General features: G+C 66.2%; 606 protein-coding genes, 2 tRNA genes, 1 other RNA gene, 7 pseudogenes, 1 CRISPR repeat array and 4 riboswitches (2 of these 621 cut by a window edge). Of the genes and pseudogenes, 328 read left to right on the top strand and 288 right to left on the bottom strand.

The genetic code is table 11. The features are described from left to right. Positions 1–19, bottom strand: partial view of an AraC family transcriptional regulator gene (locus tag ACZ5TO_RS15080; RefSeq protein ID WP_464798686.1) — the 5' portion only. Its footprint begins 881 nt before the window's first position; the window shows 19 of its 900 coding nt (coding positions 1–19); the start codon lies at positions 17–19; the stop codon falls past the left edge of the window. Between the two features lie 185 nt (positions 20–204). Here ACZ5TO_RS15080 and melA (ACZ5TO_RS15075) point away from each other — a divergent pair, with 185 nt between their 5' ends. The 6 genes from melA (ACZ5TO_RS15075) (at position 205) to melA (ACZ5TO_RS15050) (ending at position 9,160) form a co-directional block, all read left to right on the top strand. Beyond that, positions 205–1,677: an alpha-galactosidase gene (melA, locus tag ACZ5TO_RS15075; protein WP_464798685.1), complete on the top strand. Its 1,473-nt coding sequence runs from the start codon at positions 205–207 to the stop codon at positions 1,675–1,677. Between the two features lie 76 nt (positions 1,678–1,753). Further along, a complete protein-coding gene (locus tag ACZ5TO_RS15070; protein ID WP_464798684.1) occupies positions 1,754–3,835 on the top strand; it encodes an ABC transporter substrate-binding protein in 2,082 nt (693 codons plus the stop codon). Between the two features lie 109 nt (positions 3,836–3,944). Continuing rightward, positions 3,945–4,961, top strand: a complete 1,017-nt coding sequence (locus ACZ5TO_RS15065) for an ABC transporter permease (RefSeq protein ID WP_464798683.1) — start codon at positions 3,945–3,947, stop codon at positions 4,959–4,961. Further along, complete coding sequence (locus ACZ5TO_RS15060) at positions 4,958–6,085, top strand: ABC transporter permease (RefSeq protein WP_464798682.1); 1,128 nt, start codon at positions 4,958–4,960, stop codon at positions 6,083–6,085. Before ACZ5TO_RS15065 ends, ACZ5TO_RS15060 begins: the two co-directional genes overlap by 4 nt. An 11-nt stretch (positions 6,086–6,096) precedes the next feature. Further along, a complete protein-coding gene (locus tag ACZ5TO_RS15055; RefSeq protein ID WP_464798681.1) occupies positions 6,097–7,767 on the top strand; it encodes an ABC transporter ATP-binding protein in 1,671 nt (556 codons plus the stop codon). 22 nt (positions 7,768–7,789) lie between these two features. Then, on the top strand, positions 7,790–9,160 hold the full coding sequence (gene melA, locus ACZ5TO_RS15050; RefSeq protein WP_464798680.1) for an alpha-galactosidase: 1,371 nt from the start codon (positions 7,790–7,792) through the stop codon (positions 9,158–9,160). A 58-nt stretch (positions 9,161–9,218) separates the two neighbouring features. Here melA (ACZ5TO_RS15050) and ACZ5TO_RS15045 read toward each other — a convergent pair whose 3' ends face one another. Then, positions 9,219–10,340, bottom strand: coding sequence for a sensor histidine kinase (locus ACZ5TO_RS15045; protein ID WP_464798679.1), 1,122 nt, complete (start codon positions 10,338–10,340; stop codon positions 9,219–9,221). 213 nt (positions 10,341–10,553) lie between these two features. Here ACZ5TO_RS15045 and ACZ5TO_RS15040 point away from each other — a divergent pair, with 213 nt between their 5' ends. Continuing rightward, positions 10,554–10,931 (top strand): response regulator, encoded by a 378-nt coding sequence (locus ACZ5TO_RS15040; protein ID WP_464798678.1) that lies wholly within the window; start codon positions 10,554–10,556, stop codon positions 10,929–10,931. A 40-nt stretch (positions 10,932–10,971) separates the two neighbouring features. Here the strand turns inward: ACZ5TO_RS15040 and ACZ5TO_RS15035 are convergent, their stop codons facing one another. Beyond that, the gene (locus ACZ5TO_RS15035; RefSeq protein ID WP_464798677.1) at positions 10,972–12,954 is read right to left on the bottom strand and encodes a methyl-accepting chemotaxis protein; all 1,983 of its coding nucleotides are present in this window, start codon (positions 12,952–12,954) and stop codon (positions 10,972–10,974) included. 73 nt (positions 12,955–13,027) lie between these two features. Then, positions 13,028–14,452 carry a cytochrome c biogenesis protein DipZ gene (locus tag ACZ5TO_RS15030; RefSeq protein ID WP_464798676.1) on the bottom strand — a complete coding sequence of 475 codons (1,425 nt, stop codon included), beginning with the start codon at positions 14,450–14,452 and terminating at the stop codon, positions 13,028–13,030. A gap of 388 nt (positions 14,453–14,840) precedes the next feature. On the opposite strand from ACZ5TO_RS15030, the gene ACZ5TO_RS15025 reads away from it, so the two are divergent. The 3 genes from ACZ5TO_RS15025 (at position 14,841) to ACZ5TO_RS15015 (ending at position 17,458) form a co-directional block, all read left to right on the top strand. Further along, positions 14,841–15,578, top strand: coding sequence for a response regulator (locus ACZ5TO_RS15025; protein ID WP_464798675.1), 738 nt, complete (start codon positions 14,841–14,843; stop codon positions 15,576–15,578). Continuing rightward, the gene (locus ACZ5TO_RS15020; RefSeq protein WP_464798674.1) at positions 15,575–16,873 is read left to right on the top strand and encodes a sensor histidine kinase; all 1,299 of its coding nucleotides are present in this window, start codon (positions 15,575–15,577) and stop codon (positions 16,871–16,873) included. The genes ACZ5TO_RS15025 and ACZ5TO_RS15020 overlap by 4 nt, the downstream gene beginning before the upstream one ends. 168 nt (positions 16,874–17,041) lie before the next feature. Continuing rightward, complete coding sequence (locus ACZ5TO_RS15015; RefSeq protein ID WP_184146840.1) at positions 17,042–17,458, top strand: organic hydroperoxide resistance protein; 417 nt, start codon at positions 17,042–17,044, stop codon at positions 17,456–17,458. Between the two features lie 120 nt (positions 17,459–17,578). On the opposite strand, the gene ACZ5TO_RS15010 is transcribed toward ACZ5TO_RS15015, so the two are convergent. The 4 genes and pseudogenes from ACZ5TO_RS15010 to ACZ5TO_RS14995 form a co-directional block, all read right to left on the bottom strand. Continuing rightward, positions 17,579–18,088, bottom strand: a complete 510-nt coding sequence (locus ACZ5TO_RS15010) for a hypothetical protein (protein WP_464798673.1) — start codon at positions 18,086–18,088, stop codon at positions 17,579–17,581. 186 nt (positions 18,089–18,274) lie between these two features. Beyond that, complete coding sequence (gene katE / locus ACZ5TO_RS15005) at positions 18,275–20,392, bottom strand: catalase (protein ID WP_464798672.1); 2,118 nt, start codon at positions 20,390–20,392, stop codon at positions 18,275–18,277. A 105-nt stretch (positions 20,393–20,497) separates the two neighbouring features. After that, on the bottom strand, positions 20,498–20,863 hold the full coding sequence (locus ACZ5TO_RS15000) for an EF-hand domain-containing protein (RefSeq protein WP_464798671.1): 366 nt from the start codon (positions 20,861–20,863) through the stop codon (positions 20,498–20,500). 23 nt (positions 20,864–20,886) lie between these two features. Further along, a pseudogene (locus ACZ5TO_RS14995) lies at positions 20,887–21,090 on the bottom strand (alpha/beta hydrolase); the annotation flags it as partial. A gap of 326 nt (positions 21,091–21,416) precedes the next feature. Between ACZ5TO_RS14995 and ACZ5TO_RS14990 the strand changes: the two are divergent. Both ACZ5TO_RS14990 and ACZ5TO_RS14985 read left to right on the top strand, forming a co-directional pair. Then, entirely contained in the window at positions 21,417–22,607 is a 1,191-nt protein-coding gene (locus ACZ5TO_RS14990) for a hypothetical protein (protein WP_464798670.1), read from the top strand. Positions 22,608–22,630: 23 nt separating this feature from the next. Beyond that, entirely contained in the window at positions 22,631–22,840 is a 210-nt protein-coding gene (locus tag ACZ5TO_RS14985; protein ID WP_184146848.1) for a hypothetical protein, read from the top strand. Positions 22,841–23,218: 378 nt separating this feature from the next. Here the strand turns inward: ACZ5TO_RS14985 and ACZ5TO_RS14980 are convergent. After that, positions 23,219–23,347: pseudogene (locus ACZ5TO_RS14980) on the bottom strand (DinB/UmuC family translesion DNA polymerase); the annotation flags it as partial. A 324-nt stretch (positions 23,348–23,671) separates the two neighbouring features. Here ACZ5TO_RS14980 and kdpF point away from each other — a divergent pair. The 6 genes from kdpF to ACZ5TO_RS14950 all read left to right on the top strand — a co-directional run bounded on the left by kdpF (position 23,672) and on the right by ACZ5TO_RS14950 (position 31,668). After that, complete coding sequence (gene kdpF / locus ACZ5TO_RS14975; protein WP_464798669.1) at positions 23,672–23,761, top strand: K(+)-transporting ATPase subunit F; 90 nt, start codon at positions 23,672–23,674, stop codon at positions 23,759–23,761. Positions 23,762–23,804: 43 nt separating this feature from the next. Beyond that, positions 23,805–25,508 carry a potassium-transporting ATPase subunit KdpA gene (gene kdpA / locus ACZ5TO_RS14970; RefSeq protein WP_464798668.1) on the top strand — a complete coding sequence of 568 codons (1,704 nt, stop codon included), beginning with the start codon at positions 23,805–23,807 and terminating at the stop codon, positions 25,506–25,508. Between the two features lie 80 nt (positions 25,509–25,588). Continuing rightward, positions 25,589–27,637: a potassium-transporting ATPase subunit KdpB gene (gene kdpB, locus ACZ5TO_RS14965; protein WP_464798667.1), complete on the top strand. Its 2,049-nt coding sequence runs from the start codon at positions 25,589–25,591 to the stop codon at positions 27,635–27,637. A gap of 10 nt (positions 27,638–27,647) precedes the next feature. After that, positions 27,648–28,214, top strand: coding sequence for a potassium-transporting ATPase subunit KdpC (gene kdpC, locus ACZ5TO_RS14960; RefSeq protein WP_464798666.1), 567 nt, complete (start codon positions 27,648–27,650; stop codon positions 28,212–28,214). A 59-nt stretch (positions 28,215–28,273) separates the two neighbouring features. Then, positions 28,274–30,979 carry a DUF4118 domain-containing protein gene (locus ACZ5TO_RS14955; RefSeq protein WP_464798665.1) on the top strand — a complete coding sequence of 902 codons (2,706 nt, stop codon included), beginning with the start codon at positions 28,274–28,276 and terminating at the stop codon, positions 30,977–30,979. Next, positions 30,976–31,668, top strand: coding sequence for a response regulator transcription factor (locus ACZ5TO_RS14950; RefSeq protein WP_464798664.1), 693 nt, complete (start codon positions 30,976–30,978; stop codon positions 31,666–31,668). Before ACZ5TO_RS14955 ends, ACZ5TO_RS14950 begins: the two co-directional genes overlap by 4 nt. A gap of 97 nt (positions 31,669–31,765) precedes the next feature. Here ACZ5TO_RS14950 and ACZ5TO_RS14945 read toward each other — a convergent pair whose 3' ends face one another. Beyond that, on the bottom strand, positions 31,766–32,239 hold the full coding sequence (locus ACZ5TO_RS14945) for an anthrone oxygenase family protein (protein WP_464798663.1): 474 nt from the start codon (positions 32,237–32,239) through the stop codon (positions 31,766–31,768). A 198-nt stretch (positions 32,240–32,437) separates the two neighbouring features. Here ACZ5TO_RS14945 and ACZ5TO_RS14940 point away from each other — a divergent pair, with 198 nt between their 5' ends. Next, positions 32,438–33,079 carry a TetR/AcrR family transcriptional regulator gene (locus ACZ5TO_RS14940; protein WP_464798662.1) on the top strand — a complete coding sequence of 214 codons (642 nt, stop codon included), beginning with the start codon at positions 32,438–32,440 and terminating at the stop codon, positions 33,077–33,079. A gap of 119 nt (positions 33,080–33,198) precedes the next feature. Beyond that, positions 33,199–33,441 (top strand): annotated as a pseudogene (locus tag ACZ5TO_RS14935) (ABC transporter permease subunit); the annotation flags it as partial. Between the two features lie 25 nt (positions 33,442–33,466). Here ACZ5TO_RS14935 and nanR read toward each other — a convergent pair. Next, positions 33,467–34,189 (bottom strand): transcriptional regulator NanR, encoded by a 723-nt coding sequence (gene nanR, locus ACZ5TO_RS14930; RefSeq protein WP_464798661.1) that lies wholly within the window; start codon positions 34,187–34,189, stop codon positions 33,467–33,469. A gap of 560 nt (positions 34,190–34,749) precedes the next feature. On the opposite strand from nanR, the gene ACZ5TO_RS14925 reads away from it, so the two are divergent. Beyond that, complete coding sequence (locus ACZ5TO_RS14925) at positions 34,750–35,493, top strand: SDR family oxidoreductase (protein WP_464798660.1); 744 nt, start codon at positions 34,750–34,752, stop codon at positions 35,491–35,493. A gap of 123 nt (positions 35,494–35,616) precedes the next feature. Beyond that, positions 35,617–36,450, top strand: a complete 834-nt coding sequence (locus tag ACZ5TO_RS14920; RefSeq protein ID WP_464798659.1) for a 2-keto-4-pentenoate hydratase — start codon at positions 35,617–35,619, stop codon at positions 36,448–36,450. A gap of 158 nt (positions 36,451–36,608) precedes the next feature. On the opposite strand, the gene ACZ5TO_RS14915 is transcribed toward ACZ5TO_RS14920, so the two are convergent. Genes ACZ5TO_RS14915 through ACZ5TO_RS14900 form a run of 4 tightly spaced genes read right to left on the bottom strand, consistent with a single transcriptional unit; the run spans position 36,609 to position 40,269 of the window. Further along, positions 36,609–37,481, bottom strand: a complete 873-nt coding sequence (locus tag ACZ5TO_RS14915) for an SMP-30/gluconolactonase/LRE family protein (protein WP_464798658.1) — start codon at positions 37,479–37,481, stop codon at positions 36,609–36,611. A 9-nt stretch (positions 37,482–37,490) separates the two neighbouring features. Beyond that, positions 37,491–38,765, bottom strand: coding sequence for a TRAP transporter large permease (locus ACZ5TO_RS14910; RefSeq protein ID WP_464798657.1), 1,275 nt, complete (start codon positions 38,763–38,765; stop codon positions 37,491–37,493). 2 nt (positions 38,766–38,767) lie between these two features. Beyond that, positions 38,768–39,274 carry a TRAP transporter small permease gene (locus ACZ5TO_RS14905; protein ID WP_464798656.1) on the bottom strand — a complete coding sequence of 169 codons (507 nt, stop codon included), beginning with the start codon at positions 39,272–39,274 and terminating at the stop codon, positions 38,768–38,770. A gap of 2 nt (positions 39,275–39,276) precedes the next feature. Continuing rightward, positions 39,277–40,269: a TRAP transporter substrate-binding protein gene (locus ACZ5TO_RS14900; RefSeq protein ID WP_464798655.1), complete on the bottom strand. Its 993-nt coding sequence runs from the start codon at positions 40,267–40,269 to the stop codon at positions 39,277–39,279. Positions 40,270–40,493: 224 nt separating this feature from the next. On the opposite strand from ACZ5TO_RS14900, the gene ACZ5TO_RS14895 reads away from it, so the two are divergent. After that, a complete protein-coding gene (locus tag ACZ5TO_RS14895; protein ID WP_464798654.1) occupies positions 40,494–41,543 on the top strand; it encodes an Ldh family oxidoreductase in 1,050 nt (349 codons plus the stop codon). Positions 41,544–41,742: 199 nt separating this feature from the next. Here the strand turns inward: ACZ5TO_RS14895 and ACZ5TO_RS14890 are convergent, their stop codons facing one another. From ACZ5TO_RS14890 to ACZ5TO_RS14870, 5 genes are all read right to left on the bottom strand, one after another. Further along, positions 41,743–42,693 (bottom strand): FAD:protein FMN transferase, encoded by a 951-nt coding sequence (locus ACZ5TO_RS14890; protein WP_464798653.1) that lies wholly within the window; start codon positions 42,691–42,693, stop codon positions 41,743–41,745. Next, entirely contained in the window at positions 42,674–44,881 is a 2,208-nt protein-coding gene (locus tag ACZ5TO_RS14885; protein ID WP_464798652.1) for a PepSY domain-containing protein, read from the bottom strand. Before ACZ5TO_RS14885 ends, ACZ5TO_RS14890 begins: the two co-directional genes overlap by 20 nt. A 12-nt stretch (positions 44,882–44,893) precedes the next feature. Continuing rightward, complete coding sequence (locus ACZ5TO_RS14880; RefSeq protein WP_464798651.1) at positions 44,894–45,364, bottom strand: DUF2271 domain-containing protein; 471 nt, start codon at positions 45,362–45,364, stop codon at positions 44,894–44,896. 250 nt (positions 45,365–45,614) lie between these two features. After that, entirely contained in the window at positions 45,615–46,130 is a 516-nt protein-coding gene (locus ACZ5TO_RS14875; protein ID WP_464798650.1) for a cytochrome b, read from the bottom strand. 45 nt (positions 46,131–46,175) lie between these two features. After that, complete coding sequence (locus tag ACZ5TO_RS14870) at positions 46,176–46,577, bottom strand: PepSY domain-containing protein (protein WP_464798649.1); 402 nt, start codon at positions 46,575–46,577, stop codon at positions 46,176–46,178. A 139-nt stretch (positions 46,578–46,716) separates the two neighbouring features. Here ACZ5TO_RS14870 and ACZ5TO_RS14865 point away from each other — a divergent pair, with 139 nt between their 5' ends. Continuing rightward, positions 46,717–47,379 (top strand): response regulator transcription factor, encoded by a 663-nt coding sequence (locus ACZ5TO_RS14865; protein ID WP_464798648.1) that lies wholly within the window; start codon positions 46,717–46,719, stop codon positions 47,377–47,379. Continuing rightward, positions 47,376–48,713 carry a sensor histidine kinase gene (locus ACZ5TO_RS14860; protein WP_464798647.1) on the top strand — a complete coding sequence of 446 codons (1,338 nt, stop codon included), beginning with the start codon at positions 47,376–47,378 and terminating at the stop codon, positions 48,711–48,713. The genes ACZ5TO_RS14865 and ACZ5TO_RS14860 overlap by 4 nt, the downstream gene beginning before the upstream one ends. Before the next feature lie 65 nt (positions 48,714–48,778). On the opposite strand, the gene ACZ5TO_RS14855 is transcribed toward ACZ5TO_RS14860, so the two are convergent. Continuing rightward, entirely contained in the window at positions 48,779–49,801 is a 1,023-nt protein-coding gene (locus ACZ5TO_RS14855) for a LacI family DNA-binding transcriptional regulator (RefSeq protein ID WP_464798646.1), read from the bottom strand. Between the two features lie 269 nt (positions 49,802–50,070). On the opposite strand from ACZ5TO_RS14855, the gene ACZ5TO_RS14850 reads away from it, so the two are divergent. From ACZ5TO_RS14850 to ACZ5TO_RS14820, 7 genes are all read left to right on the top strand, one after another. Then, entirely contained in the window at positions 50,071–51,405 is a 1,335-nt protein-coding gene (locus tag ACZ5TO_RS14850) for an ABC transporter substrate-binding protein (RefSeq protein ID WP_464798645.1), read from the top strand. Between the two features lie 102 nt (positions 51,406–51,507). Further along, positions 51,508–52,455, top strand: a complete 948-nt coding sequence (locus tag ACZ5TO_RS14845; RefSeq protein ID WP_464798644.1) for a carbohydrate ABC transporter permease — start codon at positions 51,508–51,510, stop codon at positions 52,453–52,455. Next, a complete protein-coding gene (locus ACZ5TO_RS14840) occupies positions 52,452–53,393 on the top strand; it encodes a carbohydrate ABC transporter permease (protein ID WP_464798643.1) in 942 nt (313 codons plus the stop codon). The genes ACZ5TO_RS14845 and ACZ5TO_RS14840 overlap by 4 nt, the downstream gene beginning before the upstream one ends. Beyond that, on the top strand, positions 53,390–53,578 hold the full coding sequence (locus ACZ5TO_RS14835; RefSeq protein WP_464798642.1) for a hypothetical protein: 189 nt from the start codon (positions 53,390–53,392) through the stop codon (positions 53,576–53,578). The genes ACZ5TO_RS14840 and ACZ5TO_RS14835 overlap by 4 nt, the downstream gene beginning before the upstream one ends. 4 nt (positions 53,579–53,582) lie before the next feature. Then, a complete protein-coding gene (locus ACZ5TO_RS14830) occupies positions 53,583–54,680 on the top strand; it encodes an ABC transporter ATP-binding protein (protein WP_464798641.1) in 1,098 nt (365 codons plus the stop codon). Continuing rightward, entirely contained in the window at positions 54,673–55,668 is a 996-nt protein-coding gene (locus ACZ5TO_RS14825; RefSeq protein ID WP_464798640.1) for an ABC transporter ATP-binding protein, read from the top strand. The genes ACZ5TO_RS14830 and ACZ5TO_RS14825 overlap by 8 nt, the downstream gene beginning before the upstream one ends. 14 nt (positions 55,669–55,682) lie before the next feature. Continuing rightward, the gene (locus ACZ5TO_RS14820; protein WP_464798639.1) at positions 55,683–57,302 is read left to right on the top strand and encodes a dihydroxyacetone kinase subunit DhaK; all 1,620 of its coding nucleotides are present in this window, start codon (positions 55,683–55,685) and stop codon (positions 57,300–57,302) included. 67 nt (positions 57,303–57,369) lie between these two features. Here the strand turns inward: ACZ5TO_RS14820 and ACZ5TO_RS14815 are convergent, their stop codons facing one another. From ACZ5TO_RS14815 to ACZ5TO_RS14805, 3 genes are all read right to left on the bottom strand, one after another. Continuing rightward, complete coding sequence (locus ACZ5TO_RS14815; RefSeq protein WP_464800438.1) at positions 57,370–57,546, bottom strand: hypothetical protein; 177 nt, start codon at positions 57,544–57,546, stop codon at positions 57,370–57,372. A 108-nt stretch (positions 57,547–57,654) separates the two neighbouring features. Further along, complete coding sequence (locus ACZ5TO_RS14810) at positions 57,655–57,960, bottom strand: protamine-2 (modular protein) (RefSeq protein ID WP_464798638.1); 306 nt, start codon at positions 57,958–57,960, stop codon at positions 57,655–57,657. Positions 57,961–58,088: 128 nt separating this feature from the next. Next, positions 58,089–58,238, bottom strand: coding sequence for a hypothetical protein (locus ACZ5TO_RS14805; RefSeq protein WP_464800437.1), 150 nt, complete (start codon positions 58,236–58,238; stop codon positions 58,089–58,091). 324 nt (positions 58,239–58,562) lie between these two features. Continuing rightward, positions 58,563–58,793, top strand: a riboswitch (cobalamin riboswitch). A 180-nt stretch (positions 58,794–58,973) separates the two neighbouring features. On the opposite strand from ACZ5TO_RS14805, the gene ACZ5TO_RS14800 reads away from it, so the two are divergent. The 6 genes from ACZ5TO_RS14800 to ACZ5TO_RS14775 are packed head-to-tail and all read left to right on the top strand — an operon-like array spanning position 58,974 to position 63,079. Next, positions 58,974–60,005, top strand: coding sequence for an ABC transporter substrate-binding protein (locus ACZ5TO_RS14800; protein WP_464798637.1), 1,032 nt, complete (start codon positions 58,974–58,976; stop codon positions 60,003–60,005). After that, a complete protein-coding gene (locus ACZ5TO_RS14795; RefSeq protein ID WP_464798636.1) occupies positions 60,002–61,000 on the top strand; it encodes a FecCD family ABC transporter permease in 999 nt (332 codons plus the stop codon). Before ACZ5TO_RS14800 ends, ACZ5TO_RS14795 begins: the two co-directional genes overlap by 4 nt. Beyond that, positions 60,997–61,818 carry an ABC transporter ATP-binding protein gene (locus ACZ5TO_RS14790; RefSeq protein ID WP_464798635.1) on the top strand — a complete coding sequence of 274 codons (822 nt, stop codon included), beginning with the start codon at positions 60,997–60,999 and terminating at the stop codon, positions 61,816–61,818. Before ACZ5TO_RS14795 ends, ACZ5TO_RS14790 begins: the two co-directional genes overlap by 4 nt. 4 nt (positions 61,819–61,822) lie before the next feature. Further along, the gene (locus ACZ5TO_RS14785) at positions 61,823–62,653 is read left to right on the top strand and encodes a class I SAM-dependent methyltransferase (protein WP_464800400.1); all 831 of its coding nucleotides are present in this window, start codon (positions 61,823–61,825) and stop codon (positions 62,651–62,653) included. Then, positions 62,650–62,850, top strand: a complete 201-nt coding sequence (locus ACZ5TO_RS14780) for a hypothetical protein (protein WP_464798634.1) — start codon at positions 62,650–62,652, stop codon at positions 62,848–62,850. Before ACZ5TO_RS14785 ends, ACZ5TO_RS14780 begins: the two co-directional genes overlap by 4 nt. Continuing rightward, positions 62,804–63,079: an ABC transporter substrate-binding protein gene (locus ACZ5TO_RS14775; protein ID WP_464798633.1), complete on the top strand. Its 276-nt coding sequence runs from the start codon at positions 62,804–62,806 to the stop codon at positions 63,077–63,079. Before ACZ5TO_RS14780 ends, ACZ5TO_RS14775 begins: the two co-directional genes overlap by 47 nt. Before the next feature lie 162 nt (positions 63,080–63,241). Here the strand turns inward: ACZ5TO_RS14775 and ACZ5TO_RS14770 are convergent, their stop codons facing one another. Then, positions 63,242–64,156, bottom strand: a complete 915-nt coding sequence (locus ACZ5TO_RS14770; protein ID WP_464798632.1) for a response regulator — start codon at positions 64,154–64,156, stop codon at positions 63,242–63,244. Next, entirely contained in the window at positions 64,149–67,523 is a 3,375-nt protein-coding gene (locus ACZ5TO_RS14765; protein WP_464798631.1) for a hybrid sensor histidine kinase/response regulator, read from the bottom strand. The genes ACZ5TO_RS14770 and ACZ5TO_RS14765 overlap by 8 nt, the downstream gene beginning before the upstream one ends. Positions 67,524–67,728: 205 nt before the next feature. Between ACZ5TO_RS14765 and urtA the strand changes: the two genes are divergently transcribed. The 5 genes from urtA to urtE all read left to right on the top strand — a co-directional run bounded on the left by urtA (position 67,729) and on the right by urtE (position 73,371). Continuing rightward, positions 67,729–69,021 carry an urea ABC transporter substrate-binding protein gene (gene urtA, locus ACZ5TO_RS14760; RefSeq protein ID WP_464798630.1) on the top strand — a complete coding sequence of 431 codons (1,293 nt, stop codon included), beginning with the start codon at positions 67,729–67,731 and terminating at the stop codon, positions 69,019–69,021. A gap of 106 nt (positions 69,022–69,127) precedes the next feature. After that, the gene (gene urtB, locus ACZ5TO_RS14755) at positions 69,128–70,744 is read left to right on the top strand and encodes an urea ABC transporter permease subunit UrtB (RefSeq protein WP_464800399.1); all 1,617 of its coding nucleotides are present in this window, start codon (positions 69,128–69,130) and stop codon (positions 70,742–70,744) included. Further along, on the top strand, positions 70,741–71,901 hold the full coding sequence (gene urtC, locus ACZ5TO_RS14750) for an urea ABC transporter permease subunit UrtC (RefSeq protein ID WP_464798629.1): 1,161 nt from the start codon (positions 70,741–70,743) through the stop codon (positions 71,899–71,901). The genes urtB and urtC overlap by 4 nt, the downstream gene beginning before the upstream one ends. A gap of 5 nt (positions 71,902–71,906) precedes the next feature. Further along, a complete protein-coding gene (gene urtD / locus ACZ5TO_RS14745) occupies positions 71,907–72,671 on the top strand; it encodes an urea ABC transporter ATP-binding protein UrtD (RefSeq protein WP_464798628.1) in 765 nt (254 codons plus the stop codon). A 4-nt stretch (positions 72,672–72,675) separates the two neighbouring features. Continuing rightward, positions 72,676–73,371, top strand: a complete 696-nt coding sequence (urtE, locus tag ACZ5TO_RS14740) for an urea ABC transporter ATP-binding subunit UrtE (RefSeq protein ID WP_464798627.1) — start codon at positions 72,676–72,678, stop codon at positions 73,369–73,371. Between the two features lie 72 nt (positions 73,372–73,443). Here urtE and ACZ5TO_RS14735 read toward each other — a convergent pair whose 3' ends face one another. Next, positions 73,444–74,310: a LysR family transcriptional regulator gene (locus ACZ5TO_RS14735; RefSeq protein WP_464798626.1), complete on the bottom strand. Its 867-nt coding sequence runs from the start codon at positions 74,308–74,310 to the stop codon at positions 73,444–73,446. 102 nt (positions 74,311–74,412) lie between these two features. Here ACZ5TO_RS14735 and ACZ5TO_RS14730 point away from each other — a divergent pair, with 102 nt between their 5' ends. The 7 genes from ACZ5TO_RS14730 (at position 74,413) to ACZ5TO_RS14700 (ending at position 80,645) form a co-directional block, all read left to right on the top strand. Further along, entirely contained in the window at positions 74,413–75,333 is a 921-nt protein-coding gene (locus ACZ5TO_RS14730) for a DMT family transporter (RefSeq protein WP_464798625.1), read from the top strand. 262 nt (positions 75,334–75,595) lie between these two features. After that, positions 75,596–75,913, top strand: coding sequence for a PepSY domain-containing protein (locus ACZ5TO_RS14725; protein WP_184144316.1), 318 nt, complete (start codon positions 75,596–75,598; stop codon positions 75,911–75,913). 19 nt (positions 75,914–75,932) lie between these two features. After that, the gene (locus ACZ5TO_RS14720; RefSeq protein ID WP_464798624.1) at positions 75,933–76,526 is read left to right on the top strand and encodes a general stress protein; all 594 of its coding nucleotides are present in this window, start codon (positions 75,933–75,935) and stop codon (positions 76,524–76,526) included. 692 nt (positions 76,527–77,218) lie between these two features. Continuing rightward, the gene (locus tag ACZ5TO_RS14715; protein ID WP_464800398.1) at positions 77,219–78,745 is read left to right on the top strand and encodes a nucleobase:cation symporter-2 family protein; all 1,527 of its coding nucleotides are present in this window, start codon (positions 77,219–77,221) and stop codon (positions 78,743–78,745) included. 81 nt (positions 78,746–78,826) lie between these two features. After that, positions 78,827–79,429, top strand: a complete 603-nt coding sequence (locus ACZ5TO_RS14710) for a nucleoside deaminase (protein WP_464798623.1) — start codon at positions 78,827–78,829, stop codon at positions 79,427–79,429. 196 nt (positions 79,430–79,625) lie between these two features. Continuing rightward, positions 79,626–80,183, top strand: a complete 558-nt coding sequence (locus ACZ5TO_RS14705) for a DJ-1/PfpI family protein (RefSeq protein ID WP_464798622.1) — start codon at positions 79,626–79,628, stop codon at positions 80,181–80,183. A gap of 99 nt (positions 80,184–80,282) precedes the next feature. Then, a complete protein-coding gene (locus ACZ5TO_RS14700; protein WP_464798621.1) occupies positions 80,283–80,645 on the top strand; it encodes a ribbon-helix-helix domain-containing protein in 363 nt (120 codons plus the stop codon). 64 nt (positions 80,646–80,709) lie between these two features. Here ACZ5TO_RS14700 and ACZ5TO_RS14695 read toward each other — a convergent pair whose 3' ends face one another. Beyond that, a complete protein-coding gene (locus ACZ5TO_RS14695) occupies positions 80,710–81,603 on the bottom strand; it encodes a LysR family transcriptional regulator (RefSeq protein ID WP_464798620.1) in 894 nt (297 codons plus the stop codon). 165 nt (positions 81,604–81,768) lie between these two features. Between ACZ5TO_RS14695 and ACZ5TO_RS14690 the strand changes: the two genes are divergently transcribed. The 6 genes from ACZ5TO_RS14690 (at position 81,769) to ACZ5TO_RS14665 (ending at position 87,838) form a co-directional block, all read left to right on the top strand. Next, the gene (locus ACZ5TO_RS14690) at positions 81,769–82,761 is read left to right on the top strand and encodes a hydroxyacid dehydrogenase (protein WP_464798619.1); all 993 of its coding nucleotides are present in this window, start codon (positions 81,769–81,771) and stop codon (positions 82,759–82,761) included. A 31-nt stretch (positions 82,762–82,792) separates the two neighbouring features. Beyond that, positions 82,793–83,476, top strand: a complete 684-nt coding sequence (locus tag ACZ5TO_RS14685; protein ID WP_184146858.1) for an RraA family protein — start codon at positions 82,793–82,795, stop codon at positions 83,474–83,476. Between the two features lie 153 nt (positions 83,477–83,629). Continuing rightward, on the top strand, positions 83,630–84,586 hold the full coding sequence (locus ACZ5TO_RS14680; protein ID WP_184146860.1) for a tripartite tricarboxylate transporter substrate binding protein: 957 nt from the start codon (positions 83,630–83,632) through the stop codon (positions 84,584–84,586). Next, positions 84,586–85,050, top strand: a complete 465-nt coding sequence (locus tag ACZ5TO_RS14675) for a tripartite tricarboxylate transporter TctB family protein (RefSeq protein WP_184146862.1) — start codon at positions 84,586–84,588, stop codon at positions 85,048–85,050. The genes ACZ5TO_RS14680 and ACZ5TO_RS14675 overlap by 1 nt, the downstream gene beginning before the upstream one ends. Before the next feature lie 10 nt (positions 85,051–85,060). Then, positions 85,061–86,569 (top strand): tripartite tricarboxylate transporter permease, encoded by a 1,509-nt coding sequence (locus ACZ5TO_RS14670; protein WP_184146864.1) that lies wholly within the window; start codon positions 85,061–85,063, stop codon positions 86,567–86,569. 99 nt (positions 86,570–86,668) lie between these two features. Beyond that, positions 86,669–87,838, top strand: a complete 1,170-nt coding sequence (locus tag ACZ5TO_RS14665; protein WP_464798618.1) for an alpha-hydroxy acid oxidase — start codon at positions 86,669–86,671, stop codon at positions 87,836–87,838. Positions 87,839–87,890: 52 nt separating this feature from the next. Here ACZ5TO_RS14665 and ACZ5TO_RS14660 read toward each other — a convergent pair whose 3' ends face one another. After that, entirely contained in the window at positions 87,891–88,790 is a 900-nt protein-coding gene (locus tag ACZ5TO_RS14660; protein WP_184146868.1) for a LysR family transcriptional regulator, read from the bottom strand. 103 nt (positions 88,791–88,893) lie between these two features. Here ACZ5TO_RS14660 and ACZ5TO_RS14655 point away from each other — a divergent pair, with 103 nt between their 5' ends. The 7 genes from ACZ5TO_RS14655 to ACZ5TO_RS14625 all read left to right on the top strand — a co-directional run bounded on the left by ACZ5TO_RS14655 (position 88,894) and on the right by ACZ5TO_RS14625 (position 93,836). Further along, on the top strand, positions 88,894–89,526 hold the full coding sequence (locus ACZ5TO_RS14655; RefSeq protein ID WP_184146870.1) for an HD domain-containing protein: 633 nt from the start codon (positions 88,894–88,896) through the stop codon (positions 89,524–89,526). A gap of 39 nt (positions 89,527–89,565) precedes the next feature. Then, positions 89,566–90,252, top strand: a complete 687-nt coding sequence (locus ACZ5TO_RS14650) for an amino acid ABC transporter permease (protein ID WP_464798617.1) — start codon at positions 89,566–89,568, stop codon at positions 90,250–90,252. 1 nt (position 90,253) lies between these two features. Then, positions 90,254–90,910, top strand: coding sequence for an amino acid ABC transporter permease (locus ACZ5TO_RS14645; protein WP_464798616.1), 657 nt, complete (start codon positions 90,254–90,256; stop codon positions 90,908–90,910). A gap of 66 nt (positions 90,911–90,976) precedes the next feature. Further along, entirely contained in the window at positions 90,977–91,768 is a 792-nt protein-coding gene (locus tag ACZ5TO_RS14640) for a transporter substrate-binding domain-containing protein (protein ID WP_184146876.1), read from the top strand. 62 nt (positions 91,769–91,830) lie between these two features. Next, a complete protein-coding gene (locus ACZ5TO_RS14635; RefSeq protein WP_464798615.1) occupies positions 91,831–92,562 on the top strand; it encodes an amino acid ABC transporter ATP-binding protein in 732 nt (243 codons plus the stop codon). 57 nt (positions 92,563–92,619) lie between these two features. Next, positions 92,620–93,507, top strand: coding sequence for an NAD(P)-dependent oxidoreductase (locus tag ACZ5TO_RS14630; protein ID WP_464798614.1), 888 nt, complete (start codon positions 92,620–92,622; stop codon positions 93,505–93,507). Next, complete coding sequence (locus tag ACZ5TO_RS14625) at positions 93,504–93,836, top strand: hypothetical protein (RefSeq protein ID WP_464798613.1); 333 nt, start codon at positions 93,504–93,506, stop codon at positions 93,834–93,836. Before ACZ5TO_RS14630 ends, ACZ5TO_RS14625 begins: the two co-directional genes overlap by 4 nt. A gap of 60 nt (positions 93,837–93,896) precedes the next feature. Here the strand turns inward: ACZ5TO_RS14625 and ACZ5TO_RS14620 are convergent, their stop codons facing one another. From ACZ5TO_RS14620 to ACZ5TO_RS14595, 6 genes are read right to left on the bottom strand one after another with little or no spacing between them, the layout of a single operon-like run. Then, the gene (locus ACZ5TO_RS14620) at positions 93,897–95,153 is read right to left on the bottom strand and encodes an NAD(P)/FAD-dependent oxidoreductase (RefSeq protein WP_464798612.1); all 1,257 of its coding nucleotides are present in this window, start codon (positions 95,151–95,153) and stop codon (positions 93,897–93,899) included. Between the two features lie 18 nt (positions 95,154–95,171). Next, positions 95,172–95,966, bottom strand: coding sequence for an amino acid ABC transporter ATP-binding protein (locus ACZ5TO_RS14615; RefSeq protein ID WP_464798611.1), 795 nt, complete (start codon positions 95,964–95,966; stop codon positions 95,172–95,174). Further along, positions 95,963–96,619, bottom strand: a complete 657-nt coding sequence (locus ACZ5TO_RS14610) for an amino acid ABC transporter permease (protein WP_184145361.1) — start codon at positions 96,617–96,619, stop codon at positions 95,963–95,965. The genes ACZ5TO_RS14615 and ACZ5TO_RS14610 overlap by 4 nt, the downstream gene beginning before the upstream one ends. Beyond that, positions 96,619–97,332 carry an aspartate/glutamate racemase family protein gene (locus ACZ5TO_RS14605; RefSeq protein ID WP_464798610.1) on the bottom strand — a complete coding sequence of 238 codons (714 nt, stop codon included), beginning with the start codon at positions 97,330–97,332 and terminating at the stop codon, positions 96,619–96,621. Before ACZ5TO_RS14605 ends, ACZ5TO_RS14610 begins: the two co-directional genes overlap by 1 nt. 12 nt (positions 97,333–97,344) lie before the next feature. Beyond that, positions 97,345–98,178: a transporter substrate-binding domain-containing protein gene (locus tag ACZ5TO_RS14600; RefSeq protein WP_464798609.1), complete on the bottom strand. Its 834-nt coding sequence runs from the start codon at positions 98,176–98,178 to the stop codon at positions 97,345–97,347. Between the two features lie 29 nt (positions 98,179–98,207). Further along, positions 98,208–98,672, bottom strand: coding sequence for an Lrp/AsnC family transcriptional regulator (locus ACZ5TO_RS14595; RefSeq protein WP_184145358.1), 465 nt, complete (start codon positions 98,670–98,672; stop codon positions 98,208–98,210). A 109-nt stretch (positions 98,673–98,781) separates the two neighbouring features. On the opposite strand from ACZ5TO_RS14595, the gene ACZ5TO_RS14590 reads away from it, so the two are divergent. Beyond that, complete coding sequence (locus tag ACZ5TO_RS14590) at positions 98,782–99,711, top strand: LysR substrate-binding domain-containing protein (protein WP_464798608.1); 930 nt, start codon at positions 98,782–98,784, stop codon at positions 99,709–99,711. Here ACZ5TO_RS14590 and ACZ5TO_RS14585 read toward each other — a convergent pair. Further along, complete coding sequence (locus tag ACZ5TO_RS14585; RefSeq protein ID WP_464798607.1) at positions 99,702–101,453, bottom strand: thiamine pyrophosphate-binding protein; 1,752 nt, start codon at positions 101,451–101,453, stop codon at positions 99,702–99,704. The genes ACZ5TO_RS14590 and ACZ5TO_RS14585 overlap by 10 nt on opposite strands. 239 nt (positions 101,454–101,692) lie before the next feature. On the opposite strand from ACZ5TO_RS14585, the gene ACZ5TO_RS14580 reads away from it, so the two are divergent. Together ACZ5TO_RS14580 and ACZ5TO_RS14575 are read left to right on the top strand one after the other, a co-directional pair. Beyond that, entirely contained in the window at positions 101,693–102,100 is a 408-nt protein-coding gene (locus tag ACZ5TO_RS14580) for a hypothetical protein (RefSeq protein WP_464798606.1), read from the top strand. Between the two features lie 152 nt (positions 102,101–102,252). Continuing rightward, a complete protein-coding gene (locus ACZ5TO_RS14575) occupies positions 102,253–102,852 on the top strand; it encodes a Maf family protein (protein ID WP_464798605.1) in 600 nt (199 codons plus the stop codon). 48 nt (positions 102,853–102,900) lie between these two features. Here the strand turns inward: ACZ5TO_RS14575 and ACZ5TO_RS14570 are convergent, their stop codons facing one another. From ACZ5TO_RS14570 to ACZ5TO_RS14560, 3 genes are all read right to left on the bottom strand, one after another. Then, positions 102,901–103,344, bottom strand: a complete 444-nt coding sequence (locus ACZ5TO_RS14570) for a hypothetical protein (protein ID WP_464798604.1) — start codon at positions 103,342–103,344, stop codon at positions 102,901–102,903. 256 nt (positions 103,345–103,600) lie between these two features. Then, positions 103,601–103,771, bottom strand: a complete 171-nt coding sequence (locus ACZ5TO_RS14565) for a hypothetical protein (RefSeq protein ID WP_184145352.1) — start codon at positions 103,769–103,771, stop codon at positions 103,601–103,603. 209 nt (positions 103,772–103,980) lie between these two features. Continuing rightward, the gene (locus tag ACZ5TO_RS14560) at positions 103,981–104,523 is read right to left on the bottom strand and encodes a mechanosensitive ion channel family protein (protein ID WP_464798603.1); all 543 of its coding nucleotides are present in this window, start codon (positions 104,521–104,523) and stop codon (positions 103,981–103,983) included. A 304-nt stretch (positions 104,524–104,827) separates the two neighbouring features. On the opposite strand from ACZ5TO_RS14560, the gene ACZ5TO_RS14555 reads away from it, so the two are divergent. Continuing rightward, on the top strand, positions 104,828–105,223 hold the full coding sequence (locus tag ACZ5TO_RS14555) for a pyrimidine dimer DNA glycosylase/endonuclease V (RefSeq protein ID WP_464798602.1): 396 nt from the start codon (positions 104,828–104,830) through the stop codon (positions 105,221–105,223). 16 nt (positions 105,224–105,239) lie between these two features. Here the strand turns inward: ACZ5TO_RS14555 and ACZ5TO_RS14550 are convergent, their stop codons facing one another. Then, positions 105,240–106,415, bottom strand: coding sequence for an MFS transporter (locus ACZ5TO_RS14550; protein WP_464798601.1), 1,176 nt, complete (start codon positions 106,413–106,415; stop codon positions 105,240–105,242). Between the two features lie 96 nt (positions 106,416–106,511). Here ACZ5TO_RS14550 and ACZ5TO_RS14545 point away from each other — a divergent pair, with 96 nt between their 5' ends. After that, complete coding sequence (locus ACZ5TO_RS14545) at positions 106,512–106,838, top strand: ArsR/SmtB family transcription factor (protein WP_464798600.1); 327 nt, start codon at positions 106,512–106,514, stop codon at positions 106,836–106,838. Positions 106,839–106,846: 8 nt separating this feature from the next. On the opposite strand, the gene betI is transcribed toward ACZ5TO_RS14545, so the two are convergent. Continuing rightward, positions 106,847–107,443, bottom strand: a complete 597-nt coding sequence (betI, locus tag ACZ5TO_RS14540; protein WP_184145347.1) for a choline-binding transcriptional repressor BetI — start codon at positions 107,441–107,443, stop codon at positions 106,847–106,849. 113 nt (positions 107,444–107,556) lie between these two features. On the opposite strand from betI, the gene choX reads away from it, so the two are divergent. From choX to ACZ5TO_RS14500, 8 genes are all read left to right on the top strand, one after another. Next, positions 107,557–108,486, top strand: a complete 930-nt coding sequence (gene choX / locus ACZ5TO_RS14535) for a choline ABC transporter substrate-binding protein (protein WP_464798599.1) — start codon at positions 107,557–107,559, stop codon at positions 108,484–108,486. Further along, positions 108,483–109,307 carry an alpha/beta fold hydrolase gene (locus tag ACZ5TO_RS14530; RefSeq protein WP_464798598.1) on the top strand — a complete coding sequence of 275 codons (825 nt, stop codon included), beginning with the start codon at positions 108,483–108,485 and terminating at the stop codon, positions 109,305–109,307. The genes choX and ACZ5TO_RS14530 overlap by 4 nt, the downstream gene beginning before the upstream one ends. Positions 109,308–109,383: 76 nt before the next feature. Beyond that, positions 109,384–109,986, top strand: coding sequence for an ANTAR domain-containing response regulator (locus ACZ5TO_RS14525; protein WP_184145344.1), 603 nt, complete (start codon positions 109,384–109,386; stop codon positions 109,984–109,986). Then, entirely contained in the window at positions 109,983–111,209 is a 1,227-nt protein-coding gene (locus ACZ5TO_RS14520; RefSeq protein WP_464798597.1) for a CmpA/NrtA family ABC transporter substrate-binding protein, read from the top strand. The genes ACZ5TO_RS14525 and ACZ5TO_RS14520 overlap by 4 nt, the downstream gene beginning before the upstream one ends. Positions 111,210–111,485: 276 nt before the next feature. After that, positions 111,486–112,712 (top strand): MFS transporter, encoded by a 1,227-nt coding sequence (locus tag ACZ5TO_RS14515; protein ID WP_464798596.1) that lies wholly within the window; start codon positions 111,486–111,488, stop codon positions 112,710–112,712. Between the two features lie 15 nt (positions 112,713–112,727). Further along, complete coding sequence (gene nirB / locus ACZ5TO_RS14510; RefSeq protein ID WP_464798595.1) at positions 112,728–115,178, top strand: nitrite reductase large subunit NirB; 2,451 nt, start codon at positions 112,728–112,730, stop codon at positions 115,176–115,178. A 4-nt stretch (positions 115,179–115,182) separates the two neighbouring features. Next, entirely contained in the window at positions 115,183–115,518 is a 336-nt protein-coding gene (gene nirD / locus ACZ5TO_RS14505) for a nitrite reductase small subunit NirD (RefSeq protein WP_184145340.1), read from the top strand. Between the two features lie 215 nt (positions 115,519–115,733). Next, on the top strand, positions 115,734–118,391 hold the full coding sequence (locus ACZ5TO_RS14500) for a nitrate reductase (protein WP_464798594.1): 2,658 nt from the start codon (positions 115,734–115,736) through the stop codon (positions 118,389–118,391). A gap of 45 nt (positions 118,392–118,436) precedes the next feature. On the opposite strand, the gene ACZ5TO_RS14495 is transcribed toward ACZ5TO_RS14500, so the two are convergent. Continuing rightward, on the bottom strand, positions 118,437–118,670 hold the full coding sequence (locus ACZ5TO_RS14495) for a hypothetical protein (protein ID WP_184145338.1): 234 nt from the start codon (positions 118,668–118,670) through the stop codon (positions 118,437–118,439). A 166-nt stretch (positions 118,671–118,836) separates the two neighbouring features. Between ACZ5TO_RS14495 and ACZ5TO_RS14490 the strand changes: the two genes are divergently transcribed. After that, positions 118,837–119,154: a hypothetical protein gene (locus ACZ5TO_RS14490; RefSeq protein ID WP_464798593.1), complete on the top strand. Its 318-nt coding sequence runs from the start codon at positions 118,837–118,839 to the stop codon at positions 119,152–119,154. 28 nt (positions 119,155–119,182) lie between these two features. Here the strand turns inward: ACZ5TO_RS14490 and ACZ5TO_RS14485 are convergent, their stop codons facing one another. The 10 genes from ACZ5TO_RS14485 to ACZ5TO_RS14440 all read right to left on the bottom strand — a co-directional run bounded on the left by ACZ5TO_RS14485 (position 119,183) and on the right by ACZ5TO_RS14440 (position 129,598). Beyond that, positions 119,183–119,473 carry a hypothetical protein gene (locus ACZ5TO_RS14485; RefSeq protein ID WP_464798592.1) on the bottom strand — a complete coding sequence of 97 codons (291 nt, stop codon included), beginning with the start codon at positions 119,471–119,473 and terminating at the stop codon, positions 119,183–119,185. 240 nt (positions 119,474–119,713) lie between these two features. Beyond that, the gene (locus ACZ5TO_RS14480; protein ID WP_464798591.1) at positions 119,714–119,965 is read right to left on the bottom strand and encodes a hypothetical protein; all 252 of its coding nucleotides are present in this window, start codon (positions 119,963–119,965) and stop codon (positions 119,714–119,716) included. A 76-nt stretch (positions 119,966–120,041) separates the two neighbouring features. Further along, positions 120,042–121,439, bottom strand: a complete 1,398-nt coding sequence (zwf, locus tag ACZ5TO_RS14475; protein WP_464798590.1) for a glucose-6-phosphate dehydrogenase — start codon at positions 121,437–121,439, stop codon at positions 120,042–120,044. Between the two features lie 14 nt (positions 121,440–121,453). Beyond that, positions 121,454–122,458 (bottom strand): phosphogluconate dehydrogenase (NAD(+)-dependent, decarboxylating), encoded by a 1,005-nt coding sequence (gnd, locus tag ACZ5TO_RS14470; protein WP_184145333.1) that lies wholly within the window; start codon positions 122,456–122,458, stop codon positions 121,454–121,456. Positions 122,459–122,609: 151 nt separating this feature from the next. Continuing rightward, positions 122,610–124,310: a dihydroxyacetone kinase family protein gene (locus tag ACZ5TO_RS14465; RefSeq protein ID WP_464798589.1), complete on the bottom strand. Its 1,701-nt coding sequence runs from the start codon at positions 124,308–124,310 to the stop codon at positions 122,610–122,612. 32 nt (positions 124,311–124,342) lie between these two features. After that, entirely contained in the window at positions 124,343–125,281 is a 939-nt protein-coding gene (locus ACZ5TO_RS14460) for a sugar phosphate isomerase/epimerase family protein (RefSeq protein WP_464798588.1), read from the bottom strand. A gap of 36 nt (positions 125,282–125,317) precedes the next feature. Then, positions 125,318–126,856: a tripartite tricarboxylate transporter permease gene (locus ACZ5TO_RS14455; protein WP_464798587.1), complete on the bottom strand. Its 1,539-nt coding sequence runs from the start codon at positions 126,854–126,856 to the stop codon at positions 125,318–125,320. A gap of 31 nt (positions 126,857–126,887) precedes the next feature. Beyond that, a complete protein-coding gene (locus ACZ5TO_RS14450) occupies positions 126,888–127,388 on the bottom strand; it encodes a tripartite tricarboxylate transporter TctB family protein (RefSeq protein WP_464798586.1) in 501 nt (166 codons plus the stop codon). Between the two features lie 113 nt (positions 127,389–127,501). Further along, the gene (locus ACZ5TO_RS14445; protein ID WP_184145328.1) at positions 127,502–128,494 is read right to left on the bottom strand and encodes a tripartite tricarboxylate transporter substrate binding protein; all 993 of its coding nucleotides are present in this window, start codon (positions 128,492–128,494) and stop codon (positions 127,502–127,504) included. A 69-nt stretch (positions 128,495–128,563) separates the two neighbouring features. Then, positions 128,564–129,598, bottom strand: coding sequence for a 4-hydroxythreonine-4-phosphate dehydrogenase PdxA (locus ACZ5TO_RS14440; RefSeq protein WP_184145327.1), 1,035 nt, complete (start codon positions 129,596–129,598; stop codon positions 128,564–128,566). A gap of 183 nt (positions 129,599–129,781) precedes the next feature. Between ACZ5TO_RS14440 and ACZ5TO_RS14435 the strand changes: the two genes are divergently transcribed. The 4 genes from ACZ5TO_RS14435 (at position 129,782) to ACZ5TO_RS14420 (ending at position 132,609) form a co-directional block, all read left to right on the top strand. Beyond that, on the top strand, positions 129,782–130,468 hold the full coding sequence (locus tag ACZ5TO_RS14435; protein WP_464798585.1) for a GntR family transcriptional regulator: 687 nt from the start codon (positions 129,782–129,784) through the stop codon (positions 130,466–130,468). A 125-nt stretch (positions 130,469–130,593) separates the two neighbouring features. Next, positions 130,594–130,821, top strand: a complete 228-nt coding sequence (locus ACZ5TO_RS14430; RefSeq protein ID WP_464798584.1) for a tautomerase family protein — start codon at positions 130,594–130,596, stop codon at positions 130,819–130,821. A 233-nt stretch (positions 130,822–131,054) separates the two neighbouring features. After that, entirely contained in the window at positions 131,055–132,158 is a 1,104-nt protein-coding gene (locus ACZ5TO_RS14425; RefSeq protein WP_464798583.1) for a branched-chain amino acid aminotransferase, read from the top strand. 130 nt (positions 132,159–132,288) lie between these two features. Further along, the gene (locus ACZ5TO_RS14420; RefSeq protein WP_464798582.1) at positions 132,289–132,609 is read left to right on the top strand and encodes a hypothetical protein; all 321 of its coding nucleotides are present in this window, start codon (positions 132,289–132,291) and stop codon (positions 132,607–132,609) included. Here the strand turns inward: ACZ5TO_RS14420 and ACZ5TO_RS14415 are convergent. After that, positions 132,600–133,262, bottom strand: a complete 663-nt coding sequence (locus ACZ5TO_RS14415; protein ID WP_184145323.1) for a TetR/AcrR family transcriptional regulator — start codon at positions 133,260–133,262, stop codon at positions 132,600–132,602. The genes ACZ5TO_RS14420 and ACZ5TO_RS14415 overlap by 10 nt on opposite strands. Positions 133,263–133,413: 151 nt before the next feature. Here ACZ5TO_RS14415 and ACZ5TO_RS14410 point away from each other — a divergent pair, with 151 nt between their 5' ends. After that, positions 133,414–134,580 (top strand): efflux RND transporter periplasmic adaptor subunit, encoded by a 1,167-nt coding sequence (locus tag ACZ5TO_RS14410; RefSeq protein ID WP_464798581.1) that lies wholly within the window; start codon positions 133,414–133,416, stop codon positions 134,578–134,580. 23 nt (positions 134,581–134,603) lie between these two features. Continuing rightward, positions 134,604–137,717: an efflux RND transporter permease subunit gene (locus ACZ5TO_RS14405; RefSeq protein WP_464800397.1), complete on the top strand. Its 3,114-nt coding sequence runs from the start codon at positions 134,604–134,606 to the stop codon at positions 137,715–137,717. On the opposite strand, the gene ACZ5TO_RS14400 is transcribed toward ACZ5TO_RS14405, so the two are convergent. Further along, positions 137,676–139,190, bottom strand: coding sequence for a UbiD family decarboxylase (locus ACZ5TO_RS14400; RefSeq protein WP_464798580.1), 1,515 nt, complete (start codon positions 139,188–139,190; stop codon positions 137,676–137,678). The genes ACZ5TO_RS14405 and ACZ5TO_RS14400 overlap by 42 nt on opposite strands. A gap of 108 nt (positions 139,191–139,298) precedes the next feature. Here ACZ5TO_RS14400 and ubiT point away from each other — a divergent pair, with 108 nt between their 5' ends. From ubiT to ubiV, 3 genes are read left to right on the top strand one after another with little or no spacing between them, the layout of a single operon-like run. Beyond that, on the top strand, positions 139,299–139,805 hold the full coding sequence (ubiT, locus tag ACZ5TO_RS14395) for a ubiquinone anaerobic biosynthesis accessory factor UbiT (protein ID WP_464798579.1): 507 nt from the start codon (positions 139,299–139,301) through the stop codon (positions 139,803–139,805). Further along, positions 139,796–140,773, top strand: a complete 978-nt coding sequence (gene ubiU, locus ACZ5TO_RS14390; protein WP_464798578.1) for a ubiquinone anaerobic biosynthesis protein UbiU — start codon at positions 139,796–139,798, stop codon at positions 140,771–140,773. The genes ubiT and ubiU overlap by 10 nt, the downstream gene beginning before the upstream one ends. An 8-nt stretch (positions 140,774–140,781) precedes the next feature. Continuing rightward, complete coding sequence (gene ubiV, locus ACZ5TO_RS14385; protein ID WP_464798577.1) at positions 140,782–141,717, top strand: ubiquinone anaerobic biosynthesis protein UbiV; 936 nt, start codon at positions 140,782–140,784, stop codon at positions 141,715–141,717. A gap of 9 nt (positions 141,718–141,726) precedes the next feature. On the opposite strand, the gene ACZ5TO_RS14380 is transcribed toward ubiV, so the two are convergent. Then, positions 141,727–142,188: a hemerythrin domain-containing protein gene (locus tag ACZ5TO_RS14380; RefSeq protein WP_464798576.1), complete on the bottom strand. Its 462-nt coding sequence runs from the start codon at positions 142,186–142,188 to the stop codon at positions 141,727–141,729. A gap of 9 nt (positions 142,189–142,197) precedes the next feature. After that, entirely contained in the window at positions 142,198–142,353 is a 156-nt protein-coding gene (locus tag ACZ5TO_RS14375) for a hypothetical protein (RefSeq protein ID WP_184145316.1), read from the bottom strand. A 101-nt stretch (positions 142,354–142,454) separates the two neighbouring features. On the opposite strand from ACZ5TO_RS14375, the gene ACZ5TO_RS14370 reads away from it, so the two are divergent. The 6 genes from ACZ5TO_RS14370 (at position 142,455) to ACZ5TO_RS14345 (ending at position 148,045) form a co-directional block, all read left to right on the top strand. Beyond that, on the top strand, positions 142,455–143,009 hold the full coding sequence (locus tag ACZ5TO_RS14370; RefSeq protein WP_464798575.1) for a cytochrome c oxidase subunit 3: 555 nt from the start codon (positions 142,455–142,457) through the stop codon (positions 143,007–143,009). A gap of 7 nt (positions 143,010–143,016) precedes the next feature. Next, positions 143,017–143,292 carry a cytochrome C oxidase subunit IV family protein gene (locus ACZ5TO_RS14365; protein ID WP_184145314.1) on the top strand — a complete coding sequence of 92 codons (276 nt, stop codon included), beginning with the start codon at positions 143,017–143,019 and terminating at the stop codon, positions 143,290–143,292. A gap of 155 nt (positions 143,293–143,447) precedes the next feature. Further along, positions 143,448–143,900 carry a c-type cytochrome gene (locus ACZ5TO_RS14360; protein WP_184145313.1) on the top strand — a complete coding sequence of 151 codons (453 nt, stop codon included), beginning with the start codon at positions 143,448–143,450 and terminating at the stop codon, positions 143,898–143,900. 24 nt (positions 143,901–143,924) lie between these two features. After that, on the top strand, positions 143,925–145,271 hold the full coding sequence (locus ACZ5TO_RS14355; protein WP_464798574.1) for a cbb3-type cytochrome c oxidase subunit I: 1,347 nt from the start codon (positions 143,925–143,927) through the stop codon (positions 145,269–145,271). 63 nt (positions 145,272–145,334) lie between these two features. Next, positions 145,335–146,138, top strand: a complete 804-nt coding sequence (locus ACZ5TO_RS14350) for an AAA family ATPase (protein ID WP_464798573.1) — start codon at positions 145,335–145,337, stop codon at positions 146,136–146,138. Positions 146,139–146,146: 8 nt separating this feature from the next. Further along, on the top strand, positions 146,147–148,045 hold the full coding sequence (locus ACZ5TO_RS14345) for a nitric oxide reductase activation protein NorD (protein ID WP_464798572.1): 1,899 nt from the start codon (positions 146,147–146,149) through the stop codon (positions 148,043–148,045). A gap of 58 nt (positions 148,046–148,103) precedes the next feature. Here ACZ5TO_RS14345 and hemN read toward each other — a convergent pair whose 3' ends face one another. After that, complete coding sequence (gene hemN / locus ACZ5TO_RS14340; protein ID WP_464798571.1) at positions 148,104–149,456, bottom strand: oxygen-independent coproporphyrinogen III oxidase; 1,353 nt, start codon at positions 149,454–149,456, stop codon at positions 148,104–148,106. Positions 149,457–149,681: 225 nt separating this feature from the next. Here hemN and ACZ5TO_RS14335 point away from each other — a divergent pair, with 225 nt between their 5' ends. From ACZ5TO_RS14335 to ACZ5TO_RS14320, 4 genes are all read left to right on the top strand, one after another. After that, positions 149,682–149,960 (top strand): DUF2249 domain-containing protein, encoded by a 279-nt coding sequence (locus tag ACZ5TO_RS14335; RefSeq protein ID WP_184145308.1) that lies wholly within the window; start codon positions 149,682–149,684, stop codon positions 149,958–149,960. A gap of 87 nt (positions 149,961–150,047) precedes the next feature. Then, a complete protein-coding gene (locus ACZ5TO_RS14330) occupies positions 150,048–151,400 on the top strand; it encodes a hypothetical protein (protein WP_464798570.1) in 1,353 nt (450 codons plus the stop codon). A gap of 2 nt (positions 151,401–151,402) precedes the next feature. After that, the gene (locus ACZ5TO_RS14325) at positions 151,403–151,936 is read left to right on the top strand and encodes a DUF2249 domain-containing protein (protein ID WP_380780060.1); all 534 of its coding nucleotides are present in this window, start codon (positions 151,403–151,405) and stop codon (positions 151,934–151,936) included. A gap of 4 nt (positions 151,937–151,940) precedes the next feature. Beyond that, positions 151,941–152,237, top strand: a complete 297-nt coding sequence (locus tag ACZ5TO_RS14320) for a metal-sulfur cluster assembly factor (protein ID WP_184145305.1) — start codon at positions 151,941–151,943, stop codon at positions 152,235–152,237. A 59-nt stretch (positions 152,238–152,296) separates the two neighbouring features. On the opposite strand, the gene ACZ5TO_RS14315 is transcribed toward ACZ5TO_RS14320, so the two are convergent. Continuing rightward, on the bottom strand, positions 152,297–152,446 hold the full coding sequence (locus tag ACZ5TO_RS14315) for a hypothetical protein (RefSeq protein ID WP_184145304.1): 150 nt from the start codon (positions 152,444–152,446) through the stop codon (positions 152,297–152,299). A gap of 184 nt (positions 152,447–152,630) precedes the next feature. On the opposite strand from ACZ5TO_RS14315, the gene mog reads away from it, so the two are divergent. The 4 genes from mog to ACZ5TO_RS14295 all read left to right on the top strand — a co-directional run bounded on the left by mog (position 152,631) and on the right by ACZ5TO_RS14295 (position 157,025). Next, positions 152,631–153,158, top strand: a complete 528-nt coding sequence (gene mog, locus ACZ5TO_RS14310; RefSeq protein ID WP_464798569.1) for a molybdopterin adenylyltransferase — start codon at positions 152,631–152,633, stop codon at positions 153,156–153,158. After that, the gene (locus ACZ5TO_RS14305) at positions 153,158–154,264 is read left to right on the top strand and encodes an NnrS family protein (protein WP_464798568.1); all 1,107 of its coding nucleotides are present in this window, start codon (positions 153,158–153,160) and stop codon (positions 154,262–154,264) included. The genes mog and ACZ5TO_RS14305 overlap by 1 nt, the downstream gene beginning before the upstream one ends. Before the next feature lie 92 nt (positions 154,265–154,356). Continuing rightward, the gene (uxuA, locus tag ACZ5TO_RS14300) at positions 154,357–155,577 is read left to right on the top strand and encodes a mannonate dehydratase (RefSeq protein WP_464798567.1); all 1,221 of its coding nucleotides are present in this window, start codon (positions 154,357–154,359) and stop codon (positions 155,575–155,577) included. Continuing rightward, on the top strand, positions 155,574–157,025 hold the full coding sequence (locus tag ACZ5TO_RS14295; protein ID WP_464798566.1) for a mannitol dehydrogenase family protein: 1,452 nt from the start codon (positions 155,574–155,576) through the stop codon (positions 157,023–157,025). The genes uxuA and ACZ5TO_RS14295 overlap by 4 nt, the downstream gene beginning before the upstream one ends. Positions 157,026–157,037: 12 nt before the next feature. Here ACZ5TO_RS14295 and ACZ5TO_RS14290 read toward each other — a convergent pair whose 3' ends face one another. Next, entirely contained in the window at positions 157,038–157,724 is a 687-nt protein-coding gene (locus tag ACZ5TO_RS14290; RefSeq protein WP_464798565.1) for a GntR family transcriptional regulator, read from the bottom strand. A gap of 322 nt (positions 157,725–158,046) precedes the next feature. Beyond that, positions 158,047–159,261, bottom strand: coding sequence for an NnrS family protein (locus ACZ5TO_RS14285; protein ID WP_464798564.1), 1,215 nt, complete (start codon positions 159,259–159,261; stop codon positions 158,047–158,049). A 211-nt stretch (positions 159,262–159,472) separates the two neighbouring features. Here ACZ5TO_RS14285 and nirK point away from each other — a divergent pair, with 211 nt between their 5' ends. From nirK to ACZ5TO_RS14270, 3 genes are all read left to right on the top strand, one after another. Continuing rightward, complete coding sequence (nirK, locus tag ACZ5TO_RS14280; protein ID WP_184145297.1) at positions 159,473–160,615, top strand: copper-containing nitrite reductase; 1,143 nt, start codon at positions 159,473–159,475, stop codon at positions 160,613–160,615. Positions 160,616–160,735: 120 nt separating this feature from the next. After that, positions 160,736–161,650 carry an SUMF1/EgtB/PvdO family nonheme iron enzyme gene (locus ACZ5TO_RS14275; protein WP_464798563.1) on the top strand — a complete coding sequence of 305 codons (915 nt, stop codon included), beginning with the start codon at positions 160,736–160,738 and terminating at the stop codon, positions 161,648–161,650. Positions 161,651–161,713: 63 nt separating this feature from the next. Further along, a complete protein-coding gene (locus tag ACZ5TO_RS14270) occupies positions 161,714–162,409 on the top strand; it encodes a cyclic nucleotide-binding domain-containing protein (RefSeq protein WP_184145295.1) in 696 nt (231 codons plus the stop codon). Between the two features lie 9 nt (positions 162,410–162,418). Here the strand turns inward: ACZ5TO_RS14270 and ACZ5TO_RS14265 are convergent, their stop codons facing one another. Continuing rightward, a complete protein-coding gene (locus ACZ5TO_RS14265; protein ID WP_464798562.1) occupies positions 162,419–163,624 on the bottom strand; it encodes an ROK family transcriptional regulator in 1,206 nt (401 codons plus the stop codon). Positions 163,625–163,787: 163 nt separating this feature from the next. Between ACZ5TO_RS14265 and ACZ5TO_RS14260 the strand changes: the two genes are divergently transcribed. The 5 genes from ACZ5TO_RS14260 to ACZ5TO_RS14240 all read left to right on the top strand — a co-directional run bounded on the left by ACZ5TO_RS14260 (position 163,788) and on the right by ACZ5TO_RS14240 (position 168,813). Next, positions 163,788–165,026 (top strand): extracellular solute-binding protein, encoded by a 1,239-nt coding sequence (locus ACZ5TO_RS14260; protein WP_464798561.1) that lies wholly within the window; start codon positions 163,788–163,790, stop codon positions 165,024–165,026. Positions 165,027–165,095: 69 nt separating this feature from the next. After that, on the top strand, positions 165,096–165,980 hold the full coding sequence (locus tag ACZ5TO_RS14255; RefSeq protein WP_464798560.1) for a carbohydrate ABC transporter permease: 885 nt from the start codon (positions 165,096–165,098) through the stop codon (positions 165,978–165,980). After that, positions 165,980–166,825 (top strand): carbohydrate ABC transporter permease, encoded by an 846-nt coding sequence (locus tag ACZ5TO_RS14250; RefSeq protein WP_464798559.1) that lies wholly within the window; start codon positions 165,980–165,982, stop codon positions 166,823–166,825. The genes ACZ5TO_RS14255 and ACZ5TO_RS14250 overlap by 1 nt, the downstream gene beginning before the upstream one ends. 3 nt (positions 166,826–166,828) lie before the next feature. After that, positions 166,829–167,752, top strand: coding sequence for a PfkB family carbohydrate kinase (locus ACZ5TO_RS14245; RefSeq protein ID WP_464798558.1), 924 nt, complete (start codon positions 166,829–166,831; stop codon positions 167,750–167,752). Next, complete coding sequence (locus ACZ5TO_RS14240) at positions 167,749–168,813, top strand: ABC transporter ATP-binding protein (RefSeq protein ID WP_464798557.1); 1,065 nt, start codon at positions 167,749–167,751, stop codon at positions 168,811–168,813. The genes ACZ5TO_RS14245 and ACZ5TO_RS14240 overlap by 4 nt, the downstream gene beginning before the upstream one ends. Positions 168,814–168,819: 6 nt before the next feature. Here ACZ5TO_RS14240 and scpA read toward each other — a convergent pair whose 3' ends face one another. The 4 genes from scpA to ACZ5TO_RS14220 form a co-directional block, all read right to left on the bottom strand. After that, positions 168,820–170,946 carry a methylmalonyl-CoA mutase gene (gene scpA, locus ACZ5TO_RS14235; protein ID WP_464798556.1) on the bottom strand — a complete coding sequence of 709 codons (2,127 nt, stop codon included), beginning with the start codon at positions 170,944–170,946 and terminating at the stop codon, positions 168,820–168,822. Positions 170,947–171,086: 140 nt separating this feature from the next. Then, positions 171,087–171,416 (bottom strand): cupredoxin domain-containing protein, encoded by a 330-nt coding sequence (locus ACZ5TO_RS14230; RefSeq protein ID WP_464798555.1) that lies wholly within the window; start codon positions 171,414–171,416, stop codon positions 171,087–171,089. Beyond that, entirely contained in the window at positions 171,413–171,934 is a 522-nt protein-coding gene (locus ACZ5TO_RS14225) for a DUF4142 domain-containing protein (RefSeq protein WP_464798554.1), read from the bottom strand. Before ACZ5TO_RS14225 ends, ACZ5TO_RS14230 begins: the two co-directional genes overlap by 4 nt. An 83-nt stretch (positions 171,935–172,017) precedes the next feature. Beyond that, positions 172,018–172,707, bottom strand: a complete 690-nt coding sequence (locus ACZ5TO_RS14220; RefSeq protein WP_464798553.1) for an RNA polymerase sigma factor — start codon at positions 172,705–172,707, stop codon at positions 172,018–172,020. A gap of 293 nt (positions 172,708–173,000) precedes the next feature. Here ACZ5TO_RS14220 and ACZ5TO_RS14215 point away from each other — a divergent pair, with 293 nt between their 5' ends. Then, a complete protein-coding gene (locus ACZ5TO_RS14215; protein WP_184145284.1) occupies positions 173,001–173,465 on the top strand; it encodes an RrF2 family transcriptional regulator in 465 nt (154 codons plus the stop codon). 6 nt (positions 173,466–173,471) lie between these two features. Here the strand turns inward: ACZ5TO_RS14215 and ACZ5TO_RS14210 are convergent, their stop codons facing one another. Next, positions 173,472–174,548 carry an acyl-CoA dehydrogenase family protein gene (locus tag ACZ5TO_RS14210; protein ID WP_464798552.1) on the bottom strand — a complete coding sequence of 359 codons (1,077 nt, stop codon included), beginning with the start codon at positions 174,546–174,548 and terminating at the stop codon, positions 173,472–173,474. 265 nt (positions 174,549–174,813) lie between these two features. Between ACZ5TO_RS14210 and ACZ5TO_RS14205 the strand changes: the two genes are divergently transcribed. Next, positions 174,814–176,127 (top strand): FAD/NAD(P)-binding protein, encoded by a 1,314-nt coding sequence (locus tag ACZ5TO_RS14205; RefSeq protein WP_464798551.1) that lies wholly within the window; start codon positions 174,814–174,816, stop codon positions 176,125–176,127. Positions 176,128–176,130: 3 nt separating this feature from the next. Here the strand turns inward: ACZ5TO_RS14205 and ACZ5TO_RS14200 are convergent, their stop codons facing one another. After that, positions 176,131–177,150, bottom strand: coding sequence for a LacI family DNA-binding transcriptional regulator (locus ACZ5TO_RS14200; protein WP_464798550.1), 1,020 nt, complete (start codon positions 177,148–177,150; stop codon positions 176,131–176,133). Between the two features lie 272 nt (positions 177,151–177,422). On the opposite strand from ACZ5TO_RS14200, the gene ACZ5TO_RS14195 reads away from it, so the two are divergent. The 5 genes from ACZ5TO_RS14195 to ACZ5TO_RS14175 all read left to right on the top strand — a co-directional run bounded on the left by ACZ5TO_RS14195 (position 177,423) and on the right by ACZ5TO_RS14175 (position 183,045). Further along, positions 177,423–178,469, top strand: coding sequence for an ABC transporter substrate-binding protein (locus ACZ5TO_RS14195; protein ID WP_464798549.1), 1,047 nt, complete (start codon positions 177,423–177,425; stop codon positions 178,467–178,469). 69 nt (positions 178,470–178,538) lie between these two features. After that, a complete protein-coding gene (locus tag ACZ5TO_RS14190; RefSeq protein ID WP_464798548.1) occupies positions 178,539–179,360 on the top strand; it encodes an ATP-binding cassette domain-containing protein in 822 nt (273 codons plus the stop codon). Next, positions 179,357–180,601, top strand: a complete 1,245-nt coding sequence (locus ACZ5TO_RS14185) for a sugar ABC transporter permease (RefSeq protein WP_184145278.1) — start codon at positions 179,357–179,359, stop codon at positions 180,599–180,601. The genes ACZ5TO_RS14190 and ACZ5TO_RS14185 overlap by 4 nt, the downstream gene beginning before the upstream one ends. 23 nt (positions 180,602–180,624) lie before the next feature. Beyond that, entirely contained in the window at positions 180,625–181,353 is a 729-nt protein-coding gene (locus tag ACZ5TO_RS14180) for an SDR family oxidoreductase (protein WP_464798547.1), read from the top strand. A 60-nt stretch (positions 181,354–181,413) separates the two neighbouring features. Next, positions 181,414–183,045, top strand: coding sequence for an FGGY-family carbohydrate kinase (locus ACZ5TO_RS14175; protein WP_464798546.1), 1,632 nt, complete (start codon positions 181,414–181,416; stop codon positions 183,043–183,045). On the opposite strand, the gene treY is transcribed toward ACZ5TO_RS14175, so the two are convergent. The 3 genes from treY to treZ form a co-directional block, all read right to left on the bottom strand. Next, entirely contained in the window at positions 183,042–185,657 is a 2,616-nt protein-coding gene (gene treY, locus ACZ5TO_RS14170) for a malto-oligosyltrehalose synthase (protein ID WP_464798545.1), read from the bottom strand. The genes ACZ5TO_RS14175 and treY overlap by 4 nt on opposite strands. Positions 185,658–185,726: 69 nt before the next feature. Beyond that, the gene (locus ACZ5TO_RS14165; RefSeq protein ID WP_184145274.1) at positions 185,727–186,098 is read right to left on the bottom strand and encodes a CBS domain-containing protein; all 372 of its coding nucleotides are present in this window, start codon (positions 186,096–186,098) and stop codon (positions 185,727–185,729) included. 27 nt (positions 186,099–186,125) lie between these two features. Continuing rightward, positions 186,126–187,919 (bottom strand): malto-oligosyltrehalose trehalohydrolase, encoded by a 1,794-nt coding sequence (treZ, locus tag ACZ5TO_RS14160; RefSeq protein ID WP_464798544.1) that lies wholly within the window; start codon positions 187,917–187,919, stop codon positions 186,126–186,128. A gap of 145 nt (positions 187,920–188,064) precedes the next feature. On the opposite strand from treZ, the gene glgX (ACZ5TO_RS14155) reads away from it, so the two are divergent. After that, positions 188,065–190,146, top strand: coding sequence for a glycogen debranching protein GlgX (gene glgX, locus ACZ5TO_RS14155; protein ID WP_464798543.1), 2,082 nt, complete (start codon positions 188,065–188,067; stop codon positions 190,144–190,146). An 11-nt stretch (positions 190,147–190,157) separates the two neighbouring features. Next, positions 190,158–191,200, top strand: a pseudogene (locus ACZ5TO_RS14150) (DNA topoisomerase IB). A gap of 3 nt (positions 191,201–191,203) precedes the next feature. On the opposite strand, the gene ACZ5TO_RS14145 reads toward ACZ5TO_RS14150, so the two are convergent. From ACZ5TO_RS14145 to ACZ5TO_RS14130, 4 genes are all read right to left on the bottom strand, one after another. Next, the gene (locus tag ACZ5TO_RS14145; protein ID WP_464798542.1) at positions 191,204–191,467 is read right to left on the bottom strand and encodes a DUF2934 domain-containing protein; all 264 of its coding nucleotides are present in this window, start codon (positions 191,465–191,467) and stop codon (positions 191,204–191,206) included. A 68-nt stretch (positions 191,468–191,535) separates the two neighbouring features. Continuing rightward, positions 191,536–191,799, bottom strand: coding sequence for a DUF982 domain-containing protein (locus ACZ5TO_RS14140; RefSeq protein WP_184145269.1), 264 nt, complete (start codon positions 191,797–191,799; stop codon positions 191,536–191,538). Then, entirely contained in the window at positions 191,796–192,188 is a 393-nt protein-coding gene (locus ACZ5TO_RS14135; protein ID WP_464798541.1) for a CBS domain-containing protein, read from the bottom strand. Before ACZ5TO_RS14135 ends, ACZ5TO_RS14140 begins: the two co-directional genes overlap by 4 nt. 13 nt (positions 192,189–192,201) lie before the next feature. Then, the gene (locus ACZ5TO_RS14130; RefSeq protein WP_184145267.1) at positions 192,202–192,411 is read right to left on the bottom strand and encodes a hypothetical protein; all 210 of its coding nucleotides are present in this window, start codon (positions 192,409–192,411) and stop codon (positions 192,202–192,204) included. A 151-nt stretch (positions 192,412–192,562) separates the two neighbouring features. Between ACZ5TO_RS14130 and ACZ5TO_RS14125 the strand changes: the two genes are divergently transcribed. After that, a complete protein-coding gene (locus tag ACZ5TO_RS14125) occupies positions 192,563–193,345 on the top strand; it encodes an SDR family oxidoreductase (RefSeq protein ID WP_464798540.1) in 783 nt (260 codons plus the stop codon). Between the two features lie 68 nt (positions 193,346–193,413). After that, positions 193,414–194,925 carry a malonate--CoA ligase gene (locus ACZ5TO_RS14120; protein WP_464798539.1) on the top strand — a complete coding sequence of 504 codons (1,512 nt, stop codon included), beginning with the start codon at positions 193,414–193,416 and terminating at the stop codon, positions 194,923–194,925. Here the strand turns inward: ACZ5TO_RS14120 and ACZ5TO_RS14115 are convergent. Next, a complete protein-coding gene (locus ACZ5TO_RS14115; RefSeq protein WP_464798538.1) occupies positions 194,913–195,770 on the bottom strand; it encodes a LysR family transcriptional regulator in 858 nt (285 codons plus the stop codon). The genes ACZ5TO_RS14120 and ACZ5TO_RS14115 overlap by 13 nt on opposite strands. Before the next feature lie 128 nt (positions 195,771–195,898). Here ACZ5TO_RS14115 and ACZ5TO_RS14110 point away from each other — a divergent pair, with 128 nt between their 5' ends. Beyond that, a complete protein-coding gene (locus ACZ5TO_RS14110; protein WP_464798537.1) occupies positions 195,899–197,086 on the top strand; it encodes a cyanate transporter in 1,188 nt (395 codons plus the stop codon). 65 nt (positions 197,087–197,151) lie between these two features. Here ACZ5TO_RS14110 and ACZ5TO_RS14105 read toward each other — a convergent pair whose 3' ends face one another. From ACZ5TO_RS14105 to ACZ5TO_RS14090, 4 genes are all read right to left on the bottom strand, one after another. Next, positions 197,152–197,988 carry a bifunctional allantoicase/(S)-ureidoglycine aminohydrolase gene (locus ACZ5TO_RS14105; RefSeq protein ID WP_464798536.1) on the bottom strand — a complete coding sequence of 279 codons (837 nt, stop codon included), beginning with the start codon at positions 197,986–197,988 and terminating at the stop codon, positions 197,152–197,154. A 72-nt stretch (positions 197,989–198,060) separates the two neighbouring features. Continuing rightward, on the bottom strand, positions 198,061–198,651 hold the full coding sequence (locus ACZ5TO_RS14100) for an ankyrin repeat domain-containing protein (RefSeq protein WP_464798535.1): 591 nt from the start codon (positions 198,649–198,651) through the stop codon (positions 198,061–198,063). 243 nt (positions 198,652–198,894) lie between these two features. Then, a complete protein-coding gene (locus ACZ5TO_RS14095; RefSeq protein ID WP_184145261.1) occupies positions 198,895–199,338 on the bottom strand; it encodes a pseudoazurin in 444 nt (147 codons plus the stop codon). A gap of 130 nt (positions 199,339–199,468) precedes the next feature. Then, positions 199,469–200,176, bottom strand: coding sequence for a fumarylacetoacetate hydrolase family protein (locus ACZ5TO_RS14090; RefSeq protein WP_464798534.1), 708 nt, complete (start codon positions 200,174–200,176; stop codon positions 199,469–199,471). Positions 200,177–200,304: 128 nt separating this feature from the next. Between ACZ5TO_RS14090 and hpaR the strand changes: the two genes are divergently transcribed. After that, positions 200,305–200,808 (top strand): homoprotocatechuate degradation operon regulator HpaR, encoded by a 504-nt coding sequence (gene hpaR / locus ACZ5TO_RS14085; RefSeq protein ID WP_184145259.1) that lies wholly within the window; start codon positions 200,305–200,307, stop codon positions 200,806–200,808. A 1-nt stretch (position 200,809) separates the two neighbouring features. Here hpaR and hpaI read toward each other — a convergent pair whose 3' ends face one another. The 9 genes from hpaI to ACZ5TO_RS14040 form a co-directional block, all read right to left on the bottom strand. Then, positions 200,810–201,616: a 4-hydroxy-2-oxoheptanedioate aldolase gene (hpaI, locus tag ACZ5TO_RS14080; protein ID WP_464798533.1), complete on the bottom strand. Its 807-nt coding sequence runs from the start codon at positions 201,614–201,616 to the stop codon at positions 200,810–200,812. Positions 201,617–201,624: 8 nt separating this feature from the next. Then, positions 201,625–202,428 carry a 2-oxo-hept-4-ene-1,7-dioate hydratase gene (gene hpaH / locus ACZ5TO_RS14075; RefSeq protein WP_464798532.1) on the bottom strand — a complete coding sequence of 268 codons (804 nt, stop codon included), beginning with the start codon at positions 202,426–202,428 and terminating at the stop codon, positions 201,625–201,627. Continuing rightward, a complete protein-coding gene (locus ACZ5TO_RS14070) occupies positions 202,425–203,306 on the bottom strand; it encodes a fumarylacetoacetate hydrolase family protein (RefSeq protein WP_464798531.1) in 882 nt (293 codons plus the stop codon). Before ACZ5TO_RS14070 ends, hpaH begins: the two co-directional genes overlap by 4 nt. A 10-nt stretch (positions 203,307–203,316) precedes the next feature. Next, positions 203,317–204,723 carry a pyridoxal phosphate-dependent decarboxylase family protein gene (locus ACZ5TO_RS14065; RefSeq protein ID WP_464798530.1) on the bottom strand — a complete coding sequence of 469 codons (1,407 nt, stop codon included), beginning with the start codon at positions 204,721–204,723 and terminating at the stop codon, positions 203,317–203,319. Positions 204,724–204,784: 61 nt separating this feature from the next. Then, complete coding sequence (hpaD, locus tag ACZ5TO_RS14060; RefSeq protein WP_464798529.1) at positions 204,785–205,765, bottom strand: 3,4-dihydroxyphenylacetate 2,3-dioxygenase; 981 nt, start codon at positions 205,763–205,765, stop codon at positions 204,785–204,787. 89 nt (positions 205,766–205,854) lie between these two features. Then, positions 205,855–207,372 carry a 5-carboxymethyl-2-hydroxymuconate semialdehyde dehydrogenase gene (gene hpaE, locus ACZ5TO_RS14055; protein ID WP_464798528.1) on the bottom strand — a complete coding sequence of 506 codons (1,518 nt, stop codon included), beginning with the start codon at positions 207,370–207,372 and terminating at the stop codon, positions 205,855–205,857. A 9-nt stretch (positions 207,373–207,381) separates the two neighbouring features. Further along, positions 207,382–207,768 (bottom strand): 5-carboxymethyl-2-hydroxymuconate isomerase, encoded by a 387-nt coding sequence (locus ACZ5TO_RS14050; RefSeq protein WP_464798527.1) that lies wholly within the window; start codon positions 207,766–207,768, stop codon positions 207,382–207,384. Between the two features lie 78 nt (positions 207,769–207,846). After that, entirely contained in the window at positions 207,847–208,359 is a 513-nt protein-coding gene (locus ACZ5TO_RS14045; protein WP_184145251.1) for a flavin reductase, read from the bottom strand. Between the two features lie 10 nt (positions 208,360–208,369). Beyond that, positions 208,370–209,929, bottom strand: a complete 1,560-nt coding sequence (locus ACZ5TO_RS14040; protein ID WP_464798526.1) for a 4-hydroxyphenylacetate 3-hydroxylase N-terminal domain-containing protein — start codon at positions 209,927–209,929, stop codon at positions 208,370–208,372. A 93-nt stretch (positions 209,930–210,022) separates the two neighbouring features. On the opposite strand from ACZ5TO_RS14040, the gene ACZ5TO_RS14035 reads away from it, so the two are divergent. Continuing rightward, positions 210,023–210,904: a helix-turn-helix domain-containing protein gene (locus ACZ5TO_RS14035; protein ID WP_464798525.1), complete on the top strand. Its 882-nt coding sequence runs from the start codon at positions 210,023–210,025 to the stop codon at positions 210,902–210,904. Here ACZ5TO_RS14035 and ACZ5TO_RS14030 read toward each other — a convergent pair whose 3' ends face one another. Continuing rightward, positions 210,905–211,189, bottom strand: a complete 285-nt coding sequence (locus ACZ5TO_RS14030) for a DUF2218 domain-containing protein (protein ID WP_464798524.1) — start codon at positions 211,187–211,189, stop codon at positions 210,905–210,907. Next, a complete protein-coding gene (locus ACZ5TO_RS14025; protein ID WP_464798523.1) occupies positions 211,189–211,737 on the bottom strand; it encodes a PadR family transcriptional regulator in 549 nt (182 codons plus the stop codon). The genes ACZ5TO_RS14030 and ACZ5TO_RS14025 overlap by 1 nt, the downstream gene beginning before the upstream one ends. A 129-nt stretch (positions 211,738–211,866) precedes the next feature. On the opposite strand from ACZ5TO_RS14025, the gene tsaA reads away from it, so the two are divergent. Beyond that, the gene (gene tsaA, locus ACZ5TO_RS14020; RefSeq protein WP_464798522.1) at positions 211,867–212,361 is read left to right on the top strand and encodes a tRNA (N6-threonylcarbamoyladenosine(37)-N6)-methyltransferase TrmO; all 495 of its coding nucleotides are present in this window, start codon (positions 211,867–211,869) and stop codon (positions 212,359–212,361) included. 7 nt (positions 212,362–212,368) lie between these two features. On the opposite strand, the gene ACZ5TO_RS14015 is transcribed toward tsaA, so the two are convergent. Then, positions 212,369–213,646, bottom strand: a complete 1,278-nt coding sequence (locus ACZ5TO_RS14015) for an L-fuconate dehydratase (protein WP_464798521.1) — start codon at positions 213,644–213,646, stop codon at positions 212,369–212,371. A 155-nt stretch (positions 213,647–213,801) separates the two neighbouring features. On the opposite strand from ACZ5TO_RS14015, the gene ACZ5TO_RS14010 reads away from it, so the two are divergent. Both ACZ5TO_RS14010 and ACZ5TO_RS14005 read left to right on the top strand, forming a co-directional pair. Beyond that, on the top strand, positions 213,802–214,593 hold the full coding sequence (locus tag ACZ5TO_RS14010) for an IclR family transcriptional regulator (protein WP_464798520.1): 792 nt from the start codon (positions 213,802–213,804) through the stop codon (positions 214,591–214,593). Between the two features lie 59 nt (positions 214,594–214,652). Next, the gene (locus ACZ5TO_RS14005) at positions 214,653–215,486 is read left to right on the top strand and encodes an amidohydrolase family protein (protein WP_464798519.1); all 834 of its coding nucleotides are present in this window, start codon (positions 214,653–214,655) and stop codon (positions 215,484–215,486) included. Here the strand turns inward: ACZ5TO_RS14005 and ACZ5TO_RS14000 are convergent, their stop codons facing one another. The 17 genes from ACZ5TO_RS14000 to ACZ5TO_RS13920 form a co-directional block, all read right to left on the bottom strand. Continuing rightward, a complete protein-coding gene (locus ACZ5TO_RS14000; RefSeq protein ID WP_464798518.1) occupies positions 215,487–216,092 on the bottom strand; it encodes a thiamine phosphate synthase in 606 nt (201 codons plus the stop codon). Continuing rightward, positions 216,089–216,862, bottom strand: coding sequence for a thiazole synthase (locus ACZ5TO_RS13995; RefSeq protein WP_464798517.1), 774 nt, complete (start codon positions 216,860–216,862; stop codon positions 216,089–216,091). Before ACZ5TO_RS13995 ends, ACZ5TO_RS14000 begins: the two co-directional genes overlap by 4 nt. 1 nt (position 216,863) lies before the next feature. Further along, complete coding sequence (gene thiS / locus ACZ5TO_RS13990) at positions 216,864–217,061, bottom strand: sulfur carrier protein ThiS (protein WP_464798516.1); 198 nt, start codon at positions 217,059–217,061, stop codon at positions 216,864–216,866. Then, positions 217,058–218,032 carry a glycine oxidase ThiO gene (thiO, locus tag ACZ5TO_RS13985; RefSeq protein WP_464798515.1) on the bottom strand — a complete coding sequence of 325 codons (975 nt, stop codon included), beginning with the start codon at positions 218,030–218,032 and terminating at the stop codon, positions 217,058–217,060. Before thiO ends, thiS begins: the two co-directional genes overlap by 4 nt. A gap of 2 nt (positions 218,033–218,034) precedes the next feature. Next, the gene (gene thiC, locus ACZ5TO_RS13980; RefSeq protein WP_464798514.1) at positions 218,035–219,846 is read right to left on the bottom strand and encodes a phosphomethylpyrimidine synthase ThiC; all 1,812 of its coding nucleotides are present in this window, start codon (positions 219,844–219,846) and stop codon (positions 218,035–218,037) included. Positions 219,847–219,937: 91 nt separating this feature from the next. Then, positions 219,938–220,054, bottom strand: a riboswitch (TPP riboswitch). A 313-nt stretch (positions 220,055–220,367) separates the two neighbouring features. Next, positions 220,368–221,084, bottom strand: a complete 717-nt coding sequence (locus ACZ5TO_RS13975) for a Bax inhibitor-1/YccA family protein (protein WP_464798513.1) — start codon at positions 221,082–221,084, stop codon at positions 220,368–220,370. Between the two features lie 24 nt (positions 221,085–221,108). Continuing rightward, positions 221,109–221,882 carry an anti-sigma factor family protein gene (locus ACZ5TO_RS13970; RefSeq protein WP_464798512.1) on the bottom strand — a complete coding sequence of 258 codons (774 nt, stop codon included), beginning with the start codon at positions 221,880–221,882 and terminating at the stop codon, positions 221,109–221,111. Next, positions 221,869–222,414 (bottom strand): sigma-70 family RNA polymerase sigma factor, encoded by a 546-nt coding sequence (locus ACZ5TO_RS13965; protein ID WP_464798511.1) that lies wholly within the window; start codon positions 222,412–222,414, stop codon positions 221,869–221,871. The genes ACZ5TO_RS13970 and ACZ5TO_RS13965 overlap by 14 nt, the downstream gene beginning before the upstream one ends. Before the next feature lie 131 nt (positions 222,415–222,545). After that, positions 222,546–222,770: a hypothetical protein gene (locus tag ACZ5TO_RS13960; protein WP_184145984.1), complete on the bottom strand. Its 225-nt coding sequence runs from the start codon at positions 222,768–222,770 to the stop codon at positions 222,546–222,548. 118 nt (positions 222,771–222,888) lie between these two features. After that, on the bottom strand, positions 222,889–223,602 hold the full coding sequence (locus ACZ5TO_RS13955; protein WP_464798510.1) for a TfuA-like protein: 714 nt from the start codon (positions 223,600–223,602) through the stop codon (positions 222,889–222,891). Beyond that, a complete protein-coding gene (locus ACZ5TO_RS13950; RefSeq protein ID WP_464798509.1) occupies positions 223,599–224,807 on the bottom strand; it encodes a YcaO-like family protein in 1,209 nt (402 codons plus the stop codon). The genes ACZ5TO_RS13955 and ACZ5TO_RS13950 overlap by 4 nt, the downstream gene beginning before the upstream one ends. After that, on the bottom strand, positions 224,804–225,043 hold the full coding sequence (locus tag ACZ5TO_RS13945; RefSeq protein WP_184145990.1) for a hypothetical protein: 240 nt from the start codon (positions 225,041–225,043) through the stop codon (positions 224,804–224,806). Before ACZ5TO_RS13945 ends, ACZ5TO_RS13950 begins: the two co-directional genes overlap by 4 nt. 21 nt (positions 225,044–225,064) lie before the next feature. Next, entirely contained in the window at positions 225,065–226,864 is a 1,800-nt protein-coding gene (locus ACZ5TO_RS13940) for a hypothetical protein (RefSeq protein ID WP_464798508.1), read from the bottom strand. A 6-nt stretch (positions 226,865–226,870) separates the two neighbouring features. Next, a complete protein-coding gene (locus ACZ5TO_RS13935) occupies positions 226,871–227,311 on the bottom strand; it encodes a helix-turn-helix domain-containing protein (protein ID WP_464798507.1) in 441 nt (146 codons plus the stop codon). Between the two features lie 127 nt (positions 227,312–227,438). Further along, positions 227,439–228,200: an amino acid ABC transporter ATP-binding protein gene (locus ACZ5TO_RS13930; protein ID WP_464798506.1), complete on the bottom strand. Its 762-nt coding sequence runs from the start codon at positions 228,198–228,200 to the stop codon at positions 227,439–227,441. Further along, a complete protein-coding gene (locus ACZ5TO_RS13925; protein ID WP_464798505.1) occupies positions 228,197–228,877 on the bottom strand; it encodes an amino acid ABC transporter permease in 681 nt (226 codons plus the stop codon). Before ACZ5TO_RS13925 ends, ACZ5TO_RS13930 begins: the two co-directional genes overlap by 4 nt. 106 nt (positions 228,878–228,983) lie before the next feature. Beyond that, positions 228,984–229,757 (bottom strand): amino acid ABC transporter substrate-binding protein, encoded by a 774-nt coding sequence (locus ACZ5TO_RS13920; protein WP_464798504.1) that lies wholly within the window; start codon positions 229,755–229,757, stop codon positions 228,984–228,986. Positions 229,758–230,023: 266 nt separating this feature from the next. On the opposite strand from ACZ5TO_RS13920, the gene ACZ5TO_RS13915 reads away from it, so the two are divergent. From ACZ5TO_RS13915 to ACZ5TO_RS13895, 5 genes are read left to right on the top strand one after another with little or no spacing between them, the layout of a single operon-like run. Then, positions 230,024–231,619 carry a peptide ABC transporter substrate-binding protein gene (locus ACZ5TO_RS13915; protein ID WP_464798503.1) on the top strand — a complete coding sequence of 532 codons (1,596 nt, stop codon included), beginning with the start codon at positions 230,024–230,026 and terminating at the stop codon, positions 231,617–231,619. 57 nt (positions 231,620–231,676) lie between these two features. Next, entirely contained in the window at positions 231,677–232,600 is a 924-nt protein-coding gene (gene oppB, locus ACZ5TO_RS13910; protein ID WP_464798502.1) for an oligopeptide ABC transporter permease OppB, read from the top strand. After that, a complete protein-coding gene (locus tag ACZ5TO_RS13905) occupies positions 232,593–233,723 on the top strand; it encodes an ABC transporter permease (RefSeq protein ID WP_464798501.1) in 1,131 nt (376 codons plus the stop codon). The genes oppB and ACZ5TO_RS13905 overlap by 8 nt, the downstream gene beginning before the upstream one ends. A 1-nt stretch (position 233,724) precedes the next feature. Further along, positions 233,725–235,341, top strand: coding sequence for an ABC transporter ATP-binding protein (locus tag ACZ5TO_RS13900; protein ID WP_464798500.1), 1,617 nt, complete (start codon positions 233,725–233,727; stop codon positions 235,339–235,341). 15 nt (positions 235,342–235,356) lie between these two features. Continuing rightward, complete coding sequence (locus tag ACZ5TO_RS13895) at positions 235,357–236,496, top strand: gluconeogenesis factor YvcK family protein (RefSeq protein WP_464798499.1); 1,140 nt, start codon at positions 235,357–235,359, stop codon at positions 236,494–236,496. Here the strand turns inward: ACZ5TO_RS13895 and ACZ5TO_RS13890 are convergent. Continuing rightward, positions 236,474–239,128 carry a bifunctional diguanylate cyclase/phosphodiesterase gene (locus tag ACZ5TO_RS13890; protein ID WP_464798498.1) on the bottom strand — a complete coding sequence of 885 codons (2,655 nt, stop codon included), beginning with the start codon at positions 239,126–239,128 and terminating at the stop codon, positions 236,474–236,476. The genes ACZ5TO_RS13895 and ACZ5TO_RS13890 overlap by 23 nt on opposite strands. A 250-nt stretch (positions 239,129–239,378) precedes the next feature. Between ACZ5TO_RS13890 and osmF the strand changes: the two genes are divergently transcribed. From osmF to ACZ5TO_RS13870, 4 genes are read left to right on the top strand one after another with little or no spacing between them, the layout of a single operon-like run. Next, positions 239,379–240,290 (top strand): glycine betaine ABC transporter substrate-binding protein OsmF, encoded by a 912-nt coding sequence (gene osmF / locus ACZ5TO_RS13885; RefSeq protein WP_464798497.1) that lies wholly within the window; start codon positions 239,379–239,381, stop codon positions 240,288–240,290. A gap of 52 nt (positions 240,291–240,342) precedes the next feature. Continuing rightward, entirely contained in the window at positions 240,343–241,503 is a 1,161-nt protein-coding gene (locus ACZ5TO_RS13880) for an ABC transporter permease (RefSeq protein ID WP_464798496.1), read from the top strand. Continuing rightward, positions 241,500–242,438, top strand: a complete 939-nt coding sequence (locus ACZ5TO_RS13875) for an ABC transporter ATP-binding protein (RefSeq protein ID WP_464798495.1) — start codon at positions 241,500–241,502, stop codon at positions 242,436–242,438. The genes ACZ5TO_RS13880 and ACZ5TO_RS13875 overlap by 4 nt, the downstream gene beginning before the upstream one ends. After that, the gene (locus ACZ5TO_RS13870; protein ID WP_464798494.1) at positions 242,435–243,178 is read left to right on the top strand and encodes an ABC transporter permease; all 744 of its coding nucleotides are present in this window, start codon (positions 242,435–242,437) and stop codon (positions 243,176–243,178) included. The genes ACZ5TO_RS13875 and ACZ5TO_RS13870 overlap by 4 nt, the downstream gene beginning before the upstream one ends. Here ACZ5TO_RS13870 and ACZ5TO_RS13865 read toward each other — a convergent pair. From ACZ5TO_RS13865 to ACZ5TO_RS13835, 7 genes are all read right to left on the bottom strand, one after another. Then, a complete protein-coding gene (locus ACZ5TO_RS13865; RefSeq protein ID WP_464798493.1) occupies positions 243,175–243,492 on the bottom strand; it encodes a Dabb family protein in 318 nt (105 codons plus the stop codon). The two genes, ACZ5TO_RS13870 and ACZ5TO_RS13865, sit on opposite strands and share 4 nt — an antisense overlap. 8 nt (positions 243,493–243,500) lie before the next feature. Further along, the gene (locus ACZ5TO_RS13860; RefSeq protein WP_464798492.1) at positions 243,501–245,156 is read right to left on the bottom strand and encodes a GMC family oxidoreductase; all 1,656 of its coding nucleotides are present in this window, start codon (positions 245,154–245,156) and stop codon (positions 243,501–243,503) included. Between the two features lie 160 nt (positions 245,157–245,316). After that, positions 245,317–246,093 carry a 3-ketoacyl-ACP reductase gene (locus ACZ5TO_RS13855; protein ID WP_464798491.1) on the bottom strand — a complete coding sequence of 259 codons (777 nt, stop codon included), beginning with the start codon at positions 246,091–246,093 and terminating at the stop codon, positions 245,317–245,319. A gap of 7 nt (positions 246,094–246,100) precedes the next feature. Then, positions 246,101–247,216 (bottom strand): ABC transporter ATP-binding protein, encoded by a 1,116-nt coding sequence (locus tag ACZ5TO_RS13850; RefSeq protein WP_464798490.1) that lies wholly within the window; start codon positions 247,214–247,216, stop codon positions 246,101–246,103. 4 nt (positions 247,217–247,220) lie between these two features. After that, a complete protein-coding gene (locus ACZ5TO_RS13845) occupies positions 247,221–248,102 on the bottom strand; it encodes a carbohydrate ABC transporter permease (protein ID WP_464798489.1) in 882 nt (293 codons plus the stop codon). Continuing rightward, a complete protein-coding gene (locus tag ACZ5TO_RS13840; RefSeq protein WP_184146041.1) occupies positions 248,099–248,980 on the bottom strand; it encodes a carbohydrate ABC transporter permease in 882 nt (293 codons plus the stop codon). Before ACZ5TO_RS13840 ends, ACZ5TO_RS13845 begins: the two co-directional genes overlap by 4 nt. Before the next feature lie 166 nt (positions 248,981–249,146). Continuing rightward, on the bottom strand, positions 249,147–250,358 hold the full coding sequence (locus ACZ5TO_RS13835) for an ABC transporter substrate-binding protein (RefSeq protein ID WP_464800396.1): 1,212 nt from the start codon (positions 250,356–250,358) through the stop codon (positions 249,147–249,149). Positions 250,359–250,732: 374 nt separating this feature from the next. Between ACZ5TO_RS13835 and ACZ5TO_RS13830 the strand changes: the two genes are divergently transcribed. Next, positions 250,733–251,782: a LacI family transcriptional regulator gene (locus ACZ5TO_RS13830; protein ID WP_464798488.1), complete on the top strand. Its 1,050-nt coding sequence runs from the start codon at positions 250,733–250,735 to the stop codon at positions 251,780–251,782. Positions 251,783–252,000: 218 nt separating this feature from the next. Here ACZ5TO_RS13830 and ACZ5TO_RS13825 read toward each other — a convergent pair whose 3' ends face one another. Genes ACZ5TO_RS13825 through ACZ5TO_RS13805 form a run of 5 tightly spaced genes read right to left on the bottom strand, consistent with a single transcriptional unit; the run spans position 252,001 to position 257,917 of the window. Further along, positions 252,001–253,500 carry an aldehyde dehydrogenase family protein gene (locus ACZ5TO_RS13825; RefSeq protein ID WP_464798487.1) on the bottom strand — a complete coding sequence of 500 codons (1,500 nt, stop codon included), beginning with the start codon at positions 253,498–253,500 and terminating at the stop codon, positions 252,001–252,003. Continuing rightward, on the bottom strand, positions 253,500–254,276 hold the full coding sequence (locus ACZ5TO_RS13820) for an enoyl-CoA hydratase/isomerase family protein (protein WP_464798486.1): 777 nt from the start codon (positions 254,274–254,276) through the stop codon (positions 253,500–253,502). The genes ACZ5TO_RS13825 and ACZ5TO_RS13820 overlap by 1 nt, the downstream gene beginning before the upstream one ends. Continuing rightward, on the bottom strand, positions 254,269–255,861 hold the full coding sequence (locus ACZ5TO_RS13815) for an acyl CoA:acetate/3-ketoacid CoA transferase (protein ID WP_464798485.1): 1,593 nt from the start codon (positions 255,859–255,861) through the stop codon (positions 254,269–254,271). The genes ACZ5TO_RS13820 and ACZ5TO_RS13815 overlap by 8 nt, the downstream gene beginning before the upstream one ends. A gap of 17 nt (positions 255,862–255,878) precedes the next feature. Beyond that, entirely contained in the window at positions 255,879–256,880 is a 1,002-nt protein-coding gene (locus tag ACZ5TO_RS13810; RefSeq protein ID WP_464798484.1) for a Gfo/Idh/MocA family protein, read from the bottom strand. Further along, positions 256,877–257,917 carry a LacI family DNA-binding transcriptional regulator gene (locus ACZ5TO_RS13805; RefSeq protein WP_464798483.1) on the bottom strand — a complete coding sequence of 347 codons (1,041 nt, stop codon included), beginning with the start codon at positions 257,915–257,917 and terminating at the stop codon, positions 256,877–256,879. The genes ACZ5TO_RS13810 and ACZ5TO_RS13805 overlap by 4 nt, the downstream gene beginning before the upstream one ends. A 380-nt stretch (positions 257,918–258,297) precedes the next feature. On the opposite strand from ACZ5TO_RS13805, the gene ACZ5TO_RS13800 reads away from it, so the two are divergent. Both ACZ5TO_RS13800 and ung read left to right on the top strand, forming a co-directional pair. Beyond that, the gene (locus ACZ5TO_RS13800; RefSeq protein ID WP_464798482.1) at positions 258,298–259,470 is read left to right on the top strand and encodes a dihydrodipicolinate synthase family protein; all 1,173 of its coding nucleotides are present in this window, start codon (positions 258,298–258,300) and stop codon (positions 259,468–259,470) included. A 78-nt stretch (positions 259,471–259,548) separates the two neighbouring features. Next, entirely contained in the window at positions 259,549–260,244 is a 696-nt protein-coding gene (gene ung, locus ACZ5TO_RS13795; protein ID WP_464798481.1) for a uracil-DNA glycosylase, read from the top strand. Positions 260,245–260,384: 140 nt separating this feature from the next. On the opposite strand, the gene ACZ5TO_RS13790 is transcribed toward ung, so the two are convergent. The 6 genes from ACZ5TO_RS13790 to ACZ5TO_RS13765 all read right to left on the bottom strand — a co-directional run bounded on the left by ACZ5TO_RS13790 (position 260,385) and on the right by ACZ5TO_RS13765 (position 266,177). Then, entirely contained in the window at positions 260,385–261,335 is a 951-nt protein-coding gene (locus ACZ5TO_RS13790; protein WP_464798480.1) for a nucleoside hydrolase, read from the bottom strand. 31 nt (positions 261,336–261,366) lie between these two features. Next, a complete protein-coding gene (locus ACZ5TO_RS13785; RefSeq protein ID WP_464798479.1) occupies positions 261,367–262,602 on the bottom strand; it encodes an NAD(P)/FAD-dependent oxidoreductase in 1,236 nt (411 codons plus the stop codon). A 107-nt stretch (positions 262,603–262,709) separates the two neighbouring features. Further along, entirely contained in the window at positions 262,710–263,552 is an 843-nt protein-coding gene (locus ACZ5TO_RS13780; protein WP_464798478.1) for a metal ABC transporter permease, read from the bottom strand. Continuing rightward, positions 263,549–264,421 carry a metal ABC transporter permease gene (locus tag ACZ5TO_RS13775; RefSeq protein ID WP_464798477.1) on the bottom strand — a complete coding sequence of 291 codons (873 nt, stop codon included), beginning with the start codon at positions 264,419–264,421 and terminating at the stop codon, positions 263,549–263,551. Before ACZ5TO_RS13775 ends, ACZ5TO_RS13780 begins: the two co-directional genes overlap by 4 nt. After that, positions 264,418–265,287, bottom strand: a complete 870-nt coding sequence (locus tag ACZ5TO_RS13770) for a manganese/iron ABC transporter ATP-binding protein (protein WP_464798476.1) — start codon at positions 265,285–265,287, stop codon at positions 264,418–264,420. The genes ACZ5TO_RS13775 and ACZ5TO_RS13770 overlap by 4 nt, the downstream gene beginning before the upstream one ends. Then, positions 265,284–266,177: a metal ABC transporter substrate-binding protein gene (locus tag ACZ5TO_RS13765; protein ID WP_464798475.1), complete on the bottom strand. Its 894-nt coding sequence runs from the start codon at positions 266,175–266,177 to the stop codon at positions 265,284–265,286. Before ACZ5TO_RS13765 ends, ACZ5TO_RS13770 begins: the two co-directional genes overlap by 4 nt. A 208-nt stretch (positions 266,178–266,385) precedes the next feature. On the opposite strand from ACZ5TO_RS13765, the gene ACZ5TO_RS13760 reads away from it, so the two are divergent. From ACZ5TO_RS13760 to ACZ5TO_RS13750, 3 genes are all read left to right on the top strand, one after another. After that, positions 266,386–267,057, top strand: coding sequence for a hypothetical protein (locus tag ACZ5TO_RS13760; RefSeq protein ID WP_464798474.1), 672 nt, complete (start codon positions 266,386–266,388; stop codon positions 267,055–267,057). Positions 267,058–267,195: 138 nt separating this feature from the next. Further along, positions 267,196–269,310 (top strand): glycine--tRNA ligase subunit beta, encoded by a 2,115-nt coding sequence (glyS, locus tag ACZ5TO_RS13755; RefSeq protein WP_464798473.1) that lies wholly within the window; start codon positions 267,196–267,198, stop codon positions 269,308–269,310. A 13-nt stretch (positions 269,311–269,323) separates the two neighbouring features. Beyond that, entirely contained in the window at positions 269,324–269,821 is a 498-nt protein-coding gene (locus ACZ5TO_RS13750; protein WP_464798472.1) for a 2-thiouracil desulfurase family protein, read from the top strand. 102 nt (positions 269,822–269,923) lie between these two features. Here ACZ5TO_RS13750 and ACZ5TO_RS13745 read toward each other — a convergent pair whose 3' ends face one another. Both ACZ5TO_RS13745 and purD read right to left on the bottom strand, forming a co-directional pair. Then, complete coding sequence (locus tag ACZ5TO_RS13745) at positions 269,924–270,367, bottom strand: plant virulence effector HPE1-like domain-containing protein (RefSeq protein ID WP_464798471.1); 444 nt, start codon at positions 270,365–270,367, stop codon at positions 269,924–269,926. A gap of 104 nt (positions 270,368–270,471) precedes the next feature. Next, complete coding sequence (gene purD, locus ACZ5TO_RS13740; RefSeq protein ID WP_464798470.1) at positions 270,472–271,743, bottom strand: phosphoribosylamine--glycine ligase; 1,272 nt, start codon at positions 271,741–271,743, stop codon at positions 270,472–270,474. Positions 271,744–272,137: 394 nt separating this feature from the next. Here purD and ACZ5TO_RS13735 point away from each other — a divergent pair, with 394 nt between their 5' ends. The 3 genes from ACZ5TO_RS13735 to lysS all read left to right on the top strand — a co-directional run bounded on the left by ACZ5TO_RS13735 (position 272,138) and on the right by lysS (position 277,006). Then, a complete protein-coding gene (locus ACZ5TO_RS13735) occupies positions 272,138–273,910 on the top strand; it encodes an SLC13 family permease (RefSeq protein WP_464798469.1) in 1,773 nt (590 codons plus the stop codon). Between the two features lie 120 nt (positions 273,911–274,030). After that, positions 274,031–275,500, top strand: coding sequence for a glutamate--tRNA ligase (gene gltX, locus ACZ5TO_RS13730; protein WP_464798468.1), 1,470 nt, complete (start codon positions 274,031–274,033; stop codon positions 275,498–275,500). Between the two features lie 12 nt (positions 275,501–275,512). Beyond that, a complete protein-coding gene (lysS, locus tag ACZ5TO_RS13725; protein WP_464798467.1) occupies positions 275,513–277,006 on the top strand; it encodes a lysine--tRNA ligase in 1,494 nt (497 codons plus the stop codon). A 308-nt stretch (positions 277,007–277,314) separates the two neighbouring features. Here the strand turns inward: lysS and ACZ5TO_RS13720 are convergent, their stop codons facing one another. Further along, positions 277,315–278,418: an FAD-binding oxidoreductase gene (locus ACZ5TO_RS13720; protein WP_464798466.1), complete on the bottom strand. Its 1,104-nt coding sequence runs from the start codon at positions 278,416–278,418 to the stop codon at positions 277,315–277,317. A 1-nt stretch (position 278,419) separates the two neighbouring features. After that, on the bottom strand, positions 278,420–279,661 hold the full coding sequence (locus ACZ5TO_RS13715; protein ID WP_464798465.1) for an aromatic ring-hydroxylating oxygenase subunit alpha: 1,242 nt from the start codon (positions 279,659–279,661) through the stop codon (positions 278,420–278,422). A gap of 104 nt (positions 279,662–279,765) precedes the next feature. Then, positions 279,766–279,964: riboswitch (cobalamin riboswitch) on the bottom strand. A gap of 295 nt (positions 279,965–280,259) precedes the next feature. Between ACZ5TO_RS13715 and ACZ5TO_RS13710 the strand changes: the two genes are divergently transcribed. Continuing rightward, positions 280,260–280,865, top strand: a complete 606-nt coding sequence (locus ACZ5TO_RS13710; RefSeq protein ID WP_184146107.1) for a DUF6656 family protein — start codon at positions 280,260–280,262, stop codon at positions 280,863–280,865. Here the strand turns inward: ACZ5TO_RS13710 and ACZ5TO_RS13705 are convergent, their stop codons facing one another. Further along, positions 280,866–281,927: a diguanylate cyclase domain-containing protein gene (locus ACZ5TO_RS13705; protein WP_184146120.1), complete on the bottom strand. Its 1,062-nt coding sequence runs from the start codon at positions 281,925–281,927 to the stop codon at positions 280,866–280,868. A gap of 152 nt (positions 281,928–282,079) precedes the next feature. Between ACZ5TO_RS13705 and ACZ5TO_RS13700 the strand changes: the two genes are divergently transcribed. Both ACZ5TO_RS13700 and ACZ5TO_RS13695 read left to right on the top strand, forming a co-directional pair. Then, positions 282,080–283,054: an L-threonylcarbamoyladenylate synthase gene (locus tag ACZ5TO_RS13700; protein WP_464798464.1), complete on the top strand. Its 975-nt coding sequence runs from the start codon at positions 282,080–282,082 to the stop codon at positions 283,052–283,054. A gap of 11 nt (positions 283,055–283,065) precedes the next feature. Then, complete coding sequence (locus ACZ5TO_RS13695; RefSeq protein WP_464798463.1) at positions 283,066–284,496, top strand: FAD-binding oxidoreductase; 1,431 nt, start codon at positions 283,066–283,068, stop codon at positions 284,494–284,496. 9 nt (positions 284,497–284,505) lie between these two features. On the opposite strand, the gene ACZ5TO_RS13690 is transcribed toward ACZ5TO_RS13695, so the two are convergent. After that, positions 284,506–286,833 (bottom strand): DUF1217 domain-containing protein, encoded by a 2,328-nt coding sequence (locus tag ACZ5TO_RS13690; protein ID WP_464798462.1) that lies wholly within the window; start codon positions 286,831–286,833, stop codon positions 284,506–284,508. A 271-nt stretch (positions 286,834–287,104) separates the two neighbouring features. Here ACZ5TO_RS13690 and ACZ5TO_RS13685 point away from each other — a divergent pair, with 271 nt between their 5' ends. Then, positions 287,105–287,668 carry a DUF6101 family protein gene (locus ACZ5TO_RS13685; RefSeq protein ID WP_184146131.1) on the top strand — a complete coding sequence of 188 codons (564 nt, stop codon included), beginning with the start codon at positions 287,105–287,107 and terminating at the stop codon, positions 287,666–287,668. 65 nt (positions 287,669–287,733) lie between these two features. Here ACZ5TO_RS13685 and ubiA read toward each other — a convergent pair whose 3' ends face one another. The 4 genes from ubiA to ACZ5TO_RS13665 all read right to left on the bottom strand — a co-directional run bounded on the left by ubiA (position 287,734) and on the right by ACZ5TO_RS13665 (position 291,252). Then, complete coding sequence (gene ubiA, locus ACZ5TO_RS13680) at positions 287,734–288,687, bottom strand: 4-hydroxybenzoate octaprenyltransferase (protein WP_464798461.1); 954 nt, start codon at positions 288,685–288,687, stop codon at positions 287,734–287,736. A gap of 57 nt (positions 288,688–288,744) precedes the next feature. Continuing rightward, on the bottom strand, positions 288,745–289,524 hold the full coding sequence (locus ACZ5TO_RS13675) for a MipA/OmpV family protein (protein ID WP_464800395.1): 780 nt from the start codon (positions 289,522–289,524) through the stop codon (positions 288,745–288,747). 164 nt (positions 289,525–289,688) lie between these two features. Next, positions 289,689–290,441, bottom strand: coding sequence for a TerC family protein (locus tag ACZ5TO_RS13670; RefSeq protein WP_464798460.1), 753 nt, complete (start codon positions 290,439–290,441; stop codon positions 289,689–289,691). A 94-nt stretch (positions 290,442–290,535) separates the two neighbouring features. Further along, the gene (locus ACZ5TO_RS13665; RefSeq protein ID WP_464798459.1) at positions 290,536–291,252 is read right to left on the bottom strand and encodes a TetR/AcrR family transcriptional regulator; all 717 of its coding nucleotides are present in this window, start codon (positions 291,250–291,252) and stop codon (positions 290,536–290,538) included. 121 nt (positions 291,253–291,373) lie between these two features. Here ACZ5TO_RS13665 and ACZ5TO_RS13660 point away from each other — a divergent pair, with 121 nt between their 5' ends. The 6 genes from ACZ5TO_RS13660 (at position 291,374) to xylA (ending at position 299,386) form a co-directional block, all read left to right on the top strand. Further along, the gene (locus ACZ5TO_RS13660; protein ID WP_464798458.1) at positions 291,374–292,561 is read left to right on the top strand and encodes an HlyD family secretion protein; all 1,188 of its coding nucleotides are present in this window, start codon (positions 291,374–291,376) and stop codon (positions 292,559–292,561) included. 77 nt (positions 292,562–292,638) lie between these two features. After that, complete coding sequence (locus ACZ5TO_RS13655) at positions 292,639–294,234, top strand: DHA2 family efflux MFS transporter permease subunit (RefSeq protein ID WP_184146148.1); 1,596 nt, start codon at positions 292,639–292,641, stop codon at positions 294,232–294,234. An 84-nt stretch (positions 294,235–294,318) separates the two neighbouring features. Then, positions 294,319–295,434, top strand: coding sequence for a metallophosphoesterase (locus ACZ5TO_RS13650; RefSeq protein WP_464798457.1), 1,116 nt, complete (start codon positions 294,319–294,321; stop codon positions 295,432–295,434). 84 nt (positions 295,435–295,518) lie between these two features. After that, the gene (locus ACZ5TO_RS13645) at positions 295,519–296,583 is read left to right on the top strand and encodes a LacI family DNA-binding transcriptional regulator (RefSeq protein ID WP_464798456.1); all 1,065 of its coding nucleotides are present in this window, start codon (positions 295,519–295,521) and stop codon (positions 296,581–296,583) included. A gap of 10 nt (positions 296,584–296,593) precedes the next feature. Continuing rightward, positions 296,594–298,048 carry a xylulokinase gene (gene xylB / locus ACZ5TO_RS13640; RefSeq protein WP_464798455.1) on the top strand — a complete coding sequence of 485 codons (1,455 nt, stop codon included), beginning with the start codon at positions 296,594–296,596 and terminating at the stop codon, positions 298,046–298,048. 27 nt (positions 298,049–298,075) lie between these two features. After that, positions 298,076–299,386, top strand: coding sequence for a xylose isomerase (gene xylA, locus ACZ5TO_RS13635; protein WP_464798454.1), 1,311 nt, complete (start codon positions 298,076–298,078; stop codon positions 299,384–299,386). 435 nt (positions 299,387–299,821) lie between these two features. Here the strand turns inward: xylA and ACZ5TO_RS13630 are convergent, their stop codons facing one another. After that, positions 299,822–300,853: a LacI family DNA-binding transcriptional regulator gene (locus tag ACZ5TO_RS13630; protein WP_184143869.1), complete on the bottom strand. Its 1,032-nt coding sequence runs from the start codon at positions 300,851–300,853 to the stop codon at positions 299,822–299,824. A 220-nt stretch (positions 300,854–301,073) separates the two neighbouring features. On the opposite strand from ACZ5TO_RS13630, the gene ACZ5TO_RS13625 reads away from it, so the two are divergent. From ACZ5TO_RS13625 to ACZ5TO_RS13600, 6 genes are all read left to right on the top strand, one after another. Then, the gene (locus tag ACZ5TO_RS13625; RefSeq protein ID WP_464798453.1) at positions 301,074–302,597 is read left to right on the top strand and encodes a sugar ABC transporter ATP-binding protein; all 1,524 of its coding nucleotides are present in this window, start codon (positions 301,074–301,076) and stop codon (positions 302,595–302,597) included. Between the two features lie 46 nt (positions 302,598–302,643). After that, positions 302,644–303,648 (top strand): ABC transporter permease, encoded by a 1,005-nt coding sequence (locus tag ACZ5TO_RS13620; protein ID WP_464798452.1) that lies wholly within the window; start codon positions 302,644–302,646, stop codon positions 303,646–303,648. A 56-nt stretch (positions 303,649–303,704) separates the two neighbouring features. Then, positions 303,705–304,655 (top strand): substrate-binding domain-containing protein, encoded by a 951-nt coding sequence (locus ACZ5TO_RS13615; RefSeq protein ID WP_184143875.1) that lies wholly within the window; start codon positions 303,705–303,707, stop codon positions 304,653–304,655. A 381-nt stretch (positions 304,656–305,036) separates the two neighbouring features. Beyond that, positions 305,037–306,089, top strand: a complete 1,053-nt coding sequence (locus tag ACZ5TO_RS13610; protein ID WP_464798451.1) for a sugar phosphate isomerase/epimerase family protein — start codon at positions 305,037–305,039, stop codon at positions 306,087–306,089. Positions 306,090–306,224: 135 nt separating this feature from the next. Continuing rightward, a complete protein-coding gene (locus ACZ5TO_RS13605; protein ID WP_184143878.1) occupies positions 306,225–307,409 on the top strand; it encodes a Gfo/Idh/MocA family protein in 1,185 nt (394 codons plus the stop codon). Positions 307,410–307,821: 412 nt separating this feature from the next. After that, positions 307,822–309,195 (top strand): GH1 family beta-glucosidase, encoded by a 1,374-nt coding sequence (locus ACZ5TO_RS13600; protein ID WP_464798450.1) that lies wholly within the window; start codon positions 307,822–307,824, stop codon positions 309,193–309,195. Between the two features lie 153 nt (positions 309,196–309,348). On the opposite strand, the gene trhO is transcribed toward ACZ5TO_RS13600, so the two are convergent. Both trhO and ACZ5TO_RS13590 read right to left on the bottom strand, forming a co-directional pair. After that, positions 309,349–310,287 carry an oxygen-dependent tRNA uridine(34) hydroxylase TrhO gene (trhO, locus tag ACZ5TO_RS13595; protein WP_464798449.1) on the bottom strand — a complete coding sequence of 313 codons (939 nt, stop codon included), beginning with the start codon at positions 310,285–310,287 and terminating at the stop codon, positions 309,349–309,351. A 54-nt stretch (positions 310,288–310,341) separates the two neighbouring features. Then, a complete protein-coding gene (locus ACZ5TO_RS13590) occupies positions 310,342–310,827 on the bottom strand; it encodes a CYTH domain-containing protein (protein ID WP_184143884.1) in 486 nt (161 codons plus the stop codon). A gap of 152 nt (positions 310,828–310,979) precedes the next feature. Here ACZ5TO_RS13590 and ACZ5TO_RS13585 point away from each other — a divergent pair, with 152 nt between their 5' ends. The 4 genes from ACZ5TO_RS13585 (at position 310,980) to ACZ5TO_RS13570 (ending at position 313,409) form a co-directional block, all read left to right on the top strand. Then, positions 310,980–311,618, top strand: a complete 639-nt coding sequence (locus ACZ5TO_RS13585; protein WP_184143886.1) for a 2-dehydro-3-deoxy-phosphogluconate aldolase — start codon at positions 310,980–310,982, stop codon at positions 311,616–311,618. Between the two features lie 126 nt (positions 311,619–311,744). Beyond that, positions 311,745–312,437, top strand: coding sequence for a tellurite resistance TerB family protein (locus tag ACZ5TO_RS13580; protein ID WP_464798448.1), 693 nt, complete (start codon positions 311,745–311,747; stop codon positions 312,435–312,437). Between the two features lie 70 nt (positions 312,438–312,507). Continuing rightward, positions 312,508–313,200: a GNAT family N-acetyltransferase gene (locus tag ACZ5TO_RS13575; protein ID WP_464798447.1), complete on the top strand. Its 693-nt coding sequence runs from the start codon at positions 312,508–312,510 to the stop codon at positions 313,198–313,200. Then, entirely contained in the window at positions 313,197–313,409 is a 213-nt protein-coding gene (locus tag ACZ5TO_RS13570) for a hypothetical protein (protein ID WP_464798446.1), read from the top strand. Before ACZ5TO_RS13575 ends, ACZ5TO_RS13570 begins: the two co-directional genes overlap by 4 nt. Here ACZ5TO_RS13570 and ACZ5TO_RS13565 read toward each other — a convergent pair. From ACZ5TO_RS13565 to ACZ5TO_RS13555, 3 genes are all read right to left on the bottom strand, one after another. Then, on the bottom strand, positions 313,406–314,404 hold the full coding sequence (locus ACZ5TO_RS13565; RefSeq protein ID WP_464798445.1) for a nickel/cobalt transporter: 999 nt from the start codon (positions 314,402–314,404) through the stop codon (positions 313,406–313,408). The genes ACZ5TO_RS13570 and ACZ5TO_RS13565 overlap by 4 nt on opposite strands. 170 nt (positions 314,405–314,574) lie before the next feature. Continuing rightward, positions 314,575–315,216 carry a DUF1007 family protein gene (locus ACZ5TO_RS13560; protein WP_464798444.1) on the bottom strand — a complete coding sequence of 214 codons (642 nt, stop codon included), beginning with the start codon at positions 315,214–315,216 and terminating at the stop codon, positions 314,575–314,577. Positions 315,217–315,300: 84 nt separating this feature from the next. Continuing rightward, entirely contained in the window at positions 315,301–316,206 is a 906-nt protein-coding gene (locus ACZ5TO_RS13555) for a LysR family transcriptional regulator (RefSeq protein ID WP_464798443.1), read from the bottom strand. A 583-nt stretch (positions 316,207–316,789) separates the two neighbouring features. Here ACZ5TO_RS13555 and odc2 point away from each other — a divergent pair. The 3 genes from odc2 (at position 316,790) to ACZ5TO_RS13540 (ending at position 319,234) form a co-directional block, all read left to right on the top strand. After that, positions 316,790–317,923, top strand: coding sequence for an ornithine/lysine decarboxylase (gene odc2 / locus ACZ5TO_RS13550; RefSeq protein ID WP_184143899.1), 1,134 nt, complete (start codon positions 316,790–316,792; stop codon positions 317,921–317,923). A 93-nt stretch (positions 317,924–318,016) separates the two neighbouring features. Then, positions 318,017–318,604 carry a GNAT family N-acetyltransferase gene (locus tag ACZ5TO_RS13545; protein ID WP_464798442.1) on the top strand — a complete coding sequence of 196 codons (588 nt, stop codon included), beginning with the start codon at positions 318,017–318,019 and terminating at the stop codon, positions 318,602–318,604. Between the two features lie 183 nt (positions 318,605–318,787). Next, positions 318,788–319,234, top strand: coding sequence for a glyoxalase superfamily protein (locus ACZ5TO_RS13540; protein WP_464800394.1), 447 nt, complete (start codon positions 318,788–318,790; stop codon positions 319,232–319,234). Positions 319,235–319,237: 3 nt separating this feature from the next. Here ACZ5TO_RS13540 and ACZ5TO_RS13535 read toward each other — a convergent pair whose 3' ends face one another. Next, the gene (locus ACZ5TO_RS13535; protein ID WP_464798441.1) at positions 319,238–320,341 is read right to left on the bottom strand and encodes a hypothetical protein; all 1,104 of its coding nucleotides are present in this window, start codon (positions 320,339–320,341) and stop codon (positions 319,238–319,240) included. Positions 320,342–320,650: 309 nt separating this feature from the next. Here ACZ5TO_RS13535 and ACZ5TO_RS13530 point away from each other — a divergent pair, with 309 nt between their 5' ends. Further along, positions 320,651–320,962, top strand: a complete 312-nt coding sequence (locus tag ACZ5TO_RS13530; RefSeq protein ID WP_464798440.1) for a hypothetical protein — start codon at positions 320,651–320,653, stop codon at positions 320,960–320,962. Positions 320,963–321,038: 76 nt separating this feature from the next. Here ACZ5TO_RS13530 and ACZ5TO_RS13525 read toward each other — a convergent pair whose 3' ends face one another. Together ACZ5TO_RS13525 and ACZ5TO_RS13520 are read right to left on the bottom strand one after the other, a co-directional pair. After that, positions 321,039–322,028 (bottom strand): WD40 repeat domain-containing protein, encoded by a 990-nt coding sequence (locus ACZ5TO_RS13525; RefSeq protein WP_464798439.1) that lies wholly within the window; start codon positions 322,026–322,028, stop codon positions 321,039–321,041. Positions 322,029–322,065: 37 nt separating this feature from the next. Next, positions 322,066–322,332, bottom strand: coding sequence for a CobW C-terminal domain-containing protein (locus ACZ5TO_RS13520; protein WP_464800393.1), 267 nt, complete (start codon positions 322,330–322,332; stop codon positions 322,066–322,068). A gap of 253 nt (positions 322,333–322,585) precedes the next feature. Between ACZ5TO_RS13520 and ACZ5TO_RS13515 the strand changes: the two are divergent. Next, positions 322,586–322,678 (top strand): annotated as a pseudogene (locus ACZ5TO_RS13515) (hypothetical protein); the annotation flags it as partial. Here ACZ5TO_RS13515 and ACZ5TO_RS13510 read toward each other — a convergent pair. Both ACZ5TO_RS13510 and ACZ5TO_RS13505 read right to left on the bottom strand, forming a co-directional pair. Further along, positions 322,666–323,166: pseudogene (locus tag ACZ5TO_RS13510) on the bottom strand (CobW family GTP-binding protein); the annotation flags it as partial. The pseudogenes ACZ5TO_RS13515 and ACZ5TO_RS13510 sit on opposite strands and share 13 nt — an antisense overlap. An 85-nt stretch (positions 323,167–323,251) precedes the next feature. Next, positions 323,252–324,043: a creatininase family protein gene (locus ACZ5TO_RS13505; protein ID WP_464798438.1), complete on the bottom strand. Its 792-nt coding sequence runs from the start codon at positions 324,041–324,043 to the stop codon at positions 323,252–323,254. Between the two features lie 95 nt (positions 324,044–324,138). Here ACZ5TO_RS13505 and ACZ5TO_RS13500 point away from each other — a divergent pair, with 95 nt between their 5' ends. From ACZ5TO_RS13500 to ACZ5TO_RS13485, 4 genes are all read left to right on the top strand, one after another. Then, entirely contained in the window at positions 324,139–324,666 is a 528-nt protein-coding gene (locus ACZ5TO_RS13500; RefSeq protein WP_184143913.1) for a MarR family winged helix-turn-helix transcriptional regulator, read from the top strand. 49 nt (positions 324,667–324,715) lie between these two features. Continuing rightward, a complete protein-coding gene (locus ACZ5TO_RS13495) occupies positions 324,716–325,744 on the top strand; it encodes a substrate-binding domain-containing protein (protein WP_184143916.1) in 1,029 nt (342 codons plus the stop codon). Positions 325,745–325,770: 26 nt separating this feature from the next. Beyond that, the gene (locus ACZ5TO_RS13490; protein ID WP_464798437.1) at positions 325,771–326,739 is read left to right on the top strand and encodes a 2-hydroxyacid dehydrogenase; all 969 of its coding nucleotides are present in this window, start codon (positions 325,771–325,773) and stop codon (positions 326,737–326,739) included. Between the two features lie 82 nt (positions 326,740–326,821). Further along, complete coding sequence (locus tag ACZ5TO_RS13485) at positions 326,822–327,229, top strand: hypothetical protein (protein ID WP_464798436.1); 408 nt, start codon at positions 326,822–326,824, stop codon at positions 327,227–327,229. Positions 327,230–327,233: 4 nt separating this feature from the next. On the opposite strand, the gene ACZ5TO_RS13480 is transcribed toward ACZ5TO_RS13485, so the two are convergent. After that, positions 327,234–328,013, bottom strand: a complete 780-nt coding sequence (locus ACZ5TO_RS13480) for a gamma-glutamyl-gamma-aminobutyrate hydrolase family protein (protein ID WP_184143922.1) — start codon at positions 328,011–328,013, stop codon at positions 327,234–327,236. A gap of 417 nt (positions 328,014–328,430) precedes the next feature. Between ACZ5TO_RS13480 and ACZ5TO_RS13475 the strand changes: the two genes are divergently transcribed. The 6 genes from ACZ5TO_RS13475 (at position 328,431) to ACZ5TO_RS13450 (ending at position 335,231) form a co-directional block, all read left to right on the top strand. Next, positions 328,431–330,743 carry a putative bifunctional diguanylate cyclase/phosphodiesterase gene (locus ACZ5TO_RS13475; protein WP_464798435.1) on the top strand — a complete coding sequence of 771 codons (2,313 nt, stop codon included), beginning with the start codon at positions 328,431–328,433 and terminating at the stop codon, positions 330,741–330,743. A 176-nt stretch (positions 330,744–330,919) separates the two neighbouring features. After that, positions 330,920–331,696, top strand: a complete 777-nt coding sequence (locus ACZ5TO_RS13470) for an N-acyl amino acid synthase FeeM domain-containing protein (protein WP_464798434.1) — start codon at positions 330,920–330,922, stop codon at positions 331,694–331,696. A gap of 250 nt (positions 331,697–331,946) precedes the next feature. Then, positions 331,947–332,171: an aa3-type cytochrome c oxidase subunit IV gene (locus ACZ5TO_RS13465; protein WP_184143928.1), complete on the top strand. Its 225-nt coding sequence runs from the start codon at positions 331,947–331,949 to the stop codon at positions 332,169–332,171. A gap of 84 nt (positions 332,172–332,255) precedes the next feature. Next, complete coding sequence (locus ACZ5TO_RS13460) at positions 332,256–333,413, top strand: Re/Si-specific NAD(P)(+) transhydrogenase subunit alpha (RefSeq protein ID WP_464798433.1); 1,158 nt, start codon at positions 332,256–332,258, stop codon at positions 333,411–333,413. Beyond that, positions 333,413–333,823: an NAD(P) transhydrogenase subunit alpha part 2 gene (locus ACZ5TO_RS13455; protein ID WP_184143932.1), complete on the top strand. Its 411-nt coding sequence runs from the start codon at positions 333,413–333,415 to the stop codon at positions 333,821–333,823. The genes ACZ5TO_RS13460 and ACZ5TO_RS13455 overlap by 1 nt, the downstream gene beginning before the upstream one ends. A gap of 10 nt (positions 333,824–333,833) precedes the next feature. Next, positions 333,834–335,231 carry an NAD(P)(+) transhydrogenase (Re/Si-specific) subunit beta gene (locus ACZ5TO_RS13450; protein ID WP_464798432.1) on the top strand — a complete coding sequence of 466 codons (1,398 nt, stop codon included), beginning with the start codon at positions 333,834–333,836 and terminating at the stop codon, positions 335,229–335,231. An 84-nt stretch (positions 335,232–335,315) separates the two neighbouring features. On the opposite strand, the gene ACZ5TO_RS13445 is transcribed toward ACZ5TO_RS13450, so the two are convergent. Together ACZ5TO_RS13445 and rpsU (ACZ5TO_RS13440) are read right to left on the bottom strand one after the other, a co-directional pair. Beyond that, a complete protein-coding gene (locus ACZ5TO_RS13445) occupies positions 335,316–336,209 on the bottom strand; it encodes a tetratricopeptide repeat protein (protein ID WP_464798431.1) in 894 nt (297 codons plus the stop codon). 222 nt (positions 336,210–336,431) lie between these two features. After that, positions 336,432–336,659, bottom strand: a complete 228-nt coding sequence (gene rpsU / locus ACZ5TO_RS13440; protein ID WP_119256642.1) for a 30S ribosomal protein S21 — start codon at positions 336,657–336,659, stop codon at positions 336,432–336,434. Positions 336,660–336,990: 331 nt separating this feature from the next. Here rpsU (ACZ5TO_RS13440) and ACZ5TO_RS13435 point away from each other — a divergent pair, with 331 nt between their 5' ends. The 4 genes from ACZ5TO_RS13435 (at position 336,991) to ACZ5TO_RS13420 (ending at position 342,181) form a co-directional block, all read left to right on the top strand. Next, a complete protein-coding gene (locus ACZ5TO_RS13435; RefSeq protein ID WP_464798430.1) occupies positions 336,991–338,244 on the top strand; it encodes a sarcosine oxidase subunit beta family protein in 1,254 nt (417 codons plus the stop codon). Positions 338,245–338,305: 61 nt separating this feature from the next. Then, positions 338,306–338,650 (top strand): sarcosine oxidase subunit delta, encoded by a 345-nt coding sequence (locus ACZ5TO_RS13430; RefSeq protein ID WP_464798429.1) that lies wholly within the window; start codon positions 338,306–338,308, stop codon positions 338,648–338,650. Next, positions 338,647–341,640, top strand: coding sequence for a sarcosine oxidase subunit alpha (locus tag ACZ5TO_RS13425; RefSeq protein WP_464798428.1), 2,994 nt, complete (start codon positions 338,647–338,649; stop codon positions 341,638–341,640). Before ACZ5TO_RS13430 ends, ACZ5TO_RS13425 begins: the two co-directional genes overlap by 4 nt. Next, positions 341,633–342,181 carry a sarcosine oxidase subunit gamma gene (locus ACZ5TO_RS13420; protein WP_464798427.1) on the top strand — a complete coding sequence of 183 codons (549 nt, stop codon included), beginning with the start codon at positions 341,633–341,635 and terminating at the stop codon, positions 342,179–342,181. Before ACZ5TO_RS13425 ends, ACZ5TO_RS13420 begins: the two co-directional genes overlap by 8 nt. Before the next feature lie 166 nt (positions 342,182–342,347). On the opposite strand, the gene ACZ5TO_RS13415 is transcribed toward ACZ5TO_RS13420, so the two are convergent. The 14 genes from ACZ5TO_RS13415 to ilvD all read right to left on the bottom strand — a co-directional run bounded on the left by ACZ5TO_RS13415 (position 342,348) and on the right by ilvD (position 365,929). After that, positions 342,348–342,836, bottom strand: coding sequence for a MaoC family dehydratase (locus ACZ5TO_RS13415; RefSeq protein ID WP_184143946.1), 489 nt, complete (start codon positions 342,834–342,836; stop codon positions 342,348–342,350). Positions 342,837–342,898: 62 nt separating this feature from the next. Then, positions 342,899–344,872 (bottom strand): glycogen debranching protein GlgX, encoded by a 1,974-nt coding sequence (gene glgX / locus ACZ5TO_RS13410; RefSeq protein ID WP_464798426.1) that lies wholly within the window; start codon positions 344,870–344,872, stop codon positions 342,899–342,901. Positions 344,873–344,874: 2 nt separating this feature from the next. Then, positions 344,875–346,506 carry an alpha-D-glucose phosphate-specific phosphoglucomutase gene (locus ACZ5TO_RS13405; RefSeq protein WP_464798425.1) on the bottom strand — a complete coding sequence of 544 codons (1,632 nt, stop codon included), beginning with the start codon at positions 346,504–346,506 and terminating at the stop codon, positions 344,875–344,877. Positions 346,507–346,510: 4 nt separating this feature from the next. Continuing rightward, the gene (gene glgA / locus ACZ5TO_RS13400) at positions 346,511–347,950 is read right to left on the bottom strand and encodes a glycogen synthase GlgA (protein WP_464798424.1); all 1,440 of its coding nucleotides are present in this window, start codon (positions 347,948–347,950) and stop codon (positions 346,511–346,513) included. A 7-nt stretch (positions 347,951–347,957) separates the two neighbouring features. Beyond that, positions 347,958–349,220, bottom strand: coding sequence for a glucose-1-phosphate adenylyltransferase (gene glgC / locus ACZ5TO_RS13395; RefSeq protein WP_184143955.1), 1,263 nt, complete (start codon positions 349,218–349,220; stop codon positions 347,958–347,960). A gap of 70 nt (positions 349,221–349,290) precedes the next feature. Continuing rightward, the gene (gene glgB / locus ACZ5TO_RS13390; RefSeq protein ID WP_464798423.1) at positions 349,291–351,504 is read right to left on the bottom strand and encodes a 1,4-alpha-glucan branching protein GlgB; all 2,214 of its coding nucleotides are present in this window, start codon (positions 351,502–351,504) and stop codon (positions 349,291–349,293) included. Next, positions 351,504–353,963 (bottom strand): glycogen/starch/alpha-glucan phosphorylase, encoded by a 2,460-nt coding sequence (locus tag ACZ5TO_RS13385; RefSeq protein WP_343059475.1) that lies wholly within the window; start codon positions 353,961–353,963, stop codon positions 351,504–351,506. The genes glgB and ACZ5TO_RS13385 overlap by 1 nt, the downstream gene beginning before the upstream one ends. A 193-nt stretch (positions 353,964–354,156) precedes the next feature. Beyond that, positions 354,157–355,311, bottom strand: a complete 1,155-nt coding sequence (locus tag ACZ5TO_RS13380) for a vWA domain-containing protein (RefSeq protein ID WP_464798422.1) — start codon at positions 355,309–355,311, stop codon at positions 354,157–354,159. Positions 355,312–355,524: 213 nt separating this feature from the next. Then, positions 355,525–356,409: a transglutaminase family protein gene (locus ACZ5TO_RS13375; protein ID WP_464798421.1), complete on the bottom strand. Its 885-nt coding sequence runs from the start codon at positions 356,407–356,409 to the stop codon at positions 355,525–355,527. Positions 356,410–356,428: 19 nt separating this feature from the next. After that, a complete protein-coding gene (locus ACZ5TO_RS13370) occupies positions 356,429–358,837 on the bottom strand; it encodes a circularly permuted type 2 ATP-grasp protein (RefSeq protein WP_464798420.1) in 2,409 nt (802 codons plus the stop codon). Positions 358,838–358,855: 18 nt separating this feature from the next. Then, positions 358,856–362,176 carry a transglutaminase family protein gene (locus tag ACZ5TO_RS13365; protein ID WP_464798419.1) on the bottom strand — a complete coding sequence of 1,107 codons (3,321 nt, stop codon included), beginning with the start codon at positions 362,174–362,176 and terminating at the stop codon, positions 358,856–358,858. Positions 362,177–362,266: 90 nt separating this feature from the next. Beyond that, the gene (locus ACZ5TO_RS13360; protein ID WP_464798418.1) at positions 362,267–363,043 is read right to left on the bottom strand and encodes a VOC family protein; all 777 of its coding nucleotides are present in this window, start codon (positions 363,041–363,043) and stop codon (positions 362,267–362,269) included. Between the two features lie 29 nt (positions 363,044–363,072). Beyond that, positions 363,073–363,807, bottom strand: coding sequence for a DUF899 domain-containing protein (locus ACZ5TO_RS13355; protein ID WP_464798417.1), 735 nt, complete (start codon positions 363,805–363,807; stop codon positions 363,073–363,075). A 286-nt stretch (positions 363,808–364,093) separates the two neighbouring features. Next, positions 364,094–365,929: a dihydroxy-acid dehydratase gene (ilvD, locus tag ACZ5TO_RS13350; protein ID WP_184143968.1), complete on the bottom strand. Its 1,836-nt coding sequence runs from the start codon at positions 365,927–365,929 to the stop codon at positions 364,094–364,096. 203 nt (positions 365,930–366,132) lie between these two features. Here ilvD and ACZ5TO_RS13345 point away from each other — a divergent pair, with 203 nt between their 5' ends. The 5 genes from ACZ5TO_RS13345 (at position 366,133) to ACZ5TO_RS13325 (ending at position 369,836) form a co-directional block, all read left to right on the top strand. Continuing rightward, positions 366,133–367,155, top strand: a complete 1,023-nt coding sequence (locus ACZ5TO_RS13345) for a GntR family transcriptional regulator (protein WP_464798416.1) — start codon at positions 366,133–366,135, stop codon at positions 367,153–367,155. 10 nt (positions 367,156–367,165) lie between these two features. Beyond that, on the top strand, positions 367,166–367,519 hold the full coding sequence (locus ACZ5TO_RS13340) for a VOC family protein (protein WP_464798415.1): 354 nt from the start codon (positions 367,166–367,168) through the stop codon (positions 367,517–367,519). Between the two features lie 130 nt (positions 367,520–367,649). Next, complete coding sequence (locus ACZ5TO_RS13335) at positions 367,650–368,390, top strand: FadR/GntR family transcriptional regulator (RefSeq protein WP_464798414.1); 741 nt, start codon at positions 367,650–367,652, stop codon at positions 368,388–368,390. A gap of 55 nt (positions 368,391–368,445) precedes the next feature. Further along, positions 368,446–369,594, top strand: a complete 1,149-nt coding sequence (gene dgoD / locus ACZ5TO_RS13330; RefSeq protein ID WP_464798413.1) for a galactonate dehydratase — start codon at positions 368,446–368,448, stop codon at positions 369,592–369,594. Between the two features lie 104 nt (positions 369,595–369,698). Beyond that, positions 369,699–369,836 carry a hypothetical protein gene (locus ACZ5TO_RS13325; RefSeq protein ID WP_184143978.1) on the top strand — a complete coding sequence of 46 codons (138 nt, stop codon included), beginning with the start codon at positions 369,699–369,701 and terminating at the stop codon, positions 369,834–369,836. Between the two features lie 74 nt (positions 369,837–369,910). On the opposite strand, the gene ACZ5TO_RS13320 is transcribed toward ACZ5TO_RS13325, so the two are convergent. The 3 genes from ACZ5TO_RS13320 to cpdR1 all read right to left on the bottom strand — a co-directional run bounded on the left by ACZ5TO_RS13320 (position 369,911) and on the right by cpdR1 (position 372,308). After that, complete coding sequence (locus ACZ5TO_RS13320; protein WP_184143980.1) at positions 369,911–371,395, bottom strand: nucleobase:cation symporter-2 family protein; 1,485 nt, start codon at positions 371,393–371,395, stop codon at positions 369,911–369,913. Positions 371,396–371,775: 380 nt separating this feature from the next. After that, positions 371,776–371,850, bottom strand: a tRNA-Val gene (locus ACZ5TO_RS13315). A gap of 95 nt (positions 371,851–371,945) precedes the next feature. Continuing rightward, the gene (gene cpdR1 / locus ACZ5TO_RS13310; protein ID WP_023512679.1) at positions 371,946–372,308 is read right to left on the bottom strand and encodes a response regulator CpdR1; all 363 of its coding nucleotides are present in this window, start codon (positions 372,306–372,308) and stop codon (positions 371,946–371,948) included. Positions 372,309–372,498: 190 nt separating this feature from the next. On the opposite strand from cpdR1, the gene ACZ5TO_RS13305 reads away from it, so the two are divergent. Next, positions 372,499–373,383: an N-formylglutamate amidohydrolase gene (locus tag ACZ5TO_RS13305; RefSeq protein ID WP_184143983.1), complete on the top strand. Its 885-nt coding sequence runs from the start codon at positions 372,499–372,501 to the stop codon at positions 373,381–373,383. Between the two features lie 243 nt (positions 373,384–373,626). Further along, the gene (gene hisN, locus ACZ5TO_RS13300) at positions 373,627–374,400 is read left to right on the top strand and encodes a histidinol-phosphatase (protein WP_184143985.1); all 774 of its coding nucleotides are present in this window, start codon (positions 373,627–373,629) and stop codon (positions 374,398–374,400) included. Between the two features lie 14 nt (positions 374,401–374,414). On the opposite strand, the gene ACZ5TO_RS13295 is transcribed toward hisN, so the two are convergent. Next, a complete protein-coding gene (locus ACZ5TO_RS13295; protein ID WP_464798412.1) occupies positions 374,415–375,377 on the bottom strand; it encodes an alpha/beta fold hydrolase in 963 nt (320 codons plus the stop codon). Positions 375,378–375,804: 427 nt separating this feature from the next. Between ACZ5TO_RS13295 and ACZ5TO_RS13290 the strand changes: the two genes are divergently transcribed. Beyond that, positions 375,805–376,266: an Hsp20 family protein gene (locus tag ACZ5TO_RS13290; protein ID WP_184143989.1), complete on the top strand. Its 462-nt coding sequence runs from the start codon at positions 375,805–375,807 to the stop codon at positions 376,264–376,266. A 98-nt stretch (positions 376,267–376,364) separates the two neighbouring features. Here ACZ5TO_RS13290 and ACZ5TO_RS13285 read toward each other — a convergent pair whose 3' ends face one another. Then, on the bottom strand, positions 376,365–377,411 hold the full coding sequence (locus ACZ5TO_RS13285; protein WP_464798411.1) for a threonine aldolase family protein: 1,047 nt from the start codon (positions 377,409–377,411) through the stop codon (positions 376,365–376,367). Positions 377,412–377,900: 489 nt separating this feature from the next. Between ACZ5TO_RS13285 and gltB the strand changes: the two genes are divergently transcribed. Both gltB and ACZ5TO_RS13275 read left to right on the top strand, forming a co-directional pair. Beyond that, positions 377,901–382,622: a glutamate synthase large subunit gene (gene gltB / locus ACZ5TO_RS13280; RefSeq protein ID WP_464800392.1), complete on the top strand. Its 4,722-nt coding sequence runs from the start codon at positions 377,901–377,903 to the stop codon at positions 382,620–382,622. 193 nt (positions 382,623–382,815) lie between these two features. Continuing rightward, positions 382,816–384,273, top strand: a complete 1,458-nt coding sequence (locus ACZ5TO_RS13275) for a glutamate synthase subunit beta (RefSeq protein WP_464798410.1) — start codon at positions 382,816–382,818, stop codon at positions 384,271–384,273. Between the two features lie 180 nt (positions 384,274–384,453). Here ACZ5TO_RS13275 and ACZ5TO_RS13270 read toward each other — a convergent pair whose 3' ends face one another. Next, positions 384,454–385,590, bottom strand: a complete 1,137-nt coding sequence (locus ACZ5TO_RS13270) for an SGNH/GDSL hydrolase family protein (protein WP_464798409.1) — start codon at positions 385,588–385,590, stop codon at positions 384,454–384,456. A 135-nt stretch (positions 385,591–385,725) separates the two neighbouring features. Beyond that, on the bottom strand, positions 385,726–386,946 hold the full coding sequence (locus ACZ5TO_RS13265; protein WP_184143997.1) for a lytic murein transglycosylase: 1,221 nt from the start codon (positions 386,944–386,946) through the stop codon (positions 385,726–385,728). A 197-nt stretch (positions 386,947–387,143) separates the two neighbouring features. Between ACZ5TO_RS13265 and galU the strand changes: the two genes are divergently transcribed. Further along, positions 387,144–388,031, top strand: coding sequence for a UTP--glucose-1-phosphate uridylyltransferase GalU (galU, locus tag ACZ5TO_RS13260; RefSeq protein ID WP_464798408.1), 888 nt, complete (start codon positions 387,144–387,146; stop codon positions 388,029–388,031). A 3-nt stretch (positions 388,032–388,034) separates the two neighbouring features. Here galU and ACZ5TO_RS13255 read toward each other — a convergent pair whose 3' ends face one another. Continuing rightward, entirely contained in the window at positions 388,035–389,558 is a 1,524-nt protein-coding gene (locus ACZ5TO_RS13255; protein WP_464798407.1) for an outer membrane beta-barrel protein, read from the bottom strand. Positions 389,559–389,681: 123 nt separating this feature from the next. Between ACZ5TO_RS13255 and ACZ5TO_RS13250 the strand changes: the two genes are divergently transcribed. Beyond that, the gene (locus ACZ5TO_RS13250) at positions 389,682–390,677 is read left to right on the top strand and encodes a KpsF/GutQ family sugar-phosphate isomerase (RefSeq protein WP_184144003.1); all 996 of its coding nucleotides are present in this window, start codon (positions 389,682–389,684) and stop codon (positions 390,675–390,677) included. Between the two features lie 4 nt (positions 390,678–390,681). Here the strand turns inward: ACZ5TO_RS13250 and ACZ5TO_RS13245 are convergent, their stop codons facing one another. The 10 genes from ACZ5TO_RS13245 to ACZ5TO_RS13200 form a co-directional block, all read right to left on the bottom strand. Then, a complete protein-coding gene (locus tag ACZ5TO_RS13245; protein ID WP_464798406.1) occupies positions 390,682–391,140 on the bottom strand; it encodes an NfeD family protein in 459 nt (152 codons plus the stop codon). After that, entirely contained in the window at positions 391,137–392,150 is a 1,014-nt protein-coding gene (locus tag ACZ5TO_RS13240) for an SPFH domain-containing protein (protein ID WP_464800391.1), read from the bottom strand. The genes ACZ5TO_RS13245 and ACZ5TO_RS13240 overlap by 4 nt, the downstream gene beginning before the upstream one ends. 104 nt (positions 392,151–392,254) lie before the next feature. After that, positions 392,255–393,286, bottom strand: coding sequence for a ferrochelatase (gene hemH / locus ACZ5TO_RS13235; RefSeq protein WP_464798405.1), 1,032 nt, complete (start codon positions 393,284–393,286; stop codon positions 392,255–392,257). 138 nt (positions 393,287–393,424) lie between these two features. Further along, the gene (locus tag ACZ5TO_RS13230) at positions 393,425–395,353 is read right to left on the bottom strand and encodes a 5'-nucleotidase C-terminal domain-containing protein (RefSeq protein ID WP_464798404.1); all 1,929 of its coding nucleotides are present in this window, start codon (positions 395,351–395,353) and stop codon (positions 393,425–393,427) included. 148 nt (positions 395,354–395,501) lie between these two features. After that, complete coding sequence (omp10, locus tag ACZ5TO_RS13225) at positions 395,502–395,873, bottom strand: outer membrane lipoprotein Omp10 (RefSeq protein WP_184144011.1); 372 nt, start codon at positions 395,871–395,873, stop codon at positions 395,502–395,504. A gap of 162 nt (positions 395,874–396,035) precedes the next feature. Then, positions 396,036–397,487 (bottom strand): homospermidine synthase, encoded by a 1,452-nt coding sequence (locus tag ACZ5TO_RS13220; protein WP_184144013.1) that lies wholly within the window; start codon positions 397,485–397,487, stop codon positions 396,036–396,038. 140 nt (positions 397,488–397,627) lie between these two features. Then, positions 397,628–398,401, bottom strand: a complete 774-nt coding sequence (locus tag ACZ5TO_RS13215; RefSeq protein WP_464798403.1) for an aminotransferase class IV family protein — start codon at positions 398,399–398,401, stop codon at positions 397,628–397,630. After that, on the bottom strand, positions 398,386–399,537 hold the full coding sequence (locus ACZ5TO_RS13210) for an aminodeoxychorismate synthase component I (RefSeq protein ID WP_464798402.1): 1,152 nt from the start codon (positions 399,535–399,537) through the stop codon (positions 398,386–398,388). Before ACZ5TO_RS13210 ends, ACZ5TO_RS13215 begins: the two co-directional genes overlap by 16 nt. A gap of 33 nt (positions 399,538–399,570) precedes the next feature. Further along, positions 399,571–400,908 (bottom strand): hypothetical protein, encoded by a 1,338-nt coding sequence (locus ACZ5TO_RS13205; protein ID WP_464798401.1) that lies wholly within the window; start codon positions 400,906–400,908, stop codon positions 399,571–399,573. Positions 400,909–400,951: 43 nt separating this feature from the next. Beyond that, entirely contained in the window at positions 400,952–401,452 is a 501-nt protein-coding gene (locus ACZ5TO_RS13200) for a glycine-rich domain-containing protein (protein WP_464798400.1), read from the bottom strand. 191 nt (positions 401,453–401,643) lie between these two features. Here ACZ5TO_RS13200 and ACZ5TO_RS13195 point away from each other — a divergent pair, with 191 nt between their 5' ends. Beyond that, entirely contained in the window at positions 401,644–403,176 is a 1,533-nt protein-coding gene (locus ACZ5TO_RS13195; RefSeq protein ID WP_184144019.1) for a sigma 54-interacting transcriptional regulator, read from the top strand. A 175-nt stretch (positions 403,177–403,351) separates the two neighbouring features. Then, positions 403,352–405,130, top strand: a complete 1,779-nt coding sequence (locus tag ACZ5TO_RS13190; RefSeq protein WP_464798399.1) for a peptidoglycan L,D-endopeptidase MepK — start codon at positions 403,352–403,354, stop codon at positions 405,128–405,130. 209 nt (positions 405,131–405,339) lie between these two features. Here the strand turns inward: ACZ5TO_RS13190 and ACZ5TO_RS13185 are convergent, their stop codons facing one another. The 3 genes from ACZ5TO_RS13185 to ACZ5TO_RS13175 all read right to left on the bottom strand — a co-directional run bounded on the left by ACZ5TO_RS13185 (position 405,340) and on the right by ACZ5TO_RS13175 (position 406,828). Then, positions 405,340–405,606, bottom strand: a complete 267-nt coding sequence (locus ACZ5TO_RS13185) for a DUF2312 domain-containing protein (protein ID WP_160785259.1) — start codon at positions 405,604–405,606, stop codon at positions 405,340–405,342. A 117-nt stretch (positions 405,607–405,723) separates the two neighbouring features. After that, positions 405,724–406,029, bottom strand: a complete 306-nt coding sequence (locus ACZ5TO_RS13180; protein ID WP_464798398.1) for a DUF1244 domain-containing protein — start codon at positions 406,027–406,029, stop codon at positions 405,724–405,726. A 10-nt stretch (positions 406,030–406,039) separates the two neighbouring features. Continuing rightward, complete coding sequence (locus tag ACZ5TO_RS13175) at positions 406,040–406,828, bottom strand: N-formylglutamate amidohydrolase (protein WP_464798397.1); 789 nt, start codon at positions 406,826–406,828, stop codon at positions 406,040–406,042. A gap of 196 nt (positions 406,829–407,024) precedes the next feature. On the opposite strand from ACZ5TO_RS13175, the gene ACZ5TO_RS13170 reads away from it, so the two are divergent. Further along, entirely contained in the window at positions 407,025–407,501 is a 477-nt protein-coding gene (locus ACZ5TO_RS13170) for a DUF1036 domain-containing protein (RefSeq protein ID WP_343059476.1), read from the top strand. Further along, a complete protein-coding gene (gene pyk, locus ACZ5TO_RS13165) occupies positions 407,501–408,940 on the top strand; it encodes a pyruvate kinase (RefSeq protein ID WP_184144025.1) in 1,440 nt (479 codons plus the stop codon). The genes ACZ5TO_RS13170 and pyk overlap by 1 nt, the downstream gene beginning before the upstream one ends. Before the next feature lie 259 nt (positions 408,941–409,199). Here the strand turns inward: pyk and ACZ5TO_RS13160 are convergent, their stop codons facing one another. From ACZ5TO_RS13160 to ACZ5TO_RS13140, 5 genes are all read right to left on the bottom strand, one after another. Beyond that, positions 409,200–409,805, bottom strand: a complete 606-nt coding sequence (locus ACZ5TO_RS13160; RefSeq protein ID WP_464798396.1) for a hypothetical protein — start codon at positions 409,803–409,805, stop codon at positions 409,200–409,202. An 83-nt stretch (positions 409,806–409,888) separates the two neighbouring features. Next, positions 409,889–410,014, bottom strand: coding sequence for a type B 50S ribosomal protein L36 (gene ykgO / locus ACZ5TO_RS13155; RefSeq protein WP_119256688.1), 126 nt, complete (start codon positions 410,012–410,014; stop codon positions 409,889–409,891). Between the two features lie 159 nt (positions 410,015–410,173). Then, positions 410,174–411,232, bottom strand: coding sequence for a 5-(carboxyamino)imidazole ribonucleotide synthase (locus tag ACZ5TO_RS13150; RefSeq protein WP_464798395.1), 1,059 nt, complete (start codon positions 411,230–411,232; stop codon positions 410,174–410,176). Then, positions 411,229–411,696, bottom strand: coding sequence for a 5-(carboxyamino)imidazole ribonucleotide mutase (purE, locus tag ACZ5TO_RS13145; RefSeq protein ID WP_184144268.1), 468 nt, complete (start codon positions 411,694–411,696; stop codon positions 411,229–411,231). Before purE ends, ACZ5TO_RS13150 begins: the two co-directional genes overlap by 4 nt. 51 nt (positions 411,697–411,747) lie before the next feature. Then, entirely contained in the window at positions 411,748–411,951 is a 204-nt protein-coding gene (locus ACZ5TO_RS13140; RefSeq protein ID WP_184144031.1) for a YdcH family protein, read from the bottom strand. 218 nt (positions 411,952–412,169) lie between these two features. Between ACZ5TO_RS13140 and ACZ5TO_RS13135 the strand changes: the two genes are divergently transcribed. Then, a complete protein-coding gene (locus ACZ5TO_RS13135) occupies positions 412,170–412,343 on the top strand; it encodes a YdcH family protein (RefSeq protein ID WP_184144032.1) in 174 nt (57 codons plus the stop codon). A 190-nt stretch (positions 412,344–412,533) separates the two neighbouring features. On the opposite strand, the gene ACZ5TO_RS13130 is transcribed toward ACZ5TO_RS13135, so the two are convergent. Next, positions 412,534–412,794 carry an ArsR/SmtB family transcription factor gene (locus ACZ5TO_RS13130; RefSeq protein WP_184144034.1) on the bottom strand — a complete coding sequence of 87 codons (261 nt, stop codon included), beginning with the start codon at positions 412,792–412,794 and terminating at the stop codon, positions 412,534–412,536. A gap of 62 nt (positions 412,795–412,856) precedes the next feature. Continuing rightward, positions 412,857–413,627, bottom strand: coding sequence for a sulfite exporter TauE/SafE family protein (locus ACZ5TO_RS13125; protein WP_464798394.1), 771 nt, complete (start codon positions 413,625–413,627; stop codon positions 412,857–412,859). A gap of 94 nt (positions 413,628–413,721) precedes the next feature. Between ACZ5TO_RS13125 and ACZ5TO_RS13120 the strand changes: the two genes are divergently transcribed. Together ACZ5TO_RS13120 and ACZ5TO_RS13115 are read left to right on the top strand one after the other, a co-directional pair. Next, positions 413,722–414,375: a thiamine phosphate synthase gene (locus ACZ5TO_RS13120; RefSeq protein ID WP_184144038.1), complete on the top strand. Its 654-nt coding sequence runs from the start codon at positions 413,722–413,724 to the stop codon at positions 414,373–414,375. A gap of 9 nt (positions 414,376–414,384) precedes the next feature. After that, a complete protein-coding gene (locus tag ACZ5TO_RS13115; protein ID WP_464798393.1) occupies positions 414,385–415,506 on the top strand; it encodes a tetratricopeptide repeat protein in 1,122 nt (373 codons plus the stop codon). A gap of 207 nt (positions 415,507–415,713) precedes the next feature. Here the strand turns inward: ACZ5TO_RS13115 and ssrS are convergent. From ssrS to ACZ5TO_RS13100, 3 genes are all read right to left on the bottom strand, one after another. Next, positions 415,714–415,872: non-coding RNA, 6S RNA (gene ssrS / locus ACZ5TO_RS13110), on the bottom strand. Positions 415,873–415,984: 112 nt separating this feature from the next. Then, on the bottom strand, positions 415,985–416,356 hold the full coding sequence (locus ACZ5TO_RS13105) for a cell division protein ZapA (RefSeq protein WP_464798392.1): 372 nt from the start codon (positions 416,354–416,356) through the stop codon (positions 415,985–415,987). A 32-nt stretch (positions 416,357–416,388) separates the two neighbouring features. Continuing rightward, entirely contained in the window at positions 416,389–416,661 is a 273-nt protein-coding gene (locus ACZ5TO_RS13100; RefSeq protein WP_184144044.1) for a DUF4164 domain-containing protein, read from the bottom strand. A 328-nt stretch (positions 416,662–416,989) separates the two neighbouring features. Between ACZ5TO_RS13100 and tkt the strand changes: the two genes are divergently transcribed. The 3 genes from tkt to ACZ5TO_RS13085 all read left to right on the top strand — a co-directional run bounded on the left by tkt (position 416,990) and on the right by ACZ5TO_RS13085 (position 421,316). After that, positions 416,990–418,972, top strand: a complete 1,983-nt coding sequence (gene tkt / locus ACZ5TO_RS13095) for a transketolase (protein ID WP_184144046.1) — start codon at positions 416,990–416,992, stop codon at positions 418,970–418,972. Between the two features lie 66 nt (positions 418,973–419,038). After that, a complete protein-coding gene (gene gap / locus ACZ5TO_RS13090) occupies positions 419,039–420,040 on the top strand; it encodes a type I glyceraldehyde-3-phosphate dehydrogenase (RefSeq protein WP_184144048.1) in 1,002 nt (333 codons plus the stop codon). 76 nt (positions 420,041–420,116) lie between these two features. Beyond that, a complete protein-coding gene (locus tag ACZ5TO_RS13085; protein ID WP_464798391.1) occupies positions 420,117–421,316 on the top strand; it encodes a phosphoglycerate kinase in 1,200 nt (399 codons plus the stop codon). Positions 421,317–421,676: 360 nt separating this feature from the next. Here ACZ5TO_RS13085 and ACZ5TO_RS13080 read toward each other — a convergent pair whose 3' ends face one another. Continuing rightward, positions 421,677–421,832, bottom strand: coding sequence for a hypothetical protein (locus tag ACZ5TO_RS13080; protein ID WP_464798390.1), 156 nt, complete (start codon positions 421,830–421,832; stop codon positions 421,677–421,679). Between the two features lie 141 nt (positions 421,833–421,973). Between ACZ5TO_RS13080 and ACZ5TO_RS13075 the strand changes: the two genes are divergently transcribed. The 3 genes from ACZ5TO_RS13075 (at position 421,974) to rcdA (ending at position 424,313) form a co-directional block, all read left to right on the top strand. After that, complete coding sequence (locus tag ACZ5TO_RS13075; protein WP_184144052.1) at positions 421,974–423,245, top strand: MFS transporter; 1,272 nt, start codon at positions 421,974–421,976, stop codon at positions 423,243–423,245. Continuing rightward, a complete protein-coding gene (locus ACZ5TO_RS13070; RefSeq protein WP_464798389.1) occupies positions 423,242–423,430 on the top strand; it encodes a DUF1192 domain-containing protein in 189 nt (62 codons plus the stop codon). The genes ACZ5TO_RS13075 and ACZ5TO_RS13070 overlap by 4 nt, the downstream gene beginning before the upstream one ends. 364 nt (positions 423,431–423,794) lie before the next feature. Then, a complete protein-coding gene (rcdA, locus tag ACZ5TO_RS13065) occupies positions 423,795–424,313 on the top strand; it encodes a protease adaptor protein RcdA (protein ID WP_184144054.1) in 519 nt (172 codons plus the stop codon). Between the two features lie 189 nt (positions 424,314–424,502). On the opposite strand, the gene ACZ5TO_RS13060 is transcribed toward rcdA, so the two are convergent. Beyond that, positions 424,503–424,895, bottom strand: a complete 393-nt coding sequence (locus tag ACZ5TO_RS13060; protein ID WP_464798388.1) for a DoxX family protein — start codon at positions 424,893–424,895, stop codon at positions 424,503–424,505. Positions 424,896–425,173: 278 nt separating this feature from the next. Continuing rightward, positions 425,174–425,395, bottom strand: a complete 222-nt coding sequence (rpmE, locus tag ACZ5TO_RS13055; protein WP_023516320.1) for a 50S ribosomal protein L31 — start codon at positions 425,393–425,395, stop codon at positions 425,174–425,176. A gap of 190 nt (positions 425,396–425,585) precedes the next feature. Here rpmE and ACZ5TO_RS13050 point away from each other — a divergent pair, with 190 nt between their 5' ends. After that, positions 425,586–427,409 carry an ABC transporter transmembrane domain-containing protein gene (locus tag ACZ5TO_RS13050; RefSeq protein ID WP_464798387.1) on the top strand — a complete coding sequence of 608 codons (1,824 nt, stop codon included), beginning with the start codon at positions 425,586–425,588 and terminating at the stop codon, positions 427,407–427,409. 104 nt (positions 427,410–427,513) lie between these two features. On the opposite strand, the gene ACZ5TO_RS13045 is transcribed toward ACZ5TO_RS13050, so the two are convergent. The 4 genes from ACZ5TO_RS13045 to tal form a co-directional block, all read right to left on the bottom strand. Then, positions 427,514–428,545 carry a peptidoglycan -binding protein gene (locus ACZ5TO_RS13045; protein WP_184144270.1) on the bottom strand — a complete coding sequence of 344 codons (1,032 nt, stop codon included), beginning with the start codon at positions 428,543–428,545 and terminating at the stop codon, positions 427,514–427,516. Between the two features lie 2 nt (positions 428,546–428,547). Continuing rightward, complete coding sequence (locus tag ACZ5TO_RS13040; RefSeq protein ID WP_464798386.1) at positions 428,548–429,606, bottom strand: flagellar motor protein MotA; 1,059 nt, start codon at positions 429,604–429,606, stop codon at positions 428,548–428,550. A 110-nt stretch (positions 429,607–429,716) separates the two neighbouring features. Then, positions 429,717–430,517: an inositol monophosphatase family protein gene (locus tag ACZ5TO_RS13035; protein WP_464798385.1), complete on the bottom strand. Its 801-nt coding sequence runs from the start codon at positions 430,515–430,517 to the stop codon at positions 429,717–429,719. Positions 430,518–430,767: 250 nt separating this feature from the next. Beyond that, the gene (gene tal / locus ACZ5TO_RS13030; RefSeq protein WP_184144064.1) at positions 430,768–431,730 is read right to left on the bottom strand and encodes a transaldolase; all 963 of its coding nucleotides are present in this window, start codon (positions 431,728–431,730) and stop codon (positions 430,768–430,770) included. 283 nt (positions 431,731–432,013) lie between these two features. On the opposite strand from tal, the gene ACZ5TO_RS13025 reads away from it, so the two are divergent. Further along, complete coding sequence (locus ACZ5TO_RS13025) at positions 432,014–433,000, top strand: sugar-binding transcriptional regulator (RefSeq protein ID WP_464798384.1); 987 nt, start codon at positions 432,014–432,016, stop codon at positions 432,998–433,000. 3 nt (positions 433,001–433,003) lie between these two features. Here ACZ5TO_RS13025 and ACZ5TO_RS13020 read toward each other — a convergent pair whose 3' ends face one another. Next, entirely contained in the window at positions 433,004–433,225 is a 222-nt protein-coding gene (locus tag ACZ5TO_RS13020; RefSeq protein ID WP_464798383.1) for a helix-turn-helix domain-containing protein, read from the bottom strand. A 245-nt stretch (positions 433,226–433,470) separates the two neighbouring features. Between ACZ5TO_RS13020 and ACZ5TO_RS13015 the strand changes: the two genes are divergently transcribed. Beyond that, positions 433,471–433,995, top strand: a complete 525-nt coding sequence (locus tag ACZ5TO_RS13015; protein WP_210308740.1) for a 5-formyltetrahydrofolate cyclo-ligase — start codon at positions 433,471–433,473, stop codon at positions 433,993–433,995. Positions 433,996–434,004: 9 nt separating this feature from the next. Then, complete coding sequence (locus tag ACZ5TO_RS13010) at positions 434,005–434,829, top strand: TIGR00282 family metallophosphoesterase (protein WP_184144072.1); 825 nt, start codon at positions 434,005–434,007, stop codon at positions 434,827–434,829. 9 nt (positions 434,830–434,838) lie between these two features. On the opposite strand, the gene ACZ5TO_RS13005 is transcribed toward ACZ5TO_RS13010, so the two are convergent. Beyond that, positions 434,839–435,372, bottom strand: a complete 534-nt coding sequence (locus ACZ5TO_RS13005; RefSeq protein WP_464798382.1) for a pyridoxamine 5'-phosphate oxidase family protein — start codon at positions 435,370–435,372, stop codon at positions 434,839–434,841. Between the two features lie 132 nt (positions 435,373–435,504). Here ACZ5TO_RS13005 and ACZ5TO_RS13000 point away from each other — a divergent pair, with 132 nt between their 5' ends. Continuing rightward, on the top strand, positions 435,505–435,996 hold the full coding sequence (locus tag ACZ5TO_RS13000; RefSeq protein WP_464798381.1) for a hypothetical protein: 492 nt from the start codon (positions 435,505–435,507) through the stop codon (positions 435,994–435,996). 165 nt (positions 435,997–436,161) lie between these two features. Beyond that, complete coding sequence (locus tag ACZ5TO_RS12995; RefSeq protein WP_184144078.1) at positions 436,162–436,908, top strand: YebC/PmpR family DNA-binding transcriptional regulator; 747 nt, start codon at positions 436,162–436,164, stop codon at positions 436,906–436,908. A 156-nt stretch (positions 436,909–437,064) separates the two neighbouring features. Here the strand turns inward: ACZ5TO_RS12995 and ACZ5TO_RS12990 are convergent, their stop codons facing one another. Next, positions 437,065–438,066, bottom strand: a complete 1,002-nt coding sequence (locus ACZ5TO_RS12990) for an LLM class flavin-dependent oxidoreductase (protein ID WP_464798380.1) — start codon at positions 438,064–438,066, stop codon at positions 437,065–437,067. A 159-nt stretch (positions 438,067–438,225) separates the two neighbouring features. Here ACZ5TO_RS12990 and ruvC point away from each other — a divergent pair, with 159 nt between their 5' ends. The 19 genes from ruvC to serA all read left to right on the top strand — a co-directional run bounded on the left by ruvC (position 438,226) and on the right by serA (position 458,002). Continuing rightward, positions 438,226–438,738 carry a crossover junction endodeoxyribonuclease RuvC gene (gene ruvC, locus ACZ5TO_RS12985; protein ID WP_184144082.1) on the top strand — a complete coding sequence of 171 codons (513 nt, stop codon included), beginning with the start codon at positions 438,226–438,228 and terminating at the stop codon, positions 438,736–438,738. 55 nt (positions 438,739–438,793) lie between these two features. Beyond that, positions 438,794–439,054, top strand: coding sequence for an AbrB/MazE/SpoVT family DNA-binding domain-containing protein (locus ACZ5TO_RS12980; RefSeq protein ID WP_464798379.1), 261 nt, complete (start codon positions 438,794–438,796; stop codon positions 439,052–439,054). Beyond that, positions 439,035–439,451: a type II toxin-antitoxin system VapC family toxin gene (locus ACZ5TO_RS12975; protein ID WP_464798378.1), complete on the top strand. Its 417-nt coding sequence runs from the start codon at positions 439,035–439,037 to the stop codon at positions 439,449–439,451. Before ACZ5TO_RS12980 ends, ACZ5TO_RS12975 begins: the two co-directional genes overlap by 20 nt. Positions 439,452–439,462: 11 nt before the next feature. Next, positions 439,463–440,080 carry a Holliday junction branch migration protein RuvA gene (gene ruvA, locus ACZ5TO_RS12970; protein ID WP_464798377.1) on the top strand — a complete coding sequence of 206 codons (618 nt, stop codon included), beginning with the start codon at positions 439,463–439,465 and terminating at the stop codon, positions 440,078–440,080. Between the two features lie 40 nt (positions 440,081–440,120). Further along, positions 440,121–441,161: a Holliday junction branch migration DNA helicase RuvB gene (gene ruvB / locus ACZ5TO_RS12965; RefSeq protein ID WP_184144090.1), complete on the top strand. Its 1,041-nt coding sequence runs from the start codon at positions 440,121–440,123 to the stop codon at positions 441,159–441,161. Between the two features lie 4 nt (positions 441,162–441,165). Next, positions 441,166–441,648, top strand: a complete 483-nt coding sequence (gene ybgC, locus ACZ5TO_RS12960; RefSeq protein WP_464798376.1) for a tol-pal system-associated acyl-CoA thioesterase — start codon at positions 441,166–441,168, stop codon at positions 441,646–441,648. A 306-nt stretch (positions 441,649–441,954) separates the two neighbouring features. Further along, positions 441,955–442,671, top strand: coding sequence for a protein TolQ (tolQ, locus tag ACZ5TO_RS12955; protein WP_184144094.1), 717 nt, complete (start codon positions 441,955–441,957; stop codon positions 442,669–442,671). A 79-nt stretch (positions 442,672–442,750) separates the two neighbouring features. After that, positions 442,751–443,203 (top strand): protein TolR, encoded by a 453-nt coding sequence (tolR, locus tag ACZ5TO_RS12950; protein ID WP_184144096.1) that lies wholly within the window; start codon positions 442,751–442,753, stop codon positions 443,201–443,203. A 9-nt stretch (positions 443,204–443,212) separates the two neighbouring features. Then, on the top strand, positions 443,213–444,325 hold the full coding sequence (locus ACZ5TO_RS12945; protein ID WP_464798375.1) for a hypothetical protein: 1,113 nt from the start codon (positions 443,213–443,215) through the stop codon (positions 444,323–444,325). Positions 444,326–444,346: 21 nt separating this feature from the next. Continuing rightward, positions 444,347–445,651, top strand: a complete 1,305-nt coding sequence (tolB, locus tag ACZ5TO_RS12940) for a Tol-Pal system beta propeller repeat protein TolB (RefSeq protein WP_184144100.1) — start codon at positions 444,347–444,349, stop codon at positions 445,649–445,651. Positions 445,652–445,891: 240 nt separating this feature from the next. Beyond that, a complete protein-coding gene (pal, locus tag ACZ5TO_RS12935) occupies positions 445,892–446,428 on the top strand; it encodes a peptidoglycan-associated lipoprotein Pal (protein ID WP_464798374.1) in 537 nt (178 codons plus the stop codon). Between the two features lie 153 nt (positions 446,429–446,581). Next, entirely contained in the window at positions 446,582–447,580 is a 999-nt protein-coding gene (ybgF, locus tag ACZ5TO_RS12930; RefSeq protein WP_464798373.1) for a tol-pal system protein YbgF, read from the top strand. A 13-nt stretch (positions 447,581–447,593) separates the two neighbouring features. After that, positions 447,594–448,865: a tRNA lysidine(34) synthetase TilS gene (tilS, locus tag ACZ5TO_RS12925; protein ID WP_464798372.1), complete on the top strand. Its 1,272-nt coding sequence runs from the start codon at positions 447,594–447,596 to the stop codon at positions 448,863–448,865. Positions 448,866–449,065: 200 nt separating this feature from the next. Then, positions 449,066–450,988, top strand: a complete 1,923-nt coding sequence (ftsH, locus tag ACZ5TO_RS12920) for an ATP-dependent zinc metalloprotease FtsH (protein ID WP_184144108.1) — start codon at positions 449,066–449,068, stop codon at positions 450,986–450,988. Between the two features lie 673 nt (positions 450,989–451,661). Continuing rightward, on the top strand, positions 451,662–453,014 hold the full coding sequence (glmM, locus tag ACZ5TO_RS12915; protein ID WP_184144110.1) for a phosphoglucosamine mutase: 1,353 nt from the start codon (positions 451,662–451,664) through the stop codon (positions 453,012–453,014). 239 nt (positions 453,015–453,253) lie between these two features. Further along, entirely contained in the window at positions 453,254–454,099 is an 846-nt protein-coding gene (locus ACZ5TO_RS12910) for an outer membrane protein (protein ID WP_464798371.1), read from the top strand. A 181-nt stretch (positions 454,100–454,280) separates the two neighbouring features. Then, a complete protein-coding gene (locus tag ACZ5TO_RS12905; protein ID WP_464798370.1) occupies positions 454,281–455,009 on the top strand; it encodes an outer membrane protein in 729 nt (242 codons plus the stop codon). A 139-nt stretch (positions 455,010–455,148) separates the two neighbouring features. Further along, positions 455,149–456,330 (top strand): phosphoserine transaminase, encoded by a 1,182-nt coding sequence (locus tag ACZ5TO_RS12900; RefSeq protein WP_464798369.1) that lies wholly within the window; start codon positions 455,149–455,151, stop codon positions 456,328–456,330. A 76-nt stretch (positions 456,331–456,406) separates the two neighbouring features. After that, positions 456,407–458,002 (top strand): phosphoglycerate dehydrogenase, encoded by a 1,596-nt coding sequence (gene serA / locus ACZ5TO_RS12895; protein ID WP_464798368.1) that lies wholly within the window; start codon positions 456,407–456,409, stop codon positions 458,000–458,002. 63 nt (positions 458,003–458,065) lie between these two features. On the opposite strand, the gene ACZ5TO_RS12890 is transcribed toward serA, so the two are convergent. Beyond that, a complete protein-coding gene (locus ACZ5TO_RS12890) occupies positions 458,066–458,953 on the bottom strand; it encodes a DMT family transporter (protein ID WP_184144118.1) in 888 nt (295 codons plus the stop codon). A 221-nt stretch (positions 458,954–459,174) separates the two neighbouring features. Here ACZ5TO_RS12890 and ACZ5TO_RS12885 point away from each other — a divergent pair, with 221 nt between their 5' ends. Further along, positions 459,175–460,479, top strand: a complete 1,305-nt coding sequence (locus ACZ5TO_RS12885) for an adenylosuccinate synthase (protein ID WP_184144120.1) — start codon at positions 459,175–459,177, stop codon at positions 460,477–460,479. A gap of 69 nt (positions 460,480–460,548) precedes the next feature. After that, positions 460,549–462,678 (top strand): hypothetical protein, encoded by a 2,130-nt coding sequence (locus ACZ5TO_RS12880; protein WP_464798367.1) that lies wholly within the window; start codon positions 460,549–460,551, stop codon positions 462,676–462,678. Positions 462,679–462,756: 78 nt separating this feature from the next. On the opposite strand, the gene rpoH is transcribed toward ACZ5TO_RS12880, so the two are convergent. Both rpoH and ACZ5TO_RS12870 read right to left on the bottom strand, forming a co-directional pair. After that, on the bottom strand, positions 462,757–463,662 hold the full coding sequence (gene rpoH, locus ACZ5TO_RS12875; protein ID WP_184144124.1) for an RNA polymerase sigma factor RpoH: 906 nt from the start codon (positions 463,660–463,662) through the stop codon (positions 462,757–462,759). 235 nt (positions 463,663–463,897) lie between these two features. Continuing rightward, positions 463,898–464,941, bottom strand: a complete 1,044-nt coding sequence (locus ACZ5TO_RS12870) for an RluA family pseudouridine synthase (protein ID WP_464798366.1) — start codon at positions 464,939–464,941, stop codon at positions 463,898–463,900. A gap of 34 nt (positions 464,942–464,975) precedes the next feature. Between ACZ5TO_RS12870 and ACZ5TO_RS12865 the strand changes: the two genes are divergently transcribed. Together ACZ5TO_RS12865 and ACZ5TO_RS12860 are read left to right on the top strand one after the other, a co-directional pair. Continuing rightward, positions 464,976–465,365: a hypothetical protein gene (locus ACZ5TO_RS12865; protein WP_184144128.1), complete on the top strand. Its 390-nt coding sequence runs from the start codon at positions 464,976–464,978 to the stop codon at positions 465,363–465,365. Positions 465,366–465,370: 5 nt separating this feature from the next. Then, a complete protein-coding gene (locus tag ACZ5TO_RS12860) occupies positions 465,371–466,201 on the top strand; it encodes a TrmH family RNA methyltransferase (protein ID WP_464798365.1) in 831 nt (276 codons plus the stop codon). On the opposite strand, the gene ACZ5TO_RS12855 is transcribed toward ACZ5TO_RS12860, so the two are convergent. Together ACZ5TO_RS12855 and ACZ5TO_RS12850 are read right to left on the bottom strand one after the other, a co-directional pair. Further along, positions 466,198–467,343 (bottom strand): hypothetical protein, encoded by a 1,146-nt coding sequence (locus ACZ5TO_RS12855; protein ID WP_464798364.1) that lies wholly within the window; start codon positions 467,341–467,343, stop codon positions 466,198–466,200. The genes ACZ5TO_RS12860 and ACZ5TO_RS12855 overlap by 4 nt on opposite strands. A 147-nt stretch (positions 467,344–467,490) precedes the next feature. After that, positions 467,491–468,072, bottom strand: a complete 582-nt coding sequence (locus tag ACZ5TO_RS12850) for a DUF1134 domain-containing protein (protein WP_184144134.1) — start codon at positions 468,070–468,072, stop codon at positions 467,491–467,493. Positions 468,073–468,290: 218 nt separating this feature from the next. On the opposite strand from ACZ5TO_RS12850, the gene chpT reads away from it, so the two are divergent. Together chpT and ACZ5TO_RS12840 are read left to right on the top strand one after the other, a co-directional pair. Next, on the top strand, positions 468,291–468,944 hold the full coding sequence (chpT, locus tag ACZ5TO_RS12845) for a histidine phosphotransferase ChpT (RefSeq protein WP_464798363.1): 654 nt from the start codon (positions 468,291–468,293) through the stop codon (positions 468,942–468,944). Between the two features lie 116 nt (positions 468,945–469,060). Next, on the top strand, positions 469,061–469,423 hold the full coding sequence (locus ACZ5TO_RS12840; RefSeq protein WP_184144138.1) for a response regulator: 363 nt from the start codon (positions 469,061–469,063) through the stop codon (positions 469,421–469,423). A 237-nt stretch (positions 469,424–469,660) separates the two neighbouring features. Here ACZ5TO_RS12840 and ctrA read toward each other — a convergent pair whose 3' ends face one another. Then, positions 469,661–470,362, bottom strand: coding sequence for a response regulator transcription factor CtrA (ctrA, locus tag ACZ5TO_RS12835; protein ID WP_184144140.1), 702 nt, complete (start codon positions 470,360–470,362; stop codon positions 469,661–469,663). Positions 470,363–470,843: 481 nt separating this feature from the next. On the opposite strand from ctrA, the gene ACZ5TO_RS12830 reads away from it, so the two are divergent. Continuing rightward, entirely contained in the window at positions 470,844–471,194 is a 351-nt protein-coding gene (locus ACZ5TO_RS12830) for a flagellar export protein FliJ (RefSeq protein ID WP_184144142.1), read from the top strand. Positions 471,195–471,272: 78 nt separating this feature from the next. Here the strand turns inward: ACZ5TO_RS12830 and ACZ5TO_RS12825 are convergent, their stop codons facing one another. Together ACZ5TO_RS12825 and sciP are read right to left on the bottom strand one after the other, a co-directional pair. Continuing rightward, on the bottom strand, positions 471,273–471,554 hold the full coding sequence (locus ACZ5TO_RS12825) for a GNAT family N-acetyltransferase (RefSeq protein WP_464798362.1): 282 nt from the start codon (positions 471,552–471,554) through the stop codon (positions 471,273–471,275). Between the two features lie 162 nt (positions 471,555–471,716). Further along, positions 471,717–471,992 carry a CtrA inhibitor SciP gene (gene sciP, locus ACZ5TO_RS12820; RefSeq protein ID WP_023515011.1) on the bottom strand — a complete coding sequence of 92 codons (276 nt, stop codon included), beginning with the start codon at positions 471,990–471,992 and terminating at the stop codon, positions 471,717–471,719. A gap of 524 nt (positions 471,993–472,516) precedes the next feature. Here sciP and ACZ5TO_RS12815 point away from each other — a divergent pair. The 3 genes from ACZ5TO_RS12815 to ACZ5TO_RS12805 all read left to right on the top strand — a co-directional run bounded on the left by ACZ5TO_RS12815 (position 472,517) and on the right by ACZ5TO_RS12805 (position 474,856). Then, the gene (locus ACZ5TO_RS12815) at positions 472,517–473,266 is read left to right on the top strand and encodes a helix-turn-helix transcriptional regulator (protein WP_464798361.1); all 750 of its coding nucleotides are present in this window, start codon (positions 472,517–472,519) and stop codon (positions 473,264–473,266) included. A 181-nt stretch (positions 473,267–473,447) separates the two neighbouring features. Then, entirely contained in the window at positions 473,448–474,644 is a 1,197-nt protein-coding gene (gene mnmA / locus ACZ5TO_RS12810) for a tRNA 2-thiouridine(34) synthase MnmA (protein WP_464798360.1), read from the top strand. Between the two features lie 135 nt (positions 474,645–474,779). Continuing rightward, positions 474,780–474,856, top strand: a tRNA-Met gene (locus ACZ5TO_RS12805). Between the two features lie 98 nt (positions 474,857–474,954). Here ACZ5TO_RS12805 and ACZ5TO_RS12800 read toward each other — a convergent pair. After that, the gene (locus ACZ5TO_RS12800) at positions 474,955–475,230 is read right to left on the bottom strand and encodes a hypothetical protein (protein ID WP_464798359.1); all 276 of its coding nucleotides are present in this window, start codon (positions 475,228–475,230) and stop codon (positions 474,955–474,957) included. Between the two features lie 310 nt (positions 475,231–475,540). Between ACZ5TO_RS12800 and ACZ5TO_RS12795 the strand changes: the two genes are divergently transcribed. The 9 genes from ACZ5TO_RS12795 to cas2 all read left to right on the top strand — a co-directional run bounded on the left by ACZ5TO_RS12795 (position 475,541) and on the right by cas2 (position 485,537). Next, on the top strand, positions 475,541–475,774 hold the full coding sequence (locus ACZ5TO_RS12795) for a hypothetical protein (RefSeq protein ID WP_464798358.1): 234 nt from the start codon (positions 475,541–475,543) through the stop codon (positions 475,772–475,774). Positions 475,775–476,623: 849 nt separating this feature from the next. After that, positions 476,624–477,367, top strand: coding sequence for an AraC family transcriptional regulator (locus tag ACZ5TO_RS12790; RefSeq protein WP_464798357.1), 744 nt, complete (start codon positions 476,624–476,626; stop codon positions 477,365–477,367). 260 nt (positions 477,368–477,627) lie between these two features. Continuing rightward, positions 477,628–479,868 (top strand): CRISPR-associated helicase Cas3', encoded by a 2,241-nt coding sequence (gene cas3 / locus ACZ5TO_RS12785; RefSeq protein ID WP_464798356.1) that lies wholly within the window; start codon positions 477,628–477,630, stop codon positions 479,866–479,868. A 290-nt stretch (positions 479,869–480,158) separates the two neighbouring features. Next, positions 480,159–480,827 carry a type I-C CRISPR-associated protein Cas5c gene (cas5c, locus tag ACZ5TO_RS12780; protein WP_464798355.1) on the top strand — a complete coding sequence of 223 codons (669 nt, stop codon included), beginning with the start codon at positions 480,159–480,161 and terminating at the stop codon, positions 480,825–480,827. Further along, entirely contained in the window at positions 480,824–482,584 is a 1,761-nt protein-coding gene (gene cas8c / locus ACZ5TO_RS12775) for a type I-C CRISPR-associated protein Cas8c/Csd1 (protein ID WP_464800390.1), read from the top strand. Before cas5c ends, cas8c begins: the two co-directional genes overlap by 4 nt. Then, on the top strand, positions 482,581–483,531 hold the full coding sequence (cas7c, locus tag ACZ5TO_RS12770) for a type I-C CRISPR-associated protein Cas7/Csd2 (protein WP_464798354.1): 951 nt from the start codon (positions 482,581–482,583) through the stop codon (positions 483,529–483,531). Before cas8c ends, cas7c begins: the two co-directional genes overlap by 4 nt. A 3-nt stretch (positions 483,532–483,534) precedes the next feature. Further along, complete coding sequence (cas4, locus tag ACZ5TO_RS12765) at positions 483,535–484,206, top strand: CRISPR-associated protein Cas4 (protein WP_464798353.1); 672 nt, start codon at positions 483,535–483,537, stop codon at positions 484,204–484,206. Then, on the top strand, positions 484,203–485,237 hold the full coding sequence (gene cas1c / locus ACZ5TO_RS12760; protein ID WP_464798352.1) for a type I-C CRISPR-associated endonuclease Cas1c: 1,035 nt from the start codon (positions 484,203–484,205) through the stop codon (positions 485,235–485,237). Before cas4 ends, cas1c begins: the two co-directional genes overlap by 4 nt. 9 nt (positions 485,238–485,246) lie before the next feature. Then, positions 485,247–485,537 (top strand): CRISPR-associated endonuclease Cas2, encoded by a 291-nt coding sequence (gene cas2 / locus ACZ5TO_RS12755; RefSeq protein ID WP_464798351.1) that lies wholly within the window; start codon positions 485,247–485,249, stop codon positions 485,535–485,537. Positions 485,538–485,753: 216 nt separating this feature from the next. Further along, a CRISPR array of direct repeats spans positions 485,754–487,783; the repeat unit is 32 nt; unit sequence GTCGCCTCCCTCGCGGAGGCGTGGATCGAAAC. Between the two features lie 203 nt (positions 487,784–487,986). On the opposite strand, the pseudogene ACZ5TO_RS12750 reads toward cas2, so the two are convergent. Next, a pseudogene (locus ACZ5TO_RS12750) lies at positions 487,987–488,202 on the bottom strand (hypothetical protein); the annotation flags it as partial. Then, on the bottom strand, positions 488,199–488,549 hold the full coding sequence (locus tag ACZ5TO_RS12745) for an IS1 family transposase (RefSeq protein WP_184140593.1): 351 nt from the start codon (positions 488,547–488,549) through the stop codon (positions 488,199–488,201). The gene ACZ5TO_RS12745 and the pseudogene ACZ5TO_RS12750, both read right to left, overlap by 4 nt. Positions 488,550–488,869: 320 nt before the next feature. Between ACZ5TO_RS12745 and ctaD the strand changes: the two genes are divergently transcribed. The 5 genes from ctaD (at position 488,870) to ACZ5TO_RS12720 (ending at position 495,508) form a co-directional block, all read left to right on the top strand. Further along, a complete protein-coding gene (ctaD, locus tag ACZ5TO_RS12740; protein ID WP_464798350.1) occupies positions 488,870–490,465 on the top strand; it encodes a cytochrome c oxidase subunit I in 1,596 nt (531 codons plus the stop codon). A gap of 100 nt (positions 490,466–490,565) precedes the next feature. Beyond that, positions 490,566–490,772: riboswitch (cobalamin riboswitch) on the top strand. A gap of 167 nt (positions 490,773–490,939) precedes the next feature. Further along, on the top strand, positions 490,940–492,856 hold the full coding sequence (locus ACZ5TO_RS12735) for a TonB-dependent receptor plug domain-containing protein (RefSeq protein ID WP_464798349.1): 1,917 nt from the start codon (positions 490,940–490,942) through the stop codon (positions 492,854–492,856). Positions 492,857–492,885: 29 nt separating this feature from the next. Then, complete coding sequence (locus ACZ5TO_RS12730; RefSeq protein ID WP_464798348.1) at positions 492,886–493,728, top strand: ABC transporter substrate-binding protein; 843 nt, start codon at positions 492,886–492,888, stop codon at positions 493,726–493,728. Continuing rightward, positions 493,725–494,726 carry a FecCD family ABC transporter permease gene (locus tag ACZ5TO_RS12725; RefSeq protein WP_464798347.1) on the top strand — a complete coding sequence of 334 codons (1,002 nt, stop codon included), beginning with the start codon at positions 493,725–493,727 and terminating at the stop codon, positions 494,724–494,726. The genes ACZ5TO_RS12730 and ACZ5TO_RS12725 overlap by 4 nt, the downstream gene beginning before the upstream one ends. Beyond that, the gene (locus tag ACZ5TO_RS12720) at positions 494,723–495,508 is read left to right on the top strand and encodes an ABC transporter ATP-binding protein (protein WP_464798346.1); all 786 of its coding nucleotides are present in this window, start codon (positions 494,723–494,725) and stop codon (positions 495,506–495,508) included. Before ACZ5TO_RS12725 ends, ACZ5TO_RS12720 begins: the two co-directional genes overlap by 4 nt. Positions 495,509–495,555: 47 nt before the next feature. Here ACZ5TO_RS12720 and derI read toward each other — a convergent pair whose 3' ends face one another. From derI to ACZ5TO_RS12685, 7 genes are all read right to left on the bottom strand, one after another. Next, entirely contained in the window at positions 495,556–496,014 is a 459-nt protein-coding gene (gene derI / locus ACZ5TO_RS12715) for a D-erythrulose-4-phosphate isomerase (protein WP_464798345.1), read from the bottom strand. Positions 496,015–496,027: 13 nt separating this feature from the next. Then, positions 496,028–496,798 (bottom strand): triose-phosphate isomerase, encoded by a 771-nt coding sequence (locus tag ACZ5TO_RS12710; protein ID WP_464798344.1) that lies wholly within the window; start codon positions 496,796–496,798, stop codon positions 496,028–496,030. After that, positions 496,795–497,568, bottom strand: coding sequence for a DeoR/GlpR family DNA-binding transcription regulator (locus ACZ5TO_RS12705; RefSeq protein ID WP_464798343.1), 774 nt, complete (start codon positions 497,566–497,568; stop codon positions 496,795–496,797). The genes ACZ5TO_RS12710 and ACZ5TO_RS12705 overlap by 4 nt, the downstream gene beginning before the upstream one ends. Before the next feature lie 79 nt (positions 497,569–497,647). Further along, on the bottom strand, positions 497,648–498,592 hold the full coding sequence (locus tag ACZ5TO_RS12700) for a sugar-binding transcriptional regulator (RefSeq protein WP_184144165.1): 945 nt from the start codon (positions 498,590–498,592) through the stop codon (positions 497,648–497,650). A 60-nt stretch (positions 498,593–498,652) separates the two neighbouring features. Beyond that, a complete protein-coding gene (locus ACZ5TO_RS12695; protein ID WP_464798342.1) occupies positions 498,653–499,588 on the bottom strand; it encodes a sugar phosphate isomerase/epimerase family protein in 936 nt (311 codons plus the stop codon). Between the two features lie 8 nt (positions 499,589–499,596). Next, positions 499,597–501,108, bottom strand: coding sequence for a glycerol-3-phosphate dehydrogenase (locus ACZ5TO_RS12690; protein WP_464798341.1), 1,512 nt, complete (start codon positions 501,106–501,108; stop codon positions 499,597–499,599). 49 nt (positions 501,109–501,157) lie between these two features. Further along, positions 501,158–502,696, bottom strand: a complete 1,539-nt coding sequence (locus ACZ5TO_RS12685) for an FGGY family carbohydrate kinase (RefSeq protein ID WP_464800389.1) — start codon at positions 502,694–502,696, stop codon at positions 501,158–501,160. A gap of 774 nt (positions 502,697–503,470) precedes the next feature. Between ACZ5TO_RS12685 and ACZ5TO_RS12680 the strand changes: the two genes are divergently transcribed. From ACZ5TO_RS12680 to apnL, 15 genes are all read left to right on the top strand, one after another. Further along, positions 503,471–504,124, top strand: a complete 654-nt coding sequence (locus tag ACZ5TO_RS12680; protein ID WP_184144171.1) for a DUF2291 family protein — start codon at positions 503,471–503,473, stop codon at positions 504,122–504,124. After that, positions 504,121–505,662, top strand: coding sequence for a sugar ABC transporter ATP-binding protein (locus tag ACZ5TO_RS12675; protein ID WP_464798340.1), 1,542 nt, complete (start codon positions 504,121–504,123; stop codon positions 505,660–505,662). The genes ACZ5TO_RS12680 and ACZ5TO_RS12675 overlap by 4 nt, the downstream gene beginning before the upstream one ends. A 12-nt stretch (positions 505,663–505,674) precedes the next feature. Next, positions 505,675–506,715: an ABC transporter permease gene (locus ACZ5TO_RS12670; protein ID WP_184144175.1), complete on the top strand. Its 1,041-nt coding sequence runs from the start codon at positions 505,675–505,677 to the stop codon at positions 506,713–506,715. A 117-nt stretch (positions 506,716–506,832) separates the two neighbouring features. Beyond that, complete coding sequence (locus ACZ5TO_RS12665; protein WP_184144177.1) at positions 506,833–507,780, top strand: D-ribose ABC transporter substrate-binding protein; 948 nt, start codon at positions 506,833–506,835, stop codon at positions 507,778–507,780. 207 nt (positions 507,781–507,987) lie between these two features. After that, positions 507,988–508,740 (top strand): DeoR/GlpR family DNA-binding transcription regulator, encoded by a 753-nt coding sequence (locus tag ACZ5TO_RS12660; RefSeq protein ID WP_380779097.1) that lies wholly within the window; start codon positions 507,988–507,990, stop codon positions 508,738–508,740. A 70-nt stretch (positions 508,741–508,810) separates the two neighbouring features. Continuing rightward, positions 508,811–510,328: an FGGY-family carbohydrate kinase gene (locus ACZ5TO_RS12655; protein WP_464798339.1), complete on the top strand. Its 1,518-nt coding sequence runs from the start codon at positions 508,811–508,813 to the stop codon at positions 510,326–510,328. Between the two features lie 17 nt (positions 510,329–510,345). Further along, entirely contained in the window at positions 510,346–512,019 is a 1,674-nt protein-coding gene (locus tag ACZ5TO_RS12650; RefSeq protein WP_464798338.1) for a glycerol-3-phosphate dehydrogenase/oxidase, read from the top strand. 69 nt (positions 512,020–512,088) lie between these two features. Beyond that, positions 512,089–513,789, top strand: a complete 1,701-nt coding sequence (locus ACZ5TO_RS12645) for a dihydroxyacetone kinase family protein (protein WP_464798337.1) — start codon at positions 512,089–512,091, stop codon at positions 513,787–513,789. A 210-nt stretch (positions 513,790–513,999) separates the two neighbouring features. After that, entirely contained in the window at positions 514,000–514,827 is an 828-nt protein-coding gene (locus tag ACZ5TO_RS12640) for a phosphogluconate dehydrogenase C-terminal domain-containing protein (protein ID WP_464798336.1), read from the top strand. A gap of 94 nt (positions 514,828–514,921) precedes the next feature. After that, positions 514,922–515,863 carry a substrate-binding domain-containing protein gene (locus ACZ5TO_RS12635; protein WP_464798335.1) on the top strand — a complete coding sequence of 314 codons (942 nt, stop codon included), beginning with the start codon at positions 514,922–514,924 and terminating at the stop codon, positions 515,861–515,863. Between the two features lie 67 nt (positions 515,864–515,930). Next, positions 515,931–516,566, top strand: a complete 636-nt coding sequence (locus ACZ5TO_RS12630) for a DUF2291 family protein (RefSeq protein WP_464798334.1) — start codon at positions 515,931–515,933, stop codon at positions 516,564–516,566. Position 516,567: 1 nt separating this feature from the next. Next, entirely contained in the window at positions 516,568–518,112 is a 1,545-nt protein-coding gene (locus tag ACZ5TO_RS12625) for a sugar ABC transporter ATP-binding protein (protein ID WP_464798333.1), read from the top strand. Beyond that, positions 518,112–519,176 carry an ABC transporter permease gene (locus ACZ5TO_RS12620; protein ID WP_184144281.1) on the top strand — a complete coding sequence of 355 codons (1,065 nt, stop codon included), beginning with the start codon at positions 518,112–518,114 and terminating at the stop codon, positions 519,174–519,176. The genes ACZ5TO_RS12625 and ACZ5TO_RS12620 overlap by 1 nt, the downstream gene beginning before the upstream one ends. A 1-nt stretch (position 519,177) precedes the next feature. Next, entirely contained in the window at positions 519,178–520,212 is a 1,035-nt protein-coding gene (locus tag ACZ5TO_RS12615) for a Gfo/Idh/MocA family protein (RefSeq protein ID WP_464798332.1), read from the top strand. Then, on the top strand, positions 520,209–522,026 hold the full coding sequence (gene apnL / locus ACZ5TO_RS12610; protein ID WP_464798331.1) for a D-apionate lactonase: 1,818 nt from the start codon (positions 520,209–520,211) through the stop codon (positions 522,024–522,026). Before ACZ5TO_RS12615 ends, apnL begins: the two co-directional genes overlap by 4 nt. 3 nt (positions 522,027–522,029) lie before the next feature. Here the strand turns inward: apnL and ACZ5TO_RS12605 are convergent, their stop codons facing one another. After that, positions 522,030–522,746 (bottom strand): transcriptional regulator NanR, encoded by a 717-nt coding sequence (locus ACZ5TO_RS12605; protein ID WP_464798330.1) that lies wholly within the window; start codon positions 522,744–522,746, stop codon positions 522,030–522,032. Positions 522,747–522,896: 150 nt separating this feature from the next. On the opposite strand from ACZ5TO_RS12605, the gene oiaX reads away from it, so the two are divergent. The 3 genes from oiaX (at position 522,897) to ACZ5TO_RS12590 (ending at position 527,080) form a co-directional block, all read left to right on the top strand. Beyond that, complete coding sequence (gene oiaX / locus ACZ5TO_RS12600; RefSeq protein ID WP_464798329.1) at positions 522,897–524,153, top strand: 3-oxo-isoapionate-4-phosphate decarboxylase OiaX; 1,257 nt, start codon at positions 522,897–522,899, stop codon at positions 524,151–524,153. 3 nt (positions 524,154–524,156) lie between these two features. Further along, complete coding sequence (locus ACZ5TO_RS12595; protein WP_464798328.1) at positions 524,157–525,458, top strand: four-carbon acid sugar kinase family protein; 1,302 nt, start codon at positions 524,157–524,159, stop codon at positions 525,456–525,458. Positions 525,459–525,553: 95 nt separating this feature from the next. Continuing rightward, on the top strand, positions 525,554–527,080 hold the full coding sequence (locus ACZ5TO_RS12590) for a phospholipase D-like domain-containing protein (RefSeq protein ID WP_464798327.1): 1,527 nt from the start codon (positions 525,554–525,556) through the stop codon (positions 527,078–527,080). Here ACZ5TO_RS12590 and ACZ5TO_RS12585 read toward each other — a convergent pair. After that, entirely contained in the window at positions 526,978–527,910 is a 933-nt protein-coding gene (locus ACZ5TO_RS12585) for a putative bifunctional lysylphosphatidylglycerol flippase/synthetase (protein ID WP_464798326.1), read from the bottom strand. The two genes, ACZ5TO_RS12590 and ACZ5TO_RS12585, sit on opposite strands and share 103 nt — an antisense overlap. Before the next feature lie 81 nt (positions 527,911–527,991). Between ACZ5TO_RS12585 and ACZ5TO_RS12580 the strand changes: the two genes are divergently transcribed. Then, the gene (locus ACZ5TO_RS12580; RefSeq protein ID WP_464798325.1) at positions 527,992–528,717 is read left to right on the top strand and encodes an endonuclease/exonuclease/phosphatase family protein; all 726 of its coding nucleotides are present in this window, start codon (positions 527,992–527,994) and stop codon (positions 528,715–528,717) included. 10 nt (positions 528,718–528,727) lie between these two features. On the opposite strand, the gene ACZ5TO_RS12575 is transcribed toward ACZ5TO_RS12580, so the two are convergent. From ACZ5TO_RS12575 to ACZ5TO_RS12555, 5 genes are all read right to left on the bottom strand, one after another. Then, entirely contained in the window at positions 528,728–528,919 is a 192-nt protein-coding gene (locus ACZ5TO_RS12575) for a hypothetical protein (protein ID WP_184144283.1), read from the bottom strand. Between the two features lie 69 nt (positions 528,920–528,988). Beyond that, the gene (locus tag ACZ5TO_RS12570; RefSeq protein ID WP_464798324.1) at positions 528,989–530,107 is read right to left on the bottom strand and encodes an ABC transporter permease; all 1,119 of its coding nucleotides are present in this window, start codon (positions 530,105–530,107) and stop codon (positions 528,989–528,991) included. Next, positions 530,107–531,258 (bottom strand): ABC transporter permease, encoded by a 1,152-nt coding sequence (locus ACZ5TO_RS12565; protein WP_464798323.1) that lies wholly within the window; start codon positions 531,256–531,258, stop codon positions 530,107–530,109. The genes ACZ5TO_RS12570 and ACZ5TO_RS12565 overlap by 1 nt, the downstream gene beginning before the upstream one ends. Next, positions 531,255–533,015 (bottom strand): ATP-binding cassette domain-containing protein, encoded by a 1,761-nt coding sequence (locus tag ACZ5TO_RS12560; protein WP_464798322.1) that lies wholly within the window; start codon positions 533,013–533,015, stop codon positions 531,255–531,257. The genes ACZ5TO_RS12565 and ACZ5TO_RS12560 overlap by 4 nt, the downstream gene beginning before the upstream one ends. Before the next feature lie 6 nt (positions 533,016–533,021). Continuing rightward, positions 533,022–534,032, bottom strand: a complete 1,011-nt coding sequence (locus ACZ5TO_RS12555; RefSeq protein ID WP_464798321.1) for an HlyD family secretion protein — start codon at positions 534,030–534,032, stop codon at positions 533,022–533,024. A 111-nt stretch (positions 534,033–534,143) separates the two neighbouring features. On the opposite strand from ACZ5TO_RS12555, the gene ACZ5TO_RS12550 reads away from it, so the two are divergent. After that, positions 534,144–534,821, top strand: coding sequence for a TetR/AcrR family transcriptional regulator (locus ACZ5TO_RS12550; protein ID WP_184144216.1), 678 nt, complete (start codon positions 534,144–534,146; stop codon positions 534,819–534,821). Between the two features lie 90 nt (positions 534,822–534,911). Here the strand turns inward: ACZ5TO_RS12550 and ACZ5TO_RS12545 are convergent, their stop codons facing one another. The 14 genes from ACZ5TO_RS12545 to ACZ5TO_RS12480 all read right to left on the bottom strand — a co-directional run bounded on the left by ACZ5TO_RS12545 (position 534,912) and on the right by ACZ5TO_RS12480 (position 547,356). After that, positions 534,912–535,115: a hypothetical protein gene (locus ACZ5TO_RS12545; RefSeq protein WP_184144218.1), complete on the bottom strand. Its 204-nt coding sequence runs from the start codon at positions 535,113–535,115 to the stop codon at positions 534,912–534,914. A 33-nt stretch (positions 535,116–535,148) separates the two neighbouring features. Next, complete coding sequence (rpsU, locus tag ACZ5TO_RS12540; RefSeq protein WP_184144220.1) at positions 535,149–535,394, bottom strand: 30S ribosomal protein S21; 246 nt, start codon at positions 535,392–535,394, stop codon at positions 535,149–535,151. A 39-nt stretch (positions 535,395–535,433) separates the two neighbouring features. Beyond that, on the bottom strand, positions 535,434–535,721 hold the full coding sequence (locus tag ACZ5TO_RS12535; protein ID WP_464798320.1) for a cold-shock protein: 288 nt from the start codon (positions 535,719–535,721) through the stop codon (positions 535,434–535,436). Positions 535,722–535,840: 119 nt separating this feature from the next. After that, complete coding sequence (locus ACZ5TO_RS12530; RefSeq protein ID WP_184144224.1) at positions 535,841–536,050, bottom strand: cold-shock protein; 210 nt, start codon at positions 536,048–536,050, stop codon at positions 535,841–535,843. Between the two features lie 234 nt (positions 536,051–536,284). Beyond that, entirely contained in the window at positions 536,285–537,436 is a 1,152-nt protein-coding gene (locus tag ACZ5TO_RS12525) for an ABC transporter substrate-binding protein (RefSeq protein WP_464798319.1), read from the bottom strand. Then, a complete protein-coding gene (gene fhuF, locus ACZ5TO_RS12520) occupies positions 537,433–538,095 on the bottom strand; it encodes a siderophore-iron reductase FhuF (protein ID WP_464800388.1) in 663 nt (220 codons plus the stop codon). Before fhuF ends, ACZ5TO_RS12525 begins: the two co-directional genes overlap by 4 nt. Before the next feature lie 100 nt (positions 538,096–538,195). After that, positions 538,196–540,367 carry a TonB-dependent siderophore receptor gene (locus ACZ5TO_RS12515; protein ID WP_464798318.1) on the bottom strand — a complete coding sequence of 724 codons (2,172 nt, stop codon included), beginning with the start codon at positions 540,365–540,367 and terminating at the stop codon, positions 538,196–538,198. 232 nt (positions 540,368–540,599) lie between these two features. Continuing rightward, complete coding sequence (locus ACZ5TO_RS12510) at positions 540,600–542,126, bottom strand: UxaA family hydrolase (RefSeq protein ID WP_464798317.1); 1,527 nt, start codon at positions 542,124–542,126, stop codon at positions 540,600–540,602. A 4-nt stretch (positions 542,127–542,130) separates the two neighbouring features. Continuing rightward, on the bottom strand, positions 542,131–543,141 hold the full coding sequence (locus ACZ5TO_RS12505) for a zinc-binding alcohol dehydrogenase family protein (RefSeq protein WP_184144229.1): 1,011 nt from the start codon (positions 543,139–543,141) through the stop codon (positions 542,131–542,133). Positions 543,142–543,360: 219 nt separating this feature from the next. Further along, positions 543,361–544,152 (bottom strand): transporter substrate-binding domain-containing protein, encoded by a 792-nt coding sequence (locus ACZ5TO_RS12500; RefSeq protein WP_184144231.1) that lies wholly within the window; start codon positions 544,150–544,152, stop codon positions 543,361–543,363. A gap of 31 nt (positions 544,153–544,183) precedes the next feature. Beyond that, positions 544,184–544,912, bottom strand: a complete 729-nt coding sequence (locus tag ACZ5TO_RS12495) for an amino acid ABC transporter ATP-binding protein (protein ID WP_464798316.1) — start codon at positions 544,910–544,912, stop codon at positions 544,184–544,186. Beyond that, entirely contained in the window at positions 544,896–545,546 is a 651-nt protein-coding gene (locus ACZ5TO_RS12490; protein WP_464798315.1) for an amino acid ABC transporter permease, read from the bottom strand. Before ACZ5TO_RS12490 ends, ACZ5TO_RS12495 begins: the two co-directional genes overlap by 17 nt. A gap of 14 nt (positions 545,547–545,560) precedes the next feature. Then, positions 545,561–546,244, bottom strand: a complete 684-nt coding sequence (locus ACZ5TO_RS12485; RefSeq protein WP_184144237.1) for an amino acid ABC transporter permease — start codon at positions 546,242–546,244, stop codon at positions 545,561–545,563. Further along, entirely contained in the window at positions 546,241–547,356 is a 1,116-nt protein-coding gene (locus tag ACZ5TO_RS12480) for a mannitol dehydrogenase family protein (protein ID WP_464798314.1), read from the bottom strand. The genes ACZ5TO_RS12485 and ACZ5TO_RS12480 overlap by 4 nt, the downstream gene beginning before the upstream one ends. A gap of 194 nt (positions 547,357–547,550) precedes the next feature. Here ACZ5TO_RS12480 and ACZ5TO_RS12475 point away from each other — a divergent pair, with 194 nt between their 5' ends. Then, positions 547,551–548,447 (top strand): FCD domain-containing protein, encoded by an 897-nt coding sequence (locus tag ACZ5TO_RS12475; RefSeq protein WP_464798313.1) that lies wholly within the window; start codon positions 547,551–547,553, stop codon positions 548,445–548,447. A gap of 57 nt (positions 548,448–548,504) precedes the next feature. Here the strand turns inward: ACZ5TO_RS12475 and ACZ5TO_RS12470 are convergent, their stop codons facing one another. The 3 genes from ACZ5TO_RS12470 to ACZ5TO_RS12460 form a co-directional block, all read right to left on the bottom strand. Then, a complete protein-coding gene (locus tag ACZ5TO_RS12470) occupies positions 548,505–549,506 on the bottom strand; it encodes an ABC transporter substrate-binding protein (RefSeq protein ID WP_184144243.1) in 1,002 nt (333 codons plus the stop codon). A gap of 67 nt (positions 549,507–549,573) precedes the next feature. Continuing rightward, a complete protein-coding gene (locus tag ACZ5TO_RS12465) occupies positions 549,574–550,401 on the bottom strand; it encodes a pyrroline-5-carboxylate reductase family protein (RefSeq protein ID WP_464798312.1) in 828 nt (275 codons plus the stop codon). Then, a complete protein-coding gene (locus ACZ5TO_RS12460) occupies positions 550,382–551,011 on the bottom strand; it encodes a TetR/AcrR family transcriptional regulator (RefSeq protein WP_464798311.1) in 630 nt (209 codons plus the stop codon). The genes ACZ5TO_RS12465 and ACZ5TO_RS12460 overlap by 20 nt, the downstream gene beginning before the upstream one ends. A 148-nt stretch (positions 551,012–551,159) precedes the next feature. Here ACZ5TO_RS12460 and ACZ5TO_RS12455 point away from each other — a divergent pair, with 148 nt between their 5' ends. Further along, positions 551,160–553,196, top strand: a complete 2,037-nt coding sequence (locus ACZ5TO_RS12455) for an oxidoreductase (protein ID WP_464798310.1) — start codon at positions 551,160–551,162, stop codon at positions 553,194–553,196. 1 nt (position 553,197) lies between these two features. Further along, a complete protein-coding gene (locus ACZ5TO_RS12450) occupies positions 553,198–553,794 on the top strand; it encodes a dimethylsulfonioproprionate lyase family protein (protein WP_464798309.1) in 597 nt (198 codons plus the stop codon). Between the two features lie 6 nt (positions 553,795–553,800). Here ACZ5TO_RS12450 and ACZ5TO_RS12445 read toward each other — a convergent pair whose 3' ends face one another. The 6 genes from ACZ5TO_RS12445 to ACZ5TO_RS12420 are packed head-to-tail and all read right to left on the bottom strand — an operon-like array spanning position 553,801 to position 558,276. Further along, positions 553,801–554,133 (bottom strand): hypothetical protein, encoded by a 333-nt coding sequence (locus tag ACZ5TO_RS12445; RefSeq protein WP_464798308.1) that lies wholly within the window; start codon positions 554,131–554,133, stop codon positions 553,801–553,803. Next, positions 554,130–555,017 carry an NAD(P)-dependent oxidoreductase gene (locus ACZ5TO_RS12440; RefSeq protein WP_464798307.1) on the bottom strand — a complete coding sequence of 296 codons (888 nt, stop codon included), beginning with the start codon at positions 555,015–555,017 and terminating at the stop codon, positions 554,130–554,132. The genes ACZ5TO_RS12445 and ACZ5TO_RS12440 overlap by 4 nt, the downstream gene beginning before the upstream one ends. Then, positions 555,014–555,496, bottom strand: coding sequence for a gluconokinase (locus tag ACZ5TO_RS12435; RefSeq protein ID WP_464798306.1), 483 nt, complete (start codon positions 555,494–555,496; stop codon positions 555,014–555,016). Before ACZ5TO_RS12435 ends, ACZ5TO_RS12440 begins: the two co-directional genes overlap by 4 nt. A gap of 22 nt (positions 555,497–555,518) precedes the next feature. Further along, the gene (locus ACZ5TO_RS12430) at positions 555,519–556,274 is read right to left on the bottom strand and encodes an SDR family oxidoreductase (RefSeq protein WP_464798305.1); all 756 of its coding nucleotides are present in this window, start codon (positions 556,272–556,274) and stop codon (positions 555,519–555,521) included. Between the two features lie 12 nt (positions 556,275–556,286). Continuing rightward, the gene (locus ACZ5TO_RS12425) at positions 556,287–557,318 is read right to left on the bottom strand and encodes an L-idonate 5-dehydrogenase (protein ID WP_464798304.1); all 1,032 of its coding nucleotides are present in this window, start codon (positions 557,316–557,318) and stop codon (positions 556,287–556,289) included. Positions 557,319–557,328: 10 nt separating this feature from the next. Beyond that, entirely contained in the window at positions 557,329–558,276 is a 948-nt protein-coding gene (locus tag ACZ5TO_RS12420) for a 2-hydroxyacid dehydrogenase (protein WP_464798303.1), read from the bottom strand. 165 nt (positions 558,277–558,441) lie between these two features. On the opposite strand from ACZ5TO_RS12420, the gene ACZ5TO_RS12415 reads away from it, so the two are divergent. From ACZ5TO_RS12415 to ACZ5TO_RS12390, 6 genes are all read left to right on the top strand, one after another. Beyond that, positions 558,442–559,938, top strand: a complete 1,497-nt coding sequence (locus ACZ5TO_RS12415) for a sugar ABC transporter ATP-binding protein (protein WP_464798302.1) — start codon at positions 558,442–558,444, stop codon at positions 559,936–559,938. 16 nt (positions 559,939–559,954) lie between these two features. Further along, positions 559,955–561,010 carry an ABC transporter permease gene (locus ACZ5TO_RS12410; protein ID WP_184147042.1) on the top strand — a complete coding sequence of 352 codons (1,056 nt, stop codon included), beginning with the start codon at positions 559,955–559,957 and terminating at the stop codon, positions 561,008–561,010. A 37-nt stretch (positions 561,011–561,047) separates the two neighbouring features. Further along, the gene (locus tag ACZ5TO_RS12405; protein WP_184147043.1) at positions 561,048–562,148 is read left to right on the top strand and encodes a substrate-binding domain-containing protein; all 1,101 of its coding nucleotides are present in this window, start codon (positions 561,048–561,050) and stop codon (positions 562,146–562,148) included. An 89-nt stretch (positions 562,149–562,237) separates the two neighbouring features. Then, complete coding sequence (locus ACZ5TO_RS12400) at positions 562,238–563,149, top strand: SMP-30/gluconolactonase/LRE family protein (protein ID WP_464798301.1); 912 nt, start codon at positions 562,238–562,240, stop codon at positions 563,147–563,149. Beyond that, positions 563,149–563,580, top strand: a complete 432-nt coding sequence (locus ACZ5TO_RS12395; protein ID WP_464798300.1) for a GlcG/HbpS family heme-binding protein — start codon at positions 563,149–563,151, stop codon at positions 563,578–563,580. The genes ACZ5TO_RS12400 and ACZ5TO_RS12395 overlap by 1 nt, the downstream gene beginning before the upstream one ends. Further along, on the top strand, positions 563,577–564,587 hold the full coding sequence (locus ACZ5TO_RS12390) for a LacI family DNA-binding transcriptional regulator (RefSeq protein ID WP_184147049.1): 1,011 nt from the start codon (positions 563,577–563,579) through the stop codon (positions 564,585–564,587). Before ACZ5TO_RS12395 ends, ACZ5TO_RS12390 begins: the two co-directional genes overlap by 4 nt. Positions 564,588–564,596: 9 nt before the next feature. Here the strand turns inward: ACZ5TO_RS12390 and ACZ5TO_RS12385 are convergent, their stop codons facing one another. The 8 genes from ACZ5TO_RS12385 to alr all read right to left on the bottom strand — a co-directional run bounded on the left by ACZ5TO_RS12385 (position 564,597) and on the right by alr (position 574,809). Beyond that, positions 564,597–565,685 carry an ABC transporter ATP-binding protein gene (locus tag ACZ5TO_RS12385; protein ID WP_464798299.1) on the bottom strand — a complete coding sequence of 363 codons (1,089 nt, stop codon included), beginning with the start codon at positions 565,683–565,685 and terminating at the stop codon, positions 564,597–564,599. A 9-nt stretch (positions 565,686–565,694) separates the two neighbouring features. Next, entirely contained in the window at positions 565,695–567,941 is a 2,247-nt protein-coding gene (locus ACZ5TO_RS12380; protein WP_464798298.1) for a glycoside hydrolase family 2 protein, read from the bottom strand. A gap of 10 nt (positions 567,942–567,951) precedes the next feature. Then, positions 567,952–568,767: a carbohydrate ABC transporter permease gene (locus ACZ5TO_RS12375; RefSeq protein ID WP_464798297.1), complete on the bottom strand. Its 816-nt coding sequence runs from the start codon at positions 568,765–568,767 to the stop codon at positions 567,952–567,954. Continuing rightward, positions 568,764–569,660: a carbohydrate ABC transporter permease gene (locus ACZ5TO_RS12370; protein ID WP_464798296.1), complete on the bottom strand. Its 897-nt coding sequence runs from the start codon at positions 569,658–569,660 to the stop codon at positions 568,764–568,766. Before ACZ5TO_RS12370 ends, ACZ5TO_RS12375 begins: the two co-directional genes overlap by 4 nt. Positions 569,661–569,758: 98 nt before the next feature. Continuing rightward, a complete protein-coding gene (locus tag ACZ5TO_RS12365; RefSeq protein ID WP_464798295.1) occupies positions 569,759–571,027 on the bottom strand; it encodes an ABC transporter substrate-binding protein in 1,269 nt (422 codons plus the stop codon). Positions 571,028–571,160: 133 nt separating this feature from the next. Beyond that, positions 571,161–572,207 carry a LacI family DNA-binding transcriptional regulator gene (locus ACZ5TO_RS12360; protein ID WP_464798294.1) on the bottom strand — a complete coding sequence of 349 codons (1,047 nt, stop codon included), beginning with the start codon at positions 572,205–572,207 and terminating at the stop codon, positions 571,161–571,163. 191 nt (positions 572,208–572,398) lie between these two features. Further along, a complete protein-coding gene (locus tag ACZ5TO_RS12355) occupies positions 572,399–573,649 on the bottom strand; it encodes a D-amino acid dehydrogenase (RefSeq protein ID WP_464798293.1) in 1,251 nt (416 codons plus the stop codon). Between the two features lie 26 nt (positions 573,650–573,675). Further along, a complete protein-coding gene (alr, locus tag ACZ5TO_RS12350; protein WP_464798292.1) occupies positions 573,676–574,809 on the bottom strand; it encodes an alanine racemase in 1,134 nt (377 codons plus the stop codon). 123 nt (positions 574,810–574,932) lie between these two features. Here alr and ACZ5TO_RS12345 point away from each other — a divergent pair, with 123 nt between their 5' ends. The 3 genes from ACZ5TO_RS12345 (at position 574,933) to ACZ5TO_RS12335 (ending at position 576,387) form a co-directional block, all read left to right on the top strand. After that, on the top strand, positions 574,933–575,403 hold the full coding sequence (locus tag ACZ5TO_RS12345; RefSeq protein WP_184147067.1) for an Lrp/AsnC family transcriptional regulator: 471 nt from the start codon (positions 574,933–574,935) through the stop codon (positions 575,401–575,403). 85 nt (positions 575,404–575,488) lie between these two features. Next, entirely contained in the window at positions 575,489–576,118 is a 630-nt protein-coding gene (locus ACZ5TO_RS12340) for a thermonuclease family protein (protein WP_464798291.1), read from the top strand. Positions 576,119–576,225: 107 nt separating this feature from the next. Then, positions 576,226–576,387 (top strand): hypothetical protein, encoded by a 162-nt coding sequence (locus tag ACZ5TO_RS12335; RefSeq protein ID WP_184147071.1) that lies wholly within the window; start codon positions 576,226–576,228, stop codon positions 576,385–576,387. A gap of 55 nt (positions 576,388–576,442) precedes the next feature. Here ACZ5TO_RS12335 and ACZ5TO_RS12330 read toward each other — a convergent pair whose 3' ends face one another. Next, positions 576,443–577,282, bottom strand: coding sequence for a fumarylacetoacetate hydrolase family protein (locus tag ACZ5TO_RS12330; RefSeq protein WP_464798290.1), 840 nt, complete (start codon positions 577,280–577,282; stop codon positions 576,443–576,445). A 118-nt stretch (positions 577,283–577,400) separates the two neighbouring features. On the opposite strand from ACZ5TO_RS12330, the gene ACZ5TO_RS12325 reads away from it, so the two are divergent. Beyond that, positions 577,401–578,075, top strand: coding sequence for a GntR family transcriptional regulator (locus ACZ5TO_RS12325; RefSeq protein WP_464798289.1), 675 nt, complete (start codon positions 577,401–577,403; stop codon positions 578,073–578,075). 54 nt (positions 578,076–578,129) lie between these two features. Here the strand turns inward: ACZ5TO_RS12325 and ACZ5TO_RS12320 are convergent, their stop codons facing one another. Continuing rightward, entirely contained in the window at positions 578,130–579,551 is a 1,422-nt protein-coding gene (locus ACZ5TO_RS12320) for an efflux transporter outer membrane subunit (RefSeq protein WP_464798288.1), read from the bottom strand. A 664-nt stretch (positions 579,552–580,215) separates the two neighbouring features. On the opposite strand from ACZ5TO_RS12320, the gene ACZ5TO_RS12315 reads away from it, so the two are divergent. Next, positions 580,216–580,434 (top strand): hypothetical protein, encoded by a 219-nt coding sequence (locus ACZ5TO_RS12315; protein WP_464798287.1) that lies wholly within the window; start codon positions 580,216–580,218, stop codon positions 580,432–580,434. A 152-nt stretch (positions 580,435–580,586) separates the two neighbouring features. Beyond that, on the top strand, positions 580,587–582,146 hold the full coding sequence (locus ACZ5TO_RS12310; protein WP_464798286.1) for a VOC family protein: 1,560 nt from the start codon (positions 580,587–580,589) through the stop codon (positions 582,144–582,146). A gap of 219 nt (positions 582,147–582,365) precedes the next feature. Here ACZ5TO_RS12310 and ACZ5TO_RS12305 read toward each other — a convergent pair whose 3' ends face one another. After that, positions 582,366–582,923: an NADPH-dependent FMN reductase gene (locus ACZ5TO_RS12305; RefSeq protein WP_464798285.1), complete on the bottom strand. Its 558-nt coding sequence runs from the start codon at positions 582,921–582,923 to the stop codon at positions 582,366–582,368. A gap of 67 nt (positions 582,924–582,990) precedes the next feature. Continuing rightward, the gene (locus ACZ5TO_RS12300; protein WP_464798284.1) at positions 582,991–583,944 is read right to left on the bottom strand and encodes a ring-cleaving dioxygenase; all 954 of its coding nucleotides are present in this window, start codon (positions 583,942–583,944) and stop codon (positions 582,991–582,993) included. Positions 583,945–584,287: 343 nt separating this feature from the next. Here ACZ5TO_RS12300 and ACZ5TO_RS12295 point away from each other — a divergent pair, with 343 nt between their 5' ends. The 4 genes from ACZ5TO_RS12295 to ACZ5TO_RS12280 all read left to right on the top strand — a co-directional run bounded on the left by ACZ5TO_RS12295 (position 584,288) and on the right by ACZ5TO_RS12280 (position 592,302). Further along, positions 584,288–586,603 (top strand): methyl-accepting chemotaxis protein, encoded by a 2,316-nt coding sequence (locus tag ACZ5TO_RS12295; protein ID WP_464798283.1) that lies wholly within the window; start codon positions 584,288–584,290, stop codon positions 586,601–586,603. Positions 586,604–587,072: 469 nt separating this feature from the next. Beyond that, the gene (locus ACZ5TO_RS12290; RefSeq protein ID WP_464798282.1) at positions 587,073–588,143 is read left to right on the top strand and encodes an efflux RND transporter periplasmic adaptor subunit; all 1,071 of its coding nucleotides are present in this window, start codon (positions 587,073–587,075) and stop codon (positions 588,141–588,143) included. Further along, the gene (locus ACZ5TO_RS12285; protein ID WP_464798281.1) at positions 588,140–589,216 is read left to right on the top strand and encodes an efflux RND transporter periplasmic adaptor subunit; all 1,077 of its coding nucleotides are present in this window, start codon (positions 588,140–588,142) and stop codon (positions 589,214–589,216) included. The genes ACZ5TO_RS12290 and ACZ5TO_RS12285 overlap by 4 nt, the downstream gene beginning before the upstream one ends. Continuing rightward, complete coding sequence (locus tag ACZ5TO_RS12280) at positions 589,213–592,302, top strand: efflux RND transporter permease subunit (protein ID WP_464798280.1); 3,090 nt, start codon at positions 589,213–589,215, stop codon at positions 592,300–592,302. Before ACZ5TO_RS12285 ends, ACZ5TO_RS12280 begins: the two co-directional genes overlap by 4 nt. A gap of 221 nt (positions 592,303–592,523) precedes the next feature. Here ACZ5TO_RS12280 and cysQ read toward each other — a convergent pair whose 3' ends face one another. Then, the gene (gene cysQ, locus ACZ5TO_RS12275; protein ID WP_464800387.1) at positions 592,524–593,321 is read right to left on the bottom strand and encodes a 3'(2'),5'-bisphosphate nucleotidase CysQ; all 798 of its coding nucleotides are present in this window, start codon (positions 593,319–593,321) and stop codon (positions 592,524–592,526) included. A gap of 173 nt (positions 593,322–593,494) precedes the next feature. On the opposite strand from cysQ, the gene ACZ5TO_RS12270 reads away from it, so the two are divergent. The 15 genes from ACZ5TO_RS12270 (at position 593,495) to ACZ5TO_RS12200 (ending at position 609,450) form a co-directional block, all read left to right on the top strand. Further along, complete coding sequence (locus ACZ5TO_RS12270) at positions 593,495–594,745, top strand: sarcosine oxidase subunit beta family protein (RefSeq protein WP_464798279.1); 1,251 nt, start codon at positions 593,495–593,497, stop codon at positions 594,743–594,745. Positions 594,746–594,752: 7 nt separating this feature from the next. Next, positions 594,753–595,028: a sarcosine oxidase subunit delta gene (locus ACZ5TO_RS12265; RefSeq protein WP_464798278.1), complete on the top strand. Its 276-nt coding sequence runs from the start codon at positions 594,753–594,755 to the stop codon at positions 595,026–595,028. Next, entirely contained in the window at positions 595,025–597,979 is a 2,955-nt protein-coding gene (locus tag ACZ5TO_RS12260) for a sarcosine oxidase subunit alpha family protein (protein WP_464798277.1), read from the top strand. The genes ACZ5TO_RS12265 and ACZ5TO_RS12260 overlap by 4 nt, the downstream gene beginning before the upstream one ends. A gap of 10 nt (positions 597,980–597,989) precedes the next feature. After that, the gene (locus ACZ5TO_RS12255; protein WP_464798276.1) at positions 597,990–598,544 is read left to right on the top strand and encodes a sarcosine oxidase subunit gamma; all 555 of its coding nucleotides are present in this window, start codon (positions 597,990–597,992) and stop codon (positions 598,542–598,544) included. Positions 598,545–598,666: 122 nt separating this feature from the next. Beyond that, entirely contained in the window at positions 598,667–601,093 is a 2,427-nt protein-coding gene (locus ACZ5TO_RS12250; RefSeq protein WP_464798275.1) for a GcvT family protein, read from the top strand. A gap of 285 nt (positions 601,094–601,378) precedes the next feature. Further along, positions 601,379–602,281, top strand: coding sequence for a branched-chain amino acid ABC transporter permease (locus ACZ5TO_RS12245; RefSeq protein ID WP_184143832.1), 903 nt, complete (start codon positions 601,379–601,381; stop codon positions 602,279–602,281). 3 nt (positions 602,282–602,284) lie between these two features. Further along, complete coding sequence (livM, locus tag ACZ5TO_RS12240) at positions 602,285–603,676, top strand: high-affinity branched-chain amino acid ABC transporter permease LivM (RefSeq protein WP_184143829.1); 1,392 nt, start codon at positions 602,285–602,287, stop codon at positions 603,674–603,676. Beyond that, complete coding sequence (locus tag ACZ5TO_RS12235) at positions 603,676–604,560, top strand: ABC transporter ATP-binding protein (protein ID WP_464798274.1); 885 nt, start codon at positions 603,676–603,678, stop codon at positions 604,558–604,560. Before livM ends, ACZ5TO_RS12235 begins: the two co-directional genes overlap by 1 nt. Beyond that, positions 604,560–605,285 carry an ABC transporter ATP-binding protein gene (locus ACZ5TO_RS12230; protein ID WP_184143825.1) on the top strand — a complete coding sequence of 242 codons (726 nt, stop codon included), beginning with the start codon at positions 604,560–604,562 and terminating at the stop codon, positions 605,283–605,285. The genes ACZ5TO_RS12235 and ACZ5TO_RS12230 overlap by 1 nt, the downstream gene beginning before the upstream one ends. A gap of 23 nt (positions 605,286–605,308) precedes the next feature. Further along, positions 605,309–605,653 carry a DUF6867 family protein gene (locus ACZ5TO_RS12225; RefSeq protein WP_184143823.1) on the top strand — a complete coding sequence of 115 codons (345 nt, stop codon included), beginning with the start codon at positions 605,309–605,311 and terminating at the stop codon, positions 605,651–605,653. 112 nt (positions 605,654–605,765) lie between these two features. Beyond that, positions 605,766–606,884, top strand: a complete 1,119-nt coding sequence (locus ACZ5TO_RS12220) for a branched-chain amino acid ABC transporter substrate-binding protein (RefSeq protein WP_184143821.1) — start codon at positions 605,766–605,768, stop codon at positions 606,882–606,884. A 195-nt stretch (positions 606,885–607,079) separates the two neighbouring features. Next, complete coding sequence (locus ACZ5TO_RS12215) at positions 607,080–607,334, top strand: DUF1272 domain-containing protein (protein ID WP_464798273.1); 255 nt, start codon at positions 607,080–607,082, stop codon at positions 607,332–607,334. A gap of 16 nt (positions 607,335–607,350) precedes the next feature. Next, positions 607,351–607,767, top strand: a complete 417-nt coding sequence (locus tag ACZ5TO_RS12210; protein WP_464800386.1) for a lysozyme inhibitor LprI family protein — start codon at positions 607,351–607,353, stop codon at positions 607,765–607,767. A gap of 11 nt (positions 607,768–607,778) precedes the next feature. After that, on the top strand, positions 607,779–608,399 hold the full coding sequence (locus ACZ5TO_RS12205) for a Urease operon accessory protein (RefSeq protein WP_464798272.1): 621 nt from the start codon (positions 607,779–607,781) through the stop codon (positions 608,397–608,399). 217 nt (positions 608,400–608,616) lie between these two features. Continuing rightward, the gene (locus ACZ5TO_RS12200) at positions 608,617–609,450 is read left to right on the top strand and encodes a GGDEF domain-containing protein (RefSeq protein ID WP_184143814.1); all 834 of its coding nucleotides are present in this window, start codon (positions 608,617–608,619) and stop codon (positions 609,448–609,450) included. 7 nt (positions 609,451–609,457) lie between these two features. Here the strand turns inward: ACZ5TO_RS12200 and ACZ5TO_RS12195 are convergent, their stop codons facing one another. The 8 genes from ACZ5TO_RS12195 to ACZ5TO_RS12160 all read right to left on the bottom strand — a co-directional run bounded on the left by ACZ5TO_RS12195 (position 609,458) and on the right by ACZ5TO_RS12160 (position 619,145). Next, entirely contained in the window at positions 609,458–610,141 is a 684-nt protein-coding gene (locus ACZ5TO_RS12195) for a Crp/Fnr family transcriptional regulator (RefSeq protein ID WP_184143812.1), read from the bottom strand. 151 nt (positions 610,142–610,292) lie between these two features. Then, on the bottom strand, positions 610,293–613,604 hold the full coding sequence (locus tag ACZ5TO_RS12190) for an efflux RND transporter permease subunit (protein ID WP_464798271.1): 3,312 nt from the start codon (positions 613,602–613,604) through the stop codon (positions 610,293–610,295). Between the two features lie 142 nt (positions 613,605–613,746). Next, positions 613,747–614,949, bottom strand: coding sequence for an efflux RND transporter periplasmic adaptor subunit (locus ACZ5TO_RS12185; RefSeq protein ID WP_464798270.1), 1,203 nt, complete (start codon positions 614,947–614,949; stop codon positions 613,747–613,749). A gap of 287 nt (positions 614,950–615,236) precedes the next feature. Next, positions 615,237–616,229: an ABC transporter substrate-binding protein gene (locus ACZ5TO_RS12180; protein WP_464798269.1), complete on the bottom strand. Its 993-nt coding sequence runs from the start codon at positions 616,227–616,229 to the stop codon at positions 615,237–615,239. Between the two features lie 22 nt (positions 616,230–616,251). Further along, the gene (locus ACZ5TO_RS12175; RefSeq protein WP_184143804.1) at positions 616,252–617,121 is read right to left on the bottom strand and encodes an ABC transporter permease; all 870 of its coding nucleotides are present in this window, start codon (positions 617,119–617,121) and stop codon (positions 616,252–616,254) included. Further along, complete coding sequence (locus tag ACZ5TO_RS12170) at positions 617,118–618,002, bottom strand: ABC transporter permease (protein WP_464798268.1); 885 nt, start codon at positions 618,000–618,002, stop codon at positions 617,118–617,120. Before ACZ5TO_RS12170 ends, ACZ5TO_RS12175 begins: the two co-directional genes overlap by 4 nt. Before the next feature lie 4 nt (positions 618,003–618,006). After that, positions 618,007–618,342 (bottom strand): hypothetical protein, encoded by a 336-nt coding sequence (locus ACZ5TO_RS12165; protein ID WP_464798267.1) that lies wholly within the window; start codon positions 618,340–618,342, stop codon positions 618,007–618,009. Then, entirely contained in the window at positions 618,342–619,145 is an 804-nt protein-coding gene (locus ACZ5TO_RS12160) for an ABC transporter ATP-binding protein (protein ID WP_184143800.1), read from the bottom strand. Before ACZ5TO_RS12160 ends, ACZ5TO_RS12165 begins: the two co-directional genes overlap by 1 nt. 116 nt (positions 619,146–619,261) lie before the next feature. On the opposite strand from ACZ5TO_RS12160, the gene ACZ5TO_RS12155 reads away from it, so the two are divergent. Then, a complete protein-coding gene (locus ACZ5TO_RS12155) occupies positions 619,262–619,675 on the top strand; it encodes a cupin domain-containing protein (RefSeq protein WP_464798266.1) in 414 nt (137 codons plus the stop codon). A gap of 218 nt (positions 619,676–619,893) precedes the next feature. Here ACZ5TO_RS12155 and ACZ5TO_RS12150 read toward each other — a convergent pair whose 3' ends face one another. The 3 genes from ACZ5TO_RS12150 to ACZ5TO_RS12140 all read right to left on the bottom strand — a co-directional run bounded on the left by ACZ5TO_RS12150 (position 619,894) and on the right by ACZ5TO_RS12140 (position 623,046). After that, entirely contained in the window at positions 619,894–620,271 is a 378-nt protein-coding gene (locus ACZ5TO_RS12150; protein WP_464798265.1) for a hypothetical protein, read from the bottom strand. Continuing rightward, on the bottom strand, positions 620,268–621,722 hold the full coding sequence (gene hydA, locus ACZ5TO_RS12145) for a dihydropyrimidinase (RefSeq protein ID WP_464798264.1): 1,455 nt from the start codon (positions 621,720–621,722) through the stop codon (positions 620,268–620,270). Before hydA ends, ACZ5TO_RS12150 begins: the two co-directional genes overlap by 4 nt. A gap of 73 nt (positions 621,723–621,795) precedes the next feature. Then, the gene (locus ACZ5TO_RS12140; protein WP_464798263.1) at positions 621,796–623,046 is read right to left on the bottom strand and encodes a Zn-dependent hydrolase; all 1,251 of its coding nucleotides are present in this window, start codon (positions 623,044–623,046) and stop codon (positions 621,796–621,798) included. Between the two features lie 273 nt (positions 623,047–623,319). Between ACZ5TO_RS12140 and ACZ5TO_RS12135 the strand changes: the two genes are divergently transcribed. Continuing rightward, positions 623,320–623,970: a TetR family transcriptional regulator C-terminal domain-containing protein gene (locus ACZ5TO_RS12135; protein WP_184143790.1), complete on the top strand. Its 651-nt coding sequence runs from the start codon at positions 623,320–623,322 to the stop codon at positions 623,968–623,970. A gap of 109 nt (positions 623,971–624,079) precedes the next feature. Then, on the top strand, positions 624,080–624,718 hold the full coding sequence (locus tag ACZ5TO_RS12130; protein WP_464798262.1) for an exopolysaccharide biosynthesis protein: 639 nt from the start codon (positions 624,080–624,082) through the stop codon (positions 624,716–624,718). Between the two features lie 187 nt (positions 624,719–624,905). Here ACZ5TO_RS12130 and ACZ5TO_RS12125 read toward each other — a convergent pair whose 3' ends face one another. The 3 genes from ACZ5TO_RS12125 to ACZ5TO_RS12115 all read right to left on the bottom strand — a co-directional run bounded on the left by ACZ5TO_RS12125 (position 624,906) and on the right by ACZ5TO_RS12115 (position 628,957). Further along, the gene (locus ACZ5TO_RS12125; protein WP_464798261.1) at positions 624,906–625,835 is read right to left on the bottom strand and encodes an IS110 family RNA-guided transposase; all 930 of its coding nucleotides are present in this window, start codon (positions 625,833–625,835) and stop codon (positions 624,906–624,908) included. A gap of 431 nt (positions 625,836–626,266) precedes the next feature. Beyond that, positions 626,267–627,580: an NAD-dependent dihydropyrimidine dehydrogenase subunit PreA gene (gene preA, locus ACZ5TO_RS12120; RefSeq protein ID WP_464798260.1), complete on the bottom strand. Its 1,314-nt coding sequence runs from the start codon at positions 627,578–627,580 to the stop codon at positions 626,267–626,269. A 15-nt stretch (positions 627,581–627,595) separates the two neighbouring features. Continuing rightward, a complete protein-coding gene (locus ACZ5TO_RS12115; RefSeq protein WP_464798259.1) occupies positions 627,596–628,957 on the bottom strand; it encodes an NAD(P)-dependent oxidoreductase in 1,362 nt (453 codons plus the stop codon). A 244-nt stretch (positions 628,958–629,201) separates the two neighbouring features. Here ACZ5TO_RS12115 and ACZ5TO_RS12110 point away from each other — a divergent pair, with 244 nt between their 5' ends. From ACZ5TO_RS12110 to ACZ5TO_RS12070, 9 genes are all read left to right on the top strand, one after another. Beyond that, positions 629,202–630,155, top strand: coding sequence for a sugar-binding transcriptional regulator (locus tag ACZ5TO_RS12110; RefSeq protein WP_464798258.1), 954 nt, complete (start codon positions 629,202–629,204; stop codon positions 630,153–630,155). A 178-nt stretch (positions 630,156–630,333) separates the two neighbouring features. Continuing rightward, positions 630,334–631,644 (top strand): ABC transporter substrate-binding protein, encoded by a 1,311-nt coding sequence (locus ACZ5TO_RS12105; protein ID WP_184143780.1) that lies wholly within the window; start codon positions 630,334–630,336, stop codon positions 631,642–631,644. A gap of 250 nt (positions 631,645–631,894) precedes the next feature. After that, positions 631,895–632,767, top strand: coding sequence for a carbohydrate ABC transporter permease (locus tag ACZ5TO_RS12100; RefSeq protein WP_464798257.1), 873 nt, complete (start codon positions 631,895–631,897; stop codon positions 632,765–632,767). A 12-nt stretch (positions 632,768–632,779) separates the two neighbouring features. After that, a complete protein-coding gene (locus tag ACZ5TO_RS12095; RefSeq protein WP_184143776.1) occupies positions 632,780–633,604 on the top strand; it encodes a carbohydrate ABC transporter permease in 825 nt (274 codons plus the stop codon). A 14-nt stretch (positions 633,605–633,618) separates the two neighbouring features. Beyond that, entirely contained in the window at positions 633,619–634,620 is a 1,002-nt protein-coding gene (locus ACZ5TO_RS12090) for an ABC transporter ATP-binding protein (RefSeq protein WP_464798256.1), read from the top strand. Further along, a complete protein-coding gene (locus tag ACZ5TO_RS12085; protein WP_464798255.1) occupies positions 634,617–635,390 on the top strand; it encodes an L-iditol 2-dehydrogenase in 774 nt (257 codons plus the stop codon). Before ACZ5TO_RS12090 ends, ACZ5TO_RS12085 begins: the two co-directional genes overlap by 4 nt. A gap of 57 nt (positions 635,391–635,447) precedes the next feature. After that, positions 635,448–636,932, top strand: a complete 1,485-nt coding sequence (locus tag ACZ5TO_RS12080) for a mannitol dehydrogenase family protein (RefSeq protein WP_464798254.1) — start codon at positions 635,448–635,450, stop codon at positions 636,930–636,932. Between the two features lie 74 nt (positions 636,933–637,006). Continuing rightward, positions 637,007–637,699, top strand: coding sequence for an HAD family hydrolase (locus ACZ5TO_RS12075; RefSeq protein WP_464798253.1), 693 nt, complete (start codon positions 637,007–637,009; stop codon positions 637,697–637,699). Further along, on the top strand, positions 637,699–639,282 hold the full coding sequence (locus ACZ5TO_RS12070; RefSeq protein WP_464798252.1) for an FGGY-family carbohydrate kinase: 1,584 nt from the start codon (positions 637,699–637,701) through the stop codon (positions 639,280–639,282). The genes ACZ5TO_RS12075 and ACZ5TO_RS12070 overlap by 1 nt, the downstream gene beginning before the upstream one ends. Positions 639,283–639,567: 285 nt before the next feature. On the opposite strand, the gene ACZ5TO_RS12065 is transcribed toward ACZ5TO_RS12070, so the two are convergent. Beyond that, positions 639,568–640,365: a response regulator gene (locus tag ACZ5TO_RS12065; RefSeq protein WP_464798251.1), complete on the bottom strand. Its 798-nt coding sequence runs from the start codon at positions 640,363–640,365 to the stop codon at positions 639,568–639,570. Positions 640,366–640,527: 162 nt separating this feature from the next. Here ACZ5TO_RS12065 and ACZ5TO_RS12060 point away from each other — a divergent pair, with 162 nt between their 5' ends. The 3 genes from ACZ5TO_RS12060 (at position 640,528) to ACZ5TO_RS12050 (ending at position 642,878) form a co-directional block, all read left to right on the top strand. Then, a complete protein-coding gene (locus tag ACZ5TO_RS12060; protein WP_464798250.1) occupies positions 640,528–640,707 on the top strand; it encodes a NepR family anti-sigma factor in 180 nt (59 codons plus the stop codon). 8 nt (positions 640,708–640,715) lie between these two features. Continuing rightward, on the top strand, positions 640,716–641,270 hold the full coding sequence (locus tag ACZ5TO_RS12055) for an RNA polymerase sigma factor (RefSeq protein WP_184143760.1): 555 nt from the start codon (positions 640,716–640,718) through the stop codon (positions 641,268–641,270). 108 nt (positions 641,271–641,378) lie between these two features. Continuing rightward, the gene (locus ACZ5TO_RS12050) at positions 641,379–642,878 is read left to right on the top strand and encodes a sensor histidine kinase (RefSeq protein WP_464798249.1); all 1,500 of its coding nucleotides are present in this window, start codon (positions 641,379–641,381) and stop codon (positions 642,876–642,878) included. Between the two features lie 32 nt (positions 642,879–642,910). On the opposite strand, the gene ACZ5TO_RS12045 is transcribed toward ACZ5TO_RS12050, so the two are convergent. The 6 genes from ACZ5TO_RS12045 to ACZ5TO_RS12020 form a co-directional block, all read right to left on the bottom strand. Next, positions 642,911–643,342 (bottom strand): hypothetical protein, encoded by a 432-nt coding sequence (locus ACZ5TO_RS12045; RefSeq protein ID WP_184143756.1) that lies wholly within the window; start codon positions 643,340–643,342, stop codon positions 642,911–642,913. Between the two features lie 31 nt (positions 643,343–643,373). Continuing rightward, a complete protein-coding gene (locus ACZ5TO_RS12040; protein ID WP_184143754.1) occupies positions 643,374–643,772 on the bottom strand; it encodes a glycine zipper domain-containing protein in 399 nt (132 codons plus the stop codon). A gap of 115 nt (positions 643,773–643,887) precedes the next feature. After that, positions 643,888–644,676 (bottom strand): heme ABC transporter ATP-binding protein, encoded by a 789-nt coding sequence (locus ACZ5TO_RS12035; protein WP_464798248.1) that lies wholly within the window; start codon positions 644,674–644,676, stop codon positions 643,888–643,890. A 4-nt stretch (positions 644,677–644,680) separates the two neighbouring features. Beyond that, entirely contained in the window at positions 644,681–645,751 is a 1,071-nt protein-coding gene (locus ACZ5TO_RS12030; protein WP_464800385.1) for a FecCD family ABC transporter permease, read from the bottom strand. Positions 645,752–645,788: 37 nt separating this feature from the next. Next, entirely contained in the window at positions 645,789–646,730 is a 942-nt protein-coding gene (locus ACZ5TO_RS12025; protein WP_464800384.1) for a heme/hemin ABC transporter substrate-binding protein, read from the bottom strand. Between the two features lie 24 nt (positions 646,731–646,754). Further along, positions 646,755–647,801, bottom strand: a complete 1,047-nt coding sequence (locus tag ACZ5TO_RS12020; protein WP_184143747.1) for a hemin-degrading factor — start codon at positions 647,799–647,801, stop codon at positions 646,755–646,757. Positions 647,802–648,051: 250 nt separating this feature from the next. On the opposite strand from ACZ5TO_RS12020, the gene ACZ5TO_RS12015 reads away from it, so the two are divergent. The 3 genes from ACZ5TO_RS12015 to ACZ5TO_RS12005 form a co-directional block, all read left to right on the top strand. Beyond that, positions 648,052–648,483 carry a hypothetical protein gene (locus ACZ5TO_RS12015; protein ID WP_464798247.1) on the top strand — a complete coding sequence of 144 codons (432 nt, stop codon included), beginning with the start codon at positions 648,052–648,054 and terminating at the stop codon, positions 648,481–648,483. 58 nt (positions 648,484–648,541) lie between these two features. Continuing rightward, positions 648,542–649,435 carry an energy transducer TonB family protein gene (locus tag ACZ5TO_RS12010; RefSeq protein WP_464798246.1) on the top strand — a complete coding sequence of 298 codons (894 nt, stop codon included), beginning with the start codon at positions 648,542–648,544 and terminating at the stop codon, positions 649,433–649,435. A 392-nt stretch (positions 649,436–649,827) separates the two neighbouring features. Next, positions 649,828–650,194, top strand: partial view of a DUF2325 domain-containing protein gene (locus ACZ5TO_RS12005; RefSeq protein ID WP_184143862.1) — the 5' portion only. 23 nt of this gene lie beyond the right edge of the window; only the first 367 of its 390 coding nucleotides appear in the window; it begins with the start codon at positions 649,828–649,830; its stop codon lies off the right edge, out of view.

Raw genomic sequence — 650,194 nt, 5'->3', positions numbered from 1 at the left:
GGAGCATAGAATTACCCATGAAAGCACAATCCCTCTCTATGATCTCGTCCGGCGATCCGCATAATGCCGACTTGAGAGGAAGTTTTTCCGGATTTCAAGAGGGTTGACGAGCAACTGCGCGAGCGGCCCGTTTCGGCTGGCAAACGGCGCATGCGCTCGATTTTACCCATTCAGGCAGCCGGGACCCATTCGGACGAGGATAGCATGAGCAGGTTCAAGATCGCCATCATCGGCGCGGGCAGCGTCGGCTTCACCAAGAAGCTCTTCACGGACATCCTGTCCGTGCCGGAATTCGCCGATATCGAGGTCGCCCTGACCGATCTCAGCGAGCATAACCTGACGATGATCCGCACGATCCTGGAGAAGATCGTCGAGGCGAACGGCCTGCCGACGCGCATCACCGCCACCACGGAACGCCGCAGGGCGCTGGAGGGCGCGCGCTACGTCATCAGCTGCGTGCGGGTCGGGGGCCTCGAAGCCTATGCGGACGACATCCGTATCCCCCTGAAATACGGCGTCGACCAGTGCGTCGGCGATACGATCTGCGCCGGCGGCATCCTCTACGGCCAGCGCAACATCCCGGTCATCCTCGATTTCTGCAAGGATATCCGCGAGGTCGCCGAGCCGGGCGCGAAATTCCTCAACTACGCCAATCCCATGGCCATGAACACCTGGGCCGCCATCGAATACGGCAAGGTCGATACGGTGGGCCTGTGCCACGGCGTCCAGCACGGCGGCGAGCAGATCGCGGAAATCCTCGGCGCGGGCGCGGGCGAGCTCGACTATGTCTGCTCGGGCATCAATCACCAGACATGGTTCGTGGACCTGCGCCTGAGGGGCCGCAAGGTCGGCAAGGACGAGCTCGTCGCCGCCTTCGAGGCCCATCCGGTCTTCTCGCAGCAGGAGAAGCTGCGCATCGATGTGCTCAAGCGCTTCGGCGTCTATTCCACCGAGAGCAACGGCCATCTTTCCGAATACCTGCCCTGGTATCGCAAGCGGCCGGAGGAGACGCAGCGCTGGATCGACATGTCGGACTGGATCCACGGCGAGACCGGCGGGTACCTGCGCTATTCCACCGAGACCCGCAACTGGTTCGAGAGCGACTATCCCGAGCTGCTCAAGGCGGCCGGAAAGCCGATCGATCCGAAGCGCCGCTCCAACGAGCATGCGAGCCACATCCTCGAAGCGCTGGAGACGGGCCGGGTCTATCGCGGGCATTTCAACGTCAAGAACAACGGCGTCATCACCAACCTGCCGGACGATGCGATCATCGAATCGCCCGGCTTCGTCGACCGTTTCGGCATCAACATGGTGGCTGGCATCACGCTGCCGGAGGCCTGTGCGGCGACCTGCATCTCCTCGATCAACGTGCAGCGCATGTCCGTGCACGCGGCGATCTCGGGCGATATCGACCTCCTGAAACTCGCCGTGCTGCACGATCCGCTGGTGGGGGCGATCTGCACGCCGGAGGAAGTCTGGCAGATGGTGGACGAAATGGTGGTCGCCCAGGCCGCCTGGCTGCCCCAGTATGCCCATGCCGTCGCGGGCGCGAAGGAGCGCCTTGCCCGCGGCACCGTCAGGACGCGCGAGTGGAAGGGCGCGGCGAGCCGCGAGGTCCGCCCCCTGGAGGAAGTGCGCGCCGAACGCGAAGCGATGAGGCTGCGCGCGGCGGGCTGAGGGAGCCTTCCGCGGATTTCGGAGGAAACGGCCGCCCGTGGAGGAGCGGCCGGAAACAAGAGGGAGAACAGCGACAATGACATTCATCCGTTCCTTGCGGAGCGCCGTGCTCATGCTGGGCGTCTCGGCGCTCGCCATGCCGGCGGGCGCCGCCGATCCCGTGGTCGTGCCGGAGCAGCCGGTCTTTCCGGCCCAGGGCAAGATCACCTATGTCCCCCGGACCTCGATCCTGGAATACAAGACGCTTTCCGCCTATCAGGAGCCGGACTGGGTGACGGAAAAGTTCGTCAAGACCGGCAAGCTGCCGCCGGTCGGCGAGCGCCTTCCCAAGGAGCCGCTGGTCTACAAGACCGGCAACATGCCGGACGGCACCGGCGTCTACGGCGACACGATCCGCCATGTCATCGGCGGCCGGCCGGAGGGCTGGAACTACAGCGCCGGCCAGTCGCAGGGCTGGGGTGGCATCGACATCGGCATGTTCGAATGCCTGACGCGCACCGCGCCGCTCTTCCAGGTCGAGGCGAACGACATGGAGCCGCTGCCCAATCTTGCGAAGAGCTGGAAATGGTCCGAGGACGGCCACAAGCTGACGATGAAGCTGATCGAGGGCGCCAAGTGGTCCGACGGCGACCCCTTCGACGCCGAGGACGTGATGTTCTACTGGGAGGATAACGTCCTCGACCCGAACGTCACGCCGCTGAACGGCGCGACGCCCGAGACCTTCGGCGTGGGCACGACGCTCAAGGCGCTCGATCCCTACACGATCGAGTGGACCTTCAAGGAAGCCTTCCCGCGCCAGTATCTCTTCGCCATGGCCTACGGCACCTTCTGTCCCGGCCCCTCGCACATCCTCAAGACGAAGCATCCGAAATATGCCGGCACGACCTATGACCAGTACAAGAACGCCTTCCCGCCGGAATACCTGAACTTCCCGGTCATGGGCGCGTGGGTGCCGGTCGCCTACCGTTCCGACGACATCGTGGTGCTCCGCCGCAACCCTTATTACTGGAAGGTGGACGAGGAGGGCAGGCAGCTGCCTTATCTCAACGAGGCGCACTACAAGCTTTCCACCTGGGCGGACCGCGACGTGCAGGCCATCGCCGGCTCGGGCGACATCTCCAACCTGGAGCAGCCGGAGAATTTCGTGGAGGCGCTGAAGCGCGCCGCCGAGGACACCGCGCCCGCGCGTCTCGCCTTCGGCCCGCGCGTCATCGGCTACAACCTGCACCTCAATTTCTCGGCCAACGGCTGGGGCGAGCCGGACGAACGCGGCGAGGCCGTGCGCCAGCTCAACCGCAACCTCGATTTCCGCAAGGCCGTCACCATGGCGATCGACCGGCAGAAGCTGGGCGATTCGCTGGTCAAGGGGCCGTTCACGGCGATCTATCCGGGCGGGCTCTCCTCCGGCACCAGCTTCTACGACCGCCAGTCCACCATGTATTATCCCTATGACCTCGACGAGGCCAAGGCGCTCCTCAAGAAGGCGGGCCTCGTCGATACCGACGGCGACGGCTTCGTGAACTTCCCGGCCGGCACGGCCGGCGGTGGTGACGTGCAGATCGTCCTGCTCATCACCGGCGAATACGGCACCGACCGCAACCTCGGCGAAGGCGTCGTCGGCCAGATGGAGCGGCTCGGCCTCAAGGTCGTGCTCAACACGCTGGACGGCCCGAAGCGCGATGCGGCGCATTACGGCGGGCGCTTCGACTGGTCGATCCGCCGCAACGAGCAGGACCTCACCTCGGTCGTGCAGAACACGCCGCAGCTTGCCGCGACGGGTCCGCGCACGAGCTGGCACCACCGCGCCGGCACGGACGGCACGCTCGATCTCATGCCGTTCGAGCAGGAGCTTGTCGACATCGTCAACAAGTTCATCGCCAGCAACGACAGTGCCGAGCGGGCTGACCTCATGAAGCAGTACCAGAAGGTGGCGACCACCAACCTGGACTCGATCGGCCTCACCGAATATCCGGGCGCGCTCATCGTCAACAAGCGCTTCTCGAACATTCCGCAGGGCACGCCGATCTTCATGTTCAACTGGGCCGAGGATTCGATCATGCGCGAGCGGCTCTACGTCGCCGCCGACAAGCAGGGCGACTACGAGCTCTATCCCGAGCAGTTGCCGGGCAAGCCGGGCGACGGCGGCCCGGCCGAGTAAGCCGACCCATCCGCATCCGGCCGGCCCCACGGCCGGATGCCCCCCTCTCGCGCGTCGCCGGCGCCGGACCCAGCGCGGTCCGGCCGGCGGCGAAACAAGGGAAACGACGATGCATCTCCTTCGCTTCCTGATGATGCGGATCGCCGCCGCCATACCGCTGCTCTTCGTGCTCAGCGTGGTGACCTTCGCCATCATCCAGGCGCCGCCCGGCGACTATGCGGATTACATCCGCTCGCAGCTCATCAACCAGGGCGGGGCCTCCTTCGAGGAGGCGAACGCCCAGGCCGAGGCCTACCGCACGGAACACGGTCTCGACCGGCCGCTGCCCGTCCAGTATGTCAACTGGATCACCGGCATCGTCACGCGCGGCGATTTCGGCCACAGCCTTTACTACAACAAGCCGGTGTCCGAGGTGGTGGCCGAGCGCCTGCCGCGCACGCTGGCCCTTGCGCTCGTCTGCCACATCCTCGCCTCGTGCATCGGCATCCTCTTCGGCATCGTCGCCGCCACGAAGCAATATTCCTGGATCGACACGCTGCTGTCGGGCATTTCCTTCCTCGGCATGACGGTGCCGCGCTTCCTGATGGCGCTGATTATCGTCTATGTGCTGGTCTTCCATTTCAACGTCAGCGAGATCAATTCCTTCCATTCCGCCCGTTATGGCGGGGCGCCGTGGTCGTGGGGCAAGTTCGTCGATCTCGTGAAGCATGTCTGGCCGGTCGTCGCCATAGCCACCTTCGGGGGCCTCGCCTACAACATGCGCGTCATGCGCGGGAACCTGCTCGATACGCTGAACGCCCAATATGTCGAGACGGCACGGGCCAAGGGGCTCAGCGAGGGCGCCGTCGTCCTGCGCCATGCCGTGCCCAATGCGCTGCATCCGCTCGTCATGTACCAGGGCGTCGTGCTGCCCTACATGCTGACCGGCGAGATCGAGACGGCGATCATCTTCGCGCTGCCGACGGTCGGCCCGACCATCGTCGGGTCCATGCAGGTCGGCGACGTCTATGTCACCGCGACCTTCATGCTCGTGCTCTCCGTCACGCTCATCGTCGGCAACATCATCGCCGACCTGCTTCTGGCCATGCTGGATCCGCGCGTGCGCCTTTCGGGAGGGCCCGCATGACCGCCGAGATCCGATCCACGCCTGCGGCGGATGCCGCGGCCGCCCGCGACCAGCACGGCGAAAGCTACTCCGCGCTCGTCTGGCGGCGGCTGAAGCGCTCCTTCACCGGCATGCTGGGGCTTGCGCTCGTCTGCCTGCTCGCGCTCATCGTGCTCTTCGCCGAATTCTTCTCGCCGGCCGATCCCAAGGCGACGGACATCGCCTTCACCCCGCCGCAGGCGATCCGCTTCACCGACAAGGACGGCAATTTCGCCTTCACGCCGCGCGCCTATCCGATCCGCGAGACGGCGGAGCTGGACCCCGTGACCTTCCAGCCCGTCGTCGGGCCGGACTACGACAACCCGCAGTATCTCGGCTTCTTCGTCAAGGGTGCGCCGTACCGCCTGCTGGGGCTCATTCCGGCCGAGCGCCACTTCTTCGGCGCGGTCGACGGCTCGGCGGTCCACCTGCTCGGCACCGACAAGTTCGGCCGGGACGTCCTGTCGCGGGCGCTGCACGGCTCGCGCATCTCGTTGATGATCGCGCTCGTCGTCGTCTTCGTCGTGACGGTGGTGGGCACCACGGTCGGCATGATGTCCGGCTATTTCGGCGGGCGCTTCGATGCCTGGACGCAGCGCTTCGTCGAACTGGTGCTCGCCTTCCCGCAACTGCCGCTCTATCTCGCCCTCACCTCGCTGATCCCGGTGACGGCGCCGACCAACGTCTTCCTCGCCTTCGTCATCGTCGTCATGTCGGCGCTCGGCTGGGCGCAGATGTCGCGCGAGGTGCGCGGCAAGACGCTGGCGCTCGCCCGCATCGACTATGTGCGCGCCGCCATGGCCGTCGGCGCGACGGACCGGCGCATCCTCCTGCAGCATATCCTGCCGAACGTGATGAGCCACGTCATCGTCGCCGTCACGCTGGCGATCCCGAGCGTGGTGCTGCTGGAATCCTTCCTCGGCTTCCTCGGCTTTGCCGTCAAGCCGCCGCTGATCTCCTGGGGGCTGATGCTGCAGGATACGGCCAACTATTCGGTGATCGGCTCCTATCCCTGGCTGCTCGCGCCGGTGGGCTTCGTGCTCGTCACCGTCTTCGCCTTCAACGCGCTCGGCGACGGGCTGCGCGACGCCATCGACCCCTATTGAGGAGACCGGACATGACGCCATCCGACAGCATCGTCACGGCCCCCGCCGAGCGGCGCGACCTTGAAGGGCGCGACGGCCGGCCGGTTATCGACGCGCGCAACGTCGCGGTCGATTTCAAGGTGGAAGGCGGCACGGTCCGCGCCGTGCGGGACGTCTCCTTCCAGCTCTATCGCGGCGAGACGGTTGCCATCGTCGGCGAGAGCGGCTCGGGCAAGTCCGTCACCGCCCGCACGATCATGGGCCTCCTGTCGAAGCGGGCGAAGACCGGCCCGCAGTCGCGCATCGACTATGACGGCGAGAACGTGCTCGCCTTTTCCGAGCGCCGCCGCCGCAAGCTGCGCGGCGACCGCATCTCCATGATCTTCCAGGAGCCGATGAGCTCGCTCAACCCGGTCTATACGGTCGGCACCCAGATCGTCGAGGCGATCCGCGTGCACCGGCGCATGAGCCGCAAGGCGGCGACGGCCGAGGCGCTGGAGCTCCTGCGCCATGTCCGCATCCCCGATCCGGAAGCGCGGCTCAACCAGTATCCCCACCAGCTTTCCGGCGGCCAGCGCCAGCGCGTGATGATCGCCATGGCGCTCGCCAACAAGCCGGACGTGCTGATCGCCGACGAGCCGACGACGGCGCTCGACGTGACGGTGCAGGCGCAGATCCTCAACCTCATCCGCGCGCTCCAGCAGGAGATGGGCATGGCGGTGATCCTCATCACCCACGACCTTACCGTCGTGCGCCAGTTCTCCGATTATGTCTACGTGATGAGCCAGGGCGAGGTGAAGGAGCACAACACGACGGAGGCGCTGTTTGCCGATCCCGTCCATCCCTATACGCGCCGGCTGCTCGCCTCCGAGCCGCGCGGGGCGGCCAATCCGCTGCCGGCCGGCTCCCCGGTCATCCTCGAAGGAAAGGACGTGCGCGTCGCCTTCACCCTGCGCAGGGGCGGCTTCTTCAAGCCGCAATACAGCGAGCTCCTTGCCGTCAACGACCTGTCGATCTCGCTGCGCCGCCACGAAACGCTCGGGCTCGTGGGCGAATCCGGATCGGGCAAGACCACGTTCGGCCAGGCGCTCATCCGGCTGATCGACGCGGATGCCGGAAAGATCACGTTCGACGGCGAGCCGATCGAAAGCCGCAACCGGGCCGAGATGCGCCCGCTGCGCTCGCGCATGCAGATCGTCTTCCAGGACCCGTTCTCCTCGCTCAACCCGCGCATGTCCATTGGGCAGATCATCGAGGAGGGCCTGGTCGTCAACGGCCTCGGCGAGAACCGCCGCGAGCGGATCGACCGGGTGCGCGCGGCGCTTTCCGCCGCGGGGCTGCCGACCGACATCCTGTCGCGGTTCCCGCATGAATTCTCCGGCGGCCAGCGCCAGCGTATCGCCATTGCCCGCGCCGTCGCGCTGGAGCCGGAATTCATCCTGCTCGACGAGCCGACCTCGGCGCTCGACCTTTCCGTCCAGGCGCAGATCATCGACCTCCTGCGCAAGCTCCAGGACGAACGGGGCCTCAGCTACCTCTTCATATCGCACGACCTGAAGGTGGTGCGCGCGCTCTGCCACCGCGTCGTCGTCATGCAGCAGGGGCGGATCGTCGAGGAAGGCCCCGTCGAAGACGTGCTCACCCGCCTCAAGACTCCCTACACCGAACGGCTCGTCCGGGCCGCCTTCGATGTGGCCGCCTAACCCAGAATACAAAGGCAATCCCATGAGACATCCCAAGATCACCTTCATCGGCGCCGGCTCCACCGTCTTCATGAAGAACATCATCGGCGACGTGCTGCAGCGCCCTGCGCTTTCCGGCGCGACCATCGCGCTGATGGACATCAACCCGGAACGGCTCGCCGAAAGCGAGATCGTCGCCGGCAAGCTGGCAAGGACGCTCGGCTCCAGTGCAAAGGTCGAGACCCATTCCAGCCAGCGCAAGGCGCTGGAGGGGGCGGATTTCGTCGTCGTCGCCTTCCAGATCGGCGGCTACGAGCCCTGCACGGTCACGGATTTCGAGGTGCCGAAGAAATACGGCCTGCGCCAGACCATTGCCGACACGCTCGGCGTCGGCGGCATCATGCGGGGGCTTCGGACGGTGCCGCATCTCTGGTCGATCTGCGCGGACATGCTGGAGGTCTGCCCGGATGCGATCCTCCTGCAATATGTCAACCCGATGGCCATCAACACCTGGGCCATCGCGGAGAAGTTCCCGGCGATCCGGCAGGTGGGCCTTTGTCATTCCGTGCAGGGGACGGCGTGGGAGCTGGCGCGCGACCTCGACATTCCCGTCGAGGAGATCCGCTACCGCGCCGCCGGCATCAACCACATGGCCTTCTACCTCTCCTTCGAGCATCGCCAGCCGGACGGCAGCTACCGCGACCTCTACCCGGACCTTCTTGCCGGCTACCGCGAGGGCCGCTTTCCCAAGCCCAGCCACTGGAACCCGCGCTGCCCGAACAAGGTGCGCTACGAGATGCTGACGCGGCTCGGCTATTTCGTCACCGAAAGCTCGGAGCATTTCGCCGAATACACGCCCTATTTCATCAAGGAGGGGCGCGCGGACCTCATCGAGAAGTTCGGCATCCCGCTCGACGAATATCCCAAGCGCTGCATCGAGCAGGTCGAGCGGTGGAAGAGCCAGGCGGACGCCTTCCGGGACGCCGAGACGATCGAGGTGAAGGCGAGCCACGAATATGCCTCCTCCATCATGAACTCGGTGTGGACGGGCGAGCCCTCCGTCATCTACGGCAATGTGCGCAACAACGGCTGCATCACCTCGCTGCCGGAGAACTGCGCGGCGGAAGTGCCCTGCCTCGTCGACGCCTCCGGCATCCAGCCGACCCATATCGGCGCCCTGCCGCCGCAACTGACGGCGCTGATGCGCACCAACATCAACGTGCAGGAACTGACGGTCGCCGCCCTGATGACGGAGAACCGCGACCACCTCTATCACGCCGCGATGATGGACCCGCACACGGCCGCCGAACTCGATCTCGAACAGATCTGGTCGCTGGTGGACGACCTCCTCGCAGCCCATCGCGACTGGATTCCCGAATGGGCGCGCGAAGCCCGCAAGCCCAAGGCGGCGTGACCTCCTCCCAGTCCCGCCGGCAGGCCTCGGCGTATTCCGCGCCGGGGCCTGTGGCTTTTTACGAGGCCTGCGACGCCGATTGCCCGGGGAGATCGCTCTGGGCCGGGCGGTTGCCGATCTGCCGCATGTTGGTTTGCAACTGAAACCGGAGGCCCGAAGGGTCGTGTGAAAGCGATGCTTCACCGCCGAAGTCGTACGGCAGAACCGTCTGGATAATGCGGGAGCCGAAGCCCTTGCGGGTCGGGGCCTGGACCTCCGGTCCATCCTCTTCGATCCAGCGGAGCAGGAACGCGTCGTCGGTGTCGGGCCGGCCCACCGTCCAGTCGATGCGCACTTTTCCCTTCTCGTTCGAAAGGGCGCCGTACTTTACGGCGTTCGTCGCCAGCTCGTGCAATGCCAGGCTGAGGCTCAGGGCCTGCTTCGACGACAGCATGACCGGCGGGCCGCCGATGTGGAACCGCTCGTCCGACGTCGTGAACGCCGCCGTTGCCTGCAGGACGACATCGACGACGCTGGCTTCCGTCGCGCCGGCGCGTGTCAGCAGCGATTGGGCGTGCGCCATCGCCTGGATGCGCTCCAGGAGGGCCGACCGCGCCTCCGCATCGGTATCGCCGCCGCGCAATGTCTGGCTGATGATCGCCGCGACAACGGCGAGCGTGTTCTTGATGCGATGTTCCAGCTCTCCGTTGAGCAGGCTCGCCTGACGCCGGGCTTCGACCGTGGCCGTCGTCTCGATCACCGTGTCGATCATTCCCCGGACCACGCCGGTCTCGTCGCGGATCGGGCTGTAGCAGAACGTGAAATGGGCTTTCTCGGGATAGCCGTGGCGGTTGATGACGAGCGGGAAGTCCTCGATGAACGTCGCCTCGCCGGCGAAGGCGCGCTCGGCGATCGGCCCGATCTCGTCCCAAACCTCGCCCCACACCTCGCTGAACGGCCTGCCGAGCGCAGGCGGCTTTCCGCCGAGAATGGGCAGGAACGCTTCGTTGCAGATGGTGACGAGGTCGGGTCCCCAAAGGATGCATTTGGGGAATTTCGAATTCACCATCATGCCGACGGCGATCTTGAGGGCGGAAGGCCATTGTTCGAGAGGCCCGAGAGTGGTCGAGGACCAGTCGTAGGCCCGGATGATGTCGGCCATTTTTCCGCCGCCATCGAGGAAATGAACGGACTCGCGCAATTTGACACCCCTTCGCGGCGTTTACGGAGATGATGCCAATCCGTGCTCCGGCCCCCGTTTCAAACGGCAACGGGCTTCGCTAACATGGGGTTTTCCAAAGCGTTTGCAACTGCAATCGTCCGGCCGGCCAATGTGTCGGCCGCAATCGGCGGAACAAAGGTTCGGTGCGCGCGGTTTGGCCGCCATCGTCAAACTGCCGATATGGGGATGCGCATGTCTTTCGATGACGGGCGCTGTCGGGTCGCCAAGCGCGTCCTGGTGGCCGAGGATGAAATCCTCATCGCGATGGAGATCGAGCGGGCGCTCGCGAGCGGCGGCTTCGAGGTCCTGGGGCCGGTCGGAAGCGTCGAGGAGGCCCTGCAGCTTCTCCATCGCGAGCGGCCGGACGCCGCCGTTCTCGACGTCACCTTGCGGGACGGCAAGGTGACGGCCGTCGCCGCGCTGCTCAGGTCGCGGGATGTGCCTTTCGTCCTCGCCTCCGCCGAAGGGCGCGTGCTCACCGAATCCGGCTTCTTCCGCGGCGTGACCAATCTCGGCAAGCCGACCGACATGTCCCGGATGGTCGGAGAAATCCGGCGTTTGCTGGGCTGAGGCTATTTGGCGACCGTGAACCGTGGCGGCATGCGGCGGATCAGAATTCCTCCCAGTCCGCATTGGCGGCAAGAGCGGTGGCGCCGGCGGGGGCGAATGCCTTGGCCAGCGAGCCCAGCATGCGGCGGGCCGGCGAGGGCGTCGATGCCCTGCCGGAGCCGTCGGCCGCGACCGGCTGGCGCTGGGGAGCGGCACCTGTCTCCTGGGCGCCCGTGCGGAACTGCCCGACCAGCGTTGCCAGCGTCGAGGCGCTTTCGGCGAGGCGGTGGGTGACGGCACTCGTTTCCTCCACCATCGCGGCATTCTTCTGCGTGAACTGGTCCATCTGGCTGACGGCGATGTTGATCTCCTGAAGCCCGGTCGCCTGTTCGCGCGCTGCCGTCGCGATCGAGCCGATATGGCCGTTGATCCTTACCACCTGTTCGGAGATCCGCGTCAGGGCTTCGCCCGTCGCCTTCACCAGGCCGACGCCGCTTGCCACTTCCTCGCCGGATTTGCCGATCAGGGCCTTGATGTCCTTGGCGGCGCTGGCCGAGCGTTGCGCAAGCTCGCGCACCTCCTGGGCGACGACCGCAAAACCCTTGCCGGCCTCGCCGGCGCGCGCGGCTTCCACGCCGGCGTTGAGCGCCAGCAGGTTGGTCTGGAAGGCGATCTCGTCGATTACGTTGATGATCTTGGATATTTCGGAGGAGGCATGCTCGATGCGCCCCATGGCGTCGATGGCGTCGGAAACGACCTTGCTCGAGCGCTCCGTGCTCTGCTTGGCCTCGCTTGCCATGGACGAGGCCTCGTCGGCGCGCTCCGAGGCGCTTTTCACCGTGGCCGTGATCTGTTCCAGCGCCGCGGACGTTTCCTCCAGCGAGGCGGCCTGCTGCTCCGTGCGCTTGGAGAGGTCGCCGCTGGCCGTCGTCATTTCGTTCGCGCCGGCCTGGATGCCGAGCGCCTCGCCGGTAAGGCGGGTAATCGTGGAGTTCAGCGTCGCAAGCGAACCGTTGAAGTCTTCCCGCAGGCGGTCGAGCTCGTCGCCGAACGGCGCATCGATGCGACAGGTCAGGTCGCCCTGGCTCAGCCGGCGCAGGCCGTCGGCGAGCGTGTCGACCGCCGTCCTGATGCGGGCCGTCTCCTCGGCCTTCGCCTGCTCGCGCTGCAGCCGCTCGCGCTCGCCGAGCGACCGGCTTTCGTCCGCCTGCCGTTCGAGGTCGAGTTTCAAGAGGGCATTCTGGCGGAACACTTCGAGGGCCCTTGCAAGCCCGCCGATCTCGTTGCGCAGCGTCTGGTCCGGCACGGCGGTATCGATATGCCCTTCCGCCAACTGGGTCGCGACATGGGTCAGGCGGGGGATCGGCCCCATGATGCGCCGGGCGACGAAGGTCATGAGCATGCCGGCGACCAGCAGGGTGACGAGCGCGGCCGCGGCGATCGTCCAGGTAATGCGGCTGCCGATGGCGTTTATCTCCGCCGCGCGCACGCCGGCATAGAGGATGCCGATCACCTTGTTGTCCGCGCTGAAGACCGGCTGATAGATGGTGTAATAGGGAATGCCGAGGATGACGGCCTCGCCGCGATAGGTCTGCCCTTTCGTCACGACCGGATAGACCGCGCCCGTCTGGCCGAGCGCCGTACCGACGGCACGCTGGCCGTCGGGCTTGATGATGTTGGTGGTGCGGCGCAGGAAGTCCTTCGCCTTCTCGTCCCAGGCGAACACCGTCACGGTCTGGCCGGTCATACGGCCGATCGTATCGATCATGGTATGGTCTTCGAAGGTCGCGGGGATCGCTTCCATCTCGACGCGAGCGACGTTCCCGTCCGGCGCCCAGGTTATCCTGGTGCCCGGCAGGTCCCGCTCGACGATCGTCGCCGCCGCCCGGAGGCTGGCATTCTGGCTGTCGATTGCCTGTTGGGCGATCTGGTCGGTGACACGGCTGGAAATCGCGATGGCGACGGCAGCAAGGGCCAGGAGCAGAATGACGATGGTCGTGGCGGTGACGGTGCCGACGAGCCGGAATCGCGAGAGGATTTTCATTTCGTCCCCACAGATCGGATAAGGTTCATGAATAGTGTTTTGGAAGTGTAAAAGTTTTCTTTAACGCAGATTTCTAAAATTCGTGATCGCGGACGGTGTAGCTGCGGGCGCCGTCCGCCGCGAGGCCTTCCGGCGAGACGAAGCCCGTCGCGCGCTCGTAGCCGAGATAGGTTTCGCCGGAGCGGATATTCGTAAGATCGGGGCCGGCCCCGGCGCCCCTGGCCTGCGGCTTCACGAGCGCATTCGATGCCGTCTTGTCGCCCGCCTCGCGCAGGAGGTCTTGGATCGCCTGTTCGGTCCCGGCGTAGTTGCCCTCGCCGAAATGATGGTAGCGGATCCTGCCGTCGGCATCGATCAGATAGTGGGCGGGCCAATAGCTGTTCGCGAAGGCGCGCCAGATCCGGTAGTCGTTGTCGATCGCGACGGGATAGGTAATCGCGGCGTCCGCGACGGCCTTCCTGACGTTGTCGATGTTCTTCTCGAAGGCGAATTCGGGTGCGTGAACGCCGACGACGACGAGGCCCTGGTCCTTGTACTTGCCGGCCCAGGCCCGAACGTAGGGCGTGGTCCGGATGCAGTTGATGCAGGAATAGGTCCAGAAATCGACGAGGACGACCTTGCCGCGCAGCGCCGCCATGTCGAGGGGCGCGGAATTCAGCCAGGCAACCGCACCGTCGAGCGACGGTGCCTCGCCCTCGACGGGAAGGTCGCTGCGGAAGGGCTGCCCGTCGCTGGCGGCGGAGACGATGGAACCCGTCACCTCGGCTGTCGGGCGTGCAGGGAGGCGATCGAGCACGGCCTGTTCGAAGGATGCGGTGCCCGCATAGGAAAGCCGCGCCAGAAGGCCGGTATCGAGGCCGAGCGCGATGGCGGCGACCCCGGCGAGCACGGCGGCGCCGAGCGCCTGGCGAATGCGCTCGCTGGCTCGAAGCGAGCGCTTCATGCCGGCAAAGACCTTGCCGCCGACCGCAAGGGCAAGGGCGAGCGACGTGGCGGCGCCGGCGGCATAGGCCAGGAGCAGCAGGGAGGTTTCGAGATTGGCGCCGTTCAGGGCGGCGCCCGTCAGAACGAGGCCGAGGATCGGCCCCGCGCAGGGCGCCCAGAGCAGGCCGGTGGCAACGCCGAGCACGAAGGAGCGGGCCGCCGTCTGCCCGGAGCCCGCTGGCGCCGGCCGGTTCAGCAGCCTGTTTCCGAGCGCGACCGCGGGCCGGTTGAGGATACTTGCGATCCGGGGCGACACGAGGCTCGCGCCGAAGAGGGCAAGGACGGCGAGGGCGGCAAGCCGGCCGTAGTCGTTGGCGTGGACCGCCCAGCTTCCGCCGACCGCCGCCAGCGTCGCGACGAGTGCGAAGGTCGCCGCCATGCCGGCAAGCATCGGAAGCGTGCTGCGCAGGAAGGGTTGGCCTGCGCGCGCGAAGACGAAGGGGAGGATCGGCAGAATGCACGGACTGAGAATGGTCAGCGCGCCCCCGAGATAGGCAATCACAAGAAGCGTCATCGTCGTTTCCTTTGGCGTGGGTTTCGGCTCTGGACGGCGATACGGCGCGGCCAGTGGGGACATATCGCCAGCGCGGCGTATCCCGGATGTGTTCGCCGCGGCGGGAATTTGTACCGAACTGTAGGGCGGCGCGGGCCATGGCGGCGATTGTATCGAAGTGTATCGCGGCGGCCGGATGTTACATCCGCATGCACCTTCACGGCCTGCGGCACATAACGCGGATACATGGCACGGGGACCTTGCCGCACATGTTCGCAGGAAGCGCCGCTGGCGTTCGCCCGGGCGGTGATCGACGCGTCGCGGCTGTGATATCCCCGTTTGCGGATGCCGGCCCGGCGGTTACAAGGAAATGGCCGCAAGGGGCCGCGATGGAAAAGAAAGTCCTTCCATGGAGCATGTCGACCATATCCTGATCGTCGATGACGACCGCGAAATCCGCGAACTGTTGTCGTCCTACCTGAAGAAGAACGGGTTGCGGGCGAGCATCGCCGCCGACGGGCGGCAGATGCGGGCCTTTCTCGAGGCCGACACCGTCGATCTCATCGTGCTCGACGTCATGATGCCCGGCGACGACGGCCTCGTCCTGTGCCGGGAGCTGCGCGCGGGAAGGCACAAGGCGACGCCGATCCTGATGCTGACGGCGCGCAACGACGAGATGGACCGCGTTCTCGGCCTCGAAATGGGGGCCGACGACTATCTGGCGAAACCCTTCGCCGCGCGCGAGCTGCTCGCCCGCATCAAGGCCGTGCTCCGGCGCACGCGCATGCTGCCGCCCAATCTCCAGATCAGCGAGGCGGGCCGGATCCTGAGCTTCGGCGACTGGCGGCTCGACACGGTCGGGCGGCACCTGCTCGACCGGGAGGGAACGGCCATCGCCCTCAGCGGCGCGGAATACCGCCTGCTGCGCGTCTTCGTCGACCATCCCCAGCGCGTTCTCAACCGCGACCAGTTGCTGAACCTGACGCAGGGGCGCGATGCGGACCTGTTCGACCGCTCCATCGATCTTCTCGTCAGCCGGCTGCGCCAGCGCCTCGGCGACGACGCGCGCGAGCCTCTCTACATCAAGACGGTGCGCAGCGAGGGCTACGTCTTTTCCGTGCCGATCGAGATCGTGGAGCAGCGATGAGCGGTCTTCGCTGGCCGGCGACGCTGCGCGCCCGGATATTCCTCATCCTGTTCGTCGGGCTGGCCGTCGCCTACGCCTTGTCCTTCACCGTGCTCTCCATCGAGCGTTACCTGACCGCGAAGGAGCTGATGCTCGGCACGCTGGAGAACGACGTCGCGACCTCCATCGCCGTGCTCGACCAGTTGCCGGCCGGCGAGCGACCGCGCTTTGTCGGCCGGCTCGGGCGCGGCAACTACCAGTTCGTGCTCGGCGAGGGCGTGCCCGGCGCGCTGGATACCTCGCGGCACGGCGCCGAGATCGCGGCGCGGATCGAGGCGGCGACCGGCCATCGCTTTCCCCTCAGCCTCGAGACGACCCCGGGAGACGTGCAGCGCCTGCAGGCGCATCTGTCGCTGAGCGACGGCAGCCCCCTGACCATCGACATTATGCCGCGCGGCGTCATGCCGGTCGCGGACTGGCTGCCCTACGTCTTCATCGTGCAGATGGCGCTGCTGATGCTGTGCGCCTGGTATGCGGTGCGGCAGGCGACGCGCCCGCTTGGACGGCTTGCCGAGGCGGCCGAGACGCTCGATCCCAACAGGCGCGGGCCGGCCCTCGACGAAACCGGGCCGAGCGAAGTGGCCCATGCCGCCGCGGCCTTCAACGCCATGCGCGAGCGCATCGCCCACTATCTGGAAGAGCGCGTGCAGATCCTTGCCGCCATCTCGCACGATCTCCAGACGCCGATCACCCGCATGCGGCTGCGCGCCGACATGGCGGACGATACGCCCGAGCGCGACAAGCTGGTGCGCGACCTTGCCGAGATCGAGCGGCTGGTGCAGGACGGCATCGCCTATGCCCGCAGCGCCCACAGCAGCGGCGAGAAGGCCACCCGCATCGATCTTTCCTCCTTCATCGACAGCATCGCCTACGATTACCAGGATATAGGCAAGGCGGTTCGGGTGTCGGGCGTGGTTTTCGGCACGGTGGCGACCAAGCCGCATGCGCTGCGCCGCATCCTCGCCAATTTCGTCGACAACGCGTTGAAATATGCCGGCAGCGCCGAGATAAACGTCGCGCGCGACGACGGCAGGACCGTCATCGCCGTGCTCGACCGCGGGCCGGGCATTCCGGACGACAGGCTGGAAGCGGCTATGAAGCCCTTCTTCCGGCTGGAGGGGTCGCGCAACCGCGAGACCGGTGGCGCGGGGCTCGGGCTTGCCATCGCCCAGCAGCTCGCCGCCTCGATCGGAGGGGCGGTGCGGCTTTGCAATCGCCCCGGCGGCGGGCTTGCCGCCGAAATCGTGTTGCCCTGAACGAGGCCCGGATATTCCGGGCCTTTCGTATGGGAAAGTAGCCGCCGGCCCTGCTGCTACGCTGCGATACAATTTACCCCTTTTCGAAAACATGCGGGATACGGCGATCCCTCAGAACGCTTCTCGTCAACGATGTCGCGAACGGCGACGCACGAAGGAGCAGACAGCATGACCCGGATCGAAAAGGTTCTCTACACCGGCAAGACCCACACCACCGGCGGGCGCGACGGCGCGGCCCGCAGCGACGACGGGGCGCTCGACGTGCGCCTGTCGCCGCCCGGCAGCGGCAAGGGCGGCACCAATCCCGAGCAACTGTTCGCCGCCGGCTGGTCGGCCTGCTTCATCGGCGCGCTCGGCCTTGCCGCCGCCGGGCGCAAGCTCCGCCTGCCCGCAGAGGCTGCCGTCGATGCGGAAGTCGACCTCGGCATGGCCGGCGAGGGCTATTTTCTCCAGGCGCGCCTGAGCATCAGCCTGCCGGGCCTCGAAAGGGACCTCGCCGAGGCACTGGTCGAGGAGGCGCACCGGACCTGCCCCTATTCCAAGGCGTCGCGCGGCAATATCGACGTCGTGCTGACCGTGGTGTGAGCCGCGATGAAGAAGATCGTCCTTTTCCTGATCGTGGGCGCCGTCGTTGCGGCGCCCTGCATCTACGACGCCGTCCACGGGAACGCTCCGGCCGTGCGGCGCTGACGGTAGCCTCCGAACCTACTTTCGATGCAATACGATCTTGCTCGTGACGACGGCCTTGCCCGACGCGGGGTCCTTGTCCGTCGTGGTCAGCGTGAGGCCGCGTGAGCCCGATTTGGCCACCGATAGCTGGGCGTTGCGGTCGCCGTTGATTTCCTTGGCCCACCGGATGGTGAGGTTCAAGGCGTTGCCGTTCCGCTTGCCCGACAGGGTTGCCGGCCCGGAGCCCGCGCCGATATACGAGCCCTTGTAGGAGCTGCCGCGCCGGGTCAGCTCGGCGCCTATGGCTCGCGAGACCACGACGAGGCCGCGGCACTTGCCGTCCAGTGAAAGCGTGTTCGCGGTCGCCGTGGAACCGAAACTGCAGGTCACGTTGATCGGGCCGCGGTTCGTGCGCAGCCTCACCTGCCCCTTGCCCTCGTATTGTCCTTTCAGCGACGCCAGGAACTGCTCTTCGCCGGCTGTCGCCCGAGGCGCCTGCGCGAGCGCCAGGCCGCCCGCCAGAATGAGGAGAGAAATGCACTTCATGGGCCTGCTCCCTCGAAATGGTGATGGAGCGGTAAGGCGCGAGAGCCGAGGGAGGTTCCATCGGCAGCCGCCGCTTCGGCTGCGGTGAGGCCGGCAAGGCGCGCCTCACCGCGGCCGAAGCGGCGGCACTGCCGTTGGCCGCCCTGACCGCCCGGGAGGCCCCGGCGTTTCGCCGGGGCTTTCCGTTCAGGGCAGCTTGACCGAAGGCTCGCGCGCCCAGACGCGCAACGCGCCGAGCGCCTTCAGGAAATCGGCGACCGCGTCCACGCCGTCGATCTCCACCGTTCCCTCATCGAGCATGTCGGCCGCGCCGGCCTTTTCGAGAAGGGGGAAGGCCGGTGCCGTATAGCCGATGAACTTGCAATGGGCGAAGGCGTCGGCGACGAAGTCCCGCGCCGCCGCCTCCTTGAGGAGGTCCGCCATGCCCGCCTCGGAAGCGAGGACGACCACGGCGTCGTAGAGGACGGACGGGCCGCCGTCGATCATCTGCTGCGCCGCAAGCGGGCTTCCGTCCGAGAGCGTCACCCCGCCCACCTTCGGCGCGATCACCTCGATCACCGCCTTCTCGGCCATGATGCCGGCCTCCAGCGTGTCGAAGAGTGCGCGGTCGGCGCCCTCCGTGACGAGCACGCCCAGCTTGCGGCCCTCGAAGCGCTTGGGGCCCCGCTCGATGATGCTGAGGGCGGGGGAGGGCTCCAGGTCCTGGCGCGTCTTGACCGCCGCATCCGCCGGCTTCGGCACGGGATCGATGCCGAGGGCGGCGGCGACCTTGCCGGCAAGCGTCTCGTCGATATTGAGAAGGTGGGAGACCATGCGCTCGCGGATGACGGGCGTCTCGACCTTGCTTAGCTCGAAGGTCAGCGCCATGGCGATGTGCCGCTGCTCCGGCGGCGTCTGGCTGATGTAGAACTGGCGCGCCTGGCTGTAGTGGTCGGCGAAGCTTTCCGCCCGCAGGCGGACCTTCGGGCCGGCTTCCTCGGCGGGGAAGTGCCGGTAGCCCTCAAGGGGCGATTCGCGCGGACCTTCGCCCCACGAGTTCGGCTGGTAGTTGGCGCGGCCCGTCGGGTTGCGCATCGCCATATGGCCGTCCTGCTGGAAATGCGCGAAGGGACACTTCGGCGCGTTGATCGGCAGGTGGGTGAAGTTCGGGCTGCCGAGGCGCTTCAACTGCGTGTCGAGATAGGAGAAGTTGCGGCCCTGCAGCAGCGGATCGTTGCTGAAGTCGATGCCGGGCGGCACGTTCTGCGTCATGAACGCGACCTGTTCGGTCTCGAAGAAGAAGTTCTCCGGCATGCGGTCGAGCACGAGCCGGCCGACGGGCTGTACCGGCAGCACTTCTTCCGGGATCAGCTTCGTCGGGTCGAGCACGTCGAAGTCGAAGCCGTCGGCGAAATCCTGGTCGAAGAGCTGGACGCCAAGCTCCCATTCCGGAAAATTGCCGGACTGGATGGCCTGCCAGAGGTCGCGCCGGTGGAAATCCGGGTCCGCGCCGTTGATCTTGACCGCCTCGTTCCAAGCGACGGACTGGAGGCCGAGCTTTGGCTTCCAGTGAAACTTGACGAAGGTCGATTCGTCCTTCGCATTGACGAAGCGGAACGTATGCACGCCGAAGCCTTCCATGAAGCGGAAGGAGCGGGGAATGGCCCGGTCCGACATGATCCACATGATCATGTGCATGCTTTCGGGCGTCAGGCTGATGAAGTCCCAGAAATTGTCATGCGCCGACTGGGCCTGCGGAAAGCCGCGGTCGGGCTCCGGCTTCACGGCGTGGATGATGTCCGGGAAGCGGATCGCATCCTGGATGAAGAAGACCGGGATGTTGTTGCCGACAAGGTCCCAGTTGCCCTCCTTCGTATAGATCTTCACGGCGAAGCCGCGGACGTCGCGGGCAAGGTCGAACGACCCCTTGCTGCCGGCGACGGTGGAAAAACGCACGAAGGCCGGCGTCCTCTCGCCCGCGCGCTGGAACACGTCCGCCCGCGTATAGGCCGCGAGCGAATCATAGGTCTCGAAATAGCCGTGGGCACCGTAGCCGCGGGCATGGACCACGCGCTCGGGAATGCGCTCGTGGTCGAAATGGAAGATCTTCTCGCGGAAGTGGAAGTCCTCGATCAGCGCCGGCCCGCGCGCGCCGACGCGTAGTGTGTTCTGGTCGTCCGCCACCGGCGCGCCCTGCGCGGTCGTCAGCACCGGCTGGCCGTCCCCTGCTGTCTGGTGCAGCTCGCCACCCTTGCCGCGTTGCAGCGTCTGGTCGTGCACGTCCGCTTCCTCCATCTTCGCGATGGGGCTCGCTTTCTTGGCCATGGGAATCTCCTCGGGATTGTTGCCGCAGGTCTAACTGCACAACGCAAGGCTTGTTCCGCCCGGCCGGCAAGAGAAGGACGCCGGGCCGGCGCCCGCCCTTTTCGTTCAGGTTTCCCCGGTGCCCCGTTCCTCGAGGATCGCCGCGGCTTCGAGGGCATCGGGATCGCCCTTCAGTCGCAGATAGTCCAGCATGGACTTCAGGCTCGGATCGCACAGACCGGCCGGCATCAGCAGCGGCGTCGTGTTCATCTCCTCCCGGCTGACCAGCCCGTCGCCGTCGTGATCCATCCGCTCGCTGAAATCGATCTTGGGCTTGCCGTGGCCGTCGACGGCGATGCCCGGTTTCAGGATCTCGTTGAAGTTCTTGAACTCGTCCGTATTCAGCTTGCCGTCCCCGTCCCTGTCGAAGGCCGCGAAGGCCTTGTTCAGCATCTGGGAGAGCGGTGTGCCATTCTTGTCGATCGTCGTCATGATGTCCCCCTGTCGAATGGTTTGCCCGCGATGGTGGACAGAAGGCTCGATACGGACCGGGCGTCGCCCTTGACGCTGCGCAGGGGATTGGCCGCGGCGACGACCGGATAGCCATCGGCTTCAAGCGTCCTGATCACGCCGTTCCAGCTACTGGAATCGGCGAAAGCGCCGTGCACGAGCACGACGGTCGGCTTCTGTTCCGCCATCGCCGGCGTGGCGAGCATCATTGCGCCGGCGGCGAGCGTGGCGATTATGGAGAGTTGGAAAGGCACGGTGTTTTCCCTTGTTGACTGCCGTTGACCGGCGCCTAAAGAGCTTTGCCATGTGTCTTGCATGTTTCCGGCGGGGGCGGGAAATGTAAGAAAATGTATCGGGACATGCGGCCGGCAGGGGTTTCCTCGTTCAGGCCTGTCGTCGTGACTTGGGGTTGGTGCCGGGAGAGTTTTTTGCGGTTTTAGGTTGAGTAAAGCCCGCTCATGGAGTAGCCTTTATGTGTCTGCCGGCAAGCGCAGGGGAGGCCACCTTGCCACTATGCGATTCAGGACAATCGATCATGCGCGTCGATCCCGCCGCCGGGCGGATCGAGCAATGTCTTGACGGTGGCCACCCGCGGATCGCGCTCCTGCCGCCCGTGGCGCGTCGATCCAAGGCGACGGATGTCATGCTGGCCGAGGGGCTCATCGAGGATATCGCGATGGGCCTTGCGGTCATGCGCGGCATCGTCGTGGTCGCGCCGCATACGGCAAGGTGCCTGCGGGGCGATGTCGACTGGGTCGGCCGGCTGGAGCGCAACGAGGTCCACTACGTTCTCGATACGAGGATCTCGCCGGAGGGACTGCTTGTCCAGTTGCTGTTCCTTCCCACCGACACGATGGTCTGGGCGGCGCGCTATACGCTTGAAGTCGCGACCCTGCCCGACCGGCGGCGCGACATCGTCCGCTCGATGACGTCCCATATCGCGGCCGAGATGGAGCGCAACGAAGTCTTCTACGACGACTATGTGCGCAATGCCCGGGCCTATCATCTCTATCTTCGCGGCATTCACCGCTTGAAAGTACCGACCGTGGCCGGCGCCCTGCAGGCGCGCCGCGATTTCGAGCAGGCCCTTGCCGAGCATCGGGCTTTTCCGCCGGCGCTCAGCGGCCTGTCGCGCACCCTGTCGATGGAATGGCTGCTCGGCGCCCGGCAGAACGAGGAATTGCTGCGCGCTGCCCAGGACGTCGCCCTGGAGGCGATCCACCTCAATCCGTTGTCGCCGTTCGGGCATCGGGAGCTCGGCGTCTCCGAGCTCTATCTCGGCGACGCCGACCGCAGCGTCGAAGCGCTTTCGACCTCCGTCAAGCTCGGCCCGCATTACGCGGATGGCATCTACAGCCTCGCGGACTCCCTCATTCACGCATCGCGCCCGAAGGAAGGGCTTGCCGCGATCCGGCGCGCCATTGCGCTGAATTTCATTCCGCCGGATCTTTATCTGTGGTGCGCCGCCGGTGCGAGCTTCTTCCTCGAACGCTACGACGAGGCGATCGCGTTTATCGACCGGATGACGGTTTCCGCGCCGGCCGCCCGTCTTGCGGCGGCTGCCTGGGGCATGCTGGGCAATCGCGAAGAGGCCGAACGCGAGCGCGACCGTGCTCTCCAATTGAACCCCCATTTCGACATCGAGACCTGGCTTTCCGCCATTCCCATCAAGGAGCGTTGGCAGAAGGACATGTACCGCACCGGCCTGCGACAGGCGGGCTTCTAACCCGGAGAAAGGAAGGAACGCATATGGCAAATTCCGTCGTCATCGGCATGGAAGGGGATTCGGCGCTCTATATGGTCGATCTCGACGCGCGCACCGTTGCTCCGATCGAGGGCACGCTCGCTCAAACGGGTGTGCCGCAGTCCGAGGGAGCGCCCGTTGTTCGCGGCGTGAGCGTCGCCGTCAGGGTCGCCCAGGCGCCCGCCGTCTCGGCAGGCCACTTCGACGGCCACTAAGTAAAGCGGAAATCTGACTGCCCAATCGGTTCTCCGATGGGCATGACGATTGCCGATCCATAGGGCTCGCGCGAAGAACTGATCCGCGTATCGGGCGGCAACAGTCGCGCGAGCTTTCTGGCCTCGTCCTAAGGGCAAGCGTTCAGATGTCCGGCTTCGCCCTTGTCGGAATAGGTCGAATAGGTCTCGCCCTCTACAAACGCAATTCGAGCTGCGCGGCCGGCGCGCGGTGGGCTTGACCGAGGCCTGAAAGGGTGACGCCGAGCAACCGGACCGGCTTGCGGAACGGATGGGCGGCTGCGAGCAGGCCGTCACAGCGTCGATGAGTGCAGCATCGGGGAATGCGCCCGGAACCGCGCGGCTGCGGGTGATGATCTGGAAATCCGCAAAGCGGCTTTTCACGGTCACGGTTTCTGCCGCGATGTCGTTGCTCTCACAATAGCGCCAAACCTTGGCCGCCAAGGGCCCCAGTTCACGCTTGGCTTCCTTGAGACCTGCGACGTCTATCGCAAACGTATCCTCGACGCCGACCGGCTGCGACGGAGCGGCGCCTCGACGTCGCGCCGGCCGAAATTCCTATAAGATTCCTATTTTTTACCGCTCCGGCCGATCTCGAATGCCTATCCGGTTCGGACGCATATCGAGGTGTGGGAGAGCGAAGGGTGCTCTCCGCGCCGGGCGGTCTTGGCGGCGTCGCCTTCCGGCCTGCCCGGTCCCCGCAACGGAGTCCGGATCGATGATGGATGTTCTTCTGATGGGCGCGGCGCTCGCCTTCTTCGCCGCCTGCTTTGCCTATACGCGCGCCTGCGACAGGCTGTGAGGGAGGGTGCGATGCTGTTCGACTATGTCTTCGGCGGCGCGGTCACCGCCTTCCTCGCCCTCTACCTCACCTATGCCCTCGTTCGCCCCGAGCGCTTCTGAACGGAGCCGGCGCTGAAGCTGCCGGGAACGGAAAGTTTTTCTCATGACCCTCAACGGATGGCTACAGATCCTCCTCTTCTCAGGGATCGTCCTCGCCCTCGTCAAACCGCTCGGCGCCTATATGACGCGCGTCTTTGCCGGGGAGCGCACACTCCTCTCCCCCGTCCTCGTTCCCGTCGAAAGGAGCCTTTATGCGCTGGCAGGCACCTCCGAGCGCGATGAGCAGCGCTGGACGACCTACACCTTCGCCATGCTGGCGTTCAATCTTGCCGGCATCCTGCTGCTCTACGGGCTCCAGCGCCTGCAGGACGTGCTGCCGCTCAACCCCGCCGGCATGGCGGCGGTCGGGCCGGAGCTCTCCTTCAACACTGCAGCCAGCTTCGTCGCCAACACCAACTGGCAGAACTACGGCGGCGAGAGCACCATGTCCTACTTCACGCAGATGGCGGGGCTGACGGTGCAGAACTTCGTTTCCGCCGCCACCGGCATGGCGATCGCCGTCGCACTGATCCGTGCCTTCGCGGGCGCGTCCGGCAAGTCGCTCGGCAATTTCTGGGTCGATATGACCCGCGCCACGCTTTATGTGCTGCTGCCGATCTGCATCGTGCTGGCGCTTGCCTATGTCGCGCTCGGCGTGCCGCAGACCTTCGGCCCCTATGTGACGGCAACGACACTGGAAGGGGCCAGGCAGACCATCGCGCTCGGCCCGGTCGCCTCGCAGCTCGCCATCAAGATGCTCGGCACGAATGGCGGCGGTTTCTTCAACGCCAATTCCGCCCATCCTTTCGAGAACCCTGACGCCATCTCGAACATGCTCCAGATGGTCTCGATCTTCGCGATCGGCGCGGCCTTCACCAATGTCTTCGGCCGCATGGCCGGCAGTGAGCGCCAGGGCTGGGCGATCCTCGCCGCCATGGGCCTGCTCTTCGTCGTCGGCGTCGCCGTCACCTACTGGGCGGAAGCCTCCGGCAACCCGCTGATGCATGCCTTCGGTCTTCAGGGCGGCAACATGGAGGGCAAGGAGGTCCGCTTCGGAATTACGCTTTCCTCGCTCTTCGCCGTCGTCACGACGGCGGCGTCCTGCGGCGCGGTCAATGCCATGCACGGCAGCTTCACGGCGCTCGGCGGCCTCATCCCACTCCTCAACATGCAGCTCGGCGAGGTCATCGTCGGCGGCGTCGGCGCGGGCTTTTACGGCATCGTGCTCTTCATCGTCGTCGCGGTCTTCGTGGCGGGCCTGATGGTCGGCCGCACGCCGGAATATCTCGGCAAGAAGATCGAGGCGAAGGAGATGAAGATGGCCGTGCTCGCCATCCTGTGCCTGCCGCTCGCCATGCTCGTCTTCACGGCCATCGCCAGCGTGCTGCCCCTGGCGGTTGCCTCCGTAGGCACGGCCGGCCCGCACGGTTTCTCCGAGATTCTCTACGCCTATACCTCCGCGGCGGCCAACAACGGCTCAGCCTTCGGCGGCCTCACCGGCAATACACCCTGGTACAACATCACGCTCGGCTTCGGCATGCTGGTGGGGCGCTTCCTGGTCATCGTGCCGGCTCTGGCCATTGCCGGCTCGCTCATCGCCAAGAAGACGGTGCCGGCCTCGGCGGGCACCTTCCCGACGGACGGTCCGCTCTTCGTCGGCCTGCTCGTCGGCACGATCCTCATCGTCGGCGGCCTCACCTTCTTCCCGGCGCTGGCGCTCGGCCCGGTCGTCGAGCATCTCGCCATGCTCGCCGGGCAGACCTTCTGAGGAGCGCTGGCCGTCATGGTCGCCATCCTCACCATTTCCTGCGCGGCTGAGCGCGCTTCGTTTCAAAGCTGGAGTCTCTCATGAGCCAGGCAAAATCCGCGAGCATCCTGGATTCTCGCATTCTCGTTCCGGCGATAAGCGCCGCGTTCGCCAAGCTGAACCCGCGCACGCTCGCCCGCAATCCCGTCATGTTCGTCGTGGCGACGGTTTCGGTCCTTACGACCATTCTCTTCCTGCGCGACCTCGCCACCGGCAGCGGCGATATCAGATTCTCCTTCCAGATCAACCTCTGGCTCTGGTTCACCGTGCTCTTCTCCAACTTCGCCGAAGCCGTCGCCGAGGGGCGCGGCAAGGCGCAGGCCGATTCCCTGCGCAAGGCGCGCTCGGAGACGCAGGCCAAGCTTCTGGCCGCCGGCAGCACCACAGGCTACACCATGGTCGCGGGTGCCAGCCTCAAGGTCGGCGACCTCGTGCTCGTCGAGGCAGGCGACATCATCCCCTCCGACGGCGAGGTGGTCGAGGGCGTCGCCTCGGTCAACGAAGCGGCCATCACGGGGGAATCCGCGCCCGTCATCCGGGAATCGGGCGGCGACCGCTCGGCCGTGACAGGCGGCACGCAGGTCCTGTCCGACTGGATCCGCGTGCGCATCACCGCCGCTGCCGGCTCCACCTTCCTCGACCGCATGATCTCGCTGGTCGAGGGCGCGGAGCGCCAGAAGACGCCGAACGAGATTGCGCTCAACATCCTGCTCGCCGGCATGACGCTGATCTTCGTGCTGGCGACCGTCACCATTCCGAGCTTTGCTGCCTATGCCGGTGGCTCGATCCCGGTCATCGTGCTCGTCGCCCTGTTCGTCACGCTCATCCCGACGACCATCGGCGCGCTGCTCTCGGCCATCGGCATCGCCGGCATGGACCGCCTCGTGCGCTTCAACGTGCTCGCCATGTCGGGCCGTGCGGTGGAGGCGGCGGGCGACGTCGACACGCTGCTGCTCGACAAGACCGGCACGATCACGCTCGGCAATCGCCAGGCGACGGCTTTCAAGCCGATGCGCGGCGTCACCGAGCAGGACCTTGCCGATGCTGCCCAACTTTCCTCCCTCGCCGACGAGACGCCCGAGGGACGTTCCATCGTCGTGCTCGCCAAGGAGAAATACGGCATCCGCGGCCGTGACATGGCGAGCCTCAGGGCGAGCTTCGTGCCTTTCACCGCCCAGACCCGCATGAGCGGCGTGGACCTCGAGGGCGCCGAGATCCGCAAGGGCGCGGTGGATGCGGTGCTGTCCCGTGTCGGCGCGGCGGTATCCTCCGACAAGGTGCGCGAGATCCAGGCCCTCGCCGAGGAGATTGCGGAGACCGGCGGCACGCCGCTCGCTGTTGCCCGCGATGGCAGGCTGCTCGGCGTCGTGCAGCTGAAAGACATCGTCAAGGGCGGCATCCGCGAGCGCTTCGCGGAGCTGCGCCGCATGGGCATCCGCACGGTGATGATCACCGGCGACAACCCGATGACGGCCGCGGCCATCGCCGCGGAAGCCGGCGTCGACGATTTCCTCGCGCAGGCGACGCCGGAGAACAAGCTTCAGCTTATCCGCGAGGAGCAGGCCAGGGGCAAGCTCGTCGCCATGTGCGGCGACGGCACCAACGACGCCCCGGCGCTCGCCCAGGCGGATGTGGGCGTCGCCATGAACACCGGCACGGTTGCCGCCCGCGAGGCCGGCAACATGGTCGACCTCGACAGCGATCCGACCAAGCTCATCGAGATCGTCGAGATCGGCAAGCAGCTGCTCATGACCCGCGGCGCGCTGACGACCTTCTCCATCGCCAATGACATCGCGAAATATTTCGCGATCATCCCGGCCATGTTCCTCGCCTTCTACCCGCAGCTCGGCGTGCTGAATATCATGGGCCTCTCGACCCCGCAGTCCGCCATCCTCTCGGCGATCATCTTCAATGCGCTGATCATCGTCACGCTGATCCCGCTGTCGCTGAGGGGCGTGAAGTACCGCGCCGTCGGCGCCGGCGCGCTGCTTTCCCGCAACCTTCTCATCTATGGCCTCGGCGGCATCGTCGTGCCCTTCATCGGCATCAAGGCGATCGACGTCGCCATCACCGCCCTCGGCCTCGCCTAAGGATAAGACCATGTTCAAGCAACTGCGTCCGGCAATCGTCATGATCCTCGCCACCACGGTCATTACCGGCCTTCTCTATCCCGCCGCCATGACCGGCATCGCGCAAGCCGTCTTCCCGAGCCAGGCGAACGGCAGCCTGATCGAGAAGGATGGCAAGGTGATCGGATCGGCCCTCATCGGTCAGGCCTTCACGGGCGAGCGGTATTTCCACGGCCGCCCCTCGGCGGCGGGCGACGGCTATGACGCCGCCGGCTCCTCCGGCTCCAATCTCGGACCGACCAGCGGCAAGCTGATCGCGAGGGTGAAGGCCGACTACGAGGCCGCCAAGGTCGCCAACCCGGGTGGCGAGGTGCCCATCGACCTTGTCACCGCCTCTGGCAGCGGCCTCGACCCGCATATCTCGCCGGAAGCGGCCTATTTCCAGGTCGCGCGCGTCGGCAGGGCGCGGGTGATGGACGAGGCTGCGGTGCGTGCGCTGGTCGACCGGCACGTCGAGGGCCGCGAATTTGGCTTCCTCGGCGAACCCGTGGTGAATGTGCTGCGCCTCAACATGGCGCTTGACGAGGCCGGCTCGTAAACTGAAATGGGCGTTTCCGGCCGGCTGGAAGGCTGGCCGGAGCAGTTGGATGGATGTTCATGCCGGACGACAGTCGCGAGAATGATAAAAGACCATCGCCGGATGCCCTGCTGGACCGTGCGGAGCGGGAAACGCGCGGACGCCTCAAGATTTTTCTCGGCGCGGCGCCGGGCGTCGGCAAGACCTACGAGATGCTGATGTCCGGCCGGGCGCGGCAGGCCGATGGCGTCGATGTCGTCATCGGCATCGTCGAGACCCATGGCCGCAGGGAAACGGAGGCCCTGGTGGAGGGCTTCGAGGTCGTTGCCCGCCGGAAGGTCGACTATCGTGGCCAGCAACTCGAGGAGATGGACCTCGATGCGATCCTCGAGCGCCGGCCGGCGCTTGTCCTCATCGACGAGCTTGCCCATACCAATGTCGCCGGTAGTCGCCATCCCAAGCGCTACCTCGACGTGCAGGAGATCCTTTCCCGCGGGATCGACGTCTATTCGACGCTCAACATCCAGCATGTGGAAAGCCTCAACGATGTGGTGGCGCAGATCACCCGCATTCGCGTGCGCGAAACCGTTCCCGATTCCATCGTCGACCGCGCCGACGACATCGAGATCATCGACATCACGCCTGACGACCTGATCAAGCGGCTGGCGGAAGGCAAGGTCTATGTGCCGAAAACGGCCAGGCAGGCGATGGAGAACTACTTCTCGCCCGGCAACCTGACGGCCTTGCGCGAGCTGGCATTGCGGCGCACCGCCCAGCGGGTCGACGAGCAGTTGCTCAACCATATGCAGGCCCATGCCATTTCCGGTCCCTGGGCCGCGGGCGAACGCCTGCTCGTCTGCCTCGACCATGGCCCAAAGGGGGCAGGTCTGGTCCGCTATGCCCGGCGACAGGCCGACCGGCTGCGCGCGCCCTGGGCGGCGCTGCACCTCGAAACGCCGCAATCGGCCAGCGCGTCGGACCGGGAAAAGGATCGGCTTGCGGCCAACATGCGGCTTGCCGAACAGCTCGGCGCCGAGGCGGTGACGCTACCGTCTCTTTCACCGTCGCGCGAGATCATCGCTTACGCCAATGCCAACAATTTTACGCACGTTGTCGTCGGTCGGCCAAGCGGCTCGCGCTGGCGGCGGTTCTGGCGGGCGTCGGTCACCCATGACCTGATCCGATATGCCGGCAATATCAGCGTTCACGTCGTCTCCGGCGATGAAAAGGAGAAGGCGGCCCGGCGTGGAGTGAGTGCCGCGCCGGCTCCGCGCCCCTTTCGCATCAAGCCATACTTCCTGAGCGCCGTCTTCGTCGCCCTGGCTGTTCTGGCCGGCATGGCGCTGGACCAGACGCTCGACGTCCAGAACCTCGGCCTCGTCTTCCTTATGGCGGTCCTTGCAGCTTCCGTCCGGAATGGGCTCGGTGCCGGCCTTTTCGCGTCCTTGCTGGGTGCGCTCGCATTCAACTTCTTCTTTCTCGGGCCGAAATATACGTTCACGGTCAGCGATCCGGAGAGCATCGTCGCCCTGTTCTTTTATCTTGGGGTTGCGGTCGTCGTCTCCAACCTGACGGCCGCCGTCCAGCGTCAGGCCGCGGCTGCCCGCCAACGGGCGCGCACGACGGAGGACCTGTATCTTTTCTCCAAGAAGCTCGCCGGCACGGGCACGCTCGACGACGTGCTCTGGGCAACGGCCTTTCAGATCGCCTCGATGCTCAAGGTGCGGGTCATCATCCTGTTGCCGGAGAACGGATCGGTGGTTGTGAAGGCCGGCTATCCGCCCGACGATACCTTGCTGGATGCCGATATAGCCGCTGCGAAATGGGCCTGGGAGCATGATCGTCCGGCCGGCCGCGGCGCCGATACGCTGCCGGGTGCCAGGCGCCTTTATCTTCCCATGCGCACTGGCCGCGAGGCGGTCGGTGTCATCGGCCTCGACAACGACAGGCAGGGACCGATCCTCACGCCCGAGCAACAGCGCCTGTTCGATGCCCTGTCGGATCAGGCGGCGCTGGCGATCGAGCGCGTGCAACTGGTCTCCGATGTGGATAGCGCCAGGCTCGCGGCGGAGACGGACCGGCTGCGCGCGGCGCTGCTGACGTCGATCTCGCACGACCTCAAGACGCCGCTCGCGGCGGTCATGGGGTCAGCCGACACGCTGAAGGACCTCGGCGTGCAGATGGACGAGGGAGCGAGACGGGAGCTGCTGGCGACCATCATCGACGAATCCGAGCGGCTTAACCGCTTCATCGCCAACCTGCTCGACATGACGCGCATCGGCTCCGGGGCGATGGAGCCGAACTATGCCTGGCATTTCGCCGGCGACATCGTCGGCACGGCGCTGTCGCGGGCCGGCAAGATCGTGTCTTTCCACCGGGTCGAGGTCGGCATTCCGCAATCCCTGCCGATGCTGCGGGTCGATCCGGTGCTCTTCGAGCAGGTGCTTTTCAACCTCCTCGACAATGCCGCAAAATACGCGCCCGAGGGCTCGGCGATCGGGATTCGCGGCTGGCAGGAGGCGAACGCCATCCTGCTCTCCGTCACGGACGAGGGGCCAGGCATTCCGGCGGGCGACATGGAGCGCATCTTTGACAGCTTCTACCGCGTGCGGAAGGGCGACCATGTGCAGGCCGGAACGGGGCTCGGCCTTTCCATCTGCCGCGGCTTCGTGGAGGCCATGGGCGGCACGATCACGGCGGCGAACCGCGTGGATCGCCCCGGCGCCGTCTTCACGATCCGCATGCCGGTTCCGTCCGAAACGCCTGCACCGGGAGGAAGCGAATGACCGGCACCGCCGTCCGCATTCTGATCGTCGATGACGAGCCGCCGATCCGCAAGCTGCTGCGTGTCGGGCTCTCCACGCAGGACTATGCCGTCATCGAGGCGATGAGCGCCAAGGTAGCGATGGAACTGGTGAAATCGGAAAAGCCCGACCTCATCGTGCTCGACCTCGGCCTGCCGGACATGCCGGGCCACGATCTCCTCGCCAAATGGCGCGGGGAGGGGCTGGACCTACCGATCGTCATCCTGTCGAGCCGCACCGACGAGGCCGGCATCGTGGAGGCGCTGGAGCTTGGCGCGGACGACTACGTGACAAAACCCTTCAGCATGAACGAGCTCACCGCGCGCATTCGCGTGGCGCTGCGCCACCGGCTGCAAAGCCAGGGGGAAAAGCCGGTCTTTCAGGTCGGCGAGCTCTCCGTCGATCTCGTCAAGCGCATTGTCAGGGTGGCGGGCGAGGAAGTGAAGCTCTCGCCGAAGGAGTACGATATCCTGCGCATCCTGGTGCAGCATGCCGGCAGGGTGCTGACCCATCGCTACCTGCTCGAACATGTCTGGGACGGGCTGACCGACGTGCAATATCTGCGCGTTTATGTCCGCCAGCTTCGGCAGAAGATCGAGCGCGCCCCCGACCAGCCGCGATACATCCTCACGGAGACCGGCGTCGGCTATCGGCTCGCCGACGCGAGCTGACGCCTCACCCGTCATGGAGCCTTACGCTGCTCGGCATCACCTCGCGCTGGAGAACGTCGTCGTGGGCCCGCCGTCCCAATCGCAGCACAAGTTCCTGCTATCTCATCGCCATGGCGAACGCGGCCAGCGCTCCTGTGCAAGCTGCCGCTCGCACATGGTTCCAGAACACCCATCGGTCGAGAAAAGTCGCCCAGAATGCAATGCCGTCCGGCCCCTCGCCGCTTGCGGCGAGGGCCTCGTTCATCGGCACGTTGATGGTGACGGTGACAACGATGTTGCCGGCGAGATAGAGCCCGGCGCCGATCAGGACCCAGGAAGGCCTGGCCGACCAGCCCGACAGCGCAGCAGCGATCAAGATCAGTGCAAGCACTGCAGTACCCATGAAAATCGTGAGAAAGAGCGGGTTCTGGATCACCACGTTGATATGGTTCATTGCCGCAATGCCTTGTGGGGCGGGCAGTTTCGCCAGCGCCGGCATCACCGAATTGGAATAGGCAAAGAACAGGCCGGCCATTATCCCGCTGCCAAGCAGGGCCAGCAGGGTGATCACGGGAACGAGCATTGAAAGCATGTCTGCTTCCCTTCATATCAAGAGTTGAATGGCGATCTACGCAGGCTTTGCCGGGTTCCAGTGACCGCTCGCCGCAGTTTCATCGGTATCAGTGCGCATGCCTTCCAGAACCGATGCCCCAAGAGGATTCCTTATATTGATAAACGTGATAAATCCTCATATTATCCCTGTCAAGGAAAATATGAAGGATACTCATATATGCCGGCGGCAACGTCACCTGCACCATTGATCCGCAAGGAACCGACGCAGCAGCGCAGCCGCAAGCGCGTCGAGCGCATGCTGGCGGCCGCGCGTGACCTGATTTCCCAATATGGCAGCGATGCGATGAGGATGAGCGAGGTCGCCGAGCGTGCCGGCGTATCCATCGGCTCGCTCTATCAATTCTTTCCCGACAAGAGTGCCATCATCCGCGCGCTGGCCGAGCGCTTCACGGTCGAAAACCGCGCCTGCATTGATGCAGAGCTTGCCGGTGTATCGAGCGAGGAGGACCTGCTTGCCGCGTTTGCCCGGCTTATCGATGCCTACTATACGATCTGCTTGGCCGAGCCGGTGATGCGCGAAATCTGGTCGGGTACGCAGGTCGACAAGACCCTGCGCGAACTTGAGCTTGCAGACAGTCGTGCAAGCGCGGAATCCTTGGCGCACGTTTGGCAACGCTTGCAGCCGGAAGCCGACCCCACCCGGCTCACCGCCACGGCATTTCTCGTCTGGCAGCTCGGCGAGGCGACGATGCGGTTGGCGATTTCCGTCGATCGCGCCGAAGGCGATCGGCTCGTCGAAATCTACAAGCGTATGGCTCTGAGAGAACTGATGGCGAATTCCACGACCCCGCTCGGATGATCGACAGTATCGCCGACACCTTGATGAGCGCGCCGATCAGCGGCGACGGGCGGCCAGCCGCGATAGATCTCCACCGGCTGAGGAAACATGATCGCTCCGGCATCGATCCATTTCTTTGCAAGGTCTGCGGGATGATCGCAGTGGTGATTTATGCAACGTCACCAATGATACGACCGATCAACCTCGGCATCCGCCTTGTCGACGCCGATGTGCTCGAGGCGGCCGACGCGTTCGGATCGACCGGCATGCTAAAGCTCGTCCTGGTTCAGTTGCCGCTCTCGCTGCCGACGGTCATGGCCGACGTGAATCAGACGATCATGATATCGCTTTTCATAGTGGTGGTTGGCGTCGGCGGCCTCGGCTGGCTCATGAGCTGCGCCAGCTCGATCACCGGCCTTTCTTTTCCCAGTACAGCTCTTCCACTTGCACGAGATGATCCCGCATAGCATCTCCTGCTGCTGTCGGATCACGAGCGGCGATTGCGTCATAAATCTTCTTGTGGGCCGTTATCGCCATCTTTCTCGATTCTTCGCCGCTGTTGGTGGCGGCCCGCTGCTCCGCCAGCCATTCGACGAGGCCGGCATGAAGCGCTGTGAAGATTGGATTGCGGGCGATTTGTGCAATTACGAAATGAAACTGGACGTCAGTCTTCTCAAAGGCGTCAGGATCGCTTTTTGAAAGTTTGTTTGCGCGCAGTGCTGCCGAAAGCGCGGCTATGTCATCCGGGGTGGCAACGCGGGCAGCGTGTTGGGCAAGCGCGCTTTCGAACAGCATTCTCGCCTGTTGGAAATTTCGCATGCCGTCGGGTGCGGCAAGGAGGTGACGCGCAAGGCCCGAGAGCTCGCCAACCAGCGCCGACGGCGTTGGCGTGGCAACGCGTGCGCGCTCACCAGCCTTCATCGATATCAGACCCATCCGCCTCAACGCAAAAAGAGCCTCGCGTATCGATGGACGGCCAACGCCGAAGTGGTTCATCAGATCGCGTTCGGAAGGCAGAAAGTCGCCGGGCTTGAACTCACCGGAATTAATCGCCGCCTCGAGGTGATCTATGACATCCTCATATAGTCTGCGGCGCTTGAGGGGGACGCGGTCTTCCATAAGACGGGACATGACACTTGCGGCAATCGCCGCCTCCAAATTATTCAGCCGGTAATCTTCCAAAGCGGAAGGAAAGGAATTTCGTTGCTGCGATAACGCTTAAGCGGTGGCGCATATGCTCGAAGGAAATATCGGTAAGTCAAGTTCGGTGCGCGGTTTCTGCGGGAAGCTCGTTCTCTCCAAGCCACCTCATTCATCGTTCTCGGTATAGGATGCTGACCATCTAACGGGATAATATGGTAACAATGAACAAGTTCAAGCTGATCTAGGCTTCTCCCCACATCTCATCATCGCGATCGGATGTCATTCCCGCTTCGCCGGGCCTCGGGAATGAAGGCAAAGCCTTGACCTTGATGTGATGGTATAATAGCATGATATTATAACTTCTCAAATTCCTTTCCTGCGGCGCGGGAAGGTTTATGCGCGCGATAGCGCTTCATGCGATCAGGGGAGCCAAGTGTCGATGTGGGATCCGGGAGAGATTCTGGTGCAGCGCGCGGCCGGCGGCATTTGCGGTTTTAGTCTCCGCTATTCTCACTTCGGAAGCGGTGCACTCGATCTGGAGGAAAACAATGAGCATAGCCATGGTAACCGGTGCTGGCAGCGGCATCGGCCGTGTTGTCGCACGCAAACTGATCGACGACGGATTCACGGTTCTTCTAGTCGGGCGGAGAAAAGACAAGCTCCAAGAAACAGCCGATGGCGCCAGCGATGAAAACCGCGCCGTACCCTTTGCCTGCGACGTCACGGACCCTGCGTCGGTAGAGACGTTGTTTTCCTTCGTGGAAGATCGATTCGGCCGCCTCGACGTTCTGTTCAACAATGCAGGCATCAGCGCGAAAGGCGCCCTTCCCGATGAGCTCTCGATCGAGGATTGGACACGGGTGATATCGACCAATCTCACCGGCGTCTATCTCGTCGCCCGAGGCGCTTTTTCCTTGATGCGCAGGCAGTTGCCGCAAGGTGGCCGCATCATCAACAACGGATCGGTATCCTCCTATGTACCGCGCCCCCATGCGATCGCTTACAATGCATCCAAGCATGCGGTCACCGGTATTACCAAGTCTCTGTCGCTCGACGGGCGCCCCTTCAATATCGCCTGCGGACAGATAGATATCGGCAACGTGCGGACCGAAATGGTTTCCGAGATCGTCAGCGGCATCCGACAGGCAGACACCTCCCTTCGTTCCGAGCCGACTTTCGAGGTCGCGCACGTTGCTGACGCCGTCTCCTACATGGCCCGGCTTCCTCTCGAGGCAAACGTCCAGTTCATGACGGTGATGGCGACGACTATGCCTTATATCGGACGCGGATGACTCCTTTGTCCGGCTTGGAAAGCGGCGCCGGCCAAGCCGCAAAACCCTTCGCTCGATTTGCCATAATGGGGTACTTATTATACCATGCAGTATCGTTGGTTCGCCGGCGATGCGAAAATTGGAATGAGCGATGACATGAAGAAAGAACGACCGCCGAACGACAAGACCGCTTATGCGGCCGCGCAGCCCGATGCCGACCAATTGCACGCTTTTCTCTCCAGCCGGACGGGCGCACCTCGCCGATTCAACGCTTCCAAGGAGATGTGGCCGGACACTCCGGCACTGGGATACAGATTGCAGCAAGCCGTTCACGAGGCCTTGATCGAGAAGGGCAGTCGGCTTGCGGGGTATAAGATCGGCTGTATATCGCCGGAATCGCAGCAACCTTTTCAATTGGACGAACCGATCTACGCCAGAATTTATGATCAGACTCGGTTCAAGACATTGGGGCAAGCGCTGTCGCTGCCGCTAATAAACCCGTCGATCGAATGCGAGATCGCTTTTCGGCTCGGTAGCAGTCCACAGCCGGATACCGTGGGAGACATTTCTGAAGAGGAATTGACCGAGGCGATCACCGAAGCTTTCATCGCATGCGAGGTGATTGATAACCGATATGACGTGACGCTTTCGCAGATCGGCGCGGCGGCTCTGCTTGCGGACGATTTCCTGCATGCGGCCTTCGTGCTCGGACCGTCTCGTACGGAGTTCGATCGGACGCTATTCCAAAATCTGCGGGCGCGAGCCGAGATCGATGGAGTGGTGTCGACTGAAACGCCTCCCTTCAACCTCTCGCCGCTGGCGGCGTTGCGATGGCTCGTGAAAAAAGTTCATGGCCACGGCGGCAGACTTGAGGCTGGCCAGATCGTGATGACCGGCTCGCTGCTAAGGCCTGGCCCTGTCCGGAAAGGCTCTGCGGTCAGGATTGAGGTCGAAGGGTTCGGCCATTTGGAGGCATGAGATCGGCCGGGCAATAGCCGGCATCCTTCCACGATTCATCGTTCGCTGTGCCGCATTTCGTTCCCCATGTCATTGGCAGGAATGGCTCGCCACGACCCAATTCGCAGCATCATGACCGCATTCCGCAAGGACCTGCGTTCGAAGGCAGCCTCGAGGCGTTATCCAATAAACTGTGGCTCGGGTAGACCGCGAACGCCAACGCCGATCGCAAAAAGCCCGCCCGAAAGCGGCGCTTCTCGCAGCTGCCGATCATCGAGACCGGCACAGACGGAGGTGACGTAGAGAATATCGTGATCCGGGCCGCCGAAGGCCGGGCACGACGGTCGCGGCACGGGGGTGCGGATGATGCGATCGATATCGCCATCTGGCCGGAACCGGGTGACTTTGGCGCCATCGTGATGGGCGACCCATAAGCACCCATCTTCATCCACAGTGGCGCCGTCCGGCGCGCCGTCGCCTTCACCGAACGCAAGGAATACCCTTTGGTTTGATATATTCGCATCGTCCGGATCGAAATCGCAAACGAAGATCTTTCGTTCGTAAGAACAGCCGAAATACATTCGATCCCCCGAGGGGGACCAGGCTATCGTGTTGACAACCGTCAGCCCCTCGACCTTTTTCGTGCAGGTGAGATCGCCATCCAGGCAGAAAATGGCGGCCGTGCCGGGAACGCGATCTTCGCTGACCGTCCCCGACCAGAAGCGTCCCTGGCGATCGCAACGACCATCGTTGAAGCGGACATTCCGCTGCCCGGCGATGGGATTTGCAATCGGGCTGCTCCGCCCGGACTTGAAGTCGAAGAAATGAAAGCCGGATCTTGTCGCGATGACCGCTCCTCCTTCTTTGCGCAACGCTATCGACCCGACATTTTCGTCCAGGTTCCACTGGACGTCCCGGCCCGTTGAAGGATCGAAGCGGTGGATGGCGCAACCGCGGATGTCCACCCAATAGAGAGCCTGCTCCCCGTCGGACCAGACTGGAGACTCGCCGAGAAGTGCCGGCACGCGACGCACGCATTCAACATCGAACATGATCGTGAACTACCGATAGAAATAGTTGGGCAGGAACAGCACGAGATCGGGCCAGTAGGTGATGACTGCCAGAGCGGCCAGGAGAGCGATGAGGAAAGGCCATGTCTCCCTGACGAAGGTCCCCATGTTGATCCCTGTCATCGCCATGACCATGAACATCAGCATGCCGATCGGCGGGTGGATGAGCCCGAGATTGATGTTCAGGCTGACGATGACGCCGAATTGCACCGGATCGATCCCCAGGGCCTGAACCACGGGCATCAGGATCGGGATCACGATGACCAGGATCGGGATCGGCTCCATAAAGGCGCCGAGGAACAATAGGCCGACATTGACGACAAGCAGGAAGACCCAGGGCGATGTATGCGTGGCCGCGATGAAGTGCGCCATCGTTGCGGGCAGGTTCTCGCGCGCTAGGATCCAGCTGAACAGAACCGCCGAGGCGAGAATGAACATGATCTGGGCCGAGTCGACGGATACGCGCAGCAATATTCCTGGAATCGCGCGGACTTTGAGCTCACCAAGAGCGAGCCCCGCGACGAGCGCATAGGCAGCAGCGACGATTGCAGCCTCCGTCGGCGTAAAGAAGCCTCCGAATATGCCGCCAAGGACAATCACGGGGAGCACGAGAATTGGAATGGACTGAGCCAGCAGTTGCAGCAATGTTCCCCATCCGGCCCACTCGGTGACCGGGAAATTCCGACGCTTTGCGACGATACGGATGGCGATGATGAGAAAAATTGCCATCAGGAGTCCCGGCACGAAGCCGGCCATGAACAATTGTCCGACCGACGTATTCGTGAGCCCCCCATAAACCAGCATGGGAATACTCGGCGGAATGATCGGCCCCAACGTCGCGGATGCCGCCTTGATGGCTCCGGCAAAGCCCAGCGGATAGCCGGCACCTTTCATCATGCCGATCTCGACACGGCCCAGAGCGGCCATATCCGCGACCGCCGAACCGCTGATCCCGGCAAAGAAGACGCTGGATATGACCGTCGTGATTGCCAGGCCGCCAGGGAAATGGCCGACCATGGCCTTGGCAAGGGTGACAAGCCGCTGGATGATGCCGCCATGCGCCATGAATTCGCCGGCCAGGAAAAAGAACGGTATGGCGAGGAGCAGGAATTGATCCGTGCCCGCCCCGAGCTGCTGGGCGACGACGATCAGCGGAATATTGCCGTTGAGGACGAGATATCCAATCGATGTCGCCAGCATTGCGTAGGCGACGGGAATGTTCAAAGCCAGCAGGACAACGAAGACCAAGAAGATCATCCACAACATCGTCAGTCTTCCTTTCTTTGCAGTCGGCCAACGATGTTGACGATCAGGTAGACGAGTCCGAGGCCGAAGCCGACGGGCACGCTGGCGTAAAGAAAGGACCGCGATATCTCCATCGCCGGATAGCGCAGAAACACGGTCTGCCGGCTGATGAGAACACCTTGCCAAATTGCTGTGGCGGAGCAGACAAGGATGACGGCATGGCGGAACACGTCAAGAAGGACGCCAAGGCGTGGGCCGACCGCCATGCGAAGCGTGTTGATCGACAGGTGGCTGTCTTCCTTCTGCGCGTAGGCGGCCCCCACATAGATCATCCATGCGAACAGCAGGACGGCGAACTCTTCCGCCCAAATGATGGCCGTGCCGAGAAAAACCCGGCACAGAACCTGAACAAAGATCGCAAGCGACATGAAGGTCATGATGACGATCAGGCACCCGGATACGATTTTATCCATAAAGCGCAATATGGATCCGGCGGGGGAAGACCCGCGCGTTGCAAGTGGCTGCATCATGGCTACTTCGTATCCACGATCCGCTGATAGAGACCGGGTTTCCAGTTCTTCTCGAATTTCTTGTAGACGTCGGCGGTCGCAGCCTTGAAGGCGGCTAGGTCGGGCGTCGTGACGACGACCCCATGCTTGGCCATTTCATCGAGCGCCACCTGGTCGCCATCGATCGTCAGGTCGGACTGATAGTCTCCGGCCTCGCGGGCGGCATCCCGGAGAATCTTCTGGAATTCCGGGGACAGGCTCTGGAAAAGCTGCTCGTTGATGACGACCACCTGATTCTGCATGATGTGCGACGTCAGGCTGATGTTGTCGACCACTTCCCACATGGAGCGGGCGGCATAGGTATTGGCAGGGTTGTCCAGGCCGTTGATCACGCCGGTCTGCAGGCTGGTATAGACTTCCTTGAAATCCATCGGGATGACGTTGGCTCCCATTGCCGCCATCGTGTCGACGTAGATGGTGGTCGGCTGCATGCGGATTTTCTGCCCTTTCAGATCATCGGGGCCATGGACGGCGAAGCCCTTGGTCGCGACGTGCCGGGCGCCGAAGAACCACCCCATATCGAGAATGCGAATGCCGGTCTGGGAGATCAGGTCCTGATTGAGTTCATCTCCGATCGGCCCGCGGACGACACTCATCATATGATCCACGTCGCGCCAGACGTAGGGTGCCGAGAAGGCTTCCAGGCTCGGCAGGAAGCGGCCCAACGCACCGGAGGAACCCATGTAGAGGTCGATCGTGCCGAACTGGACGCCTTCGATCGACTCCTGTTCCGTGCCGAGGACGCTGTCGGCGAAGAGCTGCAGCTTGAGCGCGCCGTGCGTACGCTCGTCAACGAGCTCGGCCATCTTCTCCATGCCCTTGTACGAAGGCTGGCCCGTAGCCTGGATAGATGCGAACTTGAGAACCCGGCTCTCCTGGGATTGCGCAGGCGCTACCAAGCCGAGGCAACCAGCCGCCGCGACGGCCACGATGGATAGTCTTCTGAGATAGTTCATTTCACTCCTCCTTGATCGTCAGGCATCAGCACCACCCCTCCTCAGAGATCACGATGAGCCCTGGCTTCGCACATGCATTCGCGCCGGTTGCCACTACTGACGCAGCCTCGGCGGGAAAGCCCTCTTTTATAGCATGTAATCCTGTTGACCTGTTATACCAACATACCATATAGAAACTCATCTGCAATAGTGTCGTGACACGTTTATTCTGGAGGAGTGCGATCGTGGTCGAAGTTCTGGATGCGGCGGGCATAACCGTTGGTTCGCAGGCGCTAGCCGATTTTTCAGCAGCCATATTCAGAGCCGCCGGCATGCCTCAGGCCTATGCCGAGAGTGAAGCGGATATGCTCGTCTGGGCAAACCTGCGCGGCATAGATTCGCACGGTGTGCTGCGCGTTCCCTGGTACATCAAGCAGATCGATGACGGCGACCTCGTGCCTGACGCGAAGATCGAGATCGTACGGGAGACTGCTGCGACAGCCCTTCTCGATGCGCATCGCGCACCGGGGCCGGTTGCGACCATGGCCGGCGTCGACAAGGCGATCGAGAAGGCGAAAGCGAGCGGCACTTCATGGGTGGTCGTGCGCAGTTGCACGCACAATGGCGCTCTTGCCTATTATACCGAGAAGATCGCCAAGGCTGGCCTGATCGGAATGACGACGGTGTGCAGCCCGGCGAACATGGCGCCGTTCGGGGCCAAAGCCGCAGGTCTGCACAACAGCCCCATCTCGATCGGCATTCCGGCTCAAAGACATGCTCCGATCCTGCTGGATATGGCGACGAGCGTCGCCGCCGGGGGCAAGATTTATCATGCAGCAGATCGAGGTGTGCCAATTCCAAAAGGCTGGGCGCTCGACAAGGACGGCAACGATACCACCGATCCCAACCAGGCGAAGATCTGGTTGCCTCTCGGCCCCAAGGGGTCCGGGCTTGCGATGATGTTCGAATGCTGGTCCAGTCTTCTTGCGGCCAACCCGCTTTGCACGCCCCGCATCACCGACCCGACGAGTGAAAGCCAAGCGCAGAACGCCATGGTTATGGCCGTCGATGTGACGGCGTTCCTGAAGTTTGAGGAATATTGCCAACTGGTGGATGATCTGATTGACGGCATCAAAAGTCTTCCGCCGTCCGGTCCGGGTCCTGTGATGGTCCCGGGCGAACTGGAAAATGGTCTCTGTCAGGAGCGAACACAAAAGGGCATCGTCCTGCCGGAAGGAACGACAAGCCGGCTTGAAGTCGTCGCCAAGCGCTTCGGGATCGTGACACCCTGGTGAGCGATGTGCTCGCGCCTTGATCGCTGCCCAATGGGGTGTGCTTGCCCGGGAACTCGCTGCAAACAGCGCCGGTCGTGCGGAGGTGATGGCTGACGGCGCGTGATCGTCGCCTGCATTCTCGAAGGCTTTCTCATGGCCGGCGTGAGGAATTAGGACAGTGCCCGCAGTTTTGCGCCTGGCGAGGAATGCAGCGTTGCCCTCAGCCGCCAAATAGGTACCCCACCGGCTGCGGCCGCACGGTTCCTTCCTCGCGCAGGAGAAACAGCGCATCGAGGTGCAGACGGCGCGCGAGCTTGCCGCCGGATTCCGGACCGAGAACCATCAGCGCGGTGGCCCATGCGTCGGCTTCGGCGCAGGTGTGCGCAACGACGGTGACGGAGGCGGGAGGCGAGAGGAGGGGGGCGCCGCGGCGCGGGTCCATCGTGTGCGAAAGACGACGGTGTCCGACGTCGACCCAGTGGCGATAGTCACCCGAGGTGGCCACCGCGGCATCCTGCAAGGCGAGGATCGAATAGGGTGTCCGGCGCTCACGATCGGGTTTCTCGACCGCGATGGTCCAGGGTTCGCCGTCCGGGCGCAGGCCGCGCGCCCGCATCTCGCCGTCGATACCGACCAGTCCGGAAGCGATGCCGAAGTTGCGTAGCGTCTCGGCTAGCCGATCCACACCGTGGCCCTTGGCTATCCCGTTGAGATCGAGGGTGACCGGGCTATCCTTTCTGACCCTGCGACATTCGAAGTCCAGCTCAAGTACCTCATGGACAGGCCGGCGCGGAGCCGCAAATGCCTTCTGGACGAGATTCCGGTCGGCCGCTGCCGGGCCGAAACCCCAGGCATTCACCGCATCGCCGACGCCGATGTCGAAGGCGCCGCCGGAGGTGCGGCCGATGGCGAGCGACAGGCGCAACACCTCCATCAGCCGTTCCGGCACAGTCACCCATTCGCCGGCCGGAGCAGCATTGAGGCGCATCAGATCGCTGTCCGGCTTCCAGGTGGACATCTGCGCATCCACTTCGTCCACCGCGGCCTGGAGCGCGCAGCGAACCGGTTCGGGGTCGAACGGTTCCGGCCTGTAGAACAATGCCGACCAGCGTGTGCCCATCGTGGGTCCGCTCAGCGCGTATCGCCCGGGATCAATAGACATCTTCAACATAGCGTCCTTCCGCTTTGAGCAGGGCGGGCGACAGGCCGATGGGTGCCAGAACGTCGGCGAGCGCGTCGGAGACCCCGGCTGCCATGCCGCGTCCGCCGCAAACCATGATTCTCGCCCCCTTGCGGACCAGCCTTGCAATTTCGGCGGCCTCCTCGCGTAAGGCATCCTGCACGTAGCGGGGCATCCGGCCGCGCGAAAAGGCCGTCGCGAGTTGCAGGAGGCGGCCTTCCCGCTGCCAGGCGGCCAGCTCTTCGATATAGAGAAAGTCGCTGTCAGGGTGACGCATCCCGAAAAACAGGTGGATCGGACGATGCCGCGCGTTGGCGCGCACGAAGCCGGCCAGCGGCCCGATCCCCGTTCCTGCGCCGATAAGGATCAGCGGCGCGCGCCCGCGGCCGGCGTGAAAGCCGGCATTGGTGCGGAGAAAGCCGTTTATGGTGTCGCCAACCTCCAGTTCGAGGAGCTGCCCCGAGCACAGGCCGGCGGGATGTTTCCTCACGACGATCTCGATGAAGCCGTCGCACCGTCCCGAGGCCAGCGAATAAAATCTCGGTACGGCCGAACCTGCGGGCAGGACGCCGAGCAGATCTCCCGCCGAGAAACGCCCGAAGCCGCCGCCTGCAAGCGCCCGCCACCGCGAAACCTTCGGCAAGGCGAAGCGCAGGATGGTCGTCGGCGCCTGCACCTCCGCTCCGTAATTGCGGCGTGAAACGAGCGTCAGGGAAAGGACGGCAGGCGGAACCGGCTGGTGGACGAGTTCCAGCTCGACATCCATCGCCGTGCCGAGCAGCCGGCCCCAGCGGGCGAAGTCCTGCGCCGACTGGCGGTCGATGCTGTCGAACGGCACCAGCATGCGCCAGCCCTTGGCTTCCGCCGTCTCGGCAATCGCCCGCGCGAAGGCGCAATAGGCGGGAAAGCTGCGGTCGCCAAAACCGAGAACGGCGAGGGGGACTGCGGGCGGAGCAGGAAGCGATCGCAACCGGTCGATGAACCCCTTCGCCGAGGCCGGCGCATCGCCGTCGCCATAGGTGGCGGTGAGGATCAGGATGCGCTGCGCCTTTGCGTAACGCCCGGGGTCGAAGGAGGACATCGCCGCGACATGAACGGTCTGGCCCGCATTCGTCAGCGCGGCATGCAGCGTTGCGGCGAAACCCCAGGTACTGCCGCCCTCGCTGCCGACGAGGATGATCGTCTCGGCATGACCGGCGGTGACGTTGCCGCGAATGCGGGGCCTTGCGCGCCATCCTGCAAGCCAGAGGATGAAGCCCGTCACAGCCATTGCGGGCACGCCAAGCGCCGTCAGCCCGAGGACGAGCCCGATCCAGGCGGTGCCTTGTCCGGTGTGAAGCATGTAGATGGTCTCGGAGACGCGTTGCCAGCCGGTCAGGTCGTTCCAGGCCAGCAGCGCGCCGGTGCCCTGATCGAGAGTTCCGGTGCCGCGATCGGTCTTGACCGTGAAGACGTCCGCCGCGTCATCGGGCGCTGGAAACGACAGGCTGCGCAGTTCGGCAGCCGGCGTCTCCCTCAGGAAATCCATCGCCGCAAGCGATAGGCCGACACGGCCGCTCGGGTCGGCCTGCATCGTCGATGTTGCCGGCCCGTCGGGGAACAGGTCGAAGGTCGAAGCAGTCATCCATAGGCCGGTTGCGGAAGACAGCAGCAGACCGGCGACAGCCACGCGGGCGATTTCGACATGTAGCCGCCCCGAAAGCGGTCCGCGGAGCGGCATGAACCAGCGCCGCCAGCCGCCGGCCCTGCGCGCGACAAGAACGGCGCCGGACACGGCGAGCAGCAACATGGCCGACGCTCCCGCCGCCGCCGCGATGCGGCCGCTGTCGCTCAGGAAGAGCGAATGATGCAGGTTGGTCAGCCACCGTTCCAACCGGTTCGGGTCCGCCGAAGCGATGCCCTGTCCGGTGACAGGATCGACGACCGCCGCCTGCGGCCTGCCGTCCTCGAACCAATAGGCGGTGATCCGGCCCGACGGTGACCGCCGGATCTGCTCCACATGGGGATGGACGGCCTGGATATGTTCCGCCAGATCGGCGATCGAAAGCGCCGCCGGGGGCTGCGGAGAGGACAGGCGTTCGGCGGTGGGGAACACCGAGAGGGCTGCGCCGCTCAGGCTGAGCACCAGCAGGAGAAGCGCAGCCAGGAGGCCTGGCCAGCGGTGAAGCGCTCGGATCATGACGCCCTCCGGCTACATCGAATAGGAGAAGGCGGCGATGTAGCGCCGTCCGGGCGCCTGGGTCCCCGCGCCGCTCGCCGTCAAGGGAACCGCGACCTCGCCGGGACTGTCGCGCATGTCCTCGACGGCAGCGTCGATATGCAGCGTATAGCCGGCGTCAAACAGCGCATCGGCGAGGTCGAGTGTGATTTCCAGCGTCCGTCCCGCGCCGACGCTGGCCCCCGTAATGCCGTTGATCTCGGCCACGTTGCCGCCGGTCGCCCGATACCATCCTGTCAGATGCTCGTAGTATTTCGATTTGCCGCCAGCCATCCAAAGGCTGCCGACATAGGCGCCCTTCGCGTCGGTGACGTAAAGCGCGAGATAGGCGCCGTCGCCGCCGTAGTTGCTCAGTGTCGTGGTGAGCGTGACGGGCCGGGCCATGGCAAGGCCCGGGAATGTCAGTGCCGTGCTCAGGGCAAGGGCTGCGATAATGGATTTCATAGTGGCTCCGCCTGTTCAATCGCGGGTCGCGAACGAAAACGTTCGGACCGGTTTGAGCGGATCAGGCCGGTCGAAAGACGCCGCACCGATCCGCTAAAGGCAACCTGAAGCGTGTGGCTGAGCATTTCCTGACATTGTGCGGGTTCATGCTTCAGCTTGCCGTCAGGACGGCAAGCCGCGGAAAAGCTCGGCCCCGCCCCACATCGCTGCGATGTGGGGCGGGGCCGGGAGAGGAAAAGGGTCGTGTCGCTTAGCGCAGGCTCATGCGCCGCATCGTTCCGTCACGCCGGACGAACTGATGCCATAACGCCATCAGGGCATGCAGGCCGGCAAGAATGAGGATGAACGTCCCGGCATTCTCGTGCAACTCGGCGATCAGGCCGGGACGGCCCTCGACCTTCGCCGCGATTGCCGGAAGCTCCACGCCGAGGAACGATATCGGCACGCCCATGCGTGATGCGGCATACCAGCCGGTGATCGGCAACCCGATCAGCAGCAGATAGAGCAGGCCGTGGCCGGCCTTTGCGCCGGTCGCAAGCCAGCCGTTCTGCGCATCGCCGGCGGGGGCGCCTTCGGCCAGCCGCAGGATCAGTCGCGGCACGACGAGCGCCAGCACCGCCAGCCCCAGGGTGAAGTGCAACAAGGGCGGGTCCTGCACCATCTCGCGGCCGCCCCTGGCGGTCAGCCAGGCACCGAGCACGAACAAGGCGGTCAGCCAGTGAATGAGGATCATGCCTGTCGAATAGCGAAGGGAATTGTTGGACATCGTCTGCTTTCCTGCATCTGGGATGAAATGGCGCCGTGCGGCCGGTTATTTCACGACGGTCTTCGGCCGTGAGCCCGCCTCGAACAGCCTGTTCGAGGGCAGGACGCCGGAGGCGCCGGTCACGTCAGATCCGCTCGGTCGCTGCCTGGCGCGCGTGTGGTCGTCGTCATGCCTGTCCTTGCGTTTCATCTTGACGACCGAGAGCGTCGCCGGATCGATCCTGGCCTTGAACCGGCGCCCTGTTTCATCGACGCCCCTGATCTCGTAGCAGCCGTCGTCGATCTTGATCCGGCTCACCTGCCAGCCGCGTCCTTCCGCCATCTTCTGCACCGCCTCGCGCGGCTGCCACAGGCTCATGGGGACATGGCAATCGTCGTCGTCGGCCATCGCCGGACTCCAGCCGATCAAGGCCAGGAAGAGGGAGGCCATGGCAATGTGCTTCATCATGTCGTTTGTCCTGCATCATCGTTCATGTGCAGGAAAGGTGGCACTCGTTCCTGACGAATAGCTGAAGCCGTCACGCCTTGTCCGTCAGCCGGCTGACAGGTTTGCCGGCAAGGTTCAGAACAGACAGGACGATGCGTTCATGAGAATCCTTCTGATCGAAGACGATACGATCCTCGGCGCGGCGATCCGCGACCACATTGCCGCCGACAACCATTCGGTCGACTGGGTGACGCGGCTCGACGCGGCCGGCGATCACCTCGACAGCGCCGTTTACGATCTCGTCCTTCTCGATCTCATGCTTCCCGATGGGCGGGGCATCGCCTTCCTGCGCGCGCTGCGCCGCAGGGGTAGCGTGACGCCGGTCGTCATCCTGACGGCGCTGGACCAGATTTCCGACCGGATCGCCGGGCTGAATGCCGGTGCCGACGACTACATGACCAAGCCTTTCGATCTTTCCGAACTGTCGGCGCGGCTGAGCGCCGTGGCGCGCCGCTACAGCGGCAACCCGAACCCGCTGGTCGCCATAGGCAATCTCGAAATCGATCTGGCGGCGAGAACCGTCCTGTGCGACGGCCGGCCGGTCGATCTGACGGGACGCGAATGGGCGCTGTTCGAGGCTTTCGTCCAGCATCCCGGCCAGGTGCTGTCGAAGGGGCAACTGGAGGAGCGCCTTTATGCCTTCGGCGCGCAGGTCGAGAGCAACACCATCGAGGTCCATGTCAGTCGTTTGCGCAAGAAGCTGGGGCACGCCGTCGTCGAGACGGTGCGCGGTATCGGCTATCGGCTGGGAAGCGGGCGATGATCGGACCGCGAAGCCTGCAATGGCGCATTTCGCTCTGGATGGGGCTTGCCATCACCTTGCTCTGGGCATTTGCCGCAGTGGTCACCGCGCAAAAGCTGCGCCATGAGATGAACGAGGTCTTCGACAGCGCGCTCGAAGAAACGGGACAGCGCCTGCTGCCGCTCGCCGTCCGTGATATCGTCGGCCGCGACAGCGACGACGATGCCAGCCAGAGCGTCGCGACGATGCGCGAGCACGACGAATACTTCACCTATGTCGTGCGGGACGGTGAAGGCCGGGTGCTGCTGCGCTCCCACAAGGCGGACCTCTCCGTCTTTCCGCCGTTCACCGGCATGGGTTTTGCGAATACCCGCACGCACCGCATCTATTCCGATGCCGCCCTTCAGGGCACGATCACCATTTCGGTCGCCGAGCCGCTCGCGCGCCGCCGCGCGGTGGCGCGGGACGCGCTGCTCGGCCTGGCGCTGCCGCTCGGCCTGATCGCTCCCATTGGCCTGGTCGGCGTCTGGGGCGTGGTGCGCCTGTCGATGGCGCCGCTCCGGCGTTTTCGGACGCAAACCGAGGCGCGAGGCGCCGGCGACCTGACCCCGATTTCCACGGCGGATCTGCCGTCCGAAGTCCAGCCGAACGCGCAGGCGGTAAATCGTCTGATGGAGCGTCTCGGACGCACACTGGAAGCGGAACGCAGCTTCACCGCCAATGCCGCGCACGAGCTGCGCACGCCGGTAGCCGCCGCGCTCGCCCAGACGCAAAGATTGATCATCGAAACGCCGGATGAAGCCGCGCGCAACCGGGCACGCGACATCGAGACGGCGTTGCGCCGGCTGTTCAGGCTGTCGGAAAAGCTGATGCAGCTCGCAAGGGCCGAGGGCGGACGGTTGCAGGCGGCCGAGCCGACCGATATCGCGGCCATCCTGCGCATGCTCGTCGGCGAAATGACGGAAAGCGCCGACGGTGCCGGGCGGATCGACCTGCAGCTCCCCGAGGCGCCCGTATCCTCGGACATCGATGCGGACGCCTTCGCCATCCTGGCGCGCAACCTGATCGAGAATGCGCTGAAGCACGGCGCCCGCCAGACGCCGGTTCGCGTGGCTCTGTCGGCCGACGGCGCGCTGCGCGTCGCCAATGCCGGGCCGGCCGTTCCACCCGATCTCCTCGCCCGTCTCTCCGAGCCGTATGAGCGCGGCCGCACGCAGGCCAGCGGCACCGGCCTCGGCCTTGCCATCGCCAAGGCGATCGCCGCAGGCACGGGCGGCAGGATCGAGCTCACCTCTCCGCGGCCGGGGCATGACGACGGCTTCGAAGCGAGTTTCCGGATAGGCGGGAGAACCTGACGCTCGACTATTTGAATCTATTCAAGGGCGCTGATCCGGAGGCCTCCCGGGCGGCGGCACTCCCCTCAAAGGTTCTCCTTCAGCAAGACTTCGATGCGTATCCGTTCCTGCGATGCCAGAAGCTCGCGGTGATCGGCGCGGGCGCGCATGATGCGTAGCGCGCTGCGCACGGCGTGGCCGGGATCCTGGGCGATCACGGCGTCAATGCGCTCATCCATGAGGGCCTGCTCGCTGAAGGGGGTGCGCTCGTGTACGACGACGGTGAGGGGGCGGGAGCCCTGCGCGCTCCAGACGGCGGACAGCGGCACGCGCGCCTCCGAGCTCAGCACATAGACCGCGACGGTATCGGGATTGTGCTGCAAGGTGCGCCGGATGATGAGGTCGGCACGGTTTGCGTCCGCATAGGTTTCGAGCGACGGCAGGGGGCGAAGATGCGGAAACTGCGCGTTGATGATGCTGTCGAAGCCGAGGCGGCGCTGGATGCTGTCGAGCGCCATCATGGTTTCGGCGACGACCATGATCTTGCCCGGCCGGTTTCCGATGAAGCGGCCGGCGATCTTGCCTGCGGTGGCGCCGGCGGCGAAGTTGTCGATGCCGACGTAGTCGGCGCGCTCCAGCCGCTCCTGGCCGGAGAGGAACTGCACGACCTTGACGCCGCGCTCGACGAGCCGCAGCAGCGCGTCGCGCACCTGGGGCGATTCCGGCGCCATGACCGCAACGCCGTCCAACGTATCGGCACCGATGGCGGAGAGATACTTGGCGACGTGATGGGGATCGTTCATCGGGATCTGGGCGATCTCGACATCCGTGGAATCGGCGCGCAGGATTTCCTTGGCCTCTCCCGCGCGGGCGATGAGCTCGGCCAGATACTGGTCGCCTGAGGTCGGCAGGACGAAGCGGAAGCTGTAGGTCTTGTTGCGTGCCAGCGCCACGGCGGCGGGATTGCGCACGAAGCCGATGCGCTCGATGGCCTCGGCCACTTTCCTGGCTGCCTTCGGGCTGACGTTCGGCCGCTCGTTGAGAACGCGATCAACGGTGGCAAGGCTTACGCCGGCGGCTTCTGCCAGGTCTTTTGCGGTAGGCCGCATTCCACTCTCTCTTCAACGACGCAGGGTCCAGATCGGATTTCTCCAGCAAAACCAGGTGAAAAGCAAGAATTGGTGTGCGCACCTCAAAATTTGCTTGCATTGAGGTGCGCACCTCAATATGACTCCATGCGTGGCCGGCAGGAGGAATGCGCGCCACGAGGCGGTGCGGAGGAGACAGGCCCGCCGGGAAGTTGTTCCGCGCCATGGGCCCGCAAAGGGCGTTGTCAGCCTTCCGATGGGGTCGGAAGGCGAGGGAGGAGGTCCCCACCATGAAATTTCGTCACGCAAGATCTTTCGCCGCTTTCGGTGCGCTTCTGGCTGCTGGCGCCGCGGGCACGGGGCAGGCGAGCGCCAAGGAGCTGACGCTCTGCTGGGCCGCCTGGGATCCGGCCAATGCGCTTGTCGAGCTCAGCAAGGATTTCGAGGCCAAGAGCGGCATCAAGATGAAATTCGAATTCGTGCCGTGGCCGAATTTCGCCGACCGCATGCTCAACGAGCTGAATTCCGGCGGCAAGCTCTGCGACCTGATGATCGGCGACAGCCAGTGGATCGGCGGCGCGGCGGAGAACGGCCAGTACGTCAAGCTCAACGATTTCTTCGACAAGGAAGGGATCAAGATGAGCGATTTCATTCCGGCGACCGTCGTCGGCTATGCCGAATGGCCGAAGAATTCGCCGAACTACTGGGCGATGCCCGCCTTCGGCGACGTCGTCGGCTGGAGCTACCGCAAGGACTGGTTCTCCCGCCCCGAACTGCAGGCCGAATTCAAGGAGAAATACGGCCGCGAGCTGACCGTGCCGAAGACGTTCGGCGAGTTGAAGGACATCGCGCAGTTCTTCCAGAAGCGCGAGATCGACGGCAAGACGGTCTATGGCGCGGCCATCTACACGGAGCGCGGGTCCGAGGGCATCACCATGGGCGTCATGGACGTGCTCTACAGCTTCGGCTTCAAGTACGAGAACCCCGACAAGCCCTATGAGCTTGAAGGCTATGTCAACTCGGCGGAAGCGGTGAAGGGCCTGGAGTTCTACAAGGAGCTCTACGATTGCTGCACGCCGCCCGGCCATTCCGACGCCTACATGTCCGAGGACATCGATGCCTACAAGTCGGGCCAGGTCGCGCTGCACATGAACTTCGCGTTCACCTGGCCGGGCATCAACGCCGACGCCAATGTCGGCGGCGACAAGTCGGGTTACTTCCCGAACCCGGCCGGCCCGGATGGTGCTGCCTATGCGCAGCTCGGCGGGCAGGGCATTTCGGTCGTCTCCTCGTCGGAGAAGCAGGAGGACGCGCTCGCCTATATCAAGTGGTTCGCGCAGCCGGAAATCCAGCAGAAATGGTGGCAGATGGGCGGCTATTCGGCACTCCTGAAGGTGGTCGAGGATCCGGGCTTTGCGACCAGCCAGCCCTATGCGCAGACCTTCCTCGATTCCATGGCCATCGTGCAGGACTTCTGGGCCGAGCCGAGCTATGCCTCGCTGCTGCAGGCCGCGCAGAAGCGCTTCCACGACTATGTCGTCGCGGGCCAGGGCACGGCCAAGGACGCGCTCGACGGGCTCGTCAAGGACTGGACGCAGGTCTTCGACGACGAAGGCAAGTACTGACGCCATCGGCCGGGCCCGCGCCTCCCAGCGGGCCACGGCGCGGCCGGAGCCGGGGAACTGCCCCGGCTCTGCCGCCGCCCATGCTGCTATAGGGGACTATCAATGCTGAAATCATCCATGGACCGGGTCGCCGAGGCGACGCCGCATGCCATCGCCGGACGTATGCGTGGCCTGTCCGACCGCGCGCTCGCCTGGCTCTTCGTCGCACCGTCGATCGTGCTGCTGCTGGCGGTCAATATCTTCCCGCTCATCTGGACGATCCGGCTGAGCTTCACCAATTTCCGGGTCAACCGGCCCAATGCCGCGGTCGAATTCGTCGGCCTCAAGAACTACCTGAATATCCTGTCCGACCGGGATATCTGGCTGACCATGCAGGCGACGGCGCATTTCCTGATCTGGACCATCGTGCTTCAGGTCCTGATCGGTTTCGCGCTTGCCTATCTCATCAACAAGAAGTTCCGCGGCAACGACCTGTGGACCACGATCATCGTGCTGCCGATGATGCTGAGCCCGGCGGTGGTGGGCAACTTCTGGACCTTCCTCTACCAGCCACAGATCGGCCTCTTCAACTATGCGGTCGGCTTCCTGACCGGCGCGGACCCGTCCAGCTTCTCGATGATCGGCGACGTGGCGCTCGCCCCCTGGGCGATCATCATCGTCGACACCTGGATGTGGACGCCCTTCGTCATGCTGATCTGCCTTGCGGGCCTGCGCTCCATTCCGCCGAGCATCTACGAGGCGGCCGAATGCGACCGCGCCAGCAGGTGGCGGCAGTTCTGGACGATCACCATCCCGCTCGTCCTGCCCTTCCTGATGCTCGCCGTGCTCTTCCGCGGCATCGAGAACTTCAAGATGTTCGACCTCGTCGTGCAGCTCACCGGCGGCGGCCCCGGCTCGATCACCGAGCTTACCTCGATCAACCTCAAGCGCGAGGCCTTCGAGAAGTGGCGTACCGGCTATGCCTCTGCCTATGCCGTCATCCTCTTCGTCACGGTCTTCGGCCTCGCCTCGATCTACGTCAAGGCGCTCAACAAGGTGAAACAACGATGAGCAGCTATTCCGTCACCGAACCGTCGCTGCGGCAGAAATGGGTCGCGGGCATCCTGGTCGTCGGCTACGCGCTGATCACCATCCTGCCGCTCATCTGGATCATCGCCACGGGCTTCAAGACGCCCTCCGACGCCATCGCCTATCCGCCGAAAACCTTCTTCACGCCGACGGTCGAGGGCTACGTCAACGTCTTCACCACGCGCACCCGGCTTTCGCAGGAGCAGTTGCAGGCGCTCGGCGAGCCCACGAACTGGTACGACAAGCTGGTGCGCAAGGACGGGCTCGTCATTTCCGGACCCTCGCGCTTTGCCGAGCGCTTCACCAATTCGGTGATCATCGGCTTCGGCTCGACGGTGCTCTGCATCGTGCTCGGGACGGTGGCGGCCTACGCCTTCTCGCGCTTCAAGGTGCCGCTGAAGGACGATCTTCTCTTCTTCATCCTTTCGACGCGCATGATGCCGCCGATCGCCGTCGCCATCCCGATCTTCCTGATGTTCCGCTCGCTCGGGCTCAGCGACACCCATGCCGGCATGATCCTGCTCTACACGGCGGTGAACCTGTCGCTCTCCGTTTGGCTGCTCAAGGGCTTCATCGACGAGATCCCCGTCGAATACGAGGAGGCGGCGCTGATCGACGGCTATACCCGCTTCCAGGCCTTCTACAAGGTCGTGCTGCCCCAGGCGGCGACGGGCATCGCCTCCACCGCGATCTTCTGCCTGATCTTCGCGTGGAACGAATATGCCTTTGCGGTGCTGCTGACATCCGGCAATGCCCAGACGGCCCCGCCCTTCATTCCCACCATCATCGGCGTCAGCGGCCAGGACTGGCCCGCCGTTGCCGCCGGCGCGACGATCTTCCTCGTGCCGGTCATGGTGTTCACCATCCTTCTGCGCAAGCATCTCCTGCGCGGTATCACCTTCGGAGCAGTCCGCAAATGACACGATTTTTCAACGGCCTCCTGCATTTCCGGCGCAATGCCTGGGAAATGCTGGCCTCGGTGCTGATCGCGGCGGGCGTCGTCATGCTCATGCAGCCCTTCGCGCTCGCGCTCTATTCCTGGTCCTTCGTCGTAACCCTCCTCGGCACGGTGATGTTCATCATCGTCAGCCATTTTCCGGAGTAGGCCGATGGCGCAAATCAGGATCCAGAACGTACGCAAGGAGTTCGGCGCCTTCACCGCCGTCCGCTCCTCCACTTTCACCATCGAGGACGGCGAGTTCTTCATGCTGCTCGGCCCCTCCGGCTGCGGCAAGACGACGACGCTGCGCATGATGGCGGGCCTCGAACTGCCGACCTCCGGCGAGATCTTCATCGACGGCGAGGAGGTCGGCATGAAGCCGGCGAGCCAGCGCGACATCGCCTTCGTCTTCCAGATGTTCGCGCTCTATCCGCATATGAACGTGCGCAAGAACATCTCCTATCCGCTCGTCAGCCAGGGCATGAAGCGCGAGGAGGTGAATGCCCGCGTCGCGGACGTCGCCCGCATCCTCAGGATCGAGCATCTTCTCGACAAACCCGTCGGCGGCCTTTCCGGCGGCGACCGCCAGCGCGTGGCGCTTGGGCGCGCCATCGTGCGCCGGCCGAAAGCCTTCTTCATGGACGAGCCGCTCGGCGCGCTCGACGCGGAGTTCCGCGAGCACATGGCCGAGGAGTTGCGCGCGCTGCACGACCGCATGGGCGCCACCACCGTCTATGTCACGCACGACCAGCTCGAAGCCATGCAGATGGGCGACAAGATCGTCGTCATGAACCATGGCGTCGTCGAGCAGTTCGGCAAGCCGCAGCAGATCTACGACTGGCCGGCGACGAAGTTCGTCGCCCAGTTCATCGGCTCGCCCTCGATGAACTTTCTCGACTTCGAGGGCATGATCGGCATCGGCGGCGACAGCGTCGAGCTCGGCGGGGCAAAGGTCCACGTACCCGCCGCGCGGGAAGGCCGCGCCGGCCGCCTGACGCTCGGCGTTCGCCCCGAGCATGTGACGTTCCGCGACGACGCCCCCTATCGCGGCCGCGTGAGCGCCGTCGAATATCTCGGCACGACGCAGATCGTCACCCTTTCGACGGAGCACGGCGACGTCAAAGCCCGTATCTCCTCGGGGCAGGCGGTGCGCGAGGAGGAGCTGGTCGGCCTCGATTTCGACGCGCGCACCCTCTCGCTCTTCGATGCGGAAAACGGCAAGGTCCTCATTTCCGAGGGCAATGAAGGAGTGCTCGCCCATGGCTGAGGTCGTGCTTGAAAACGTGACGAAACGGTTCGGCGCAACGGTCGCCCTCGATGATGTCTCGCTGACGGTGCCCGACGGCTCCTTCGTCGTCCTGCTCGGCCCGACGGGCGCGGGAAAGACGACGACGCTGCGCATGGTCTCCGGCCTCGACGTTCCCGACAGCGGAGAGGTCTACATCGACGGCCGGCCGATGAAGGGCCTTCAGCCCGCCGAGCGCAATGTCGCCATGGTGTTCCAGCAATATTCGCTCTATCCGCACCTCACCGTTCGCCAGAACCTGGAGTTCCCCCTGAAATCGCCTCTCCTGAAGACGCCGAAGGCGGCGATCGAGCGGAAGGTCCGGGAGGTCGCCGAGGTCCTGCAGATCGCCCACAAGCTGGAGAACAAGGCGACGGCGCTTTCGGGCGGCGAGATGCAGCGCGTCTCCATCGGCCGCGCATTGGTGCGCGATCCCAGGATATTCCTGATGGACGAGCCGCTGAGCTCGCTCGATGCGAAGCTCCGCGCGGACCTGCGCATCGAACTGAAGCGCATCCAGGCGAAATCCGGCGCGACGCTGCTCTACGTCACCCACGACCAGATCGAGGCGATGACCATGGCGACCCATGTCGGCGTGCTGAACGAAGGCAGGCTCGTGCAGTTCGGCTCGCCGCGCGAGGTCTACGAAGAGCCCGTCAGCATCTATGCCGCGACCCGCCTCGGCCAGCCGCGCATCAACGTGCTGCCGGCCGATCTCTTCGCCGGCGCGCCGGCGGGGGCGAAGAGCATCGGCCTTCGCCCGGAGCATATTGCGCAAGGCGAGGGCGAGGAGGCGCTGGTCAAGCGCGTCGAGCATCTCGGCGACCAGACGCGCCTGCACCTCACGTTCAAGCGGCACGACCTCATCACCGTCACCGACGCCCACACGCCGCTCCGGGGCGGTGAGACCATCCGGATCCAACCGTCGCGGCCGCTCTTTTTCGATGCCGCGGGCCTGCGTTTAGTTTAGGGAGAACAGCAACCATGGCGCAATTCATCAACACGCGCGAAGATGTCGTCACCGAGGCGATCGACGGGGTCCTGGCCCTTTCGGGCGGCGCGTTGACGCGGCTTGACGGCTATCCGCATATCCGCGTCGTCCTGCGCAGCGACTGGGACAGGTCGAAGGTGGCGATCGTCTCCGGTGGCGGTTCGGGCCATGAGCCGGCCCATGTCGGCTTCGTCGGCAAGGGCATGCTGACCGCCGCGGTCTGCGGCGACGTCTTCGCCTCGCCCAGCGTCGATGCCGTGCTCGCCGGCATCCTGGCGGTGACGGGCCCGGCCGGATGTCTCCTCATCGTGAAGAACTACACCGGCGACCGGCTCAACTTCGGCCTTGCCGCCGAGCGGGCGCGCGCCTTCGGCCTCAATGTCTCGATGGTGATCGTCGGCGACGACATCGCGCTGCCGGACCTGCCGCAGGCCCGCGGCGTCGCCGGCACGCTCTTCGTGCATAAGATCGCCGGCGCGCTTGCCGAACAGGGCGCCGATCTCGATACGGTCACGGCGGCGGCCAGGCGCGTCATCGCCGGCACTCGCTCCATCGGCATGTCGCTCGACACCTGCCGCGTGCCCGGCTCGCCGAAGGAGGACCGCATTCCCGAAGGCAAGGCCGAGCTGGGCCTCGGCATCCATGGCGAGGCGGGTGTCGAACAGGTGGATTTCGCCGGCGCGCGGGCGGCGGTCGCCACCATGGCGGAGCGGCTTTCCGCCGTCATGGGCGAGGGGCCGCATGTCGCGTTGATCAACAATCTCGGCGGTGCGTCGGTCCTGGAGATGTCGGTTCTCGCCCACGACCTCCTCGGCTCTGCGATCGGCGGCAGGATCACCCATGCCATCGGGCCCGCGCCGCTGATGACCTCGCTCGACATGCAGGGCTTTTCGGTCTCCGTCTTCCCCGCCGAGGCGGGTGAGCTGGCGCTTCTCAAAATCCCCGTGCCGATTGCCGCCTGGCCCGGCGTCTCGCAGGTCCGGCCGATCGCGGTCGCGGCGCTGCCGGACGGCCTGACGCCGATCACGCCGATGCCGTCGAACCATGAGACGACGCGCGCCTTCATCGTCAATTGCTGCAAGGTCCTGATCGCCGCCGAGCCCAGCCTCAATGCGCTCGACGCCAAATCCGGCGACGGCGATACCGGCTCGACGCTGGCAGGCGCCGCCCGCGCGCTGATCAGCGCCCTCGACCGCCTGCCGCTCTCCGACCACACGCAGCTCCTGCGTGCCATCGGTCAGGAGCTGAGCCAGACGATGGGCGGTTCTTCCGGCGTGCTGCTCGCGATCTTCTTCGCTGCGGCCGGCGACGGCGCATCGAGCGGCCTGCCGATGCGCGAGGCGCTGCTTGCCGGCCTTGCCCGCATGCAGGAAATCGGCGGCGCGCGCATCGGCGACCGCACGATGGTCGATGCGCTCGCGCCCGCCCTCGAAGCGCTCGGCGAGAGCCTTTCCGCCGCCGCCGCGGCGGCCCGGAAAGGCGCGGACTTCACCGCGACCCTCACCCGCGCAAAAGCCGGCCGCGCCGCCTATGTCAACGCCAGGCAGCTTGAAGGCCATGTCGATCCCGGCGCCGAAGCGGTGGCCATCCTCTTCGAGCATCTTGCAACGTGAAATACGAACATCCCGGCCGCTGATCCGATACTGCGGCCGGGATGGAATGAAAGACGCTGCGCCTGTCCTAGCGAACCTGATCGACGAACTTGATGCGGGCGAGCTGGAGTTCGCTGTTGGTGGCGATGGTCGGGCGGAAGTCGAGCCGCGGACTGACGCGCGCGTAGCCGGCCATGTGGAACAGCATCACGTTGATGGTCGGAAAGAGGTTCTGCCGCCCGATCAGTTGGATTTGCGCATCCACCGGAACACCGTCGGCTATTTCGGCCTTCAATGTTCCTTGCCCGCGGCGGTATGCTGTGCTTCGTCGAGCTTCTGATGAGATGTACCGTTCTGAGCCGGATCTCGGAGCTCAGATCCAGACGCGCTCGCGCCAGCAGCGACGGTGCCAGCGGCCGTGAATACGGGCACGGCGGCATACGCGGCGCCACACCCTGCGCCGATGGTGGCGATGATGCCGGTGCCAATGTCCGCGGCGATGGCGGACATCCACTACATCCGGCTCGGAGCCTTCCAGGTCGCCCAGAATGCCGCTCCCGGAGCCGATGTCCCCGGGGTTGACGATGCCAGCCTGCACGATTTCCGGTTTGACTACCGAAGCCAAGGCCGCGGTGCCGGCCAGTCCAAGCAATCCGGTCAGAAACGATCGCCGATCCATGCTCTCCTCCAATTTTGCGCCACGTCTGGCGATTGAACGAAGAAGAGCCTGAATGGTTCCTGAATGGCTCTACGATGGATGGGCACGGGACCCGGAGCCGCTTCTTGGCTCCGGGTCCCGGCGCGGTCTCAGTGCGAAGCGCCGGAGCCTCCGACGGCGACGATGGCGAAGGGCCGGCCTTCGACGGCGATCGTGCCCGTTTCCTCCAGCGTTTCAGGATCGACGAGGCGGACGAGCGAATGGCGCGGATCGGTGATGGCGACCTTGCCGTCGGCCACCGCCAGCCGCGGACGTTGTTGTGTGAATGCGCAGGCGGTTTGCCTGCCGCAGCACGGCTTTCCTTCCGAATCGATCGAAGCCGAACTGAACGGATGATCGGGGCTTGCTCTCCATGGAATTAACGTTATTACATTACATAAATTCTTGGAACGTAATAACGTCACAAAGCGAATGCTGTCAACCCCGGAGCGGCCATGAGCCGCAGCTTCATCAACCCGCCGGCGCGCGGGACGGCGAGCGTCGTCGACAGGGCACGCACCACCAAGCGATGGACGCGCCTCCGCGGCGGTTTCATGTCCGGCCTTGACCTGCCGCCAGCTTCTCAATTAACTGGTCGCGACGGTTCCCCTACCCATGAGGCGGAGGGGAATAATAGGGAACACGGTGCGGACGACCCGCATGGGACCAAAACCGTGGCTGCCCCCGCAACTGTAAGCGGATTGCCGTCCATCCTTGTGGCGCATAGCGCCATGCCACTGCGCGATCCGCGCGGGAAGGCAGATGGACAGCGGATATCCGTAAGCCAGGAGACCTGCCGTCATCCATCGATCCATCGTCACGGGCGGGGAAGCCCGGAACAGGAGCATGCAATGAAGATCACCAGCGCCTCGCGGCGTCGACCGACGCCGCCTTTTCCCCAATCCGTGGATCGTTCGATCGCAAGGGCGGCTTGACCGTCCTTCGCTTGGCCGTGCCGCCTTGCTCGGCTTTCAATCCGTATTCGGGGAAAAATCATGATATCGCTTTTCAAGACGTCGCTTCGAGCGGGCTTCCTTCTCGCGTCGCTGGCAACCGCCATCCTTGCCGGTCACGTGCAGGCCGCCGAGACCGCCTATCCGTTGACCCTGCAGAATTGCGGCCGCCAGATCACCATCGACAAGGCGCCGACGAAGACCGTGTCGATCGGCCAGAGCAGCACCGAAATTCTCTATCTTCTCGGCCTTGCCGACAAGGTCGCGGGCACCGCGCTCTGGGTCGGGCCGGTCCTGAAGGGCTATGAGGAGGTCAACGCCAGGATCGACCGCCTGGCCGACAATGATCCGAGCTTCGAAAGCGTGCTCGCCAGGAAGCCGGACCTCGTCACCGTTCAATTCCAGTGGCAGGTCGGCCCGGAAGGGGTCGTGGCCAAGCCCGAGCAGTTCGAGGAATTGGGTATCCCGGTCTACACCTCGCCGTCCGATTGCGTCGGCAAGGAAAACTCCGCCGCCAGCGACGGCGTGCGCCATCAGGTCTTCACCATGGGCCTCGTCTATCGGGAGATCCGCGAGCTGGCGGAAATCTACAACGTCCAGGACAAGGGCGAGGCCGTCGTCGCGGACCTGAAGGCGCGAGAGGCGGCGGCCCGGGCCAAGGTTGCTTCGGCCAAGGGAAAGCTCTCGGCGGTCTTCTGGTTCTCGAGCGCCGCGGATGCCGATCCCTACGTCGCGGGCAGGAACGGTGCGCCGGGATACATCATGTCGGCTCTCGGCATCGAAAACATCATCAAGACGGATGACGAATGGCCGACTGTCGGCTGGGAAACCATCGCCAGGGCAAACCCGACGATGATCGTCGCCGGGTCGATGGAGCGGCGGCGCTACCCGCTCGACAGCCTCGAGGCGAAGCTCGATTTTCTCAAGTCCGACCCCGTGGCCAGCCTGATGCCGGCCGTCGCCAAAGGCTATGTGTTCGATATGGATGCGCAGGCGATGAACCCGACGATCCGCACGATCGAAGGCATTGAACTGCTGGCCGACAGCATCGCCAAAGCCGGCCTCGCCCAGTGAGCCGCGCAGCCCCATCGCTCGTCGTTCTTTTCGCCGCACTCTGGTTCGGCGCGGCAATCGGGGAAACGGCGATTCCGTTCTCCACCGTCGTTCAGACGATCGCGAACCGCTTGTGGGATGCGGGCTATCCGCTGGAGCCGATCGACGAGGGCATCGTCTGGAGCTACCGGCTGAGCCGCGCCGTGGTCGCGGCCTCCTGCGGAGCGGCGCTCGCGCTTTGCGGCGTCGTGCTGCAATCGCTGCTGCGCAACCCGCTGGCGGATCCCTATATCCTCGGCATTTCCGCCGGTGCTTCGACCGGCGCCGTCGGCGTCGCCATTCTGGGTATCGGCGCCGGCTTCCTGACCATGCCGCTCGGCGCCTTCTTGGGCGCTGTCGTCGCCTTCGCACTGGTGAGCGTTCTGGCGTTGAAAGCGGGGCGCGGTACGGCGGCGATCATTCTGGCCGGTGTCGCCGGTTCACAGCTTTTCAACGCACTCACGTCCTTCATCGTCACGAAGGCGGCGACGGCGGAGCAGGCGCGCGGCATCATGTTCTGGCTGCTCGGCAATCTTTCCGGCGTGCGCTGGCCGGATGCCTGGCTGGCGGTGCCGGCGGCGCTCGCCGGCCTCGTGGTCTGCCTTCTTCATGCACGCGCACTCGATGCCTTCGCTTTCGGCTCCGAGTCTGCGGCCTCCCTCGGGATTTCCGTCCGCCGGACCTATCTGGTCCTCGTCGGCACCGCGGCGATGATGACAGCCGCCATGGTCTCGATCGTCGGGTCGATCGGGTTCGTCGGCCTCGTTATCCCGCACGCCGCGCGCATTCTTGTGGGCGTTCGCCACGGCGTCCTGCTTCCGGCCTCGGCGCTGGGCGGCGCGGTCTTCATGATTTTCGCCGACATCCTGTCGCGCACGCTCATTCCCGGACAGGTTCTGCCGATCGGCGTCATCACCGCGCTTGTCGGCGCGCCGGCCTTCGCACTTATTCTTGGACAAAGGAGAACCCGGGCATGACACTTTCTGCCGAACGCGTCTCCTGGGCCGCCGGGGGGACGGAAATTCTCAAGGACGTCTCCCTCACGGTGGAGACGGGCGAGTTCCTCGGCATCATCGGCCCCAACGGTTCCGGCAAGACGAGCCTGATGTCGCTTCTTGCAGGCATCCGCGCCCCGAAATCCGGCTCCGTCCTCTTCGATGGCGCGCCGATCGGATTGCTCGGCAGGCGCGCCGTCGCACGGCGCCTGGCCCTTGTCGAACAGCAGGCGGAAACCGGCGAGCGCATCACGGCGCGGCAAGCCGTCGAACTTGGCCGCACACCCTACCTCGGCGCGCTGTCGCCCTGGTCGCCCGAAGACGACCGGATTGTCGATGGCGCGCTGGAGGATGTCGACATGGCGCATCTGGCGGGCCGATCCTGGCACACCCTGTCCGGCGGCGAGCGGCAGCGCCTGCACATCGCCCGCGCGCTTGCGCAGCAGCCGGAAATCCTGCTGCTCGACGAGCCGACCAACCATCTCGATATCGGTCATCAGATCGGCCTGCTCGATCTGGTGCGGCAACAGGAGCTGACGGTCGTCGCAGCTCTGCACGATCTCAACCATGCGGCCCTGTTCTGCGACCGGATCGCGGTGCTGCAGGAAGGCCGCCTTGCCGGGCTCGGTGAGCCGCGGGAGGTTTTGACGGAGGAGCGCATCCGCACGGTGTTCGGCGTCGATGTCGAGATCGAGCAGGACGATGGAGGCATCTGCAACATCCGCTTCCTGACGCCGCGGACGCAGAGGCGCGCGCCGCGTGCACAGGGGCGCAGAACCCTTTCCGCCATGGGGGCCTAGGCCGATGGAGATGCGCAATCGCGATCTGAAGGAAGACATCCGGGAATACTGGACGCGGCGCTCGGCGACCTTCGACCTCGCATTCGGCCACCGCATCCCGCCGGGCCCGGAACTGGACGCCTGGGCGGCGGCCGTGCGTCAGGCAATCGGCCCGGCGCCGCAAAGGGTGCTGGAACTTGCCTGCGGTACCGGCGAGGTGACCAACGTCCTGCTTTCCCTCGGCCATGAGGTGACGGCGCTTGATTTTTCCGAAGCGATGCTCGGCGTGGCGCGCGCCAAGCACGCCGGCAATGCGCGGGCCCGTTTCATCCTGGCCGATGCCGAGCGGACGATGGAACTCGACCAGGCCTATGACGCGGTGATCTGCCGCCATCTCGTCTGGACGCTGACGGAACCCGAGCAGGCGCTTGCGGACTGGTTCCGCGTGCTGAAGCCCGGTGGAACGTTGCTGGTCTTCGACGGCGACTGGACAAAGCCGACGCCGATCGGGCGGATTGCGAGCCTGGCGGTCCGTGCGATCGAGCGCTTCATCGGCCATGACCCCTATTACGACGGGGCCATGAGCGAGAAGCATGCGGATATCATGACCCGCCTGCCATTTAGCGACGGGCTGACCGCAGAACGCGTGAAGCCTCTCGTTGCCGCCGCGGGTTTTGCGGATATCCGCTTTCCCTCCCACCGGCCGATTGCGGCCGCGCAGCGCCGCAATGCCGATCTCAGGAACAGGTTGCGGACGCGTTTCTACCGGCGCTTTGTCCTGACGGCATCTCGCCCCCGCCACATCGACGGCCCGGACCTGAACGCCCTCCCGCAAGCAGAAGGACGCTCGTCGTGAACAAAGCCGGCGTATTCGTTTCAGTGGCCCTGGCCGCTTCCGCCACGTTCTTCTGCAGCGCGTCGTCGGCCGGCGCCGGCCAGGAGACCCGATATCCGTTCTCGATCGAGAATTGCGGCCGGACGCTGACATTCGACAAGGCGCCGTCGCGTGCGGTTGCCGACGGCCAGAACTCCGGAGACGATCGCCAAAGCTGACCCCAACCTGATTGTCGCCGGCGACATGACGCGGCGGCGCTTCGAAGGCGACGATCTCGCCGCAAAGCTCGATTTTCTCAAGAATGACCCGGTTGCGAGCAACATGGATGCCGTACGCCAGGGACGGATTGTCGAGATGAAGGTCCAGCTTATGGACCCGACCATACGTACAATCCGCGGCCTCGAGATTCTCGCCGACGGCCTCGAACGCTTTGGCCTCGCCCGATAGTACAATCGCCCAATATGCGATTGGCTCTGGTTCGGAATTTGGCGGCTTTGTCAGCCGCTGAGGGCGTGTCAGGGGCAGTTTTCAATTCGACGCGACACGGCCGCAAGCCGAAGCCGAATTCGCCAGTTCAGCATCAGCGCGAAGGCGCGTTCGAGACCCCCGCTATGTCTCATGCAGCACATGGGCGGCTTTTACCGCCGCGGAGGCGCGGTTTTCGACGCCGAGTTTGACGTAGATCTGCTCAAGATGCTTCGTGACCGTGCGGGCGCTGAGGCCGAGGATTTCGCCGATATCGCGGTTCGACTTGCCCTTGGCGATCCACAGCAGGACCTCGGATTCGCGCTGGGTGAGCGAGAAATGCTGGCGCAGGATCTCGTCATCGGACATGGGGTTTTCGGCGGTGAGGCGAAAGAGGAATTCATCCGCGTCGATCCTGCCGAGGAAGGAAAGCTGCAGGCTCGCCTGTCCCGCCTGGCGGATGGCGAAGCTCGTTTCGCGCGTTGCATCGCGCATCGCCATCCAGCGGCCGATATGAGCGGAGACGACATCCAGCCCCTCGTCGTTGCCGGTCGCGGCGTTGACGAGCCTCGTTGCCTGCGGCGTCGACCAGCGGATCTTTCCTTTGCCGCTCACGGCAAGCAGATGCCGGCCCGCCGCATCGAGCGCCACGCGGGCGCTCTGGGCCGAGCGGGCATTGGTGAGATGCACCCGGATGCGGGCGCGCAGTTCGTCGATATTGATCGGCTTGGTGAGATAGTCGACGCCGCCGGCCTCCAGCGCGCGTACGACATGCTCGGTCTCGGTGAGGCCGGTCATGAAGACGACGGGGACGGGGCTGACGGCCGGATCCGCTTTCAGTTTGAGGCAGGTTTCGAAACCGTCCATGCCGGGCATGACGGCATCGAGCAGGATGATGTCGGGCGTGATGCGCCCGACGATGTTGAGCGCCGAGGCGCCGGACGTGGCGATCAGCACGGAGAAACCGGATTGCTCCAGCGCCTCCGTCAGGAAGCCGAGAGCCTCGGGGGAATCGTCGACGATGAGAACGATGTCGCGCGGGGTGGCTGTCTCAGTCACGGGGGGCGGTTTCTTTCCGGTCCATGGTTTTCAGGAAGGCATCATAGCCGGTAAGGTCGAAAGCCTGAACATAGGCGCGTACGGCCTCGGCGAAGGGCAGGTGTTCCGGCGTGCCGGCGATTTCGGCGAGCTTCGCCTCGATGCCGCGCACGTAGCCGATCTCGCCTAGGCGGATGAGCTCCAGCACCTGGTCTTCGGCGGGGATGACGATGCCGGCGTTTCCTGTGCCGGCCGGCTTCGCCTCGCCATGATAGATCCAGTCGAGGCCTATCTGGAGGGCGAGCTTGTCGGTCAGCTGGCGCAGGTCGAAGGGTTTTGCCAGCATGTCGTTGTGGCCGGCATGGGTCGCCGGGCCGTCGCCGATATTGGCCGAGAGCATGATGACCGGGCCGGGTTGGCCCAGTGCGCGCAGCCGCTCGACCAGCTCCCAGCCGCTTATGCCGGGCATGGAGATGTCGAGGAGGAAGAGATCGGGCTTCAGGCCTTCGATCAGCGAAAGGCATTCCTCGCCGCTCTTTGCGGTCAGCACGGTGAAATCGAGCGGGCGGAGGATCTCCTCCATGAGGTTGCGATGGTCGGCATTGTCGTCGACGACCAGAATGGTGCGGCGCGGCCCCGTATAGCCCTTGATGCGCTGCACGGCGTCCTTCGGGGCGGTTGGCCGGTCGACAGCGGAGAGCATGAGGCGCACGCGAAATTCCGTACCCTTGCCGTCTTCGCTGGTCACGGAGATTTCGCCGCCGAGCGTCTGGGTCAAAAGCCGCGTGATGGTGAGGCCGAGGCCGAGGCCGGGCATGCGGCCATGTTCGGCGCTGCCGCGCTGGAAGGGCTCGAAAATCCGCGGCAGGTCCTTCTCCGGAATGCCGCGGCCGCTGTCGGCGACGGTGAAGGTGGCGACCTGGCTGCGATAGGCAACGTCGAGGCGGATGGCGCCCCGATCGGTGAACTTCAGCGCGTTGGAGAGGAGGTTGACGAGAATCTGGCGCAGGCGCTTGTCGTCGGTGCGGACGTAATGCGGCAGGTTTGCCGGGCGAGTGTGCTCGAAGGCAACGCCCTTGGCCTGTGCCTGGGGACGGAACATCTCGACGATCTGGTCGAGGAAATCGTGGATGTGGATCTCGTTCGAATAGACCTGCAGCTTGCCGGCTTCGATCTTGGAAATGTCGAGCAGGCCGTCGATGAGGCCGGAAAGGTGATCGGCGCTGCGCTTGATGACGCGGATCGCATTCTGCCGCTGCGGCGGGATGCTCTCGTCGCGTTCCAGCACCTGGGCGTAGCCGAGCACGGCGTTGAGCGGCGTGCGCAGCTCGTGGCTGAGACCGACGACATAGCGGCTCTTGGCGCGGTTGGCCGCTTCGGCCGCGTCCTTCGCCTGCTGAAGGGCGGCGTCGGTCTTCTTGTGGGCGGCGATTTCCCTGAGGAGCAGGGTGGTCTGGCGGGAGGACTCTTCCTCCGCAACCACGCGGCTGTCATGGGCGAGCACATAGAACCAGCAGACGATGCCGGCGACCACGGCGAAGACGAAGAACACGACCGCGATGGTGCGCTCCACCACGGAAGCGGTTTCCGGCGAATGGATGCCGACCTGATGGGCGATCATGGCGAGGATGACGCCCATGCCGGTTATGGAGAGTGCGGCGGCAATGCCGTAGCGGCCGAGGCGGGTGGCGAGCGCGCTCGTCACTGGCTCGGGCAGGATGGTCTTTGCGACGCCGGCGACCTGCGCGTCGAAGCGCGCCTTCGGCTTGCACAGGTCATGGCAGCGGCTGTCGAGGGAGCAGCAGAGCGAGCAGATCGGCGCGGCATAGGCCGGGCACCAGGCCATGTCCTCCGGCTCGAACGGGTGCTCGCAGATCGAGCAGGTGATGGAATGCTGCTTAGCCCAGCTCCTGCGGGGCTTGCGTGCGAGGTAGTATTTGCCACCCGTCGCCCGGGCGATCAGCGGCGAGGTGATGAAGGCGACGATGGCGGCGATATAGGGGGCGAGCGAGGCGGCGATCTCGCCGAAAGCGCCGAAATGGGCGGTGAGCGCAACAAGCGCCGAAAGGGCCATCGCGCCGAGGCCGACCGGGTTGATGTCGTAGAGGTGGGCGCGCTTGAACTCGATGCCGGGCGGCGAGAGGCCGAGCGGCTTGTTGACGAAGAGATCAGCCGAGATGGTGCAGAGCCAGGCCATGGCGACGATGGAGAAGACGCCGAGCGTTTCTTCCAGCAGGCGGTAGATGCCGAGCTCCATGAGGAGCAGCGCGATCGCCACGTTGAAGACGAGCCAGACGACGCGGCCGGGATGGCTGTGGGTGAGGCGCGAGAAGAAGTTCGACCAGGCGAGCGAGCCCGCATAGGCGTTCATCACGTTGATCTTGAGCTGCGAGACCACCACGAAGCCGACCATCAGAAGGAGCGCCGCCTTGTCCCACGGCAGCATGTAGCCGAAGGCGGTGTAATACATCTGCGCCGGATCGGCCGCCCGCGTGGAGGGCACGCCCGCCGAGAGCGCTAGGACGAAGAGGAAGGAGCCGGCGATGAGCTTCGGCGCGCCGACGATCACCCAGCCGGAGCCGGCAAGGAAGACGGCGATGCGGTGGTGGAGCCTGCGCTGCCCGTCCGGCGGCAGGAAGCGCAGGAAGTCCACCTGTTCGCCGATCTGCGCCATCAGCGCGAAGATGACGGCCGAGGCGGCGCCGAACTCCACGAGCGTGAAGGGCGCATAGGTGCCGGCCGGGCCGGAAGCGTGATGGAGGCCGGAATAGGCGAGCCACTGGCCGACCTTTTCCCAGTCGGCAAAGGCGATGAAGACGAAGGGCAGGATGTTGAGAACGATCCAGAACGGCTGGGTGATGAGCTGGAAACGCGAGATCAGCCTGACGCCGTGCGTGACCAGCGGGATCACCGCGACGGAGGAAATGATATAGCCGACCCACAGCGGCACGCCGAGCGCCAATTCCAGCGCGCCCGACATGATGGAGGCCTCGATGGCGAAGAGGATGAAGGTGAAGCTCGCATAGATAAGCGAGGTCAGCGTCGAGCCGATATAGCCGAAACTCGCCCCGCGCGTCAGCAGGTCGATGTCGACGCCGTGGCGGATGGCATAGCGGCTGATCGGCAGGCCGACGAATAGGATCATCAGGCCGGCGACGAGGATGGCGGCGATGGCGTTCGTCGTGCCGTAGGACATGGTGATCGCGCCGCCGATGGCTTCCAGCGCGAGGAAGGAGATGGCGCCGATGGCGGTCTGCGAGATACGGTCCGACGAGAACCGCCGCGCGCTCTTGGCGGTAAAGCGCAGCGCATAGTCCTCCAGCGTCTGGTCGGCGACCCAGCGGTTGTATTCGCGGCGGATCGGTATGATGCGCTGGCGTGCGGCCATCCTGTCCTGCTGTTCCCCTATGTCGTCCGACACTTCTAGCACGGATGCCGGTCCCCCGGAATTGCTGCAACGCCGCAAATGGTTCCCTCTTGCCCCCGGCACCTACGTAGAATGGCGTATGTGCAGCGCAACATGGCTGGCGGATAGTCGCTCCAGGCAACGGCAAGGTCCCCGTTGCGGTCAAAAGAACAGAGGGGTTCAGACCATGTCCATCAAGGCGCGCGCCACCGGCGCATTGCTCGCAGCCATTCTCTCGACGACGGCCTTTCACGGCGCGTTCGCGGCCGACGACACGATCAAGGTCGGCATCCTGCATTCGCTTTCCGGCACCATGGCGATTTCCGAGACGACGCTCAAGGACGCCATGCTCATGCTCATCGACGAGCAGAACAAGAAGGGCGGCCTTCTCGGCAAGAAGCTGGAAGCCGTCGTCGTCGATCCGGCCTCCGACTGGCCGCTCTTTGCCGAGAAGGCGCGCGAGCTGATCTCGGTCGACAAGGTCTCGGCCGTCTTCGGCTGCTGGACCTCGGTGTCGCGCAAGTCGGTCCTGCCGGTCTTCGAGGAACTGAACTCGATCCTCTTCTACCCCGTCCAGTATGAGGGCGAGGAAAGCCAGCGAAACGTCTTCTACACGGGCGCGGCGCCGAACCAGCAGGCGATCCCGGCCGTCGACTACCTGATGGAGAACGAGGGCGTCGAACGCTGGGTCCTCGCCGGCACGGACTATGTCTATCCGCGCACGACCAACAAGATTCTCGAAGCCTACCTGAAGTCCAAGGGCGTCGCCGCCGAGGACATCATGGTCAACTACACGCCGTTCGGTCACTCGGACTGGCAGACGATCGTTTCCGACATCAAGAAGTTCGGCTCGGCCGGCAAGAAGACGGCCGTGGTCTCGACCATCAACGGCGACGCCAACGTGCCCTTCTACAAGGAACTGGCCAACCAGGGCGTCAAGGCCGAGGACATTCCGGTGGTTGCCTTCTCGGTAGGCGAGGAAGAGCTTGCCGGCCTCGATACCGGCCCGCTGGTCGGCCATCTTGCGGCCTGGAACTATTTCGAATCCGTCGACAATCCGGCGAACGCCGAGTTCATCAAGACGTGGAAGGCCTTCACCAAGAACGACAAGCGCGTCACCAACGACCCGATGGAAGCCCACTATATCGGCTTCAACATGTGGCTGAAGGCCGTCGAGAAGGCCGGAACCACCGATACGGACGCCGTGCTCGACGCGATGATCGGCGTTTCGGTGCCGAACCTTTCGGGCGGCTATTCCACCATGATGCCGAACCACCACATCACCAAGCCGGTGCTGATCGGCGAGATCCAGGCCGACGGCCAGTTCGAGACGGTCTGGCAGACGCCCGGCCTCGTGGCCGGCGACGAATGGTCCGACTACCTGCCGGACTCCAAGGACCTGATCGCCGATTGGCGCAAGCCCATGGAGTGCGGCAACTTCAACGTCGCCAGCGGCAAGTGCGGCGGCAAGGGGTCGTGATCCCACAGCGCTTCGCGAGAGCGAATCCGCATCCCGGCCCAAGGCCGCCGGGATGCATCTTTCCTGAATGCCCGACTGCTGAGGACGTGAGATGCACGCGCGGCTGATCCATCATTTCCTGCAATGCCTGCTTATCGCCATCTGCGTGACGGTGACGATGCTCGCAACCGACCTGAAGGCCGCGGACGGTCTGCGCGCGATGGTCGATGCGCTCGGCGGCGGGAACTTTCAACAGAACCAGAAGCAGGTCGAGGCGCTTGCCGGAACGGGCGATCCGAAGGTGGTGCCGGCGCTCGAAGCGCTTGCCGCGGGCGATCTCTACCAGCGCAAGGCGGACGGCGTCGTCTTCATCGTCAGGCCGGCGGGCGGCAATTTCACGCTGGTCGATGCCCTGACGGGCGAAGCGGGCGGCGAGGTGCCCAAAGCCGCGCTCGAAAAGATCAAGGTCAACAACGGCCTGCGCCGCGCGATCCGCTCGGCGCTCGGCGGCCTGACGCTGATGAGCCCGGACGCCGGCGTGCGCCTTAAGGCTGCAAGCACGATCCTGCGTGCACCCTCGGCCGATGCGCTCGAAGGCCTCGATGCCGCGCTTGCCGCGGAGAAGGATGGCGCCGTCAAGGCCGTGCTGGAACAGGCGCGCGCCGCCTCGGTTCTCGTTTCCAACCGCCCGGCGGACGAGAAGAAGGCGGCCGTCGCCACCGTCGTCAAGACCGGCGGGCGCGAGGCCCTGTCGCTGCTTTCGGCCGCGCTCTCCTCGGCGGACGAGAGCCTGCGTCCCGATATCGAGGCCGGCATCGACCAGATCGAGGACCAGCTGGCGCTCTGGGCCGCCGGCCAGAACATCTGGTACGGCCTGTCGCTCGGCTCGGTGCTGCTGCTTGCCGCCATCGGCCTTGCCATCACCTTCGGCGTGATGGGCATCATCAACATGGCGCATGGCGAGATGGTCATGCTCGGCGCCTATACGACCTTCGTGGTGCAGCAGGTCATCCGAACCTCCTTTCCCGGCCTCTTCGACTGGTCGCTGGCCATCGCCCTGCCGCTGGCCTTCCTCGTCACCGGCGCCGTCGGCCTCGTCATCGAGCGCGGCATCATCCGCTTCCTCTATGGCCGGCCGCTCGAAACGCTGCTTTCCACCTGGGGCGTGTCGCTCATCCTCCAGCAGGCGGTGCGCTCGATCTTCGGCCCGACCAACCAGGAGGTCGGCAATCCGTCCTGGATGTCCGGCGCCTTCGAGCTCGGCGGCCTGACGATCACCTGGAACCGCATGTGGATCATCGTCTTCTCGCTCGCCGTCTTCGCGTCCCTGCTCTTCCTCCTGAAGAAAACGCCGATGGGCCTCCAGATGCGCGCCGTCACGCAGAACCGCCGCATGGCCGCCTCCATGGGTATCCGCACGCCCTGGATCGACGCGCTGACATTCGCCCTCGGATCGGGCATTGCCGGCATTGCCGGTGTGGCGCTCAGCCAGATCGACAACGTCTCGCCCAATCTCGGTCAGGGCTACATCATCGACAGCTTCATGGTCGTGGTCTTCGGCGGCGTCGGCAATCTCTGGGGCACGCTGGTCGGTGCCTTCACGCTCGGCATACTCAACAAGGTCCTCGAACCCTATGCCGGCGCGGTGCTGGGGAAGATTCTCGTGCTCGTGCTGATCATCCTCTTCATCCAGAAGCGGCCACGCGGGCTCTTCGCACTCAAGGGAAGGGCGGTGGAAGCATGATCACCTCGTTTGTCCTCAAGGCGCTCGACCGCAACATCGTCGTCGTCGCGGCACTGCTGCTCGCCCTCGCCGCGCTCGTTCCGGCGCTGAACCTCCTGACGGCGCCGGACCATGCGTTGCATGTGCCGACCTATATCGTCTCGCTCACCGGCAAGTACCTCACCTATGCGCTGCTGGCGCTGGCGCTCGATCTCGTCTGGGGCTTCTGCGGCATCCTCTCGCTGGGACACGCCGCCTTCTTCGCGCTCGGCGGCTATGCGATGGGCATGTACCTGATGCGCCAGATCGGCGCGCGCGGCTCCTACGGCAATCCGCTGCTGCCCGACTTCATGGTCTTCCTCAACTGGAAGGAGCTGCCCTGGTTCTGGTACGGCTTCGACATGTTCTGGTTCGCCGCGCTGATGGCGGTACTGGTGCCGGGGCTGCTTGCCTTCGTCTTCGGCTGGTTCGCCTTCCGCTCGCGCGTCAACGGCGTCTATCTCTCCATCATCACGCAGGCGATGACCTTCGCCCTGCTGCTCGCCTTCTTCCGCAACGACATGGGCTTCGGCGGCAATAACGGCCTCACCGACTTCAAGGACATCCTCGGCTTCAACATCCAGTCGGACGGCACGCGCTCGGCGCTCTTCGCCGCCTCGGCGGTCGCCCTTGCCCTTTCGCTCGTCATCGCCTCGGGCATCGTCCGCTCGAAATACGGCAAGGTGCTCGCCGGTGTGCGCGATGCGGAAAGCCGCACCCGCTTCCTCGGCTACCGGGTCGAGCATGTGAAGCTCTTCGCCTTCACCGTCTCGGCCATGATGGCGGGCGTTGCCGGCGCGCTCTACGTGCCGCAGGTCGGCATCATCAATCCGGGCGAGTTCGAGCCGGCCAATTCCATCGAGGTCGTCATCTGGACGGCGGTGGGCGGGCGCGGCACGCTGATCGGCCCCATCGTCGGCGCCATCCTCGTCAACGGCGGCAAGAGCATCTTCACGGCGGCCTTCCCCGAGTTCTGGCTCTTCGCGCTCGGCGGCCTCTTCATCCTCGTCACGCTGTTCCTGCCCAAGGGCATCGTCGGCACGGCACGCCACGCCGTCGAGCGGTGCCGGGAACACGGCAGGGCCCGCAAAGCGGAAGAGGCCCACGCCCATACGGCAGAACCCCAGGCGGCGGAGTAGACGGCATGAACACGCTCGCAAGCAATGCAAGGCCCAGCAGCATCCTCTATCTCGACGGCGTTTCCGTCTCCTTCGACGGCTTCAAGGCGCTGAATGCGCTCTCCTTCGTCATCGCCCCCGGCGAGCTGCGCGCCATCATCGGCCCGAACGGCGCGGGCAAGACGACGATGATGGACATCATCACCGGCAAGACGCGCCCGGACGAGGGTGAAGTGTTCTTCAAGGGAACGATCGACCTGACGCAGAAGGACGAGGCGGATATCGCCCGGCTCGGCATCGGCCGGAAATTCCAGAAGCCGACGGTCTTCGAGAGCCATACGGTCTGGGACAATCTGGAACTTGCGCTCAACCGCAATCGCGGCGTCTTCTCGACGCTCTTCTACCGCCTCACCGCCGAAGACAGGGCTCGCATCGAGGACATCCTTTCCACCGTGCGCCTTTCAGGCCGCAAGGACGACTATGCCGCAAACCTCAGCCACGGCCAGAAACAATGGCTGGAGATCGGCATGCTGCTGGCGCAGGAGCCGGAACTGCTGCTGGTCGACGAGCCCGTCGCCGGCATGACGGATGCCGAGACGGCGGAAACGGCGATCCTGCTGAAGGAAATCGCCAAAACCCGCTCGGTGGTGGTGGTCGAGCACGACATGGGCTTCATTCGCGATCTCGGCGTGAAGGTGACGTGCCTTGCCGAAGGGTCTGTCCTCGCGGAAGGCTCCATCGACTTCGTCAGCGCCGACCCGAAGGTCATCGAGAACTATCTGGGGAGATAAGGCCATGCTGACGGTCGAGAAAGCCAGTTTGCACTATGGCGCGGCGCAGGCGCTGCGCGGCGTCTCGCTGACCGCCGACATGGGCAGGATCACCTGCGTGCTCGGCCGCAACGGCGTCGGCAAGTCGAGCCTCCTGCGCGCCATTACCGGCCAGCATCCGCTTTCCGGCGGTGCCATCCGTTTCAACGGCGTCGAGCTCGACGGCATGGCGCCCTATAACCGCGCCAGGCAGGGCATCGGCTATGTGCCGCAGGGCCGGGAAATCTTCCCGCTGTTGACGGTCAGGGAAAATCTCGAATCCGGCTATGCGCCCCTGAAACGCTCCGAGCGTTTCATTCCGGGCGAGATATTCAGTCTCTTTCCGGTACTGGACACCATGCTCGGCCGGCGCGGCGGCGATCTTTCGGGCGGCCAGCAGCAGCAGCTCGCCATCGGCCGGGCGCTCGTCACGCGGCCCCGGATCCTCGTTCTGGACGAGCCGACGGAGGGGATCCAGCCATCGATCATCAAGGATATCGGCCGGGCGATCCGCCATCTGCGCGACACCACCGGCATGGCCATCCTGCTCGTCGAGCAATATCTCGACTTCTGCCGCGAGCTTGCCGATCACGTCTACATCATGGATCGCGGCGAAATCGTGCATGAAGGACCGGCTGAAACGCTCGACACCAGAGAGGCGCGTCGGCACCTGACGGTATGACGGCGCCGGAAGATCATCCCGCATTGCGGCCTATTTCGCAGGCCGCACCCATTTTCGAAATCCGGGTCGAGCCTACGGCTCGGCAAGAGTTCGGCGATGGCGTATGATTTCCGCGCTCACCGCTTCGGCCACGCTCACCACGCGACGCGAGGCGATAAGGTCGGCATGGGTGACGAGGAATATCGGCCGCTGCATCGCGCCGCCGTCCGGCATGCGATCGGCGAGCAGGTTCAATCCTGCGTTCCGCGCCACAAAATGCGGCAGCACCGAGACGCCGATCCCGCACCGCACCGCCTCGATCTGTCCCGGCAGCGTGTTGACCGCGAGCCTTGGCGCATGAGGTTCCTCGAATGCCACGCTCCATTTGAGCAGCGTCCCGAGGTTCGCCGTCTCCGGCCAGGCAACCACGCGGTTCGGACGACTGCCATCGGGCGGGCCGTAGAGGCCGAAGCCCATCGTCGCCAACTGGCGCACGCGTAGATGGCCTCGCTCCGGCCGTACCATGCGCAGCGCCAGGTCGGCGTCGTGGCGGTGCATGTTCACGGTCGAGCTCGAGAACAGGACTTCGACATTCAGGCCGGGATTGGCGCCCAGGAGCGGGGCGAGGGCGGGCACGATAAACGACACGACCAGGCTTTCGATGCTCGCCAGCCGCACCGTGCCGCGTATCCGGTCATGATCCGATGCCTCCTGCCGCATTTCCAGCATGGCTAGTTCCACCGCTTCGGCGCGCGGCAGCATCGTTTCTCCCTGATCGGTCAGCACATAGCCGGTCTGTGTGCGCAAAAAGAGCGGCAGGCCGAGCACCTGCTCCATCCTTTCGATCCGGCGAGAAACCGTCGCCACGCCGGTCCCGAGTTGTCTTGCGGCGCCAGACAACGTTCCCTCGCGCGCCAGGCACAGAAAGATCTTGCAGTCGTCCCAGTTCAGGTTGTCCATTGCCTTTCCATTTTTGAAAAATGGGTTACATATATTGTCCATATCCTGATTTATTTCGATAAGGCACCCTGCGCCGGACTCCAATAGTCCAGCGAGGTTGCCATGTCCGTTTCAAACCTTACCCACACCCCGATTTCCCGGAGCGAGGGCGGCGCGCTCGCCCTCAGCGCCATGGCGGCGGTTTTCTGGGGAACGAATTTCGAGGCGACCCGGATCGCGCTCGTCGACCTGCCGCCATGGACAGCGGCGGCTGGCCGCGTCGCCATGGCGGTGGCGGCGACAATGTTGTGGCTTGCCGCGACCAAGGGCATTTCCTGGGCGGTGCTGCGGCGCAATCTCGTCGCCTTCTCGTCGCTCGGAACCATCGGCGTCGCAGGCTTCACCGCTACCCTGTTTCTTGCAATGAAGACGTCGAGCCCGGTGACGGCGGCGCTCGTCATGGGGACGAGTCCGCTGATAACGAATCTGCTTGAATCCCTCCTGCTCAGGCGGCTGCCGTCGCTGCTCGCTGTCCTTGGCATGGTCGTGAGCCTGATCGGCGTCGCGCTGACGGTTGGGGCATTTTCCGGGACGCATTTCGCTTCCGGCGATCTGTTGATCCTGCTCGGAAGCGTTTTGTGGGCACTCTATACGATCGGCTGCCGCCGCTGGGTCGTCGGAGCGACGCCGATCGAGACATCGGCGTGGACGATGCTGGCGGGCGCGCTGGTGCTCGGCCTCGTCGCCTTCCGGCTGGAGACGCCGCTTGCAGCCTTCGCCCATGCTCCGTTGGCTGCCTGGGGCGCGAGCCTGTGGATGGCACTGGTCGGCTCGGCCCTGGCATTGATCTTCTGGCAGGTGGGCATCGCAAGGCGCGGGCCAGGCGCAACATCGGTCCTGTTCAATCTGGTGCCGGTTTCAGCGCTCGTCGTCGCGGCGCTCTTCGGCCGGATGCCCGGCGTGATGCAGATCGCTGGCATTGCGGTTGCTCTCTTCGGCATCACGCTGGCAAGCGGCAAACGGCCGGGCGGACGGACACGGTGACGCCTGTGTCGGGCGTGATCGGAAGGAATAGCCGTCAGCGTTGCCCCCTTGCAGGCGTTTTGAGATTGAACCGGGGGCACGCCAAGTCCCAGGCAGATGATCGTATTCTTCGAAGTTCATGGCCGCCGTAAATCCCGTGTCGATGGCGGATATGGTGGATCGCTTCGGAAGAGGTTTGGGAAAATCGCTCGACGAGCGAGGGAACTTATCGTCGTGATCGTGGTTTTCCGCCGAGCCACCCGGCTTGAACGAGGATAACATCATGAAAAAACTTCTGTTTGCCGCCGCGCTCGTCGGCGCATCGACCCTTGGCGCCTATGCTCAGACCGCCACCGCGCCCGCCACCGACGGCGACACGCCGGCTGTCGCCACTCCGGACAGCAAGAACGCAACGGCCCCCGTCGAGGGCGCCAACAGCTTCACCGAGGATCAGGCCCGCGAGCGGATCGTCGAGGCCGGCTACGCCGACGTCGCCGGCCTGAAGCTCGACGACAAGGGCGTCTGGCGCGGCACCGCGATGAAGGACGGCAAGACCGTCAATGTCGCGCTCGACTACCAGGGCAACATCGTCGCCAACTGATACAATCGGAGGAACTTCCATGAAAACCGTAACCGGCCTTTTTGACGATTACTCGGATGCACGTTCGGCTGTCAGCGCGCTCGAGGCGCGCGGTGTGCCGTCGAGCGAGATCAGCATCGTGTCGAACAATGCAGACGACCGTCACACCAGGGACACCAATGCCGCCGAAGGGGCGGGCACGGGTGCCGGCATCGGCGCAGCCGTCGGCGGTGTCGGCGGCCTTCTTACAGGCCTCGGCATCATGGCGATCCCGGGCGTCGGCCCGGTTGTGGCTGCGGGCTGGCTGGCGGCCACCGCGGCAGGCGCCGCGGCTGGCGCTGTCGCCGGCGGCGCGGCGGGCGGTCTGATCGGGGCGATGACGGAATCCGGCGTCCCGGAAGAGCATGCCCATGTCTATGCCGAGGGGGTTCGCCGCGGCGGCACGCTCGTCACGGCGCGCGTCGATGACGGCCTTTATGCCGAAGCCGAGGCGATCCTGCGCCAGTCGAGCTGGGTCGATCCGGACGCTCGCCGTGCGGTCTATGCCGAAGAGGGATGGACCCGCTTCGACGACACGCTCGATCCCTACGGCCCGGCCGAGATCGAGAAGGAACGCCTTCGCTACAGGCGGTAAGGCCTTCTGGGGCCGGCGGCAAGGGACAGCACTGTCCGACAGCCGCCGGCTCCTTGCCCCCAAAGCGGTGGGCGGATGGCCGACGGTTCGGCCATCCAGCGACGCCGATATTCGTTCGCTCCTGAAAAGGTGTTGTGCGCTTTGCGAGAAAATCTCGGATGCGACAGGCTGCGATGAAGTGCCGGAAAGCCTGTTTTGCCTGCATTTTCTTGAACGCCGGGCTTTTGCGGATCGAGGATGCGAATGCCGAGGCAAGCGCCAGAAGCCAATGCAGCGCTCGCGCCCGCTTGACAGATTTCCCGAACTGAATGCAGTTTGACCATAACGTAGGTGTCAACCTAACGAGAATGCCCCGTTCAACGCATGTTGATGACGATCCGGAGTTCGCAACTCCTGGAACAGGGTCCTGGCGAAACTGACGGAAATGTCGGTTCAACTATGGAGCTGGTGGGGTATGAGGGAAAATATTCTCCTTCCTGAACAATTTTGCATCGAATACGCCCGGAATATCCGCTCCGTGCGGCTTCGGCTCTTCCGTTGCTGTCGCGTTGGCTGCGGCCAAGTCGCCATTGCGATGGGGCAGCCGGTCTCCCGCACGCCCGCTGCCGGGCGCATCCGGCCACGTTATCCGTTCCAGGCATGAGCTCGGCTCCGGCATGGGCATATGCCCCGATGGCCATGCCGCACGCCTGATGGAGAGGGGCGCAATCCAAGCGAAACGCTTGCAAGGTAGGGAGGAGTTTACCTTGGCACATGCAGACGAGGAAATTGCAGCCAACGCATGCCCGGAGGACGAAAAACTCGGCATAGGCGCCAATCTGGCCTATGGGCTGCAGCATGTCCTGACGATGTATGGAGGCATCGTCGCCGTTCCGCTCATTCTCGGGCAGGCGGCCGGGCTGGACACCGGCGGGATCGGTCTCCTGGTCACGGCCTCGCTCTTCGCGGGGGGCCTTGCCACCATCCTGCAGACGATCGGCGTGCCGTTCTTCGGCAGCCGCCTGCCGTTGGTGCAGGGCGTCTCGTTCTCCGGCGTCGCGACGATGATCGCGATCTCGGGCAATGGCGGCATCCCGGCCATCCTCGGGGCGGTCATCGCCGCCTCGGTGATCGGCCTCCTGATCACGCCGGTCTTCTCGAAGATCACCCGCTTCTTCCCCCCGCTCGTCACCGGCATCGTCATCACCACCATCGGCCTGACATTGATGCCGGTCGCGGCATTCTGGGCGATGGGCGGCAACAGCAGCGCGCCCGATTTCGGCAGTACAGCCAATATCCAGCTCGCGGCGGTGACGCTCACCATCGTGCTGCTGCTCAGCAAGCTCGGCAGCGCCTCGATCTCGCGGTTGTCCATCCTGCTTGCGCTGATCATCGGCACGGGCATCGCCTACGCGCTCGGCATGACCGGTTTCTCGCAGGTTGCGAACGGCCCGTTCTTTGCAGCGCCCGCGCTCTTCCACTTCGGCTACCCCACCTTCGAGATCGCCGCCGTCATCTCCATGTTCATCGTGATCATGGTGACACTGGTCGAGACCTCGGCGGATATCCTCGCCGTCGGCGAGATCGTCGGGACGAAAGTCGACGCCCGGCGGCTCGGGGACGGTTTGCGCGCCGACATGCTCTCCAGCATCATCGCTCCCTTCTTCGGCTCCTTCACCCAGAGCGCCTTTGCCCAGAATGTCGGCCTGGTCGCCGTGACGGGAGTGAAGAGCCGCTATGTCGTGGCGACCGGCGGTCTCTTCCTGGTCGCTCTCGGCCTGCTGCCGGTGATGGGCCGCGTGGTCGCGGCGGTGCCGAGCGCCGTCCTGGGCGGGGCCGGGATCGTGCTTTTCGGCACGGTGGCGGCCAGCGGCATCCGCACGCTGTCCAAGGTCGATTACAACAACAACATGAACCTTGTGATCGTCGCGACCTCGATCGGCTTCGGCATGATCCCGATCGCCTCGCCCGGCTTCTACGAGCAATTCCCGGCCTGGGTCGCGACGATCTTCCATTCCGGTATCAGCTCCGCGGCGCTGATGGCGATCGCTCTCAACCTCCTGTTCAATCATCTGAGGGCCGGCAATTCCGATCAGCCGTCCGTGTTCGCCGCGGCGGCCGAACGGACGATCCGCTACCAGGACATCGCGCGTCTGCACGACGGCGACTATTTCCTGAACGGCAAGCTCTACGACGCGAAGGGCCTTGAGATTCCGATGATCCCGGAAGCCGCCCACTGAGGCTTTCATCTTAACCACACGGCCCGGGTCGAGCTGGCTCTCGATCCGGCCATCCTTTCCCGCGACGTCCAAGGAGACAAAATGTCGGAAGAAACCGAAACCAAACGCCTGCTCGATGCCCTGTTCGATGCGATGGAGAATATCATTCCCGTGACCGAGGCCGGCGTTGCCGCGGGCAACAAGGTCTTCGGCGCGGCGCTGCTGCGCAAGTCCGATCTCTCGCTCGTCCTCGCCGAGACGAACAACGAGACGGAGAACCCGCTTTGGCACGGGGAGGTTCACACCCTGAAGCGGTTCTACGAGATCCCGCAATGCGACCGGCCGGATACGAAGGACCTCATCTTTCTGTCGACCCATGAACCCTGCTCGATGTGCCTGTCGGCCATCACCTGGGCAGGTTTCGACAATTTCTTCTATTTCTTCAGCCATGAGGATTCCCGCGACGCCTTCGCCATCCCGCACGACCTGAAGATCCTGAAGGAGGTCTTCACGCTGGAGCCCGGCGGCTACAACCGCACGAATGCCTTCTGGAAGGGTCGCTCGATTAAAGCTCTGGTCGACGACCTTCCCGAGCCGCGGTGCGAGCAGTTCAAGGATCGCGCCGAGGCGATCCGGTTGAAGTACGAAGACCTTTCTGTCGTCTACCAGGCGGGCAAGGACGGAAACGCGATCCCGCTCAACTGATCGGATGCGCCCCGCCGTTTCACCCTGAACGCGCCGCCGGCGGCTTCGCCCCGGCGGCGCGTTTGCACCATCCGTAGTGCCAGCGCTGTAGGTCGGGACGTCGCAGAGGCATTCGCGGTAGTATCGGGATAACACCTGCTTCAAAGGCATCTCGCCTAGTCTGCTGGGCAACCGTCGCAGCAAGGGAGGATGTACGATGGCGAGAATTCTGATGATCACCGGCGATTTCACCGAGGACTATGAGACGATGGTCCCGTTTCAGACGCTTCTGGCCTGCGGCCACAGCGTCGATGCCGTCTGCCCCGGCAAGAAGGCGGGCGATACGGTGAAGACCGCGATCCACGACTTTGAAGGGGACCAGACCTATTCGGAAAAGCCCGGCCACAATTTCGCTTTGAACGCCGATTTTGCCGCCGCCGATCCGGCCGGCTACGATGCGCTTGTGGTTCCGGGCGGCCGCGCGCCCGAATATCTGCGCATGAATCCCGATGTGCTTGCCAAGGTGAGGCATTTTTTCGATGAAGGTAAGCCGGTCGCCGCGATCTGCCACGGTGCGCAACTGCTTGCGGCGGCGGGCGTTCTCAAGGGCCGCACCTGCTCGGCCTATCCGGCCTGTGCCTATGAAGTAACGGCATCGGGCGGAACGTTCGCCGATATTGCGGTGACGGAGGCCGTTACCGATGGCAATCTGGTGACGGCACCGGCATGGCCTGCGCATCCGGCATGGCTCAGACAGTTCCTGGCGATCCTGTAAGTCGGTCTTCGCCTGCGACAGGATAAGGGAAGGCGGCGCCCGGCCGGCTCAAGGGCCGTCCGGGCGGCATCGACGTTCACGGGAAGGGAGGCCCCGGCGATGTGCGAACTCTTCATCAAGGCCGATGCCAGCCAGTGGCAAAGCCGTACCCACAGTCTGCGCATCGACGGGGTCGCCACCTCGATCCGGATCGAGAACCATTTCTGGGATACGCTCGGCGAAATCGGCCTGCGCGACGGAATGACCGTCGCGCAGCTCATAACGCGGCTCTGGCACGAGGCGATGGATGCCGATCATGACCTCGGCAACTTTACCTCGTTCCTTCGGGTGTGTTGTGCCCGCTACCACGCGCTCATCGCTGCGGGTGAAATTTCGGCCGATCGCAATGTTCCAATTGCCGACCATGCGGCACGGGAAATCCTTGCCCGTGAGGCGCAGCGACGGAGCGCGGTGATCAATTGATCGTTTGACGGTCGTTCTTTTCCTGCATCAGTCGGAGCGGAAACCGTCGAAGGCGTGGCTGTCCTCAGCGTGCCACGCCATAGTCCCCGCTGAAGCTGACGAGGTAGCCGTGGAGCCTGTCGATGACGGCCGCGCGGGGGCTGGTGCGGCGCTCTACCAGGCCGAGCTGGCGGTATAACTGCGGGGCGCCGAAGGGTACGGCGACCACTTCGCCCGAGGTCTCCTTCAGGGCGCTCCACGGCACGATGGACGCGCCGAGGCCGTGGACGACGCAGGCGACGACGGAGGTGATCGTGTCGATCTCCGCGATGACATTCGTGACGATCCCGCTTCTGGCGACCTCCGTCTCGATGATGTGGGCGAGGGGGAAGCGGCTGACGAACTTCACATAGGGCAGGTCCGAGAGCATCTCTTCGGCGGGGCGCGGGCGCGTGCCTTTCGGGGCGATGGCAAAGAGCGGCTCGCGAAGAAACGGGCTCCATCTCAGGCTGGAATGCACGCCGGAATATTCCGCGACCATCGCCGAATCGAGGCGTCCCGTGACGACGTCGTTGAGCAGTTCGTCCGAGTTCGCCACATGGAGCTTTATCTTGAGGTCGGGAAAGTCCTTCTTCAATTCGGTGATCGCCCGCGGGATGAGGGAAAGCGCGCTGGAACGGACCGAGCCGATGGTGAAGGTGCCGCCGATCGCCCGGCCCGAAATCGCATCGACGATATCGTCGGCGGAGCGCACGAGGCCCTGTGCGGCCTCGAGCATCTGCAGGCCCTGGCTGTTCAAGGTGATCGGCCGCGTGGAGCGGTCGAACAGCTCGGCACGAACCTCGCTCTCCAGCGCCTGAACCTGCTGGCTGACGGCCGAGGGCGTGAGGCCGACCGCGTCGGCCGCCTTCGCAAAGGTGCCGTGTTCCGCGATGGCGATGAAGGTCTTGAGCTGGCGGATATCCAAGCGGCCCCTCATGAATTAAGAATTCCTGTTCTTCTTTGACAGAATTATTCGCTTTTTTCAAGAAATCCTTATGTTACCGTCAGGGCTAGGAGGTGCCCGGAGGCGTTCGGGCACGGGAGGATGGGTTCGAGAGCGCATTGCCGCTCCGCGTCCTCGTGATGTCCAGTCGAGGAACGCATGGCACGCCCGCATATCCTGATCACCGGCCCGGCAATCAACGAGCAGGCCGCCAAGCTCGCCGAGGACAATGGCTACGGCTTGGTCTACGTGCCGCCCTATACGAGCGAGGAGGACCTGGTGCGCATCGTCGCCGATGCCGACCCGGTCGGCGTCATCGTCCGTATGGGCCGCTTCGGCGCCGCCGCGATCGACGTGGCGCCCTCGATGCGGGTGATTTCCAAGCACGGCGTCGGCGTCGACAACATCGATCTCGATGCGGCCTCGCGCCGCGAAATCCCGGTCGTGGTCGCGGCCGGCGCGAATGCCCCTTCGGTTGCCGAACATGCGATGGCCCTGCTGCTGGCCACCGTCAAGCGGATCCTGCCGCTGGACGGCGGGCTGCGGGCGGGCAAGTGGGAAAAGCCCGGCTTTTCCGGCAAGGAGCTTTCCGGCATGACGATCGGGCTGGTCGGCTTCGGGTCGATCGCGCGGCACACGGCAGCGCTCGCGAAAGCCTTCGGCATGACGGTGAGCGCCTGCGACCCGTTCACCGACGCGGCCGTCTTCGCCGAAGCCGGCGTCGCAAGGGTGGGGACCGTCGAGGAGCTTCTTGCGGCGTCGCAGATCGTCAGCCTGCACTGCCCGCTCACGCCGGAGACGCGCAACCTGCTCGACGAGAAACGCCTCGGCCTGATGAAGGCCGGCTCCTACGTGATCAATACCGCACGCGGCGGCCTCATCGACGAGGAGGCGCTGCTGCGCGCGGTGGCAAGCGGCCATATCGCCGGCGCGGGCCTCGATACGTTCCGGACCGAGCCGCCGTCCGCCGACCACCCGTTCTGGAAGGAGCCGCGGATCGTCGTCACGCCCCATATCGGCGGGGTGACGAGGGAGGCGAACGCCCGCGTCGGGGTGGAGGCGGTCGAAGGGGTCCTTGCCATCCTCCAGGGCCGCGGCCTCGGCCGAGAGCGGATCGTGAACTTCCGGTCGCTGGCGAAGGTGTCCGCCTGACCATCATCAATTTCGACAGCAGGAGAGTACGTTGACCATCGGTTTCAGGATTCGCAGCCGGCCCCGCGCCGTCGACCGGCAATGGGTCGAGAAGTTCAGGCAATTGCCCGTCGCCAATGTCAGCGACAGCATGCACCGGCTTTACGGCGGCGGCGCGCAGCTCCGGCCCATGCACCGCGCCGGCAAGCTTGCCGGCCCCGCCATCACCGTGAAGGCGCCGCCCGGCGACAATCTCATGCTGCACAAGGCGATCGACATGGCCGTCGAAGGCGACGTCATCGTCGTGGATGCGGGCGGCGACGTCACCCATGCCTTGATGGGCGAGATGATGCTCGCCCATGCCCGGGCGCGCGGCGTGGCCGGTTTCGTCCTCAACGGCGCGATCCGCGATGCGGACGCGTTTCTCGACATGAACGTTCCGGCATTCGCCGTCGGCGTGACGCATCGCGGCCCCTACAAGAACGGCCCCGGCGAGATCAACTGCCCCATCGCCATCGGCGGAATGGTGGTGATGCCCGGCGACCTGGTCCTCGGCGATGCGGACGGGGTCGTCGCGATCCCCGTGGACGACGTCGCCGAGGTCTACGAGCGCACGGCCGCCAAGCACGCGGCGGAGAACGCGCAGATGGAAACCATCCTGGCCGGCAAGCACAGGCCGACCTGGTTCAACGATACGCTGGCAAAGAGCGGCTGCGAACTGCCCGCGGAGGCCTGATCGCACCGATGCCGGAAGGGAGGGCGCGCCAGAGGAGTGAGGCCGCCGGGCCCGCAGGGAACCCGGCCCCGTGGAGGACAATCCTGTGCGGGGCCAATCGAAAATGTCGAAGCGCCGCGGCGCTTTCGCTAGAGTCATCAACGGGAGGAAACCATGAAGCACTTGATCCGGAATACCGCACTCGCAACGACCCTGCTGCTCGGCACGGGCATCGCGCATGCCGAATGGCCGACGGACCGGCCCATCGAGCTTATCGTCGCCTTCGCGCCGGGCGGCGGCACGGACGTGATGAACCGGACGCTGGCGCCCTATATCGAAGAGGAGCTGGGCGCGAAGATCACGATCCTCAACCGGCCCGGCGCCTCCGGCGAGATCGCCTACACGGCCCTGACGGAGGCGCGCCCGGACGGCTACACCGCCTCCTCGCTCAACACGCCCGGCTACCTGACGATGCAGATGGACCGCAAGGTCCGCTTCGATCCCAAGAAGCTCTGCCCGGTCGCGCGCATCGTCGAGGATCCGGGTTCCTTCATCGTGCAGGCCGGTTCGGAATTCAATTCCCTCAAGGATCTCGTGGAATATGCCAAGGCCAATCCGGGCGCCGTGACGGTCGGGACGACCGGGCTTGGAACCGACGAGCATCTTGCCATGCTGCAACTGGAGAAGTCGGCCGGCATCGACCTTACCGCCGTGACCTTCAACGGGGCGAACGAGGCCCGCACCGCGCTGCTGGGCGGCCATGTCATGATGATCGGCATCAATGTCGGCGAATTCGTCGGCAGCGACCATTCGGCCTTCAAGAACCTCGGCCAGTTCGCCGAGCAGCGTTCCGTCATCGCTCCCGACCTGCCCACGGCGAAGGAGCAGGGCTTCGACGTTCTCGTCAGTTCCGAACGCGGGATCGCGATGGGCTGCGACGTGCCGGCGGATATCCGGACAAAGTTCTCCGATGCCGTCCACAAGGCGCTCGACAATCCGGAATTCCAGGAGAAGGCCAAGCAGCAGTCGCTGGCGCTCTCCTACCTTTCCGCCGATGACTGGAACAAGGAAATGCCGGTGAGGGCCGAACGTCTCGGCGCGATCTGGAAGCTGGCGAAGGAACAGCAGTAATGTCGGCCCCGCGCAAGGCCGGCAGCACCGGCGACCGCCCGGATTTCCTGACGGCCGCCCTTTTCGTTGGTTTCGGAGCGCTCGGCCTTTGGGCCGGGCGCGACCTGACCCTCGGAACCGTTTCGGCGATGGGCCCCGGCTATCTTCCGCGGGTCGTCTGCTGGTTGCTGATTGTCGTCGGCGCGGCGGTCGGCGGTCTCGGCCTGTTCCGCGACCGGGAGGACATTGCAAGGCCGAGGCCCTGGCCTGTGATCGTCATCCTCGCCGCCGTGATCGGCTTTGCGTTCGTCGCCGAATATTTCGGGTTCGTCGCGGGGTCCGTCTGGCTGCTGCTCGTCGGCAGCGTCGCCGACCGCGACTCCAGACTGCGCGAAGTGCTCCTGCTCACCGCCGGGCTGACAGCCTTCGGCGCCCTGGTCTTCATCGTCGGCTTGGGCGTTCAGATGCCCATCTGGCCCTTCTGAGGCTTGGAACATGGATTTCATCAATCTTCTGGCGCTCGGCTTCGGCGAGGCGCTGACACCGACAAATCTCGGCTTCTGCCTGGTGGGCGCGCTACTCGGCACGCTGATCGGCGTCCTGCCCGGCATCGGCCCGACGGCAACGATCGCCGTCCTCCTGCCGATCACCTTCTACCTGCCGCCGCTTGCCGGCCTCATCATGCTGGCCGGCATCTACTACGGCGCGCAGTACGGCGGCTCGACGACGGCCATCCTCGTCAACCTGCCGGGGGAGGCCTCCTCGGTGGTGACGGCGATAGACGGCTACAAGATGGCCCAGAAGGGGCGAGCGGGGTCGGCGCTCGCCGTCGCGGCCCTCGGCTCCTTCTTCGCCGGCACGGTCGCGACCTTCGGGATTGCGCTCGCCGGCCCCACGCTGTCCTCCTTCGCCCTGTCCTTCGGGCCGGCCGAATATGTCTCGCTCATGCTGTTCGGCCTGCTCGCGGCGACGGTGCTCGCCCGCGGGCCGGTGCTGAAGGCCATCGGCATGATCCTGCTCGGCCTGCTTCTCGGCATGGTCGGCATCGATGCGGGCTCGGGCGAGGAGCGCCTGACCTTCAGCGCCATGGAACTGTTCGACGGCATCGACTTCGTGGTGATCGCCATCGGCCTGTTCGGCTTTGCCGAAATCATCGAGAACCTCGAGAACCACGAGGCGCGCGGGGTGCTGGTCAGCAAGCTCAGCCGGCTGTGGCCGACCCGCGAGGACTTCCGCCGGGCCTGGCCCGCGGTGCTGCGCGGAACGGGCGTCGGCACGTTCCTCGGCGTCCTGCCGGGCGGCGGGGCGACGCTTGCCTCCTTCTGCGCCTATTCGTTCGAGAAGAAGATCTCAAGGCACCCGGAAGAGTTCGGCGAAGGCGCCGTCGAGGGCGTCGCGGGCCCGGAGGCGGCCAACAATGCGGGCGCGCAGTCCTCGTTCATTCCGCTGCTGACCCTCGGCATTCCCTCCAACAACATGATGGCGATGATGCTGAGCGCCTTCATCATCCACGGCATCACGCCCGGGCCCACGGTGCTGGCCACGCAGCCGGAGATTTTCTGGGGCCTCGTCGCCAGCATGTGGATCGGCAACCTCATGCTGGTCGTGATCAACCTGCCGATGATCGGCGTATGGGTGAAGCTGCTGACGGTGCCCTACCGCCTGCTCTATCCCGCGATCCTGCTGTTCTGCTGCGTCGGGGTCTACAGCATCAACAACCGCATCTTCGACGTGGTCCTGGCGGCGGGCTTCGGTCTTCTCGGCTACGCCTTCCGCAAGGCGAAGTGCGAGGCGGGGCCGCTGCTCCTCGGTTTCGTCCTCGGCCCGCTCCTCGAAACCAATATCCGCCGGGCGATGACCATCTCCCATGGCGACCCGAGCGTCTTCTACGAGCGGCCGATCAGCCTCGTCCTGCTCATCGCGACGGTCGGCATGCTGGTGCTGATGGTATTGCCTTCCTTCCGCCGCACGCGTGAGGAAGCGTTCCAGGAAGAGGAAGCCTGACGTATAGGGAAGACTTGGAAACCTCAAACGGCCGCCTTGCGCGGCCGTTATCCGCTTCTCCGACCCGGCGCGCCGGGTCGATGCAATCCCGGTGATACGATGACGAGTGCCCGTCTCCAGACCTATCTGTGCCTCAACGACTTCGAACGCGCGGCAAGGCGGCGTCTCCCCCGGCCCTTGTTCGGCTACATCGCCGGCGCGAGCGAGACGAACGCCTCACTGCGCTACAATGCGGAGGATTTCGACGCCTACGCCTTCCAGCCGCGGGTGCTTCGCGACGTTTCCGGGCGCAGCACGGCGACGTCCCTTCTCGGGCAGACCTACGATGCGCCGTTCGGGATCGCGCCGATGGGCATCAGCGCCCTGATGGCCTACAGGGGCGACATCCGCCTCGCCGAGGCCGCGAAGGAGTGCCGCATCCCCATGATCGTGAGCGGATCGTCGCTGATCCGCATGGAGGAGATTGCCGCGGCCGCCCCGGGATCGTGGTTCCAGGCCTACCTTCCGGGAGAGCCGGACCGGATCGATGCGCTCGTCGAGCGAGCCGAGCGTGCGGGCTTTCCCACGCTGGTGCTCACGGTCGATACCGCGATCCTGGCAAACCGCGAGAACAACGTGCGCGCCGGCTTCTCGACGCCCCTGCGTCCCGGCCTCGGTCTCGCGTGGCAAGGCATCACGCATCCCCGGTGGACCGTCGGGACCTTCCTGCGCACGCTGGCGCTGCACGGCGTGCCGCATTTCGAGAATTCCTATGCGACCCGCGGCGCACCCATCATCTCGCCGAGCGTCATGCGCGATTTCGGCCGGAGGGACCATCTGAACTGGGCCCATCTGGAGCGCATCCGTAAGCGCTGGCCCCGGACGCTCGTCGTCAAGGGCATCATGCATCCGGACGATGCGCTCCGCGCCCACGAACTGGGGGTGGACGGGGTGATCGTGTCCAACCACGGCGGGCGCCAGTTGGACGGCACGATGTCGCCCCTGAGCGCGCTTCCCGGGATCGTCGAAAGGGTCGGCGACAGGACGACGGTCATGATCGACGGCGGGTTCCGGCGCGGCACGGACGTCATCAAGGCCCTCGCGCTCGGCGCCCGTTTCGTCTTCGTCGGCCGGCCGTTCCTCTATGCCGCAACCGTCGCCGGTTCGCATGGGGTCGAGAGAGCCGTCGAGATCCTGCAATCCGAAATCCACCGGAACATGGCCTTGCTGGGTGTCTCGGCGGTGGGCGACATTCGGCGCGAACATATCGTTCGCCGCGGGCGTGCCTAGGTTACCGTCTCCGCGCCTCGACCGGCCGGGTTCCCGGGTTTGCATGACATCCTCAAACGCAGAAACCGACGCTGCCGCTGACCTTCCGGATCATCTGCGTCACCTGCGGGAGGGCGCGCACGATGGCGCCCTTGTTCGTGCCGATGAACACTTCCTGCAAGGGAAGGGGCGACTGGGTCTTCAGGACCTGCATCGTCCCGCTCGCGATCAGCTCCTGCATCAGGCGGGTCGGCAGGATGCTTATCCCCGTGCCCGATTCCACGAGGTTGAGGATCGTGCCGAGGCTGTTGCAGACATTGAGCCTCAGCCCGCCGCCCGACGAGGCGGAAAGGAATCCCGTCGTGAGCGAGTGCAGGTTGGAGGGGGCCGGGGTCGAGAAGATGCGCTGCGCCAGCAGCTCCTCGTCGGAGATGGTTGCCTCCGGTAGCCCCAGCTTCCTGCTTGCGACCCAGCCGACGCTCTGCCGGCCCAGAAGCTCCAACGCGACGTTGTCGTGCGGGGGAGGGGTCGAGAGGACGGCGATGTCGAGAAGACCCTCGGAGAGCTGGTCGGCAAGCCTGTGGCTGGTATCCACCGTGGCGGCGATCCGCGTCCCGGCGAAGCGCTTGTCGAGTTCGTCGAGCAGGGCCGGCAGGCATACGGCGGCGAAGCTGTCGATCACGCCGACCCTCAGCGTCGGCAGGCGGGTATTGCGGGTCTTGATGTTGGATTCGATGTCCCGCGCAATCGCGATCATCGATTCCGCATAATGTTTCAGCGCCTCTCCCTCGCTGGTCAGCACGAGCTGGCGCTTCTGGCGCACGAAGAGCGACACGCCGAGTTGCTCTTCCAATTCCCGGATGCGGTAGGAAACCGTGGGCTGGCTGACATGGAGCTTGTCGGCCGCCGCGCTGAAGCTGCGCAGCTGGCAGACCCAGTAGAAGGATTCGAGAGCGGAGAAGCTGAGGGCCATGATGAATAGAATTCTTCTATCGATAGCGATAAGTATCCTAATTAGATTTTGATCTCAAGACCGCATAGGATTTCCTCATCCACATCAGAGACGCGGTGACCCCATGTACAAGACCATTTCGCGCGAACACATTCTCGAAGACCTGCCGGAGATCGCGGAGATCCAGTCCGACGAGCTCAGGGAAAAGGTCGTCGACGCCTGGGTCTTCGCGCTGGAGCGCTCGTCGTTCGACCGCGTCACCGACATTTCCGGCGAAGGCAGCCCCAACGTCTTCGCATTGAAGCGCGGCAGGCAGGACGCGCATCTGCGCGGCGTCACGCGCCTTGCCTTGGCCATCTACGACGAATTCAGGAAGACCTATCCGGAAGCGAAGGTCGACCGGGACATCATCCTTGCCGGCGGCCTGTGCCACGATATCGGCAAGACCTGGGAATTCGACCCGGTGAACCTGAAGCGCTGGAGCGAGCGTGGCGACCGCTACGGCGAGCCCTCCTTCCGCCACTCGGCCTACGGCACCCATGTCTGCCTTTCCGTCGGCCTGCCGGAGGAGATCGGCCATATCTGCATGGGCCATTCGCTGGAAGGCGCGCATATCGGCCACAGCACGGAATGCTACATCATCCGCCAGGCCGACCACACGTGGTGGCATGTGGCGGCTGCGCTGGATCTGTGCCATCCGGACACGATCGGCTTTGCCGGCCCCAATCTGCGCGTCCGCCCGCTCGGCCAGCAATAGCAAACCCGCCCGCCACCCGAACGAAAGCCGAGGTTAGAGATGAACTATACGTTCCAGTTCGGCCCGCTGCTGAACTACCTGCCGCAAGTCGTGAGCGGGCTCTGGCTGACGCTCGTGCTTTCCTTCGTCGGCATCTTCGGGGGGATCGCGCTCGGCGTCGCCAGCGCGGTCCTGTCCACCTCGCCGTGGAAGCCGGGGCGGCTCCTCGTGCGCATCTACGTGGAGGTGACGCGCAACACGCCGCTCCTGGTGCAGATCTTCGTCATCTTCTTCGGCTTGCCGAATATCGGCATCCGCCTGTCCCCCCTCGCGTCCGTCTTCATCGCGCTGGTCTTCAACAACGGCGGCTATGTCGCGGAGATCGTGCGCGGCGGCATAGAGGCGACGCACCGCAGCCAGGTGGAGGCGGCCGAGAGCCTCGGCATGACCTATTTCCAGACCTTGCGCTTCGTGATCCTGCCGCCGGCGCTGGAGAAGGTGTTCACGCCCATCGTCTCGCAATGCGTGCTGCTCATGCTCTCGACCAGCCTCGTCTCCGCCATCGGCGTTGAGGACCTGACGGGCGCCGCGATGATCGCAAGCTCCGAGACGTTCCGCACGATGGAGATCTACCTCGTCATCGCCGTGGTCTATGTCGTGCTCAACTTCGTCTTCCGCGGCGTGCTGAACATTGCCGGCCTCATGATCTTCACGCGGTCGCGTCGCCGCCTGCTCGGGAGGGCATGACATGCGCACATTCGGCACGCCCGAATTCCTGTTCATCGTCTATGCGCTGCGCTGGACGCTGACGCTGACCGTCATCGCCTTCGTCGGCGGCGGCCTCATGGGCATCCTGCTCGCGCTGCTGCGCATCGCCCGCAGCCGCGTGCTGCGCGGCCTCACCACCTTCTACATGCAGTTGGTCCAGGGCCTGCCGCTGCTCGTGCTGCTGTTCCTCTGCTACTATGCGCCTTCGCTGTTCGGCGTGGAGATCGCCGCGCTGACGGCGGCCGCCATCGCGCTCACCGTCAATTCCAGCGCCTTCCTCGGCGCCATCTGGGAAAGCGCGCTGCGCGCCATTCCCAAGGCCCAGTGGGAGAGCGCCGACGCGCTGGCGCTGACGCCCTGGAAGACGCTGCGTTTCGTCATCGCGCCGCAGGCGATCCGCCTTGCCATGCCGTCCACGGTCGGCTTCCTTGTGCAGATCATCAAGCAGACCTCGCTCGCCTCGATCATCGGCTTCATCGAGATCACCCGTGCCGGCCAGCTCGTCAGCAACGCCACGTTCGAGCCGCTCAAGGCGTTCCTCAGCGTCGCCGCACTCTACTTCGCCGTCTGCTTCCCGCTGACGCAGCTCAGCCTGTGGCTGGAGCGGCGCACCGCGCGCCGCGGCGCGAGAACCTGAACCACCGGACGGCACGCAGAAGGCCGTCCACCCAACCGGAACCCCAACCGAAACTGAGAGGATACCATGCGCCTGAAATCCCTTCTCCTGCCCCTCGTCGGGCTTCTCGCCCTCACCGTCGGCGCCGCCACGGCATCGGCCTCCTCCCTCGACGACATCATCGCCCGCAAGAAGGTGCTGATCGGCGTCGACCTGTCGGTGCCGCCCTTCGGCATCACCAACGCCGAGATGCAGCCGGACGGGCTCGACGTCGATGTCGCCAAGCTGCTGGCCAAGGATCTCGGCGTCGAGCTGGAACTCGTCTCCGTTACCGGCCAGAGCCGGATCCCGTCGCTCCAGACCGGCAAGGTCGACTTCGTCGTGGCGAGCTTCGGCATCTATACCGAGCGTGCGCTCTCGGTCGCGTTCTCCAATCCCTATGGCGGCCACAAGTCGGTCATCATCGCGCCGAAGGACACGGTCATAAAGAGCCTCGCGGACCTTGCCGGCAAGCGCGTCGGCGTGCCGCGCGGCACGGCGCACGAGAAGATCCTCTCGGCCGCCGGGATCGAAGGCATGGAGCTCGTCCGCTTCGACGACGACAGCACGACGCTGAACGCGCTCGTCTCCGGCCAGGTCGATGCGATCGGCACGGTGAACTACATCGCCGCGCAGCTTCAGGAACGCTATCCCGACCGCGGCTTCGAGGAGAAGACCACCTATCTCCAGAGCTTCTACGGCGTCGGCTTGCGCCGCAACGATCCGGACCTCCTGCACTGGCTGAACACCGTGCTCTTCGTCCACAAGCAGAGCGGCGAGCTGGGCGCGATCTACGAGAAGTGGATGAAGACCCCGATGCCGGAACTGCCGTCGTTCTGATTGCCTGAAACCCAGGGGGCGCCCGCGCGGCGCCCCGTCTTTCCCGATCGAGAGGCCCCGCCATGTCCGTCGTCGTCGCAAAGAACATCCGCAAGAGCTTCGGTGCGCTCCAGGTCCTGAAGGGCGTGTCCCTCACGGTCGAAGGCGGCGAGGTCGTCGCCCTGATCGGCCGCAGCGGCTCCGGCAAGAGCACCTTCCTGCGCTGCCTGAACGGCCTCGAAAGCATCGACGACGGCGAGATCGAGGTGGCCGGCCACCGCATGTCGCGGAGGCCAGCCGAGCTGCGCCAGCTCCGCCGCGACGTGGGCATCGTCTTCCAGAGCTACAACCTCTTTCCCCACCTGACGGCCGGCGAGAACATCATGCTCGCGCCGGTGCAGGTGAAGGGCCTGCCGAAGCAGGCCGCCCGCGAGGAGGCGAGGCGCTGCCTGTCGCTCGTCGGGCTCGGCGATCGCTTCGACGCCTATCCGGACATGCTCTCCGGCGGCCAGCAGCAGCGCGTGGCCATCGCCCGCTCGCTCGCCATGCAGCCGAAGGTCCTGCTGTTCGACGAGGTGACCTCGGCGCTCGATCCGGAGCTGACCGGCGAAGTGCTCGCCGTCATCGAGAATCTCGCCCGCGGCGGCATGACGATGATCCTCGTCACCCATGAAATGGGCTTTGCGCGGCGCGTCGCCAACAAGACGATCTTCATGAAGGACGGCATCATCCACGAGGAAGGCCCCTCCGCCGAATTCTTCTCTGCTCCGAAAACGCCGGAACTCCAGGCCTTCCTCCGGTCGGAAGTCGGCTGATCGCCGCCCTTGAGCCGTGACCATCGACATCGCAACGCATCTTGAGGAGAGCGTGCCATGAGCAACAGGGTAGCGCTGATCGGCGCGGGCGCCATGGGCGGCGCCATCGGCATGCGGCTTGCGGAGACCGGCAACCATCTCACCGTCTTCGACCCCAGCCCGGAAAAGCGCCAGGCACTGGTCGACAGGGGCGCCTATGCCGCGTCGAGCGCGGCGGAAGCGGCTGCAGAGAGCGACTACGTCATCCTCAGCCTCAACGCGCCCGCCATCGTGCGCAAGGCCGTCTTCGGTCAGACGGGCGTGGCGGAAGGCGCAAGGCCCGGCACGCTGATCATCGACATGTCGTCGATCGATCCCGAGGCGACGAAAGAGCTCGCGGCCGATGCCGCCGAAAAGGGCCTTCGCTGGGTAGACAGCCCCCTTTCCGGCGGCGCGCCGAAGGCGCTGACCGGCGAGCTCACGCTGATGGCCGGCGGCGCGGCGAAGGACGTCGAGGATGCGCATACCGTGCTGCGCCATGTCGCGAGCAACTACACCCATATGGGTCCGGTCGGCGCAGGACAGACGACCAAGCTGATCAACCAGGTGCTCTGCGGCCTCGGCTTCCTTGCCGTCGCCGAGGCGACGCAGCTTGCGCTCGATGCCGGGGTCGATGCGGCAAAGATTCCGCAGGCGCTGAAGGGCGGTCGCGCCGACAGCGCGATCCTGCAGGAATACATGCCGCGCTTCGTGGCGAAGGACTACCGCCGCACCGGCCGCATCGACAACATGGTGAAGGACCTTTCCGGCGCGCAGGACCTTGCCCGCCGCACCAACACGGCCATGCCGCTGACGGCGGCCTGCGCCGAGATCCACCGCATGCTGACGGCCGCAGGGCTCGGCGGGGAGGACCAGGCGGCCCTGATGGAATTCTTCCGCGGCCCGAGCAAGGAGAACTTTACATGATCACCCGCTACGCATTGTTCGAGGGCAAGGTGAAGGAGGGCAGGACCGATGCTTTTCGCAAGGCCGTGATCGAGCGCATCCTGCCGAAGTGGAAAGAGTTCCCGCACGCGACGGACGTGCGCGTCTGCTTCGCCGAGAGCCGCGACGAGGGGGCGCCGGAATATCCGATGATCCTCGCCGTCAACTATCCGAGCCTTCAGGCCGTGGAGGCGGCGCTTGCCAGTCCCGCGCGAACCGAGGCCCGCGCGGCGACCGAGGCGGTGCTCGCCGAATTCTTCGACGGCCGCATCCACCACCATGTCACGCTCGCAAACGAATATGTCGTTTGAAAAGACCGGCGCCTGAAGCCTTCCGGTCCGCTTCGGCGGCGTGGTGGCGTGGCTTGCCGGTCATTGCCCGAAGCGGCTTGGCAGGAAGGGCCGCGCATCCTCGCCGATGCGATCTTCCAGCGCGTCGATGACCAGATCCGCCGTCTTGGGGGCGGCGGCGATGCCGATATGGCCGTGGCCGAAGGCCGCGACGATGCCGGGATGGCGCGACAGGGGGCCGATCACCGGCAGCCCGTCGGGCGTGGAGGGCCGGTGCCCCATCCACAGGCGCAGCCGCGGCGCCTTGTCGTCGGAAAGATAGGGGTAGCTCGCCAGCGCATGCCGTTGCAGCACCTGCGCGCGTTCCCAGTTCGGCGGCTTGTCCACACGCGCAAGCTCGACCTGGCCGGAAAGGCGCAGGCCCATGTCGGTGGGCGTGTTGGCCATCCGTCCGGTGCTCGGCATGACGGGAATCTCGAAGGGCGTTTCGCCCGAGGCCACGGTGACATGGTAGCCGCGCTCGCTCTGCATGGGGATGCGCACGCCGAGCCCGCGCAGGAGACGGCCGGAATGAATGCCGGCGGCGACGACGATGCGGTCGGCCGACAGGGTTTCGCCGTCTTGAAGAACCACGCGCGGCGTGACCGCATCGAGGATGGCCGTCGCGGGGGACTGGCGGAATTCCACGCCCTTGCGCCGGGCGGCCTCGACGATGCCGGCGACGTAGCGGCCCGTGTCGCGGCAATGCGCGCCCTTCGTCACATGCACGGCGAAGCGGTAGGCAGGCCCGAGGGCGGGCAGCCGGCGGCGCAGTTCCGCCTCATCCCATTCCGCATAGGCGACGCCGTTCTCCCGGCGTAACTCCCAGCTCAGCGCCTCCGCTTCGAAGGCGGCGCGGTCGGGATAGGCGTAGAGCAGGCCGTTCTGCAGGATCAGCCGCTCCTGCCCGGTCTGCCGCGCCAGCTCCAGATGGCGCTCGGGGCCGTCGTGGAGCAGGAAGTTCAGCCGCGCGGCGGTCCGGCGCACGCGGGACTTGCTGGCGCCGGCCCAGAGAAAGCGCAAGAGCCAGGGCGTGAGCTGCGGCAGCGAGGCCCAGTCGATGGTCAGCGGCCCGTTCCGGTCGAGGAGGAAGCCGGGAACCTGCCGCCACAGGCCGGGCATGCTCATCGGGATGATCGAGGCCGGGCTGATCCAGCCGCCGTTGCCGTAGCTCGCCCCGGCTTCGCTGCCCGGCGGATGCCCGTCGCAAAGCGTGACCTGCCAGCCGGCATCGGCCAGTTTCAGGGCGGCGGTCGCACCGATGATGCCCGCGCCCACCACGATTATCCTGCCTGTCATTTCCGTTTCGTCCGCTTCTCAGGAAAGCCCGCCATGGAAATGGCTGAGGAAGTCCCGTGTCGCCGCCTCGCGCGGCTCGTTGATGACCTGCCGCGCATCGCCGGTCTCCACGACGAAGCCGTCCTGCATGAAGATGACCGTGTCCGCGACGTCGCGGGCGAAGGCCATTTCATGGGTGACGAGGATCATCGTCATGCCCTGCTCGGCAAGCTGCCGGATGACCGCGAGCACCTCTCCCACCAGCGCGGGATCGAGCGCTGACGTCGCTTCGTCGAACAGCATCACCTCCGGCTTCATGGCCAGCGCCCGGGCGATTGCCACGCGCTGCTTCTGCCCGCCGGAGAGCTGCTCGGGCCGGGCATCGGCGCGGGCCGCAAGGCCGACCTTGGCGAGAAGCTCGGTGGCCTGCGCCCGCGCGGTGGCCTTGTCCTGCTTCAGCACGCTCACCGGGCCGATCATCACGTTGTCGATGACGCTCATGTGCGGGAAGAGGTTGAAGTTCTGGAACACCATGCCCGTGCCGGCGCGGAAGGCGGCAAGGTCCCGGTCGCGCATGGAGACGCGCCCCGCCGAAAAATCCATCCGGTGCCCGCCGATGGTGATGCAGCCGGCGTCCGGCAGCGACAGGAGGTTGAGGCTGCGCAGGAGGGTCGATTTTCCCGAGCCGCTCGGCCCGATCATCGCGACGACATGGCCGCGCGGGACCGACAGGTTGATGTCCTTCAGGACATGGAGCGTGCCGAAGGACTTCTTCAGCCCCACGACCTCGATCATCGGGTCCGCGCCGTTCGTGGTCTGTGCCTTGCCGGTCATGTCCTGCGGCCCTCCAGCCAGTGTGCCAGGCGCGTCGTCGGGAACAGGACCGCCAGATAGATGAACGCGATCAGGGTGTAGGTCTCGAGCGGCCGGTAGATCGCCGACGTCACGAGCTGGCCCTGATAGAGCAGGTCCGGCACGGCGAGCACCGAGAGCAGCGACGTGTTCTTCAACTGGAGGACCGACTGGTTCACCAGAGGCGGCACCATGCGGCGCAGCGCCTGTGGCAGGATGATCTTCGCCATCAATTGCCCGCGCCGCATGCCGATCGCCCGGCCCGCATCCCATTGGCCCGCGTCGATCGACACGATGCCGCCGCGGACGATCTCGGCATAGAAGGCCGCGCCGTACATGGTCAGCGTGATGAAGGCGGCCGTCGCCGGGGCGATCTCGATGCCGATCAGCATCGGCAGGGCATAGTAGCACCAGACGAGCTGTACGAGGACCGGCGTGCAGCGGAACAGCTCGACGACGACCATGATGGGAATGGTGACGATCTTCCACCCGGAGAGCCGGGCAAGCGCGAAGACCGTGCCGACGACGATGCCGGAGACGATCGTGAGGATGGTGAAGCCGATCGTATAGGCCAGGCCTTGCAGGAAGAGGCCGCGATATTGCCACAGGCCCGAGAAATCCCATTGATAATCCATCACAGCGCGCCCTGTTCGGCCCGGGGGAATGTCCGCGGGGAGGTTGACGTGAAGAGCCATTCGCCGAGCGTCAGGATGTCGAAGACCGGAAGGGCGAGGGCCGTCGATATCGCCTGTGCGAAGGGCGGCATGTTGGTGCATTCCAGCACGATGGCGCCGACCGAAGGATGATCGGCGACGAGCCGGCGGGCCGTGGCGACCACCTCCGCCTCCAGCGCCGCGTGGTCGTAGGGCGCGTTGTCTTCGACGAGGCGGTGGAAGGCGCCGCCGGCCGGCACGCCGCGCTTGGGCACGGACGGGTCGGCGCCGCAGGCCCTGAACGTCTCGGGGCCGAGGCTTGCCTCGTCATAGGTGATCACCCCGGGGCGCCGCCCCGCGCCGAGGGCCATCTCCACCATCGGCAGTTGCATGAGGCTGGAGGCGGCGACCGGCACGCCGAGCGCGTCGGCGAGCCTGCGCTGGTGGCGGGCCATGAAGCCGCAGGAGGTGACGATCGCCGTGCAGCCCTCGGCGACCAGTTCCCGGCCGGCGGCGACGAAATCGTCGATGAGGCCCTCGCCGCCCGCACGGACGACGAGGGGAACGGACGCCCCGCGCACGCGGCGGAACTTTACCGGAAAGGGCCATGACGCTGCATGGCCGACGTCACCGGCCGGACGCTCGAAGGCCGTGTCCAGCATGATGACGCCCAGGGCGCGGGGACGGGCAGGCATGGCGGATGCCGGTCAGAACGTCAGGTTCGCCGGCAGCGTCGACTTGTCGACGCCGACGAGGGCGAGGCTGTCGACGATCCAGTTCGAAACCTTGCCTTCCTTGCGGCGTTCGGCAAGCCAGGCATCGACGAAGTCGCGGAATTCGCCGTTCGGATCGCGGCGTACGCCGATCGTGGTCGGCTGGCTCGACTGGGGCTCGGGAATGATCAGCTTGGAGACCTGCGCGAGGTTCTTCGTCGTCACCACGGCCAGAAGGGCGACCTGGATGATGGCGTCGGCGCGGCCGGACTGAAGCGCAAGGATGGTCTCGTCGGCGGATTTGAGCGCGACCAGCGTGCAGTTCGGCAGGGTCTTGCGGGCGAAATTGTCCTGGGTCGAGCCGAGATCGACCGCCACGCGCATCTCCGGCCTGTTCATCTCTTCCCAGGTCGTCACCGTAAGGTCCTTGCGGGCGACGAGGGTGAAGGTGTTGTCCATCAGGGCCTTGCTGAAATCGACGACCTTGGCGCGCTCGGGATTGTCGCTGAGGCCGAACATCATGTCGATCTTGTTGCTCTGGAGATCGATGACGGCGTTGCCCCAGGTGGTCTCGACCGGTTCCAGCTTCACGCCGATATATTGCGCGAAGTCCTGGCCCATCGCGACGCAGAAGCCTTCCCATTCGCCGGTGGCGAGGTTCTTGTGATAGTAGGGCTCGGTGCCGGCGAAGACGCCGATCCGCAGCGTGCCGCGCTCGCGGATGGCCTTCAGCGTCGGCCCTTCGGCAGCGGCCAGAAGCACCGAGGGCGAAAGCAGCGCGGCTGCGCCCGCAAGAAGCATCGTCTTTCCGAAATCGCGTCTGTTCATGATCCTGGTCCCAGTTGGTTGTTCGTTCCCTATTGCGCCTTGTGCGCGATCAACGCGTTCTCGCGATTGATTTTGTTGGAGAGCACGACCGAGTAGGTCACGCTTTCGATGCCCTCGATGCGGGCGAGTTCGTCGATGAGCGCCTCCAGGTCCTCCAGGAGATCGACGCTCACGCGGCACAGGATGTTGGCCGGGCCGCTGATCGCATCGGCGGTCAGGATCTCCGGATAGTCGCGCAGTACGGCAAACAGCCGCTGCGTGGCCCGCAGCGCGGTGGTGATGAAGAGGTAGGCGCAGACGGACTGGTCGGCGCCACGGCGCCCGACGATGGCGCGGTAACCGAGGATGACGCCGCGGCGCTCCAGCCGCTCGATGCGCTCCTGCACGCTCGAGCGGGCAAGGCCGACCCGCCGGGCGAGTTCGCTGGCCGGAACGCGGGCGTTCTCCTCCAGGATGCTGAGCAGGTTTCGGTCGATGCTGTCGCCGTAGTCCATGTCGTTCCCACCTCTTTTACCGGAGAGTGCGGCGAAATCTTCCCGAAGAAAAACATTGAAAAATGGGTTCTCCATGACTTTTACTCATGCTTGTCCAGTGGAGATTCCCATGCGCCGCTTCCTGCCCTCCCTCAGTGCCCTTCATGCCTTCGACGCCTCCGTGCGCCATCTCAGTTTCACGAAGGCGGCCGAGGACATGGGCGTCACGCAAAGCGGGATCAGCCGGCAGATCAAGAATCTGGAGGATTTCCTTGGGCTTACGCTCTTCGAGCGCGCCGGGCCGAAACTGGTGCTGACGGCCGAGGGCGCGCGGTACTACGAGGAGATTTCGCGCCTGCTCGACAAGCTGGAGGACGTTTCGATCGACGCCGTGCGCGGGCGAACGGCGCAGAGCATGCTGAAGATCGGATTTCCCCCGACCCTGATGCGGCGCTGGGGCGCGGCCATGCTGACCGCCTTTGCAAGCGCCCATCCGCAGACGTGGTTCGAGGTCTATCCCTGCCGCCACGATCTCGATTTCGCGACCTCCGAGCTCGATCTTGCGTTTGTGCGGGGCACGGGCAACTGGAGCGGCGCGCGCAGCCAGTTGCTGTTTCAGGAGGAGCTGGTCGTGGTCGGCGCGCCGGAGCTGCTGCCGCCGGAGGGACTCTCAAGCGATGAGGCGCTGCTGGACTATCCGCTGATCCAGAATTCCAGCCGGCCGAGTCTCTGGCTGCACTGGCTGCGGGGCGCGGGCGTTCACTACAAGAGCCGCATCTACGGCCCGCGCCTGCCGAATTTCGACATGATCCTCGAATGCGCCGTCAACGGCATGGGGCTCGCCGTCGTGCCGGAGCTGCATGTGCGCGACGAACTGGCGTCGGGAACGCTGAGGCTTGCTTTCGACAGGCTCCAGACGTCGGGCGAAGGCTTTTATCTCTGCTTTCCGCAGGTGCGGATGAGCTCGACGAACGTGCGCATCTTCCGTGACTGGTTCGCCACGGAATTCGGCCGGCGCAGGCAGTTCATGCCGCCGGCCTGTGCGGCGGGTCAAAGATAGGCCTTTTCGGCCGGCCGCAGGTCCAGCGGATCCTCGCCTCGTTTCAGGAGCCAGGAATAGACCGGCGGAACCCGGTCGGCGATGGATTCGACGTGCACGTCGATGAGGCACGGCCCGTCCCGATGGGCGAAGGCCCCGGCCAGCGCGTCGTCGAGCTGCGCGGCGGTGCGCGCCGTCCAGGCCTTGAGGCCGTAGGCCTCGGCGATGGCCTGCCCCCTCGGCGCGAGGAAGTCCACGCCGAAGCATTGGTTGTGGCCCTTCAGCCGGTGCAGGCCCTTGATCCAGCCGAAGGTCCCGTTGTTGAAGAGGATGAGGATGGCCGGGACCTGCAGGCGCACCAGCGTTTCCAGTTCGCCGACCGTCATGCCGAAGGACCCGTCGCCGAAAAGGCCGATGGGGCGCTTGGACGGGTCCGCCCGCCACGCCCCGACGATCGCGGGAAGTGCCGAGCCGAGGCCGCCGAAGGCGCGCGGAATGGCAAAGCGCGTCTCGCGGTCGTTGATCTTGAGGAAGCGCGTCATGTAGGGCGTCGGCGTTCCGGCATCGGAATAGATCAGCGCCGGCTTGCCGGAAGCCTGGAGCGCTTCGTTGAAGGCGCGCACGGCCCGCTCCGGGCGCAGCGGAACCCGCTCGTCGCAAAGCGCCTCCTCGGCGTGATCCCAGAACACCTTTCGCCGGCTGTTGAGCTCGTCGATCCACGCATCATGCCGGGCGGGCTCGATGGCCGCGTCGAGGCTGAGAAGCTCTTCCAGCACCAGCAGCGCATCGCCCTGGATGGACAGCAGGTTCTCGTAGTTGTTGGCCATGATCTCCGGCGAGATGTCGATCTGCGCCAGCCGGCGGTTGAGGGTGATGCGCGGGAAGGTCCAGCCGATGGTGACGACCGAGCCGATGCGCGAGCCGACGAAGAGCGTGAAGTCGGAATGTTCCAGCGCCCAGTTCGCATGGGGATGGAAGCCGTTGTCGCCGATGACGCCGATGGCGAGGCGATGGTCGTCGTCGATGGCGCCCTGGCCGGTCATGGTCGTGCACATGGGCACGTTGTATTTCTCAGCAAGCTCCGTGATGCGGTCGCCGGCGCGGGCGCGGTTCACCCCGCCGCCCGCCACGATCAGCGGCCGCTCGGCCTTCGCGAGCAGTTTCAGCAGGTCCTCCAGCTTCGCGCGCGGCGGCAGCGTGGGATAGGCCGGAAACGTGCGGCATTCCTCCTCGACATGCAGGGAGATGCGGGCGGGGTCCACTTCGGCGAGCAGCATGTCCTCGGGGATTTGCAGATGCACGGCGCCGGGCTTGCCGGAACAGGCGACGCGGAAGGCCCGGCGGACGATCTCCGGCAGCTTCTCCGGCGATTTCACCTGGACGGACAGCTTCGTCACCGGCTCGAAGAGCTTGGCGCAATCGAGTTCCGTGAGCACGCCGCGGCCTTCGCCGGGAAGGGGAATGTCGATGGTGAGAAGAATGACGGGCACGGACGAGCCGTTCGATTCGGCGACCGGCGGCAGGGAATACATCGCGCCCGCCCCCGAGGGGCACTCGAAGACCCCCGGCCTGTTGGTGAACCGCCCGTAGGCGTCGGCCATGTAGCCGGCCGAACGTTCGTCGCGCGCCATGACATGGCGGATCTCGCCTTCCCGGTGCTGAAGGGCTTCATAGAGGGGAACGTTCGTATCTCCCGGCACGCCGAAGATCGTATCGACGCCGTAGCCGATGAGCATTTCCACCAGAATATCCGCACCGCGCATTTCGCTTTCTCCCACCTCTGTTGCGGTGGCAGAATAAAGCCATGAGCGGTCGCCCGGGACCGGCGATATGCCGGGACCGGAAGGCATGATCCGTCAAACCGCCGGTTTCGGCCGCCGGGTCTGGGCTCTCGCCATGCAGCTTCAACGCGCCCCTCGTTTGCAGTCGCGCTGATATCCGATCGATCCTGTATATATGGGCATGAACGATCTTTCTCGAGTAGTACGATGCGGAGGCTGCCATGCTCGGCGAACTCGACCTCGATGACCTGCGCAAGATAAAGCAGGTCTCCCATTACTTCCGCTACCCGCTGCATCGGCGTGACTTCCATGATCTTCGCGTGCAGGACCAGGTTCGCGGCCACTATGCGGCAAAGCCCCTCTACAACAGCCTCACCGCAAGTAACCGCGTCGATCGTTCGTCCGGATATAGTGGCGATGTCGCGTCCCTCTTCGTACCGTTTGATGCGGCTTCGCTGCACGACGTCCGCCTGCTCCTGACGCATCTTGCGCCGGAGCGGGTCGAGTTGCCGAGCGGCCGGCGCAACTGGCCGGCGATCCGTGCAGCGGCCGAGAGCGGCATCCGGCAGATGCTGGCGGGGACGACGGCGTCGCAAGGCTATCGCCTCGTGCCGCTGACATTCGGATAGCGTTGGCGGTCGACTGCGGCGTGTTTTGCGGGCAAACTGTCTCCCGTCTGCCCGCAGCCCGGCGATCCGCACGACACGTTCGAGAGCGGCAGGACCGGCCATATCGCCGCCGGCGAGGGCGGGCCGGCAACGACATCGAACGGGAGGCAGGAATGAAGACGTCCCTTTTCCTCGCATCGGAAAATTCCTCCGCGCTGCGGCTGCTCGGCAATGCGGGTATCGCGGTCGAGGTGATGGCCGCCGACCTTGACGACCGGGCGCTGGAAGAGCCGCTCGAAGAGACGGGCGCATCGCCTGAAGATTTCGCCCTCGTGGTGGCGCAAGCCAAGGCGACGGAGATGAGCGAGCGAAACCCCGGCCTGCTTTTCCTCGGCTGTGAACAGGTCTGGTCGCTTGACGATGCGGTCCTGCCCCTGCCGGCCGACATGGAGGAGGCGCGGCGCCGCCTTCTCCTCCTCTCGGGCAGGACGCACACTATCAATGTCGCCGTCGTGCTGGCCCGTGATGGGGAGATCCTCTGGCACAAGACCGATGTCGCAAGTATTACCATGCTGAAGCTCGATCCGGGCTTCATTGGCCGCTACATGGCGGAGATCGGCCCGGACGGCCTCAAGACGGCGAACCTCTGCCGGGTCGATGGAGAGGGAATCCGGCTCGTCGAGACGATCGAGGGCGACCGCTTCACCGCGGCCGGGGTGCCGATGCTGCCCCTGCTTGCGGAACTGCGCCGGATCGGCGCCATCGATGGCTGAGCGATGGGGTGCCGGCGGGACTTGTCCCCTCGTCGTGCTTGACCGACTCTACGGCTCCGCAGCGTGCTGTCCGTCATCGGCCTGGCTGCGTATCGGCTCGGCCGGGGCGGCTTGCTGGCTGGCCCGCACGATATCGATGCTGCGATGGGAGAAGAAGGCGCCGAACATGCCGGCGACCGTGGCGACGACGGTGATCGCATAGATGTCGATCAGGAGGCACAGCACCTTTCCGCCCATGGTGACGGGGTTCGCCATGGCGGAGGAGAGCGTCGTCAATTGCGAGGTCGTGAAGAACAGCGCATCCCAGAAGGTATGGATATCCGTCTGCGGATGGCTCCTTTCCAGAAACAGGAGAAGCCCGCTTGCGACGATGTCGACGACGAAGGTCAGCGTCAGGGCTGCGCCCAGCCTATCGCGCAGGTGCGAATGCGGCATGCTGCTGGCGCGGACGAGCGCCCGGATATCGTCAAGGATACGACGCAGTGCATGCATTTTCGGCCTCACCTTTCCCTGGACTTTCGGGAATGGTACGGCATCGGCGCAGGGAATGCGACGGGCGGCGGGACACATGATCCATGCCGCACGGACGTCAACGCAGGAAACGGGGCTTGCGCCTATAGCGCGAAGAACACTGCGAACGAACCGCAGAGCAGGGCAACGACGATGCCTATCTGAAAAAGGCCGATACCGGATTCAGTCTCCGGCTCACATGGAGGTTCAGGCGGGGATTTGCCGTCGCCGGAAGCCATCAGTTTCGCGAGATCCTGGCGAGTTGCTGGTCGGGTAAAAGCCTGAGGATCCTTTCGCGCGCCAGGCTACGGACCGCGGTCAGGATTTCGATCTCGGTGTAGCCGCCGACAATCAGTGCGGTCCGGATCGCCTTCAAATTCACAGGGGTCTGAGCGACCGAATTCTTCATCGCAAGATTCTGAACGACTGCAATCTTCGTTTCGTGGTGACGAGACACTGGATCCCCCGAAATCGTTGAATGCCGGATGGTAACCCTTCCGGTTGCGTCTTCCAAGTTCGCTACCGTGACAGTGGCGTGACTCGCTTGCCGGCGGCGAATCGTCGTTCCAAGAGAGTGGCGACCGGTATCGCGCGGGGGCTGGCCGTACGGAATGGCCGTCAGGGCTTGGCTGTCCCGGAAGAGGGGGCGAGCTTGATCATGGTCTGCTGCGCCATGGTCGTGTTGGCGATGATCACGCGCCTGTCGTCGTCGGTCCGCAGCACCGTATAGCCGAGGGAAATATCCTCGACCGCGCCGGTCTCGAGCCCGGTCGGTGCCTGGATCTGCAGGCGGTCGCCGCGGCGGAAAGGCTTGTAGAGGATCAGGCTGATGCCGGCGACGAGATTGCCGAGCGTGGTCTGCGCCGCAAAGCCGAGAATGACGGACATGAGGCTGACGCCGGCCAGAAGCGCCGTGCCGAGCCGGTTCAGGGCGGGAACGAGATGCGCATAGAACGTGGCGAGCAGCACCCAGATGACGAGGATGCCGAGGTGGCTGAGGAAGGAGAGGGTGATCTGGTCGATATGCTCCGACTTGTCGTGCCGCAGGGCTTCGGCCACCACGCGCCGCACCAGCCATGACAGGCACAGGCCGAGCAGGACGAAAATGCCGGCATAGAGGAGTGCGCCGGGAAGCTGGGTGGGATCGAGAATCTGGGGCATCGGAGGGCGACCTTGGACGATCATAGCGATAGCGGGCGAGACGATCCGTTACAAGTCGAGAATGCAGGGCGCCGCCGGCAGCCTTTGCGGTGCTCGTGGCCGAGGCCCGCCGGCTGCCGCCCGGTGTTCAGTCCCGGGAATTGATGGATTGGATTTAGGAGACGAAATCGCTGACGTGACTGCGGAGTTGGTCGTGGGGCCGCGCCGATCACGATGCCCGTATCGCCGCCCTGGATTTTCTCGAGGCCGCGGCGTAGTCGGATAATGCGGCTCGCTTTGGCCGAAGAAAACAGGTGACGACAGGATGACCCGTATAAACTGCGTGCCCCCGGCGGAACTCACGACGCCGCACCTGATCGCCGAGTATCGCGAGCTTCCCCGGGTGTTCGGCCTGGTCCGCGCGGCAATCGGGCGCGGGGAAAGGCCCGAAGATCCCCGCAACCCGCTGAACTATCGCCTGGGGCCGGGGCATGTCCGGTTCTTCTATCCCCGGCTCGGATATCTCGTGAAACGCCAGCAGCAGTTGATCGACGAGATGCTGGCGCGCGGCTACGCGCCGAAGTTCACCGACCCCGCGGGGCTTCTCGCCGATATCCCTTCCGAGTGGCATGGGGACTGGGCGCCCGCGCCGGAGGAGATCGACCTCAACCGGGCCCGGATACGCCAGACCTTGCATGTGCGCCTTCGGCAGCAGGATTGAGGCCAGCGGGAAAAGCTCAATCCCGGGTCTTGAACTTTCGCAGGAAGCCCGCAAGCGCCGAGAAGAACACGATCAGCGCGCCGTAGCCGAGGGTCGTCGCCGTCAGGCCGAAGAAGCCGACCGCGATGCCGGCCATCAGGGTCGGCAGGCCGAAGGCGAGATAGCTCAGCGTGAAGAGGGCGGCGAAGAGCTCGCCGCGTTCCTCGGGGCGCACGGCCGGGACGACGGAGCGCATCACGCCGTAGAAGCAGGTGCCGAAACCCGTTCCGGCGATGGTGAGTGCCATCAGGTAGGCGGGGAGGGATTGCCAGGCGATGGCGGCAAGCGTGAGGCTTGTGCCGATCGACAGCGCGGCGGTGCCGTAAAGGGTCACGCGCCGGGAGGAATGGCCGCGCGCCACGTAGCAGGCGATGGCCCCCGCGGCGCAGAGCAGCACGATCACGGCCGCCTGCGTCGCATGGTCCTCGGCGCCGAAGACGTGCCGGACGATCGGTGCGCCGAGCGAGAGATAGAGCCCGCCCGTGGCCCATCCGGCGATGACGGCCGGGGAGCTGCGCCAGAACGCCCTGGCTGCCGTGGCCGGCACCCCGATCCGCGGGCGCAGCGAGGCCCAGACGCCTTCATGCCGCGGCGCGGTCTCGGGAATGGACCAGATGACGCCGGCAAAGAGCGCATAGGCGGCGACCAGCGCGCCGAAGACGTCGGCCTCCGCCATGTCGGTCGCATCCATCAGTATCCCGGCCACGAGGGCGCCGACGGCAAGGCCGCCGAGCGGAATGACCGAGTTCCAGATCGAGGCGCTTCCCGGCCTGTCCCGCGGCTCTAGATCGACGACGGCGGCGGAGAGCGCCGAGAGCAGCAGGCCGGCCGCGATGCCCTGCAGCATGCGCGCCGCCATCAATCCGGCGACGTCGCCCGCCTGCCAGAACAACAGGAGGCTCAGTGCCATCAGGGCAAAGCCCGCCGATATCACCGGCCGGCGGCCGACATGGTCGGACAGCGATCCCGTGATCAGCAGCGATGCCAGAAGGGCGACGGTATAAACCGCAAAGATGCCGGTCAGGGTCGCGGCGGAAAAGCCGATCTCCTGCTGCAGCACGGGATAGAAGGGCGAGGGCGCGCTGGCGCCGGCCATCATCACCGCCATTCCCGCAAGCGCGATGCGGAAACCCGCGGCACCGCGAAGCGGCATGGATAGGGTCGTATGGGTCACGCGGCACCTATGGTTCGATTAATTTCGAACCATTTCCTACTATCATTCCGGTGATGGTTCAACTAAATTCGAACCATGGCCCATGACAATACCGAGCTTGCCCATCCTGCCCGAGACGACCTGCGGCTCACCGACGTGCTGTTCGCGCTGAGCGATCCGGAGCGCCTGGCCATCGTTCGCCAGCTCGTCGACGGTCCCCTGGAGATGGCGCAATGCCATCTCTCCGACCCCTCCATGCCGAAATCGACCAAGTCGCACCTGATGAAGGTGCTGCGCGAGGCCGGTATCATCCGGAACGAGCCCTTGGGGCGTGGCCGGCGCCTCAGCCTGCGCTACGATGACCTGGAGGCGCGCTTTCCCGGATTGATCAGCTCCGTGCTGGACGCCGCGGCGGATACCTAGCGCTATCCTCAGGCTGCCTGCCCGGCGGGCAGCCTGCGCTCGATGAAGTCGCGCATGAGGGCAAGGGCCTCATCGCGCAGGATGCCGCCGGAATGCAGGCCGAGGCGCAGCCAGAGCCCGTCGATGAGCGCGCTGATGAGATGCGCCGTCTGCCGCGCTTCCTCGGCGGGCAGGATCGGCCTCAGCGCCGACAGCAGGTTGGAGTGCATGCGGGCGTGGATGACTGCCTGGATGCGGGCAAGCTGGGGTTCCCGGGGCACTTCGGCACACAGGGACAGCCATGCATGGGCGATCGACGGCTGGTAGAAGCGGTCGTCGAAATTCCCCTCGATGATGGCGGCCAGCCGTTCGCGCGGCGTCTTCGCCTGCCGCAGTCGCTCGGCGACGGCATCGCGCAGATTGGCGTTCGCCTCGCGCATCGCCTGCTCGAAGAGCTCCTGCTTGTTGCGGAAATAATGCAGCACGATGCCCTTGGAGGCGCCGGCCTGGATGGCGACCTTTTCCAGCGTCGCGCCGGCCATGCCCTCGCGCTGCAGCACCTCGAAGGCCGCCTGCCGCAATTCCCGACGCCTGATATCGACCAGCCTGGTGAGCTTTCCCGCCATGTGATTCCCGCATTCTATCGGGTGGACATTGACATTTTTTCCGCAAAGTTCAAGAATTGACCCATCGGTCAATCTTCGATCTGATCGGACAATGTTCAAAAAGGGGAACGTCGATGAAACGCGCCATCACCTGCGCTGCCGCATGCATGCTGATGATCGGAACCGCCGGAGCGGCGGAACAGGAAAGCTGCCGGAAGGTCCGGCTCGCCGAGCCGGGCTGGAACGATCTCGCCTTCACGACCGGCGTCGCGCAGGCGCTGCTGCATGGCCTCGGCTACGAGACGCAGAGCGACCTGCTCGGCATCGACGTCATCTATCTCAGCCTCAAGAACAAGGATCTCGACGTGTTCCTCGGCTACTGGGATCCGGCGATGAAGACCTATTTCGCCCCTCACGAGAAGGACGGTTCGGTCGAGACCGTCGGCAGGAACCTCACCGGGGCGAAATACACGTTCGCGGTGCCTGCCTATGTCTGGGAGGCCGGCGTCAAGGACTTTGCCGACCTCAAGACCCAGGCCGACAAGTTCGAGAAGAAGATGTACGGCATCGAGCCGGGCTCGAACCAGCTCATGCTGGACGCCATCGCCGATCCGGCCCTCGGCCTCGATGGCTGGGAAGTGGTCGAATCCAGCGAGCAGGGCATGCTGGCGGAACTGGCGCGCCATATCGACATGAAGGCGTTCTTCGTCTTCCAGGGTTGGGCGCCGCATCCGATGAACACCGCCTTCGACATCCGCTACCTGACGGGCGGCGACAAGTTCTACGGGCCCGATTTCGGCGCCGCGACGGTCTCCACGCAGGTTCGCAAGGGCTACATGGAGGAATGCCCGAATGTCGGGCGGCTCCTGAAGAACCTCACCTTCGACATCGACTTCGAGAATCGCGGCATGGGCTACCTGATGAACGACGGCCTTGCGCCGGAAGATGCCGGCCGCAAGGCGATCGGCGAGGATCCGAAGCGGCTCGACGCCTGGCTGGCCGGGGTCACCACCGTGGATGGCGAGCCGGGTCTTGCGGCCGTCCGCAAGGCGCTCGGCCTGTGATCGCAGCCGCCGATCAGGCCGGCTGGAACGCCCGCAAGCGCTTCGTGGCGATGGCTGACGGACGCCGCCTCGCCCATGTCGATAGCGGCGGTGACGGGATGCCGCTCTTCCTGCTGCACGGTTATACAGACAGCAGCCGGAGCTGGTCGCTGATCGAGCCGCACCTTGCCGGGCTTCGGCTGGTAATGCCGGACCTGCCGGGGCATGGCCTTTCGCCGGCCATGCCTTCGCCGGCGGTGGAGGCCTTCGCCGACGACATCGTCCGGCTGGCGGATGCCCTTGGCATCGCACGGTTCGCCGTCGCCGGCCATTCCATGGGGGCGATAACGGCCTTCGCGCTCGCCGCGCGGCATGGCGGGCGCGTCACGGCGCTCGCCAGCATTTGCGGCAGTTTGCGGCCGGACCTTCTCGCGGACACCGCGCTCGGCGCGGAGATCCGCGCGCTTGCCGATCCCATCGAGCCGGAAAGCCGGTTCCTGCGCGAGTGGCATCGCTGCGCGCTGCCGGTGGATGCGGATTTCATCCGCTGGATCGCACGGGAGGCGGCGGACATGCCGGCAGCCGTCTGGCAGGCGCTCTATGCCGTGCTCGAGGCCACGGACCTGCGCCGTGCCGCAAGCGGGATTCGCGCACCGGTCCTGCTGCTGGCGGGCGACGAGGACGCGCTGTTCGACGCGCCGCACCGGGCGATCCTGCATGCGGCCTTTCCGCAAGCGACGACGGAAATCCTTGCCGGCCACAGCCACAATCCGCACTGGGAATCGCCCGCCCGCGTGGCGGCGGCATTGCTGGCTTTCCTGAAGCAGCGCAGGCATCCTTGATTTTACGGATGTCTCATGCTGCATTGCAATATAACCGCGCGCCAATTCCTGGGCGCGGCGTCATTGCGATATTGGCATGAAACCGAGCGAGCTCAACGTACTGGTCATCGACGAGAACCGCATCCGCGCCGCCATCATCGAAGAGGGGCTGCGCGGTGCCGGCTACGACCGGGTGACCGTCATCGACGAGATGCACGGCCTTGCGCGGCGCATCGCCGAGCTCAACCCCGACGTCATCGTCATCGATCTGGAAAACCCCAACCGCGACATGCTGGAGAGCATCTTCCAGCTCTCGCGCGCCGTGCAGCGCCCCATCGCGATGTTCGTCGACAAGTCCGACGAGGCCTCCATCGAGGCGGCGGTGGAGGCGGGCGTCTCGGCCTATATCGTCGACGGGCTCCGGCAGGAGCGTGTCCGGCCGATCCTGAAGATGGCGATCAGCCGCTTCAACGCCTTCTCCCGCCTCAACCGGGAGCTGGAGGAGACGCGCGGCGAGCTGGAGAACCGCAAGGTCATCGACCGTGCCAAGGGGCTGCTGATGCGCTCGCGCGGGCTTTCGGAGGAGGAGGCCTATGCGCTGCTCCGCCGCACGGCGATGAACCAGAACCGCAAGATCGCCGAGATCGCCCAGAGCCTCGTCACGGCCGCGAGCCTTCTCGATCCGGGAGCGAAGGAATGACGACGCGACATGCCATCACCGCCGGCTTCGTCCCGCTGCTCGACAGCGCGCTGCTCGTCGTTGCCAAGGAGAAGGGCTTTGCCGAAGCCGAGGGGGTCGACCTCACCCTCGTGCGTGAGCGCTCCTGGGCGAGCATCCGCGACCGGCTTGCCGTCAGCCATTTCGATGTCGCCCATATCCTCGGGCCCATGCCGATTGCCTGCAATCTCGGCCTCAGCGCCCCGGCGCCGAAGATGATCGTGCCCATGGCGCTCGGCCTCGGCGGCAATGCCGTGACGGTTTCCGCCGCCCTCTGGCGAGCGATGGCGGGCGAGGGGGCGAAGGACGACCTCGATGCGCGCGGGAACGGTGCCGCCCTTCGCCGTGCGATCGGCAGACGCCGGGGCGAGCCGCTGCGCTTCGGCGTCGTGCATCCCTATTCGGGCCATAACTACGAATTGCGCTACTGGCTGGCGGCGAGCGGCATCGATCCGGACCGCGACATCGAGATCGTCGTCCTGCCCCCGCCGGACATGGGCGATGCGCTGGCGCAAGGCCTCATCGACGGCTACTGCGCGGGGGAGCCCTGGAACACCTTCGGCGTGCTCGAGCGCGGCGGGCACCTCGCCACCGTCAAGGCGGCCATCTGGAAGTCGAGCCCGGAAAAGGTGCTCGGCGTCAATGCCCGCTGGGCGGAAAGCCATCCCGAGGCGCTGGCGGCATTGCTTGTCGCCCTGCATCGGGCCTCGCTCTGGTGCGCACGGCCGGAAAACCATGGGGAACTGGCGCAGCTTCTGGCGCGGCCCGCCTATGTCGGGCGGGACGCGGCGCTGCTGCTGCCGGCCCTCAGCGGCACATTGCCGGTGGGCGGCGGTATCGTGCGGCAGGTCGGGGATTTCTTCGTTCCCCATGCCAAGGCCGCGACCTTCCCGTGGAAGAGCCATGCGCTGTGGTTCTATACCCAGATGGTGCGCTGGGGGCAGATCGCGCATACCGCCGGCCACCGGCGGATCGCCGCGCAGACCTACCGGCCGGATGTCTACCGCGCGGCGCTGACGGCGCTCGGCGTCGCCATGCCTTCGGCGAGCGCCAAGGTGGAGGGCGCCTTGACCGTGGAGACGCCGGTCGGCTCCTCCGGCGCGCTGACGCTCGGGCCCGACGGTTTCTTCGACGGTGGCCGGTTCGATCCGGACGACGTGGACGCCTATATCGAAATGCAGGCTGCCCGCCGATCGGGCGACTAATTTATGCGCACTGCACAAAAAATGGCTTCGCGGTGCGTCGATCTCCAAGTTTCCACGTGGAAAAACAATAGTTTGATGAACTTGGCACGCCGGTTGCTTATCTCTTCGTAGGCCTTCGGGCCACGATATCGGCGTCCAATGGCGGGCGCCTCCAGCAAAGCCGCTGATCAGGATCCTGCGAACCGGACCGTCCGTTTCGCGTGGCCCTGGCCAGCGGCTTTTCGTTTTTCACCCTCAAGATGGAGCGGCACGACCTTGTCGGGCCACGGAGAAGCCATGTCCGAGATCAAGCAGCCTGTCCCCGCGCACGCACCCGCCGTCGCCCTGTGGATGTCCACCTTCGCCTTCACCATCTGTTTCGCCGTCTGGACGATCTTCGCGATCATCGGCATCCGCATCGGTAAGGATCTCGGTCTCAGCGAGGCCGAGTTCGGCCTCCTCGTCGGCACGCCGATCCTCACCGGCTCGCTGGTGCGCGTCGTGCTCGGCGTCTGGACGACCCGCTACGGCGGGCGCCTCGTCTATACGCTGACCATGCTGGCGGCGGCGCTTGCGACGCTCCTCCTCTCCCATGCCACGACCTATCCCCAGATGCTGCTCGCCGGCCTCGGCGTGGGGCTTGCCGGCGGCACCTTCGCCGTCGGCGTCGCCTATGTCTCGCCGTTCTTCCCGCCGGAAAAGCAGGGCACGGTGCTCGGCATCTTCGGCGCCGGCAATGTCGGGGCGGCGCTGACGAAGTTCCTCGCGCCCTTCGTGCTCGTCGCCGCCGGCTGGCAGATGGTGGCGCAGTTCTGGGCGGCGGCGCTGATCGTGGCGGCCTTCCTCTTCTGGTTCACCACGACCGACGATCCCGCCTTCCGCGACCGGCGCGCCGGCGCGGCGCCGCGGCGCAGCCTGCGCGAGGAGTTCGCCCCGCTCGGCGATGCCCGGGTCTGGCGCTTCTCGCTCTACTATTTCTTCGCCTTCGGCGGCTTCGTCGCGCTGTCGCTCTGGCTGCCGCGCTACCTCGTCGGCGTCTACGGCTTCGACATCGCGACGGTCGGCATGGTCGCCGCCGCCTACTCGATCCCGGGCAGCGTCTTCCGCGCCCTCGGCGGCGTGCTCTCTGACCGCAAGGGCGCCCGCAGTGTACTCTACGGGATGTTCGCCGTCTCGGCCGCCGCCACCCTCGTCCTGTCGCTGCCGACGGGCGTTTCGCCCGCGATCTTCATCGTCGCCGTCTTCATGCTCGGCTTCGTCATGAGCCTCGGCAAGGCGGCCGTCTACAAGCACATCCCCACCTATTACCCGCAAAGCGTCGGCGCGGTCGGCGGTGTCGTCGGCATGGTCGGCGGGCTCGGCGGCTTCGTGCTGCCCATCGCCTTCGGCCTCCTCAAGGATGCGACGGGCCTGTGGCAGAGCTGTTTCATGCTGCTCCTTGCCGTCGTCGCCGCCGCGCTCGTGTGGATGCACCTGTCGATCCGCCGGATGGAGCGCCCCTCCGTATCCGCCATCGCCGCATAATCGCAAGGAAACATCATGACCGAGAAACTCGTCATCATCGGCAACGGCATGGCGCCGGGCCGCATGCTGGAACATCTCCTGGAAAAGGCGCCCGGCCGCTACGAGATGACCATCTTCAACGCCGAGCCACGCGTCAACTACGACCGCATCATGCTCTCTCCGGTGCTGTCCGGCGAGAAGGACTACGAACAGATCATCATCCACGGCGACGGCTGGTACATCAAGCACGGCATCACGCTCTACAAGGGCCACCGCATCGTCGCCATCGACCGCGACGCCAAGACCGTCACCTCCGACCATGGCGTGACGGAGAGCTACGACAGGCTGGTGATCGCCACCGGCTCCCTGCCCTTCATCCTGCCCGTGCCCGGCAACAACCTGCCCGGCGTCATCACCTATCGCGACCTCGACGACGTGCAGGCCATGCTGCTGGCCGCCCAGTCGCGCGAAAAGGCGGTGGTCATCGGCGGGGGTCTGCTCGGCCTGGAAGCGGCCGCCGGCCTTGCCGGCCGCGGCATGGACGTCACCGTGCTCCACGTCATGCCCACCCTCATGGACCGCCAGCTCGACCCCGCCGCCGGCTACCTCCTGCAGAAGGAGCTGGAAGGGCGCGGCATCAAGGTCGTCTGCAAGGCGAACACCAAGGCCATCGTCGGCAAGGGAAGGGTCGAGGGCATCGAGCTTGAGGACGGGCGTGTCATCCCGGCGACGCTGGTCGTGATGGCCGTCGGCATCCGCCCCAGCGTCGGCCTTGCGAAGGAGGCGGGCCTTGCCGTCAACCGCGGCATCGTCGTCGACCACGGCATGCAGACCTCGGACGGCTCCATCTGGGCGCTCGGCGAATGTGCGGAAGTCGGCGGCATGGTCTATGGCCTCGTCGCCCCGCTTTACGAAATGGCGCGCGTCGCCGCCGCTCATCTTGCCGGCGATCCCTCGGCTGCCTTCGTGCATTCCGATACGCCGACCAAGCTCAAGGTCACGGGCATCGAGCTCTTCTCGCTCGGCGATTTCGCCGATGGCGACGACCGCGAGGAAATCGTGCTGCGCGATGCTTCCGCCGGCGTCTACAAGCGGCTGGTGCTGAAGGACAACCGCATCATCGGCACGGTCCTCTACGGCGAGACCGCCGACGGCGCCTGGTTCAACGACCTGAAGAAGAAGGCGACCGACATCTCCGAGATGCGCGAGACGCTGATCTTCGGTCAGGCCTACCAGGGGGGTGCCCTGCTGGACCCTATGGCGGCCGTTGCAGCCTTGCCGGATGATGCGGAGATCTGCGGCTGCAACGGCGTGTGCAAGGGCAGGATCGTCTCGGCGATCACGGAAAAGGGGCTGACCTCGCTCGACGACGTGCGCGCCCACACCAAGGCGTCGGCCTCCTGCGGCTCCTGCACCGGCCTCGTCGAGCAGCTGATGACGCTGACGCTGGGCGATGCCTACAACCCTGCCGCCGTGCAGCCGATCTGCGGCTGCACCGATCTCGGCCATGACGACGTGCGCCGCCTGATCAAGGCGAAGAAGCTGAAGACCATTCCCGCCGTGATGCAGGAGCTGGAGTGGAAGACCTCCTGCGGCTGTGCGAAGTGCCGGCCGGCGCTCAACTACTACCTCGTCTGCGACTGGCCGGATGAATATGCCGACGACTACCAGTCGCGCTTCATCAACGAGCGCGTCCACGCCAATATCCAGAAGGACGGCACCTATTCCGTCGTGCCGCGCATGTGGGGCGGCGTCACCAATGCCTCCGAGCTGCGTGCCATCGCCGACGTCGTCGACAAGTTCGAGATACCGCTGGTGAAGGTGACGGGCGGCCAGCGCATCGACCTGCTCGGCATCGAGAAGGAGGACCTGCCGGCCGTCTGGGCCGATCTCGGCAAGGCGGGCTTCATCTCGGGGCAGGCCTATGCCAAGGGGCTGCGCACGGTGAAAACGTGCGTCGGCTCCGACTGGTGCCGTTTCGGCACGCAGGATTCCACCGGGCTCGGCATCCGCATCGAGAAGTTCATGTGGGGCTCGTGGACGCCGGCCAAGCTGAAGATGGCGGTCTCCGGTTGTCCGCGCAACTGTGCGGAGGCGACCTGCAAGGATATCGGCGTCGTCTGTGTCGATTCCGGCTTCGAGATCCATTTCGCCGGCGCGGCGGGCCTCGACATCAAGGGCACGGAAGTGCTCGGCCTCGTCAGAACCGAGGACGAGGCGCTGGAGCATATCGTGGCGCTGACGCAGATGTACCGCGAGCAGGCGCGCTATCTCGAGCGCATCTACAAATGGGCAAAGCGCGTCGGCCTTGACGAAATCCGCCGCCAGATCATGGGCGACGCGGACAGGCGCAAGGCCTATTTCGACCGCTTCGTCTTCTCCCAGAAATTCGCCCAGGTCGATCCCTGGTCGGAGCGCGTCTCCGGCAAGGACAAGCACGAATTCCGGCCGATGGCGACCATCGGCTACGGTCAGGCCGCGGAGTAAGCCCATGGACACGAACTGGATCGCCATCGGCAATATCGCCGACATTCCGCTGCGCGGCGCGCGCTGCGTGAAGACCCCGCAGGGCAGGATCGCCGTCTTCCGCACCGCGGAGAACGAGGCCTTCGCCATCGAGGACCATTGCCCGCACAAGGGCGGGCCGCTCTCGCAGGGCATCGTCCACGCCAAGGCCGTCACCTGCCCATTGCACAACTGGGTGATCTCGCTGGAAACCGGCAAGGCGCTGGGGGCCGACGAGGGAGCGGTGAAGACCATCCCGCTCCGCAACGAAGACGGCGCGCTGTTCATCGCGCTCGAAAGCCTGATGATGGCGGCGGAGTAGAGGCTTGATGCAAACAAAAGCACCCCCCTCTGCCCTGCCGGGCATCTCCCCCTCAAGGGGGGAGATTGGATGGAGCACTGTTTCGCCCATCGTCGACGTCGAGTTCGGGCGATGCCATTTCGTCTTGCCGATCTCCCCCCTTGAGGGGGAGATGCCCGGCAGGGCAGAGGGGGGTATCGGGGCACGCCGCCTCCCGCCGCTGACGGGAGCCGCCCATGCCCGTTGAGACGAAAACCACCTGCCCCTATTGCGGCGTCGGCTGCGGGGTCGTCGCGACGGTGGCGGAGGACGGGGGCGTCTCCGTCAGGGGCGATCCGGATCATCCGTCCAATTACGGCCGGCTCTGCTCGAAGGGATCGGCGCTCGCCGAGACGATCGACCTCGACGGCCGCATCCTCCATCCCGAGATCGGCGGCCGGCAGGCCTCCTGGGATGAAGCGCTCGACCTCGTCGCCGGGAAATTCGCCGCTGCCATCAAGGAATACGGCCCGGATTCCGTCGCCTTCTACGTCTCAGGCCAGTTGCTGACGGAGGACTACTACGTTGCCAACAAGCTGATGAAGGGCTTTGTCGGCTCGGCGAACATCGACACCAATTCGCGGCTCTGCATGTCGTCCTCCGTCGCCGGGCACCGCCGTGCCTTCGGCGCCGATACGGTGCCGGGAACCTATGAGGACCTGGAACTGGCGGACCTCGTCGTCCTTGCCGGCTCGAACCTTGCCTGGTGCCATCCCGTGCTCTACCAGCGCCTTGCCGCGGCCAAGGCGAAGCGGCCCGGCATGAAGGTCGTCGTCATCGATCCGCGCCGCACCATGACGGCCGATATCGCCGACCTGCATCTTGCGATCCGCCCGGATGGCGACGTCGCGCTCTTCGCCGGCCTCTTCTCCCATCTGGTTGACGGCGATGCCGTCGACCAGAATTACATCACCGCGCATACGTCCGGCTTCGCCGATGCCTTCCTGGCGGCCGGCCGCCTCTCCTTTGCCGAAGTGCTGGAGCGGACCGGCTTGCCGGCCATGCAACTGCGCGAATTCTACCGCCTGTTTGCGGAAACCGAAAAGGTGGTGACCTGCTACAGCCAGGGCGTCAACCAGTCGTCCTCGGGCACGGACAAGGTCAATGCGATCCTCAATTGCCACCTTGCCACCGGCCGCATCGGCCGGCCGGGCATGGGGCCGTTCTCGCTCACCGGCCAGCCGAATGCGATGGGGGGGCGCGAGGTCGGCGGGCTCGCCAACATGCTCGCCGCCCATATGGCGCTCGAGAATGCTGACGACCGCGACCGTGTGCAGCGCTTCTGGCGCGCGCCGGCCATTGCGCAGAAGCCGGGCCTCAAGGCCGTCGATCTCTTCAAGGCGGTGGACGAGGGGCGCATCAAGGCGCTGTGGATTATGGCGACGAACCCCGTCGTCTCCATGCCGGATGCCGATGCGGTCGCGGAGGCGTTGGAAGTCTGCCCCTTCGTGGCCGTCTCCGACGTCCTGGGAAAGACCGACACCACCCGCTACGCCCATGTCCTGCTGCCCTCGCTCGGCTGGGGCGAGAAGGACGGTACGGTCACCAATTCGGAGCGCCGCATTTCCCGCCAGCGGGCGTTTCTCGCGGCGCCGGGGCAAGCGCGCGCCGACTGGTGGCAGCTTGCCGAGGTCGCCCGCCGCATGGGCTTTGCCGATGCCTTCGCCTATGCGGCGCCGGCCGATGTCTTTTTCGAGCACGCCGCCCTCTCTGCCTTCGAGAACGACGGCAGGCGGGATTTCGATATCGGCGCCTATGCCGGTCTCGCGCGCGCTGCCTATGACGCCCTTGCCCCCTTCCAATGGCCGCAGCCGGCGAGGCGGGAGCCTGCGGAAAGCCGCTTCTTCGGTGCCGGCGGCTTCTACCATGCGGACGGCAAGGCCCGCCTTGTCGCCATTGCGCCGGCCGAAACCGACCGCACCGATGCCGCCTATCCCTTCACGCTCAACACCGGCCGCATCCGCGACCAGTGGCACACCATGACGCGCACCGGCAAAAGCGCGCGCCTTTCCTCCCATATCGCGGAGCCCTTTGCGGAACTGCACCCGCGCGATGCGATGGAGATCGGCGTCGGCAATGCCGGGCTGGTCGAGATCGAGAGCCCGCAGGGCAGGGCGGTCGTTCGGGCCCTCATCACCGAGCGGCAGGCGCGCGGCAGCATTTTCGCGCCCATGCACTGGAACGACCAGTTCGCCGCGCGCGCCCGCATCGATGCCGTCGTGCCGGCGATCACCGATCCGTTCTCGGGCCAGCCGGCCTCGAAGAACGTCGCCGTTGCGGCCCGCCGGTTCGCGGCGCGGCACTATGCCTTTGCGGTCTCGCAGGCTCGGCCCGTCGAACCGGATGCCCCCTACTGGGCGCTGGCGAAGGCGGAGGGCGGCTGGCGGCTGGAGCTTGCCTTCGCCGAACCGGCCGGGGACTGGGCCGGATGGTGCCGCCGGGTCTTCGCCATTCCGGACGGCGTCGAACCGCTCGGCTATGCGGATGCGCAGACCGGCGACATCAGGCTCGCGTTCTTCGACGGTACGCGCCTTCTCGCCGCGTTCTTCCTGGCGCGCGAGCCCGTAGCCGTCGCGCGCAACTGGGCGATCGCGCAGCTTGCCGCCGAGCATGCCGATCCGCGCCGGCGCTTTGCGCTCGTCGCCGGGCGGCCGGGGGCGGACAAGCCGGATCCCGGTGCCACCGTCTGTTCCTGCTTCGGCGTCGGCGTCAACCAGATCGTCGCCGCCGTGCGCGGCGGCTGCGACAGCGTCGAGGCCGTCGGCAAGGCGCTCAATGCCGGGACGAACTGCGGCTCCTGCCGCGCGGAAATCCGGGGGATCGTCGATGGATGCCTTGCCGCGGCCGCGGAGTGAGGCGGCCGCTTATCACGCGGGCGTCGGCTCTGGACAGAGGCGGGACTACCGGACCGGGGAGAGCGGCCGCGCGCGGTCGGGATCGGCAAGGCAGGAGGCAATCGCCGCGCCGTCTCCGGCTGCGGCATGCAACAGTTCGACGCAGCGCCGGCGCTCTTCCTCTATGCCCTCGACGATCATCGCGACGGGGTCGGTCTGCCCGCTGAGAAGGTGGCGTGCCGCGATGTTCCAGGCCATGCGCTCCGTGCTCGATGCAAAGATGCCCGTTCCGTTGTCCAAGGGTTTCTCCGTGCCGGTGGTATGGCGGTGGAAGATGCATGGACGTCCTTGCGCGAAGATTGCCGCTACAGGCCCGGACGGCCTTGTTTCGTCCAATATGAGCATTACCTTTTTAAAAGGATGAAGCGCTGCCGCTTGCGTGCAGGCCGTGCAGTCGAGGTGACCCGTGAAGAGCATCGCGGACGTTATTGCCGAACTCACCAGGGCGGCCGACGAGGTGCGGACGCTTTCGGAAGGCGAGAAGCTGCGCCTGATCGGCCGGGCCTATGTCACGATCAGGGAAGGTTGGGACATGCTCGGCGCACCGGCGCAGCTACGGGAATCCGCCGAGGCCATGGACCTCATCCTGGCCGGCGGGATGCCGGTGCATCTCTATGACGACGAGATGAGGGCCATCCTGCTGGAAGCGGCCAAGGTGATAAGCCAGATCGAAGCCGCCATGAAGGCAAAGAGCGCCGAAGGACCTGCGGCGGACGGGCGATGATGCCGCCGCTGCCGCCGCAGGGTGTGCCTTAGCCGATCTCGTCCGCTGCCGCCTCGCCGGACGCGGCGGCGCGCAGGTCGTCTTCGGTGATATGAAGCGGGCCGGTGCTGTCCGGATCGTATTTCTCGCCCGCGATGCGCTCGAGCAAAGGCCTGTGCCGTTTGAGCAACCCGACCGGGCCAACGGAGTCCGGATCGAACGCCTGCAGCGCGCTGGCATAAACATAGACCTCGACGGTCGTTCCCTCGGTCGTCTGCATTGGCCAGAACAGTCCGAGTTCCTTCGGCGCCGGTGCGCCGGTCTTCCTGATAAGGGGCATTTCATTTCCTGCATGCATTTCACTCGACGGGCGGACCCGGCGCAGCGGAAGCTGCCCGGATCAACCTGGCACCTCCGCCAAAGCGGAGGAACGGCGGTGATCTGGCGCGCCGCGGCAGGAAGTCAAATCATTATCGCGGGCATGCCCGCAAAAAGACGAAGGGCGCTCGACCCTTTCGGGGAGCGCCCTTCCAACCCGGACGACTACGAACGCGCGACAGAGCACCATCGCTGCAGGCAGTCATCGATGACGGGCAGTGAACGATAGATGGGAAGAGGCGTCGGGGAATTCAAGGCCGTCCGGACCGTCCGTCGCACGGACGGGCAAGCCGAGGCACACATCGCAAATGCCGCAGCCGTCGTCGTCCATCGGCTGGTCCGCCCGCTGGCAGCAGACGCAGACGGTCGCGCCTGAAAAACCGCGCTTTCGTCTGTGCGGCACAGAGATTTCCACCGTATCGTCCGATACGAGATCGATGACGAATTCCTTCATCGCGGCTGCTCCTTGACCTCCCGCTAAAGAGATAGGAACTGCCGGGCGCTTTGCAACGGCGAGGGCGTCTCCTCCCTCACGTTCCGCCCGCCTTTGCGCTCGGTGTGGAGATGTCGTGCCAGCCATGCGACGGGCCGAAGCCCTTCATCGCCTCGGCCGGTCCCCAGGTGCCGGGCTCGTAGAGGGGCGGGGGCGTCGCATCGTCCAGCACGGGCTCGACGATGCGCCAGGCGATCTCGCTGGCGTCCTGCCGGGTGAAAAGCTGTGCGTTGCCGTTCATCGCGTCGCCGATCAGCCGTTCGTACGGCGTCATGTCGCCGGTGTCGTCGTCGACGGCCAGCAATTCGACGGGTTCGCCCACCATGGCATCGCCCGCGGCCTTGCGTCTTGCGCCGAGCGCGACGGCGACCTGCGGGGAGATGCGGAAGCGCAGGTAATTGGCGTCGTCGGGGCGAAGCGTGTCGAACACGTCGAGCGGCGGGCGCTTCAGGCGCACGACGATCTCCGTTGCGTGGACCGGCAGGTTCTTGCCGGCGCGGATGTAGAAGGGAACGCCTTCCCACCGCCAGGTATCGACATGGAAGCGCACGGCCGCGAAGGTCTCGGCCGGCGAGTTCTCCCGGACGCCCGGCTCGTCGAGATAGCCCTTGAACTGGCCCCGCACCACATCCTGCCTGCGGAGCGTGCGCACCGCCTTCAGCACCTGCACCTTCTCGTCGATCAGGTCGTCGGCCGTGCGGCCGGCGGGCGGCTCCATGGCCAGCAGCAGGAGGGCGTTGAGCAGGTGGTTCTGGATGACGTCGCGCAGGCACCCGACCTCGTCGTAGAACTTGCCGCGGCCTTCCACGCCGAAATCCTCGGCCATGGTGATCTCGACGCTCTCGACGTGGTTGCGGTTCCAGATCGGCTCCAGGAAGGAATTGGCGAAGCGGAAATAGAGGAGGTTCTGCACCGCCTCCTTGCCGAGATAGTGGTCGATGCGGAAGATCGCCTTCTCCGCGAAAGCCCCGTGCAGGATGGCATTGAGCGCCTGGGCCGATTGCAGGTCTCGGCCGAAGGGCTTTTCCACCATCAGCCGTCCGTCCGTCGCAAGGCCCGTCTGCTGCAGGCCGGTGACGACGGTCTCGAACATGCTCGGCGGAACGGCGAGATAGAAGAGCCAGTGCCGCCGCTTGCCGATCGCCGCCTTCAGCCTGTCGAAGGTCGCCTTGTCGCGGTAGTCGCCGCTGACATAGGTCAGGAGCGAGGCGAGCCTGGCGAAGACCTTCTCGTCGACCGATCCGAAGGCATTGGCGATGCCGTCGCGGGCGCGTTCCACCAGCTTTTCGAGCGGCCACGGATCGTAGGCGATGCCGATGACGGGTTCATCGAGATGCCCGCGCTCCACCATGCGGTAGAGGGCGGGGAAGATCTTCTTGTGCGCGAGGTCTCCCGTCGCGCCGAACAGTACCAGTCCGTCGGAACGTCCGTCCATCGTGCCCTCTCCCGTCATTTCTTCTTCTCGACATGGCCGCCGAAGGCGAAGCGCATGGCGGAGAGGAGCTTGTCGGCGAAGGCGGATTCGCCTTGCGAGCTGAAGCGGTCGAAGAGCGCGGAGGAAAGCACGGGGGCGGGCACGCCCGTGTCGATCGCCGCCTTCAGCGTCCAGCGGCCCTCGCCGGAATCCGAGACGCGCCCGCCGAAATTGGCGAGCGCCGGATCGTCCTTCAGCACGCCCGCCGTCAGGTCGAGCAGCCAGGAGCCGATGACGCTGCCGTGCCGCCAGACCTCGGTGACGGCGGCAAGGTCGATATCGAACTGGTAGTATTGCGGGTCCTTGAGCGGGCTCGTCTCCGCGTCCGCCTCGCGCCTGCGCTTGCCGGCATTGGCGGCCTTCAGAATGTTGATGCCCTCGGCATAGGCGGCCATCACGCCGTATTCGATGCCGTTATGCACCATCTTGACGAAGTGGCCGGCGCCGCTCGGCCCGCAATGGAGATAGCCGTAGGGGGCCGTGCCCTCGCTTGCCGCGGGTGTCGCGCCCGCGTCGGCGCCCGGCGCGAGGGTTGCGAAGATGGGGTCGAGGTGGCGCACGGCCTCGTCCGGACCGCCGATCATCAGGCAATAGCCGCGCTCGCGGCCCCACACGCCGCCGCTCGTGCCGACGTCGACGAAGCTTATGCCCTTCGGCTCCAGCTTGCCGGCGATGTCGACGGCATCCTGGTAATGGGAGTTGCCGCCGTCGACGATGATGTCGCCGGGCTGCATCAGCGCGGCGACCTCCCCGGCGATCCGGCCGGTGATCGCGGCAGGCAGCATCAGCCAGACGCAGGCGGGCTTGGAGAGGCCGGCGACGAAATCCTCCATGGAGGCCGCGCCGGTCGCACCTTCGGAAACGAGGGCCGAGACGGCCGCCGCATTGATGTCGTAGACCACGCATTCGTGGCCGTCCGCCATCAGGCGCCGCACCATGTTGGCGCCCATGCGCCCCAAGCCCATCATTCCGATCTGCATGGCAATGTCCTTTCCGAGACCAGGCACGTCCACGGCGAACGGATCATCGATCCGGCGTGACGGCGATAACGGAAATCATGCCTGCCCGGCGCTCGCTTTCAACCCTAAAGAAGAATTCGGCACTTCTTTTTCCTTCAAGGGGTTGAAGGCTTTACAGCGATGCGCCGACCACCCCTGCCACCAGCGCCAGCGAGACGGCGCCGGCATCCGGATGGCCGATGCTGCGTTCGGCGAGCGGACGGGCGCGGCCGAGCTTCGGCGTGAGCCCGGCGGTCGCGACGGCCGCGGCCCGCGCCGCTTCCGCCGCGTCGGCCCAGGCCGCTTTCAGCGGCTTGCCGGCCGCAAAGGCGGCTTCCAGCGTTTCCACGAAGGGCACGAGGGCGTCGACCAGCGTCTTGTCGCCGACGCGGGCGCGGCCGAGGCGCGTCACGCCGTCGAGCGCGAGGCGCGCGCCCCTGACGACGGCGGCTTCGTCCATCCCGTCCTCGTCGGAGAGCGCGTTGCTCCATGCGCGCAGCAATAGGCCCCAGATGGCGCCGGAGGTGCCGCCTGCGCGATCCGCCCAGGCATCGCCCGCAATGGCGAGCGCGCTGGCTGCCCCTGCCCCGGCCGTCACCGCATATTCGATGGCATCGCGTGCGGCGGCCGAGCCCCGGCGCATGCCCTGCCCATGGTCGCCGTCGCCGGCCTGCGCGTCGATGCGGCCGAGCTCGTCTTCCGCATCCCGGAGCGCATCGGCGACATGGCCGACGAGCCGGGCGATGCAGGCGGCGCCTTCCTTCGAGCTGGCGGAGGCCGGGCCGAAAACGGGCGTCGCATCCTCGTTCGCGATCGTGTCGGTGGCCGGCACGGTGCGGATCTCGCCGCCGCGCTTCAGCACCGGCGTGTCGCAGGCCGCCTTCCAGTAGGTTTCGAGTTCGCCGTCGAGCCAGGTCAGCGTCAGCGAGCAGCCCTGCATATCGAGGCTGGTGACGAATTCGCCGGCTTCGGGCGCCACGATCTCCAGTCCGGCGTCCTTCAGGAGCCGGGAGATCGTGGTCCAGAGGACGAAGAGTTCCTCGTATTTCGTGGAGCCGAGGCCGTTGAGAAGGGCCGCGACGCGTCTGGTGCCGGCCGGGCGCTCGGCGAGGAGCTTGCCGGTGAGGAGGCCGGCGAGTTCCCGAGCCGAAACGATGGCTTCTTCCTTGATGCCCGGCTCGCCGTGGATGCCGAGGCCGAGCGCCATCCGCCCCTCGGGCACGGAAAAGAGCGGCCCGCCCGCACCCGGCAGGGTGCAGCCGTCGAAGGCGACGCCGAAGGAGACCGTGCGGTCGTTGGCGCGGCGTGCGATGCGCTCGACCTCGTCGAGCGAAAGGCCGGCCTCGGCCGCCGCGCCGGCGATCTTGAAGACGACGAGGTCGCCCGCGATGCCGCGGCGCTTGGCATGGGCCTCGGCCGGCGCGCTCGCCACGTCGTCGGTGACCGGGACGATGCGCACGTCGATGCCCTCGGAGCGCAACCGCTCGGCGGCGACGCCGAAGTTCAGCACGTCGCCGGCATAGTTGCCGAAGCCGAGCAGGATGCCGCCGCCGCGATGGGCCTGGCGGCAGACGCGGGCGACGGCCGCCGTCGAGGGCGAGGCGAAGACGTCGCCGGCCACCGCCGCGTCCGCCATGCCGGGGCCGACATAGCCGGCGAAGGCCGGATAGTGCCCGGAGCCGCCGCCGACGACGACGGAGACCTTGCCCTTCGGCACGGCCGTCGCGCGCACCACGCCGCCGCGCACGAGGCGGACATGGCGGCTGTAGAGTTCGGCAAAGCCGGCAAGGGCCGTCGCCGCGAAATCCTCCGGAGCATCGAAGATGGTGGTCATCGTAATCGTCTCTCGCGTTCTGTGATCGTGTTTCAGCGGCGCGGAAGGATGCGCCGCAGGTAATCGCGGTTGGCGGCCGAAACGGTGAGGCCATCGCCGCCGTAATGCTCGCAGAGGAAGGCGCTGTTGAAGCCGTGGTCGAGCGCCGTGCGGATGGCGGCGCGGTAGTTGATGAGGCCCGATTCCAGCGGGGCGGGATGGGTTATGATGGCGCCCGTGCCCGGATCCTCGACGCGCGTATAATTCTTGACGTGCCAGTATTTCGCGAAGGGGGCGACCTTCGCCATCATCGCCTGCCAGTGCTCGACGGGACGGTGCAGGCGGATGAGGTTGCCGAGGTCGGCGTTGATGCCGACATTCGGCAGGCCGACCTCCTCGACGAAGCGCACGCTGCTGTCGGCCGTGCCGAGATAGGTGTCCTCGTACATTTCCAGCGAGACCTCGACGCCGAGCTCCTCCGCGTGGCGGCCGAGCTCGCGGATGCGCGCCACCGCCTTCTGCCAGACGGCGGGATCGTCCGGGTTCTTCGCCCCGTCCACCGTCCAGAACCAGAGCGCCTTCTTCTGCGCCTCCGTCAGCGGCTCGAAGAGGCCGAAGGAGACGGCGCCGGCGCCGATTGCCTCCGCTGTATCGATGACGCGGTGGCAGTAGGCGAGATAGGCATCGCCATGGACGGCGTCGATGACGCTGCGGCGCGAGGTCGAGATCGCCGGGACGGTCAGCCCGAGCGAGCGGGCAAGCGCCATGAAATCGTCGCGCCGCGCCGGGGAAAGGTCGGCGAGCCGCAGCCAGCTATCCGTCGGGTCGAGCTCCGTGAAGCCGGCATCGACGACGTCGTCGAGCGTCGCGGCCCATTCCTCGACGGATTGTTCCTGGACCGAGCGGCCGTCGGCAAGGACGTTCGGATACTGGATCATGGCGGCGGCGATCGGCCATGTTTCGCGGGTCCATGCGGGGGCAGAGGCGGTCATTGCGAACTCCTGGAATGGGGGTGGGGAGCCGGCGGATCAGGCCGCCGGCGTTCCGTCTTGCGGGGGCTTGGGGATACCCAGCCTGCGGCGGCGCGAGATGCCGAGGAGCCAGAAGACGAGCGGGGAGAAGAGCAGCGCAAGGCCGACCAGCATCAGCGTCGTTACCAGCCCGTTCGACCAGAAGACCGAGAGCTTGCCGTTGGACAGCAGCATGGACTGGCGGAACGCATCCTCCGCCTTGTCGCCGAGCACCATGGCGAGCACGAGCGGGGCGAGCGGATAGTCGAGCTTCTTGAAGACGTATCCGAGCAGGCCGAAGACGAGCACGAGCCACATGTCGCTCACCGCATTGCCGACCTGGTAGGCGCCGGAGAAGATGACGGCGACGATGACCGGCCCGATGATGGCGAAGGGAATGCGCAGGATCGAGGCGTAGAGCGGCACGGTGGCGATGACGAGGATCACGGCGACGATGTTGCCGAGATACATGGAGGCGATGAGGCCCCAGACGAAATCCGGCCTATCGGTGAAGAGCGTCGGGCCGGGGGTGAGGCCCCAGATCATCAGGCCGCCCATCATGACCGCCGCCGTCGCCGAACCCGGCACGCCGAGCGCGAGCATGGGCAGGAGCGCGGAGGTGCCGGCGGAATGGTCGGCCGTCTCCGGCGCGACGATGCCGCGCGGATCGCCCTTGCCGAACTGCGACTTGTCGCGGGCCGAGCGGCGGGCGACGCCGTAGCTCATGAAGGAAGCGGCGGTGGGGCCCGCCGGCGTGATGCCCATCCAGATGCCGATCAGCATGGAGCGGCCGATGGTGAACCAGTAGCGGGGCATCTCGATCAGGGTGCGGCCGATTTCGGAGAGCCTGACGCGCGCCTTGATCCCGTCGAAGCGCAGGCCCTCCTCCGCCGTCAGCAGCAGTTCGCCGATGCCGAAGAGGCCCATGACGGCGACGAGGAAGGAGACGCCCTTGATGAGCTCGGGGATATCGAAGGTCAGGCGCAGGTTGCCGGAAATGGTGTCCATGCCGACGGAAGCGAGCGCGAAGCCCACCATCATCGACACAAGCGTCTTGAACGGCGACTGGGCGCCCATCGAGATGAAGCTGGCGAAGGCGAGGAAATAGACGGCGAAATATTCCGGCGAGGAGAAGCGCAGCGCGAAATTGGCGACCCAGCCGGAAAGCAGCGTGATCATCACGACGCCGGCCAGCGCGCCGAGGCCGGCCGATACGAAGGCGAGCGTCAGCGCGCGGCTCGCCTCGCCCTTTCTCGCCAGCGGATAGCCGTCGAAGGTCGTCGCGACGGAGGAGGGTTCGCCCGGGATATTGAAGAGGATGGAGGTGGTCGATCCGCCGAAGAGCGCCCCCCAGTACATGCAGGAGAGCAGGATGATGGCGGAGATCGGGTCCATCGAGAAGGTGAGCGGCAGGAGCAGCGACACGCCGTTCGGCGCGCCGAGGCCCGGCAGCACGCCCACCAGGATGCCGAGCGTGACGCCGAGCATCATGAGCAGGATGTGGTTGAAGCTCAGGATATGGCCGAAGCCTTCCATGAGGAGACCGATATTTTCCATGTCTTTCCTCCGAAGACAGGCGCCGACCGGATCAGTAGATCCCGAAGAACGCCTCGACCGGGCCCTTCAGGAGCGGAACCTTGAAGCCGATCTCGAAAATGACGAAGAAGAAGAGGGCAACGCCGATGCCCGTCGCAAGGCCGGCCCACCACTTGTACTTGCTCTGGAAGATCATCGTGCCGGCGATATAGAGCGCCGTGCCGACATAAAGGCCGAGGACGGTGGAGACCGCGGCGAAGGCGACGAGCGGCAGCAGGAAGCCGAGCACCACCTTGAAGCGCGCCATGTCGACGAAGATCTCGCCCGTGCCGCGGTGCTTGACGAAAGCATAGACGAGGTTCGCCGCGCTGCCGAAGGTGATCAGCAGGCCGATATAGAAGGGGAAGTAGCCGGCACCCGGCCCCATGTCGGTCCAGCCGGCATCGGCCTCGATCGAGCCATAGGCGACGGCGATGCCGAAGACGCCCGTCAGGAGCGCGACCGCCGCTTCCATGGCGAAGCGGGAAAGCCCGTTCACGCTGTTCTCACTCATGGATCAAACCCTTTCCGAAAGAGGCGGGCGCCGAAGGCGGCACCCGCATGGAGCCTGCCGCAACAGGTGTGCGGCAGTCTTGCGCCCGGAACGAGGCGGGATGAAAGCGGGGCTCAGTTGGCGAGCCAGCCTTCACGCTTGAGGACGGCGGAAACGGCCGTCTCGTCCTTCTTGATGAAGTCGGAGAATTCCGCGCCGCTCATATAGGTGCCGGACTGCGAGGTGTCGGCGAGGTATTTCTGCCATTCCGGCGTCTCGGAGACCTTCTTCAGCACGTCCGTGTAGAAGGCGACCGCATCCGGGTCGACGCCCGCGGCCATCCAGACGGTGCGCGGCATGGCGTAGTTGTCGATGGCGATGCCGGATTCCTTGCAGGTCGGGATATCGCTCCAGCCCTCGTTGCCGGCAACCTTCGTCTCGCTCTTCAGCCGTTCCGACTTGAAGACGCAGACCGGCTTGACCATGCCGGCCTGCCACTGGCCGAGGTTCTCGCTCGGATTGTTCACGTTGGCGGCGACGTGGTCGCCGGCAAGCTGCACGGCCGCTTCGCCGCCGCTCTTGAACGGAACGTAGCCGATATCGGCGCCCGTCGCGTCGTTGATCATCGAGGTGAGGATCTGGTCGACGTCCTTGGACTGGCTGCCGGCGACCTTCAGCTCGCCGGGGGCTGCCTTCGCCTTGGCGATGAAGTCGGCGGCCGTCTTGATGTCCGACTTGCCGTTGACCCAGAGCACGAATTCGTCGGAGGCAAGGGCGGCCACCGGCGTGAGGTCCGCCTCGGTATAGGGCACCTTGGCGCGGATCGGCAGGAGATAGGCATTGTTCGTGCCGAAGGTCAGCTTGTAGGCGTCGCCCTTGGCGGTCGCGGCATAGACGAAGCCTTCCGCACCGCCGGCGCTGCCCTTGTTGACGACGACGATCGGCGCCTTCATCAGCTCGTACTTGGTGATGATCGCCTGGATGGTGCGGGCGAAGATATCCGTGCCGCCGCCGGGGCCGGCCGTGACGACGAATTCGACCGGACGGTCCGGCTCGAAGGCAAAGGCGGGCATGGCGACGCTCGCCGCGGCCGCTGCGATGCAGGCGATGGTAAGGGACTTCTTCATCTTGCTCCTCCGTTGGGATGATCCCGGCACGAACCTCCTCCATGCCGGTATAGCTGAAATCTTGGCCGGTCAGGCCGCCGTCGAGAGCGCGGCGGCCTTCTTCGCCATGCGGGCGGCGAGCAGCAGCGCCTCGCGGCTGGCGCCGACATCGGCGATGCCCTTGCCGGCAATGTCGTAGGCCGTGCCGTGGGCCGGCGTGCAGAGCGGGAAGGGCAGGCCGCCCATCATGGTGACGCCCTTGTCGAAGCCCATGAGCTTCATCGCGATCTGGCCCTGGTCGTGATACATGGTCATGACCGCCTGGAAGCCGTCCTTCAGCGCGCGCAGGAAGACGGTATCGGCCGGGAAGGGGCCCTCGACGTTGAAACCGCGCGCCTTCGCCGCCGCGACGGCCGGCTCGATGATGTCGATCTCCTCCATGCCGAAGGAACCGCCGTCGCCGGCATGCGGGTTGAGGCCGGCGACCGCGATCTTCGGGTCGTCGTAGCCGGCATTGCGAAGGCAGGTCGCCGTCAGCTCGATCTCGGCAAGGATCGCCTCGACCGAAAGGGCGGCCGCCACGTCCTTCAGCGGGATGTGCGAGGTGACCCGCGCATTCCAGACCTTCTCCAGCACGTTGAACTCGCGGACCTTGCCGGAAAAGCCGATGACGTCGGCGACGAAGCGGATCTCGTCGTCATAGCCGGGATAGGCGTAGCGCATCGCCTTCTTGTTGAAGGGCGTGAAGCAGACCGCCTGGGCCTTGCCCTCGTCGGCAAGCTGAAGGGCGGTGCGGAAATTGGTCGTGGCGAAGGTGCCGCCGGCAAGGGTCGCCTCGCCGCGCGTGACGTCCGCCGGGTCGAGATGGCCGAGGTCGATGAAGACATGGCGCTCGCCGCTTGCCTGCTGGAACGTCTCGAGCGTGGCGGGCTCCAGGTCCAGCGTGAGGCCGGCGGCCTTCGCGCCTTCGTCGAGAATGCGGCGGTCGCCGATCACCACGAGATGCGCGGCGGCCTTGACGTCGTCGAGCGCGATGATGCGCGCGGTCAGTTCGGGGCTGATGCCGGCCGGGTCGCCCATGGCGAGCGCGATGACGGGACGGGCGCTCTTGGCACTCTCGGTCATGGAAAACTCCTCCTCTGCATTCTGTATGCAGGTTTATAAGGCATCCGGAAAACTGTATCAAGTCTTTTGTATTCTGTATGCAGCATTTTCCGTTGACGTTGCCGCCCGGCCTATTCATGCTTTGGCCAAATCGCTGGCGACGGCCGATGCCGTGCGCCGAAAAGGAAGATGCAGATTAAGACCATGGATGAGATCAGAAGCTTGGAGCGGCCGGAAAGCGCTCTGCCGGGACCGATCCGTCGAACGGCGTTGCACGACACACTCGTCAACCGCCTGCGCGACATGATCATCGAGGGGCACCTGTCGCCGGGAACGCGCCTCAACGAAGGCCAGCTCGGCCAGATGCTCGGCGTCTCGCGCACCCCCTTGCGCGAGGCCATCAAATATCTGGCGAGCGAAGGCCTCGTCGAGCTGGTGCCGAGCCGCGGCGCCGTCGTGAAGCGCTTCGGCGCCAAGGACGTGCAGGACATGCTGCTGGTTCTCGGCACGCTGGAGGAGCTTGCCGCAAGGCTCGCCTGCGTAATTGCGAGCGAGGAGGGCATTGCCGAGATCCGCGGCCTGCACGACCGCATGGTGCAGCACTACAAGGCGGGCGACCGTCTGGAATATTACAAGCTCAACCAGAACATCCACACGGCGATCGTCGCGCTATCAGGCAATGCGCCGCTCGCGGAAATCCATGCGATGCTGCAGACACGCCTCAAGCGCATCCGCTTCATCGGCCACGAGGGGCCGGAAAAGTGGGCCGCTGCCGTTGCCGAGCACGAAGAGATGATCGAAGCGCTCGAAGCGCGCGACCAGCAAAGGCTCGCGGCCGTTCTCGGCCGCCACCTGACGAACGCCTGGGAGCGGGTGCGCGGCGCGATCTAGCGGGCGGCGCGAGACGAGAACGGCTGCCGAGGTCGGACCCGCCGGCGCGCGGCATCTCGCAAGGGGCGCCGAACCGGCCTATACTCCGGCAATGCCGAAGGGCGGCATGGCGGAAGGAGAAACGATTGCCTCATATCATCGTCAAGGCTTTTCCGGGCAGGACGGACGAGCAGAAAGCAAGACTGGCCGAGGCGGTGGCCCGGTCGGTCATCGATATCTTCGGATCGTCGGATTCCTCGATCTCCGTCGCGTTCGAGGACGTGCCGCAGGAGCGCTGGAAGGAAGCGGTCTACGACAAGGACATTGCGGGCGGCGGCGTGCAACTCGTCAAGGCGCCCGGCTACACGATGTAGCGGGTCGGAAATCCCCCGGCCGTGGCCGCCGTTCGGCGGCATTTCCCCTTGTCCGGCGCGGGCCTTCGGGGTACGGGGAGGGGCCGTCGTTACGGGCTATTCCAGGTGTATGCAGTCATGGGCCGACGATGTTCTCCGGCAGGGTTCGCCGATGGACGTGACTGCAACGCTTGAAGAACGGCGAAGGACGCGGCACAGTCGGCCTTTCTCGATACGAACTGAAAGAAATATCCATGAACGCTGATAGTTCGCGCCTCTCCTTCGCCGTGAAGACGAATGCCAACCCCATGCCCGAGGCGGAGCGGCAGGCGGCTTTTGGAAATCTCGGTTTCGGCACGCTGTTTTCCGACCATATGGCGGTGATCCGCTGGCACGCGGACAAGGGCTGGCATGGCGCGGAGATCGTTGCGCGCGGCCCCTTCGCGCTCGACCCCGCATCGAGCGTCCTGCACTATGCGCAGGAGATTTTCGAGGGGATGAAGGCCTACCGCACCGAGGACGGCCGCACGGTGCTCTTCCGCCCCGAGGAGAACGCCCGGCGCTTCAACGAATCGGCGCGCCGCATGGCGATGCCGGAACTGCCGGAGGCGGATTTCCTCGCCGCCGTCGAGGAGCTCGTTCGCATCGACGCCAAATGGATCCCGCAGGGCGAGGGAAGCCTCTATCTGCGGCCCTTCATGTTCGCCAGCGAAACCTTCCTCGGCGTGCGCCCCTCGCGTGAATATATCTTCTGCGTGATCGCTTCGCCGGTCGGTCCCTATTTCAAGGGCGGCGCGAAGGCCGTGAAGATCTGGGTCTCGCAGAACTATACCCGCGCGGCCCTCGGCGGCACGGGCGTCGCGAAATGCGGCGGCAACTATGCGGCAAGCCTCGTCGCGCAGGCCGAAGCCTCCGCGCAGGGCTGCGATCAGGTCGTCTTCCTCGACGCCGCGGAACATCGTTGGGTGGAGGAACTCGGCGGCATGAACATCTTCTTCGTGATGGAGGACGGCTCGCTCCTCACCCCGCCGCTCGGCGGCACCATCCTTCCCGGCGTTACCCGCAAGTCGCTGATCGCCCTTGCCCGCGACCAGGGCCTGACGGTCCGGGAGGAGCGCTATTCCTTCGACCAGTGGAAGGCCGACGTGGCATCGGGCCGCCTCAAGGAGGCCTTCGCCTGCGGCACGGCGGCGGTCGTCGCCGGCATCGGCACGGTGAAGTTCGCCGACGGGGAATTTGCGATCGGCGACGGTGCAACCGGGCCCGTCACGACGCGGATGCGCGAAGCGCTCGTCGGCATCCAGCGCGGCCAGCGTCCGGATCCGCAGGGCTGGGTGCACGCCGTTACCGACGCCTGAACGGAACGACGGGCGTCGGGCCACCGGCCCGGCGTCGCCGAACTGCGGAGGCGGTACGAAATCGCCGCTGAGATTACCTCAATTTCTCCGTGCCAAATCTTCCGCAACGAAACGACGGAGCGGTATCGGCATGGTCACAGCGGTTTCATCGACGACGGCGGCGAGCGTCACCCTTTCCTCCTCCTCCGGCACGTCCAGCCTTTCGGCGCTCGAAGCGCAGCTCGCCAGCAAGGAAAGCGAGCTGGCCGAGGCCGAGGACGCGGACAAGAAGGCCGAGATCCAGGAGGCCATCGCCAGCCTCAAGGCCGAGATCGCCGCGGCGAAGGCCGCCAAGGAGGCGAGTGCCGCGCAGAAGGCGCCGCAGGCATCCGAAAGCGAAAGCACCTCGCGCATCGGCACGCGCAATTTCGAGGACGGCGATCCCTTCGGCGACCGGGAGATCTACGTCTGATCGGGCCTTCCGGTGCCGTGGACGAAGATGCGTATGCAGCGGCGCATATAGTCCTTGCGCGCCTCCAGCCCCGGCCATTCGGCGGCGGTGCCGGTCTTCGTCACCACCGCGCCGAACATCATGTCCATGAGGATCCGGGCCGCGCTCGCCGTGTCGTCTACGAAGAGGCGGCCGGCCTTTTTCTCCCCCTCCATCCATTCGGCCAGAAGGGCGTGCGCGCGCTGCCCGCCCAGCCGGCGCATCATCTCGCCGACCTCCGGGAACTGGGCGGCCTCCACGATGGTGAGGCTGAGGAAGGCCGCGCGCTCCTCGTCCGCCGCCTCGTCGATATCGACCTGGAAGATCCTCTCCAGCGCCTCGCAGAGGCCGAGCCCCTCGTAGTCGCCCGGCAGGGCGAGCATGCTGGTCCTGTGCTGCTCGATCACCGCGGCGAGAAGATCGGTCTTGGACGGGAACAATTCGTAGAGCGTGCGCTTGGAGGCGTGGCAATGGGCGGCGACCTCGCTCATCGTCGTGCGGCCGTAGCCCTCGGCAAGGAACAGCCGGCGCGCCGCCTCGACGATCCCGGCCCGGCGCTCATCGGCGGAGGCGACCTTCGGGCGCCCGCGCGCCTTGCGTTGCGTGTGCGGCTGAGGGGAAGAGGGTTTCGGCATGGGAGCATTCCGGTGCGGGCGGCATTGACATTCTCGGCTGATCGACATTAATGGTACTCATTGGTTTTGTAAATAAGGCGACCGGGCGCGATGATCGCCCCGCGCCGGCAAGAGGTGCATGATGCGCGCTTTGGCAATCCGGATCGGCCTTGTGGCCGCTGGCCTCCTCCTCGTCTCCTGCTCGGAGCAGAACGGCGGCGGGCAAGGGCCGGGCGGAGCGGCGCCGGCCATCGAGGTGGGGGTGATCGCTCTCAAGGCGCAGTCCGTGCTGCGGTTCGCCGCGCTGTCCGGCCGGGTCGGCGCGCGCGCCACGGCGGAGATCCGTCCGCAGGTCGACGGCATCGTCAAAAGCATCGATTTCCGCGAGGGGCGCCCGGTGAAGGCCGGCGACGTGCTCTTCACGGTGCACGATGACAAGTTCAGGGCGGCCTATGAGGCGGCGAACGCCACCCTCTCCCGCGCCGAGGCCTCGCAGCAATCCGCTGAGGCCGCCTTCGACCGCTCCGAGCGGCTGCAATCCTCCAGCGCCGTCAGCCAGCAGGCGCTGGACGAGGCACGCACGACGCTCCTGCAGGCGAAAGCGGATGTGGAATCGGCCAGGGCCAGCGTGCAGACCGCCAAGATCGACCTCGACAACACGACGATCAAGGCGCCGATCTCCGGTATCATCGGCACGGCGAGCGTCAGCGTCGGCTCGCTCGTCACCCAGAACCAGACCGATGCGCTGGCGACGATCCGCCAGATCGACCCGGTCAATGTCGATCTCGTCGACACCAGCGCGAACCTCCTGAAAATCCGCGAGGACGTCGAGGCGGGCCGCCTCGGGCGCGAAGGCCAGCAGGGCGCGCCGAGCGTCAGGCTGACGCTGGAGAACGGCGCCGATTACGGGCCGCAGGGCACGATCTCGCTGGCGACGGTGAATGTCAGCGAGAGCACCGGCACCTTCACCCTGCGCGCCACCTTCCCCAATCCCGAGCGGGTACTGTTGCCCGGCATGTTCGTCAGGGCCTCCGTCGACCTCGGCAGCATGCCGAACGCCTTCCTCGTGCCGCAACGCGCCGTCCAGCGCAGCGGGGCGGGGGATGCGGTCGCCTATGTCGTCTCTACCGACGGCAAGGTGGAGGAGCGCAAGCTCGCAACGGCGGGAACCCAGGGCAATGACTGGATCGTGACCGACGGGCTGAAGGACGGCGACCGGCTGATCGTCGACGGCTTCCAGAAGATTTCCGCCGGCGCCGCGGTCACGCCCGTCGACGTGACGATCGACGAGGACGGCGTCGTCAAGCAGACCCTCGCTTCGATGGGAGCCGCCCAATGAGCGGCGGTTTCCGGCGCAATGCCCTGGCGAGCTTCTTCATCGCCCGCCCGGTCTTTGCCATCGTGCTCGCCATCGCCACGCTGCTTGGCGGCGTCATGGGCATCTATTCGCTGTCGATCTCGCAATATCCGGACGTGGCGCCGGTCACGGTGCGCATCGGCGCGAACTATTCCGGCGCGACGGCCGAGGCTGTCGAGAACTCGGTCACGACCAAGATCGAAAGCGTGCTGACGGGCCTCGAAGGGCTCCTCTACATGGAGTCCACCTCCAGCACCGGCTCGTCCTCCATCTCGCTAACCTTCGCAAGCGGCACGGACCCGGAACTGGCGCAGGTGGAGGTGCAGAACAAGCTCGCGCGCGTCGAATCGCAACTGCCGGAAGCCGTGCAGAACGCCGGCGTCACCGTCTCGCGCTCGCCCTCCGGCATCCTGATGATCGGCAACATCGTCTCGCGCGACGGGCGCTATACCTCGTCCGAGCTCTCCGACATCATGTCGAGCAGCATCGAGGAGCGGATCGAGCGCCTCGACGGCGTCGGCTCGGTCCAGTCCTTCGGGAGCGGCTATGCCATGCGCATCTGGCTCGATCCGGACCAGATGCAGAAATACCAGCTCGTTCCCTCCGACGTCACCGCGGCGATCCAGGCGCAGAACGCGCAGGTCGCCGCCGGTTCCATCGGCGCGACGCCTGTGGTGCGCGGCCAGCAGCTCAAGGCTAGCATCGTCGCGCAGACGCAGATGACCTCGGCGGACGAATTCAAGAAGATTATCCTCAAGACCGCGCCGGACGGTTCCGTCGTGCGGCTCGGCGACGTGGCGCGGGTGGAGATCGGGCTGGAGAAATACGGCCAGAGCTCGACCTATAACGGCATGCCAGCCGCCGGCTTCGGCGTGCAGCTTGCCAGCGGCGCGAACGCGATCACCACGGCCGACGCCGTCCATGCCGAACTCGACAGCCTTGCCGGCTCGCTGCCGGAGGGCGTCGAGATCGCCTATTCCTACGAGACGACGCCCTTCGTCGAACTGTCCATCGAGAAGGTTGTGCATACGCTGATCGAGGCGGTCGTGCTCGTCTTCCTCGTGCTGCTGCTCTTCCTGCAGAACCTGCGGGCGACGCTCATTCCGATGATCGCCGTGCCGGTGGTGCTGCTCGGCACCTTCGGGGTGCTGGCGGCGCTCGGCTATTCCATCAACATGCTGACGATGTTCGCCATGGTGCTGGCCATCGGCCTTCTCGTCGACGACGCCATCGTGGTGGTGGAGAATGTCGAGCGCATCATGACGGAGGAGGGGCTTTCCGCACGAGAAGCCACCGAGAAGTCGATGGGCGAGATCACCGGCGCGCTGATCGGCGTGGCGCTGGTGCTGACGGCGGTCTTCATTCCCATGGCTTTCTTCTCCGGTTCCGTCGGCGTCATCTACCGGCAGTTCTCCGTCACCATCGCCAGCGCCATGATCCTCTCCGTGCTTGTCGCGGTCGTCCTGACGCCGGCGCTCTGCGCGATGCTGCTGAAGCCGACCCATGGCGGGCTTGCCGCGCGTATCTTCGGCGGCTTCAACCGCGGCTTCGAGAAGACGACGCGCGGCTATGTCGGCGCGGTCGGCCGCCTCGTGCTGCGGCCGCTGCGCATGCTCGTCGTCTTCGCCGCGCTGCTCGGCGGGGCCTGGTGGGTCTATACCCAGCTTCCGTCCTCCTTCCTGCCGGAAGAGGACCAGGGCGTGCTGATGACGCAGATCACCCTTCCGGCCGGGGCCAATGCCGCCCGCACGCAGGCCGTCATCGACATGGTGGAGGATTATTTCCTCAACGACGAGAAGGACGCGGTGGAGAGCGTCTTCATGACGCTCGGCTTCGGCTTCGGCGGCAGCGGGGAGAACGCCGCCATGGCCTTCGTGCGCCTCAAGGATTTCGACCAGCGTACCGACAGCGCGCTGTCGGCCTCCGCCATCTCGCAGCGCGCCTCGGCCCATTTCCGCAAGATCCGCGACGCCGAGGTCTTCGTGCTCGCCCCGCCGGCCATCCAGGGCCTCGGCCAGAGCAACGGCTTCTCGATGTATCTGGAGGATACCGGCAACCGGGGCCGCGACGCGCTGATCGCGGCCAGCAACACGCTTGCCGACCTCGCGCTCAAGGACGATACGGTCGGCAACGTGCGCGGCAATACGCGCACGCTGGAAAGCCAGCTCAAGATCGACATCGACCAGGAGAAGGCCGGGGCGCTCGGCGTCGGCATCAGCGGCATCAACAACCTGATCTCGGTCGCCTTTGCCGGTAGCAACGTCAACGACTTCGTCTATAACGGCGAGATCAAGCCCGTCTATGTGCAGGCGGATGCGCCGTTCCGCATGCAGCCGGGGGATATCGAGCGCTGGTATGCCCGCAACGATGCCGGCGAGATGGTGCCCTTCTCCGCCTTCGCGACGACGAAATGGGTGCAGGGCTCGCCCTCGCTCTCGCGCTTCAACGGCACGGCCGCCATCGCCATGAACGGCTCGGCCCAGCCCGGCGCGAGCTCCGGCAATGCCATGGACCGCATGGAGGAGCTCGTCGCCGGCCTTAACGGCGGCTATGCCTCCGCATGGTCCGGGCTTTCCTATCAGGAGCGGCTGGCGGGCTCGCAGGAGGCGATGCTCTACGCCGTCTCGCTGCTCGTCGTGTTCCTTTGCCTTGCCGCGCTCTACGAGAGCTGGTCCATTCCCTTTTCCGTCATCCTTGCCGTGCCGGTCGGCGTGCTCGGCGCGCTCGTCGCGGCGTGGCTCTTCGGCCAGTCGAACGACGTCTATTTCAAGGTGGGCCTGCTCACGACCATCGGCCTCACGGCGAAGAACGCCATCCTGATCGTCGAATTCGCCAAGGATTTGCGCGACCAGGGCAGGAGTGCGGTCGAGGCTGTGCTTGAGGCCGCGCGCATGCGCCTTCGCCCCATCGTCATGACCTCGCTCGCCTTCATCCTCGGCGTGCTGCCGCTCGCCTTCGCGACGGGCGCAAGCTCGGCGGCGCAGAACGCCATCGGCATCGGCGTTATGGGCGGCATGATCGCAGCCACCGTGCTCGGCGTCTTCTTCGTGCCGCTGCTCTTCGTGGTGATCGCCGGCCTACGGCGCGGTGGCGCTGCCAAGGTCGAGGCAAGCCCATAATTCGTCGACCCGGGCGGTGACGTCCGGCGTCATGGCGAGCACGCGGCCCCATTCGCGCTCCGTCTCGGCGCCGATCTTGGTGGTGGCGTCGAGGCCGAGCTTGCCGCCGAGGCCGGATTTCGGCGAGGCGAAGTCGAGATAGTCGATCGGCGTGTTCTCCACGACCATGAGGTCGCGGCTGGCGTCGAAGCGGGTGGAAAGCGCCCAGATCACGTCCGGCCAGCTTCTCACGTCGATGTCGCCGTCCACGGCGATGATCAGCTTGGTGTAGCTGAACTGCGGCAGCATGGACCAGAGGCCCATCATCACCCGCCGCGCCTGCCCGGGATAGCGCTTGTCGATGGAAACCACCATGGCGCGGTAGGAGCAGGCCTCGGGCGGCAGCCAGAGGTCGCGGATTTCCGGGAACTGGCGCTTGACCAGCGGCACGAAGAGTTCGTTCATCGCCTCGCCGAGCCGGGAGGGCTCGTCCGGGGGGCGGCCGGTATAGGTCGAGAGGTAGAGCGGGTTCTTCCGCATGGTGATCGCCGAGAGCGTCATCACCGGGAAGGGCTCGACGGCATTGTAGTAGCCGGTGTGGTCGCCATAGGGGCCTTCGTCCGCCGTCTCGCTCATCGAGACCATGCCCTCCAGCACGATTTCCGCGCTCGCCGGCAGGGGAAGGGGGACGGTGAGGCCGCTTGCCGTCTCCTGCCGCCGGCCGGCAAGGACGCCGGCGAAGGCAAGCTCGCTCATGCCGTCCGGCAGCGGCATGACGGCGGACAGGATCGTCGCGGGATCGGCGCCGATGACGACGGCGACCGGCATGTCGAGGCCCCTGGCCTGCCAGAGGCGGTGGTGCCGCGCCCCGCCGCGATGGGCGAGCCAGCGCATGATCAGCCGGTTCCGGCCGAGCCTCTGCATGCGGTAGATGCCGACATTGATATCCGAAGGATCGTCCGGCGAGGCGGTGATGACGAGCGGCCAGGTGACGAGCGGGTCGGGCTCGCCGGGCCAACAGGTCTGGATGGGAAGCCGGCCGAGGTCGATATCCTCGCCGCGCCGGACGATCTCCTGGCAGGGCGGGCGCCGCACCGCGCGCGGGTTCATCGAGAGCGCGGCCTTCAGGTGCGGCAGCTTCCCCCAGGCATCGCGCAGCGAGCGCGGCGGGCGCGGGTCGCGAAGGTCGGCGAGGAACGTGGCGAGACGCGGCAGCCCGCCGGTCTCCAGCCCCAGCCCCCATTCGATGCGCTCGCGCGTGCCGAAGAGATTGGCGAGAAGCGGGATCGGCTGGATGTTGCCCTCCGCATCGACCGGCCGCTCGAAGAGCAGGGCCGGGCCCTCTTGCGCCAGCACGCGGCGGTGGATTTCCGTGACCTCGTGAACGAGGCAGACGGGCGCGGAAATGCGCTTCAGCCGCGCCCGCCGTTCCAGGAGGGCGACGAAATCCTGAAGGCTGTCGAAACGGCGCGGGATCGAGGCATCGGCTTTCATGCCGGCTCCCTTGCCGGGGAAAAACGTCCCGGTCTTTGTGCTGGCGCAAACTCCTTCCGCGCATGGCTCCCTAGGTTCCGGCCAATCGCATCTCGTCAGGGCCTTTCCATGTCGTCGCTTCCCCCGATCCTCGCAAAGCCGGTTGATATCGCGCCGATCTGGCTGGTGGAGCGGGTGGCGCGGCTCATCTTCTCGGGAGTTCTGAAGGCGCATCCCGATCTCTTCGAACGGCTCGGCGACTACCGGCAGACCCGCTACGGCTTCTCGCCGACCGACCTGCCGCTGCATTTCACCGTCGTCCCGGCGGCGCAGCACCTCACCGTCTCGCGCGGCCAGCCGCCGCTTGTCGATGCGCGCATCGAGGGGCCGCTGGTGCTGCTGCTCGGCCTTCTCGAAGGCCGGTGCGACGCGGATGCGCTGTTCTTCTCGCGCGACCTTTCCGTCACTGGCGATATGGAGGCGATGCTGGCGCTGCGCAATGCGCTCGACGACAGCGCCATCGACCTGCCGCGCGAGCTCGGGGCGCTGGCCGGGCCGTTCTCGCCGCTCGTTGCCGGCACGGCGCGCTACATCCGCACCAAGGCCCTCGAAGGAAGGGATACGACATGGAACTGATCTGCCCCGCCGGCACGCCCGCCGCCTTCCGCGAGGCGGTGGAGGCCGGCGCCGACGCCGTCTATTGCGGCTTCCGCGACGAGACCAACGCCCGCAATTTCCCCGGCCTCAATTTCAGCCGCGAGGAACTGCGCCAGTCGATCGCGCTCGCCCACAGCCGGCGGGTCCTCACCTTCGTCGCGCTCAACACCTTCATGCGGGCGGGCGACGAGGCGCTGTGGTACCGGGCGGCCGACGATGCGGTGGCGCTCGGCGCCGACGCGCTGATCCTCGCCGATTTCGGCCTGATGGCCTATGTCGCGGAAAAGTACCCCGAGCAGCGGCTACACGTCTCCGTGCAGGCGTCCGCCTCCAATCCGGATGCCATCCGCTTCCTCATCGAGGCCTTCGGGGCAAAGCGCGTCGTGCTGCCGCGTGTCCTCACCGTGCAGGACATCGCCCGGCTGACGCGGCAGATCGCCTGCGAGGTGGAGGTCTTCGCCTTCGGTGGGCTCTGCGTCATGGCGGAGGGGCGCTGCTCGCTTTCCTCCTACGCCACCGGCAAGTCGCCCAACATGAACGGCGTCTGCTCGCCGGCAAGCCATGTGCGCTACCGGCAGGACGGCGAGGAGCTGGTCTCCGAGCTCGGCGCCTATACGATCAACCGCTTCGGCGCGGGCGAGGCCTCCGGCTATCCGACGCTCTGCAAGGGACGCTTCGAGATCGGCGACGTCGCGGGCTATGCCTTCGAGGATCCCGTCTCGCTCGACGTGATCGACGAGATCGACGCGCTGCGGGCGGCCGGCGTCTCGGCGCTCAAGATCGAGGGGCGCCAGCGCGGCAAGGCCTATGTCGCCGAGGTGGTTTCCTCCCTCAAGAAGGCGCTGCGCGCGGCGCCCGCCGAACGGGCGGCGCTCGTCGCCCGCCTTCGCGCCATGAGCGAGGGCCAGCGCACCACCACCGGCGCCTACGACAAGCGCTGGCGATAGGAGACGACATGACGACGACGCGCAAACCGTCCCTCAGCCTGGGGCCGGTCTATTTTCTCTGGGACGGGCCGAAGTGGCGGGATTTCTATTTCCGCATCGCCGACGAGGCGCCCGTCGAGCATGTCACGCTCGGCGAGACGGTCTGTTCCAAGCGCCAGCATTTCAGCGAGCCGCACATCGCCGAGGTGATCGAGCGGCTGGAGGCGGCGGGCAAGAGGGTGACGCTCTCGACCCTCGCCATGGTGACGCTGGAGCGCGAGAGCCGGCATGTGCGCGATCTCATCCGCGACAGCGAGCATCCGGTCGAGGCGAACGACCTCTCGGCGCTCGGCCTTCTCAGGGACCGGCCGCATTCCATCGGCCCGCTCGTCAACGTCTACAATGCCGCGACGGCGCGCACGCTCGCCGCGCGCGGGGCTGAGAACATTTGCCTGCCGCCGGAGCTGCCGGCCGCGTCCGTCCTGCAGATGCTCGCCGCCATGCCGGATTTCTCCTTCGAGCTCTTCGCCTTCGGCCGCATGCCGCTCGCCATCTCCGCGCGCTGCGCCCATGCCCGCTCCAAGGGGCTGACGAAGGACAATTGCCAGTTCATCTGCGGCGAGGAGCCGGACGGCCTGCCGCTGCGCACGCTCGACAAGCAGTCCTTCCTCGTGCTGAACGGCGTGCAGACCATGTCGAACAGTTGCGCCGTGCTCGTCGACGATCTCGCGCCGCTGGTGGAGGCGGGGCTGTCGCGGGTCCGGCTTTCCCCGCAGGATTGCGACATGGTGAGGGTGGCCGGCCTCTACCGTGCCGTGCTCGACGGCCGTATGGACGGCGAGGAGGCGATCGCGGAACTGGCGGAGGTCTATCCGGGCGTCCGCTTCTCGAACGGCTTCCTGCATCAGCAGGAGGGCGCGGCCTGGGTCTCGCGCGGGCGCAACGCGGCGATGGGGCACGGCTGAGGGGACAATTCAGGCGAAGACGTCGCGCGACTGCTCCCTCGCCGAGAGCAGGGCTTCCAGGATCATCTTCTCTGAAAAGACGTGGCGGCGGAGACTCTCCTGGAAGCCGCCGATCATGCGGGAGACCGCTTCCGGCGGCAGCGTGCAGCAATCGTCGGCGATAGCCTGCAGCGTCTTCGAGATCTCGCCCGCGGCGAACTGGTCGCAGCGGTGCTCGGCCTTCAGGCGCTCGATGGTGATCGTCGCGAAGCGCGAGCCGGCATGATGGTCGAAATCGGGAAAGAGCAGGCGCTCCTCCAGCTCATGCGCCGATTTCAGGAGCGGGACGATGGTCTCGGCAAGCTCGCGCAGCTCCCCGGCGATGGCGGGATCGCCCGCCGCTTCCTCGAGGCGCAGGCAAAGGTCGAGCAGGCGGGAATGCAGCGTCTCCAGCCGGCCGATATCGGCGGCAGCCAGTACGGGTTCGCTCATGGCGCCCTCCTACTGGCCGAAGAACAGGACGGCGGCGATGACGACCGAGGCGCCGACGGCGGAGATCGTACCGGCCCCCTGCAGCACGCCCATGCGATAGAGCACCAGCGCGAAGCCGGCGATGACCGGGGCCGCGACGACGAGGCCGAACTGAGCGTCCGTCATGGAAGGATCCTTTCGTTTTGCCGTCATCATGCCGCGCGGGGCATCGCCGCTCTTTGTGCCGGCGCAAAGAAGGCCCCGGCTCGCCACGCTAGGGAAGCCCCATGGCGACGATAGATGACATGGACATTGCGGCGGGCAGCGCGGAGAGCGGCGAAGCCGACTCGCTCCTGCTCTGGATCCTCGTATGGAGCGAACTTGCCGCCTTCGGCGCGCTGCTCGTCGCCTTCATGGTGATGACGGTGGTGGATGTGGAGAGGGCGGCGCTGCTGCGCTCGCATCTCCATCCGGGGCTTGCGGCGCTCAACACGGTGCTTCTCGTCATGAGCGGCTGGCAGGCGGCGCTGGCCGTGCGCCGCGGCGATGGCGCGGTCCGCGGACCGCTGCTGCTCGCCGCGCTGTTCGGCCTTCTCTTCGCCACGGTCAAGCTCGTCGAATACGGCGTCGAGATTCGCTCGGGCATCGCCGCCGCCGGCGGGCTTTCGGAACTCTATTTCCTCATCACCGGCTTCCACCTGCTGCACGTCGTCTTCGGGGCGGGCGTTCTCCTTCTCGTCGCCTGGCGGCCTTCGCGGGCGAACGTGGTGATGATCGCCACGCTCTGGCACGCGATCGATCTCGTCTGGCTCGTGATGTTCCCCATCGTCTATCTCACCTGAGGCACCCATGACCCGACAGGCCCGCGAACAGTTCATCGCCACCCTCGCCATGCTGTTGACGCTCGCCGCCGGCGGCGCGCTCGTCGGCGGCCTCAGCGGCGGGCTTCTCGTGCCGGTCGCCGCCGTGCTGGTCATGGCCTTCGCCAAGGGCCGCCTCGTCATCCTCGATTTCATGGAGCTGCGCACCAGCCGCGGCATCCTGCGCTCCGCGCTGCTCGCCTGGCCGGCGGCGCTCCTGTCGCTCGCGCTCGTCCGCGCGCTCGCCGTCACGTTCATCGGCTGACGAACCGCCCCGGTCTTTGCCAATGCGCAAAGACCGCGTCGCCCCCGTGGCTAGAACCTCGGGTGTCCCGCATGCCGGCGAGGGGATCGCCGGCGAACCACCGCGGGGTTTTGTCGCCGGGCCCCTTGAGGTTCGGCAAGGGAAAGGACCAGGGGATGGCAGAGCGCCTAACCAAGACCGGGGCCCGCAACGTCTTCTATGGCGGGTCCATCTTCTTCTTCACGATCTTCGTCGGGCTGACGGCCCACTCCCACTATTACATGCGCACGACCTCCACCGACGAGTCGACGCTGACCGACAGCGTCGTGCGCGGCAAGCATGTCTGGGAAAAGAACGCCTGTATCAACTGCCACACGCTCTTGGGTGAGGGCGCCTATTTCGCGCCCGAGCTCGGCAATGTGTGGAAGCGCTACGGCGGCGTCGAGGATCCGGAAGGCGCGCGCGAGGCGCTGAAGGCCTGGATGGCCGCCCAGCCGAGCGGGGCGGAGGGCCGGCGGCAGATGCCGCAATTCAACCTCACCGAACAGGAGGTCAACGATCTCGCCGACTTCCTCGAATGGACGAGCAAGATCAAAACCCAGGACTGGCCGCCGAACGACGCCGGTTGACCGATTGCGCTCAGGAGACAAGACATGAAATATCAAACGCAAAAGGTCGCGATGCTGTACTTCTACGGCGCGCTCGGCCTCTTCCTCGCCCAGCTGGCCTTCGGGGTCCTCGCCGGCACGATCTACGTGCTGCCGAACACGCTTTCCGAGCTGCTGCCCTTCAACATCGTGCGCATGATCCACACCAATGCGCTCGTCGTCTGGCTGCTCATGGGCTTCATGGGCGCGACCTACTACATGATCCCGGAAGAGACCGAGACGGAGCTTTACAGCCCCAAGCTCGCCATCGTCCAGTTCTGGCTGTTCTTCGCCGCCGCCGGGCTCACGGTGGTCGGCTACCTCTTCCGCATCCATGAGGGCCGCGAATTCCTCGAGCAGACGTTCCCGGCCAAGATCGGCATCGTCATCGTCGCGCTGATGTTCCTCTTCAACATCACCATGACGGCGCTGAAGGGCCGCAAGACCACGGTCATCAACATCCTGCTCTTCGGCCTGTGGGGCCTCGCGCTCTTCTTCCTCTTCGCCTTCTACAACCCGGCGAACCTGGCGCTCGACAAGATGTACTGGTGGTATGTCATCCACCTGTGGGTCGAGGGCGTGTGGGAGCTGATCATGGCCTCCGTGCTCGCCTTCCTGATGATCAAGCTCAACGGCATCGACCGCGAGGTCGTGGAGAAGTGGCTCTACGTCATCGTCGGCCTCGCGCTCTTCTCGGGCATCCTCGGCACGGGCCACCACTACTACTGGATCGGCGCGCCGGGCTACTGGCAGTGGATCGGCTCGCTCTTCTCGACGCTGGAAGTGGCGCCCTTCTTCACCATGGTCATCTTCACCTTCGTGATGACCTGGAAGGCCGGCCGCAACCATCCGAACAAGGCCGCGCTGCTCTGGTCGATCGGCTGCTCGGTCATGGCCTTCTTCGGCGCGGGCGTCTGGGGCTTCCTGCACACGCTGTCGTCGGTGAACTACTACACCCACGGCACGCAGGTCACCGCCGCGCACGGGCACCTCGCCTTCTTCGGCGCCTATGTGATGCTGAACCTTGCCATGATGGCCTATGCGATCCCGGAAATCCGCGGCCGCCAGCCCTACAACCAGTGGCTCTCGATCGCCAGCTTCTGGATCATGTGCACGGCCATGTCGGTGATGACCTTCGCGCTCACCTTCGCGGGCGTCGTGCAGGTCCATCTCCAGCGCGTGCTCGGGGAAAGCTACATGGACGTGCAGGACCAGCTTTCGCTGTTCTACTGGGTCCGCCTCGGCTCGGGCGCCGTCGTCCTCGTCTCGGCGCTGATGTTCATCTGGGCCGTGCTCGTGCCCGGCCGCGAGCGTGCCGACAGCCTCACCCGTCTGGTCCAGCCGGCCGAGTGAGTGCTGGCCGGCCCCGTCATCCCACGGGGCCGGCACCTCTTTCCTGAAGTTTTGGAGATCGAAATGAACGTCATGCTCAAGGCCGCGCGCGCCGACATTCCCGCCTACAGCCCCTCGGGCAATGAATGCGCTCTCTTCGAGAAAGCCTGGGTCCGCCAGCTTCCGCTCCTCCTGAAGGGGCCGACCGGCTGCGGCAAGACGCGCTTCGTCGGCCACATGGCCGCAAAGCTCGGCCTGCCGCTCTCGACGGTCTCCTGCCATGACGACCTTTCGGCCGCCGACCTCACCGGGCGCTATCTCCTCAAGGGCGGCGACACGGTCTGGGTCGACGGACCCTTGACGCGCGCGGTGCGCGAGGGGGGCGTCTGCTACCTCGACGAGATCGTCGAAGCGCGCAAGGACGTCGCGGTCGTCCTCCATCCGCTCACCGACGATCGGCGCATCCTGCCGCTGGAGCGCACCGGCGAGGTGCTGGAGGCGCCGGCCGGCTTCATGCTCGTCGTCTCCTACAATCCCGGCTACCAGAACCTCCTCAAGGCGCTGAAGCCCTCCACCCGCCAGCGCTTCGTCGCCATCGAATTCGACTTCCTGCCGAAGGCCGCGGAAATCCTGGTCGTCGCCGCCGAGAGCGGGCTGGACGAGGCACGCATCGCGCCGCTGGTCGAGCTCGCCCATCGCCTCAGGGCGCTCAAGGGCCACGACCTCGAAGAGGGCGTCTCCACGCGCCTCCTCGTCTATTGCGCCTGCCTCATCGACAGCGGCATGGACGTGCGCGAGGCCGTTCGCGCGGCGATGATCGAGCCGCTGACGGACGAGCCGGACGTGCGCGCCGCCCTCCTCGAAGTCGCCGACGCGATGATCCGCTGAGGTCCGCCATGCTGGATTTCCTGGAGCTCGAGGAAACCGTCGGCCGGGCCTGGCACCGGCTGGTGGGCAAGGCCGGCAGCTGGCCGCGCCATCCCGGCCACGCCGTGCGGCTGGAAGACGTGCGGCCGGTGCTGGCCGTCTGCTTCCGCGGCTTCGGCGGAGAGGGTGCGGTGCAGATCGCGCCGGCCCGCGGGCGCACGTCGACGCATCGCCTCAGGCTGCGCGAGCGCATGGGGCTCGGCGAGGAGAAGCTTGTCCAGCCCGGCCGCGATCACGCCACGCTGATGCTGCCCGGCGAAATCGACCTCTTCGCCGACCGCGGCCTCAACCGGGACCTCTACATCTGGCTTGCCGCCGCCATGGCGGTGATGCCGCTCGAACCGATCACCGAGAGCGATCCGCTGCAGCGCGACCTTGCCGCGCTCCGGCGCGCCGAGGCGACGGCGAAGGCCGTGCTCGCCGCCTTTCCGGGCCTTGTCCGGCGCTATCGCCGGCTCTGCGCCGCGACGCTGGAGGCGCGCCTTGCCCGGCCGCTGCCCTCCATCGAGCGCCATGTCGAGAACCGCATCCTCGGCCTTCTCAGGAAAGGCGCGGGATTTGCCGACGAGACGATGCCCGTCATCTTCCCGCACCGCGCGCCGCCGCGCTACCTGCCGATGCTGCCGGTGCCGCTCTGGCCGGATGCACTGCTGCGCGCCGAGGGCGAGGGGCGCGGTGAGGACGACCAGCCGGCGGCGGGCGGCACGCCGCTTGCGCCTGAGACCGGCCGCCATATTGCGCAGCGCGAGGCGGCGGAGAAGCGCAAGGGCGAGCGCAGTCCCTTTATCCTCAACCGCTTCGAGAAAATCCTGGCGATGGCCGAGATGGTCAATGTCGACCGCCCCGGCGACGACAGCGACGACCACGATTCCAGCGCCGCCGACGAGCTTGACGACATGACGCTCGGCGAGCGCAAGGGGCGGCCCGCCGCCCGCTTCCGCTTCGATCTCGACCTGCCGCCCGAAGCGCTCGACCGCTCGCGGCTGACGGGCGAATACACCTATCCCGAATGGGACTACCGCACCGGCACCTATCTGCCGGACCATTGCCATGTGCTCGCTTCGCCCGCCCCAGACACGGCGGCGGTGCCGGAGGCCGATGCCGATACGAAGAGCCTCATCCGCCGCGTGCGCCGGCAGTTCGAGGTGCTGAGGCCGCGCCACGAGATGCTGCGTGCCCAGCTCGACGGGGCGGAACTCGACCTCGATGCCGTGGTGCGCGCGCGCAGCGACCTTGCCGCCGGCGGACAGGGCAGCGACCGCATCCACCTGATGAGCCGGCCGCAGGCGCACGACCTTGCCGTCACCATCCTCGTCGACGTGTCGCTGTCGACCGACGCCTGGTTCGACAACCGCCGGGTGCTCGACGTGGAGAAGGAGGCGCTGACGGTGCTCGCCCACGGGCTTGCCGCCTGCGGCGACAGCCACTCGATCCTCACCTTCACCTCGCGCCGGCGCTCCTGGGTGCGGGTCGAGACGGTCAAGGATTTCGGCGAGCCGATGGGCCGTGGCGTGGAGGCGCGCATCGCCGCGCTGAAGCCGGGCTTCTATACCCGCATCGGGCCGGCGATCCGCCATGCGGCGGCGAAGCTGCGGGAACAGCCGAACCGCCGCAAGCTCCTGCTCCTCCTCACCGACGGCAAGCCGAACGACGTCGACCATTACGAGGGGCGCTTTGCGCTGGAGGACAGCCGTCGCGCCGTCATGGAGGCGCGCCGCACCGGCGTCAGCGTGTTCGGGGTGACGGTGGACCGGGAGGCGCAGGCCTATGTGCCGGCCCTCTTCGGCCGCAACGGCTATGCCATCGTCGGCAACATTGCCCGGCTGCCGGCTGCGCTGCCGGCAATTTATCGCGGTCTCGTGGGATAGAGGCTGGAGACCGCGAGGAAGGGCCCGGCATGCCGCACCATGCCGGGCCCTTTTCGTTTCAGGCGGCCTTGCTGTGCGTGCGGGCCGTCTCGCCGATATAGGCGTCGAAGGCGGCGGCGACGGCGCGGATGATGAAGCGATGGTCCTGCCGCACGGTGACGGTGCCGCCGCGCACGTCGATCGCCCCGTCCTCGGCGAGCGCCGCCAGACGGGCATTGCCCTCGATCAGCGGCGCCGCGTCGAGGCCGTGGCGGGCGGCGATGGCGGCGACGTCCACGCGGAAATCGCACATCAGCCGCTCGATGATCTCCGCGCGCAGCCGGTCCTCGGCGGTCAGGCGGTAGCCCTTGACGGTGGCGAGGCGGCCGGAGGCGATGCGCTGGGCGTAGAGCCCCGGCGGCACCTCGTTCTGGACGTAGCCCTCCGGCGTGCGGCCGATGGCGGAGGCGCCAAAGCCGATCAGCGTCGTGCAGGCGTCCGTCGTATAGCCCTGGAAATTGCGCCGCAGCCGCCCGCGCCTGGCCGCAAGCGCAAGGCCGTCGCCCGGTAGGGCATAGTGGTCGAGGCCGATGCGGACATAGCCGGCGGCGGTGAGCGTTTCGGCGATCGCCTCGGCCTGCGCCATGCGTCCCGCGGCATCGGCCAGCGCGCGCTCGTCGATCAACCGCTGGTGCTTCTTGAAGGAGGGGATGTGAGCATAGCCGAAGACGGCGAAGCGCTCCGGCCGCATGGCGACGGCGGCCTTCGCCGTCTCGATGCAGGAGGCGACCGTCTGGTGCGGCAGGCCGTAGATCAGGTCGAAGTTGATGCCCTCGACGCCCGCCTTGCGCAGCCGGGTCACGGCCTCGACCGTCTGCGCCTCGGTCTGGATGCGGTTGATCGCCTTCTGCACGACGGGGTCGAAGCTCTGCACGCCGAGGCTCGCGCGGGTGACGCCCGCTTCGCCCAGCGCGTCTGCCATTTCGGGCGTGAGGGTGCGCGGGTCGATCTCGACCGCGATCTCCATGCCGGCCATGAAGGCAAAGCGCGCGCGCAGGAGGCCGATGAGGTCGCAGAACTCTTCCGGCTGCATGATCGTCGGCGTGCCGCCGCCGAAATGCACATGGCGAATCTTCAGCCGCCGCTCGACCTTCTCCGAGACGAGGTCGATCTCCCTGCGCAGCATGTCGATGTAGTCGAGGATCGGCTCGTCGCGCTGGGTGATCGTGGTGTGACAGCCGCAATACCAGCACATGGAGCGGCAGAAGGGGATGTGGAGATAGAGCGAAGCCTCCGTGCCCGGCTTCACGGCGGAAAGCCAGTCTCCGTAGGTGCCGACGCCGACGGCCGGCGAAAAGCCGGGGGCGGTCGGATAGCTCGTATAGCGCGGCAGCCGCGCCTCGCCGTATTTTTCGATCAGGGCCTGTTGCATGGCGCTTCCTCTGTCCGTGATGGTCCGTCGAGGGGAGCCTAGGAGGGGCGGGCGGGCCCTTCTTTGCGAAAAGCCAAGCAGGGCGCCATCGCGGCCGGATTTGAGGAATTGTTTGCGCATCGTCAAAGTGGAGGCCGGAAGCGGGGGCTAGCCTCGGCTGGTTCCGGTCGGGTCGGCCGTGCTCTCCGGAACGGGATCGGAGCGGCCGGGACGGAAATATCGACCATGTCTGACCATCAGGAAAAGCCCTCCATCGACGTGCGCACCATACCGCCGCGCGAACGCCATCCGCGCATCTTCGGCATGCTGGGTTCGCTGCTTCCGGGCACATCCATGCTGATCACCAGCGACCACGATCCGCGTCCGCTGCACTACCAGCTCGAAACCAATTTCCCCGGCCAGTTCGGCTGGGACTACCTGGAAGAGGGGCCGGACGTCTGGCGCGTCGAGATCGGCCGGATGGACGAGGGCGGCTGTGAATGCTGCTGCGGCTCGGACCACTAGTTCCGTTCGCATGCGATTCCGGACGCCAGACGCTGCGCAGGGCGGCCGGAATTGCCACGGTATAGGGCGCGGCGAAGGAGAAACGACATGCCGGGCGCCACGCTCTCCCGCTGGACGATGTCCTATTTCGCCATCGCCTGCCTGATGCTCCTCACCGCGCAGGGCCTGATGGCCGCGGGCTACGGCTATCCGGCGGCATCGATCGGCGCGCCGGAAACGCTCGTCGTCGTGCATGTCACGGTGATCGGCTGGCTGAGCCTGCTGATGGGGGGCGCCCTCCTGCAGTTCGTGCCGGTGCTCGTCGCCCGTCCGCTCGTCGGCGGGCGTTTCGCGGCGCCCGCCCTCGTGCTGCTTGCCGGCGGGCTTGCCGCGCTCGTCGCGGGCTTCGTGGCGCTCTCGGGCAGCCTCGACCTGCCGCTTTTCCTCCTGCCGCTCGGCGGCGGCATGCTCCTTGCCGGCTTCGGCCTCCTTGCGGGCGTTCTCGCGGCGACGCTTCGTACGGCGCGCCCGCTGCCGCTGCCTGCCCGTTTCGTGGCGGCGGGGCTCGTCTGTCTCCTTGCGGCCGTTCTTGTCGGCGCGGCCTTCACCGCCGGCCTTTCGGGGCTCGACGAAAGCGCGCCGCTTGCCCGGCTGCTGGCCGACGGCGTGCCGCTGCACGCGGCGCTCGGGCTCGGCGGCTGGCTCTCCGTCACGGCGGTCGGCGTCAGCTACCGGCTGCTCGCCATGTTCCTGCTGGCGCCGGAGACCGACCGGCGGACGAGCCGCGCCGCCTGGTGGGCCATGGTGCTGGCGGCGGGGCTGGTCGCCTTGTGCGTCGTCCTCGTGCTCTTCGCCGTTTCCGGCGTGGAGGCGCTGTTTACCGCAGCGCTCGTCCTCTCGCTGGCGGCGGTCGCGCTCTACGGCGGCGACGTGCGGCACATCTACCGTTCGCGCAAGCGCAAGCAGGCGGAGCTGAACATCCGCGCGACCTTTCCCGCCTTTTCCGCACTCGGCCTTTCCCTCGTTCTCCTCAATGTCCCGGCCGTAAGAGGTGGCGAGGGCGTTGCGGCGGCGGTCTATCTCTTCGTCTTCGGCTGGCTGACGGGGCTCGGGCTTGCCCAGCTCTTCAAGATCGTCGCCTTCCTGACCTGGCTGGAGGCCTATGGTCCCATTCTCGGCCGGATGCCGGTGCCGCGCGTGCAGGACCTTGTCGAGGAGCGCCATGCGCGTATCCTGTTCGGGGTCTATTACGCCGCATGCGCGGCGGCGGCGCTCGCCCTTCTTGCCGGTGCGCCCGGCATGTTCCGGGGGCTGGTGGCCCTGCAACTCCTCGCGACGCTGGCGCTGGCGCGGGAGTTCATCCGCACACGCCGGCTCGCCGTCGTGCCGGCGGCGCTTCGTGCGCCGGCCGGCATGGTGCGGCCTCATCTGTTCCTGCCTCTTTCCGCTTCAAGGAGATGACCATGCCCGATGTTTCAACCGAGACTGCACCGAAGGTCCTCGACGTGCGGCCGATCCTGCAGAACGGCGGCGAGCCGTTCCAGGAGATCATGCAGGCCGTCACTACGCTCGCCCCGGGGCAGGGCCTGAAGCTCGTCGCCCCTTTCCGTCCGCAGCCGCTCTTCCAGGTCATGGAGGGGCGCGGCTTCGACCATGAGGCCCGCGAGATCGGAAACGGCCATTGGGAGGTGCTGTTCACGCCGCGCGCGGACGTGGCGCCGGTCGAGACCTCGGCCGATGCCGACAGCCCGGAGACCTGGCCGGATCCCTCGCTCCATCTCGACCTCTCCGACCTCGATCCGCCGGAGCCGATGGTCCGCATCCTCGCGGCGGCCGAGGAGCTGGAGGCAGGCAAGGTGCTCTTCGCCGTGCTCTCCCGCGAACCGATCTTCCTCTTTCCGGAGCTGAGCAAGCGGGGCCACCAGTGGGCCGGCAATTTCGACGAGACGGGCACGGCCTATCGCATCCTCGTGCGGGTCGGCCGGCCGAAGGCATAAGACCATGGATGAGGACGAAAAAGCCGCGCTGGCGCAGGATATCCGCAATGCGCTGCGCATGATCATCGACCCGGAGATCGGCCAGAACATCGTCGATCTCGGCCTGATCTACGACATAACCGTGGAGGAAGGCGGCATCGCCCGCGTCACCATGACCACCACGACGCGCGGCTGCCCGGCGAGCGGCTATCTGAAAGAGGCGGTGGGCAATTGCGTCTGGTATGTGCCGGGCGTCGAATATGCCGAGGTGCACATGACCTACGAGCCGCCGTGGTCGCCGGACATGATGACGACGGCATGAGGAAACGGCCCGGAGGAAGCTCCGGGCCGTTCCACTTCCAGCGTTTTCCGGGCGGCCGCCTAGACGAAGATCATGACGGCCGCCGCACCGATGCCGATCAGGATGAGCCCGGCGACGAGCATGGGCATCAGGCTGCTGCCGTTCAGGTCGCGGCCGCTGACGTCTTCGCTGGAAAACACGAACGGCTTGCGCGTCTCTTCTTTGTCCATGGAAACCTCCGTTATTGTGGTAAATCATATACCACTTTGAGGGGACGGTCTACGCGACCAAAAAACGCAGCCTCGCCGCCGAGAGTGCGTGGGCGGGGCGGCTTTGCCTTGCTTGTGCCCGCGCAAAGATGCCCTTCCGCCGGCCGCGCTATCTTCGCCCGCCGCCATGGAAACGAGGGACACGATGCAGATAGCCATCCTCACGATATCGGACCGCGCCAGCCGCGGGCAGTACGAGGACCTGAGCGGCCCCGCCATCGAGGAATGGCTGCGCGAGACGATCGTCTCGCCCTTCGAGATCGTGCGGTGGATCGTTCCGGACGGCTTCGGTCCGGTCCGCGATGCGCTGGTGGAGCTGTGCGACGAGCAGCGCGTCGATTTGATCCTCACCACAGGTGGGACGGGCCCTTCGCCGCGCGACGAGACGCCGGAGGCGATGCGCGCGGTCATGGCGAAGGAGCTGCCCGGCTTCGGCGAACAGTTGCGGCGGGCGAGCCTTGTGCAGACGCCGACCGCCATCCTCTCCCGGCAGACGGCCGGCACGCGCGGCAGCACATTGATCATAAACCTGCCCGGCAAGCCGACCTCGATCCGCGTCAGCCTCAACGCCGTCTTCGCTGCCGTGCCCTATTGCCTCGACCTGATCGGCGCGGGCAGGATCGAGACGGATCCCGCCCGCCTCAACGCCTTCAGGCCCGTGTCCCCGGCCTGATGGGCGCGGGGAAGGGCGCCCGCTCGCGCCCGTTGCTGGCCTTCCATCCGGCGGGCGTGTTCTTCGCGCTTGCCGCGCTCATGGCGGCCATGCTGCCCTGGCTCTGGCTGCTGCCGCTTGCGGATCCGCGGCTGGCGCATGTGCGGCTCGGCCTGTTCGGCTTCGGCGGGGCGGCCGTCTGCGGCTATGTCATGACGGCGCAGAAGGCCTGGACGGGGCGGCCGCTTCCTCTGCCGGCCCCTGGCATCGGCGCGCTGGTGCTGGCCGCGCGCCTCGCCTCGCTTCTTTGCCGGCCCGAGGCGCTCTGGCCGGTCCTGCTGCCGGCGCCGGCCCTTGCCCTTGCGATCCTGTGGCCCGTCCTGCGGGCGGGGCGGTGGGACAAGGCGCCTCTGGCTGCGGTGCCGCTGATGCTGGTCGCGGCCGAGGCGCTGCTGCCCGTCCAGCCCGGCCTTGCCGGAGTGCTGCCCGAGGCGATGGCCGTGCTCGTCTTCCTCGTCGGCGGACGGCTGGTACCGGCCTTCACCGCCGAGGCGCGCCGCCGCCGCGGGCTTCGCCCGCCCTGCGGGCTGCCGCTCTGGCTGGGGGCCGTGCCGCTGGGCACCGGTCTCCTGCTGCCAGGCATCGCCGGAGCCGGCGCATTGCTCGCGGCTGCGCTCTGGGTTCTTTGCCACGGCCTCGACGGCCTCCGGTCGGGCGCGGCCAACCGTATGCTCTGCCTCGGCTATGCCGGCCTCGTTCCCGGTCTGCTCGCGATCGCCGCCGCAAGGTCGGGGCTGGTGCCGCATCTGGCGGAGGTCCATGCCCTGACCATGGCGGTCATGGGGCCGATGATCCTCGCGGTCGCGGCGCGCGTGTCGATGCGGCGTGCGGCCGGGGCGGAGCTCCGGCCCCGGCGGCGGCACTGGATTGCCTTCTGCCTCGTCTTTGCCGCCGCCGCGGCACGCATCATGGCGGAAGTGTCCGGGCCGTCCGTCCCGTGGCTTTCGGTCGCCGGGGCCGCATGGTCCCTTGCCTGGCTCCTCTTCCTGTCGGCGCATGCGCATGCGCTGGCGAAGCCTGCGCCCTTCCCTCTTCTCAGCGCCATGCGGGGTGGCTCGTCCCTGTGAACTCCACGCGGCTTCACCAGTCCGTGACTTGCATACTAGTCGACTAATTGCTAACACTGGCCCCACGATACGCAATCCGCAAGGGGGATGAGATGCGTCAGACGTGGCGGTGGTTTGGGCCGAAGGATCTCGTCTCGGTCGACGATATGCGGCAGGCGGGCGTGGAGGGCGTCGTCTCGGCGCTGCACCACGTGCCGACCGGCACGGTCTGGTCTTCCGAGGAGATCGCCGAGCGCCAGCGGGTCGTCGGCCTCATGGCGGACGGTGCGCCCTCCGGGCTTGCCTGGGAGGTGGTGGAGAGCCTGCCGGTCTCGGAGGACATCAAGAAGCAGAAGGGCGACTGGAAGGCGCATATCGCCGCCTGGAAGGAAAGCCTGACGAACCTCTCCCGCGCCGGGATCGAGATCGTCTGCTACAATTTCATGCCGGTGCTGGACTGGACGCGCACCGACCTTGCCTATCGCCTGCCGTCCGGCGCCACCTGCATGCGCTTCGACGTGGTCGATTTCGCCGCCTTCGACATCCATATCCTGAAAAGGCCCGGCGCGGCCGAAAGCTTCCCCGCCGACGTGGTCGAGGATGCCGCGCGCCGCTTTGCCGGAATGGACGACGACTGCCGCCGCCAGCTTGCCGGCAACGTCGTCTTCGGCCTGCCGGGCGCTGCCGAATCCTTCACGCTCGAGGACGTGCGCGCCCATCTTGCGGAATATGCCGCCATCAGCGAGGAGAGCCTTCGCGGCCATCTCGTCGATTTCCTCGCCGAGGTCGCGCCGCTGGCGGAAAAGCTCGGCGTGCGGATCTGCTGCCACCCGGACGACCCGCCGTTCCCGCTCCTGGGCCTGCCACGCGTCATGTCGACCGAGGCGCATTATCGCCACGTCATGGATGCGGTCGACATCGCCGCGAGCGGCATCACGCTCTGCACCGGCTCGCTCGGCGCGCGCCTCGACAACGACCTGCCGGGCATGATGCGGCGGCTCGGCGACCGCGTGCATTTCCTGCACCTGCGCAACGTTCTCTGCGAAACCCCGCAATTCGGCGGCTCCTTCCACGAGGCGGGGCATCTGGAGGGCGGCACGGACATGGTGGCGATGATCGATGCGATCCTCGCCGAGGAACGCCGCCGCAAGGCGGCCGGCCGGGCCGATTGCAACATCCCGATGCGGCCCGACCACGGGCAGGACATCCTCGACGACCTCAAGCGGCAGGCGCAGCCGGGTTATCCCGCCATCGGCCGCCTCAAGGGCCTTGCCGAGCTGCGCGGCATCATGACCGCCCTTGAGCATCCGGCCGTGCGCGGTGCGGGGCGATGAGGCTCTCATCCAAGGCGGAGCCGCTCGACGGCTATCCGGCGGGCTGGCCGGGCTATGCGCCCGAGGAGAGGAAAACCGGGATCGTGCATCTCGGCCTCGGCGCCTTCGCGCGCGCCCATATCGCCGCCTATACCGATGGCGCCATGGCCGCCGGCGGCGGCGACTGGCGGATCCTCGGCGTTTCCCTGCGCGGCGAGGACGTGGCGAACGCCCTCAACCCGCAGGACGGCCGCTACACCCTGATCGAACGCGGCGAGACGCCGGATGCCCGCATCGTCGGCGCGATCGCCGGTGTCGTTGCCGGCGGGGATCTCGGCCCGCGCGTCCTCTCCGCCATGACGGAGGCCGGCTGCCGGATCGTCAGCATCACCGTCACGGAAAAGGGCTACGGGCTCCTGCGCAGCGGCGGCTGTGACGAGAGCCATCCGGCGGTCGCCGCCGACCTTCTTTCGCCCGCGGCGCCGCGCGGCGTCCTCGGCCTGATCGCGCAGGGGCTTGCGCGCCGCTTTGCAGGCGGCCTGCCGCCTTTCACCGTCCTCAGTTGCGACAACCTGCCGGAAAACGGCACCCTGCTCCGGGCGGCGGTGATCGATTTCGCGCGGCGCGCGCACGGTCCCGCCCTTGCGGAGCGGATCGCCGAAGAGGTCGCCTTCCCCTCGACGATGGTGGACCGCATCACCCCGGCCGCGACGGCGCGCACGCGGGCCGATGCCGCCGCGCTGACCGGCTACGAGGACGAGGCGGCCATCGAGACGGAACCGTTCAGCCAATGGGTGATCGAGGACCGCTTCCCCGCCGGCCGCCCCGCCTGGGAGGCGGCCGGCGCGCTCTTCGTCCCGGATGTCGCGCCCTACGAGAAGATGAAGCTCAGGATGCTGAACGGCAGCCATTCCATGCTGGCCTATGCCGGCTTCCTCAGCGGGAAGACCTATGTCTGCGACGTCATGGCGGATGGCGCGCTCGCCGCGCTCGTGCGCCGGCACATGACGGCCGCGGCGGCGACCCTGCCGGACATCGCCATGGACCTTGCGGCCTATGCCGACAGGCTCTGCGCGCGCTTCGCCAACCCGGCCATCGCCCACGAGACACGGCAGATCGCCATGGATGGCACGCAGAAGCTGCCGCAGCGTATCTTCGCGCCCGCCCTCGAAGCGCTGGCGCGCGGCAACGACGTCGCGCCCTTCGCCTTCGCGACGGCGGCCTGGATGCGCTACGTGCTGGACCGGGGCGAACATCCGCTGAACGATCCGCGCGAAAAGGAGCTCTCGGCCGCTCTGGCGGACACGCCGCGCGAGGATGCGGCGGCGATCTTCTCCGCCCTTGCCGCGCTGCCGGATTTCCTTCCCGAAGCGCTGTCGCACGGCGCCTTTGCGGAGGCGACGATCTTGAGGCTCGGCCGCATGCTGTCGCTCGGCATGGAGAAGGCGATCGGCGCGGAAGCCGGATAGGTCCTGCGCGGGTCAGATATCGTTGACGATGAGGTCGGGGTAGCGGGCGGAAAGCTGCTCCGTCACCTTCAGCACTTCCGACAGATGGTGGCGCACGGCCTTCTCGGCGGCGTCGGGATCGCGCGCGCGGACGGCGGCGATCATCTTCTCGTGCTGCTCGATCAGCACGGAGACGGGCGTGACGTTCGGCAGGCTGAGGAAGCGCAGCCGGTCGAACTGTGCCTTCTCCCGCTCCAGCACCGTCCAGATGTCCCCGACCGCGATGCCGTTGGCGAAGGCGCGGTGGAAGGCGTCGTCGGCCTCGGTGAAGCGGACGGGATCCTCGCGGGCCGCATCCTGCTCGGCCATGATGGCGTCGAGCTGGGCGAGCACCGCCTCGGAAAGGCCTTCGATGGCGGCCTTGCGGAACACGGCGACCTCGATGGCCTCGCGCACGAAGCGGGCGCGCCGCACCGCCTGCAGCGAGATCGGCGTGATCAGCGTGCCGCGCTGCGGCCAGACCTCGACGAGGCCTTCGTCGACGAGCCGCAGCAGCGCCTCGCGAACCGGCGTGCGGCTGGTGTTGAACCGGCGCGCCAGCTCGTTCTCGGAGACCTTGGCGCCGGGCATCAGCCGCAGCGTGATGATCTCGTCGCGGATGACGTCGTGGATGTCGTCGACGCTCGACGGCGCGCCGGCCGGGTTCTGGGCGCCCCTCATGCGCGGCAACCGCAACGGCTGCCGCGGGCGGCAGAGGTCATTTCATGCATAGCCACCATGGTCATCCTGTCACCGGCCCGCCGTTCCATCGCGTCCCGCCCGTCCCGGTCCTGCCGGGCCGCGCTGACGCCGGCTCGCCAAAGAGCATGACTTCGGGCTCCAAGGCAAGGCCCCGCGCCTGCCGGGGCGTATAATGCATGCTAGTATACAAGATGAGGGGAGGGAGGCAAGCGGATGCGGAAGATTCCGCCTTCGCAAAGCAGGAGGGGGAGACCGCAGGAGATGGCACCTGCGGCCTTGCCCGGCTGACGATGCCTGTTCCCTACAGCGGCGTGCGGCGCCGGCGGGTGAGGATCGGCGCATATTCCAGGCAGAAGAGGCCGAAGGCGGTGATCCAGAGGACGCCGGAGGCGGCATAGATCGTCTGGCTCATGTCGGGAAGGACCTCGCCGAGCGGGCGGACCAGCGCGCACGCGAAGACCGCCACATAGGCCGCGACGGTCAGGCGCGAGGCCGTCAGGGCATGGCCGGTATGGCCGAGGCTGGCGCGCGTCATCACCGCCAGCATCATGCCGGCAATGGCGCCGACGGAGAGGAGATGCAGCACCGAGCGCTCCTCCAGCCAGCCGTTGGCGGCAAGGGCGATGGCCAGAAGGCCGAGCGGGATGAAGGCATAGGCGACGTGGAGGACGACGAGCAGCTTTTCCTGTGCCGTCGTCCAGCCGCGCCAGCGGTAGAGGCGGACGGCGTTGAGGACGGCGCCGACAAGTGCGAGCACGGTCGTCGCGGGATGCATCGGATCGGCGGTCCAGGCGGCGAGCGCCGCGGTGCCGGCGAGGATGGCGGCGGTGTCGAAGCGGTTGAAGGGGACCGGGAATTTCGTCCGCCCCGCCTTGGCGAGCCAGTTGCGGGTGAAGCTCGGCACGATGCGCCCGCCGATGATCATCACCAGTATGACATAGGCGGAAAGGGCGAGGCGGATCGTCACCTCGTCGCGGTCGCCGCCGATGATGGCGACGTGGTAGAGCCCGTTCGCCAGCGAAAGGGCGAGGAGCGCCCCGAGCACCTTCAGGTCCTTCCACTTGCGCCCGGCGACGATCTCGCGCGTGCAGATGAGAAGGAGCACCGGAAGGAAGAGGCCGTCGATCACGGCGGCTGCCGTCACGCCGATCCAGTCGGTCATGAGGAGGGCGATGCGCCCGGCGCACCAGAGGCCGAAGAGCGCGCCGAGCGGCTTGCCGGAAACGGGCAGCCGGCCCGTCCAGTTGGGCACGGCCGTCAGCAGGAAGCCGGCGAGCACGGCCGAGGCGAAGCCGAACAGCATCTCGTGCGCGTGCCAGTTCGGCGCGCCGTAATCGCCGGCGATCTCGATATGGCCGGTGATTACGGCGATCCACAGCGTCATGGCGACGATCGCCCACACGCCGCCGCCGAGGAAGAACGGCCGGAAGCCGTAGGAAAACAGCACCGGGCCGGTGCGGGAAAGGCCGCGTGGAACGGGGCCGCCGACGCGCCCCGCGGTTTGGCTTGCACTCATGATCGTGCTCCTTTGCATGTGTGAGTTTCCTTCTAGGGGCCGCGGCCGGCGGGTTCTTTGCGAGATGACAAAGAGCAAGCAGGCGCCTGCCAAAATGCCGCAGCGGCCGGAAGGACCTGTTTGACCAGCCTCAAAGAGACGGCGCCGAATGCGCGTAGAACGAGAGCAACAGGGCGATACACCGCTCCGTTCTTTCAAAAGGAGACATGCAATGACTGAGCAGTTTCAGATGACCCGCCGCACGATCCTGGGCGGTGCCGCTTTCGCCGGCGTCCTGACGCCGCTCATCGCGGCGACGATGGCACGGGCCGAAGGCGGCGACATCCAGACCGATCCGACCGCCGCGGCCGCAAACGTCGCCAACCTTGAGCGGGTGAAGGTCGAGCTGGTGAAACCCCCCTTCGTCCACGCCCACAGCCAGAAGGCTGACGGCGGCCCGAAGATCCACGAATTCACCCTGACGATCGAGGAAAAGACGATGATCCTCGACGACCAGGGCACGGAAGTCCACGCGATGACCTTCAACGGGTCGGTTCCCGGGCCGATGATGGTCGTGCACCAGGGCGACTATGTCGAGTTGACGCTGATCAACCCCGAGACCAACGAGCTGCAGCACAACATCGACTTCCATTCGGCCACCGGCGGCCTCGGCGGCGGTGCGCTGACCGTGGTCAACCCGGGCGAAAGCACGGTCCTGCGCTTCAAGGCCACCAAGGCCGGCGTCTTCGTCTACCACTGCGCACCTCCCGGAATGGTGCCGTGGCATGTCACCTCGGGCATGAACGGCGCGATCATGGTGCTGCCCCGCGAAGGGCTCACCGACGGGCACGGCAAGGAACTGACCTATGACCGGGTCTACTATGTCGGCGAGCAGGATTTCTACGTGCCGCGCGACGAGAAGGGCAACTTCAAGAAATATGCCAGCGCGGGCGACGCCTATGCCGACACGATCGAGGTGATGCGCACGCTGACCCCGAGCCACATCGTCTTCAACGGCGCGGTCGGGGCCCTCACCGGCGACAACGCCCTGCAGGCGAAGGTGGGCGAGAAGGTGCTGATCGTGCATTCGCAGGCCAACCGCGACACCCGCCCGCACCTCATCGGCGGCCACGGCGACTATGTCTGGGCGACCGGCAAGTTCCGCAACGTTCCTGATGTCGACCAGGAGACCTGGTTCATTCCGGGCGGCACGGCGGGCGCGGCCTTCTACACCTTCGAGCAGCCCGGCATCTACGCCTATGTCAACCACAACCTGATCGAGGCCTTCGAGCTGGGTGCGGCCGCGCACTTCACGGTCACGGGCAAGTGGAACGACGACCTGATGACATCGGTCACGCCCCCGAACGGCGTCTGACCCCTGATGCCCGCCGCCTTGGCGGCGGGCCCTCTCCGGGCCGCCGGTGGCGGCCCGGCCTTTCACCGGCACCCGCCCCGGATGCCGAAACACCGTCCGGGCGCGTGCAAGGAGGCCGTCATGGCTGTGCTCGTTTCGAAACCCGGCATCTCGTGGACTTCACTCGCTTTCCCCGCCGTCCTGCTCGCCGGCCTTGCCGGTACGCTGGCAGTTCAGGCCGATCTCTTCCGTCCCGCGCCGGCGGGGCCCGTCCTCGATGAGCCGCTGACGGTGGAGGTCGCACCGCGCACCTTCCAGTATCGCGACAGCGGCGAATTCTTCCGCAACGGCTTTGCCGTCGACGGCCCGGTCGAGACCGTGACGATCCGCCGTCCGCTCACCATCATGAAATACCAGGTCACCGCCGCCGACTACGGGCGCTGCGTGGCCGATGGCGCCTGCCCGCCGGCCGAGCCGAGCTATGTGCCGGCCGATCCCGCTACCACCCCCGCCACGGGCGTCAGCTATGACGACGCCGTCGCCTATGCCGGCTGGCTGAGCGCCCGCACCGGCGAGATCTGGACGCTGCCGACCGACCGTGACCTTGCCTTTGCCGCCGGCTCGCGCTTCCCGGACGATGCGCTGGGCGTCGACATTAACAGCACCAATCCCGCCGACCGCTGGCTGGCCGACTATCGCCGCGAGGCGGCGCGCAAGGCCTCGCGCGATCCGGTTCCCCAGCCGCTCGGCCGCTTCGGCGAGAGCGAGTTCGGCCTTGCCGACTTCGCCGGCAATGTCTGGGACTGGACGGCAACCTGCAGCCGCCGCGTCAACCTCGACAAGGCGGGGGCCGTCGTGAAGGACACCAAGTCGTGCGGCGTCTACGTTGCGAGCGGCAAGCACCGCGCCTCGCTGAGCTCGTTCGTGCGCAACCCCAAGGGCGGCGGCTGCGCGGTGGGCGTGCCGCCGGACAATGTCGGCTTCCGCCTGGTGAAGGATACCCGCTGGTATGCCGGCCTCCTCGACACGCTTCGCAGGAAAGGATTGCCGTTCTGAACTTCCGGCCGCGGCCCCGGCGTGATAGAAGCCGGTAACGTTCATACCGAGAGGCTACGGATTGTGAAGATCGACAGGACCGTCGTGCGCTCGCTCGCCTTGTTCGAGCGGATGAGCGACGAAGACCTCGACAGATTGCTGGCCCATGCGACCGCGCGCCGCGTGCCGCAGGGCGACGCCGTCTTCGAGCAGGGCCAGCAGGCGGCAAGCTTCTTCCTCCTGCTGCATGGCCGCCTGAAGGTGACGCAGGTGACGCAGGACGGCCAGCAGATCATCGTGCGCGTCGTCCATCCGGGCGACCTTTTCGGCTTCGCCAAGGCGCTGCAGCGGTCAGACTATCCCGGCACCGCGCGCGCGGCGACGGAGAGCGTGATCCTCGGCTGGCCGACGGATCTCTGGCCGAGCTTCGTCGAGCAGAACCCCCGCCTTGCCGTCAGCGCCATGCAGACGATCGGCCAGCGGCTGGAAGAGGCCCATACCCGCATCCGCGAAATGTCGACCGAGGAGGTGGAGCGGCGCGTCGCCCATGCCGTCCTGCGTCTCTCGCGTCAGGCAGGGCGCAAGGAGGAGGACGGCATCCGCATCGACTTCCCCATCTCCCGCCAGGACATCGCCGAGATGACCGGCACGACGCTGCACACCGTCTCGCGCATTCTCTCGGCCTGGGAAGCGCGCGGCCTCGTCGAGGGCGGGCGGCAGAAGCTGCTCGTGCGCGACATGAACGGCCTTTCGGCGCTCGCCGACGGCGCGAAGGAATAGGCTTTCCGCTCAGGTGGCTTCCTTGAGGATCGCCGAGAAGACCGGATCGAAGGCGCGGCGGATGGGATCGGCGGCCGCGCCGAGGGCGACCGCCCAGGGATCCATCGTGCCGAGCTGGAAGCGGGCGATCGTGCGGCCCGGCCGCTCGGCATTCGACGGCAGCAGCGGGAAGACGGCGGCAAACAGCCGCTCGGCGAGCGGCTGCGGCGCGCTGCCGGTCAAAAGCACGGTCTGCGGATCGAAGATGGTCTCGACCATGTGGACGGCCTGCCGGAGATCTGTCGCCGCCCCCTCCAGCCAGTCGAGAATGCGCGGGTCGCCCTCCCGCGTCAGCCGCTCCACCGTCTCGTAGGCATCCGTCGTCGCCGTGTCGAGGCCGAGGCGCTGGAACAGCGAGGCGAGCGAGGCGCGATGCTCCAGCGGCAGGACCGCGCCGCCGCGCGAGAAGAGCACCATGCCGATCTCGCCCGCATTGCGGTTGCTGCCGGTGTAGAGCTCGCCGCCGAGGATGAGCCCGGCGCCGATGCCGTAGCCGAGATAGAGGCAGACGACATGGTCGAGACCATCGGCCGCACCGTTCATGCGCTCGGCCGTCGCGCAGGCCGTGGCGTCGTTCTGCAGGCTGACGTCGAGGCCGGTGCCGGCGGCGAGCGTCTCCAGCAGCGGGAAGGCCTGCCACTTGCCCATCATCCACGGATCGTCTCCGGCGGGCTCCAGCCCGAACGGCCCCGGCATGGCGATGCCGAGCCCGGTAAGCCGGTGGGCGGAGACCGGAATGCGCGCGACGAGGTCGGTGCGCACCCTCTCGACGAGCCGCAGGATCACCCGGCTGCCCTCGACGGGATCGCCCGGAGGCAGGTTGGCGACCGCCCGGGCGGCTTCCCGCCCCAGGAAATCGACGGCGACGACGCGGGTAAGCTCCCGGTCGATCTGCACGCCGAGCGCAAAGGCGCCCTCGGCCACGAGCCGGTAGGGCGTGGAGGGCTGGCCGCGGCCGCGCCGCACCACGTCCTCGGAGGCGACGAGCCCGTCGGCCTCCAGGCCCTCGATGAGGTTGGAGACGGTCTGCTTGGTGAGCCGGGTCGCACGGGCGAGATCGGCGCGCGAGAGTGGGCCGTTCAGGCGGATGGCCTCGATGATGACGCGCCGGTTGTGCGCGCTCGTGCCTTCCTGATTGGTTCCGCTCTTGGCCCGGATCGTCCGCAGTTCGTTCATCGCCACTTCCCTCTTGACACCATTTGATTAATACAGAACAGTTAAGTCAAGACATTTGACTTAATAAGGAACCGAAGAGTTCCGGGAACGGGCCGCAAGGCCCATGGCAAAGACAAGCGCCCGTGCCGGGCGCTTTCGGCATCAAAGCAAACTGGAGGCTGGCATGTTGAAATCGATCTCGAAAACCCTGCTGGGCGCCGCGCTCATCGCCGCCGCGTCCGCTCCGCACGCCTTTGCGGAAACCACGCTCAACGCCCTCTTCATGGCGCAGGCCGCTTATAGCGAAGCGGACGTGCGGGCGATGACCGACGCCTTCACCAAGGCGAATCCGGACGTCAAGGTCAATCTCGAATTCGTGCCCTACGAGGGCCTGCACGACAAGACCGTGCTCGCGCAGGGTTCCGGCGGCGGCTACGACGTCGTGCTCTTCGACGTGATCTGGCCGGCCGAATATGCGGCCAACAACGTGCTGGTCGACGTGTCCTCGCGCATCACCGACGACATGAAGAAGCGCGTCCTGCCCGGTGCCTGGACGACGGTGAACTATGACGGCAAGTCCTACGGCATGCCGTGGATCCTCGACACCAAGTACCTGTTCTACAACAAGGAAATCCTGGAAAAGGCCGGCATCAAGGCGCCGCCGAAGACCTGGGACGAACTGACCGAGCAGGCGAAGATCATCAAGGACAAGGGCCTGCTGGCAACGCCCATCGCCTGGAGCTGGGCGCAGGCGGAAGCCGCGATCTGCGACTACACCACGCTCGTCAGCGCCTATGGCGGTGAGTTCCTGAAGGACGGTAAGCCGGCCTTCGCCGAGGGCGGCGGCCTCGACGCGCTGAAATACATGGTCGACAGCTACAAGTCCGGCCTCACCAACCCGAATTCCAAGGAATTCCTCGAAGAGGACGTGCGCAACGTCTTCCAGAACGGCGAGGCGGCCTTCGCGCTCAACTGGACCTACATGTACAACATGGCCAATGCCGGCAAGGACAGCAAGGTCGCCGGCAAGGTCGGCGTCGTGCCTGCGCCGGGCGTTTCCGGCAAGAGCGAGGTCTCGGCCGTCAACGGCTCGATGGGCCTCGGCATCACCACGACGAGCAAGCATCCCGACGAGGCGTGGAAATACATCGTCCACATGACCTCGCAGGAAACGCAGAACGCCTATGCCAAGCTCAGCCTGCCGATCTGGTCTTCCTCCTATGACGACCCGGCCGTGACCGCCGGGCAGGAAGAGATGATCGCCGCCGCCAAGCTCGGCCTTGCCGCCATGTATCCGCGCCCGACGACGCCGAAGTACCAGGAGCTCTCCACGGCTCTCCAGCAGGCCATTCAGGAAGCGCTTCTCGATCAGGCCTCGCCGGAAGAGGCGCTGAAATCCGCCGCGGAAAACAGCGGCCTCTGACGAATGCGTCTTGCGGGCGGCCCCGGCCGCCCGCACACTCACTGCCCCGAAGACCGACAAGAGGACGCTATGTCCAGCACCTGGATGACGACCCGGGCATGGCTTCTCATGCTGCCGCTCCTGGCGATCATGATCGCGGTGATCGGCTGGCCGATGGCCGATACGGTGCGTCTTTCCTTCACCGATGCCAAGCTCGTCGGCCTCGGCGGCCGGTTCGTCGGCTTCGACAATTACGTGAAGATGCTGACGAGCGGCAATTTCCAGCGCGCCCTTTATGCGACCACATGGTTCGCCGTCGTCTCTGTGACGGCGGAAATGGTGATCGGCGTCCTTGCCGCGCTGCTGCTCAACCAGCGCTTCTACGGCCGCGCCGTGCTGCGCGCGCTGCTCATCCTGCCCTGGGCGCTGCCCACCGTCGTCAACGCGACCCTGTGGCGGCTGATCTACAACCCGGAATACGGCGGGCTGAACGCGGCGCTGACGCAGGTCGGCCTTCTCGATAGCTATCGTTCGTGGCTCGGCGAGCCGGGCACGGCCATGACGGCGCTGATCCTTGCCGACTGCTGGAAGAACTTTCCGCTCGTCGCCCTCATCGCGCTCGCCGCCCTGCAAGCCGTCCCGCGGGACATCACCTCGGCCGCGCTCGTCGATGGCGCAGGGCCCTTCGCACGCTTCCGCTTCGTCGTGCTGCCCTATCTTGCCGGTCCCCTCATGGTGGCGCTGGTGCTGCGCACCATCGAGGCTTTCAAGGTGTTCGACATCATCTGGGTCATGACGCGCGGCGGGCCGGCCAATTCGACGCGCACGCTCTCCATCCTCGTCTATCAGGAGGCCTTCTCCTTCCAGCGGGCGGGCTCGGGCGCCTCGCTCGCCCTCGTGGTCACGCTCATCGTCACCGTGCTGGCGGTCGGCTACGGCCTGCTGGTGCGCCGCGCCGCGGGGAGCGCCGCCTGATGGAACGCCGCAGCCGCCTCGCCTCGATCCTCATCCATGCCGCAGCGCTCCTGCTTGCCGCCGTCATCCTCGCGCCGATCTTCTGGCTCTTCGTCATGAGCATTTCGCCGGCCGCCGACTTGGTCGCAAAGCCGCTCGGCTGGTGGCCGAGCCATGTCGATTTCTCGCGCTATGCGGTCCTCCTCTCGACCGTTCCCAACAGCGCGGGCGCGGCCTTCGTCGCCTCGCTTGTCAACAGCATCCTCGTTGCCGGCATGGCGACGCTCGCGGCCATCGCGCTTGCCATTCCGGCCGGCTGGGCGGTCTCGCGCACGCCTTCGGTCGGCTGGTCGCTGTCGCTGGTGATCGCCACCTACATGCTGCCGCCGGTGGCGCTTGCCGTGCCGCTCTACATGGCGCTCGCCTGGCTCGGCCTTCTCAATTCCGTCTTCGGCCTCGCGCTCGTCTATCTCAGCATCCTCGCGCCCTTCACCACCTGGCTGATGAAATCCGGCTTCGACGGCATTCCGCGCGAGATCGAGCAGGCGGCGATGATCGACGGGGCCGGGCTTTTTACGACATTGCGCATCCTCACCCTGCCGCTCGCCATGCCCATCGTCGCCACCTCGGCGCTCTTCGCCTTCCTGCTCGGCTGGGACGAGTTCTTCTATGCGCTGCTCTTCACTTCCGACCAGCGCGCCCGCACGCTGACCGTCGCCATCGCCGACCTTGCCGGCGGGCGGGTCTCCGACTACGGGCTGATCGCGACCGCCGGCGTGCTCGCCGCGCTGCCGCCGGTGCTGGTCGGCCTCCTCATGCAGCGGGCCCTCATCTCGGGCCTCACCAGCGGCGGCGTGAAAGGATAACGTGTGAGACCGCTTGCCGTCATCGGAAACGTCAATGTCGACCTGATCATGGGTCCGGCCGCCCCCTGGCCGCAGCCGGGCACCGAGATCATCGTCGACCATGACGAATTGCGCCCCGGCGGCTCGGCCGGCAACGCGGCGCTCGCCCTGATGGCGCTCGGCACGCCCTTCGAGATGGCGGCGAGCATCGGCGCCGACAGTTTCGGGACGTGGCTTGCCGGCAGCTTCGGCGATCACGCCCGGAAATGGCCGGTGCACGGCGAGAGCACGACGCTCTCCGTCGGCATCACCCACCCGGACGGCGAGCGCACCTTCTTCACGACGCGCGGCCACCTTCCGCTGTTCAGCCTGGAGGATGTCTTCGCCGTGCTGGACGGGCCGCGCCTTGCCGGCGGCATCGCGCTCCTGTGCGGCTCCTTCCTCACAGACCGGCTGGTGGAGGAATACGACGCGCTCTTCGACTGGGCGGACCGCCACGGCATCGCCGTCGCGCTCGATACGGGCTGGCCGCTCGCCGGCTGGACGGCGGCCAACAAAACGGCGGCGAAACGCTGGCTGTCACGCTGCCGCATCGCGCTTCTCAACGAGGTGGAGACGACCAGCCTTGCGGAGGTGGCCGACCCCGCCGAGGCGGCGCGCATCCTGCGGCGGGGCATGCCGGACGGTGCGATCGCCGTCGTGAAATGCGGGCCGAAGGGCGCGCTGGCCGTTGATCCGCAAGGCCGGCTTTTGCACGCCGAAGCGCCGCCGGTTGCGGTGGTCGATACGATCGGCGCGGGCGACGTGTTCAATGCCGGCTTCCTTGCGGCCTATGCGGCCGGCGAGGGGCTGGCGGCGAGCCTTGCCGCGGGCACCCGCATCGCTTCGCGCGCCATTTCCACCCATCCGCGGCGCTATGCGCCGGACACGCAGGAAATTCCGGCATGAGCACGCTGACCATAGACGCCATCCGCAAGAGCTACGGCGCCGTCGAGACGCTGAAGGGCATCGACATCGATCTTGCGAGCGGGGAGTTCCTCGTGCTGCTCGGTGCGTCGGGCTGCGGCAAGTCCACGCTGCTCAACATCATCGCGGGTCTTGCCGAGCCGACGAGCGGCGATATCCGCATCGACGGGCGCTCCATCGTCGGCATGCATCCGAAGGACCGCGACATCGCCATGGTGTTCCAGTCCTATGCGCTCTATCCCAATCTGACCGTGCATCGGAACATCGGCTTCGGGCTGGAAATGCGCAAGGTCGGCGCGGCCGAGCGCGACAGGGCCGTGCGCGAGACGGCAAGGCTGCTGCAGATCGAGACCCTGCTGGAGCGCAAGCCGGCCCAGCTTTCCGGCGGCCAGCGCCAGCGCGTGGCGATCGGCCGCGCGCTCGTGCGCAATCCGAAGATCTTCCTGTTCGACGAACCGCTATCGAACCTCGACGCCAAGCTGCGCATGGAGATGCGCACGGAGCTGAAGCGCCTGCACCAATTGACGAAGACCACCGTGGTCTATGTCACGCACGACCAGATCGAGGCGATGACGCTGGCGACCCGCATCGCCGTCATGCGCAACGGGCGCATCGAGCAGCTCGGCACGCCGGAAGAGATCTATAACCGCCCGGCGACGCTCTATGTCGCCACTTTCGTCGGCGCGCCGCCGATGAACCTTCTTGCCGCAACCGCGCAGGCCGGCCGGGTGACGGTCGACGGGACCGGGATCGCACTTGCCTTGCCGGGGCTGGAGGCCGTTCCCGCGGGACGCCGGCTCGTGCTCGGCGTCCGCCCCGAGGCGGTGGGGCCGGCGGGCGAGGGGATCGGCTTTTCGGCGCGCTGCGAGGTCGCCGAGCTTACCGGGCCGGAGCGCATCGTCACGGCTTCGGTCGGCGGACAGCGCATCGTGGCGGCCCTGCCGGCGGCCGCGCGCGTCGAGGCGGGCGAGGAGGTCACCCTCCATGTCGATCCCGCCTCCTTCCATGTCTTCGACGCCGAGACGGAAGCGCGGCTGAACTGACCGTCTCTATTGGTTGCGAATCCGGCCGTCCACGAGGTCGAGCACGGCATTGGCCGCATCGAGCACGTTCGTGCCGGGGCCGAAGACGGCCGAAACGCCGTTCTCCAGCAGGAAGTCGTAGTCCTGCCGCGGAATGACGCCGCCGACGACCACCACGATGTTCTCCGCCCCGCGCTTGCGGAGCGCCTCGACCAGCGCCGGGGCCAGCGTCTTGTGCCCGGCGGCGAGCGAGGACATGCCGACGACCTGCACCTTCCCGGAAACGGCAAGGTCGGCCGCCTCCTCCGGCGTCTGGAACAGCGGGCCGACGGTGACGTCGAAGCCGAGATCGCCGAAGGCCGAGGCGATGACCTTGGCGCCGCGGTCATGGCCGTCCTGGCCGAGCTTGGCCACCATGATCTTCGGCTTCGCCGCGCGCGCGGCGATGCGGCCGGCGAGCGTCCTGTATTCCGGGTCGTCGCCATAGGCCGGGCCGTAGATGTCGCCGACGACGTCGGGCACCGCCGCATGGTCGCCGAAGGCGCGGCGCATGGCGTCGGAAATCTCGCCCACCGTCGCGCGCGCCCGCGCGGCTGCGACGGCGGCTTCGAGGAGGTTGCCCCGGCCGGTCTTCGCGACGGCTTCCAGCCCGGCGAGCGCCCCGGCCACCGCTGCACCGTCGCGGCGGCGGCGGATCTCGTCCAGCCGCTTGATCTGCGCGGCGCGCACGGCGGAATTGTCGATCTCCAGGATGTCGATCGGCTGCTCGTCTTCCAGCCGGTACTTGTTGACGCCGACGATGACCTCGTCGCCGCGGTCGACGGCGGCCTGACGGCGGGTGGCGGCCTCCTCGATCAGCCGCTTCGGCAGGCCCTCGATGACGGCCTTCGTCATGCCGCCCATCGCCTCCACCTCTCCCATGAGAGCCCAGGCCTTCCCGGCAAGCTCATGCGTGAGGCTTTCGACATAGTAGGAGCCGGCGAGCGGGTCGACCACCTTCGTCACGCCCGTCTCGTGCTGGAGAATGAGCTGGGTGTTGCGGGCGATGCGGGCGGAAAACTCCGTCGGAAGCGCGATGGCCTCGTCGAAGGAATTGGTGTGCAGCGACTGCGTGCCGCCGAGCGCGGCGGACATCGCCTCGAAGGCGGTGCGCACGATGTTGTTGTAGGGGTCCTGTTCCTGAAGCGAGACGCCGGAGGTCTGGCAGTGGGTGCGCAGCATGCGGGAGGAGGCCTTCTTCGGCTGGAACTCGTCCATGACGCGGTCCCAGAGCAGGCGTGCGGCGCGCAGCTTGGCCGCCTCCATGAAGAAGTTCATGCCGATGGCGAAGAAGAAGGAGAGGCGGCCGGCAAAATCGTCGACATCGAGGCCCTTGGCGATGGCGGCGCGGACATATTCGCGCCCGTCGGCGATGGTGAAGGCAAGCTCCTGCGTCAGCGTCGCGCCGGCCTCCTGCATGTGGTAGCCGGAGATCGAGATGGAGTTGAACTTGGGCATCTCGCGCGCCGTGTAGTCGATGATGTCGGCGACGATCCGCATCGAGGGCGCGGGCGGGTAGATATAGGTGTTGCGGACCATGAACTCCTTGAGGATGTCGTTCTGGATGGTCCCGGAAAGGGCTTCCCGCGGCACGCCCTGCTCCTCTCCGGCGACGATGAAGCTCGCGAGGATCGGGATCACCGCGCCGTTCATCGTCATGGAGACGGAGACCTTTTCCAGCGGGATGCCGGAGAAGAGGACCTTCATGTCCTCCACGCTGTCGATGGCGACGCCCGCCTTGCCGACATCGCCGACGACGCGGGGATGGTCGCTGTCATAGCCGCGGTGGGTGGCAAGGTCGAAGGCGACGGAAACGCCCTGCTGGCCGGCGGCGAGCGCCTTGCGGTAGAAGGCGTTGGAGGCTTCGGCGGTGGAGAAGCCGGCATATTGGCGGATCGTCCAGGGCCGGCCGGCATACATGGTGGCACGCGGCCCGCGCACGAAGGGAGAGAAGCCCGGGAGCGAGCCGAGGTGGTCGAGGCCTTCAAGGTCCTGCGCCGTATAGACGGGCTTGACGGTTATGCCTTCCGGCGTCTGCCAGTCGAGCGTTCCGGGCGCGGCGCGCAGCTCCTTCTCGGCCAGCGCTTCCCAGTCCTTCAACGTCTTCTCGCTCATTCCGCTCACACTCCAGGATCGTTCCGCGCGACCCTATCACGGCCTTTTGCTTTCATCACGCCCTCCCTTCGGCCAAGGAGGGGGCGGGAAAGCGGCCATGGGAGACCGCCGCGCGGAGTGCACGCGGCGGGCAAGCGCTGTCAGGCAACGACCTTGATCCTGCCCGTCATGTTGGGATGGAAGCGGCAGTAATAGTCCACACTGTCGTCGGCGGTCACGACATGGGTTGCCGACTTGCCGGGCGGGATGGACACCTCCCAGCCGCCCTTGACGGTGGCGGTGTGGGCGAAGGGATCCCTGTTGGTCCATTCGATCGTTTCGCCGGCCTTCACCTCGATTTCCGCAGGCTGGAAGGCGAGCTTGTCGATCGTCACATGGACCGTGCCGTTGTGGGCGCGGGCGAGCGTGCCGCCGGCAAGGACCGCGGCGCTCGCTGCCAGCAACTGGCGCCGGTTGAGAAGGGCGGTCATTTCAGGCCTGCCGCGACGTGTTCGGCATGCTGCTCATGGCCCTGGAACAGTTTCAGGCCGGTTTCCAGCAGGCTCTTCAGCTCGGGGTTCTGCGCCGAGGGGATCAGCAGCGTCTCGAGCGCGCCGTTGACTTCTCTGTGATAGGCAACCTCGTTGTCGATATAGGCCTTGTCGAAGGCTGCGCCGTCGAGCTTGCCGAGTTCGGCGCGCTTTTCCTCGCCGGCCTTGGCGAGCGCCTGGCTGGTCGGGTTGTCCTCGGGCGTCACGCCGAGCTTCTTGACGAGCGCCAGCGCCATGTCGTTGACGGCCTCATGGTCTTTCTGCATCGACCGGGCGAAGGCGGTGACGTCCGGGTTCTTCGTCTTCGACAGGGCGAGCTTGGCCGCTTCCACGTCGATGACGCCGGCGCTGTAGGCGATGTGGGCGATCTGGGGATCGGTCGGCTTGTCGGCGGCGACGGCCAGTGGGGCGGCAAGGGCAAGGCAGGCGGCGCTGAGCGCGCAGATCAGGGTTTTCATCGGGTTCTCCTCGGCGCCGCGGATGGCCGGCGCCCGTTTCGGTTAACGCCCCATTGGATGCCGGCGTGCCCGGGAGGTTCCCGTCATGTGTCGAGGCCGAGCTTTGCGAGAACGGCATCCGTCAGCCGGTCGCAGCGCGTCCCGGCGAAGGGGAAGGCGTCGGTGAGGACGGGGCCGACCTGCTCTTCCAGCCGCGTGCGGATGAGCTTGCGGGCGCGGTGGAGCCGCGTCTTCACGGTCGCCGGTGGCAGGCCGAGGAGCGCGGCCGTCTCCTCCACGCTCAGGCCCTCGATGACGCGGGCGACGAAGACGAGGCGAAAGGCTTCGGGAAGCGCGTCGGTCGCCTCCTCTATGAGGCGGAGAAGCTGCCGCTGCGCCATGACACGCTCCGGATCGGCTGTGGAGGAGGAGAGCGGGAAGGGGATGATGTCGGCCTCGAAGGGCCGGGTTTCCGCCGCCGCGCGCTTCTGGCGCTTCTGCGCGCGCAGCCGCATGAGGGCCGCGTTGAGAGCGATGCGCGAGAGCCAGGTCGAAAGCGAGGCCTCGCCCTTGAAGCCGGCCAGCCGGGAGAAGGCATGGAGATAGGCCTCCTGAAGCACTTCCTCGGCATCGGCATTGCTGCGCAGCACCGCCCGGACGAGCCGGTAGAGCCGCTGGTTGTGGGCCTTGACGATATGGCGGACGGCGTCCGCGTCGCCCGCGGCCGCGCGGCGGATGAGCGATGCTTCCCCGTCGCCGGGAAGGCTGTCGGCAATGTCGTGCAGAATCGGCATCGGATGCTCCTTTCGGGACCTATTGGATGCCGGACCTGCCGGAAGGTTCCCGCAAGAATAGCCGATGCCGCGCGAAAAGGCGGCGAAAATGATGCGGCCGGGGCACGGATGGCAGGAAAACGCCGCAAGGGGTTGACGGGGAAGGGCAATGTTCTTGCGATGCACTGCACAAATAAATTATACCGTTTTTATATGTTTTTCGTACTTCAATGCCTAGAATGAGCCGGAATCGCCCGGCATGGGTGACTGCATGAGGTCCGGATGATGCTCATGCAGGTGGAAAGCAGGCTGAAATGCTGACGAAAAAGGGAAAATACGGTTTGAAGGCCCTGGTCGACCTGGCGCGGCTGGCGCCCGGCGAAACGGCTTTCGTCAGCGAGATCGCGCTGCGCAACAATATCCCGAAGAAATTCCTCGATACGATCCTGCTCGAATTGCGCAATGCCGGCATGCTGCGCTCGAAGAAGGGGCCGGGCGGCGGCTATTCGCTGTCCCATCCGGCCGCGGAAATCCGCATCGGCCATGCCATCCGCGTGCTCGACGGCCCGCTGGCGCCGATCCGCTGTGCCAGCCGCACGGCCTACGAGGCCTGCGAGGACTGTGCCGATCCGGAAGGCTGCCAGGTGCGCCGGGCGATGACCGAGGTGCGCGACGCCATCGCCTCCATCCTCGATACGATGACGCTGGAGCAGTTCGTCGCCGTTCCCGGCGCTTCCGCCATGATCGACGACGAAGAGCTGGAAAAGCGCGTCGGCTGAACCGGCCTAGACTTCCTCCTCCGGCCGGCGGGCCTGCCGGCGCAATTCGCCGCTTTCGCTCAGGATCGCCGCAAGGTGCGCCGGGGGCGTTGCGGGCGTGCCGGCGATGGCGCTTGCGGCTTCCTCCGTGACGGCGAGCGCCGCGGCGGCGGCGAGGAAGGCATTCGTCCTGTGCTGCCCGGCAAGGCCGATCTGTGCGGCGTCGATCGCGCGGCCGGCCTCGGCCACCATCGCCTCGGCGGCGGCAAGCCTTGCCGAGAGGAGCCCGGCGGTGAGCGCATCGCCCGCCGCATCGTCCAGCAGCCGCTGCAAGGCGTGCCGGCCGGCACCGAGCGTGCGTGCGGCCTCCAGCAGCAGTTCCAGCGAGCGGCGGACGTCGTGCGGGGAAGGCTCGCCCGCCGTCTGGATCAGCGCATCGCCCTCCGCAAGCACATCCTTGAACAGCACATGCTCGGCCGGCGGGGCGCCACCGGCCGCCGGCGTACAACTGTTGGCGACATAGTGCAGGCCCTCGCCGCGGGCGGGAAGCAGGAGATGCGTCACCTTCGTGCCCTCGTGGTGGACCGGCACCAGCAGCCAGTCGGCATGGCGGGCGCAGGGGGTACAGAAGGCCTCTCCGCCGAGCCGCCAGGCAAGCCCGCCGGAGGCGAGCGAGAAGCTGTCCGCCGTCTGGCCGCGGCGAACGGAAGCCCTTGCCAGCCGGGCGCCGGCGAGGATTGCGGAAAAGACGGTGTTGCTCTGGCTCTCGCTGCCGTGGCCGCGGATTTCCTCCGCGGCGACGAAATGGGCGGCAAGAATCTCGCCGAGTGCCGGCGAGCGGGCGGCGGCAAGCGCACAGACCTCCGCGAGCACCGTGTTTGAGACGTCGATCCCGCCATGCTCGGTCGGCACGGAGATGCCGAAGAGGCCGGAGCGGGAGAGAAGGTCGAGGCGCGCTTCGGCCGTTTCCGCCGGGACCTCGCCCTCCCCGGGAAGGGCGAAGATGCCGCCGAGGGTGCCGGCGACCGTGACGGCCTCATCCTCCGTGGCGATGATCGCGGCGGTCCGCGCCGCTCGGTCCGGTGCGTATGAGAGAGTACCCATGTCGTCTCCTCCTTGCGGAATTCGTTTCCAGGGCGCACAGGCATTTTCGGAATAGAAAGATCATAGTCTATAGAGATTGTATAGATTGATTTTGGCCTTCTGTCGGCAAGGCCGCTTCATGCGGCTCGCCGCGAGGGGTAACGGACAAGCCCCGAAAGGGTTGCAAACCGGCGTTTTCCAGTCGCCGCATATTATTCTAGTAAAAAGGTAGAATATTATCCGCGGCTGCGCTATTCTCCTCCCACCTGAGAGGAAAGGACAGCGCATGTTCTTCGAAAGGGTCGCAAGGCAAGATGCAACGCCAGCCGGCGCGCAGCCGGCCATGCGGATCGCCATCGTCGGGGCAGGGCCATCGGGCCTTGCCGTGGCAATCGCCCTGATGCGGCGCCTGCCGCAACCCTTCGAGGCCTGGATGGTCGATGCCGGGGATGCGCCGGGCGCCTTCGCCGAAGGGGCGGGCGGGGCGGCGCTGACGGCCGAGCCCGCGCGCGATCTCTCCGTCCTGCCGGACCGGCCGGACGATTTCGCCCGCTGGCTGGGGGACGATCTCGTCGCGCGGGGCATTGCCTCGCTGCACGGCCCGCAGGACCTGCATGTGCCGCGCGCGCTCTTCCGCGCCTATCTCCTCAGCCGCTTTTCCGAGGCGCTTGCGCTTCGCCGCGACGTGCGCATCCGCACCGTGCGCGATGCCGTGCGGCACATCGGGCCGGCGGCAGGCGGCGTGCATATCGGCTTCCAGGAGGGCGAAAGCGCGGTCTTCGACCACGTCTTCGTTGCGACGGGCTTCGGGCTCGCCCATCGCGAGGCGACGTCGTGGCAGGAGGCGCGGGAGGTCGCCGCCCGGCTCTCGGCGATGGAAAGCCCGCCGCCGCTTACCCTCGCCGGCAACGGGCCGCGCCTTGCGGCCGTCCTGCTCGATCTCCGGGCCCGGGGTTTTGCCGGGGAAATCCGTGTCGCGGTGGCGCCCGGCGGATTGCCGCATCCCCATGGCCGCGGCCCTGACGGCGCCGTCTTCGGCCAGCCGCCGGCCACGCGCTCGCTGAAGGATGCTTTTCGCTATATCCGGCGGGAGTGCGGCGATGCGGCGGCGCGGGAAGGCGGCCAGTGGCAGGCCGTCGTCGATGCGGCCTCCGCCCGTCTCGGCGTCGTCTGGCGCAACCTGCCGCCCGCCGCCCGCAACCGCTATCGCCGCCACCTCCTGCCGTTGCACCGGCACTTCTCCATCCGCATCGCCCGCGATGTTCATCGCCGCCTTGCCGCCGAGATCGAAACGGGCCGCACGGTCCTCGTGCCGCTCCGGCAAGGGCCGGTGAAGGACGAGAACACGGTCGACTGCCGCGAAATCCCGGCCGCCCGCGCGCTTGCCGGCATGCTCGGCTGCGACCCGGCCGCCCTCTTCGCCGACGAATGCGGCCATCTCCTCTCGGGCGGTGCGCCGCTTCCCGGCCTTTCGGCCATCGGCGCGGTCGCCTCGGGCCTGCGGCCGGGGCCTTTCACCTTCGCCGAGACGGTGCGCCAGGCCTATCGCGGCGTCCTCGCCCTGCCGTCCCGGCGGCCGACGCGGGCCTTCGGCGGATAGGTCTCAGCCGACCTTCTCCATGATCGGCGGCACCTGGACCACGGTGGGGTCGGTCGCGCCGGAATCGATGATGGCGAAGACGGCTTGCAGCATGTTCGGCACGTCCTGGCGCACCATCTCGATATGGTCGCCCAGCATGGCGACGAAAGGGTCCCAGTCGAAGCAGCCGAGGTGGGGCATGCGCTCGGCATAGTGGCCCGAATGGCGGATCCAGCGCATCACGCCTTCCAGCGAAATGGTGGAGTTGACGAACATGCCGCGCGGCAGGTCGTGCGTGCGCCCGGCAAGCTGTCGCATGGCCTGCTCGGCCTTTTCCGGTGCGTAGCCGCAGGGCAGCACCAGCGTCTCGTCGACGGGAATGCCGGCCTCGACATGCGCATCGCGGAAGCCGCGCATGCGCTCCATCGTATTGTGGTCGGTGCCGCGGCCGCCGACGAAGAGGAGCGGCGCCTTCACGCCGTATTCCCGCTCGCAGTTGGCGAGCACCCGGCGCGTCAGTTCCAGCGCGCCGCCGTAGTTGTCGGAGATGACGGAGGGGGCGCGCGAGCCCGGCAGGTCGAGATTGACGGTGCGCACGCCGGAGGCCGCGCACAGGTCGACGATGCGGTCGGGATCGGTGGCGCCCGTCGCGATCAGGCAGTCGACCTGGTAGGAGAGCATGGCGCGCGCCGCCTCCACCTCCAGCGCCGGGTCGCGCCGCGTGCAGGTGACGATGGGAAAGAGGCCGCGTTCGCGCGCCAGCGCCTCGAACTGCTCGACGATGGAGCCGAAATAGCGGTTGTCGTATTTCGGCACGATCATGCCGATGATCTTCGAGCGCTCGCGGCGCAGCACGCTCGCCTGCATGTTGAGCGCATAGCCCTGTTCCTCGGCGAGCTTCGTGATCCTCTCGGCGAGCTTGGCGCTGATGCGGCGCTTCTTCCAGTTGCCGTTGAGCACGGCGCTGACGGCGCTGGCGGAAGTGCCCGCGAGCTCTGCGAGGTCGTAGATGGTCGTCCGTTTCTGTGGGCTCGTCCGCTTCACATTTTCTCTCCGTTATGCGCGCCACCTTGACATCAATGAAGATTGGTGGCAATTCTTGCTTCATCGATTGAGCAAAGATGCTTCATCGATGAAGTTGCCTGAACAGCAAGGCTGACCCAAGGGAGGAGTCAGACGGAGAACCGACGAACCGGACGTTGCGGCACCCCCGCAGCGAACGATGATCCGCGCGTTTTTGCGTAGCGGAAGCGTCGGCCCCGTATCACCCCTGGAGGCCTGAGGTCGCTGGCGAACATCAACCGTGGAGGAACCCAATGAAGACGCTTACCTATCTGCTCGCATCGACCGGCCTCGTCCTGTCGCTCGGCAGCGCCGCTTTTGCCCAGGAAAACGCGACCGTCGCCTTCCTGATGCCCGACCAGGCCTCGACCCGCTACGAGCAGCACGACTATCCCGGCTTCAAGGCCGAGATGGAAAAGCTCTGCTCGGGCTGCACGGTCATCTACCAGAACGCCAATGCCGACGTCGCGCTCCAGCAGCAGCAGTTCAACTCGGTGATCGCGCAGGGCGCCAAGGTCATCGTTCTCGACCCGGTCGATTCCGCGGCGGCTGCCGCCCTCGTCGAGATCGCCCAGTCGCAGGACGTCAAGGTCATCGCCTATGACCGCCCGATCCCCGACAAGCCGGCCGACTACTACGTCTCCTTCGACAACCAGGGCATCGGCAAGGCCATCGCCCAGTCGCTGGTCGACCACTTGAAGGCCAAGGGCGTTGCGGACGGCGCGGGCGTGCTGGAGATCAACGGCTCGCCGACCGATGCGGCCGCCGGCCTCATCCGCGACGGCATCCATGAGGCACTCTCCGCCTCGCCCTACAAGACGCTCGCCGAGTTCGACACGCCGGACTGGGCGCCGCCGAAGGCGCAGGAATGGACGGCCGGCCAGATCACCCGCTTCGGCGACGAGATCAAGGGCATCGTGGCGGCAAACGACGGCACGGGCGGCGGCGCCATCGCGGCGCTGAAGGCCGCCGGCGTCAAGGAGATGCCGCCGGTGACGGGCAACGACGCGACGATCGCCGCGCTCCAGCTCATCATCTCGGGCGACCAGTACAACACGATCTCCAAGCCCTCGGAAATCGTTGCCGCGGCCGCCGCGAATGTCGCGGTCAAGCTCCTCAAGGGCGAGAAGCCGGAAGCGACCCACACGCTCTACGACACGCCCTCGCAGCTCTTCGTCCCCGCCGTCGTGACGGCGGAGAACATCAAGGCCGAGATCTTCGATAAGGGCATCAACAAGCCGGAAGAAGTCTGCACCGGCGAATATGCCGACGGTTGCCGCAAGCTCGGCATCATGCAGTAAGATCGCTTCCCGTGTCCGGCCGCTTCCTGGCGGCCGGACGCTCCGATCCGTCGAAAAGGTCCACAGGCCATGACAGCCACGCTAGAGAATGCTCCCGCCAAGGGGGAAACGGTGCTGCGCCTTCGCGGCGTATCCAAGAATTTCGGGGCCGTGTCCGCGCTCACGGATATCGAGCTCGAGGTGAAGGCCGGCGAGGTCGTCGCGCTGGTCGGCGATAACGGCGCCGGCAAGTCGACGCTCGTCAAGGTGCTCGCCGGCGTGCACCAGCCGTCGGCCGGCACGATCGAGTTCTGCGGCCGGCAGGTGACGCTCGACAGCCCCGCCAAGGCGCTCGACCTCGGCATCGCCACCGTCTTCCAGGACCTTGCGCTCTGCGAGAACCTCGACGTCGTCGCCAATCTCTTCCTCGGCCACGAGCTTTCGCCCTGGGCGCTCGACGAGGTGTCGATGGAGGTGCGCGCCTGGACGCTGCTGCGCGAGCTTGCCGCGCGCATCCCCTCCGTGCGCGAGCCCATCGCCTCGCTCTCCGGCGGCCAGCGGCAGACCGTTGCCATCGCCCGCTCGCTGCTGCTCGATCCCAGGCTCATCATGCTCGACGAGCCGACCGCCGCGCTCGGCGTCGCCCAGACGGCCGAGGTGCTGAACCTCATCGAGCGCGTGCGCGACCGGGGCCTCGGCGTCATCATCATCAGCCACAACATGGAGGACGTGCGCGCCGTCGCCGACCGTATCGTCGTGCTCCGCCTCGGCAAGAACAACGGCGTCTTCACGCCGGATTCGTCCAACCAGGAACTCGTTTCCGCCATCACGGGCGCAACGGACAACTCCGTCTCGCGCCGGGCCGAGCGCAAGTCCGGCCACGCACAGGAAAGCCACGGGGGCGCAGCATGAGCCAGAATCCTTCCCAGCCGATGCTCGACCGCAGCGACGAGCGCGTGCGCCACGACGACAGCCTCGCCGCCATGGCGAAAGGTTTCATCGACCGCGTGCGCTCCGGCGACCTCGGCATGCTGCCGGTCGCCGTCGGCCTCGTCGTCATCTCCATCGTCTTCTCCGCGCTGAACCCTGTGTTCCTCGCGCCGAACAACCTCGTCAACCTGCTCTTCGACTGCGCCACGGTCGGCGTCATCTCGCTCGGCATCGTCTGCGTGCTCGTGCTCGGCGAGATCGACCTGTCGGTCGGCTCGATGAGCGGCCTTTCCTCGGCGATGGTGGGCGTGCTCTGGGTCAATATGGGCCTGCCGGTCGCCGTCGGCATTCTTGCGGCTCTCGTCGCCGGCGCCGCCGTCGGCCTGCTTTATGCCGCGCTCTACAACCGGCTCGGCATGCCGAGCTTCGTCGCCACGCTCGCCGGCCTCCTCGCGCTGCTCGGCCTCCAGCTCTACATCCTCGGCCCGACCGGCTCGATCAACCTGCCCTATGCCTCCGTGCTGGTGCGCTTCGGCCAGATCCTCATCATGCCGGACTGGCTGTCCTACGTGCTGGCGCTGCTGCCCGGCCTTGCCATGGTCGGCCGCGGGCTCAGGACGCGCAGCCAGCGGCTTGCCGCCAACCTCTCGGCCCAGCCGATGCGGGCGCTGATCCTCAAGGCCGTGGTGCTGACGGCCGTGCTGGAAGCGGCGATGTTCTATCTCAATCTCGGCCGCGGCCTTCCGTGGATGTTCGCCCTCTTCGTCGCGCTCGCCGTTCTCCTCAACTATGCGCTGACGCGCACGCAATGGGGCCGCTCCATGTTCGCCGTCGGCGGCAACAAGGAGGCCGCGCGCCGCTCGGGCATCAACGTGCGCCGCATCTATACCAGCGCCTTCGTGCTCTGCTCGACGCTGGCCGCGCTCGGCGGCGTGCTCTCGGCCGCGCGCCTTGCCTCCTCCAGCCAGCAGGCCGGCACGGGCGACGTCAACCTCAATGCCATCGCGGCGGCCGTCATCGGCGGCACCAGCCTCTTCGGCGGCCGCGGCAGCGCCTATTCGGCCCTCCTCGGCATCATCGTCATCCAGGCGATCTCGAACGGCCTGACGCTGCTGAACCTCTCGTCCTCGCTGCGCTACATGATCACCGGCGGCGTCCTTGCCATCGCGGTCATCGTCGACTCGCTCGCCCGCCGCTCGCGCGTCAGCCACGGCCGCGCCTAAGAATATCGAATGGAGTTTCAATCATGACCGATCTCATGAAGGGCAAGATCGCCGCCATCACGGGGGCCGCCTCCGGCATCGGCCTCGAATGCGCCAAGACGCTTCTCGCCGAGGGCGCGAAGGTGGTGCTCGTCGACCGGGCGAAGGACAGGCTGGAGCAGCTCTGCAAGGAGCTCGGCCCGAATGCCCTGCCGCTCGTCGTCGATCTCCTGAACCCGTCCGACGTCTCGGGCATGCTGCCGCGCATCCTCGATATCGCCGGCGGGCTCGACGTCTTCCATGCCAATGCCGGCGCCTATATCGGCGGGCCGGTGGCCGAGGGCGATCCGGACGCCTGGGACCGGATGCTGAACCTCAACATCAACGCGGCCTTCCGCTCGGTCCATGCGGTGCTGCCCTACATGATCGGGAAGAAGACGGGCGACATCCTCTTCACCTCGTCCATCGCCGGCGTCGTGCCCGTCGTCTGGGAGCCGATCTACACGGCCTCGAAATTCGCCGTGCAGGCGTTCGTCCATTCGACGCGGCGGCAGGTGGCACAGCATGGCGTGCGCGTCGGTGCGGTGCTGCCGGGCCCGGTGGTGACGGCGCTCCTCGACGACTGGCCGAAGGAGAAGATGGACGAGGCGCTCGCCAACGGCAGCCTGATGCAGCCGAAGGAAGTGGCCGATGCCGTGCTCTTCATGCTGACGCGGCCGCGCAACGTGACGATCCGCGACCTCGTGATACTGCCCAACAGCGTCGATCTCTGAAACCGGGAGGGCGGCTCCTCCGCCCTTCCGCAATATTCCTGACTTGCAGGCGGTAGAACCATGAGCAACACCTCCTCCGCACGCCCGGCGGGCGGCGAACGCTACCTCGTCGGCGTCGATGTCGGCACGGGCAGCGCACGGGCCGGCCTCTTCGATCTTTCCGGCCGCATGCTGGCCTCGGGAAAGCGCGACATCTCGCTGTTCCGCGAGCCGGGCGCGATGGTCGAACAGTCGAGCACGGAAATCTGGGCTGCCGTCTGCGCTTCGGTGCGCGAGGCCGTCGCGAAAGCGGGCGTTGCGCCGGAAGCCGTCGCCGGCATCGGCTTCGACGCCACCTGCTCGCTGGTCGTGCTCGGTGACGGCGGGACACCGCTGCCGGTCGGTCCGTCGGAGGACCCCGCGCGCGACATCATCGTGTGGATGGACCACCGCGCGGTGAACGAGGTCGAGCGCATCAACGCGACGAACCATGACGTGCTGCGCTATGTCGGCGGGCGCATCTCGCCGGAAATGGAGACGCCGAAGCTGCTCTGGCTCCGGGAGAACCGGCCCCAGGTGTTCGATGCCGCCTGGCAGTTCTTCGACCTTGCGGATTTCCTCACCTGGCGGGCGACGGGCGACCTTGCCCGCTCCACCTGCACCGTCACCTGCAAATGGACCTATCTCGCCCATGAGAAGCGCTGGGACCCGAGCTATTTCCATGCCATCGCCCTCGGCGTGCTGGCGGAGGAGGATTTCGCGCGCATCGGCCAGCGCGTCGTCGAGCCGGGCACGCCGCTCGGCGCCGGCCTGACGGCGCAGGCGGCGGGCGAGCTCGGCCTTGTGGCCGGCACGCCGGTCGGCGCGGGCATGATCGACGCCCATGCCGGGGGCATCGGCACGGTCGGCGTCGACGGGCCGGCGGAAAGCAATCTCGGCTATGTCTTCGGCACCTCCTCCTGCACCATGACCTCGACCCACGCGCCGGTCTTCGTGCCGGGCGTATGGGGGCCCTATTTCTCGGCCATGGTGCCGGGCCTCTGGCTCAACGAGGGCGGCCAGTCGGCGGCCGGGGCGGCGATCGAGCAGCTTCTTTCCTTCCACCCGGCAGCCGCGGAAGCGGCGGCGCAGGCGAAGGCGCGCGGCCTTTCCCTGCCGGTCTTCCTCGCGGAACTGGCGGCCGGGCGGGCGGGAACGCTCTCGGATGTGGCGAGGCTTGCGGACGGGCTGCATGTCGTGCCGGAATTCCTCGGCAACCGGGCGCCCTTTGCCGATCCCCATGCGCGTGCGGCCATCGTCGGCCTCGGCATGGAGCGCGACATCGACAATCTCGTCTCGCTCTACATCGCCGGCCTCTGCGGCATCGGCTATGGCCTCAGGCAGATCATCGACGCGCAGGCGGCGGCCGGCGCGCCGGTGGAGAAGATCGTCATCAGCGGCGGTGCCGGCCAGCTCGACCTCGTCCGCCAGCTCCTCGCCGACGCCACCGGCAAGCCGCTGCTCTCGACTCGCTCGGAAGAGCCGGTGCTGCTCGGCGCGGCGATCCTCGGCAGCGTCGCGGGCGGCGCCTTCGAGGATGTGCGCTCCGCCATGGCCGCGCTCTCGGCGACCGACCGCATCTACCAGCCGGCCGGCAGCGAGGCCGCGGCCCTGCATGCCCGGCGCTACGACGCCTTCAAGCGGCTGCAGCAATTGGCGCGCGACATCCGCTAGGCGCCGACAAGCAGCGCCACGGGCTCCGTACCGAGGATGTCCGCAAGCGGCATTTCCGGGCGGAGCGGGTAAGTGCGGCCGTCGAGGACGGACCGGACATCGCGGCCTGCGAAGCCCGCCGGGAGGTGGAGACAAACATCCTCCAGCGCGCCTGCGGAAAGATGCAGGCCCTCCGGGGCGATGCGGCCGAAGGTGAGGCGCGGGACGACGGTGATCGCGAAAGCCTCCGGCGCGGCGCGCAGGAAGGCGAGTGCCCCGCGGTTTCCATCCGAAATCTCCAGCGGAATGTAAGCGCCGGCGAACGGATTGCCGCCCGCCCGGTTCCGCTCGGCGAGCACGGCCGCGACCAGCCATTGCTTGTAGTCGGCGAAAGTCGCGCGGGATGGCCGGGGCTTTTGCGGGACGGTCAGGACGGCGGGGTCGAGCGGCCGGCGGTTGTCCGGGTCGACGAGGGAGAAATCGCCGCGCTCGCTGCCCTGATAGATGTCGGGGATGCCGGGCGCGGTCAGCTTGATCAGGGTCTGCGCCAGCGAGTTCATCAGGCCGGCATCGATGAAGGGTCGCAGCGTTTCGGTGAAATCCGCGCAGAAATCCGTGTCGCCAAGCAGGTCTTCGACGAAATCGATGACCTTTTGCTCATAGCCGGTATCCGGCAGGACCCAGTTCGAGACCGTCTTTGCCTCGCGCAACGCCTTCTCGACGTAGTGTCGCATCCGCTCCGCGAAGGCGGCGCGGTCCTCCAGCCCTTCGGGCGGCCAGGCACCGGCAAGCGACTGGTAGACCAGCCATTCCACATCGGGCTCCGGCACCGGCCGGCCTTGATGCCGGCGGCGGTGGCGGGCGTTGCGGGCGGCCCAGCGCCGTTCCGCGGCGATCCATACGTCCGGCGCCTCGCCGAGCGCATAGAGGCGCGCACGCGCATCCTCCCCGCGCTTCGTGTCGTGCGTCGCGGTGGCGGAAAGGCCGTGCGGCATCGCCTCCTGCCTTGCCTGCATGGCGGCGTGGAAGGCGCCGGGACCGCCCGTCGGCCGGCCCGGATCGCCGCCCACCTCGTTGAGCGCGATGAAGGCGTTCTCCCGGTAGAAGAGCGTATCCTCCAGCGCCTTCGCCATGACGGGGCCGCTCAACTGCTGAAAGCGCGTGCGGAATTCCACGCATTCGGGCATGGCGTTGCACGTCCTGTCGTCGGTCAGCAGTTCCCAGATGAAGTCGATCGCCTCGCGCACCTCCGGGCGCACGCCCTCCTGCGCCTCGCGGCGTACCGCAGCGAGGACCTCCCGGTCGCGCCCGGAAATCTCCGCCGTCGTCGCCATGTAGGTGCGGTAGACGGGCAGGGCGACGATCATCGCGCAGATCGCTTCCGTCAGCGTGCTGCGCGAATAGTCGGCATGGGCGGTGTCGGCCATGGCCTTGGCGAGCAGCGCGACGCGCCGGACCTCGCCCTGGAAATTGTCCGCCAGCATCTGCCGCTTGCTCGCCCGCATTTCGTCATGGAAGGTGCCGCGATGCTCCTCGTTTTTCAGTGGCTGGAAGGCGCCTGCGAGCCGCCCGCCCTCCGTCTCGTCGACGAGTGCGTCGGCAAGGGAGGCGATGAACTCGTAGCCTGTCGTGCCGTCGACAGGCCAGTCGGTGGCGAAGGGCTCGTCTTTCTCCAGGATCTTCTCGACGAGGATGGGGACGTCCGGTCCCACGGCGGCGCGCAGGCGCTCCAGGTAGCCGCGCGGATCGGCGAGGCCGTCGACATGGTCGATCCGAAGGCCGTCCACCGTGCCCTCCCGCACGAGGGCGAGGACGAGCCTGTGGCTCTCCTCGAAGATCGGGGGATCCTCGACGCGCAGGCCCGCAAGCCCGGCGATCTCGAAGAAGCGGCGATAGCTGAGATGGCGGCTCGCCGCCTTCCAGTCCATCAGCCGCCAGGGCTGGGCCGCATGCACGGCCTCGATCCGGCCCGGCTCGCGCGAAAGGGCCGCAAGGTGGCGTTCCAGCTCCTCGCGTGTGCCGGGCGGTGCCAGCGTCCTTGCGAGGAGGCCCGCCCCTTGCGGGTTCTCCTCGGGCCGCGCCGGCAGGACGGTGCCTGTGAAACCGTCCAGCACCATCGCGTAGCTTTCCGGGGCGAGCGGGTAGAAGCTTTCGCCGTAGCGGAGCGCAAGTGCGTCGTGCCGCGGGTCGAGCGCAAAGCAGAGCGTGTCGTCCGCCAGCTCCCCGGCGAAATCCTTGCCGAGGAAGGGCAGGGTCAGCGGCTCGGACCAGTCGATATCGAAATGGCGGGAAAACGGGCTTTCCTCGCCCCAGACGACCACGCTGCGCCACCAGGGGTTTTCGAGGCTCGCCGCCATGTGGTTGGGCACGATGTCGAGGATGAGGCCGATGCCGTGCCGGTGCAGGTCGCCCGCAAGGCTGCGAAGGCCGTCTAGCCCGCCAAGCGCGGGATCGATCTCGTCCGTCCGCGTGGCGTCATAGCCGTGCGTCGATCCCGCCACCGCCGTCATGAGCGGCGAGGCGTAGAGATGGGTGACGCCGAGGGCCGCGAGATAGGGCACGAGCTGTCGTGCCCTCCCGAAGTCCGTGCCGTTGCGGAACTGGAGGCGATAGGTCGAACGGGGAGGTGTCATGCGGCCCTGGATCGTGCGGTTTCAGCCGCTCAACAACGCATTTCCACCCGATTTGTTCCGCTTTGCGCGTCAGATTCCGTGGCGCAGGAAATCCGATTGCGAGACCACCCCCGCCAGCCGATCCTGCCGGTCGAGCACGGCGAGGCGCCGCAGGTGGAGCGAATTCATGTTGGCCTTGACGCCATCTGCCTCCTCGTCGTCGTAGCAATAGGTGATGTTGGTCGTCATGATGTCGCTGACGCGGGTGGTTTCCGCATCGAAGCCGGGTGCGACCGCGCGCAGGATGATGTCGCGGTCGGTGAGCGTACCGACGAGGCCGGTCGCATCGGCCACCGGCAGGAAGGCGATGTCCCATTCGGCCATGAGGCTTGCCGCATATTGCAGCGTTTCCTCCGGGCGGACGAGATGGACATTGCTGGTCATGATTTCTGCGATGCGCATGCGGGACCTCTCGCGCAGCCTTTTGCCTTATAACAGACGAGCGGCGTGTTGGTTCCCGCTCTCGGGCCCGCGGTCGACGGCAACGAGGATGGAAGGGCCGCCTGCGCCGGCGGCGGAAAGCCGGAAGACCGTCTCGCCCGGGGCTTGCGGCAGGGCGCGGGCCTCCTTTGCGAGGTTGGCGCGGATGGCGAGCGTCGCCTTGGCGAAGCGCCAGTCGATGGCAAGAACGTCCGCCTCGGCGGGCAGGATGTGCGGCTCGACGGCGCCGCCGCCGGCGAGCAGCGGCACGACATGGGCCTGGCGCAGGGCGATGAGCTCGCGCACGAACCGGATGCTGGCGCGGCCCTCGGGCGAGCCGGCGCGCGACCAGTCGAGCTGCGAGCGGCGGAAGGTCTCCTCGTCGCCGGGGTCGGGCAGGTGGTGCGCCGTCGTGCCTTCCGGCAGCCCGCCGAAATTCTCCGCCTCGGCCCTGCGGCCCTCCCGCGTCGCATGGGCAAGGTCGCCGCCGAAATCGGCAAAGAACAGGAACGGCTGCCGCTCGCCGTATTCCTCGCCCATGAAGAGGAGCGGAATGCCGGGAGCAAACAGCAGCAGCGCGGTCATGACCGTGAGCAGCGTCGGCTCGACGAGCAGCGGGAGACGCTCGCCGAAGGCGCGGTTGCCGACCTGGTCGTGGTTGTGCAGGAAGTTGACGTTGACCTGCGGGGGAAGCGGATCCTGCGGCGGCGGGCCGATCCGGTCCTTCGAGCGGTCCGCATAAACGAAGCCGCGCGCGGTCGCCTCCCGCAGCAGGCGGTCGGTCTCGGCCATGAAGGGGGCGTAGTGGCCCTCGGTCTCGCCCGTCGCGATGACGTGGAGGGCGTGGTGGAATTCGTCGTTCCAGCCGGCGGTATAGTGATGCACGATGCCGCCGTCACGGTTGAGAAGGCCCTTGCGGCTCATCTGGTCCTCCACGACGAGGTGGACGTGGCGGCCGGGAGCGGCGCTGCGCACCGTCTCGGCCAGCTCGATGAGGATATGCCGTTCGCTGGAGTCATCGATCTCGTCGACGGCGTCGAGCCGCAGGCCGTCGAAACGGTAGTCCTTAATCCAGTGAAGGGCGTTCCCGATGAAGTAATCCCGTACGGCCCTTTCCTCGAAGGCGATGGCCGCGCCCCAGGGCGTGTGGCGCTCGGGGTGGAAGAAGGCCGGCGCGATGCGCGGCAGGACGTTCCCGACCGGGCCGAAGTGGTTGTAGACGACGTCGAGCAACACCATGATGCCATGGGCATGGGCGGCGTCGACGAGGGCCTTCAGGTCCTCCGGCGTGCCGTAGGCCGTGTGCGGCGCATAGGGCAGCACGCCGTCGTAACCCCAGCCGCGCCGGCCGGCGAAATGCGCGACGGGCATCAGCTCGATGGCGGTGACGCCGACATGGTGGAGGTGCGGCAGGCGGTCGATCGCCGCACGGAACGTTCCCTCCTGCGTGAAGGTGCCGACATGCAGTTCGTAGACGATCGCCTCTTCCCACGGCCGGCCTTTGCAGCCCGTCTCCTGCCAGGCATAGGCGGCGGGATCGACGAGGACGGAACGGCCTTCGAGGTCCCTGACCTGCGTCCTCGAGGCGGGATCCGCTATCTCCGTGCCGTCTTCAAGCCGGAAGGCGTAGCTGTCGCCCGGCCGGGCAAGGCTCGTGACGGCCTCGTGCCAGCCGTCGCCTGCGGCGGTCATCGCGACGGCATTGCCGCCGACCAGCACGTCCACCGCGTTTTCGGCAGGCGCCCACAGGCGAAAGCGCACCCGTCCGTCTTGAAGCAGGCTCGGTCCCCACGTTCCGGTCATGGTCTCTCCTTGCATGATACGTCCAGCAACGAACCGGGCGGCGGGGCAAAAGTTCCGGGAACAATCGGCCCCTGTTCGCGTTGCTGTCGCGGCTTTTCCGGCACGGTGCGGAACGCCGCCTGCTCGACCGAAGGGGCCAGACCACATGAGCTATTCCTTTTCCGAACTCGATTTCATGAAACCGGAACTCGGCGCCGAGTTCACCGGAGAAGGAACGCATTTCGCCGTCTTCTCCGCCCATGCGGAACAGGTGGAACTCTGCCTCTTCAGCGAGGACGGCAGGGAGGAGACCGACCGCCTGCCGCTGCCCAAGCGCGAGGGCGACGTCTGGTCCGGCTATATCGCCGGCCTCAGGCCCGGCACGGTCTACGGCTACCGTGCGCACGGCCCCTACGAGCCTGCCGCCGGCCATCGCTTCAACCCGAACAAGCTGCTGCTCGACCCCTATGCCAAGCAGGTGCTCGGCGAGATCGAGTGGAACGACGCGCTTTACGGCTACCGTATCGGCGATCCGGCGGAGGACCTTTCCTTCGACGAGCGCGACAGTGCGCCCTTCATGGTCAAGGGCGTGGTGCAGGATCCCGATTTCGACTGGGCGGGCGATGCGGCGATCCGCCGGCCGTGGACGGAGACGATCATCTACGAGGCGCATGTGCGCGGCATGACCATGACCCATCCCGGCGTGCCGGAGGAGTTGCGCGGCACCTTCATGGGCATGGCGAGCGATCCGATCGTCGAGCATCTCGTCGATCTCGGCATCTCCGCCGTCGAGCTCCTGCCGATCCAGTATTTCCCGGATGACCGCTACCTTCTCGAAAAGGGCCTGCGCAACTACTGGGGCTACCAGACGCTCGGCTTCTTCGCCCCGCAGCCGCGCTTCCTTTCCGGCCGGGCGATCACCGAATTCAAGACCATGGTGAAGCGCTTCCATGCCGCCGGCATCGAGGTGATCATGGACGTCGTCTACAACCACACCGCCGAAGGCTCGGAGCTCGGCCCGACGCTGAGCTTCCGCGGGCTCGACAATGCGAGCTACTACCGGCTCTCGCCGGACGACCCGCGCCATACCTACGACACGACGGGCACCGGCAACACGCTGAACGTCGCCCATCCCATGGTGTTGCGCATGGTGCTCGACAGCCTGCGCTACTGGGTCGGCGTCATGCATGTCGACGGCTTCCGCTTCGACCTTGCCAGCACGCTCGGCCGCACGCGCCACATCGAGTTCGACCGCGAGGGCACCTTCTTCGACGCGATCCGGCAGGATCCGATCCTCTCCGGCGTGAAGCTGATCGCCGAGCCGTGGGACGTCGGTGACGGCGGCTACCAGGTCGGCGGCTTTCCCTATCCGTTCCGCGAATGGAACGACAAGTATCGCGACGACGTCCGGCGCTTCTGGAAGGGCGACGGCGGCCTTGCCCCGGGGCTTGCGACGCGCCTTACGGGCTCGGCGCCGCAGTTCAACCATTCGGATCGCGGCGCGACCTCCTCGGTCAACCTCATCAGCGCCCATGACGGCTTCACGCTGATGGACACCGTCTCCTACGACGGCAAGCACAACGAGGCGAACGGCGAGGAAAACCGCGACGGCCATTCGGACAATCATTCGGCCAATCTCGGCGCGGAAGGACCGACGGAGGACGACGGCATCCGCGCCGCGCGCGACCGCCGCCGCCGCGCCATGATCGCCACGCTGATGACGAGCCAGGGCGTGCCGATGCTGCTCGGCGGCGACGAGCTCGGCAACGGCCAGCAGGGCAACAACAACGCCTATTGCCAGGACAACGAGATCGGCTGGACGGACTGGAGCGGCCTTGCCGATCCGTTCCTCAACTTCTGCAAGGGTGCCATCGCCTTCCGCAAGGCGCATCCGGCGCTGCGGCAGGAACGGTTCCTGACGGGCGAGCCGGCGGAGGACGGTTCCACCGAGATCGCCTGGTACAGGGCGGACGGTGCGCCCATGGACGATGCGGCGTGGCAGGACGAGAACCTGCGCACGCTCTGCCTCTTCCTTGCCCGGCCGGCGAACGGCGAGGGGGCGGACCAGCTTCTCATCGTCTGCAACGCCGGCGAGGATTGCGCGGTGACGCTGCCGGAGGTGAACGGCATTGCGGGCTGGAAGCGGGTGCTCGATACGGGCGCCGAGGAGGGCGCCTTCATGGCGCATGACGCCGGGAGCCCGGCCACGGTCTACGCCGCCAGCCTTGCCGTCTTCGAGCCGGCCTGACGGAGCCGGACATGGCGCCCGACAACCTGGAGGAAACGGGCCTCGTCTATGTCTCGGACAGCGAGCCGGGCATCCGGCGCCAGCGGACCGGCCGCAGCTTCTGCTACCGCCTGCCGGACGGCTCCCTGCTCGACGATCCGGACACCAAGGCGCGCATCGCCTGCTCGGCCTGCCGCCGGCCTATGAGGATGTCTGGATCTGCCTTCAGGAGAACGGCCACCTGCAGGCGACGGGCTATGACGCGCGCGGGCGCAAGCAATACCGCTACCATGCCGATTGGCAGGCGCTGAAAAGCGGCGACAAGTTCGACCAGCTCATTGCCTTCGGGCGCGTTCTGCCGAAGCTGCGCCGCGCGGTGCGGCGGGACCTCGACGGCGCGCCCGGCGCGGTCGATACGATGCTGGCGGCCATCACCGTCCTGCTCGACGAGGCGCAACTGCGCGTCGGCAACCGCGCCTATGCCGAGGAAAACCGGACCTACGGGGCGACGACGCTCCTCAAGCGCCATGTCTCGCTTGCGGACGGGCGCATCGTGCTGCGCTTCAGCGCCAAGGGCGGCAAGCGCGTGCAGCGGACGCTGAAGCACCGCCGCCTGCAACGCCTGCTGGAGGAATGCGCCGACCTGCCGGGCCGCGCGCTCTTCGTGTGGAAGGACGACACGGATCTCGTGCGGCCCATCGATTCCGGGCGGCTCAACGTCTATCTCGCGGAGATTTCGGGCATTCCCGTTTCCGCCAAGACCTTCCGCACCTGGGCGGGCAGCCTCGCGGCCTTTTCGGCGGCGCGCCATGCGATCGAAGAGGGCGGGCGACCGACCGTCAAGGCCATGGCCGAGGCGGCGTCCTCCCTGCTCAACAATACGCCGGCCATCGCCCGGTCGAGCTATATCCATCCGGATATCGTGGCGCTTGCGGAGACGCCGGAGACGCTTGCCGCTGCCCTCCGCCGGCCTCTTGCAGGCGTTTCCGGGCTGCGCGCGGAAGAGGAGCGGCTGCTGCGCTTCCTCGAAAACCGCAGGAACGCCCGCCGGCGCGCCCGCCGCAAGGCCTCGTGAGGGTCAGGCGGCGCCGCGGCGCGGAGGGGGCTTGCGGGCGGGAGGTGCCGTCTTGCGGGTGAGGTCGACGGCCGCGCGGGTCGCATCGTCGCTTTCTGCGCTGTTGCGGCGCTTTTCGAGATGGTCCGGCAGCGCCACCCTTTCGAGCTCGGCGCGCTCGCGGGCCGCCTGCTCCCAATGGATATGGTCCCTGCCGTGCGGGCGGCCTTCCGCCTCCCAGAGGCCGTAGGCGCGCTTGCTGATCCATTCGTCGCGTTCGTCGTTCACGATGGTGTCCCTTCGAAAGACATGGTCTTAAAGAAACGGGCTGCCTTTTGCGGCTTGTCGCCCGGATGCTAGCCAGTCCAGGAATTCACGCGGAAACCCGCTTCCTTCGCCGCTTCGATGAAGGCCCGCAGCGCAAGGCCCGGGTCGTCATCGCTCGCAAGGCCCCGTTCGCAGAGCGTCTTTGCTGCTGCAAGGGCCGGCCCGTCGGTCTCCAGCCAATGGTTCTTGAGGCAGAGGAGCGCGTCCCGCGTGCTCTGCACGCGCAGGACCCGCCCGTCGCCCTCCAGCACGACGGCATCGGCCCACAGCCTGTCTGTCGCAAAGAGCGTCATCGCGCGTCCTCCCTGCCCTGCTTTCCGGTTGGAAGGTCGACGAGGCTGACGATGCCGACCACGCGCCGGTCGGCATTGGCGACCACCAGGCGGCGCACGCTGAGCTCGCGCATGCGCGCGGCGACGGCCGTCGTGTCATCGTCCTCGTTGCACAGTTCCGGTGACACGGTCATGAACTCGGCGACGGCGGTGGAGGTGGAAAGCCCGCGGGCAAGCACCGACACGACGATGTCGCGGTCGGTGACGATGCCGACGATGGCGCCCACCCCGGGCACCTCGACCGGCAACGCGCCCACTTCCGTCTCCAGCATCAGCCGCGCGGCCGACTGGGCGGTGTCGCTCGGCGAAATCGTCACGATCTGGGCGGACATCACGTCCTTGACGCGCATCGGTCCGCCCTCGTCAAAGACGCCCGTTGATCAGGCTGCGGCCGTTCGGGGCGGCCGGCACGGCGACGTCCTCGTGCTCCGGCCGGTGCAGCGGCAGGTCCACCTGATGAGGCACCACCACCTGCGGCTCCCAGGAATTGCGGCGCTTGCGGGCGCCGTGCGGGTCCGTTTCCGGGGCTGCGGGTTTGCGGGCGAGCGGCTTCTTCTTCTGGTTCTGGCGCACGTTGACCTCCTGCGGATTGGCGTCCTCTTTCAACCAAACGCCGGTCGGGGGCCATGGTTCCCGACAATCGGAAGCGCGAAAGGCGGGAACCGGAAGGCGCGCCGTACATTCTCCATTCAGCCGGATCGACGCCCAACGAATGGAGATGTCCATGCTCTTTGCAGGAAAGGTCGCCCTCGTGACGGGCGCCGGATCGGGGATCGGCAAGGCCACGGCGCTCGCCTTCGCCCGCTATGGCGCAAGCGTGGGGGTTCTCAGCCGCACCGGCGAGGAGGTGGAGGCGGTGGCGCGCGAAATCCGCACGCAGGGCGGCGCGGCCGTCCCGCTCGTCGCCGACGTGGCGGAGGAGGCTTCCATGCGGGCCGCGGTGGAACGGCTTGCCGATACCTTTGGCGGTCTCGATATCGTTGTCGCCAATGCCGGCATCAACGGCGCCTGGGCGCCGATCGACGACCTCACGCCCGCCGAATGGGACGAGACCATCGCCGTCAACCTGCGCGGCACCTATCTCACGCTGCATCTGGCGGTGCCGTACCTGCGCAAGGCGGGTGAGGGGGCCATCGTCATCGTCTCCTCCATCAACGGCACGCGCACCTTCACCACGCCGGGCGCGACGGCCTATGCGGCGGCCAAGGCCGGGCAGGTCGCCATGATGCAGCAGCTCGCGCTCGAGCTCGGCAAGGCCGGCATCCGCGTCAATGCGGTGTGCCCCGGCGCCATTGATACCGATATCGAGGAGAACACCGAGCGGCGCGGCGCGAAGGAGGCGGGCATTCCCGTCGTCTGGCCGGAGGGCGACATCCCCGTCACCAACGGCAAGCCGGGAACGGCCGACGAGGTGGCCGATGCGATCCTCTTCCTCTCCTCCTCCAAGGCGCGGCACATCACCGGCGTGCCGCTGTGGATCGACGGCGGGCAGGGCCTGCTTCGGTGAGGGCTTGCCTCTGGCGTCGTCCCCGCCTGCTGTGACAAGGTGCGGGGGGAACGGCAGAGGAGACGACCATGGCGAACCACCTTTTCGATGCGATCCGGGCTGCGGCGGCGCGCGGGGCCGTCTTCATCGAGACGGCGGAAGGGCGGCGCTGGACCTATGGCGACATGCTGGAATTTTCCGGCCGCCTGGCGGGCGCGCTGCAGGGGCTCGGCGTTACGCCCGGCGACCGGGTGGCCGTTCAGGTGGAAAAGAGCCCGGAAGCCCTGATGCTCTATCTCGCCTGCCTTCGCGCCGGGGCCGTCTACCTGCCGCTCAACACGGCCTATACGCTTGCCGAGCTCGACTATTTCATCGGCGATGCCGAACCGCGGCTCGTCGTCGTCGCGCCGAAGGCGGCGGAGGGCGTGCGCACGGTCGCCGGCAAGCACGGCGCCCAGGTCGAGACGCTCGACGAGGCCGGCGGCGGATCGCTCCTCGTGCTGGCGGCGGATGCAGGCGCCGATTTCCCCGATGCCGCACGCGGGGCCGACGACCTTGCCGCCATCCTCTACACCTCCGGCACGACGGGCCGCTCCAAGGGAGCGATGCTGACGCATGACAACCTCCTCTCGAACGCCCTGACGCTGCGCGACTACTGGCGCTTCACCGGCGCCGACCGGCTGATCCACGCGCTGCCGATCTTCCACACGCACGGCCTTTTCGTCGCCTCCAACGTCACGCTGCTGGCCGGCGCCTCGATGTATCTCCTGCCGAAGTTCGACGCCGGCGAGGTGCTGCGGTTGATGGAAAGCGCCAGCGTGATGATGGGTGTTCCGACCTTCTATGTCCGCCTTCTCCAGCATCCGGGGTTGACGCGGACGGCGACCGAGGGAATGCGGCTCTTTGTTTCGGGTTCTGCCCCGCTGCTTGCCGAAACCCACCGCAGCTTTGCCGAGCGGACCGGCCACGCCATCCTCGAGCGCTACGGCATGACCGAGACCAACATGAACACCTCCAACCCCTATGACGGCGAGCGGATCGCCGGCACGGTGGGCTTCCCGCTGCCGGGCGTGTTGCTGCGCGTAAGCGAGCCGGAGACCGGCAGGCCGGTGCCGGACGGCGAGACGGGCATGATCGAGGTGAAGGGGCCGAACGTCTTTGCGGGTTACTGGCGCATGCCGGAGAAGACCGCCGCGGAATTCCGCGCGGACGGTTTCTTCATCACCGGTGACCTCGGCAAGATCGATGCGCGCGGCTATGTGCACATCGTCGGGCGCGGCAAGGACCTCGTGATCTCCGGCGGCTACAACATCTATCCCAAGGAAGTGGAAAGCGAGATCGACGCCATGGCGGGCGTCGTCGAGAGCGCGGTCATCGGCCTGCCGCATCCCGATTTCGGCGAGGGCGTCACGGCCGTCGTGGTGCGCGAGAAGGGCTCGGCCCTCGACGAGGCGGCGGTGCTCGACGGGCTCAGGGAGCGGCTCGCGCGCTACAAGCAGCCCAAGCGCGTGCTCTTCATCGACGACCTGCCGCGCAACACCATGGGCAAGGTGCAGAAGAACGTGCTGCGCGAGGCCTACAAGGACCTCTACCGCTCCTGATCGCGGGCAAAATGCCGTTTCAGGATGTCGAGCACCTCGCCGGCGAGTTCCCCGACGATGCCGCCGCGCTCCCAGGCATAGAGCGAGGCGACGATCGGCGGCTCGGGGCTGAATTCGGCGACAGGGCTGACCCGCCAGCCGCGGGCCGCGTCGATGGGCAGCAGCGAGAGGCCGAGGCCGGCTTCGACGGCCATCAGCACGTTGCGCAGGCTTGCCGAGGTGAAGGCGATGTACCAGCGCCGCCGCTCGCGCTCCAGCCGCTCGAACATGGAATCGCGGTAGAGCCCGCCGGGTGGGAAGGTGACGAGCGGCACCGGATCGGGCAGGTCGCCCGCCGCATCGGCGGCGGCGAACCAGGTGATCGGCTCCTCGAAGCTCGCCCAGCTATCGGCGCTCGGCATGTCCTCCTTCAGCACCACGATGTCGAGCTCGCCGGAGCGGTAGCGGCGCGTCAGGTCCGAGCGCAGGCCCGTCATGACGTCGAGCCGTGCTTCCTTGTGGCGTCGCGTGAAGGCGGCGAAGGCGCGGGCCATCTCGGGCGTGGCGATGTCGTCCGGCATGCCGATGCGCACCGAGGTCGTGCCGGAGGTCTCGGCCACCAGCGTCAGCGCCTCGCTCTGCAGGGCGAGGATGCGGCGCGCATGGCCGAGCAGTCGTTCGCCCGTCACCGTCAGGCGCACCGGCCGGGCGGCGCGGTCGACGAGCTCCCGGCCGATCGCTTCCTCCAGCCGGCCGATCTGCTGGCTCATGGTCGACTGCGTCATGTGCAGGCGCTCGGCCGCCGCCGTGAAACTGCCCGCATCGGCAATCGCCACGAAGGCCCGGAGCAGGCGCGGGTCGAGCATGGCGTCCTCCATCGAATTTCTAAATACTAGCTATCTAAACATCTAATTTGCGCATGATTCAAGCCGGTGGTAGCGATAGGCATGTTCGGCGGCGCTCCCTTCCGCCTCCCCAACAGAAAGATCGAACGATGACGGATACGCGCTCCGGCCGCGACTGGACAATGCTTGCACTGGTCGTCCTCGTCGGCCTCAACCTGCGCCCCTTCCTCGCCGCGCCGGGGCCGCTCCTCACCGAGATCGTCGCGGATACGGGGCTCGGCTATGGCGGGGTTTCCATGCTCACGCTCCTGCCGATGTTCCTGATGGGCGTCGGGGCCTTCGTCGCGCCCGGCCTCCAGGTCCGGCTCGGGGCGCGGCGGGGGCTTTTGATCGCGCTCGTCGTGCTTCTTGCCGGCTCGGCGCTCCGCCTCTTCGTGCAGGACGGGCTGTCGCTGATCGCGACGGCCGCCGTCTGCGGCATCGGCGTCGCCTTCATCCAGGCGATCTTCCCGGGCATCATCAAGGCGCGCTTCCCGGCGAGCGTGCCGGTGGTGACGGGGCTCTATTCCGCGACGATCATGGCGGGCGGCGCCTTCGGCGCCCGGCTGATGCCGATGCTCACGGGCGCCGGCTACCGCTGGCAGGCGGCGCTCGCCTTCCTGGCGCTGCCGGTGGCGCTTGCGCTCGCCGCCGCCTGGCGCATCCTCTCGGACGTGCGGGCCGGCCGGCCCGACGGCACGCTGACCCGCCAGCTCCTGCGCCGGCCGCGGACCTGGGGACTGATGCTGTCCTTCGGCCTCATCAATTCCGGCTACAGCTCGATGATCGCCTGGCTCTCGCCCTATTACCAGAGCCAGGGCTGGACGAGCGGCGACAGCAGCAGCCTCGTCGCCGTGATGGCCGCTGGCCAGGCGGCGGCCGCGCTCGGCCTGCCGGCCCTTGCGCGCGGCAATGCCGACCGCCGCCCCTGGCTTCTCCTGACCATCGCCCTGCAGGTCGCCGGCTTCCTCGGGCTCGCCGGCTTTCCGGGGCTTGCGCCGGTCCTCTGGGCGGGGCTGTGCGGCGCCGGCCTCGGTGGCAGTTTCGCGCTCGCCATCGTCACCGCGCTCGACCACCTGCCGCGGCCCGAACAGGCCGGGGCGCTCGCCGCGCTCATGCAGGGCGGCGGCTTCCTGATCGCCGCGCTCGGCCCCTATGCGCTGGCGCTGCTGCACGACTGGACGGGCGGCTTTGCCGCGGGCTGGATGCTGCATCTCGGCTGCGTGCTGGTGACGGCGCTCATCTACCTGCGCTTCGACCCGCGGCGCTATCCCGCCGCCATGCCGATTGCGGGCTGAATGGAAAAAAAACCCGCGCCAGGAGGGCGCGGGTCCGGATTGCCGAGAGGTTTATAGTCTGCGCTCTAGCGGCGGCCGCCGAAAGGCTTCAGCGTCATGTGGCGGTTGACGTCCTTGTAGAGCAGGTAGCGGAACGGCTCCGGGCCGCCGGCATAGCAGGCCTGCGGGCAGAAGGCGCGCAGCCACATGAAGTCGCCGGCCTCCACTTCCACCCAGTCCTGGTTGAGGCGGTAGACGGCCTTGCCCTGCAGCACATACAGGCCGTGCTCCATGACGTGGGTTTCCGCGAAGGGGATGACCGCGCCGGGCAGGAGCGTGACGATGGTCACATGCATGTCGTGGCGCAGGTCGTTGGGATCGACGAAGCGCGTCGTCGCCCAGCGGCCTTCCGTGCCGGGCATGACCGAAGGAGTGATGTCCTTCTCGTTGAGGATCAGCGGCTCGGGATGCGGCAGGCCGTCGACAGCCTCGTAGGCCTTGCGGATCCAGTGAAAGCGGGCATGGGCGCCGGAGCGGTTGTGCAGCGACCATTTCAGGCCCGGCGGCAGGAAGGCGTAGCCGCCCGGCTGGAGCGTGTGCTTGCCGGCCGGCAGCGTCAGTTCAACCTCGCCGTCGACGACGAAGAGCACGCCTTCGGCGTCCGGGTCCTGTTCCGGCCGGTCGCTGCCGCCGCCCGGCGCCACTTCCATGACGTATTGCGAGAAGGTCTCGGCGAAGCCGGAGAGCGGGCGGGCGATGACCCAGCAGCGCGTGTCGTTCCAGAAGGGCAGGAAGGAGGTGACGATGTCCTGCATCACGCCCTTGGGAATGACCGCATAGGCCTCCGTGAAGACGGCGCGGCCGGTCAGGAGGTCGCTCTGCGGGGGATGGCCGCCGAGGGAGGAATAGTAGCTTCTTTGCATCGTTCTCAGGCCCTTTGTCTTTGAGTGTTTCCGTCTTTCCCGGCGGATTGTCCTCCGCCTCGTCTTTTCCCGCTACTTTGCGCCGGCCTTTTCGAGCAGGGCGGCGATATCGCGGTAGCCGCGGCTGCGGGCGTGCCGGAGCGGCGTCACGCCGTCATGGTCGGCAAGGTCGACATCGGCGCCGGCCGAAATCAGCCGCTCGACGATCCGCACATGCCGCGGCCCGCCGTCGCCGAGGAGGATCGCCTCCAGCAGCGCCGTCCAGCCGAGCCGGTTGACGTGGTCGACGTCGACGCCGGCGGCGATCAGCGTTTCGACCGTCTCGACATGGCCGCGCTCGGCGGCGGGGATGAGGGCGGTGCCGCCGTAGCGGTTGGTGCTCGCAAGGTTCGCGCCGTGCGCGAGCGTCAGCTTGAGGATTTCCAGATGGCCGCGCGCGCCGGCGTATAGATACGGGCTGTCGCTGATGCCGTCCCTGGCGTTGACGTCGGCACCCGCCGCGATCAGCGCGCGGGCGGCCTCCAGCCTGTTGCCGTGCGTTGCGACGAGAAGCGCGGTCGCGCCGGTTCCGTCCCGCGCGTCGATCTCGGCGCCTTCGGCGATGAGGGTCTTTATGGCGGCGACGTCGTCGGCTGCGGCAGCCTTGTGCAGGGCGAGGGGCATGGTGTTTTCGGCGGCAAGAAGGGGCGGGCAGAGGGCCGTAAGGAGGAGCCAGGCTGAAAACGAAGCGAGTTTTAGCATGCGCCGTCCCGTTGGTTGTGGTGGCACGTTATCAGCCGCCTGCGGCATTAGAAAATTAAATGTGCAAATCCATACCATGCAGGAAATGGATCGAAGCGATGGAACGGAAAAACCCGGAGCGGCAAGCCGCCCCGGGTTTTCCACCCTGCCCCGAAAGGGGGAATTTCAGAGGCCGGCCGCGGCGATTGCCGCATCCATGCGCTCGCGTGCCTTCTTCGGCAGCTTGGCGGTCTTGACGGCGTCGAGGTTGGCCGGCGCATCGCCGACGATCACGAGGCCGACCATGCCCATGCCGGCATGCGGCGTGCACTTGACGCCATAGGCGCCGGCCTTGTCGAAGGTGACCTTGTAGGTCTCGTTCATCTTGCTCTTGAAGGCTTCCGCGCCGTCGGGGATCATGTCCTTGATCGTCTCGACATTGTGACCCTTGTCGGTGGGAATGAAGGTCACCGTGTCGCCGGGGGCCACCTTCACGAAGGGCGGCTCGAACACCATGGCGCCCTCGGCGCCCTTGTTCAGCATGTGCACTTCGAAATCGGCTGCCGCCGCCGGAAGGGCCAGTGCCAGGAAGGCTGCCGCGCCGACGATGCTCTTTACTATGCTACGCATGGGGTATTCTCCTTGCTCACGAACGCCACTCGTTCATGACCAAGGAGGTAGACCCGCAGCCCTTCCCGTTCTTTGACTTTAATCAAATAAGGAGGGCACCCGTGCGTGGCGTCCTGTCGCAGGCATCGCTTCAGACGACGGCGACGGTGATGCCGCCGAGCCCGTCGATATGCGCGTGCATCACGTCGCCCCGCTCGACCGCGCCGACGCCCGCCGGCGTGCCGGAGAAGATGAGGTCGCCGGGTGCCAGCGTGAAGAGGCGGGAGAGACAGGCGATCATCTCCGGCACCTTCCAGATCATCTGGTCGAGATTGCCGTCCTGCCGGCGCTGGCCGTTGACGTCGAGGCGGATCGCGCCGTTGTTCGGATGGCCGATGCCGGCGACGGGATGGATGGGGCCGCAGGGGGCCGACCGCTCGAAGGCCTTGGCGATCTCCCACGGCCGGCCGAGCTTCTTGGCCTCGGCCTGCAGGTCGCGGCGCGTCATGTCGAGGCCGACGGCATAGCCGTAGACGCAGTCCAGCGCGCGCTCGACGGGAATGTCGCTGCCGCCTTCGCGGAGCGCCACGACAAGCTCGACCTCGTAATGCACGTCCCGGCTTGCGGGCGGATAGGGGAAGCCCTCCTCCGGCCGTACCAGTGTGTCCGGGTTCTTCTGGAAGAAGAAGGGCGGCTCCTTGTCCGGATCGTGCCCCATCTCGATGGCGTGGTCGGCGAAGTTGCGGCCGACGCAGTAGATACGGTGCACCGGGAAGAGCGCGTCGCTCCCCTCGACGGCAAGGGTGGGAACGGGCGCGGGGGCGAGGACGTAGCGGCGGTCGGTATTGTCATGCGTCATGGGGCTGCACTTCCGTTGGCTGGATTTCGGCCGGAGGCTAGCATGCCGGCGGGCGGCAGGCGATCCGTTCTTCCCTTCCCTGCCGCCTTTCGATTGCGCGGGCGGCGAAAATCGCGGATAGAAACAGGATGACGAACGACGCCCCGCAGGACACGACCTCTCCCGAAAAGACGAAGGACAGCCCGCCGCGCGAACGCCGGCGCTCGCTGGCGATCGGCCTTTTGAAGGCGCGCGAGGCGGTGATGAGCCATTTCCGGCCGATCCTCGCCGACCATGACGTGACCGAGCAGCAATGGCGCGTGCTGCGCGTCCTGTCGGAGGCGGGCATGCTTGATGCCTCGGAAGTGGCGGAGAAGGCGTTCATCCTCGCGCCGAGCCTGACGCGCATGCTGCGCTCGCTGGAGGAACGCGGCCTCATTACGCGGCACAAGGACAAGGACGACGGGCGGCGGGTGCTGCTGGCGCTTGCGCCGGCCGGCCAGAGGGTGATCCAGGAGGTCATGCCCGATTCCCGCCGGGTCTATGCGGATATCGATGCGCGCTTCGGCGCGGGCCGCGTCGAAGACCTGCTCGACATGCTGGAGGAGCTCGCCGCCCTCAAGCTGGAAGGCAAGGGCGGCGGCGAGGAATAGGTCAGTAGACCCTGGCGGTGCCCGGCGCCGTCGCCGGCTCGGCCGCCTTGAAATCCGAGAGCAGCTTCGTCGTGGCGTTGGCGAGCAGCGTCACGTCGTTGCCGATGGCGACGAAGGTGGCGCCGAGCTCCAGATAGCGTTTCGCAAGGCCGAGATCGCCGGTGAGGATGCCCGCCGCCTTGCCGTGGGCCTGGATTTTCCGAAGCGCCTTCTCGACTTCCGCCTGCACCTCCGGCGCGCCGGGCTTGCCGAGGAAACCCATGTCGGCGGCAAGGTCGGCCGGGCCGATGAAGACGCCGTCGACGCCCTCCGTGCCGGCGATGGCGTCGAGCGCGTCGAGGCCGGCGCGGCTTTCCACCTGCAGCAGCAGGCAGATTTCGTCATTGGCGGTCTGGAGGTAGTCCGCCGTGCGGTTGAAGGCCGAGGCACGCGCCAGCGCCGCGCCGACGCCGCGCACGCCATGGGGCGGGTAGCGCACGGCCTTGACCATCGCCTGCGCCATCGCTCCGCTGTCGACCATGGGGACCAGCAGCGTCTGTGCGCCGATGTCGAGGAGCTGCTTGACGATCCACGTCTCGCCGATGGGCGGGCGGATGACGGCGTGGCTGGCCGAGCCCTTCATCGCCTGGAGCTGGGAGACGAGCAGCGGCACGTCGTTCGGCGCGTGCTCGGCGTCGAGCAGCAGCCAGTCGTAGCCCGCCTCCGCACAGATCTCGACCGTGTAGGGACTGGCGAGCGCCTGCCAGAGGCCGATCTGCGCACGGCCGTCCTTCAGCGCCTGTTTGAAGCGGTTTTTCGGGGCGGGCATGGGACCTCCTATGCAAAGAACAGGCTGACGGAGCCGTAAGGCCCGAAATCGGCGACGATGGTGTCGCCGTGGCGGGCCTCGACGGGGCGGATGAACGAGCCGGCAAGTACGATCTGGCCGGCCTCGATGCCGTCGCCATATTGCGCGAGGCGGTTGGCGAGCCAGGCGACGCCGCGGGCCGGCTGGTTGAGCACGCCGGCGCCGAGGCCGGTTTCCTCCACCTCGGCGTTGCGGCTGACGATGGCGCCCATCCAGCGCATGTCGATCTCATCGGGCCTGACGGCGCGCCCTCCCGTGACGATGCCGGCATTGGCGGCATTGTCGGAGATCGTGTCGAAGATGGTGCGCGCCTTCTTCGTCTCGGGGTCGACGCGCAGGATGCGCGTGTCGAGGATTTCCAGCGCCGGGGTGACGTAGTCCGTGGCGTTCAGGACGTCGAAGACGGTGATGCCGGGCCCCTTGAGCGGGGCCTTCATGACGAAGGCGATCTCCGCCTCGACGCGCGGCTGGATGAAGCGGTCGGCCGGAACCGTCGCGCCGTCCTCGAAGACCATGTCATCGAAGAGCACGCCGGAATCGGGAATGTCGATGTTCAGCGCATATTGCATGGCCTTGGAGGTGAGGCCGATCTTCCAGCCGATCACGCGGCGGCCGTCGGCGATCTTCTTTTTCACCCAGGCGCCCTGGATCGCATAGGCGTCGTCCATGGTGATGGCCGGGTGCTTGAGCGAGAGGAGGCCGGTCTGGACGTGGGTGCGTTCGGCCTCGTCGAGGCTCTGGGCGGCGGCGCGGATGTCGTCTGGCGTCATCATGGTCGGAAAACCTCGTCGGCGATGGTGTTGCGGAGAAGGCCGATGCCCTCGGCCTCTACCACCACCACGTCGCCCGGCTTCAGCCAGACCGGCGGGTCGAAGCGCGCGCCCGCCCCCGTCGGCGTGCCGCAGACGATGACGTCGCCCGGCACCAGCGTCGTGAAGGTGGAGATGTAATTGACGATCCTGCGGAAGGAGAAGATCATGCGGCCCGTGCGGTCGCTCTGGCGCACCTCGCCGTTGACGCGGGTTTCGAGCGCGATGTCGGCGATCTGGCCTTCATCGGTGAAGGGCACCAGCCAGGGGCCGATGGAGCCCGTCGCGTCGAAGTTCTTGCCCTGCGTGACGTTGAACTTGGCATGGCGCACCCAGTCGCGGATCGTGCCCTCGTTGCAGAGGGTGAGCGCCGCGATGTGATCGAGCGCATCGATCTCCGCTATGCGGCGGCCGCCTTTGCCGATGACGATGGCGATCTCGCCCTCGTAGTCGAGCTGCGGGCTTTCCGGCGGGCGGACCAGCGGCCGGCCGTGGCCGGTGAAGGAGCGCGGGAAGCGGATGAAGAGCGACGGATTGGCGGGCGCGGCCTGCCCGTCCTTGTATTCCTCGTTGCGGTCCGGGAAGTTGACGCCGACGCAGATGATCTTCTCCGGCGCGGGGATCGGGATCTCATAGGTGATATCCTCGAGCGCATGGTCTGCCGGAAGCGCTGCGGCCTCTTCCGCCAGCGTCACGAGCGCCCCCGCCTCGATCACCTCGCGCAGGCTCGGCCAGCGCGCGCCGTAGCGGGCGGAAAGGTCGACGATGCCGTCTTCCCGGACGAGGCCGTATTTCAGGATGCCCTGATGGGAAAAGCCGGCGAGGCGGGGCCGTTCGGCCATGGCGGTCTCCTTAAGTCGGTCTGCGGGCGATCTCGGTGATCGCCCTGAAGGCGGTGTCGGCGTCGTCGCGCGTCATCTCGAACTGGCCGGCCTGGAAGCGGATGGCGATGCGCCCGTCGACGCGGGTTTGTGTGAGATAGATGCGGCCGTCGTCGTTGATGGCGTTGACGAGGGCGATGTTGTGCGCGTCGGCATCCTCGCCGCTCTTGTGGCGGAAGGAGAAGAGCGAGAGCACCGGCGCGCTGACGATCTCGAAGTCCGGTTCGGCGGCAAGCCGCCCGGCGAGTTCCTCCGACCATTTCACATGGTTGCGGATCATTGCGCGCAGGCCCTCAAGTCCGTGGTAGCGCATCAGGAACCAGAGCTTCAGCGCACGGAAGCGCCGGCCGAGTGGCACGGACCATTCGGAATAGTTGACGATGCCGTCATGGCCGTGGGTCTTCAGGTATTCCGGCTGGATGGCCAGCGTACGTACCTGATCCTCCGGGTTCCTGATGAACTGCACCGAGCAGTCGAAATTGGCGCCGAGCCATTTGTGCGGGTTGAAGACGATGGAATCGGCCGCCTCGATGCCGTCCCAGAGCGTGCGGAATTCCGGGCAGATCATCGCCGAGCCTGCCCATGCCGCGTCCACATGCAGATAGAGGCCGTGGGCTTTTACCACCGCCGCCACGTCGCGGATCGGATCGCACGCGCCGATGGAGGTGCCACCGGTGCAGGCGATGACGCCGGCCGGGATATGGCCGGCCGCAAGGTCCGCCTTGATCGCGGCGTCGAGCGCCTCCGGGTCCATGCCGTTGAGCGGCCCCTTCGTCGGGATGCGCACGAGGTTCGCCTCGCCGATGCCGGAAATCCAGATGGCGCGGTCGATGGAGGTGTGGACCTGTTTCGAGGCATAGACGCGCACGGCCTTGTGCGCGGCCAGCCCCTCGCTGTTGCCCTTCCAGGAAAGCGCCTTTTCGCGCATCACCAGCACGGCGGCGAGCGTTGCGGTGGAGGCCGAATCCTGGATGACGCCGGCAAAGCCGTCCGGCAGGCCGAGCGCCCGGCGCAGCCAGTCGCCGGTGCGGGTTTCCAGTTCCGTCGCCGCCGGCGAGGTCTGCCAGAGCATGCACTGGGCGGCGACGGCGGTGACGAGGTAATCGGCGATCACCGAGACGGGCGCGGCATTGGCCGGGAAATAGGCGAAGAAGCGCGGATGCTGCCAATGGGTGAGCCCGTCAGGAACGATGCGCTCGAAATCGGCGAAGATCGTCTCCATGGCCTCGCCCGTCTCCGGGGCGGCGTCGGCGATCTGCCGGGCGATGTCGCCCGGCTTCGTCCGGGCGCGCACCGGCCGCTCGCGCAGGCCCGCCCGGTAGTCGGCGCCCCAGTCGGCGGCGGTTCGCGACCACTTGCGGAATTCTTCGCTGTCCATGTCTTGCTCCCTTCAGGCATTGCCCTGTTCTCGGCGCTCGGCCGGGGATTTGCAATGCGTCTCAGGGCGCGATGATCGGCTGGGCCTTGAGCTGCGAATCCGAGACCGCCGTGCCGGCGAAGAGGCTGCCGTGCTCGAACCAGGATTTCGGCGCAGGCGCACCCCAGAGCGTCTGGCGCTGCGGGTCCTTGAGGTCCCACTTGATGGGCTCGAGGTCCGGGTCCACCGTCTGGTAGTCCGAGCAGTAGATCTCGATGCGGTGGCCGTCCGGATCGAGGATATAGAGGAAGAAGGCATTGGAGATGCCGTGGCGGCCGGGGCCGCGCTCGATGTTGGAGACCCAGCCCGTCGTCGCCATCAGGTCGAGCAGGTCGATGATGTTGAGCGGCGTCGGCACCCAGAAGGCGGTGTGGTGGAGGCGCGGGCCGCGGCCGTTGGTGAAGGCGATGTCGTGCACGCCGCCCTTGCGGTGCGTCCAGGCGGCCCAGAGCCTGCCGCTCTCCTCGTCCTCGGTGTACTCCGTCACGCGGAAGCCGAGCTCGTTGTAGAAGGCGACGGAGGCGTCGACATCCGGCGAGAAGCAGTTGAAATGATCGATGCGCAGCGGCTTGACGCCGCGATAGAGCGCATATTTCTGGTGGATCGGCGGCAGGCGGTCCATCTTCGTGTAGAATTCCAGCGGAATGCCCATCGGGTCGCGCGTGCGGAAGGTGCGGCCCTGATAGGGGCGCTCCACCCATTCCACCGGCAGGTCCTTGCCCTTGAAGAAATGCGCGGCCTTGTCGAGGTCGCCGTCGTCGAAGACCTTGAAGCCGAGGTCGCGCGCTTCCGGCCTGTCGCATTTCCGGAGCACGATGCAATGGTGGCCGCGCTCTTCCATGGCGCGCAGATAGATCGTGTCGGCCGTCTCGTCCGTCACCTGCAGACCGAGCGTGTCGACATAGAAGGCGCGGGATTTCGCAAGGTCGGTGACGCCGAATTCGACATGGCTGAGCCGCACGATGTTGAAGGGCGGGTAGAGATTGGGCTGGGGTACGGGCATGGGGTCCTCCTCAAGCCCGCCTCGACAGGCGAGTGCGGGCGCAGTCTTTGGGCGGCGGCGATCGGCCGCCGAATTTCGGGCCGGCGGCTTCAGCCGCCAAGCTTTGGAATCGCGTGGGCGCTCGTGGCGAAGGCGATGTTCTTCGTCTCCATGTAGAAGTCGAAGGACCAGTCGCCGCCGTCTCGGCCGATGCCGGAATTCTTGACGCCGCCGAAGGGCGTCGGCAGGTGGCGCACGTTCTCCGAGTTCACCCAGATCATGCCCGCGTCGAGATGATCGGTGAAGCGGAAGGCGCGCGTGACGTCTGAGGTCCACAGATAGCCGGTGAGGCCGTACTGGACATCGTTGGCGAGCGCCAGCGCCTCCGCCTCGTCCCTGAAGGGAATGGCCGTCAAGACGGGGCCGAAGATCTCTTCCTGTGCGATGCGCATGGTGTTGGTCGCGCCGGTGAAGAGGGTCGGGTGAACATAGCAGCCGCCGCCGGGACCTGCGAATTTCCCGCCGCCCGCCGCGACCGTAGCGCCCTCCTTGCGGCCGATCTCGATATAGTCGAGCACCTTCTTCTCATGTACCGGATGGATCAGCGGGCCGACGACGGTCTCCGGATCGAGCGGATGGCCGACCTTGATGCGGCTTGCCTTCTCAGCGACGAGGGCGGTGAATTTCCCGTAGATGCTCTCTTCCACCAGGAGGCGCGAGGAGGAGGTGCAGCGCTCGCCGTTCAGCGAATAGATCATGAAGACGGCGGCGTCCGCCGCCCGCTCGAGGTCCGCATCGGCGAAGACGACGACGGGGTTCTTGCCGCCGAGCTCGAAATGCACGCGCTTCAGCGTGTCGGCGCCCTGCTTCATGATCATCGAGCCGGTGCGGCTTTCGCCGACGAAGCCGATGGCCTTGATCAGCGGATGCTCGGTGAGCGCCTTGCCGGCATCCTCGCCGAAACCGTTGACGAGGTTCCACACGCCCTTCGGCAGGCCGGCCTCCTCGGCGATCTCGACCAGCAGGCGCGCCGTCAGCGGCGAGAACTCGGCCGGCTTGTGGACGATGGTGCAGCCGGCGGCGAGCGCGGGCGCGATCTTCCACGTCGAAAGCATGAAGGGCGTGTTCCAGGGCGTGATGATGCCGACCGGGCCGATCGGCACGCGGGTCGTCATGTTGACCTGGGTTTCGGTGCGCAGCGTCCTGCCGTCGCGGGCCTCCGGCGCGCGGTCGGCGAAGAAGCGGAAGTTCTCCGCCCCGCGCAGCGCGGCCTTCGCCATGAAGCGCAGCGACTGCCCCGTATCCATGCATTCGACGAAGGCGATCTCCTCCGCCCGCGCCACGATGGCGTCGGCGATCTTGTGCAGCAGCTTCTTGCGGGCGGCGCCGGGCATGGCGGCCCAGTCGGCGAAGGCGGCCTTCGCGGCCTTCGCCGCGCGGTCGATATCGGCGGCGGTGCCCTTCGCGACGGTTGCGAGCGGCTTCAGGTCGACGGGAGAGATGGTCTCGAAGGTCGCGCCGTCCGCCGCCGCGGCGTCCTCGCCGGCGATGCGGTTCAAGACGCCCTTCTCCTTGAAGCGGGCAAGGTAGGCCTCCGCCCTGGCGATGTTTTCCTGAAGTTTCGACATGGTGTTTCCTTACTTGCCGCGCAGGCGCGGATGGATGGCGTTCTTCTTCCAGCTCAGTTCCGCGTCGATCTCGCGGATTTCGAGCGAGAGCGCGAAGTGCGGCGTTTCGAAGAGGGGGGCGAGCAGCCTTCCGGCCGTGGCAAAGAGCGCCTCGCCGGCGCGCTTTTTCTCCTCTGCGCTCCGGCCCTTGCCGATGCGCAGGCTGAGGTCGACGAAGGCGTTTTCCGGCAGGCGGTCGGCAATCGCGTAGTGGTCGGCGCGAAGTGCCCGCACCCGCACGGCGCCGACCTCGAAGAGGCCGGTTTCCAGCACCGTTTCCAGCAGCGCCGCACAGAGCGCGTCAAGATCGGTGCGGCCTTCCAGATTGGCCGAATATTCGACGGTGAGATGCGGCATGGTTCCTCCCGGCACGCAATTCTTTATTTAACATGTTAAATAGAAGAGCGCTTGTCAAGAGGCTCCTGCGGCCTTGTCCTATCCGCCGAAACTGCCGGCCTGCGTCGGCACATGCACGTAGTTGCGGTCGAAATAGAGGAGCGCATGCCCGTCGCGCCGGCAGCGGATGTCCATCACCTCGCCGATGAGGATATTGTGGGTACCCACCAGCCGGGCCTCCGTCAGCCGGCAATCGAAGGAGACGATGGCATCGGCAAGCGCCTGGTTGCCGGAGGCAAGGTCCAGCCATTCGGCTTCGCCGTAGCGCGCCTCCATGTCGGCCTCGCGGCCCGCGAAGGAGGCGGCGAGGCCCTTGTGCTCCTGCGTCAGCACGTTGACGCAGAAGCGGCCGTTCTCGATGAAGAGGCCCGTCTGGGCCGAGCGGCTGTTCATGCAGACGAGCAGCGTCGGCGGCTCGTCGGTCACCGAGCACATGGCGGTCGCGGTGAAGCCGCCGCGCCCGGCCGCGCCCTTGGTGGTGATCACGTTGACCGGCGCGCAGACCCGCGCCATCGCGTTGCGGAATTCGGTCCGGGAGACGTTGCTGTCCATCGTGCGGCCCTCATTCGGCCGCATCGCGCAGGGCATCGTCGCCGAGCGGCGGCAGCCAGGTGTCGCCCGTCCAGCCGGTCTCGTCGTAATCGGCCATGCACTGGTCGACGAGGGCTTCCATCTCCTTCAGCCGCCCGCCGCGCTCGGCGCCCTTCAGCACCTGCAGGCGCACCTCCTCCGGCGCGCCGGCATAGTTGAGCTCGTAGAGCGCGTGGCGTCCGCCGAATTCCGTGCCGGTCGCATCCCAAAGGAGCTTCATGATCTTGATGCGCTCGATATGGCCCATGTCGTTCGAGCCGCGGACATATTGCGCGAGGTAGCGGTCGATCTCGGGATTGGCGAAATCCTTCGCCGAGGAAGGCAGATAGATGAGGCCCGAGGCCACCGTGCGGCGCACGATGTCGATGACCTTCGGATAGGCCTCCGACATGAAGGTGCGGTAGCAGAGCGCGGCTTCGAGGTTCGGCAGCACCGTGCCGTTCGCCCAGGGGATCGGGTTGTAGGCCATGGCGTTGGAAAAGGCCCAGAACTGGTGGCGGATGGCGATCACCTCGCCGAGCATCGCCTGGTTGCCGCGGAAAGCGTCGCCCCCGGTGGCGCGCAGGGCTTTCGCGAGGAGGCCGGCGAGGAAGTCCATCTTCACCGCAAGGCGCGTGCAGCCCTGGAAGCAATAGCCGTGCATGAAGCCGGAGGCCGGGTGGAAGGAGAGGATCTTCGCCGCATCGCGCAGCACCAGCACGTCCTCCCAGGGGATGAAGACATTGTCGAGCACGAGGATCGCGTCGTTCTCGTCGAAGCGCGAGGAGAGCGGGTAGTCGAAGGGATGGCCCGCGGCATTGGCCGTCTGCTCGTAGGAGACGCGGCAGAACATTTTTACGCCCGGCGCATTCATCGGCAGGATGAACATGACGGAGAGCGACGGGTCCTCGGTGACGGTCGCCGAGCTCTGGGCGAGGAAGTTGTAATGCGTCAGCGCCGAGGAGGTGGCGACGACCTTGGCGCCGGAGACAAAAATGCCGGCATCGGTTTCCTTCGTGATGTGGACGAAGACGTCCTTCACGGCGTCGGCCGGCTTGTGGCGGTCGATCGGCGGGTTGACGATGGCGTGGTTCATGAAGAGCACGCTTTCCTGGGCGCGCCTGTGCCAGGAAAGCGCATTGTCCTTAAAGGGGCCGTACCAGTCGGCATTCGCCCCGAGCGTGTTCATGAGGGCGGCCTTGTAGTCCGCCGTGCGGCCCATCCAGCCATAGGACATGCGCGCCCAGTCGGCGATGGCGCCCTGCTGGGCGACAAGATCGGCGGCGGAATGGGCGACGCGGAAATATTTGTGCGTGTAGCCGCCGGAGCCGGTATCGGTCGGCGATGTAAGTATTTCCTTACGCTTCGGATTGTGCAGCGCATCGTACATGCGGGCGATGGAGCGGGCCGAATTGCGCATGGCGGGGTGGCTGGTGACGTCGGCGATGCGCTCGCCGTTGATATAGACTTCCCGCCCGTCGCAAAGGCTCGCCAGATATTCGGCGCCGGTGAACGGCCGGGTCTTGTCGCTGCGATGGTCTTCCGCACGCATGCTGCATCCTCCTCAGAATTCTGACGAATGCTAAGTCGGCGATGCCGCGGCCGCCATGGACAAACGGGGCAATTCGCTGGTACTTTTTTGGGCATGATTGCCCGTGCCGACGTTCCCGCCTTCTTCGTCTACGGCGAGCCGAGCCGCGCACTCGACGTCGGCTTCCTGCATGTCGAGACGGTGATGGAGCGCAGGAGCGTGCATTTCGGCCGTGTCGCGCCGCACAAGCATCCGCTGATGGGCCAGATCACCTACTGGTTCAAGGGTGAAGGGCGCTATCAGGTCGAAGATCGCACTTGGAATTTTTCCGCTCCCGCCGTCAGCTTCGTGCCGAGCAACGTCGTGCATGGCTTCGATGTCGGCGAGCAATCGGATGCCATCGTCGTCTCGGTCTCCGACGATCTCCTGCGGGCCATGGCGCCGCAGGTGGACCTTGCGCTCGACGTGCCGGCGATGCTCTGCGGTGCGGCGGATGCGCCGGGCTGGGCGCGGCTCGGCAGCCTGCTCGACATGGTGATGGAGGAATACCGCGGCGGGGCGGCGGCGAGCGAGCGGCTGCTTGCCGGGCTCGTCGGCGTGGTGCTGTCGCTGATGGCGCGGCTCGGCGGAACGGCCGGCTTCGAGGCGGCCTCTCCCGCCGTCGCGCTCGGGCTGGAGCTGCGCCGGGCCATCGACCGGCACTATCGCGAGGACTGGCCGGTCGGCCGCTATGTCGAGATCCTGGCGACGACGCCGCACCTGCTCGACAAGGCGGCGCGCACGGTGTTCGGCCAGACGGTGAAGGACATGGTTCTGGAGCGGCGCCTGCTGGAGGCCAAGCGCCTCTTGCGCTTCACCATCCGCCCGGTCGAGGATATCGGCCGGGAGACCGGCTTCGAGGATCCCGCCTATTTCTCCCGCTTCTTCCGCAGGCGGACGGGCTTCTCCCCGACGGACTGGCGCCGGCAGCATTCGGAAGCCGCCGGCGCCCTCTGATCAGGCATCCTGCCAGTTCGCGGTCAGTTCCTCGCGGAAGGCGAAGCGGACGAGATGGCGGATGACGACGTCCTTCAACTGCTCCATGTCTTCTGCGTTTGGCGCTTCCAGCAGAATATGGAGCGTAGCGCCCTCCGCCTTCAGCCGGCATTCGCCGACGGAGAAGGAGATTTCGCCGACATTCTCGTCGAAGGTGGCGGGGATCTTGTGGGCGAAGTGCTTGCAGAGCTGCTGCAGGTAGCGGCTCGCCTGTTCGGTGCCGATGGCGGTTTCGCTTCTCACCATCAGCTTTTCTCCACGGTCCGGGCAGCAAGGTCGAGCGCTGCGGCGATGGCTTCGGCCGCTTCCTCGCTGACGTCTCCCTGTCGCAGCCGCAGCCGCATGGCGAGCTTCAGGTTCTCCATGGCGCGCACGACGGGGGCGGGTACGCCCTCGCGCCGGCCGGGGCCGCGCCCGCCCGCCCGCGCCATGAGCTCGTCGATCGCGGCGCGGTTGGCGTCGAGGAAGGCCTTGCCTTCCTGCGTGATGCGGTAGCGCTTGCGCCCGCCTTCGGCCGGCTCGATCACGGCATAGCCCATGTCGTCCAGCCAGGAGAGCGTCGGGTAGATGACGCCGGGGCTGGGGCTGTAGCTGCCGCCGAAGCGTTCCTCGACGGTCTTGATCAGTTCATAGCCGTGGCTCGGCGCGTCGGCGATGATGGCCAGCAGCAGGAGGCGCAGTTCGCCGTAGTCGAAAAGGCGTCCGCGGTGGCGTCCGCCCCGGCCGTGGCCGTGATGGAAGGGACCCGAACGGTCGTCGGGCGGTGAAAAGTGGCGGTGAGGGCCGCATCCCATTCTGTGTCTCATAATCCCGATATAAATCTCGATATAACGGAATTCAAGATATATCGAGATTTATATCTTTCAAAAGAGTCCGGAGGCCGCTATCGTCGTATTCACATGAATATAGCGATGGAGACACGCATGGTCCGGCTGAACGAAATCCGCGAGAACGAGGTGGCGGTTACCGCGCCGGAGCCGGCGGATGCGCAGCTAATCTTCATCGGGCGGATTTCGACGCCCTGGACCTCGCGCATGGAAACGCCGCGGCAGGGGCGTCCTGACGGGCCTATCTGTGAGATCGAGATTTTCGAGCCGTGGGTGCGGGCGCTCGCGGGCATCGAGCGTTTCGAGCGGCTGGAGGTGCTTTACTGGCTGCACCAGTCGCGCCGCGATCTCGTGCTGCAAAGCCCGGCCTCGAGCGGCAAGGTGCATGGCACCTTTGCGCTGCGCTCGCCCGTGCGGCCGAACCCGATCGGCACTTCCATCGTGCTTCTGGAGACGGTGGAGGGCAATCGCCTTTTCGTGCGCGGCCTCGATTGCCTCGACGGCACGCCGCTCCTAGACCTCAAGCCGGACCGCACGCTCTTCAAGCCCATCGCCCCGCCGCAGCCCGGCGATTTCCAGACCGGCGTTTAGGCTTCGCTCAGGGCCGGAACGTGTAGGCGGCGATGGATGCCGGCTTCATCTCGATGGAAAAGCCGGGCCGGACGGGCGGCATATAGGCGGCGTTCTCGATGCGGCAGGGATCGAGGAAATGTTCGTGCAGGTGGTCGACATATTCGATCACCCGGCCGTCCTTCGTGCCGGAAACGGCGACATAGTCGATCATCGAAAGATGCTGCACATATTCGCAAAGGCCGACGCCGCCGGCATGGGGCCACACGGGCAGACCGTATTTCGCGGCCATCAGCAGCACGGCCAGCACCTCGTTGAGCCCGCCCATGCGGCAGGCGTCGATCTGCACGATGTCGATGGCCCCGCCGGCGATCATCTGCTTGAAGACGATGCGGTTCTGGCACATCTCGCCGGTCGCCACCTTCACGGGATGGACGGCCTCGCGGATCGCCCTGTGGCCGGCGATGTCGTCCGGGCTCGTCGGCTCCTCGATGAAGAAGGGCTTGTAGGGCTGCAAGGCCTTCACCCAGTCGATCGCCTGCCCGACCTCCCAGATCTGGTTGGCGTCGATCATCAGCGTGCGTCCGTCGCCGATCACCTCGCGGGCGATGGAAAGGCGGCGCTTGTCGTCCTCGAGGTCGCGGCCGACCTTCATCTTGATATGGGTGAAGCCTTCCACGACCGCCTCGCGGCAGAGCCGGCGCAGCTTCTCGTCGTCATAGCCGAGCCAGCCGGCCGAGGTCGTGTAGCAGGGATAGCCCTCCTTCTCGAGCGTCGCGATGCGCTCCGCCTTGCCCGCCTCGGCCTTCTTCAGGATGGCGAGCGCCTCTTCCGGCGTCAGCGCGTCGGTGAGGTAGCGGAAGTCGAGGATGGAGAGGATTTCTTCCGGGCTCATTTCGGCGACGAGGCGCCAGACGGGTTTGCCGGCCTCCTTGGCGAGGAGGTCCCAGACGGCGTTGACCAGGGCGCCGGTCGCCAGATGCATCGCGCCCTTGTCCGGGCCGATCCAGCGCAACTGGCTGTCGCTCGTCACATGCCGCCAGAAGGCGCCGGGGTTTTTCCGTACCTCGGCAAGGTCGAGGCCGACCACCAGGTGCTTCATCGCCTCGATGGCGGCGCAGCAGATCTCGTTGCCGCGGCCGATGGTGAAGGTGAGGCCGTGGCCCTCCAGCCCCGGCCTGTCCGTGCCGAGCACGACATAGGCGGCCGAATAGTCCGGGTCCGGGTTCATGGCGTCCGAGCCGTCGAGGCTCTGCGAGGTGGGAAAGCGCAGGTCGACCGAGCGCAGGCTGGTGATCGTGGTCATGGGAAGGCCCCTGAAGCAAGGTTCTTGCTCATGAGTGAGCATTTCATTTATATACAAGTGAAAAGCACGCTTTCGTCAAGGGCAAATGCCGCTTCCGGCTTGCCGCCCGGCGGCTTCTGCGCCTATGAATGGCGCCGTTCAAAAGAGGATGGACCGTGGAGGAAGAGAACGAGCGCTACCGCGCCCCGGCGCTGGACAAGGGGCTCGACATCCTCGAGCTCTTGGCGGGCGTCGACGGCGGCCTGACGCAGGCGGAGATCGCCAAGCGCCTCGCCCGCAGCCCGAACGAATTCTACCGCATGCTCGACCGGCTGGTGAAGCGCGGCTACGTCACCCGCATCGACGGCGACCGCTTCACCCTGACGCTGAAGCTCTTCGGCCTCGCCCAGCTCCATGCGCCGGTGCGCCGGCTCGTCTCCTTCGCCGTGCCGGTGATGCGCGAACTTGCCGAAGCCTGCCGGCAGGCGAACCAGCTCGTGGTCTTCGACCGCGGCAATCCGGTGGTCATCGCCCAGCAGGAGGCGCCCGGCTACTGGGGCATCTCCATCCGCGTCGGCTCGCGCATCGGCCTTTTCGACACGGGCTCCGGCCATGTGCTGCTCGCCTTCCGCCCGGAGGTGGAGCGCGCCCGCATGATTGCCGAACATGCCGGCGAAGGCGGCGCGGACGGGCGCATGACGGCGGAATTTTCCGCGCGGCTCGATCTTATCCGCGCGCGCGGCTACGAGATAATGCCGAGCGCGCAGACGGCCGGCGTCATCAACCTTTCCGCCCCGGTGCGCGGGGCGGACGGCACGGCGATCGCCGCGCTGACCGTGCCCTATATCACGCTGATCAACACGCCGGGCGCACCCGACATCTCCGCCGCCATCCAGCTCGTCACGCAGGCGACCGCGCGCCTTTCGGACATGACCGGCGCGGGCTTCACCGCGGAAGGCGACGCATAATTCGTATTTGAACGGCTCATTCTTCTGTGCCAGTCTGCCGTCCCGAGGAGGCCCGCCGCATGATCGTCGACACCCACCTGCATCTCATCTACCGCGACCGGCTGTCCTATCCGTGGCTGGCCGGCACGCCGCCGCTCGACGCCGATTTCACCCACGAGACCTATGCGCGCGAGGCGCGCCGGCTCGGCATCGTCGCGGCGCTGCACATGGAGGTGGACGTCGCGGAAGAGGACATGGCGCGCGAGACGGAGATGGTCAAGGCGCTTTCGCGGCAGGCGGGGAGCCTCCTTGCCGGCGCCATCGCCTCCTGCCGGCCGGAATCGCCGGATTTCCCCGCCTATCTCGAAACGGTCCTTGCCGATCCCTTCGTGCGCGGCTTCCGCCGCGTGCTGCATGTCGTGCCGGACGACGTTTCCGAGGGCGCGCTCTTCCGCGAAAACATCCGCCGGCTTGCGGGAACCGGCCTCAATTTCGATCTCTGCGTGCTGCCGCACCAGATCGAGAAGGCCATTGCGCTTGCCGATCTTTCCCCCGACGTCTCCTTCGTGCTCGACCATTGCGGTGTACCGGACATCAAGGGTGGCGGCTTCGATGCCTGGAAGGGGCCGCTCGCCGAGATCGCCCGCCGGCCGAACGTGACGGTAAAGCTCTCCGGCATCCCGGCCTATGGCGCGGAGGACTGGACGCTGGAGGACCTCAAGCCCTATTTCGCCCATGTGGCGGAGAGCTTCGGCTTCGGCCGCATGGTCTGGGGCAGCGACTGGCCGGTCTGCACGCTGGGCGGCGGGCTTTCCACCTGGGTTGGCGCGACGCAGGCGCTGCTCTCCGGCGTCAGCCTGGAGGAAAAGCGCCGCGTCCTTTCGGAAAACGCCCGCCGGCTCTGGAAGATCTGATCAGCGCCAGCGGGCCGTCCGGGCGATCCATTCGCGGGTGCGCGCCTCCGGCTCGGCGCTCCGCGTGATGTCCGTCACCACGGCGGCGCTGTCGGCGCCGTTCCCGAAGACGACGGAAAGGCGGTCCGGGTTGAGCCCGCCGATGGCGACAAGCGAAAGCGGCGCGATGCGCGCCTTCCACACCTTCAGCCTTTCCACCCCCTGCGGCGCCCATTTCATCTGCTTGAGGATTGTCGGCCAAACGGGGCCGAGGGCGACGTAGTCGGGGCTTGCGGCAAGCGCGGTTGCGAGCTCCGCCTCGTCGTGGGTGGAAAGGCCGAGCTTCATTCCGGCGGCGCGGATGGCGGCGATATCGGCCTCCGCAAGGTCCTCCTGTCCCAGATGCACGAAGTCGCAGCCCTCCTTGATGGCGATCCGCCAGTAGTCGTTGACGACGAGCTGGCAGCCATGGGCGGCGCAGGTGGCTTTCGCGCGGCGGATCTCGGCGCGCAGGTGCGCCTCCGGCAGGTCCTTCATGCGAAGCTGCACGAGCTTTACGCCGAGCGGCACGAGGCGGTCGATCCAGCCGGCGCTGTCGACGATGAGATAGAAGGGATCGAGCGTCATGCGAAGACGGCCTTTCCGATGACGGGGGTGGAGGGGACGGCCATGTCGCGCGGTTCCAGTGGCACGGCCCTGTGCGCCAGCCGTCCCGCCTCGATGGCGAGCGCAAAGGCCTCGGCCATCGCGGCGGGATCGCCGGCGCCGGCGACGGCGGTGTTGAGCAGCACGGCATCGTAGCCGAGTTCCATGACGGCATTGGCATGGGACGGGCGGCCGATGCCGGCATCGACGATCAGCGGCACATCCGGGAAATGCGCCCGGAAGGTTTTGAGCGCCGCCGGGTTCACCGGCCCCATGGCCGAGCCGATCGGCGCGCACCAGGGCATCAGCACCTTGCAGCCGGCCTCCAGCAGCTTTTCGGCGACGACGAGGTCGTCGGTCGTATAGGGGAAGACCTGGAACCCCTCGCCGGTCAGGATGCGCGCCGCCTCGACGAGGCCGAAGACATCCGGCTGGAGCGTATCGTGATGGCCGATCACCTCCAGCTTGATCCAGTCCGTGCGGAAGACGTCCCGCGCCATCTTCGCCGTCAGCACCGCCTCCCGCACGCTGTGGCAGCCGGCCGTGTTGGGCAGGACCCGCACGCCGAGATCGCGCACGAGGTCGAAGAAGGCCCCGCCCGCCTTGCCACCCGCCGTCTCGCGGCGGAGCGACACGGTGACGATTTCCGCCTTCGCGCGCCGCACCGCCTCGGCGAGGATGGCGGGGGAGGGATAGCGGGCGGTGCCGAGCAGCAGGCGCGATTCCACCCATGTATCGTAGAGCTTCAGCATCTCAGCCTCCCTGCATGGGCGAGAGGATTTCGATGCGGTCGCTTTCGCCGAGCGTGAAGGCGGCGCGGTCCTCGCGATGCACCAGTTCGCCGTTCACCGCCGTTGCCAGCCATTCGCCCTCGTAGTCGAGGGCCGAGAGGAGATCGGCGAGCGTTGCGGCGGTTGTCTCCTGTTTCTCGCCGTTGACGATCAGGGTCATGAGGCTTTCCTTTCCGGTTGTTCGGCAAGCAGGCGCCGCGCGACCTCCCCGGCCATGGCGGGCGCGAGCAGGAAGCCGTGGCGGTAGAGGCCGTTGACATGGAGGGTCGTCCCCGCCTCCGTCACGCGCGGCAGGTTGTCGGGAAACGCCGGGCGGATGCCGGCGCCCGTTTCCGTAAGCCGTGCCTCACCGAAGGCAGGATGCAGGGCATAGGCGGCATTCAGCAGCTCCATCAGCGAGCGGGCGGTGACGGGGCCGGCATCGTCGCTCTCGATCATCGTCGCGCCCACCATGAAGCGACCTTTCCCGCGCGGCACGATGTAGATCGGGTGGCGCGGATGCAGGAGGCGCACGGGGCGGGAAAGGGTGATCTCGCCGGTTTCCAATGCCAGCATCTCGCCGCGCACGCCGCGAAGCTCGGGCAGGCGGCCGATCTGCGCAGCGCCGGTGCAATCGACGATACGGTCGTATCCGGCGGGTTCTTCCGCGCTGGCGAAGAGGAAGCGCATGCGCGCCTCCTCCAGCCCCGCTGTCAGCGCCGCGAGCGTATGGCGCGGATCGAGATGCGCCTCCTGCCGGAAGAACAGCGCCCGGCGGAAACGGCCGGCAAGGTCCGGCTCCAAGGCGGCGATGCCCGCTTCGTCCAGCCATTGCCAGCCGCTCGTGCGGCCGGCGAAGCGGTCGAGCTCGCCGGCATCGCGCCCGCTGGCAACCACCAGTGTTCCCTGCCGCTGCACATGGCCGGGAAGCGCCGCCTCCCACCAGTCGGCGGCGCGGCGGCCGAGCGTGAGGACGGGTTCCTCCGCGCTCTCCCGCTCGCACCACGGCGCCAGCATGCCGCCGGCATAGCCGGAGGCGCCGAGGCCCGCCGCCGCGTTGCACTCGGCGATGGTGACGTCGAAGCCGTGGCGATAGAGCTGCCAGGCGACCGTCAGGCCGGCGACGCCGGCGCCCTTGACGAGAATGCGCATGGTCATTCCCCCGCAAGCGGCATGTAGAGCTCGCCCCCCTCGCGGAACCTGGCGGCCATCGCCTCCAGCCCCTCCTTCTGCGCCTCGGCGCGGATATCGTGCGAGATGCGCATGGAGCAGAATTTCGGCCCGCACATGGAGCAGAAATGCGCGACCTTGTGCGCCTCCTTCGGCAGCGTCTCGTCGTGGAAGGCGCGCGCCGTCTCCGGGTCGAGCGAGAGGTTGAACTGGTCCTCCCAGCGGAACTCGAAGCGGGCGCGCGACAGGGCGTCGTCGCGGATTTTTGCCGCCGGATGGCCCTTGGCGAGATCGGCGGCATGGGCGGCGATCTTGTAGGTGATGACGCCCACCTTCACGTCGCCGCGGTCGGGCAGGCCGAGATGCTCCTTCGGCGTCACGTAGCAGAGCATGGCGGTGCCGAACCAGCCGATCATCGCCGCGCCGATGCCGGAGGTGATGTGGTCGTAGCCCGGAGCGATGTCCGTCGTCAGCGGCCCGAGCGTATAGAACGGCGCCTCGCCGCAGGTCGCAAGCTGCTTGTCCATGTTCTCCTTGATCTTGTGCATCGGCACATGGCCGGGGCCTTCGATCATGACCTGGCAATCCTTCGCCCATGCGATCTGCGTCAGCTCGCCCAGCGTTTCGAGTTCGGCGAATTGCGCGGCATCGTTGGCATCGGCGATGGAGCCGGGGCGAAGGCCGTCGCCGAGCGAGAAGGAAACGTCGTAAGCGCGGCAGATGTCGCAGATATCTTCAAAGTGCTCGTAGAGGAAGCTCTCGCGATGATGGTGCAGACACCACTTGGCCATGATCGAGCCGCCGCGCGAGACGATGCCGGTGACGCGGTTCACGGTCAGCGGAATGTAGTGCAGCCGCACGCCGGCATGGATGGTGAAATAGTCGACGCCCTGCTCGGCCTGCTCGATCAGCGTGTCGCGGAAGACCTCCCAGGTGAGGTCCTCGGCGATGCCGTTCACCTTTTCCAGCGCCTGGTAGAGCGGCACGGTGCCGATGGGGACCGGCGAGTTTCGGACGATCCATTCGCGGATATTGTGGATGTTGCGGCCGGTCGAAAGGTCCATGACCGTGTCGGCGCCCCAGCGGATCGCCCAGACCATCTTCTCCACCTCCTCCGCCATGGAGGAGGTGACGGCGGAGTTGCCGATATTGGCGTTGATCTTCACCAGGAAATTCCGGCCGATGATCATCGGCTCGGCTTCCGGGTGGTTGATGTTGGCGGGGATGACCGCCCGTCCGCTCGCGACCTCCTGGCGGACGAATTCCGGCGTCACGAAATCGGGAATGTGCGCGCCGAAACTCTCGCCGTCGCGGGCGAGCGCCTCCTTCGCGGCCTTGCGGCCGAGGTTTTCGCGGATGGCGATGAACTCCATCTCCGGCGTGACGATGCCGGCGCGGGCATAGGCGAGCTGCGTCACGGCCCGGCCGTCCTTCGCGCGGCGCGGGCGGCTCAGCACCGGGAATTCCGGCGTCAGCCGCTCGCCGGTGGCAAAGCCGTTGTCCTCCGGGCGGACATGGCGGCCGTCATAGGCCTCGGTGTCGCCGCGGGCGGCGATCCAGCCTTCGCGAAGGCGCGGCAGGCCGGCCTCGATGGCAACGGCATGGGCGGGATCGGTGTAGGGACCGGAGGCGTCGTAGACGGTGACGGGCGGCTCGCCGGAGGTCGGATGCAGGGCGATCTCGCGCATCGGCACGCGGATATCCGGGTGCAGTTCGCCGGGAATGTGGATCTTCCGCGAGGCGGGCAAGGCGCCGGTCGTGACGGTGGGGGTGAGTTTCTGGGCGGCAATGTTCATCGGTGAGGCTCCAAGTTTGCAGTTGGAGACCCAGTCCTAGAGCCGGAATGATGGAAGGACGCCGATGCGCAATCCGGTTCACGGATTGCCCCTCACAGCGCTTGCACCGTCCCTACGCCAGTATGAACTGGATCAGGTTCAACGGGTCACTGCGCTGCGGATGCCAGCAGTATCTCAGCCCCTTGTCGGGACCCCCCTGGTGAATGCGGTAAGCAAAAACGCTATGGGAGGATTTGTCAACATAGGTATTTTATGTAAGTATTTGCTTACTTTTTGTTGCGCTGCGCATTGATGATATCTAGCTGAAACAACAATCGAATTACGCCCCGCGTGACGCCCTCTCCGTCGTCATCCTCGGGCTTGACCCGAGGATCCACCGAAACGGCACGCGTGGAATTTGGGGCATGGATCCTCGGGTCAAGCCCGAGGATGACGAAGGAGAGGGGAGAGAGGAGGGGCTTGGCGGAAAGAAAAACGGCGGGGCATAGCCCCGCCGTCCCAGTTGACGTGGCTTGGGAAAACTATTCCCGCTCGCCCGTGAAATTCAACAGCAGCTGGAAGATGTTGACGAAGTTGAGGTAGAGGGAGAGCGCGCCGAAGACGGCCATCTTCTGCTGGGATTCCTGGTCGATGTTCTCGGCATATTGCTCCTTGATGTTCTGCGTGTCCCAGGCGGTGAGGCCGACGAAGACGGCGATGCCGATCACCGAGATGGCGAACTGCAGGGCGGTCGAGCCGAGGAAGATGTTGACCACGGAGGCGATGACGACGCCGATGAGGCCCATCATCAGGAAGGAGCCGAACTGCGAGAGGTCGCGCTTCGTCACGTAGCCGTAGAGGCTCGTCGTGCCGAACATGGTGGCGGCGATGAAGAAGGTGCGGGCGATGCTCGTGCCGGTGAAGACGAGGAACACCGAGGCGAGCGAGAGGCCCATGACGGCGCAGAAGGCCCAGAAGGTCATCTGCGCGGCGCTTGCCGACATCGTCTGGATCCTGAACGAGAAGAAGAAGACGAAGGCGAGCGGCGCCAGCATCACCACCCATTTGAGCGGCGAGGTGAAGATCGGCACGTAAAGCGCCGGCGTGGAGCCGACGACAAAGGCGACGAGGCCGGTGATGACGAGGCCGGCGCCCATATAGTTGTAGATGCGCAGCATGTGCTGGCGCAGGCCCTCGTCGAAGAGGGCGGCCGACTGCGCCTGCGCGCCGTGGCCGTATCGCTGCTGGATGGGTTCCATGGTGGTTCTCCTTTGTAGGGGGGATCAGTAGAGCGTGCGCAGGAGGTCCCGCGCGGTTCCGGCGAGGTCGTCGGCCTTGCGGCTTTCCGAGACCAGCGCATAGGCGACGTCGCCGATCTGCCAGTAGGCGGCGCGGGCATTGTCGGCGTGGAAGAGCAGGACCTGCTGCACGGCGAAGGAGCCGGGGCGCACGGCGAAGAGCGACAGGCGCTCGCCCTTTTCCGGCTCCAGTTCCAGCTCCACGCTCGGGCCGTAGACGGAGGGGTAGACCTGCGCGTCGATCACGCTCCAGCCCTCCGGCAGGTCCGGCAGGACGATGGCCGTCGCTGAGCGGATTTCCGCCGGGTCGAAGCCGTCGGTCTCCGGCTGCGATGCCATGGCGTCGCGCAGGAGCGTGGTGCGGTGCGCGCGCACGGCCTCCTCCACGAAGGCGGGCGGCGGGGTGGAGGCGATGACCTCCGTTGCACCGAACGGGCCGAAGGCGGCATGGGCCGCCCAGCCGGCGGCGACAAAGAGCGCGATGGTGGCGGCGCGGCGCAAGCCCGTGAAGACGCGGCGGCGCGACAGCGAACGCTCCAGGAGCCGCGCGGCCTCGCGCGTCGCGAGTCGGCCCGGCGTGCGGTGGTCGGCGAGCGCCAGGCGCAGTTCGTCGCGCACGCGCAGGTCCTTCATGATCTGCGCGGCGACCTCCGGCCGTTCCGAGAGATAGGCTTCCACCTCGATGCGCCGGCCGACGGCGAGCTGCTCGTCGACATAGGCGTTGAGGTCGGATTCGAGGATGGGATCATTGCTTGTCATCGCCAGTGCCTCCGACGAGTCTGAGATGGGTGCCCGGGCCGGCCCGCTCGCCCTGCTCGAAGGCGCGCAGGCGCTGGCGCGCGCGGGCGACGCGCGACATCAGCGTGCCGACGGGAATGCCGAGCGCCTCGGCCGCCTCCTGGTAGGAAAGCTCCTCGATGGCGACCAGGTGCAGGGCCGCGCGCTGCTCTTCCGGCAGGGCGAAGAAGGCGTTGCGGAGCTGCGTGAGGCGGACCGAATGGTCCTGGTCGGCGGGCGCCACGGTCTGAGCGATCCCGGCGAGGGCGTCGAGGCGGCGCTCCTGCGAGCGGCGCTGGCGCAGCCGGTCGACATGGGCATTGTGCAGGATCGACATCAGCCAGTTGCGCACATTGGCGCCGGTGCGGAAGGTCCCCTGCCGCTCATAGGCCTTCACGAGCGCGTCGTGCACGAGGTCTTCGGCCTCGTCCGCACTGCGCACGAGCGAGAGCGCATAGCGCCGAAGCGCGCCGAGCTGGCCGATCACGTTGAAGCCGGGTGTCTTTCCGTTCATGCCCCAGTATACGGAACCCGGGCCGCTTCCATTCCATCCCTATCGAGAAAAAATCGCATGGGGATTGCAAACGGGATCGACGGCCGGTCCTCAGACGAGGGCCGGCCGTGCGATATGCCTTGGAGAATGGATCAGCAGAGCGGCGAGCGGTTCATCAGCATGATGTCGCTCGACGTCAGCGTGACGCGCGACGGCTCGTCGATCTGGTCGAGCACGGCATGCAATGCCTTGTCCAGGCAGAACTCGGCGACCTCCGCGTTCAGCGATTTTGCCGATTCCAGCGCGAAGGCGACAAGCCTTGCCAGCGCCATCAGTTCATGACTGCGGTCTTCACTCTCGATCGTATCGATGTCCATGTCCCTGCCCCCGGAGCGAACGCTCTTTTCTAGCCCTCGCGGCGAGTATAGGCGTGACACTTCCGCTTCGCGCGTGACTTGGGCGTGACACACGCGGAATGGGAAAACGCGCGTTCTTTCAGGTTTCCGGTTGATCTGCCGCCATGCGCCAGAGAGATGTCGCCCGAAAGCGCCAGTCTCCCCGTTTTGCAGGGCTTTCCGTACCGCAGTCGCGAAGCGCGGCGAGGAGGGCGAGTGCATCTTCCCGCTTTCTGTCCACATTTTCTGCGAGGATAAGTTGTATCAAATCGGCGCGGTTTTCCGCAAGGCCAGCCCCGCTGAGGATCGCGGGCCAGGTCCGGTCCTTGTAGAAGAGGGCGCGGGCGGCGGTGCGAAGGCGTTCCAGGTCTTTTCCGCCGAGGCGTCCCAGCGTCTCCAGTCGGTCGAGCGTCGCTTCCACGTTGACGAGGGCGAGCGAGAGGGCGGGATAGCCGAGTTCGGCCGGCCCGTGCAGCAGCGCGACATCCGCGTCGTCGACACGGCGGCCGCCTGCATAATCCTCGTAGATGGCGCCGATGCCGATCATGCCGAAGGTGTCGCATTCGGCTGCCCGCAGCGCGCCCATGCTGGCCGCGCCGAAGACGGCGACACCCGCCTCCAGCGCATAGAGGATCTCCTTGTGCCAGACGGGCGCGACATGCTCGAAATTGCCGTCGACGATGCCGATGGCCGTCGCGCCTGCACGCACCGCGGCAAGAACGTCGCCATGGGCGGCCGGCGGGCGGGCTTCGACCGCGCCGGCGCAAAGGCGGGGGGCATCGGGCAGGCTGGGACCGGCGAAGAGGATCTTCATGGCGTTCCGAACACCATGCGGGACAGCGCGCGGGGGCCGACGGCATGGCGGCGCGCCCCTTCGGGATTTTCAAGGGCGGGCACGACCATCTTGACCACCGAGACGGGAAGGGAGGCATCGCCGAGCGGCACCGCGACGACCGGGCCGATGCCGGCCGCCGCCAGCCGCTCCAGGCACCAGGCGAGCAGCGCGGCGGCATCGCCCGAGGGAGCGGGGTAGGCCTTCGCCGGCCGCGGCCGGGCCTCGAAGAGCGCAAGCGTCTCGGCCGGCAGCGGCCGGGTGAAGGTCTCGGCGAAGAGATCGTCGCGCGCCCCGCTGATGAAGGTCAGCCGCGACTGGGCGACCTCGGTGAGCGCGCGGATGGCGGCCCGGGCGGCGACGGGATGGGTGCCGTAGCCGATCGTCGCATCGTGGAAGAGCGGGCGCTGCCGCTTCAGGATGCCGTTTTCGGCAAGCACGGCGGCATAGGTGGGAACGGCGAGGTCGCTGGTGATGTCGAAGAGGCGAAGATCGAGGCCGCTGCCGTGGAAGCGGGCGGCAAGGTCGTCAACGACGGGACTGGCAAGGTCCGCGGGGTCGACGGCGGCCGCGAGGCGGCTTTCGCGCGGCAGGAGGCGCCACAGCCGGTCGGCATCCCGCTCGATGCGCTCCAGCAGGCCGTGCAGCATGGCCTCCGTCTCGCAATTGCCCGAGGCGAGGCCGTCGGAGGATTGCCAGAAGCACGGCGTGGCATTCGTTCGGTCGAGGCAGACGGCCTCCTGCGGCACCCAGACGCGCGCGCCCGTCACCACGTCGCGGCCGGCCAGCCAGTCGAGCGTCTCGTCCTCGCCGACGAAAGGCTGGCCGGCGGCGATGAAGACGTCGAGCGGAAGGCACGTTTCGCCCGTCGCGGCGAAGTCGCGCCGGGCGGCGGAACGGGCGGGAACGAGCGGATCGCCCGCCACTGCCCGCTCCAGCGCCTCCATGGCGGCGGAGACCTTGGCGTCGATATCCGTGATGCCCTTGCCCTGGTTGATGACGATCGAGCGGGCATTCGGGCTCACGGCATTCCAGACGGGAATGCCGGGACGGTCGAGCCCCGTCAGGCGCGACAGCCGGGTGATGCCGAAGCGGGGCAGCAGCGCCGCGATCCGGCGCCAGGTCTCATCGGGGCCGCAGATGCGGTCCGAACAGGCTGCCGCCACTTCCGCGGTGCCGCGGCTCATGTGTCCATGAAGCCGCCGGATACGTCCATGAACCCGCCGGACACGGCGTCCGCCGAGGAGGCGAGCGCGGCGAGATTGACGCCCTTGACCACAGACGCGCCGGCCTTGCGCAGGTCGTCCGCCGCCTTCAGCGCGCCGGTCGTCGGCGCGGCGATCTGCGTGACGGTGCCGGCATCGAGATCGGCGACCCAGAGGCCGTCATCGCCTTCGATCCCCAGAACAACAAGCCTTGCCATGTTCAGCCCTCCCTTGGAAAATCAGAAACCGGCCTTCTTCAGGCCCTCGTAGTAGTGCGCGCGCTGCCACTCCTCCTTGAAGGGCACGATCGCCATCCAGGAGTCGAGGTCGAAATCGGGGTGCACCTCGTAGGTGCGGCGAATGAACTGCCGGGCCTTCTTCATGTCGCCGAGCATGCTCCAGCTCGCCGCCGAAAGGCGGTCGGCGGGCGTGCGGTCCTTCATGCGGCCGATATAGTCGAGCGCCTGGCTGTAGTGCCCGAGCGAATAGCTGGCGCCGGCGGCCGTCCAGAAATATTCGTCCGGCGGCAGGGGGTTGAGCTCGATCGCGTGCTCGATCTTCTGCAGGCCCACATCCGGCCGGGAGGCCTGCACGAGCGTGTCGGCATAGCTCGCGATCACATTGGCATAGTGCGGGCTCAGCGCCTCGGCCCGGTCGAGATAGGCCGCGCTGTCGTCGAACTGGCGGGCGTAGAGTTTCACGACGCCGAGTTCGCGGTAGCCGGCGGGCAGGCGCTCGTCGGCGCGGATGGCCATCTCCGCGTGCCGCTCGGCCTGGCGCAGGAGGTCGGCGTCGCCGCGGGCCGTCACCAGCCATTCGAGGAAATAGCTGCGGGCAAGGCCGCCGATGGCCGGGGCGAAGCCGGCATTGGCCTGCAGGGCCTCGCGGAAGCTCTTGCGGGCGCGGCGGATATCCGGCAGCGCCAGGTTCTTCAAGTGCCCCTGGCCGATCAGGAAGCTGCGATAGGCATCCGCATCGCGCTCGTAGTCGCCGCGCACCAGCTCGTTGCGCTCGATCTGCGTGGCGATGGCGCCGGCGACGTGCTGGGCGATCATCTGGCGGGAACGCGCAAGGCCTTCCGCCGAGATCGGGAAACGGTCGGCCCAGATGACCTCGTCGCTGCCGAAGAAGATGAGCTGGGCGAAGAGCGTATGCCCTTGGCCCTCGTCGCGCAGCCGCGTCTCCAGGATATAGCTGATCTTGTGGCGCTCGTAGGTGGCGGCGCGGTCAGCCTGCAGCGAGATCTGCGCGGCGGTGTGCGGCGCGATGATGGAAATGGAGCGCAGCACGCAAAGGCCGATCGTCACGTCCTCGATCAGTGCTTCGGAAAAGCGGACCGCCGCACGAGAGGCAAGGCTTGTGACGGGCGGCAGGAGGACGAGGCGCGGCGGGTTGCGGCGCGGCGGCGGCGCCTCCCCGGTCGGCGGCAGGAGGATCTGTGCCGGCGGCTCCCGCGTCATCAGGCCGACGGCCGCCGGGCGCCCGATGAGGAGCGCGCGCACCTCCTCGTCGTCGGGCGTCCTTTCCAGAAGGCGGAGGGCGGCGGCGGAGCGGACCTGCCGCGGGGCGTCGTCTTCCCCGCCGTCGACCAGGGCCCGGCGCAGAAGCGCCATGTGGCCTGCGCGCTGCAGGGCGATCCAGTTTTCGAGGCTTCGGTTGCGGGGTTTTGCCGATTTCAGGAAATCTTCGGCGAGAAGCTCGACCAGAAGGCCGAGACCGGCGCCCTCGCGGACCTGCTCGACGTCGCATTCCACGGGCTCGCGTCCAAGGGCGATGGCGCTTTCGGTGAAGGCGAGATAGGCCCGGCCGAGCTCGTTCTGGCGTTTCTGCACGCGCGAGACGGTCTGGCGGAGGCTGGCGAAGGCGGCGGGGCTCGCCTCGTCCCAGAAGAGGCCGGCCGCATCGGCGCGCGACATTTCGGAAAGGCCGCGCGTGCGAAGGTAGCAGAGGATCAGCAGCGCCTTTTCGGGAAAGGCGACGTCGTTTCCGCCCTCATCGAGCAGGCGCAGCTGGCCGAACGTCTGCAGCCGTGCCGGCATTTTGGGTCAGATCCGCAGTTCCGGAGCGCTTTCCGCGCGGTCGCCGGCCTCGGCGGCGCTGGCCCGCGAAAGGGCGGTGGCGAGCTGGATGATCGACTTGCGCACGCCCGCATCCTCGATCTTCAGGAAGGCGCGGTTGAGGTCGAGGCCCTCCTTGGAGGAGACGAAGGTGGAGACGTCGCCGGTTTCCTGCCCGACGGCCGTGCTCGGCCCGGCGCTCTCGTCGTCCTGGAAGAAGAAGCTCGGCGGCACGCGGAAGACGTCGGAGATCGCCTGCAGGCGGCTGGCGCTGATGCGGTTGGTGCCCTTCTCGTATTTCTGCACCTGTTGGAAGGTCACGCCCAGCCGGTCGGCGAGCGCTTCCTGGCTCATGCCGACCATGAGGCGGCGAAGGCGGACGCGGGAGCCGACGAAAACGTCGATCGGATTGGGTGTTTTCTTGGTCATGAGGCTTTCTCCCCTGAAGGCATGCCGGGGCATGGCGGGACACGAACACGCCGTCACTGTGCTTGAATCGCCCGGATGATGCAACTGCCGCGACCCGTATTTTCACCGTGCCGCGGCATCCGGCGGCCTAGATGTCGTAACTCTGGGGCGCGCTGAGGGAGGCGATGAACCTCTTCGTGCGCTCGCGTTCGGGCATGGTGAAGATGGCGCGCGGCGGCCCTTCTTCGACGACCACGCCGCCGTCGAGGAAGACGACGGCGTCGGCGACGCGCGAGGCAAGGCGCAGGTCGTGCGTCGCCATCACCATGGTCGTGCCCTCGCGCGCAAGGCGGCTCAGCACCTCGACGACTTCCTCGGCGAGCTCCGGATCGAGCGCGGAGGTCGGCTCGTCGCAGAGGAGCACACGCGGCGAGGGGGCGAGCGCACGGGCAATCGCCACGCGCTGCTGCTGGCCGCCGGACAGCGTCGCCGGCCAGGCCTCGGCCTTGTGCGCCATGCCGACCTTCTCCAGCAGCTCCATGGCGCGGGCGCGCGCCTTGTCGGCCGGCCATTTGAGGACCGTCACGAGGCCTTCCATGACGTTGCCGATGGCCGTCTGGTGCGGGAAGAGCTGGAAATTCTGGAAGACCATGCCGGTCTGGCGGCGCAGCTTCTGGATCGCCTCCCAACCGACCTTGCGGCCGGGGGCGAACTCGATCCGCTCCTCGCCGAGACGGATAGCGCCGGAGGTCGGCACTTCCAGGAGGTTGATGCAGCGCAGGAGCGTGCTCTTGCCGCCGCCGGACGGGCCGACCAGCGCGGTCACGGTGCCTTCGGCCAGCGTGAGGCTGATGTCGCGCAGCACATGGTTGTCGCCGAAGCGCTTTTCGATATGGGACAGCTCGATCATGTGCGGGCCTCCAGGAAGCCGCCGTAGCGGGCGAAGCGCCGCTCGAGTCGCACCTGCAGCGACGAGAGCACCGAGCTCAGCGCGAGATAGATCAGCGCCGCCTCGATATAGAGGATCAGCGGCTCGTAGGTGGTGGCGACGATGCGCTGGGCGGTCTGGAAGAGCTCCGGCACGGTGACGGCGGCGGCGAGCGAGGTGTCCTTCACCAGCGAGATGAAGGTGTTGGAGAGCGGTGGGATGGCGACGCGCGTCGCCTGCGGCAGGACGGTGCGGCGCATGGCCTGCGACCAGCTCATGCCGACGGAGTAGGCCGCTTCCCACTGGCCGCGCGGCACGGCGGAGATGGCCGCCCGCACGATCTCGGAGGAATAGGCGCCGACATTGAGCGTGAAGCCGATCAGCGCCGCCGGGAAGGCGTCGAGCAGGATGCCGAGGCTCGGCAGGCCGTAGAAGATGACGAAGAGCTGCACGAGCAGCGGCGTGCCGCGGATCACCCAGACATAGAAGCGGGCGATATCGGAGAGCGGCCGCGGCGCGAAGAGCCGCGCGACGGCGGTCAGGAGGCCGAGCGCAAGGCCGAGCACGAAGGAGGCAAGGGTCAGCGGAATGGTGAAGACGAGCGCCGCCCACAGAAGGGGGGCGAGCGACTCCTGCATCAGTTGAAGCCACGGCGGCACGGGGACGATCCTCCGGAAATGCGGCTGGCCGGGGCAATACCCGGCCAGTTCGTGCGTTTATCTATATGCGAGGAACGGGCCGGCGCGAAGAGCCGCCCGGCAGGACTTACTTGGAGACGTCCTGGCCGAAATACTTGTCCGAGATCTTCTTATAGGTGCCGTCGGCCTTGATGTCGGCGAGCGCCTTGTTGATCGCTTCCAGAAGCTCCGGCTCGCCCTTGCGGATGATGATGCCGGAATAGTCGGCGCCTTCCTGCTCGGCGGCGATCTTCACGTTGGCGTCGGGCTTGTGCTTCTTGAAGTCGAGGAAGGACAGGCTGTCGTTGATCGTGGCGTCGGCGCGGCCGGTCAGCACGAGCTGGATCGACTGGTCGAAGCCGTCGGTGCCGACGAGCTCGGCGCCCGACTGCTGGGCGAGCTTGCCGAAGTTGCTGGTCAGCGACTGGGCGGCCTTCTTGCCCTTGAGGTCGGAAAAGCCCTTGATGCTGTCGTCGTCGGCCCGCACGATCAGCACGGCCTTGGAGGCGATGTAGGGCTCGGAGAAGTCGTACTTCTTCTTGCGCTCCTCGGTGATGCCGACCTGGTTGATCACGGTGTCGTAGCGGTTGGCGTCGAGGCCGGCGATGAGGCCGTCCCACTTGCCTTCGAGGAACTCGGCCTTGACGCCGAGCTTTTCGGCGACGGCTTCGCCGATCTCGACGTCGAAGCCGACCAGCTTGCCGTCGGCGTCATGGTAGGTGAAGGGGGCGTAGGTGCCTTCCGTGCCGATCTTCAGCGCGCCGGCGCTCTTGATGGCGGCGAGGTTTTCGCCCGCATGGGCGGGGGCGAGGACGGCAGCCTGGAGGGCCGCTGCGGCGGCGAGGGTCTTCAACCAGTTCATTTGGAACTCCGTTTCCGGTTGTGAATTCGATGGCCGATCATTCGCAGAAATCCATGCGAAACGATGGGCAGAAAACTGCGATTTATTTGGGCAAAGGCAAATATTTTTCTCATTTTTTGCGGCTTTCTACGGCCGAAGCCGGCATTTCGCCTGTCCTTCGGGGCCATGCGAGGCCTGTGCATTTCCTGTTTGCGGGGACTTGCCAAGCCGGCAAACTAGGACAATTGATGTGGCACCCAAAAACAACAACGGGGAAGGAAAAACAAATGGCAAACAGAATTCTTGGCTTGCGTGCGGCGCTTCTGGCCGGTGCGATCCTCATCGGCGCGAGCCCGGCATTCGCCGAGGCGGTGCTTCACCGCGGCAATGCCGGCGAGCCGCAGACGCTCGACCAGGCGCATACTTCCATCAACATCGAGGAGTTCATCCTGAAGGACCTCTACGAGGGCCTGACGGTCTATGACGCCGCCGGCAAGATCGTTCCCGGCGCCGCGGAGAGCTGGACGGTTTCCGACGACGGCACGGTCTACACCTTCAAGCTGCGCGAGAACGCCAAGTGGTCGGACGGCTCCCCGGTGACCGCGGACGACTTCGTCTTCTCCTTCACGCGCGTCGAAGACCCGAAGACCGCCGCCGGCTACGCCAACATCCTTTACCCGATCAAGAACGCCGAGAAGGTCAACAAGGGCGAGGCCGGCCTCGACCAGCTCGGCGTGAAGGCCGTCGACACCAAGACCGTGGAAGTCACGCTGGAGCGCCCGACGCCCTTCTTCCTGGAGCTGCTCGCCCACCAGACGGCGCTGCCGGTCTCCAAGGCGAGCGTCGAGAAGAACGGCGCCGACTTCGTCAAGCCCGGCACGATGGTCTCCAACGGCGCCTTCAAGCTCGTCAGCCACGTTCCGAACGACAACCTCGTCGTCGAGAAGAACCCGAACTACTGGGACGCCGCCAACGTCAAGCTCGACAAGGTGGTCTTCTACCCGATCGACGACCAGGCCGCGTCCGTGCGCCGCTTCGAGGCCAAGGAAATGGACCTCGTCTACAACTTCTCCGCCGACCAGATCGAGCGGCTGAAGAAGAGCTATGGCGACGAGGTCCACGTCTCGCCGACGCTTGCGACCTATTACTACGCCTTCGACACCCGCCAGGAGCCCTATAGCGACGTCAACGTGCGCCGGGCCCTTTCCATGGCCGTCGACCGCGATTTCCTTGCCAAGGAGATCTATTCCGGCTCGCAGATCCCGGCCTATTCCATGGTCCCCCCGGGCATCCAGGGCTATGAGCCGGCCAAGGCCGATTTCGCCGACCTCTCCCAGCTCGACCGTGAGGACAAGGCTGTCGAACTGATGAAGGAAGCCGGCTACGGCGAGGGCGGCAAGCCGCTGAAGATCGAGATCCGCTACAACACCAACCCGAACCACGAGCGCGTGGCGACGGCCGTGGCCGACATGTGGAAGAACACGTTCGGCGCGGACGTCTCGCTCGTCAATCTCGACGTCTCCTCGCACTACGCCTACCTCCAGGAGGGCGGCAAGTTCAACGTGGCGCGCGCCGGCTGGGTCGCCGACTATGCGGATGCGGAGAACTTCCTTGCCCTTTCGACGAGCGGCAACAAGACCTTCAACTACGGCCAGTTCAACAACGCCGACTATGACGCGCTGATGAAGAAGTCGTACGAGGAGCGCGATCCGGCGGCCCGCGCCAAGGTGCTGCACGATGCCGAAGCCCTGCTCATGAAGGAGCAGCCGATCGCCCCGCTCCTCGCGCAGGCCGACCTGTGGCTGGTCTCCAGCAAGGTTCACGGTTGGCAGGACAATGCCGCCGACCAGCACTTGAGCCGCTTCCTCAGCGTTTCTGAATGATCCGCGGCCGGTGCGCGGCCTGACCGGCCGCGCACCGCGCTTCAGGGAGTGCCAGCCATGCTTTCCTTCGTTCTGCGGCGCCTTGCCAGCGCCGTGCCGACGCTGTTCATCGTCGTCACCATCTCGTTCTTCCTCATGCGCTTTGCGCCCGGCGGACCGTTCAACCTCGAGCGCCCCCTTCCGCCCGCCACGATGGAAAACCTGATGCGGGCCTACCAGCTCGATCAGCCGCTCTGGCGGCAATATCTCACCTATATGGGCAATGCCGTGACCGGCGACTTCGGCCCGAGCTACGTCTACAAGGACAATTCCGTCGCCGAGCTCATCGGCAAGGGCCTGCCCTATTCGATGGAGCTCGGCTTCTATGCGCTGCTGCTGGCGCTCGTCGGCGGCGTGGTCGTCGGCACCATCGCGGCGCTGCGGCAGAACAGCCTCCTCGATTTTTCCGTCATGTCGGTGGCGACCATCGGCGTGACGGTGCCGAACTTCGTCGTCGGCCCGGTGCTGACGCTGATCTTCGCCATCATGCTCTCCTGGTTGCCGGCCGGCGGCTGGGGCGACGGGTCGCTGCGCTTCCTCATCCTGCCGATGATCGCGCTCGCCCTGCCGCAGCTTGCCGTCTTCGCACGGCTGACCCGCGGCTCGATGATCGAGGCGCTGCGCACCGACCATATCCGCACCGCGCGGGCCTACGGCCTGCCGGCAAGGTCCGTGGTGGTGGTGCATGCCATGCGCGGCGCCATGCTGCCCATCGTCTCCTATCTCGCACCCTGCGCGGCCGCGCTCCTGACGGGCTCGGCGGTGGTCGAGACCATCTTCACCATTCCCGGCGTCGGGCGCTATTTCGTGCTCGGCGCGATCAACCGCGACTATACGCTCGTCATGGGCACGGTCGTCTTGATCGCCATCTTCGTCATCGTCTTCAACCTGGCTGTCGACATTCTCTATGGCCTGCTCGATCCGAGGGTTCGCCATGACTGACGCCGCCGTCTCCCCGTCCCCGGCGGCCGAGGTGAAGGGCCGCAGCCTCTTCCAGCTCGCGCTCCTGCGCTTCCGCCGCAACCGCCCCGCCATGGCGGGCTCCGTCATGCTGGTGCTGATCGCCTGCTTCTCCTTCCTCGGGCCGTTCGTCATCAGCCACAGCTACGACCAGGTCTTCTCCTCCTACGTCACCACCCCGCCGAGCCTCGAGCCGCGGCCGGGCGCCGATGCGCTGGAGGAGGCGACGAAGCGGGTCGCGGCCCGCGCGCGCGTCGAGCTGCAATCCTTCTCCGTCGAGGGCGAGACCTTCACGGCCGTCGTCACCGCCAGGGATCCGATCGATCCGCGCGCGGCGCGCTATTTCGACCGCGCCAACGAGTTCGACAAGACCGAGGTTACGGCCAGCGAGGACGACGGCCGCAAGCTGACGCTCACGGGCGTGGTCGACCGGGAATATTTCCTGTTCGGCACCGATACCAACGGGCGCGACCTGATGGCGCGCGTCATGCTCGGCGGGCAGATCTCGATTGCGGTCGGCCTCCTCGCCAGCCTCGTCTCGCTCGGCATCGGCGTCGTCTACGGCGCGATCTCCGGCTATATGGGCGGGCGCATCGACAATGTGATGATGCGCTTTGTGGAGATCCTCTATTCGTTGCCCTTCGTCTTCCTCGTCGTGGTGCTCGTCGTCTTCTTCGGGCGCAGCTTCGTTTTGATCTTCATCGTCATCGGCGCGGTGGAATGGCTCGACATGGCCCGCATCGTGCGCGGCCAGACGCTGTCCTTGAAACGGCGGGAGTTCATCGGCGCGGCGGAGGCGCTCGGGCTCACCGACTGGCAGATCATCCGCCGGCACGTCATCCCCAACACGATCGGCCCGGTCGTCATCTTCATCACGGTCATCGTGCCGAAGGTGATCCTGCTCGAAAGTTTCCTCTCCTTCCTCGGCCTCGGCGTTCAGGCGCCGCTGACGAGCTGGGGCTCGCTGATCGCGGAAGGCGCCAACAACATGCAGTCGGCGCCGTGGCTGCTCGTCTTCCCCGCCATCTTCTTCGTCGTCACGCTCTTCTCGCTGAATTTCGTCGGCGACGGCCTGCGCGACGCATTCGACCCGAAGGACCGCTGACATGACGGAGGAAACGAAAGCCATGGAGCCGATCCTGTCCGTCCGCGATCTCAAGGTCTCCTTCACGACGCCGGACGGCGACGTGAACGCGGTCAAGGGCATCGACCTCGACGTGCGCCCCGGCGAGACGCTGGCGGTGGTGGGCGAGAGCGGCTCCGGCAAGAGCCAGACCATGATGGGCATCATGGGCCTCATCGCCGCCAACGGCACCGTCACGGGCTCGGCGACGTATCGCGGGCAGGAGATGGTCGGGCTCGATCCGAAGGCGCTCAACGCCATCCGCGGCGCGAAGATCACCATGATCTTCCAGGAGCCGATGACCTCGCTCGATCCGCTCTACCCGATCGGCAAGCAGATCGCCGAGGTGATCGTGCATCATCGCGGCGGCACGCAGAAACAGGCGCGCCCGCGCGTCCTGGAGCTGCTGAAGCTCGTCGGCATTCCCGATCCCGAACGCCGCATCGACAGCTATCCGCACGAAATGTCCGGCGGCCAGCGCCAGCGCGTCATGATCGCCATGGCGCTCGCCAACGAGCCGGACATCCTGATCGCCGACGAGCCGACGACGGCGCTCGACGTGACGATCCAGGCGCAGATCCTCAAGCTCCTGCGCGACCTGCAGAAGCGTTTCGACATGGCCATCGTGCTCATCACGCACGACCTCGGCATCGTCCGGCACTTCGCCGAGCGGGTCGTCGTCATGCGGCGCGGCGAGGTGGTGGAGCAGGGGGCGACGGGCGAGCTCTTCGAGAACCCCAAGGCCGACTACACGCGCATGCTGATCGAGGCCGAGCCCTCCGGCCGCAAGGCAGCGCCGCCGGACAATGCGCCGATCATCCTCGAAGGCCGCAACGTCGTCGTCGACTACAGGATCGACGGCGGGCTCCTGAAGAAGCGCGCCTCCACCTTCCGCGCCGTCGACGATGTCACGATCAGCCTGCACGAGGGCCAGACCATCGGCGTCGTCGGGGAATCGGGCTCCGGCAAGTCGACGCTCGGCCGCGCGCTCCTGCGCCTCATCGCCAGCGAGGGCGCCTACCGTTTCGGCAGGACGGACATTTCCGGGCTCGATCGTGCCGGCATGCGCCCGCTTCGGCGCAGCATGCAGCTCGTCTTCCAGGATCCCTACGGCTCGCTCTCGCCGCGCCAGACGGTGGGCGAGATCATCACCGAGGGGCTTTACGTCCACGAGCCGCAGCTTTCGCGCGCAGAGCGCGACAAGCGGGCCATCGAGGCGCTGAAAGAGGTCGGCCTCGATCCGGCGGCGCGCAACCGCTATCCGCACGAATTCTCCGGCGGCCAGCGCCAGCGCATCGCCATCGCCCGGGCGATGATCCTGAAACCGCAGGCCGTGGTGCTCGACGAGCCGACCTCGGCGCTCGACCGCTCGGTGCAGGGCCAGGTGATCGAGCTCCTGCGCGATCTCCAGGCCCGCTACGGCCTTTCCTATGTTTTCATCAGCCATGACCTTTCGGTGGTGCGCGCCATGTCCGACTATGTCGTGGTGATGAAGGACGGCAGGATCGTCGAGGAGGGACCGACGGACGCCATTTTCAGCGCGCCGCAGGCGGCCTATACCAGAACCCTGATCGGGGCGGCCTACAACATCGCGCCATAATTTCGGAGAAACGGAATGGCCGAAGGCCGCTTGCCGCATATCGTGCTCTTTTCGGGCGGCACCGCCTGCCGCTCGACCAATCTTGCGCTCTGCTCCAAGCCGGTGCGGCTGACGCGCATCGTGCCGGCCTGGGACAGCGGCGGCAGTTCCAAGGTCATCCGCGAAAGCCTCGGCGTGCTGGCCGTCGGCGATATCCGGCAGGCGCTGATGACCATGGCGCACGGCGAGGGGCGGGCGGGCGACGTCGTCAAGGTCTGCAACGCGCGGCTTACCAGCGGGGCGGAGGCGGATGCCCGCACCGAATTCTCGCTCTATGCGGAGGGCCGGCATCCGCTCCTGGAGCGCATGGAGCCGGGCCTTCGCGGCGCGATCCTCAATTACCTGCGCACCTTCCGGGCGGCCATCGGGGCGGATTTCGATTTCCGCAACGGCAGCATCGGCAATTTCATCCTGACCGGCGCGCATCTCGCCCATAACCGCGACATCAACACCGCCATCTTCGTCTTCCGCAAGCTCTGCGACGTGACGGGCCATGTCTGGCCGTCGACGGCGGCGGACGGTGTGGCGCTCTCCGCTGTGTTGAACGACGGCAGCCGCGTGGAAGGCCAGCATCGCGTGACGGGGCTCGACGACGGGCAGAGCCCGACGGGTATCCGCGAGATATCGCTTACGGCCGCTGGCGGAGGCGTGCCGGCCAACGAGGCGGCGATCGAGAGCCTTGAAAGCGCCGATGCCATCGTCTTCGGGCCGGGCAGCTTCTTCACCAGCGTGCTGCCGCATTTCCTCGTCGAGGGCGTCGTGCCGGCCATCGCGCGCAACATCCATGCCCGGCGCATCTTCATCGGCAATATCCTGCAATGCCGCGAGACGCGCGGGCTGGACCTTGCACGCATGCTGGAGATCGCCGCCGGACTCTGGCGCGCGCGGGGCGGGGCGGACGTGCGGCCCTTCACCCATGTACTCGCCAACCGCCAGCTCCTGCCCTTCGAGAAGACGGTGGGGGCCTTCGCCTATCTCGGCAACGGCGCGCTGGAGGAGGCCTCTGCGCACCTCGGCGCGGAGGCGCTGATCGGCGAGTTCGAGGACCCGTGGCAGCGCGGCAACCACGACGGCCGCGCCGTCGCCGACGCCCTCAGCCTGCTGCTGCAGCGCTAGCGGCCGGCTTCCAGTCCCGCGCCTTTGCGAAGGCAAGGAAATCCTCCGCGCTCATCGGCCGCGCGAAGGCGTAGCCCTGCAGGGCATGGCAGCCGAGGCGGCGCAGGAGATCGGCATGGGCGAGCGTTTCCACACCCTCGGCCACCGTCTCGATGCCGCGTACCTTGCCGATCTCGACGATGGAGCGCACGAGGCTCTGCTGCGCGGTGGATTCGAGCAGCGGCAGAACGAGCCGGCGGTCGATCTTCAGCCGCTTGGGCGACAGTTCCAGGAGGCTGACGATGGAGGCATGGCCAGTGCCGAAGTCGTCGATCTCGATATCGATGCCGAGCGCCTTGATCTCCTCGATCGCCTGTTTCAGCGCGTCGTCGGCCGTGTCGAAGGAGATCGATTCCAGAAGCTCGAAGGTCAGCGTGCCGGGCCGCAGGTTCATCGATCTCAGCTTGTCGACGAGGCCTTCCTCGTGCAGGCGCTGGCAGGAGACGTTGACCGAGACGCACGGGATGCCGAGATCGTGCGCCTCCCAGCGCGCGGCCTGGAACAGCGCCTGGTCGAGAATGGTCTCGTCGATCTGCGAAACGACGTTGAGGCTTTCGGCGACGGGCAGGAAGACGTCCGGCGGGATGAAACCGCGCGTGGGATGCTCCCAGCGGGCAAGCGCTTCCACGCCGACGATCTCGAGCGTCTGCGCATCGAACTGCGGCTGGAAGAAGGGCCGGAACTCGCCGCGCTCGAGGCCGCGCAGGATAGCGTCGCCAAGCCTCTTGGCCTCCACGGTGCGCAGGCGCAGGTCGTCGTTGAAAGCCTCCACGCGGTTGCGCCCGCGGCGCTTGGCCTCGTAGAGCGCGATGTCGGCGTTGACGAGAAGCTGGTCGGCGGATTCGTCCGGCTCGCCGCGGGTGGCGATGCCGATGCTGGCGCCGATGCGACAGTCGTGGCCGTCGATCGCCATCGGCTCGCTGATCGCCTGGATCAGGCAGGCCGAAAGGGCGGAGAAATCGGCATCGGCCGGGTCGCGGCGCGAGAGCAGCACGAACTCGTCGCCGCCGATGCGGGCGATGAAATCCTCCTGCGGCGCCTTGGCGCGCAGCACCCGGGCGGCCTGCTTGAGCACCTCGTCGCCGGCGGCATGGCCGAGCGTGTCGTTGATGTCCTTGAAGCGGTCGAGGTCGATGTGCAGCAGGGTCAGCGGGCGGCCGTCGCCGGCAAGCGCGAGCTGCTGGTCGAGGAAGCGCCGGTTCGGCAGGCGGGTGAGCGCGTCGTGCAGCGAATTGTGCTCCAGCACGAGCCGCGCGTCCTCCAGCGCCCGGTTCTGCGCCTCGGCGGTCAGCTTGGCCTGGAGCAGTTCGGCCCGAAGGAGGGTGTCTTCCGTCACATCCCAATTGGCGCCGACGATGCGCTTGGTGCCGGAGGAGGAGCGGTAGGTCATGCCGTGCGCGCGGATATGATGGACCTTGCCGTCCCGGTTCAGCACGCGGAATTCGGTGATATAGGGCCTTTCCGTCTCGATGGCCTCGGTGAAGACGCGCTCGGCCTCCTCGATATCCTCTGGGTGGAGCGCCGCGCGCCAGTCCTCGTATTTGCAGACGGGCCGGCCGGCCGGCACGCCGTAGAGGGCGCGCATGCGCGCGTCCCAGGAGAGGGTGCCCGTCTCCGTATCGTATTCCCACACGCCGACGCGGGAGGCGTCGAGCGCAAGCTGCAGGCGCTGCGAGACGGCTTCCAGCCTGTCTTCACGGTCCTGCAGCGCCAGGATATGCCTATGGCGATCCTTCATCAGATAGCCGACCCAGAACATCGGCGCGACGATGATGAGGGCAAGGAGCGCCAGCCCGCCGCGGAAGAGGCCGAGGCCGGCGGTCGTGTGGGCCCAGCCATTCACCGGCGCCGCGGCCATGGTCCAGACCTCATGGCCGATGTCGATCGTCATCACCACCGGGTCGGCGTCGACCGGCGCCCGCGTGCTGAAGAACAGGCGCGCCCTGCCGCCGTCGCGCGCGCGGCTGGAAAGCGAGACGGCGATGCGCATGTCGTCCTTGAAGCCGCTGGCGTCGAGCAGCCTGTCGAGGTCGATCACCGCCGATGCGATGCCGTAGAAGGCGTTGTCTCGGCCCGCATGGATGGGGTAGCGCGCGATGACGCCGCGCCCGCCCTGCACGAGATCGACCGGGCCGGTGACGATCAGCTTGTCGAGGTCGCGCACCTGGAGAGCGGCGGCGCGCTGCTGCGCATTCTTGCGGTAGTCGAGGCCGATGCTGCGCTCGTTGCCCTTGAGGGGATAGGCGAGGGAGACGACGAAATCCGGCGCGATGGCGAGGTTGCGAAGCTGGTTCTCCTCGCCGAAGATGCGGCCGGCAAGATCGGCGAAGCGGGCCGGCGACATGTCCGGCTCGGTCGAGAGCGTCGCGACGAGCCCCTGCACGAGCTTCACGTTGCCGAGGATGTTGCCCTGCAGGCGCGAGCGCAGCAGGCCGATCTGCTCGGTGGTGAAGGAGCGCAGGTACTCTTCTTCGAGCCGCCGCTTCTGGACGTCGGCGAGGAGGGCGGCGACCAGGACGGCGACGGCCGTGACGATGGCGGGGATGTAGTATCCCAGCCCGCGCAGGGATAATGAGGCATTCCGGTCGGTCATCGTGCTTCGTTCGTCCCGCACTTGTCCCTCTGCCGGGCAGGCCTGCCCAGGATCGGCTCTTGCAGGACGATGGCAGACACGGCTTAATATTTGCTGACGAGCCGGTTGAAAGCGAAAGCCGGCTCGCCGCACGGCGCCGCGGTCTATTTTTTGCGGTTTGCTGCAATATATGGAATGCTTTGCCCGGACGGGGTTTGCCGAATGTGATGTGAATGCCGCCACGGGTTCCCGCACAACGAAAGGTTTTTTCATGCGCCCAGCCGTCAAATTCCTCGGAGCAGCCCTGGCGCTCGGCCTTGCCGCCGGCGCGGCCAATGCCCAGGTCGTCGTTTCCTCCAAGATCGATACCGAGGGCGGCGTCCTCGGCAACATCATCCTCGCCGTGCTCAACGCCAACGGCATCGAGACGACGGACCGCGTGCAGCTCGGCGCGACGCCCGTCGTGCGCAAGGCGATCACCGCCGGCGAGATCGACATCTACCCGGAATATACCGGCAACGCCGCCTTCTTCTTCGAGAAGGCCGACGATCCGGCCTGGAAGGATGCCACCAAGGCCTACGAGCTTGCCAAGACGCTCGACTACGACGCCAACAAGATCGTCTGGCTGACGCCCTCGCCCGCCAACAACACCTGGGCGATCGCGCTGCGCAAGGACGTCGCCGAACCGAACAAGCTGGTGACGCTGACGGACTTCGGCAAATACGTCTCGGGCGGCGGGAACGTCGTGCTGGCGGCCTCGTCGGAATTCGTCAATTCCGCAGCCGCCCTTCCGGCCTTCCAGACGACCTACGGCTTCACGCTCAAGCCGGAACAGCTCATCACGCTTTCGGGCGGCGACACGGCCGCGACCATCGCGGCGGCCGCCAACCAGACGAACGGCGCCAATGCCGCCATGGTCTACGGCACGGACGGCGGCATCGCGCCGTCGGGCCTCGCCGTGCTGGACGACGACAAGGGCGTGCAGCCGGTCTACCAGCCGACCCCGATCATCCGCGAGGAGGTGCTGAAGGCCAATCCGCAGATCGAGGACCTCCTGAAGCCCGTCTTCGAGAAGCTCGACCTCGTGACCCTCCAGGACCTCAACGGCCGCGTGCAGGTCGGCGGCGAACCGGCGAAGGCCGTCGCCGAGGACTTCCTGAAGAAGAACGGCTTCCTGAAATAGGCCGCTTGCGCCCTTCGCCCGCCGGGCGGAGGGCCATTCCCGAAAGGCGTTCATGACGTTGCGGATCGACAAGCTCGGCGTGGTGATCGCCGCATTGCTGGCCTACGGCGCCTTCGTGGCGCCGTTCGCCAATTTCAGGGCCAACCGCATCGTGCCGGGCGAGGCACGGACGATCCTTGAAGCGCTTCCCTCCGGCCTCGGCGCGGCGCTGCTCGTCTTCGTTGCCGTCTCCCTCGTCGTCATCGTCCTCAAGACGCCGACGCTCCTGCGGCTCGTGCTCGGCCTTGCCGCCACGCTGGCGCTTGCCCTCCTCATCGGCCTTGCCGCCCGGTACCTGACGCCGCCGGAAAATACCTATTCCCGCGTCGCGCCGGCCTCCGGCTTCTGGCTGACGAGCTTCGCCTTCGTGCTGCTGACGGCCGATGCGCTGACGCGGCTGAGGCTCTCGCCCCATGCCCGCATCGCTCTGCTGGCCGCCGTCGCGGCGGCCGCGGCGGGGCTCCTGCTCTCGGGCGCCTGGGACGGGCTGTCGATCCTCAAGGAATATGCGAGCCGCGCCGATACGTTCTGGCTGGAGGCGAGCCGGCATGTCGTGCTGGCGCTCGGCTCGCTGGCGGCCGCGACGCTTTTCGGCCTGCCGATCGGCATCCTCTGCCATCGGGTGGAGGCGCTACGGGCCGGCGTGCTCAATGTCCTCAACATCATCCAGACCATCCCCTCCATCGCGCTCTTCGGCCTCCTCATCGCCCCGCTCGGCTGGATCGCCGTCCATGTGCCGGGGGCGTCGGCCATCGGCATCCGCGGCATCGGTGCGGCGCCGGCCTTCGTCGCGCTCTTCCTCTATTCGCTGCTGCCGGTCGTCGCCAACACGGTGGTCGGCCTTGCCGGCGTGCCGCGCGATGCGAACGAGGCGGCGCGCGGCATCGGCATGACGGACCGGCAAAGGCTCTTCGGCGTGGAATTGCCGCTCGCCTTCCCGGTCATCCTCACCGGCATCCGCATCGTGCTGGTGCAGAATATCGGGCTTGCCACCATCGCTGCGCTCATCGGCGGGGGCGGCTTCGGCGTCTTCGTCTTCCAGGGCATCGGCCAGACGGCGATGGACCTCGTGCTGCTCGGCGCGGTGCCGACCGTGGCGCTCGCCTTCGCGGCAGCCGTCGTGCTCGACGCCGCCACCGAACTTTCCAATTCCAAACCCGGCAGGGCCGCATGATCGAGATCGAAGCCATCACCAAGCGCTACGGCGACACCACGGTCGTCGACGACGTCTCGATGACGATCGCGCCGCACACGATCACCGTCATCGTCGGCACCTCCGGTTCCGGCAAGACGACGCTGATGCGCATGATCAATCGCCTCGTCGAGCCGAGCGCGGGCACGATCCGCATCGACGGCGCGGACAACCATGCCATTCCCGGCCACGAACTGCGCCGGCGGATCGGCTACGCCATCCAGGGCCACGGCCTCTTTCCCCACCGCACGGTCGCGCAGAACATCGCGACGGTCCCCACCCTGCTCGGCTGGGAGAGGGCCCGCATCGACGCCAAGGTCGAGGAGCTCCTGTCGCTCTTCCAGCTCGATGCCGCCGCCTTCGGCCCGCGCTACCCGCACGAGCTTTCCGGCGGCCAGCAGCAGCGCGTGGGCGTTGCCCGGGCGCTTGCCGCCGAGCCGAACATCCTCCTGATGGACGAGCCCTTCGGCGCGCTCGACCCGGTCATCCGCGCCAAGGCGCAGGACGATCTGCTGGCGATCCAGAGGCATTTCGGCACCACCATCGTCCTCGTCACGCACGACATGGAGGAGGCCTTCCACCTTGCCGACAAGATCGCCGTCATGGACAAGGGGAAGATCGTGCAATACGCCGCGCCGGAAGAAATGCTGGTGAACCCGGCCACCGATTTCGTCGAGACGCTGATCGGCGCCGGCGAGCGGCCGTTCCGACTGCTGTCCGTCGGCACGGCCGGCGAGGCTGCCGAGGCCGGCACCGCCGATGGTGAGCCGCTTGCCGCCGATGCCAGCCAGCGCGATGCGCTCTCGGCCCTCCTCTGGTCGGGGCGGGATGCCCTGCCGGTCGTCGGCGCGGATGGAGTGCCCATCGGCCGCGTCACGCTTGCCGGTCTTGCCCGCCGCGCCGCGAGGCCGCAATGAGGCGTTTCCTGCCCAATCTCCTGCGGCTGGCGACGCTCGCCGTCCTCGTCGTCTTCCTCTTCAGGCCGGAATTGTTCGAGCCGCTTTTGAAGCCGCTGGTGCAGGCCAATGCCCCCGCCATCTACAACCAGGGCAGCCTGCTCTCGCTGACGCTGTCGCACCTTGCCACGGTCTTCGCCGCGACGTTTGCCGCGACCATCGTGGCGGTGGGGCTTGCCATCCTCGTCACGCGGCCCATCGGCGCGGAATTCCTGCCGCTCTCGCGCAGCCTCGTGAATATCGGCCAGACGTTCCCGCCCGTCGCCGTGCTGGCGCTTGCCGTTCCGGCCGTCGGCTTCGGCGAGAAGCCGACGCTGATCGCGCTCTTCCTCTACGGCCTCCTGCCGATTTTCGAAAATGCCATGACCGGGCTTTCCACCCTGCCGCCCGCCATCGTCGAGGCGGCGCGCGGCACGGGCATGACGGGCTGGCAGCGGCTCACCAAGGTGGAGATGCCGCTCGCCCTGCCGGTGGTGCTCGCCGGTATCCGGCTTTCCGTCACCATCAGCCTTGCGACGGCCACCATCGGCTCGACGGTGGCGGCCAAGACCCTCGGCGAGGTCATCATCGCCGGCCTGCAATCCAACAACCTTGCCTTCGTGCTGCAGGGCGGCCTTGTCGTCGCCGTGCTGGCGGTGCTGATCTACGACGCCTTTTCCGCGCTGGAGCGCGTGTTGGCGCGCCGAGCGGGCCGAGGCTAGTCGTCGGTTTCCAGGTCGTAGACGAGGATACCTGCAATGCCGCCTTCGGCCGCGGCGACGAGGCGCGCGCCCGTCTCCCTGTGCTCCGGGTCCGCCAGATAGGCATCCCGCGAGAAACTGTCCTCGAAATCGACGATGAAGCCGTCGGCAAAGCCCTTGTCCATGCCCTCCTCGGGGCTGACATTGGTGCCGATATGCACGGCGGCCATGCCCGGAAGACGGTCCTTCAGGGCATCGATCTCGTTGAAGAGCTCGGCCTTGTAGGCGGCGGAGATGGTCGGCTTGAAACGGATGAAGACGCAATGGCGGATCATGGCTTCTCCTATCGGACGTTGGCGCGGGCACGCGGGCGCGTGTCGTTGCGCTCGTATTGGAACACCTGGGCCGGCAGCGCCGGCAGGCCGCGGATGATGTCGGCGCCCTTCTCGCCCACCATGATGGTCGGCGCATTGGTATTGCAAGAGGGAACGCGCGGCATGACGGAACTGTCGCAGACGCGCAGCCCGTCAAGTCCATGCACTTTCAGGTCCAGCCCGACCACGGCATCCGATCCCATCCCCATCTTGCAGGTGCCGACCGGATGGTGGTCGGTCTTGGCATTGGCGCAGCCGTAGTCGAAGAGGTCCTCGTCGGTGACGACCTTCGACCCCGGCAGGCGCTCGGCCAGGACGAAGGGCTTCAGCGCGGCCTGTTGCATGATCTCGCGGGCGATCTTCAGGCCCTCGATCGACATCTTCCGGTCGTGCGGGTCTTCCCAGTAGTTCGGGTCGATCAGCGGCGCGGCGGCAGGATCGGCAGAGGCGAGGCGCACCGTGCCGCGCGAACGGGGATGCAGGTAGGCCGAGTTCAGCGTCACGCCGGCATTCCTCAGCCTTTCGACGCCCGCCTCGATGCCCGAGCCGAGGCCGAGATGGAACTGGATGTCCGGCGAACGGGCATCCGGATCGGCATACCAGAAGCCGCCCGTCTCGAAGAGCGAGGAGGCGACGGGGCCGGAGCGGAACAGCACATATTCGAGGCCGGCCCAGAGCGTGCGGTGCAGCTTCGCCACGCCGTCATAGGTGTGGTCGCCGGTGCATTCGCAGATGACGAAGAGGTCGAGATGGTCCTGCATGTTGGAGCCGACGCCCGGCAGGTCGTGCCTCACCGGAACGCCCACGGATTTCAGGTGTTCGGCCGGGCCGATGCCCGATTGCAGGAGCAGCTTCGGCGAGCCGATGGCGCCGGAGGTGACGAGCACCTCGCGCTCCGCCCGGATCGTCTCGGCGCCATTGCCCGTCACCACTTCGACGCCCACGGCGCGCGTTCCCTCCAGCAGGATGCGGGCGACGCGGGCGCCGGTGCGGATCGTCAGGTTCTTCCGGTCCCTGATCGGCGAGAGATAGGCGAGCGAGGCGGAGGAGCGGCGGCGGTTCCTCTGGGTGAGCTGATAGAAGCCGACGCCCGCCTGTTGGCGGCCGTTGAAATCGGGGTTGTAGGGAATGCCGAGTTCCTGCCCGGCGCGGATATAGGCATCGCAGATCGGCAGGGCCGAGACCGGCATGGAGACGCCGAGCGGCCCGCCATAGGCGTGGTAGTCGTCGGCAAAGCGCTGGTTGTCCTCCGCGCGCTTGAAATAGGGCAGCACCTCCCGGTAGCTCCAGCCCTCGCAGCCGTCCTCGCTTGCCCACAGGTCGTAGTCCGCCGCATTGCCGCGGGTATAGAGCTGCGCGTTGATCGAGGAACCGCCGCCGATGACTTTCGCCTGCGTATAGCGCAGCACGCGGCCCTTCATGTGCTTCTGTGGCACGGTCTCCCAGCCCCAGCTCGCCACGCCCTTCGTCATCTTGGCAAAGCCCGCCGGCATGTGGAACAGCGGGTTCCAGTCCCCGCCGCCGGCCTCGAGCAGCAGCACCCGCACGGAAGAGTCTTCCGAAAGCCGGTTCGCCAGCACGCAGCCGGCGGGGCCTGCGCCGGTGATGATGTAGTCGTAGGTCATTGCGTGTTCCTCAAGAATGCGTCGCTCGTTGCGCCGGGGTCGCCCCTCATCCGCCTGCCGGCACCTTCTCCCCGCAAGCGGGGCGAAGGGGTTTGCCGTGCCCTCTCGTCTCCCTCGCCCCGCTTGCGGGGAGAGGGCGGGGTGAGGGGCGCTCCCTCTCTCAAAGCCGCCCGATCGACAGTCCGCCGTCGAGGTTGATCACCGAGCCGGTGGCGAAGGCGAATTTGCCGGCGGCAAGTGCTGCTGCGGCGGCGCCGATGTCGTCCGGCTCGCCCCAGCGCCTCATCGGCACCAACCCGTCTTCGATCAGCGCGTCGTATTTCGCCGAGACGCCGGCCGTCATGTCAGAGCGGATGATGCCGGGGCGGATCTCGAAGACGGAGATGCCGGTCTCCGCCAGCCGGACCGCCAGTCCCTGGCTGAAGGCCGCTAGCCCCGCCTTGGTCATGCAATAGTCGAGCCGCTCGGGCGAGGTAAAGCCCGCCGAGACGGAGGTGATGTTGATGATCGCGCGCGGGCCCGCCGCCTTCTGCCGCAGCATCGCTTTCAACACGGCCTGCGTGAAGAAGACGGTGCCGCGCAGGTTGGTGGCGACGATGGTGTCGAAATTCTCCGGGAGGAGGTCGAGGAAATCGCCGCGCACGACCGAGGCGATGCCGGCATTGTTGACGAGGCAGGAAATGGTCCCGAGCCGATCCTCCACGGCCGCGACGGTCGCCGCATGGCCGGCAATATCCGCAAGGTCGCCCTCCAGGTAGATCGCCCGCCCGCCATGGGCGGAAAGGCCGGCGAGCATCGCGTCCGTCGCCGCATCGCCCGCGCCGATGCCGGTGATCGCGATGTCGAAGCCTTCCGCCGCGAGCGCCCGGGCGATGCCGAGGCCGATGCCGCGGCGGCCTCCGGTGACGATGGCGACGGGACGGGGCGGGCGCGTCATGGCCGGCTCACGCGATGCGAAGCTGGCTTGCGGGATCGAAGAACACCGCCTTGTCGAGGTTGAAGGCAAGGCGCGCCGTCTGGCCGGCGGTGATGGGCACGTCCGCGCGCAGGCGCGCGACGATCTCCTTGCCGCCGAGATTGGTGACGGCGAAGGTGTCGGCGCCGGCCGGCTCCACCACCTCGATCAGGCAGTCCCCTTCCGCCACGGTGCGCGCATTGCGGTCCGCGCCGTCCGGGTCGGTCAGCGCCTCCGGGCGGATGCCGAAGATCACTTCCTTGCCGGCATAGGCGGAAAGGTTGCCAGGCGCGTGCGGCACGGCGAGCACCAGCGGTTCGGCCTCGTGGCGGGCGAGCGAGACGGCAAGCCCGGTCCCGTTGCCCTCGACCCTGCCCTTGAGGAGGTTCATGGCGGGCGAACCCATGAAGTCGGCGACGAAGGTGTTGGCCGGGTTGTTGTAGATTTCCGAGGGCGAGCCGAACTGCTGGAGCACGCCGTCCTTCAGCACGGCGATCTTGCTGGCGAGCGTCATCGCCTCGATCTGGTCGTGCGTCACATAGACGATGGTGGTCTTCATGCGATGGTGCAGGCGCTTGATCTCCGTGCGCATGTCGACGCGAAGCTTCGCGTCGAGGTTGGAGAGCGGCTCGTCGAAGAGGAAGAGCTTCGGGTCGCGCACCAGCGCCCGGCCCATGGCGACGCGCTGGCGCTGGCCGCCGGAGAGCTGGCCGGGCTTGCGCTCCAGCAGGTGGCCGATCTGCAGCATGTCGGCGACCTGCCTGATCGCCCTGTCGCGTTCCTCCTTCGGCACGCCGCGAATCTCCATGCCGAAGGCGATGTTCCCGGCGACCGTCATGTTCGGGTAGAGCGCATAGGACTGGAAGACCATGGCGATATCGCGCTTGGAGGGGTGCAGACCGGCGACCGAGCGGCCGTCGATGGCGATGTCGCCGGAGGTGATCGGCTCCAGCCCGGCGATGGTGTTGAGCAGCGTGGACTTGCCGCAGCCGGAGGGGCCGACGAGCACGAGGAAGCCGCCCTCTTCGATCTCCAGATTGATGTCCTTCAGGATTTCGAGCGCGCCGTAGGACTTGCGCAGGTTGCTGATCTTGAGGAACGACATGAGGCTATCCTTTCACGGCGCCGGACATCAGGCCGCGCACGAAATAGCGTCCGGAGACGATGTAGACGATGAGGGTGGGCAGCGCCGCCAGGATCGCGCCCGCGAAGTGGACGTTGTATTCCTTCACGCCGGTGGAGGAGGAGACGAGGTTGTTGAGCGCCACGGTCATCGGCGTCGTCGCCGCGCCGGAGAAGGAGGCGCCGAACAGGAAGTCGTTCCAGATATTGGTGAACTGCCAGATGACCGAGACGACGATGATCGGCCCGGAGGAGGGCAGGAGGATGCGGTAGAAGATCTGGAAGAAGCTCGCCCCGTCGATCTGCGCCGCGCGCACCAGCTCGGTCGGGAAGTTTTCGTAATAGTTGCGGAAATAGAGCGTCGTGAAGCCGATGCCGTAGACGACATGGACGAGGATGAGCCCCCAGAGCGAGCCGGCAAGCCCCAGCATGCCGAGGATGCGGGCCATCGGGATCAACACGATCTGGAACGGGATGAAGCAGGAGAGAAGCAAAAGGCCGAAGAAGACGTTCGAGCCCCGGAACTGCCATTTCGTCAGCACGTAGCCGTTGAGCGCGCCGATGACGGTGGAGATGGCGACGGCCGGCACGACCATCAGGATGGAATTGATGAAGAAGGGGCGAAGGCCGGTCGGCTGCACGCCGATCTGTGCGGTCGACCAGGCGGAAAGCCACGGCTCGACGGTCCACACCTTCGGCAGGTTCAGCATGCCGCCCTGGCGGATTTCTTCGAGCGGCTTCAGCGAGTTCACCAGCATCACGTAGAGCGGCAGCAGGTAGAAGACCGCAAAGAGGATGAGCGCGGCATAGATGAGCGCGCGCGTCAGGCGGCCGTGCGAGATGATGTTGTCGGGGCTTTGCGCGCTCATCGGCCTTTGCCTCCGCGGATCTCGGAATAGAGGTAGGGGATGATGATCGAGAAGATCATGACCAGCATGATGATCGCCGAGGAGGCGCCGATGCCCATCTGGTTGCGGGTGAAGGTGTAGGAATACATGAAGGTCGCCGGAAGCTCGGTCGCCTGTCCCGGCCCGCCGCCCGTGAGCGCCACGACGAGGTCGTAGGCCTTGATGGCAAGGTGCGCCAGGACGACGAAGGCGGAGAGGAACACCGGGCGCATCAGCGGAATGATGATGCGGCGGTAGATGGTGGCCGTCGTCGCGCCGTCGATCTGCGCGGCCTTGATGATCTCGTTGTCGACGCCGCGAAGGCCGGCGAGGAACATGGCCATGACGAAGCCGGACGATTGCCACACGGCGGCGAGCACCAGGCAATAGATGGCGTAGTTGCGGTCCTTGATCCAGTTGAAGGAGAAGCTCTCCCAGCCCCACAGGTGCATGGTGTTCTCAAGGCCGATGCCGGGGTCGAGGAACCATTTCCAGGCCGTGCCCGTGACGATGAAGGACAGCGCCATCGGATAGAGGTAGATCGGCCGCAGCAGGCCTTCGGCGCGGATCTTCTGGTCGAGCAGGATGGCGAGCGAAAGGCCCAGCACCGAGCAGATGGCGATGTAGAGCGAGGCGAAGATCGCAAGGTTGGAGATCGCCCGCCACCAGTGCGGCAGCGCCCAGAGCTTGGTGTAGTTGCTCAACCCCACGAAGTTGTAGGAGGGCAGCATCTTGCTGTCCGTCAGCGACAGGAAGCCCGTATAGGCGATGAAGCCGTAGACGAAGACGAGCACGATGAGAAAACTGGGCGCCAGCACGAGCTTCGGCAAAAGCTCCTGCAGCCGGCTTCGGCTATCCATGGTCGTTACCACCGTTTTTGTGTTTGGTCGGCGACGGGGCCGCGCCCCTCATCCGCCTGCCGGCACCTTCTCCCCGCAGGCGGGGAGAAGGGTTATGCCGTGACCTCTCCATCTCCCTCTCCCCGTTTACGGGGAGAGGGCCGGGGTGAGGGGCAGCCTCGTTCGCTTACTTCGCAGCCTCGACGGCGGCCTTGAGTTCCGTGACGGCTTCCTCGGAGGAAAGCTCGCCGTTGAACTCGCGCGTCACGACGTCGTAGATGGCGTTCTTGACGGCGGCCGGGTTGGCGTGGCCGTGCGCCATGGAGCCCATCAGCGTGCCGTTGGCATTGGCTTCCGCAAGGTCCTTGATGGCCTTCTTGCCGCAATCGTCGAAGGCTTCGTCGGAGACGTCCGTGCGGGCCGGGGCCGAGCCCTTGACCACGTTGAAGGCCGACTGGAAAGTCGGGCTCTCGATGGCCGAGGCCATGGTGAGCTGGGCCGGAACCTTGTCTTCCGAAACCTTGAACATCGCGAACTGGTCGGAGTTGAAGGTGACGGAGCCCTGCGTTTCCGGATAGCGCATGCAGACGAAGTCCGTGCCCGGCTTCTTGCCGGCCTTGATGAATTCGCCCTTCGCCCAGTCGCCCATGAACTGCACGCCGGCCTTGCCCTCGATGACCATGGCGGAAGCAAGGTTCCAGTCGCGGCCCGAGAAGTTGTCGTCGACATAGGTGCGCAGCTTCGTCATGCGGTCGAAGGCTTCCTTCATCTTGTCGCTGCCGAGCGTGTCGGGATCGAGGTCGATGAAGGCCTTCTTGTAGAAGTCGTTGCCGAGCGAGAGCACGACAGCGTCGAAGATCGTGGCATCCTGCCAGGGCTGGCCGCCATGGGCGATCGGCGTGATGCCCTGTGCCTTGAAGTTGTCGAGCAGGGCGATGAGCTCGTCCCAGTTCGCCGGCTCCTTGCCGCCCGCCTTGTCGAGCGCGGCCTTGTTGATCCACATCCAGTTGGTGGAGTGGACGTTGACCGGCGCGGCGATCCAGTGGCCGTCATACTTGGAGAACTGCTGGAGGGCCGTCGGGATAACCTTGTCCCAGCCTTCCTTGGCGGCGACTTCGTCAAGGTTGCCGAGCGCGCCTTCCTTGGCCCAGTCGAGAATGTCGAAGCCGAGCATCTGCACGGCGGTCGGCGCGTTGCCGGCCGTGACGCGGGCGCGCAGCACCGTCATGGCCTCCGTGCCGCCGCCGCCGGCGACCGGCATGTCGGTCCAGGTGATGCCCTTGGATTCGAGGTCCTTCTTGAGCACGTCGAGGGCTGCGGCCTCCCCGCCCGAGGTCCACCAGTGCAGGACCTCGACGTTTTCCGCAGCGTGGACGATTGTCCCGCCCATGCCCATCATCGTCACCGCTGCGATCGCGGTGGTTGTCAGAAACTTGCGCATCGTTTTCCTCCCGTTTGCAAGTTTTCGGGCGGAAGCTTCCTTCCGCCAATCTCCCCGAGGCCCTGAGGGGCATCGGAATTCCGTTCTTGGCTCAAAGCGCCGGGCCAATTTAAAACGTTGTAAATTTGCGAAGTCAAGCCGGGACGGCCGGCAACGGGGCCTCTTTGCATAAACGCGGTAAATTGGGGTGATACCGGCATATTTCCGTACTGATCGGCCTTTGTGCAATGCACGGAAAACGTTTTAAATTCTGTGCGGCGCAAGATTGCCGAACGGGCGGCGCGCCGATATGGTGTCGCGCATCGCCTGCCGCCATCCGAAGAAGCGTATCCGTGTCCCGCATCGAAAAGCCCGCCGACAGTGAACCCGCCCGCAGCCCCCGCGCCGGCAAGCCGACGCTGAAGACCATTTCGGAAATCACCGGGCTTGCGATCACCACGGTCTCGCGCGCGCTCGGCAATGCGCCGCAGATCTCCGAGGCGACGCGCCGGCGCGTCCACGCGGTCGCCGCCGAGATCGGCTACCTGCCGGACCGCGCCGCCCAGCGCCTCAAGACCGGCCGCACCAACGTCATTTCCGTGCTGCTCGATCCGCACGAGGAAATCCTCGGCTTCGGCACGTCCGTCATGCACGGCCTTGCGCGCGCGCTCCAGGCGACGCCCTACCATCTCATCGTCACGCCGAACTTCCTCGACGGCAGCAATGTCGAAGCGGCCAACTACATCATCCGCAACGGCATGGCGGACGGCCTCATCTTCTCGCGCACCGAGCCCTTCGATCCGCGGGTGCGGCTGCTGCTGGAGAACGGCTTTCCCTTCGTCACGCATGGACGGACGGAGTTTTCCACGCCGCATGCCTTCGTCGACTACGACAATTTCGCCTTCGCCTATGCCGCGACGCGGCGTCTCATCCAGAAGGGCCGGCGCAAGGTCACGATCATCCTGCCGCCGAAGCGCCTCACCTTCTACCAGCACATGCTGCACGGCTTCATGACCGCGGTGCGCGAGGCCGGGGCCGCCTACGAGATCCCGGAAGGTCTCGACCTCGACAGCCCTGCCGACATGATCCGCGACTATGTGCGCCGGCGCAGCGGCGAAGCCGATCCGCCGGACGGCTTCACCTGTCCCGGCGAGGTCTCGGCGCTCGCCACCATCACCGGCATGAGCGACAACGGCCTTGTCCTCGGCGGGCAATACGACATCGTCGCCAAGCAGACCTCGCGGCTCCTCAGCCAGATCCAGCCGAAGGTCGAGACCATCTACGAGGACCTCACCGCCGCCGGCGAGGCCATGGGCCGCCTGCTGCTGCGGCGCATCGCCGGAGAGGCGGTGGAGGAACTGACGTTGCTGCAAGGTCCGCAGCTCGGGTTTCCGGTGGTGTAGGGCAGGGGATTCGCCACTTGCCGATCTCCCCCCTTGTGGGGGAGATGCCCGGCAGGGCAGAGGGGGGTGATCCCACACGCTCCGACCGTCCAAACTTGCCGCACCCTCGCCACCCCCCTCTGTCGCCTTTGGCGACATCTCCCCCACAAGGGGGGAGATCGGCCGGAGCTTGCCGCGCCGTTCCGCCCTCTTGTTCAGGGTGAGGGAAATGCTTCGCCTCATCGCGGCATCCACCAGCCGGTGCGCGCGCCGATATGCATGTTGAGCGTCTTGGTCTCGGTATAATCCTCCACGGCATGGCGGCCAAGTTCGCGGCCGAGGCCGGACTGGCGGTAGCCGCCGAAGGGGAGCTCCGAGGCGCCGTCCATGAAGGTGTTCATCCAGACCGTGCCGGCGCGCACCCTGCGGCCGATGGTCAGGCACGTATCGAAGTCGCGGCTCCAGACGCCGGCCGATAGGCCGTAGTCGATGGCATTGGCGATGCGGATCGCCTCGTCCGTCGTCTCGAAGGTCAGCACCGAGAGCACCGGGCCGAACACTTCCTCGCGGGCGACCGCCATGTCCGGGGTCACGCCGGAAAGGATCGTCGGGGCCATGAACTGGCCGAGGCCGAGATCGAGCGCCGCCCCGCCGAGCGCCACCGAGGCGCCGGCTTTTGCCGCGCCGTCGACATAGCCGCCGATCTTCTCGAGGTGCTGCGGCGTGATGATCGCGCCGACCTGTGTCGCCGGGTCGAGCGGATCACCGACCTTCACCTTTTTCGACAGGTCCGCGATGCGCGCCGTCATCTCGTCCGCGATGGATTTGTGCAGGATCAGCCGCGAGCCGGCATTGCAGCATTCGCCGGCATTGAAATAGGCGCCGAACACGGCGGCGTCGACGAAGGCGTCGAGATCGGCGTCGGGGAAGACGATCTGCGGGTTCTTGCCGCCGAGTTCCAGCGAGACCTTCTTCAGGGTCTGCGCGGCATTGGCCATGGTGAGGCGGCCGACGCCGGTGGAGCCGGTGAAGGAGACCATGTCGACATCCGGATGCGTCGTCATCACGCTGCCGACTTCCGGCCCGGTGCCGGTGAGGATGTTGACGACGCCCGCCGGAACGCCCGCCTCGATAAGGATCTCGCCGAGCACCAGCGTGGAGCCGGAGGTCAGCTCCGAGGGCTTTACAACCGCCGTGCAGCCGGCGGCGAGCGCGAAGGGCAGCTTCTGGCTGACGATCAGGAAGGGGAAGTTCCATGGCGTGATGATGGAGACGACGCCGATGGCCTCGCGCAGCACGACGCCGAGTGTGCCCTGCCCAAGCGTGTTGTAGCTCTCGCCATGGAGGTCGCGGGCAAGCGCCGCCGCATAGCGCCAGATATCGGCCGCGCCGGCAAGCTCGCCCTTCGCCTGGCTGATCGGCTTGCCGCTCTCGATGCAATCGAGGAAGGCAAGGTCGTCGGCGCGCGCGGCGATGATATCGGCGGCCTTGAGCAGGATATTGGAGCGTTCGGCGCCCGTCATGTGCGGCCACGGCCCGTCGTCGAAGGCCTTTCGCGCGGCGGCGATGGCACGCCCGGCATCGGCTTTCGTGCCCGCCGGGTAGCGGCTGACGGTGACGCCGTGGCCAGGCGCGACGCGCTCGATGACATCGCCCGCGCCTTCCGTCCAGACGCCGTCGATCAGCATGCGGAAATCGCGTGCCGTGAAATCGGTGAGGGGCTTCACATGCGCGGTCATCACCAGTCTCCCTTGAACTCTGCGGGGCGCTTCTGCGTGAAGGCGGCAACGCCCTCCTTGAGGTCGCCGGTCTTGGCGACGAGGATGGAGCCGAGCGCTTCCACCGCCGCGCCGTTGTCCTCGCCGTTCGCCACCGCGATCATCAGCTTGGACACTTCCGTCGCCGCCGGCCCGCGCGCGGCGATGCGCGCCGCATAGGCCTTCGCGGCTTCGACGGCCGTTCCCGTTCCGACGACCCTGTCGACGATGCCGAGTCTTTCGGCTTCCGCCGCCGTCAGCACCTCGCCGCCGAGCAGCATGCGGCGCACGGCCTGCGCGCCGAAGCGTTTCACCAGCCGCTGCGTGCCGGACCAGCCGGGCACCATGCCGAGGCCGGCTTCCGGCAGGCCGATCTTCACCTGTTCTTCCGCGATGCGGATATCCGCCGCCGCCGCCAGTTCCAGCCCGCCGCCGAGCGCATGGCCGTTGACGGCGGCGATCAGCGGCATGCGCAGCGTCGCCAGCCGCTCAAAGACGCGATGGCCAAAGCGCACCCAGGCATGGCCGAATTCATTGGCTTCCATGCCCGCCCAGGCGCGGATGTCCCCGCCCGCGGAGAAGGCCTTGCCCTCGCCGGTGAGGATGGCGACACGCACGGCGGTATTCGCCTCGATCCCGTCGCAAGCCGCCGACAGCGCCTTCAGCATGTCGATGTCGAAGGCGTTCAGTTTTTCCGGCCGCGCGACGGTGATCGTCGCGATGGCGCCTTCGACGGTCGTGCGGATGCGCTCAGCCATGATGGCCTCCCGTCGCCAGCGTCAGGCCGATCGGCGCGTCGTTGAAGAGCGCGGCGTCCATCACCTTCAGGTCCGGCGAAACGATCAGCGGGAATTCCGACTGGTCGAGGATATGGGTTTGCAGGTCGGCGCCGGGCGCGATCTCCGTGAGCGTGATGCCCTCGGGCGTCAGCTTCAGGACGCAGCGCTCGGTGACATAGGTGATGTCCTGCCCCTGCGCGACGCCGCGCGGGCCGGAGAAGGTGACGTGCTCGACCGCGTTGACGAGCTTCTTCAGCTTGCCTTCCTTCCCGATGACGAGCCTGCCGCCCTCGACGGCGAGCTTGGCGCCGGCATTGAACATGCCGGAGAAGACGATCTTTTTCGCCCGTGCGGTGATGTCGACGAAGCCGCCGCAGCCGGCCGTCACATGCGGGCGGAAGGCGAGCTTCGAGACGTTCACCGAGCCGTCCCTGCCGATCTCGAGGAAGGAGAGGAGCGACGCATCGAAGCCGCCGCCCTGGAAATAGGTGAACTGGTAGGGCGAGGGCATGAAGGCATCGGCATTGGAGGCGCAGCCGAAGGCGAAGTCGAGCAGCGGCACGCCGCCGACCGCGCCCTGCTCGATCACCCAGGTGACGGCCCCGTGCAGGCCCTCTTCCATGAGAATGCGCGGCACGTTGGCGGAAATGCCGAAGCCGAGGTTGACGGCGCTGCCGGCCGAAAGCTCCTGTGCCACCCGGCGGGCGATGACCTTCTGGATGTTGAACTTCGGCACGCGGAAACTGTCGAGCGGGCGAAAGATCTCGCCGGAAATGGCGGGGTCGTAGAGCGTCTGCGTCGTCTGCTTCTGCTCCGGGTCGACCACGATGTAATCGACCAGCACGCCGGGCACGCGCACGTCATGCGGCTTCAGCGAGCCCTCCTTGGCGATGCGCTTGACCTGCGCGATGACGATGCCGCCGTTGTTGCGGGCGGCGAGCGCCTGGTCGAGCCCGCCGAGGGTAGCGCCCTCGTGCTCGTAGGTGAGGTTGCCGCGCTCGTCCGCCGTGGTCGCGCGGATGATCGCGACCTCAGGCGCAATCGCCTTGAAATAGAGCCAGTCCTCGCCGGCGAAGGCGATCTTCTCCACCACCGGCTCGGCGACGGCGGATGCATTCATCGCGCAGCCCTCGCGGCGCGGATCGACGAAGGTGTCGAGGCCGACCTTGGTGATGACGCCGGGACGCTTTGCTGCGGCCTCGCGGTGCATGTCGAAGAGGATGCCGGAGGGGATGTTGTAGGCCGCGACCTCGTCATTGCCGATCATCTGCCAGATCAGCGGCGGCTCGGCGGAGGAGGGACCGGAAGGATAGGAGCCGGCAAGGATCTTCTTCAGGAGCCCCTTCTTCGCAATATGGTCGACGCCCTTGATGCCGCTCATGTCGCCGGCGGCGATGGGGTGCAGCGTCGTGAGGTTTTGCGGGTGCCCGGTCTCCTCGAACCGCTCGCCGATCGCCTTCAGCGTCAGGTCCGGGCAGCCGAGGCCGGAGGAGGAGGAGACCGAAACGACGGCGCCGTCCGGGATGAGGTCTGCGGCCTGGCGCGGGGTGATGTGCTTGCTCATGGTTCTTCCGTCGTCTTTCAAAGGCCCGGCGTCACGTTCACCGTGCCGCCGGTGCGCGCCGCTTCCATCGCCGCAAGGCCGGTCGCCAGCGACCAGACGCCGTCCTCGCCCGTGCAGAGCGGCTCGCCCTTGCCGGCAATGGCCGCATCTAAGGCGGCAAGCGTCGTCTCGTAGAGGTTGCGGTGGTCGAGCGTCAGGTCTTCCTCGCCGGCGGCGGTGCGCAGCGTCACGGTGCCGCCCGGCTTCTGGATCATGCAGTTGCGGGCGATCAGCGAGCCCTCGCTGCCGTGCACCTCGAAGCCGGTCACGGCATAAGGCGTGGTGAAGCCGTCGTGGAACTGGGCGATGAGGCCGGATTTGAAGCGCATCGCACCCATCGCCGCATCCTCCAGCCCGCTTTTGGCCATGCCGCTTTCCTGGCCGAAGGCGATCACCTCGACCGGATCGTCGCCGAGCACGAAGCGCAGCGCATCCGTGTCATGCACGGTGATGTCGAGGATGACCCCACCGCCGGCCTCCGGCCTGTCGAGCCGCCAGCCCTGAAGATGCGCCGGTAAGAGGCCGGCATGGCAGACGCGGGCGGCGAGCGGGCGGCCGATCCTGCCGGCCGCGATGGCGTCGCGCATCGCCCGGTGCGTCGCCGCCCCGCGCAGGTGATGGTTCGTCGCCATGACGACGCCGGCCTCCTTTGCCGCCTTCACCATGGCGCGGGCATCGTCGAGCGAGGTGGCGAGCGGCTTTTCGCAGAGGATGTGCTTGCCGGCCTTCGCTGCGGCGAAAACCTGGTCGCGGTGCAGCTCGTTCGTCGTGGAGATGTAGACAGCGTCCACTTCCGGATCGTTCACGAGGTCGTCGAGCGACGTCACCGCCTTGGGAATCGCATGATCGTCCGCATATTTGCGGCCGCGCTCGGCGCTGGTGCTCATCACCGAGACGATCTCGCCGCCGACGGCGCGGATCGCGTCGATCACCCATTCATGGGCGATCGTGCTTGCTCCGATCAAACCCCATCGCGTCATACCGATTTCCTCCCGGTTTTCAGGCCGGCGCCGCAGCTCTGGCGCACGACGAGGCGCACGGAGCCGACGATGGCCTCGGGCTCCACCCGGCCCGCATTGATCTGTTTCAAGAGCAGTTGCGCCGCCCGCCGGCCCATGCCCTGCGGGTCGACGGACACCGTCGTCAGCGCCGGCACGGCGGTCTCGGCCTCGATCACGTCGTCGAAGCCGACCACGCCGAAGTCGCGGCCCGGCTCCATGCCGGCCGCGCGCAGCCCGTCGCAGACGCCGAAGGCGGCCGCGTCGTTGAAGCAGAGCGCAGCGGTCGGCCGGTCGGGAACGAGAAGCGCCCGCTCGATGGCGGCGACGCCCCCGGCGCGCGAGGCCGTGGTACCGATGACGAGCGCATCCGGCGCCTCCAGCCCGGCTTCGGCCAAGGCATCGCGCCAGCCGGCGACGCGTTCGCCGAAGACCGTGGTGTTGGCTATCCCGCCGAGGAAGGCGATGCGGCGGTGGCCGAGCGAGACGAGGTGGCGCACCGCATCCTTCGCGCCGGCATGGTTGTCGGAGGAAAGGCTCGAGACCTTCGCGCCGACGACGTTGCGCACCACGGCGACGACGGGAATGCCGCTCGCGGCAAGCGGCTTCAGGTCCGCCGCCTCGGTGCCGCGGGCGGGCGAGAGGATGAGGCCGGAAATGCCGTGCTCGCGCATCGAGGCGATGACCTCGCGCTGGCGGTCGACGCTTTCGGCGGAGTTGGAGAGGAACTGCACGTAGCCGGCCGACTGCATGACCATGTCCATGCCGACGGCAAGCTCGGCGAAGAAGGAGTTGGTGAGGTCGTTGACGATGATGCCGATGATCCGCGAAGAGGCAGACTGGCGCAGGTTCGCCGCGCCGCGGTTGTAGACATAGCCGAGCTCGCGGATGACCGCGTTCACCTTCGCCCGCGTCGCCTCGTTGACGAGCGGGCTTGCCTGCAGGACGAGCGAGACGGTCGACTTCGATACGCCGGCGGCGCGTGCAATATCGACAACGGTCACCCGGCCCTTGTTCACGGTCGTTCCTCCCTGGGCGGGGCTTGGTTTTCCCGCTTGCTGGTGGAGAGTTAATTGGATCGTTCCAAATTTGTCAAGCGGGTTTTGATCGAGCCGCGGAGCGGGCATTGCTCGTTTATTTGCTGCAGCACACCACCTCTCCTCCGTCATGCTCGGGCTTGACCCGAGCATCCATGCTCCCAGATACGGTAGTGCGAAGGTGTGGATCCTCGGGTCAAGCCGAAGGATGACGATGGAGGGTGGGGTGGGTCGGGCAGGATTGCCGTAACCGCCCGCCTTTCGGTTTTGACTGAGGCGTCACAATTGTAGGCGCGTCAAAATCACCCTTGAAATTTGGAACGATCTAAATTATTCCCTCCGAAACCCACCGGGAGGATGCCATGCCGATCAGCCTTTTCCTGCCGCATGCCGATGGCGGCGTCGAAGCCTATGCGCTCACAGGCACGCCCACCCCGCGCCCCGCCGCCGTGCCGCGTTTCAGCCGCATCGCCTATGCGGCGGCCCATGTGGTCTCCGATCCGCGCCGCGATACGCGGCTGTGGGAGCGGCCGGCAATCGACTGGGATGCGACCCTCAAATTCCGTCATCACCTCTGGTCGCTCGGCTTCCGCATCGCCGAGGCGATGGACACGGCGCAGCGCGGCATGGGGCTCGACTGGTCCGGCGCGCAGGAGCTGGTCCGCCGCTCGCTCGCCGAGGCGAGGACGGTGCCGGGCGCCGATCTCGCCTGCGGCGCGGGCACCGATCACCTGGACCCCACCGGCGCCCGCTCGCTGGACGACGTGATCCGCGCCTATGAGGAGCAGGTCGGTTTTGTCGAGAAGCACGGCGGCCGGGCGATTATGATGGCGAGCCGCGCGCTTGCCCGCGTCGCGGCCTCGCCAGACGATTACCGCAAGGTCTATGGCCGCATCCTCGGCCAGGCGAAGGACAAGGTCGTGCTGCACTGGCTCGGCGCCATGTTCGATCCGCAGCTTGCCGGCTATTGGGGCGCCAGGGATTTCGATGCGGCGCTGGAGACGGTGCTGTCGATCATCGAGGAGAACCGCGGCAAGGTCGAGGGCATCAAGATCTCGCTGCTCGACAATGCGAAGGAAGTGGCGCTGCGCGACCGGCTGCCGGAAGGCGTGCTGTGCTTCACCGGCGACGATTTCAACTATGCCGGACTGATCGAGGGCGACGGGCGGAAATACAGCCACGCTTTGCTCGGCATCTTCGATGCGGTGGCGCCGCAGGCCTCGCGGGCGCTCGCCGCGCTTGCGGCCGGTGATACCGCCGCCTTCCGCGCGGTCATCGAGCCCACCGTGCCGCTGTCGCGAAAAATCTTCGAGGCGCCGACGCAATATTACAAGGCGGGCGTCGTGTTCCTCGCCTGGCTGAATGGCCATCAGGACCATTTCACCATGCCGGCCGGTCTGCAGTCCGCCCGCGGCGTCCTGCATTATGCCGATGTCTTCCGCCTTGCCGACCGGGCGAATGTGCTCGACAGGCCGGAATTGGCCACCCGGCGCATGAGAAGCCTGATGACGGTGCTCGGTGTAGCACAGGATTAGCTGTGGATGACCGGCGGTTCTGCCGGTCCATGCCGCTTTCCGGCGCTAAACTCCCGCCCTGACGGAAGGGAGCGGACGATGACGGCAAGCGAAGTGAAGATCGGCGAAAGCTGGAAGGCGCCGCTGGCGGCGGAATTTTCCGATCCCTACATGGCGGACCTCAAGCGCTTCCTCCTCGAACAGAAGCAGGAGGGGCGGCGCATCTTCCCGAAGGGGGCGGAATATTTCCGCGCGCTCGACCTGACGCCGCTCGACGAGGTGCGCGTCGTCATCCTCGGGCAGGATCCCTATCACGGCGAAGGGCAGGCGCACGGGCTCTGCTTTTCCGTGCAGCCGGGCGTGCGCATCCCGCCGTCGCTTGTCAACATCTACAAGGAAATGCAGGAAGACCTCGGCATCCCGCCGGCCCGCCACGGCTTCCTGGAGCATTGGGCAAAGCAGGGCGTCCTTCTCCTCAACAGCGTGCTGACGGTGGAGATGGGCCGCGCCGCCTCACACCAGGGACGCGGTTGGGAGCGCTTCACGGATGCCGTCATCCGCGCGGTCAACGAGCAGGAAAAGCCCGTCGTCTTCATCCTCTGGGGCTCCTACGCGCAGAAGAAAGCCGCCTTCGTCGACCGCAGCCGCCACCTCGTCCTGCGCTCGCCCCATCCCTCGCCGCTCTCCGCGCACAACGGCTTCTTCGGCTCGCGGCCGTTCTCCAAGGCGAATGCGTTTCTCGTGGAGCACGGGCGCAAGCCCATCGACTGGCAATTGCCGGCGGTGGTGGAGTAGACAGTCCGAAATAGCCCCTCATCCCCCTGCCGGGACCTTCTCCCCGTAAACGGGGAGAAGGAGGAAAGCGGCGCGGCCAGCGTTCCTCGCCCCGCTTGCGGGGAGAGGATGCCGGCAGGCAGGTGAGGGGCAACTTCCGCTCAGCGCACCAGCGTCTCGTCCAGCAGCGCCATCACCTTTTCCGCGTCGATGCCGATGCAGGCGTGCTGGCTGGGCAGGCCGTCCCAGTTGCCGGGCGGGAAGCTGCGGGCGTCGGGCTTCTGGATCGTCTGGCCGTCGGCGATGCCACCGCAGACGACGCGGATCGCGCCGCTGCGCGTTTCGAAGAGTTCGGGGGCGACGAGGTAGATGCAGGCGCAGCTATCGTGCACCACCATGCCCTCGCCCTCCACATGCCGGCCGTAGAAGTCGATGTAGAACTGCGAGACGGCGGAGAGCAGCTTGAGGTTCCTGCCGTTCTGCGCGGTGAGTTCGGCAAGGCGCCTGCGCGTCATCACCGTCTTCATGGTCACGTCGAGGCCGACGACGACCACCTTCCACGGCGCTGTCATCACCGCGTCGGCGGCTTCCGGGTCGCCGTGGATATTGGCCTCGGCGGCGGGCGTGATGTTGCCGGGCACGTCGAAGGCGCCGCCCATGATGATGACCTGCTTGACGAGGCCGGCGATCTCCGGGTCCTCCTTCAGCGCATAGGCAAGGTTCGACATGCGCCCGACGGCGATCAGCGTCACCTCGCCGGGGTTCGCCCGCACGGTCTCGATGATGAAGCGGTGCGCCGGGCGCGGGTCGACCGGCAGGTCGATCGCCTCCGGCACGTCGATATTGCCGAGCCCGTCATGGCCGTGGATCATCACCGGCCAGTCGGTGGGGTTGCGCATCGGGTTGTAGGTCTTGCCCTCGCCGCGCGCGACGGGGGCGGCAATGCCCCATTCGCGCTTGAGGAACAACGCGTTGCGCGTCGTCGTCTCGATGGCGGCATTGCCGAAGACGGTGGTGATGCCGATGAGGTCGATTTCGGGGTGGTTGTGCAGGAAAAGCAGCGCCATGGCGTCGTCGACGCCGGGGTCCGTGTCAAAAATGACCTTGTGCATGTTCGTCTTTCTATGGTGATGGGCGACCCGCTTACTGGAAGCGAGCGATGGAGAAGGGGGCGAGCGCGCTGTCGTCCTCGCCGGAAATGAGCCGGGCGACGTGGCGTCCGGTGGTGGCCGAGAGCGTCAGGCCGAGATGGCCGTGGCCGAAGGCGAAGGCGACGCGCGGGTCGCGCGGATGAAGGCTGATGACGGGAATGGAATCCGGCGTCGAGGGCCGGCGGCCCATCCATTCCGTGCCGCCTTCTTCCTGAAGGTCCGGCACGTAGCGGCGCATCCTCCGGCGCATGGCGGCGGCGCGCCTGTAGTTGGCCGGCGCGTCCGGGGAGGCGAGCTCCACCGCCCCGCCGATGCGCAGCGCGTTCTCGAAGGGCGTTGCGACGAAGCCGTGCTCGGAGAAGAAGACCGGCATGTCCAGCACGGTCGAAGGGTTCATGAAGGTCGTGTTGTAGCCGCGCTCCGTTTCGAGCAGCACCTTCAGGCCGAGATCGGCGACGAAGCGGCGCGACCAGACGCCGGCCGCGACGACGAGCCGGTCGAAGATGAACTCGCGCCCGCCCTCCGTGCGCACCGCGATGCCGTTCTCCCGCTGGCCCACCGCGGCGACGTTGGCGTCGGTGAAGGCCTCCCGCTCGCGCAGCGCGGCCTGCAGCCGGCGCAGGAAGGTCAGCGGATATTCGAAGGTCTTGTAGCCGTCGTTGAAGACGGCGCCGGCGAAGGGGCCTTGGAGGGCCGGCACGCGGCGGCGGGCCTCCTCGGCATCCAGCGTCTCGACATTGCAGCCGATCAGCTTCGCATTCTCGGTCTCATGGGCGAAGACCCTGTCGCGGGCGGCAAGGCTGTCGAAGACGGTGAGCGCGCCGGTGTCGCGCATATGGCCGGAAACGCCGGCAAGCGCGCCGAGGCGCACATGGTCGGCCTCGGCGGTCTTCATGAGGAAGAGCATCGCCGCGCGGCTTTCAGCCGCCTTGCCCGGCCGGGCGGAGAAGAGGAATTTCATGAGCCAGGGCGTCAGGGCGGGCAGATCCTGCCAGCGGACGGTGAGGGGGCCGAGCGGATCGAGCAGCCATTTCGGCACGGAAAGCAGCATGTCGGGCCGGGCGAGCGGATCGATTTCCGGCACGGCGAGGATGCCCGCATTGCCGACGGAGGCCGGCAGGCCGCCGGCATCGCGCTCCAGCACGGTAACGCTGTGGCCCTGTTCCAGAAGATGGAGCGCTGTGGCGCAGCCCATCAGGCCGCCGCCGACGATACCGATATGCGCCATGCCGTCCCGTTGTCGTTCGTGTCGTTGTTGCGGCCGCAGAGGCCGGTTTGGGCCGGACGATAGACGCAAACCGGCCGCCTGTCGACACGGCTCTATGGCGGCGGCGTTCAGGCGCCTTCCACGGGCCTTCTGTCGCGGATCATGCGGGAGAGGAAGGCGAGGACGAAGAGGCTCGCCATCAAAAGGACGATGGTCGGCGCCGGTGCGCTGTCGATGAGGAAGCTCAGCCAGATGCCGAGGAACGAACAGCCGAGCGCGACGGAAACAGCGACCGCCAGCATGCTCGGAAAGCGTCGGGTGAGGAGGGCGGCGATGGCGCCGGGCGCCACCAGCATGGCGACGGCGAGGATGATGCCGACCGCCTTCAGCGCACCGACGACGACGAGCGAGAGCACCGCGAGCAGCCCGTAGTGCAGGACTTTCACCGGCAGGCCGATGGCCGAGGCGTGCTGCCGGTCGAAGGCCTGCACGAGGAGGTCCTTGCGGAAGGCGAGGATGAAGCCTGTCGCGGCAAACGCGATCACGGCGGTTTCGATAAGATCGGCAGCACCGATGCCGAGCATGTCGCCGAAGAGGATATGGTCGAGATGCACGTCCGGCTGGATCTTCACGTAGAGCACGACGCCGAGGGCGAACATGCCGGAAAAGACGATGCCGAGGACCGTGTCCTCCTTCACCCGGCTGTTGTCCTTGAGATAGCCGGCGGCCAGCGCGCAGACGAGGCCGGCGACGAACGCCCCTGCCGCGAAGGGAAGGCCCGCTACATAGGCGAGGACGACGCCCGGCAGCACGGCGTGCGAAACCGCATCGCCCATCAGCGACCAGCCCTTCAGCACGAGATAGCAGGAGAGCAGCGCCATCGGCACCGCGATCGTCAGCGTCACCAGGAAGGCGTTCTGCATGAAGGCGAGCTGGAAGGGCAGGAGGGCGAGTTGCAGCGTCTCGTTCATGGCTGGACGGCCTCCCCTTCGGCCAGCGCGCGCCGGCCCCTGCGCCGTGCGGCGATGAGCCCGTGCTTGGGCGCCAGCAGGAAGGCGAGGAGGAAGAGCGCGGTCTGCAGCACGACGATGATGCCGCCCGTCGCGCCGTCGAGGAAATAGGAGAGGTAGGCGCCGACGAGGCTGGTGCCCGCGCCGAGCGCGGCGGCGATCACCACGAGGCGCTGGAAGCGGTCGGTGAGGAGATAGGCGGTCGCGCCCGGCGTCACCACCATGGCGACGACGAGGAAGGCGCCGACCGTCTGCATGGCGGCGACCGTGGAGGCGCTGAGCAGGGTGAAGAACAGCACCTTCAGGCCCGTCGCGTTGAGGCCGATGGAGCGGGCGTGGTTCTCGTCGAAGAAGGTGACCATCAGGTCCTTCCATTTCAGGAGGAGGACGACGAGCGTCACCGCGCCGATGATGGCGAGCTGGATCGTGTCCTCCGGCGTGATGGCGAGGATGTTGCCGAGCACGATGGTCTGGATGTTCACTGGCGTCGGCGAGAGCGAGACCATGAAGAGGCCGAGGCCGAAGAAGGAGGAGAAGATCATGCCGATGATCGCATCCTCCTTGAGCCGCGTCTGGCGGTTGAGGAAGAGCATGGCGCCGGCGGCAAGCCCGCCGGAAAGAAAGGCGCCGGCCGCGAACGGCAGGCCCAGCATGTAGGCGCCGGCAACGCCCGGCACGATGGAGTGCGAGAGCGCGTCGCCGATCAGCGACCAGCCCTTGAGCATGAGATAGGCGGAAAGGAAGCCGCAGATGCAGCCGACCAGCGCGCTCACCCACATGGCATTGACCATGTAGCCGTAGGAGAAGGGCTCGAGCAGCGCCCCGGTCACGGCCGCTTCTCCGTGTCACGCTCGCCGTAGATGACGAAGGGGCGCTCGTCGTCGGTGATGACCTTGACGGAGCGCCTGTCTTCGTCGTCGTGGAGGTCCGGGCCGCCGAGGATGAAGTGGCGCAGCACGCCGCCGAAGGCCTTTTCCAGGTTGGCTTCGGTGAAGGTCTCGGCCGTCGGGCCGGAGGCGATGACCGTGCCCTTGACGAAGACCGTGCGGTCGCAGAAGTCCGGCACGCTGCCGAGATTGTGGGTGGAGACAAGCATCACGCGGCCTTCCTCGCGCAGCGTGCCGAGCAGCTCGACGATCTGCTCTTCCGTCGTGACGTCGACGCCGGTGAAGGGTTCGTCGAGCAGGATCACCCGGCCTTCCTGGGCGAGTGCCCGGGCGAGGAAGACGCGCTTCCTCTGTCCGCCGGAAAGCTCGCCGATCTGGCGCTTGCGGTAGGCGGACATGTTCACGCGTTCGAGGGCCTCGTCGACCATCTCGTGGTCGCGCTTCGTCGGGATGCGCAGCCAGTTCATGTGGCCGTAGCGGCCCATCATCACGACGTCCTCGACGAGGACCGGGAAGGTCCAGTCGACCTCCTCGGCCTGCGGCACATAGGCGACGAGGTTCTTCTTCAGGGCTTCGCGCACGGAAAGGCCGAGGATCGTCACCTTGCCGCCGGCAACCGGCACGAAGCCCATGATCGCCTTGAAGAGCGTCGACTTGCCCGAGCCGTTGACGCCGACGAGCGCGGTGATCGTGCCGGTCGGCACGGAGAAGCTGGCATGGCGCAGCGCCGTGAGGCCGTTGCGGTAGGTGACGGTCACGTCCTCGGCGACGATGCCGTCCACCGTCTTCGCCTTGCTGCCCATCATCATTGCGACAGCCCCTTCACGATGGTCTCGGAGGTGACGCGCAGGAGATCGAGATAGGTCGGCACCGGCCCGCCGGCCTCGCTGAGGGAATCGACGTAGAGGACGCCGCCATAGGCCGCGCCCGTTTCGGCCGCCACCTGCTCTGCCGGCTTGGCCGAGACCGTGCTTTCGCTGAAGACGACGTGGATATTGTGCTCGCGCACCGCGTCGATCACCGCCTTCACCTGCTTGGGCGTTCCCTGCTGGTCGGCATTGATCGGCCAGAGGAAGAGTTCCTTGAGGCCGAAATCGCGGGCGAGATAGGAGAACGCGCCCTCGCTGGTCACGAGCCAGCGCTTTTCCTCCGGCAGCGCGCCGATCCTCGCCTTCATCTCCGCGCCGAGCGCCTTGATCTTCTCGCCATAGGCCTTGGCATTGGCGTCGTAGGTCGCGGCGTGGGCGGGGTCGAGCGCGCCGAGCGCCTTGCGGATGTTCTCCACATAGATCAGCGCGTTGTCCGGCGACATCCAGGCATGCGGGTTCGGCTTGCCCTCGTAGGGGCCTTCCACGATGCTCATCGGCGTAATGCCGTCGCTGACGACGACGTTCGGCACGTCGCCGAGATTGGCGAGGAACTTTTCGAACCAGAGCTCGAGGTTGAGGCCGTTGCGCAGCACGAGCTGGGCGTCCTGCGCCTTCAATATGTCGCGCGGCGTCGGCTGGTAGTTGTGGATTTCCGCGCCCGGCTTGGTGATCGATTCCACCGTGGCCGCATCGCCCGCCACATTCGCCGCGATGTCGGCGATGATGGTGAAGGTCGTCACCACCTTCGGCTTTTCCTGCGCGAGCGCCGGGGCGGCCGCCGCGACGAGCGGCAGGCCGAGAAGGAGGGCATTGAACGAGCGGCGGAGCATGGGAAACCTGATCTGCTTTTGCGAATGAGTTGCAATTGACTATAGGGCCCTTTTGTTCCCTGTCAACGCTATTGCAAATCATTCGCAAGAATGGATCGAAACGGCACGCTGCGGTTTAAAACTTCGGAAACGCACGGCCTGTAGAGTGCGGGCGTTCGCGTGCTCTCGGCGCGTTCGTGTTCTGCGTTCAAAGAGAAGTTCGACGCCCGTGAAGTTCCTGCCGACCTCGTTCCGCCTGTCCCGGAAGATCCTGATCATTGCCGCCGGCGTCCTCGTGCTTACCGGCGCCTCGGGCGCCGCCGCGATCTTCGTCGGGCGCGATGCGCTGCTCGGGCCGCCGTCCGAAACGATCTCGGGCGTCGCCTGCACCACCGTCTCCACCGTGCGCATCGAGCAGGACGGCCAGCAATGGTTGCGCAGATACGTGCGCTCGGCGGCGAAGGACGGCGATATCCGCGTGAAGACGGCGCTGCGCGTGGCCGGTGCCCTCTCCAATGCGGAAGAAGCCGATCTCTACCAGGTCATCCTCCTCGATGCCGCCGGGCCCGTGAACCGCGCCGACATGCGCGGCCGGGCGATCGGCGCCGAAGTGCTCTTCGCGCGCGATCCCGCCGCCGTTCCCGGCATGGCCGCCCCCTTCGTCGCCCGCTACACGGACGGCCAGCCCGCCGAGAACGGCGATTTCTACGGCGAGCGCAAGGAACTCTCCCTCGAGGAGATCAAGTCCATCGTCACGGCGATGACGGAGCGGGAGGATTGCGTCGACCCGAATGCCGTCATCGAGGCGGAAGGGGAGGCGAAGCCCGAAGCGGGCGGAGCGACGGCGGAAGGCGAGGGCGCGGCGGCGGAAACGCAGGAGGTCGCCGCCAGCGGGCACTGACAGCCTTTCCGTCGGCGGGGCGGCATATTTGCCGTTGTACAGCACCGCCCAACTTTGCTAGCAGAGGCACACGATTTTCACCCCATACCGGCACGCCGTGCCGACCCTTGCCGCGTGGCGAGGGTGAGGAAAGTTGACATGCCCGATCTTCTGCTTGAACTCCGCTCCGAGGAAATTCCCGCCCGCATGCAGCGCAAGGCGGCGGGCGACCTGAAGAAACTCGTCACTGATGCGCTGGTGGAAGCGGGCCTGACCTACGAGGGCGCGCGCGAATACTGGACGCCGCGCCGCCTGACGCTCGACATCCGCGGCCTCAACGCCCGTTCGGCCGATATCCGCGAGGAGCGCAAGGGCCCGCGCACCGACGCCAACGAGAAGGCGATCGAAGGCTTCTTGCGCGGCGCCGGCCTTTCCTCGATTTCCGAGGCGCATGTCCATTCGGATCCGAAGAAGGGCGATTTCTACGTCGCCCATATCGTCAAGCCCGGCCGCCCCGCCGAGGAGATCATTGCCGAGGCGATGCCGGGCATCATCCGCAATTTCCCCTGGCCGAAATCCATGCGCTGGGGCGCCGCCTCGGCAAGGCCCGGCGCCATGCGCTGGGTGCGCCCGCTGCAATCGATCCTGTGCACCTTCGGCGCGGAGACCGAGGAAACGCGCGTCGTGCCCTTCGAGGTCGACGGGCTCGTCGCCGGCAATGTCACCTACGGCCATCGTTTCCATGCGCCGGAGGCCATCACCGTGCGGCGCTTTGCCGATTATGCCGCAAGCCTCGAAAAGGCGAAGGTCGTGCTGGACGCCGAGCGGCGCAAGCAGATCATCGCCACCGACGCTAACAACATCGCCTTCGCCAACGGCCTCGAACTGGTCGAGGACGAAGGCCTGCTGGATGAAGTGTCCGGCCTCGTCGAATGGCCTCAGGTCCTGCTCGGCACCTTCGAGGAAGAGTTCCTGGCGATCCCCGCCGAGATCATCCGCCTCACCATCAAGACGAACCAGAAGTGCTTCGTCACCCGCAGGCCGGGCACCGAGGCGCTTTCCAACCATTTCATCCTCGTCTCCAACATCGAGGCGAAGGACGGCGGCAAGGAGATCGTGCACGGCAACGGCAAGGTCGTGCGCGCGCGCCTTTCCGACGCCAAGCATTTCTGGCTGCGCGACCAGGGCGACCTGCCGGACCTCGACACGCTGAAGGCATCCGCCGAAAAGTTCGGCCTCGACCTTGCAAAGCCGCTCGACCAGCGCATGGCCAAGCTCGATGCGCTCGACGTGACCTTCCACGCCAAGCTCGGCACGCAGGGCGAGCGCGTCGCGCGCATCCGCACGCTCGCCGCCGAACTGGCGAAGGTCACCGGCGCCGATGCCGCGCTCGTCGACCGCGCCGTGGTGCTCGCCAAGGCCGACCTTCGCACGGAGGCCGTCGGCGAATTCCCCGAGCTCCAGGGCATCATGGGCCGCAAATACGCCGCCCTCCAGGGCGAGGACGCCGCCGTCGCCGAGGCCATCGAGGACCATTACAAGCCGCAGGGGCCCTCCGACCGCGTGCCGTCCGGCAAGGTCGGCCTCACCGTGGCGCTCGCCGACAAGCTCGACACGCTGATCGGCTTCTGGGCCATCGACGAGAAGCCGACCGGCTCGAAGGACCCCTATGCGCTGCGCCGCGCCGCCCTCGGCGTCATCCGCATGCTGCTGGAAAAGAACATCCGCCTGCCGCTGCTGTCGGTCGTCAGGGACCCGGACCTCCTCGCCTTCTTCCATGACCGGCTCAAGGTCTACCTGCGCGACATGGGCGCACGGCACGACCTCATCGACGCCGTGCTGACGCCGGACGCCGACGATCTGCTGACGGTCGCCCGCCGCGTCGAGGCGCTGACGGCCTTCATCACCTCCGAAGAGGGCCAGAACCTCCTCGCCGGCACGAAGCGCGCCACGCAGCTCCTCGCCGCGGAAGAGAAGAAGGGCACCGTCGTCGAAGGCGCCGTCTCGCCCGCCCTCCTGAAGCTCGATGCGGAAAAGGCGCTGCACACCGCCGTCGAAACCGCCGCCAGGGACGCCTCCGCCGCCGTCGCGAAGGAAGACTTCCGCTCCGCCATGGCAGCCCTCTCGGCACTGCGCGCCCCGGTCGACCGCTTCTTCACCGACGTCCTCGTCAACGACGACGAACCCGCCATCCGCACCAACCGCCTCGCCTTGCTCTCCGCCATCCGCGCGGCAACCGGCACGGTCGCGGATTTCTCGAAGATCGCGGGATGAGAGGTCGGCGCTGATGACCGGGAAAATCCTCATCAGCGCCTGTCTTGCCGGCCGGCCGGTCCGTTACAACGGGTCGGCCAAGCCGCTCGTGCATGAGGCGGTTGCGCGCTGGCGGGCGGAGGGGCGGCTGGTGGAACTCTGTCCGGAACTTGCGGGCGGCTTTGCCGTGCCGCGGCCGCCGGCGGAAATCGAGGACGGGCGCGACGGCGATGACGTGCTCGACGGGCGGGCGCGGGTGCTGGAGATTTCCGGCGGCGATGTCTCGGCGGCCTATATCGAGGGTGCGCGCATCGCGCTGGACGTCGCGCAAGAGAACGGCTGCCGCCATGCCCTGCTCATCGACGGCAGCCCGTCCTGCGGATCGGGCTTCATCCATGACGGCACGTTTTCCGGTGCGCGCCATGCGGGGCAGGGGGTGACGGCGGCGCTGCTTCGCCGCGCCGGCATCGCCGTCTATTCGGACCGGGAGGTCGACAACCTCGTCAGGGATCTGGGGGAAGAGGGCGGCTGACACGTTTGCGCCCCCCGCCTGAGGGCCAGGGGCGCATCCGTCCGCTTTCGCGAATTCCCGTCAGCCTGGAGGGACTGAGAGGCAGGGACCACCAATATGGGGTCAATCGAGCCTGAGTTCAAATTTTCCGGGATCAAACTCCCGTGAGGCCGTCATGCCGGCCGTCACCGTCGCCTGGGCCGCGTCCTTGCCAAGCGCGCTCGTCCTGGCGCTCGTATCGACGGGCTGCTCCGTCTCGGCGCTGTCGACCGTCTCGGCGGGCGCCTTGCTGACGAAGAGGACGGGCGAGCCGCCCATCCAGGCTTCCGTGCGGAAGAGCTTGCGCTCGCCGTTCTCCTCGCGGATATCCACCTTCTGCGTGCCGGGCGCGATCGCGTCGACATGGTAGGTCTCGGCGACGGGCTTCGGCTTCAGCGCCGGGCAGGCCTCGCAGGTGATGGTCGAGATGCTGTCCGCGGCGGTGGCGCCGGTCACGGGTTCGATCGAGCCCGCAAGGGCGGGGCCGGCAAGAAGTGCCAAGGCGAAGGTCGGCAGCAGGATACGCATCAACGGTTCTCCCTCATCGTTGGGAGCACCCTAGCGCCTGCCGGTTACGGTCCCGTCAGGAGAAATGGTAAAATTCGATCTATCGGGCGATTTCGCCGCCCGCCTCAAGCCTTTTCGCGGGCGACGGCGCGCCAGCCGATATCGCGGCGAGCAAAGCCGTTCTGCCATTCCACCTTGTCGAGCGCCCGGTAGGCGGCCTGTTGCGCTTTGCCGACGGTCCTTGCCACGGCCGTGACGTTGAGCACGCGCCCGCCCGTCGCGACCAGTTTCCCGTCTTCGAGGGCTGTGCCGGCATGAAACACCTTGGTCGTGGCGTCGTCTGCCGGTAGCGAGAGGATGGGCGTGTTCTTCTCGTAGGCGCCGGGATAGCCCTTCGAGGCCATGACGACGGTGAGCGCCGGGTCGTCCCGCCATGTCGCGGAGACCTTGTCGAGCCGGCCGATGGCGGCGGCGTGCAGGATCGGCAGGAGGTCGCTTTCGAGCCGCATCATCAGAACCTGGCATTCCGGATCGCCGAAGCGGACATTGTATTCGATGAGCTCGGGGCCCTTTTCGGTGATCATCAGGCCGGCAAAGAGCACGCCCTGGAAGGGATGGCCGTCCGCCGCCATGCCGCGGATCGTCGGCTCGATGATCTCCTTCATCGTGCGCTCGACCATTTCGGGCGTCATCACCGGGGCGGGCGAATAGGCGCCCATGCCGCCGGTGTTCGGGCCGGTGTCGCCGTCGCCGACGCGCTTGTGGTCCTGGGCGGAGGCGAGCGGCAGGGCGTTCACCCCGTCGCACAGGCAGAAGAAGCTCGCCTCCTCGCCGTCGAGGAAGGCCTCCACCACGACTTCCGCGCCCGCCGCGCCGAAGGCGCCATCGAAGCAGTCGTCGACGGCCGCGAGCGCCTCGTCGAGCGTCATGGCGACGGTCACGCCCTTGCCGGCGGCAAGCCCGTCCGCCTTGATGACGATCGGCGCGCCCTGTTCGGTGACATAGGCCTTTGCCGCGGCCGCGTCGGTGAAGCGTTTGTAGGCGCCCGTCGGGATATCGTATTTGGCGCAGAGGTCCTTGGTGAAGCCCTTGGAGCCCTCGAGCTGCGCGGCGGCGGCCGAGGGACCGAAGACGTCGATGCCGTCTGCGCGCAGCGCGTCGGCAAGGCCGGCGACGAGCGGGGCTTCCGGCCCGACCACCACGAAGCCGACGCCGTTCTCCTTGCAGAAGGCCGAGACGGCGGCGTGGTCCTCGACATTCAGGGAAACGAGCGTCGCGCATTCGGCGATGCCCGGATTGCCGGGGGCGGCGTAGAGCGTATCCAGAAGCGGGGACTGCGCCAGTTTCCAGGCCAGGGCATGCTCGCGTCCGCCCGATCCGATCAACAGAACCTTCATGCCCGTAACCCCTGCTGCGTCCTTGTTGCTGGCGGGTTAAGGGCGCGGGGCGGAAAGGTCAAGAGATGCGGTGTGACAGAGCGTCGAGATACCGGCGGCGGGTAGGGGGCGACCTGCCCTAACCCCCCGCCACTTACGGACCGGGAGGGTCGAAGACGGGTCGGACGGGTGGGAAGCTCGCCTGCCGTTTCGTTGGCCACGGGGAGAAACCGGAAAAATCCCCGTGTTCTTCATCTCCGTCGCGTCCGGTTGACACGACCCGCCTTCTCTTGGCAAATCTTCGGACGGTTGGATTGTTCCGCGAAAGTTCTGGACGGTTGCGCTACCTGAGGCGGAACCGGCAGGACCTGCAGGGAATTCATGCCGAGCATCGCCCCGCCGCACGGACAGCTCCATGACGCTTCAGCAGACCTTCGCCTTCGTCGTCATCGCTCTGATGATGGCGGCGTTCATTTGGGGACGGTTCCGCTACGATGTCGTGGCGTGCTGTTCGCTGCTTCTGGCGCTCGCGCTCGGCATCGTTCCCTTCGACAAGGCCTTTTCCGGTTTTTCCGACGACATCGTCATCATCGTCGCAAGCGCCCTGATGGTGAGCGCGGCCGTCGCGCGCTCGGGCATCGTCAATCTCGCGGTCAAGCGCTTCTTCCCGAACCTTGCCTCCAGGCGCAGCCAGCTTGCGTTGCTGCTCGTCTCCGTCGCTGTGCTTTCGGCCTTCATCAAGAATATCGGCGCGCTCGCCATCATGATGCCGCTCGCCTTTCAGTTCGCCAAGAAATCCGGCACGCCGGCCTCCAAGTTCCTGATGCCGATGGCCTTCGCCGCGCTTCTCGGCGGCCTCATGACGCAGATCGGCACCTCGCCCAACATCGTCGTCTCGCGCCTGCGCCAGGAGATCGGCGGCGAGAGCTTCAGCATGTTCGATTTCACGCCCGTCGGCGCGGTGCTGACGGTCTGCGGCATCCTCTTCCTCCTCCTCTTCAACCGCATCGTGCCCGAGCGCACGAACAAGAGCGCCAATATCGAGGAGGCGCTGGAGGCGGCCGCCTATTCCTCCGACGCGACGATCGAGGCCGGCTCGCCCTCCGTCGGCAAGTCGCTGAACGAGGTGCTGCGCAACGGCGATGGCGACGTGATCGCCACCGCCATCATCCGCGGCCATGTCCATATCGCGCCGCTGCCGGACGTGCGGCTGACCGCGGGCGACACGATCCTGATGGAGGGAACGGCCGGCGCGCTCGACAAGGTGGTCTCCGCCGCCGGCCTCACGCTCTCCGGCCAGCCGATCCGCGCCGGGCGCGGCGAGGAGGGCGAGATCAGCGCCATCGAGGCGGTGGTGGGCAAGGATTCGCGGCTCATCGACATTTCCGCCCGCAGCATCGCGCTCTTCCATTCCTACGGCATCAACCTGCTCGCCGTCAGCCGACAGGGCGAGCGGCTGCGCGAAAAGCTCTCCGCCGTGCGCCTGCGCCCGGGCGACATGATCGTGGTGCAGGGCAACAACCGCACGCTGCCGACGCAGCTCACCGAACTCGGCCTGCTGCCGCTCGCCCAGCGCGAGATCCTGCTGGGTGCGCCGCGCCGGGCGATCATTCCCGTCCTGATCCTCATGGCGGCGATGGTCGCCACCGCCTTCGGCGTCGTGCCGGTGGCGACGGGCTTCTTCGCCGCCGCCGTCGCCATGGTGGTCTTCCGCGCCGTGCCGCTGCGCGAGGCCTATACGGCGCTCGACGGGCCGATCCTCATCATGCTCGCCGCCCTCATCCCCGTTTCCGACAGCCTGCGCACGACGGGGGCGAGCGAGCTCGTCGCCGGCTGGCTCGGCGACATCGCCGTGCACCTGCCGCCCTTCGGCGCGCTCGGCCTCATCCTTCTTACCGCCATGGCCGTGACGCCCTTCCTCAACAATGCGGCGACCGTCCTCGTCATGGCGCCGATCGCCGCCAGCTTCGCCAATGCGCTGCACTACAAGCCGGAGGCCTTCCTGATGGCCGTGGCGATCGGCGCGGGCTGCGATTTCCTCACCCCCGTCGGCCACCAGTGCAACACGCTGGTGATGGGCCCGGGCGGCTACAAGTTCGCCGATTATCCGCGCGTCGGCCTGCCGCTCTCCATCCTCATCGTCATCGTCAGCGTGCCGACGCTGCTTTATGTCTGGCCCGTGCGCTAGCCGCCGATCGACATTCCCTTGACGCGCCGGGCTGAATATGGTCTCACCCAGCCCAACGGAGAGCCCTTTTCTCCCGCAAATCCGGGCACTCCCTTCCAAAAGCCAAGACGGGCCACATCCATGAGCACTTCCGGAACCGCATCCGGCGTTCGCGTACGCATCGCACCTTCCCCCACCGGCGAGCCCCATGTCGGCACCGCCTATATCGCGCTCTTCAACTATCTCTTCGCCAAGAAGAACAACGGCACCTTCATCCTGCGCATCGAGGATACGGACGCCACGCGCTCGACGCCGGAATTCGAGCAGAAGGTGCTGGACGCGCTGAAATGGTGCGGCCTCGAATGGTCCGAAGGCCCGGATGTCGGCGGCCCCTACGGCCCCTACCGCCAGTCCGACCGCAAGGCCATGTACTGGCCCTATGCCGAGGAACTGCTGCAGAAGGGCCATGCCTTCCGCTGCTTCTGCACGCCGGAACGGCTGGAGAAGATGCGCGAGGCGCAGCGCGCCGCCGGCAAGCCGCCGGGCTACGACGGCCACTGCCTCAACCTTTCCGCCGAGGAAGTCACGAGCCGCGTCGCGGCGGGCGAGCCATCGGTCGTGCGCATGAAGATCCCGACGGAAGGCTCCTGCGACTTCCACGACGGCGTCTACGGCGACGTGTCGATCCCGTGGGAAAGCGTCGACATGCAGGTGCTGATCAAGGCCGACGGCATGCCGACCTACCACATGGCGAACGTCATCGACGACCACCTGATGAAGATCACCCATGTGGCGCGCGGCGAGGAATGGCTCGCCTCGGTGCCCAAGCACATCCTGCTCTACCGCTATTTCGGCTGGCAGGAGCCGGTCTTCATGCATCTTTCGCTGATGCGCAACGCCGACAAGTCGAAGCTCTCCAAGCGCAAGAACCCGACCTCGATCTCCTACTATTCCGCGCTCGGCTACCTGCCGGAAGCGCTGATGAACTTCCTCGGCCTGTTCTTCATCCAGATTTCCGAGGGCGAGGAACTGCTGACCATGGACGAGCTTGCCGAAAAGTTCGATCCGGAGAACCTTTCCAAGGCCGGCGCGATCTTCGACATCCAGAAGCTCGACTGGCTGAACGGCCGCTGGCTGCGCGAGCAGCTTTCCGAAGAGGACTTCATGAAGCGCGTCCTCGACTGGGCGATGGAGAACGACCGCATCCGCGAGGGGCTGAAGCTCTCGCAGTCGCGTATCTCCAAACTCGGCGAACTGCCGGACCTCGCCGGTTTCCTGCTGAAGTCCGACCTCGGGCTGACGCCGGAGTCCTTCGCCAAGGTGAAGTCGACGCCGGAGGAAATCCTCGACGTGCTGAACCAGGTGCAGCCGGACCTCGAGAAGATGCCGGAATGGACCGTGGAAAGCATCGAGGCGGAACTGCGCGCGAGCGCCGACAAGCTCGGCAAGAAGCTGAAGGTCGTCGTCGCGCCGCTCTTCGTTGCCGTCTCCGGCTCGTCGCGCTCGCTGCCGCTCTTCGATTCGATGGCCATCCTCGGCCGCTCCGTCGTGCGCCAGCGCCTGAAGGTCGCCGCGCAGGTCGTGGCCTCCATGGCCGGCGGCGGAAAGTAAGGAACGAGAAGAATGAACGACAAGACCGAAACCGCCCTTTCCTCCGACCCGACGGAAGTCCGCCGCCAGAAGCTCGGCCAGCTTCGCGAGACGGTCGGAGATGTCTATCCGGCGCATTTCCACCGCACGATGACCAATGCGGAGCTTGCGGAGAAGTACGAAAGCCTGGAACCCGACACGGAGAGCGGCGACGTCGTGACCGTTGCCGGCCGCGTCTATTCCTCGCGCAATTCCGGCATGTTCATGGACATCCATGATGCCTCCGGCAAGATCCAGATCTTCTCCCACAAGGACACGACGCCGGAAGAGGCGCGCGCCCTGCTGCCGATGATCGATATCGGCGACATCATCGGTGTCACCGGGGTCGTCCGCCGCACCAAGCGCGGGGAACTGACGATCAACGCGCAGGAGATCGTCATGCTGACGAAGACCCTGCTGCCGATGCCGGAGAAGTGGCACGGCGTCGCCGATGTCGAGATCCGCTACCGCAAGCGCCACCTCGACATCATGACCAACGAGGAATCCAAGCTCCGCTTCCAGCAGCGCTCGAAGATCGTTTCCGGCATCCGCCGCTTCATGGAGAACGACGGCTTCATGGAAGTCGAGACGCCCATGCTGCATTCCGTCTACGGCGGCGCGACGGCAGAACCCTTCAAGACGCACCACAACACGCTGAAGCTCGACATGTACCTGCGCATCGCGCCGGAACTGTTCCTGAAGCGCACGCTGGTCTCCGGCCTCACCGACAAGGTGTTCGAGATCAACCGCAACTTCCGCAACGAGGGCGTGTCGACGCGGCACAATCCCGAGTTCACGATGATGGAGTGCTACTGGGCCTATGCGGATTACGAGGACATCATGGACCTCGTGGAGCGCCTCTTCGCCGAGCTTGCCGTCAAGATCCACGGCTCGACGGAGTTCGCCTACGGCGACAAGGAAATCTCCTTCAAGGGCCCGTTCAGGCGCGTGCCGATGCCGGATGCCGTGAAGGAAGCGACCGGCATCGACTTCCTCGCCATCAAGACGGACGAGGAAGCCCGCGCCGCCGCCAGGGCCGCCGGTTTCGAGGTGGAGAAGGACTGGACCTGGGGCGAATGCCTCGCCTTCATCTTCGAGGAGAAGGTGGAAGGAACGCTGATCCAGCCGTCGCACGTCACGCATTTCCCGAAGGACATCTCGCCCTTCGCCAAGGAAGTGCCGGGCGAGCCGCGCCTCGTGGAACGCTTCGAGACCTATTGCAACACCTGGGAACTCGGCAACGCCTTCTCCGAGCTGAACGACCCGGAGGAGCAGCGCGCCCGCATGGTCGAGCAGCTCCAGCAGGCCCACGGCCGCGGCGAGAAGGACAAGCAGCTCGACGACGAGTTCCTGGACGCCATCGACCAGGGCATGCCGCCCGCCGGGGGCCTCGGCATCGGCGTCGACCGCCTGATCATGCTGCTGACCAACGCCCCCTCGATCCGCGACGTCATCCTCTTCCCGGCCCGCCGCGCGAAGACGGACTGAGAGTAGAGCAAGGTGGGAGGGCCAGGAAAGCCCTCCTTCCTACCCTCTGTCTCCTCTTCTCCCTCTCTCTTCCCTCTCCTTCGTCATGCTCGGGCTTGACCCGAGCATCCACCCTCACGGCGGTGCCTCGCTTGTGGCATGGATCCTCGGGTCAAGCCCGAGGACGACGACGGTGGGAGCCGAGGATGACGCCGGCGAGAGGATTGACGTCGACCGGCGGAGCGCTTCCGGCGGTGAGGTGACACCGGCGGATGGATGGTGCCTAGGGATGGAGGGGATGCCGGACAGCAGCGTGGCACCGTTGCGCCTCACGCCTCGATCGACACGTCCCCGATCGGCCGCGAGCAGCAGGCGAGGATGTAGCCTTCGGCGATCTCGTCCTCCAGGATGCCGCCGTTGTGGTGCATCTCCACCTCGCCCGTTACCTTCATGACCCGGCAGGTGCCGCACAGGCCGCCTTCGCAGGCCGCGCCGATGCGCACGCCCGCGGCGCGCGCGGTCTGCAGGATCGTCTGGCCGGGCGGGCACGGAGCGTCCTTGCCTGCCATGGTGAAGGTGACGGTGGCGACCGCGTCGGCATCCACGGCCTGCTCGCCGGCGCCGGCCCGGATGGCGATCTCTTCCGGCGCGGGCGCGCTCGACGGCTGGAAGCTCTCCTCGTGGTAGCGCGCCATGTCGAAGCCGCAGACCTTCAGCATGTCGCGCACGCCGCGCATGAAGGGTTCCGGGCCGCAACAGAAGACCGTGCGCTCGCGGAAATCGGGCGCGAGCAGCGAGAGCCGCGCCGCGTCGATCCGGCCGCGAAGGCCGTGCCAGCCGTCACGCGGATTCTGGCTCTCCACGACGAAGCCGAGCGTCAGGCTCGGCATCTGCGCGGCGAGGCATTCGAGCTCCGCCTTGAAAAGGAGGTCCTCCGGCTTGCGCGCGCAGGTGACGAAGGAGACGTCCGACTGCGGCGCGCAGTCCGCCATCCAGCGCGTCATCGACATCATCGGCGTGATGCCGGAGCCTGCCGAGACGAAGAGGTACTTTTCCGCCGGATAGCGCACGAAGGAGAAGTCGCCGAGCGGGCCGAAGGCCCGCAGCGTCATGCCCGGACGCAGGTTGTCGAACATCCAGCGCGTGCCGATGGAGTTCTTCTGCGCCTTGACCGTCACCGCGACCGAGAAGGGGCGCGAGGGCGAGGAGGAGAGCGTATAGGTGCGCATGACCGGCTCGTCCTGCGACACCGGCAGCTCCAGGGTGACGAACTGGCCCGGCAGGTACCGGAACCAGTTCTTCTGATCGGAGCTGAACGTGAACGTCATCACGTCGGAAGTCTCCGCCGTGACCGCGATGCATTCCAGGAGGTTCTGGCGGTCGTGCCACGGGTTCAGTTCGTCGAAGTGGCGAAACGGGGTCGATATCGTCATGTCAGGCCACCCGGGACATCGGCTTCTTGTCGCCCAGGCGGTCGATCATGAAGTTCGTGTACCACTCGACGAACTGCATGACGCCGCCCTCGTCCTCGACCGAATAGGGGCCGGGCTGGTAGGCGGGCGAACGGATGCCGAAGGCGTTCTCCTCGACGATCCGGCGGTCCTGGTCGTTGGTCTCGGTCCACACATGGGTGAGCTCGTCGAGGCGGTAGTCGACACCCTCGACGGCATCCTTGGCGACCAGCCACTTCGTCGTGACCTGGGTGAGCTCCGGGCCGAGCGGCAGCACGCGGAAGGTGATGGCGTGGTCGGCCAGCACATGGTTCCACGTCGTCGGATAGTGGAAGAGGAGAAGCGTGCCGATGCCGCTTTCCAGGACATCGCTCGACAACGGCCGCTGCACGGCGGGCGCGCCGGACATGGTGTAGCTCTCCGCATCCTGGATCAGCGGCATGCGCGCGGCGCGGAACTGGCCGGTCGGCGACATGCGGAATTCGCTCGCAAGGCCCGCCGCCTCGCACTTTTCCCAATGCGCGGCGATGACCGGATCGTCCTTGGCGCCCTGCACGCCCGTGGCGCTCGGAGCCTCGGGATAGGTGCGGCAGAGCTCGGGATGGTTGGCCGCGCAATGGTAGCACTCGCGGTTGTTCTCCCAGACGAGCTTCCAGTTGCCCTTTTCCACGATCGTGCTCTCGAAGGCGACCTTCGTCTCGCCGAGGCGGTGGCGGGCAAGATAGGGCTCGACCAGGCTGCGGAAGGCGGAGAAGTCCGGCGCCTCCTCGGCAAGGCAGATGAAGATGTAGCCGCCGACCGTCTCGCAACGGATCGGCTTCAGGCCGTGCTGCGCCTTGTCGAAGTCCTCCGCCATGTGGCGGGCGAAGAGTAGCGAGCCGTCGAGCTCGTAGGTCCACTGGTGGTAGGGACAGACGAGCTTGGCCGACGTGCCCTTGTGCTGCGTGCACACGCGCGAGCCGCGGTGGCGGCAGGAATTGTGCAGCGCGCGGACGGTGCCGGAACGGTCGCGGGTGACGACGACGGGATAGTCGCCGACCTGCACGGTGAAATAGTTGCCCGCCTTCGGGATCTCGCAGTCGTGGCCGATGAACAGCCAGTCGCGATACCAGATCGTCTCCAGGTCGAGCCTGTAGTGGTCGGGGTCGATGTAGAAGGCCTGCTCGAGGCTGTGGCCCTCGCGCCGGGTCTTGAGCTTGCGGAGCACGTCGCTGCGAATGTCCATGGCGGATCCTCAGATATCCAGATTTGCTGAGGCGCACGGAGGAGACGGCATCCGGGCGGCAGGCCGCACGGTTTGCACGCTTCCCGGCCGCCCGCCGCAGCCAGTCACGATCGATGCTCCAGGCTGGTTTCCGGGCTGAGGAGTGTCCCTTGAGGACCGGCGCAGCGCCTTCCCGGACATCTCGTCCAGTGGCCTCTGCTGCACCTTGCTCCAACACCGTTGCGGGGGCAGCGCCGGATTTCAACCGGCTTCCCAATTCTCCGCTTCCTTGGGGGAAGCAGCACCTTGAGCGTTCTTATCTAAGCGCAAGTCCGGCCGCCCGACATTCCGGAAAACGACATGCCGTTCCAAGTTGACGACAGGGGAAAAGAGGAAATTCCGCAATGATGGTATAAATAATACAATAGGAACAATGGTTTGGGAAAAGACGCCCAACGGAAAGACTGCGCAGCCCGCCTGAAGCGGCGGCTTTCATGCCTTTGTCATATTGCGACCTTGCCGCCCCCGCGCGAAGAAGCGGGAGGTGCACGGAAAGGAATGTTTAACGGCGTTTGCTTAAACTTCGACGCATCAGGGCACGAGCATAAGGTCCGGTCAGGTGCAGCAGACGAAGTTCCGATATTACGACGCCGTCGCCTACAAGCGCACCAACCAGCCGAAAGCCGCAGCCCATACGGAGTTCCTGCGCACCGGCCGCATCGACCGCAGCCCGACCTGGAGCCCCAGCGAGAAGCGCTACCTCACCTATCAGGAGGTCGCCGAGCGCACGGGCCGCAAGCTGGAGCGGGCCGGCAGCATCACCCATGAGCGCATCAACGGCTTCCACCATTCCATCCAGTTCCCCAGGCTGATCTTCCATCGCACGCTCGCCCAGACGCCGCATCTCGGCTATTGCCACATCACGGTGGCCAATTCGCGCTTCGCCGAGTTCGAGAATGTGCAATGGGCCTTCTACATGGCCAATTTCCTCGCCGAGATCGGCGAGGGGGAGCAGTTCTTCGCCGGCATCTCGACGAAGCCGGGCCGCATGTATTTCGCCGTCGCCATCGCGCCGACCGAGGAGGAAGGGCGCCTGACGATCGACCGCAAGGTGCGCGGCAACGGCGTGATCTTCCGCACCGACGACCCGAAGCTCGCCATGAAGAACGTGCTGATGCTCGGCACGCGCAACGAGGCGCTGCGCAAGATCATCAGCGCGCTCTGATCAGGACGCCCTGTAGATCATCCATTCCTTGCCGGCCGGCACCTCGTCGCCGCGGCCGTAGACGACGATCTGGTCGCCGCCGGCGCCCTTGGCCTCCATCAGCGCCCGCTCGCAGGCGGCCGAAAGGTCGAAGGCGCTGTCGGCCCTGTCCGACATGCAGGCGCCCGCCGAGAGCGTCAGGTGCCCGAGGTTGCGGCCGGTGCGCGGATCGCGCAGCGCGACCGTCTGGAAGGCGGCGCGCAGGAGATCGACAAGCCGCGTCACCTCGCTCTCCTCCGCCGTGTGGAACAGGAAGCCGAAGCGCAGCCCGTCGAAGCGCACGGCAAGCGCGCTTGATGGAAACGCCTGGCGGATGAGGTTGCCGTAGAAGGTGACGAGATGGTCCGACAGGGCCTCGATCTGGCCGGGCGAGAATCGCCGCTCCGCATCCACTTCGGCGATGACGACGCCGCAGAGCATCGGCAGTTCCGCATTGGCATAGACGCGGGCGAGCGCCTTGTTGAAGGCGCGGCGGTTGCCGAGCTTCGTCGGCGGATCGACGAACTTCATCGCCTCGAATTCCGCCATCTCCTTCTGGATGCCGTCCATGACGGCCGATTGCGCGGCCACCTTCTCGGCCATCTCGGCCGTGTGGGTGACGCGCAGCTCCGTCGCGCGCTGCAGGGCTTCGAGCGAGCTGCCGAGCGCGCCCTCATCGCCTGCGGCATTGCGGATAACCTGCGAGGCCTCGCCGATGAGGCGGCCGTAATCGGTGAGCGAGGAGCGCTCCTGGGTGAGCAGGTCCATGAAATTGCTCATCTCGCTGCTGATGGCGCCGGCCGAGCGCTGCAGCACGCTCGCCTCGTGCTGGTGGGGCAGGTACTTGCGGCCGAGCTCGTCGAGCGCGGCCTGCGTCTTGTACTTGCCGAGCGCGATGAAGTCGCGCACGAGATCGGGATTGCAGCCGGCATAGGCCTCGTAGACCAGCTCGTAGTTGCGCGGCAGGCCATCGATGCCCATCTGCCTCATGGCTGTCGCAACGCGGAGCGCGATGTCTGTCGTCGAGGATTTCTTGTTCGCCATCTCGGGAAACCTGCCTTCGGATTTTCCCGAGCCATAGCAGCCGCCGCTTTCGGCCGCTCTAATCCGGTCGGTCGCATTTTAGGCAATCGCTCAAGCCTTGGCATTTTCCGCCAAAGGGCTGTAAAGGAGACGCCAGACGAAGGACGAACGGCATGGCAGACATCGTGGATACGCGGACGGACCCTGAGGCGGCGCTGGCGCGCGCCACGGAGGCGCTCGGCCGCGGCGTGCCGGTCGCCATTCCCACCGAGACGGTCTACGGCCTTTCCGCCGACGCCACCAATCCGCAGGCGATCGCCCGCATCTACGAGATGAAGGGCCGGCCGCGCTTCAACCCGCTGATCTGCCACATGGCGGACCTTGCCATGGCGGAGCGGCACGCCGTCCTCGACCCGCTCTCCCGCAAGATCGCCGAGGCCTTCTGGCCCGGGCCCCTGACGCTGGTGCTGCCGATCCGGGCCGAAAGCGCCATCCACCCGCTGGCACGTGCCGGGCTCGACACGGTCGGCGTGCGCGTGCCGACCGGCTTTGCAAGCCGGCTGCTGTCCGCCTTCGGCCGGCCGCTGGCAGCCCCCAGCGCCAACACGTCCGGGCGCATCAGCCCCACCACCGCCCGCCATGTCGCGGACGATTTCGGCGACCGGCTGGAACTGGTGCTCGATGCCGGCCCGGCCGTCGTCGGGCTCGAATCGACCATCCTGCGCGTCGAGGGCGAGACGATCCGCCTGCTGCGGCCGGGCGGCCTCGACCTTGAAGCCGTCGAACGCCTGACGGGCCGGCCCGTCATCCGCAACGAGAAGGCGGGCGCCGCTATCGAGGCGCCCGGCATGCTCGCCTCGCATTATGCGCCCGACGCCCCGGTGCGGCTGGAGGCGCGGGACGTGCGCCCTGGCGAGGTGCTGATCCGCTTCGGCGGCACGGCGCTGCCCGGCGAGAAGGACGCCGCGCTGGTGCTCGACCTCAGCCCCGCCGGCGACCTTGCCGAGGCCGCGGCCAATCTCTTCGGCTACATGAAACGGGCCGACGCCCTCGGCGCCGCCTCCATCGCCTTTTCGCCCATCCCGGCCGTGGGCCTCGGCGAAGCGATCAACGACCGCCTGCAACGCGCCGCCGCCCCGCGCGGCTGAAAGGTAAAGCCATGGTCCAGGCGATGCTTTCCCCCGATCTCATCGCCCGCTTTTGCGCGATCACCGGCCCCGCCCATGCGCTGACGGAAGCGCAGGACATCGCGCCCTACCTCGTCGAAAGCCGCGGGCTCTACCACGGCACCTCGCCGCTGGTGCTGCGGCCGGGCTCGGTCGAGGAGGTCTCGAAGATTCTCGCGCTCGCCACCGAGACGCGCACCGCCATCGTGCCGCAGGGCGGCAATACCGGCCATGTCGGCGGCAGTGTGCCGCGCGAGGGGGCGATGGACGCCGTGCTCTCGCTTTCGCGCCTCAACCGCATCCGCGACGTCGATCCGGTCGGCAACGTGATCGTCGCGGACGGCGGCTGCGTGCTCGCCGATATCCAGGCGGCGGCCGAGAATGTCGGGCGGCTGTTTCCGCTCTCGCTGGGCTCGGAAGGCTCCTGCCAGATCGGCGGCAACCTTTCCACCAATGCCGGCGGCACCGCGGTGCTCTCCTACGGCAACATGCGCCATCTCTGCCTCGGCCTCGAAGTCGTGCTGCCGACGGGCGAGGTGTGGAACGGCCTCAGGCGCCTCAAGAAGGACAATACGGGCTATGACCTGCGCGACCTCTTCATCGGCGCGGAAGGCACGCTCGGCGTCATCACCGGCGCGGTGCTGAAGCTCTTTCCACAGCCGCTCGGCCACGAGGTCGCCTTTGCCGGCCTCAAATCGGTGAAGGACGCGCTCGCCCTCTTCGAGCGCGCGTCGAGCCGCTGCGGCCCGGCGCTCACCGGCTTCGAGCTGATGCCGCGCCTCGGCGTCGATTTCACCACGCGCCACATTCCGGGCGTGCGCGATCCGCTCGCCACCCGGCACGACTGGTACGTGCTGATCGACATCTCCACCTCGGACGCGGCCGACACGGCGGCGCGCATGATGGAGGCCGTGCTTGCGGACGGCATGGAGGCAGGCCTCATCGAAAACGCCGTCATCGCCGCGAGCGAGGAGCAGCGCAAGGCCCTCTGGCACATGCGCGAAAGCATGTCGCCGGCGCAGAAGCCGGAGGGCGGCTCGATCAAGCACGACGTCTCCGTGCCGGTCTCGGCCATTCCCGATTTCATGGCGAAGGCCGATGCGGCGGTGACGGCGGCGATCCCCGGCGCGCGCATCTGCTCCTTCGGCCACATGGGCGACGGCAACATCCACTACAACATCTCCCAGCCCGTCGGCGCGGACAGGAAGGCGTTCCTCGCCCGCTGGCAGGAGATCAACCACATCGTCCACGGCATCGTGCTTTCCTTCGGCGGCTCGATCTCCGCCGAGCACGGCATCGGCCAGTTGAAGCGAGACGAGCTGGCGGAGATCCGCGAACCGATCGAGATGGACCTGATGGGCCGGATCAAGCGCGCCTTCGATCCGGCCGGCATCATGAACCCCGGCAAGGTCGTGCGCGCCTGAAAGGCGGCCTCAGCTTCCGCCGGTGCGAAGCTGCGCCAGCGACATCATCAGGTCCGCGCTGATGCCGGCCGAGCCGGAATCGGCGGAGAGGATGGAGACGGCCGGGTCGCTGGTGGTGTCGTTGTTGAGGTCGTAGAGCACGGAGAACTTGACGATCATCTTGGAGACCTTTTCCGGGTCCTGCAGATCGGCAAGGTCGAGGTGGCGCTTGATCATGTCGGCCTGCGCATCGATATCGGCGCTGCCGATCTCGTCCGGCAGCGAATAGACCACCTTGAAGACCTCGAAGAGCGCATCGTCGGCGAGGATATCGTAGGGGCTGGTGACCGTATCGGCCTTGCGCTGGAAATAGAGCGCGAGGCGCACGCCGGCATTGTCCTCGCCGGCCTCCTCCTCCAGCTTCTGGCGCACATAGCCGTCGAGCGTCTCGTAAACGCCGCGGCGTGACTGGACCTGCGCATCCTTCGGCTGCTCGACGAGGCCGTCGGCGTTGAAGTTGAACGAGGCGACGATCTTGCGGTACGAACGGTCCGCCTGCTGGTTGACGAAGCTCTTCGGATCGTCGAGGTCGGACGTGAAGATCTTCTTCATGAACTCGGTGTCGACGCTCTCCGGATCGATGTCGTTGGCCGTCAGCACGAAATCGACGAGGCGCTTGTCGGCAAGGAAGTCCGAGACGGAATCGATCTTCTGCATCTGGACGGTGTAATATTTCGCCTCTTCCTCGGCCTTCGTCTTGTCGTCATCCGTTCCGAAACGGGACTTCTCCGTCACATAGGCGCGCGACATGGCGAGGATCTCGGATTCGGCCTGCGCCAGCTTGGGCTCGGCGATCTTGCCGTCCGACCCGAAATTGAACGCCTTGGCAAGCTCCACGTAGCGCTCGTCGTGAAGCTGGTACACGTAGCTCTTCGGGTCGTTGAGGTCGCTCTTCAGCACGTTCTTGATGGTGAGCGCGGAAACCTTGTCCGGATCGAGGCCGTAGGCCTTCAACGCGAAGTCGTAGACGGTCGCTTCGTCCACGAAATCCTGGACTGTGGTCACGGCACCGATCTGCCCCTTGAAGCGGTTGACGGCAAGCTCGTCCGCCTCGTCGTCCTTGTCGTTGTAGTGGGAGGAGTAGAGGCTGGCGGTGGCCGAGGTCTGGGCGGCGGTCTGCGCCGGCGTGCCGGCCGGAAGCGTGCCGTCCTCCTCGAAGTTGAAGGCCGCGCGCAGCGCCACATAGGCTTCCTTGTCCGCGCCGCCGAACATGTTGATGTAGCTCTTCGGATTGTTCGGGTCGGGGTCGCTGGTCATGATGTTGCGCAGGGTGAAGCTGGTGACCGACACCTTGTCGAGCCCGTAGGCGGCCTTGAGGTAGGAGACGACCCGCTCGTCGGCGATGAGCGCGTTCGCCGTCGTGACGCTTCCCACCACGCTCTTGAAATGCTCCTGGTTGAGCTGCGCGGCCGCCGAGGTCACGCGCGGATTGGAGAGCGTGTAGAGGTCGTTCGTGTTCTGCTTCTGCGTGGCGTTCTGCACCGTGCCGGCCGTCGCGGTGCCGTCGGTGTTGAAATTGTAGGCCTCGGCGAGCGAGCGGTATTTCTGGACATTGGCGACGATCGCGCTCTGCCGGGTGATCTCCGCCTTCAGTTCGGCGATGCGCGCCTTGTTGGCGTCGTTGGATTCGAGGCCCGAAAGCTCGGTCGTCGCCGTCTGGATGGCCGCCTCTGCCGCCGTCTGCCGGCCGGCGAACTGCGTGTTGAAATAGCTTGCCGGATCGTCGAGGTCGCTCGTCAGCACGCCCTTGAGCGTCTGGCGCGAATAGGTATTCGGGTCGATGTCGAAGGCCGTCAGCATGTAGTTGCGCAGCCGGTCGTTGTTGAGGAGCTGGTCGGCGCTGGTCACCTTGTCGATGACGATGTCGTAGTAGCGCGTCTCCTCCTTGATCTGCGCGCCGGCATTGGCGGCGGTGGCGGAATAGAGGCCGATGATCTCGTCGAGCTGCACCTCGGTCTGCGCCGAGGGCGTTGCGGCGGTAAAGGCGAAGGCATTGGCGAAATCGCGGTAGCGCGTGTCGGTGAGCTGGTTGGCGAAGCTGTTGGCGTCGGACATGTCGCTATCCAGCACCTTGCGCATGAAGGCCTTGGCGTAGATCATGTCCTCCAGGCCATAGGCCTTCATGGCGTAGGAATAGAGCCGGTAGTCGTCGAGGAACTCGTCCACCGTGGCGACCTTGCCGATGTTCTCCTTGTAATAGTCCGCCTCGCGCTGGTTGACCGCCTCGCTGCCCGTGCGGTTCAGCGACTTCAACATGTCCTTCGTGATGAGGTTGTAGCTCGTATAGGTGGACAGCATCGGGACTCTTCCTTCGGATCATCGGCAAGCCGATCTTCGTCCATTCTCGCGCGCGAGGCTTGTCCCGGCCTTTCCCGCTGCCCGCCCTTCCGTTCACCTCTTCGAAACCCTAGCCCGTGCGGTTTTGCTAACCATCAGGAACTGCAAAGTTTTCTTAACCGCGATTTTTAAGCGGCCTGGAAGGGAGGGCGCCTAATCTCACGCTCAGAGGACGCAAAGTCCCGATGAGAAGATCGCAAAGCGGCTCTCAAGGAAAACAAGGGCGAAAGACATGCTGAATACCGTTTCCAAGCCGGCATGGGCCGGCAACACGCTAAGGCTCGATCCCAAGCGCTTTCCGCAGCAGGTGACGTTCGAGCTGAGGATGGAAGGAACCGACGCCACCATCACCCTCGACGAGCGCGGCGCCGTCCTGCGCAAGGTCCTGCCTTCCAGCGGCCTGCCGCTTTCCATCGCGCTTCCGGCCCGGGCCTTCAAGGGCGTCGCCGCCCGCGCCATCGACCATGGCAACGGCGAAGTGACCGTGACGCTGGAACTGCACCACGACGACCCGGACCTCTGCATCCCGCTGCTCGTCGCCCATGACCTGTGCGACATCGCCGCAGACTGGCGGAGCTGGTCGGACGCCTACCGCATTCCCATGCTGATGGTGGAAGCCGACGGCATCGCCCGTCCGCTCGACGACCACCTCGCCGTCGGCAGCCGCCCCACCCGGCCGCGCCGCCGCCATTCCTACTTCGCGGACCGCCGCCCCCGCTTCCTCGTGCGCCGCACGACCGGCAAGCTCGGCGTCCAGATGAAGATCGACGGCCGGGAGATCATCGCCCGCCGTTGAGCCTGCGATGAAAGCATGACCTCCGGAAAGCCGGCCGTTCCCTGCGGCCGGCTTTTCGTTTGCCCTCAGGCGAAGAAGAGGGCGAGCACCAGCGCCAGGAAGATGGCGAAGCCGACGACGTGGTTGAACTTGAAGAGCGCGAGGCACTGCACCGGATCGTCGATGTCGAGCGTGCGGACCTGCCAGGCGAACATCAGCGCGGCGGCGGCAAGGCCGAGCCAGGCGAGGATGCCGACGCCGGCAAGCCAGAAGGAAAGCGCCATCAGCACCACCGTCAGCCCGTAGAGGCCGACGAGCCATTGCCGCGTCCTCTCGCCGAAGAGGCGGGCGGTGGAGCGCACGCCGATCAGGGCGTCGTCCTCCTTGTCCTGGTGGGCGTAGATCGTATCGTAGCCGATCGTCCAGGCGATGGCGCCGACGTAGAGCGCCACGGGCGCGAGCGAAAGGCTGGCGAATTCGGCCGCCCAGCCCATCAGCGCGCCCCAGGAAAAGGCCATGCCGAGGAAGAACTGCGGCCAGTCGGTGAAGCGCTTGGCGAAGGGATAGACCGCGACGATTACAAGCGAGGCGATGCCGAGGCCGATGGTGAAGAGATTGAACTGCAGCAGCACGGCAAGGCCGACGAGCGCCTGCAGCCCCATGAAGATCTTGGCCTGCCGGCGCGTGACGCGGCCCGACGGAAGGGGACGCGAGCGGGTGCGCGCCACCGCCTGGTCGATATCGTGGTCGACGAGGTCGTTATAGGTGCAGCCGGCCCCGCGCATGGCGACGGCGCCGAGGAAGAACAGCAGGAGATGGCCGACAAGGCGCGTCCAGTCGAAGCTGCCGGCCGCTGCGGCGACATTGGCGGCGAGCGCCGCCGACCACAGGCAGGGCCAGAGAAGAAGCTGCCAGCCGATCGGCCGGTCCCAGCGGGCAAGCTGCGCATAGGGCCAGATGCCGCGCGGCAGGACGCGGTAGACCCAGTTGTCGGACGGCGCATCGGAAACGCGGCCGGAATCGGAGGAGGTGCTGATCATGCACCTAGATCGCAAGCGGCCGCGCCCCGGTCAAGCCGGCACGCGGCCGCAGGCCGTTCAGGGCACGGTGAAACCGAAGCGATAGGTCGCGGCAACGCCGATGAGGGTCTGGTCGCGGTCGCCGCGCTGCTTGACGAGGCTCGAATCGGCTGCGGGGCCCATGAGGCGCTTGTATTCGGCGAAGGCGATCGTCTCGATGTTTTCGCTCACCTGCCAGGTGATCGCCGCGCCGACGCCGACCGAATGGAGGCCGCCGGACGGATCGTAGGCGGCAAGGCCGGAGGCCGCCACCTGGCTCGGCTTCACGCCGTAATAGGCCTGCATGTAGTCCTTCGAGGCGAGCGTCATGCGCGGGCCGGCCGAAACGCGCACGTTCGGCGCTACATCGACGAAGGCGTCAGCCGCGATATCGGCGACGACGCCGTCATGGCTGCGGATGCCGCGGCGCACTTCGCCGCGCACGCGCAGGAAATCCGTCGGGTAGACTTCCGCAAAGCCGCCGAGCTCGCCGCCGAACTTCACCGGCGTCAAGCCCTTGAGATCGGCCGAATCGTCCTCGTCGCGCGGCATGATGAGCTTGCCCGTCGCGCCAGCCCGGAAGGCGCCGCTGTCGATGAGTGCGAAGGACGGGTTGTCGTTGCGCGAGGAGAAGCGGACCGCGCTGCCCGCCTTGCCGAGCGAGATCAGCGGCGTGATCTGGAAGAGATGCCCTTTCGAGCCCTCGTAGCGCGGCGCGGAAAAGCCGGCGGCGCCGACCTTCAGATACCAGTCGCCGGACCAGAAGTAATCGCCCGCAAGGGCGGGAACGGGCGCAAGAAGGAGGGCGGCCGCAGTCATTGCGGTCGATCGACGGATACTCAAGACACAATCCTCGTTTTACCGGACGACCCGCCGCGGGCCGCCGAAAGCTCTGATTGCGTAAATTTAGCCCTCTTTCGTTACCGTTCCGCTAACCATCGCCTGCACGGAGACGCCCGCGATTCGCGGGCGCTCCCTTTCCCTCAATGCCCGCCCGTGCCCTTGTTTTTCTGCCTTGCATTGCGGGAGAACATGTTCAGCACCTCGACGAGCGCCGAGAAGGCCATGGCGGCGTAGACGTAGCCTTTGGGCACATGGAAGCCCATGCCCTCGGCGATCAGCGTCGTGCCGATCATCAGGAGGAAGGCGAGCGCCAGCATGACGATCGTCGGGTTCTTCTCGATGAAGTTGGCAAGGGGCGTCGCGGCCACCAGCATGACCGTGACGGCGGCGAGCACCGCGACCACCATGATCGGCAGGTGCGGCGTCATGCCGACGGCGGTGATGATGCTGTCGATGGAGAAGACGAGGTCGAGCAGCAGGATCTGGCCGATGGCGGCGGCAAAGCTCGTGGTGACGGCGCCGCCGACCATGTCCTCCTTGTGGTCGATCGGATCGACATTGTGGTGGATCTCCTTCGTCGCCTTCCAGACGAGGAAGAGGCCGCCGGCAATCAGGATCATGTCCTTCCACGAGAAGCCGTGGCCGAAGGCGGTGAAGACCGGCGTCGTCAACTGGACGATCCAGGCGATGGTGCCGAGCAGCAGGAGGCGCATGACGAGCGCCAGCCCGATGCCGATGCGGCGGGCCTGGACCCGGTGTTCGGCGGGCAGCTTGTTCGTCAGGATCGAGATGAAGATGAGGTTGTCGATGCCGAGGACGACTTCCATCACGACGAGCGTGACGAGCGCGATCCACGCGGCGGGGTCCTGCATGAGCGCAAGAAGGCTGTCCATCCGGTCTCCTCTCCCTGAATACGGTGCTGGAATGGGCTTTCCGTATGTATGGAGAATCCGCCGTCTGGCAAGACGGGCAGGCCGCGCCTGCCGCTTATTTCACGAATTCGTCATCGACCGCGGGTGTTTGCGCCTTCGCGCCGTAGGCGGCGAGGAAGACGCGGATGGCGGAGGTGACGTTCTTCTCGATCGCCGCTGCGGTCGGCACCTCCTCCATGGCGCCGAAGATGCGCGGCTTGAAGAGCCCGACGGTCGTCAATTCGATGAACTGCTTGGCGGCCTGCACGGTGTCGTCGCACACGACGGTGCCCTCGGTCACCTGGCGGTCGAGATAGGCCTGCAGCACCGAGACGGGATTGATCGGCGTCGCGGTGAAGAAGCGGCTACAGAGCATCGGCAGGCGATGGTTGGCGGCGATCACCATGCGCATGGCGCGGATGGTGTGGTCCGCCGTCATGTGGGTGGCGAAGAGCGTGCCGAATTCCCACAGGGTCTCTGCGATGGGCTTGCGGCTGTCGAGCGCATGGCGCACCGTCTCGGTGATCCGCCCGCGCTCGCGCTCGATCATGTAGCCGAACAGGTCTTCCTTGTTCTCGAAGTAGACGTAGATCGTGCCCTTGGAGACACCCGCGGCCCGCGTGATGTCGTTCATGCTGGCCGCTTCGAAACCCTGCTCCATGAACACGCGTTTCGCCCCGTCGAGGATCTGTTCGCGTTTTGCCGGATCCTCGCCGGCGACGCGGCGGCCCGTATGCGGGATGGCCAACGTGTCTTCCGTCGTGTGCATTTCGCTGCCCGTGTCTGAAACCATGTCTCAACTATTTCGAACCACCCGGTTCGATTTCACTTGATATGCGCGAGAAAGAGAGCTATGTCAAATCGAACCGAACGGTTCAGTTCGGAATTTTATCACAAAGTATGGTGGCAAGCCAATGTCGACTTCCCATGGCGCCGGCACGGCGAAGGTTCGTCCGGTCAATGATGATTTTGAAGCCGAAACCGCCGAGGCCCGGCCGGTGACGACCGCGGAGGCGACCCCTGCCACCGCCGCCGTCGCGGAACCGGAGAAGAAGAAGGGCGGCCGCCGCATGGCGCTGCCGATCCTCGCCGTGGCGCTGCTCGCCGCCGGCGGCTGGTACGGCTACCAATGGTGGACGAACGGCCGCTTCATGATCTCCACGGACGACGCCTATATCGAGGGCGACATCGCCTCCATCTCGCCGAAGGTCTCCGGCTATGTCGCGGCGGTGAACGTCGTCGCCAACCAGACGGTCAAGGCCGGCGATCCGCTCGTCACCCTCGACGACGGCGACTATCGCCTCGCCAAGGAGCAGGCCGCGGCGCAGATCGCCACCCAGAAGCTCGCGCTCGACCGCATCGACGCGCAGATCGAGGGGGCCCGCGCCAGCCTTGCGCAGGCCGAGGCCCAGAAGACGGCCTACCAGGCCGCCCTCAGCGGCGCGGAAGTCGCCGAGAAGCGCGCCAAGGAACTGAACGTCAAGGCCGTCGGCACCGCCGCCTCGCTCGACAGCGCGACCGTCGCGCTCGACCAGGCCAAGGCCAACCTCGTCGGGGCCGATGCCAATATCGTCGCCGCCAAGGCGAATATCGCCGTGCTCCAGGCGCAGCGTACGGAGGCCGAAAGCGGCATCCGCACGTTGGAGCTGGCGCTTGCCAAGGCGGACCGCGACCTCGGCTTCACCGTGCTGAAGGCGCCCTATGACGGCGTCGTCGGCAATATCTCGGTACAGGTCGGCGACCTCGTCTCGGCCGGCCAGCGCCTTGCCGCGCTCGTTCCGGTGAAGGGCCTCTATATCGAGGCGAACTTCAAGGAGACGCAGATCGCCCATCTCGTTCCCGGCTCGAAGGTGCACCTGCATGTCGATGCCTACGAGGACGACGACATCGTCGGCACGGTCCAGTCCATCGCGCCGGCCTCCGGCTCGGTCTTCTCGCTGCTGCCGGCGGAGAACGCCACGGGCAACTTCACCAAGGTCACGCAGCGCGTGCCGGTCCGCATCGCGATCCCGAAGGACGCGCTGGAGACGGGCAAGCTCCGGGCCGGGCTCTCCGTGGTCGTCGACGTCGACAGCCGCACGGCGCCGGCCGACGCGAACTAAAGGCATTATCGTTTCACCGCATCTGCAGGCCGGCACCAGCGCCGCCTGCAGGGTGCACCAGACAAGGAGCGCGGGCCATGGCGGCGACCGCTCGAATGACTGCCGGCGCGCTTGCCGCAGCGCCGGCCCATGCCGACCGGGTTCCCACCCGGCGCGTCATCGCGTTCTTCGCGATGGTCTTCGGCATGTTCATGTCGATCCTCGACATTCAGATCGTCTCGGCCTCGCTCTCGGAAATCCAGGCGGGTCTCGGCGCGGGGGCGGATGAGATCGCCTGGGTGCAGACCTCCTATCTCATCGCCGAAGTCATCATGATCCCGCTGTCGGGCACCCTTGCGCGCATCGTCTCGACGCGCATCCTGTTCAGCTTCTCCGCCGCCGGCTTCACCCTCGCCAGCGCCCTTGCCGCGACCGCCACGAACATCGACCAGATGATCGTCTACCGCGCCATCCAGGGTTTCATCGGCGGGGGCATGATCCCCTCGGTCTTCGCGGCCGCCTTCACCATCTTCCCGCCCTCCAAGCGTTCCGTCGTCTCGCCGATGATCGGCCTCGTCGCGACGCTCGCCCCCACCATCGGCCCGACGGTCGGCGGCTATCTCAGCCACGCCTTCTCCTGGCACTGGCTGTTCCTCGTCAACATCATCCCCGGCATCATCGTCACGGTCGTCACCTTCAACCTCATCGATTTCGACAAGCCGGAATTCAGCCTCCTGAAGCGCTTCGACTGGTGGGGCCTCGCCTCCATGGCGGTCTTCCTGGGCTCGCTCGAATACGTGCTGGAAGAGGGCAACAACAAGGACTGGTTCTCCGACGAGCATATCGTCCTCGGCTCGCTGGCCGTGGCGATCGGGGCCATCGTCTTCTTCTGGCGCGCCTTCAAGGTGCCGTTCCCGGTGGTGGACCTGCGCGCGTTTGCCGACCGCAACTTCGCCTTCGGCTCCATCTTCTCCTTCGCCATGGGCATCGGCCTCTACGGCCTCACCTATATCTATCCGCTCTTCCTCGCCCATGTGCGCGGCTACGATGCGCTGATGATCGGCGAGACCATGTTCGTCTCGGGCCTTGCCATGTTCTGCACGGCGCCGATCGCCGGCATGATGTCGTCCAGGCTCGATCCGCGCATCATGATGATGATCGGCTTTGCCGGCTTTGCGCTCGGCACTTGGCTGATGACGCAACTCACGGCCGACTGGGATTTCTACGAGCTCTTCATTCCGCAGGTCCTGCGCGGCTGCTCGCTGATGATCTGCATGGTGCCGATCAACAACGTGGCCCTCGGTACGCTGCCGCCCGACCGCATCCGCAATGCGTCCGGCCTCTTCAACCTGACGCGCAACCTCGGCGGCGCCGTCGGCCTTGCGATCATCAACACGATCCTGACCCAGCGCACGCAGGAGCATTACCTGCGCCTGTCCGAGCATGTGCAGTGGGGCAATCCCGAGGCGCTGGAGCGGCTGCGCAGCATGGCCGGCAACTTCACCGCCCACGGCCTCGACGGCCCCACCATCGCCATCAAGAAGATGGCCGGCATGGTGCATCAGCAGGCCTATATCATGTCGCTCATCGACATCTTCCTGCTGCTGACGGTCCTCTTCGGCGGGCTCGTCGTCTGCGTGCTCGCGATCCGCAAGCCGCAGTCCGGCATGGGCGGGGGCGGCGGCGGGCACTGACCGCCTGCCTCCGGCAACCTCTTGCGGGTGCATCGATTCTTCCGCCACAATGGCGGAAGCCCATCGATGCCCCGGGAGATATCCTTGCCGCCCACACCCACCCGCCGCCATTTCCTCGCCGCCGCCGGCGGCCTCGGCCTGTCGCTTGCCCTTCCCGGCCTTCCGGGCCGGGCCGCGGGGCGGCCGGCAACGGATGCGACCTTCCTCTTTTCCAGCGACGTGCATGCCTGCCTCGTTTCGGCCGACGGGCTCAGCCCGGGCTGCGAGGCGGAGGGCAAGACCGATGCGGCGCTGCTGCGGCATGTCGCGGCGGTGAACGGCCTTGCCGGGCAGGCCTGGCCGGCGGAGATCGGCGGCAAGCGGACCGGCCTTGCGGGCGCGGGCACGGCCATCGTGCCGCCTCTCGGCCTCGTCATCGGCGGGGACCTGACGGACGACGGCGGCGGGCAGGTGAAGGTGCCGGGCGAGGGGCGCCAGCTCCAGCAATATTCCAGCCGCTACCAGCAGGGCGTCGGCCCCGACCGCGTGCACTATCCGGTCTATAGCGGCCTCGGCAATCACGACCTCGACCAGGATGGCGTGAAGCCGCATGTCGACTGGTATCGCCGGGAGCTGCGCGACTATGTCGAATTGAACCATCGCTCCACCGTCTTCTACAAGGCGCCCGTGCCGGTGGGGAACTACGACATCGATTCGGACAATTATTCGTGGGACTGGGGCGGGCTGCACCTCATCCAGCTCCAGCGCTTCGGCGGCGACGACAGGAAGGGCGCCATCAGCGGGCTTCCCTGGCTGCAGCAGGACCTTGCGACCTATGCCGCCGACGGCCGCCCCGTCGTGCTCTTCCAGCACTACGGCTGGGATTCCTTCTCCACGGAGCACTGGGACCCGGCCGCCGAGACCTTCGACCCGAAGGGCAGCGGCCCGGCGCACTGGTGGACCGATGCCGAGCGCGCCGGACTGCTGGCCGCCCTCAAGGGCTACAACGTGGTCGGCATCTTCCACGGCCACGAGCACCCGACGCCGATGATCTATGCCAGCGAAGGCTACGACCTCTTCAAGCCCGTCGCGGCCTATATGGGCGGCTTCGCGCTCGTGCGCATCACCGATTCCTTCATGGACGTCGTGCTTGGCGAGGCTGGCGAAAATCCCGGCGAAGCCGCCTTCACGAACGCCTTCAGCAAGCGCTTCAAGACCTGAAAAAAACGTCCGCCGGCTTCCGGCCGGTAATTTCTGATTTACGTACATCAGAAATTCCTCTAAGGGTCTGCGCACGGAGGAGCGATGAGACCCACGGTTCACGATATTGCCGACAAGGCGGGCGTCAGCCTCGCCACGGTCGACCGCGTCCTCAACGGTCGGCCGGGCGTGCGCGCCGTCACGCGCGCCAAGGTCGAGGCGGCGATCGCAGCGCTCGGCTATGTGCGCGACGTGGCGGCGGCGAACCTTGCCAAGAGCCGTATCTACCCGCTCGTCTTCATCCTGCCGGAGGGCGACAATCCCTTCATGCGGGAACTCGAAGCGGAAGTGCGCCGCGCGGGCCTGCATTCGGCCGCCGAGCGCACGCAGCTTTCCGTCGTCACGGTTCCCGCCTTCGATGCCGCCGCGCTCGCCGCCGCCATCGACGCGGCGGTCTCGGAGAATGTCTCCGGCATCGCCGCCGTCGCGGTGGACGGGCCCGAGGTCTTCTCCGCCATCGAGCGGGCGCGGGCGGCGGGCGTTCCCTTCGTAACGCTGGTCTCCGACCTTGCAGGCTCGGCCCGCGATCATTTCATCGGCGTCGACAACATCGCCGCCGGCCGCACGGCGGGCAGCCTCATGGGGCGTTTCCTCGCCACCCGGCCCGGCCCCGTCGCGGTGCTTGCCGGCTCCATGCGCGTGCGCGACCATGGCGAGCGCCTCGAAGGCTTCCTTGCCGCCATGTCGGCCATGCCCGTCGCCCGGGCCATCCTGCCGGTGCTGGAAGGCCAGGACGATCCGGACCTCTCCTTCTCGCTGATCGCCGAGTGTCTTGCGGAGGTGCCGGACCTTGCCGGCCTCTACAGCCTCGGCGCCGGCAACCGCGGCCTCATCCGGGCGCTTGCCGCCGCGGGGCGCACCGATGTCTGCGTCATCGCCCACGAATTGACGGCCGAGACGCACGCCGGGCTGGAAAACGGCCTCGTCGACGCCGTGCTCAACCAGGATGCCGGCCACGAGGTGCGCAGCGCCGTCCGCGTGCTGCGCGCCAAGGCGGACGGCCTGCCGGTCAACGCCGCGCAGGAGCGCATCCGCCTCGATATCTTCATCCGGGACAATCTGCCGGCCGAACCGGACGCAGTTGACCCATCCGCCGCTGGCGGCAACTAGGGAGAACGTGATGTATCTCGGGATCGACCTCGGCACCTCGGGCGTCAAGGCCATGCTGATCGACGCCGACCAGAAGGTCGTCGGCTCGGCCTCCAGCCGCGAGGTGGCGACCAGCCGCCCGCATCCCGGCTGGTCGGAGCAGGACCCGGCCGACTGGATCCGCGCCACGGAGGAGGCCGTCGCCGGCCTGCGCGCCGCTCACCCGGCGGCCTTCGCCGCCGTGCGCGGCATCGGCCTTTCCGGCCACATGCACGGGGCAACGCTCATCGATGCGGACGACGCCGTGCTGCGCCCCTGCATCATGTGGAACGACACGCGCAGCCACAAGGAGGCCGCCGCGCTCGATGCCGATCCGCGCTTCCGCAGGATCACCGGCAACATCGTCTTCCCCGGCTTCACGGCGCCGAAGCTCGCCTGGGTGAAGGCCAACGAGCCAACCGTCTTCGCCAAGGTCCGCCGCGTCCTGCTGCCGAAGGATTTCCTGCGTCTCTGGCTGGCTGGCGAGCATCTTTCGGAAATGTCGGATTCGGCCGGCACGTCCTGGCTCGATACCGGCGCGCGCAAATGGTCCGCCGAACTCCTCGCCGCGACCGATCTGGATGAAAGCCAGATGCCGGGCCTCGTGGAAGGCACGGAACCTGGCGGCATCCTCCGGCCGGCGCTCGCTTCCGCCTGGGGGCTTGGGGAGGGCGTCGTCATCGCCGGCGGGGCGGGGGACAATGCGGCCTCGGCCTGCGGCATGGGCACGGTGCGCGAGGGCGCGGCCTTCGTCTCGCTCGGCACCTCCGGCGTGCTCTTCGCCGCCAATGCCCGCTACCTGCCGAACCCGGAAAGCGCCGTCCACGCCTTCTGCCACGCGCTGCCCGAGACCTGGCACCAGATGGGCGTCATCCTTTCGGCGACCGATGCGCTCAACTGGCATTCGCGCGTCACCGGCACGTCCGCCGCCGACCTGACGGCGGAGCTGGGCGAGGGGCTGAAGGCGCCGTCGAGCGTCACCTTCCTGCCCTATCTTTCCGGTGAGCGCACGCCGCACAACGACGCCGCCATCCGCGGAGCCTTCCTCGGCCTCGGCCATGAGAGCGGGCGCGCGGTGCTGACGCAGGCCGTGCTGGAGGGCGTTTCCTTCGCCCTTCGCGACAATCTCGAAGCACTGAAATCCGCCGGCACGAGGCTCTCGCGCGTCACCGCCATCGGCGGCGGCTCGCGCTCGCACTACTGGCTGAAATCCATCGCCACGGCGCTGAACCTGCCTGTCGACCTGCCGGCGGACGGCGATTTCGGCGCGGCCTTCGGCGCCGCCCGCCTCGGCCTCATCGCCGCCACGGGCGCGAACCCGGCCGAGGTGCTGACCGCGCCGGCGACGGCCGAAACCATCGAACCGGAAGCGGCCCTGACGGCCGCCTACGAGGACGCCTACCAGCGCTACCGCCGCCTCTACCCGGCGATCCGCGCCGCCTACTGATCAACGACAATCCAAGAGGAGACATCCATGGCCACCGGCTTCTTCGGCGATATCGCCAAGATCAAATACGAAGGTCCCGAGAGCACCAATCCGCTCGCCTTCCGCCACTACAATCCCGACGAGATCGTCGCGGGCAAGCGCATGGAGGATCACCTGCGCTTCGCCGTCGCCTACTGGCACACCTTCGTCTGGCCGGGCGGCGACCCCTTCGGCGGGCAGACCTTCCAGCGCCCGTGGTTCGAGGACACGATGAAGGCCGCCAAGCTGAAGGCCGACGTCGCCTTCGAATTCTTCCAGCTCCTCGGCGTGCCGTTCTACTGCTTCCACGATGCGGACGTGCGGCCGGAAGGCAGGGACTTCGTCGAGAACACGAAGAACCTCAACGAGATCGTCGACTACTTTGCCGAAAAGCAGGCCGCAACGGGCGTGAAGCTCCTCTGGGGCACCGCGAACCTTTTCTCGAACCGCCGCTACATGGGCGGCGCGGCCACCAACCCCGATCCGGAGGTCTTCGCCTTCGCCGCCGCGACGGTGAAGACCTGCATCGACGCCACGCAGCGCCTCGGCGGCGACAACTACGTGCTCTGGGGCGGCCGCGAAGGCTACGAGACCCTGCTCAACACGAATATCGGCCAGGAGCTCGACCAGCTCGGCCGCTTCGTCAACATGGTCGTCGAATACAAGCACAAGATCGGCTTTTCGGGCGCGATCCTCATCGAGCCCAAGCCGCAGGAGCCGACCAAGCACCAGTACGACTTCGACGTCGCGACGGTCTACGGCTTCCTCAAGAAGTACGGCCTCGAGAACGAGGTGAAGGTCAATATCGAGCAGGGCCATGCGATCCTCGCCGGCCATTCCTTCGAGCATGAGCTGGCGCTCGCCAACGCGCTCGGCATCTTTGGCTCCATCGACATGAACCGCAACGACTACCAGTCCGGCTGGGATACCGACCAGTTCCCGAACAACGTGCCGGAAATGGCGCTGGCCTACTACCAGGTGCTGGCCGGCGGCGGCTTCACGACGGGCGGCACCAACTTCGACGCCAAGCTGCGCCGCCAGTCGACCGATCCGGCCGATCTCCTCATCGCCCATATCGGCGGCATGGATTGCTGCGCGCGCGGCGTGAAGGCGGCCGCGAAGATGATCGAGGACAAGGCCCTTTCCGGCCCGCTCGCCGAGCGCTACGCCGGCTGGCAGACGCCCGAGGCGCAGAAAATCCTCGCCGGCGGCTCCTCGCTGGAGGCGCTGGAAGCCCATGTGCTGAAGAACAGCGTCAACCCCGAGCCCCGCTCCGGCCGGCAGGAGTTTCTGGAAAACGTGGTCAACCGCTACGTCTGAGCGGTATTCGCGACATCGGGAGAGGGCGCCTTCGGGCGCCCTTTTTCGTTGCGGGGTCTCCACTTCGCTGTCTCGCTCACCTGCCCCACTTTGCCTCACCCACTCGCCGCGCTCCCTCTTTTGCACCCACGTTGCCCCACCCACCGTCGTCATCCTCGGCCTTGAGCCGAGGATCCAGCCGCGCGTGAGGCGTGGATGCTCGGGTCAAGCCCGAGCATGACGGAGGAGAGGTTTGGCCGGGTAAGGAGGGGGCTAGGTGGGGAAAGTTGACCGGGCGAATGGGCGGCCTAGGGAAGGCTTGGCCGCGCAAGGGGAGGTGCCGTCCGGCAGACATCACTTGAGGAAAACGGTGCGTCCTGTCTCCTTCGCCCCGCTTGCGGGGAGAAGGTGGCCGGCAGGCCGGATGAGGGGCGTTCCGTCTTATTCGAACGGCGACTACCGCTTCAAAAATCGCCGCGCCGGGCCGCTTACCGAATTGCGCACGATGAGGTCCGGCGTCAGCAGGATCTCGTCGTCCGGCGGCTCAGCGCCGGAGAGGAGTTCCAGCAGCAGCGCCATGGCGGCCTTGCCGATGGCGGTGCGGGGCTGGCGGATCGTCGTCAGCGAGGGCGTCATGAAGGTCGCCTGCGGCACGTCGTCGAAGCCGGTCACGGAAAAGTCGGCGGGGATGTCGTAGCCGCGCGCGCGAAGGCCGATCATCACGCCGATGGCCGTCTGGTCGTTGACGCACATGAAGGCGCTCGGCAGCGTGTCGCGCATGAAGAGCTGTTCCAGCGCCAGCCGCCCGCTCTCGATCGTCCCGTCGCCTTCGAGGATGATGCGCTCGTGTGCCGGCACGCCGGCCGCGTCCAGCCCCGCGTCATAGCCCTGACGGCGGCGGCTGTAGGCAAGGCGCGTGCGCGAATCGCCGATGAAGGCGATCTTGCGGTGGCCCTCGGCGACGAGAAGGTCGACGGCTTTCCTCGCCCCTTCGATATCGTCGACGCCGACATAGGGAATGCCGCCGTTATAAACCGGCTCGAAGACGCCGACGCTCGGCGGCAGGCGCGCCGTCATCGACTGGTGGCCGAAGGGCAGGATGCCGGTGAAGAGGATGAGCCCCGCCGCCTGGTTGGAATTGAGGAACTTCAGGTATTCGAGCCCGCGCTGCGGGTCGTTCTGCGTATGGCCGATGAGGATGCCGTAGCCGTGCGAGCGTGCCTCGTTCTCCAGCCCCACGAGGATGTTGGAGAAGTTCGGATCGCCGATGTCGGGCGCGACGACGAGGATCATGTTCGACCGGCCGAGCCTGAGGCTCCGCGCCATCGCATTGGTCGTATAGCCGGTGATGGCGATCGCCTGGTTGACCTTCAGCCGCGTCGAGTTGGCCACCTTCTCCGGCGTGTGGATCGCCCGCGAGACGGTCGCGATCGAGACCTGCGCGATGCGCGCAACATCCTCGATCGTGGCGGGGCTGGACGTCGACAAATGGGCTCTCACTCGGCGGTGGATTCCGGCAAGAAACGAAGCGGGCAGCCTCGCCAGTCGCGCGGAAGGAACGGATGTGCGGGGACACTACACAGACTGGCCCGCGGGTCAAACGGCGCTTGGTGAAAATTCCTTATATCCCATGATGTAAACCTTTACATGATCTGTGTAAAGGTTTACATCATCTCCAAGCGGTCGAGGAGCCGCAGGGAGGAAATCCATGAATCCGCAGGCTGCCGACGGGGCTCCCGTCGTTCTCGCCGCACGCCGCATCTCCAAGTCGTTCAGCGGCGTGCAGGTGCTGTTCAGCGTCAATTTCGAGCTGCGCGCCGGCGAGATCCATGCGCTCATGGGCGAGAACGGCGCCGGCAAGTCGACGCTGGTAAAGATCCTCTCCGGCTTCGAGCAGCCGACATCGGGCGAGATCCTGCTCGACGGCCAGCCGGTGAAGCTGCCGCCGAACGGCCAGGCCGAGGCGCTCGGCATCGTCATCATCCACCAGGAATTCAACCTCGCCGAACACCTCACCGTCACCGAGAGCCTGTTCCTCGGCCGCGAGGTGACGCGCTACGGCGTGCTCGACCGCAAGTTCATGCGCGCCGAGACGCGCCGCGTGCTCGACCAGCTCGGCTCCCATGTCGACGAGATGGCGCAGATCAGCTCGCTCTCCATCGCCGACAAGCAGATGGTGGAGATCGCGAAGGCCATCAGCCGCGATGCGCGCATCATCTTCATGGACGAGCCGACCGCCGTCCTCTCCCGCGAGGAGACCAATTTCCTCTTCCGCCAGGTGCGCAAGCTCAGGGAGCAGGGAACGTCCTTCGTCTTCGTCTCGCACAAGCTGGACGAGGTGATGGAGCTCACCGACCGCGTGACGGTGCTGCGCGACGGGCAATGGGTGAAGACGGCGCCGACGAGCATTCTCGACGGCGAGTCCATCGCCCAGCTCATGGTCGGCCGCGAGCTTTCCAGCCTCTATCCCGCCAAGCAGGAGCCGAGCGTCGACGAGGAGGTGGCGCTTTCGGTCGAGGGGCTTTCGACGAACTACGTCAAGGATGCGAGTTTCGAGGTGCGCAAGGGCGAGATCCTCGGCTTTTCCGGCCTCATCGGCTCGGGCCGCACGGAGCTGATGGAAGCGGTGGCAGGGCTTCGCCCGCGTCTTTCCGGCGAGGTTTGCGTGCGCGGCGAGAGCGTGCCCTCCGGCGACGTCCATGCCGCCAACCGCGTCGGCATCGCCTATATGACCAAGGACCGCAAGCACAAGGGCCTGCTGCTGAACTCGCGCATGACGGCCAACCTCACGCTGCAATCGCTGGATAAGCACGGGCAATACGGCTACCTCAGCCCGAAGAGCGAGGCGGGCGCGCTGGAGCGGGCGCGCCGGCGCTTCGACATCCGCGTGCGCGACGGGCGGGTCGTCGCCGGCCGCATGTCGGGCGGCAACCAGCAGAAGCTGCTGCTTGCCAAGGTCATGGAGACCGAGCCCGACGTCATCATCATCGACGAGCCGACGCGCGGCATCGACGTCGGCACCAAGCAGCAGATCTACCATTTCATCTCGGCGCTCGCCCGCGACGGCAAGTCGATCGTCGTCGTCTCCTCGGAGATGCCGGAGATCATCGGCCTGTGCACGCGCGTTGCCGTCATGCGGGAAGGGCGGATCGTCGGCATCCTCGAAGGCGAGGAGATCTCCGAGCAGGAGATCATGCGCTATTCGGCGGGCCTGAAGAAGAGCGCGGCCTGAGCGGTTCGCCGGGCGCCACAACAACGAAATCATGTCGGGGACGAAGATGACGGAAGACGCAGTCGAAACGAAGCCGCGGGGCCGGAGCTGGCGGGACGTGGACCTGAGGGCCGTCGCGCCCTTCGCCGCGCTTGCGCTGCTGCTCATCGTCGGCGCGCTGGTGAACCCCAACTTCATCGGCCTCAACAACCTTGCGAACGTCGCGACGCGCAGCGCCTTCATCGCCATCATCGCGGTCGGCGCCACCTTCGTCATCTCGGCGGGCGACCTCGACCTTTCGGTCGGCTCCATGGTCGCCTTCGTCGCCTCGATCATGATCCTCTTCATGAATTCCGGGGTCATCACCGATCCGGCGCTGATGCTGGCAGCGGCCGTCGTGCTGACGGTCGTCATCGGCGCGGCCTGCGGCCTTGCCAACGGCCTCATCACCACGGTCGGCAAGATCGAGCCCTTCATCGCCACGCTCGGCACGATGGGCATCTATCGCGGGCTCACCACCTGGCTCTCGCAGGGCGGCGCGATCACGCTGCGCGAGCCGGAATTGCAGGCGCTCTACCGCCCGGCCTATTTCGGCTACATCTTCGGCGTTCCGGTGCCGATCGTCGTCATCTTCGCCGTTACCGCCGTCGCCGCCTTCATCCTCTACCGCATGCGCTACGGTCGCCATGTCGTCGCCGTCGGCTCGAACAGCGACGTCGCGCGCTATTCCGGCATCCCGGTCAATCGCGTGCGCACCATCGCCTTCGTCATCCAGGGCCTGTGCGTGGCCATCGCCGTGCTGCTCTACGTGCCGCGCCTCGGCTCCACCTCCGCCACCACCGGCATCCTGTGGGAACTGCAGGCGATCACCGCGGTCGTCGTCGGCGGCACGGCGCTGAAGGGCGGGGCAGGACGCGTCTGGGGCACCATCTGCGGCGCCTTCATCCTGGAGCTGGTCGGCAACATCATGCTGCTCTCCAACTTCATCAGCGAATACCTGATCGGTGCCATCCAGGGCGCGATCATCATCATTGCGATGCTCGTCCAGCGCTCGCTGGTGCGCAAGTCGTAAAACCGGGTAACGGGTCGCCCGGCATTCGAACCGGACCTGATATTGGGAGGAAACTCATGCGCAAGAAACTACTGGGCCTGACGGTCGCGGCCATGGCGCTCGTCGCCGGCGCCGTCCATGCGGAAGACAAGAAGGTGACGATCGGCGTGTCGATCCCGGCCGCCGACCACGGCTGGACGGCCGGCGTCGTCTACCATGCCGAACGCGTCGCCAAGATCCTGATGGACAGCAATCCGGGCCTCAACGTCATCGTCAAGACCTCGCCCGATCCGGCGAGCCAGGCGAACGCCGTGCAGGACCTCGAGACGCAGGGCATCGACGCGCTCGTCATCCTGCCGACCGACCCGGATCCGCTCGTCAACGCCATCAAGGAAGTCAAGGACAAGGGCACCTTCGTCGCGCTCGTCGACCGTGCGCCGAGCACCAACGACAATTCGGTGCGTGATCTCTACGTCGCCGGCAACAACTTCGCCCTCGGCCAGACGGCCGGCGAATACATCAAGACCACGACGCCGGATGCCGAAGTCGTCGTCATCCGCGGCATGGCGATCCCGATCGACCAGCAGCGCCAGGACGGCTTCGACAAGGGCATCGAAGGCTCCAACGTCAAGATCCTCGACCGCCAGTACGGCAACTGGAACCGCGACGACGCCTTCAAGGTCATGCAGGACTACCTGACCAAGTACCAGAAGATCGACGTCGTATGGTGCCAGGACGACGACATGGCCGTCGGCGTCCTCCAGGCCATCGAGCAGGCCGGCCGCACGGACATCCAGTATGTCATCGCCGGCGCCGGCTCAAAGGACATGATCAAGAAGGTCATGGACGGCGACAAGATGATCCCGGTCGACGTGCTCTATCCGCCGGCAATGGTGGGCACCGCGCTCGAAATGACCGCCGCCAACTTCTACGGCCAGGTCCCGGTCCGCGGCGTCTACACCATCGACGCCACGCTGGTGACGAAGGACAATGCGAAGGACTTCTACTTCCCGGATTCCCCGTTCTGATCTGAAGACGAAGCGGGCCGCCCGGGACATGACGACCCGGGCGGTTCGCTGATGAAGCCGAAAACCTCTCCTTCGTCATCCTCGGGCTTGACCCGAGGATCCATGCGCCGCCGCGAGCGTGGTGTGGATGGTCGGGTCAAGCCCGACCATGACGGAGGAGAGGGGGAACGGGCACAAGCGAAGGAGTCTGCACAGGCAAAAGACATGAGGGCTACGAGCCCGTCTTATGCCGCCCGCCGCTCCGCCGATGTGCCGACACCGAATTTCCACATTGCCCGACCGGCCAAAGGCCGGTAGCCTGCCACGCGCTGCGGTACGTACCGCAAGAACATCTCAGACCGGCCGCGCGGATGGCCGGGTCTCCATGGGAGGACGCCGAATATGAAGACGATCAAGGGCCCCGGCCTGTTTCTCGCCCAGTTCGCGGGCGACGCCGCCCCGTTCAATTCCTGGGACGCCATCACCAAATGGGCCGCCGATATCGGCTACAGGGGCGTGCAGGTCCCGACCTGGGACGCGCGCCTCATCGACCTGAAGAAGGCGGCCGAATCCAAGGCCTATTGCGAGGAGTTCGCCGGCAAGGCGCGCGAGAACGGCGTCGAGGTCACCGAGCTCTCCACTCATCTGCAGGGCCAGCTCGTCGCCGTGCATCCCGCCTATGACGAGGCCTTCGACGGTTTTGCGGCGCCGGAAGTGCGCGGCAACCCGAAGGCGCGGCAGGCCTGGGCCGTCGAGCAGGTGAAGCTCGCGCTCACCGCCTCGAAGAACCTCGGCCTTAATGCGATGGCGAGCTTTTCCGGCGCGCTCGCCTGGCCCTTCGTCTATCCCTGGCCGCAGCGCCCGGCCGGCCTCGTCGAGACGGCCTTCGACGAACTCGCGAAACGCTGGAAGCCGATCCTCGGCCATGCCGAGGACTGCGGCGTCGACGTCTGCTACGAGATCCATCCGGGCGAGGACCTGCACGACGGCATCACCTACGAGATGTTCCTGGAGCGCACCGGCAACCATGCCCGCGCCTGCATGCTCTACGACCCCTCGCACTATGTCCTGCAGTGCCTCGACTATCTCGACAATATCGACATCTACAAGGACCGCATCCGCATGTTCCATGTGAAGGATGCCGAGTTCAACCCGACGGGCCGTCAGGGCGTCTACGGCGGTTACCAGAGCTGGGTGAACCGCGCCGGCCGCTTCCGCTCGCTCGGCGACGGCCAGGTCGATTTCGGCGCCGTCTTCTCCAAGATGGCCGCCAACGACTTTGCCGGCTGGGCGGTGGTCGAGTGGGAATGCGCGCTCAAGCACCCCGAGGACGGCGCGCGCGAAGGGGCTGAATTCGTCAAGGCCCACATCATCCGCGTCACGGAAAAGGCCTTCGACGATTTTGCGGACGCGGGAACGGACCAGGCGGCCAACCGGCGCATGCTGGGGCTGTGAGAGGGTAAACCCCTCCCCACAAGGGGGAGGGGCTTAACCCACGGCGCTGCCTCGTATTTTCTCCCCCCTTGTGGGGGAGATGGCCGGCAGGCCAGAGGGGGACTTTTTCAGGAATTGAGGTCTGAGGAGAACATTATGGCAATCGAAGGAAGCGCAAGCGAGTCGCGCCAACCCCGCATCCGGCTCGGCATGGTCGGCGGCGGGTCGGGCGCCTTCATCGGCGCGGTGCACCGCATCGCCGCAAGGCTCGACGATCACTATGAGCTCGTCGCCGGCGCGCTCTCGTCCTCGCCGGAAAAGGCCGAGCAGTCGGCGCGCGAACTCGGGCTCGACCCCTCGCGCAGCTACGGCAGCTTCAAGGAGATGGCGATCCGCGAGGCGAAGCTGAAGAACGGCATCGAGGCCGTGGCGATCGTCACGCCGAACCACGTCCACTACGAGGCCGCCAGGGAATTTTTGAAGCGCGGCATCCACGTCATCTGCGACAAGCCGCTGACCTCGACGCTCGCCGACGCGCGCAAATTGAAGAAGCTCGCCGAGGAGAGCGACGCCCTCTTCGTCCTCACCCACAATTACACCGGCTATCCGATGGTCCGGCAGGCCCGCGAGATGGTCGCGAGTGGCGAGCTCGGCGCCATCCGCCTCGTGCAGATGGAATATCCGCAGGACTGGCTGACGGAGGATATCGAGAGCAGCGGCCAGAAGCAGGCCGCCTGGCGCACCGACCCCACGAAATCCGGCGCGGGCGGCTCGACGGGCGATATCGGCACCCATGCCTACAATCTCGGCTGCTTCGTCTCCGGCCTCGAGCTGGAGGAGCTTTCCGCCGATCTCGACAGCTTCGTGCCGGGCCGCCGGCTCGACGACAACGCCCATGTCATGATGCGCTTCCGTGAGAAGGACGGCGTGCGCGCCAAGGGCACGCTCTGGTGCAGCCAGGTCGCGCCCGGCCATGAGAACGGCCTCAAGGTCCGCGTTTACGGCACGAAGGGCGGCCTCGAATGGGTGCAGGCCGATCCGAACTATCTCTGGTACACGCCCTTCGGCGAGCCGAAGCGCCTCATCACGCGAAACGGCGCCGGCTCCGGCCCCGCCGCCGCCCGCGTCAGCCGCGTGCCGTCGGGCCATCCGGAAGGCTATCTCGAAGGCTTCGCCAACATCTATTCCGAAGCCGCCCGCGCCATCTACGCCAGGCGAAGCGGCACGGCGGTCGACCCTGCCGTCACCTATCCGACGGTGGACGACGGCCTCAAGGGCATGCTCTTCGTGGATGCCTGCGTGCAGTCCTCGAAGCGCAATGGGGCGTGGGTGAAGGTCTGAGGGCAGGCCGGTAAGGCGTGCCGTGAGATGTGGATCCTCGGGTCAAGCCCGAGGATGACGGCGGGGGAGGCGAGGGGCGCTCCATCCGGTGGATGCCGCGGCATGACGCACCGCCCCTCCTGCTTTCGTCATCCCGGATCACGTCCGGGCAACGGAGCGGAAACAATTGCGTCCTATTAACCGAGGCGGCACGCGCCACTGTCGCTTTTGCCGCTGCCCCTCTCTCTCTCTCTCTCTCTTCGTCATCCTCGGGCTTGACCCGAGGATCCACATCTCACGGCACGGCTCCGACGCTTCGGTGTGCGGGATGGATTTGGCATGCTTCACGATTGACTTTTCGCGAAATCGCTTTACTGCAACGTTGCAGATGCCGCCGCGCGGCGGAAAACTCCTCCCAGCATAGAGACGACCGATGATCGACCCCAAGACCCTTGCCGACCGCTTTCCCGGCGACTTCGTGTTCGGCGTGGCGACCGCCGCCTTCCAGATCGAGGGGGCTGCGAAGATGGACGGGCGCAAGCCGTCGATCTGGGATGCCTTTTCCAACATGCCGGGCCGGGTCTTCGGCCGGCAAAACGGCGATATCGCCTGCGACCACTACAACCGGCTGGAGGAGGACCTCGACCTCATCGCCTCGCTCGGCGTCGAAGCCTACCGCTTCTCCATCGCCTGGCCGCGCATCGTCCCGGAGGGAACGGGGCCGGTGAACGAGAAGGGGCTGGATTTCTACGACCGGCTCGTCGACGGCCTGAAGGCGCGCGGCATCAAGGCGTTCGCCACGCTCTACCATTGGGACCTGCCGCTGATGCTGGCGGGCGACGGCGGCTGGACGGCGCGCCAGACGGCCTATGCCTTCCAGCGCTATGCCCGCACGGTCATCGCCCGGCTCGGCGACCGGCTGGATGCGGTGGCGACCCTCAACGAGCCGTGGTGCTCCGTCTGGCTCAGCCATCTCTACGGCATCCACGCGCCGGGCGAGCGCAACATGGATGCCGCGCTCCATGCGCTCCACTTCACCAATCTCGCGCACGGCCTCGGCGTTGCGGCCATCCGCGCCGAGCGGCCGGAGCTTCCTGTCGGCCTCGTGCTGAACGCCCATTCGATCTATCCGGGCAGCGACAGCGCGGCCGACCGGGAGGCCGCCGACCGCGCCTTCGATTTCCATAACGGCGTCTTCTTCGGCCCGGTCTTCAAGGGCGAATATCCGGAACGCTTCCTCGCCGCCCTCGGCGACCGCATGCCGGAGATCGAGCCCGGCGACATGGAGACGATTTCCCAGCCGCTCGACTGGTGGGGCCTCAACTACTATACGCCGATGCGCGTCGCGAACGATCCGGCCGAAGGGGCGGCGTTCCCGGCGACCGTGCCCGCCCCGCCCGTCGCGGATATCAAGACGGATATCGGCTGGGAGGTCTTCGCGCCGGCCCTCGGCGATCTCATCCGCAAGCTCAACGCGGATTACCGGCTGCCCGATTGCTACATCACGGAGAACGGCGCCTGCTACAATATGGGCGTGGAGAACGGCACGGTCGATGACCAGCCCCGCCTCGACTACATCGCCGAGCACCTTGCCGTCACCGCCGACCTCATCGCCGAGGGCTACCCGATGCGCGGCTACTTCGCCTGGAGCCTGATGGACAATTTCGAATGGGCGGAAGGCTACCGCATGCGCTTCGGCATCGTGCATGTCGACTACGACACGCAGGTGCGCACGGTGAAGAAGAGTGGGAAATGGTACGCGGCGCTTGCGGGAGAGTTTCCCAAGGGGAACCACCGGGCGGGGTGAGCGCTTGCCCCTCACCCTAACCCTCTCCCCGTAAACGGGGAGAGGGGACGTGCCCTGCAAACGGTTGTCGATCGAGGTAAGCGGCGCGGCATATTCCCTTCGCCCCGCTTGCGGGGAGAAGGTGCCGGCAGGCGGATGAGGGGCTTTTCGCAGCTACTTCCCCAGATGCCGCTCGCCGCGCTTCCGCGCGAGGTCCATCTGCTTCTGCCGCTGGCGGAAGCGCAGGCGGTCTTCCTCGCTGCGGGTGGCGTGGCAATGGGGGCAGGAGACGCCGGCTTCGAAGAGGGGGGAGGCGATCTCCTCGGCCGTCAGCGGATGGCGGCAGGCGCGGCAGAGCTCGTGCTCGCCTTCGGCAAGGCCATGGGTGACGGAGACGCGCTCGTCGAAGACGAAGCAGGCGCCCTCCCACAGGCTCTCTTCCGCCGGCACTTCCTCCAGATATTTCAGGATGCCGCCCTTGAGGTGGTAGACCTCCTCGAAGCCCTCTTCCTTCATGAAGGCGGTGGCCTTCTCGCAGCGGATGCCGCCGGTGCAGTACATGGCGATCTTCGGCTTGTTGTGCAGGCCCGCATTGTTCCGCACCCAGTCGGGAAACTCGCGGAAGGTCTTGGTGTTCGGGTCGACCGCGCCCTTGAACATGCCGATCGCCGTCTCGTAGTCGTTGCGCGTGTCGATGACGATGGTGTCGGGGTCGGAGATCAGCGCGTTCCAGTCCTGCGGCGCCACATAGGTGCCGACGGAGCGGTTGGGGTCGATGTCCTCGACGCCCATGGTGACGATCTCCTTCTTCAGCCGCACCTTCATGCGCAGGAAGGGCATTTCGGCGGCATGGCTCTCCTTGTGCTCCAGCGCGGCAAATTCCGGCTGGCGGCGCAGGAAGGAAAGCACGGCGCGCACGCCCTCCGGCGGACCGGCGACGGTGCCGTTGATGCCCTCGTGGGCAAGCAGCAGCGTGCCGCGCACGTCGTTCTCCTCGCAGAGCGCCTGCAAGGGCGCGCGCAGCGCCGCGAAATGCGGAACCGGGACGAAATGATAGAGCGCGGCGACGAGGAAGCCGCCGTCCCCGGCATGCGAAAGGATCTCGTTTGTCATGGCCGTCCCATACAGCCTTGCCGCTTTTCAGGCAATGCGGCGCGGCGTAGCGCCTCAGGTGAGCTGGTGCAGGCTTTCGCCGGTGCTGGCGCCGAGCGCCATCGACTGGTTGGAGTAGCGGCTTTCGCCCGTCACCTCCCGGCCCACCCAGTTCGGCAGCGCCGGCTCGTCGTGGATGGAGGAAAGCTCCACCTCGGCGATCACCAGGCCCCGGTGCACGCCGCCATAGACGTCGACCTCCCAGACATGCCCCTCATAGGGCACCCGGTAGCGCACCTTCTCGATGACGTTGCCGATGGCGTGGCGCAGCATGTCTTCCGCCTCGTCGCGGTCGACGTCGAATTCGTATTCGTCGCGCACGAGCATGGTATGGCCGACCTTGAGGGTGAGGCGCGCCCGCCCGTCGCCGTAGAGGCGGACCCGGAGGGAACGGTCGTCCTGGGCGACGATGTAAGCCTGTCTTATGGCGATGCCTTCGTCTGCGAAGGTGCGCCAGCGCTGGCCCGACACCAGGAACTTCCGCTCGATCTCTTTCGCCATAGGCTCGCTTTCGCGGTTGGAGAGGGGCTTGGGCGGGGGAAGACTACACGATAAGTGTGTCATGACAAGGCCGCAAATCGTGCTTTAGGCTCGACAGGGCGCGGCGGACACGCTATGCCGGGCTCAATTCAATCGTTTTAAAAGGTGGTGCCATGCGCGAGAAAAACGCCAAGCTCCTTTCCGTCCTGAAGCTGCAGCCGGTGGTGCCGGTGCTGGTCATCGACGACGTCAAGACGGCCGTGCCGCTGGCGCGCGCGCTGGTGGCCGGCGGCCTCAAGGCCATCGAGATCACGCTGCGCACGACCGCGGCGCTGGAGGCGATCCGCGCCGTTGCCAACGAGGTCGAGGGCGCCGTCGCCGGTGCCGGCACGATCCTCAACGCCGCGCAGTTCGAGGCGGCCGTGGAGGCCGGTTCGCAGTTCATCGTCAGCCCCGGCACGACGCAGGAGCTGATCGATGCCGCCGCCGGTTCCGAAATCCCGCTCCTGCCGGGTGCGGCGACGGCCAGCGAGGTCATGGGCCTTCGCGAGGAAGGCTACGAGGTGCTGAAGTTCTTCCCGGCCGAGCAGGCCGGCGGTGCGGCCTATCTCAAGTCGCTCTCCTCGCCGCTTGCCGGCACGCTGTTTTGCCCGACGGGCGGCATCTCGCTCAAGAACGCCAACGACTACCTCTCGCTGCCCAACGTCGTGTGCGTCGGCGGCTCGTGGGTCGCGCCGAAGGAACTTGTTGCAAAGGGCGACTGGGCGGGCATCGAGAAGCTCGCCGCGGAAGCGGCCGCGCTCAAGGCCTGAGACGGGTTCTAAAGGATTTGCGGATGGGCGGCTTCCGGCCGCCCATTCGTGTTTGTAATTGGCGGCGCGCCTTCCTATCTTGCCTTGCAGTCGGCCCTTGCCGAGACGGGAGAAACGGAGACGCCCATGTTTGACGCCAAGTCGTTGCTTGACCAGTTCCTCGGTTCGCAGGTGCCCGGTGCGGGCGGCACGGTGCGCGAGCGCGCCGGCCAGGTCACCCAGCTCGCCAAGGACAATCCGCTGGCCACCATCGCCATTGCCGGCGTGCTGCTCGGCACGGATGGCGGGCGCAAGGTCGCGGGCTCGGCGCTGAAGCTCGGCAGCCTCGCCGCCATCGCCGGCCTCGGCTACCAGGCCTACAAGAACTACCGCACCGGCCAGAGCCCGGCCGAAAGCGCTGAGGCCGGCACGCCCGAGCTCCTGCCGCCGCCGGCCGATTCCGGCTTCCATCCCGAAGCCGTCAGCACGGATTTCGCCCTCATCCTTGTGCGCGCCATGATCGCCGCCTCGCGCGCCGACGGCCATATCGACGATGCCGAGCGCGCCCGCATCATGGACAAGCTGAAGGTTTCCGGCCTTGGCGCGGACGCCGCGCAGTTCCTCGAAAACGAGCTTGCCAACCCGGTCGACCTCGACGCCATCGTTGCGGCGGCGGCGACCGAGGAGCAGCGCGTCGAGCTCTACACCGCCTCGCGCCTCGCCATCGAGCCGGAGACGCGGGCCGAGCGCGGCTATCTCGACCTTCTCGCCGGTCGCCTCGGCCTTGCCGATGCGCTGGTCGACCATATCGAGGCGACGGTTTCGGCCGCCAAGGCCTGATCCCCGCTTTCCGCATTGCGCCGGCCGTCCGGCTGTTCTATCCCTTCGCCAGACCGAAGGAGGATTTTCCATGCGCGATCTCAAGGATTGGAAGGGCTGCCCGCCGCCGGCGCCCGTGACGCTCGAAGGGCGCACCGTGCGCCTCGAGCCCTATGATCGCGCGCGCCATCTCGAAGCCCTCTGGGAGGCCTTCGGCGGCATGGAGATCAATCCGCTGCTCCTCTATTTCACGCAGGCCGATTTCGCCGGCATCGAGGATTTCGACGCCTGGTCCGAAAAGGCGATCAAGGGCGGCTGGGTGCGCGAGGTCATTGTCGACAAGGCGAGCGGCAAGCCGGTCGGCATGGCGCATTACATGCGGCCCGACCCGGCGAACGGCGTGGTCGAGATCGGCGGCGTCGCCCATGGCGCCGGCATGGCCCGCTCGCCGATGTCCACCGAGGCGCACTATCTTCTCGCAAGGCACGCCTTCGAGGACCTCGGCTACCGCCGCTACGAGTGGAAGTGCCACAACGACAACGAGGCGAGCAAGCGCACCGCCGCACGGCTCGGCTTCACCTTCGAGGGCGTCTTCCGCCAGCACATGCTGTCCAAGGGCGAGAACCGCGATACGGCCTGGTTCTCCATCATCGACGGCGAATGGCCGGTGCTGGCGAAAGCCTTCGACGCCTGGCTGTCGCCGGAGAATTTCGGCGCGGACGGCCGGCAGAAGCGGAAGCTGGAAGATATCCGCGCCGATATCGCCAAGGCGGGCGTGGCGTGAGCGGGGCATCGGAGCGCAAGGCGCAGGCGCTGGCCGCGCTGCTCATCCTCTTCGGCACGGGGCTCGCGTTCTATTTCCTGCCGAAGATCATGATCGCGCTCGGCGCCGTCTCGCCGTGGCTGGCAGGCGCGTTCGGCGCGCTCCTTGTCGCCGGCTTCTTCCTCATCTTCTGGCTGCGGGCGCGCTACCAGCGGCGGCGCGGAAACTAGGCCTGAAGCGAAGCGCCGAGCAACAGCAGGCCCATCACCATGACCAGGAGCGCGCCGCCGATCTCGATGGCGGTGCCGATGCGCGCGCCAAGCGTGCCGTTGCCGGCAAAGCGCATGGCCGCGCCCTTGGCCGTGACGGCGAGGGTGGCGAGGATCGAGACGGTGATGGCCGTGCCGATCGACATGGCGAGCACCGCGATGACCCCGCCGAGATAGAGGCCGTTGAGCAGGGCGAAGCTGAGGACGATCAGCGCGCCCGAGCAGGGCCGAAGCCCCACGGCGATAATGGCCGACCATGCCTCGCGCAGCGCGAAGCGCTCGCCCTTCAGGAGCGACGGGTCCGGCGCATGGGCGTGGCCGCAGGTCGAGCAGACCTCTCCGGCATGATGGTGGTGGTGATGATGCCCGTGGTCGTGCGTGCCGTGAACCTCCACCGCCTGCGCGCCGATTGCCGGGACGCGGCGGGCGGGCGCGAGCTTGCGGATGAGCAGCCAGGCGCCGAAGAGGGCGATGAGGGCGTAGCTTCCCGTTTCGAGCGCCCGGGTGGCGTCGGTCATGGAGACGGTCGTGCCGCGCAGGAACAGATAGGCCGCGCCGACGAGGAGGATCGCGACGATGCCCTGCAGGATCGCCGAGAGGAAGGAGAGGAGGACGCCGCGCTTCAGCTCCACCTCGTTCGCCAGCATGTAGGACGAGATGACCGCCTTGCCGTGGCCGGGGCCGGCGGCATGAAAGATACCGTAGGCGAAGGAAAGGCCGACGAGCGTTCCTGCCGCCCACGGCGTTTCCCGCATCTCTTTCAATGCGCCCGTCATCAGCCGGTAGAAGCCCACCTGCTGCGCGTTGATCCAGGCGAAGAGGCCGCCGAACATGCCCGTCGTGTTGAAGCCCGGCTCGGCCGAGCCGATGCCGAGCGGGGATGCGGCATGGGCGAGGGGGGCGGCGAGGGTGAGGGCGAAAAGGAGGAGGAGGGCGAGGTGGCGGGTGTGACTCACCCCCCTCTGCCCTGCCGGGCATCTCCCCCTCAAGGGGGGAGATTGGATGGAGCGGCGTTTCGCCCATCGTTGACGTAGCAGTTTGAGCAAAGGGCATGCGTCTTGCCGATCTCCCCCCTTGAGGGGGAGATGCCCGGCAGGGCAGAGGGGGGTAGCGCTACGCCCGCCGCTCAGCATGTGACCTCCAGCCGGGTGGCGAAGAGTTTCGACATGTCGGTGCCGGTGGGGTCGTTGAAGAAGGCGTCGGTGAGGCTCGACTGGTTTTCCGAAAGCACCTCGTCGGGGTCCGGCCGCACGACGGCGCTCTTGCAGGCGGCGAACTTGTCGCCGACGGTCACGAGGTCGCCGTCCGAAGGGAAATCCATCGAGGCGTACATGGTGGGGTCGTAGACGCCGAAGGTGAGCTTGCCCTTGAGCGGCATGATCTCGTCCGGCTTGACGGCGAAGAACATCAGGAGCTGGCCGTCCTTGTAGTCGACGTTGATGACGTCGGGTTTCCTGACCTTCACCGTCCGGCCGTCCTCGGTGATGGTCGTGTAGTAGCTGAACTCCTCCAGCGAATCGAGGACGGTCTTGCCGACCTCGGCAAGCTCGTCCGGGTCGAGCTCGGCATTGCTGTTCTTGTCGAAATCCATGACGACGCTGGCCGAGAACATCTCGTCGAAGCGCCAGACGTTGCGCAGCTCCGTAATTGTCCCGTCCTCGCCCGCCACCACCTCCAGCCGCGCCTCGGCGAAGATGTGCGGATGGGCGAGCGCGGCGGCGGGCGCGGCAAGGGCCGCACCGGCGATGAGAAGGGGGAGGAATCGCATCGGGTCTCGGGCCTCTCGCGCATGCTTTGCGAAATGGAGAATCGTCCGGTTCATTGAAGCGGAAATGGGTCGGAATTGGGACCCCTAGGATTCGATGCCCGGATTGCGGCGGAACCAGCCGTGCAGGAAATCCACGAATGTGCGCACCTTTGCCGGCAGGTAGCGGCGGTGCGGATAGATCGCATAGATGCCGCGGTCGGTCGGAAGATAGTCTTCGAGGACGGAGACGATGCGGCCCGATTCGAGGCAGGAGCGGGCGATGAAGGCCGGGACCTGCGCGACGCCGAGGCCGCTTGCCGCCGCGCGCACGGCGGCTGTCGGGCTGTTCACCTCGATATGGCCGCTTACCGGAACGGAAAAGCCCGCGCCCTTCTCGTCGACGAAGCGCCAGTTGCTGTGCGATTTGCCGTTCGTGTCGATGATGCAGGGCAGGCGGGCAAGGTCGCCCGGATGCTCGATGGGACCGACCCGTTCGAGGAAATCGGCGCTGACGCAGATCTTCAGGTAGAAATCGCCGAGCTTGCGGGCGATGAGGGCCGAATCCTCCAGCCGCGTGATGCGGATGGCGACGTCGAAGCCTTCCTCCACCAGATCGACGAAGCGGTCGTCGGAGACGATCTCCAGCGAAAGCTCGGGGTGCTCCCGGCCGAAATCGATCAGCGACTGGCCGATATCGGCATCCACGAAGGTGCGGGGCGCCGAGACCTTCAGCTTGCCGCGCAGGTCCGTGTTCTTCTCGCGCACCAGATCGGCGAGGTTGTCGATCTCCTTCAGGATGTCGGAGGCGGTGCGGTAATAGGTATGGCCGGCTTCGGTCATCGAGAACTGGCGGGTGGTGCGGTTGAGCAGCAGCGTGCCGAGCTCGTCCTCCAGTTCGCGCACATATTTGGAAAGCAGCGCCTTGGAGCGGCCGGTCTTGCGCGAGGCGGCGGAAAAGCCCTCGGCATCGACCACGTCGATGAAGGCCCGGATCCGGGTCAATGTATCCATGTGTCCCCACTTGAATGGTGCGCCGGGTGTCTTGCGTTCCGGCCTGCGTCAGGCGCGGCCCCGGTGCATAAGAAATGTGTCAAAAACCAGTTTCGCGAATGTCGTGGCTCGGGGAATATTTTCAATAGGCAAGTTCAAAAAACCTCTTGATTACGACAGCGATTCTCCTTATCTCCGCGCTTGCCCAAAGTCGCACGTGCCTGTGGGTGTCCGCCGACCCTCGATTTGGTGAGGATCATCGGTAAGGTACCTGGACCTAACCGCTCCAGTCGCACTTCCGGCCAACCGGACATGCGAGGACATCTTGAAGCAACGACGGTGCGGGCCTTTCTGGTGTCTGCCGGCTTTCCATCAGCCGGGGTTACTGAAGAGGCACACCTTCATTGCCGGACGTGCGGTCGGGTTCTCCCACCAATCCATGGCAGACAAAGCGAATTGAAGCCTAGGCGGGCTTCGGTTCACCGTTCGCGCTTATGCGCATGCTTGGTTCCGGGGTCTCCACCGGCTGGTTCCAACGCGTTGCCGCATCTGCCCTTTGTCCTCCGGGTTTTCCCGGAGAAAGCTGGATATGGGGAATACCGAGATGGCTTCTGCACGTATTATCGACTTCCTGAACACCCGACGTCCCGACGGTCCTTGCCTCGTGGTCGACCTCGATGTCGTGCGCGACAACTTCAAGGCCTTCCGCCACGCGCTGCCCGACAGCGCGATCTACTATGCCGTGAAGGCCAACCCGGCGCCGGAAATCCTGCGCCTTCTCGCCAGCATGGGCTCCAACTTCGATTGCGCGTCCGTCGCCGAGATCGAAATGGCGCTCGACGCCGGCGCGACCGCTTCGCGCATCTCCTTCGGCAACACGATCAAGAAGGAACGCGACGTCGCCAAGGCCCATGCGCTCGGCGTCTCGCTCTTTGCCGTCGACAGCCACGAGGAAGTCGAGAAGATCGCGCGTGCCGCCCCCGGTGCCCGCGTGTTCTGCCGCGTGCTGACGGACGGCGAGGGCGCCGAATGGCCGCTGTCGCGCAAGTTCGGCTGCGTGCCGCAGATGGCCGTCGACGTGCTCGTCTACGCCCACCAGCTCGGCCTTGCCTCCTACGGCGTCTCGTTCCATGTCGGCTCGCAGATGACGAAGCTCGACGCTTGGGATTCGGCGCTCGCCGATGCCAAGCGCGTCTTCGTGCAGCTTGCCAAGCAGGGCATCGAGCTGAAGATGGTCAACATGGGCGGCGGCTTCCCGACGAAGTACCTGCGCGACGTGCCGTCGGCGGAAGCCTACGGGCAGGCGATCTTCGGCGCGCTGAAGAAGCACTTCGGCAACCAGATCCCGGAAACCATCATCGAGCCGGGCCGCGGCATGGTCGGCAATGCGGGCGTGATCAAGGCGGAAGTCGTCCTCGTCTCGAAGAAGTCGGACAACGACAACCACCGCTGGGTCTTCCTCGACATCGGCAAGTTCGGCGGCCTCGCCGAGACGATGGACGAGGCGATCCGCTACCCGATCCGCACGCAGCGCGACCGGGACGCGATGGAGCCCTGCGTGCTCGCCGGCCCGACCTGCGATTCGGCCGACGTGATGTACGAGAAGAACATGTACCCGCTGCCGGTCTCCCTGACGATCGGCGACGAGGTGCTGATCGAGGGCACCGGCGCCTATACGACGACCTATTCGGCCGTCGCCTTCAACGGCTTCGAGCCGCTGAAGGCCTACGTCATCTGACCACCCGGCGCTCCCGTCCCTGCGGGAGCGCCGGTCCTTCACAATCAGTCCCAGATACCGTTTGAATCGGTTTTGAGTGCGGGAGGCCCGGAGATGGCCGCTGTTCTTGATTCTGTCCGCGCGTTCTTCGCGCATGCCGCCTTCAGCATCGACCGGGAAAACGCCGGCGACGTCGTCGCGCGCGAGCGTCTGCTCGACCGCGTGATGGGCGAGGCGCGCTTCCGCAAATCCTCGGAAAAGCTGCGCCGCGGCCGCCTGCCGGCCGAAGGGCTGGCGCTCGTCGCGCGCGATGCGGACGGCCATGTCATCGGCACGGTGCGGCTGTGGAATGTCGAGGCGGGCGTCGACGCGGACGGCAATCCCGTTCCGGCGCTGCTGCTCGGGCCCCTCGCCGTCGATTGCGCGCACGAGGGCAAGGGCATCGGCGGGGCGCTGATGCGCGCGGCGATCACCGAGGCGCGGGGCCGCGGCCATGGCGCGGTGCTGCTCGTCGGCGATCCGGAATATTACGAGCGCTTCGGCTTTTTCGCCGACAAGGCGCGGCATCTCGTCATGCCCGGCCCCTTCGAGCGCCGCCGCTTCCTGGCGCTGGAGCTGAAGGACGGCTGGCTCGACGGCGCGGCGGGCATTCTCGTGGCAAGCGGCACCCGGCTGGCGGGCGAGCAGCGCAGGGCGGCGTGACGGTTTGACTTGCCGGCGCGCTTGCGCTATCAGGCCGGCAGGGTGAGAGCCCCTGCCGTCCGCAAGCCCCTGGCTTTGGTGAAGTCTCTCTTCGATACGATCGGTCTTCCAGCATCCAGCATGCGAACCGGCGGCAATGCGGGCCCCCTCCGAAACGACGCATGCCCCGACTGGAGAAGCGCCATGCGTCCATCCTCGACGCCACTACCATCCCTCGACGCCCTGAAAGACCAGGCAAAGCGGCTGCGCGCGCGCTTTTCCGGCGAAGGACAGGGCATTTCCCATTCCCGTGCGCTGGAGCTCATCGCCGCGCAATACGGTTATCGCGACTGGAACACGCTGCATGCGGCCGTCGGCAACCGGCCGCCGTTCAATCCGTGGATGCTCGGCGCGCGCGTGCGCGGGCATTATCTCGGCCAGCCCTTCGACGCCGAGGTGCTCGGCGTGCAGGCGATGTCGAGCCAGCCCGGCCGCTACCGCATGACGCTGCATTTCGACGAGCCGGTGGACGTGGTGACCTTCGACAGCTTCTCCGCCTTCCGCCAGCGCATCAATTGCACCGTGGACGAGACGGGGCGGACGGTGGAGAAGACCTCCAACGGCCGGCCGCATCTCGAACTGGAGTGGTGAGCTTCAAAAGGTGCCGGAGAGCCGGGCCGCAAGGCCGTCGACCGTGAAGTCGGCGGCCGGGTCGGTCTCGTGGCGCAGGAGGCGGCTGTATTCCAGCGTCACTGCGGTGCTCTTGGCGAAGGTATAGGTGAGGGCCGCCTTCGCCGAGCGCGTGCGGGTGCGATAGTCGTAATAGAGCCAGTCGCTGCGGGCCTCCTCGTAGCCGAGGGCGAGCTTCAGCTTCTCCGTCAGCGCCGTTTCCAGCGAAAGGCCGATGGTGCGCACGTCCTCGCCGAGCGGGTCGTCGATATCGGCGAGCTGGATATCGCGCAGGAACGTCGCCTTCAGCACGGTTTCCCGCGGGAGCCGGACGGCAAGTTCCGCCTTCAGGTAGGGGCGGGTGGGATCGACGGATGTTCCGAGCGCGTCGCTTGCAACGCGCGTGAGGCCGGCTTCCGCCATCAGCGTGACGGGGCCGAAGGCGTGGCCATAGGCGAGTGAGCCGCGCAGCGTCGTTGCCGGGAAGCGCTCGAAGACCTGCTGCTCGTTCGAGGGGATGTTATTGGTGCGGGCTTCCACCGTGGCGCCCAGTTCGCCGCCGAAGAGAGGCAGGATATGGCCGGCCGTGAGCGTGGCGAGGCGATAGCCCGTTTCGAGCTGCGTGCGGGGCAGGCCCGGAAGCGTGAATTCCGCAAGGCCCCGGTTGAGGTTGGAGAGGGCGGCGGTGACGTGGCTCTTGCCGCCAGCGTGATCGACCGTCAGGTGGGCGCTTGCGGAAGCGACGACATCGGCCTTGCGGTAGCCGATGGGGAGGCCTGGCAGGGCAAGAAAGATGTCGCCGTCGCGCCGCTGCTCGATGCCGCCTTTCAGCGTGAGCCGGACGCCTTCGGCAAGCTCACGGGTGAAGCCGGTTTCGAGCCCGACCGTCCGCTCGTCGGCGAAACGGTAGCGGGCAAGGCGCCGCACGCTCGCCGTGAGCGCATAGGCGAACTCGTTGTCCTCAAGGTCGAAGCTGCCGCGCAGCGTGACCTTTCCCTCGCCGAAGGAGGCCGGCAGGGCTGTGGTGTCCTTGAAGACGTTCGATGTCCGGCCGCCACCGAAGCTGTAATTCACGGTTGAATCGGCCATTGCCGGGCTGCATTGGCCCCATGCCAGCGCCGCGAAAAGCAGGCCATGAAGAGAGCGCATCGGATTCTGCCCCTGTCCGGTTTCGAAACGGAATCCTAGGGTTGCATGGTTAAAAATTCTTCCATAGGTTGATTTTCAATCTAGATAGGCAATTTTTAATATTAAAAGTTGTATCCGGTAAGGAATCGTTAAACTTGTAACTGTTATGGTTAACTGTTTGCTATGACTGGGAAATCCGGTTGAGTAAAGCAGGTCTTATATTACCTTTGATTGCGTACCGATGAGGTGCACAACCAAAGGAGAGAGACCATGAACAAGACCCGCATCATCGCCCTCGCAACCGTCATCGCCTTTGCCGGCGCCAGCCAGGCGTCGGCCGGCGGCCTGCTCGGGATCGGCATCCTCGGCAACAAGACCCGCACGGGCAGCATCGTCGTCGCCCCGAGCGTCGGCCTCGGCATCGGCAACATCCTCAGCGACAACAACGGCAACAAGGTGCTGAACGGCGTGCTCGCGAACAATCTCAACGGCACGCTGTCGGGCGTCCTCAACGGCTCGGTGCTGGGTATCCTCGGCGGTGCCGGCGGCAGCGATTGCGGCTGCAAGCATCGCCGTCACTGATCGCGCCTTCCCCGCCCCGCGCGGTCAGTGGCCCGGGAGAGCTCGGCTCTCCCGGGTTTTTCGCATGATGGAGGGATTATCCGGTGAGGTCGACCACGCCGCAATCGCCCGCCTCGCTGGCGAAGGCGAGGAGCTTGCCGTTGCGGCTCCAGGCCATGGAGGTGACGGCGCCCTTGCCGGGGCGGCGCAGCAGCACCTCGCGGCTGTCGGAGAAGCGCGCGGCAAGCACCATGCCGTCCGAATAGCCGATGGCGACGACGTCCTCGGCCGGATGGCAGGCGACGGCCGTCACCATGACGTCGGCGCGCGTGCCGAGTTCCAGCGGCGGCTTGCCCATCGGGCCGTCCTTGGCCGCGAAGGGCCAGACGATGGCGGCCGGCGCGCCGGAGGAGGCGAGCCACTTGCCCTTGGCCGACCAGGAGAGCGACTTCACCTTGGCCGGATAGCCGGTCATGCGCATGTGGCGCGCGTCGGCGCCGGGCTTGCTGTCGAGCTTCCAGCCGTGCAGGGCGTTCTCCTGCATGCTGGTGACGACGAAGCGGCCGTCCGGCGAGAAGGTGACGCCGGTATGGGCGCCCTTCCATTCGAGGTCGACCGGCTGGCCGGCCATCGCCACCCAGTGCAGCGAGACGCCGTTGTAGCGGGCGACGCCGATGCGAAGGCCCTTCGGCGCGAAGGCGATGCCCTCCACCGAGCGGCTTTCCGCAAACTCCCTGATCGTGCCGTCGGCAAGGCGCACGCGCGCCGTGCGGCCCTCGGCGAAGCCGACCGCACCCTGCGGGCCGGCGGCGACGACGGAAATCCACTTGCGCGGCACCTCGGCAAGCAGCGTCGCGGTGCCGTCGATGGAAATCCGCATCACCTTGCCGTCCTCGCCGCCGGTGACCAGCGTGTCGTTCGCCTCGTCGCGCACGCAGGCAAGCAGCCCGTCATGCGCCTCGGTGACCTTCTGGCCGTGATCGAGACGGTGGACGGCGCCGGAGGCGGTGGCGAAGAAGGGCACGTCGCCGAGGAAGGCGGCCGCGACGACGTGGCCGTCGAGATCGAGAGGGGCGACTGTCGGCATCAGGCTTCGTCTTTCATGCGCAGAGTGTCGTCCGGCCTCATGCCTTCTGTGCCTCGCAGGCCTTGAAGGTGCGTTCGATCTTCTCGCGGTCGAGGTCGCGGCCGATGAAGACGAGGCGGCTTTCGCGGGTCTCGCCGTCCTTCCAGGCGCGCTGGTGATCGCCCTCGACGATCATGTGGACGCCCTGCACGACATAGCGCTCGTCGTCGCCGGCAAAGGCGATGATGCCCTTGAGGCGCAGGATGTTCGGGCCGTCCGTCTGGGTGATCTTCTGGATCCACGGGAAGAAGCGGTCGGGGTTCATCTCGCCGCCGCGCAGCGAGATCGACTGCACCGTCACGTCATGGATCGGCGAGGCGTCGTGGTGATGGTGATCGTGGTCGTGGTCGTGATCATGATCATGGTGGTGATGGTGGTCATGATCGTGATGATGATGGTCGTGGCCGCAATCGGGGCCGCAGACATGGTCCTCGTGATCGTGGTCGAGGAAATGCGGATCGTTTTCCAGCGCCCGTTCCAGGTTGAAGGCGCCCTGGTCGAGGACCTTGGTGAGGTCGATGTCCGAGCGGGTCGTGCGGTGGATGCGCGCGGAGGGGTTGATGGCCCGCACCGTCGCCTCGACCTTGGCCAGTTCCTCGGGGGTGACGAGGTCGGTCTTGTTGACGAGCACGACGTCGGCGAAGGCGATCTGGTCCTCGGCCTCGCGGCTGTCCTTCAGGCGCAGCGGCAGGTGCTTGGCATCGACCAGCGCGACGACGGCGTCGAGCTCGGTCTTCTGGCGCACGTCGTCGTCCATGAAGAAGGTCTGGGCGACCGGCACCGGATCGGCAAGGCCGGTGGTCTCCACGACGATGGCGTCGAAGCGGCCGGGGCGGCGCATCAGGCCCTCCACCACGCGGATGAGGTCGCCGCGCACGGTGCAGCAGATGCAGCCGTTGTTCATCTCGTAGATTTCCTCGTCCGACTCGACGATGAGGTCGTTGTCGATGCCGATCTCGCCGAACTCGTTGACGATGACGGCGTATTTCTTGCCGTGGTTGCCGGTGAGGATGCGGTTGAGCAGCGTCGTCTTGCCGGCGCCGAGATAGCCGGTGAGCACGGTGACGGGAATGGGCTTGGGAAGGGCTGTTTCGGTCATGGGAACCTCGAGCGGATAACAGGGACGGTAAAGGCGTCCGGTTGGCGACTGATATAGGAGATCGGACGGGCCAGCGCAAATGCCGTCAGCAAAGCGTTTCGACGTCGAAGGCCGCGACATCTTCCAGCAGGGCGACGAGGCCGCGTAGCGCATGGGCGATCAGCCGCTCGCCCTTTTCGGCCGTCGCGGCGCTCGCATCGCCCGCAACGCCCTTCGGGTTGAGGTCCGCCATCTTCCAGCCGAAGGCGTGCGGGCCGTAGGCGCGCAGATAAGCGAAGCGCGCCGCGAACTCCGCCTGCCGCGAGCCGAAGCGCTCGGCCTTGTCCATCCGCACAAGATCGGGATGGAGGGCGAGCATCACCGAAGTCTCGATATCGCCGCCGTGGATGTCGATGGCCTTGTCTTCCGGCGCGATCCAGCCGTCGGGCTGGCCGAAGCGGGTCCAGGCGGTGGCGACGACGAGCATGTCCAGCCGCACCCGCGCCTCGGTGGCGAGGATGGTCATCAGCGGCGAATTGCCGCCATGGGCGTTGAGCAGCACGAGCTTGCGGATGCCGAAGCGGTGGAGGTCTTCGGCGATGGCAAGCCAGCGCGCGATCGCCTCCGCATAGCCGAGCGAGCGCGTGCCGGGCACGTCGAGATGCTCCGGCGAATAGCCGACCGGCTCGGCCGGAAGAAAGGTGACGGGAAGGTGCGGCGGCAGCACGGCCATCAGCCGCTCGGCGATGCCGCCCGCGATCAGCGTGTCCGTCTCCAGCGGCAGGTGGGGGCCGTGGCCCTCATGCGCGCCGAGCGGCAGGACGGCGATCCAGCCGGCCCGTTCGGCCGTCGGCAGGGTGAGGTCGTTTTCGGTCCATCGCAGCTTGGGATGTGCCATGCTCTCTCCGATCCCGACTTGCCGCCCGCCTTGGTCCTCTGTCATACAGGGCCGGGCCCGTGATGCAAGGGCAGTGCGTTCTAGCGAGGCGATCGATGGGAAAGAAGCACAAGGACGGCAAGGACGGGAAGAAGGCCAAGAAGAAAAAGGCGCACGAGGCCGTCTCGGGCGCGGGCCTTGCCGCCGCCGTCGTCAACGCGGCGCGCTCCATGCGCACGGTGCTCTCGCGCAACCTCATCGCCACCGGCCTTTATGCTGGCCAGGACGGCGTCATCCTCACGCTTGCCGAGGAAGGCGGGATGACCGCAGGGGCGCTCGCCGCCCGCCTCGGCGTCAAGGCGCCGACCATGACGCGCACCATCGGTCGGCTGGAGGCGCAGGGCTTCGTCGAGCGCCGGCCGGACGAGACCGACGGCCGGCTGACGGTCGTGCATCTCACCGAGGCGGGGCGCGCCTCCATCGACCGCATTGCCGAAGCCGGACGCCTCAGCGAGCGGCAGGCCGCCGAAGGCCTCAGCGAGAAGGAGGTGCGCAACCTCCTCAAGCTGCTGCGCGCCATGGACGAGAACCTGCACGGCGCTACGCCCGAAACCGGCGAAAAGGCGGTTGCCGATGGAATTTAAACTGTTTAAATAAACGGTTTTAAAGGCTGCGCGTTCACCGGGAGGAATCGTGGCACAGAAGGTAAAGTTATCCACCATCGCGGAAACGCTCGGCGTTTCCACGGCGACGGTGTCGCTCGCGCTCAGGGACAGCCCGCTGGTGGCCGCCTTCACCCGCGAGCGGATCAAGGAACAGGCGCGCGCGCTCGGCTATATCTACAATCGCCGTGCCGCGAGCCTTCGCACTTCGCGCTCGGGCATCATCGGCGTCGTCGTGCACGACATCATGAACCCGTTCTACGCGGAAATCCTGAAAGCCATCGAGAGCGAGCTCGATCGCGACCGGCAGACCTTCATCCTCTCCAACCACTACGATTCGGTGGAGAAGCAGCGCAATTTCGTCGAGACGCTGCTGCAGCTCGGCGGCGACGGGGTGATCATGTCGCCGGCCATCGGCACGCCGCCGGAGGATATCCGCCTTGCCGAGGACAACGGCATGCCGGCGATCCTGATCGCCCGTTCCATCGACGGGCTCGACGTGCCGATCTTCCGCGGCGACGACAGCTACGGCATCTCGCTCGCCACCAACCACTTGATCGGCCTCGGCCACCGGACGATCGCCATGGTGGGCGGCACGGACCAGACCTCGACCGGCCGCGACCGCTACCAGGGCTATGTCAACGCGCTGCGCAAGGCCAATATCGAGGTCGATCCGGGCCTTCGCATCCCCGGGCCCCGCACCAAGCAGGGCGGCTTCGAGGCGGCGGTGCACTTCCTCTCGCTGCCGCAGAAGCCGACGGCCGCCGTCTGCTGGAACGACCTCGTCGCCATCGGCCTGATGAACGGCATCGCCCGCGCCGGGCTCGTGCCGGGCCGCGACGTCTCCGTCACCGGCTACGACGACCTGGAGGAGGCGGCGATCGCCACGCCCGCCCTCACCACCGTCTGGAACGGCCAGTCCGAGGTCGGCCGCAGCGCCGCAAGGGCGCTCCTCGACAAGCTCTCGGGCAGCCACGAGCCGGACGGCATCCATCTCATCAAGCCGGAAATGCGCATCCGGCAATCCACCGGACCGCTGAAGCCGCATTCCGACGGCTGAGGCATTCAGGCAGGGAACGTTTCATCATGCCAGACAAGACCCGCATCCTCGTGCCCGGCGCGATCCGCGAACGGGTGCTCGAACGCTTGCGCGAGACCTTCGAGGTGGTGCGCATCGAGCGGCCGGACCCGGCGCTTCTCGCCCGCTCGGAGGCCGCCAGCATCGCCGGCGCCGCCGTCTCCGGCGCCTTCGGGGCGGCGCTGATCGAGCATCTGCCGGCGCTGGAGGTCATCGCGAGCTTCGGGGTCGGCTATGACGGGGTGGACGTCGCGGCGGCCGCCGCGCGCGGCATTGCCGTCACCAACACGCCGGACGTGCTGAACGACGAGGTGGCCGACACGACCATCGGCCTTCTCCTCAACACGCTGCGGCTGCTGCCGCAGGCCGAGGCCTGGCTGCGGTCCGGGCGCTGGAAGCGCGACGGCGCCTTTCCGCTGACGCCGCTCACCCTGCGCGGCCGCAGCGTTGGCATCTACGGGCTCGGGCGCATCGGCCTTGCCATTGCCGAGCGTCTGAAGGGTTTCGGCGTGGCCATCGCCTACCACACCCGCCGCCCGCGCGCGGACGCGCCCTATGCCTATTATCCCTCCCTGGAGGCGCTCGCCGGGGCGGTCGATACGCTGATCGCCATCGTGCCGAAGACGGCGGAGACGCACAAGACGATCGATGCCGGCGTGCTGAAAGCGCTCGGGCCGGACGGCGTGCTGATCAATGTCGGGCGCGGCTGGACGGTGGACGAGGATGCGCTGGTCGCGGCGCTCCGCGAGGGCGTGATCGCCGGGGCGGGGCTCGATGTCTTCTACGACGAGCCGAACGTCCCCGATGCGCTGCTCGACCTGCCGAACGTCTCCCTGCTGCCGCATGTGGCTTCCGCCTCGGTCGCAACGCGCAACGCCATGGCCGATCTGGTGGCGGACAACCTTGTTGCCTGGTTCGGGCACGGCGCTGCGTTGACGCCGGTGCCGGAGACACCTTTTACGCGAAAAACAGGGTAGGGGCTGGAAAGCCTTCGTTAACCATTCCGCAATCTTGCGGGCGCATCCTTCGCGCATCGAGCAGCGGATGAAGGAGCGCCCCATGAAGACCTTGACGATCGCCGTCCTTGCGGGCGCCGCGGCGCTGGGCGGCCTGGGACTTGCGAGCCTTCGCGGCGAGGGGATCGACCCCATGGTCTCCGGCTCCATTCCGGCGGCCGGCAGCGCCCACAGCTATACGATCTCCAACGTGGTGGCCAAGACGGCCTGCCTTGCCGAGCGCGGCAAGGCCATTTCCAGCCGCAGCGCGCTTTTCACCGCGGACAAGGATTGCGACAGCGTCTGGCCCGGCCTTTCGGCCGCCCGGACCTGGACGAACAATGGCGATGGCACGATTGTCGTCACGGATGCGCAGGGCGAGGCGATCCTGACCGTCGTCGACGGCGACGGGCTGGCCTATGAGGCGGTGGAGCCCGCCGATGCCATGGTGACGATGGTGGCCGCCGACTAGAAACCTACTCGGCCGCCGTCCGGTGGAGGATGCCGGCTTTCGCGGCGGCATAGTCGCGCACGGCCTCGCCGAACGCGGCGAAGAGCCTGTTGGACGGCTGGTCCGAGCCGACCCAGTATTCCGGGTGCCACTGGACGCCGACGGCGAAGGCCTTCGCGCCGATGACGGAGACGGCCTCGATCGTGCCGTCGTCCGCGACCGCTTCCACGGCAAGGCGCGGGGCCATTTCGGAGATCGCCTGCCGGTGCAGCGAATTGACCTGCACCTCGCCTGCGCCGATCACGGCCGCAAGGCAGCTTCCTTCCTTGACCGTGATCTTCTGGCGGATGCCGTAGGCGACGTCGAGTACGGGCGTGTCGGGCTTGCGGTGATCCCACACGCCGGGCTGTTCCTGGATCTCGTTGGCGAGCGTGCCGCCGAGCGCGACGTTCAGTTCCTGGATGCCGCGGCAGATGGCGAGCAGCGGAATGCCGCGCTCGAGCGCGCGCTTGATGAGCGGCAGGCTGGTCGCATCGCGCGCCATGTCGTAGGGGCCTTCCGCGTCCGTCGCCTCCTTGCCGTAGAGCGAGGGGTGCACGTTGGTGCGCGAGCCGCTGACGAGGAGCCCGTCCACCCGGTCGAGGATGCCGTCGAAATCGTTGTCGGTTTCGAGCGCCGGAACGAGGAAGACGGTGACGTCCGCGCCCTTGACCGCGGCGCGCACGTACTGGTTGGGCGTGGCCTGCCAGACGTTGCCTTCGATCTCCCGGATATCGGCGGGAATGGCGACGACGGGTTTGGACATGATGGGCTCCGGGAAAGAAATACCAAACAAGGATTTGATATCAAATCCGGCGGCAGTCAATTCCCTCTTTCCGGCGAAATGACGACAGGATGCCGGATATGGCCAGATCTGGGGATGGGGAAGGACCGGAAGCATTAACCACGCGATTGCAAACACCGATTGCAGAGAAGGCTTCGCGCATTTGATGGAAAGCAAGACTATGACGCCGCGAAGACATAAAATTGCGCCCTTCTTCCATGTTAAGTTGAGTATAGTCAAAAATTGTGCCGTTTCTGCAAGACCCGGTTGAATGTATCCCCTTTTAGTTGAACGTGCGTGCAATAATCCCCCGAATACCCCTTCTTATTGGGTAATCTCCCGAAATCATTCATTAAATTTTGGCCGGTAACCCTCACTCGCCATAGGAGTGCCGAGTCCATGAAGGATAAGGGTCAGAACACGCTGCCGGCCGATGTCTATTTGTCGTTCGTCAGCTCGCTGTACGGGAACCGCCAGACCCTTTTCGTCGGCATGATTTCGCATGTCGTGACGTTCTCGTTCGTCTTCGCCAAGACCGCCGATCCGTTCTTCCTCGCCTGGAGTGCGCTCATCGTCCTCATCTGGTCGCTGCGCGCCCAGGCCATGCGCCGCTTCGACCGCGCGGACAAGGCCGCGCTCGGCATGGCCGGCATCCGCTACTGGGAGAACTGGTACAATGTCGGGGCCGTCAGCACGACGCTGACGCTCGGCACGGCCTGCTGCTACAGCCTGATCGTCAGCCGCGACAGCTTCGCGGAGATCGCCTGCATCTCCGTGACGCTCGCCACCATGGTCTCCGTCGTCGGCCGCAACTACGGCTCGCCGCGCGCCGTCAACTACATGGTCTTCGCCGCCTGCTTTCCCATCGTGATCGGCTTCCTCGGCCTGCAGGATTTCTACCATGCGGTGCTCGCCTCGCTGGTCCTGCCCTTCGCGATGACGACGCGCACCATGGCGAACGGCGTGCGGACCTTCCTCTACGAGAACGTGCTGGCCGCCCGGGAACTCGCGACCATCGCCGACCGCTTCGACACCGCGCTCAACAACATGCCGCACGGCCTTTTCATGCTGGATGCGGACCAGCGCATCCTCGTCGCCAACCGGCGGGCCTGCGAGCTCCTGCATCTCGGCAGCCAGGAGCGCCTGAAGGATTGCCACCTCGACGTCGTGCTGCGCTACGGCGTGCGCAACACCTTCTTCAACGCCGAGCAGAGCAAGGCGATCCTGCGCCAGCTCGGCGAGCTGCTGAGGGGCGAGCGCTCGCGTGCGCTCGTGCAGGTGACGGACGGCCTCTATCTCGAATTCACCGCCGCCCCGCGCGAAAACGGCGGCGCCGTCCTCATCTTCGAGGACGTGACGGCACGCGTCAGGGCAGAAAAGAAGATCCTGCACATGGTGCGCTACGACACCCTCACGGGCCTGCCGAACCGCACCTATTTCGCCGATCTCCTGCAGGAGGCGCTTGCCGAGCGCAGGAAGCCGGGCCTCGTGGGCTTCATGGTGGTCGACGTCGACGACTTCAAGCATGTCAACGACATGAAGGGGCATGTGACGGGCGACCGGCTGCTCTGCGCCATCGCCGAGCGCCTGCGGCGGCTCGCCGGCGACAAGGTCATCGTCGGGCGCCTGATGGGCGACGAGTTCATCCTGTTCTTCCCGAACGAGACGAACCGGCGCGATCTCGAGGCGCGGATGCGCCGCTTCCACGAGCAGTTGCGCGGCAGCTACGATTTCGACGGCGTCACGGTCATCGTTTCCTTCAGCGCGGGCTGCGTGACGGTGGCGAGCGATGCGTTCCGCCTGGAGGAGATGCAGATCCGCGCCGACCTCGCGCTGTTCGAGACCAAGTCGCGTGCCAAGGGCAGCGTCACCGTCTTCGAGCAGGAGATGGACGCGCGCTACATGGACCGCCAGAAGCTGAAGGACGACCTGCGGCAGGCCATCGAGGACAATGCGCTGTCGGTCGCCTACCAGCCGATGTTCGTGCCGGACGGCTCGCGCATCGAGTGCTGCGAGGCCCTGTCGCGCTGGACGCATCCCGAGCGCGGGCCGGTGACGCCGAACGTCTTCATCCAGATCGCCGAGGAGATGGGCATCGTCTCCGAGATCACGCGCTTCATGATCCTGCGGGCCTGCGCGGACTGCGCGACCTGGCCGGACCATATGGGCGTTTCCGTCAATCTTTCGGTGCAGGACCTGCGCGGCACCGGCATCGTCGCCCTCGTCTCCGAGGCGCTGGAGACGGCAGGGCTCGCGCCGCACCGGCTGCATCTGGAAGTCACCGAGAGCTGCCTGATGGAGGAGCCGGTGAAAGTGCAGGCGGTGCTCCAGGAACTGCGCGCACGCGGCATCACCATCGCCATCGACGATTTCGGCACGGGCTATTCCAGCCTCAGCTATCTCGACCAGCTTCCGCTCGACGTCATCAAGATCGACCGGTCCTTCGTGCGCAACATCGGCGAGGACGCGCGCCGCTTCAAGCTCCTGCGCGGCACGGTCAACCTGTCGCGGGAACTGGGGCTGCGCATCGTCATCGAGGGCGTGGAGACGCAGGAGCAGCTCGCGCTCATCAGGAAGTACCAGTGCGCCGATCTCGTGCAGGGCTATGTCTTCGCCGCGCCCATGTCTCCCGACGCGCTACGCGACCGCTTCGAGAGCCTTGCCGCCCGCAAGGCCGGCGAAACCCGCCGTCGCGGCGCCCGCGTCGCCTGATCGTTCCTTCCCCTGTTGAACGGCTGTATAAATCCACCCGATTTATCAGTTTCTTCAAAATTAGCGTTAACCATATATTAAGGTTAATGAATAGTATTTTACACAAATTGTCCTATATCGAAGAATATGAAGCCAGCGGCAGGATGCGGCCGGCTTTCAATCGGGGATGCGGGGCAATGGACAACGGGGAAATGGCGAACAATCGCTTTTCCGAGAAGCTTCTCGGACTGCTCGACAAGGTGGAATACCGGCGGGTGGAAACGAGCGAGGACATGGAAGACGTCGCGCGCGTGCGCTACAAGGCCTACAAGGCCGGCAGCGTCATGCATCTTGCGGAAGATTCGCACCTGCTCATCGATGAGGTCGATTTCGACAGCAACGCCTATGTCTTCGGCGTCTATCACGAGGAGCGGCTGATCTCGACCGTGCGCCTGCACCATGTGACGCCGGACCATCGCGTCACCTCCTCGGGCAAAGTCTTCCCGGACGAGATCAAGGCGTTCCTCGATGCGGGCATGTCGCTGATCGATCCGGTCCGCCTTGCCGCCGATCCGGAAATCTGGAGCGAGATGCCGGCGATCCCGTATCTGACGCTGCGCCTTGCGACGATGGCGGCGGATTATTTCGATGCCGACCGCGTCCTCCAGATGGTCAAGCCGGCGCATGCGGCCTTCTACCGGCGCGTCTTCGACGGCGATTTCGTCGCCTCGCCGAAGAGCCGGCAGGGCAAGTTCATCATCGACCTGATGCTGATGGCGACGCGCTGCAAGGACGTGCGCTCCTCGCTCTATGCGCGCTTCCCCTTCTTCATGTCGGAGCCCTACGAGCGGCGCATGCTGTTCGCCCGCGGCGAGGAGATGCCTTTCAGCCCGCTCACCGTGCGCCCGAGCGCCCGGCGCGCCCATTCCGGCCATGGCCGGATCGCGCTTTCCGGCAGCGCCTACGCCGGATAGGGCTTGCGCCCAGATGTCGCATGCCGGGCCGGTTTTGCAGGAAACCGGCCCGTTCCGTTTCGGAAACGTTGCCGGGTCCGAACCTCGTCCCCTCCTGCCGTTGCGCTTTGCCTGTCCATTGTGTATGGCCTGAAGACGCGCGCTTTCGCGCTTGAGGGAATCGCCGGACCGTTCCGGTTCCGGCCTATATCGGCGCTCATCGGGTGGAGTTTTCCGGCTGGCGGGTGCGGCTGCTTAGGAGAAGGTGACTATGGCTGAACATCACAACGGACCCGTCGAGCTGGGCGCGGCGATGGATTATCCCGAGCACGAGAAGACCTACGGCTTCTTCGTCAACGCCGCCAAGTTCGGCACGATGTTCTGCGTGACGCTGCTCATCGCCATGGCTGCCGGTTTCTTCACCAGCGCCGGCTTCTTCAGCGCCTTCGTGCTCTTCGTCATCCTCAACGTCGTCGGCTTCTTCGCCCTGCGTTGATCTGAAAAGCCGCATCCATGATGTGCCGCGGCGCCATCCGGCGCCGTGATCCAACACGGCCAGTCTCGGGGGGAGGACCACGGTTTGAGTCAGTGTGTTTTTGTCGCGCGGGAAAGCGATCCGGCTGAAGGCCGCGTCGCCGGTTCCGTCGAAACAGTCAAGAAAATGAAGGCCCTCGGGCTCGATGTTCTGGTCGAGGCCGGCGCGGGTCTTGCCTCGCGCATCCTCGATGCCGACTACGAGGCCGCCGGCGCCCGCATCGTCGGACCGGAGGAAGCGAAAGCTGCCGACGTCGTGCTCAAGGTGCGCCGGCCGACGACGGCGGAGATTTCCACCTACAAGCCCGGCGCCATCGTCATCGCCACCATGGATCCCTACGGCAACGAGGCCGCCATCGCCGAGATGGCGAAGGCCGGGCTCACCGCCTTCGCCATGGAGCTGATGCCGCGCATCACGCGCGCCCAGTCCATGGACATCCTGTCCTCGCAGGCCAACCTTGCCGGCTACCAGGCCGTCATCGACGCGGCCTACGAGTTCGACCGCGCCATGCCGATGATGATGACCGCCGCCGGCACCGTGCCGGCCGCCAAGATCTTCGTCATGGGGGCGGGCGTCGCGGGCCTTCAGGCCATCGCCACCGCGCGGCGCCTCGGCGCCGCCGTCTCGGCGACGGACGTGCGCCCCGCGGCCAAGGAGCAGGTCGCCTCGCTCGGCGCCAAGTTCATCGCCGTCGAGGACGACGAGTTCAAGGCGGCCGAGACCGCCGGCGGCTATGCCAAGGAAATGTCCAAGGAATACCAGGCGAAACAGGCCGCGCTCGTCGCCGACCACATCGCCAAGCAGGACATCGTCATCACCACCGCGCTGATCCCCGGCCGCCCGGCCCCGCGCCTCGTGACGCGGCAGATGCTCTTCGCCATGAAGACCGGCTCCGTCGCCGTCGACCTCGCGGTCGAGCGCGGCGGCAACATCGAGGGCTCGGAGGCCGGAAAGGTCGTCGAGGTCGAGGGCGTCAAGGTCATCGGCTACCTCAACGTGCCGGGCCGCATCGCCGCCTCCGCCTCGGCGCTCTACGCCAAGAACCTCCTCACGTTCCTTGAGACCATGGTCGACAAGGAGACGAAGTCGGTCTCGGTCAATGCCGAGGACGAGCTGGTCAAGGCGACGATGCTGACCCATGGCGGGTCGGTCGTCCATCCGAACTTCGGCGGCGCCGCGGTTCATGAAGGGGAGGGCAAGTGATGGCGAACGAACTTCTGGACAAGGCGCTCACCGATCTCGACCGGGCCGTGGAGGCCGTCCGCGCCGCTTCCGAATATGTGCCGGATGCGGCGGGCGCCGTGGCGCACGGCGTTTCCGGCGGGGCGATCGATCCCTTCGTGTTCCGCCTCGCGATCTTCGTGCTGTCGATCTTCGTCGGCTACTACGTCGTCTGGTCGGTGACGCCGGCATTGCACACGCCGCTGATGGCCGTCACCAACGCGATCTCCTCGGTCATCGTCGTCGGCGCGCTGCTTGCCGTCGGCATCTCGCTTTCGGGCGTTGCGACCGGCTTCGGCTTCGTCGCGCTGATCCTCGCCTCCGTCAACATCTTCGGCGGCTTCCTCGTCACCCAGCGCATGCTGGCGATGTACAAGAAAAAAGACAAGTGAGGCCGGCCCGATGAACGCAAACTTCGCAGCCTTCCTCTATCTCGTCTCCGGCGTGCTCTTCATCATGGCGCTGAGGGGCCTTTCGCACCCGACGACCAGCCGGCGCGGCAACACGCTCGGCATGGTCGGCATGGGCATCGCCATCGGCACGACCTTGCTGCTCGCGACGCCCTCCTTCGGCGGCCTCGTGCTCATCGTGCTCGGCCTTGCCATCGGCGGGGGCGCCGGCGCCTATATCGCCCGCTCCATCCCGATGACCTCGATGCCGCAGCTCGTCGCCGGCTTCCACTCGCTCGTCGGCCTTGCCGCCGTGCTGGTGGCCGCGGCCGCGCTCTATTCGCCGGTCTCCTTCGGCATCGGCGCGGTCGGCGAGATCCACGGCCAGGCGCTCGTCGAGATGGCGCTCGGCGTCGCCATCGGCGCGATCACCTTCACCGGCTCGATCATCGCCTTCCTCAAGCTCGACGGGCGCATGTCCGGCAAGCCGATCCTGCTGCCGATGCGCCACGCCGTCAACGCGGCGCTGCTTGCCGCCGTGATCGTCCTCATCGTCGTCCTTGCGGCGACCGAGAGCCACACGGCCTTCTGGCTGATCGTCGCGCTGGCGCTCGTCCTCGGCGTGCTGATCATCGTGCCGATCGGCGGGGCGGACATGCCCGTCGTCGTCTCCATGCTCAACTCCTATTCGGGTTGGGCGGCGGCCGGCATCGGCTTCACGCTCGGCAACCTCGCGCTCATCATCACCGGCGCGCTGGTCGGCTCCTCGGGCGCGATCCTTTCCTACATCATGTGCAAGGGCATGAACCGCTCGTTCGTCTCGGTCATCCTCGGCGGCTTCGGCGGGGAGACGGCGGCGGCTGCCGACGACGGCATCCAGCGCACGGTCAAGCAGGGCTCGGCGGACGACGCGGCCTTCCTCATGGCGAACGCCTCCAAGGTCATCATCGTGCCGGGCTACGGCATGGCGGTGGCGCAGGCCCAGCATGCGCTGCGCGAGCTTGCCGACAAGCTGAAGGAGCAGGGCGTCGAGGTGAAATACGCGATCCACCCCGTCGCCGGCCGCATGCCCGGCCACATGAACGTGCTGCTCGCCGAAGCCAACGTGCCCTATGACGAGGTCTTCGAGCTGGAAGACATCAACTCGGAATTCGCACAGGCCGACGTCGCCTATGTCATCGGCGCCAACGACGTGACGAACCCGGCCGCGCGCGACGACAAGTCCTCGCCGATCTACGGCATGCCGATCCTCGACGTCGACAAGGCCAAGACCTGCCTCTTCGTCAAGCGCTCGCTGGGCTCCGGCTATGCCGGCATCGACAACACGCTGTTCTACAAGGACGGCACGATGATGCTGCTCGGCGACGCCAAGAAGATGACGGAAGACATCGTCAAGGCGATGAACCACTGAGGTCCGGCGGCGGCCGCCGCCTTCCATGACAAAAAAAGCCCGCGACGATGTCGCGGGCTTTTGCATTTGAGGCCTCGCCGCCGGTCAGGCGGGCTTTGCGGTGTCGGCGACGCCCTTGGTGCGGGCGAGGCCGTCCTTGGCGGGCTTGTAGTTCGGATCGAGCCGCAGGGCCTGCGAATAGGAGCGGGCGGCCTTGGCCATCTCGCCGCGGCGCTCGTAGATAAGCGCCTGGTTCGACCAGGATTCGGCCAGCTTGCCGTCGAGGTTGATGGCCGTGTTGAAATCCGAGAACGCGTTGTCGTCGTCGCCGAGCGCCGCATAGGAGATGCCGCGGCCGTTATAGGGCTCGGCCGAGTTCGGCGAGAGCGAGATGGCCTTCGAGAAGTCCTCGATCGCCTTGTCGTGCTGGCGGCGGGCCTGGTAGATCAGGCCGCGGTTGTGATAGGCGCGCGGATCGGTCGTATCGAGCTGGATGGCGCGGTTGAAGTCGCGGAAGGCGTCGTCGAGGCGGCCGGCCTGGCGATAGAGGTTGCCGCGGCCGATATAGGCGACGTCGTAGTTCGCGTTGAGCTGGAGCGCCGTGTTGTAGTCGGCGGCGGCCTGCGCCTGGTCGCCCATGCTGCGCTCGACGAGCGCGCGGTTGGCATAGGCCTGGTAGTAGCGCGGGTTCAGCTCGATGGCGCGGTTGAAGTCGTCGAGGGCGCGGCGATATTCGCCGGCGCGGCCATAGGCCGAGCCGCGCACGTTGTAGCCTTCCGGATCCTGCGGGTTGGCGGCGATGACGGCCGAGAGCGAGGCGATGTTCTCCTGCGAGCCCTGCACGCGCTCGACCTTCAGCACATCCGTCGAGGTGGTCGACTGGCAGCCGGCAAGCAGGAGGGCGAGGGACGTGGCGGCGACGGCGGCCATCAGGGGACGGCGGATGCGCATATTGGAGGAAGAAAGACGATCGGTCGGGAACCCGGTGGATGCAGTCATGTCCAAGTGCGAATCCTCAAAATGGGCTTCTGTCGCGCCTCATGCGGGCAGAAAGTGCTGCGGCCTTCAGGGCAATTCCGGAAATGGGCGCAGCCGCCGGCCTGGAATTGCACGGGATGCCTTTCACAAGGGTGAACGGGTCCCGGTCACATGAAAAAAGGCGGCGGCGAAATCTTCGCCCCCGCCCGGTCTTGCATTCGAAAACGTCGAAAAAACGACCGATCAACGGGCGCCAGGACGACCGCCGATGAGGCCTTCGCGCTGGGCGCGCTTGCGGGCCAGCTTGCGGACGCGACGGACGGCTTCGGCCTTTTCACGCGCACGCTTCTGCGACGGCTTTTCGTAATAGTCGCGCATCTTCATTTCACGGAAAATACCTTCGCGCTGCATCTTCTTCTTGAGAGCGCGGAGAGCCTGATCAACATTGTTGTCGCGGACAAGTACCTGCACGAGAATCCCGTTCCTTTAATTGTTGCCAGCCCGGCGATTCCTTAAGGTCGTCAGGCAAATAGGTGACGTTCGCGCAGCCCGGAAGGCTGACGATTGAGGCGTCGGATACCAGATGGACGCGCAGAAGTCCAGTCTCTTGCGGAAAGATGCTCGGGATATTTGCGGACAAGGCCGGGAAAACCGTCGTAAAACCATCGACGCGGCTCATGTCGCATGTGGTACAAGGGACGCCTGAATGCGTCGCAAAGAATACGGCGTCCGCCATCAGGATTTGCTTTCTATCGGGGCAGGAAACAGCCGGCGGGGCCGGCGAGATTTGAGGACTTGGGTAATGCGCAAATATTCGGTTTTCGCCGTCGCCCGCGAGGCGATGCGCGGCCACAAGGGTTGGGAGCCGCAATGGGCCTCGCCCGAACCGCGCAAGGAATACGACGTGATCATCGTCGGCGGCGGCGGACACGGCCTCGGCGCTGCCTATTACCTTGCCAAGGAGCACGGCATCACCAATGTCGCCGTGATCGAGAAGGGCTGGCTCGGCGGCGGCAATACCGGCCGCAACACGACCATCATCCGCTCGAACTACCTCTATGACGAGAGCATGGACATCTACGAGCACTCGCTGAAGCTCTGGGAAGGCCTCAGCCAGGACCTCAACTACAATGTCATGTACTCGCCGCGCGGCGTGATGATGCTGTCGCACAACGTCCACGACAAGCAGTCCTTCCAGCGCCATGTCCACGCCAACCGCCTGCACGGCATCGACAACGAATGGCTGACGCCGCAGCAGGCGAAGGACTATTGCCCGCCGCTCGACATCTCCGCGACCGCCCGCTACCCGATCAACGGCGCGGCCCTGCAGCGCCGCGGCGGCACGGCCCGCCACGACGCCGTCGCCTGGGGCTATGCCCGCGCCGCTTCCGATCGCGGCGTGCACATCATCCAGAACTGCGAGGTCAAGGGCATCCGCCGCGGGCCGGACGGCGCGGTGACGGGCGTGGAGACCTCGAAGGGTTTCATCGGCGCCAGGAAGATCGGCGTTTCGGCCTCCGGCCACAACTCGGTCATCATGGCGATGGCCGACGTCAAGCTGCCGCTGCACTCCGTGCCGCTGCAGGCACTCGTCTCCGAGCCGATGAAGCCGATCTTCCCGTGCGTCGTCATGTCCAACTCGGTGCATGCCTATATCTCGCAGTCGGACAAGGGCGAGCTGGTCATCGGCGCGGGCACGGACCAGTACAATTCCTATTCGCAGACCGGCGGCCTCCAGATCATCACACATACGCTGGACGCGATCTGCGAGCTCTTCCCGATGTTCCGCCGCGTCAAGATGATGCGCCAGTGGGGCGGCATCACCGACAACACGCCGGACCGCTCGGCGATCCAGGGCGTGACGCCGGTTCAAAACCTCTTCGTCAATTGCGGCTGGGGCACCGGCGGCTTCAAGGCGACGCCGGGCTCGGCGCACCTCTTCGCCCACCTCATCGCGAAGGGCGAGCCGCACAAGCTGGCGTCCGGCCTGACGCTCGACCGCTTCCGCACCGGCCGCCTCATCGACGAGGCAGCGGCCGCGGCCGTGGCTCACTGATTTCATTTCACCCGCGCGTCCGGCGGCCGAAGGCCGGCCGGCGCGGGACAGGAGAAACCCGATGCTTCTCATCTACTGCCCCTACTGCGAGGAAGAGCGCTCCGAGCTCGAATTCCGCCACGGCGGCGATGCGCATATCGCCCGCCCGACCAACATCGCCGATGTCACCGACGCGGAATTCGAGGATTACTTCTTCCTGCGCGACAACCCGAAGGGCCTGATCTTCGAGCGCTGGCGCCATATCCATGGCTGCGGGCGCTTCTTCAACGCCGCGCGCGATACGGTGAGCGACAAGTTCTACATGAGCTACAAGGCCGGCGAGCCGAAGCCGTACATCCCCGGCGTTTCGCCCGCCTCGGAAAGAACCGTCGAAACCTATGAAGCCACGGAAGGAACCGCGAAATGAGCGGCGCTAATCGCATTGCCGGTCAGGGCCGACTGACGCCCGCCAGGACGGCGCGTTTCACCTTCGACGGAAAGACGTTCGACGCGCTCGAAGGCGATACCGTCGCCTCCGCGCTGCTTGCCAACGGCGTGCACCTCGTCGGCCGCTCGTTCAAGTACCACCGCCCGCGCGGCATCCTTTCGGCCGGGCCGGAAGAGCCGAACGCGCTCGTCGACGTCTCGCGGGACGCCGCCCGCCGCCAGCCGAACGTGCGCGCGCCGGTGCAGGAAGTCTTCGACGGCATGAAGGTGGAATCGCAGAACCGCTTCCCCTCGCTCGCCTTCGATATCGGCGGCATCAATAACCTGATGTCGCCGTTCTTCGCGGCCGGCTTCTACTACAAGACCTTCATGTGGCCGAAGGCGGCCTGGGAGAAGCTCTACGAGCCCTTCATCCGTAAGGCCGCCGGCCTCGGCGTCGCGCCGACGGAGGAGGACCCGGACCACTATGCCAGCCGCTATGCCTATTGCGACGTGCTGATCGCCGGCGCCGGTGTCGCCGGCCTTTCGGCGGCGCTTGCCGCCGCCGAAGCGGGCGCCCGCGTGATCCTCGTCGACGAGCAGCCGGAAGTCGGCGGTGCGCTGCACTACGACCTGTCGGTGAAGATCGACGGCCAGAACGGCTACGACTGGGCGCAGGCGACGGCTGCGAAGCTGAAGGCGATGGAGAACGTCACCGTCCTTACCCGCACGACGGCCTTCGGCTACTACAACCACAACTTCGTCGGCCTCGTCGAGCGCGTCACGGATCACCTTGCGCGCCCCGACAAGAAGCTGCCGCGCGAGCGGCTGTGGCAGGTCCGCGCCAAGCGCGTCATCCTTGCCACCGGCTCCATCGAGCGGCACATGGTGTTCGCCAACAACGACCGGCCGGGCATCATGCTCGCCTCGGCGGCGCGCACCTATCTCAACCATTTCGGCGTCGCCGTCGGCCGCAAGGTCGGCGTCTATACGGCGAACGATTCGGCCTATGAGGCCGCCTTCGACCTGAAGCGCGCTGGCGTCACCGTCGCCGCCATCGTCGACAACCGCGAAAAGCCCGGCGAGGGCGTGCTTGCCGAAGCCCGCAAGCTCGGCATCGAGGTGCTGGCCGGCCATTCGGTCGTCGACACCAAGGGCAAGCTCCGCGTCTCCTCCATGTCGGTCGCGCGCAACGGCGGCGGCTCGGCGCGCTCGATCCCGATCGATGCGCTCCTGATGTCGGCCGGCTGGACGCCCTCCGTCCACCTCTTCTCGCAGTCGCGCGGCAAGGTCGCCTACGACGCGGCCACCGGCCGCTTCCTGCCGGGCACCTATGCGCAGGATTGCCTTTCGGTCGGCTCGTGCAACGGCACGGACGGCCTGCAGGCGACCATCGAGGAGGGGCTTGCCGCGGGCGAGCTGATGGCCCGCGCCACCGGCCACGAGGGCGGCGGCAAGGTCGAGCTTTCCGGCGAGAACGCCTTCGAATGGACCGGCGGGATGGCAGGCAGCGGCGAGGGCGCCGGGGTCGACACGACCGTCAAGGCCTTCGTCGACTTCCAGAACGACGTCTGCGCCAAGGATATCCGCCTTGCCGTGCGCGAGGGCATGCACTCGATCGAGCACATCAAGCGCTTCACCACCAACGGCATGGCGACGGACCAGGGCAAGCTCTCCAACATCCACGGCCTTGCCATCGCATCCGAAGTCTTGAACCGCGAGATCCCGAAGATCGGCCTCACCACCTTCCGCGCGCCCTATACGCCCGTCACCTTCGGCGCGCTGATCAGCCATTCGCGCGGCGACCTGTTCGATCCGGCCCGCAAGACGCCGATGCATGCCTGGGAGGAGGCGCACGGTGCCGTCTTCGAGGATGTCGGCAACTGGAAGCGCGCCTGGTACTATCCGCGCTCGGGCGAGACCATGCACGACGCGGTCAACCGCGAGTGCCGCACGGTGCGCAGCGCCGCCGGGGTCTTCGACGCCTCGACGCTCGGCAAGATCGAGGTCGTCGGCCCGGATGCTGCCGAGTTCATGAACCTCATGTACACCAATGGCTGGGATACGCTGAAGCCCGGCCGCTGCCGCTACGGCATCATGCTGCGCGAGGACGGCTTCATCTATGACGACGGCGTCGTCGGCCGCCTTTCGGAGGACCGTTTCCACGTCACCACCACGACGGGCGGCGCGCCGCGCGTCATGCACCACATGGAAGACTATCTCCAGACGGAGTTCCCGCACCTCAAGGTCTGGCTGACGTCCACCACAGAACAGTGGGCGGTCATCGCCGTGCAGGGCCCGAAGGCGCGCGAGATCCTCGAGCCGCTCGTCGAGGGCATCGACATGTCGAACGAGGCCTTCCCGCACATGAGCGTGCGCGAGGGCAAGTTCTGCGGCGTGCCGACCCGGCTCTTCCGCATGTCCTTCACCGGGGAAGCCGGCTACGAAGTCAACGTGCCGGCCGACTACGGAGAGGCCGTCTGGGAGGCCATCTGGGCGCGCGCCGAACCGCTCGGCGCCTGCGCCTACGGCACGGAGACGATGCACGTCCTTCGCGCCGAGAAGGGCTACATCATCGTCGGCCAGGATACGGACGGCACGGTCACGCCCTATGACGCCAGCCTCGCCTGGGCCGTCTCGAAGAAGAAGACGGACTTCGTCGGCATCCGCGGCCTCAAGCGGCCGGACCTCGTCAAGGAGGGCCGCAAGCAGCTCGTCGGCCTCCTGACGAAGGACCCGAAGGTGGTGCTGGAGGAGGGTGCGCAGATCGTCGCCGATCCGAACGAGCCGAAGCCGATGACCATGCTCGGCCACGTCACCTCGTCCTACTGGTCGGAGAACTGCGGCCGGTCGATCGCCATGGCGCTCGTCGCCGGCGGCCAGGCCCGCATGGGCCAGACGCTCTACGTGCCGATGCCCGACCGCACCATCGCGGTCGAGGTCAGCGACATGGTCTTTGTCGACAAGGAAGGAGGACGCCTCAATGGCTGATCACGCTCTCCGCAAGGCGCCGCTGGCCGGCCGCCATGGCGGCTCCGCCGGCGCGCGCGTCACGCCCGCCGCCCCCGCAACCCGCCTCTCGCTGCGGGCCGGCGCCGATGCGCTCGGTGCCCTGTCGGCCGCCTTCGGCCTGACGCTGCCGACGCGGCCGAAGACCTCGGCATCGGCGAACGGCCGCCACGCGCTCTGGCTTGGCCCGGACGAGTGGCTGCTGATCGACGAGAACGAGGCGGACCTGATGGCGCTTGCCGCAAGCTCGGGCGTCCTGCATTCGGCCGTGGACGTCTCCCACCGCAACACGGCGATCCTCGTTTCCGGCCCGCATGCGGCCGGCGCGATCGCCAGCGGCTGCCCGCTCGACCTCGGCAACGCGATCTTCCCGGTAGGGGCCGCGGCGCGCACGGTGCTCGGCAAGATCGAGGTGGTGGTGTTCCGCCCCGGCGAGGAGGACTACCGCGTCGAGTGCTGGCGCTCGTTCTCCCCCTACGCCTTCGGCCTTCTTGTCGAGGGTGCGGAAGACGCGGGGCTCTGATATTCCGGCGTTTGGGTGGAGGCATGCCCCTCACCCTAACCCTCTCCCCGCAAGCAGGGAGAGGGGACTTGCCCCGCGAACCGGCATTGTTTGAGGAATACGGTGCAGCATATCCCTTCGCCCCGCTTGCGGGGAGAAGGTGGCGGCAGCCGGATGAGGGGCGCTTTTATACGTCCTCCGGCCGGTCCTTCGGATCGAACTGCACGATGGTGATCCATTCGGCCGTCAGCGCCGGTTTGCGCTCGTCCTCGATCTCGACCGAGACGTTGTAGCGGATCGTCACCATGCCGGCGCCGCGGAAGCGGGCCTCGTCGAGGGAGAAGCGGCCGCGAACGCGTGCGCCGCTCTTCACCGGCGTGATGAAGCGGACCTTCTCGAAACCGTAGTTGATGCCCATCGTCTGCTCGATGATGCGCGGCACGCAGTCGAAGTTCATCGCCGAAAGCAGCGAGAGCGTCAGGAAGCCGTGGGCGATGGTGCCGCCGAAGGGCGTTTCCGCCGCCGCGCGCACGGGATCGGTGTGGATGAACTGGTGGTCCTCCGTCGCACCGGCGAAACGGTCGATCATCGTCTGGTCCACGGTGAACCAGCGCGACACGCCGAGTTCCGTCCCCACGAGCGCTGCAACATCTTTCAAATGGATACTGGCTGGCATCTGGCTTTCCACTGGTCGATCTGCGTCCCTTCTAGAGGGACGTTCCATCGGGGCAACGAATTTCAGTATCTTTCGACAAAAATTTCCACCGCCCTTGCGGAAAGAAGACCCGTTTCGGGAAGGCTTGCGGAAAGCAGGCTCACCCAGTCCCGGCCCTTCGAGGGAGGCAGCGTGAAGGGCTGTCCGGCATGGGTGCGGTTGACGGCGATGGCGAGATGCACGCTGCGCTTCTGCTCGGTGTCCATCGTTTCGAGGAGCAGGAGGAGGGTGCCCGCAAGCGGCGCCTCCCAGTCCGCGACGCTCATCGGCGTGCCGGCAGGCGTCAGCCATTCGATATCGCCCACGCCGGTGAAGAACGCCGTCTTACCGAGCGCGGGGAAGCGCCGGCGGATCGCCGAGAGCATGGCGGCATGCTCGACGAGGCCGTCGTCCAGCCGGTCCCAGTGCATCCAGGTGATGGCGTTGTCCTGGCAATAGGCGTTGTTGTTGCCGCCCTGGCTGCGCCCGCCCTCGTCGCCCGCCGTCAGCATGATCGTGCCGTGCGAGAGGAAGAGGGTCGACAGCAGGGCCTTCACATCCGCCCGGCGGGCGGAAAGCACGGCGCCGTCCGTGGTTGCGCCCTCCAAGCCGTTGTTCCAGGAATGGTTCTCGTTGTGGCCGTCGCGGTTGTCCTCGCCGTTCGCCTCGTTGTGCTTCGCCGTGTGCGAGACGAGGTCCATCAGCGTGAAGCCGTCATGGGCAGCGAGGAAATTGACGGTGCGCGTCTCCTCGTGGCCGTGGCGGGAGAAGATGTCGGAGGAGCCGGCGAAGGCCGTGGCGAAGGCGCCGAGCATGTGGCTGTCACCGCGCCAGAACATACGCATGTCGTCGCGGTAGCGGTCGTTCCATTCGAGGAAGGGGGCCGGGAAATTGCCGAGCTGGTAACCGCCCGGGCCGATGTCCCAGGGCTCGGCGATGAGCACGCGGTCCTTCAAGAGCGGATCGGCGCAGATCTCGGTCAGGAGCGCCGCGCGGGCGGAAAAGCCGTCCGCCCCGCGGCCGAGAATGGTGGCGAGGTCGAAACGGAAGCCGTCGACGCCGGCATGGCGCACGAAATGGCGGAGGCTGTCGAGCACGAGCTGGCGGACCACCGGGTTCTCGCCGGCGATCGTGTTGCCGCAGCCCGTGTCGTTGATCAGCTCGCCGGGGCGGTCCGGCACATGGCGGTAATAGGTCAGGTTGTCGAGGCCGCGCATGGAGAGCGTCGCGCCGCGCCGGTCGCTCTCGCCGGAATGGTTGAAGACGAGGTCGAGGATCACGCCGATGCCTTCGGCGCGCAGCGCGGCGACCGTATCGGCGAGCTCCTTCATGCCGCCGGGCGCAAGGCGCGGGTCGAGCGCCATCAGGGCGATGGGATTGTAGCCCCAGCTGTTGGAAAGGCCGAGCGGCGGCAGGTGGCGCTCGTCGATCCAGGCGGTGACCGGCATCAGCTCGACGGCATCGACGCCGAGGCGTTTCAGATGCGCGAGGACGGCGGGATGGGCGAGCGCGCCGATGGTGCCGCGCATCGCCTCGGGCACTTGCGGGTGCAGCATGGTGAAGGATCGCACGGCGATCTCGTAGACGAAGCCGCCGGGGCGGAAGAGCGGCGCATGGAGCGCCGCCGGCCGGTCGCGGGTGACGACGGCCTTCGGCACGATATCCGCCGTCTCTGCGCCGAAGACCGTCAGCCGCCCGTCATGAACGAAGGGGCGGTCGAGTTCCTTGGCATAGGGATCGACAAGGAGCTTCGCCGGGTCGAACCAGAGGCCGTGGTCCGGCGAATGGATGCCGTCGGCGCGGAAGCCGTAGCGGGTGCCCTCCGCCGCGCCCTCCACGAAGACGCGGTGGAAGCCGGCTTCGTCGCGGCCCATGGCGAGGCGGGCGAGTTCCTTGTCGCCGTCGTTGTCGAACAGGCAGAGCGCGACGCTCGCCGCATCGCGCGAATAGACCGCGAATTCCACCCCGTCCCCGGAGAGCGTGGCGCCCGGCGCGAAGGAAGGGGCGGTGAGGATCATGGTCAGGTGATCACGCTGGGTTCGTTGCGGCCGGTGCGCGCCTTGATGCCGGCGATCTCGTCGGCGACCGCGATGAGGTCGGCCAGCGCCTCCTGCGTGTCGATGTCGTGGCGGGCGGCATCCGGCTCGAAACGCTCGATATAGACGCGCAGCGTGGCGCCGGACGTGCCGGTGCCGGAGAGGCGGAAGACGACGCGCGAGCCGCCTTCGAAGAGGATGCGGATGCCCTGGTTCCTGCTGACGGACTGGTCGACCGGGTCATGATAGGCGAAGTCGTCCGCGGTCTCGACCTTGAGGGCGCCGAACGACTTGCCGGGAAGGACGGCGAGCTGGTTGCGCAGGTTGTCGATCAGGCCGTTCGCGGCATTGCTGTCGACCTCCTCGTAGTCGTGGCGGGAATAGTAGTTGCGCCCGTAGGTCGCCCAGTGCTTGCGGACGATGTCGATGACGCTTTCCCTGCGCACGGCGAGGATGTTGAGCCAGAGGAGGACCGCCCAGAGGCCGTCCTTCTCGCGCACATGGTTGGAGCCGGTGCCGGCGCTCTCCTCGCCGCAGATCGTGGCAAGGCCGGCGTCGAGCAGGTTGCCGAAGAACTTCCAGCCGGTCGGCGTCTCGTAGATGCCGATGCCGAGCTTTTCCGCCACCCTGTCGGCCGCGCCGGAGGTCGGCATGGAGCGGGCGATGCCGGCAAGGCCCCTGGCATAGCCGGGGGCGAGATGCGCGTTGGCGGCAAGCATGGCGAGGCTGTCAGAGGGGGTGACGAAGATGCCCCGGCCGATGATGAGGTTGCGGTCGCCGTCGCCGTCGGAAGCCGCGCCGAAATCGGGCGCATCGTCGGCCATCATCGTCTCGTAGAGGGCGCGGGCGTGGACGAGGTTCGGATCCGGATGGTGGCCGCCGAAATCGGGCAGCGGCACGAAATTCAGCACCGAGCCCTTGGCCGCGCCGAGGCGGTTTTCGAGGATCTCCTTGGCATAGGGGCCGGTTACGGCGCTCATGGCGTCGAAGACGATGCGGAAGCCGCCGGCAAGCAGCGCGCGGATCGCCTTGAAGTCGAAGAGGCTTTCCATCAGCTCGGCATAGTCGGCGACCGGGTCGATGACCGTCACCGTCATGCCCTCGATCTCGTGGGTGCCTTCGAGGTCGAGGTTGACGTCCGGCACGTCGGCGATCCTGTAGCTGTCGATCGCCTTGGTGCGGGCGAAGATGGCATCGGTGATCTTCTCCGGCGCCGGGCCGCCGTTGCCGATATTGTACTTGATGCCGAAGTCCTCGGTCGGGCCGCCCGGATTGTGGCTGGCCGAGAGCACGATACCGCCGAAGGCCTTGTTCTTGCGGATAACGTTGGAGGCGGCGGGGGTGGACAGGATGCCGCCGCGGCCGACCAGCACGCGGCCGAAGCCGTTGGCGGCGGCCATCTTGATGGCGAGCTGGATGACCTCGCGGTTATAGAAACGGCCGTCGCCGCCGACCACCAGCGTCTGCCCCTCGAAACCTTCGAGCGAATCGAAGATCGACTGGATGAAGTTCTCCGCATAGTTCTTCTGCTGGAAGACGGGGACCTTCTTGCGCAGGCCCGAGGTGCCGGGCTTCTGGTCGGTATAGGGCGTGGTCGATACGGTCTTTATGGTCATCGGCTCATACTCGCGAAAGAAGGCTGGAATAAAGGTCGGCATAGCGCACGGCGCTGTTTTCCCAGGAGACGTCGGACTTCATGCCCTGGTTCTGGATGCGGGCCCAGACTTTCGGCTCGCGCCAGGCCTTGAAGACGCGGCGCAGCGCCTGGCGCAGGCCCTCGGCATTGATCGGCGTGAACTGGAAGCCCGTGGCGACGCGGGCGGAAAGGGCGGCCTCGTTGGCGTCGATGACGGTATCGGCAAGCCCGCCGGTGCGCGCGACGACGGGAATGCAGCCGTAGCGCAGGCCGTAGAGCTGGGTGAGGCCGCACGGTTCGAAGCGCGAGGGGATGAGGATCGCGTCGGCGCCGGCCTGCATGAGGTGCGACAGCGGCTCGTTGTAGCCGATGACGATGCCGATGCGCCCGCGGTGGCGCGAGGCGGCGGCGAGCAGCGCGCCTTCGAGGCCCTGGTCGCCCGAGCCGAGCACGGCAAGCTTGCCGCCCTGGCTGACGATCCAGTCGGCGGCCTCGGCGATGAGGTCGATGCCCTTCTGCCAGGTGAGGCGGCTGATGATGCAGAAGATCGGCCCGTCGTCCTGTTCGAGGCTGAACCGCTCGGCGAGCGCCCGCCGGTTGGCCGCCCGCTGCTTCAGCGAGCCGGCGGCATAGGTGCGGGCGACATGCGGGTCGGTCTCCGGGTTCCACACATCGGTGTCGATGCCGTTGACGATGCCGACGAGGTCGCTCGCGCGGGCATTGATCAGGCCTTCGAGGCCCATGCCGTATTCCGGCGTCATGATCTCGTGGGCGTAGGTGGGGCTGACGGTGGTGATCGACCAGGCGGTGCGAAGGCCGCCCTTGAGGAAGCCGACATCGCCGTAATATTCGAGCCCGTCGACCGTGAAGGCCTCCGGCGGCAGGCCGAGCTCGGGGAAGATGTCCGCGCCGAACTGGCCCTGGAAGGCGAGGTTGTGCACCGTCACGACGGTCGGAATGTGCTGGAGGCCGGTATAGCGCATGTAGACGGCGGTCATCGCCGCCTGCCAGTCGTGGGCGTGCACGACATGCGGCTGCCAGCCGGGCAGGAGGCCGCGGGCGATCTCGGCGCCCGCGAAGGAAAGGGCGGCGAAGCGCTGCCAGTTGTCGACGAAGTCCTTGCCGGTGGCATCCGTATAGGGTCCGCCCGGGCGGTCGAAGAAGTCGGGCGCGTCGAGGACGAGGATGTCGAGGCCCTCGTGCCGGGCCGCGAGGATGCGGGCCGGCACGCCGAGGAGGTCGTCGAAGGTGGCGACCGTCTCGACCTTGTCCAGCCGCTGCATGACCGCGGGATAGCCGGGCATGAGGGTGCGCATGTGCACCCCATGCCCGGCAAGCGCGATCGGCAATGCGCCGGCGACGTCGGCGAGGCCTCCCGTCTTGATGAGCGGGAATACTTCGGATGCCACCGAAAGGATGTTCATTTCCGGGCTATAGCTCCAGCTTGTCGATCATGGTCTGGGTGATGAGGCAGATGCCGTTCTCCGAGCGGCGGAAGCGCCGGGCGTCGAGTTCCGGGTCCTCGCCGACGATAAGGCCTTCCGGGATGACGACGCGGCTGTCGATGACGACGTTCCTGAGCTGCGCGTGGCGGCCGATCATCACGTTGGGAAGCACCACCGCCCCTTCGAGGCGCGAATAGGAATTGGCGCGCACCCCGGTGAAGAGAAGGCTGCGGTGCAGCGTCGAGCCGGAGATGATGCAATCGCCCGAGACCAGCGAGGAGATCGCCGAGCCGCGGCGGTTCTCGTCGTCGTGCACGAACTTGGCCGGCGGCGTGATCTCCGCATAGGTCCAGATCGGCCAGGAGCTGTCGTAGATGTCGAGTTCCGGCGTGATGTCGGTGAGGTCGATATTGGCCTGCCAGTAGGCGTCGATGGTGCCGACGTCGCGCCAGTAGGCCTCGCGCTCGAAATCCGAGCGCACGCAGGAGGCGGTGAAGCGGTGGGCGACGGCTTTGCCGTGCTCGACGATATAGGGGATGATGTCCTTGCCGAAGTCGCGGCTGGAGGTCGGGTCGGCCGCGTCGCGCCGCAGGAGGTCCATCAGGAACTTCGTGTGGAAGACGTAGATGCCCATGGAGGCGAGCGCCATGTCGGGATTGCCGGGAATGCCCGGCGGGTCGGCCGGCTTTTCCACGAAGGCGATGATCTCGTCCTTCTCGTCGACATGCATGACGCCGAAGCCGGTCGCTTCCATGCGCGGCACTTCCAGGCAGCCGATGGTGACCTGCGCGCCGGAATCGACGTGCTGCTGGAGCATCAGCTCGTAGTCCATCTTGTAGATATGGTCGCCGGCGAGGATGACCATGTACTCGACGCCGTAATCCTCGATGATGTCGATGTTCTGGTAGACGGCGTCGGCGGTGCCTTCGTACCATTGCGTCTCGGAGACGCGCTGGCTGGCCGGCAGGATGTCGAAACTCTCGTTTCGTTCCGGGCGGAAGAAGTTCCAGCCGCGCTGCATGTGGCGGATCAGCGAATGGGCCTTGTACTGGGTCGCCACCCCGATGCGGCGAATACCGGAATTCAGCGCATTGGAAAGCGCGAAATCGATGATGCGGGCCTTGCCGCCAAAATGGACGGCGGGCTTGGCGCGCCGGTCGGTCAGTTCCTTCAGGCGGCTGCCGCGCCCGCCCGCCAGCACATAGGCCATCGCATCACGGGCGAGGGGTTGAATGCGCTTTTGCTCCATGGTGTCTCCTCCCGACGAGAGCAGGTCCGGCAAATGTTTCTGTCCGGAGCTGCGTCAAATTCCCTCTTGTTCAAGCGTCCAGCTCGAGCATCAGCGTCGCCAGCGGCGGCAGCGTGATCGTGGCCGCAATCCTTCCTGTTGCCTGTCTTCTCGCCTCGACGGCGCCGCCGTTCCCCTTGCCGCTGCCGCCGTAGATCTCGGCGTCCGTGTTGAGGATTTCCCGCCACCGGCCCTCCGCCGGCAGCGGCACGGCGTAGTTCTCGCGGTAGACGGGGGTGAAGTTGGTGACGACGGCGATGGGCTTTTCGCCCGGCGCCTTGCGCAGCCAGGCGAAGACCGAATTGTCGCGGTCGTCGGCGATCAGCCATTCGAAGCCGTCGCCCTCGCAGTCGCGGGCGTGCAGCGCCGCCTTGCGGCGATAGGTACCGTTGAGGTCGCGCACGAGGCGGCGCATGCCCTCGTGCAGCGGGTATTCGAGGAGATTCCAGTCGAGCGAGCGCGCTTCGCTCCATTCCTGCCATTGCGCGAATTCCTGGCCCATGAACAGCAGCTTCTTGCCGGGATAACCCCACATGAAGCCGTAATAGGCGCGGAGGTTCGCGAATTTCTGCCAGTCGTCGCCGGTCATCTTGGCGATCAGCGAGCCCTTGCCGTGCACCACCTCGTCATGGGAGAGCGGCAGCACGAAGTTCTCCGTGAAGGCATAGAGCAGGCCGAAGGTCATGTCGTTGTGGTGGAACTTGCGGTGCACCGGCTCGCGCGAGAGATATTGCAGCGTGTCGTGCATGAAGCCCATGTTCCACTTGAAGCCGAAGCCGAGGCCGCCGTCATGGACGGGCGCGGAGACCTTCGGCCAGGAGGTGGATTCCTCGGCGATCGTCAGGATGCCGGGATGGCCGGCATAGACGTGGGCGTTCATGGACTGGAGGAAGCGGACGGCCTCCAGGTTCTCGTTGCCGCCGTACTCGTTCGGCACCCATTCGCCGTGCTTTCGCGAATAGTCGAGGTAGAGCATGGAGGCGACGGCATCGACGCGCAGGCCGTCGAGATGGAACTTCTCGGCCCAGTAGAGCGCGTTGTTGATGAGGTAGGAGAGCACCTCGGCGCGGCCGAAATTGTAGATCGCCGTGTTCCAGTCGGGGTGGAAGCCCTGCCGCGGGTCGGCGTGCTCGTAGAGCGCGGTGCCGTCGAAGTGGCCGAGGCCATGGGCATCCGTCGGGAAATGCGCCGGCACCCAGTCGAGGATGACGCCGATGCCGACCTTGTGGCAGCCGTTGACGAAGCGGGCGAAGCCTTCCGGCTCGCCGAAGCGGGCGGTGGGCGAATAAAGGCCCGTCGTCTGGTAGCCCCAGGACGGGTCGAAGGGATATTCGGAGATCGGCAGGAACTCGATATGGGTGAAGCCCATGTCGACGCAATAGGGGATCAGCCGGTCGGCAAGCTCGTCCCAGGTGAGGAAGCTGCCGTTGTCGTGCCGCTGCCAGGAGCCGGCATGGACCTCGTAGATCGAGATCGGCTGGCGGCGCGCGTCGGCGGCGGCCCAGTGCGCAAGATGCGCCTCGTCCTCCCAGACCTGCTCGATCGGGCCGGTCGTCATGGAGGCGTTGGCGGGGCGCAGTTCCGAGCGGCGGGCGAAGGGATCCGCCTTCAGCGGCAGCACCTCGCCCTGCGCGCCGACGATCTCGAACTTGTAGGCATGGCCCTCGGCGATGCCGGGCAGGAAGATTTCCCAGATGCCGGTATCCCGGCGAAGGCGCATCGGATTGCGCCGCCCGTCCCATTCGTTGAAATTGCCGACGACGGAGACGCGCCGGGCGTTCGGCGCCCAGACGGCGAAATGGAAGCCGTCGACGCCTTCGAGCGTCATCGGATGGGCGCCCATCTTGTCGAAGAGGCGAAGGTGCGAGCCCTCGCGGATATAGTAGTCGTCCATCGGGCCGAGGACCGGGCCGAAGCTGTAGGGGTCCGTCACCACCCACTCGCCGCCCTCGTTGCGGGCGCGGTAGCGGACCGGCTGGAGCTTGCGCAGGGAAACCTCGCCGGCGAAGATGCCGTCCGGATGGATTTGCGTGAGCGTGCCGATCTGCCTGCCGGAAAGCGTTTCGGCGGTTACCTCCGCGGCGCCGGGCAGGAAGCAACGGGTGACGTACCTGTCGCCCTCGGCATGGGGGCCGAGGACGGCGAAGGGGTCCCAGTGCCGTCCTTCCAGGATTGCGTCGATGTCCGTCTTCGCCAGAAGCTCTGACGGTGTTTCCGTCGTGCCTTTTTTCGGCGGTGCGGTCATCAGGCTCCCCAGATTTCCTTGGCGTATTGGCGAATTGTACGGTCTGAGGAGAACCATCCCATGCGGGCTGTGTTCCGTATCGTCTTGGAATACCAGGTGGGCTTGTCGCTCCACAGGGCATCCACCTCGCGCTGGGCCTTGGAATAGGCGTCGAAATCGGCTGCCACCATGAACCAGTCGTGATTGTAGATACCGTCGACGAGACCCGTGAAGCGGCCGCGGTCGTCCGGCGAGAAGACGCCGGAGGAAATGGCGGCGAGCGCCTGCGACAATTCCCTCGACTGCTCGATGATGGCGCGGGGATTGTGGCCCTCGGCGCGCACCTTTGCCACTTCCTCGGCGGTCATGCCGAAGATGACGATGTTTTCCGCGCCGACATGGTCGCGCATCTCGACATTGGCGCCGTCGAGCGTGCCGATGGTCAGCGCGCCGTTGAGCGCGAACTTCATGTTGCCGGTGCCGGAGGCTTCCATGCCGGCCGTCGAGATCTGCTCGGAAAGGTCGGCGGCGGGAACCATGATCTCGGCGAGCGAGACGTTGTAGTTCGGGACGAAGACGACCTTGAGGAGGCCGCGCACGGCCGGGTCGTTGTTGATCACCTTGGCAACGTCGTTGGCGAGCTTGATGATCAGCTTGGCGTTGTGGTAGCTCGGCGCCGCCTTGCCCGCGAAGAGTTTTACGCGCGGCACCCAGTCGAGTTCGGGATGCGAGCGGATCTGGTCGTAGAGCGCCACGGCCTCGATGATGTTGAGGAGCTGGCGCTTGTATTCGTGGATGCGCTTGATCTGGATGTCGAACATGGCGGCCGGATCGATGCGCACGCCCATGCGGCTGCCGACGAGGTTGGCGAGGCGGTTCTTGTTCTCCCGCTTGATCTGCGCGAACTTCTCCTGGAAATCCTTGTCGTCGGCGAAGGGATCGAGCGCCTTCAGCGCCTCGGCATCGTCCATGAAGCCGTCGCCGATCGATTCGCGGATCAGGTTGAAGAGGCCGGGATTGCACTGCATCAGCCAGCGGCGCGGCGTGATGCCGTTCGTCTTGTTGTTGATGCGGTCGGGATAGAGCTTGTGCAGGTCCGCGAAGACCGTTTCCTTCATCAGGTCCGTGTGCAGCGCCGACACGCCGTTGATCGAATGGGAGCCGACGAAGGCGAGGTTGCCCATGCGCACGCGGCGCTCGCCCGATTCCTCGATCAGCGAGATGTTGCGGATGCGCTGGTCCTCGAAGCCCTTGTCCTTGCGGGCCTCGACGAGGATCTTGGCATTGATCGCATAGACGATCTGCATGTGGCGCGGCAGCAGGCGCTCGAAGAGCGGCACCGGCCAGCTTTCCAGCGCTTCCGGCAGGAGCGTGTGGTTGGTGTAGGCGAAGGTGCGGCGCGACAGGTCCCAGGCGATATCGAAATCGAGGCCGTGCACGTCGGTGAGGAGACGCACGAGCTCGGCGACGGAGACGGCGGGGTGCGTGTCGTTGAGCTGGATGGCGACGGCATCCGGCAGCGAGCTGAAATCGGGATATTGCTGGAGGTGGCGGCGCAGGATGTCCTGCAGCGAGGCCGAACAGAAGAAGAATTCCTGCCGCAGGCGCAATTCCTGCCCGGCGGGCGTGGCGTCGGCCGGATAGAGCACGCGCGTCAGGCTCTCCGCCTTGTTGCTCTCGCGCAGCGCCCCGATATGGTCGCCGGCGTTGAAGGCGTCGAGCAGGATCGGGTCGATGGGGTTCGCCGCCCACAGGCGCAGCGTGTTGACGCGCTTTGCCCGCCAGCCGACGGCCGGCGTGTCGTAGGCCGTGGCGATGACCCGCTCTGCCGGCTTCCAGACGAAGCGCTGCTTGTCCTCGCCGATGTTGATGGTCTCGACCGCGCCGCCGAAGCCGATCTCGTAGGAGCTTTCGCGGCGCTCGAATTCCCACGGATTGCCGTGGGCGAGCCAGGTTTCCGGCAGCTCCACCTGCCAGCCGTCCGCCATCTGCTGGCGGAAGAGGCCGTGCACGTAGCGGATGCCGTAGCCGTAGGCCGGCACGTCGACCGTCGCCATGCTCTCCATGAAGCAGGCGGCGAGGCGGCCGAGGCCGCCGTTGCCGAGCGCGGCGTCCGGCTCGATCTCCGCGATGACGTCGAGGTCGACGCCGAGCGAGGCGAGCGCGTGGCGCATTTCGTCCATGATGCCGATATTCGTCATGGCGTCGCGCATCAGGCGGCCGATGAGGAATTCGAGCGAGAGGTAATAGACGCGCTTGGCACCCGTCGAATAGGTGCGGCGGGTCGAATCCATCCACTTGTCGGTGATGCGGTCGCGCGCGACGAGGATGGCGGCGGTCAGCCAGTCATGCGGCTTGGCGACCTTGGGGTCCTTGCCGATACGGTATTTCAGACGTTCCAGAAGCTCTGTCGCGAGCTGTTCACGGTCAGATGAGCGGGGGGCGGGGGCTAGATCGTTGTTGGTAACCCGGTTCATCATCGGCGAACATTACCCCTTCGCATTTCGGGCCTCCGCCGACGCGGAAGCGGCGTTTAAATCAATTTATGCATCTATCCGAAGCGCTTGCAATATGCCTTCTCAAGAAAGGCCGCAGGTATTTCCGATATGCCTGAAACACGCAAAAGCCCGCCGCGCGGAGCGCAGCGGGCCGGTATGGAGAAGCGTTTCCGGCCTATTGGGTCAGGCGGGACATGGCGGAGGCTGCACTTTTGCCGATTTCCTCAAAGGCGGCGATGAGGCCGGCCATGTTCTTCGCCTCATAATAGTCCTCGGTGGTCGTCGCGCAGCTCTTCAGAAGCGTCTGGCCGCGCTTTGGGGCCATGAATGCGACCGTATAGACCCTGACGCCGGCCTTGCGGGCCGCGGTGCAGGACGCGAGCGTGTCGGTATCGGACTTGTTCGCCATGGCGTCGTTCGTCCACTGGTCGTAGCTCGTGTTCTCGCCGTCCGTCATGAAGAGGATGTACTTGACCGGCGTAAGGCCGCTCTTTTTCGCGTGAGCCGGGATTTCCGTTTCCTTGGACGTATCCGTCGGAGCGAGCTTTTCGAGCGCCTGTGCGAAGGCGGTGTGCGAATCCGTGCCGCCGCTGGTGGGATTGGGCAGCGCGTTGACGTAGTTGAGGACGCCCTTCGTTCCCCAGGCGAGCTTCGTTTCGGCCTGTGTCTGGTCGTTGTATGAAATGGCGCCGGTGCGCACATACTGTTTGGTCGGGTCGACCGTATCGAGCACCTTCACGAAGCCGGCCACTGCGGTCTTGAGGGCCTGTATCTTGCGGATGTAGCAAGGGCTCGACCACTTGGGATTCTTACCCCAGTTGTCTTCCGTAAAATTCTGGCAGGACGAGTTTACCGTGTCGATCTCGTCCGTCACGAAGGACATCGATCCGGACCGGTCCAGCACGAGGAACATGGACAGCGCATTCTTCGATCCCGTCGCGCTTTCGGACGTGCTGCTGGCTGCGACGACCGAGGACGTCTGGCCAAGCAGTCGGGTGAGCGGGTTGAACTGGACCGTATAGGAGGTGGCCACATTGACCTTGAACGCCTTGCCGCCACCGGCGATCGGCGTTTCCTCGATGTCGATCGCGGCGGTGGCTGCGGAGCCGTCGCTGTCGATCTGGCTGGTGGCCATCTGCGTCTTGAAGAAGTTCTCGGCGATTTCCTTCGCCTGGGCGACGGTCTTCTTGTCGTTGGAGAGGGCGGACGAAGCCGCGAGCGCCGCGGAGTCGGCGGCGTCCTGCAGTTCGGCGCGGGTCAGTACCATGTTGGTAAGGTCCATGGCGACGCCCCCTGCGGCGAGGATGACCGGCAGGGCAAAGGCCGTCATCAGGCCGAAATTGCCTCCGCGATCCCCCATGATCCGTGAGATCAGGCTTCGTTTTCCGGTCTTCTTCGTCATGAGAATCCACCCGCCATCGTCATAATGTGGGTGAAAGCTAGCAGCGAAGTGTTATTTAACGGTTCGGCGGCGTGGTATAGTTTTCGTAAAATTGCCGCGATCGCGAAATTCCGGTCTTTGCCGTTGTTTCCAAACGGGATTTCAGGCGGGCTGCAGCGGCACGACGTCCACCGCCTGGCTGGTGCGGTGCTGGCCGTAGCCCTTGAGAACGCCGATGACGGGCGCGACGTCGGCATAGTCGCGGCCGTAGGCGACGACGATGTGATCGGTGCCGGCGGGAATGTCGTTGGTGGGGTCGATCTCCACCCAGCCGTTCATGCGCCCGCACCAGCAGCGCACCCAGGCATGCATGGCGTCCGCCCCTTCCAGCCGCTCCTGTCCCGGCGGGGGAATGGTGCGCAGGAAGCCGCTGACATAGCCGGCGGGAATGCCGAGGCTCCTCAGCGCCACGATCATCACATGGGAAAAGTCCTGGCAGACGCCGCGCTTCAGCTTGAAGGCCTCGCGCGGGGTCGTGTCGACGCCCGTCGCCTTGGGGTCGTAGGTGAAGTCCTTGTGGATGCGTGCCGAGAGCGCCGCCGCGATGGCGCGCACCGTCATGTCCGGCCGGGCGACGGTGCGGGCATAGTTGGCGATCTCCGGGCAATCCTTCAGCCGCGGGCTCGGGCCGGTGTAATGGTGGGGCGAGGCGGGATCGAGCGACCAGCAGCCGGCGATCTCCCCGGCAAGATCGGCGACGCGCGGCGAGAAATCGGCCGCCGGCTCCGGCGCATCGACCTGCACGCGCGCATGCATGCGGATGTCGAGCTCCTCATGCGCGCTGCGGAAGAGGATGGCGCTCATCGGATTGCCGAAGAAATCGCGGTGGTCGACGCGCTCGCCGGGCTCCGGGGTGACGCCGACCGTGCCGGCGACGAGGCGCTGGCGGCCGGGGATGGACAGCGGCAGCACGCGCAGGATGTGCCGCCCGCCGGAGACGGGCGTGTCGTACCGGTAGCCTATATGGAGGTTGACGTCGTAGAGCATGGGTCCCGCCGTCCTCCGGTCAGCTCAGATAGGTCTGGGCGAGTATGTCGGAGAGGTGCTCCAGGTCCGCCTCGAGGCGCTGGTAGACCGTATCCGTCATCGCTTCCGGCGTCAGCACGGCAAGCCCCGCGTGAAGCCGCATGGCCTCGCGGTAGAAGGGTGACATCTGGCCGTTGTCGTAGGCGTGCGGAAGCTGCTCGACCTCGTCCTTGATCTCGTCGAGCTGGTAGAGGATCGAGCGCGGGTTGAGCGGGTCGAGTGCGAGGAGGTCGGTGACGGTGAGGCGCGCGGTCGCCACGTTGTAGCGGCGGCGGTGGGTCATCACGTTGTCGCCGATCTCCAGCAGCATGTCGAGCGCGCCGTCCGGCGCGTCCTCGCCGGACATGTAGCCGAGCAGGCGCGTCATGTGCAGGCCCCGCTCCAGATAACGGCCGATGGTGAGGAAGCGCCAGCCGGTGAAGCGGTACATGTTCTCGTGCACGAGGCCGGCAAAGCCCGCGAGCTTGCGCAGCAGGACGGTCATGGCGCGGGCCGCGTCGTCGCCGGGCTGGATGCTGACATGGAAGCGGCGGGCGGTCTTGGAAAGGTCGGTGAGCGCCAGCCAGCCGTCCGGCGAGAAGCGGTCGCGGATGGCACTCGCGGAGAAGACGGCGCTGTCGATGTTGCGGATGAGGCTCGTCGGCACGGCCTCGGCCGTGTCGATGTCGAGGGCGGCGAGATAGGCGCTGACGTCCTTGAGGAGCGGTTGGTCCGGGTCGGCATATTCGGCGTAGCGGGCGTGCCAGGCGCGCAGGATGCGCAGCGCCCCTTCCGCCCGCTCGATATAGCGGCCGAGCCAGAAGAGGTTGTCGGCAGCCCGGCTCGGCAGGCTGGTCGGCAGGTTGCGGGTGAAGGTCTCCTCGCCCGGCAGCAGCGAGGTCTTCTCGACGGGCTTGCCGCTGACGATCCACACGTCCGCCGCCGAGCCGCCCGCCTGCATGGCGATGGCCGCGACATTGTCGCCTGCGCCGATGCGGGCAAAGCCGCCGGGCATGATCTGCCAGCCGTCCCGCGTGCGGGCGGCGAAGACGCGCAGCGACATCGGCCGCGGCGTCAGCCGGCCGTCGACGAAGGCGGGCGTGGTGGAGAGCGTCACGGCTTCCTGCCCGACGAGCTTGGCGCCGTCGCTCGCCAGCCATTCGGCGATGGATTGCCGCGCCGTCTCGCGGAGCGTCGAGCCGAGCACGGACCGGGCATTGTCGTCGAAGAAGGGATGCGTCGAATAGGCCGGGCCGATGACCATGCGCTCGATATTGGCCGCGACATGGGCGCGCTCACCCTCCTGGCCGCACCACCAGGTCGCGATGGAGGGAAGGCGCTGTTCCTCGCCGAAGAGATGGCGACAGATGTTCGGCAGGAAGGCGAGGAAGGCGCGCGTCTCGACGATGCCGGCGCCGAGCGCGTTGACGAAGGTGACGGAGCCGGCGCGCAGCGCCTCCACCATGCCGGGCGTGCCGATATGGGAATTCTGGTTGAGCTCCAGCGGGTCGGCGAAGGCCGCATCCAGCCGGCGCCAGAGCACGCCGACGGGCTTCAGGCCGGCGACGGTGCGCACCATGACCTTGCCGTCCACCACCGTCAGGTCCTCGCCCTCCAGCAGCATGAAGCCGAGGTAGCGGGCGATATAGGCGTGCTCGAAATAGGTCTCGTTGGCAAGGCCGGGGGTCAGGACCGCGATGCGGTCCTCGGCGGATTTGCCGGCCTGCAGCGCGTTGCGGAAGGCGCCGAAGAAGCCGGCAAGGCGGTGGGCGTGGGTTTCCGCATAGACGTCGGAGAAGGCGCGCGTCGTCGCCACGCGGTTCTCCAGCGCGAAGCCCGCGCCGGACGGGGCCTGCGTGCGGTCGGAGAGCACCCACCAGTTGCCATCCGGCCCACGGCCGATCTCGAAGGAGACGAAGTGCAGGAAATGCCCGCCCGCCGGCTGCACGCCGACGAGGGGACGCAGGAATTCGTCGTTGGAGGCGACGAGGGCCGGGGGAAGGAGGCCGTTCGCTACCAGCTCGTTCCGGCCGTAGATGTCGGCGACCACCGCCTCGAGCAGCTCGGCGCGCTGGACGAGGCCGCGCGACAGATGCTCCCATTCGGCGCCGTCGATCAGCACCGGGATATGGGAGAGCGGCCAGGCGCGCTCGGCGCCGGCCTCCGTGCCGTAGTCGCGGTAGAAGACGCCGGCATCGCGCAGGTATCGGTCGGCGCGGGCGAAACGGGCGGCAAGGTCCGGCCCGTCCATGCGGGAAAGGGCCTTCAGGAAAGGACGCCAGACGGGGCGCACCGCGCCGTGGGTGTCGACCATTTCATCGGCGACCCCCGGCAGGGGCGCATAGGCGCGCGCGGGCGCTTGCCCCGCATCGGCCTGCCTGCGTTCCGCTTCCGCACCCGTGGTCTTCAATCAATCTCTCCAGAGGGGCTAGAGGCCGGGCGGCCGGCGCAGGTCCAGCGTCAGCGGGAAATCCGCCGACGGCGTTTCCGCCTGCAATCCGTAGCTGCCCGCCGTATGCCCCCACGGCTCGAACCGCGCCAGCCGGCGCGCCTCGGCCTCGTTGCCGTTTACCGGGAAGGTGTCATAGTTGCGTCCGCCCGGATGGGCAACGTGGTAAATGCAGCCCCCGATCGCCCGCCGCGACCATGTATCATAAATGTCGAAGGTAAGCGGTGTGTTGACGGGCAGCACCGGATGAAGGCCGGAGGCGGGCTGCCAGGCCTTGTAGCGCACGCCGGCGACCGAGACGCCCTTGATGCCCGTCGCCTTCAGCGGCACGGGCCGGCCGTTGCACGCGACGGTATAGCGCTCCGGGTTTATCGTCTCCAGCTTCACCTGAAGGCGCTCGACGGAGCTGTCGACATAGCGCACCGTGCCGCCGATCGCGCCTTCCTCGCCCATGACGTGCCAGGGCTCCAGCGCCTGCCGGACTTCCAGATTGGCGCCCTCGTATTCCACCTCGCCGCAGAAGGGGAAGCGGAATTCGAGCTGGGCGGAAAACCAATCCGGGCGAAGGTCGAAGCCGTTGGCGCGCAGATCGGCAAGGACGTCGAGGAAATCCTGCCAGACGTAATGCGGCAGCATGAAACGGTCGTGCAGCGTCGTGCCCCAGCGCGTAAAGCCGCCGCCCGCAGGGTTCTGCCAGAAGCGGGCGATGAGCGCGCGGATGAGGAGCTGCTGGGCAAGGCTCATGCGGGCGTTCGGCGGCATCTCGAAGCCGCGGAATTCCACGAGCCCGAGCCGCCCGGTCGGCCCGCCCGGCGAGAAGAGCTTGTCGATGCAGATTTCCGAGCGATGGGTGTTGCCGGTGACGTCGGTGAGGAGGTTGCGGAACAGCCGGTCGACGAGCCAGGGCAGCGGCGGCACGCCATCCGCGGGCGCGGGCACCTGCGAAAGTGCGATCTCCAGCTCGTAGAGCGTATCGTGCCGCGCCTCGTCGATGCGCGGGGCCTGGCTCGTCGGGCCGATGAAGAGGCCGGAGAAGAGGTAGGAGAGCGAAGGGTGCCGCTGCCAGTGGAGGACGAGGCTCTTCAAAAGGTCCGGGCGGCGCAGGAACGGGCTGTCGCCCGGATTCTTGCCGCCGACGACCACATGGTTGCCGCCGCCGGTGCCGGTGTGGCGGCCGTCGATCATGAACTTGTCGGCGCCGAGGCGCGACTGGCGCGCCTCCTCGTAGACCGCCGTGGTGATGTCGACGCATTCCTGCCAGCTTGCGGCCGGGTGGATGTTGACCTCGATGACGCCGGGGTCCGGCGCGACGCGGATGACGTTGATGCGCTCGTCCTGCGGCGGGGCGTATCCCTCGATATGGACGGGTAGGCCCAGGCTTGCCGCGGCGCGCTCGGCCGAGGCGACGAGGTCGAGATAGTCCTCGACGCCGACGGTCGGCGGCATGAAGACGCAGAGCCGGCCGTCGCGCGGCTCGACGGAGATGGCGGTGCGCACATGGCCGCTTATGTCGGTGGATTGTTCGGTCTGCTGCTGGCGGCCGCCGGCGTCGGGCTGGAAATGCGCGGCATGCTGCGGCCGACCGGTCTCGGCGGCAAAGTCCGGCAGGTCGGCGCGCGCGATGCTCGGGTCCATCGGGTTGATGTAGGGATAGGCGGCGGGCGAAAGCCAGGGCAGCGAATTCAGCGGCAGGCGGTAGCCGACCGGGCTGTCGCCGGGCACGAGGAACAGGCGGCCGCGGCGCGTGTGCCACTTCTCGCTCGTCCAGTGCCGGCCGCCGGCCTGCGCATTCCATGCCTGCACCGGCAGGACGTAGCCGGTCGGCCGCGTCAGGCCGCGGTCGAAGACGCGGGCAATGCGGCTGCGCTCCTCCGGGTCCTCCAGCTTCGAATTGGCCGGATCGACATTGTCGGGGAGCTTTGCCTCCTTCACCAGCCATTCGGACGGGTCCTCGAAGGCGGGAACCACCATTTCCGGGGAAATATCGAGTTCACCGGCGATGGCGGTGAGGAGCCGGCCGGCATCCTCCTCGGTGACGGGGCGGGCTGTACCTTCCTCGGCGATGAGGGCCGGATCCTGCCAGATCGGCTTGCCGTCGCGCCGCCAGTAGAGCGAGAAGGTCCAGCGCGGCAGGCTCTCGCCGGGATACCACTTGCCCTGCCCGTAATGCAGGAAGCCGCCGGGCGCGAATCTTTCGCGTAGGCGCCGGATGAGGATATCGGCCTTCTCGCGCTTGGTGGGGCCGACGGCGGCGGTGTTCCATTCGGCGGATTCGAAATCGTCGATGGAAACGAAAGTCGGCTCGCCGCCCATGGTGAGGCGCACGTCCTGCGTTGCAAGCACGTCGTCGACCTTGCGGCCGAGCGCGTTCAGCGCCTGCCAACTCTCCTCGGAGAAGGGTTTCGTGATGCGCGGATGCTCGGCGACGCGCGTGACCGTCATCGCGAAATCGAATTCCGTGTTGGCGCTGCCGAAATAGCCGCCGGAGATGGGGGCGGCGTTGCGATAGTGCGGGGTGGCGGCGAGCGGGATGTGGCTCTCGCCCGTCAGGAGGCCCGAGGTCGGGTCGAGGCCGATCCAGCCGGCGCCGGGAATATAGACCTCGCACCAGGCATGGAGGTCCGTGAAGTCGACCTCGGTGCCGGAAGGGCCGTCGAGCGCCTTCAGGTCGGGCGTGAGCTGGATGAGGTAGCCGGAGACGAAGCGGGCGGCGAGCCCGAGATTGCGCAGGATCTGCACGAGCAGCCAGCTCGAATCGCGGCACGAGCCCCGCGCGGCGGTCAGCGTCTCCTCCGGCGCCTGCACGCCGGGCTCCATGCGGATGACGTAGCCGATCTCCCGCTGCAGGCGCGCGTTGAGGCCGACGACCATGTCGACCGTGCGCTGGCGCGAGCGGTCGACCGTCTGCATGAAGGCGGCAAGGGCCGGCGTCAGCGGCTCGGGCGTGCGGTAGATCGCAAGGTCCTCGGCAAGCTCCGGCGGATAGTCGAAGGGCCAGTGCTCGGCCTCTTCCTCCACGAAGAAGTCGAAGGGGTTGTAGACCGTCATGTCGGCGACGAGGTCGACCTCGATCTTCAGTTCCGTGACCGGATCGGGAAAGACGTAGCGGTCGAGGTAGTTGCCGTAGGGGTCCTGCTGGAGGTTTACGAAATGGTTTTCGGGAGAGACCTTCAGCGAGTGGCTGATGACCCTGGTCCTCGAGTGGGCCGCCGGCTTCAGCCGGATGATCTGGGGTCCAAGGCGGACCGGGTTGTCGTATTTGTAGTGGGTAAGGTGATGGATGCCGGCTTTGATCGACATGCGTGCTGTGTCCCCCGGTGACGGTCTGGCGCCGTCATCGGGAGAGTTTGTGCAATGCAAAGAAAGATTGCAAGCGCCAATGGGCCGCCTCTAGCGGGTCATCGAGACGAGGGAGAAATGCGCGCCCTGCGGATCGAGGCAATTGACGATCCAGGCGCCGCCGGGCACCTCCATCGGCCCCATCAGGACCCTGCCGCCGCCGTCCGTGACGCGCGCCGTCGCCGCATCGAGGCCGTTCACGACGAAGTAGTAACCCCAGAAGGGCGGGGCGGGGATGCTGGCCGGCTTCGTCATCATGCCGCCGAAGGCAAGCCCGCCGCTTGCGCCGAAGGTCTGGTAGATGCCCATGCCGCCTTCCGACATGTCGACGGCCTTGTCCTTCGTCCAGCCGAAGGTCTTCTCGTAGAAGGCCCAGTCGGTGTCGAGGTCGCCGGCCATCAGCTCGTTCCAGCCGACATGGCCGGGCGTCATCATCTCCGGCAAGGGGGCGCCCTCGCTGCCGGTGGTAAAGAGCGAGAAGACCGCCCCGTGCGGATCGGCGACGACGGCGAAGCGGCCGATGCCGGGAATGTCCTGCGGCGGGCGATGCACCTTGCCGCCATTGGCGGCGATCTCCTTCGCCGTCTTCTCGATATCGTCGGTGAAGACATAGCCGAACCACATCGGCGGCATGCCCTCGGCTTCCTCCGGCATGCCCATCATGCCCGCGACCTGCATGTCTGCGACATAGGCGAGGGTGTAGTTCATGCCCTCCATGCCGGAATCGCGCGTCGTCCAGCCGATGACGGAGGCGTAGAAGCGTTCGGCGGCCGGCACGTCCGTCGTCATCAGCTCGTACCAGCAGAATTTTCCGTAGTCCTTGTGCATGCGGTCGTTCCTTCTTCCGGGAGAGTGGGTCAGTCGCAGCAGGAATGCGTCTTCGGCGCGTCCTCGTATTCGTCCTTGCGCTTGACGAAGCTGAGCGTGCCGGTCTCGTTGCGGCCCTTCGGCGCGCGGTCGAGGACCATCAGCGTTCCGAGAAGCTCCTCGCCGCCGCGGGCATAGTCGGAATAGGTATGGTAGACGGTGCCGTCCTCGTCCTTGAAGAAGGCGCTGAGGCCGGGCAGCTCGTCATGCGCGTCTTCCGAGGGCGTCTCGCGGTAATTGTACATCACCTTGCCGCTCGCCAGTTCCTCCTTCGTGAAGGAGACATGGTAGTCGAAATTGAAGTCGCTGCCGTGGGAGGAGACCCAGGGGAACTTCCAGCCCATGCGCCTGCGATAGGCCATGAGCTTTTCCAGCGGTGCGCGGGAAACGGCGATCATCGTCACGTCGTGATGGTTGAGATGCGGCAGCATGCCGTCGATATGGTCGGCCAGGAACGAGCAGCCCGGGCAGCCGGCCTCCCAGTCGGGGCCGTACATGAAGTGGTAGACGACAAGCTGGCTGCGGCCGTCGAAAAGGTCCGCAAGGCTCTTTCGCCCCTCGGGCGTGTCGAAGGTGTAGGCCTTGTCGACCTTGACCCAGGGCAGGGCGAGGCGTTCGGCGCGCACCTTGTCGCGCAGCTTCGTCTCCTCCTTCTCCAGCGACAGCAGCGCCTTGCGTGCCGCCAGCCATTCCTTACGGGATACGATCTCGTGGTCCGGTCTCATGCTCGGAACTCCTCCTTCGCGGGCTTTCGACGTATGGGTTGATATCAACATTTATGGTCGATGTCAAAGCGGGTTGGGGAGGGGTTTCTCGTGAAGACCCCTCCCCAACCCCTCCCCACAAGGGGGAGGGACTTAACCCGCGGCACACTCGGCGTTCAAAAATCGAGGGAAAAGGGTGCTGCCAGCCTTTCTCCCCCCTTGTGGGGGAGATGCCGGCAGGCAGAGAGGGTCTTCATAGCAATACGTTGCCCTTGGAGGGGTTGGTGCACCGTGCCGGTCGCTGCCCTTATTCCGGCAGGATGCGCACGGCGCCCTTGTCGGCGCTGGCGGCGAAGGCGGCGTAGGCCTTCAGCGCCGTCGTGACGTTGCGCTTGCGCGGGGCGGCCGGCTTCCAGCCGAGCTTGTCCTGCTCGGCGCGGCGGGCGGCGAGCTCGGCGTCGGAGACCGCAAGGTTGATCGTGCGGTTCGGGATGTCGATCTCGATGATGTCGCCCTGGCGCACGAGGCCGATGGCGCCGCCCTGTGCCGCTTCCGGTGAGGCGTGGCCGATGGAAAGGCCGGACGTGCCGCCGGAGAAGCGGCCGTCGGTGATGAGCGCGCAGGCCTTGCCGAGGCCCTTCGACTTCAGGTAGCTCGTCGGATATAGCATTTCCTGCATGCCGGGGCCGCCCTTCGGGCCTTCGTAGCGGATGACGACGACGTCGCCGGCCTTCACCTCGCCGCCGAGGATGCCCTTGACGGCCGCGTCCTGGCTTTCGAAGACGACGGCGGGGCCGGAGAACTTCAGGATCGATTCATCGACGCCGGCCGTCTTCACGATGCAGCCGTCGAGGGCGACGTTGCCGGAAAGGACCGCAAGGCCGCCGTCCTTGGAGAAGGGATGCTCGACGGAGCGGATGACGCCGTTCTCGCCGTCGATGTCGAGGTCGTCCCAGCGCGCTTCCTGGCTGAAGGCGACCTGGGTGGGGATGCCGCCCGGCGCGGCGCGGAAGAAGGTGCGCACCGTCTCCGAATTCGTGCGGGAGATGTCCCAGCGGTCGATGGCATCGCCCAGCGTTTCGGCATGCACGGTCGGCGTGTCGCGGTGGAGAAGGCCGCCGCGGTCGAGCTCGCCGAGGATGCGCATGATGCCGCCGGCGCGGTGGACGTCCTCCATGTGAACGTCCGCCTTGGCGGGGGCGACCTTGGACAGGCACGGCACCTTGCGCGACAGGCGGTCGATGTCCTCCAGGGTGAAGTCGACGCCGCCTTCGTAGGCGGCGGCCAGGATGTGCAGCACCGTGTTGGTCGAGCCGCCCATGGCGATGTCGAGCGACATGGCGTTCTCGAAGGCGCGCTTGTTGGCGATGGTGCGCGGCAGCACGCTATCGTCGTTCTGCTCGTAATAGCGGCGGGCGAGGTCGACGATGAGGTGGCCGGCCTCGACGAAGAGGCGCTTGCGGTCGGCGTGGGTGGCGAGCGTCGAGCCGTTGCCCGGCAGCGACAGGCCGAGGGCCTCGGTCAGACAGTTCATCGAGTTGGCGGTGAACATGCCCGAGCACGAGCCGCAGGTCGGGCAGGCGGAGCGCTCGATGGCCTTGACGTCGTCGTCGGACATCTTGTCGTCGGCGGCGGCGACCATGGCGTCGACGAGGTCGAGCGCATGGGTCTTGCCGTGGAGGACGACCTTGCCGGCCTCCATCGGGCCGCCGGAGACGAAGACGGCGGGGATGTTGAGGCGCATGGCGGCGTTCAGCATGCCGGGCGTGATCTTGTCGCAGTTGGAGATGCAGACCATGGCGTCGGCGCAGTGCGCGTTGACCATGTACTCGACCGAATCGGCGATGATCTCGCGGCTCGGCAGCGAATAGAGCATGCCGTCATGGCCCATGGCGATGCCGTCGTCGACGGCGATCGTGTTGAATTCCTTGGCGACGCCGCCGGCAGCCTCGATCTCGCGCGCGACGAGCTGGCCGAGGTCCTTGAGGTGGACGTGGCCGGGCACGAACTGGGTGAAGGAATTCACCACGGCAATGATCGGCTTTCCGAAGTCCGTGTCCTTCATGCCGGTCGCGCGCCACAGGCCGCGGGCACCGGCCATGTTGCGGCCGTGGGTGGTGGTTCGGGAGCGATATGCGGGCATGGTCAATTCCTCGAGTGGACGCGGCTGCATATGGGCGCTTCGTGGCCGTCTTGCGAGCCTCAGCAGAGGTTCCCTAACGCAAAACGCCCCGCGCGTCACGAAAGGAATGGAGATTTTTTGCCGCCGCGGCGCAATTTCCTTGCCGGCGCAGCCCGCGGACATGACCGTTGTCGGCAGGGTGCATTCGTGCCATGGTCCGCGCCATGATGGATATGGAGCCGGTTCAGGAAGAGGCGGGCGCGGGGCCGGACAAGAGCCCGCTCTACCTGCGCATCCGCGACGTGCTGGCCGAGGCGATCTCGGCCGGGCGCCTGCCGCGGGGCGCCCTGCTGCTCGAAGGGCCGGTCGCCGCCCTTTTCGCCTCCACGCGCACGCCTGTGCGGCAGGCCTTCGCGCTCCTGGAGGCGGCCGGTGCGATCCGGCGGTTCGACGGGCGCGGCTTCCTGGTGGGGCAGGGGCGGAGCGGGCCGAAGCGCGTGATGCTGACTTCGGAGATGCTCGGCCTCGACGACGAAGGGCCGGCCTTGCGCAAGGCGCCCGCCTGGGAGGCGATCTACGAGAGCCTGGAGCGGGAGATGGTGCATCTTTCCGCCTTCGGCCGCCACCGCATCAACGAGGTGGAACTGGCGCGCGCCCGCGGCGTCGGCCGGCAGGTGGCGCGCGACGCGCTGACGCGGCTCGAAGCCCTCGGCATCGTCGAGAAGGACGAGCGGATGCGCTGGACGCTCGTTCCGCTCGACGAGGCCCGCATGCGGGACCTCCACGATATCCGCGTGGCACTGGAACCGGTCGCGCTGGTGCAGGCCGCACCCTTCATCCCGCCCGCCGCGCGCCTGGCGATGACGGAGCGGCTGGAGGAGGCGCTTGCCCTCTATCCCGACCTCTCGGTCGCGGCGATGGACGCGCTGGAGACGGACCTGCACGTCACATGCCTTGGCTATTGCCCGAACCGGGAACTGCTGATCGCGCTGAGGCGCGCCCGCTTCATGCTGAACGTCAGCAAGCATGTCATCGGCGTCTCGCATCGCCTGCCGTCCGACGAGCCCTTCATCGCCGAGCATCTGGCGGTCTTCCGGGCGCTGGACGTGGACGACAGCGGGCGGGCGGCCGAGACGCTGCGCCACCATATTCTTGTATCCCTGCCCAAGATCATCGGGCGTGTCGGCGAAATCAGGCAGGCGCACCGGCCGGAGACGCCGGCCTATGCGGTGCCGGTCGCTCATTGAGGAGATTCGCATGAAGGTCAGACGCATCGTCGCGAATATCGAAACGGCCGATCCGGCCGCCGTCGCCCGGTTCTACGAGGAGGTGCTGGGGCTGACCTCGCTGATGGATCACGGCTGGATCGCCACCTATGGCAGCGAAGGCACCATGCCGCTCCAGGTGAGCTTCGCCTCCGAGGGCGGTTCCGGCACGCCGGTGCCGGGACTCTCCATCGAGGTGGACGATGTGGAGGCGGTCCATGCGGCGGCCGTCAGGGGCGGCTATCCGGTCGAATACGGGCCGGCGGACGAGCCCTGGGGCGTGCGGCGCTTCTTCGTGCGCGACCCGGCGGGCACGCTCGTCAACATCCTCATGCACACACGCTGAGCGCCTCGGCCCGGCCGCGCTTTCCGGCAAGGATTTATGTGCATCCGCAGAGGGCGGGGCATAGCCTTCGCCATCAATTTGTCATATAATTCGATATCCTTTGTATGATGAATTGAGCGGCGGAGGTGACATGGCGGAAAAGGCGAAGAGGCAGGCGCAACGGCCGTCGTCGCGCCGTCCGCGCGTGCGCCACAACGTGACGGCCGCCATCGGCGCGGATATCTGCGGCGGGCGCTTCCCGCCGGGCGCCGTGCTGCCGCGCGAAAGCGATCTCTGCGCGACCTACAGCGTTAGCCGCACCGTCATCCGCGAATCGCTGAAGGTGCTGGAGACCAAGGGCCTCGTCCGCGGCCGGCCGCGGGTCGGCACGCTCGTCTGCGACCGTTCGGAATGGAACGTGCTCGACGCGCAGATTCTCGAATGGATGGGGCCGGACGTGCTCTCGGCCGAACTGCTCGGCTCGATCCTCGAGGCGCGCCGCACGGTGGAGCCGGCCGCGGCCTTCCTGGCAGCCTCCCGCGCGAGCGCGCATGAGATCGCCGACCTCGAGCGGGCCTGCGACGAAATGGGCGCGGCGGAAGGCGATCTCGAAGCCTTCACCATCGCCGATACGCGCTTCCACGAGACCCTGCTGAAGGCGAGCCACAACAAGGTCTTCCACCAGCTCTCCTCGATCATCCACGCCGCCCTTTCCCATGCGCTGCACGCCTCCAACCGGGCGTCGGAAAAGCGCGAGGAGGCGCTGGACGTGCACCGTGACCTGGTCGACGCGCTGCGCCTGCGCGATGCGGCGCGGGCGGAGGCCTGCTCACGCCGCATCCTCGACCTTGCCGCGCGCGACCTCTCCGGCCTGATGGGCAGGGCCGACTGACCGATTCCGCGGGGCGCAAGGCCCGCGAGCCAAGACAAACCGAGGGATGAATTCCATGAAGATCACGAAGCTGACGACCTATATCGTGCCGCCGCGGTGGCTGTTCCTGAAGATCGAGACGGACGAGGGGATCGTCGGCTGGGGCGAGCCGGTGGTGGAAGGCCGCGCGCTGACGGTGGAAGCGGCGGTGCAGGAACTCGCCGACTATCTCGTCGGCAAGGATCCCCTGCTGATCGAGGACCATTGGCAGGTCATGTATCGCGCCGGCTTCTATCGCGGCGGGGCGATCCACATGTCGGCGCTCGCCGGCATCGACCAGGCGCTGTGGGACATCAAGGGCAAGGCCTACGGCCAGCCAATTCATGCGCTGCTCGGCGGCCAGGTGCGCGACCGGATCAAGGTCTATTCCTGGATCGGCGGCGACCGGCCCTCGGACGTCGCCAACAACGCCCGCGAGGTCGTCGCCCGCGGCTTCAAGGCGATCAAGCTCAACGGCTGCGAGGAAATGCAGATCGTCGATAGCTGGGAGAAGGTGGACAAGGCGGTCGCGACCATCGCGACGATCCGCGAGGCCGTCGGCCCCCATATCGGCATCGGCGTCGATTTCCACGGCCGCGTGCACCGGCCGATGGCGAAGGTGCTGGCCAAGGAACTCGAACAGTTCAAGCTGATGTTCATCGAGGAGCCGGTGCTTTCGGAGAACCGCGAGGCGCTGAAGGAGATCGCCAACCATTGCTCGACGCCGATCGCGCTCGGCGAACGGCTCTATTCGCGCTGGGACTTCAAGTCCGTGCTGGCGGACGGCTATGTCGATATCCTCCAGCCCGACCTTTCCCATGCCGGCGGCATCACGGAATGCCGCAAGATCGCGGCGATGGCGGAGGCCTACGACGTGGCGTTGGCGCCCCATTGCCCGCTCGGCCCCATCGCGCTTGCCGCCTGCCTGCAGGTCGATGCCGTCTCCTACAATGCCTTCATCCAGGAGCAGAGCCTCGGCATCCACTACAATACCGGCAACGACATCCTCGACTACATCTCCAACAAGGAAGTGTTCCACTATGCGGACGGCTTCGTGTCGATCCCGCAGGGGCCGGGCCTCGGCGTGGAGGTGGACGAGGCCTATGTCGCCGAGCGGGCGAAGGAAGGCCATCGCTGGCGCAATCCCGTCTGGCGCCATGAGGACGGCAGCGTCGCCGAGTGGTGATCCTCTCCGTCCCTGAAAGGCGGCGGGCTTTTTCATGCCCGCTGCCAGTGGACGCGGATGGCGGCGTTTCCTATGTGTTACGAGCACACCACAAGGAGAGGACCATGCGCCCCATTTCCGGTTTCATCGTCGCTGCGCTCACGCTTCTGGCGCTCGCCGGTTGCAGCACCACGGCTGCCGACAACACGACCTATGCCCGCCCGCCGGTTTCCGACGGCGGCATGCGGGTTCCGCTGAACTAACGGGTTTATTCCCCGCAAACAGAAAGCCGGCCCGCGGTGAACGGGCCGGCTTTTGTCTTTCTGGCGTCAGGCCGTTAGTGGCTGTCGGCCATGCGGGCCGCTTCGATGGCGGAGGTCTGCTCGAACTTCGCGCCGTTGAAGAAGGCATTGAGGACGATCGCGGCGATCGAGGTGAGCACGATGCCCGATTCGATGACCGGGTGGATGGCGTGGGGCATCCACATCAGGTAGTTCGGCGCCAGCAGCGGGATGAGGCCGAAGCCGACGGAGACGGCGACCACGAACAGGTTGTTGCGCGAGGTCTTGAAGTCCACCGTGGTGAGGATGCGCACGCCCGTCGCGGCGACCATGCCGAACATGACGAGACCCGCGCCGCCGAGCACGAAGGTCGGCACGGCTTCCACCAGCGCGCCCATCTTGGGGATGAGGCCGAGGACGATCATGATGACGCCGGCGGCGACGCACACGTAACGGCTCTTCACCCCCGTGACGCCGACGAGGCCGACGTTCTGCGAGAAGCTCGTATAGGGGAAGGTGTTGAAGAGGCCGCCGATCATCGTGCCGATGCCGTCGACGCGCAGGCCCGCCGTCAGGTGCTGCTGCTCGATCTTCTTGCCGGTGATTTCGCCCAGCGCCAGGAACATGCCGGTCGATTCGATCATGACGACAATCATCACCAGCGTCATCGTGGCGATGAGGACCGGGTTGAAGATCGGCATGCCGAAGCGCAGCGGCGTGACGACGGCGAACCAGCCGGCATCGCCCACGCGGTCGAAATGCATCATGCCGAGGGCGGCCGCGACGATGCAGCCGATGATGACGCCGCTGAGCACGGCGATGTTGGCGATGAGGCCGCGGCCGAAGCGGGCGATCAGCAGGATCGAGATCAGGACGAGGGCCGAGAGCGCGATATGGCTCGGTTCGGCGTAGATCGGGTTGGAGAGCGTCGGGGCGATGGCGAAGCCGTCAGGAACGGCCGGGCCGCCGGTTTCGGCGAGCTTCTTGATCTGGTTCAGCCATTCGATGTGGCTGGGGTCGATCAGCTTGGGCGCGGTCGGGCCGAAGGGGTTGCCGAAGGTCCAGTTGATGCCGACGCGCATCAGCGACACGCCGATGATGAGGATGATCGTGCCTGTCACCACCGGCGGGAAGAACCGCAGGAGCCGCCCCATGACGGGGGCGAGCAGCAGCGAGACGAAGCCCGCGCCTATGATGGCGCCGAAGATCATGCGGGCGCCCTCCGGTCCCGGCGAAAGCGTCGCCATGGAAACCATCGGGCCGACCGAGGCGAAGGTCACGCCCATCATGACGGGCATGCGGATGCCGATATGGCGGGTGATGCCGAGCGACTGGATGATGGTCACGAGGCCGCAGACGAAAAGGTCGGCGGAAATCAGGAAGGCCACGTCCTGGGGGCTGAGCTGCAGCGCCCGGCCGACGATCAGCGGCACGGCGACCGCGCCGCCATACATGACGAGTACGTGTTGTATCCCGAGCGTCGCGAGCCTGCCGACAGGCAGTTTCTCGTCCACCGGGCTTATAAGGGATGCGTCGCTCATGGATACTCCTCCTATCGCACGACTGCTTCAACCCGTCCTCCAACGGGGTGCGCCATCTTTTGTAGAGGGGTGGGCGGCCGCAAGTATAGCCTGAAGATAAACACTTTACGGTTTAGCGGGGTAATCGGGCGCCGGGTTTGCGGCCTGCCGGGCGCTTTCCGCCCGATTTACACGGAATTTCATCCGCTTGGCGCCGGTTTCCGGCGTGAGGCCCACTTCGGAGCCATGCGCATCAGACAGCAAAACACACCCCGCCGTCAACTATTTCCTTGGCGGCATATGTGTATTTCCCGGCACCGGCCCGGGGGAGCCTTTTCCGCGGGGGAAAGCCCCAAAAACAAAAGGCCTTCCGGTTTCCCGAAAGGCCTTTGGAATTCGAATGGTGGGCGTGACAGGGATTGAACCTGTGACCCCTACGATGTCAACGTAGTGCTCTCCCGCTGAGCTACACGCCCATCCGATGCGGCGCATAGACCACAAAACCGGAGGCGGCGTCAATAGGGTTTTCGAACCTTTTTTCGCGCGCCGATTTTGCGGTCTTTTCCATGCCTTAGGCGGCCAGCATCTTGTTGACCTCTTCCACCAGGTCGCGCAGGTGGAAGGGCTTGGAAAGCACCTTGGCATCCTTCGGAGCCTTGGAGTCCGGGTTGAGCGCGACGGCCGCGAAACCCGTGATGAACATGACCTTGAGGTCGGGGTCGAGCTCGGTGGCGCGGCGCGCCAGTTCGATGCCGTCCATCTCCGGCATCACGATGTCGGTGAGGAGGAGGGAGAAGGGTTCTTCGCGAAGACGGTCGTATGCGCTGGCGCCGTTGTCGTAGGAGAGCACCTGGTAGCCCGCCTTTTCGAGCGCCTTCACCAGAAAGCGGCGCATGTCGTTGTCGTCTTCTGCGAGGAGAATCTTGGGAGTCATGGAATTGGCAAACCGTTCTGGAAGTTGTCTGCCCGCGGACGGGCGGTTGTGGTATGAAGAGCCTAAGCCGGTAAATATCCGGTGAATGGGGCAGGGCGAAGCCTCATCCCCTCTTTCTCAGTATGGACATGCCGGAAGGGCGCTGGCAACATGGCGGCGCAAGGAAATTCAGGCATGGTAAAGGACGGCGATGGCGGAGGCTTTCAGCGAAAACAGCCACTTCGAAGTGCTGGAGCCGGTTTCGCAGAGCGTGCCCCTCGTCTTCAATTCGCCCCATAGCGGGCGGCTTTATCCACAGGGCTTCCTCGAGCGGTCGCGCCTCGACGCGCTCGGCATCCGCCGCTCGGAAGATCACTATGTCGACGAACTCTTCTCGGTCGCCCCGGCGCTCGGCGCGCCGATGCTGATCGCGCATTTCCCGCGCGCCTGGCTCGACGTCAACCGCGAGCCCTACGAGCTCGATCCGCGCATGTTCGACGGCGCCCTGCCGTCCTATGCCAACATCAACTCCATCCGCGTGGCCGGCGGGCTCGGCACGGTGCCGCGCGTCGTTGCCGAGAACATGGAGATCTACCGCCACCGGCTTCCGGTGGAGGAGGCGCTGGAGCGGGTGGAGACGGTCTACAAGCCCTATCACGCGTGCCTGCGCCGGCTGATCGTGCGCACCCACGTCGCCTTCGGCTTTGCCGTGCTCATCGACTGCCACTCCATGCCGGGCAATATCCGCGTCTCGGGAACGGCGATGCGGCCCGACTTCATCATCGGCGACCGCTACGGCACCAGCGCATCCGGCGAGCTTTCGCGCCTTGCCATGCGGCTTCTGGAGGACATGGGCTTTTCCGTCGTGCGCAACAAGCCCTATGCGGGCGGCTTCATCACCGAGCATTACGGCCGGCCGGCCAAGGGGCTGCACGCCCTGCAGATCGAGGTGAACCGCGGCCTCTATGTCGACGAGGCGACGCTGGTCAAGAAACCGGATTTCGCGGTGCTGCAGACGGCGATCTCCGCCTTCCTCGAGAACTTCTCCGACCATGTCGAGGAATATGCCGCCGACCGGGCGCTCGCCGCCGAATAAGCCCTTTCTCCCTGTCAAAAAAAACCGCGCACGGGGCGCGGTCAAGTCTAGGGAGGAAACACCCAATGAGGGCATTACAGTCACCAAGGACTGCGATAAAGACGGTAATGCTGCGGCGCACAAATGTCAAGTGCAAGTGCGAAGAGGGCGGGCGCCCCACGCGATGGCAGCGGCGTCAATCCGGTTCCGTTTTCCCCGGCGATGCAGTAAGGAGGGTGGTCGCAATTCCCTTCGGGAGATTCCATGCAGCCTGATCGCGCCTTTTTCGACCTCCTTGCCGATGCGGCGAGGAAGGAAACCCTGCCGCGCTTTCGCGTCGGCGCCGACGTCGTGAACAAGGAGGCGGGCGGCTTCGATCCGGTGACGGAGGGGGACCGCGCGGCGGAGATCGCCATCCGCGCGGTGATCGAGCAGCATTTCCCCGATCACGGCATCCTCGGCGAGGAGCATGGCTCGGTCGGCCTCGACCGCGAATATGTCTGGGTCATCGACCCGATCGACGGCACGCGCGCCTTCATTTCCGGCGTCCCGGTCTGGGGCACGCTCATCGGGCTCTACCGCAACGGCGAGGCCGTCATGGGCCTGATCGACCAGCCCTTCACGGGCGAGCGCTATTTCGCCGACGGCACGGTCTCCCGCTATTCGGGCCCGGACGGCAGCAAGGTCCTGTCGGCGCGCCCCTGCGAAAGCCTTTCGGACGCGATCCTCTTCACCACCTCGCCGCATCTCTTCGTCGACGGCCGCAAGGCGCGCTTCGAGGCGGTGCAGGAGAAGGTGCGGCTCTTCCGCTACGGCTGCGACTGCTATGCCTATGCGCTGCTCGCCGCCGGCCATATCGACCTCGTCGTCGAATGCGGCCTGAAACCCTATGACGTCGGCGGGCTCATCCCGGTCATCGAGCAGGCGGGCGGCATCATCACCACCTGGGACGGCGGCCCGGCGGAAAACGGCGGCGAGATCATCGCGGCCGGCAGCCGCAAGGTCTACGATGCCGCGATGGCGATCCTCAACGCGTAAGGCAATCCTTACCTTCAGGCGCCGAGGCTGGTGTCGTCGGCGTCGCTGCCCGGAATGAAGGCGTCGATGGCCGCGAGCGCCTGCGCGCGAAAGCGGTCGGCCTCCTGGAACAGCTCGTGGCGCGCGCCGTCGATCTCGATGAGGCGGGCGGCGCGGAAGATGCGCGCAAGATCGCCCACCGCCTTGCGCGGCACGAGGGGATCGGCCGTCGGGCAGAGCAGCAGTGTGGGGATGCGGATGCGCGTCAGGTGGTCCTGGTGCGTGACGCGCGCCATGGCCCGCAGCGTCTCGTTCAGCCAGCGGGCTGTGGGCCAGCCGATGGAAAGCTCGGGGTGCTCGGCATAGATGGCGGCGTTGCGGGCAAAGCGCCGCGCGTCCGATGTCACGACATTGTCCGCAAAGCCGAGCGGCGGATCGCCCTTGCGGAAGGTCCGCTTGCCGAAGCCCGTCAGCGAGGCGAGGCGGGCGATGATGCCGATCTGGCGCTGGCTCATCGACTGGCCGCCGAGCGCGACGAAGGGCGAGGCGAGCACCATGCGCTCGATGCGGTTTTCGAGCTGCGGCGCCTGCGAAAGGGCGACGAGCGCCCCGGTCGAATGGGCGACGATGAAGAAGGGCAGGCGGGCATCCGGCAGCACGATCTGCTCGAGGAACAGCGAAAGATCGGCCTCGTAGTCGGCGAAGCGGTCGACATGGCCGGCGCGGCTGCCGGAAACGAACCGGCCGGAGCCGGCCTGGCCGCGCCAGTCGAAGGTGGCGACCCAGAGGCCCCGGGCCGTCAGGTCCCCGATCGTCTCGTAATATTTCTCGATGCACTCGCTGCGGCCCTGCAGCAGCACGACCGTGCCCTTGGCCTCGCGCGCCTTCGAGCGGAAGACGGCATAGCGGATCTTCACGCCGCCGCGGCCCTCGAAGAAGCCGGCAAGATGATTCTCCGGAACGGGATTGTCGGCGGTGGCGTAGAGGATGGGGTCCATCGACGGGTCTCGAACGGGCGGCATGCCTTCGATGGATAGGCGACCGCCCGCAGGGCGTCAAAGAAAAAAGCCGGATGCATGTGGCACGGGGGTGGCGGCACATGCATTCCGGCGTAATTTGACCGGAGCGGAAGGGACGTTGCACCCCGGTCGTCGAAAGTTTTCGCTTCCGATGCTGCCGTTCTAGCAGGGTCAAGCTGAACGCTATCCGAAGCGCATGTTCATCCGCCGTTCATGTCGGAAAATCGCGGGCCGGAGCCTCTTGAACCGCCGCAAAACCGTTCCCATCTCATCGTCACGGGCGCCGAAAGGGTCCGTCGAGGCTGCCGTCGCCATATGGGGCGGAGGCCGGATGAACCGGGCCGCATCTTCGGAAATCGGGGCGGCCTTATGAAAGATCGCAACCGTTGCTCTGAAGGAGGACACCATGCGTCACGTCGATTTCTCCCCCCTCTACCGTTCCACCGTCGGTTTCGACCGTCTCTTCACCATGCTCGATAGCCTCGGCCAGCCTGACCAGGCCCAGACTTACCCGCCCTACAACATCGAGCGCACCGGCGAAAACACCTACCGCATCACCATGGCGGTGGCCGGCTTCGACGAAAGCGAACTGTCGATCGAGGCGCGCGAACACGCGCTGACGGTCAAGGGCGAGAAGAAGGACGAAACGGCCGAGGACGGCCAGTATCTCTATCGCGGCATTGCCAAGCGCGCTTTCGAGCGCCGCTTCCAGCTCGCCGATCATGTGGAAGTGCGCGCCGCTTCGCTGAAGAACGGCCTTCTCCACATCGATCTCCTGCGCGAAATCCCGGAAGCCATGAAGCCGCGCCGCATCGAGATCGCCGCCATCGGCTCCGAGCCGAAGCAGATCGAAGCCCAGAGCGAATAAGCCCGGCTTCGACCGGAATGAAGAGGGCGGTGCCGCGAGGCACCGCCTTTTTTGTTGTGAGCCTTACCCGCCCGCTGCGGGGGAGAGGACGTTCTTTCTCAAAGCCCCGTGAGGAAAGCGTCCACATCCGCTTCGCTCGTCGCGAAGCTGGTGACGAGGCGGACGAGGGTTTCGTTCTCGGCCATGCGCGCCTTCACCTGCGGGCCGGCGGGCCAGGGATAGAAGACGGCGCCCTTTTCCTTCAGAGCCTTCATCGCGTCGTTGTCGATGATGGCGAAGAGCTCGTTCGAGCCGGTCGGCCAGGCAAGGCGCGCCTTGCCGGATGCGGCAAAGCCGGCCGCAAGCCGCGCGGCCATGGCGTTGGAGTGGCGGGCGAGGTCGAGCCAGAGGCCATCCCGGAAATAGGCGTCGAACTGGGCGGAGATGAAGCGCGACTTGGAGAAGAGCTGGGCCGAGCGCTTGCGCAGGAACCGCATCTGGTCGGCCTTGCCGGGATCGAAGAGCACCAGCGCCTCGGCGCACCAGCAGCCGTTCTTCGTGCCGCCGAAGGAGAGGAGGTCGACGCCGCTCTTCCACGTCATTTCCGCGGGCGTCGCGCCGAGATGGACGAGCGCGTTGGCAAAGCGGGCGCCGTCCATGTGCAGGGGCAGGCTCGCCTCCTTCGCGACGGCGGAAAGGGCGGCGATCTCCTCGACCGTATAGCTGGTGCCGGCTTCCGTCGCCTGGGTAATGGAGACGGCCATCGGCTGGCCGCCATGCACGAAATCCGGCGGGAAGCGGCCGATGGCGGCGGCAAGGGCATCGGGCTGCAGCTTGCCGGCGGGCCCGTCGATCGGCACGAGCTTTGCGCCGGCCGCGAAGAATTCCGGCGCATTGCACTCGTCGACGTTCACATGCGCCTCGCGGTGGCAGAAGACCTGCCCGCCCGGACGGTTGACGCTGGCAAGCGCCAGCGAATTGGCCGCCGTGCCGGTCCCGACGAAGAAGACGGCGACGTCGCGCTCGAAAATCTCGCGGAAGGTGTTTTCCACACGCTTGTCGAGGTCGCTCGTGCCGTAGGCCGAGGCGAAGCCGCCGGCGGCCTCGACGAGGCTTCGTGCGATGTCGGGATGGGCGCCTGCCCAGTTGTCGGAAGCGAAAAACATGGGATTTCCAATGCGAATGAGGGCTCCGGCAGGACCATAATGAAGAAACGGGAACGATCAATTGCCGGATTTGGCCTGCCGGCCGTTTTACGTCGGAATGAAAGGAACGGAAACAAAGTGCCGGAAGCTCGTAATTTAATTTCAAGCCATTCGTGGCGCGGGCAATTTTTCTTCATGAGGTGGTGATTATTTGGCATGATGGCCTTGCAGGGTGGGGGGCTTTCTGGCATAGAGCCCATGAAATAGGACAGGTTTGCTGTCCTATTTCGGTCAGGAGACCGAAAAGGCGCCGTCCACGGTGCCTGAAACGGCGAAGGGCGGAAGGCCCGACGCCCCTGACGGTCCGATGATCACATCCTGGTCGGCCGTCGTTTCGCGGCCGGAAAGGTTCACGAAGCAGATGCTTGCGGTCAGGCCCGAGCCGGTTGGCGGGGACGATCGCGGGCGAAGACGGCGCCCGCCGGACCGGGCCCACAGGAGGGAAGCATGATGGAGAAGACTCAAGCACATGATTTGCGGCAGACCCGGGCGCAGGCGACTGCGACGGGCGCCAAGACGCGCGCTTCCAAACCGGGCCTGCCGAAAAAACAGGGTCTCTACGATCCGCGCAACGAACACGACGCTTGCGGCGTCGGCTTCGTGGCGCATCTGAAAGGCCAGAAGTCGCACCAGATCGTCAAGGACGGTCTGTTCATGCTGGAAAACCTGACGCACCGCGGTGCTGTCGGTGCCGACCCGCTGATGGGCGACGGCGCGGGCATCCTCGTGCAGATCCCCGACCGCTTCTTCCGCGAGGAGATGGCAAAGCAGGGCGTCACCCTGCCCAAGGCAGGCGAATACGCCGTCGGCCATATCTTCATGCCGCGTGACGAAACGCTGGTCGAGCATTTCAAGAAGGTCATCGCCGATGTCGTGGCCGAGGAAGGGCAGGTCCTTCTCGGTTTCCGCGACGTGCCGGTCGACAATTCCTCCCTTTCCAAGGCGCCGGAAATCGCCGCCACCGAGCCGCGTCATGTGCAGGTGTTCATCGGCGCGGGCCGGGACGCGGCCACCAACGCCGAGTTCGAACGCCGCCTCTTCACCCTGCGCAAGGTGATCTCCAACCGCATCTACGACGAGTACGAAGGCGAGGAGAGCGATTTCTATCCCGCTTCCCTGTCCTCGCAGACCATCGTCTACAAGGGCATGTTCCTCGCCTATCAGGTGGGCGCCTACTTCAAGGACCTTGCCGATCCGCGCTTCGAATCGGCCGTCGCCCTCGTGCACCAGCGCTTCTCCACCAACACCTTCCCGTCGTGGAAGCTGGCGCATCCCTATCGCATGGTCGCCCATAACGGCGAGATCAACACGCTGCGCGGCAACGTCAACTGGATGGCGGCCCGTCAGGCTTCCGTCTCCTCACCGCTCTTCGGCGACGACATCACCAAGCTCTGGCCGATCTCCTACGAGGGCCAGTCGGACACGGCCTGTTTCGACAACGCGCTCGAATTCCTGGTGCGCGGCGGTTACTCCATGGCGCATGCCGTCATGATGCTGATCCCCGAGGCCTGGGCCGGCAACCAGCTCATGAGCCCCGAGCGCAAGGCCTTCTACGAGTACCACGCCGCCCTCATGGAACCGTGGGACGGCCCGGCCGCCGTCGCCTTCACCGACGGCCGTCAGATCGGCGCGACGCTCGACCGCAACGGCCTGCGCCCCGCCCGCTACCTCGTCACCGACGACGACCGCGTCATCCTCGCCTCCGAAGCCGGCACGCTGCCGGTCAAGGAAGAGAGCATCGTCAAGAAGTGGCGCCTCCAGCCGGGCAAGATGCTGCTCATCGACATGGAAGAGGGCCGCATCATCTCCGACGACGAGGTGAAGTCGACGCTCGCCGCCAAGCATCCCTACCGCGACTGGCTCGACAACACGCAGATCATCCTGGAAGACCTCGGCCCGGTCGAGCCGCGGGCGCTGCGCCGCGACGTCTCGCTACGCGACCGCCAGCAGGCCTTCGGCTATACGCAGGAGGACACCAAGCTCCTGATGTCGCCGATGGCGACGACGGGGCAGGAAGCCATCGGCTCCATGGGCACGGACACGCCGATCTCGGCCATGTCCGACAAGACCAAGCTGCTCTACACCTATTTCAAGCAGAACTTCGCGCAGGTGACGAACCCGCCCATCGACCCGATCCGCGAGGAACTGGTCATGAGCCTCGTCTCCTTCATCGGCCCGCGGCCGAACATCCTCGACCATGGCGGCGCGGCCAAGGCCAAGCGCATGGAAGTGCGCCAGCCGATCCTCACCAACGGCGACCTTGAGAAGATCCGTTCCATCGGCCATGTCGAGGATCGTTTCGACACCAAGACGCTGGACTTCACCTATGACGTCTCGCGCGGCGCCGAGAGCATGCTGGAAATGCTCGACCGCCTTTGCGAGCGCGCTGAGCAGGCCGTCACCAGCGGCTACAACATCATCGTGCTCTCCGACCGGCAGATCGGCCCGGACCGCGTGGCGATCCCGGCGCTTCTGGCGACGGCCGCCGTGCACCATCACCTGATCCGCAAGGGGCTTCGCACCTCGGTCGGCCTCGTCGTGGAAACCGGCGAGCCGCGCGAGGTGCACCATTTCTGCCTTCTGGCCGGCTACGGCGCGGAAGCGATCAACCCCTATCTCGCCTTCGATACGCTCACCGACATGCACAAGCGCGGCGAGTTCCCGAAGGAGGTCGATGCGGAAGAGGTCGTCTACCGCTACATCAAGGCCATCGGCAAGGGCATCCTCAAGGTCATGTCCAAGATGGGCATCTCGACCTACCAGTCCTATTGCGGCGCGCAGATCTTCGACGCCATCGGCCTGTCGTCGGCCTTCGTCGACAAGTATTTCTTCGGCACGGCGACGACCATCGAGGGCATCGGCCTCGACCAGATCGCCAAGGAGACCTTCGCCCGCCACAAGGCCGCCTTCGGCCGCGACCCGCTGCTTGCCAACACGCTCGATATCGGCGGCGAATATGCCTACCGCATGCGCGGCGAGGAGCATTCCTGGACGCCGGACGTCGTCGCCTCGCTCCAGCATGCGGTGCGCGGCAATGCGGAGGACCGCTACAAGGAATTCGCCGAGCTGGTGAACGCCTCGTCGCTGCGCATGAACACGATCCGCGGCCTCTTCTCGATCAAGGGGGCGGAAGCTGCCGGCCGCAAGCCGATCTCCATCGACGAGGTCGAGCCGGCGGCGGACATCGTCAAGCGCTTCTCGACGGGCGCCATGTCCTTCGGCTCGATCTCCCGCGAGGCGCACACGACGCTCGCCGTCGCCATGAACCGGATCGGCGGCAAGTCGAACACCGGCGAGGGCGGCGAGGAAGCGGACCGCTACATGCCGCTGCCGGACGGCTCGACGAACCCCGAGCGCTCGGCGATCAAGCAGATCGCCTCCGGCCGCTTCGGCGTGACGACCGAATACCTCGTCAATGCGGACGTGCTGCAGATCAAGGTCGCGCAGGGCGCCAAGCCCGGCGAGGGCGGTCAGCTTCCCGGCCACAAGGTGGATGCGACGGTCGCCAAGACCCGTCACTCGACCCCGGGCGTCGGCCTCATCTCGCCGCCGCCGCACCATGACATCTATTCGATCGAGGACCTGGCGCAGCTCATCTACGACCTGAAGAACGTCAACCCCGAGGCCGACATCTCGGTCAAGCTCGTCTCGGAAGTCGGCGTCGGCACGGTCGCCGCCGGTGTCGCCAAGGCGCGTGCGGACCACATCACCATCGCCGGCTTCGACGGCGGCACGGGCGCCTCGCCGCTCACCTCGCTGAAGCATGCCGGCTCCCCGTGGGAGATCGGCCTTGCCGAGACGCACCAGACGCTCGTGCTGAACAAGCTGCGCTCGCGCATCGCGCTGCAGGTCGACGGGGGCCTCAAGACCGGCCGCGACGTCGTCATCGGCGCGCTGCTCGGTGCCGACGAGTTCGGCTTTGCCACCGCGCCGCTGATTGCGGCCGGCTGCATCATGATGCGCAAGTGCCACCTCAACACCTGTCCGGTGGGGGTCGCCACGCAGGACCCGGTCCTGCGCAAGCGCTTCAAGGGCGCGCCCGAGCATGTCATCAACTACTTCTTCTTCGTCGCCGAAGAGGTGCGCGAGATCCTGGCCTCGCTCGGCGTTCGCTCGCTGAACGAGATCATCGGCGCCTCGGAGCTTCTGGAGAAGGAGCGGATGATCTCGCACTGGAAGGCCAACGGCCTCGACTTCTCCCGCATCTTCCACAAGGTCGATGCGCCGAAGGAGGCGACCTACTGGACCGAGCGGCAGAACCACCCGATCCACGACATCCTCGACCGCAAGCTGATCGAGCAGGCCAAGCCCGCGCTCGAAGCGAAGACGCCCGTCTCCTTCGCCGTCGACATCAAGAACGTCGACCGCTCGGCCGGCGCGATGCTCTCGGGGGAAGTGGCCAAGCGCTACGGCTTCAAGGGCCTCAAGGACGACACGATCTCCGTGACACTCAACGGCACGGCCGGCCAGTCCTTCGGCGCGTTCCTCGCCCGCGGCGTCACCTTCGACCTCGTGGGGGCCGGCAACGACTATGTCGGCAAGGGCCTTTCGGGCGGCCGCATCATCGTGCGCCCGCCGGAAGGCAACCGCGCTGTGCCGCATGAATCGATCATCGTCGGCAACACGGTTCTCTACGGCGCGATTGCCGGCGAGTGCTACTTCAACGGCGTTGCCGGCGAGCGTTTCGCCGTGCGCAACTCCGGTGCCATCGCCGTGGTTGAGGGCGTGGGCGACCACGGCTGCGAATACATGACGGGCGGCGTCGTCGTCGTCATCGGCCAGACGGGCCGCAACTTCGCGGCCGGCATGTCCGGTGGCGTCGCCTATGTGCTGGACGAGGTGGGCGATTTCGCCCGCCGCTGCAACATGGCGATGGTCGAGCTCCAGCCGGTTCCGGAAGAGGACGACATGCTGGAGAAGCTACACCATCACGGCGGCGACATCATGCACAAGGGCATGGTGGATGTTTCCGGCGACATGACGCGCCATGACGAGGAGCGGCTCTATCAGCTCATCTCCAACCACCTGCACTATACGGCTTCGCCGCGGGCCAAGGAGATCCTCGACCATTGGGCCGATTATCGCCCGAAGTTCCGCAAGGTCATGCCGGTCGAGTATCGCCGTGCGCTGGAAGACATGGAACGCATGAAAATGGCGGAAGCGGCCGAGTAACAGGCTGCAACGGCCCCTCATCCGCCTGCCGGTACCTTCTCCCCGTAAACGGGGAGAAGGGACAAGAGGCAAGGCGGTGCGGCATCTTCCTTCTCCCCGCTTGCGGGGAGAAGGTCGCGGCAGCGGGATGAGGGGCTATCCTTTGCGTCCGAAAGGCGCTCGTTGAAAACACTTAAGGTTTCAGGACAATACGATGGGCAAGGTTACAGGTTTTCTGGAGATCGACCGGCAGGTCATGAAGTATCAGCCGGCATCCGACCGCATCCGCCATTTCCGTGAATTCACCATCCCGATGTCGGACCAGGAGGTCCAGAAGCAGGCGGCGCGCTGCATGGATTGCGGCGTTCCCTATTGCCACGGGCCGACCGGGTGTCCGGTCCACAACCAGATTCCCGACTGGAACGACCTCGTCTACAGCGGCAACTGGGAAGAGGCGATCCGCAACCTGCATTCGACCAACAACTTCCCGGAATTCACCGGCCGCATCTGCCCCGCGCCCTGCGAGGAGGCCTGCACGCTGAACCTCGAGGACATGCCGGTCGCCATCAAGACCGTCGAGCAGGCGCTTGCCGACAAGGCCTACGAGATGGGCTATATCGTGCCGCAGCCGGCGACGGTGAAGACGGGCAAGAAGGTCGCCGTCATCGGTTCCGGCCCTGCCGGCATGGCGGCTGCCCAGCAGCTCGCCCGCGCCGGCCACGAGGTCCATGTCTACGAGCGCGAATCCAAGGCCGGCGGCCTCCTGCGCTACGGCATCCCGGACTTCAAGCTGGAGAAGAACTTCATCGACCGCCGCGTCGACCAGATGCGCGGCGAGGGCGTGACGTTCCATTACGGGGTCAATGTCGGCGTCGACAAGACGATGGACGAGATGCTCGCCGAGCATGACGCCGTGCTCTACTGCGGCGGCTCGGAAACCCCGCGCGACGCCGGCATCCCCGGCGGCGATTTCATCGGCGTGCACGATGCCATGCCCTATCTCGTGCAGCAGAACCGCCGCGTCGGGCGCGAGAACATCGACAGCGTCGGCTGGCCGTCCGAGCCGATCCTTGCCGGCGGCAAGCACATCGTCGTCGTCGGCGGCGGCGATACGGCGTCAGACTGCGTCGGCACCGCCTTCCGCCAGGGCGCGGTGAAGGTCACCCAGCTCGACATCCGCCCGCAGCCGCCGGAAAAGGAAGACAAGCTCGCCGTCTGGCCCTTCTGGGCGACGAAGATGCGCACCTCCTCCTCGCAGGCCGAAGGCGCCGTGCGCGAGTTCCAGGTCGGCACGCTCGAATTCGTCGGCGACGAGGACGGCGTCCTGACCGGCGTGAAGTGCTGCCAGGTGGACGACCGCCGCAAGCCGATCCCCGGCACGGAGTTCATCATCAAGGCGGATCTCGCCTTCATCGCCATCGGCTTCCGCGGTCCTTTCACCGACGGCGTCCTGAAGGACCTCGGCGAGCGCCTGACGATCAACACCGACAAGCGCGGTTCCTCGAACGTCGTCGCCAACGAGCGCGACTACAGGACCTCGGTGGACAAGCTCTGGACGGCCGGGGACGTGCGCCGCGGCCAGTCGCTCGTCGTCTGGGCGATCCGCGAAGGCCGCCAGGCCGCCCGCGCGATCGACGAGGCGCTGATGGGCTCGACCACGCTGCCGCGATAAAATGGAATAGCGCGCGGGTTGCGGCGCGCTATGTTCACCAAAGCCTCTATCGTCATGGTCGGGCTTGACCCGACCATCCATGCCGCGCTTGCGGATGTGGCGATGGATCCTCGGATCAGGCCCGGGGATGACGGCGGAGAGGTGAGAGGGCGGGGAGCGAAGCCTATCGGGTGCTCCCGCCTACGGCGTTGCCGTCTTCTCCAGCCGGAAATCGTCCACCCGCCCCAGCGGGGCGTTGGCGGTCTCGCCTTTTTCCACCAGCTTGTCGCGCAGGCTCTTGCCGTTGCCCTTGAGGGCCGAGCCGCCGAGGAGGGCGGTGCCGCCGTCGAGCGCGGGATCGGCGAGGCTGATGGGCTGCGTCTTGGTGATCTCGGCGTCTTCCGCCGGGGGCGCCGTGACGACGAGGTCCTTGAGGTCGCTCTGCAGGCCCGGGCCGACGGCGGCGTCGCCGAGCAGGCGGCGGATTTCCTTTTCCACGTAGAAGGCGAGCTTGCGCTTGCCGGCCTTGGTGAAGTTGATGCCGTCCGAGCCGCGCAGGCGCACCTGCTGGCCGTTGATGTCCGAGCCGGAGATCACGAACTTGCCGTCCTCGTCGACGAACCCGTCCCAGATGTCGACGAATTCGCCGCCCGCCTTCTCGACGCCGGCGCGGTAGAGCGTGTTGAGCGTCGTCATGTCCGCCGTCAGCGCGGAGGACTGGAAGGGCGGCATGCCCATCCACAGGAGCGGCCGGCCGCCTTCGCGGGCGAGCGCGGCGATGCGGGCGACGCGCGCCTCGTATTCCTTCGTCCAGGCCTCGGAGCGGAATTTCTCGCTGTTGCCCGCAACGGTCATCTGCTGGCGGTCGTTGGCGCCCATGCTGACGACGACGAGCGTGGGCCTGGTCTCGGCGATCAGGCCGGGCAGGGCGGCAGGCCAGTCGTAGTAGTCGTCGCGCACGATGCCGGAGGAGCCGTTGGTGCGGCGCTCGACGCGGATGCCGGGCGTCGCCTCGAAGGCGGTGATGAGGCCGTCGCCGAGGCTGCCGCCGATGAAGTCGCCGACGACGAGCACCACTTTCGCATCGGGCAGCTTTTCGACGGCGGCAGGTTCCGGCGCGGCCACGACGGTTCTTGCCGGCTTCTTCTTGCGCACGGTCGCGCTCGGCTTGCGGATCGTCGGCTGGGGCTCCTCGACCTTGCGCTTGGGAGAGCCGAAGAGGAGTTCGAGGATCGACTTGCGCTGGACGCGCTCCTGCGCGCCGGCCGGCGCGGCGGCAAGGCTTGCCGCGACGGCAAGGGCAAGCCCCAGGCAGAAGGTCCGGATACTCATGCTCATGCGATGGCTCCCCGCCTTTCCCGTCATCCTGCAGGCGTTCGGTGGCGGCATGATGGCAAATGCGGGCGGCAAGCGAAAGCGCCGGCCAGCAAAAAGGGGCGCCGGAGCGCCCCTGTCATGCGCGCCCGGCCGCGGTCAGCGGCGCAGCGCCTTGAGGAGCGTCTGGCTCGGCTCGCCGTCGGCCGAAAGGCCCATGCGGCTCTGGAAGGCCTGGATGGCGGCCTTGGAGCCGGAGCCGAAATTGCCGTCGACCTCGCCGTCGTAGTAGCCGAGCTCCTTGAGGCGCGTCTGCAGCTCGAACTTCTCCGTGATGTCGAGCGCGCCGTCGGGCCGCGGCCAGCGCTGCTTGACGCCGCCGTAGCCGGCGATCTGGTCCGCCAGCATGCCGACGCCCATCGCATAGGAATCGGAGGCGTTGTAGCGCTTGATGACGAAGAAGTTCTTCGTCATCAGGAAGCCGGGGCCGCCGTTGGCCGGCAGCTTTAGTTCGGCGCGGTCGGAGCCGTTCTTGAAGCCGTTGCCGCTCGGACGCGTGAAGCCGAGCTTGGCCCATTGGGCAAGCGTCTTCGTCTGGCCGGAATATTTCTCGCCGCCGCGCGGCACGACGATCTCGTAGCCCCAGGTCTTGCCCGCCTGCCAGCCGTTCTTGGCGAGCAGGTTGGCGGCCGTCGCCAGTGCGTCCGGCACGGAGTTCCAGATGTCGCGGTGGCCGTTGCCGTCCGCATCGACCGCATAGAGGAGGTAGCTGGAGGGAATGAACTGGGTATGGCCCATCGCACCGGCCCAGGAGCCCGTCATGTCCCCGGCGTCGATATCGCCGCGCTGGATGATCTTGAGGGCGGCGATGAGCTGCGTGCGGGCATATTTCGCACGCTTCTTGTCGGCATAGGCGAGCGTCGCGAGCGCGCGCGGCACGTAATGCAGCCGCTCGTCCTTCTTCAGGACGGCGCCGTAGTTGGATTCCATCGACCAGATGGCGAGAAGCACGTTGCGGTCGACGCCGAAATGGCGCTCCAGCGCGGTAAGCGTGCGGGCGTGCTTGGCGGCCATCTCGCGGCCGATGCGCACCGTGTAGGGGTTCACGCGCGAATCGAGGTAGTCCCAGATCTTGTGGGTGAATTCCGGCTGGTAGGCGGCCTTGTCCAGGACCTCCGGATCGGGTGTCTTGACGCCGGAAAACGCCGCTCGATAGGTCGCCTTGCTGATGCCGGCCTCGGCCGCCGTCTGGTAGAAATCGGCGATCCATTTCTGGAAGCGCGTATCCGCGCGGGCGGCGGAGGCCTGCGCGAGAAGGCCTGCCGACAGGAAGAGGGTGAGCGCAGATCGGCGCAGAACGGTTTTCAGATTCTGTGTCATCGGCTGTCGTGTCCGTTTCCAAAATTTCGGTACGATGGCGCCAAACCACCGGCTGAACGCAAAACTTATAAAAACGAAGTCAACAAATTCTTTACCATCAAACTTTTGCCCCGTCTTCCTTTGCAAAAAGATAGGAATTGGAATCTATTCGAGCAGTCCTATGTCCGCCATGAGGCGCGGGCGCAACGAGGTGAATAATGTCGCAGACACGCAAGGTTCGCAAAGCAGTTTTCCCGGTGGCCGGTCTCGGCACCCGCTTCCTTCCGGCCACGAAGGCCGTTCCGAAGGAAATGCTGACCGTCGTGGACAAGCCGGTCATCCAGTATGTGGTGGATGAAGCGCTGGATGCCGGCATCGAGCACCTGATCTTCGTCACCGGCCGCTCCAAGGCGGTCATCGAGGACTATTTCGACATCCAGGTCGAGCTGGAGCAGACGCTGCGCCAGCGCAACAAGACGGCGGAACTCACGCTGCTCGACAGCATCCTGCCGGTCGCCGGCTCGACGAGCTTCACCCGACAGCAGGAGCCGCTCGGCCTTGGCCATGCCGTCTGGTGCGCCCGTGAGCTGGTGGGCCCCGAGCCCTTCGCGCTGCTCCTGCCCGACATGATCATGAAGGCCGAGAAGGGCTGCATGAAGGGCATGGTGGAGCTCTTCGAGCAGAGCGGCGCCAATGTCGTCGCCGTCGAGGAATGCGCGCCCGACCAGGCGCACAAATACGGCATCGTCGGCGTCGGCGAGGCGATCGGCGAGGGCTTCGCCATCACCAAGATGGTCGAGAAGCCAGCGCCGGGCACCGCGCCCTCCAACTTCTTCATCAACGGCCGCTACATCCTCCAGCCGGAAATCTTCCCGATCCTCTCCACGCAGGAGCGCGGCGCCGGCAACGAGATCCAGTTGACGGACGCCATGGTGAAGCTCGCCGACAGCCAGAAATTCGCCGCCTACCACTTCAAGGGCGAGACCTACGACTGCGGCGCGAAAGACGGCTTCATCCTCGCCAACATCGCCTTCGCCCTTGCCCGCGGCGATATCCGGCCCTCGGTCGAGGGGCCGCTCAGGGAGCTGGTCGCCGGCCTGAAATAAGGCTCATCGGCGCAGGACGAGACCGATGCCGGCGCGCGTGACGCCGGTATCGGACGCGCCCGCCTGGCGCGTCAGCTCGTAGGAAACGTCGCCGGTCATCGCCAGCCAGCGGGTGATGTTCCACGTCAGCCCGGCCCCGGCGAGGTAGACGTCCTGGTCGGGCAGGCCGGCGGAGGCGGAGAAGTCGCGCCAGGTATAGGCGCCGCTCAACCGGGCGACGAGATTGTCGCGCAGCTCGTGCGTGAGGTCCGCCGTCGCGATATATTCGAGATAGCCGCTCTGGCCGGCCGCGGTGGAGGGCTGGAGGTTCGTGACGAGGCCGAGCCGGAGGTCGGTGCCGCGCTGCGGCGACCAGAAGACCGCGCCGTCGACGGTGATGCCCTCCAGCGCGGCAAGGCGGCTGTCGTCGAAGGTCGCCCGCTTGTAGCCGAGGCCGAGGTCGCCGCGCAGCTTCTCGCCGAGGTCGACTTCCACGCCCGCCCGTCCGCCGAGCGTTGAGGCGGAGCGCTCGTAGCCGAGCGAATCCTGCTTGTTGTCGTAGTAGGACCGCCCGACGGAGGCTTCGAGATAGGGGATGAGGGCCGGCGAAAGCTCGAAGCCGACGCGGCCCGTCAGGGTGCCTTCCGTGTTGTTGCGGTCCGAAAGGTCGAGTTCGGCGCCGTTGCCGAGTTCCGCCGCGCCGTAGACCTCGCGCTCCAGTGCGGCGCCGAGGGTGCCGCGGATCAGGCCGAAGTCGCGCTTGACCTTCGCACCCGCGCTGAAGGTGTGCACGCCCGACTGCACCGACGCGCCGTTGACGGCATTGGGATCGCTGGAGCTCTCGCGCTCGAAATTGTAGCCGCCGGTGATGTCGGCGATCGTGTCGTCGCTGAGGTCGAGCCTGAGGTCGGCGTTGATGTCGACCTTGGGTTCCGTCTCGCCGGTGCCGCTGATGTTGCGCTGGTAGGTGCCCTCGCCTTCGACGGTAAGCTGATGGCGCGACCAGTCGGAGGTGAGCGTGCCCTTCAGCCCCGTCTGGGAGAAGGTGCGGCTGGAGGAGGTATCCCCCGACTTCGTCTTCTCGTAGCCGATGCCCTGCGAGATCGAGGGCTTGAGCACGAAGGTGCCGAGGCGGATGCCGGTCGGCTCGTAGGGATCGCCGAACTTGCTGCTCACATGGTCGAGGTTGGTTTCGCGCGGGTTCAGCCGCTCGGTGCGCCGGCTGGTGCTCAGATACGCGCCGTCCTCGCCGATCTCGGCGGGCACCGTCTCGTCTTCCGCCGCGATGGCGGGGTCGCCCGGCGTCGAGGCCGTCGTCGTCGGGTCCGGCAGGGCTTTCGTGCCGCTCGCCGCCGTATCGGCGGCGCCGTTCGTCGCCGCCGTGCCGGTGGCGGCCAGCGGATTCTGGAAGGTGGGGGTGACGGAGGCTTTCTCCTGGGCCATGGCAACCGGGGCGGCAAGGACCGTGCCGGCGAGCAGAAGCCCGGCCAGACGCCGTGTGAGGCAAGGCGAAAGCGCCCTGCGGTCCGTTTCCTTTGCCTTGCCCATGCTTCCGGCCTGCGATTCGCGAATTTCCTAAGCGAACGTAAACCGCCATGGTTAACGCTTGGTTGCAGAGGGGCGGGCGCGGTTCCCCGTGGACAGGTTCCGGCAAAAGCGGTAACGAGGCGCATGATCACACGACAGGCCAAAGTTGACGGCGCCGACGCCGTTGCGTCTGCAATCCGCACCGTCGAGACGGAAAAGGCCGGGCTTCTTGCGCTCTCGGCGGCGCTTGCCGGCGACCTCAACGATGCCTTCTGCCAGGCCGTGCAGCTCATGGGCGGCAGCGCCGGCCGCGTCATCGTGACGGGCATCGGCAAGTCGGGCCATATCGGCGTGAAGATCGCCGCGACGCTCGCCTCGACCGGCACGCCCTCCTTCTTCGTCCATCCCGTGGAGGCGACCCACGGCGACCTCGGCATGATCGGCCGCGACGACGTCATCCTCGCGCTTTCCTGGAGCGGCGAGACGGCCGAGCTTCAGGGGATCGTCTCCTATTCCCGCCGGTTTTCCATTCCGCTCATCGCCATGACCTCGGGCGAGCGCTCGGCCCTGGCGCGCGCGGCCGATGCCGTGCTGCTGCTGCCGAAGGCTCAGGAAGCCTGCCCGCATGGGCTCGCGCCCACCACCTCGACGCTGATGCAGCTTGCGCTCGGCGATGCGATCGCCGTTGCGCTGCTGGAAGCGCGCGGTTTCACGGCGACGGATTTCAAGACCTTCCATCCGGGCGGCAAGCTCGGCGCGAGCCTCTCGCATATCGGCGACATCATGCACAGCGGCGAGAACATGCCGCTCGTCGGGCTCGGCACGTCGATGCCGGAGGCCGTACACATGCTGGCGCAGAAGCGCTACGGCTGCGTGGGCGTCGTCAACGGCGAGGGTATTCTGGTCGGCATCGTCACGGACGGCGACATCGCGCGCAACCTTTCGCGCAACCTTGCCGAACTGACGGTCGACGACGTGATGACGCGCACGCCCAAGACGGTGCGGCCGACGACGCTGGCGACCGCCGCGCTCGGCCTCCTCAACCAGCACAACATCACCGCGCTGATCGTCACCGACGAGACCTTCCGGCCCGTCGGCATCGTGCATTTCCACGATCTCCTGCGGATCGGCGTCGCCTGAGGGTTTACGCCTCCTCGACCGTAAGGTCCCGGCCGTTGCTGGAGGTCACGCGCACGCGCGCGCCGACCGGAAGGTCCGGCCCCTGCACGCTCCACATCGTATCGTCGAGGCGGATGCGGCCGCGCCCTTCGGCGATCGGCTGCTCCAGCACGGCGGTGCGGCCGATGAGGCTCTGGCCGCGCTGGTTGAGATGCGGCTGGTCGCTGCCGCGGCCGTGGCTGTAGACAAGGCGCCGGCCGATGAGGGCGGAGGCGAGCGACAGCATGGCGAAGACCACCCATTGCGCCTGCCAGACCCAGTAGGCCTCCTGCCACAGGAGAAGGGACAGCACGCCCGTGACGATGGCGGCGATGCCGATCCAGACGAGGAAGACGCCCGGCAGCAGCACTTCGAGGATCAGGAGCACGATGCCGAGGACCCACCAGGCCCAGGGGCCGAGCTCGGTGACGATGCGCTGGATCATGCGCCCGTTCCCTGCGGCGGCGTGTCGAAGGGGTTGCGCGAGGCGGTCGACGGCGTCGACTGGCGCGTGCGCTGCGGGGTGCCGGCGGGCGTCGAGCCGTCGCCGAAGACCTCTTTTGCGATGGCGCCGATGCCGCCGAGCGAGCCGATGAGCGAGGAGGCTTCCATCGGCATCAGCACGATCTTGGCGTTCGGCGCCTTGCCGATCGCGGCCATGGCTTCCGTATATCTCTGCGCGACGAAGTAGTTGATCGCCTGCACATTGCCGGCGGCGATGGCCTCGGAGACCATCTTCGTCGCCTTGGCCTCGGCCTCGGCGAGGCGTTCGCGGGCCTCGGCGTCACGGAAGGCGGCTTCCCGCTGGCCCTCGGCCTCCAGGATGGCGGATTGCTTGGCGCCCTCGGCGCGCAGGATCTGCGCATTGCGCGAGCCCTCGGCCTCCAGCACCTGCGCGCGCTTCTCGCGCTCGGCCTTCATCTGCCGCGCCATGGCGTCGACGAGGTCCTTCGGCGGCGCGATGTCCTTGATCTCGATGCGCGTGATCTTCAGGCCCCAGGGATTGGCCGCCTCGTCGACGACGCGCAGGAGCTGGTCGTTGATCTTGTCGCGGTTGGAGAGCAGTTCGTCGAGGTCCATCGAGCCCATGACCGAGCGGATATTGGTCATGGTGAGGTTGATGATGGCGTGTTCGAGATGGGCGACCTGGTAGGCGGCCTGCGCGGTGTTCAGCACCTGGTAGAAGGCGACGGCGTCGGCCGACACGCTGGCATTGTCGCGGGTGATGACCTCCTGCGTCGGGATGTCCAGCACCTGCTCCATCACGTTCATCTTCGAGCCGATGCGGTCGATGAAGGGAATGATGAGGTTGAGGCCGGGCTCCAGCGTGCGCGTATAGCGGCCGAAGCGCTCCACCGTGTACTGGTAGCCCTGCGGAATGGTCTTGATCCCGGCGAAGAGGATCAGGATGACGAGGACCACGAGGGCGATGACGACGATATCCAGTCCGGCCAAATCCATGATGCTTCTCTCCGTCAGACGTTGCGGCGCGGCGCCACTGTAAGCAATACGGGCCGCAAGGCCAGTCTATTTGGCCGGCGCGCGATTTATCGTGGGGCTCAGACCCAGCCGGAAAGCTCGCGGCGCACGACCTTTTCGAGGACCGCCATGCCCTCGGGCGTGTCGTTGAGACAGGGAATGTGCGCGAACTTCTCGCCGCCATTGTGCACGAAGCTCTCGGCCGCCTGCTCGGCGATCTCCTCCAGCGTCTCAAGGCAGTCGGAGACGAAGCCGGGATTGAGGACGGCGATGCGCTTCACGCCCTCCTGCGCCAGCTTCTCCACGGTCTTGTCCGTATAGGGCTGCAGCCATTCCTCCGGCCCGAAGCGGGACTGGAAGGTGACCATCAGCTTGCCGTCCGCCCAGCCGAGCCGGTCGCGCAGAAGGCGTGCCGTCTTCTGGCACTGGCAATAATAGGGGTCGCCCTTCTCGAAATAGCTCTTCGGAATGCCGTGGAAGGAGGCGAGCACCCGTTCCGGCTCCCAGTCGAGCGTGGCGAGGTGCTTTTCGATGGAGACGGCGAGCGCGTCGATATAGGTCGGGTCGTCGTGATAAGGCGGCACGGTGCGCAGCGCCGGCTGCCAGCGCATCTTCAACAGCGTCTCGAAGGCCTTGTCGTTGACCGTCGCGGTCGTCGCCGCCGCATATTGCGGATAGAGCGGGAAGACGAGGATGCGCTCGCAGCCCTCTTTCTGGAGGTATTCCATGCGCGAGGCGATGGAGGGCTGGCCGTAGCGCATGGCCCAGTCGACGATGACGTCAGGGTGGTCGGCAAGGGCCTTGCCCATCAGCTCGGCCTGGCTGCGCGTATAGGTGCGCAGGAAGCTCTCGTTGCGCTCCCTGTTCCAGATCGTCTCGTAGGCCTTGCCGACCTTGCCGGGGCGCGTGTTGAGCACGATGCCGAAGAGGATCGGATACCAGGCGATCTTCGGCCACTCGATGACGCGCTTGTCGGTCAGGAATTCCTTGAGGTAGCGGCGCATGGAGGCATAGTCCGTGCCGTCCGGCGTGCCGAGATTGACAAGCAGGACGCCGACCTTGCCGTGCTTGGCGGGCGGATGGGCGGCGGGTCTTTCGGCGATGTCCTGCATGGTACGGTCCTCAACGGGCGGGCTGTCGTGCCCGGGTTCTTCTTGTTGCGCGGCGGAGGCCGGCCGTCAGAATCGTTCTAAAAAGAAATGCCGGCCCGGAAAAGCCCGGACCGGCGGAAATAGCGGAGACAAATTGTCTTATTTCGCGGGGATCGAGAGCTCCGTGCCGATATGCAGCGCGCGCGGGCGCGGATTGCCGTTGGCTTCGGCGATCCTGCGCCACAGCGTGCCGTCGCCATAGGCGGCCTTGGCGATGTCCCAGAGCGTGTCGCCGCGGGCGATCACATGCTTGCCGCCGGCGGACGCGGCGGATCCGGATGCGGCGGTCGCCGTTTCCGAACCGGCTGCCGGGGTGGTTTCCGCCGTGCCGGATGCGGCTTCGCCCGTCGTTGCGGCGCCCGCGGTCGATTTCGCGGCCGTTTCATTCGTATCGGTCGCGGTTTCCGCCGTTGCCGGGGCGGCGGCCTTAACTTCGGTGATGCGGCCGTCCGTCGCCGGCTTGTAGGGCCGGTGGGCGGCGAGGTAGTCGGCGACAACCAGTTCGAGGTTCGGGCCGAAGTCGTAGGGGTTCACGGCGGATTTCGCGAAGACGGCATAGCCGTCGCCGCCCGCGCGCATGTAGTTGTTGGAGACGATGCCGTAGGTCTTCTCCGGATCGAGCGGCACGAAGGCGTCGCCCTCCTTCACCTCGACCGAGACGATGCGGCTGCCGGCCGGCTTCGAGCGGTCGAAGGAATATTTCATGCCGGAGACCTGCGGGAAGCGGCCGGCGCCTTCCTCGATCTGGCTGAGGCCGTTTTCCAGCGCGGCGAGAAGGTCGGAGCCCTTGAGCTGGAAGGTGGCGACCGTGTTCTGGAAGGGCAGGACCGACAGCACCTCGCCCATCGAGACCGGGCCGGCGTCGATGGAGGAGCGCAGGCCCCCGCCATTGGTGATGGCGATGGTCATGCCCTGGCTCTTCGTGCGGTCGAGCAGCGCGTCGGCGACGAGGTCGCCCATCTCGCATTCGGCCGAGCGGCAGGTCTCGCGCGAGCCGTCGATGGGGCCGGCGCTTTCGGCGACGATCTTGCTCTTCAGTTCCTCGATGGGGGCGGCGAGTTCCTTGATGCGGGCAAGCACCGCCTCGTCCGGCTTGATCGTTGAATCGATGGCGATGGGCGCACCGGAGGCTTCCTTGACGATACCCGCATCATCGAAGACGACCTTCAGGTCGCCGAGATATTTCGAATAGGAGCCGGCCTGCACGACGGGCACCTTGTAGCCGCCGGGATTGTCCACCATCGTCGGATAGGGGCCTTCCGCCTTGGGGTCCGTGCTGGAGAGGAACGAGTGGCTGTGGCCGCCGACCACGACGTCGACGTCGGGGATCTTGGCGATGGCCGCAAGGTCGCGCGGATAGCCGACATGGGTGAGGGCGATGATCTTGTCGACGCCCTGTTTCTTCAATTCGGCGACGGCGGCGGTGATGTCGGCGACGTCGTTGCCGATCAGCACGTTCGGGCCGGGCGAGGAAAGCTCCGGCGTGTCGTTGGCGACGGCCCCGACGATGCCGATCTTCTGGCCGCCCTTGTCGAGGACGATATAGGGCTTGATGCGGTCGCCGATCTTCGAGCTTGCGCTGGCGGCGACATTCGCGGTGACGACCGGGAACTGGACCTTGTCGAGGAAGGTGGCGAGCCCGTCCTCGCTGACGTCGAATTCATGGTTGCCGACGGTCATGGCGTCGAACTTCATGAGGTTGAGGAACTCGGCCTCCGCCGCGCCCTTGTAGGTCGTGTAGAAGAGCGAGCCCTGGAAATTGTCGCCCGCATTGAGCAGCAGCACGTTCTTGCCGGCAAGCTTCTGGCGCTCGGCGTCGATGGCGGTCTTCAGCCGCGCGACGCCGCCGAAGCACTCGTTCTTGCTCTCCTCCTCGGCCGAGCAGGTCGAATCGAACTTGTTGATCGATTCGATGCGCGAATGCAGGTCGTTGATGTGCAGGATGTTCAGCTCGTAATCCGCGAAGGCCGAACCGCTGGAGAGCACGATGATGGAAGCGGCCAGGAGGCCGGATCGGAAAAACGTCATGGTTCTCGTCTCCTCGTTTGCCCGCGGCGATGCGCGGGAGGGGCTGCGCGATGTTTTCACCGCTTCAGGGCAACTTCAAGCGAAAAGACGGCGGCCTTCCGAAACGAAAAAAGGGCCTTGCGACCCTTCGTTCCGGTATCGGCGGCGCTCACAGGCGCCGGGTGAGGGAGAACTGCGCGCCCTCGGCCGTGGTGCAGTTGAGCTGGCTCTGGCTGACCAGCGCGCAATTGACCTTGGACTGGGTGTTGCGCACCAGCGAGGTCATGTTGATCTCCACCAGCGTCGGCGAGGTGTTGATGTAGGTGCCCGATGCCAGGAGCTGGTTCGTGTCGGTCGTGCGCGTCGTGAACGTGCCGGCGGTGAAGCTGGAGACGATGCCGTTCGGATCGACCCACGAGCCTTCCACGCCCTGCGGCACGGGCGCCTGGGCCACCGGCAGGCCGCGCGGCGAACGGTCCGACATGCAGGCGGAGAGCGCTACGGCGGCGGTGAGCAGGCTCACGATTGCAATCGGCTTCATCTCAAGTCTCCCAGGGTCATGGCGGCGCGAACCGCCCGGCAGGTCCGGCGAACATGCCGTGAAGAATCGTCGAAAGCAAGACGCGGCGGGCATTATCCCATTGAAAGCGAAGACGCCCGCGGCTTTCGCGCGGGCGTTTCGTTTTGCGTCTGCGGTGTCCGCTCAGCGGACGAGGACGTTCCTGAACTGCCACGGGTCCTTCGTGTCGAGGTCTTCCGGGAAGAGGCCCGGGCGGCCTTCGAGCGGGGTCCAGTCGGTATAGTGGCCTTCGACCGGGCCGAGATAGGGTGTCTGCACTTCCAGGCAGCGCTTGTAGTCGACCTCGTCGGCTTCCACGATGCCGGCCTTCGGGTTCTCCAGCGCCCAGACCATGCCGGCGAGCACGGCCGAGGTCACCTGCAGGCCGGTCGCGTTCTGGTAGGGAGCGATGCGGCGGGTTTCCTCCAGCGACAGGCGCGAGCCGTACCAGTAGGCGTTCTTGTCGTGGCCGTAGAGCAGCACGCCCAGTTCGTCGACGCCGTCCACCAGCTCGTTCTCGTCGAGGACGTGCAGCACCGGCTGCTGGTTGCCGCCGTTGCCGAACATCTCGTGCAGCGACAGCACGGCGTCGTTGCAGGGGTGGTAGGCATAGTGGCAGGTCGGGCGGTAGTCGACGTCGCCGTGCTTGTCGCGCACCGTGAAATAGTCGGCGATCGAGATGGACTCGTTGTGGGTGACGAGGAAGCCGTATTGCGGGCCGGGCGTCGGGCACCAGGAGCGGACGCGCGTGTTGGCGCCGGGCTGCTCCAGGTAGATGGCGGCCTTGCAACCCTTCTTCTGCTTCCTGGCGTTCTTCGGCATCCACTTCTCATGGGTGCCCCAGCCGAGCTCGGCCGGCTGCAGGCCTTCCGAGATGAAGCCTTCGACGGACCAGGTGTTCCAGAAGGTGTTGAAGGGCTTGGGGTTCTTGGTGCGCTGGGTGTCGCGCTCGGCGATGTGCACGCCCTTGACGCCGACCTTCTTCATCAGCTTCGCCCAGCCTTCGCGGTCGTGCTGATCGGGTTCCTCGAACTTGATCTCGAGGTCCTTCGCAAGGTTGACCAGCGCCTGCTTGACGAACCAGGAGACCATGCCGGGGTTTGCGCCGCAGGTGGAAACGGCCGTCGTGCCGCCCGGGTTCTTCTCCTTCTCGCGGCGCACGGTCTCGCGCAGCGCATAGTTCGTGCGGTCGGCGTTCTTCATGTTCTTGTCGAAATAAAAGCCGAGCCAGGGCTCGACGACGGTGTCGATATAGAGCACGTCCAGCTTGCGGCAGAACTTGATGAGGTCGAGCGAGCCGGTGTCGACGGAAAGGTTGACGCAGAACGCCTGTCCTTCGCCTTCCTTGAGAAGGGGCTTCAGGAGGTCCTTGTAGTTGTCCTTGGTGACATGGGCCTTGACGTGGCGCACGCCGTGGCGGGCGTAGATCTCCGCGTCGGCGGCATCCTCGCGCGGCTCGATGACGATCAGCCGGTTCCGGTCGTACTTGAAATGACGCTCGATCAGCGGCAGCGTGCCGCGCCCGATGGAGCCGAAGCCGATCATCACGATCGGGCCGGTGATTTCGCCATATACCGGATAGGTGCTGTCTGCCATTTGGTTCTCCTGCGGACGGCCGCTTTGCGCTGAAAATCAGGGCCTTCCGAGCCCCTTAGCATAGTATGGCAGCGCTAGAGCACAGATTTCTGTCACAATAAAGAGCGGCCGGGGATTATGTTTAATCCGGCCTCGATGCCTTACGTGAGAACGCAGCGGATCAGTCCGCGCAGCGAATTGCCGGCAAAGATCGTGCCGCTCTTAAGGTCTTCCGGCAGCAGCCTCGCTTCGACGGCCCGGCCGGTTTCCAGCAGCTCTTCCCGCAGCACGCCGGCCAGAAGGCCCGAGGCGAGCGGCGGCGTCTTGAGGATGCCGGAGCCGTCATCGAGGAAGAGCGAGGTGATGGTGCCTTCGCAAACCTCGCCGCGCTCGTTGAGAAGCAGCACCTCATCGGCCTCCGCTGCGGGAAACTCGGCGCGCGCGGCGGCGTAGAGGGTGCGGCGGGAGGTCTTGTGGCGCAGCAGCGGATCGGTGGAGGAGAGGCGGGTGGTCGCGATCCGGAGGCGCCAGACCGTATTTTCGGCAAGGGGCGTGAAGGGTGCGGTCTGCACCTCGATGCGGCCATCGGGGAAGAGTTCGAGGCGGATGCGGAGAGGGCCGGGTTGTGGCGGACCCCCCTCTGCCCTGCCGGGCATCTCCCCCACAGGGGGGGAGATTGGGTGGGGGGACGCCTTGCCCATTTCAGTGGCCGCGGTTGAGAGATGACCTTGCCTCCTGCCAATCTCCCCCCCTGTGGGGGAGATGCCCGGCAGGGCAGAGGGGGGTAGAGCCGCATAGAATGCGCTTTCCGCTTTCTCCGCCCCCAACAACCCCAGCGCTGCGGCCGAGCGCGCCAGCCGCGCAAGATGCCGCTCCAGCCGCACGAAGCCGCCCTCCGGTTCCCAGCGCAATGTCTCGATCAGCGAGAAATCCATTGGTCCCCCACGGCAAAGCGCGCCTTCAGCAGGCATTCCTCGTATTCGGCCTCGGCGGTGGAATCGAAGACGATGCCGCCGCCGACGTTGAAGACGGCGTTGCCGTCGTCGAAGAGCGAGACGGTGCGGATGGCGACGTTGAAGCGCATGGTGCCGTCCGGGGCGACGACGCCGATGGCGCCGCAATAGGCGTCGCGCGGGCCGTCCTCCAGGTCGTGCAGGATCTCCATGGCGCGCATCTTCGGCGCGCCGGTGATCGAGCCGCAGGGGAAGAGCGCGGCGAAGATGTCGCGGATCGCGAGGCCGGGCAGGAGTTTCGCCCGCACATGGCTCACCATCTGGTGCACGGTCGGATAGGTCTCGACGGCGAAGAGTTTCGGCACATGAAGCGTGCCGACCTCGGTGATGCGGGAGATGTCGTTGCGCAGGAGGTCGACGATCATGCGGTTTTCCGCCTGCGTCTTCACGTCCGCCTGCATCGCGGCGACGATTTCCGCGTCCTCCGCCGCATTTTTTCCCCGTGCCGCGGTGCCCTTCATCGGATGCGTCTCGATCCAGCCGTCCCTGTCGACGTCGAAGAAGAGTTCCGGCGAGCGGGAGAGGAGAAGCGGCCCGTCGAGCGAGACGAAGGCGCCGTAGCGAACCGGCTGGCGCTCGATCAGCGACCAGAAGGCGGCGAGCGGATCGCCGGTCCAGCGGGCGCGGATCGGCATGGTGAGGTTCGCCTGGTAGCAGTCGCCCTGCCGCAGATGCCGGTGCAGACGCTCGAAGCGGCTGCGGTAGGTGTCGAAATCCCAGTGCGCCTTCGGCTCGCTGAGGAAGGGTTCGTTCTCGACGCGCTGACGCGGCCTTGCCAGCGGATGATTTTCCGCCGGCTTCTCGAAGATGCCGAAGCTCATCAGCGGGGTCGGGCGGTTCTCCTCCGCGAGCGGCGCCAGCTTCTTCTCGAAGAGATGGCCGGCCTCGTAGCTCATGAAGCCGGCGATCCAGTGGCCCTTTTCATGCGCCGCCTGCAGGGCCGCGAAGGCCGGCTCGAAGCCGGCGCGCTCGCGCACGGTGACGACCGCGACCGGATCGGCGAAAACCACCGTCCGGTCCTCGCGGTCGTCCCTGAGGAGCACAAAGCGTTCGCGCACCTAACTGTTGCCGCCGGGGGTTATGAACAAAAACTACTCCGCTCTCACCGTGAGAATACCCGTTATCCCGCCGACGAATACGCCACTTATGAAGAGGGAAAAAGTAGATATTACAGTCATCAAAAAATTTATCAGCGGGTTCGAAAACTCCCAGTATTTCCTTTGATGAAAGTCGAAAAAGGGGAACACGGATTCCGTCGTAAACAGAGCCGCGTTGAAATCCGGATAGCCCTTTGGCAGATAAATATCCTCGTTGGAGTGCTTTCCGCCGCTTTTCCAGTTCTTGATATTGGCCGGCTTGCATATTTCCGAGGGGCCACGCAAACAATCTTCTGTCAAAATATCGTTGATGTTCGGCTGGGTCATATTCCTGTCGCGCAGGACGAGTGTTGCCGAAAAATGCATCAGCACAAGAATCACGAATATAGCCAATGGCTTTTGCAGTTGGGCGCCAAAGCCGATAAACCAGAATATTACAAAATTTATCCAACGCAGGAATGGATTCTGAATGCGCTGTATTTCTGCTCTCTTCAGTTGCGAAAGGATAATCTGAGCGCTCTGCTTCTGATGCTCGTTGGTATATGCTTTTGCGAGATTGGATAGTGAATTGATCGTTACCCTATCCTGGCGATCCTGGAGGTTCAGCCATTTCAGCGCTTGTTGCGGAGAGCATTCGTCGAACCGCTGATAGTTAAAGCCGTCAAGGATCAGTTTTCCCTTGTCCGGCCAGTCGTCGAGCGCCCTGTCCGATGTGATTTTATGGCGGAATGACCTAGTGGTCATATCGCGCAAATTGACTTTCCCCTTTGGCTTCTGCGCCAAATCCATCCAGTAGAAGGAGTCGCACGATACCCTGCTGAGGCTGCAGCATTCGCCATCCGCGTCCTTGGATTTGTGTCCGCCCAGACTGTCGGAATATAGGAAAGACGCTGTTTGAAACTCCAGCGATCCCTCGATCTTGGCGTCGCGCATGAGCAGCGGACCATGGCAGGTGAAATTATTGTTCATCAGAACATAGCCATGGACCCGCGCGTTTCGTAGATCTATTCCCTTGCGCAGAATACATCCCTGAAAGCCCAGGGCACTGCACTTTATGCCGGAAAACTCTAGGAAATCCGTCATCGTGCAATGCTCGAAATATATCGGAAAGTTCAATGCTAGATTTCCGATATTCAATATTCCGATTATCTCGTATCCGCAGAAATGAAGCCCCGCGGGGGCCACGAGCGGATCCCTGATCACCTCGTGAACGATTTTGACAATATCCTGGGCGCCGACAGGCTTTCGCGCGCCGCGTGGCGGCGCACCGGAAAATTCGACGGCGCCCGATATTATGCAGTCGCCTTTGAGTGTGGCGTAGTCAGTCGTCACGTATCTCTCGGAGGGCTGTCGTTCATGTCAGAGAACTGCCTGTTTATTGCGGCGGTGTCGGGAGCGGTGACGGTGAGGTGCAGTTGCCGGCGGCGACGAGGACGGGATCCTGCTGGGGCGGATTGCCTGAACCGCAATTGGCGAAAACCATTCGGATCTCCGGTGCGCTGATCGGCGGCGCGCCTCCCGAGCAGTTCGCTCGTGCATCGATCTGTGGATCGCCGTCGTCGATCGATACCAATTTTCGGCCAATTATCCCGGACAGCCGCTCCCGGTATGCATCATCGATGCACGGTACATGATGAATGATCGAGCCAAAATGGCGGAGGCAGTAGTCTTCATACGACCTAGTATTGAGAATGTGTTCATGCCACAGCATATCGACCGCCAAAGTCGGTCGAGTTGCGGAATCGCACGAGGCACGAAGAAAGTCTTTATATTCTTCAAGGATACGGATTCTTGTTGTGTTGTCCCAGTTCTGTTTCAGCGCGACATACATGGAGATTTCATCAAGATCGACCAAGGAATACATGCTCTCGTTCATTTTTTTTGGCTCCTCATTCCCCTTGTTGCTGTGTGTATTGGATCATCATTCATTATTTGCGGGGTGGCGTCAACAAACGTTAAAATGCAAGCCTTTCTCAAAACGGCATGTTCAACCCTTTCTGCCATGGTCCGCCAGTGTCCAGTTCCCTTGGGCGTGCATGACGCGCGCCTTCAGGCAAGGAGGTTCCAGTGACGGCCCATATTCTTGTCATCGACGACGATCCTGTCCAGCGCAGGCTTCTCAAGAACATGATCGAGCGCTCCGGCCATGTCGCCCACATGGCGGAAAACGGCCGTGCGGGCCTCGACCTGCTCGATCGCAAGGGAGGCCTCATCAACGTGATCCTGCTGGACCTGATGATGCCGGAGATGAACGGCTCGGCCTTCCTGGAAGCGCTCGCCGAGCGCGAGAACACCATTCCCGTCATCGTGCAGACGGGGCAGGGCGGCATCGAGACGGTGGTCTCGGCCATGCGCGCCGGCGCTTTCGATTTCGTGGTCAAGCCCGTCTCGCCCGAACGGCTGAACGTCGCGGTCGGCAACGCGCTGAAGATGGACCAGCGGGAGGGCCGCAGCCGCACCGGCCGCCGCAACAGGTCCGAGACCGTGCATTTCGACGACATCGTTTCGGCGAGCCCGGAAATGCTGCGCGTCATCGAGCTCGGCCGCCGTGCCGCCCAGTCGAACATCCCCGTCGTGCTGGAGGGCGAATCCGGCGTCGGCAAGGAAATGGTCGCCCGCGCCATCCAGGCAGGAAGCGAGCGGGCCGGCAAGCCTTTCGTGACCGTCAATTGCGGGGCGATCCCGCACAATCTCGTGGAAAGCATCCTCTTCGGCCACGAGAAGGGCGCCTTCACCGGGGCGAGCGAGCGCCATACGGGCAAGTTCATGGAGGCCGACGGCGGCACGCTGTTCCTCGACGAGATCGGCGACCTGCCGCTCGAGGTGCAGGTGAAGCTCCTGCGCGCCGTGCAGCAGGGCGAGATCGAGACGATCGGTGCGCGTTTTCCCCAGAAGGTCAATGTCCGCCTCATCTCGGCGACCAACCGCGACCTCATCAACGAGGTGCGCGAGGGCCGTTTCCGCGAGGACCTCTACTACCGCCTCAACGTCTTCCCGATCACCATCCCGGCGCTGCGCAAGCGTAAGGAGGACATCCCCGTCCTCGTGCGCGCCTTCGTGCAGCGTTTCGCCGGCGAGCAGAAGCTCGCCCGCCCGCTCGCCGTCTCGGCCGGCGCGATGGCGCTGCTGACGGCCTATGACTGGCCGGGCAATATCCGCCAGCTCGAGAACGCCATCTTCCGCGCCGTGGTGCTGGCGGAAGGAGACGAGTTGCGCGCGGCCGATTTCCCGCAGATCGCCGCGCAGGTGCCGGGCTACGGCCTTGCCGAGGACGGCGCGGTCACCTGGGAAGCGGCCAGCCTGCACACCCCGGAGCCCGCCTCCGAGACGCGCCTGCCGAGCGTCTATCCCGATTTCAAGCCGAGCGAATCGGCCGACGCAGCACACGGGCCGGAGAACGCCATTTCCAGCGTCGACAAGGGCGGCCATGTGCGCAAGCTCGCCGATGTCGAGGAGGAACTGATCCGCTTCGCGCTGAAATTCTACCACGGCCAGATGAGCCAGGTGGCCCGCAAGCTGGGCATCGGCCGCTCGACGCTCTACCGCAAACTGAAGGATTACGGCATCGATCCGGACGATCCTTTGAAGGAAGCTGCGTAAAACCCCCGTAAATCCCGGTCTTCCGGGATTTCTCGATTGCCGTTTATTCCCTGTTAGTGGATTGTTCACTATAAGGGGCTCGCGGCGGGAAGTGTGGCGGATTTGCCATGCTCTCACCGCAATTGGCAGTCATCTGGGACAACGGACGTTCGTTGTCCTCCGGACGGGGAAAGAGTTGGCAAATTTGTTCGCATCGATGAAGCGCCCGGGAGCCTCCCTGGGCAGCCTCTGCAAGACAGTGTTGCACAAGCTGCCCAAGGTCCTCACCACGGCTGTGCTCTCTGCTGCCCTCATCCTGCCGGCAACCATTCCCGCCACCGTCCAGGCCGAGAGCGGCAACCGCACGCTCAAGCTCTATTTCCTCCATACGCGCGAAAAGGCCGAGATCACCTTCAAGCGCAACGGCCGCTACGATCCGCGCGGCCTCAAGCAGCTCAACCAGTTCCTGCGCGACTGGCGCCGCAACGAGCCGACGAAGATGGACCCGCGCCTCTTCGACCTCGTCTGGGAAGTCTACCAGAAGGTCGGCGCGACGGGTTACATCAACGTCGTTTCCGCCTATCGCTCGCCGGCCACGAACTCCATGCTGCGCTCGCGCACAAAGGGCGTCGCCAAGAAGAGCCAGCACATGCTCGGCAAGGCGATGGACTTCTTCATTCCGGGCGTGAAGCTGGCGACGCTGCGCGCCACCGCCATGAAATTCCAGGTGGGCGGCGTCGGCTTCTACCCGACCTCCGGCTCGCCCTTCGTCCATCTCGACGTCGGCAGCGTGCGCGCCTGGCCGCGCATGAGCCGGCAGGAGCTCGTCAGTCTCTTCCCGGATGGCAAGACCATGCATGTCCCGACCGACGGCAAGCCGCTGCCGGGCTACCAGCAGGCCGTCGCCGACTACAAGCGCCGCGTCGGCGCGGATGCCATCCAGGTCGCCGGCGGCGGATCGAACCCGTCCGCATCCAAGCGCAGCAAGGGCTTCCTTGCCAGCCTCTTCGGCGGAGGCGGCGACGAGGATGAAGAGCCCGAAATGATCGCCAGCAACGTCGCCATCGCCGACGATTTCGACGCGGGCGGCGGCAAGGCGAAGGCGGCGCAGGACACCACACCCGTCGCGGCCGCCGAAACCGAGACGGAGCTTGCCTTCACCGCGCCCGTGCCCGGCAGCCGTCCCGCCTTCAAGGCGGCCGAGGAAACGACCGAGCTCGCGCTTGTCGCCCCGGCGACGAGCGGCGCGGCCGCGGCGCTGGAAGCGGCGACGACTGGCGAGGACAAGCCTGAATTCGCGGACCTTTCCGCCTACAAGATCCCGCTGCCGGTCATGCTGGGCGCGCGCACCGAGGCGGGCGATGCCCAGCCGACGGTGATGGCTGCCGCCGCCGTCGAGGAAGACGGCGAGGTGCTGGGCGTCGTTCCGGTTCCGGGCCTGCGTCCGCAGGTCGAGCTTGGCGGTTCGAGCACGGCGCTGATGGCCGCGGCGGAGGCCGACGTGGCCCTGCCTGCATCCGCCGACCGTTCCGGTCTTGCCGCGCTCGCCGACCCGGCAAGGGACCTCGACGAAGGCGTGCCGGTCGAGATGGCCGCGCTCGATCCGGAGGGCGGCGCCACCCGCTCGCTCGGCGGTACGGACGCCTTCTCGGCGAAGACGGCGGAAGAGGTGCCGGCCAAGGGCAGCCGCCCGAAGAAGAAGGACGCCGACGCGGCGAGCCGCGGCGCGATCCGCACCGAGCCGAAGCTGACGCAGAAAATCCTCTCGCAATGGGCGCTCGACCAGGGCCGCATGGCGACGCTCTCCAAGCCGGTCAAGGCGCCGCGCTTCGTCAGCCGCACGCTGCGCGCCGCGCCCACCACGGTCTACATGGCCGGCTTCCAGCCCGAGACGAAATCGATCGACGCAGGCCGCTTCAGCGGTAACGCCGTGAACTTCATGGAAGTGCGTAAGTTCGAGCGCGCCGAGAACTGAGCCGCACCGCTTTTTCCAGACAAAAAACCCGCCGGAGCGATCCGGCGGGTTTTCGTTTGTCGGCATTTTCGCCTCTCTCTCCATCCTCTCCGTCGTCATGCTCGGGCTCGACCCGAGCATCCATGCTTCGGCGCGCCGGTGGATCCTCGGCTCAAGGCCGAGGATGACGGAGGAGGGGAGGCGTGCAGGCGCCTTGTATGGAAAGTCCCTTATTCGGCGTCCGGCGGCAGCTCGATCATGCCGAGGGCCTGGAGGTAGGTGTCGAGGATGGCTTCCTGTTCCATGCGCTCGTCCTTGTCCTGCTTGCGGATCTGGATGACCTTGCGCAGGATCTTGGTGTCGAAGCCGGTTCCCTTGGCTTCGCCGTAGACGTCCTTGATGTCGTCGGCGATGGTTTTCTTTTCTTCCTCGAGACGCTCGATCCGCTCGATGAACGCGCGAAGCTGGTCGCGTGCGACGCCGTGGGCATCCGACATGGTCTTCTTCTCCTTGGATGGGCTAGAAATTCGAAAGGTGCCGTGACTTGCCGCGAACTTCCGGCAAGATCAAGGCCTATCATGCGCGGCTTCGGGATTTTCCCGTGGGAGTGAGGTTCATTCCTTCGGGCGGTTGACCTCGAAGGCGGCCTTCTGCGCGTCGCTCGCCTCGCGCTGGTGCCGCGCGCGCCACTCTTCATAGGGCATGCCGTAGATGATTTCGCGCGAGGCTTCCTTGTCGAGTGGCACGCCCGCCTCGTTCGCCGCCTCGCGATACCAGTTGGACAGGCAATTGCGGCAGAAGCCGGCAAGGTTCATCAGGTCGATGTTCTGCACGTCCGTGCGCTCGCGCAAGTGCCGCACGAGGCGGCGGAAGGCGGCGGCCTCGAATTCGGTCTGCTGTTCCTTGGTAAGCTCGGTCATCGCGTCTGTCTCAATAGGGTCCGGTGCGGGAGGGGAATATCTCGTATGTGTGCAGGGCCGGGTCCGCATTCAACCGCGCGAAGACCGGCGCGAGGCGGTCGACCCAGCGGGCGATGCCGGCTTCGTCGCCGATCTCGTCCTGGCGGATCTCGATGAGCGCATGGGCAATGCCGGGCTTCATGCAATGGCGGAACATGGTGTCGCCGCGCAGCGCCCCGTCATAGGGCTCGTTGTCGCCGACCACGACGTCGCCGGGCGCTTCCAGTTCGGCGAGCAGCGGGCGGACGGCGCGGGGATCGCTGTCCCACAGCACCGTCACATGCCAGGGGCGCGGCACGCCCTTCCAGGCCGGCGTGAAGGAATGCATGGAGAGGACGAGCGGCGCCTTACCGGTCTTCGCGGCGACCGCACCGATCGTCGCGGACACGGCATCGTGATAGGGACGATGGAAGGTATCGAGCCGGTATTGCCATTCTTCGGGCGTGATCGGATGATTGCCTGGAACGATCGCGCCGTCGGAAATGCGCATGACGAGCGTCGGGTCGTCCTCGCCGCGGTTGGGGTCGATCAGGAGGCGGGAAAAGCGGCTCATGACCACCGGCGCGTTCAGCCGGGCATTGAGGCCGCGCACCACGCCCTCGACGCCGATATCGTAGGCGATGTGGCGCCCGAAGGCGCTTTCCGGCAGGCCGAGGCGGCCGTAGCGTTCGGGGAGGAGATTGGTGGCGTGGTCCGCCAGGATGACGAGCCCGAGGGTGAGGTCGCCGTCGATGATCTCGAAGGGGGAATGGTCCTGCATGCTTTCGCCGATTGTGCGCCCGTGTCCTTTCCGTGATCGCACGGGGCGAGCTTGCCTGCAAGGCGCAAGGCCTGCGGTTGCAGGATTGATTCCCCTCGTTGTCGTGAAAATGTAATCGATTAGTGTTGCGTTGACATTCATGCCCCGCCGTCGCAAGAAAGCGCATATTCAAATCAACGGAGTTCCATCGGAAGCCGTGAGAACCAAGAGCACCAGCCCGTTCTTCCCGAAAGCCGGCAGCCTTTTCCAGGCCGGCCTCTTCCTCCTTGCGGGTTTCTTCGCCCTTTCCGTGCCCGGTGAGGCCAGGGCCGAATTCCGCGTCTGCAACGGCACGCAGAACCTCGTCGGCGTCGCCATCGGCTACCGCGCCAAGGAAGGCTGGATCACCGAAGGCTGGTGGCAGGTGCCCGCCACGACCTGCGCGACCCTGATCGAGGGCGAGCTGCAGTCGCGCTACTACTATCTCTATGCCGAGGACGCCGCCCGCGGCGGCCGCTGGACCGGCGACGTCAACATGTGCGTCGCCGAGAACGAGTTCAAGATCACCGGCGTGAAGGACTGCTTCGCGCGCGGTTTCCAGCGCATGGGCTTCAAGGAATATGACACGGGGCGGCAGGGAAGCTGGATGGTACAGCTTTCAGACACGCCAGGGACGCAGGAAAGCCAGAACTGATGAGACGGAACAGAAAAGTCAAAATCCTCGCCACGCTCGGACCGGCATCGTCTGACGAGCAGATGATCCAGAAGCTGCATGAGGCAGGAGCAGACCTGTTCCGCATCAACATGAGCCATGCCAGCCACGACGTGATGCGCACGCTGATCAGCCGCATCCGGGCCGTCGAGGCCCGCTGCGGCCGGCCGATCGGCATCCTCGCCGACCTCCAGGGCCCGAAGCTGCGCGTCGGCAAGTTCGCCAACGGCTCGGAAGAGCTCAAGCCCGGCCAGACCTTCACGCTCGACAACAAGGACGTGCCCGGCGACAACACCCGCGTCTTCCTGCCCCATCCGGAAATCCTCGAAGCGGTCAAGCCCGGCCATCGCCTCTTGATCGACGACGGCAAGCTGCACCTTCGCGCCGAGAGCGCCGACGGCAAGTCCATCGTCTGCACCGTCATTTCCGGCACGAAGATCTCCGACCGCAAGGGCGTGAGCCTGCCCGACACGCTGCTCGGCGTCGGCGTGCTGACCGAGAAGGACCGCGTCGACCTCGATGCGGTGCTCGCGACCGGCAGCGTCGACTGGGTGGCCCTTTCCTTCGTCCAGCGCCCCGAAGACCTGGCCGAAGTGCGCAAGATCGCGCGCGGCCGCGTCGGCCTGATGTCGAAGATCGAAAAGCCTCAGGCCGTCGAGCGCATCGAGGAGATCATCGAGCTTTCCGACGCCCTCATGGTGGCGCGTGGCGACCTTGGCGTGGAAATGCCGCTGGAAGCCGTTCCGGGCATCCAGAAGCAGCTTATCCGCGCCTGCCGCCGCCAAGGCAAGCCGGTCGTCGTCGCAACCCAGATGCTGGAATCGATGATCTCCGCGCCGGTGCCGACCCGCGCCGAGGTCTCCGACGTCGCGACCGCCGTCTTCGAAGGCGCCGATGCCGTCATGCTGTCGGCCGAGTCGGCCTCCGGCGACTATCCGGTCGAAGCCGTCTCCACCATGGCCTCCATCGCCAGCAAGGTCGAGCGCGACCCGCACTATCCGGGTATCATCTATGCCCAGCGCTCGACGCCCGAAGCGACCGGCGCCGACGCCATCTCGCTTGCCGCCCGGCAGATCGCCGAGACGCTGAAGCTGTCGGCCATCGTCTGTTACACCTCGTCGGGCACGACGGGCCTGCGCGCGGCGCGCGAGCGGCCGGAAGTGCCGGTGCTGGCGCTCTCGCCGGTCATCGAGACGGCGCGGCGCCTCTCGGTCGTCTGGGGCCTGCACTGCGTCGTCACGGGCGATGCGACGGACCTCGACGACATGGTCAACCGCGCCTGCCGCATCGTCGTCAGCGAGGAATTCGGCAAGCCCGGCGACCGCATCATCATCTCGGCCGGCGTTCCGCTCGGCACGCCCGGCGCGACGAACATGCTGCGCATCGCCTACATCGCCGCCGACGGCGTCAGCGGCGTCTGAGCAGAGATTTCAGGCAATCCATCGAAGGCGGGCTCCGGCCCGCCTTTTTGATTCCGGCGCATTGGGAATGCCCCTCATCCGCCTGCCGGCACCTTCTCCCCGCAAGCGGGGCGAAGGGGATATGCCGCGATGTTTTCCTGCCCCTCTGTCGCTTCGTGAGGCAAGTCCCCTCTCCCCGCTTGCGGGGAGAGGGTTAGGGTGAGGGGCAAAGCGGCATATGCTGCCCTTGCAGGGAGGATACTGGCAGGCAGAGGGCGCTTTATGTGCGCTGGCCGGTCAGCTTCTCGGCGAGGTCGCCGTATTCCTTCTGCGCCTGCCGCTCGGTGGGGTAGACGTCGAGGAAGCGTTCCCAGGCTTTCAGGGCCATCTCGTCGCGGCCGGTCTGAGTCATGATGGCGGCGACGCCCGCGAGCGCGCCGAAGTGGCGGGGCTCGATCCGCAGCACCTGGTTGATGTCCGACATGGACTTGCGATAGTTGCCCATCTTGAAATGCAGCGTGGCGCGCTGGTTCCAGCCTTCGACATAGTCGGGCTTCAGGCGAATCGCCTCGTCGAGGAAATCGAGCGCGGCGGCATTGTTGTCCTCGCTCATCGCCTTGTCGGCCCACTGGATGAGGAGGTTGACGGTGGCGCTGCCGGAATCCTGCCATTCCCGGCGGATCCGGTCCGCGATGCCCTTGGCGGCATCCGTGTCGCGTTCGTGCTTCAATTCGGTAAAGAGCGCGTCGAGGCGCTGGGCCTGCGTGGGGAAGGTCCCGGCCTCGGCGGAGGCGGTCTGCGCCGATTGCGCGAGGACAGGGGCCGGCAGGGCGCCGGCAAGGCAAAGGCAGAGCGTGAGAAACACGAAAAGACGCATGGCGCTCATGGTAGAGCGCCTGCGCCGAACGTCAAACTGGTATTTTCGATCATCACTTCCCGCCCATGCGGAAAGACGACCCCTGCGCCCGATCAGCCCTGACGAGCCTTGAAGCGCGGGTTCTGCTTGTTGATGATGTAGACACGGCCCTTGCGGCGAACAAGGCGGTTCTCGCGGTGGCGGGCCTTGAGCGACTTGAGCGAATTCTTGATCTTCATTTTTCTGATCCGCGTATTGCAGGGCGACTCGAGTTCGCCGGATTTCCTCAATCAAAAACGCGCCGTTTCGGGCGCGCTTTCAGGTTGGCAGGCATGTACCGCGTGATATCCGGGCTGTCAACCGTGGGCGGCAGGTTTTCCAGCCTTCCACGGCCTGTTTCAGCCGGTGAGCCGCGTGACGTGGCCCATCTTGCGGCCGGGGCGGGCCTCGGTCTTGCCGTAGAGATGGACGAGCACGTCCGGCGTTTCGAGCCAGGCGGGAACGTCGTCGATGTCGTCGCCGATGAGGTTCTGCATCACGCAGTCCGAATGGCGGCGGGGGTCGCCGAGCGGGTGGCCGGAAACCGCGCGGATATGCTGCTCGAACTGCGAGACGATGCAGGCCGCCTCCGTCCAGTGGCCGGAATTGTGCACGCGCGGGGCGATCTCGTTGGCGACCAGCCCGCCGTCCGGCAGCACGAAGAACTCGACGCCGATGACGCCGACATAGGAAAGGCTGTCGAGGATCGCGCGCGCCGCCCTGCGGGCCTGGTCCGCCGTCGCCTCGCCGATGCGGGCGGGGAGCGTCGAGGTGTGCAGGATGCCGTTGCGGTGGACGTTCTCGGCGGGATCGTAGCAGGCGATGGTGCCGTTCGCGTCGCGCGCGGCGATGATGGAGATTTCCCGCTCGAAGGGCACGAGGCTTTCGAGGATGAGCGGCACGCCGCCGAGCGCCTCGAAGGCGCCCTCGCGGCTTTCGGCCGGCGAGCGGAACAGGCGCTGGCCCTTGCCGTCATAGCCGAGCCGGCGGGTCTTCAGGACGCCGACGCCGCCGAAGCGGTCGAGTGCGGCCTCGAGGTCCGCCTGGCTGTCCACGGCGGCGAAATCGGCGGTCGGGATGGCACAGTCGCGGATGAAGCTCTTTTCGACGAGGCGGTCCTGCGAGACCTCCAGCGCGCGCGGCGGCGGATAGACTGGAACGGACTGCGCCAGCATCGCGGCGGCGGAAACGGGCACGTTCTCGAATTCGTAGGTCACGACGTCCGAAAGGCGGGCAAGCTCCGCCAGTGCCTCGGCGTCGTCATAGGCCGCGATGATCTGGGCGTTGGCGACCTGTGCGGCCGGGCAATCGGCCTGCGGCTCCAGGACGACGGTGCGGAAATTCAGCCGGGCGGCCGCCATAGCCAGCATGCGGCCGAGCTGGCCGCCGCCGATGATGCCGATCGTCTTCGCGCTCATAGGGGGCCGTCCACGGGATATTCGGCAACGGCATTCGACTGCTGCTCGCGCCATTCATCGAGGCGGTGGGCAAGCTCGGGATCGCCGAGGGCAAGGACGGCTGCGGCAAGCAGCGCGGCGTTGACCGCGCCCGCCCGGCCGATGGCGAGCGTGCCGACGGGAATGCCGGCCGGCATCTGCACGATGGAAAGCAGGCTGTCCTGCCCGGACAGCGCCTTGGACTGGACGGGAACGCCGAAGACCGGCAGCGGCGTCATGGCCGCGGCCATGCCGGGAAGGTGCGCCGCCCCGCCCGCGCCGGCGACGATCACCTTGAAGCCCTCCGCCTTGGCGCCGCGCGCGAAGCTGTAGAGCCGGTCCGGCGTGCGGTGGGCCGAGATGATGCGCGCCTCGTAGTCGACGCCGAGCGCATCGAGCGTATCGGCAGCGTTCTTCATCGTCTCCCAGTCGGACTGGCTTCCCATGATGATGGCGACGGGGGGCGTTTCTGTCGTGTCCAAGGCGTCTCGTCCGTTTCAGGCGATGATGTCGGGAATGATCTGGTCTTCCAGCTTGGAGATCTTGTCCTTCAAGATCAGCTTCTTTTTCTTCATGCGCTGGATTCTGAGGGCTTCGCAGCCGGTCTGGATCATGGCGTTGATCGCGGTGTCGTAGTCTTCGTGCTCCTGGCGCAGCCGTGCAACGGCAAGCCGCAATTCAGCCTGATCCTGGTCTGCCATGCTATTCGTTCCCCGTCTTCCCGGTTGCGGGCCGGTTCGCCGCCCCGCAGCCTCCATGAAGGCTGCTCCTACCACGAAAGCCCCGGTAACGGGAAGTTATCCCTCGCCACGTTTTCGCCTTCGACAAATGAAAAATGACATGGCACACTCGTACTGTTGCAACCTGGACCACCCGGCACGCAAGTGACCGGGTGCAAGCAAAAGGAAGGAACTGTCACATGTCGATTGAGGCCCATCTGGCAACGCTCGAAAAGAAGCATTTCGCTCTGGAAGAAGAGCTGCATGCCGCAATGAACCGCCCCTCCGCGGAGGACCAGTCGATTGCGGATCTCAAGCGTCGCAAGCTGCGCATCAAGGATGAGATCGAGCGCCTTCGCTCGACGGCTCACTGAAAAGACAGGGATTTTTCCAAGGATTTTCGAAAGGGAAGACGGTCGCGGGAATGGCAGCTCCGTATGGAGCGCAGGGTTACGAGCCCGTCTGGCGAAACCGCCCCTTGATACGAAATCATAATTTCCGTCCGCCCCGGCCTGCTCGATCAGCATGCCGGGGCGCTGTGTTTCAGGATGGGACAGGCGGGGCCTACGACCAGAACTGGTCGAGCCAGAGATTGAGCCGGTCGAAGCCGCGCGCGTTGATCGCGTAGACGCGCTTCGTGCCTTCCGCCTTCACGCTCACGAGATTGGAATCGAGCAGCGCCTTCAGGTGCTGCGAGACGGCCGGGCGGCTGATCGGCAGGCCCTGCGAAAGCTCGTTCACGGTGCGCGGGGCGCGGCGCAGCTCCTCCAGCAGGAACCTGCGGTTGGGATCGGCAATCGCAGCGAAGGGGTCCGGGTGCGCCATGGCCGGACGCTAGGGCAAACCCGCGGTTGCGGCAAGCCTTTTGTGCGGGTGCGAAGAGGCCGTCAGAAGAAGGCGAGCGCGCCGTCCCAGGCGAGCTTCAGGCCGGCGATGAAGGCCATGGCATACATGAAGGGATAGAAGACATCCGGCTTCATGCGCTTGACGGCGAAGCCGCCAAAGGCAGTGGCGGCAATGGCGAGCGGCATGAGCGTGGCGGAGATCGCGAGGTTTTCCGTATCGAGCTGGCCGAGGGCGAAATAGGGGCCGAGCTTGATGAAGTTGAGGATCGCGAAGAAGCGCACGGCCGCACCGGTATAGTTGCGCGGCGGCAGCGCCAGCGGCAGGGCGTAGACCTGGAAGGGCGCGCCCCCGGCATGGGCGACGAAGCTGCCGTAGCCCGAAAGCGTGCCGAAGAGGGCGGCCGGCAGCAGCCGGTGGGTCTTGGCCTGCAGCACATGGCCGTGGCGCGCCCGCCAGCCGATGTAGAAATAGCGCAATGCGAACAGCACGGTGATGACGCCGATGATGAGCCGCAGCGCATCGCGCGGCACGGAGGCCGAGGTCGCCCAGCCGATGGCGATGCCGGCGAGGGCGCCGGGCAGCAGCATCTTCAGGAGCGTGCGGTCGTTGTGGTGGCGCCAGGTCCAGAGCGCGACGCCGTCCATCACCACGAGGATCGGCAGCAGGATGGCGGCCGCCTGCACGGGCGGCACGGCCATGGCCAGCAGCGGCACGCCCATGAGGGCGAGCGCTTCCCCCATGCCGCCTTTCGTCAGCCCGACGAGGAGGACGGCGGGGATGGCGGCATAGTAGATGGAGGGGTCGATGGACATGGAAGGCGGTTGATCCTGTTCGTCCTTCCGTCTATCCGCTTTGATCTGTTATGACGAGCCCTGAACATTTGCAATCCGAGGGAAGTACCCATCCATGTCCGATGCCGAGAAACGCTGCCGCCTGGTGCTGATCCTTCCCGAGGGCGAGGACCTTGCCGCGCGCGCGGCGATGCTGGAAGGAGCGCTCAGGGGCGGTGACGTCGCCTCGGTGATCCTGCCGCAATACGGGCTCGACGACGGGCAGTTCCAGAAACATGCCGAGGCGCTGGTGGCGATCGTGCAGCAGGCGGGCGCGGCGGCGCTCGTTGCGGGCGACACGCGCGTTGCCGGCCGGGCGAAGGCCGACGGCATCCATGTGACGGGCGGGCTGGAAGAGCTTGCCGAGGCGGTGGAGAAGTTCACGCCCAAGCTCATCGTCGGCGGCGGCAACGCGACCGACCGCCACAAGGCGCTGGAGGTCGGCGAGGTGCAGCCCGACTACGTCTTCTTTGGCAAGATCGGCGGCGACATCAAGCCGGAGGCGCATCCCAAGAACCTTGCGCTCGCCGAATGGTGGGCCTCGATGATCGAGATCCCCTGCATCGTGCTCGGCGGCACGGATCCGCAGTCGGCGCTTGCCGTCGCCGAGAGCGGCGCGGAGTTCGTGGCGCTCGACAAGGCGGTCTTCGCCGATCCCGCGCAGGCGCCCCATGTGGTCGCCGCCGTCAATGCGCTGCTTGACGAAAAAGCGCCACGGTTTGGGCAATAGTAGGCAGCCATGAAGAGGGCAGTCCTTTCGCATGCTTGCCGTATCGCGCTGTTGGCGGGTCTCGCCGCGGCTGCGCCCGCCGTTGCCCAGACGGTGAAGAAGGGGCCGGCCGTCACCGCGGACACGGCCGCGACCGCCGAGGATACGGCAAAGGACGCGCAGCCCGACGCGACCGAGGCGACGGCCGGGGAGGCCGGCAAGGACACGCCGGCCGTGGAACCTTCCGGCGGCCTCACGGTGCTGGAGCGCATGGGCGCCGACCTGCCGGACCTTCCCAAGGAAAAGCCGTTCACCGGCAAGATCGACGAGGCTTACGGCGCCTTCCAGCGCGGCCGTTATCTCACGGCGATGGACCTTGCCCTGCCGCGTGCCCAGCTCGGCGACCCGGCGGCCCAGACGCTCGTCGCGGAAATCCTCGACCGCGGCCTCGGCGTCAAGCGCGACCGCGACCAGGCGATGTTCTGGTACGAGCAGGCGGCCAACGGGGGCGATCCCACCGGCATGTTCAAATATGCCGTTCTCCTCATGGAGCATTCGCGCTCCAAGGAGGACCGCAAGAAGGCCGACGAACTGATGAAGAAGTCGGCCGACCTCGGCAATGCCTCGGCGCAGTTCAATTACGCGCAGGTGCTGGTGGCCGACAATCCGGGCGACAAGGGCCTACGCGCGGCGCTGCCCTACTACGAGAAATCCGCAGAGCAGGGCATCGCGGATGCGCAATACGCGCTCTCGCAGATCTACCTCAACCTGAAGGACCTGCCGGAGGAGAAGACGAAGCGGGCGCGCGAATGGCTGCTGCGCGCCGCAAGGGCCGGCTACGACACCGCCCAGCTCGACCTCGGCATGTGGCTGGTGAACGGCACGGCCGGCGAGCGCGACTACGAGGCCGGCTTCAACTGGATGAAGCGCGCGGCCGAGGGCGGCAACGCCGTCGCCCAGAGCAAGCTCGCCCAGCTCTACATCCACGCCATCGGCACCAAGTCCGATCCGATCCAGGCGGCGAAATGGTTCGTTCTCGCCCGCCGCGCCGGGTTGAACGACCCGTCGCTGGAGGACTTCTACCTCGGCCTCACCGAAGCCCAGCAGAAGGCGGCGATCGACGCGGCGAACAAGTACCGCTCGGGGTCGTGACACTTCCCCGCCGTCATGGTCGGGCTTGACCCGAGGATCCACCCTGCAGGCGCGGACGTTCCGTGAGGATGGATGGTCGGGTCAAGCCCGACCATGACGAAGGAGAGGGGGGGGGGAGGCACGCCGGCTTCGGCAGTCGCCCGCAATTGGGCAAGGACTGTACCGGCAAATCGCCCGAGGCCGGGCGTTCACGCCAGATCTGAAGAAGTACGATCCGCGACGACCGATGGAGATTTACGATCCTGGGTGCCTACAAACGTAGGTGGGCACCGTGTGACCAAGCCCACGGGCCGGGTCAGGGACAGCTCCCTTTGGATCGAGTATGGCCCCAGGGATTGTGGTTCCTGTCGGGAAGCGCAGACCGCATCCGACATATAGGATGAAAGCGATGCTTTCGCCAGTGGCAATTCCGGGAGCATTTTCAGCAAAAGTGCGAAGCGGTTTTGCGTCCGGAAATGCGCAGAAGCAAAGCCCCGGGTCAGTTGACGGGCGGCTTGCCGTTGAGCTTGGCCGCCATGCCCTGGATCTGGCCGGTGAGCTCGGTCAGCGCAAGCGCGATCGCCTCCTCGTTGCGCGAGACCTCGCTCATCACGCTCTCGCGGCCCTTGCGCAGTTCCTCGGTTTCCTTTTCCAGCCTGGCAAGGCGTCGGGTGATCTCGTTCAGCTCGTCCATCACCATGATGCCGGCCATGACGGTGATGCGCAGGTCCCCGATCTCGCCGAACTGGCTTTTCAGGTGACCGACATAGCGGTCGAAGCCGGCGGCCAGCTCCTCCAGATGGCCCTCCTGGCCCTCTTCGCATGCCATGCGATAGGCCTTGCCATCGATCTGTACGGTCACCTGTGCCATGCGGGAATGTCCTGATTGCGGAGAATGCGGCGTTAACGGTCGAGCACGGCCCGGATCGTCTCCATGGCGGTGACGAGCCGCCGGGAGACCTCGCGGTTGACCTCCTCCAGGCGGTTGGCGCGGAATTCGGACTGGTCGAGTTCCTGGGCGAGCCGCGAACGGTCGGCATTGACGCGCCGCACCTCGCCTTCCACCTCGCCGTGCTCGCGTTCCCGGTCGAAGCGCATGTCGAGCGCGTTGTCGAGGCTCGCTATCGCCCTGCGAAGCTCCTCGATCGCCGCCCTGACTGTTTCCCCGTTCGTCATAAAGCCTTCACCGGCATACTCAAATACGCGAATCGCCGCCGCCAGCGCCGGTTCCTTTCGATTGACAGTATTCAACTGCTGCCCCGAGCGTCAACAGCGCGGCGAGGCGGGCCTGAAAAGCCGCTGTGGATCAGCCGTGCGCAAGGCGGAAAAGGGCTTCGCGCGCACCCCCGCCGGACGGCCCGGAAAAGTCGCCGCCAGCGGCGCTCAAGTGCCGCAGGAACGGCCGAATTCGTTGACTTAGACGGGTGACCTGCTATGTGTCAGCCGCTTCCAACCGATACCCGAGCGGCGTCGGCCCTGACACCCCGAAGAATACGGAACAGTCATGATCTCTCGCGAAAAACACGACCGGATGGCGAATGCAATTCGCTTCCTTTCCATGGATGCCGTGGAGAAGGCGAACTCCGGCCATCCCGGCCTGCCCATGGGCGCAGCAGACATCGCAACGGTTCTCTTCACCCGCTTCCTCTCCTTCGATCCGAAGAACCCGTCCTGGCCGAACCGCGACCGCTTCGTGCTGTCGGCCGGCCACGGTTCGATGCTGCTCTATTCGCTCCTCTACCTCACGGGCTACGAGGACATCACGATCGACGAGATCAAGAATTTCCGCCAGCTCGGCTCGCGCACGGCCGGCCACCCGGAATACGGCCACGCCGCCGGCATCGAGACGACGACCGGCCCGCTCGGCCAGGGCATCGCCAATTCCGTCGGCATGGCGATCGCCGAGCGCAAGCTGCGCGAGGAATTCGGCTCCGACCTCATCGAGCACTATACCTATGCGCTCGTCGGCGACGGCTGCCTCATGGAAGGCATCAGCCAGGAAGCCATCTCGCTCGCCGGCCACCTGAAGCTCAACAAGCTGATCGTGTTCTGGGACGACAACAACATCTCCATCGACGGCCCGATCTCGATTGCCGACTCGACCGACCAGCACGCCCGCTTCCGCGCCAGCCAGTGGCACACGATCGCCGTCGACGGCCATGATCCCGACGCCATCGCCGCCGCCATCGAGGAAGCGCAGAAGTCCGACAAGCCGACCATGATCGCCTGCAAGACGACCATCGGCTTCGGCGCGCCGAACAAGGCCGGCACGCACAAGGTCCACGGCTCGCCGCTCGGCGCGGAAGAAATCGCCGCCACGCGCAAGGCGCTGAACTGGGAAGCGGAACCCTTCGTCGTTCCCTCCGACGTGCTCGACGCCTGGCGTCTCGCCGGCCTTCGCGCCACCAAGGCCGAGAAGGAATGGGGCGCGCGCCTCGAAAAGACGGAAGCCGGCAAGAAGGCCGAGTTCATCCGCCGCTTCGCCGGCGAGCTGGAAGGCAGCCTCGAGCCGGCAATCGCCGCCTACAAGCAGAAGCTCGCCGAGACGAAGCCGAACCCGGCCACCCGCAAGGCCTCGGAAGACGCGCTGGAAGTCATCAACGGCGTTCTTTCCGAAACCATCGGCGGCTCGGCCGACCTCACCGGCTCCAACAACACCAAGACCAGCCAGACGAAGTCGATCACCCCGAACGATTTCTCCGGCCGCTACCTCCACTACGGCGTGCGCGAGCACGGCATGGCGGCGGCGATGAACGGGATCGCGCTGCATGGCGGCCTTATCCCCTATTCCGGCGGCTTCCTGATCTTCTCGGACTACTGCCGTCCGTCGATCCGCCTCGCGGCCCTGATGGGCATCCGCGTCATCCATGTGCTGACGCACGATTCCATCGGCCTTGGCGAAGACGGCCCGACCCACCAGCCGGTCGAGCAGCTTGCGGCGCTGCGCGCCATCCCGAACCTCCTCGTCTTCCGCCCGGCCGACGCCACGGAGACGGTGGAGTGCTGGCAGCTCGCGCTCGAAAGCCATAACCGTCCGTCGGCCCTGGCGCTCACCCGCCAGAACCTGATGCCGGTTCGCCTGGAATACGAGGAAGAGAACCTGTGCGCCCGCGGCGCCTACGATCTCGTCTCGGCGAGCGACGCGCAGGTGACGATCTTCGCCTCCGGCTCGGAAGTCGAGATCGCCGTCAAGGCGCAGCAGACGCTGTCGGCCAAGGGCATTTCCACCCGCGTCGTCTCCGTGCCCTGCGTCGAGCTCTTCGCCGAGCAGCCGGAAGCCTACCAGCAGGCGGTCATCGGCAATTCGCCGGTCAAGATCGCCGTCGAGGCCGCCATCCGCCAGGGCTGGGACCACCTCATCGGCTCGGACGGCATCTTCATCGGCATGTCCTCCTTCGGCGCGTCCGGCCCCTACAAGGAGCTGTACAAGCACTTCGGCATCACGCCGGAAGCCGTCGTCGCCGCGGCGGAAGCCAAGCTTTCCTGATTGCCGCGGGCGCGGTTTCCCGCCGCGCCTGCCCGCCACCCTTTTACTGACAGGGAGAAACCCGAAATGACTGTTAAAGTTGCCATCAACGGCTTCGGCCGCATCGGCCGCAACGTGCTGCGCGCCATCATCGAATCCGGCCGCACCGACATTGAGGTCGTCGCCATCAACGACCTCGGCCCGGTCGAGACGAACGCGCACCTGCTGCGCTACGATTCCGTTCACGGCAAGTTCCCCGGCACCGTCACCGTTTCCGGCGACACGATCGACGCCGGCCGCGGCCCGATGCGCGTCACCGCGATCCGCGACCCGAAGGAACTGCCCTGGGGCGACGTCGACATCGCGCTGGAATGCACCGGCCTCTTCACCACGAAGGAAAAGGCTTCCGCCCACCTTGCCAACGGCTCCAAGCGCGTCATCGTCTCGGCCCCGTGCGACGGCGCCGACAAGACCATCGTCTTCGGCGTCAACCACAACACGCTGACCAAGGACGACCTCGTCATCTCGAACGCGTCCTGCACGACGAACTGCCTTGCACCGGTCGCCTATGTCCTCGACAAGGCCTTCGGCATCGAGAAGGGCTACATGACGACGGTTCACTCCTATACGGGTGACCAGCCGACGCTCGACACCATGCACAAGGACCTCTACCGCGCCCGCGCGGCCGCCCTTTCCATGATCCCGACCTCGACGGGCGCCGCCAAGGCCGTCGGCCTCGTGCTGCCGCAGCTCAAGGGCAAGCTCGACGGCTCGGCCATCCGCGTGCCGACCCCGAACGTCTCGGTCGTCGACCTGAAGTTCGTGCCGAAGCGCAACGTCACGGCCGAGGAAGTCAACGCCGCCGTCAAGGCTGCCGCCGAAGGCGAGCTGAAGGGCATCCTCGACTACGTCACGGGCCCGCTCGTCTCGGTCGACTTCAACCACGACAGCAACTCCTCGAACTTCGCCGCCGACCAGACCAAGGTCCTCGACGGCAACCTCGTGCGTATCCTCTCCTGGTACGACAACGAATGGGGCTTCTCGAACCGCATGTCCGACACGGCCGTCGCGCTCGGCAAGCTGATCTAAGCCACGACACGAAGCACCCGGGCAGCGATGTCCGGGTGTTTTTTCTTGACCAGACGCCACATTCAGGAGCCGCGCCATGACCTTCAAGACCCTCGACAACCTCACCGACATCGCCGGCAAGCGCGTGCTCGTCCGCGTCGATCTCAACGTGCCGGTGAAAGACGGCAAGGTCACCGATGCGACCCGTATCGAGCGCGTCGCGCCCACCATCGCGGAGCTGTCGAAGAAGGGCGCCAAGGTCGTCCTGCTCGCCCATTTCGGCCGCCCGAAGGGTGAGGTCGTCGCCGACATGTCGCTGAAGCAGATCCTTCCCGCCGTGAATGCCGTGCTCGGCACGAGCGTCCACTTCGCCTCCGACTGCATCGGTGAGGCGGCCGCTGCCGCCATCGCGTCCATGCACAACGGCGATATCCTGCTCCTCGAAAACACCCGCTTCCACAAGGGTGAGGAGAAGAACAATCCGGACTTCACCGCCGCGCTTGCCGCCAACGGCGACATCTACGTCAACGACGCCTTCTCGGCCGCCCACCGCGCGCATTCCTCGACGGAAGGCCTTGCCCACCTGCTTCCGGCCTATGCCGGCCGCACCATGCAGGCCGAGCTGGAGGCGCTGGAAAAGGGCCTCGGCAATCCGGCCCGGCCGGTCGTCGCCATCGTCGGCGGCGCGAAGGTCTCCACCAAGATCGACCTTCTCATGAACCTCGTGAAGAAGGTCGACGCGCTGGTCATCGGCGGCGGCATGGCGAACACGTTCCTCGCCGCCCGCGGCACCAATGTCGGCAAGTCGCTCTGCGAGCACGACCTTGCCGATACCGCCAAGCAGATCATGATCGAGGCCGCGACGGCGACCTGCGCCATCGTGCTGCCGGAAGACGGCGTCGTCGCCCGCGAGTTCAAGGCGAATGCCGAGAACGAGGTGGTCGACGTCAGCGCCATCCCGGCCGACGCCATGATGCTCGACGTCGGCCCGAAGACGGTGGAAGCCGTCAAGGACTGGATCTCGCGCGCGGCGACGCTCGTGTGGAACGGCCCGCTCGGCGCCTTCGAGATCGCGCCCTTCGACGCCGCCACGGTGGCCGCCGCAAAGCATGCCGCCGCGCGCACGAAGGAAGGCAAGCTCGTCTCCGTCGCCGGCGGCGGCGATACGGTCGCCGCCCTCAACCATGCCGGCGTCGCGGACGATTTCACCTATGTCTCGACCGCCGGCGGTGCCTTCCTTGAATGGATGGAAGGCAAGCCCCTGCCGGGCGTCGACGTCCTCAAGCAGCAGAAATGACGCCGGCCCCTTGCGCTTCGGCGTGGATCGCCTACATTCCTGTTTAACGTCAACGAACAGAAAGGAAGGTGATCCAATGTCTAATGAGATTTCGGTCTTGGTTTCGGGCATGGGAATTGTGGTGAACGAAACGAGGCAGCCCTCGTTCTGATCCCCGCCTTCCTTCGGGCCGCAAGGCCCGGGTCCGCACCGGACCAAACCTCATGGGGGCCACCTTCGGGTGGCCCTTTTGCGTTTGTGGCCGGACGCTGTCCCCCCTCGGTCGTCATCCTCGGGCCTGACCCGAGGATCTACCACCACGGCACGAGGGAGGATGGATGCTCGGGTCAGGCCCGAGCATGACGGAGGAGAGGTTTTCTACTAAGGCCGGATCAGCACCGTCAGCATCATCAGCGCGATGGCGAGGACGGCGATCTTCCAGAAATCGGCACGGCGGCGCAGGCCCGGCAGGCCGATGGGCCGGATGACGTGCAGCAGCATGGCGGCGAGCAGGAGGGCAGGAAGGATTTTCGACATGGCGGTCCTTCCTGTCATACCGCGGACAATTTTCCAAGCGATCAGCGCCGGATCTGAAAATCGTGCCTTCGACACCTTTCCATCTGGCAATCGTCAACAGGTGCGCTATTCCTTTGCCATTGGCGAAACTGCGGAAAACCCATGCGAAAAAACCTCATATCCGTCTTCGCGCTTCTGACGGGCACGCTGTTCCTGTTCCTCGGCAACGGCCTGCACGGCCTTCTCCTGCCGATGCGCGGCGCCTTCGAGGGATATGCGACGACGATGCTCGGCCTGCTCGGCACGTCCTGGGCGACGGGCTTCGTGCTCGGCTGCCTCATGGCGCCCACCATCGTCAAGCGCATCGGCCATGTCCGCGCCTTTTCCGGTTTCGCCGCGCTGATCGCCATCATCGCGCTTCTGACGGGCATGCTGGTCGATCCCTTCTGGTGGATCGCGCTGCGCGCCGTCACCGGCTTTTCCATCGCCGGCACGTCGATGATCATCGAAAGCTGGCTCAACGAGCGGGCGACCAACGAGAGCCGCGGCCTCATCTTCTCGCTCTACATCGCCATCACGCTGATCGGCACGGTCGGCGGCCAGATGACGGTGGCGCTCGGCGACGTGACGACGCCGCTGCTCTTCATGCTGGCCGGCATCCTCTATTGCCTCGCCATGCTGCCGACGACGCTCTCCACCGCGGCCTCGCCGCAGCCGCTCAAGCAGGTGAAGCTCGATATCCCGGCGCTTTACCGCACCTCGCCCATCGCCTGCGTCGGCATCATGCTGATCGGCATCGCCAACGGCGCCTTCGGCACGCTCGGCGCGGTGTTCGGCGCCAATGCCGGCCTTTCCTCCGGCACCATCGCCGTGATGATGAGCTCGGCGATCTTCGCCGGCGCCGTCATGCAGCTCCCGGCCGGCCGCGTCTCGGACCGGGTGGACCGCCGCCTCGTGCTGGCGGTGCTGGCGGCCGTCGCCGCGGCGGCGGGTCTTTCGCTCTTCGTCTTCCAGCCGGCCTCGGTGGCGGTGCTCCTGACGCTTACCGCGGTCTACGGCGCGACGGCCAACGCGCTCTATCCGATCGCCGTCTCGCATGCCAACGACTTCGCCAGCCCCGAGGATTTCGTGAAGGTCTCCGGCGGCCTCCTGCTGCTCTACGGCATCGGCACGATCATCGGCCCGACGCTCGGCGGCCCGATCATGTCGGCGGTCGGCCCCTATGCGCTCTTCATGGTGACCTGCTGGGCGCATATCCTGATCACCGCCTATGCCATCATCCGTAGCCGCCGGCGCGCCGCGAAGCCCGCGGACATGCGCGATGCCTACACCACCATCAACCCCGGCACGCTCACCACGCCGGAAAGCCTTCAGCTTTCGCCGCGTGCCCAGCCGCAGGCCGCCGACGAGCAACAGGAGGAACGGACGGAATGAGCCTCTTCGACGACGACCGCCCCGCGAAAAAGATCGCGCACGAGATCGGCAGCGAACTGTCGCTGCTTTCGGTGGACGAGCTTTCCGCGCGAATAGCACTTCTCAAGGAAGAGATCGCCCGGCTGGAGGCGGAAAAGATGAAGAAGGGCGCGAGCCGCTCGGCGGCCGAAAGCCTGTTTCGCTGATCGGGACTGGCCGAAAAGGCACAGGCGCGGGCAAAAAGGCAATAAAGTTAACCGGCCATTAAGCCTTATACCTTATTACTTGCCTATCCGGTCCTTCCGGATTCAGACATTTTCGCCGCTTGGGGAATCGGTCTGATTTTCTCCCTGTTTTACCTTGAGAGCCGCTTCCCGCGGCTCTTTTTTTGTTTGCCGGCGGCGCGCGGAAAGGGTGTCCCGAAAGAATTGTGGAGATTAACCCTTTCTTAAGAATGCCCTTGCGCGAATTAGGTTATGGGATCATCCTCAAGACATAGATCGGTCACCTGGAACACCTCGGGCCGTGTATCCGTTACCTGCAAGTCATGCGTTCAACAGGGATGAAACCATGTCCGAAAGAGGATTGAATACCGTCAGCTTCGCTGGCCACGTTGCGTCGTCGGCGCAGTTCAAGTCCCTGTACGCAGAGGGCATGGGTCTGGTCGAGGAAACGGCAAGCTATCTCGACGGTGTCGGCCGGCAGGCCTCCAAGGTTCTTCCGCGCATGGCTTCGGTGCTCTATGCGGCCGAATCGATGCGGCTGACCACCCGCCTGATGCAGATGGCCTCCTGGCTGCTGCTCCAGCGCGCCGTCAACAACGGCGAGATGAGCCGCGACCAGGTGCTTTCGGAAAAGAGCAAGGTGCGCCTCGACAGCTTCAACGTCGACAAGACGGCGCCCGGCTGGAACGACCTGCCGGAAGCCTTCCGCGACCTCATCGAGCGCTCGCTGCGCCTGCAGAACCGCATCGCGCTGCTCGACCGCGAAATCTACCGTCCGCAGGACGTCCAGACCTTCCAGCCGGACAACGAGAACAGCGTCAAGGCCCAGCTCAACCTGTTGCAGACGGCGTTCGGGAACAACTGAGCAGCACGCACAAGAGCCGTAAACCTCTCTTTCGTCATGGCCGGGCTTGACCCGACCATCCACGCTCCGGCACGCCGATGGATACTCCGGTCGGTGACGTCGGGGGAGGCGGAGGTCGATTGACAAACGGAACCCGGCTTCGGCCGGGTTTTTGTCGATTGGCAATGCGCGCCGGGCGGGCGCCCGCCTTCAGGGAAGGTAGGCGAAGATACCCGATGGCACGCCGCCGAAAAGGGATAATGCGCCCGGGCCGATCGCGGCGAGCGCAAAGAAACCGCCCGCCATCGTTGCGTTCTTCAGGAATTCGGTGATGTTTCCCCTATGGGCGTCATACCCTGTGACGAGGCACCAAAGGCCGAGCAGGACGCCTGCCGTGTGCGCCGGATAGCCGAGAACCACCGCCAGTCCGCCGACGAGCTCGCACACGCCGATCAGGTAGGCGAAGAAGGTGGCCTCAGGCAGGCCCAGGGCCTGAAGCCCCGGCACCAGTTTCGCTTCCCCGCCGCGTAGCTTCAATACACCCCAAGCGATGAACGGCACTCCAAGGAATAACCGTGCAATGAAAAGACCTTCGTCGTGCATGTGGCTTGTCCCCCATCCAGCTGGCCGTTGCGGGCAGGCTCGGCATGAAGCCTACCCTCCAGGTGTCATCACGAAGCAAGTAGCATACCAGCTGGAGCCGCTCGTATTTTCAAGCCGATAACGAGGAGGAGACGATGGGGGCGGACGATATGTCCGGCAGAGAAGTGACAAATTGTCCCTGCTGCCGTCTTCTTCCGGCCCGATCGGCGGTTCTGACGGCAGACAACAAAAAAACCCGGCCGAAGCCGGGTTTTTCAAATTCGTCCGAAGCGGGCGGCTTAGAGGCCGAGGCCTTCGAAGCGCTTCTTGAACTTGGAGACGCGGCCGCCGCGGTCCATGAGCTGCTGGTTGCCGCCCGTCCAAGCCGGATGGGACTTCGGGTCGATTTCCAGGTTCATCGTCGCGCCTTCCGAACCCCAGGTCGAGCGGGTTTCGTACTCGGTGCCGTCGGTCATGACGACCTTGATCGTGTGGTATGCGGGATGAATATCAGCCTTCATGACAACTTTCCTGCCTGTTCCGGGGGCCATTTGTCGCAACCGATTGCGACAGGGCGGCCAAAGACGTAAATGAAGCCGCGGCCGGTCGGACCTGCGGCTTCCCAATTCGATGGCGAGCCTATACATGAAGGCCGTCTGGATAACAAGAGCCGAAAGACAATTCGTGCCGCAAGGCGCTGGAAACGGGGGTATGGTGTCCACAGACAGACAGACAGTCGCGGCGGAGAAAACAGCGCGCCGCAGCATTCGCCCCCTCGGCCGGCTCGGCCCTTATCTCCGACGGTATCGCGGCCTCGTCGCTGGCGCCCTCGTCGCCCTCGTGCTTGCCGCCGTCACGACGCTCGTGCTGCCGGTCGCCGTGCGGCGGATGATCGACCACGGCTTCTCCAGCGCGGATGCCGGCTTCATTAACACCTATTTCACGATGCTCTTCGTGCTGGCGGGCCTGCTCGCGCTGGCGAGCGCCATGCGCTACTATTTCGTCATCACGCTCGGCGAGCGCATCGTGGCGGACCTGCGCCGCGAGGTCTTTGCCCATGTGACGAAGCTCTCGCCCGCCTTCTTCGACGTCAACCAGTCCGGCGAGATCGTCTCGCGGCTGACGGCCGACACGACGCAGATCAAGTCCGCCGTCGGCGCCACCGCCTCGGTCGCCCTGCGCAACCTCATCCTGTGTCTCGGGGCCATCGCCATGATGGTCTATACGAGCCCCAAGCTCTCCAGCCTCGTCATCGGCGCCATTCCGATCATCGTCTTCCCGCTCGTCGCCTTCGGCCGCTCCGTGCGCCGCCGTTCGCGCGAGGCGCAGGATACGCTGGCCGCCGCCTCGGCCTATGCGGGCGAGGCGATCGGCGCCACCCGCACGCTCCAGGCCTTCAACGCGGAAGACGCCGCCCGCGCGCGCTTCTTCGGCTCCGTCGAGAGCGCCTACGAGGCGGCCCGCTCGGCGATCCGCGCCCGTTCGCTTCTGACGGGCTTCGCCATCGCCATGATCTTCGGCTCGGTCGTCGCCGTGCTGTGGTTCGGCGCGCGGGACGTGCTTGCCGGCAACCTTTCGGCCGGCACGCTCGGCCAGTTCCTGCTCTATGCCGTCTTTGCCGCCGGCAGCCTCGGCGCGCTTTCGGAAGTCTGGGGCGAGCTGTCGCAGGCCGCGGGCGCCGCCGAGCGCCTCACCGAGCTCCTCGCCGAGCCGCCGGCCATCACCGCGCCGGCAAACCCGGTCGCCCTGCCGGTGCCCGCGCGCGGGGAGCTTGCCTTCCGCGACGTGCATTTCTCCTATCCGGCCCGGCCCGGCTATCGCAGCATCAACGGCCTCAGCTTCACCGTGAAGCCGGGCGAGACGGTCGCCGTCGTCGGCCCGTCGGGCGCCGGCAAGAGCACGATCCTGTCGCTCGTGCTGCGCTTCTACGATCCCGATTCGGGTGCGGTGCTGCTCGACGGCGTCGATCTTCGCGCCGCCGATCCGGAAGAGCTGCGCCGCCGCATCGCGCTGGTGCCGCAGGATGTCACCATCTTCGCCGCGACGATCCGCGACAACATCGCCTTCGGCATGACGGGCGTCAGCGACGAGGCCGTGCACGCGGCGGCACGGGCGGCGCAGGCGGAAGAGTTCATCGCCCGGCTCGACAAGGGCTACGACACGATGGTCGGCGAGCGCGGCGTCACGCTTTCCGGCGGCCAGCGCCAGCGCATCGCCATTGCCCGCGCGATCCTCAAGGATGCGCCGCTGCTGCTCCTCGACGAAGCGACCTCCGCGCTCGACGCGGAAAGCGAGACGCTGGTGCAGACGGCGCTCGACGGGCAGATGGGCAAGCGCACGACGATCGTCATCGCCCACCGGCTCGCGACGGTCCTGAAGGCCGATCGCATCCTCGTCATGGAGGCGGGCCGCGTGGTGGAGGAGGGCACGCACCAGTCGCTCATCCAGCAGGGCGGCCTTTATGCCCGTCTAGCGCGGTTGCAGTTCGACCATGGCGGCCAGGCCTTCCTCGGCGAGGAGCGCGCCGCCGGCTGAGGGCGCCTCTTGCCGCGGCGTACGGGCACCCTATCCTGAGGTGGCAGACTTCATGTCACCCGGGAGGAAACAATGTGGCATTCTCGACGATCACCCGGCGCTGCCTACTTCTCCGTGAGCTTCAATTCGATGCGGCGGTTGGTGGCGCGGGCCGCGTCGTCGTCGCCTTCGGCGATCGGCTGGAATTCGCCGAAGCCGGCGGCGACGAGCCGGTTGGCGGGCACGCCGTTGGCGATGAGGTATTTGACCACCGAGGTCGCGCGGGCGGAGGAAAGCTCCCAGTTGTCGCGGTAGCGCCCGGTGCCGGAGAGCGGCACGTTGTCCGTATGGCCATCGACGCGCAGCACCCAGTTGATCTCGGCGGGGATTTCCTTGGCAAGGTCGATGAGCGCGGCGGCGAGCTTGCGCATCTCTTCCTGGCCGGCCGGGTTGAGATCGCTGCTGCCGGAGGGGAACAGCACTTCCGACTGGAAGACGAAGCGGTCGCCGACAATGCGGATGTTCTCGCGGTCGGAGAGGATTTCGCGCAGGCGCCCGAAGAAATCCGAGCGGTAGCGGTTGAGCTCCTGCACGCGCTGGGCAAGCGCCACGTTGAGGCGGCGGCCGAGATCGGCGATCTTGGCCTGCGAGTTCTTGTCCTTGGCCTCTGAGGCCTGCAGGGCCTCCTCCACCGCGGCGATCTGGCTGCGCAGCGCGGCGATTTGCTGGTTCAGCAGCTCGATTTGGCTCATCGCGCGGGCGCTCACCTGCTTTTCGGTGTCGAGCTCGCCTTCGAGCGTGGCGACGCGGGCATTGGCCGCGCCCGCGGCGCCGGCGCCGCTGTCGAGAAGCTGCTGGAGGCGCGTGCGGTCGCTCTCCGACTGGGCGAGCGAGGCCTGCAGGTTGGCGAGCGCATCTTCCAGGTCCTGCTTGCCGCTCTTTTCCAGCGCGAGAAGCTGCGTCAGCTCGTTGATCTGGCTCGTCAGGCGGTTCAGCACGTCATCCTTGCCGGAAATCTCGCGGCTGAGGAAGAACTGCGCCAGCACGAAGACGGTGAGCAGGAACATGATGGCGAGCAGCAGCGTCGACAGTGCGTCGACGAAGCCGGGCCAGTAATCGATGGTGCGGTGGCTCCGCCTGTTGCGCGCAAGCGCCATCGTCATTCGCCCCCGGATGTGTGGGCTTTTTCAGCGGCGGCGCGCTCGGCCTTTTCGCCGCTGCGCGCGGCAAGGCGGTCGAGCGTGCGGCGAAGGGCCTTCGCCTCCTCCTGCTGCGCCTCGATCCAGTCGCGCAGCATCTGCTGCTCGCTGCGCATGTTCTTGACGAGGCCCTGGATGCCTTCGGCAAGGCTGGCCATGGCGGCGGTCGAGCGGCTGCTGCCGCCCTCCTGCGCGAGCTTCAGGATCTGCTCGGCGAGCGCCTGCACGTCCGTCCCGGCGCCCTCGACGGCCGGCTGGAATTCCGAGCCGACATCGGTGACGGAGGAGAGCCAGTTTTCCAGTTCCGTATAGAAGCGGTTCTGCGCGCGGCCGGCCTGCAGGTCGAGGAAGCCGAGGATGAGCGAGGAGGAGAGGCCGAAGAGCGACGTGGAGAAGGCCGTGCCCATGCCGGTGAGCGGCGCGGAGAGGCCCTGCTTCAAGGCGGTCAGGATATCGTTCGCGGTGCCGTTGCCGGCGTCGAGCGACTGGATGACCGCGCTGATCGAGCCGATGGTGCCGAGCAGGCCCCAGAAGGTGCCGAGCAGGCCGAGGAAGACGAGAAGGCCGATGAGGTAGCGGGACGTGTCGCGCGATTCGTCGAGGCGCGTGGCGATGGAATCGAGGATCGAGCGCAGCGTCGCCGTCGACAGCGCCACCGAATGGTGCCGGCCGATCAGGGCGCGCATCGGGGCGAGGAGCACGGGGTCGCGCCCGACCTTCTCGGCGCTTCCGGCCGCGCGGAAGGAGTTGAACCAGCGCACCTCGGGCCGCAGCGCCAGCACATGGTTGAAGACCAGCAGGATGCCGATCAGCAGCACGCCGAGGATGAGGCCGTTGAGGCCGGGATTGCTGAGGAAGGCGGCCTGCGCCTGGCGGAAGAGGATCGCGGCGACGAAGCCGACGATGATCAGGAAGATCACCATCGTCCAGAAGAACGCCATGGGGCTCGAGAGCTTGTGGGGGTAGTCGTCCGAGGTCTCGGCCGATCCTCCCCAGCCCGACAGCGCCAGCTTAGCCATGTAGTCGCATCTCCGCTTACCCGATGGGGGCGGAGACTAGAGGAAGATTGCGCCGAATTGAAGGGCCAGCGGGCAACAGCGGCGCGGGAAAACGCCGTCCGTGCCGCGCCTTAGCGCGCGGGCACCGGGCGATGCAGCACTTCGCGCAGCGCCTTGTGGATATATTCGTTGCCGGCGACGATGGTGCCGGTGTCGAACATGGCGTTGCCGCCCTCCAGGTCGCTGGCATAGCCGCCGGCTTCGCGAATCAGCAGCACGCCGGCCGCCATGTCCCAGGGCATCAGGTCGCGTTCCCAGAAGCCGTCGAAACGGCCGGCGGCGACATAGGCGAGATCGAGCGCGACCGCGCCCATGCGGCGCACGCCGGCGACTTCGCCCATCGTGTGGCGCAGCTCGATGAGGAACTTGCCGTGGTTGCCGCGGCCGAGATGCGGAACGCCGCAGCCGACGACGGCGTCGGAAAGGTTCTTGCGGGCGGCGACGCGCAGGCGGCGGTCGTTGAGGAAGGCCCCGCCGCCGCGCTCGGCGGTGAAGAGCTCGTCGGTCGCCGGGTTGAGGACGACGGCGGCGACGATCTCGCCGTTGCGCTCCAGCGCGATGGAGACCGCGAAGAACGGAATGCCGTGCAGGAAGTTGGTGGTGCCGTCGAGCGGATCGACGATCCAGCGGTGCGCGCCGTCCGTGCCGATGATCTCCTCGCTCTCCTCGCCGAGGAAGCCGTAGGTCGGGCGGGCCTTCATCAGCTCGTCGCGGATGATCTTCTCGGCCTTGCGGTCGGCCTGGGAAACGTAGTCGCCCGGCCCCTTCAGCGAGACCTGGAGGTTCTGCACTTCGCCGAAATCGCGCCCGAGCGACTTGCCGGCCTTGAACGCGGCCTGAACCATGACGTTGAGAAGAGCTGAACGGGCCATGCTGCTAGAGTTCCTTCGGGAATGTCCGGTGTTTTATCCGGTGGCCGGGAGACGGCGAAAGCCGCGGCGCGCATGCACCGGGACCGGGATGCGCCTCAAGACCACAAATCCCCCGAAGTTTCAAGCCTTGAGCGTTGAGAAGGGTGCAAGGCACGCGCGCCGCCGCTGCATGGGCGGGCCTGAACGGGGCAAAAGCAAAGGCCCGCCGGGCTTTCCGGGCGGGCCTTCAAGAAGGGAAGGGGCCTTACTTTCAGGCGGCGGCCTTCAGTTCCTTGTCGATCATGGCCCGCAGGCTGCCGAGGTCCTTGGCGAAGGCGCGGATGCCCTCGGAGAGCTTGTCGCTCGCCATGGCGTCCTCGTTCAGCATCCAGCGGAAGGTCTTCTCGTCGATCTTGACCGGCGAGACCTTGGCGGCCTTTTCCGGCGAGAGCTTGCGTTCCAGCTTGCCGTCGGCGGCGTCGAGCTCTTCCAGCAGCGCGGGGCTGATCGTCAGGCGGTCGCAGCCGGCCAGCGCCTCGATCTCGCCGGTGTTGCGGAAGGAGGCGCCCATGACGATCGTGTTGATGCCGTTGGACTTGTAGTAGTCGTAGATCGAGCGGACCGAGAGCACGCCCGGATCGTCTTCCGCCGTGAAGGTCTTGCCGGTCGCCTTGACGTGCCAGTCGAGAATGCGGCCGACGAAGGGCGAGATGAGGAACACGCCGGCATCGGCGCAGGCGATGGCCTGGGCCTTGTTGAAGAGCAGCGTCAGGTTGCAGTCGATGCCTTCCTTCTGGAGGACTTCGGCCGCGCGGATGCCTTCCCAGGTGGAGGCGAGCTTGATGAGGATGCGGTCGCGCGAAATGCCGCGCGCGTCATAGGCCTTGATGATCTGGCGGGCTTTGGCGATGGAGCCGTCGAAATCGAAGGAGAGGTCGGCGTCCACCTCGGTGGAGACGCGGCCGGGCACGAGCTCGGCAAGCGCCGCGCCGACGGAGATGGCGAGGCGGTCGGCAACGGCGGCGACGACGCCCTCGCGGCTGCCGCCCTGCGACTGGCCCCAGCGGAGAGCTTCGGCGACCGTGTCGGCAAAGGCCGGCGTGCCGAGCGCCTTCAGGACAATGGTGGGGTTGGTGGTGCAGTCGACCGGCTTCAGGCGGCGCACGGCTTCGATATCGCCGGTGTCTGCCACGACGGTCGTCATCGCGCGGAGTTGTTCAAGTTTGGATGCCATGTCCGAAATCCCGAATGGTTGTTGCTGGGCCGCTTTCTCAGGGAAACGCAGGGCCCTCCTCCATGTTCCTGTGGAAGCGCGGCCGGCGAGCGTGCTTCCGTTTCACTCGCCGTCCGTGCTGGCACACCTTGCCTGCCGACGGAAAGCCGCCAGCCGACACGGGTGGACTATCGACGTTCCGCCGGGGAAAAGTCAAGCACTTTTGCTCATTGTTCTGAACATATGTCGCATTCGCCGCACGATGTGCTAAGCTGTGCGCAAAGATACAGCAAAGGGAGGCGACGTGGCACGGCTTCGGCGCGATACGCACACGGCCTATTCGGAATCGGCGGCGCTCCGGCTCCGGGCGGCCTGGCTCTATTACAATCAGGGCCTCACCCAGAAGGATGTGGCGGAGAGGATCGGCGTCAGCCGCACCACCGTCATCCGCATGCTCGACGAGGCGCTGAAGCGCTCCGAGGTGCAAATCTGGATCAACGAGGGCATCGGCGATTGCGTCGAGCTCGCCGGCCGGCTGGAAAAGGCCTACGGTCTCGACGAGGCCGTGGTGGTGCCGGCGGGCGACACTGCGGAGGCGACGGCAAAGAGCGTCGGCCTGGCGCTCGGCCAGTTCCTCACCGAGGCGATCCCGGACGATTGCACGGTGGGGGTGGGCTGGGGCCGCACGCTCACGGCCTCGCTCGCCAGTTTTCGTCCCGCGCGGCGCGAGCGCGTGAAGGTCGTCTCGCTGCTCGGCGGCGTCGTGGAGGCGCACAACATCAACCCCATCGAATATACCTGGCGGCTGGCGAGCCAGCTCGGCGCGGAATGCTACCTGTTCCTCGCCCCGCTGCTGGTCGATTCGAAGGAGACCAAGCGCAGCCTCATCGAGAAATGCGGGCTGAAGACGCTGTTCGAGATCGCCGAGAGCATGGATATCGCCGTCGTGAGCTGCGGCGATATCGGGCCCGACGCCAGCTCCCTGTCGCGCGATTTCATCGCCCGGCATGAGCTGGAGGAGCTGATCGCGGCGGGCTGCGTGTGCGATACGATGTGCAATTTCCTCGATGCCGAGGGCCGCACCATCGACCACCCGATCCGCCACCGCGTCATGTCCATCGATCTCGATACGGTGAAGAAGGCGCGCCACATCGTGCTCGTCTCGGGCGGGGCGCACCGTGCGCCGGCAATCCGCGCCACGATCCGCCGCGTCGGTTGCAACACGCTGATCACCGACGAGGGCGCGGCGCAGGCGATGCTGCGGCTTGCGGAGATTTCTTCGGCTGCATGAAGCCTAAAGAAGATCGAGGCGCACGGCGCGGGTGATCGCGCCCGTCATATTGCGCGCGCCGAGCTTGTCGATGGCGCTGCGCAGGGCCTCGGCGACCCGGGGCATTGCGATATCCGTCTCCAGCACGATATCGGCCGGCGTCCGGCCGTTGGCGGCGAGTGCGAGGCACCGCCGTTCGATTTCGCTGAGTTCCGGCACGGGGGAAAGATCATCTTTCGAGGACATGCGCCCGACTTAAAGGCTGAGCCGGACAGCGCAAGGACAAGCGCCCCCGATGCTTAACGGCGGGCCTCGGCTTTTCTTCCTCATGTCCCGTTTCGAAACAGGCCGATGCGCGTCGCAGGGAAACGGGGATTTGCCTTCCGCCGCTGCTAGCTGGTAAGCGGAGCGCAACAGGGCGGGAGAGATCCGTGACGAAGAGGGAAGAGAAGGCGGCGATCCGCAACGAGCGGCTGGCGCTGCGCGATGCGATGACGGCGGAAGCGCGCATCGAGGGCAGCCTTGCCATGGTCGATCACGCCGGCGACCGGCTCGATTTTACGCCCGGCACGGTGATTTCCGGTTTCTGGCCGATCCGCTCGGAGGCCGACATCCGCCCGCTGATGGCGCATCTGCGCACGCGCGGGGCGCGGCTCTGCCTGCCCGTCGTGCTCGACCGCGAGACCATCGTCTTTCGTGAGCTCGTTCCCGGCGCGCCGGTGATCAAGACCGGCTTCGGCACGACCGGGCCGGGGCCGGAGGCCGCCGTGCTCGACCCGGAAATCCTGCTCGTGCCGCTTTCGGCCTTCGACCGGGCGGGCCACCGCATCGGCTACGGCGCCGGCCACTACGACCGCGCCATCGACCGCCTCAAGGCGAAAGGCGGTGCGCCGAAACTCATCGGCATTGCGTTCGACTGCCAGGAAGTGGCATCAGTACCGGCGGAACCGCACGACGTCGCGCTGGACGCGATCCTCACCGAGAGCGGCTTCCGCATGTTCCAACAGGTTTCGTAAGGCAGGCAGATGCGTTTTCTCTTTCTGGGCGACATGGTGGGCAAGACCGGGCGGACGGCCGTCTGGGAGCGCCTGCCGGGGCTGATCGGCGACTTCAAGCTGGATTTCGTCGTCGTCAACGGGGAGAACGCGGCCGGCGGCTTCGGTATCACGGAAGACATCTTCCTGGAGACGATCAATGCCGGCGCCGACGTGGTGACGACCGGCAACCACGTCTGGGACCAGAAGGAGGCGGTAACCTTCGCAAGCCGTCACGACCAGTTCCTGCGCCCCGCCAACTATCCCGCCGGAACGCCCGGCCGCGGCGCCAATCTCTTCGTCGCCCGCAACGGCGCGCGCGTCCTCGTCTCCAACATCATGGGCCGGGTGTTCATGCATCCCGAGCTCGACGACCCCTTCACGGCGGGCGAGGCGATCCTTGCCTCCTGCCCGCTCGGCGAGCAGGCCGATGCCGTGATCTTCGACTTCCATGCCGAGGCGACGAGCGAGAAGCAATGCTTCGGCCATTTCGTCGACGGGCGCGCCAGCGTCGTCGTCGGCACGCACACCCATGTGCCGACCGCCGACTGCCAGATATTGAACGGCGGCACGGCCTACATGTCGGATGCCGGCATGTGCGGCGACTACGATTCCTCCCTCGGCATGGAGAAGGAGGAGCCGCTGAACCGCTTCATCTCGAAGATGCCGAAGGGCCGTTTCGAGGCGGCCTCGGGGCCGGCGACGATCTGCGGCATGGCGGTGGAGATCTCCGACCGCACGGGCCTTGCGGAGAAGGTCGCGCCGCTCCGCCTCGGCCCGCGCCTTGCCGAGACGGTGCCGGATTTCTGGCGCTGAGCCAGACCGTCAGACCATGTGGCGCAGCCGATCTGCGGGGCCGCCGGTGAAGTCGACATGCGTCTTCACGCCGATATCCGGCTCCTCGTCCGGATTGAGGTTCGCCTTGGCGATCTCCCAGCCGAATTTCAGCGTGCTGCCGGTGGAGGCCCAGATTTCCGCGTCCTCCATTTCCAGCGCCAGCAGGGTGAGCTTCGGGTCGTCCTTGCCGTCGAACCAGGCCTCGATCACCGAGTTCCAGTATTCGTCGATCTTGACGGGGTCGCGGCGCAGAAGGATGCGGCCGGAAATGCAGGCGTGATAATCGTGGTCCTTGCCGACCACGCAGAAATGGGCGCGCGCGCCGGGAGCGATCGCCTCGGCGATCTCCGTGTCGGCCTTGGTGAAGAACCAGATCGTGCCCGTCTGGCGGTCGAGTTGCGGGGCCATCGGCTGCATGTGCATAGAACTGCCTTCGAGGCCGAGCATGCCGGCATGGATGCGGTCGATCTCGTCGAAAAGCTGCTCCTTGGGGTTTTCACGGGCCTTGGTAAGGTCGGACATGGCTGTTCCTTTCGCGCGTTGCGGTCGATGGAAGGGAACGGGGGGCGGGTGGCAAGGTTCCACCTTCGGGCGCGGTGCTTGCCGCGGCGGCCGGCCCTGCCTATTCTTTGCCCGTTCATGCCGGAGCCCGCGATGCGTTTCCTGTCCGCCGTCCCCTTGCTGCTTTTCTCGACCGCCGCCCTTGCGAGCGGCGCGCCGACGCCCGGCGGACCCGGCGCCGAATCGGGCAAGCCGCGTGGAACGGAAATGCAGCCGGTGGAAAAGGCGCCGGTTCGCGTGCTCGGCGTTGCCGAAGAATTCGTCATGCCCTCCGGCAATATCGGCTGCATCTACATTCCCGAGGGCGGCACGGCGACCTATCGGCCGGCCGACGGCGGGCCGGAGCTTTCCTGCGACCGCGTCGAGCCGAAATACCTGCGTGCGACGCTCGGGCGCGCCGGCAAGGCGGTGGTGCGCACCAATATCGGCGACCGGGGCTGCTGCGGCGGCGACAAGGTCATCCCCTACGGCGACGTGTGGTCGGCCGGTCCCTTCACCTGTTATTCGGAGCGTACGGGGCTCACCTGCAAGCGCGACGACGGCCATTCCTTCCTGCTCAGCCGCGCCCGCGTGACGGCGAACTGAGCTTTCGCCGCTTTGTTTGCCGGACTGCTGGACGCGCGGCGGCAATGAAATTATAAGGCGGCATTTCGAAAATCGGGGCATGAGACCGGCGCGCCGGCGCGGCGGGTGCCCTGCCACAGTGACCGGCGACCGAAGGATAAGGGCGCCAAACGAGACAGGGGTGCCATGGCTGGCCATTCACAGTTCAAGAATATCATGCACCGCAAGGGTCGGCAGGATGCCGTGCGGTCGAAAATGTTCTCCAAGCTCGCCCGTGAAATCACGGTCGCGGCCAAGACGGGCCTGCCCGACCCGTCGATGAACGCCCGCCTGCGCCTGGCGATCCAGAACGCCAAGGCGCAGTCGATGCCGAAGGACAATATCGAGCGCGCCATCAAGAAGGCCTCCGGCGCCGACAGCGAGAACTACGAGGAAGTCCGCTACGAGGGCTACGGCCCGGGCGGCGTCGCCGTCATCGTCGAGGCGCTGACCGACAACCGCAACCGCACCGCCTCCTCCGTCCGCTCGACCTTCTCCAAGGCCGGCGGCGCGCTCGGCGAAACGGGCTCGGTGTCCTTCTCCTTCGACCGCGTCGGCGAGATCACCTACAAGCTCTCCGTCGGCAGCGCCGACGACGTCATGGAAGCCGCCATCGAGGCCGGCGCCGAGGACGTGACGAGCGACGAGGACGGCCACACGATCATCTGCGGCTTCGAGGATATCGGCGACGTCTCCAAGGCGCTGGAAGACAAGCTCGGCGAAGCCGAGACCGTCAAGGCGATCTGGCGGGCGCAGAACACGGTGCCGGTCGACGAGGAAAAGGCCCAGTCGCTGATGAAGCTCATCGACACGCTGGAAGACGACGACGACGTGCAGAACGTCTACTCGAACTTCGAGGTGTCGGACGAGGTCATGGCGAAGCTGTCGGCCTGATCGAGCCACCAGTCTCTCCTTCCGTCATCCTCGGGCTTGCCCCGAGGATCCACGCGGCACCCGCGGCATGGATGGTCGGGTCAAGCCCGGCCATGACGAAAAAGGCGATGGTGAAATAGCAAAAGGCCGGTGCCACCAAGGCGCCGGCCTTCTTCTTTATGCCGCCTCGGCCAGCTCCCGCTGCGCCCCGGCAAACAGCCGCACCGATTTCAGCCGCGCGTCCATGTCGTAGACCGGCATCGACACGATCAGCTCGTCCGCCTTCGTCAGCGCCAGGAAATCGGCGATGCGGCGCCTGATCGTCTGCGGCCCACCCACCACGGCATATTGCAGCGTGTGCTCGACCATGATGCGCTCCTGCTCGTTCCAGAAGGCATCCATATCGTCGACCGGCGGCGGGAAGGCGCTCGGCGTGCCGCGACGCAGGCGCACGAAGGATTGCTGCATGGAGGTGAAGAGGTGGTTCGCCTCCGCATCCGTATCGGCCGCCGCGCCCATCACGCCGACCATGACATGGGGCCTGTCGAGATATTGCGAAGGCTCGAAGCGCTCGCGGTAGATCTCCAGCGCGCTCAGCAGCATGTCCGGCGCGAAATGCGAGGCGAAGGCGAAGGGCAGGCCCAGCATGCCGGCCAGATGCGCCGAATAGTGGCTGGAGCCGAGCAGCCAGACCGGCACGTTGCTGCCTGCGCCCGGAATGGCGATGACCTTCTGGTCGGGGCCTGCCGGCCCGAGGAGCTGCATCAGTTCCACCACGTCCTGCGGGAAGGCGTTCGCGGCGCTGTCGAGGTTGCGGCGCAGCGCCTGCGCCGTGCGCATGTCCGTGCCCGGCGCGCGGCCGAGGCCGAGATCGATGCGGTCCGGAAAGAGCGCGGCGAGCGTGCCGAACTGCTCGGCGATGACGAGCGGCGAATGGTTCGGCAGCATGATGCCGCCCGAACCGACGCGGATCGTCTTCGTGCCCGCGGCGACATGCTGGATGACAAGGGAGGTGGCGGCGCTGGCGATGCCGCGCATACCGTGGTGCTCGGCAAGCCAGAAGCGCTTGTAGCCTTCGGCCTCCGCCTCCTGCGCGAGGCGGCGGGAATTTTCGAGCGACTGGGCGACGGTGCCGCCTTCGGTGACCGGGGACAGGTCGAGGATCGAGAAGGGCACCATGGCGCGGCCTCTTGCTAAGGAAATTTGATTGCCCTCCCATGTAGGTTCAGTTCCGTGAAATCCAAGCGAAGATGCCCCGCTTTCCGCAAACCGTTCCTTTGTTTTTGTTTTGTTCACATTTGACTGGCAGGGTCCGGCCAACGGGACTAGGGTTTTTGCATGCAGGAAACGATTCGCATCATCGGCATCGATCCGGGGCTTCGCCGCACCGGCTGGGGCATTATCGAGACGCTCGGCAATTCGCTGCGCTTCGTCGCCTCCGGCACGGTGACCTCCGACGGCGAGATGGATCTTGCCTCGCGCCTCTGCCAGCTCCACGACGGCCTTGCCGAGGTGGTGCACGGCTACAAGCCGGACGAGGCGGCGGTGGAGCAGACCTTCGTCAACAAGGACGCGACGGCGACGCTGAAGCTCGGCCAGGCGCGCGGCATCGCCATGCTGGTGCCGGCCCGCGCGGGCCTGCGCGTCGCCGAATATGCGCCGAACGCCGTCAAAAAGGCCGTCATCGGCGTCGGCCACGGCGAGAAGCAGCAGATCCACATGATGCTGAAGGTGCTGATGCCCAAGGCGACCTTCGTCGGCAACGACGCCGCCGACGCGCTCGCCATCGCCATCTGCCACGCCCACAACCGCCAGGGCCTTTCCGGCCGCCTCGCCAAGCTCGCCGGCTGATTTGTTCTTGACTTGTTCCTATCGTGCCGGTAAGTAATACCGCAGAGGTATTACCATGCGCGTGACGGAAAAAGGCCAGGTGACGATCCCGAAGGATATCCGCGAGCGGCTTGCCATCAAGCCGGGCTCGGAGGTCGACTTCGTCGTATCGGAAAACGGCGTGATGCTGGTCAAGGCCGGTGACGGTAAGTCCGACTTCAAGGATTTCGAGGACTGGGCGGCGAGCGTCCAGGGGACTTGGGACCTCGATGGCATGACGCCCGACGAATATTTCGAATGGCTGCGTGGGCCGCGTGATGACCTCGACCCTCGTTGACACGAATGTCCTGATCGACATTCTCGGTCCGGACCGGCCCCAGCGCGTCTGGTCGCTTGCCGCACTGAAGCGCTGTGCGGAAGAAGGCGAACTCGTTCTTCATCCCGTCGTCTGGTCGGAGCTGGCGACCTCGCCGCTCAGCGAGCTGGAACTGAACCTTGCCTTCGGCTGGCTGCGCATGCGGCGCGAACCGATGTCCTACGAGGCGGCATTTTCGGCAGGCAAGGCACATTATGCCTATCGCCGGGCGGGCGGGCTTCGCGAGCGCACGCTTCCCGATTTCCTTGTCGGTGCCCATGCGGCCGCCCGGTCTCATCGCCTGCTCACCCGCGATGCCGCCCGCTACCGCAACTATTTCCCCGCGCTCGACATCATTTCCCCCGAAACCCATCCCTGACGGATCCTCCCATGATCGGCAAACTCAAAGGCGTAATCGACGAGATCGGCGAGGATCATGTGGTCCTCGACGTGCACGGGGTCGGCTATGTCGCCCATTGCTCGGCGCGCACGCTCGGCAGGCTCGGCTCGGCCGGCGAGGCGGCGGTGCTGTTCATCGAGACCTATGTGCGGGAGGACCAGTTCCGCCTGTTCGGTTTCCTGACGGCGCTGGAGCGCGAATGGTTCCGCCTGCTGCAAAGCGTGCAGGGCGTCGGTTCCAAGGTGGCGCTCGCGGTCCTTTCGACGCTGACGCCGGGGGAGCTTGCCAACGCCATCGCGCTTCAGGACAAGACGGCGGTGTCGCGCGCGCCGGGCGTCGGGCCGAAGGTGGCGGTGCGCATCATCACGGAGCTGCGCAACAAGGCGCCGACCTTCGCGGGCGAGGCGGGGGCGTCCATCGGGCTCAAGCAGGAGATCGGCGAGGGCGTCGCTTCCGCCCCGGTCACCGACGCCGTCTCGGCGCTCACCAATCTCGGCTATTCGCGCGATCAGGCGGCGAACGCCGTCGCGGCGGCGCTCAAGAATGGCGGGGAGGAGGCCGACAGCGCCAAGCTCATCCGTCTCGGCCTCAAGGAATTGTCGCGGTGATGCGGTTGCCTTCCTCCGTCGACAATGGGATTAGGGCTCGATGAGCGACGAGACCAGACTGCTTTCGCCCGACAAGCGCGGCGAGGACATCGATACGGCCCTCAGGCCCCAGACGCTGGACGACTTCACCGGCCAGGCGGAGGCGCGGGCGAACCTGAAGATCTTCATCGAGGCGGCGAAGAACCGCGGCGAGGCGCTCGACCATGTGCTCTTCGTCGGCCCGCCCGGCCTCGGCAAGACGACGCTCGCCCAGATCATGGCGAAGGAGCTCGGCGTCAACTTCCGCTCGACCTCGGGCCCGGTCATCGCCAAGGCCGGCGACCTTGCGGCGCTGCTCACCAATCTGGAAGAGCGCGACGTGCTCTTCATCGACGAGATCCACCGCCTCAACCCGGCCGTCGAGGAAATCCTCTACCCGGCCATGGAGGATTTCCAGCTCGACCTCATCATCGGCGAGGGCCCTGCCGCGCGCTCGGTGAAGATCGACCTGTCGAAATTCACGCTCGTTGCCGCCACCACGCGCCTCGGCCTCCTGACGACGCCGCTGCGCGACCGCTTCGGCATCCCGGTGCGGCTTAATTTCTACACCGTCGAGGAACTGGAATCGATCGTGCGCCGCGGCGCGCGGCTGATGGGCCTCGGCATGACGGATGAGGGCGCGCGCGAGATCGCGCGGCGGGCGCGCGGCACGCCGCGCATCGCCGGACGCCTGCTGCGCCGTGTGCGCGATTTCGCGGAAGTGGCGAGGGCCGAGGCCGTGACGCAAAAGATCGCCGACGAGGCGCTGACGCGGCTCCTCGTCGACAATATGGGCCTCGACCAGCTCGACCGGCGTTACCTTTCGATGATCGCGCACAATTTCGGCGGCGGGCCGGTCGGCATCGAGACCATCGCGGCCGGTCTTTCCGAGCCGCGCGACGCCATCGAGGACATCATCGAGCCCTACATGATCCAGCAGGGCTTCATCCAGCGAACGCCGCGCGGGCGCGTGCTGACGGCCAATGCCTGGAAGCATCTCGGCCTCACGCCGCCCAAGGATATCGAGGCGACGCAGTTCCGGCTGGGGCTGGAGGACGAGTGAGGGCATGTCCGTGACCGAAACGAACCACCATCTTTCCGGTGAGCTGACGGAGGCGGGCCACCGGCTCGTGCAGCGTGTCTATTATGAGGACACGGATTTCTCCGGCGTCGTCTACCATGCCCGCTACCTGCATTTCCTGGAGCGCGGCCGCACGGACTATCTGCGGCTCCTCGGCCTGGAGCAGGGCAGCCTCATCCTTGCGGAGGATCGCGAGGGCCTCGTCTTCGTCGTTCACCGCATGGAGATCGACTTCAAGGCGCCCGCGCGCATGGACGATATCCTGACGATCCTGACGTCCACGGAAAAGGCGGGCGGGGCGAAGATGATCCTCGACCAGGAGATCCGCCGGGGCGAGCAGCTGCTGATCGCCGCGCGGGTCATCATCGCCGTCATCAATGCGGCCGGCCGGCCGCGCCGGCTGCCCGAGGCGCTGGCGGCGCGCTTCCTCGCCAAGGTGGCGGCCGTTTCCGGCGGGGCCGGGCAGTAACACTCCCTTAACCATAATGATGTCTTACTCGGCTGGTGAGGATTTTGTGCACTGCACGTCATCCTTTAACCAAAATTGCCGTGAAGAAGGCAGGTTGTAAGCGTTTGACCGGCATGGCGGCCGGCGGCATCAACCGGACATTCTTGACGGGTTGCGAAGCGGGTGCGGACGAAAATCCTTCCGGGCGACGCACGTTTTTGAATGCTGAAGCGGGTTTTTCCTCCCAGGGATCCGTGACGGCGGAATGTTACCCGGTTCGGGCCGCAAGCGCCTGTGCCGGGTGTTTGGATTCGGGGACATAGGTCTATGGAACAAGTGGGTTTGGAAGCGGCAGGCAGCGTGACCCTTTGGGGTCTCTTCATCCAGGCCGGATTCATCGTGAAGCTGGTCATGCTCGGCCTTATCGCCGCGTCCGTGTGGACCTGGGCCATCGTGGTCGACAAGTCGGTGAGCTACGGCAAGGCCCGCCGCCAGCTCGACAGCTTCGAGCAGGTGTTCTGGTCCGGCCAGTCGCTGGAAGAACTCTACCGCACGCTCGCCGACCGCCAGACGAGCGGCATGAGCGCCATGTTCGTGGCGGCCATGCGCGAATGGAAGAAGAGCTTCGAGCGCGGGGCGCGCTCGCCGATAGGGCTGCAGATGCGCATCGACAGGGCGATGGACGTCACGCTCGCCCGCGAATCCGAGGCGCTGGAAGCCCGGCTCGGCTCGCTCGCCACCATCGGCTCGGCGGCGCCCTTCGTCGGCCTCTTCGGCACGGTCGTCGGCATCATGACCTCGTTCCAGGCGATCGCCGGCTCCAAGCAGACGAGCCTTGCGGTGGTCGCGCCCGGTATCGCCGAAGCGCTGCTCGCTACGGCCATCGGCCTCGTCGCGGCCATTCCCGCCGTCATCGCCTACAACAAGTTCTCCGCCGACGCCGGCAAGCTGACGGCGCGCATGGAAGGCTTCGCGGACGAGTTCTCCGCCATCCTCTCGCGTCAGATCGACGAGAAGCTGCAGCCGCGCGCGGCAGCGCAGTAACCGGCCACCAGGGTATTTCGCAGTTCCGACGCAAATCCATCGCAGGCTTGCCGGAACTGCCACAGACGGAGACGACGCCATGGGCATGTCAGTCGGAGCGAAGAATGGCGGAGGCGGGCGCCGCCGCCGCGGAGGCGGCAGGCGCGCGCCGATGAGCGAGATCAACGTGACGCCGATGGTCGACGTCATGCTCGTGCTGCTCATCATCTTCATGGTCGCAGCGCCCCTCATGACCGTCGGCGTGCCGCTCGACCTGCCGAAGACGCAGGCGAAAGCCCTCAACGCCGACACCCAGCCGATCACCGTCTCGGTCAAGGCGGACGGCCAGGTCTTCCTGCAGGAAACCGCAATCCCCGTCGAGGAGATCGCCGCCAAGCTCCAGGCCGTCGCGACGACCGGCTATACCGAGCGCATCTTCGTGCGCGGGGACGGCAATGCGCCCTACGGCGTGATCGCCGACGTCATGTCGCGCATCCAGGCCGGCGGCTTTACCAATATCGGCCTCGTCACCGAGCAGAAACCGGACAGGTAACCGCACGCCATGAAGGGCAGCCTTGCCACATCCGCCGTGCTTCACGCCCTGGTCATCACCTGGGCGCTGGTCTCGCTCGGCCGTCCCGAGAGCTTCGACGTCGCCGATGTCGAGGCGCTGCCGGTCGACATCGTGTCGATCGAGGAGCTGACGCAGATCCAGCAGGGCGACAAGAAGGCCGAGATGAAGGAAAAGGCCGCGCCCATCCCGACCAAGAAGGAAACGCCGGTCGAGAATGCGCAGAATGCCGGCGACAACGACGTCGACCTGAAGAACCTGCCGACGCCGGAGGAAAAGCCGCGCGACATCGAGACCGCCGCCTCGCCCGAAAAGGCGGAAAAGGTCGTCCAGACGCCGGACACCAAGCCGGTGGAAGAGGTCAAGCCCGAAAAGTCGGCAAGCGAGCCCTCCACGGAGGTCGCAGCGCTCCCCGAGGCCAAGCAGGAAGTCAAGCCGGACCCGAAGCCCGAGGCGACGCCGAGCGAAGACAAGCCTGCCGAGGACCCGGAAGCCGAGGCGCTGCCGGACAAGGTGCCGCTTCCCGAAATGAAGCCGAAGGTCGAGCAGAAGAAGGCCGAGCCCGTCGAGAAGCCGGAAGAGAAGAAGACGGAAACGGCCAAGGCCCAGACCGCCAAGACGCCCGACCGCAAGAAGGACGAGAAGAAGAAGCAGGAGAAGGCGAGCTCGCTGAACGACAGCGATTTCAACGCCGACGAGATCGCCGCGCTTCTCAACAAGGAAAAGGCGGCCGGCGGCGGCGCCAAGCGCTCGCAGGAGCAGGCGGCGCTCGGCGGCAAGAAGACGACGATCGGCTCCAAGCTCTCGATGAGCGAGATGGACGCGCTGCGCGGCCAGATCCAGAACAACTGGTCGATCATCCCCGGCCTTTCGGACGCCGCCGACGTGCGCATCCAGGTCAAAATGCAGCTCGACCAGAACGGCGACATCATCGGCGAGCCGGAAGTGACTGCCACGGGCGGCTCGGAATCCGCGCGCCGTGCGCTTGCCGGCGGCGCGCGCCGCGCCATCATGAAATCGCGGCCCTTCAAGGGCCTGCCGCCGGAAAAATATGACGCCTGGAGCGAAGTCGTCGTGAACTTCGATCCGAGTCAAATGATGTAGAACTAGGGAAGGCCTAGACATATGTTCAGACGCAATCTCCTCCGCTTGCTGGTCGTGCTGACCGGCCTTGCAGCCTCGCTGCCGCAGGCCTGGGCGCTTGTCGAAATCAACATCAACAAGGGCAATGTCGAGCCGTTGCCGATCGCCGTCACGGACTTCGTCGCCAGCGGAGACCTCGGCCAGCGCATCACCGACGTGATCGCGGCGGACCTCAAGCGCTCCGGCCTCTTCGCACCGGTCGCCAAGCAGGCCTTCATCGAGAAGATCTCCAACCCCGACCAGGCACCGCGCTTCGAGGACTGGAAGGTCATCAACGCGCAGGCCCTCGTCACGGGCCGCGTGACGCAGGAAGGCGACGGGCGCCTTCGCGCCGAGTTCCGCCTGTGGGACACCTTCGCCGGCCAGCAGCTCACCGGCCAGCAGTTCTTCACCCAGCCGGAGAACTGGCGCCGCGTGGCGCACATCATCGCCGACGCGATCTATGAGCGCCTGACGGGCGAGAAGGGCTACTTCGATACGCGCATCGTCTATGTCGCCGAAAGCGGCCCGAAGACGGCCCGCAAGCGCCAGCTCGCCATCATGGACCAGGACGGTTTCAACGCCCGCGCGCTGACGAACGGCAACGATATCGTGCTGACGCCGCGCTTTTCGCCGAACCGGCAGGAAATCACCTACATGTCCTTCGAGGGCAACCAGCCGCGCGTCTACCTGCTCCAGCTCGAGACCGGGCAGCGCGAGGTCGTCGGCAATTTCCCGGGCATGACCTTCTCTCCGCGCTTCTCGCCGGATGGCCAGAAGGTCATCATGAGCCTGCAGCAGGAAGGCAATTCCAACATCTACACGATGGACCTGCGCTCGCGCACCACGACGCGCCTGACCTCCACGGCCGCCATCGACACCTCGCCCTCCTACGCGCCGGACGGCACGCAGATCGTCTTCGAAAGCGACCGGGGCGGCAAGCCGCAGCTCTACGTGATGGGCGCCGACGGCTCCAACCAGCGCCGCATCTCCTTCGGCGACGGTTCCTATTCGACGCCGGTCTGGTCGCCGCGCGGCGATCTCATCGCCTTCACCAAGCAGTCGGGCGGCAAGTTCTCCATCGGCGTGATGAAGCCGGACGGCTCGGGCGAGCGCATCCTGACGACGGGCTTCCACAACGAGGGCCCGACCTGGGCGCCGAACGGCCGCGTGCTGATGTTCTTCCGCCAGGCGGCGGGCGCGGGCGGGCCGCAGATCTATTCCATCGACCTGACCGGCTATAACGAGCAGGTCGTGCCGACGAAGGGCTTTGCCTCCGACCCGGCCTGGTCGCCGCTTCTGGAATAGCGCCAGTGCGGGCGCGTGCCTGCCGCGATCTTGCCGCAAAGTCCTGCAAACAGGCGAAAGGCAGGGCGCGGCGGATGCGCGCCCACCGGGAATGCGAGGGGCCGGGGACGGTCTTTAAAGCAATCGTTAACCATAGTCGTTGAACGCCGATTAACCGCTTCGGGTTACAGTCCGGCAACCCTGATTGAAACCCGTGCTTCAACGCACTTGACGCAAGAACTGATGCAAGGAGACCGGCTCATGAGCCGCATTCATACCCCGGCCGCTGGCCGCATGCAGACCATCGCCCGCAACCCGGTGATGATCGCGCTCGTCATGACGCTTGCCCTCGCCGGCTGCGCCTCCAAGAAGAACCTGCCGAACAGCGCCGGCGACCTCGGCCTCAACGGCGGCGCGGGCGCCGCGACGCCCGGCTCGCAGCAGGACTTCACCGTGAATGTCGGCGACCGCATCTTCTTCGACACCGACTCCTCGTCGGTCCGCGCAGACGCCGCCGCGACGCTCGACCGTCAGGCCCAGTGGCTGCAGCGCTACCCGAACTACGCGATCACGGTCGAAGGCCATGCCGACGAGCGCGGCACGCGTGAATACAACCTGGCGCTCGGCGCACGCCGTGCGGCCGCGACCCGCCAGTATCTCGCTTCGCGCGGCGTCCCGGCAAACCGCATCAAGGCGATCTCCTACGGCAAGGAAAAGCCGGTCGCCGTCTGCGACGACATTTCCTGCTGGTCGCAGAACCGCCGCGCGGTCACCGTTCTCGGCGGCGCCGGCATGTAATTCCTTGCCCGCAGGCAAGTGTGAAAGGCGGCCGCAGGGCCGCCTTTCTTTTTTCAACACACTTTGGCCGAACTCCGTTGCTTTTTGAGTGTATTTGGAAAACTCTTGCGCCCCGCGCTTCGGCGCACAACAGGACCAACAGGACGAAGATAGATGAAGAAACTTGTCGCGGCAGGCGTTCTCAGTCTCGCAGCGGTGGTGGGCACGGTCGGGCCGCTCAACGCGTCGCCGCTTTCGACGCTGATGAACGACCTTTTCCCGGCCAAGGGCAGGCACGCCCAAAACGGCGGCGTCGTTCTCGCCCAGGCGATGGACCCGCGGGTCGGCCAGCTCGAAGAGCAGATCCGCACCCTCAACGGGCGCATCGAGGAGATGAGCTACCAGCTCCTGCAGATGCAGGAACAGCTCCGCAAGACGCAGGAAGACAACGAATACCGCTTCCAGGACCTTGAAAGCGGCAAGGGCAAGGCGAGCGGCAAGAGCGGCGCGCTCGACAAGCCGGTGGACGGCGGCACCGCCGACCGGCAGACGGCATCGAACGCGGTTCCGGCGGATCAGACCGCCGGGGCCGACGCCGGCACCGGCGGCGAGGGGCTTGGCGCGCAGCCGCAGGAGCTCGGCAGCATCCAGTTCGACGAGAACGGCAACCCCATCGGTGCGGAGGCCAACCCGAACCTCGACAACCAGAGCGCCTCTACCGGCGGCGATGTGCTGCCCGGCGTCGACGACAACCTGCCGCAGGCCTCGCAATCTTCGACCGCCTCGCTCGACAAGCCGGAAGACCTCTACCAGTCCGCCTACGGCCATGTCCTTGCCGGCGACTATCAGGTCGCCGAGCGCGAATTCCGCGACTACCTCGACATCTTCCCGAACAGCGAGAAGGCGGCGGACGCCAATTTCTGGCTCGGCGAGGCACAGTATTCGCAGGGCAACTACAACGACGCGGCCAAGACCTTCCTCAACGCACACCAGACCTACGGCAAGTCGAAGAAGGCGCCGGAAATGCTGCTGAAGCTCGGCATGTCGCTTGCCGCCCTCGACAACCGCGAAACCGCCTGCGCGACGCTGCGCGAAGTCACCAAGCGCTACCCGAACGCCTCCAAGGCCGTGAAGAGCAAGGTTTCTTCCGAACAGAGCCGCCTGTCCTGCTGATTGCGGGCGGACGATGACCGTGGCCTTCGACGATCCCGTCCTTGCGGCCGCCGACCGTTTCCTCAAGACCTTCCAGAGCCCCGCACGCCTTCTTGCCGCCGTTTCCGGCGGAAGCGATTCGACCGGGCTCTTCATCGCCTTCGCCACCCTCCTGAGCGCGGGCCGCCATCCCCACATCACGCTCTGCGCCGCCACGGTCGACCATGACCTGCGCGCCGGCTCGGCCGAAGAGGCCGCCGCGGTTGCCGCGCTTTGTGCGCGCCACGGAATCGCGCATCTCACCTGCCGCTGGAACGGGCCGAAACCTACCTCCGGCCTTCAGGCCGCCGCCCGGGCCGAGCGCTACCGCCTTCTTGTCGACGCTGCCCGCGAGATGGGCGCGGACGCCATCCTCGCCGCCCATACGCGGGACGACCAGTCCGAGACCGTCGCCATGCGTGCGGCGCGCGCGCCGGAAGGGATCGGCCTTTCCGGCATGGCGGAGGGCGTCCTTCTCGACGGCGCCGTCTGGCTGCTGCGGCCGTTCCTTGCCGTCGGGCGGCAGGATATCCGCGCCTTCCTCGCCGTGCGGGGAGAGGGCTGGATCGAGGATCCGAGCAATCTCAACCCGCGCTTCGAGCGGGTGCGGGTCCGCGAGGCGGGCGAGGGACCGGAAGCGGCCGCCGGCCGCCTGTCCCTGTCGCGGCATGCCGCCGCGTTCCTGGCTGCGAACGTTGCCGCTGAAGGCCCGCTCTTCACGCTTCCGGTGCCGGCCATCGGGGCCATGCTCGCCGATCCCGCGGCCTGGCGCGGCCTTCTCGTGCTTGCCGCGGCAGCGGGCGGGCGGGCCCATGGGCTCGAAGCCCGCTCGGCCGCGCGTTTGCGCACCTTCCTTGCCAGCGGCACACTGTCGCGGCTGACGGCGGGGCGCATCGTCTTCGACCGCCGCCGCGACGGCCTCTACCTCTACCGCGAATGCCGCGGCATCGCCCCGCTTGCGGTTCCGTCGGGCGCAATCGCCGTCTGGGACGGCCGCTGCCGCGTGGCGAACCGGACGGAGCGGACGTTCGTGGTTTCCGCCGCCGGCGATGCGCTGGGGGAAGGGCTGCGCGGCCCTCATCTTCGGGCGGCCCGCGCCGCACCGCGCCTGAGTTTCGAGGATGGCGGGCTTTTACAGGAGGGAGCGGATGTCGCGCCGGTGATCGCGCCCTATGCGCATTTCCTGCCGCGCTTCGACCTGCCGCTGGCGCAGGCGCTTGCGACGCTTTTCGGCTGCGCGCCCTTCTCGTCTCCGCCGAACGAATGAGGGCGCGGGCGGGCGCGGTGTGCTAGACTATGCCCACGGCGCGGTGCCGGGCGGCCTTTCGGCCCTCCGGCCGTTGACGATAGTTTGACAAAAGCCCGTGGGAGCGCGCGCTTTGCCTTGGCAAGGCCGCATGGCGACCCTATGTTAGGCGACAAGAAACGGCCGGGAAAGCCCGGCCGGGAAAGTGCCCGGAAAGTTCGATGAATCCTAATTTCCGCAACTTCGCCCTGTGGGCGATCATCGCCCTGTTGCTGATCGCGGTGTTCAGCATGTTCCAGACGAGCCCGGCCCAGACCGGCTCGCGGGAAATCCCCTATTCGCAGTTCCTCAAGGAAGTGGACTCGAGCCGGGTGAAGGAAGTCGTCATCACCGGCGAGAAGATCGTCGGCAGCTATGCCGAGACCGGCGCGACGTTCCAGACCTATGCGCCGAACGGCGACAATTCGCTCGTCCAGCGCCTGGAGGCGAAGAACGTCGTCGTCAGCGCGCGGCCGGAGACGGACGGCTCATCCGGCTTCCTCAGCTATATCGGCACGCTGCTGCCCATGCTGCTGATCCTCGGCGTCTGGCTGTTCTTCATGCGCCAGATGCAGGGCGGCTCGCGCGGCGCGATGGGCTTCGGCAAGTCCAAGGCCAAGCTCCTCACCGAGGCGCACGGCCGCGTCACCTTCGCGGATGTCGCAGGCGTCGACGAGGCCAAGCAGGACCTGGAAGAGATCGTCGAATTCCTGCGCGACCCGCAGAAGTTCCAGCGCCTCGGCGGGCGCATCCCGCGTGGCGTGCTGCTCGTCGGCCCGCCCGGCACGGGCAAGACGCTGCTCGCGCGCTCCGTCGCGGGCGAGGCGAACGTGCCCTTCTTCACCATTTCGGGCTCCGACTTCGTGGAAATGTTCGTCGGCGTCGGCGCATCCCGCGTGCGCGACATGTTCGAGCAGGCCAAGAAGAACGCGCCCTGCATCATCTTCATCGACGAAATCGACGCCGTCGGCCGTCATCGCGGCGCGGGCCTCGGCGGCGGCAACGACGAGCGCGAGCAGACGCTGAACCAGCTCCTCGTCGAGATGGACGGCTTCGAGGCGAACGAGGGCATCATCCTCATCGCCGCCACCAACCGTCCCGACGTGCTCGACCCGGCGCTCCTGCGTCCCGGCCGCTTCGACCGCCAGGTCGTCGTGCCGAACCCGGACATCGTCGGGCGCGAGCGCATCCTGAAAGTGCATGTGCGCAACGTGCCGCTGGCGCCGAACGTCGACCTCAAGGTGCTGGCCCGCGGCACGCCCGGCTTCTCCGGCGCCGACCTCATGAACCTCGTCAACGAGGCGGCCCTGATGGCGGCACGCCGCAACAAGCGCCTCGTCACCATGGCCGAATTCGAGGACGCCAAGGACAAGATCATGATGGGCGCCGAGCGCCGTTCCTCGGCCATGACCGAGGCGGAAAAGAAGCTCACCGCCTATCACGAGGCGGGCCACGCCATCGTCGCGCTCAACGTGCCGGTCGCCGACCCGCTGCACAAGGCGACGATCATCCCGCGCGGCCGTGCGCTCGGCATGGTCATGCAGCTTCCCGAGGGCGACCGCTACTCGATGAGCTACAAGTGGATGGTCTCGCGCCTCGCCATCATGATGGGCGGCCGCGTCGCCGAGGAAGTGACCTTCGGCAAGGAGAACATCACCTCCGGCGCCTCGTCCGACATCGAGCAGGCGACGAAGCTCGCCCGCGCCATGGTCACGCAATGGGGCTTTTCCGACCAGCTCGGCCAGGTCGCCTATGGCGAGAACCAGCAGGAAGTCTTCCTCGGCCATTCCGTCGCGCAGCAGAAGAACGTTTCCGAAGCGACCGCGCAGAAGATCGACAACGAGATCCGCCGCCTGATCGACGAGGCCTATTCCGAGGCCAAGCGCATCATCACCGATCAGAACCACGAGTTCGTGGCGCTCGCCGAAGGCCTGCTCGAATACGAGACGCTGACGGGCGACGAGATCAAGGCGCTCATCCGCGGCGAGAAGCCCGCCCGGGACCTTGGCGACGACACCCCGCCGCACCGCGGCTCCGCCGTGCCCAAGGCCGGCCAGAAGAAGGGCGGCGAGCCCGAAGGCGGTCTCGAGCCGCAGCCGCAATAACGCGCCTCCATCCGCAGAAAACAGCCAGCGGCCGGGAAGAAATTCCCGGCCGTCGGTTTATCGGCAGGGCCCCGCCTCCCTCTCTTCCGTCGTCCTCGGGTCTGATCCGAGGATCCACGCCACAGGCAAGGCCGTGCCGTGGAGCATGGATGGTCGGGTCAAGCCCGACCATGACGGAGAGGGTGAGGGAGAACGAGAGCGAGAGCGGAAGCAGGCTCGCGAGCGCCCGATGCACCGGAAATTCTCGGCTGTTGCTCGCCGGCAGGCCCCGCCTCCCTCTCCTCCGTCGTCCTCGGGCCTGACCCGAGGATCCGGGCCACAGGCAGGGCCGGGCCGTGGAGCATGGATGGTCGGGTCAAGCCCGACCATGACGGAGAGGGTGAGGGGAACGGCAAGGGACGGCGGCAGTCCGGCTCGCCGGCGCTTCCCGGCCGTTTTCTTTCGGTAACGGGCTGTAACGAATTCTGATGTCAGGGTGGATGCTCTTTTCGCGCTTTTGTGGCAAAGAAGCGCGATTGCTGCACGTCTTTAAGGTTAGGGTTACGCGGGAAGGCGTAGAATATTTCCCCATCCGGTGCCCTGATATATGGCACCGGGGACGCGGCAGATGGAACGCGTATGCGCGGGGCGCGGCGGAAGGTGCCGCAAGGGCCCGGCGAATTCAGGAGCGAACATGAAACGTCGTTATTTCGGCACGGACGGCATCCGGGGTCAATCCAACCTCTTTCCGATGACGCCGGACCTTGCCATGCGGGTCGGCATTGCGGTGGGCACGATCTTCCGGCGTGGCGCGCACCGCCACCGCGTCGTCATCGGCAAGGACACGCGCCTTTCCGGCTACATGCTGGAAAACGCCATGGTGGCGGGCTTCACGGCGGCCGGCATCGACGCCTTCGTCCTCGGCCCGATCCCGACGCCCGCCGTCGCGATGCTGACGCGCTCGCTGCGCGCGGATATCGGCGTCATGATCTCCGCCTCGCACAACCCGTTCTACGACAACGGCATCAAGCTCTTCGGCCCGGACGGCTACAAGCTCTCCGACGAACTGGAGATGGAGATCGAGGACCTGCTCGAAAAGGACATGATGGCGCAGCTTGCCAAGGCCGCCGAAATCGGCCGGGCCAAGCGCATCGACGGCGTGCACGACCGCTATATCGAGCATGCCAAGCGCACGCTGCCGCGCGATGTCACCCTGCAGGGCCTGCGCGTCGCCATCGACTGTGCCAACGGCGCGGCCTATCGCGTGGCGCCGGCGGCGCTGTGGGAGCTCGGCGCCGACGTCGTGACGATCGGCAACGAGCCGGACGGCGTCAACATCAACCTCGACTGCGGCTCCACCCATCCGGCCGCGCTCCAGCGCAAGGTGCACGAGGTGCGCGCCGATATCGGCATCGCGCTCGATGGCGATGCCGACCGCGTGCAGATCGTCGACGAGAACGGCAAGATCATCGACGGCGACCAGCTGATGGCCGTGATCGCCGAAAGCTGGGCGGCCGACGGCGTGCTGCGCGGCGAGGGGATCGTGGCGACCGTCATGTCCAATCTCGGCCTCGAACGGTTCCTCACCGGCAAGGGCCTCGGCCTGCAGCGCACCAAGGTCGGCGACCGCTACGTCGTCGAGCACATGCGCCAGAACGACTACAATGTCGGCGGCGAGCAGTCCGGCCATATCGTGCTCTCCGATTTCGGCACGACCGGCGACGGCCTCGTCGCCGCGCTGCAGATCCTCGCCTGCGTCAAGCGCTCCGGCAAGACGGTGAGCGAGGTGTGCAACCGTTTCGAGCCCGTGCCGCAGGTGCTGAAGAACGTCCGCATCAAGGCCGGCGCGCCGCTGGAGGACGCCGTCGTGCGCCAGGCGATCGCCGACGCCGAAAGCGAGCTTGCCCGCAACGGCCGCCTGCTCATCCGTCCGTCCGGCACGGAACCGCTCATCCGCGTCATGGCGGAGGGCGACGACCGCGCGCAGGTGGAACGCATCGTCGACGAGCTCGTCGGCGTCATCGGCTCTGTGCGCAACGCCGCCTGACGGGCGCATCATCTTATTCTCGAAAGGCCGGGGCATTGCTCCGGCCTTTTCTTTGTGTGCCAAGTCGAGCTCGGAGCTTTATTTAAAAGTTTACCGGATTCGTGAACGCCGGTTAACAAATAGGGTAAATCTTCGTAGTTAATCGGGCCTTAACTATTCCCCGCCATTATCCTGCCTGATCGAAGGACTTGGGGACCGGCGTGCCGGCCGTGCCAAGCACAGCCTATTGGAGTGAGGCCATGAGGAAAGTTTTGAGTGGCGTCGTTGCCGTCCTGCTGACAGGCACGTCGGGTTACGCGGCCGATCTGTATCAGCCGCAGGTCATCGAGGCCCCGGTGCAGGAAGCGGCCATCGTCGAGACGGGCGGCTGGTACCTGCGCGGCGATGCGGGCTGGTCCTACAACAAGATGCGCGGCGCGCATTATTTCCAGGGGTCGAACGACCTCGATACCGATTTCGATACGGCAAGCCTGAAGAACGGCTTCACCATCGGCGGCGGTGTCGGCTACCAGATCAACGACCACTTCCGTACGGACGTGACGCTCGACTATATGTTCAAGTCTGATTTCCACGGCTCGACTTCAGGGGGTGGAGCGGGCGGTGGCGCATGTGCCGTGGCTTGCACCTCAACTGACGTCGCATCTCTGACTGCTCTCAGCCTGCTTGCCAACGCGTATGTCGATATCGGCACCTATGGCTCCTTCACGCCCTACGTCGGTGCCGGTATCGGTGGCACCTACGTGAAGTGGAACGATCTGGAAAACACCTCTTGCGCCGACGATGGTTCGGGTTGCGATGATACCTATTTCCACCGTGGTAGGAAGAGCTGGCGCTTCACCTATGCCCTCATGGCAGGTGCAGCAATCGACGTGACCTGCAATCTTAAGGCCGATGTCGGTTACCGCTTCCGTCACGTCACCAAGGGTGACATGTTCGGCTACAATGAGGGCGGCGGCCCCGGCTACGACAAGGGCTTCTACAGCCATGAGGCCCGTGCGGGTCTGCGTTATTCCTTCAACGGCTGCGAAACGGCGTCCTATATCCCGCCGGCCGAAATCCCGATCGAGCAGCCGGTCTACAAGTAAGCCGGCTTTCCGGTTCCCCTTCAGGGCCGCCCTTCGGGGCGGCCTTTTGCGTTCGCGGCAAGGCTTAACGGTTTCTTCATTCCTTAAGAAATATGGTTAACCAAGGGTATAGGCGGCCGTCCTGCGGCCTGCCGCGCCCGTGCGCAACCTCCGGATTGTCCGGGCCGCAGGGAACGAAGAGATGAGCCGCCGTATCGTATCGCTTGGCATTGCCGCCCTCGCCGGCCTCGTGGCGACGGCTGCCGCGGCAACCGATCTCGACATCATCAACGCGCCGGAGATCGACGTGTCCAGGAGCGCGGCGGCGCAGGGCTGGTACGTTCGCGGCGACCTCGGCTATGCCGGCTGGACCAAGGCCGGGCGGGCGAGCGTGACGCAGTCCGGCGTATCGACGGATTTCGACGAGGGGCGATTCTCGCATCCCGTCTCCTTCGGCGCGGGCCTCGGCTACCAGTTCGGCGATATCGTGCGCGCGGACCTGACGGCCGACTTCTCCCGGGACGATTTCGAGGGCAGGGCGGCCTGCGTCGGCGGGGCCTGCGCCTTCAAGGCCGACTATTCCACCGTCGGCCTCATGGTGAACGGCTATGCCGACCTCGGCACGTTCGCCGGCTTCACGCCCTATGTCGGCGCGGGGCTGGGCGCGACCTATCTCGACTGGCGCGATGCCGCCTGCTCCGGGGCGGGCTGCACGAGCGCCAGCCTCGAAGGCAAGGACGATTTCCGTTTCACCTACGCTCTGATGGCAGGCGCCTCCGTGGACCTTGCCCCGCGCGTCAAGCTCGACGTCGGCTACCGCTTCTCCGATGCCGCCGGCGGCGCGGCCTTCGGTGCCGGGGCCATGGATGTGCAGGACGACAGCCTTCGCAAGCACGAATTCCGCATCGGCCTTCGCGTTCCCCTCTGGTAGACCGGCCACCGTTTCCATTGCGCCGGATTATTTTTCATTTCCGACATATCGCGCTTGACTTCCGGCAAGCTCTCCCATATCCACGGCGGCGGGACACCCTTCCCCAACGAAGGGCTTTCTATCTGGAAGGATAGCCATCATGACGAAGACCGTCACCCCGCCGGACGTGCGTCCGAACAATACCCATTTCTCTTCTGGCCCGTGCTCGAAGCGTCCCGACTGGTCGCTCGAAGCGCTTTCCGATGCTCCGCTCGGTCGTTCGCACCGCGCCAAGATCGGCAAGACCAAGCTCAAGCAGGCCATCGATCTCACCCGCGACGTCTTGGAAGTGCCGGCGGATTACCGCATCGGCATCGTGCCGGCCTCCGATACCGGCGCCGTGGAAATGGCGCTGTGGTCGCTGCTTGGGCCCCGCGGCGTCGACATGGTCGCCTGGGAAAGCTTCGGTTCGGGCTGGGTCTCGGACGTCGTGAAGGAGCTGAAGCTCCCCGACACCCGCAAGATCACCGCCGACTACGGCCTTCTTCCCGACCTTTCCACGATCGATTTCGACCGTGACGTGGTCTTCACCTGGAACGGCACGACCTCGGGCGTGCGCGTGCCGAACGCCGACTTCATCCCGGCCGACCGCAAGGGCCTGACGATCTGCGATGCGACCTCGGCCGCGTTTGCGCAGAACCTCGATTTCGCCAAGCTCGATGTCGTCACCTTCTCCTGGCAGAAGGTGCTGGGCGGCGAGGGCGCGCACGGCGTCATCATCCTCAGCCCCCGCGCCGTCGAGCGCCTGGAGAGCTATACGCCTTCCTGGCCGATGCCGAAGATCTTCCGCATGACCAAGGGCGGCAAGCTCATCGAGGGCATCTTCCAGGGCGAAACGATCAACACGCCCTCCATGCTCTGCGTCGAGGACTATATCGATGCGCTCCTCTGGGCAAAGCAGGTCGGCGGGCTCACGGGCCTGATGGCCCGCGCCGACGCCAATGCGAAGGTCATCTTCGATTTCGTCGAGAAGAACGACTGGATCGCCAACCTCGCCAGGGACCCGGCGACGCGCTCCAACACCTCGGTCTGCCTGACGATCGTCGACAAGGACGTGCTGGCGCTCGACGCCGAGGCGCAGGCGGCCTTCGCCAAGGGCCTCGTCTCTGCTCTCGACAGAGAGGGTGTCGCCTATGACATCGGCGCCTACCGCGATGCTCCCTCGGGTCTTCGCATATGGGCCGGCGCCACCATCGACACCGCCGACCTCGAAGCGCTGATGCCCTGGCTGACCTGGGCTTTCGAGACCCAGAAGGCGACGCTTTCCAAGGCTGCGGCCTGATTTCGCGACCGGCTTCGTCCGCAGGGCGAAGCCACCTTTATCTCCATCTCCCCAGACCGATTTAAGGAGGCCTCTCGTGGCACCTCGCGTACTCGTATCCGACGAACTCTCGGAAACCGCCGTCCAGATCTTTCGCGATCGCGGCGTCGAAGTCGATTTCCAGCCGAAGCTCGGCAAGGACAAGGAAAAGCTCGCCGAGATCATCGGCAACTATGACGGCCTTGCCATCCGCTCGGCCACCAAGGCGACGGAGAAGCTGATCGCGGCGGCGACCAACCTCAAGGTCATCGGCCGCGCCGGCATCGGCGTCGACAATGTGGATATCCCGGCCGCCTCGCGCCGCGGCATCATCGTCATGAACACGCCCTTCGGCAACTCGATCACCACCGCCGAGCACGCCATCGCGCTGATGTTCGCCGTCGCCCGCCAGCTTCCGTCCGCGGACGCCTCGACCCAGGCCGGCAAGTGGGAGAAGTCGAAGTTCATGGGCGTCGAGATCACCGGCAAGACGCTCGGCGTCATCGGCGCCGGCAATATCGGCTCCATCGTCTGCTCGCGCGCCATCGGCCTCAAGATGCGCGTTCTGGCCTACGACCCCTTCCTTTCCAAGGAACGGGCCGAGGAGATGGGCGTGCAGAAGGTCGAGCTCGACGAGCTGCTGGCGCAGGCCGATTTCATCACGCTGCATGTGCCGCTGACCGACAAGACCCGCAACATCCTCAATGCCGAGGCGCTGACCAAGACCAAGCCGGGCGTTCGCATCGTCAACTGCGCTCGCGGCGGTCTCGTCGACGAGGCGGCGCTTGCCGAGGCCATCAAGTCCGGCCATGTCGCCGGCGCCGGCTTCGACGTGTTCGAGGTCGAGCCCGCCACGGAAAGCCCGCTCTTCGGCCTGCCGAACGTCGTGTGCACGCCGCATCTCGGCGCCTCGACCACGGAAGCGCAGGAGAACGTCGCCCTCCAGGTCGCCGAGCAGATGTCGGATTACCTCGTCAAGGGCGCGGTCTCGAACGCCATCAACATGCCGTCGATCACGGCGGAGGAAGCGCCGATCCTGAAGCCCTTCATCCGCCTTGCCGACGTGCTCGGCGCCTTCGTCGGCCAGGTCACGGAAAGCGCGATCAAGGAAATCGAGATCCTCTATGACGGCTCGACGGCGGGCATGAACACCAAGGCGCTGACGAGCGCGGCGCTTGCCGGCCTCATCCGCTCGCAGGTCGCCGACGTCAACATGGTCTCCGCGCCCATCATGATCAAGGAGAAGGGGATCATCCTCTCCGAGGTCAAGCGCGACAAGTCGGGCGTCTTCGACGGTTATATCCGCCTCACGGTGAAGACCGCCAACCAGACCCGCTCGATCGCCGGCACGGTCTTCTCCGACGGCAAGCCGCGCTTCATCCAGATCAAGGGCATCAACCTCGACGCCGATGTCGGCAGCCACATGGTCTACATCACCAATACCGACGTTCCCGGCATGATCGGCTTCATCGGCACGACGCTCGGCGGCGCCGGCGTCAACATCGCCAACTTCCAGCTCGGCCGCGACAAGCAGGGGGGCGATGCCATCGCGCTGCTCTATGTCGACGGCGCGGTCTCGGACGCGGTGCTCGACAAGCTGCGCGCCAACGAGGCGATCCGCCAGGTCAAGCCGCTGGTCTTCAACGTCGACTGATCTTCGTCCTCCCAAGACGGAATGGAAAAGGCCCGCCGGAATCCTCCGGCGGGCCTTTTCGCGTCATGCCTTCTTCGGCCGGCCCCATTCGGCGACCGCGATGCCGCCGAGCACGAGCAGCAGCGCGACGATGTGGAACGGGTGCAGCGTCTCGCCGATCAGGAACACCGAAAGCAGCGTGCCGAAAACGGGAATGGCATTGATGAAGAGGCCGGCGCGGTTGGCGCCGATCATCTCGACGCCGAACACGTAGAGCACCTGCGAGAGCAGCGAGGGGAAGATGCCGGCATAGACGACGATGGCCCAGCCGGTCGCATCGGGAAAGATCGTGGCGCCGCGCGACAGTTCCCATAAGAGGAGGGGAACGGCGCTGACGAGCGCGCCGACGACGGGCGCGGCGATGAAGCTCTGCCAGTGCAGTTCCGGCTTCCAGCGCAGCGAGACCGTGTAGCCGGCATAGACGATGCAGGCGAGCAGCATCAAGAGATCGCCGAAGTTGAACTGCAGTTCGGCAAGCGCCGAGAACTCGCCGTGCGCGGCCGTCACCAGCACGCCGACGAGCGTGACGGTGAAGCCTAGGATCTGGGCGAACGAGGCCTGGATGCGGAACAGCAGGAAGTTGAAGACGAAGATCAGCATGGGAATGCCGGCCTGCTCGATGACGGCGTTGATGGCGCTGGTATAGCCGAGCGCCGTATAGAGCAGGGCGTTGAAGGCGGTGAAGCCGAAGACGCCGTAGAGCAGGAGCTGGAGCCAGTGCCGGCGGATGACCGGCCAGTCGCGCCGCACCTGCGGGGCCATGAAGGCAAGCACGAGGAGAAGGGCGATCGTCCAGCGGAACGTGGTCAGCGCCATCGGGCTCACATGGCCGACGGCGAGCTTGCCGGCGACCGAATTGCCACCCCAGAAAAGCGATGTGATGGTCAGGTACAGATAGGCTCTGATGTTCAAGGGTGGGTCGTCCGGATGGAGGGATGGTTCGGGCGGGGCGCCGGCGGGCGCTCCACATAAGGCGAAAAACCATGCGGTGTCATGCAAAAACCGGAGAGCGCCCGCCATAACAGGGTCGCATTCCCATAGACAACACAGTATAGATGCGCGGGTTTCAAGCCCGGCGCATCTCCATGCGCCTCAACGGTAAAGCGCTCGTGCGCGAAAACGGGAAAGATGAAATGACGAACGTGGTGGTTGTCGGATCGCAATGGGGTGACGAAGGCAAGGGCAAGATTGTCGACTGGCTTTCCGAACGCGCCGATATCGTTGTGCGCTTCCAGGGCGGTCACAATGCCGGCCATACGCTCGTCATCGACGGCGTGAGCTACAAGCTCTCGCTGCTGCCGTCCGGCGTCGTGCGCCCGGGCAAGATGGCCGTCATCGGCAACGGCGTCGTCGTCGACCCGCATGCGCTGATCGCCGAGATCGACAAGCTGGAAAAGCAGGGCGTCAAGATCTCGCCGGAGAACCTGCGCATCGCCGACAACGCGACGCTTATCCTCTCGCTGCACCGCGAGCTCGACGGCATCCGCGAGGACGCTGCTTCCAGGTCCAATTCCGGCGTCAAGATCGGCACGACCCGCCGCGGCATCGGCCCGGCCTACGAGGACAAGGTCGGCCGCCGCGCGATCCGCATCATGGACCTTGCCGACCTCGACACGCTGTCCGGCAAGGTCGAGCGCCTGTTGACCCACCACAACGCCCTTCGCCGGGGTCTTGGCGAGGCGGAGATCGCGCACGAGACGATCATGCAGGAACTGACCTCGGTGGCCGATCGCGTGCTACCCTACCGCGACACGGTCTGGGTGCTGCTCGACCAGGAGCGCCGCCGCGGCGCGCGCATCCTGTTCGAAGGCGCGCAGGGCTCGCTCCTCGATATCGACCACGGCACCTATCCGTTCGTCACCTCCTCCAACACCGTCGCCGGCCAGGCCGCCGCCGGCTCCGGCATGGGCCCGGGCTCGCTCGGCTATATCCTCGGCATCACCAAGGCCTATACGACCCGTGTCGGCGAAGGCCCGTTCCCGACGGAACTGACCGACGAGATCGGCCAGTTCCTCGGCGAGAAGGGCCGCGAGTTCGGCACGGTGACGGGCCGCAAGCGCCGCTGCGGCTGGTTCGACGCCGCGCTGGTGCGCCAGTCGGTCGCCACCAACGGCATCACCGGCATCGCGCTCACCAAGCTCGACGTCCTCGACGGCCTCGACGAACTGAAGATCTGCGTCGGCTACAAGCTCGACGGCAAGGAGATCGACCACCTGCCGGCAAGCCAGGGCCAGCAGGCCCGCGTCGAGCCCGTCTACATCACGCTCGAAGGCTGGAAGGAATCGACCGTCGGCGCGCGGAGCTGGGCGGACCTGCCGGCCCAGGCGATCAAATATGTGCGCCAGGTCGAGGAGTTGATCGGCGCGCCCGTCGCCCTGCTTTCGACCAGCCCGGAGCGCGACGACACCATACTTGTGACCGACCCGTTTGAGGACTAATCTCAAGCTCAACACCAGTTCCGTGACGTATTCCAATGGGATAGCGAGCGGACACGACGGAAAGTTCTGATGGCGGATTTTGTAGCAGTCATTCGAAGGGCCGTGGACGGCCTCTCGGACAACAATGCCGAGATGCGGCAGAAGGTTTACGAGAAGGCCCGCGGCGCCGTCCGCCGGCAGCTCGAATCCATGAACCCGCGCCCTTCCGATGAGCTCATGAAGCGCCAGCTCGACAAGCTCGAGGCGGCGATCGGCGACGTCGAGACCGAACACGCCGAAGCCCTGCCGGCCGAAGAGCCGGTGGAGGCGCTGCCGGTCGAGGAAGAGACCGTCGCCGTCGTCGAGCCGGAGCCCCAGCCCGTCGAAACCGAACCGGAAGAGCACGTCGAGCCCGCTGAAGAAGCGGTACCGGCCGTCGAGGAAGAGCCCGTTGCCGAGCCGGTGGCGGAAGCCGAGCCGGTCGTTGCGGACGAACCCGTTCACGAGGAGCCGATTGCCGAAGAGCCGGCCTTTGCCGAAGAGCCGGCCGTCGAGGAACCTGTCGCGGAGGAGCCCGTTGCCGAGGAAAGCGTCGTCCACGAAGAGGTGGTCGCCGTCGAGGCGCATACCGAGCCGTCCTGGCAGGTAGAGGCCGAACCGGCCGAAGACTACGTGCCGTCCTGGCACGAACCGGAACAGGCTGCGGCGGCTGCGGACGTCCATCCCGAACTGCCTGTCGAGCCCGAACAGCAGGTCTATCCGGTCCACGACGCCGTCGTGCCCGAGGCGGAGCCGGTCGCCGATGCCCGCATGCCGGCATCCGAAGCCGAGTGGGACTGGCAGGAGGCCGTATCCGTCACCACCCCGGCCGAAAAGCCGGAAGAGGCCGTGCCGGCGGACGATCCGCTCGCCTGGGAATGGCCGGACGAAAAGGCAACCCGGTCCGACGCCGCGCAGGCTGCGCCCGCCAGGACGAACGAGTGGGGCGATCTCGAAGACCTGATCGGCTTCACGCCGAAAACCGCGGCAGGTGTGGCCGCTGCGACGACGCCCGCGGCGGATGCCGGGCTTGCCGCTGCCGCGGCGGAGCCGGCTCGTGCGCCCCAGCGTTCCTTCCGCGCCGAGCCGCGCAAGTCGCGCTTCAGCCTTGCGGCCCTTGCCGCGACCGTCGCGCTCCTTGCCGTCGTCGGCGGAGCGGGGGCGGCCTACTGGTTCAACCGTGATGCGGTGAACGGCTGGGTCGACGCGCGCATCGCCTCCTTCACGACGCCTTCCGAAAAGCCTGTGGAGACGTCCAAGGCCGGGGATACGGCCGAGGGCAGCCGCAGCCTGCCGGCGAATGCGGGGTCCGGGACGGGCGAAGCGGCGGGCAAGGGCAGCGGCACCGAGGTGGCGTCCGCATCGCCCGCAAGCGGCGGCAAATTCACCCAGCGCCTGCTGGAGGACGGTTCGGAAGTGGACGAAGGCCCGGCGCCGGCGCTCGACGGCGCGAGCGAAGAGGGCAAGTCCGTCTCCGCACAGACGACGGCCGATGCCGGCGGCGCGGCGGCAGGCGCCACCGAGGGCGCGGCGCAGACGCCGGCCGGCGGCGAGACCGCCACGACCACCGGCGCCGCAACGACCGCTGCGGCAAGCGGCGATCAGGCCGCTGCCGGCGTGGCGCAGAAAATGTTCCTTTACGAGGAGCGCCTCGGCCAGACCTCGCCGACGGCCATCGAAGGCACGGTCGCCTGGTCGACCGCGGAGGAATCGCCGGGCGGCGACGCCAAGCCCGAGCCGGTGGTGCGCGCGCAGATCAACGTGCCCTCCAAGGGCCTGACGGCGCTGATCACCTTCCGCCGCAACACCGACAAGTCGCTGCCGGCGAGCCATATCGTCGAGCTGGTCTTCTCGCTGCCGGAGAATTTCGAGGGCGGCGGCATCGAGAGCGTGCAGCGCGTGGCGATGAAGCGCACCGAGCAGGACCGCGGCGACGCGCTGATCGCCGTGCCGGCGAAGATCACCGACGACTTCCACATGATCGCGCTCAACGATTTCCCGGAAGCCATCGCCAAGAACACCGAGCTCCTGCGTACGCGGAGCTGGATCGACATTCCGATCACCTACCGCAACGGCCGCCGTGCCCTGCTGACGCTCGACAAGGGCAAGGCCGGCGCAGAAGCCTTCGACAAGGTGATGAAGGCCTGGGCGAGCCTCGGCGGCGGGGCGGCCAATCGGTAAGCGCGAAAAGCAATTTTATCATGAAAAAGGCCCGGCATCGCTGCCGGGCCTTTTTCATGTCTGTTCGGTCGCCTGCGGTCAGGCGTCTTCGATGACGCGCACGGCGCGGGCCTGTTCGGCCGCGTATTTCTGCACGGCTTCCTGGACCTTCTCGAAGGCGCGCACCTCGATCTGGCGCACGCGCTCGCGGCTGATGTCGAACTCGGAGGAGAGCTCTTCCAGCGTCACCGGATCCTCGGCGAGGCGGCGGGCCTCGAAGATGCGGCGTTCGCGGTCGTTGAGGACGCCCATGGCCCGGGCCAACATGGCGCGGCGCGTGTCCAGTTCGTCCTGCTCGATGAGCGTTTCTTCCTGGCTGTCATGGTCGTCGACGAGCCAGTCCTGCCACTGTCCGCTGTCGCCTTCGGATGCCTTGATCGGGGCATTCAGCGAGGCGTCGCCGGACAGGCGGCGGTTCATCGAGACGACTTCGTCTTCCGAGACGTTGAGCTTGGTCGCGATCTCCTTGACCTGGTCGGGGCGCAGGTCGCCGTCCTCGATGGCCTGGATCTTGCCCTTCATGCGGCGAAGGTTGAAGAACAGGCGCTTCTGGTTGGCGGTCGTGCCCATCTTGACCAGCGACCACGAGCGCAGGATATATTCCTGGATCGAGGCCTTGATCCACCACATGGCATAGGTCGCAAGGCGGAAGCCGCGCTCCGGGTCGAACTTCTTGACGGCCTGCATCAGGCCGACATTGCCCTCGGAAACGACTTCGCCGATCGGCAGGCCATAGCCGCGATACCCCATCGCGATCTTGGCGACGAGGCGAAGGTGGCTTGTGACGAGCTGATGGGCGGCGTTGCGGTCGCCGTGCTCCTGGTAACGCTTGGCGAGCATGTATTCCTGCTGCGGCTCAAGCATGGGAAACTTGCGGATTTCATCGAGATAGCGGTTGAGACCGCCTTCTCCGGCCGTGATCGACGGCAGCGTGTTACGGGCCATTCAGCACCCCTTTCTGAGACGGCTTCCTTGCGGCAAGCCTTGGCACGGAGCTCGATCCCGAAACCGGATCCCCGCCGGAACCATGCTCCCCGTGGGTCATGGCGACCCCACGATCCTACAGATAGGTATGGCGAAACAATGTTTCAAGGTGCCGCAGGGCTTCACGGCTGCGTGAAGGCGGTGGTGGAGACGGATTGTGCGACACAGGCTTGAGATGGGGGCGCCGCCCGGAAAATCAAGGGTCCGTGGGCGCGTCCATCGTGCGCAGCGCTTCGATGAGGCGTTCCATGTCGGCCGGCGGCGGGGCCTCGAAATGCATGGTCTCGCCGGTCGAGGGGTGCTCGAACTGCAGGAGGAAGGCATGGAGCGCCTGGCGGCGAAAGCCGTTCACCACCTTGCGCGCGTCCTCCGGCAGGCGGTTCGCCTTGGTCTTGAAGGCTGCGCCGTATTCCGGGTCGCCGATCAGCGGATTGCCGATATGGGCCATGTGCACGCGGATCTGGTGCGTACGGCCGGTTTCCAGGTGGCATTCGACCAGCGAGGCGAGGCTGACGGCATCCTCGCCCTCGCCGAAGCGCTCGATCACCTCGTAGTGCGTGATGGCCTCGCGGGCGTCCTCGGCATCCTCGCGCTTGACGGCGCGCTTGGTGCGGTCGGCGCCGCGGCCGAGCGGGGCGTCGATCGTGCCGCGAAGCTGGCGCGGGCGGCCCCAGACGACGGCCTGGTAGGCGCGCTCCAGCGGGCCGGAGCGGCCGTGGTCGGCGAACTGGTCGGAGAGGTGGCGGTGGGCCGCGTCGTTCTTGGCGACGACCATGACGCCGCTCGTCTCCTTGTCGAGCCGGTGAACGATGCCGGGGCGGCGCACGCCGCCGATGCCGGAAAGGCTTTCCCCGCAATGGTGGATGAGCGCATTGACGAGCGTGCCCGTCCAGTTGCCGACGGCCGGATGCACGACGAGGCCGGCGGGCTTGACGAGCACGATGAGGTCGTCGTCCTCGTAGAGCACGTCGAGCGGGATGTCCTCGCCTTTCGGCTCGGGGTCGCGCGGGGCGGGCATGGTGAACTCGACGACGTCGCCGGGACGCACCTTGCGCTTGGGCTCCAGCATCGGCGCGCCGTTGACGAGGGCCGCACCCTCGTCGATCAACGCCTTGATGCGGCTGCGCGAATAATCGCCGGCCAGCGTGGCGGCGAGCCAGGCGTCGATGCGCCCTTCGGCGTCTTCCGGCACCGTCAGGACTTTTCTTGTGGCGTCGGCTTCTTTAAAGGGGTCGCTCATCGTCTCACTCAAACGCATTGCCGGAAGGGCCGACATGTCCAACATCGAAACCGACGATCAGGAAGAAAAGCCGCTCGATCCGGTGATGGAGAATGTGCGGCGCAAGATGATCCGCCTCCAACTCGTCTCGGGCGGCATCATGCTCCTGATGTTCATGGCGGTGCTCGCGGCCATTGTCTATAAGATCACCACGCGGGATGGCAAGCCGCAAGCGGCAGGCGTCGCCTCCGGCGTCGCGGTGCCGAGCGATGCGCCCGTCAAGGCGACCGCGGCGCTGCCGGACGGTTTCGCCGTCTCGGCGGTCTCTCAGTCGAACGGCCAGATCCTCTTCTACGGCGTCATGGCCGACGGCGCGCGCCGGGCCTTCCTCTTCGATATCGCCTCCGGCCGCACGGTCGCCGAGATCGATATCAAGGGCAACTGACCGCCATGGCGGCCAATCCCGTCCGCATCGAGGACCCCGCGGACCCGCGTATCTCCGGTTTCGTGTCGATCCGCGAGCGGGACCTGACCGGCCGCGACGGGCTGTTCATCGCCGAAGGCACGGTGGTGCTGCGCATGCTCGGGCAGGCGGCGGCGCGGGCGAACGGCTTTGCCGCCGAGGCGATCCTGCTTCTCGAAAACCGTCTTGCCGGCATCGCCGACCTGCTGGAGGCCTTTCCGCCGGGCGTGCCGGTCTATGTCGCCTCGGCCGCGGTCTTCGATGCCATCACCGGCTTCAACATGCATCGCGGCGTGCTGGCGCTCGGCCGCAAGCCGGCGGCGGAAGCGGAGGCCGGCCTTCTCGGCCGCTTGCCCGAAACGAGCCTCGTGCTCGCCGGCTGCGGGCTTTCCAACCACGACAATGTCGGCTCGATCTTCCGCAACGCCGCCGCCTTCGGCGCCGATGCCGTCTTTCTCGACGAGACCTCCTGCGATCCGCTCTACCGCAAGGCGATCCGCGTTTCCGTCGGCTCGGTGCTGGCCGTGCCGTTTGCGCGCAGGCTCCCGGCGCAGGCCATGCTGCACGGGCTTGCCGATGCCGGCTTCGAGATCTGGGGGCTTTCGCCGCGCGGGGAGGTGCCCGTCTCGGCCATTCCCGCGGCGCGGCGCATCGCACTGGTGCTCGGGACGGAAGGCGAGGGGCTGCCGCAAGGCATCCTCGCCTCGTTCCGCACCGCCCGCATTCCCCAGCGCCCGGGGCTCGACAGCCTCAACGTCGCGACGGCAAGCGGCATCGCGCTTTACGAGATCGCCTCGGCGATGGGGCGGATCGGCTAGCTTTCCTCGCCGTTGAGGCGCTCGCGCACCCGCCGGGCGAGGCTGCGCTCGTCGCCGTCGAGGGCGGGGTCGATGGTGGCGATCAGCTCGTGCACGGGGGAATTGGCGCCTTCGCGGGCGGCGGTCAGCACGATCATCTTGCTGGCGAGATCGGCCATTTCCTCGCGCAGCGCCGTGTCGTTCGTCGTCGAGCCGGCCGCAAGCAGGCGCTCCGTCAGCGCGGTGCCCTGGTTGCGCACGTCCTCTTCCAGCGCGGCGATGTCGAGCGGCGGCTGGGGCTTTTCCGTCCGCCGCGCGGCGATGCGGTTCGTCGCGATCGTGCGGGCAAGGCCGGTCGCGCGGGTCGCCTTGGCCACTTCCTTGTTTTCCGCCGTCAATGTCTTCACCTTGTCGCGCAGGCGGTTGATCTCCGCTATGCGCCGTTCGATCGCGTTGTCCTTGTCGGCGTTGCCGGCAAGCTCGCGCGTCAGCCTCGTTTCGAGCTGGCGCACGCGGCCTTCCTCGCGCGAAAGGCGCAGTTCCAGCCCCTTGGCCTTCTCGATCGCCGCCTTCAGCTCCTCGCGCAGCTTTTCCCGCTCGTCGCGAAGGTTGCCGGCGCGGCTCTTGATGTTCTCCACCGCCGTGTCGCGCGTGGCGAGCTCGATCTTCATGTTGTCGAGATCGGCATTGAGGTGGTTGATGATGCCGTTCAGCTTCTCGATATCGGCGAGCCGGGCGCGCAGCTCCCGGTCGGCGCCGGCGAGCGCCGCCTTCAGCTGCTCGCTCTTCATTTCCTCCCGGCGCAGCAGGGAGCGCATGTCGCCGGCCTCGATGTTCATGTCGGCGATCTGGGCGTGAAGCTCGGCGTTCTCCGTGCCGATCGCCGCGGCCTCGGCGAGAAGCTTCTCGTTGCGCACCATGGTCAGCGTGTGCTTTTCCCGCTCCTGGCGCACGCTCTCGCTGAGGCGGGCGTTTTCCGCGGCGAAGGCGGCGCGCGCCATGTCCTTCTGCGCGCGCACTTCCTGCGGGCTCAGCGGCATGGTGGCCAGCATGCGGTTTTCGGTGAACTTGACGATGCGCTTCTGGATGACCGGCGCGAGAAGCAGGCCGGTCAGCGTGGCGGCCAGGAAGCCGAGCGTGAACAGAAGGGCGTACTCGATCACGGGTCACTCGTTCCAAAACATGGCCCGAACGGGGCGCGGACGAGCGCACTATAGCGGCTCGTCCGGCCTTGCGGGAGAGGGTGCCTGTGCGAATTCGGCACGCGGTTAATGGACGGGCGGGGCCGGCCGTTCATTCGCCTTTGAGGATCAGAAGGGGTTCCAGGTCGGCTGGCGCGTCAGCTTGAGGTAGCCGGCATTGATGCCGATGCGGGCGCCGATGCCGGTGCGGATCGGCACGAGCACGATGTCGCGGTTGACATGGACCTGCATGCCGAAGCCGGCGATGACATAGGCCGAGCCCGAGACGCCGCCGAAACGGTCGTAGAGGGCGTTCACGTCCGGCAGGTTGTAGACGAGCATCATGGTGCGGCTGCCCTGTCCGCCCCAGTCGAGGCCGAGCGAAGGGCCCTGCCAGAAGACGGGATGCTGGCCGGCATTCTTGGTGTTGAGCGTGCCTTCGCCGTAGGTCAGGCCCGCGAGAAAGGCGCCCGAGCCCTCCTGGCCGAGGATATAGCCGTTCGGCAGGCCGTAGGATTCGAAGGCGCGCTCGACGAGCTTGGCAAGCCCGCCCGAGGTCTCGCCGAAGAAGCCGTGGCCGGCATCGATGATCTCCTGCAGGGAATATTGGCCGTTGTTCTGCTGTGCGCTCGCCGGCGCGGCCAGAAGGAGCGCCAGAAATGCCGCAATCGCGAGCCTGACTGTCGCCGTGACCAGATTTGAAACACTCATGTCCCGTTCGCCTTCCCTGTGTTCGGCCTCCGTTCCATGAGCCAATTTGACCTTAGGGTCTTAACAATCGGTTTACCAAATGTGGTGTCATTATGGCTGTCTTCAAATCGGGCACGCCTCGCGCAATCGTGGCGTGCTATGCGTCGCGCGGAATGTATCCGCGTGCGCCTTCACTAGGCGTCCCGCGATGAATGAATGCGTGGATCTGGGAGAATTTTATGGCGAAAAATCCGAACCTTACGCTCACGGGTCCCGACCTGGCGGCGCTGCTTTGCAGCCGTGTCTGCCATGACGTCATCTCGCCCGTCGGCGCGATCAACAACGGGCTGGAACTGCTCGACGAGGGCGGCGCGGACACCGAGGCGATGGACCTCATCCGCACCAGCGCGCTCAACGCCTCCGTCCGGCTGAAGTTCGCCCGCCTCGCCTTCGGCGCTTCGGGCTCCGTCGGCGCCTCGATCGATACGGGCGAGGCGGAAAAGGCCGCGCGCGACTTCGCCGCCGCCGAAAAGAAGACGGAAATCACCTGGACGGGCCCACGCGCCATCGTCGCGAAGAACCGGGTCAAGCTGCTGCTCAACCTGTTCCTCATCGCCTACGGCGCCATTCCGCGCGGCGGCTCCATCGACGTGACGCTGGAAAACCCGGAATTCGACGCGGTCTTCAAGCTCGCCGTGAAGGGCCGCATGCTGCGCGTGCCGCCGAAGTTCACGGAAATCCTCTCCGGCACGCCGGAAGAGGCGGTCGACGCCCATTCCATCCAGCCCTACTACACGGTGCTGCTTGCCGACGAGGCGGGCATGGAGCTGGACGTTTCGGCAAGCCCCGAGGAAATCGTCTTCTCGGCCCGCACGGTTCCGGCCTCCGAATGATTCCGGCTGGCGGCCGTGGACGTTAACCATGGCCGCTAACGCTTTGTTTGCCAGGCGTCGGTAGAGTTGGTCCCGTATCGTTCCCGCTTTTCGAGCGGGAGACCTAGGAGCAGCTCATGCAGCGGTTGATGATCGCCGACGGTTCCGATGTCGTCCGGAAGGTCGGCAAGCGTATTCTTTCCGGTTTCGATTTCCTCGTGCTCGAGGCGTCGAGTTCGCTCGAGGCGCTGGTGCGCTGCGAGGCGGAGCTGCCCAATATCCTCATCGTCGATTCCACCATGGATGGCGCGCTCGAGCTGATCGGCAACGTGCGCAACCTGCCACAGGGCAAGTCCGTGCGCATCTACTACTGCGTGGTCGAGGCGGACCTGAAGAAGATGATGATGGGCAAGCGCGCCGGGGCGGACGATTTCCTGCTCAAGCCCTTCGACCGCAAGATCCTCACCCAGGTCTTCGGCAACCTGTCGATCGCCGCCTGAGGCAGGACGAGGGCGGCCCGCGCCGTACTCCCCGGGCGGGCAAAACCCGCGAATCCCTCTTTCGTCATGGTCGGGCTTGACCCGACCATTCATCGCCGTTGCGGAAAGTGGATCCTCGGGTCAAGCGCGAGGATGACGACGGTGTGCGTATGTGCGCGGAGGATGACTGACGTTTAACCGCCCAAAAGAAAACCCGCCGGCAAGCGGCGGGTCGAATTCTTGAGCGGGGCAGGGGGATCAGGCGCTTTCGGCGTAGTCGCCGCCGTCGGGTTCGCGCAGCACGTAGCCGCGGCCCCAGACCGTCTCGATATAGTTCGCGCCGCCGGCGGCGTTGGCCAGCTTCTTGCGCAGCTTGCAGATGAAGACGTCGATGATCTTCAGTTCCGGCTCGTCCATGCCGCCGTAGAGGTGGTTCAGGAACATTTCCTTGGTGAGCGTCGTGCCCTTGCGCAGCGAGAGCAGCTCGAGCATCTGGTATTCCTTGCCCGTCAGGTGGACGCGCTGGCCGCCGACTTCGACCGTCTTGGCGTCGAGGTTGACGATGAGCTCGCCCGTGGCGATGACCGACTGGGCATGGCCCTTGGAACGGCGCACGATGGCGTGGATGCGGGCGACGAGCTCGTCCTTGTGGAAGGGCTTCGTCATGTAGTCGTCGGCGCCGAAGCCGAGGCCGCGCACCTTGTCCTCGATGCCGGCCATGCCGGAGAGGATCAGGATCGGCGTCTTGACCTTGGACAGGCGCAGCGTGCGCAGGACTTCGTAACCCGACATGTCGGGCAGGTTGAGATCGAGCAGGATGATATCGTAATCATACAACTTGCCCAGATCGACACCTTCCTCGCCGAGGTCGGTGGTATATACATTGAAGCTTTCGGACTTCAGCATCAATTCGATGCTCTGCGCCGTCGCGCTGTCGTCCTCAATGAGTAGAACCCGCATATCTGTCCCCTTTTCCGCCGCTCAAGGTACCTGGCCCCCTACGCGATACGGATCCAGTCGTTGCCTGATTTGGAGGCTGCCACGAAATGGTTAACAAATCCTGATTCACTTTGGCAAGGTGTATCGATCTGTTAATTATTGTAGGCAGACTCCTGATTTCATACATGAATCGGAAATGTGTCTCTTAATCTTTCACATTAAGGAACGCAGCTAACCGACTCTTTCGACTCATCAATGCAGCCACCCTGTTTTTTGTGAACTGCATTTACCGAGCCTTAAATCATCCTCCCTATGATTAACGATGCCCGTAAACGAAAGGTTACCAGCGGTAGGATTTCATTAATCTCGCTGAATTTTTTTGAAAGATCCGGCCGTGTTTGCCGGATTGCGGGCGGAAATGCCGGCTTGCGGCGTGCGGTGGATGCCGCGCACGCAGGCTGATTTGAATGCCGGGGTCTCGCTATCCACGGGAGTATTGCGTATGAAGTCGCGTGAGAGCCTAGTTCGCCTGAAGGAATTTCAGGTGAAAGACAAGAGACGGCAACTGGCCCAGCTCCAGCTTATGATGTCCGAATTCGAACGGATGTCGAAGGAGCTGGAAAGCCAGATCGCCATCGAGGAAAAGAAGTCGGGGATCACCGATCCCAACCACTTCGCCTATCCGACCTTTGCCAAGGCGGCGCGCCAGCGCTCCGACAATCTCCAGGTCTCGATCCGGGAGCTGAAGGTGCAGCAGGATGCGGCGGAACTGGCGCTGGAAGAGGCGGAGGCGGAATTCGCCAAGGCTTCGGCGCTGGAAGAGCGCGACAACGCGGTGCGCATGCGCGCCTGACCCGACAAAGGTTCTGGAGGACCCTCGCGAGCGGCCGGAAGACCGCTCACGAGGGCTCTTCGCGTTTGTCGCGGCCTCTTAAAGATTGACGACGTCCTGCCAGTCCTTGTGGCGCATGGCCTGCGCGCGGAAGAAGGGGCAGAGCGGCATGATCTTCCAGCCGCCCTTGCGCGCCTCGTCCACCGCATGGGCAGCGAGCGCCTGGCCGACGCCCTTGCCGCGCAGCGCATCCGGCACGCCGGTATGGTCGACGATGATCAGGTGAGGGGAGGAGCGGGAATAGGTCACTTCCGCCTCGTGCCCCTCGATGACGGTGGAGTAGCGCCCCTTGGCGCCGTTTTCCTCATGCCGGATGTCCATGCGATGCTCCTCGCTTCGTTGCGTCGGAGCCATCCTTTCCCCTCGCAGCCGATCCCGCAAGCCGCAGGGCGGTGAACGCTGTGTTCCCGCCGGACATTGTCCCAAATACAACTGCGGCCGCGCAAGGCGCGGCCGCAGGGTCTTGAACGAAAGGGAAAAAGCCTAGTGGCGGTACTGCTGGATGCGCGTGGTGCGCAGGCCGGCAAGGCCGTGGTCGTTGATGGAGGACTGCCAGGACAGGAATTCTTCGACCGTCAGCGTATAACGCTCGCAGGCTTCCTCGAGGCTGAGAAGCCCGCCACGCACGGCAGCGACGACTTCGGCCTTCCGGCGAATCACCCAGCGCCGCGTGTTGGCCGGCGGCAGATCGGCGATCGTCAGGGGGCTGCCATCGGGGCCGATGACGTATTTAACGCGGGGTCGTATCAGATCGGTCATTGGACTCTCTACATAAACTCAAGACCATATGAGCGGACTGTAGCCCGCCACATTTAAGATTTGCCTAAGCGCACGCTAACAATTTTCTAATCTTTTGAGCGGCTTCGCCTGTACTGTCACAGGGCGCAAGCCCCTGCTTTCCGTTACGTAGGGCTGTTTGCCGCCACTCCCCGAACGCAGGACAGGCCTGCAAATATTTCATTTCCATTTTATTCAAATACTGCTAATACGCGCCAAAATTTGGAGGCGGCATCGGGTCGATGCTACCGGAAACCTCCAGGAAGCATCCACATGAAGACTAGGGCGCCGCGCGCGAAGACGTGCGAGGAGCGCCGTAGCATTGGGAATTTGCCGGGCCGCAATCCACGCGATCGAGGCCGGCGGAGCGCCGCAAGCCGTTTGCCTTCGGGGCACGGCTCTCGCGGCGTTTCCGACATCACCCGTGGGACGGGTGCTCCCAAGAAATTTCCGGACCGAGAATGCACACGAGCCCGGCGTTCGCGCCGGCTGCTGGAAAACGGAAAATGAGAGATCCAGACAACATGCTCCTGCAGCAGGGTTGGTCGCCGGAAATCCTGTCCTCGGCCAATCTCGAAACCGTGCAGACCGAATACGAGGTGCTGCACCTCATGCGCCAGTGCGCCAACCATTTCCGCTTCAGCCATTTCCTGGTGGCGCGCTATCCGGCGAACGAGCAGCAGCGGTTTGCCGAGCGCCTGATGGTCAGCAACTGGCCGGCCGAGCTGGTGCGCAAGTATGACGCGATGAACCTCTTCCACATCAGCCGGCTGGCGGTGGAGACCGGCATGACCAAGCTGCCGGTGCAGGGCGACAGCGCGCTCTTTTCGCCCGCCGACTGGGAAAGCGGCCAGTCGGGCGAGGCGATCGCGCTTGCCGAGATGCACGGGCTTACCGCCTCCACGGCCTTCCTCCTGCACTCCACCACCTCCGATCCCTATCTCATGGTGTTTTCCGGCAAGCGCCTGCCGCTCGCCCGCCCGGAGCTGACGGAGCTCCATTTCTCCGCGCTCCAGCTTTTCGAATGTCTCGAAAAGACCTTCGCCGCGGCGACGGCGAGCCGGGAAAAGCTCTCCACCCGCGAGGTCGAATGCCTGCGCTGGGCGGCGGCCGGCAAGAGCAGCGACGAGATCGCCATCATCCTCGGCATCTCGGTCTATACGGTGAGCAGCTACTTCAAGAGCGCCACGCGCAAGCTGCAGGCCGTCAACCGCATGCAGGCGATCGCCGTCGCGCTGCGCCTCCGGCTCATCTGAGGGTCCGGCGCGACGCGCCTGCGGGCGCCCGGCTTCTCTTGCTCTCGGGGCGGCAAGTTTCTATATGTCGCCCCGAAGGCGCTCCACAGGCAACGGGACGCCGCAACGGCCGGTTTCGGCCCCAATTGACAGGTGCCTGCACTCCAGCCCTGCGGCGAGGCGGCACCGGAACGGACCTCGCGTGAACAGTCTCGATTTCGATCGCAAGCCGGAAGATACGCGCGTCGTCGTCGCCATGTCGGGCGGCGTCGACAGCTCCGTCGTGGCCGGCATCCTCAAACGCGAAGGCTACGACGTCCTCGGCATCACCCTGCAGCTCTACGACCACGGCGCGGCCGTGCACCGCGCCGGCTCGTGCTGCGCGGGCCAGGACATCGACGATGCGCGCCGCGTCTGCGAGACGCTCGGCATCCCGCACTACGTTCTCGACTACGAGAAGCGCTTCCGCGAGACGGTGATCAATCCCTTCGCCGAGAGCTATGTCGCGGGCGAGACGCCGATCCCCTGCGTTGCCTGCAACCAGACGGTCAAGTTCGCCGATCTCCTTGCGACCGCCAAGGATCTCGGCGCCGATGCGCTGGCGACGGGCCATTACATCCGCTCGCGCCCGAACCCGGTGCCGGGCGCGCCGCATCGCCGCGCGCTTTACCGGCCGGTCGATGCCGAGCGCGACCAGAGCTATTTCCTCTTCGCCACCACGCAGGAGCAGATCGATTATCTGCGCTTTCCGCTCGGCCATCTCTCCAAGGCCGAGACCCGGGCGCTTGCCGAGGAGATGGGCCTCGTCGTCGCCAAGAAGGCGGACAGCCAGGACATCTGCTTCGTGCCGCAGGGCAAGTATTCCGACATCGTCAACAAGCTGAAGCCGAATGCGGCGCTGGCCGGCGAGATCGTCCATATCGACGGGCGCGTGCTTGGCCGCCACGAGGGCATCCTGCACTATACGATCGGCCAGCGCCGCGGCATCGGCATCGCGACGGGCGAGCCGCTCTATGTCGTCTATCTCGACGCCCGCTCGCGCCGCGTCATCGTCGGCCCCAGGCAAGCGCTGGAAACGCGCCGGCTCTACCTGCGCGACATCAACTGGCTCGGCGACGGCGAGCTTGCGGCGGTCGCCGCCGGCGGCTTCGATTGCTTCGCGAAGGTCCGCTCCACCCGCCCGCCGCGCCCGGCGCGCCTTGCGGCCAGCGAGGGCGGCATCTACGTGGAGCTTGCCGAGGGCGAGCCCGGCGTCGCGCCCGGCCAGGCCTGCGCCCTCTATTCCGGCGAAGGCGAGGACGCGCGCATCTACGGCGGCGGCTTCATCCTGCGCTCCGAGCGCGAGGCCGCGGCCGAGGACGCGCTGAAGCGCATCCTTTCCACCCCCGCGGCGGCCTGAGGCGCCCCGCCCGGCAAGGCCTTTGCGGATAAGGCGATTTTTCCTGCGAACGTCGCTTGACACCCGCGGGAACAGCACCTTATAAGCCGCGCACCGGACGGAAACGGGTGATCGTTCTCGATCGTCCCTTCGGGCGGCGGAGTAGCTCAGTAGGTTAGAGCAGAGGAATCATAATCCTTGTGTCGGGGGTTCGAATCCCTCCTCCGCTACCATCTTCCCCCCAACGAATGTAGCGTGACACGAATTTTCGGAATTTTAACACGCAAAACCGGAATAATCACTTTTTGCTCGAAGTGGCTTTGAAGGCGAATCAAGACGGTTTCGAAGACCTTTTCCGCACCGCCGCCCAATAGCGGTATGCTGCTGATTGAGACGGCGTACGGTTGCGGCCGAACTGACGCCGGCAATCTCTCAGAAGGTCTTTCATCGGTACGAGCCCGAAATTCTTCGCGAGGAAGATTGCAACTTCTGGGTTGCGATCTATGACGGACCTTCGACCGGTGATGAACTGCTGAATCGTGAGCCTGCTCTCTTGCAGTTCCTTCCTACATTCGAGCAATGCCGCGTAGTCTGCAAGTGGGATCATGACGACTTCCACACCGGATACGACGCGGCGAGCCGGTCGATCAGCCGTCCTCACTTTCCTTTACCCTCGCAATGAACTGCGTCACGCCGCTCTCGGTTCTTCTCAGAAGCCGCGCGATCGTGCCATGCGTAAATCCGAACCGAATATACCGCGCCGCAAGGAATTCTCTGTCCAAAGGCACTCGGATGTAGGTACCCGCGAGAGCCTTAGAGAGAATGCTTGAATATAATCACATGAGCCTTGCGTTGATTGAGGGAGCCGATGACGAAGTAAATATTCTTTCGGTATGCACCTGACCCACAAGCTTATCATGACGAAGCTGGTCGAGGTTTCCGGCGCGGCCATGGACGAAGCAAACGCGCTGAACCCGCGAAGCCAGGCATGCAGAACGCTCGACTTCCGCAAAAGCATGATCGCTCATGGCCTCGCGAAGGGTGCGACACCGACCGATCTTTCGCAGGCGCTCAATCTCAGGAAGGCGTCTGCAGAGCGTATCATCGCCCGCCTGAAAGGACCGGAGGCGGAGGGCCGAAAGGCCGTCTGATCATCTGCGATCCGGGAAGGGCGTGATTGAAGGCCGCGCCCTTTTTCATGTCGATTTTGGCTGGCGCATTCGTCATTCACAGCACCGCCGCCTCAAGCCATCTTCAAACCAGTTTCGATGCCCGTTCGAAGGTAGCTTGTCATGCGTAACCTCGTCCAAGAAGCGCTCGCTTTAGTTGCAGACCCGAAAGTCACGTCGCCGTGGCTCCTCTACTTCTCCGCCTCGCCAACGCTGCCCAGGGCGACTATGCAAAGGCGTGGCAGATGCTCCCCGACCGCTTGCCGAAGGCCGTCCGCTGCCCCACGATGCATGAGTGTGCCGCCGTCCTCGCGATCCATCGTTTGGCGTAGGCCATGGCCCGCATCTCATTTGGCTTCGCGAGCCGCTTTAGCGAGCGATCTGGCCGGGTTTTTGCAAACCCATGACGCCTCTTTGAGTAGGGCTGCGGTGCAGGTTTGACGCGCTCTTTCGATGGTTTATTTCTCGACGCGTGCAGGATTCCGGGATTGTCAAACTTCGAATTGCCATCGCGGCTGCCTGCCCCCAAATGGAGGCCCCGTCGCCGTCGCGTCTGAAAGGCAAAACACCTTTCTTACCAAGGATTTAAAGACGCGAGACCTGCATTTGAAGGCGATTTTGAAGAGGGTCGGCAATTCCCGCAGGATTGGCATAAATAGATCGAAATCAGCCAATCGAAGTGTCAAAAACCGTTCGCCCGTTAACGCACGAACGGTTCTGCTAAGAACCTTGTTTCATTATCGAAAACCGCGAGAACCCAGATAATATCGGTTAATCTCGTAATTCCGGTATTCTCTGTCACACAACACCGGCTGTCTACGAAGCCTCGCTTTGTCTGATCACCCAGGGGGCAAACCTGTATCACTGGGCGAGCACTACGACGCCTCGCGCTATCTGCTCGTCTCGGTCGATCTGCCGCTGGTCGGTGATGTGATAGAAGCAAGCCCGGGCATACCGTATTTCTGCTGCAAGATCGATCTCGATCTGGCGTCGCTCGCCGACCTCCTGGTCGACGAATGCGGCAAGGCACCTCGGCACGATCTTTCAGTTTTGGCGGTCTATCCGGGCGATCCTGACCTGATCGATGCCGCCTGTCGGCTGGTCGGGCTGCTTGATCGCCTCCATGACATCGCCGTGCTCGCGCCGCTGGCCGAGCGCGATATCCTCTATCGGCTGCTCACCGGGCCGCACGGGCCTCTGCCGCGCCACATGGCGTCCGCCGACAGCCGACTGAACCAGACAACCGCGCCATCGCCACGATCCGCAAGGGGTTTTCAGACCCAGCTGAGGATCGACGAGATCGCGGTCTCGGCGGGCATGAGCCCCTCGTCGCTTCACCAGCATTTCAAGGCGATCACGCGGATGACCCCGCTCGAGTATCAGAAGCAGCTGCGTCTGCAGGAAGCGCGGCGCCTGATGCTGGCGGGCGGCGTGAGCGCCGGGTTGGCCGGATTTGCCGTTGGCTATGACAGCCCGTCACAATTCAGCCGCGAGTATCGCCGCCTGTTCGGCGCGCCGCCGCGCCAGGATATCGCCCGGCTCCAGGCCGCTCAAGACTACGTCGGAGCGGTCTGAGGGGTGTGTCGGAGCGACGGCTTGGCGCCTTCCAGCCGAACGTCCAACGGCATATCGGCGGCCACTCATGCAGTCGTCGAAGTGAATTATTTTTGTGTTCTGTGCTGCTCGCGTGCATCCTAACCCCTCGCCACACCGCTCAATCCTAGGTCGTATCCGAAATCGAAAACGCAATGCCACGCCGGTGCTAATGAGCACAATCCATCGATGCATTGCCGGCCCGATCTATGTCGTGCATTCTACACCTATGGGGGGAGAGCATGAGCTATTATGCACATTCTGGTCGAGGGTCGGACAAATCCGACTGGCAGCTTCTGAAGGAGCATCTGTTCGCCGTTGCGCGACTGGCGGGATACAGGGCGCGTCCTTTCGGCCTTGAATGGGCGGCCTTTGTTGCGGGGCTTTTCCACGATCTCGGAAAGTATACCCAGCCTTTTCAGCGACGCCTGGAAGGTGCGAAGGAGGCGGTCGATCACTCTACGGCCGGTGCTCAGGTCTTGCGTGATCTGACGAAGGGGAGCGATGCCGTCATGGCCCAGATCATCGGTTATTGCATCCTCGGGCATCATGCGGGCTTGCCCGACCGGCTGGATGGACCTGGAACCTTCGACCATCGCATGAAACAGCTGCTGGCGATCGATCCGGTCTGGATGGAGGAGTTGAAGGCTGAGGTTTCAGGGCTGGTTCCCGACATGATCCAGCGTTTCCCGGCTGACAAGGCCGGGCATGCTTTCTCCTTGGCTTTCATGGGGCGGATGCTGTTCTCGGCGCTGGTCGACGCGGATTTTTTGGACACCGAAAGGTTTTACGAGGCGCTCGGCGAGAAGGTGGCGGACCGAGACTGGCCGGCTTTGTCCGCCGTGATCGGTGAGTTCGTCGCACGCTTTGATGCCCATATGGCCTCATTTTCGGGGCGGGACGGTGCATTGAACCAGCTGCGCCGCGACGTGCTGACCCATGTGCGCGCCGGGGCGGAGAGGGAACCGGGCCTTTTCACCCTCACCGTGCCGACCGGCGGCGGCAAGACCCTGGCCTCTCTCGGTTTCGCGCTGGATCACGCCCGCCGGCATGGTCATCGCCGGATCATCTATTCCATTCCGTTCACCAGTATCATCGATCAGACAGCAGAGATTTTCCGCTTCGTTCTGGGCGAGGACAATGTCCTCGAACATCATTCCGCCATCGAGGAAGAGGCCTTCGATCGCAACAGTCGCGAGCGCAAGGACAAGCTGAAGCTTGCCATGGAGGACTGGGCAGCCCCTGTCGTCGTCACGACGACGGTCCAGCTTTTTGAAAGCCTGTTCACGGCCCGCCCTTCGCGCGCCCGCAAGCTGCACAATATTGCCGGTTCGATCATCATTCTCGATGAAGCGCAAACCTTGCCGAGGGCCCTGTTGATGCCGATCATGCGGGCGCTGGAAGAGCTGGCGCGCAGCTATGGCTGCACCGTCGTGCTCTGCACGGCGACGCAGCCGGCGCTTGGCAGGCGGCCCGAACTGCCGGGCGGGCTGCCGCTGGAAGGCCGCGAGCTTGCGCCCGATCCGGCCGGACTGGCAACAAAGCTGGCACGCACCCGCATCGTCCATGCGGGCGAGATGGACAATGCGGCGCTGCTCGACGCCTTGGCACCGCACGATCAGGCTCTGGTCATCGTCAACAGCCGGCGCCATGCGCTGGAACTCTACCGGCAGGCTGAGGAGGCCGGGCTGGCGGGGCTCATCCATCTCAGCACCCGGCAATATGCTGGGCACCGGCGGCGTATTCTGGCCGACGTGAGAGAGCGGCTCAAGGACGGGCGGCCTTGTCGCCTGATCGCGACAAGCCTGATCGAGGCCGGCGTCGATGTCGATTTTCCCGTCGCCTGGCGGGCGGAGGCAGGGCTGGACCAGATCATCCAGGCGGCGGGCCGGGTCAACAGGGAAGGCCGACGCGGCCGCGACGACAGCATCGTCACGGTGTTCAAGCCGCCAGACTACCGCCCGCCCGCCGAAATCCGCGGGCTGATCGGCGACATGCAGCGGATCATCGGCAATCATGCCGACCTGACCTCGCTTGCCGCCGTGGAGGATTATTTCGGCGAGGTCTACTGGCGCATGGGCGAGGGCATGGACGCGAAGAAAATCCTCGGCCGCTTCGAGCTCAGCAACCGCACCGGCTGCCATTTCGACTATCGCACGGTGGGCCAGAATTTCCGCCTCATAGAAAGCGGGCTGGCGCCGGTGATCGTGGCACTGGATGAAGATGCACGGAAAGCCGTCGATGATCTGGGGATAGAGAATATCCCCTCTGGATTGCTGGCGAGAAGATTGCAATCCTCAGTGGTTCAGGTGCCGCCGAAGGCGAGAACGCTGTTGATCGAAAATGGTCATGTCGCCTTTGTCGCGCCGCAATGGAGGGGGGGCCAGTTTGCGGTTCTGCGGACGAACAGTCTGTATCGACAGGATGTTGGAATGCTTTGGGAGGATGCCGGTTATCTTGGCGTGGAGGATATGATTTTCTAGCTAAAGAGTACAGGAATATGCGGCGTTGACGGAGCTTAATTAGTCATTTATGATTTTCCTAGTGATGAGGGGAGGTCGTATGCTTAAGTGTCGTCTTCCACGTTGGCTCGAGCCTTTGCTTGAGGTGAGCTCTGATTTTGCGGATCATATTCCGGCAGATTTGAGTCTCGTTGGTCGCCTGATGGCGCGGATAGAAATCTGTAATCTTTAGCGCACTGAAATACTTACCCGCTTTGCTGCGGGTGAGTATCGCACGCATTTTTAAGTGACTTCTTCTGGGGAGGGCGTGAATGACCTACGGAATTCGCCTGAAAGTCTGGGGCGACTATGCCTGCTTCACACGTCCCGAGATGAAGGTCGAACGTGTCTCCTACGACGTGATGACGCCCTCCGCCGCGCGGGGCCTGCTGGAGGCAATCCACTGGAAGCCGGCCATTCGCTGGGTGATCGAAGCGATCCATGTGCTGGAGCCCATCTGTTTCCAGTCAATCCGGCGCAATGAGGTCGGCCACAAGGCGCCGGCGGGCAAGATCAGGTCGGCGATGAAGCGCGGCGATCTCGAAGGGCTGAACCTGCTGGTGGACGAGGACCGCCAGCAGCGCGCCGCGACCGTGCTGGTAAAGCCGGCCTATATTATCGAGGCGCATTTCGAACTGACGAAGAATGCCGGCCCCGATGACAACGAGGGCAAGCATCTCGATATTTTCAACCGCCGTGCCGCCAGGGGGCAGTGCTTCCACCAGCCCTGTCTCGGTACGCGGGAATTTACCGCGCATTTCGAACTGGTGCCACCCGAGACGGCGCTGCCGCCAGCGATTGCCGAGAGCCGCGACCTCGGCTTCATGCTTTTCGACATCGATCATGCCGCGGCCGGGCGTCCCTCGCTGTTCTTCCGCGCCGCGCTCGACAACGGCGTGGTGCGGGTTCCGCCGCCGCAATCCCCGGAGATTCGACGATGACGATCCTTTCCTCCCTTGCCAATGCCTATGAGCGCCTGCCGAATGCGCCGCCGTTCGGCTATTCGTCGGAAAAGATCGGCGTCGTCGTCGGGCTGAACGAAGACGGCACTGTCGCGAGCGTCACGGACTGGCGCGAGGGCGAAGGCCGGAAAGCGCGGCCCCGCGCGATGCTGGTGCCGCAGCCGGTGAAGCGTACGGCAGGCATCGCGCCGAACTTTCTCTGGGACAAGACCTCCTATGTGCTTGGCATGACTGCGGGCGAGGGGCGGCGCACGGCGGACGAACATCTGGCATTCGTGGACCGGCATATCGAAGAGATCGGCGACAGTGACGACCCCGGCTTGCGCGCCTTTGCGTTGTTTTTGAAAAACTGGTCGCCGGAACAATTCAACGCGCCGCCTTGGCAGGACGAGATGAAGGACCAGAACGTGGTCTTCGCCCTGGAGAGCGACCGCCGGGCGCACCTTTTCCTTCACGACCGTCCGGCAGCCAAATCGCTATGGGAGCGTCTATCGTCACAGGAAAGCGGCGAACCGCAAATCTGCCTCGTTCGTGGAGAGCCTGGCGCGGTCGCACGCCTTCATCCGTCGATCAAGGGTGTCTGGGGCGCGCAATCCTCCGGAGCGGCGCTGGTCTCCTTCAATCTCGATGCTTTCACCTCCTATGACCACGAGCAGGGCGACAATGCCCCCGTCTCCGAAGCTGCCGCCTTCGCCTACACGACGGCGCTCAACCGTTTTCTGGAAAAGGACAGCGGCCATCGCATCCAGATCGGCGACGCCTCGACGGTGTTCTGGGCGGATGCGTCGAAGCTTGCGGACGTGGACGATGCCGAGGCGATGTTTCCGGCCTTCTTCGACGCGGCAGAGGACATGCAGCAGGAGGAAAAGACCGGCACGAAGCGCATTCACGAGCGGCTTGAACAGATCCGCAAGGGAATTCCGCTGGAGGAGGTGGAACCCGATCTCGGCGATGTGCAGTTCTATGTCCTGGGCCTTGCGCCGAATGCCGCCCGGCTCTCCATCCGCTTCTTCTATTCCGGCAGCTTCGGCGAGCTGACGCGGCACTACCAAGAATTCGTTGCCGATATGCGGATCGAGCCGCCGCCGCACAATCCGTTCCCCCCGCTCTGGCGCTATCTTCGCGAAACCGCCGTTCTCGGCAAAAGCGAGAACATCACGCCGAACCTTGCCGGCGAGTGGATGCGCTCGATCCTGTCGGGCACTTACTACCCCCTGACGCTCCTGTCGTCGGTGCTGACCCGCATCCGCGCCGATGGCGAGATCAACGCCTTGCGCGCCGGCATTCTCAAGGCGCTGCTTGTTCGCAATTTCAAAAGGGAGAAGACACCCGTGGCGTTCGACCCGAAAAATGACAACAAGGGCTACCTGCTGGGGCGGCTGTTTGCCGTCTATGAGCATATCCAGACCGCCGCGCTCGGCGCGAAGGTCAATGCCACGATCAAGGACAAGTTCTACGGCTCGGCGTCTGCCCAGCCGCGCAAGGTCTTCCATCTTCTCGAAAGCGGCTCCGCCAATCACCTGTCCAAGGTCGGCAAGCAGAAGCCTGGCTACAAGGTGGTCCTCGAAAAGCAGGTCGGCGCCATCATGGACCTGATGAGCCCCGGCGACGATCCGTTCCCCACCTCGCTTTCCGCCGCGGACCAGGCGCTTTTCGGCCTCGGTTATTATCATCAACGAAACGAATTTTTCAAAAAGCCGGCTGAAGCCATTGCTCCCGAGGAGATCGACGCATGACCACGATTGCTAATCGCTATGATTTCGTGCTGATCTTCGAGGTCGTCAACGGCAACCCCAATGGCGATCCGGATGCGGGCAACCTGCCGCGGCTCGATCCTGAGACCAACAGGGGGTTGGTGACCGATGTCAGCCTCAAGCGCAAGATCCGCAACTATGTCGATCTGGCCCGTCACGGCGAGGACGGTTTCCACATCTATGTCGAGGAGGGCGCCATCCTCAACGACAAGCACCGCCAGGCCTATCGCGCCATCCGCAAGGACGATCCCAAGGTTGACAAGGATGCCAAGCTGAACCCCAAGGACGACGCCGAAGCGAAGGCGGTGACGGCCTTCATGTGCGACAACTTCTTCGATGTGCGCACCTTCGGCGCGGTCATGTCGACGGGGGTGAATGCCGGGCAGGTGAAAGGGCCGGTGCAGCTGACCTTCGCCCGCTCCGTCGAGCCGATCCTGCCGCTCGAAATCTCCATCACGCGCATGGCCGCCACCAACGAGGCGGAAAAGAAGCAGAAGGCCGAGGGCGACGATTCCAGCGACCGCACCGACAATCGCACCATGGGGCGCAAGCATATCGTTCCCTACGGGCTCTATGTCGCGCATGGCTTCATCTCGGCCAAATTTGCGGAACGCACGGGGTTTTCGGAAAGCGACCTCGCCTTGCTGTTCGAAGCGCTCGGCACCATGTTCGAGCATGACCGTTCCGCCGCGCGCGGTGAAATGGCGACGCGCAAGCTGATCGTATTCAAGCATGGCAACGCGCTCGGCAACGCCCCCGCGCACGCCCTGTTCGACCGGATCCGGATCGGCCGCAATGTCGAGGGCGAGTTTCGCGTCATCGATCAGCGGCTGGACAACCTGCCGCCGGCGCGGGCCTTCTCGGACTATATCGTCGCCATCGATCGCGACAATCTGCCTGACGGCGTGGAGATTTTGGAGCTGCTTTGAGCCATGGCGACGGGGGCGGACGATGACGGCAAGGGTGCCGGGGAGCCCATTCCGCTCTCCGCCCTGCAGCACGCGGTCTATTGTCTGCGCCAGGCCGCGCTCATTCATCTTGAGCGGCTCTGGGCCGACAACCGGTTTACGGCGGAAGGCAAAGTGCTGCACACCGTGGCCGACAAAGGCGGGTCGCGCAAGGTCAGAGGGCTTCGCCGCGTCATGTCGTTGCCCGTTGCATCCCGCCGCCTCAACATTTCGGGTATTGCCGATGTCGTGGAGTTCCTGCCGGATGGGGAGGGAGAAGCCGCCTTTCCCATCGAGTACAAGCGCGGCAAGCCGAAACTGCACCGTGCCGACGAAGTGCAGCTTTGCGCACAGGCGCTCTGTCTTGAGGAAATGACCGGGAGGCCGGTGCCGGAAGGTGCCCTGTTCTATGCCGAAACGAAGCGTCGTCTTGCAGTGTCCTTCGATACCGCGTTGCGCCGGCAGACGGAGGATGTGATTGGCGAACTGGCGGATATTCTTGCCTCCGGCAGGACGCCGCCGCCGACCGCGAAGCGGGAGCGCTGTCGGGCTTGCTCGCTTCTGGGGCTTTGCCAGCCCGATATCGTCGCGCGACCCGTGCGGGCATGGCGGTCGCGCATGGTGGAGCGGACGCTTACGGCGGAGCCACCTCCATGAAGAAGATGCTCAACACGATTTACGTGACGACCGAAGGAGCCGCTTTACGCAAGGACGGTGAAAACCTTGTCGCCGACGTGGACAACGCGGAGAAAAGCCGTGTTCCCCTGCATATGTTGTCCGCCGTGGTCGTCTTCGGGGCCGTGTTCGTCTCGCCGCCTCTCATGGCTGCGCTTGCGGCTGCCGGTATCACGCTGACCTTTCTCGATCGCAACGGCCACTTCCAGGCCAGGATGGAGGGGCCGGTCAGCGGCAACATCTTGTTGCGCCGTGCCCAGTATCGCCTGTGCGATGCGCCGGAGGACATCGTGCGATCGATTGTCATCGGCAAGGTGGCGAACCAGCGCGCGGTGCTGATGCGCTCGCTCCGGGATTACGGTGAGACCTATGAGGATACCGCGCGCAACGCCATCGGCATCGTCACGGATCGTCTCGCGCATATTCTGCGGCGGGTCGAGCGGGCCGACGATACGTTAGAGAAGATGCGTGGTTCGGAGGGGGAGGCGGCCAATCTCTACTTCTCCGTCTTCGACCACTTGATCCGTTCGCCCGATCCGGAAATGCGCTGGCGGGGGCGCTCCCGCCGCCCGCCCCTGGATGCGGTCAACGCTCTTTTGTCTTTTCTCTATACGTTACTCACGCATGACTGCCGCTCGGCGCTGGAAAGCGTGGGGCTCGATCCGGCAGCGGGCTTCCTGCACCGGGACAGGCCGGGACGTCCCAGCTTGGCGCTCGATCTCATGGAGGAGATGCGTCCGGTGCTGGCCGATCGGCTGGCGCTCTCCCTCATCAACCGAAGGCAATTGCGTGCACGGGATTTCACCGTGCAGGATGGTGGCGCCGTCCTGATGCAGGAGGATGCGCGCAAAACCGTGCTGACCGCCTGGCAGGAGCGCAAGCGGGAGGAACGCATCCATCCATTCCTGGAAGAAAAAGCGCCGTTCGGCCTCGTTCCCTATCTGCAGGCACAGATGCTGGCACGCCATCTGCGCGGTGATCTCGATGCCTATCCCCCCTGGTTCTGGAAGTGAGGGTGCCTCATGCTCGTTCTTGTGACCTATGATGTGCGCACGAGCGAGGGCAATGGCGCAGCACGTTTGCGGGCCGTCGCAAAGGCCTGCCGTGACTACGGCCAGCGCGTCCAGTTCTCCGTCTTCGAAATCGAGGTGGACCCGGCGCAGTGGACGAAGCTCAAGGCGCGTTTGGAAGGCATTATCCGCCCTGAGATCGACAGTCTGCGCTACTATTATCTCGGCGCCAACTGGCACAGGCGCGTGGAACATGTGGGCGCAAAGCCCGCCTCCGACCTGAACGGCATCTTGATCATCTGAGCCGGTTTCCTCGTGGCAACGGGTTGTGTCCATCATGGTGCGAATCCGAAGCGTGCCGCGAAAATACGCTTGGTTCGCACTGAACGTAGATCTTTGAAATTGTGAAAGAACTCCAGCTTGCAGGCATTGCCGATGCGGCAACCGCGCCGATGCTCCCTCTCATCCGCACTGATCCACCTTTTTCCACTAACAAAATCCATGTTTTATACCGAGGCCGTCGCCTCCCTCGCGGAGGCGTGGATCGAAACCAGTTACTCAGCACTGAGCCCGAACTGGTCCATAGTCGCCTCCCTCGCGGAGGCGTGGATCGAAACCCGCACATGGCGGCAGATGGGCACCCGGATTACCGTCGCCTCCCTCGCGGAGGCGTGGATCGAAACACCGAATCGTACCAATGGAGCTGGCACGTCACCGAGTCGCCTCCCTCGCGGAGGCGTGGATCGAAACCACCACCGGAGCGCTCGATACGCCCTCGGACAGCTGTCGCCTCCCTCGCGGAGGCGTGGATCGAAACCCACATGACGAGGAAATGAACCCCCTGCCCGAAGCGTCGCCTCCCTCGCGGAGGCGTGGATCGAAACATCGACAACCTGGCTCGTGCAATCCGTCATACCGGTCGCCTCCCTCGCGGAGGCGTGGATCGAAACACGCCATAGAGGTAGGCAGGGGCGGCGAAAAGCGCGGTCGCCTCCCTCGCGGAGGCGTGGATCGAAACTCTGGAGGCAGGTCAATGGCGTGGTCCATCCGCTGTCGCCTCCCTCGCGGAGGCGTGGATCGAAACTCTGGAGGCAGGTCAATGGCGTGGTCCATCCGCTGTCGCCTCCCTCGCGGAGGCGTGGATCGAAACTTCCGACGTGTCGAAGATCGACGGGCATGGCAGGCTGTCGCCTCCCTCGCGGAGGCGTGGATCGAAACGGTTTCGAGGATGCAGACCGCGTCTTCGCCATGGAGGTCGTCTCCCTCGCGGAGGCGTGGATCGAAACACGTCGGTCGGTTTCATGGTTCGCGGTGAGCAGGTCGCCTCCCTCGCGGAGGCGTGGATCGAAACAGCAGACGGGTCGATGCCTGGGTGAGCTTGTCGGGTCGCCTCCCTCGCGGAGGCGTGGATCGAAACGTCTATCAGAACGTGGCTTGGATTGGACCTTTTGCGTCGCCTCCCTCGCGGAGGCGTGGATCGAAACTTGTATTCGGCGTGAAGGTCCACGTCCATCTGGGTCGCCTCCCTCGCGGAGGCGTGGATCGAAACTCAAAGACGGAGAGCACGCGGCGCTGCTCGGCCTGTCGCCTCCCTCGCGGAGGCGTGGATCGAAACTCTCTTCGGCGGCTGGCTAACCGCATGGAGAAGGGTCGCCTCCCTCGCGGAGGCGTGGATCGAAACGACACCATGACGGCTTGGGCCGGCGCTCGCGACACGGTCGCCTCCCTCGCGGAGGCGTGGATCGAAACGGCTATCTCTCGCGCATCGTTGAAATCGCGGTCGTCGCCTCCCTCGCGGAGGCGTGGATCGAAACACCGGATGGCGGGTGGCCTTGACCCTGTGCCGCTCGTCGCCTCCCTCGCGGAGGCGTGGATCGAAACGTGCCCGGCCGTTCCTTCCCGACCCCATACGGCAGGTCGCCTCCCTCGCGGAGGCGTGGATCGAAACAACAAGGGCACGGCGCGTGTCGGAAACCTGCGCGCGTCGCCTCCCTCGCGGAGGCGTGGATCGAAACGGTTTACCGCAGCGGCTGACCAGACCGGGGCGCTCGTCGCCTCCCTCGCGGAGGCGTGGATCGAAACTCCCAGCCGGGCGGAACCACATACGAGGTCTTTTGTCGCCTCCCTCGCGGAGGCGTGGATCGAAACTGACGGCAAAGGCGCGGGTGACAACACTGGCTCTTGGTCGCCTCCCTCGCGGAGGCGTGGATCGAAACCACCGCATCCTTAATCGCCTGCCCCAGTCGTGCGGGTCGCCTCCCTCGCGGAGGCGTGGATCGAAACCCGTAAAAAACGCCTTGGCAAGACTTTGATTGCCGTCGCCTCCCTCGCGGAGGCGTGGATCGAAACTATGCCGTCTTTCCTATGGTATGCATGGCGACAACGTCGCCTCCCTCGCGGAGGCGTGGATCGAAACAACGACGGACAATGCCGCGACGAAGCAAATCCAAGTCGCCTCCCTCGCGGAGGCGTGGATCGAAACCCGTCAAGGCGCGCATCCGGGAGCGGACAGAGCAAGTCGCCTCCCTCGCGGAGGCGTGGATCGAAACCTTTTTTCAGGTACGCAATCCCGGCGCCTGATCGGTCGCCTCCCTCGCGGAGGGGATTGTTCATCTTGGACTCGCGAGGCGCTTTCTTGCGATGAAGATGTCGATTGTGATCTGGAGCATTTCGAGTGACTTGGAGGCCCGTTTTGTTTTCGATTGAAGCGGGCCAGCATGTCGCGGAACGAGGCGTTCGAGGACTCGATGAGATGGGTCTGCGCCTTGGTCTGCCGATGCGGCTCGGTCGCCTTGATCCGCTCGAAGGCCAGATGATAGCAGGAATTGGCGTCGGTGAAGATGGCGCCGATCTGGCCGACGGCGGCCTTGGCCAGATCGTAGATGGCGATGGCGCTGCGCACGCCCTGGTCGCCGATATGGTATGCGACGACCTGGCGGTGGCGACGGCTATAGGCCGTCCAGATCACCGCCCGCCGCTGTTTTTTTGGACATAGGTGTAGATCTCGTCCATCTCGATGACATCGGGTATCCCGGTGTCGGTCGGCTCGGCCTGGGCCAGCTTGTGCTGCAGGACCGCATGCTCCTTGCGGATCCAGTTCAGCACCGTCGCGGGCGAAGCACGAAGCACCCGGCCGATCGCCCGAATGCCCATGCTGTTCATGTACATCTCGATCGCCATGGCCTTGGTCTGGGCGCTGAATTTGGGCGGGCTGTCGGTGCTATAGCGCCCGCAGGCGCGGCATCGGTAGCGTTGATGCCCGGCCTTGCTGCCGCGCTTGATCAGATCTGTGCCGCCACAGCTTGGGCAATCCATCGTGGGCCTCCCCGCAAATCACCTCTATAACAGAATCCAAAAAGCGGTCCGGGTAAACAGTCCCCTCGCGGAGGCGTGGATAGAAACTCCGGGTGCTGGTATCCGCGCCGCTTGCCGAGGGTCGCCTCCCTCGCGGAGGCGTGGATCGGAACCCGTAGCAAAACGTGTCCGGATGGTTCCGAGCCGTTCATGTCGGCGCGGCCATTGACTGCAATTATTTTGCGCTGTTGGCGCATTTAATTCCGTTTGTGTTCCATTCATGAGGTGCACACACTTCTTTCGGTTTGCCGGCTCGGGGGGCGGCGGTGGGGAGAAACGTGATGTCACATGCAAGCGAAGCTACAACGCATCCGCGGCCGGGGTTTGCCGGCCGATGGCTGTTTTCCACCAATCACAAGGACATCGGCACGCTCTATCTGCTGCTCTCCATGCTGTCGGGCGTTCTCGGCACCGGCCTTTCCGTCGCGCTGCGCATGGAACTGCAGGAGCCTGGCATGCAGATATTCTCCGATCCGGGCGTCTTCAACGTCGTCGTCAGCGCGCACGGGCTGGTGATGATCTTCTTCGTCATCATGCCGGCGCTGATCGGCGGCTTCGGCAACTGGTTCATCCCGATCATGATCGGCGCGCCGGACATGGCCTTCCCGCGCATGAACAACGTTTCGTTCTGGCTGCTGGTCGCCTCGCTCGTCCTGTTCATCCTGTCGATGTTCGCGCCGGGCGCCACCGGCGTGAACGGCCATGGCGGCGGCTGGACGCTCTATCCGCCTTATTCGAGCGGCGGGCAGCCGGGGCCGGCGGTCGACCTCGTCATCCTGTCCATCCACCTTTCCGGCGCCTCGTCGATCCTCGGTGCGATCAACTTCATCACGACGATCCTCAACATGCGCGCGCCGGGCATGACGCTGCACAAGATGCCGCTCTTCGCCTGGGCGATGCTCGTCACCGCCTTCATGCTGCTCTTCTCGCTGCCGGTGCTGGCGGGCGCCGTCACCATGCTCCTCACCGACCGCAATTTCGGCACCACCTTCTTCGCGCCGGAAGGCGGCGGCGACCCGATCCTCTACCAGCATCTCTTCTGGTTCTTCGGCCATCCGGAAGTCTACATCATGATCCTGCCGGCCTTCGGCATCGTCAGCCATGTGATCTCGACCTTCTCGCGTAAACCGATCTTCGGCTATCTCGGCATGGCCTATGCCATGGTGGCGATCAGCGTCATCGGCTTCGTCGTGTGGGCGCACCACATGTTCACGGTCGGGCTTTCACTGGATTCGCAGCGCTATTTCGCCTTTGCCTCCATGGTCATCGCCGTGCCGACGGGCATCAAGGTCTTCTCCTGGCTTGCCACGATGTGGGGCGGCTCGATCCGTTTTGCGACGCCGATGCTGTGGGCGACCGGCTTCGTGCTGCTCTTCACCATCGGCGGCGTCACCGGCGTGGTGCTCGCCAATCCGGGCCTCGACCGCGAACTGCACGATACCTATTACGTTATCGCGCATTTCCACTATGTCCTGTCGCTCGGCGCCGCCTTTGCCATTTTCGCGGCCTGGTACTACTGGTTCCCCAAGATGAGCGGCTACTTGATGAGCGAGACGCTCGGCAAAGTGCATTTCTGGCTGACCTTCATCGGCGTCAACCTCGTCTTCTTCCCGCAGCATTTCCTCGGGCTTGCCGGCATGCCGCGCCGCTATGCGGACTATCCTGACGCCTTCGCCGGGTGGAACTTCGTCTCCTCGACGGGCTCCTACATCTCCGCCGCCGGCCTCCTCGTCTTCTTCATCGCCGTCGCGGAGGCCTTCGCGCGGAAGCGCGTGGCCGGCGACAATCCCTGGGGGGATGGGGCCACCACGCTCGAATGGTCGCTCTCCTCCCCGCCGCCCTTCCACCAGTTCACGTCGCTGCCGCTGATCAAGTAGGGGCGGCGCGCCGCCTCTTCTCTTTGCGCGCGGACAAACGGGCATCCGCAATCTGTTCGCAACCGCCCCGGGGAGATTGACGCGCCCGGTGCCCGTGACTAGGGTCCGCGCTGGAAACGGCTCCGCCCGAAAGGCGGATTAAAAGGGAACACGGTAAGGCCGATGGACGGCCGAAGCCGGGACTGCCCCCGCAACTGTGACCGTCGAGTCTTCTTCCATTTGCCACTGGCCGCATTCGGCGGCCGGGAAGGCGGAGGAAAGACGTAGAAACGGAAGTCAGGAGACCTGCCGCTCCAGTCACCCATGCCCGGTACGAGGGGTGCCGAGGCGCGGACGTCCGTAGCGGTGACACATTGTGTTGCCGTGTGCCGGGCGGACCGGGGTGGACCTTCTTTCGCTCCCAGTTCCAAGCCGGATCGCGGTTCGTAGCGAACCAGGGCGCCCACGCGCCCGCACTTGCCTTGGGGGCAGATTTTGAAGACCATCCTTATCACGACGGGCATCGTCACCCTGGCGGTGGCGGGGCTCGTCCGCACGGCCGCCGCGCAGGGCGCCGCCGCCGGCGACGACGGCGTCACGCAGCTTGAAAGCATCGTCGTCACGACGCCGCTCCGCCGCGAAACGAGCCTGGAGCGCTCGACGTCTTCCGTGACGATCGTCACCGAGGAGGAGATCCGGCGGTCCGCCGCGTCCGACCTCACCGCGCTGCTCAGGGGATATCCGGGCGTTACCATCACCTCGAACGGCGGCATGGGCGCCGATTCCACCGTCTCGCTGCGCGGCACAACGCCGGTGCAGACGCTGGTCCTCGTCAACGGCGTTCGCGCCAGCTCGGCAACGGCGGGAACCGTCAATCTCTCCGCGATCCCGCTTGCCTCGATCGAGCGCATCGAGATCGCCAAGGGCGGGCATTCGGCGCAGTACGGCGCGGATGCCATCGGCGGCATCATCAACATCGTCACCCGGCAGGGCGGCGCCTGCGCCGACGGCAGCGCGCGCTGCGGCACGGTCGCCGTGGGCATCCTTCATCCCTGGGGCGGTTACGTTTCAGGCAATGTGCAGGGGCAGAGCGAGGACGGCGTCGACTATTCCGCCGGCGCTGAGCTGTTCGGGACCGAGGGATACGACTTCACCCTGCCTTCTACATACGGGCACGAACCCGACAAGGACGGCTTCCGCCGGGGCTCGTTCACCGCCTCGCTGTCGGAGGATTTCGACTGGGGACGCCTCTATGCCGACGGGCATTATGCGCGCGGCCGCAACCAGTACGACCGCCAGCCGGCGAACGCCGTCGACACGGACAATTTTTCCGGCCGCCTCGGTGCGCGCATCGACCATTCCGACAGCTGGTCGTCCACCGTGGAGATAATGAGCGCGCTCGACTACTCCGCGAATTTCGGGCCGGGCGTCACCGGCGACACGTTCGACACGGTGCGCTACGGCCTTCTCGCCTCGACGCGGAAGACCATCGAGACGGACGAGGCGAAGCACACGCTGGTGGGCGGGGTGGAAGCCTATCGCGACACGGTAAGCGGCTCGTCCGTCTCGAATGTCAGCTATGCCACGACGGAGCGCGACCTTGCCGCCGTCTTCGGGCAATATTCGTTCGAATATGAGGGGCTGACGGTGGACAGCGGCCTGCGCTACGACCACGACGAACAGTTCGGCGGCGCCACCACCTACAATATCGGCGCGAGCTATGAATGGGTTGAGGGCTTGGTGACGCGCGCCTCCTACGCGACGGGCTTTCGCGCGCCGACCTTCAACGATCTTTATTATCCGGACCCTTACCTGTCCGGCAATCCGGACCTGAGACCGGAACGGTCACGTTCCTACGAGATAGGGCTGAACTGGTGGTTCGCGGACGAAACGAGCCTCGACATGGCGGTCTACCACACGCGGGTGAAGGACCAGATCAACTGGGCGCCGGTCGATCCGGCCAATACATTCGGCGCCTGGCATCCGGACAATGTCGAGAACGTGCAGATCACCGGCTTCGAGGCGACCCTCATGCATCGGTTCGATGCGGAATGGAGCGGCAATCTCGGCATCGACATCCGCGAGCCGCTGAACAAGAGCCCGGGCACGCACGGCAAGTATGTTTCCTACAGCGAGCGCTTCAAGGGCACGGTGGGGCTCGCCTACAAGCCGACGGCGGATTTCGAATTCTCCGCCGCCGTCCTCTATGGCGGCTCGCGCTATGCCGATGCCGCCAACACCCGGAAACTGCCGCACTACGTCACGGCGGATTTCACCGCGCTCTATGCGCTCGACGGGCAGTCGCAGTTCAAGCTTTCGGTGGCCAACATCCTCGACGAGCAGTATCAGACGAAGGAAGGTTACAGGGCTCCGGGCCGGACCGTCGATTTCAGCTTCACGCGGTCGTTCTGAAAGGGCTCGCCGTCATGATCCCTGCCCGAATGCGCAGAACCGGGGTCGCCGCCGTTGCGGCGGGCCTCCTCGCGCTGGCGCCGGCCGCGGCCTTGGCCGGGCCGGCGCCGCAGCGGGTCGTTTCCATCAACCTGTGCACCGACCAGCTCGCAATGCTGATGGCGGCGCCCGGCCAGCTCAGGTCGGTCTCCTCGCTCGCGAGCGAGGAGGGCACGTCCGTGATGGTGGAGGAGGCCGCGCACTACAAGCCGAATAGCGGCCAGGCGGAGGAGATCTTCCTCATGCAGCCGGATCTCGTGCTTGCCGGCACTTATACGGCCAAGGCGACGGTCGCCCTGCTGCGGGAGCTCGGCTTCCGGGTCGAGCAGTTCAAGCCGGCCGCATCCTTCGACGATGTCCGCGAAAACCTCACGCGCATGGGCGGCCTGCTCCACCGCGAGCAGCGTGCCGCCGAACTCGTGGCCGAGCTGGACCGGGGCCTTGCGGACCTTGCAAGCCATCGCCCGCCGAGCAAGAGCGTCGCCATCTACTACGCCAACAGCTACACGTCGGGCTCCGGCACGCTCGCCGATGCGATCGTGCGGGCGGCGGGGCTTACCAATATCGGCGATACGCTCGGCTTTACCGGTATGACGCGCCTGCCGCTGGAACTGCTGGTTTCCGCCGATCCCGACATCATCCTCGAAGGCGACAGCCAGTACAGCGCGCCCGCGCTCGCCAAGGCGAATTTCTCGCATCCCGCCTTCCGGGCGCTTTCCGGCCGGACCGTCGCCATTCCCGACAAGTACACGATCTGCGGCGCTCCCTTCACGCTGGAGGCCTCGCGCATGCTCCAGCGCGCGGCGTTCGGCGGAAAAGGCGGTACGCCATGACGGATGCGATGCGTTTCCGGCTGGTGCTCGCAGGGCTCGGCCTCCTCACTCTTCTCCTGTTCTTCCTGTCGCTGATGACCGGCCCGGCGGCGGTGGCCTTCGGCGACAGCCTGCATGCGCTCTTTTCCGACAAGGGCGATACCGTCGCCCTCGTCATGCAGGAGATCCGGCTGCCGCGCGCGATCCTCGGCCTGATGATCGGCGCCACGCTGGGGCTTTCGGGGGCGGTGCTGCAGGGCTGGCTGCGCAACCCGCTCGCCGAACCGGCGCTTCTCGGGGTGAGCGCTTCGGCCTCGCTCGGCGCGGTGATCGCCATCTATACCGGCTTTTCCGCCCTGTTCCCGCTCGGCCTGCCGCTTGCCGCGCTTGCAGGGGCGGTCGCCGCGGTTCTCGTGGTGCAGGCGATGGCCGGGCTTCGCGGCGGGGCGCTTGCGGTCATCCTCGCCGGCATCGCCGTCTCGAGCCTTGCGAGCGCCATGACCGCGCTCGCGCTCAACCTGTCGCCCAATCCCTTCGCGGCACTGGAGATCATGTTCTGGATGCTGGGCTCGCTCAGCGACCGCTCGATGACCCATGTCTGGCTGGCAGCGCCGTTCATGGTCGCCGGCTGGGCCATGCTGGCAAGCCTCGGCCGCGCGCTCGATGCGCTGACGCTGGGCGGCGACGCAGCGGCGAGCATGGGCGTCGACCTGCGCCGGGTGCAGTTCCTCGCCGTTTTCGGCACCGCCGCCAGCGTGGGGGCGGCGACGGCGGTCGCCGGCGTCATCGGCTTTGTCGGGCTGGTGGTGCCGCACATGCTTCGCCCGCTGGTCGGTGCGCGCCCGTCCCGGCTCCTGCCGGCAAGCGCGCTCGGCGGGGCCTGCGTGCTCCTTGCCGCCGATACGCTGGTGCGGCTCATCGCGCCCGAACGCGACCTCAAGCTCGGCGTGCTGACGGCCATCGTGGGGGCGCCGTTCTTCCTGTGGCTGGTCTACAAGACGCGGAGGAGCATGCTGTGACGCTGCTTTCGGTAAAGGCCCTCAGCGCCTCTCTCGCCGGCAAGGAAATCCTGAAGGACGTGTCGTTCGACCTTCCCGCCGGGGAGTTCGTCGGCCTGATCGGGCCGAACGGTGCGGGCAAGTCGACGCTGCTGCGCACCGTGCTTGGCCTGACGCTCCATAGGGGCGAGGTTTCCATCGACGGCCGGGCCGTCGCATCCATGAGCGCGCGCGAGCGGGCGCGCCATATCGCCTACCTGCCGCAGGAGCGCGATATCGCCTGGCCCGTTCCGGTCGAGATGATCGTGGCGCTCGGCCGCGACGTCCATCGCCCGCTCTTCTCCAGGCAAGACACGGCCGACCGGGAATTCATCGACCACGCCATGCGGCGCATGGAGGTCGAGGCGTTCCGCGACCGCCCGGCGACGGAGCTTTCAGGCGGCGAGAAGGCGAGGGTGCTGATCGCGCGTGCGCTTGCGCAGGATGCGCCGCTGCTTCTTGCCGACGAGCCGGCCGCCGGGCTCGACCCATCGCACCAGATCATGCTGATGAAGACCTTCGCGGCGCTTGCCGGCGAGGGCCGCAGCGTCATCGCCTCGCTGCACGATCTCGGGCTTGCCGCGCGCTGGTGCTCGCGGCTGATCCTCCTGGACAAGGGACGGATCGTGGCCGACGGCCCGCCGCAAACGGTGCTGACGCGGGAGCGCCTGCGCTCGGTATACGCCGTCGATGCCCATCTCGGCGAGGCCGGGGGGAAGCCGGTCGTCATGCCGCTCGACCTTTCGGATCGAAACGGCCCGTAGGCCGCGGCAGGACCAGGGTGGTCCCGCCGCGGGCCGGCGGCCGGGCGTTATTTCCCGGCGTTGTACTTGGCGTCGACCTCGTTGATCGCCTGGACGTTGCCGGCCGAGCGGCCCTTCTCGTCGAAGGTCTGGGCGAGGTAGGCGTCGGCGATGGCTTTTGCCAGTTCCGAGCCGATGACGCGGGCGCCCATGGTGATGATCTGCGCATTGTTGGAGAGCGCGGCGCGTTCGGCCGAATAGGTGTCGTGCGTCAGCGCGGCGCGGATGCCGGGCACCTTGTTGGCCGAGATGCAGACGCCGATGCCGGTGCCGCAGACGAGGATCGCGCGATCATATTGCCCGGCGACGACGGCGGAGGCGACGCGGTCGGAGAGATTGGCGTAGAAGGCATCGGGGCCCGCGTCGGTGCGCGAGACCTCGTGCACCTCGTGGCGGTCCTTCAGGTGGTCGGCGAGAACCTTTGCAAGGCCTTCGCCCGCGCTGTCACCGGCAATAGCGAGTTTCATGGGAGATCTCCTTTCAGATTGTGGCGGCTGAGCGCGCCAGGATGTCGAGATAGCCTTCAACCTTCCAGGCTGAGCGGCCGATGAAGAGCCCGTCGATGTTCGGGCAGGCGATCAGTTCCTCGCAGTTCTGCGGGTTCACCGAACCGCCGTAGAGGCAGGGGATGCGCCGGCCGAGGATCTCTTCCGCCACCCTGGCGATTTCGGCATGGCGCGCATCGGCATAATCGGCGGTCGCGGGAATGCCCTTCTCGCCGATCGCCCAGACGGGCTCGTAGGCAAGGAGGATCTCGGCGTCCTTCTCAGCGCCTTCGAGCTTGCCGAGGGCGCCGCGCACTTCGCGGGCAAGCACGTCGTCTGCGCGGCCGCTTTCGCGGTCTGCCAGCGTCTCGCCGATGCAGATCAGCGGCACGAGACCATGGCGCACGGCGGCCTTCGTCTTGAGGCCGACCGTCTCGTCCGTCTCGCCGAAATGCTCCCGGCGCTCGGAATGGCCGAGCTCGACGAGGTCGAGATTGCAGTCCTTCAGCATCACCGGCGAGACCTCGCCGGTCCAGGCGCCCTCGTCGGCCCAGTGCATGTTCTGCGCGCCGACCTTGACGGAGGTGCCGGCAAGCATCGCCTTGACCTCGCGCACGGCGGTGAACGGCGGAATGACGAAGCGCTGGATGCGGGGATCGCGCCCGCCGTCGGCGGTCTTCAGGCCCTCGGCGAAGACCCTTGCCTCGGCCAGCGTCTTGTTCATCTTCCAGCTCGTGCCGACCCAGAAGTGGCGGTCCTCGCTCATGTCGTCGTCTCCTTGGCGATGCGCACCACGGTCTTGCCGCCGCCAAGCTCGGCGGCCGTATCGTGGGGCAGGGGTTTGTCTGAAATGACCGTGTCGAATTCGGCAAGGTCGGCGAGCACATGCAGCGCCGTGTGGCCGAAGCGCCGGCTGTTGACGAGAAGGCAGGTCTGGCGGCTGGCGGCCATCATCGCCCGCTTGGTGCGCACGACGGCCTCGTCCATGTGGTAGGAGAGATGTCCCGATGCGGCCGGGGCGGAGATGAAGGCGATGTCGGCGCGAAGGCGCGACAGGGCCTCTTCCGTGACGATGCCGAAATAGGCGTTGAACTTGGCGGAATAGACGCCGCCGAGCGCGATCAGCGTGACGCCGGAAAGGCCCTTGGCGCGCTCCATGATCGCGGCATTGTTGGTGACGATGGTGATCGGCTTCTTTTCCGCCAGCACGTCGCCGAGGACGGAGGCCATCGAGCCGTCGTTGATCATCACCGTCATGCCGGGCTCGACGAGGCCGGCGGCCTCCTCGGCCAGCGCGCGCTTGACGTCCGCCTCCTGCAATTCGCGGAAGCGGAAATCGCTCTCGAACTGCGTGCCGGCATCGATGGTCGCGCCGCCGCGCACCTTGCGCAGCACGCCGGCCCGTTCGAGGTCGTCGAGGTCGCGGTGGACGGTCATTTTCGAGACGCCGAAGCGCGCCGCGATGTCGTCGAGTTCGACGGCCCGGCTTTCGACGAGAAGATTGATGATCTCCTGCCTGCGCTCTTCCCGTTTCACGGTTTCTCCCCCGCGTTTCCGCTATGGGTGTTTCATAACATCGTTTCCGATAAAATGTAACATGGAAAATGTGATTTTGTTATGATGAGCCTTGAAGGAGCAGGCGGGCCGTCCGCTCGTCCGTGATGAGGCCATGCAGCTTGTTGCTGTGCAGTACGGCGCGGATGGCCTCGGTCTTGGCGGGGCCGCCGGCAATGGCGACGATCCGGTCGCCGCCGGTCTCCGAGAAGGAGGCGGCGAGGGTGCGGGCCGTCACCGAGGTTTCGAGGATGCGGCCCTTGCCGTCGAAGAAATGGCCGAGCAGTTCGCCGACGCCGCCGAGCGCGGCGATCTCCTCCAGCTCGTCCGGCTGCAGCATGCCGGAGGTGACGAGATGGGCCTGGTTGTCGACGGTGCCGATGCCGACGATCTTGAGGTCGGCGCTGCGGGCAAGGTCGAACACCTCGCTGACGCCGCGCTGGGAAAGCAGCACCTCGCGGTCCTCCTCCGTATTGGCGAAGAAGGGCACGGGCATCACATAGGCCTGCGTGCCCGTCTTGGCCGCGAGGCGGTGCATGACGTCGTAGGGGTTGGCCGCATAGTTGCGGGTGAGGCCGCCGAGCAGGGAGACGAAGCGTATGTTGCCGGCGCCGATGCGCGGCAGGTGGCGGACGGCGGCCGAGAGCGTGCGGCCATGGCCGAAGCCGATGACGGCCGCTTCCCCGCGCTCGATCTCGCGGCGCAGGAAATCCGCGCCGACATGGCCGAGCGTCGTCAGCGCCAGCGCGTCGTCGTCGACATCGGGCGCGACCTCGCAATAGTCGAGCCCGTAGCGCTCGGAAAGCGCCACCTCCAGGTTGACGCATTCGGCGATATCGCCGTCGATGCTGACCTTCACCACGCCCTCGGCGACCGCGCGCGCGATCAGCCGGTGCGCCTTCACCGAGGGAATGCCGAGCCGTTTGGCGACGGCGGACTGGGTGAACCCCCCGATATAGTGCAGCCAGGCGGCGCGGACGGCGAGGGAATCTTCGTTGTCGGTCATCGGCGATGTCCTGTCTTGCGCTCCCGGTCGGGCTGTCCTAGCCGCCGCGGGTGGAGACGATCAACCTATATTGAGATCGGCCGCGCCGGTATCGATATGCGGGGCCCAGAAGGCGATGCTTTCGGCGATCTGCGGAATGACCTCGCGGTCGTTCGGCTCACGCTCCTTGAAGGAGAGCTCGAGGCAGATCTCGTTGTCGGCGGCTCCGCCCTCGGCGAAGGCCTTCAGCAGCGGTTCCGGCTGGATGCGCCCCCTGGCGTTGAAGGCAGCGGTGAATGGGCGGTGCCCGCCCTTGTCCATCAGGCTCTGCTTGATGTGGATGATCGGCGAGACCTTCGGCACCGCGCGCGCCCAGGCATAGGGATCGTAGTCGTCGGGATTGTCGGAGGTGACGTCGCCATGGTCGATGTCGGCCATCATCCACATGGGGATGGCCATGCCGGCGGCGGTCAGCCGGTCCTGAAGCGCAAGACAGCTTTCGATCGTCTCGCCGAATTCGCGGCCGATGCTCATCGGCTCCCAGAAGACATAGGAAAGGCCGGCATCCTTCGCGTGCTCGGCCACCTCGGCCCAGCAGTCGATGGCGATGCGGATCAGCTCCTCGCGGCGGGCCGGGTCGTCGTAATCCCTATAGGTGAAGATGGCGAACTGGGTGCCGACGGAGGCGCCGCCGAGATCGCCGATGATGTCGGCGAAGGTCTTGAACCAGTCGACATAGTAGCGCCGCACATCCGCATCCGGATGGCCGAAATGGTTGAGGCGGCCATAGGGGCCGGTCATGCCGGAGGTGACGCGAACGCCCGTGCGCCGGAGGGCTCGTCCCATCTGCCGCGTCAGCCGGCGGATCGTCGCGCCGCTCCAGCTCGGATTGATGAATTCGTGGGTGAGCTGGAGGTCGCGCAGCTTGAGGTCCCGCGCGACGGTCTCGATCAGGTCGTCGGGATCGGCGAAGCGGTTGACCAGCGGATTGGTGTTGAGCGAGAGCGTCAGCGGCATGGTCGTTCTCAGGCCGCGGCGAGCCGGGCGGCGTTGAACCAGTCGGCGAAGGCCGCGCGCTCGCCTTCCGTCAGGTGGAGGTAATGTTTCGTGCGGCGGTAGAGGATGTCCTCCGGCGTTTCCGCCCATTCGCTGGCGACGAGATAGCGCGCTTCCGCCTCGTAGAACCGGCCGCCGAAATGCCGGCCGAGCCCTTCGAGGCTCGCGGCGCTGCCGACGACCGCCTTCGTGCGGGTGCCGTAGAGGCGGCCGTAGTGATGCACCAGACTGCGCGGCATCCAGGGATAATTGTCGCGCAGGCTGTTGGCGAAGGTCTCGTAGTCGGCGTTCGGCATGTCGCCGCCGGGAAGCGGGGCCTTCTCCGTCCAGTCGCCGCCCATGTTCGGGAAGATGTGCTTGAGCCGATGCATGCCGCGCTCGGCAAGCTCGCGGAAGGTGGTGATCTTGCCGCCGAAGACGTTGAGCAGCGGCGCGCCGCCCGTCTCGTCGAGGTCGAAGACATAGTCGCGCGTGACGGCCGAGGGGTTGCCCTTGCCGTCGTCGAAGAGCGGGCGCACGCCGGAGAAGGAATGCAATACGTCCTGCCGGCGCAGCTTCTCCTTGAAGTAGCGGTTCACGGCCTTCAGCAGGTAGTCGATTTCGCTCTCGTCGGCCGAGACGTCCTCGGCGCGGCCTTCGTAGGCGATGTCGGTGGTGCCGATCAGCGCCTTGTCGCCCTCGTAGGGGTTGATGAAGATGACGCGCTTGTCGTGGTTCTGCACGAGATAGGCGTTCGCCCCCGCCCAGAACTTCGGCACGATGATGTGGCTGCCCTTGACGAGGCGCACGTTGCGCGTGGAATTCGAGCCGGCGACGCGGTTGATGACGTCGGAGACCCAGGGGCCGGCGCAGTTGACGAGGCATTTCGCGCGGAAGGTGCGGGTCTCGCCGGTCACGCTGTTCTTCGTCGTCACGGTCCAGCCGCCGTTCTCGCGGCGGGCGGAGACGGCGGGCGAGCGGGTCAGCACAAGGGCGCCCTTCTCGGCGGCGCCGACGGCGTTGAGCGTGACGAGCCGGGCGTCGTCCACCCAGCAGTCGGAATATTCGAAGCCGCGGGTATACCGGTCGAGGATGGGCGTGCCTTCGGGATCGCGCGCAAGGTCGAGCGTGCGCGTGCCCGGCAGCTTCCTGCGGCCGCCGAGATGGTCGTAGAGGAAGAGGCCGAGCCGCACGAGCCAGGCCGGCCGGTCCTCGGGGCTGTGCGGCAGCACGAAGCGCATCGGCCAGATAATGTGCGGGGCGGCGTTGAGCAGCACTTCGCGCTCGATCAGCGCCTCGCGCACCAGGCGGAATTCGTAATATTCGAGATAGCGAAGGCCGCCGTGCACGAGCTTGCCGGAGCGCGAGGAGGTGCCCTCGGCAAGGTCGTCCTTCTCGCAGAGCACGACCTTCAGCCCGCGCCCCGCCGCATCGCGCGCAAGGCCGGCGCCGTTGATGCCGCCGCCGATCACGAAGAGGTCGATGGGTTCGGGCTCGTTCATCTCTAGTCTCCTTCAGCGCCGGCCAACGGGCGGCGCAATCGTCGTTTCGTCAGCGCGCGGCGAGGATGTCCCAGGCTGGCGCGATGCCCCGCCGCACCTCGGAATAGGCGGTAAAGAGCCGTGTCATGCGGTCGATGTCCCCGGGCTTCGGCCGTTCGGCCTCGCCGAGCTCGGGCGTCACCCAGTCGGCAATGCAATCGTCCATCGTGCGGTAGGCGCCGATGGCGACGGCGGCCATCATCGAGGCGCCGGCAGCGCCCGCCTCCTCGCGCGTCGAGACGCGCACCGGCGCGCCGAGCGCTGCGGCAAGCGTGCCGCGCAGCGAGGCCGATCTTGCCGCCCCGCCGCTGATGCGCAGCTCCGGGGGCAGGGCGCCCATGGCGGCGTAGCAGTCGCGCGTCGCCATGCCGAGGCCTTCCACGACGGCGCGCACGAGGTCCGGGTAGCGGTGGCGGCTGGCAAGGCCGGTGAAATTGGCGCGGGCGCGGGCGTTCACGAACGGCCCGCGCTCGCCGGCCTCTGAGATATAGGGGTGGTAGAGCACGTTGCCGGGCTTGCTCATGGCGAACCACTGGTCGACGCGGCCGATCATGTCGGTAAGGCTTGCCGCGACGCCGAACTCGCCGAGAAGATCGGCGCCGAGCTGCAGCAGCCAGTCGAGGTTGATCGTCGCGCCCATGTTGGTCTGCACCTGCGTGACGATGCCGGGGATCGGCAGGGCGATGACGTAGCCGGTGCGCTCGGCGTTCAGCACGACGTCGGCGACGGCCTTCGCCTGGAGATGAACGCCCGTCGAGCCGATGGCGGAGCAGGCGGCGTTGCGGCCTTCGCTGCGCACGCCCGCGCCGAGCGCCGTCATGCACATGTCGACATAGCCGAGGCAGACCGGCGTGCCGGCTTTAAGGCCCGAGGCGGCAGCCGCCTCCGCCGTCAGCGGATGGGAGATTTCCGTGCCGTCGATGACCTCCGGCAGCAGGCGCCGGAGATGCGTGAGGCCGAGGGCGGCGAGCACGTCGCCGTCATAGCGGCGGGTGCGGAAGTTGCCGAAGGTGAAGCTGACTTCGGACGGATCGGTGGCGCGCACGCCGGTCAGGTTGAGATAGAGCCAGTCCTTGCAGTGCATCGCGGTTTCCGCGCCGGCGATGAGGTCCGGGCAATGGCGGTCCATATGGGCGAGCTGCGCGCCCTGCTGGCAGGTGTTGAGGCCGGTTCCGGTCGCCTCGAAGCGCTGGCGGTCTGCCTCGCTTGCGGCAAGGCGCTCGACGGTCGGCGCCGCGCGGGCGTCGAGCCAGAGCCAGGCATCGCCCACCGGCCGGTTTCCGGCGCCGACGAGCCAGGTGCCGTCGCCCTGCGCGGTGACGGCGATGGCGGCGGTGCGCGCCGCCAGATTGTCCACCTTCTCGCCGAGCCCGCGCAGGGCGCGCGTGCAGTCGAGCCAGGTCTGGTCGAGGGATTGCGTGACGGAGCCGTCGTCGCCGGTCGTATAGGTGTTGCGGACGGACGCGCTGGCGATCTGCCGGCCGGCGAGCGTGAAGGCGACGGCCTTCATGACGGAGGTGCCGGCGTCGATGCCGACGATCAGGTCCATCGTCTCAGCCACGGCGCAGCTCCATCGATCCCGCGCCGGCATCCGCCGCTTCGCCCGACCTCAAACAAGGCATTCGATCCTCCCGACCGTCTCCCGCGAAAGCGCGTGCGGTTCCTCTGGCTTCTCCTGCCGTGGAACGTAACACGGGCCCTCCGGATTTCGCAAAAGAACATACCATAAAGTTATCATGTGTCTCGAAAAATTTTTCGTGCTTTGAATTTTTTTTCAGATATGATGGAAGAACAGAAGGTATGAGGCGCGGCTGGTTTTCCGTCGATGCCTGACATTGCCGAGGCCGTTCTTCGCTGCCGCCATGCGGATGGCCGTGCTCGGCCATGTCGGTCGAAATCTTGTGTTTTTACAATTAAATCAGTGGAATGCCGCAATCGCCCCTGCTTTCCCGACTGAAGGCGGACGGGGAGAGGCCATTTGTCGCCGGATTTCCGGAGGGGCGTGGAGGGGTGCATGGAAAAGAGCGGATGGAAAGCGCTTCCGCTGCAAAACGCCGATTGACAGGCTGTGTTAATTTAACATATATGTTGCGACATATAACACGTATATATCGCAAGTGCGAAAATATGTGCAATGCAGCGCAAGGCGGATGAGGAGATCCGGCCGGCGCCGTTCAGGGAGGACGTCATGACAGGTTCTGCTCGGAAAGCGTCGACATGCGGCCGGTGCGCCGTGGATGCGGCGTCGATCCCGCTCCCGCCATCGTCCCCGTGCGGGCGCTCCCGCTGACGCTTCCACCGTTCAACCGCAAGGCCGACCGACATGACTGACGCCACGCTCTCCAAATCGCCCCGTCCCGCTGCGCGCAGCTATCGCTGGTTCGGCGTCGCCGCCGCGGTCGTGCTGGTCGGCGCCATGGCCTTCGACACGAAGATCGTGCGCATCGGCTCGGAAAACGACGTCCGGGTGCAGAAATTCTCCCCGCAGGCCTTCGGCGCCGAGCAGTTCCCGCTGATTCAGCAGAGCGTCGAGACGCGCGCCGTCGATGCCGTCGAGCTGGCGCAGGCGATTGCCGCCGACAAGAAGGCCGCCGGCGAGAAATACGGCGTGGCGACCTCCACGGGCCCCGTTCTTCCGGTCAAGTTCACCGGCGTGATCGGCGAGCGCAAGGCGAACTACAACGTCGTCGCCGTCGAGGGCCTGCCGCCGGAGCTGACGGTGCGCGTCCAGACCGGCCCCGCTCTCAACGGCACGGACCTGCGCGATGCGACGGGCCAGATCGAGTTCGGCCAGTTCCGCAACCAGATCGAGTACCAGGACGCGGGCTCGGCCATCAACAACGAGGTCAAGACGGCCGTTCTCGGCGGCATCGACCCGGCCTCGCTTTCCGGCAAGACCGTTTCGGTGATCGGCGTCTTCAAGCTGGTCAACCCGAAGAACTGGGTCGTCACGCCCGTGAGGTTCGACGTCAAATGAGCGCGCTCCCCGAAACCGGCCGGACGGACGAAGTGGTGCTTGCCGCGCGCAACGTGGCGAAGTCCTACGGCAGCGTGCGCGCCCTCAAGGGCGTCAATTTCGACATTCATCGCGGCCAGGTGACGACGCTCTTCGGCGAGAACGGCGCAGGCAAGTCGACGCTGATGAAAATCCTCTCCGGCGTCGTGCAGCCGACCTCGGGGGAAATCATTCTCGATGGAGAGCCAATCGTCTTTGCGTCGTCCTCCCAAGCACGCGATCACGGTATCTCCATCATCCATCAGGAGCTCAGCCTGGCTCCCAACATGAACGTTCGCGACAACATCTTCATGGGTCGCGAGATCATGACGGCGACGGGCGTCGATTTCGCCGAGGAAGAGCGCCAGACGCGCCTCCTGATGGAAGAACTCGAGGAGGAGATCGATCCCCTCACGCCGGTCGAGGACCTGCGCCTCGGCCAGCAGCAGATCGTCGAGATCGCCCGCGCGCTCTCGGTCAATTCGCGCATCCTGATCATGGACGAGCCGACCTCGGCGCTTTCCGCCTCGGAGGTCGAGGTGCTGTTCAAGGTCATCCGGGACCTCACCGCCCGCGGCGTTTCCATCGTCTATATCTCCCATCACCTGGAAGAGGCGCTGCAGATCACCCACCACGCGGTGGTGCTGCGCGACGGAGCGATGACGGCCTATGCCGACCGCAAGGACATCGACCTCGAATGGATCGTCCGCCACATGGTGGGCGAGAACTTCGACCTCGGCTCGCCGCCGGCCGGCTACGACATGGGCGATGTCTCGCTGGAGATCGAGGGGCTGACGGTGCCCGACCCGGGCGGCGCCGACTATTCGGTCGTCGACGGCATGTCGCTCTCGGTGCGCGCGGGCGAGATCGTCTGCATATACGGCCTGATGGGCGCGGGGCGCACGGAGCTGCTCGAAACGGTCGCCGGCCGCCTCAAGGCCACGGCCGGCAAGGTCGTGCTGAAGGGCAGGGACATCACCGGCCGGTCGATCGCCGAGTGCATCCGCGCCGGCCTCGTCCTCGTTCCGGAAGACCGCCAGCGCGACGGCCTGGTGCAGACCATGACCGTCGGGCGCAACCTCTCGCTCGCCAGCCTCGGCGCCTTCACACGCGGCCTCTTCACCTCCGCTTCCCGCGAGGCCGACCTCGTCGGCCATGCGATCCGCAGGGTGCACATCAAGACCGACGGCGGCGCGGCGGCCATCGGCTCGCTCTCCGGCGGCAACCAGCAGAAGGTGGTCATCGGCAAGATGCTGGCGACCGACCCTGAGGTGATCCTGCTCGACGAGCCGAGCCGCGGCATCGACATCGGCGCCAAGGCGGAGGTCTTCAAGCTGCTCGCCGAGCGGGCGCGGCAGGGCCTCGCCGTCGTCTACACCACGTCCGAGCTCGGCGAATGCCTCAGCATCGCCCACCGCATCATCGTCATGCGGCGCGGCCGCATCGCCGCGGAATTCGGCCCCGACGCGACCAAAGAACAGATCATGGCCGCCTCCGGCGAAGCCGTGCATGCCCATTAGGAGCGCTCCAGCATGTCAGTCACACCTGCAATGGACACGAAAGCGGCGGTAAGCGGCGGCAAGCGCAAGAAGAGCTTCGTCGAGCTCCTGTTCGAGGGCCGCGCCTTCTTCGCGCTGATCGCCATCGTCGTCGTCTTCTCGCTGATGTCGCCGAACTACTTCACGCTCAACAACTTCCTGATCATGGCCTCGCATGTGGCCATCTTCGGCCTGCTCGCGGTCGGCATGCTGCTCGTCATCCTCAACGGCGGCATCGACCTGTCGGTCGGCTCGACGCTCGGGCTCGCCGGCGTCGTCGCCGGGTTCCTCATGCAGGGCGTGGCGCTGCCGCAGCTCGGCGTGATCCTCTATCCTTCCGTCTGGGTCGTCGTGGTGCTGACCTGCCTGCTCGGCGCGGTCGTCGGCGCGGTCAACGGCGTGCTGATCGCCTATCTGCGCGTGCCGGCCTTCGTGGCGACGCTCGGCGTGCTCTATGTCGCCCGCGGCATCGCGCTCCTGATGACTAACGGCCTTACCTACAACAATCTCGGCGGCCGTCCGGAACTCGGCAATACCGGCTTCGACTGGCTCGGCTTCAACCGTCTCGGCGGCGTGCCGATCGGCGTCATCGTGCTGCTCGTCTTCGCCATCGTCTGCCATATCCTGCTCTCCCGCACGGCCTTCGGCCGCTGGCTCTACGCGTCCGGCGGTAACGAGCGCGCGGCAGAACTTTCGGGCGTGCCGGTCAAGCGCGTGCAGATCACGGTCTATGTGCTCTCCGGCATCTGCGCGGCCGTCGCCGGCCTCGTGCTCTCCTCGCAGCTCACCTCGGCAGGCCCCACGGCCGGCACGACCTACGAGTTGACGGCGATTGCCGCCGTCGTCATCGGCGGGGCGGCGCTGACGGGCGGGCGCGGCACGGTCGTCGGCACCATGCTCGGCGCCTTCGTGATCGGCTTCCTGTCGGACGGCCTCGTGATCATCGGTGTCTCGGCCTACTGGCAGACGGTCTTCACCGGCGCCGTCATCGTCACCGCCGTTCTCTTGAACAGCATCAAATACGGCCGCCGCTGAGAAGCGGCGCCCGACTGGAACTGACCGCGGCCGGGAGAGGCGGACCATCGAATGGCCCGGAAGCGGAAAGTATTGCCGGAAACCGGCGCAACCGAACTCAACAAAGGGAGTGAGACCATGTTCAAAAAAGGAATGCGTGTACTTTTCGCCGCAACGGCTGCCTTGCCGCTGCTTTTCAGCACCGCATGGGCCGAAGGCCTCATCACGGTCATCGTTAACGACCCGTCGAACCCCTACTGGTTCACGGAAGGCGAAGTGGCCAAGAAGACGGCCGAGAGCCTCGGCTACACGGCCAATGTCGGCGCCCACAAGGGTGACACCAACACCGAGAGCAACCTGATCGACACGGCGATCACCAACAAGTCGGTCGCCATCATCCTCGATCCGGCGAATGCCGACGGTTCGGTCGGCGCGGTCAAGAAGGCCGTCGCCGCGGGCATCCCGGTCATCCTCGTCAACGCCGAGATCAACCAGGAAGGCCTTGCCAAGGCGCAGCTCGTCTCGAACAACGCCCAGGGCGCAGCCCTCGGTGCCCAGCAGTGGGTCGAGGCGGTCGGCGACAAGGGCAAGTATGTCGAGCTCTTCGGCGCTCCCTCGGACAACAACGCGGCGACCCGTTCAAACGGCTATGAGACCGTCCTGACGCAGTATCCGGACCTCGAAAAGGTCGCCAAGGAAGTGGCCGACTGGGACCGCACCAAGGGCCATGACAAGATGCAGTCCATGCTGCAGGCTCATCCGGACATCATCGGCGTGATCAGCGGCAACGACGAAATGGCCCTCGGCGCCATCGCCGCCCTCAAGGAAGCCGGCAAGCTCGACCAGGTGAAGGTCGGCGGCTTCGACGGCTCGCCGGACGCGGTCGCCGCCATCAAGGCCGGCGAACTGCAATACACCGTCCTCCAGCCGGTCGCCGTCTTCTCGGAACAGGCCGTCAAGCAGGCCGACAACCTGATCAAGAACGGCTCCACGGGCGTCGATACCGAAAAGCAGCTCTTCGATTGCCTCCTGATCACCAAGGACAATGTCGACAAGTACACCGCTCCCTTCGTCCTGAGCGAGTAAGTCGATCCGGGGGCGCCCTTCGGGGCGCTCCCGACCCCAACCCGGACCAGCTTGGCATTTTCCTTGCCGCCCGATACGAGATACGAAACCTCTATCTTCGCAGCATGGCAGGGTCTCCCCGTGAACAAGAAAGTCGACGTCAAGGATTTGCTTTCGGAAGAATTGCCGAGCGACAGCCGGCATGCGCGCCAGCTCGTGCGCCGCCGGATGATCGCCGAGACGGTCATCGCCGAAGGCTCCATCCGCATCGAGGACCTGACCGAGCGCTTCGGCATCAGCCTCATGACGGCGCACCGCGATGTCGACGAGCTCGTCAGCCGCGGCCTCTTCCGCAAGACGCGCGGCATCGTCTCGGCCGCGCCGACGAGCCTGATCGAATCCTCCGACGTCTACCGCGCCACCAAGCAGGCGAGGGAAAAGAAGGCGGTCGCGAAGGCCGCCATGCAGTTCGTCGAGCCGGGGCAGGCGATCTTCATGGACGACGCCACGACCGTGCACGAGATGACCCGTTTCCTGCCGGCCAAGGTGCCGCTGACGGTCATCACCAATTCGCTCGTCCTCATCAACGAGCTGAAGGAGGTGAGCGACCTCAACCTCATCTGTCTCGGCGGCCAGTTCTACCACTGGTGCAATGCCTTCATGGGGCACATCACCACCAACGAGATCCGCCGGCTGCGCGCCGATACCGTTTTCATGTCGCTGTCGGCCATCGTCGACGACGTGGTCTACCACCAGTCGCCGGAGACGGTGGAGACCAAGCGGGCGATGTTCGAAAGCGCCTCGCGCCGCGTGCTTCTGGCCGACCACACCAAGTTCGAGCGGCGCGCGCTGCATCACTTCGCGACGCTCCAGGAGTTCGACGCGGTGATCGTCGACGAGGATATCCCGATCTCCCATCTTTCGCGCATGCGGGCCAAGGGGATCAACGTCATCGTGGCGGACGGGGAACGGGCCGGCTGAGGCTGCCGCTGCCGCGGTTGCCCGTCATGCCGGTCGCCGTTCCGCCATTCGCTTGAGAATGGAGGCATGGATGCCCTGCATCATGGGTATAGACAGCGGCCTGACGGTGACCAAGGCCGTCATCTTCGACGCGGACGGGACGGTGCTTGCCATCGCCCGGCGACGCGTTCCCCAGCTGATCCCCGCGCCGCAGCATGTCGAGCGCGACATGGACGGTCTCTGGTCCGCGACCGCCGATGCCATAAGCGAGGCGGTGACCGCCTGCGGGCGCCCGGCGTCCGATATCGTCGCGATTGCCGCGACGGCGCACGGCGACGGCATCTACCTGCTCGACGAGGATCGCCGGCCGCTCGGCAACGCCATCGTGTCGCTCGACACGCGCGCCGGCGCGATTGCCGATGCGTGGAACGAGGGCGAGGTGGGCGCGCGCTCGCTGGACCTGACCGGCCAGAAGCCGCACGCCTCCGCGCCCTCCGCGATCCTCTACTGGATCCGCGAGCACCAGCCGGAGCGCTATGCCCGCATCGCCCATTTCATCGCCGCGAAGGACTGGCTGCGCTTCTGCCTCACCGGCACCATCGGCACGGACCGCACGGAGGCGAGCACGTCCTTCACCGATGTGCGCACGCAGGGCTATGCCGAGGAGGCCTTCCGCCTCTTCGGGCTGGAGCGCCTTGCCGGCCGGCAGCCGCCGATGGCGGCGTCCACCGAGGTCGTCGGCGGCGTGACGGCAGAAACCGCGCGGCTGACGGGGCTCGTCGCCGGCACGCCCGTCATGGCCGGCCTCCACGACGTCACGGCCTCCGCACTCGGCATGGGCGGCTACGGCGAGGGCGTGGTGGCGGTCATCGCCGGCACCTATTCCATCAACGAGACGGTTTCCCGCGCGCCGAAGGTCGACGGCCGCTGGTTCTGCCGCAACGGCATCCTGCCCGGCGAATGGAACAGCATGTCCATCTCGCCCGCCTCGACTGCGAACTACGACTGGTTCATCGACCAGTTCTGCGCCGCCGACGCGCGGCAGGCCGAAGCAGCCGGCGAAAGCATCCATGCGGTCCTCGGCAGGGAGTTCGAGGCCGCCTGCAAGCGCCCGTCGGGCGTCTTCTTCCATCCCTATCTCTTCGGCTCGCCCTTCGGCGGGGCGTCGAGCGCCGGCTTCTACGGCCTCAATGCCTGGCACGACCGGGGCGATCTGGTGCGCGCGGTGCTGGAAGGCATCGCCTTCAACCACCGGGTCCATGTCGATGCGCTGCGCGACGGTTTCGCGCCGGCCGCCGCGCGGCTCACGGGCGGCATCTCGCGCAATCCCGCCATGGCCGGCCTCTTCGCCGATATCCTCGGCATGCCGGTCACCGCGACGCGCACCGAGGAGGCGGCGGCCTGGGGCGCGGCGCTCTGTGCGGGAGCGGGCGCCGGGCTCTTCGCCTCGCCGACCGACGATCCGCGCGACCTTGCCGCCATCGAGACGACCTACCGGCCCGACCCCGTCCGGCAACGGGCCTATGACGAGAAATACCGCGTCTTCCTCGACCTCGCCGAGGCGATGAAGCCGCTCTGGCCGACGCTGCGGCGTCTCGGCGCGGAATAAGAGCAGGAATACCCATCATGACGGACATCACAGCCGGCACGGTCGAGACCTTCGACGTCGTCATCCTCGGCGCCGGCATCAACGGGGCAGGGCTCTTCCGCGACCTCTGCCTTCAGGGCCTCAAATGCCTGATCGTCGACAAGGCCGATTTCGGCTCCGGCACCAGCGCCGCGCCCTCGCGCCTCATCCACGGCGGCATCAAGTACCTGGAGACGGGCGAACTCGGCCTCGTCGCGCAGTCGACGCTGGAGCGCAACCTGCTGCTGCGCAACGCCCCCCATTGCGTCGAGCCGCTGCCGACCTTCATTCCCTCCTTCTCGCTGATGAAGGGCGCGTTTGCGGCGCTGCGCACGCTCTTCGGCTCCACCACGGCCCCGCGCAGCCGCGGCGCCGTGCTCATCAAGATTGGCCTTGCGCTTTACGACCTCTACGGTGCGCGCCATCGCGTCATGCCGAAACACCGGTTCTTCTTCCGCCGCCGGGCGCTTGCGGAAATGCCGGCGATCACCCCGCGCATCGTCGCCGGCGGCATCTATTACGACGCCAAGATCAGCCGGCCGGAGCGGCTCGTCTGGGAACTGGTGCGCGACGGCCTTAATGCAAGCCCCGCTTCCGCCGCCATGAACGATACGGCGCTGCTCGGGCAGGCGGACGGCGTGCTGCGGCTGCGAGACGGAGACGGCGGCGAGCGGCTGGTCCGCGCCGGCATCGTCGTCAACGGCGCGGGGCCGTGGATCGACCATGTCAATGCGACGCTCGGCATTCCCGGCAAGCTGATCGGCGGCACCAAGGGTTCGCACATCCTGCTGCGGCATCCCGGGCTCGTCGAAAGCCTCAAGGGCCGCATGATCTATTTCGAGGCGGACGACGGGCGCATCTGCCTCGTCTACGATTTCCTCGGCCTCGCGCTCGTCGGCTCGACGGACATCAAGGCCGACAACCCGGATACGGTGCGCTGCGAGGAGGAGGAGATCGACTATTTCCTCGCCAGCCTTCGCTCGCTGCTGCCGAAGCTGGAGTTCGGCCGCGAGCAGATCGTCTATGCCTATAGCGGCATCCGCCCGCTGCCGGCCTCCGATGCCAGCCAGCCCGGCCTCATCAGCCGAGACCATTCGGCGCCGGTGGCCGAGCCGGCCGAAGGGCGGCCGTTCCCGGTCGTCTCGCTCGTCGGCGGCAAGTGGACGACCTTCCGCGGCTTTGCCGAGGAGGTGGCCGATACGATCCTTTCCCGCCTCGGCCGCAGCCGCAAGGTCAGCACGCAGATGCTGCCGATCGGCGGCGGGCGCGGCTTTCCGGTGGATGGCAAGGCCCGTGAGGCCTGGCTCTCCGAGCGCGCCGGGCGGAGCGGCCTGCCGGTGGCGCGCGTTTCCGCGCTGCTGGCGCGCTACGGCACGACGGCCGATGCTGTGCTTGCCCATATCGCGTCGGCCGGCGATGCGCCGCTCGCCCATGTCGAGGGCTACGGCCGCGCGGAGATCGACTGGATCGCCTGCAACGAGATGGTTCGCCACCTTGCCGATATCGTCATGCGCCGCACGACGCTCGCCATCGAGGGGCGGCTGACGGCGGCGGGCATCGGGGAGATTGCCGGCGTGGCGGCCGCGGCGCTCGGCTGGAGCGACGAACGGCGAGAAAAGGAGATCGCGGCGGTCACGGCGCATCTGGCAAGGTTCAACCGCGTTGCCCTTTGAGCCCTTTGCCCTTTCCGCGGGCCGATCCATGTTGCATCTTCCGGGTCTGATCGCCCGCAGGAGGATTTCATGACCAAGATCGTCGACGACCCGGAGGCCTTCGCCTCGTCCGCCCTTGCGGGCTTTTCCCGCGTCTACGGCCGCTATGTCCGGCTGGTGAAGGGCGGCGTCGTCCGCTCGACGGCGGTGCCGAGGGGCAAGGTCTCGGTCATCATCGGCGGCGGGTCGGGCCATTATCCGGCCTTCGCCGGCTATGTCGGCCCCGGCATGGCGGATGCGGCCGTGGCGGGCGAGATCTTCGCCTCGCCCTCGACGGCGGCGGTCGCGCGGGTCTGCCGCAACGCGGACCATGGCGGCGGCATCGTCCTCGGCTTCGGCAACTATGCCGGCGACGTCCTCAATTTCGGCGTCGCGGCGGAGCGCCTGCGCGCCGAAGGCATCGACGTTCGCATCGTCACGGTGACGGACGACGTGGCGAGCGCGCCGCCCGACCGGCACCTGCAGCGCCGCGGCATCGCGGGCGATTTCGTTGTCTTCAAGGTCGCCGGCGCGGCGGCGGAGGCCGGCCTTTCCATCGGCGAGGTCGAGCGCGTCACCCGGCTTGCCAACAGCCGCACCTTTTCCTTCGGCGTCGCTTTCGGCGGCTGCACCCTGCCGGGCGCGAAGGAACCGCTCTTCACCGTGCCGAAGGGCATGATGGCGCTCGGCCTCGGCATCCACGGCGAGCCCGGCATCCGCGATACGGACATCGTGCCGGCAAGCGACCTGGCAAGGCTCCTGGTGGAGACCGTCCTTGCGGAACGCCCGGCCGGCGCAGGCCGCGCCGCCGTTCTGCTCAACGGCCTCGGCGCCACCAAGTACGAGGAGCTCTTCGTCCTCTGGGGCGCGGTGGAAAGCCTGCTGCAGGCATCGGGCGTCGATCTCGTCGCGCCCGAAGTCGGCGAATATGTCACCAGCCTCGACATGCAGGGCTGCTCGCTGACGGTGATGTGGCTCGACGAGGAACTGGAACGCTACTGGCTCGCACCGTGCGACACGCCCGTCTTCCGCCGCGGCGAGACGCTTCGCACGCAGCCGGCGGCGGCAAGGGCCGATGTGGAGGACGAGGCGCTGCGCTTCGGCCCGGCCTCTCCCGCGTCGCAGGAGCGCGCCCGCTGCCTTGCCGGCATCCTCGACGCCATGGTCTCCGTTCTCGGCGAGGCCGAAGCCGAACTCGGCCGCATCGACGCCTTTGCCGGCGACGGCGACCACGGGCAGGGCATGCGGCGCGGAGCCGGCGCCGCGCGCGAGGCGATCCAAAGGGCCGTTGCCGGCGGCGCCGGTGCAAGGAGTGCGCTTGCGGCCGCGGGCGATGCCTGGGCGGACCGCGCCGGCGGCACGTCCGGCGCCATCTGGGGGCTGCTGCTCCGCTCGTGGAGCTCGGCTTTCTCCGACGAGGAAACTGTCGGCGAGGCGGATGCGGTGCGCGGCGCGCGCCTTGCGCTCGACGACGTGATGCGGCTCGGCGGAGCGAGGGAGGGCGACAAGACGCTGGTCGACGCCTTCGTGCCCTTCGTCGAGGCGCTGGAAACCGGGCACGCGGAGGGCCTGCCGCTGAAGGCCGCATGGCATAAGGCGAGCGCCATCTGCGAGGAGGCCGCGCAGGCAACGGCGCCGCTCGTTCCGCGGCTCGGGCGCGCCCGCCCGCTCGCCGAGCGCAGCGTCGGCCATCCCGATGCCGGCGCCGTCTCCCTCGCACTGATCGCAAGGACCATCGCCGAACGCCTCTGAGCGGCTTTCCTATTATTCGGATTATCGGGCCGAACGTCGCAGGACGTTCGGCTTTTTTGTGCTGCTCACGAAGACATCACATATTTACAGAGATAGTCATTGACATGTCATACCAGTTGGAGGATATAAGCTCACGCCGGGTTGCCCGGAGGAGGAAATTCCGGCTGGACAGGCTCGTCGTCCGGTCGTGCGCATTCAGGGGGGTCTTCGATGACATCGATCGCGCTGTTCGGTGCTGGCGGCAAAATGGGCTATCGGCTGGCCAAGAATCTCAAGGGTTCGCGTTTCGATGTCCGCCATGTCGAAGTGAGCGAGGCCGGCAAGGCGCGCCTTTCCAATGATCTCGGCATTGCCTGCGTTTCACCCGAAGAGGGCCTTACGGGCGCCGACGTCGTCATCCTGGCGGTTCCCGACACGGCGATCGGCAAGGTCGCCGCCGGCATCGCCGACAAGCTGGAGCCCGGCACGATGGTCGTGGCGCTCGATGCGGCCGCGCCCTTTGCCGGCCACCTGCCGGAGCGCGCGGACCTCACCTATTTCGTCACGCATCCTTGCCATCCGCCGATCTTCAACGACGAGACGGACCCGGCGGCCAAGCGCGACTTCTTCGGCGGCATCGCCGCCAAGCAGCACATCGTTTCCGCCCTGATGCAGGGCCCGGAGGAGGCCTATGCGCTCGGCGAGGAGATCGCCAAGGTCATCTGGGCCCCGGTCATGCGCTCGCACCGCGTCACGGTCGAGCAGATGGCGCTCCTGGAGCCCGGCCTTTCGGAAACCGTCTGCGCCTCGCTGCTCGTCGTCATGCGCGAGGCCATGGACGAATGCGTGCGCCGCGGCGTTGCCAAGGAGGCCGCCCGCGACTTCCTGCTCGGCCACATGAACGTGCTCGGCGCCGTAATCTTCGAGGAGACGCCCGGCGTCTTCTCCGACGCCTGCAACAAGGCGATCGAATTCGGCAAGCCGGTGCTGATGAAGGACGACTGGAAGCGCGTCTTCGAGCCTGCGGAAATCGCGGCCAGCATCCATCGCATCACCTGATTTGCAGCGGGCGCCAGCCCAAGAGATCGCACCGGATCGGCCAGTTTCCATGGAGGGATGGCCGGGGAGGCCGGTGCTTAACCGGGAGGAAAATATGAAGGTTACCCGTAGACTGATCACCGTCGGTTTTGCTGCCGTCATGGCCGCAGGCGTCGCCATGCCGTCGTTCGCCGCCGACCTCATCGCCATCATCACGCCGAGCCACGACAACCCCTTCTTCAAGGCCGAGGCCGTCGGCGCGGAAGCCAAGGCCAAGGAACTCGGCTACGAGGCCCTCGTCCTCGTGCATGACGACGACGCCAACAAGCAGTCGCAGCTCATCGACACGGCGATCGGCCGCGGCGCGAAGGCGATCATCCTCGACAATGCCGGTGCCGACGCTTCGGTTGCCGCCGTGCAGAAGGCCAAGGACGCGGGCATCCCGTCCTTCCTGATCGACCGCGAGATCAACGCGGCCGGCGTCGCCGTCTCGCAGATCGTCTCGAACAACTACCAGGGCGCCCAGCTCGGCGCCGAGGAATTCGTCAAGCTGATGGGCGAGAAGGGCAACTATGTCGAGCTCGTCGGCAAGGAATCCGACACCAATGCCGGCATCCGCTCCAAGGGCTACCACGACGTCATCGACGAATATCCGGACATGAAGATGGTCGCCCAGCAGTCGGCCAACTGGAGCCAGACGGAAGCCTATTCCAAGATGGAGACCATCCTTCAGGCCAATCCGGATATCCAGGGCGTCATCGCCGGCAACGACACGATGGCGATGGGCGCCATCGCCGCCCTCCAGGCGGCCGGCAAGAAGGACGTGATCGTCACCGGCTTCGACGGCTCGAACGACGTTCGCGACTCCATCAAGTCCGGCGGCATCAAGGCCACCGTGCTGCAGCCGGCCTATGCACAGGCCCAGCTCGCCGTCCAGCAGGCGCATGACTTCATCACGAGCGGCAAGAAGCCGGCGGAAGAAAAGCAGCTCATGGACTGCGTGCTGATCAACGCCGACAATGCCGACAAGCTCGAGACCTTCGCGCTGAAGGACTGATCTTCGAAAGAAGCGGGCGCGGGGTGATCGCCATCCCGCGCCCTGCCATATGCCGGAGTACCGACCCATGCGCTTCAAGGCCGCCGCCGTCATCGTGTTCGCCGCAGCTTTCGGGCTCGCCGGCTGCAAGTTCGTGAAAACCGCCGACAAGGAAAAAGAGGATCAGGCCGGGGCCTTCGATCCCGACACGCTCGTTGCCGAAATGTGGGACGGCAAGGTGCTGCCCTATCTCGAAAAGCGCGCCGCCCCCCTTGCGGAGGTGCTGGCGGCGACGGCCGCCGATCCCGACGCGGCGGGCCGGAAATACGGCTACAAGGCAAAGCAGGGCAATGCGCCCTGGACCTTCATGGCGAAGGTCGACGGCGTGATCGTCGCGGAAGAGACCAATTCGCGCGCGGCCTATGTCGACGTCGACGTCGACGGCGACGCCAAGGCGGATGTGCGCGTTTCCATCGGCCCGGCCATCCGCGGCACAGCGCTGCGCGACTGCCTCGACTTCGTCGATTTCAACGCCTTCAAGAACCAGATCGAATGGGCGCAGTTCGGCAAGGCGTTCAACACCCATGTGAACGCCACAATTCTGGAAAAGCTGCCGCGCGAGGGGCTGACGGGCAAGACGGTGAAGGCGACGGGCGCCTATCCGCTGCCGGCCAAGGGGCAGTTGCCGCAGCTCGTTCCCGCCATCATCGCCATCGGAGGCTGACATGAGCGGCAGTAACGATGGCGACGTCATTCTCGAACTGAAGGCCATCACCAAGGCCTATTCCGGCATCGTCGCGCTGAAGAAGGCGGACCTGAAACTTCGGCGCGGCGCGGTGAACGTGCTTGTCGGCGAGAACGGCGCCGGCAAGTCGACGATGATGCGCATCATCGCCGGCGTCGAGCGGCCGACGCTCGGCGAGATCTGGATGGACGGCGAGCGCATCCACCTCGACAGCCCCGCCGACGCGGTGCGCCATGGCATCGGCATCGTCTTCCAGGAGCTGAACCTCTTCGGCAATCTCTCCGTCGCCGAGAACATCTTCGCGACCCGCGAGATCACCCGAGGCATCCGCGGCATCGACCACAAGGCGCAGGTCGAGAAGGCCAACGAGTTTTTGAACCGTCTCGAAGCGGGCATTGCCGCCGATACGCTCGCCGAGGACCTGCCGATCGGCCAGCAGCAGCTCGTCGAGATCGCGCGCGCCGTCTCGCTCGACACGCGCATCCTCATCATGGACGAGCCGACGTCGGCCCTCAGCGCCGCCGAAGTCGACGTGCTCTTCCGCGTCATCGCCGACCTCAAGGCGCGGGGCGTCGCCATCGTCTATATCTCGCACCGGCTGGAAGAGCTGATGCGCATCGGCGACTACATCACCGTCCTGAAGGACGGCCAGATCACCGGCCACGCCATGGTCAAGGACATCGACACGCGCTGGATCGTGCGCTCGATGATCGGCTCCGACGCCAAGGATTTCGCCAAGGAGGTCGACCACGAGATGGGCGAAGAGGTCTTCCGCACGCAGGACATCTGCCTGCCGCGCGCGCAGGGCGGCTATGCGGTCGACCATGTCTCGCTCGGCGTGCGCAAGGGCGAGATTCTCGGCATCTACGGCCTGATGGGCGCGGGGCGCTCCGAGCTGTTCGAATGCATCATGGGCCGGCACGAGCATTCGACCGGCAAGGTCTTCGTCGACGGCGAGGCGCTGAAGGGCCGCGACACGACGAAGCGCATCCGCGAGGGGCTGGCGCTGATCCCGGAGGACCGCCAGCGCGAAGGCCTCGTGCAGTCCATGTCGATTGCCGACAACCTTTCCATGGCGAGCCTCGGCCAGTTCCTCAAGGCCGGCTTCCATATCGACCTGAAGCGCGAGAAGGCCGCGATCCTCGAGACGATCCGCAACCTCTCGATCAAGGCGAAGAACCCGGAGCTGGACGTCACCTCCATGTCGGGCGGCAACCAGCAGAAGGTCGTCATCGGCAAGGCGCTGATGACCGGGCCGAAGGTGCTTTTGATGGACGAGCCGAGCCGCGGCATCGACGTCGGCGCGAAGGCGGACGTCTTCCGCACCATGCGGCAACTGGCGGGCGAGGGGCTCGCCATCCTCTTCTCCACCTCCGACCTCGAAGAGGTCATGGCGCTTTCCGACCGCATCGCCGTGATGAGCAACGGGAAGCTGGTGACGGTGGTGGACCGCAAGGACGCCACCGAGGAGATGATCGTCTCGGCCTCCGCGGCGGGGCACAAAACCAAAAGGATGCATGCGTGATGACGACAGCAACGCAAACTGCCGCCGGCAACAGCCTGTCCACCGGGGCGGCCCTGCTCACGCTCATGAAGCTGAGGACCTTCATCGCGCTCTTCGCGGTGATCATCTTCTTCTCGATCTTCGCGCCGAACTTCCTGTCGACCGCGAACATGATCCTGATGTCGAAGCACGCGACGCAGAACGCCTTCCTCGCCATCGGCATGACCTTCGTCATCATCACCGGCGGCATCGACCTTTCGGTCGGCTCCATCGTCGGCCTTTGCGGCATGATCGCCGGCGGCCTCATCATGTACGGCGTCGCCCTGCCGTTCGGCTACACGGTCTATTTCAACGTTTTCGAGGTGGCGGTCATCGTCATGGCGGCGGGCATCGTCATCGGCGCGGTCAACGGCCTCCTCATCACCCGGCTCAACGTCGCGCCGTTCATCGCCACCCTCGGCACGCTCTATGTGGCGCGCGGCATGGCGCTGCTCTATTCCGACGGCCAGACCCTGCCGCACCTTACGGGGCGCGAAGACCTCGGCAACCAGGGCTTTTCCTATCTCGGCTCCGGCACGATCCTCGGGCTTCCCGTCTCGGTGTGGATCCTCATCGTCGTCGCGCTGGGCGCTGCCTATTTCGCCCGCTTCGTCCCGCTCGGCCGGCACATCTTCGCTGTCGGCGGCAATGAGCGGGCGTCCCGCATGTCCGGCATCCGCGTCAACCGCGTGAAGATGTTCGTCTACATGTTCTCCGGCTTCTGCGCGGCCATCGTCGGCCTCGTCATCTCCTCCGAGCTGATGGCCTCGCATCCGGCGACCGGCACGAACCTCGAGCTCAACGCCATTGCGGCCGCCGTTCTCGGTGGTACATCCATGTCGGGCGGGCGCGGTACGATCGGCGGCACGATCATCGGCGCCTTCGTGATCGGCATTCTTTCCGACGGGTTGGTGATGATGGGCGTCAGTTCCTTCTGGCAGATGGTGATCAAGGGCCTCGTGATCATCGTGGCGGTCGTGGTCGACCAGGCGCAACGCCGCCTCCAGCAGCGCGTGACCCTGATGCAGATGGCAAAGGCTGGCTGAGATGGCGAGGCTCAAGGGCGCGCTGATCGGCTGCGGTTTCTTCGCCGTCAACCAGATGCATGGCTGGCAGGACCTTGCCGGTGTGGAGATCGTGGCGATCTGCGACCGCGATGCGGAGCGGCTTGCCATCGTCGGCGACCAGTTCTCCGTCGCGCGGCGCTATTCGTCGGCCGAGGAAATGTTCGCCGACGGCGGCTTCGATTTCGTCGACATCGCGACGACCGTGGGCAGTCACCGGGCATTGGTGGAGCTTGCCGCAAAGCACAGGGTTCCGGCGATCTGCCAGAAGCCTTTCGCGCCGACGCTGGCCGATGCCAAGGCCATGGTCGCGGCGGCCGAGGCGGCGGGCATTCCGCTGATGATCCACGAGAATTTCCGCTGGCAGACGCCGATCCTCGCGGTGAAGCAAGTGCTGGACAGCGGCGCCATCGGCACGCCCTTCTGGGGCCGCGTCTCCTTCCGCTCCGGCTTTGACGTCTTCTCCGGCCAGCCCTATCTCGCCAAGGGAAAGCGCTTCATCATCGAGGACCTTGGCATCCATTCGCTGGATATCGCCCGCTTCCTCTTCGGCGATGCCACAAGCATGACCGCGCGCACGCGCCGCATCAACCCGGATATCGCCGGCGAGGACGTGGCGACCATGCTGCTCGGCCACGAGAACGGCATCACCTCCATCGTCGATGTCAGCTATGCGACGAAGCTGCCGGAAGAACCCTTCCCGGAAACTTTTGTCGAGATCGACGGCGACAAGGGCACGCTGCGCCTCGGCAAGGATTACAGGCTCACCGTCCACGGCCCCGAGGGCACGGTGGAAAGCGTCGTCGCGCCGAACCTCCTGCCATGGGCCTCGCGGCCCTGGCACAATATCCAGGAGAGCGTGGCGCTCATCCAGAAGCACTGGATCGAGCGTCTGGCGGCGGGCCGCGAGCCGGACACGTCCGGCCGCGACAACCTCAAGACCTTCGCCCTCGTCGAGGCCGCCTATCTCAGCACCGAGCGTGGCGAGACCGTCGCCCTTGCGGACCTCCTGGCATGAGCGCGGACCTCGTCAGGCTCTACGGGACGAGCGAGCGCGAGCCGGAAAGCCGCATTCTCGTTGCCGGCGACCTGAGCGTGGCCTTGCAGGACGGCAACCTTCGCACCCTGCGGCTTCGCGGCCACGAGGTGCTGCGCGCCGTCGCCTTCCTCGTGCGGGACAAGGATTGGGGCACTTGCGCTGCCACGATCACCGATCTCTCCGTGGGGGAGACAGGCGATGGCTTCTCCGTCGCCTACAAGGCGCGCTTCACGGCGCCTTCCGGCGCCAACCTCGATTGCACTGTGGCGATCTCCGGCACGGCCAAGGCCGTGACCTTCGCTGCCGATTGCGTCAGCGACGCCGATTTCGAGACCGCCCGAGCGGGCTTTGCCGTGCTGCACCCTATCGTCGGCGTGGCGGGCGAGCCCGTCGAGGTCCGGCACGGCGACGGCAGCGTCGAGCGGTCGCGCTGGCCGGATCAAATCGAGCCGTGGCAGCCGTTCAAGGACATTTCCGCCATCACGCACAACGTCGCGCCCGGCATTTCGGCGATGACGGAATTCGGCGGCGACATCTTCGAGATGGAAGACCAGCGCAACTGGACGGACGGGTCCTACAAGACCTATGTGCGCCCGCTCGCGCTGCCCTGGCCCTACCGCGTGGCGAAGGGCGAGCCCTTCCGCCAGTCCGTCACGGTCACGGTTGAGGCAGCGGCCGATGCCGCACCCGCTGCCGGCGCGTCCGGCGCCGTCACGATGCAGCTTTTGCCGACGAACCGGCGCTTTCCCGAGATCGGCGTCGGCCTCAGGCCGGAATGCCTTGCGCAGGAATTGTCCGCGCTCGATATCCTGAAAACCATTGGCGCCCGGCATCTGATCGCCCATTTCGATCCCGATGCGGGCCATGGCCTTGCCGCCTTGCAGGGCTATGCGCAGGTTGCGGAAAGATCCGGCCTCAGGGTGACGCTGGAGCTGGCGGTGCCCTGCAAGCGACCGCTGGACGAGGAGATGGCCGGGTTCGCCGCGCTGGTGCGCGCGGCCGGCCTTGACCTCGATACGCTGTTCGTCTGCCCGTCCGTCGACCGCCAGTCGACGCCGCCGGGCAGCGCGTGGCCGGATTGCCCGCCGCTGGAAGATGTCTATGCCGCGGCGCGCGCCGCCTTCCCGGGCGTACGGCTCGGCGGCGGCATGATGAGCTATTTCACCGAGCTCAACCGCAAGCGCGTGCCGGGCGGGCTGGTCGACTATGTCAGCCATTGCACGAACCCCATCGTGCATGAGGCAGACGATCTTTCCGTCATGCAGACCTTCGAGGCGCTGCGTTTCGTCGTGGGCTCGGCCCGCGCCATCTATGGCGAGAAGCCCTATCGCATCGGCCCTTCGACCATCGCCATGCGGCAGAACCCCTATGGCAGCGCGACGAAGGACAATCCGTCCGGTGCGCGCATCCCCATGGCCAATGTCGATCCGCGGCATAACGGCCAGTTCGGCGCGGCCTGGACGCTGGCCTATGCCGCGACGGTTGCACCCGCCGGGCTGGAGGTGCTGACGCTCTCGACGCTCGCCGGCCCGTTCGGGCTGGTTGCCGGCGGGGGCGAAGCGACGGCGGAGGGCGCAATGCGGCCGCTTGGGCATGTGCTTGCGCGCCTCGGCGCACTGGCGGGCGAACCGGTGCTCTCGGTGGAGACGTCGCGGCCGGATGCGGTGCTGGGCCTTGCTTTGCCAGAGCGCCTGCTCTTGGCGAACATCACGCCGGAGCCGCAGGCGGTGGCCCTGCCGGCGGGCAAAGAGATTACCCTGCCGCCCTACGGCTTCGTCGAGATCGTGCTTTGAACCCTAATTCTGCCCCTTGAGGGCATAGAGCGCGCGGGAGCGTTCGAGGTGCTTGATCATCGCCTTTTCGGCCAGGTCCGCATTGCCCTTTTCAAGGGCGCGGATGATCTCCTCGTGCTCGGCGAGGGTGACGTTCTCGCGGCCCGTCCAGATGAGCATTTCGGTGTGGTAGGATTTCAGCCAGCCGAGCATCGCGCCGCTGACGGCCGCGAAGATCGGATTGCCGGAAATGGCGGCGATGGACTGGTGGAACTCCATGTCGGCGTCGATGAAGGCATCCGCATCGCCGAGGCTCTGCCTCTGCTTGTCGAGGAGGGCCTTGAGGTTCGCGATATCCTCGGGCGTCGCCTTGCCGGCCGCCTCGCGGATCATGCCGCGCTCGAAGAAGATGCGCGCGCTCTTCAGGTGTTCCAGCGTGTCGGAGGAGCCGGAGAGCATCAGCTTGGCCGGCAGGTCGACCTGCCGGATGATCGTCTCGGCGGTGATGCGCAGCACCTTGGCGCGCTCGCCCTGCGAGATCTCGACGAGCCCCTTGCCGGCGAGCGCCTGCATGGCCTCGCGGATCGCCGGGCGGCCGACGCCGTAGCGCTCCATCAACTCGCGCTCGGAGGGCATGTCGTCGCCGGCCTTCAACTCGCCGGTCTCGATCATGTGCTTCAGCCGGGCGAAGACTTCGTCGGAGAGTTTCTTGCGGACGATCGGTTCGGAAACGACGTTCATGGTTCACCTGATTTCGTCGGATTTGAATATGCAGCAATAGGCTTCGCCGCAACAACTTTCACCGCAATCGGCTTGCAATAACATAAATACTCATTATACCAGCTGTCCTGTTTTAACAAGCGGCAAGACCCGGCTGCGGGAGGAGAAAACGTGATCCGTCTGACCTATCGGATAGAGACGCCCGGTTCGGTGGAGGCCATGGCGAAGAAGATCGCCAGCGACCAGTCGACCGGCACCTTCGTCGCGCTGCCGGGCGAGACGGAAGAGCTGAAGGCACGCGTCGCCGCGCGCGTCGCCGCCATCCGCCCGCTGCCGCCGGCGAGCCATGCATCCTTTCCGGACGAGGCGGGCGGCGCTACGCGGTTCAACCGCGCGGATGTCGATATCGATTTCCCGATGGATGCCGTCGGCACCGACCTTTCCGCGCTGATGACCATCGCCATCGGCGGCGTCTTCTCCATCAAGGGGCTGACGGGCATTCGCATCGTCGACATGAAGCTGCCGCAGGAATTTGCCGCCGCACACCTCGGACCGCAGTTCGGCGTTGCGGGCAGCTTCGCGCTGACGGGCGTGAAGGACCGGCCGATCATCGGCACCATCGTCAAGCCGGCGCTGGGCCTTCGCCCGCACGAGACGGCCGAGATGGTCGGCGAGCTGATCGAGGCCGGTGTCGATTTCATCAAGGACGACGAGAAGCTGATGAGCCCGGCCTATTCGTCGCTCAAGGACCGGGTGGCGGCGATCATGCCGAAGATCCGCGACCACGAGCAGAAGACCGGCAAGAAGGTGATGTATGCCTTCGGCATCAGCCATGCCGATCCGGACGAGATGATGCGCAACCACGACACGGTGCTGGAGGCGGGCGGCAATTGCGCCGTCGTCAACATCGCCTCCGTCGGCTTCGGCGGCCTTGCCTTCCTGCGCAAGCGCTCCGGCCTCGTGCTGCACGCGCACCGCAACGGCTGGGACCTCCTCACGCGCCATGCCGGGCTTGGCTTCGAGTTCTCCGTCTGGCAGCAGTTCTGGCGGCTGCTCGGCGTCGACCAGTTCCAGATCAACGGCATCCGCGTGAAATACTGGGAGCCGGACGAGAGCTTCGTGCGCTCCTACAAGGCCGTCACGACGCCGCTGTTTTCCGAAAAGGACGTGGCCCTGCCGGTCGTCTGCTCCGGCCAGTGGGGCGGGCAGGCGCCGGATACGATTGCCGCGACGGGCGGATCGATGGACCTTCTCTACCTCTGCGGCGGCGGCATCGTCAGCCATCCGGGCGGGCCGGGGGCGGGGGTGAAGGCGGTCAGGCAGGCCTGGGAGGCGGCGTCCGCCGGCGTGCCGCTCGAAACCTATGCGAGGGACCATCCGGAACTGGCGCAGTCGCTTGCAAAATTCGCCGACGGCAAGGGAGCCTGAGCCATGGCGCGGCCGCTGATCAGCTATTACGGCGACGATTTCACCGGCTCGACCGACGTGATGGAAGCGCTCGCCTCCAACGGCGTGGAAACGGTGCTCTTCCTGAAGGTGCCGGATGCGGACCTCCTGTCGCGCTTTTCCGGCGCGCGCGCCTTCGGCCTTGCCGGCACCAGCCGTAGCGAGACGCCGGGCTGGATGGACGTCCATCTTCGCGAGGCCTTCGGCTGGCTGAAGACGCTGGATGCGGAGCTCTGCCACTACAAGGTCTGCTCGACCTTCGATTCGGCGCCCCATGTCGGCAGCATCGGTCGGGCCATCGAGATCGGCCGGGAGGTCTTTGGGGAAGTGACCGTGCCGCTCATCGTCGGCGCGCCGCAGATCCGCCGTTATACCGCCTTCGGCGAGCTCTTCGCCGCCTATCAGGGCCGCAACTACCGCATCGATCGGCATCCGGTCATGTCGCGCCATCCGGTCACGCCGATGGACGAGGCGAACCTGCTGCTGCACCTTTCGCGGCAGACACGGCTCACCTCGGCCGATCTCGACAATGTGGCGCTGCTTGCGGGGCGCGCGCCGGAAGCCGCCGACATCCTGCTTCTCGACGTGCTCGACGCGGCGACGCAGGCGGCGGCCGGCCGGCTGGTATGGGAGACGCTTCGTGCGGAAGGCCGGTTCGTCTGCGGCTCCTCCGGCGTGGAATATGCCCTCATCTCCGCATGGCGGCAGGCGGGGCTGATCGGCGAGAAGCCAGTCTTTCCGGCTGCCGGGCCTGTCGACCGCATCGCCGTCGTCTCCGGCAGCGTCTCGCCCACCACCGAGCGCCAGATCCGCCACGCCCTTGCCAACGGCTTCGACGGCATTCCGGTCGATCCGCTCGCCCTCACCGGCGAGGGGGCGGAGGGGGCCATCGACAAGGCCGTCGAAGCGGGGCTGCGCGTCTTCGAAAGCGGGCGCAGCGTCGTGCTCTATACCGCGCTCGGCCCCGCGGCCGACCGGGGCGGCGAACTCGATGCGGCTTCCGGCGCGCGCCACCGGCTCGGCCGGGCGCTCGGGCGCATCCAGGCGGAACTCGTCGCGCGCGCCGGCCTTTCCCGCGCCGTCGTCGCCGGCGGGGATACGTCCAGCCATGCGCTCGGCGAAATGGATATCTCCGCGCTCACCCTGAAGATGCCGCTGCCCCAGACCCCCGGTTCGCCGCTCTGCATTGCCCATGGCGGGGCTGCCGACGGGCTGGAAATCGCCCTCAAGGGCGGCCAGGTCGGGGGCGACGATTACTTTTCCATGATCCGCGCCGGTTCCGCCTGATCCACGGCGGAACCAAAACCGCATTCCGCGAATTCCCGCGCAGGGCGATCAGTCTTTCGGGACCCGGCGCCGAGAGTGCAACCGGAGGGTTTTCGTTGAGCGGTACAAATTCCATCGTCCAGCCCGGGCGGAATGTCTGGCGCGTCGCTTCGGCCGACCGGCTTCGCGTGCTTATCGACGGCCAGGCTTATTTCGAGGCACTGGAGACGGCGCTGGCGCAGGCGAGGCGCGAAGTGTGGATCGTCGGCTGGGACTTCAACCCGGATATCCGCATGCGGCCCGATGAGCCGCAGTCCCCGACCCTCGGCGCCTTCCTCCTGAAGCTGGTGGAGGAGCGGCCGGAAATCGTCGTGCGCGTGCTCGTCTGGGCGATGGGGCCGATCTATTCGGGCAAGTCGCTGAAGATGTTCCACAAGCGCCGCTGGTCCTCCCATCCGCGCATCGTGCTGGCCTTCGACAGCCGCCATCCGCTCCGGGGCTCGCATCACCAGAAGCTTGTGGTGGTGGACGACCGCGTCGCCTTCGTCGGCGGCATCGATCTTACCGCCAAGCGCTGGGACACCCCCGACCATCGGGTGGGCGATCCCCGCCGCACCATGCCGGGCGGCAAGCGTTACGATCCGGTGCACGACATGCAGGTGGCCCTCGACGGGCAGGCCGCGCGGCTTGCCGGCGACATCGCCCGCCGCCGCTGGCTCTTCGCCACGGACGAGGCGGTGCCGGCGCCCGATGCGCCCACGGACATCCGCTTCGACGGGCAGGTCCCGGACATGACGAAGGTGGACGTCGCCTTCGCGCGCACGGAGCCCGCCATCCGCGGTCGACCGGCGGTGCGTGAGGCGGCGGACCTCACCCTTGCCGCCCTCAGGGCCGCCCGCCGCCATATCTATATCGAAAGCCAGTATTTCGCTTCGCCCAAGGTCTGCGACGTGCTGTGCGAGCGGCTTGCCGAGCCGGACGGGCCGGAGGTCGTCATCGTTTCGACGCTCAGTTCCCACGGGCTCATCGAGCGCCTCGTCCTCGGCATCAACCGCGACCGCCTCATTCGCCGTCTCAGCCGATGCGACCGGCATGGCCGGATGCGCGCCTTCTATCCCGTGGTGCCGAAGCCCGATGGCACGAAGCAGGAGATCGTCGTGCATTCCAAGCTCGTCATCGTCGACGATCTCTTCCTGCGCATCGGTTCCTCCAACATCAACCAGCGCAGCGAAGGGCTGGACACGGAGCTCGACATCGCCGTCGAGGCGCGCACGGATGCCGAGCGCCGCAGCATCGTCATGCTGCGCGACCGGCTGCTGGCGGAACATCTCGACGCGGACGCCGAAGCCTTCGGTGCCGCCGTGCGCGCGGGCGGCCATCTCGGCAGGGCCATCGACGCGTTCAACACAGGCGAGCGCGGCCTGCAGCCGTTCCGCGATGCGAAGGGAAGGGGCGCGATCGTCCCCGTCCCTGGCACGGGCATCGTCGATCCCGCCGCCCCCTGGTGGCCGCTGTCCGCCTGGGCGGGGCGCCTGCGCCATCAGTTCGGGTTGTCGCGCAGGCGTGCTGTCTCCCCGTTTGCGGCCAGCACCTCGCCGGCCAGCAGGCAGGCGAGCCCCAGCGGCAGCGGAATGAAGAAGTAGACGACGCGGAAGGCGATCAGCGCGCCGATCGACGTCGCGCTGCCGAGCAGGAAGCCGATGGTCGCCTCCAGCACGCCGAGCCCACCCGGCACATGGCTGACGAGCGCCGTCAGGTTGCCGACGACATAGGCGGCCGTCGTTTCCAGGTAGCCTGCATCGCCGTTCAGAAGCTGGTGAAGGCAGGCGGCGACGAGCGCGAAGTTCACCGTTCCGGCGAGGATCTGCAAGGCGGCGATGCCCGGCGTCGGCAGGCCGAAGCGCCATTTCCACACCTTGATCTCGCCGCGCAGGAAGGCGGCGAGCGCCACATAGGCCGCGCTTGCCGCAAGGCAGGCGATGCCGAGCGCGACGGAGGCCGCCGTCCCGAGCCCGGCCACCTTGCCGGCGGTGCCGGGCAGGACGAGCAGGCACAGCCCGGCAAGCGTTACCAGCCCCAGCCCCACCGTCACGCCGCAGAAGACGACCAGCTTGGCGACCTCCCCCGCATCGAGGCCCCAGCGGGAATAGAAGCGGTAGCGCACCGCGCCGCTGCTGAGGCCCGCCACGCCGATATTGTGGCCGAGGGAAAGGCTTGAAAAGGAGGCGATGGCGGCGCGGGGATAGGAGAGCGGCTTGCCGACATAATGGAGGGCAAGGAAATCGAAGAATGTCAGGCAGAGATAGGAGCCGGCCGCAAAGGCGAGCGCGAGGCAAAGGTTCAGCCTCGGAATGGCAAGGACGGAACTGCGGATGTCTTCCCAGGAATACTGGCCGAGCGTGCGGTAGATCAGCCAACCGCCGAGGAGGGTCGCGCCGGCGAGGAGCGCGTGAAGGATATGGGTTCGGTTCATGCCGTCTCCTTGGGGCTGTCGCAAGGGAACGAAATGGAGGCTTTTCGTGTTCCCGTGGCACAGGCGGAACGAGAGGAAGGCATGGGCAGGCGGCTCAGGATCGTGACCTATAATGTGCACAGTTGTTTCGGCACGGACCGGAAGCTCGACCCAGGCCGCATCGCGGATGTGATCGCCGAATGCGAGGCGGATATCGTCGCCCTGCAGGAGGTCGACGTCGCGCGCGCCCGCAGCGGCGGCATCGACCAGGCGCAGGCGATCGCCGGCCATTTGCAGATGATCTCGCATTTCCATCCGGCGCTGCATCTTGAGGAAGAGCGCTATGGCGATGCCCTCCTGACGGCGCTGCCGACGCGCCTCGTCAAGGCCGGCGGCCTGCCGTCGCGCGGCGAGCCGCGGGGCGCGCTCTGGGTGGAGGTCCCGCTCGAAGAAGCAAGGCTACAGGTCTTCGTCACGCATCTCGGCCTTTTCGGCGCCGAGCGCGTCAGGCAGGCGGAGGTGCTGCTCGGGCCGGGCTGGCTGGGCGCGGACATGCCGGAGGATGCGCGCATCGTCTTTGCCGGCGATCTCAACGCGATCCCGCGTTCGGCCTCTTACCGGCTTTTGGCGCGGCGCCTCAGGGATGCCCAGGTCGAGGCCGGCGGGAAGCTCAGGGCGACCTTTCCCTCACGCCTGCCGCTGCTGCGGATCGATCATATCCTGCTCGGCGACGGGCTCGGCGTGCACAGGACCTTCGTCCACGACAGCCCGCTCGCCCGCCGCGCGTCCGATCATCTCCCGCTCTGCGCGGATATCGAGATCGGGTGACGCTTTCCCGTCATTTCCGCGTCTTCAGGGCGTCCGAGGGGCGGTTGCGCTCGGGGTTTCGGTTGGTCTCGCCCACGGCGTCCGGGTTCCTGTCCGGGTCGTCCTTCGCCGGCAGATAGCCGCGGGGCCGACTCTCCTCAGGCCCTTCCCAGCGCGGGGATTGCTCGGTGGTGCCGGCAGCGCCGTCCTTCGGTTTTGCGATAGCCATGTCGGTTCTCCTTTCGGGATACTAACCGGCCGGCATCGGCGAAGGTTCCTTCCGCGGGCCGCCCTAATTCAGCCTGTGGCGGAACATCCAGGCGGCAAACGGCATCGTCACGGCGGCAATCGCGACGAGGGCCAGCATGTCCGGCAGGAGCTCGGCGAAGCGGCCGCCTTCCAGATAGACGACGCGCGTGATGCGGATCGCATAGGTCAGCGGATTGATCATCGTCAGGTATTGCAGGACGGCCGGCATATTCTCGGTGGGCGACATCAGGCCGGACAGCAGCATGAAGGGCATCAGGAAGACGAAGGCGAGGATCATCGCCTGCTGCATGTTGCCGGCGAGCGAGGAGAGGAACAGGCCGAAGCCGATGGCCGCGGCGAGGAACAGGGCAAGGCCCGCATAAAGCGTGAAGAACGACCCGGCGAAGGGGATCTTGAACCAGAAGAGCGCGACGAGCAGCACCGCCGAGGCCTGGGTGATGCCGACGATCATGGAGGGGACGGCCTTGCCGATCATGATCTCCGTCGGCGTGAAGGGCGCCACAAGGAGCTGGTCGAACGTGCCTTCCTCCCGCTCGCGCGCCACCGACATCGCCGTCAGCATCATGGTCATCATCATGGTGATGGTGCCGATCAGCGAAGGGATCATGCTCCATCGGGTCTCCAGCTGCGGGTTGAACCAGGCGCGCGTCGAGACCGTCACGCCGGCGGCGGGAAAGCCTCTTTCGGCCCGCCAAGCGGCGGCGAAATCGCCGATGATGGCGCCGGCATAGCTCTGGGCGATGCCGCTGGTGTTGGAGTTCCTGCCGTCGGCGATCACCTGCACGGGGGCGGGCACGCCGGTCTCGAGGTTGCGCTCGAAGCCGTTCCCGATGACGACGATGAGCAGTGCGCGCCGGGCATCGAGCTGCGGCACGGCCTCCGTCATCCGCGCGAATGTGCCCTCGCGCTGGAAGATGCCGGAGCCCTCAAGTTTTGCGACGAGCGCGATGGAGGCGGCGCTGCGGTCCTGGTCCACCAGCGCATAGGGCACGCTGTTGAGGTCGTAGGTCGCCGCATAGCCGAAGATCAGGCATTGCAGGATCGGCGGCAGGACGAGGCTCGCCCGGCTCTTCGGGTCCTTCAGGAGGACGAGCAGTTCCTTGCGGATGAGCGTCAGGATGCGCAGGAGCGACACGATCATCACGCGATCCTCTTGCGGGTGAGGCGCACGGCGAGCGCCAGGAGCGCGGCCGCCATGCCGGCAAGCACCGCCGCATTGGGCAGGATGACGCTCCAGTTGTTGCCGGACAGGAAGAGCGTCTGGAGCAGGGTCACGAAATAGCGTGCCGGGAAGACATAGGTGATCACCTGCACCGCGAGCGGCATGCTGCGCGGATCGTACATGAAGCCGGAGAGCATCATGGCCGGCAGGAAGGTGACGAGCACCGTCACCTGGCTTGCCACGAACTGGCTCTTCGTGGCCGAGGAGATGACGAGGCCGAGCCCGAGCGCGACGAGGAGATAGAGCATCGACACGAGGGTGAGGATGACGAGCGAGCCGCGCAGCGGCACGCCGAACAGCAGCTTGCTGCCGACAACGCAAAGCGCAAGGCCGATCAGGCCGAGGACGAAATAGGGCACGGTCTTGCCAAGAAGGATCTCGGCCGAGCGCACGGGCGTCACGAAAAGCGCCTCGAAGGTGCCCCGCTCCCATTCGCGCGCCATCACCAGCGCGGTAAGGAGCGCGCCGATCAGCGTCATGACCAGCACGATCAGGCCGGGCACGAGGAAATAGCTGCTGTCGTTCGCCTCGTTGAACCAGAGGCGCGGTTCGACGGCGATGCCGCCGATAGCGCCCGCGTTGCCGGTGCGCGCGGCCTCCTTTGCCGCCCATGTGGCGACCGCGCCCTGCGCATAGCCGAGCGAGATGCGCGCCGTGTTGGCATCGGCGCCGTTGATGATCAGCTGCACGTCGGCCGCGCCGAGATCGATGCTGCGGGCGAAGTCGGAGGGGATGCGCACGATGGCCCGCACGTCGCCGGCCATCAGCATGCGCTCGGCATCGTTCATCGTGCGCACACGCTGGGTGGAGAAGTAGGGCGAGAGCTCGAAGGCGGCGGCAACGCCCCGCGCCGGCGCGGAATCGTCTTCCATCAGCACGGCGACGGGCACGTTCCTGACATCGAGGTTGATGCCGTAGCCGAAGAGGACGAGCAGCGTCACGGGCATGACGATGCCGATCGCGATGCTGCTGAAATCGCGCAGGAGCTGGCGCGTTTCCTTGCGGATCAGCGCGCGCGTCCGCCGCAAAAGACCGGCAAAGCCGCCGGCCATGGTGCGGGGGGCGCTCATGCGGCCTTCTCCGTCCGCTTTGCCCGCTCCCGCTCGACGATGGCGATGAAGGCCTCTTCCATCGAGGGCGCGGTTTTACCGGAGACGGCGCGCTCGCGGATCTCGACGGGCGTTCCCTCCGCAAGGTTCCGGCCGGCATCGAGGATGATCACCCGGTCGCAATATTCCGCCTCTTCCATGAAATGGGTCGTGACGATGACCGTCACGCCCTGTTCCGAAAGGGCGGTGATGCGCCCCCAGAACTGCCGGCGGGCGAGGGGATCGGCTCCGCTCGTCGCCTCGTCGAGGAAGAGGATGTCGGGCTCGTGCAGGAGCGCCGCGGCGAGCGCGAGGCGCTGCCGGAAGCCGCCGGGAAGCTGGCCGCTCGGCAGGTCGCGGAAGCGTTCGAGCTCGAAGGCCGCCGTCAGCGTGGCGATCCGCTCCTTCTTGCGATTGCCGCGCAGCCCGTAGGCGCTGGCGAAGAATTCGAGGTTCTCCCCGACCGTGAGCTGGCCGTAGAGCGAGAATTTCTGGGCGACGTAGCCGAGGCGTTCGCGCGCCTTCGCGCCCGCCTTGAGGAGATCGTTGCCGGCCACCCGCAGCGTGCCGGCGGTGGCGGGCAGGAGGCCGCAGAGCATGCGGAAGGTCGTGCTCTTGCCCGCGCCGTTCGGGCCCAGAAGCCCGTAGACCTCGCCGCGGCGGACGCTGAAGCTGACATGGTCGACGGCGGTGAAATCGCCGAATTTGCGCACGAGGTCGCGCACCTCGACGACCGTCCCGTCCGCCGCGTTCTCCGGGCTTGCGGCAAGCGGCGCGGGGCTCGTGTGATCCCGCTCCCCCGCCACGCTGTCGAACAGCATCATGAAGGCATCCTCGAAGCGGGCCCCGGTCGGCTCCGTTTCGAGCTTGAGGCCTTCGAGCGCCAGCGGCTCCTCCAGCCGGTCCGGCCGGCGCACGACGCGCACGCGCCCGGCCTCCGGCACGGCGTCGACGACGCCGGGAAGGGCGAAGAGGCGGGCCTGTAGCGAGCGGGCCGGAACGCCTTCCGGTCCCCTGACGAGGAAGCAGCAGCCGTCCGCCTTCACCGTGATCTCCGCCGGCGGGCCTCCGGCGAGGATTTCCCCCGCATGCATCAGCACCGCATGCTCGCAGCGTTCCGCCTCGTCGAGATAGGAGGTGGCGACGACGACGGAAAGGCCGTCCTCGCGGATCAGCTTGAACACGATCTCCCACAATTCGCGCCGCGAAAGCGGATCGACGCCGACCGTCGGCTCGTCGAGCAGCAGGAGTTCGGGCGCGCGCACAAGGGTGCAGGCAAGGCCGAGCTTCTGCTTCATGCCGCCGGAGAGCTTGCCCGCCGGGCGGTCCTTGAACGGGCCGAGCTGCGTCATCTCGAAGAGGCGCGGATAGACCGTCCGGCGCTCGGCGGGGGAAACGCCGTTGAGATCGGCGTAAAGGTCGAGGTTCTCCTGCACGCTGAGGTCCTCGTAGAGGCCGAAGCGCTGCGGCATGTAGCCGATCCGGTCCTGCACGGCCTGCGGCTTTTCCGCCACGTCGAGGCCGACGACCGTGAGGCTGCCGCTATCGGGAAGGATCAGCCCGCTCGCCAGCCGCAGAAGGGTCGTCTTGCCGGCGCCGTCGGGGCCGACGAGCGCCGTCAGCGTGCCCTTGCGGACGGTGAGCGATATGCCGCCGAGCGCCTCGACCGTCTCCTTCGCGTCGCGGCGGAAGCTCTTGCGCAGGTCCCGCGCGACAAGGGAGAGCGGGCGGTCCTCCATCGTCTCTCACCCGCCCTGTTGCGCGGCGGCCGGCGCCGTGTCGCCGGCCAGCGGGCGCACGGTGGCGGGCATGCCGAGGCGCAGCACGTTGTCCGGGTCCTCGACGAAGACGCGCACCTCGAAGACGAGGCTGGTGCGCAGCTCCTCCGTCTGGACGGTCTTGGGCGTGAACTCGGCGACCGAGGAGATGAAGCCGATCCAGCCGGGTATGGTGCGGCCGGGTAGCGAATCGACCAGCACCTCGGCCTTCATGCCGGGGTGGATCTGCCCGAGCTGCGTTTCCGAGACATAGGCGCGGATCCATTTCGGACTGACGGTGGCGAGCGAGAAGGCGGCGCGCGTCGGCGAGGCCATCTCGCCGGGCTCGATGAGCCGGGAGCGCACGACCGCGTCCACCGGGGCCTTGAGATCGGCATCGGTAAGCTCGGCCCTCAGAAGCGCGACCTGCGCCTCGGCGGCCCGCAACTGCGCGGCGGCCTGCTGGATATCCTCTGCCCGCGGCCCGGCGACGACAAGGTCGAGCGCCTTCTGTGTCGCGACGACCTTGGCTTCCGCCACCGCCGCGTTCGAGCGGGCGTTGTCGAGGGCCTGCTGGCTGACGGCCGCGCGCGGCACGAGCGCGCTCTGGCGCTCCAGTTGCAGGCGCGCATTGGCGGCTTCCGCCTCCGCGGCGGCGAGGTTGGCGCGTGCCTGGGCGATCTCCTCCGGCCGGCTGCCGTTCTTCAGGCGGGTGAGGCTTGCCTGCTGGGCGTCCACCTGGGCAAGGGCCTGATCGATCTGCGGGCGGATCCTGCCGGTGTCGAGCCGGGCGATGACCTCTCCCTTTTTGACCGCGGCGCCCTCCTCGACGAGGACCTCGGCCACCGGCCCGCTGCCGTTGAAGGCGAGCGTCACCTGCCGGAAGTCGACGTTTCCATAGAGGACGAGCTCCGCCGGCCCGCTGTCGCGGTGCCGATACCACCAGGCGCCGGCGGCAAGCGCGGCGATGAGGAGTGCGACGACGATGAGACGCTTCATTCCGTTTCGCCTCCGGGGCGGGGTTCTGTTCCCTAGCCTAAGGACGATCGGAAGGGATTGTCAAATCCAAATTTGAAATCTAGATTTGAATTTGTACGGAGAGGAAGGAATATGGCGCGAGGTCCAAGACGGTCGTCGGTTTCCGGGCCGCGGCCGGATGGCGCGGCGACGCGGGCAAGCCTGCTGGAGGCGGCCGGCGCGGTGTTCGCCGAATGCGGTTTCGACGGGGCGACGGCCAAGGCGATCGCCCTTCGCGCCGGCGCCAATGCCGCCGCCGTCAACTATCATTTCGGGGGGATCGCGCCGCTCTACGAGGAGGTCTTGGCCGAGGCGCACCGCCGCCTCGTCAGCTATCAGAGCCTTGCGCGCGCCGCTTCCGCCGACACGGACCCGAAGGACAGGCTGCGGCGCCTGATCGGCCTTCTCGTGCGCGTGGTGCGCTCGCAGGGCGATGCGTCCTGGCCAGCGAAGGTGATCGTGCGCGAGCTGATCTCGCCGACGCCGCATTTCGAGAAGCTGCGGCGCGAGGAGCTGGAGCCGAAGAAGGCGCTCCTCTTCGGCGTCGTCGCCGGGATCATGGGCGTTTCCATAGATCACCCGCTCGTCGCCCAGTCGGTCTTTTCGATCCTCGCGCCCTGTTTCATGCTGCTGATCGCCGAAAAGCGGCTGTCGGAGGTGATGCCGCCGCTCGCCCGCGCCAATGTCAGCAACGAGGTGCTCGCAAGCCGCCTGGCGAATTTCGCCCTCGGCGGCATCGCGCAACTGGCTTCAGGAGAGGGGGGCGGCTAGACGGCGCAAAAGGGCCCCAATGCGTTCCATCGGCGCAGCCGGGATGCTGCGCCGCTTTCGCAAGGCCTGCGGGGCCGGGGATAGGGCCGGTTACTTCCGCTTCTTCGTCGGCAGGGGCGTCGGCGTCGCGGCTTCTTTTGCCAGCCGCAGCGCCCTCAGCTTTTCCGTCTTCTTGTCCCGCGCAGCGGTCTCCTGGGCGATGATGCCCTTGGCGACGGAATTGGTTTCTTCCGCCTTCGCCGCGGCGCTGGTTTTCGCCGGCTTGAAGAACTGCTCTCGTGTGGCGGTGGTCATCTACGGTCTCCCTGGCATGGCATGTCCGGCCGCCTAGCGGGCCCGGCCGGCGGGCGCTTTCTTCTTGGGGCCGGGCAGCAGGCCTTCGCGCTGCGCCTTCTTGCGGGCGAGCTTGCGTGCCCGGCGGATGGCTTCCGCCTTTTCCCGCGCCCTCTTCTCGGAAGGCTTCTCATAGGCGCTGCGCGCCTTCATCTCGCGGAAGAGTCCTTCCCGCTGCATCTTCTTCTTCAGAACCCGGATGGCCTGTTCGACATTGTTTTCCCTGACGAGAACCTGCAAAACATATCCTTTCCATGCGGCCGTGCCGCTTTCCTGTGGTTATTTCCTGACGCGGATGCTCGCGGGCTTGAGCCAGGGCTCGCCCTGCAAGCGCTTCGGCGCCGTAGTCTTCGCCGGCTCGTCCGCGGCCCCTTGCGGGGCGTCGATGTCGCTGGCGACGACCCTTCGCTCGTGCATCTCGGTGCCGATCCGGATCCGGTACTGCACTTCGCCGTGGTCGGCCGGAAGGATCGCGACGATCCTGCAATCGCGTCCGGCATCGCCGGAGCGGAACAGGTCGGTCTTGAGCGTCACCGTGTCGCCGACCGCATAGGTCTTCTGGCTCATGAGCCTGTCCTTCAATCCCTGACGCCGGAAACAAAAAGGCCGGGCGTTACCCCGACCTCTCCTGTCGCTCTCCGTCTTGCTGCCAGTACATCCGTGGTCAGCGAGAGGGGCAACAATCCTTATGCGGCGCGCAGGTTGTCGGCCGAGCTCTTGCCCGAGCGGCGATCCTGGACGATGTCGTAGCTCACCTTCTGGCCTTCGGCGAGACTGCCGAGACCGGAGCGTTCGACGGCTGAAATGTGGACGAACACGTCATTCGTGCCGTTGTCGGGCGCGATGAAGCCGAAACCCTTGGTGCTGTTGAACCACTTGACGGTGCCTGAATTCATAACGATATCCTTTCAATCGTTGGAGGAAGCGGCAGGTATTGCCGCGGATAGATCGACGATGAGAGGAAATCTGACCGGCTCGCCGAAGCGATAGACAAAGGTCACTAGCAAAGTTCGATACCGGGAAGGTAGGTATTTTTCCCGCATTCTGCAAGGTATTTATTTCGAGGCAGGCCGGAAACGACATTGCCGATATCGATTTAATCGCATCAAAACAGCGCCGTAGCCCGGATTTTATTTTTCGCCCTCGCGGAATGATTGAGGCGCGGGATCGCCCCTTCGCTGCCCCGAAAGGCTGATCCAGTAGGCGCCCTCGAAGGGCACGGCGGCAAAGCGGGTGTTGATCTCCTTCAGCGTCTCGTCCGGATCGATATCGGCGAAGATCTCCGGGCGCAGCCAGTGCGCGAAGGCTTCCGCCGCAAGGATGTTGAGCGGCACGGCGTTGAAGAAGTTCCACAGGCCATGGACGCGCCCGTTCTTGACCGCCTTCAGATTGGCGAGGAAGGGGTTTTCCACGGCGCGGGCGAGCGATGCGCGCGCCTCGGCCGGATCGACGCCCGGGCCGACGGAAAAGCCGCTGTAGATGCCGCCCGGCGAGGCGGTGGCGATATAGACCTCGGGATCTGCCGCGACGATGAATTCCGCGCTGACGGTGCCGCCCTGCGGCGGCAGGCTCTCGGCGATGTTGCGGCTGCCGGTGATGGCGATGAAGGCGCCGAGCCCGCCGGTGCCGTAGGCGAAGCAGCACCGCTCGGGGTTCGGGAAGGCGTCCATCACCACCGTGGGGCCGGGCTCGGGATGGGCCGCGACCCGCTCGCGTATCCGCTTCAGGCGCGCCTCGTAGAAATCGGCGAAGGCATCGGCCTCGTCCTCGCGGTTCAGCACGCGGCCGAGCAGGCGCATGTTGTCCGCCGTGTTCTGCAGCGCGTCGCTGTTGAAATCGACCACCACGACGGGCACGCCGCTTTGCTCGAGATAGGCGATCGCCTGCCTGCCGATGTCGGTTTCGGCCTGCCAGTTCGCAAGGATCGCAAGGTCCGCCTTGAGCGACAGGACCGCCTCGAAGGAGACGGTGATGCCGTCGCCGATGACCGGGACCTTCGCGATGGCCGGGAACTTCTCGCGAAAGCGCTCGTAGATCGCCGGATTGTCGCCCTTCATGTCGTTTGCCCATCCCGCGAGCAGGCTGACGGGATCGGGGTGGATGAGCGAGAGCGCCACGAGATTGAAGCCCGAGCCGAGCAGCACCGCCTTCGGCTCAGCCGGAATGGTGACCTTGCGGCCGACGGCGTCCGTGACCGTCACCGGATAACGGACCTCGGCGCGGGCCGGCAGGGCGGCAAGCAGGAAGGCGGCGGCGAGGAGGGCGGCAAAACGCAGGATCATTGCTTTCTCAGTTCCGGGAGGGCGCAAAGCTCGCCGCAGCCCGGAATGCCGGGCAGCATGTAGCGCAGGCAGCAGACCTTGCGGCGACAGTGGACGGTGCCTTCCTCCCTCTCGTGGCGCAGGCAGCCGTGGAAGGGATTGCGGCTGCCGTTGCCGAGCAGCGGGCAGTCGAAGAGCGGGCGCGAGGGCCAGTAGTCGTCGCCGTCGGCCGGCGTGCGGTCCGTCACGTTGAAGGCATAGTCGATGTAGACGGCGGCATTGTTCCAGGCGAGCTTCGGCGCGATGCCGGACTTTTCCTTGAGGAGGGCGACGGCGCGGGAAAGGTGGCAATCCACCAGCGGCGTGACGACGTCGAGAAGATCCTCGTCCTCGCTCCAGTCGCCCTCGTGCGGCAGGCCGAAGGCGCGCGGCAGCCCGTCCTCCCCGAGCGCGATGGTCATCTCGTCGAAGGCGACGGGAAGGCGCGTCTCCGCCCGCCGCGCCACGACATAGGGAATGGTCAGCGCCGAGAAATAATAGAGCGACCAGAAGGACGCGGCCGCGCGCCGGTCGGCCTTGCCGTGGCTTTCCGCATAGCGGTCCAGCGTCTTGGAAAACCCGTCCCCCTCCAGGAAATCCCCGAGCGGCACGGCGCCCTCGAGATCCGCCGAGAGCATCATTTTCTCGCCGCACCAGGCATGCTCGCCGGAAAAGACCGCCTTCAGGCCCTGCGGCCGGAAAGCGGTCTCACCGTCCCGGGAGGATATCGTCGTCAAGGCCTCACCACGTATATTTCAGGGTGCCGATGACCGTGCGGCCCTGGTCCCGGTAGCAATAGCCGGAGGAGCATACGGTGCCGCGGCGGTCGAACAGGTTGGTCGCGTTGATCTGCAGCTTGAGGCCTTCGTATTCCTTGTCGATCGCCGCGAAGTCGAAGTCGATGGCGGCATCGACGAAGGCGCGCGAACCGTTCTTGGCGGAGTTGTCGTCGCCGGTATAGCTGGAGCCGAGGAAGCGCACGCCGGCGCCCAGGCCGAGACCGTAGAACGGGCCGTCCTCCGGCATGTCGTAGTGCCCCCAGAGCGAGGCCATGTGGCGCGGGATGGAGGAGATGTCGTTGCCGACGGTGCCGCCCGGGCCGTCGAGGATCTTCGCCTGCGTGTAGGTGTAGGAGGCGATCAGCGACAGGCCGTTGTCGAGGCTGGTCGTGGCTTCGAGTTCCACGCCGCGCGAGCGCAGCTCGCCGCGCTGCACGAGGATGTTCTTCATCGTACCGCCGACATTCTCGTAGCTGTAGTAGAGGCTGTCCGTCTGGTCGATGTCGAAGAGCGCGGCCGTCAGCAGCACGTTCGCATCGGGCAGCAGGTACTTGACGCCGATTTCCTTCTGCTCGCTTTCCGTCGGCTTGAACGGCAGGTGCGTCTGCTCGCTGACGCCGGCATTCGGCAGGAAGGCCGTCGAGTAGCTCGCATAGGGCGTGATGCCCCATTCGGTCTCGTAGGTCACGCCGGCGCGCCAACTGAAGGCACGGTCGCGCTGTTCGGTCGTGGTCACGTCGCCGGTCGCCAGGTCCGTGCTGTCGGTATCGGAATTGGCCCAGTCGTAGCGGCCGCCGAGCGTGAAGGTGAGCGCGTCGTAGCGGATCTGGTCCTGCGTGTAGATGCCGGTATTGAACTGGTTCTGCACGTCCATCGTCTGGAAGGCGATGGGCGAGACCGGGCGGCTGGCCGTCGGGTTGTTGGTGTCGTAGGGCGGGGCGATGCCGTAGCCGTTGAGGGCTTTCCAGTAGACCTTGGTGAAGTCGATGCCGGTCAGCAGCGTGTGGTCGAGCGGGCCGGTGGAGAACTTCGCCTCGATCTGGTTGTCGAGATTGTAGGCGTTGAGCCATTCCTCGAACGTGCCGGCATCGCTGTCGATCAGCGTGCTGTCGAGAGCGTTGGGCTCGCTGAGGAACGCCCAGTCGGCATCGATGTTGAGGCGCGAGGCGCGGGCATTCTGGCGGAAGACGAACGTATCGTTCAGCCGGTGCTCGAATTCGTAGCCGATGCGGCCCTGGTTCTGGACGGAGTCGTTGTAGTCCGGATCGCCGCCGAAGATATCGGTCACTTGCCCGGTTGCCGGGTCGTTGTAGAAGGCGGCGGCGCCGCCGGTCTTGGTGCGGGAATATTCGCCGAGGATCGTGAGGCGCGTATCCTCGTCCGGTTTCCAGGTGAAGGCCGGCGCGATGTAGATGCGGTTGTCCGGCACGCCGACCTGCTCGGTGTCGGCGTCGCGGAAGAGGCCGGTCAGGCGATAGTAGACCGGGTCCTCGTCGTTGACGGGACCGGAAAGGTCGAACTGGCCCTGGTAGCGGTTGTTGCTGCCGTACTGAGCCTGGACCTCGCGCAGCGTCTCTTCCGTCGGGCGCTTGCTGATGAGGTTGTAGAGGCCGCCGGGGCCCGAGGCGCCGTAAAGCGCGGAGGAGGGCCCGCGCAGGATCGAGACGCCCTCGATGCCGTAGGGTTCCGTCTTGAAGATGGACGAGCCCGTGCCCGGCTGGCGCAGGTTGTCGCGGAAGATACCGCTATAGGTCACGTCGAAGCCGCGCACGGTGAAGGAATCGAAGCGCGGATCGAAGCCGAAAGCGCCGACGCGCGTGCCGGGCGTATAGGAGAGCGTGTCGAGCAGGTTCTGCGGATTTCGGTCTTCGAGCTGGTCCTTGGTGACCGACGAGATGGACTGCGGCGTCTGGACGAAGGGCGTGTCGGTCTTGGCGCGGGTGGCGCTGCTCTTGCCCACATAGCCGTCTGCCTTGATCACGCCGCCGCTGCCGCCGTCGACGATGATGTCCTCGAGAACCGTGGCGCCGCCGTCCGTCGTCGCGGGCGTGGTCTCCTGCGCCATCGCAACGGCGGCAAGGGTGAGGAAGGAGGTGCCGGCGAGGGCGATGCGGAGGCTGCGGGATCTGGGCATTCGGAACGGCTTTCTATGCGGAACGGAATAAGATGACTTATTCCATCATGTTTATGCTCCCGCAATTATATTCATGACAATTGTTGTCATGTTTATGCCGTAGTTGCGTCATTGCCACAGTGGATTGTGGCCGCAACAGAAAAGGCCGGCCGTTGTGGCGTTACGCAAGCCGGCCGGGTTTCATGGAGGGGGGGTGGGTGTTCGCCGGCAGGTTGCCTGCCGGCGGCGGGGGTTACATGACGGCGCCGATCTGCCAGGGGACGAACTCGTTGCGGCCGTAGCCGAGCAGCTCGGATTTCGAGGGCTTGCCGGAGGAAATGGCAAGGATCGCCTCGAAGATCTCACGGCCCTTCACCTCCAGCGGCACGCCGTCGATGACGTCGCCGCAGTTGATGTCCATGTCGTCGGACATGCGGGCGTAGAGCTCGTTGTTGGTGGCGAGCTTGATCGAGGGCACGGGCTTGCAGCCGTAGGCGGAGCCTCGCCCGGTGGTGAAGCAGAGGACGTTCGCGCCGCCCGCGACCTGGCCTGTCGCCGCCACCGGGTCGTAGCCGGGCGTGTCCATGTAGACGAAGCCCTTGCGGTCGATGCGCTCGGCATAACGGTAGACGCCGCGCAGCGTCGAGGTGCCGCCCTTGGCGACGGCGCCGAGCGATTTTTCCAGGATGGTGGTGAGGCCGCCGGCCTTGTTGCCGGGGGAGGGGTTGTTGTTCATCTCGCCGCCGTTGCGGCTGGTGTAGTCCTCCCACCAGTGGATGAGGTCGACGATCTTCTGCCCCACCTCGGCGCTCTCGGCGCGGCGGGTGAGCAGGTGTTCGGCGCCGTAGATCTCCGGCGTTTCGGAGAGGATCGCGGTGCCGCCCTGGCGCACCAGCATGTCGGCGGCAAAGCCGAGCGCCGGGTTGGCGGTCAGTCCCGAATAGCCGTCCGAGCCGCCGCATTGCAGGGCGAGCGTCAGTTCCGAGGCGGAGATGGGCTCGCGCTTCGACCGCGCGGCGAAAGGCAGCATCTCGCGGATGCGCGCCACGCCCGCCTCGACCGCCTTGCGCGTGCCGCCGATCTCCTGGATCGTCAGCGACTGGAAATGGTCGCCCTCGGCGATGCCGTAGGTGTCCTTCATGCGCGGGATCTGGAAGACCTCGCAGCCGAGGCCAACGAGGAGCACGGCGGCGAAGTTCGGGTGGCTGGCATAGCCCCATTGCGTGCGCGAGAGCACGTCGAAGGCCTCGCCCCGCCCGGCCATGCCGCAGCCCTGTCCGTGCGGCAGCGGAACGATGCCGTCGATGCCCGGATAATCGGCGAGGATGCCGGAGCGGTTGATCTCGTCGGCGACATAGTCGACGACGGTGGCCGAACAGTTCACCGAGGAGAGGATGCCGATATAGTTGCGCGTGCCGGCGCGCCCGTCGGCGCGCTTGTAGCCCTCGAAGAAGGCGGGCGTCTCGTCGGCGCGCGGGCCCTCCGGCGGGCGGGCCTCGCTCGCGAAGGCGTAGTCGCGGTCGAAATCCTCGCCCATGGTGACGTTCTTCTCGTGCACCCAGTCGCCGGGCTCGATATCGGCACTGGCAAAGCCGATCACCTGGCCGAACTTGCGGATCGGCTCGCCCGTCGCGATGAAGCGGCTCGCCGTCTTGTGGCCGCGCGGCACGCGGGCGCGGGTGACGATCTCGCCCTCCACGGCGCTGCCGGCCGGCAGGTCGGCGATCGCCACGACGATATTGTCCTCGGGATTGAGACGCAGCGTCTTCTTCGCGTTCATGGCATCAGACCTCCAGGATGGCCTTGATCACGCCCGCCTCGGGGCGGGCCCATTCTACCAGCAATGCGGCGCCGTCTTCCAGGCGACCGCGATGGGTGTTGAGTGCGCGGGTCGGCACCTTGCCGGCCTCGATCTGCCGCACCACCTCGGCGAAATCGTCGGGCTGGGCGTTGCGGCTCGCAAAAAGCGTCGCCTCGCGCTTGTGGAATTCCGGGTCGGAGAAGGTGATGTCCTGCCGCACGACGGAGAGCAGCACATAGCGCGCGCCGTGGGCGAGGAAGCCGAAGCCGCGCTCGATGGGGCCGGCATTGCCGGTGGCGTCGATCACCACGTCGAAGCCGTCGCCGCCGGTGAGGCGGTTCACCTCCGCCTCGGCGGACGCGTCTGCCAGCAGCGTGGCATCCGCGCCGAGCCGGTCGGCGGCGAAGGCGAGGCGGTCGGTGCGGGTGTCCATGACGGTGACGTTCGCGCCGCGCGCCTTGGCGAAGATGATCGCCGACATGCCGATGGGGCCGGAGCCGGTGACGAGCACGCGGTCGGCGGCAGCGATATTGCCGCGCTTGACGCCATGTGCGCCGATGGCGAGGAACTCGATCATCGCGGCGTCTTCCAGCGCGATGTTGCCGGTCGGCACGACGTTGCTTTCGGGCACCGACACATAGTCGGCCATGCCGCCGTCGCAATGGACGCCGAGCACGCGGATCGACTGGCAGGCATTGGTGAGGCCCTTGCGGCAGGCGTGGCACTGTCCGCAGGAAAGATAGGGCACGATATAGACAGGCTCGCCCGCCTTGAGGCGGCTGCCCTCGGGCGCCGCCTCGACCGTGCCGGAGAGCTCGTGGCCCATGACGCGCGGATATTCCAGGAAGGGATGCTTGCCGGCGAAGATGTGGAAATCCGTGCCGCAGATGCCGACATGGCGGATGCGCACGAGAACCTCGCCCTCCCCGCGCACGGGCGCCGGGCGGGAGACGAGGGAGAGGCGGCCGGGTTCTTCGCAGAGGAGCGCTTTCATGGGGTCCTGTCCTTGGGAGGTATGAGGAGCGGCCGCGTATCGGCCGCTCCGGTATGGTGTCGATCCGTGTCCCACCCCCTGCGTCATCCTCGGGCTTGACCCGAGGATCCATTCTCCCCGGAGGCGATGGATGGTCGGGTCAAGCCCGACCATGACGAAAGAGAGGACATCGGACTTCAGGCATTGCGGGGCGGCCCGCACGGCCGCCCCGTCCTTTCGTCAGGGCTTCGGCATTTCGGCCGGCAGGTCGACGTTGTTGTACTTCTTGTAGATCGCGTTCAGCTTGCCGTTGGCAAGGTCCGTCTTGACCCAGTCGTTGATGGCCGCCTTCAGGGCGTCCTCGCCCTTGCGCAGGCCGACGGCGTAGGGGTTGACCTTGAGCACGAACTTGACCTCCAGCGGGTCGTTCGTGCGGCGCTCGTTGACGGCGTTCATGATCTGCGGGGCGGAGATCATGATGTTGTTCTGGCCGGAGACGAGGGCGGTCACGAGCGTCGCGTCGTCGTCGTAGCGCACGATGTTGGCGTCCTTCGCCTGGGTCGTGGCTTCCTTGTCGTTGGTGGTGCCGCGGGTGGTGGCGACGTCCTTGCCCTTCAGGTCCTCGACGCTCTTGATGTCGACGTCCTTCGGCGCGGCGGCGATGACCTGGATGACGCCGTGCGGATCGGCGAAGTCGATCACCTGCTTGCGCTCCTCGCTGATGGAGAGCGAGGCGACGACGACGTCGGCCTTGTTGGTGAGCAGGAACGGGATGCGGTTCGGGCTCGTCACCTCGACGATCTCGAGCTTGACGCCGAGATGGTCGGCGAGGAGCTTTGCGCTTTCCACTTCCGAGCCGGTCGGCTGCATGTTGGCGTCCTGCATGCCGAAGGGCGGCGAGCCGAGGTCGATGGCCGCGCGCAGCGTGCCGCGGGCCTTGATGTCGTCGAGCGTGTCGGCGACGGCGAGCGCCGGGACGGCCGCGAAGACGGCGAGCGCCAGGGCGCTGGTCATCAGGGTTCTGCGTTTCATGTCTATCTCCTCCTTGAGACGTTGCGATGGGTCAAAGGTCGTTGCTGAGGAACTCGGCGAGTTCCTTCGTCTGCGGGTTGGCGAGCATCGCGCCGGGGCCGGTCTCCCAGACCTTGCCCTGGTGCATGAAGATCACCTTGCTGGCCACCTTGCGGGCGAAGGCCATCTCGTGGGTCACGAGGATCATGCTCATGCCGCCGCGGGCGAGATCCTCCATGACGCGCAGCACCTCGCCGGTGAGCTGCGGGTCGAGCGCCGAGGTCACCTCGTCGAAGAGCATCAGCTTCGGCTGCATGGCGAGCGAGCGGGCGATGGCGACGCGCTGCTGCTGGCCGCCGGAAAGCTGTTCGGGGTAGTTGTCGGCCTTTTCGGCAAGGCCGACCTTCGCCAGCACTTCCTCTGCGAGCCGGCGCGCCTCGGCCTTGCCCATGCTCTTCACGCAGGTCGGGGCGAGCATGATGTTCTGCGCCACCGTCAGGTGCGGGAAGAGGTTGTAGCTCTGGAAGACGATGCCGACGTCGCGGCGAAGCGCCCGCCGGTCGAGCTCCGGGTCGTGGACCTTGTGGCCGCACACGACGATCTCGCCGCTGTCGATGGTCTCCAGCGCGTTGATGCAGCGCAGCGCCGTCGACTTGCCGGAGCCCGATGCGCCGATCACCGCGACCACCTCGCCGGCGGCGACGTCGAAGCTGACCCCCTTGAGGACCTGCAGGGCCCCGAAGCTCTTGTGCACATTGCTGAGGCTAACGACGGCCGGCATTGAGTTTCCTTTCCAGGCTGCGGCTCCAGGCCGAGAGGGGATAGCAGATGACGAAGTAGAAGGCGGCGACCACGATGAAGACCGTGAAGGGTTCGAAGATCGTGTTGTTGACCAGCTTGCCGGCCTGGGCGAGCTCGACGAAGCCGACGACCGAGGCGAGCGAGGTGTTCTTGACGATCTGCACGAGGAAGCCGACCGTCGGGGCCGTGGCGATGCGCATGGCCTGCGGCAGGATCACCCGCACCATGCGCTGCCAGCGGGTGAGCGCCAGGCATTCGGCCGCCTCCCACTGGGTCTTCGGTACGGATTCGAGGCACCCGCGCCAGATCTCCGCCAGGAAGGCGGAGGAATAGATGACGAGGCCGAGGCCGGCTGCGACGATGGCCGGCAGGCTGTCGAAGCCGACGACGGCAAGGCCGAAATAGAAGAGGAACAGCGTGACGAGCAGCGGCGTGCCCTGCACGATCTGGATATAGGTGCCGGCGCAGCGCCGGACGAACGGGACCGGCGAGATGCGGGCGAGCGCCAGGGCGAAGCCGAGGATGGAACCGCTGACGAAGGCGATGACCGAAAGGCCGACGGTCCAGAGCGCGCCGGTGGCGATGAACTCGATATGGACGGGTGTGAGCGACATGTCCGGTTCCCCCCTCAGATGGCCGTGCCGAGCTTGCGCCGGCGCGGGAAGATGACGAGGGCGAAGAGGGTGAAGGCGAGCCGCACCACGAAGGACAGGATGATGTAGAGCACCCCGGTGACGATATAGGTCTCGAAGGAGCGGAACGTGTCCGACTGGATGCGGTTGGCGACCGCCGTCAGCTCCTCGGCGGAGATCTGGGAGGTGATCGAGGAAGCGAGCATCAGCAGCACGTACTGGCTGGTGAGCGCCGGATAGACGCGCTCGATGGCCGGGCGCACGATGACGTGCCAGTAGGTCTGGGTGCGCGTCAGTCCGAGACATTCGGCCGCTTCGAGCTGCGACTTGTGGATCGATTCGAGGCCGGCGCGCACGATCTCGCAGGTATAGGCCCCGACATTGACGACGAGGGCCGCGACGGCGGCGGTGTTCGCCGTCACCTTCAGCCCCAGCGAGGCGAAGCCGAAATAGACGAGGAATATCTGCACGAGCAGCGGCGTGTTGCGGATCATTTCGACATAGATCGCCACCACCGTCTTCAGCCAGCGCGGGCCCTCCGCCCGCGCGACGGCGCAGAGCGTGCCGACGACGAAGCCGAAGATCGTTGCGAGCGCCGAGAGCTTCAGCGTGAGCCAGACGCCCTCCAGGAAGAGCGGCCAGTAGGGCAGGAGCGCGGAGAAATCGAACTGGTAGGTCATGCCGCCGCCCTGTGCCCGGAAACGATGGAGGAAAGGACGGGGGCGGGGGTGCCGGCCCAGTCGAGGAAGGCGGCGATGCGCCGCTCGACCTTCAGCGCATGGTTGCCGGCGATGTCGGCGATGCGGTGGTCGAGATAGGGATTGCGGAAGCGGTCCATGGTGGTGGCGACGTAGGCGCGCGCCGCGTCCTCCATGCCATGTACGGCAAAGCCCGGCAGGACCTCGTCGGCGTAGATCGCGGCAAGGCGCGCGGCGACGGCGGGGTCCGCGAGGATTTCCCGCACCGTCTCGCCCTCCGGCCGGCCCTCGCGCCGCCAGATATCGGCAAGCACGGTATGGCCGAGGTTGAGGATGTGCAGCTTCAGCCGCTCGAAGGGTTCGAGATCGTCCGTCAGGACGATGGAGGGGTGCTCGCAGGGCAGGCGCAGGCCCGGCGCGCGCTCGATCGCCCAGAGCGCATAGGGCTCGGCGACGGCCCCGGCCGGCTCCAGCGGCGCGGAGACGATGCGGTCGACCAGCGTGTTGGCGAAGAGCACGTCATCGTCGAGATAGCGCAGGAATTCCGCGGAGGCGCCGGCCGTCACGGCAAGATCGCGGACGATGGCTTTGAGCATCGGGCCGTTGCGGTTGACGAGTTCGCAGGGCAGCACCGTCAGCGGCCGGCCGCCGCGCTGCCAGCGGGCGTGGAGAAGCTGGAGGAGCTTGCCGGGGAAGGAGGCGAGGGGGGCGTCGAGCGCAAGGCCTTTGGCGGCCTCGTCCGGGTCGGCCGCATAGCCGGCATCGCCCGTGTTGGAGAGGATGAAATCCGCCTCGCCCGCGAAGAGATCGATCACCTCGGCCCAGTCGCGGCTGGTCGAGAGGCCGCGCGAAACGCTTCTCACGGCCACGCGGCGCTCGACCGGCACGCCGTTCTCAAGGCCGCGGATGACGACCGGGAAACCGGCGGGATCGGCGAAGGCGGCCAGCCGGCCGGCCCGCTCGGCCGAGCCCGAGGTCTGGACGATGACGACCGGCGGCACGTCCTGTCCGGCCTCGCGGGCCTCGTGCAGGAAGAGGTCCGCATGGGCCTGGAGGAAACGGCTCGTGCCGAACTGAAGGACAAGCCCCGTCATCGGCCGGCACCGGGCGCGCAACAGCAAGGGAAATGGGTGCAAGGGCGCGTTGCGCGCCCATTGGCCGTTTGCATGAACTCCTCCTTCCACACAGGCGGTCTGTTCTTTTTGAATAAAAGACATTCCCTTGACAGGCAATCTGTTTTTTATATAAAAAAATCACATTAAAAAACAGCGTGGCCGGAGGGGGCGCCATGAAGACCAACACGCTCTACAAACGGACCTTCAACCAGTGCCTCGACCTTCTGGCGCGCAGCACCCCGGGTACGGTGCTTGCCTCCGAGCCTGCGCTCGCGGCAAGGCTCAAGGTCAGCCGGACGACGCTGCGCGCCGTGCTGGCGGGGCTTGCGGGCGCCGGCATCGTTGCGCTGGAGGGGCGTTCGAAGGTGCTGCTGCGCCTGCCGCGCGGGGAGGATTATCTTGCCGGCACCGACCTGGAGCCGCTTGCGGACATGGTGGAGCGCAAGTTCATGACCTGGATGGTCGGGCCCGATTGCAGCCCCGGCCAGAGCATCAATGCGCTCGACCTCGCGCGCCAGTTCGGCGTCTCAACCTCGGCGATCCGCGAATGCCTCAGCACGTTCAGCCATTTCGGCCTGCTGGAGCGGCAGAGCAACGGGCGCTGGCGGGCGCTCGGCCTGACGGTGGATTTCGTGGCCGAGCTCTTCGACATGCGTGAATTCATGGAGTTCCGGGCGATGGAGCGCTTCGTGGCGCTGCCGTCCGATCATCCCGCCTGGCGCACGCTGGCCGGGCTGGAACAGGAGCACCGCGACATGCTGGCCGACATCGACCGGCGCTACCGGGATTTCTCCAATCTCGACCACCGTTTCCACCGGCTGGTCAACGGCACGGCGCCCAACCGCTTCTTCATCAACATCCAGGGCGTGATGTCGGTGATCTTCCACTACCATTACCAATGGAACAAGAAGGACGAGCGGGAGCGCAACAAGGTCGCCGTCGAAGAGCACCTTGCCTATATCGCCGCCTTGCAGACCGGCGACCTGCAACAGGCGCGCCATGCCTGCGGCGAGCACCTGAAGACCGCCCGCTCGACGCTCCTCACCTCGATCGAGATCGCCACGGACTGAGACGGCGGGAAGGTGCGATGCGCGCGGGGCGCATCGCAGCCGGGCATGGCGGCGCCCTCAGAGCGCGGCTTCGACCTTGGCGGCGGCTTCCGGGGAAACCCACTCCTTCCAGATGTCGGGGTTTTCCTCGAGGAAGTGCTTGGCGCCGTCCTCGCCGCTGGCCTGGTTGTCGGTCATCCAGGCCATCAGCTTGTTGATGGTCGCGTTGCTCCACGAGCGCTTCTTCAGGTAGTCCATGACCTCGGGGCCTGCCTTTTCGGAGAACGGCTTGGCGACGAGCGTCACGATGGTGTCGACCGGCCAGGCGCTCGGCTTCGGATCCGGGCAGTCGGCAACAGTGTTGCAGCGCTTCCATTCGGCCGCATCGTAGGGAACGCCGGCTTCGAGCTGCACCATCTCGTACTTGCCGAGGAGGGCGGTCGGCGCCCAGTAGTAGCCGGCCCAGGGCTGCTGGCGTTCATAGGCCTTGGCGATGGAGCCGTCGAGGCCGGCGGCCGAGCCCGTGTCGATCAGCGTCCAGCCGGCCTTCTCCGCTTCGAAGGCCTTGTAGAGCTGCGCGGTCACCACGGTGCCGCCCCAGCCCTGCGGGCCGTTGTAGATCGCGCCCTTGCTCGGGTCCTCCGGGGCGGGGAACAGGTCGGGGTGCTTCAGGAGATCGGGAATGGTCTTGATGTCCGGGTGGGCGTCGGCGAAGTATTTCGGGATCCACCAGCCCTGCACGCCGCCGTCGGGAAGCGGCGAGCCGACCGTGATGATGCGGCCTTCCTCCGTGCCTTTCTTGACGACGTCGGGCAGGAGGTCGATCCAGGCCTCGGGGGCGATGTCCGGCTCGCCCTTCTCGGCCATCGAGGTGATGGTCGGCACGGTGTCGCCGATGGTGATCTCGGCGTTGCAGCCGTAGCCTTCGTTGAGGATGATCTTGTCGAGGTTGGAGATCACCTCGGCGCTCTGCCAGTTCATGCTGGCGATGGTGACGTTTCCGCAGTCGGCTGCGCTGGCGAACGAGGATCCGGCGATGGTTCCGAGAAGGAGGCATGTCGATGCAAGCAGTTTGTTCATTATCGTTCCCTCTGTGTGCGGCTTGTCTTGCCGGGCGGGGTGCCGCGTAGGCCCGCCCGCAACGGCGCTAGGGCGTTTTTCCCATGCGTGCCGATTTCTCGAAGGCCGCGGTGAGCCCGCGCGCCACAGCGGTGCCAAAGCCCGCCGAATTCATCGCCTCGATCGCCGCCGCCGTGGTGCCGTGATAGTCGAGGAAGGTCCTGACCGTCTCGGCGGGACAGTCGTCTCGCCGTTCCAGGAGCCGCCCGGCGCCGACGAGGACCGTGTTGACCGCGCGCCGCGCGACCTCCCGGTCGAGGCCGTGCGCGACGGCATCCGCCATCATCGCTTCGGCGAGCAGCGCGGGAAAGGCGGGGCCGGAGCCGGTAAGGCCGGTGAGATAGTCGATCTCCGCTTCGGAGCGCACCTCGTCCTCTACCCCGCAGGCACCGAAGATCGCGCGGACGATCCTGCGGTCGTCCTCGCCGGCACCGTCGCTGGCGATCCAGGGCGTATAGGATTTGCGGACCTCGGCGGCCGCGTTCGGCAGGGTGCGCACGGCGCGGCGCGTCCCGTGCTGCGCGCAGAGGGCGGAAAGGCGGATGCCGGCCATGACGGAGATGACGAGCTTGTCTTTCGCATCGACGGCGAGGAGCCGCCAGTCGGCCGGGCGGACGGAAAGGACGATGACGTCCGAGCGGTCGGCGAGCGCCTGGTTGTCCGTGGTCCAGAAGGCGCCGGGAAAGCGGTCCGGGCGCTGCCGGCGATAGGAGAGGGCAAGGTCCGAAGGGGCGGCGATGCCCGCATCCAGCACGGCGGCGGCGATTGCCCCGCCCAGCCAGCCGGCACCGCCGATCACGCCGATCCTCAAGCCCCTGCCTTCGTCCACCCTGTCCTCACTCCGGTTTGTATCCATGCCGCGCGAAGAAACGGTCGAGTTCCCGTTGCTGGGGGATCTGGCCGGTATAGATCGCGATATATTCGGGGATGCGCTTCATGCGCAGCGCAAGGTCCTCGCGGGACTGCATCGAGATGTAGCCGATCTGGACGAGATAGGTCGTGCGCGCGCGGACATCCGCCGGCCCTTCCTCATAGCCGAAGCGCATGAACATGCGGCCGAGCGCCTCCACGCGCACCCGGTCGGCCTCCTGCACCTCGGTCAGGATGTCCGGCGATTGCAGCGCCCAGCTGCGCACGGCGAATTCGAACTGGGAATCGAAGAGGTCCTTGTTCAGCCAGCAGTCGAAGACGTTCAGCATCGCCTCGGCAAGCGATTCCGCATAGGCCTCGGACTGTCTGACGAGGTTGCCGGTGTTCTTTTCCCGCCAGCGCGTAATGAGCGCGCCCAGCAATTCCTCCCGGTCCTTGAAGAACCAGTAGAAGCTGGTGCGGGAGAGATTGAGCCGCTTGGCGAGCGGCAGGATCTTCACCGAATCCACGCCGGATTCGAGCAGGGAGTCGTAGGCTGCCTCCAGCCAACCCTCCTGAGAACCTCGCCAACCGCTGTCGCTCGTCGCCTGTTCCATGACCGTCTCCTAACAAATCCCGCCGATGCTGACAAGCAAAATGTACATGAGTGTTCATATGAAGAACTGCTGTGTCAATTTATCTTGACACTTGTGTACATTCACGCTTACCGTTTTGATGAAGTCCCCTTAGACCGGAGCCCGTCGCATGTCGAACGATCCTCTCCTCCAGCCCTTCCAACTGAAGCACCTGACCCTCAGAAATCGCATCATCGTCACCTCGCACGAGCCGGCCTACCCCGAGGACGGCATGCCGAAGGGCCGCTACCGCGCCTATACGGTGGAGCGGGCGCGCGGCGGGGTGGCGATGACGATGACGGCCGGCTCCGCGGCGGTCTCGAAGGACAGCCCGCCGGTCTTCAACAACCTGCTCGCCTACAAGGACGAGATCGTCCCGTGGATCCGGGAGATGACCGACGCCGTGCACGAAGCGGGCGCGGCGATCATGATCCAGCTCACCCATCTCGGCCGACGCACGCGCTGGGACAAGGGCGACTGGCTGCCCGTCGTCGCCCCCTCGCATCACCGCGAGGCCGCGCACCGGGCCTTTCCCAAGAAGCTGGAAGACTGGGACATCGAGCGCATCATCAAGGATTTCGCCGATGCCGCCGAGCGCATGAAGGCGGGCGGCATGGACGGCGTGGAGCTGGAGGCCTACGGCCACCTCATCGACCAGTTCACCTCGCCGCTCACCAACGAGCTCGACGGTCCCTATGGCGGCGATCTGGACAACCGCATGCGCTTCTGTTTCGACGTCTTCAGGGCGATGCGGAAACGGGTCGGCGACGACTTCATCCTCGGCGTGCGCTACACGGCCGACGAATGTCTCCCCGGCGGGACCGGAAAGGCCGAGGGCCTTGAAATCTCCCGCCGCCTCAAGGAAAGCGGCCTCATCGACTATCTCAACGTCATCCGCGGCCATATCGATACGGACCCGGGCCTGACCGACGTCATCCCGATCCAGGGCATGGCGAGCGCGCCGCATCTCGATTTCGCCGGCGAGGTGCGCGCCGCGACGAAGTTCCCGACCTTCCACGCTGCCAAGATTCAGGATGTGGCGACCGCCCGTCATGCCATCGCGGCCGGCAAGGTCGACATGATCGGCATGACGCGCGCGCACATGACCGACCCGCATATCGTGCGCAAGATCATCGAGAAGCGCGAGGACGACATCCGCCCCTGCGTCGGCGCGAACTACTGTCTCGACCGCATCTACCAGGGCGGCCTTGCCTTCTGCATCCACAACGCGGCGACCGGCCGCGAGGAGACGATGCCGCACACCATCCCGAAGGCGGAGGTGCGCCGGAAGGTGGTCGTCGTCGGCGCCGGCCCGGCCGGGCTGGAGGCGGCGCGCGTTTGTGCCGAGCGCGGCCACGAGGTCGTCGTCTTCGAGGCGGCGAACGATCCCGGCGGCCAGATCCGGCTGACGGCGCTCAGCGAGCGCCGGCGCGAGATGATCGGCATCATCGACTGGCGCATGAGCCAGTGCGAGAAGCACGGCGTCACCTTCCACTTCAACACCTGGGCGGATGCGGACACGGTGCTGGCCGAAAAGCCGGACGTCGTCATCGTTGCGACGGGCGGCCTGCCGCACACGGACGTCCTCACCAGGGGCAACGAGCTCGTCGTCTCCTCCTGGGACATCATCTCGGGTGACGTGAAGCCGGGCGCCAACGTGCTCGTCTTCGACGATGCCGGCGACCATGCGGGCCTGCAGGCGGCCGAGTTCATCGCCAGGGCCGGCGGCAAGGTCGAGATCATGACGCCGGACCGATCCTTCGCGCCGGAGGTCATGGCGATGAACCTCGTGCCCTACATGCGCTCGCTGCAGAAGCTCGATGCGACCTTCACCGTCACCTACAGGCTGGAATCGGCGGAGAAGAGCGGCAACCAGATCATCGCCCATGTCGGCAGCGACTACGGCGGCGTTTCCAGGCAGCGCACGGTCGATCAGATCGTCGTCAACCACGGCACCATTCCGCTGGACGACCTCTATTTCGAGCTGAAGCCCGGCTCGAAGAACCTCGGCGCGGTGTCCTACGACGCGCTGGTCACTGGCGAGCCGCAGGGCCTCGACCGCAATCCGGACGGCGCCTACCAGCTCTTCCGCATCGGCGACGCGGTCGCCGCCCGCAACACGCATGCGGCGATCTACGATGCGCTGCGCCTTGCCAAGGATCTCTGACATGGCCCGGAGCGGCGCATTGCAGGATTTCCTCGACGCGGCCTTCGCCGCCTATGACAGGTTCGCGAAAGACCCGGAGGGCCGCCGGTCGCTCGCGCGGATCGTGGAGCGCCTGAAGACGCCCGGGCCGGAGCGGCCCGGTATCGGGAAACGGCTCGCCGTCTGCGACGCGCATCTCGATACGGTCCTTGCGGCCGGGACCGGCGAACCCCTGCTCGATACGCTGGCCGAACGGTTCCGGGCAATCGAGCCGCTGCTGGAATGGAAGGCGCGGCCGGGCGACAGCACGGCGAGCGAGAATTTCCCGGCGGGCCATGCCAATGCGATGATCGTCGGGCCGGGCGGGCTGGAAGACCGCAGGGACGTGTGGCTCGGCGTGAGCCTGCTGGCGCCGGACGTGCGCTATCCCGATCACGACCACGCGCCGGAGGAAACCTACCTCGTCCTGACGGAAGGCGAGTTCATGCACGGCAATTCCGGCTGGTTCACGCCGGGCGTCGGCGGCTCCTTCCACAACACGCCGGGCATCCGCCACGCCATGCGCTCGGGCGGCAGGCCGCTCTTCGCCTTCTGGGCGCTCCTGCCGCAAGAAGCCTAAAGGCCGTCAGAGCCTGTATTCGTTTGCGAGCGTGACATGGTGGTGGATGCGGCCGTCGAAGAATTCGGCAAGCACCGCCTCGGTCGCCGCGCGGGCCGCGGTTCGCGCGGGGCTGGCAAGCGCCTCTTCCACGGCCTGAAGGCTCGGATAGTTGACGGCGAGGATCATCGGATATTCCGGCGCCCCCTCGTCGCGGCTCTCGGCGAAGCAGACGCGCACGTCGGTCGCGTGCGGGAACTCTTTCCACTTCGGCAGGATGCGTTCGATCACGGCCTTGCGGAAGGCATCCGTCCTGCCCTCCTTCACCTTGCCCTCGAACAATGCGTAGCGGGTGATCATGCGAAGTTCTCCTTGCTCGGGCCGCGGAAGAATTCCATCAGGGCCGCCTGGTCCTCCCCGCCGAGGCCTGCGGCCGTCAGCATGCGGTGGATCTCGGCGCAGGCCGCCGTCAGCGGCATGGCCGTGTTGGTGCGGCGGGCAAGGTCCTGCGCGCCGGAAAGGTCCTTCACCATGTTGTCGATGCGGCCGGTGCGGCGGTAGTCCTTCGCCACGAAGCGCGGCATGTATTCCTGCAGGATCGCGCTGTCGGCGCGACCGCCCTTCAGCGCCTGCGGAATCTTTGCCGCATCGACCCCGGCATCGAGCGCAAGCTGCGTCGCCTCGGCGACGGCAAGGAAGCCGAGGCCGCAGAGCACCTGGTTGATCAGCTTGGTCGTCTGTCCTGCGCCGACCGGACCCATATGGGTGTAGTTGCTCGCGACATGGCGCAGCACGGTATGCGCATCCTCGACGTCCTTCGCCGCGCCGCCGGCCATCAGCGTGAGCTCGCCGGTCAGCGCCTTCGGCGCGCCGCCGGAAAGGGGGCTGTCTACCCAGCGAAGGCCCTTTTCGGCGGCATCGGCCGCGAGCTCTTTCGTCGCCTCGGGATCGATCGACGACATGTCGATGATCAGCGTGCCGGGCCTTGCGCCTTCCGCCACGCCCGTCTGACCGAAGACGGCCTTACGCACGATGGCGGGCGCGTTGAGGCTGAGGATGACGTAGTCGCTCTCTGCAGCCGCTTCCGCCGCGCTCGACGCGGCATAGGCGCCCCTGTCGACCAGTGCCTGGCGCTTTTCCGGGCTGGGGTCGAAGACGGTGAGATGGTTGCCGGTCTCCGCAAGCCGCATGCCGATGGCGCCGCCCATGGCGCCCGCGCCGATCAGCGCTACCCTGTTGCTCATGGCACGCTCTCCTCAAGATGCGTTGCGATGTCGTCGACGATCCGCTCCAGCGGCCTGTCGATGTCGACGGTCACCGCGTTCTCGTCCGGGCCCGGCGGCTCGAGCGCGGCGAACTGGCTGTCGATGAGGCTTGCCGGCATGAAGTGCCCGGCGCGGGCGGCCATGCGGGTGGCGATCAGCTTCCTGCTGCCGGCGAGGTGCACGAAGAGCACGGGCGCACCGGCCTCCTTGCGGATGTGGTCGCGGTAGCGTCGCTTGAGGGCCGAGCAGCCGAGGATGAGGATGCCGTCCGGCGCGGCGAGCTTCTGCCCGACGAGGGTGAGCCAGGGCCAGCGGTCCTCGTCGGTCAATGCCTCGCCGCGGCTCATCTTGTCGATGTTCGCCTGCGGGTGCAGGTCGTCGCCGTCGAGATAGGTGGCGTCGAGGCGGGCGGCGAGCGCCGCGCCCACCGCCGACTTGCCGCAGCCGGCGACGCCCATAAGGACGATGCGCCGGTTTGCCTCAGAGCGAGGCCGTGATGCCGCCGTCGACATAGAGCGTGTGTCCGTTCACGAAAGAGGAAGCGTCGGAGGAAAGGAAGATGCAGGCGCCGACGAGCTCGTCGACTTTGCCCCACCGGCCGGCCGGCGTGCGCTTTTCCAGCCATGCGGAGAAGGCGGGATCGGCGACGAGGGCGGCATTCAGCGGCGTGTCGAAATAGCCGGGTGCGATGGCGTTGCATTGCAGGCCGTATTTCGCCCAGTCCGTCGCCATGCCCTTGGTGAGGTTGCCGACGGCGCCCTTGGTGGCCGTGTAGGGGGCGATGCCCGGGCGGGCCAGCGCGGTCTGCACGCTGGCGATGTTGATGATCTTGCCCGCCCCGCGCGCGATCATGTGGCGCGCGACGGCCTGGCCGACATTGAAGACGGAGGAGACGTTCGTCCGCAGCAGCCGCTCGAAGGCCTCGGCCGGAAAATCCTCCAGCGGCGTGCGGTACTGCATGCCGGCATTGTTGACGAGGATGTCGATGGCGCCGACCTCCGCCTCGAAGGCATCGACCGCCTTGCGCGTGGCCTCATGGTCGGTGGCGTCGAAGGCGAGCGTGTGCCCGGCGCCGAGGCTTTCCGCCGCCGCCTTCAGCCGGGCCTCGTCGCGGCCGTTGAGGATGACCTGCGCGCCCGCCGCCGCAAGGCCCTTCGCCAGCGCGAAGCCGATGCCCTGCGAGGAGCCGGTGACGAGGGCGCGCCGGCCCGTCAGGTCGAAGAGTTGGATGCTCATGTGGTCGTGTCCTCAGGAAAATGCGATCTGCGTCTTCATCGACTGGCCCTTGTCGGAGGCGATCTCGAAGGCCTGAAAGGCGTCGGCGAGCGGCAGGGTGTGGGTGATCAGCGGCTTGACGTCGATGAGGCCGCCCTGCATCAGCTTCACCGCCACGGCGAATTCCTCATGAAAGCGGAAGGAGCCGCGCAGGTCCAGTTCCTTGGCGGTGATCGCCATCATCGGCAGGCTCATCTCGCCGCCGAGGCCGAGCTGGACGATGACGCCGCGCGGGCGCAGCGCATGGATGCCGGCAACGAGCGCGGGCTGCGCGCCCGAGCATTCGTAGAGGACGTCGAAAGTGCCCTTGTTCTCGCTGAAGGGGAGAAGGCCGTCGCTGTTTTCCGACAGGTTGACCGTGCGGTCCGCACCGACGGCGCGGGCAAAGCCGAGCGCGCGTTCGGAAAGGTCGGCCGCGACGATCTCGGCGGCGCCGGCTCGTCTCGCGGCAAGGATGGAGAGGGTGCCGATCGGCCCGCAGCCGGTGACGAGAACGCGCTTGCCCAGCATCTCGCCGGCGCGGCGCGTGGCGTGCAGCGTCACCGAGAGCGGTTCGGCCATCGCGGCTTCCCCGGCCGAGACCCCGTCGGCCTTCACGCACTGGCTGGCATTGGCGACCAGCCGCTCGCGGAAGGCGCCCTGGATATGCGGGAAGGGCATCGCGGAACCGTAGAACCGCATGTTGAAGCAATGGTTCGGCAGGCCCTTGAGGCAATATTCGCAGGCCCCGCAGGGGCGCGAGGGCGAGACGGCGACGAGATCGCCGACGGCAAGGCCGGAGACGCCTTCGCCAAGGGCGGAAATATGGCCGGAGACCTCGTGGCCGAGGATCATCGGTTCCTTGAGGCGCACCGTGCCGAAGCCGCCGTGGTTGTAATAATGCAGGTCCGAGCCGCAGATGCCGCCGCTCGCAAGGCGGATCTCCACCTCGCCGGGGCCGGGCGCGGCAAGGGCGCTTTCCTCGACCCGCAGGTCCTTCGGGGCATGGATGACGATGGCTTTCATGGCATTACCCTCACAGGACCGGGGTCGGCAGCGGCCGGCCGTCGAAATGGGCCGACAGGTTGTCGAAGACGAGCTGGCCCATGGCCTTGCGAGTCTCCACCGTGCCGGAAGCCATATGCGGCTGCAAGAGCACGTTGTCGAGCGCGAGGAAGCGCGGGTTGAGGTTCGGTTCTCCTTCGAAGACGTCGAGCGCGGCCGAGCCGAGCGTCCTGGCCTCCAGCGCATCGAGAAGTGCGTTTTCGTCGATATTGGAGGCGCGCGAGATGTTGATCAGCATGCCGTCGGGCCCCAGCGCCTCGATGACCTTGCGGCCGACGATGTGGCGCGTCTCGGCCGAGGCGGCGAGCGTGACGAAGAGGAAATCCGAGCGTTCGGCAAGCGCGACCGGATCGGCGACGAAGGTCCAGTCCCTGGCGAAGTCCTTCGGGCCGGTATCGCTGTAGGCGATGTCCATGTCGAAGCCGGCGAGGCGCTTTGCCACTTCGTAGCCGATGCGGCCGAGGCCGAGGATGCCGGCGCGACGGCCGTGCACGCGGCGCTTCAGCGGATAGAGGCCCTTGGCCGCCCAGTCGCCGCTGCGGACCCAGCGCTCGCCGCCGATCATGCCGCGCGCCTCGGCGAGCATCATGGCGACGCCGAGGTCGGCGACGTCCTTGGTCAGCACGTCAGGCGTGTTGGTGACGCGGATGCCGCGCTCGCGGGCCGCGGCAAGGTCGACCGCATCGAAGCCGACGCCGTAGACGGAGATTACCTCCAGCTTCGGCAATGCCTCGATCATCGCCCGGTTGGCGCCGAGCTCGCCGCGCGTGGCGATGCCGCGGATACTGGCGCCATGCTCGGCAAGGAACGCCGCCTTGTCGGCCGCCTCGAAATAGCGGTGCATGGTGAAATGTGCATCCAGACGCTCCTGGTCCCATTCGGGGTAGGGGCCAACCTGCAATAGCTCGATCTTGCTCACGACATGTCCTTCGGAAGGTGGCTTGTTATCGATAACATATTCCGCTTTGGAGAATTGTCCAGCCTCAAATTGCATTCGTTAGCGTCATGGAAAATGCCGCTTGACACCGATGTTATCGATACCATATCAATATCGTATGGCCTCATCGTGCTTTGGGAGGAGCGGATGGATACGGACACGCTTCTGAAATTCCGTGCCGTCTCGAAGGAGTTCGGCGGCACCAGGGCTTTGACGAGCGTATCGCTCGATCTCAAGCGGGGCGAGATCCTGGCGCTGCTCGGCGAGAACGGCGCGGGCAAATCCACCCTCATCAAGACGCTTGCCGGCATCTACCGGCCGGACGGCGGCGAGATCCTCTTTCGCGGCGAGCCCTACCAGCACCGTCCGCCCCGGCCCAACGAGCGCCAGTCCGTCGCCTTCATCCACCAGGACCTCGGCCTCATCGAATGGATGACGGTCGCCGAGAATGTCGGCCTCGCGCAGGGCTTTTCCATGCGCCGCAAGCTGATCGACTGGAACGCGACGGCGCGGCGCACCGCCGAGGCGCTGAAGCTGGTCGGCTGCGATTTCGACCCGTCCACCCGCGTGCAGAACCTCACGCGCACCGAAAAGTCGCTGGTCGCCATCGCCCGCGCGCTGGCGGTGGAGGCGGACGTGCTCGTCCTCGACGAGCCGACCGCCAGCCTTCCGGCCGACGAGGTGGAGCGCCTGTTCGCCGCCATCCGCCCGCTGAAGGAGCGGGGCGTCGCGATGATCTACGTCTCGCACCGGCTCGACGAGATTTTCCGCATCGCCGACCGCGTCGCTGTCCTGCGCGACGGGCACCTCGTCGGCGAGACGGCGGTGGCCGCCACCAATCCGGACGAGCTCATCCGCATGATCATCGGCGACAAGGCCGGCCAGCTCTTCGCCAAGGCGCATTCGGCGCCCGGCGAGACGCTGGTTTCGGTGCGCGACCTGACCTGCCGCGGCGCCGGCCCCGTCTCCTTCGAATTGCGGCAGGGCGAGCTTCTCGGCCTCGTCGGCCTGCGCGGCGCGGGGCAGGAACTGATCGGCCGCGCGCTCTTCGGCGCCGAGCCCGCGACGGGCGCGGTGACGGTCCGCGGCGCGCGCCCGGACCTTGCGAGCCCCGAGACGGCGATCGCCTCCGGCATCGGCCTCATTGCCCGCGACCGCACGGAGGAGTCCGTCGCCATGTCGCTGTCGCTTCGGGAAAACACCTTCCTCAATCCCGGCGCCTCCGGCCGCGGGCTTGCCGCCTTCCTCTCCCCGGCGAAGGAGGCGGAGATGGCCTTCGCGCTCGGCGAGAAGGTGGGCCTTCGCCCGAACGACCAGTCGCTCGCCATCGAGGCGCTGTCGGGCGGCAACCAGCAGAAGGTCGTCGTCGGCCGCTGGCTTGCGACCGGCCGCAAGCTGCTGATCGCCGAGGATCCGACCGCCGGCGTCGACGTCGGCGCCAAGGCCGATATCTACCGCCTCATCGCCGCGGCGGTGGAGGAGGGGCTCGCCGTCCTCGTGATCTCCACGGATTTCGAGGAGATCGCCCATATCTGCCACCGGGCGCTGGTCTTCTCGCGCGGGCGCATCGTCCGCGAGCTTGCCGGCGCCGACCTCACCACATCCGCCGTCATTGCGGCCGCCTCCGCTTCCGAAGCGGCCTGATCCCGGGAGAAAGCCGATGCAATCCATCCAGTCCACCGCGCTCGAGCCGACACCCGCCGAGATGAAGGGCCTTTCGGGCGGCGAGAAGCTGAAGCGGCTCCTGCCCGTCTACGGCCTCGTGATCCTGACGGCGCTGTTGATCCTCATCTTCTCCGTTCTCCTGCCCGATACGTTCCCGACGCTCCTGAACCTGCGCTCGATCATCGCCAACAAGACGATCATCGCCATCCTCTCGCTCGCCGCGATGATCCCCATGGCCTGCGGGCGCATCGACCTCACCATCGGCTACGGCATCGTGCTCTGGCATATCCTCGCCATCAGCCTGCAGACCATGTTCGGCCTGCCCTGGCCGGTCGCCGTGGCGGTCGTCCTCGTGCTCGGCGCGGTGACGGGCCTCCTCAACGGCCTTCTCGTCGAGGTCGCCAAGATCGACAGCTTCATCGCCACGCTCGGCACGGGCACCGTCATCTATGCCGTCGCGCTCTGGCACACGGGCGGCCGGCAGGTCGTCGGCGTCCTGCCGGACGGCTTCCTCGCGCTCAACGGCACCATGCTCTTCGGCCTGCCGATCACCGGCTTCTACGTGCTGGCGCTGGCGCTCGTGATGTGGATCGTGCTCGAATACCTGCCGATCGGCCGCTACGTCTACGCCATCGGCGCGAACCCGAAGGCGGCCGCCCTCAACGGCATTCCCGTCCGCCGCTTCGTCATCGGCGCCTTCATCGCCTCGGGCGTGCTCTCGGCCGTCGCCGGCGTGCTGCTCGCCTCGCGCCTTCGCATCGGCCAGGCGAGCGTCGGCCTCGAATACCTGCTGCCGGCGCTGGTCGGCGCCTTCCTCGGCTCCACCACCATCAAGCCCGGCCGCGTCAACGTCTGGGGCACGGTGATCGGCGTCGTCATCCTCGCCGTCGGCATTGCCGGCATCCAGCAGTTCGGCGGTTCCTTCTTCGTCGAGCCGCTCTTCAACGGCGTCACGCTGCTCGTCGCCATCGGCATTGCCGGCTACGCCCAGCGCCGCCGCGGCGTCGTCGGCGCGCTGAAGCCCAAGGCCGCGCCGGAAAAGACGTCCTGACCACGCATTCGTTCACGTCCAAAGGGAGGACACAATCGTGAAACGCAGACACTTCCTCGCAACCACCGCCGCCGCCGTGCTCACCGTGGCGCTCGCCGGCCCCGCCTTCGCCGATGCCATGGCCGACGCCAAGGCGGTCGTGGAGAAATACGCCACCAAGGTCGACAAGTGGGACGGCCCGACGAGCGGCCCGAAGGCCGCCGACGGCAAGACCGTCGTGGTGGTCGCCGCCGACATGAAGAACGGCGGCATCCTCGGCGTCGTCAACGGCATCCAGGAAGCGGCCTCCGCCATCGGCTGGACCGTGACCGTGGTGGACGGCGCCGGCTCCATCGAGGGCCGCACCGCCTCCTTCGGCCAGGCGCTGACGCTGAAGCCGGGCGGCATCATCATCGCCGGCTTCGACGCCGTCGAGCAGAAGCCGGCCATGGAAGAGGCCAAGAAGGCCGGCATTCCCATGGTCGCCTGGCACGCCGCGCCTGCGGTCGGCCCGGTCGAGGAGGTCGGCGTCTTCGCCAACGTGACGACGGATGCGATGGAGGTCTCCAAGGCCGCCGCCGACTATGCCTTCGTCGATGCCGGCGGCAAGCCGGGCGTGATCATCTTCACCGATTCCACCTATGCCATCGCCATCGCCAAGGCCGACAAGATGAAGGCCGAGATCGAGGCGCTGGGCGGCAAGGTGCTGGAATATGTCGATACGCCCATTGCCGAGACCTCGCAGCGCATGCCGCAGCTCACCACGACGCTGCTCCAGAAGTACGGCGACCAGTGGACCCATTCGCTGGCGATCAACGACATCTATTTCGACTTCATGGGCCCGTCGCTCTCGGCGGCCGGCATTGCCGGCGACGGCGCGCCGAAGAGCGTTGCGGCCGGCGACGGCTCGGAAAGCGCCTACCAGCGCATCCGCGCCAGGCAGTACCAGTCGGTGACGGTGGCCGAGCCCCTGAACCTGCAGGGCTGGCAGCTCGTCGACGAACTGAACCGCGCCTTTGCCGGCGAGCAGTGGTCGGGCTATGTCTCGCCGCTCCATGTCGTGACGGTCGACAATGTCGAGTTCGACGGCGGGCCGAAGAACACCTTCGACCCGGACAACGGCTACCGCGACGAATACAAGAAGATCTGGGGCAAGTAAGTCTTCCTCCCGGCACGTCGGGCGGCGCTTGCGCTGTCCCGGCGGGCCGGTATTCTGCGCCGCGTCTGTTTTGAGAGGAGAGGAACGGAATGTCGTTTTTTGAGGCGGAAGAGCCGGAATTTTCCACCTTCGTGCTGGGCAACGCCCCGCTCAAGAAGCTGGCCGGCGGGTTCGACTGGGTCGAGGGGCCGGTCTGGTTCGGCGACCACGACTGCCTCCTGTTCTCCGACATCCCGAACAACCGCATGCTGCGCTGGAGCGCCACGCTCGGCATCACCACCTTCCGCGAGCCGTCCAACTTCGCCAACGGCAACACGCGCGACCGCGAGGGCCGGCTCGTCACCTGCGAGCACGGCACGCGCCGCGTCACCCGCACGGAGCATGACGGTTCCATCACCGTCATCGCCGACAGCTACGAGGGCAAGCGGCTGAACTCGCCCAACGACGTCGTCGTTACCTCGGACGGGGCGATCTGGTTCACCGATCCGCATTACGGCATCGGCTCTGACTACGAGGGCACCCGCAGCGAGCAGGAACTGCCCTGCAACGTCTACCGAGTCGACCCGCGGTCCGGCCATGTCCGCGCGGTGCTCACCGATTTCAACTGCCCGAACGGCCTTGCCTTCAGCCCGGACGAGCGGCGCCTCTACGTCGCCGATACCGGCCGCATGTTCACCGACGATCCGCGCCATATCCGCGTCTTCGATGTCGCCGCGGACTGGACGCTTGCGGGCGGCGACGTCTTCCACATCATCTCTCCCGGCTGCGCCGACGGCATGCGCGTCGATGCGGCGGGCAACCTCTGGTCCTCGGCCGGCGACGGGGTGCACTGCATCGCCCCGGACGGCCGGCGCCTTGGAAAGATCCTCGTGCCGGAGACCGTTTCCAACATCTGCTTCGGCGGGCGGCATCGCCACCGCCTCTTCATCACCGCGACCACCTCGATCTATGCCGTCTCGCTCGCCATCCGCGGCGGGACGCGGCCGCAGGCGGGGGCGTGATGGCGTTCGTGGAGGCGACCGCACGGCTGACCGACGAGGGGCTTTCCGCCATGCTGGCGGCTGCGATGGCGGCGGCCAAGGCCATGGGCCAGCCGCAATGCATCGTCGTCGTCGATCCGAGCGGCGTGACGCTCGCCGCCTTCCGCATGGCCGGCTCGCGCTATCTTTCCTTGAAGAGCGCGACCGCCAAGGCCCGCACCGCCGCCTCCATCGGCGCGCCGAGCGACAGCGTGCCGGAGCCGGTGCGCCCGGCCATCGCAGCGGCGACGGACGGGGCCGTCACGGGCTTGCGCGGCGGCCTGCCGATCCGCGTCGGCGGCGTGCTCCTCGGCGGCATCGGTGTCGGCTCGGGATCGGGCGAGCAGGACGAGACGGTCGCCCGCGCGGCGCTTTCGGCCATCGGCGCCGATACGATGGGGCAGGCGGCATGAAGAACGACAAGGCCCCGACCATGGCGGACATCGCCCGCAAGACGGGCGTTTCCCCCATGACCGTGTCGCGCGCCTTCAAGTCCGGCAGCATGATCAACAAGGATACGCGCGATGCGATCCTGAAGGCGGCCGAGGACCTCGGCTACGTCTTCGATTCCACCGCCTCGAACCTTCGCTCGCAGAAGACGGATTTCATCGCCGTCACCATCCCCTCCATCAACAATGCGAACTTCGCCGATACGGTGGGCGGCCTTTCCGAGACGCTGAGCGTGCACGGCTTCCAGATCCTGCTCGGCTATACGAACTACGATACGGAGGAGGAGGAGCGGCTGATCGAGCAGCTTCTGCGCCGCAAGCCGCAGGCCATCGTCGTCACCGGCGGCAAGCATACGCCGCGCGCGCGAAAACTGCTGGAAAACGCCAATGTGCCGGTGATCGAGACCTGGGACGTGCCGGCCGAGCCGATCGGCCATTTCGTCGGCTTTTCCAACGCGAATGCCGTGCGCGCCATGGTCGATCATTTCGTGGCGGTCGGCTATACGCGCATCGCCTTCATCGGCGGCGATGCGAGCCGCGACACGCGCGGCAGCGACCGCCGCCTCGGCTTCATCGCGGCGCTGCGCGACCATGGGCTCGATGCTTCGCGGCTGATCCACGGCGGCGTGCCGCCCATCTCCATGCGGGAGGGGGCGAACGCCATGGCGCGGCTGCTTGCCGAATATCCCGACACGGAAGCGGTGATCTGCGTCTCGGACCTTTCGGCCTTCGGCGCGCTCACGGAATGCCAGCGCCGGGGCGTCGCGGTGCCGGGGCGCATCGCCATCGGCGGCTTCGGCGACTACGAGATCGGCGGCATCAGCGTACCGGCGCTGACGACCATCAATGCGCGGGCGCGCCAGATCGGCGAGCGCACTGGGCAATTGATCCTCGACCTCCTCCAGGACCGGCAGGACGTCAGCGACATCACGATCGAGCCCGAGCTGATCGTGCGCGAAAGCAGCCGGTAAGCCCTCAAACTATCGGATACGCTTGCCCGCCTCGTCGAAGAGGAAGGATTTCGCCGCGGAAAGGCCGACCGTCAGCCGGTCGCTGCCGTCCGCCCCGCGGAAGCTCCCGTGCTCGACGATGATGCGCTCCTCCGCCGAGGCATTGGCATAGACATAGCTGGTATTGCCGAGATGCTCGGCGACGTCGACGTCGAGGACCATGTCGGCGTCGCCCGTGCCGGCCGGCCGGAAATGCTCCGGCCGCACGCCGAGGCTCATCGTATCGCCGGGCCGCACCGCCGACGTGCGGAGGGAAAAGCCGAGCGTCACGTCCGGCTGGCTTTCGAGCGCCACGGTGACGCGGCCCTCCCCGGCCGTCACGACGCGCGCCTTCAGGAAGTTCATGCGCGGCGAGCCGATGAAGCCGGCGACGAAGGTGTTGTCGGGGTCGTCGTAGAGGTCGAGCGGCGCGCCGACCTGCTCGACCACGCCGGCGCGCAAGACGACGATCTTGTCGGCGAGCGTCATCGCCTCCACCTGGTCGTGGGTGACGTAGATGACGGTGGATTTCAGCGCCTTGTGCAGCTTGGCGATCTCCACGCGCATATGCACGCGCAATTCCGCGTCGAGGTTGGAGAGCGGCTCGTCGAAGAGGAAGACGTCCGGGTTGCGCACGATGGCGCGGCCGATGGCGACGCGCTGGCGCTGGCCGCCGGAAAGCGCCTTGGGCTTGCGCTCCATCAGGGGCCCAAGTTCGAGGATGCGGGCGGCGTCGTTGACGCGCCGCTCGATCTCCTCCTTCGCCATGCCGGCGAATTTCAGCGCGAAGCCCATGTTCTCGCGCACCGTCATGTGCGGATAGAGCGCATAGGACTGGAAGACCATGGCGATGCCGCGCTTCGACGGATCGACGTCGTTCATCACCGCGCCGCCGATGGCAAGCTCGCCGGAGGTGATGTCCTCGAGGCCCGCGATCATGCGCAGCAGCGTCGATTTCCCGCAGCCGGACGGGCCGACGAAGACGACGAACTCGCCCGTTTCGATGGAGAGGTCAACGCCCTTGATGATGTCGAGCGCGCCGAAGCGCTTGCGTATGTCGGTGAGGCGAACATCGGCCATGGCGGGACCTCAGCTTACGGTGAAGGTGACGGATTGCGGTGCAAAGCGGCGGCTGGTTACGGAAAGCTCCAGCGTGCCCTTTTCCTCGCCCGCCTCGACCCAGAAGCCGGTCGCTCCGCCCTTCAATGTATGGTCGGCGGGGCCGATGATGCGGCCGGGGCCGGAAAGCGCCAGCGAAACCGGCTCCTCGAAATAGGGTAGGAGGTTGCCGCACTGGTCGAGGACGCGCACGACGACGCGCACCGCATCCTTTTCGCCCGCCCGCAGCGCCGTATCGTCGGGCGTCACCTCCAGCGTCGTCGGCACCGGGTCGGCCGGCAGAACCATCGTCTTCACCGCCTTGCCGTCGATAAAGCCCGTGAACGTGCCCTCGCGCCAGACGCGGCCCCAGGTGCCGAATTCCTGCGGCGTGACGGTGCGAAGGTCCAGCACGACGGGCGGATGCGGCAGGTGCGGATAGTTCTCCCGGTCGGGATAGACGCGCTTTGCCGGCCATTCGCCGAACTTCACCTCGACATAGTCGCAGTTGGTCAGCACGATCAGCGGCAGGACGCCGCCGATATTGCGCTCGCCGCGCGCCCAGAAGGTGACGGGCTGCATCACCACGCCGTCCTTCGGATCGCCCTGCGAGGCATAAGCGTAGGCCGCGAGCTTGGGAATGCGGTACATGTCGAGCACGCCGTGATAGCAGATGCGGTCGCCCGAGCCGAAGTCCTTGTGCGTGTTGTAGTCGAACATGCACCAGCCGGTGGAGCCGGAAATGTCGCTGTCGCCGGCAACGGCGTTCAGGATCAGGAGGTGGCGGGTGACGTGCTCGGCCTGGCGCTGCTCCTGGTCGAAGCGCTTGGTCGGGTACATGTGGCCGTTATACTCGGTGATCATGTAGGGGATCGGCTTCGTGATGCCGGTCGTCTCCACCCGGTCGCGCAGCACGACGCGGCCGCGGTTGTTGCCGGGCATCTCCTCCTGGCCGAGGATGAAGTCGTTCATCGTGTAGACGTCTTCGAGCAGCTCCGAATTGGTGATGAAGCGCACGCCGCCGGTCTGGCGCGTCGGATCGAGCTCGCGGGCGAGGCGGTTCGTCTCGGCGTAGAAGTCGTGGCTGTCCTGGCTCTCGTTGATGCGCACGCCCCAGATGATGATCGAGGGATGGTTCCAGTCGCGCTCGATCATGCGGCGCACGTTCGCGATGGATTCCTTCTGCCAGGCCTTCCCGCCGATATGCTGCCAGCCGGGGATTTCCTCGAAGCAGAGCAGGCCGATCTCGTCGCAGCGCTCGATGAACCACTTCGACTGCGGATAGTGCGAGGTGCGCACGATGTTGCAGGCAAGCTCGTATTTCAGGATGTCGGCGTCCTTCTCCTGCGCGCGCCGGCCCATGGCGTAGCCGGTATGCGGCCAGCTCTGGTGCCGGTTGAGGCCGCGCAGCTTGAGCGGCCTGCCGTTGAGCAGGAAGCCGTCCGGCGTGAAGAGCGCGGTGCGGAAGCCAAAGCGCTGCGTCAGCACGTCCTCGCCGTAGTCGGTGGCGAGCTTCAGCGAGAGGGCGTAGAGAACGGGATTGTCGATGTCCCAAAGCTCGATACCGGCAAGGCCGGTGAAGGTCAGCACCGCCTCGTTGCCGTCGACGGCGACGGAGGTGGCCGCCACGTCGCCGCCGCCCTTGCGGCGGATCTTCGCGTCGAGCGTGCCGGAGACGGCAAGCCCTTGCGGGTTGGCGAGGAAGACGCGGGCGGTGACGGTCTTCTTTTCCGAAAGCGCGTCCGGCGTCTCGATCTTCACATTGGCGATGGAGACGGGGCTTGCCACCTTCAGCCAGACGTCGCGGTAGAGGCCGGCATAGCACAGATAGTCGATCTGGCCGCCGAAGGGCGGGATATCCGGGTTCTCCGAGCCGTCGATCTTGACGGTGACAAGGTTCTCGCCCTGCCTCAGATGCGGCGTCAGGCGCGCCTCGAAGGGGGTGTAACCGTCCTTGTGGGCGGCGATCTCCCTGCCGTTCAGGTAGACCACGCTATCGGCCATGGCGGCGTCGAAGACGAGGGAAACTTCCTGCCCCTCGAAATCCTCCCGCCAGTCGATGACCTTCTGGTAGGTGAAGGGCTTCTGGTAATCGGTCTCGTCGAAATAGTTGTAGGGCAGCTCGACGGCGCTGTGCGGCAGGCGTACGCGCTCGCCGTCCTGCAGCGTGTCCACGCGCGTGGGCTCGAAGCCCTCGCGGAAGAGCCAGTTGCTGTTGAAGTTTTCGGTGATGCGCATGGGGGTATTCCTATTTGACCGAGCCGAGCATGCCCTGCACGAACTGGCGCTGCATGACGAAGAAGACGAGAAGGGTGGGAAGCGTGGCGAGGATCGTGCCGATCATGACCACGCCGTAATCGGGATAGTAGGCCGAGGCGAGCGAGGAGACGACGAGGGTGATCGTCTTGGTCTCGTTCGATTGCAGCACGATGAGCGGCCAGAGATAGTTGTTCCAGTTCGTCATGAAGACGATGACGAAGGCGGCCGCATAGGTGGAGCGCATCACCGGCACGTAGATGTAGAGGAAGATCTGCCATTCCTTCAGCCCGTCCACCTTGGCCGCGTCGCGCAGCTCCGTCGGGAAGGCCTTCGTCGACTGGCGGAAGTAGAAGATGATGAAGGCGGAGGCGACGGTGGGCAGCATGATGGCGATATGCGTGTTGATGAGCCCGGTCTTGGCCATCATCATGAAGAGCGGGATCATCAGCGCGCCGAAGGGCACCATCAGCGTGAGCAGCACCAGCGAGTAGATGCGGTCGCGCGCCTTCGACTTGAACATCTCGAAGCCGTAGCCGGCGAGCGAGGAGACGGCGATGGTGAGCACCGTCGCCAGCACCGCCACCTTGGCCGAGTTCCAGAAGATCAGCGGCACGTCGACCTCGGTGAAGAACTTGCCGACATTGGCCAGGAACGCATCGCCGAACGTCGTCTTGCCGCCGATGATGTCGATCGAGGTGTTCGTGGCGCTGATCACCATCCAGAAGAACGGGAAGATCGACAGGAAGGCGGCAAGGCCGAGAAAGGCATATTGCAGCGCGGTGCCGGAAAGGCGCGAGAGGTTCATGCGCGGTCCCTCGCGGCGTAGAACTGGAGGAAGGAGAAGAGGGCCACCATGAGGACGATGACGTAGGAGACCGTCGCCGCATAGCCGAAGCTCGGCATGAAGCGGAAGGTGAGGTTGTAGATGTAGAGCGAGAGGGTGAGCGTGGCGTTCGCCGGCCCGCCCTTGCCCTCTGTGAGGTTGTAGACCTCGTCGAAGAGCTGGATCGTGCCGATGGTCGAGATGATCGTCGTGAAGAGGATCACCGGCTTGAGCATGGGCACGGTGATGTGGACGAAGCGGGCCCAGGCCGGCACGCCGTCGATCCGCGCCGCCTCGTAGATCGACTTGTCGATGTTCTGGAGCGCGGCGAGATAGAAGATCATGTTGTAGCCGGTCCAGCGCCAGGTGATGGCGAGGATGACCAGCACCTTGGCCCAGAAGGGCTCGGTCAGCCAGCCGATGGGCGTGCCGATGAGGCCGATCGCCATCAGCGCCTGGTTCACGACGCCGTCGACGGAGAACATGCTCTTGAACAGCACCGAATAGGCGACGAGCGAGGCGACGCAGGGCAGGAAGATGGCCGTGCGGAAGAAGCCGATGAATTTAAGCCGGTCGTTGTTGAGCACCGCCGCCAGCATCAGGGCGAGCAGGATCATGATCGGCACCTGCACCACGAAGAAGACGACGGTGTTGGTGAGCGCCTGGATGAAGACCGGATCGTGCCAGAGGCGCACGACGTTTCCGAAGCCCGCGAACTTCATCATCATGCCCTTGCCCGAGAAGAAGGACAGGTAGAGCGAGCGGAAGATCGGGTAGACGAGGAAGATCGAGATCAGCAGGACCGACGGGGCGACGAACAGCCAGCCGTTCAGATCGTGATAGCGCTTCAATCCGCCTGTTTTGCCGGCAGCCATGGGTCGACCTTCGATGCGGGGAACAAGGACCGGACCTCCCGCCGAAGGCAGGAAAGGCCCGGGAATGGGGCGGGCGCGCTGCGCCCGCCGGGAGGATCCTATTGGATCTGGCCCTCGGCCTGGCTGGCGATCTGCTTGAGGACATCGTCCACATTGGCGCCTTCGCCGAGCGAGGGCAGGTGAGCGGTCACGGCCGTGTCCACCTCGTTGGTGAAGACGCCGTAGTTGACGGCCGGGACCATCGCGAGCCAGTCGGAGAAGTTCTGCCAGACCTTCTCGCCGCCGAAGAAGGCGTCGGCCTCGGAATAGGCCGCGCCCGTGCGGGCGGCGAGCAGCGAGCCGACCGCGCCGCGCTCGGTCAGGATTTTCTGGTAGAAGTCGATATCCTTGGCGTAGACCTCGTTGAGGAAGTCGATGGCCTCGTCCTTCTCGGCGGAGCTTTCCGTCACGTACCAGCTCGAGCCGCCGAGATTGGAGGCATGGCCCGCACCCTCGACGTTCAGTTTCGGGATGGGCGCGACGCCCCACTTGCCGGACTGGTCGGCCTGCGCCTTGACCGTTCCGGTGATCCAGACGCCGGTGGTGACGGTCGCGACATCCCCGGAAGTGAAGGTGTTGACCCATTCCGTCCAGCCGGCGGCCGGCTTGTGGATGCCCGCCTGGAGGATCTTCTGCTCGGTTTCGAGCGCGGCCTTCAGCGCGGCGTTGTTCTCGATGGAGAGATTGCCCTCCTTGTCGAAGTACCAGCCGCCGGCCGACTGCATCAGGATGCGGATGAAGCCGGCGTCGTTGATGTCGAGGCCGAGCATCTTCTTGCCGGTCTTGGCTTCCACTTCCTTGCCGATCTCGATGAAGCGGTCCCAGGTGAGGTCCTGCATGTCTTCCGGCTTGAAGCCGGCCTGCTCCAGGTAGTCCTTGCGGTAGTAGAGGCCGGTGACGCCGGAATCGAAGGGCACGCCGTAGACGGTGCCGTCCACCGTCATCAGCTCGACCTTGTAGGGCGCAAAGCCGGAATAATCGATCTTGCCCGACAGCGGGGCGAAGGCGCCGGGGAAGGACTGGAGGTATTTCTGCGCGCCGTAGTCCTCGATCAGCACGATATCCGGCAGCGTGTCCGTCGTGCCGGAGGACAGCGCCGTCTGGAGCTTCTGCTCGACGTCGGCCTTGGCGAAATCGACGATGTTGAAGGTCGTCTCCGGATGCTTGGCCGTATAGCGCGCGGCCGCTTCCTTCATGATGGCGACGTTGAAGTTCGGGTCCCAGCACCAGACGGTGACTTCGCCGGCAAAGGCGGCGGTGGACGCCAAGAGGCTCGCGCCGGCAAACATGCCGGCGGCAAGACGCGACAGAATGGTCCTGTTGTTCATCGTTTCCTCCCAAGAAACCGGATCGGGCAGGTTCTCCTCTCCTGCCGCCGACGGAAAGATTTACCGAATTTCAGGAAACGCGCAAGGAAAATTTAGTAAATATTTATTGCGGTTGCGAAGAGGGCGAAAAGCCTCACGATTCCGGCGGCTTGCGGCAGCTCTCGCGCCAGACGAGCTCGGTGGCGATGCGCACCTGCTTGCCGTAGCCGCGGCCGGAAAGGCGCTCCAGCAGCAGGTCCACGGCCGTCTCGCCGATATGCTCGCCGTGGATGCGCACGGTGGTGAGCGGCGGGGTGAGGAACTGGGCGACGGGGATGTCGTTGAAGGAAATGACGGCGATGTCCCTGGGGATCGCCAGCCCCGCCTCCTGCAGGGCGCGGTAGGTGCCGATCGCCATGTTGTCGTTCGAGGTGACGATGACGTCGGGCCGGTCGGTGAGCGCCAGCAGGTCGCGTGCGAGCCGGTAGCCGGTGTCGAGCCGGAGGCTCTGCCCGCCGGAACAGTCGGCAAGGGCGAGAAGGTCGGGGTCGAAGGTGCCGTTCTTCTTCTGCCATTCGATATAGGCCGCGCAGCGCCGTTCGGCGAAATGCTGCACGCCGCCGTTGAGGCTCTCATGGCTGCCGATGAAGCCGATGCGGCTGTAGCCGCTGGCTTTCAGGCAATCGAGGATCTTGCGGGTGGCGAGCCCCATGTCGGAGAAGACGCTGTCGATATGGTCGCTCTTGGGGTCGAAATCGGCGAAGACGAGGTGGCGGGAATGCTCCTCGACCCAGGCGATCTCGTTGTCGGAATGTTTTCCGATGACGATGACGCCCGAGGCGCTTTCCAGAAGGGCCGCCTCTGGCAACGCATCGGAATGGAAGACCTTGACGATCTCCGTCTTGAGGTCGCGGCAGCGGTTCTCGATGCCGAGCCGGACGCCGACATAGTAGGGATCGGCGATCTCGTCGGACGGTTCGAGGAAATGCACGATGACGAGCCGGGTGAGGAGGCTCGGTGAGGCATGGCCGTTCGCCTTGTTGCGGTTGCGCGGCGTCTCGTAGTTCAGCGCCTCCGCCGTCTCGATGATCGCCTGCCGCTTGGCCGGCGAGATCGACAGGGCCGGATCGTAGTTCAGCACCCGCGAGACCGTGGCGGAGGAGACGCCGACGGCCTTGGCGATTTCCTTGATCGTTACCATCGCGTCATTCCGTTCGTTTCATCCGCTCATTGTGTCACAGTTGCGAAATCTCCGAAATCACCTCTAGTAAATATTTACCGGGAGAAAGGGGAAGGGCGTCGAGGCAACCGGAATAACGGCATGAAAGCCGCATGTTGCCGGTATAGCCAGCCGGTAAATTTTTCTCAAGTCGTGGGTGGCGGCCCGCGCCCTTAGCCATAGCGGGCGACGGCGAGGTCCGTCGCGTCGATCTCGGGCGTCCTGCCGGAGACGAGGTCGGCGATGAGGCGGGCCGAGCCCGAGCTCATCGTCCAGCCGAGCGTGCCGTGGCCGGTGTTGAGGAAGAGGCCGGCGACCTTCGTCGCGCCGATGACGGGCGTGCCGTCCGGCGTCATCGGGCGAAGGCCCGACCAGAAGCTCGCCTTCGACACGTCGCCGCCGGGGAAGAGATCCGTGACGGAGTGCTGCAGCGTCAGGCGGCGCGGCTCGCCGAGATCGTTGGTATAGCCGGAGATCTCCGCCATGCCGCCGACGCGGATGCGCTCGCCGAGCCGGGTGATGGCGATCTTGTAGGTCTCGTCCATCACGGTCGATTCCGGGGCGCGCGAGGCGTCGGTGATCGGGATCGTCAGCGAATAGCCCTTGACGGGATAGACCGGCAGGCGGATGCCGTGCGGGCGCACGAGGAGCGGCGAGAAGCTGCCGAGCGCCACGACCACGGCGTCCGCCGCGATCCTGCCATGCGCGGTGACGACGCCGGTGACGCGCCCGCCCTCCACGTCGAGGCCGCGGATGATGCTGCCGTAGTTGAAGACGACGCCGAGCGCTTTCGCTTTTTCCGCCAGCGCACCCGCGAACTTGAAGCAGTCGCCCGTCTCGTCCTTCGGCGTCAGCAAGCCGCCGACGATCTTTTCGCGTACATGCTTCAGCGCCGGCTCGACGCGGATGCAGCCCTCGGGATCGAGAACCTCATAGGGAATGCCGTCGGCGGCGAGCGCCTTGACGTCCTTGGCGGAGGCATCGAGCTGGGCTTCGCTGCGGAAGAGCTGCAGCGTGCCCTGCATGCGCTCGTCATAGGCGATGCCGGTCTCCTCGCGCAGCGCGGCGAGCGAGACGCGGCTGTAGTCGGCAAGGCGCAGCATGCGGCTCTTGTTGAGCGCATAGCGGGCCGAGGTGCAGTTGCGCAGCATCTGCGCCATCCAGGAGAGCATGGCCATGTCGACCTTCGGGCGCAGGATGAGCGGCGCGTGCTGCATGAACAGCCATTTCATCGCCTTCATCGGAATGCCGGGCGCAGCCCACGGCGAACAGTAGCCGAAGGAGACTTCGCCGGCATTGGCGAAGCTCGTTTCCAGCGCCGGGCCGGGCTGGCGGTCGACGACCGTGACTTCGTGGCCGGCCTTCGCAAGCTGGTAGGCCGAGGTGACGCCGACGATACCGGCGCCGAGAACGATGACTTTCATGATGTCCTCACAGGGAAGAAGAAGGATCAGCGATATTGCCGGTGGTAGCGGTGGCCGAGGCCGGTCAGGATCTCGTAGGAAATGGTGCCGGCATCCCGGGCGACGTCCTCGAGCGCCTGGTGGGGGCCGAGCACTTCGACGCGGCTGCCGAGCGTCAGCCGGCCTTCCGGCAGGGCGGAGATGTCGATGGTGATGCTGTCCATCGAGACGCGCCCGACGATGGGAAGGCGCAGGCCGTCGCAATACACCGCGCCGCGGCCCGAGAGGCTGCGCGGCAGGCCGTCCGCATAGCCGGCGGCGATGGTGGCAAGGTGCGTTTCGCCCGTCGTGACATGGGTGCCGCTGTAGCCGACGCGCGCGCCGGCCGGCACGGTGCGGGTCTGCACCACGGCGACGTCGAGGCTGACGACCGGCTCCATCGGATTTTCGCGTCCGCCCGTCGGCGCACCGCCGTAAAGGGCGATGCCGGGGCGGGCGAGGCGGCCGTGATAGGTGGGGCTGAGGAAGATGCCGCCCGAATTGGCGAAGGAAAGATCGAGGCCGGGAAACTCCTTGGCAATGCGGCTCATCTCGGCGAGCTGGTCGCCGTTCTGTTCGCTGTCCGGCTCATCCGCAGAGGCAAGGTGGCTCATGGCGAACAGGACGTCGATGCCGCCTTCCGCTGCCAGCAGGCCGGCAAGCGCCTTGCGGTCCTGCGGCGGCAGGCCGAGGCGGGACATGCCGGTGTCGAACTGCAGCACGGCGGGCAGGCGGCGGCCGAGAGCCTTTGCCGCTTCGGCCCATTGCCGCCACTGGTCCAGCGAATTGATGACCGGCACGATGCCCTCGCGGGCACAGGCGGCCTCGTTGCCTGGCTGGAGGCCGTTCAGCACGAAGATGCGCGCGTCAGCGGCGAGAAGCGGGCGCAGGCGGAGCGCTTCGACGAACTGGGCGACGAAGAAATCGCGGCAGCCATGGGCGTAGAGCCTGGGGGCGACCCGGTCGGCGCCGAGCCCGTAGGCATCCGCCTTGACGACGGCCGCCGCGCGCGCCGGGGCGAGCGCGGCGGCGAGCTTTTCGTAATTGCGGGCAAGCGCCGCAAGATCGATGGTCAGGTAGCCGGAAGCGCCTTCCGCGCCCGCCGTGCCGCCGAACCGAGTGTCCCGTGCCGTCATATCCATCGAAGCCCCCCGATTGCCGGCAGAGTATTGCAACGATCGTGAAATTGCCGGCGAAACAGCGCTTGATTGTTGTGTCCGGGCATGATTTTTGAAAGGAACGGCGAATATTTGGAATGATCTGCTATGGCGGCTCTGGACGCGATCGACCGCAATATCCTTCGGCTCCTGCGGCTCGATGCGCGCATGAGCAACGCGGCCCTTGCGGCCGAGGTCGGGCTGTCGCCGTCGGCCTGCCTTCGGCGCATCAAGCTGATGGAGCAGGCGGGCGTCATCCGCGGCTATACGGCGCTTGTCGATGCCTCCAATGCGGAGGCGGCCATCGCCGTCATCATCAACATCACGCTCGAACGGCAGACGGAAGATCATCTCGACCGCTTCGAGGCGGCGGTGCGCAAGCATCCGGAAATCCGCGAATGCTTTTTGATGACCGGGGGCTCGGACTATCTCCTGCGCGTCGAGGTCGCCAATGCCGGCGAATTCGAGCGCATCCACAAGGAGATACTCTCGGCCATGCCGGGCGTCTCGCGCATCCATTCCAGCTTTGCGATCCGCAACGTGCTCGCCACGCGCCCGGGCAGGGGCGGGCGGCGATAGGCGCGAGGCCGGCCGCAACGTCTTTCCACCGTCCGGTAACCATATCTTCAAAGGATCGTCGCACTGTCCGCGCAGGAGACTGGCGATGGCGAAGACGGCGAACAGGCGAAAGAAACGGACGGGCGCGAAACGGGCGTCCTCCGCGAAACGCGGCGGCATGGCGCACTGGTATCTGATCGGTGCGGCCGTGGTCGGCGGCGTTCTTTACATGGACAATGCCGGCCCGGGACCGGAGGCGGCCATATCGGCGATCCGCACCGCCTCGATAGACCGCAAGGAACGCAAGGCGGCGGTGCCGACGCCGAAGGTGGCCGTCGCCGGGAAGGCGGAGCAGGCAATGCCCGCCGCGGAGAAACTGCCGCCCTTTTCCGGCAAATGGTTCATCTGCACGACGCAGACCGATTATTGCGTCGTCGACGGCAACACACTTCTATATGCCGGCCGCAAGGTACGCCTTGCCGATATCGACACGCCGGCCATCACCGGCGCGCGCTGCGATTCGGAGCGTTCGCGCGGGGGCGATGCGAAGCTGCGCCTGCGCGAGATCCTGAACGAGGGCGACGTCACGCTCGTGGAGGCGAAAGGCAAGGCCGGCGAGCGGGCGGGCGCTACGCCCCATCTCGTCCTGCGCGGCGGCCAGTCCATCGGCGGGAGACTCGTGCGGGAAGGGTTGGCGCGGCCGTGGAGCGGTCGCCATCAGTCCTGGTGCGGCTGACGGGCGGTCTTGCGCCCTCTGTTCCTTTCCGGCACAAGCCATGCGCAAGCCTGCGTCCCTAAGCTTTCCGTTAACCGGGATGGTGCCGGCTGGAAAGGGACAATGACATGTCGAACGACCTTGAACGTTACAGCGACCCGGACAATGCCACGGTCGCGCTCTTCCTCATGGAAAACGACGCCGACGAGCTGACGGACATCCTGGTGGCCGCGCTGGACGAGGCCTTCCGCATCCTCGACGACGAGTCGTCGCCGGCGACGGTGCACTGAGGACGAAACGAAAGAGGGGCCTTCAGGCCCCTCTCGCTTTTCCAGGCTTTGCTTTTCAGGCTGCCGCGACCTGCTGGCGCTGCGTGCCGAGGCCGGCGATGGAGACTTCCATACGGTCTCCGGCCTTGAGGTAGCGCGGCGGCTTCATGCCCATGCCGACGCCCGGGGGCGTGCCGGTGGTGATGACGTCGCCCGGCTCCAGCGCCATGAACTGCGAGATATAATGCACGAGGAAGGGCACCTTGAAGACCATGGTGCTCGACGAGCCGTTCTGCACCAGCTCGCCGTTGACGCTGAGCGTCATGGCGAGGTTGCCGGGATCCACCTCGTCCGTCGTCACCAGCCAGGGGCCGATCGGGCCGAAGGTCGGGCAGCCCTTGCCCTTGGTCCACTGGCCGCCGCGCTCGATCTGGTAGGCGCGCTCGGAAACGTCGTTGCACACGCAATAGCCCGCGACATAGTTCAGCGCGTCGGCCTCGGAAACGTAGGAGGCGCGTTCGCCGATCACCACGGCCAGCTCCACTTCCCAGTCGGTCTTTTCCGAGCCGCGGGGAATGAGGACCGTATCGTCCGGCCCGACGATGCAGGAGGGCGCCTTGTTGAAGAGCACGGGCTCGGCCGGCACGGCCATGCCGCTTTCGGCCGCATGGTCGGCATAGTTGAGGCCGACGGCGATGAAATTGCCGACCCGGCCGACGCAGGCGCCGAAGCGGCTGCCTTCCGGGGCGAGCGGCAGGCTCTTCGGATCGAGCGCCCGCAGGCGTTCCAGGCCCGTGCGGCCGAGCACGTCGCCGGAAATGTCCGGCACCACGCCGGAAAGGTCGCGCACCTTGCCGTCCGCGTCGATCAATCCGGGCTTTTCCGCGCCCGCCGCGCCAAAGCGCACCAGCTTCATGTCATCCTCCTTGAACGATGGTCTTGCCGATTTCGGTTGCGCCCACCTTCGCCCTCGTTTTACATCGAGTCAACGATTTTCGAAAATCTTCCAGAGTTTGCAAAATAGGCGGAGACGGATGGAAGCAAAGCGGGCAGGCGGGCGCACCCTTGCGGGGGACGCCTACGAGGCGATCCGGCAGGCGATCCGCTCGGGAAGCGTCAAGCCGGGCGAGCGGCTGCGCTTCGCCGATCTCCAGGCGCTGTGCGGCATGAGCGTAACGCCGGTGCGCGAGGCGCTGGCGCGGCTGACGGCGGAAGGCTTCACGGTGCTGGACGACCATCGCGGCTACAGCGTTGCCAGCCTCTCGCTTTCGGAGCTGCGCGACCTCACGGCGGCGCGCCAGCTCTGCGAGGGCGAGGCGCTGCGCCTGTCGGTGGAGAAAGGCGATGCCGACTGGGAGGCGCGGGTGATCGCCGCCCATCACCTGATGGCCCGCATCCCGCAGGCGCGCGAGGACATTCCCTCCGCCATCCGCGAGGACTGGGAAGAGCGCCACGCCGCATTCCATGCCGCGCTGATCTCGGCCTGCGGCTCGCCCATCCTGCTGGAAATCTGCGAGAAGCTGTTTTCGCGCGCCGACCGCTATCGCCGCCTGTCGGTCAGCATCTCCGCCGGCGCGCGGGATCCCGCCGCCGAGCATCGCCGGCTGATGGAACTGGCGCTGGCCCGCGACGGGCAGGGTGCCAGCGCGGCCCTGCGCGAGCATTACGGGCGGACCGCCGCCGCGCTCGAAGGCTTCCTCAAGGAATAAGAGCGCTTCCCCCTTTCGGGGAAAGCGCTCCTGGATCATGTCCGAACCGGCTTTTTACTTGCTGGCAACCGTTGCCGCGCCGATTTCCGCACCGCCGCCGATCGCCACGTTGAGCGCGACATAGTCGCGGGCAAGCTGGCGGATCGCCGAGGCGAGCGACAGGCGGGCCGAAGCCACGTTGCGTTCGGCATCGAGCACGTCGAGGATCGTGCTTGCGCCGCCGCGATAGCTTTCGCGGGCAAGGTTCAGCGTCTGCTCGTAGGAATTGACGACCTTGCGCAGGGCGGCGACCGTCTGGCCGTCGCGGATGAGCGCGGTCTGGGCGTTCTCCACTTCCTCGACGGCGTTCAGCACGGTGGACTTCCAGGTCAGGTACTGCTGCTCGGCTTCCGAGCGGGCCACCTTGACCTGGGCCTGCAGCGCGCCGCCCGAGAAGATCGGCAGCGTCAGCGACGGGCCGAACGACCAGCTCGACAGGCTGCCGGTGATGGCGTTGAAGTTGCGCGAGGCGCCGATCGAGCCGCCGAGTTCGATGCTCGGGTAGAGATCCGCCTCGGCGACGCCGATCTGTGCCGTTGCCGCCTGCAGGCGACGCTCGGCCGCGCGGATGTCCGGACGGTTGCGGATGAGGTCGGCCGGAACGCCCGTGCGGGTCGAATAGCGCGGCATCGGCTGCGCGGCGCCCTTGGTGAGGCTGGAGGTGATCGTGGCCGCCGGCACGCCGAGCAGCGTGGCGATGTGGTTCGCCGCCTGATGGAAGCCGGTTTCGAGCGCCGGCAGATCGGCCAGCGTCTGGTTCACGAGACCTTCGGTCTGCAGCACGTCGAGGCTGGAGGCGGCGCCCGCTTCCTTGATCTCGTTGGTGAGCTTGAGGGTCTCGCGGCGCGATTCGAGGTTCTTGCGGTTGAGCGCCAGCGCTTCCTGATAGTAGCGCGCGTTCACGTAGCTCGAAACGAGGTCGGAGAGATAGGCGAGCCGCGCGACGCCGACATCGTCATAGGCTGCGTCGAGCGAGGCGCTTGCCGCTTCCTTCGACCGGCGGTACTGGCCGAAGAAGTCGAGCAGCCAGGAAACGCTCGCGCCGCCCGAGATCGACTTCGATTCGGAATGGTCCTTGCCGGTCGTGCGGCGCAGGTAGCTGCCGTCCTGGCCGCTTGCGGAGGCATCGGCCGAGGCGCCGATGCTCGGCAGCCCGCCCGCGCCGGCGACGACGACGTTCGCTTCGGCCGCCTCGATGCGCTCCAGCGCCTGGCGGACCGAGAGGTTCTCGGCCATGCCCTGGTGGACGAGGCCGTTGAGGCGCTTGTCGCGGAAGGCTTCCCACCACGGATTGAGCGCGACGTTCTCGCCGCTCGTTGCCTTGCTTTCCGAGAACTTGGCCGGAAGGACGGCATCGGGCTTCTGGTAATCGGGACCGACGACGCACCCCGACAGGAGGAGCATGCTCAGAGGAAAAAGTGTCCTGGTGAAATTCATGGTCATACCCTGCGGGCCGACATGACGGCCATCTTAACTGAACAAAATCGTGATTCACTCTTTATTCATGTTTCACGCGAAGATCGAGCCTCACCCCGAAAAAAGAATGGTCCCACAGCGTTTTTCCCCTGCTTCACTGAAGGGGTGTGTCCGCAGTGCAACTGACAGGACGCGCGCGGCCGCGCCATGATGCCCGCGGAGCGAAAGCCGTATCATTCTCGATACGCCGCAAGGTTGTGCCACGGCAATTCCCCAGAATGTTCGTCATCACGACATATTTTTCTGGGAAATGCTGCATCCGCGAACATTATTTTGCGATTCGAATTTGTCACACAAATCCGGCAGCATTTTTTTCCAAAAACCTGCGGATTCCATTGACAAGAAAAGGAGAGCCGCCTATGTGTTGGAGCATCGCATGAGGACCGCATGCGTTTCATTCCGGTCCGCCCCTGACGCGTCCTTTTTTTAAGCGTCAGCGCCAACAAGAGGGAGTGTGTCATGTTCGATCTCAACCGCATCGCCTCCACGGGTGTGGCGTGCTCCTGTCGTGAAACGATTACAGGGAAACCGCATACGGCCCTCTGCCGAATGTGATCTGATTCCCCTCTTCGAGTTTAGCGCAAGACAGAATTTGGCTGTGCCTTCGGGCTCGGCAGGAGTTGTTATGAAGAAGCAAGTTATCGAAATCGGTGGTGAAGCCGTCGGCGTCGTCGTTCCGGATGAGGACCGGCTGAAGTTCATGGCTGTCAAGTATTCCGTATGGGACCTGGATTCCCAGCGCTTCTCCTCGGCAGACGAGGTGCGCGCCGCGATCCGCCGTCTCCTCAACGATCCGGCCGCCTCCGCGCGGGCGATCTCCCCGGCGGCCGTCGCAGCCGCCTGAACCCGATCACGGACGATCCGGCCATCCTGCCGGATGCTCCCGGCCTCGCCGCGCGGCGGGGCCGGTTTCGTTTTGTGGACAGTCCATTCACCGGGCGCCGGCTGGCGCGGTATGCCAAATCCTGATTGGGTGCGGGCGAAAGGAGGTGCCTCATGACAAGTGGCATCCATCACATCACCGCCATCACCCGGAAGATCCAGGCGAATGTCGATTTCTACGCGGGCTTCCTCGGCCTGAAGCTCGTCAAGCGCACGGCAGGTTACGAAGATGCCGACCAGCTCCATCTCTTCTATGGCGATGCGGCGGCAAGCCCCGGCTCGCTCGTCACGTTCCTGGCCTGGGAGGACGGTTCCCCCGGACGGGTCGGCCTCGGCCAGCCGTCCGAGATCGCCTTTGCCATCCGGCCGGAGGCGATCGGCTTCTGGCTGACGCGCGCGCTGACGCACAACATCGCGCTCACCGGCCCGGCGCAGGAGTTCGGCGAGCCGGTGCTGCGCCTCAAGGACCCGGACGGCATCATCGTCAAGCTCGTCGGCGAGGCGGGCGTGGAAGGCCCGGCGCCCAACGTCACGAAGGAGATTGCGGCGGCGGACGCCATCCAGCGCCTCCGCGGCGCGACGATCCTGTCGGAAAAGCCGGCCGCGACGGCGGCGTTCATCGCCGGGCATTTCGGCTTCCGCACGGTCGCCGAGGCGAACGGCATCCTGCGGCTGGCTAGCGGGGCGGGCGACGTCATCGACATCCGCAATGCCAGCGGTTTCTGGACCGCCGCGCCCGGCACCGGCACGATCGACCACGTCGCGCTGCGCGCGCCGGACCGGGCGGCCGTGGAAGCCGCGGCCGCCCGGCTTGCAAGGGAAGGGGTGGGCGATACCAACATGCACGACCGCACCTATTTCTACTCGCTCTATGTCCGCGAACCCGGCGGATCGCTCGTCGAATACGCGACGGACGGCCCCGGCATGACGGTCGACGAGCCGCCGGAGACGCTCGGCACCACGCTGTTCGTCCCGAAGCATTTCCGCGCCGACCCGGAGGATGTCCGGGCCCGGCTTCCGCAATTTTCCCTGCCCGGAGAAGAAAGAATGTCCGAACGCGACCTGCCCTTCATCCATCGGGTGCACCGCCCGCAAACGCCGGACGGTACCGCCGTCGTGCTGCTGCACGGCACCGGCGGCAACGAAACGAGCCTCCTACCCTTCGGCGCGCGCCTTGCGCCGAATGCCGTGCTGCTCTCCCCGCGCGGGCGCAGCAACGACGAGGGCTATCCACGCTTCTTCCGCCGCCTCACCGCCGTCACCTTCGACCAGAAGGACATCGTGGGCGAGGCGGCGGCCTTCGCGGCCTTCATGGAAGGGGCGAACGCGGCCTATGGGCTCGATCCGGAAAAGACGCTGTTCGTCGGCTATTCCAACGGGGCGAACATGATCGGCGCCGTCATGCTGCTGCATCCGGGCATCGTGCGCAACGCGGTGCTGCTGCGCGGCATGAACGTGCTCGAAAGCATGCCGGCGGCCGGCACGCCGGAAAAGGCGAACGTCCTGATGCTGAGCGGCGAGGCCGATCCCTACGGCCGCTTTGCCGGAGACCTCGAACGCCTCCTTGCGGCCCGCGGCGCAAGCGTGGAGCACCGGCTCCTCCCCGCCGGCCACGACATCGGGCCGGCTGACCTGGAGCTGGCGAAGGCCTACAAGGAACGCGTCGTCGGCTGATTGGGGATGGGGAAGGGCGCGTCGAAGGACGCGCCCTTTTTGTCATGCAGCGGGTGGCGCGTGGATCCTCGGGTCGTGCCCGAGGATGACGAAAGAAGAGAGGGACGGTGACGAAAGTGGCCGTCCCGCATGCCGCACCTTTCAATAGACGGATCAACAGGCGGGCAACCTCTCCTCCCCTCCGTCATCCTCGGGCTTGACCCGAGGATCCACACGCCCCTACCGCTTATGCTGCTCCACGAAGGCGGCGAAGGCGGTGATGAAGTCGCGGAGCTTCCTTTCGGTCGCCTCGTCGATCAGTTTGCCGTCCTCGATGAGGGTGCCGGCGCGCGAGACCATGAGTTTTGCGCCGAACCACGGCACTGTGCCGAGGGTGCGCATGACGGGCAGCCAGGCTTCCTGCGAGAGGAGCGTGCCGAAATTGCCGGGCGAGGCGCCGGCGATGGCGAAGGGTTTTGCGGTGAAGACGCGGGAAATGTCGGCGGGCGGGCGGCTCATCCAGTCGATGGCGTTCTTGAAGACGCCGGGAATGCCGTTGTTGTATTCCGGCGTGAAGAGGATGACGCCGTCGGCGCCCGCCGCAAGGTCCTTGAGGCGGGCGACGGCCTCGGGGATGCCGTCCGCCGCTTCGACGTCCGCGTCGTAGAGCGGAATGCCGCGGATCGTTCCCTCCACGATCTCGACGCCCTCGGGCGCCATGGTCAGCGCGGCCTTGAGGAGCGCCGTGTTGAAGGAGGCCTTGCGCAGGCTTCCCGAGATTGCCACCAGTTTCGTCATGTCCATCTCCGTTGCAGGGACGAAAACCCCGGCGGGACGATGTCGCGCCGGGGTCGGGGAAGTCCTGTCAGGCGAGCGGCTTCAGCCGGGCCTCGATCTGCGCGCGGCGCGGCTCGAGGAAGGGCGGCAGCGACAGGCTCTCGCCGAGCGTTTCCATCGGCTCGTCGACGGCAAAGCCGGGCCCGTCCGTGGCGATCTCGAACAGGATGCCGTTCGGCTCGCGGAAATAGAGCGAGCGGAAGTAGAAGCGCTCGACCTCGCCGCTGGAGGGCAGGCGGAAGCCGCGCAGGCGCTCCGTCCAGCCGTGCAGCGCTTCCTCGTCCGGCGCGCGGAAGGCGACGTGGTGCACGGCGCCCGCACCCTGGTGGGCGGCCGGAAGGTCCGGCTCGACGGCGACGTGCAGTTCGGCGGCCGGGCCGCCTTCGCCCATCGAGAAGACATGGACGTCGCCCGCCCCGTCCGGGTTCGGATAGGTCGCGGTTTTCTTCATGTTCATGACCTGGACCAGCACGGCCTCGGTGTTGCGGATATCCGGAACGCTGAGGGTGATGGGGCCGAGGCCCTTGATCTGGTGTTCGGCCGGAACCGGGCTCTTTTTCCAAGGATGGGCCGGCGCGCCGGCATCGTCCACGGTCAGGCGGAAGCGCTGGCCTTCGCCGTCCTCGAAATCGAGCGTGGCGCGGCCCGCGACGTCGCGAATCTCGCCGGCCTTGACCTTGAAGTCGGCAAGGCGGTCCCTCCACCATTCGAGCGTGGCGAGGCTGGCGACGCGAAGGCCCGTGCGGGAAACGCTGTGCGTGCCGCGCCGCTCGTGGCCGACCGGCCAGTCGAAGAAGGTGAGGTCCGTGCCGGGCGAGGCAAGGCCGTCGGCATAGAAGAGGTGGTAGGCGCTGGTGTCGTCCTGGTTGACGGTCTTCTTGACGAGGCGCAGGCCGAGCGTCTGCGTGTAGAAGCGCAGGTTCTCCTGCGCATTGGCGGTGATCGCCGTCAGGTGATGGATGCCGGTAAGCTGCTGGGTCATGGTCACTCCTCCCTGGATGGATCCGGGATGCCCTGTGCGTGCCCCGCTGCGGGGCCTTGCGTTGAGGCGAATATCGCCCCTTGCCCGCGCCGCCGGAAGACCGGCCCTGCCGAACGGATTGTTCACTTTTCCTGAACGGCAGCGGCGGCCAAGCCATGGGAAGAGCGTTTTTGTGCGGGATTCGTTCCGCGGCGGGTCGCTAGAATTTTATCTTTTCATAAACCAGCATTCGCTTACGCTCCCGTTTGCGAAATGACTTCGTCCCTGCTTCGCCGCGCGAGCCGGCATGTCCCGCCATTCCACACGGTGCCGCTGTGCCTCGCGCCCGGCCAGGAGACGCTTCATGCTGCCGAAGACTGCGACTGCCAGGAACATGTTCGCCATCGTGGCGGCGGGGGTGGCCACGACCGTGGCGACGGCGGGGATATTGCTCTGGCTGTCCTACCGGGCCGTGGAAGAGCGGTCGATCTCGGAAATGGTGAACGCCGCCGAGGCGAGCGCCGGCAAGGTCGAGACCTATTTCGCCAAGGTCAAGGCGCTGAGCTGGAACATGCGCTCCACGCTCTATGCGGTGAAGGCCGCGGGCGAGCCGAGCCGCGAGGTGATGAACAGCGTCTTCTTCCGGCTGATGGACGACAATCCCTTCGCGCTCGGCGTGAGCACGGGCTGGGAGCCCGGCGCCTTCGACGGCAAGGACGAGCAGTATCGCGACAAGCCCGGCCATGACGCGACGGGCCGCTACATTCCCTATTTCGTGCGCGACGAGGGCAAGGTCGAGCTGGTGCCGCTGGTCGACTACGACAAGCCCGGCGCGGGCGACTACTACCAGGTGCCCAAGGCGACCGGAAAGGACTTCCTGACCGAGCCCTACAGCTATGTCATCGGCGGCAAGACCGTGCTGATGACCTCCTTCATGGTGCCGTTGATGTTCGACGGCGCCTTCCGCGGCGAGACGGGCGTGGATATCGCCCTCGACGCGCTGGCGGCGGACATGGCGCAATTGAAGCCGCTCGGCGAGGGCTATGTCGCGCTTCTCAGCCAGGGCGGCAGCATCATCAGCCATCCGGATGCGGCCGTGCTCGGCAAGACGCTCGCCGATTCCGGCCTCGATGCGACATGGCAGGCGCTGGTCGCCAATCCGGAAAAGGCGATGGAGGTCAAGGATGCGGCCGGCGTCGCGTCCATCGCGGTCGCCGTGCCGGTGCCGCTCGTTCCGGGCACGACCTGGTTCACCGTGGTTTCCGTGCCGAAATCCTTGCTCTTCGCCAAGCTCACCTCGCTCGCGCTGACCTCGATCGTCGTCATCGCCATCGCGGCCGGCCTGATGGTGGCGATCGGCTGGCTGCTGGCCACGCGCTTCCGCAAGCGCCTCGACAAGGTCATCGTCGCCACGAGCGAGATCGCCCGCGGCCGCACGGATGTCGACCTTTCCGAATCCGAGCGGCAGGACGAGATCGGCGAGATGGCCCGCTCGCTCGCCGTGCTGCGCGATGCGACGCTCGCCAAGGTGCGCCTCGAAGGCGAAGCCGAGCAGAACCGCGCGCTTTCCGAGGAGGAGCGCCGCCAGCGCGCCGAGGAAGCGGCCGAGCGCGAGCGCCAGACGCGCATCGCCGTCGAGGCGCTGGCCGAGGGCCTGCAGAAGCTTGCCGACGGCGACATGACGCATCGTATCACCGAGGCCTTCGCCGGCTCGCTCGACGAGGTCCGCCACGATTTCAACGCTTCGGTCGAAAAGCTGCAATCGGCGCTGCGCTCGGTCGGCAGCAATGCCAATGCCATCCAGGCCGGCTCGGCGGAAATCCGCGCCGCCTCCGACGACCTTGCCAAGCGCACCGAGCAGCAGGCCGCCTCCGTCGAGGAGACCGCCGCCGCGCTGGAGGAGATCACCACTTCGCTCAAGGACGCCACCAAGCGGGCCGAGGATGCCGGCCAGCTCGTCGAGCGCACCCGCGCGGGGGCGGAGAAGTCCGGCGAGGTCGTGCGCCGCGCCGTCGATGCGATGAGCGGGATCGAGACCTCCTCGCGCGAGATCTCCAACATCATCGGCGTCATCGACGAGATCGCCTTCCAGACGAACCTCCTCGCCCTCAATGCCGGCGTGGAAGCCGCGCGTGCAGGCGAGGCCGGCAAGGGCTTTGCGGTCGTCGCGCAGGAAGTGCGCGAGCTTGCCCAGCGTTCGGCAAGCGCGGCCAAGGACATCAAGGCGCTCATCACCAAGTCGGGCGAGCAGGTCCATCTCGGCGTCACGCTCGTCGGCGAGACCGGTTCGTCGCTTTCGCAAATCGTCGACCAGGTGCAGGAGATCGACCAGAACGTGGCGGCCATCGTGCGCTCGGCGCGCGAGCAGTCCACCGGCCTCAACGAGATCAGCGCCGCTGTCAATTCCATCGACCAGGGCACGCAGAAGAACGCGGCCATGGTGGAGGAGCAGACGGCGGCAAGCCACGCACTGGCGACGGAAGCCGCCGCGCTCAACACGCTCATCGCCCAGTTCCGCCTCGGCGCGGGGCTTGCCGGGCAGCGTCCGGCGAGTGCGGCGCAGGCGGCCGAGCCGCGTCCTGCCGCCTCCGGCGCGCGGGCGCTCGGCAACAAGCTCGCCCGCGCCTTCGGCGGCGGGCAGGCGGCAGCCGCGGCGGCGCAGGACTGGGAAGAGTTCTGAGCCGGAAGCGGCGGCAGGTTGAATAAGAGAAAGGGCGGTCCGGCAGCGGGCCGCCCTTTTTCCTTGCGCAGCCTGCCCAGCATTTGGGCAGGCACCTGTGCCGGAACGGGGCGGATCCCGCTCCCGCAGGCGTTTTTCCGCGTGGCACGCTTCCTGCATCGCAAGGGCCGGTCCAGAGGGGACCAAAAGAGAGAAGCGGCCGGAAAAGGCCGCTCCGGCAAGGCCGTCGTGCAACTCCCCCATAAGGTGTGGAGAAGTCCGGCGGCCTTGTTGTTCGTGCGCTTCCTAGAGCGATGAAAAACAGGACTTAATCATAATTTGCCGTCGCGGTGGCCTTGCCGATTGGCTTTTCGCCAAGAGTTGGCCACACTCGCCATGCGGCAAGTCGGCACCAAGGCTTGCCAGTCTGCTCTTCGCGATATAATGAGGACCCACATTAAATGGGGTTTCTGCAACAGTGGAGACGACGATGACCCGATCGGGCAGAGTGATGCTTGCGGCCTTGCTGCTTTCGGCCGCCGCCATGCCGGCCTTCGCCGACGGCGCGGCGCGGCCGGTGCGGATCGCGCCGGCGCATTTCGAGGAGCGCGAGCAATCCGTCACCGTCACCGGCGAGGTGGCGGCGCGCGTGGAGACGGATCTCTCCTTCCGCGTCGGCGGGCGCATCACCGCCTGGTTCGTCGATGTCGGCGATACGGTGAAGGAAGGCCAGGTCCTGGCCGAGCTGGACCCGGAAGAACAGCACGCCGATGTCGAGGCGGCGGAGGCGGGCGTTCGCGCGGCCGAGGCGCAACTGAAGCTCGCCCGCACCAATTACGACCGGCAGAAATCCCTTCTCAACGACGGCATCAGCACCCAGCGCGACCTCGACGATGCCGAGACGGCGCTGCGCACGGCCGAGAGCGCGCGCGAAGCGGCCGTCGCCCAGCGCGACACGGCCCGGGAAGTGCTCTCCTATACGGAGCTGCGCGCGCCGGCCGACGGCATCGTCACCGCCCGCCTCGCCGAGGCCGGCCAGGTGGCACAGGCGGCGCAGACCATGTTCACCCTTGCCGACAACGGCCCGCGCGATGCCGTCTTCGACGTCTACGAATCGCTGTTCTTCGCCAATCCCTCCAAGGACGGCGTGGTGGTGACGCTGCTCAGCGACGACAAGGTCCGTACCACGGGCAATGTCCGCGAGGTCTCGCCCACCATCGATGCGGCGACCGGCACGGTGCGGGTGAAGATCGGTCTCGACCGGACGCCGCCGGAAATGACGCTCGGCGCCTCCGTGGTCGGCGTCGGCGCGCTCGCGCCGCGGCGCGTCGCCGTCGTGCCCTGGCAGGCGATTTCCGGCATCGGCCGCAAGCCGGCGCTCTGGGTGGTCGACAAGGCGAGCGAGACGGTCAGCCTGCGCGCCGTGGACGTCCTCTCCTACGAGACGGGCTCGGCGCTGATTTCCGGCGGCATCGAGGAGGGCGAGATCTACGTTGCCGACGGCACGAAGCTGCTGCGCCCCGGCCAGAAGGTCGCGCCTGTCGGGGGAGACGTGCAATGAGGAAGCTTCCCGTTCTCCTGGCGAGCGCCGCGCTTGCCGCAAGCCTGCTTGCCGGCTGCAAGAAGGAGGAAGAGGCGGCCGCCCCGCCGCGGCCCGTCCTCTTCACAGTCGCCACGCCGACGGCGCTCGCCGGCACCCGCTTTGCCGGCACGGTGCAGGCCAAGGTGCAGGCCGCGCTCGGCTCGCGCGTTTCCGGCCGGCTCGTCTCGCGCACCGTCCATGTCGGCGACCTCGTGAAGAAGGGCGACGTGCTCGCCGTGCTCGATTCGACCGCCTATGAGCTGGCCGTGCGCTCCGCCCGGGCCGAGCTTTCCAGCGCCGAGGCGACGCTTGCAAGCGCCGTCGCCACCGAGGACCGGCAGAAGACGCTGCTCCAGTCGAACGCCGCCGCCAAGGCCGCCGTCGAGAGCGCCGAACAGTCGCGCGAGGCGGCCGATGCCGGCGTGACGCGGGCGCGCACGGCCCTGACCAAGGCCGAAGAGCAGCTTTCCTATACGCAGATCACCGCCGAATTCGACGGCGTGGTCGTCGCGACGGGCGCCGAGGTCGGCCAGACCGTTTCGCCCGGCGCCGCCATCGTCACCGTCGCCCGGCCGGACGAGCGGGACGCGGTGGTCGACATTCCGGAAACGGCCGAGGCCATCGGGCTCGGCAGCCGCTTCACGGTCTCCCTGCAGATCAACCCGGCCATCACGGTCAAGGGCACGGTGCGCGAGATCGCGCCTTCCGCCGACGCGGTGACGCGCACCCGGCGCGTCAAGATCGCGCTGGAGGACCCGCCGGATACCGTGCGGCTCGGCACGACGATCACCGCCGAGCTGGAGGGGCCGGCCCATACCGGCATTCTCGTGCCCGAAACGGCGGTGCTGGAAAAGGACGGCAAGCCGCATGTCTGGCTCGTCGATACCGGGAAGGGCGAAGTGCATCTCGTGCCCGTCGAGACGGGGGCCAGAAGCGGTTCCTCGGTGATGGTGGCGAGCGGCATCAAGGAGGGCGACCGCGTCGTCACCGCCGGCGTGCACAGCCTTGAGGAAGGCCAGAAAGTGAAGATGACGGACGAGGCAGGCCTATGAAGAAGTTCAACCTTTCCGACTGGGCGCTCGAGCATGCCTCGCTCGTCTGGTACTTCATGCTCGTCTTCGCGCTGCTCGGCTTCTTCACCTACCAGAATCTCGGCCGCGAGGAGGATCCGTCCTTCGTCATCAAGACGATGACGATCAGCGCCGCCTGGCCCGGCGCCTCCGTGGAGGAGACTACGCGGCAGGTGACCGAGCGCATCGAGCGCAAGCTGGAGGAGCTGGAATCGCTCGATTTCAGCCGCTCCGTGACGACGCCCGGCCAGACGCTGGTCTTCGTGAACCTGAAGCCGACGACCCGGGCGCGCGACGTGCCCGGCACATGGCTGACGGTGCGCAACATGATCAACGACATCCGCGGGGAGTTCCCCTCCGGCGTCGTCGGCCCCGCCTTCAACGACCGCTTCGGCGACGTCTTCGGCAATATCTACGCCTTCACCGCCGACGGGCTGACGCCGCGCCAGCTCCGCGACTATGTCGAGGACGCCCGCACGCGCATCCTCACCGTGCCTAACATCGGCAAGGTGGACCTCATCGGCGCGCAGGACGAGGTGATCTATCTCGAATTCTCCACGCGCCAGCTCGCTGCGCTCGGCATTTCCACCCAGCAGGTGGTCTCCACGCTCCAGGCGCAGAACGCGATTGCCCCCTCCGGTGTCGTGCAGGGCGACGGCGAGCGCGTCAGCGTGCGCGTCGGCGGGCAGTTCGCCTCCGAGGCGAACCTTCGCGAGGTGAACCTGCGCGTCAACAACCGCTTCTTCCGCCTCTCCGACATCGCCACCATCACCCGCGGCTACGAGGACCCGCCGTCCGCGCTCTTCCGCTTCAACGGCGAGCCGGCCATCGGCCTTGCCATCGGCATGAAGCAGGGCTCGAACCTTCTGGAGTTCGGCGCGGCGGTGGAAAAGAAGATCGCGCAGCTTTCCAACGAATTGCCCGTCGGCGTCGACGTGCATCTCGTCTCCGACCAGCCGAAGGTGGTGGAGGAGGCGGTGTCCGGCTTCACCCGCGCGCTGTTCGAGGCCGTCGCCATCGTCCTCATCGTCTCCTTCGTCAGCCTCGGGCTTCGCGCCGGCCTCGTCGTCGCGCTCTCCATCCCGCTGACGCTCGGCATCACCTTCGTCTTCATGTATTACGACGACATCTCGTTGCAGCGCGTCTCGCTCGGGGCGCTGATCATCGCGCTCGGCCTTCTCGTCGACGACGCCATGATTGCCGTCGAGATGATGGTGGCGCGGCTGGAGGCGGGCGATACGCTGCGCAAGGCTGCGACCTATGTCTACACCTCCACCGCCTTCCCCATGCTCACCGGCACGCTGGTGACGGTGGCGGGCTTCATTCCCATCGGCCTCAACAACAGCGCGGCCGGCGAGTTCACCTTCAGCCTCTTCGTCGTCATCGCCATCTCGCTCGTCGTCTCCTGGGTCGTCGCGGTCGTCTTCACGCCGCTGCTCGGCGTGACGATCCTGCCGAAGTCGATGAAGAAGCATCATGAGGAGAAGGGCCGTTTCGCCCGCCTCTTCGAGCGCATCCTCGACGTCTGCATGCGCTGGAAGTGGACGACCATCGCCGCGACCGTCCTCGTCTTCTTCGTCTCGGTCTTCGGCATGCGCTTCGTCCAGGAGCAGTTCTTCCCGTCCTCCGACCGGCCGGAGCTCGTCATCGACTGGGCGCTGCCGCAGAACGCCTCGATTGCCGAGACCAACGCGCAGATCGCCAGGCTGGAAGAGGAGAAGCTGAAGGGCAATCCGGATATCGAGCGCTGGTCGTCCTATGTCGGGGAGGGCGCGGTGCGCTTCCTCCTGTCCTTCGACGTGCAGCCGCCGTCGCCGGCCTTCGGCCAGACGGTCATCGTCAGCAAGGACCTCGAAGCGCGCGACCGGCTGCGCGCCGACCTCCAGGCCTATCTGCGCGAGACCTTCCCCGGCACCGATGCGCTGGTGAAGCTGCTCGACATCGGCCCGCCCGTCGGCCGGCCCATCCAGTACCGCGTCAGCGGCCCGGATATCCAGGAAGTGCGCCAGCAGGCGCTCGCCTTCGGCGAACTCATCGGCAGGAACGACCGCCTCGGCGACATCGTCTACGACTGGAACGAGCCGGCGCGGGTGGTGAAGGTCGACGTCCTGCAGGACAAGGCCCGCCAACTCGGCGTCACCTCGCAGGACATCTCCTCGGCGCTCAACGGCGTCGTCGGCGGCACGACGGTCACCCAGATCCGCGACGACGTCTACCTGATCGACGTCATCGGCCGGGCGCGGGCGAGCGAGCGGCAGTCCATCGAGACGCTGCGCCAGCTCCAGCTCCCGACGGCGAACGGCACCTCCGTTCCGCTCGCCGCCGTCGCCAACTTCCGCTACGAGATGGAGCAGCCGGTCGTCTGGCGCCGTTCGCGCCAGCCCACCATCACCGTCAAGGCGAGCATTGCCGGCGGCGTGCAGCCGGCGACGATCGTTTCGCAGATGGACAAGGACGTCAACGCCTTCCGCGAAGCGATGCCGGCCGGCTACGACGTCACGGTCGGCGGCACTGTGGAGGAAAGCGCCAACAGCCAGGCGCCCATCGTCGCCGTCGTGCCGTTGATGCTCTTTGCCATGGCGACGATCCTCATGCTGCAGCTCCAGAGCTTCTCGCGGCTCTTCCTCGTCTTCGCCGTGGCTCCGCTCGCCCTCATCGGCGTGGTGATCGCGCTTCTGGGCAGCGGCGCGCCGCTCGGCTTCGTGGCGATCCTCGGGGTGCTCGCGCTCATCGGCATCCTCATCCGCAACTCCGTCATCCTCGTGGTGCAGATCGAGGACCTGAGGCGCGAGGGCATGCATGCCTGGGACGCCGTGCACGAGGCGACGCAGCACCGCATGCGCCCGATCATGCTGACGGCGGCGGCGGCGAGCCTCGCGCTCATCCCCATCTCGCGCGAGGTGTTCTGGGGGCCGATGGCCTACGCCATGATGGGCGGCATCATCGTCGGCACGGTGCTGACGCTGCTCTTCCTGCCCGCGCTCTACGTCGCCTGGTTCCGCATCAAGCCGGAGGACAAGGGCGGGGAGCCGGAGGCCGAGACGGTGGAGGCGACGCCGACAGCATAGGGGCAGATTCGCTTCCTTACAGCGCGCGCCTCTGCCTACTTCTGGTGCCTACTTCTGGGCGCCCCACCTTTCCATCGTCATGCTCGGGCTTGACCCGAGCATCCATGCGGCACCCGCTGCGGACGAGGGATGGATCCTCGGGTCAAGCCCGAGGATGACGTCGGAGAGTGGGGAAGGGATTAAGGGAAGAGTTGGGAGAGCGGGGGAGGAGAGGAGAGCGGTCACTTTCCCGCCCGCGCACTCCACCCCGCGCCTGCGGCGATGAAATTGGGATTGGCGAAGTCGGCGTCGTGGGGCTGGTTGCGCTTGCCGTAGGCAAGGGGCGCGCCGTCGAGCGTCGATGTTCGCCCGCCGGCTGCGCGCAGCACGGCGTCGCCCGCGGCGGTGTCCCACTCCATGGTGCGGCTGAAGCGAGGGTAGACGTCGGCGAGGCCTTCGGCGACGAGGCAGAATTTCAGCGACGAGCCGATGGCGGTGCAGGCGCCGATGCCGTTGTCGTCGAGGAAGCGCGCCGTCTCGGGCGTATCGTGCGAGCGGCTGGCGACGGCCGTCGGTGCCGGGCCGCAGCCGCGACAGCCGATTGCGCGGCGCTCGCCGATGGCAAAATCCTCCGTTACCGAAAAACGTTCGGCGCGGCTCTCCAACGCTACGAAGCCGGTCCTCAGCGCGGGTGCCAGGACGATGCCGGCGATAGGCGCGCCGTCGCGGATGAGCGCGATGTTGACGGTGAACTCGCCGCGGCCGGCGATGAATTCCTTCGTGCCGTCGAGTGGATCGACGAGGAAGAACAGTCCGCCGGAGATATCGGGAACATGCCCGGCGGCAACCGCCTCTTCGGCGACGACGGGAATATCCGGGAAGTGCGCCGCAAGCGCGGCGAGGATCAGCCGCTCGGCCTCCTCGTCGGCCTCCGTCACCGGGGAACTGTCCGGCTTGACCTGCACTTCGGGCCCGGTGCTGTGCACGGCCATGATGGCGCGGGCGGCGGCGAGCGCCGCCGTCTCCATCACGTCTTTCAGCGCTGTGAGGTCCGTCTGCATGATCGCATGGCTTAGACGCGGCGCGGGGGGAAAGCAAATGCCATGACGTCGCTCCGCAAGGACGATGTGGAAAGAGTCGCCCCTGCGGCGCTGCGCGGACTTGCCGTTTGTGCTGCATATGCGAATGTGGGCCGACTGATCCGGGATTTCGCATGCGCTACTCCGCCCTTTCCATCTTCAAGCAGGCCCTTGCCGGCAACCTCGGCTGGAAACCCGTCTGGCGGGAGCCCGAGCCGAAGCCGCATTACGACGTGATCATCGTCGGCGGTGGCGGGCACGGGCTTGCCACGGCCTATTATCTCGCCCGCGAATTCGGCATCCGCAACGTGGCGGTGGTGGAGAAGGGCTATCTCGGCTCCGGCAATGTCGGGCGCAACACGACCATCGTGCGCTCCAACTACATGCTGCCCGGCAACGAGCCGTTCTACGAGTTCTCGCTGAAGCTCTGGGAAGGGCTGGAGCGGGAACTGAACTACAATGTCATGCTCTCGCAGCGCGGCATCATCAGCCTCTACCACAACGACAGCCAGCGCGATCACTATACGCGGCGCGGCAACGCGATGATGATGGAGGGTGTGGCGGCCGAGCAGCTCGACCGCGAGACGCTGAAGAGGATGCTGCCCTTCCTCAATTTCGACCATGCGCGCTTTCCCATCGTCGGCGGCCTTTTGCAGCGGCGGGCCGGCACGGCGCGGCACGACGCGGTCGCCTGGGGCTTTGCGCGCGGGGCCGACCGGCTCGGCGTCGACCTCATCCAGAACTGCGAGGTCACCGGCATCCGCCGGGAGAACGGCCTCGTGACCGGCGTCGAGACGACGAAGGGCTTCATCGGCTGCAACAGGCTGGCGCTCGCCGCCGCCGGCAACACCTCGCGCGTCGGCACGATGGCCGGGCTGAAGCTGCCGCTGGAAAGCCACGTCCTGCAGGCCTTCGTCACCGAGGGGCTGAAACCCTGCATCGACCATGTCATCACCTACGGCGCGGGGCACTTCTACATTTCCCAGTCGGACAAGGGCGGCCTCGTCTTCGGCGCGGAGATCGACGGCTATTCCTCCTATGCCCAGCGCGGCAACCTTGCGACCGCCGAGCATGTCATGGAGGAGGGGGTGACGATGATCCCGGGCCTTTCGCGCGTGCGCGTGCTGCGAAGCTGGGGCGGCGTCATGGACATGTCGATGGACGGCTCGCCCATCATCGACCGTACGCCCATCGAGAACCTCTACCTCAATTGCGGCTGGTGCTACGGCGGCTTCAAGGCGACGCCCGCCTCCGGCTTCTGCTTTGCCCATCTCATCGCCCGGGGCGAGAGCCATCATGTGGCCCGCGCGCTGAGGCTCGACCGCTTCGAGCGCGGTTTTCCCATCGACGAGGCGGGTGCGGGCACCCAGCCGAACCTGCATTGAGCGAGCCATGGCCAGCCTGATTTCCTGTCCGCACTGCGGCACGCGTCCCAAGGAGGAGTTCTCCATCCGCGGCGACGCCACCCCCGTCCGCCCCGCGCCGATGGCGCCCGACGAGGCGTGGAACGATTACGCGCATGTGCGCGCCAATCCGCGCGGGCGCATCCGCGAGCACTGGCAGCATGTGAGCGGCTGCCGGCGCTGGCTCGTCGTGGAGCGCGACAACTTCACCCATGAGGTCTTCGCGGTCACCGATGCCACTGAGGGCCGGGGAGGCGCGCGATGACCGCCTATCGCCTTGCCTCCGGCGGCCTTATCGACCGCAACCACACGCTCGGCTTTACCTTCGACGGCGCGAGCCTTTCCGGCCATCCCGGCGACACGCTCGGCTCGGCGCTGCTTGCCAGCGACCGGCTGCTCGTCGGCCGTTCCTTCAAGTACCATCGCCCGCGCGGCATCGTGACGGCCGGCCCGTCCGAGCCGAATGCGCTGGTGACCGTCGGCACCGGCGCGCGGCGCGACCCGAACACCCGCGCCACGGTCGCCGAGCTTTACGACGGGCTCGCCGCCGTCAGCCAGAACCGCTGGCCGAGCCTCGCCTTCGATCTCGGCGCGGTCAACGACAGGCTCGCACGCTTCCTGTCGGCCGGCTTTTACTACAAGACCTTCATGTGGCCCTCGGCCTTCTGGGAGAAGGTCTACGAGCCGCTGATCCGCCGCGCCGCAGGGCTCGGCCGCACAGCGCTTTCGCCCGACCCGGACGCGTACGAGAAGAGCTGGGCGCATTGCGACCTCCTTGTCGTCGGCTCCGGGCCGGCCGGCCTTGCCGCGGCGCTGGTCGCAGCGCGCTCGGGCCTGCGCGTCGTCCTCGCCGAACAGGACTTCCTCCTCGGCGGCGCGCTGCTTTCGGAAACGGCGCGGCTCGACGGCGAGGCGCCCGTCGTCTTCGCCCGCCGGGCGGTCGAGGAATTGCAGGCAAGCCCGAACGTCACCCTCCTGCCGCGCACCACCGTCTTCGGCTGGTACGACGACAATGTCTTCGGCGCGATCGAGCGCGTGCAGAAGCACAGCGCGGCGGTGGACCCCGCCTGCCCGGTCGAGCGCGTCTGGCGCATCGCGGCGAAGCGGGCGATCCTCGCCACCGGCGCGGAGGAACGGCCGCTGGTCTTCGGCGGGAACGACCGGCCGGGCGTGATGACGGCGGATGCCGTGGCGACCTATGCCAACCGCTACGGCGTTGCCGCCGGCAAATCGGTCGCCATCTTCACCAACGGCTCTTCCGGCTACCGCACGGCGCGCGACCTTGCCGCGCAGGGCGTCGGCATCGCCGCGCTTATCGACAGCCGCCGGGAAGCGGCGGATGCCGCGCCCGAGGGCGTGCGGCTCATCCGCGGCGGCTCGGTCGTCGACACGAAGGGGCGGCAGCGCATCCGCGCGCTGGTGGCCGATCGCGGCGGCTTCGAGGAGTTGATCGCCTGCGACGCGCTCGCCATGTCGGGCGGCTGGAGCCCGGTCATCCACCTTGCCTGCCAGCGCGGCGGCAGGCCGGTCTGGTCGGAGGCCTTGCAGGCTTTCCTCGCGCCGGATGTTTCCGGCCTCGTGACGGCGGGCGCTACGTCCGGGCTCTACCGCCTCGCCGAATGCCTGGAGGACGGCGCGCGCAAGGCCGCCGCCGTCGTCGAGGCGCTGGGGCGGGCGGCAGCGGGGTTCGAGCGTCCCGTGGTCGGCGAGGAGATCGACCCGTCCTTCACCGCGCTCTGGCATGTGCCGGGCGCGAAATCCAAGGCCTTCGTCGATTTCCAGAACGACGTGCATACCCGCGACCTCGGCCTTGCCGTGCGCGAGGGCTTCGGCCATGTCGAGCACGCCAAGCGCTACACGACGAGCGGCATGGCGACCGACCAGGGCAAGCTCGGCAATATCAACGCCGTCGGCATCCTCGCCGCCATGCGCGGGGTGAGCCCCGCCGAGGTCGGCACCACGACCTTCCGGCCGTTCTATACGCCCGTCTCCTTCGGCGCGCTTGCCGGCACCTCCGTCGGCGAGCATGCCATGCCGGTGCGCCGCTCGCCGCTGCACGGCTGGGCGGCCCGCAACGGCGCGGCCTTCATCGATGCCGGCCTCTGGTATCGCTCCGCCTGGTTCCCGAACGCGGGGGAGAAGACCTGGCGCGAAAGCGTCGACCGCGAGGTGCGCACCGTGCGCGAGCATGCCGGGCTCTGCGACGTCTCGACCCTCGGCAAGATCGAGGTCTTCGGGCCGGACGCGGCCGAGTTCCTCAACCGGCTCTATTGCAATCCGCTTCTCAAGCTGCCCGTCGGCAAGGCGCGCTACGGGCTGATGCTGCGCGAGGACGGCATGGTCTACGACGACGGCACGGTGAGCCGGCTCGGCGAAGAGCATTTCCTTCTCACCACGACGACGGGCATGGCGGCCGGCGCGCTCGCGCACATGGAATTCGCCGCGCAGGTGCTCTGGCCGGAGCTCGGCGTGCGCTTCCTTTCCGTCTCCGACCAATGGGCGCAGATGTCGCTCGCCGGGCCGAAGGCGCGCGCCATCCTGCAAGCCTTGGTCGAGGACGATCTTTCCGACGCGGCCTTCCCCTTCCTCGCCGCCCGCGAGGTGCGCCTGAAAGGCAACCTCAAGGCCCGGCTCTTCCGCATCTCCTTCTCCGGCGAGCTTGCCTACGAGCTTGCGGTGCCGGCGGGCTTCGGCGAGGCGGTGGCGGATGCGATCATGCGGGCGGGCGCGCCGCACGGCATCTGCGCCTATGGCCTGGAGGCGCTGAACGTGCTGCGTATCGAGAAGGGCCATGTGACCCATGCCGAATTCGATGGCCGCGTGACGCCGGACGATGCCGGCCTCGGCCGCATGATGGCTGCCGGCAAGCCGGATTTCATCGGCAAGCGGCTTTCCACCCGCTTCGGCCTGACGGCGGCCGACCGGGCGCAACTCGTCGGCCTGAAAGCCGTGGAGGCGGACAAGGACATGCGCGCCGGTGCGCACCTCCTGAAGGACGGGGCGAAACCCTCGACGCTGAACGACCAGGGCTGGGTCAGCTCCGCCTGCTTCTCCCCGACGCTCGGCGGGCATATCGCGCTCGCCTTCCTGAAATCCGGGCGCGAGCGCTACGGCGAGAAGATCGTCGTCTGGGACAAGTTGCGCGGCGTCGAGACGGTGGCGGAAGTCTGCGATCCGGTCTTCGTCGATCCGGAAAACCGCAAGCTGATGGCGTGAGGTGAGGGCGATGGCTTACGACTACCAGACGGTCCATGCGCTGGAAGGCACGATCGGCGCGGTTTCCGAGCGGCGGACGAACCACCTTTCCGTCCACCGTGCGAGCGCGATCGCATCCATGCTCGCCGCGCCGGGCCGCGCGGCCGAGGCGGCGGGGGTCCTCGTTGCGAGCGGCGAATTCGAGGCGCGTTTCGTCGCGCCCGGCGAATGGCTGGTCCTTTCCGACGTGCATGCGCCGGAAACGCTCGGCGCCGAGCTTTCCGTCCGGCTCGGCGATTTCGCCTTCGTGGTCGACCAGAGCCATGGCCGCGTCGCGCTGACGCTCGCCGGCCCGGACGCCGCCCGCATCCTTGCGAACGGCATCGGCGCCGACCTGCATATCGATGCCTTTCCGGTCGGCCGGGCCGCGAACGTGCTCTGCAACCACCTGTCGGTGAACCTTGCCCGCACCGGCGGGGATCGGTTCGGCATCGTCGTCACGCGCAGCTTTGCCGGCGCGCTGGTGGACGATCTCAAGATCATGGCGCGCAGCCACGAGCTGTCGGTGGACTTCGACACGCGCTGACAAAATCGCCGGAGCGACATGGCGCTTCGCACGGCGGGCTTGCCGGGCATCCGGAGGACGAAATAGGCTGCAACCGTTTGCAGCAGCCCTTTTCCTCAACCCGCCGAGCGCCGGAGTTTTTCATGAAGAGCCATGCAAGGGTCGTCGTCATCGGGGGCGGCGTGGTCGGCTGCTCCGTCCTCTACCATCTCACGAAATTCGGCTGGACCGATGTGGTGCTCGTCGAGCGCTCGGAGCTCACCTCCGGTTCGACCTGGCATGCGGCCGGCGGCATGCACACGATCAACGGCGACCCGAACGTCGCCAAGCTGCAGAAATACACGGTCGAGCTCTACAAGGAGATCCAGGACTATTCCGGCCAGGATATCGGCCTGCACATGACCTCGGGAATGATGCTGGCGGCGACGAAGGAGCGCTTCGACTGGATGAAGTCGATCCTCGCCAAGGGGCGCTATATGGGCCTTGAAGCCCATCTCCTCAGCCCGAAGGAAGCGCACGACCTGATGCCGCTGCTCGATCCCGACCAGTTCGTCGGCGCGGTGTTCGACCCGGTCGAAGGCCATCTCGACCCCTACGGCACCACGCATGCCTATGCGAAATCGGCGAAGAGGAACGGCGCGGAGATCTACCTGCACACCAGGGTGGGAGACCTCGTGCAGCGTGCGGACGGGAGCTGGCGCGTCATCACCGACAAGGGCGAGATCGTCGCCGAGCACGTCGTCAACTGCGGCGGGCTCTGGGCGCGCGAGATCGGCCGCATGGTGGGGCTGGAGCTGCCGGTGCTCGCCATGGAGCACATGTACCTCATCACCGAGGACATGCCGGAGGTGATCGAGTTCAACCGCACGCGCGGCAAGGAGCTGATGCACTGCGTCGACTTCGACGGGGAGATCTATCTCCGGCAGGAGCGCAACGGCATGCTGATGGGCACCTACGAGAAGGCCTGCCGCCCGTGGTCGCCGCTGACGACGCCGTGGAGCTTCGGCCACGAGCTGCTGGAAGAGGACATCGAGCGCATCACGCCGGAGCTGGAGGTCGGCTTCCGCCACTTCCCGGCCTTCAACAGGGCCGGCATCAAAAAGGTCATCAACGGCCCCTTCACCTTCTCGCCGGACGGCAACCCGCTCGTCGGGCCGGTGCGCGGCATGACGAACTTCTGGTCGGCCTGCGCGGTGATGGCCGGTTTCAGCCAGGGCGGCGGCGTCGGCCTTGCGCTCGCCAACTGGATGATCCACGGCGATCCCGGCTTCGACGTCTTCGCCATGGACGTCTGCCGCTACGGCGACTACGCCACGCTCGCCTATACCAATGCGAAGGTGCGCGAGAACTATTCGCGCCGCTTCTCGATCCGCTATCCGAACGAGGAGCTGCCGGCCGCCCGGCCGCTGCTGACGACGCCGATCTACGACCGGCTGAAGGCGGCGGGCGCCGTATTCGGTGCCTCCTACGGCCTCGAACAGGCGCTGTGGTTCGCGCCCGAGGGCGTTGCGGACAGCTTCTCCTGGCGCCGCTCGACGGATTTCGAGACGGTCGGCGCGGAAGCCAAGGCGGTGCGCGCGGGCGTCGGGCTGATGGAGACCTCGGGCTTTGCCAAATATGCGGTGAAGGGCAGCGGGGCGGAAGCCTTCCTCGACCGTCTGCTCGCCTGCCGCATCCCGGCGACCGGCCGCATGACGCTGGCGCCGATGCTGAAGGAGGACGGCAAGCTCATCGGCGACTTCACGCTCGCCAAGCTCGGGGAGGGGGATTTCCTCCTCGTCGGCTCGGGCATTGCCGAGGACTACCACATGCGCTGGTTCGAACGGCACCTTCCGGCGGACGGCTCGGTGTCGCTCGAAGCCCTCGGCCTCTCGCTCGTCGGCCTCGCCGTCGCCGGGCCGCGGGCGCGGGAGGTGCTGCAAGAGCTGACGCACCGGGACCTTTCGGCGGACGCCTTTCCCTTCATGGCGGTCGGGAAGATGGACCTCGGCATGGCGCCCGCCATCGTCGGGCGCGTCAGCTATACCGGCGACCTCGGTTACGAGATCTGGATGAAGCCGGAATACCAGCGCTACCTCTACGACCGCCTCCTCGAAGCCGGCGCGGGTTTCGGCATCCGCCTCTTCGGCCTCCGGGCGCTGAATGCCCTGCGCCTCGAAAAGTCCTACGGAAGCTGGGCGCGCGAATACCGTCCGCTCTACGGGCCGCTGGAGGCGGGGCTGGACCGCTTCGTGGCGACGGGCAAGGCGGCCGATTTCATCGGCAAGTCGGCGGCGAAGGCCGAGCGGGAGAGCGGCGGCGCGATGCGGCTGCGCACCTTCATCGTGGACGCGGAGGATGCCGACGTCATCGGCGACGAGCCGATCTACCTCGACGGCGCGGTGCGCGGCTGGGTGACGTCGGGCGGCTTCGCCCATGCCGCGGGCGTTTCCGTGGCGATCGGCTACGTGCCGAAGGAGATCGCCGACGTTAAGGCCGGGTGGTCGATCGAGCTGCTCGGGAAGATGCTGCCGGCCCGCCATCAGGCCGAACCGCTCTTCGATCCCTCGGGTGTCAGGATGCGCGGCTGACTCGCCATCCGGGGCGGAAACGGTGTCCTGAAACGGCACATCGCATCTGCCCGCCGGCATGCGTATTTTTGGGCAAACGGGCGTTTTTGCTGCCGATTTTTTGGTTTCTGCGGCGTTAAATGCGCCATTTAACCCTTCCTGACAAAGAAATTGTCGATCCGGGCATTTTGGGCTTCCCTTTTGCCTCGAAAGCGGTATGAAATCCGCATCGTCTAACAAGCTCAAAAATGAGCGGGCAAGAACAAGAGATGCGGCCCTCAGGGAACCGCATCCGGGGGATTACATATGGAGTATTTCGTCCAGCAGCTCGTCAACGGGCTGACGCTTGGTTCGATTTATGGTCTGATAGCCATCGGCTACACCATGGTTTACGGCATCATCGGCATGATCAACTTCGCCCACGGCGATATCTTCATGCTCGGCGGATTCGCCGCTCTCATCACCTTCCTGATCCTGACCAGCGTGTTCGTCGGCCTTCCGGTCGTCCTCCTGCTGCTGGTCATGATCATCGCGGCCATGCTGACGGCATCGCTGTGGAACTGGACCATCGAGAAGATGGCCTACCGGCCGCTGCGCGGCTCGTTCCGCCTCGCGCCGCTGATCACCGCCATCGGCATGTCGATCACGCTGTCCAACTTCATCCAGGTGACCCAGGGCCCGCGCAACAAGCCGATCCCGCCGATGGTCTCCTCGGTCTACAACGTCTTCGGCATCGCGATCTCGCTCAAGCAGATCATCATCATGGTGCTGACGGTCGTGCTGCTTGCCATCTTCTGGTACGTGGTCAACAAGACCGCGCTCGGCCGCGCCCAGCGCGCCACCGAACAGGACCGCAAGATGGCCGCCCTGCTCGGCATCGACGTCGACCGGACGATCTCCGTGACCTTCATCATGGGCGCCTCGCTCGCCGCCGTCGCCGGCACCATGTACCTGATGTACTACGGCGTGACCGTCTTCACCGACGGCTTCATTCCGGGCGTCAAGGCCTTCACGGCCGCGGTCCTGGGCGGTATCGGCTCGCTTCCGGGCGCCGTCCTCGGCGGCATGCTCATCGGCCTCATCGAGAGCCTGTGGTCCGCCTATTTCACCATCGACTACAAGGACGTCGCGACGTTCTCCATCCTCGCCATCGTCCTGATCTTCAAGCCGTCCGGTATTCTCGGACGACCGGAAGTCGAGAAGGTTTGATCCATGTCCAACATTTCGAATACCCATGAGAGCGCCGGCGGGAACCTGACGGCGCGGGCTCTGCGCGAGGGCGTGTTCGCCGGTCTCGTCTCCCTCGGCCTCTTCGTCCTCTTCGTCGGCCTCGAGACCACGCAGAACATCCGCAACGAACTGGTGCTGAACCAGCGCTGGGGCCTGCTTGCGATCTTCGTCGCCGTTGCCGCCGTCGGCCGCTTCCTGATGGTCGCCTATATCCGTCCCCGGCTCGAAGCCCGCAAGGCTTCCGCCTCGGCAAAGCCGGTGACGGAGGAGCAGGAAGGCTTCTTCAGGCGCAACTTCAGCAAGATCGCCATCGCGTTCCTGCTGGTCTACCCGTTCATCGCCGTCGCGATCTTCGGCGTGCAGGGCTCGCTGAAATGGGTCGACAACTTCGGCATCCAGATCCTCATCTACGTGATGCTCGCCTGGGGCCTCAACATCGTGGTCGGCCTTGCCGGCCTGCTCGACCTCGGCTACGTCGCCTTCTACGCGGTCGGCGCCTATTCCTACGCGCTGCTCTCGCAGCAGTTCGGCCTGTCCTTCTGGGCGCTCCTGCCGCTCGCCGGCATCCTCGCCGCCTTCTGGGGCATCATCCTCGGCTTCCCGGTGCTGCGCCTCAAGGGCGACTACCTCGCCATCGTGACGCTCGCCTTCGGTGAGATCATCCGCCTCGTCCTCATCAACTGGACGGACGTGACGCGGGGCACCTTCGGCGTCTCGGGCATTCCGAAGGCCTCCGTCTTCGGCATCTGGTCCTTCGACGTCGGCGCGCCGAACTACTTCGCCAAGGCCTTCGGCCTGCCGATGTCCTCGGCCTATTACAAGATCTTCCTCTTCTATCTCATCCTGGCGCTGGCGCTGCTCACCGCCTATGTGACGATCCGCCTGCGCCGCATGCCGATCGGCCGCGCCTGGGAAGCGCTGCGCGAAGACGAGATCGCCTGCCGCTCGCTCGGCATCAACACGGTGACGACCAAGCTGACGGCCTTTGCCACCGGCGCCATGTTCGGCGGCTTCGCCGGCTCCTTCTTCGCCGTGCGCCAGGGCTTCGTTTCCCCGGAAAGCTTCGTGTTCCTGGAATCGGCGATCATCCTGTCCATTGTGGTCCTCGGCGGCATGGGCTCGCTCGTCGGCATCGCGATCGCCGCGGTGGTCATGGTCGGCGGCACGGAGCTGCTGCGCGAAATGACCTTCCTGAAGGCCATCTTCGGGCCGGACTTCACGCCGGAACTCTACCGCATGCTGATCTTCGGTCTCGCCATGGTCGTCGTCATGGTCTGGAAACCGCGCGGCTTCGTCGGAAGCCGCGAGCCGACCGCCTTCCTCAAGGAACGCAAGGCCGTCTCCAGCAGCTTCACCACGGAAGGGCACGGCTGATGGCGCCCGGGACGAATACGATGACGAACGATCCAATCCTCAAAGTCGAGCATCTGTCGATGCGCTTCGGCGGCCTGATGGCCATCAACGACTTCTCCTTCGAAGCCCAGCGCGGCGAGATCACGGCGCTCATCGGCCCGAACGGCGCCGGCAAGACCACGGTCTTCAACTGCGTGACCGGCTTCTACAAGCCGACCATGGGCATGATCACCATGCGCCAGAAGGGCGGCCGCGAGTTCCTGCTGGAGCGCATGGCCGACTTCGAGATCACCCGCGATGCCAAGGTGGCGCGTACCTTCCAGAACATCCGCCTGTTCTCGGGCCTGACGGTTCTGGAAAACCTGCTCGTCGCCCAGCACAACATGCTGATGAAGGCCTCCGGCTACACGTTCCTCGGCCTGCTCGGTTTTCCGGCCTACAAGAAGGCCTCGGCCGAATCCATCGAGATCGCCAAGTACTGGCTGGAGAAGGCAAACCTCATCGAGCGCGCCGACGACCCGGCGGGCGACCTGCCCTACGGCGCGCAGCGACGCCTGGAAATCGCCCGCGCCATGTGCACGGGGCCGGAATTCCTGTGCCTCGACGAGCCGGCGGCCGGCCTCAACCCGCGCGAGTCGCTGGCGCTCAACGAGCTCCTGCGCTCCATCCGCAAGGACAGCGGCACGTCGATCCTGCTCATCGAGCACGACATGTCGGTCGTCATGGAAATCTCCGACCACGTCGTCGTGCTCGAATACGGGCAGAAGATCTCCGACGGCACGCCGGAGCATGTGAAGAACGATCCGAAGGTTATCGCGGCCTATCTCGGTGTCGAAGATGATGAGGTCGAAGAGGTGATCGAGGAAATCGAAGAGATCGAAGAGACGCAGGGAGGGACGCACTGATGAGTGATGCGCTTCTCAGCGTCAGCGCCGTGGAAACCTACTACGGCAACATCCGCGCGCTCGCCGGTGTCAATGTCGAGGTCAACAAGGGCGAGATCGTCTCGCTGATCGGCGCGAACGGCGCCGGCAAGTCGACCCTCATGATGACCATCTGCGGCAGCCCGCAGGCCCGCTCCGGCACGATCACCTTCGACGGCGAGGACATCACGCGCCTGCCGACGCACATGATCGCGCGCCGGCGCATCGCCCAGTCGCCGGAAGGGCGCCGCATCTTCCCGCGCATGACGGTGTACGAGAACCTCCAGATGGGGGCGAGCCTCGACAACCTGAAGTATTTCGACGAGGACGTGGAGAAGATCTTCACGCTCTTCCCGCGCCTGAAAGAACGCCAGAGCCAGCGCGGCGGCACGCTTTCGGGCGGCGAGCAGCAGATGCTCTCCATCGGCCGCGCGCTGATGGCGCGCCCGAAGCTCCTGCTTCTCGACGAGCCGTCGCTCGGCCTCGCGCCGCTGATCGTCAAGGGCATCTTCGACGCGATCAAGGTGCTGAACGAGGAGCAGGGCCTGACCGTGTTCCTCGTCGAGCAGAACGCCTTCGCCGCCCTGAAACTCTCCCACCGGGCCTATGTGATGGTCAACGGGCAGGTGACGATGAGCGGTTCGGGCAAGGAGCTTCTGGCCAATCCGGAAGTGCGCGCGGCCTATCTCGAAGGCGGCAGGCACTGAGGCGGGTCTAGGGGAGAAAAGACATGCAGGGAATTCTCTACGAAGAACCGTCCATCTGGCAGTTCCTCTTCATCACCATCATCATGGGCGGCTGGACCGCCTGGCGCACGGGCAAGAGCGTGGCGGAGAACTGGCAGAACTACGGGACGCTGGTCGTCTACGTGCTGCTGCTCGGCGTCGCCATCCGCTTCATCCACCACGCGCTCTTCGCCGGCACGATGCTGACGGTGCAATACTATGCCGTGGACACGCTGGTGCTTTTGTTGTTTGCTACGCTCGGCTTCCGCTACTACCGCACGCGGCAGATGACCAACATCTACTACTGGCTCTATGAAAAGGCCTCGCCTTTTTCCTGGAAGTCCAAATAACCAGAGGGAACCCCGTGGCCGGTTCCGGCCACGGCATAACGATATCGGCGCAATGAATGCGGGTGTTGCGGCCGGTTGAAACCAACCCGCTCTAAAATTTGGGAGTAACAATATGAAGAAGTCTCTCATGTCGGCTGTCGCTTTGGCTGCAGTGGTCGCCTTCAGCGGCAGCGCCTGGGCCGACATCCTGATCGGCGTCGGCGGCCCGATTACCGGCCCGAACGCCGCCTTCGGCGCGCAGATCCAGAAGGGCGTCGAGCAGGCTGCTGCGGACATCAACGCTGCCGGCGGCATCAACGGCGAGCAGATCAAGGTCGTGCTCGGCGACGACGTTTCCGACCCGAAGCAGGGCGTTTCCGTCGCCAACAAGTTCGTCGCTGACGGCGTCAAGTTCGTGGTCGGCCACTTCAACTCGGGCGTTTCCATCCCGGCTTCGGAAATCTACGCCGAAAACGGCATCCTGCAGGTTTCGCCGGCGTCCACCAACCCGACCTACACGGAGCGGGGCCTGTGGAACACCTTCCGTACCTGCGGCCGTGACGACCAGCAGGGCGCCGTAGCAGGCTCCTTCATCGCCGCCAACTTCAAGGACGCGAAGGTCGCCGTCCTGCACGACAAGACGCCGTACGGCCAGGGTCTTGCAGACGAAACCAAGAAGTTCATGAATGAAGCCGGCGTCACCGAAGCCGTCTACGAAGGCGTGAACATCGGCGACAAGGACTTCTCGGCCCTCATCGCCAAGATGAAGGAAGCCGGCGTTTCCGTCGTCTACTGGGGCGGTCTGCACACCGAGTTCGGCCTCATCGAGCGCCAGGCTGCCGACCAGGGCCTGAAGGCACAGTTCATCTCGGGTGACGGCATCGTCTCGAACGAGCTGGCCTCCATCGCCGGCGACGCCGTCGACGGCACGCTGATGACCTTCGCTCCGGACCCGCGCAAGAACCCGGCCGCCAAGGAGCTCGTCGAGAAGTTCCGCGCTGCCGGCTTCGAACCGGAAGCCTACACGCTCTACTCCTACGCCGCTCTCCAGGTCATCGCCGAAGCTGCCAAGGCAGCCGGCGGCAACGACCCGCAGGCCGTCGCAGAAGCGCTCAAGGCCAAGGGCCCGTTCCAGACGGCGATCGGCGAACTCTCCTTCGACGAGAAGGGCGACATCACCCGTCCGGACTACGTCCTCTACACCTGGAAGAAGGGTGAAGACGGCAAGTACACCTACTCCGAAAACGAGTAATCACGGTTGACGGAGCGGGCGGCGCATCGACGCCGCCCGGCCGCATCCACCTAGGCCCGGCCTTCGCGCCGGGCTTTTTCGTGGGCGAAGGCAACCGTTGCCGGAAAAAGAAAGTCTTCCGCCATTTCCCGCTTGCGCAACGGCGCGGGCATGCCGAAAGTCCGGATATCCGGGAGCGAAGGGAGAGGTGGAAAAATGCTCGAACTCAGGCCGAACTGCGAATGCTGCGACCGCGATCTTCCGCCCGAAAGCCCCGAGGCGATGATCTGCACGTTCGAATGCACCTTCTGCGCCGATTGCGTGGCGAACGTCCTTTCCCATACCTGCCCCAATTGCGGCGGCGGCTTCGCGCGCCGGCCGGTACGGCCCGCCGCCATGCTGGCGAAATATCCGGCATCGGCCAGGAGGGTGCTGAAGGCCGAAGGCTGCAAGCCTTCGCGGGCGGCGTGACATGACCCTGCGCCCGTTGCTTCCTGCCGTCTGCGCCGCTCTCCTGTTCCTGCCCACTCTTGCCATGGCCCAGAACGACGAGCCCGAGGTCGACTGCGAGAACGCCACCACGCAGATGGAGATGAACATCTGCGCCGGCCGCGATTACCAGGAGGCCGACGACGAGTTGAACGCCGCCTACAGGAAGGCCGTCGCGGCGGCGGAGACCATGGACGGCGAATTGAAGGACATGGACGAGCAACTCGTCGGCGCAGTCGATGCCCTGAAGCGCGGCCAGCGCGCCTGGATCGGCTATCGCGACGGCCAGTGCGACCTCGCCGGCTTCGAGGCGCGGGGCGGCTCCATGGAGCCCATGCTGGTTTCCGGCTGCCTTGCGGACCTGACGCGCAAGCGCACGGCCGAGCTGAAGGCCTTCTACGAGCCGGGCGACTGAGGACGCACGCCATGCCCCGCAGCATCGTCATCGTCGGCAATGGCGCCGTCCCCGAGGGACTGGCCGGGACCATCGATGCCGCCGACCTCGTGATCCGTTTCAACGGCTGCCGCTCGGCGGGCCCGGGCGGCACGAAGACGGATGTCGTCGCCGTCTGCAACACGGGCCGGCCCGCGCTGGAGATGCTTGCCGGCGGGCGCTGGAAGACGAGCGCGACGGTGCGGCAGGCGCGGGAGATCTGGTGCGTGCGCACGGCCGAGATGTTCGCCGCCATGCGCGCACCACTCGCCGTCAGCCATCCCGACCTCGACGATTTCTGCGACGACTACACGGCCGGCTTCCGGGCCTTCGCGAGCGCCACCGGCCGGCGGCTCGCCATCGTTCCCGCGGAGGTCCACCGCCGCCTCGACCTTTCGCTCGCCGCCTTTGCGCCCGAGCCCTACGTGGTTCCGAGCTCGGGGCTGATCGTCATCGCCCATGTGCTGGAGAATATCGCCGCGGCGGGCGACCGCGTGTCGCTCGCCGGCTTCGGCCATGAGGGCTGGCAATGGCATCCGTTCGCCGCCGAGCGGCGCTGGGTGGAGGAGCGCATCGCCGCCGGCCGGCTCGACCGGCTGCATCCGCCTGCGTGAAAAGCGGACATGCTCCCCAAGAAGTCCCGCATCGAAACGGGACAGTTAAATTTCTACTTATTGAATTAGGCGTCTCTGAAAGAAAATGCCGTAAGGTCTGCGTGAATACGGGTGCATTCCGCCGGGCGGCAACGGGGATGCGCTCATGGTGCGGCATGATTGCAATTTCCGCGCGGCACGCCCGCGCCTCTTCGGAAATTGCCCTGTGGAGAGATTGATGCGTGGCAGGCTGGCCCTCTGGCTGAGGGCGCAGATCGAGCTTGGCGTTCTTGAAACGAAGTCGGATATCTCGACCTTCGTTCTCAACACCGTCCTCGTCGCGACCACGCTTGCGACCGCCTCCTACCTGATGGGGGCGGCGATCCTCGCGCATTTCGGGCTTCTGCCTTATTCGCTGCGCGCGGCCATCGGCTTCGGCGGTTCCACGACCATCGTGATCGCCGCCAGCGTCACGACGCTGCTTGCCTGGCTGATCGGCACGGCGATGCACGAGCTTTCCCTGTCACGCGCCGAATTCGAGCGGCGCAGCCGGCTGGATGCGCTTTCGGGCCTCTACAACCGCCGGGCCTTTATCGAGGCGCTGGCCGAAACCGACATAGCCGGCTTCTTCGTGCTGTTCGACATCGACCGCTTCAAGGCCGTCAACGACCGGCACGGCCATGCCGTGGGCGACGCGGCCATCGTCGCGGTCGCGGAGGAACTGCGGCGGGTCTTCGTGCCGGGCCATCTCGTCGGGCGGTTCGGCGGCGAGGAATTCGCCGCCTTCATCAAGAGTTCGGACCGCAGCGATTGCTATCTCCTCGTCGAGGAGGCGCGCCGCTCGGTCGCCGACCGGCGTGTCGCGAGCGGCGAGGCGTCGCTTGCCGTCACGCTCTCGGCGGGGATCGCCAACCGGCCGGCCGGCCGCTCCTTCGAATCCGTCTATGAGGGAGCCGACCGAGCGCTCTATCTGGCAAAGTCCTTCGGCCGCGACCGGACCGTCCACGAGGACGAGGGCGAGCAATTGCTGGCCCCGAGCCGCAGGGCGGCGGCGAGCGGCCGCCGGCGATAAGGCCGGCTCAGACCCGGCGGAGCGCCTCGGGATCGGTGATCTGGACGAGGCGGCCGCGCACGTTGACGCCGTGGTTCCGCAAGAGGGAGAAGGCGCGCGACAGGGCTTCCGGGGCGAGCCCCAGCTTTCCGGCCAGCAGGCTCTTCTGGTAGGGCAGGCGGAAGGAGACGGCCCTGCCGTCCGGCGCGCAATGGCTGAGGAGGTAGCGCGCGACTCGCTGCGGCGCCGTGTGCAGGCGGTCGTCGGCAAGGCTTGCGAAGACCCTGGAAAGCTGCGCGGACAGGGCATTGGCGAGCGCCGTGCACAGATCCGTGCGGCGGCTTGCGATCTCGCGCACGCGCTTGAGGTCGAAGCGGGCGATCAGCGACGGCTCGGCCGCCTGGGCGGTCACGGCATAGCGGCTGCCGTCGAGCAACGCGCTTGCGCCGATCAGGTCGCCGGGGCCGTAGAGCTCCACGTCGGCCTCCCGGCCGTCCGGATCGAGCTTGTAGAGGCGGACATAGCCGGAGAGAACGCAATGCAGCATGTCGGCCGGCTCGCCTTCGCGGAAGAGGATCTGGCGCGCAGGCAGGTTGCCGATCACCGCGATCTCCATCATCGCCGCGACGCTTTCCACGCCGAGCGCGGAAAGAAGGCCGGAGTTCAGCAGGGTTTCACGCTCCCGGGCACCGGGTTTCATCAGCCTGTTCATCGATCTCACTCCATGCTCCCGCAGGCATCGTTCGCTCTTCGATTGGAGAACGATAGCCGAGGTCGGGCAAGCGTGATTTGATTTCGATCAATGAAGAAAGCGGTCGGCGCGGGGTGACCGCGCCGGCCGCTGCTATTCCGTGGCGGCGCCTTTACTCGGCGGCGAGCGTCGAATGGTGCACCACGCTGAAGGGCTTTCGCTCACCGGTGCGCTTCTCCAGCGTCTCGATGCGCTTTTCCAGATCGCTGACGTCGCGCGCGGTCTCGCCGGCAAGGCGGGTGAGGTCGGCGGGCTCCATCGCCTCCGGCTCCTTCTCCTTCTTTCCGACGAAGCGGCCGAAGACCCAGCCGAGCAGGCGCGACAGGTCGTCCATGATCAGGAAGAAGGACGGCACGACGACGAGCGAGAGCACCGTCGAGACGATGATGCCGCCGATCACCGCGATCGCCATCGGCGAGCGGAAGGCACCGCCTTCGCCAACGCCGAGCGCCGAGGGCAGCATGCCGGCCGACATGGCGATGGAGGTCATGACGATGGGGCGGGCGCGCTTGCGGCCGGCCTCGATCATCGCCTCGACCCGCTCCATGCCGTGGCGGCGCATCTCGATGGCGAAGTCGACCAGCAGGATCGCGTTCTTCGTCACGATGCCCATCAGCATGAGGATGCCGATGAGGACGGGCATGGAGAGCGCGTTCTGCGTGAGGATGAGCCCGGCGGCCACGCCGCCGATGGCGAGCGGCAGCGAGAGCAGGATGGTGAAGGGCTGGATCACGTCCTTGAAGAGCAGGATCAGCACCATCAGCACCAGAAGCAGGCCGAGCAGCATGGCATTGCCGAAGGACTGCTGCATCTCCGCCTGGATCTTCGCGTCGCCGCTTTCGGCGAACTGCACGGTCGGCGGCATGTCGATGCTGTTGGCAATCTCCTTGAAGCGGGCGGTGGCGGTGTCGAGCGCCACGTCCGGCTTCAGGTCGGAGCCGATCTCCACGACGCGGTTGCGGTTGTGCCGCTTCACCGAGCTCGGGCCTTCCGAATAGGCGATGTCCGCGACGGAGGAGAGCGGCACGAACTGGCCGCCGGCCGCCTGGACCTTCAGGTTGCGGATGGCGGCGAGATCGGTGCGGAAGCTGCGGTCGAGCTGCACGCGGATGGGGATCAGCCGGTCGTCCAGCGAGACCTTGGAGAGCTGCGAGTCGATGTCGCCGATGGTGGCGACGCGCACCACTTCGGCGATCTGCGAGGTGGTGATGCCGAGGCGGGCCATCTCGTCGTCGCGCGGGTGGATCTGCAGCTCCGGCCGCGGCAGCGAGCCTTCCGAGCTGACATTGGCAAGGGCCGGATCGGCGCGGAGCTTGGATTCGAGGAGCGCGACGGTGTTGTTGAGGTCCGCCTCGTTGTTGGAGAGCAGGTTGAACGCAAGGTCACGCTCGCCGCGGTCGTTGAGCTTGATGATGCGCACGTCGGGAATGTCGCGCAGGCTCGCGAAGATCTGCTTCTCGATATCCCACTGCGGGCGCAGGCGCCCGTGCGCCTCCATCTTCGGCAGGTGCGGGCCGATCAGCGGCAGGCGGCCGAGGACGTCGTTCACCAGCTTGTAGGCCAGCGAATGCTCGAGCTTGTCGAGGATGACCGTCACCGAGGCGCGGCGCAGTTCGAGGTCGCCCTTCGGCGAGGAGCCGCCGAGCACGAAGACGCTCTCAACACCGTCGATGTCCTTGATCCGGTCGTAGATCTGCGTCGTCGTGCGGTCCGTGTCGTTGAGCATCGCATCCGGCGGAAGCTCGATGGAGAGCACGACGCGCGAAGCGTCTTCCGGCGGCATGAAGCTGCCGGGCACGGTGAAGAGCAGGGCCACGGAGGCGACGAGGAAGGCGATGGCGCCGATGAGCGTCGCATAGCGGGCATACCAGGTGCCGGCCGTCTTGCTGACGAGCCAGGTATAGCCGCGCATGAAGCGGCCTTCCTTCTCCTCGCCGTGGCCGTCCGCATCGCCCGAGCGCATGAGATAGGCCGCCATGACCGGCGTGATGAGGCGCGCCACGGTGAGCGAGAAGAAGACCGCGACGGCGACCGTCAGGCCGAACTGGATGAAATACTGGCCCGGAATGCCCGGCATGAAGGAGACGGGCACGAAGACGGCGATGATGGTGAAGGTGGTCGCGATCACCGCAAGGCCGATCTCGTCGGCCGCCTCGATGGCGGCGCGGTAGGGCGTCTTGCCCATGCGGATATGCCGCGCGATGTTCTCGATCTCCACGATGGCGTCGTCGACGAGGATGCCGGTGGCGAGCGTCAGCGCGAGGAAGGAGACGAGGTTCAGCGAGAAGCCGAGCATGTCCATGACGAAGAAGGTCGGGATCGCCGAGAGCGGCAGCGCGACGGCGGAAATCAGCGTCGCCCGCCAGTTGCGCAGGAAGAGCAGCACCACGGCGACGGCCAGCAGCGCGCCTTCCAGCAGCGTGTGAAGCGCGGCCTCGTAGTTGCCGTAGGTGAAGTAGACCGCGTCGTCGACGAGCTGGATGGAGACGTCCGGATTCTGCTTGCGCACGCCTTCGAGCGCCGCGTCGACGGATTCGGCGACCGTCACTTCGCTGGCGCCCTTGGAGCGGAAGACGGCGAAGGTGACGACCGGGTTGCCGTTGAAGCGCGAGAAGGAGCGCGGCTCCTCATAGGTGTCGGAGATCTTGCCGAGTTCGGACAGCCGCACGAAGCGGCCGTTCGGCAGCGCGACCATCGTGTTGGTCAGCTTCTCGACGGAGCGGGCGTCGCCGAGCGTGCGGATCGCCTGTTCGGAGCCGGCGATCTGGCCGCGGCCGGAGCCCGCATCCGCGTTCATGGCGCGGATCTGGCGGTTCACGTCGGCGGCGGTGACGCCGTAGGCTTCCAGCTTGTCGGCATTGAGGTCGACGCGCACCTCGCGGTCGGCGCCGCCGAAGCGGTCGATCTTGCCGATGCCGGGCTGGCCCTGCAGCGCGCGCTTGACCTTGTCGTCGACAAACCAGGAAAGCTCCTCCAGCGTCATGTTGGGCGAGGAGACGGCGAAGGTCTGGATCGCCTGACCCTCGACGTCGATCTTGGTGACGACCGGCTCCTCGACGGAGGCCGGCAGGTCGCTGCGGATGCGGTCGATCGCGTCCTTGACGTCCTGGAGCGCCTGGTTGGTCGGCTTTTCGATTTTGAAGAGGATGGAGGTGACGGAGCTACCGTCGGTGACCGTCGACATGATGTCGTCGACGCCCTCGATGCCGGCGACGGCGTCCTCGATCTCCTTCGTCACCTGCACTTCGAGCTCGGCCGGGGCGGCGCCGCTCTGCGTCACCGTGACGGCGACGACCGGCACGTCGATATTGGGGAACCGCGTGATGGGCAGCGAATAGAAGGACTGGATGCCGACATAGAGCAGCAGGAAAAACGCCAGCAAAGGCGCAATCGGGTTGCGAATGGACCAAGCTGAAAAGTTCATGTCCCCAAAGTCCTCGGTAAGAGACCAGACGTTGCCCGGGCACCGGCCCCGCCGGCTCGCCCGTCATGCCACCGGGCGCCCCGGCCCGGCATTGCCTTCCGCCCGGTTGCGGAGGCGACCCCGCTGTGGCGGAGCCTTCGCGTCATTTCCTGGCCGAAGCCTCTTCGGCATGGACCGGATTGACCCGGTCGCCGTCGCGAACATAGGCGCCGGCCTTGGCGACCACCTCGTCGCCGGCCGAAAGGCCCTTGACGATCTCGATCGCCTGCCCGTCCTGGATGCCGGTCTCGACCGGCACCAGCGTGACGATGCCGTTCTCGACCTTGCGGGCCACCGTCTTGCCGTCGGTCGCCGTGACGGCCGAGAGCGGCAGGGTGAGGCCCTCTTTCTCCGCGGCGACGATCTCGGCGCTGGCGAACATGCCGGCGCGGGCCTTGCCCGGTTCGTCGAAGCGGATGTAGACATGGCCGAGGCGGCTTTGCGGGTCGAGCGTCGGTTCGACGAGGCGGACCTTGCCGGAAAGCCGCGCCGCGCCGCCGGCAAGCGTCACGGTCGCCTTCTGGCCCGGCTCGAGCTTGAGGATGCCGTCTTCGGCGACGTCGGCCTTCAATTCGATCTCGCCGTCGCGGATGACGGTGAAGAGCGGCGAGCCGGAGCCGCTGGCGATCGCGCCGATCTTGGCCGTGCGGGCCGAGACGATACCGGCGACCGGGGATTTCACCGCGGTGCGGGCAAGCTTCAGGTCGATGTCGTCGATCTGCGACTGCGCCACCTTGATGTCGGCCTCGGAGACCGCGATCGCCTGTTCGGCGGAATGGACGCGGGCAAGCGCGGCATCGGCCGCGGCGACGGCCTGGTCGACGGCGGCCTGCGACTGCGAGCCGGACTTGACGAGTTTCTGCGCCCTGTCGCGGGCGCTCACGGCTTCGGCGGCGTTCGCCTTGGCTTCGGCGAGCTGCGCCTTGATCTGCGCGAGCGCGGCTTCGGCCTTGGCGAGCGACGCCTCGGTCTGGCTCTTCTGCAGCACGAGCGCGTCGTCGTTCAGCGTGGCGAGCGTGCCGCCGGCTTCGACCATGTCGCCGACATCGGCTTCGAGCGTGCGGATGGAAAGGCCCTCGACGAGCGGGGTGACGTAGACTTCCTCGACGGCCTGCACCGTGCCGGTCGCGATCACGCGGTCGACGATGGGCCGCATCTCGGCGGCGGTGACGACGATGGCCGGAAGGTTCTGCGCCTGCTGCTGGGGTGCCGCTTCACCCTTCACCGCATCGGCGGCGAAGGCGGGGCTTGCCGCCAGGAGGGCGGCAATGGAAAGAGAAAAAACATTCCGGTGTCCAGAAGCCATAGGCCGAACTTTCCCAAAGCATGAATTTATGAACCAGCGTCCGGGCGTTCTTGTGATTTTCTGGCCGGACCTGCATTTCGTCTGCATGGCGGACACGGAAGAAGCCGCCTGCGGCTCCTCTTGTTCCCCTCGTGCGGTCTATGTAATCGGCGTTTATCAAGCTTACAAGGGGTAACGAAATGGTGCCTCATTATTTTAGTTAACCGGCATTTCCAGCGGGCTTTCCGGCAAAACAAAACGTGCGGGGGGCGAGCCCCCGCACGTTCGGTTCTCCCATGCGAGCGTTGTTACTTCAGCGCTTCGTCGGTGATCTCGTGCGTCCAGGCGCCTTCCGGCTCCTTGGAGATGACCGGGTCGGAGCCGCCGGCCAGCAGCGATTCCACCGTGCGCTTGTAGTCCGCCTCGTCGAGCGCGCCGTTGGAGCCCTCGGTCAGCTTGACGACCTCGCCCATCATGAACTTCTGGTGCGCATCGGTCTGGGCGCCGGTCGAGTCGTTCTCCAGCACGATCTCGGCGGCCTCGTCCGGGTGCTCCTCGGCATATTTCCAGCCCTTCATGGAGGCCCGCACGAACTTGACCATCTTCTCCTTGAAGGCCGGGTCCTTGAGCTTGTCTTCCAGCACGTAGAGGCCGTCTTCGAGCGTGGCGACGCCCTGGTCCTCGTACTTGAAGGTCACGAGGTCCTCCGGCTTGATGCCGGCATCGAGCACCTGGCCGTATTCGTTGTACGTCATGGTGGAGATGCAGGCGGCCTGCTTCTGGATCAGCGGATCGACATTGAAGCCCTGCTTGAGGACGGTCACGCCATCCGGCCCGCCCTCGGTCGGGATCTTCAGGTGGCTCATCCAGGAGAGGAACGGATATTCGTTGCCGAAGAACCAGACGCCGAGCGTCTTGCCCTTGAAGTCGTCGGGGCTCTTGACGCCGGATTCCTTGAGACAGGTCAGCATCATGCCCGAGGACTTGAAGGGCTGGGCGATGTTGACGAGCGGCACGCCCTTTTCGCGCGTGGCAAGGGCAGACGGCATCCAGTCGACGATGACGTCGGCGCCGCCGCCGGCGATCACCTGCGCGGGGGCGATGTCCGGGCCGCCCGGCTTGATCTCGACGTCGAGGCCTTCTTCCTCGTAGAAGCCCTTGTCTTTTGCGACGTAGTAGCCGCCGAACTGGGCCTGGGTCACCCATTTGAGCTGGAGGACCACCTTGTCGGCGGCCCCGGCCTGGAACGCGGCAAGCGAGAAGGCGCTTGCCAGCAGCAGCGATGCGATCTTCGTTTTCATGTCAGTTCCCTCTTTCTTCTTGTTACGCCTGTCCACCGCGGACAGACGGATGCCAGAACGTGACCGCCCGCTCGATGAGCGCGACGATCCCGTAGAAGGCGGAGCCAGCCACCGCGGCGACCGCGATTTCGGCCCAAACCATGTCGACATTCATGCGGCCCACTTCCGTGGAGATCCGGAAGCCCATGCCGACGATGGGCGTTCCGAAGAATTCGGCGACGATCGCGCCGATCAGCGCGAGGGTTGAGTTGATCTTGAGGGCGTTGAAGATGAAGGGCCAGGCAGCCGGCAGGCGCAGCTTCACCAGCGTCTGGAACCAGTCGGCGGCATAGGTGCGCATAAGGTCGCGCTCCATGTGGCTGGTCGCGGCAAGGCCCGACACTGTGTTCACCAGCATGGGGAAGAAGGTCATGATGACGACGACGGCGACCTTGGATTGCCAGTCGAAGCCGAACCACATGACCATGATGGGGGCGACCCCGATGACCGGCAGCGCCGAGACGAAGTTGCCGAGCGGCAGCAGGCCCTTCTGCAGGAAGGGCGAGCGGTCGATGAGGATGGCGACGAGGAAGCCGAGCCCGCAGCCGAGCGCATAGCCGACGAGCACGGACTTGAGGAATGTCTGGCGGAAATCCGCCCAGAGCGTCGGCACGGAGCCGATCAGCCGGCCCCAGATCATGCTCGGTGGCGGCAGCAGCACCGAGGGCACATTGAAGCCCCGGACGATGCCTTCCCACAGCACGAGGATGGTGGCGCCGAAGATCAGCGGCACGGCAAGGCGCGCCGCGCGGTCGGCGGCGGGATTGCGGAATTTCCGCCGCACGAGCCATTCGTTGAAGGCCCAGGCGGCGAGCCAGAAGACGACGGCGGCGATCAGGATGGAAAGGTTCATGCCCGTGCCCCCATGCGCTTGAGGACGAGATTGTGCGCGATGCCGACGACGATGACGAGCAGCGCCGCCACGCCCGCCGCCATGAAGAGCGCCGCCCAGATCTGCACCGTCTGGCCGTAATAGGAGCCGGCAAGAAGCCGCGCGCCGAGGCCGGCGACGGCGCCCGTCGGCAGTTCCCCGACGATGGCGCCGACGAGCGAGATGGCGACCGCCACCTTCAGCGAGGTGAAGAGATAGGGCATGGAAGCCGGCCAGCGCAGCTTCCAGAAGGTCTGCATCGCCGAGGCGTTGTAGGTATGCATCAGGTCGAGCTGGATCTGCTCGGGGCTGCGCAGGCCCTTCACCATGCCGACGACGATGGGGAAGAAGGAAAGATAGGTCGAGATCAGCGCCTTCGGCATCAGGCCGGAAATGCCGATGGCGTTCAGGACGACGATGATCATCGGCGCGATGGCGAGGATGGGGATCGTCTGGCTGGCGATGACCCAGGGCATCAGCGAGCGGTCCATGGCGCGGTTGTGCACGATGGCGATGGCGAGCAGGATGCCGAGCGCGGCGCCCATGGCGAAGCCGAGCAGCGTCGCCGAAAGCGTGATCCAGGCATGATAGACGAGGCTGCGCTTGGAGGTGATCGCCTTGTTGACCGTCGTGTCCCAGAGTTCTGCGAAGACCTGGTGCGGCGCCGGCAGCACGGGCCGCTCCTGCATCATCGTCTTCGGCAAGAGCTCCATGAAGCCGATCGTCCCGCCGGCCCGCGCGGCCGTGTCATGCTCGAACGGCGCGTTGAGCACGACCACGAAGACGTACCAGAGCGCAAGGAGGGCGAGCAGCACGGTGCATATCGGCAGCAGGCGGTCGCGGAGGAAGCGTGTCTCGCCCATGGGTTCAGCTCCGCGCCGGGGAGGGCAGCAGCATCAGCCCCATGGAAACGACGCCGAGGGCGACGCCCGCAAGCTGCGTGCCGGAAAGCCGCTCGCCGAAGACGAGGAAGGCGATGACGTTGATGACGAGAAGCTGGGTGACCGCCGAAAGCGAAACGGCAAGCCCCATCCCGCCCTCGCGCATCAGCCTCAGCATCATCAGGTTGCCGACGATATAGAGCGCCATGGAAAGCAGCAGGTAGAGAATGTTCACGGAGCCGACATAGGCACGCGAGGCCGTCGCCGCGCCGATGAAGACGGCCGTCGCGCCGAACAGCCAGACGACGAAGGAGAGCTTCATCACGCGTGCTCCTCGTAGCTGTGGCCGGCGCGCAGGCCTTCGCGGACGCGGTGGGCGATTTCGAGGAATTCGGGGGTCTCGCGGATGCCGAGGGGGCGGTCCTTCGGCAGGGGCGATTCGATGATGTCGGTGACGCGGCCGGGGCGGGGGCTCATGACGACGATCTTCGTCGAGAGATAGACCGCCTCGGGGATGGAATGGGTGACGAAGCAGATGGTCTTCCGCGTTGCGGCCCACAGCTTCAGGAGCTGCTCGTTGAGGTGGTCGCGCACGATCTCGTCGAGCGCGCCGAACGGTTCGTCCATCAGGAGGAGATCCGCGTCGAAGGCGAGCGCCCGGGCGATGGAGGCGCGCTGCTGCATGCCGCCGGAAAGCTGCCAGGGATATTTCTTGCCGAAGCCGGAGAGGTTCACGAGGTCGAGCGTGCGTTCGATGCGCGCCTGCCGCTCCTCCTTCGAATAGCCCATGATCTCCAGCGGCAGGGCGATGTTCTTCTCGATGGTGCGCCAGGGATAGAGCGCGGCGGCCTGGAAGACATAGCCGTAGGCGCGCTGCCGGCGGGCCTCTTCCGGCGTCATGCCGTTGACGGTGATCGTGCCGGAGGTCGGCTTTTCGAGGTCGGCGATGACGCGCAGGAACGTCGTCTTGCCGCAGCCGGAGGGGCCGATGAAGGAGACGAAATCGCCCTTGCCGACCGAAAGGTCGACGCCGGTCAGCGCGGTGACGGGGCCGTCGGCGGTCTGGAAGGTGAGGCCGAGATCTCTTGCGGAAACGACGGTATCGGACGGGGGCATGCTGGTCATCCTCCGGCGCCTCGCACGGCGCGGTTTTCGGCAGACTGCATGTCCATTCCCGGCATTGCAATCGGCATTGTCTGGCGTATCACTTTGGGCACGGAATTCTTGACCTGGAGGCTGGGATGGCGATGGAGACGAAGGCCGAATGCCGGGTGGTGCGCCCGGGCGGCACCTATGACGGCAAGCAGGGGTTCAGCTATTTCGAGGGCATCGCCCGCGAAACGGTGGGCGCATCCGGCATCTGCATGCACCTTCTGACGATCCCGCCGGGCGGACGGGCGAAGGCGCATATGCACGAGCGCCACGAGACGGCCATCTACATGCTCTCGGGCGAGGCGCATACCTGGTACGGCGAGCGGCTGGAGAACCATGTCGTCGTCAGGGCGGGGGAAATGTTCTACATCCCCGCCGGCGTGCCGCATCTGCCGGCCAACCTTTCCGATGAGCCGGCGTCGGCGGTCATCGCCCGGACAGACCCGCACGAGCAGGAGAGCGTGGTGCTTCTGCCGCATCTGGAGGCGCTGGTTGAGATTTAGGAGGCAGCGGGCGTAAGTACCCCCCTCTGTCCTGCCGGACATCTCCCCCACAAGGGGGGAGATCGGAAAATGGCACCGGCTTCCCGAGACAGCATCCCGTTGCTTGCGGAGATCAGACAGCTTCCCCTGAAGGGAAGGCGCTGCCACCAGCCAATCTCCCCCCTTGTGGGGGAGATGTCCGGCAGGACAGAGGGGGGTATATGCCGCTCGCCCACCTTTCATGACCTGCACCGCATCAGCGGTCCCCAGCGCGTGCCGTCCGGGAGGCCGACGGTGTAGCCGCCGCTGTCGGGCGTCAGCGTCATCTCGGTGGGCGTCGTCTCCTCGGAGCCTTCCTCGTGGCATTCGGCGGCGACCTTCGACGCACCGCCGACGGATTTGCCCTCTCCCTTGAATTCGCAATAGGAAACGGCGGTGGTCACGCCCTTTCCGTCGAGCAGGAAGAAGATGTCGGCGCCCGAGGATTCCCCCGTCTCGGCATAGCGGCAGCCTTCCTTGTCGCCGTATTTTCCCTCGACGATATCGGCCGCGCCCGCCGGTCTGGCGAGCGCGATGCCGAGGAGAAGGGCGGGAGCGAGGCGGCCGGCGCGCTTCATACGCCGCTCGCCGGAATGCCGCTGCGCTCGACCTTGCGCGGTGCGGTGATCTCCTTCCAGGTCGAGAGCGCCTTGTTGACGGCCGCGAAGGGCTCGCGCCTGACGAACTGGCCGTGACCCTCGCGGGTCTTCACCGTCGCCTCCTCGACGGCGACAACGCCGCGTGTCAGCGTGTAGCGCGGCAGGCCTGTGACCTCCTTGCCCTCGAAGACGTTGTAGTCGATGGAGGACTGCTGGCTCCTAGCCGAGATGGTCTTGGAGCGCTTCGGATCCCACACGACGATATCGGCATCGGCGCCGACGAGGATCGCGCCCTTCTTCGGATAGACGTTGAGGATCTTGGCGATGTTGGTGGAGGTGACGGCGACGAACTCGTTCATCGTCAGCCGTCCGGTGTTGACGCCGTGGGTCCAGAGCATCGGCATGCGGTCTTCGAGGCCCCCGGTGCCGTTCGGAATCTTGCGGAAGTCGCCGACGCCGGTGCGCTTCTGGTCGGTCGTGAAGGCGCAATGGTCGGTGGCGACCACCTGCAGCGAGCCGCTCGCAAGGCCCGCCCAGAGCGAATCCTGGTGCTGCTTGTTGCGGAAGGGCGGGCTCATCACGCGGCGGGCGGAATGGTCCCAGTCCTTGTTGAAATATTCGCTCTCGTCGAGCGTCAGGTGCTGGATCAGCGGCTCGCCGTAGACGCGCATGCCGTTCTGCCGGGCGCGGCGGATCGCCTCGTGCGACTGCTCGCAGGACGTATGCACGACATAGAGCGGCGCGCCCGCCATGTCGGCGATGATGATGGCGCGGTTCGTCGCCTCGCCCTCGACCGACGGCGGACGGGAATAGGCGTGGCCCTCCGGCCCGTTGTTGCCCTCGTCCATCAGCTTCTGCTGCATGGCGGCGACGACGTCGCCGTTTTCCGCATGGACGAGGGGCAGCGCGCCGAGCGCGGCGCAGCGCTGGAACGAGGCGAACATCTCGTCGTCGTTCACCATCAGCGCGCCCTTGTAGGCCATGAAGTGCTTGAAGGTGTTGATGCCTTTTTCCTCCACGATGGTCTTCATCTCGTCGAAGACCTGCTCGCCCCACCAGGTGACGGACATGTGGAAGGAATAGTCGCAGTTGGCGCGGGTCGACTTGTTGTCCCAGCGCTTCAGCGCGTCGATGAGCGACTGGCCGGGATCGGGCAGGCAGAAATCGACCACCATGGTCGTGCCGCCGGCAAGGCCGGCCCGCGTGCCGCTCTCGAAATCGTCGGCCGAATAGGTGCCCATGAAGGGCATTTCGAGATGCACATGTGGATCGATGCCGCCCGGCATGACATAACAGCCCGCCGCATCCAGCACCGTGTCGCCCGAAAGGTCCGGCCCGATCTCGACGATCTTCCCGCCTTCGACCTTGACGTCCGCCTTGTAGGTGAGGTCGGCGGTGACAATGGTTCCGCCCTTGATGACTGTGCTCATGTTGGTCCGTTCCCTGTCCTGATTTTTCGTGCACGCAAAGCGTGGAGCCGCCCGGCGGACCGGACGGCGGAACTCACTCGGCGATGCCGGCCGTCTCGATCACCGCATGGAGCAGGACGTCGGCGCCGGCGGCGGCCCATTCCTTCGAGATGTCCTCCGCCTCGTTGTGCGAGAGGCCGCCGACGCAGGGACACATGATCATCGTGGCGGGAGCGACCTTGGCGGCCCAGCAGGCGTCATGGCCGGCGCCGGAGATGATGTTCATGTGGCTGTAGCCGAGGTCTTCGGCAGCCTTGCGCACGGTGGCGACCAGCGTCGGGTCGAAGGTGACGGGATCGAAATGGCCGACCGCCTCGACGGAACAGCCGACACCGAGCGCCTCGCAGATCTTCGGCGCTTCCGCCTCGATGCGGGCGCGCATGCCGTCGAGCTTGCCCTGGTCGGGCGAGCGGATGTCGACGGTGAAGACGACCTTGCCGGGCAGCACGTTGCGCGAGTTCGGCGAGAAGAACACCTGGCCGACGCCGCCGACGGCGCCCGGCTGGTTTTCCATGGCGACCGCCTGCACCATTTCAAGGATACGGGCCATGGCAAGGCCTGCATTGACGCGCAGGTTCATGGGCGTCGAGCCGGTATGCGCCTCGCGGCCTGTCAGCGTGAATTCCAGCCACCACAGGCCCTGACAGTGGGTGACGACGCCGATGTCCTTCTTCTCGGCTTCGAGGATCGGGCCCTGCTCGATATGGTATTCGAAATAGGCATGCATCCTGCGCGCGCCGACCTCCTCGTCGCCGACCCAGCCAATGCGCTTCAGCTCCTCGCCGAAGGTCTTGCCCTCCGGGTCCTTGCGGCCATAGGCGTAATCCTGGCTGTGCACGCCGGCGAAGACGCCGGAGGCGAGCATGGCGGGGGCGAAGCGGGCGCCTTCCTCGTTCGTCCAGTTGGTGACGACGATGGGGTGCCTGGTGCGGATGCCGAGATCGTTCAGCGAGCGGACGACTTCGAGGCCGGACAGCACGCCGAGCACGCCGTCGTACTTGCCGCCGGTCGGCTGCGTGTCGAGATGTGAGCCGACATAGACGGGAAGGGCTTCCGGATCTTCGCCCGCGCGCGTCATGAACATGTTGCCCATCGTGTCGACGCCCATGGTGAGGCCCGCGTCGTCGCACCATTTTTGGAAGAGGCGGCGGCCTTCTGCGTCCGAGTCGGTCAGGGTCTGGCGATTGTTGCCGCCGGCGATGCCGGGGCCGATCTTCGCCATGTCCATGAGGGAATCCCACAGGCGGTCCGCGTTGACACGCATGTTCTCGCCGGGTGCGGCCATGTCGTATGCTCCCACGTCTTCGGGCTCTCGAAGCCCTGATTTGTTCCCGTCGGCCGGCGGCGCTCTGTTTGTTTTGCGCCTTCCGTTCAGAGCCGTTGCCTTTACTTGACAACTGTCTGATAATTTGACCGATTGGTAAACATTACAGCTTCCGTAGCGGCACTCAAGCCGAAAAACCAAAAACCTTGAGACCGCGCCCAAGAAAATGGCGGCTGGTTAAACTGGTGAATCTGGCGGCACTTTTCCGGAAGGAGAGGCCGGCGAGGGGGCGACATGGCATTACCGAGGGCGGCGAGAACCCAGCGGCGCACACGCATCCAGGAGGAGAAGGAGGAGCGGATCCTCGAGGCGGCGCTGGAGGTCTTTTCCCTGCACGGTTTCCGCGGTGCGACCGTCGACCAGATCGCCGAGGTGGCGGGCATGTCGAAGCCCAATCTCCTCTACTATTTCCGCACCAAGGAGGCGATGCATCGCGCGCTCATCACCCGCGTGCTCGACACCTGGCTCGATCCGCTGCGCGAGTTCGATGCCGGCGGCAATCCCGTCTCGGAGATCCGCAGCTATATCCGCCGCAAGCTGGAGATGGCGCGCGACTTCCCGCGCGAAAGCCGGCTCTTCGCCAACGAGATATTGCAGGGCGCGCCGAACATCGAGGACGAGCTGAAGGGGCCGCTGAAGGCGCTGGTCGACGAGAAGGCGGAGGTGATCCGCGCCTGGGCGAAGGCCGGCAAGATCGCCAAGTGCGATCCCTACCATCTCATTTTCTCCATCTGGTCGACGACGCAGCACTATGCCGACTTCGACGTGCAGGTGCGCGCCGTGCTGGGGCAGGACCAGGCCGGCGACGGGCGCTTCGAGGATGCCGCGCGGTTCCTCGAACAGCTCTTCGTCACGGGCCTCGGCATCAGCGAGCAGCCGGCCTGACGTTTCCGCTACGCTTCGTCAAGGAAGTCTTCCTATGCTCCCGCGGCGGCATCCCCGCAGGAAAGCCGCAATCGCCCGGCATAGGCGTCCGGCAGCAGGAAGGGACTTCATGACGACGGCCATCGGCTTTACGGATACGGACCGCAAGACGAGCGAACTGCTCGAGGACATCATCCATTCCATCAAGGACGAGCACGTCACGCTGCGCGACCTTCTGGCGATGATGGGCGAAAGCGGGCTGCTGCTGCTGTGTGCCCTCCTGTCGCTGCCCTTCCTCTTTCCGGTCTCCATTCCGGGCGTCTCGACGGTGTTCGGCGCCGGCATCGTGCTGATCAGCGCGGCGATCACGTTCAACCGGCTGCCCTGGCTGCCGCAGACGCTGGCCGACCGGCGGCTGGAAAGCGGCAGGCTGAAGCCGGTGTTGCAGCGCGGTGTCACGATGCTGCGCCGGTTCGACCGCTTCTTCAAGCCGCGCCTGATGGGGCTTGCCTCCGGTGCCGTGGTGAACCGCATCAACGGCCTCGTGCTGATGGGGGCGGGGCTCCTGCTGATGGCCCCGCTCGGCCTCATTCCCTTTTCCAACACCCTGCCGGGCATCGCCATCCTGCTGCTTGCCGCCGGCATCTCGCAGCGCGACGGGCTGGTGGTGCTCGCCGGCCATGTGATGGTCGTGCTGACGATCGTCTATTTCGCGGGGCTGGCGCTGCTGGCCTATGGGGCGGGGCAGAGTTTCAGCCTGTTCGGATAATCTGGTCGGCGCTTCGCTCCCGCCGATAGTCGGCACAACTCCGTCTTCATCAACTCAACCTCCCCTCCATCCAATTCCACCTCTCCTTCGTCATCCTCGGGCTTGACCCGAGGATCCATGCCACAAAGCAGAGCCGTTCCGTGGGGGTGGATCCTCGGGTCAAGCCCGAGCAACTGTGTTTGTGATGTCAAGTACGCACTGGTTTGTTGTCCCTGATAGCGGCATTGAGCGTGACGAGCAGGCGCCTTGCTATTGCGATGAGGACGAGTTTGGCGGGCTTTCCCTTTTCGCGCATGGCCTTGGCGATCGCCTGGAAGGGACCCGAGCGGCAAGCGGCCAGGGCTGCCATGTAAAGAGCGTCGCGAACCCGCTTCCGCCCGCCCCAGATACAGCGCCTGCCCCGCAGGTTGCCTGAATCGCAGGCGATCGGCGCCAGCCCGGCAAGGGCGCTGATGGCCCGCCGGTTCCGCTTGCCCAGTTCCGGCATGTGGGCAAGCAGGACCCTTGCCGTGACAGGCCCGATGCCCGGTGCCGAGCGTAGGATGGCCTCCTCCTGCAAAAGGGTGTGCGCCGATGCCAGGAGCGCGTCCATGCGCGCCTGCAGGGCAGCGATCTGGCGGTCGAGCATGTCGATCACCTGCAGGAGGCTTGCCTTCATCCAATCGGCATGGGGCTCGGCCAGACGGATGCGCTCGCTCTTGCGCATCTCCACCAGCTGGTCGCGCCGGTCCATGAGCGCACGCAGTTCCTGCCGTTCCGGTTCGCACGGTTCCTCGTCCGGCAAGGGCATCGCCGCACCGTCGCGGGCCAGCATCATCGCATCGACCCGGTCCGTCTTGGCCAGGAAGCCGGCAGACCTTGCGAACTGGCGGGCCTTGCGCGGGTTGGCACGGTGGAACCGCTGGCCCGCACCATGCAGGTGAAGCCGCAGCGCCCGGTCATAAGGGCCCGTCGCCTCAAGCACGCACAAGCCGCCCTGCCGCTCCAGCAGCTCGACAAGCGCCGCATGCCCCTTGGCGTCATTGGCAAGGCGGTACCGTCGTGCCTGCGGATGGATGTAGCAATCCAGCCAGCCCTTGGAAACGTCGATCCCGATGAAAAAAAATGCTATCGTCATGATGCCCGGCCTTATCCTGCGGGATCGCCGCGTCTACGGCCTCCCGGTCAACTGTTCGGGTGAAGCATGCAAAACGGCAGCGTACCGTGCTCGGACACGGTCTCTGGCGACCTGGGATGACGAGGTACGCTGCCGCAACGCGAACATACAATATTCTCGCGCAATACACAGATAAGGATGACGGAGGAGAGGGGTGTGCATGGGGGGCATAAGGAGAGGCGTACACGCGCCAGGAAGGTGTGCACCACGAGAAGCGTGTACGACCAGAGTGCATGTAGCGGGCGCACGATGAGGGATTTGCGTGACGCTGAGAAGTATGCGCTACAGCGGTAAGGGTATGCCGGAGGCCACAAGCGGGTTGCGCCCGGCCGGTGCCGTGCCTCCTTGCGAAGGCAGACGGGAGGCCGGGGCGGTGGCCCCGGCCTTTCCGTTCATTCCGCGGCCTGCCGTGCCATCGGGTTGTTCGGATGGGTCGTCCAGTTGGCGTAGTTGGGGTCGACCAGCTTGCCGGTGCGCTGGTCGAGCGTGCCGGGTTCGAGGCCCACCATGGTGATGCAGTTCTCGACGGGGCAGACGTTGACGCAGAGGTTGCAGCCGACGCACTCGTCCTCCATCACCTCGAAATGCCGGACGCCGTCGACGAACTGCGTGATCGCCTGGTGCGAGGTATCCTCGCAGGCGATGTGGCAGCGGCCGCATTTGATGCAGGCATCCTGGTCGATATGGGCTTTGGCGATGTAGTTGAGGTTGAGGTACTGCCAGTCCGTGACGTTCGGCACGGCGCGGCCGATGATGTCGTCGAGGTTGCGGTGGCCCTTGGCGTCCATCCAGCTCGAAAGGCCGGTGATCATCTCCTGCACGATCTTGAAGCCGTAGGTCATGGCGGCGGTGCAGACCTGCACGTTGCCCGCGCCGAGCGCCAGGAATTCGGCCGCGTCCCGCCAGGTGGTGATGCCGCCGATGCCGGAGATCGGCAGGCCGTAGGTCTCCGGGTCGCGGGCGATCTCGGCCACCATGTTGAGCGCGATGGGCTTGACCGCCGGGCCGCAATAGCCGCCGTGCGAGCCCTTGCCGCCGACCGTCGGGTTGGGCGCGAAACTGTCGAGGTCGACGGAGACGATGGAGTTGATCGTGTTGATCAGCGAGACCGCGTCGGTGCCGCCGGCCTTCGCCGCGCGGGCGGGCTTGCGGATGTCGGTGATGTTCGGCGTCAGCTTGGTGATGACGGGCATGCGCGTATACTGCTTGCACCAGCGCACGACCATCTCGATATATTCCGGCACCTGGCCGACGGCGGCGCCCATGCCGCGCTCGGACATGCCGTGCGGACAGCCGAAGTTGAGCTCGATGCCGTCGGCACCGGTTTCTTGCACCAGCGGCAGGATCGCCTTCCAGCTCTCCTCCTCGCAGGGCACCATGATCGAGGCGACCAGCGCCCGGTCGGGCCAGTTCATCTTTACCTGCTTCATCTCGGTGAGGTTGGTGTAGAGGTCGCGGTCGGTGATGAGCTCGATATTGTTGAGGCCGAGAAGCCGGCGGTCGGCGCCCCAGATCGCGCCGTAGCGCGGGCCGTTGACGTTGACGACCGGCGGGCCTTCCTCGCCGAGCGTCTTCCAGACCACGCCGCCCCAGCCCGCCTTGAAGGCGCGCTCGACATTGTAGGCCTTGTCGGTCGGCGGCGCGGAGGCGAGCCAGAAGGGATTGGGCGACTTGATGCCGACGAAATCGTTGCGAAGATCAGCCATGTCTCATCCTCCCCTTCAAGCGACGGCAAAGGCCGGCTGCGCGGCGGCAGCGAGCATGCGGTTGATCGAATCGGCCGCGTCGCGGCCCTGCGCCACCGAGGTGACCGTCAGGTCCTCGCCGGCCTTCACGCAGTCGCCGCCCGCCCAGACATTGGGAAGGGAGGTGCGGCCCTCCGCATCGACGGCGATGCGCCCGCTAGCCAGCGCCAGAGCGCCGAGGCCGGCGGCCTCGAAGGTCTGGCCGATGGCCTTGAAGATCTGGTCGGCGGCGAGCGCCCCGATCTCGCCGGTGCCGGTGAGCCTGCCATCCCGCATCTCGGTATATTCCACCTCGATGCCGGCGACCTGTCCGTCGCGCGCGATGACGCGCTTGGGCTGGAGCCAATGGCGGATCATCACGCCCTTGGAAGCGGCGAGGTCCTGCTCGAAGGGCGAGGCATTCATGTGCTCCTTGCCGCGGCGGTAGCAGATCGTCACCTCCTCCGCGCCGAGGAGCCTGGCCTGGACGGCCGCGTCGATGGCCGTCATGCCGCCGCCGATGACGACGACGCGCCGGCCGACCGGGACCGTCGCCTTGTCCGCCGCCTGCCGCAGCTCGGCGATGAAATCGACGGCGTCGACGACGCCGGGAAGGTTTTCACCCTCCGCGCCGAGCGCGTTGACGCCGGCAAGGCCCATGCCGAGGAAGACGGCGTCGAAATTGGCAGTGAGGTCGGCGAGGGTGAAGTCGCGGCCGAGCTTCAGGCCGTTCTTCACCTCGATGCCGCCGATCGCGAGCACGTAGTCGACTTCGTCTTGCGCGAAGTCGTCGACCGCCTTGTAGGTGGCGATGCCGTATTCGTTGAGGCCGCCGGCCTTCTCGCGCGCCTCGAAGATCACGACGTCGTGGCCGTTCATGGCGAGGCGATGGGCGCAGGCAAGGCCCGCAGGTCCGGCGCCGACGACGGCGACCGCCTTGCCGGTGCGCGGCGCGCGCTCGTAGAACTGCCGGTTTTCCGTCATCGCGACGTCGGTGGCGTAGCGCTGCAGGCGGCCGATCTCCACCGGGCGCTGCTCGGCGGTGTTGCGCACGCAGGCCTGCTCGCACAGCGTCTCGGTGGGACAGACGCGGGCGCACATGCCGCCGAGGATGTTCTGGTCGAAGATCGTCTTCGCCGAGCCGAGCGGGTTGCCCGTCGAGATCTGGCGGATGAACAGTGGAATGTCGATAGAGGTGGGACAGGCCGTCATGCACGGCGCGTCGTAGCAGAAGTAGCAGCGGTCTGCGGCCACCAGCGCCTCATGGTCGTCGAGGCGCGGGTGAAGGTCGGAAAAGTTCGTCTCGTATTCGGAAGGCGCAAGACGCCCCCGATGAATCCCAGATTGCGTCGTTCCCATCATTATCTCCCATTCGCGTGGGCTTTTTGGATAGGGAACGGTAACTCAGCTTTATTTTTTTATCAAACGGTAAAATTTCGCGGGGAATCCCGGTTTTCCGGGGTTTTCTCCGGATAAAAACATGATTTTCGCAGTTGTGTTTTCGTTCCGTTTCCGTCCGTACTGTCCTTGCCGCGCCATGAGATGACGTTTGACAGGTCGCATGAAAACATGCAGCAAATCGTATGAAGCAATGAGGTCGGTAATGGCGAAGCGGACGGAAGCAGCCGGGCGGCTGGACGATGCGGCGAGGGCCGGTTGGCTCTATTACGTCGCCGGCCGCACGCAGGACGAGATCGCCGCCGCCATGGGCATTTCCCGCCAGTCGGCCCAGCGCCTCGTGTCGCTGGCCGTCGCCGAGCGGCTGATCAAGGTGCGGCTTGACCATCCGATCGCCGAATGCCTGGAGCTCGGCGAGGCGCTCAAGCGGAAGTTCGGCCTCGTCCATGTCGATATCGTGCCCGGCGATCCGGGCTCCAGCTCCACCACGATCGGCATCGCAGAGGCGGGGGCGGCGGAAATCGAGCGCTGGCTGAAGAAGGCCGAGCCCATCGTGCTCGCCGTCGGTACGGGCCGCACGCTGAAGGCGGCGATCGACCAGCTTCCGGCCATGGAATGTCCGCAGCACCGCATCCTCTCGCTGACGGGCAATATCGGGCCGGACGGCTCGGCCGCCTACTACAACGTCATCTTCTCCATGGCCGATGCGGTCAAGGCGCGGCACTATCCGATGCCGCTGCCGGTGCTCGTCTCCTCGACGGAGGAACGCGACCTCCTGCACCGGCAGAGCCTCGTGCAATCGACATTGAAGCTCGGCCGGGAGGCGGATGTCGCCTTCGTCGGTATCGGTGAATTGGGCGCCGATGCGCCGCTCTGCCTCGACGGCTTCCTCGACCCGCAGGAAATGGCGCGGCTGATGGAAGAGGGGGCCGCCGGCGAGATCTGCGGCTGGATGTTCGACCGCAACGGCAAGCTGCTCGAAGGCAGCATCAACGAGCGCGTCGCCTCCGTGCCGCTGCCGCCGCGCGAGACGACGACGGTGATCGGCCTTGCCAAGGGCAGGCGCAAATACGACGCCCTTCTTGCGGCGCTGAGGGGCGGCATGATCAACGGCGTCATCACCGACGAGACCACGGCCCGCTACCTGCTCTCGGCCTGAGCCCGGCGCTTCGCCCGGCAGGCAAACACCGTCCCCAACAGAAATTTCCCATGCGATTCAAGGCGTGCATGCGTCTGTGTGCGGTGCAGCATCGAATGGCCGTTGACTTTCTCCGGCATTCTGTGAGTAATTGCCCATGAGCGAAGCAAATGCTCAACATCCTTCTGGGAGGAAGATAATGAATTTGAGAACCCTTCTGCTGGGCACCTGCTCGGCTGCTCTCCTTGCCGGTTTCGCCAATGCCGAAACGCTGACCATCGCCACCGTCAACAACGGTGACATGATCCGCATGCAGGGGCTGACGGACGATTTCACGGAAAAGAACCCCGACATTCAGCTCGAGTGGGTGACGCTCGAGGAAAACGTGCTGCGCGAGCGCGTCACGACCGACATCGCGACGAAGGGCGGCCAGTACGACATCGTCACGATCGGCAACTACGAGGTTCCGATCTGGGCGAAGCAGGGCTGGCTCGTCTCGCTCGACGGCCTCGGCGCCGACTACGACGTCGACGACCTGCTGCCGGCGATCCGCGGCGGCCTTTCGGTCGACGGCAAGCTCTATGCCGCGCCGTTCTACGGCGAATCCGCCATGATCATGTACCGCAAGGACCTGTTCGAGAAGGCCGGCCTCACCATGCCCGATTCCCCGACCTGGGAATTCATCGGCGAGGCGGCCCGCAAGATCACCGACCGCAGCGCCGACATCAACGGCATCTGCCTTCGCGGCAAGGCCGGCTGGGGCGAGAACATGGCGTTCCTCACCGCGCTCAACAACTCCTTCGGCGGACGCTGGTTCGACGAGAAGTGGCAGCCGCAGTTCGACCAGCCGGAATGGAAGGCATCGCTGCAGTTCTACGTCGACATGATGAAGGACGCAGGCCCGCAGGGCGCCTCCTCGAACGGCTTCAACGAGAACCTGACGCTGTTCCAGCAGGGCAAGTGCGGCATGTGGATCGACGCGACGGTCGCCGCCTCGTTCGTCTCGAACCCGAAGGACTCGACGGTCGCCGACAAGGTCGGCTACGCGATCTTCCCGGATACGGGCAACGGCAACCACGGCAACTGGCTGTGGTCGTGGAACCTTGCCGTGCCGTCGAGCTCGACCAAGGCCGAGGCCGCGCAGAAGTTCATCGCCTGGGCGACCAGCAAGGGCTACACCGAGCTCGTCGCCAGCAAGGAAGGCTGGGCCAACGTTCCTCCGGGCACGCGCACCTCGCTCTACAAGAGCGAAGACTACCAGAAGGCAGCGCCCTTCGCAGCGCCGACCCTTGCGGCGATGGATGCGGCCGACATCACCAAGCCGTCGGTCAAGCCGGTACCCTATACGGGTGGCCAGTTCGTGGCGATCCCTGAATTCCAGGGCCTCGGCACGACAGTCGGCCAGCTCTTCTCGGCGGTGCTCGCCGGCCAGTCCTCCGTGGACGACGCCCTTGCACAGGCCCAGACGACGGCCGTGCGCGAAATGACCCGCGCCGGCTACATCAAGTAAGCCACCTCCCCAAGGACAGGCTGCCCGGGATGCGTTCCGGGCAGCCGTTGAACGGGGTATCTGTTCCGGCGCTTGCCCCTCATCCCCCTGCCGGGACCTTCTCCCCGCAGGCGGGGAGAAGGAGGAAGACGGCGCGCCCATCCTTCCTCGCCCCGCTTGCGGGGAGAGGATGCCGGCAGGCAGGTGAGGGGCCGCTGGCGCCCTTTTGTGAATGCAGCATCGGCCGGCTAGCGGCTCTCGGGAGGAAACCATGGCGACGGAGAACACGCGCGGACTGGCGCGGCTGATGTTGGCGCCCTCTGTGGGCTTGCTTCTGATCTGGATGATCGTGCCGCTGGCGATGACGCTGTGGTTCTCGTTCCAGAACTACAACCTCCTCAATCCGGGCAATGTGAGCTGGACGGGCCTCTTCAACTACAAGTTCTTCTATACGGACCCGGCGTTCTTCCAGTCGATCTGGAACACGCTTCTGATCGTCGGCGGGGTGCTGCTCATCACCGTCATCGGCGGGATCGCGATTGCGCTTCTCCTCGACCAGCCGATGTGGGGGCAGGGGATCGTGCGCATCATGATCATCTCGCCCTTCTTCGTGATGCCGCCGGTGGCCGCGCTCGTATGGAAGAACATGATCATGCATCCGGGCTACGGGGTGCTGGCGGATATCAACAGGGCGCTCGGCTTCCAGCCGATCGACTGGTTCGCGCAGTTCCCGCTGCTGTCGATCGTCATCATCGTCGCCTGGCAATGGCTGCCCTTTGCAACTCTCATCCTTCTGACCGCGCTGCAATCGCTCGACGGCGAGCAGAAGGAAGCCGCGGAAATGGACGGCGCCGGCTTCGTTTCCCGCTTCATCTACCTGACGCTGCCGCACCTGTCGCGCTCGATCACCGTCGTCATCCTGATCCAGACGATCTTCCTGCTCGGCGTCTATGCGGAAATCCTCGTCACCACCAATGGCGGGCCGGGCTATGCCTCCACCAACCTGCCGTTCCTGATCTACCGCACCGCGCTTCTCGGCTACGACGTCGGCGGAGCCTCCGCCGGTGGCATCATCGCCGTCATCCTCGCCAACATCGTCGCCCTCTTCCTGATGCGCGCCGTCGGCAAGAACCTGGACAAGTAAGGGGATACGACCATGGCTAGAGCCGTCTCGACCAGAAGAACCGCCGTCTTCACGATCGCCGCCTGGATCGTCGCGCTGATCATCTTCTTCCCGATCCTCTATACGATCGTCACCTCGTTCAAGTCCGAGACGGAGGCGATCAAGGGCTTCAACCTCATTCCCTCCGGGACGGTGGAGAGCTATGCCGCCGTGCAGGCGCAGAGCAACTACTTCAAGTTCTTCCTGAACTCGGTGGTCATCTCCGTCGGCTCGACGCTGCTGGCGCTGGCCCTTGCGATCCCGGCGGCCTGGTCCATGGCCTTCTCGCCGACGCGGCGGACCAAGGACATCCTGATGTGGATGCTCTCGACGAAGATGATGCCGGCCGTCGCCGTGCTGGTGCCGATCTACCTCATCTTCCGCGACACGGGCCTGCTCGACACCCGCTTCGGCCTGACGGTGATGCTGACGCTGATCAACCTGCCGATCGTCGTGTGGATGCTCTACACCTATTTCCGCGAGATTCCCGGCGAGATCCTCGAAGCGGCGCGCATGGACGGCGCCGGCCTCCTGCAGGAGATCGTGCATGTGCTGACGCCGATGGCCGTGCCCGGCATCGCCTCGACGCTGCTCCTCAACATCATCCTCGCCTGGAACGAATCCTTCTGGACGATCCGCCTGACGACGACGAACGCGGCCCCGCTGACCGCCTTCATCGCCTCGTTCTCGAGCCCGCAGGGCCTGTTCTGGGCGAAACTGTCGGCAGCCTCCACGCTCGCCATCGCCCCCATCCTCATCATGGGATGGTTCAGCCAGAAACAGCTTGTCCGCGGCCTGACCTTCGGCGCCGTGAAGTAAGGGGAGGGAAAACCATGGGCAAGATCATCCTGAACAAGGTCAACAAGTCCTTCGGCGCCACGCAGGTCATCCCGGGCATCGACCTTGCCATCGAGGACGGCGAGTTCGTCGTCTTCGTCGGCCCGTCGGGCTGCGGCAAGTCCACGCTGCTGCGCCTCATCGCAGGGCTGGAGGACACGACGAGCGGCACCATCGAGATCGACGGCAAGGACGTCACCTCCGCCGCCCCCGCCAAGCGCGGGCTCGCCATGGTGTTCCAGTCCTATGCGCTCTATCCGCACATGACCGTGAAGAACAACATCGCCTTTCCGCTGAAGATGGCGAAGACCGATCCGGCGATCATCGAGAAGAAGGTGACGGAGGCCGCGCGCGTCCTCAACCTCACCAACTATCTCGAACGCCGGCCGGGACAGCTTTCCGGCGGCCAGCGCCAGCGCGTGGCCATCGGCCGGGCGATCGTGCGCGAACCGTCGGCCTTTTTATTCGACGAGCCGCTGTCGAACCTCGACGCGGCGCTGCGCGGCACGATGCGCCTGGAGATCAGCGAGCTGCACCACCAGCTCAAGACGACGATGATCTACGTCACCCACGACCAGGTGGAGGCCATGACCATGGCCGACAAGATCGTCGTGCTGAATGCCGGCAATATCGAGCAGGTCGGCTCGCCCATGGACCTCTACAACCGGCCGGCAAACCTCTTCGTCGCCGGCTTCATCGGCTCGCCGCGCATGAACTTCGTCACGGGCGAGGCGGCAAAGCCCTGGAACGCGCCGACCGTCGGCATCCGGCCCGAGCATATCCGGCTTTCCAGGGAGACCGGCACCTGGAAGGGCGTCGTCGGCGTTGCCGAGCATCTCGGCTCCGACACGTTCCTGCACGTCCATGTCGAGGGCGTCGGCACGATGACGGTGCGCGCCGACGGCGACTTTGGCGGCACCCATGGCGATGCCGTCTTCCTCACGCCCGACGAGAACCGCATCCACCGCTTCGACGACAAGGGGCTGGCAATCCGATGAAGAGACTTGAGGGCAAGAACGCGCTCATCACGGGATCGGCGCGCGGGATCGGCCGCGCTTTCGCGGAAGCCTACGTGCGCGAAGGCGCCCGCGTCGCCATCGCCGACATCAATATCGAGCGGGCGCAGGCGACGGCGGAAGAGATCGGCCCGGCCGCCTACGCCGTCCAGATGGACGTCACGCGGCAGGATTCCATCGATGCGGCCGTCGCGGCCTGCGCCGACAAGGCCGGCGGGCTCGACATCCTCATCAACAATGCCGCGCTGTTCGATCTTGCGCCCATCGTCGAGATCACGCGGGAGAGCTACGACCGGCTGTTCTCCATCAACGTCGCCGGCACACTCTTCACGATGCAGGCGGCCGCGAAGCAGATGATCGCGCAGGGGCGCGGCGGCAAGATCATCAACATGGCAAGCCAGGCCGGCCGGCGCGGGGAAGCGCTCGTCGCCATCTACTGCGCCACCAAGGCGGCGGTTATCAGCCTCACCCAGTCGGCGGGGCTGAACCTTATCCGGCACGGCATCAACGTCAACGCCATCGCCCCCGGCGTGGTCGACGGCGAGCACTGGGACGGCGTCGACGCGCTCTTTGCCAAATACGAGAACCGGCCGCTCGGCGAGAAGAAGCGCCTCGTCGGCGCGGAAGTGCCTTTCGGCCGCATGGGCACGGCGGACGACCTCACCGGCATGGCGATCTTCCTTGCGTCCGAGGAGAGCAACTACGTCGTCGCGCAGACCTACAATGTCGACGGCGGCAACTGGATGAGCTGAGGCCCGCCGCTGCGGGCCGGCAAATGCATGGACCGGACGAACCGGAAGGAATGGATCATGACCACGAAACTGTCGCTCGCCAATCTCGGGCAGATCGCGAAGACCGCGAGCGTTCCGGCTTACGGACGCGCGGGCCTTTCGGCCGGCATCGTTCATTTCGGCGTCGGCAATTTCCACCGGGCGCACCAGGCGATCTATCTCGACGACCTGTTCAATCTCGGCCACGACCATGACTGGGCCATCGTCGGCGCCGGCGTGCTGCCCTCCGATGCGGCGATGCGCGAGAAGCTTGCCGGCCAGGACTTCCTGACCACCGTGGTCGAGCAGGACAACAACCGCTCCGGCGCGCGCGTCACCGGCGCGATGATCGACTATCTCGCCCCGGGCGATGCGGCAGCGACTGTCGCGCGCCTTGCCGACCCGGCGATCCGCATCGTCTCGCTGACGATCACCGAGGGCGGCTATTTCATCGATCCGGCTTCCGGCGTCTTCGATCCCGCCCACCCGGCGATTGCGGCCGATGCGGCGAACCCCGCCGCGCCGAAGACGGTGTTCGGCCTCATCCTCGCCGGCCTCAAGGCCCGCCGGGACAAGGGCCTTGCGCCCTATACGGTCATGTCCTGCGACAACATTCCCGGCAACGGGGAGGTGACGCACGCGGCCGTCTCCGGCCTTGCGCGCCTTTCCGACCCGGCGCTCGCCGACTGGATCGACGCCAATGTCGCCTTCCCGAACGGCATGGTCGACCGCATCACGCCGGCGACGGGCCCGCGCGAGATCGGCATCGTCGCGGATGAGTACGGCATCGACGACGCCTGGCCGGTCTTCTGCGAGGAATTCAAGCAATGGGTGCTGGAGGATCATTTCCCGCTAGGCCGCCCGGCGCTGGAGAAGGTCGGCGTGCAGTTCGTGCCGGACGTCGCGCCCTACGAGCACATGAAGATCCGCATCCTCAACGGCGGGCATGCGGCCATCGCCTATCCGGCGGCGCTGCTCGACATCCATTTCGTGCACGAGGCGATGGAGGACCCGGATATCCGTGCGTTCCTCGCCAAGCTGGAGCATGACGAGATCATTCCTGTCATCCCGCCCGTGCCGGATACCGACCTCAACGACTATTTCGCCCTCATCGAGCGACGCTTCTCCAATCCGAAGATCGCCGACACGATCCCCCGCCTTGCGCAGGACGGCTCCAACCGCCAGCCGAAGTTCATCCTGCCGTCCACCGCCGACAGGCTGTCGCGCGGCGAGGACGTCACCGGCCTCTCGCTCGTCTCGGCGCTGTGGTGCCATTATCTTGCCGGCACGACGGACAGCGGCAAGCCGATCACCTTCAACGACCCGAATATCGAGCGCATCCACGCCGCGGCAAAGGCGGCGAAGAGCGATCCGTTCGCCTTCCTGGAGCTGAAGGACATCTTCGGCATGGTGGCGGGATCGGACCTCTTCCGCAGGCGCTTTGCCGCCGCCCTCGGCTCGCTCCAGGCGAACGGCACGCGCGCGACGCTGAAACGCTACCTGGAAGACAGGCTGGCAAATTGAGGAAAGCCGGCAACGGGGCTTTTCATCGAAAGGGGCAGACAGTACGACGGGGGCCGGAAACGGAACGAAACGCCATGGCCGCCAAAACGACAGAACTGGTCATTTTCGATTGCGACGGCGTGCTGGTCGACAGCGAGCCGATCTCGATCGCGGTGCTGGTCGAGGCCCTTGCGGCGGCGGGCGTGACGATGAGCGAGGAGGAGGCGCATGTCCGCTTCCTCGGCCGCAGCCTCAAGAGCATGTCGGAAATCCTGCATGACGACTACGGCCTTGCGATAGACGCGGCCTTTCTCGACGCCATGCGCAAGGTGCTCTATGAGCGTTTCCGGGCGGAACTGCGAGCCGTCGAGGGGGTTGCCGAGACGGTCGATGCGCTCGGGATCGCCCATTGCGTCGCCTCGTCGAGCCAGCCGGAGCGCATCCGCCTGTCGCTCACCGTCACCGGCCTCCTCTCCCGCTTCGAGCCGAACATCTTCAGCGCCAGCATGGTCGCGCGCGGCAAGCCGGCGCCCGATCTCTTCCTTCATGCCAGCGCCGCCATGGGCGTTGCGCCTGAATACTGCGTGGTGGTGGAAGACAGTCCCGCGGGGATCGCCGCGGGCAAGGCGGCCGGCATGCGGGTCGTCGCCTTCACCGGCGGTTCCCATGCGAAGACGCCGGGGCATCGCGAGACGCTGCTCCGGCTGGAGCCCGACGCCCTGTTTGACGACATGCGGGAATTGTTACAGTTTGTCCGCGACGAAAAGGCCGACGGGAAAGAGCATTGATGCGCAATCTGATCGTTGCGGTGGACATCGGCACAGGTAGCGCCCGCGCCGGTGTGTTCGACCGGAGCGGCCAGTTGCTCGGCCGGGCGGAGCACCCCATCGCCATGCGCCGGCCGGATGCCCTCTCGGCGGAACACGATTCGGAGGATATCTGGCGGGCCGTCTGCACGGCGGTGAAGTCCGCCTGCGAGGCGGCCGGTGCCAACCCTGCGCAGGTTGCGGCCCTCGGCGTCGATGCCACCTGCTCGCTCGTTGTGCGCGACGGCGCGGGAAGGCCGCTCGCCGTCTCGGGCGGCGCGGAGGCCCGCTGGGACACCATCGTCTGGCTCGATCACCGCGCGCTCGCCGAGGCCGATATCTGCACGGCGGCCGATCATCCGGTGCTTGCCCATTCCGGCCGCGTGATGTCGCCGGAAATGGAGATGCCCAAGCTGATGTGGCTGAAGCGCCATCGGCCGGAGCAATGGGCGAAGGCCGGCTATTTCTTCGACCTCGCCGATTTCGTCACCTGGCGGGCGACGGGCGTGAACGCCCGCTCGCGCTGCACGATGACGGCCAAGTGGAACTACCTCTCCCATGAGAAGGAGCCGTGGAACGCCGATTTCCTCGCCGCCATCGGGCTTAAGGACGTGCGCGAGCGCGGGAGCCTTCCTCTGGAGACCCTGCCGCTCGGAACGGCCATCGGCCGGCTGACGGCGGAGGCGGCGGAAGAACTCGGGCTCGACACGGGCTGCGTGGTCGCCGCCGGCCTCATCGACGCCTATGCCGGGGCGCTCGGCGTGCTCGGCGCCTTTGCCGGGGAGCCTGAGCGGCTGGAGCGCCAACTGGCGCTGATCGGCGGCACGTCGAGCTGCGTCGCCGCCTTCTCGCGGACGCGAAAATTCGGCTTCGGCCTGTGGGGCCCCTATTACGAGGCGGTGCTGCCGGGCTGGTGGCTGGTCGAGGGCGGCCAGTCGGCGACAGGCGCGCTGCTCGACCATATCGTGCGCCTGCACAGCGCCGGGGGCGAGCCGACGGCGGAAAACCATGCCCGCATCATCGCCCGCATCGCCGCCTTGCGGGAGGAAGAGGGCGATGCGTTCGGCGCGCGCCTTCACGTCCTGCCGGATTTCCACGGCAACCGTTCGCCGCTTGCCGATCCGCACGCGCTCGGCGTCATCAGCGGCCTTTCGCTCGATGCCTCCTTCGACGGGCTGTGCCGGCTCTACTGGCGCAGTTGCGTCGCCATCGCGCTCGGCGTCCGCCATATCCTCGGCAAGCTCGGCGAATGCGGCTATCCGCTCGATACGCTGCATGTCGCCGGCGGCCATGTGCGCAATCCCTTGCTGCTGGAACTCTACCGCGACGCCACCGGCTGCCGCATCGTGGTGCCGAAGACCGGGGACGCCGTGCTGCTCGGAACGGCGATGGTGGCGGCGGTTGCCGGCGGGCTCCATGCCGATCTTCCGGCGGCGGGCGCGGGCATGTACGGCGGCGGGCGCGAATTCCTGCCGGATGCCGCCCGCAAGGCCGGCTACGACCGGGATTACCGGCGTTTCCTGGCGCTGCTGCGCCACCGCATGGAACTCGAAACGCTCGACTGAAAATATTTCCGGAAAAATCTGCAACCGGGCGGAACCAAAGCGCCGGATACGTGTTTTGCTGCTGTCGCCGGTCTGCGCATGTTCCCCAAATGCGAGGCCCTCGACCGGCGATTTACCACGAAACCGTGTCCCCCTCCGGTCCGTGGATACTCAAGCAGCCAGTGCCTTCCGGCGCTGGCTGTTTTCTTTTGGGCGGTTGCGAAGGCCGGATATGCGAAAGCGGCGGTGGGCGTGCCGTCCCACCGCCGCTGACCGCGCCGCCGCTGCGGCTGTCCGGGAGCGAGATCAGGCCGCTGCGCGCGCTGGCGGGGCAAAGAGAAGGGCCTGATTGATCAGGACCTTCACCTGCTCCGGGTTGAAGGGCTTGGAGACGAGGAAGGCCGGTTCCGGCCGCTCGCCCGTCAGTAGCCGTTCAGGGTAGGCGGTGATGAAGATGACGGGGATCGTCGTTCGCGAGAGGATGGAATTGACGGCATCGATGCCGGAGGAGCCGTCGGCGAGCCGGACGTCGGCAAGGACGAGCCCGGGGCGGCTTTCGCTCCACAGCGCCTCGGCTTCGCTCTGCGTGCGGGCGATGCCGGTGACCCGGTGGCCCATGCCGCTCACCATATGGGCAAGGTCGAGCGCGATCAGCGGCTCGTCCTCGATGATCATGATGCCGGTCTCGGCCTGCGCGGCGATCTCCTCGAAGGCGGCGTCGAGCAGGGTGCGGATGGCCGTCGCCTCCGCCTCCAGGATCTCGGCCGTCCGTTCGACGGAAAAGCCCTCGACGGTGGCGAGGAGAAGCGCCTGCCGGCCGAGCGGGGGAACGCCGGAAAGATCGAAGGGCGTCTCGGTGCCGGGGGAAATGGAATCGGCCGTGGCGCGGGCCATCGAAACGGGGAGCGAGGAGATGATGCGGCTCAAGAGGCCGAAGAGGCAGACCTTGTCGTCTCCGCCCACCGGCATGACCGTGGGATCGATCAGAATGGTCTCGAGGGTCGCGGCGACATAGGCGTCGCCCGACGACTGGGTTCCCGTCAGGGCGCGAGCATAACGGCGAAGGGCCGGAAGGTGAGGCCCGATACGGTCGGAAATCGGCATGAGATGTCCCCTGTTTTCGATTTGCTGCACTTGCAGTTGACGGTTTGAACGCGGAAGCCAAATTTAGGTTCCGGGAGGCGGAACTTTTTTTGAAGCGGGGCATTCCTTCGCGGAATTCGTCGTCAGGGCAGATGAAAGATGGAAGTGGCCTAAGTGAATACAGTGGAAACGAAGACAAACGGGGGACAGCCTCCGTCGAAAGCGGGCGATCCCAACGCCCAGATTGCCATGAAGCTGCGCGCCTTCTACCATTCGGTACAGGATGAGGCGCTTCCTCAAAGGTTCCTGGACCTTCTCGAGAAACTGGATGCCGCCGAAGGCGGCGTGCGACGGGCCGAGTGAGGGACGCGATGGATCAGGAACAGACCACGTTCAAGCGGGAACTGCTGGCGGTGCTGCCAAGCCTGCGCGCCTTTGCCATCTCGCTGATCGGCCGGCACGACCAGGCGGACGACCTGGTGCAGGACACGATCATGAAGGCCTGGGCCAAGCAGGAACAGTTCGAGATGGGCACCAACATGAAGGCCTGGCTCTTCACGATCCTGCGCAACGAGCTCTACAGCAAGCTGCGCAAGCGCGGCCGCGAGGTGCAGGACAGCGACGGCATCTTCACGGAGAACCTCGCGCAGCATCCTTCGCAGTACGGCTCGCTCGACATGCAGGACTTCAAGAAGGCGCTGGAAAAGCTGCCGGACGAACAGCGCGAGGCGATCATCCTCGTCGGCGCGTCGGGCTTTTCCTACGAGGAGGCGGCGGAAATCTGCGGTTGCGCCCTCGGCACCATCAAGAGCCGCGTGAACCGCGCCCGCCAGCGTCTGCAGGAACTCCTCCAGATCAGCGGCGAGGGCGACTACGGCCCGGACTCCGTATCGGCGCCGATCACCTCGCGCGCCTTCGTATCCTGACGGCACCATGCCGTCCGCCATGGCGGCGGACGGCAAAAGATGAGGGGACTGAAGCGAATATGTGCCTCCCTTGATGAAACGGAGCACGGAATCGCTTACCGAAAAGGCATGAAGGACAACGTTCACCCATTGCCGTCCGACGTTGCCGCGGTGCTGGAAGCTCCAGACCGGCTGGCGGCACTCAATGCCGCCATGCCGGTGTTCCTCGGTCCCGATCCGGATTTCGACGATATCGCCGCCCTTGCGGCGGGGTTCGTCGACGCGCCGATTTCCCTCGTCACCGTTCTCGGGCGGACCGACCAGTGGTTCCTCGCCCGGCAGGGCACGCCGGAAATCCGCGCGCCGTCGGAGGATTCCTTCTGTGCGCGCATGCTGGCCGAGCGGGTGCCGCTGGTCATTGCCGATGCGCGCAAGGACAAGCGCTTCTCCGGCCTGCCGTCCGTGACCGGCGCGCCGCGCCTTCGCTTTTATGCCGGCGTGCCGATCGTCCTCGACGGCCAGGCGATCGGCACGGTCTGCATCTACGACGTGAAGTCGCGCCGCACGGTGCCCAAGGAGCTTGTGCACCGGCTGGAGCAACTGGCCTCGCTCGCCGCCTCACTCATCAAGCTGAAGGAGGAAACGCGCCGGCGCACGGTCGCCGCCGAAGCGCTCTCGCGCGACGAGAAGCGCCACGCGCTGGCGCTCGACGCGGCCAATGTCGCAAGCTGGCTGTGGGATATCTCGACGGGCACCGTCTCGGGCAACGAGACCTTCTACCGCATGCTCGGCGTCCGGCCGGGAAAGCCGATGAGCGCGCGGAAATTCTTCATGCTGGTGCATCCGGCCGACCGCAAGCTCACCATCGACCGGCTGCGCAACGCGCTTGCCACCGGCAAGGAATATGACGGCCTGTTCCGCGCCGCCCATTCCGACCGCTGGCTGCTGGGGCGCGGGCGCGTGCACGAATGGGACGTGGACGGCAAGCCGGCCACCTTCCTCGGCATCAATGTCGACGTGACCGACGGGCAGCTCGCCTCGGAGCGGACGCGGCTGCTCCTCCGCGAGCTCAACCACCGGGTCAAGAACACGCTCGCCATGCTGCAATCGCTGGCGCGGCAGACCCTCCGGCAGACGAGCGATCCCGTCGAGTTCATGGATGCCTTCGCCGGCCGGCTGCAATCGCTCTCGGAGGCGCACGGGCTCCTCAGCGACCACGAATGGGGCGTCATCCACCTGAAGATGCTGCTCCAGAAGCAGATCATGCCCTATGCGATCGACTACGACAGCCAGATCGAGATCCACAAGGACGAGGTGGAGCTGGGGCCGGACGAGGCGGTCGGTCTCGGCCTCGTCCTGCATGAACTGGCGACCAACGCCCGCAAATACGGCTCGCTTTCCGTGCGCACCGGCAAGGTGGTCATCACCGCCCGCATCGTCAACGAGGACGGCCATCGCGTGCTCAACATGACCTGGCACGAGGTCGGCGGCCCGCCGGTCAAGGCCGACGGCCGGCGCGGCTTCGGCTCGGTGCTGATCGAGCGCAGCCTCGACAAGATCCTCGGCAGCAGCGTGCATGTCGAGTACCTGCCGAAGGGCGTCACCGCCGTCGTGCGCATGCCGCTCTGAGAGCGGCACGGTCGGTTTTCAGGAAAAATCGGTCAGTCGTCGTCCCGCCGGGATTTCGGGGCGAGCAGGAAGCCGAGGGCGAGCGCCACGGCGGTCGCCGCGAAGGGCTTCCTCACGGCGACGGTGGCGGCGGCCGCCATCAGGTCGCGGCGGGCGGCAAGCTCGCGGCGGCGGAGGCGCCGGCGCTCGCGTTCGCGCCGGTTGCGGGCGGCAACGACGCCGAGCACGATGAGGGCGAGCAGCAGGAAGCCGGCGGCAAGGCCGAAGAGGGCCGGCACGGCGCCGTAGCGGTCGGCAAGCGCCACCGCGCCGCCGACGACCGCCAGCACATAGGCCGTCAGCAGCATGAGCCCGATGGCAAGGCCCGCTATGGCGTTGCGCTTGGCGATGTCCATCGTCTCGTCCACCCGGTCACCGACGCGGGTGACGAGATTCTGGACGAGGATTGCCCCCAGTGACAGCATGTCGATGCGCTCCGTTGGTGGAGGAGAAGGATCAGCGCCGCAGCAGGGCGGCGAGGAGGAAGCCGGCGGCGGCGGCGATGCCGAGCGTCGTCAGCGGGCGCTCGTGCACGGCCTTGCGGGCCTTCTGGCCGGTGTCGCGGTAGCGCGCCTGGAATTCGGCGAGAATGTCTTCCCCGGCGGCGATCATGTCGGCGATGTCGCTCTGGGCGCGGTCCTTGAGGTCGTGGGCGGCATCGCCCATGTCCGCCTTCACCGCGCGGGCCTTCTTGCGGATGCTCTTGGCGCCGCCCGCCGCGTCGTCGGCCATGAGGCGGGCGAGCGATGCGATCTCGGCGCGCAGGTCCGCGATCTGGTCCTCGACGGCCCGGGCTTCGTCCGCGACGGTGTCGCGAAGGTTCTTGCTGCGGGATGAAAACAATCCGTTGGCCATGCCGTTTCTCCTTTTGCGGATCGCCCGCGGCCTGGCGCGGGGCGACAGCGCTCCACCCCCTTGGCGGAACGGTCTCGGGCCAAAAACGCGCAATCTCGCAAAAGGTTCCGGAAAATCAGGACGAAGCGGTGTGCGGCAGCACGAAGGGGGCGCCCGAGGCGGGCACGCCGTTAATGCGCATGCGGCAGCCGAAGACGGCCTCCATGGCGTCGTCGGTCATCACCTCGGCGGGCGGGCCGGCGCGCTCGATGCGGCCGCCCTTCATCATCACCATATGGTCGGCGAACATGGCGGTGAGGTTGAGGTCGTGCATGACGGCGATCACCCCGCCGCCGGCCTCGCAATAGCGCCTTGCAAGCTGCATGATGGTAAGCTGGTGGCGGATGTCGAGGGCCGAGACCGGCTCGTCGAGCATGAGGAAGCAGGGCTCGCCGTCGAGCACGGGTTCCCAGATCTGCGAGAGGACGCGGGCGAGTTGCACGCGCTGCTGCTCGCCGCCGGAGAGCTCCTGGTAGAAGCGGCCGGCAAAGCCGCCGAGATCGACGGCGGCGAGCGCCTCGGCGGTGATGGCGTCGATGCGCTCGGCATGCCGGTTCGGCCCGACGGTGAGGCCGAGGCGGACGATCTCGCGGACCGTGAAGGGAAAGGCGATGGTGGCCGCCTGCGGCAGCACCGCGCGCCTGGTGGCGAGCTGCCAGGGTTCGAGCCCGCGGATGTCGCGGCCGTTGAGGGTGATCTCGCCCTTGCTGGCAAGCTCGCCGGCGATGGCCTTGAGCGTGGTCGTCTTGCCCGAGCCGTTGGGGCCGACGATGGCGGTGAGTTCGCCGGCCCTGGCCGTCAGCGACACGCCTTCGACGATGGTCCTGCCGGAGAGGCCGACCGAAAGGTTCCGTGCAAGGATCATCGCGTCACCAGCCGTTCCGGCCGCGGTCGCGCAGGAGCACCCACAGGAAGAAGGGTGCGCCGGCAAGCGCGGTGATGATGCCGATCGGCAGTTCGGCGGGCGCGACGAGCGTGCGCGCCAGCATGTCCGCGCCGAGCATCAGCACGCCGCCGAGAAGGGCGGAGGCCGGCAGCAGGTAGCGGTGGTCCGGGCCGATGACGATGCGCAGCAGGTGCGGCACGACGATGCCGACGAAGCCGATGCCGCCGCTGACGGCGACGGAGGCGCCGACCGCGCCGGCGACGGCGACGACGGCGGTGTATTTCAGCCGCTGAACCTTGACGCCCATGTGGAAGGCCGCGGCCTCGCCGAGCGTGATAGCGTTGAGGCCGCGCGAGAGGAACGGCACGACGAGGAGGGCAAGGAGGATGACCGGGCCGGCGGCGAAGAGCTTCGCCCAGGTCATGCCCGACAGCGAGCCGAGGCTCCAGAACGTGATGTCGCGGAGCTGCTTGTCGTCGGCCATGTAGATGAGGACGCCGGTGGCGGCGCCCGCGAGCGCGGCGATCGCGATGCCGGCAAGCAGCATGGTGGCGACCGAGGTCTGCCCGCCGCGGGTGGCGATGCGATAGAGGAGCAGCGTCGTCAGGAGGCCGCCTATGAAGGCGGCGGCGGGAAGCGCGAAGGCGCCGAGCGCCAGCATCAGGCCGGCCGGCAGGCTGGCGCCGAGCACGATCATCAGCACCGCGCCGAGCGCGGAGCCCGCGGAGATGCCGACGAGGCCGGGGTCGGCGAGCGGATTGCGGAAGAGGCCCTGCATGACGGCGCCCGACATGGCGAGCGCCGCGCCGATGAGGAAGCCGAGGAGCGCCCGGGGCATGCGGATGTCGAGGACGATGATGCGGTCGCGCACGCTGAGCGCCGTGTCCTCCGTGCCGTGCAGCAGCGCGGCGATGACGTTAAGGGCCGAGGCATCCGAGGCGCCGGTCGCAACCGAAAGCGCGAGCGCGGCGAGCGAGAGGACGACGAGGAGGGCGAGCGTCAGGCGCGCGACGGCCGTCCTGTCACCGGCGGCGCGCGCGTCCTTCGAGCGCATCAGGAAGGAACCGCGCGCGAAAGGGCCGCGCGCAGCGTCATTGAGAGACATTGCCGTAGAGTTCTTTGTTGAGGTCGCGGATGGCGGAGGCGGTGCGCGGGCCGAAGCCGAGCAGGTGCAGGCTGTTCATGCGCAGGACCGCCTTGTTCTGGCCGGCGGGCGTGACGGCAATCGCCGGATGGGCAAGGACTTCCTCGTCCGTGCTGCCCGCGCCGGGGCGCGTCATGACCATGACGACGTCGGGCTTCGCGTTGATGACCGCCTCGTCGGTGAGCGGCTTATAGCCGTCGAACGTGTCTTCGGTCGCGTTGATCGCGCCGGCAAGGCCGATGATGCCGTCGGCGGCGGTGTGCCTGCCGGCGGCCATGATGCGGCCGTTCTGGAAGCTGAGGATGAAGAGCACGCGCTTGCGCTCGCTCTGCGGCCGCCTGGCGGCATCCGCGATGGCGACGTCGAGGTCCGCGCCGACCTTCTCCTCCAGCGCCCTGGCCTTTTCCGGCACGCCGAGGAAATCGCCGACGACGTCGATCTTCTTGAGGATCGCGGCGCGGTCGTAACCTTCCGGCACGGTCTCGAAGGGGATGCCGGCGGTCTTCAGCACGGCGAGCGCATCGGCCGGGCCGCTGCCTTCGACGGCGAGGATGGCGGTCGGGTTGACGGCGATGACGCCTTCCGGCGACAAGGCCCGCATATAGCCGACATCCGGCAGCTTCAGCGCTTCTTCCGGATACATGCTGGTGCTGTCGCGGGCGACCAGCCGGTCGCCTTCGCCGAGGGCGTAGACGATCTCGGTGACCGCGCCGCCGATGGTGACGAGCTTCGAGGTGTCGACCTTCTGCATCTCCTGCGCGACGGCCTCGCGCACGAAGCCGTCCGGGCCGGGCGCGGCGAGCGGCAGGACGAACGGGAGGGAGAGCGCGACGGCGGTGAGCGCCGCACCCAGCGGCCGGACGCGGCGAAGATCGAAGCTCTTGCTCATGGTCATGATCCTTCCGGGATTGCCTCAGGCGGCCGCGCTGTCGGGGCGCGGCAGGTCGGCGAGGAGGCCGCGCCAGTCCTCGCGCTCGCCCATGCCTTCCTTGCGCTTGCCGAAGAACTGCACGATCATCTCGCCGCTCGCGTCATAGGCTTCCAGCGAGGTGACGTGGCCATCCGAAGTCGGCTTGCGCACCACCCAGCATTCGGCGATGTGGTCCGTGCGCAGGTGCATGTGGAAGGTCGGATCGAGCACGTTGAGCCAGGGGCCCATCGGCTGGAGGTTGACGACCGGGCCGGTATGGATCTGGATCGCGCCGTGGTTGCCGGCAAAGCACATGATGTCCGTGCCGCGCTCGGCGGCAAGGCGCAGCAGCTCGCCGACGGCATCGGCGCGCACCTCGTGGGCGAAGTCCTCGCCGACGCTGCGGACGGCATCCTGCCGGGCGATCTTCAGCTTGCGCAGCATGCCGAAGAACTGGTGCGTATCGGTCATCGCGCTCCAGCTTTCGCGCAGCGCCGCGACGTCGACCGGGCCGGTCTCGACGGTCTTTTCGGAGACGACCGCGACGAAGTCCTGCGACTGGTCCTCGAGGCGGAAATCGGCGACGATGGCCTCATAGGCTTCGAGGTTGGAGGCCGGGCGCAGGTGCACCTTGTGGACGGCCGTGCCGGCCTTGTCGAAGAACTGCAGGCTGCGGCGCACCTGCTCGCCGTCGGTTTTGGTGACGGCGAAGCCGTGCGCCCAGGTGCCGGGGAAGATGCGAAGGTCGATGTTCTCGCCGAGCACGATGGAGGCGTGCTTGCCGGTGGTGACTTTCTCGAAGACGCCGATCTTCTCGTGCACCACGCTCTCGTTGCGGGTCAGCGCCATGATCTCGCCGAGCGCCTCGGCGCGCTCCAGAAAGCGGTTGGCGCTGCCGTCGATCCGCACGGCCGTCAGGCCGACTTCCGCTGCGACCAGCGCTGCCTCCGAAATGCCGAGCCGGGCGGCGATGTCACGCTCGCGCATCTTCGGGTTCTCGGCGCGGAAGGCGCGGATTTCGGCGGGGGTCGGGTGGGTCGTGTCGGTCATGGGATCGGCCTTCATCCAAATGCGTGGTACTGCTCGCCGCCGCGTTGGATTCCGGTGAAAAATTCCCGGCGGAACAGCGGTTTGGCGGGGTTTTCGGCGTTTACTATCTTGACTTCATTACTCATATTTATTTATGCACGCAATACCGGAGCGGCAAAGTCATGTTAATTCTTCGACTGCGGCGGCCGGTGGTATCGAGCGCGGCCGGTCTCCGGCCGTTTCCGAAGCGTTTCTCAGGCAGGCAGGCCCCATGACCCTACGCACCCTTCTTCTTTCCGCGACGCTTTCCCTTGCCGCCGCCACGGGCGCGGCAGCGCAGGACGCGGCCGCCGCCAAGGGGCTGGAGGTCGAGCTCAACGCGCTCGCCGCCTCGCAGAAGGGCTGCCTCTTCACCTTCGTCGCGGCCAACGGCCTCGCGCAGGACATTTCCAAGGTTTCCTTCGAATTCGTGATCTTCAACGACAAGGGCACGGTCGAGCGCCTTGCCCTTCTCGATTTCCGCGACCTGCCGGCGGGCAAGTCCAAGGTGCGCCAGTTCGACGTGCCGGGCATAAAGTGCGAGGCCGTCAAGAACCTCTTGATCAACGATGCGCCGGTCTGCGAAGGCGAGGGGCTGGAAAAGGGCCGCTGCATGGACGGTATCGTCACGCGCAGCAAGGCGACCGCCGGCCTCGAAGGCTGAGGCCAAGACCGCGGCCATGACGCGCCGCGATGCATGAAACGGAATGACGGGTGATGTGATGAGTGGAAGCAAGTGGCTCTGGATCGGTGCGGGCGTCGTGTCCCTGCTCGCCCATGCCGGCGCGGCCGCGATTCTCACGCTGGCCCCCGCCGAGAAGGAGGATGAGGCGCTGATCGCCGGCGGCGTCGTCGCCGAGGTGGCGATGCTCGGCAACAGCGCCTTCGAGGCGGTGGAATCGGGCAATCCCGACGACGTCATCAGGCCCGAGGAAATCGAGCCGGACGTGACGGAGCCGGTTCCCCAACAGGTATCGGAAATCCAGCCGACCGAGATCCAGCCGGAGACGACGGAAATGGTCTCGCCGGTCGATTCCTTCGCCTCCGAGCCGGTGCAGGAACTGATCGTTCCTTCCGCCGAAGTGGAGATCGCCGCGGTTCCCGTTCCCGAGATCAAGCCGGAAATCGAGCCGGAGCAGGAGATCAAGCCGGTTCCCGAGAAGAAGGACGAGCCGGTCCGGAAGGTCGAGCAGAAGAAGCCGAAGCCGAAGGTCGTCAGGAAGGCCGGCGAGAAGGGCAAGGCCAGGGCGAGCACGGCAAAGGGCGAGATCGACGGCTCAGCCGACGTCAAGACCGCCTCCGTGGGCGGCCAGAAGAAGGGCAATTCCTCCGCCGCCGGCAATGCCGCCGTCAGCAACTATCCGGGCAAGGTGCGCAACAAGATCAACCGGGCCAAGCGCCGTGCGCCGGGCGGCGAACGCGGCAGCGTCGTGGTGAGCTTCGTCGTCGGCGCGGGCGGGCAGGCGAGCGGCATCCGCATCGCCCGCAGCTCCGGCAGCGGGGCGCTCGACCGGGCGGCGCTCGAATCGGTGCAGCGCGCGGCGCCCTTCGCCAGGATACCGGAGGCCGCGGGACGCGCCTCCTGGGCCTTCAACATCCCGATCGTCTTCAACTGAGATCGTCATTCCCGCCTGTCTGGCGCCGGCGGGATTTTTTTGCGTTAAAATATGAGTTTTGTGGTCATGTTTATACTTTACTGTGAAACTCATGTTTTGTAGGGTGCCCGCGAACCGAGGCTCCGCCCCCTGCGGAGTGCCACAAGGGAGTTTGCATGACCTCCATGACTGCCGGCCGCGCTGAAGCGCTTTTGAAAGCAGCGATCGTCGAGCGCGATCGGCGCATTGCCGATCTGGAACGCCAGCTGGCGGCCCTCAGGAAACAGATGGCGGGCGTGCAGGCGCAGGCACCGGCACTGGCACCGGTGGAAGCGGCGGCTGCCGCCCCGGCGCCGCGCAGCGTGGAAATCACCAAGGTCAAGCGCCGTACCGGCGAAGCGGAGAGGAAGGCGATGCGCGAGAAGCACAGGCAACAGCAGCAGGCCCGCCAGCAGAACGAGGTGCGGGACGACAGCAAGGCCGCGCTCGAAGGGCGCAGCTTCCTCTATGTCGGCGGACGCGATTGCCAGGTGGCGCATCTGCGCCAGATCGCCAGCTCCTACGGCGCGAACCTCATCCACCATGACGGGGGCCTGCGCGAGGCCGTCTCCCGCATCGACAACGTGCTGCCTTCCGTCGACTGCGTCTTCTGCCCCATCGACTGTATCAGCCACGATGCCTGCATCCGCGTGAAGACGGGCTGCAAGAAGTGGGAGAAGGCTTTCGTGCCGCTGCGCAACGGCAGCAAATCCTCCTTCGAGCGGGCCCTGCAGAGCATGA

The organism is Shinella sp. Sh6 (genome assembly GCF_055392685.1).
This window is presented reverse-complemented; position numbering and strand designations above follow the sequence as displayed.

Bases quoted from the DNA above. Each gene is read 5' to 3' on its own strand.
- ACZ5TO_RS12485 (WP_184144237.1), bottom strand. From the start codon at position 546,244: ATGACCTACCAGTTCGATTTCTCCGCGCTCCTGCCCTACTGGCCGCTC.
- ACZ5TO_RS13255 (WP_464798407.1), bottom strand. From the start codon at position 389,558: ATGGGCAAGGCAAAGGAAACGGACCGCAGGGCGCTTTCGCCTTGCCTC.
- ACZ5TO_RS12645 (WP_464798337.1), top strand. From the start codon at position 512,089: ATGACCAAGATCGTCGACGACCCGGAGGCCTTCGCCTCGTCCGCCCTT.
- ACZ5TO_RS13035 (WP_464798385.1), bottom strand. From the start codon at position 430,517: ATGGCCCGTTCAGCTCTTCTCAACGTCATGGTTCAGGCCGCGTTCAAG.
- cas8c (WP_464800390.1), top strand. From the start codon at position 480,824: ATGACGATCCTTTCCTCCCTTGCCAATGCCTATGAGCGCCTGCCGAAT.
- ACZ5TO_RS14420 (WP_464798582.1), top strand. From the start codon at position 132,289: ATGGTCACAGCGGTTTCATCGACGACGGCGGCGAGCGTCACCCTTTCC.
- ACZ5TO_RS14890 (WP_464798653.1), bottom strand. From the start codon at position 42,693: ATGTTGAAGATGTCTATTGATCCCGGGCGATACGCGCTGAGCGGACCC.
- ACZ5TO_RS13880 (WP_464798496.1), top strand. From the start codon at position 240,343: ATGACGTTGCGGATCGACAAGCTCGGCGTGGTGATCGCCGCATTGCTG.
- ACZ5TO_RS12075 (WP_464798253.1), top strand. From the start codon at position 637,007: ATGGCCGCCAAAACGACAGAACTGGTCATTTTCGATTGCGACGGCGTG.
- ACZ5TO_RS14045 (WP_184145251.1), bottom strand. From the start codon at position 208,359: ATGGACAGCAACGTCTCCCGGACCGAATTCCGCAACGCGATGGCGCGG.
- ACZ5TO_RS13870 (WP_464798494.1), top strand. From the start codon at position 242,435: ATGAGGCGTTTCCTGCCCAATCTCCTGCGGCTGGCGACGCTCGCCGTC.
- ACZ5TO_RS12625 (WP_464798333.1), top strand. From the start codon at position 516,568: ATGAGCGGCAGTAACGATGGCGACGTCATTCTCGAACTGAAGGCCATC.
- rpoH (WP_184144124.1), bottom strand. From the start codon at position 463,662: ATGGCCCGTAACACGCTGCCGTCGATCACGGCCGGAGAAGGCGGTCTC.
- ACZ5TO_RS14070 (WP_464798531.1), bottom strand. From the start codon at position 203,306: ATGGCCGAACGGCCCCGCCTCGCCGGCTTTTCCCATCAGGGCATCCTG.
- ACZ5TO_RS13250 (WP_184144003.1), top strand. From the start codon at position 389,682: ATGATCACACGACAGGCCAAAGTTGACGGCGCCGACGCCGTTGCGTCT.
- ACZ5TO_RS13500 (WP_184143913.1), top strand. From the start codon at position 324,139: ATGGGAAAGAAGCACAAGGACGGCAAGGACGGGAAGAAGGCCAAGAAG.
- ACZ5TO_RS14320 (WP_184145305.1), top strand. From the start codon at position 151,941: ATGGATGAGGACGAAAAAGCCGCGCTGGCGCAGGATATCCGCAATGCG.
- ACZ5TO_RS14735 (WP_464798626.1), bottom strand. From the start codon at position 74,310: ATGGACAACCTGAACTGGGACGACTGCAAGATCTTTCTGTGCCTGGCG.
- ACZ5TO_RS12260 (WP_464798277.1), top strand. From the start codon at position 595,025: ATGACCGCCTATCGCCTTGCCTCCGGCGGCCTTATCGACCGCAACCAC.
- ACZ5TO_RS12375 (WP_464798297.1), bottom strand. From the start codon at position 568,767: ATGAACCTCTCGCGCCTTTCCGGCACCGCGCTGCAATATGCCTTTCTC.
- ACZ5TO_RS12500 (WP_184144231.1), bottom strand. From the start codon at position 544,152: ATGAAACGCAGAACCCTGATGACCAGCGCCCTGGCGCTCGCCGTCTTC.
- ACZ5TO_RS13050 (WP_464798387.1), top strand. From the start codon at position 425,586: ATGGTGTCCACAGACAGACAGACAGTCGCGGCGGAGAAAACAGCGCGC.
- pal (WP_464798374.1), top strand. From the start codon at position 445,892: ATGAGCCGCATTCATACCCCGGCCGCTGGCCGCATGCAGACCATCGCC.
- ACZ5TO_RS14725 (WP_184144316.1), top strand. From the start codon at position 75,596: ATGAAAAAACTTCTGTTTGCCGCCGCGCTCGTCGGCGCATCGACCCTT.
- ACZ5TO_RS12345 (WP_184147067.1), top strand. From the start codon at position 574,933: ATGGCGGCTCTGGACGCGATCGACCGCAATATCCTTCGGCTCCTGCGG.
- ACZ5TO_RS12150 (WP_464798265.1), bottom strand. From the start codon at position 620,271: ATGAAGCGCGCCGGCCGCCTCGCTCCCGCCCTTCTCCTCGGCATCGCG.
- ACZ5TO_RS14650 (WP_464798617.1), top strand. From the start codon at position 89,566: ATGAACTATACGTTCCAGTTCGGCCCGCTGCTGAACTACCTGCCGCAA.
- ACZ5TO_RS14215 (WP_184145284.1), top strand. From the start codon at position 173,001: ATGCTGACGAAAAAGGGAAAATACGGTTTGAAGGCCCTGGTCGACCTG.
- ACZ5TO_RS14580 (WP_464798606.1), top strand. From the start codon at position 101,693: ATGCTCGGCGAACTCGACCTCGATGACCTGCGCAAGATAAAGCAGGTC.
- ACZ5TO_RS13610 (WP_464798451.1), top strand. From the start codon at position 305,037: ATGAAGACGATCAAGGGCCCCGGCCTGTTTCTCGCCCAGTTCGCGGGC.
- odc2 (WP_184143899.1), top strand. From the start codon at position 316,790: ATGGCTTCTGCACGTATTATCGACTTCCTGAACACCCGACGTCCCGAC.
- ACZ5TO_RS14105 (WP_464798536.1), bottom strand. From the start codon at position 197,988: ATGCAAAGAAGCTACTATTCCTCCCTCGGCGGCCATCCCCCGCAGAGC.
- ACZ5TO_RS13735 (WP_464798469.1), top strand. From the start codon at position 272,138: ATGACGCTTCAGCAGACCTTCGCCTTCGTCGTCATCGCTCTGATGATG.
- choX (WP_464798599.1), top strand. From the start codon at position 107,557: ATGAAACGCGCCATCACCTGCGCTGCCGCATGCATGCTGATGATCGGA.
- ACZ5TO_RS14250 (WP_464798559.1), top strand. From the start codon at position 165,980: ATGGAACGCCGCAGCCGCCTCGCCTCGATCCTCATCCATGCCGCAGCG.
- osmF (WP_464798497.1), top strand. From the start codon at position 239,379: ATGCGCCCAGCCGTCAAATTCCTCGGAGCAGCCCTGGCGCTCGGCCTT.
- ACZ5TO_RS13670 (WP_464798460.1), bottom strand. From the start codon at position 290,441: ATGGACAGCCTTCTTGCGCTCATGCAGGACCCCGCCGCGTGGATCGCG.
- ACZ5TO_RS14660 (WP_184146868.1), bottom strand. From the start codon at position 88,790: ATGGCCCTCAGCTTCTCCGCTCTCGAATCCTTCTACTGGGTCTGCCAG.
- ACZ5TO_RS13085 (WP_464798391.1), top strand. From the start codon at position 420,117: ATGACCTTCAAGACCCTCGACAACCTCACCGACATCGCCGGCAAGCGC.
- ACZ5TO_RS12880 (WP_464798367.1), top strand. From the start codon at position 460,549: ATGGCGGATTTTGTAGCAGTCATTCGAAGGGCCGTGGACGGCCTCTCG.
- ACZ5TO_RS14670 (WP_184146864.1), top strand. From the start codon at position 85,061: ATGGATTTCATCAATCTTCTGGCGCTCGGCTTCGGCGAGGCGCTGACA.
- ACZ5TO_RS12605 (WP_464798330.1), bottom strand. From the start codon at position 522,746: ATGAACGTCGTTTCCGAACCGATCGTCCGCAAGAAACTCTCCGACGAA.
- ACZ5TO_RS14100 (WP_464798535.1), bottom strand. From the start codon at position 198,651: ATGCCCCTCGCCCTGCACAAGGCTGCCGCAGCCGACGACGTCGCCGCC.
- betI (WP_184145347.1), bottom strand. From the start codon at position 107,443: ATGGCGGGAAAGCTCACCAGGCTGGTCGATATCAGGCGTCGGGAATTG.
- ACZ5TO_RS13335 (WP_464798414.1), top strand. From the start codon at position 367,650: ATGGCGGAAAAGGCGAAGAGGCAGGCGCAACGGCCGTCGTCGCGCCGT.
- ACZ5TO_RS13995 (WP_464798517.1), bottom strand. From the start codon at position 216,862: ATGCTGAAGCTCTACGATACATGGGTGGAATCGCGCCTGCTGCTCGGC.
- ACZ5TO_RS14180 (WP_464798547.1), top strand. From the start codon at position 180,625: ATGACCGATCTCATGAAGGGCAAGATCGCCGCCATCACGGGGGCCGCC.
- ACZ5TO_RS14315 (WP_184145304.1), bottom strand. From the start codon at position 152,446: ATGGACAAAGAAGAGACGCGCAAGCCGTTCGTGTTTTCCAGCGAAGAC.
- ACZ5TO_RS13425 (WP_464798428.1), top strand. From the start codon at position 338,647: ATGAGCGGCGCTAATCGCATTGCCGGTCAGGGCCGACTGACGCCCGCC.
- ACZ5TO_RS12095 (WP_184143776.1), top strand. From the start codon at position 632,780: ATGGCTAGAGCCGTCTCGACCAGAAGAACCGCCGTCTTCACGATCGCC.
- ACZ5TO_RS12445 (WP_464798308.1), bottom strand. From the start codon at position 554,133: ATGATCACCCGCTACGCATTGTTCGAGGGCAAGGTGAAGGAGGGCAGG.
- ACZ5TO_RS14870 (WP_464798649.1), bottom strand. From the start codon at position 46,577: ATGATGAAGCACATTGCCATGGCCTCCCTCTTCCTGGCCTTGATCGGC.
- ACZ5TO_RS13105 (WP_464798392.1), bottom strand. From the start codon at position 416,356: ATGGCACAGGTGACCGTACAGATCGATGGCAAGGCCTATCGCATGGCA.
- ACZ5TO_RS12450 (WP_464798309.1), top strand. From the start codon at position 553,198: ATGGCCCGGAGCGGCGCATTGCAGGATTTCCTCGACGCGGCCTTCGCC.
- ACZ5TO_RS14575 (WP_464798605.1), top strand. From the start codon at position 102,253: ATGAAGACGTCCCTTTTCCTCGCATCGGAAAATTCCTCCGCGCTGCGG.
- ACZ5TO_RS14120 (WP_464798539.1), top strand. From the start codon at position 193,414: ATGGCGAACCACCTTTTCGATGCGATCCGGGCTGCGGCGGCGCGCGGG.
- scpA (WP_464798556.1), bottom strand. From the start codon at position 170,946: ATGAGCGAGAAGACGTTGAAGGACTGGGAAGCGCTGGCCGAGAAGGAG.
- ACZ5TO_RS13970 (WP_464798512.1), bottom strand. From the start codon at position 221,882: ATGACAAGCAATGATCCCATCCTCGAATCCGACCTCAACGCCTATGTC.
- ACZ5TO_RS14480 (WP_464798591.1), bottom strand. From the start codon at position 119,965: ATGAAGGAATTCGTCATCGATCTCGTATCGGACGATACGGTGGAAATC.
- ACZ5TO_RS12525 (WP_464798319.1), bottom strand. From the start codon at position 537,436: ATGATCCTGCGTTTTGCCGCCCTCCTCGCCGCCGCCTTCCTGCTTGCC.
- ACZ5TO_RS14305 (WP_464798568.1), top strand. From the start codon at position 153,158: ATGGGCGCGGGGAAGGGCGCCCGCTCGCGCCCGTTGCTGGCCTTCCAT.
- ACZ5TO_RS13450 (WP_464798432.1), top strand. From the start codon at position 333,834: ATGAACGCAAACTTCGCAGCCTTCCTCTATCTCGTCTCCGGCGTGCTC.
- ACZ5TO_RS12505 (WP_184144229.1), bottom strand. From the start codon at position 543,141: ATGAAAGCGCTCCTCTGCGAAGAACCCGGCCGCCTCTCCCTCGTCTCC.
- ACZ5TO_RS13265 (WP_184143997.1), bottom strand. From the start codon at position 386,946: ATGACACAGAATCTGAAAACCGTTCTGCGCCGATCTGCGCTCACCCTC.
- ACZ5TO_RS12840 (WP_184144138.1), top strand. From the start codon at position 469,061: ATGCAGCGGTTGATGATCGCCGACGGTTCCGATGTCGTCCGGAAGGTC.
- ACZ5TO_RS12215 (WP_464798273.1), top strand. From the start codon at position 607,080: ATGCTCGAACTCAGGCCGAACTGCGAATGCTGCGACCGCGATCTTCCG.
- ACZ5TO_RS14140 (WP_184145269.1), bottom strand. From the start codon at position 191,799: ATGACGCTCTTTGCGACAGACAGGCTGTGGGCCGATGCCGTCGTGCTG.
- ACZ5TO_RS14790 (WP_464798635.1), top strand. From the start codon at position 60,997: ATGACACTTTCTGCCGAACGCGTCTCCTGGGCCGCCGGGGGGACGGAA.
- glgA (WP_464798424.1), bottom strand. From the start codon at position 347,950: ATGAACATCCTTTCGGTGGCATCCGAAGTATTCCCGCTCATCAAGACG.
- ACZ5TO_RS13895 (WP_464798499.1), top strand. From the start codon at position 235,357: ATGGCCGAAGGCCGCTTGCCGCATATCGTGCTCTTTTCGGGCGGCACC.
- ACZ5TO_RS12085 (WP_464798255.1), top strand. From the start codon at position 634,617: ATGAAGAGACTTGAGGGCAAGAACGCGCTCATCACGGGATCGGCGCGC.
- ftsH (WP_184144108.1), top strand. From the start codon at position 449,066: ATGAATCCTAATTTCCGCAACTTCGCCCTGTGGGCGATCATCGCCCTG.
- ACZ5TO_RS14555 (WP_464798602.1), top strand. From the start codon at position 104,828: ATGACCCGTATAAACTGCGTGCCCCCGGCGGAACTCACGACGCCGCAC.
- ACZ5TO_RS13965 (WP_464798511.1), bottom strand. From the start codon at position 222,414: ATGAACGGAAAGACACCCGGCTTCAACGTGATCGGCCAGCTCGGCGCG.
- ACZ5TO_RS12670 (WP_184144175.1), top strand. From the start codon at position 505,675: ATGTCAGTCACACCTGCAATGGACACGAAAGCGGCGGTAAGCGGCGGC.
- ACZ5TO_RS13490 (WP_464798437.1), top strand. From the start codon at position 325,771: ATGCCAGACAAGACCCGCATCCTCGTGCCCGGCGCGATCCGCGAACGG.
- ACZ5TO_RS12865 (WP_184144128.1), top strand. From the start codon at position 464,976: ATGTCCAACATCGAAACCGACGATCAGGAAGAAAAGCCGCTCGATCCG.
- ACZ5TO_RS13915 (WP_464798503.1), top strand. From the start codon at position 230,024: ATGGCAAACAGAATTCTTGGCTTGCGTGCGGCGCTTCTGGCCGGTGCG.
- ubiV (WP_464798577.1), top strand. From the start codon at position 140,782: ATGACGACGACGCGCAAACCGTCCCTCAGCCTGGGGCCGGTCTATTTT.
- ACZ5TO_RS13935 (WP_464798507.1), bottom strand. From the start codon at position 227,311: ATGACCAAGAAAACACCCAATCCGATCGACGTTTTCGTCGGCTCCCGC.
- ACZ5TO_RS13420 (WP_464798427.1), top strand. From the start codon at position 341,633: ATGGCTGATCACGCTCTCCGCAAGGCGCCGCTGGCCGGCCGCCATGGC.
- cas7c (WP_464798354.1), top strand. From the start codon at position 482,581: ATGACCACGATTGCTAATCGCTATGATTTCGTGCTGATCTTCGAGGTC.
- ACZ5TO_RS12065 (WP_464798251.1), bottom strand. From the start codon at position 640,365: ATGCCGATTTCCGACCGTATCGGGCCTCACCTTCCGGCCCTTCGCCGT.
- ACZ5TO_RS13115 (WP_464798393.1), top strand. From the start codon at position 414,385: ATGAAGAGGGCAGTCCTTTCGCATGCTTGCCGTATCGCGCTGTTGGCG.
- ACZ5TO_RS14680 (WP_184146860.1), top strand. From the start codon at position 83,630: ATGAAGCACTTGATCCGGAATACCGCACTCGCAACGACCCTGCTGCTC.
- ACZ5TO_RS12900 (WP_464798369.1), top strand. From the start codon at position 455,149: ATGACGAAGACCGTCACCCCGCCGGACGTGCGTCCGAACAATACCCAT.
- ACZ5TO_RS12550 (WP_184144216.1), top strand. From the start codon at position 534,144: ATGGCGCGAGGTCCAAGACGGTCGTCGGTTTCCGGGCCGCGGCCGGAT.
- pyk (WP_184144025.1), top strand. From the start codon at position 407,501: ATGAGACGGAACAGAAAAGTCAAAATCCTCGCCACGCTCGGACCGGCA.
- alr (WP_464798292.1), bottom strand. From the start codon at position 574,809: ATGGATATGACGGCACGGGACACTCGGTTCGGCGGCACGGCGGGCGCG.
- ACZ5TO_RS13585 (WP_184143886.1), top strand. From the start codon at position 310,980: ATGCGCGAGAAAAACGCCAAGCTCCTTTCCGTCCTGAAGCTGCAGCCG.
- ACZ5TO_RS12305 (WP_464798285.1), bottom strand. From the start codon at position 582,923: ATGACGAAACTGGTGGCAATCTCGGGAAGCCTGCGCAAGGCCTCCTTC.
- ACZ5TO_RS12475 (WP_464798313.1), top strand. From the start codon at position 547,551: ATGAAGACCAACACGCTCTACAAACGGACCTTCAACCAGTGCCTCGAC.
- ACZ5TO_RS12430 (WP_464798305.1), bottom strand. From the start codon at position 556,274: ATGAGCATCCAACTCTTCGACCTGACGGGCCGGCGCGCCCTCGTCACC.
- ACZ5TO_RS14635 (WP_464798615.1), top strand. From the start codon at position 91,831: ATGTCCGTCGTCGTCGCAAAGAACATCCGCAAGAGCTTCGGTGCGCTC.
- ACZ5TO_RS14945 (WP_464798663.1), bottom strand. From the start codon at position 32,239: ATGCTTTCAATGCTCGTTCCCGTGATCACCCTGCTGGCCCTGCTTGGC.
- ACZ5TO_RS12685 (WP_464800389.1), bottom strand. From the start codon at position 502,696: ATGGACCTGATCGTCGGCATCGACGCCGGCACCTCCGTCATGAAGGCC.
- ACZ5TO_RS13695 (WP_464798463.1), top strand. From the start codon at position 283,066: ATGGTCCAGGCGATGCTTTCCCCCGATCTCATCGCCCGCTTTTGCGCG.
- ACZ5TO_RS14845 (WP_464798644.1), top strand. From the start codon at position 51,508: ATGCTGAAATCATCCATGGACCGGGTCGCCGAGGCGACGCCGCATGCC.
- ACZ5TO_RS14425 (WP_464798583.1), top strand. From the start codon at position 131,055: ATGAACGCTGATAGTTCGCGCCTCTCCTTCGCCGTGAAGACGAATGCC.
- ACZ5TO_RS13325 (WP_184143978.1), top strand. From the start codon at position 369,699: ATGCGCCCCATTTCCGGTTTCATCGTCGCTGCGCTCACGCTTCTGGCG.
- ACZ5TO_RS14135 (WP_464798541.1), bottom strand. From the start codon at position 192,188: ATGCGCGTCAAGGACGTGATGTCCGCCCAGATCGTGACGATTTCGCCG.
- cas2 (WP_464798351.1), top strand. From the start codon at position 485,247: ATGCTCGTTCTTGTGACCTATGATGTGCGCACGAGCGAGGGCAATGGC.
- ACZ5TO_RS14260 (WP_464798561.1), top strand. From the start codon at position 163,788: ATGTTGAAATCGATCTCGAAAACCCTGCTGGGCGCCGCGCTCATCGCC.
- ACZ5TO_RS14095 (WP_184145261.1), bottom strand. From the start codon at position 199,338: ATGCGTAGCATAGTAAAGAGCATCGTCGGCGCGGCAGCCTTCCTGGCA.
- ACZ5TO_RS14800 (WP_464798637.1), top strand. From the start codon at position 58,974: ATGATATCGCTTTTCAAGACGTCGCTTCGAGCGGGCTTCCTTCTCGCG.
- ACZ5TO_RS12400 (WP_464798301.1), top strand. From the start codon at position 562,238: ATGTCGTTTTTTGAGGCGGAAGAGCCGGAATTTTCCACCTTCGTGCTG.
- ACZ5TO_RS14950 (WP_464798664.1), top strand. From the start codon at position 30,976: ATGACCGGCACCGCCGTCCGCATTCTGATCGTCGATGACGAGCCGCCG.
- ACZ5TO_RS12640 (WP_464798336.1), top strand. From the start codon at position 514,000: ATGACATCGATCGCGCTGTTCGGTGCTGGCGGCAAAATGGGCTATCGG.
- mog (WP_464798569.1), top strand. From the start codon at position 152,631: ATGCAGATAGCCATCCTCACGATATCGGACCGCGCCAGCCGCGGGCAG.
- ACZ5TO_RS12830 (WP_184144142.1), top strand. From the start codon at position 470,844: ATGAAGTCGCGTGAGAGCCTAGTTCGCCTGAAGGAATTTCAGGTGAAA.
- ACZ5TO_RS14265 (WP_464798562.1), bottom strand. From the start codon at position 163,624: ATGAACGAACTGCGGACGATCCGGGCCAAGAGCGGAACCAATCAGGAA.
- ACZ5TO_RS12425 (WP_464798304.1), bottom strand. From the start codon at position 557,318: ATGAAAGCCATCGTCATCCATGCCCCGAAGGACCTGCGGGTCGAGGAA.
- ACZ5TO_RS13720 (WP_464798466.1), bottom strand. From the start codon at position 278,418: ATGACGATATCGACCCCGTTTCGCCACTTCGACGAACTGAACCCGTGG.
- ACZ5TO_RS13590 (WP_184143884.1), bottom strand. From the start codon at position 310,827: ATGGCGAAAGAGATCGAGCGGAAGTTCCTGGTGTCGGGCCAGCGCTGG.
- ACZ5TO_RS12565 (WP_464798323.1), bottom strand. From the start codon at position 531,258: ATGAGCGCCCCCCGCACCATGGCCGGCGGCTTTGCCGGTCTTTTGCGG.
- ACZ5TO_RS14355 (WP_464798574.1), top strand. From the start codon at position 143,925: ATGAAATATCAAACGCAAAAGGTCGCGATGCTGTACTTCTACGGCGCG.
- ACZ5TO_RS14570 (WP_464798604.1), bottom strand. From the start codon at position 103,344: ATGCATGCACTGCGTCGTATCCTTGACGATATCCGGGCGCTCGTCCGC.
- glyS (WP_464798473.1), top strand. From the start codon at position 267,196: ATGCCCGATCTTCTGCTTGAACTCCGCTCCGAGGAAATTCCCGCCCGC.
- ACZ5TO_RS12080 (WP_464798254.1), top strand. From the start codon at position 635,448: ATGACCACGAAACTGTCGCTCGCCAATCTCGGGCAGATCGCGAAGACC.
- hydA (WP_464798264.1), bottom strand. From the start codon at position 621,722: ATGAGCACAGTCATCAAGGGCGGAACCATTGTCACCGCCGACCTCACC.
- ACZ5TO_RS13855 (WP_464798491.1), bottom strand. From the start codon at position 246,093: ATGACGCGCCCGCCCCGTCCCGTCGCCATCGTCACCGGAGGCCGCCGC.
- ACZ5TO_RS14275 (WP_464798563.1), top strand. From the start codon at position 160,736: ATGGCTGTGCTCGTTTCGAAACCCGGCATCTCGTGGACTTCACTCGCT.
- ACZ5TO_RS13780 (WP_464798478.1), bottom strand. From the start codon at position 263,552: ATGAACGAGACGCTGCAACTCGCCCTCCTGCCCTTCCAGCTCGCCTTC.
- gltX (WP_464798468.1), top strand. From the start codon at position 274,031: ATGAGCACTTCCGGAACCGCATCCGGCGTTCGCGTACGCATCGCACCT.
- ACZ5TO_RS13950 (WP_464798509.1), bottom strand. From the start codon at position 224,807: ATGAGCCGCGGCACCGCGGAAGTGGCGGCAGCCTGTTCGGACCGCATC.
- nirB (WP_464798595.1), top strand. From the start codon at position 112,728: ATGACCGAGAAACTCGTCATCATCGGCAACGGCATGGCGCCGGGCCGC.
- ACZ5TO_RS12990 (WP_464798380.1), bottom strand. From the start codon at position 438,066: ATGGTGCCCTTCTCGATCCTCGACCTGTCCCCGGTCACCGAAGGCGGC.
- ACZ5TO_RS12910 (WP_464798371.1), top strand. From the start codon at position 453,254: ATGAGGAAAGTTTTGAGTGGCGTCGTTGCCGTCCTGCTGACAGGCACG.
- ACZ5TO_RS12320 (WP_464798288.1), bottom strand. From the start codon at position 579,551: ATGAATTTCACCAGGACACTTTTTCCTCTGAGCATGCTCCTCCTGTCG.
- ACZ5TO_RS12115 (WP_464798259.1), bottom strand. From the start codon at position 628,957: ATGGGAACGACGCAATCTGGGATTCATCGGGGGCGTCTTGCGCCTTCC.
- hpaE (WP_464798528.1), bottom strand. From the start codon at position 207,372: ATGTCGAAACTTCAGGAAAACATCGCCAGGGCGGAGGCCTACCTTGCC.
- ACZ5TO_RS13470 (WP_464798434.1), top strand. From the start codon at position 330,920: ATGGACAACGGGGAAATGGCGAACAATCGCTTTTCCGAGAAGCTTCTC.
- glmM (WP_184144110.1), top strand. From the start codon at position 451,662: ATGAAACGTCGTTATTTCGGCACGGACGGCATCCGGGGTCAATCCAAC.
- ACZ5TO_RS12255 (WP_464798276.1), top strand. From the start codon at position 597,990: ATGGCTTACGACTACCAGACGGTCCATGCGCTGGAAGGCACGATCGGC.
- ACZ5TO_RS14940 (WP_464798662.1), top strand. From the start codon at position 32,438: ATGCCGGCGGCAACGTCACCTGCACCATTGATCCGCAAGGAACCGACG.
- ACZ5TO_RS13625 (WP_464798453.1), top strand. From the start codon at position 301,074: ATGAATCCGCAGGCTGCCGACGGGGCTCCCGTCGTTCTCGCCGCACGC.
- ACZ5TO_RS13360 (WP_464798418.1), bottom strand. From the start codon at position 363,043: ATGCACAAGGACTACGGAAAATTCTGCTGGTACGAGCTGATGACGACG.
- ACZ5TO_RS12055 (WP_184143760.1), top strand. From the start codon at position 640,716: ATGGATCAGGAACAGACCACGTTCAAGCGGGAACTGCTGGCGGTGCTG.
- xylB (WP_464798455.1), top strand. From the start codon at position 296,594: ATGTATCTCGGGATCGACCTCGGCACCTCGGGCGTCAAGGCCATGCTG.
- ACZ5TO_RS13290 (WP_184143989.1), top strand. From the start codon at position 375,805: ATGCGTCACGTCGATTTCTCCCCCCTCTACCGTTCCACCGTCGGTTTC.
- ACZ5TO_RS12675 (WP_464798340.1), top strand. From the start codon at position 504,121: ATGAGCGCGCTCCCCGAAACCGGCCGGACGGACGAAGTGGTGCTTGCC.
- ACZ5TO_RS13010 (WP_184144072.1), top strand. From the start codon at position 434,005: ATGCGTTTTCTCTTTCTGGGCGACATGGTGGGCAAGACCGGGCGGACG.
- ACZ5TO_RS13900 (WP_464798500.1), top strand. From the start codon at position 233,725: ATGACGGAGGAAACGAAAGCCATGGAGCCGATCCTGTCCGTCCGCGAT.
- ACZ5TO_RS14195 (WP_464798549.1), top strand. From the start codon at position 177,423: ATGAAGACGCTTACCTATCTGCTCGCATCGACCGGCCTCGTCCTGTCG.
- nanR (WP_464798661.1), bottom strand. From the start codon at position 34,189: ATGTCCCGTCTTATGGAAGACCGCGTCCCCCTCAAGCGCCGCAGACTA.
- ACZ5TO_RS13840 (WP_184146041.1), bottom strand. From the start codon at position 248,980: ATGGATAGCCGAAGCCGGCTGCAGGAGCTTTTGCCGAAGCTCGTGCTG.
- ACZ5TO_RS12185 (WP_464798270.1), bottom strand. From the start codon at position 614,949: ATGGCTTCTGGACACCGGAATGTTTTTTCTCTTTCCATTGCCGCCCTC.
- thiO (WP_464798515.1), bottom strand. From the start codon at position 218,032: ATGCGCATTCTCGTCAAGGGCGCCGGCGTCGCCGGCCTGACGGTCGCC.
- cpdR1 (WP_023512679.1), bottom strand. From the start codon at position 372,308: ATGACTCCCAAGATTCTCCTCGCAGAAGACGACAACGACATGCGCCGC.
- ACZ5TO_RS14910 (WP_464798657.1), bottom strand. From the start codon at position 38,765: ATGTTGTGGATGATCTTCTTGGTCTTCGTTGTCCTGCTGGCTTTGAAC.
- ACZ5TO_RS12745 (WP_184140593.1), bottom strand. From the start codon at position 488,549: ATGGATTGCCCAAGCTGTGGCGGCACAGATCTGATCAAGCGCGGCAGC.
- ACZ5TO_RS14400 (WP_464798580.1), bottom strand. From the start codon at position 139,190: ATGAAAGCCGATGCCTCGATCCCGCGCCGTTTCGACAGCCTTCAGGAT.
- ACZ5TO_RS14625 (WP_464798613.1), top strand. From the start codon at position 93,504: ATGATCACCCGCTACGCATTGTTCGAGGGCAAGGTGAAGGAGGGCAGG.
- ACZ5TO_RS14860 (WP_464798647.1), top strand. From the start codon at position 47,376: ATGATCGGACCGCGAAGCCTGCAATGGCGCATTTCGCTCTGGATGGGG.
- ACZ5TO_RS14865 (WP_464798648.1), top strand. From the start codon at position 46,717: ATGAGAATCCTTCTGATCGAAGACGATACGATCCTCGGCGCGGCGATC.
- ACZ5TO_RS13445 (WP_464798431.1), bottom strand. From the start codon at position 336,209: ATGACTGCATCCACCGGGTTCCCGACCGATCGTCTTTCTTCCTCCAAT.
- urtD (WP_464798628.1), top strand. From the start codon at position 71,907: ATGAACACGCTCGCAAGCAATGCAAGGCCCAGCAGCATCCTCTATCTC.
- ACZ5TO_RS14630 (WP_464798614.1), top strand. From the start codon at position 92,620: ATGAGCAACAGGGTAGCGCTGATCGGCGCGGGCGCCATGGGCGGCGCC.
- ACZ5TO_RS12135 (WP_184143790.1), top strand. From the start codon at position 623,320: ATGGCATTACCGAGGGCGGCGAGAACCCAGCGGCGCACACGCATCCAG.
- ACZ5TO_RS14595 (WP_184145358.1), bottom strand. From the start codon at position 98,672: ATGGACTACGGCGACAGCATCGACCGAAACCTGCTCAGCATCCTGGAG.
- katE (WP_464798672.1), bottom strand. From the start codon at position 20,392: ATGGCCAAGAAAGCGAGCCCCATCGCGAAGATGGAGGAAGCGGACGTG.
- nirK (WP_184145297.1), top strand. From the start codon at position 159,473: ATGACTGAGCAGTTTCAGATGACCCGCCGCACGATCCTGGGCGGTGCC.
- ACZ5TO_RS14645 (WP_464798616.1), top strand. From the start codon at position 90,254: ATGCGCACATTCGGCACGCCCGAATTCCTGTTCATCGTCTATGCGCTG.
- ACZ5TO_RS13375 (WP_464798421.1), bottom strand. From the start codon at position 356,409: ATGCTCTACGACGTCAACCTCCATATAGGCTACCGGTACGACACGCCC.
- melA (WP_464798680.1), top strand. From the start codon at position 7,790: ATGAGACATCCCAAGATCACCTTCATCGGCGCCGGCTCCACCGTCTTC.
- glgC (WP_184143955.1), bottom strand. From the start codon at position 349,220: ATGGAGCAAAAGCGCATTCAACCCCTCGCCCGTGATGCGATGGCCTAT.
- ACZ5TO_RS12700 (WP_184144165.1), bottom strand. From the start codon at position 498,592: ATGACCGACAACGAAGATTCCCTCGCCGTCCGCGCCGCCTGGCTGCAC.
- ACZ5TO_RS13750 (WP_464798472.1), top strand. From the start codon at position 269,324: ATGACCGGGAAAATCCTCATCAGCGCCTGTCTTGCCGGCCGGCCGGTC.
- ACZ5TO_RS13475 (WP_464798435.1), top strand. From the start codon at position 328,431: ATGAAGGATAAGGGTCAGAACACGCTGCCGGCCGATGTCTATTTGTCG.
- tolR (WP_184144096.1), top strand. From the start codon at position 442,751: ATGGGCATGTCAGTCGGAGCGAAGAATGGCGGAGGCGGGCGCCGCCGC.
- ACZ5TO_RS14485 (WP_464798592.1), bottom strand. From the start codon at position 119,473: ATGCCCCTTATCAGGAAGACCGGCGCACCGGCGCCGAAGGAACTCGGA.
- ACZ5TO_RS14125 (WP_464798540.1), top strand. From the start codon at position 192,563: ATGCTCTTTGCAGGAAAGGTCGCCCTCGTGACGGGCGCCGGATCGGGG.
- ACZ5TO_RS12850 (WP_184144134.1), bottom strand. From the start codon at position 468,072: ATGAGTGTTTCAAATCTGGTCACGGCGACAGTCAGGCTCGCGATTGCG.
- ACZ5TO_RS12295 (WP_464798283.1), top strand. From the start codon at position 584,288: ATGCTGCCGAAGACTGCGACTGCCAGGAACATGTTCGCCATCGTGGCG.
- ACZ5TO_RS12335 (WP_184147071.1), top strand. From the start codon at position 576,226: ATGTCGAACGACCTTGAACGTTACAGCGACCCGGACAATGCCACGGTC.
- ACZ5TO_RS14220 (WP_464798553.1), bottom strand. From the start codon at position 172,707: ATGCCGATTCTGCACGACATTGCCGACAGCCTTCCCGGCGACGGGGAA.
- ACZ5TO_RS14050 (WP_464798527.1), bottom strand. From the start codon at position 207,768: ATGCCGCATCTCACCGTCGAATATTCGGCCAATCTGGAAGGCCGCACC.
- ACZ5TO_RS12545 (WP_184144218.1), bottom strand. From the start codon at position 535,115: ATGACCACCGCCACACGAGAGCAGTTCTTCAAGCCGGCGAAAACCAGC.
- ACZ5TO_RS13560 (WP_464798444.1), bottom strand. From the start codon at position 315,216: ATGCGATTCCTCCCCCTTCTCATCGCCGGTGCGGCCCTTGCCGCGCCC.
- thiC (WP_464798514.1), bottom strand. From the start codon at position 219,846: ATGAACATTGCCGCCCAGAAACTCACCCCCACCGTCACGACCGGCGCC.
- ACZ5TO_RS12495 (WP_464798316.1), bottom strand. From the start codon at position 544,912: ATGCCGGCCGTCGTTAGCCTCAGCAATGTGCACAAGAGCTTCGGGGCC.
- ACZ5TO_RS12020 (WP_184143747.1), bottom strand. From the start codon at position 647,801: ATGACCGACACGACCCACCCGACCCCCGCCGAAATCCGCGCCTTCCGC.
- ACZ5TO_RS13080 (WP_464798390.1), bottom strand. From the start codon at position 421,832: ATGTCGAAAATCCTTCCTGCCCTCCTGCTCGCCGCCATGCTGCTGCAC.
- ACZ5TO_RS12190 (WP_464798271.1), bottom strand. From the start codon at position 613,604: ATGAACTTTTCAGCTTGGTCCATTCGCAACCCGATTGCGCCTTTGCTG.
- ACZ5TO_RS14370 (WP_464798575.1), top strand. From the start codon at position 142,455: ATGGCGACGATAGATGACATGGACATTGCGGCGGGCAGCGCGGAGAGC.
- ACZ5TO_RS14880 (WP_464798651.1), bottom strand. From the start codon at position 45,364: ATGAAATCCATTATCGCAGCCCTTGCCCTGAGCACGGCACTGACATTC.
- ACZ5TO_RS12620 (WP_184144281.1), top strand. From the start codon at position 518,112: ATGACGACAGCAACGCAAACTGCCGCCGGCAACAGCCTGTCCACCGGG.
- ACZ5TO_RS12800 (WP_464798359.1), bottom strand. From the start codon at position 475,230: ATGATCCCACTTGCAGACTACGCGGCATTGCTCGAATGTAGGAAGGAA.
- ACZ5TO_RS14205 (WP_464798551.1), top strand. From the start codon at position 174,814: ATGTTCTTCGAAAGGGTCGCAAGGCAAGATGCAACGCCAGCCGGCGCG.
- purD (WP_464798470.1), bottom strand. From the start codon at position 271,743: ATGAAGGTTCTGTTGATCGGATCGGGCGGACGCGAGCATGCCCTGGCC.
- ACZ5TO_RS12045 (WP_184143756.1), bottom strand. From the start codon at position 643,342: ATGCTGTCACTGGGGGCAATCCTCGTCCAGAATCTCGTCACCCGCGTC.
- tal (WP_184144064.1), bottom strand. From the start codon at position 431,730: ATGGCATCCAAACTTGAACAACTCCGCGCGATGACGACCGTCGTGGCA.
- cas5c (WP_464798355.1), top strand. From the start codon at position 480,159: ATGACCTACGGAATTCGCCTGAAAGTCTGGGGCGACTATGCCTGCTTC.
- ACZ5TO_RS12650 (WP_464798338.1), top strand. From the start codon at position 510,346: ATGACGGACATCACAGCCGGCACGGTCGAGACCTTCGACGTCGTCATC.
- treY (WP_464798545.1), bottom strand. From the start codon at position 185,657: ATGACACCTCCCCGTTCGACCTATCGCCTCCAGTTCCGCAACGGCACG.
- ACZ5TO_RS12070 (WP_464798252.1), top strand. From the start codon at position 637,699: ATGCGCAATCTGATCGTTGCGGTGGACATCGGCACAGGTAGCGCCCGC.
- ACZ5TO_RS14640 (WP_184146876.1), top strand. From the start codon at position 90,977: ATGCGCCTGAAATCCCTTCTCCTGCCCCTCGTCGGGCTTCTCGCCCTC.
- ACZ5TO_RS14465 (WP_464798589.1), bottom strand. From the start codon at position 124,310: ATGACCACCATCTTCGATGCTCCGGAGGATTTCGCGGCGACGGCCCTT.
- ACZ5TO_RS12195 (WP_184143812.1), bottom strand. From the start codon at position 610,141: ATGAACAGGCTGATGAAACCCGGTGCCCGGGAGCGTGAAACCCTGCTG.
- ACZ5TO_RS12165 (WP_464798267.1), bottom strand. From the start codon at position 618,342: ATGAAGCTCTCCTTCGTCGTCTGGCTGTTCGGCGCGACGGCCGTCTTC.
- ACZ5TO_RS12245 (WP_184143832.1), top strand. From the start codon at position 601,379: ATGGAGTATTTCGTCCAGCAGCTCGTCAACGGGCTGACGCTTGGTTCG.
- ACZ5TO_RS15015 (WP_184146840.1), top strand. From the start codon at position 17,042: ATGACCCGGATCGAAAAGGTTCTCTACACCGGCAAGACCCACACCACC.
- galU (WP_464798408.1), top strand. From the start codon at position 387,144: ATGTCGCAGACACGCAAGGTTCGCAAAGCAGTTTTCCCGGTGGCCGGT.
- ACZ5TO_RS14090 (WP_464798534.1), bottom strand. From the start codon at position 200,176: ATGACGCATGACAATACCGACCGCCGCTACGTCCTCGCCCCCGCGCCC.
- cas3 (WP_464798356.1), top strand. From the start codon at position 477,628: ATGAGCTATTATGCACATTCTGGTCGAGGGTCGGACAAATCCGACTGG.
- ACZ5TO_RS12680 (WP_184144171.1), top strand. From the start codon at position 503,471: ATGACTGACGCCACGCTCTCCAAATCGCCCCGTCCCGCTGCGCGCAGC.
- ACZ5TO_RS14210 (WP_464798552.1), bottom strand. From the start codon at position 174,548: ATGGGTACTCTCTCATACGCACCGGACCGAGCGGCGCGGACCGCCGCG.
- ubiT (WP_464798579.1), top strand. From the start codon at position 139,299: ATGTCGTCGCTTCCCCCGATCCTCGCAAAGCCGGTTGATATCGCGCCG.
- ACZ5TO_RS13005 (WP_464798382.1), bottom strand. From the start codon at position 435,372: ATGTCCGACCTTACCAAGGCCCGTGAAAACCCCAAGGAGCAGCTTTTC.
- ACZ5TO_RS13230 (WP_464798404.1), bottom strand. From the start codon at position 395,353: ATGACGTTTTTCCGATCCGGCCTCCTGGCCGCTTCCATCATCGTGCTC.
- ACZ5TO_RS14985 (WP_184146848.1), top strand. From the start codon at position 22,631: ATGGCAAATTCCGTCGTCATCGGCATGGAAGGGGATTCGGCGCTCTAT.
- ACZ5TO_RS14920 (WP_464798659.1), top strand. From the start codon at position 35,617: ATGAGCGATGACATGAAGAAAGAACGACCGCCGAACGACAAGACCGCT.
- ACZ5TO_RS14445 (WP_184145328.1), bottom strand. From the start codon at position 128,494: ATGAAGAAGTCCCTTACCATCGCCTGCATCGCAGCGGCCGCGGCGAGC.
- ACZ5TO_RS13345 (WP_464798416.1), top strand. From the start codon at position 366,133: ATGATGGATATGGAGCCGGTTCAGGAAGAGGCGGGCGCGGGGCCGGAC.
- ACZ5TO_RS12580 (WP_464798325.1), top strand. From the start codon at position 527,992: ATGGGCAGGCGGCTCAGGATCGTGACCTATAATGTGCACAGTTGTTTC.
- glgB (WP_464798423.1), bottom strand. From the start codon at position 351,504: ATGACCGCACCGCCGAAAAAAGGCACGACGGAAACACCGTCAGAGCTT.
- ACZ5TO_RS12415 (WP_464798302.1), top strand. From the start codon at position 558,442: ATGGATACGGACACGCTTCTGAAATTCCGTGCCGTCTCGAAGGAGTTC.
- ybgC (WP_464798376.1), top strand. From the start codon at position 441,166: ATGTCCGTGACCGAAACGAACCACCATCTTTCCGGTGAGCTGACGGAG.
- ACZ5TO_RS13525 (WP_464798439.1), bottom strand. From the start codon at position 322,028: ATGCCGACAGTCGCCCCTCTCGATCTCGACGGCCACGTCGTCGCGGCC.
- cas1c (WP_464798352.1), top strand. From the start codon at position 484,203: ATGAAGAAGATGCTCAACACGATTTACGTGACGACCGAAGGAGCCGCT.
- ACZ5TO_RS12130 (WP_464798262.1), top strand. From the start codon at position 624,080: ATGACGACGGCCATCGGCTTTACGGATACGGACCGCAAGACGAGCGAA.
- ACZ5TO_RS13365 (WP_464798419.1), bottom strand. From the start codon at position 362,176: ATGTCGATCAAAGCCGGCATCCATCACCTTACCCACTACAAATACGAC.
- ACZ5TO_RS12435 (WP_464798306.1), bottom strand. From the start codon at position 555,496: ATGGGCGTCGCCGGCTGCGGCAAGTCGGCGGTGGGCGCGGCGCTCGCC.
- ACZ5TO_RS14165 (WP_184145274.1), bottom strand. From the start codon at position 186,098: ATGCGCATCGCAGAAATCATGACCAGCAATGTCCATCTCGTCCGCCCG.
- ACZ5TO_RS12310 (WP_464798286.1), top strand. From the start codon at position 580,587: ATGACAAGTGGCATCCATCACATCACCGCCATCACCCGGAAGATCCAG.
- ACZ5TO_RS13600 (WP_464798450.1), top strand. From the start codon at position 307,822: ATGATCGACCCCAAGACCCTTGCCGACCGCTTTCCCGGCGACTTCGTG.
- ACZ5TO_RS14460 (WP_464798588.1), bottom strand. From the start codon at position 125,281: ATGACCGCCTCTGCCCCCGCATGGACCCGCGAAACATGGCCGATCGCC.
- ACZ5TO_RS12440 (WP_464798307.1), bottom strand. From the start codon at position 555,017: ATGAGCAACAGGGTAGCGCTGATCGGCGCGGGCGCCATGGGCGGCGCC.
- ACZ5TO_RS12175 (WP_184143804.1), bottom strand. From the start codon at position 617,121: ATGAACCTTTCCATCCTGATCGCCGCCGTCGTCTTCTGGCTCGCCGCC.
- ACZ5TO_RS12460 (WP_464798311.1), bottom strand. From the start codon at position 551,011: ATGGAACAGGCGACGAGCGACAGCGGTTGGCGAGGTTCTCAGGAGGGT.
- ACZ5TO_RS15000 (WP_464798671.1), bottom strand. From the start codon at position 20,863: ATGACGACGATCGACAAGAATGGCACACCGCTCTCCCAGATGCTGAAC.
- ACZ5TO_RS13605 (WP_184143878.1), top strand. From the start codon at position 306,225: ATGGCAATCGAAGGAAGCGCAAGCGAGTCGCGCCAACCCCGCATCCGG.
- ACZ5TO_RS12980 (WP_464798379.1), top strand. From the start codon at position 438,794: ATGCGCGTGACGGAAAAAGGCCAGGTGACGATCCCGAAGGATATCCGC.
- ACZ5TO_RS13540 (WP_464800394.1), top strand. From the start codon at position 318,788: ATGCGTCCATCCTCGACGCCACTACCATCCCTCGACGCCCTGAAAGAC.
- tsaA (WP_464798522.1), top strand. From the start codon at position 211,867: ATGGTCCGGCTGAACGAAATCCGCGAGAACGAGGTGGCGGTTACCGCG.
- ACZ5TO_RS13890 (WP_464798498.1), bottom strand. From the start codon at position 239,128: ATGACCGACCGGAATGCCTCATTATCCCTGCGCGGGCTGGGATACTAC.
- ACZ5TO_RS15035 (WP_464798677.1), bottom strand. From the start codon at position 12,954: ATGAAAATCCTCTCGCGATTCCGGCTCGTCGGCACCGTCACCGCCACG.
- ACZ5TO_RS14765 (WP_464798631.1), bottom strand. From the start codon at position 67,523: ATGGCCGCACGCCAGCGCATCATACCGATCCGCCGCGAATACAACCGC.
- ACZ5TO_RS13530 (WP_464798440.1), top strand. From the start codon at position 320,651: ATGAACAAGACCCGCATCATCGCCCTCGCAACCGTCATCGCCTTTGCC.
- ACZ5TO_RS14560 (WP_464798603.1), bottom strand. From the start codon at position 104,523: ATGCCCCAGATTCTCGATCCCACCCAGCTTCCCGGCGCACTCCTCTAT.
- ACZ5TO_RS14005 (WP_464798519.1), top strand. From the start codon at position 214,653: ATGATCGTCGACACCCACCTGCATCTCATCTACCGCGACCGGCTGTCC.
- ACZ5TO_RS13120 (WP_184144038.1), top strand. From the start codon at position 413,722: ATGTCCGATGCCGAGAAACGCTGCCGCCTGGTGCTGATCCTTCCCGAG.
- ACZ5TO_RS15020 (WP_464798674.1), top strand. From the start codon at position 15,575: ATGAGCGGTCTTCGCTGGCCGGCGACGCTGCGCGCCCGGATATTCCTC.
- tilS (WP_464798372.1), top strand. From the start codon at position 447,594: ATGACCGTGGCCTTCGACGATCCCGTCCTTGCGGCCGCCGACCGTTTC.
- ACZ5TO_RS13060 (WP_464798388.1), bottom strand. From the start codon at position 424,895: ATGCACGACGAAGGTCTTTTCATTGCACGGTTATTCCTTGGAGTGCCG.
- glgX (WP_464798543.1), top strand. From the start codon at position 188,065: ATGAGCTATTCCTTTTCCGAACTCGATTTCATGAAACCGGAACTCGGC.
- ACZ5TO_RS14035 (WP_464798525.1), top strand. From the start codon at position 210,023: ATGATTGCCCGTGCCGACGTTCCCGCCTTCTTCGTCTACGGCGAGCCG.
- ACZ5TO_RS12230 (WP_184143825.1), top strand. From the start codon at position 604,560: ATGAGTGATGCGCTTCTCAGCGTCAGCGCCGTGGAAACCTACTACGGC.
- ACZ5TO_RS13295 (WP_464798412.1), bottom strand. From the start codon at position 375,377: ATGGACCCCATCCTCTACGCCACCGCCGACAATCCCGTTCCGGAGAAT.
- ACZ5TO_RS12660 (WP_380779097.1), top strand. From the start codon at position 507,988: ATGATCGCCGAGACGGTCATCGCCGAAGGCTCCATCCGCATCGAGGAC.
- tkt (WP_184144046.1), top strand. From the start codon at position 416,990: ATGATCTCTCGCGAAAAACACGACCGGATGGCGAATGCAATTCGCTTC.
- ACZ5TO_RS14545 (WP_464798600.1), top strand. From the start codon at position 106,512: ATGGCCCATGACAATACCGAGCTTGCCCATCCTGCCCGAGACGACCTG.
- ACZ5TO_RS14115 (WP_464798538.1), bottom strand. From the start codon at position 195,770: ATGCTCGACCCGCGCCTGCTCCGGGCCTTCGTGGCGATTGCCGATGCG.
- urtC (WP_464798629.1), top strand. From the start codon at position 70,741: ATGATCACCTCGTTTGTCCTCAAGGCGCTCGACCGCAACATCGTCGTC.
- ACZ5TO_RS12100 (WP_464798257.1), top strand. From the start codon at position 631,895: ATGGCGACGGAGAACACGCGCGGACTGGCGCGGCTGATGTTGGCGCCC.
- ACZ5TO_RS12630 (WP_464798334.1), top strand. From the start codon at position 515,931: ATGCGCTTCAAGGCCGCCGCCGTCATCGTGTTCGCCGCAGCTTTCGGG.
- ACZ5TO_RS14730 (WP_464798625.1), top strand. From the start codon at position 74,413: ATGTCCGTTTCAAACCTTACCCACACCCCGATTTCCCGGAGCGAGGGC.
- ACZ5TO_RS12515 (WP_464798318.1), bottom strand. From the start codon at position 540,367: ATGCCCAGATCCCGCAGCCTCCGCATCGCCCTCGCCGGCACCTCCTTC.
- uxuA (WP_464798567.1), top strand. From the start codon at position 154,357: ATGCGTCAGACGTGGCGGTGGTTTGGGCCGAAGGATCTCGTCTCGGTC.
- ACZ5TO_RS13480 (WP_184143922.1), bottom strand. From the start codon at position 328,013: ATGTCCAAACCCGTCGTCGCCATTCCCGCCGATATCCGGGAGATCGAA.
- ACZ5TO_RS12635 (WP_464798335.1), top strand. From the start codon at position 514,922: ATGAAGGTTACCCGTAGACTGATCACCGTCGGTTTTGCTGCCGTCATG.
- ACZ5TO_RS12330 (WP_464798290.1), bottom strand. From the start codon at position 577,282: ATGAAGCTGGTGCGCTTTGGCGCGGCGGGCGCGGAAAAGCCCGGATTG.
- ACZ5TO_RS14230 (WP_464798555.1), bottom strand. From the start codon at position 171,416: ATGACCGCCCTTCTCAACCGGCGCCAGTTGCTGGCAGCGAGCGCCGCG.
- ACZ5TO_RS13665 (WP_464798459.1), bottom strand. From the start codon at position 291,252: ATGGTTTCAGACACGGGCAGCGAAATGCACACGACGGAAGACACGTTG.
- ACZ5TO_RS14675 (WP_184146862.1), top strand. From the start codon at position 84,586: ATGTCGGCCCCGCGCAAGGCCGGCAGCACCGGCGACCGCCCGGATTTC.
- ACZ5TO_RS13845 (WP_464798489.1), bottom strand. From the start codon at position 248,102: ATGAGCGCGCAAAGCCCCGACAACATCATCTCGCACGGCCGCCTGACG.
- ACZ5TO_RS14715 (WP_464800398.1), top strand. From the start codon at position 77,219: ATGGAGAGGGGCGCAATCCAAGCGAAACGCTTGCAAGGTAGGGAGGAG.
- ACZ5TO_RS13455 (WP_184143932.1), top strand. From the start codon at position 333,413: ATGGCGAACGAACTTCTGGACAAGGCGCTCACCGATCTCGACCGGGCC.
- ACZ5TO_RS13685 (WP_184146131.1), top strand. From the start codon at position 287,105: ATGCTGAATACCGTTTCCAAGCCGGCATGGGCCGGCAACACGCTAAGG.
- ACZ5TO_RS12140 (WP_464798263.1), bottom strand. From the start codon at position 623,046: ATGGCCGCACCCGGCGAGAACATGCGTGTCAACGCGGACCGCCTGTGG.
- ACZ5TO_RS14225 (WP_464798554.1), bottom strand. From the start codon at position 171,934: ATGAAAACCCTGATCTGCGCGCTCAGCGCCGCCTGCCTTGCCCTTGCC.
- ACZ5TO_RS12225 (WP_184143823.1), top strand. From the start codon at position 605,309: ATGCAGGGAATTCTCTACGAAGAACCGTCCATCTGGCAGTTCCTCTTC.
- ACZ5TO_RS14825 (WP_464798640.1), top strand. From the start codon at position 54,673: ATGGCTGAGGTCGTGCTTGAAAACGTGACGAAACGGTTCGGCGCAACG.
- ACZ5TO_RS13790 (WP_464798480.1), bottom strand. From the start codon at position 261,335: ATGCACAAGGTCATTTTTGACACGGACCCCGGCGTCGACGACGCCATG.
- ACZ5TO_RS13920 (WP_464798504.1), bottom strand. From the start codon at position 229,757: ATGAACTGGTTGAAGACCCTCGCCGCCGCAGCGGCCCTCCAGGCTGCC.
- ACZ5TO_RS12040 (WP_184143754.1), bottom strand. From the start codon at position 643,772: ATGGCCAACGGATTGTTTTCATCCCGCAGCAAGAACCTTCGCGACACC.
- oppB (WP_464798502.1), top strand. From the start codon at position 231,677: ATGCTTTCCTTCGTTCTGCGGCGCCTTGCCAGCGCCGTGCCGACGCTG.
- urtE (WP_464798627.1), top strand. From the start codon at position 72,676: ATGCTGACGGTCGAGAAAGCCAGTTTGCACTATGGCGCGGCGCAGGCG.
- ACZ5TO_RS13945 (WP_184145990.1), bottom strand. From the start codon at position 225,043: ATGGCAAGGCTTGTTGTTCTGGGGATCGAAGGCGATGACGGCCTCTGG.
- ACZ5TO_RS14705 (WP_464798622.1), top strand. From the start codon at position 79,626: ATGGCGAGAATTCTGATGATCACCGGCGATTTCACCGAGGACTATGAG.
- glgX (WP_464798426.1), bottom strand. From the start codon at position 344,872: ATGATCCTCACCGCCCCTTCCTTCGCGCCGGGCGCCACGCTCTCCGGG.
- ACZ5TO_RS14380 (WP_464798576.1), bottom strand. From the start codon at position 142,188: ATGAGCGAACCCGTACTGGCTGCCGCCGATATCGGCCGGCTGGAGACG.
- ACZ5TO_RS13415 (WP_184143946.1), bottom strand. From the start codon at position 342,836: ATGCCAGCCAGTATCCATTTGAAAGATGTTGCAGCGCTCGTGGGGACG.
- ACZ5TO_RS13245 (WP_464798406.1), bottom strand. From the start codon at position 391,140: ATGATCCAGCGCATCGTCACCGAGCTCGGCCCCTGGGCCTGGTGGGTC.
- ACZ5TO_RS13380 (WP_464798422.1), bottom strand. From the start codon at position 355,311: ATGACGGCCTTTGCCCTGCCGGTCATCCTCGCCGCAGGGGGCGTCGCC.
- ACZ5TO_RS15055 (WP_464798681.1), top strand. From the start codon at position 6,097: ATGACGCCATCCGACAGCATCGTCACGGCCCCCGCCGAGCGGCGCGAC.
- ACZ5TO_RS14820 (WP_464798639.1), top strand. From the start codon at position 55,683: ATGGCGCAATTCATCAACACGCGCGAAGATGTCGTCACCGAGGCGATC.
- kdpA (WP_464798668.1), top strand. From the start codon at position 23,805: ATGACCCTCAACGGATGGCTACAGATCCTCCTCTTCTCAGGGATCGTC.
- apnL (WP_464798331.1), top strand. From the start codon at position 520,209: ATGAGCGCGGACCTCGTCAGGCTCTACGGGACGAGCGAGCGCGAGCCG.
- ACZ5TO_RS12290 (WP_464798282.1), top strand. From the start codon at position 587,073: ATGACCCGATCGGGCAGAGTGATGCTTGCGGCCTTGCTGCTTTCGGCC.
- ACZ5TO_RS14990 (WP_464798670.1), top strand. From the start codon at position 21,417: ATGCGCGTCGATCCCGCCGCCGGGCGGATCGAGCAATGTCTTGACGGT.
- ACZ5TO_RS15010 (WP_464798673.1), bottom strand. From the start codon at position 18,088: ATGAAGTGCATTTCTCTCCTCATTCTGGCGGGCGGCCTGGCGCTCGCG.
- ACZ5TO_RS14840 (WP_464798643.1), top strand. From the start codon at position 52,452: ATGAGCAGCTATTCCGTCACCGAACCGTCGCTGCGGCAGAAATGGGTC.
- ACZ5TO_RS13100 (WP_184144044.1), bottom strand. From the start codon at position 416,661: ATGACGAACGGGGAAACAGTCAGGGCGGCGATCGAGGAGCTTCGCAGG.
- ACZ5TO_RS14875 (WP_464798650.1), bottom strand. From the start codon at position 46,130: ATGTCCAACAATTCCCTTCGCTATTCGACAGGCATGATCCTCATTCAC.
- hpaI (WP_464798533.1), bottom strand. From the start codon at position 201,616: ATGCCCGCCCCGAAAAACCGCTTCAAACAGGCGCTGAAGGACGGCCGT.
- ACZ5TO_RS14810 (WP_464798638.1), bottom strand. From the start codon at position 57,960: ATGGATCGGCGATCGTTTCTGACCGGATTGCTTGGACTGGCCGGCACC.
- ACZ5TO_RS12280 (WP_464798280.1), top strand. From the start codon at position 589,213: ATGAAGAAGTTCAACCTTTCCGACTGGGCGCTCGAGCATGCCTCGCTC.
- ACZ5TO_RS12050 (WP_464798249.1), top strand. From the start codon at position 641,379: ATGAAGGACAACGTTCACCCATTGCCGTCCGACGTTGCCGCGGTGCTG.
- ACZ5TO_RS12470 (WP_184144243.1), bottom strand. From the start codon at position 549,506: ATGAACAAACTGCTTGCATCGACATGCCTCCTTCTCGGAACCATCGCC.
- ACZ5TO_RS13905 (WP_464798501.1), top strand. From the start codon at position 232,593: ATGACTGACGCCGCCGTCTCCCCGTCCCCGGCGGCCGAGGTGAAGGGC.
- ilvD (WP_184143968.1), bottom strand. From the start codon at position 365,929: ATGCCCGCATATCGCTCCCGAACCACCACCCACGGCCGCAACATGGCC.
- ykgO (WP_119256688.1), bottom strand. From the start codon at position 410,014: ATGAAGATCAAGAATTCGCTCAAGTCGCTCAAGGCCCGCCACCGCGAG.
- ACZ5TO_RS12385 (WP_464798299.1), bottom strand. From the start codon at position 565,685: ATGGCCGATGTTCGCCTCACCGACATACGCAAGCGCTTCGGCGCGCTC.
- hemN (WP_464798571.1), bottom strand. From the start codon at position 149,456: ATGCAACAGGCCCTGATCGAAAAATACGGCGAGGCGCGGCTGCCGCGC.
- lysS (WP_464798467.1), top strand. From the start codon at position 275,513: ATGAACGACAAGACCGAAACCGCCCTTTCCTCCGACCCGACGGAAGTC.
- ACZ5TO_RS12730 (WP_464798348.1), top strand. From the start codon at position 492,886: ATGCGCAGAACCGGGGTCGCCGCCGTTGCGGCGGGCCTCCTCGCGCTG.
- ACZ5TO_RS13270 (WP_464798409.1), bottom strand. From the start codon at position 385,590: ATGAGCATGAGTATCCGGACCTTCTGCCTGGGGCTTGCCCTTGCCGTC.
- kdpB (WP_464798667.1), top strand. From the start codon at position 25,589: ATGAGCCAGGCAAAATCCGCGAGCATCCTGGATTCTCGCATTCTCGTT.
- ACZ5TO_RS14515 (WP_464798596.1), top strand. From the start codon at position 111,486: ATGTCCGAGATCAAGCAGCCTGTCCCCGCGCACGCACCCGCCGTCGCC.
- ACZ5TO_RS12975 (WP_464798378.1), top strand. From the start codon at position 439,035: ATGACCTCGACCCTCGTTGACACGAATGTCCTGATCGACATTCTCGGT.
- ACZ5TO_RS12725 (WP_464798347.1), top strand. From the start codon at position 493,725: ATGACGGATGCGATGCGTTTCCGGCTGGTGCTCGCAGGGCTCGGCCTC.
- purE (WP_184144268.1), bottom strand. From the start codon at position 411,696: ATGGGAAGCCAGTCCGACTGGGAGACGATGAAGAACGCTGCCGATACG.
- ACZ5TO_RS13820 (WP_464798486.1), bottom strand. From the start codon at position 254,276: ATGGCTGAGCGCATCCGCACGACCGTCGAAGGCGCCATCGCGACGATC.
- xylA (WP_464798454.1), top strand. From the start codon at position 298,076: ATGGCCACCGGCTTCTTCGGCGATATCGCCAAGATCAAATACGAAGGT.
- ACZ5TO_RS13485 (WP_464798436.1), top strand. From the start codon at position 326,822: ATGAAGACCTTGACGATCGCCGTCCTTGCGGGCGCCGCGGCGCTGGGC.
- ACZ5TO_RS13620 (WP_464798452.1), top strand. From the start codon at position 302,644: ATGACGGAAGACGCAGTCGAAACGAAGCCGCGGGGCCGGAGCTGGCGG.
- ACZ5TO_RS12555 (WP_464798321.1), bottom strand. From the start codon at position 534,032: ATGAAGCGTCTCATCGTCGTCGCACTCCTCATCGCCGCGCTTGCCGCC.
- ACZ5TO_RS14900 (WP_464798655.1), bottom strand. From the start codon at position 40,269: ATGAACTATCTCAGAAGACTATCCATCGTGGCCGTCGCGGCGGCTGGT.
- ACZ5TO_RS13385 (WP_343059475.1), bottom strand. From the start codon at position 353,963: ATGATGAACCGGGTTACCAACAACGATCTAGCCCCCGCCCCCCGCTCA.
- ubiU (WP_464798578.1), top strand. From the start codon at position 139,796: ATGGAACTGATCTGCCCCGCCGGCACGCCCGCCGCCTTCCGCGAGGCG.
- ACZ5TO_RS12390 (WP_184147049.1), top strand. From the start codon at position 563,577: ATGAAGAACGACAAGGCCCCGACCATGGCGGACATCGCCCGCAAGACG.
- ACZ5TO_RS13075 (WP_184144052.1), top strand. From the start codon at position 421,974: ATGCGAAAAAACCTCATATCCGTCTTCGCGCTTCTGACGGGCACGCTG.
- ACZ5TO_RS12030 (WP_464800385.1), bottom strand. From the start codon at position 645,751: ATGCGCTCGAAGGACGCGCGCGCCGCCGGTGACAGGACGGCCGTCGCG.
- ACZ5TO_RS14255 (WP_464798560.1), top strand. From the start codon at position 165,096: ATGTCCAGCACCTGGATGACGACCCGGGCATGGCTTCTCATGCTGCCG.
- tolB (WP_184144100.1), top strand. From the start codon at position 444,347: ATGTTCAGACGCAATCTCCTCCGCTTGCTGGTCGTGCTGACCGGCCTT.
- ruvC (WP_184144082.1), top strand. From the start codon at position 438,226: ATGCAGGAAACGATTCGCATCATCGGCATCGATCCGGGGCTTCGCCGC.
- ACZ5TO_RS14335 (WP_184145308.1), top strand. From the start codon at position 149,682: ATGTCTGACCATCAGGAAAAGCCCTCCATCGACGTGCGCACCATACCG.
- ACZ5TO_RS14600 (WP_464798609.1), bottom strand. From the start codon at position 98,178: ATGAACAGACGCGATTTCGGAAAGACGATGCTTCTTGCGGGCGCAGCC.
- ACZ5TO_RS14065 (WP_464798530.1), bottom strand. From the start codon at position 204,723: ATGGACAGCGAAGAATTCCGCAAGTGGTCGCGAACCGCCGCCGACTGG.
- ACZ5TO_RS12905 (WP_464798370.1), top strand. From the start codon at position 454,281: ATGAGCCGCCGTATCGTATCGCTTGGCATTGCCGCCCTCGCCGGCCTC.
- ACZ5TO_RS14925 (WP_464798660.1), top strand. From the start codon at position 34,750: ATGAGCATAGCCATGGTAACCGGTGCTGGCAGCGGCATCGGCCGTGTT.
- ybgF (WP_464798373.1), top strand. From the start codon at position 446,582: ATGAAGAAACTTGTCGCGGCAGGCGTTCTCAGTCTCGCAGCGGTGGTG.
- ACZ5TO_RS13520 (WP_464800393.1), bottom strand. From the start codon at position 322,332: ATGAACCCCGACCGCTTCTTCCCGTGGATCCAGAAGATCACCCAGACG.
- ACZ5TO_RS12015 (WP_464798247.1), top strand. From the start codon at position 648,052: ATGACCCTACGCACCCTTCTTCTTTCCGCGACGCTTTCCCTTGCCGCC.
- ACZ5TO_RS13700 (WP_464798464.1), top strand. From the start codon at position 282,080: ATGGCAGACATCGTGGATACGCGGACGGACCCTGAGGCGGCGCTGGCG.
- ACZ5TO_RS12665 (WP_184144177.1), top strand. From the start codon at position 506,833: ATGTTCAAAAAAGGAATGCGTGTACTTTTCGCCGCAACGGCTGCCTTG.
- ACZ5TO_RS14330 (WP_464798570.1), top strand. From the start codon at position 150,048: ATGCCGGGCGCCACGCTCTCCCGCTGGACGATGTCCTATTTCGCCATC.
- ACZ5TO_RS12380 (WP_464798298.1), bottom strand. From the start codon at position 567,941: ATGCGCATCACCGAAAACTTCAACAGCAACTGGCTCTTCCGCGAGGGC.
- ACZ5TO_RS14605 (WP_464798610.1), bottom strand. From the start codon at position 97,332: ATGCCTGCCCGTCCCCGCGCCCTGGGCGTCATCATGCTGGACACGGCC.
- ACZ5TO_RS13770 (WP_464798476.1), bottom strand. From the start codon at position 265,287: ATGATGATGGGCAGCAAGGCGAAGACGGTGGACGGCATCGTCGCCGAG.
- ACZ5TO_RS13645 (WP_464798456.1), top strand. From the start codon at position 295,519: ATGAGACCCACGGTTCACGATATTGCCGACAAGGCGGGCGTCAGCCTC.
- ACZ5TO_RS15070 (WP_464798684.1), top strand. From the start codon at position 1,754: ATGACATTCATCCGTTCCTTGCGGAGCGCCGTGCTCATGCTGGGCGTC.
- omp10 (WP_184144011.1), bottom strand. From the start codon at position 395,873: ATGAAGCCGATTGCAATCGTGAGCCTGCTCACCGCCGCCGTAGCGCTC.
- ACZ5TO_RS13180 (WP_464798398.1), bottom strand. From the start codon at position 406,029: ATGACCGAGCTTACCAAGGAACAGCAGACCGAATTCGAGGCCGCCGCC.
- ACZ5TO_RS12490 (WP_464798315.1), bottom strand. From the start codon at position 545,546: ATGTCGCTCACACCCGTCCATATCGAGTTCATCGCCACCGGCGCGCTC.
- ACZ5TO_RS12265 (WP_464798278.1), top strand. From the start codon at position 594,753: ATGGCCAGCCTGATTTCCTGTCCGCACTGCGGCACGCGTCCCAAGGAG.
- hpaD (WP_464798529.1), bottom strand. From the start codon at position 205,765: ATGCCCGTACCCCAGCCCAATCTCTACCCGCCCTTCAACATCGTGCGG.
- ACZ5TO_RS12110 (WP_464798258.1), top strand. From the start codon at position 629,202: ATGGCGAAGCGGACGGAAGCAGCCGGGCGGCTGGACGATGCGGCGAGG.
- ACZ5TO_RS12365 (WP_464798295.1), bottom strand. From the start codon at position 571,027: ATGAACAACAGGACCATTCTGTCGCGTCTTGCCGCCGGCATGTTTGCC.
- ACZ5TO_RS14375 (WP_184145316.1), bottom strand. From the start codon at position 142,353: ATGACGGACGCTCAGTTCGGCCTCGTCGTCGCGGCCCCGGTCATCGCC.
- ACZ5TO_RS12815 (WP_464798361.1), top strand. From the start codon at position 472,517: ATGAGAGATCCAGACAACATGCTCCTGCAGCAGGGTTGGTCGCCGGAA.
- ACZ5TO_RS13955 (WP_464798510.1), bottom strand. From the start codon at position 223,602: ATGAAGATCCTCTTCGCCGGTCCCAGCCTGCCCGATGCCCCCCGCCTT.
- ACZ5TO_RS13785 (WP_464798479.1), bottom strand. From the start codon at position 262,602: ATGGCGCATATCGGTATCGTCGGCGGCGGCCTGATGGGCTGCGCCACA.
- ACZ5TO_RS14655 (WP_184146870.1), top strand. From the start codon at position 88,894: ATGTACAAGACCATTTCGCGCGAACACATTCTCGAAGACCTGCCGGAG.
- ACZ5TO_RS14615 (WP_464798611.1), bottom strand. From the start codon at position 95,966: ATGACCGGCAAGGCACAGACCACGAACGGCGCGGACCCGATGATCGAG.
- ACZ5TO_RS13655 (WP_184146148.1), top strand. From the start codon at position 292,639: ATGGCGGCGACCGCTCGAATGACTGCCGGCGCGCTTGCCGCAGCGCCG.
- ACZ5TO_RS13160 (WP_464798396.1), bottom strand. From the start codon at position 409,805: ATGAGCGCCATGCGTCTTTTCGTGTTTCTCACGCTCTGCCTTTGCCTT.
- ACZ5TO_RS12325 (WP_464798289.1), top strand. From the start codon at position 577,401: ATGGAAGCAAAGCGGGCAGGCGGGCGCACCCTTGCGGGGGACGCCTAC.
- ACZ5TO_RS14415 (WP_184145323.1), bottom strand. From the start codon at position 133,262: ATGCCGAAACCCTCTTCCCCTCAGCCGCACACGCAACGCAAGGCGCGC.
- ung (WP_464798481.1), top strand. From the start codon at position 259,549: ATGACGGCAAGCGAAGTGAAGATCGGCGAAAGCTGGAAGGCGCCGCTG.
- ACZ5TO_RS14190 (WP_464798548.1), top strand. From the start codon at position 178,539: ATGACAGCCACGCTAGAGAATGCTCCCGCCAAGGGGGAAACGGTGCTG.
- ACZ5TO_RS14325 (WP_380780060.1), top strand. From the start codon at position 151,403: ATGCCCGATGTTTCAACCGAGACTGCACCGAAGGTCCTCGACGTGCGG.
- thiS (WP_464798516.1), bottom strand. From the start codon at position 217,061: ATGACCCTGATCGTCAACGGCGAGAAACAGGAGACAACCGCCGCAACG.
- ACZ5TO_RS14905 (WP_464798656.1), bottom strand. From the start codon at position 39,274: ATGATGCAGCCACTTGCAACGCGCGGGTCTTCCCCCGCCGGATCCATA.
- ACZ5TO_RS14850 (WP_464798645.1), top strand. From the start codon at position 50,071: ATGAAATTTCGTCACGCAAGATCTTTCGCCGCTTTCGGTGCGCTTCTG.
- ACZ5TO_RS13200 (WP_464798400.1), bottom strand. From the start codon at position 401,452: ATGAACGAGAGCATGTATTCCTTGGTCGATCTTGATGAAATCTCCATG.
- ACZ5TO_RS12235 (WP_464798274.1), top strand. From the start codon at position 603,676: ATGGCGCCCGGGACGAATACGATGACGAACGATCCAATCCTCAAAGTC.
- ACZ5TO_RS12010 (WP_464798246.1), top strand. From the start codon at position 648,542: ATGAGTGGAAGCAAGTGGCTCTGGATCGGTGCGGGCGTCGTGTCCCTG.
- rpmE (WP_023516320.1), bottom strand. From the start codon at position 425,395: ATGAAGGCTGATATTCATCCCGCATACCACACGATCAAGGTCGTCATG.
- ACZ5TO_RS12535 (WP_464798320.1), bottom strand. From the start codon at position 535,721: ATGAGCCAGAAGACCTATGCGGTCGGCGACACGGTGACGCTCAAGACC.
- ACZ5TO_RS14440 (WP_184145327.1), bottom strand. From the start codon at position 129,598: ATGACCGAGAGTGCCAAGAGCGCCCGTCCCGTCATCGCGCTCGCCATG.
- melA (WP_464798685.1), top strand. From the start codon at position 205: ATGAGCAGGTTCAAGATCGCCATCATCGGCGCGGGCAGCGTCGGCTTC.
- ACZ5TO_RS13130 (WP_184144034.1), bottom strand. From the start codon at position 412,794: ATGGCGCACCCGGACCCCTTCGCTGCGATTGCCGATCCCAACCGCAGG.
- ACZ5TO_RS14585 (WP_464798607.1), bottom strand. From the start codon at position 101,453: ATGCGCGGTGCGGATATTCTGGTGGAAATGCTCATCGGCTACGGCGTC.
- ACZ5TO_RS14000 (WP_464798518.1), bottom strand. From the start codon at position 216,092: ATGACGCTCGATCCCTTCTATCTCATCGTCGACAGCGCCGGCTGGATC.
- ACZ5TO_RS12655 (WP_464798339.1), top strand. From the start codon at position 508,811: ATGCCCTGCATCATGGGTATAGACAGCGGCCTGACGGTGACCAAGGCC.
- ACZ5TO_RS13975 (WP_464798513.1), bottom strand. From the start codon at position 221,084: ATGGAACCCATCCAGCAGCGATACGGCCACGGCGCGCAGGCGCAGTCG.
- ctaD (WP_464798350.1), top strand. From the start codon at position 488,870: ATGTCACATGCAAGCGAAGCTACAACGCATCCGCGGCCGGGGTTTGCC.
- ACZ5TO_RS13545 (WP_464798442.1), top strand. From the start codon at position 318,017: ATGGCCGCTGTTCTTGATTCTGTCCGCGCGTTCTTCGCGCATGCCGCC.
- ACZ5TO_RS13580 (WP_464798448.1), top strand. From the start codon at position 311,745: ATGTTTGACGCCAAGTCGTTGCTTGACCAGTTCCTCGGTTCGCAGGTG.
- ACZ5TO_RS13810 (WP_464798484.1), bottom strand. From the start codon at position 256,880: ATGACGCGATGGGGTTTGATCGGAGCAAGCACGATCGCCCATGAATGG.
- ACZ5TO_RS14620 (WP_464798612.1), bottom strand. From the start codon at position 95,153: ATGACAGGCAGGATAATCGTGGTGGGCGCGGGCATCATCGGTGCGACC.
- ACZ5TO_RS12025 (WP_464800384.1), bottom strand. From the start codon at position 646,730: ATGAGCAAGAGCTTCGATCTTCGCCGCGTCCGGCCGCTGGGTGCGGCG.
- ACZ5TO_RS14565 (WP_184145352.1), bottom strand. From the start codon at position 103,771: ATGAAGAATTCGGTCGCTCAGACCCCTGTGAATTTGAAGGCGATCCGG.
- ACZ5TO_RS13135 (WP_184144032.1), top strand. From the start codon at position 412,170: ATGTCGATTGAGGCCCATCTGGCAACGCTCGAAAAGAAGCATTTCGCT.
- ACZ5TO_RS15065 (WP_464798683.1), top strand. From the start codon at position 3,945: ATGCATCTCCTTCGCTTCCTGATGATGCGGATCGCCGCCGCCATACCG.
- ACZ5TO_RS13575 (WP_464798447.1), top strand. From the start codon at position 312,508: ATGCGCGATCTCAAGGATTGGAAGGGCTGCCCGCCGCCGGCGCCCGTG.
- ACZ5TO_RS14695 (WP_464798620.1), bottom strand. From the start codon at position 81,603: ATGAGGGGCCGCTTGGATATCCGCCAGCTCAAGACCTTCATCGCCATC.
- ACZ5TO_RS12410 (WP_184147042.1), top strand. From the start codon at position 559,955: ATGCAATCCATCCAGTCCACCGCGCTCGAGCCGACACCCGCCGAGATG.
- ACZ5TO_RS12615 (WP_464798332.1), top strand. From the start codon at position 519,178: ATGGCGAGGCTCAAGGGCGCGCTGATCGGCTGCGGTTTCTTCGCCGTC.
- ACZ5TO_RS13020 (WP_464798383.1), bottom strand. From the start codon at position 433,225: ATGTCCTCGAAAGATGATCTTTCCCCCGTGCCGGAACTCAGCGAAATC.
- ACZ5TO_RS12945 (WP_464798375.1), top strand. From the start codon at position 443,213: ATGAAGGGCAGCCTTGCCACATCCGCCGTGCTTCACGCCCTGGTCATC.
- ACZ5TO_RS13800 (WP_464798482.1), top strand. From the start codon at position 258,298: ATGCCGATCAGCCTTTTCCTGCCGCATGCCGATGGCGGCGTCGAAGCC.
- ACZ5TO_RS12340 (WP_464798291.1), top strand. From the start codon at position 575,489: ATGGCGAAGACGGCGAACAGGCGAAAGAAACGGACGGGCGCGAAACGG.
- ACZ5TO_RS13140 (WP_184144031.1), bottom strand. From the start codon at position 411,951: ATGGCAGACCAGGATCAGGCTGAATTGCGGCTTGCCGTTGCACGGCTG.
- ACZ5TO_RS12995 (WP_184144078.1), top strand. From the start codon at position 436,162: ATGGCTGGCCATTCACAGTTCAAGAATATCATGCACCGCAAGGGTCGG.
- ACZ5TO_RS14295 (WP_464798566.1), top strand. From the start codon at position 155,574: ATGAGGCTCTCATCCAAGGCGGAGCCGCTCGACGGCTATCCGGCGGGC.
- ACZ5TO_RS14040 (WP_464798526.1), bottom strand. From the start codon at position 209,929: ATGCGTGCGGAAGACCATCGCAGCGACAAGACCCGGCCGTTCACCGGC.
- cas4 (WP_464798353.1), top strand. From the start codon at position 483,535: ATGGCGACGGGGGCGGACGATGACGGCAAGGGTGCCGGGGAGCCCATT.
- ACZ5TO_RS13215 (WP_464798403.1), bottom strand. From the start codon at position 398,401: ATGGATTTCTCGCTGATCGAGACATTGCGCTGGGAACCGGAGGGCGGC.
- ACZ5TO_RS13040 (WP_464798386.1), bottom strand. From the start codon at position 429,606: ATGGCTAAGCTGGCGCTGTCGGGCTGGGGAGGATCGGCCGAGACCTCG.
- ACZ5TO_RS12870 (WP_464798366.1), bottom strand. From the start codon at position 464,941: ATGAGCGACCCCTTTAAAGAAGCCGACGCCACAAGAAAAGTCCTGACG.
- ACZ5TO_RS12090 (WP_464798256.1), top strand. From the start codon at position 633,619: ATGGGCAAGATCATCCTGAACAAGGTCAACAAGTCCTTCGGCGCCACG.
- ACZ5TO_RS12795 (WP_464798358.1), top strand. From the start codon at position 475,541: ATGACGAAGCTGGTCGAGGTTTCCGGCGCGGCCATGGACGAAGCAAAC.
- ACZ5TO_RS14690 (WP_464798619.1), top strand. From the start codon at position 81,769: ATGGCACGCCCGCATATCCTGATCACCGGCCCGGCAATCAACGAGCAG.
- ACZ5TO_RS12885 (WP_184144120.1), top strand. From the start codon at position 459,175: ATGACGAACGTGGTGGTTGTCGGATCGCAATGGGGTGACGAAGGCAAG.
- ACZ5TO_RS13435 (WP_464798430.1), top strand. From the start codon at position 336,991: ATGCGCAAATATTCGGTTTTCGCCGTCGCCCGCGAGGCGATGCGCGGC.
- ACZ5TO_RS14025 (WP_464798523.1), bottom strand. From the start codon at position 211,737: ATGGGATGCGGCCCTCACCGCCACTTTTCACCGCCCGACGACCGTTCG.
- ACZ5TO_RS13015 (WP_210308740.1), top strand. From the start codon at position 433,471: ATGACGGCGGAAGCGCGCATCGAGGGCAGCCTTGCCATGGTCGATCAC.
- ACZ5TO_RS12530 (WP_184144224.1), bottom strand. From the start codon at position 536,050: ATGAATTCAGGCACCGTCAAGTGGTTCAACAGCACCAAGGGTTTCGGC.
- ACZ5TO_RS12220 (WP_184143821.1), top strand. From the start codon at position 605,766: ATGAAGAAGTCTCTCATGTCGGCTGTCGCTTTGGCTGCAGTGGTCGCC.
- ACZ5TO_RS13405 (WP_464798425.1), bottom strand. From the start codon at position 346,506: ATGACCATAAAGACCGTATCGACCACGCCCTATACCGACCAGAAGCCC.
- tolQ (WP_184144094.1), top strand. From the start codon at position 441,955: ATGGAACAAGTGGGTTTGGAAGCGGCAGGCAGCGTGACCCTTTGGGGT.
- ACZ5TO_RS14450 (WP_464798586.1), bottom strand. From the start codon at position 127,388: ATGAGTGAGAACAGCGTGAACGGGCTTTCCCGCTTCGCCATGGAAGCG.
- gnd (WP_184145333.1), bottom strand. From the start codon at position 122,458: ATGCAGATCGGAATGATGGGCTTGGGGCGCATGGGCGCCAACATGGTG.
- ACZ5TO_RS12035 (WP_464798248.1), bottom strand. From the start codon at position 644,676: ATGATCCTTGCACGGAACCTTTCGGTCGGCCTCTCCGGCAGGACCATC.
- ACZ5TO_RS13045 (WP_184144270.1), bottom strand. From the start codon at position 428,545: ATGGCGCTTGCGCGCAACAGGCGGAGCCACCGCACCATCGATTACTGG.
- ACZ5TO_RS14885 (WP_464798652.1), bottom strand. From the start codon at position 44,881: ATGATCCGAGCGCTTCACCGCTGGCCAGGCCTCCTGGCTGCGCTTCTC.
- ACZ5TO_RS12300 (WP_464798284.1), bottom strand. From the start codon at position 583,944: ATGACCCAGCAGCTTACCGGCATCCATCACCTGACGGCGATCACCGCC.
- ACZ5TO_RS13150 (WP_464798395.1), bottom strand. From the start codon at position 411,232: ATGAGCGCGAAGACGATCGGCATCATCGGCGGCGGCCAGCTCGGCCGC.
- ACZ5TO_RS12690 (WP_464798341.1), bottom strand. From the start codon at position 501,108: ATGAACGAGCCCGAACCCATCGACCTCTTCGTGATCGGCGGCGGCATC.
- ACZ5TO_RS13320 (WP_184143980.1), bottom strand. From the start codon at position 371,395: ATGAGCGACGCATCCCTTATAAGCCCGGTGGACGAGAAACTGCCTGTC.
- rcdA (WP_184144054.1), top strand. From the start codon at position 423,795: ATGTCCGAAAGAGGATTGAATACCGTCAGCTTCGCTGGCCACGTTGCG.
- ACZ5TO_RS13865 (WP_464798493.1), bottom strand. From the start codon at position 243,492: ATGATCCGCCATTGCGTCTTCATCCGTTTCAAGCCGACCATCTCCGCC.
- ACZ5TO_RS13675 (WP_464800395.1), bottom strand. From the start codon at position 289,524: ATGACTGCGGCCGCCCTCCTTCTTGCGCCCGTTCCCGCCCTTGCGGGC.
- ACZ5TO_RS13175 (WP_464798397.1), bottom strand. From the start codon at position 406,828: ATGCAGGACCATTCCCCCTTCGAGATCATCGACGGCGACCTCACCCTC.
- ACZ5TO_RS12710 (WP_464798344.1), bottom strand. From the start codon at position 496,798: ATGAGCGAGGACCGCCACTTCTGGGTCGGCACGAGCTGGAAGATGAAC.
- nirD (WP_184145340.1), top strand. From the start codon at position 115,183: ATGGACACGAACTGGATCGCCATCGGCAATATCGCCGACATTCCGCTG.
- ACZ5TO_RS14175 (WP_464798546.1), top strand. From the start codon at position 181,414: ATGAGCAACACCTCCTCCGCACGCCCGGCGGGCGGCGAACGCTACCTC.
- ACZ5TO_RS14550 (WP_464798601.1), bottom strand. From the start codon at position 106,415: ATGCCGCTTCGCGGTGCCGCGGGTTTCCGCATCGCGCTTGCGGGAATG.
- ACZ5TO_RS14350 (WP_464798573.1), top strand. From the start codon at position 145,335: ATGAACGTCATGCTCAAGGCCGCGCGCGCCGACATTCCCGCCTACAGC.
- ACZ5TO_RS13000 (WP_464798381.1), top strand. From the start codon at position 435,505: ATGCGTTTCCTGTCCGCCGTCCCCTTGCTGCTTTTCTCGACCGCCGCC.
- ACZ5TO_RS13745 (WP_464798471.1), bottom strand. From the start codon at position 270,367: ATGCGTATCCTGCTGCCGACCTTCGCCTTGGCACTTCTTGCCGGCCCC.
- ACZ5TO_RS15060 (WP_464798682.1), top strand. From the start codon at position 4,958: ATGACCGCCGAGATCCGATCCACGCCTGCGGCGGATGCCGCGGCCGCC.
- derI (WP_464798345.1), bottom strand. From the start codon at position 496,014: ATGAAACTCGCTATTGCCGGTGACAGCGCGGGCGAAGGCCTTGCAAAG.
- ACZ5TO_RS14955 (WP_464798665.1), top strand. From the start codon at position 28,274: ATGCCGGACGACAGTCGCGAGAATGATAAAAGACCATCGCCGGATGCC.
- ACZ5TO_RS12570 (WP_464798324.1), bottom strand. From the start codon at position 530,107: ATGATCGTGTCGCTCCTGCGCATCCTGACGCTCATCCGCAAGGAACTG.
- ACZ5TO_RS13940 (WP_464798508.1), bottom strand. From the start codon at position 226,864: ATGCCGGCACGGCTGCAGACGTTCGGCCAGCTGCGCCTGCTCGATGAG.
- ACZ5TO_RS13505 (WP_464798438.1), bottom strand. From the start codon at position 324,043: ATGGCACATCCCAAGCTGCGATGGACCGAAAACGACCTCACCCTGCCG.
- ACZ5TO_RS14455 (WP_464798587.1), bottom strand. From the start codon at position 126,856: ATGGAAAATATCGGTCTCCTCATGGAAGGCTTCGGCCATATCCTGAGC.
- ACZ5TO_RS13430 (WP_464798429.1), top strand. From the start codon at position 338,306: ATGCTTCTCATCTACTGCCCCTACTGCGAGGAAGAGCGCTCCGAGCTC.
- ACZ5TO_RS13825 (WP_464798487.1), bottom strand. From the start codon at position 253,500: ATGACCGCGCATGTGAAGCCCCTCACCGATTTCACGGCACGCGATTTC.
- ACZ5TO_RS14835 (WP_464798642.1), top strand. From the start codon at position 53,390: ATGACACGATTTTTCAACGGCCTCCTGCATTTCCGGCGCAATGCCTGG.
- ACZ5TO_RS13860 (WP_464798492.1), bottom strand. From the start codon at position 245,156: ATGACCTACGACTACATCATCACCGGCGCAGGCCCCGCCGGCTGCGTG.
- ACZ5TO_RS14710 (WP_464798623.1), top strand. From the start codon at position 78,827: ATGTCGGAAGAAACCGAAACCAAACGCCTGCTCGATGCCCTGTTCGAT.
- ACZ5TO_RS13815 (WP_464798485.1), bottom strand. From the start codon at position 255,861: ATGAGCAAGCACATCACCCCGCGCCAGGCCGCAGACCTCATCCCGGAC.
- ACZ5TO_RS12695 (WP_464798342.1), bottom strand. From the start codon at position 499,588: ATGCCGCTGACGCTCTCGCTCAACACCAATCCGCTGGTCAACCGCTTC.
- ACZ5TO_RS14365 (WP_184145314.1), top strand. From the start codon at position 143,017: ATGACCCGACAGGCCCGCGAACAGTTCATCGCCACCCTCGCCATGCTG.
- ACZ5TO_RS12205 (WP_464798272.1), top strand. From the start codon at position 607,779: ATGCCCCGCAGCATCGTCATCGTCGGCAATGGCGCCGTCCCCGAGGGA.
- ACZ5TO_RS12125 (WP_464798261.1), bottom strand. From the start codon at position 625,835: ATGACGATAGCATTTTTTTTCATCGGGATCGACGTTTCCAAGGGCTGG.
- ACZ5TO_RS12160 (WP_184143800.1), bottom strand. From the start codon at position 619,145: ATGACCAGCATGCCCCCGTCCGATACCGTCGTTTCCGCAAGAGATCTC.
- ACZ5TO_RS12585 (WP_464798326.1), bottom strand. From the start codon at position 527,910: ATGAACCGAACCCATATCCTTCACGCGCTCCTCGCCGGCGCGACCCTC.
- ACZ5TO_RS13275 (WP_464798410.1), top strand. From the start codon at position 382,816: ATGGGCAAGGTTACAGGTTTTCTGGAGATCGACCGGCAGGTCATGAAG.
- ACZ5TO_RS12155 (WP_464798266.1), top strand. From the start codon at position 619,262: ATGGCGATGGAGACGAAGGCCGAATGCCGGGTGGTGCGCCCGGGCGGC.
- ACZ5TO_RS14015 (WP_464798521.1), bottom strand. From the start codon at position 213,646: ATGACCACGATCACCAGCCTGCGCTCGGTCGACCTGCGCTTTCCCACC.
- ACZ5TO_RS12825 (WP_464798362.1), bottom strand. From the start codon at position 471,554: ATGGACATCCGGCATGAGGAAAACGGCGCCAAGGGGCGCTACTCCACC.
- ACZ5TO_RS12250 (WP_464798275.1), top strand. From the start codon at position 598,667: ATGAAGAGCCATGCAAGGGTCGTCGTCATCGGGGGCGGCGTGGTCGGC.
- ACZ5TO_RS13850 (WP_464798490.1), bottom strand. From the start codon at position 247,216: ATGTCGTTCCTCAAGATCAGCAACCTGCGCAAGTCCTACGGCGCGCTC.
- ACZ5TO_RS14785 (WP_464800400.1), top strand. From the start codon at position 61,823: ATGGAGATGCGCAATCGCGATCTGAAGGAAGACATCCGGGAATACTGG.
- ACZ5TO_RS13285 (WP_464798411.1), bottom strand. From the start codon at position 377,411: ATGTTTTTCGCTTCCGACAACTGGGCAGGCGCCCATCCCGACATCGCA.
- ACZ5TO_RS12395 (WP_464798300.1), top strand. From the start codon at position 563,149: ATGGCGTTCGTGGAGGCGACCGCACGGCTGACCGACGAGGGGCTTTCC.
- ACZ5TO_RS14590 (WP_464798608.1), top strand. From the start codon at position 98,782: ATGCGCCGCTTCCTGCCCTCCCTCAGTGCCCTTCATGCCTTCGACGCC.
- preA (WP_464798260.1), bottom strand. From the start codon at position 627,580: ATGGCTGATCTTCGCAACGATTTCGTCGGCATCAAGTCGCCCAATCCC.
- ACZ5TO_RS13930 (WP_464798506.1), bottom strand. From the start codon at position 228,200: ATGATCGAGCTGTCCCATATCGAAAAGCGCTTCGGCGACAACCATGTG.
- ACZ5TO_RS13185 (WP_160785259.1), bottom strand. From the start codon at position 405,606: ATGTCGGATGCCCACGGCGTCGCACGCGACCAGCTTCGCGCGTTCATC.
- ACZ5TO_RS14720 (WP_464798624.1), top strand. From the start codon at position 75,933: ATGAAAACCGTAACCGGCCTTTTTGACGATTACTCGGATGCACGTTCG.
- ACZ5TO_RS13715 (WP_464798465.1), bottom strand. From the start codon at position 279,661: ATGGACATTCGCAGCGACGTGCTCCGCAAGCTCAAGACCCGGCGCGAG.
- ACZ5TO_RS12860 (WP_464798365.1), top strand. From the start codon at position 465,371: ATGGCGGCCAATCCCGTCCGCATCGAGGACCCCGCGGACCCGCGTATC.
- ACZ5TO_RS14285 (WP_464798564.1), bottom strand. From the start codon at position 159,261: ATGAGTGCAAGCCAAACCGCGGGGCGCGTCGGCGGCCCCGTTCCACGC.
- ACZ5TO_RS14915 (WP_464798658.1), bottom strand. From the start codon at position 37,481: ATGTTCGATGTTGAATGCGTGCGTCGCGTGCCGGCACTTCTCGGCGAG.
- ruvA (WP_464798377.1), top strand. From the start codon at position 439,463: ATGATCGGCAAACTCAAAGGCGTAATCGACGAGATCGGCGAGGATCAT.
- ACZ5TO_RS13220 (WP_184144013.1), bottom strand. From the start codon at position 397,487: ATGGCAGACAGCACCTATCCGGTATATGGCGAAATCACCGGCCCGATC.
- dgoD (WP_464798413.1), top strand. From the start codon at position 368,446: ATGAAGATCACGAAGCTGACGACCTATATCGTGCCGCCGCGGTGGCTG.
- ACZ5TO_RS15040 (WP_464798678.1), top strand. From the start codon at position 10,554: ATGTCTTTCGATGACGGGCGCTGTCGGGTCGCCAAGCGCGTCCTGGTG.
- ACZ5TO_RS14185 (WP_184145278.1), top strand. From the start codon at position 179,357: ATGAGCCAGAATCCTTCCCAGCCGATGCTCGACCGCAGCGACGAGCGC.
- ACZ5TO_RS13660 (WP_464798458.1), top strand. From the start codon at position 291,374: ATGTCGACTTCCCATGGCGCCGGCACGGCGAAGGTTCGTCCGGTCAAT.
- ACZ5TO_RS13125 (WP_464798394.1), bottom strand. From the start codon at position 413,627: ATGTCCATCGACCCCTCCATCTACTATGCCGCCATCCCCGCCGTCCTC.
- fhuF (WP_464800388.1), bottom strand. From the start codon at position 538,095: ATGATGCTCTCGGCGGATCTCGAGGGCGCCGTGCCGCTCGGGGATTTC.
- ACZ5TO_RS12465 (WP_464798312.1), bottom strand. From the start codon at position 550,401: ATGGATACAAACCGGAGTGAGGACAGGGTGGACGAAGGCAGGGGCTTG.
- ACZ5TO_RS13690 (WP_464798462.1), bottom strand. From the start codon at position 286,833: ATGCTGTCCACCTATACGAGCTACAACCTCATCACGAAGGACATGTTG.
- chpT (WP_464798363.1), top strand. From the start codon at position 468,291: ATGGCGAAAAATCCGAACCTTACGCTCACGGGTCCCGACCTGGCGGCG.
- ctrA (WP_184144140.1), bottom strand. From the start codon at position 470,362: ATGCGGGTTCTACTCATTGAGGACGACAGCGCGACGGCGCAGAGCATC.
- ACZ5TO_RS14500 (WP_464798594.1), top strand. From the start codon at position 115,734: ATGCCCGTTGAGACGAAAACCACCTGCCCCTATTGCGGCGTCGGCTGC.
- ACZ5TO_RS13960 (WP_184145984.1), bottom strand. From the start codon at position 222,770: ATGGACATCGATACGATCGAGAGTGAAGACCGCAGTCATGAACTGATG.
- hpaH (WP_464798532.1), bottom strand. From the start codon at position 202,428: ATGATGACGCCAGACGACATCCGCGCCGCCGCCCAGAGCCTCGACGAG.
- ACZ5TO_RS12355 (WP_464798293.1), bottom strand. From the start codon at position 573,649: ATGAAAGTCATCGTTCTCGGCGCCGGTATCGTCGGCGTCACCTCGGCC.
- ACZ5TO_RS13465 (WP_184143928.1), top strand. From the start codon at position 331,947: ATGGCTGAACATCACAACGGACCCGTCGAGCTGGGCGCGGCGATGGAT.
- ACZ5TO_RS12170 (WP_464798268.1), bottom strand. From the start codon at position 618,002: ATGGGCGAGACACGCTTCCTCCGCGACCGCCTGCTGCCGATATGCACC.
- ACZ5TO_RS12270 (WP_464798279.1), top strand. From the start codon at position 593,495: ATGCGCTACTCCGCCCTTTCCATCTTCAAGCAGGCCCTTGCCGGCAAC.
- ACZ5TO_RS12200 (WP_184143814.1), top strand. From the start codon at position 608,617: ATGCGTGGCAGGCTGGCCCTCTGGCTGAGGGCGCAGATCGAGCTTGGC.
- ACZ5TO_RS15030 (WP_464798676.1), bottom strand. From the start codon at position 14,452: ATGACGCTTCTTGTGATTGCCTATCTCGGGGGCGCGCTGACCATTCTC.
- hpaR (WP_184145259.1), top strand. From the start codon at position 200,305: ATGACGAACGACGCCCCGCAGGACACGACCTCTCCCGAAAAGACGAAG.
- ACZ5TO_RS12480 (WP_464798314.1), bottom strand. From the start codon at position 547,356: ATGACGGGGCTTGTCCTTCAGTTCGGCACGAGCCGTTTCCTCCAGGCC.
- treZ (WP_464798544.1), bottom strand. From the start codon at position 187,919: ATGACCGGAACGTGGGGACCGAGCCTGCTTCAAGACGGACGGGTGCGC.
- ACZ5TO_RS13705 (WP_184146120.1), bottom strand. From the start codon at position 281,927: ATGGCGAACAAGAAATCCTCGACGACAGACATCGCGCTCCGCGTTGCG.
- ACZ5TO_RS14665 (WP_464798618.1), top strand. From the start codon at position 86,669: ATGACGAGTGCCCGTCTCCAGACCTATCTGTGCCTCAACGACTTCGAA.
- ACZ5TO_RS14435 (WP_464798585.1), top strand. From the start codon at position 129,782: ATGGATGAGATCAGAAGCTTGGAGCGGCCGGAAAGCGCTCTGCCGGGA.
- ACZ5TO_RS12315 (WP_464798287.1), top strand. From the start codon at position 580,216: ATGAAGAAGCAAGTTATCGAAATCGGTGGTGAAGCCGTCGGCGTCGTC.
- sciP (WP_023515011.1), bottom strand. From the start codon at position 471,992: ATGACCGATCTGATACGACCCCGCGTTAAATACGTCATCGGCCCCGAT.
- ACZ5TO_RS13070 (WP_464798389.1), top strand. From the start codon at position 423,242: ATGAGCCTCTTCGACGACGACCGCCCCGCGAAAAAGATCGCGCACGAG.
- ACZ5TO_RS14525 (WP_184145344.1), top strand. From the start codon at position 109,384: ATGAAACCGAGCGAGCTCAACGTACTGGTCATCGACGAGAACCGCATC.
- gap (WP_184144048.1), top strand. From the start codon at position 419,039: ATGACTGTTAAAGTTGCCATCAACGGCTTCGGCCGCATCGGCCGCAAC.
- ACZ5TO_RS12455 (WP_464798310.1), top strand. From the start codon at position 551,160: ATGTCGAACGATCCTCTCCTCCAGCCCTTCCAACTGAAGCACCTGACC.
- urtA (WP_464798630.1), top strand. From the start codon at position 67,729: ATGTCCATCAAGGCGCGCGCCACCGGCGCATTGCTCGCAGCCATTCTC.
- ubiA (WP_464798461.1), bottom strand. From the start codon at position 288,687: ATGATCAGCACCTCCTCCGATTCCGGCCGCGTTTCCGATGCGCCGTCC.
- ACZ5TO_RS13355 (WP_464798417.1), bottom strand. From the start codon at position 363,807: ATGAGACCGGACCACGAGATCGTATCCCGTAAGGAATGGCTGGCGGCA.
- ACZ5TO_RS12180 (WP_464798269.1), bottom strand. From the start codon at position 616,229: ATGAAAACGAAGATCGCATCGCTGCTGCTGGCAAGCGCCTTCTCGCTT.
- ACZ5TO_RS14290 (WP_464798565.1), bottom strand. From the start codon at position 157,724: ATGAGGGGCGCCCAGAACCCGGCCGGCGCGCCGTCGAGCGTCGACGAC.
- ACZ5TO_RS13555 (WP_464798443.1), bottom strand. From the start codon at position 316,206: ATGGATACATTGACCCGGATCCGGGCCTTCATCGACGTGGTCGATGCC.
- ACZ5TO_RS14700 (WP_464798621.1), top strand. From the start codon at position 80,283: ATGTGCGAACTCTTCATCAAGGCCGATGCCAGCCAGTGGCAAAGCCGT.
- ACZ5TO_RS12510 (WP_464798317.1), bottom strand. From the start codon at position 542,126: ATGAACGCGAAGAAGACGCTGCGTCTCAATCCCGAGGACAATATCGTC.
- ruvB (WP_184144090.1), top strand. From the start codon at position 440,121: ATGAGCGACGAGACCAGACTGCTTTCGCCCGACAAGCGCGGCGAGGAC.
- ACZ5TO_RS14610 (WP_184145361.1), bottom strand. From the start codon at position 96,619: ATGGATTATCAATGGGATTTCTCGGGCCTGTGGCAATATCGCGGCCTC.
- ACZ5TO_RS13340 (WP_464798415.1), top strand. From the start codon at position 367,166: ATGAAGGTCAGACGCATCGTCGCGAATATCGAAACGGCCGATCCGGCC.
- ACZ5TO_RS12595 (WP_464798328.1), top strand. From the start codon at position 524,157: ATGGCGCGGCCGCTGATCAGCTATTACGGCGACGATTTCACCGGCTCG.
- ACZ5TO_RS14030 (WP_464798524.1), bottom strand. From the start codon at position 211,189: ATGGTGAGAAGCGAAACCGCCATCGGCACCGAACAGGCGAGCCGCTAC.
- hemH (WP_464798405.1), bottom strand. From the start codon at position 393,286: ATGCAGGACATCGCCGAAAGACCCGCCGCCCATCCGCCCGCCAAGCAC.
- hisN (WP_184143985.1), top strand. From the start codon at position 373,627: ATGCAGCCTGATCGCGCCTTTTTCGACCTCCTTGCCGATGCGGCGAGG.
- ACZ5TO_RS13615 (WP_184143875.1), top strand. From the start codon at position 303,705: ATGCGCAAGAAACTACTGGGCCTGACGGTCGCGGCCATGGCGCTCGTC.
- ACZ5TO_RS14345 (WP_464798572.1), top strand. From the start codon at position 146,147: ATGCTGGATTTCCTGGAGCTCGAGGAAACCGTCGGCCGGGCCTGGCAC.
- ACZ5TO_RS14830 (WP_464798641.1), top strand. From the start codon at position 53,583: ATGGCGCAAATCAGGATCCAGAACGTACGCAAGGAGTTCGGCGCCTTC.
- ACZ5TO_RS14110 (WP_464798537.1), top strand. From the start codon at position 195,899: ATGACGGATACGCGCTCCGGCCGCGACTGGACAATGCTTGCACTGGTC.
- ACZ5TO_RS12105 (WP_184143780.1), top strand. From the start codon at position 630,334: ATGAATTTGAGAACCCTTCTGCTGGGCACCTGCTCGGCTGCTCTCCTT.
- ACZ5TO_RS14520 (WP_464798597.1), top strand. From the start codon at position 109,983: ATGACGACGCGACATGCCATCACCGCCGGCTTCGTCCCGCTGCTCGAC.
- ACZ5TO_RS13875 (WP_464798495.1), top strand. From the start codon at position 241,500: ATGATCGAGATCGAAGCCATCACCAAGCGCTACGGCGACACCACGGTC.
- ACZ5TO_RS12360 (WP_464798294.1), bottom strand. From the start codon at position 572,207: ATGGTAACGATCAAGGAAATCGCCAAGGCCGTCGGCGTCTCCTCCGCC.
- ACZ5TO_RS12560 (WP_464798322.1), bottom strand. From the start codon at position 533,015: ATGGAGGACCGCCCGCTCTCCCTTGTCGCGCGGGACCTGCGCAAGAGC.
- ACZ5TO_RS13765 (WP_464798475.1), bottom strand. From the start codon at position 266,177: ATGCTCCGCCGCTCGTTCAATGCCCTCCTTCTCGGCCTGCCGCTCGTC.
- ACZ5TO_RS12370 (WP_464798296.1), bottom strand. From the start codon at position 569,660: ATGGCTGCCGGCAAAACAGGCGGATTGAAGCGCTATCACGATCTGAAC.
- ACZ5TO_RS12285 (WP_464798281.1), top strand. From the start codon at position 588,140: ATGAGGAAGCTTCCCGTTCTCCTGGCGAGCGCCGCGCTTGCCGCAAGC.
- ACZ5TO_RS13305 (WP_184143983.1), top strand. From the start codon at position 372,499: ATGGCGGAGGCTTTCAGCGAAAACAGCCACTTCGAAGTGCTGGAGCCG.
- gltB (WP_464800392.1), top strand. From the start codon at position 377,901: ATGGAGAAGACTCAAGCACATGATTTGCGGCAGACCCGGGCGCAGGCG.
- zwf (WP_464798590.1), bottom strand. From the start codon at position 121,439: ATGGACGGACGTTCCGACGGACTGGTACTGTTCGGCGCGACGGGAGAC.
- livM (WP_184143829.1), top strand. From the start codon at position 602,285: ATGTCCAACATTTCGAATACCCATGAGAGCGCCGGCGGGAACCTGACG.
- kdpF (WP_464798669.1), top strand. From the start codon at position 23,672: ATGCTGTTCGACTATGTCTTCGGCGGCGCGGTCACCGCCTTCCTCGCC.
- ACZ5TO_RS14360 (WP_184145313.1), top strand. From the start codon at position 143,448: ATGGCAGAGCGCCTAACCAAGACCGGGGCCCGCAACGTCTTCTATGGC.
- ACZ5TO_RS15025 (WP_464798675.1), top strand. From the start codon at position 14,841: ATGGAGCATGTCGACCATATCCTGATCGTCGATGACGACCGCGAAATC.
- ACZ5TO_RS13535 (WP_464798441.1), bottom strand. From the start codon at position 320,341: ATGGCCGATTCAACCGTGAATTACAGCTTCGGTGGCGGCCGGACATCG.
- trhO (WP_464798449.1), bottom strand. From the start codon at position 310,287: ATGACAAACGAGATCCTTTCGCATGCCGGGGACGGCGGCTTCCTCGTC.
- ACZ5TO_RS13835 (WP_464800396.1), bottom strand. From the start codon at position 250,358: ATGATGGGCATGGGCGGGACAATCGTCCACGCTGCGGAAAACGTCGAG.
- kdpC (WP_464798666.1), top strand. From the start codon at position 27,648: ATGTTCAAGCAACTGCGTCCGGCAATCGTCATGATCCTCGCCACCACG.
- ACZ5TO_RS14855 (WP_464798646.1), bottom strand. From the start codon at position 49,801: ATGCGGCCTACCGCAAAAGACCTGGCAGAAGCCGCCGGCGTAAGCCTT.
- ACZ5TO_RS14240 (WP_464798557.1), top strand. From the start codon at position 167,749: ATGAGCACGCTGACCATAGACGCCATCCGCAAGAGCTACGGCGCCGTC.